The sequence below is a fragment of the Solibacillus sp. FSL W7-1472 genome (assembly GCF_037969775.1).
Classification (GTDB): Bacteria; Bacillota; Bacilli; order Bacillales_A; family Planococcaceae; genus Solibacillus; species Solibacillus silvestris.
Window position 1 is genome coordinate 2,230,315 of the sequence record NZ_CP150208.1, and the last position, 922,746, is coordinate 3,153,060.

At 38.8% G+C, this 922,746-nt stretch carries 902 protein-coding genes, 40 tRNA genes, 3 rRNA genes, 1 other RNA gene, 9 pseudogenes, 9 riboswitches and 6 other annotated features (2 of these 970 cut by a window edge); of the genes and pseudogenes, 196 read left to right on the forward strand and 759 right to left on the reverse strand.

Annotated features, from left to right (window positions below; translation table 11 throughout):
* From MKY07_RS11000 to MKY07_RS11110, 23 genes are all read right to left on the reverse strand, one after another.
* Positions 1–11, reverse strand: partial view of an NUDIX domain-containing protein gene (locus tag MKY07_RS11000; protein WP_339262153.1) — the beginning only. 448 nt of this gene lie to the left of the window's left edge; only the first 11 of its 459 coding nucleotides appear in the window; its start codon is at positions 9–11; its stop codon lies off the left edge, out of view.
* A 27-nt stretch (positions 12–38) separates the two neighbouring features.
* A complete protein-coding gene (locus MKY07_RS11005; RefSeq protein ID WP_339262155.1) occupies positions 39–653 on the reverse strand; it encodes a C39 family peptidase in 615 nt (204 codons plus the stop codon).
* Between the two features lie 218 nt (positions 654–871).
* Positions 872–1,708, reverse strand: a complete 837-nt coding sequence (locus tag MKY07_RS11010) for a hypothetical protein (RefSeq protein ID WP_339262157.1) — start codon at positions 1,706–1,708, stop codon at positions 872–874.
* 46 nt (positions 1,709–1,754) lie between these two features.
* A complete protein-coding gene (locus MKY07_RS11015; RefSeq protein WP_339262159.1) occupies positions 1,755–2,246 on the reverse strand; it encodes a fructose-bisphosphate aldolase in 492 nt (163 codons plus the stop codon).
* Between the two features lie 11 nt (positions 2,247–2,257).
* Positions 2,258–2,710: a GNAT family N-acetyltransferase gene (locus MKY07_RS11020; RefSeq protein WP_339262161.1), complete on the reverse strand. Its 453-nt coding sequence runs from the start codon at positions 2,708–2,710 to the stop codon at positions 2,258–2,260.
* 23 nt (positions 2,711–2,733) lie between these two features.
* Positions 2,734–2,928, reverse strand: a complete 195-nt coding sequence (locus MKY07_RS11025; protein ID WP_251687376.1) for a hypothetical protein — start codon at positions 2,926–2,928, stop codon at positions 2,734–2,736.
* Between the two features lie 125 nt (positions 2,929–3,053).
* Positions 3,054–3,926: a pirin-like C-terminal cupin domain-containing protein gene (locus tag MKY07_RS11030; protein WP_339262166.1), complete on the reverse strand. Its 873-nt coding sequence runs from the start codon at positions 3,924–3,926 to the stop codon at positions 3,054–3,056.
* Between the two features lie 65 nt (positions 3,927–3,991).
* Positions 3,992–4,414 carry a VOC family protein gene (locus tag MKY07_RS11035; RefSeq protein WP_008404040.1) on the reverse strand — a complete coding sequence of 141 codons (423 nt, stop codon included), beginning with the start codon at positions 4,412–4,414 and terminating at the stop codon, positions 3,992–3,994.
* A gap of 58 nt (positions 4,415–4,472) precedes the next feature.
* Complete coding sequence (locus tag MKY07_RS11040) at positions 4,473–4,949, reverse strand: helix-hairpin-helix domain-containing protein (RefSeq protein WP_339262167.1); 477 nt, start codon at positions 4,947–4,949, stop codon at positions 4,473–4,475.
* An 87-nt stretch (positions 4,950–5,036) separates the two neighbouring features.
* A complete protein-coding gene (locus tag MKY07_RS11045) occupies positions 5,037–5,810 on the reverse strand; it encodes a class I SAM-dependent methyltransferase (RefSeq protein WP_339262169.1) in 774 nt (257 codons plus the stop codon).
* A 113-nt stretch (positions 5,811–5,923) separates the two neighbouring features.
* Positions 5,924–6,421, reverse strand: coding sequence for an N-acetyltransferase (locus MKY07_RS11050; RefSeq protein ID WP_339262170.1), 498 nt, complete (start codon positions 6,419–6,421; stop codon positions 5,924–5,926).
* A 28-nt stretch (positions 6,422–6,449) separates the two neighbouring features.
* Positions 6,450–6,806 carry a peptide ABC transporter permease gene (locus MKY07_RS11055; RefSeq protein WP_065215780.1) on the reverse strand — a complete coding sequence of 119 codons (357 nt, stop codon included), beginning with the start codon at positions 6,804–6,806 and terminating at the stop codon, positions 6,450–6,452.
* Entirely contained in the window at positions 6,779–7,267 is a 489-nt protein-coding gene (locus MKY07_RS11060) for an SRPBCC family protein (protein ID WP_014823571.1), read from the reverse strand. The genes MKY07_RS11055 and MKY07_RS11060 overlap by 28 nt, the downstream gene beginning before the upstream one ends.
* A 359-nt stretch (positions 7,268–7,626) precedes the next feature.
* The gene (locus MKY07_RS11065) at positions 7,627–8,106 is read right to left on the reverse strand and encodes an N-acetyltransferase (RefSeq protein WP_339262171.1); all 480 of its coding nucleotides are present in this window, start codon (positions 8,104–8,106) and stop codon (positions 7,627–7,629) included.
* A gap of 85 nt (positions 8,107–8,191) precedes the next feature.
* Entirely contained in the window at positions 8,192–8,536 is a 345-nt protein-coding gene (locus MKY07_RS11070; RefSeq protein WP_339262173.1) for a DUF4181 domain-containing protein, read from the reverse strand.
* Positions 8,537–8,604: 68 nt separating this feature from the next.
* Positions 8,605–8,919, reverse strand: coding sequence for a hypothetical protein (locus tag MKY07_RS11075; protein ID WP_339262175.1), 315 nt, complete (start codon positions 8,917–8,919; stop codon positions 8,605–8,607).
* A 213-nt stretch (positions 8,920–9,132) separates the two neighbouring features.
* Entirely contained in the window at positions 9,133–9,807 is a 675-nt protein-coding gene (locus tag MKY07_RS11080; protein WP_339264643.1) for a hypothetical protein, read from the reverse strand.
* A gap of 106 nt (positions 9,808–9,913) precedes the next feature.
* Entirely contained in the window at positions 9,914–10,600 is a 687-nt protein-coding gene (locus MKY07_RS11085) for a DUF3600 domain-containing protein (RefSeq protein WP_339262177.1), read from the reverse strand.
* The gene (locus MKY07_RS11090; RefSeq protein WP_339262178.1) at positions 10,584–11,117 is read right to left on the reverse strand and encodes a sigma-70 family RNA polymerase sigma factor; all 534 of its coding nucleotides are present in this window, start codon (positions 11,115–11,117) and stop codon (positions 10,584–10,586) included. The genes MKY07_RS11085 and MKY07_RS11090 overlap by 17 nt, the downstream gene beginning before the upstream one ends.
* Positions 11,118–11,270: 153 nt before the next feature.
* The gene (locus MKY07_RS11095) at positions 11,271–11,483 is read right to left on the reverse strand and encodes a DUF3923 family protein (protein ID WP_339262179.1); all 213 of its coding nucleotides are present in this window, start codon (positions 11,481–11,483) and stop codon (positions 11,271–11,273) included.
* A gap of 90 nt (positions 11,484–11,573) precedes the next feature.
* Entirely contained in the window at positions 11,574–12,008 is a 435-nt protein-coding gene (locus MKY07_RS11100; RefSeq protein ID WP_339264644.1) for a DMT family transporter, read from the reverse strand.
* A 52-nt stretch (positions 12,009–12,060) separates the two neighbouring features.
* Positions 12,061–12,516, reverse strand: a complete 456-nt coding sequence (locus MKY07_RS11105; protein WP_014823563.1) for a DinB family protein — start codon at positions 12,514–12,516, stop codon at positions 12,061–12,063.
* An 83-nt stretch (positions 12,517–12,599) separates the two neighbouring features.
* Entirely contained in the window at positions 12,600–13,133 is a 534-nt protein-coding gene (locus tag MKY07_RS11110) for a helicase (protein ID WP_339262182.1), read from the reverse strand.
* Positions 13,134–13,341: 208 nt separating this feature from the next.
* On the opposite strand from MKY07_RS11110, the gene MKY07_RS11115 reads away from it, so the two are divergent.
* A complete protein-coding gene (locus MKY07_RS11115; RefSeq protein WP_339262183.1) occupies positions 13,342–13,989 on the forward strand; it encodes a DUF421 domain-containing protein in 648 nt (215 codons plus the stop codon).
* 70 nt (positions 13,990–14,059) lie between these two features.
* Here MKY07_RS11115 and MKY07_RS11120 read toward each other — a convergent pair whose 3' ends face one another.
* The 25 genes from MKY07_RS11120 to MKY07_RS11240 form a co-directional block, all read right to left on the reverse strand.
* The gene (locus tag MKY07_RS11120) at positions 14,060–14,911 is read right to left on the reverse strand and encodes an alpha/beta hydrolase (protein WP_339262184.1); all 852 of its coding nucleotides are present in this window, start codon (positions 14,909–14,911) and stop codon (positions 14,060–14,062) included.
* Positions 14,912–15,037: 126 nt separating this feature from the next.
* Positions 15,038–15,568, reverse strand: coding sequence for an HAD family hydrolase (locus tag MKY07_RS11125; protein WP_339262186.1), 531 nt, complete (start codon positions 15,566–15,568; stop codon positions 15,038–15,040).
* Positions 15,569–15,736: 168 nt separating this feature from the next.
* Positions 15,737–16,213 (reverse strand): CarD family transcriptional regulator, encoded by a 477-nt coding sequence (locus MKY07_RS11130; protein WP_339262188.1) that lies wholly within the window; start codon positions 16,211–16,213, stop codon positions 15,737–15,739.
* 217 nt (positions 16,214–16,430) lie between these two features.
* Positions 16,431–17,351: a phosphotransferase gene (locus MKY07_RS11135; protein ID WP_339262190.1), complete on the reverse strand. Its 921-nt coding sequence runs from the start codon at positions 17,349–17,351 to the stop codon at positions 16,431–16,433.
* Positions 17,352–17,410: 59 nt separating this feature from the next.
* Positions 17,411–19,183, reverse strand: coding sequence for a M3 family oligoendopeptidase (locus MKY07_RS11140; RefSeq protein WP_339262192.1), 1,773 nt, complete (start codon positions 19,181–19,183; stop codon positions 17,411–17,413).
* A 48-nt stretch (positions 19,184–19,231) separates the two neighbouring features.
* The gene (locus MKY07_RS11145; protein ID WP_065215770.1) at positions 19,232–19,717 is read right to left on the reverse strand and encodes a diadenosine tetraphosphate hydrolase; all 486 of its coding nucleotides are present in this window, start codon (positions 19,715–19,717) and stop codon (positions 19,232–19,234) included.
* An 86-nt stretch (positions 19,718–19,803) separates the two neighbouring features.
* Positions 19,804–20,280, reverse strand: a complete 477-nt coding sequence (locus tag MKY07_RS11150; RefSeq protein ID WP_065215769.1) for a GNAT family N-acetyltransferase — start codon at positions 20,278–20,280, stop codon at positions 19,804–19,806.
* Positions 20,281–20,431: 151 nt separating this feature from the next.
* Positions 20,432–20,980, reverse strand: a complete 549-nt coding sequence (locus MKY07_RS11155; protein ID WP_339262195.1) for a hypothetical protein — start codon at positions 20,978–20,980, stop codon at positions 20,432–20,434.
* A gap of 38 nt (positions 20,981–21,018) precedes the next feature.
* A complete protein-coding gene (locus MKY07_RS11160; protein WP_065215767.1) occupies positions 21,019–21,243 on the reverse strand; it encodes a hypothetical protein in 225 nt (74 codons plus the stop codon).
* 144 nt (positions 21,244–21,387) lie between these two features.
* Positions 21,388–22,641: a DUF4179 domain-containing protein gene (locus MKY07_RS11165; protein WP_339262197.1), complete on the reverse strand. Its 1,254-nt coding sequence runs from the start codon at positions 22,639–22,641 to the stop codon at positions 21,388–21,390.
* Positions 22,638–23,135: a sigma-70 family RNA polymerase sigma factor gene (locus MKY07_RS11170; RefSeq protein WP_008404089.1), complete on the reverse strand. Its 498-nt coding sequence runs from the start codon at positions 23,133–23,135 to the stop codon at positions 22,638–22,640. Before MKY07_RS11170 ends, MKY07_RS11165 begins: the two co-directional genes overlap by 4 nt.
* 244 nt (positions 23,136–23,379) lie before the next feature.
* Positions 23,380–24,408: an LLM class flavin-dependent oxidoreductase gene (locus MKY07_RS11175; protein WP_339262198.1), complete on the reverse strand. Its 1,029-nt coding sequence runs from the start codon at positions 24,406–24,408 to the stop codon at positions 23,380–23,382.
* Between the two features lie 6 nt (positions 24,409–24,414).
* Positions 24,415–24,699 (reverse strand): DUF3219 family protein, encoded by a 285-nt coding sequence (locus MKY07_RS11180; RefSeq protein WP_339262199.1) that lies wholly within the window; start codon positions 24,697–24,699, stop codon positions 24,415–24,417.
* A gap of 30 nt (positions 24,700–24,729) precedes the next feature.
* Positions 24,730–24,885 (reverse strand): hypothetical protein, encoded by a 156-nt coding sequence (locus MKY07_RS11185; RefSeq protein ID WP_008404095.1) that lies wholly within the window; start codon positions 24,883–24,885, stop codon positions 24,730–24,732.
* A gap of 122 nt (positions 24,886–25,007) precedes the next feature.
* Positions 25,008–25,211, reverse strand: a complete 204-nt coding sequence (locus MKY07_RS11190; RefSeq protein ID WP_339262201.1) for a hypothetical protein — start codon at positions 25,209–25,211, stop codon at positions 25,008–25,010.
* Positions 25,212–25,345: 134 nt separating this feature from the next.
* Entirely contained in the window at positions 25,346–26,284 is a 939-nt protein-coding gene (locus MKY07_RS11195; protein WP_065215761.1) for an anti sigma factor C-terminal domain-containing protein, read from the reverse strand.
* Positions 26,277–26,783 carry an RNA polymerase sigma factor gene (locus MKY07_RS11200; protein ID WP_065215760.1) on the reverse strand — a complete coding sequence of 169 codons (507 nt, stop codon included), beginning with the start codon at positions 26,781–26,783 and terminating at the stop codon, positions 26,277–26,279. Before MKY07_RS11200 ends, MKY07_RS11195 begins: the two co-directional genes overlap by 8 nt.
* Positions 26,784–27,032: 249 nt before the next feature.
* Positions 27,033–27,626 (reverse strand): DUF2441 domain-containing protein, encoded by a 594-nt coding sequence (locus tag MKY07_RS11205; protein ID WP_065215759.1) that lies wholly within the window; start codon positions 27,624–27,626, stop codon positions 27,033–27,035.
* A 265-nt stretch (positions 27,627–27,891) separates the two neighbouring features.
* On the reverse strand, positions 27,892–28,668 hold the full coding sequence (locus MKY07_RS11210; protein ID WP_065215758.1) for a hypothetical protein: 777 nt from the start codon (positions 28,666–28,668) through the stop codon (positions 27,892–27,894).
* A 34-nt stretch (positions 28,669–28,702) separates the two neighbouring features.
* Positions 28,703–29,569: an ABC transporter permease gene (locus MKY07_RS11215; RefSeq protein WP_339262203.1), complete on the reverse strand. Its 867-nt coding sequence runs from the start codon at positions 29,567–29,569 to the stop codon at positions 28,703–28,705.
* 1 nt (position 29,570) lies between these two features.
* Complete coding sequence (locus MKY07_RS11220; RefSeq protein ID WP_065215756.1) at positions 29,571–30,491, reverse strand: ATP-binding cassette domain-containing protein; 921 nt, start codon at positions 30,489–30,491, stop codon at positions 29,571–29,573.
* A gap of 1 nt (position 30,492) precedes the next feature.
* Entirely contained in the window at positions 30,493–30,897 is a 405-nt protein-coding gene (locus tag MKY07_RS11225) for a DUF3021 domain-containing protein (protein ID WP_065215755.1), read from the reverse strand.
* A complete protein-coding gene (locus MKY07_RS11230) occupies positions 30,894–31,349 on the reverse strand; it encodes a LytTR family DNA-binding domain-containing protein (protein ID WP_008404107.1) in 456 nt (151 codons plus the stop codon). Before MKY07_RS11230 ends, MKY07_RS11225 begins: the two co-directional genes overlap by 4 nt.
* 272 nt (positions 31,350–31,621) lie before the next feature.
* Positions 31,622–32,515, reverse strand: a complete 894-nt coding sequence (locus tag MKY07_RS11235; protein ID WP_014823546.1) for an SDR family oxidoreductase — start codon at positions 32,513–32,515, stop codon at positions 31,622–31,624.
* A gap of 175 nt (positions 32,516–32,690) precedes the next feature.
* Positions 32,691–34,307 (reverse strand): thiamine pyrophosphate-binding protein, encoded by a 1,617-nt coding sequence (locus tag MKY07_RS11240; RefSeq protein WP_339262204.1) that lies wholly within the window; start codon positions 34,305–34,307, stop codon positions 32,691–32,693.
* A gap of 245 nt (positions 34,308–34,552) precedes the next feature.
* On the opposite strand from MKY07_RS11240, the gene MKY07_RS11245 reads away from it, so the two are divergent.
* Positions 34,553–34,978 (forward strand): hypothetical protein, encoded by a 426-nt coding sequence (locus MKY07_RS11245; RefSeq protein ID WP_008404113.1) that lies wholly within the window; start codon positions 34,553–34,555, stop codon positions 34,976–34,978.
* Between the two features lie 89 nt (positions 34,979–35,067).
* On the opposite strand, the gene MKY07_RS11250 is transcribed toward MKY07_RS11245, so the two are convergent.
* The 28 genes and pseudogenes from MKY07_RS11250 to MKY07_RS11385 all read right to left on the reverse strand — a co-directional run bounded on the left by MKY07_RS11250 (position 35,068) and on the right by MKY07_RS11385 (position 59,707).
* On the reverse strand, positions 35,068–35,547 hold the full coding sequence (locus MKY07_RS11250; protein ID WP_014823543.1) for a GNAT family N-acetyltransferase: 480 nt from the start codon (positions 35,545–35,547) through the stop codon (positions 35,068–35,070).
* A 186-nt stretch (positions 35,548–35,733) separates the two neighbouring features.
* Positions 35,734–35,877, reverse strand: coding sequence for a hypothetical protein (locus tag MKY07_RS11255; protein ID WP_008404118.1), 144 nt, complete (start codon positions 35,875–35,877; stop codon positions 35,734–35,736).
* A gap of 396 nt (positions 35,878–36,273) precedes the next feature.
* Entirely contained in the window at positions 36,274–36,684 is a 411-nt protein-coding gene (locus MKY07_RS11260; RefSeq protein WP_339262208.1) for a hypothetical protein, read from the reverse strand.
* 66 nt (positions 36,685–36,750) lie between these two features.
* A complete protein-coding gene (locus tag MKY07_RS11265; protein ID WP_041865869.1) occupies positions 36,751–37,059 on the reverse strand; it encodes a hypothetical protein in 309 nt (102 codons plus the stop codon).
* Between the two features lie 195 nt (positions 37,060–37,254).
* Positions 37,255–37,824 (reverse strand): dihydrofolate reductase family protein, encoded by a 570-nt coding sequence (locus MKY07_RS11270; protein ID WP_339262210.1) that lies wholly within the window; start codon positions 37,822–37,824, stop codon positions 37,255–37,257.
* Between the two features lie 26 nt (positions 37,825–37,850).
* A complete protein-coding gene (locus tag MKY07_RS11275; RefSeq protein ID WP_339262212.1) occupies positions 37,851–38,363 on the reverse strand; it encodes a GNAT family protein in 513 nt (170 codons plus the stop codon).
* Positions 38,364–38,498: 135 nt separating this feature from the next.
* Complete coding sequence (locus tag MKY07_RS11280; RefSeq protein ID WP_339262214.1) at positions 38,499–40,154, reverse strand: alkaline phosphatase; 1,656 nt, start codon at positions 40,152–40,154, stop codon at positions 38,499–38,501.
* Positions 40,155–40,316: 162 nt separating this feature from the next.
* Positions 40,317–41,096, reverse strand: coding sequence for a sulfite exporter TauE/SafE family protein (locus MKY07_RS11285; protein WP_339264646.1), 780 nt, complete (start codon positions 41,094–41,096; stop codon positions 40,317–40,319).
* A gap of 154 nt (positions 41,097–41,250) precedes the next feature.
* Complete coding sequence (locus MKY07_RS11290) at positions 41,251–41,478, reverse strand: sulfurtransferase TusA family protein (protein ID WP_008404128.1); 228 nt, start codon at positions 41,476–41,478, stop codon at positions 41,251–41,253.
* Positions 41,479–41,601: 123 nt separating this feature from the next.
* Positions 41,602–42,729: an MBL fold metallo-hydrolase gene (locus MKY07_RS11295; RefSeq protein ID WP_339262216.1), complete on the reverse strand. Its 1,128-nt coding sequence runs from the start codon at positions 42,727–42,729 to the stop codon at positions 41,602–41,604.
* 45 nt (positions 42,730–42,774) lie between these two features.
* Positions 42,775–43,170 carry a DsrE/DsrF/DrsH-like family protein gene (locus MKY07_RS11300; RefSeq protein ID WP_008404130.1) on the reverse strand — a complete coding sequence of 132 codons (396 nt, stop codon included), beginning with the start codon at positions 43,168–43,170 and terminating at the stop codon, positions 42,775–42,777.
* 1 nt (position 43,171) lies between these two features.
* Entirely contained in the window at positions 43,172–43,732 is a 561-nt protein-coding gene (locus MKY07_RS11305; RefSeq protein ID WP_339262218.1) for a sulfurtransferase TusA family protein, read from the reverse strand.
* A 40-nt stretch (positions 43,733–43,772) separates the two neighbouring features.
* Complete coding sequence (locus MKY07_RS11310) at positions 43,773–44,069, reverse strand: rhodanese-like domain-containing protein (RefSeq protein ID WP_065215751.1); 297 nt, start codon at positions 44,067–44,069, stop codon at positions 43,773–43,775.
* 13 nt (positions 44,070–44,082) lie between these two features.
* Complete coding sequence (locus MKY07_RS11315) at positions 44,083–44,424, reverse strand: rhodanese-like domain-containing protein (RefSeq protein ID WP_339262220.1); 342 nt, start codon at positions 44,422–44,424, stop codon at positions 44,083–44,085.
* A gap of 10 nt (positions 44,425–44,434) precedes the next feature.
* On the reverse strand, positions 44,435–44,932 hold the full coding sequence (locus MKY07_RS11320) for a DsrE/DsrF/DrsH-like family protein (protein ID WP_173364548.1): 498 nt from the start codon (positions 44,930–44,932) through the stop codon (positions 44,435–44,437).
* A 30-nt stretch (positions 44,933–44,962) separates the two neighbouring features.
* Positions 44,963–45,223, reverse strand: a complete 261-nt coding sequence (locus MKY07_RS11325; protein WP_008404135.1) for a metal-sensitive transcriptional regulator — start codon at positions 45,221–45,223, stop codon at positions 44,963–44,965.
* A 187-nt stretch (positions 45,224–45,410) separates the two neighbouring features.
* Positions 45,411–45,804 (reverse strand): annotated as a pseudogene (locus MKY07_RS11330) (cupin domain-containing protein); the annotation flags it as partial.
* A gap of 272 nt (positions 45,805–46,076) precedes the next feature.
* The gene (locus MKY07_RS11335; protein ID WP_339262221.1) at positions 46,077–47,399 is read right to left on the reverse strand and encodes an aldehyde dehydrogenase family protein; all 1,323 of its coding nucleotides are present in this window, start codon (positions 47,397–47,399) and stop codon (positions 46,077–46,079) included.
* 52 nt (positions 47,400–47,451) lie between these two features.
* On the reverse strand, positions 47,452–48,873 hold the full coding sequence (locus tag MKY07_RS11340) for an MFS transporter (protein ID WP_339262222.1): 1,422 nt from the start codon (positions 48,871–48,873) through the stop codon (positions 47,452–47,454).
* A gap of 215 nt (positions 48,874–49,088) precedes the next feature.
* The gene (locus MKY07_RS11345) at positions 49,089–50,258 is read right to left on the reverse strand and encodes an acyl-CoA dehydrogenase family protein (protein WP_339262223.1); all 1,170 of its coding nucleotides are present in this window, start codon (positions 50,256–50,258) and stop codon (positions 49,089–49,091) included.
* A 19-nt stretch (positions 50,259–50,277) separates the two neighbouring features.
* Positions 50,278–51,474, reverse strand: coding sequence for an acyl-CoA dehydrogenase family protein (locus MKY07_RS11350; RefSeq protein WP_008404142.1), 1,197 nt, complete (start codon positions 51,472–51,474; stop codon positions 50,278–50,280).
* Positions 51,475–51,498: 24 nt separating this feature from the next.
* Positions 51,499–51,933, reverse strand: coding sequence for an OB-fold domain-containing protein (locus MKY07_RS11355; protein WP_065215746.1), 435 nt, complete (start codon positions 51,931–51,933; stop codon positions 51,499–51,501).
* Positions 51,934–51,944: 11 nt separating this feature from the next.
* Positions 51,945–53,108 (reverse strand): thiolase, encoded by a 1,164-nt coding sequence (locus MKY07_RS11360; protein ID WP_065215745.1) that lies wholly within the window; start codon positions 53,106–53,108, stop codon positions 51,945–51,947.
* Between the two features lie 19 nt (positions 53,109–53,127).
* Complete coding sequence (locus MKY07_RS11365; RefSeq protein WP_008404148.1) at positions 53,128–53,541, reverse strand: MaoC/PaaZ C-terminal domain-containing protein; 414 nt, start codon at positions 53,539–53,541, stop codon at positions 53,128–53,130.
* A 28-nt stretch (positions 53,542–53,569) separates the two neighbouring features.
* Complete coding sequence (locus tag MKY07_RS11370; protein ID WP_008404149.1) at positions 53,570–54,019, reverse strand: MaoC family dehydratase N-terminal domain-containing protein; 450 nt, start codon at positions 54,017–54,019, stop codon at positions 53,570–53,572.
* Positions 54,020–54,023: 4 nt separating this feature from the next.
* Positions 54,024–56,189, reverse strand: coding sequence for an acetate--CoA ligase family protein (locus tag MKY07_RS11375; protein WP_339262225.1), 2,166 nt, complete (start codon positions 56,187–56,189; stop codon positions 54,024–54,026).
* A 286-nt stretch (positions 56,190–56,475) separates the two neighbouring features.
* A complete protein-coding gene (locus tag MKY07_RS11380) occupies positions 56,476–58,497 on the reverse strand; it encodes a helix-turn-helix transcriptional regulator (protein WP_339262226.1) in 2,022 nt (673 codons plus the stop codon).
* 223 nt (positions 58,498–58,720) lie between these two features.
* Complete coding sequence (locus MKY07_RS11385; RefSeq protein ID WP_339262228.1) at positions 58,721–59,707, reverse strand: YhdH/YhfP family quinone oxidoreductase; 987 nt, start codon at positions 59,705–59,707, stop codon at positions 58,721–58,723.
* 102 nt (positions 59,708–59,809) lie between these two features.
* On the opposite strand from MKY07_RS11385, the gene MKY07_RS11390 reads away from it, so the two are divergent.
* Positions 59,810–60,229: a MarR family transcriptional regulator gene (locus tag MKY07_RS11390; RefSeq protein ID WP_008404154.1), complete on the forward strand. Its 420-nt coding sequence runs from the start codon at positions 59,810–59,812 to the stop codon at positions 60,227–60,229.
* 115 nt (positions 60,230–60,344) lie between these two features.
* On the opposite strand, the gene MKY07_RS11395 is transcribed toward MKY07_RS11390, so the two are convergent.
* From MKY07_RS11395 to MKY07_RS11480, 18 genes are all read right to left on the reverse strand, one after another.
* The gene (locus MKY07_RS11395) at positions 60,345–61,166 is read right to left on the reverse strand and encodes a MetQ/NlpA family ABC transporter substrate-binding protein (protein WP_339262230.1); all 822 of its coding nucleotides are present in this window, start codon (positions 61,164–61,166) and stop codon (positions 60,345–60,347) included.
* A 10-nt stretch (positions 61,167–61,176) separates the two neighbouring features.
* Positions 61,177–61,839 (reverse strand): methionine ABC transporter permease, encoded by a 663-nt coding sequence (locus MKY07_RS11400; RefSeq protein WP_008404158.1) that lies wholly within the window; start codon positions 61,837–61,839, stop codon positions 61,177–61,179.
* Positions 61,832–62,578, reverse strand: coding sequence for an ATP-binding cassette domain-containing protein (locus MKY07_RS11405; RefSeq protein WP_008404160.1), 747 nt, complete (start codon positions 62,576–62,578; stop codon positions 61,832–61,834). The genes MKY07_RS11400 and MKY07_RS11405 overlap by 8 nt, the downstream gene beginning before the upstream one ends.
* Before the next feature lie 209 nt (positions 62,579–62,787).
* On the reverse strand, positions 62,788–63,312 hold the full coding sequence (locus MKY07_RS11410; protein WP_008404161.1) for a GNAT family protein: 525 nt from the start codon (positions 63,310–63,312) through the stop codon (positions 62,788–62,790).
* 5 nt (positions 63,313–63,317) lie between these two features.
* Complete coding sequence (locus MKY07_RS11415; RefSeq protein ID WP_339262233.1) at positions 63,318–63,713, reverse strand: HIT family protein; 396 nt, start codon at positions 63,711–63,713, stop codon at positions 63,318–63,320.
* The gene (locus MKY07_RS11420; protein WP_339262235.1) at positions 63,710–64,249 is read right to left on the reverse strand and encodes a GrpB family protein; all 540 of its coding nucleotides are present in this window, start codon (positions 64,247–64,249) and stop codon (positions 63,710–63,712) included. Before MKY07_RS11420 ends, MKY07_RS11415 begins: the two co-directional genes overlap by 4 nt.
* A gap of 42 nt (positions 64,250–64,291) precedes the next feature.
* Positions 64,292–64,747 carry a hypothetical protein gene (locus tag MKY07_RS11425; protein WP_339262237.1) on the reverse strand — a complete coding sequence of 152 codons (456 nt, stop codon included), beginning with the start codon at positions 64,745–64,747 and terminating at the stop codon, positions 64,292–64,294.
* A gap of 377 nt (positions 64,748–65,124) precedes the next feature.
* A complete protein-coding gene (locus tag MKY07_RS11430; protein ID WP_339262239.1) occupies positions 65,125–67,104 on the reverse strand; it encodes a hydantoinase B/oxoprolinase family protein in 1,980 nt (659 codons plus the stop codon).
* Positions 67,105–67,125: 21 nt separating this feature from the next.
* Positions 67,126–69,153 carry a hydantoinase/oxoprolinase family protein gene (locus tag MKY07_RS11435; protein WP_065215733.1) on the reverse strand — a complete coding sequence of 676 codons (2,028 nt, stop codon included), beginning with the start codon at positions 69,151–69,153 and terminating at the stop codon, positions 67,126–67,128.
* 107 nt (positions 69,154–69,260) lie between these two features.
* Positions 69,261–70,652 (reverse strand): aldehyde dehydrogenase family protein, encoded by a 1,392-nt coding sequence (locus MKY07_RS11440; protein WP_339262242.1) that lies wholly within the window; start codon positions 70,650–70,652, stop codon positions 69,261–69,263.
* A gap of 190 nt (positions 70,653–70,842) precedes the next feature.
* Positions 70,843–72,174 (reverse strand): aspartate aminotransferase family protein, encoded by a 1,332-nt coding sequence (locus MKY07_RS11445; RefSeq protein ID WP_014823512.1) that lies wholly within the window; start codon positions 72,172–72,174, stop codon positions 70,843–70,845.
* 259 nt (positions 72,175–72,433) lie between these two features.
* Positions 72,434–74,074, reverse strand: coding sequence for a sigma 54-interacting transcriptional regulator (locus MKY07_RS11450; protein WP_065215731.1), 1,641 nt, complete (start codon positions 74,072–74,074; stop codon positions 72,434–72,436).
* A gap of 64 nt (positions 74,075–74,138) precedes the next feature.
* Positions 74,139–75,575, reverse strand: a complete 1,437-nt coding sequence (locus MKY07_RS11455; protein ID WP_339262246.1) for an amino acid permease — start codon at positions 75,573–75,575, stop codon at positions 74,139–74,141.
* Between the two features lie 203 nt (positions 75,576–75,778).
* A complete protein-coding gene (rpoN, locus tag MKY07_RS11460; RefSeq protein ID WP_065215729.1) occupies positions 75,779–77,116 on the reverse strand; it encodes an RNA polymerase factor sigma-54 in 1,338 nt (445 codons plus the stop codon).
* Between the two features lie 296 nt (positions 77,117–77,412).
* Positions 77,413–78,291, reverse strand: coding sequence for a M23 family metallopeptidase (locus tag MKY07_RS11465; protein WP_339262248.1), 879 nt, complete (start codon positions 78,289–78,291; stop codon positions 77,413–77,415).
* 147 nt (positions 78,292–78,438) lie between these two features.
* Positions 78,439–79,314 carry a dehydrogenase gene (locus MKY07_RS11470; protein WP_339262250.1) on the reverse strand — a complete coding sequence of 292 codons (876 nt, stop codon included), beginning with the start codon at positions 79,312–79,314 and terminating at the stop codon, positions 78,439–78,441.
* A complete protein-coding gene (locus tag MKY07_RS11475; RefSeq protein ID WP_231918640.1) occupies positions 79,304–79,873 on the reverse strand; it encodes an RNA polymerase sigma factor in 570 nt (189 codons plus the stop codon). Before MKY07_RS11475 ends, MKY07_RS11470 begins: the two co-directional genes overlap by 11 nt.
* Positions 79,874–80,178: 305 nt before the next feature.
* Positions 80,179–80,679, reverse strand: a complete 501-nt coding sequence (locus MKY07_RS11480; RefSeq protein ID WP_339262252.1) for a DUF1648 domain-containing protein — start codon at positions 80,677–80,679, stop codon at positions 80,179–80,181.
* Positions 80,680–80,784: 105 nt separating this feature from the next.
* Here MKY07_RS11480 and MKY07_RS11485 point away from each other — a divergent pair, with 105 nt between their 5' ends.
* Positions 80,785–81,435, forward strand: a complete 651-nt coding sequence (locus MKY07_RS11485) for a VTT domain-containing protein (RefSeq protein ID WP_008404175.1) — start codon at positions 80,785–80,787, stop codon at positions 81,433–81,435.
* A 41-nt stretch (positions 81,436–81,476) separates the two neighbouring features.
* Here MKY07_RS11485 and MKY07_RS11490 read toward each other — a convergent pair whose 3' ends face one another.
* The 5 genes from MKY07_RS11490 to MKY07_RS11510 form a co-directional block, all read right to left on the reverse strand.
* Positions 81,477–81,959, reverse strand: coding sequence for a chemotaxis protein CheW (locus MKY07_RS11490; protein ID WP_008404176.1), 483 nt, complete (start codon positions 81,957–81,959; stop codon positions 81,477–81,479).
* An 11-nt stretch (positions 81,960–81,970) separates the two neighbouring features.
* Positions 81,971–83,080: a M20/M25/M40 family metallo-hydrolase gene (locus tag MKY07_RS11495; RefSeq protein ID WP_014823503.1), complete on the reverse strand. Its 1,110-nt coding sequence runs from the start codon at positions 83,078–83,080 to the stop codon at positions 81,971–81,973.
* A 47-nt stretch (positions 83,081–83,127) separates the two neighbouring features.
* Positions 83,128–84,108: a hypothetical protein gene (locus MKY07_RS11500; RefSeq protein ID WP_339262255.1), complete on the reverse strand. Its 981-nt coding sequence runs from the start codon at positions 84,106–84,108 to the stop codon at positions 83,128–83,130.
* Between the two features lie 66 nt (positions 84,109–84,174).
* On the reverse strand, positions 84,175–84,915 hold the full coding sequence (locus MKY07_RS11505) for an AAA family ATPase (RefSeq protein WP_014823501.1): 741 nt from the start codon (positions 84,913–84,915) through the stop codon (positions 84,175–84,177).
* Between the two features lie 28 nt (positions 84,916–84,943).
* Positions 84,944–85,636: an AIM24 family protein gene (locus MKY07_RS11510; protein ID WP_008404184.1), complete on the reverse strand. Its 693-nt coding sequence runs from the start codon at positions 85,634–85,636 to the stop codon at positions 84,944–84,946.
* Positions 85,637–85,784: 148 nt separating this feature from the next.
* Between MKY07_RS11510 and MKY07_RS11515 the strand changes: the two genes are divergently transcribed.
* On the forward strand, positions 85,785–86,171 hold the full coding sequence (locus MKY07_RS11515) for a general stress protein (protein ID WP_014823499.1): 387 nt from the start codon (positions 85,785–85,787) through the stop codon (positions 86,169–86,171).
* Positions 86,172–86,173: 2 nt separating this feature from the next.
* Here the strand turns inward: MKY07_RS11515 and MKY07_RS11520 are convergent, their stop codons facing one another.
* The 4 genes from MKY07_RS11520 to mce all read right to left on the reverse strand — a co-directional run bounded on the left by MKY07_RS11520 (position 86,174) and on the right by mce (position 89,332).
* On the reverse strand, positions 86,174–86,557 hold the full coding sequence (locus MKY07_RS11520) for a hypothetical protein (protein WP_339262259.1): 384 nt from the start codon (positions 86,555–86,557) through the stop codon (positions 86,174–86,176).
* Positions 86,558–86,569: 12 nt separating this feature from the next.
* Entirely contained in the window at positions 86,570–87,061 is a 492-nt protein-coding gene (locus MKY07_RS11525) for a tetratricopeptide repeat protein (protein WP_014823498.1), read from the reverse strand.
* Between the two features lie 286 nt (positions 87,062–87,347).
* A complete protein-coding gene (locus MKY07_RS11530; protein ID WP_008404193.1) occupies positions 87,348–88,916 on the reverse strand; it encodes an acyl-CoA carboxylase subunit beta in 1,569 nt (522 codons plus the stop codon).
* Positions 88,917–88,918: 2 nt separating this feature from the next.
* Entirely contained in the window at positions 88,919–89,332 is a 414-nt protein-coding gene (mce, locus tag MKY07_RS11535; protein WP_008404195.1) for a methylmalonyl-CoA epimerase, read from the reverse strand.
* A gap of 204 nt (positions 89,333–89,536) precedes the next feature.
* Here mce and prli42 point away from each other — a divergent pair, with 204 nt between their 5' ends.
* Positions 89,537–89,632 carry a stressosome-associated protein Prli42 gene (prli42, locus tag MKY07_RS11540; protein WP_008404197.1) on the forward strand — a complete coding sequence of 32 codons (96 nt, stop codon included), beginning with the start codon at positions 89,537–89,539 and terminating at the stop codon, positions 89,630–89,632.
* A gap of 247 nt (positions 89,633–89,879) precedes the next feature.
* Here prli42 and MKY07_RS11545 read toward each other — a convergent pair whose 3' ends face one another.
* The 10 genes from MKY07_RS11545 to MKY07_RS11590 form a co-directional block, all read right to left on the reverse strand.
* Positions 89,880–90,836 (reverse strand): aromatic acid exporter family protein, encoded by a 957-nt coding sequence (locus MKY07_RS11545; RefSeq protein ID WP_014823497.1) that lies wholly within the window; start codon positions 90,834–90,836, stop codon positions 89,880–89,882.
* A gap of 77 nt (positions 90,837–90,913) precedes the next feature.
* Positions 90,914–91,354 carry a BrxA/BrxB family bacilliredoxin gene (locus MKY07_RS11550; protein WP_008404201.1) on the reverse strand — a complete coding sequence of 147 codons (441 nt, stop codon included), beginning with the start codon at positions 91,352–91,354 and terminating at the stop codon, positions 90,914–90,916.
* Positions 91,355–91,618: 264 nt separating this feature from the next.
* Positions 91,619–92,701 carry a methylmalonyl Co-A mutase-associated GTPase MeaB gene (gene meaB, locus MKY07_RS11555; protein WP_339264648.1) on the reverse strand — a complete coding sequence of 361 codons (1,083 nt, stop codon included), beginning with the start codon at positions 92,699–92,701 and terminating at the stop codon, positions 91,619–91,621.
* 2 nt (positions 92,702–92,703) lie between these two features.
* Positions 92,704–94,854: a methylmalonyl-CoA mutase gene (scpA, locus tag MKY07_RS11560; protein WP_339262261.1), complete on the reverse strand. Its 2,151-nt coding sequence runs from the start codon at positions 94,852–94,854 to the stop codon at positions 92,704–92,706.
* The gene (locus MKY07_RS11565; protein ID WP_339262263.1) at positions 94,851–96,527 is read right to left on the reverse strand and encodes a methylmalonyl-CoA mutase family protein; all 1,677 of its coding nucleotides are present in this window, start codon (positions 96,525–96,527) and stop codon (positions 94,851–94,853) included. The genes scpA and MKY07_RS11565 overlap by 4 nt, the downstream gene beginning before the upstream one ends.
* A gap of 132 nt (positions 96,528–96,659) precedes the next feature.
* A complete protein-coding gene (locus MKY07_RS11570) occupies positions 96,660–98,012 on the reverse strand; it encodes a dihydrolipoamide acetyltransferase family protein (RefSeq protein ID WP_339262265.1) in 1,353 nt (450 codons plus the stop codon).
* Positions 98,013–98,432: 420 nt separating this feature from the next.
* Positions 98,433–99,416, reverse strand: a complete 984-nt coding sequence (locus tag MKY07_RS11575; RefSeq protein ID WP_008404210.1) for an alpha-ketoacid dehydrogenase subunit beta — start codon at positions 99,414–99,416, stop codon at positions 98,433–98,435.
* Positions 99,416–100,429 carry a thiamine pyrophosphate-dependent dehydrogenase E1 component subunit alpha gene (locus MKY07_RS11580; protein ID WP_014823493.1) on the reverse strand — a complete coding sequence of 338 codons (1,014 nt, stop codon included), beginning with the start codon at positions 100,427–100,429 and terminating at the stop codon, positions 99,416–99,418. Before MKY07_RS11580 ends, MKY07_RS11575 begins: the two co-directional genes overlap by 1 nt.
* 20 nt (positions 100,430–100,449) lie before the next feature.
* Positions 100,450–101,859, reverse strand: a complete 1,410-nt coding sequence (lpdA, locus tag MKY07_RS11585; RefSeq protein ID WP_339262269.1) for a dihydrolipoyl dehydrogenase — start codon at positions 101,857–101,859, stop codon at positions 100,450–100,452.
* Between the two features lie 55 nt (positions 101,860–101,914).
* A complete protein-coding gene (locus MKY07_RS11590; RefSeq protein WP_014823491.1) occupies positions 101,915–103,009 on the reverse strand; it encodes a Glu/Leu/Phe/Val dehydrogenase in 1,095 nt (364 codons plus the stop codon).
* A gap of 402 nt (positions 103,010–103,411) precedes the next feature.
* On the opposite strand from MKY07_RS11590, the gene MKY07_RS11595 reads away from it, so the two are divergent.
* The gene (locus MKY07_RS11595) at positions 103,412–103,645 is read left to right on the forward strand and encodes a DUF2627 domain-containing protein (RefSeq protein WP_008404214.1); all 234 of its coding nucleotides are present in this window, start codon (positions 103,412–103,414) and stop codon (positions 103,643–103,645) included.
* Between the two features lie 168 nt (positions 103,646–103,813).
* Here MKY07_RS11595 and MKY07_RS11600 read toward each other — a convergent pair whose 3' ends face one another.
* The 3 genes from MKY07_RS11600 to MKY07_RS11610 form a co-directional block, all read right to left on the reverse strand.
* On the reverse strand, positions 103,814–104,533 hold the full coding sequence (locus tag MKY07_RS11600) for a glycerophosphodiester phosphodiesterase family protein (RefSeq protein ID WP_339262273.1): 720 nt from the start codon (positions 104,531–104,533) through the stop codon (positions 103,814–103,816).
* Positions 104,533–106,104 (reverse strand): FapA family protein, encoded by a 1,572-nt coding sequence (locus tag MKY07_RS11605; protein WP_339262275.1) that lies wholly within the window; start codon positions 106,102–106,104, stop codon positions 104,533–104,535. The genes MKY07_RS11600 and MKY07_RS11605 overlap by 1 nt, the downstream gene beginning before the upstream one ends.
* Before the next feature lie 149 nt (positions 106,105–106,253).
* On the reverse strand, positions 106,254–106,688 hold the full coding sequence (locus tag MKY07_RS11610) for a hypothetical protein (RefSeq protein ID WP_065215711.1): 435 nt from the start codon (positions 106,686–106,688) through the stop codon (positions 106,254–106,256).
* Between the two features lie 345 nt (positions 106,689–107,033).
* Between MKY07_RS11610 and MKY07_RS11615 the strand changes: the two genes are divergently transcribed.
* The gene (locus tag MKY07_RS11615) at positions 107,034–107,510 is read left to right on the forward strand and encodes a DNA polymerase III subunit alpha (protein WP_339262279.1); all 477 of its coding nucleotides are present in this window, start codon (positions 107,034–107,036) and stop codon (positions 107,508–107,510) included.
* 148 nt (positions 107,511–107,658) lie between these two features.
* Here MKY07_RS11615 and spo0A read toward each other — a convergent pair whose 3' ends face one another.
* The 17 genes from spo0A to MKY07_RS11700 all read right to left on the reverse strand — a co-directional run bounded on the left by spo0A (position 107,659) and on the right by MKY07_RS11700 (position 125,948).
* Positions 107,659–108,450 (reverse strand): sporulation transcription factor Spo0A, encoded by a 792-nt coding sequence (spo0A, locus tag MKY07_RS11620; RefSeq protein WP_014823486.1) that lies wholly within the window; start codon positions 108,448–108,450, stop codon positions 107,659–107,661.
* Between the two features lie 344 nt (positions 108,451–108,794).
* Positions 108,795–109,721, reverse strand: a complete 927-nt coding sequence (locus MKY07_RS11625) for a SpoIVB peptidase S55 domain-containing protein (protein WP_008404226.1) — start codon at positions 109,719–109,721, stop codon at positions 108,795–108,797.
* 187 nt (positions 109,722–109,908) lie between these two features.
* Positions 109,909–111,600 (reverse strand): DNA repair protein RecN, encoded by a 1,692-nt coding sequence (gene recN / locus MKY07_RS11630; RefSeq protein ID WP_014823484.1) that lies wholly within the window; start codon positions 111,598–111,600, stop codon positions 109,909–109,911.
* Positions 111,601–111,616: 16 nt separating this feature from the next.
* Positions 111,617–112,066 (reverse strand): transcriptional regulator ArgR, encoded by a 450-nt coding sequence (argR, locus tag MKY07_RS11635; protein WP_008404230.1) that lies wholly within the window; start codon positions 112,064–112,066, stop codon positions 111,617–111,619.
* A gap of 398 nt (positions 112,067–112,464) precedes the next feature.
* The gene (locus MKY07_RS11640; protein ID WP_008404232.1) at positions 112,465–113,283 is read right to left on the reverse strand and encodes a TlyA family RNA methyltransferase; all 819 of its coding nucleotides are present in this window, start codon (positions 113,281–113,283) and stop codon (positions 112,465–112,467) included.
* Positions 113,284–113,286: 3 nt separating this feature from the next.
* Positions 113,287–115,185, reverse strand: a complete 1,899-nt coding sequence (gene dxs / locus MKY07_RS11645) for a 1-deoxy-D-xylulose-5-phosphate synthase (RefSeq protein WP_008404233.1) — start codon at positions 115,183–115,185, stop codon at positions 113,287–113,289.
* 89 nt (positions 115,186–115,274) lie between these two features.
* A complete protein-coding gene (locus tag MKY07_RS11650; RefSeq protein WP_339262285.1) occupies positions 115,275–116,159 on the reverse strand; it encodes a polyprenyl synthetase family protein in 885 nt (294 codons plus the stop codon).
* 3 nt (positions 116,160–116,162) lie between these two features.
* The gene (xseB, locus tag MKY07_RS11655) at positions 116,163–116,390 is read right to left on the reverse strand and encodes an exodeoxyribonuclease VII small subunit (protein ID WP_008404237.1); all 228 of its coding nucleotides are present in this window, start codon (positions 116,388–116,390) and stop codon (positions 116,163–116,165) included.
* Positions 116,387–117,745 (reverse strand): exodeoxyribonuclease VII large subunit, encoded by a 1,359-nt coding sequence (xseA, locus tag MKY07_RS11660; protein ID WP_339262287.1) that lies wholly within the window; start codon positions 117,743–117,745, stop codon positions 116,387–116,389. The genes xseB and xseA overlap by 4 nt, the downstream gene beginning before the upstream one ends.
* A gap of 188 nt (positions 117,746–117,933) precedes the next feature.
* The gene (folD, locus tag MKY07_RS11665; RefSeq protein WP_339262289.1) at positions 117,934–118,797 is read right to left on the reverse strand and encodes a bifunctional methylenetetrahydrofolate dehydrogenase/methenyltetrahydrofolate cyclohydrolase FolD; all 864 of its coding nucleotides are present in this window, start codon (positions 118,795–118,797) and stop codon (positions 117,934–117,936) included.
* 138 nt (positions 118,798–118,935) lie between these two features.
* On the reverse strand, positions 118,936–119,322 hold the full coding sequence (nusB, locus tag MKY07_RS11670) for a transcription antitermination factor NusB (RefSeq protein WP_008404241.1): 387 nt from the start codon (positions 119,320–119,322) through the stop codon (positions 118,936–118,938).
* Between the two features lie 501 nt (positions 119,323–119,823).
* On the reverse strand, positions 119,824–120,090 hold the full coding sequence (locus MKY07_RS11675) for an aminopeptidase (RefSeq protein ID WP_339262291.1): 267 nt from the start codon (positions 120,088–120,090) through the stop codon (positions 119,824–119,826).
* A 117-nt stretch (positions 120,091–120,207) separates the two neighbouring features.
* Positions 120,208–121,698, reverse strand: coding sequence for a glycerol kinase GlpK (gene glpK, locus MKY07_RS11680; protein WP_339262293.1), 1,491 nt, complete (start codon positions 121,696–121,698; stop codon positions 120,208–120,210).
* A complete protein-coding gene (locus MKY07_RS11685) occupies positions 121,698–122,507 on the reverse strand; it encodes an MIP/aquaporin family protein (protein ID WP_008404244.1) in 810 nt (269 codons plus the stop codon). The genes glpK and MKY07_RS11685 overlap by 1 nt, the downstream gene beginning before the upstream one ends.
* A gap of 18 nt (positions 122,508–122,525) precedes the next feature.
* Positions 122,526–124,166 carry an FAD-dependent oxidoreductase gene (locus tag MKY07_RS11690; RefSeq protein ID WP_014823476.1) on the reverse strand — a complete coding sequence of 547 codons (1,641 nt, stop codon included), beginning with the start codon at positions 124,164–124,166 and terminating at the stop codon, positions 122,526–122,528.
* A 171-nt stretch (positions 124,167–124,337) separates the two neighbouring features.
* Positions 124,338–124,742 carry an Asp23/Gls24 family envelope stress response protein gene (locus MKY07_RS11695; protein ID WP_008404246.1) on the reverse strand — a complete coding sequence of 135 codons (405 nt, stop codon included), beginning with the start codon at positions 124,740–124,742 and terminating at the stop codon, positions 124,338–124,340.
* Positions 124,743–124,874: 132 nt separating this feature from the next.
* Positions 124,875–125,948: a mechanosensitive ion channel domain-containing protein gene (locus MKY07_RS11700; protein ID WP_339262297.1), complete on the reverse strand. Its 1,074-nt coding sequence runs from the start codon at positions 125,946–125,948 to the stop codon at positions 124,875–124,877.
* Between the two features lie 115 nt (positions 125,949–126,063).
* Here MKY07_RS11700 and MKY07_RS11705 point away from each other — a divergent pair, with 115 nt between their 5' ends.
* Positions 126,064–126,468, forward strand: a complete 405-nt coding sequence (locus tag MKY07_RS11705) for a hypothetical protein (RefSeq protein WP_339262298.1) — start codon at positions 126,064–126,066, stop codon at positions 126,466–126,468.
* Here MKY07_RS11705 and MKY07_RS11710 read toward each other — a convergent pair.
* The 27 genes from MKY07_RS11710 to MKY07_RS11840 all read right to left on the reverse strand — a co-directional run bounded on the left by MKY07_RS11710 (position 126,441) and on the right by MKY07_RS11840 (position 152,091).
* Positions 126,441–127,436 (reverse strand): VanW family protein, encoded by a 996-nt coding sequence (locus MKY07_RS11710; RefSeq protein WP_065215703.1) that lies wholly within the window; start codon positions 127,434–127,436, stop codon positions 126,441–126,443. The two genes, MKY07_RS11705 and MKY07_RS11710, sit on opposite strands and share 28 nt — an antisense overlap.
* A gap of 150 nt (positions 127,437–127,586) precedes the next feature.
* Positions 127,587–128,588 (reverse strand): M23 family metallopeptidase, encoded by a 1,002-nt coding sequence (locus MKY07_RS11715; RefSeq protein ID WP_065215702.1) that lies wholly within the window; start codon positions 128,586–128,588, stop codon positions 127,587–127,589.
* Complete coding sequence (locus MKY07_RS11720) at positions 128,588–129,355, reverse strand: polysaccharide deacetylase family protein (protein ID WP_008404253.1); 768 nt, start codon at positions 129,353–129,355, stop codon at positions 128,588–128,590. The genes MKY07_RS11715 and MKY07_RS11720 overlap by 1 nt, the downstream gene beginning before the upstream one ends.
* 236 nt (positions 129,356–129,591) lie before the next feature.
* Entirely contained in the window at positions 129,592–130,893 is a 1,302-nt protein-coding gene (locus MKY07_RS11725) for an NCS2 family permease (protein ID WP_065215700.1), read from the reverse strand.
* Positions 130,894–131,147: 254 nt separating this feature from the next.
* Entirely contained in the window at positions 131,148–132,674 is a 1,527-nt protein-coding gene (locus tag MKY07_RS11730; RefSeq protein WP_339262303.1) for an SH3 domain-containing protein, read from the reverse strand.
* Positions 132,675–132,927: 253 nt separating this feature from the next.
* Positions 132,928–134,292, reverse strand: coding sequence for an acetyl-CoA carboxylase biotin carboxylase subunit (gene accC, locus MKY07_RS11735; RefSeq protein WP_014823468.1), 1,365 nt, complete (start codon positions 134,290–134,292; stop codon positions 132,928–132,930).
* A 15-nt stretch (positions 134,293–134,307) separates the two neighbouring features.
* Complete coding sequence (gene accB / locus MKY07_RS11740; protein WP_014823467.1) at positions 134,308–134,808, reverse strand: acetyl-CoA carboxylase biotin carboxyl carrier protein; 501 nt, start codon at positions 134,806–134,808, stop codon at positions 134,308–134,310.
* Positions 134,809–135,001: 193 nt separating this feature from the next.
* Complete coding sequence (locus MKY07_RS11745; RefSeq protein ID WP_008404261.1) at positions 135,002–135,535, reverse strand: SpoIIIAH-like family protein; 534 nt, start codon at positions 135,533–135,535, stop codon at positions 135,002–135,004.
* The gene (locus MKY07_RS11750; protein ID WP_339262306.1) at positions 135,532–135,909 is read right to left on the reverse strand and encodes a hypothetical protein; all 378 of its coding nucleotides are present in this window, start codon (positions 135,907–135,909) and stop codon (positions 135,532–135,534) included. Before MKY07_RS11750 ends, MKY07_RS11745 begins: the two co-directional genes overlap by 4 nt.
* A gap of 66 nt (positions 135,910–135,975) precedes the next feature.
* The gene (locus MKY07_RS11755) at positions 135,976–136,110 is read right to left on the reverse strand and encodes a hypothetical protein (protein WP_269454576.1); all 135 of its coding nucleotides are present in this window, start codon (positions 136,108–136,110) and stop codon (positions 135,976–135,978) included.
* Entirely contained in the window at positions 136,107–137,018 is a 912-nt protein-coding gene (locus tag MKY07_RS11760) for a stage III sporulation protein AE (protein WP_008404266.1), read from the reverse strand. The genes MKY07_RS11755 and MKY07_RS11760 overlap by 4 nt, the downstream gene beginning before the upstream one ends.
* Entirely contained in the window at positions 137,018–137,395 is a 378-nt protein-coding gene (locus tag MKY07_RS11765) for a hypothetical protein (protein WP_008404267.1), read from the reverse strand. Before MKY07_RS11765 ends, MKY07_RS11760 begins: the two co-directional genes overlap by 1 nt.
* A gap of 4 nt (positions 137,396–137,399) precedes the next feature.
* A complete protein-coding gene (locus MKY07_RS11770) occupies positions 137,400–137,606 on the reverse strand; it encodes a hypothetical protein (protein WP_008404269.1) in 207 nt (68 codons plus the stop codon).
* Positions 137,607–137,710: 104 nt separating this feature from the next.
* A complete protein-coding gene (locus tag MKY07_RS11775) occupies positions 137,711–138,712 on the reverse strand; it encodes a nitronate monooxygenase (RefSeq protein WP_339262308.1) in 1,002 nt (333 codons plus the stop codon).
* An 80-nt stretch (positions 138,713–138,792) separates the two neighbouring features.
* Entirely contained in the window at positions 138,793–139,611 is an 819-nt protein-coding gene (locus tag MKY07_RS11780; protein WP_339262310.1) for an ABC transporter permease, read from the reverse strand.
* Between the two features lie 15 nt (positions 139,612–139,626).
* Positions 139,627–140,568, reverse strand: coding sequence for an ABC transporter permease (locus MKY07_RS11785; RefSeq protein WP_339262312.1), 942 nt, complete (start codon positions 140,566–140,568; stop codon positions 139,627–139,629).
* A 17-nt stretch (positions 140,569–140,585) separates the two neighbouring features.
* Positions 140,586–142,136: an ABC transporter substrate-binding protein gene (locus tag MKY07_RS11790; protein WP_339264649.1), complete on the reverse strand. Its 1,551-nt coding sequence runs from the start codon at positions 142,134–142,136 to the stop codon at positions 140,586–140,588.
* A gap of 5 nt (positions 142,137–142,141) precedes the next feature.
* Positions 142,142–143,104 (reverse strand): P1 family peptidase, encoded by a 963-nt coding sequence (locus MKY07_RS11795; RefSeq protein ID WP_339262314.1) that lies wholly within the window; start codon positions 143,102–143,104, stop codon positions 142,142–142,144.
* Positions 143,097–144,083, reverse strand: a complete 987-nt coding sequence (locus tag MKY07_RS11800) for a dipeptide ABC transporter ATP-binding protein (protein WP_339262316.1) — start codon at positions 144,081–144,083, stop codon at positions 143,097–143,099. Before MKY07_RS11800 ends, MKY07_RS11795 begins: the two co-directional genes overlap by 8 nt.
* The gene (locus MKY07_RS11805) at positions 144,073–145,080 is read right to left on the reverse strand and encodes an ABC transporter ATP-binding protein (protein WP_339262318.1); all 1,008 of its coding nucleotides are present in this window, start codon (positions 145,078–145,080) and stop codon (positions 144,073–144,075) included. The genes MKY07_RS11800 and MKY07_RS11805 overlap by 11 nt, the downstream gene beginning before the upstream one ends.
* A gap of 6 nt (positions 145,081–145,086) precedes the next feature.
* The gene (locus MKY07_RS11810; RefSeq protein ID WP_339262319.1) at positions 145,087–146,532 is read right to left on the reverse strand and encodes an aldehyde dehydrogenase family protein; all 1,446 of its coding nucleotides are present in this window, start codon (positions 146,530–146,532) and stop codon (positions 145,087–145,089) included.
* 15 nt (positions 146,533–146,547) lie between these two features.
* Positions 146,548–147,264 (reverse strand): SDR family oxidoreductase, encoded by a 717-nt coding sequence (locus MKY07_RS11815; protein ID WP_339262321.1) that lies wholly within the window; start codon positions 147,262–147,264, stop codon positions 146,548–146,550.
* Positions 147,265–148,338, reverse strand: coding sequence for a tartrate dehydrogenase (locus MKY07_RS11820; RefSeq protein ID WP_339262323.1), 1,074 nt, complete (start codon positions 148,336–148,338; stop codon positions 147,265–147,267).
* Positions 148,335–149,564 (reverse strand): M20 family metallopeptidase, encoded by a 1,230-nt coding sequence (locus MKY07_RS11825; RefSeq protein WP_339262325.1) that lies wholly within the window; start codon positions 149,562–149,564, stop codon positions 148,335–148,337. The genes MKY07_RS11820 and MKY07_RS11825 overlap by 4 nt, the downstream gene beginning before the upstream one ends.
* 230 nt (positions 149,565–149,794) lie before the next feature.
* On the reverse strand, positions 149,795–150,352 hold the full coding sequence (efp, locus tag MKY07_RS11830; protein WP_014823464.1) for an elongation factor P: 558 nt from the start codon (positions 150,350–150,352) through the stop codon (positions 149,795–149,797).
* 17 nt (positions 150,353–150,369) lie between these two features.
* The gene (locus tag MKY07_RS11835; RefSeq protein ID WP_339262327.1) at positions 150,370–151,428 is read right to left on the reverse strand and encodes a Xaa-Pro peptidase family protein; all 1,059 of its coding nucleotides are present in this window, start codon (positions 151,426–151,428) and stop codon (positions 150,370–150,372) included.
* Between the two features lie 255 nt (positions 151,429–151,683).
* Positions 151,684–152,091 carry a DNA helicase gene (locus MKY07_RS11840; RefSeq protein WP_339262328.1) on the reverse strand — a complete coding sequence of 136 codons (408 nt, stop codon included), beginning with the start codon at positions 152,089–152,091 and terminating at the stop codon, positions 151,684–151,686.
* 179 nt (positions 152,092–152,270) lie between these two features.
* On the opposite strand from MKY07_RS11840, the gene MKY07_RS11845 reads away from it, so the two are divergent.
* From MKY07_RS11845 to MKY07_RS11855, 3 genes are all read left to right on the forward strand, one after another.
* Entirely contained in the window at positions 152,271–153,209 is a 939-nt protein-coding gene (locus tag MKY07_RS11845; protein WP_339262329.1) for a DUF1385 domain-containing protein, read from the forward strand.
* Between the two features lie 165 nt (positions 153,210–153,374).
* Entirely contained in the window at positions 153,375–155,093 is a 1,719-nt protein-coding gene (locus MKY07_RS11850; RefSeq protein WP_065215695.1) for an ABC transporter ATP-binding protein, read from the forward strand.
* Positions 155,090–156,886 carry an ABC transporter ATP-binding protein gene (locus MKY07_RS11855; protein WP_339262330.1) on the forward strand — a complete coding sequence of 599 codons (1,797 nt, stop codon included), beginning with the start codon at positions 155,090–155,092 and terminating at the stop codon, positions 156,884–156,886. The genes MKY07_RS11850 and MKY07_RS11855 overlap by 4 nt, the downstream gene beginning before the upstream one ends.
* Positions 156,887–156,964: 78 nt before the next feature.
* On the opposite strand, the gene MKY07_RS11860 is transcribed toward MKY07_RS11855, so the two are convergent.
* The gene (locus tag MKY07_RS11860; protein WP_339262332.1) at positions 156,965–157,837 is read right to left on the reverse strand and encodes a type II CAAX endopeptidase family protein; all 873 of its coding nucleotides are present in this window, start codon (positions 157,835–157,837) and stop codon (positions 156,965–156,967) included.
* 162 nt (positions 157,838–157,999) lie between these two features.
* Here MKY07_RS11860 and MKY07_RS11865 point away from each other — a divergent pair, with 162 nt between their 5' ends.
* From MKY07_RS11865 to MKY07_RS11880, 4 genes are all read left to right on the forward strand, one after another.
* Complete coding sequence (locus MKY07_RS11865; RefSeq protein ID WP_008404288.1) at positions 158,000–158,704, forward strand: response regulator transcription factor; 705 nt, start codon at positions 158,000–158,002, stop codon at positions 158,702–158,704.
* On the forward strand, positions 158,694–160,055 hold the full coding sequence (locus MKY07_RS11870; RefSeq protein WP_339262335.1) for a HAMP domain-containing sensor histidine kinase: 1,362 nt from the start codon (positions 158,694–158,696) through the stop codon (positions 160,053–160,055). Before MKY07_RS11865 ends, MKY07_RS11870 begins: the two co-directional genes overlap by 11 nt.
* Positions 160,045–160,590, forward strand: a complete 546-nt coding sequence (locus MKY07_RS11875) for a PepSY domain-containing protein (RefSeq protein WP_339262336.1) — start codon at positions 160,045–160,047, stop codon at positions 160,588–160,590. The genes MKY07_RS11870 and MKY07_RS11875 overlap by 11 nt, the downstream gene beginning before the upstream one ends.
* A 90-nt stretch (positions 160,591–160,680) precedes the next feature.
* On the forward strand, positions 160,681–161,256 hold the full coding sequence (locus tag MKY07_RS11880; RefSeq protein ID WP_339262337.1) for a PepSY domain-containing protein: 576 nt from the start codon (positions 160,681–160,683) through the stop codon (positions 161,254–161,256).
* A gap of 57 nt (positions 161,257–161,313) precedes the next feature.
* Here the strand turns inward: MKY07_RS11880 and MKY07_RS11885 are convergent, their stop codons facing one another.
* A complete protein-coding gene (locus tag MKY07_RS11885; protein ID WP_339262339.1) occupies positions 161,314–162,054 on the reverse strand; it encodes a class I SAM-dependent methyltransferase in 741 nt (246 codons plus the stop codon).
* A 233-nt stretch (positions 162,055–162,287) separates the two neighbouring features.
* Here MKY07_RS11885 and MKY07_RS11890 point away from each other — a divergent pair, with 233 nt between their 5' ends.
* Both MKY07_RS11890 and MKY07_RS11895 read left to right on the forward strand, forming a co-directional pair.
* On the forward strand, positions 162,288–162,908 hold the full coding sequence (locus tag MKY07_RS11890) for a heat-shock protein (RefSeq protein WP_339262341.1): 621 nt from the start codon (positions 162,288–162,290) through the stop codon (positions 162,906–162,908).
* Positions 162,909–162,922: 14 nt separating this feature from the next.
* Positions 162,923–163,372, forward strand: coding sequence for a hypothetical protein (locus MKY07_RS11895; protein ID WP_008404297.1), 450 nt, complete (start codon positions 162,923–162,925; stop codon positions 163,370–163,372).
* 57 nt (positions 163,373–163,429) lie between these two features.
* On the opposite strand, the gene MKY07_RS11900 is transcribed toward MKY07_RS11895, so the two are convergent.
* The 17 genes from MKY07_RS11900 to MKY07_RS11980 all read right to left on the reverse strand — a co-directional run bounded on the left by MKY07_RS11900 (position 163,430) and on the right by MKY07_RS11980 (position 179,171).
* A complete protein-coding gene (locus tag MKY07_RS11900) occupies positions 163,430–164,911 on the reverse strand; it encodes a methyl-accepting chemotaxis protein (RefSeq protein ID WP_339262343.1) in 1,482 nt (493 codons plus the stop codon).
* Between the two features lie 161 nt (positions 164,912–165,072).
* Positions 165,073–165,696, reverse strand: a complete 624-nt coding sequence (kynB, locus tag MKY07_RS11905; protein ID WP_339262345.1) for an arylformamidase — start codon at positions 165,694–165,696, stop codon at positions 165,073–165,075.
* Between the two features lie 10 nt (positions 165,697–165,706).
* Positions 165,707–167,053: a sodium-dependent transporter gene (locus tag MKY07_RS11910; RefSeq protein ID WP_339262346.1), complete on the reverse strand. Its 1,347-nt coding sequence runs from the start codon at positions 167,051–167,053 to the stop codon at positions 165,707–165,709.
* Positions 167,054–167,085: 32 nt separating this feature from the next.
* A complete protein-coding gene (kynA, locus tag MKY07_RS11915; RefSeq protein WP_008404304.1) occupies positions 167,086–167,943 on the reverse strand; it encodes a tryptophan 2,3-dioxygenase in 858 nt (285 codons plus the stop codon).
* Between the two features lie 11 nt (positions 167,944–167,954).
* Positions 167,955–169,214 (reverse strand): kynureninase, encoded by a 1,260-nt coding sequence (gene kynU / locus MKY07_RS11920; protein WP_339262349.1) that lies wholly within the window; start codon positions 169,212–169,214, stop codon positions 167,955–167,957.
* Positions 169,215–169,333: 119 nt separating this feature from the next.
* Entirely contained in the window at positions 169,334–170,221 is an 888-nt protein-coding gene (locus MKY07_RS11925; RefSeq protein WP_339262351.1) for a signal recognition particle, read from the reverse strand.
* On the reverse strand, positions 170,214–170,690 hold the full coding sequence (locus MKY07_RS11930; RefSeq protein ID WP_339262353.1) for a sigma-70 family RNA polymerase sigma factor: 477 nt from the start codon (positions 170,688–170,690) through the stop codon (positions 170,214–170,216). The genes MKY07_RS11925 and MKY07_RS11930 overlap by 8 nt, the downstream gene beginning before the upstream one ends.
* Positions 170,691–170,803: 113 nt before the next feature.
* Complete coding sequence (locus MKY07_RS11935; protein ID WP_339262355.1) at positions 170,804–171,547, reverse strand: glucose 1-dehydrogenase; 744 nt, start codon at positions 171,545–171,547, stop codon at positions 170,804–170,806.
* Between the two features lie 197 nt (positions 171,548–171,744).
* A complete protein-coding gene (locus MKY07_RS11940) occupies positions 171,745–171,927 on the reverse strand; it encodes a hypothetical protein (protein WP_008404313.1) in 183 nt (60 codons plus the stop codon).
* Between the two features lie 129 nt (positions 171,928–172,056).
* Complete coding sequence (locus MKY07_RS11945; RefSeq protein ID WP_008404316.1) at positions 172,057–172,767, reverse strand: response regulator transcription factor; 711 nt, start codon at positions 172,765–172,767, stop codon at positions 172,057–172,059.
* Between the two features lie 238 nt (positions 172,768–173,005).
* A complete protein-coding gene (phoU, locus tag MKY07_RS11950) occupies positions 173,006–173,659 on the reverse strand; it encodes a phosphate signaling complex protein PhoU (protein ID WP_008404318.1) in 654 nt (217 codons plus the stop codon).
* Between the two features lie 15 nt (positions 173,660–173,674).
* Positions 173,675–174,487: a phosphate ABC transporter ATP-binding protein PstB gene (gene pstB, locus MKY07_RS11955; RefSeq protein WP_008404320.1), complete on the reverse strand. Its 813-nt coding sequence runs from the start codon at positions 174,485–174,487 to the stop codon at positions 173,675–173,677.
* A 16-nt stretch (positions 174,488–174,503) separates the two neighbouring features.
* On the reverse strand, positions 174,504–175,328 hold the full coding sequence (pstA, locus tag MKY07_RS11960) for a phosphate ABC transporter permease PstA (protein ID WP_008404323.1): 825 nt from the start codon (positions 175,326–175,328) through the stop codon (positions 174,504–174,506).
* A gap of 1 nt (position 175,329) precedes the next feature.
* A complete protein-coding gene (gene pstC / locus MKY07_RS11965) occupies positions 175,330–176,244 on the reverse strand; it encodes a phosphate ABC transporter permease subunit PstC (RefSeq protein WP_008404324.1) in 915 nt (304 codons plus the stop codon).
* 21 nt (positions 176,245–176,265) lie between these two features.
* The gene (locus MKY07_RS11970) at positions 176,266–177,096 is read right to left on the reverse strand and encodes a phosphate ABC transporter substrate-binding protein (RefSeq protein WP_008404325.1); all 831 of its coding nucleotides are present in this window, start codon (positions 177,094–177,096) and stop codon (positions 176,266–176,268) included.
* A gap of 420 nt (positions 177,097–177,516) precedes the next feature.
* Positions 177,517–178,470 carry a rhodanese-related sulfurtransferase gene (locus tag MKY07_RS11975; protein ID WP_339262359.1) on the reverse strand — a complete coding sequence of 318 codons (954 nt, stop codon included), beginning with the start codon at positions 178,468–178,470 and terminating at the stop codon, positions 177,517–177,519.
* A gap of 338 nt (positions 178,471–178,808) precedes the next feature.
* A complete protein-coding gene (locus MKY07_RS11980; protein WP_339262361.1) occupies positions 178,809–179,171 on the reverse strand; it encodes a VOC family protein in 363 nt (120 codons plus the stop codon).
* 308 nt (positions 179,172–179,479) lie between these two features.
* On the opposite strand from MKY07_RS11980, the gene MKY07_RS11985 reads away from it, so the two are divergent.
* The gene (locus tag MKY07_RS11985; RefSeq protein WP_339262362.1) at positions 179,480–180,115 is read left to right on the forward strand and encodes a 2OG-Fe(II) oxygenase; all 636 of its coding nucleotides are present in this window, start codon (positions 179,480–179,482) and stop codon (positions 180,113–180,115) included.
* Between the two features lie 55 nt (positions 180,116–180,170).
* Complete coding sequence (locus MKY07_RS11990; protein ID WP_339262364.1) at positions 180,171–180,947, forward strand: DUF2071 domain-containing protein; 777 nt, start codon at positions 180,171–180,173, stop codon at positions 180,945–180,947.
* A 73-nt stretch (positions 180,948–181,020) separates the two neighbouring features.
* On the opposite strand, the pseudogene MKY07_RS11995 reads toward MKY07_RS11990, so the two are convergent.
* The 4 genes and pseudogenes from MKY07_RS11995 to MKY07_RS12010 all read right to left on the reverse strand — a co-directional run.
* Positions 181,021–182,157 (reverse strand): annotated as a pseudogene (locus tag MKY07_RS11995) (hypothetical protein); the annotation flags it as partial.
* Positions 182,158–182,220: 63 nt separating this feature from the next.
* A complete protein-coding gene (locus tag MKY07_RS12000; RefSeq protein WP_339262366.1) occupies positions 182,221–183,114 on the reverse strand; it encodes a restriction endonuclease in 894 nt (297 codons plus the stop codon).
* Between the two features lie 243 nt (positions 183,115–183,357).
* Positions 183,358–184,788: pseudogene (locus MKY07_RS12005) on the reverse strand (vitamin B12-dependent ribonucleotide reductase); the annotation flags it as partial.
* Between the two features lie 263 nt (positions 184,789–185,051).
* Positions 185,052–185,831, reverse strand: a complete 780-nt coding sequence (locus MKY07_RS12010) for a biotin/lipoate A/B protein ligase family protein (protein ID WP_269764165.1) — start codon at positions 185,829–185,831, stop codon at positions 185,052–185,054.
* Between the two features lie 153 nt (positions 185,832–185,984).
* On the opposite strand from MKY07_RS12010, the gene MKY07_RS12015 reads away from it, so the two are divergent.
* Positions 185,985–186,368 (forward strand): rhodanese-like domain-containing protein, encoded by a 384-nt coding sequence (locus MKY07_RS12015; RefSeq protein ID WP_008404344.1) that lies wholly within the window; start codon positions 185,985–185,987, stop codon positions 186,366–186,368.
* A 172-nt stretch (positions 186,369–186,540) separates the two neighbouring features.
* Here MKY07_RS12015 and gcvPB read toward each other — a convergent pair whose 3' ends face one another.
* The 9 genes from gcvPB to comGA all read right to left on the reverse strand — a co-directional run bounded on the left by gcvPB (position 186,541) and on the right by comGA (position 195,450).
* Positions 186,541–188,022 (reverse strand): aminomethyl-transferring glycine dehydrogenase subunit GcvPB, encoded by a 1,482-nt coding sequence (gene gcvPB / locus MKY07_RS12020; protein WP_008404345.1) that lies wholly within the window; start codon positions 188,020–188,022, stop codon positions 186,541–186,543.
* Complete coding sequence (gene gcvPA / locus MKY07_RS12025) at positions 188,015–189,361, reverse strand: aminomethyl-transferring glycine dehydrogenase subunit GcvPA (RefSeq protein ID WP_339262367.1); 1,347 nt, start codon at positions 189,359–189,361, stop codon at positions 188,015–188,017. Before gcvPA ends, gcvPB begins: the two co-directional genes overlap by 8 nt.
* A gap of 59 nt (positions 189,362–189,420) precedes the next feature.
* On the reverse strand, positions 189,421–190,524 hold the full coding sequence (gene gcvT, locus MKY07_RS12030; protein WP_339262369.1) for a glycine cleavage system aminomethyltransferase GcvT: 1,104 nt from the start codon (positions 190,522–190,524) through the stop codon (positions 189,421–189,423).
* A 276-nt stretch (positions 190,525–190,800) separates the two neighbouring features.
* Positions 190,801–190,893: riboswitch (glycine riboswitch) on the reverse strand.
* 111 nt (positions 190,894–191,004) lie between these two features.
* Entirely contained in the window at positions 191,005–191,532 is a 528-nt protein-coding gene (locus tag MKY07_RS12035) for a shikimate kinase (RefSeq protein ID WP_014823434.1), read from the reverse strand.
* A 309-nt stretch (positions 191,533–191,841) separates the two neighbouring features.
* Positions 191,842–192,297 carry a competence type IV pilus minor pilin ComGF gene (gene comGF / locus MKY07_RS12040; protein WP_339262372.1) on the reverse strand — a complete coding sequence of 152 codons (456 nt, stop codon included), beginning with the start codon at positions 192,295–192,297 and terminating at the stop codon, positions 191,842–191,844.
* The gene (locus tag MKY07_RS12045) at positions 192,294–192,587 is read right to left on the reverse strand and encodes a type II secretion system protein (protein WP_014823433.1); all 294 of its coding nucleotides are present in this window, start codon (positions 192,585–192,587) and stop codon (positions 192,294–192,296) included. Before MKY07_RS12045 ends, comGF begins: the two co-directional genes overlap by 4 nt.
* A gap of 462 nt (positions 192,588–193,049) precedes the next feature.
* The gene (gene comGC, locus MKY07_RS12050; RefSeq protein ID WP_008404357.1) at positions 193,050–193,364 is read right to left on the reverse strand and encodes a competence type IV pilus major pilin ComGC; all 315 of its coding nucleotides are present in this window, start codon (positions 193,362–193,364) and stop codon (positions 193,050–193,052) included.
* Positions 193,365–193,379: 15 nt separating this feature from the next.
* On the reverse strand, positions 193,380–194,453 hold the full coding sequence (comGB, locus tag MKY07_RS12055; RefSeq protein WP_339262375.1) for a competence type IV pilus assembly protein ComGB: 1,074 nt from the start codon (positions 194,451–194,453) through the stop codon (positions 193,380–193,382).
* The gene (gene comGA / locus MKY07_RS12060) at positions 194,434–195,450 is read right to left on the reverse strand and encodes a competence type IV pilus ATPase ComGA (RefSeq protein ID WP_082990814.1); all 1,017 of its coding nucleotides are present in this window, start codon (positions 195,448–195,450) and stop codon (positions 194,434–194,436) included. The genes comGB and comGA overlap by 20 nt, the downstream gene beginning before the upstream one ends.
* Before the next feature lie 182 nt (positions 195,451–195,632).
* Between comGA and MKY07_RS12065 the strand changes: the two genes are divergently transcribed.
* Positions 195,633–196,331: a helix-turn-helix domain-containing protein gene (locus tag MKY07_RS12065; protein ID WP_008404361.1), complete on the forward strand. Its 699-nt coding sequence runs from the start codon at positions 195,633–195,635 to the stop codon at positions 196,329–196,331.
* A gap of 117 nt (positions 196,332–196,448) precedes the next feature.
* Positions 196,449–196,691, forward strand: coding sequence for a DUF2626 family protein (locus tag MKY07_RS12070; protein ID WP_008404362.1), 243 nt, complete (start codon positions 196,449–196,451; stop codon positions 196,689–196,691).
* 55 nt (positions 196,692–196,746) lie between these two features.
* Here MKY07_RS12070 and MKY07_RS12075 read toward each other — a convergent pair whose 3' ends face one another.
* Positions 196,747–197,391 (reverse strand): MBL fold metallo-hydrolase, encoded by a 645-nt coding sequence (locus MKY07_RS12075; protein ID WP_008404363.1) that lies wholly within the window; start codon positions 197,389–197,391, stop codon positions 196,747–196,749.
* Between the two features lie 172 nt (positions 197,392–197,563).
* Here MKY07_RS12075 and MKY07_RS12080 point away from each other — a divergent pair, with 172 nt between their 5' ends.
* A complete protein-coding gene (locus MKY07_RS12080) occupies positions 197,564–197,740 on the forward strand; it encodes a DUF2759 domain-containing protein (RefSeq protein WP_008404364.1) in 177 nt (58 codons plus the stop codon).
* Between the two features lie 88 nt (positions 197,741–197,828).
* On the opposite strand, the gene MKY07_RS12085 is transcribed toward MKY07_RS12080, so the two are convergent.
* The 4 genes from MKY07_RS12085 to rpmG all read right to left on the reverse strand — a co-directional run bounded on the left by MKY07_RS12085 (position 197,829) and on the right by rpmG (position 201,118).
* Positions 197,829–199,730 (reverse strand): LTA synthase family protein, encoded by a 1,902-nt coding sequence (locus tag MKY07_RS12085; RefSeq protein WP_008408518.1) that lies wholly within the window; start codon positions 199,728–199,730, stop codon positions 197,829–197,831.
* 313 nt (positions 199,731–200,043) lie between these two features.
* Positions 200,044–200,244, reverse strand: coding sequence for a YqgQ family protein (locus MKY07_RS12090; protein WP_008408519.1), 201 nt, complete (start codon positions 200,242–200,244; stop codon positions 200,044–200,046).
* A 17-nt stretch (positions 200,245–200,261) separates the two neighbouring features.
* Positions 200,262–200,825 (reverse strand): 5-formyltetrahydrofolate cyclo-ligase, encoded by a 564-nt coding sequence (locus MKY07_RS12095; protein WP_339262379.1) that lies wholly within the window; start codon positions 200,823–200,825, stop codon positions 200,262–200,264.
* 143 nt (positions 200,826–200,968) lie between these two features.
* Positions 200,969–201,118 carry a 50S ribosomal protein L33 gene (gene rpmG, locus MKY07_RS12100; RefSeq protein WP_008408521.1) on the reverse strand — a complete coding sequence of 50 codons (150 nt, stop codon included), beginning with the start codon at positions 201,116–201,118 and terminating at the stop codon, positions 200,969–200,971.
* Between the two features lie 224 nt (positions 201,119–201,342).
* Here rpmG and MKY07_RS12105 point away from each other — a divergent pair, with 224 nt between their 5' ends.
* From MKY07_RS12105 to MKY07_RS12115, 3 genes are all read left to right on the forward strand, one after another.
* Positions 201,343–201,807 (forward strand): hypothetical protein, encoded by a 465-nt coding sequence (locus tag MKY07_RS12105; RefSeq protein ID WP_339262381.1) that lies wholly within the window; start codon positions 201,343–201,345, stop codon positions 201,805–201,807.
* Positions 201,804–202,292 carry a hypothetical protein gene (locus MKY07_RS12110; protein WP_014823428.1) on the forward strand — a complete coding sequence of 163 codons (489 nt, stop codon included), beginning with the start codon at positions 201,804–201,806 and terminating at the stop codon, positions 202,290–202,292. Before MKY07_RS12105 ends, MKY07_RS12110 begins: the two co-directional genes overlap by 4 nt.
* A 73-nt stretch (positions 202,293–202,365) precedes the next feature.
* A complete protein-coding gene (locus tag MKY07_RS12115; RefSeq protein WP_339262384.1) occupies positions 202,366–203,571 on the forward strand; it encodes an MFS transporter in 1,206 nt (401 codons plus the stop codon).
* Between the two features lie 19 nt (positions 203,572–203,590).
* Here the strand turns inward: MKY07_RS12115 and MKY07_RS12120 are convergent, their stop codons facing one another.
* Positions 203,591–204,442, reverse strand: coding sequence for a DegV family protein (locus MKY07_RS12120; protein WP_339262385.1), 852 nt, complete (start codon positions 204,440–204,442; stop codon positions 203,591–203,593).
* Positions 204,443–204,681: 239 nt separating this feature from the next.
* Here MKY07_RS12120 and MKY07_RS12125 point away from each other — a divergent pair, with 239 nt between their 5' ends.
* A complete protein-coding gene (locus tag MKY07_RS12125; RefSeq protein WP_014823425.1) occupies positions 204,682–205,152 on the forward strand; it encodes a redoxin family protein in 471 nt (156 codons plus the stop codon).
* Positions 205,153–205,207: 55 nt separating this feature from the next.
* Here the strand turns inward: MKY07_RS12125 and MKY07_RS12130 are convergent, their stop codons facing one another.
* From MKY07_RS12130 to MKY07_RS12180, 11 genes are all read right to left on the reverse strand, one after another.
* Positions 205,208–206,071, reverse strand: a complete 864-nt coding sequence (locus tag MKY07_RS12130) for a hypothetical protein (RefSeq protein WP_339262387.1) — start codon at positions 206,069–206,071, stop codon at positions 205,208–205,210.
* Complete coding sequence (locus tag MKY07_RS12135; RefSeq protein WP_008408530.1) at positions 206,061–206,555, reverse strand: sigma-70 family RNA polymerase sigma factor; 495 nt, start codon at positions 206,553–206,555, stop codon at positions 206,061–206,063. Before MKY07_RS12135 ends, MKY07_RS12130 begins: the two co-directional genes overlap by 11 nt.
* Before the next feature lie 108 nt (positions 206,556–206,663).
* Positions 206,664–207,035: a DUF5071 domain-containing protein gene (locus MKY07_RS12140; RefSeq protein WP_339262389.1), complete on the reverse strand. Its 372-nt coding sequence runs from the start codon at positions 207,033–207,035 to the stop codon at positions 206,664–206,666.
* Positions 207,032–207,613, reverse strand: coding sequence for an aminodeoxychorismate/anthranilate synthase component II (locus MKY07_RS12145; RefSeq protein WP_339262391.1), 582 nt, complete (start codon positions 207,611–207,613; stop codon positions 207,032–207,034). The genes MKY07_RS12140 and MKY07_RS12145 overlap by 4 nt, the downstream gene beginning before the upstream one ends.
* Positions 207,610–208,998, reverse strand: a complete 1,389-nt coding sequence (gene trpE, locus MKY07_RS12150; RefSeq protein WP_339262393.1) for an anthranilate synthase component I — start codon at positions 208,996–208,998, stop codon at positions 207,610–207,612. The genes MKY07_RS12145 and trpE overlap by 4 nt, the downstream gene beginning before the upstream one ends.
* A 54-nt stretch (positions 208,999–209,052) precedes the next feature.
* Positions 209,053–209,254 (reverse strand) — a binding site (T-box leader).
* A 50-nt stretch (positions 209,255–209,304) separates the two neighbouring features.
* Positions 209,305–210,672 (reverse strand): hypothetical protein, encoded by a 1,368-nt coding sequence (locus MKY07_RS12155; RefSeq protein ID WP_339262395.1) that lies wholly within the window; start codon positions 210,670–210,672, stop codon positions 209,305–209,307.
* Positions 210,669–211,310 (reverse strand): hypothetical protein, encoded by a 642-nt coding sequence (locus MKY07_RS12160; RefSeq protein ID WP_008408535.1) that lies wholly within the window; start codon positions 211,308–211,310, stop codon positions 210,669–210,671. The genes MKY07_RS12155 and MKY07_RS12160 overlap by 4 nt, the downstream gene beginning before the upstream one ends.
* 158 nt (positions 211,311–211,468) lie before the next feature.
* Entirely contained in the window at positions 211,469–212,134 is a 666-nt protein-coding gene (locus MKY07_RS12165) for a tetratricopeptide repeat protein (protein WP_008408536.1), read from the reverse strand.
* 57 nt (positions 212,135–212,191) lie between these two features.
* Complete coding sequence (mnmA, locus tag MKY07_RS12170; RefSeq protein WP_008408537.1) at positions 212,192–213,310, reverse strand: tRNA 2-thiouridine(34) synthase MnmA; 1,119 nt, start codon at positions 213,308–213,310, stop codon at positions 212,192–212,194.
* Positions 213,311–213,369: 59 nt separating this feature from the next.
* Complete coding sequence (locus MKY07_RS12175; RefSeq protein ID WP_014823419.1) at positions 213,370–214,515, reverse strand: cysteine desulfurase family protein; 1,146 nt, start codon at positions 214,513–214,515, stop codon at positions 213,370–213,372.
* A 24-nt stretch (positions 214,516–214,539) separates the two neighbouring features.
* Positions 214,540–214,959, reverse strand: a complete 420-nt coding sequence (locus MKY07_RS12180) for an Rrf2 family transcriptional regulator (RefSeq protein WP_008408540.1) — start codon at positions 214,957–214,959, stop codon at positions 214,540–214,542.
* 133 nt (positions 214,960–215,092) lie between these two features.
* Between MKY07_RS12180 and MKY07_RS12185 the strand changes: the two genes are divergently transcribed.
* The gene (locus tag MKY07_RS12185; RefSeq protein ID WP_065215662.1) at positions 215,093–216,373 is read left to right on the forward strand and encodes a replication-associated recombination protein A; all 1,281 of its coding nucleotides are present in this window, start codon (positions 215,093–215,095) and stop codon (positions 216,371–216,373) included.
* 65 nt (positions 216,374–216,438) lie between these two features.
* On the opposite strand, the gene MKY07_RS12190 is transcribed toward MKY07_RS12185, so the two are convergent.
* The 6 genes from MKY07_RS12190 to hisS form a co-directional block, all read right to left on the reverse strand.
* Entirely contained in the window at positions 216,439–216,933 is a 495-nt protein-coding gene (locus tag MKY07_RS12190; protein ID WP_008408543.1) for a hypothetical protein, read from the reverse strand.
* A 144-nt stretch (positions 216,934–217,077) separates the two neighbouring features.
* A complete protein-coding gene (locus MKY07_RS12195; RefSeq protein WP_065215661.1) occupies positions 217,078–217,482 on the reverse strand; it encodes an aminopeptidase in 405 nt (134 codons plus the stop codon).
* A 319-nt stretch (positions 217,483–217,801) separates the two neighbouring features.
* Positions 217,802–218,563 carry a tRNA threonylcarbamoyladenosine dehydratase gene (locus tag MKY07_RS12200; protein WP_339262398.1) on the reverse strand — a complete coding sequence of 254 codons (762 nt, stop codon included), beginning with the start codon at positions 218,561–218,563 and terminating at the stop codon, positions 217,802–217,804.
* Between the two features lie 192 nt (positions 218,564–218,755).
* A non-coding RNA gene (gene ssrS, locus MKY07_RS12205) (6S RNA) lies at positions 218,756–218,953 on the reverse strand.
* Between the two features lie 157 nt (positions 218,954–219,110).
* Positions 219,111–220,883, reverse strand: a complete 1,773-nt coding sequence (aspS, locus tag MKY07_RS12210) for an aspartate--tRNA ligase (RefSeq protein ID WP_008408547.1) — start codon at positions 220,881–220,883, stop codon at positions 219,111–219,113.
* Between the two features lie 14 nt (positions 220,884–220,897).
* The gene (gene hisS / locus MKY07_RS12215) at positions 220,898–222,166 is read right to left on the reverse strand and encodes a histidine--tRNA ligase (protein WP_339262401.1); all 1,269 of its coding nucleotides are present in this window, start codon (positions 222,164–222,166) and stop codon (positions 220,898–220,900) included.
* Positions 222,167–222,252: 86 nt separating this feature from the next.
* Positions 222,253–222,487 (reverse strand) — a binding site (T-box leader).
* Positions 222,488–222,643: 156 nt separating this feature from the next.
* On the opposite strand from hisS, the gene MKY07_RS12220 reads away from it, so the two are divergent.
* Positions 222,644–224,245, forward strand: coding sequence for an N-acetylmuramoyl-L-alanine amidase (locus tag MKY07_RS12220; protein WP_339262402.1), 1,602 nt, complete (start codon positions 222,644–222,646; stop codon positions 224,243–224,245).
* Between the two features lie 298 nt (positions 224,246–224,543).
* Here MKY07_RS12220 and MKY07_RS12225 read toward each other — a convergent pair whose 3' ends face one another.
* The 18 genes from MKY07_RS12225 to MKY07_RS12310 form a co-directional block, all read right to left on the reverse strand.
* Positions 224,544–225,743 carry an iron-containing alcohol dehydrogenase gene (locus MKY07_RS12225; protein ID WP_014823414.1) on the reverse strand — a complete coding sequence of 400 codons (1,200 nt, stop codon included), beginning with the start codon at positions 225,741–225,743 and terminating at the stop codon, positions 224,544–224,546.
* Between the two features lie 128 nt (positions 225,744–225,871).
* The gene (locus MKY07_RS12230; protein ID WP_339262405.1) at positions 225,872–226,657 is read right to left on the reverse strand and encodes a hypothetical protein; all 786 of its coding nucleotides are present in this window, start codon (positions 226,655–226,657) and stop codon (positions 225,872–225,874) included.
* A gap of 166 nt (positions 226,658–226,823) precedes the next feature.
* Positions 226,824–227,045: a hypothetical protein gene (locus tag MKY07_RS12235; RefSeq protein ID WP_008408555.1), complete on the reverse strand. Its 222-nt coding sequence runs from the start codon at positions 227,043–227,045 to the stop codon at positions 226,824–226,826.
* 184 nt (positions 227,046–227,229) lie between these two features.
* Positions 227,230–227,793 carry an NUDIX hydrolase gene (locus MKY07_RS12240; protein WP_339262408.1) on the reverse strand — a complete coding sequence of 188 codons (564 nt, stop codon included), beginning with the start codon at positions 227,791–227,793 and terminating at the stop codon, positions 227,230–227,232.
* A gap of 135 nt (positions 227,794–227,928) precedes the next feature.
* On the reverse strand, positions 227,929–228,357 hold the full coding sequence (locus MKY07_RS12245; protein ID WP_008408559.1) for a GatB/YqeY domain-containing protein: 429 nt from the start codon (positions 228,355–228,357) through the stop codon (positions 227,929–227,931).
* Positions 228,358–228,440: 83 nt separating this feature from the next.
* Positions 228,441–229,652 (reverse strand): hypothetical protein, encoded by a 1,212-nt coding sequence (locus tag MKY07_RS12250; protein ID WP_339262411.1) that lies wholly within the window; start codon positions 229,650–229,652, stop codon positions 228,441–228,443.
* On the reverse strand, positions 229,645–230,142 hold the full coding sequence (locus MKY07_RS12255; protein WP_339262413.1) for a sigma-70 family RNA polymerase sigma factor: 498 nt from the start codon (positions 230,140–230,142) through the stop codon (positions 229,645–229,647). Before MKY07_RS12255 ends, MKY07_RS12250 begins: the two co-directional genes overlap by 8 nt.
* Before the next feature lie 101 nt (positions 230,143–230,243).
* Positions 230,244–230,897 (reverse strand): phosphate signaling complex protein PhoU, encoded by a 654-nt coding sequence (gene phoU / locus MKY07_RS12260; protein WP_339262415.1) that lies wholly within the window; start codon positions 230,895–230,897, stop codon positions 230,244–230,246.
* Between the two features lie 22 nt (positions 230,898–230,919).
* Entirely contained in the window at positions 230,920–231,693 is a 774-nt protein-coding gene (gene pstB, locus MKY07_RS12265) for a phosphate ABC transporter ATP-binding protein PstB (RefSeq protein WP_231918655.1), read from the reverse strand.
* A gap of 54 nt (positions 231,694–231,747) precedes the next feature.
* The gene (gene pstA, locus MKY07_RS12270) at positions 231,748–232,626 is read right to left on the reverse strand and encodes a phosphate ABC transporter permease PstA (RefSeq protein WP_008408564.1); all 879 of its coding nucleotides are present in this window, start codon (positions 232,624–232,626) and stop codon (positions 231,748–231,750) included.
* A gap of 1 nt (position 232,627) precedes the next feature.
* A complete protein-coding gene (pstC, locus tag MKY07_RS12275; protein ID WP_008408566.1) occupies positions 232,628–233,572 on the reverse strand; it encodes a phosphate ABC transporter permease subunit PstC in 945 nt (314 codons plus the stop codon).
* A 106-nt stretch (positions 233,573–233,678) separates the two neighbouring features.
* Positions 233,679–234,650: a PstS family phosphate ABC transporter substrate-binding protein gene (locus tag MKY07_RS12280; RefSeq protein WP_008408567.1), complete on the reverse strand. Its 972-nt coding sequence runs from the start codon at positions 234,648–234,650 to the stop codon at positions 233,679–233,681.
* Positions 234,651–234,809: 159 nt separating this feature from the next.
* A complete protein-coding gene (locus MKY07_RS12285; RefSeq protein WP_339262418.1) occupies positions 234,810–235,223 on the reverse strand; it encodes a response regulator in 414 nt (137 codons plus the stop codon).
* Between the two features lie 58 nt (positions 235,224–235,281).
* The gene (locus tag MKY07_RS12290; RefSeq protein WP_339262420.1) at positions 235,282–237,492 is read right to left on the reverse strand and encodes a penicillin-binding protein 2; all 2,211 of its coding nucleotides are present in this window, start codon (positions 237,490–237,492) and stop codon (positions 235,282–235,284) included.
* Between the two features lie 189 nt (positions 237,493–237,681).
* Positions 237,682–238,125 carry a universal stress protein gene (locus MKY07_RS12295; RefSeq protein WP_008408570.1) on the reverse strand — a complete coding sequence of 148 codons (444 nt, stop codon included), beginning with the start codon at positions 238,123–238,125 and terminating at the stop codon, positions 237,682–237,684.
* Between the two features lie 238 nt (positions 238,126–238,363).
* The gene (locus MKY07_RS12300) at positions 238,364–238,801 is read right to left on the reverse strand and encodes a DUF1801 domain-containing protein (protein WP_339262422.1); all 438 of its coding nucleotides are present in this window, start codon (positions 238,799–238,801) and stop codon (positions 238,364–238,366) included.
* 286 nt (positions 238,802–239,087) lie between these two features.
* Complete coding sequence (locus MKY07_RS12305) at positions 239,088–239,693, reverse strand: superoxide dismutase (protein ID WP_339262424.1); 606 nt, start codon at positions 239,691–239,693, stop codon at positions 239,088–239,090.
* Between the two features lie 242 nt (positions 239,694–239,935).
* Positions 239,936–240,415: a DUF456 family protein gene (locus tag MKY07_RS12310; protein ID WP_014823406.1), complete on the reverse strand. Its 480-nt coding sequence runs from the start codon at positions 240,413–240,415 to the stop codon at positions 239,936–239,938.
* 143 nt (positions 240,416–240,558) lie between these two features.
* Here MKY07_RS12310 and MKY07_RS12315 point away from each other — a divergent pair, with 143 nt between their 5' ends.
* From MKY07_RS12315 to MKY07_RS12330, 4 genes are all read left to right on the forward strand, one after another.
* Complete coding sequence (locus tag MKY07_RS12315; RefSeq protein ID WP_014823405.1) at positions 240,559–241,065, forward strand: DUF1189 family protein; 507 nt, start codon at positions 240,559–240,561, stop codon at positions 241,063–241,065.
* 75 nt (positions 241,066–241,140) lie between these two features.
* Positions 241,141–241,476, forward strand: coding sequence for a hypothetical protein (locus tag MKY07_RS12320; RefSeq protein WP_008408576.1), 336 nt, complete (start codon positions 241,141–241,143; stop codon positions 241,474–241,476).
* 130 nt (positions 241,477–241,606) lie between these two features.
* The gene (gene ispG / locus MKY07_RS12325; protein WP_008408577.1) at positions 241,607–242,716 is read left to right on the forward strand and encodes a flavodoxin-dependent (E)-4-hydroxy-3-methylbut-2-enyl-diphosphate synthase; all 1,110 of its coding nucleotides are present in this window, start codon (positions 241,607–241,609) and stop codon (positions 242,714–242,716) included.
* Between the two features lie 18 nt (positions 242,717–242,734).
* Positions 242,735–243,310: a nucleotidase gene (locus MKY07_RS12330; RefSeq protein ID WP_008408578.1), complete on the forward strand. Its 576-nt coding sequence runs from the start codon at positions 242,735–242,737 to the stop codon at positions 243,308–243,310.
* A 78-nt stretch (positions 243,311–243,388) separates the two neighbouring features.
* On the opposite strand, the gene MKY07_RS12335 is transcribed toward MKY07_RS12330, so the two are convergent.
* The 11 genes from MKY07_RS12335 to MKY07_RS12385 form a co-directional block, all read right to left on the reverse strand.
* Positions 243,389–244,201, reverse strand: a complete 813-nt coding sequence (locus MKY07_RS12335) for an NlpC/P60 family protein (protein WP_339262428.1) — start codon at positions 244,199–244,201, stop codon at positions 243,389–243,391.
* On the reverse strand, positions 244,198–244,983 hold the full coding sequence (locus MKY07_RS12340) for a serine hydrolase (RefSeq protein ID WP_339262430.1): 786 nt from the start codon (positions 244,981–244,983) through the stop codon (positions 244,198–244,200). The genes MKY07_RS12335 and MKY07_RS12340 overlap by 4 nt, the downstream gene beginning before the upstream one ends.
* A 4-nt stretch (positions 244,984–244,987) precedes the next feature.
* On the reverse strand, positions 244,988–245,926 hold the full coding sequence (locus MKY07_RS12345) for an LD-carboxypeptidase (RefSeq protein ID WP_014823402.1): 939 nt from the start codon (positions 245,924–245,926) through the stop codon (positions 244,988–244,990).
* A 3-nt stretch (positions 245,927–245,929) separates the two neighbouring features.
* Positions 245,930–246,880 (reverse strand): oligopeptide/dipeptide ABC transporter ATP-binding protein, encoded by a 951-nt coding sequence (locus MKY07_RS12350; RefSeq protein WP_014823401.1) that lies wholly within the window; start codon positions 246,878–246,880, stop codon positions 245,930–245,932.
* Positions 246,873–247,919 (reverse strand): ABC transporter ATP-binding protein, encoded by a 1,047-nt coding sequence (locus MKY07_RS12355; RefSeq protein ID WP_008407551.1) that lies wholly within the window; start codon positions 247,917–247,919, stop codon positions 246,873–246,875. Before MKY07_RS12355 ends, MKY07_RS12350 begins: the two co-directional genes overlap by 8 nt.
* Positions 247,920–247,934: 15 nt before the next feature.
* Positions 247,935–248,921: an ABC transporter permease gene (locus MKY07_RS12360; RefSeq protein ID WP_008407552.1), complete on the reverse strand. Its 987-nt coding sequence runs from the start codon at positions 248,919–248,921 to the stop codon at positions 247,935–247,937.
* The gene (locus MKY07_RS12365) at positions 248,921–249,865 is read right to left on the reverse strand and encodes an ABC transporter permease (RefSeq protein WP_039967316.1); all 945 of its coding nucleotides are present in this window, start codon (positions 249,863–249,865) and stop codon (positions 248,921–248,923) included. Before MKY07_RS12365 ends, MKY07_RS12360 begins: the two co-directional genes overlap by 1 nt.
* Before the next feature lie 177 nt (positions 249,866–250,042).
* Entirely contained in the window at positions 250,043–251,851 is a 1,809-nt protein-coding gene (locus tag MKY07_RS12370) for a peptide ABC transporter substrate-binding protein (RefSeq protein ID WP_087616036.1), read from the reverse strand.
* 23 nt (positions 251,852–251,874) lie between these two features.
* Positions 251,875–252,960: a dipeptide epimerase gene (locus tag MKY07_RS12375; RefSeq protein ID WP_339262436.1), complete on the reverse strand. Its 1,086-nt coding sequence runs from the start codon at positions 252,958–252,960 to the stop codon at positions 251,875–251,877.
* A 13-nt stretch (positions 252,961–252,973) separates the two neighbouring features.
* Complete coding sequence (locus tag MKY07_RS12380; protein WP_014823397.1) at positions 252,974–253,768, reverse strand: M55 family metallopeptidase; 795 nt, start codon at positions 253,766–253,768, stop codon at positions 252,974–252,976.
* A 321-nt stretch (positions 253,769–254,089) separates the two neighbouring features.
* Entirely contained in the window at positions 254,090–255,136 is a 1,047-nt protein-coding gene (locus tag MKY07_RS12385; RefSeq protein WP_339262438.1) for a P1 family peptidase, read from the reverse strand.
* A 500-nt stretch (positions 255,137–255,636) separates the two neighbouring features.
* Between MKY07_RS12385 and MKY07_RS12390 the strand changes: the two genes are divergently transcribed.
* The 3 genes from MKY07_RS12390 to MKY07_RS12400 all read left to right on the forward strand — a co-directional run bounded on the left by MKY07_RS12390 (position 255,637) and on the right by MKY07_RS12400 (position 258,821).
* Positions 255,637–256,128 carry a 23S rRNA methyltransferase gene (locus MKY07_RS12390; protein WP_339262440.1) on the forward strand — a complete coding sequence of 164 codons (492 nt, stop codon included), beginning with the start codon at positions 255,637–255,639 and terminating at the stop codon, positions 256,126–256,128.
* 100 nt (positions 256,129–256,228) lie between these two features.
* Positions 256,229–256,429, forward strand: coding sequence for a CsbD family protein (locus tag MKY07_RS12395; RefSeq protein ID WP_008407565.1), 201 nt, complete (start codon positions 256,229–256,231; stop codon positions 256,427–256,429).
* Between the two features lie 208 nt (positions 256,430–256,637).
* Positions 256,638–258,821 carry an EAL domain-containing protein gene (locus MKY07_RS12400; protein WP_339262442.1) on the forward strand — a complete coding sequence of 728 codons (2,184 nt, stop codon included), beginning with the start codon at positions 256,638–256,640 and terminating at the stop codon, positions 258,819–258,821.
* 23 nt (positions 258,822–258,844) lie between these two features.
* Here MKY07_RS12400 and MKY07_RS12405 read toward each other — a convergent pair whose 3' ends face one another.
* The 6 genes from MKY07_RS12405 to MKY07_RS12430 all read right to left on the reverse strand — a co-directional run bounded on the left by MKY07_RS12405 (position 258,845) and on the right by MKY07_RS12430 (position 263,725).
* Positions 258,845–259,492 carry a dienelactone hydrolase family protein gene (locus tag MKY07_RS12405; RefSeq protein ID WP_339262444.1) on the reverse strand — a complete coding sequence of 216 codons (648 nt, stop codon included), beginning with the start codon at positions 259,490–259,492 and terminating at the stop codon, positions 258,845–258,847.
* Positions 259,493–259,505: 13 nt separating this feature from the next.
* Positions 259,506–260,072, reverse strand: a complete 567-nt coding sequence (locus MKY07_RS12410; protein WP_008407572.1) for a hypothetical protein — start codon at positions 260,070–260,072, stop codon at positions 259,506–259,508.
* 227 nt (positions 260,073–260,299) lie between these two features.
* Positions 260,300–262,294, reverse strand: a complete 1,995-nt coding sequence (tkt, locus tag MKY07_RS12415; RefSeq protein ID WP_339262446.1) for a transketolase — start codon at positions 262,292–262,294, stop codon at positions 260,300–260,302.
* A 139-nt stretch (positions 262,295–262,433) separates the two neighbouring features.
* Positions 262,434–262,670 (reverse strand): DUF896 domain-containing protein, encoded by a 237-nt coding sequence (locus tag MKY07_RS12420; protein ID WP_008407575.1) that lies wholly within the window; start codon positions 262,668–262,670, stop codon positions 262,434–262,436.
* A gap of 64 nt (positions 262,671–262,734) precedes the next feature.
* On the reverse strand, positions 262,735–263,391 hold the full coding sequence (locus tag MKY07_RS12425; protein ID WP_014823390.1) for a recombinase family protein: 657 nt from the start codon (positions 263,389–263,391) through the stop codon (positions 262,735–262,737).
* Complete coding sequence (locus MKY07_RS12430; protein WP_008407579.1) at positions 263,378–263,725, reverse strand: LysM peptidoglycan-binding domain-containing protein; 348 nt, start codon at positions 263,723–263,725, stop codon at positions 263,378–263,380. The genes MKY07_RS12425 and MKY07_RS12430 overlap by 14 nt, the downstream gene beginning before the upstream one ends.
* Before the next feature lie 160 nt (positions 263,726–263,885).
* On the opposite strand from MKY07_RS12430, the gene lexA reads away from it, so the two are divergent.
* The gene (lexA, locus tag MKY07_RS12435; RefSeq protein ID WP_008407580.1) at positions 263,886–264,509 is read left to right on the forward strand and encodes a transcriptional repressor LexA; all 624 of its coding nucleotides are present in this window, start codon (positions 263,886–263,888) and stop codon (positions 264,507–264,509) included.
* 81 nt (positions 264,510–264,590) lie between these two features.
* Here lexA and MKY07_RS12440 read toward each other — a convergent pair whose 3' ends face one another.
* The 3 genes from MKY07_RS12440 to MKY07_RS12450 all read right to left on the reverse strand — a co-directional run bounded on the left by MKY07_RS12440 (position 264,591) and on the right by MKY07_RS12450 (position 266,732).
* Positions 264,591–265,286, reverse strand: coding sequence for a gamma-glutamyl-gamma-aminobutyrate hydrolase family protein (locus MKY07_RS12440; protein WP_339262447.1), 696 nt, complete (start codon positions 265,284–265,286; stop codon positions 264,591–264,593).
* 115 nt (positions 265,287–265,401) lie between these two features.
* A complete protein-coding gene (locus MKY07_RS12445) occupies positions 265,402–265,947 on the reverse strand; it encodes a 5'-3'-deoxyribonucleotidase (RefSeq protein ID WP_008407584.1) in 546 nt (181 codons plus the stop codon).
* Between the two features lie 77 nt (positions 265,948–266,024).
* On the reverse strand, positions 266,025–266,732 hold the full coding sequence (locus MKY07_RS12450) for a DNA alkylation repair protein (RefSeq protein WP_014823388.1): 708 nt from the start codon (positions 266,730–266,732) through the stop codon (positions 266,025–266,027).
* 182 nt (positions 266,733–266,914) lie between these two features.
* On the opposite strand from MKY07_RS12450, the gene MKY07_RS12455 reads away from it, so the two are divergent.
* Positions 266,915–267,331 (forward strand): gamma-type small acid-soluble spore protein, encoded by a 417-nt coding sequence (locus MKY07_RS12455; protein WP_339262449.1) that lies wholly within the window; start codon positions 266,915–266,917, stop codon positions 267,329–267,331.
* Between the two features lie 146 nt (positions 267,332–267,477).
* On the opposite strand, the gene glnA is transcribed toward MKY07_RS12455, so the two are convergent.
* From glnA to MKY07_RS12470, 3 genes are all read right to left on the reverse strand, one after another.
* Positions 267,478–268,812: a type I glutamate--ammonia ligase gene (gene glnA / locus MKY07_RS12460; protein WP_008407588.1), complete on the reverse strand. Its 1,335-nt coding sequence runs from the start codon at positions 268,810–268,812 to the stop codon at positions 267,478–267,480.
* Positions 268,813–268,874: 62 nt separating this feature from the next.
* Positions 268,875–269,255: a MerR family transcriptional regulator gene (locus MKY07_RS12465; protein ID WP_008407589.1), complete on the reverse strand. Its 381-nt coding sequence runs from the start codon at positions 269,253–269,255 to the stop codon at positions 268,875–268,877.
* A gap of 163 nt (positions 269,256–269,418) precedes the next feature.
* Positions 269,419–270,666, reverse strand: coding sequence for a methionine gamma-lyase family protein (locus MKY07_RS12470; RefSeq protein ID WP_065215639.1), 1,248 nt, complete (start codon positions 270,664–270,666; stop codon positions 269,419–269,421).
* Positions 270,667–270,783: 117 nt separating this feature from the next.
* Between MKY07_RS12470 and MKY07_RS12475 the strand changes: the two genes are divergently transcribed.
* Positions 270,784–271,392: a trimeric intracellular cation channel family protein gene (locus tag MKY07_RS12475; protein WP_008407591.1), complete on the forward strand. Its 609-nt coding sequence runs from the start codon at positions 270,784–270,786 to the stop codon at positions 271,390–271,392.
* 49 nt (positions 271,393–271,441) lie between these two features.
* Here the strand turns inward: MKY07_RS12475 and MKY07_RS12480 are convergent, their stop codons facing one another.
* The 14 genes from MKY07_RS12480 to gpr all read right to left on the reverse strand — a co-directional run bounded on the left by MKY07_RS12480 (position 271,442) and on the right by gpr (position 288,614).
* The gene (locus MKY07_RS12480; protein WP_014823385.1) at positions 271,442–271,744 is read right to left on the reverse strand and encodes a rhodanese-like domain-containing protein; all 303 of its coding nucleotides are present in this window, start codon (positions 271,742–271,744) and stop codon (positions 271,442–271,444) included.
* 79 nt (positions 271,745–271,823) lie between these two features.
* Positions 271,824–272,048, reverse strand: coding sequence for an RNA chaperone Hfq (gene hfq / locus MKY07_RS12485; protein WP_008407593.1), 225 nt, complete (start codon positions 272,046–272,048; stop codon positions 271,824–271,826).
* A gap of 77 nt (positions 272,049–272,125) precedes the next feature.
* The gene (gene miaA / locus MKY07_RS12490) at positions 272,126–273,034 is read right to left on the reverse strand and encodes a tRNA (adenosine(37)-N6)-dimethylallyltransferase MiaA (RefSeq protein WP_065215638.1); all 909 of its coding nucleotides are present in this window, start codon (positions 273,032–273,034) and stop codon (positions 272,126–272,128) included.
* On the reverse strand, positions 273,027–273,944 hold the full coding sequence (locus tag MKY07_RS12495; protein WP_339262454.1) for an alpha/beta fold hydrolase: 918 nt from the start codon (positions 273,942–273,944) through the stop codon (positions 273,027–273,029). Before MKY07_RS12495 ends, miaA begins: the two co-directional genes overlap by 8 nt.
* A 219-nt stretch (positions 273,945–274,163) precedes the next feature.
* Positions 274,164–276,053 (reverse strand): DNA mismatch repair endonuclease MutL, encoded by a 1,890-nt coding sequence (gene mutL / locus MKY07_RS12500; protein WP_065215637.1) that lies wholly within the window; start codon positions 276,051–276,053, stop codon positions 274,164–274,166.
* Between the two features lie 14 nt (positions 276,054–276,067).
* Positions 276,068–278,683 carry a DNA mismatch repair protein MutS gene (mutS, locus tag MKY07_RS12505; protein WP_065215636.1) on the reverse strand — a complete coding sequence of 872 codons (2,616 nt, stop codon included), beginning with the start codon at positions 278,681–278,683 and terminating at the stop codon, positions 276,068–276,070.
* Positions 278,684–278,863: 180 nt separating this feature from the next.
* A complete protein-coding gene (cotE, locus tag MKY07_RS12510; protein WP_008407603.1) occupies positions 278,864–279,463 on the reverse strand; it encodes an outer spore coat protein CotE in 600 nt (199 codons plus the stop codon).
* Positions 279,464–279,684: 221 nt separating this feature from the next.
* The gene (locus tag MKY07_RS12515; RefSeq protein ID WP_339262457.1) at positions 279,685–281,874 is read right to left on the reverse strand and encodes an EAL domain-containing protein; all 2,190 of its coding nucleotides are present in this window, start codon (positions 281,872–281,874) and stop codon (positions 279,685–279,687) included.
* Between the two features lie 154 nt (positions 281,875–282,028).
* A complete protein-coding gene (locus MKY07_RS12520; RefSeq protein WP_008407607.1) occupies positions 282,029–282,466 on the reverse strand; it encodes a RicAFT regulatory complex protein RicA family protein in 438 nt (145 codons plus the stop codon).
* Entirely contained in the window at positions 282,463–283,998 is a 1,536-nt protein-coding gene (gene miaB / locus MKY07_RS12525; protein ID WP_008407608.1) for a tRNA (N6-isopentenyl adenosine(37)-C2)-methylthiotransferase MiaB, read from the reverse strand. Before miaB ends, MKY07_RS12520 begins: the two co-directional genes overlap by 4 nt.
* A 76-nt stretch (positions 283,999–284,074) precedes the next feature.
* Complete coding sequence (locus tag MKY07_RS12530; protein WP_014823377.1) at positions 284,075–284,419, reverse strand: hypothetical protein; 345 nt, start codon at positions 284,417–284,419, stop codon at positions 284,075–284,077.
* 90 nt (positions 284,420–284,509) lie between these two features.
* On the reverse strand, positions 284,510–286,339 hold the full coding sequence (gene lepA / locus MKY07_RS12535) for a translation elongation factor 4 (RefSeq protein ID WP_008407610.1): 1,830 nt from the start codon (positions 286,337–286,339) through the stop codon (positions 284,510–284,512).
* Between the two features lie 334 nt (positions 286,340–286,673).
* Positions 286,674–287,495, reverse strand: coding sequence for a stage II sporulation protein P (gene spoIIP / locus MKY07_RS12540; RefSeq protein ID WP_087615989.1), 822 nt, complete (start codon positions 287,493–287,495; stop codon positions 286,674–286,676).
* Between the two features lie 84 nt (positions 287,496–287,579).
* A complete protein-coding gene (gene gpr, locus MKY07_RS12545; protein ID WP_339262463.1) occupies positions 287,580–288,614 on the reverse strand; it encodes a GPR endopeptidase in 1,035 nt (344 codons plus the stop codon).
* A gap of 163 nt (positions 288,615–288,777) precedes the next feature.
* Between gpr and rpsT the strand changes: the two genes are divergently transcribed.
* Positions 288,778–289,026: a 30S ribosomal protein S20 gene (gene rpsT, locus MKY07_RS12550; RefSeq protein ID WP_008407613.1), complete on the forward strand. Its 249-nt coding sequence runs from the start codon at positions 288,778–288,780 to the stop codon at positions 289,024–289,026.
* Between the two features lie 73 nt (positions 289,027–289,099).
* On the opposite strand, the gene holA is transcribed toward rpsT, so the two are convergent.
* Entirely contained in the window at positions 289,100–290,110 is a 1,011-nt protein-coding gene (gene holA, locus MKY07_RS12555; protein WP_339262466.1) for a DNA polymerase III subunit delta, read from the reverse strand.
* Between the two features lie 242 nt (positions 290,111–290,352).
* On the opposite strand from holA, the gene MKY07_RS12560 reads away from it, so the two are divergent.
* On the forward strand, positions 290,353–290,526 hold the full coding sequence (locus tag MKY07_RS12560; RefSeq protein ID WP_008407615.1) for a YqzM family protein: 174 nt from the start codon (positions 290,353–290,355) through the stop codon (positions 290,524–290,526).
* Positions 290,527–290,578: 52 nt separating this feature from the next.
* On the opposite strand, the gene MKY07_RS12565 is transcribed toward MKY07_RS12560, so the two are convergent.
* The 12 genes from MKY07_RS12565 to MKY07_RS12620 all read right to left on the reverse strand — a co-directional run bounded on the left by MKY07_RS12565 (position 290,579) and on the right by MKY07_RS12620 (position 300,689).
* On the reverse strand, positions 290,579–292,897 hold the full coding sequence (locus tag MKY07_RS12565) for a DNA internalization-related competence protein ComEC/Rec2 (protein WP_339262469.1): 2,319 nt from the start codon (positions 292,895–292,897) through the stop codon (positions 290,579–290,581).
* Complete coding sequence (locus MKY07_RS12570) at positions 292,866–293,441, reverse strand: ComE operon protein 2 (RefSeq protein ID WP_008407617.1); 576 nt, start codon at positions 293,439–293,441, stop codon at positions 292,866–292,868. The genes MKY07_RS12565 and MKY07_RS12570 overlap by 32 nt, the downstream gene beginning before the upstream one ends.
* Before the next feature lie 548 nt (positions 293,442–293,989).
* Positions 293,990–294,637, reverse strand: a complete 648-nt coding sequence (locus MKY07_RS12575; RefSeq protein WP_339262472.1) for a helix-hairpin-helix domain-containing protein — start codon at positions 294,635–294,637, stop codon at positions 293,990–293,992.
* 123 nt (positions 294,638–294,760) lie between these two features.
* The gene (locus MKY07_RS12580; protein WP_339262474.1) at positions 294,761–295,498 is read right to left on the reverse strand and encodes a class I SAM-dependent methyltransferase; all 738 of its coding nucleotides are present in this window, start codon (positions 295,496–295,498) and stop codon (positions 294,761–294,763) included.
* Positions 295,491–295,844, reverse strand: a complete 354-nt coding sequence (gene rsfS, locus MKY07_RS12585; protein ID WP_339262476.1) for a ribosome silencing factor — start codon at positions 295,842–295,844, stop codon at positions 295,491–295,493. Before rsfS ends, MKY07_RS12580 begins: the two co-directional genes overlap by 8 nt.
* A 6-nt stretch (positions 295,845–295,850) precedes the next feature.
* Positions 295,851–296,411, reverse strand: a complete 561-nt coding sequence (gene yqeK / locus MKY07_RS12590) for a bis(5'-nucleosyl)-tetraphosphatase (symmetrical) YqeK (RefSeq protein ID WP_339262478.1) — start codon at positions 296,409–296,411, stop codon at positions 295,851–295,853.
* Positions 296,380–296,973, reverse strand: coding sequence for a nicotinate-nucleotide adenylyltransferase (locus tag MKY07_RS12595; RefSeq protein WP_339262480.1), 594 nt, complete (start codon positions 296,971–296,973; stop codon positions 296,380–296,382). The genes yqeK and MKY07_RS12595 overlap by 32 nt, the downstream gene beginning before the upstream one ends.
* An 11-nt stretch (positions 296,974–296,984) precedes the next feature.
* Entirely contained in the window at positions 296,985–297,290 is a 306-nt protein-coding gene (yhbY, locus tag MKY07_RS12600; protein WP_008407625.1) for a ribosome assembly RNA-binding protein YhbY, read from the reverse strand.
* Entirely contained in the window at positions 297,277–298,119 is an 843-nt protein-coding gene (gene aroE / locus MKY07_RS12605; protein WP_339262483.1) for a shikimate dehydrogenase, read from the reverse strand. The genes yhbY and aroE overlap by 14 nt, the downstream gene beginning before the upstream one ends.
* Before the next feature lie 77 nt (positions 298,120–298,196).
* On the reverse strand, positions 298,197–299,300 hold the full coding sequence (gene yqeH, locus MKY07_RS12610; protein ID WP_339262485.1) for a ribosome biogenesis GTPase YqeH: 1,104 nt from the start codon (positions 299,298–299,300) through the stop codon (positions 298,197–298,199).
* A 56-nt stretch (positions 299,301–299,356) separates the two neighbouring features.
* Positions 299,357–299,872 carry a YqeG family HAD IIIA-type phosphatase gene (locus MKY07_RS12615; RefSeq protein WP_014823368.1) on the reverse strand — a complete coding sequence of 172 codons (516 nt, stop codon included), beginning with the start codon at positions 299,870–299,872 and terminating at the stop codon, positions 299,357–299,359.
* A 34-nt stretch (positions 299,873–299,906) separates the two neighbouring features.
* Positions 299,907–300,689, reverse strand: a complete 783-nt coding sequence (locus tag MKY07_RS12620) for a phosphatidylserine decarboxylase (RefSeq protein WP_008407630.1) — start codon at positions 300,687–300,689, stop codon at positions 299,907–299,909.
* Between the two features lie 167 nt (positions 300,690–300,856).
* On the opposite strand from MKY07_RS12620, the gene pssA reads away from it, so the two are divergent.
* Both pssA and sigK read left to right on the forward strand, forming a co-directional pair.
* Positions 300,857–301,396 (forward strand): CDP-diacylglycerol--serine O-phosphatidyltransferase, encoded by a 540-nt coding sequence (pssA, locus tag MKY07_RS12625; RefSeq protein WP_008407632.1) that lies wholly within the window; start codon positions 300,857–300,859, stop codon positions 301,394–301,396.
* An 85-nt stretch (positions 301,397–301,481) separates the two neighbouring features.
* Positions 301,482–302,183, forward strand: a complete 702-nt coding sequence (gene sigK / locus MKY07_RS12630) for an RNA polymerase sporulation sigma factor SigK (protein ID WP_008407633.1) — start codon at positions 301,482–301,484, stop codon at positions 302,181–302,183.
* A 106-nt stretch (positions 302,184–302,289) separates the two neighbouring features.
* Here the strand turns inward: sigK and mtnN are convergent, their stop codons facing one another.
* The 14 genes from mtnN to MKY07_RS12700 form a co-directional block, all read right to left on the reverse strand.
* Positions 302,290–302,982, reverse strand: a complete 693-nt coding sequence (mtnN, locus tag MKY07_RS12635; protein WP_339262489.1) for a 5'-methylthioadenosine/S-adenosylhomocysteine nucleosidase — start codon at positions 302,980–302,982, stop codon at positions 302,290–302,292.
* A gap of 38 nt (positions 302,983–303,020) precedes the next feature.
* On the reverse strand, positions 303,021–303,701 hold the full coding sequence (locus MKY07_RS12640; RefSeq protein ID WP_008407637.1) for a YrrS family protein: 681 nt from the start codon (positions 303,699–303,701) through the stop codon (positions 303,021–303,023).
* Positions 303,702–303,832: 131 nt separating this feature from the next.
* Positions 303,833–304,318, reverse strand: a complete 486-nt coding sequence (gene greA / locus MKY07_RS12645) for a transcription elongation factor GreA (protein ID WP_008407639.1) — start codon at positions 304,316–304,318, stop codon at positions 303,833–303,835.
* 268 nt (positions 304,319–304,586) lie between these two features.
* Positions 304,587–305,222: a uridine kinase gene (gene udk, locus MKY07_RS12650; protein ID WP_008407640.1), complete on the reverse strand. Its 636-nt coding sequence runs from the start codon at positions 305,220–305,222 to the stop codon at positions 304,587–304,589.
* Complete coding sequence (locus MKY07_RS12655; protein ID WP_008407642.1) at positions 305,223–306,500, reverse strand: U32 family peptidase; 1,278 nt, start codon at positions 306,498–306,500, stop codon at positions 305,223–305,225.
* A gap of 19 nt (positions 306,501–306,519) precedes the next feature.
* Positions 306,520–307,452 carry a peptidase U32 family protein gene (locus MKY07_RS12660; protein WP_339262494.1) on the reverse strand — a complete coding sequence of 311 codons (933 nt, stop codon included), beginning with the start codon at positions 307,450–307,452 and terminating at the stop codon, positions 306,520–306,522.
* Positions 307,453–307,457: 5 nt separating this feature from the next.
* Positions 307,458–308,090 carry an O-methyltransferase gene (locus MKY07_RS12665; protein WP_339262496.1) on the reverse strand — a complete coding sequence of 211 codons (633 nt, stop codon included), beginning with the start codon at positions 308,088–308,090 and terminating at the stop codon, positions 307,458–307,460.
* 216 nt (positions 308,091–308,306) lie between these two features.
* Complete coding sequence (gene mltG, locus MKY07_RS12670) at positions 308,307–309,425, reverse strand: endolytic transglycosylase MltG (RefSeq protein ID WP_339262498.1); 1,119 nt, start codon at positions 309,423–309,425, stop codon at positions 308,307–308,309.
* A gap of 187 nt (positions 309,426–309,612) precedes the next feature.
* The gene (locus tag MKY07_RS12675; protein WP_008407650.1) at positions 309,613–310,125 is read right to left on the reverse strand and encodes a DUF1292 domain-containing protein; all 513 of its coding nucleotides are present in this window, start codon (positions 310,123–310,125) and stop codon (positions 309,613–309,615) included.
* Positions 310,126–310,198: 73 nt separating this feature from the next.
* Complete coding sequence (locus MKY07_RS12680; protein ID WP_014823362.1) at positions 310,199–310,489, reverse strand: DUF1292 domain-containing protein; 291 nt, start codon at positions 310,487–310,489, stop codon at positions 310,199–310,201.
* A 107-nt stretch (positions 310,490–310,596) separates the two neighbouring features.
* On the reverse strand, positions 310,597–311,013 hold the full coding sequence (gene ruvX / locus MKY07_RS12685; protein ID WP_008407654.1) for a Holliday junction resolvase RuvX: 417 nt from the start codon (positions 311,011–311,013) through the stop codon (positions 310,597–310,599).
* Positions 311,010–311,282, reverse strand: coding sequence for an IreB family regulatory phosphoprotein (locus MKY07_RS12690; RefSeq protein WP_014823361.1), 273 nt, complete (start codon positions 311,280–311,282; stop codon positions 311,010–311,012). Before MKY07_RS12690 ends, ruvX begins: the two co-directional genes overlap by 4 nt.
* 117 nt (positions 311,283–311,399) lie before the next feature.
* Complete coding sequence (gene alaS / locus MKY07_RS12695) at positions 311,400–314,072, reverse strand: alanine--tRNA ligase (RefSeq protein ID WP_008407657.1); 2,673 nt, start codon at positions 314,070–314,072, stop codon at positions 311,400–311,402.
* A gap of 397 nt (positions 314,073–314,469) precedes the next feature.
* On the reverse strand, positions 314,470–315,618 hold the full coding sequence (locus tag MKY07_RS12700; RefSeq protein WP_008407659.1) for an MFS transporter: 1,149 nt from the start codon (positions 315,616–315,618) through the stop codon (positions 314,470–314,472).
* A 104-nt stretch (positions 315,619–315,722) separates the two neighbouring features.
* Here MKY07_RS12700 and yeiL point away from each other — a divergent pair, with 104 nt between their 5' ends.
* Positions 315,723–316,391, forward strand: coding sequence for a transcriptional regulator YeiL (yeiL, locus tag MKY07_RS12705; protein ID WP_008407661.1), 669 nt, complete (start codon positions 315,723–315,725; stop codon positions 316,389–316,391).
* Positions 316,392–316,445: 54 nt separating this feature from the next.
* Here the strand turns inward: yeiL and MKY07_RS12710 are convergent, their stop codons facing one another.
* Together MKY07_RS12710 and MKY07_RS12715 are read right to left on the reverse strand one after the other, a co-directional pair.
* On the reverse strand, positions 316,446–317,657 hold the full coding sequence (locus tag MKY07_RS12710; protein ID WP_008407663.1) for a NupC/NupG family nucleoside CNT transporter: 1,212 nt from the start codon (positions 317,655–317,657) through the stop codon (positions 316,446–316,448).
* A 334-nt stretch (positions 317,658–317,991) separates the two neighbouring features.
* On the reverse strand, positions 317,992–320,487 hold the full coding sequence (locus MKY07_RS12715) for an ATP-dependent RecD-like DNA helicase (protein WP_061550155.1): 2,496 nt from the start codon (positions 320,485–320,487) through the stop codon (positions 317,992–317,994).
* A 162-nt stretch (positions 320,488–320,649) separates the two neighbouring features.
* On the opposite strand from MKY07_RS12715, the gene hisA reads away from it, so the two are divergent.
* Complete coding sequence (gene hisA, locus MKY07_RS12720; protein WP_339264651.1) at positions 320,650–321,411, forward strand: phosphoribosylformimino-5-aminoimidazole carboxamide ribotide isomerase; 762 nt, start codon at positions 320,650–320,652, stop codon at positions 321,409–321,411.
* 97 nt (positions 321,412–321,508) lie between these two features.
* Here hisA and MKY07_RS12725 read toward each other — a convergent pair whose 3' ends face one another.
* The 9 genes from MKY07_RS12725 to MKY07_RS12765 all read right to left on the reverse strand — a co-directional run bounded on the left by MKY07_RS12725 (position 321,509) and on the right by MKY07_RS12765 (position 331,940).
* A complete protein-coding gene (locus tag MKY07_RS12725; RefSeq protein ID WP_008407669.1) occupies positions 321,509–322,402 on the reverse strand; it encodes a manganese catalase family protein in 894 nt (297 codons plus the stop codon).
* Positions 322,403–322,467: 65 nt separating this feature from the next.
* Complete coding sequence (locus tag MKY07_RS12730; RefSeq protein WP_231918654.1) at positions 322,468–322,674, reverse strand: YuzF family protein; 207 nt, start codon at positions 322,672–322,674, stop codon at positions 322,468–322,470.
* 70 nt (positions 322,675–322,744) lie between these two features.
* Positions 322,745–323,191 carry a D-aminoacyl-tRNA deacylase gene (dtd, locus tag MKY07_RS12735; protein ID WP_008407671.1) on the reverse strand — a complete coding sequence of 149 codons (447 nt, stop codon included), beginning with the start codon at positions 323,189–323,191 and terminating at the stop codon, positions 322,745–322,747.
* Between the two features lie 22 nt (positions 323,192–323,213).
* Positions 323,214–325,409, reverse strand: a complete 2,196-nt coding sequence (locus MKY07_RS12740) for a bifunctional (p)ppGpp synthetase/guanosine-3',5'-bis(diphosphate) 3'-pyrophosphohydrolase (protein WP_008407672.1) — start codon at positions 325,407–325,409, stop codon at positions 323,214–323,216.
* 196 nt (positions 325,410–325,605) lie between these two features.
* Positions 325,606–326,118, reverse strand: a complete 513-nt coding sequence (locus MKY07_RS12745; protein ID WP_008407673.1) for an adenine phosphoribosyltransferase — start codon at positions 326,116–326,118, stop codon at positions 325,606–325,608.
* Between the two features lie 16 nt (positions 326,119–326,134).
* Positions 326,135–328,456 (reverse strand): single-stranded-DNA-specific exonuclease RecJ, encoded by a 2,322-nt coding sequence (recJ, locus tag MKY07_RS12750; RefSeq protein ID WP_339262504.1) that lies wholly within the window; start codon positions 328,454–328,456, stop codon positions 326,135–326,137.
* A 217-nt stretch (positions 328,457–328,673) separates the two neighbouring features.
* Positions 328,674–329,039, reverse strand: coding sequence for a lipopolysaccharide assembly protein LapA domain-containing protein (locus MKY07_RS12755; RefSeq protein WP_339262506.1), 366 nt, complete (start codon positions 329,037–329,039; stop codon positions 328,674–328,676).
* Between the two features lie 104 nt (positions 329,040–329,143).
* Entirely contained in the window at positions 329,144–331,417 is a 2,274-nt protein-coding gene (gene secDF / locus MKY07_RS12760) for a protein translocase subunit SecDF (RefSeq protein ID WP_339262508.1), read from the reverse strand.
* 214 nt (positions 331,418–331,631) lie between these two features.
* Positions 331,632–331,940 carry a post-transcriptional regulator gene (locus MKY07_RS12765; RefSeq protein ID WP_008407679.1) on the reverse strand — a complete coding sequence of 103 codons (309 nt, stop codon included), beginning with the start codon at positions 331,938–331,940 and terminating at the stop codon, positions 331,632–331,634.
* Between the two features lie 132 nt (positions 331,941–332,072).
* Here MKY07_RS12765 and MKY07_RS12770 point away from each other — a divergent pair, with 132 nt between their 5' ends.
* On the forward strand, positions 332,073–333,542 hold the full coding sequence (locus tag MKY07_RS12770) for a polysaccharide biosynthesis protein (protein ID WP_231918638.1): 1,470 nt from the start codon (positions 332,073–332,075) through the stop codon (positions 333,540–333,542).
* Here MKY07_RS12770 and MKY07_RS12775 read toward each other — a convergent pair.
* The 8 genes from MKY07_RS12775 to MKY07_RS12810 all read right to left on the reverse strand — a co-directional run bounded on the left by MKY07_RS12775 (position 333,522) and on the right by MKY07_RS12810 (position 340,686).
* Positions 333,522–334,163, reverse strand: coding sequence for a DUF421 domain-containing protein (locus tag MKY07_RS12775; protein ID WP_339262511.1), 642 nt, complete (start codon positions 334,161–334,163; stop codon positions 333,522–333,524). The genes MKY07_RS12770 and MKY07_RS12775 overlap by 21 nt on opposite strands.
* 97 nt (positions 334,164–334,260) lie before the next feature.
* Positions 334,261–334,521: a preprotein translocase subunit YajC gene (yajC, locus tag MKY07_RS12780; RefSeq protein WP_008405239.1), complete on the reverse strand. Its 261-nt coding sequence runs from the start codon at positions 334,519–334,521 to the stop codon at positions 334,261–334,263.
* A gap of 129 nt (positions 334,522–334,650) precedes the next feature.
* Positions 334,651–335,808 carry a tRNA guanosine(34) transglycosylase Tgt gene (gene tgt, locus MKY07_RS12785; RefSeq protein ID WP_014823348.1) on the reverse strand — a complete coding sequence of 386 codons (1,158 nt, stop codon included), beginning with the start codon at positions 335,806–335,808 and terminating at the stop codon, positions 334,651–334,653.
* 116 nt (positions 335,809–335,924) lie between these two features.
* Positions 335,925–336,962, reverse strand: coding sequence for a tRNA preQ1(34) S-adenosylmethionine ribosyltransferase-isomerase QueA (gene queA, locus MKY07_RS12790; RefSeq protein ID WP_339262513.1), 1,038 nt, complete (start codon positions 336,960–336,962; stop codon positions 335,925–335,927).
* Positions 336,963–336,977: 15 nt separating this feature from the next.
* Complete coding sequence (gene ruvB / locus MKY07_RS12795) at positions 336,978–337,982, reverse strand: Holliday junction branch migration DNA helicase RuvB (RefSeq protein WP_014823346.1); 1,005 nt, start codon at positions 337,980–337,982, stop codon at positions 336,978–336,980.
* 15 nt (positions 337,983–337,997) lie between these two features.
* Entirely contained in the window at positions 337,998–338,618 is a 621-nt protein-coding gene (gene ruvA / locus MKY07_RS12800; protein ID WP_008405232.1) for a Holliday junction branch migration protein RuvA, read from the reverse strand.
* Between the two features lie 152 nt (positions 338,619–338,770).
* Positions 338,771–339,553, reverse strand: coding sequence for a phosphotransferase (locus MKY07_RS12805; RefSeq protein WP_087615945.1), 783 nt, complete (start codon positions 339,551–339,553; stop codon positions 338,771–338,773).
* A gap of 50 nt (positions 339,554–339,603) precedes the next feature.
* Positions 339,604–340,686, reverse strand: coding sequence for a LysM peptidoglycan-binding domain-containing protein (locus MKY07_RS12810; protein ID WP_339262517.1), 1,083 nt, complete (start codon positions 340,684–340,686; stop codon positions 339,604–339,606).
* Between the two features lie 124 nt (positions 340,687–340,810).
* Here MKY07_RS12810 and MKY07_RS12815 point away from each other — a divergent pair, with 124 nt between their 5' ends.
* A complete protein-coding gene (locus MKY07_RS12815) occupies positions 340,811–341,338 on the forward strand; it encodes a transcription repressor NadR (RefSeq protein ID WP_014823343.1) in 528 nt (175 codons plus the stop codon).
* 57 nt (positions 341,339–341,395) lie between these two features.
* Here MKY07_RS12815 and MKY07_RS12820 read toward each other — a convergent pair whose 3' ends face one another.
* Genes MKY07_RS12820 through MKY07_RS12830 form a run of 3 tightly spaced genes read right to left on the reverse strand, consistent with a single transcriptional unit; the run spans position 341,396 to position 343,605 of the window.
* On the reverse strand, positions 341,396–342,682 hold the full coding sequence (locus tag MKY07_RS12820; RefSeq protein ID WP_339262519.1) for an FtsW/RodA/SpoVE family cell cycle protein: 1,287 nt from the start codon (positions 342,680–342,682) through the stop codon (positions 341,396–341,398).
* Complete coding sequence (locus MKY07_RS12825) at positions 342,672–343,067, reverse strand: helix-turn-helix transcriptional regulator (protein ID WP_339262520.1); 396 nt, start codon at positions 343,065–343,067, stop codon at positions 342,672–342,674. The genes MKY07_RS12820 and MKY07_RS12825 overlap by 11 nt, the downstream gene beginning before the upstream one ends.
* Entirely contained in the window at positions 343,060–343,605 is a 546-nt protein-coding gene (locus tag MKY07_RS12830) for a sigma-70 family RNA polymerase sigma factor (RefSeq protein WP_014823340.1), read from the reverse strand. Before MKY07_RS12830 ends, MKY07_RS12825 begins: the two co-directional genes overlap by 8 nt.
* A 222-nt stretch (positions 343,606–343,827) precedes the next feature.
* Here MKY07_RS12830 and MKY07_RS12835 point away from each other — a divergent pair, with 222 nt between their 5' ends.
* Positions 343,828–344,130, forward strand: coding sequence for a transposase (locus MKY07_RS12835; RefSeq protein WP_014822792.1), 303 nt, complete (start codon positions 343,828–343,830; stop codon positions 344,128–344,130).
* Positions 344,127–345,017, forward strand: coding sequence for an IS3 family transposase (locus tag MKY07_RS12840; RefSeq protein ID WP_311774937.1), 891 nt, complete (start codon positions 344,127–344,129; stop codon positions 345,015–345,017). Before MKY07_RS12835 ends, MKY07_RS12840 begins: the two co-directional genes overlap by 4 nt.
* A gap of 390 nt (positions 345,018–345,407) precedes the next feature.
* On the opposite strand, the gene MKY07_RS12845 is transcribed toward MKY07_RS12840, so the two are convergent.
* From MKY07_RS12845 to MKY07_RS12945, 21 genes are all read right to left on the reverse strand, one after another.
* Entirely contained in the window at positions 345,408–345,797 is a 390-nt protein-coding gene (locus MKY07_RS12845) for a thiol-disulfide oxidoreductase DCC family protein (protein WP_339262524.1), read from the reverse strand.
* A 10-nt stretch (positions 345,798–345,807) separates the two neighbouring features.
* Positions 345,808–346,680, reverse strand: a complete 873-nt coding sequence (pheA, locus tag MKY07_RS12850) for a prephenate dehydratase (protein ID WP_014823337.1) — start codon at positions 346,678–346,680, stop codon at positions 345,808–345,810.
* Positions 346,681–346,853: 173 nt separating this feature from the next.
* Positions 346,854–347,309, reverse strand: a complete 456-nt coding sequence (locus MKY07_RS12855; protein WP_008405215.1) for an ACT domain-containing protein — start codon at positions 347,307–347,309, stop codon at positions 346,854–346,856.
* Positions 347,310–347,326: 17 nt separating this feature from the next.
* Positions 347,327–348,616, reverse strand: coding sequence for a GTPase ObgE (gene obgE, locus MKY07_RS12860; RefSeq protein ID WP_339262526.1), 1,290 nt, complete (start codon positions 348,614–348,616; stop codon positions 347,327–347,329).
* A 12-nt stretch (positions 348,617–348,628) separates the two neighbouring features.
* Positions 348,629–349,144 (reverse strand): Spo0B domain-containing protein, encoded by a 516-nt coding sequence (locus MKY07_RS12865; protein WP_008405211.1) that lies wholly within the window; start codon positions 349,142–349,144, stop codon positions 348,629–348,631.
* 189 nt (positions 349,145–349,333) lie between these two features.
* Positions 349,334–349,630, reverse strand: a complete 297-nt coding sequence (gene rpmA / locus MKY07_RS12870) for a 50S ribosomal protein L27 (RefSeq protein ID WP_008405208.1) — start codon at positions 349,628–349,630, stop codon at positions 349,334–349,336.
* Positions 349,631–349,643: 13 nt separating this feature from the next.
* Positions 349,644–349,985, reverse strand: a complete 342-nt coding sequence (locus MKY07_RS12875; protein WP_339262529.1) for a ribosomal-processing cysteine protease Prp — start codon at positions 349,983–349,985, stop codon at positions 349,644–349,646.
* A gap of 16 nt (positions 349,986–350,001) precedes the next feature.
* On the reverse strand, positions 350,002–350,310 hold the full coding sequence (gene rplU / locus MKY07_RS12880; protein ID WP_008405205.1) for a 50S ribosomal protein L21: 309 nt from the start codon (positions 350,308–350,310) through the stop codon (positions 350,002–350,004).
* 14 nt (positions 350,311–350,324) lie between these two features.
* Positions 350,325–350,402: a sequence feature (ribosomal protein L21 leader region), on the reverse strand.
* A 45-nt stretch (positions 350,403–350,447) separates the two neighbouring features.
* Positions 350,448–351,059, reverse strand: coding sequence for a site-2 protease family protein (locus tag MKY07_RS12885; protein ID WP_339262531.1), 612 nt, complete (start codon positions 351,057–351,059; stop codon positions 350,448–350,450).
* Entirely contained in the window at positions 351,060–351,599 is a 540-nt protein-coding gene (locus MKY07_RS12890; RefSeq protein WP_014823335.1) for a membrane protein, read from the reverse strand.
* Between the two features lie 119 nt (positions 351,600–351,718).
* Positions 351,719–352,516, reverse strand: a complete 798-nt coding sequence (gene minD, locus MKY07_RS12895; RefSeq protein WP_039966703.1) for a septum site-determining protein MinD — start codon at positions 352,514–352,516, stop codon at positions 351,719–351,721.
* A gap of 87 nt (positions 352,517–352,603) precedes the next feature.
* Positions 352,604–353,272: a septum site-determining protein MinC gene (locus MKY07_RS12900; protein WP_014823334.1), complete on the reverse strand. Its 669-nt coding sequence runs from the start codon at positions 353,270–353,272 to the stop codon at positions 352,604–352,606.
* Between the two features lie 91 nt (positions 353,273–353,363).
* Complete coding sequence (mreD, locus tag MKY07_RS12905) at positions 353,364–353,882, reverse strand: rod shape-determining protein MreD (RefSeq protein WP_008405199.1); 519 nt, start codon at positions 353,880–353,882, stop codon at positions 353,364–353,366.
* Positions 353,882–354,799 (reverse strand): rod shape-determining protein MreC, encoded by a 918-nt coding sequence (gene mreC, locus MKY07_RS12910; protein WP_014823333.1) that lies wholly within the window; start codon positions 354,797–354,799, stop codon positions 353,882–353,884. The genes mreD and mreC overlap by 1 nt, the downstream gene beginning before the upstream one ends.
* Before the next feature lie 12 nt (positions 354,800–354,811).
* Positions 354,812–355,828 (reverse strand): rod shape-determining protein, encoded by a 1,017-nt coding sequence (locus tag MKY07_RS12915; protein WP_008405197.1) that lies wholly within the window; start codon positions 355,826–355,828, stop codon positions 354,812–354,814.
* Positions 355,829–356,355: 527 nt separating this feature from the next.
* Positions 356,356–357,054 carry a DNA repair protein RadC gene (radC, locus tag MKY07_RS12920; RefSeq protein WP_008405196.1) on the reverse strand — a complete coding sequence of 233 codons (699 nt, stop codon included), beginning with the start codon at positions 357,052–357,054 and terminating at the stop codon, positions 356,356–356,358.
* Between the two features lie 11 nt (positions 357,055–357,065).
* Positions 357,066–357,659 carry a Maf family protein gene (locus MKY07_RS12925; RefSeq protein WP_014823332.1) on the reverse strand — a complete coding sequence of 198 codons (594 nt, stop codon included), beginning with the start codon at positions 357,657–357,659 and terminating at the stop codon, positions 357,066–357,068.
* Positions 357,660–357,764: 105 nt separating this feature from the next.
* On the reverse strand, positions 357,765–358,370 hold the full coding sequence (locus MKY07_RS12930) for a hypothetical protein (protein WP_014823331.1): 606 nt from the start codon (positions 358,368–358,370) through the stop codon (positions 357,765–357,767).
* A 231-nt stretch (positions 358,371–358,601) separates the two neighbouring features.
* Positions 358,602–359,849: a folylpolyglutamate synthase/dihydrofolate synthase family protein gene (locus tag MKY07_RS12935; RefSeq protein WP_339262536.1), complete on the reverse strand. Its 1,248-nt coding sequence runs from the start codon at positions 359,847–359,849 to the stop codon at positions 358,602–358,604.
* Entirely contained in the window at positions 359,846–361,117 is a 1,272-nt protein-coding gene (locus tag MKY07_RS12940) for a folylpolyglutamate synthase/dihydrofolate synthase family protein (RefSeq protein WP_339262538.1), read from the reverse strand. The genes MKY07_RS12935 and MKY07_RS12940 overlap by 4 nt, the downstream gene beginning before the upstream one ends.
* A gap of 94 nt (positions 361,118–361,211) precedes the next feature.
* Complete coding sequence (locus tag MKY07_RS12945; RefSeq protein WP_339262539.1) at positions 361,212–363,854, reverse strand: valine--tRNA ligase; 2,643 nt, start codon at positions 363,852–363,854, stop codon at positions 361,212–361,214.
* A 57-nt stretch (positions 363,855–363,911) separates the two neighbouring features.
* Positions 363,912–364,277, reverse strand: a binding site (T-box leader).
* A 117-nt stretch (positions 364,278–364,394) separates the two neighbouring features.
* Here MKY07_RS12945 and MKY07_RS12950 point away from each other — a divergent pair.
* On the forward strand, positions 364,395–364,586 hold the full coding sequence (locus MKY07_RS12950) for a hypothetical protein (protein ID WP_014823256.1): 192 nt from the start codon (positions 364,395–364,397) through the stop codon (positions 364,584–364,586).
* Between the two features lie 43 nt (positions 364,587–364,629).
* Here MKY07_RS12950 and MKY07_RS12955 read toward each other — a convergent pair whose 3' ends face one another.
* The 16 genes from MKY07_RS12955 to MKY07_RS13030 all read right to left on the reverse strand — a co-directional run bounded on the left by MKY07_RS12955 (position 364,630) and on the right by MKY07_RS13030 (position 385,914).
* Positions 364,630–365,238, reverse strand: a complete 609-nt coding sequence (locus MKY07_RS12955; protein ID WP_008405190.1) for a hypothetical protein — start codon at positions 365,236–365,238, stop codon at positions 364,630–364,632.
* A 55-nt stretch (positions 365,239–365,293) separates the two neighbouring features.
* The gene (hemL, locus tag MKY07_RS12960; RefSeq protein WP_008405189.1) at positions 365,294–366,583 is read right to left on the reverse strand and encodes a glutamate-1-semialdehyde 2,1-aminomutase; all 1,290 of its coding nucleotides are present in this window, start codon (positions 366,581–366,583) and stop codon (positions 365,294–365,296) included.
* Position 366,584: 1 nt separating this feature from the next.
* Entirely contained in the window at positions 366,585–367,565 is a 981-nt protein-coding gene (hemB, locus tag MKY07_RS12965) for a porphobilinogen synthase (RefSeq protein ID WP_014823255.1), read from the reverse strand.
* The gene (locus MKY07_RS12970; RefSeq protein WP_065215602.1) at positions 367,562–368,305 is read right to left on the reverse strand and encodes a uroporphyrinogen-III synthase; all 744 of its coding nucleotides are present in this window, start codon (positions 368,303–368,305) and stop codon (positions 367,562–367,564) included. Before MKY07_RS12970 ends, hemB begins: the two co-directional genes overlap by 4 nt.
* Positions 368,295–369,227, reverse strand: coding sequence for a hydroxymethylbilane synthase (gene hemC, locus MKY07_RS12975; protein ID WP_339262543.1), 933 nt, complete (start codon positions 369,225–369,227; stop codon positions 368,295–368,297). Before hemC ends, MKY07_RS12970 begins: the two co-directional genes overlap by 11 nt.
* A gap of 23 nt (positions 369,228–369,250) precedes the next feature.
* Positions 369,251–370,078 carry a cytochrome c biogenesis protein CcsA gene (gene ccsA / locus MKY07_RS12980; RefSeq protein ID WP_008405182.1) on the reverse strand — a complete coding sequence of 276 codons (828 nt, stop codon included), beginning with the start codon at positions 370,076–370,078 and terminating at the stop codon, positions 369,251–369,253.
* 140 nt (positions 370,079–370,218) lie between these two features.
* A complete protein-coding gene (gene hemA / locus MKY07_RS12985; protein WP_339262545.1) occupies positions 370,219–371,574 on the reverse strand; it encodes a glutamyl-tRNA reductase in 1,356 nt (451 codons plus the stop codon).
* Between the two features lie 346 nt (positions 371,575–371,920).
* Positions 371,921–374,881, reverse strand: a complete 2,961-nt coding sequence (locus tag MKY07_RS12990) for a vWA domain-containing protein (RefSeq protein ID WP_339262547.1) — start codon at positions 374,879–374,881, stop codon at positions 371,921–371,923.
* A 12-nt stretch (positions 374,882–374,893) separates the two neighbouring features.
* Positions 374,894–376,327: an S-layer homology domain-containing protein gene (locus tag MKY07_RS12995; RefSeq protein WP_339262549.1), complete on the reverse strand. Its 1,434-nt coding sequence runs from the start codon at positions 376,325–376,327 to the stop codon at positions 374,894–374,896.
* 77 nt (positions 376,328–376,404) lie between these two features.
* Positions 376,405–378,102 carry a phosphate ABC transporter ATPase gene (locus tag MKY07_RS13000; protein ID WP_339262551.1) on the reverse strand — a complete coding sequence of 566 codons (1,698 nt, stop codon included), beginning with the start codon at positions 378,100–378,102 and terminating at the stop codon, positions 376,405–376,407.
* A gap of 140 nt (positions 378,103–378,242) precedes the next feature.
* Positions 378,243–378,416 (reverse strand): YjfB family protein, encoded by a 174-nt coding sequence (locus MKY07_RS13005; RefSeq protein ID WP_014823250.1) that lies wholly within the window; start codon positions 378,414–378,416, stop codon positions 378,243–378,245.
* 123 nt (positions 378,417–378,539) lie between these two features.
* On the reverse strand, positions 378,540–379,121 hold the full coding sequence (gene yihA, locus MKY07_RS13010; protein WP_008405173.1) for a ribosome biogenesis GTP-binding protein YihA/YsxC: 582 nt from the start codon (positions 379,119–379,121) through the stop codon (positions 378,540–378,542).
* The gene (lon, locus tag MKY07_RS13015; RefSeq protein ID WP_197494704.1) at positions 379,121–381,463 is read right to left on the reverse strand and encodes an endopeptidase La; all 2,343 of its coding nucleotides are present in this window, start codon (positions 381,461–381,463) and stop codon (positions 379,121–379,123) included. Before lon ends, yihA begins: the two co-directional genes overlap by 1 nt.
* A 257-nt stretch (positions 381,464–381,720) precedes the next feature.
* Positions 381,721–382,992: an ATP-dependent protease ATP-binding subunit ClpX gene (gene clpX, locus MKY07_RS13020; RefSeq protein WP_008405169.1), complete on the reverse strand. Its 1,272-nt coding sequence runs from the start codon at positions 382,990–382,992 to the stop codon at positions 381,721–381,723.
* A gap of 533 nt (positions 382,993–383,525) precedes the next feature.
* Complete coding sequence (gene tig, locus MKY07_RS13025; protein ID WP_008405167.1) at positions 383,526–384,815, reverse strand: trigger factor; 1,290 nt, start codon at positions 384,813–384,815, stop codon at positions 383,526–383,528.
* Between the two features lie 109 nt (positions 384,816–384,924).
* Positions 384,925–385,914, reverse strand: a complete 990-nt coding sequence (locus MKY07_RS13030; RefSeq protein ID WP_339262558.1) for a DUF3196 family protein — start codon at positions 385,912–385,914, stop codon at positions 384,925–384,927.
* A 313-nt stretch (positions 385,915–386,227) separates the two neighbouring features.
* Between MKY07_RS13030 and proC the strand changes: the two genes are divergently transcribed.
* From proC to MKY07_RS13050, 4 genes are all read left to right on the forward strand, one after another.
* Positions 386,228–387,037, forward strand: a complete 810-nt coding sequence (gene proC / locus MKY07_RS13035; protein WP_008405162.1) for a pyrroline-5-carboxylate reductase — start codon at positions 386,228–386,230, stop codon at positions 387,035–387,037.
* A 201-nt stretch (positions 387,038–387,238) separates the two neighbouring features.
* On the forward strand, positions 387,239–388,468 hold the full coding sequence (locus tag MKY07_RS13040; RefSeq protein WP_008405160.1) for a saccharopine dehydrogenase family protein: 1,230 nt from the start codon (positions 387,239–387,241) through the stop codon (positions 388,466–388,468).
* Positions 388,469–388,500: 32 nt separating this feature from the next.
* Complete coding sequence (gene nspC, locus MKY07_RS13045; RefSeq protein ID WP_173364541.1) at positions 388,501–389,661, forward strand: carboxynorspermidine decarboxylase; 1,161 nt, start codon at positions 388,501–388,503, stop codon at positions 389,659–389,661.
* A gap of 204 nt (positions 389,662–389,865) precedes the next feature.
* The gene (locus tag MKY07_RS13050) at positions 389,866–390,912 is read left to right on the forward strand and encodes an LLM class flavin-dependent oxidoreductase (RefSeq protein ID WP_339262561.1); all 1,047 of its coding nucleotides are present in this window, start codon (positions 389,866–389,868) and stop codon (positions 390,910–390,912) included.
* An 80-nt stretch (positions 390,913–390,992) separates the two neighbouring features.
* Here MKY07_RS13050 and MKY07_RS13055 read toward each other — a convergent pair.
* From MKY07_RS13055 to MKY07_RS13065, 3 genes and pseudogenes are all read right to left on the reverse strand, one after another.
* Positions 390,993–391,859, reverse strand: a pseudogene (locus MKY07_RS13055) (IS3 family transposase); the annotation flags it as partial.
* Positions 391,820–392,380: a helix-turn-helix domain-containing protein gene (locus MKY07_RS13060; RefSeq protein WP_339262563.1), complete on the reverse strand. Its 561-nt coding sequence runs from the start codon at positions 392,378–392,380 to the stop codon at positions 391,820–391,822. The pseudogene MKY07_RS13055 and the gene MKY07_RS13060, both read right to left, overlap by 40 nt.
* A 69-nt stretch (positions 392,381–392,449) precedes the next feature.
* Positions 392,450–393,913: a YdiU family protein gene (locus MKY07_RS13065; RefSeq protein ID WP_339262565.1), complete on the reverse strand. Its 1,464-nt coding sequence runs from the start codon at positions 393,911–393,913 to the stop codon at positions 392,450–392,452.
* 180 nt (positions 393,914–394,093) lie between these two features.
* On the opposite strand from MKY07_RS13065, the gene MKY07_RS13070 reads away from it, so the two are divergent.
* Positions 394,094–394,684, forward strand: a complete 591-nt coding sequence (locus tag MKY07_RS13070; protein ID WP_008405151.1) for a biotin transporter BioY — start codon at positions 394,094–394,096, stop codon at positions 394,682–394,684.
* A 107-nt stretch (positions 394,685–394,791) separates the two neighbouring features.
* Positions 394,792–395,241, forward strand: a complete 450-nt coding sequence (locus MKY07_RS13075; RefSeq protein WP_014823245.1) for a universal stress protein — start codon at positions 394,792–394,794, stop codon at positions 395,239–395,241.
* A gap of 42 nt (positions 395,242–395,283) precedes the next feature.
* Here the strand turns inward: MKY07_RS13075 and MKY07_RS13080 are convergent, their stop codons facing one another.
* The 3 genes from MKY07_RS13080 to MKY07_RS13090 all read right to left on the reverse strand — a co-directional run bounded on the left by MKY07_RS13080 (position 395,284) and on the right by MKY07_RS13090 (position 400,222).
* On the reverse strand, positions 395,284–398,469 hold the full coding sequence (locus MKY07_RS13080) for a DEAD/DEAH box helicase (RefSeq protein ID WP_339262568.1): 3,186 nt from the start codon (positions 398,467–398,469) through the stop codon (positions 395,284–395,286).
* Positions 398,470–398,642: 173 nt separating this feature from the next.
* Positions 398,643–399,686, reverse strand: coding sequence for an acyl-CoA dehydrogenase family protein (locus tag MKY07_RS13085; protein WP_008405147.1), 1,044 nt, complete (start codon positions 399,684–399,686; stop codon positions 398,643–398,645).
* A 20-nt stretch (positions 399,687–399,706) separates the two neighbouring features.
* A complete protein-coding gene (locus MKY07_RS13090) occupies positions 399,707–400,222 on the reverse strand; it encodes a DUF4242 domain-containing protein (RefSeq protein WP_008405145.1) in 516 nt (171 codons plus the stop codon).
* Between the two features lie 161 nt (positions 400,223–400,383).
* Here MKY07_RS13090 and MKY07_RS13095 point away from each other — a divergent pair, with 161 nt between their 5' ends.
* On the forward strand, positions 400,384–400,812 hold the full coding sequence (locus tag MKY07_RS13095) for a helix-turn-helix domain-containing protein (RefSeq protein WP_008405144.1): 429 nt from the start codon (positions 400,384–400,386) through the stop codon (positions 400,810–400,812).
* A gap of 15 nt (positions 400,813–400,827) precedes the next feature.
* Here MKY07_RS13095 and MKY07_RS13100 read toward each other — a convergent pair whose 3' ends face one another.
* From MKY07_RS13100 to MKY07_RS13110, 3 genes are read right to left on the reverse strand one after another with little or no spacing between them, the layout of a single operon-like run.
* A complete protein-coding gene (locus MKY07_RS13100) occupies positions 400,828–401,589 on the reverse strand; it encodes an ABC transporter permease (RefSeq protein ID WP_014823242.1) in 762 nt (253 codons plus the stop codon).
* A gap of 19 nt (positions 401,590–401,608) precedes the next feature.
* Positions 401,609–402,550, reverse strand: coding sequence for an ABC transporter substrate-binding protein (locus MKY07_RS13105; protein ID WP_339262569.1), 942 nt, complete (start codon positions 402,548–402,550; stop codon positions 401,609–401,611).
* Positions 402,551–402,561: 11 nt separating this feature from the next.
* Complete coding sequence (locus tag MKY07_RS13110) at positions 402,562–403,338, reverse strand: ABC transporter ATP-binding protein (protein ID WP_339262570.1); 777 nt, start codon at positions 403,336–403,338, stop codon at positions 402,562–402,564.
* Positions 403,339–403,544: 206 nt separating this feature from the next.
* Here MKY07_RS13110 and MKY07_RS13115 point away from each other — a divergent pair, with 206 nt between their 5' ends.
* The gene (locus tag MKY07_RS13115; protein ID WP_065215590.1) at positions 403,545–404,108 is read left to right on the forward strand and encodes a GNAT family N-acetyltransferase; all 564 of its coding nucleotides are present in this window, start codon (positions 403,545–403,547) and stop codon (positions 404,106–404,108) included.
* A 35-nt stretch (positions 404,109–404,143) separates the two neighbouring features.
* On the opposite strand, the gene MKY07_RS13120 is transcribed toward MKY07_RS13115, so the two are convergent.
* Positions 404,144–405,937: a carbon starvation protein A gene (locus MKY07_RS13120; RefSeq protein ID WP_008405135.1), complete on the reverse strand. Its 1,794-nt coding sequence runs from the start codon at positions 405,935–405,937 to the stop codon at positions 404,144–404,146.
* A gap of 367 nt (positions 405,938–406,304) precedes the next feature.
* Here MKY07_RS13120 and MKY07_RS13125 point away from each other — a divergent pair, with 367 nt between their 5' ends.
* Both MKY07_RS13125 and MKY07_RS13130 read left to right on the forward strand, forming a co-directional pair.
* Positions 406,305–406,595 carry a KGG domain-containing protein gene (locus tag MKY07_RS13125; RefSeq protein ID WP_087615886.1) on the forward strand — a complete coding sequence of 97 codons (291 nt, stop codon included), beginning with the start codon at positions 406,305–406,307 and terminating at the stop codon, positions 406,593–406,595.
* A 284-nt stretch (positions 406,596–406,879) separates the two neighbouring features.
* Positions 406,880–407,431 carry an integrase gene (locus MKY07_RS13130; protein WP_339262574.1) on the forward strand — a complete coding sequence of 184 codons (552 nt, stop codon included), beginning with the start codon at positions 406,880–406,882 and terminating at the stop codon, positions 407,429–407,431.
* A gap of 110 nt (positions 407,432–407,541) precedes the next feature.
* On the opposite strand, the gene MKY07_RS13135 is transcribed toward MKY07_RS13130, so the two are convergent.
* Positions 407,542–409,206 carry a ribonuclease J gene (locus MKY07_RS13135; protein WP_014823235.1) on the reverse strand — a complete coding sequence of 555 codons (1,665 nt, stop codon included), beginning with the start codon at positions 409,204–409,206 and terminating at the stop codon, positions 407,542–407,544.
* A 161-nt stretch (positions 409,207–409,367) separates the two neighbouring features.
* On the opposite strand from MKY07_RS13135, the gene MKY07_RS13140 reads away from it, so the two are divergent.
* Positions 409,368–410,051: a TraR/DksA C4-type zinc finger protein gene (locus tag MKY07_RS13140; protein ID WP_339262576.1), complete on the forward strand. Its 684-nt coding sequence runs from the start codon at positions 409,368–409,370 to the stop codon at positions 410,049–410,051.
* 52 nt (positions 410,052–410,103) lie between these two features.
* Here the strand turns inward: MKY07_RS13140 and MKY07_RS13145 are convergent, their stop codons facing one another.
* The gene (locus MKY07_RS13145; RefSeq protein ID WP_339262578.1) at positions 410,104–411,195 is read right to left on the reverse strand and encodes an NAD(P)-dependent alcohol dehydrogenase; all 1,092 of its coding nucleotides are present in this window, start codon (positions 411,193–411,195) and stop codon (positions 410,104–410,106) included.
* 164 nt (positions 411,196–411,359) lie between these two features.
* The gene (locus MKY07_RS13150; protein WP_339262580.1) at positions 411,360–412,667 is read right to left on the reverse strand and encodes a globin-coupled sensor protein; all 1,308 of its coding nucleotides are present in this window, start codon (positions 412,665–412,667) and stop codon (positions 411,360–411,362) included.
* A gap of 197 nt (positions 412,668–412,864) precedes the next feature.
* On the opposite strand from MKY07_RS13150, the gene MKY07_RS13155 reads away from it, so the two are divergent.
* On the forward strand, positions 412,865–413,857 hold the full coding sequence (locus tag MKY07_RS13155; protein ID WP_014823231.1) for an EAL domain-containing protein: 993 nt from the start codon (positions 412,865–412,867) through the stop codon (positions 413,855–413,857).
* Positions 413,858–413,940: 83 nt separating this feature from the next.
* On the opposite strand, the gene MKY07_RS13160 is transcribed toward MKY07_RS13155, so the two are convergent.
* The 9 genes from MKY07_RS13160 to MKY07_RS13200 all read right to left on the reverse strand — a co-directional run bounded on the left by MKY07_RS13160 (position 413,941) and on the right by MKY07_RS13200 (position 424,284).
* Positions 413,941–414,849: a glycine betaine ABC transporter substrate-binding protein gene (locus MKY07_RS13160; RefSeq protein ID WP_082990812.1), complete on the reverse strand. Its 909-nt coding sequence runs from the start codon at positions 414,847–414,849 to the stop codon at positions 413,941–413,943.
* 141 nt (positions 414,850–414,990) lie between these two features.
* Positions 414,991–415,905: a glycine betaine ABC transporter substrate-binding protein gene (locus MKY07_RS13165; RefSeq protein ID WP_008405123.1), complete on the reverse strand. Its 915-nt coding sequence runs from the start codon at positions 415,903–415,905 to the stop codon at positions 414,991–414,993.
* Positions 415,906–416,102: 197 nt separating this feature from the next.
* Positions 416,103–418,466: a bifunctional 2',3'-cyclic-nucleotide 2'-phosphodiesterase/3'-nucleotidase gene (locus MKY07_RS13170; RefSeq protein ID WP_339262584.1), complete on the reverse strand. Its 2,364-nt coding sequence runs from the start codon at positions 418,464–418,466 to the stop codon at positions 416,103–416,105.
* Between the two features lie 125 nt (positions 418,467–418,591).
* Positions 418,592–419,209, reverse strand: a complete 618-nt coding sequence (thiE, locus tag MKY07_RS13175) for a thiamine phosphate synthase (RefSeq protein WP_339262586.1) — start codon at positions 419,207–419,209, stop codon at positions 418,592–418,594.
* Positions 419,193–420,005 (reverse strand): bifunctional hydroxymethylpyrimidine kinase/phosphomethylpyrimidine kinase, encoded by an 813-nt coding sequence (gene thiD, locus MKY07_RS13180; protein WP_339262588.1) that lies wholly within the window; start codon positions 420,003–420,005, stop codon positions 419,193–419,195. Before thiD ends, thiE begins: the two co-directional genes overlap by 17 nt.
* Complete coding sequence (thiM, locus tag MKY07_RS13185; RefSeq protein WP_014823226.1) at positions 420,002–420,745, reverse strand: hydroxyethylthiazole kinase; 744 nt, start codon at positions 420,743–420,745, stop codon at positions 420,002–420,004. The genes thiD and thiM overlap by 4 nt, the downstream gene beginning before the upstream one ends.
* A complete protein-coding gene (gene tenA, locus MKY07_RS13190; protein WP_339262590.1) occupies positions 420,723–421,415 on the reverse strand; it encodes a thiaminase II in 693 nt (230 codons plus the stop codon). The genes thiM and tenA overlap by 23 nt, the downstream gene beginning before the upstream one ends.
* Before the next feature lie 77 nt (positions 421,416–421,492).
* Positions 421,493–421,591: riboswitch (TPP riboswitch) on the reverse strand.
* Between the two features lie 66 nt (positions 421,592–421,657).
* A riboswitch (TPP riboswitch) is annotated at positions 421,658–421,756 on the reverse strand.
* Between the two features lie 136 nt (positions 421,757–421,892).
* On the reverse strand, positions 421,893–422,873 hold the full coding sequence (locus MKY07_RS13195; protein WP_251686602.1) for a nitronate monooxygenase family protein: 981 nt from the start codon (positions 422,871–422,873) through the stop codon (positions 421,893–421,895).
* Between the two features lie 121 nt (positions 422,874–422,994).
* Positions 422,995–424,284 carry a glycoside hydrolase family 18 protein gene (locus MKY07_RS13200; RefSeq protein ID WP_041865710.1) on the reverse strand — a complete coding sequence of 430 codons (1,290 nt, stop codon included), beginning with the start codon at positions 424,282–424,284 and terminating at the stop codon, positions 422,995–422,997.
* Between the two features lie 172 nt (positions 424,285–424,456).
* Between MKY07_RS13200 and MKY07_RS13205 the strand changes: the two genes are divergently transcribed.
* A complete protein-coding gene (locus MKY07_RS13205) occupies positions 424,457–424,897 on the forward strand; it encodes a cell wall hydrolase (protein WP_008405114.1) in 441 nt (146 codons plus the stop codon).
* A gap of 78 nt (positions 424,898–424,975) precedes the next feature.
* Here MKY07_RS13205 and MKY07_RS13210 read toward each other — a convergent pair whose 3' ends face one another.
* Entirely contained in the window at positions 424,976–425,179 is a 204-nt protein-coding gene (locus MKY07_RS13210) for a hypothetical protein (protein ID WP_008405113.1), read from the reverse strand.
* Between the two features lie 134 nt (positions 425,180–425,313).
* On the opposite strand from MKY07_RS13210, the gene MKY07_RS13215 reads away from it, so the two are divergent.
* On the forward strand, positions 425,314–425,475 hold the full coding sequence (locus MKY07_RS13215; RefSeq protein WP_008405112.1) for a hypothetical protein: 162 nt from the start codon (positions 425,314–425,316) through the stop codon (positions 425,473–425,475).
* Positions 425,476–425,538: 63 nt separating this feature from the next.
* Here the strand turns inward: MKY07_RS13215 and MKY07_RS13220 are convergent, their stop codons facing one another.
* The gene (locus MKY07_RS13220; protein ID WP_008405111.1) at positions 425,539–425,691 is read right to left on the reverse strand and encodes a YpzG family protein; all 153 of its coding nucleotides are present in this window, start codon (positions 425,689–425,691) and stop codon (positions 425,539–425,541) included.
* Positions 425,692–425,886: 195 nt separating this feature from the next.
* Here MKY07_RS13220 and MKY07_RS13225 point away from each other — a divergent pair, with 195 nt between their 5' ends.
* Entirely contained in the window at positions 425,887–426,171 is a 285-nt protein-coding gene (locus MKY07_RS13225; protein WP_008405110.1) for a hypothetical protein, read from the forward strand.
* Positions 426,172–426,214: 43 nt separating this feature from the next.
* Here the strand turns inward: MKY07_RS13225 and MKY07_RS13230 are convergent, their stop codons facing one another.
* Complete coding sequence (locus MKY07_RS13230) at positions 426,215–427,405, reverse strand: M14 family zinc carboxypeptidase (RefSeq protein WP_339262594.1); 1,191 nt, start codon at positions 427,403–427,405, stop codon at positions 426,215–426,217.
* A 197-nt stretch (positions 427,406–427,602) separates the two neighbouring features.
* Between MKY07_RS13230 and MKY07_RS13235 the strand changes: the two genes are divergently transcribed.
* On the forward strand, positions 427,603–428,232 hold the full coding sequence (locus tag MKY07_RS13235; protein WP_251686599.1) for a hypothetical protein: 630 nt from the start codon (positions 427,603–427,605) through the stop codon (positions 428,230–428,232).
* 394 nt (positions 428,233–428,626) lie between these two features.
* Here MKY07_RS13235 and MKY07_RS13240 read toward each other — a convergent pair whose 3' ends face one another.
* The 4 genes from MKY07_RS13240 to MKY07_RS13255 all read right to left on the reverse strand — a co-directional run bounded on the left by MKY07_RS13240 (position 428,627) and on the right by MKY07_RS13255 (position 431,074).
* Positions 428,627–429,163, reverse strand: a complete 537-nt coding sequence (locus MKY07_RS13240) for a hypothetical protein (RefSeq protein ID WP_008405106.1) — start codon at positions 429,161–429,163, stop codon at positions 428,627–428,629.
* A gap of 144 nt (positions 429,164–429,307) precedes the next feature.
* Positions 429,308–429,625, reverse strand: coding sequence for a hypothetical protein (locus tag MKY07_RS13245; RefSeq protein ID WP_339262597.1), 318 nt, complete (start codon positions 429,623–429,625; stop codon positions 429,308–429,310).
* Positions 429,626–430,035: 410 nt separating this feature from the next.
* Positions 430,036–430,611 (reverse strand): suppressor of fused domain protein, encoded by a 576-nt coding sequence (locus MKY07_RS13250; protein WP_339262599.1) that lies wholly within the window; start codon positions 430,609–430,611, stop codon positions 430,036–430,038.
* Positions 430,612–430,855: 244 nt separating this feature from the next.
* Positions 430,856–431,074: an Imm70 family immunity protein gene (locus tag MKY07_RS13255; RefSeq protein WP_081483467.1), complete on the reverse strand. Its 219-nt coding sequence runs from the start codon at positions 431,072–431,074 to the stop codon at positions 430,856–430,858.
* Positions 431,075–431,281: 207 nt separating this feature from the next.
* Between MKY07_RS13255 and MKY07_RS13260 the strand changes: the two are divergent.
* A pseudogene (locus tag MKY07_RS13260) lies at positions 431,282–431,530 on the forward strand (IS3 family transposase); the annotation flags it as partial.
* Between the two features lie 127 nt (positions 431,531–431,657).
* Here MKY07_RS13260 and MKY07_RS13265 read toward each other — a convergent pair.
* The 21 genes and pseudogenes from MKY07_RS13265 to MKY07_RS13365 all read right to left on the reverse strand — a co-directional run bounded on the left by MKY07_RS13265 (position 431,658) and on the right by MKY07_RS13365 (position 451,994).
* Positions 431,658–432,086, reverse strand: coding sequence for an SMI1/KNR4 family protein (locus MKY07_RS13265; protein WP_231918634.1), 429 nt, complete (start codon positions 432,084–432,086; stop codon positions 431,658–431,660).
* 27 nt (positions 432,087–432,113) lie between these two features.
* Positions 432,114–432,476, reverse strand: coding sequence for an HNH endonuclease (locus MKY07_RS13270; RefSeq protein ID WP_231918633.1), 363 nt, complete (start codon positions 432,474–432,476; stop codon positions 432,114–432,116).
* Positions 432,427–433,175 (reverse strand): annotated as a pseudogene (locus tag MKY07_RS13275) (transposase); the annotation flags it as partial. The pseudogene MKY07_RS13275 and the gene MKY07_RS13270, both read right to left, overlap by 50 nt.
* Before the next feature lie 289 nt (positions 433,176–433,464).
* Positions 433,465–433,932 (reverse strand): SMI1/KNR4 family protein, encoded by a 468-nt coding sequence (locus MKY07_RS13280; protein WP_339262601.1) that lies wholly within the window; start codon positions 433,930–433,932, stop codon positions 433,465–433,467.
* A 21-nt stretch (positions 433,933–433,953) separates the two neighbouring features.
* On the reverse strand, positions 433,954–434,565 hold the full coding sequence (locus MKY07_RS13285; RefSeq protein ID WP_339262602.1) for an HNH endonuclease: 612 nt from the start codon (positions 434,563–434,565) through the stop codon (positions 433,954–433,956).
* Positions 434,566–434,652: 87 nt separating this feature from the next.
* Entirely contained in the window at positions 434,653–435,150 is a 498-nt protein-coding gene (locus MKY07_RS13290; RefSeq protein ID WP_332370293.1) for a DNA polymerase III, read from the reverse strand.
* Between the two features lie 29 nt (positions 435,151–435,179).
* Complete coding sequence (locus MKY07_RS13295) at positions 435,180–435,713, reverse strand: hypothetical protein (protein ID WP_339264653.1); 534 nt, start codon at positions 435,711–435,713, stop codon at positions 435,180–435,182.
* A 121-nt stretch (positions 435,714–435,834) separates the two neighbouring features.
* On the reverse strand, positions 435,835–436,146 hold the full coding sequence (locus MKY07_RS13300) for a hypothetical protein (protein ID WP_339262604.1): 312 nt from the start codon (positions 436,144–436,146) through the stop codon (positions 435,835–435,837).
* Positions 436,147–436,206: 60 nt separating this feature from the next.
* Positions 436,207–436,761 carry a T6SS immunity protein Tdi1 domain-containing protein gene (locus MKY07_RS13305; protein ID WP_339262605.1) on the reverse strand — a complete coding sequence of 185 codons (555 nt, stop codon included), beginning with the start codon at positions 436,759–436,761 and terminating at the stop codon, positions 436,207–436,209.
* Between the two features lie 14 nt (positions 436,762–436,775).
* A complete protein-coding gene (locus MKY07_RS13310) occupies positions 436,776–438,458 on the reverse strand; it encodes a T7SS effector LXG polymorphic toxin (RefSeq protein ID WP_339262606.1) in 1,683 nt (560 codons plus the stop codon).
* A gap of 47 nt (positions 438,459–438,505) precedes the next feature.
* Positions 438,506–438,955, reverse strand: a complete 450-nt coding sequence (locus MKY07_RS13315; protein ID WP_014823208.1) for a DUF5085 family protein — start codon at positions 438,953–438,955, stop codon at positions 438,506–438,508.
* Positions 438,952–439,401: a hypothetical protein gene (locus MKY07_RS13320; RefSeq protein WP_008405095.1), complete on the reverse strand. Its 450-nt coding sequence runs from the start codon at positions 439,399–439,401 to the stop codon at positions 438,952–438,954. The genes MKY07_RS13315 and MKY07_RS13320 overlap by 4 nt, the downstream gene beginning before the upstream one ends.
* A gap of 14 nt (positions 439,402–439,415) precedes the next feature.
* Positions 439,416–440,201, reverse strand: coding sequence for an ABC transporter ATPase (locus tag MKY07_RS13325; RefSeq protein WP_339262608.1), 786 nt, complete (start codon positions 440,199–440,201; stop codon positions 439,416–439,418).
* A gap of 22 nt (positions 440,202–440,223) precedes the next feature.
* Positions 440,224–441,795, reverse strand: coding sequence for an LXG domain-containing protein (locus MKY07_RS13330; RefSeq protein ID WP_339262610.1), 1,572 nt, complete (start codon positions 441,793–441,795; stop codon positions 440,224–440,226).
* A complete protein-coding gene (locus MKY07_RS13335; RefSeq protein WP_008405092.1) occupies positions 441,795–442,097 on the reverse strand; it encodes a YwqI/YxiC family protein in 303 nt (100 codons plus the stop codon). Before MKY07_RS13335 ends, MKY07_RS13330 begins: the two co-directional genes overlap by 1 nt.
* A gap of 38 nt (positions 442,098–442,135) precedes the next feature.
* Positions 442,136–442,654 (reverse strand): type VII secretion protein EssA, encoded by a 519-nt coding sequence (essA, locus tag MKY07_RS13340; RefSeq protein ID WP_339262614.1) that lies wholly within the window; start codon positions 442,652–442,654, stop codon positions 442,136–442,138.
* On the reverse strand, positions 442,644–445,433 hold the full coding sequence (esaA, locus tag MKY07_RS13345) for a type VII secretion protein EsaA (protein WP_339262616.1): 2,790 nt from the start codon (positions 445,431–445,433) through the stop codon (positions 442,644–442,646). Before esaA ends, essA begins: the two co-directional genes overlap by 11 nt.
* Entirely contained in the window at positions 445,430–449,905 is a 4,476-nt protein-coding gene (gene essC / locus MKY07_RS13350) for a type VII secretion protein EssC (protein WP_339262618.1), read from the reverse strand. The genes esaA and essC overlap by 4 nt, the downstream gene beginning before the upstream one ends.
* A gap of 91 nt (positions 449,906–449,996) precedes the next feature.
* Complete coding sequence (gene essB / locus MKY07_RS13355) at positions 449,997–451,325, reverse strand: type VII secretion protein EssB (RefSeq protein ID WP_339262620.1); 1,329 nt, start codon at positions 451,323–451,325, stop codon at positions 449,997–449,999.
* 12 nt (positions 451,326–451,337) lie between these two features.
* Positions 451,338–451,577, reverse strand: coding sequence for an EsaB/YukD family protein (locus MKY07_RS13360; RefSeq protein ID WP_008405084.1), 240 nt, complete (start codon positions 451,575–451,577; stop codon positions 451,338–451,340).
* Between the two features lie 123 nt (positions 451,578–451,700).
* Entirely contained in the window at positions 451,701–451,994 is a 294-nt protein-coding gene (locus MKY07_RS13365) for a WXG100 family type VII secretion target (RefSeq protein WP_008405083.1), read from the reverse strand.
* A gap of 308 nt (positions 451,995–452,302) precedes the next feature.
* On the opposite strand from MKY07_RS13365, the gene MKY07_RS13370 reads away from it, so the two are divergent.
* Complete coding sequence (locus tag MKY07_RS13370) at positions 452,303–452,644, forward strand: DUF5082 family protein (protein ID WP_014823200.1); 342 nt, start codon at positions 452,303–452,305, stop codon at positions 452,642–452,644.
* Positions 452,645–452,721: 77 nt separating this feature from the next.
* On the opposite strand, the gene MKY07_RS13375 is transcribed toward MKY07_RS13370, so the two are convergent.
* From MKY07_RS13375 to MKY07_RS13465, 19 genes are all read right to left on the reverse strand, one after another.
* Positions 452,722–453,780 carry a hypothetical protein gene (locus MKY07_RS13375; RefSeq protein ID WP_339262622.1) on the reverse strand — a complete coding sequence of 353 codons (1,059 nt, stop codon included), beginning with the start codon at positions 453,778–453,780 and terminating at the stop codon, positions 452,722–452,724.
* Between the two features lie 171 nt (positions 453,781–453,951).
* Positions 453,952–454,602, reverse strand: coding sequence for an SIMPL domain-containing protein (locus tag MKY07_RS13380; protein WP_339262624.1), 651 nt, complete (start codon positions 454,600–454,602; stop codon positions 453,952–453,954).
* A gap of 243 nt (positions 454,603–454,845) precedes the next feature.
* On the reverse strand, positions 454,846–455,793 hold the full coding sequence (locus tag MKY07_RS13385) for a sensor domain-containing diguanylate cyclase (protein ID WP_339262626.1): 948 nt from the start codon (positions 455,791–455,793) through the stop codon (positions 454,846–454,848).
* A gap of 206 nt (positions 455,794–455,999) precedes the next feature.
* Entirely contained in the window at positions 456,000–456,632 is a 633-nt protein-coding gene (locus MKY07_RS13390) for an NAD(P)-dependent oxidoreductase (protein ID WP_339264654.1), read from the reverse strand.
* Between the two features lie 2 nt (positions 456,633–456,634).
* Positions 456,635–458,374, reverse strand: a complete 1,740-nt coding sequence (cysI, locus tag MKY07_RS13395) for an assimilatory sulfite reductase (NADPH) hemoprotein subunit (RefSeq protein WP_339262628.1) — start codon at positions 458,372–458,374, stop codon at positions 456,635–456,637.
* A gap of 52 nt (positions 458,375–458,426) precedes the next feature.
* Positions 458,427–460,250: an assimilatory sulfite reductase (NADPH) flavoprotein subunit gene (locus MKY07_RS13400; RefSeq protein WP_339262630.1), complete on the reverse strand. Its 1,824-nt coding sequence runs from the start codon at positions 460,248–460,250 to the stop codon at positions 458,427–458,429.
* A gap of 24 nt (positions 460,251–460,274) precedes the next feature.
* A complete protein-coding gene (locus tag MKY07_RS13405) occupies positions 460,275–460,418 on the reverse strand; it encodes a YezD family protein (protein ID WP_014823193.1) in 144 nt (47 codons plus the stop codon).
* Positions 460,419–460,438: 20 nt separating this feature from the next.
* Positions 460,439–461,167 (reverse strand): sirohydrochlorin chelatase, encoded by a 729-nt coding sequence (locus MKY07_RS13410; RefSeq protein ID WP_339262632.1) that lies wholly within the window; start codon positions 461,165–461,167, stop codon positions 460,439–460,441.
* 14 nt (positions 461,168–461,181) lie between these two features.
* Positions 461,182–461,961, reverse strand: a complete 780-nt coding sequence (gene cobA / locus MKY07_RS13415) for a uroporphyrinogen-III C-methyltransferase (RefSeq protein WP_008405065.1) — start codon at positions 461,959–461,961, stop codon at positions 461,182–461,184.
* A gap of 207 nt (positions 461,962–462,168) precedes the next feature.
* Positions 462,169–462,987 (reverse strand): ABC transporter permease, encoded by an 819-nt coding sequence (locus tag MKY07_RS13420; RefSeq protein ID WP_339262635.1) that lies wholly within the window; start codon positions 462,985–462,987, stop codon positions 462,169–462,171.
* 34 nt (positions 462,988–463,021) lie between these two features.
* Positions 463,022–463,801, reverse strand: a complete 780-nt coding sequence (locus tag MKY07_RS13425; RefSeq protein WP_339262636.1) for an ABC transporter ATP-binding protein — start codon at positions 463,799–463,801, stop codon at positions 463,022–463,024.
* 17 nt (positions 463,802–463,818) lie between these two features.
* On the reverse strand, positions 463,819–464,826 hold the full coding sequence (locus MKY07_RS13430; RefSeq protein WP_339262638.1) for an ABC transporter substrate-binding protein: 1,008 nt from the start codon (positions 464,824–464,826) through the stop codon (positions 463,819–463,821).
* Positions 464,827–464,888: 62 nt separating this feature from the next.
* Positions 464,889–466,337 carry an aryl-sulfate sulfotransferase gene (locus MKY07_RS13435; protein WP_339262640.1) on the reverse strand — a complete coding sequence of 483 codons (1,449 nt, stop codon included), beginning with the start codon at positions 466,335–466,337 and terminating at the stop codon, positions 464,889–464,891.
* 478 nt (positions 466,338–466,815) lie between these two features.
* Complete coding sequence (locus tag MKY07_RS13440) at positions 466,816–467,640, reverse strand: methyl-accepting chemotaxis protein (RefSeq protein WP_339262642.1); 825 nt, start codon at positions 467,638–467,640, stop codon at positions 466,816–466,818.
* A gap of 199 nt (positions 467,641–467,839) precedes the next feature.
* The gene (locus MKY07_RS13445) at positions 467,840–469,027 is read right to left on the reverse strand and encodes a peptidase (RefSeq protein ID WP_339262643.1); all 1,188 of its coding nucleotides are present in this window, start codon (positions 469,025–469,027) and stop codon (positions 467,840–467,842) included.
* 116 nt (positions 469,028–469,143) lie between these two features.
* Positions 469,144–469,680, reverse strand: coding sequence for an HD-GYP domain-containing protein (locus MKY07_RS13450; protein ID WP_339264655.1), 537 nt, complete (start codon positions 469,678–469,680; stop codon positions 469,144–469,146).
* A complete protein-coding gene (locus MKY07_RS13455; RefSeq protein ID WP_339262644.1) occupies positions 469,629–470,318 on the reverse strand; it encodes a hypothetical protein in 690 nt (229 codons plus the stop codon). Before MKY07_RS13455 ends, MKY07_RS13450 begins: the two co-directional genes overlap by 52 nt.
* A gap of 394 nt (positions 470,319–470,712) precedes the next feature.
* A complete protein-coding gene (locus tag MKY07_RS13460) occupies positions 470,713–472,164 on the reverse strand; it encodes an aldehyde dehydrogenase family protein (protein WP_339262645.1) in 1,452 nt (483 codons plus the stop codon).
* A 332-nt stretch (positions 472,165–472,496) separates the two neighbouring features.
* The gene (locus MKY07_RS13465) at positions 472,497–473,576 is read right to left on the reverse strand and encodes an aldo/keto reductase (RefSeq protein WP_339262647.1); all 1,080 of its coding nucleotides are present in this window, start codon (positions 473,574–473,576) and stop codon (positions 472,497–472,499) included.
* A gap of 222 nt (positions 473,577–473,798) precedes the next feature.
* On the opposite strand from MKY07_RS13465, the gene MKY07_RS13470 reads away from it, so the two are divergent.
* Positions 473,799–474,299: a nucleoside-diphosphate sugar epimerase gene (locus MKY07_RS13470; protein ID WP_065215551.1), complete on the forward strand. Its 501-nt coding sequence runs from the start codon at positions 473,799–473,801 to the stop codon at positions 474,297–474,299.
* A 592-nt stretch (positions 474,300–474,891) separates the two neighbouring features.
* Here MKY07_RS13470 and MKY07_RS13475 read toward each other — a convergent pair.
* From MKY07_RS13475 to MKY07_RS13520, 10 genes are all read right to left on the reverse strand, one after another.
* Positions 474,892–475,392: a metallophosphoesterase gene (locus MKY07_RS13475; protein WP_008405046.1), complete on the reverse strand. Its 501-nt coding sequence runs from the start codon at positions 475,390–475,392 to the stop codon at positions 474,892–474,894.
* A gap of 106 nt (positions 475,393–475,498) precedes the next feature.
* Complete coding sequence (locus MKY07_RS13480) at positions 475,499–476,092, reverse strand: XTP/dITP diphosphatase (RefSeq protein ID WP_339262650.1); 594 nt, start codon at positions 476,090–476,092, stop codon at positions 475,499–475,501.
* Positions 476,092–476,844, reverse strand: a complete 753-nt coding sequence (rph, locus tag MKY07_RS13485; RefSeq protein ID WP_339262652.1) for a ribonuclease PH — start codon at positions 476,842–476,844, stop codon at positions 476,092–476,094. Before rph ends, MKY07_RS13480 begins: the two co-directional genes overlap by 1 nt.
* A gap of 124 nt (positions 476,845–476,968) precedes the next feature.
* The gene (racE, locus tag MKY07_RS13490; protein ID WP_014823166.1) at positions 476,969–477,769 is read right to left on the reverse strand and encodes a glutamate racemase; all 801 of its coding nucleotides are present in this window, start codon (positions 477,767–477,769) and stop codon (positions 476,969–476,971) included.
* Positions 477,770–477,785: 16 nt separating this feature from the next.
* Entirely contained in the window at positions 477,786–478,229 is a 444-nt protein-coding gene (locus tag MKY07_RS13495) for a MarR family transcriptional regulator (RefSeq protein ID WP_008405042.1), read from the reverse strand.
* Between the two features lie 73 nt (positions 478,230–478,302).
* The gene (locus tag MKY07_RS13500) at positions 478,303–478,524 is read right to left on the reverse strand and encodes a LuxR C-terminal-related transcriptional regulator (RefSeq protein ID WP_008405041.1); all 222 of its coding nucleotides are present in this window, start codon (positions 478,522–478,524) and stop codon (positions 478,303–478,305) included.
* 69 nt (positions 478,525–478,593) lie between these two features.
* Positions 478,594–479,037 (reverse strand): thioesterase family protein, encoded by a 444-nt coding sequence (locus MKY07_RS13505; RefSeq protein WP_339262654.1) that lies wholly within the window; start codon positions 479,035–479,037, stop codon positions 478,594–478,596.
* Positions 479,038–479,177: 140 nt separating this feature from the next.
* A complete protein-coding gene (sdhB, locus tag MKY07_RS13510) occupies positions 479,178–479,954 on the reverse strand; it encodes a succinate dehydrogenase iron-sulfur subunit (RefSeq protein ID WP_008405039.1) in 777 nt (258 codons plus the stop codon).
* A 16-nt stretch (positions 479,955–479,970) separates the two neighbouring features.
* Complete coding sequence (gene sdhA / locus MKY07_RS13515) at positions 479,971–481,716, reverse strand: succinate dehydrogenase flavoprotein subunit (RefSeq protein WP_008405037.1); 1,746 nt, start codon at positions 481,714–481,716, stop codon at positions 479,971–479,973.
* 95 nt (positions 481,717–481,811) lie between these two features.
* On the reverse strand, positions 481,812–482,426 hold the full coding sequence (locus MKY07_RS13520) for a succinate dehydrogenase cytochrome b558 subunit (RefSeq protein WP_008405036.1): 615 nt from the start codon (positions 482,424–482,426) through the stop codon (positions 481,812–481,814).
* A 271-nt stretch (positions 482,427–482,697) separates the two neighbouring features.
* Here MKY07_RS13520 and MKY07_RS13525 point away from each other — a divergent pair, with 271 nt between their 5' ends.
* Positions 482,698–483,114: a YslB family protein gene (locus MKY07_RS13525; RefSeq protein ID WP_008405035.1), complete on the forward strand. Its 417-nt coding sequence runs from the start codon at positions 482,698–482,700 to the stop codon at positions 483,112–483,114.
* 96 nt (positions 483,115–483,210) lie between these two features.
* On the opposite strand, the gene MKY07_RS13530 is transcribed toward MKY07_RS13525, so the two are convergent.
* The 13 genes from MKY07_RS13530 to zapA form a co-directional block, all read right to left on the reverse strand.
* Positions 483,211–484,443 carry an aspartate kinase gene (locus tag MKY07_RS13530; protein ID WP_339262657.1) on the reverse strand — a complete coding sequence of 411 codons (1,233 nt, stop codon included), beginning with the start codon at positions 484,441–484,443 and terminating at the stop codon, positions 483,211–483,213.
* Between the two features lie 91 nt (positions 484,444–484,534).
* A riboswitch (Lysine riboswitch) is annotated at positions 484,535–484,713 on the reverse strand.
* A gap of 32 nt (positions 484,714–484,745) precedes the next feature.
* Positions 484,746–486,536 carry an excinuclease ABC subunit UvrC gene (gene uvrC, locus MKY07_RS13535; protein WP_339262658.1) on the reverse strand — a complete coding sequence of 597 codons (1,791 nt, stop codon included), beginning with the start codon at positions 486,534–486,536 and terminating at the stop codon, positions 484,746–484,748.
* Positions 486,537–486,670: 134 nt separating this feature from the next.
* Entirely contained in the window at positions 486,671–486,985 is a 315-nt protein-coding gene (trxA, locus tag MKY07_RS13540) for a thioredoxin (RefSeq protein ID WP_008405032.1), read from the reverse strand.
* Between the two features lie 363 nt (positions 486,986–487,348).
* Positions 487,349–488,326 carry an electron transfer flavoprotein subunit alpha/FixB family protein gene (locus MKY07_RS13545; RefSeq protein WP_008405031.1) on the reverse strand — a complete coding sequence of 326 codons (978 nt, stop codon included), beginning with the start codon at positions 488,324–488,326 and terminating at the stop codon, positions 487,349–487,351.
* A gap of 56 nt (positions 488,327–488,382) precedes the next feature.
* A complete protein-coding gene (locus MKY07_RS13550) occupies positions 488,383–489,156 on the reverse strand; it encodes an electron transfer flavoprotein subunit beta/FixA family protein (RefSeq protein WP_014823162.1) in 774 nt (257 codons plus the stop codon).
* 63 nt (positions 489,157–489,219) lie between these two features.
* Complete coding sequence (locus tag MKY07_RS13555) at positions 489,220–489,993, reverse strand: enoyl-CoA hydratase (protein WP_339262661.1); 774 nt, start codon at positions 489,991–489,993, stop codon at positions 489,220–489,222.
* A 14-nt stretch (positions 489,994–490,007) separates the two neighbouring features.
* Positions 490,008–490,589 carry a TetR/AcrR family transcriptional regulator gene (locus MKY07_RS13560; protein ID WP_008405026.1) on the reverse strand — a complete coding sequence of 194 codons (582 nt, stop codon included), beginning with the start codon at positions 490,587–490,589 and terminating at the stop codon, positions 490,008–490,010.
* A 104-nt stretch (positions 490,590–490,693) separates the two neighbouring features.
* On the reverse strand, positions 490,694–492,385 hold the full coding sequence (locus MKY07_RS13565; protein ID WP_339262664.1) for a long-chain-fatty-acid--CoA ligase: 1,692 nt from the start codon (positions 492,383–492,385) through the stop codon (positions 490,694–490,696).
* 406 nt (positions 492,386–492,791) lie between these two features.
* A complete protein-coding gene (locus MKY07_RS13570; protein ID WP_008405023.1) occupies positions 492,792–493,205 on the reverse strand; it encodes a DUF350 domain-containing protein in 414 nt (137 codons plus the stop codon).
* Between the two features lie 70 nt (positions 493,206–493,275).
* The gene (locus MKY07_RS13575) at positions 493,276–495,642 is read right to left on the reverse strand and encodes an endonuclease MutS2 (protein ID WP_008405022.1); all 2,367 of its coding nucleotides are present in this window, start codon (positions 495,640–495,642) and stop codon (positions 493,276–493,278) included.
* 267 nt (positions 495,643–495,909) lie between these two features.
* Positions 495,910–497,619, reverse strand: a complete 1,710-nt coding sequence (gene polX, locus MKY07_RS13580) for a DNA polymerase/3'-5' exonuclease PolX (protein ID WP_179946253.1) — start codon at positions 497,617–497,619, stop codon at positions 495,910–495,912.
* 217 nt (positions 497,620–497,836) lie between these two features.
* Positions 497,837–498,376, reverse strand: coding sequence for a CvpA family protein (locus MKY07_RS13585; RefSeq protein WP_008405019.1), 540 nt, complete (start codon positions 498,374–498,376; stop codon positions 497,837–497,839).
* A 5-nt stretch (positions 498,377–498,381) separates the two neighbouring features.
* Positions 498,382–498,642, reverse strand: coding sequence for a cell division protein ZapA (zapA, locus tag MKY07_RS13590; RefSeq protein ID WP_008405018.1), 261 nt, complete (start codon positions 498,640–498,642; stop codon positions 498,382–498,384).
* A 265-nt stretch (positions 498,643–498,907) separates the two neighbouring features.
* Here zapA and rnhC point away from each other — a divergent pair, with 265 nt between their 5' ends.
* Positions 498,908–499,837 carry a ribonuclease HIII gene (rnhC, locus tag MKY07_RS13595; RefSeq protein WP_014823158.1) on the forward strand — a complete coding sequence of 310 codons (930 nt, stop codon included), beginning with the start codon at positions 498,908–498,910 and terminating at the stop codon, positions 499,835–499,837.
* 47 nt (positions 499,838–499,884) lie between these two features.
* Here rnhC and MKY07_RS13600 read toward each other — a convergent pair whose 3' ends face one another.
* Positions 499,885–500,256, reverse strand: a complete 372-nt coding sequence (locus tag MKY07_RS13600; RefSeq protein WP_008405016.1) for a VOC family protein — start codon at positions 500,254–500,256, stop codon at positions 499,885–499,887.
* A 101-nt stretch (positions 500,257–500,357) separates the two neighbouring features.
* The gene (locus MKY07_RS13605; protein ID WP_008405015.1) at positions 500,358–501,881 is read right to left on the reverse strand and encodes a DHA2 family efflux MFS transporter permease subunit; all 1,524 of its coding nucleotides are present in this window, start codon (positions 501,879–501,881) and stop codon (positions 500,358–500,360) included.
* A 230-nt stretch (positions 501,882–502,111) separates the two neighbouring features.
* On the opposite strand from MKY07_RS13605, the gene MKY07_RS13610 reads away from it, so the two are divergent.
* Positions 502,112–503,005 carry a TetR/AcrR family transcriptional regulator gene (locus tag MKY07_RS13610; RefSeq protein WP_014823157.1) on the forward strand — a complete coding sequence of 298 codons (894 nt, stop codon included), beginning with the start codon at positions 502,112–502,114 and terminating at the stop codon, positions 503,003–503,005.
* A 71-nt stretch (positions 503,006–503,076) separates the two neighbouring features.
* Here the strand turns inward: MKY07_RS13610 and MKY07_RS13615 are convergent, their stop codons facing one another.
* Together MKY07_RS13615 and MKY07_RS13620 are read right to left on the reverse strand one after the other, a co-directional pair.
* Positions 503,077–504,522 (reverse strand): DEAD/DEAH box helicase, encoded by a 1,446-nt coding sequence (locus MKY07_RS13615; protein WP_014823156.1) that lies wholly within the window; start codon positions 504,520–504,522, stop codon positions 503,077–503,079.
* A 22-nt stretch (positions 504,523–504,544) separates the two neighbouring features.
* Positions 504,545–505,438, reverse strand: coding sequence for a LysR family transcriptional regulator (locus MKY07_RS13620; protein ID WP_008405012.1), 894 nt, complete (start codon positions 505,436–505,438; stop codon positions 504,545–504,547).
* A gap of 153 nt (positions 505,439–505,591) precedes the next feature.
* Between MKY07_RS13620 and MKY07_RS13625 the strand changes: the two genes are divergently transcribed.
* Positions 505,592–506,782 carry a coenzyme F420-0:L-glutamate ligase gene (locus tag MKY07_RS13625; RefSeq protein WP_339262672.1) on the forward strand — a complete coding sequence of 397 codons (1,191 nt, stop codon included), beginning with the start codon at positions 505,592–505,594 and terminating at the stop codon, positions 506,780–506,782.
* Positions 506,783–506,910: 128 nt separating this feature from the next.
* On the opposite strand, the gene MKY07_RS13630 is transcribed toward MKY07_RS13625, so the two are convergent.
* From MKY07_RS13630 to MKY07_RS13645, 4 genes are all read right to left on the reverse strand, one after another.
* On the reverse strand, positions 506,911–507,798 hold the full coding sequence (locus tag MKY07_RS13630) for a glycine betaine ABC transporter substrate-binding protein (RefSeq protein ID WP_008405008.1): 888 nt from the start codon (positions 507,796–507,798) through the stop codon (positions 506,911–506,913).
* A gap of 1 nt (position 507,799) precedes the next feature.
* Positions 507,800–508,663, reverse strand: coding sequence for a proline/glycine betaine ABC transporter permease (locus MKY07_RS13635; RefSeq protein WP_008405007.1), 864 nt, complete (start codon positions 508,661–508,663; stop codon positions 507,800–507,802).
* The gene (locus tag MKY07_RS13640; RefSeq protein WP_339262676.1) at positions 508,656–509,855 is read right to left on the reverse strand and encodes a glycine betaine/L-proline ABC transporter ATP-binding protein; all 1,200 of its coding nucleotides are present in this window, start codon (positions 509,853–509,855) and stop codon (positions 508,656–508,658) included. The genes MKY07_RS13635 and MKY07_RS13640 overlap by 8 nt, the downstream gene beginning before the upstream one ends.
* A gap of 221 nt (positions 509,856–510,076) precedes the next feature.
* Positions 510,077–510,733 (reverse strand): TrkA C-terminal domain-containing protein, encoded by a 657-nt coding sequence (locus MKY07_RS13645; protein WP_008405004.1) that lies wholly within the window; start codon positions 510,731–510,733, stop codon positions 510,077–510,079.
* 332 nt (positions 510,734–511,065) lie between these two features.
* Here MKY07_RS13645 and MKY07_RS13650 point away from each other — a divergent pair, with 332 nt between their 5' ends.
* Both MKY07_RS13650 and MKY07_RS13655 read left to right on the forward strand, forming a co-directional pair.
* On the forward strand, positions 511,066–512,460 hold the full coding sequence (locus MKY07_RS13650) for an amino acid permease (RefSeq protein WP_339262678.1): 1,395 nt from the start codon (positions 511,066–511,068) through the stop codon (positions 512,458–512,460).
* Positions 512,461–512,694: 234 nt separating this feature from the next.
* Positions 512,695–513,234, forward strand: a complete 540-nt coding sequence (locus tag MKY07_RS13655; protein ID WP_339262680.1) for an ECF transporter S component — start codon at positions 512,695–512,697, stop codon at positions 513,232–513,234.
* Between the two features lie 110 nt (positions 513,235–513,344).
* Here MKY07_RS13655 and MKY07_RS13660 read toward each other — a convergent pair whose 3' ends face one another.
* Positions 513,345–513,884, reverse strand: coding sequence for a hydrolase (locus MKY07_RS13660; protein ID WP_339262682.1), 540 nt, complete (start codon positions 513,882–513,884; stop codon positions 513,345–513,347).
* 126 nt (positions 513,885–514,010) lie between these two features.
* Here MKY07_RS13660 and MKY07_RS13665 point away from each other — a divergent pair, with 126 nt between their 5' ends.
* Positions 514,011–514,487 (forward strand): nucleoside-diphosphate sugar epimerase, encoded by a 477-nt coding sequence (locus MKY07_RS13665; protein WP_339262684.1) that lies wholly within the window; start codon positions 514,011–514,013, stop codon positions 514,485–514,487.
* Positions 514,488–514,535: 48 nt separating this feature from the next.
* On the opposite strand, the gene pheT is transcribed toward MKY07_RS13665, so the two are convergent.
* The 7 genes from pheT to MKY07_RS13700 form a co-directional block, all read right to left on the reverse strand.
* On the reverse strand, positions 514,536–516,941 hold the full coding sequence (gene pheT / locus MKY07_RS13670) for a phenylalanine--tRNA ligase subunit beta (RefSeq protein ID WP_339262686.1): 2,406 nt from the start codon (positions 516,939–516,941) through the stop codon (positions 514,536–514,538).
* Between the two features lie 17 nt (positions 516,942–516,958).
* Positions 516,959–517,996 carry a phenylalanine--tRNA ligase subunit alpha gene (pheS, locus tag MKY07_RS13675; protein WP_014823150.1) on the reverse strand — a complete coding sequence of 346 codons (1,038 nt, stop codon included), beginning with the start codon at positions 517,994–517,996 and terminating at the stop codon, positions 516,959–516,961.
* A gap of 531 nt (positions 517,997–518,527) precedes the next feature.
* Complete coding sequence (gene qoxD / locus MKY07_RS13680) at positions 518,528–518,809, reverse strand: cytochrome aa3 quinol oxidase subunit IV (RefSeq protein WP_065215530.1); 282 nt, start codon at positions 518,807–518,809, stop codon at positions 518,528–518,530.
* Between the two features lie 3 nt (positions 518,810–518,812).
* Complete coding sequence (gene qoxC, locus MKY07_RS13685; protein WP_014823149.1) at positions 518,813–519,412, reverse strand: cytochrome aa3 quinol oxidase subunit III; 600 nt, start codon at positions 519,410–519,412, stop codon at positions 518,813–518,815.
* Complete coding sequence (qoxB, locus tag MKY07_RS13690; protein ID WP_014823148.1) at positions 519,412–521,376, reverse strand: cytochrome aa3 quinol oxidase subunit I; 1,965 nt, start codon at positions 521,374–521,376, stop codon at positions 519,412–519,414. The genes qoxC and qoxB overlap by 1 nt, the downstream gene beginning before the upstream one ends.
* A gap of 37 nt (positions 521,377–521,413) precedes the next feature.
* A complete protein-coding gene (gene qoxA, locus MKY07_RS13695; protein WP_008407700.1) occupies positions 521,414–522,301 on the reverse strand; it encodes a cytochrome aa3 quinol oxidase subunit II in 888 nt (295 codons plus the stop codon).
* A 602-nt stretch (positions 522,302–522,903) separates the two neighbouring features.
* Positions 522,904–523,665 (reverse strand): RNA methyltransferase, encoded by a 762-nt coding sequence (locus MKY07_RS13700; protein WP_014823147.1) that lies wholly within the window; start codon positions 523,663–523,665, stop codon positions 522,904–522,906.
* 123 nt (positions 523,666–523,788) lie between these two features.
* Here MKY07_RS13700 and sspI point away from each other — a divergent pair, with 123 nt between their 5' ends.
* Positions 523,789–523,998 carry a small acid-soluble spore protein SspI gene (sspI, locus tag MKY07_RS13705; RefSeq protein ID WP_008407703.1) on the forward strand — a complete coding sequence of 70 codons (210 nt, stop codon included), beginning with the start codon at positions 523,789–523,791 and terminating at the stop codon, positions 523,996–523,998.
* A 269-nt stretch (positions 523,999–524,267) separates the two neighbouring features.
* On the opposite strand, the gene argF is transcribed toward sspI, so the two are convergent.
* Entirely contained in the window at positions 524,268–525,233 is a 966-nt protein-coding gene (argF, locus tag MKY07_RS13710) for an ornithine carbamoyltransferase (RefSeq protein WP_339264656.1), read from the reverse strand.
* Positions 525,234–525,507: 274 nt separating this feature from the next.
* On the opposite strand from argF, the gene MKY07_RS13715 reads away from it, so the two are divergent.
* On the forward strand, positions 525,508–525,960 hold the full coding sequence (locus MKY07_RS13715) for an SRPBCC domain-containing protein (protein ID WP_008407707.1): 453 nt from the start codon (positions 525,508–525,510) through the stop codon (positions 525,958–525,960).
* A gap of 195 nt (positions 525,961–526,155) precedes the next feature.
* Here the strand turns inward: MKY07_RS13715 and MKY07_RS13720 are convergent, their stop codons facing one another.
* The 5 genes from MKY07_RS13720 to MKY07_RS13740 all read right to left on the reverse strand — a co-directional run bounded on the left by MKY07_RS13720 (position 526,156) and on the right by MKY07_RS13740 (position 532,210).
* A complete protein-coding gene (locus MKY07_RS13720; RefSeq protein WP_339262693.1) occupies positions 526,156–527,286 on the reverse strand; it encodes a Ger(x)C family spore germination protein in 1,131 nt (376 codons plus the stop codon).
* Positions 527,283–528,392 (reverse strand): GerAB/ArcD/ProY family transporter, encoded by a 1,110-nt coding sequence (locus MKY07_RS13725; RefSeq protein ID WP_339262695.1) that lies wholly within the window; start codon positions 528,390–528,392, stop codon positions 527,283–527,285. Before MKY07_RS13725 ends, MKY07_RS13720 begins: the two co-directional genes overlap by 4 nt.
* Complete coding sequence (locus MKY07_RS13730; protein WP_339262697.1) at positions 528,392–529,996, reverse strand: spore germination protein; 1,605 nt, start codon at positions 529,994–529,996, stop codon at positions 528,392–528,394. The genes MKY07_RS13725 and MKY07_RS13730 overlap by 1 nt, the downstream gene beginning before the upstream one ends.
* Before the next feature lie 558 nt (positions 529,997–530,554).
* On the reverse strand, positions 530,555–531,643 hold the full coding sequence (locus tag MKY07_RS13735; RefSeq protein WP_339262699.1) for a M42 family metallopeptidase: 1,089 nt from the start codon (positions 531,641–531,643) through the stop codon (positions 530,555–530,557).
* An 84-nt stretch (positions 531,644–531,727) separates the two neighbouring features.
* A complete protein-coding gene (locus tag MKY07_RS13740) occupies positions 531,728–532,210 on the reverse strand; it encodes a dUTP diphosphatase (RefSeq protein WP_339262700.1) in 483 nt (160 codons plus the stop codon).
* Between the two features lie 90 nt (positions 532,211–532,300).
* Here MKY07_RS13740 and MKY07_RS13745 point away from each other — a divergent pair, with 90 nt between their 5' ends.
* The 3 genes from MKY07_RS13745 (at position 532,301) to MKY07_RS13755 (ending at position 534,506) form a co-directional block, all read left to right on the forward strand.
* Positions 532,301–532,681: a hypothetical protein gene (locus tag MKY07_RS13745; protein WP_008407719.1), complete on the forward strand. Its 381-nt coding sequence runs from the start codon at positions 532,301–532,303 to the stop codon at positions 532,679–532,681.
* A gap of 92 nt (positions 532,682–532,773) precedes the next feature.
* Positions 532,774–533,451 (forward strand): ABC transporter ATP-binding protein, encoded by a 678-nt coding sequence (locus tag MKY07_RS13750; protein ID WP_014823139.1) that lies wholly within the window; start codon positions 532,774–532,776, stop codon positions 533,449–533,451.
* 2 nt (positions 533,452–533,453) lie between these two features.
* Positions 533,454–534,506, forward strand: coding sequence for an ABC transporter permease (locus MKY07_RS13755; RefSeq protein ID WP_339262703.1), 1,053 nt, complete (start codon positions 533,454–533,456; stop codon positions 534,504–534,506).
* Positions 534,507–534,544: 38 nt separating this feature from the next.
* On the opposite strand, the gene MKY07_RS13760 is transcribed toward MKY07_RS13755, so the two are convergent.
* The 18 genes from MKY07_RS13760 to MKY07_RS13845 all read right to left on the reverse strand — a co-directional run bounded on the left by MKY07_RS13760 (position 534,545) and on the right by MKY07_RS13845 (position 555,006).
* On the reverse strand, positions 534,545–535,135 hold the full coding sequence (locus tag MKY07_RS13760; RefSeq protein WP_008407721.1) for a peroxidase-related enzyme: 591 nt from the start codon (positions 535,133–535,135) through the stop codon (positions 534,545–534,547).
* Positions 535,136–535,263: 128 nt separating this feature from the next.
* The gene (locus tag MKY07_RS13765) at positions 535,264–535,524 is read right to left on the reverse strand and encodes a DUF1294 domain-containing protein (protein WP_008407723.1); all 261 of its coding nucleotides are present in this window, start codon (positions 535,522–535,524) and stop codon (positions 535,264–535,266) included.
* Between the two features lie 69 nt (positions 535,525–535,593).
* Positions 535,594–535,953 carry a 50S ribosomal protein L20 gene (rplT, locus tag MKY07_RS13770; protein ID WP_008407725.1) on the reverse strand — a complete coding sequence of 120 codons (360 nt, stop codon included), beginning with the start codon at positions 535,951–535,953 and terminating at the stop codon, positions 535,594–535,596.
* 75 nt (positions 535,954–536,028) lie between these two features.
* Positions 536,029–536,229: a 50S ribosomal protein L35 gene (rpmI, locus tag MKY07_RS13775; RefSeq protein ID WP_008407727.1), complete on the reverse strand. Its 201-nt coding sequence runs from the start codon at positions 536,227–536,229 to the stop codon at positions 536,029–536,031.
* A gap of 35 nt (positions 536,230–536,264) precedes the next feature.
* Positions 536,265–536,768, reverse strand: coding sequence for a translation initiation factor IF-3 (infC, locus tag MKY07_RS13780; protein ID WP_039967350.1), 504 nt, complete (start codon positions 536,766–536,768; stop codon positions 536,265–536,267).
* A gap of 517 nt (positions 536,769–537,285) precedes the next feature.
* Entirely contained in the window at positions 537,286–539,217 is a 1,932-nt protein-coding gene (gene thrS, locus MKY07_RS13785) for a threonine--tRNA ligase (protein WP_008407730.1), read from the reverse strand.
* A 565-nt stretch (positions 539,218–539,782) separates the two neighbouring features.
* Positions 539,783–540,742, reverse strand: a complete 960-nt coding sequence (gene dnaI / locus MKY07_RS13790) for a primosomal protein DnaI (protein ID WP_008407732.1) — start codon at positions 540,740–540,742, stop codon at positions 539,783–539,785.
* Positions 540,735–543,476, reverse strand: coding sequence for a DnaD domain protein (locus tag MKY07_RS13795; protein WP_238541494.1), 2,742 nt, complete (start codon positions 543,474–543,476; stop codon positions 540,735–540,737). The genes dnaI and MKY07_RS13795 overlap by 8 nt, the downstream gene beginning before the upstream one ends.
* A 22-nt stretch (positions 543,477–543,498) precedes the next feature.
* Complete coding sequence (gene nrdR, locus MKY07_RS13800; protein WP_008407735.1) at positions 543,499–543,966, reverse strand: transcriptional regulator NrdR; 468 nt, start codon at positions 543,964–543,966, stop codon at positions 543,499–543,501.
* Between the two features lie 245 nt (positions 543,967–544,211).
* Entirely contained in the window at positions 544,212–545,231 is a 1,020-nt protein-coding gene (locus MKY07_RS13805) for a glyceraldehyde-3-phosphate dehydrogenase (protein WP_339262707.1), read from the reverse strand.
* A gap of 184 nt (positions 545,232–545,415) precedes the next feature.
* Positions 545,416–546,012: a dephospho-CoA kinase gene (gene coaE / locus MKY07_RS13810; RefSeq protein ID WP_008407739.1), complete on the reverse strand. Its 597-nt coding sequence runs from the start codon at positions 546,010–546,012 to the stop codon at positions 545,416–545,418.
* A gap of 12 nt (positions 546,013–546,024) precedes the next feature.
* Complete coding sequence (gene mutM / locus MKY07_RS13815) at positions 546,025–546,897, reverse strand: bifunctional DNA-formamidopyrimidine glycosylase/DNA-(apurinic or apyrimidinic site) lyase (RefSeq protein WP_008407741.1); 873 nt, start codon at positions 546,895–546,897, stop codon at positions 546,025–546,027.
* Between the two features lie 12 nt (positions 546,898–546,909).
* A complete protein-coding gene (polA, locus tag MKY07_RS13820) occupies positions 546,910–549,540 on the reverse strand; it encodes a DNA polymerase I (protein ID WP_065215517.1) in 2,631 nt (876 codons plus the stop codon).
* A 319-nt stretch (positions 549,541–549,859) separates the two neighbouring features.
* Complete coding sequence (locus MKY07_RS13825) at positions 549,860–550,297, reverse strand: DNA polymerase I (RefSeq protein ID WP_082990807.1); 438 nt, start codon at positions 550,295–550,297, stop codon at positions 549,860–549,862.
* Positions 550,298–550,449: 152 nt separating this feature from the next.
* Positions 550,450–551,523, reverse strand: a complete 1,074-nt coding sequence (locus MKY07_RS13830) for a protease modulator HflC (protein WP_339262711.1) — start codon at positions 551,521–551,523, stop codon at positions 550,450–550,452.
* Positions 551,520–552,491 carry an FtsH protease activity modulator HflK gene (hflK, locus tag MKY07_RS13835; protein ID WP_173364536.1) on the reverse strand — a complete coding sequence of 324 codons (972 nt, stop codon included), beginning with the start codon at positions 552,489–552,491 and terminating at the stop codon, positions 551,520–551,522. The genes MKY07_RS13830 and hflK overlap by 4 nt, the downstream gene beginning before the upstream one ends.
* Before the next feature lie 266 nt (positions 552,492–552,757).
* The gene (locus MKY07_RS13840; RefSeq protein ID WP_339262713.1) at positions 552,758–554,296 is read right to left on the reverse strand and encodes an ATP-binding protein; all 1,539 of its coding nucleotides are present in this window, start codon (positions 554,294–554,296) and stop codon (positions 552,758–552,760) included.
* Positions 554,296–555,006 carry a response regulator transcription factor gene (locus tag MKY07_RS13845; RefSeq protein WP_008407749.1) on the reverse strand — a complete coding sequence of 237 codons (711 nt, stop codon included), beginning with the start codon at positions 555,004–555,006 and terminating at the stop codon, positions 554,296–554,298. Before MKY07_RS13845 ends, MKY07_RS13840 begins: the two co-directional genes overlap by 1 nt.
* 363 nt (positions 555,007–555,369) lie before the next feature.
* On the opposite strand from MKY07_RS13845, the gene MKY07_RS13850 reads away from it, so the two are divergent.
* The 3 genes from MKY07_RS13850 to MKY07_RS13860 are packed head-to-tail and all read left to right on the forward strand — an operon-like array spanning position 555,370 to position 557,875.
* Complete coding sequence (locus MKY07_RS13850; protein WP_339262715.1) at positions 555,370–556,143, forward strand: ATP-binding cassette domain-containing protein; 774 nt, start codon at positions 555,370–555,372, stop codon at positions 556,141–556,143.
* Positions 556,144–556,156: 13 nt separating this feature from the next.
* The gene (locus tag MKY07_RS13855) at positions 556,157–557,095 is read left to right on the forward strand and encodes a sulfonate ABC transporter substrate-binding protein (protein ID WP_339262716.1); all 939 of its coding nucleotides are present in this window, start codon (positions 556,157–556,159) and stop codon (positions 557,093–557,095) included.
* Positions 557,096–557,107: 12 nt separating this feature from the next.
* Positions 557,108–557,875, forward strand: coding sequence for an ABC transporter permease subunit (locus MKY07_RS13860; RefSeq protein WP_008407752.1), 768 nt, complete (start codon positions 557,108–557,110; stop codon positions 557,873–557,875).
* A 47-nt stretch (positions 557,876–557,922) separates the two neighbouring features.
* On the opposite strand, the gene mdh is transcribed toward MKY07_RS13860, so the two are convergent.
* From mdh to citZ, 3 genes are all read right to left on the reverse strand, one after another.
* A complete protein-coding gene (gene mdh / locus MKY07_RS13865) occupies positions 557,923–558,861 on the reverse strand; it encodes a malate dehydrogenase (protein WP_339262718.1) in 939 nt (312 codons plus the stop codon).
* 217 nt (positions 558,862–559,078) lie between these two features.
* Entirely contained in the window at positions 559,079–560,341 is a 1,263-nt protein-coding gene (icd, locus tag MKY07_RS13870; RefSeq protein WP_008407755.1) for an NADP-dependent isocitrate dehydrogenase, read from the reverse strand.
* Between the two features lie 79 nt (positions 560,342–560,420).
* Complete coding sequence (citZ, locus tag MKY07_RS13875) at positions 560,421–561,536, reverse strand: citrate synthase (RefSeq protein WP_008407756.1); 1,116 nt, start codon at positions 561,534–561,536, stop codon at positions 560,421–560,423.
* Positions 561,537–561,798: 262 nt separating this feature from the next.
* Here citZ and MKY07_RS13880 point away from each other — a divergent pair, with 262 nt between their 5' ends.
* Positions 561,799–562,767 carry an AI-2E family transporter gene (locus MKY07_RS13880; protein WP_065215512.1) on the forward strand — a complete coding sequence of 323 codons (969 nt, stop codon included), beginning with the start codon at positions 561,799–561,801 and terminating at the stop codon, positions 562,765–562,767.
* Here the strand turns inward: MKY07_RS13880 and MKY07_RS13885 are convergent.
* The 8 genes from MKY07_RS13885 to MKY07_RS13920 all read right to left on the reverse strand — a co-directional run bounded on the left by MKY07_RS13885 (position 562,751) and on the right by MKY07_RS13920 (position 572,946).
* Positions 562,751–563,140, reverse strand: a complete 390-nt coding sequence (locus tag MKY07_RS13885; RefSeq protein ID WP_014823120.1) for an FxsA family protein — start codon at positions 563,138–563,140, stop codon at positions 562,751–562,753. The genes MKY07_RS13880 and MKY07_RS13885 overlap by 17 nt on opposite strands.
* A gap of 140 nt (positions 563,141–563,280) precedes the next feature.
* Positions 563,281–565,041 (reverse strand): pyruvate kinase, encoded by a 1,761-nt coding sequence (gene pyk / locus MKY07_RS13890; RefSeq protein WP_008407762.1) that lies wholly within the window; start codon positions 565,039–565,041, stop codon positions 563,281–563,283.
* 28 nt (positions 565,042–565,069) lie between these two features.
* The gene (pfkA, locus tag MKY07_RS13895) at positions 565,070–566,029 is read right to left on the reverse strand and encodes a 6-phosphofructokinase (RefSeq protein WP_014823118.1); all 960 of its coding nucleotides are present in this window, start codon (positions 566,027–566,029) and stop codon (positions 565,070–565,072) included.
* 155 nt (positions 566,030–566,184) lie between these two features.
* Positions 566,185–567,141 (reverse strand): acetyl-CoA carboxylase carboxyl transferase subunit alpha, encoded by a 957-nt coding sequence (gene accA, locus MKY07_RS13900; RefSeq protein ID WP_008407766.1) that lies wholly within the window; start codon positions 567,139–567,141, stop codon positions 566,185–566,187.
* Complete coding sequence (gene accD, locus MKY07_RS13905; RefSeq protein WP_339262721.1) at positions 567,134–568,006, reverse strand: acetyl-CoA carboxylase, carboxyltransferase subunit beta; 873 nt, start codon at positions 568,004–568,006, stop codon at positions 567,134–567,136. The genes accA and accD overlap by 8 nt, the downstream gene beginning before the upstream one ends.
* A 26-nt stretch (positions 568,007–568,032) precedes the next feature.
* Positions 568,033–568,668, reverse strand: coding sequence for a GntR family transcriptional regulator (locus tag MKY07_RS13910; protein WP_014823116.1), 636 nt, complete (start codon positions 568,666–568,668; stop codon positions 568,033–568,035).
* 239 nt (positions 568,669–568,907) lie between these two features.
* Complete coding sequence (dnaE, locus tag MKY07_RS13915) at positions 568,908–571,982, reverse strand: DNA polymerase III subunit alpha (protein ID WP_339262723.1); 3,075 nt, start codon at positions 571,980–571,982, stop codon at positions 568,908–568,910.
* Between the two features lie 19 nt (positions 571,983–572,001).
* A complete protein-coding gene (locus tag MKY07_RS13920; RefSeq protein ID WP_014823114.1) occupies positions 572,002–572,946 on the reverse strand; it encodes a bifunctional oligoribonuclease/PAP phosphatase NrnA in 945 nt (314 codons plus the stop codon).
* A 92-nt stretch (positions 572,947–573,038) separates the two neighbouring features.
* Between MKY07_RS13920 and MKY07_RS13925 the strand changes: the two genes are divergently transcribed.
* Positions 573,039–573,350 carry a YtpI family protein gene (locus MKY07_RS13925; RefSeq protein WP_014823113.1) on the forward strand — a complete coding sequence of 104 codons (312 nt, stop codon included), beginning with the start codon at positions 573,039–573,041 and terminating at the stop codon, positions 573,348–573,350.
* Between the two features lie 46 nt (positions 573,351–573,396).
* Here the strand turns inward: MKY07_RS13925 and MKY07_RS13930 are convergent, their stop codons facing one another.
* Together MKY07_RS13930 and MKY07_RS13935 are read right to left on the reverse strand one after the other, a co-directional pair.
* Positions 573,397–574,704, reverse strand: a complete 1,308-nt coding sequence (locus MKY07_RS13930) for a DRTGG domain-containing protein (protein WP_008407772.1) — start codon at positions 574,702–574,704, stop codon at positions 573,397–573,399.
* 215 nt (positions 574,705–574,919) lie between these two features.
* Complete coding sequence (locus tag MKY07_RS13935) at positions 574,920–575,600, reverse strand: metal-dependent hydrolase (RefSeq protein WP_014823112.1); 681 nt, start codon at positions 575,598–575,600, stop codon at positions 574,920–574,922.
* Positions 575,601–575,718: 118 nt separating this feature from the next.
* Between MKY07_RS13935 and MKY07_RS13940 the strand changes: the two genes are divergently transcribed.
* Both MKY07_RS13940 and MKY07_RS13945 read left to right on the forward strand, forming a co-directional pair.
* Positions 575,719–576,807 (forward strand): Xaa-Pro peptidase family protein, encoded by a 1,089-nt coding sequence (locus tag MKY07_RS13940; RefSeq protein WP_339262727.1) that lies wholly within the window; start codon positions 575,719–575,721, stop codon positions 576,805–576,807.
* A 280-nt stretch (positions 576,808–577,087) separates the two neighbouring features.
* Positions 577,088–577,723 carry a 5,10-methylene tetrahydromethanopterin reductase gene (locus MKY07_RS13945; RefSeq protein WP_339262729.1) on the forward strand — a complete coding sequence of 212 codons (636 nt, stop codon included), beginning with the start codon at positions 577,088–577,090 and terminating at the stop codon, positions 577,721–577,723.
* A 75-nt stretch (positions 577,724–577,798) separates the two neighbouring features.
* Here MKY07_RS13945 and ald read toward each other — a convergent pair whose 3' ends face one another.
* Positions 577,799–578,932 (reverse strand): alanine dehydrogenase, encoded by a 1,134-nt coding sequence (ald, locus tag MKY07_RS13950; RefSeq protein ID WP_014823109.1) that lies wholly within the window; start codon positions 578,930–578,932, stop codon positions 577,799–577,801.
* A gap of 333 nt (positions 578,933–579,265) precedes the next feature.
* Here ald and MKY07_RS13955 point away from each other — a divergent pair, with 333 nt between their 5' ends.
* Positions 579,266–579,712, forward strand: coding sequence for a universal stress protein (locus MKY07_RS13955; protein WP_008407782.1), 447 nt, complete (start codon positions 579,266–579,268; stop codon positions 579,710–579,712).
* Positions 579,713–579,770: 58 nt separating this feature from the next.
* On the opposite strand, the gene MKY07_RS13960 is transcribed toward MKY07_RS13955, so the two are convergent.
* The 9 genes from MKY07_RS13960 to ezrA form a co-directional block, all read right to left on the reverse strand.
* The gene (locus MKY07_RS13960; RefSeq protein WP_339262731.1) at positions 579,771–580,712 is read right to left on the reverse strand and encodes a class I SAM-dependent methyltransferase; all 942 of its coding nucleotides are present in this window, start codon (positions 580,710–580,712) and stop codon (positions 579,771–579,773) included.
* A gap of 146 nt (positions 580,713–580,858) precedes the next feature.
* Positions 580,859–581,365, reverse strand: a complete 507-nt coding sequence (tpx, locus tag MKY07_RS13965; protein WP_014823107.1) for a thiol peroxidase — start codon at positions 581,363–581,365, stop codon at positions 580,859–580,861.
* A gap of 189 nt (positions 581,366–581,554) precedes the next feature.
* Complete coding sequence (locus MKY07_RS13970) at positions 581,555–582,046, reverse strand: RDD family protein (protein ID WP_339262734.1); 492 nt, start codon at positions 582,044–582,046, stop codon at positions 581,555–581,557.
* 14 nt (positions 582,047–582,060) lie between these two features.
* Positions 582,061–583,071 carry a signal peptide peptidase SppA gene (sppA, locus tag MKY07_RS13975; RefSeq protein WP_339262735.1) on the reverse strand — a complete coding sequence of 337 codons (1,011 nt, stop codon included), beginning with the start codon at positions 583,069–583,071 and terminating at the stop codon, positions 582,061–582,063.
* Positions 583,072–583,320: 249 nt separating this feature from the next.
* The gene (locus MKY07_RS13980; RefSeq protein WP_014823104.1) at positions 583,321–584,883 is read right to left on the reverse strand and encodes an acyl--CoA ligase; all 1,563 of its coding nucleotides are present in this window, start codon (positions 584,881–584,883) and stop codon (positions 583,321–583,323) included.
* Between the two features lie 171 nt (positions 584,884–585,054).
* Positions 585,055–585,261: an alpha/beta-type small acid-soluble spore protein gene (locus tag MKY07_RS13985; protein WP_008407794.1), complete on the reverse strand. Its 207-nt coding sequence runs from the start codon at positions 585,259–585,261 to the stop codon at positions 585,055–585,057.
* 110 nt (positions 585,262–585,371) lie between these two features.
* The gene (gene thiI, locus MKY07_RS13990) at positions 585,372–586,583 is read right to left on the reverse strand and encodes a tRNA uracil 4-sulfurtransferase ThiI (RefSeq protein ID WP_339262738.1); all 1,212 of its coding nucleotides are present in this window, start codon (positions 586,581–586,583) and stop codon (positions 585,372–585,374) included.
* Positions 586,580–587,728, reverse strand: coding sequence for a cysteine desulfurase family protein (locus MKY07_RS13995; RefSeq protein ID WP_339262740.1), 1,149 nt, complete (start codon positions 587,726–587,728; stop codon positions 586,580–586,582). The genes thiI and MKY07_RS13995 overlap by 4 nt, the downstream gene beginning before the upstream one ends.
* Positions 587,729–587,912: 184 nt before the next feature.
* On the reverse strand, positions 587,913–589,616 hold the full coding sequence (gene ezrA, locus MKY07_RS14000; protein ID WP_008407797.1) for a septation ring formation regulator EzrA: 1,704 nt from the start codon (positions 589,614–589,616) through the stop codon (positions 587,913–587,915).
* Positions 589,617–589,757: 141 nt separating this feature from the next.
* On the opposite strand from ezrA, the gene hisJ reads away from it, so the two are divergent.
* Both hisJ and MKY07_RS14010 read left to right on the forward strand, forming a co-directional pair.
* Positions 589,758–590,561, forward strand: a complete 804-nt coding sequence (gene hisJ / locus MKY07_RS14005) for a histidinol-phosphatase HisJ (RefSeq protein WP_339262743.1) — start codon at positions 589,758–589,760, stop codon at positions 590,559–590,561.
* Between the two features lie 12 nt (positions 590,562–590,573).
* Positions 590,574–591,053 carry a GAF domain-containing protein gene (locus MKY07_RS14010; protein ID WP_014823100.1) on the forward strand — a complete coding sequence of 160 codons (480 nt, stop codon included), beginning with the start codon at positions 590,574–590,576 and terminating at the stop codon, positions 591,051–591,053.
* Positions 591,054–591,097: 44 nt separating this feature from the next.
* Here MKY07_RS14010 and MKY07_RS14015 read toward each other — a convergent pair whose 3' ends face one another.
* The gene (locus MKY07_RS14015; protein WP_339262745.1) at positions 591,098–592,960 is read right to left on the reverse strand and encodes a diguanylate cyclase; all 1,863 of its coding nucleotides are present in this window, start codon (positions 592,958–592,960) and stop codon (positions 591,098–591,100) included.
* 484 nt (positions 592,961–593,444) lie between these two features.
* Between MKY07_RS14015 and rpsD the strand changes: the two genes are divergently transcribed.
* Positions 593,445–594,047: a 30S ribosomal protein S4 gene (gene rpsD, locus MKY07_RS14020; RefSeq protein ID WP_008407801.1), complete on the forward strand. Its 603-nt coding sequence runs from the start codon at positions 593,445–593,447 to the stop codon at positions 594,045–594,047.
* A 170-nt stretch (positions 594,048–594,217) separates the two neighbouring features.
* Positions 594,218–594,382: a YjcZ family sporulation protein gene (locus MKY07_RS14025; protein ID WP_014823098.1), complete on the forward strand. Its 165-nt coding sequence runs from the start codon at positions 594,218–594,220 to the stop codon at positions 594,380–594,382.
* A gap of 239 nt (positions 594,383–594,621) precedes the next feature.
* Here the strand turns inward: MKY07_RS14025 and MKY07_RS14030 are convergent, their stop codons facing one another.
* From MKY07_RS14030 to tyrS, 3 genes are all read right to left on the reverse strand, one after another.
* Positions 594,622–595,233, reverse strand: a complete 612-nt coding sequence (locus MKY07_RS14030; RefSeq protein ID WP_339262748.1) for a Yip1 family protein — start codon at positions 595,231–595,233, stop codon at positions 594,622–594,624.
* 97 nt (positions 595,234–595,330) lie between these two features.
* Positions 595,331–596,503, reverse strand: coding sequence for a substrate-binding domain-containing protein (locus tag MKY07_RS14035; RefSeq protein WP_339262750.1), 1,173 nt, complete (start codon positions 596,501–596,503; stop codon positions 595,331–595,333).
* A gap of 95 nt (positions 596,504–596,598) precedes the next feature.
* Positions 596,599–597,870, reverse strand: a complete 1,272-nt coding sequence (gene tyrS / locus MKY07_RS14040; RefSeq protein WP_008407806.1) for a tyrosine--tRNA ligase — start codon at positions 597,868–597,870, stop codon at positions 596,599–596,601.
* Between the two features lie 72 nt (positions 597,871–597,942).
* Positions 597,943–598,150, reverse strand: a binding site (T-box leader).
* A 102-nt stretch (positions 598,151–598,252) separates the two neighbouring features.
* On the opposite strand from tyrS, the gene MKY07_RS14045 reads away from it, so the two are divergent.
* Positions 598,253–601,126, forward strand: a complete 2,874-nt coding sequence (locus tag MKY07_RS14045; RefSeq protein ID WP_008407808.1) for a transglycosylase domain-containing protein — start codon at positions 598,253–598,255, stop codon at positions 601,124–601,126.
* Positions 601,127–601,177: 51 nt separating this feature from the next.
* Here MKY07_RS14045 and MKY07_RS14050 read toward each other — a convergent pair whose 3' ends face one another.
* The 5 genes from MKY07_RS14050 to acsA form a co-directional block, all read right to left on the reverse strand.
* On the reverse strand, positions 601,178–602,329 hold the full coding sequence (locus MKY07_RS14050; RefSeq protein ID WP_008408241.1) for an acetylornithine transaminase: 1,152 nt from the start codon (positions 602,327–602,329) through the stop codon (positions 601,178–601,180).
* Positions 602,326–603,102 (reverse strand): acetylglutamate kinase, encoded by a 777-nt coding sequence (gene argB / locus MKY07_RS14055; RefSeq protein WP_339262753.1) that lies wholly within the window; start codon positions 603,100–603,102, stop codon positions 602,326–602,328. Before argB ends, MKY07_RS14050 begins: the two co-directional genes overlap by 4 nt.
* Entirely contained in the window at positions 603,065–604,288 is a 1,224-nt protein-coding gene (argJ, locus tag MKY07_RS14060) for a bifunctional ornithine acetyltransferase/N-acetylglutamate synthase (RefSeq protein ID WP_008408239.1), read from the reverse strand. Before argJ ends, argB begins: the two co-directional genes overlap by 38 nt.
* Positions 604,289–604,359: 71 nt before the next feature.
* Entirely contained in the window at positions 604,360–605,394 is a 1,035-nt protein-coding gene (gene argC, locus MKY07_RS14065; protein ID WP_339262756.1) for an N-acetyl-gamma-glutamyl-phosphate reductase, read from the reverse strand.
* Between the two features lie 210 nt (positions 605,395–605,604).
* On the reverse strand, positions 605,605–607,326 hold the full coding sequence (gene acsA, locus MKY07_RS14070) for an acetate--CoA ligase (RefSeq protein ID WP_339264659.1): 1,722 nt from the start codon (positions 607,324–607,326) through the stop codon (positions 605,605–605,607).
* Positions 607,327–607,496: 170 nt separating this feature from the next.
* Here acsA and MKY07_RS14075 point away from each other — a divergent pair, with 170 nt between their 5' ends.
* Genes MKY07_RS14075 through MKY07_RS14085 form a run of 3 tightly spaced genes read left to right on the forward strand, consistent with a single transcriptional unit; the run spans position 607,497 to position 609,962 of the window.
* On the forward strand, positions 607,497–608,129 hold the full coding sequence (locus tag MKY07_RS14075; RefSeq protein WP_008408236.1) for a GNAT family N-acetyltransferase: 633 nt from the start codon (positions 607,497–607,499) through the stop codon (positions 608,127–608,129).
* A gap of 25 nt (positions 608,130–608,154) precedes the next feature.
* Positions 608,155–608,802, forward strand: coding sequence for an acetoin utilization AcuB family protein (locus MKY07_RS14080; protein ID WP_008408235.1), 648 nt, complete (start codon positions 608,155–608,157; stop codon positions 608,800–608,802).
* On the forward strand, positions 608,799–609,962 hold the full coding sequence (locus MKY07_RS14085; RefSeq protein ID WP_008408234.1) for an acetoin utilization protein AcuC: 1,164 nt from the start codon (positions 608,799–608,801) through the stop codon (positions 609,960–609,962). The genes MKY07_RS14080 and MKY07_RS14085 overlap by 4 nt, the downstream gene beginning before the upstream one ends.
* Positions 609,963–610,033: 71 nt before the next feature.
* Here the strand turns inward: MKY07_RS14085 and ccpA are convergent, their stop codons facing one another.
* Both ccpA and MKY07_RS14095 read right to left on the reverse strand, forming a co-directional pair.
* Positions 610,034–611,032: a catabolite control protein A gene (ccpA, locus tag MKY07_RS14090; protein WP_008408233.1), complete on the reverse strand. Its 999-nt coding sequence runs from the start codon at positions 611,030–611,032 to the stop codon at positions 610,034–610,036.
* Positions 611,033–611,319: 287 nt separating this feature from the next.
* Complete coding sequence (locus MKY07_RS14095; protein ID WP_008408231.1) at positions 611,320–612,405, reverse strand: bifunctional 3-deoxy-7-phosphoheptulonate synthase/chorismate mutase; 1,086 nt, start codon at positions 612,403–612,405, stop codon at positions 611,320–611,322.
* 177 nt (positions 612,406–612,582) lie between these two features.
* Here MKY07_RS14095 and MKY07_RS14100 point away from each other — a divergent pair, with 177 nt between their 5' ends.
* On the forward strand, positions 612,583–614,739 hold the full coding sequence (locus tag MKY07_RS14100; protein WP_339262761.1) for a cell division FtsA domain-containing protein: 2,157 nt from the start codon (positions 612,583–612,585) through the stop codon (positions 614,737–614,739).
* A gap of 36 nt (positions 614,740–614,775) precedes the next feature.
* Here the strand turns inward: MKY07_RS14100 and MKY07_RS14105 are convergent, their stop codons facing one another.
* From MKY07_RS14105 to MKY07_RS14145, 9 genes are all read right to left on the reverse strand, one after another.
* Positions 614,776–615,258 (reverse strand): YtxH domain-containing protein, encoded by a 483-nt coding sequence (locus MKY07_RS14105; RefSeq protein ID WP_008408229.1) that lies wholly within the window; start codon positions 615,256–615,258, stop codon positions 614,776–614,778.
* A gap of 38 nt (positions 615,259–615,296) precedes the next feature.
* Positions 615,297–615,806, reverse strand: a complete 510-nt coding sequence (locus MKY07_RS14110) for a DUF948 domain-containing protein (RefSeq protein ID WP_008408228.1) — start codon at positions 615,804–615,806, stop codon at positions 615,297–615,299.
* A gap of 423 nt (positions 615,807–616,229) precedes the next feature.
* A complete protein-coding gene (murC, locus tag MKY07_RS14115; protein WP_065215490.1) occupies positions 616,230–617,528 on the reverse strand; it encodes a UDP-N-acetylmuramate--L-alanine ligase in 1,299 nt (432 codons plus the stop codon).
* Between the two features lie 147 nt (positions 617,529–617,675).
* Positions 617,676–620,849 carry a DNA translocase FtsK gene (locus tag MKY07_RS14120; protein WP_339262765.1) on the reverse strand — a complete coding sequence of 1,058 codons (3,174 nt, stop codon included), beginning with the start codon at positions 620,847–620,849 and terminating at the stop codon, positions 617,676–617,678.
* A gap of 212 nt (positions 620,850–621,061) precedes the next feature.
* Positions 621,062–621,676 carry a YtpR family tRNA-binding protein gene (ytpR, locus tag MKY07_RS14125; protein ID WP_339262766.1) on the reverse strand — a complete coding sequence of 205 codons (615 nt, stop codon included), beginning with the start codon at positions 621,674–621,676 and terminating at the stop codon, positions 621,062–621,064.
* On the reverse strand, positions 621,673–622,488 hold the full coding sequence (locus MKY07_RS14130; protein ID WP_008408213.1) for a DUF1444 domain-containing protein: 816 nt from the start codon (positions 622,486–622,488) through the stop codon (positions 621,673–621,675). Before MKY07_RS14130 ends, ytpR begins: the two co-directional genes overlap by 4 nt.
* A 119-nt stretch (positions 622,489–622,607) precedes the next feature.
* A complete protein-coding gene (locus MKY07_RS14135) occupies positions 622,608–623,126 on the reverse strand; it encodes a hypothetical protein (RefSeq protein WP_008408212.1) in 519 nt (172 codons plus the stop codon).
* 71 nt (positions 623,127–623,197) lie between these two features.
* Positions 623,198–623,812 (reverse strand): DUF84 family protein, encoded by a 615-nt coding sequence (locus MKY07_RS14140; RefSeq protein ID WP_339262769.1) that lies wholly within the window; start codon positions 623,810–623,812, stop codon positions 623,198–623,200.
* Between the two features lie 79 nt (positions 623,813–623,891).
* Positions 623,892–624,968: a M42 family metallopeptidase gene (locus MKY07_RS14145; protein ID WP_339262771.1), complete on the reverse strand. Its 1,077-nt coding sequence runs from the start codon at positions 624,966–624,968 to the stop codon at positions 623,892–623,894.
* Between the two features lie 146 nt (positions 624,969–625,114).
* Here MKY07_RS14145 and MKY07_RS14150 point away from each other — a divergent pair, with 146 nt between their 5' ends.
* The gene (locus MKY07_RS14150; protein WP_008408209.1) at positions 625,115–625,429 is read left to right on the forward strand and encodes a hypothetical protein; all 315 of its coding nucleotides are present in this window, start codon (positions 625,115–625,117) and stop codon (positions 625,427–625,429) included.
* A gap of 157 nt (positions 625,430–625,586) precedes the next feature.
* Here the strand turns inward: MKY07_RS14150 and MKY07_RS14155 are convergent, their stop codons facing one another.
* The 7 genes from MKY07_RS14155 to pepV form a co-directional block, all read right to left on the reverse strand.
* Positions 625,587–626,447, reverse strand: a complete 861-nt coding sequence (locus MKY07_RS14155) for an MBL fold metallo-hydrolase (protein WP_008408207.1) — start codon at positions 626,445–626,447, stop codon at positions 625,587–625,589.
* A 24-nt stretch (positions 626,448–626,471) separates the two neighbouring features.
* Positions 626,472–627,119 (reverse strand): tRNA (guanosine(46)-N7)-methyltransferase TrmB, encoded by a 648-nt coding sequence (trmB, locus tag MKY07_RS14160; protein ID WP_339262774.1) that lies wholly within the window; start codon positions 627,117–627,119, stop codon positions 626,472–626,474.
* A 65-nt stretch (positions 627,120–627,184) separates the two neighbouring features.
* The gene (locus MKY07_RS14165; RefSeq protein ID WP_339262776.1) at positions 627,185–627,562 is read right to left on the reverse strand and encodes a hypothetical protein; all 378 of its coding nucleotides are present in this window, start codon (positions 627,560–627,562) and stop codon (positions 627,185–627,187) included.
* Positions 627,552–628,088, reverse strand: a complete 537-nt coding sequence (locus MKY07_RS14170; protein WP_339262778.1) for a diacylglycerol kinase family protein — start codon at positions 628,086–628,088, stop codon at positions 627,552–627,554. Before MKY07_RS14170 ends, MKY07_RS14165 begins: the two co-directional genes overlap by 11 nt.
* A gap of 3 nt (positions 628,089–628,091) precedes the next feature.
* Positions 628,092–629,084, reverse strand: a complete 993-nt coding sequence (locus MKY07_RS14175; RefSeq protein WP_339262779.1) for a nuclease-related domain-containing protein — start codon at positions 629,082–629,084, stop codon at positions 628,092–628,094.
* Positions 629,085–629,381: 297 nt separating this feature from the next.
* Positions 629,382–630,233, reverse strand: a complete 852-nt coding sequence (gene dat, locus MKY07_RS14180; RefSeq protein WP_065215482.1) for a D-amino-acid transaminase — start codon at positions 630,231–630,233, stop codon at positions 629,382–629,384.
* 19 nt (positions 630,234–630,252) lie between these two features.
* Complete coding sequence (pepV, locus tag MKY07_RS14185; protein WP_065215481.1) at positions 630,253–631,647, reverse strand: dipeptidase PepV; 1,395 nt, start codon at positions 631,645–631,647, stop codon at positions 630,253–630,255.
* A gap of 325 nt (positions 631,648–631,972) precedes the next feature.
* Here pepV and MKY07_RS14190 point away from each other — a divergent pair, with 325 nt between their 5' ends.
* Entirely contained in the window at positions 631,973–632,194 is a 222-nt protein-coding gene (locus tag MKY07_RS14190; protein ID WP_008408196.1) for a DeoR family transcriptional regulator, read from the forward strand.
* 190 nt (positions 632,195–632,384) lie between these two features.
* On the opposite strand, the gene MKY07_RS14195 is transcribed toward MKY07_RS14190, so the two are convergent.
* Together MKY07_RS14195 and MKY07_RS14200 are read right to left on the reverse strand one after the other, a co-directional pair.
* Positions 632,385–633,095 carry a pseudouridine synthase gene (locus MKY07_RS14195; protein WP_008408194.1) on the reverse strand — a complete coding sequence of 237 codons (711 nt, stop codon included), beginning with the start codon at positions 633,093–633,095 and terminating at the stop codon, positions 632,385–632,387.
* Positions 633,096–633,144: 49 nt separating this feature from the next.
* Entirely contained in the window at positions 633,145–634,761 is a 1,617-nt protein-coding gene (locus MKY07_RS14200; RefSeq protein WP_339262782.1) for a polysaccharide biosynthesis protein, read from the reverse strand.
* 265 nt (positions 634,762–635,026) lie between these two features.
* Here MKY07_RS14200 and MKY07_RS14205 point away from each other — a divergent pair, with 265 nt between their 5' ends.
* Together MKY07_RS14205 and MKY07_RS14210 are read left to right on the forward strand one after the other, a co-directional pair.
* Positions 635,027–636,280, forward strand: coding sequence for an NAD(P)/FAD-dependent oxidoreductase (locus MKY07_RS14205; RefSeq protein ID WP_193433811.1), 1,254 nt, complete (start codon positions 635,027–635,029; stop codon positions 636,278–636,280).
* 89 nt (positions 636,281–636,369) lie between these two features.
* Positions 636,370–637,188, forward strand: a complete 819-nt coding sequence (locus MKY07_RS14210) for a hypothetical protein (RefSeq protein WP_014823075.1) — start codon at positions 636,370–636,372, stop codon at positions 637,186–637,188.
* A 41-nt stretch (positions 637,189–637,229) separates the two neighbouring features.
* On the opposite strand, the gene MKY07_RS14215 is transcribed toward MKY07_RS14210, so the two are convergent.
* The 4 genes from MKY07_RS14215 to MKY07_RS14230 all read right to left on the reverse strand — a co-directional run bounded on the left by MKY07_RS14215 (position 637,230) and on the right by MKY07_RS14230 (position 642,635).
* Positions 637,230–637,871, reverse strand: coding sequence for a hemolysin III family protein (locus MKY07_RS14215; RefSeq protein ID WP_014823074.1), 642 nt, complete (start codon positions 637,869–637,871; stop codon positions 637,230–637,232).
* Between the two features lie 196 nt (positions 637,872–638,067).
* Positions 638,068–638,502: an SRPBCC family protein gene (locus MKY07_RS14220; RefSeq protein WP_339262785.1), complete on the reverse strand. Its 435-nt coding sequence runs from the start codon at positions 638,500–638,502 to the stop codon at positions 638,068–638,070.
* Positions 638,503–638,671: 169 nt separating this feature from the next.
* Positions 638,672–641,086, reverse strand: coding sequence for a leucine--tRNA ligase (gene leuS / locus MKY07_RS14225; protein ID WP_008408180.1), 2,415 nt, complete (start codon positions 641,084–641,086; stop codon positions 638,672–638,674).
* A 112-nt stretch (positions 641,087–641,198) separates the two neighbouring features.
* Positions 641,199–641,414, reverse strand: a binding site (T-box leader).
* Between the two features lie 51 nt (positions 641,415–641,465).
* A complete protein-coding gene (locus MKY07_RS14230) occupies positions 641,466–642,635 on the reverse strand; it encodes an MFS transporter (protein WP_339262787.1) in 1,170 nt (389 codons plus the stop codon).
* A 133-nt stretch (positions 642,636–642,768) separates the two neighbouring features.
* On the opposite strand from MKY07_RS14230, the gene MKY07_RS14235 reads away from it, so the two are divergent.
* Genes MKY07_RS14235 through MKY07_RS14245 form a run of 3 tightly spaced genes read left to right on the forward strand, consistent with a single transcriptional unit; the run spans position 642,769 to position 644,758 of the window.
* Positions 642,769–643,725: a TIGR01212 family radical SAM protein gene (locus tag MKY07_RS14235; protein WP_008408169.1), complete on the forward strand. Its 957-nt coding sequence runs from the start codon at positions 642,769–642,771 to the stop codon at positions 643,723–643,725.
* Positions 643,722–644,303 carry a class I SAM-dependent methyltransferase gene (locus MKY07_RS14240; protein ID WP_339262790.1) on the forward strand — a complete coding sequence of 194 codons (582 nt, stop codon included), beginning with the start codon at positions 643,722–643,724 and terminating at the stop codon, positions 644,301–644,303. Before MKY07_RS14235 ends, MKY07_RS14240 begins: the two co-directional genes overlap by 4 nt.
* Before the next feature lie 41 nt (positions 644,304–644,344).
* On the forward strand, positions 644,345–644,758 hold the full coding sequence (locus tag MKY07_RS14245) for a pyrimidine dimer DNA glycosylase/endonuclease V (RefSeq protein WP_339262792.1): 414 nt from the start codon (positions 644,345–644,347) through the stop codon (positions 644,756–644,758).
* Between the two features lie 21 nt (positions 644,759–644,779).
* On the opposite strand, the gene MKY07_RS14250 is transcribed toward MKY07_RS14245, so the two are convergent.
* Positions 644,780–646,240, reverse strand: a complete 1,461-nt coding sequence (locus tag MKY07_RS14250) for an alanine/glycine:cation symporter family protein (RefSeq protein ID WP_014823069.1) — start codon at positions 646,238–646,240, stop codon at positions 644,780–644,782.
* Between the two features lie 132 nt (positions 646,241–646,372).
* Positions 646,373–647,176 carry an alpha/beta hydrolase gene (locus MKY07_RS14255; protein WP_008408165.1) on the reverse strand — a complete coding sequence of 268 codons (804 nt, stop codon included), beginning with the start codon at positions 647,174–647,176 and terminating at the stop codon, positions 646,373–646,375.
* Positions 647,177–647,429: 253 nt separating this feature from the next.
* Between MKY07_RS14255 and MKY07_RS14260 the strand changes: the two genes are divergently transcribed.
* Entirely contained in the window at positions 647,430–647,942 is a 513-nt protein-coding gene (locus tag MKY07_RS14260; RefSeq protein WP_014823067.1) for a gamma carbonic anhydrase family protein, read from the forward strand.
* A gap of 116 nt (positions 647,943–648,058) precedes the next feature.
* On the opposite strand, the gene metK is transcribed toward MKY07_RS14260, so the two are convergent.
* Positions 648,059–649,255 carry a methionine adenosyltransferase gene (metK, locus tag MKY07_RS14265; protein WP_008408155.1) on the reverse strand — a complete coding sequence of 399 codons (1,197 nt, stop codon included), beginning with the start codon at positions 649,253–649,255 and terminating at the stop codon, positions 648,059–648,061.
* Between the two features lie 263 nt (positions 649,256–649,518).
* Positions 649,519–649,634: riboswitch (SAM riboswitch) on the reverse strand.
* Between the two features lie 199 nt (positions 649,635–649,833).
* On the opposite strand from metK, the gene pckA reads away from it, so the two are divergent.
* Positions 649,834–651,420 carry a phosphoenolpyruvate carboxykinase (ATP) gene (gene pckA, locus MKY07_RS14270; RefSeq protein WP_008408153.1) on the forward strand — a complete coding sequence of 529 codons (1,587 nt, stop codon included), beginning with the start codon at positions 649,834–649,836 and terminating at the stop codon, positions 651,418–651,420.
* Between the two features lie 110 nt (positions 651,421–651,530).
* Here pckA and MKY07_RS14275 read toward each other — a convergent pair whose 3' ends face one another.
* The 4 genes from MKY07_RS14275 to MKY07_RS14290 all read right to left on the reverse strand — a co-directional run bounded on the left by MKY07_RS14275 (position 651,531) and on the right by MKY07_RS14290 (position 653,731).
* Positions 651,531–652,334, reverse strand: coding sequence for a prolyl oligopeptidase family serine peptidase (locus MKY07_RS14275; RefSeq protein ID WP_014823066.1), 804 nt, complete (start codon positions 652,332–652,334; stop codon positions 651,531–651,533).
* On the reverse strand, positions 652,318–652,785 hold the full coding sequence (locus MKY07_RS14280; RefSeq protein ID WP_014823065.1) for an NUDIX domain-containing protein: 468 nt from the start codon (positions 652,783–652,785) through the stop codon (positions 652,318–652,320). Before MKY07_RS14280 ends, MKY07_RS14275 begins: the two co-directional genes overlap by 17 nt.
* 65 nt (positions 652,786–652,850) lie before the next feature.
* The gene (locus tag MKY07_RS14285) at positions 652,851–653,159 is read right to left on the reverse strand and encodes a transposase (RefSeq protein ID WP_014823064.1); all 309 of its coding nucleotides are present in this window, start codon (positions 653,157–653,159) and stop codon (positions 652,851–652,853) included.
* Positions 653,160–653,287: 128 nt separating this feature from the next.
* Positions 653,288–653,731, reverse strand: coding sequence for a DNA starvation/stationary phase protection protein (locus MKY07_RS14290; RefSeq protein ID WP_014823063.1), 444 nt, complete (start codon positions 653,729–653,731; stop codon positions 653,288–653,290).
* Between the two features lie 203 nt (positions 653,732–653,934).
* Here MKY07_RS14290 and MKY07_RS14295 point away from each other — a divergent pair, with 203 nt between their 5' ends.
* The 3 genes from MKY07_RS14295 to MKY07_RS14305 all read left to right on the forward strand — a co-directional run bounded on the left by MKY07_RS14295 (position 653,935) and on the right by MKY07_RS14305 (position 655,413).
* Positions 653,935–654,093: a hypothetical protein gene (locus MKY07_RS14295; protein ID WP_014823062.1), complete on the forward strand. Its 159-nt coding sequence runs from the start codon at positions 653,935–653,937 to the stop codon at positions 654,091–654,093.
* A complete protein-coding gene (gene yidD / locus MKY07_RS14300; RefSeq protein WP_065215473.1) occupies positions 654,090–654,323 on the forward strand; it encodes a membrane protein insertion efficiency factor YidD in 234 nt (77 codons plus the stop codon). Before MKY07_RS14295 ends, yidD begins: the two co-directional genes overlap by 4 nt.
* A 103-nt stretch (positions 654,324–654,426) precedes the next feature.
* Positions 654,427–655,413, forward strand: a complete 987-nt coding sequence (locus MKY07_RS14305) for a zinc ABC transporter substrate-binding protein (protein WP_014823061.1) — start codon at positions 654,427–654,429, stop codon at positions 655,411–655,413.
* A gap of 51 nt (positions 655,414–655,464) precedes the next feature.
* Here the strand turns inward: MKY07_RS14305 and MKY07_RS14310 are convergent.
* The 7 genes and pseudogenes from MKY07_RS14310 to MKY07_RS14340 all read right to left on the reverse strand — a co-directional run.
* Positions 655,465–656,331: pseudogene (locus MKY07_RS14310) on the reverse strand (IS3 family transposase); the annotation flags it as partial.
* Complete coding sequence (locus MKY07_RS14315) at positions 656,292–656,852, reverse strand: helix-turn-helix domain-containing protein (RefSeq protein WP_339262563.1); 561 nt, start codon at positions 656,850–656,852, stop codon at positions 656,292–656,294. The gene MKY07_RS14315 and the pseudogene MKY07_RS14310, both read right to left, overlap by 40 nt.
* Before the next feature lie 87 nt (positions 656,853–656,939).
* Positions 656,940–658,376 (reverse strand): o-succinylbenzoate--CoA ligase, encoded by a 1,437-nt coding sequence (locus tag MKY07_RS14320; RefSeq protein WP_014823060.1) that lies wholly within the window; start codon positions 658,374–658,376, stop codon positions 656,940–656,942.
* Between the two features lie 78 nt (positions 658,377–658,454).
* Positions 658,455–659,279, reverse strand: coding sequence for a 1,4-dihydroxy-2-naphthoyl-CoA synthase (gene menB / locus MKY07_RS14325; protein WP_014823059.1), 825 nt, complete (start codon positions 659,277–659,279; stop codon positions 658,455–658,457).
* A gap of 21 nt (positions 659,280–659,300) precedes the next feature.
* Positions 659,301–660,113, reverse strand: coding sequence for a 2-succinyl-6-hydroxy-2,4-cyclohexadiene-1-carboxylate synthase (menH, locus tag MKY07_RS14330; protein ID WP_014823058.1), 813 nt, complete (start codon positions 660,111–660,113; stop codon positions 659,301–659,303).
* A complete protein-coding gene (menD, locus tag MKY07_RS14335; RefSeq protein WP_014823057.1) occupies positions 660,095–661,828 on the reverse strand; it encodes a 2-succinyl-5-enolpyruvyl-6-hydroxy-3-cyclohexene-1-carboxylic-acid synthase in 1,734 nt (577 codons plus the stop codon). The genes menH and menD overlap by 19 nt, the downstream gene beginning before the upstream one ends.
* Positions 661,821–663,203 carry an isochorismate synthase gene (locus MKY07_RS14340; protein WP_014823056.1) on the reverse strand — a complete coding sequence of 461 codons (1,383 nt, stop codon included), beginning with the start codon at positions 663,201–663,203 and terminating at the stop codon, positions 661,821–661,823. The genes menD and MKY07_RS14340 overlap by 8 nt, the downstream gene beginning before the upstream one ends.
* A 242-nt stretch (positions 663,204–663,445) precedes the next feature.
* Between MKY07_RS14340 and MKY07_RS14345 the strand changes: the two genes are divergently transcribed.
* Positions 663,446–664,363, forward strand: a complete 918-nt coding sequence (locus tag MKY07_RS14345; protein WP_014823055.1) for a 1,4-dihydroxy-2-naphthoate polyprenyltransferase — start codon at positions 663,446–663,448, stop codon at positions 664,361–664,363.
* A gap of 41 nt (positions 664,364–664,404) precedes the next feature.
* On the opposite strand, the gene MKY07_RS14350 is transcribed toward MKY07_RS14345, so the two are convergent.
* From MKY07_RS14350 to MKY07_RS14580, 47 genes are all read right to left on the reverse strand, one after another.
* Positions 664,405–664,749 carry a TraR/DksA C4-type zinc finger protein gene (locus MKY07_RS14350; protein ID WP_008408136.1) on the reverse strand — a complete coding sequence of 115 codons (345 nt, stop codon included), beginning with the start codon at positions 664,747–664,749 and terminating at the stop codon, positions 664,405–664,407.
* A 63-nt stretch (positions 664,750–664,812) separates the two neighbouring features.
* Positions 664,813–665,571, reverse strand: coding sequence for a MerR family transcriptional regulator (locus MKY07_RS14355; RefSeq protein ID WP_014823054.1), 759 nt, complete (start codon positions 665,569–665,571; stop codon positions 664,813–664,815).
* Between the two features lie 87 nt (positions 665,572–665,658).
* Positions 665,659–666,285: an NUDIX domain-containing protein gene (locus MKY07_RS14360; protein ID WP_008408132.1), complete on the reverse strand. Its 627-nt coding sequence runs from the start codon at positions 666,283–666,285 to the stop codon at positions 665,659–665,661.
* Positions 666,286–666,362: 77 nt separating this feature from the next.
* Positions 666,363–666,434: transfer RNA gene (locus tag MKY07_RS14365), tRNA-Glu, on the reverse strand.
* A 2-nt stretch (positions 666,435–666,436) separates the two neighbouring features.
* Positions 666,437–666,527 (reverse strand) — tRNA-Ser (locus MKY07_RS14370).
* Positions 666,528–666,540: 13 nt separating this feature from the next.
* A tRNA-Asn gene (locus MKY07_RS14375) sits at positions 666,541–666,616 on the reverse strand.
* A gap of 9 nt (positions 666,617–666,625) precedes the next feature.
* Positions 666,626–666,702, reverse strand: a tRNA-Ile gene (locus MKY07_RS14380).
* A gap of 11 nt (positions 666,703–666,713) precedes the next feature.
* Positions 666,714–666,787 (reverse strand) — tRNA-Gly (locus tag MKY07_RS14385).
* Positions 666,788–666,790: 3 nt separating this feature from the next.
* Positions 666,791–666,866: transfer RNA gene (locus MKY07_RS14390), tRNA-Phe, on the reverse strand.
* 5 nt (positions 666,867–666,871) lie between these two features.
* Positions 666,872–666,947, reverse strand: a tRNA-Asp gene (locus MKY07_RS14395).
* A gap of 3 nt (positions 666,948–666,950) precedes the next feature.
* Positions 666,951–667,025, reverse strand: a tRNA-Met gene (locus MKY07_RS14400).
* A gap of 45 nt (positions 667,026–667,070) precedes the next feature.
* A tRNA-Ser gene (locus MKY07_RS14405) sits at positions 667,071–667,163 on the reverse strand.
* Positions 667,164–667,183: 20 nt separating this feature from the next.
* Positions 667,184–667,260 (reverse strand) — tRNA-Ile (locus MKY07_RS14410).
* Positions 667,261–667,267: 7 nt separating this feature from the next.
* Positions 667,268–667,341: transfer RNA gene (locus MKY07_RS14415), tRNA-Met, on the reverse strand.
* Between the two features lie 26 nt (positions 667,342–667,367).
* Positions 667,368–667,443: transfer RNA gene (locus MKY07_RS14420), tRNA-Ala, on the reverse strand.
* Positions 667,444–667,451: 8 nt separating this feature from the next.
* Positions 667,452–667,528, reverse strand: a tRNA-Pro gene (locus tag MKY07_RS14425).
* 8 nt (positions 667,529–667,536) lie between these two features.
* Positions 667,537–667,613: transfer RNA gene (locus MKY07_RS14430), tRNA-Arg, on the reverse strand.
* Between the two features lie 19 nt (positions 667,614–667,632).
* A tRNA-Leu gene (locus MKY07_RS14435) sits at positions 667,633–667,721 on the reverse strand.
* Between the two features lie 6 nt (positions 667,722–667,727).
* Positions 667,728–667,802: transfer RNA gene (locus MKY07_RS14440), tRNA-Gly, on the reverse strand.
* A gap of 45 nt (positions 667,803–667,847) precedes the next feature.
* A tRNA-Leu gene (locus MKY07_RS14445) sits at positions 667,848–667,932 on the reverse strand.
* A 16-nt stretch (positions 667,933–667,948) separates the two neighbouring features.
* Positions 667,949–668,024: transfer RNA gene (locus tag MKY07_RS14450), tRNA-Lys, on the reverse strand.
* A 6-nt stretch (positions 668,025–668,030) separates the two neighbouring features.
* A tRNA-Thr gene (locus MKY07_RS14455) sits at positions 668,031–668,106 on the reverse strand.
* Positions 668,107–668,115: 9 nt separating this feature from the next.
* Positions 668,116–668,191: transfer RNA gene (locus tag MKY07_RS14460), tRNA-Val, on the reverse strand.
* 1,064 nt (positions 668,192–669,255) lie between these two features.
* Positions 669,256–669,327: transfer RNA gene (locus MKY07_RS14465), tRNA-Glu, on the reverse strand.
* A gap of 2 nt (positions 669,328–669,329) precedes the next feature.
* Positions 669,330–669,420: transfer RNA gene (locus MKY07_RS14470), tRNA-Ser, on the reverse strand.
* A gap of 13 nt (positions 669,421–669,433) precedes the next feature.
* Positions 669,434–669,509 (reverse strand) — tRNA-Asn (locus MKY07_RS14475).
* A gap of 9 nt (positions 669,510–669,518) precedes the next feature.
* A tRNA-Ile gene (locus MKY07_RS14480) sits at positions 669,519–669,595 on the reverse strand.
* A gap of 11 nt (positions 669,596–669,606) precedes the next feature.
* A tRNA-Gly gene (locus MKY07_RS14485) sits at positions 669,607–669,680 on the reverse strand.
* A gap of 3 nt (positions 669,681–669,683) precedes the next feature.
* Positions 669,684–669,759: transfer RNA gene (locus tag MKY07_RS14490), tRNA-Phe, on the reverse strand.
* Positions 669,760–669,764: 5 nt separating this feature from the next.
* Positions 669,765–669,840 (reverse strand) — tRNA-Asp (locus MKY07_RS14495).
* 3 nt (positions 669,841–669,843) lie between these two features.
* Positions 669,844–669,918, reverse strand: a tRNA-Met gene (locus tag MKY07_RS14500).
* A gap of 45 nt (positions 669,919–669,963) precedes the next feature.
* Positions 669,964–670,056: transfer RNA gene (locus tag MKY07_RS14505), tRNA-Ser, on the reverse strand.
* A gap of 20 nt (positions 670,057–670,076) precedes the next feature.
* Positions 670,077–670,153: transfer RNA gene (locus MKY07_RS14510), tRNA-Ile, on the reverse strand.
* Between the two features lie 7 nt (positions 670,154–670,160).
* A tRNA-Met gene (locus MKY07_RS14515) sits at positions 670,161–670,234 on the reverse strand.
* A 26-nt stretch (positions 670,235–670,260) separates the two neighbouring features.
* Positions 670,261–670,336, reverse strand: a tRNA-Ala gene (locus MKY07_RS14520).
* Positions 670,337–670,344: 8 nt separating this feature from the next.
* A tRNA-Pro gene (locus MKY07_RS14525) sits at positions 670,345–670,421 on the reverse strand.
* Positions 670,422–670,429: 8 nt separating this feature from the next.
* Positions 670,430–670,506, reverse strand: a tRNA-Arg gene (locus MKY07_RS14530).
* Between the two features lie 19 nt (positions 670,507–670,525).
* Positions 670,526–670,614 (reverse strand) — tRNA-Leu (locus MKY07_RS14535).
* Between the two features lie 6 nt (positions 670,615–670,620).
* Positions 670,621–670,695: transfer RNA gene (locus MKY07_RS14540), tRNA-Gly, on the reverse strand.
* Positions 670,696–670,740: 45 nt separating this feature from the next.
* A tRNA-Leu gene (locus MKY07_RS14545) sits at positions 670,741–670,825 on the reverse strand.
* A 16-nt stretch (positions 670,826–670,841) separates the two neighbouring features.
* Positions 670,842–670,917: transfer RNA gene (locus MKY07_RS14550), tRNA-Lys, on the reverse strand.
* Between the two features lie 6 nt (positions 670,918–670,923).
* Positions 670,924–670,999 (reverse strand) — tRNA-Thr (locus tag MKY07_RS14555).
* A gap of 9 nt (positions 671,000–671,008) precedes the next feature.
* Positions 671,009–671,084 (reverse strand) — tRNA-Val (locus MKY07_RS14560).
* A 9-nt stretch (positions 671,085–671,093) separates the two neighbouring features.
* A 5S ribosomal RNA gene (rrf, locus tag MKY07_RS14565) occupies positions 671,094–671,209 on the reverse strand.
* Between the two features lie 87 nt (positions 671,210–671,296).
* Positions 671,297–674,225, reverse strand: a 23S ribosomal RNA gene (locus tag MKY07_RS14570).
* A 317-nt stretch (positions 674,226–674,542) separates the two neighbouring features.
* Positions 674,543–676,099 (reverse strand): 16S ribosomal RNA (locus MKY07_RS14575).
* Together the 16S, 23S and 5S rRNA genes with 20 tRNA genes alongside form the textbook arrangement of a ribosomal RNA operon.
* Positions 676,100–676,423: 324 nt before the next feature.
* Entirely contained in the window at positions 676,424–677,314 is an 891-nt protein-coding gene (locus MKY07_RS14580; RefSeq protein ID WP_065216285.1) for a DMT family transporter, read from the reverse strand.
* Positions 677,315–677,455: 141 nt separating this feature from the next.
* Between MKY07_RS14580 and MKY07_RS14585 the strand changes: the two genes are divergently transcribed.
* Entirely contained in the window at positions 677,456–678,175 is a 720-nt protein-coding gene (locus MKY07_RS14585; RefSeq protein ID WP_008408857.1) for an MgtC/SapB family protein, read from the forward strand.
* Between the two features lie 14 nt (positions 678,176–678,189).
* A complete protein-coding gene (locus MKY07_RS14590) occupies positions 678,190–679,179 on the forward strand; it encodes a cation diffusion facilitator family transporter (protein ID WP_065216286.1) in 990 nt (329 codons plus the stop codon).
* Between the two features lie 60 nt (positions 679,180–679,239).
* Here the strand turns inward: MKY07_RS14590 and MKY07_RS14595 are convergent, their stop codons facing one another.
* The 3 genes from MKY07_RS14595 to yugI form a co-directional block, all read right to left on the reverse strand.
* Positions 679,240–680,403, reverse strand: coding sequence for an iron-containing alcohol dehydrogenase (locus tag MKY07_RS14595; RefSeq protein WP_065216287.1), 1,164 nt, complete (start codon positions 680,401–680,403; stop codon positions 679,240–679,242).
* A 68-nt stretch (positions 680,404–680,471) separates the two neighbouring features.
* Positions 680,472–681,716: a Glu/Leu/Phe/Val dehydrogenase gene (locus tag MKY07_RS14600; protein ID WP_008408851.1), complete on the reverse strand. Its 1,245-nt coding sequence runs from the start codon at positions 681,714–681,716 to the stop codon at positions 680,472–680,474.
* 230 nt (positions 681,717–681,946) lie between these two features.
* On the reverse strand, positions 681,947–682,321 hold the full coding sequence (gene yugI / locus MKY07_RS14605; RefSeq protein WP_008408849.1) for a S1 domain-containing post-transcriptional regulator GSP13: 375 nt from the start codon (positions 682,319–682,321) through the stop codon (positions 681,947–681,949).
* Between the two features lie 246 nt (positions 682,322–682,567).
* Between yugI and MKY07_RS14610 the strand changes: the two genes are divergently transcribed.
* Positions 682,568–683,896: a sodium-dependent transporter gene (locus MKY07_RS14610; protein ID WP_008408847.1), complete on the forward strand. Its 1,329-nt coding sequence runs from the start codon at positions 682,568–682,570 to the stop codon at positions 683,894–683,896.
* A 111-nt stretch (positions 683,897–684,007) separates the two neighbouring features.
* Positions 684,008–684,214 (forward strand): helix-turn-helix transcriptional regulator, encoded by a 207-nt coding sequence (locus MKY07_RS14615; protein WP_008408845.1) that lies wholly within the window; start codon positions 684,008–684,010, stop codon positions 684,212–684,214.
* Positions 684,215–684,250: 36 nt separating this feature from the next.
* Here MKY07_RS14615 and MKY07_RS14620 read toward each other — a convergent pair whose 3' ends face one another.
* Complete coding sequence (locus MKY07_RS14620) at positions 684,251–684,511, reverse strand: YugE family protein (RefSeq protein ID WP_173364534.1); 261 nt, start codon at positions 684,509–684,511, stop codon at positions 684,251–684,253.
* 78 nt (positions 684,512–684,589) lie between these two features.
* Between MKY07_RS14620 and MKY07_RS14625 the strand changes: the two genes are divergently transcribed.
* Entirely contained in the window at positions 684,590–685,768 is a 1,179-nt protein-coding gene (locus tag MKY07_RS14625; protein WP_065216288.1) for a MalY/PatB family protein, read from the forward strand.
* Positions 685,769–685,834: 66 nt separating this feature from the next.
* Here the strand turns inward: MKY07_RS14625 and MKY07_RS14630 are convergent, their stop codons facing one another.
* Both MKY07_RS14630 and MKY07_RS14635 read right to left on the reverse strand, forming a co-directional pair.
* Positions 685,835–686,080, reverse strand: coding sequence for a hypothetical protein (locus MKY07_RS14630; protein WP_008408841.1), 246 nt, complete (start codon positions 686,078–686,080; stop codon positions 685,835–685,837).
* Positions 686,081–686,102: 22 nt separating this feature from the next.
* Positions 686,103–686,690: a peptidylprolyl isomerase gene (locus MKY07_RS14635; RefSeq protein WP_008408840.1), complete on the reverse strand. Its 588-nt coding sequence runs from the start codon at positions 686,688–686,690 to the stop codon at positions 686,103–686,105.
* Between the two features lie 187 nt (positions 686,691–686,877).
* On the opposite strand from MKY07_RS14635, the gene MKY07_RS14640 reads away from it, so the two are divergent.
* Together MKY07_RS14640 and MKY07_RS14645 are read left to right on the forward strand one after the other, a co-directional pair.
* Complete coding sequence (locus MKY07_RS14640; protein ID WP_014823049.1) at positions 686,878–688,095, forward strand: MFS transporter; 1,218 nt, start codon at positions 686,878–686,880, stop codon at positions 688,093–688,095.
* 122 nt (positions 688,096–688,217) lie between these two features.
* On the forward strand, positions 688,218–690,068 hold the full coding sequence (locus tag MKY07_RS14645) for a transglycosylase domain-containing protein (RefSeq protein ID WP_339262810.1): 1,851 nt from the start codon (positions 688,218–688,220) through the stop codon (positions 690,066–690,068).
* 64 nt (positions 690,069–690,132) lie between these two features.
* Here the strand turns inward: MKY07_RS14645 and MKY07_RS14650 are convergent, their stop codons facing one another.
* The 3 genes from MKY07_RS14650 to MKY07_RS14660 form a co-directional block, all read right to left on the reverse strand.
* Entirely contained in the window at positions 690,133–690,693 is a 561-nt protein-coding gene (locus MKY07_RS14650) for a YufK family protein (protein ID WP_008408837.1), read from the reverse strand.
* Positions 690,694–690,787: 94 nt separating this feature from the next.
* Entirely contained in the window at positions 690,788–690,982 is a 195-nt protein-coding gene (locus MKY07_RS14655; protein ID WP_014823047.1) for a hypothetical protein, read from the reverse strand.
* Between the two features lie 120 nt (positions 690,983–691,102).
* Positions 691,103–692,602: a leucyl aminopeptidase gene (locus MKY07_RS14660; protein WP_065216290.1), complete on the reverse strand. Its 1,500-nt coding sequence runs from the start codon at positions 692,600–692,602 to the stop codon at positions 691,103–691,105.
* A gap of 157 nt (positions 692,603–692,759) precedes the next feature.
* On the opposite strand from MKY07_RS14660, the gene MKY07_RS14665 reads away from it, so the two are divergent.
* On the forward strand, positions 692,760–693,239 hold the full coding sequence (locus tag MKY07_RS14665; RefSeq protein ID WP_081483423.1) for a divergent PAP2 family protein: 480 nt from the start codon (positions 692,760–692,762) through the stop codon (positions 693,237–693,239).
* 76 nt (positions 693,240–693,315) lie between these two features.
* On the opposite strand, the gene MKY07_RS14670 is transcribed toward MKY07_RS14665, so the two are convergent.
* The 6 genes from MKY07_RS14670 to MKY07_RS14695 all read right to left on the reverse strand — a co-directional run bounded on the left by MKY07_RS14670 (position 693,316) and on the right by MKY07_RS14695 (position 700,059).
* Entirely contained in the window at positions 693,316–693,642 is a 327-nt protein-coding gene (locus MKY07_RS14670) for a YuiB family protein (RefSeq protein ID WP_008408831.1), read from the reverse strand.
* 123 nt (positions 693,643–693,765) lie between these two features.
* On the reverse strand, positions 693,766–694,263 hold the full coding sequence (locus tag MKY07_RS14675) for an NUDIX hydrolase (RefSeq protein WP_339262814.1): 498 nt from the start codon (positions 694,261–694,263) through the stop codon (positions 693,766–693,768).
* Between the two features lie 150 nt (positions 694,264–694,413).
* A complete protein-coding gene (locus MKY07_RS14680) occupies positions 694,414–695,625 on the reverse strand; it encodes an NAD(P)/FAD-dependent oxidoreductase (RefSeq protein WP_339262816.1) in 1,212 nt (403 codons plus the stop codon).
* A gap of 150 nt (positions 695,626–695,775) precedes the next feature.
* Entirely contained in the window at positions 695,776–696,987 is a 1,212-nt protein-coding gene (locus MKY07_RS14685; protein WP_008408828.1) for an EAL-associated domain-containing protein, read from the reverse strand.
* 604 nt (positions 696,988–697,591) lie between these two features.
* Positions 697,592–699,358 carry a methyl-accepting chemotaxis protein gene (locus MKY07_RS14690; protein ID WP_339262818.1) on the reverse strand — a complete coding sequence of 589 codons (1,767 nt, stop codon included), beginning with the start codon at positions 699,356–699,358 and terminating at the stop codon, positions 697,592–697,594.
* A gap of 326 nt (positions 699,359–699,684) precedes the next feature.
* Entirely contained in the window at positions 699,685–700,059 is a 375-nt protein-coding gene (locus MKY07_RS14695; RefSeq protein ID WP_008409036.1) for an iron-sulfur cluster assembly accessory protein, read from the reverse strand.
* A 211-nt stretch (positions 700,060–700,270) separates the two neighbouring features.
* Between MKY07_RS14695 and MKY07_RS14700 the strand changes: the two genes are divergently transcribed.
* Positions 700,271–700,963: a DUF2225 domain-containing protein gene (locus MKY07_RS14700; RefSeq protein WP_339262820.1), complete on the forward strand. Its 693-nt coding sequence runs from the start codon at positions 700,271–700,273 to the stop codon at positions 700,961–700,963.
* A gap of 52 nt (positions 700,964–701,015) precedes the next feature.
* On the opposite strand, the pseudogene MKY07_RS14705 reads toward MKY07_RS14700, so the two are convergent.
* Positions 701,016–701,308, reverse strand: a pseudogene (locus MKY07_RS14705) (NifU family protein).
* A gap of 28 nt (positions 701,309–701,336) precedes the next feature.
* On the opposite strand from MKY07_RS14705, the gene MKY07_RS14710 reads away from it, so the two are divergent.
* A complete protein-coding gene (locus tag MKY07_RS14710; protein WP_339262822.1) occupies positions 701,337–701,669 on the forward strand; it encodes a YuzD family protein in 333 nt (110 codons plus the stop codon).
* Between the two features lie 97 nt (positions 701,670–701,766).
* Here the strand turns inward: MKY07_RS14710 and MKY07_RS14715 are convergent, their stop codons facing one another.
* Complete coding sequence (locus tag MKY07_RS14715) at positions 701,767–702,834, reverse strand: NAD(P)/FAD-dependent oxidoreductase (RefSeq protein WP_339262824.1); 1,068 nt, start codon at positions 702,832–702,834, stop codon at positions 701,767–701,769.
* Positions 702,835–703,104: 270 nt separating this feature from the next.
* On the opposite strand from MKY07_RS14715, the gene MKY07_RS14720 reads away from it, so the two are divergent.
* Positions 703,105–703,344 (forward strand): YuzB family protein, encoded by a 240-nt coding sequence (locus MKY07_RS14720; protein ID WP_008408654.1) that lies wholly within the window; start codon positions 703,105–703,107, stop codon positions 703,342–703,344.
* Positions 703,345–703,370: 26 nt separating this feature from the next.
* Here the strand turns inward: MKY07_RS14720 and MKY07_RS14725 are convergent, their stop codons facing one another.
* Positions 703,371–704,135 carry a TIGR01457 family HAD-type hydrolase gene (locus tag MKY07_RS14725; RefSeq protein WP_339262827.1) on the reverse strand — a complete coding sequence of 255 codons (765 nt, stop codon included), beginning with the start codon at positions 704,133–704,135 and terminating at the stop codon, positions 703,371–703,373.
* On the reverse strand, positions 704,135–704,587 hold the full coding sequence (locus MKY07_RS14730) for a DUF86 domain-containing protein (RefSeq protein WP_339262829.1): 453 nt from the start codon (positions 704,585–704,587) through the stop codon (positions 704,135–704,137). Before MKY07_RS14730 ends, MKY07_RS14725 begins: the two co-directional genes overlap by 1 nt.
* Before the next feature lie 91 nt (positions 704,588–704,678).
* Here MKY07_RS14730 and MKY07_RS14735 point away from each other — a divergent pair, with 91 nt between their 5' ends.
* Positions 704,679–704,945 carry a DUF3055 domain-containing protein gene (locus MKY07_RS14735; protein WP_008408657.1) on the forward strand — a complete coding sequence of 89 codons (267 nt, stop codon included), beginning with the start codon at positions 704,679–704,681 and terminating at the stop codon, positions 704,943–704,945.
* Positions 704,946–704,984: 39 nt separating this feature from the next.
* Here the strand turns inward: MKY07_RS14735 and MKY07_RS14740 are convergent, their stop codons facing one another.
* The 6 genes from MKY07_RS14740 to MKY07_RS14765 all read right to left on the reverse strand — a co-directional run bounded on the left by MKY07_RS14740 (position 704,985) and on the right by MKY07_RS14765 (position 710,735).
* Entirely contained in the window at positions 704,985–705,332 is a 348-nt protein-coding gene (locus MKY07_RS14740) for a YutD family protein (protein ID WP_008408658.1), read from the reverse strand.
* Positions 705,333–705,487: 155 nt separating this feature from the next.
* Positions 705,488–706,399 carry a lipoyl synthase gene (gene lipA / locus MKY07_RS14745; RefSeq protein ID WP_008408659.1) on the reverse strand — a complete coding sequence of 304 codons (912 nt, stop codon included), beginning with the start codon at positions 706,397–706,399 and terminating at the stop codon, positions 705,488–705,490.
* Positions 706,400–706,512: 113 nt separating this feature from the next.
* Positions 706,513–707,283, reverse strand: a complete 771-nt coding sequence (gene yunB, locus MKY07_RS14750) for a sporulation protein YunB (protein ID WP_008408660.1) — start codon at positions 707,281–707,283, stop codon at positions 706,513–706,515.
* 41 nt (positions 707,284–707,324) lie between these two features.
* Positions 707,325–708,428, reverse strand: a complete 1,104-nt coding sequence (locus MKY07_RS14755; protein ID WP_065216300.1) for an HD-GYP domain-containing protein — start codon at positions 708,426–708,428, stop codon at positions 707,325–707,327.
* Between the two features lie 65 nt (positions 708,429–708,493).
* Positions 708,494–709,858: a bifunctional UDP-sugar hydrolase/5'-nucleotidase gene (locus MKY07_RS14760; RefSeq protein ID WP_339262833.1), complete on the reverse strand. Its 1,365-nt coding sequence runs from the start codon at positions 709,856–709,858 to the stop codon at positions 708,494–708,496.
* A 25-nt stretch (positions 709,859–709,883) separates the two neighbouring features.
* Positions 709,884–710,735: a DUF72 domain-containing protein gene (locus tag MKY07_RS14765; protein ID WP_008408664.1), complete on the reverse strand. Its 852-nt coding sequence runs from the start codon at positions 710,733–710,735 to the stop codon at positions 709,884–709,886.
* Positions 710,736–710,843: 108 nt separating this feature from the next.
* Between MKY07_RS14765 and MKY07_RS14770 the strand changes: the two genes are divergently transcribed.
* Complete coding sequence (locus MKY07_RS14770) at positions 710,844–711,158, forward strand: thioredoxin family protein (protein ID WP_008408666.1); 315 nt, start codon at positions 710,844–710,846, stop codon at positions 711,156–711,158.
* 46 nt (positions 711,159–711,204) lie between these two features.
* On the opposite strand, the gene MKY07_RS14775 is transcribed toward MKY07_RS14770, so the two are convergent.
* The 8 genes from MKY07_RS14775 to gltB form a co-directional block, all read right to left on the reverse strand.
* On the reverse strand, positions 711,205–711,348 hold the full coding sequence (locus MKY07_RS14775) for a hypothetical protein (RefSeq protein ID WP_008408668.1): 144 nt from the start codon (positions 711,346–711,348) through the stop codon (positions 711,205–711,207).
* Positions 711,349–711,535: 187 nt separating this feature from the next.
* A complete protein-coding gene (sufB, locus tag MKY07_RS14780) occupies positions 711,536–712,933 on the reverse strand; it encodes a Fe-S cluster assembly protein SufB (RefSeq protein ID WP_008408669.1) in 1,398 nt (465 codons plus the stop codon).
* Between the two features lie 70 nt (positions 712,934–713,003).
* A complete protein-coding gene (sufU, locus tag MKY07_RS14785; protein WP_008408670.1) occupies positions 713,004–713,444 on the reverse strand; it encodes a Fe-S cluster assembly sulfur transfer protein SufU in 441 nt (146 codons plus the stop codon).
* The gene (locus MKY07_RS14790) at positions 713,434–714,663 is read right to left on the reverse strand and encodes a cysteine desulfurase (protein WP_008408671.1); all 1,230 of its coding nucleotides are present in this window, start codon (positions 714,661–714,663) and stop codon (positions 713,434–713,436) included. Before MKY07_RS14790 ends, sufU begins: the two co-directional genes overlap by 11 nt.
* Positions 714,663–715,970, reverse strand: coding sequence for a Fe-S cluster assembly protein SufD (sufD, locus tag MKY07_RS14795; protein WP_008408672.1), 1,308 nt, complete (start codon positions 715,968–715,970; stop codon positions 714,663–714,665). Before sufD ends, MKY07_RS14790 begins: the two co-directional genes overlap by 1 nt.
* 18 nt (positions 715,971–715,988) lie before the next feature.
* Positions 715,989–716,768, reverse strand: coding sequence for a Fe-S cluster assembly ATPase SufC (gene sufC, locus MKY07_RS14800; protein WP_008408673.1), 780 nt, complete (start codon positions 716,766–716,768; stop codon positions 715,989–715,991).
* A 315-nt stretch (positions 716,769–717,083) separates the two neighbouring features.
* Complete coding sequence (gene gltD / locus MKY07_RS14805) at positions 717,084–718,565, reverse strand: glutamate synthase small subunit (protein WP_339262838.1); 1,482 nt, start codon at positions 718,563–718,565, stop codon at positions 717,084–717,086.
* A gap of 15 nt (positions 718,566–718,580) precedes the next feature.
* A complete protein-coding gene (gltB, locus tag MKY07_RS14810) occupies positions 718,581–723,101 on the reverse strand; it encodes a glutamate synthase large subunit (protein ID WP_339262840.1) in 4,521 nt (1,506 codons plus the stop codon).
* A 118-nt stretch (positions 723,102–723,219) separates the two neighbouring features.
* On the opposite strand from gltB, the gene MKY07_RS14815 reads away from it, so the two are divergent.
* Positions 723,220–724,122, forward strand: a complete 903-nt coding sequence (locus MKY07_RS14815) for a LysR family transcriptional regulator (RefSeq protein WP_008408676.1) — start codon at positions 723,220–723,222, stop codon at positions 724,120–724,122.
* A gap of 121 nt (positions 724,123–724,243) precedes the next feature.
* On the opposite strand, the gene MKY07_RS14820 is transcribed toward MKY07_RS14815, so the two are convergent.
* The 10 genes from MKY07_RS14820 to MKY07_RS14865 all read right to left on the reverse strand — a co-directional run bounded on the left by MKY07_RS14820 (position 724,244) and on the right by MKY07_RS14865 (position 734,597).
* Positions 724,244–725,050 carry a MetQ/NlpA family ABC transporter substrate-binding protein gene (locus MKY07_RS14820; RefSeq protein WP_087618370.1) on the reverse strand — a complete coding sequence of 269 codons (807 nt, stop codon included), beginning with the start codon at positions 725,048–725,050 and terminating at the stop codon, positions 724,244–724,246.
* A gap of 158 nt (positions 725,051–725,208) precedes the next feature.
* Positions 725,209–725,877: a methionine ABC transporter permease gene (locus tag MKY07_RS14825; protein ID WP_008408680.1), complete on the reverse strand. Its 669-nt coding sequence runs from the start codon at positions 725,875–725,877 to the stop codon at positions 725,209–725,211.
* On the reverse strand, positions 725,870–726,898 hold the full coding sequence (locus MKY07_RS14830) for a methionine ABC transporter ATP-binding protein (protein ID WP_008408682.1): 1,029 nt from the start codon (positions 726,896–726,898) through the stop codon (positions 725,870–725,872). Before MKY07_RS14830 ends, MKY07_RS14825 begins: the two co-directional genes overlap by 8 nt.
* 146 nt (positions 726,899–727,044) lie before the next feature.
* Positions 727,045–727,147, reverse strand: a riboswitch (SAM riboswitch).
* 61 nt (positions 727,148–727,208) lie between these two features.
* Positions 727,209–727,511, reverse strand: coding sequence for a thioredoxin family protein (locus MKY07_RS14835; RefSeq protein WP_065216306.1), 303 nt, complete (start codon positions 727,509–727,511; stop codon positions 727,209–727,211).
* A gap of 7 nt (positions 727,512–727,518) precedes the next feature.
* Positions 727,519–727,845, reverse strand: coding sequence for a toprim domain-containing protein (locus MKY07_RS14840; RefSeq protein WP_008408685.1), 327 nt, complete (start codon positions 727,843–727,845; stop codon positions 727,519–727,521).
* Positions 727,846–727,934: 89 nt separating this feature from the next.
* Complete coding sequence (gene gcvH / locus MKY07_RS14845; protein WP_008408686.1) at positions 727,935–728,315, reverse strand: glycine cleavage system protein GcvH; 381 nt, start codon at positions 728,313–728,315, stop codon at positions 727,935–727,937.
* An 80-nt stretch (positions 728,316–728,395) separates the two neighbouring features.
* Entirely contained in the window at positions 728,396–728,752 is a 357-nt protein-coding gene (locus tag MKY07_RS14850; RefSeq protein WP_008408689.1) for an arsenate reductase family protein, read from the reverse strand.
* Between the two features lie 323 nt (positions 728,753–729,075).
* Positions 729,076–730,860 (reverse strand): acyl-CoA dehydrogenase family protein, encoded by a 1,785-nt coding sequence (locus tag MKY07_RS14855; protein WP_008408692.1) that lies wholly within the window; start codon positions 730,858–730,860, stop codon positions 729,076–729,078.
* A 56-nt stretch (positions 730,861–730,916) separates the two neighbouring features.
* Entirely contained in the window at positions 730,917–732,089 is a 1,173-nt protein-coding gene (locus tag MKY07_RS14860; RefSeq protein WP_008408694.1) for an acetyl-CoA C-acetyltransferase, read from the reverse strand.
* 123 nt (positions 732,090–732,212) lie between these two features.
* A complete protein-coding gene (locus tag MKY07_RS14865) occupies positions 732,213–734,597 on the reverse strand; it encodes a 3-hydroxyacyl-CoA dehydrogenase/enoyl-CoA hydratase family protein (RefSeq protein WP_065216925.1) in 2,385 nt (794 codons plus the stop codon).
* 241 nt (positions 734,598–734,838) lie between these two features.
* Between MKY07_RS14865 and MKY07_RS14870 the strand changes: the two genes are divergently transcribed.
* From MKY07_RS14870 to MKY07_RS14880, 3 genes are all read left to right on the forward strand, one after another.
* On the forward strand, positions 734,839–735,156 hold the full coding sequence (locus MKY07_RS14870) for a thioredoxin family protein (protein ID WP_008408698.1): 318 nt from the start codon (positions 734,839–734,841) through the stop codon (positions 735,154–735,156).
* 137 nt (positions 735,157–735,293) lie between these two features.
* Positions 735,294–736,487, forward strand: a complete 1,194-nt coding sequence (locus MKY07_RS14875) for an MFS transporter (RefSeq protein ID WP_065216924.1) — start codon at positions 735,294–735,296, stop codon at positions 736,485–736,487.
* 2 nt (positions 736,488–736,489) lie between these two features.
* Complete coding sequence (locus tag MKY07_RS14880) at positions 736,490–737,101, forward strand: NAD(P)-binding oxidoreductase (protein ID WP_065216923.1); 612 nt, start codon at positions 736,490–736,492, stop codon at positions 737,099–737,101.
* A gap of 67 nt (positions 737,102–737,168) precedes the next feature.
* Here MKY07_RS14880 and MKY07_RS14885 read toward each other — a convergent pair whose 3' ends face one another.
* Together MKY07_RS14885 and MKY07_RS14890 are read right to left on the reverse strand one after the other, a co-directional pair.
* A complete protein-coding gene (locus MKY07_RS14885; protein ID WP_014823022.1) occupies positions 737,169–738,593 on the reverse strand; it encodes a hypothetical protein in 1,425 nt (474 codons plus the stop codon).
* Positions 738,562–739,086, reverse strand: coding sequence for a sigma-70 family RNA polymerase sigma factor (locus MKY07_RS14890; protein WP_065216921.1), 525 nt, complete (start codon positions 739,084–739,086; stop codon positions 738,562–738,564). Before MKY07_RS14890 ends, MKY07_RS14885 begins: the two co-directional genes overlap by 32 nt.
* Positions 739,087–739,216: 130 nt before the next feature.
* Here MKY07_RS14890 and MKY07_RS14895 point away from each other — a divergent pair, with 130 nt between their 5' ends.
* The 4 genes from MKY07_RS14895 (at position 739,217) to MKY07_RS14910 (ending at position 743,465) form a co-directional block, all read left to right on the forward strand.
* Positions 739,217–739,744, forward strand: a complete 528-nt coding sequence (locus MKY07_RS14895; protein ID WP_014823020.1) for a C39 family peptidase — start codon at positions 739,217–739,219, stop codon at positions 739,742–739,744.
* Positions 739,745–739,823: 79 nt separating this feature from the next.
* Complete coding sequence (locus MKY07_RS14900; protein WP_014823019.1) at positions 739,824–740,915, forward strand: endospore germination permease; 1,092 nt, start codon at positions 739,824–739,826, stop codon at positions 740,913–740,915.
* Positions 740,908–742,335 (forward strand): spore germination protein, encoded by a 1,428-nt coding sequence (locus tag MKY07_RS14905; protein WP_065216920.1) that lies wholly within the window; start codon positions 740,908–740,910, stop codon positions 742,333–742,335. The genes MKY07_RS14900 and MKY07_RS14905 overlap by 8 nt, the downstream gene beginning before the upstream one ends.
* Positions 742,332–743,465 (forward strand): Ger(x)C family spore germination protein, encoded by a 1,134-nt coding sequence (locus MKY07_RS14910; RefSeq protein WP_065216919.1) that lies wholly within the window; start codon positions 742,332–742,334, stop codon positions 743,463–743,465. The genes MKY07_RS14905 and MKY07_RS14910 overlap by 4 nt, the downstream gene beginning before the upstream one ends.
* A 38-nt stretch (positions 743,466–743,503) precedes the next feature.
* Here the strand turns inward: MKY07_RS14910 and MKY07_RS14915 are convergent, their stop codons facing one another.
* The 5 genes from MKY07_RS14915 to MKY07_RS14935 all read right to left on the reverse strand — a co-directional run bounded on the left by MKY07_RS14915 (position 743,504) and on the right by MKY07_RS14935 (position 750,167).
* Positions 743,504–744,382 carry a 5'-3' exonuclease gene (locus tag MKY07_RS14915; protein ID WP_008405982.1) on the reverse strand — a complete coding sequence of 293 codons (879 nt, stop codon included), beginning with the start codon at positions 744,380–744,382 and terminating at the stop codon, positions 743,504–743,506.
* Positions 744,383–744,450: 68 nt separating this feature from the next.
* Positions 744,451–745,935, reverse strand: coding sequence for a histidine ammonia-lyase (gene hutH / locus MKY07_RS14920; RefSeq protein WP_339262851.1), 1,485 nt, complete (start codon positions 745,933–745,935; stop codon positions 744,451–744,453).
* A 461-nt stretch (positions 745,936–746,396) separates the two neighbouring features.
* Complete coding sequence (locus MKY07_RS14925) at positions 746,397–748,394, reverse strand: AarF/UbiB family protein (RefSeq protein ID WP_014823015.1); 1,998 nt, start codon at positions 748,392–748,394, stop codon at positions 746,397–746,399.
* Between the two features lie 13 nt (positions 748,395–748,407).
* Entirely contained in the window at positions 748,408–748,845 is a 438-nt protein-coding gene (locus MKY07_RS14930; protein WP_339262854.1) for an SACOL1771 family peroxiredoxin, read from the reverse strand.
* 107 nt (positions 748,846–748,952) lie between these two features.
* Complete coding sequence (locus MKY07_RS14935) at positions 748,953–750,167, reverse strand: carboxylate--amine ligase (RefSeq protein ID WP_065216916.1); 1,215 nt, start codon at positions 750,165–750,167, stop codon at positions 748,953–748,955.
* Between the two features lie 176 nt (positions 750,168–750,343).
* Between MKY07_RS14935 and MKY07_RS14940 the strand changes: the two genes are divergently transcribed.
* Complete coding sequence (locus MKY07_RS14940; protein WP_065216915.1) at positions 750,344–751,270, forward strand: DUF4003 family protein; 927 nt, start codon at positions 750,344–750,346, stop codon at positions 751,268–751,270.
* A gap of 56 nt (positions 751,271–751,326) precedes the next feature.
* On the opposite strand, the gene sstT is transcribed toward MKY07_RS14940, so the two are convergent.
* Positions 751,327–752,538: a serine/threonine transporter SstT gene (sstT, locus tag MKY07_RS14945; RefSeq protein WP_065216914.1), complete on the reverse strand. Its 1,212-nt coding sequence runs from the start codon at positions 752,536–752,538 to the stop codon at positions 751,327–751,329.
* A 214-nt stretch (positions 752,539–752,752) separates the two neighbouring features.
* Entirely contained in the window at positions 752,753–753,691 is a 939-nt protein-coding gene (locus tag MKY07_RS14950) for a bile acid:sodium symporter family protein (RefSeq protein ID WP_065216913.1), read from the reverse strand.
* A 171-nt stretch (positions 753,692–753,862) separates the two neighbouring features.
* On the opposite strand from MKY07_RS14950, the gene MKY07_RS14955 reads away from it, so the two are divergent.
* A complete protein-coding gene (locus MKY07_RS14955) occupies positions 753,863–754,063 on the forward strand; it encodes a hypothetical protein (protein WP_008405995.1) in 201 nt (66 codons plus the stop codon).
* A 42-nt stretch (positions 754,064–754,105) separates the two neighbouring features.
* On the opposite strand, the gene MKY07_RS14960 is transcribed toward MKY07_RS14955, so the two are convergent.
* From MKY07_RS14960 to MKY07_RS14975, 4 genes are all read right to left on the reverse strand, one after another.
* The gene (locus tag MKY07_RS14960; protein ID WP_008406002.1) at positions 754,106–754,264 is read right to left on the reverse strand and encodes a hypothetical protein; all 159 of its coding nucleotides are present in this window, start codon (positions 754,262–754,264) and stop codon (positions 754,106–754,108) included.
* A gap of 182 nt (positions 754,265–754,446) precedes the next feature.
* The gene (locus MKY07_RS14965; RefSeq protein ID WP_039966902.1) at positions 754,447–755,514 is read right to left on the reverse strand and encodes a hemolysin family protein; all 1,068 of its coding nucleotides are present in this window, start codon (positions 755,512–755,514) and stop codon (positions 754,447–754,449) included.
* A 56-nt stretch (positions 755,515–755,570) separates the two neighbouring features.
* Positions 755,571–756,899 (reverse strand): hemolysin family protein, encoded by a 1,329-nt coding sequence (locus MKY07_RS14970; protein WP_008406006.1) that lies wholly within the window; start codon positions 756,897–756,899, stop codon positions 755,571–755,573.
* Between the two features lie 277 nt (positions 756,900–757,176).
* Positions 757,177–757,647 (reverse strand): Fe-S oxidoreductase, encoded by a 471-nt coding sequence (locus tag MKY07_RS14975; protein ID WP_231918712.1) that lies wholly within the window; start codon positions 757,645–757,647, stop codon positions 757,177–757,179.
* Positions 757,648–757,911: 264 nt separating this feature from the next.
* On the opposite strand from MKY07_RS14975, the gene MKY07_RS14980 reads away from it, so the two are divergent.
* Complete coding sequence (locus MKY07_RS14980) at positions 757,912–758,433, forward strand: hypothetical protein (RefSeq protein WP_014823009.1); 522 nt, start codon at positions 757,912–757,914, stop codon at positions 758,431–758,433.
* Positions 758,434–758,530: 97 nt separating this feature from the next.
* On the opposite strand, the gene MKY07_RS14985 is transcribed toward MKY07_RS14980, so the two are convergent.
* From MKY07_RS14985 to MKY07_RS14995, 3 genes are read right to left on the reverse strand one after another with little or no spacing between them, the layout of a single operon-like run.
* Positions 758,531–758,776: a hypothetical protein gene (locus tag MKY07_RS14985; RefSeq protein ID WP_051032357.1), complete on the reverse strand. Its 246-nt coding sequence runs from the start codon at positions 758,774–758,776 to the stop codon at positions 758,531–758,533.
* A gap of 45 nt (positions 758,777–758,821) precedes the next feature.
* On the reverse strand, positions 758,822–759,226 hold the full coding sequence (locus MKY07_RS14990) for a pyridoxamine 5'-phosphate oxidase family protein (protein ID WP_014823008.1): 405 nt from the start codon (positions 759,224–759,226) through the stop codon (positions 758,822–758,824).
* Positions 759,227–759,239: 13 nt separating this feature from the next.
* Positions 759,240–759,641 (reverse strand): pyridoxamine 5'-phosphate oxidase family protein, encoded by a 402-nt coding sequence (locus MKY07_RS14995; protein ID WP_014823007.1) that lies wholly within the window; start codon positions 759,639–759,641, stop codon positions 759,240–759,242.
* 354 nt (positions 759,642–759,995) lie between these two features.
* Here MKY07_RS14995 and MKY07_RS15000 point away from each other — a divergent pair, with 354 nt between their 5' ends.
* The 3 genes from MKY07_RS15000 to MKY07_RS15010 all read left to right on the forward strand — a co-directional run bounded on the left by MKY07_RS15000 (position 759,996) and on the right by MKY07_RS15010 (position 763,968).
* On the forward strand, positions 759,996–761,087 hold the full coding sequence (locus tag MKY07_RS15000; RefSeq protein ID WP_014823006.1) for an extracellular solute-binding protein: 1,092 nt from the start codon (positions 759,996–759,998) through the stop codon (positions 761,085–761,087).
* A gap of 73 nt (positions 761,088–761,160) precedes the next feature.
* The gene (locus MKY07_RS15005) at positions 761,161–762,231 is read left to right on the forward strand and encodes an ABC transporter ATP-binding protein (protein WP_014823005.1); all 1,071 of its coding nucleotides are present in this window, start codon (positions 761,161–761,163) and stop codon (positions 762,229–762,231) included.
* Positions 762,232–762,246: 15 nt separating this feature from the next.
* Complete coding sequence (locus tag MKY07_RS15010) at positions 762,247–763,968, forward strand: iron ABC transporter permease (RefSeq protein WP_014823004.1); 1,722 nt, start codon at positions 762,247–762,249, stop codon at positions 763,966–763,968.
* A 49-nt stretch (positions 763,969–764,017) separates the two neighbouring features.
* On the opposite strand, the gene MKY07_RS15015 is transcribed toward MKY07_RS15010, so the two are convergent.
* The 13 genes from MKY07_RS15015 to MKY07_RS15075 all read right to left on the reverse strand — a co-directional run bounded on the left by MKY07_RS15015 (position 764,018) and on the right by MKY07_RS15075 (position 778,751).
* Positions 764,018–764,518: a GNAT family N-acetyltransferase gene (locus MKY07_RS15015; protein ID WP_014823003.1), complete on the reverse strand. Its 501-nt coding sequence runs from the start codon at positions 764,516–764,518 to the stop codon at positions 764,018–764,020.
* Between the two features lie 58 nt (positions 764,519–764,576).
* Entirely contained in the window at positions 764,577–765,596 is a 1,020-nt protein-coding gene (locus MKY07_RS15020; protein WP_339262860.1) for a hypothetical protein, read from the reverse strand.
* A 148-nt stretch (positions 765,597–765,744) separates the two neighbouring features.
* Complete coding sequence (locus tag MKY07_RS15025) at positions 765,745–766,797, reverse strand: NAD(P)/FAD-dependent oxidoreductase (protein ID WP_339262862.1); 1,053 nt, start codon at positions 766,795–766,797, stop codon at positions 765,745–765,747.
* Positions 766,798–766,878: 81 nt separating this feature from the next.
* Positions 766,879–767,694 carry an ABC transporter ATP-binding protein gene (locus tag MKY07_RS15030; protein ID WP_339262864.1) on the reverse strand — a complete coding sequence of 272 codons (816 nt, stop codon included), beginning with the start codon at positions 767,692–767,694 and terminating at the stop codon, positions 766,879–766,881.
* Complete coding sequence (locus MKY07_RS15035; RefSeq protein ID WP_065216906.1) at positions 767,694–768,725, reverse strand: iron chelate uptake ABC transporter family permease subunit; 1,032 nt, start codon at positions 768,723–768,725, stop codon at positions 767,694–767,696. The genes MKY07_RS15030 and MKY07_RS15035 overlap by 1 nt, the downstream gene beginning before the upstream one ends.
* A complete protein-coding gene (locus MKY07_RS15040; protein WP_339262866.1) occupies positions 768,722–769,756 on the reverse strand; it encodes an iron ABC transporter permease in 1,035 nt (344 codons plus the stop codon). Before MKY07_RS15040 ends, MKY07_RS15035 begins: the two co-directional genes overlap by 4 nt.
* Before the next feature lies 1 nt (position 769,757).
* Positions 769,758–770,822, reverse strand: coding sequence for an iron-siderophore ABC transporter substrate-binding protein (locus MKY07_RS15045; protein WP_339262868.1), 1,065 nt, complete (start codon positions 770,820–770,822; stop codon positions 769,758–769,760).
* A 245-nt stretch (positions 770,823–771,067) separates the two neighbouring features.
* Positions 771,068–772,267 carry an L-2-hydroxyglutarate oxidase gene (gene lhgO, locus MKY07_RS15050; protein WP_339262870.1) on the reverse strand — a complete coding sequence of 400 codons (1,200 nt, stop codon included), beginning with the start codon at positions 772,265–772,267 and terminating at the stop codon, positions 771,068–771,070.
* A 12-nt stretch (positions 772,268–772,279) separates the two neighbouring features.
* Positions 772,280–773,569: a (Fe-S)-binding protein gene (locus MKY07_RS15055; RefSeq protein ID WP_339262872.1), complete on the reverse strand. Its 1,290-nt coding sequence runs from the start codon at positions 773,567–773,569 to the stop codon at positions 772,280–772,282.
* Positions 773,562–774,968, reverse strand: a complete 1,407-nt coding sequence (locus MKY07_RS15060) for an FAD-linked oxidase C-terminal domain-containing protein (RefSeq protein WP_339262874.1) — start codon at positions 774,966–774,968, stop codon at positions 773,562–773,564. Before MKY07_RS15060 ends, MKY07_RS15055 begins: the two co-directional genes overlap by 8 nt.
* 57 nt (positions 774,969–775,025) lie before the next feature.
* Positions 775,026–775,727 (reverse strand): FadR/GntR family transcriptional regulator, encoded by a 702-nt coding sequence (locus MKY07_RS15065; protein ID WP_008406032.1) that lies wholly within the window; start codon positions 775,725–775,727, stop codon positions 775,026–775,028.
* A gap of 10 nt (positions 775,728–775,737) precedes the next feature.
* Positions 775,738–777,723: a TRAP transporter permease gene (locus MKY07_RS15070; protein ID WP_008406033.1), complete on the reverse strand. Its 1,986-nt coding sequence runs from the start codon at positions 777,721–777,723 to the stop codon at positions 775,738–775,740.
* 23 nt (positions 777,724–777,746) lie between these two features.
* A complete protein-coding gene (locus tag MKY07_RS15075; RefSeq protein WP_339262877.1) occupies positions 777,747–778,751 on the reverse strand; it encodes a TAXI family TRAP transporter solute-binding subunit in 1,005 nt (334 codons plus the stop codon).
* A gap of 266 nt (positions 778,752–779,017) precedes the next feature.
* On the opposite strand from MKY07_RS15075, the gene MKY07_RS15080 reads away from it, so the two are divergent.
* The 4 genes from MKY07_RS15080 (at position 779,018) to MKY07_RS15095 (ending at position 783,452) form a co-directional block, all read left to right on the forward strand.
* The gene (locus MKY07_RS15080; RefSeq protein ID WP_014822993.1) at positions 779,018–779,401 is read left to right on the forward strand and encodes a MerR family transcriptional regulator; all 384 of its coding nucleotides are present in this window, start codon (positions 779,018–779,020) and stop codon (positions 779,399–779,401) included.
* A complete protein-coding gene (locus MKY07_RS15085; RefSeq protein ID WP_339262879.1) occupies positions 779,398–780,909 on the forward strand; it encodes an AMP-binding protein in 1,512 nt (503 codons plus the stop codon). The genes MKY07_RS15080 and MKY07_RS15085 overlap by 4 nt, the downstream gene beginning before the upstream one ends.
* Positions 780,890–782,542, forward strand: coding sequence for an acyl-CoA dehydrogenase family protein (locus tag MKY07_RS15090; protein WP_339262881.1), 1,653 nt, complete (start codon positions 780,890–780,892; stop codon positions 782,540–782,542). The genes MKY07_RS15085 and MKY07_RS15090 overlap by 20 nt, the downstream gene beginning before the upstream one ends.
* A 379-nt stretch (positions 782,543–782,921) precedes the next feature.
* Positions 782,922–783,452, forward strand: coding sequence for a hypothetical protein (locus tag MKY07_RS15095; protein WP_339262883.1), 531 nt, complete (start codon positions 782,922–782,924; stop codon positions 783,450–783,452).
* 58 nt (positions 783,453–783,510) lie between these two features.
* On the opposite strand, the gene MKY07_RS15100 is transcribed toward MKY07_RS15095, so the two are convergent.
* From MKY07_RS15100 to MKY07_RS15115, 4 genes are all read right to left on the reverse strand, one after another.
* Positions 783,511–783,861 carry a hypothetical protein gene (locus MKY07_RS15100; RefSeq protein WP_065216898.1) on the reverse strand — a complete coding sequence of 117 codons (351 nt, stop codon included), beginning with the start codon at positions 783,859–783,861 and terminating at the stop codon, positions 783,511–783,513.
* Positions 783,862–783,945: 84 nt separating this feature from the next.
* Positions 783,946–785,592 carry a M20/M25/M40 family metallo-hydrolase gene (locus MKY07_RS15105; RefSeq protein ID WP_065216897.1) on the reverse strand — a complete coding sequence of 549 codons (1,647 nt, stop codon included), beginning with the start codon at positions 785,590–785,592 and terminating at the stop codon, positions 783,946–783,948.
* 259 nt (positions 785,593–785,851) lie between these two features.
* Entirely contained in the window at positions 785,852–786,682 is an 831-nt protein-coding gene (locus tag MKY07_RS15110; protein ID WP_339262885.1) for an NAD(P)-dependent oxidoreductase, read from the reverse strand.
* Between the two features lie 138 nt (positions 786,683–786,820).
* The gene (locus MKY07_RS15115; protein WP_339262887.1) at positions 786,821–788,140 is read right to left on the reverse strand and encodes a GntP family permease; all 1,320 of its coding nucleotides are present in this window, start codon (positions 788,138–788,140) and stop codon (positions 786,821–786,823) included.
* A gap of 320 nt (positions 788,141–788,460) precedes the next feature.
* Here MKY07_RS15115 and MKY07_RS15120 point away from each other — a divergent pair, with 320 nt between their 5' ends.
* The gene (locus MKY07_RS15120; RefSeq protein ID WP_339262889.1) at positions 788,461–789,348 is read left to right on the forward strand and encodes a LysR family transcriptional regulator; all 888 of its coding nucleotides are present in this window, start codon (positions 788,461–788,463) and stop codon (positions 789,346–789,348) included.
* A 115-nt stretch (positions 789,349–789,463) separates the two neighbouring features.
* On the opposite strand, the gene MKY07_RS15125 is transcribed toward MKY07_RS15120, so the two are convergent.
* The 5 genes from MKY07_RS15125 to MKY07_RS15145 all read right to left on the reverse strand — a co-directional run bounded on the left by MKY07_RS15125 (position 789,464) and on the right by MKY07_RS15145 (position 793,988).
* Entirely contained in the window at positions 789,464–790,621 is a 1,158-nt protein-coding gene (locus MKY07_RS15125) for a hypothetical protein (RefSeq protein WP_339262891.1), read from the reverse strand.
* Between the two features lie 14 nt (positions 790,622–790,635).
* On the reverse strand, positions 790,636–791,460 hold the full coding sequence (locus MKY07_RS15130; RefSeq protein ID WP_339262893.1) for a hypothetical protein: 825 nt from the start codon (positions 791,458–791,460) through the stop codon (positions 790,636–790,638).
* Positions 791,457–792,146 (reverse strand): ABC transporter ATP-binding protein, encoded by a 690-nt coding sequence (locus tag MKY07_RS15135; protein WP_065216892.1) that lies wholly within the window; start codon positions 792,144–792,146, stop codon positions 791,457–791,459. Before MKY07_RS15135 ends, MKY07_RS15130 begins: the two co-directional genes overlap by 4 nt.
* Positions 792,139–792,516, reverse strand: a complete 378-nt coding sequence (locus tag MKY07_RS15140) for a GntR family transcriptional regulator (RefSeq protein ID WP_339262895.1) — start codon at positions 792,514–792,516, stop codon at positions 792,139–792,141. Before MKY07_RS15140 ends, MKY07_RS15135 begins: the two co-directional genes overlap by 8 nt.
* Before the next feature lie 176 nt (positions 792,517–792,692).
* The gene (locus MKY07_RS15145) at positions 792,693–793,988 is read right to left on the reverse strand and encodes a transglutaminase domain-containing protein (RefSeq protein ID WP_339262897.1); all 1,296 of its coding nucleotides are present in this window, start codon (positions 793,986–793,988) and stop codon (positions 792,693–792,695) included.
* A 228-nt stretch (positions 793,989–794,216) separates the two neighbouring features.
* Here MKY07_RS15145 and MKY07_RS15150 point away from each other — a divergent pair, with 228 nt between their 5' ends.
* From MKY07_RS15150 to MKY07_RS15175, 6 genes are all read left to right on the forward strand, one after another.
* Positions 794,217–796,298, forward strand: a complete 2,082-nt coding sequence (locus MKY07_RS15150) for a DUF2339 domain-containing protein (RefSeq protein WP_339262899.1) — start codon at positions 794,217–794,219, stop codon at positions 796,296–796,298.
* Between the two features lie 116 nt (positions 796,299–796,414).
* Positions 796,415–796,870 carry a helix-turn-helix domain-containing protein gene (locus MKY07_RS15155; protein WP_065216888.1) on the forward strand — a complete coding sequence of 152 codons (456 nt, stop codon included), beginning with the start codon at positions 796,415–796,417 and terminating at the stop codon, positions 796,868–796,870.
* 335 nt (positions 796,871–797,205) lie between these two features.
* Positions 797,206–798,579: an MFS transporter gene (locus tag MKY07_RS15160; RefSeq protein WP_339262901.1), complete on the forward strand. Its 1,374-nt coding sequence runs from the start codon at positions 797,206–797,208 to the stop codon at positions 798,577–798,579.
* A gap of 524 nt (positions 798,580–799,103) precedes the next feature.
* Positions 799,104–800,276 (forward strand): endonuclease Q family protein, encoded by a 1,173-nt coding sequence (locus MKY07_RS15165; RefSeq protein ID WP_339262903.1) that lies wholly within the window; start codon positions 799,104–799,106, stop codon positions 800,274–800,276.
* Between the two features lie 126 nt (positions 800,277–800,402).
* The gene (locus MKY07_RS15170; RefSeq protein WP_339262905.1) at positions 800,403–803,102 is read left to right on the forward strand and encodes an ATP-binding protein; all 2,700 of its coding nucleotides are present in this window, start codon (positions 800,403–800,405) and stop codon (positions 803,100–803,102) included.
* Positions 803,095–803,910, forward strand: a complete 816-nt coding sequence (locus tag MKY07_RS15175) for a protein-glutamate O-methyltransferase CheR (RefSeq protein WP_014822979.1) — start codon at positions 803,095–803,097, stop codon at positions 803,908–803,910. The genes MKY07_RS15170 and MKY07_RS15175 overlap by 8 nt, the downstream gene beginning before the upstream one ends.
* Positions 803,911–804,084: 174 nt before the next feature.
* Here the strand turns inward: MKY07_RS15175 and MKY07_RS15180 are convergent, their stop codons facing one another.
* Positions 804,085–805,221, reverse strand: coding sequence for a fused response regulator/phosphatase (locus MKY07_RS15180; protein ID WP_014822978.1), 1,137 nt, complete (start codon positions 805,219–805,221; stop codon positions 804,085–804,087).
* Between the two features lie 459 nt (positions 805,222–805,680).
* Between MKY07_RS15180 and MKY07_RS15185 the strand changes: the two genes are divergently transcribed.
* Positions 805,681–806,208: a DUF2179 domain-containing protein gene (locus MKY07_RS15185; protein ID WP_008406062.1), complete on the forward strand. Its 528-nt coding sequence runs from the start codon at positions 805,681–805,683 to the stop codon at positions 806,206–806,208.
* Between the two features lie 56 nt (positions 806,209–806,264).
* Here MKY07_RS15185 and MKY07_RS15190 read toward each other — a convergent pair whose 3' ends face one another.
* The 4 genes from MKY07_RS15190 to MKY07_RS15205 form a co-directional block, all read right to left on the reverse strand.
* Positions 806,265–807,221: an alpha-L-glutamate ligase gene (locus tag MKY07_RS15190; protein WP_339262909.1), complete on the reverse strand. Its 957-nt coding sequence runs from the start codon at positions 807,219–807,221 to the stop codon at positions 806,265–806,267.
* A 176-nt stretch (positions 807,222–807,397) separates the two neighbouring features.
* Entirely contained in the window at positions 807,398–809,101 is a 1,704-nt protein-coding gene (locus MKY07_RS15195) for a sensor domain-containing diguanylate cyclase (RefSeq protein WP_014822975.1), read from the reverse strand.
* Positions 809,102–809,317: 216 nt separating this feature from the next.
* Positions 809,318–809,839, reverse strand: a complete 522-nt coding sequence (locus tag MKY07_RS15200; RefSeq protein ID WP_339262911.1) for a GNAT family N-acetyltransferase — start codon at positions 809,837–809,839, stop codon at positions 809,318–809,320.
* A 20-nt stretch (positions 809,840–809,859) separates the two neighbouring features.
* Positions 809,860–811,128: a histidine--tRNA ligase gene (locus MKY07_RS15205; protein ID WP_339262913.1), complete on the reverse strand. Its 1,269-nt coding sequence runs from the start codon at positions 811,126–811,128 to the stop codon at positions 809,860–809,862.
* A 520-nt stretch (positions 811,129–811,648) separates the two neighbouring features.
* Between MKY07_RS15205 and MKY07_RS15210 the strand changes: the two genes are divergently transcribed.
* From MKY07_RS15210 to MKY07_RS15230, 5 genes are all read left to right on the forward strand, one after another.
* A complete protein-coding gene (locus MKY07_RS15210) occupies positions 811,649–812,635 on the forward strand; it encodes a BMP family ABC transporter substrate-binding protein (protein ID WP_339262915.1) in 987 nt (328 codons plus the stop codon).
* Positions 812,636–812,654: 19 nt separating this feature from the next.
* Positions 812,655–814,304 (forward strand): methyl-accepting chemotaxis protein, encoded by a 1,650-nt coding sequence (locus tag MKY07_RS15215; protein WP_014822971.1) that lies wholly within the window; start codon positions 812,655–812,657, stop codon positions 814,302–814,304.
* A 410-nt stretch (positions 814,305–814,714) separates the two neighbouring features.
* Positions 814,715–815,017, forward strand: a complete 303-nt coding sequence (locus MKY07_RS15220) for a transposase (protein ID WP_014822792.1) — start codon at positions 814,715–814,717, stop codon at positions 815,015–815,017.
* The gene (locus MKY07_RS15225; protein ID WP_311774937.1) at positions 815,014–815,904 is read left to right on the forward strand and encodes an IS3 family transposase; all 891 of its coding nucleotides are present in this window, start codon (positions 815,014–815,016) and stop codon (positions 815,902–815,904) included. Before MKY07_RS15220 ends, MKY07_RS15225 begins: the two co-directional genes overlap by 4 nt.
* Before the next feature lie 457 nt (positions 815,905–816,361).
* Positions 816,362–818,047: a methyl-accepting chemotaxis protein gene (locus MKY07_RS15230; RefSeq protein WP_339262918.1), complete on the forward strand. Its 1,686-nt coding sequence runs from the start codon at positions 816,362–816,364 to the stop codon at positions 818,045–818,047.
* Positions 818,048–818,129: 82 nt separating this feature from the next.
* Here the strand turns inward: MKY07_RS15230 and MKY07_RS15235 are convergent, their stop codons facing one another.
* From MKY07_RS15235 to MKY07_RS15265, 7 genes are all read right to left on the reverse strand, one after another.
* Positions 818,130–818,435, reverse strand: coding sequence for a DUF3243 domain-containing protein (locus MKY07_RS15235; RefSeq protein ID WP_008406077.1), 306 nt, complete (start codon positions 818,433–818,435; stop codon positions 818,130–818,132).
* 126 nt (positions 818,436–818,561) lie between these two features.
* The gene (locus tag MKY07_RS15240) at positions 818,562–820,124 is read right to left on the reverse strand and encodes a BCCT family transporter (protein ID WP_065216880.1); all 1,563 of its coding nucleotides are present in this window, start codon (positions 820,122–820,124) and stop codon (positions 818,562–818,564) included.
* 131 nt (positions 820,125–820,255) lie between these two features.
* On the reverse strand, positions 820,256–821,002 hold the full coding sequence (locus MKY07_RS15245) for an amidohydrolase family protein (RefSeq protein WP_339262921.1): 747 nt from the start codon (positions 821,000–821,002) through the stop codon (positions 820,256–820,258).
* Positions 821,003–821,317: 315 nt separating this feature from the next.
* Positions 821,318–822,106: a lysozyme inhibitor LprI family protein gene (locus MKY07_RS15250; protein ID WP_065216878.1), complete on the reverse strand. Its 789-nt coding sequence runs from the start codon at positions 822,104–822,106 to the stop codon at positions 821,318–821,320.
* A 19-nt stretch (positions 822,107–822,125) separates the two neighbouring features.
* Positions 822,126–823,502, reverse strand: coding sequence for a HAMP domain-containing sensor histidine kinase (locus tag MKY07_RS15255; RefSeq protein ID WP_065216877.1), 1,377 nt, complete (start codon positions 823,500–823,502; stop codon positions 822,126–822,128).
* Positions 823,499–824,197 carry a response regulator transcription factor gene (locus MKY07_RS15260; protein WP_065216876.1) on the reverse strand — a complete coding sequence of 233 codons (699 nt, stop codon included), beginning with the start codon at positions 824,195–824,197 and terminating at the stop codon, positions 823,499–823,501. The genes MKY07_RS15255 and MKY07_RS15260 overlap by 4 nt, the downstream gene beginning before the upstream one ends.
* Before the next feature lie 12 nt (positions 824,198–824,209).
* Positions 824,210–825,457: a VCBS repeat-containing protein gene (locus MKY07_RS15265; RefSeq protein WP_065216875.1), complete on the reverse strand. Its 1,248-nt coding sequence runs from the start codon at positions 825,455–825,457 to the stop codon at positions 824,210–824,212.
* A gap of 365 nt (positions 825,458–825,822) precedes the next feature.
* Here MKY07_RS15265 and MKY07_RS15270 point away from each other — a divergent pair, with 365 nt between their 5' ends.
* From MKY07_RS15270 to MKY07_RS15295, 6 genes are read left to right on the forward strand one after another with little or no spacing between them, the layout of a single operon-like run.
* Positions 825,823–827,433, forward strand: a complete 1,611-nt coding sequence (locus tag MKY07_RS15270; protein ID WP_339262924.1) for a (2,3-dihydroxybenzoyl)adenylate synthase — start codon at positions 825,823–825,825, stop codon at positions 827,431–827,433.
* Positions 827,434–827,466: 33 nt separating this feature from the next.
* Complete coding sequence (locus tag MKY07_RS15275) at positions 827,467–827,721, forward strand: phosphopantetheine-binding protein (protein ID WP_014822959.1); 255 nt, start codon at positions 827,467–827,469, stop codon at positions 827,719–827,721.
* Between the two features lie 5 nt (positions 827,722–827,726).
* Complete coding sequence (locus MKY07_RS15280) at positions 827,727–834,665, forward strand: amino acid adenylation domain-containing protein (protein WP_339262927.1); 6,939 nt, start codon at positions 827,727–827,729, stop codon at positions 834,663–834,665.
* On the forward strand, positions 834,658–834,864 hold the full coding sequence (locus tag MKY07_RS15285; protein WP_339262929.1) for an MbtH family protein: 207 nt from the start codon (positions 834,658–834,660) through the stop codon (positions 834,862–834,864). The genes MKY07_RS15280 and MKY07_RS15285 overlap by 8 nt, the downstream gene beginning before the upstream one ends.
* Positions 834,861–836,228 (forward strand): DHA2 family efflux MFS transporter permease subunit, encoded by a 1,368-nt coding sequence (locus MKY07_RS15290; protein ID WP_339262931.1) that lies wholly within the window; start codon positions 834,861–834,863, stop codon positions 836,226–836,228. The genes MKY07_RS15285 and MKY07_RS15290 overlap by 4 nt, the downstream gene beginning before the upstream one ends.
* Positions 836,225–836,911: a 4'-phosphopantetheinyl transferase superfamily protein gene (locus MKY07_RS15295; protein WP_339262933.1), complete on the forward strand. Its 687-nt coding sequence runs from the start codon at positions 836,225–836,227 to the stop codon at positions 836,909–836,911. Before MKY07_RS15290 ends, MKY07_RS15295 begins: the two co-directional genes overlap by 4 nt.
* A gap of 52 nt (positions 836,912–836,963) precedes the next feature.
* On the opposite strand, the gene MKY07_RS15300 is transcribed toward MKY07_RS15295, so the two are convergent.
* The 4 genes from MKY07_RS15300 to MKY07_RS15315 all read right to left on the reverse strand — a co-directional run bounded on the left by MKY07_RS15300 (position 836,964) and on the right by MKY07_RS15315 (position 841,098).
* Positions 836,964–838,214, reverse strand: coding sequence for a cytochrome P450 (locus tag MKY07_RS15300; protein WP_339262934.1), 1,251 nt, complete (start codon positions 838,212–838,214; stop codon positions 836,964–836,966).
* Between the two features lie 123 nt (positions 838,215–838,337).
* Entirely contained in the window at positions 838,338–839,003 is a 666-nt protein-coding gene (locus MKY07_RS15305; RefSeq protein WP_339262936.1) for an isochorismatase family protein, read from the reverse strand.
* A gap of 57 nt (positions 839,004–839,060) precedes the next feature.
* Positions 839,061–840,263 carry an isochorismate synthase DhbC gene (gene dhbC / locus MKY07_RS15310; RefSeq protein ID WP_014822952.1) on the reverse strand — a complete coding sequence of 401 codons (1,203 nt, stop codon included), beginning with the start codon at positions 840,261–840,263 and terminating at the stop codon, positions 839,061–839,063.
* Positions 840,264–840,309: 46 nt separating this feature from the next.
* A complete protein-coding gene (locus MKY07_RS15315) occupies positions 840,310–841,098 on the reverse strand; it encodes a 2,3-dihydro-2,3-dihydroxybenzoate dehydrogenase (protein ID WP_014822951.1) in 789 nt (262 codons plus the stop codon).
* 661 nt (positions 841,099–841,759) lie between these two features.
* Between MKY07_RS15315 and MKY07_RS15320 the strand changes: the two genes are divergently transcribed.
* From MKY07_RS15320 to thiW, 5 genes are all read left to right on the forward strand, one after another.
* Positions 841,760–843,304 carry an alanine/glycine:cation symporter family protein gene (locus MKY07_RS15320; RefSeq protein ID WP_339262940.1) on the forward strand — a complete coding sequence of 515 codons (1,545 nt, stop codon included), beginning with the start codon at positions 841,760–841,762 and terminating at the stop codon, positions 843,302–843,304.
* 113 nt (positions 843,305–843,417) lie between these two features.
* Positions 843,418–844,173, forward strand: coding sequence for a 3'-5' exonuclease (locus MKY07_RS15325; protein ID WP_339262942.1), 756 nt, complete (start codon positions 843,418–843,420; stop codon positions 844,171–844,173).
* Positions 844,174–844,465: 292 nt separating this feature from the next.
* A complete protein-coding gene (locus tag MKY07_RS15330; RefSeq protein ID WP_339262944.1) occupies positions 844,466–845,266 on the forward strand; it encodes a nucleotidyltransferase in 801 nt (266 codons plus the stop codon).
* Between the two features lie 79 nt (positions 845,267–845,345).
* Positions 845,346–845,918: a cupin domain-containing protein gene (locus tag MKY07_RS15335; protein WP_014822947.1), complete on the forward strand. Its 573-nt coding sequence runs from the start codon at positions 845,346–845,348 to the stop codon at positions 845,916–845,918.
* A gap of 120 nt (positions 845,919–846,038) precedes the next feature.
* Positions 846,039–846,128, forward strand: a riboswitch (TPP riboswitch).
* Between the two features lie 85 nt (positions 846,129–846,213).
* The gene (gene thiW / locus MKY07_RS15340; RefSeq protein WP_014822946.1) at positions 846,214–846,720 is read left to right on the forward strand and encodes an energy coupling factor transporter S component ThiW; all 507 of its coding nucleotides are present in this window, start codon (positions 846,214–846,216) and stop codon (positions 846,718–846,720) included.
* 296 nt (positions 846,721–847,016) lie between these two features.
* On the opposite strand, the gene MKY07_RS15345 is transcribed toward thiW, so the two are convergent.
* From MKY07_RS15345 to MKY07_RS15375, 7 genes and pseudogenes are all read right to left on the reverse strand, one after another.
* Complete coding sequence (locus MKY07_RS15345) at positions 847,017–847,412, reverse strand: VOC family protein (RefSeq protein WP_065216864.1); 396 nt, start codon at positions 847,410–847,412, stop codon at positions 847,017–847,019.
* Between the two features lie 285 nt (positions 847,413–847,697).
* Positions 847,698–848,194 (reverse strand): annotated as a pseudogene (locus MKY07_RS15350) (SRPBCC domain-containing protein).
* Positions 848,195–848,315: 121 nt separating this feature from the next.
* Positions 848,316–848,786 carry an S-ribosylhomocysteine lyase gene (locus tag MKY07_RS15355; RefSeq protein ID WP_339262947.1) on the reverse strand — a complete coding sequence of 157 codons (471 nt, stop codon included), beginning with the start codon at positions 848,784–848,786 and terminating at the stop codon, positions 848,316–848,318.
* A 16-nt stretch (positions 848,787–848,802) separates the two neighbouring features.
* On the reverse strand, positions 848,803–849,543 hold the full coding sequence (locus MKY07_RS15360) for an amino acid ABC transporter ATP-binding protein (RefSeq protein ID WP_082990870.1): 741 nt from the start codon (positions 849,541–849,543) through the stop codon (positions 848,803–848,805).
* 37 nt (positions 849,544–849,580) lie between these two features.
* The gene (locus tag MKY07_RS15365; RefSeq protein ID WP_061550148.1) at positions 849,581–850,240 is read right to left on the reverse strand and encodes an amino acid ABC transporter permease; all 660 of its coding nucleotides are present in this window, start codon (positions 850,238–850,240) and stop codon (positions 849,581–849,583) included.
* Between the two features lie 65 nt (positions 850,241–850,305).
* Positions 850,306–851,106 (reverse strand): transporter substrate-binding domain-containing protein, encoded by an 801-nt coding sequence (locus MKY07_RS15370; protein WP_008405246.1) that lies wholly within the window; start codon positions 851,104–851,106, stop codon positions 850,306–850,308.
* 208 nt (positions 851,107–851,314) lie between these two features.
* Positions 851,315–852,052: an SDR family oxidoreductase gene (locus MKY07_RS15375; protein WP_339262951.1), complete on the reverse strand. Its 738-nt coding sequence runs from the start codon at positions 852,050–852,052 to the stop codon at positions 851,315–851,317.
* Between the two features lie 44 nt (positions 852,053–852,096).
* Between MKY07_RS15375 and MKY07_RS15380 the strand changes: the two genes are divergently transcribed.
* A complete protein-coding gene (locus tag MKY07_RS15380) occupies positions 852,097–852,396 on the forward strand; it encodes a hypothetical protein (protein WP_339262953.1) in 300 nt (99 codons plus the stop codon).
* A 215-nt stretch (positions 852,397–852,611) separates the two neighbouring features.
* Positions 852,612–853,064, forward strand: coding sequence for a HEAT repeat domain-containing protein (locus MKY07_RS15385; protein ID WP_339262955.1), 453 nt, complete (start codon positions 852,612–852,614; stop codon positions 853,062–853,064).
* Between the two features lie 86 nt (positions 853,065–853,150).
* Here MKY07_RS15385 and MKY07_RS15390 read toward each other — a convergent pair whose 3' ends face one another.
* The 3 genes from MKY07_RS15390 to MKY07_RS15400 all read right to left on the reverse strand — a co-directional run bounded on the left by MKY07_RS15390 (position 853,151) and on the right by MKY07_RS15400 (position 855,840).
* Positions 853,151–854,254, reverse strand: coding sequence for a 5-methyltetrahydropteroyltriglutamate--homocysteine S-methyltransferase (locus MKY07_RS15390; RefSeq protein ID WP_008405253.1), 1,104 nt, complete (start codon positions 854,252–854,254; stop codon positions 853,151–853,153).
* 107 nt (positions 854,255–854,361) lie between these two features.
* Positions 854,362–855,279 (reverse strand): LysR family transcriptional regulator, encoded by a 918-nt coding sequence (locus MKY07_RS15395; protein ID WP_014822937.1) that lies wholly within the window; start codon positions 855,277–855,279, stop codon positions 854,362–854,364.
* 153 nt (positions 855,280–855,432) lie between these two features.
* Positions 855,433–855,840: a DUF2512 family protein gene (locus tag MKY07_RS15400; RefSeq protein ID WP_065216859.1), complete on the reverse strand. Its 408-nt coding sequence runs from the start codon at positions 855,838–855,840 to the stop codon at positions 855,433–855,435.
* Between the two features lie 230 nt (positions 855,841–856,070).
* Here MKY07_RS15400 and MKY07_RS15405 point away from each other — a divergent pair, with 230 nt between their 5' ends.
* Positions 856,071–856,451: a PH domain-containing protein gene (locus MKY07_RS15405; protein WP_008405260.1), complete on the forward strand. Its 381-nt coding sequence runs from the start codon at positions 856,071–856,073 to the stop codon at positions 856,449–856,451.
* Between the two features lie 332 nt (positions 856,452–856,783).
* Entirely contained in the window at positions 856,784–857,065 is a 282-nt protein-coding gene (locus MKY07_RS15410) for a CC/Se motif family (seleno)protein (RefSeq protein WP_065216858.1), read from the forward strand.
* Here the strand turns inward: MKY07_RS15410 and MKY07_RS15415 are convergent.
* From MKY07_RS15415 to MKY07_RS15445, 7 genes are all read right to left on the reverse strand, one after another.
* Positions 857,062–857,682, reverse strand: coding sequence for an SDR family oxidoreductase (locus MKY07_RS15415; RefSeq protein WP_339262961.1), 621 nt, complete (start codon positions 857,680–857,682; stop codon positions 857,062–857,064). The genes MKY07_RS15410 and MKY07_RS15415 overlap by 4 nt on opposite strands.
* A 148-nt stretch (positions 857,683–857,830) precedes the next feature.
* Positions 857,831–859,351, reverse strand: a complete 1,521-nt coding sequence (locus tag MKY07_RS15420) for a class I adenylate-forming enzyme family protein (protein WP_082990869.1) — start codon at positions 859,349–859,351, stop codon at positions 857,831–857,833.
* 143 nt (positions 859,352–859,494) lie between these two features.
* Positions 859,495–859,809: an excinuclease gene (locus MKY07_RS15425; protein ID WP_065216856.1), complete on the reverse strand. Its 315-nt coding sequence runs from the start codon at positions 859,807–859,809 to the stop codon at positions 859,495–859,497.
* A gap of 92 nt (positions 859,810–859,901) precedes the next feature.
* A complete protein-coding gene (locus MKY07_RS15430; protein ID WP_339262964.1) occupies positions 859,902–860,726 on the reverse strand; it encodes a cupin domain-containing protein in 825 nt (274 codons plus the stop codon).
* Positions 860,727–860,816: 90 nt separating this feature from the next.
* Positions 860,817–861,032, reverse strand: a complete 216-nt coding sequence (locus MKY07_RS15435) for a hypothetical protein (RefSeq protein ID WP_008405270.1) — start codon at positions 861,030–861,032, stop codon at positions 860,817–860,819.
* A gap of 83 nt (positions 861,033–861,115) precedes the next feature.
* The gene (locus MKY07_RS15440; protein WP_339262967.1) at positions 861,116–862,291 is read right to left on the reverse strand and encodes an endonuclease; all 1,176 of its coding nucleotides are present in this window, start codon (positions 862,289–862,291) and stop codon (positions 861,116–861,118) included.
* Positions 862,292–862,517: 226 nt separating this feature from the next.
* Complete coding sequence (locus MKY07_RS15445; protein WP_339262969.1) at positions 862,518–863,090, reverse strand: TetR/AcrR family transcriptional regulator; 573 nt, start codon at positions 863,088–863,090, stop codon at positions 862,518–862,520.
* A gap of 148 nt (positions 863,091–863,238) precedes the next feature.
* Between MKY07_RS15445 and MKY07_RS15450 the strand changes: the two genes are divergently transcribed.
* Positions 863,239–863,997: an SDR family oxidoreductase gene (locus tag MKY07_RS15450; RefSeq protein WP_339262971.1), complete on the forward strand. Its 759-nt coding sequence runs from the start codon at positions 863,239–863,241 to the stop codon at positions 863,995–863,997.
* 75 nt (positions 863,998–864,072) lie between these two features.
* Here MKY07_RS15450 and MKY07_RS15455 read toward each other — a convergent pair whose 3' ends face one another.
* The gene (locus tag MKY07_RS15455; RefSeq protein WP_339262972.1) at positions 864,073–864,561 is read right to left on the reverse strand and encodes an LURP-one-related family protein; all 489 of its coding nucleotides are present in this window, start codon (positions 864,559–864,561) and stop codon (positions 864,073–864,075) included.
* A gap of 126 nt (positions 864,562–864,687) precedes the next feature.
* Positions 864,688–865,158, reverse strand: a complete 471-nt coding sequence (locus MKY07_RS15460; RefSeq protein ID WP_339262974.1) for a peptide-methionine (S)-S-oxide reductase — start codon at positions 865,156–865,158, stop codon at positions 864,688–864,690.
* 158 nt (positions 865,159–865,316) lie between these two features.
* Between MKY07_RS15460 and arr the strand changes: the two genes are divergently transcribed.
* A complete protein-coding gene (arr, locus tag MKY07_RS15465; protein ID WP_339262976.1) occupies positions 865,317–865,733 on the forward strand; it encodes an NAD(+)--rifampin ADP-ribosyltransferase in 417 nt (138 codons plus the stop codon).
* A 69-nt stretch (positions 865,734–865,802) separates the two neighbouring features.
* On the opposite strand, the gene MKY07_RS15470 is transcribed toward arr, so the two are convergent.
* From MKY07_RS15470 to MKY07_RS15490, 5 genes are all read right to left on the reverse strand, one after another.
* Positions 865,803–867,425 carry a DUF2075 domain-containing protein gene (locus tag MKY07_RS15470; protein ID WP_339262978.1) on the reverse strand — a complete coding sequence of 541 codons (1,623 nt, stop codon included), beginning with the start codon at positions 867,423–867,425 and terminating at the stop codon, positions 865,803–865,805.
* Positions 867,426–867,540: 115 nt separating this feature from the next.
* The gene (locus MKY07_RS15475) at positions 867,541–868,854 is read right to left on the reverse strand and encodes a citrate:proton symporter (protein WP_339262980.1); all 1,314 of its coding nucleotides are present in this window, start codon (positions 868,852–868,854) and stop codon (positions 867,541–867,543) included.
* Positions 868,855–868,948: 94 nt separating this feature from the next.
* Positions 868,949–869,641 (reverse strand): response regulator, encoded by a 693-nt coding sequence (locus MKY07_RS15480; RefSeq protein ID WP_339262981.1) that lies wholly within the window; start codon positions 869,639–869,641, stop codon positions 868,949–868,951.
* 4 nt (positions 869,642–869,645) lie between these two features.
* Complete coding sequence (locus tag MKY07_RS15485) at positions 869,646–871,202, reverse strand: ATP-binding protein (RefSeq protein WP_339262982.1); 1,557 nt, start codon at positions 871,200–871,202, stop codon at positions 869,646–869,648.
* A 137-nt stretch (positions 871,203–871,339) separates the two neighbouring features.
* A complete protein-coding gene (locus MKY07_RS15490; RefSeq protein ID WP_014822920.1) occupies positions 871,340–873,385 on the reverse strand; it encodes a catalase in 2,046 nt (681 codons plus the stop codon).
* A gap of 247 nt (positions 873,386–873,632) precedes the next feature.
* Here MKY07_RS15490 and MKY07_RS15495 point away from each other — a divergent pair, with 247 nt between their 5' ends.
* Positions 873,633–874,259: a hypothetical protein gene (locus MKY07_RS15495; RefSeq protein ID WP_014822918.1), complete on the forward strand. Its 627-nt coding sequence runs from the start codon at positions 873,633–873,635 to the stop codon at positions 874,257–874,259.
* 113 nt (positions 874,260–874,372) lie between these two features.
* Here MKY07_RS15495 and tcuA read toward each other — a convergent pair whose 3' ends face one another.
* From tcuA to MKY07_RS15510, 3 genes are all read right to left on the reverse strand, one after another.
* Positions 874,373–875,854 (reverse strand): FAD-dependent tricarballylate dehydrogenase TcuA, encoded by a 1,482-nt coding sequence (tcuA, locus tag MKY07_RS15500; RefSeq protein ID WP_339262984.1) that lies wholly within the window; start codon positions 875,852–875,854, stop codon positions 874,373–874,375.
* 95 nt (positions 875,855–875,949) lie between these two features.
* The gene (locus MKY07_RS15505; protein ID WP_339262986.1) at positions 875,950–877,002 is read right to left on the reverse strand and encodes an AbrB family transcriptional regulator; all 1,053 of its coding nucleotides are present in this window, start codon (positions 877,000–877,002) and stop codon (positions 875,950–875,952) included.
* Positions 876,995–878,284 (reverse strand): citrate:proton symporter, encoded by a 1,290-nt coding sequence (locus MKY07_RS15510; RefSeq protein ID WP_339262987.1) that lies wholly within the window; start codon positions 878,282–878,284, stop codon positions 876,995–876,997. Before MKY07_RS15510 ends, MKY07_RS15505 begins: the two co-directional genes overlap by 8 nt.
* A 143-nt stretch (positions 878,285–878,427) precedes the next feature.
* On the opposite strand from MKY07_RS15510, the gene MKY07_RS15515 reads away from it, so the two are divergent.
* Positions 878,428–879,288 (forward strand): LysR family transcriptional regulator, encoded by an 861-nt coding sequence (locus tag MKY07_RS15515; protein ID WP_339262989.1) that lies wholly within the window; start codon positions 878,428–878,430, stop codon positions 879,286–879,288.
* Positions 879,289–879,339: 51 nt separating this feature from the next.
* Entirely contained in the window at positions 879,340–879,807 is a 468-nt protein-coding gene (locus tag MKY07_RS15520) for a hypothetical protein (protein WP_339262991.1), read from the forward strand.
* A gap of 211 nt (positions 879,808–880,018) precedes the next feature.
* Here the strand turns inward: MKY07_RS15520 and MKY07_RS15525 are convergent, their stop codons facing one another.
* Together MKY07_RS15525 and MKY07_RS15530 are read right to left on the reverse strand one after the other, a co-directional pair.
* Positions 880,019–880,861 carry a hypothetical protein gene (locus MKY07_RS15525; RefSeq protein ID WP_065216843.1) on the reverse strand — a complete coding sequence of 281 codons (843 nt, stop codon included), beginning with the start codon at positions 880,859–880,861 and terminating at the stop codon, positions 880,019–880,021.
* A 172-nt stretch (positions 880,862–881,033) separates the two neighbouring features.
* Positions 881,034–883,097, reverse strand: a complete 2,064-nt coding sequence (locus MKY07_RS15530; protein ID WP_339262993.1) for a choice-of-anchor I family protein — start codon at positions 883,095–883,097, stop codon at positions 881,034–881,036.
* Between the two features lie 432 nt (positions 883,098–883,529).
* Here MKY07_RS15530 and MKY07_RS15535 point away from each other — a divergent pair, with 432 nt between their 5' ends.
* Entirely contained in the window at positions 883,530–883,832 is a 303-nt protein-coding gene (locus tag MKY07_RS15535) for a DUF1805 domain-containing protein (RefSeq protein ID WP_339264660.1), read from the forward strand.
* A 119-nt stretch (positions 883,833–883,951) separates the two neighbouring features.
* Here the strand turns inward: MKY07_RS15535 and MKY07_RS15540 are convergent, their stop codons facing one another.
* Together MKY07_RS15540 and cobT are read right to left on the reverse strand one after the other, a co-directional pair.
* Complete coding sequence (locus tag MKY07_RS15540) at positions 883,952–884,263, reverse strand: hypothetical protein (RefSeq protein WP_008405307.1); 312 nt, start codon at positions 884,261–884,263, stop codon at positions 883,952–883,954.
* Positions 884,264–884,831: 568 nt separating this feature from the next.
* Positions 884,832–885,890, reverse strand: a complete 1,059-nt coding sequence (gene cobT / locus MKY07_RS15545) for a nicotinate-nucleotide--dimethylbenzimidazole phosphoribosyltransferase (RefSeq protein ID WP_339262994.1) — start codon at positions 885,888–885,890, stop codon at positions 884,832–884,834.
* A 94-nt stretch (positions 885,891–885,984) separates the two neighbouring features.
* Positions 885,985–886,165, reverse strand: a riboswitch (cobalamin riboswitch).
* Between the two features lie 315 nt (positions 886,166–886,480).
* Positions 886,481–886,595: riboswitch (TPP riboswitch) on the forward strand.
* 150 nt (positions 886,596–886,745) lie between these two features.
* Here cobT and thiC point away from each other — a divergent pair.
* Positions 886,746–888,530 (forward strand): phosphomethylpyrimidine synthase ThiC, encoded by a 1,785-nt coding sequence (gene thiC, locus MKY07_RS15550; protein WP_087617837.1) that lies wholly within the window; start codon positions 886,746–886,748, stop codon positions 888,528–888,530.
* Positions 888,531–888,551: 21 nt separating this feature from the next.
* Positions 888,552–888,719, forward strand: coding sequence for a serine protease (locus MKY07_RS15555; protein WP_065216839.1), 168 nt, complete (start codon positions 888,552–888,554; stop codon positions 888,717–888,719).
* 309 nt (positions 888,720–889,028) lie between these two features.
* Here MKY07_RS15555 and MKY07_RS15560 read toward each other — a convergent pair whose 3' ends face one another.
* From MKY07_RS15560 to MKY07_RS15585, 6 genes are all read right to left on the reverse strand, one after another.
* Complete coding sequence (locus MKY07_RS15560) at positions 889,029–889,952, reverse strand: MBL fold metallo-hydrolase (protein WP_339262995.1); 924 nt, start codon at positions 889,950–889,952, stop codon at positions 889,029–889,031.
* A 27-nt stretch (positions 889,953–889,979) separates the two neighbouring features.
* A complete protein-coding gene (locus tag MKY07_RS15565; RefSeq protein ID WP_339262997.1) occupies positions 889,980–890,324 on the reverse strand; it encodes a 4-aminobutyrate aminotransferase in 345 nt (114 codons plus the stop codon).
* Positions 890,325–890,343: 19 nt separating this feature from the next.
* Positions 890,344–890,649 (reverse strand): hypothetical protein, encoded by a 306-nt coding sequence (locus tag MKY07_RS15570; protein WP_339262998.1) that lies wholly within the window; start codon positions 890,647–890,649, stop codon positions 890,344–890,346.
* 24 nt (positions 890,650–890,673) lie between these two features.
* Positions 890,674–890,907 (reverse strand): hypothetical protein, encoded by a 234-nt coding sequence (locus tag MKY07_RS15575; RefSeq protein WP_339263000.1) that lies wholly within the window; start codon positions 890,905–890,907, stop codon positions 890,674–890,676.
* 145 nt (positions 890,908–891,052) lie between these two features.
* Positions 891,053–892,627: a histidine kinase N-terminal 7TM domain-containing protein gene (locus tag MKY07_RS15580; protein WP_339263002.1), complete on the reverse strand. Its 1,575-nt coding sequence runs from the start codon at positions 892,625–892,627 to the stop codon at positions 891,053–891,055.
* A 173-nt stretch (positions 892,628–892,800) separates the two neighbouring features.
* Positions 892,801–893,202 (reverse strand): MFS transporter permease, encoded by a 402-nt coding sequence (locus tag MKY07_RS15585; protein WP_339263003.1) that lies wholly within the window; start codon positions 893,200–893,202, stop codon positions 892,801–892,803.
* Positions 893,203–893,521: 319 nt separating this feature from the next.
* Here MKY07_RS15585 and MKY07_RS15590 point away from each other — a divergent pair, with 319 nt between their 5' ends.
* The 3 genes from MKY07_RS15590 (at position 893,522) to MKY07_RS15600 (ending at position 896,067) form a co-directional block, all read left to right on the forward strand.
* Positions 893,522–894,370: an alpha/beta hydrolase gene (locus tag MKY07_RS15590; protein ID WP_339263005.1), complete on the forward strand. Its 849-nt coding sequence runs from the start codon at positions 893,522–893,524 to the stop codon at positions 894,368–894,370.
* Positions 894,371–894,428: 58 nt separating this feature from the next.
* Positions 894,429–895,550 (forward strand): PP2C family protein-serine/threonine phosphatase, encoded by a 1,122-nt coding sequence (locus MKY07_RS15595; protein WP_339263007.1) that lies wholly within the window; start codon positions 894,429–894,431, stop codon positions 895,548–895,550.
* A gap of 166 nt (positions 895,551–895,716) precedes the next feature.
* Positions 895,717–896,067, forward strand: a complete 351-nt coding sequence (locus tag MKY07_RS15600) for a hypothetical protein (RefSeq protein WP_339263009.1) — start codon at positions 895,717–895,719, stop codon at positions 896,065–896,067.
* A 151-nt stretch (positions 896,068–896,218) separates the two neighbouring features.
* On the opposite strand, the gene MKY07_RS15605 is transcribed toward MKY07_RS15600, so the two are convergent.
* Positions 896,219–896,653 (reverse strand): NUDIX domain-containing protein, encoded by a 435-nt coding sequence (locus tag MKY07_RS15605; RefSeq protein WP_339263010.1) that lies wholly within the window; start codon positions 896,651–896,653, stop codon positions 896,219–896,221.
* Positions 896,654–896,967: 314 nt separating this feature from the next.
* On the opposite strand from MKY07_RS15605, the gene MKY07_RS15610 reads away from it, so the two are divergent.
* A complete protein-coding gene (locus MKY07_RS15610; protein WP_339263011.1) occupies positions 896,968–897,363 on the forward strand; it encodes an NUDIX hydrolase in 396 nt (131 codons plus the stop codon).
* Between the two features lie 140 nt (positions 897,364–897,503).
* The gene (locus tag MKY07_RS15615; protein WP_339263012.1) at positions 897,504–897,944 is read left to right on the forward strand and encodes an NUDIX hydrolase; all 441 of its coding nucleotides are present in this window, start codon (positions 897,504–897,506) and stop codon (positions 897,942–897,944) included.
* 74 nt (positions 897,945–898,018) lie between these two features.
* Here MKY07_RS15615 and MKY07_RS15620 read toward each other — a convergent pair whose 3' ends face one another.
* Positions 898,019–898,402 carry a DUF5412 family protein gene (locus tag MKY07_RS15620; RefSeq protein ID WP_008405349.1) on the reverse strand — a complete coding sequence of 128 codons (384 nt, stop codon included), beginning with the start codon at positions 898,400–898,402 and terminating at the stop codon, positions 898,019–898,021.
* Positions 898,403–898,604: 202 nt separating this feature from the next.
* Between MKY07_RS15620 and MKY07_RS15625 the strand changes: the two genes are divergently transcribed.
* Positions 898,605–899,120: an amino acid oxidase gene (locus tag MKY07_RS15625; RefSeq protein WP_065216828.1), complete on the forward strand. Its 516-nt coding sequence runs from the start codon at positions 898,605–898,607 to the stop codon at positions 899,118–899,120.
* A gap of 68 nt (positions 899,121–899,188) precedes the next feature.
* Here the strand turns inward: MKY07_RS15625 and MKY07_RS15630 are convergent, their stop codons facing one another.
* The 4 genes from MKY07_RS15630 to MKY07_RS15645 form a co-directional block, all read right to left on the reverse strand.
* Positions 899,189–899,566: a VOC family protein gene (locus MKY07_RS15630; protein ID WP_065216827.1), complete on the reverse strand. Its 378-nt coding sequence runs from the start codon at positions 899,564–899,566 to the stop codon at positions 899,189–899,191.
* 683 nt (positions 899,567–900,249) lie between these two features.
* Positions 900,250–900,726 (reverse strand): hypothetical protein, encoded by a 477-nt coding sequence (locus MKY07_RS15635; protein ID WP_339263014.1) that lies wholly within the window; start codon positions 900,724–900,726, stop codon positions 900,250–900,252.
* A 103-nt stretch (positions 900,727–900,829) separates the two neighbouring features.
* Positions 900,830–901,315 (reverse strand): peptide ABC transporter substrate-binding protein, encoded by a 486-nt coding sequence (locus MKY07_RS15640; protein WP_339263015.1) that lies wholly within the window; start codon positions 901,313–901,315, stop codon positions 900,830–900,832.
* A 174-nt stretch (positions 901,316–901,489) separates the two neighbouring features.
* A complete protein-coding gene (locus tag MKY07_RS15645) occupies positions 901,490–901,642 on the reverse strand; it encodes a hypothetical protein (protein WP_339263017.1) in 153 nt (50 codons plus the stop codon).
* A 344-nt stretch (positions 901,643–901,986) separates the two neighbouring features.
* On the opposite strand from MKY07_RS15645, the gene MKY07_RS15650 reads away from it, so the two are divergent.
* Positions 901,987–902,490 carry a hypothetical protein gene (locus tag MKY07_RS15650; protein WP_339263019.1) on the forward strand — a complete coding sequence of 168 codons (504 nt, stop codon included), beginning with the start codon at positions 901,987–901,989 and terminating at the stop codon, positions 902,488–902,490.
* Between the two features lie 408 nt (positions 902,491–902,898).
* Here the strand turns inward: MKY07_RS15650 and MKY07_RS15655 are convergent, their stop codons facing one another.
* Positions 902,899–903,285, reverse strand: a complete 387-nt coding sequence (locus MKY07_RS15655; RefSeq protein WP_339263021.1) for a DUF5071 domain-containing protein — start codon at positions 903,283–903,285, stop codon at positions 902,899–902,901.
* A gap of 757 nt (positions 903,286–904,042) precedes the next feature.
* Complete coding sequence (locus MKY07_RS15660; protein ID WP_065216824.1) at positions 904,043–904,507, reverse strand: GNAT family N-acetyltransferase; 465 nt, start codon at positions 904,505–904,507, stop codon at positions 904,043–904,045.
* Between the two features lie 383 nt (positions 904,508–904,890).
* On the opposite strand from MKY07_RS15660, the gene MKY07_RS15665 reads away from it, so the two are divergent.
* Both MKY07_RS15665 and MKY07_RS15670 read left to right on the forward strand, forming a co-directional pair.
* Positions 904,891–905,382 (forward strand): DUF2716 domain-containing protein, encoded by a 492-nt coding sequence (locus MKY07_RS15665; protein WP_339263023.1) that lies wholly within the window; start codon positions 904,891–904,893, stop codon positions 905,380–905,382.
* 249 nt (positions 905,383–905,631) lie between these two features.
* Positions 905,632–906,024, forward strand: coding sequence for a hypothetical protein (locus MKY07_RS15670; protein ID WP_339263025.1), 393 nt, complete (start codon positions 905,632–905,634; stop codon positions 906,022–906,024).
* Between the two features lie 281 nt (positions 906,025–906,305).
* Here MKY07_RS15670 and MKY07_RS15675 read toward each other — a convergent pair whose 3' ends face one another.
* Together MKY07_RS15675 and MKY07_RS15680 are read right to left on the reverse strand one after the other, a co-directional pair.
* Positions 906,306–906,749, reverse strand: a complete 444-nt coding sequence (locus tag MKY07_RS15675) for a flavoprotein (protein WP_339263027.1) — start codon at positions 906,747–906,749, stop codon at positions 906,306–906,308.
* 135 nt (positions 906,750–906,884) lie between these two features.
* Positions 906,885–907,043, reverse strand: a complete 159-nt coding sequence (locus tag MKY07_RS15680; RefSeq protein WP_008405364.1) for a hypothetical protein — start codon at positions 907,041–907,043, stop codon at positions 906,885–906,887.
* Positions 907,044–907,728: 685 nt separating this feature from the next.
* Between MKY07_RS15680 and MKY07_RS15685 the strand changes: the two genes are divergently transcribed.
* Both MKY07_RS15685 and MKY07_RS15690 read left to right on the forward strand, forming a co-directional pair.
* Positions 907,729–908,091 (forward strand): DUF2294 domain-containing protein, encoded by a 363-nt coding sequence (locus MKY07_RS15685; RefSeq protein WP_039966741.1) that lies wholly within the window; start codon positions 907,729–907,731, stop codon positions 908,089–908,091.
* Between the two features lie 247 nt (positions 908,092–908,338).
* Positions 908,339–908,542 (forward strand): hypothetical protein, encoded by a 204-nt coding sequence (locus MKY07_RS15690; protein ID WP_008405368.1) that lies wholly within the window; start codon positions 908,339–908,341, stop codon positions 908,540–908,542.
* A gap of 704 nt (positions 908,543–909,246) precedes the next feature.
* On the opposite strand, the gene MKY07_RS15695 is transcribed toward MKY07_RS15690, so the two are convergent.
* Complete coding sequence (locus tag MKY07_RS15695) at positions 909,247–909,714, reverse strand: hypothetical protein (RefSeq protein WP_339263030.1); 468 nt, start codon at positions 909,712–909,714, stop codon at positions 909,247–909,249.
* A 79-nt stretch (positions 909,715–909,793) separates the two neighbouring features.
* Positions 909,794–910,015, reverse strand: coding sequence for an ATP-dependent Lon protease (locus MKY07_RS15700; protein WP_065216817.1), 222 nt, complete (start codon positions 910,013–910,015; stop codon positions 909,794–909,796).
* A 1,310-nt stretch (positions 910,016–911,325) separates the two neighbouring features.
* Between MKY07_RS15700 and MKY07_RS15705 the strand changes: the two genes are divergently transcribed.
* On the forward strand, positions 911,326–911,811 hold the full coding sequence (locus MKY07_RS15705) for a hypothetical protein (protein WP_339263032.1): 486 nt from the start codon (positions 911,326–911,328) through the stop codon (positions 911,809–911,811).
* Between the two features lie 192 nt (positions 911,812–912,003).
* Here the strand turns inward: MKY07_RS15705 and MKY07_RS15710 are convergent, their stop codons facing one another.
* Complete coding sequence (locus MKY07_RS15710; RefSeq protein ID WP_339263034.1) at positions 912,004–912,129, reverse strand: SDR family oxidoreductase; 126 nt, start codon at positions 912,127–912,129, stop codon at positions 912,004–912,006.
* A gap of 301 nt (positions 912,130–912,430) precedes the next feature.
* Here MKY07_RS15710 and MKY07_RS15715 point away from each other — a divergent pair, with 301 nt between their 5' ends.
* Complete coding sequence (locus MKY07_RS15715) at positions 912,431–913,729, forward strand: GntP family permease (protein ID WP_339264661.1); 1,299 nt, start codon at positions 912,431–912,433, stop codon at positions 913,727–913,729.
* A gap of 408 nt (positions 913,730–914,137) precedes the next feature.
* Here MKY07_RS15715 and MKY07_RS15720 read toward each other — a convergent pair whose 3' ends face one another.
* Entirely contained in the window at positions 914,138–915,016 is an 879-nt protein-coding gene (locus tag MKY07_RS15720) for a LysR family transcriptional regulator (RefSeq protein ID WP_339263036.1), read from the reverse strand.
* Between the two features lie 95 nt (positions 915,017–915,111).
* On the opposite strand from MKY07_RS15720, the gene MKY07_RS15725 reads away from it, so the two are divergent.
* Complete coding sequence (locus MKY07_RS15725; protein WP_339263039.1) at positions 915,112–915,771, forward strand: DUF6198 family protein; 660 nt, start codon at positions 915,112–915,114, stop codon at positions 915,769–915,771.
* Between the two features lie 173 nt (positions 915,772–915,944).
* Here MKY07_RS15725 and MKY07_RS15730 read toward each other — a convergent pair whose 3' ends face one another.
* The 4 genes from MKY07_RS15730 to MKY07_RS15745 form a co-directional block, all read right to left on the reverse strand.
* Complete coding sequence (locus MKY07_RS15730) at positions 915,945–916,328, reverse strand: hypothetical protein (protein ID WP_008405382.1); 384 nt, start codon at positions 916,326–916,328, stop codon at positions 915,945–915,947.
* A complete protein-coding gene (locus MKY07_RS15735; RefSeq protein WP_155889476.1) occupies positions 916,325–916,537 on the reverse strand; it encodes a helix-turn-helix transcriptional regulator in 213 nt (70 codons plus the stop codon). Before MKY07_RS15735 ends, MKY07_RS15730 begins: the two co-directional genes overlap by 4 nt.
* A 221-nt stretch (positions 916,538–916,758) precedes the next feature.
* The gene (locus MKY07_RS15740) at positions 916,759–917,247 is read right to left on the reverse strand and encodes a magnesium transporter (RefSeq protein ID WP_339263043.1); all 489 of its coding nucleotides are present in this window, start codon (positions 917,245–917,247) and stop codon (positions 916,759–916,761) included.
* A gap of 160 nt (positions 917,248–917,407) precedes the next feature.
* Positions 917,408–918,073, reverse strand: coding sequence for a DUF4097 family beta strand repeat-containing protein (locus tag MKY07_RS15745; RefSeq protein ID WP_339263045.1), 666 nt, complete (start codon positions 918,071–918,073; stop codon positions 917,408–917,410).
* 157 nt (positions 918,074–918,230) lie between these two features.
* On the opposite strand from MKY07_RS15745, the gene MKY07_RS15750 reads away from it, so the two are divergent.
* Genes MKY07_RS15750 through MKY07_RS15760 form a run of 3 tightly spaced genes read left to right on the forward strand, consistent with a single transcriptional unit; the run spans position 918,231 to position 919,822 of the window.
* Positions 918,231–918,383 (forward strand): hypothetical protein, encoded by a 153-nt coding sequence (locus MKY07_RS15750; RefSeq protein ID WP_339263047.1) that lies wholly within the window; start codon positions 918,231–918,233, stop codon positions 918,381–918,383.
* A gap of 15 nt (positions 918,384–918,398) precedes the next feature.
* On the forward strand, positions 918,399–919,133 hold the full coding sequence (locus MKY07_RS15755) for a MerR family transcriptional regulator (RefSeq protein ID WP_339263048.1): 735 nt from the start codon (positions 918,399–918,401) through the stop codon (positions 919,131–919,133).
* A 26-nt stretch (positions 919,134–919,159) separates the two neighbouring features.
* Positions 919,160–919,822, forward strand: a complete 663-nt coding sequence (locus MKY07_RS15760) for a GAP family protein (protein WP_339263050.1) — start codon at positions 919,160–919,162, stop codon at positions 919,820–919,822.
* 96 nt (positions 919,823–919,918) lie between these two features.
* On the opposite strand, the gene MKY07_RS15765 is transcribed toward MKY07_RS15760, so the two are convergent.
* Both MKY07_RS15765 and MKY07_RS15770 read right to left on the reverse strand, forming a co-directional pair.
* Positions 919,919–921,382 carry a phospholipase D family protein gene (locus MKY07_RS15765; protein WP_339263053.1) on the reverse strand — a complete coding sequence of 488 codons (1,464 nt, stop codon included), beginning with the start codon at positions 921,380–921,382 and terminating at the stop codon, positions 919,919–919,921.
* A gap of 404 nt (positions 921,383–921,786) precedes the next feature.
* A protein-coding gene (locus MKY07_RS15770; protein WP_339263054.1) for an IS3 family transposase occupies positions 921,787–922,746 on the reverse strand; the annotation gives its coding sequence in 2 pieces (ribosomal slippage) (positions 921,787–922,721 and positions 922,721–922,746; 1,575 coding nt in all); it runs 614 nt beyond the window's last position.

Genomic DNA, 922,746 nt, shown 5'->3' on the forward strand with positions numbered 1-922,746 from the left:
AATACTTTCACTATTTTCACCTACTGCTAATCGATTTGTTAGCTTGATTTTGCATCTACTGCTATATATGTATTGCTGTATGGAAGCGTGTGAATTCTCTTTACATCCCAAAGTATTTTAAACTCTTCAACCGGAACTTTTCGATTATAGTTCTTCTGTTCTCCTTCATCATTTACTAAATGACTCAATGATTCCGAAAGGTAAATGTACTCTTTGTCATACCCTACTACCGGAACAAAATGCAGATTTTTGAGTTCCTTCTGTACTTTAATAAAAACAATTACTGGCGTTCCTTTACTGACTTCGGACTTTAATGTATTTATACTACCTTTATAATAATTAGTCTTAAATCCATAATTTCTTAACACAGTACGTATCCCTTTTGGATATACATTGCCTGCTCTTGTTTTGTTGGGAAAATGCTTATATAACGCTTCACCTTCAGCATCCCTGCCAAAGTGACGCAGCAAGTACGCTGTTGAAAACGCCGCGCATTCCGTGCCTTTTTGGAAATCAATTCGATTCTCGTGCTGAATCATGTAGGTAGTCGGAAAATCCTTTTTTCTTATAACCGGTATCGGTAAAGTCATTAAATAAGTATTAATGGACATTGAGATAATTACCCACAAAACAACTGAATTAATTATAATCATGTTACTCCCCCAATATATGACTGCAATGTGTAACTACTTTTCTCTTTTTATCTTCTCAGAGTTTGCCAATAGCACAATTACCTAGAAATTAAATCTTCTCGAACTAGAAATTGAGAAGCAGTTAAATACATTGAAAAAACATGAGGATTCTAATTAACACATTTCTCCATCTCATATTTAACAGCATCCATTAAAGATAGTGAGTTACTATATTTGATTTAAATCGTGTGTAATAACGTTTTCACTCTCTCTTCAAAATCTGAATGTCCCCAATAAAGCATTGCATTTTCAATACCTTTTTCACCTGCTAAACGTTTTACTAAAAGATAAGCAATATAATAACCAATCCGACTGTAGCCAAAAGTTTGACCCCCATTAATCGAGAACCATTCTTTAAATATTTCTGCTGATGTACTTTGAATTAAATCTTTTTGAAAAGCATTGATAATGGTTGCTATATTTTTTTCACAGAATGAAAGCCACTCCGGATCACGTTTATATGCAAAATAAATATCTTGGTCTACATTTACTACTAAAGTTGATAAAAAAGTTGCTACACCCTCTTGCAATAGCCATGTCAACGGATTAGACCATTTAATATCTTTTGCTTCAATCCCATTATGTGTTGTGTAAAGATGATGGACTGCATGGCCAAATTCATGCGCAATTATTACATTTAGTCCTTCTTCATACGGTTCAAATTTTTCAACACAAAAAGCAATATGAGGGTCCATGGAACGATAAGCATAAGCATTGGAACCACCTAGACCAACAAAAATATAAACATCTTTTGAAAATATTATCGGAAACCGCTTTTCATATTCTTTTGTAATCTGGGGTGTGAGCGATTTTAATTTCTTTGCAACCCAGTTCATTTGATCAATCATATTTGGATGCGCTTTTAAAGCATTTTCAAGTTTCAGTTCTTTATTGTGACAGTGATTTTCAAAATAATAACTAAAGATTTCTGGATGATGATTAAAGTAACTTTCGTAGTACTCTTTTGAAGGCTCGTATTGATTTAGAAATGGACTTGCTAGATTGTATATTTTCATGAAGATTTCTCCAATCATTTTTAATTATTACTTTCCATCAACGAAGTTACTCAAATTCAATTAAATCCCCAACCTTATATTCTTCTGTCACGATTTCTCCTATCTGGTCTATGCTTACTTCAAAAATAATTGTATTCAATGCCTCTCTCATTGATACTTCGTTTAATTCTTTAGAATAAAAGACAAATTCCTGAGCATGCTTTGCGACATTCTCACCCACATTATTTTGTTCACTACCGCCTCCAAACCAATAACGGTCAGTAGCATCAAATGAATCGATCGCATCTTTCCAACTATCGCTAAATGAAAATTCCACTTTCTGTCCAGCTACATTGTCTACTTCCACGTTGAATGTAAATTTCCTGAAATCATCTATTTGAGGATTTTTTAACTCATGAGTCCCGACACTTTCAAATTCATCCTCTGTCAACTGTGAAATTGCGGCTTCAATTGTTGTAATAGGTTCATCTTGGTTACTGCAAGCAGTCGTGATGTGCAAAATGGAAAACAAACAGAATAAAAACAATAATTTTTTCATCCTTATCCCCCTTATAAATCTTGCGATAACCTAATCATATCGATGCACTGGATGCCATTCTCGTAAATTTCTTCTGAATAGTGCTTAATAAAATAGTTATGATCAACTGAAACAATTCGAAAACCGCATTTTTGATATAACTCTAATTGCCCAATACTTGAATTTCCCGTACCAATTTCAATCGTTTTATACCCCTGTGTTTTGGCTATACGAATCGCATGACTTACTAATAATTTTCCAATTCCTTTTCCCTGATGATCTTCAGCTACTGCTACATTGACAATTTCTACAGTTTGCGGTCTTGTCGGTAACAGTACATAGACACCAATGGTTTGCTCTTCATTTTCGGCTATAAAACATTCGCCCTTTGCTACATAATCTTCAACGATAATTTTTGAAGGGTCCGCCAATAATAACAATTCCAAGGGAACATTTTCCTGTTTTTCCAGCCTTTTAATCTCCACACTTATCCCCCTATATTTCTCGATTAGTTTTGTTTATGGATATCTTTTTCTAACTCTTTTTCAATGTCGTCATTACTCAAGTTAGGCATTTCTTCTTCAATCTTATATTTCTTTTTTATTAAAATTCCAAGTTCCGAATAATTAATCCCATGCTTGACTGCCAAAAATACAACAATGTAAAGCAAAAATCCTAAAAAGGCAAATGATAATAAATCCATGAAATCCTCTCCTTATATTTTAAATTTTACCATAATTGTAGAGTCGAACCTGATAAAATCAAAAAACCAGATGGCTAAATTCCATCCGGTTCATTGTACTGTTTGCTATTAATTGCTAATTAGTTTTACTTTTTCACAGCTGGTGGGCCAAATTCACCTAGCTGTAAATCACGGAATGCTTCTCTGATTTCTTCTATTGTATTCATCACAAACGGTCCACCTAGAGCGACTTCTTCTCTAATTGGGACACCTGAATAAATCAAAACTTTAGATCGTGTTGATGCTTTAATTTTTAATTCGCTTGAATTTACTTCTGAGCCATCTTCGTTAAATGAAATCGTTGCTGCTCCCGTTTTCGTTATTTTTATCTTGCTTTCCCCAAATTCCATCTCTCCTGCCAACATAAACAGGAATGAATTATGGTTTTCGGGTAAAACATGTGTGTATTCAGTACCTTCACGAAGAGCAATTTCTGTCATCGTAATCGGAACTAAACTTTGCATAGGTCCTGTTACACCTGCAATATTCCCTGAATAAACTCGAACGAATCCGCCAGCGATATTGACTACAGGTGCATCTTCAACAAAAATATTTTGATAAGACGTTTTTGTATGCTTTAAACTTTTCGGCAGATTTAGCCATAGCTGCAATGTATGAATCAAGTCGTCCTCGAACGCTTCTTCTGCATGTCTAGCTGCCCAACCTGCATTCATATATTGGACATCCCCGGCATTTAAAATGCTGTAACCGCCAGCATTATCAATATGTTCTAGTCTGCCATCTACAACATATGTTACCGTTTGAAAGCCACGGTGTGGGTGATCAGAGAAAACGCCACGCTTATACCAATCTTCTGCCATTAAAATAAAAGGATCGAATTCAGCGTTTCGATCAGGGTGAAGAATGAATCCTTGTTGCACATGAGGATATCCATTTTTATTGTACTCTGGGTACCAAAAACTTTTAATATCTCTTTGAAAAACTGCATTAGTTGCCAATTCTATTCCTCCCACCAAGGTTACTATGAAAATGTACTATTAAGTTGAAATCTTCCACTTAAAGTTTATCTCATTTTCTCAGCTAACTCTAAAGTTATGCCTTCTGGTCCCTGAACAAAGCATAATTTATATATATTATTGTAGTTTTGGATTTCACTAATTACTTCCGCGCCTTTCTTTTTCAATTTAGCAACGACCGTTTCAATATCTTCAACGGCAAAGGCAATATGATTTTTTAAAGATTGCTGTATACTTTCTATCTCTGAGGCTGTATGAAACTTGACCAGCTCCAAATTTGCCTGGCCATCCGACATCCCTAAAAGGACAATGGTTGCTTTCACATCAGTAAACCCGATAATCCGCTCTGCCCATTTCCCATCCACTTCCCCTTCACCAAGTACTTCCAACCCAAATTCAATGAAAAACTCTTTAACCGCCGTAAGATCGTTTACTATGATACCTACATGATCTATTCTATGAATTGCCAAATTTAGCCCTCCCTTGGTCCTGTAACTTTCTATCTTATTAATTCTGCTTAATCTTACTCTATTTGCTTTTATCTTTCTTATCATGCCAAGATGTCGCTGGTCTTGAAACAGGGTATCCATTTTTCTCCCGATATTGTTTCCGTTCATCCGTAAAATGCCACCAACTTTTTTCGCTGCCTGAATGGTTAGCATGATGTACGATACATCTTAACGAATCCTCTACACACGGGTCTTCCCAATAACCGAAGTGTTCCTCCAATCGATTAGTTAAATCAGCACCATTTTCGTTTTTCAATTCCTCTAAAGAATAATAACCCAATTCAGTAACCCATTGAGCCAACTTTGGTCCAATCGAAGGGATAGTTTGGAATTGAGCTAGTCCACGGAGGTATTTAGCACGTTCGGAAGTTGATTGTAAACATGCAGTTAATTGTGGTATATCCATAAGTGCGATCTCATTCAATTTCACTTTGCACTTTCTTAAATTTATTCTTTCTTCAGATGTTAAAGGAAGCTTTGGAGAGGACTTTTTCATCTATATTCACCTAACTTATACTTAATTTATATTTCAATTAGTTATTTACTTACTTCTTCAATATAAAACAAAGGCAAGGCGAACTACTTATTTAATTCCGACTACACGAATCCTTTTATAATCTGCCACCCAAATGCCTTCACGATACAAAACATCCTTTAAGTTCATTTCTACATTAGCGATTATGTGATCTTGTATTTGTTCGGGAATGCCATAAAATAACATACTGCCAAACATGCCAATCCAATTTCTCAAACCATTTTCACCATCTAAAGGCGTTGGTCGATCATATAGTTGGGCAAAAGTCACGTGGAATCCTGCCTCTTCCATCAGCTTTGAGTACTCTGCAATACTCGGATAATACCAGGGAAATTGTGCTTCTTTAAATTCGTAGCCTGCATTTTTTATTTGTTGAATAATTTCATCTGTAATTGTTTGTACATTGCCTTTTCCTCCAAATTCAGCAACCATTCTACCGCCGTGTTTTAAGCTTTGGTAAATACATTGCACAGCTTCTTTCGGCGAGTGCACCCAATGGAGGGTTGCGTTAGAAAATACCGCATTAAATTCATTTTGATAGGTTAATTTTGTAGCATCTCGAACGGTAAATGGTATGTGCGGGTATTTACTAGACGCTAGTTTCACCATATTTTCAGATTTGTCGATACCTACTACTTCCACGCCATACTCAAATAAAGTATTTGCTAAATCCCCTGTTCCACAACCAAGATCCAGTATTCGTTCTCCTTCCTTAGGAGCTAACAATTCCACCAAACTATTGCCATATTTTGAAACAAACGAGTGCTTACCATCGTATAAACTAGCATTCCATTGATGTTCTGTAACTTTTGAAGTACCCATATTATTCACTCAATTCTGTATAAATTTGTTAGTTCCATTATAATGGAAAATGCTGATATTGAATAACCGAAAATAAAAAGAGGATTTCACATTACATTGAAATCCCCCCATAATTAATCCATATTCTCTTGCAGTTTGACCATGTTATACCAGCTACCACCGCCATGCTGTGATTCAGAAATGCCGTGGTTTACAAAGCCGAGTTTTTCATAAAAAGAAACCAATTCCTGTTTACATGTTAACGTAATTCCTTGTCGTTCATTTTCTTTTACCAACTGCTCCATTTTATTGATTAAGATTCGAGCGATACCTAGATTCCTCGCCTTTTTAGAAACAGCTACTCCTAATATACTTTGGTATCCGCCTTTTTTAGGATTTTCTTTTATTTCTTCAAAAAGGTCATCCGTTATGTATAATTGAGGAATTACTGGACCGTTAATATAACCAACAATCACTCCATCTTTTTCAGCGACAATAAACGTATCCGTGATCAACTTAATTCTTTCCAGAAACGCTTCCCTTGTTGCAGCCTCTTCATTTGTAAAGCCTTCATTTTCAATGACTACCAGCTCTTCTAAATCTGACTTTTGCACATTTCTTAATGTAATCATGTTATTCCTAACTCCTTTCTATAGCCATTTACTTATTTTCTTCTAATTTCCTTTCGAGTGCAGCAACTTTCTTTAATACAAGACTTTTTCTTTTTAATCTCTTGCTTACTAAAATTAAAATCAGATTATAAATGCTGAAACAAACGATTGTAAAGATAGCCTTATTAGTCAAACTAATTGGTTCATATCCGCTATGGTAATTAATATGAACTTCATTCCCTTTATAGATGAACCAAATAGCAATAGATATGAGACAATATAAAACTATTAAGAAAATATAGTGACCGTAAAAAATAATTTTGTTATTGGAAGAACTTAATCGTGCGGTGTATAAAAAAAGACCTCCATAAACAAGCATCATGATAATGATTTCAGAGACCGCCATTTATGCCCTCCCTTAATCTCTGCAAGCTTTTTTAATTCTTTTGCTCGATTAATAATGAAGCTTTCCATATATCTGTACAAAAACAATTTGTCAGCAATTATGCCTAATGGACCAAATGGCGACTTATATTCAAATATATCGATCATTAAAGTGCCGTCTTTTTCTTCTACAAATTTATGAGTATGGGTAAATGATTTAAATGCGCCTTTCACCATTATGTCCACAAATATAGTTGGTTGTTGCATATGTATAACCTTTGCCGTCAGTTTTTGTTTAATTCCGAAGTGAGTAGCTTCCCAAGTAACGGAGTCACCTGCATTTAATAAGCCATTTGTTACCCCACCAACAGCCTTTTCCTTCGTTTTCGCCGTCGTCTTTATATGAATGTCGACGTTTCTGGCAAGGTCAAAACATACTTGTATAGGTGCATTTACAAACTGCTTGTGGATAATAATCGGCATCGAAATTCTCCTTAAAAACTTAATCATTTTTAATCTGCAATACCTTTTCCATGACTTCCTGTGGGGCACAATTAATTTACTGAACAGCTATATTACCAACATATTGAGGATTTCCTTTATCCGTTTCAATGTCAACAACGAGTATATACTTTCCTTTTTCTGTAGGTAAATTAAAGGTTTGATTCACAATAGACCGATTGTTGTCCAGAACGAAAAGAATAAGGCATCGCGCAACTTAGTTTCCTGGAATGCTTCTTGATTAATATATAATCGAAAAAAAATGACAATATAAAAATGATGAGCAGTAAAAAAAGCATCCTTTTGTGTTTAATTATTTTCCACTCCTCTTATTGCAAACTTCAATCAGCTAATAATTTCTTATCAAAATAGGTTAAGGATAAATGTTCATTTACTTTGATTTCCTTCGTAATCTGAAACCCATTCTTCTTATAAAAAGTAACTGCTGGCATATTTTTGGATCCAGTTGCTACAATGAATGTCTTTTTATTGTACTTACCTTCAATAAAAGTTAAGAGTTTCTGTGCGATTCCTTTACGGAAATGGTCTGGATGAACGATTAATCTATGTATGTCTACTTCATTATCGATAACTTTCACCGATATGGCCGCGCATAGTTCTTCTTTTATATAGTAGCCAAAGAAAGTTTCTCCGCATTGTTTTAAAGTATTTACTGTATCTTTCAATGGTGGGATATCATCATAACCGATAATTTCTGCTTCTACTTTATAAGATGGTATTTGAATCATTAATAGATCTTTCGCATTTTTTGTATTTCGAATGTCAAACTTCTTTATCATGGAACCGCCTCTCTCAACCATTTTAAACTTCCCCCTATTTTTCCAACATATAATATTTCTAGTTACTTTCCCAAGAATACAAGCAATCGTTAACTTTTCTGTAAAATCAAAATACAAAAAATAAGATATATGAAACTCCAATGATTAATAGAATAAGTGAAACCAAATATTCTTTTGTATCCCTCAAATACACCCAATCCAAATAGAAATGAAAGCCAAAAGTAATCGTATAAAAATATAACCAAAACCACTTCATGGCGTTATCGTCCATAATATCTATAAAATAGAAACAACTGAAAGCAATGATTAGAATTGTGACAAATCCTACTCTTTGTATATTTTTGCCACTCGTCTCTGAAACTTTCCCTCTCTCTTTCCCTACAATTAATCTGCCAATAATGAAATTAAGTATACTTAGGATTAACGCTAAAATAGATACTGAAACCTGCACTCATATCCCCCCAGTCAACCTAAAATTAAACATGACAGTACTAATTATGGGAAGTTAACTACAGGTTGTCATTTCCCCCAAGGCTGTTCGCCATATTTTTTTAGCATAACGACCTCACCATTATTATTTAATCTGTTATAAACATACTTAATCTTGTACTCATTAGTTTTATCTAACTCTATCTTCTTATAGAATTCCCTCGATAACGATAATTCATAACCGTCAATTAACAAATAAAGGTCACCATTTTTTTTAATAATATTTTGTTCTTCGAGTTGATAACTACCATCAACAATTACATTAAGAACAGATGTAAAACCGAATATGTATAAAGCCCCAAAAGCAATTAAAATAAAGCTTATTAATAATTTACCTTGGTTCATGTAGCCACCTCCAGTCTTAATATTTTATACGAATTTACAAACGCTAAAGTTTCAAAAATTCACCTTTACATTTGAACCTCTAGGGGCTTTCCATCATTCAATGTTATTAGTATTCTCATTACTAAACGTAACAGAGTTTTAACATAAATTCCCCAGGTAATTTACATTAATAAAAAAGCGCTGCTCCATAGAAACGCGCTCTTCAAATGATTCTTAATAAATATTTTCTAAATCTAATTCTTTAACAATAGTAGATACGAAAGTTTTTAACGGATTCGTGATTGATCTACCTGTCTTCGCTTCAACAAGCTGCGCTGCATCCACCATCGATAATTGAGCAACAGAAATTATTTTGCCCTCGTAAATCAGTTGTTCTAACATCCTTGCTACTTCCTGATCGTATTCTTTTTTACGTCCTTGCATGATTAAGTCAAACATGTTGTTTAGAACAACAACCTCGATGTTTAACGATTTTTGATAGGTATCAGCAAAAAGTCTAAGACGTTCCATTGTTCCTTCAACGGTTGCCGCATTGGTAAAAAGTAAAGTATGAGGTTGCTGAATATTGCAGATGAAATCAAAGAACGGTTCATCCAATTTATAAATTGGAACTGAAATGGAAAGATGGTCTTCCTGTAAAATGGCAATATAGTTTGTACAAGTAATTAAAATAGCATCAATATTCGATTGGGCAATCCATTCCATTTGTTCTTTCACTTTTTGTTGCGCATCTACTTCATTGAAATTCTGATCTGAGGTTAGTCGATTCATTAATCCTGGATCAACAAAATGGACTAATTCAATGTTATATGGAGCAAGTACATTTTCTATGTATTCAATATATGAATAATGTGCGTGTAGACAACCTAGTCTTTTTCTCAATTTTATTCCACCTGTAATTTATTTCTAATTATTTTAACAATTTATGAATACTATTGTCTATTTAAATATAAAAACGTAAATCAGCTTGAAAATACCAAGCTGATTTACACCATTAATTCTCCATTTGTTTTTCATTCACATAATCCAAAACAGCACGAGCCTTTAAAAATTCTTCTTGTGCATCGGCAGGAATCATCTCAATTTTTGGTGGTGAAGAGACACCTAATTGCGCCATAACTGTTTCATAGGTTAATAAAGCCAGAATATATTGCTCATATTCTTCAGCTGTTAAAATCTCTTTACTCGATGGTTGATTGTTTAACCTGTCAAAGTAAGGCTGAATTTCATATATGGCCGCTTTAATTTCCTCCAGTTTTTCTTCAGAAACCTTAGAATAATCGATATTACCGTTTTTATCGCCAAATTCAAGCTTTGCATCTGTAATGACATAGAGTATTTCTTTGAACTGTTCAAATTGTTCATTTCCCAGGTCACCTTTTGCTTGGGATAATTTTGCATCAAATAATAAATAACTTTTAATGGTGATATTTGCTATATGTTTTTTTACATTATCAAACGATCCATATAAATCATCTGCAAGTAACGATTGATACGCAAATGCCCCTGTTGGAACCATTAAACAGGCTGCCATAATCGTAATCGCTATACGTTTTTTGACAAAACGTTTCACTGTTCCCCCCATTTCTGACTTAGCTTCCTGAATACCTTTCTTACTCCTTTCATGAAGCTGAAATGGGATTTCAATATTCTCTATATCCTGTTTAAAATGATTCCCCATAGTTCTCTACCTCCTTTAAATTTTGGCGAAGTTTATTTAGAGCACGATATAAAATCGATTTTGCTGTTCCGAGCGGGATTTCAAGAATATCTGATATTTCCTTTAATGTACGGTCATTATAATACTTAAGTAAAATCACGCTTTTCTCATCTTCATGCAAAGTATCCATTAGTTCTCGTAAAGATAAAGAAATTGCAATATCTTCAACTTCTTCTCCTGTATGTACTTCAAATTGGGGAATTAGTTGAACCACTTTTTTATTTTTATTAATTACGGTCAAGGAACAATTGATCGTAATTTTCATAAGCCATGTCTTGAAATATTCTGGTTTATTTAAAGTGCTAATATTTTTGAATGACTGATAAGCTACTTCTTGTACGACGTCTAAAGCATCATTTTTATTTTTCACATAGACATAGGCCATTCGATAAATATCTGCTTCATATTTTTGGAAAAGCTCTAAATATGCTTTGTCATTTCCTTTTTGAGCTTTTTTTACTAAGCGTCCAATATTCATAGCAATTCCTCCCTTCATTTTCGTTTTACATCTATTAGACATACGAGAAGAACATTTGGCTTTAAATTTTAAAATTAATTTTTCTCATCATTGGCATTATTCATAAAAAAACGCTTCCCTTATTATGGAAAGCACCTTAAATTTTATAAGCTATTAACTTTTTGGTTTCTTTAAAAAAAATAAAATTATAAGTTGGATGATGGCAACAAAAATAAATACTACACCTAACAGTGCTAAAGAAAGCCATCTCAGCTCAGATGTTTGAACAACACCTGCAGCATCTACTTCTCTAAAATAAATAAATATAGCTAACCCGCTAAACAAAAGAAGCCAAACCCCATTAATTATCCACCATAATTTCTTCATTCATTTCCCTCCATAAATAAACCTACGAAGGGAAACCAATTAAGTTTCATATATTACACATAAAATTAATTTATTTCCATTTTATTTCTTTTAAGCTTTATTAAACAAATATATCCCTACAAACATTAAAGCAAGGGCAATGAGTTTCGTCATATTGATTGGATAAACAACCCCACCAAAAAGTCCGAAATGATCAATAATTGCACCTACTAAAATCTGACCAATAATAACTGCCATAAAGGTTGCGGCCACTCCGATTAAATTTACTGAAAAAATATTAATGACAATAAAGAATGCACCTAATAGCCCTCCGATTAACTGCCATTTTGGAACTGTAAATACATTTAAAAAATTTCCCTTTCCAAAAAAGAAAGTCAAAAAGAACAACGCAAGCGCGCCTACCATGAAGGAAACGGTTGCGCTTTCTAATACGCCCACTTTCTTACTAAATAAGGCATTGATTTGACTTTGTATCGCAACTGCCGAACCGCCAATCAACGCTAAAAAAGCAATTATCAATTTCATCATCAATATTTCCTCCAATGTAAATACTACGAAACCAGCAACAATAATTTAATTAACTAGTATAATCACCTGTTTTAATAGTAGATTTTATTTGATCTATATGATGAAGATCGTGTTCCATTAAGCCTTTCAAATATTCATAAAAGGCTATATTAGCATCATTAATCTGTAATTCAGACATCCAGTTAAGATCAGATATTTGATCTAACTGACTTAATAAGTCTTCACGAATACCGATGCATTTTTCCAATGTATTTTCAACCGCTTCGTTTCTTGCAAGTAAAGAAGAATGCGTGTTTAAATCATCGACACTTGGGCCTTTCGGTAAGCTTTTGCCTTTTAATAAATATGGAATTCTGTGTTGTAAAACAAATTCATCCCAAGGGCAAAAGTGTCCTACTATTTCTATAACAGACCACTTTCCATCCTCAATCGGTTTTCTTAATAGATTTTCATCAAAAGATTTCAAACTATGAATAAAAGTTATAAAGTTTTGATGATGTGCCAATATTTCCGATTTCTCCTTCAGCAAATGAACCACCTCGATGTTTTTATTTGGTACTGAACACACAAAATCTTTACTACTTCGATTTAATAATCATTGTCTGTTTTAAAGATAAACCGGGTATCGGGATTCCACACATGCAAGTTGTCAGCAACATATCCGCGCAGCCATAATACGCCATCAACTTTTCTAACATAAAATCCTTTTGGAAAACTATCCTCATCACTGATTATTTCTGATGCGATGGTGATAGATCCAGAAGGTGCCTCATTTTTCTGTGAAGGATTTCCTGAATTTTCCTCAACTTGATCTACATATTCCAGTCTTAAGTAAGGCCCTAGTTCAGGTGGGCATAACTGTAAGCGAAGTTCGTTCGCCTGTTTATAGATTTCAGGTAATGTTGCGCCATTCGGAAAGCCCAGATCTCTAACTAATAGTTCAACTATTTCCAAGCTATACTTTATTTCTGAAGTGGTAAACCGATCATCATATAATAACTTCTCTCCATATTGGTTCAATGAAATCGAAGACTGTTGCAGCCTTTGAATAAGTTCTGCTTTGGATAGCCCGCCTACCTCTATCGTTTTTTTAATTACAGAACAATCCGGATATATTCGCATTTGTTCCCCTCCTAACATACGGTTCGAGTAATGACTTTTGCTACAGACTGGAGCTACAGACTGGAGCTACTGAACCTGTACTAATGATTTCTATTAAACTCATTAATACTCCTTCATCTCTTTTAAAACAGGAAACGCTAGTGAATTATGACCAGCTTAAATTGATAGGCTACAGGGTATTCAAAGGATGATAGGAGAGTGTATATAGATGATTACAGCAATTACTATTAAAATCATTGCAGGTTTTATAGCGCTTATGGTTGTTATCCGCTTTATCGGGAAAAAGGAACTCGCGGAAGTTACTCCATTCGACTTTGTGTTTATCGTCATTCTTGGAGGAACGCTTGAAGAGGGTGTATACGATGAAAAAGTACGAGTTTGGGATGTCCTCTATACGATTGGATTATGGACTGCGCTGTATCTTTTAACTGATTTTCTTGTCAGGAACTTTGAAAGGCTTCGTAAGATTATTAAAGGAGAACCGTCTTTTCTTGTAAATAATGGGCTGCTGGATATTAACGAGTTAAAGAAAAATAAAATAGAATCTGAACAGCTTCGTTCCTTACTGCGGATGCAAGGGGTTTTTTCTATTAGTGAGGTAAAATATGTCCTTCTTGAACCGGGTGGGCAAATTAGTATATTGAAAAAGAATTCATCCGATGAAGATACCGGTGGCGTGCTAACCCACTTGCTTATCGACGAGGGGCAAATTGAGGAAAGGATTCTTGCACAAATCGGAAAAGATAAGCAATGGATCATTCATCAGTTAAAAGAGAAAGGTTACGAGGATCTCAAGAAAATATATTATGCTGAATGGTCAGAGGAAAATGGTCTTTACGTTCAGACTTATGATTAATTATTTTAATGAAAGTAACAATTATTGGCTCGGTTTCGATAAGTGGAACCGAGCCTGTTTACAATCTAATTTAGACCAATTTAAGCGGCTTAGTAGTCTTTTTAACAAAATCGAGAAATGCTTTTTCTTCTTCAACAAATGGATTGTGATTAGAATGGTCAAATATTATTAATTCAGAAGTAGGGATGAGGTCAGCAATTTCAATACTAAATTCAATTGGACACTGCGCGTCATACTTTCCGCCAAACACATATGTATCTATTTGAATTGTCGGCAGCTCTTCTCGTAAATCGAATGACTTTACTGCTACTTTTCTAAAGTAATCCAGTGCACGACCAACAGTCCGTCCATTATTCGGTATTGTCAGGGCATGTTTTAATTTTTCTTCACTAGTAAATGACATCATTGACCATTCAAAACCTAAATCTTTTCGTTTCTCTTGCGGCGTGTCGGGATTATTTAGACTTTCCATGATTTCAATAATTCTATTGAAATTTTTATTATCAGCACAGTAAATACTATTTGGATGAGTTGCGTATGCTTTACTTGCTGCGCTGCAACCGCAAATACATTTTGTAAGAGATTGTTGTTTTAATACAGCATATTGCAATGCAAGCATCCCACCTGTTGAATGGCCTGCAAAAGCCCATTTCGGAATATGTAATGCTTCTCGAATTGCTTCTAAGTCTAATATGATTTCTTCTAAATTCATTTGGTCATCCATTTCGATGGCAGGTGAATTACCCGCCCCACGGACATTAATTAGATAGACTTGATAATATTCTGTGAATGGGTTAGCAAACCAATTCCCTTTTTCATTAAATGCCATATAAAAATGCGTAATAGCAAGTGGCTGACCGCTTCCCTTTACAAAATATTCGAAAGTTCCTCTTGGTGTTTCAATAAATTTTTGTTCCCACATCTTAGACACATCCTTTTCAGAAAAATGTAATATTCTAACAAATACTATTATACTCTTCTGAAATTGATAAAGAGTAAAATTTCCCCAAAATAAAACCACAATGGATAATTTCCACTGTGGTTATTTCTAATCATTATTTATATCACGAATAATCCAATGGGCTGCTTCTTTTAAATTTGGAAAAACTGCATCTGCCAATGGATCCTGCTCACCTATAAAAACTGTTTTTGTACCTGCTTTTTTACCTGCCTGAATATCTGTATCTGTATCACCGACCATATAGGATTTTTCCAGATCTATTTTGTATTTTTCACCTAAATCCAAAATCATTTTGCTATTTGGTTTTCTGCATTCACACCCAGCCTTTGGTTTATGCGGACAATAGGCAACTTCATGAATCGTTGCTCCCTTTTTCTTCAGTTCAGCTACCATGTGGTCATGAACTTTCTGCAACTGCTTTTCCTTCATATAACCTAATCCAATACCACCTTGATTCGTCACAACAAATACATAATCAAAATAATCATTTAAACTTTTAATGGCTTCTTCTGCACCAGGTAAAAAATAAAATTGTTTCGGATTGTTTACAAATTTCACTCGCTTAGTTAGCACTTCATTTATTACGCCATCTCGATCTAAAAATACCGCTCTTTTCAATCCAACCACACCTTTAATTTTAATCTTACTTTTAGTATGTTAAAAATTATCGGCTTTAAGCAGTCTTAGTTCGAGTATTCAATAATTCTCTTAACGATAATCCATCAACTGAAAAAGGCACAATTCTTCATTAAGAATCGCACCCTATTAGGAAGACTTACATTAACTTTAGCAGAAACTTTTAATTTGGTTTTCAGTAATCCCTTTAATTAATCCCAGTTCGTTAATCAAAAATTGATGCGCGTTATTTAACATTTCTTTTTCACTTGTATTAAGTGCTTTTTCTTCTTTCATACGCATCAAATCACGTACAACTTCAGCACATTCCAGTATTTTACCCGTTTTTACTTTGTCCGTGTTCACTTTATACCTTTGTCTCCACGGCAATACTTCATCTGATTCTCCATGCTGAAAAATATGAAGGATGTGTTTCAATTCAATTATATCAGTCACTGGACGTATACTTGAACTCAATATTTTATCCATAGGGATTGTAATTTGCATATTACCGACTGACATTTTTATAATATAACACTGTTGTTTTTCACCTAATATTTCCTTTTCTTCTACGGCTTTAATTATACCTGCTCCGTGCATTGGATAAATAATATTTTCACCAATTTGAAACAAATAATCCACCTCCATATGGCAACCTTAAGGTAACCTTCTTAACCTTAACACGTATATGGATTTTTAACAAATTTTTAATAATATCATAAAAATTATTAAAGTGTCAATTGTTTTTTATTTGATATTTAAAAAGCATAAACAATAAGAATCGTGTCGGATTAAATAAAGTGGAAGTTAGTTTGCCTATGTAACATTGAATAAATGTGTTATTAAATAGTCAGCTTTAAACAATTTATACTAGTTTATAGTCAGCACTATCTAGTACAATTTGAATCAAGCTTTTAAATAATTTTTGTTGAGAAGATTTTTGCCAGTCCTCTTCATACTCAGCCATTAACCACATTACTTCATCCAGAAAGACATGCTGCTTCGCCATTTCCCAATATCTTTTTTCTTCATCGGTAATGTCGATATATTCTTTGTATCCAGCTAAAAATAAATCCCATTCATCTATTGTGAAAACCCGTTCCGGGGCTTCTTCATGTTCATTATGAAAAAGTAGTAACGCGAGTGCTAGATCAAATAATTTCGGTATCCAAGCAGCATTATCTGGATCAATTAGAAATGGCTCGGGGATTAATATTAAATTATTTGCTTTAAAATCATGTGGCGTTGCAATATGCGGTAAATTTGCACGGTAAAGTATCTGTTGATTCGCTACACTTTCCAGCAACTTTGTTCTTAATGCCACATCAATTTCTATTCCAGCTTTGTTAGCATGTTGGATAATTGCCTCCATACTCTCTTCTACTTCTTCCTCATTAAAATCATAGACATCGTAGTCAAGGAGGTTATAACTATTTGAAACAGGTGAATAGCTGTGGATCTGTCCTAACATTTTACCTGCTTCATAAATTTCATTGTCTTTACCTGAATATTTTTGACCTTCTATAAATGGATAAACTACAAAATTTGTATCTTCAATTTTTTGTGGGTTTTCAACTTGTAATTTAACTGGTGTTACAACATTTATCCCCTTATCTTTTAGCATGTTGATATAAGACATAACACTTTCTGCTCTGCTTTGCGTACGTTTTACAACAACATCCTGATCACCATATTTCACTCGGTATACGGGTGAATATGGATAAATGCTTTTAGGCTCTTCTTCTACATCAAATCCAAATATATTTAAGATTTCGGTTCCACTCATTATTGTAACCACCTTTATTTGCTGAATTGTTTTGTACTATAGCTTCTATGTACCTTATCTTAAGAAGTGAGGGTTATAAATTCTTCTGCATCTTTTATACAGATTTCCATCCCCTTTTCCCAGAAATCCTTAGATGTGATGTCTTCCCCTAAATGTTTCATCACTAAATCTTCTACCGTCATACTGCCTGAGTCTCTAAGTAAATTTAAGTAATCCTTCTCAAATTCTTTTCCTTTCTCCTTGGCCTTTGCAAAAATTCCTAATGCAAATAAATATCCAAAAGTATAAGGAAAATTATAAAAAGGTGAATGTGTAATGTAATAATGGGGTGTCCAAACCCAAGAATACGTAGACGGCTCGTCAATGGAACCATTATAAGCTTCTTGTATGGTCTCATTCATTAATTGGTTTAAACGCTTGGATGAAACAAGCCCTTTTTTACGCTCTTCATAAAATCTCTCTTCAAATAAAAATCTGGAATGGATATTCATAAAGTTCATAACACTTCGTTTCAATTTCTCATCCAATAAAAGCAATTTCTCTTCTTTTGACTGCGCTTTTTCCATTGCTGCATCAAATATTATCATTTCTGCAAATGTTGAAGCGGTTTCGGCAATACTCATCGGATACTGTTTATTTAACCCATCCGCTGATTTCATCGCGTAATTGTGGAAAGCATGACCTAATTCGTGCACAAGGGTTAACACATTTAAAAACGTCCCGCCAAAAGTCATAAAAATTCTTGATTCACCGGTCAGCGGAAAACTAGCACAAAACGGGAAAGCCGATTTATTGTCACGGTCCTCCGCTTCAATCCAGCCCTCATTAAAAGCATGCTTAGCAAACGCTTCTAATTCGCTTCCGAACTGACTAAAATGGTTTGTTATGAGAGTAGCTGCTTCATCATATTGAATTTCAGGACTTTTATTCGTAATGGGAGCCCAAAAATTATAGGCTTTCATGCTAGGATTCCCCATTAATTCAGCTTTCCTTTTTAAATAATTCGAGAAGGGTTTTTTATATTGCTTAACGACCAACCACATTGCATTCATTGTTTTTTCCGTAATTCTGTTTTCCTTTAAAGGGATTTCTAATACATTTTCAATTCTTGAATGTTGATAAATTTGTAATCGAAAGCCCGTAATATGATTTATTATTTTGGCGAATATCTCTTCTTTTTCTTCGTATATTTCTTCCAATGCTTGATGAGCTTCATATCGAACCTTCTCATCAGGGTGAGATCTTAAGTTGATTGCTTGCCCTATCGAAAGCTGTTTTTTATTTCCATCAATTTCAATATTTACTTTCATACTACCTATAAGTGCATTATAAAAATGACCCCAAGAATGAAAACCATCAACCATTAAATCAGCTATTAACGCTTGTTCATCATCTGATAAAGGAGTATTCTTATTTTCACGCCATTCAGTTAAAATAAATTTATAATCTGCTAATTCTTTAGCTTCTATTAACCTTCCCCATATCTCCTGTTTAATATTTGTTAAGACAACCTGTACTTTAGATAATTCATTTTTAAAATCAGATTCAAATTTAGATATTTTACCACGTAAAATTACAGCATCTTGATCTTTAGAATCTTGAGAAATGAGACAAGTGACAAAAGAATTGGCTTGAGATAAATGGATGCGGGTTTCTCCAATTTTGTTTATTAATTCTGCTACATTAGCCGCATCAATTATTGAGGGCAGTGCAATAAAAGAGGCAACCGATCTTTTTATAGTATGTATATACTCTTCCAATTCATTTAAGTGATTTATGAATTGATTTGACTTGCTTCCACCTAGAAAAATGCTATCTAAATCCCAATTCATTTCTTCCCCCTACTGAGAACAATTGCTTTCGGCATAATTTACTCTAGATCATTTATTTAATTCATTTTTTAATAAGTCAATTGCTGTCATTACTTCTTCTTTATTTTTAGAATCATTCATATGGTTGCGGGCGTGAAGTAGCGTCGGTCTAACGGACTCGACTGAGCGGCCAAACTCATACATCCACTCATATCTTGGAACCATCCAAGTATGGAAATGGTGAGTAGTATCTTCATTATAAAAGTAATATACGTACTCGATATTTAATACTTCTCTTTGGGCCTGTCTTATTCTGGTTAAAGTCTGAATATAATCTAATTTTTCTTCTTCAGTTAATTCATCAAAAGACTTGATATGCCTTTTAGAAGCTAATATGATTAACCCTTTGATTGGATAAGCTACATCTTGATGGGCGTGAAAATATTTCGTTTCATATACAACTCCGCCATCAGGTTCTATCAAACCAGTTGTTAATGCACAGCTTAAACATTCAACTACAACAATTTTTCCATTTGATAATGTTATTTTCTTAATACAATAACCCCCTTTACGTTTCCTAAAAAACTCCTATTATTTATTTACATAGAGTTTACATGTATTTTTCGTTCCCAAGCTTTAACTTAAATGATTTGAGATTTTTCATAAAAAATTATTGTTATCTTTTCGTTTATTATTTTGGATTTACCCGTCCATTTATAACCTATCTTTTCATACAGGTGACAAAGCCCTTCTTCTTGCATAATAGTGTCCAACTCCCATGATCTTGCGTTATGATATATTTTCTCTATGATTGCAAAGACTTTTTGAGCAATTCCCTTTCCTTGATGTTCCGGCAAAATAAATATAGGGCTGACACGATAAGATTCATTGTCCATTTTAATAACTCTAATACCACCAATTGTAACTTCAAGATTTTTAATTAAATAATAATCTGTAAATGGTTGATTAAATCGAGTTATAACTTTTTCTAAGGATTCATTAGCTGGATTAGTTTCATAGTCCTGATATTTTTCTAGCAACGGCATAAATGCTTTCACTTGTATCTCATGAAGCTTGGCCGCGTCATCCAAAGTTGCTTTACATAGTGAGACTTCCATAACATATAAACCTCCTTTATAAAACCTTAATTCATATTAACATATTTATCCATATCTAAATTAACCCGTTACACCTGTTTATTTTGGTCATGAAAATATCACCTAGATCTTAACTATAGTTCTCTATATAAAAAACAGCGCTGATCCTAGTTCAGAATCGCGCCTCATTCACTTCCTTCTTATTCGAAAACCCTGTAAAGATCAAACACGAAATAAACGCAACTGTTGTCACAACAATACCCATAACTAATCCAATCGCCCTCATAAAAGTATCCTCACCTGGATAGAAAGGCTCTAGTGTTACTAGCAAATAAATCAACATAAGAGATAGGATCATATAAAAACTACTCCCGACCGCTCCCATCTTCAAACGATTTTTTCTCGTACCTTGCCAAGCTTTATTAATTATTATCCATAAAAAGATACTTCCAATTACAGCAAGAGTCATTATAAGCAAATGTACATATGGAATTATGAAATAAGTCATCGCATACAGAAGAAGCGCAGTTGAAAAAAATAGGGTCGCATTTATGAAAAATAGGAATATGCCAGCCAACCAATAATTTTGAAACCATCCAGCATTTTTTAACTTAAATAGTAGAATATTATTTTCTCCAAATAAGTTTATTAATGGACTTTTAAGAAATGTGATAAAGAATGCACCAAAAAGTCCAATAAATATAAATAAAGTTAAGGACATAGCTTTCCCCCAATAGTATGTCTATTTCTTATATATTATTAAGAACAACAAAATACAGCTTTATCAAAATCCTTCTCATTTACTAAAACACTTCCATTATCATCAATTATAAAATCTATTTCTGCATTAGTAAGTCTTTCTTTTGCTGCATGAATAAGTTCTGCGTCTTGGGATGATTCAACCCAAACACTATAACTTTTTTCTTGAGAACACCCAACTAACAAAAAACTACTTACAGTAAATAAAATAAGTGTGTTTTTCAAAAAATCACCTCTTTTTGATAATTTAACGCGATTAATGGAATAAAATTCCTATACCGGATTTCCTCATACTAAAAGTAGGTATCTAAAAAGCATCGTTACGGTTTAAACGATGCTTTTTTTAAATGATAAAACTGGGGTCTTTCGTTATTCAGTCAAATTTATCTTAAGCTCAACGTCCGTTGCTATCGGGTTATCAATGTAATTGATCCATAGTTTTGCTCTGCCATTGTATGGCTCGTAGTACTCTCTATAATTAAAGCCTTCGTAGGCAGACGTAGAGAAACTGCTTCCTTCAGATTCAAGCGACTTACCATCCTCTTTTTCAGCAGGAAACAAGTGCTGGCGGCCGTGGTCGTCTTTGACTGGTGCGTTTAAGTATACATCGTTGCCGACAACTTTAATATCCCAGTCAATGAAGTCTGGTTTGTAAAGTACTTCCTTTGTTGTGAAGTCAACTTCGATATAATCTTCGCCTTTTGGAACTGCTTGTATTTCGCCGATGCGGACGATGAGTTCATCCGAATCGTAGAAGTAATTGCTTTGTAAGTATAACGTATACCGACCTTCGCGGAACGAACCACTACCAACTAAACCGTTGCGAATAAGTTCACGTTTACTACCGTTTTTAAGCTCAAGTGAGATGTCATCGAGAGCGACGATTTGCATCATATTCGATGGATCTGGCTTTACTTCAATATGAATGCGTAGCGGTGTCCGAATGATTTTATTGATTGATAGACGTTGACCTTGTGCTGTAATACTCGCATTCGGTTCTACTATTTTAGCTTTAGCAATCGGATTTTCAAGTGTGAATGGAATCGAAATCGTTTGTTTGTCACCATCTCGCATTTCAAATTCAACCCGGAAATTAGGGTTTGTCGTATCGAGCGGTTGGTCAAGCGTCATTTCAAGTATATGATTACTGTGTGCAACCGGCTCGTTTAGGCCGTCCAACGTACCGTAAGATAAACTATTTTCAAGCAGTTGATCCCCCTGGTATATATTCACGGAATAGTTATGATGATCTTTTTTTTCTTTCGGATAATCGAAATCATACATGAGCATAACACCGTATTCATCAATGATCGCCCCTTGCACTGTTATTGTAACATCCTTGTCTTGCACAAGAATGCCAAGTTCCTCGTAGTATTCATTGGCTATGGCATCTTTTATCCCCTCATTTTCCTGTACGAGTTCAACAATAACGCTAAGGCCAGGAATTTTAGCGGCATAGCTAGCAATAGTCGGCGAGACCCGGACCGTTAATAAAAAACTTAGAAAGATAATAGCCACTGCAGTGATTGCCTGCCATTGCTTCTTACGGCGGCGTTGTTTTTTTACTTTTGTAAATGCATCAATTCGACCTTGGCGTAGCTTATCTTTTGGAATATCAATCATAACCAATCCTCCTTATGTCCAGCGGCTTTACGCAATTTTTTTAAAATGGCGTGCAACCTTGATTTGACGGTGCCTTCCGGGATATTTTGCAGTTCGGCAATTTCATTGTTTTTCAGCTGTTGAAAATATTTTGCGTAAACGAGCTGTTGTTCTGTGAGGGTAAGTAAGTTAAGAAGACGACTGATATCGGAATAAATCGGTGCTTCGCTAATGCTGGTCTCTTCAATTTCCACGGTTTGGATACGTTTATTCAGCATATCTTTACAGCAGTTGATGAGTACTCGGACGAGCCAAGTACGCGCAAATTCAGGCTGTTTAACAGTATGCATTTTTTTCAGTGCCTTATAAGTCATTTCCTGCATGGCGTCGAGTGCGTCCTGCTCATTTTTTAAGTATGTATAAGCAATTGGATAAAGTACTTCCTCGTCTTTTTCAATCAGTTCGAGGATTGCTAGTTGGTCTCCAGCGGTAGCTTTTTCGAGTAAGTTTTCCAATCTGTGCCACCTCCTTATTTATTAGACTGTAAATAATTAATTTTCGTTCGAGTCGAATGAAGAATATTTTTGGAAGTTATAATGTGATGGATAGGGTATATTTTATCGTTAACTACTAACAAACACTATTGAAGGTATAGAGGAGATCGATGACATTGGTTTATGCGGATTATGACTATGGAGCGCTATATAAAGACGCAATTCTTTTTCAAGAATGCGCCCGATGTTGTAAATTTTTATTCCATTAATGCCCCTTTAATTTTAAGTGCTTTCCTTCTGAAAACACTTCTTTTGCAATTAGTTCGTAGGAGCGGATTCGATCTTCCGGTAAATATGAAATTGTATTAATCATCATTTCATCTGCTTGGTATTTTGTCTTTAATTCAAATAATTTCTGTTTTACTTCATAAGGATTGCCAATAATCATACTTTGTCTAACTTTATCTAACTTTTCTATTTCTTTTTCAGTCAGCTTATATTGCTCAGCTTCATTTATAGAAGGAATGCCTTGATGACCTTCCCCTTTGTCCATTTGTAGAGACCAGATGAGAAAGCTTGCTGCAACTTCTTCGGCTTTTTCTGCTGTTTCACCACAAATAACATTAACAGTTACGATGACTTGTGGTGTTTGCCCTTCTCTTCTTGGTTTAAAAGTATCAATATATTCCCTAATGATAGCAGCTCCATCATGATCGCTCATAAAATGACCGAAAGTATACGGCAATCCATTTTCTGCTGCTAGTAAAGCACTTTTTTTACCCGTGCCAAGTAGCCAAGGTACTGGCGGGTTTTCAGGTATGGGAGAAGCGGATAGCTTTGAATATTCGGTATCTGTTGGAAAATCATCATTTAAAAAATGGAGTAAGTCTCTCAATAAGGCAGGAAAGTTCCCCACATTTTTGATAAAGTTATCAGACAAAGCAGTCATCGCTTCGGCAGACCCACCTGGCGCTCGTCCGATTCCTAAATCAATACGATTAGGAAATAATGTCGCTAACGTATTAAAGAGTTCAGCAACTTTGTATGGTCGGTAATGAGGCAATAAAACCGCGCCAGATCCTATACGAATTCGATTCGTGTTAGCGCCAATGTAGCTTAATAGGACTTCAGGTGCAGGACATGCCAGTCCAGATAAATCATGGTGTTCGGCAATCCAGTATCTTGTATATCCTAGTGCCTCCCCAGCCTGTGCTAATTTCATTGACCAGTTTAGTGCATCCTGAGGCGTTTGATTTGAAGAAATAGGGGATTGATCCAATATGCTTAATCTCATTAAATTTCAGTCCTTTTCTTCTACTAAAGTCAATGTATACTGTCCTACCTGATTTTCTTCATACAAATTTGTAATAGAAGTGAAGTAGTTATAAATCGTTCCTCTAAACATTAATTCTTTCTCAGGAATCTTAACGTCAAAAGTTCCGTTGTAAAGTAAAGTCGCAATATCATGATAGTCTTTACTTGTCACATCAAAAATGACCGAGACTTTATAAACCCCATTTACTTTTTCTTCTTCATAGCTACTCAATTGAATTACTCTATCATTTAAAATTATTTTACTGACCAAAAAATCACTTCCTTTTACATTGTTGTTGCATCATTCTTTACAAAAATCCACAAATTTTTTTGCCTGTATTAACGACATACCTGTTTGTTCTCTTACAAACTTCACCGCTTTAACTTCACCGACTGAGTTAATTTTCTCTTTTACTAAGGCAATCAGTTCCTCATGGTAGATTTTAGTATAATCCATTTGTTTCGCCCCCTTATATATTTAAAGTATAACATTCCCAAATCATCGTTTGGCAACACTTCATAGACTCGTAAGACCCTCATCAGAATTACCCACTTTAAAAGGAGTTGAAGGCAAATTAATCATCTATCTTTTCTTTTCCAAACATGTGGGGTTTTCGCCCAATTATTAATTGCTAATGATAAACAGAGAACAATAAGAGCAATTACTGTAAGAGATAAATTTTTCTCCCATTTAATATTACCATTAGCAAAATATTGACCAGCTGTTACAAAAATAAAATAGGTAATAGGAAAAATAAGATAATATAATTGATTTTTTTTCATATGATAGCCTTTCTTACTTCATTGAATGTTATTAATAATATGGCCTTTAAATTAAAGCACTTTTCTTACTCAAGAAAAGCACAATTTTACAACCTTATACTCCTTGAATTCTGAATTACCAGAGGAAGATTAGACTAATAATTTTCAATGACTCCACCTATTGATGAAGCTTTTATGATCGGTTCTTTTAAAATTTCTACTATTTCTTCCTTCGTTCCATAAACGACTGCTCCTAATAATTCTACATCCTCTAACTTAACATCCTTCATCTTGTTAAAAGTATTTCGATGATCACGGGAAATACTCATTTGCAGTAATTCTAAAAATTGTTCATACTCGACCTCTAAATCATGGATTGAAATAAAAGGCGTGTTTATTGAAAAGCCTAGCACATCATGCTCCCTAATAAATGTTGAAGTCCAATCGTTTTCTTTTGCCTCTTGTTGAAACTCGTTTAACTGATCACTACTATAAGTGTCTACCCAAAACCATGTCATTTCGGGAAGCTGTATGAAAAGTTCATTTGGTTTATACGGCTGATCAAAGGAAATCGCCACTTCATAAATTTTATCCCCTTGCATTAGCTCAATCTGATCTTCATCATCTTTATATTTTTTATAGGATACATTCGGATGGAAAAACATCATTTCTCGCCAACCATTTTCTTTATAGCCAAATTGCCAATCTTCACCTGTCATACCGATTTTGCCACCTGAGCCTCTAGATACTAAAACAGATGGGATCAGACCAAATGAGTATTGTTTTCGTTCGATCACAACCGACTTGATTTTAAAGTCTTTCGAAATTTCATAGTTGCTTACTCCGCCTAATAAGCCTCTGGAGTCTACGGTTTCACTTATGTAACCGTTTGGCGTGCTAAGACGGACATAAGCATCCCACTGCTTAAAAGCCTTTTCACTATAGTTTGCCGATATTGCAGAATTAGCTATGTTTAAAACTACGAATACCACGATAGAAATAATAATAACCGTAATGATTGTCTTCAATTTCCCTCTTCTTACTGCTTTCTTGATTTTCTTTTCATCAAAAAGGTCCTCCGAAAAATCATTCATGTAGCTCCCTCCACTTCTTTTGAAATTCTTTTCTCGCCCGAAATAAATAAGTCCTTACCGTTTCTTCCTTAATCCCAAGCAACAAAGCAATCTCTTTATAACTAAGTTCCAGCTCATATTTTAATAGTAAAAGCTGCTTAAAGATTTCTTGAATATGGTTTAAAACAAATGCAATTTCATGATTCATTTCGATTGTTAATACACTCATTTCTGTATCCTGGTCATTAGCAAAATTGTTCCAGAAATTATCATCGTCGATCGAAATAAATCGTTTCTTCCCCTGCTTCCTTAACAGTTTTTTTAATTCATTCATGGAAATCGTAAAAATATAGGAAAGTGCTTTATCGGAAGGAACACCACTGCTATAAGCAATAAATTTCGTATAGCTTTCTTGAACAATATCTTCTGCATCCTCATGACTACAGCCGTTCTTTTTTAAATAATAATAAATCATCTTTGCTTGCTTCTTGTATAACTCCAACAAAAGATGCGAATCCATAGGTACTCCTTTCTAAAGCCTACACTAATAAAGAGTCTCTTTTGATTAAAAAGTTTACAAAATAATTAAAGAATTTTTTCCATTTGAAAGAACAACTCCTTAAAATATGATTAAAACAGAATGAAAGATTATGTATTGATACCAATATACGTGTTTTAATTAAATAAAAAAAGCTACTCTTCTATTGAAGAATAACCTTCGTTAATTGAAGTAGAATTAATGGGTTTATTCAATAATTTCGCCAGATATTTATACAAAGAAATCATCAATAATTTCTGTGACTTCAATCTTACCGTTTATCAAAAGTTCAGGTAGTTGGTTACTTATATTGCCTTTCCAATATTCTGTGGCTTGTTCAATTTTTATGGAGAATGATTTTCCATCTTCTTTTGGTAAAAGGTCCCCATCCCCTTCAAAATAATTTCCAACAACTTTTAGTTTAACAATCTGTAATACCTTACGATTAAAAGAATCGAATATTTGCTTCCATCTCAGTGCATCTTCATAGGTTTTAGCAGCGTATAGGCAGGATAATCTTGAAGGAAATTGAGGGAATTCTTTTAGTCGAACCATTTCTACTATTACTTCTCTTATAGCTCTAGTTGTTTGCCCTATATATTTTATAGCTACATCCGCATTGTCTTTATCTAAAATTAAACCATCATTTGTGTAATGGCTCTGTAGTATTTGAATAAAATCTTCACCATTAGAATTTACTTGTTCATTTTCAAAGAAGAATCCATATAATGTGTTATATTGATTCTCTTCAAAATTGATTATCTGTCCAAGTTTCATTTTATTTCTAGTAACAATGTGATAAACAAAAAAATGGTTTTCACCCATAGTAAATCCTCCAAGATAAATATAGTTTTATTGCTTTTTTCAACTAACCTGCGTCAATCGCTCAAGTTAATTTTGTACAATAAATTATATATATATTAACATAAATATCCATTTTATTATTGAGCATTATTCTAAAATAGCCTTTTAATGGAAAATGCCCATACCATATTCAAGGAAAGCTCACGATTGTTGAAAATTGCATTCCTGAACTGCACATCATATAAGTTTTATTTTTAAACGTTTATTCAGGATGGTATTAAGTCGATTACGATTTTAAATTTAAACGGTGTAATTCCATATAGTAGCTTAATACTTCTAAGAGAATCTCAAAGTTATAATTTGTTTTTTCATGTATTATAGTTGCCCACTCAGCTACTGTCCTTTGTTTCGCATCTTCTAATAAACCGTTCATTGAAGATGAATAACTTCTGAAGTTATAAAATTCCCAGTGAGTTATTTCATTTTCATACTGTCTACTTTCAAGAAGTGGATAAGGTTTAATCAATCTTTGCGAGAATTCAGCGGCTTCTAATAATTGCTTTTCATCAATTGCATTCAAATTAAAGACTTGCTTAGAAATTTTTCCATTTGGCCGTTTATATAAAATTTCAATTTCATCATAACCTTGGTGTTGTACTTGAATCTTGGCACCTGGAAAAAATCCTATGCACTCCTCTAAATGAGAGAATGGACTATTTTTGTCTACACGAATAGGCTGAATCCATTGATCCCCTAAGTCACATAAATATTTATACTTTTTTTCGTCTACTGCTATAACAGCTATATGAGCGTCTTCAGTAAATAAATGATGACCGATTGCATACGCTTCAATATTATTTCGTTTAAATTCATCCAAGAGCCAAATTGCTAAATCAAAACAGTTCCCTGTAATCTTATATTGTCTATAATGTTCTTTCATAAGCTCAACTGGGCGTTGATATTTTAATGGGTCTTGTTTTGCATACCAAGCTTTTGTAAGTGTTTCCATAGGAAAGTGCTTAAATTGATTCCAAATCTTTAGTATGTTTTCTGAAGCCTGCATTTGAATTTCTCACCTCTTTTTTAAATTTAAATAGTTACTTATACTGCAATCGGAATAAAACTGCTGCAAAAATAGCTATACCAAAAATTGAAATGCAAATATACAATACACTTGATTGTGTTCCTAAAACACTGCTATTTATTTCGTAAACAACTCCGTAAGTTAACATGTAGGAATCCATTGCCTCATTCGCATTTCCAAACACCGTATTCAAAGAATCTTCCATCAATAGCTGACGTAATAATACAGCGACGTGACTGACAGGAAATAAATGAATGACCGTTTGGATTGCTTTCGGCAGTACCCCCATGGGAACATAGACTGCGCATAAAAAGCCAATTAGTGTACCAACCAATGAATTTACAGTGGAAAATGCTTTAGCTGATTTCGCCAATAGTACGATCACTAAATTAATCATTGTGCTCAGCAACACACCAAGTATAATCACTCCGAAAAATTGCATCAGCTTCCAAACACTCGGCATTTCTGCACCAAGCGTCAATAAATATACTTCACATACAATGAATGCAATAGTGGTCATGATAAACCCGATCATGACCGAGCTAATAACATAGCTTAGCTGAATCGAATACCGGGATGCGGAGGTAACAAGAAAATCCGCTGTACGCTTGGATTCCAGATCACTAACGAATATTGCAAATACAGCTAATGTTGATGTCATGGCTGTCATTGTTAAAATACCAGCAATCATCCATTCACTTACAACTAATTCAACTGCCGGTGTCACTTCAATAACCTGACGAATGGCATCGAGTTGCAGCTTCTGCAAAAAGACAATAAATAATCCAATTGAAATCAAGACAGACAGCAGTGAGAAAAAAACGAGCATTCTGTCACGGAAGAAAATTTTATTATTGCGTACAATTAAGCTCGTCATCATATTATTTCTCCTCCCTCGATTCATTCGTTTCGATAAATACTTGGTCGAGCGAACCTTTTATTACTTCAAATGATGCAATATAGGGTTCGAGTTGAGCCAAAATTGGAATCGTGGAAATTGTTGACGACACTTCCACCTTCCACCCATCTTGATGCTTTTCAGGTAGCATAGGCAAAATAGCGGTTACATCTTCAATTGCAATAGAAGGTTTTAAAACAAATTGCAAAAAGTCCTTTGCATAAAGTGCTTTCAATTCATTCGGTGTTCCTTGTGCAATAATTTCACCATTTTTCATAATGACAATATCATCTGCATTTGCTGCCTCTTCCATATAATGTGTTGTCAAAAATATCGTCATGCCTACTTCCTTACGCAATCGGTCGATAGTAGCCCACACAAATTGTCGTGTGAATGGATCGAGTCCCGTCGTGGGCTCATCTAAAAATAACAGCTTGGGCTTATGAATAATTGCCCGCGCAATATCTGCTCTACGACGCTGTCCACCTGAAAGCGAACCGTATTTTTGATGTTCGATGTCTGCAAGCTGTAAATACTGCTGCACAAAATCATAATTTTCCTGTAATATTGCCTTCGGTAAACGATAAAAACGGCCGCGATGCAGAATATTTTCCTTCACCGTCAATTGATGATCTAAAATACTTTCCTGAAATACAATACCAATCGTTCTGCGGATAGCTTCATTGCCTTTCAGATTACCAAGTGTATGTCCATCGATTGAAACCGTTCCGCTCGTTTTCTCTAAAAGCGTACATAACATTTCAATTGTTGTGGATTTACCAGCACCATTACTGCCAAGAAATGCGAATAATGCCCCCTTTTGCACTGAAAAGCTTATCCCTTTTACGGCTTCAACTTCTCCATACCGCTTTGTTAACTGTTGGACATCAATCAATACTTGCATGTTACTCACCTCGATGTTGAAGTTGACTGTTCATTTTTCGAATTGCACGCTTTTCTTCGGTATAATAATACAGCCAAACGATGAGATAAATAACCGAAGCGCGGGCGTATAATAAAAAGACTGATTTACCATTATCAAGATCAAACCAGCTGCCATAATACCCTATGATAAAGACTGCGGTTACAGTAATAGCATAATGAATTAAAAGTACAACGAACATTGACCAGTCCAATTTATATAGTAGATTTGCTACTGCAATGACAGTTCCTAAAATGACTGCATAGAAAAACTGATTTACAATCGTTTCACTAAACCAGTAATCATGTGGAGATTTTAATGAAATGAGCATGATGATAAAATAGGATGAACATAAACTTATTGAGATGCTTTGTATTAAATTTTTCACTTGCTATTTCCCCCTAACCCGAATGCCTCTTTTAACGCTTTGAAATAATTGCGGCTTATTGGAATTGTGACTCCATTTTCGAGCGTCAGTTGCGGGTTGCCAAGTACCTTCGACTGGATGGAAGCAATTTTTTCAAAATGAACAAGTGTCGCCTTATTGACACGTAGCAACTGCGATGAAAAACGTTCCTCCAGCTCATAAAGCTTTTGTTTCACTTCCAGTTCCTGCTCATCCGTTTGGATAAATACTTTCCCCTGCTCGCTGTAAATGCTGTACACATCCTGCATTTTGATCAAATGAATATCACCATTGGAATAGCCTGCAATCGTATCATTAGTCGTTGATTGGTTAAGCTTTTTCATCAGCTGTGCCACTTGCTCATTGTATTCCGGTGCATGCACATGAACTTCGACTTCCATAAGCTGATGCTCGATATGTAAATGTATTTTCATAAGGCCCTCCTTCATGGTTTGTAGTATAGCACCTCTTTTTGTACGGATTTTTTATTTGGCGCTAACACGTATAAAGCTGAATGTAAGTTGTAAAATTTGGATTGTATCATGCAATTTTATTATAAGTATTATTTTCCAACTATTGTTAATGAAATTTTAATTTTAAAATTAAGTATTTATAAAAATAAAATAAAAAAGCAACCTCCCGTAGTAATCAGGAGATTGCTTTTATTAGTGTCATATTATGTTGTTCGGGAGCTATTTTCAAGCCCTTACAAGTCGATCGGTTCGCCGCCTGTCACACCGTAAATTTGTCCGGTAATGTAACTTCCTTCATCGGATGCTAGAAGGACATATACTGGGGCAAGCTCTACTGGCTGTCCTGCACGACCAAGAGGTGCATTTTGGCCAAATTCAGGAATTTTGCCATCCGGTTGACCGTTATCCAACTGTAGCGGTGTCCAGATTGGACCTGGCGCAACCCCGTTCACACGTACTCCTTTAGAAGCAAAGTACGCAGAAAGGTTTACTGTAAAGTTGCTAATCGCACCTTTTGTAGAAGCATAGTCCATTAAAAATGTGGATGGATTATACGATTGAACCGATGTCGTCGTAATAATCGCACTTCCTGGTTCCAAATGCTCTTCAGCAGCTTTAACGGCTTCGAACATGCTGATAATGTTTACTTTGAATGTATCTTCTACTTGTTTGATTGTTAAATCACTTAGTGTTGGCTGTGCAATCTGCTGCCCAGCATTCAGGACGAGTGTGTCCAATCCGCCAAATGCTTCCACTGCTTTTTTCACCATTTCTGTCGCCGCGCCATCTTCACGCAAGTCATATGGCAGCAACAATGCTTTTGTTCCGGCTTCTTCAATTAATGCTTTTACTTCATTTGCATCTTCTTCTTCACCAGGGAAGAACTGAATTGCGACATTTGCGCCTTCACGTGCATAGGCAATCGCGGCAGCACGACCAATTCCGGAATCGCCACCGGTAATTAATGCATTTCGCCCTTCCAGACGACTATGCCCTTTATATGATTTTTCTCCACAATCAGGTTTTGGACTCATTTCATTTTGTAGCGCTGGAGTACTCTGTTCTTGATCCGGGAATTTCTCCGTATGAAATTTTTTTCGTGGATCGTTTAGATTTGGGTTTCCCATCAAAAATCATCTCCTATATAGTTAGTACATTAATAGCAAGGATAAATCCTGAAAAGTTTATAACTGCTTAACAGATTTTCCTTCACAAAAATTGTTACATTTTTTAAATACCCTGTATGATTTACTTTAAACAGGTACAGATTTTATTCTTCGATTAAATCCATTGTGCTCATTTTTATTGTGTTTCCGGGAAAAATACTTGCGCTGTGCTGATATCCACCAGTGTAGGTCCTTTCGTATTAAGTGCTTTTTCCATTATGGACTCCAGCTCGGTATCTGAAGCAGGTCGTAATCCTTTCCAACCGCAAGCTTCTGCCAATTTCACAAAATCAGGGTTCGTTAAATCCACTCCTACTTCTTCCTTTTTCGCAACTTTCAGCTTATCCCTTTCCATTTGCAGACTTTCATTATTTAAGACAACGACTGTAATATCCAGTTCATAGCGGGTTGCTGTCAATAGATCTGCAAGCACCATTTGAAGACCTCCGTCGCCTACAATCGCCACTACTTGTTTTTCTGGCTTGATGAGCTTGGCGGCCATCGCTGCTGGAAGACCGAAGCCCATTGTCCGCCAGTAACCGGAAAATAATACAGATTGATCTTTTTGTTTGAAGTTACGATTCGTCCATACCGTATTATCCCCCGTATCCAGTGCGAGAATAGCATCCGGCGCTACTGTTCGGTCGATGGCGCGGATAATTCGGGAAGGATGAACAGGATAACCTTGAATATTGCCCTCTTCCTCATTTTGAGCTGCCCATTTTTCTTTTGCTTGCTGTAAATGGGCTACCCAATCCTCAGAGCGGATAAATTCTTGCAGACTCTCCGTTAATATTGGAATAACTTCTTCTGTTTTTCCCATAATTCCAAGTTCTGTAGGAATTTCTTTTACAAACTTATCAAATTGGCGGTCAATCTGAATAATTCGAGCATCCGTTGGCACAAACCCTTCCGGCCACCAAGTCGTGCCCGCAAGAAGTACTACATCTGCCTGTTTAAATACATCAGCAGCATAAGGATTCCCGCCTTCACCAATCCCTTGTAAAACAAGTGGAGAAGACTCATCAAACAAACCTTTTCCGCCTAAACTTGTAAGAATCCCGGCTCCCCATAAATCCGCCAGTTTTTCCAAATCTGCTGAGACAGAAGTGGCACCTAAACCAGCCAGAATCATCGGTCGCTTGGCCATTCTCATAATGTCTGCTGCGTGTTTCAGACTTTCTTTCGTAAAGCTGGAAGTACCTTCAATTACATCCGGCAAACGACGCGGTTCCCCTTTAGCAGGCATCATTAAAATATCCTTTGGTATAGACACATGAGTTACAACCCTCTGTCCGAGAGATGTTCGCGCTGCTTTTTGCAGGACTTCAATCGTCGCATCCGGGTTGGCAAGATTTGCAGAATAAGCAGCAAAAGGCTTAACAAGCTCCTGCTGGTCAATAAATTGCGGATATTCCGTTCCGATTTTATCGCTCTCGGCCTGTCCAGTGATTGCAAGTACAGGCGCTCTGTCTGCATATGCATCACCAAGTCCATTTATAAGATTTGCTGCACCTGGTCCCATTGTTGCGGTACACACACCAAGGCCACCAGTCAATTTAGCCTCTGCAGATGCCATAAAAGCAGCTGTCGACTCATGTTTTACAGCAATATATTTAATTTTATCCTGTTTCGCCAGTGCATCGATGATTCCAAATGTTGCATCACCAACTACCCCATATATCCGTCGTACACCGAACATATACAATTGATCGAGCATCAATTCAGAAACTGTTCTTTCTGTTTTTCCCATGACATATGAACCTCCTTGATAGATCTTCCTAACCTGCCAGTTAAAAAGTCCAATTTATATTTTTGTTCATATTTTTTAACTTTCCCTAAATCATTCGAGTTAATCTTCCTTTTTTTAATGCAAGTTATCTAAATACTGCGTTGGGATGTTTTATTAATAAAATATAATGAATGCACTTTTGGAAATATCTTTTCATCGTGGTTTTTTTGAGGTTGTGCTATATTCAAACTGTCAGGAGTGATTTGATGAAGAAATTTTTAACGATTACTGCAATAATCCTTGTTTTACTCGGAGCAGCCGGATATGCTGTTTGGCATTTTGGTACAAATATTGCCTCCGAAAAAATCGTACAACAAGTAGAAGCTAATTTAAATGATGAAGATAAAGAGGAAGTAAAATCCTATATTGCAAAAGATCCAAAGCTTCAGGAGATTGTAAACGAAGCGGCAACTACGGATCCCGATTCTCTTCCCTTCCAAACGAAAGAAGAAGCAACTCGTCTGTTAATAAAAAAAGTAGGCATTAATCGTTTACTTGCCATCCAGGAACAGGCTCAAAATGGTTCCATGAGTATTGATGAAGTCGTATCCGAAATGGAAGGTACGCTAACCGAGGATGAAATTTCTGCGTTAAAATATGTTTTGTACAAGGAATTGTATAATCAGAATTAGTCAGCATGTAATCTATAGCAGCATGGAACACAAAAATAAAACTCGATTTCCAATAAACGGAATCGAGTTCTTTTTTTATTAAATTATATTTACATTATATTATGTATTTGGAGATTCTTTTGCATAGTAACAGTTGGGATTTCATCACCATTTTTATTAATGATGATTTCTTCCTTCACGATTTTATATCCCATTTTTGAATAAAGCGCGATATTATTCTTTTCATTTTTTCGAACTTTGCATATTGAAACAAATATATTATTTTGCATAGCGTAGCGTTCTAAATATTTCACCAAATTAGTTGCTACGCCCTTCCCCTGTTGTGTAGGTAATACAGACAATCTTGAGAAATACATAAACTCATCATTTAAAACACATTTTACGAGTGCTATTAATTCATCGTTATCGTATACCCCGAACATTTCTGTCCCTTGTTTTAACTCGGCAAAAATGGACTCCTCCGTTTCATTTAGAGCACTGGATGGTTGGGGATCCGTTTCGTAACGCTTAAACGCTTGATGGATAACTTTAACCGCTTTTGCTGGTTCTATATTCATTTCAATTTTCAAATTAACACTCCTTCTAATAAATATAAATCTATACTTATAATTATACATATATTACAAATTAAGTAAATTAAAAAAGAACACTTTCCTTATATCAGAAAAATGTTCTTTTTAGTCATATTTATTTAATCTCAAAATCACTTAGCGGTTGAAGCCCTTGTATAGTAATGCTTGGTGAATGAAGAGAATTCAATTCTTATAAAGAAATTCAGCGATCGAATAAACTATAGAAATAAAAGGTAGCGCAACAAAAAAGAAAAACCAGAAGAAATCCGCATTATTAATTTTAAGCCTAGGTTTAATTTCTTTTTTTGCTTTTACACCAATCTCCATTACTACACTCCTTTACTACATAATTTTGAAGAAGATTCACTTCTTATTTATCCAAAACTGTAGTAAATCATATACCCTTTCTTTTAGGAAAGCAACCCATTATCAAGATATTTCAAAGTGTATTTTTTCACTATTTTTCTTACCGCTTAAAAAACGATTAATTCATAAAACAAAAGACCTTTTTTCACTCTCCCATCATACAAATAAGCGCTGTTTCTTGTAATTGAAGCGCGCTTGAATGCATAATTTTGTTATTCTGCTATAGAAAATCATTACATCATATTAGGGATAAAAACTTTTACAAATAAGAAGTAGCCTAAAGCACCGATAATTAAGCCGATAATGATGACTCCAATCGAATATGTTTTAATTTTTATGATTTTCACCTCACCTACATTATCTTTCTATGTAAAGAGTATCATTTGAAGGCTCAAGATACGCTTGATCGCCTAAAGAAAAAGTGGTATGTAAACGTTCAATTACCGCATACTGTACTGCTTTACCCTCATTGACAAAGACCAGTAAGTAAATATCATCTCTTGAACCAATATTGCTTGGGTCGGTGAACTTGACGCCTAATTGTTTTTCTAAATCTGCTTGGGTCGTATAAGGTTCAAATAGAAACGCCTTGTCCCATTCAAATTCGACAAACGTGCTTAAATAAAGATGGCTTTCACTATTATCCGATACCATAATAATGGAAGAATGCAGATTTTTTTCAAGTTCTGTATTCCTTTTAATATTGCTATCACTACATCCGGCTATCCATAGCAAGGACAACAAAATAACCGCAATTTGTTTTATCAATTGATTGATCCCCTTTTGTGAAAATAGACGCGAATTCTTGTTCAAGAACCGCGCCATTTAATTAAGTTATGGAGCAAAATCCATTAAACCTGTAAACAATAAGAATAGCGCTAACATCCAAAAAATAAAGAGGGATGAAGAAAGAATTAGAGAAAGGACGGGAATTAACTTTTTCTCCTTTTCTTTCGATAGCGCCACAATTGATAATAAAATTCCTATAAATGTCATGGCATAGGTAATATAATCTCCTGCCATATTTCCGGTGTGGGCTAACCTTGTCGGTGTTACAAAGACGATAAAGAAACAAATAATACCAATTAGAAGTGAACTATAGCTGATTAAACTATGCTTCCTATTTGGCGCTCTTTGTTCAATATTTTGCAAGCAAACAACCTCCAAAATTTGTAATTAATATCATTCTACTTTCTTATACAATGTTAAGCAAATATCGGTCTTTCATTAAATCTTAACTATTCTATACTATGCCCATTTAATAAAATTGAACGGGACTATTTCAGGATAACAACGGTTTCATGATTCTAGCCTATCACCTGTAATTTATGATAAATATTAGCTACCCTCATATTGATAAACGATTTGTACAACACCGGAAGAGAATGTTCTTGTATTTACGACTTTTAAATTTAACCTCTCTCTAACATCTATAAACAGCGGTTTACCTTCTCCCAATACGACTGGATGAATGGATAATCTAAATTCGTCAATAAGCCGTAAATTGATAAAAGTAGTAATGAGGCTTGCTCCGCCATATAGCCAAATATCCTTACCAGGTTTGTTCTTTAATTTAATCACTTCTTCACGGATGTTATCATTTATAAATATTGCCTCATGACCGGTCCCGTTTTGAGTTCTGGAGAAAACATATTTCTCTTTACTATGAACCAAATCCCACATTTCTATTTCGGTTTTGGAGCCCCCTTCTTCAGGAATATATTGTCCCCATAAGTCGTAGCTTTTTCTACCGTAAAAAATTGTATCTACTTGATTCAAAAAATCGTTAAAGTTCATTTCCGGGTCCATAATACACCAATCTATTTCACCGTTTTTCCCTTCAATCAATCCATCTAAAGTAATTGCCAAATCTAAAATTACTTTTCTTTTAGTTGTATGATCTGCCATAATTTTTTCTCCCTCTTTGATGCTGCTTACTTCCACTCTTCACTCAAAATCGCGTAATAGTATTCATCCCACCACTCAACACCGTTCGGAATACATTTCTTGAAACATCCTTCCCTTCTCATGCCAATTTTCTCCATCACACGATATGAAGGCGGATTTTGTGGCTGACAAGTTGCGATCACTCTATGTAGCTTCTTTTCTTCAAAGGCATATTGTAACATTGCTTTAGCCGCTTCAGTAGCATATCCTTTATTATAAAATTTCGGATTGAATACCCAGCCTATCTCATAAGTATGATCTCCAAAATATTTACCGAAAAATATATGTCCAATCAAAGTATTTTCATCTTTCAATATGACCGCGAACTTCTCCGCTTCCTCCCCCAAGTTTTGTTCGATAAAATCTTTTGCCATTTCTTCTGTAAAAACCCCTTCAGGTATATATTTCATGACATTGGCATCGGATGTATATTCATATACCGCTTGTAAATCTTCCATATTAAATTTTCGTATTAATAATCTTTTGGTTTCAGTGTGCATCCCCTTACCCCCCATTTATAACTACTATTTCCTAGTTTCGACATTACTTGATTGTTTACCTTTTTAATAAAACGTTTTGATTACTTCAAACAGAAAATCCTCACCACACGAGTTGGCGAGGATTTCACTTAGCATTTACTTAAGCTTGTTGATTGTTTCTTTTGAAATATAGAAACCACTTTCATTGTATACGCTGATTGTATTTGTCTGAATTTCATTTGTAGTCTCTTTGCCTGATTTATCCGTTGTTTTTTTAATGATAACATTCTTATTTTCAGGGATTTCAAAAGTAGTCGTGCCTTTTTTCACTACAAGTACCGCATTTTCCTTATCCGAAAGGTCGATTGTAGTCGTCATTCCTTTGCCATTCAGTGCTGCTTCTGCGTTAGCGTAAAGATCTTTTGTTAATTTATCTAACTTAATGCCCATGAAGTTGGCCATTTCTTTTGCTAAATCAGTATTATCTACTAGTCCGGAAATGCGTTTTGGTCCATATGAATACAGGAATACGTCATCGCCTGTATGTCCTCCAGTAGTGTATCCTAAATCCGCACGTTTTGATAAAAGATTGACGAATGTACCGGCAAGCTTCTTCGTTTCTGTTGCGTTCAGGGCAGCCGTTTCCTCTGCAGTTAAATTATCCAGTCCATATAATTTAGCTACTTCCACTAAATTCGAACGGTCCGGCTTTAATTGACTTAGTGCACCTTCCACTGTCATCGTTGCCTTCTTCAATGGATTTATATAATTGGATATATTAATTTTGTCATATGTAGAGCTCGTGTTTTCATTACCAATCGTAATCCCGCTGTTGCCGTGATCTGTTACTGCTATAACCATCGTATTCTTGTCTTTTTTCGCAAATTTCAGCGCTTCATTTACCGCATCATCGAATGACAAAATATCCGTAACCATTCCGATTGGATCATTCGCATGAGCTGCCCAGTCGATTTTACTCCCTTCAATCATAAGGAAGAACCCATCTTTATCTTTGTTCAGCGTATCGATTGCTTTTGATGTCATTTCTGCCAGTGAAGGTTCATTTGAGTTTGTTTTCGTACGATCTAGATTATACGCTAAAGAACTGCCGGCAAAACTACCGTAAATTTTATTGGAATTGGACGTTAGTAACTCATCACGCGTTGTAATTAGGTCATATCCTTTATCTTCAATTACGCTAACTAGATTTTCGCCATCTTTCCGGTTTTCTGATTTTAAGTAATCATATCCGCCGCCAAGAATCACATCCATATTTTGATACACTTGTTGTTCTCCGATATCGTCATAATTACTGCGAGACGTTACGTGTGATGAGAAACTGGCAGGTGTCGCATGCTGAATTTCAGAAGTTGACACGATTCCTGTAGCCTTGCCTAATTGTTTTGCTCCTTCTAACACATTTGCAACTGGTGTAAATGCATTGTCCGGGTTTCCTTCTACGCCCGGCATATCAATTACGGATGGCAGTACCCCTACATACCCGCTGTTTGATTTATGGCCGGTAGCAAGTGCCGTTCCAGCTGGTGCCGAATCTGTAATAGCTGATTCTGCTGAATACGTTGTCACACCACCTGTTAAAATTTCATCCATTGCGAGACTTTCACCTTTGTACCAGCGAGCTAACGATACAGCGTTATTGCTGGAACCGTCCATCACGAGCATGATGACATTAGTTGGCTCCTTTTTTGCTTGTTTCGCTTCAGCTTCAGTATTGAACTGCATGACAGAAAGAGATGATACTGCCACTGTCCCCGCAAGTGCATATGTAAACCATTTTTTCTTGTTCTTCATCAATGAAATTTCCTCCTAAGCAACTGCTAATTTGTAATTCGATTTCATTGTAAATTTCATTTGTAAATCTAGAATGCTAAAATTGTTAAGAAATATTGAGTCATTGTGAAGATCAAAAAAAAGAGGGAAGCTCTCATGCCGCTTCACCACTTTAAAAATTGATTATAGTAAAATATCTATCCATATTTTAATGGCCGTGGCACCAATCATAATTGCAAGCAGCCATTGCAACATTTTTACATTCATTTTCTGACCGACTTTTGCACCAAGTGGCGCAGCGATGATACTAGCGATAATCATAATAAATGCCGGCCAATAGTCTACCTGGCCTGTCATCACTTTGCCGACACTACCACCGATCGAGGAGATGAACGTAATTGCCAAGCTTGTCGCGATCGTGATTCGAGTTGGAATTTTTAACACCGTCAGCATAATCGGTACGAGTAAAAATCCGCCGGCTGCCCCGACAATTCCTGACCCGATGCCGACAATCAGTGCAAGTGAGCTTGCCAATACTTTATTGAAGGTAATTTCTGTTGTATTTTCAACCGTTTTCTTTGGTATAAACATCATGACAGCTGCAATGGCGGCTAATAGACCATATACAATATTAACGGCATCTTCAGACAAAAATCCTGAACCGTAACTGCCGATGAAGCTACCGATTAAAATCGCCACACCCATATAGATAATGAGTTCTCTGTTTAACAACCCGCTTTTACGGTAAGCCCAAACCCCTGCAAGCGATGCAAATAGCACTTGTACAGCACTAATTCCGGAAACTTCATGTGCGGTAAATGCCACCAAACCGAAAATTGGCGGAATATAGAGCAGCAACGGGTATTTAATGATTGAACCGCCGACCCCTAGCATTCCGGATAGAAACGAGCCGATAAATCCAAGCCCGAATATGACCGCTATATACATAAATGATAAATCGATTTCCATATGTTTTCCTTCTTTCAAAAATTCAATTTATACCTCAGCTAAATAATTGTGACTTCGGCCAGGGTATATCTTTATTCAACGGGCGTTTATATACACCCGCTGAATAAAGATATAGCGAGTAGAGCTTCATCTACCCGCTATTATTTTTTTATGCTTTTTGAATGTAGAAGTACAGGACGCCTGCTTCTTCTTTTTGTTCTACGATAGTGTGGCCGCCTGCACCTGCCCATGCCTTGAAGTCATTTAATGCGCCTTTATCTGTTACTAAAACTTCTAGTACTTCACCAGAGTTTATTTTATCAATTGCCTTTTTCGTTTTTACGATTGGCATTGGACATGCTAAGCCTTTTGCATCTAATGTTTGTGTAATATTCATTTGAAATTCCTCTATTCTTAAATTTGTTTGTTGTAAGCAATCTATAAGTTTAGCGTGTAACACGGTTGCGTGCCTCTTGAGCGTGAGGCACGCATTGGTGTAACATCTCATTGCTAAACTAAATTAGCGTACTGCGCAACGGTTTGGACCGATTTCCATTTCTGTTTGTTCGTCGTTATCAGGTGTAATTTTACCCATGTTAACGTGGCGAATTTCTTGGTATGCATTCGGTTGTGGTGGTAAGTTATCTGTTACCATTGAGCGGAATACTTCTTCGTCTTCCACGTTTAAACCGTGGTTTTCAGCGAATAAGTCGCCTAAACGTTTTGCCACTGTGCCGTCTTCGTTTAGCTCGTCAATGATCATAAAGTGAGCCGGTAATACGATTAAGTCTTCTGCTAATGTGCGGTAGCGAGAGTATAATGTTTCGCGTAAGTCACCAACCCAGTCTTCAGCAAGTCCAGCTAAGTCTGGACGACCGATTGAATCGATGAACAGAATGTCACCTGTTAATAAATATTTACCATCGATGACAAATGATGTTGAACCAATTGTGTGACCAGGTGAATAAAGTGCGCCTACTTCGATTTCAGAAGCACCTAATTGTACTTTTAAACCGTCTTCAAGTGGTGCGTAGTCAAATACCACTTCTGCTGCATCTTTCGGTGGTAAGTAGTATGTTGCACCTGTAGCAGCAGCGATGTGACGACCACCAGAAATGTGGTCAGCGTGCAAGTGTGTATCGAAAACGTGTTTAATCTCAACACCTTTATCTTCAGCGAACTTTGTGAATACATCTGTGAAGCGTACTGCGTCGATGATCGCTGCTTCGCCTTCAGAAATGGCCATGTAAGAAAGACAGCCTTTACCTAAACGTACGAATTGGTATAACTCTCCGCCGTTTGTAAGATCGCCGACTTTAATTGGCTCAAGGTACATTGACCAAGACTTCATACCGCCTTCTAAATAGCCAACTTCACGACCAGCATCAGCTAACATTTCTGCTACCATGATAGAAGAGCCTTCTTTTGCACACACAACTAATACGTCTTTGTCTGTTGGAATTTGTGGTAAAATTTCATCTACGCCATCCAACAGATCAAAATAAGGAATATTTAAATAATCAAATTTGTGACCTTCGATTTTCCAGTCTTTAAATGCATCTTCATTACGAACATCTAAAATAAACAACTCTTTGTTTTCAATTACTTTGCGCGCAACTTGTGCGGCTGTCCATGCTGTTACTGTCATTTAAATTACCCCCATCGGTATATTTTAGTTTAAAATTTTTTCTTGTTAAAACGTTAATGTTGGTGCAGCATCCTTCGCAAAATCCAGGAATGTAACGGCGCCGCCTACTTCAATACCATCAACGAAATCTGTTTTTGTCAAACCCATCACGTCCATTGTCATTTGGCAGGCGATGAATTTCACTCCTAAATCCTGTGCCATTTCCACTAATTGCGGGATTGCCGGTACATTTGCGTTAGCAAAGCCTTCCGCAAAGTGTTCTTTGCCAGCAGGCATTTCAAGTGCATTCATCCCTTGTTTATGAATTAAATTTAGACCTTCAAATGTGAAAAAGATGGCTACTTCTTTTTCAGAAGCTGCTGCTGCCGTTGCAATATTAAATACTTTATAAGCATCGAAAAGCCCACCGTTTGCTGCAATAATTGCTACTTTGTTTGTCATATTACTCTACCTCTTTCTTCAATTCGCCTTCATAACCTGTCATACCAGGCAAGACGTTGTATACTTTTGTAAATCCTGCTTCAGCCAGTTGTTTGGCTGCCAAATCCGAGCGTGTTCCTGTACGGCAAATAACATAAATTATTTCTTCTTTATCAAGTTCACTCATTCGTGTTGCTAATTCGCCCATAGGAATTGATTTTGCTCCCGGGATATGGCCAAAAGCGTATTCCGCTGCTTCACGTACGTCCAAAATCATTCCTTCTTGTTTCACGGCATCTTCATTCGAAATCGTTTGTTCAAATGATTTTTCCGCTGCATCACTGATTTCCGGATTGCACTTTCGGATATAGTGATAAAACACACCATTTACTTCATTTGAGCCGATATATTGATGACCGACCGTTTTCGACCATGCAGCTAAATCTGCCACCGAGCCTTTGTCTGTCGCCTGAATTTCAAGCACTTGTCCTTCTGCCACATCATTCATCGCTTTTTTTGTTCTGACAATCGGCATTGGACAAGCTAAACCTTTTGCATCAAGTTGTACGTCTGATTTAATCATCGTTATCCTCCTAAGGTATAATCCTATTTAAATTTTTTACTTACTTAACTTCACCATTCCATTCAAGCATACCGCCTGTCATATTCGTCACGTCAAACCCTTGTGATTCCAAAAAAGCTGTTGCCTGACCGCTGCGGCCGCCTGAACGGCAAACCATAATGTATGGTGTTTTCTTATCCAATTCGTGCATACGGAATTCCAGTAATCCTAATGGAATATGGGTAATCCCCGGAATATGACCTGCTTCTACTTCCGCTACTTCACGAACATCGATTAAATGAACCGCTTCACCTGCTTCTAATTTTGCTTGTACTTGTTCTGGTAAAATTGTTTTCATTCTTTCTTCCTCCTTAATAGGCACTCATGCCGCCACGTATATTCGTGACACGGCTATAGCCTAATTTTTTCAGTTGATTACATGCTTGTTTGGAACGCATGCCGCTTTGGCAAATGACCACAATTTCCTTATCCTTTGGCAGTTTTGAAAAATCAGAGCCAAGTGGGATATTTTTAAATTGCTTCACATTGCGCGCTTTATACTCAGCAGGTGTGCGTACATCAATAAACAATTTGTCTTTGTCATTGATCATTCTTTTGAGTTCTGTCGTCGAAATCGTGTTGACGCCTTTTGTCGGCTTCATGCGCCAGGCTAAAAATGCCACGATCACGGCGATTACTATTATTGTTTCCATATGTCACCTCTTATATGAATAGGTTGACGTTTCCGTCTTCAGCATCAGCTAAATAGGCCGCTACTCCGGCGTATTCGATGCCATCAAGCAATTCTTCTTTTTGAAGTCCCAATAAATCCATCGTCATCGTACATGTCACAAGTTTTATGTCTTGTTCCTGTGCCATTTCAACGAGTTGTGTTAACGTTAATGCGTTATGCTTATTCATTACATGCTTGATCATTTTTGGTCCCATGCCAAGCATTTGCATTTTTGATAAGCCAAGTTTTTCTGCTCCGCGCGGCATCATTTTGGCGAACATTTTTTCCAGGAACCCTTTCTTAACAGTTACCGGTTCTTGTTTTCGTAATGCATTGATACCCCAAAAGGTATGAAAAATTGTTACCTCATGATCATATGCAGCCGCACCGTTTGCAATAATGTAAGCAGCCATTGCCTTGTCGTAATCACCGCTGAATAATACGATTGTTGTTCTTTTCTTTTCCAATGAAAGTCCCCCTACCCCTATAGGTATAATGTATTTCAAAAATAAAAAGTCTTATCGACTTTTTACTAGTAAATCTACTGCCTGTTTGACCATGGCATTTTTATCCATCGTTTCGGCATCTTCCTTTGAAAGACACTCCACTAAATTATCCGTTACGATGACACCGATTGTACGGTCAACAGCAGAACGGACAGCACTAAGTTGTGTGATAACATCTTTGCAGTCCTTTTCTTCTTCCATCATCCGTAATATGCCGCGTAACTGACCTTCGACTTTTTTCATTCGTGCCAATACTTTTGGATCATACTGCATTTTCTCACCTCATTTGGAATGATTCATTAACCAAACTATACTACCCCTCAGGGTATATGTCAAATATTTAATTTTCTAGTAGTGTTGAGAATAGAAAAGCTTTCTCACACTTTTTATTATACCCCTGTAGGTATAAATGTCAACAAAAAGAAACTCGCACTTTTGTGCAAGTTTCCAAAACTAGTGCTCATGTCTTTCCGCATTGTTTTATTGGATGCACTGTTCCAAATGGAAGATTTGGTGGTGCATAGATGGAATATAACTTTAACGGAATATTTCCGGTATTGATTAAGTTATGCCATGTGCCAGCAGGGATGATGATGGCGCTATCATCAAAAACGATCCATTGCAAATTTAAATTATCTATACTTTTACCCATTTGAACAATTCCTTGACCTTGTTCAATCCGTAGAAACTGGTCGACATTCGGATGCATCTCCAACCCAAGTTTCTCACCTGGATGAAAACTTATGACAGTCAATTGCAGATGATTCCTGGTCCGTAAAACGGTCCGGAACGTACTATCGCTCTGTCGCTCCATGAATAATAATGACAAATGGGTTTTTGCCATAGTCCGTTATATCATTCATGCTGTTACCAAAATCCCACTATATATTGGGCATAAAATTCATGTTGATTTCATCCCTTAGCTTACAATGTATTCCATATAAATAGATTATGAAAAACTTACAGTTAACGTTCACTTTCTTTTAAGTTAATTTCATTTATTCCTTTAATACAGGCGCATTTTTTTCGATTATTATACATTCCACAACAATCATCGATAAAACTATCGTTAACCATGTAATCTCTTCTCCCAACAAGAAAACAGAGGGATAATTTAGTTTCTATGTCATGAAAGAACTTTATAAACAGCACGCTGATGCGAGAACGTTTTAAAACCATGAATTCCATGGAAATTGCCGCTTCCCGAGTTATTGACACCGCCAAATGGTAAATGAAGATGCGTATTGTGCATAAATATTCCGTTGACCGTCACTCCGCCAGAAGACGTAGTACGGAGCACCTGCTGTTGGAAATGCTCATCCTCACTATAGATATATAGCGCTAAAGGCTTTGGATTCTGCTGGATATGGCGAATCGCTTCTGACACATCCTTATACGTTTTTACAAATGTGAGCGGTCCGAAGATTTCCTCATCCGCAATCCGCATGTCGGGTATAATATTTCCTAATAAAGTCGGCTCGATTAAACGATTTTCATCATCAAATCTCCCTCCGCTTAATACGGTTGCTCCTTTTTCCATTGCATCCTCGAATAACCCCTTAATCCGATAATAGTGTGCATCATTAACAATTTGAGTGCGCTCCGTTGTGCGTAATTTACCTTCATCATAGAGCATACCTATCGTCATTTGCTGAAAAGCCAGTGCAAAACCTGTTAAATCGTCTTCATGAACAAATAAGTAATCTGGTGAAATACAAAACTGTCCAGCCATCATTACCTTTCCGAAAACGATTGTTTGCGCCGCTTTGAAAGGATTATACCCTTTATCGATAATAACCGGCGATTTACCGCCAAGCTCAAGCGTTACAGTTGCCAGATGCTCGGCCGCTTCACGCATGACTATTTTGCCGACACGGGGACTGCCCGTAAAGAAGAAATGATCAAACGGCAGCTTCAGTAATTGCTCGGAAACATCGGCTTCCCCCTGAACGAACGCGACCTCCTGCTCATCAAATACCGATTCAATTATATCTTCCAATATCTGATTATAGGCAGGATTAAACTCGCTTGGTTTAATTAATACACAGTTACCTGCAGCCAATGCATCCAATAATGGATGAATTGTTACGGACATCGGAGAATTCCAAGTCCCGAAAATGCAAACACAGCCACGTGATTCATATAAAATATAGGCTTCTCCATCTTGAGTATTTTCAACCCGATCAGGTTGCATCCATTGCTCCAGATGCTGAACAGTAAAATCTATCGCCGATGTAACGGAATAAATTTGTTGCTCGGCTGTCATAGTCGTCATGGCAAAATCCCTGTTCGCGGCCTCTACCAAATCCTGTGTACGCGTCAAAATCACATTTTTCAAATTCAGCAGTTTTTTGATACGCTGCTGTGCTGTTGTTTGACGTGCCTGCCACTGAAAACCTTTTTGCTTGTCAAAAATACTTTGTAGCTTGTTTATCGTAGAAAAACTCATCTTTCCCACTCCCTTTTATAAAATTTAACCTACCTATTTCAAATCCTTTAATTTAAACAAGCTGCTCTGTGGCTGGTTCTTCTTCCTCTATTTTCAAATTGCGCTTTTGCAATGTGATGACAAAGATTCCTAGTGCAAGAACAACTGCGCCTAAGCATGCAAACAGTAAGTACGATAAGCCTTGACTTAAATTTGGAAGTCGTAAAAACAGTCCCAGGAAAGATGTTGCCAATAACGACGATACTGCAACAGCTAACTGAATGACACTCATTGCAACACTAATATCTTTATCAGGCAAGTTCATTTGAATTCCTGTATGGAAAATTGAAATCAAAACACCGCTGGACGTTCCCCAAATTAAACAAATAATCGTTAAGGCTAATGTAGAAGCAGATGTTGTAAAGAACGTTAACGTGAAAATCATAGAAGCAAAAATAACCATCGCAATGATTGCAACCAATTTGAAATCCTTCAATTTTACAACAAGGAATCCGCTCATTGCAGCAAATATGAAGGAAGTCGTCCCTCGAAACGTCATAAATAAGCCTGTTTCAGTTGGTGTAAAACCAAATAAATTTTGTAAGAACATCGGCAATAAAAAAATTAGCCCGGTTGCGGCAAACATAACGGCAAAAACACTTAACATGCAAACGACAAAAACCCGATATTTAAATAACCGTAATGGCACGATCGGATGTGCAACTTTCTTTTGGCTAGTAATAAAACCGAAAATCGACAATACAAAGACGGTTACCAGCACGAACATCGGGACAGATAGCCAAGGAATTCTTGAGCCGCCAAATGTTGTAATCGCAACAAAAACTAAAATAGCTGCACTTAAAATACTTATTCCCTTATAATCAAGTTTTGCATTTTCTGTCCTCGGAATATTCGGCATATATTTAACGACTAAATACAAGCCGATCACTCCAATTGGAGCAATCGAATAAAATACCCAGTGCCAGGACATATACTGTACAAATATTCCACCCAATGTAGGTGCGACTATAGCTGTAATGGCATTTAATGCCCCATAAAACCCTAAAAACTTCGCCCTGTTCGCCAAATCAAATATATCGCTGATGACGATCAGACCAACTACAGCCGCAAGTGCGCCGCCCAAGCCCTGTATCGCTCGGAAAATCATTAAATGGTAAATATTTGATACCAACAAAGGTGTTATTATTTCCGAGACTAAGATAACTAAAATACCGATAATCAAAATTTGTCTACGTCCATAAATATCACTCATTTTTCCCACTATTGGCGTCATTATTGCACTTACAGTCAAATTTACAGTGAATACGAGCGAGTAAAATTCGATGCCGCCAATATCATCAATAATTTTAGGCAACGCGACTGAGAACTGGGAGGAAACCATAAGCCCCAATTCTATACACATAAAGACCCCAACCATTAATAGAACCTTTTGTTTATATGTTAGCGACTCAACAGTTTTAGACGTTTTTAACATGAACAAAATCACCTCTTTGATTTTGATTATTTTGTTAGACTAAACTTTCCGCTCAATTAAACAAATAGCCCGAACTAAAACAATGTTGTGTCGTCGGATCAGACGTCTTTACTATAGATTCGGACTAATTTTCTGAGTTTCATTAAAATAGAGAGCGACTTGATTTAAATATTTCAAATATTTAAACGCAAATCACTCTCTATATATATCATCCTCTATTTATGCGCCATAATAGGTTGCTCTGTTTGGACAGAATTTTGACTGGTCCAATTTAAAGCATTAATTGCCAGATCGTAATATTGATCAATGCTTCCTAAATAATTTTCGTAGTATTTAGCCTGCTTTATAAATAAGTGGCAATCGATTTCCTCCGTGAATCCAATCCCGCCATGAATTTGGATATTATGGGACGCCAATCGAATGAATGCCTGCGTTGCAAAAATACGCGCACTGCAAATTGCCTCAATCCGGTCTTCTGAAAAAGTCTCCATTGCCCAGTTTGCATAATAGGAAAGTGAACGTGCAGTCTCCAAATCCAATTTCATATCTGCTAGACGATGTTTAATCGCCTGGAATCTGCCGATAGGGTTTCCGAATTGTTCACGGATTTTAGCGTACTCGCTGGCCATCTCCACTATATGCTCCATTGCACCTACCGCTACGGAAGATAACGCAGCATTATAATAAAGCAAACCCTCCTGCAACATTCCCCAGCCATCTCCTATTTGGCCAATAACATTTTCAGCCGGAACTTTCACTTGTTCAAATTCAACCATTGACAGTTTTCTCGTTTCAGCAAAATTATCCTGTGGTGTAATTGAAATTCCCGGTGTGTTAAGATCCACAGTGATTAATGTAATTTCATTGTGTATTCGTAGCGGAACTATAGCATGCTGTGCGAGCTCTAAATCTGGCACCTGTGTTTTCACACCATTTAAAATAATCTGCCCCTGACTCACTTCACCAGAAAGCCGGATTCCCTGCTCTTTATAGCTGCCACCTGGCTCTAACCATGCCACCGTTAAATTTAAATCCGAATCGGCTATTTCCTTTAAAAAATACTGCTTCTGCTCCTTCGTTCCGAAACGTTCAATCAAAGGAACTGCCAATGCATTTGTTTCAAGGTGTAAACCCGGAAGCAATACCCTGCCGAACTCTTCCATGATCGGCACTAAATCGAGCTGGCCTAAGCCCATTCCCTCAAATTCTTCCGGGATATTCAATTTTGTCCAGCCCAATTCCTTTAAATCCGATAAAATATTTTTTACATGCTCTGTTTTGTTATCAATATAATCTCTTGCAATTTTCGTATGTTCCATATCCCCTAAAAATTTCTTTATATATTCCCGAAACATTTCCTGTTCCTGGCTTAAAGAAAAGTCCATCTATTCACCTTCTTCTCATTTATTTGCCAATATCCTTTGGCAGGCCTAAAATGCGCTCCGCAATTGTATTTCTCTGGATTTCACTCGTACCGCCTCCGATTGTTTGACCAAAGGCATAGAGATAATTCCTTTGCCAATACGAGTCGCCATACACGGCATCCTTTTTCCATAACAGCCCTTGGTGCCCCTGAATTGAAATGGCTTCTGCGAACAGTTCTTTCGTATTTTCGCTGACTAAGAGTTTATCCATTGAGCCTTCCACTCCAGGATGACCCACTTTTAGCTGCTTAGTTAAATTGCGGTAATAGTTCAGCAAGGACCCGCGCGACTTAATATACAAATCCAGCAGTCTTTTGCGGACATCCGGCTTTTCTATTACAGGCACATGATCCTCCGTAACATTGCGGGCCAGTTCCACCAGCTCATCAAATTGCTGTTCCAATGAGAACACCTGTGCACCAATGCCCGTTCTTTCATGCATGAGCAACGCAATTGTTACACGCCATCCATCATCGACAGCACCGATAATTTCACTTTCATAGGCAACCGCATCATTCAAATAAACCTCATTGAAATCATGCTCTCCATCCATTTGAATAATTGGTCTAACCTCGACGCCCGGCTGATTCATATCCAATAAAAAACATGTAATCCCATGGTGCTTTTTCTCGCCCTTACTCGTTCGGGCTACTAAAAAGCAGCGATCTGCAAAATGGGCAAAGCTTGTCCAGATTTTCTGCCCATTTATAATCCACTTATCGCCGTCTTTCACCGCTGTCGTTTGAACAGCAGCCAAATCCGAGCCTGCGTTTGGTTCAGAATAACCTTGGCACCATACTTCCTCACCGGTAATAATTTTTGATATATATTTCTCCTGCTGTTCCTTGCTGCCAATCTGCATGAGTGTGGGACCTACCATATGTAAGCCCACATAGTTAACAAGTGGCGGTGCCTTCACACGAACCATTTCCTGATGATAAATGATTTCTTCCATCAGCGTCGCATTGCGGCCGCCTTGCTTTTCCGGCCAAGCAATCGCTGCCCATCTTCCCTCTGAAAGTTTTCTTTGCCAATTCCGTAAAAATTGGCCTAGTTCTTGTTGATTTTCCGGCATTTTAAATGTGCCATCCAGCCAGCCCTCCGGCAGATTATTTTCCAGCCATTCGCGAAGCTCCAGACGAAACTGCTCCTCCTGACTTGTGTACGAAAAGTCCATCCATATCCCTCCTTCTAAAAGAATTTAGACCAATACCCACTGTGGAATCGCACGCTCCTCAGTAGCCTCTATCCATACCATTTTTACCTTTGTTCCGATGGAAACTGTTTCTGTATTGCCATGGAGTACATTACCAATGATCTTGATGTCAGGGTATTCCTCCAATTGGACAACAGCGATCACTGTTGGTAGTTCATTTTGGAAGCCCGGTAAAAATGGTCTATTTGAAACGATATAGGTGTAGACCTCACCGGTAATTGTTGAACCTAAGTTTTCCCAGAATACATCGATGCTTCCGCAGTTTGCGCAGCTCGGTCCAGGGGGGTGATTATAATTGCTGCATGTATTGCATTTTTGCACATTCAGCTCATGTCGATCTGCCGCATCCCAGTAAGGTGCATTATAGGTGTTTTTCAAAGGAATCGGCTTTTCGTAAATTACTTTCGTCTCTTCTTTCATTGTCATTCCTCCTATTTACATAAAATCATGGCACCGGCAACATCCGGTCCTGTCCAACCTGTACAAATTGCCAGTTCTGTATCTTTTACCTGACGTTCTGTTCCCTCATATTCACGTCGAACTTGGCGGACAATTTCCAATACATTGTTCATGCCGTGTGTATAGCCTTCCGAAAGCATGCCACCCGCTGTATTTGTAGGAAGCTTGCCATCCATTCGCAAGTTTCCAGCACTTACAAAATCCCCCACTTCGCCTTTTGGTGCAAGTCCGTATGCCTCGAGCTGACGTAAAACAACCCAGCTGAAACAGTCATAAATCGATGCAACCTTAATATCCTCAGGTGAAACGCCCGCATTCTCGTATAATCGGGGCGCAACATAATCTGCTGCAACTTCATCGATATTTTTCCAGTAATGGGCGTGGGATACTACTTCTCTTGCAGCCATGCCTAAAATTTTTACAGGGACGGATTTGCAGTCTTTGGCACGCTCTGTGGAAGTTACAATAATCGCGTTTGCCTCATCCGACTCCAAACAGTAGTCATGCTTTGTAAATGGTGAACTTAAATGTGCCGTGCTCATATATTCTTCCATCGTCAATGGCTTCCCGTAAAAAAATGCTTTCGGATTCCGCTGTGCATGCTCGTAAAAGCTTGTGCAAACATGCCCTAAATGCTCCTGTGTCAAGCCGTTCAGATGCATATGGCGAGTGGCAAACAACCCGAACCATTGCCCTGGACTGCCTGCCCCATAAGGAATAATAAAACTCCCGCCATCAAAACCGTTTTGAAGGGCATCAATACTGAATCCGCCCCCACCCATGCGGACACCGGAGCGTCCATTCATCGAGCGGAAAATAAGCACGGTATTTGCCTGTCCTGTTTCAATCAAACCAATGGCCTCTGCGATTAAGAGCTCGGTACTGCTCCCCCCGCCGAACATTTCTTTCACAACTTTAGGCCGAACCCCTAAATATGTTGCCACCTGATGCGGATTACAAGAATCCATCTCCGAATAGCTCATGAACCCATCAATGTCTTTTGCTTCCAAACCTGCATCTGCTAGTGCAGCCCGTGCTGCTTCCAACGCCAATTCCAATGGGGTAACCCCGGAATTTTTCGAACGATTACTTTCGCCTACCCCAACAATGGCATATTTTTCCCTGATTTTTTCCATTCAGCCCACTCCCTCTATGTTAAAATTGGATAATGGCTTCGCCAGATCCAACAACCTCGCCTATGTCCTTTACTGCATATAATTTCAAAACAACCTCTGTCCTACCGTCAATTTTCGTTTTTTCCTTGACGATTCCTTTACACACAATTTCATCCTCCGGAACGGTCATGGCACCAAAGCGCATTTTAAAATCGGTTACTGTACCTTCATTCGATACAATTTTATTCACGTATTCTCCTAAAAAACCCATGATTAGCATTCCGTGTGCAATCACACCATTTAACCCGATTTTCTGGGCGAAAGCATCATCTGTATGCAAAGGATTAAAATCACCTGAAGCTCCTGCATATTTTACAAGCTGAACCTTTGTTACCTTTTCTTTTTTATATTCCGGCAGATTCAGCCCTTCCACTAATTGGCTAAGATCAATCATATTAATCTGTCCTTTCTGCATAAGAAATTTAATTCAGCACTAACGGGCGGTATACAATATTAGTTCGGCTTGTTACTATGTGCCCGCCGTTTTCGTCTTTTATTTCTGTATCGAATAAAATGAATTCCATCATGCCGTTTTTTCCTTCTTTTTCATATACATCTGTCACCTTCATCTGGCAGTACAGCATCTCTCCCACACGTATCGGACGAGTATAGAAAAATTGCTGTTCACCATGAAGCATTCGTCTGTAATCCAACCCTAAATCCAAAGCGTCATTTTCATTGTCGGGTGTCACGGCAACAGGAAACGTCAACGGTGCAACGATCCCTTTATGAGGTGTATTTTTGGCATATTCTTCATCCGTATAAAGCGGGTTCGCATCGCCAATCGCCTGCGCAAATTGTCTAATATGACGCTGCTCCACCTTGAAGGTAAAGGGTTTACCTGTTTTACCGATTAAATGTGCAAGCTCCATCGCTTTATCCTCCAATCAATTCCTTTTTAATACTCTCTTCAGTCACTACAAGCATGGCATCTGCAGCCTTGATTCCATTTTCATAAACAATCAGCGGATTAATATCCAATTCCTTGATTTGGTCTCTATAATCAAGCATTAACTGGGAAACTCTTAAAAGAACATCGATAATCGCTTCTTTATCTACCGCTACCTGACCCCGAGCCCCGTCCAAAATGGCCTTTGCCTGCAGTTCGTCCAATAGTGTCCCGGCATCCTGTCTGTTTAATGGTGCAATCTTGAAGGCGATATCCTTAAATACCTCAACAAAAATGCCACCTAAACCAGCCATAATAACCGGTCCGAATACTTCATCATTTTTTGCGCCGATAATCACTTCTGTCCCTTGCGGCAGCATTTCCTGTACAGAAACACCATTTAAAACAGCAGCAGGATTGTAGTTCCTTGCATTTTTCATAATTTCCATGAATGCTTCCTTCACTTCTTCTTCAGAAGAGACATTTAAACGAATTGCATCTGCCTCTGTTTTGTGAGGGATTTGCTGCGAATCGATTTTCAGCACAACCGGAAACCCAATCTGCAATGCTCTTTCCACAGCTTCTTCCGCAGAAAGTGTTACATAGCGCTTAGTGATTGGAATTCCATACCTCGCTAGAACTTCACTCGCCTCTGACTCACTTAAAACAGCACCTGGTGTTAACAAATCATCAATATTCTCATGTTCATAACGTTCTTCCATCCCATCTGTTTGAACGGTATTTAAAAACTGACTGTATTCTACTAATTGTGATAATGCCCGCACCGGGTTTAATGCGCCTGATACTACCGCTATTTCATTTTCAATTAAGATCGGAGTCGTTTGTGGGTATGTGATCTCTCCTAATGGGAACGGGAAAAAACCAATAAATTTTTCACTGTTTTTGGCGACGGTTATAAACTCTTTGAAATACTCGTTATGCTCATCCCAGCTATGCGGAAACTCTGTCAGCAGGATGTTATCAACCTCAGTACTATTCACAAGCACCTTTAGGGTATCCAGGAAAAATTCCGGATTTGTGAAAGAGGCTGCGGCAGTCAAGTCAATTGGGTTCGTAACACTTGCGTAATCCGGTAAAGTCTTGCGCATTTCCGCCATTGTCTCATCAGAAAGTCTGACAATATTCAATCCATATGCCTCACAGCGATCCGCTTCATTAATGCCCCGGCCGCCCGAGCTTGTAATAATCGCCGTGTTTTTGCCCTTTGGCAATCGATTTGGATTAAACAATTTTGAAAAGGCAATGACATCCTCTGCATCTTCTACACGAATAATGCCGTGCTGCCTGAAAAACGCATCGTAGATTTTATCCGATCCAGCGAGTGCTCCCGTATGAGAGGCAGCTGCTCTGCTCCCGGCATCACTACGCCCGGTTTTCATTAATACAATCGGCTTTTTCTTTTCCAAAGCCTTACGTGCTGCCTGTTTCAGCTTTTCAGGGTTTTTTGCTCCTTCGATATAGCCGCTGATCACTTCAATCTCATCATCATGAACCATATAGTCGATATAATCTTCCATTGTTGTATCCATTTCATTTCCGCTGCTTATAAAATAGTTGAAGTTGATGCCATACTGGGCTGCTGCCATATATGTTAAAACACCGAATGCACCGCTCTGTGACACATAGCCAACTCCTCGCTTACCACTCATTGGAACGTCTAACACAGAAGATGAGAAGGTGCCGATTAAACCATTCGATGTATTGACTAAACCGACACAGTTTGGACCCAGCAATCGAATATTATTTAATTTGGCATATTCCGCCAACTCCAGCTGTAGTTTCTTTCCTTCTTCACCAGCCTCCGAAAAACCGGAAGCAAAAATAATCGCAGCTTTTACCTTTTTTTCTGCGCAGGCGATTAGACCATTTTTAATCTGATCGTAGGCTACACAGAAAATAACGAGATCAATAGAATTCGGGACATCTGTCAATGACGGGTAGCTTTTCAGGCCCGAAATTTGCTCCGCTTTCGGATGGATCGGATAGATTTCTCCCTGAAATTTACCGTCAATCAGTGCCTGGAGCTGAATGTTGCCGATTTTGTACTTATTCTCTGATGCGCCTAAAATCGCGACCGATTCAGGATAAAGTAATGGCCTAATGGATTCATAGCTTTCTACATTTCGAGTCATTTGCATTCCTCCTAAAATGTTTTTAGATGATTCATCTATGAACCCATCATACATTTCCTTATTTATTTACACTGAAAATTCTAACTAGTAAATTAATAGAGTTATTATGTTGTCAATATACTGGAATAATTCATTTAAAGCCTTGTAACTGCTGCTATTTGAATAGGGTGGAAAAAATCTTACGTTCATACTAACCCCGACTTTCATTCAATATAATCTCGACTTCGTATCTATGTAAGCGCATTCATATAATGTAGAGACAAAAATAAAAAGCCTCCGAATAATTTCAGAAGCTTTGGTCAAATCGCTCTAGCCATTCCCATATTTTCTTTTGAATTTTAGAGGAACCTACAACAAGCCCTCTCTCGATTTTATTTAAATACGAAGCAGAAACTTCAATTTCCTCCGCGATATTCGTTAATGTAAGTTTATGATTCCTGCGTACTCGATTCATACGCTGGATGAGCTCTGCCTGGAGACTGCTCTGCATATCCTTACTAGCCGCAACAGACTTGGCGGGCTTCTTCACTCTCTCAATCGACCGGTAATGTTCTTTTATTTCAGGAGAAGGATCGATAACGATGGAAGTATTTAGCCAATATTTGGCCCAGCCCTTTCCTTCCGCTCTATTTTCATCCCAGTTGATATAGTACCAGTCGGCAATAATTTTATCCTCCACTAATTTATCCAGCGCCTTTTCAAACCGCTCCCTTGTTCTGATTGGCAGACGATTATTTAGCCCATGCCCGCAAACTTCCAATAGCGTATTCACTTTGTTTAATTGCTGGTAGTCCCCTTTATATGCCTGTGTCCTCCATCTCCAGCTTAAATAGCGGCATAATTTTTTCTCAAGGTTAAATCGTGCCGGATGATAGTGCATTGCTTTTAACGGAAGTAATGCCATCTGCCGCTTGGACGAGACTAAATATTTCGCGAATACTTTATCGACCGTAAATGTTATGGACTTACCGCAAGTCTCCTCATTCACTTCATATTCCTCACCGTTTGCATTTTTGAATAAAAAGGTCCTGCCTTGGACTTCTACCTGAATTGGCTTGTTATTTTTGTACATCACGGTTTTATCAATGGTTAGCCACAGACTTTGAATCACCTTTAAGGAATGGATGACCTGTTCCCTCTGTTTTGTTTCAAAGCCTCCACGCCGCCCGTCTCCATTGAGTTTAGGCCGGAGCCCCCTCATTGTTAAAATATCCCTTAATTCAATTTCAACAATATCGTCGAGATTTTTAGCCAACTGTAAATAAAGATGACAAAGAATATCCAGCACATCCACATCGATAATGGACATTTGCCGGACTATATTTGATGCAAATTGTTGCATATTTTCATAAGCAGAATTAAAGTTCCGGTTTTCCTTAATAAACGGAATGATTTGAAGATTCCCGCTCGTATTTCCCTTCTCAAAAATATATTTTGGCCAAATACCTTCATCACCAATCACAAATTTCTTTTTATAAATCGCTTCTCTCACTACATGATAGGCTACATTATTCAGAACATTTGCATAGTTTGACATGTATTTCGGTTGAAGTGCATCACTGCCTGCCCCACCATTTTCAGGCTGTTCGATAACACTACCAAGTTGTAAAGAGGCGGAAACATTATTATTTATTTCATTGATCAGTCTTCTTTGCCATTCTTTAAGATAATGATCGACATTATGACTGAACTTCCTAATAAATGATTTATTAGTTGCCAGATTAAAGCGCAGTAATTCAAAAAATTTCATATTTAACTCTTCTATCGTCAATTCTTTGATACCTCTGATTCCGTCCAGCAGAATCATTTCCTCTAAAATAAAGATTTTTAATTGATTCTGGAGCCAAATATAAAAATTATCCCACGTATCCTCTTTACCTATAAATGTTTCATTCTGTATAATTGCCTTCGTTTCCTCAATAGAATTCTCTAGCAATTGATCGTTATTTAAAATTGCATTACTTCCATGAGTGCTATGGGCTACAATATAAAAGTTAATGGAAATCGCCATCTTTTCAATTATTCTTTTTCGCAGCTGTAACCGAATCTTGTAATATAACTCCTTATTTCTAGCATACTCCTTCTCATCAATAATATAACTTGGAGTATTTGTATTACCTTCATCCTGTTCCAGATCAACAATGGAGCCCTCCTCAATATGTCTGTCGAAAAAGAGACTGTAATTCATTTTTTCAATAGGAGCATCATTGACCGAAAGAACATAAAAATTTTTTATTCTGTGCTTTTCTTCCTCCATTGTACGTTCCAAATATACCTGCGTAGATTCATTAGTTATATAATTAAACATAGCACCCTCCCACCGTACAAAGAAAAAGTAGTATAATTAAGAATATTTTCATCATAATGCAAGAATTTTCTTAATATTCATATTTATTATACATGACTTTGTGGATTTTTTGACTTATTCTATATATTTTAAGGGATTTGTTATTCTTGATTGGTAGATGTCTAGAATATAAAAAAGCGCTTCTCTTTCATGGAAGAAAAGCACTCATTTTTTGATACGCTATTTAATTTTTAATAATTGTTCTTCCTAAATGCTGACCCTTTTTAATTGCTTCAATCGTGTGAGGTACTTCTTCAAGTGAAATTTCACTTATTAGAGTAGTTTGAGCAATATTCCATTCATTCGCTATTTTATTCCAAACATAACCTCGATCTTTAATTGGCACATTTACTGAATCAATTCCTAAAAGGTTAATTCCTCTAAGAATGAACGGCAGTACTGTCGATGTTAGTTTGATCCCGCCAGCATTTCCGCACATACTCATACTTCCGCCATAAGAAATTTGAGGGATTACTACAGAAGCAATTTCTCCTCCAACAGTATCTAGGACAAAATCAAACTTTTGCTTATTTAACGGTTTATTGAGTTCTCCTAATTCGTCTGCAAAAATGACATCAGTAGCTCCTAAAGATTTTGCTACGTCAATCTGATTTTCTTTCCGAACTAACGCAGCAATATTTTTGTAACCAATTTTTGATAAAATTTGCACAGCTATACTACCTACTCCGCCAGTTGAACCAGTGACCAGAATCCTCGGATCTTTGTTTAAATCCATCCCCTTCTCCTCTAATGCCATGATAGAAAGGGCAGCCGTAAATCCGGCTGTTCCAAAAACCATCGCATCTTTTAAAGATAAATTGTCCGGTAAAGGAACAATCCAATCTGCCGGAACTCTGGCATATTCCGCAAAACCTCCTGTATGGCTCATGCCCATAGCAAAACCTGTCACAATTACTTTCTGTCCTTCTGTATAGCGATTATCTGTTGAATGAACAATCGTTCCGCTTAAATCTATTCCAGGGATAAGCGGATAATTCCGGATAACGCCTCCATTTTTTTGAACAGCTAACATATCTTTATAGTTTATTGAAGAATAGGAAACCTTAATTAAAACTTCGCCATCTGAAAGACTGTCGAGATTAACATTCTCCAAACCGTAAATCACCTGATCTTGTTCTTCTTTTACAATAATTGCCTTGAATTGATCCATAACAATCTGCCCCCTTCTGCAACAAAACATTTCTATACCAAAAATGTTTTATTACAAAAACTTACATGATATGATAGGTAATGTCAATATGGGGGAGATAAAATGGAATTAAAAGATTGCATGAATTTTTTGCTGAGCGCCAGTCAGAATAAGGTTTTTAAATATTTCAGCAAACTTTTGGAGGATTATGGCGTAACACCTGCCCAATATGGTGTGCTGAATTGTTTGTGGAGAGAAGGGCAATTATCGCCTAAACAAATTGGTGAAATGGTATATTTAGAAGCCCCTACTGTCTCGGGGATCTTAGATAAAATGCAAAAAGCCGGACTAATAGAACGTTCAATCGATCCAAACAACCGTAGAAATGTTTTAGTAATGGCGACTCAAAAATCGGAAGAAATCAGAGATGAAGTGGAAGCTGCAACAATTGTGTTGAATAATCAAGTTCTCGAAAACTTGACAGATAGCGATACAGAAGTGCTGAAAAGGGCATTGGAAATAATAATTAAGTCTGATTTTTAATTATAGATACAATTTTCATCGGGTAATCGCTTAATGTGCCCGACAGATTAATCCAACCAATAAAAACACCGAAACGCAAAATCTAACCGCGTCTCGGTGTTTTCAGGTTATTCATCTATTCGAACGCAGGAGTAGCCGTTTCGTCGTAGTTTTCTTGCAGGAAATTACGCACTTCTTCACTCGTCATCGCTTCCGCAAGCTTTTTGATTGCTTCGTCGTCTTTGTTGTCTTCACGCGCAACTAAAGTAATGGCAAAGTCGTTTTCTACACCTTCAGTTAACAGTGCATCACTTTTCGGCGTTAAGCCAAGTGGTGCCGCATAGGCAGGTGTCATAACAACCGCATCCGCATCATCGTACATACGTGCTAGCATTAACAGGTCAACTTCTTTAAACTGAAGATTTTTCGGGTTGTCCTCGATGCTTGCTAATGTGTAATACACATCCGTTTTTTCCTTTAATGTGATTACACCATGCTGGGCAAGCAGCATTAACGAACGGTCAACGTTTGAAATATCGTTGGCAATCGCAACAGTTGCCCCATCCGGCAACTCTTCGATTGTATCATAATTTTTTGCATACACACCGTAATTGGCAAAGTAAATTGGCTGGATCGGCACTAAATTCGCATCATTGTTCCGATTAAATTCCTCCATATACGGCACGTGCTGGAAGAAGTTTGCATCAACTTCCTTTGCAGCTAGTGCACTATTTGGCTGTACATTATCGCCTAATACGACAATTTCCAGATCAATGCCCTGCTCTTCTAATTTAGGCTCGACTAGCTCCAGAATATCTGTCATCGGTGAAATTAATGAGGCAACTTTTAATGTTGTCTCTTCCTTTTCTGCTTCTTTATTCGTTTCTTTTTCTTCATTCTGTCCGCAGCCAACTAAAGCTAATACTGCCGCCACACTTAACATCCATCTTTTTTTCACAATCATTCTCCTATCTTTTGTCCAACCATCTTGCTGCAGCCGTACCAATCATTTGAATGAGCTGCACCAAAATAATCATAATGAAAATCATGTAAAGCATTAGATCTGTCTTGAATTGCTGATACCCGTAGCGAATTGCAAAGTCACCGATACCGCCGCCCCCGACAACACCCATAATTGTGGAATACGAAATAAAACTGACTATTGAAGTCGTCAGGCCGAGCACTAGTCCTGAACGCGCTTCCACAAAAAGAAAACTAAAAATAATACGTCGAACCGAAGCCCCCATTGAAACAGCAGCCTCAATTACACCTTTTGGCACATCAAGCAGTGACTGTTCGACAAGCCTTGCATAATGGGCAATGGCAATAATCGATAACGGAACTGTTGCCGCAACCGTACCGATTGCCGTACCGACAATGAGCCTTGTAAAGGGAATCAAGAATACGACTAGCAGCAGGAATGGAAACGAACGGATCGTATTCACCGCTAAGTTTAGTATGTTGTAAACGACACGGTTTTCAAGCAACTTTTCTTTCCCGCAAAGAAATAAATATGTACCGATTGGTAATCCGATTAATACGGCAGCTACAATTGACACACCGACCATGAAAAACGTTTCACTGATGGCCCGCCAAATTTCGGCTTCATATTGACGCAATACATCAGGCATGTCCGATTCCACCTTTCACGAGCTGATCGACGAAGCTTTGCGGATGATGGCTCGTATCAATTATGCCATTAGGTGTTAACTCAACTGTTTCGTATATTTGCCCTGCATCCAGTACAGTAGCCCGATGGCAAATACTTTTAACGACTTCAAGCTCATGACTGACAAGCACAATCGTCACACCAAGCTCCTTATTAACCTTCTGTAAAACACGCAATATTTCCGCAGAGGTGTTTGCATCGAGCGCAGAGGTTGGCTCATCACAGAGCAGGACTGCAGTTTCATTCGCAAGTGCTCTTGCAATCGCCACACGCTGCTTTTGCCCGCCGCTCAGCTGGGCCGGATATTGACCTGCAAACTGTTCAAGCCCGACAAATTTTAGGCATTCGATAACACGTGCTTTCCGCAGCTTTTTCGGATAGTTTGCCAGGACAAGTGCAATTTCTACATTATCATGGACGGTTTTATTTGCGACAAGGTGAAAATGTTGGAAGATCATCCCGATTGATTTTCTCGCTTCTCGAAGTTCAGCATTTTTTAAAGCTGTTAGTTGCTGGCCATTGATGAAAATATTGCCGCTGTCCGGTACTTCCAGCAAATTCATCAAACGCAATAACGTCGATTTCCCTGCACCGCTTGCCCCGATCAAACCATGAATTTCCCCTTTAGCAACCGTTAATGTCACATCTTGAACGGCCATGAAAGAGCCAAACTTTCTTGTAACTTGCTGTAATTGAATCACCTGTAAAAACACCTCCACTGCATACCCAATCGATTTCTAATTATAGTAGAAATTGCATCAGCTACCAAGAGAAATGTTTAATGTAAAAAATACCAGGTTCCTTAAATTTGCAAGTTATCGATTATGTACAATCCATACAATAAAAAAGACTGCCGCAAAGTCAGAATTTATTTCTAACTTCCCGAACAGCCGATTAGTATGATTAAAACTTAATAAGGGACTTCATCTAATTTAATTGGTGTTGTTTTTTTGTCCTTCCAATCATCATAGATAGAAGCATATAAAACAGTATCTGAGATTGATCCGTCTTCATTTTCCCATGCATTTCGTAAATAGCCTTCTTTTACGAAGCCTGCCTTTGTAAAACATTTTCTCATCGCTAAATTATCTGCTCTTGTATACCCTTCAATTCGGATCTTACCTTTTTCACCATACAAATAATCTTGTAGCCAACTTAACGATTTTTGACCGATGCCTATTCCTCTTGCTTCTTCCGTTAACCTAAGATCAAACAATGGAATTGTATCTTCAATGTCATCGATTATTATTATTCCAACTTTTTGTTCTTTTTCAATAATCCAAAACGTTTCTTTTCCCTCAGAGTAATAGCCTTTGTCAATCGCTCTTTTTATCGCTGCCGGATCTAACTGAATCTTCGCATGAAAAGGCCAATGATTGGAACATAGTAAATCAATCAGTTCTTCATTTTCCAATTTATATTTCTTAATTTCCAAAACAATCACTCCCTTTCAAATTGAAGCAGTTTCACAAGTTCTGAAATCGAAATAGGATGGTAGTTGACCTCCTGGTATGTCCAAAAGTCATCCCCTTTATATCGTGGAACTATATGTATATGAAAATGTGTACCCTCATCCATAATCGCGCCGTTATTTTGAATAATGGTTAGCCCGTCTACCGGAAAGTGCGTTTCATATACATTTATAATCTGTTTCTGCAGTTTAAATAGTTCCATTAATGCTGAATCAGAAAGCTCGCGGATATCCATAAAATGTTGTTTTGATATAATTAATAAGTGACCGGACTGAATCGGATCGATATCTAAAACTACTTTAAAATTATCGGTTTGGATTAGTATTTGTTTCGTTTCTATCCCCTCACAGAAAATACAAGTCATAAAATCCCCTCATTCATTTTCTTAAATATCGACTGCACAAATTGTTCTTTATAGGTTGTGTAATCTGCAATTCCTTGCATATCTGTTGAGAAAAATCCATTTTTAAGCGCTTCGTATTCTTTCTTTACCGCTTCATTTGCATTCAAATAATCTCTAAAAAAGCGCATTTGATGCCACTTTTCCTTATTGAATTCTACAAGATGGATGAAATGAGTTTTCGTTTCAAATGAAGCATCTGTAAATTTTGCGCAAATAATTTCATCAGGTCTTTCAACTTGTAAGCGATAAAAACCAGCTTCCTTGAGTCCCATGAAAAAGGCTTTATCCAGCAAGTTAAAATTTTCAACACCTATTACAATATCAATTACCGGCTTTGCCGAAATCCCTTCAATAGATGTGCTACCGATATGTTCAATCTGATACGACTGTAAATTCGTGTGCTCCATGATTTTTTTCTTCGTGTCAGCAAATTCCCTTTTCCAGCCGGCTTCATACGGCACAAGTACAACTTCATTCTTTTTTAATCCGAGTTTCATCAAATCCAATCCTTTCGAACCAATTTTGGGGAGAATTTTTCCTTACTGATGCCATTCAAATAGTAAAATGCGATTTTCGGTTTGCTGATAAATTGCCGTGAATGTATCTGACTGACCATTTTCTGATTGTTGGAAGTAGAAATCGCCAGGTTCTACTTTAGTGGAGTATGCTTCAATCGTAATTTTGAATTCTTCATCTTGCTGGATTTTATACATATTTTGACCTCGGCTTATAAAATGGGAAACGGGTCGATTTGCCTCTATTAAATTACCCTCTGTCACTTTTATAAAATCATGAAGTTGTTCAGGGTTAACCTTGCTATCATACAGTAATTCCGTTACCCATTCCCCATCTCCACGAGCGGGATATTTTGTTGACCACACATTGATAATTTCATTTGGAACCGGTAACTCTACACCCCAGCGTTCTTTATAATGAGCCGTAATTTCTTCTGGTGTTGTCGATAACCTGTAGAGGGAAATAAAGAGAAGTAACATGACAGTAAATACAATTAAAAAGAGAATAAATTTTTTTATAGAATCTCCTCCTGCTAGTACGATTTATCTGTCAATCATATATAAATTATTCAACTGTCAATTTAACATATACTTCACGGTGTCTGAATTTCTTATCTTGGCAAAATAAACATACAAGCGGATTACCAATGATGTGCACTTCATATATACCTCTACTTCGTACCATTTCATAACACCTCTCATACCATTTTGGTTATCATTACCAAATATTAATACATCTATATTATAAAGTCAGCAAAATTCCGATTCTTTCTTAAAGCCTCAAGTTTAAAGCTCAAACCTAAAATAAAAACCCTATGCAGAGTTAATCCTGCATAGGATTTCGCAAGCTCCGTTTCTTATGCCCAAAAAACAAGTGAACGTTTTTTCATCTCTTCTCTGTATTGCATAGTTGATATCGGTAAAACTTTATTCGTTTTATAATCCATAATTACACCATGGCGGCGAACGACATCCATTTGATTAATCACGCCTGCATTGTACAGGCCTTCAACCTCATGAGAATCCATTTCCAACCATTGACACCGGTTATTACGGATATATTCACGCTCTTTTAATGTTGCTTCGTAATCCACTTCAAACGCATCAATATCCCGGTCGATTTCATAAATAATTACGCCGTAATCAAGCTTTGCACGCTCTATCGATACATATTCATCAATCACATCTTCCAAAACTGCATGAATATCGCGTTCTAACGGGTCGCCTAAGCCGCCCCCACCTGCAGATGGTCGTGTAAATGAATCACCCTTTTTCACTTCTACATTGGAGAAAATCGTCCCTAAAAACTCTTCATCTTCTGTATTCGGATTAAGAATAGCCCCTTGTGGAATAGAAGGTAATCCCCCTTTGATGCCCCATGTAATCGAGCGGGAGCGGTCACAACAATAGGACATAACCGTATTATTGGTATCTGTTAAAATACCGCCCTTTTCAACACCGCAGCCACCGCGGTATTTACCCGGTCCTGCAGAATCGGTAATGATTTGATGCTTCGTCGTAATGACCGGTGACAACCGTTCCTGACCTTCACATGGCTGAACACTTAACCCTACACCGAAAACCGGAGAAGTTGTATTTGCGCCATCTCGGTCAATACGACCGCCATGACCGCCTGCCATCCAGTCGTACCACATAAAGTACTCACTGCCATTTTGCCGTTTATCATAACCGCCAATTAATAAATACTCCAAGTTAAAGGAACAAGCAATAGCACGTTCCGGCATAATGTTTGACCATAATTCAAAGCACGCATTCATGATTTTTTCAAAGGACCCGGAACAGTAACCCGATACCGCCACTGGACTCGGTGCATTGACTACCGTATTTTCAGGAAGATATGTTTTTACGACACGATAGAAGCCCGAGTTTAGCGGAATGTCCGGGAAAAATGTCTTTGTCCCTGCATAAGTTCCCGAAAGTGCCGAACCAAAACCGGCATTTAAGAAGCAGCTGATGTACGGGTGGGATCCGCTTAAATCATATAAAATCTCATCGTCCGTAATTGTCATTTTCACACGGATCGGAATTAGACCATCCCCAAGCTGCGGATCCATATCAATATAATCCACGGTTTCCCATTCCCCCTTAGGCAAAGCCGCGATTTTTGCTTTCATTAAGCGCTCCACATAATTTTGTACTTCATCGAAAGCTAGTAAAACCGTATCAATCCCGTACTTGTCAATCATCTCATTTAATTGCTTTTCGCCAACTTTTGCGGCTTCCACTTGTGAACGTAAATCTCCAATCCGTTCTTCCGGAATCCGCATATTTTTTACGATAATATTGACGATATCTTTTAAGTACTGGCCTTTACTGTATATCCGTACAGGCGGAATGCGCAATCCTTCGCCGAAATGTTCTTTCGCTGTAATATCGAAAGATCCAGGGTTTGAACCACCGACATCTGCCCAGTGCCCGTTCGTTTGCATGAGAGCAATAAGTTTTTCTCCATGGAATACAGGTAAAACGACTCGGACATCACTAAAATGTGTCCCGCCACGATAAGGATCATTTACTAAAAAAACGTCACCAGGATGAATGTCATCTGCGAAATCTTCCAAAACAGCCTTCGCCGTCAAATGCAATGTTCCTACATGAACTGAAATATCCTGCGTCCCTTGCATGACCGTGTTTCCCTCGGCATCACATAGTGCACAACTAAAATCACGGTTATATATCACAAATGAATAACATGTACGTAACATTTGCTCTGCCATTTGATCAACCAGATTGACAAACCCGTTTTTTAACACTTCAAATGTTACGGGATCTAGATTTTGCACTTTATTATGTTCTGCTAATTTCATCGTACTCATAGAATTCATCCTCCTTATCGTTTATTCGTTCACCGTAATAATGATATTTTTATAGACATCTACTTCCGCCGTAAATCCTGGTGGGATGACTGTCGTCGTATCTAACTGATCTACGATTGCCGGACCTTGTATTTGTGTGTAGACCGGAATTTTATCGCGGTGATACACTTTCGTATCTACAAATTTCCCTTCGAAATAAACAGGGCGTGTTTCTTTATAAGCATCTTCAATCGTTCCTTCTGGTTCATATTGCAGAAATTCCGGTTTTGGCACAGTTCCAATGGCTGTTACACGCAAACCGTAAATTTCGACCGCCTGTTCAGGATCGGAGAAAGCAAATTCACGTTCATGTTCCTTATGGAAAGCAGCCAGTACATCTTCTAATGAAGTTAATTCATCCGGAACAACTACAGCCAATGAACGCCATTGCCCCTTATAGCGAAGATCAATATAGTTCATCAATGTAGAAGTCTCTTCGGAAATCCCCTCTTCTTCCAGCAGTGCTTTTGCCTCAGTTCGCAAATCGCTGAACTGGTCAGTTAGCTCTTCAACAGACACATCTGTCACTTTTTTCACGTACGTTTTTGAAATATCATGGCGCACATCAACAAGCAGACAGCCCATTGCAGCAGCCACGCCCGGATGTGTCGGAATAATTATTTTCGGGATATTTAAATCTTTTGCTAAATAAGCTCCGTGTAATGGTCCTGCCCCACCAAACGCTACGAGAGCAAAATCACGCGGGTCATAACCACGACGTACCGAAATTAATCGAACTGCATCGCTCATATTGGCATTGGCCACTTGGATAATCGCATTCGCCGCTTCTTCAACAGTCTGGTCAAATTCATCCGCAATGGACTTAACTGCCTTAATTGCTGCAGATTTATCCAATTGCATTGTGCCATCCAGTAAATTTACACCTAAACGGCCTAACACTAAATTCGCATCCGAGTTAGTTGGCGATATTCCTCCACGACCATAACAAGCAGGGCCCGGTGCAGCACCGGCACTTTGTGGACCATTACGCAAAGATCCCCCTTCATCCTTCCATGCAAGGCTCCCCCCACCTGCTCCAATCGTTAAAATCTCTATACTCGGGAACCCAATTGGATAACCATATTCAATCGACCAGTCTTTTGTAATACGAATATCACCCTCGAACATAAGGGAGATGTCGGTACTCGTTCCGCCCATATCCAAACCGATTGCATTATCAAATCCGCATAATTTAGCAATATGTTTACTTGCAATCGCTCCAGCAGCAATCCCGGAGCTAGCTAACCTGGCAGCATAACGAGGAACCGTACTGGACGTCATTACCCCGCCTCCTGAATGCAAAACTAAAATTTCCTCTTCGTAGCCTTTTTTCTGCATTTCATCGCTCAATTTACTAATATATTTACTCATAATCGGTCCTAGAACGGCATTAATAATTGTCGTGCTCATCCGTTCATGTTCAAAAATTTCCGGCAGTACCTCGCTGGATATACAAACATAGACATCTGGCAGTTCCTCTTTTAAAATTTCTTTTACTTTTGCTTCATTTTCTCCATTTACATAGGCATTAATAAAACAGACGGCAATAGATTCGGTATTTCTGCGTTTCAGCTTTCTTGCTAATGCTCGAATTTCGTCCTCCTGAATTGCTTCTAAAATATTCCCTTCATAATCCGTCCGTTCTGTAACCTCAAATCGATCACGTCTTTGAATATAAGGCTTTGCTGTATCTTTATACGTATCCCATATGTCTTCTTTCGTACCACGGCGAATTTCAGTTACATCTCGAAAGCCTTTTGTTGTGATCAGTGCTGTTTTCGGGAGCTTTCGTTCAATCAGCGCATTTGTGCCTACTGTTGTGCCATGAGAGAATATTTTTATATCCTTCCCATTTAGTCCAGCCTTCTCAATCCCATTAATAATGCCTTCTTCTGGGTTAGATGGTGTAGAAGATGTTTTCGTTACAAACACTTCTCCTGTATTTTCGTTGAATACAAAAACATCTGTAAAAGTTCCACCAACATCAATAGCTAAACGAGTATGTGTCATAGAGATACCTTCTTTCATAAGGAAGTTGTATTGTAATGAAGCGGACATTATATGGCCGTTTTTATAATTTAATTTAATTTAATTCAATATTCCGATAAAACATTCGACTATTTCGTATTAATCGTAACGGTCTTCATTGTGGTGAAAAATTCTTTTGCTGCCTGACCTTGTTCGCGAGCACCTGTACTAGAGTTTTTCACACCGCCAAACGGAGCTTGTGGTTCTGCTCCGCCAGTTTCATCATTTACCTGAACAAGCCCTACTTCACTGCGCTTAATAAAATCAAACGCTTTTTGGATATTTTCAGTGTAGATTGAAGCACTTAAACCGAACTCCGAATCATTCGATAATTGAATCGCTTCCTCGTAATCTTTCACTTTCACGACAGCCAGCACCGGTCCAAATATTTCTTCGCGTGCAATCGCCATCTCATGAGTTACATTCTTGAAAATCGTTGGCTGAATGTAGTAGCCTTGTGTTTCATTAAAAGCCGGTTCACCACCGAAAATAAGTTCTGCGCCTTCAGATTTCGCCTTTTCTATTGCCGCTAAAATATTTTCATATTGTCCTCGTGAGACAACAGGTCCCATCGTAACACCAACTTCAATTTTCTTTGTTTCTTCAATTAATAACGCCAGTACTTCATCGTAAATCGTTTGTTCGATATATACACGGCTTGTGGCTGTACAGCGCTGACCCGTTTGTTTCATTGCACCTTCGATTGTCAATTTTGCTGCTGATTTTAAATCGGCGTCCGCTAAAATAATTGCAGCATTTTTCCCGCCAAGCTCCAGCTGTATTTTTTTATTTGTAGATCCGGCTGTATTTAAAATACTTTGTCCAACGCCGTTTGAACCAGTAAAGGTAATTGCTTTTACTTCAGGGGCTTCTAATAAAACTTGCCCGACATTTAAACCGCGTCCCTGTACAACATTGACAACGTGTTTCGGAAATCCAGCCCGTTCGAATAATTCGCCAAGCAGCTTTCCAGTCAATGCTGCTTCAATTGAAGGCTTCCAAACTACAGTATTTCCGTAAACTAAAGCCGGTGCAATTTTCCACAGTGGAATGGCTACAGGGAAATTCCAAGGTGTAATTGCTGCAATTACACCAAGTGGTACACGCTTCGTATACAAAATTTTATCTTCATTGGCAGAAGGCAGTATTTCACCCGTTGCGCGCATCCCTTCCTGTGCATAGTAACGTAAAATCGAAGCACCACGCTTTACTTCACCGATCATTTCATTCTTTGTTTTTCCCATTTCACGTGAAGCGGTTTCCGCTACAAGATCTATTTCCTCTTCCAGTAAATCAGCCAATACACGTAAAATTTCGCCGCGAGCAACAGAAGATTTATTTTTCCATTCTCTATATGCCTGATGGGCTGATGCAACGATTGCTTTCGTTTCATCTACCGTCAGAAGTTCAACTTGGCCGATACATTCAGCCGGATTGGCCGGATTGAATTGTTCACGGATTTCTCTAATTATGGTTGTCATAAAATTCCTCCTTTAATAGACACAGTTTGCAGTACATCTTTAAAGATTTATACGGAAGGTTGTGAACATCGGCAACCGCTTTAAATGCAATCATTGACGACCTTGAAGGGTTCAAAAAATGTCGCCGGGAATTATGCCGACACGGTATTCATTATTTTTTATTTCCTTTGGAATCCCGATAATTAATTGCTTAGCCTTCTTTCTCCACAATATTTTTACGCACAAATTCAAATGTCTCGTCTAAAATTCTTAGCATTTCGTTTAATTCAGCTTGCGATAAAATTAGCGGAGGCGCAAATACAATCGTATCTTGTTCATACGTAACTGTTCGCAAGATTAAGCCTCTTTTCATCGTTTCCTGTACAAAAATCGGGCTCAGTAAAGTGTCGAAAAGTTCACCCGTCTCGCGGCTCTTTACTAACTCAATCGCTCCAAGTAAACCGAGTGTGCGGACACGGCCGATAAAGCTGTATTTATCCTGTAGAACACGGAAGCCCTCCAGCATTGCTTCACCCATTTTGGCTGCATTTTCAACAAGATTTTCACGCTCAATAATTTCAATATTTTTCAGCCCTACTGCACATGCTACAGCATGGCCACTGTAAGTATAGCCGTGCATTAATGTCCCTTTCGATAGCTCACATAAATCCAGGTGAATATTTTCCGAAATGATAACTCCGCCAAGTTGTGCATAGCCACTTGATACACCTTTTGCGAACGTAATCATATCCGGAACAACATCGTAATGCTGCATACCGAATAATTTACCAGTACGGCCGAAACCAGTAATTACTTCATCAGCAATAAATAAAATGCCGTACTCATCACAAATTTCACGGACTTCTTTAAAATAATTTTCCTGTGCGATATTTACTCCACCCGCTCCTTGTACTGGCTCCGACATGAATGCCGCAACTGTTTCAGGTCCTAGCTGTTCTATTGTGTCACGTAAATTACGTGCAGACTGGTTGTATACATAATGGAAACCAGGTGCATGTGAGTTTGTAAAGTCACGGAATGCTTTTAACCCGGTAGCATTTGTTGCCCCCATTGCTACCCCATGGTAAGACTGGGTACGTGAAATAATTGTCTGACGTTGCGGCTGACCTTTCAGTACCCAGTAATGACGCGCTAATTTAATTGCCGTATCATTGGACTCGGAACCGCCTGAAGTGAAGAATACTGTATTTAAATTTCCAGGGGCCATTGATGCAATTTTGGACGCTAAGCGAATGGCCGGTTCATTACTAAACGTTGCAAAACAAGAGCTGAATGCTAACTTTCCCATCTGCTCCTTTGCCGCTTCTGCGATTTCTTCACGGCCGTGCCCAACATTGACATTCCATAAAGAAGACATTCCGTCGATGTATACATTGCCTTCCATATCTTTTAAATAAATTCCTTCACCTTCTGTAAAAATGGCAGCCGGTCCATCAGCTTGCTGTTGTTCAATAGAAGATGTTGGATGGAGAAAATGTTTCTGATCCAATACTTTTAACGTTTCTTTTAACTGAATTGTCATAAATAGTTCCCCTCATTTCGTTTTATTTACCTACACCTCTTTATGAGCAATTCTCGTGCCAACTTTGTTTGAAGGGAATTATAAGTATATAGAAATCTTTTAACAACAAAAAACACCACATTTTAATAGATTCAAAAGTGATGTCTTTTGATATTTCAACATGCTTTGCATGTATTAATACAATAAAATTTATAACGGCAATTTTTATAGGTATTTACACAATTTAAATTTAAAATTGCAAAAATGATGCATAAATACATCATCTGTCTTCATACGAAATATTGCGCGTTAAATGATATTTTTGTATTTTCCGGACCAATGTTGACTGATCACAGCCGAGAGACTTAGCTGTTTCACGAATGCTTGGATGTTCAGATAGTGCTTGTTTAATTAGCTGCTTTTCAAATAGAGCCACTTGTTCTTTTAGCGTCCCCTCAAATTTGGGATGCATGATTTGTTTCGTTACAAATTTCTCCTCATGCAGATTTTCTATTGCATGGGCAATATCCGAATTGCTGTCTAATTCCTGTTTAACCATATTCACAGTTATTTCAGGCTGAACAGCAAGTAGGCATATCCGTTCTACGATATTTTTGAGCTGCCGGACATTACCTGGCCAGTTGTATGCCTTAAATATTTTCAATGCGTCTTTTTTTATCGTCCGGTGGATACCATATTTTTTATTGATTAATGCTAAAAAATGATTCACCAACGGAATAATATCTTCCCGACGATGTCTTAAAGGCGGCACTTCAATAGGAATAATATTCAAGCGATAATACAAATCTTCTCGGAAACTGCCCTGCCTTACCATCTGTGCTAAATTCCTGTTTGTTGCAGCTATAATGCGGACATCAATAGGTATCGGCTTTCCGCTGCCGATGCGCTGAACCTCGCATTCCTGTAACACGCGCAATAATTTCACCTGTAGCAGCAAGGGCATTTCACCAATCTCATCTAAAAATACTGTACCGCCTGAAGCAATTTCAAACAGCCCTGCTTTGCCTCCTTTAATTGCACCTGTAAATGCACCTGCTTCGTAACCAAAAAGTTCCGATTCCAATAATGTTTCAGGTATCGCACTGCAGTTAATCGTTAATAATTGCTTGTCGCTGCGCCTGCTGGATGTATGGATGAGCTTTGTGATTTCTTCTTTTCCCACCCCCGACTCCCCACTGATTAATACAGTAGAATCCACTTCGGCTACTCTCATCGCACGATCTACTACTTGTTCCATGGCATGGGACATCGATATAATATTTGATTCTTTTTTATGTATCGCTTGTAATTTGTTTTTAAAATTTTCATTTTGTATTTCAAGCTTCTGTACTTCTTGTTCCAATAATTTCAGTTCGGTCATATCACGGGTTATGGCGACTACATATTGCAATTCCCCTGTATTATCGAATATTGGCTTCCCCGTGACTAAAAAGCACTTGCCATTAATAAACGTCTGCAAAATTGTTACTTTTTCTTTTGATTCAATCACTTTCATCGAGATCGAATCACTCATCAATCCTTCTGCCATTGCATCTTTCGCATATCTTCCCATTAGATTAATACCGACAATTTCAATATCGTTTTTATTTTGAAACAAAATTTTGCCATGATGATCACAAATCGTAATGCCGTCAGAGATGGAGTTAAATACTTTTGTCGAAAGCGGATTCATAAAATCGCTGTCGCTGAACTGATTTAACGAGCGCACATTAAATAAATTTCCCTGTGCCGACTCCAGGACTTGTACAAAGTAGCCATCTACCTCAAATAACTCTTTTCCATTTTTATAATGATTTATAATATTTTCGATTAAGTCCGACTGGATTTTGCTTTTCAAAATGATTTCATCGTTTTTTACTACAAAAAAATGCTCTCCTTTATGAAATCCTACTATTGGCATAATGGTCACATCCTCTCCAAAACACCCTTAGACAGCCTGTATCTAAGGGTATTCTTCACCTATTCTATTCGGATAGTAAGTTATCCTTTATTTCCTCTACTTTTTCTTCTTTCTCTATAGCTGGTTTGACAGAGAACTTTCGCATGACAAAAAATATAAAAACGGAACCAATCAATACTAATGTACTTAAGTAAAATTGAGAGCGTAAAGATTCAATTAACATTTGGCATAAATAAACGACCGCCAAAACACCGATTGTAATATAAGATAAGTACGGGAACAGCCACATTTTTATCGCAAGAGGCTCACCAGAAACCTTTTCATAATGACGACGGAATCGGATTTGTGAAATGGCGATGAAAATATAAACAACAATCATTAATCCCCCAACACTGTTTCCTAAAAAGTAAAAGATCACTTCCGGAGAAACGAAGTACATTAATGCACAAATATATGCAACAACTGTACTGCCAATTATGGCATGTACTGGTGCTCCCCGCTTGTTTTTAATTTGTGAGAACATTTTCGGTGCATCGCCTTGACGCGACATTTCAAGCAACATGCGCGAACTTGTATACAGAGCAGAATTTAATACAGAAATTAGAGAAATAAAAATGACGATCTGTATAATTTGTGCTGCAACCGGTAAACCAGCCATTGTTAAAATATTTGCATATGGTGCAGCTAGCATAGCCGAATCGTTCCATGGAACAATCATAATCATTATCGCTACAGACCCGACAAAGAATAACCCTAAACGGAATACAACGTTGCGGATAGCACGTACAATGTTTTTTGCCGGATTTTCAGATTCTGCTGCTGCTATTGCTGCAACCTCCGCACCACAAATAGAAAAAATTACAAATACAATCGCTGTCGCAACCGGTACAATCCCATTTGGTGCAAATCCGCCGTACGATGATAATAATTCTAAACTTCTCGGCTCATAATTTGGCCATAATCCCACAATCATTAAAATACCAACAATCAAAAACACTATAATTGCCGTTACTTTAATAAACGACAGCCAATATTCAAATTCACCGAATGATTTAACAGAATAAATATTGACGACTGTCATTAATAGAGTAATCCCTACACCGCCAACCCAGACTGGAATAATCGGAAACCAGTTATGCAATATACCTCCAATGAGTGCCGCTTCTAGCCCGACAATAAACACCCAGCTGGCCCAGTATAGCCAGCCTACAGTAAACCCTGCCCATGGACCAATATATCTTCCAGCATAGGAAGCAAATGAACCAAGCTCTGCAGAACTACCTCTTTTTTTACCTAAAGCGAGTTCTCCTGTCGCCATTTCCCCAACCATTTGCATAATCAGGACAATCAGAAAACATGCAAATGCATACGATATAACAGCTGCAGGACCCGTACTTAAAATATTTTTCCCGGTTCCTACGAATAACCCTGTCCCTATGACTCCTCCAATTGAAATCATCGTAATATGACGCGTTTTTAATGATTTTTGCAATGTGCCCATTAATTCACCCCTCAGTGTATGAATGTAGACATTTATAAAATCCTTCCTCTACTTCAATGTCTACTTTATAAGGAGCAATTTTCATGCCGAAATTTAAAAATTCAGTTAATTGTAGTTAAATAAATGAAGACCTATCATATTTGTGATGCATTTTCGCATCATTGTTGTCCTATTCTGCATCATCTCATTCCTTATTGCATCATCTATCCGAAAGTACGATTAGCGGAACTGACAATTTTCATTTCTTCCCGGTATTTTGCTACAGTTCGTCTTGAGATTTGGATTCCTTCCTTACTAAGAACATTTGTCATTTGTTGATCGGATAATGGTTTTTTCTTGTCTTCCTCTTCAATCAGCTCTTTTATCCGCTTCTTAATATACATTATGGAATCCATTTTGCCCGAAGCATTGGTTAGCCCTTTTGTAAACAAAGACTGCAAAGCATAAATTCCATGCGGTGTTTGAATATATTTCCCCCGGATAGCCCTGCTGACTGTTGATTCGTGCACATCAAGTACTTCAGATACATCTTTTAAACGCATCGGCTTGATTGTATCCATTCCTTTTGCAAAAAAATCTTCCTGTATTTGTACGAGCAACCGAGCCAAATCATAAAGTGTCTTATCACGCTGCTCAATGCCCTCCATTAATGCAAGTGCATCTTTAAGTGAATCTCGGTAATAGGTTTCATTGTTCGCATCATTTTTAAGTAGTTTCACATAAGTTTCATCAATTGTAACAGATGGCAAATAGTGACGATTTAATTTGATCGTCCATTCCCCTTCAACATTTTTGACTGTTAAATCTGGGATGATATATGGAATTGCTTCCACCTTATCTCCTGTAATCATCGGGTTCAAGTTTTTAATATAGTTAACAGTATGTTGTACTTCCTGAAGTGGCATTTTATATTTTTTACTTAACTTTTTAATTGCCTGTGTTGCGACCAACTTTAAATCGGCAATGATAAATTCGGCTGCCATTTTTGGAGCATATGGGTCATGATCAATTTGAATCAACAAATACTCTGTATAGCTGCGAGCACCAACACCAACCGGTTCAAAAGTTTGGAGTAAATTCAATATTGCCTCGACATGGACAATACTCGTGTTATATTTTTTGCATACAAATTCTAAATCAGTATCTAAAAATAAACGATCATCTAAAGACTGGATTAAAAAGTTTAAAATTTTCAAGTCCACTTCGGATAAATTATTCTGCATTGGAATCTGTTCAATTAGAAATTGTTCATAGCTCACTTTTTCCGCAAGTGTTTTTTCAATGATGTTATATTGCTCTTTACCGGATCTATTCCAGTGTGATGAAAACGTGTTAATTGAACACTTTGCCAGTTTCATAATTTCCTCGTAATTTCCTTTTACTTTTGCGTCAATTACAGAAAGAAGTGGATTTTCATTTGCTTTTTCATAAATATATTGTTCTAATTCATTCGTAGAAAATTGAAGTATTTCTAAATGCTGCAACAATTTCGCCGACAAAACCTGTGTCAACTTCTGTGAATTGTTTAAAATCATTTGCATCACTCTCAGCCTCCAATTCCATATTTTTCTACATTATATCACTTTAATGCTAGTTTATCCTTTCTTTTCATCGCACAATAAATAAATAAGAATAATAGGATGTAATATTCGTTATTTGTTTTAAAATGATTGGTATTTTCATTATAAATATAGTAAAAATAGCACAGCCCCTCTATAAAGGGAGCTGTGCTACACTTTGAATGCCTATACTACTAAAAAAGTGCCCAATTATTCGAGGGGGGCAATAACAGCAGTTTTCCAGACAAAATAGATTTTGCAACTTTATCAAACGTATTTCACTGTGGTTTGCTTGCTGAGCTAGGCTTCACAAAATCACCTTGGATTGGTTCTGCGCCCCCATGAAATTTGATACGCAGTGATTTTGCTTGCAGGAAATCCTGATGATCCATTACTTGAAAATGAATATGTGCTTCCGAGGAATTGCCGGAATTCCCGCATAAGCCGAGCAGTTGACCTGCTTTCACTTTATCTCCTGTTTTCACACAAATAGAATCCTTCTTAAAATGGGCAATCATACTGTATTCATTGTGTTCATGCGCGATGATGCAATAGTTTCCTACTAGATTTTCTTCATCCATCTCACCAGGAACATTGTCTGAAATACCGTCAATCACTTTGACAACTACACCATCAGCTGGTGCTACGACTTCGGCTCCAAATGCATAGTAATTTTCATTTTGCTGTGTCGAGTTTTTATATGTTTCGTTATTGACCATTTTGACTAAATCGTAAGCATAACGCTGCTGTTCATACGGATAATGATAGTTGATAAACTCGTTCGTGCCGCCCCAAAAAACATACCATTCATCATTAATCGGCATGTTGTATGTATTTTTCGTCCATATTTGATCGCTGTTTGGATAGGTTGCAAACGGTTTTAAATAGATTGCCTGAATAATATCCTGCCTGTCATATGCTATTACAACTGCTTTGGAATAAGTTTCATCAACCCAAATATGCCGATCAAGCCCTTGAAATGTATTGGACACGATACACGTATAACTACTCACATTTGAATTATAGTCTAAAGAAAGCTGGCGAAATTGTTCTAACGATACTAGGTTCTGAAACGACTTTGTTGTTTTCTCATAGATTTCCTCAAATTCACCGGCTAAAAAATACCGACCGAACTGTTCTTTAAATTGATTATTCATTCAAATGCCTCCTCTTCCTTGCCTGTTTATTTATACGAATTTTCAGATAAAAGGTTTCAAAAAAATTCCTTTCCCATTGTAAGTATCTGCGCACGCAAAAGCATGGCCGCTTCTTTATGAACGGCCATGCCTGTGCATTTTCAATATTTACGCCATAACAATCCACATAAAGAACAACAGGACAACAAATATAATTTTGTACTTTTCCACTTTCAATATGGTCAAGTTTGTAATCTCTTTTTTAATTGGCCACCAAATGCTTAATCCATACCCAAGCACTAATAACAAGAGCAATGGCTTATAATGTGGTCCAAACCAGTAGTAATAGGCGGCCAAAACAGCGAGGATGATTAAGCTAATTGTCATTGCAATTCCTAATCCACGAATTTTTTTCGGCCTTTCAATTTGACGGCGACTGTAGTAGCTGGTTGACATCAAGTTCATCACAATAACCCCTAGCGCAATAAAAATTACAGGAAATTGTAGTCGATCATGCGCATTTTCCAAGTGAGCTAAAACAGTGGATGGATATTGTTCATATCCTGGATAATATGCATTGTTGGTGACGTCATATAAATAGTTCCATGCCAATTCGAATTTTCGAAGTTCTCCGTTTTTATACCGCACGACAATATCATAATGCAAGTCACTCTTTGGAGGAGCCATGACAGAAGGGAGCTCTGAAATATTTTCGAATAAATAAGTCAATTCATCTGTCGTAACATTTTCCACGCCTACGAAAAGTGTCGAAGTTCTGCCTCTAAACCCCTTTTCTCCGTTATTTTCATATGAGGTAATTTTAGCAATCTCTCCTGATGCTGCCTGGTTGTTTTGAATGTCCGATGTGAACAGTAAAAACAGGCCGATGAAACAGATTGACACCATTACACCTAATTCACGGAATCGCTTCATTGACTTACGGGGTTTTGCAGGTTTTTTATGAATGTTGGTGTAAATGGATTTTTTTAATGATTCATTTTCAGGGAGTTCATTTAACTGTTTTAATTGATCATCAAGCTTCATCGATTACACCTCCTAAAATTTTCTGCAATGCCTGCATCGCACTCCGCTGTGTGTTAGCAACCTTCATCGAAGTTAACCCCATAATGTCACACGTTTCCAGAATTGAAAGCTCCTCGATTTTTCGGTAAATGATAACTTCACGTTGGATTGGTTTTAACTTTTGCAGTGCCTCGTATAATTGTTTTCGGTCCTCTTCCTGGATAAGCCACTCATGCGGTACATAACCAAAATCCTGCTGCTCCGGGGCATTTGTAAATGGAAGCCACTTTATTAATGCTTTCTTTCGATAATAGTCATAAACAAGATTCCGTGCGACTTGCCTCGTATAAGTTTGGCAATTGGTTACTTTGGTCAAGTCCGTTTTATAAATTCGCACAAACGTATCCTGCGTTAAATCTTCGGCAACTTGTGCGTGAGATACCATGTAGCGTATGTACTGATAAGTTTTGCGGAACTCCTGCTCATAAAGCTCATCAAAATCCAAATCCATCACCTCTCTTACTTGTATAGACGAACGAAATACAGAAATATGTAATTTTCTTTCAATAAATTTTTGCACACTGAAAAAAGCACCTCCTTTATGAGATGCTTTAGTTATTCGATAGGGATTCTACTTTTCTATCCGATTGTTCTACTTTTTTCGAGTTCAGTTCTCCATTCGTAGCCGTAAGTTCTACTTTCATACCGGTACGTTCCACCTTACCCGCGAAATTTTCTAATTTCCGCTTGCCGTGTTCTACTTTATGAGCGGCGTTCTACTTTTGCCTTGAAATATTCTACTTTTCTCTTTCCAAGTTCTAATTTACATCGGAGAGTTCCACTTTACCAGCGAAATTTTCCACTTCCGCTCACAATCTTTAAAATTTACTTAATTCTCATTATCTTAATCATCTTCCAAATCAGCACACCAAACAGCGCTGCCATTATGACGAAAAATGGCCAGCCGATTGTTGCCGCATCTCCTAATGCAATCGTGACAGACCGGTATACGATATAAGCGAATAATATATTAATGATATTGCGCATATAATTTAATGTTTGACGACTATTTCGGTAAAACACCTCGGCATTGGATTCATTAATGCGGGCCGGATAGTTGTGTGTTTCGGGGAATTTTTCGAAAATCATTAAAAAGAAATGCATCGCAATTCCAATGCCCGGTAAAATTAACAGCTCCCATCTAGAGCCCCAGCGGTCGACATTGCCGCTGCCGTCAAAATGGGCAGGCACTTCATTCGGCAGTTCTCGCCAGTTCATGAATAGCACAATGAGCATAATTGCTAATGCTATATAGCCGATCATATCCATCAGCCATTCAGATTTTGTTTTTGAAATCTCAATTTTAGGGCGTTTTGTCAAACTCATTTCCATCACCTCTTTAGATTTTTTTAGTCAGCACTTTTTATAGCAATGTTCAGCCAATATCCGCTATACTTGAATTTAATCATCCTCTTGATAGGAGAACTACTTATGCTACTTGAAATTATTCAATTTTTACGGGAAATCGACCAAGTCATATTTTATTACATAAAAGAACTCGGACTGTATATTTATATTCTATTATTTGCGGTTGTTTTCACGAAAACAGCCTTTGTGATTTTAACGTTTTTACCAGGAGACAGTACGGTGTTTACAAGTGGTACATTAGCGGCTATCGATAAGCTAGATTTTATGACATTGCTCATCATCTTTATCATTGCGACAACGCTAGCTGACAGCAGCAACTATTTTATTGGTAAATCGATACGGAAAATTCCGCCGAAGCGCAATCTCTTTAGGCGTTTTTTATCAGAGGAAACTAATGAAAAAGCTCTGAACTTCCTGGAAAACTATGACCGGGTTGCCATTACGTTTTCACGGTTTGTACCGTTGATGCGGACAATGACACCATTTATATGCGGATATTCCGGCTTTTCGTATGGGACATTTTTGCGCTATAACTTCATGGGGGCCGTACTTTGGACAGTTGTCTGGCTTGGCGGTGGCTTTTTACTTGGAAATATTCCATGGGTTGAAGAAAATCTCGTTTTGACACTCACAATTATTTCCATCTTTGTATTTAGCTTCACAGGTTATGCGTACGTTAAACAATTCAAAAAAAAGGCAGTTACTGCCGATTGAAAAAATGGAGCCTATCACGATCAGATGATAAGCTCCTTTTTTTAGTTTGTTTGGTTTTCCTGCTGATTCATTTCATGTAAATATTCAATAATTTCACGGATGCCGTCTAACGAATGAACGAGAATATTCGGGTCAATACAAGAAATCATGCGGTCTTCCAAATTGGCAACCGCCGTAAAATATTTCGTCTTTTCATAATTGACTAGCCCCATCTGCTTTAATACGCCTTCTTCAAAATCGATAATTTCTTTCGCATCGGCAACGACCAATCCATAATTAATCAACTCTGTCTTCAATACAATAATTTTAGACGTTGGTGTATTTGTCGGGCGATTGTATAAAATGGTCTGAAAATCGATTATTGGTGTAAGTTCCCCTCGAATTCGCGTAAAGCCGAGCAAGTAGTTTGGTAAATGAGGAATCGGAGTTACACGCTCCAGCTTTTCAATCGAAACAACCTGCTCAACCGGCACAGCATATTGTTCTGTGCCGCATAAAAATACGACTGCTTTTTCAATGCTCATATGGATACCTCTTATTTCGTTGTTTGAACAACGATTTCTTCCAATAGATCCGCCAGTTTTTCTAGTTCTTCAACCGGCATTCTTTCGTTTGTTGTATGAATTTCCTCATAGCCAACCGATAAGTTTACAGTAGGAATACCGAACCCAGCGATAACGTTCGCGTCACTACCGCCGCCTGAAATACCGAGCTGTGGTGTACGACCAATTGCTTCAACCGCTGCTTTTGCAACTTTCACAACTTGATCTTCTTCTGTCGCACGGAAACCTGGGTACATTAACTTCACTTCAACTTCAGCACGCGCACCCATCTCTTGTGCCACACGTTCAAATGTTTCTTTCATATGATCAGTTTGAGCATTCAGTTTTGTTTCATCAATCGAACGAGCTTCCGCAAGAATTGCTACTTCATCACATACGATATTTGTTGCTTTACCACCTTCAAAACGACCGATATTCGCTGTCGTTTCTTCATCGAGACGACCTAATTTCATTTGGGCAACAGCTTTTGCTGCAACAGTAATCGCCGAAATCCCTTTTTCAGGTGCAACGCCAGCATGTGCAGTTTTACCGATAATTTTTGTAAATACTTTTGCCTGGAATGGTGCTGCAACTACAATACCGCCCACTTTGCCGTCACTATCAACAGCAAAACCGTATTTGGCGATGATTTTTGAAGGATCGAGTTCCTTAGCGCCAACTAATCCGCTTTCTTCGCCTGCTGTAATGATGAACTGGATTGTACCATGTACGCTATCCTTTTCTTTTAAACGACGTGCCATTTCAAATAATGCTGCGATACCTGCTTTATCATCCGCGCCAAGAATCGTTGTGCCGTCAGAATAAATATAGCCATCTTCACGAATTTCCGGTTTAATGCCTTTGCCCGGCACGACTGTATCCATATGTACTGTAAAATAAATTGGCTCGATTGACTCATCGCCTTTTAATGTTGCGATAATATTGCCTGCACCGTGGCCGTTACGTGTATGTGCATCATCCTGAAAAACATCAAAGCCCATTTCTTCTAATTTTTTCACTAAAATAGGTGCAATCACTTGTTCATGTTTAGTTTCTGAATCAATTTGCACTAATTCTAAAAACTCTTCTACTACTCGGTTCATAATCGATAACTCCTTTAAATAACTAGTTTACGCTTTATTGTACGCCTCTATTTTTGAAAAAACAATGATTGATCATCGGCATTTAAAATGCTTTCTTTTTCTATTAGAAGTGCCTGTTCTTTTTCGATTGTCATGCTCAATTTTTGCTTTAAATCGCGAAGTGTATTCGCCACATCGTCCTGCACGCGCGAAATTTGATCGATTGCTGTTGTAATTTTAGAGTGAATTGACCAATCAGTGAAAATATTATCGAAAAAGTAATCCGTAAACATTACAAAACCATCCGTATGAACTTCCAGTGTATTTTGACGCATCTCTTTAATATCCAGCAGTTCATTTTGGAAACGTTGTAGGGCCATTTGCGCTTCATGCAAATAGCTGTTCGTTTCTTCGAGTTTGTCGTGCTTTAACGCTGTTGCGATAAAGCCCCCGCCTAAAAATGTATCCCATGTTGAGTAGGATTTGGCGTCCTGCAATTGGGAGCCGGCATCTGTCAGCTTATTAAATGCCTGTTTTCCCGCATTGATCGCTTCATGGATTTCGATTTTCAGCTGTTTGCATAAAATCTCCTGTTCAATGATGCTCGTTAATTCTTTCGCTGCTGCAGGTGCATTCGCCATTAGCCACACTTGCTTTTCGTCTTCTATTTTCTTTAGCTGTTCACGGATTTTGGAAACATTTATCATGCTCAATTGTTGTACAAGTTTAATCCGGTCTTCTTGTAAATCTTTAAACATTAACTGAGCTTCTACCAGCTTTAGCTCGGTAACTGCTACCGAGTCCATATTTTGCTCGATTAGCTCATCCTTTTTCCCGGACCAGCCGCGGAAAAGATTGACGAAAGAAAATTCCTCGAGTTTATTCAATTGTTGGCGTGTGTTTTGCAAATCTCGTTCATGCTGCTCAACATTCTGCTCTGCATGTTGAATTTGAAGTTCAAGACTTTCGATTTTTTTGCTCAGTTTTTCCGCTTTCAATAGTTGAATGTGATATTGCTCTGCTTGCTGGTGCAATTGCTGCCATCCCATTTTATTCACTCCTTTGTTTATACATGCTGTTAAGCAGCCGTGCAATCTGCAACACTTTGATTGATATTACAGTTCATCCTCATCTTCCTCGAACAGATCCTGCAGCATTTTTTCACGGTGCTGCAAAAAGTATGAGGTAATTTGATAATGTTCGGTTTCTTCGTATTCCACTTGCTCGATGCCATCTTCATCAAATTGATAAATGACCGCTCCTGGGTACCCGAGTAAAATCGGTGAATGGGTTGCGATAATGAATTGGACATTGCCCTGTTTCACCAAATCATTCATCAATGTTAAAAAAGCTAGCTGTCTTGTCGGGGATAACGCGGCTTCCGGCTCATCCAGTAAATAAATCGCTTGACCTGTGAACCGATGCTGGAACAGTGAGAAAAATGATTCCCCGTGTGATTGATGATGAAGTGACTTCCCCCCGTATGCTTTGTAGCCATTTTCATCGGTATCATCCAAATGCGAGGCAAACTGGTAAAATGTTTCCGCGCGAAGAAAAAATCCGTTCGTTACTTTTGGCCACCAGGAGAGTTTCACATAATCTCCAAGTGCGGATTCGGATTGATGCACTTCATATGCCTTATAGTTTTGCGTGCTCCCCCCTGCCGGATTGAAACCGATCTGATCCGCAATGGCTTCTAGCAATGTTGATTTACCTGCACCGTTTTCTCCAACAAAAAACGTGACCCGTGCATCCACATCCAGCTCATCCATATGGCGAATAAATGGAATTGAGAACGGGTACTCGCTATAGTCCAATATTTGTTCTTTTTTTAGTTTGACTGATTTTAAAAACATCTGTTTTCTCCTTACTTTACCGCAACTATTATGAATCCGATGATAAATACACTTCTTCAAATGGTTGAATGATGACAAATCCCTCACCGGAAAAAGCCATCTGAATAGATTCATTGCTGCCGCGTCCAATGAGTGTGCGGAACGTAATATCCGTTACAAACTCTGGTTTCAAATTCCCGGACCACGCAACTGTGGCATTCGGGTCCGTATACACAGTTTCACCCGGCTTCACGATTAATGTAAGCGGCTCAAAATGGGTTGTAATCGCCACTTTTCCTTTGCCGTCCAGCATCACATTGAATAAGCCGCCTGCCATCATACCGGCCATCTTACGCATAAGACGAATATCCCAATTTATCGATGGCTCAAACGCGAGCAGATCATTGCCGTTCACGCACAAGCTTTCGTTCTGCAAATCAAAAATTGTAATCTTTTTCCCTTGATCTGCTAAGTATAACCGGCCTTTTCCTTTCGCTTTCATTAGTTGCGTGCCTTCACCGGTCAATGCTTTCTTGAACATTTTCGAAACGCCATGTTCCAGAATCCGTTCACGCTCAAATTTGATCGAACCGACATAGGCGATCATCGCGCCCATTTTTGACCAAACTTCCCCATTAAGATTCACTTCGAGTACGCGATCAGTTTCCAATTCAAAATAATCGTTTTCATTCTGGTCTTGCTGCGTCTTGTTTACAAAATCGCGAATGGAATAGTTCCCCATAAGTAAAACCTCCCTTTTTATGTTCTACGGATTAATTACTGTATAGGTTTCGAATTTTCTGCATTTTATAATTGTATTAATGCATGATTGATTTTTATCACTACTATCTCATGAAAAATTCCATTACAATAAAAAAGAGGTGATCATGATGGAGTATCGACGTGAAATTGCTTTAGTGTATAGTATTGAGGAAGCTATGACAAAACTGAACTTGATTAGGGGACACGGTTTTTCCGAGCATGAAATCCATGTGTTTTCAAAAGATATCCATCCTCTACAATCACTGAAAATGTATACCGATATTCAAGTGCACCTTGCCGGCAATTGGTTTGAACAAATTATCAGTTTTATAACACGCCAACATGTATATGAAGTGAGCTTACGCATATTGAACCTAACCCCTGAAGAAACTGCCCATTACGGTCATGGCATTGATCTCGGGGCAATCTTCCTTTTTGCCGAGCACGAACACCCGTATGAAAAAGAGCCGAAAAAACAGCAAGCGGCTTTCAATCTGTCTAAAGCAGTGGAGTAATTTTATAAAAAACTGCCGTTGATGATAATGAATTCTAAAATTAACGCACCAGTGACCAAACTAATGACAATTAAATTTAAAATGAAGATAAATCGCTTTGGAAACGGTATCTTCAGAAGCGATGCAATGCTCCAATGAACAATGCTGTAAATAAGTAGCACAATGAACGTTCCAAAAGCTTGAAAGGCAATGGTCAGCAATCTGCCGGAATTCGAAATATCTCCGGGTGGCGCATCTGCTGCAGTAAACAGCATAGAACCGATAAACAACATTGATATGAAATAACAGCTATAGCCGATCAGGCTGACCATCGCTGTAAAGACTAAGTAGTTTACAACCTTAGTTAATTTCATCCTATAAAGTGCAAACTCAAAATTTTTCCGCAATTAATTGATTCCTCACTTCCACACTTCATTCAGTTTATCACTATAAAATATTATAGATTTTTTGTATGTCTGAATTTGAGGGTCAGAGGAAGTGCTTGCTAAATTTTTTAATAGAAGCTCCATGGAGCGCTCGTGTTCATTCAAGTTAAACAACGTCATGGCATAAAATACTTGAATGGCTAAATTATGTGGAAACTTCTCTAACCCTTTTTCAAGCATATGTTTTGAATTTTCGTATTCCCCTAATGCTCTATATGTACTGCCAAGACCTAAATAAGCATTCGCTAAATCTTCTTCATTCAAATTACCTTGAATTGCCTCTTTATAGTACGGTACAGCTTTGGACTCTTCTCCAAGCACATCGAAGCTCCAAGCACACTGGTAATTTACATAGGCATCGTTAGGATGTTGTTCAACTAGATCCAATAATAGCTGATTGGATTGCTGTAATTCTCCATTACTTCTTAAGTCTATTGCTCTCTGTAGTTGATTCCTTTCATTCATCCATTAAGTCCTCCTGTCACTCTGTGTAAGTATTCAATGAAAATCCCGTTAATTTTTTACAGTCTTTCCCTTTCTTTAGCATAATGGCTTTTTGTAAATTTCACTATAATAAAAAAGGAGTATTTACATTTAATGGGTGGTTAATTTTTGATAAATTCCTAATATTTTATCCTTCTTTTTCTGTTCTGTTTCCTTCTGATCTTTTAAAAACAAAAAACACCTCAAAAATGATTGTATAGTATACAAATCATTTAAGAGATGTTTCTTAAAGTACTTTAATTAAACATTATAGTGGAATGTTCCCGTGCTTTTTGTATGGACGGTCTTCCTGCTTTGTTGATAGCATATCCAATGCTTGAATTAACTTGATACGTGTTTCACGTGGATCGATAACATCGTCAACCATACCGCGTGATGCCGCTACATAAGGATTTGCGAATTTTTCTTTGTATTCTTCAATCTTCGCTGCTCGTGTTGCTTCCGGATCAGCCGATTTCGCAATTTCACCTGCATGAATGATGTTTGCCGCACCAGCAGCACCCATTACTGCAATTTCGGCATTCGGCCAAGCAAATACTAAATCCGCGCCAATTGCTTTTGAGTTCAATGCTACGTACGCACCGCCGTATGCTTTACGTAAAATAACTGTAATTTTCGGTACAGTTGCTTCTGAGTAAGCATACAAAATTTTCGCACCATGACGGATAATCCCACCATGTTCTTGTTTAACACCCGGGAAGAAGCCCGATACGTCTTCAAATGTAATAACAGGCACGTTAAATGCGTCACATGTACGTACGAAACGAGCTAATTTATCAGATGAATCAATATCTAATCCGCCCGCTAAGAACTTCGGCTGGTTACATACTAAACCAACTGATTCTCCCGCGATACGTGCAAAACCAACAACGATGTTTTTCGCGAATTCTTTTTGCACTTCCATGAATGAACCTTCATCTACTACTTGCTCGACTACTTTACGAACATCATAAGATTTTGTTTGGTCAATCGGTACCACATCAACAAGCTCTGAACGGAAGTTATCTCCTTCTGGAGCAGCTTGTTTTGGTGCTTTTTCTCGGTTGTTCTGTGGTAAATAAGAAAGTAATTGCTGAATTTGCGCAATTGCAGCTTCTTCGTTTTCAGCACGGAAGTGGGCATTTCCTGAAGTTGCATTGTGCACTTTAGATCCGCCAAGGCCTTCAGCAGAAATTTTCTCACCCGTTACTGTTTCTATTACTTTAGGGCCTGTAATGAACATTTGAGATGTTTTATCAACCATTAAAATAAAGTCAGTAATCGCTGGTGAATAAACGGCACCACCAGCACATGGCCCCATAATTACCGAGATTTGCGGAATAACACCAGAATAGATTGAGTTACGGTAGAAAATATGACCGTATCCGTCAAGAGATAATACACCCTCTTGAATACGCGCACCGCCAGAATCGTTAATACCAATAAATGGTGTACCGTTTTTCGCTGCCAAGTCCATTACCGCTGCGATTTTTTTCGCATGCATTTCACCAAGCGCACCACCGAATACTGTGAAGTCTTGTGCGAATAGATATACATTACGGCCATTGATTTTACCGAAACCAGTAACTACGCCGTCACCAGGACCTTCCAGTTTATCCATACCAAAGTCAACAGTACGGTGTGTGATGAAAGGATTGATTTCAACGAATGACCCGTCATCCAATAACATATCAATACGTTCACGGGCAGTCATTTTCCCTTTTTCATGTTGCTTTTCGATACGCGCATCTCCGCCACCAAGCTGGATCGCTTCTTTACGGTCATAAAGCTCATTAATTTTATCAAACATATCTGGAGTTACTGTCATTGTTGTCATCGTTATTTATCCCCTTTTCCGCTTTTATCGCATAATTCGTAAAGTACACCATATGAGTCTTTCGGGTGTAAAAATGCTACTTCTGCGCCGCCAGCACCTGGTCCCGGCTCTTCAGATAATAATCGTACACCTTTGTCACGAAGTTCAGCCATGCGCTCACGAATACCAGTTACGCCGAATGCAACATGGTGAATGCCTTCTCCGCGCTTTTCCAAAAATCCATGAATCGCGCTTTTTTCACTCATTGGCTCAAGCAGCTCAATTTTTACATTGCCTGCATCGATAAAAGCAACTTTTACTTGCTGTGATTCTACTTCTTCCATCTTTAATAATTTCAAGCCTAGCGTTTCTGTGTAATATGTAATACGTTCTTCAATATTACGAACGGCAATGCCGATATGATCCACTTTTTCCACGGTACTGACTCCCTTTTGAATAAAATTATTAATTCCTCCACATCTGAAGCGTGTCCGGACATCTGTTGGAGGCTTCTTTTTTATTGGGTATTTGGAATCCCGATAAAAAAATTTTAAAATTTCGAAAATGTAAAATCTAATGTACTTGAGAATTCCTTCAAATTTGATAAACTAGTACTAGTTCATATTGAAGGAGCGAAAAGAATGAGCAACAAAAAGTTTCAAAAAATAGTCGTTTATTCAATGGTTGTTATCATGTTAATCTCAACTGTTGCAATGGGTGTCGCAGCAATTATGTAATGGATGTTTATGCATCCATTTTTTTTAATTCATCCGGCTTCTGAAGTTGATTTCCATTCCGGGTCGGACGCTTTCCGCGGGCCCGAGGCCAACACGATGTTGGTCACAAAAGCGTTGCCACAGGACGTGGCGTTCTTAGCTTTTGTTCCTATTGCTCTCCCTCGGGCTGTTCCCGCTGGAGTCGCCTCCCCTTCATTCCAATCAATTTGCATTTAAATCAAAAGTTGCCGTCCCATCATGTTCCGTATTATTTCATCCCCTTGAACGATTGCTTGATGACCAGGTATTCATCCATTTCTTCAATAAACTGGTACAATGCCGCCATGGCGAGGAATGTTTCGTGATCGGTTGGCAATGGCATTTTGGCGAACTCTTCTTTTACTTTATCGAGCTTTTCCAAAAAGCGGCTTGCTGTGTTACCTGAATGGACGTGCTCGCTCAAGTCTTCCATAAACGCTGCAATTAAAGTAGCCTGCTCCGTCATTACCGGCAGTGAGGTAATTTTCGGCAACACGCGCTCAATAATTTCCAGCTGTCTTTCACGCATATCAAAATACAAGTAATATGTATTTTCTTTACGAGTCACGTGGTTTTCAACATCTTGGAATGCCAGTGCTTTTCCTGCTTCGACAACTTTCGCCGCCTCAATTAGTTCATGTCCGTCCCATAATGTATCGCCATCTCTTAGATACCCTGCAATTTCTGCAAGAATTTTCTTCAATAACGACTCCATTTTCTCACGGTGGTAATACAGGCCTTGCTGAATATCCGGCATATACATATTAACGACTAAACCAACCCCATAACCGATTGCCATTAAGTAAAATTCATTAATTAGCAAATCTGCCGTAAAATTGGCGGTCAAATAAATATGCATCATAATAACCGAACTTGAGATAAAACCTTCCACAACTCTCAGCGAAACGATTGTCGGAATGAAAAGAATCATGACAACTCCCAAAACAACCGGTGAATAACCGAATATTTCGAAAAATACAAATGCATAAGCGATCCCGATAAATGTTGAAACAATCCGGGTATACACTGCATGGAGAGATTTACGTTTTGTTGGTTGAATGCTTAAAATCGTCAGAATACCAGCTGCCGTGAAAAACTGCAAATCAAAATATTGGGCAATTGCTATCGCAACAGCAGCACCAATGGCTGTTTTTAATGTACGATAGCCGATTGAAAATTTCTTCATATCGGTTGAACTCCCCCGTTATAGGTGTGCAGCGGGTACGTTCAATACGCACCCGTTACACAATAACTCTATTAGTATTAGATTTCTTCGCAGTTTTCCTCGAAGTGACCTTGAAGGTTTGTTACAACGCTCATTGGGTCATGTCCTTCGATTTCAAAGCGGCCAACTTCTCCTACAACTTGTCCATCTTTCAATAATATGAATGATGGTGATGATGGAATGTGATCTTCACCGAAATAATAACGTGCAGCTGCTGTTGCTTCTTTATCTTGACCAGCAAATACTGTTACTAAATAGTCAGGACGTTTATCATAATGTACAGCATGTGTTGCTGCAGGACGTGCAATACCGCCAGCACAGCCACATACAGAATTCACCATAACAAGAGTTGTTCCTTTACGAGCAAACGCTGCTTCCACATCTTCCGGAGTGCGCAGTTGTTCATAACCTGCTGCTTCCATCTCTGCACGTGCAGTCGTTGTAATTTGTTGCATAAATAAATCATAATCCATGTTCATAAGCTTTTTAGCCCCTTTCTATGTTCCTTTTTATCATAGCAAGGTTACGAAAGATGTGCAAAGACTCTTGATTATCATTATTTTCATTCAGCGGAAACTCCCGCTGAATGAAAATAAGCCTCCGGCGGATGTCACAGATTTTTTAAAGGAATTATAGAGGTTTCCAGCCTAAAAGCGTCACATCATGCGAACGGCTGACTGACCCACTTCGTGTGGGTCCAAACTCAAAAAATCTGGACACAATTACGCCAAGGCGTAATTGATTTATTCATTTTTTTCGCCAAATAATGCATTAACCCCTTGTGTAACCGTTAGCTGGCCATGCAATATTTCTTCCTCAAGTGATCGGACCTGCTTTTTACGTTCCGGATTATTATAGAACGAATCTATTAAATGATCGGTAATCATTGTATGGAACCAGTCGCGCGTTTGTTCATGGCGACGTGTCGTCCAATAATTCGATTGCTTAATCGTCTGCTCAAATTCCATCAGCATATCCCATACTTTGTCGAGCCCCTTTTTTTCAAGGGACGATACGGTCAGTGACGTACTGAGCCAGCCAGGGGTAGATGGCTGAAGGAAATGAAGAATCTGCTTGTATTCCTGCATTGTCCGGCGTGCAGGGCGCACATTGTCCCCATCGGCTTTATGGACGATAATGCCGTCTGCAAGCTCCATAATGCCCTTCTTCATCCCTTGAAGCTCATCTCCCGCACCTGTTAAGACAAGCAGCAGGAAGAAGTCGACCATGCCACGCACATACGTTTCACTTTGACCGACACCGACTGTTTCAATCAAAATGACGTCATAGCCTGCTGCTTCGCATAAAAGCATTGTTTCGCGGGACTTTTTGTGGACGCCGCCTAATGTACCGGCACTCGGCGAAGGACGGACAAATGCATTTTCCTGGCGCACCAGTTCTTCCATCCGGGTTTTATCCCCTAAAATACTGCCGCCTGAAAGCGATGAGCTCGGGTCGATTGCAAGAACCGCAACGCGCTTGCCCATTTTGCACAGCATCGTACCGAATGCTTCAATAAACGAGCTTTTCCCCGCACCCGGTACACCGGTGATGCCAATACGGATTGAATTGCCCGTAAAAGGCAATAACTCCTGCAGCAGCTTCTGTGCTTCTTCTTTATGGGCATTGTTCGAGCTTTCAATGAGCGTTATCGCTTTAGCGAGCGAAGTACGATTACCCGCACGCACTTCGCCAGCCAGCGTCTGTAAATCAAGTGCTTCCTGCTTTTTTTTACGGAATTTCTTTGGGTTTGAATAGCTCATACCATCATGACCACCCTTCACACCATCCATGACAAATAAAGCGCTTTTCTCGTCTTGTGGCATCACTACTCTGCCACTTCCTCATAACCTAACTTTTTATAAATTTCTTCTATAATGCGAATTGCCGATACTGGAATCACAGTACCTGGCCCGAAGATAGCCGCTGCACCTGCTTCATATAGGAACTCATAGTCTTGAGCTGGGATTACCCCACCGCAAATGACGATAATGTCCTCACGACCTAATTTCTTCAATTCAGCTACAAGTTCAGGCACTAATGTTTTATGACCCGCAGCTAAAGAAGATACTCCGATACAGTGTACGTCGTTTTCGTTTGCCATTTGTGCTGTTTCTTCTGGTGTCATGAACAATGGAGAAATATCGACATCGAAACCTAAGTCCGCATAACCAGTTGCAACAACCTTCGCACCACGGTCATGTCCGTCTTGTCCCATCTTCGCCACTAAAATACGTGGACGGCGACCTTCTGCTTCCAGGAAGTCTTCTGTCATTTGCTTCACTTCTGATATCATTTCATCATCCGAGAAGTTTGCAGAGTAGACACCTGAAATTGAACGGATAACCGCTTTATGACGGCCAGATACTGCTTCAATCGCATCCGAAATTTCACCTAATGATGCACGTGCTCTTGCTGCATCCACTGCAACGGCCAATAAGTTTTCAGAGCCGTCTTCAGCCGCCTTCGTTAAGCGTGCTAAATGTTTTTGCACTTCTGCTTCATCACGTGTTGCCTTCATTTTTTCAAGGCGGGCAATTTGTGATTCACGTACGATCGCATTGTCGATATCTAAAATGTCGATTGGATCTTCTTCAGCAAGACGGTATTTGTTTACACCGACAATCGTTTCTGTTTTTGAGTCGATTTTCGCCTGGCGTTTTGCCGCTGCTTCTTCAACTTTCATTTTCGGAAGTCCTGTCTCGATCGCTTTTGCCATTCCGCCAAGAGCTTCGATTTCCTCGATTAATGCCCATGCTTTTTCTGTCAGCTCATCTGTCAGTTTTTCTACATAGTACGAACCGCCCCATGGATCGATTACTTTAGTCATTCCTGTTTCTTCTTGCAGGAATAGCTGAGTATTACGTGCAATACGAGCAGAGAAGTCCGTTGGTAAAGCAATTGCTTCATCCAGTGCGTTTGTATGAAGCGACTGAGTATGGCCCATTGCTGCCGCGTTCGCTTCGATCAATGTACGTGTTACGTTATTGAATGGATCTTGTTCCGTTAAACTCCAGCCTGATGTTTGCGAGTGTGTACGCAATGCAAGAGACTTCGAGTTTTTCGGATTGAATGTAGACATCATTTGTGCCCAGATGCGACGTGCTGCACGCATTTTCGCAACTTCCATGTAATAGTTCATACCGATCGCCCAGAAGAACGATAAACGCGGTGCAAATGCATCAATGTCAATACCTGCTTTTAAACCTGTACGTACATATTCAAGACCGTCTGCCAATGTATACGCAAGCTCGATATCATTTGTCGCACCCGCTTCTTGAATATGGTAACCCGAAATGGAAATCGAGTTGAATTTCGGCATGAATTTCGCCGTATATTCAAAAATGTCTGCAATGATTTTCATCGACATTGCCGGTGGGTAAATATATGTGTTACGTACCATGTATTCTTTTAAAATGTCGTTTTGGATCGTACCGGCCAATTTATCAGGCGATACTCCTTGTTCTTCTGCTGCAACGATGTAGAATGCAAGAATCGGTAATACTGCACCGTTCATTGTCATCGATACCGACATTTGATCAAGTGGAATGCCGTCGAATAAAATTTTTGCATCTTCAACTGAATCGATTGCAACGCCGGCTTTTCCGACATCCCCTGTTACACGAGGATGATCCGAGTCATAACCGCGGTGTGTTGCCAAGTCGAATGCTACTGAAAGCCCTTTTTGACCCATTGCCAAGTTACGACGGTAAAAAGCATTTGATTCTTCCGCAGTTGAGAAACCTGCATATTGACGTACTGTCCACGGACGCGCTACATACATTGTCGGGTATGGGCCACGTGTATTCGGCGCGATACCAGCCACATCTTTTAAATGTTTTGCATCTTGAATATCTTCTTTATTGTAAACCGAATTTACTTCAATGCCTTCATTTGTGACGTACGAGCCTGTAGAAGTAAGTTGCTCTTGTTTTAATACATCTTCAATGACAACTGTTGCGAAATTTGCTTTGCTCATTGTTGTACCCCCTTCACGCTCATCACGACATCCGATAGCTTGCGGGCGATGTTCTGACCTGCATAAATAAAGCCGTTTAAGCCTGCTGCAGTCCACGCCGCTTCTTCTTCTTTATATTTACCCGCTGCATCCAATACAGCTGTTTGCTTTTTGTTTTCAAGTAATGCCGGAATAATGGCCTTTGTATCTTCATCCATTGCTGCTACTACTACATAGTCATAGTCTGCACTTGCCAGCCAAGTTGTTGCATCCTCAATTGTTTGAAAGCCTGCTGTTTGGTATGCGACGATGCCTGCTGTCGCAAAGAATCCTTGTACAAAATCTGCGCGCGGCTTATAATTTTTCAGCTCGCCGAATGTTAAAATCGCTGCTTTGATGCCAGTTTGTGCATAAGTAGCACGCAGGTTTTCAAATGGAATGGCAAGACGTTTTACACCTGCAAATTGAGCATTTTCAGTAGTTGCTACCCCATCTTGCGGGTTTGCATAAATATTTGTACCGATTAATGAGTGCTTGCGTGTTTCCACTTGCTTCATGCGTGTCGCATACACTTCCTCAATATGAGCATTGATGCCGTATGCTTCCAATCCACCAGCAATTTCGATTTCCAAAAACAGTGCCCATGCTTCTTTTACATAGTCTGCTGTTAATGATTCGATAAAGTACGAACCGCCTGATGGATCGATTACATTTGTTACATGCGACTCTTCTTTCGTCACAAGAGAGACATTGCGCGCAATACGGACCGACTGACCTGTCACACCTGTCAATGCATCATGCGGATGTACCGTAATAACATCTGCACCACCGATTGCCGCTGAGAATGCTTCATTGCCTGCACGTAATAAATTTACATAAACATCATATTTCGAGAAGCTGCGTACCGAAGTTTCCACTACGACCGGGACAGCGCTTGCTTCATTGCCGAATGCTGAAGCAAACGCTTTCCATAATACTTTGAAGGCACGAAGTTTTGCTACTTCTGCAAAGAATTGTGTATCGACAGCGAACTGTACGAAAAACTTCTGTTCAAATGCTTTAAAATCTTCTACCGTATTAGCAAGTTTAGCTGCTTGTGCAAGCGCAATAGCAAGCTCTTGTACCGCATTTGCGCCGTCATTATGGAATGGAATCGTATTTGCACAAAACGTGCGGACATTTGGATAGTTAGCTAATTCTATTGTTTCAGGTGAAACAATATAGCCTACAACGTCTTTACGTTTAGCTTCGTCAATATATTTGAATACATCCAGCACTGCATCTTCAGCAGAAGCGACGATAAATTTAAATGAATTTTCCGATAAATAAGAAGCGAGTTTTTCGCTGTCTTGTTCAGACCAGTCAAATGCAATCGGGCTGTTGATTGTAATCATTTCATTGCCGCGCGATAAGCTATCCTCGATATTGGCAAAAAAGCTGGCTGCATCATTGCCAGCGATTTGCTGTGCAACAGTGAAGCTTGTCTGTTTTGTTAAAGAACGGATTGTTGATACTTGTTTCTCCAGTTGCTCTCCCAATTTTTCGATTAAGCTTTCTTCTGTATAAAGTGGGTCAAGCGTGATATTTTCAATTGTCTTTGTAAATAAGGATTCAAACGGTTTTCCTTTTAATGCTTTAACCGCTTCTTCCTTCCACTGCTCATAGCTGGCTGTTTGAAATTCGATCTCTTTCATATTCATTGACATGTGGTCGCTAAGTAGCTTCCCCCCTTGTTATATTTCTGTACTATAGTTTACACGAGAATGTTCTGACAATAAAGAGAAAAAAAACGTGAAAGCCTTATTTTACAGGCTTTCACGGCATTTTCAGTAGACTGACATCTTCTCTTTATCGACATTTTCGAGAATTTCTTTCACACGAGATAAGAATTTCCCACAAATCATACCATCTAAAATTCTATGATCTAATGATAAACATAAATTCACCATAGAGCGTGGAGCAATCATATTCCCCTGTACTATTACAGGTCTTTTTACAATACTTTCCACCTGCAAAATTGCTGCCTGTGGATGATTGATAATGCCCATTGACTGAACAGAACCAAATGATCCGGTATTGTTGACTGTAAATGTACCACCTTGCATATGCTCCAATTTCAGTTTTCCGTTGCGTACAAGATGTGCATATTCATGAATTTCTTTCGCAATGCCTTTAATCGATTTTTCATCGACATTTTTGATAACCGGCACGAATAATGCATCATCAGTAGCTACAGCAATCGATAAATTAATATCTTTCTTTTGAATAATTTTATCTTCCGCCCAAACAGAATTGATGATCGGGAATTCTTTTAGCGCCTGGGAGACCGCTTTTAGGAAAAATGCAAAATACGTCAGATTAAATCCTTCTTTTTTCTTGAAATCTTCTTTTATGCTGTCGCGGTATTCAACAAGCTCTGTCACATCCACTTCCATCATCATCCATGCATGCGGAATTTCATGTGTGCTACGCAGCATATTTTTTGCAATTGCTTTACGCACTTGTGTAACCGGAATTTCAATGTCTCCAGCAGCAACTGGAACCTCTTGTTTCGGCTGAGACGCCGGTGCTTGTGTCGCGCCTTGCGTGGACGCTTGTGCTGACGCTTCCTGTTTTGGCTCAGCAAATGCTGTTGGTTGTTCGTCATTCGAAATATCCTGACTTGTCGGCTTACCTGCCGCAACATATGCTTCAACATCTTTTCTTGTAATCCGATTGCCGACACCTGTGCCGGTAATTTGGGCCAAGTCGACATCGTGTTCATTTGCCAATGCTAAAACTGCAGGTGAAAAACGACCCGGCTTGCGTTCTGTGCGCACCGGTTTGTCTTCTTTTTTTGCTGCCGGTTTGTCTTCTTCTTTCTTCTGTGAGCCGGCATTTAGAATTGCTGAGCTGACATTCGAGCTTTTTTCAACTGGAGCTGGCGGCATTTCGGAGCCTTCCACTTCAATTGCGCATACAACCGCGCCTACCGGCAATGTTTCGCCTTCGTTTGCGATTAACTCTGTAATTACCCCTGCAAACGAAGAAGGAATTTCGGCATTAACTTTATCTGTTGTTACTTCTGCTAATGGATCATATTTATTTACTTTATCTCCCACTTGGACAAGCCAGCGTTCAATCTTACCTTCTGTCACACTTTCTCCAAGTTGCGGCATGACGATATTTTGAATTGTCATTAAACAATCCCCCTTTAACTAATAGGCCTTTGCTCAAAAAAGTTGCAAGCCAAATATAGATACTTGAATTAAATAAGGGCATCTCAAAATATATGAGTTGATTTCCATTTCAGGGAGGACGCTTTCCGAGAGCACGAGGCCAACACGAAGTTGGTCACAAAAGCATTGCCACAGGACGTGGCGTTCTTAGCTTTTGTTCATACTCTCCCACGGGCTGTTCCCGCAGGAAGCTTGCTTGTGACTGTCGCTTACGCTTTCGTCACAGAGAAAATCTTGTAGCGAAAGGCGCTAGCCGTCAGCTTGTGTTTTAGCAGTGCGAAAGGTGAAACCGTCAGCACGAACACTCGCCTCCCTTCCATTCCAATCAACTCGTTTCTCTACAAAATTGTAGCTTAAATATTCTGTCCCTTATTCTATTAACTAGAATTCTGCGAGTTCGCGAATTGCTTTTTCTACTTTATCAGGATTAATCATAAAAAACTTTTCCATTGTTGGTGAATATGGCATTGCGGGAACATCCGGACCTGCGAGGCGCTTGATCGGTGCATCCAGTTCAAATAAGCAATGCTCAGCAATGATGGCCGCCACTTCACCCATAATGCTGCCTTCTTTATTATCCTCAGTAATCAGTAGAATTTTTCCTGTTTTTCTTGCAGCTTCAATAATGGCTTCTTGATCTAACGGGTAAACAGTACGTAAATCTAGAATATGCGTTTCGATACCGTCTTTTGCTAGACGCTCTGCTGCCTGCAATGCAAAATGTACTGCAAGGCCATACGTAATAACTGTCACATCATCGCCTTCACGCTTCACATCGGCTTTTCCGATCGGCAATGTATAATCATCTGTCGGCACTTCCCCTTTAATAAGACGGTATGCACGTTTATGCTCGAAAAACAGAACCGGATCTGGGTCGCGAATGGCTGCTTTTAACAACCCTTTCGCATCATACGGTGTGGACGGAATGACAATCTTCAAGCCAGGAGTACCTGCAAACATCGCTTCAACCGATTGCGAGTGATAAAGGGCACCATGAATTCCCCCACCAAATGGTGCACGCACAACTAAAGGACAGCTCCAGTCATTGTTTGAACGGTAACGGATTTTCGCCGCTTCCGAAACAATCTGGTTTACAGCAGGCATAATAAAGTCCGCAAACTGCATTTCAGCAATTGGACGCATGCCGTACATCGCTGCACCAATTGCAACACCGGCAATCGCACTTTCAGCTAACGGTGTATCCAATACGCGCGCTTCCCCGAATTGGTCATACAGGCCTGTTGTCGCTTTGAACACCCCGCCTTTCAACCCAACATCTTCACCTAATACGAAGACACTGTCATCTCGCTCCATTTCTTCTTTCATTGCTAAGTTAATCGCATCAATATAAGAAATTACCGGCATTACGCATCTTCTCCTTCCGCATACACAAAACGCAATGCATGTTCTGGCGGGGCATAAGCTGCATTTTCTGCATAATCTGTCGCTTCATTGACAGTATCCATAATTTTTTTGTTCATTTGTTCCAATAACGCATCGTCTGCTACACCACAGTCTTTTAAGTATGTTTCAAATAAAATAATCGGGTCTTTTGCTTTTCCTTCTGCAATATCCTCAGCTGTTCTATATTGACGATCGTCATCATCAGAAGAATGGGCTGTCAGTCGGAACGAAACCGTTTCGATCAGTGAAGGCCCTTCTCCGCGTCGAGCACGATCAGCCGCTTCTTTCACCACTTTGTATACTTCCAGCGGATTTTTGCCGTCTACCGTTACACCAGGCATCCCGTAGCCGATTGCACGGTCAGATACTTGTGCACAGCCCAGTTGTCGCTCAACCGGAACAGAAATGGCATATTGGTTGTTTTCTACCATGATAATAACCGGCAATTTATGCACTCCCGCAAAGTTTGCCCCTTCATGGAAGTCTCCTTGGTTTGACGAACCTTCACCGAGTGTTACAAATGTGATAAAGTCCTTTTGCTGCATTTTCCCTGCAAGTGCGACACCGACCGCATGCGGTACTTGTGTCGTTACAGGAGAAGAACCCGTAAGTATACGATTTTTCTTTTGCCCGAAGTGTCCCGGCATTTGACGCCCGCCAGAGTTTGGGTCTTCCGCTTTCGCAAACGCCGAAAGCATTAAATCTTTTGCCGTCATCCCAAAATGAAGGACAACCCCCATATCACGATAGTACGGCGCAATATAATCCTTTGTATGATCAAGGGCAAAGGCAGCACCTACTTGAGCTGCCTCTTGTCCTTGGCATGAAATAACAAACGGTATTTTTCCTGCACGGTTTAACAGCCACATCCGCTCATCAATGCGGCGTGCCATTAACATCGTTTCGTACATTTTCAGTACCTCTTCATCCGTTAACCCAAGTTGTTCATGTGTTATTGTTGTAATGTCAGTCATAAAATACCCCCTTGTCACTCTTAAAAATGAATCGCTTTTCCTTCAATCGCCAGCGCGGCCTCCCCGATAATTTCGCTTAATGAAGGATGCAAATGCACCATCTGTCCAACTTCCCATGGCGAGGCATTTAAAAATAAACCTAGTGCAGCTTCAGATATTAAATCCGTTGCATGCGGTCCAATTAAATGGATACCGACAACATCATTCGAACTTTCATCCGCAACTACTTTCACAAAGCCTGCTGTTTCACCATACACAATCGCTTTACCGATCGCTTTAAACGGGAATGTCGTTGTCACAACTTTATAGCCGTTGTTTTTTGCTTGCTCTTCTGTAAGTCCGACACTTGCGACTTCCGGATTACTGTAGACGCCTCGTGCAATATTTGCATAATGTAGAGGAATCGAATTCTGTCCCGCAATATGCTCGACAGCACGAATTCCTTCATGTGAAGCAACATGTGCCAACTGCATACCGCCGATGACGTCTCCTATAGCATATATATGACGTTCTTTCGTCTGGAAATGTTCGTTTACTGAAATATACCCATTGTTCAGTTCAATTTCTGTGTTTTCCAAGCCGATATTTGCCGTGTTTGCTACCCTTCCAACTGAAAGTAAAAGTGCTTCCGCTGAAATGGTTTCATCATTTACTTGAAGCGATACATTTTCCTTTGTATCAATTGCCGAAGGATCGAGTTTTACATTGAAATGAACGTTCACTCCGCGCTTTTTCAAAGATTTCAGCATCTCCGCTGAAATTGCTGCATCTTCAGTCGGCAGCAGACGGTCACCTAACTCTATGATTGTGACTTCTACATCAAAATCAGTGAGCATCGACGCCCACTCGACACCGATTACACCACCACCGATAATAATGGCTGACTTCGGAAGCTTTTCGATCGTCAGAAATTCATCTGATGTGAACACCTTTTTCCCATCAACTTTCAAACCGTCCAATGTACGAGGGCGAGAACCTGTCGCAACGATGACGTTTTGCGGCACAAGCATCTCGTTTTCTGTGCCATCATTCATTTCCACCGAGATTGTACCTGGCATCGGAGAGAAAATAGATGGTCCTAAAATACGGCCGAAACCATCATATACATCGATTTTCCCTTTTTTCATCAAGTGCTGAACGCCTTTGTAAAGTTTATCTACAACACTAGATTTTCTTTGTTGGACTCGTTCAAAGTCGATTTTGACATCATTCACTTCAATCCCAAAATCAAGTGCCTTTTTCGATTGCACATATACTTCCGCACTTCGGAGCAATGCTTTTGTCGGAATACAGCCCGCATGCAGGCAAGTACCCCCCATTTTGTTTTTTTCGACGATTGCCGTTTTCAGTCCGAGTTGTGATGCACGGATTGCGGCTACATAACCACCTGTGCCCCCGCCTAAAATAACGACATCATAATCTTTTGCCATAACCGACACCCCTTTTTTCCGTAACAAAATCAATTTCTTCTTTCGTAATCGCGTCTTAGCGACCGTTTAATATATTCTTTTCGTTTTGAAGGAACTGACTGCGGGATTTCGCTACACGAGCAATACGCTCTTCTGCTAAACGGTTTGCTGCCAAATAAGTCGGAATATCTTCTTCTTTTGATATTGCAAAAATCTTTTCCAAGCTTGTGTAAATCGTTTCAACACGCTTCATTGCACGCTCACGATTATAACCGTATAACTCGTCTGCAACATTAATAACCCCGCCTGCATTAATCACGTAATCCGGTGCATAAACAATTCCTAAATCATGCAGTACCTTACCATGTCTTGATTCTGCCAGCTGATTGTTTGCAGATCCAGCGATAACTTTCGCTTTGAGAGTCGGAATCGTTTGGTCATTAACGATAGCGCCAAGTGCACATGGTGAGAAAATATCCACATCCTGTTCGTAAATCGCATCAGGTGCTACAGCTACCGCTCCAAAATCTGCAACGACACGGTCGATTGCTTGCTGATTAATGTCAGTTACGATTAGTTTCGCTCCTTCATTATACAAGTATTCACATAATGTGTACGCAACATTCCCAAGACCTTGAACTGCTACTTTACGGCCTGCCAGTGAATCATCTCCAAACGCTTCTTTCGCTGCTGCCTTCATCCCTAAAAATACACCATATGCTGTAATTGGCGATGGATTGCCAGAGCTGCCGAATGCCGGTGAAATACCTGTTACATAATTTGTTTCTTCATGGATTAAATCCATATCTGCAACTGTTGTACCTACATCTTCTGCCGTAATATATCGACCATTCAAACCTTGAATGAATCGTCCCAATGCACGGAACATTTCTTCGTTTTTATCTTTGAATGGATCTCCAATAATAACTGTTTTACCGCCACCTAGATTTAAGCCTGCCGCCGCATTCTTATAAGTCATGCCGCGTGCTAGACGAAGTGCATCTTCAATAGCTGCTTCCTCTGAGGCATATGTCCACATGCGCGAACCCCCAAGAGCTGGACCCAATGTTGTATCATGAATAGCAATAACCGCTTTTAACCCCGATGCCTCATCTTGGCAAAAGACTACTTGTTCAAAATCATATTTCTGCATGTACTTGAAAATTTCCATAACACTATACCCCTCCACTCAAGAAAGCGCTTACTTTCTCGTATATTATTATTTTCTGTTAATTAGAGATAATAAATACTTAAATTTGTATAATTTTATTATCGTTATTTTTACAATACTTATAAATTTAAAAGGATGCAACTAGAAATCCCCAATTTAATTTAAATTAGAATATTCGGACAATTTTTACCTATAAATGCATTTGAAAACCGATTAAAATTACTTTTGAATAACTATTCTAATATAGTTATTTAGGTATTTTTTTTACTAAGCCTATATTTCCATTCTATGAATCTATACCCGATTATTGACTTTCTCTACCTGCATTGTAAAATTAAGTGATACTAAAATAATCAGAGACATTGTTTCATTCACTGTTTTTAGTCTGAAGGAGGTTTGAAAATGGCACGTATGGCTGCATTTATCGTACTAGTCATTCCCGCAATTTTAATGGCTGCAGGGATAAAATTTATGCGGGATACATTATTCGGGATTTTAATTTCACCATTTCCATGGATTTGGTTACAATTCATTGTTGGTGCCATCTTTTTTGCCGTTTCATTTTTGTTTTTTGCAGGTTTTTTACTGCATCGGGATCGCAAGCGCGGCAAAGTATCCGAACGCTGGCAGAAATAGGTCTACAATAAAAAAATCAAATTTTTCTCTGGGAGGAAATTTGATTTTTTTCGTATATTCAGTTAACTCTTTTTTCAGGAAGAGTAAAGTTATTGTAACATGACACTAAATTATTAACGTGAAAGTAAATTGGCGAAAATTGTAATATTCCCCCTTAACAAATCAAACTTACCGATTCACCTGGGCTTCCCGAACTAAATGGGGGAAATCTGTAATCCACCCTTTTACAATTGAATGGGGCTTTTTCAGAAAAGATTCATTACCCTGAATTCCGTAAAAACGCATGCCGATATTGGCTGTTTTACAAGCCTCTAAATATTGACCTTTATAGTACCGTTTATGTGCATGTATCGCATCAAAAAAATTTTGCTCCTCTAATGTTCCCCAATAGAATTTTCTCGTTATAATAAACCCCGTCTCGATGTCCGGCCGAATTTCTTTCACAATTTTTAATAAAGATTCGTGAAATGACGAGAAATGACTGTTTTCAGGTAAAGTAATTGTATGCAATAATTCCTTCAGCACATTTTCGTTCGTTATTAGCGATTCTTTTAGCTCCACATTCAACGCAATATTTTCTGCATTCGCCCACTCCAGTACATCCGCAAAAGCAATCATCCGGTCACGACGAAACAGCCGTTTAAACCGCGGACCTAATTTATAGTGAATGAGCTCGTCATAAGAACACTGATTAATCATTTTATTAATGCCGGCCAGTCTTTTTAAGTCATTGTCGTGAAACACCACTAAAATGCCATCATTTGAAACTTGGAGATCCAGTTCAATGCCATCTGCCCCAAGTTCTTTCGCTTTTTTAAAGGCAGCAAATGTATTTTCTAAGTGAAAGCTCGATGCCCCTCGATGGGCAAAAATGGGTATGTCATTCATTATACATTCAACTCTCCATTTTCTATTAAAAATCGCCCATTTGTAATAGACGTCAAAACAGTGGACTTTTTGCCAATCTGTATATATGTACCAGGATATGCTTCTTTCGTCACATGAATCTCTGCTTTACTAACTTCACGTAAATCGTTCATTAATTGTTTAATTTCCCGATCTAAATTTTGCGCTGTTTCCTTAGTGGAAGCGAGCTTTTGCTTTGTTATCTCAAGTGCTGCCAATTGTCGTTGTGTTAACGTATGTATAACGGGTAGGATGCGATCTATTTGACTTTCTAGCTGCACCATATCTTCCTGCATTGATTTTAGCAGAGATGCCTTGTATTGAATAACCTCAAGACTTTGTGCTTTATTTATGCTATTAATAATTAATTCAGTCTGTCTTTCCAATCGATTTCCGGTACATGCCGTAACGATAGTACTTTTTGCGATTGCTGTACCACCGATAATTTTCCCTTTCCGCTCATCGACCAATATGGAATGTGCGGATAAGTTGGATCCTAATGAATAAAATCCAATATTCAGATTTTGACCTGCAACTAAATGGGCGTCATTCACATGTTTAACGAATATATCCCCGGCAGCTTCAACAAGCGTTTCGCATAACCCGAATATGCCCCCTCGAATGAAAATATCTCCATATAGGGATTTGATCAATTTTGCGCCGGATACACCTTCTGGACCTTCAATTGAAATATCTCCATTTGCTATAACCGAAAAACCTGGCTGGACTGTTCCCTTAATCGAGACAGACCCATTAAATTCAATATTACCGGTTTCTATGCCGACATCACCAACAATCGGTAAATGGTGGTTAACACTTACCATTCCTTCATGTTCTTCAACTACTCCGCTAATTTTCGATCGAAGTACCGTTTTTCCATCTTCCTCGACTTCATATGCCGATTTCCGATCATACTTTAACTGCAAATCTCGCCCAAAAGGAGCAGGAATTGACTCTCCAAAAATATTTATTCCCGGAGTACCTGGCTGTGCATGAATTTTCTCACCAAGCCATGCGCCTTCTTCAATTTCATAAATGAAGTTCATATCATAATAATCGGCTTTACCATCTTCTCTTATGACCGGTTTCCGCTCAGGTAATTCTAAATAGGTAATTTGTGCATCATTTCCTTGGACAGGTGGGGTACCTTGCGCAATTAATGTTGCCTTCGAAGTGACAATGGATTCCAGATTTACATTTAAAATTCCGTGCGTTATGTTATTTTCAGCTAAAAGTATCTGAACTCTATTCTGAATGGACTGTACGTTTTCTTTTATATACTCCACTGTCTCATATACAAAAAGCGATGCTGACATTTTATCTCGTGAAATTTCGATCATTATTGATGGGAGCCATATTCCGATTTCTATCGATTTGTCGGTAACTTCATTCAATTCTTTTTTTAATAATGCGAAATTTGTAAGTTTAATACGAGGATGTTGGCGCAATATCGTTTCAAAATCTTTTAGCATGAAGCCTGGTTTTCGTGTGTGGATATATACTTTCCTATCTTCTTTTATTATTTCAAAAAAATGATTTTCATAAATAACCATGCCCTTCCACCTCCTCATACATTACAGTATATACAAATAGTCGATATTTGTTTAGTTAAATATTGGATGAATAGGAGGTTTTTTAGCATGTCCATCAATTAATATGAAAAGCATCTGACTCATAATTTATAAATACCTAAAATATTTTATTATAGTGAACGTTGAAATTGGAGTAAATTATGGTACATATCTGACAGGTCAGTTAAGTACCTTTCGTCTTGTGTCTCAATAGCCATAAGTGTTCTATTGATCATCAAAATATCTAGTTCGATTGAATTAGTTAAGTTTTGATGGTGTATATCATTTTCGATGATCTCGTTTCTTAATATTCCCAGCTCATTTAAATAATTCTCAAGCTCCATTTCCATCGTTTGAAGCTGTGAGTTGCTTAATGTACCGAGCAGCAATATATCGTTATAACATGTCTCACGTTGTACATGTAATTCTTCTTTATATTTTTTTACAACCTCATCAGGAGAATTGGCTGTTATCGTAGAGGATGCATCTAAATCATACGGAAATCTTACTAGAAGAACAAATGTCAGGACGCCGAGCAGGATTATTATGAATTTCCATCGTTTCATTTATCATCGCTCCTTATTGTTGTCCCCCTATTTTACTTCGAAATTGTATTAATAATATGAAATTAATATTAAAATCCTATGACAACAAAAAAAGTGTCCAGCAACAGCTAGACACAAATAGAACAATACGTTTTCAAACATATTATCCAAAGAAAGGAGGTAAAAACGAAGACGAAGAATTTCTCAGCCTTGCTACCTAATTTTACCCTTTGTTATTTTTTGTTAAACGTAAATTACAAATATTTTAATTCAAAATTCAATTTATATGATCACAAAGACTAAAAAATCTCTTTTTAGGTTAGAATACTCATAAATTATCAATGAATGTAAAAGGATGATTATGTAATGAGTGTTATTGTATTAGATAACAAAAGACTTTTTCTAAAAAGAATTAAAAGTTATGAGCTGAATACAGAAGAAATATATTATAGAAATGATAAAACAGAGGAACGATTTCTTTTCCTATTCCTTATGAATGAGGAGGAACTATGGAGTGAATATAAGTTCGAATATTTATATATTAAGATGTTTGACGGCAGCGAATATAAGTATTTCTCTGATAAAAAATTAGATAATATTTTAAAGAAAATGGATAACTACTTTAAAGAAATCGGCATTGACAGTGAAGTAGAAGATTGCTCTTATGATCTTTCTGACGATTGTTACTATGTTAGTGAAAAATTAAAAGAAATACTAGAAAATAATGAGTATTTAGCGCAAGCTGTTGATAGTTATATAATAACGAAGGATACGTTCATATTCGTTGATGAAGACATTTCAAGTATAGCGACTAGAATGGATAATTCCTTTGGCTTGGTATAAGAGCATTGAATGATCAATTCTTACTAAGAACGGGCATAAAGCATTAAAAAACGCCTTCTGAACAATTGTTCTAGGAGGCGTTTTTATAAAGTAATATTCTCGTAATAAATAATAAGTTTCCGAGGCTGAAATGAACTCAAGTAAGTTCTTAACTCGCCACCATTTCAATACGAATCTTATCTGCAATCATCGCAATGAACTCTGAGTTTGTCGGTTTTGATTTCATATGGTGCACTGTATAGCCGAACAGTTCTGAGATATTCTCATAGCTGCCGCGGTTCCAGGCTACTTCAATGGCATGGCGAATTGCACGTTCCACACGTGACGGGGTTGTCCCGAATTTTTTCGCGATTTCCGGATATAAAATTTTTGTAACTGAGCTTAATAATTCAATGTCATTGTAAACCATCTGGATCGCTTCACGTAAATAAGCATATCCTTTTATATGTGCAGGTACACCAATCTCTTTAATGATGCCTGTAATCGTTGTATCCAATAAGCGTGTATCCATTTTTGCAGGGGTGTTCGTTGATAAAACCGGTACACGTTTTTCCTGTTCGACTTTCTTTCCTGCACAATGCAGAATTTTTTGAACTAGCTGCTCAAACTCAAAAGGTTTCAACATGAAGTAAGAAGCACCGTAATTCACTGCCTGCTTCATTACATCTTCTTGTCCGAATGCAGTTAGCATAATGACTTGTGTCTGTGTATAACGCTCATCGTTATACATTTCTTCCAATACAGCCAGTCCATCCAAATGCGGCATAATGATATCCAATAGTAGAACATCGATTTTATGCTCTTCCAACATTTTAATACAGATTTTTCCGTTGGATGCTGTAGCAACAATTTCAATTTGCGGATGATTTGTAAAATACACTTCCATCATTTTTACTAATTCGCGATTATCATCTGCAATCGCAATTTTCACCTTTGACAAACAAAATCCCCCTTTAAATTCTATTTCTTATATATTCATTACAATAGCAAATTGTATGAGTTTTCTTACAAATGTCTAAACTTCTTTTGTAATACAATTGTAACAAAAATGAACGACAGTTGTCCTTCGATCTCTCTTATTTTGCATTGTCCTTTAGTGAAGTTTCGACAGAATTACTAAATTTCCTTTTCTTACACAAAAAATGAGCAACAAGTATTATCTTTTCTTACTTTATCGACAAGGAAATTTATGGTTCTACATTTGTCGATTTATCTTTATATACTATTGTAATGAAAAAAGCAAAAAAAGACTACACTTTATTAAAAAGTATAGTCTAAAGTATTTTAGTACGGGCTCTTTTTCAGCATTTCAATAACAAGAATACCGGCACCTTTTGTTGGTTCTTCGATAAACATATGTGTTACCGCACCCACAAACTGGTTATTCTGTATAATAGGACTCCCGCTCATCCCTTGAACAATACCGCCCGTTTTCTTTATAAGACGTTCATCGACGACATTGAATGTAAACGTATTATCCGTTTGTTTGTCAATTTCAATATCAAATAAATTGACTTCTTCTCCGTCGATTGCCGTTAAGATTTGTGCTTTACCCTTTTTTAATTCATTTGCATGTATAATTTCCAGCGGTGGATGCAAACTGTCATGTAATGATTGTTTCCAATTTCCAAAAATTCCGTAGACATCATTGGTTTTTACTGAACCGAGTGGCATTTGTGATTTATCTACAACTGAAATTTTATACCCTGGTTGTCCAGGCGTACTTTTCTTCACTTGTGAGATTGATGCTTCAAAGATTGCACCATCATTAAATTTTGGAGGCTGCTTCATTGTAGAATCTACAATTTGATGTCCTAGCGCTCCGTATTCCATCGTTTCAGGATCGATATACGTTAAAGTACCTATTCCATCAGTTTCACTTTTTAAAAATGGTTTTAAATGCACCAGTTCATGAGCTGATACGTTGATGTCTCGTTGTTGCTTTCCATTCTCAACGGTCAGTGTAAATGATTCGCCTTTGCCGGCAATGTCTTCTAACTGGCTTACTTTTTCACCATTCAGTTTTAAAATATGTTCTCCCTTTTTCAACCACTCACTATTTTCCAATAATACGTCCTGTGCAACCATTACATAAGGCATCTCCAACTGAACGCCAATTGAATGGCCCATTGGAATTAACGATTTTCCCAATACTTCTATTGGTGATAACATAAAAAGCAATGCAACGAGTATCGACCATTTTTTAATCATCCTTCACCTCCTCTATGCGCTTACTATGTGAAAATTTGACGGAGTTATGAACGGAAAAATTTTGTTGATATGAGGAAAAATTAGAATGTATTCGTTGTAATCCTTGCTGCTTAGGGACATTGAAACTTATACGGTTAAAAAAATAAAAAAACGTCTAAAATTTTATTAATTTTAGACGTTTTTAAATTTAGTTCATCATTTCTTTACGTTCATTGGCCATATGAATTAATTCCGAAGCATGTTGTAATGTCAGGTCTGTTATTTCAGCTCCACTCATCATGCGGCTGATCTCCACGATTCGTTCCTTTTCTTCCATTTCCGTAATCGACGTAAATGTACGGTTATGCTCTACTTGCTTTTTAATGTAGTAATGATGATCCGCCATTGCAGCAACTTGCGGCAAGTGAGAAATACATAATACTTGTGAATTGACTGAAATTGCTGCAATCTTTTCTGCAATTGCCTGTGCTACACGTCCGCTGACACCTGTATCAACCTCATCAAAAATAATTGACGTAATACCATTTGATGAAGAGAAAATTGTTTTAAGTGCCAACATCATACGGGAAAGTTCCCCTCCGGAAGCGACTTTAGGCAAGGATTTCGGTGGTTCCCCAACATTTGTTGAAATATAGAATGCGACAAAATCCTTGCCGTTTGCGTCCAGCTGATTCAATGGCTCGAATTTAACGATAAACTGCGCTTTTTCCATATGCAGCATACGTAGTTCATTCATAATCGCATCACTTAGCTTAATTGCATTTTCTTTGCGGATTGTCGTCAATTCTTCTGCAATTTTATTTAAGTCTGCTTCCATTTTCGCCAGCAATTGCTCATTTTTCTGCAATGTTTCATCTCGGTTCATAAGCTGGCTCAACTCTTCTTCGATTTTTTCGTGATACGTTAAAATCTCTTCAACTGTCGTTCCATACTTACGTTTCATATTTTGATATAAAGCAAGACGCTGCTCGACCTCATTCAAACGCTCAGCGTCATACTCTAAATCATCCAGCACATTTTTCACTTGATATGCTGCATCCTGTAATGCATAAAAGCTGGAAGTGACCGCTTCTGAAGCCTCTTTGAAATTCGAATCGAGTGCAACAATATCCTCCAGTGCATTCATGGCATTACCAATGAAATCCAGTCCGGTTCCATCATCGGAAATCGCTGAATATGCAATATTCGCACGTTCGAATATTTTATGGAAATTCATTAAACGAAGTCGTTCTTCATCCAATGCTTCTTCTTCGTCAACTTTTAATCCGGCCTGTTCCAGCTCCTGAATTTGGAATTGATATAAATCAATGCGCTGTGCCATCCGCTGCTCGTCCATACTTAGCTCAGCCACTTCTCTTTTTAACTGACGATACGCTTCAAACGCTTCATCGTACCTTGCTTTCACAGGCTGAAGCTTATTATGTGCATAATGATCCAGTAAATTGATATGGAATTTTTCATCCATAAGCTCCTGGTTTTCATGTTGCCCATGAATATCAATTAAACTGCCGCCAATATCACGCAAAACAGATAATGGGACAAGTTTGCCGTTCACTCTGCAAACGCTTTTTCCTGAATCATGCAGGTCCCGTCGTAAAATAATCGTATCTTCTTCTGATTCAATCCCATGTTCTTCAAGTTTTGCAAAAATGGGATGCTGACTATTATCTACATGAAATAATCCGCCAAGTTCAGCCTTTTTCTCTCCGTGGCGGATAAACTCCGTTGAACCGCGCCCGCCAGCCAATATATTAACCGCATCAATAATAATCGATTTTCCGGCGCCTGTTTCACCTGTCAAAACAGTTAAACCACCAAAAAAACTAACGGTTAAATCATCAATAATAGCAAAATTTCGAATGCTTAATTCTCTTAACAAACCATTCCACCTCGGTTTACAGCATATCTAATAAGCGATTTTTTATTTCTTCACGTTCGTCCTCTGTTCGACACATGATTAAAATCGTATCGTCCCCACAAATCGTTCCTAAAATTTCTGTCCAGTCCAGATGGTCAAGCAGTGATCCGATTGCATTCGCATTCCCCGGCAATGTTTTCATAACTAGAAAATGTGAAGCTCCATCAATTGAAACAAAAGCATCAGCCAACGAACGATGCAATTTTTGAATTGGGTTGAAACGTTGGTCAGCTGGTAAACTATATTTATAACGACCGTCCTGTAACGGTACTTTTACTAAATGCAATTCTTTAATATCTCGTGAAACCGTTGCTTGTGTGACGTTGTAACCCGCATTTTTCAGCTGATCGACTAAATCGTCCTGTGTCTCGATTTCGTTATTTGTAATAATATCACGGATGCGTATATGGCGCTGTCCTTTGTTCACAAAAGTCACCTCATTAAAATGTTTAGGAATATATGTATATTTACACTACCATTTGCATAAAGGAAAAACAAGAAAAAACCGTACATATGTTCAAAAATCCGTTTTTTCCGACTGTTTTCTACATGAAAATAAAAAGTAAAATCTGCAAATTTCGCATAAATTTTGTCCTGTTTCCATAGAACACTCCTTTACAAAGTCCGTTGATTTCCATTGCGGGCGGACGCTTTCCAGGGGCCCGGCTCGAGCCTGTAGTCTCTCCCACGGGCTATTCCCCTAGGAGTCGCCGCCCTCCATTCCAATCAACTTCCGTTTTCAGCAAAAATGTATGCCTCTTTTAATATGTCCATAAATAAACAAAAACACAAAACAAATCCATAGGAATCTGTTTTGTGCTTACATTATTTCAGCTGCATATGCGCGTCTTTTACGACTTGTTCGAAATTTGTGAAGGACTCTACTTCTTCACCGTCATGCGGATTATACAGGTGGAATAAAAATTCAATATTCCCTTCGCCGCCTGTAATCGGTGAATACGAAGCATCCTTTACGACAAATCCGATTTCTGTTGCCATTTTTGCTGTTTCTTCTAAAACAGCTAAATGGACTTTCGGTTCACGGACAATTCCTTTTTTCCCGACATTTTCACGACCTGCTTCGAATTGCGGCTTTACAAGTGCCATAACATCGCCACCTTGCACTAAAATGGTTTTTAGCACAGGCAAAATCAGTGATAACGAAATGAAGGAAACATCGATGGTTGCAAAACTTGGTAAGCCTTCTATCAAGTCTTCAGGCTTTGTATAACGGAAATTGGTTTTTTCCATAACCGTTACACGCTCATCCGAACGGATTTTCCATGCAAGCTGGTTTGATCCTACGTCCAGTGCATAGCAGTGACGGGCGCCGTTTTGCAGTGCACAATCTGTAAATCCGCCTGTTGAAGAGCCGATATCAAGCATTAGCTTACCTTCAACAGATAGATCAAAAATTTCCAGTGCCTTCTCCAGCTTTAAACCGCCTCGTGACACATATTTTAACTGTGAGCCTTTAACTTGCAGCGGTGCATCGATTTCGATTTTTTCCCCTGCTTTATCAATGCGGATTTCGTTTGAAAACACGAGACCAGCCATAATCGAGCGTTTTGCCTTTTCACGCGTCTCACATAACCCGCGCTCAACAAGCATTACATCTACTCGTTCTTTTTTTTGCTTTGTCATTCTTTATTTAACCCTATCCGACTGTTTATTCGGTACAAGCTGCGTAATACGTTTTACCGCTTCTTCAGCTGTCACGTTTATTTCTTCTAATAATAAATCAACTTCACCATGCTCGATAAATTCATCCGGAATCCCGATACGCTCAATTTGAACATTACGGTACTTCTTATCAAATGCAAATTCCAGCACAGCACTGCCGAATCCGCCTTGCAGCAACGATTCTTCAATCGTTAAAATCGGCAGGTTTTCCTGCATAATCTCATGCAGCATTGCTTCATCCATCGGTTTAATGAAACGTGCATTAACAACACGTACATCAATGCCTTGGTATGCCAATTGTTCTGCTGCCTTCATTGCCATTGGAATCGTTGTACCGAATGTCAGAATCACCGCATCCGTACCTTCACGCAACACTTCCCATGAACCGATCGGCAATGCTTTCATTTCCGCATCCATTTCAACGCCTAAGCCATTGCCGCGAGGGTAACGAAGCGCAATTGGACCATCATTATAATCAATTGCTGTTTTCACCATATGCTGACCTTCATTTTCATCTTTAGGCATCATCAGGACAATATTTGGAATATGTCGCAAGAACGAAATATCAAATACGCCTTGATGTGTTTCACCGTCCGCGCCAACAAGGCCAGCACGGTCAATACCGATGAAAACATTTAAATTCGGACGTGCAATATCATGCAGCACCTGGTCATATGCACGCTGTAAAAACGTAGAATAAATCGATAAAAACGGTTTCATATGCTGTGTTGCAAGACCTGCCGCCATTGTTGTTGCATGCTGCTCGGCAATCCCGACATCAAAGAAGCGATTCGGGAAGTCTTTTTGAATTCCTTCAAGTTTAGAACCGACAGGCATTGCCGGTGTAATTGTTACAATACGGTTATCTTCCTTCATGCATTTACGAACCGACTCCGCCACTAAGCTGCTCCATGCCGGACCTTTTGTAGAAGATTTTACGAAAGCACCCGTTTCCATTTTATATGGACCTGTTCCATGCCAAGTACCAATTGTATCGTCTTCGGCAGGTTTGTAGCCTTTACCTTTTTTCGTCAATACATGGACTAGTACAGGACCTTGTACTTTTTTCGCATATTCCAATGTTTTTTCCAATGCTTCAAAATCATGTCCGTCAATTGGACCTAAATATTTGAAACCTAATTCCTCAAAGAATACACCTGAAACAACTAAATACTTTAGGCTGTCTTTCACACGTTCAGCAGTAGCGGCCAGCTTATCGCCAACCATTGGAATTTTATGAATTAATGATTCCAAATCTTCTTTTGCACGTGAATATTCTTTTGCCGTACGCAAGCGTCCTAAAACGTCATGCAATGCCCCAACGTTCGGTGCAATCGACATTTCGTTATCGTTTAAAATAACGATCATATTCGTTTTTTCATGACCAATATGGTTCAAAGCTTCCAGTGCCATTCCGCCTGTCAATGCACCATCACCGATAATCGGTACAACAAAGTTTTTGTCCCCTTTAATATCTCTTGCCGCAGCCATACCCATCGCTGCAGATAAAGACGTGGAACTATGCCCTGTTTCCCACATATCGTGCTCACTTTCGACAAGCTTCGGGAAACCGCATAGTCCTTTAAATTGACGCAATGTGTCAAATTGACTTGCCCGGCCTGTTAAAATTTTGTGGACATATGCTTGATGCCCGACATCCCATAAAAATTTATCCTTTGGACTGTTAAAAGCTTTATGCAGTGCAATCGTCAGCTCAACAACACCTAAATTCGGGCCAATATGACCACCCGTAATTGAACATTTTTCGATCAGAAAAGCGCGAATTTCTCCAGCCAGCGCTTCTAGTTGCTTTTTATTCAAGTCTTTCAAAAAGGATGGACTAGAAATTTTCGTTAAATCCATCTCATCCACACACCTTTTCATCAGTTTATTCACCGTTGTGATTTTTCTATTATATCAATGTACAACACAAGACAAAAGTTTAACACATTTTAGTTACTACGTCTCACAATATACTGCGCAAATTGTCGAAGCAATGTTGTATCAATGTCAATTTTTTGTAATGCTTCAATCGCCAGCTCATAATGTTCGTCAAGCTTTTGTTTTGCACCGTCTAATGTAAGTAAAGCAGGGTATGTACTTTTATCGCTTGCTACGTCTTTTCCTGCTGTTTTCCCTAGCTGTTCCGAAGTTCCTTCAATATCTAAAATATCATCTTGAATTTGGAAGGCTAAACCGATATGGTGTGCATATTCCACTAATGCTTCACGATCAGAAATACTTGCATTTGCCAGCACAGCACCCGCTTCAATACTAAAACGAAGTAATGCGCCTGTTTTGTTTACATGAACTGTTTCAAGCTCCTTTAGATTCAATAGACGTTTTTCTCCGTCCATATCCAGTACTTGTCCGCCGACCATTCCTTCAGCACCTGCGGCAACACTTAATAGGTTCACGAGCTCAATACGTTTTTCTGCAGAAAGATTATTCAGACGTGCGATGACACCAAATGCCAATGTGTTTAGAGCGTCACCAGCCAAAGTTGCCAATGCTTCGCCGTACACAACATGATTCGTTGGCTTTCCTCGGCGCAATTCATCATCATCCATACTTGGCAGGTCATCATGGATTAACGAATACGTATGGATCATTTCAACAGCGGATCCTACTGTATAACTTGTCTCAAGAGACTGATTATACATTTCGCAAACTGCCACAACAAATAACGGACGAATTCGTTTGCCCCCTGCTTTTAATGAATACAGCATCGATTCTTTTAAATGTGCCGGTGCTTTAATCGATTCAACGAGTTCATACATTGTCATTTCCAGCTGCGGTATATTATGATCAATAAACTGCTTTAACATGTTTTCCATCTGTTAGTCTTCTCCATTTCCTTGTTGGAAAGCTTTCTTTTCACCATCTTCTCCAACGATTGAAATTAATTGTTGTTCTGCATTTTGCAGTGTATCATGACAAAGTTTTGATAGTTCCATTCCCTTTTTATAAAGGTCAATGGCTTCTTCCAGTGGAACATCTCCTTGTTCAAGTTTACGTACAACTTCTTCTAATTCTGTCATTGCTGTCGCAAATGTCGGTTTTGTCACTTTGTTTCCCCTTCCTTTTGCACATGCTTTTTCTCAATTTTCGCTTCGGCATATCCATCCTGAAACGTCACTTGAATCACGTCGCCTTTTTCCAGCTCGTGAACTGATTTTACTACGTTTTCCTCTTTATATGCCACGCTAAAGCCTTTACTCATTAATGCGAGCGGATTTAACGCCTCCAGCATACGCAGCTGATTTGTAAAAGCGACTTTATTTTGTGCGAGCTGTTGCTGCATTCGATTCGTTAACGTTTGCGTACGGTGTGTAAGCTGCTGTTTGGCTGCAGTTAACTGATGCACCGGCGAATACAGCTTCATTTTGCTGTCAATTGACTGTAACTTTGATTTTTCATTCATCATATAGAGCTTCGTCGCATTTTGTAGTGATAAGTCCACCTGCACAAGCCTTTCAATAAAAGGACGATATAATCGCTCAGGTGTTGCAAGCGGATAGGAATTTTGCAGTTTTGTTAGGCGATTTCGTTCAAAATTGAGCTTTGATGTCATCATTTGATGAAGAATAGACTGATAGTGAAGAATTTGCTGGTATAGCTGCTGCTGATTTGGAACAGCCAGTTCTGCCGCAGCAGTTGGTGTCGGTGCACGTAAATCCGCGACAAAATCCGCAATTGTCGTATCGGTTTCATGTCCGACCGCACTAATAACCGGAATACGGCTTTCAAAAATCGCCCGTGCGACGATTTCTTCATTAAATGCCCATAAATCTTCAATCGATCCGCCACCACGTCCAACTATCAGAACATCACAAAATCCATGGCGGTTCGCTAAATAAATATTCTCTGTAATGTTTGGAGCCGCACCTGCACCTTGTACGAGCGTCGGATAGATTAAAATTTCAGCCTGCGGATATCGGCGGTTAATCGTTGTGCATATATCGCGAATAGCTGCACCAGTCGTCGCCGTTAAAACACCGATCGTTTTCGGAAATTGCGGAATCGGCTGTTTAAAATTTGGATTAAACAATCCCTCATTTTGCAGACGTTCCTTTAACTGGTTAAAAGCGACAAACAAACCGCCAATCCCATCCGGCTCCATCGTCTGTGCATAAAGTTGGTATGCACCACTCGCTTCATAGACATTCACATCGCCCCGTATAAAAACTTTCATCCCTTCTTCCGGCTTAAAGGAAAGTTTCGAAGCCTGTGAACGGAACATCGTAGCGTTAATACGTGAACTGTCATCTTTCAGCGTGAAATAAATATGACCTGAACTATGTACTTTTACATTTGAAAGCTCTCCCGTTACGTAAACATCACGTAAATGCGGATCGGCATCAAATTTTCGTTTAATATATTTTGTTAATGCTTTGACGGATAAATAAGAATTCGATGTCATAAACGTATTGCTCCTTTACGGTAGTTCTTTTCTGTATGTGTGATTTCCATTGTGTACGGAAACCCCGGTTTATTAAAAAATAAGCGGAACATTTACCGCTACTTCCCTCTTGTTTACTTTCTATTGTATCGTATAAGCTAAAAATCACGATTTTGATCTACATCAAAATCGTGATTTTTGAAGTTAGATTAATTCTCTTGACGTTCTAACTCTTTTTCAGCTGCTTGTACTGTATTTTCCAGTAACATCGTGATTGTCATAGGGCCGACACCGCCTGGAACGGGTGTAATATGTGAAGCAATCCCTAGTACATCATCAAAATCCACATCACCGCATAGACGGTTGTCTTCATTTCGGTTAATCCCTACATCAATGACAACTGCCCCTTCTTTAATATGCTCACTTGTAATAAAGTTCGCACGACCGACTGCCGCAATTAAAATATCGGCCTGTTTCGTAAAGTACGGTAAATCCGGTGTTTTAGAATGTGTATATGTAACTGTAGCGTCTTTTTGCAACAATAGTTGCCCCATCGGTTTCCCGACGATATGGCTGCGTCCTACGATGACTGCATGCTTTCCTGCAACGTCTATTCCCGCATGTTCGAGCATTTTCATAACCCCATAAGGAGTACATGGCAAGTATGTATCCTGTCCAAGCATCATTTTCCCTACACTAATCGGTGAGAATCCGTCCACATCTTTCTCCGGAGAGATCGTTTGAATTACTTTGTCCTCATTGATATGTTTCGGTAATGGAAGCTGAACGAGAATACCGTGAATTGAAGCTCGTTCGTTTAATTCACGAATTTGTTCAAGTAAAGCCTGTTCTGAAATTTCTTCAGGTAGTTTGACAAGTTCCGAATACATCCCAATTTGCTCACAAGACTTTTGCTTGTTTGATACGTATGTTTTGGATGCCGGATTGTCGCCTACTAAAATGACGGCTAAGCCTGGTGTAATCCCTTGCTCTTTTAGCGCCTGTACACGAGTAGCGACCCCTGTTCGAATTTCTTGACCGATTTCTTTACCATTAATAATTACGCTTGACATGTTGTTGCTCCTTCCAGTGATTACGACAATCGGAAAGGTTGCCTACTGCTTGTATTAAAAACACACACGATTATTATGACAACCTACCAGTTAAATCTTGATATATTAATCTTTAAAGAATTGAATACATTTGTTGATTTATTGCTCAGTAAATTTCGAAAGTACACCATTGACGAACTTGCTTGATTTCTCGTCACCGAATGTTTTAGAAAGCTCGATTGCTTCGTTCATGATAACTTTGTTTGGCGTTTCTTCAGCGTATAATAATTCATATACAGCTAATCGTAAAATTGTTCTCTCAATTTTTGGCAGACGGTTGATCGTCCATTTTTCTAGGTTTTTTTCTAGCGCTGCATCAATTGCTTCGATATTTTCAGTTGTCCCACGAACTAATTGCTCCAAAAAGGCATTTGATTTTTGTTCTTCTTCAAGAACATGGCCAATTGCCTCTTCTATTGTTAATTCTGTGCTGTCTAACTGAAACAAAGCTTGTAACGCTTTTTGACGCGCCTCTGTTCGTTTCATAAATAATAGCTCTCCTTCATAAGTAGCATTACTTGATATCATAGCATATTTTGCAAGGCATCGCACAGTTTGACAGAAAATTTTTGGCTGCAAAAAGAGATTTTTGTATTCTTCCTTAAAATGGTGAAATTTACGATAAAAAAACGACATGTTTGAGATAAATCAACATGTCGTTTATATTAATTCCGTTAATAAAATACCAGGTTTTTATATTAGGTAGTTGATTTCCATTGCGGGTCGGACGCTTTACAGGAGCCCCGAGGCCAACAGGATGTTGGTCACAAAAGCGTTGCCACAGGAAGTGGCGTTCTTAGCTTTTGTTCCTCATCTCTCCCACGGGCTAATCCCCTAGGAAGCTTGCTTGTAGCGAAAGGCGATAGCCGTCAGCTAATGTTTTCACAGTGCGAAAGGTGAAACCGTCAGCACGAACACTCGCCTCCCCTCCATTTCAATCAACTCGTTATAAAACTTACTGAAGGCATCTTACATTATAATGTGAAATTAATTATTGTGTAACGGGATCATTAGCGTGCCTGTTTCGCGCTTGTTGTTATCCGATTCAGGGAATTCAAATAGGTACGTAATTTGTTCAGCTGTTTCTTTTATTACGTAGAACTGGAAATGCTCCATATTTTCCAGGAAATATCGGATATCCTGCATTGCCATCAGCTCTCCTACTTCTTCATAGTGTGCCAATGCTTGCTTAAAATAAGCGTTAATCAAATTTAAATCTTCTTCATTTGCTATACGAATATAATCTTTGCTCATATCATTTTAACTCCTCAACTAGATTATGACCTATTATAGCATAATTCCAATAGAGAATAGGAAGCTACTGCCAAACGACTTGTCCGGTCATTTATTTTCATGTACTTTTCCTTACCATCACTTAAACGCTTGCGCTGCTTTAACGGCCTTGTGCCAGCCTGTAAATAATGATTCACGCTGCTCTTCATCCATTGCCGGCTCGAATTGACGATTGAGTTGCCAATGTTGTTGCACTTCATCGAGGTTCTCCCAGAATCCGACAGCCAATCCGGCTAAATACGCTGCGCCAAGTGCCGTCGTTTCATTGACTGAAGGACGGTCAACAGGCACATTTAAAATATCTGACTGGAATTGCATTAAAAAGTCGTTCATCACAGCACCACCGTCAACGCGCAGTTTCCTTAAGTCGATGCCTGAATCGGATTCCATAGCCGATAACACGTCCCGAGTTTGATAGGCAAGTGATTCCAAAGTCGCACGGATAAAATGTTCCTTCGATGTGCCGCGTGTTAAACCGAATACCGCACCGCGCACTTCACTATCCCAATACGGCGTTCCAAGTCCTACAAATGCCGGCACAACATATACACCATCTGTATCTTTTACACGAGCAGCATATGCCTCACTCTCGGCAGATTTCCGGAACATCCGTAGTCCGTCACGAAGCCACTGAATGGCCGAACCGGCTACAAAGATACTTCCTTCAAGCGCATATGTCACTTTGCCATCATAACCCCATGCGATAGTCGTAAGAAGACCGTGCTCTGACTTTACCGCTTCCTCACCTGTGTTCATCAGCATGAAACAACCGGTACCGTAAGTATTTTTCACCATTCCTTGTTCATAGCAAGCTTGACCGAATAATGCCGCCTGTTGATCTCCTGCAATACCTGCGATCGGTACACGATGCCCAAAGAAATGATTACCCGCAATTTCTCCGTATATTTCAGAGGAAGGTTTCACTTCAGGAAGCATGGATGCAGGAACCCCTAAAATGTCCAGCAATTCTTCATCCCATTTTAAATCATAAATATTATACATTAATGTTCGGGAAGCATTCGAGTAGTCCGTCACATGAACAGCTCCTTCTGTAAGCTTCCAAATAATCCATGTATCAATTGTTCCGAATAAAAGGTTACCCGCTTCCGCTTTTTCTCGTGTTCCTTTTACATTGTCCAATATCCATTTTACTTTCGTGCCGGAAAAATAAGCATCGATGAGCAAACCGGTTTTATTACGGAACAGCTCATTATGCCCCGCTTCCTTTAAGGAATCACAAATATCCGCAGTTTGGCGTGATTGCCATACGATGGCATTATATACCGGTTCACCCGTATTTTTATCCCACACAACAGTCGTTTCTCGTTGGTTTGTAATCCCGACTCCTTCGATTTGTGACGCCTGAATATTATTTCCCGATAATACCTTTGCAATTACCGATAAAATGGAACTCCAAATTTCCTTTGCATTATGCTCAACCCAACCCGATTTCGGGAAATATTGTTTAAATTCCTGTTGTGCTGTATGAACGATATCCCCTTTTTTATTGAATAAAATGGCACGTGAACTCGTCGTGCCCTGATCTAACGCCATAATATATTTTTCCATTATACTGTCTCCTTTTTAACGGATTTGGATTGTGTGATAAATGCAATGACACAAATGACAACAAATAACGTTGTAAACAGCCAAAATGCCACTGAATTTTCATTTAAAAAGAATTGTTTGTAAAACAGTGCGCCTGTGACGCCACCAATAATCGGTCCGACAATTGGCACAAAGGCATAAGACCAGTCTGAATCACGCTTACCTGGTATCGGTAAGAAAAAATGCGCGATGCGGGGTCCTAGATCACGGGCTGGGTTGATGGCATAGCCTGTAGGTCCGCCTAAGCTCATACCTATGGCGATAACAATAATACCAACAAGCAACGGATTAATACCATCCGCCAATGAATTACCGCCTAATGCTAAAATTCCTAATAATAATATAAATGTCCCTATCATTTCTGTTACGATGTTTGCCAAAGGATGACGAATGGCAGGAATTGTAGCAAAAACAGCTAATTTCGCATCTTGATCTTTTGTTTGTGACCAATGTGGCAAATAAGCAAGATATACGACAATTGCACCGAGAATTGCCCCTAATATTTGTGCAATAATATACATCGGAACATCCGCCCATGGGAAGTCACCAATTGTTGCAAATGCTATTGTCAATGCAGGGTTTAAGTGGGCACCACTCACTCCGCCTACAGTATATGCCGCGATAGCCACGGCAAAACCCCAGGCAATCGTAATTACGACCCAGCCGCTATTTTCCGCTTTGGAAAATTTCAGCAAGGATCCAGCAACAACCCCGCCACCTAAAATAATTAAGATCATTGTTCCTACTAATTCTGCTAAAAATGTTGACATTCCCTTCGCCTCTTTTCACTAAGTCATTGTTACGTCTTGTAGTTCATGTTCTAGTTGATCTGTATGCTGCTGCTTTTCTTCTGCTGTCCAGTTTAGGTAGTCGCTCATTTCATCAATAACAAGCTGTTTATATTGTCTCACCAGATGGATGTTAAATAAGAGTGCGCCTGTACGACGAACGAAAAAGTCACTCGGTGTACATGCACTTTCCTCATTTATTGCATAGTACAACTGGCCATATACGATCGGCGGTAAGTTTCCTTTTGCCTGTTTAATATAATCGAATACTTTATCGACATTAGTACCATAGAATTTTGCTAAGTAATGGCTTTGTTCCTCCGTTAAGCCAAGCTCCTGGCCTTTCATTGTCCGTTTTTCAACAAATGATTCGAAAAATTTAGAGCCGCTCGTTTCTCCGCCCGAAATAGGCAGGTTTTTGGTAATCGATTTACCGTATTTCAACTGGTATTCATCGTTTAATTGTTTTACAACAAGGTCCACAATTTTTTCAGCCATTTTACGGTAGCCTGTCAGTTTTCCTCCTGCAATCGTAATCAATCCGCTTTCTGATTGCCAAATTTCATCTTTTCGTGAAATTTCGGACGGTCCCTTACCTTCTTCATGGATAAGCGGTCTCACCCCCGCCCATGCCGATTCGATTTTATCTTCTGTCAGCTGCAGTTGCGGGAACATATAATGAATCGCATCCATAATATATTGTCGGTCCTCTTTTGTTACCTTCAGATCTGCAGGATCCCCTTCATAAAATGTATCCGTTGTTCCAACGTATGCTTTACCATCTCGTGGAATCGCAAAAATCATCCGACCATCTTTTTCTGTATCAAAATAGATCGCTTGCTGCAGAGGGAAATCATCCGCGTCGAAAACAAGATGCACACCTTTCGATAAAATAAGGTGTTTGTTATCAAGTTCCCCATCTAATTTACGCACTTCATCAACCCATGGGCCTGCTGCATTGACCACTTTCTTCGCACGAATTTGAAATTGTTCCCCAGTAAGCTGATCTTCCACCGTCACTGTAGAAAATGCCACGTTATTCGCTTCAATTCCCACAACCTTCAAATGGTTCATTGCAAGTGCCCCGTTGGCAACAGCTGCTTTCATCACTTCGATTGTCAGGCGTGCATCGTCTGTACGATATTCGACATAAACGCCGCCACCGAGCAAACCATCCTTTTTAATAAGCGGTTCACGGGCAATCGTTTCATCTGCAGATAGCATAAAACGGCGTTCACCTTTTTTCACATTCGCTAAAATATCGTATACTTTTAATCCCAGCGCTGTCGAAAACGAACCAAATGTCCCTCCTTTATGGAAGGGCAGCAACATCCATACAGGCGTTGTTACATGCGGTCCGTTTTCGTAAACAATTGCCCGCTCTCGACCGAGCTCGGCAACCTCTTTAATTTCGAATTGTTTTAAGTACCGCAGGCCGCCGTGAACAAGTTTTGTCGATCGGCTACTCGTTCCTTCCGCAAAGTCCTGCATTTCTGCCAACCCTACTTTTATCCCTCGTGTGGCGGCATCAAGTGCAATACCCGCACCTGTAATTCCTCCACCAATAACAAACAGATCAAAGGTTTCTTCTATGAATGTTTTTTTCAATCGCTCTCTTGCATTTGCAGAAAAGTTTCCCATACCGTTTCCTCCTTACCAAATGAAGCTTTAAATCTATACCCTATTTTCACCTTGTTCACATCCTAAAATTCACGAAATTATGAAAAAATATTTAAAATAAGAGCTTCAGTGTTGAGGAATCAAAAAAAGAACCGAGCATCAATTAATTGAGCTCGGTTCTTGTTTATACAATTATTCTGCGTCTTTTGAAGTTTCGAACTGGATCCCTGTAATATGGATATTCACTTCGCTTGTTTCGATGGCTGTCATATTTAAAATGGCTTGTCGAATCGTTGTTTGCACTTCTTTCGCCACTTTTGGAATGGCATACCCATATTTTACAGTGCAGAATACATCAATAACAATATTGCCTTCTTCCGACATTGCTGACTTGATGCCTTTGGAATGGACTTTTTTACCGAAACGCTCGGCAACACCTGATGCGAAATTTCCGCGTGTTGCTGCGATTCCCTCTACTTCTGTTGCAGCGATACCTGCGATAACTTCAATTACTTCTGGCGCGACTTCAATCTTCCCTAATTCTTCTTTACCAACCGGTGTTGGTTGTACGAATGCTACTTGTTGTTTCTCAGCCATTTGCGATACATCCTCTCTTATGTAAACTAATGGATTTCTAACGCTTGTTACTTTAAATCCTTAAGTTCAGTATACTACAATTATAGACCGGATGTAGAACGGTTGCGCCACATTTTGTAATTTTGGCAATGGTCATCCATTATTCCATGCATACTGACCTTCATTCGGATCAATTAGTTTTATGTCATATACTTCACAGTAATGTTTTGCAACAAATAATATTTCCTGACGTACTTGCAGCATACTGCCTGTATCATTCGTTTCGACAAAATACCGAATGAGAATACGGCAGCTTGTCGGCATTAGCTCATCCATCGCTACATGAATAATTTTTTTCGAAATTTTCGGATGTAGTGAAATTTGCTCTCGTACAGATTCCAAAAACTTCACAATACTTTCCTCACTGTTTTCATTTGATATATGCAGGAAATGCTCCACTTTTCTTTCTGTACGATTGGACAGATTATAAATCGGACGATTGACTAAATACGAGTTTGGTACATAAACTGTTCCTTTATCGGATGTTTGAATAACGGTACTGCGCAAATTAATATCCTGTATAGTCCCGTCAATTTTCTCGTCACCCGACATAATCCAATCACCGATCTGAAATGGTTTATCCAACGCAACACTCATCCCGCCGAAAATATGCGCGAGCGTGTCACGAATACCAAATGCGAGCGCCACACCTGTTAATCCAATTGCAGTTAAAAACCCGTTTAAATTAAAGTTCCACAGTGAGGCAATTGTAAACATCGCAATGCCCATGACCGCGACTTTACTCATCCGCAAGAAAAATGGGGTTAAAATATCCTGATCTTTCCCTGTTTCAAATCGATGTGGGTTTTTCAAATAAAAACCAAGTACATCATACAGTGCTTTAAATGCAAAAAATACATAGACTGAATCAATATAAATACTTAGTTTCGCATTTTCAAAAAGCCATACTTCCACTAATAAAGATGCTGCCATCACAATCAGGCTGAAAATAATCGCGTTACGTATTGATGGGTAGACACTCTTTGTAATGTCACCGAATACCGGATGATTTTTTTTATTGAACAAATCCGCTATTTTAAAAAGCAGCGGCCGTATTATAAATCGAATGACGATTAAACCAACGATAATTATTGCAGCAGCCGCCAGACAATCTGCTACAGTCGGTGCAGTAACAGACGGAATTAACCATTTTATCGATTCCCACATAACAATCACCTTCTTAAACCTTCTTTACAACTACAAGACAAAATCATACCATGTAAAGAAACGATTTACATCGAAAATCGTTCCACTGATAATCAATTCGAATGGAGGATTATTTATGACTGCACTTAACAATCTATTTTTGCTTCTAGAACAACAACTCATACATTACAGAAAGGAAGATTTTATCAAGATCTTGAGTGAGGATTTTTTTGAATACGGATCATCCGGAGGCATCATGGATAAAACTTACTTGATTCACCAAATGACAGAACAAGGGATTGAAGACTGTTTATTTACCGTTAAGAATTTCAGGCAGTTTCACTTGCAGATCAAATTGTGCAAACACGATTTGTCACTACAAATCGAACGAATGGCAACAGGCAAAACCGCAGTTCGCTTTGGCGCAATGAAAACGGGACATGGCGGATGTTCTTTCATCAAGGAACACCAGCAAAATAAAAAACCACTCTTATGTAAAGAGCAGCATTTTTATTACTTTTTCAGTAAATCTTTATATTGATGCGATGTCGTGAGCGCAATCGTCAGCGAACCTTTGCTGTAATACGTTTTAATTAAAAACGGTGCCCCGCTCGTATTTTGAAATTTAAAATCGAGCGATCCGTAAGAAACCGTCGCATCCCTTCCAGTCGGGACATAGCCGATGTTTAGTGAATGGTGATGCCTTTCCGTAATGCGAATTCCCAACTGGTCGACGGCATTGAATAATGTCGAGGACGTTTGGCAAATTCCACCACCAATACCCATCACCAGCTCCTTGTTAATAATTTCAGGTGCCGGTTGATAGCCTTTTTCCACCGTTCGTTCTCCGACCATTGTGTTAAAAGAAAAATAATCTCCATCCCCAACTAAAATATTATGGATGGCCTTTGCGGAAAGTTCGATATTTTCACTTCTTCCGCTTTCTGCTCCATTAAAATAAGTCGTAAACGAAGCAACAGTCACATCATCTAATGAAGGAATGTCGATTTCCAGATTGCTTTCCAATATATACAGCGGCAAAAAAATATGGTCCCCTTTTGGAGAAGCCGCTAAAATTTTTTCGACTAATTCACTTTCCTTTAATACGATTCCGGAATTTCCTTCAATAATCTCTCCGTTTTCCCCAATTTTGTGCAGGACCATTGTTTGATCATAGCCGGTCCTTTCTTTAGACCCTCTTGCCAGTTCTCTCGCTACTTTCTTAATGTTTGCCTCGTACAGTTCACGATCCGTGCCGTATCCTAATAATTGTGGTGTGAACGATTTCACGATTTCCATTGTTCTCGGATCAATCAGTGTAATAACAGCTGGATAGATAAGCGGATATTCCCCAACAATTGCTTCCCTTTCCGACAACGGGGAGGAGGTCGAAGCTTCGATTTGATGTTCTTTTACTCCGTCTGTTTCGGAAGTTCCTGAATATGACGCTTTTTCACAGCCTAGTAAACAAAGACCGAACAATACTAAATAAATGAAGTTTGTTTTCATTTTATTTCCCCTATCTATAAAAGCAAAGATCTCATAGCTTATTCAGAAATTTAACTTCTGTTAACAGAATTAATGCCACAAATGCCCATACGTATTGAATGGGGTACCGTCACTTTTATAGACAGCTAAAATGGTAAAAATCATTAATCATTATTGTTTTCTTTGCCTCGCTTCTTTTTCCCATCTTGTCAGCGCTGGATATGGATCAAATGCCCATTCTGTCCTGCCATTAAATTTATAGATCCCATAATGTAGATGCGGCGGGAATTTCCCGGCTGTTCCTTCTTTTCCGTACCCTGTACTTCCAACATAGCCGATAACTTGTCCAGCCTCGACAATATCGCCTTCTTTGAGTCCTTTTTGAAAATAAGCGAGGTGTGCATAATAATGATATGAATTATGGTTGTCACGAATACCGACACGCCAGCCGCCAAATTGATTCCAGCCCATCACTTCGATTACCCCGTATGACGTTGAATAGACCGGCGTGTTGTACGGAGCAAAAATATCCGTTCCTTCATGTATTCTTCGGCCACCCCAGCCTCGATTTGCCCCCCATGTCCCTCTGTAGCTGTAGTCAGCTCGAATTGATAGCGGGAATGTATGCCCATCCAAATCGATCGTTCCAAATTTCTCATATAATTTTGCGATGACAAGTATTTGATTCACCGATAGTTCATTTTTATAATAATCCCACAATGCCAATTTAAAATTATCCTCACCATATCCGTACTGTCTTAAATACTTAGCCAATGTAAATAATATATCGCTATCATCTGAACGATCCGCAATCCCATCCCCGTTCCCATCCATACCGCTTCCATTAAAATAAGCAATTGAAACCGGGGAAGTATCATTTTCGGCCGGATTTAAAATACCGGACCAGAATTCATCCGAAAATTGAATGGCAATGGTACTTTCTCGCTTTGGAATATCCTTTCGTACTTCCTGAATATTTCGTTCATATTGATCGACAGCCGCCAAATAATACCAAGGCAATAAAATATTTTCATGCTGTATATAGTAGTCCATTCTTTTTTCCAATAGTTGTTCTTTTGTCGAGGTGGTGTCCTCCTCTGCAGAAGCATCGGCAACCGGCATATATCCTAAAATGACAACGGCCGTCATCATCAATGCAATACGGTATTTCATCATTTCCCCTCCTCTACGATATGTTGGTTCGAATCATTTTGTAATCGAATCATTTGTGAAATTGTAATAAATCGGTAGCCTTGATTTTTTAGCTCCGGCAATATTTTCTCCAACGCTTGAACTGTCTGCTCCCGATTGCCTCCTCCATCATGGAACAACACCACATTTCCATTTCCGAGTCCGTTTAATACCGTATTCACTATTTTATTTACACCTGGATTTTTCCAGTCTTCTGTATCCTGATGCCATGACCACATTACAATTTTATAGCCTTTTTTGACGGATTCTTTTACGAGTTCATCTGTATAATACCCTTCGACTGGTCGGAATAAATTCGGTTTCGTCCCAGTAATGCTGAATATTGTATCGGATGTCTGATTAACCTCTTCCATAATGGGAGAAACTGATTTTGTATAAGGATGTGTGTACGTATGATTGGCAATCTCATGTCCACTTTCATGCATCCGCAAAACGAGTTCGGGGCTTTTTTCAGCCAGTTGCCCCACGATAAAAAACGTTCCCTTCGCCTCATATTGTTCAAGTAAATCAAGTATTTGTTCGGTATATTTCGGATGCGGCCCGTCATCAAATGTCAGGGCCACCACCTTTTCGTTCGTTTTAATATCCCATATAATTTCACCTGTTTTTTCATAATAGTCCCTTCCTTTTGCTTCACCTAGACTGTTGAAAACATACATAGCTGCAAATAAAAATAAAAGGACTAAAAATAAAATAAAAGCAATTCTTTTCCATTTTTTTCTATTCATATGATCACTTCCTTAATTAATTTCATCAGCATTAGTATTTAGAAAAACGCTAAAAAGATGTATTCAATTTAAAGTGAAAATAACCCATTTATTTTTTTGAAATTAAAAAGAGCTAGAGATTCGATGTGAACTCTAGCTCTTTTCCTGCGTTAATCCTGTTACAGCAATCCTTTTTATGTATAGAACAGGAAGCCCTTGTTACAAAAATTGCTGCTCCAATAAGAAGCAGCAATTTTTTAATGTGGTAGATAAATTAACTGTAATATGAACAGAACAGCGAAAATATAAACGAGCGGATGTACTTCGCGTCCACGCCCTTTTACAAGCATAATTAACGGATAGCTAATAAAACCGAGTGCGATCCCTGTAGAAATACTTGATGTAAGTGGCATTGATAGAATAACTAAAAACGCCGGGAACGACTCTTCAATTTCATCCCATTTCATGTTTTTCACAACACCGATCATTAAGCTACCTACGATAATTAATGCTGGTGAAGTAATGGCTGCCACACCGGACAATGAGCCAACAAGCGGTCCAAAAAATGAAGCGATGATAAACAGTACGGCAACGGTTAATGCTGTTAAACCTGTACGGCCACCAACTGCAACACCAGAACCTGATTCCAAATATGCAGTTGATGGACTTGTCCCGAACATCGCACCTGCAGTTGTTGCAAGAGAATCGGAAATAAGCGCTTTACGTGCACGCGGCAATTTCCCGTCCTTCAATAACCCTGCTTGCTTTGATACACCGATTAACGTCCCTGTCGTATCAAATAATGTAACTAAAATGAATGAAAAAATCACACCGTATAGACCGTATTCAATCACTTCTGAAATCGCAGTTATTGGATTGAGTATGATAATTCCTTCCGGTAAATGTGGAAGCGCCACTACTTTATCGATTGTAAGTTGTCCTGTGAACATCGCAATAATTGCCGTCACAATCATACCGATAAAAATTGCCCCGTTCACTTTACGAGCCATTAGTGCAACTGTAATGAACAGCCCAACAAATGTTAATAACGGTGCTGGCTCCGCAATATCACCAAACTTAACTAAATTAGATTCATCAGCTACGACGATACCGGACATACGCAACCCGATGAAAGCGATAAATAATCCAATACCCGCAGTAATCGCCAACTTTAAGTTTTCAGGAATTGCTGTAATCAGCTTTTCACGGAATGGCGTTAAACTAATAATAATAAATAAAATACCTGCAACAAATACTGCTGAAAAGGCAGTAGTATACGTAATCTCTCCATTTGAAGCTAATACAACAGTATAAGTAAAATATGCATTTAATCCCATACCTGGAGCAACGGCGATCGGATAGTTCGCACAAAGCGCCATCCAGCCTGTCCCGATAACTGCTGCGATAATTGTTGCCATAAATACTTGATCAACCGGAACTCCAGCGCCTGATAAAATAATCGGGTTAACAATGATGACATAAGCCATCGTTAAAAATGTTGTTAAACCCGCAAATAATTCACGCTTAACTGTTGTCCCATTTTCTTTTAACTGAAACATTTGCATTCCTCTTTTCAAAACACGAACAATTTTTAAGAACTTATATATAATATTCGTTATTATAGTAAAATGCAATCTATTATAAGCATTTTTTTAAATAGGGAAAATTAATTATTTTCAGAAAATTATTTTATTATTCATATAGCTCTCTCTTTGAGATATTTCTTCATTCTTACTTTACCCAAATTATGATATTTTACAGCTGCAAAATGAGAAAAACGGTTGCAGTGGACGCAACCGTTTTCCTATTTCTATTATTTTTTCTTTAATACGAATGTTTCATATCTCTGTATGAATGCGGATATGTGAGCACGTGTTAAAATATTTTCAGGTTCAAAAGCTTTGATTGATGTTTGGGTAGTAAGTCCATTATTGATGAAAAATTGAATCGCTGTGTCTTCACTTACTGTTTTCCCATAGTAGTAAGAGGCCATCAATTGTGCCAGTTTACCACGTCTGATACCTTGCTCCGCTAAAGCTCTTGAGGCTTTCGATTTTTCGCTTGCCACTACAGGCATATTATACTTTTTCGCCAAGTTGTATACTTTACTTCTGTTCCAAGATGATGTGCTTTGTACATTTGCTAATTCATCTTTTTCAGCGTAGCGGAAGAAGATTGTCAGGAAGTGTGCTTCTGTTAATTTTTTGTTCGGTAGTAGATGCGTTTCGTATTTTTTAATTTTTGCATTCCATATTGTACTGTCACCTTGAATGTAACCTCTATCGATTGCCCAGATCATGTCATCTTTCCACCAAGCTGTAGTACTGAAGTCAGCATATTGTTTAATATAAGACGAGTAGTCCGGTTTAGGCTCAACAGGAGTTACAGGAGTCGATGTCGATTCTACATAATCTAAATAACTTGACGCTACATACCCTTCTGATCCGTCACTTCTTTTCACCGGATACCATACAAAATGGTTTTTCTTCGTTGCTACCTCATCGTAAACAAATGGACCAGTAATGGTAACCACTTCGCCTTTAGTTAAAGTACCTTTTTTAGAATCATCTCCCGTTGTAGGTCTAGATCTAAATGCGGGATTTGTTGTTGCACTTACTTTTTCACCTTTTTCAAAAGAGTACTTTGATTTTGTTAATGGTAAATCAAACTTATAATTCATCTTTAAAAATTTAATATTATCTCTGCTGTTAGAGTCATATTGGAAACCTTCGCTTGTAAAAGGCAGCTCTTGTAAGTCGATTAATTCATATTTCTCAACAAACCCAAAAATCTTTTCTTGATATGCTTTTACATTTCTTTCACCAGTTGCTTGTACAGTTGGACTATTTACCGGCTTCGTACCGTTATAAGCCATAACCGCGAAGTACCAAGATTCCAGGACATCTCTGTCACCATCATTAATTTTAGGTAAATCCGATCGATCAAACATTTTATCAAGAATTTTTACACCCGATTCAATATTATAAAGAAGGTCATTTTTTAATCTTTCTTCATTGTAGCCGGCCTGATTTGTAATTTGCATAAGGCCAATCCCATTATCTGCTGTCACAATTGCTTCCCCGTTGTTATCGAAATGACGCCAATTTCCACTTTCACCTTCCGCTATTGCCTTCACAATCTCAGGAGGGACATCATAACTCAATGCTGTTTCAGTTAATAAGCAGTTCGTAGTAGAAAAATCCGGGTTTACCTTCGACGCTGTATCATACTCACACGTATTTGCAATATCATTTGCAATTACATTTTTATCATTATTGATAGATAGAGTGATCGCACCAACAGCAATTACACCAATCAATGGTTTGAATAACTTTTTCATAAGTACTTATTACACTTCCTTTTATATTTTCTAAAGTTAAAAGATTCACATATATGTTAACATATACCAAACTTTCTAGATAGGGGTACCTTCCGCTATTTTGTCTTGAGCAGCCATCTGCATATTTTTTGCCCCCTCTCTTACTCTATTAATGGCTATTCCACTTACAGACGGTAAAACTGTTAAATAGTTTCAAAAAAAATAAAAACCCTCTAATTTAAAATTAGAGGGTTAAAAACTTATTAAAATCTAATTAAGATTTCACATTCACACCTAAAATATCATTCTCTTCCAGGAACTTCGTGTTGAATTTCGCTGATTTGAATACGTCGTTGTTCATTAAAGCTTGGTGGAATGGAATTGTAGTGTTAATTCCAGGTCCAGCTACTTCAAATTCTGATAACGCACGGTTCATTTTCGCGATTGCTTCTTCACGAGTGTCTGCATGAACGATCAGTTTTGCGACCATTGAATCGTAGTATGGTGGGATCGTATAGCCTGCATAAACTGCAGAATCGATACGTACACCATAACCGCCTGGTACTACATACGTATCTACAGTACCTGCTGAAGGCATGAAGTTTTTGTATGCATTTTCGGCGTTAATACGGCATTCAATTGCCCAGCCGTTAATTTTGATGTCTTCTTGTTTGAACGGCAGTTCTTGACCAGAAGCGATTTTTAATTGTTGTTGTACTAAGTCAACACCTGTAATCATCTCTGTTACAGGGTGTTCAACTTGAATACGTGTGTTCATTTCCATGAAGTAGAAACGATCTTCCTGGTAATCGTAGATGAACTCGATTGTACCAGCACCTTCATAGTTACATGCTTTTGCTGCTTTTACAGCAGCTTCGCCCATTTCTGCACGGCGCTCTTCAGATAGTGCCGGAGACGGCGCTTCTTCTACAAGCTTTTGCATGCGGCGTTGAACTGTACAGTCACGTTCGCCAAGGTGTACAACATTGCCATGGCTGTCCGCTAATACTTGGATCTCGCAGTGACGGAAATATTCGATGAATTTCTCTAAATAAACACCAGGGTTGCCGAATGCCGCTGCTGCCTCTTTTTGAGTAATTTCAATTCCTTTTACTAGCTCTTCTTCTGTGCGTGCAACACGGATCCCTTTACCGCCACCACCAGCAGTTGCTTTAATGATGACCGGGTACCCGATTTTCGCAGCCCATTCTTTACCTGTTTCAATATTCGGTACAATGCCTGTACCAGGAACTAACGGAACATTTGCCGCTTCCATCGTGTCACGTGCAACATCTTTAATCCCCATAATTTTAATCGCATCCGAAGAAGGACCGATAAATTTAATACCCGCGTTTTCACAAGCTTCAGCAAATGCTGCGTTTTCCGCCAAGAAACCATATCCTGGGTGGATCCCGTCAGCACCTGTTTTTTGCGCTACCCCTAAAACTGCCGGGAAACTTAAATACGAATCTTTCGATAACTTTGGTCCGATACAATATGCTTCATCCGCAAGCTTTACATGCAATGCATCCGCATCTGCTTCAGAATATACTGCGACCGTTTGAATACCTAGCTCTTTACATGCACGAATAATACGTACTGCAATTTCGCCTCGGTTTGCGATTAATACTTTTTTCATTTGTATATACGCTCCTTATTCAGCTTTTACTAAAAATAATGGTTGACCATATTCTACTAATTGGCCATCTTGAACTAAGATTTCTACGATTTCACCTTTAACTTCAGCTTCGATTTCGTTGAATAACTTCATCGCTTCTACGATACAAACGATTGACTCTTCGCCTACTTTATCGCCTACTTTTACATATGCTGGTGATTCCGGGTTTGGAGCCTGATAGAATGTTCCAACCATAGGAGACGTGATTTTATGTAAATCAGCCGTGTTTTCTACTGGTGCTGCTGGTGCTTCTGCTTTAGGAGCTGGAGCTGGTGCCGCTTCTACTTGTACTGGAGCTGGTGCCGCTACTGCTGCAACCGGTGCTGCTTCTTGTACTTTTTTAGGAGCTGCTACTTCTGTAACACCGTTGTTTTTCTTTAGTTTAACCTTTGCGCCGTCCGCTTCATATACAAACTCGTCGATTGATGAAGCATCTACTAATTTAATAATTTCTCGGATTTCTTGAACTTTGAACATTCTTAACTCTCCCTTAAAAAAAAGTAATAACAATACAAACCCTATTTTATAATTTTTCGGACTATTTTGAAACAAATAATTTTAAATAGCTCAAAAATAGGCATAAAGCAGAACAATCGTATATTAAGACAAAGAAAAATATTTCAATCTGCTATATAACACATTTTCTGCTTTACATTAATATGACGTCCTTTTAATTAAAAGGTTCGAATTCTACGCTAACATTTACATAATCTTTAAATTCAGAACGCACAACGTATAAGATTTCATCTGCTAATTTCTCGGATACTTCATCTGACATAACTCGTACAGCCACCTTATCTCCTTCAATTCGGACAAGGGCATCTGAATAGCCGATTGATTTAATAAGCATTTCCAGCATCGCTTCCGATGATTCCAACTTGATCAGTTCATCCATTTCATTGAATGCCTCATTCTTTTCTTCTGCTGTAAATTCATCAGCAGCAATCTTTTGCGTCAACTGTTCTTTTTGCTGGCTGCGTTTGTTCGCTAACTCTAAACGTACTTCCTGGAATAAGTCGCTTTCTGAGTTAACTGGTTGTGTCAGGTTTTGATTAACCCCTAAAATATCTGTTTCATCAATCGTTTCATCAGAGAAGATCGTTAAAATATTCGGCGTATTGTCTTCGAAAATATAAAATACAGAAATTACCGCAGCTAAACTTACTACTGTTAAGAACCATACTGTTCGTTTTTTCACTTTCACTTGTTTTCCCCCTTAATTTGCATTGGCACTACTTGAATACGATGCGACGGAATTTGCAGAACATGCCCAACGGTTTCCTTTAGCATGGTTTTCACGTCGGTATTATTCGCTCCTTGTGCCACAATGATGACACCGGATAGCTTTTGCTGTTGTGTGACAGACAAAAATTGCTGTTCACTTTGTTGATCATAGTGAAAATAAACCTGAACTTGTCCGACTGACTGAATTTCACTTAATAATTTTGCAAGCTGTTCCTCATTTGAGTTATTGCTTTCTCCTTTCTCCGGTTGTGATAGAAACATGAATAAAAAAATAATAAATCCTACGGCAATGACAATTAATACGATAGGACGATTCGCTTGTTTCTTTTCCACATTATTAAGCGTATACGCCCCCTTCTCTACTAGATTTCAACATAATGTATGAACGAAACAAACCGGTTATGCAAACAATGAAAGAATTGTGCTTGTCACGAATAAATACAATGCGAGCTTTACATATACTTGCCATTGCCGCTCATCAGCAAATATGAGAAGACTGCTGCCCAGTAAAATAAAAAGAAATAATTGAATCATGTTTTTCCCCCCATGGACATCTGCATAAAGAAAATAAATAATAGTACGATAAACATAATTGCGAAGCCAAGTAAAAAGGCAACCGCACATAAAACAAACATCGTCTTTCCAACATCATCAAATAGACCGCTTATACGCATATTTGTAAACGGTTCTATAATGGCACCAATAATTTTAAACAGCAGTGCATGTAGCAATAGTACCGTCGCCGGATAAAAAGCCGCACCCCAAATAATTGTTAAAAAGGACAGTCCAACAAAGGTGGAAACGGTTGACTGAGTTTTTTGGAAAAAGGACAGCCCTTCTACAATCAAATTGCCGATTAACGGAATATTTTGCTCAATTAATTTCTTTATAGGTGATTTTAATGCGTCATTTAGCTGAATAAAGGCGACACCAGAAAGCGTCAAAATCGATGTCAATGCAATAACCGACGCAATCATGACGCTTAATATAGAAGAACGAATAAGATCTGCAGCTTTTGAAAAAGAAATAGCCGGATATATTTTTGTACAGACATCAAATATTAATGCGAGGATTAGAGCAGGTATTGTAACGTTTGTGCTGATAAATAAAATAACCTGGACAAAAAGAATGATGATTGGATTCCATGCGATCGCCGTAAATACGGTTTGAATTGTCAACAGCATAAATGACATGATCGGTAAAATAGCCATAAAGAAATTTTGCAGTATGGCAATGAGCTCATACAGCACAACAAAGGCATCGACAACATTTTGTGCAAATACTACGATAAACAAAATAATAAATAACTGTTCAATTAACGCGGTTTCTTTCGGGACTAAAGCAAGTAGCAGTAAATACATCAAAATATATATCGCTACTAGCAGCAAAGAATACACTAAAGATTGAATGGGCTCTGTAAAAATCGAATAAATTGTCTGCATTACTGTAGCCTTTCTAATAATTGGATTAATAGCTGAAATTTCGGTTGTAGCAGATTGATCCAATATAACACTGCGGTCATGCGAATGGACAACGTAACTAATGTCGCAAAAGCTTCATATTCAAATTGATCTAATAGCTGACAGATTAATTCATTCAGCAAAAAAAGTAATGCCGTGAAGAGCAGTCCCTTACTGTATGGAACATTATTGAAAATAACTGCGAGTCGCTGCCAAAGCGGAATGAGTTGCTCGCGGACAACAAATTGGAAAAAAATAAAGAAAGCGATGACGACAATGATTGAATGCAGCTTGTCCATCGTCTGTTTTAAAAATAAAAACAGAACTAAATAAATGACACTTGCAAATAGCGCAATCATTTAGCTAGACGGCCGTCAACCATTGGAAAAATACGACAATCTCTTGAAAGAACAAGCGCAAAAATCGAATTAATTCAATCGTCATGTATAAATACGCAATGAAAAACAAGAAAAACGAAAACTCTTTTTTTCCTAAATGCTCGAAGAATAAATGAAGAAGTGCAATAATCAACCCAATCCCTGCAACACGAAGCACATCTTGTAATTCCAATAAAGCCCTCCTTCCTTAACGAAACTATATGCACTATCCAATCAAATAAGCACAAAAAAACACCGATGAGAAAGTTTTATCCTTTATCATCAGTGTAAAAAATTTTATTGTAAGAGAGTTTCGATAATCTCTTTAACAGATGCTTCTTTAGCCAAATAGCTATTTTCCCCCATCCAAAGAGACATATATTCAAGGTTGTTTTGACGGGCACTTTCTTTTCGGATCGGTTGGGTCAAATAATGCTGAAGCGGATATGGGGCAGTCACCGCTTCTTTTAACTCCTCGGTAAACCTGTTTTTCAGACCGCGCGCATATTTGCCTGTAAATGCTTTCGTTAACGTTGTCGCTTGTTGACCGGAATTTAAAATCGCTTCTTTATGTGTTCTCGATGTCTCGCATTCATATGCAGTTAAAAGAATCGTACCTAATTGAACAGATGTCGCACCAAGCTGCAGCATTTCCTTAACATGCTCAGCCGTCATAATTCCACCTGCAGCGATGAGCGGAATGGTTACTATTTCTCTTACATTTTCCAGAAGCTCCGTGGTCGTTATTAATTGAAGAGGTTCAGTAAATGACCCACGATGACCACCTGCTTCTCTTCCCTGAACAACTACAGCATCAAGACCAGCTTGTTCCACTGCAATCACTTCCTCTACGGTTGTAGCAGTGCCGATTAAATAAATTCCGTGTTCTTTTAATTTTGTAATTGTCGCTATACTAGGGATGCCAAATGTGAACGACACAATTTTTACATCCTCATCGATAATCGCCTGGATTTGTTCGTTAAAAACTTCTGTAGACACGATATGTGGTGTCTCGGTAATACCTAACTCATCATAAAAAGGTTGTAATTCTTGGCGTGCTTTTTGAATAACCGTCTGATCGAATCCTGATTGTTCTGGAACGAATAGATTAACATTAAAAGGTTTCGTCGTTAAGTTTTTAACTTCTTGAATAAACTTTAATGTTTCTTCACCATTTAAATATCCTGCGCCTATTGAACCTAACATACCTGCCTTACAGCAAGCTTCAACAAATTTAGGAGTCGTAATTCCGGCCATTGGTGCTTGAATTGTTTCATGTAGTAACGTGTACCTTGTCATCACTATATTCCCACCTTTACTATTGGCAATGTACATTCATTGTAGCATTGTTTTGAAATTTTCGAATTACTAGATAATTACTACTTTGATCGTGGGTCTAATAAATCACGGACAGCATTACTTAGCATGTATAACCCTAATACCATTAACGTAATTGCAATCCCTGGTGCATAGACATACCAAGGTGCACTCGCCAGATAAGACTGTGAATCTTTCAGCATCCGGCCCCAGCTAGGATCCGGTGGCTGCACACCAAGTCCTAAATAGCTAAGCGCTGCTTCCGCTAGCATCGCCGTAGCAAATGTAATCGTTGCCGCAACAATGATTTGAGAGGAAATGTTCGGTAAAATATGTCGAAACATAATTCGCGGAGCTTTTGCGCCAATTAACTTTGCAGCTAAAACAAACTCCGCATCCCGTTGTTGGACGAAACCACTCCGTACGATACGGGCAATGCCTGGTATTGCAATGATACCTAATGCGATAGACGTATTTACAATACCTGGACCAAAGATGGCCACGAGCATTAAGGCTAAAATGATACCAGGAAACGCCATTAGCGCATCTAAAAAACGACTTAATATTTCGTCAGTCCAACTACCAAAATAACCTGCAATACCTCCTATTAACACCCCAAATGTAACGCCAATAAATACGGTGATTATACCGACTATAAAGGCTGTTTGTGTCCCTTTCATAATTCGACTAAAAATATCTCGCCCGAATTCATCTGTACCGAACCAATGTGTACTGTTCGGTGCAAGCAACTTTTGTGCGATATTCATTGCCGTCACATCATAAGGCGTATAAAAAAAACTTACAATCATAATCAGTAATAACCCACCAACAATTAACAAGCCGATGAGCAAATTGAAGTTTTTCAATAGTTTAGTTGCCAATCTTGCTCACCACCTTTAGCGAATTCGAATTCGCGGATCTATAATGGAGTATAAAATATCTATAATAAAATTAATTGTTACAACTGCAATCGTTATATACATGACGATTCCCTGTACGAGTGGAAAATCGCGGTTGTTAATTGCCGTCACTAATAGCTGCCCTACACCTGGAATTGAAAATACTTGCTCAACAATAATTGTTCCTGCCATTACCTCTGCTGTTATTAATCCGAAAACGGTCAAAATCGGTATCAGTGCATTTTTTAGTACATGCTTATACATAACGTTGCGTTCAACAATACCTTTACTGCGAATTGTCCGAACATAGTCAAGGCGAATTTGCTCCAAAACCGCAGTACGGACGTAGCGGAAATTAATCGCTATTTGTGGGATGGCGATTGTTATCGCTGGTAATAACAATGTACTTAATGCTCCTGTAATACTTGTGGACCAAGGTATGTAGCCACTAATTTTGAAAAAATCAACATTCATAGCGACATAAATAATTAGCATCATCCCCAGCCAAAATGATGGAATAGCCATACCAATTTGCGTTGCTGTTGACAGCGTTAAGTCACTTAATTTATTTTGACGTCGGGCAGCAAACATCCCAAGAGGAAGTGACACTGCACAAACGATAAAAAGCGTGATCGCTGCTAACGAAAGTGTAACTGGAAGCCGATCAAGCATTAACTCCATTACCGGCATTGAAAATCGAATAGAATTCCCTAAATCCCCTGTAAAAAGTCCTGTCATCCATTCAAAATATTGTACATAGAGCGGGAGGTCCAAACCGAGTTCAGACCTCAAACTTTCAATCTGCGCAGGATCTGCTTCTGTACCAAGCATTGTTAACACAGGGTCTCCAGGCAAAATTTGAAACACGCCAAATGTAATAAAAGAGACAAAAATAACAGTAACAATTAAGAGGACGAAGCGGCGTAGTAAATACAACATTACGCTTCAACCCTTTCTTAATTTGACATTTTCACTTCCGACATATCGTGGTACCAGAATGGATATGATTTTAAACCTGATACCGCTTTATCTGAGCCCCAAATCACTTGGTAATCTGCAATATAAACAGCCGCTGCTTCCTCTGTTAAAATTCTTTGTGCTTGCTTGAAATAATCCACTTGCTTCTCTTGATCGGTTTCAAGTAATACTTCACTCATAACTTTGTCAAATTCAGCATTGTTGAATCGGAAAAAGTTCTCCCCATCATTCGTTGAAATATAATCATTTAAAACTTCAAAGGCAGATGGGCGACCTGTTAAATCGATAGCCGTCATTTCATAATCACGACCAAAATACACTCGCTCCAACCAAATACCCCATTCTACTACTTCAATTTCAACATCAATTCCGATTGCCTTTAGATTTTCAACGACAATTTGTGCAATGTTCCCGTATATTGCGTTATGAGAGGATACCGTAATTTTTGTTGAGAAGCCATCAGCATAGCCGGCTTCTGCTAGGAGAGATTTTGCATTTTCAACATCAAATTTCCAAACATCCACAAGCTTCTCATCATGGTATTTACCCATAGCCGGACTCATATTTGAACCAAGTTTCTCCGCATACCCGTTAAATACAGAGCTTATAATGTCCTCTTTATTAATAGCCATTGCTATCGCTTGGCGCACCTTCACATTATTAAAAGGTTCTTTCTCTTCATTAAAAGTAACAACTAATGATGAGTTATTTTGCTGTTTCGTCGTATTAAATTCCTCCGTAACTTCATCAATACGTGCCCAAGGTATCCCTGTTAAATCCACTTCATTTGCAAGTAACGCCATAATAGCTGCTTGATCATCCGATTGAAAATTAAACGTTACTTTATTTAAATACGGTATACCATCACGCCAGTAATTTTCATTTTTCTTCAGTACTAAATTCGTACCTGGAGAATATTTTTCATATGCGAATGGTCCGGTACCGATCGGATTTTCATTATGTTTGCCATCATTTGCAGCAGGTACAATACCTGAAGTCAATGCTGTTAATGAGTACAAAAAGTTTGAATTCGGCTCTTTTAAAATAAATTTAAATGTATTTTCGTCCTCAACATTTGCTGAAACGACATTATCAAAGTTATTTTTCATTTTCTCCCCACCATTTGTACCCATTAAACGATCGAACGTATATTTCACATCATCCACCGTTAAATCTGAACCATCATGGAATTTCACACCTTGACGAATCGTAAATGTATACTCTAAGCCATCATCCGATATTTCATACTTTTCTGCTAATGCCTCGCGCAATGAGCCATCTGTATTTGGAGCCATCAATCCTTCAAACATATTTAAAATCATCTGGAATGAAATCGAAGCTGTCGCTTTATGCGGATCTAAAAAATCTGGATCATCATTTACACGCACGATAATTTCTTGCGCCTCGTCCCCTGAAGAGCTATTGTTTGTTTCATTTGAAGAATCACTACCTGTATCTTCTGAACAGGCTGCCAGTACAAAAACAACGATTGCCATTAAAAACATTAGAGTATACTTTTTCAATGAAATTCCCCCTATTTTTGGATACTTTCATAACATTCAACATTCGCTAAACGCTTAGCATCTTTCACTGCAAGAACGATCGCTTGCTCCATTGCTTCTATAGCAAGCTGTCCTAAATAATCAAGTTGATATTGCTTTTCTCCAGTCCCTAGCACAAAAATTGTATCTCCATCAAACATTGTATGCACTGGATAAATCGTATGCGCAAGTGCATTTTGCGTCAGCTGCGCAAGCTTTTTCGCTTCCGATTTGGTCAATTTAGCGTTAATGGCAATTGTACCAATCGTCGTATTTGCTCCGGGTGTTGTTTGGATACTTGCATATTGCTTTATAAGTGCGCAGCTATCCAGCCATTCACCTGTCGTATGATTACGACTTCCTGCGATGATTTCCTTTGTTCCAGGCTCCCTCACATCTCCAACAGCATTAACTGCTACAATTGCACCTACCACTAAATCTTCCATACCTTGAATAGAGTACGAGCCTAGTCCCCCTTTCATAAAGTGTTCAATACCTGCAACTTTCCCAACGGTCGCACCATAGCCAACACCAACATTGCCGTTGTCAAATGGACCAACTATCGCATTTTGTGTCGCTTCATAGCCCATTTCTTTTGTTGCGTATGCAGTCGGGCTACCAATCAATAAGTCAAAAATAACCGCGCCTGGCACAATGGGTACAGTTGCCACCTCTACAAATAAGCCGATTTGCTGCTCCGCCAAATATTTCATCACACCTGAAGCGGCTTCCAATCCAAACGCGCTACCACCAGCCAATAAAATTGCATGTACTTTTTCTACTCCGTTAATAGGATCTAGTGCATCGGTTTCACGCGTACCTGGTGCAGAACCACGCACATCCACACCGCAAACCGCTCCTTCTTTTGCGACAATGACCGTGCAACCTGTCACTCCTTGCTTATCAACGGCATGCCCTACTGTAATTCCGGCAACATCAGTTATGTTGTTATACATTCGTCGTCTCCCCCTCATATAAGAAACAAGCGACTTGCTGCGCATCCGTGCCTTGAAGAAGCGGCTTTTTTTGCTGGCATTTTGGTATTACATGCGGGCATCGCGTATGGAATACACAACCAATGGGCGGATTTATCGGATTCGGTAAATCTCCCTTTAACGGATTTGTCTCTCGTTTTTTTGTGAAATCTACTACGGGAATTGCTTGGAGCAAAGCGTTTGTATATGGATGCCTTGGCGTTGCAAATATTTTTTCCTTTTCGCCAATTTCAACGATATTCCCTAAGTACATCACTGCTACTCGGTCGCTTATATGCTTAACAACACTTAAATCGTGGGAAATAAATAGATACGTTAGATTAAATTCTTCCTGCAAATCCATCATCAAGTTCAATACTTGTGATTGGACCGATACGTCGAGTGCCGAAACAGGCTCATCCCCAATAATAAAAGCTGGATTAATCGCAAGTGCTCTTGCAATCCCAATTCGTTGGCGCTGTCCACCTGAAAATTCATGCGGAAATTTATCCACTGCATCTGCTCGTAACCCTACTTTTTCAAGCAATGTTAGGACACGCTTTTGCCGATCCTCTTTTGACATGGATAGCTGTAGCTTCATCGGCTCTTGTAAAATATCACCAACTCGCATACGTGGATTAAGCGATGAATACGGATCTTGGAATACCATCTGCATTGCGTTTCGATACTTTTGTAACTCGCTTCCCTTTAGCTTTGTAATAGGTGTATTACGATAATAAATTTCTCCGCTCGTCGGCTCTGTCAATTTCAAAATTGTCCGCCCTAGAGTCGATTTACCGGAGCCAGATTCTCCTACAATACCGAGCGTCTCTCCTTTATAAATAACGAGTGAAATATTATCTATTGCTTTGACAACCTTTTTCTTCTCCTTTAATCTCTTTCGTTTTACAGGAAAATGTGTTTTCAAGTTTTTTACTTCAATTAATATTTCACGCGTCATGGGCAGCAACCTCCTTTTCCTTAAATAAATGACAACGAACCATCAGACCATCTTCAAAAGTAATTTCAGAAGGTACTATACGTTCACAAATATCCATCGCATGTTGACAGCGAGGGGTAAAGCGACAGCCCGCTGAAAAGTTTAAAGGAGACGGTACGGTGCCTGGAATTGTTGGTAATCTTCGCTCATTAGTTGAAAGTGAAGGCATCGTTTGAAGTAGTGCTTTCGTATAAGGATGTTTCGGTTCAGTAAATATTCGCTCTACCGGCCCAGATTCAACAATTTGACCTGCATACATGACCATCACACGATCTGCAGTTTCTGCTACTACGCCCATATCATGTGTAATAAATAAAATGGATGAGCCGTGTTCTTCTTTCATTTTCAACATTAACTGTAAAATTTGCGCCTGAACTGTTACATCGAGTGCAGTCGTAGGTTCATCGGCTAATAAAAGTTTCGGATTGTTAGCCATCGCCATCGCAATCATAACGCGCTGCCTCATCCCTCCTGATAATTGGTGCGGGTATTCATGAATTACTTTTTCGGCATTCGCTATGCCCACTTTATTTAACATCGATAATGCGATATCAAAAGCATGCTTTTTATCCACATTTTGATGGCGGCGAATCCCCTCAATTAGTTGACTACTAATTTTGAAAACTGGATCGAGTGAAGTCATCGGTTCTTGAAATATCATCGACATTTCATTTCCACGAACACCGCTCATGTCATCTAACTTCATTTGTAATAAATCTGTACCGTTCAATAAAATTTGCCCTGATGTAATACGAGCTGGTGGCATTTGTAAAAGGCGCATAATAGCAAGTGATGTAACACTTTTACCACTACCAGATTCACCAACAAGTGCCAGCGTCTCCCCTTCAAATACTTGAAAGCTAACCGCATCGACAACATTTGTTTGCTTACCGTTTGCCATTCGAAACGCTATCGATAAATTATCGACTTGTAAGACAGTCTTTTTTTGCTCGGTCATCGGCGATTACCTCCCTTGAACGTTGTAGCGAATTGCAATATTTTTCATTTGCGTATAGTTACGCATTGCAACTAATCCTTTTTCTCGTCCGATTCCACTCTTCTTATAGCCGCCAAACGGCATTTGGATACCACCCGCTGCACCGTAATTATTGATAAATACTTGGCCAGCTTTTATACGACTAGCCATGAAATGCGCGACGTCAATATCACGTGTCCATACACCGGCTACTAACCCGTAATCTGTACTGTTAGCGAGCTGTATCGCTTCCTCTACTGTTTCAAATGTAAAAACAGTTAATATTGGACCAAAAATTTCTTCGACAGCAAGTGGATGCGTTACATCAAGCCCATCTACAATTGTCGGCTCCACATAATAACCATTCTCATAATTTTCTACACGTAGAGGTTTGCCGCCAATTAGCACTTTACCATCGCGTTGGGCGAGCTCTAACAAGGTGGTAATTTTTTTTAATTGATTTGCATTTAACACCGGGCCCATATCTAAATTTTGCTCTCCTGCCCCAATACGGATTTGCTGAAAGCGTTCAACAAGTTTCGCACAAAATATCTCTTTGTAAGATTTTTCAATTAATAAACGTGCACCTGCCGAACACGTTTGACCTGCATTTTGAATAATCGCCCGCATAACCCCTTCAAGTGCAAGCTCCTCATTTGCGTCTGCAAAGACAACATTTGGAGATTTGCCACCAAGCTCCAACGTTACAGGTACTATATTCTTTGCAGCTGCTTGCATAACTGCAATGCCTGTAGGTACTGAGCCAGTAAACGTGATTTGGTGAATGCCCGGATGACTTGATAAATAAGCCCCTACATCTTTACCAAAACCTGTCACATGCTGAATAATACCTTTCGGAAGTCGTGCATTTAGCCATTTTACTATTTCATGTGTCGTTAATGGTGTATCTTCCGCGCTCTTCACTATTACCGCATTACCTGTTGCAATTGCAGCGGCTACACTACGTGACATAATTTGAATCGGATAATTCCAAGGCACAATATGTACCGTCACACCAATAGGCTCCAATACGACTGCATTAAAAATACCGTCTTCAATCGGAATCGTGTCACCCATCACTTTATCTGCTGCTCCACCATAAAACTCAAAGTAACGTGCCGCTGCTTCAACATCGGCATGTGCTTGTTGCAATGGTTTCCCGACGTCTAAGCTTTCCAACTTCGCAAAATGTTCTGCGTTTTGACGAATAAATTGAGCAAGTTCCACCAATAGTTGACCTCGTTCAAATGGCTTTACATTACGCCATTCCTCACCTTCAAAAGCTTCGTTTGCTATACGGACTGCGTCATCAATTTGTGCATACGTTGCATTGGTAATTGTTACAAGCGGCTTCCCAGTCGAAGGGTTGTAAACCGTGATTTTGTCCTCACCCTCGATCCATTCACCATTAATACACATCGGAATATGTTCCATAGTTTGTCCACCTTTCTATAAACCGCGTCCACCATCGACATGAAGTGTCGTTCCCGTAATAATGTTTGATTGCTCTTGCAGTAAAAAACGTACTGCATTAGCTATATCTTGCGGTTCAATTAATCGACCTAGCGGAACGGAAGAAGCAAAAATTTGGGCTTTCTCCTGCTCAACATCAGCACCTACTGCCGCGAATTGTCCAAGCATTGCTGTGTTCGCCGGTCCTGGATGAATTGTGTTAACACGCACATTATATGGAGCCAATTCAATAGCCATTGCTCTAGAAAAGCTTTCAGCCGCACCTTTTGAAGCAATATATGCTTGAAGCCCAGGTCGCGGGCGTACAGCAGAAATCGAAGCAATATTAATAATGACACCATCGTTCGCTTCTTTCATTTTTGGAACGACTGCTTTTGCCAATAAAAATAGGCTTTTAACATTGATGTTCATCAACTTATCCCAGTAATCAGCTGATACCTCTTCTATCGGTGTAGCGGCTTGTGCTAAGCCATGTACATTAATAAGTCCGTACACATTCGAGAGTGGTTCGACAATTGATGTAATCTTCTGCTCATCTGTTACATCACATTGTTGATAATGAAAATACGAATGGTCGAATGGCTGTTCTATTGCTAAATCAAGTCCGATAACTTCATAATTTTCCACTAATAACTGTTGAACAATTTTTTGTCCCATACCACCAGCAGCACCTGTTACAATCACTGTTTTCATTTATACACCTCTCATTTCATAGCAATTTTTTAAAGCGTAGCAAATCGCTTCACCCATTTGTTGCGTCGTTGCAGTTCCACCGATATCTGCCGTTTTCACTTCGCTTTTCGTCAATACTTGTTCAATCGCTTGCACAATTAGCTGCTCTAAATCAGGACGCCCAACATGCCCCAGCAGTAATGCCAGCGACCAAATCTGAGCAATAGGATTGGCGATGCCAAGCCCTGCAATATCAGGAGCTGAACCATGCACAGGCTCGAACATTGATGGATAAGCGCGATTCGGGTTAATATTTCCAGACGGTGAAAGTCCTAGCCCTCCGATAATGGCCGATCCTAAGTCGGACAAAATATCACCAAATAAATTAGAAGCGACCACAACTTCAAATTCCTCTGGTCGCTCTACGAAGTAAGCAACGAGCGCATCGATATAATAACTTTTCAGTTGCAACTGCGGATAACGGCTCATCGTTTCATGTACAATCGCATCCCAAAATTTCATTGTATGAATAACCGCGTTCGATTTTGTTGCGCTTGTTACCGTCGATTTTTTATATTTCAGCGCATAATCACATGCCGCACTTACAATATTATTAATGCCTACTTTCGTCATTACCGTATTTTGTATCGCTAATTCGTGCTCTGTACCACCGTATAACCGGCCCCCACTATTAGAATATTCACCTTCCGTATTTTCTCGAAAAATAACAAAATCAATCGCTTCTTTTGTTGCAAGTGGTGAAGCAATACCTGGTAGCGATTTTACTGGTCGAAAATTTACATATTGCTGGAATTGCTTACGAATAGGCATAATAAGTTCCCAAACGGTCACATCGTCTGGTACGCGCGCATCTCCAATGGCACCAAATAAGATTGCATCATATTGTGCAAGCGTTTCTAAACCGTCTTCTGGCATCATTCTCCCTGTTTGTAAATAGTAGTCGGAATTCCATTGAAACGTCATTGTCTCGATTTCAAGTGTTTGATCAAGCTGCTGCAATGTATCCAGTACAGTTAATGCCTGTTCCATTACTTCTGGACCAATGCCATCTCCTGGGATTACAGCAATTTTCATTGGTCTTCACCTGCCAAAAATAATAATGCCGCTTCTCTATAGATTGCTGTTGTTTCCGCCAACTCTTCTATATCTACATATTCATTTATTTGATGGGGTATCTCTCGATCTCCTGCACCAATAGTTACAATTGGTATTCCATGTACATGTAAAAATGTTCCATCTGTTGCCCCTGGTACACCATTATAAATCGGTTCCTTTTTAAGTACATTTTTTACAGCATAATGCACTGCTTCAACGATCGGATTTGTCCGTTCTGTATAAGTGGCCGGTCGATTATCGAGTACAGTGAGTTCCACTTTAAAGTCAGGGTCGGACTTCTTCATTCGGGCAATAATTGCTTCAATTTTTGCTAGTAGTTCATCATGGTTTTGTGCCGGAACAGTTCGAATATCAAGTGTTGTCATACATTGATCCGGTATAACATTAATCTGAGCATCACCTAATACTGGCGCTTGTAAAATTGTCGGAGTAATCGAAGGCCATTTCAGAAATGGATCCTCTCCTAAACGTTCTTGCTCTTCCTTTTCTAGTTTCTCCATTTCTGTTATAAAGCGTGCCATGCGCCAGTTTGGATTAATACCGCTCCATGAAATCGCTCCATGAGCCATTTTTCCATAAATATCAACACGCAAACGGATTGCGCCCCGCTGTGCAATGCATACTTGGTTTTCTTCAGGCTCACAAATAATTGCCCCATCTACACCATCTGCCCAGTCTTGTGCAATAAAATGCTTTATACCAAGCATAAGCCCTTCCTCATCACATGGAATGCATAATATAATTTTACCTGTGAAACTCTCTTGATCTAACAAGATTGACTGCACAGCCGTAATCATGCATGCCAAGTTCCCTTTTGTATCATTCGTCCCGCGACCATACATACGCCCATCAATGATTTCAGCACCGAATGGGTCATATGTCCATGCATCCCGGTTTCCTTCTGTAACCACATCGGTATGCCCTTCAAATAAAAGGGTTTTACCGGGTTTTTTTGAATCGATAATGCCAATGACATTCGGTCTGCCTGGTGTTACTTCTTCCATGTGCACTTCAATGCCTAGATTTAAATTGCGTAAATACTCGGCAACGTAATTGGCTACTTCCTGCTCATTACCTTTGCCATCATTACGAAAAACACTTTCAATTTGTACGAGCTTTTGTGTCAATGAAATGACTGTTTCTCTATCCCGTGTATACGTTGTAGACTGTTTCATATCAACCATACGAACACCCCTATTTCTGAATTTTCTGAAATTAAACGACAAATTTCTTCTTGTATTGCTTACTCACTTAATATTTGACGTTTATCTAAATATTCCTTCCAATTCAATAAAATGGTATTTTCATAATAATGGAGATATCTAATTGAAAAGACATTTATATATATACAAAGCACAAAAAAACATGCTGAAAGCAATTGCCTTCAGCATGTTTTTTTAATTTTTCAAGAAGACTATGCGCGTGAAACGTAAGTGCCTTCAGTTGTGTTAATAATTAATTTATCACCTTGGTTAACGAAGAATGGCACGTTTACCATTAAGCCAGTTTCCATTTTTGCTGGTTTTGAACCGCCTGAAGCTGTATCGCCTTTGATGCCTGGCTCAGTTTCAGCAACTTCTAACGTTACTGTGTTTGGTAATTCAAGACCTAACATTTCGCCTTGATATGTTTGGATATGAACTTCCATGTTCTCTAATAAGTAGTAAAGTTCTTCTTCGATTTGAGCAGCAGCTAATGTTGTTTGGTCATATGACTCTAAATCCATGAATACGTGCTCATCACCTTGTGCATATAAATATTGCATTTTGCGATTTTCGATCATTGCTTTTTCTACTTTTTCACCAGCACGGAAAGTTTTTTCTGTTACGTTGCCGTTACGTAGGTTACGTAATTTAGAACGTACGAATGCAGCACCTTTACCTGGTTTTACGTGTTGGAATTCTAGTACGCGGAATAAGTTACCGTCAACGATAATTGTTAAACCTGTACGGAAATCGTTTACTGAGATCATGAATTATTTCCTCCAAATTATAAAATGATTAATTCTTTAGTCGAATGTGTTAGTACTTCATTACCCGTTTTTGTGATTAAAATATCGTCCTCAATTCGAACGCCACCAATTCCAGGAATGTAGACGCCCGGTTCAATTGTTACAACCATATTAGGCTCCAGGACCGTATTTGAACGGAATGATAACCCAGGTCCTTCATGCACTTCAAGGCCGATACCGTGACCTGTTGAGTGACCAAATGCTTCACCTAAGCCTTTTGATTTTAAATAATCGCGTGCTACAGCATCCGCTTCAATCCCTGTCATGCCCGGACCAACTTTTTCAAGCGCAAGAAGCTGAGACTCGAGCACAGCATTGTACATTTCTACCAACTTCTCTGAAGGTTGGCCTACAGCGATTGTACGTGTAATGTCCGAAATGTAACCATTATAGTAAGCACCAAAATCAAGTGTTACAAAATCGCCCGTTTCAATAATTTTGTTTGTCGCAACACCGTGCGGCAATGCCGAACGCAATCCGCTTGCAACAATAATATCAAAAGAAGAACTTGTAGCACCTTGTTTACGCATGAAAAATTCTAATTCATTCGATACGTCAAGCTCTGTAATGCCAGGCTTGATGAAATTTAAAATATGTGTAAATGCATTGTCTGCAATTTCACATGCAACCTTAATAATATTAATCTCTTCTTCAGTCTTAATCAAGCGAATTTTTTCAATTAAACCGGAAACTGGCACGAAATAAACATTCACTGCCGAATTATATACTTCATATGTACCATATTGCATGGCATCTTTTTCAAATGCCAATGATTTTACACCCATTGCCGCCACTTGTTTTGCCACTTCATCATGGATCGGACCGCTATGCTGAACGACACGGAATTCCTTTACTTGCTCTGAAGCTTGTTCTGTATAGCGGAAATCTGTAATAAAAACGGCATCCTGCTGGGAAACAACTGCAACACCTGATGTACCAGTGAAGCCTGTCATATAACGGCGGTTGTATTCATTTGTAATGAGTATTGCTTCGACATTGTTCTCGATTAGTGCTTGACGTAGTTTAGTAAGTTTCATCTGTTCTCATTCCCCTTTTTAGTGTAGTAAAAACTTGCAGATGGCCATTTAATTGGCGAATCTACAAATTTGTCCTGCTTTCAATCACAGAAACTTTGGCGTTACGCGATGCAATACTCCTATGTCTTTAAACCCTTTAAATTACACTTTCCAAGGTGGTAAAAGGGACCTTTAATACAAGCTGCTTCATTGTGAACGCTTCTTTTTATACTGTCCCTATTTTATCACAGACTTTTCAGACATCAATACTTTCGACTAACGAAATAATGTCTTTGTACGGTACCTGGCCGTTTCAACAATCAAGCGCATCGCTATTAAAATTACAATAAAAAATGGGATGGAGAATTTTTTGATTGATGACAATTCAATAGGTAGATTTAAGATTTTCCATTCGAGTAATGCTGCCATGACAATTCCCAAAATAAGTGAAAGTAAAAAAGGAGGCACCATAACGAGAAGCTGTGTTACGACCAATAATAAAAAAGCAACAATCGCTATCATTAAAAATAAAATAACCCATCGCTCGAATGCCGTCCATTCGAACCATTCCAATTTTTTTAGAAATGATACCGGATGCCATTTAATAAAATTAAATAAGTGCAAGCCTTTTAAGCCTACTGTCACAATAAATGATGTAAATAATGCAGTGACAAACAGATGCATGACAAAAACTCCTTTTTTTGTCTCAGTATGACCGATTGTAAAAAAACTATTCGAATGAATAGTGCTTTTCTCCAAAATTTAGTACAATATGAGGGTACAACAAAGACAAGAGATGGATAGACTCCATTCTCCCGCCTTAAAAATAGATTGAAATTTTATAAGAGAGTGGTGTCGAGCAAGTGAGTAATAATGCGCCAGTATATGGTGGGCAAGCGCTTTTAGAAGGTGTTATGTTCACTGGTCAAGATCATATGGTAACGGCAATCCGTCGAAATGACGATTCCATCGATTATTTCCATGTAAAAAAAGAGAAAAAGCCAATTTTTCAAAAGCTAAAAAAAATTCCTTTCGTTCGTGGGGTTGTCGCACTAATCGAATCGGCAGGCTTTGGGTCGCGCCATTTGCAATTTGCTTCTGACCGCTATGATGTTACACCAGGCGAAGAAGAGGAAAACAGTGGTGAAGAGCCATCGAAGTTAATGATGATATTAGGTGTAGCCGTTATTGGTGTACTCTCGTTTCTATTCGGTAAGTTTATCTTTACATTAGTGCCGATGTTTCTGGCAGAATTTTTAAAACCTTGGTTCCCAGGAAAAACCGTTCAAATTTTTATTGAAACCGGCTTTAAATTAATTTTGCTTCTTGGCTATTTGCAGATTATTTCGATGACGCCGTTGATTAAGCGGGTATTCCAATATCACGGAGCTGAACATAAAGTAATTAATTGCTATGAAGCAGGCCTTGACTTAACGGTGGAAAATGTTCAAAAACAATCACGACTTCATTATCGTTGCGGTTCAAGCTTTATTTTATTTACCGTAATTGTAGGTATGTTTACATATTTCTTCGTACCTGTTGATCCACTTTGGGTTCGTCTTGTAAGCCGTATTTTACTAATCCCGGTTGTAATCGGTATTTCTTTTGAAGTATTACAAGCGACAAATGCCGTTCGTGAAATTCCGGTTTTACGTTACCTAGGCTATCCTGGATTATGGCTGCAACTGTTAACAACAAAAGAACCGAAAGACGAGATGGTGGAAGTAGCGATCGCCTCTTTCAAAAAACTGCATGAAGTCGAGAAAAACCCGGCTATTGCACAAACATTAGTACATGATTAATTAAAGATTCGGGGAGTTATGTAAAAGGGAAATTACTTTTACGATAACTCCCTTTTTTGACGCCTACCATATATTTAGAGTCTCGAAATATTTTCATTGAGTTCCGTTAGACGAAATGGCATAATAGAGTTAAAATTCAGTGAATTCATTATAAGGAGTTAACAAATGAAAACGATTTTTCAATTTATGAGGCGCTATAAATGGCCAGCAGCAATCGCCTTTTTTCTCATGCTATTGGAACTTGCGAGCGATCTGATCCAGCCGCTATTCATGGCGAGAATGATTAATGAAGGCCTTCTTGAAGAAAATTTACATAATGTCGCATTTTGGGGTGGCTGTTTATTTGCTTTAGCCCTATTCTCTTTCATAAGCGGAGTACTCAACTCCTTCTTCTCCGCGCATGTCGCCCATAGTTTCGGTTTCGATCTACGGAAAGCATTGTACAGTAAAATACAATCACTGACGATGGCGACCTACTTGACTTTCCCAACTTCCGGACTTATTACACGTCTGACAAGCGATGTTACACAAACGATGAACATTGTCTTTATGATGCTGCGGATTGCAATGAAAGCACCGTTAATGACGGTTGGTTCGCTTATTATGGCGTTTGTTATTAATGCGAAGCTTGCGCTCATTTTATGTGTCAGCTTTCCGTTTCTGCTCATCTTCCTCGTATGGATGGTATCAGTCGGAATCAAGCTGTTCGCACAAGTACAACAGCGACTTGATTTTGTGAATCGTCAGCTTCAGGAAGGACTGCAGGCTGTCCGATTGATTAAAGCGTATATGCGTGGTCAATATGAAGAAAACCGCTTTTTAAGCGTTGCAGAAAACTTGAAATTTGACACGATCAAAGCGACACGTGTTATGGAAATTGCATTGCCCGTGCTTCAGTTTGTTATGAATATTAGTCTGCTCATTGTTATTTGGGTTGGTGCAGATGCGATCCGGGACAATGAGATTCTTGCCGGTGATTTGGCCGCTATTATTAACTATGCATTCCGTATGACGGCATCGTTTTCTATATTTTCATTTATTATTATTGCCTATGCCCGTGCCAAAGCGTCTGCTGAGCGCATCGAAGAGATTTTAAATGTCGAGGAAGGCATAGAGGAAGTACAGAAAAATGAAGCTCCTCTTCTTGAAGACTTTTCGATTCATTTTGACAATGTCTCATTCCGTTATCCAACAACGGAGCAGTATACGCTTCAAAACCTGTCATTTTCAATTGGCAGGGGCGAAAAAATTGCCATAATGGGGGCTACCGGTTCAGGAAAATCGACTATTTTACAATTGGTCGAGCATTTTTACGAACCGAACAGTGGAGACATTTATATTAACGATCAAAATATAAAGGATATCCCATTGCAGCAGTTGCGTCGTTCGATTTCCTATGTCCCGCAGCAATCCCTCCTGTTTTCGGGTACGATTGTGGACAATTTACGCTGGGGACAAAATGATGCAACTATCGAGCAAATTATTGACGCGACAAAAAAAGCGCAAATCCATCACTCTATCGAAAGCTTTGACGAACAGTATGAGACGATGATTGGACAGCGCGGTATCAACTTATCAGGTGGGCAGAAACAGCGACTTGCAATTGCCCGTGCCCTGTTAAAACCGGCATCGTTACTTATTTTAGATGACAGTACTTCAGCTCTGGATGTTGCGACAGAGCAGAAACTATGGGAGGCGCTTGATCAGGAGGCCATCACCATGCTCGTAGTAACTCAAAAAATACAGACTGCACAAACGGCTGACCGCATACTGCTCATTGACGAAGGCCAACTGCACGGATTTGGCACACATGAACAATTAATGGCAACGAACGAATTGTATGCGAAAATTGTTGCTTCACAGCAGGAGGTGCTTGCCGAATGAAGTTTTTCAACTATGAACCGATCATTACAAAAGAACAAATCAAAAATGCAAGCGGTAAGAAGAAAAAAGGTGAACGCGCGCAAAACTGGACGTATACATTGAAACGTATTTTCGATTTTGTAGCCGAACAGAAAATGCTCCTGTTTATCGTTTTACTGCTTGTCGTATTAAGCTCAGCTTTTGCATTAGTCGGACCGTTCATCATTGGACGGCTCATCGACCAGTTTATTGATGGCAGTTCGCTAAGCCAGCTTTCATACTGGCTATACGGGCTGGCGGTCATTTATTTACTTTACAGTTTCGCGAGCTATTTCCAAAACTATTGGATGGTCAGCATCGCCCAACAAACTGTATTCCGAATTCGTACACAGCTATACGGACACTTTTTCAAGCTCCCTCTCCGCTTTTTCGATAAACGAAAGCATGGGGAATTAATGAGCCGCGCGACAAATGATATCGAAACAATCAGCTCAACGTTAAATAGCGCCTTTATCCAAGTTGTATCAAGTATTTTGACATTAACAGGTACGGTTGCCGTCATGCTTTGGCTAAGTCCATTATTGACACTTATTACAATGCTTATCGTACCGCTTATGTTTTACGGGATGCGCTGGATAACAAAACGCACAAGCCTGCTATTTAAACAGCAGCAGGCAGCGATTGGGGAAATGAACGGATTAATTGAAGAATCCATTACCGGTCAGCATGTCGTTAAAGCCTTTTCACAGGAAACGGAAATGCTACGTCAATTTGACGAGAAAAATACACGCATTCGCACGGTCGGATTCTGGGCATTAACGTATTCCGGGTTTATCCCGAAAGTCATGAACACGTTGAACAGTTTAAGCTTTGCGATTGTTGCGTTGGCCGGTGGTTTATTTGCCTATTACGGCCATATTTCAATCGGGACTATTATTATTTTCACGGAGTATGCTAGACAGTTTACGCGTCCTTTAAATGATTTGGCCAACCAGTTCAACACCGTCCTTTCCGCATTAGCAGGGGCGGAACGTGTTTTCTTGATCATGGATGAAAAAGAAGATGAAATTGACGGGGAAAATGTGGAACTTCTCGGGAATGTGCGTTTTCAAAACGTTTCTTTCCAATATGATGCACAAGCTTCCTCCCCTACTCTGTCAAATGTGTCCTTTGAAGTGAGATCCGGGCAGTCAGTTGCATTAATCGGTCAAACCGGTGCCGGGAAAACAACGATTATGCAGCTATTGACCGGACTTTATGAGAAAACGGACGGGAAGATTGTATTTGATGATATGGAAATAGAAGAGATTTCAAAAGCGAGTTTGCGCAGTCAAATGGCATTTGTCTTGCAGGATCCGTTCCTATTTGAAATGTCGATCAAAGATAATATCCGCTACGGGAAGCTCGATGCAACAGATGAAGAAATATATGAAGCTGCTAAAAAAGCGAATGCCCACACATTTATCGATAAGCTGCCGGAAAAATACGACACGATTTTAAGTGCAGACGGCAGCCAGATTTCTCAAGGACAAAAACAGCTGTTATCGATCGCCCGTGCCTTTGTAGCCGATCCGAAAATTTTATTATTGGATGAAGCGACAAGTAGTATTGATACCGTGACAGAGCTCCATATTCAGGAAGCACTTGAAAAACTGATGGAAGACCGTACAAGTTTTATCATCGCCCACCGCCTGAATACAATTCGCAAAGTCGACTATGTTATCGTCTTAAATCAAGGGAAAATCATCGAACAAGGAAATCGCCGAGAATTAATTGAAACTCAAGGTGTGTTCGGAAAAATGCTGAACGTATAATTTCAAATTTACCTAGAAAAAATCGCCCTTTTTGCCTTATACAGCAAAAAGGGCGATTTTTATTATGGCCTAAAACTGCTAAATCATTTCTTTATCGGTTTGCTCCTCCATTATTGGTGCCGGATTTTTTAACTGACAAAAGTTTTTATAGTATTTGACGAGTAAGAAAATAATAAAGGCCGCCAAAATGAAAAAGAACGCCACGTTTATCATCAATTCCTGCTGGGCTGCTTCTGTTGTCGGTAAATCAAGTTTTGTCGTTTGATTTGTATAGACAAACTGGAGATATGCCAAGAAGTTATTAAAGCTATGTAATAGCATTGGTATCACGATATTTTTCGTTTTTAAATACGCGTAGCCAAGCACGCATCCTAATGCAAAGGCAAATACGACATTGATTGGGTTAAGGTGGATAACACCAAATATAAGAGAGGAAATAATAATACTCTTTTGCGGACTCCATCTCAAGGTGAAACGGCGAAGCAAGATCCCTCTAAATAACATCTCCTCATATATGGGGGCAAGAATGCAAATATTAATAAAGAATAATACGTAAACGAGAAATGATGACTGTACTTCATCCAAATTCAGCATCGGAAAGAATGAAAACAGTTCCCGTATATGCTCTTCAAAAATAAGATACACAATCGTGAATAGGATTGTTGTAAATACAACGGTAATCAATTGGAAGCTAGCGGTAATCGATAAATATTTTGCCCAGCGCCCTTTTGTCATCGTAGTATGAATCGGCTGTTCATTAAACGAGAAATTCCATTTTTTTGTTTGATGCAGCAAGTACATGAAACAGCTGACCGAAACAAAAAATGTAACCCATTCCTCACTTGCTGGGATATCGATTAAAAATAACAAGATAAAGCTCGCTATAAATATACCAATCCCAAACAGTATAAAATAGCGCAGCTTAAAATTTTTCAATTCACTATAATCCATTATTTTACACCCCCTGTAAATAGAGTAACATGAAATGGAAGTTTTATCCCAAGCATCGCTACCCCTTTCTGATCATTTTTCACCGAATAACGTTTCTCCATTGCCAATACCGCCTCTTTTACAATACGATGGATACAAAACAGATAGAAGTGGGTGTTTTGCATGTCTAAAATTTTGATTGTGGAAGATGAACAGCAGATCGCGCGTGTATTACAACTGGAGTTAGGGTTTGAAGGCTATGAAACAACAATTGCCAATACCGGTACGGACGGTTTGCTAAAATTTCATGAAGACGAATATGATTTAGTATTGCTTGATGTGATGCTTCCGGAGCTGAACGGCCTGGAAGTGCTGAAACGAATTCGCAAACATAATGAAACGGTTCCCGTTCTTTTACTGACTGCTAAAAGCAATATTGAAGATAAAGTGACAGGGCTTGATTACGGGGCAAATGACTATATAACAAAGCCGTTTGAATTCGATGAACTGCTTGCACGAATTCGTGTTGCATTGCGATTTTCGCACAAATCTGCTCCAGAACCAACATCATCGTCTGTCCACACATTTCAGGACTTATCATTAAATGAGCAAACCCGAGAAGTCACAAGAAACGCGCTTCAAATTGATTTGACTCCTCGTGAGTTTGACTTGCTGCTGCATTTTATGAAGCACGCTAAACTTGTACAGTCACGTGAACAGCTGCTGAATGCGGTTTGGGGATATGACTATTATGGTGATACAAATGTTGTCGATGTATATGTCCGTTATTTGCGTCAAAAACTAGAGGTAAATCTGAATTTACCGCCACTACTACATACAGTTCGCGGTGTTGGCTATGTGTTAAAGGAAGCGTCAAATGAAACTTAATACAAAAGTAAATCTGTTTTCCATGTTATTGACTTCGGTTATTTTAATCGGCAGTTTTACAGGCATTTATTATTTGTATAAAGAGTTTGCCTTTTCCACAGAGGCAGAGCAATTACAGGCACGGGCAAATGAGTTGACAACAGCAATAAGCGCACTTGAATCCATGGATGGAATTGATTCGATTTTCGGGGCATATCTCCCGACTGATGGAGCGATCATCGTTCGTGAGATTGATGATAATACGGGTAAACCATTAATCCGTCTTCAAAAAACCTCGGAGCAAATTGATTTTAAACTTGATCCGGCACAGCATTATACGGAAAAAACAATACATGATGTCCCTCATATCGCACTTGCTACTCCAATCATTTTGCCGAATGATGAAATTGCCGAGGCAAAGCTGATCCAGCCATTGCCGACCATTACCGATAATATGAATCGACTGTTAATTATATTAGTTTTGATGACACTTGTTGCACTCATTCCGATTTATTTGGCGAGCCAGCTATTTGTTCAACTGATCGTAAAACCCGTTTTGCAGCTAACGTCGACGATGGAAAAAAATATTCAGCAGTCCAGCTATGAACAGATTCCCACCCGCAAGCAATCGAACGATGAAATAGCACAAATGGCAACGACGTACAATCATTTAATGGCACAGTTGGAAGATGCCCATGACAAACAGCAGCAATTTGTCGGCAATGCTTCACATGAACTGAAAACACCGTTAACGGTCATTGAAAGTTATACAAAACTGTTAAAACGCCGTGGCACACAAGACGCAAAAATTACGGAAGAAGCGTTGGAAGCGATTTTAAAGGAAACTACCAATATGAAGGCCATGATTGAACAAATGCTCGCATTGGCAAAAACAAATGAAATGACGAAAATCAATATGACGACATTTGCATTACAGCCTTTTATCGATCAGATTGTTCAAAGTATAAAAACTGCCTATCATCGTGAGATTCACGTTAATATTCCTGATGTTGACATTACAACGGATGAAGCAAAATTAAAACAGCTGCTTTTTCTATTTATTGATAATGCACGAAAATACAGTGACGATGTCATTAAAATTCACGCTTCTGTGAAAAATGATCTGCATATCTCTATTCAGGATTTTGGTGTTGGTATACCTCAAGAGGACCTTCCGAATTTGTTCCATCGTTTTTACCGGGTTGATAAAGACCGTAACCGGAAAACCGGTGGCACCGGCATTGGCCTCTCGATTGCAAAGGAACTCGCCGATCGTCTGAATGCCGAAGTTTCCATTGACAGTGAACTAGGAAAAGGAACTACGATTTTACTCATTGTTCCACTTTCAGGAGGTGCACAACATGAAAGCTAAATGGATTACCCTATGCATCGCCGTCATTCTCATTGGATTTTTCATTACACTAACAGTCAAGCAATTATCAACACCGAATGAGCTGAACACGAATGAACTGGAAGTGAAGATTAAAGATATTTATAATGCGGAAGTCCAAACATTGGTGAAAGAAAAAGATCATTTTATCGCTTCGTTCAATAAAGATGGTTCGATTTTTGAAGTGAATATAAATGCCGTTACTGGGCAATTTTCCGATTTGAAGCTCATTCATAAAAATGAAAAAAAGCAAGATGAGCAAAATAATTCGGAAGTATCAAAAGAAGATCAAACATCTACAAGTAAGCCAGTTGAAAAAACAACAAAGCCATTACTGTCTGAACAACAGGTGGTCGATATTGCATTAAAGGAAGTACCTGGTGAAGTTGATTCAGTGGAATTTGAAGGTAACGCTGAAGGCGGCGTCTATTTTGTGGAGATTGAACAGGAAGATGATGTCATCGTTCAAGTCCATGCCATTACCGGCGAAATTATCGTAATTCAATATGATGATTAGTTTTCTCATCAATTTCTAATAATTCTCTCAGACCGTTTTCATATTCGCTCGTTATACTGACATTACAAACAAGAAAAGGAGCGAGTAAATATGAATAAAAAATTTTTAGCAATCCCGGCATTACTAGTAGCAATTGGTGGAGGCGCTGTATTCGCACAGTCCGATTTATTTGCGCAAGCAGAAAACAACCCAAGTATTTCAGCTGGTGAAGCAAAGAAAATTGCGTTAAAACAATTAAACGGTGAAATTATTGGTTTTGAATATGATCGAGATGATCGTACACCACATTATGAAATTGACATCTTAAAAGACAATGAAAAAATTGAGGTTGAAGTGAATGCAGGTACAGGTAAAGCGGTTGTAACAGAACGTGAAAACATTCGTACAGTTACAGCGGAAAATACCGAAAAAAACGATGATACAGTAAAAGGAACGGATTCATCGAACACTTCTGCTGTTATCACGGAAAAGCAGGCAATTGAAATTGCTCAAGCGAAAGCAAAAGGTACCTTAACGGACCTGGAATTGGATGAAGATGACAACCGTCTGATCTATGAGATTGAAATCCGTAACGGTAAAATGGAGTACGATTTTGAAATCGATGCAAAAACAGGCGACATTATTAAGTACGAAGAAGATTTAGACGATGACCGTTTTGATAACTAGTCAATATAAGCACTAATATAAAAAAAGGAGCGCAGATTGATTTCTGCGCTTTATTTTTCATTTTGCCTTTCTCGCCTTTAAGATTATAAAGGAAGGACGATGCTGTTCTTTTTGTAAGCTTGGAAGTAATTCGATTGCTTCGTCTGTTGGCATTGGCTCCACTAACTTTTCTATTTGTAACCCGTTGTTGATCAGTGTGTTTATAATTGTTTCGATTCTACGATGGTACATTACGACATTGTCAACAAGCCAGTTCTGTGTTCGTTTTCCCTCATCTTGGTAACGTGAAACTGCAAAATGCGAGGGTGTTTCTTTCTTATCTGTAATCCATTGTTCCACACCTTTATTAGCTGTTGAAATCGGGTGCTCGATGGAGAAAAGGAAAATTCCTTCTGGACACAATGCCCTGGTTACCTTTTCAATGACCCCTTCAAAATCCGCTACATAATGAAGTGCCAATGCGCTTGTTATAAGATGATAATTCGATTCCTGCAAGATAATATCTTCAATTGATATTTGTTGAAAGTTAAGACGATTACTTTTATATCGCTTTTTTGCTGCGGCAATCATGTTACCTGAAATATCGATTGCATCAACATACTGTGCCCCGTTTACAACACAGTCATTTGCAAACTCACCTTTTCCACAGCCTAAATCCAATAAGACTTTCCCTTTTATATCCGGCATTAGTGCTATAAAATTGGGCCGCTCCAGCAAATTGTTATAATTAAATTTCCGATTTCGAATTTCTTCATATCCTTTGAAAAACAAGTCATTATCATAAATATTTTGCTTCATTCTTTTCCTCGTTTCACCATAACGTTATGACTATTTTGCGCAACCTCATTATCACATAGCAGGAAAATTTTAAATAGACTTATATTTCAAATTTTAGTAAGATGTAGATAGAGGCATGTCTAGTTTTACTAATTCCACTTTTTTTATAAAAACTATGCAAATTCCTTCGCGATTTGCATAGTTTTTATTCTTTATGCCCTCTCTTCAAACTTATTCGGAACTGAGGAAAGTTTATGAACAATGATTCGAAAAGCATCCTACTCTTTTTTCTGTTTGCTTTATCCACACATTCAATTTATATCGTTTCTCAACGCATAGAACATCTCGAGCTGGCTTCAGCGCTGCTCACATTTGCTTTATTTGTTTTATTTGTTTTGCTGATTTTTAAGATCAGCTTAAGACCGCTTGTCATTACATTAGCAACAATTGTGGCTTTGCTCGATATTAATTCAATTTTCTACTTGTCTCTTCCTGATTTATATACGATCAGTTTCACAGTCGGTGTACTTCTATTTCTTTGTTTTTATTATGGAAAAGCAAAAGATGCGGTACTTGCAGGGATCGGTTTTTGTATTATGAATTTAGTGATTCATATCGAACCATTAATACAATGGGAATGGATTATCCTTTTTTTACTACATAGCATTCTGTTTATCATAGGGAGCAAAAACCAATTTACGATTACAAAAAGAATTTATGTAGGGTTATTTGGTGTAACCTTCCTTTTACTTGTTGTAGGTATTTTGAGTGAACATAACTATTGGGCGGCTGTTGGACTTTTACTGTATTTGGCGGTGCTGATTGGGATAGTTTTCGTTTTTCGAAAACAACAAAGTACCTATACAACACATTGAGGTGAGACATTCTGATGAAAAATGTAAATCGTTTATTTCTTATTATTGCTATAATTATCCTTGTTATTATTGGCCGCTATTTTATGGCACAAAATGAAGTAACGGTAATACCTGACGTAACAGCAGTAACGAATGAACAGGTGATTGAAACAGTTCGCGGTAGCTATTGCTGGCATTCTGCAGGTGAAGCAGAGTGTGTTGATACGGCTGCCCCGCATGAAATTATAATTGCACAGAAAACCCCTTACGTAAAAGTACATCCAGGGGAAGTAATGGAATTTCAATATAGTCAAAATGTAACGAGTGTTTCCATTCAACAATGGATTGATGATTATGATTATAAAGAAATTGCCACATCGACACGTTTTAATGCCCCACTGGAAAAAGGTATGTATATCATTTCCAGTATGGCGCGCTTTAGCAACGGTGATGTGACAGACAGTATTGCAATCGAAGTAGAATAACTAAAAAGGGAAGTGTCCGGTTATTTTGGACACTTCCTTTTTATGTGCGGTTTACTATTATTGGCGTTTTGTAATTTCCGCTAATTCACTATGTAGCTGCTGAAGTTCATTACTGGCATCCGCAATCGATTTCATCATGATATGCTCTTCATTTATTGAACTTGCGATTTCTTCCGTCATTGCAGCATTTTCTTCAGAAATAGCGGACATATTTTCAATTTGATTCATTATTTTTTCAACAAGCTCGTTTGTATGTGTAATTGTCGACATGTTTAGATGAAGTTTCCCTTGTATATCATTAAATGATAGTTTAATTTCATCAAATGAACTTGTAATTTCGTTTAATGTGCCAACACTTGAATGAACTGCTTCTTTTCCTTCATAAGCTTTTAACTGGGCAGTTGTTGCTCGCTCAAGCAACTGCTGTGTAACAACGGTAATACTCGTTGCGATTTTTGCACTTTCTTCCGCAAGTTTTTTCACTTCTTCTGCAACAACGGCAAATCCTTTCCCATGCTCCCCTGCCCGTGCTGCTTCTATTGAAGCATTTAAAGACAGTAAATTCGTCTGATCCGCTATTGCTTTAATTCCATTTAGCAGATTGTTTACATTTGCAAGGCTCTCTTGCATATTGTCAATTGTCGTTGTCGTTAAATCAATGGAGTCGCTTAATGTTGCCATATCAGCTGTAACAATGTGCACCTGCTTCCAGCTCCGTTCAATCGCTTCTTGCACTTCATTCGAATCCTTTACAGTCGATTTAGAAGACTCTTTCGTTTTTACCATATTTTCATGAGATAAAATGATTTGTTCATTAATTTGCTGAATCATTTCAGCTTCATTATGAATGGCTGCTGCCATTTGATTCGATGACTGTAAAATTGTTTCGCTCGCAACATTTAATGTCCCCACATTTTCATTTACATGTGTAATATTTTGTGCAAGCTGGATTGAACCTTCATCGATTTTATTTAATACTGATGTTAAATTTTCCAACAGTTCTTTTGCTACCCGCTCTTTTTCCTGGGCATCCTTCACGAGTTTGTTGCCCCATTGTGTCAATCGGTAAAGCAAATAGTTACAACCGGTCATACTCACAAATACTGTAATGAATACGGCCAGATTGGCATTTACCCCTAATAAATTTTCCGGCACTGCTATGTATAAGAAAATATAAAAGATACTGACAATCAGTAAAAATGTCTTAATCAACCGTTCATTAAAATACATTGCTCCCATAATAAATGTGACAAACAACATATAATGTTTATTGATTGTATACCCATCAAGATAGAACAATAAAAATACGACAGATGCAGGAATCAGTACAAAAATTAGTCCTTTGGCAAAATTAGAAATATCCAAGAAATAATTGACCGTCGATAATAAGATAACTCCGGTTCCTGCAATTAAATATGGAATTGAATTACTAAAACCGTTTGCAATCACAAGCGGTGAAACAATTAAAATAGCCAGTCCAATCGTAATAAACAGATTTAATTGATGAATCCAATTAACCTTTTCGTTGCGTTTCTTCAAGCTTTTCCCTCCTAGGAATTTTGGATTACAAATAAAATACTTTGTAGGAATATATTACAACTCAAGATCAAACTATTCAATGGACTTTTTTAACGCGAAGAAATTTATTTTTATTACAAAAGAAGCCCACGACATAAAATCGTGAGCTTCTTGTTATTATTTCACTCTATCAACTTTTTTCGAACGACCGCACGAACAGGTGCACCGTCAGCACCTGCTATTTTAAGCGGCAATGCAATCAATTCATAAAGGCCTTGCTGAACATGCCCTAAATCGAGTCCTTCGAGAATATGAATGCCATGTTCGTACAACTTGTGATGAGCCAATACTTCCTTGCTGTCCAATGGATCAACGGAAGGATTGTCTATGCCAAGCAATATTACTCCGCGCTCCTTTAAAAATGGCGCTACATTCGGATGAATAACCGGAATAGTTTGCGGAAATGCTGCACTCAGCTGTTCAATTGTTTTAAGCAGTACACGCTTTGCACTACGGAAATCAAAGGGTTCCAGCGATTGAGCTGTAACCCTTTCCTGCCCAATGCAATCCACAATCACGCAGTCGCCGATATACACATTTACATCCAATTGCTCGATCGTTTCAGCTTCACTGTTAAAATGAAACGGTGCATCTGCGTGTGTACCGGTGTGCAGCGAAGTCGTCATCCGTCCGATATTGACCGAGCCCGTCTGTTGTTTCGAAATCCCGACTTCAAAAGAAAACGGTGTATCCCCCGGCCAGTTCGGCATCCCGTTTTGCATCGTTTGTGTAATATCAATCCACATGGCTTCACCCCTAATATTGAATGACTAAATATGCAAGCACAACGACAATGACTGTCGGTACAACGAAGGTCATTAAAAAGCGATATGTTTTGTAAAAGCCTTCACCCATTTTACTTCCTTGCAACAGCTCGCTTTTTACGAGGTTTTTATCCATAATATGCATAATAAATATCGCAATAAGCAAGTTGCCGATCGGTAAAATGATATTCGACACTAGAAAGTCGGTGAAATCAAAGATATTGCGTCCAAAAATCGAAACATCTCCTAATGAACTGTACGTTAATGTTGAAGGAATCGAAGCGATAAATACAAGGATACCGATAATGATTGTAATTTTCGCGCGGCTAATGTTCCATTTTTCAATAATGGCAGCAACGATAATTTCATACATACTAAACGATGACGTTAATGTCGCAAATAAAAACAGAATTAAAAACAACGCTAAAAACAGTTCGCCAAACGGCATTTGCGAGAACGCTGCAGGCAATACCATAAACAGTAATGGCGGTCCGCTTGCCACTTCCATATCAAATGCAAATACAACCGGGAAAATCGCTAAGCCCGCCAAGAGGGATACAAAAATACTCAGTCCTACAACAGAACCTGCTGAATTCGGTAAGCTCACATCTTTCTTTAAATAAGAACTATATGTAACTAAACATGAGAATCCAACAGCCAGTGCAAAAAATGACTGCCCTAACGCATATAATATTGATTCACCGGTAATGTTCGAAAAGTCCGGATACAGGAAAAATTTAATTCCTTCCATTGCTCCGTCCAAAGTTACGGCTCTTACAACTAAAATAAAGAACATAATAAACAGTAACGGCAACATGAATTTATTTGCCTTTTCAATCCCGTTTTGAACACCAAGTGCAATGATCACTACATTGGCCAATGTAAATAATCCCAAACCGAGTAAAGCAATCCAAGGTGTACCTGTCACTTGTCCGAAAAATGCCCCTGGTTCCATAGCTGGTGCAATTACATTTCCGGCTACCGAAACTCCGCTGTAAACAAAAATCCAGCCGCCAACTACACTGTAAAACGATAATAATAAGAAGCAGCCAATGATGCCGAGCTTGCCAATCCAAGCCCAGGCCTTCGTATTCGGAGCCAATACTTTATAGGCAGTAACTGCCTCTTTTTGTGTGGCACGCCCGATAATATATTCCGATAAAAGCATTGGCAGCCCGATAATTAATGTCAGCAGCACAAAAATCAGGAAGAATGCGCCACCTCCACTTTGACCGGCTACATATGGCATTTTCCATATTGCTCCGAGCCCAATCGCTGCACCAGCTGACGCTAAAACAAATCCTAATTTACTTGACCACTGTCCTTTACTCTTCTCCATCTGTCTCACTCCACTCATCTGTCTAAACTAAGCTATAAAGCTGTCCGCAAATCCCAGAGCTCCGGGAAAAAGCGGTGATCGAGCACTTTTCGCAAATAATTGACCCCTGATGAGCCACCTGTCCCCACTTTAAAGCCAATAATGCGCTCGACCGTCTTCATATGACGGAAACGCCACTGCTGCAAGGAATCTTCAATATCGACGAGCTTTTCACCAAGCTGATATAAATCCCAGTACGTATCGATATTTTCATAGACGGTTTTCCATGCGGCGGCAACAGTATCGTCACCACTATATACTACCGAAAAATCACGGTTTAGCAAAGCTTCAGTTATTGGCAATCCTGCTTTTGCCAATGCCTGAATCGCCACATCATAGATACTTGGCGCATCATACGCCTCTTTAAGTACTTCAAGAATGTCCGGTTCCTTTTCATAGATTTTGAGTATATACGGTGTTTTATAGCCGAGTGCAAATTCAATTAAGCGGTACTGATAGCTTTGGAATCCCGATGCTTTCCCCAGTTCATCACGAAACTGCAAATATTCGGCCGGCGTCATCGTTGCCAATACATCCCACGCCTGAATGATCTGCATTTGGATTTTCGAAACACGTGCAAGCATCTTAAATGCTGGCTGCATCTCTCCTTGCTGAATCGCACGAATCGCACCGCGCATTTCATGAATGATCAGCTTCATCCAAAGTTCGCTCACTTGATGAATAATTATAAAAAGCATTTCATCATGATGGTCGGAAAGACGGTTTTGACTGTTTAAAAGTGGGGCCAGACTTAAATAATCGCTGTATGTCATATCTTCACGGAAATCTGTATGAATCCCTTTTTCATCTTTTAGCTTATGCTGCAAATCCGAAATTGAACGTTTATCCACTGAATCACTCCTTATGCAATGATATCTCGTTTATTTTCGTACTTCTCATAAGTTTTGTTTGTGACAATATCTTTTAATATCTGCACTGAATGCCATACCTCCTCAAAGGAATTATACAGCGCAACCGGTGCCAGGCGGATGCCGTTCGGTGCACGGAAATCCGGTACAACGCCATATTCTTTTAATGCTTTGCAGATTCTTGCCGCCTCGTCATGCACTAAAAACAGATGGCCGCCACGTGTCTCGTCAAGCGGATTTCCAAATGTAAATGTGTTCGACAATTCTTGCTCAATACAATCCATCATAAATTGTGTTAGGGCGAGTGATTTTTCACGAATCGCTTCAATTCCTGCTTCTTCAAACAGTGAAAGTGCGCCTTCAATCGGGGCCAGACTCAATATATGCGGTGTACCGATCTGATAAGCCCCGGCATGCGGTGCAGCGGTAATTGTTACATCTAAATCAAACTGCTTTTCCTTTGCTGAGCCAAACCATCCGGCCAATCCGGGTGCTGTTCCAAAATGTTTCTCATGAACGTACAATCCTGCTACTGAGCCCGGACCACCGTTTAAATGCTTATAATTGCACCAAAACGCAAAGTCCGCGCCGATTTCATGAAGATGGTGCGGAACGGAACCAATCGAATGGCATAGATCAAATCCAACCAATATGCCGTGTTCATGTGCGGCTTCCGTAATCGCCTGCAAATCCAACACTTGGCCACTGCGGTATAAGACAGCAGGCAGAACCGCAACTGCCACATCCTCTGACATCGCTTCGATGATGGCTTCTGTCGTAATCGTTTGCCCGTCTTCACTTTTCATCAGCTTCATACTGCTCTCAGGCAAATTGTGCAAAGCAATTTGGCTGGCAATCGCATACAAGTCCGACGGGAAGTTCAGTTCGTCAGCCAATATTTTATAGCGTGACGCAGTTGGTTTGAAGAACGTAGCCAACAGCTGGTGCAAGTTTGTTGTTGTGGAACCAGTCAGAATTACCTCTTCACTTTTTGCGCCAATCAATGGTGCGCACATTGCCGCCAGCTTTTCGGATAAATAAAACCAAGGATGTTCCCCATTTGTCCATCCGTCAATGCCATAATCCTTCCATGAATTAAGCAGTGTATGCACCGACCGCTCCGCCCTCTTTGACAATAACCCGAGCGAATTGCCGTCCAAGTAAATCTGTCCTTCTTTTTTATAAAACTCTGCTGCATATTTCTGTAGTCCATCCAATTCATCGAGTTGTCTTGCTTTTTCAATCGTCGTCATACTACCACCCCTTCTAGTAACTTATTAATATCGTACGAGGGATAGCAATTGTTGTCAAAGTATTCTGAAAGGTACTAAAATTAAACAATCTAAAATTGGTATCCATAACTTCGATGTACTTAAATTAAGGGCCATAAAAATATATAAATATAAACACCTGCATATACTTTCACCAATACAAACTGGAATATGCGCCATTTATTTTTGCCGTTCTTTACTTCTAATAGAATATTAATAAGTGCTGTCAGCAACAAAAACGAGATGAGCACAAACAGATGTAATTGTGATGCAGAAATAAGTAAGATCAGGATTAATAATGTCATAATTTCCACGACGCTTTGCCAATAGGTAGAATGCATCGGAATGTAACGTTTCGGATCATCCGGGTCACGCATCTTTTTTTTCACCTTACTCGTCGCAATCATTGCCAACGTCAGGAATACTATGCCAATAATTAAAGATAATGTTCGATCGGCCGGTTCATGTAAATTGATAATTTCCTGCAATGATTTTTCACTTAATAAATATATTTCCCCTGTATCGACATTACGATAATACGTTACTTCGCTTCCGGGGTATTCCTGTATACGCATCACCTGATCATCTTTAAAGCTTAGCCTGTAGCTTTGTTGAATATATGGGTCTTCTATTTTAATATCAGTTTGCTGAAACTGTTGCAGCGCTGTTTCAATCTCTTTTAATGTTTCTTCATTTTTCACTTTTCTCACACCAGCTTGAAAGATGGACTCTGGATTCCCTTCCCATTGCATAAAATAAACCGCTTGTAATGCACTACTATCCATATCATCAGAAGTAATTTGCTGCTTTTGTGGAAATGTACCGACTAAAAACAGCGTGATGCACGCAATCGCTATGATTACTGCCGGGATTTTCCAGTTAAAAGGTTTAGTGTTGAGGCGCTGCTGAATTTTATTGAAGTCCTCTTGCTTTTTTTCCGAATCGACATAAATTTTTTTAAGATCATTTAACTTTTCGTTTTCAAACATCGTCTTCCCCTCCTAACAGTTCCCGTAATGCCTTCAAGCCGCGTGCCGTATTATTTTTCACCTTTACTTCACTGCAGGCCAAAATCATTGCTGTTTCTTTTACCGAATATTCTTCTATGTAGCGCAGTACAATCACTTCACGGTAATTCCATTTAATTTGCTGGAGTGCGGCATACAGTTTTTCATATTCCACATTTCGCTCGATTACTGCTTCCGGCAATTCTCCCGCTGCAACTGGCTCCGATTTCAATTGAAAAAAGCCAATAATTTTTTTCCTTCGATAATGGTCATAAACAAGGTTTCGGGCAATTTTCAATAAATAAGTCCGTTCATGCTCAGTATAATTTTTCTGATAAAAGCGGTAAAAGGTCTCCTGCAGCAAATCATGCGTTAAATCCGTATCATTTATTAAATAACGTATGTATTTATAAACAGCGTCGTAATGCGCTTCAAAAATTTCCCGTCTCAACCTATCAGCCTCCTTACTTCTTAAAGACGATTAACGAATGATTTGGAATCACTTTTACATCATAATATAAAAAACCCCCAACATTTACATGTTAGGGCTAATCATTCTATTACTTATAAATCTGAAATCATTCCACCATCAACAACAAATTGTGCACCTGTTGAATAGCTTGAATCATCAGAAGCAAGATATACGACTAAATTTGATACTTCCACTACTTCTGCTCTTCTTCTTAATGGAATGTCTTGTTCTAGTTGTTTTAAATATTCTTCAACGTCTGGCTGATCGGCCATTGGTGTTTTTATAATACCAGGGTGAACCGAATTCACACGAATATTATATTGCCCCAGCTCAGCTGCAGCACCTTTTGTCATACCAGTTACGGCATGTTTAGAAGCACTGTAAGCTATTGCTGTAGGAGCACTTACTAAACCATCAACAGACGAAATGTTTACAATTGAGCCAATACCAGCCTTTTTCATTGAAGGGAGAACTTTTTGCATTCCCAGGAAGACCCCAAGCTCGTCTATTTTAAATGTCAGTTCAAAATCTTTTACTGTGAGTTCTTCCAATGGTTTGAAAATACCGATGCCGGCATTATTAATCAGAACATTGATCGGACCAAAAGTTTCTTCTGTTTTCGCGACTACTTCAATCCAGTTGTCTTCACTTGAAACATCCAATTTAAGCGCGATTGCATTTTCACCTAATTCATCCGCCAGTTGTTTCGCACCGTCCAAATTTATATCTGTAATCGCTACTTTTGCGCCTTCTTCCACGAATTTACGAGCATGCATTGCTCCCATTCCTTGTGCAGAACCTGTAATAATTGCTACTTTCCCATCTAATTTACCCATTTAAAATTGCCCCTTTCGAAATAATGATCTGTAAATGATTACGTATGTTATTATGTGCTCTTTGTTACAAATTAATAATACAACTTAATTCAAATATCTTCAAATAAAGAGTCTTTTATTCGAGATAATCATCCGGAACATTTTTGAATAAAAAAAACCGAAGCAAATTTTCGTTTGCTTCGGTCTTCCCCTCTCCATTACACGCCCATTTTACGACGGGTATTGCTCGTTTTCTTTGTTTGTTGACTTTTCATCTTTTTCGTTGATGTATCACCTTTTAAGTTACCTTTGTTGCCAGCTGCATTGTTTTTCTTTGCTTCCAGCTGTTGCTTCACTAGTTCCTGCAGGCTTAATTTCTTTTTCTCATTTTGTTCAGACATATTCAGACCTCCTCATCCATCTACTTTTTTAAGTATAAGCCGTTGCTGTTGCATTTGTAAAAGAAATGATGTAATTTCCAACATAAAAAAACATCTTGAAACTTTCGATCGCTCCAAAATGTTTTTTACCTATGAACTGTACGTCACTTCCTGTGAAGGAAAGTTGAAATAATAACCTAACCCGCTTTTTGTTTTGATCCACTTCGGTGAGCTCGGCTGTTCTTCAATTTTTTCGCGAAGCCTACGAATATGTACATCTACTGTACGACGATCCCCTTTTGTAAAGTCCAGTATATTAATAATCTCTTCACGTGATTTAATACTGCCCGGTTGCTCCAATAAATGAAGCAGCAGTTTAAATTCACGTTTTGTTAAAGGAATTTCCACTTCATCTTTGTACACTTTGAACATAATTAAATCTACACGGAACGGACCGATCAACATTTGGGAAATACGCTCTTGCTGCTGTAATTCCCTTTCGTATCGTTTTAAATGGATTCTTAAGCGTGTAAGCATTTCACGGAATCCAAACGGCTTTCGGATATATTCTGTCGCCCCCATTTCAAGCGCCAGTACAATATCCAATTCATCCGTACGCGCACTGATCATGATAATCGGAAAGTCATGATCGAAGCGGACTTGACGGCAAATCTCAATTCCTTCCATATCCGGAAGCATCCAATCGAGCAGCATCGCATCCGGTTCGAATGATTGAATAGCAGCCAGTGCCTCTTTTCCCGATCGTACACATTGGACTTCATAGCCGTCTTTTACTAAATAAATATGCAGTAAATTCACTAAATTTTCGTCATCTTCAACGACTAATATTTTTTTCGTCATTAATGATTCCCCGCTTCTCTAATCAATTACGCCTCGGCGTAATTGTGTCCAGATTCGGTTTGCGTTCGCGCAAAAAATTTCTTACCGAATCTATGACAGCCACCGGAGGCATTAACTTCTTTCAGCAGGCATTTGAATACCCGATGAAAATTGACCAAAAATTATGTTAACCTCTATCTATATATAAATGCACTCTGTGCTTACTGCTTCACCTAAGCATAAAATCTGTTGAAGGAAGTTAATTCAAATCAAATAGCTGCCCTTTAATAAAGTAAGCTGTTGACTCCGCCATATTAGTTATATGGTCTGCTGCACGTTCGACAAAGCGGTTAATGAACAACAATTGCAATGTTTGCTCAATCTCTTGAGGGCACTCTTTCAGATACTCAGTTAAAAGCGCATAGTTTTCATGATTATTGCGATCTACGATATCATCAAGCTCTCCAACTTTTTTTGCTAATGCGATATCCGCATCGATAAATGCCTTCATTGATTTTTTCAGCATATCCATTGCTACATTTTTCATTTCGACTAATGAAGTTTTTTCTAAAATCGTTTCTTCTTTGCTAATACGAATCGTTGCTTTTGCTGTATTTACAGCAAAGTCTGCAATACGTTCAATATCCGAAGACATTTTAATAACACTGATAATTCGGCGCATGTCGCGGGCTACCGGCTGCTCTTTCGCCATCAGCCAAATTGCCATTTGATTAATTTCATTTTCCAGGTCATCAATATAGTTGTCCTCTTCAATAACATCCAGTGCCAACACCATATCCTGTTCTTGAAGTGCTTTAAATGCCTTTTCCATTGCAACAACCGTCATGTCGACCATTTCACCCATTTTGTCCTGCAGTTCAAGCATATTCTTTTCGAAATTTTCGCGAATCATTCCAAAATCCCCCTTTTATCCGAATCGTCCTGTTACGTAATCTTCTGTACGCTCATCTTTTGGTGTGGAAAAAATAACATTTGTATCATCATATTCGATGACTTCCCCATTTAAGAAGAATGCCGTCTTATCGCTAATACGCGCTGCTTGCTGCATGTTGTGCGTTACGATGACAATTGTATAGTCTTTTTTCATTTGTGTAATGAGTTCTTCTACTTTTAATGTGGAAATCGGGTCAAGTGCCGAAGTCGGCTCATCCATTAAAATGACGTCCGGTTTCATTGCGATCGCACGTGCGATACAAATACGCTGTTGCTGACCACCGGAAAGACCTAATGCCGATGACTTCAGACGGTCTTTTACTTCATCCCAAATCGCTGCACCGCGTAAAGATTCTTCAACAATTTCATTTAGGAGCTTTTTGCTTTTAATCCCCTGCATACGTGGACCATAGGCAACATTGTCATAGATGCTCATCGGGAAAAGATTTGACTTTTGGAATACCATGCCGACTCTTGTACGGAGCTTGATGACATCGCTTGATTCATAAACATTTTCGCCATCAATATGAATGTTTCCAATTACGCGTACACCATCGATCAGATCGTTCATGCGGTTTAATGTACGTAAAAATGTTGATTTACCGCAGCCTGATGGACCGATTAATGCCGTTACTTCTTTTTCTTTAATGTCCAGATTTACATTGAATAACGCTTGTTTTTCACCATAGAACAGGTTTAAATCATTTACTTTAATTTTTGTTGGTAAAGCGCCCGTAGAAGTCGTTGTTGTTTTAAAAATTGATGCTTCCGAAATAGTCATAGTCATATAGGTTTCGCTCCTTTTAATAGTCCGCTTTGTTTAATTTCTTCGAGATATATGTTGCCGTTAAATTCAATACTAAAATAATGACGATCAATACAATTCCGATTGCCGCTGCAAGTCCGATATCGCCTGCTTCCTGTGTTACTAAATAGGAGTGAACCGTTAATGTACGGGCAGATGAGAAAATACTTGATGGCATTGCCGCCACGGTACCTGCAGTCAGGAAAATGGCTGCCGATTCACCGACAATACGGCCGATTGATAAAATGATTCCTGATAAAATTCCAGGCATTGCACTTGGCAAAATAACTTTTATTAACGTTTGCAGTTTTGTTGTTCCTAATGCCAGTGAACCTTCACGATATGTTGCCGGCACTGTTTTCAAAGCTTCTTCTGTCGTACGAATAATAACCGGTAATACGATAATCGTTAATGTTAATGATGCTGCGATAATGGACATCCCTAGCTTTAAAATCACTACGAAGAATACGGCACCGAATAAACCGTAAATAATCGATGGAATCCCTGTTAAACTCTCTGTCGCATAGCGAATAATACGTACAAGTCGTCCTTGCTTTGCATACTCGTGTAAATAAACGGCAGCCAAGATTCCGATTGGTGTTGCGATTAAAAGTGAAATGACAATCGTTAAAATCGTTGTGACAATCATCGGGAATATTCCGCCGCCACCTGTTGGCGAATAATCACCAAATATAAAATCAAAACTGATATAAGAAAAACCTTTATAAAAAATATAGCCAACGATTACAACTAATACGGCTACTGATACGAATGCGGAACCCCAAAGTAAGCCGCGATACATATTGTCTTTAAATTGTCGCATTTTACTGAGCTCCCTTCGCTGTAATGCGTGCTAATACAAAGTTTAATATTAAGATGAATGAGAATAATACAATCCCTGTTGCAAACAGCATTTCCTGATGTGTTCCCGCTGCATAACCCATTTCAAGCGCGATGTTTGTCGTCAATGGACGTACACTGTCTGTCAGGCTCGTCGGGATGACCAGCGAGTTCCCCGCTACTAAAATTACAGCCATCGTTTCACCTAATGCACGGCCCAATCCAAGAACGATCGCTGCCATAATACCTGACTTTGCAGCCGGTACAACGACTTTAAAGATTGTCCCGATTTGTGAAACGCCTAGAGCAAGTGAACCTTCACGATATGTTTTCGGCACTGCACGAATCGCTGTTTCAGCAACTGTTACAATTGTCGGTAACATCATAATTGCCAGTACTAAAATAACAGCAATTAAACTCTGTCCACGAGCTAATCCTAAATTATCCTGTAAAAATGGAACGATAATCGCTAAACCGAATACACCGTATAATACTGAAGGAATACCTGCCAAAAGCTGAATTGCCGGTGATACGATTTTGGCTACTGATTTCGGAGCAATTTCCGCCAAGAAAATTGCTGTTAATAATCCGATTGGTACCCCGATAACAAGTGCTCCGATCGTTGCATAAATTGACGCAACGATCATCGGGAAAATACCGAATTTATCTTCTGATGGTACCCAGTCGCTGCCAAATAGGAAGTCGAAGAAGCTATAACCGCCAGTTACGAATGGGTTTGCACCTTTATAAAATACGAATCCTACAATTAGTAGTAAGCTCACTACTGAAAGAAGCGCACATGCTAAAAATATTTTCGATGATAAGCTTTCTAAAAAGTATTTTCGCTTATTGCCTTTACTTATTTGCTGTTCTACTTCGTTTCTGTTTTGTGTGTTCACAAATTTATCCTCCAGCACTTATTATTTCGTTAATGGAATCGCTCCAGCGGCTTCCACAATCTCTTGTCCTTCTGCAGTTAAAATGAAATCCATAAACTTCGTTGCCGCCTCCGGTACACTCTCTTTATAAACGAATAAGAATGGACGAGATAATTTATAGTTACCATCCAATACATTGCCTGCTTCTGCCTTAACGCCATTAATGTCCATCGCTGAAACAGTTTCATCAATATACTCAAATGAGATGAATCCTACAGCATGTTTGTTCATCGCAACTGTTGTTTTAATATTTCCGTTCCCGCTTGCAACAATCGCATTGCGAATCAGTTGTCCAGATTCATAGCCGACGATTTCCTGGAAGGCATCACGCGAACCAGATCCGTCCTCACGTGATACTACTACGATTTCCATATCTTTTCCGCCAACTTCTTTCCAGTTGGTAATTTCGCCAGTAAAGATTTGCTTCACTTGTTCCATCGTTAAATCTTTAACCGGATTTGATGGGTGGGTAACAACCACAATCCCGTCATACGCAATGACCAGCTCCTGAATACCGGAGTCGATTTCTTCCTGCTTCAGATCACGCGAGGACATCCCGATTTGTGATACATCATTAATTGCATTTGTAATCCCTGCCGATGAACCGATTTGATTTATTTCAATTTTAACGTCTTCTGTTTCTTCATATTTTGCTGCTAATTTCTCTGCTAAAGGTCCAACAGATGTAGAACCTGAAATTGTTACTAAGTCTCCGCCGCCTGAAGAGGACTCCGTAGAATCTTCATTACTGCAAGCTGCTAATACTACCATTAGAATTGTTAACCCAATGAAGTAAAATGTTTTTTTCAACATACTTCAATCCTCCATCAACATGAATGTTTTCTACCTGCTTTAACAATACATACATAAAATTAATGTCATGTATTAAACATGTAAACCTTATGTAAATTATGAAGAACACGTCTTTTTATTATGTAAAATTAATCAGTAAAATCAGAAAATTTAAAATAAAACAGCTAATTTGTAAATATTTATGAGATTTATTAACAAATGAGAGGGATTTTTTATGAGGATTTAAATAATTATCAATGAAGGAAAATGAAATATGTCAATATTATGTTCAAAGGCTTAATGAATCATGTAAGAATTACAGAAAACAGACAATTTATGATGAATATTTAGAAAAATCTATTTACATTGCATTTACAAAAGGGTGTTTTGTTTACAAAAAAGAAAAATGCATCTCTATTAAGAGATGCATTAAAAAATTTATTATACTGTCGCTTCAGCTTCTAATAATTCAATCGCTTGTTGTACTTGCTCTTCCGTTAAGTTATGACGGACGATATAGCGATTACGTTCATGTTTTGTACATTCGATTGTACAACCGCCTAAATGCTTCGCTTCGTTTTCCTCTGATGCAATGATTTGCTCATTGCATTCAGGGTTAGCACAATTAATATAGCGTTCACATGGTGTCCCATCAAAGTGATCACGCCCTACAATAACATGTTCCACCTGGTTAATCGGCACTGTCAGACGCTCATCGAATACGTACATTTGACCATCCCAAAGCTGACCTTTAGCAACTGGGTCTTTACCGTATGTTGCAACGCCTCCGTGCAATTGACCAACCTCTCCAAAACCTTCACGCTTCATCCAACCAGAGAATTTCTCACAGCGAATTCCACCTGTACAATAAGTTAAAACGTTTTTACCTTCAAATAATTCCCGGTTGTCACGTACCCATTGCGGAGTATCACGGAAGTTCTTTACTTCTGGACGAATTGCGCCACGGAAGTGACCGACATCATATTCATATGTGTTTCGTACATCTAGTACGACTGTGTTTCCATCTTGCATTTCTTCCAGGAATTGTTCCGGTGATAAATAGCGGCCCGTTAATTCATGCGGATTCACATCTTCTTCCAGACCTAAGTTTACAAGCTCCGGGCGTGGACGTACATGCATTTTTTTGAACGCATGGCCTTCTGCTGGATCAATTTTGAAAACAATCCCTTTAAACAATGGATGTGCTTCCATCATATCGATATAGCTTTGTGTTTGCTCAATCGTACCAGACACCGTACCGTTAATCCCTTCATGGGCTACTAAAATACGTCCTTTTAAACCAATTTCCTTACAAGCAGCTAAATGCTCTTCTGAAAAAGCAGCTGGATCTTCAATCGTTGTGTAATGATAATACAATAATACTTGATAATTCATTTTTTTCACCTATCATTCAATATATTTGCAGGATATACCTGATAGTTTAAAACTACCTTACAATGATACGCGATTTCCGATAAATTTACCATCATTAATTAGGCGGAGCTTATTAGAAATAATTAACTATTCTTTTCAATATTAGTATAATAGATGCAAAATGAATCAGAATGGAGAGATTTTAAATGGGCTTTTTCAGCTTTGCACTTCTAATCATCATTACTTTTACCGCTTTGGCAATTGAGAGGATTTTAAAAGATATACGAACTCAGAATAACGAAATCATTGAACTATTATCAAAAAGTGATGCGGATAAACAAGAGTGAAATTGCAATCGATTAAATGGGTTGGATCATCTCTACTCTATTTCCGAAAGGGTCTCTAAATTCAAACCGTTCATAATGAGGAATTGGTACTGAATCCAAGATCTCAATATCATGTTCCATCAATACTTTTTCCCAATAAGAAATATCTTCAACTTCGTAGGCAAGATGTGCTTTAGTTGTTAGCCGATTAAAGCCTTCTTCTGTCCCTACATGTACTTCCTGATTCCCTACTTGCAGCCAAAAGCCTCCTCGCCCTTGTAGTGCAGAAGGTTTTGAAATTTCATTTAGACCTAATACTTTGCAGTAAAACTCTTTCCCTGCTTCCTCAGTACCTAGTGGAATTGTTATTTGTGCATGATGTAATCCAACAATCATTTACATTCCTCCATTTCTTTCTCTTCTTCCATTATCTTACTTAAAATATGCCATAAATAAAATGTTAGGTTATTTATGTAAATCAATAATTTTTTCTTATCCTTCTTAACTGCTAATTTATTTTTTTACAAATACTAGAACTTAGGGATCAGGCATAAAATTTTTTTAATATATTCCTGCTACTTAAATACCATTAAATTGAATTAAATGGTATAATATGTATCGGAGTAGAAATACATTCTTTTCATCATATAAGGGTGAGAGTGTTTTTGTACTAACTTAGAAGCCATTGCGGAAGGATATAACATATGACAACAGAAGTTTCCATTTTACCTATTCAATCTGTTTATTCAATTGACAATCGAACAATAACAGCAGAAGTTCTGCATGAAGAACCGCTCATTGTAAAGTTTTTAAATGTTTTAAGTGATGAGGAATGTCAGAATTTAATCGATTGTGCTTCTTCGCGTTTGGAAAGATCCAAATTAGCAAAAAAAGAGATAAGTTCAATTCGTACGAGCAGTGGTATGTTTTTTGAGGAAAATGAAAATCCGCTTATTTCCGAAATTGAAAAACGGATTAGCAGCTTGATGCACCTTCCAATCGAACATGCTGAGGGTCTACAAGTTTTACATTATGAACCGGGCCAGGAATTTAAACCACATTTTGATTTTTTTGGTCCAAATCACCCTTCGAGCAGTAATAATCGCATTAGCACGTTAGTAGTCTACTTAAATGATGTGGAAGAAGGAGGCGTTACTACGTTTCCAAATCTAGGTATTGTAAATGTACCAAAGAAAGGTACAGCGGTTTACTTTGAATATTTCTACAATGATCAAAAATTAAATGAACTTACCCTTCATTCTGGTGAGCCAGTAATACATGGCGAAAAATGGGTTGCTACCCAATGGATGCGGAAAAAACAAATCCGCGAACGTTTTTAAGCCAAAATGAAGGAAATTATATAAAATACGATAGATGTGAAAGAAGTGACTTGCTATGGAGGAACTCCCAAACATTCAAGAAAACAAATGGGATGACAGCCATCGTCCTTGGCCGCTGCCAAATTTACCTTGGGGAATGAAGCAAACATGGAGCGATCTGTTATTCGCCCATTATCCTGTGAAATACGAGGTTTTACGGAAGTTAGTTCCAGAATCGCTGGAAGTAGATACTTATGAAGGTGTGTGCTGGGTTGGGGTTGTCCCTTTTCGTATGTCAGGTGTGAGGTTTCGAGGGTTGCCGCCAATTCCCGGTACCGCTACATTTCCGGAACTAAATGTGCGCACCTATGTGACGATTGATGGAAAACCCGGCGTATACTTTTTCAGTTTGGATGCGGATAATTGGCCGGCTGTAAAAGGTGCCCGCACATTTTTCCATTTACCGTATCACTATGCAAAGATGGATATTAAAAACTTTGGTGATACAGTACTGTTTGAAAGCAAAAGGCGCAATCGATCAGACATTGTATTCGCGGGCAGCTATAAACCCGTTTCCGCACCATTTATTGCGGTAAAAGGCTCCTTTGAGGAATGGATGACCGAGCGTTACTGCTTCTACACATTAAATGCTTCAGATCTCCCGGTACGCTGTGATATTTTGCACCACCCTTGGATTTTACAAAAAGTAGAAGGCGAAATTACCCTTAATACAACGCTGTCCAAGCAAGGGATTATTGTGGAAAGTGATCAGCCGATCCTGCATTTTTCAAAAAAAATTGACGTTCGTGCATGGCCATTAGTACATCCTGCTACTGGACGACTGCATTTTTAAATAAAGGGAAGATCGTCAACTTTTCCGAAAAGCAAAAACGCAACCCATATTATATGAGTTGCGTTTTTTTATTTTATAAACCGCATTTCAGCTGTGCACCACAGTTTGTACATGTGTTACACCCGCCCATTTCTTCTACCGTACCTTGACGGCAAACCGGGCATGTATTGCCAACTTCCGAACCGATTGTCACGTCTGTATCTGTTAATGGTTTAATTGTATCCACTAGCACAACTTGACGCTTCACTTGGTCTTCTGATTGTTTTAATTCTTCAAATTCCAATTGCTCATCTGAATTTGCCTCTTCAGCTTTTAATGTTAATACTTGTGTGTCACGGGAACCGTCAACATACACCGTACCACCTTTTGCACCGCCGCGGTATAGACGCTCGTACACTTTTTGCACTTGCTCTACTCCATAGCCTTTTGGCGCATTTACTGTTTTGGAAATAGATGAATCAATCCAGTTTTGAATAATACATTGAACATCTGCATGGGCTTCCGCAGAAAGCTCCATTGAAGATTTGAACCAGTCCGGTAAGTTATTTTCATCCACACCCGGGTTGGCATCTAAATATTCTTTTACGATTTCAGCTTTTACTTCAATAAACTTCCCTAGACGACCTGAACGGTAGTAAGTGAAGCTGAAGTAAGGTTCAAGCCCTGTTGCAACTCCGACCATTGTACCTGTAGATCCAGTTGGCGCCACCGTCAATAAATGTGAATTACGAATACCATTTGCCACAATATTTTCGCGAATATGCTGTGGCATTTTTTTCATGAAGCCTGTGTTAATAAATGCTTCACGCAAACGTGCTGTTTCTGCTTCTGTCTGTCCTTCAAGGAATGGGAAGCTGCCGCGCTCTGTAGCCAGTTCAACCGACTCTTCATACGCTGCAACCGCAATTGTCTTGAAGATTTCATCGACTAGCGCATTACCTTCTTCAGAACCGTACTCTTTTTCACAGTAAATCAATAAATCAGCAAGGCCCATTACACCCAGCCCAACTCGACGTTCACCAAGTGCCTGCTTTTTGTTCTCTTCCAGGAAGTACGGTGTTGCATCGATAACATTATCCTGCATACGTACGCCAACTTTGACCGTTTTGCGCAATGCATCAAAATCAACTGTTTTCGTTTCTTTGTTTGCAAACTTCGCCAAGTTAACGGCAGCCAAGTTACAAACGGAATATGGTGCTAATGGTTGTTCCAAAATTTTGTTACCCCCTAGGCTTTTTATCCTAAGGTTCTTACACTTGTCATTCGTGCAAGTTCAGCATACATTTTCATTGCAAATACTCTTCATAAACTTAAGTAACTCTTTTCTACCGCAATCTTTTCCAAAAATAGCTTTAGAAATAATTCTTAAATCTTTAATCCCATATTTCAATTCAATTTCTCTTAGTAGTGGATCTATCGTTGGCTTAATTTTATTAAAAGGTGCTTTCTCAACGATTTCATTATTTTTAATTGTCCAGGCGATAACATACTTTTTAATTTCTTGATGCAATAATAACTGCTTGTTTATTGATGCTTCTGTTGCTAATTTAATCGCTACAGATCCTGAACATGTTCTACTGCAATATTTTTGTATTGATGTTTCAAGTGTAATAAATGGTTTGTTACAATGTAAGCATTCTCTTTCAACCCTTGGAACTTTAATAAATCCTTTTTTCATACCACTTTTTTTCAAACCTTCAATCATTTTCAGTTTTGAGATACTATCAGTTTCCCACAACAACTTGGTATGTGCACCAATCTTCTTCTTAGTAGAATCATTATGCTTCATCTGATAATGTCCATTTAAAGCTCCAAATGCAGCTTTATTAATAGTTGTATGATCTGAGTTAATCCATTCTGTAATGACTGAGTTAAGTGAAAAAGGTAAGGGTTTATACAGTTCTAAAAGTTCTTTATATGAGATTACATCAACATCGTAGCCATACTGTTCACTAATAGTTTTCAAGTCAGTTTTTGCCTGTTCAATTGCTTTTTTATTTCTCGATTTTATTTCCACTATTTTCTTTATTGAATTATTTGGATTTAAGATAAAAAAATCTGGTTTATAAAGTTTATATCCTAAATTAAATACTTGTATTTCAAATTCCCATTTAATTTTATAAAAATCAAGATACTTTGCATAAGCATATTCATAGGAACTTCTCAAATATACATTTTTATAAAATCCAGCATAGCCTCTATTAGCTTAACTTCACCTCATAAATATATTTGAGTCAAAGATTTAATTTAGTTGCAATGTCGCGGTCTCGTGGATAGATTATATTCTCAAATGATGAGGTTCACTATCTATGCGTTGCCCCTGACGAACATTTTACAATTCGTCTTCGGTTCGGATTAGCATTTCAGCCTTCCCGCTTCATCCCGCGATGTTTAACGTGAGGCGAACTCCACCACACGGATTTGTCGCAACAACTTTCTGACCGTACGCTTTTGCGTTTGTCATGTCGTTTGCGTTATCAATGAAGAAGATACCAGGTTCTGCCGCATATGTTGCGCAGACATTGATTAAATTCCAAAGTTCTTTTGCTTTGATTGTACGATACGTACGAACTGGATAACCAAGTTTCTCCCATTCGCGAACATCGCCAACTTCATGCCACTTTTCGTTGTAATCCAGCATTTGTGCCGGAGTGTAGTTTTCTACATCCGGGAAGCGTAATTCGAAGTCCTGATCGTTTTCTACAGCATCCATAAACTCTTTCGTTAATGTAACCGAAATGTTTGCACCTGTCAGGAAATCCGGATTATGGACTGAATACGTTCCGCCATCGCGTAGCTTCGTTTCAGCGTCACGAATAATCGCTTCGTTAAATCCGCCGAAACCTTCAATATTTTTATAGTTCACAATACCTTGATACATCGCATCTTCCTGCTGTGTTAAAGGCTTGAATTTTAATTTTTCTTTTGCTAGACGAATAATTGATTCATCTGCTGTATTCTCGATCAGATAACGCAGAATACGCGGATTTTGCATTTTGGAAATGATAAACTCCACAATATCCGGATGCCAATCTGCCAGCATAATCATTTGAGCGCCGCGTCTCGATCCACCTTGCTCAACAAGATGTGTCAGCTTGGCAATATCATCAAGCCAGCTTACTGATCCGCTAGATTTACCGTTTACACCGCGCGCCAATGTGTTACGCGGGCGAAGTGTCGAACCGTTCGTACCAACACCACCGCCGCGGCTCATAATTTCCATTACCTGCTTACGGTGATCACTGATGCCTTCACGCGAATCAGCGACAAATGGCATTACATAACAGTTGAAGAAAGTTACTTCTGTTTCCGAACCTGCCCCATAAATTACACGGCCTGCAGGGATAAAATTCATTGACACAAGCTCTTCATAAAACTTTCCGAACCATTCTTTGCGCTTTTCTTCTGTTTTCTCAACTGAAGCTAAGCCTGTTGCATTACGTTTTGCAATTTGCTCATAAAAAATTTCGAGCGGCTTTTCAATAATATCCAATGAGCGTTCAATAATACCCGTCTCTTGTTCTTCGCCTTCCAATACATGACGGTAATCTTCATCAATTTTAATAAGAGCGGTATTCTTTTCCGGATTAATCGAATGAATAATGCCAAGTCCACGCGCCGGGAATTTCGGATCTTGTTTCACTGTCAAAACAACAAAATCCCCTGTTTTTAATGTTTTCTTTTCCGTATCTTTAAAAGAATAACGGTCAATCATAACAAGACGTGATACACCTTTATGCGTAATTTGCATATCCGGTGTAATCGGGTGCACTTGAGGAAATTGCTCAATATCTTGATTTAATTGATTGACTTGGATGGATTGTTCTAAAACACTTGCCACCGCGTAAGCCCCCCTTTGGACGATTTAATAATTTTAAGATTCCCTTCACGAATGTAAACTAAACACATTTTATACCATATATTGTGCTTATTTCTTAAATACCATTCTATATGTTGGGTTATATAATTACACTTAAAAAAGATTACAATAAATCTTTTTTTCAAACAAGGGGTTGATTTTTTTTAGTTTTTGTTAAATCCACCTATACCAACGTTTCGGGTATAAAAATTTTTTTATAAAAAATCAAAACACACGTTCGTAATCTATTTTTTGAAATTCCATTCATCTGTTAAATATTTATTTTGCATTAATTGTTCTACATATTGTGTTTGCTGCTCCGTTAATTCATAAGGAATCAGTTCTATATCCAAAGCTATCTCAAACCCTTTAGAAAATGCATTCACACATTGCTCGATTGTAAATGGCGTATCGACAAACTGATTCATCGCAACGGCTTTCTCGGGTAATTTTTTCCGCATTTTTTCTTTAGCTTCGGCTGTAGCAAAATTAAACACTGAAAGCAGCAGCTCTTCGTTCAGGTCCAATAAAATGGCTCCATGCTGCAAAATTACGCCTTTTTGACGTGTTTGTGCACTGCCCGCTACTTTTTTTCCTTCAACTACTAGCTCATACCAGCTTGGTGCATCAAAACAAACCGCGCTTTTCGGTTTCTTTAAATCATCCAGTTGTTCTTTCGTCTCCGGCACACTAAAATAAGCGTCCAACCCTAATAGACGGAACCCTTGTAAAATTCCTTCGCTAATGACACGGTACGCCTCTGTAACAGTCTCAGGCATATTCGGGTAGCTCTCTGTCACAATCACTGAATATGTAAGCTCCTGGTCATGTAAAACAGCACGTCCGCCTGTAGGACGACGAATGAAACCTAAATTTTGCTTTTTTACGGCTTCTAAATTAATATCTTTATGTACTTGCTGAAAATAACCGATTGATAATGTTGCAGGATTCCACTCGTAAAAACGAATAACCGGCGGGATTTCCCCTTGGCTATGCCAATCTAGTAACGCTTCATCTAATGCCATGTTATAGGCTGGGCTGCATGGCCCCGAATTTATAAAATACCATTGTTTTTTCACAATTTCTCGCCTCCACCAATTCATTTTAACAAACTCGCTCGACTAACTCTAGTTCATCTCTTATAATAGTAAGTACAGAAAGAAAGGGGCAATATCGCAGTGACAATTTTATATACGATACTAATAATTTTAGTAGTCATCGTTGCTTACGTAGTAATCAACTCTATGCGCTTAAAAAAATCCGTTACAAATTTAACACAGGAGCAATTTATCGAAGGCTACCGTAAAGCCCAATTAATCGATTTACGCGAACCTAAAGAATTTGAAGCAGGACATATTTTAGGTGCACGAAACATTCCGATGACGCAACTTAATACACGTCATAAAGAAATCCGACCAGACCTGCCTGTATACCTTTACTGCCAAAACTCTGGCCGTAGTGCACGAGCAGCGCTGACATTAAAGAAAAAAGGCTATAGCCAACTGTATCAGTTACAAGGCGGATTCAAAACTTGGACAGGTAAAGTTAAATCGAAAAACTAATCTTAAAAGTTCTCTACAGTGTAGAGGGCTTTTTAATTTTCACTCACCGGCAGTATCGTTCATAATTGTCTGTTTTTCAGTAGTTTCTTCTATTATATACTGACACGTTAGAAGTCTAACCTTATTCAAAGAAAAAAGGCCAGAAAACAGCTCTGACCTTTTTTGTCACAATTTATGAAATTGTGACTTCTTCTTTTTTAGTATAACGTAACACCGGTGTACGGGCAGCACGTGTTTCGTCTAAACGGCTGATTACTGTAGTATGCGGTGCTTCTTGAACGATCGATGGGTTATCGATTGTTTCTTGAGCAATTTGAATCATTGCATCACAGAATGCATCCAATGTTTCTTTCGATTCTGTTTCTGTTGGCTCGATCATAATCCCCTCTTCCACGTTTAACGGGAAGTAAACTGTTGGTGGATGGTAGCCAAAGTCAAGAAGGCGTTTTGCGATATCCAATGTACGAACACCTAATTTTTTCTGACGACGACCTGATAACACGAATTCGTGCTTACAGTGACGGTCATACGGTAAATCAAAGTGCTCTTCCAAGCGGCGCATCATATAGTTTGCATTTAATACAGCATATTCTGTTACAGCCTTTAAGCCATCCGGACCCATTGAACGGATATACGTATATGCACGGACATTAATGCCGAAGTTTCCGTAGTATGGTTTCACACGACCGATTGATTGTGGACGGTTATAGTCGAAGTGGAACGTGCCATCTTCTTTTTTCACTAATACCGGCTTAGGCAGGAATGGAATTAAATCCGCTTTTACTCCTACAGGACCTGAACCCGGACCACCGCCACCATGTGGACCTGTAAATGTTTTGTGTAAGTTTAGGTGAACACAGTCAAAGCCCATATCGCCAGGACGTGCTTTACTCATAACAGCGTTTAAGTTTGCGCCGTCATAGTAAACCTTACCGCCGACACCATGCACGATTTCAGCCATTTCTAAAATGTTTTCTTCAAATAAACCTAAAGTGTTCGGGTTTGTCAGCATTAATGCTGCTGTATCCGGACCGACAACACGGCGTAAATCTTCAAGATCCACTAAGCCGTCATCACCTGATTTAATTGTGATTGTTTCAAAGCCTGCAACTGTAGCAGAAGCCGGGTTTGTACCGTGCGCCGAATCCGGTACGATTACTTTGTTACGGTGACCTTCACCATTTGCCTCATGGAATGCACGGATCATCATTAATGCTGTCCATTCCCCATGTGCGCCTGCTGCTGGCTGTAATGTTACTTCATCCATACCTGTAATTTCCTGAAGGGATGTTTGAAGATCATATAATAATTCCATTGCACCTTGTACTGTTGACTCATCCTGTAATGGGTGAACATTGGCAAAACCAGCGTAACGTGCAACCGTTTCATTGATTTTCGGATTGTATTTCATCGTACATGAACCAAGCGGGTAGAACCCTGAGTCTACACCATGGTTACGGCGTGAAAGTGCTGTATAGTGACGCATAATATCTAATTCTGCAACTTCCGGCAGTTCAGCCGCTTCTTGACGTACTAACTCTTTTGGAAGCAGTTCTTCAAGATCAAAATCAGGAACATCCAATGGCTCTAAATTGTAGCCGACACGACCTGGTTTTGTAATTTCGAAAATGAGTGATTGGTTTTCGTTATGCATTGTAAGCCCCCATTTCTGCAACTAATTGCTCGATTTCTTCTTTTGTACGGATTTCCGTAACAGCAATGAGTGCATGATTTTCTAATTCAGGATAAACACGACCTAAGTCAAAACCGCCGATAATGCCTTTTTCGATTAATGCTTTGTTTAGCTCTGTCACATTATAATTTGTCTTAACGACGATTTCGTTGAAGTGTGCGCCTTGATAAACAACTTCAAAACCAGCTGCTTCAAAGGCATTTTTAGCAAAGCGTGTCTTCACGATATTTTGTTTTGCCATTTCCTGCATACCTTGTTTGCCAAGAGCTGTCATTGCTACTGAAGAAGCAAGTGCAAGTAATGCCTGGTTAGAACAAATATTAGATGTCGCTTTGTCGCGACGGATGTGCTGCTCACGCGCTTGTAATGTTAATACATAACCACGGCGACCCTCTTGGTCTACTGTTTCCCCAACAAGACGGCCAGGTACTTTACGCATTAATTTATTCGTTACCGCGAAATAGCCACAGTGTGGACCACCGAACGCTTCAGCAATTCCGAATACTTGTGCATCCCCAACTGTAATATCGGCACCTAATTTTCCTGGAGGTGTTAATACGCCAAGAGCTAACGGGTTAGCAGATACGATAAACAATCCTTTTGCATCGTGTGTAATATCTGCAAGCGGCTGTAAGTTTTCAATTTGACCAAAGAAGTTTGGATATTGAACAATAACACCGGCTGTTTGATCATCGATTAAGCCTTTTAATGCTTCGATGTCTGTCACACCGTCTTTTGCAGGAATAGTAACAACTTCAATTGATTGTCCTGTTGCATACATTTTCACAACATCGTGATATTCTGGATGGACAGTTCCTGAAACGAGTAATTTACCGCGACGTGTATGGCCTGCAGCAAGCATACCTGCTTCTGCCAATGCCGTACCGCCATCGTACATAGAAGAGTTTGCAATATCCATACCTGTCAGTTCCGCAATCATCGTTTGGAATTCAAAAATAGCTTGAAGTTCACCTTGAGAAATTTCCGGCTGATAAGGTGTGTAGGCTGTATAAAACTCTGAACGCGAAATAACGTGATCGACAATTACCGGTTTATAGTGATTGTAGACTCCTGCACCTAAAAATGAGACATTACTTGCTGTATCTTTATTTTTTGAAGCAAGTTGTGCCAGTTCTTTCATTAAAGCGGCTTCAGACTTTGCAGGTTTAATATTGTAGCTTCCTTGGAAGCGAACTTTTTCAGGAATATCCTCGAAAAGTTCATCAATTGTCGCAACCCCGATACGGTCTAACATTTCTTGTTTATCTTGTTCCGTCATTGGTAAATAACGATGTTTCATTGTTAACCCTCTTTTCAAAAGTTTTATCCCGCAATTAACGGGTAGATTGAAGTTTCACTTTATTTTGCACGCTTGTAAAATGGTGTTTCTACTACAACTGCTTTTGCTCTATTTTTTCGTACTTCGATTTCTAATTCAGTACCAACTTCCGTGAATTTTGCGTCAATTAAAGCTAAACCGATATTGCGCTTTGTCATTGGTGACTGAGTTCCTGTAGTTACAAAACCAATCTCTTCACCATCTTTAAATACTTTATAGCCATGACGGGGAATACCTTTATCAATCATTTCGATACCTACTGATTTACGTGTTAGGCCATGTTCTTTTTGGTCAATTAATGCTTGCTGACCGATAAACTGCGGATCTTTCGCCAATTTCACGGCAAAGCCAATCCCTGCTTCAAGTGGTGAAATTTCTTTTGAAATCTCTTGGCCATATAATGGCAGGCAAGCTTCAAAGCGAAGTGTATCACGAGCGCCTAAACCGGCTGCTACTACACCTTGGTCTTTTCCTGCTTCCAAAATTTTGTTCCACAAGTCAACAATCGCTGCTGGAGCTCCGTAAATTTCAAATCCGTCTTCTCCCGTATAACCTGAGCGCGAGACAAGAACCGAATGTCCGCCTACTTCTACATTGTCCTGGAATTTAAAATATTTGATTGCCGTTAAGTCTGTTGCTGTTAATGTTTGCAGAACTTCCTGAGATAAAGGTCCTTGCAAAGCGATTTGAGCGTAGTCATCTGACAAATTTGCCACTTTGACATCCCCTTCGACATGCTGCTGTAACCATTCGAAGTCCTTTTCAATATTCGCTGCATTGACACATAGTAAATAGCGATTATCTTCCAAACGGTATGTCAGTAAATCGTCAACAACACCGCCATCTTCATAGCAAAGTGCACTATATTGCGCGCCGCCAATTGCAATTTTCGAAATATCATTGGAAAGCATCTTTTGTAAATAAACAAGTGCATCCGGGCCTTCTACAATAATTTCCCCCATATGGGATACATCAAAAAGTCCTGCGCGGTTACGTACCGCATCATGCTCCTCTTTGATTGAAGAAAATTGTACTGGTAACTCCCAGCCGCCAAAATCAACTGTTTTTCCACCATACTTTGCATATTCGTCAAAAAGTGGTGTGCGCTTTAATTCATTTGTCATGTTCATTTCCTCCTTTAATTATGTAAGTTCGTTTTGCAATGCAAAGGGGAAAGCAACATTACACCTATCAAAAGTGTAAATCTATCTTTTTATTAGAATCATCAGAATATTAAAAGCCGATTTATCCACAAAAAAAAGACAGACGAATCCCCTTTAGCGAGATTCTCTGTCCTGGCACCTGAAAGTTACACCTGAATTTGATCCTCTATCACAATTTAGGCTTTCCCCTTTGGTGGCTGTTTGTAACAATAGCTATTACAGCACTCTCCAGAGTTGCGTCCAATACGAGTCTTTTTGCCTGAGAGATTCATAGCTTAGCTATTTGCTCCTTCGGCGACGTGACATCACGTTCTCTCCCCGTATCATCATCCGCGTTAGATTATTTACTTCATGTTATTGCTCTTCTTAGCAATATCCTAACATTGAATATAATGCAAACGCAATCTTTTTTTATTTTTATTCAAAATACGAACATTAAGTTTAATTATCATAAAATCGTTCGCCTTTAAGACGTTTCACTTGAAACCCGATGTACTCGACAATTTGTCTTAATGTTCTTCCGGCTGTGAGTACTTGTATATGGCCAGCTAGTCGATAACTCCTTCTGCGTTGGTGATACAGATTTTCCAATTCCTGTTCCGATGACGATTGAACAATGGGACGGTTTTTATCATTCCGAATCCGCATATAAATATCTTCAAATTTTGCATCAAGAAAAAATACGAGCCCTGTCTGGCGCATAATTCTCCTGTTTTCTTCATTGACGGCTACCCCACCGCCTGTAGCGATAATGCATGCTTCATCACGAAAATTCTTTAAAAATTCCGTCTCGATTTTTCGGAAGTGTGCTTCGCCGTATTTCTCAAAAATTTCAGGAATTGTCATACCCTGCTGACGTACAATTTCGTGATCCATATCGTAATACGGCATTTTCAAGAAAAAACTTAAACGTCTACCAATCGCACTTTTTCCGCAACCCATAAATCCTACTAAATAAATTTTACGCATGCTGTTCACCTTCTTCTAATTACGGACTACTTAATCAATTACACCTCTACCTATTCTTTCGTTTCCATTTTGCGTTTTAACACAAATATTTTTGTATCAAACAAAACCGCATGATGTGACATTTTTTCGACTTTGCAAAAAGAAGTCGAACTTTAAGGTAAATTTAGTATATTTATCGTAGCACGAACGTAAATAGATTCCAATGAATTATATACTTTTATTTGCGCAAAATATGCATTTGTATAGAAAACAGCAGCACCAGAAACGATGAACAATAAAAATACAGCCAGTAAAAATAATGCACCCTTCTCATTCTGGAGGCATTGGCAATACGAGATCTCTTTCTCGCTTTGTTCCATTTTTCATCACTACCCTCATATTCACTTCATTTTCAACAATCGTCAGTTCCCATTCCTTAACAAAAGGCAGCATAATCTCATTTCCCCCTTTATTCGACCTTTTACGCAAATGCTCTTCTGATTTATCAAAGACAAACAACCGCTCCTCGGGATCATTTATCATCTCCAGTTGCAGCATATTAGAATTGAGTACCCTACCAGATGCGGAATTCATATTGTATTGGTGAAGATCATAAACGAACAATTCCCAGTTCACCTCATCTTTCATCTTCTCAAGCTGTTGAAGATCCCGAACCCATATGAGGATCAGCAGGCTAATTGCGGTAAAAAGCACAAACACGGTTAACTGAAACAAGCTTTCCAGTAGTGTAAACCCCCGCTCACTTAATGTTTGCTTGAAATTCATACACAAAGTTCCTCATCTTTTTCATTGTTGTCATAACGGACGCATACTCGGTGTCCGTCGTAATTCCATTGAAACTGCATGCCATCAATTTGTTGTGTACCGGCTGATTGACCATACCTTTTATACTTCATCGCTCCTATATAAGCCACTTCCGCTGCATGGGCTTGTATTTTTTGTATGGCAATTTGCTGTTTCATATTAAACGTGAGCGGTATCATTGTCGACGAGAGGAAAAATAAAATGACGACTGCTAATAGTGTTTCTACAAGAGTTAGTCCTTCCTGGTTCATTAAAAACCTCCTTTTCCAAAATTCTGGCTTTCCCGATATTAATAGAATATTGATAGCTTTTATTCTCAAAATGATATGTCAGTCGTCCAAACGCCTGGACATTTCCTCTTGTATTAAATATCAGCCGGTTATTCGGAGTAGTTAAATACATATCTAGTGGCCGCGCTATTCTTTGATCGAAAACAATAGTAGAAGTATTGCGCTCTCTTACTTGAATCCGGTGACAATTAATAATTTCAAAGCTATGGTAGGTTCCGGTCTCAATGGATAGTAATTGTGTCATGCGTATTAACATCTCGTTTTGGCTCATCACTTGTTTTTCTGTATAATCCATTAACGGCTTTTGTGAAAAATACAGAATCGCTGAATTGACGACTAAAAAAATAAAGAGAACGATAAGCATTTCCAGTAGTGTAAAACCTTTTTCATCTGTTATCTGTGATTTAATTTTCTGCATCATCGTTACGTTTCGCTGTTCGCCGGTCCAACGACTTTTCCGTCCACAATTTTAATTTCAGTATTATCCGGACATCTTAAATCTTCTTCCACAATATAATCCTCTTCAATTAGATCTGTGACCGAAGACGGATATTCATTATGATTTAGTTTATATGCCTCTACCTGTCCTTGAAGCATCAAAATATAAGCATCACACCCTTTTTCATCAATTGATGCAAAGTGCTTTGAAACGTTTGGAATTGTGACTAATATTAAAATGGAGATGATTAATAAAACAACAAGCATTTCTACTAGCGTAAATCCTTTTTCATTCTTCATCTGTTCCACCCTTTCTTATATAAAATCAATGACATCATACATCGGAATTAAAATACTCAAATAGGCAGCAATAACACAAATGGCAATGATCACAAAAAGCAGCGGCTGAATAATTGCCAGTATTCGTTCAATTATCTTCTGTAGCTTTTCATCCAAAAGCTCACAATATAAAATAAGCTCCCGTCCTAATAAGCCGCTCGCCTCACCATGTGCAATAAAGTGCTCAAACTTCGGATAAAAGTAGCCGACGACTTCCACCGTCCGCTCCAATGAATCGCCAATAAGAATGCGTTCTTGAAGTGAACCAGCAATATAGGCAATCTGCTTTTGGTGCTGTTGGGATTTTAAATGATCGAATGCCTTTTGGAGCGAGAAGCCAGCTAATAATAAATTGCCTAAATGGCGAGCAAACTGTCTCGTCAGAAAAAGTCGCCAAAAAAGGCCGATTAAAGGGAGCTTAAACAGTAGATGAAGCTGTAAATCGATTCGCTTCTTACGGATATAATAAACAAAAATGGAAAGAACAATGACCAGAACAATTCCAACTGCAATAATGTAGTCTGGCATATGGAGGAAAAACGTCGACCACTGAATGCTTGCGGACGATTCGCTATGGACGCGGGATGTAATAACAGAAGACATATTCGGCAGAAAGTATGTTCGAAAGGCTAAAAACAATATAATTAAAAATGTAAATAAAATGAGCGGATATGACATCACTTTTATTAGTTTCATTTTCGCCTGCTGTTGAAAAACGAGCTGTTTTGCAACAAGACCAATTGCTTCGCTTAGTTTGCCCGTCGCTTCCGCCAACTCAATAGATACTAAATATTGTGTATCAAGAGAAAGTAGCTGAAAAACTTGTGTTACACTACCACCCCCACGCAATATATTCGATATTTCCTGTTGGAGGGGCTCATATTGTTTTACATGATAGGGCAATAGCATTTCGATACTATGGGCAAATGTATAGCCTTCATTTAACAGTGTGGAAATTCGTTGGAGTAATGTAGGGAGCTCTGAGGACTTAATGACAGGTTTTTTATATAAAGCAGCAGTTGCGGTATTTTTAAGGAGCGGTATATTCATAGTATTCTCCTAGAAGCTTTGCCCTTTGACCTGCCAATGTTTGATCAAACGGTAATGTAAAAGATCTATCTTGGATAATTGATTCAAAGGCAAGCTGTAATTGATCGTCAGTTAAAAATTCGAAAATCGCTTTATAGCCGTTAACCTTCGTTTCGATTAGCCGCTGTGAAACAACCGCTCTAAGCATCTGCCGCATCTCCTCAAGTGAAACCGATAAATCATGAAGCCGGTAAATACAGTTCACCGTATCCTTTGCATGTATCGTTGATATGACGAGGTGTCCGGAGAACGCTGCTTCTATGGCAACCTTTGCCGTTTCTCTGTCCCGAATCTCCCCTAACATAATAACTTCGGGAGAATGCCTTAAAATTGCTTTTAAACCTGCTGAATACGTCATTCCGGCTCGCTCATTCACTTGTATTTGTAATAGCTGCTCTTGTCTGCTTTCCACTGGATCCTCCAATGATATGACGTGACGGGATAAATGCTGTGAACAATATTGGAGCAGTGAATATAACGTTGTCGTTTTGCCGGTTCCGGTCGCACCGCTAATCAAGATTAACCCGCTTTCAAGACTGGCCAATTGATACAGCTGTTCAACACTTTCCTGGAAATGACATAAAGTCTGTAAGGGGACGGTATAATTTTGACGTAATATTCGAACGGCTAAACTTTCTTTAAAGAAGCTGGAAGGTAATGTGGAAATACGGAACGCATACATGGACTGGTCAATAAATTTTTGGAAGGAACCACTCTGAGGCTTTCTCTTTTCACTAATATCAAGCGAAGAAAGAAATTTAAAATAGGAAATCATACGGGTAGCGAGCTCTGTAGGAAGTTCATCTTCCTTTTCAAAACGGCCGTATTTTCTCATTAATAAATCATAGCACCCTTCTCTGGGGAGTAAATGGATGTCGGTCACATTAAGCTGCGCTGCATTAGATAAAAGCTCCAAACATTTTTGTTCAATGATTGATAATGGTTTAATCGAAATCACCCCTTTATTTAAGATGACTCCATTATAAATGGATTGTCTAGTATTTTATATAAAAACAGATAAAATTTCTTTTTAATAGGAATTTTCTTTCTATATCAACAAATTCACTAATAATTCATGTAGAATATTAGTTAAGCTAGCATTTTTAAATTTTAAATTTTTACCGTATTGGGGGTTTATATATGATTCATCCGATTAAAATTTCTAGCACTTTTGCCGATGAAACCCGGTTTTCCATTTATGAATTTATGTTACAGCAAAAGCAATTTTTATCCGTTCAAGATATTGCAGATCAATTTAAAATCCACTCCAATGTAGCACGCCTGCATTTAACGAAACTTGCAGAAATCGGTGCCATAACATCAGAACATTTAAAAACCGGAAAAGGCGGCCGACCTGGAAGAGTATATAAAGCAAAGCAAGAAGGAATCAATTTAAGTATTCCTCGACGCGAGCCATCTTCATTAGTTAAATGGTCACTTGAACTTATTCGCGAGCTTGGTGAAGATGCTCTGAGCAAAGCACAGGAAATCAGTTACCGTGACGGAAAACAATCGATGCTTGAACAAATGAATTCACATAAACGAAAATCTCCCTATACATTTGATGAGAAATTGGCCATGTTAACTAAAAGTGCGACATTAATAGGTTATATACCGGAAGTTATTGAAGATAATCAATCCAAATCCATTATATTCTCACTTTTCAACTGTCCCTTCCAAGAACAGTTAATGAACTACGGAGAAATTGTATGCCAACTCCATGAATCCTTTTTGTATGGACAAGTTGATACACTGTTTGAAAGTCATGAAATTACAAAAATAGAAAGTATGGTACATGACTGTGACTTCTGTAAATACAAAATTTCCGTTCACAATTAATGGAAAAATTATTCATTTGTCACAACTCTTCCATATCTCGCAGTTTACATTATCCAGAAACTTGATTTATAATGAATGAGAGACTATTCTATTTTTTTAGAAAAGGAGGGATATTTCATGAGCAATATGTATAAAGTTATGGCATTCTGGACTGCTATTTTTGCCGTTATGTTCTACCTTGGAGGTATGAACGAGGTTTCGCTATTATTCGTAGGTAATACAGGTTTATTTTTATTATTAGGCTTCTTAAATCTTTCAGAACGCATGTACATGTACATTTTTGGCGCATACTTAACTGTTTTCTTCGCCGGTTTCACCTATTACACAACATTCATACACACTCCAGGTGGCGGACATTAAAAAACGACACGCTCTTCAATCGAGAGCGGTCGTTTTTTCATTTACATAGGGATAATTAAAAGCCATTTAAAAACGGGTTGGAATCCATTTCAGCAGCTGGTGTCGTATAATCACCATGCCCGGGATATATAATTGTATCTTCCGGTAATGATAATAGCTTATCGTGAATCGATTTTAGCAAGACATTCATGGACCCACCGATCAAATCAGTACGTCCAATGCTTTGTTCAAATAATGTATCGCCTACAATCGCAAAAGCATCATCTTTGAAAATAAAGGATACACTTCCCGGAGAATGTCCTGGTGTATGGGCTACCGTAAAGGTAAACGCACCGATAGTCATTTCTCCTTCTTTTCGGATAATATGTTCTCCATCGGGTTTTTTAACAATATAATTTGGCAATTCCGCATATTTGCCCGAACCATTTTTCATTGGATCAGCAAGCCATTCCACTTCTTTTTCATGTACATACAGCGGAATATTATATATTGCCCGTACCGCATCCACTCCACCGATATGATCAAAATGGGTATGGGTTAATAAAATCGCTAATGGATTCAAGCCATTTTTACGTAATTCATTTACAATACGTGCCCCTTCTTCACCTGGATCAAAAATTAAACAGTCTTTTTCTTTATTGCTTACAATATAGCAATTAGTTTGTATCGGTCCAAGACTATATTTTCTAACATTTAACATGGATTATCACCTCAGTTTCCATTATACATTTTTTCAATCGTTCTGATAGAGAAAGTTATCGTTCAAACAAACGCCACTTTTAGTTCTCGACAAACGATTTGGAAACCTTTACAATAAAAGAGGAATATTGTTGAGACATTTTTTGGAATGTTGAAAGGAGTGTCAATTTTTTATGAACTTATTAATGGTTATTTTTGGTTTAGTTGCAATTTTTGGCGTAATTGGCATATTCCAATCAATCAAAGAAAAAAACCTTTTAGCTGCTGCTTTTAACGCTTTAGCTGCAGGTGTTTTCGGTTGGTTCGTCATTATGACGGTTTTAAATCAAGGCTATCCACCAACCCACTAATTGCAACCAAAAAACGTATTGCTCCAAGCAATACGTTTTTTATATGAAGAAAAAAAGCTGCCCCCGAATTTCTTCGGGGCAGCTTTCATTATTTATAATTCGTATCAATCAGCAGATTTCCTGTTTCTGTATCATAGAAACGCAACAGGTCACCATTAATAATTTGATCCGAGTATTCTAATTCTTGCGTTGCACGATCAATAAATGGCTGACACGCTTCCGTATCAATTGCTTCTCCCGACTCCCGGTCGTAGCATACTTCACCTGCATATACATATTTATCTGTTACAAAGCGACCATCACGGAAGATAACGAAATCCTCATGCTCTTCTGAGAACAGGTCAGCACCTAATTGCATATCTTTTGAAGTCTCAATTCCTAACAGGTGCAGTAATGTAGGACGAATATCCAGTTGACCCGCTACATTATCCATCACTTGTCCATCATTCGAACCAGGGATGTGAATATATAATGGGACAGCCTGTAAAAGTGCACTGTCATATGGTGTAATTTCTTCTTTGTTTAAATATTTTGCCATTGCTTTATTATGGTTTTCGGAAATCCCATAGTGGTCTCCGTACATCACAATAATTGAATTTTCATATAAGCCCTGTTCCTTTAAATCATCAAAGAATTCCTTCACCGATTCATCCAAGTAGCGAACTGTTTGGAAATAACGATTTAAAGTTCCTGAATTTGAATCGTATTCCGGAATCATTATATCTTCCGGATCCAAATAGAACGGATAGTGGTTTGTTAATGTAATTAAACGGCTGTAAAACGGCTGTGGCATTTCTTTCATCAATGCTGCAGATTGTTCAAAGAAAGGAATATCCTTTAATCCCCAGTTTACAGATGTTTCCTCTGTTACATTGTAAGATTCGAGATCATAAAACTGATCTAGTTTGAATGATTTGTAAATCATGTCACGATTCCAGAATGATTTATTGTTCGCATGCATAACATTTGTAAAATACCCATTCTCCCCTAATCGCTCTGCAAAGGAATTATACGTATTTTCACCATGTGTAAAGAATACTGCCCCTCGACCTAAACCATACAATGAGTTTTCGAAAATAAACTCAGAATCCGAAGTTTTCCCTAATCCCGTTTGGTGGTAAAAGTCGCTGAAGTAATACGTATCCTTATCGTTTGTTAATGAATTCAGGAAAGGTGTCACCACTTCCCCATTCATTTCTTCGTTAATAACAAAAGACTGCAATGATTCCAGTGATACGGCAATTACATTTCGGCCTTCATACTTGCCGAACATTTCAACATTAGGTTCCGCCTGGTTAGCACGAACATAGTTGCTTACTTCAACAAGCTCACTCCCGTCAGCCAATGCACGCTGGGCTGACGATTTCGACTGAACATAAACATCGTATAGATGATAGTTGTACGTTCCGATATTTTTCACTAACAGTTCACGATCAAATGCTCGTGTCAATAATTGCGGACGTTCTGTTTCAGCTAAGCCTAAGTTTAAAAACAAAATAGCTGCCGTCATGACAAAGTAAGCTTTACGCGCATCTTTACGAATAGGTAGTAACTGCTCATCCGCTTTCGGTAAAAACTTCACAGCAATAATAATCAGTAAAACATCGACAAAGTAAAATATGTCCATCCAGCTAATAATAGCTGCTGCTGATGTTCCCAACTCTCCAAAATTGCTCGTTTGAAACAAAACAGGCAATGTTACAAAGTCATTATAGAAACGGTAAAAGGCAACATTTCCGTATACTACGAAGGACAGTAAAATACTACTGCCAACAATATAGCGATTTCGTGCTTTTTGTGATTTCAAGAACAATGACAATCCATAGAAGAACAATAAGAAGCTTAATGGATTGATAATCAAAATTAACAATTGCATTGCATTTTCTATCTTCATATCAAAGCTAGTTTCATAAACAATTACAGTTTTAATCCAGGTTGCTATTACGGCAATCGCTAATATCGAATGTTTAGGCCATTTAAAATCTTTCATATCCTATACATCCTCTCTTTACATATTCGATTTTTTTTAAATACATTGTTTTATTTGTGTAAATTCCTTATTCAAACAAAATCTATGTTAAAGCTTTTCAAACAAATCCGCAACATTATTTCGTTTAAACAGATTACATTCATAAAATAGCACTATTATTTAGTACGTATTAACTTCGAAAAGGTTTCGTTAAATATGAAAACAGCGGTTTATTCCCGCTGTAACACTCAGGGTATGTTCATCAAAAAGTCCAAAACCCTAAGTAAACAAGTAACCCTTTATCCGACCTTTACTATTATACGTTAAATTCCAGTTATTTTCCTGCTTTAAGCCTTTGCTCTTCCTGGCGCAAGATTAACAAGGCCATTTGAAAATCTTTCGTCTCGATAAATTTAGATTTATATAATTCCTTAATTTCGTCTTCCATTAAGTACAAATCTCCAATACGGTCCTTTGTATAAATGTAAATGCCGTATTGTTTTAAGATGCCAAGCACATCCAACATTGACTTCATTCTCGTTCCCCCACCATTTATTCGCAGATTATGCGATTTTTGTCTGTAAGTAGTATATGTACCGGAAGATCATGTGATTCTCTCGGTATTTCGTTCAACAGCTGCTCCTCAAACGCCAACGATATCCGCATCCCTTTAAACCCGACTAAATAGCGATCATAATAGCCCCCGCCAAATCCAATACGGTACCCATGACGATCGAATACTACCCCTGGTACAATCATTACATCAATTTGTTCTTTTTCGACCAGTTCCGTTCGTTCAGGTATCGGTTCTAATATATTTTTATAAGCTCGTTCGGTTTCATCAAAACTGTTAATTTTGTAAAACTGCATCGAACGATCTTTAGGATTACATTTCGGAACTGCAATATATTTATTTAATTTCCATAATTCCTCAATAATAAACGTCGTATCCACTTCCGGCTGGTCTGATAATGTAATGGCGATAATATTTGCTTTTTGAATAGATGGTTCTTGTACTAATTGCTGAGCGATTTCCAATGAACGTTCACGATATGCCTGATCGTTCATTTTGGACAATTTTTCCTGCACTTTTATACGATAGTCTCTTTTCTCCAAACAAATCCCTACTTTCAATAAAGCTGTTTTAAGTTAAACATTACTATCATAAATCAAATTTGTTGAATCATCATAGTAAAATTTAAGAGGGTAGCAAGTAAAAAGCCAAAACCAACGAGTGGTTTTGGCTAAATGAGCGATTATTACTTTGTTTCACGGTGAAGAGTGTACTTCTTCTCGCGAGAGCAATATTTTTTAAGTTCAAGACGCTCTGGATTGTTACGCTTGTTCTTTTTTGAAATGTAGTTACGTTCGCCGCAGTCTGTGCAAGCTAAAGTAATGTTTACGCGCATCATTAACCCTCCCACTCTAAATTAAGAATAAATTTATTTGAGCATGATTTATACGACTTACCTATTATAACACACTGTTTCAAAAAATCTAGTATGATTTCTTAATAAGTTTTACTATGTTAAAATAAAGGGAATCTGCAGTAGGAAAACGCATTTCCTATTATAAAAATTGCTTGTTTCCTGTCTAAACTAAGAAATAGATTAAATGAAATGGAGGATTTCATATGGGACTTTCTTCAATATTAATGATTGCCGGTATTGCTGTCATTATTATATCCCTATTATTTAAAGATAAATCAGCACGTGTTGAAAAAGATGTAGAAGATTTATCGATCAATATTTATCAAGAAACGAATGCTTTAAAACGACGCGTAAAAGCATTGGAAGAGGAACTGCTTGTAGAACCTAATTTTCAAGTAAGAAAACCTTCTTCTGTCCAACAAAACTCAGCGCAGCAAGCAGCGTTTTCATCTTTTCAGCAAGTGGCAGCACAAGTAAAAGCGGCTCAAAGCAATGGAACGGCTCCTAAAGTTAATCCGTCAAAAAGCACGAAGCCTATTAACGGCATTCTAGTTAGCCAAGTGCTCGCTCTCAATAGTCAAGGTCTATCGATCGAGGAGATCAGTAAACGCTCCACATTATCACATGCTCAAATCCATTCGATTATAGCAAATGGAGGTCAACAATGAAATCATCGTTGCGAGCATTTGGTATCGGTCTTTTTGTGGCAGGTGCGTGCATGGCATTGTTTGACCAGCTCCCTTCTGATTCCAATGAGAAAGAGATCGCCGCTTATGAGAAGCAAGTAAAAGACTATGAAAAACAAATTGCTGAACTTTCAAAACAGTTAAAGGAGCAAAATCCGGTATCCGCCGATCCATCAAAAGTGGACAAGCAAACGAATAGTGCAACCGCTGAGAATACTTCTGTTACAAAAAAAGAGACTGATTCAGGTGTTGTTGAAGCGACAATTTATATTTATGAAAATGTTTCAATTTATACAATTGGCCAACAGGCAGAAGACTTAGGCATTGTAGCAAATGGTCGTGAACTTGAACTTTATTTGTCAAAACCGGAATTTGCACGTTCTATTCAAAAAGGTGCATTTGATCTCCGCTCTGATATGACAATCGAGGAAATTGCCCAAGTGTTAACAGGGCAACCGACCGAATAACTACAAATCGTATCATACAATTCTTCTTCCAAACTATCGATTATTCAAAAGTATTCATGATTGAAGGGATTATATGGACTACATAAAAAAAGGAACAAAAGCTTTTACAATGACCAATATCGCGTTATTTGCTGCAGGTTTTATCACTTTTGCCAACCTATATATTACGCAGCCGTTAATGCCGCAGTTTTCCGATGATTACAATGTATCCCCTGCAGTAGCCAGTTTATCATTATCTGCTGCTACATCCATTCTGGCATTTAGCCTGTTACTATTCGGTTCATTGTCGGAAGCTTGGGGGCGAAAAAAATTGATGACTGCTTCGATTTTTGCGGCTTCCTTTTTAACACTCGCTTTAGCATTTGCTCCCAATTTTGAGACGATTCTCGCATTGCGTATGATTCAAGGTTTTGTATTTGCCGGGGTTCCTGCCATTGGGATGGCTTATTTAGGAGAAGAAATGGATCCTTCCAGCTTAGGCGTGGCAATGGGTCTTTACATAAGTGGAAATGCGATTGGAGGTTTATCGGGGCGTATAATAATCGGTACGATGAGTGATTTGTTCAGCTGGCAGATGGGGATGATTGTGCTTGGGGTTTTAAGCATCATCATCAGCTGCTACTTCGTATGGGCACTACCCGAATCGAAACACTTTACTCCACGCCCATTACAATTCCGATTGCTGACTAAAACACTATTCCAGCATATAAAAGATAGAAGGCTTGTTTTATTGTTCGGGATTGGATTTACTTTAATGGGCAGCTTTGTGACAATGTACAATTATATCGGCTTCAAACTGGTCGAGCCTCCTTATAATTTAAGTATGACATTTGTAAGTTGGCTATTTGTTGTTTATTTAGTCGGTACGTGGAGCTCTACATGGTTTGGAAATTTGTCTGATCAATATGGCCGGCAAAATGTTCTATATAGCGGCATTGTCATTATGTTCGTTGGCGTAATGCTCACTTTCCCTATAAGTTTGCCGTTGAAAGTAGGCGGACTCATTATTTTCACTTTCGGATTTTTTGGCGCCCACTCCATTGCAAGCGGCTGGGTCAGTTTTTTAGCCAAAATCGACAAAGCCCAAGCATCTTCATTATATTTGTTTGCCTATTATATGGGGTCAAGTATCGGGGGGACAGTAGGCGGTATTTTTTGGATGCACTACGGATGGACAGGCATTGTCCTTTTCATCGGATCGGCACTCGTCCTTACATTTACTTTTGCAGGCTTCATTCATTACTATCAATCTAAATACGAAAAAATGCAGAGCCCCTAGAAAGTGGCCCTGCATTTTTTTATTCTCGTATCCATGTCAAACCTAATGTTCCTTCACCCGCATGGACACCTACACAGGCAGAAAGCGGTGTTGGAGTAAATTGAATTGATGGAAAAGCCTTCAACAACTCTTTTTTCCACTCGATAGCCCCTGCTTCATTATTACAGTGAATAATTGCTACTTCCTTTACAGGTGACTTTAAAATGGCACGTTCAAGTTTTTCGATGACCGCTTTTTTGGCACGATTATCAGCGCGTACTTTTTTCGTTACCTCAACGCCGCCTTCTTTATTGTATTCAATTACGAGTTTAATATTCAGTAAATTACTAAGGAACATGGCCATTCCTGATACACGTCCACTTTTATGCAATTGCTCCAAGCTAGCAGGGATGAAAGCAAGTTCCGCCTTACCACGCATTGCTTCAATTTTCTCAACGATTACTTCTGGCGTATGTCCTTGATTTTCATGCTCTATCCCGAGAGCCAGCATCACTTGCATTGGATATGAACCAATTTTTGCGTCAATGACATAGCTTTTGAAACCTGCCTGTTCTGCAGCCATTGGAGCACTTAATACTGTTCCTGATAGTTGTTCTGAAGTATGAATGGCAATGGCACAGTCATACCCTTGATCTTTTAGTTTTTCATACAATGCCACATGTTCGCCGAATGCTGGCTGAGATGTTTTCGGATGTTTTGGTGAATTTCTTAATTTATCGTAAAATTCATCGTGCGTCATGTCCACTGTTTCACGAAGAGCACCTTCCTCAAAAACGATGTTCAATGCAAGCACATGAATTGAGTGTTCTTGAATAAAACGTTCTGGTAATAAAGCTGCCGTATCTGTAATCCATGCAATTTTTTTGTTCATTGTAAAACTCCCTGATGTAAAATTTTTATGCCAACCAAAAATGTAAGCGCAATCACAATAATGGCACAGTGACACATGTCATATTTAAATAGATAAGTTCGGTGGCCGTCATTATTTCGACAAGAGTCATATTTTATTTTTGTGTTTTGATAATAGCAATTATTTTACATGTGTGCTTTATTTCAAGTACGATAAAATTACAAACCATTATATTAGTAGTTTCGAGGAGGAACGAAAGCATGAATATATACGATATTCCTGTTAAGACAGAAAAAGGCGAGCAATATGAATTAGATCGATATAAAGGCCAAGTAATGATGATTGTCAACACCGCAAGCAAGTGCGGATTTACAAATCAGTTTACACAGCTGGAGGAATTATACGAAAAATATAAGGAGGAAGGATTTGTCGTACTCGGCTTCCCTTCCGACCAATTTAAACAGGAGTTGTCTTCCGGTGAGGAAGCTGCCGAATTTTGCCGCTTGGATTACGGTGTAACGTTCCCGATGCACGAAATGATAAAAGTGAACGGTGCAGAAGCCCATCCATTATTTAAACATTTATCCTCCGAAGCAAAAGGTCTTTTAGGACAATCGGTAAAGTGGAATTTCACGAAGTTTTTAGTCGACCGTGATGGGAATGTCATTAAACGTTATGCACCACAAGATTCACCGACAAAAGCAGAAAACGATATCGCAAAACTACTTTAAGGGTCACTTATATATAATAGAAGAAAGCAGTCGAATATTATATTCGACTGCTCTTTTAAAATAAGAATTCCTCTTCCTCTGTTAGTTCCAAATATAATGGCATAACGATGAAAAACATCGCCGGGACATAAAAAGCCAGACTTAGAATAGTTAATGAAATCGGTAACCCAAACGAAGAAGAAAAAATAATCGTTGGCGTAGTAAGCATCGATAAGCCCCCAATTATTTGACGGTATTTTTTAGAATAAAACAGTTTTTGTCTACAAGAAGGGCAACGCAATTCCAGTTGAAACTTACATACCATTTTTCTCTGCTCTTTTTTAGAATACGAATAACCGCAATGCGGACAGCATACTTTCCCTGTTCTATTGCGGGCAAAGTAAAATAAAAGTACGATTTGCAAAATATTTATAAGCATGAAAATACTAAATCTCAGCCACTGCATATCCACTTCAAATATATGGATTGTGCTCCCGATTCCAGAAATAATAAACGGTGAGAGAATGATAAGCAAATAGCGCCATCTATAAACTGTTTCACGAAGTATGCGTATTTTCGGTTTTTGCCATCGCTTCATCGTAAAGAAAACAATTGTGGCAAGCACACCGTTGAGAATTAGGAGTAAACTAATGATGGCCACATGTTTGCCTCTTCTTATAACTTCAGCTGAATGTTCGTTTTCGTAACTCTCCGTTACAGGATCTGATGCTTGATTAAGAGGTGAAACGAACGGATCATTCGTCATCAAATATAAGAAAAACAGTGCCGTAAATACAAAAATTGGAGCAATCACAATCGTCCAGTTCTTATGACGTTTCGGGCGTTTGGAATGATCGATCGTTTGCATTAAATTTATCTTCTGTTGTTCCGTTAATTGCACTCTACTTAATTCTTGCTGCCACTTCTCCTTAATCATCATCCATCACCTCCACGCTTAATTTCGGCTTTAATTTTACTCTTGCCCGCTGCAATCGCGATTTCACAGTCGATACTGCCAACTCTAATAACTCGGCGATTTCAAAAACTGTCATCTCCTCATAATAATAGAGTAATAATACTTCCCGATCTTTAACCGGTAACGAAAGTACAGCAGCGGTTATTTCACCCTGTAATTCCTTCTCGACATAGATTTGTTCTGCACCTTTTTCATATTGCTGAAAAAACTGAGCAATAAAGAACTTCTTATTTTTCCAGCTTCGTAAATAATCATAGCTGCGGTTAATCGTCATTTTCACTAAATATGTTTTAATCGATGCTTTCTGTTCAAACTGATCGGATTTATGATAATAGTTTACAAATACGTCTTGAACAACTTCTTCAGCTGCTAAACGATCCTTTGTATAGATAAAAGCAATGCGGTACAAATAGTCACTGTATGTATCAATTAGCTTCTCAATTTCCACTAGCCGCCCTCCTTTCACCCCTATAGACGGAATTTATTAAAATTTGGACGCATTTCTATGTGAATTCACTAAAAAAACGCCTAACCAATGAACGATTAGGCGAATCTTTTATGGTTGAAAACTTAATAAAGCTTCTTTTGCGGCTTCAATATTATCTTCAGTAAAAGGTGTTTTCTCCATTGTGGCAATTTGTTCCACAGCATTTGCCAAAACGAGCTTCGAATAAAATGGCATCCTCGGTACAATCGCCACAAGACACCAGTAAATCCACATATCATCATCTCCAAGCAGCACCTCTTCAACAAGTGGTGTTAGTTCATTGGGATAATGAAGCAGCAGTTCTACCATTGGCTCGGCGATCGGCCAGTTCATATCTTGTACCCATTCAAGCAGCTGCGGCAATAATGGAATGACCGACTCTACTTCCATTGTTCCCAGTTTCTCTACTGCTGCAATATCATGTTTATCTTTTGGAATCATGCTAATACTTCTACCTTCTTTAAGAACATGCTAATCATGTCCTTACCAAGTTCTGTTCCGATTGACTCAGGGTGGAATTGCAGTCCATATACCGGATATTGCTTATGTTGAATGGCCATTATTTCCCCATCATCTGCGCTTGTAGCGACAATGTGGAAATCTTCGTGCAATGTTTGTTTTTCAATGATTAGCGAATGATATCGCATCACTTCTACTTCTCGTTCAAATTGTGCAAACAAACCCGTTTTTTCAAACTGCAGCAGGCTCGTTTTCCCGTGCATAATATTTTTGGCACGGCTCACCGTTGCACCAAACGCTTCGCCAATCGATTGATGGCCGAGGCAGATTCCCAATATCGGAATCTCTTTGTAAAGATCGCGGATCATTGCAATGACAATCCCTGCGTCTTTCGGTTCCCCGGGTCCTGGAGAAATAACTATTGCTTTCGGCTGCAATGCACGGATTTCCTCAACCGTGATGGCATCATTTCGAATAATTTTTATGTCTTCTCCAAACTGTGCAATTTGGTGATACAGATTATACGTAAATGAATCGTAATTATCAATCAGTAAAATCATTTCCGCACCTCCAGCAATGCTTTTGCTTTATTTAACGTTTCTTCATATTCCAATTCAGGGACAGAATCATAAACAATCCCTGCACCTGCCTGAACATAGGCTTTCTCATCTTTTATTATCATTGTGCGGATTGCAAGGGCTAAATCCATATCCCCCGAAGTCGATAAATATCCAATAGCACCCGCATAAATTCCGCGCTTTCTCTTTTCCAGCTCATTAATAATTTGCATCGCTCGAATTTTCGGCGCACCTGATACAGTACCTGCAGGCAGGCTTGATGCAATGACATCGACTAAGTGGGCATCGTCCCGTAATTTACCTGTTACTTCAGAAACGATATGCATCACATATTTATATTTTTCTATTTCCATATATTTTGTAACAGCTACTGTTCCAACCTGCGCAACCCGGCCAACATCATTTCGTCCTAAATCAACAAGCATTTTATGCTCGGCTATTTCCTTTTCGTCTTGCAGCAATGCATTTGCGATTGCTTCATCTTCTTGTGCATTTTGTCCACGTGGCTTTGTACCGGCAATTGGATTTGTTGTGACAAGCCCTTTTTGAACTTTCACGAGACTTTCCGGTGATGTGCCAAGAACCGTATAATCCCCGAATTCCATAAAGAACATATACGGCGAGGCATTTGACGTCCGTAGTTTGCGGTAAAGCGTCAATGCATTTTCACGGTAATCAGCTTCAAATGTTTGTGACAGAACAACTTGGAAAATGTCGCCATTACGTATATGCTGCTTTGCAGTTTCAACCATTTCAATAAAGCGTTCTTTTTTAATTGTCGGTGCGAACTGTACATCGATTTCTGTTGTGTGCTTATATGATACAAATGAAATCATCATTTGTTCGATATCATCCACTTTTTGTTGCATGAACTCCATGGAATGCCCCACCTGAAAAAGATCCATTGCTACAATGGATACTTGCTGTAGCAGATGATCGATGACGATGAATGTTTCATAAAAATAAACATGAACATCCGGCATATTGTATACATCGCCTACAATTTCCCCAATTTGTTCAAAATGATATGCTGTTTCATAGCCAAAATAACCGATTGCCCCGCCAAAAAAGGCGAATGGAGCTTCTTCATTTTGAATTGGCAATAGCTCCCTCAACAAAGTTAATACTGGTTTCTGCTCTGCCTTCAGCTCCTGATTATGGATAGAATAAGAACCGGATTCCGCATTCCCTTTCAGTTCACCAACGGGATTAAAGGCGATGAAGGAATAGCGCCCGTTTTGCTTAAATTTTGCATTGGATTCGAATAATACTTTTTTCGTTCCAACTATCGATTCAAAAATCGAAATAGGCGTGTACGTATCGCCATTTACCTGCTTCATTACATACTTATCTGTCTTTACTGCCATACTCATCTCTCCTCAGCTTTTCTTTTTTGTGAACACAAAAAGGCCCTTTCGTATTTAAAGGACGAAAGAGCCGTGGTGCCACCTTTATTGACTAAATTAATTAGTCCACTCAAAACTCGTAACGTGAGCGCTACGGCACAGCATTTCCTCTGTGCAGCTAGAAAGTCCATTCATAAAGTACGTTTACCGACTTCCACCAACCGTCAGCTCTCTATAAAACGCTGCTTTACTACTCTTTTTTCATCATCGCTTTTACTATACTTGCTATTGTATCGTTTCAGCCTGAGTTTTACAAACTATTTTAAATTAACTGTAAATATAAAGTTGCCCATGTGATTTTGCATAGTACAGACTCGCATCTGCAAAGGTGGCTAATTGTTCATACGATAATTCTTCTTGTGGAAGTTGATCTGAATGGATAAATCCAAAATGAATCGGAATTTCTACGACTCCTGATGTCGAATGAACAACATTCATTCGAAGTTTCTCCTCCAGTTTCATCAACAATTTAAAAAAGTCCGCTTCGGAAATATTTTGGATAAAGGCTTCCCCTGTATTTTTTGTTAATACATTCACTTTTGCATTATGTTCAAAAATATTCGAATAAATTGATTCAAATAATGTAAATAACAACTGCTCTGTGAATAAACTGCCGAACAACTCTTCAATTTTGTCCGTTATAAAGCACCAATGAATACAGTAAAGCGCCTCATTATTTGTAAGTGCCTGTTTTACATATTGGATCGTACTCTCTTTTGAAACAACATGAGGATATTTGATTTTAAGCGCGGTCGTTTCTTCTTCAAAAAATAAATCATCATGTATATTCCGTATTTTGCGTATATTTTCCGGCTCTCTTTTGTTCGTTTCAATCAGCTGCTGCATTTCCTCCCTATATCGGAAATGCTTCATTAGGCCAAAACGCTCCAGATACCTTTCAACTACCGACAATAATACAAAGTTACGCTGTTTTTCCAACTGTAAAAAAGCCTGCTCAAATAATTTCAGACTTTCTTGTCTTTGCCCAGAATTATAGTTTAAAATCGCTTCCGCAAAAAGCAGACTTCCCTCATAGTAAGGATGTTTACCTGTGAGCTGTTGTAAAATGCCATGCTTTATCCGATTAAATTCCACGTCATTATTTGTTGATGCATAATAATAGAGTGCTCCAAAATAACCTCGGACGATCGTCGCATTGATTGAAGTTAGTTTTTGTTTATAAAATTCCGCCAAACGAATGGCGATCGTTGCTTTTTCCGAGTCATTTATATAACGGTACTGTGCCGCCAAATTGAAGTAGTTGATAACGACAAGTTCATCATTCTGTAAAAAGTGGGCATATTCAAGCGATTTTTTTGCTGCTTCAATTGATTCATCATGATGTTTTGTAAAGATATGTTCGAGACTGTATAAGTAGTAGTAGATCATCTTATTCTCACTGTTTCCATATGTTAAGCAAAGCTTTTCATAATCATCCATGACCGCGTGAAAATTTCGATAGCTGCCTATTTCAAAATATGCTGAGGCCAAATATTCATAACATAGAAGAGCTTCATCATATCTCTTTTCTTCGAGAGTAGTCGGCAATGTAATTGTGCTAAACTGAATCACTTCCATATATTTCAGCTCTATAAATGAATTACGTAAATGTTCGATTTGGTTTAAAATTTTCATGATACTCGCCCACCCCAATCATTTATCAATCCAAATACAGCTTCATAAATTTCACTTGCCTCATCAATTGCTTGTTCAAATATAAGTTTGAGTGGCTGTTCATGTTCCTCCATAATTTCCTGCAATTCTTTTACTACCGTACTTTGCAATAACGCCAGTTGTTTCGGGTAATTTTCAACTTCTATATATTTCGAATCATAGTAAGGTCGTAAACTTTTATCTTTGAATTCTCTAAGGGCTAGAAAGTTTATTGCAATTTCTTCATTTTTCTTCATTTTCTCTAAAACAAACTGATCGAGTTTCAAATAAATATATATCGCACAGATAAATGCCAGTTTATCGTTCTCATATAACGCAAGCTGAATATAACGTTTTATTTGAAAGTTTTTAATTCTATCTAGTAAATAATTCCGCATTGGATAAATCATAATGTTTTCGGGATGAGCAATACGGTCAGCCTCTTCTGTATTCAGTAAATACCAAATATCAAATATTATGATAGAACGCTGGTATGAATCCTCACTGAAAGGTAGTATTAACGTGAACAAGTCAAGTTCATCTATCAATTGTTGAAATTGGCACATTTTTTCATCAGAAATTAAAAACATGCAATCTGCTACATCTATTTTAGCGTCCATGTAAAATATCCCACCTCAAATAACTGTCAGTTTCATCCATCATATCATAAACTTATAACTGTGAAGTATTTCATTTCGTTATCATTTTATTAAAAAAAGTGATGCGCTGGAAACTTCTTTTCCAGCACATCACTTTTCATCTTTTCGGGAGAAAATGTTTAGTTCGAACGTTGGCAAATCATATCATATAAATACTTAGCTTGTTCAAATTCAGGCTGCAATGTAAAAGCCTGTTTCAAATGATACTTTGCTTTATCGGTATCTGTTGTAGCTACCGCGTATAATACACCTAAATTATAATGCGCATCTGCATTATTCCAGTCTTCTTCAATAACAAATTCCAGCTCCGGTTTCGCAAAATCGAACATTTCCAAAGAGCAGAGCAAAATTCCGTATGCTAAACGAATTTGCAGATCTTTTGGCGCAAGCTCTGCCGCACGCTGCATAAATGGCAGGGCCAACTTGAATTGCTGTTCCCGCTCAAAAGATTTAGCCAGCATATAATAGGCATCTGCCCCTTCGATTCCGTAATCGATCGATTTTTGATATAGTTTTGCTGCTTCTGTATAGCGCTCAGCTTCATAGTATAAATTTGCCAATCCGTAATACGCTGTAGCAGCTTTTTCGTCTACTGTAATCGCCTTTTGGAAAAAACGTTCAGCACGTTCAATATCCCCCATTGCCGCAAGCAATGTACCGAAGTTCACATAGCCGATCGCATCGTTCGGCTGTGCTTCAATTGCCTGTGTAAAAGCTTGTGCAGCTTCTTCATAACGCTTTTCCTGGAATGCTTTAATCCCGATTTCATTATAGTTTGTATCCATTATGTCACCTCTATAAATATGTATAGACGCTCATTTTTAATGAACGTCTATCGTCTATTACCCTACATATGTTAATTTTTCACTATTTTTAAATACGCCATCGATTGTACCGCCACCTAGGCATTCTTCACCATCATATAATACAACCGCTTGTCCCGGTGTAATCGCTCGAACTGGTTCGGCAAATTCAATATATGCTGTACCGTCTTCACGCATAGTCACCGTTACCGGCGAGTCTTCCTGACGATAGCGGAATTTAGCCGTGCAATTAAATGTGCCCGTTTTGGCTTCACCTGTAAAGCTCATTTTTACCGCTGTCAACGCATCCGAATACAAGGCATCGTGATGGAAACCTTGGCCAACATATAATACGTTACGTGTTAGATCTTTACCGACAACAAACCACGGTTCGCCGTCTCCGCCGATCCCTAGGCCGTGACGTTGCCCTAATGTATAGTACATTAAGCCGTCGTGCGTACCTTTTACCTCACCATCAAATGTTTCCATATTGCCCGGCTGCGCAGGTAGATACTGGCTTAAAAATTCTTTGAAATTACGTTCACCGATGAAACAGATCCCAGTTGAATCTTTTTTCTTCGCTGTTGCCAAACCTGCTTCTTCCGCAATTTTACGCACTTCAGGCTTCGGTAAATGACCAATTGGGAACATGACCTTTTCAAGCTGTTCTGAAGTTAACTGATTCAGGAAATACGTTTGGTCTTTATTATTATCAATGCCGCGAAGCATTTTCACACCATTCTCGTCATGCGCTACACGTGCATAGTGGCCTGTCGCTAAATAGTCCGCGCCAAGTGCCAGTGCATGCTCCAGGAAGGCTTTGAATTTAATTTCTTTGTTGCACATCACATCAGGATTCGGTGTACGGCCTGCTTTATATTCCTCCAGGAAGTACGTAAACACTTTGTCCCAATACTGTTTTTCAAAGTTAACTGCATAATACGGAATGCCGATTTGGTTGCATACTGCGATGACATCATCATAATCTTCTGTCGCTGTACATACACCGAATTCATCTGTATCATCCCAGTTTTTCATAAAAATACCGATTACATCATAGCCTTGCTGTTTTAATAAATAAGCGGCTACTGATGAATCAACGCCTCCACTCATTCCAATAACTACTCGAATTTGAGATGGATCTCTTGTTTCTACCATTTACTATTCACCTTTTCTTAGACAAATCGCGTAAAAGGCGCGAAGTCTTTCTTATAAATTTACGGAGTTAGACGTTTCACAATTTCAGCAGTACGCTTACCTGCTTCTCGCACTAACTCATCTGTTAATCCTAACCCAAAACTGAAACGAATGGAACTACGAAGCTCAGGGGCGTTCTGTCCATACATTGCAACAAGTACATGGGACGGATCAATCGAACCTGCTGTACAAGCAGAACCGCTGGATACGAGTACGCCGGCCATATCCAAATTGATTAAAAATGATTCAACATCCGTCCCGGGGAAAGTCACATTCAATACATGCGGTAAAACGCTCGTTTGATGACCATTCAGATGAAAATCAATATTCGCCTGCTGGAACTGTTCGATTAAAATATTTTTGAAACCATTATACTGCTCCATACGCTGTTGTGAAGACTGTCCTGCTAACTCGGCAGCTTTTGCAAAAGCGATCACAGCCGGGACATTTTCGGTACCTGCACGGCGTTTTTTCTCCTGTGAGCCACCATAAAGGATATTTGTCAGTTTGACTCCTGTTTTTGCATATAAAAAGCCGATTCCTTTGGGACCATTAATTTTATGCGCCGAAACACTTAGTAAGTCAACGTGGAGTGCTTCAACATCCATTTTTTCCAGTCCAAATGCTTGTACAGCATCTGTATGAAATGTTGCGGTATGTTCTTTTACTATCGCACCAATTTCTGCGATAGGCTGGATTGTGCCAACTTCATTGTTACCATACATAATCGTCACTAAAATCGTATCATCACGTAAAGCCTCTTTTACCTGTTCAGCGCGGATACGTCCCGTTTGATCAACTGGTAAATACGTCACCGTGAAACCTTCTTTTTCAAGCTTTTCACACGCATGTAAAACGGCATGGTGTTCAATTGCTGTTGTGATAATATGTTTACCTTCTTTTTGGCGCGCATACGCTGTTCCAAAGATGGCCATATTATCGGCTTCTGTTCCTCCGCTTGTAAAAATAATTTCAGAGGGCTTCGCATTTAATTTGGCTGCCAAACTAGCCCGAGATTCATCCAGTGCTTTACGTGCACTGCGTCCAACTGTATGAATACTTGAGGCATTACCGCTTTCCTCTGCCATTGCACGTGCCATTACATCAATTACTTCCGATGCAATTGGCGAAGTAGCGGCATGATCAAGATAAATTGAATTTTTCAAACTAACTAACTCCTTTAAATAACACTAAATGTAAAACATGTAGCCGTCAGATACTTCATTATTCGTATATTTTGCCAAATCATCAATCGTCGTTGTATCCAATACATTTTTCACTGCATCCCGAATACGCATCCACAGTTCACGCTGTGGCGCTTCCTCGTTTTCAATTCCTTCTACCGGCTGGATCGGGCCTTCCAATACGCGGATGACATCAGCAGCCGAAATTTCATTAGGTTTATGTGCCAACATATAGCCGCCGTATGCACCACGAACACTTTTTACTAGACCTGCATTGCGGAGTGGAGACACTAATTGCTCTAAATACGCTTCAGATAAATCTTTATCCGCAGCAATTTGTCGCAACGGAATCGGTCCTTCACCATAATGCTTTGCCAATTCAATCATAATCGTTAAACCGTAACGCCCTTTAGTCGATATTTTCATCGTTACACCTCTTATTTTCTAGTCCTATAATATTATTCATTATAACACAACTCCTTTTAAACCACTCGGAAATACTTTATGATAATTAACAATAACCAATTTATTTAACTGAAAAGAAAAGGAGCGAAAAATTATGCAAAATGAACCGCTCGCCTATAAAATGAGACCTCGTACAATTCATGAAATTGTCGGGCAACAGCATATTATTGGATCAGCAACACCATTGTTTAGAATGATCGAAAAAGGACATGTACCTTCGATGTTGCTATACGGACCTCCGGGAGTTGGAAAAACATCGATTGCCAACGCCATTGCCGGGAGTTCGAAAATTCCGTTCTTTGCATTGAACGCAACACATGCTGGGAAGAAAGATATTGAGCAAATCGTGATGGACGCGCGTATGAGCGGTAAAGTCCTCTTATTTTTAGATGAAATCCACCGCTTCAACAAACTTCAGCAAGATACATTGCTGCCGCATGTGGAAAACGGTTCAATCGTCTTAATCGGGGCAACAACGGAAAACCCGTTCCATGATGTAAACCCTGCCATCCGTTCGCGCTGCGGGGAAATATTACAATTGGAACGCTTAACAGGCGATGATATCATTCAACTACTCAATCAGGCATTGGCAGATAAAGAACGTGGACTTGGACATTTGGAAATTGATATAACCGAACAGCAAATCGAAAAAATTGCCAATGCTTCCAACGGAGATGCCAGAAAAGCATTAACCCTTTTGGAATCGGTCTATTATGCTTCAGATGAAAAAGACGGAGTAACTATTATCAACGATAATGCGATCGACGCACTTGCAAAAAGAATTGGGGTTTTTGGGGATAAAGGGGGCTCTCATTTCTATAACTTATTGTCTGCCCTTCAAAAATCGGTACGAGGCAGCGATCCAAATGCTGCGCTCTATTATTTGGCTCATTTACTCGAAAATGGGGACTTAGTTGCAGTATGTCGAAGACTGCTCGTCATGGCCTATGAAGATATCGGACTTGCGAATCCTAGTGTCGGAGCACATGTGCAGGCAGCGACGGAAGCTGCCGTGAAACTCGGGTTGCCGGAAGCACGCATACCACTTGCAACCGCGGTCGTTGAAATGTGTTTATCGGACAAATCGAATTCAGCCTATAAAGCATTGGATTCAGCGATTGCAGCAATTCATGAAGGGAAAACCGGTGATATACCGAACCATCTAAAAGATGCTCATTATGCGGGTGCGGCAGAACTTGGTCATGTCGGTTACAAATACCCTCACGATTCCCCTCTTGGAACATTTGGTGGCTGGGTGCAACAGCAATATTTACCGGATGAATTGGCAGGTACCGAATTTTATAAGCCCGTCATAGCAGGTGAAGAAAAAAGAATGGCCGCTATATATGAAAAGCTAAAATCCTTTAAGAAATAAAAGACAATTTATAACGAATACAAAAAGAGTCATTTTCAAATCAATGAAAATGACTCTTTTATATTTTACTTTTCGTATGACTCTGCAAATTTCTTAAATGCTTTAATACACTGCTCCACATTGTCGGCAACAGTCAGCTTAACTTCTTCACCGCTTAACTGGTAAATACTCTTTTGAATCTCCGAAAGCAATTCTTCATTATTTTCAGTATGCGCGTTTGGAATACAGCTCGCACTTAACTCATAAAACTTACTCACATGTGCACGTGCATCCATATCATCTTCCGCAATTAAGTTGGCATGCGCTAAACCGGTAAAGTATAAAAGTTTTGAAGCAATATCCATATAAAGCGTCCAATAAGTAGTGCTTGATGGCAGTTCCCCGTCATTTTTAGCAATGAAATAATTAAAATTATTCGCTACTTTGTGCAATAATCCATCAAGCTGCTCAAAAGCTTTCGACCAATTTGGTTTTGTATCGATATTTTCAAAAACGATTGTATCCATCTTCAACTGCAGACTCGGCAAATTCAATAAATCATTTTTCATTTCGATTGTCATTCTATCGTTCCTCCTTGCATCCCCATGCATATTATCAATACACTCTAACTATAGCAAAAAAAAGGAATTTTTCTTCAAAAACGAAAAAATCATTAAAATCCTGCCATATTTTTGCCATAATTATTCTCTTAATAGAATATTATGTCATTTGCCATTTAAAGATTCACCCGTCAAACGGGAAAAGTACTTTTCATACAATAACTTCTCTATATTTATATAGTCGTTTTTAAATACAACCATCTCACCCTGTTTATAGATTTTAACGGAAGGGCCTGAACTGTAAAAAAACCAATTAAATGATTCAATCCATACATCTAAATTTTTTTCATCATTGCTCAAAAATAATTGCTTTTCTTTTATTACATTCGCCATTTTCCAGAAACCTTCACTTAGCTTGAAGTTTTTCGTTAAAAAATCATATTCCGGTTCAACAATATGATCGGTATCATAAATGTGAATCGTATTTAAATCGACATCAATTGCAATTTCCACTGAGCCGATCACATCATGTAAATTCAAACCCCGGTATTCCAATTGTTGTATGACCATTTCTTAAGCTCCATTTCTTAAACATTTTTATTGTTTTATCACAATAATATTGTATTCCATTTAATGAATAACCATTCATGACAAAACCACTTTATGAGGAAATTTTTGTATAAACTAATATAAGTATGTAATTTAATACGCAATAATTTGTTTAACGGAAAGATAAATTTGATGATTCATTAATTGTCTAATGACGTTTTAGATGTAAAAACAACGTTTAAATCAATAAATATCATTTAACAATTCCTCAATAAAAAAGATGTGTTAAAAGGTTTCGAAATCCCTTTTACACATCCTTTCATTTATGGAAGTTTACGAATTACCCTTGAACACGTTTAATTTCGACATCTTTTAAAATCGTATTAATAACCCAGCTTGCTGCAATTAATCCGGCAACAGAAGGTACGAATGCATTTGATGAAGGTGGTAATTGTGCTTTGCGGATTTCCGCTTCAGGCTTTCCTACATATTGTGCAACGTCCGGACGTACGACAATTGGGGATTCGTCTGAAAATACAACAGTTACACCTTTTTTAATGCCTTCTTTACGCAGTTTAGTACGGATTACTTTTGCCAGTGGATCTGTATGCGTTTTTGAAATATCGGCAATTTGGAATCGGGTAGGATCCATTTTATTGGCAGCACCCATGCTTGAGATAATTGGAATGTTGCGTTTTAAACATTCTTTCATAATATGGATTTTGTACATAACTGTATCGGATGCATCAATTACATAATCAATTCCTTGTGCGAAAAACTGTTCATACGTTTCTTCTGTATAAAACATATGCATATCAATTACTTCACACTCCGGGTTAATATCTGCAATCCGTTCTTTCATAATAGCAGATTTTGATTTTCCAACTGTTGATAGATATGCAACTAATTGACGATTGACATTCGTAATATCCACATTATCTTTATCTACTAATATGATACGGCCAATCCCGCTGCGTGCACATGCTTCTGCCGCAAACGATCCTACACCGCCTACACCTAAAATTGCGACTGTCGTTTCTTTCAGCTTTTCTAACCCTTCTGTTCCAATAGCTAACTCGTTTCGTGAAAATTGATGTAACATCTAATTTTACCCCTCAATCTTTATCATTCTACTAGGCATTATAACGACATCATATACGAGATGCAAGCAACAATCTAATGACAGAAAGCAGCATTTCCCATAATATCATTTCAGGAATGCTCCAATTCCAGTTATTATAACAAAATAAAAATACTCTTCTACATAAAAGTAGAAGAGTAAAATTAGAAATGGACGAATCCCAAAAATGCCGTCTTGCTACAACATCGTTTTGATCCCGCGTCTATAGCAAGGGGGTGCACTAATCGCAGCGTTAAACTTCCCGCTCCAAATGGGGCATGTTTGCTTCTACGGTAATAGTAGCTCCCAACGATTTATTGTTCGGTCAAAAGTGTTTAGTAACAAATATAGCGACGAACACATCAGGATTCGTATTAGTGTTATATTAACACCAATATTCTGATTATTCAATCGAAAACATTCCATTCTTATAAATTATTAAAATTGTACTAATTTTTTAGAATAATATGGTTCCAATTTACTTTATAAAAAAAGGTACTTCTTCCCGTGAGAAGAAGTACCTTAACATTTATTTTTTTGCTGTCGCTGCGATACGTAAGCTTAACTCTTCAAGCTGTGCATCTGAAACTTGTGATGGTGCATCTGTTAATAAACAGCTAGCTGTTGCCGTTTTAGGGAATGCAATTGTATCACGTAAGTTTGTACGGCCAGCAAGAAGCATTACTAATCGGTCAAGTCCCATCGCCAAACCACCATGTGGAGGAACGCCGTAGTCAAATGCTTCAAGTAAGAAGCCGAACTGTGCACGCGCTTCTTCTTCAGTAAATCCAAGCAGTTCAAACATTTTTGCTTGTAAATCCGGCTCATAAATACGTAGTGATCCGCCGCCAAGCTCATAACCGTTTAATACGATATCATATGCCTGTGCACGAACTTCTTTAGGGTTTGTATTCATTAACTCTAAATCTTCATCAAATGGGCGAGTGAATGGATGGTGGGCCGCATAGTAACGACCTTCCGCCTCATCGTATTCGAATAATGGCCAATCAACAATCCATAAAAATTCGAATTTCGACTCATCGATTAAGCCTAGTTCTTTTCCTAATTTTAAACGTAATGCGCCAAGTGCGTCTGCAACTACAGAAGATTTATCTGCAACGAATAATAATAAGTCACCAGCCTGTGCTTCTGTTGCTTGGATGATTGTGTCAGCTGCTTCGCCTTCAAAGAACTTCGCAATCGGGCCATTCAAGCCTTCTTCTGTCACTTTTAACCATGCTAACCCTTTTGCCCCGTAACGGCCTGCAAACTCGCCTAATGCATCAATATCTTTGCGTGAATAGTTTGCTGCTGCGCCTTTTACATTGATTGCCTTCACTTCACCGCCATTTGCCACTGCGTTAGCAAATACACCGAATGCTGATTCTTTTACGATGTCTGAAAGCTGTTTTAATTCCAGTCCGAAACGAACATCTGGTTTATCTGAACCGAAACGATCCATTGCTTCTTTATAGCTCATGCGCGGGAATGGTGTAACGACATCAATGCCTTTTACATCTTTCATAACTTGAGTAAGAAGACGTTCGTTCATTTCAATAATTTCATCCATTGATAAGAATGAAGTTTCGATGTCGACTTGTGTAAATTCCGGCTGACGGTCTGCACGCAAATCTTCATCGCGGAAGCAACGAGCAATTTGGAAGTACTTCTCAAAGCCACCTACCATTAATAGCTGTTTAAATAACTGTGGTGATTGCGGTAATGCATAAAATTCACCGTCATGTACACGAGATGGAACTAAATAGTCACGTGCTCCTTCTGGTGTTGATTTCGTTAAAATTGGCGTTTCCACTTCCAGGAAGCCTTCGTTTTGTAAGAAATTGCGGATTGTACGTGTTACATCAGAGCGCATCTTAAATGTGTCATACATTACAGGGCGACGTAAATCCAAATAGCGGTATTTCAAACGTAACTCTTCTGAAACTTCCGCATTGTTATCGATTGCGAATGGCGGGTTTTTTGCTTCATTAATAATCGTCAGTTCAGAAGCCACTACTTCGATTTCGCCTGTCTTCATATTTTTGTTAATTTGGGAAGCATCACGTAAAACTACTGTACCTTTTACTTCAATAACAAATTCATTACGAATTTTATTGGCAAGTTCTAAAGCGTCTTTCGCTTGATCACCGAAAACTACCTGTACGATCCCTTCACGGTCACGCATATCCACGAAAATTAATCCGCCTAAATCACGACGTTTTTGTACCCAACCTTTTAATACAACTTCCTGTCCCGCTTCTGCAGCTGTTACTAAGCCACATGCATGTGTTCTTTGCGCCATTGTTATTCCTCCAACTATTTGTTTTCTAAAACGTATTGGACAAGCTGACCGAATTCCACTTTTGTCTGATCGCCTGTTTCCATTGTTTTGACGTTTACTGCTTGCTCTTCTAATTCTGACTCACCTAATACAATGACAAATTTCGCATTCGCACGGTCAGCAGCTTTCATTTGCGCTTTCACTTTCCGGTCCAAATAATCCATATCTGCTGAAATGCCTTTTGCGCGGAACGAACTTACAAGTTCCACTGCTTTGAGTTTAGCTTCTTCACCCATTGCCACAACATACATTTCCAGATTATTTCCCGTTGCAAGCTCGATGTTTTTTGCTTCAAGCGCTAATATTAATCGTTCAATTGATAGGGCAAAACCGATACCAGGTGATTCCGGTCCGCCAATATCTTCAACTAAACCGTTATAGCGCCCGCCACCGCAAAGTGTCGTAATTGAACCGAACCCTTCACCGGTAATCATAATTTCAAACGCCGTATGATTATAGTAATCAAGACCACGTACTAAGTTAGGATCCACTTCATAGGAAATGCCCAGTACATCCAAATATTGTTTTACTTTCGTGAAGTATTCTGCAGAAGAATCCGTCAAATAATTTGTTAAAGCCGGTGCAGTAGCCATTGCCGGGTGTTTAGCATCTACTTTACAATCTAAAATACGTAAAGGATTTTTCTCCAGACGGCTTTGACAATCACTGCAAAGCTCCCCAACAACCGGAGTGAAATGCTCAATTAACGCACTGCGATGCGCATCACGAGTATCTTTGTCACCTAATGAATTAATGACTAATTTTAAATCGGACAAACCAAGTGTTGTATAGACATCCATTGCAAGTGCCATTACTTCCGCATCAATTGCCGGATCAGCTGAGCCGATTGCTTCTACACCAAACTGTACGAATTGGCGATAGCGTCCTGCCTGTTGACGTTCATAACGGAACATTGGACCTGTATAATAAAGTTTGACAGGTTGATCTGCCTGACCGAACATTTTATGCTCCACGTATGCACGTACCGCTGAAGCTGTTCCTTCTGGACGTAATGTTAACGAACGATTTCCTTTGTCCGTAAATGTATACATTTCTTTTTGTACGATATCCGTTGTATCGCCTACACCGCGTTGAAACAGTTCAGTTGATTCAAACATTGGTGTGCGAATTTCGTTATAGCGATACTTTTCACATAAATCACGGATGACACGTTCTACATACTGCCATTTTTCGGATTGACCCGGTAAAATATCCTGTGTTCCTTTTGGTACTTTAAAATTCATAAAAGCACTCCTCTCTTAATTGACCAAACACATTGCGAGCTGAAGAAAGAAGAAAATAAAAAAAGCTTTCGTCCCTTGCAAAAACTGCAAGGGACGAAAGCTTGTAAATTCTTCCGCGGTTCCACCCTAATTGATGTATCTCTACATCCTCTCGAATTCGGATAACGGCCGATTCCGTCTTCCCCTACTAGAAAAAATTTTTCGAGGAAACGCCTCTCAACTGTTGTTCACATGTTACATACTGCAGGAAAGATTACAGCCTATGTCTTTCCCTCTCTTTTCAGCATTGGCAACCGCTACTTGTTTGGTCATTGGCAATGTTACTTTTGTTAAATTAACACTAATCTTAATGATGTCATGACAAGTTGTCAACCATTTTCAAAAAAACGCTATATTTTTTGTCATAAATACTTTTATAATATAGGGGGATATAGTAAAAGGGTCATTTAAACAAAATAATTTTAAAAGGAGGAAACTATGAAAAAAAATAAAATAATAGTTGGTTTATCAATTTTATTATTGTTCACAGCGGTAATTCCGTATAATTTTTCCGCTCGCCCTGCTTATGCCAACGGGGAACCGTTGTATGTAAACGCGGAAATTTTATATTTACGTGAAGGTCCGGGTCTTTCTTATCCGATCATTGATACGTTAAAAGAAGGAACTGAGATCATTTCGATTGAAAAACAAGGTGATTGGCACCATGTTCAGGTCGGACAACAAGAAGGCTGGGTTGCGGCATGGCTTGTGAAAACAGCAAATGTGCAAAAAGACTCTTCATCAGACAAAACGGTCATTTCTCAAGTGGACTCTTTAAATGTTCGCGTAGCGCCATCATTATCCGCATCTGTGCTGACGAAAATCTCTTCCGGGACGGAAAGTAAATTTTTACAACAGGAACAGGATTGGATTCAAATTCAGTTCGGGGAAATGACAGGTTGGGTATTCGCAGAATATGTCACAGTAAAAGATGCAAAGTCGGAAACACCGGAAACTCCAACTGATAATGTGCAACAGGAACAATCAAATGAACCTATAGAGCAAATTGATCCGAATACATTTACCGTTAATGTAAGTGCCGTAAACATCCGAAAAAAACCTGATTTAACAGCAAAAAAATTAGGACTTGCATCGGAGGGCCAACAGTTTAAAGTGCTTAGCCGCGATCATAATTGGGTCGAGATTGAATATGAAAAAGGCAAAAAGGGTTGGATTTACAGCTTTTACGGAACTTTCACAAAACAATTGAAACAAAATCATTCATCTGAGAAAGAAGAAGCGAAAAACTTTGTCACGATTATTTATAACGGGACAAACTTAAGGGAATCCCCTTCTACTTCTTCAAATGTAGTCGTTATCGCAGATGCTGGTCATACATATCCGATAGTGGAAAGTGAAGGCGACTGGTTTAAAATCGCAGTAAAAGATCAACAGACTGCGTATGTCGCAAACTGGGTTGTAAGTAAAAACAATTCACAGGGAACTACATCCCAAAACAATACAAGTCAAGTAGCCGAGCGTAAACAGGGTACATTAAAAGGCCTAACAATCGTGCTGGATGCCGGTCATGGCGGTAATGACCGTGGTACTACCGGCGTTCGTGGAACCGACGAAAAAGATATTAATATTATTACAGCAGAAATGCTCCGTTCCAAATTACAGGCTGCCGGTGCAAATGTTGTAATGACACGGGAATCTGATATATTTGTCGACTTGCGAAAGCGTGTAGCAGTGTCGCATCAGGCAAGTGCCGATGCGTTTATCAGTATTCACTATGACGCAAATGAAGATAGTTCAGTGAGCGGCTTTACGACCTATTATACGAATGGTTACCAGCAAAAGCTTGCCGAATATGTTCATGAAGGCTTGGCATCAAAAGTTAACTTGAAGGACCGTGGACCGCGCTTCGGAAACTATTTAGTGCTACGCGAAAACCGGCAAAATGCTATATTGCTTGAGCTCGGTTATTTAAGTAATCCTTCTGAAGAACGGGCAATTACTACAGATTATTACCGGGAACAAGCAACACTGGGCATTTATCAAGGGTTATTAAACTATTTCGACGACCAACTTGAATAAATTATTACCATTTTTAAATACGCTGGATCATAACCCAAAAATGCTATTTTTCTCTAAGAGAAAAATAGCATTTTTTTGCTGAGCGTTAAAAATTGATTTCCATTCCAGGTCGGACGCTTTCCGCGGGCGTGGCCTGAGCCTGTAGTCTCAGTCGTCACGCTATTCCCGCTGGAGTCGCCTCCCCTCCATTTCAATCAATTTTTATAAAATATCCGTTACTTAATAAAGGTTTCTTCTTTTTCTAACGGTACTTCTATTTATGATTCACCCTCTTTTTATACCTTGTTTTCCTTATCCATTATTCCTGAATGACTTGATATAAATAAAACATTTCATCTTTATTCACAATGCGCGGTACCGGGTACAGCGGGTTCGCTTCTTGTATAGCGCGCTCTACCATTAATGGCACATCACGGTTGATGATTCCTGTTATTTTTCGAGGGATGTTCATCTTTTCATTTAACACTTCAATCGCTTCAATAAATAACTCTGCCTTTTTTTCATCGCTGTCTGTTATTTTCCCGATTCCTACAATCGTCGCCAGTTCTGCTAATGGCTTAGCAGCGCTTTTGCCGTAAAATCGCAGGACATGCGGCAGGATAATCGCATTGGCAAATCCGTGCGGAACTTGATAGAAACCACCGAGTGTATGAGCAATGGCATGAACATAGCCTACATATGCCCGGGTAAATGCAAGTCCGGCCAAATAGGACGCACGCTGCATTTCCGTCCTTGCTTTCATATCTGTTCCCTCAACATAGGCGCGCTCTAAATACTTAAAAATAAGTATAACCGCCTCACGGGCATATTTTCTCGTTTCCTCTGTATTACTTTTCCCAATATAGGCTTCCACGGCATGTGTCAAAGCGTCCATTCCTGTCGTAGATGTAATATGCGGAGGCAAATTAATCGTTAATACCGGATCTAGTACAGCGTAATGCGGGACAAGCACCGGATCCATAATAGCGAATTTCTCATGTGTTTCACTATTTGATACGACTGCGGCTATCGTCCCTTCGCTTCCCGTTCCGGCCGTTGTCGGAATCGCAAAAAACGGCGGCATTTCTTTTCTTACTTTGAATAATCCCTTTAAATCAACCAGCGATTTATCGGGGCGTGCTATCCTTGCCGCAACTGCCTTAGCACAATCCATCGGTGACCCGCCGCCAAATGCTATAATGCCATCACAATTATTCGCATTATACAGTTCCAACGCTTCTTCAATATTTGTGAAAGTTGGATTTGGAACGGTTTTACTATAGACAACAAATGCAATATTTTGCTCCTGTAAGCCCTCCAATAACTTATCCATAAGCCCAAGTTTGTGAATTCCTTCATCTGTAATCACTAAAAGCATATTTAACTCTAAACTTTTCACAAGGTCCGGCAATTTTTCAAGGCTGTTTTCCCCTTGGAGTAATTCTGGCTTTCTCCAGTTCATAAGCTTCATACCGACACGCATTGAACTTTGGACGGTTCTACAATAGGCTGTATACATCGAACGAAACACTCCATTTCTCTCTATTTATGTATCCTTACTTTAATTATTCCGCACTCCCTTTTAAAATTCCTTGTGTGTAACAAAATTGGGCAAATTAAAAACGAACCCAAAACGGATTCGTTTCATTAATCGTTGGCAAAAAATACTTTGTCTGCAAAGGAAATCGGCTGTTTTTCAAAGGCGGTTTCGCTCATCGCGATGACCGCCAGATCGATATCAAGTTCCTGCATTTTTCCGGCAGCAACTTCTTGATTCAGTTTATGGAAATCGCTAAATTGATTATCCGTAATAATCATAAGATCCCGCTGATGGCCAATGTTGTCTTGGGTAAAAAGTTCAATCGCCTTGTCTATAGCCGGCATAATTTGAGCGTCTCCAGTTAAAAAATGCTGCAGAAATTGATCGAACATTTCAATTTCAAGTGTTCCATTTTTAAAATGAAGTGGTTGAGCCGATTTATTACTAAACGGAAGTATGATTAAATCACGCTTTTGGACAGCACATAAATTAAATAGCGGTAAAATGGTCCCTTTTGTAAAGGCTTCAACCCCCTGCATAGCGTCAGATTGCTGTAGGATGACTATCATGGGCGAATAAAGATTTTTCATCTCTTCAAAGGGCACATACAGTACATTGCCATCAATAACAGTCCGATCTTTCAGTAATTGCTTTTGTTGCTCAATCGGGAATAAATAATCTTTATCCTGTATTTTCGGCATCGTTGCTTCCACTTCTGCAATCATTTCTTCAAGTGCAATTGCAATTTCGATAACCTCTATAAATAATGGTTGTTTACCGAATTTCTCCAAAAACTGTTGCTGCTCATTTTCATCTAAAGCTTGAAAAGATGCATTACGATATAAAAAATGAAGAATTTCATCTGTTAATACAGTCTTATATTCATTTGTCATGTAAAACCCTCCATCTGTTTTCAAATCAATACCGATAGTATAGCGAAGATTAAAATTAAAAAGTAGTAATTTAAACTGTGGACGAATAACTAACTTTATAATCGTTTTTTCTGCATAAAAAAAAGCGGTATCACTAGGATACCGCACCACACATAAATGTATGTAATTATAATTTTTGAGTTAAACCGTGTAAAGTATCTTTTAAATCACGATCGTTGTCTGAAAGCTCGATTAGGTTTCCTAAACGTTCGTGTAAAATTGGACGTTCAATTACTAGTTGCTCATCTAAAACTTGAACCAATAATTCAAGAAGCATACGGTTTTGTACTAATAATGCTTCTTCCACTCGATCTGGGTTAATTTTATATTCTTTTACTTTTTTCGCCATTTGAAAATAGCCTCCCTTTTGTTTATACAACGTTATTTTAGCACACGGTTGTTTAATTTTGTGAAATTATTTCAATTTCAGCATTCGTTTGTGTTTTTCTGTATATCAGCGAGTTGAATCCAGAAAATCTCCGTATGGAAAAAATCAGTCTTTAGTAAAAATGTTATCCATTTCAGCCTAACGTTTAACAGCCGATTTTTTTTACCTTCTCTATAATTTTCTCATAGATTGGAATCATATGCGCTTCCGTACATTTTTCGGCAACTTCGTCCATTGCGATCCAACCGACTTCACTGTTTTCATCAAGTTTCGCTTTAAATGTCGCTTCATCTTCCACTTCAAATATATAAGTCACATTAAAATGTAAATGTGCTGCAACATATTTTCCGTTTTTCATATGACCGATAACCGGCAGGATATCAAGCGAAATAATATCGTCCTGTATTGCTTTTGCTTCTGTAAGACCTGCTTCTTCCATCAGCTCTTTTTTCGCTACATTAAATAAATCAGGATCGCCGTCTGCATGACCGCCCATCCAGCCCCATGAATTATAAATATTATGATGAGCCATCAGTACACGGGTGCGGTCGGGGTTGAATACAAAAGCTGAAGCAGTAAAATGCAGAACTTCATTATTTCTTGTCAGGACATCCGATAAACTAGCCATTGCACGTAAAATGATGTCTCGATCTTTTGCTTCCTGTTCATTGTATGGTACATACAGTTCAATTTGTTCATGTAAGGTCATTTTAATCCTCCCTATCCTAATTCCTTTTTGTAGTGTAAGCGTTATAATTTTAGAAAAATATAGCGAAAAGGACGTGACCGTCAATTAATTGCGGCACACCTCCTTTTCTGTTACTTGACAATGCTTATTTTCATTTTAGGAAATGAGCGTTTTGACAACTTTTGAAATTGTCGCTCCGTCTGCTTTTCCATCAAGTAAAGGCTTTGCAATTTTCATTGCATCCCCCATATTCATGCCTGAAGTAATACCAGCTGCCTGAAGCTCAGCTGAAATTTCTTCCTCTGTTAACTGTTTTGGTAAGAAGCTTTTTAAAATGACTAATTTTGCTTCCTCTTTTTCGATTAAATCTGGACGATCTGCTTGCTTTGCACCTTCTAGTGACTGGTTTGTCTGCTTAATTTCACGATTAATGACAGCAATTTCTTCCTGTGGCGTCAATTCCGCACCTTTTTCCTTTTCTGCAGAATCCAAAGCGGACTTCACTAAAGTTAATACTCCTTTAGCCAATACATCTTTGTTTTTCATCGCTTGCTTTAATTGGTCAAATACAATTGTTTTTAACATGCTGTCTACCCCTTTACATTTAAATAAGTACATGACTTATTTGAATTACCTTTATTGTACCATGTACCCTTTCATTACATAAATTATTCATCAACAAATTGTTGGAATAAAGTTAATATTTTTTTTGATGTATATTCCGTGAATATGGCCAACTCTTTCTTACCAAATGGAAGGATATAAAGCTGTTGTTTATCATTCTGCCAAACCGTATAGGATTCTCCTTCTATATGAACAATATAAAGAGGCGGCTTCGATATTTCTAATGCTTCTTCATTTATTAGTGTAGCTTGCCCATAATTCTCATAAAACTCTTCAAGCACTTGCTCGGTTAATGTTAATTCTTTTATTTCATTGGCACGTTCATTAGGCAAAAGAATTTCCAGACCATAATGAAGACCTACACCTGCATATTCAGCTCCTATTCGATCTTGGGAAATCACTGTTTCTTTTAAATTTATATAATCGCCTACTTCCACTGGCTTTTGAGGATCATTTATAAACCATGCCGCAAATTTGTCTACAAATATACGAGGTGAAACTTGATTATATTCGTTAATTGTCATATTTTTAATCAATAAAAACATATTATCTTCTACCTCAACAACCGTACCAGAAGTACCTAAACTTTTATTTGATGAAATTATAATATTTTGTTGCTCTTTAAACTGATTTAATTGTTCTTCATAATGTGCTTCCATGTAGGAAAACCCCATAAAATTGCTATATGATGTTGCAATCTCCGGTAACATTTTCACGTAATCTTGAGACATTCTATCTTCTAACTTTTTAGCATAGGCAAACCTCTCGATTAATAGCGGGGCAATATTTTCAGTAACTTCTTTTTTTGTAATATGAGCAAATAATACCTCTTCAAAATCTCTTTCCTTCCATACTCGTTCAAGAATGTTTTCCGCTTGCTGGCGATCCTCATCTGTAATCGTAATTCCTATGCTTTTTGCATATTTAGGTATTCCTATAATCTCCACCATTTGTATATAGGCATTAGCACGACTTGTCTCTATACCAGCATTATTTTCACTTTCTTCAAGCGCAGTGAAAAATTCAAATAAATGTACATTCGTAGGTTGTTTAGCTTGGCTAATATCCAGCATTTTCGGAATAAATAATTGCCAGCTAAAAAGAATTAGCATTACAATAACTACCGGCATTAAATAATAGCCTATTTTCACTTTTTTGTTACGAGGTTTTTTAAGTAATATAGCATTTTTTACAGCAGTTTCACTTTCCGATAGATCTCCTGCAACATCTATTAATGCTTTTTTGAACTCATTCATGACGAAGCACCTCCCATTCTCCTTCTAGCACTGGTCTTAATTGTTCGCGTCCACGTCTTAATCGGGTCTTTACGGTATTTTCGTTGATTTCCAAAATGGCAGCCACTTGCACTACACTCATTTCTTCGTAGTAATACATTATAATTGGTTCCCGGTATTTCAATGGCAGCTTTAAAATTGCTGCCCCTATATTGGACCGCTCTTCTTGCTGGATGACATGATCACGGTCCGTCGCTTTCATCCACCATTTCGTTTCAAACTGTATTTTTTTATATGCCCAACTCTTTAAGTAATCTTTACTTTTATTAACTGTCATCTTTGTTAAATATGCTCTTAATTGACCGCTTTCTGAGTAGTCGGATTGCATAAATTTTATGTAAACATCTTGTACAATGTCTTCGGCAGCATGACGATTTTTGGTGTAAAAGTATGCGATGCGCAATAAATGCTTACTATATTCATTAATAATCTGTTCGAAATATTCATTCATATTACGCCGCCCTCCTTTCCTACATTGTAAACGATTGCCAATTGGCTGACGTTTCAAAAAAACAAAAAAGTATAGGAAGTCTCCTCCCTATACTTTTACATTTAATTATTCAGTTCATAATGCTTCCCTTTTACAAGGTAGAATAAATGCTCAGCTATATTTGTTGCGTGGTCTGCCGAACGTTCGATACAGCGGCATACGTATGATAAACTCGTCACTTGTGCCACTTGCTCATTGGAAACAGACAACTTCATTAAGTTACTCAGTATATTGCCTGTTAATTCGTCGACCTCATCATCCAGTTTTGCAATTTCTTTTGCCTTAGTTGTATTCTCCTCTAAAAAGGCGTCGACAATTTGGCGCAGCATTAAAATTGTTTTATGGAACATTTCCTCAATCGGCTCCACGCTCGTGACAAATGGTGTTTTTCCGATTCGAATCGTTTCCTTTGCGATATTGACCGCATGATCACCTATGCGCTCCATATCCGTTGCTGCTTTAATCACAACAATTAAACGGCGTAAATCTGTCGCAACAGGCTGTTGTTTTGCAATGAGTAAAATGACACGGTCATTGATTATTTCCTCCAACCGATTAATCTTCGGATCGGTATCAATAACTTGTAGCGCCAAATCAATATCCTTTTTTAAAAAAGCTTTAAAAGACTCCTGCAATGATTGAATACTTAAATCACACAGTTCCATTAAATCTTGCTGTACCGCTATTAAATCATGTTCAAAACGCTCGCGAATCATCGTTATCATTCTCCTTTTCTCATTATCCAAATCGACCGGAAATATAGTCTTCGGTGCGCTGATCTGACGGTGTCGAGAAAATGATATCTGTCTTATCAAACTCTACTACTTCCCCGTTCAGGAAGAAGGCCGTTTTGTCGGAAATACGTGCAGCCTGCTGCATATTATGTGTCACAATGACGATTGAATATTGTTCTTTCATCTGTTGTACAAGCTCTTCAACTTTTAATGTTGAAATTGGGTCAAGCGCTGAAGTCGGCTCATCCATTAAAATGACATCCGGTTCGATTGCCAAACAGCGTGCGATACAAATACGCTGCTGCTGACCGCCTGATAACCCATAAGCATTTTGATTTAAACGGTCTTTTACCTCATCCCAGATGGCTGCACCTCGCAGTGACTTTTCCACAATTTCATCCAGGATTTTCTTATTTTTAATTCCATGTATTCGTGGTCCGTATGCGATATTATCATAAATCGATTTTGGAAACGGATTCGGTTTTTGAAACACCATGCCGACCTTCGTGCGCAGTTCTTCCACTTCATAGCCGTTTGAAAAAATATTACGGCCGCGATAATTGATTTCTCCTGATGTCCTTACGATCGGCACAAGTTCTACCATACGGTTTAATGCTTTTATATATGTCGATTTCCCGCAGCCGGAAGGACCGATAATTGCCGTTACTTCGTTTTCCTTCATGTCTAAGTTGATATCTTTTAAAGCATGGTGATCCCCATACCATAAATTAAAATTATTGGACTGCATGACATTCGCTTGATTCTGTTCGATTCCCATTGCAGATTGACGCACATTATTTTTCGTTAATACTTGAACCATTCCATTTCACTCCTAATAACGTTTTTGGAATTTATTTCGAATAAAGATTGCAATGGAATTCATCGTTAATAAGAAAATCATTAATACGATAATTCCTGCTGAAGCCACATACTGGAACGCTTCTTGCGGACGTTTTGCCCAGTCGAAAATCTGCATCGGCAATGCGGTAAATGTATCGAGATATCCTGTTGGTAAAAACTGCAGAATGACTGGAATACCGATTACTACTAATGGTGCTGTTTCACCAATTGCTCGAGATAACGCTAAAATACTACCTGTTAAAATTCCCGGAATAGCTGCCGGCAGTACGACCCGAACAATCGTTTGCCATTTCGTAGCACCCATTCCGTATGAAGCTTCGCGCTGTTCATTTGGTACCGAGCGGATCGCTTCTTGAGCCGCAACAATAATAACAGGCAATATGAGTAGACTCATCGTCAGGCCGGCTGCCAAAATACTTTTTTCAAAGCCAAACAGTCGAACGAAAATTGTTAATCCGAGTAAACCAAAAACTATTGAAGGAACCCCTGCCAAGTTAGAAATATTTATTCGGATAAAATCATTTAATTTGTTTTGCTTTGCATATTCCTCCAAATACAACGCTGTACTTACCCCTAAAATAATCGAGACAGGGGCAACAACGCTCATCAGCCATAATGATCCGACTAGTGCTGCTTTAATCCCTGCATTTTCGGGAATACGTGACGCGAAGTTTGTAATGAAATTCATATCTAAAAAACCAATTCCTTGCGACAAAATTCGGTATAGTAACATACCTAAAGAAACAAGGGCAAAACTTGTAGCAATAATGAAAATTATTTTCCACATTTTATTCGAATTGAGGCGTTTATTCATCCGCTTCATCACTAAATCTTCTTGTATATAGCGCATATTAATACTCCTCTCGGAAGCGTTTTGAAATGTAGGTTGCAAGCAAGTTCATTGCTAAAGTGAAAATAAACAATGTAAACCCTACTGCGTAAATTGAGTAGTAAATTGTTGTACCGTAACCGGCATCCCCTGTCGTTACTTGCACGATATAAGCAGTCATTGTTTGTATCGAATCAGTAAAGCCAAAGTCGAATTTTGGTGTAGATCCGCCTGCTAGTGAAACAATCATCGTCTCCCCTATTGCCCGGGAAATACCTAATACGACAGAAGCGACAATACCTGATAATGCGGCTGGCAGGACAACTTTAACTGCTACTTCGAATTTTGTCGCCCCTAACCCTAACGCACCTTCACGAATCGAACTTGGAACAGAGCTCATTGCATCTTCGGACATGGATGTGATCATTGGCAGTATCATGATTCCGACAACAATCCCGGGGCTTATTGCATTAAATATTTTCAAATCGGGAATAATGGCCTGCAAAATCGGTGTAATAAATGTTAAGGCAAAGAACCCGTAAACAATTGTTGGTACACCTGCCAGTACTTCTAAAATCGGTTTAATAATTTTTCGTACACGTTCTGATGCATATTCACTTAAATAAATGGCAGCGCCCAAACCGAATGGTACTGCTACAATAATAGCAATCAGTGTTATTTTAAATGTCCCGAATATTAATGGTAATACTCCATACAATGGCTCCTTACCTGAGAATGGCAGCCATTCTGTACCAAATAAATAATCGGTAATCGACACTCGCGTGAAAAATTCAAATGTCTCAAATATTAGTGTAAATACAATCCCAAACGTCGTAAGAACCGAAATTGTTGCTGCTAAAAATAACCCGATTGGTACTAACTTTTCGATTACTTTCTTTCCTTTGCGATTGCGCGAACGCTCGATTAATTGTTGGACACTTACTTGCTCCTGTTGTTTAAGAGCCATGTGCGAAAACTCCTTCCAGTCATCTATATAAATAATCGGTCAATTTTTATCATTAAAAAACGTGTGGGGAGGCATGAGAGCCACCCCACACTATTAAACATCGTAATTATTTTAATCCTTCTAACTCTTTTAGAGCTTCTTCATACTTTTCATCCGGTAAGCTCACATACCCTACTACTTCTGCCATTTCACCAGCATTTTCAAGTGTGAATTTCATGAAGTCATATGTAGCTTCATTGTCTTTAAGTGCACTGTTTTTCACATAAACGAAAAGTGGTCGTGATAATGGTGAATATTCACCTGATTCGATTGTTTCGTTTGTCGGTTCCACACCGTCAACAGTTACAACTTGTAATTTATCTTTATTTTCCAGGTAGTATGCGTATCCGAAATAGCCGATTGCATTTTTATCTGCTGTTACACCTTGTACTAACACATTGTCATCTTCAGATAATGTGGCTGTTTTAACAATGTCTTCACCGTCTAAAATGACTTCATCAAAGTAATCATACGTACCTGAGTCAGAACCTGGTGAGTAGAATACAATTTCTTCATCCGGCCATGAAGGATCAATATCAGACCATTTTTTCGTAGAACCATCTTCAATCCAAATCTTCTTTAATTGGTCAACTGTTAAATCTTTTGCCCAAGTATTTTCAGGGTGTACAACTACCGATAAACCGTCGTAAGCAAGTTCAAATTCTGTATATTCTACTCCTGCGTTTTTAAGCTCTTCCATTTCAGTATCTTTGATTGGACGAGAAGCGTTTGAGAAATCCGTTTCACCATTGATGAATTTTTCGAATCCGCCGCCTGTACCAGATACACCAACTGCTACGCGTACATCTTTTTGTACGCCCGCGTATTCTTCAACTAATGCTTCTGTAATTGGAGCAACTGTTGACGAACCATCGCCTACTACGTTACCTGTCAATTGTGCGCTGCCAGTTTCAGCTTGTTCAGTGTTTGTTTGTGCAGATGTTGATGTTTCATCATTATTTTCTTCTCCACCACATGCTCCTAAAAGAATTGCTGAACCTAGTAAAGCTGTTGATGTTAAGTACTGCCACTTTTTCATTTGTAATTCCTCCGCTTGTTTAATAGGTATTTTTCTTACAATTCCAACTATAGTCACAAATTGTTAAGCTTATATAATTCCGCAGTTAATTGAATGTAAAGCTTTGTAAATAAAAAAGACAATTTACAGGAGTTCCAGGCAAATTGTCTCATTTTCTTCTTATTGAATCTTTTTTACGCTTTTAATGTTAATAAGTTTAATAGGATGTTCTGTATAGGCTGCTTTTTCCTTTTTCGTCTTTACTTTATGTACATAAAGTAAAATGGTTTTCGCATCTTTTGGATGGGCATAGCCTTCGAACGTAGCATTATATAACACTGAACCGTCGCGCATTGTAACCGTCGCTTTTTTTGCGTCAACCAATTCTCGTAAAAAAGGATAGGCTTTAACATTCCGTTCGCGTTCGGCACGGACTAAACGGGGCTCCAGTACAAGCAGGAGCCCTTCAAAAATAACAATATAGATTACCGACATTGAAATAATGAGCCATGCCGGCAAATCCATGAATGCTAGAATCGCTGCATTACTTAGGGCACCGATGATCACAACAATATGTATTATTTTCTTTCTCATTGAATCTTCTCCTAAAAATAATCCCGTAGTCAGAAACTACGGGATTATAATTTTAATTTTATTCATTTACAGTTTCAACTTCTTCATCCTCATCCAGCTTTTCATCTGAATGCTTGATGATCGGTTTTTCTACTTTACTTGTAGATAAGCCCTCTTCTGCATATTTATTTTTCAGTTCAAAATAGGAATCTACTAATTCACGTGCTGTCAAATTCGCCTGTGGTAAATAGTTATTTGTAAAGTTCGTTGTTGCCCATGGAAAAATGACGGCATAAGCAATTTCAGGATCATCAAATGGTGCGTAGCCTACATGGACAATATTGATCGTGTTAGTTTTCCATTTATCACGCTGCGGTCCATAGTAAACTACCTCGGCTGTACCCGTTTTACCAGCAGCTGTATAATCTGCAGTTTCAAACTGACGGCGGGCAGAACCATTTGCCCCGAAGTAAACTCGGCGCAGACCTTCTTGTACATGTTCAATTTCTCCTTGGCTGTTTTCGATTTTGTTTAAAATTTTAGGTGCCACTTCTTCCACAACTTGCCCTAAATACTCGCCATCTTTAGAAGGGTTGCGTATTTCTTTTAACATGCGTGGTTGAATGCGGTAACCACCGTTTGCAATCGTTGAAATATATTGTGCCAATTGCATCGTTGTATACGTATCAAACTGGCCGATCGCCAAGTTTAATAGTTTTACATCGGTATCCGGGTCTGCCTGATAGCCTGTCGATTCCCCAGGAAGGTCGATCCCCGTTGGCACACCTAGTCCAAACTGAGCATACTCATTTCGCATTGTCTGCAATGTACCCGGAGCTAAACTAAAGCGCATACCTGGTGAATACGTACGGCCGCCAATACCCATCGCAATTTTGAACATATAGACGTTTGATGAACGTTCCAATGCCGTTAAATCATTCAGCATGACACTACCAGTCTTATTGAATAAAGTATTCAGTGTAATATTCCCGATTCGCATTGGTGAATCGAGCATAACCGTCCCCGGTTTAATAACTCCCTCATTGTAGCCCATTAAAACGGTTGCTGCTTTTACAGTTGACCCTGCTTCATATGCTGAAGTGAATGTACCGTAAGAATAGTCAACAATATAAGGTTTGCCAGTGTCTTTATCTTTTTCTATTTTCTTGCCGACTACAGATAATAGCTCTCCGGTTTTTGGACTCATTGCAACTAAAAATCCGCGGTCCAATAATTGAGAACCACCTTTAGCTTTTAATTCCAATAAATACTTCTCCAAAATTTCATCAGCTTTTTGCTGCAGTTCCACATCGATTGTTGTTACTAAATCTTTGCCGGGCTCCCCTGCGAAAGTCGTCATCGTTTCAACTACTTGGCCCTTTTTATTCGTTATGTTTTTAACGACTGATTTTTCACCTTGCAAAATTTCTTCATACTGTGCTTCAAAATAACTTTCCCCAACACGGTCGTTCCGAGAATAATCACGTGCTAAATAAAAATCCAGTTTCGATTTAGGTACACCTTTGCTTGGTACCGTTGTTCGACCTAAAATCGCTAATGGAGATAATCGTACGCGTTTCCAATCGGTTGTCGTATTCACACCAGGCAGATCCGCCAATTGTTCTGAAACGCGAGCAAATTCTTCCGGTGTAACATTCTCACCTTTAATAATTTGCGGTGATAAATTATAGCCCGTCATCATTTCACGGTAAATCGCGAGAACTTCCAGGTCAAAGTCGGTAAGCTGTTCCAGTTCTTCATCTGTAATTCGATCCCGAATCCGTCGATCATACTCTTTATTGATTTCCTTCGTTTCTAATTCTTCATTTTCAAGTTGGAATTTCGTCATTTCCTTTTGTGTTACTTTTTCTTTTGCTTTTTCCGGATTCCGTAAAATCCAGAAATCTAATTTATCGCGCTGTGTTACTTTTTCTGTCGGCTGCTCGATGAGATTTGCAAGTTTTTCTGCAATTTCAAGCATTTCAGCGGATTTTGTTGTTTGCATTTTTGTATACGTAATCGCATTTTCAGGCTGATTATCAACTAAAATACGACCATAACGGTCAAAAATACGGCCACGGGGCACACTAGTATTTACCCGCACTTCCTCTGTACGCTCTAATGCACGCACATAATCTTCACCTTTTACAATTTGTATATATCCTAGACGAAATATTAGTACTGAGAACAAAACAAATATTGAAAAGAAAAGGATATTCATCCGAAAAGTTAAACTTGCCCGTTGCTTTGCCTTCGGATTTTGCTGACGATTTTGCGTAATTTTGCGCAAAGAACTCTTCCCCTTCCTTACTTTATGTATCGTGTACATGAATGTATAGTCATAGCTTTTAGTATAACACTGAAAACTCCATGAAAAAAGAGTTCAGATTTTTATTATTCATCTTTTAGACGGCTGTACTTTTATAAAGTTTCACAAAAAAGAAGCTTCACGAAAATTACGTGGAGCTTCGTCAACTTTTTAGGAATTTCTTACAACAAGAACGTCACAGCGGGCATTTCTTAATATCCCTTCCGATACAGATCCAAGGAAAAGGCGGGCTAATTCCCCTTTTCCGGTTACACCGCAAATAATTAAATCAATTTTTTCCTGCTGAGGGATATCACGTGCAATGACATGCTTAGGCGTTCCGTATTCAATAAGTTTTTTTATATTTACCAAGCCTGACTGCTGCGCTTTTTTTTCATAACTATCTAACAAATCCTTTTTATTATTCGTAATTTTTTCCGCCATATCAAAGTTATAGCCTTCTGAAAATGCAAAGGAACGGGTATCAATTACATGAACAATATACAGCTTACTTCCGACATTATTGAGTACAACTTGCACAGCTCTTCTAAAAGCAATCAGCGACTCATTCGTTTCATCCACGGCAACTAGTATATTTTTGTACGTCATGCTCATTTATTCCTCACCTCTCTTTACTTTATTCACAAGTAGCTTAGTTTAGGTGTACTTACAACTATATAAGGAAGAATAAAATATAAAAAAAAGCTCTGCAACCGAAGTTACAAAGCCTTTTAGAAAATACAATTATTAAACTGGACTACCTGCATCTTGTTCCATTCACTGGAACCATGCAAGATGTCGAGCAATAAGACAGGACGATCAAGGAAATGTGCGCTCGTTTGTCCTTCTTTATTTATCTCTGTATTTCATTTTCATAGGCAGCAATCCACTGCTCTACCGACATTTTTTTGCTCAGTTCCCCGATCAGTTCATAGGGGATATGTTTTGTCGAGGTCCAGCGAATACAGCTTTTCCCCATATTTAGTTTTGTTGGAACCGCTTCGGCATAGGCTTCCTGAAACCATTTGAGAAGTTCAGGATTACTGTAGATGCCCATATGATAAAGGCCAATATGGCGCTTTTGTGGAGCAAGGGCCAAAAACGGTAATGGTGTGTTTCGTGTTACATGATACCCTTTTGGATAGGTTGTTAATGGTACATTATATGTGATCATATTCCTATCAATTGACTTTTCAAACCCTGGCGGCAAGTTCTCATCAATCGCCTCCATTAATTTGATAAAAGCACCGTGCCACTTCTCATCAATTTGTGCAATAAATTCATCAATCATCCACTGCCGCACCCCAATTCTATTTACTATTTTGAGCGTAGCAGATAACTGTAAAAAAATACATAAAAAAACGCATGGAAGTAATGAACTTCTCATGCGTTTTACGTTTAAAATATTTTGTACCTGCCGCTTCGCTTTCGGTACAGAAATAATTAAATTTGAATGTGCAAATTTAATTATTTTGCAGCTTGGAACTTAGCTTCTACTACGTCCCAGAAGTGCTCCTGTCGCTTCGCTTTCGTCGCAAACTGGTTGTCCGTTTAGTATATAGCTACTTCTTCGCATATTATTTTGCAGCTTGGTATTTAGCTTCTACTACGTCCCAGTTCACTACGTTCCAGAATGCACCGATGTAGTCTGGACGACGGTTTTGGTAGTTTAAGTAGTAAGCGTGCTCCCAAACGTCTAAGCCTAGAATTGGTGTTTTACCTTCCATTACTGGAGAGTCTTGGTTTGGAGTTGAAGTAACAGCTACACCGTCACCTTCAACGATTAACCAAGCCCAACCTGAACCGAAACGAGTTGTTGCAGCTTTTGCAAATTCTTCTTTGAAAGCGTCGAATGAACCGAATTTTGCATCGATTGCAGCAGCTACTTCACCTACTGGAGTGTTAGAACCGCCTGGAGCGATTAATTCCCAGAATAATGTGTGGTTAGCATGTCCGCCACCGTTGTTACGTACAGCAGTTTGTTTGTCAGCTGGTAAAGCATCGATGTTAGCGATTAACTCGTTGATGTCTTTGTCAGCGTATTCAGTACCTTCTACTGCTGCGTTTAAGTTTGTTACGTAAGTATTGTGGTGTTTAGAATGGTGAATTTCCATTGTTTTTGCATCGATATGTGGTTCCAATGCGTCGTAAGCGTAAGTTAATTCTGGTAATTTGAATGCCATGATAATATTCCTCCCTGGAACAAGTAATTAATGTTGATTACAGTACTAGGTTATCAAAAAATGATTGCTCATTCAATGAAAAAAACAGTAATATTTGCATTTCAGTCTTTTGACGGAAAGGCTGCGGATTACTCGTCTCACCTGTGTTTGTAATCTTTCCTCTATTAGTGTAAGCGATACCCGATCGATTTTACAAATATTTGCTCCCCATCAATTAAATCTACTTCAATTAATAAAAGAAACTAAATAGCAATAAAAAACAAGACAATCATAATGACTTGAATAATACCTTTCGTTACCACCGATGTTAAAAATCCGACAACTGAACCAACGCCAACTTTAATCGCCTGCTGTAGATTGCTTCGTGTCACAATTAACTCGCCAATGATGGCACCGATAAATGGTCCTGCGATAATTCCGGCAAACGGTATAACAAATGGCCCGATCAATAAACCAATCGTACTTCCCCACATCCCTGCTTTTGATCCGCCGAATTTTTTCACTCCAATTAGGTTCGAGATCGTGTCTGCCGCAAATAACAGTGCAACAAATAATAACTCAATTAACCAGAACCACCACGGCAATTCGGTAAAACTGTAAAATAGCCCATAAACGATAAACCCGCCCAACAAAAATAAGACAGATGGGATAATTGGATATACTAAACCGATAAACGCAATAATAAACAGCGCAATAATAAGTGTCCATGCAATAATGTCCAACCATTTCACATCCTTTCAAATTTTCTTCTTATTATGTGTTCACAGATTATACGTAATAAACAAAGAAAAGATTCAATTTTCTATTCCGAGTTCAAATCGAATTTTTTTCATGTTACACTACCTTTGTAAAGGAGCAACCAACAATGAAAATTTCACATATGCAGTTACTTATACATAGTTTAACAAGCCCTAAAAAACTGGGCGCCTATCGAATTCTATCAATTGGAAAAGTGATGCAGTATGCCTTTTTAATGATTACCCTTATTACCGCTTTTTCATTCGGCCAATTTATCAATACAGGGACAGCCGAAATTTTCGGTTATTCGGAAATTGAACAGTATGCACAAAATATTCAATGGATTGTTTACCCGATTGCCATTGTATTTTTATTCGTACTAAATACGTCGATCTATTTTATTAAGGTAAGTTTATATGCACTTGCAGGTTTGTTTTTCGTTAGGCCGATGAGACGACGCGGTGAATATCGGCAAGTATGGCGAACAGCTGTTTTTGCAAGTACATGGGGAACATTTCTAACGATGTTCGGAAATCTGTTTATCCTCTCTCAAACTGTAGTCACGCTTAGCAGTATTTTTATTACGATGCTCTTTATAATCGTTGCCTTAACAAAATATCCGGTACAAAAATAATAAATTCTCCTTATGAATCATATAGTTTAACAATCTATTAACGAGTTAAATTGTAGAGAGATAAGGAGGATTTTATTGCGCTTTTTAATAGCTTCCATTGTGCTTTTGTTGTTTGCGTTTGTCATTAAAGTAGATTTACAGGAAGGTACGCTCCCATTAGCATCCTTTTATGCTGCTCCTCAATCATGTGAGGAAGCGGAAAAAGAAAGCTATGTAGTCGTAAAAATCCAGCAGGACGATACAATTTACAGCCTATTCTCAGCAACTCCCTCGCCTATTAAAACCACTTTTCCTGAAAGACTTGCCCAATTTTATCAACTTAACCCGCATTTGAATTTACAGCCACTTGTACCAGGAGATACTGTCCTCATCCCAATCATCTCGAACGTGAAGGAAAATTGTCTAAATTGAATTCATAATGTTTCTTCCTTGTTCTTCTTTTCATACACTGATAAAATAAGGAACAGTGACGGCTTACATATCGTTATATCTATATAGGTGATATAACCACATTAAAAGCCTGAAAAGGAGAGAATTTTTCATGAGTGAAATCGTTCACCGTACGAAAACACGTCCTGTGCGTGTCGGTAACTTAACAATTGGTGGTAATAACGAAGTCGTAATCCAAAGTATGTGTACGACGAAAACACATGATGTAGAAGCAACAGTTGCCGAAATTAAACGTTTAGAAGAGGCAGGTTGTCAGATCGTACGTATTGCAGTACCGGATGAGCGTGCTGCAAATGCAATACCTGAAATAAAAAAACAAATTAATATCCCATTAGTAGCGGATATTCACTTTGATTACAAATTAGCACTAAAAGCCATTGAAGGTGGCATCGATAAAGTACGTATCAACCCGGGTAACATCGGGCGCCGCGAAAAAGTAGAGGCAGTTGTAAATGCCGCAAAAGCAAAAGGTATTCCGATTCGTATCGGTGTTAACGCTGGTTCTTTAGAGCGCCATATCCTCGAAAAATACGGCTACCCTACTGCAGATGGAATGGTAGAATCTGCATTGCACCACATTAAAATCTTAGAAGACTTGGATTTCCATGACATTATTGTTTCGATGAAAGCATCGGACGTAAACTTGGCTATTGAAGCATATGAGAAAGCTGCACAAGCATTCAATTATCCACTGCATTTAGGAATTACAGAATCAGGTACATTATTTGCCGGTACTGTTAAATCAGCTGCCGGTTTAGGTGCGATTTTATCTAAAGGGATCGGGAATACATTACGTATTTCATTATCTGCAGATCCAGTGGAAGAAATTAAAGTAGCTCGTGAATTATTAAAATCATTTGGCTTGGCATCAAACATGGCGACATTGATTTCATGTCCGACTTGCGGCCGTATTGAAATTGATTTAATTTCGATTGCCAACGAAGTAGAAGAATATATTTCTAAACTGAATGTTCCGTTAAAAGTAGCCGTTTTAGGCTGTGCGGTAAACGGTCCTGGAGAAGCACGTGAAGCGGATATCGGTATTGCCGGTGCACGTGGCGAAGGGCTGTTATTCATGAAAGGTAAAACAGTTCGTAAAGTTCCTGAAGAAACAATGGTGGAAGAACTGAAGAAAGAAATCGATAAGTTAGCTGCTGAAATGGTTGCAAAGCGCGAAGCAGAAATAAATGCAAGCGTGTAAAGAAATGAGGTAATGGAAATGACAAACTTAAAACATCGGTTCGGCATTGATATTGATGGGACTGTCACATGTCCTGCTACATTAATTCCACATATTAATAAACAATACAATATTAATATGACGCTACAAGATGTAACGGAATATGATTTTTTAAGTGGCTTTCCACACCCTGTAGACCGCGCACAGTTTCAGGCCTGGTTTAAAGAAAATGAGCCACGAATGTATGAAGTAAGTGAGCTTGCTGCTGATGCACATCGCATTTTAACAGCATGGCAAAACCAGTATGAGCTTTATTATATTTCTGCGCGTGGAGAAAATGTTTTCGATATTACAAAAAACTGGTTTGATCAATTTAAAGTACCTTATGACCATATCGAATGTATCGGCAGTCATAACAAAATTGCCATAGCAAAAAAGCATGGAGTAGAAGCTTTTTTCGAAGACAAACATGATAATGCAGTGGAAATTGCCGAAGAGCTTAAAATTCCTGTCATTTTATTTGATACACCGTACAATCAAATGTCCGTACCGAATAACGTCATTCGCGTTAGTAATTGGGTAGAAGCAAACGATTGGATTCTTAAAAACTTTTAGTTGTACAAAACCATTTCTACAATAACCAAAAGGGTCAACTCAGCAATAATCATGCTGGGTTAACCCTTTAATTTTGTATTAAAAAATACTGCCATATTCCGTAATTGTTGTCGCCAAGTCTTCGCGGTAATTTTCATGCTGCAAGCTCAGGCTGTTTACATTGACTTCGTTTCCTCCTAGCGAGGAATGGATATACTCATTATTACCAATATACATCGCTACATGGCCAGGGAAGAAAATTAGATCCCCCGGCTTTAAATTTTCGCGTTCTATCTTTCTTAACGGGAAACCTTCCACTATTTTCGCATCTCGGAAAATATAGACGCCATTCAGCATATAGGCCATCGAAACAAGTCCTGAACAGTCAATGCCTAAAGGTGTTTTACCGCCCCAGCGGTATGGAGTTCCCATATAGCGAAAAGCCGTTTCCACAACTTGCTTGCGAAATAAAGCTTCATTTGCCGTATATACTTTAACTCGATCCTGGATCCAGGCTGACCGTACATACCCTTCTTCCCCTGTAACAAGCTGCACTTTTGCCCAAGCTGTATCAAGTCCTGCTTCCAGTACAACTTTTATAAAAGCACCCCGCATCAATGTCATGATGTTTTCACTTTGTATTTTAGGGGCTGCAAGAACATCGGCAAAGCTTTGAATAACGACATCATTCGCTTCATATACCCAGTTTACAGTAGGTTCACTTCCAATATGCAAGTTGGATTTTAATGTATAGCCTTCGTAACGGTAAAAAGTAAGGATTTTGACCCAAGTTTCATCAATTTCTTCCTGTACCTCGACCGGCATCCCATACAACACCTCATCGATTAATTCAGAATGCGTGTCAGGTTCTGCATGTAAACTCGCAATTTTTGTTTTCACTACGGCATTCAATCGGTTCCCTCCTCCTGTTTTGTAAAATGCTCATAGACAATTTTAGAAATAGCACCAATCGTTTGTCTCGCTTTATCATTATCGGTCACTTCTGTAATGAATACCCCGATAAAATAATCGCGAACTTCTAAAAATACAATTCCTGTGTCATGATCCACAGTATCGAGACCGCCTGTTTTATGGGCCATCTTCACATCGTCTGCGATATAGCGTTTGAGTGATTCGTGACTGCGCTGTCTGCTTAATATATCAAGTGCAACTGCATTCCATTCACTTGTAAGAAGCGTACCTCTATAAATTTTCCGGAAAAGCTGCTGCATATCCTGTGCTGTTGTTACATTATCAAAGCCGAGCTTTTGACGTTCAAAATCCATCATCTTCCGCTGGACCCGAGTATTATGTAAGCCGATTTCATTAAAATAGTCATTGAATGCGTCCATCCCTAATAGATCGATACATACGTTTGTTGCTGTGTTGTCACTCGTAATCGTCATCCAAAGTAACAGTTCATGCAGTGTAGCTCGTATTTGCTTCTGCTCTGTAATGACACTGAAATCGACCATGTTTTCCGGCGCAATTTTGAAAACCTGATTTAAACTGCCGTTCGTTTTTTGCAAATGAGCTAATATAGCAATGAGAATCGGCACTTTGATTATACTTGCACTGCTGAAGATTTCCTCAGCCCGATTTTTCCAGACGATTTCGTTCGTTTTGTAGTCTTCGACAATGACATGGACTTTATACGGGCATTGTGCAATGATGCGATCAAGTTGTTTATGCATCGGACTAACCTACAACCTGAATCGATCTATTCGTTGCATCGATCGTTACGGTTTTACCAAGCGGCAATGACATCGTCGGCAGCACATGACCACATGTTACATCTTTTATTATGGGAATATTCAATGGCACTAAAATTTCTTCAAATACAGCATCCAAACTTAAATTATTTTCTTCATTATTTATATCCATTGGCCCACAATCCGTCCAACCACCCAGCAAAATACCTGACAGCTGCTGGAGTTTCCCTGACAATGCAAGCTGTGTAAGCATTCGGTCGATCCGTTGTACATTCTCATCTATGTCTTCCAAAAATAGAATTTTTCCGTTCAGATCAATCTCGTATGGTGTCCCCAGAGATGCGTTGACAAGTGTTAAATTGCCTCCCACTAATTCACCAGTAGCCGTACCAGGAACAACGGTGTTCATATTCTGGCCTTCCGCATTTTCCAGGAAATAATCACTCCATCCGGTATTGGTGACACTGTTGATAAAATACGTCCATGTATAGTCATCCATTTCAGGACGAATAAATTCTGTTGACGGCATCGGTGTATGGTACGTTACAAATCCACAGTGTTGATTGAATACAATATGCAGTGCTGTAACATCACTGTAGCCTGCAAATACTTTCGGGTTTTCTTTAATCATTTCCAGATCAAGCATCGGTAAAATCCTTGTCGCTCCATAGCCCCCGCGAATACAAAAAATACCGTCTATTTCAGGGTTGCGGAACATGTCATTCAGTTCTTTTGCACGCAGATTATCACTGCCTCCAAAATAACCGTGTCGCGCTCTGCACGTTTCTCCTACTACTACACGGAAACCCAACTTCTCCACTGCCTGGATTGCAAGCTCGATACGGTGTTCCGGTGTTGCTCCGGATGCACTGATTAATGCTACCGTATCCCCTTTTTTCAGTGACTTCGGAATTATCATTGCCATCGTCTACACTCCACTTCCGGCAAGCACCGCCCGATACTGTGCCTGCTCTTCTTGATTGGCCAATACGAAATGTCCCTCTTCAATTTCAACAAATTCAGGTGGATCCATTTCATACTGATGGACAGTCGGATCATATACTTGCAGCTTTTTTCTTCGTTCCTTTAGCGGATTTGGTTCCGGAACGGCTGACAGCAATGCTTTCGTATATGGATGCAGCGGATTGTTGAACAGCTTTTCCGTTTCACCCAGTTCAACGATTTTCCCTTTATAAATGACCGCCGTACGATCTGTAATAAAGCGGACAATTGACAGGTCATGAGCGATAAATAAATAGGTCAACTCACGATGTTCCTGTAAGCTGGACAATAAATTCAATACTTGAGCTCTAATGGAGACGTCCAGTGCAGATATCGGTTCATCCGCTACGATAAATTCCGGTTCCATGACGAGCGCTCTGGCAATACCGATCCGTTGACGCTGTCCGCCAGAAAACTCATGCGGGAAACGTGAGGCAAATTCCGGCAGCAGTCCGACTTCCAGTAATGCTTTTTTTACTTTATCTATCCGCTCCTGTTCATTGCCGTACCTTTTATTATTAATCAGGCCTTCCGAAACAATATAGTCAACCTTTGCCCGCTCATTTAAAGAAGCACCGGGGTCCTGGAAAATCATTTGAATCTTTTGGGTAATTTCATGATCCCAAGCGCTGGTAATACGACCATTGATCGGTTTACCATGGAACAGAATTTCTCCGTTAGTTATCGGATTAATGCGCATAATCGCACGGCCGATCGTTGTTTTTCCTGAACCGGATTCTCCAACAAGCCCGAATGTTTCACCTTTATATATATCGAAGCTCACATCATCTACTGCTTTGAACTGCTTTTTCCCTTGTCCAAAAACGATATCAATATTTTTCACTTCAATGAGTTTTTCTTTACTGTTTTTAGTCATTTGCATATTGTCTCCCTTCTGCAAAAAAAGCTTGCAACACTTCAGGGGGTTCTACTTTCGGTGCTTTTGGATCAAGGAGCCATGTGCGTGCATAATGGGTATCCGTCACTTTGAAAAAAGGCGGACGTTCAACGAAGTCGATTTTCAGTGCATATTGATTCCTCGGCGCAAACGCATCGCCCTTGATTTCTTTAAATAAATTCGGCGGTGTTCCTTTGATTGAATATAATTCCTCGCCCTTATTTCCCAATTGAGGGAGTGAAGAAATTAAAGCCCATGTATACGGATGTTTTGCATCGAAAAATACTTCCTCAGTTTGTCCAACTTCAATAATATCCCCGGCATACATAACTGCAATCCGGTCCGCGACTTTTGCAACAACTCCCAAATCATGGGTAATATATATTGTCGACAGCAAATATTTCTCCTGTAAATTGGTTAACAGCTGCAATATTTGTGCCTGGATCGTTACATCGAGTGCAGTTGTCGGCTCATCACATATCAAAATTTGCGGGTTGCAGGCAACAGCGATCGCTATCACAATGCGCTGACGCATACCGCCGGAAAATTCATGCGGGTATTGCTTATAGCGGCGTGCAACATCATGAATTCCTACATCACGCAACAGCTGTAATGTTTTTTCATATGCATCATTTCCTTTTAACCCTTGATGCAGCACAACGCTTTCCTCAATTTGTTTTCCGATAGTTTTCAGCGGATTAAGGGAGGTCATCGGGTCTTGTGTAACCATTGCGATTTTTTTGCCGCGAACTTTCAGCCAATCCGCCTCTGTTTTAAATTTCGATAAATCATGGCCGTCAAAGTGAATTTGTCCATCTGCAATATAGCCGTTTTTATCAAGCAGACCCATAATTGATTTTACTAATACTGATTTCCCTGAACCTGATTCCCCTACAATTGCAAGACTTTCCCCTTTATATAAATCGAGCGAAATATCACGGATAGCCGTCAAAGTTTGTCCACGCAGTTTAAATTTTATGACTAGATTTTCGATGGATAATATTTTTTCCTGTTCCATATAACGCCCTCCTCTTTAAACGTGATTTTTCGGATCTGCCGCATCGGCAAAAGCATTCCCGATAATATAAAAGGCAATCGTTATGACACTCAGCACGATACTTGGGAAAATTAGCTGATAACGTAAATCCGGTGACATCATCAATACTCTTCCTTCGTTGATCAGATTTCCTAATGATGGCTCACTTACCGGCAATCCGAGGCCGATATAAGTTAAAAATACTTCCGCACCAATTGCTGCTGGCACTGCTAAACTCATTCGCAGCATAATGACCGAAATTAAATATGGGAGCAGATTTTTCAGTATAATTTTATAGCCGGGTGTTCCTAATGTTTTAGAAGCCAGATTGTACTCCCGGTCACGCAGTATGACAATCTGGTTTCGCAGGAAGCGAGCCATTTCAACCCAACCGGTTATACACATGGCAATAATAATCGTCGATACGCCAGGTCGCAAAATATACGCCATTAAGATCAGCACAATCGTTGTCGGAATATTATCCACGATATTGTAAAGCTGGGTGATCGGTGCCTCGAGTTTTCGAGAATAGCCCCATAACGCACCAACTGTAAAACCGATCAGCACTTCAATAATCGCTACAGCAAAACCGATAAATAAGGATGTCCTTGTCCCTTCCCAAATTCTGGACCATAAATCCTGACCGATGGAGTTTGTCCCAAAAATATATTCATCATTTGGAGCAACATTCCGGTCCTGCATTCCAGTGTCCGGATTCAAATAAATTTGAGTCGGTGATTTTTGATCTGGTAAATAAGGTTGGACGAATGTAAATGCGATCAATACGATGACAAATACAAGTAAAAAAACAGCAATTTTATTTTTACTAAAGGAGCGGAAGGTCGAACGCCAATAAGAATAATTGGAATAAGCTGTTTCTTCCGCTTTTGCATCATCGACAGCGGCAAAGTCAAACATCTGATCATGCAGCTGTTCTGTTGATTTTTCCGAAATATTCTGAATCTCTTTCGTGAAAATTCCCATTAGCGTACACTGTCCCCTTTCCCTAGTTTAATTCGAGGGTCAACAATTGCCATCAGTAAGTCCCCTAAAATTAATCCAATAATCCCTAGTGAAGAAAATACAAGCACTAAACCTTGTACGACATTGTTGTCCTGGCGCTGAATCGCATCTACAAGCAATCCACCCATACCTGGAATCGAAAATAATGATTCAATATAAATCGAACCGGTAATCGTAAATAAAATTGTTGCCGGTAAATATTGAGCCATTGGTATAAAGGCATTTCTCATCACATGGCGGAACATAATCGTACGCTCTGTCACACCTTTTGCCCGTGCCAGCTTAATATAATCCTTGTTCAGCTCATCCACCATATAGCGTCGCATCCACATTGCATATGACGCAATCGGACCAAGCGCCAAACAGATTAACGGTAAAATAAAACTCCGTGGATTGTATTCATCAAACAGCATCGGCAAGTTGAACCATTCTGAAATATACATTTGAATCATGAGGAAATACACCATCGCCGGTACTGCTACAACAATAACAATATAGCCTGTGCCGAGCCGGTCGAGCCAGCGCCCTTTAAACTGGGCCATTAAAATGCCCAACGGTACCCCAACTAATAATGAGAGTGCTACAGCCCCTAATCCAAACAAAATGGAATACATCATTTTATCTTGAATAATGTCAAGTACTGGTACATCTGTACGGTATGTAATCGATTTCCCTAAGTCGCCTTGAATAAGGTTAACGTAGAAGTTTTTTAATTGGACTAATAACGGATCCCGTAAGCCAAGATTTGTTAAATAGATTTCCTGTTGTTCAGGCGACATTTTTTCTGCTGCTGCGCCTAGATAGCCTTCGTCAGGCATTAATCGTAACAGGGAGAAAACTATTGTAATGATGATGAATAACGTCAATATGGATTGCGCGAATCGTTTCGCAATATACTTTACCAAACACGTTCCCTCCTCAGTAATCAATTCCTCGGCGTATTGACGTCCGGATCGGTTTGTCGCTAGCGCCCTATACTTATTGAATCCGTGACACCTACAAAAATGAGGCATAAAAGCAGAAAGGAGATGCAGAAACATCCTGTCATCTCCTAATCTAACTCCATTTAAAATGCCTACGTATTAATTAGAAGTGTTTGCTAAAGCTTCCGCACGCTCTTTTTCCCATGCCTCTTTAGCAGACTTAAATTCTTCATTACTCATTGGCTTTTCTAGGATAGACTGACCTTTAAACTTCTCGGATGTAACACCAAATGGCGAATATTGTGATTCAAATGGATTTAACTTTGAAGCAGTGTAACCGCCGCCGCCTACAGCGTACGGAATAACAAATGCTTCCTCAATTAAAAATGCCTCTGCCTTTGCAAATAGCTCATAACGAACTGCCGGATCTACTTCTGCTTTTGCAGCTTCAACCAGCTTGTTATATTCACTGTTATAACCTTCTGCCATTTCCGGCTTGTTATATGTTCCGCCCTCTGTAAATGGATCTGTATACGTTGACGGGTCAGCAAAGTCAGGACCCCAGTTTGCTTCGATCATTGAGAACTTACCAGGGCGACGTACTTCCCCAAGGAATCCTGTCGCAGGACCTGCATATAGTTCCACATCGATGTAATCAGCACCTAAAAGGTTTTCAAGCTGCTGTTCCACTACTTGTGAGCGGTTTGCCCATTCTGGTGAACCAGAGTTGTAAGGTAATAATACCTTTACAGGGAATGTTGCTTTACCAGCTAATGCTGCCAATGCCGCCTCTTTATGCTCAAGAGCTAAATCTTTGTTGAATGAATCTGTTTCTGTAATTGCTTTTAGTGGCTCAAGCATTGTGTAATCTACACCTTCCACATCCACAAAGTTCTTCGGTGTAATTGTATTTGACAATAAGTCCTGTGGATTGTAAGGCTCAATCGTTAACATCGCTGATACACGGTCAAGTGCATGATAAAGCGATTTACGGAAATCTTTATTATTTACTGCTACTTTCCAGTTTTCAGGCTCATACTCTGCATCATATTGCGGATCAAAGTTTAATGCATAGAAGTATGTGTAGAAGTTATTAGTATTTTGGCGTACTAAATCTTTTTTGTCGTCACTGTTTAACCATTCATCCAAAATGGATGTCGGTATTAATGCACCATCAATCTCATCGCGTAGGAACAGTTCAGGTGCAACAGTTGCCGCTTCCTTATTGTATTTATAGCGAATACGATCGATTTTCACTGTTTCTTTATCCCAGTAAGCGTCGTTTTTCACAAGTACACGCTCATTCTGAGGTTCGAATTTATCTAAAATATATGCGCCATTATATAAAATATTCTCACGAGTCGTTCCGAAAGCATCACCTTTTTCAGCTAAGAACTCCCCATTCACAGGGAAGAAACATACATAATTCAGCATCGATAAAAAGTATGGTGTCGGCGCTTCCAATGTGTATTCAAGTGTCGTTTCATCGATTGCTTTAATACCTACTTGCGAGAAATCCGTTACTTCGCCGTTGTAGAAGGCATCGCCGTTTTTCACGACTGTTGCAATCCACGCTGTCGAAGATTCGTTTTTCGCATCAAGCACATAATTCAAACCATCTACAAAGTCCTGTGCAACAACATTTTCTACATCTTTTCCTTCATGGTCTACCCACTTTACATCATCACGAAGTTTGAATGTCCATACAGTCGCGTCTTCATTGGATTCCCAGCTTTCGGCTAATCCAGGCTTAACTACTCCATATTGGTCATATTCTATTAGACCTTCTACTAAGTTTGCAGATAATGCAAATTCATTTGTTTCTGCTGTTTTTAAATAATTCAGTGTCTTAATTTCTCCGGAATACACTGTTCGATATTCTGATGTTTCACCAGAATCGGATGAATCCCCACAAGCTGCTAATACAAGCACAAACATACACAGTAACGCTAATAAAGATTTCTTCAACTCATTTCCCCCATTTCTCTTTTCTATCTGGCTAAGTAAGCCTCTATTAATAACCCGATACCGGGAGCATCGGTCATCTGAATATTCTCCCCTTCGAAAATCGGCCCCCCTTCAATTGGATCTTCACTGCACAAACTTGGTCCATCTAAATCGACCATTGTGACATTTTTGTTCGCTGCTGCAAAATGCGCAGCTGCACTGACACTAATTTTTGTTTCAAGCATACAGCCAATCATACAAGCGACACCATTTGCCTCTGCAATCTGGTTAATTTGTTGTGCTTTTGAAATACCCCCCGTTTTCATCAGCTTAATATTTATTAAATCCGCGGCCCGCTTTTCAATGACCTCGATCGCTTGCTTTGGAGAGAATACACTTTCGTCTGCCAGAATATTTGTATACGTATTGCTCGTAACATACTGCATGCCCCTCACATCGCTGTAATGTACAGGCTGTTCAACGAGCTCAATATCTGCCCCTTTATCTTCAAGCTGATTAATGATTTTTACAGCTTCTTTTGCTGTCCACCCTTGGTTGGCATCAACTCTTAACGTAATTTCCGGACCAACTGCTTTTCTAATTGCCAGAACACGTTCCACATCTTCAGCCGGGGTTTTGCCGACTTTAACTTTTAAAATGGAAAATCCGCGTTTAACAGCTGCTATACTGTCCTTCACCATTTCATCCGTGTCATTCACACTAATGGTGATGTCCGTAGTAATATTTTTTCGGTAGCCTCCAAGCAATTTATAAAGCGGGGCATTATACTGTTTTGCCCAGAGATCATAAAGTGCAATTTCCACCGCCGCTTTAGCGCTCGTATTGTGATAGAGACATGCATCGACTCGTTGGGATAGCAGCGCAATTTCATCAATTTCAATTCCAATAATAGCTGGTGCAATGACTTCTTCTATTGCATAGCGGATCGAGGAAATAGTCTCTCCGGTAATGACATGTGTCGGCGCTGCTTCCCCGATACCGATTAGACCATTGTCGGTATAAATAAAGACGACGATATTTCGAATACTATGTACTGTGCGAAGTGCTGTTTTAAACGGGGTAATAAGTGGTGCCTCGACCAGCCCCACCTCAACCTTTGATATCTTCATAAATTCACCTGCTTTATGTTAAAAATTGTAACAGTCTCAACACCTCGAAATAATCGGTTGTTTTGAACTGGACTGTATTATGCGGCTTAAATGTCGCGCCCGGATAAAACGAATTCCGGTATGCTTTAATATGATCCTTATAAATAATTTCTACGGTAAAATGCTTCGGCAATTCAATTTGAAGCTTTGTTCGGTCAATCTTCATTGATTGTTCTACAAGATATTTCGTCTGTTTCAATGTCGTTTGCGGACTTACATTAATTGTTGCATGACCGACTCCTTCTTTTGTCGCGAATGTGACAATTTGGTCATTGTAACGGGCGATATGCTCCGTTAATGCCTGATCCCCGCTAACAAAAGCAACCGGCACATCATGCAGTGCAGCTGCATATGTATTGATTAAGAATTCACTTGCATATTCCCCGTTTATTTTGACATCTGCCAATAAGCTCAGTGTATGTGCAAGCGGGTTCTTCTCACTGCCGCCTTCACTGTGATAGCCAATAAAAATCGCACGGTCAAAACTGCTGTCCAGTCCCGCTACCATGCACATCGGCTCTTGCGTCCAACCGCGTATGATTTTTACGTTTTCTGGCAAGTTTTCAATAAGAATATTTCGACCGGAGTCATGTGCATCTTTCAGTAAAATTTCTGTGGCACCGCCTGCAAATGCGCCTTCGATTGCCGCCAGCACTTCTTTTGTCATCTGTTTTTGAAACTGTGCATAATCCGGAGCGTTAAGTTCGGTTTCACTCCAAACCGTTGTGCCCGTAATCCCCTCGATATCCGCACTTATATATACTTTCATTTATTTAGATACCCCTTCCATTTATCATTAAATTCATCAGTGCAGAATAATATTTTTAAAGATTTAGATTTTTCTGTCTTTTATTTATAATCTATAAAATACCATACTTATTTCGATTGTGGAAGTTTTTTCTAATAGTTTTCAAAATAAAAAAATAAATATTCTAAACGCGAAAGCCTTTGATAAATCACACTATTTGTTAATTATTTAAATCATATTATCCCAATAGATATTATATTTTCATAAGAAAAAAAGCCTTCTACATAGGAACTATATAAAAGACTAAATAGAGCTATTAAGTTTACCTAACGAAAAAATACATTATTCGACAAAATTATAGCTTTGGACTGTATGATTATTTCGCCCAGTTGTAGTTGCAGCTTGTGACAAAGAATTGAGGATCGCTTCTTCTGTCGCTTCGGCAGCTGCCATAAATAATGTGTTCATGACGTCATGATCTTCTCTTAACTGGCGGCGACTTTCCTGTTCTCCCTCAAATTGATGCTGCACTGTGCGGGCTGTTGTAAAGCCAATGACAATATCTCCGCTTCCATGGGAAAAGTGGCTGCCGGTTCTCCCTAACCCTATCCCGCAACGCTTTATAACTCGTTTCAACTGGCGGCTACTTAATGGGGCATCTGTCGCCATTACGATCATAATAGAGCCGTCTGTCGGACTAATTGTCGATTCCCTATTTTCAGCAGTAACCTTATATCGGTCTGTTAAAAATTCACTCGCCTTTCCAAAGTTACTCAATACAAGGCACCCGACAGTATATTTTTGACCTCCCCGATCTTCAACAATGCGGGAAGAGCTACCAATCCCGCCTTTATAGCCAAAGCAAACCATACCTCTTCCTGCTCCGACAGCGCCCTCTTCTATTTCATCTGTTTTAGCTTGCTGTATTGCTTCAATTGCATGCTCAGCTTTAACAGGAAAATGGCGGATGGAATTTAAATGACTATCATTACATTCCCCGACAATTATATTGACTGTCCCCGTCGAAATTCCTATCTCTTCGTTTTGTTCAAGTAAATATTGAAGTGTCCCCTGTGCTACATTCGGCACACCGAATGTATTGGTGAGCATGATTGGCGACTCAATTACACCAAGTTCATCTACTTGAACGAGACCAGTTGTTTTCCCGAAACCATTTAGTATATAGCTGGCAGCTGTCACCTTTTCACGGAAAAGATTGCCGCGATGCGGTAAAATAGCTGTTACACCAGTACAGGCCACATCACCTGAATTATTTAACGGATAATTCAAAGTTACATGCCCGACACTCACACCTTCAATATCTGTAATGCAGTTTTTATCCCCTGGAGGCAATTGCCCAATTGTTATCCCCATTTCACGTACTTTCATTGTTTGTTCTCCTTTAGTAACTATTGTATAGATTTATCGTAAACAACTTTTTCCAAAAAGAAAACAGAAAAAAGACACGCTCCCGATTAGGTCGTATCTTTCCGTCGTGTGAAAGGGTTTGAGTTTCTTTATTTCACAAAATTAAATTTCCAAAATTCCTCTTGTCCAACGATCCACAAAGCTTTCAAAAGTAATGCCATATTTGTTATACACTTCATGATAAACAAAGTAAATTCCCAGTTTGTCTAGCAATTCATCATTAATCCGCATTAAGATCACTCACTTTCGATTATTTAGATGATGGACTATTCAGCGCCATGCAATTCATATCTATTCTAATCATGCCCAGAGTGGCGAACGTTATTCATGACCAATCAGTCTCTGAATATTCGACTGATTATAATCTGTTACAATTTTTTCACAATCTGTTTAAAAATCCGGGCGAATCTTTCATCACAATTTAGTAAGATGAATGCAATGACAGCATTGGAGGGAATCTAATGAGAAGATTTAGTTTAGTACTATTAACTACAATTTTAATGGCTGGATGTGGTGATACGGTAGCGGACATGAAAGAGGCGGCGGCAGGTATTAATACAAAAGCAAATGAAGCAGCTTCAGCGATTTCAATCGATGTCCATTCCATTCGAGCAACTGAAATTGAATTCGACAATCAAACTTTTACTATTAACGATTTATTTAAGACTATATTACGCGATGTGCAATGGGATTATGACGATAACAGAGAAACACCGCAGTTAAAAATTACAGGTACTTGGCAAGATAACGGCTTATTTGCCACACATTCATTTACTGCTAGCCAAAAAGAACTCTTAAAAGAAAATGGCCAAGTAGAAGTCTTTCTTTCATTTAAAAATGACAAAATGGATGAATCCAAAACAAAAGTATCCATGCATATGAATGGACAGACACTTGTAAACGAAGACGGTCAGGAAATTCTTCATCACTTTTATAAAACCTACATACATTAAATGCCTTTAGATTGTTTTCATTCAAACTTTCTATCCACTTTGTTTAGTAATAATACATGAGGGAATATAAATAATATCTAAACTTTGAGGAGGTCATAGTATGTCAAACGGATTTACAGATAAACTAAAAGGTGCAGGAAATAAGATTAAAGGTGAAGTAAAAGAAGAAATCGGTAAAAATACAAATGATCCATCTTTACAAGTAGAAGGTCAGCGCGATCAGCTAAAAGGCGAAACTCAGGAAAGAGTTGCTGATGTCAAAGATAAAATTACAACAAAAATTGATGAATACCGAAAATAATGTTTAACGACCGAAACTAGTAAATTTCATATTTACTAGTTTCTTTTTTTTTTGCGTTAAAATAGTTAATAAACTCTATTTTCCCGCCAAGTACTTTAGAATCAATTAAAAGGAATATTTTTATATTAATATAATCTCACTTTAAATTTATAGGAATTTTGGTATACTTTAGTTAAAATACACATTACTTTTTAAAGGGGAAGTTAGAATGACCATAGATCAATTTATACCCCTATCAAAAGACCGATTATTTAATTGGCTAAAAACCTTAAGTAACCAGCTTTCGAAAGGATCGCTCATCATTGATGTAAATGATGAAAATTTACCTATTTTACATGCTAATTCACATTTTTTAAAACTGACCTCATTTAAAATGAATGAATTGCTCCATCAAAATATCAACATTTTCAATGGTCACAGAACGAATCAAACATCAATCGAAGAATTAAATTTACATTTAAAATCAGGCGTAGCAAAAAAATTTACGATTTTGCATTATATGAAAGAAGGTTCCGCTTTTTGGAATTCGATTACCCTTCATCCGATTCGAAATGAAGACAATGTCATTCAATATATTTTAATAACATGTGAAGATACAACAGAAGCAGAGTTAAATAAAATGGTTTATAAATTGGAGCATGAAGTGTATGAAGCAATCGATCATGAAGACAATCTGCAATCGATTTTAAATTTAATTACGGAGAAAATTGAACTTTTCTATATTCGCGATGTATATTGTGCCATACATATTTTCAATGAAAATTGTGAAGTCAAATCGTTAGGCACACATTCTTTACCATTGCCGATTATTAATGAACTCGATATATTGGAAATTTCGCCTAATACAGGTCTGAATTCGAATGCCGTTTATTTAAAGGACTTTGCAGACAAAGACCAGCATAAAGCACTTTTTAACTATTGGAATCTTAACCATGTTCAAGGCTCATGGACAAAGCCTATATTAACACCTCACAATGAAGTAAGCGGCATTTTGACCCTGTTCAATCAAGATGCAACGGAGTTAAAGCAAATCGATATCAATTATTTAAACCGATTGGCTCTGCTGATTCAATTAGCCATTAAATATGCTGAACAAAAAATCGAGCTTAGCAGACTTGCCTTTTTTGATGTTGAAACAAATTTACCAAACCTCCATTATTTTAAGTCTGAATTATCAGAATTAATTAATGCCGGTCGCTCAGGAATGGTCGCCATCCTCCATCCTACTGAGTTTAATAAGGTCGTTGATTTATATGGAAGGAATGCTGGTGCCGATATACTACGTCAAGTAGCAGATCGTATGCAAGTTTACTTTCCAAATGGTGATGCACTCATTTCACGATTTTCAAATTCGCTCATTTTAGGAAAAGTAAACGAAAGTGATTGTTTCCTTGCCTATAATCAGCATCTCGAGTCTTTGACACAAATGCCTTATAAAATCGACGGAAAAGAAATCTATATAACATTAAAAATCGGTTATACAATCTTTAATCAGTCAATGACAGTCGAACAGAGCATACATCAGGCGGATATTGCCTTATCCAATGCACAGAAGCGTACTGGGACGAGCTATTCTATATATGAAGATAATAGTACTAAACAACTGACTGAAGAAATGGATATCCTCAATCAATTGGCTTATGGGCTTCAACATGAAGAGTTCGAAGTTTATTTGCAGCCTAAAATTAACTTCCAAACAATCGAAGTGGAAGGTTTTGAAGCACTATCTCGCTGGAATTCAAGCAAACTCGGGTTTATTTCGCCGGTAAAATACATCCCGATCGCAGAACAAACCGGAAAAATTAAAGCGATTGATTTACTGAATTTCAAACAGATCCTTATCTGGCTTGAAAATCGTATGAATGAAAATAAAAAGATTTTACCGATTGCACTCAATATTTCGCCGGACCATTTTTACGACCCGGATTTCCTGGAGAATATAAGAAATATATTCTATCAATATAATGTGCCTCCTCATTATATTAAACTGGAAGTAACCGAAAGCATTGAATTGGTAGATTTTAAAAAAGCAAAAGAGATTTTGAATCAACTAAGACTAATGGGCATCGAATGTTCGATTGATGACTTTGGAATTGGCTTTTCATCATTAAGCTATTTACCACAATTGCCCTTTTCAGAAATTAAAATTGACCGCAGCTTCGTCAGTTCAATGAATGAACCTGGAATGTATGCAATCGTACAAACAATCATCCAATTGGCTAAAAATATTGAAATGCGTCCCATTGCTGAAGGTATTGAAACAGAAGAACAGCTGGCAATGCTTCAACAACTCGGCTGCCCTGCTGGTCAAGGCTATTATTTTTATAAACCGATGTCCATTACCGAAGCAGAACAATTACTGGACACACAAAAAACAGCTGACGAGAAGTAATTCACTTTCCGTCAGCTGTTTCTTTAGTTTAAATTGTTCGGTAAATCTTTCGATAAGAATGCGATTAAATCATGTAGATTTTGTTCGCTCACCCCATGGCCTACCGGATATGTTCGAAATGTAACGTCTGTATCATAGTCATTGAAAAAACGAACGGCATGCTCTGCCCATTCAATCGGATAATCATAATCATATTCTCCGTGAGATATAAAGATTTTTGATTTATCCATCGTTTTTTTACTATATTCAAGTGCAGCGAATTCCGGTAAATATCCGCTCAATGCTGCTGTTCCACGAATGGCATTGCCCATCACCATTGCAAGTGACTGTGCCATTGCTGCCCCCTGGTTAAAGCCAACAACATAAATTTGCTGTTCATCTAAATTGAATTCCCAAATTGCTTCCTTTATAAAGGATTCAATTCCTTTCAGCACTTTATCAAAAATTGCACGATTTGGCTTACCTTCTTCTTCAAATGTATAAAAAGCATAGCCAGGGCGATGTTTTATCGGCCCTTGCAAGCTAAAAATATGACAATGTGTTGAAAACGAATCAACAAGTTGGAGTAAATCGTTTTCATCGCTCCCTAATCCATGCAGCAAGAAAATCGCAGGTTGCTTATCTGCCTCAACTTTAGGTGCTTTGTGTAAATAAATAAATGGTGTATTCATTTTATATCTCCTTTTAAGAAAGCGTCATTTTATTGACAAGCTGGTCCGTGTAATAAGCCATATAGCCATCCAGCAATTTGATTGTTTCCTCAATATCGCCTTCTGTTAAAATTGTTGCATTTTTGGCACAGGCAACCGTCAAAAAATCAATCCGGTACGCATGTTCCACAGATGCATACGCATAATCGTAAATCACATCTTCATCTTCTACCTTTAATGCTTCATATTGCTGATGGAATGCTTTTTTGTAATCATCCATTTTCTCTCCGACACTGTTACGGATTTGCATTTGCTGCGCCATTAGTTCGTTTTCAATATAAGAAACGGTCGGCACTTTTCCTGTACTTAATGTTTCCCGGACAAGATCAGTCCATGCCATTTTATTTTCCACGTAATATGCGATATTTAACATTAAGCGATCATAAAAATCAGTCGTTGAAGTGGAAGAAGCTCGTTTTTCATCGATATTTTTTTGAAGCATCGTTTCGAATTTTTCTAGGTCCGCTTTATTCGATAGAAAATAAAGTGTCTGCTCGATATATGTAGTAATTTCCTTTTGCTTGTTTTCTGCTGTCATCATTCATCCACATCCTTCATCTGATTCTTCCGTAATTCTTTATTATCGTACCATTCCTTCAGTAAAATCGCACGCCTTCCAACTATATGTATGGCATATTGTATATGAATCTGGTCTTTTTGCCAAAGCTTTTTTCTTGTTACTTTAATCATTATATTGGATTTCAGATTTATAGTGAAAAGAAAAAATGCCACTTGCCATAGTAGACAAGTGACATTTTGAGCTTCGAATTAAAGTGCTTTTACTTTCGCAACTACATTTTCTACTGTGAAGCCGTATTCTTTTAACACAATTTTCTCTGGAGCCGATGCACCAAATTTATCAATTGCCAATACATCCCCTTCAAAGCCAACATATTTATGCCAGCCAAGTGATGCACCCATTTCAATTGCTAAACGTTTCGTTACAGCTTTTGGTAATACAGATTCTTTGTATTCCTTCGACTGCTTTTCAAAGCGGTCCATTGATGGCATTGACACAACAGATGCGTCAATCCCTTCTGCCAGTAATGCTTTTTTTGCTTCCACTGCCAAGCCTACTTCAGAACCCGTTGCAATTAACAAGGCATCCGGAGTTTCTTTAGATGAAGCTGAAACAACATAGGCACCTTTTTCAACACCCTCGTATACTGTCTCTTTTGCAACATCCAACACCGGCAAGTTTTGACGGGATAATACTAATACAGTTGGGTTTGATTTGCTTTCTACAGCTAATTTCCATGCTGCTACAGATTCATTTGCATCTGCAGGACGGATAACCGAAAGATTCGGCATCGCTCTTAATGATGCTAAATGCTCGATTGGCTCATGTGTCGGACCGTCTTCACCTACTGCAATTGAGTCATGTGTAAATACATATGTTACAGGTAATCCCATTAATGCAGATAATCGAATTGCTGGTCGTACATAGTCAGAGAATACGAAGAAAGTACCGCCAAATACATTTAAACCGCCATGTAATGCCATACCGTTCAGCGCAGCACCCATTGCAAATTCACGAACACCAAACCAGATGTTACGGCCTTCCGGAGTTTCAGCAAAGAAATCACCAGCGCCTTTAATTGTTGTTTTGTTTGAGCCTGCCAAGTCAGCAGAACCGCCGAAGAATGATGGCGTTGTTTTTGCAATGGCATTGATTGCATCACCAGATGATGAACGTGTAGCTACTGCAGTACCTGCTTCATAGACTGGTAATTCAGAAGCAAAGTTCTCCGGTAATTTGTTTTCCATAGCATTTACAAATTGGGCAGCCAGTTCCGGGTATTCATTTTTATAGCTTTCGAATAGTTCATTCCATGCTGCTTCTGCTTGTACACCTTGTACTTCGCTTGCTGCTTTAAATGTCTCATACACTTCCGCAGGAACAGCGAATGGCTCATGTTCCCATGCGTATGCAGCTTTTGTTAAAGCAACTTCATCAAATCCTAGTGGTGCACCGTGTGAATCTGCTTTACCAGATTTGTTAGGAGAACCAAAACCGATGACAGTTTTCACTTCGATTACAGTTGGGCCGCCAGTGTTTTGTTTCGCTTTTTCAATCGCTGAATTAATTTCCACGATATCTGTACCGTCTGTAACTTTTAAATAGTTCCAGCCGTAAGATTCGAAACGTTTTTGGATGTTTTCCGAGAATGACTTTTCTAAATCACCATCAAGTGAAATGTCATTTGAATCATAAAGTACAATTAATTTATCCAATTTTAAGTGACCTGCAAGAGAAATTGCTTCTGCAGCAACACCTTCCATTAAATCTCCGTCACCGCATAGTGCAAACGTATAGTGGTCAACAATCTCTTTGCCTGGCTTGTTGTATGTTGCTGCCAAGTGACGTTCAGCCATAGCCATACCTACTGACATGGCAATACCTTGTCCTAATGGACCAGTTGTCGCTTCAACACCAACTGTATGACCATATTCAGGATGTCCCGGTGTTTTTGAATTCCATTGACGGAAGTTTTTGATTTCTTCCATCTCTAAACCATAGCCACCCAAATGTAATAAACTATATAAAAGCATGGAACCATGTCCAGCTGATAATACGAAACGGTCGCGATTATACCAATTAGGATTTTGTGGGTTATGGCGTAATTGCTTCGTCCACAATGTATAGGCCATAGGTGCAGCACCCATTGGTAAACCTGGGTGACCAGAATTTGCTTTTTCAATTGCGTCGATTGATAATGTACGGATTGCGTTAATTGCTAACTGATCCATCTGTTGTGTCATTATGTGACATCCTTTCCTCGTACGATATTTATACCTTTTATAGTGTAGACAAATTCTCACAAGAAAACAATAATTTCTAAAAACGTCATCTAAAATATGTCATACTTAATATTAAATGTGACATATTAATGAAATGTTATTAGTTTAAGAATTTCTTCTGTGATTTTATTTGTTTTAATTTTTCAGGTGTCACATCATTGCCCTCTTCATCAATTACTTTCACATGCTCGATTGTATCGCGCATTGTGGAACGGAATGTATCTAAATACTCTTTGCGCAGCGCAGTGCGTTCCTTCGCTTGCTCTTCCGTCAATTTACCTTCTTTCGCTAATTTAGAAAGCTCATTAATTCGAGCTATTTTCTCTTTTGATAACATTTGAATCTCACCTTTCTTCCTACCTACTACAAAGGTATAAAAAAAACGACTTGAAGACAAGTGTTTACTCTTCAAGTCGCTCCATATATTCAATATATCTTCTATGTACGGTCGCTTTACTGATGGAAATGCCCAAACCAGACAATGTCGTAGCAATTTCTGCAAATGTTAAGCCTTTCTGGCGTAGCTGGACGATTTCTTCAACAGGGACTTCTTTACGTTCACGCCCTTCAATATTACCGCGGTTTTTTAAATTGTTTTGGGGCTGGTAGCCATTTTCTACAGCACGACGCATTCCCCGGCGGATTTTCGCATTATGCATACGACGCTGGTATTCTTCGACAATCGCTAAAATTTCGAGCAGCATTGTATCCATTTCGTTTAATACGACAGGACCTGCATCATTCAATGTATACACTGTCGCTTCATATTTTTGCAATAGGTGAAGTACTGCCATACGTGCATTACCGCGCCCTAACCGTGTTTCGTCCTGTACAAACAACGCTTCGATGCCGTACTCTTTCATATAGTCAAGCATATCGAGCAGTCCATCTCGGTCCACATCATATCCGCTATGCTGATCCATGAAAATCTCCACATCATTATAGCCGAATGTTTTCGCATACTTTGTCAGCTCTTCTTGCTGACGTACTAGTGACGTTTCCTGTGTATTTTTATCCGTACTGACACGGCAATAAATTACTGCTTTAGTTTTTATCATTGTTCCCTCTCACTACTTTAATCGATTGCATATCAGTGGATTCATTCAGCTGGGCAATGTATTGTGAATCTTTTTCTACAGGTACAACCAGTACTTGTCCTAAAACAACTTTTTCATCCAGCAATCCGTTTTCCTTTTTCACTTCATCGATCCAATCATGCTTAGCCATTTTACCACGGTATTGTTCTGCCAACGACCATAAAGTATCGCCATGCTCTATGCTAACGTGTTCGTATAATTCTATTTTATCGTCCTGCATCATGAATAAAGCAATCATAAGTACAGAGAATAGTAGAAACATTGATGTAAAGCCATTTAGTTTAGTTTTTTTCATTTGTAAAACCCTCTTTCGAATATATGTTCGGAATATTTGTTCTCATAATAATACGAACATATGTTTTTGTCAACCGTTTTTTCGAACTTATGTTTGCATTCGTGTTCGCATACTGCTATACTTACTTTAAGAAAAATAGCATGATAAAGAGGTGAGTTAGTTGACACAAAAAATTTCAAAGCGGCAGCAGGCTATTCTAACTTTTATAAAAGAGGAAGTTCGTTCTAAAGGCTATCCGCCATCAGTACGCGAAATTGGAGAAGCGGTAGGTTTAGCTTCCAGTTCAACTGTCCACGGGCATTTAGCTCGTTTAGAAAGTAAAGGGCTTATCCGTCGTGACCCTACTAAACCGCGTGCCATTGAAATATTGGACCAGGAAGAGATGAACATCACCAAACAAGGTGTCATCCATGTTCCGTTAATCGGTAAAGTTACAGCTGGTCTGCCTATTTCCGCAATCGAGGATATTCAGGAATATTTCCCGTTGCCGGATGCTTACGGCTCACCGGAAGAAGAACTATTTATGCTTGAAATTATGGGTGAATCCATGATTGAAGCCGGAATTTTAAATGGGGATTATGTAATCGTCAAAAAAACGTCTACCGCGAACAATGGAGAGATTGTTGTAGCAATGACGGAAGATGATGAAGCGACAGTCAAACGCTTTTACAAAGAAAAAACTCATTTCCGCTTACAGCCTGAGAACAGTTCAATGGAGCCGATCATTGTCAATCAGGTTTCTATTTTAGGTAAAGTAGTCGGCCTCTATCGAAATATTCATTAATCAGAAGCTTGCCATTCTAATAGAATCGGCAAGTTTTTTAATGGAATAAAAAAACTCAGCCGTAAACGACTGAGCCTTTTATTACTTATGGCATGCTTCTATAAAACTTTTAAATAAGCGCTGTGCATAAACATCCCCGTTTGGCGCCAATTCTTCCGGGTGCCATTGTACCGCCACACAATACGGATGGGAATTGTGTTCAATTCCTTCAATAATGCCGTCTTTCGCAACTGCCGAAACAAGAAGTCCTTCCCCTAACTTTCCTACAGATTGATGGTGAAAAGTGTTAACACGGAATGTTTCTTCTGTAAAAATCTCCTTAAATTTCGGTGTCTTCACTTCAACGGTATGTGCCAATTCTCCACGCTTTGAAGGTTGTTTATGTAAGATTGTATTCTCTACCTGTGATGGTATATCCTGAATTATCGTACCTCCGAATGCAACATTCATAATTTGTTGTCCACGGCAAATACCTAGAACAGGCATTTGTCTTTTAAAGGCTGCCTTCATTAATAAAAGATCGCTGTCATCACGCTTTCTAACAACACTACCGATATGACGGTGCGGTTCCTCATTAAACAATAATGGATCGATATCCGCTCCACCAATTAATACGAGGCCATCAACTAAATTTAATACTGCTTCTACGTTTTCTTCCGTAGCATTCGGTATACAAATTGGTATACCCCCCGCTAGTTCTATCGACGTCAAATATGCGTTGTTTATATCCAATTTCTTGTCAAAATCATACATTGTTAATCCAATAATCGGTTTCATTCATTCTATCCCCTTACAATTTAAAGATAATTCCAATTATTTAAATTATACTATTTCGTTAAGCTAAGTTACTACAAAAATATAAAAGGATTGCCTGATTGCAACCCTTTCCCTTTTAAACAATTTCCAGTTGTTTTATAAAATACTGTTTAATTTCTTTCCAGTTGTTCACACGCATGAAACCTTCTTCTGATCGATTGTACGGCATCGAATACAATATACCTGTTCCTTTAAATGACTTGAGTTGGCGTGGGCTATCGTCAATTAAATAATCAGTATGTATTACCGCTTTATTTCCACAAAACACTATGTTCTGTGTTTTAATAAATGGTAAATACTCCATTAACCAATCGTACTTCGCTGTAAATGACCCGGGTACATCCATGGCAGCTGTCGCAATATAAATCTCATAATGCTCCTGCAGCTCTCGAATGACATCAATTGCATCTTCATCCAGTACTTTTAAATCTCTGAAATAGCCGGGCTCATTTAATAGAGCAAATAATTTTTTCGCATCTTCTCTAGGTAAATCGCGCTGTGTCGTCAGAAGAAATTCTTCATCGGTAAAATTTGTCCCGAAATTCTCGTTATATGTAACACATAATTTCGAATAAAAGTCAGCCAGCACCTGGTCCATATCGATGGCAATGCTTTTTTTCATGTAATAGCCTCCTTGAAAATTCCTAATTTTAGTTTATACAATTGTATGGCGAAAAAACAAGGTATAACTCTTTACAATTAACAGCGTACATATTTACGTTTAAAGCCGATTCGTCCTTTTTCCACCTGTTTTTCTATTTCAGCAAAAGCGTGCAGCAAACCCGGCTTTTTCCCTTCACGTTTCGTTTCAATTGGCCCGATTTCCTTAGCGAATTGGACAGCCTCTTCATGTAGAGGTTTAAATGAAACACCTACTGTCATGACAAAGTTATTCATTGCTACTTGTGTACGTGGTGGTGCTTGACGGATATTTTGTTTTACATACTCAAGCATACCCAATAATTTTTCTTTTGAAAATTCTTCATCTTTACGATTGCCGAGCTGCCAGCAGTAACAATGCCAACCTGCCGACATTTTTAGTTCCTCACCACTTGCAATCCATTTATCGCTTACTTCTTGCGCAATATCGGATTCAGCCAAAGTCACTGCAACAACATAATCGGAAATCATATAAAAATAGGCTTGTTCAATCCAGCGATCGTAATCTTCTTCAGTCATTGCTTTCGGATCCGCAATAACCCCGGCAAAATACATTGCATCATAGTTGCCTGTCGCATAAAGCTGTTCAGCCAGCTCCTGATTTATTTTTATTTGTTTTACATACGGTTTCATCGAGCCAGTCGTTACACCGAATAACGGCTCCTTTGCTCCATTGGACATATAAATCTTTTTTGTACGCTCTTTACCCAATGCCTCTAATTCTTGCATCATTGTATCAAGTTTCATAATAGCCTCCTTATGTTCAATCGGTAAATTTTAATCCTTCTTATTATACGATTTATATACTTATCATTCCAAGGTACTGAAGCATTGGTGATCGCACATTTAAAATTTTTAAAAAATTGGCAATTGATTTAACCGAATAATAAAGCAACCTCTGAACAGAATAATGTCAGGAGGTGATTTTGATGTCAAAAAATAAAAACATCAATAACAAGAATAACGCCGAATTCGGAATGGAAACGGATGTTAACCAAGTAATGCAGCAAAACCAAAAAGCTGAAGCTAAAAAGCAACAAGCTTCTGGTGCGTTTGCAAATAGCGGTTTGCAGAAGAAACTGAATTCAATGAATGCTGAGTTTGGTATGGAAACAAACGTTAACCAGGTGAAACAGCAAAACCAGCAAGCTGAAGCTAAAAAGCAACAAGCTTCTGGTGTGTTTACAAACAGTGGTTTACAGAAAAAACTCACTTCAATGAACGCTGAGTTTGGGATGGAAACAGATGTTAACCAGGTAAAACAGCAAAACCAGCAAGCTGAAGCTAAAAAACAGCAAGCTTCTGGCTCTTACGGTAAAAACCGTTTCCAAAACGGCAATAAATAATGCATTATTGAACCGGCAATTTATATTGCCGGTTTCTTTTATATTATACGAATAAATTACAACAGTTATTTTGGTTAAAATTGAATACGACTATACAAAAAAAATGCAAAAAAAAGAGCTGGAATTTTAGCCCCAGCCCTTTCTTCTTAGTACATTTTCATATATTGGTCGCGTTCCCACTGGTGAACAGTTGAACGGTACATATCGAACTCAATTTCTTTTGCTTCTTTAAAGTTCGCATAGATATGGTTGCCTAATGCTCTTTGAACCACTTCATCTTTTGCTAGTAATGCTAATGCATCATCTAAAGCTGCAGGCAGATTATCGATGCCGTTAGCTTTACGCTCTTCTTCGCTCATTACATAAATGTTTCGGTTAATTGCTGGTGGTGGCGTTGTTTTTTTGCGGATCCCTTCAAGACCCGCCTCTAAAATTACCGCCATCGCTAAATATGGATTTGCTGATGGGTCCACTGAACGAACTTCTACACGTGTTGATACGCCACGAGAAGAAGGAATACGGATTAACGGTGAACGGTTTTGCGCAGACCATGCTACGTAACATGGAGCTTCATAACCTGGTACTAAACGTTTATAAGAGTTTACTGTCGGATTTGTAATTGCAGTAAAACCTTGAACATGGTCAAGCACACCTGCCATGAATTGCATCGCTGTTTCAGAAAGCCCTAATTCAGTAGACTCATCATAAAATGCATTTTCTTTTCCTTTAAATAAAGAAACGTTAAAGTGCATTCCCGATCCAGCTTCACCGAATAAAGGTTTTGGCATGAACGTCGCATGTAAACCGTGCTTACGTGCAATTGTCTTAACAACTAATTTAAATGTTTGGATGTTGTCGCATGCAGTAATAGCATCCGCATATTTAAAGTCAATCTCATGTTGACCCGGTGCAACTTCATGGTGAGAAGCTTCAATTTCAAAGCCCATTTCTTCCAATTCCAATACGATATCTCGACGGCAGTTTTCACCTAAATCTGTCGGTGCCAAGTCGAAATAGCCGCCGTGGTCATTTACTTCCAAGCTTGGCTCGCCTTTTGCATCCAGTTTAAATAGGAAAAACTCCGGTTCTGGTCCTAAGTTGAAATCTGTAAATCCTAGTTCTTTCATTTCCTTCAATACTCGTTTCAGGTTGTTACGTGGATCACCTGCAAATGGTGTACCGTTCGGATTGTAAATATCACAGATGAAACGTGCTACCTTCCCTTTTTCAGCTGTCCATGGGAAAATCATGAATGAATCATAATCCGGATATAAGTACATATCCGATTCTTCAATACGTACGAAACCTTCAATTGATGAACCATCAAACATCATTTTATTGTCCAATGCTTTATCTAGTTGGCTTACAGGAATTTCTACGTTTTTAATTGTCCCTAAAATATCTGTAAACTGTAAACGAATGAATTTTACTTGTTCTTCTTCTACTAGACGTTTAATATCGTCTTTTGTATATTTGCCCACTAAATTCCACACTCCTAAATTTGTTCAGTACCGATTTTACTCGATCTTTTATAATTTACACGCTATTGGTAAAAGCGCGATAAATCCCCTTGTCGAATAGATGTTTTTTGCATGCGTTGTGCCTGGCGCATTTCTTCACGTAAAATTTTGCGTAAGTCCGAATCGGAAATTTCTTTGCTCGCTTGCTGTGCTGCCGGATCATTTTTCAAAGCAAATACTTTTTTGATCCCTGCCATATTGATGCCCTGTTCAAGCATATCTTTGATTTCCAATAAAGTGTCGACATCATTTAAAGAAAACATGCGTCGATTTCCTTCTGTACGGTGCGGCTGAATTAAATCATGCTCTTCATAATAACGGATTTGTCTTGCTGTCAGATCCGTCAATTGCATGACGATACTTATCGATAATAGTGGCATTGAACGTCGAATTTCACTACTCAATTTAATTCACCTCCCTTATCGCTATATTACGACTTGTAATTTACATTGTCAAATGTATGTTAGAAAAACTGACATTACTTTTTTAAATGAGCGAAAAGTAAACAGAATATAGCGAATTTTACGCACATAAAAAATCGCCCATTAAATGGACGATTCCTAAATATCACTTTAGCTTTTGGACAGCAGAACAAATAGCATATTTTACATGTTCATATGTTAAACCACCCTGGATGAAGGCTGTATAAGGAGGGCGGATTGGACCGTCTGCCGTTAATTCAATACTTGATCCTTGAACAAATGTACCTGCCGCCATAATGACATCATCTTCGTATCCAGGCATATAGGCAGGCTCCGGCGCAAAATGGGCATTAATAGGTGAAGCAGCCTGAATCTCACGACAGAAAGCTATCATCTGTTCCGCTGTTTGGAATGAAACGGATTGAATGAGATCCGTACGAACATCAGTATAATGGGGAGATGTTGTCATACCGATTTCCTCAAGCATTGCGGATGTAAAAATTGCACCTTTTAAACTTTGTGCAACAATATGCGGTGCCATGAAGAAACCTTGGTAAAAGTCTGCTAACGTATTTAATGAAGCGCCTGCCTCAGCTCCAATTCCCGGTGATGTCATACGGTATGCACATTTTTCAACTAAATCTGCGCGACCTGCAATATATCCACCGATTTTTGCAAAGCCCCCACCAGGATTTTTAATTAATGAACCGGCCATTAAGTCAACTCCAACTTCTGTCGGTTCAAGTAATTCCACAAATTCACCGTAGCAGTTATCTACAAAAATAATGGCATTCGGTGCGATTGTCCGTATTTTCACAACCATTTCGGAAATTTGTTCAATCGTAAATGATGGTCGTGTTGCATAGCCTTTGGAACGCTGTATCGCAATCATTTTCGTATTTTCGTTTACTGCCTTTTTTACACCTTCCCAATCAATTTTCTTATTGTCGATTAAATCTACATGAGAATAGCCAATCTTATAGTCTTTCAAGGAACCTGTATCCTTTTCGCCACCATCAACGATTGATTGTAGTGTATCGTACGGTTTGCCTGTAATATAAACCAATTCATCACCCGGTCGTAATACACCGAATAAACTTAATGTGATCGCATGTGTACCCGAAATGATCTGAGGACGTACGATGGCCGCCTCTGCCCCGAAAGTTTGCGCATATACACGCTCTAAATTATCTCGGCCCTCATCATCATATCCATACCCTGTTGAAGGATGAAGATGAAAGTCACTTACCTGATTATTTCGAAAAGCTGCCAGTACCTTTTGTTGATTATAAAATGCACGTTCATCGACTTCCTGATGATAAGTGCGGACTTTTTCTTCCACTTGTGCTGCAAGCGTTAATGTTTCAGCTGATAATATTGATTGAAATGCCATAATTCCTGCTCCATTCTGTTCAAACTGTATCCATTATACATGAAAAAAAATAGTTTTGACGAATGTTTGAAAAACTGCTATTGTCATGGTCGAAAGGACATTAAGGGAGAGATGTTTATGGCGTGGGATGTATTTAGTTTGATCGGAACGGTTGCCTTTGCCATTTCCGGGGCAATTGTGGCAATGGAAGAAGAGTATGATTTATTTGGGGTGTACATATTAGGTATCGTTACAGCTTTTGGCGGCGGGGCTATCCGTAATATATTAATCGGCCTGCCGGTCTCGACATTATGGAACCAGGAGCTTATGTTTCAATTCGCGCTTCTTGCGATTACGGTTTTCTTTTTAATTCCGCATCATTTATTTAAACAGTGGAGTCGATGGGGATACGTTACCGACGCAATCGGATTATCCGCCTTTGCCATTCAAGGGGCAATGCATGCTGTCCACCTGGAGTTACCGATTGTAGCAGTAATTGTAGCTGCCGTTTTAACAGGTGCAGGCGGGGGGGTGGTTCGGGACTTGCTTGCCGGTAGAAGACCCATTATACTGCGTCACGAAATTTATGCCGTTTGGGCGGCCAGTGCAGGTTTCTTAATCGGCCTTGAAATTTTTAAGGGGGATTTATTTTTATACTTTTTATTTGTTTCCATTACTGTCCTGCGGATATGTTCATACACTAAAGGCTGGAGCCTGCCATCAAAGAAAATTTATTATACAAAGTAGGATAACTAAAGGGAGTGCCGAATCAATCGGCACTCCCTTCTTTTGGAAATTATTTAAATTCTAATTCTCCATCATAGGCCATCATTCCGCCATCTAAATTCGTTACATCAAAACCTTGCTCTGCCAGATATTCGCAAGCATTTGCACTGCGTACTCCGCCTTTACATACGACGATGTAGGATTTTGAATTGTCTAGTTCATTAGTACGTTCCGGGATTGAGCCAAGTGGAATATGTACAGCACCTGGAATCATTCCGTGTTCCACTTCAAAATCTTCACGAACATCGATTACATTTAAATCTTCATTTGCATCGAGTAAGTTGATCAGTTCATCTGTTGTCATCGTTTTCATCAAAAATCCTCCAATACTTATAGCATCTTAGTCATTATAATCAATCAGATCAAAATTCGCTACAAGTTTGGCTAGGTTGTTACTCTTCTTCCGTTAACGCTACATTTTTGGAAGGTACAAAAGTAGAAATTGCATGCTTGTAAATAAGCTGCTGTTTTCCTTCCGATTCCAATAGTACGGTAAAGTTATCATATGATTTTATAAGTCCTTTTAATTGAAAGCCATTTAACAGAAATACCGTTACAAAAACATTATTTTTACGTAAATTGTTTAAAAAAGTATCTTGCAAATTTATCGATTTCATCGTCGTTCAATCTCCCTTACCTTAAAATACATGCAATAGTTACCTATTCGTTATGCGGACAAAATTTCCCTTTAAATTTAATGAATTTCAAATAAACTTTTTATTTTATTCCAATCATTTCCGATCCACGCAATTTCCATTTTATTTCGGAAATAGGTAAGTTGACGTTTCGCATAGCGACGGGAATTTTGTTTAATCTGTTCCACTGCTTCTTCAAGTGAAACAAGTCCATCAAAATGGGCATACAGCTCTTTATAGCCGATCGCTTTAATCGCCTGGACATCACGGATTCCCGCTTCATATAGCGCGCGGACTTCTTCGACAAGACCCGCTTCCATCATTAAATCGACACGTAAGTTAATTCTTTCATAAAGTTTTTCGCGATCCATATCCAACCCGATTATTACATGGTTATATAACGGTATGTCCCCTCGATTGAATTGTTCTTCTGCTCGAGAGACTCCTGCAAGTTCTGCCATTTCCATTGCCCGAATAACACGTCTTGTATTGTTCGGATGAATGGACGCCGCCGCTGCCGGGTCCATTTGAACAAGTTTCGCATGCATCGCTTCAGGCCCTAACACTTCAAGTTCTCTATAATAATTTTCGCGAGCTGTTTCATCGACCTCTTGTTTGGCAAATTGAAAATCATATAGGACAGATTGTACATATAACCCCGTTCCCCCAACAATAATCGGCATTTTCCCCCGAGCTTGAATCTCTTCAATTTTACCGCGGACAAGCTGTTGATATTCTGCAACCGAAAAACCTTCTGTCGGTTCTTTAATATCAAGCAGGTGATGCGGAACCCCTTTCATTTCGGCTTCGGTAATTTTGGCCGTACCGATATCCATATGGCGGTAGATCTGCATGGAATCTCCGTTAATAATTTCACCGTCAATCTCTTTTGCCAAGCGGATACTCAGCGCTGTTTTTCCGGATGCTGTAGGACCGATAATGGCCACGACATCGATTTTTTTATTCATCTTTTAACCACCGTACAATTATTTCTTTTACTTGTTCTTTCTTTTTTTCGTTTAAAATTTCATGCCGCATTCCTTCAAATATATGCACCTTTACATGTTCTACACCCGAACGTGCAAACAGTTTACCAACATGAAACGCCCCTTCTGCTTCAGGCCCGGCAATCGGATCATATGTGCCGTTTACTACAAGTATTTTTAAATCAGGACGTATTCGCGCATTCGCACGGTCATTTTCGAGCTTCAACATGCCTCCCGTTAAATCAACGAAAAATTGATTCGTCGGGATCACACCACACAATGAATCATCAATATATTTTTGTACTTCCTCTTCATCGGTTGTAAGCCAGTCAAAATTTGTTTTCGGATCTTTAATTTTACGATTGAAACTGCTAAAACTAAGATCATTCATAAGATCACTTTGAATTTTTGCTCCCTGCAGGTTTACCAGCTGCTTCGCTATAATATGCCCTGCCTTATGAAGCAATGTCGGTGATCCCGTACCCGATAAAATCAGCCGTTCTATTTTATCACTATGCTGTTGGATAAAACGTCGTGCTATAAAAGAGCCCATACTGTGACCGAATATAATAGCCCGTTCTGCCGTTTCTTTCTTCAAAAAGGAAAGCACTTCTACAACATCATCTACAACAAGCTCAAAACCCTTTTCAGGTCCGAAATAACCAAATATGCCGTTTTTTTGCGCTGTAAAACCATGACCGCGATGATCATGTGCTGTTACAAAATACCCTTCATCACATAGCTTCTCCGCGAAATTTTCATATCGTCCACTATGTTCCGACATCCCGTGCAAAATATGAATATGCCCAATACGCTTTTTACTCGGTGTATATGTGCGGACAAAGATATCATGCCCGTCTGACATTGTGACGAAAAATGACCGTTGCTCCATAAAACCATCCCCTCGTTTATCCCGCATTAACTAGTAGTAATTTATCTGCCTCGAAAGCGTAATCTCAGAGGCAAGACTACCCGTAAAAGCCCGATTGGTTCGGGCCGATACAATGTTGGTCACACAAGCGTTGTCACAAAACGCGACGGTTTTAGCTTATGTTCCCTCTAATCAGTGGGAGTGAAGAGATTCCCACTTATTGAATTTTCACTGTATGAATTACATTACCCGTTTAAACATTTTTTCCACTTCATACGACGTAAAATGAATCAATACAGGCCGCCCATGGGGACATGTAAACGGATTGTCAGCATTTCGTAAGTCATTAATCAGTCTTTCCATCTGTTCTTTATTTAAATAATGATTCGCTTTAATCGACTTTTTGCAGCTCATCATAATGGCCGCATCTTCACGCAATTTTTTTATATCGGTTTTCCGTGCGCTTAGCACTTGCTCTATCAGTTCCTCTATAATTTCCTGTTCTTCGCCTTTCGGGAACCAAGTCGGGTATTCCCTTACAACAAATGAAGAAAGACCGAATTCCTCCAAGAAAACCCCTACTTCTTCAAGTGCCTCCTTGGATTCTTTTAGACGTAATGCCTCATCAGCCGCATAATGGAATGTTAAGGGCATGAGGAGAGTCTGGCGTTCGTTTGCATTCACTTCTCCGACTTTATCTCGGAAATATTCATACTTAATACGTTCCTGTGCTGCATGCTGATCGATTAAATAAAATCCGTCTTCCATTTGGGCTACAATATACGTTCCGTGAATCTGTCCGACAATTTCAACTTGTGGAAAATGCCTTTTCGATTCGACTTCTTTTATTGGTGACTCTTCCAGGTACATTTCCTCTTCAATAGTCGGAACTTCATGGAAGTCTTCCGTAGAATGCTGTTCGCTGCTTTCCGGCTCGGGTGGAGCTGCAGGCACGACCTGTTGTTGTGTCGGGACCGGCGCATACGGCTCTTTTACAATGGATGCTTCACTTGATAATCGCTCAACAATTGTCGATAACTTATCCTCATTAAATGTCGGCTGCATTGCAGGTGCCGGATTCCAAATATTCATCTGTTCAGTTGGCGTTCGAATTGGTTTTTCCTTTTTTTCAGCGAGCGGAATACGGATAACCTCCCGAATCGCTGAACGGATCGTATCTTCAATAAGCTTCAGCAGTTCCGGCTCTTTACTTAAGCGTACCTGATGCTTCGCCGGATGGACATTGACATCTGTTAATTGCGGATCTCCCTCAACATACAAAAGTACGATTGGGAAACGTTCAATCGGTAAATACGTATGATATGCATCTATGATTGCCTTCTGAATCACGAAATGTTTGACCCAGCGCCCATTGACGAAAAGTGACATATAATTTTTCGAAGCACGCGTAACTTCAGGTAAACTTGCAAAACCATGTATTTTATAATCTTGATTTTCCCCTTCAAACGGCAGCATTTTCTTCGCATTGTGTGCACCGTATATTGCCGCCAATACTTGCTGCACCTGGCCGCGGCCGTTCGTTTGCAATAATGTTTGCCCATTATGCACAAGTTTAACCGCAATCGTCGGATAGCCGAGCGCAATCCGGTTAACAAAATCGATTGTATGTCCAAGCTCAGTCTGAATCGTTTTTAAATATTTCAGGCGTGCCGGTGTATTAAAGAATAGCTGTGCAACAGTAATATCTGTTCCCCTGCGCAGTGCGGTCGGCTGGTGTTCCTTTAAATGACCGCCTTCCATATACAGGTGCACACCTCCATTCCCGTCCGAAGTGCGTAATGTTAACTTGGAAACCGAAGCAATCGATGCCAATGCTTCCCCGCGGAAACCGAGTGTCCGAATACGGAACAGATCCTGTTCTTTTTCTATTTTTGATGTAGCATGGCGGGAAAAGGATTTAAGAGCATCTTCCTCGTCCATCCCGCTTCCGTTATCAATGACTTGTATCGAATGAAGGCCCGCTTCTTCCAGGAAAATTTCGATTGACGTACTGCCCGCATCGATTGCATTTTCAACTAGCTCTTTCACGACAGATGAAGGGCGTTCAACTACTTCACCGGCTGCAATTTTATTCGATAGCCACTCATCCATTATTTGAATTTTTCCCAAAGCCGTTCCCTCCTTTATTGATTGCCTAGTAATTTTTGCTGCAGTTCATATAGTAATGTCATTGCCTGCATCGGTGTTGTGCCCATCACATTCAGCTTTGCCAATGCATCAAGCACTTCTTGTTGTTCCGGTGCGATTGCTGATTCTTCCTCTATTGTAAACAATGAAAGCTGCTGGTCGTTCTCCGTCACCTGTTCCGGCATTTGCGGATTTTGAGGTGGTTCTTGTTTATAATTGATCGCTTGCGGCTTTTCTTCATTCGCAGCCTCAAATTGCTCCAGTAATACGCGAGCACGTTGTAAAATCGTTTCAGGCATTTCTGCCAGCTCCGCCACATGGACACCATAACTTTTATCTGCGGCACCTTTTTTCACTTTATGCAAAAATACAACCCGGCCATCTTGCTCGGTTGCACTGACATGAACATTTTGCAGACGTGAAAGCTCATTTTCCAAATCCGTCAGTTCATGATAGTGGGTAGAAAATAATGTGTTTGCCCCGATTTCATCATGAATATATTCCATCATCGCCTGTGCCAGACTCATCCCGTCATATGTTGATGTACCGCGTCCGATTTCATCAAACAGCAGCAGACTGTTTTTAGTGGCATGTGTAATGGCATGCTGTGATTCAAGCATTTCTACCATAAATGTCGATTGGCCTGCCGCTAAGTCATCTGCTGCACCGATACGCGTGAAAATCTGATCAGTAATCGGAAGTATTGCTTCATCAGCCGGTACATAGCAACCCATTTGTGCCAAGACGACAATGAGTGCTACTTGGCGCATATACGTACTTTTACCCGACATGTTCGGACCAGTGATCAGCATCATATTTTTATCATTTGTCAGCACACAATCATTCGGTACATAACTTTGCTTATTGAGCATTTTCTCGACAACCGGATGTCTTCCTTCAATAATTTTCAAAGCACGTCCGTCATGGAATACCGGCTTTGTAAAACGGTATTTGTCCGTTACCATCGCAAAGCTCATCAGTACATCAAGCTCACTAATTTGGGCAGCCAATGCCTGTACACGGGGAATATACCCTTTTAACTGTTCACGCAATGCTACAAATAAATCATATTCCAGCGCAAGACTCTGCTCTTCGGCATTCAAAATTAGTGCTTCTTTTTCTTTTAATTCTTCTGTAATAAAACGCTCGGCATTCGCCAAAGTTTGTTTTCGTTCAAAGCGTGCCAGGTCTGTATTATTCAAATGGGATTTTGTAATTTCGATATAATAGCCGAATACACGGTTATAGCCTATTTTTAAATTTTTAATTCCTGTCAGTTCACGTTCTTTTTGCTCAAGCTGGGCAATCCAGTCTTTCCCGTTTCGGGAGGCATCACGATATTCATCGAGCTGTGCATTGTAGCCATCGCGAATTACATCGCCTTCTTTGATTGAAATTGGCGGTTGATCGGTAATCGCCTCTGCCAGCAATTGTTCAATATCTGCGCATACGTCCAGCTTTTGTCCTAGTGCTGTACATTTTTCCAATCCGCTGTTTACAAGCTTTTGCTGAATCATCGGTACTTGGCGTAATGATTCACGCAGCTGTGCCAGATCACGTCCCCCAACAGAACCAAATGCAACTCGCCCTGCTAAACGCTCTAGATCATATACATTTTTCAGCAATGACGTCAATTCATCCCGCAAAAAGAAATCTTCCAGCAATTCTGTAACAATCGCCTGGCGTGCTTCAATTGCATTTTTCTTTGCAAGCGGCTGGTGCATCCACTGTTTCAGTTTTCGGCCTCCCATCGCCGTTACCGTTTCATCCAAAAGCCACAGCAATGTACCTTTAGAATCACCTCCGCGTATCGATTGAATCAACTCTAAATTACGTTTGGAATTCGTATCGATGCGAAGGAAGTTATGTGCCTCAGTATAGGTAAACGGCTGAATATGTGATAACGAACGCATTTGTGTACGTTCCACATATTGTAATAATCGCTTTGTCACGCCTTGTAGCTGAACCGGCAAATGAGCGACATACTGATTTGCTTTTACCGGATCCATTTCTTCTGTTTCAAGCGACAGAACAATACCACCTGCTTCCGCATAATCTGCAAGCAGTAACTGCAGCTGCTCGTTTACGATCAATTCTTTTATTGCATATGCTTGTACTTGCTGAATTAATTGTTTTGCACTTCCTTCAATAACAGAACAATTGGCTTCGCCTGTCGATACGTCCAAATAGGCAAACACCATTTCATCATTTTCATTACTTTCAGCTGCTGCAATGAAATGATTGGATTTCCCGTCAAGTGCTTTCCCCTCTGTAATCGTACCTGGAGTAATTACTTGTACTACTTCACGTTTCACAACACCTTTTGCATGCTTTGGGTCTTCCGTCTGTTCGCATACCGCCACTTTAAAACCTTTTGAGACAAGTGTTTCGATATAGCCTTGTGCAGAGTGATGCGGTACCCCACACATCGGAATCGGATTATCGGTATTGCCTGAGCGCGCTGTTAGTGTAATTTCCAGAAGCTGTGACGCTTTAATGGCATCATCAAAAAACAGTTCATAAAAATCGCCTAAACGGTAAAATAAAAAAGCATCCTTGTAATCTTGTTTTACGAGTAAATATTGTTGCATCATCGGTGTATATGTAGTCATGTTTATTTCCCTCACTTGCTAAAACTTGTACAAGTATTATACCATTTGACTCGCATTTTGCCTTGCAAACGAAAAGAAAAGGAATTGTCTGAAAGTAATCTTCAAACAATTCCCCTCTGTTTACGATAGACTTTTGCAGTTTTTTACGACTTTAAATTTGCTGTTAAAAAATAGACGTTTTTACGAAAATGATGAGGAGTCATAATCTTTGCCATAATCTTTTCCGCCCGAGTCGGACGATGAAGACGATGACGAGGATGACGAGGATGATGATGAAGAAGTGCTGGATGGCTGCTGTGAACTTTCTTCATATGACCATTCATCTTCATAATCCAGTGGGTGTACATTAATCACAACTGTCGTTTCCCCAATTATCTCCACTAAAAATTCACGCTCGACCGTTACTTGGATTTTGTCGCCTTGCTTAGTAATCACTGCCTCAATACAATTCGGCGCTTGTAATACACGGACTTTTACATCATTTGAATCGACTTCATCTCCATCACGGAATGACAGTTTGACACGGTCCTTATAGGAAATTGTCTCTGTATGCACTGCCGTTTTTGAATGATTGTTATATGCGTACCAAACATTCACCTCGAATTTCCCTGTCACCTCAACAAATTTACCGTTACGTTTCGCCTGGTATTGATGGTTAATTACCCAACAACCTAATATGCTCGTTGGCGCATTCGGTGGACAGAGCGTTTCTACACATTCGGTACGCTTCTTCCCTTTTGCAATAACTGCTTTCGTCACAATTTGACGTAAACGCTTCACCGAACATCTCTCCTTTCTTCAACTAACTCGACTTATTGTATGCGACAGGTGCCTAAAGGGTGAAATGAGTTTTTAGAAAAAAAAACTACTACAAACCTTTGTTGTAGTAGCGCTTTTGCTATTGCTTCATTCAATTATACCTCGGTGCAGTTATGTCAGGAAGCGGGATAAGGCCTACATAGTGCTGTCTTATTTAGCCCATCTTTATTTTACTGAGAGCTTCATTTGCTGAATGAAGTTTTTAACTGCTGATCTAATAGTTCATTAATTTGTTCAATTAACATTGGTTTATAATAATAGTATCCTTGCCCAACCTGACAGCCTAATCGCTTTAGCTCAAGATGCTGTTCTTCTGTTTCGATTCCTTCTGCTACAGATACCATGTTCAAGTTATCCGAAAGCTGAATAATGGTTTTAATAACGGCATTCATCCGTGGATTCGCTAAATTATCGACAAAACTTTTATCAATTTTGATTTCTTTAAATGGCAGTTCCTGCAAATAGCTGAGTGATGAATAACCAACACCAAAGTCATCAATCGATGTTTCAATCCCCAGCTGTTGCAACTCGTCGATTATTTTTTTTGCTCTTATGACATTTTCCAGTTCGACACTTTCGGTTATTTCAAATTTTATAAATTTCGGATCTATTTTATAGCTTTCTATAAGGGCAATGGAACTTTCTACAAATGCCGGATTATAAAAATGGCTCGGTGAAATATTGATCGATACTTGATACAATTTCAATCCCGCATCGTGTCGCTGTTTTTGCCATAGGAGCACCTTCTTGAAAATTTCGAGGTCTACTTTATAAATATTACCGGTATTTTCTGCAACCGGAATAAATAACGTCGGTGAGACAACACCTAAATCCGTCGAATTCCAACGTGCCAAAGCTTCAAAACTTTCAATTTCCCCTGTCATCAAGTTCACTTTCGGCTGGAGCATCGGAAAAAATTCACTATTTTTTAGACCGCGGGCAAAATGGGCCAGTACATTCATTTCTTGTTCTACAGATTCAATTAAACTCATATTAAAATTTTTAATAACAGTGCCCGTAACTTTAAGGGCACTTGATAACGCAATATCCGCCTGGCGGACTGCTTCTATGTAATTAATACGGGAACTAAAAGATGAAGTTCCTATTTTTAATGTTAAGTATACTTCTTTTCCATCAATATAATATGGCTCTGATAAAAACTGTTCAGCTACAATGGGTGGAATCTTCATTTCCCGTAATGATAAACGTGTCGCTACAATAATCGCTGAATGGGTATACCTCGCAATGATCGAGTCTGCGAATGATGGGATGTTCTGTATTCGATTTGCTAGCTGACGCAGCACTTCATCCCCGCCTTGCCGATCATACAAATCAATAATATTTTGATATTCTCCCGGTTCAATAATATATAAATGCCCCATCGACTGATTTGCAGTAAAATCATTTAAAATGATTTTAAAGCGTTCATAATTATTTAATCCGGATGCAACATCACAAAAAGCAAGACGGTGAATCGCACTTTTTTGGTCAAAATATTTTAATGCGAGTGTAACAATCGGTGCGATTCGGTTCATGAATTTTATTTCAATCGTTTTTGGTTCTGCCCGTTGTTCAAAGTACATTGTAAATAAACCGATCGTTTTTTCTTCTGAATTTAAAATTGGCTGACTCCACATTGAAACTATACGGTATTTATCGATAATCGGTCTATATGCTTCATGATAAATCGATTGCTCTAAGTCTTTCAAAATGAGCGGTTTATTTATTTTCCTTTTGTCTTTCATATCCATTAATAAAACTTTCTCATCGAGCTCCTTCAAATCTTTCCACATTTCACCGTAAATATTAATCATCCGGTCATTTTCATCAACAAGGACGATGGAACAATGGCATTTCTTTCCGAAAGTTATTTCAACCGATTTGCAAATATTACGTAATACATTTTCAAGTGGATGCCCTGTTTCCAGACTAAAGTAGACTTCACGTTCCAGCTCAATCAACGACTCTATGTTCATGGAGTCCGTTACATCTTTCATTATGATCACACAATATTGGAGTATCCCTTGCTGATTAAACATTGGTAAATGCCTGACTTCGTTCCAAAATGCATACCCATCTTTCCGGTAATGAAAGGATGATGTTTTAAATGTCAGTCCATTTTCAATACTTTCCTGAATCGAATTCTCATTTAACATGTCAGTAAGAGGTCCCTGTAGTAAAGAAAGTGTTGACCCGAGCACATCATCTTCCCTGTACCCTGTTGTTTGCGTAAAGATCTGGTTTACAAATTCAATTGTATACCCTTTATTCGGGTTAATAATTGCTACTGCCAAATCAATCTGCCGAGCCATCTGACATAACCAATCGTACAATCCTTCATCACTTACACTTAGATTATCAAATTCGTTCATTAGTAAAGTCCTTCCTATATAGTTCTAACTAACTTAAATCATAACAAAAAACAGTAGGAATATCGACATATTTATTGTCACATATTGCTAAACTTTTAGAATATTAACTCTACATAAAAAAAGATATCCACGTGGGATATCTTTAATAATTATTTTAAGAACATGAGCCTGGTGTACTATTACGTACTTTTGATCCTGTTTCGCCTTTTAGTACATCGCCGCCTGTAGAAGCAATAACTTCATCTGTAACATTATTCGCAATGGCATTTGATACTAATTGTAACAGTTCATTTACTTCTGTCTGTGATTGCTTAAATTGTTGAACGACTGGTAATTCATCGATTTCAGTTTCAATTCCCGTAATTTTACCTTCAATCATATTAAGCGCTTTTTCTTTCCCTAAGTGCTGAAAGTTAACCGCCTGCTTTTGCAATGCTTTTAAAGAAGCGATCTTTTCGCGGACAAATTGATTTTCATTAATTTGTTCTTCCGCTTTTTTGAAAAATTCTACTTCTTCAGTATTCGCAATCATATGGGCAATTTCTTTTGCTTTTTCTACAATCTCATCTTTTGTATACAATTTTGTTGTCATTTTACGAACTCCCCCTCTTTTGTCACTTCTTCTACAAACTCACCCATTAAAGAGTAAGATTTTGCTTCTAAAATTTTTACATTTACAAGCTTACCAATAAATTTTGGATCTGCCTTAAAGTTAACAAGACGGTTTTTGCGCGTATAGCCAGCTAACACATCATCGCGTCTTTTACTGCTGCCTTCAACTAAAACTTCAACTGTTTGACCTTCCAAACCTTTGAGCGCTTTTGCAGAATACTCAGAGACAACCGCATTTAAACGGTGCAGACGGTCTTTCTTTTCTTCCTCTGTTACATTATCGACCATTTTTGCAGCCGGTGTTCCTTCACGAGGCGAGTAAATATACGTGAACGCCATATCAAAGCCGACTTGACGATATAAATCAAGCGTTTCCTGGAATTGCTCTTCCGTTTCATTCGGATAGCCTACAATGATATCTGTTGTTAATGTTACACCCGGAATTGCCGCTTTAATTTTATCGACTAATTGCAGGAAATGCTCACGTGTGTATTTACGGGCCATAATTTTTAATATTTCGTTTGAACCGGACTGGACCGGTAAGTGGATATGGTCAACAAGATTACCGCCTTTTGCCAATACTTCGATTAAATGATCATCAAAGTCGCGCGGATGACTTGTCGTAAAGCGAATACGCGGAATATCGATTTTACGGAGCTCATCCATTAAATCACCTAGTCGGTATTCAATATCATCAAAGTCTTTGCCGTACGCATTGACATTTTGGCCTAAAAGCATAATTTCTTTATAGCCTTGTGCAGCCAATTCACGCACTTCCTGAATAATTTCTTCCGGGCGGCGAGAACGTTCCTTGCCTCGTGTATACGGAACGATACAATATGTACAGAACTTGTCGCAGCCGTACATAATATTCACCCATGCTTTAATCGAGCCAATACGTTTTTTCGGAAGGTTTTCAATGACATCGCCTTCTTTTGACCAAACTTCGACAACCATTTCCTTTGACATATAAGCATCGTGTAAAATATTCGGTAATCGGTGGATATTATGTGTCCCGAACACCATATCAACATGCTGATACTGTTTTAATATTTTGTTCACGACAGATTCTTCTTGCGACATACATCCGCAAACACCAATCAGCATTTCCGGATTTTTACGTTTATATTTTAACAGGAAGCCTAGTTCACCGAATACTTTATTTTCCGCATTTTCACGAATGGCGCACGTGTTTAGTAAAACAACATCCGCTTCTTCAATCATTTCAGTCGGTGTATAGCCAAGCTGCATGAAAATACCAGCCATTACTTCTGTGTCATGCTCATTCATTTGACAGCCGTATGTTCGAATATAAAACTTACGATCCTGTCCCATTCCTAAATATTTTTCTTCGATATCAAAATCTTTATGATATTTTACTTCTTCTTTACCGCGCTTTTTCGCGTCTTTTAGTGAAGGAGCCGTAAATACTTTCTCAAAATATTTACTATAGTCTTTTTCTTCCTTAGGTTGTTTAATCTGCTGACTAGCTAGTCGTTGTTCTTCATTCATCGACTACTTGCCCCCCTATCATTTATTACCTTTACTCATTTCATCATTATAGCGAACTGTTGCTGTTTGTTACAAGCTAGTCGATAAATTGTTTGTAACTATTCAGGTCATTATCACGTAAAATTGTAAAAAATGTGACACTCAATTTGATTACCTGTGCCCAATTCATTTCATATTCCGATTCAAATTGATGCTTTGGCAAGCGCAGAACATCTTGAAATAAACGTTTTGCCTCAATGTTTTGCTGCGCTAAATATGCTAAAAACGCCAAAAACAGCTTGTGGTCTTCCAGTTGCAGTGCTTTATTTTCCAGCAGAGCATCTACCCGGCTTACAGGCGAATTGGCACGTTCAAACAATTTATTCAATTCACTTTCCAGTTTTTCATTTTTATAATGCAAAAAATTTAAAATATCGGTCATATTTCCCACCTCATTTTTAAAAAACATTTCAGTAAACTATCCTCTAAAAATAAAAGGCAGAAAGATTGCTCTATCTGCCTTTTACAAATACTATTTACTATCATCCATTTTAAGTACAGCCATAAATGCTTCCTGAGGAACCTCAACTGAACCTACTTGCTTCATACGTTTTTTACCCGCTTTTTGCTTTTCAAGTAATTTACGTTTACGTGAAATGTCACCGCCGTAACATTTTGCAAGTACGTTTTTACCCATTGATTTAATTGTCGAGCGGGCAATAATTTTTTGACCGATCGCAGCTTGCACCGGTACTTCGAATTGTTGACGCGGAATCAGCTCTTTTAATTTTTCAACGATTACTTTTCCGCGTTCATATGCAAAGTCTTTGTGTACGATGAAGCTTAATGCATCTACCTGTTCACCGTTTAGCAGAATATCCATTTTGCTTAACTTAGAAGGCTGGTATCCGATTAATTCATAATCGAATGACGCATAGCCTTTCGTATTTGATTTTAAGAAATCAAAGAAATCGTAAACAATTTCAGCTAAAGGCATTTCATAAACGATTTTCACACGTGTGTCATCGATGTAATCCATCCCTGAGAAGTTACCGCGTTTCTTCTGGCAAAGCTCCATAACAGCACCAACGTAATCATTTGGTACCATGATTGTCGCTTTTACGTACGGCTCTTCAATGCGGTCAATCTTTTGTGGATCCGGCATCATTGACGGATTATCCACTTTCAATACCGAACCATCCGTTTTTGTCACTTCATAAATTACAGAAGGCGCAGTCGTGATTAAATCAATGTTGAATTCACGCTCAATACGTTCCTGAATAATTTCCATGTGCAATAGTCCTAAGAATCCGCATCGGAAACCGAATCCTAATGCCTGAGAAGTTTCTGCCTCATATTGTAATGCAGAGTCATTTAATTCCAGTTTTTCAAGTGCTTCACGTAAATCGTTGTATTTTGCTGTGTCAATTGGATAAAGACCGCAATACACCATCGGATTTAGTTTACGGTAACCTGGAAGCGGCTCTGTCGCAGCATGGCTGCCTGCAAAAGTTACTGTATCACCTACACGTGTGTCCTGAACATTTTTAATTGATGCTGTCAAATACCCTACATCACCAACTGTCAATTCAGCTTGTGGTACCGATTTCGGTGTATGAATCCCTACTTCAATTACTTCAAATTCTGCACCTGTTGCCATCATTTTAATTTTATCTCCGGCTTTAACCGTACCATTTACAATACGGATTGAAATGATAACACCCTTATATGCATCATATACAGAGTCGAAAATCAGTGCTTGTAATGGGGCATCTGGATCACCTTGTGGGGCAGGTACTTTTTCAACGATCTGCTCCAAAATATCCTGGATCCCAATTCCTGCTTTTGCTGATGCAAGTACTGCTTCAGAAGCGTCCAGCCCAATCACATCTTCCACTTCAGCACGAACACGCTCCGGATCTGCAGCAGGTAAGTCGATTTTGTTGATTACCGGTAAGATTTCCAGATCATTGTCCAATGCCAAATATACGTTAGCCAGCGTTTGTGCTTCAATTCCCTGTGCAGCATCTACTACTAGAATGGCACCTTCACATGCCGCTAATGAACGTGATACTTCATATGTGAAATCGACGTGACCCGGTGTATCGATCAGATGGAATGTATAGATTTCGCCATTTTTAGCATTATATTTCAATTGTACGGCATTTAATTTAATTGTAATTCCGCGTTCACGCTCCAGATCCATAGAATCCAGCAGCTGCGATTTCATTTCGCGTTGTGTAACGGTTTGCGTCGTTTCCAATAAACGGTCCGCAAGAGTTGATTTTCCGTGGTCAATATGTGCAATAATCGAGAAATTTCGGATATTCTCTTGTCGTTTTAAACGTTGTTCTCGGTTCATGTATTATTCCTCTCCTAATTAGAAAAAACACCTGAGCCCATTTAGGGTTGGTGTCACTACATATGTAGGTTATTCATCCATTTACTTTTCTACTAAAATACAGCCTCTATCTCCCACCAATTTTAAGTAATGGAACATAGAGGCATAACGTATTTTAAATTATACTATGAATTGTAGTAAAACGACAACAGCGAACCTTCACCTACAATAGGAAAACCGTATTTCGCACTAAACTATAGCGAAATACGGTTTTTCATATTTGAGCGAGTAGCCGTGCTGAAATTGCTCTACGTGTCTCACACTACCCGCCTGCTATTTGTAAATCAATTATTACTTAAACTGCTGATTCAACGAAAGCAACCCGAATCGCCTGTGCTAAAACCGCCATCGTTCGTTGAAGTTCTTCTTCGGTGTTGTCGATACCCCCAAATTCAATCAGCAATACATTTGTTGCAAGATCTTGATTATAAACACCATCTACACCAGTACCAGACTTTTTAATAATTCCTCGTGAAATGCCAGGCACAATGCTGTTCACTTGCTCACTCAGCATTGTTGCATAAGCTAAATTCGCTTCATATGCAGGATGTTCCGCGCCGACAACAAAAGCAATTTTTGCATATTGTTCATTATTTGCTGTAAGTGTCGTTACTTTTTTAGGGGCTGAATCCCGGTGAAAATCGATTACAAGTTCATATTCGTTTTCTTCCAAATACTGTGCCAATACAGGTCGAGCCACTTTGTACGCTTGGTGAAATGTTGCATCAACCTGTTTCATTTCGGTCATAACATCAAAATCTACAATATGTGGTGTTAAACCGTTTAATTCAAGATAATGCTGCATCATTTCTTGTAGTGAAAAGATATTCATTTCTTCATCATAAACTGCCTGCATCCCTTTTGTTTTTTTGACGATTGGCTTATAGGATTCGTGTGAATGTGTGAACATCAACAGTACATTGAATGGATCAATTTTCGGTTCTTCAGGTACTGTCACAATTGGCTCTGCCGCCGCATAAACAACGTGGGGACGTTCACTTTTACTTTTTTGTGTAGTCATTTCATTATTTGGAAAAGGGAATTGCCCAATAATGATAGGCAGTGAAAATAAAAATAAGAACAATAATGAGAAGCGTTTTAGTTTCCGCAAACACATCACCCTTTCTCCAATACAATATGGGAGAAGAGTAAAACTTAGAACGTATAACTAGCTTTTATTGTTCAGAAAATAAATTGCCGGTTAATTACCGGCTTTTTGTTTTTCTTCAAGCCATTTAAACAAGCCTTCGCCTAGTAAAAATGCATATTGACTTAGCCAGAAGTCAACCTCTTTCGGAGTAACCATCAACCGCTCCGGATGGGTACTGAATACTTCTTCAAATAATTGTCGTCGATCTTCTGTCGGCCATGTTGCCCACTGACCGAAAATCGGCTCAACTTTCGTTAAATCGACTTCCTCGTTTACAGGTGTCCAGCTTGTAACTGAGAGCTTGCCTGAAGGTTTGTCTCTTTCCTGTATTTTAGCCGCAATCGACCTGAATGCTACATCTATTGCATCGGCTATTAAAATAGGTGCTTCCACAACTGTCGGAACTCCGATCGCTGTTACCGGTACGCCGAGCATTTCCTTTGAAATTTCCTTGCGATGGTTGCCGACACCTCCACCTGGATGTATCCCGGTATCTGTCAGTTGGATTGTCCGGCATAAGCGGGCACTTCCGCTTGTTGCAAGCGCATCGACGATAATAACAAGTGCAGGTTTAATTTTTTCTGCCAATGCATGAATATAATCGCTCGTCTCAAATCCTGTCTGCCCTGTAACACCTGGTGCATACAAAATAAACTTCGAGGAATCCAGTTCCGATTGTTTTTTATGCATCGCATCGATTGTATAAGGGCCAATCGCATCTGGGGTAATCGTCTTGTTTCCTAAACCGATCACTAGAATTTTTGAATCCGCCGTAATCTTGACATCCTTGTGCAGATCATGCAGGTAATGGATTAAAGATTCCTGCATTTGCTCAAATCCATGTCGGTCTTCCGAAGTTAATGTAGGGATCGACAACGTTATATACGTCCCTTGCTTTTTACTTATTCTTTCTTCCCCAGTAGCATTCACTTCAACTTTTGTGATTTTGACACGATTTTGTTGGGATTCTTCCATGTGAATGCCACGTTCATGTTCCAATGTTTCCTTTTGTTGTTTCGTTTGATGTTGGACAACTTCTGCTGTTTCATCAATTAAATCTGTTCGATTCCAATCAATTTTTTTCATAATGCACCTCCACAATTCAGTTTGTTCAAACTGTCAAGTAAATATTCTTTGCATTTATGTATTGCAATTCTTTCAATCCTTTGGTAGAATGATTTTTGTTGTATTGACACATGAATAAGTGAGAAAATACTCATCTCGTACCTAAATCTAGGAGGTGAAAGAAATGCCAAACATTAAATCTGCTATCAAACGTGTAAAAGTTAACGAAAAAGCTAACGCTGCTAACGCACAAGCAAAATCTGCAATGCGTACTACAGTTAAAAAAGCTGAGCAAGCGATCGCAACAGGTGCTGAAAACACACAAGAATTAGTAGTTGCTGCTTCTAAAGCATTAGATAAAGCTGCTTCTAAAGGTCTTATTCACAAAAACGCGGCTTCTCGTAAAAAGTCTCGTTTAGCGAAAAAAGCTTAATTGTAAACTTATAAAGCCAACTGTGCATCCGCACAGTTGGCTTTTTTCGTTGTTTTCTAGAATATAATAATTTCTATAGTTTCTTCATTAAAAACAGCTCAAGATGACGCTCACGATTTCCGCCTGTTGTTTTCAACTGGAGGTCTACTTCCGCCAGACTATAGAGTGCTTGCAGTAAACGCTGGTCGGATGGTCGGTTTCTTTGACCTGAAATAATCTGCACTCGGTATGGATGAATTTTAAGCTGCTTTGCAATCTGTTGCTGATGGTACCCCTTTTTTTGCAAATAGAAAATATTAGACATCGTCCGGATATTATTTGCTAAGAGGCCTACAAGTTTGATTGGTTCTTCTTTTTGTCGTAATAGATCATGATATATTTTGAGCGCTTCTTCTTGATTATGCTCCAAATAGGCATTCAGCATTTTAAATGCATCATGCTCAAGCGTTTTTGCTACTAAATCCTCTACAAGTTCACGTGTAATTTCATGATCCTCACCTAAATACAAGGCCATCTTTTCTATTTCCATCTGAAGCTGGAGCATATTGGGACCAACCATTTCAAGAAGCTTACCGACTGCTTCATCTGTAATTGCTTTCCCATGCTGCTGTGCTTCATTTTTTACCCATACATTCAAGTCGTTGTTTTGAGGTGTTTTCGCTATAAGCACTGTACATTTTTCTTTCATAAGCTTCGTTACTTTTTTACGCTCATCCAACTTTTCGTACGGCGCGATAAATATGGTAATGGCTGTATCAGTAGGATGTTGCAGCCAGCTTTCAAGGCGCTTTAAATCATGGTCAATCTTTTCTTTGCCCTTTTCAGTCGCTTTTAAAAATGATGCATTTTTAGCTATTATTAATTTACGTTCCGAAAAAAACGGAATCGTATCCGCTTCATCAATAACATAATCAATCGGCTGTTCATTTAAGTCAAAGGTCATGATTTCCGCTTCTTCATTTTTTTGAAGAGCCGCCTTCAACTGCTTAATTGTTTCATCTACAAAATAGGATTCTTCTCCTACAAGCAAGTAAACCGGTGCGAAATTCCCCTTTTTAAAATCTTGCCATACTTTTGTTATCATACTGGGAACCTCCTTTACTTTCGTAGTTCTAAGTATACCATTTTTTACGTTATTGAGGATGTCCAGTTTCTTATCTCAATATGCCATCAAAAAAATATCCTTTCTATCTCCTCTCAATTAATTTATGGATATTTATTGAAAATCTCAACGATATACTAAACCAATAAAAGGAATAATTAGCATTTCATATAGCATTTTCAGTTAGAATATTCTATAATTATTGAAGATTAGGAGGGATACTTATGGCAGGACATCAAGATCCAAACTATGTAGCTGAAAACCCATTTGAAGGTCGTGGCCGCGCGATGAAAAGCAATGACTTCCCAGATGCCGGTTACGGTTTCGCCATCGGTGGCGGATTCTTCATCGTATTGTTTATTATTGCAATAATCGTAGAAGCAGCTACACGTCTGTAATTCCTTAGTAGTGGAATGATTTCTTATTAACATGAGAAATCATCCCACTTTTTTATTTCCTGAAAAGAGCATTCGATTTTTCTATATATATTTGATTCTCAGAGATGGAGACTTCTACCGTACCATCTAATCCAGTTGTTGCGTATGGGATATTTTTCGATTCAAACCGATTAACAACATCAATATGCGGATGATTGTATCTGTTATTTTCTCCTGCCATAAACACGGCAAATTTAGGGTTTGTTACTGTGACAAATTCCTCGATGCTAGATGTTTTACTGCCATGATGCCCCCCTTTTAACAAATCGATATTTCGCAATTTCTCTTCATAAAGCTGAATCAGCTCCTTCTCGCCTTCCTGCTCCAAATCCCCTGTAAACAATGCGCGAAATGCATTATGCTTTACGAAAAGAACGAGGGAATCATTATTTCCTTCATATTCAATTTCCAGCGGCCATAAATATTCAAAAGCAGTTTGTCCGATTTGCCACTTATGACCAGCCATTTTCTCGATCAGTTTTGTATTTGTTTTCTCTAGCTCATACAAAAAATCATTCATAACCGGCTTAGCGATCGAGCCTGGTGTCACATGAACCTCCTTTACAAGGATTTCCCGCAACACCTCTTCAGCCCCCTCTACATGATCGGCATCCGCATGTGACAGCACAAATGTGTCGATTGTTTGCATCCCTCGACCTTTCAAATAGGGAACAACAACTTGACGCCCAACTTCATATACGGTTTTGCGCTCCTTCCATTCTTCCTGTTCAAATCGTAATAAGCCCCCTGCATCGATAACGATCACCGATTTTCTGCGTGGTAACTCAATAACAATGCAGTCCCCTTGACCGACATTGACAAAAGCAATTTTTAGATCACTATGCAAAAGTGGCTGTACATGAAATATAAAAGCAGGCAGTATTAAAGCAATGAAGACCTTTTTTAACGGAGCATGCTGATCGAGCAAATAAAAAGCGAAAAAAACAGAACTATATAAAAGGATCAGCCACATAATTGAAGGTTTACCAGGGTTCCACATTTGAACAATCGGCTGCTGAATATAAAGAATGAAATTTGTCAGCGCTGTACGCAAGGGCTCATAAATATAAAACAGGAAGGAGTCAAGCGGGAATGGCAAAAAAGTCAGTACAAGAGCAAATAAATTGATTGGCAAAATAATAAAGGAAAATAGAGGGACGAAAAAAATATTGGCGATAAAAGAGGAAAGGCTGATTTCATAAAAATGGTGTAGTAACAAAGGGTAAACGAGGATTTGACAAACAAAAGTAATATAAAAAGATTGTACCCAAAAATTAGAATAGCGCGCTAAAATACGGCCGGAATATACTAAGCTGTAAGTAGCCAAATACGATAGCTGAAAGCCGACTTGAAAAACTGCACCAGGCTCCAGTAATACAAACATAATAAAGCTAATTGACAGTGCATCATCAATCGGTATTTTCCAGCGAAAATACTGCGCAAGCATGATTAATTCCACGACGCTGACCGCACGCCAGATAGACGGTGCTCCTCCTGCTAAAACTGCATATAACGGCAATAAAATAAGCAGTAAAATTGTAGCGATTTCTCTACGAATCCTCAAGCGAAGCAACAACTGAAAAAACAGGAATGAGACAAGTGCGACATGCAAACCCGAAATCGCGAATAAATGGGTAATCCCAAGCTTTTGATAGGCACGATTTAATTGGTCATCGACATTTTCCTGGAAACCAATCAATAGAGCTTGCGCCTCTGCTGCAAGCGACGGCGGGAAAGTTTCGACAATGTGGCGCTTTAACTGAAAGCGCTGTTCAAAAATAGGCTGCATAATGGATTTTTTTTGATGGGAATATTGAAGCTGTTGAATTTCGATGATTCCTCTTGCATTTCTGCTTTGCATATAGCGGGCCATAGAAAAGCCATAGCGGTGTGCAGGTATTGATGGGGATACTTGCTTCCCGGTTACAATAAAACTTGTACCAGCGAGCTGCTGTGCCTCAAAGCGCTGTTTTTCTTTTTCATTTCTCAATTCATAGGTGACATATACTTTCTCTCCCGATTCATTAATCATGAATCCTCGCAGCATCACACCATTTATATTGTACTCATCGGTCCATGTCAACAATGCGGGAAGCTCAACCGGCAATGAAAGCTTATTTGCCTCATAGGAGAAATAGCTGTAACTCCCAATCCCAACAATTAAAATAAGCAACAGATGAATGTTTAACAGTCGTTTATAATGACTAAATAATAACAATAAAGCAAGCAGGAAAAGAAGCCTTCCCGATTCAAATGCAGCAAGTGCACTAATACAAATCGACAAGGCGTAAAAAATCCAGTTATGCCTGAATAAGTTTACCAAATAAAGCATGCATCTTCTCCTCTAATGGGAGCAATTGATCGCGGCTTGCGCCTAACTCACGAAGTTTTTCGAGCATTTCAGCGGTTAGTGCGAACTTTTCATCTTGCAGAAAGTCAATTTTTGCTTCATCAAATGGAATATGTGCAACATGGACGTTAGCTTTTTTGAACAATTCCATTGCATAATTATTATTTTTATAATCTTTTGCATAATACACATTTTTAATTCCGGCCTGAATAATTGTCTTCGTACATGGCAGGCATGGGAAATGTGTGACATAAAGATCCGCACCATTTGCTGGCGTACCATATTTTGCACATTGCAGTAATGCATTTGTTTCGGCATGCACTGTGCGGACACAATGGTTGTCCACAACATAGCAACCTTCTTCGATACAGTGTTCGTCACCTGAAATGGATCCATTATATCCGCCGGCAATGATGCGCTTCTCCCGTACAATTGTCGCACCTACTGCAAGACGGCTGCATGTGCTTCTTAATGCGAGTAAATGACTTTGCGCCATAAAAAATTGATCCCAAGTAATTCGCTCCATATGATAACCCCCAAAAGTTTTGTCACCTATCAGTTTAAACGTAGTTCCTGTCATTCGCAATGCAGGTTTGTTCAGAAATTTCACTTTATCCCGCATTAACGGGTAGTAATTTATCTGCCTCGAAAGCGTAGCGGCAGAGACAAAACTACCCGTAAAAGCCCGATTGGTTCAACTAACACTCCGCGGGGAAAGAACGTCCCCACCGAGTGAAATTTCACTTTATCCCGCATTAACGGGTAGTAATTTATCTGCCTCGAAAGCGTAGCGGCAGAGACAAAACTACCCGTAAAAGCCCGATTGGTTCAACTAACACTCCGCGGGGAAAGAACGTCCCCACCGAGTGAAGTTTCACTTTATCCCGCATTAACGGGTAGTAATTTATCTGCCTCGAAAGCGTAGCGGCAGAGACAAAATTACCCGTAAAAGCCCGATTGGTTCGGACCAACATGATGTTGGTCACACAAGCGTTGTCACAGGACGTGACGGTTTTAGCTTGTGTTCCTTCTAATCCGCGGGGAAAGAACGTCCCCACTGAGTGAAGTTTCACTTTATTTTACATCAATTAAGTCCTTTAACTGTTCAAATGTCTTATCACCGATTCCCATGACATTTTTTAAGTCCTCAATGATTTGAAAATTTCCTTGTTCGGACCGATGCTGAATAATCGCAGCCGCCTTGGCTGGGCCAATTCCTGGCAGCTGAGTCAATTCCCCTTCAGATGCTTTATTTATATTAATTTTCCCGTTGGAACTTCCACTACCGGAACCGGTTGCCGGACTCGCCTGTATTATCTGTTCCATTAACTCTTCAGGTTCTTCCCCTATTTTCGGTATATAGATTACCATTTCATCGTGAAGCTTTTGAGCATGGTTAATGAGCACCGGATTGGCATCGTCCGTGTATCCTCCTGCCGCTTCAACAGCATCGACAATCCGTTGTTCTTCGGATAATGTGTACACACCCGGATATATTACCGCGCCTTTTACATCCACCACTATTGGCTTAGATTCAGTTTCGATTTCCGTTTCCGGTATTGTGGAAGGTTCATCACTTGCAGCAAGTGTGATTTGGTCAATTGTTTCGATCGTAGCACGGTTAGAGGAATCATCAAAGACTAATAAGTAAATTAAAATCGCTGCAACTACTCCGCCCAGTAGGGCAATTTGCTTTTTATACTTCTCCAGAAATGGCTGCAAAATAAAAAACACCCTTTCATAAAGAAGGTTTTATATATGGAGCTTATCTCCACTATACAAATTCCACTTCTTTATGAAAAGGTATTTCAATCAAAACTGCCGAAACTTACTTTTTCGACTATTTTATTTAACCGCCCGAATAAAAATTCGTTCGCTTTCATCAGTCGGTTGTGCTGTCGTCCAGTCTGCCGTCACTTCAACATGAGAAAAACCGATTTCTTCCAGCCATTTCACATATTGCCCATATGCAAATGTGCGCTGATAATGTTCCTCGTCAAAACGTTCATACAGTCCGCTTTCTGTTAATACAAAAAACGTCATCTGATGATACACGGAATACGGTTCTTCACCCGGTTCAGTATGCCAAACATAAGAAATTTCCCCGTCATCAAACGTAAAAGGACCATCCAGAAAAATATCGTCCATCTTAAATAATGAATGTACATCAAAGAATAGCTGTCCGCCTTCACGAAGACTGTCAAATATCCGCTTCAATGTTTCCATTACATTGTGCTGCTCTTTTACATAGTTAATCGAGTCAACCGGAATAATGGCAACATCCAAGTCGCTGAAGCCTTCCAGCTCGTCCATTGACATAGCAAAAAGAGGCATTGTAACTTTCTCAGCATCCATACGGGCACTGGCAATGGATAGCATTTCTTCCGATAAATCAATCCCTGATACAGCGTAACCCGCTTTATGCAACATTAATGCAAGTGTTCCTGTACCACAGCCAATATCGAGCAGATTTTTATAGTTCTGTGCAGGTGCATATGTCTGAATCCATTCCAAATATTCCGTGTACGGGATATCGGTCATCAATTCATCATAAACTTCTGCAAAACGCTCATAACTATTCATTGTCCATTTGTGGCGCGTCTAGTTGTGGTGCATCTCCCCATAGGCGCTCTAGGTTGTAATAGGCACGCTCATCTTTATGGAAAATATGTGCAACAACATCACCCATATCGACTAAAATCCAGCGTGCTGTGTCAAAGCCTTCAAGCTTACGTACTGAGTAACCCGCTTCTTCTGCTTTTTCTTTAATTTCACGTGCAATTGCCTGTACTTGGCGCTCTGAGCTACCTTCCGCAATGATGAAATAATCAGCTAAAAGTGAAATCCCCTGCATATTCAATGCAACGATATCCTCTCCTCGCTTGTCATCGATTGCTTTGTACGTAATATTTAATAACGTTTCATTCATGTATGTTTATTCCTCTCTTATTAAGCTGTTGTAGCATTCAATTGAAACAGGGTAAATCGCCTGCTGTGACGAAACTAAAAAACTGAGCGTATGGGTCACACATGCCCGGAATGCATCCTCTAAACTGATGTCTGCCAATGTTCTTAGTTCCTCTACACCGAGAAATTTACGATTTGGTTCAATCATATCTGCTACATAAATAATTTTCTCAAAAGTTGTCATATTCGCACGTCCGGTAGTATGGTAACGAATTGCATTTAAAATGGCTTCATCATTAATTTGGAATTCCGTCTCGACAATCCAGGCACCGACCGGACCATGCAATATTTCAGCACCCCAGTCAAGCAGGCGTGCATCCAACTGCTGCTCGGTTACAACTTGCTTCATCCAGGCAACATCCGCATATTTAGCGATATCATGGAAAATTGCCGCAATCTCAGCTTTTTTGGGATTTTCATCGTATTGCTGAGCTAAACGGATCGCTGTTTCCATTACACCAATCGTATGAATATACCGCTTTTCGGGCATTCGCTCTTTAATCGCTGCCAGCATCGTTTGACGTTCCATACAAACCTTCCTTTCGAATATACTGTTCAACTGCAGCAGGCAATAAAAACTGTAAAGGTGCCTCTGTTTGCTGTAATCGATTTCGAATATATGTTGAAGAAAGGTCAATTTGCGGAGCTTCCACCATACACACATCGTAGGTTGATTTTGCTTCACTGCCAGGGCGCTTTACTCCAACAAATGTGACAAGTTCCATTAAGTCATCGATACGGTGCCATGTATGCAAAGAATCGATCATGTCCCCGCCGATAATAAAATAAAACTGTGTTTGTGGTTCTCTTTCGCACAACGCTTTCATTGTATCTAATGTATAGGATACCCCTCCGCGCTCAAGTTCATATGTTTCCACATGAAAATATGGAATGTCCTCGATCGCCAGCTCAACCATCCGCAGACGCTGTGCATTTGTTGCCGAGCGGGACAAATCCTTATGAGGCGGTTTTGCATTCGGCATGAAGCGTACTTCCGACAAACCAAGCGCTGCATACACTTCATTGGCCATCATTAAATGTCCGATATGCGGTGGATTAAAGGTTCCGCCAAAAAGACCGACTTTCTTCATTACACTTCACCTTATTTCGTAGCTACTTTAGGTAATACGATTTTTTTATTGTTGCGTGATTCTTTATATAATACAACTGTCAAACCGATCAGTTGAACGAGCTCTGCACGAGTACCGGCAGCCAGTTCTTCCGCCACGACATTTTTGTCTTCTTCACAGTTGTCTAAAATGCGTACTTTAATAAGTTCGCGTGCTTCCAATACATCGCGCAATTGTGCAATCATTGCATCATTTACGCCACCTTTCCCAACTTGGAAAATTGGATCTAAGTGATGTGCCTCAGCACGTAAAAAACGTTTTTGTTTACCTGTTAACATAATTTCCTCCTAATTGCGCCGTTAAACGGGCAATCATTGCATTTGTATTTGGATAATGACCTAACCAGTGTTCGTAGGCTATCGCACCTTGATGCACGAACATGCCTAATCCATTGATAATTATCGCACCTTTTTGCTCAGCCGCTTGCAAAAATGGCGTCATTAATGGATTATACACAATATCTGCAGCAATTGCGCCTGCCGGGAACTTTTCAAGCGAAAATGGTAATGCAAAGTTGCCTGTTGTCATCCCTGCTGGTGTTGTTTGAATAAAAATTTCAAAATTAGCCAGGCTTCGTTCTGCTTCTTGCATAGAAACAGCTTTGCCGGCATGCATGTCGTCAATGATCCGCTGTGCATTTTCAACTGTTCGGTTGGCAATAGTTATATTTTTATAACCTGTAAGCTGTAGAGCAAATGCAATACCACGGGCTGCGCCACCTGCTCCGATTAGTAAAATCGGTGCGTCCCGCTTCATTGTACCGATCGCATGCTCAAGTGATTTTACAAAACCAGGACCATCAGTATTATAGCCTTTTAATTTACCTTCTGCAGTGCGCACGACCGTGTTGACCGCGCCCATTTTTTCCGCAAGTTCGTCGAGTTCATCCAGGAACGGAATGATCGTTTGTTTATGCGGAATCGTTACATTCCAGCCACTTGTCCCTAACAGTTTGAATGATGCAACAGCTTGTTGTAGATGTTCTGGCTTCACGTGTATCGGAATATACGTTGCATCCACATTTTCCTCTTCATACCATGCATTATGCATTTCTGGAGATTTTGACTGTGCAATCGGATCCCCAATAACCGCAAACCACTTTTTCATCGACATTTCCCTCTTTCCTACTACCATTCATTCACTACAAAGTAACACTTGCTCCTACTGATGAAGAGACCGTTCAGTTAAATCAGTGACGGGCGAATGAATACTTCTACGCCTTTTGGTGCGTGTGCTGCTACGACAACATTGGCATGTTGCACAGTAACCCAGCCTAGCCCTGAGATGACTACATCTGTTTTCGGTTCTTTAATCGAAAACTCGTGACGCACTAATGGCGGTAATTGATCGATATGTTTAGATGTTGGAGGTGCCAGTAACTCACCTTTGTGCTCTTCATATAATTGATCCGCACGTTCCAGCTTCGTACGGTGAATCGGTAAGTCATTTGCCACATGGACAGTAAATGCCGAACGGTCGCCTTGAATAAAATCAAAACGGGCAAGAGCACCGATAAATAGGGTTTGTCCAGCATTTTGCTGGTACACTTTTGGTTTAATTTCTTTTTTCGGCATAATATATTTTAATTCACTTGAATCGATATGGTGTGCCATTTGGTGATGATTAATAATACCAGGTGTATCATATAAAGATGATCCGTCATCTAGCGGAATGCCAATCATATCAAGCGTAGTTCCCGGGAAATGAGAAGTTGTAATAATTTCTCCTTCACCTGTAGCTTGCTTAATAATCCGGTTGATAAACGTCGATTTGCCGACATTTGTACAACCTACAACATATACATCTTTGCCATTACGGTATTCTTCAATTGCTTCAACGACTTCCTGCATGCCTAATCCTTTATGTGCCGAAACAAGCTTCACATCAACAGGCTTCAAACCAAGCGCTTTTGCTTCACGTTTTAACCAGTTAATTACTTTCTTTTCTTTTACCGATTTAGGTAAAAGGTCTGCTTTATTTGCTACTAAAAGAACGGGATTATTTCCAACGAATCGGTGTAAACCTGGTAGCCAGCTGCCATTAAAATCGAATATATCCACGATTTTTACGATTAGACCTTGCTGTTGTCCAAGGCCGTTTAAAATACGTAAAAAATCATCATCCGTTAAACTAACAGGTTGGATTTCATTATAGTTTTTTAAACGGAAACAACGTTGACAAATAATCATTTCCTTTTCCAGCGAGGATGCAGGTGCATACCCTAATCCATTTTTATCTTCAGTTTGAATCACTGTTCCACAGCCAATACATTGTGGCATTTCATTCATTCACTATTTCCTCCTAACTACTATTGCACATTCATGCAAAAAAACTTGGGTCGTTTTTAGTCTTCCCAAGGATACTTTCCTTTTCGCTTTAAATCGTTATATACACGACGTTCGACGAAGCGGTTAAATTTTGTAACGAGTCCATCAGAGTCAGCAACAGGACGAACTAAAAACGTATAAAGTTTTTGACGTTTTGCACCCATCACATCTGTTAATAGCTGATCTCCCAGCATCGCAACTTCATGGCGACGTAGACGCAGCTGAACAAGGGCCGCATAATATGCTGCACCTAATGGTTTTTTTGCACGAAAAATAAACGGTATGCCATGCGGTTCTGCAAACTGGCGCACCCGTGCTTCATGGTTGTTTGAGGCAATGATAATTTTTATGCCTGCTTCACGCAACATTTCAAACCATTGTACAAGCTCTTCCGTTGCATCAGCACGGTCCCATTCAACAAGCGTATTATCTAAATCTGTTATGATCCCTTTAATGCCTAAATCCTTTAATTTTTCCGGTGTAATTTCATATACACTGCGAATAAATTCATCTGGTAATAAAAAGTTGTACAAAGCCGTAACCCCTAACTCAAAATTTATTTATTCATTATACCATAGTAGCAAAGGCTTCTCCCATTTTTATCTTCGCCCCATTTGTTACATTCTCCGTAAATTCAATTGTATTTTGTTCGAATAACATTACAACAGTTGAGCCAAAAGCAAAATAGCCAACTTCTTCGCCTTTTTTCCACTGTGTGGATGTGTTCGTAAGTTCGATTGAATTCACAAATGTCGCTCCTACTTTAATGAATGCTGTATAATGATCTTTTTCATAGTTAATTTCGCTAATCATACGATAATTATGACTGATCGGTTTTTTCCCGTATTGTAAGCCCATCTGGTTAACAGGATAAGACTTTTGCCCAAGTATGTATTGTCGCGTAACAACACCATCAATCGGACTATGAATACGGTGATAATCTGCAGGACTCAAGTAAAAAACAATATATTTGCCATTATTATACCTCTTTGCCTGTGTTTCATTTCCCATTAGATCAATTAAAGAATACGGCTTATTTTTCACAGTAAACATTTCCTGATCTTCAATATTGCCGAAAGCTTCTATTTTCGCATCAACAGGACTCGCAAATATATCCGCGCGAACATCTACCGGACGCACTTCTTCTTTCAACTGACGAACAAAAAAATCATGCAGGCTCGTAAATTCTTTTGGAGATTTTGAAACTTCTTGTATGTTAATTCCGTATATTTGACTATAGCTACGAATAAAATTTTTACTTAAACGGGATTGAGCAATCTGTTGTAAAATTTTCGAAGAGATTTTACCATTTGATAGTTCTATCATATTCCGGTATAATTTTTCCTTCATTCTAGGTCCTCCGGTTTTAATTAAGTATTGATAAAGTGAACGGGATAAAAGTAAATTATATAATGACTGGCCATACAAAGATAGGTCTTAATATGAATTAACTATTACCTTTTTTTAATAGAACAAGTATAATAGAATATAGCCGATGTGCAAGGGAGTGTTTTCCAATGTTTCTACTTCAAAAAGTCGATTCAACATTTAAAAAAATAAAAGCAAATGCTGCTAATATTATTACAATTACAAATATGTCATTTGGTGGGGCTGCAATTATGGCTACATTGAATGAGTATCATAGCTATAGTGTATTATTAATTTTTATCGCTGCTTTTTTAGATCGGTATGATGGTAAAGTTGCCCGTAAATTTAATCAGGAGTCCGAATTGGGAAAACAGCTTGATTCAATGGCAGACATTATTTCCTTCGGTGTAGCACCTGCCCTTTTAATGTATGAAATGGCATTAATGAATGCAGGATTTACAGGAATGATGATGCCCGTGTTATTCATCGCTGCCGGTGCGTTGCGTTTAGCTCGATTCAATGTAATGGATTCAACAGGCTATTTCGTAGGTCTGCCAATTACAGCGGCAGGTACGTTACTAACTATTTCATATTTCTTTACAAATACGTTATCTGAAACATTTTATTTTATTCTTTTTCCGGTATTAGCATTATTAATGGTAAGTACGTTTACATTGAAAAAAGTGTAAGAGCAAAATATAGCTCTTACACTTTTTTTCATTTCTGCGCAAAATTCATCATATACTGTCGAAAAGATGAAAGGATGTTAATTGCTTGAGCGGTTTTGTGACAGCATTGGTTCAACTTTGGCTTGAGCTTCCCGCATTATTAGGCTATTTAAAAGGGCAGACGTTTTATAAACCGTTATCACGCGAGGAAGAAGAGGAAGTCATCAATCGTTTTATAAAGGGGGATGAAAGCGCACGTGTTGAATTAATTGAGCGAAACATGCGTTTAGTTGCACATGTCGTAAAAAAATTCCATCCTTCACACGATTTGCTTGATGATTATATTTCAATTGGCACGATTGGTCTTATGAAAGCCGTGAGCAGCTTCACACCAGAAAAAAAGACACGTCTCGCCACATATGCCGCCCGATGTATCGAAAATGAAATTCTGATGCATCTTCGTGCACAAAAAAAAGTGCAAAAGGATGTCTCGTTATTTGAGCCGATTGGTATCGATAAAGATGGGCAGTCTCTTCAAATCCGTGATTTACTGCAGCTTGACGAACCTTCAACAATCGAAAAAATTGAACGACAGGAAGATTTTGCCCAACTGTATCGCTATTTAGATACATTAGATCCGCGTGAGCTCGAAATTATTTCCTACCGATATGGGCTCCAAAACTTCGACCCGCATACCCAAAAGGAAATTGCTAAAAGACTCAATATTTCACGCAGCTATGTTTCACGCATTGAAAAACGGGCACTTATTAAGCTTTACCAGCAGTTTAAGCATGGAGAGAAAGAATAAGTCTCCTTTGATTTGAAAGGAAGTTTTCAAACAAACATTAAATTTAAACATGATAAAAAAATGCCCAATCTTTTTTGTGATTGGGCATTTATCGTTTTGATCCGAATTATAATTTTGTAATAGCGTTTAATACGATTTCTGTTGAGTGTTTTGCTGCAACAGGTAAAAACTCATCAAATGACATGCTTGATTCTTGTCCTGCAATGTCTGATAGTGCACGAATGACAACAAACGGTGTATTGAATTGATGGCATACTTGCGCTACAGCCGCCGCTTCCATTTCCACGGCTTTCATTGTAGGGAAATCTTTTCGTACTGCTTCAACACGCTCAGGATTGCTCATAAATACATCGCCTGAACAAATTAGCCCTACACTGTAATTATGCTCTCCCACTTCTTTTACTGCCTGTTTTGCGACTTCCATTAAATTTTCGTCCGATTTATATGCTGCCGGCATCCCAGCCATTTGACCGATCTCATAGCCAAAAGCTGTTACATCTACATCATGGTGACGTACTTCATCCGAAATAACAATATCCCCAACTTTTAATGCTGCATCAAAACCGCCTGCAGATCCTGTATTGATGACAACTTTCGGATTAAACTTTTCCAATAGGATTGTTGTAGACATTGCCGCATTCACTTTACCGATACCGCTTTTTAAAAGTACCACTTCCTTGCCTTCATATGTACCTGTTGTGTATTCACTGTTTGCGATTGTTTCCGTTTTCGTATTTTGTAGTGCGTCTCGTAATAATTCTACTTCCTGCTCCATTGCGCCGATTACTGCTATTGTCATTTATTCATTCCTCCAATTAAACTTGCTCACTAAACGCGTTATTGTGAACCTTCCAGTGTTGATAAAACTTCCACTTGAATCGGTTTCCAGCCTTCATTGTCGACCCATTCAATACTTACACGGTATTTCTGTTCTTTATCCATCGATGTGACAACGGCAATTGCATTTTCCGCGCTACCGTTATTATTCACCCGCAGCACAATACTGTTTTCCTGCTGTAAATCGATGACACTAAATATTGCTTTAAGTTTTTCTTCGTAATCAATATGCCCTTTTTCATATGTCGATACATGTTCACCAGTTTGTGCCGTCGGATAGGCCGGCCAATTCGGATTTGTAATCACTTCTTTTACTGCCGGATCATCGGAAGGACTTACCATATTACCCGATTCAGAAGTCGGCTGTTCCGTTTCATCCGAAGAGTTTTCTTCCTCTTCTGCTTCTTCCGGGACATTTGTTTCTGTTTCATTATCTTCCGTCTCCTGCCCAGCATCATCTTCCGGAACATCTGTAGCTACTTCCGCCGGTGAATCTTGTCTTTCGGCTTCGTTTTTGGGGCTTGGCTCTTGCGTAATAATAAAAATTAATGTTGCCACAATTAATACAGCGACTACGGCGATTAAGTAATTTAATCTTTTATCCGCTTTCTGAAATTTCGTCTGTTTTGATTTTTGTTCAGCATACTGTTGTCGTGTTTGAAATCGTCTTTTTCGTTCCATTTCAATTCCTCCTATGCAAACCTATTTTAGCATTAGAACATCAAAGGTTGCACGGAAATTAAACACTGAAAAGTCTTCCAGTACTTAACAAAAGAAAAGCAGCTAGCAATTTATGCTAACTGCTCCAATAATTATTTTACTTCTAAAATAATAACTTCCATTTCTCCGCCTGGTGTCGTCAGTTTTACAACATCATCCACATGCTTGCCCATCAATGCTTTAGCAATTGGAGAATCATTTGAAATTTTACCTTCCATCGGATCGGCTTCAGCTGAACCAACAATTGTGTATGATTCTTCGAAGTTTGCACGTTTACCGTTGATCAGTTCATCAAATGTAACTGTTTTACCTAAAGAAATTGTATTTGATGTTTCGTCCTCAGTAATAATAACAGCATTGCGCAGCATTTGTTCAATCAAAGAAATACGACCTTCCACAAATCCTTGCTCTTCTTTTGCTGAATCGTATTCAGAGTTCTCAGAAAGGTCACCGAAGCTGCGAGCTACTTTAATGCGCTCTACTACTTCCGGACGCTTTACTGTTTTTAATGTGTTTAATTCATCTTCTAATTTTTGTTTTCCATCAAGTGTCATTGGATATTGTTTTTCGTTTGACATTATTCCCACTCCTTAGTATTAACTTGAAAACGTTTACTTTTTGCGTTTTCTATTTCTATTTCTAAAAAAATACGTATAAATTTAAATGTTATTTTCACGTATTTTGTTCATAAATAACAGAAAACCCGACTACTAGTTTACGGTATGTGTAAATCCCTTCTTTTAGAAGAAGTTTACACCGTAATACGGGCAGCCGAATTTTATGATTAATTATTTATGTTGTTCTATCAATTTAAAATGTAATTATTGTAAATACTACATCATCATATTACAAGTTCGATTCAGTTTCAAGAATTGTTTTTATTTTCGTTACCATTAAGTCAATTGCAACGTTATTTTCCCCACCTTCAGGGATGATTACATCTGCATATCGCTTAGTAGGTTCAATAAACATATTGTGCATTGGACGCACTGCAGTTAAATACTGTTCGATTACCGAATCAGCTGTGCGACCGCGTTCTTTAATATCGCGTTGAATGCGTCGGATAATACGTAAATCAGAGTCCGTATCCACAAATAATTTAATATCCATTAAATCACGAAGACGCTCGTCCTCCAGCACTAAAATTCCTTCAACGATGATTACATCTTTTGGTTCCACATGAATGACTTCATCTGAACGTGTATGCTGTACATAATCATAGACCGGTTTTTCCACTGATTCATAGGCAAGTAAACGATGAATATGCTCAATCAGCAAATTATTGTCAAATGCCAGCGGATGATCATAGTTCGTTTCCAGACGCTGTTCAAACGTCATATGGCTTTGGTCTTTATAATAATAATCCTGTTCGATTACAACTACTGAATGTTCACGAAAAACATCATATATAGAACGTGTCACGCTGGTTTTACCTGAGCATGAACCACCGGCAATACCGATTACAACTGGACGGTTTGACATTTAATTATTCTCCTTTCGCATCATATCAAAATGTGATAATGAGCGATCAACTTTAAATTTAACGATTTGTAGCGGGTGGCGGGCAACATCTAGTTCATTGCCGTCTTTATCCCAAAGCTGGCCAACCGTCATTTTGAATGTATCCATATTAGGGCCGAAAAATTCAACCGTATCGCCTGTCTTGAAATAGTTACGTTGTTCCAATGTAACCATTTGAGTGTCGGCATCATAATCCATTACAAAACCAGCAAAATCCCACTTCATTTTATGTGAATGGAAACCAAACATTTGTTGCTTATAGCTTGGCTCACCTTCAAAGAATGACGAAGCAGTTGCACGGTTTGCACAGCGCGCCAATTCTTCCAGCCATTCTTTTTCAAATGTAAAGTTTTCCGGGTCTGCACAGTATGCATCAATTACTTTACGATAAACAGAAATAACTGTAGCGATATAGTGAATCGATTTCATACGGCCTTCCACTTTTAATGAGTCAATACCTAACTCAATCATGTGTGGAATGGATTCGATTAATTTCAGGTCTTTCGGGCTCATTGCAAACGGTGCTTCGCCTTCGTTAAACAATGCCACTTCTTCACCGTCATTATTTTCATATAAGTCATAATCCCAACGGCAAGACTGACAGCAGCCGCCACGGTTTGAATCACGTGCCGTCATATGGTTTGAAAGCGTACAGCGCCCTGAATAAGCGATACACATTGCACCGTGCACGAATGCTTCGATTTCAATGTCTACCTCTTCTTTCATTTTACGCATTTCTTCTCCGCCTACTTCACGTGCCAAAACAACACGCTCCAACCCTTCTTCTTTCCAGTACTTTACCGCTTTCCAGTTAGATAAAGACTGTTGTGTAGAAAGGTGGATTTCTAGAGAAGGTGCACATTTTTTACAAGTTTCAATAATTAACGGGTCTGCAACGATAATTCCTTTTACGCCTGCTCCCTCGATTGCTTGCAAATATTCTTCCAGCCCGTCCATGTTTTCATTATGAGCGAAAATATTCGTTGTTACATATACAACGGCACCGTATTTGTTTGCAAATTCAACGCCTTCCTTCATTTCTTCAATCGTGAAGTTCCCTGCGTTTGAACGTAAACCAAATTCCTGGCCACCGATAAATACAGCGTCGGCACCGTAGTGTACGGCTACTTTTAATTTTTCCAGGCTTCCTGCTGGTGCTAAAAGCTCTGGTTTTTTCGTAATTACTGTTTTCCCGTTAATTGTTTCACGGATTCTATCATTTTGAATTAATTGTAGCATACTGCGTTCGTTCTCCTTCCTAGTAAACTGTTTCCTTGTAGATGAAGCCAGTATCCAGTGGACGTAACGCTGGCTGAATTGCTTCGATTTGCTCAAATAGTTCAGATTTAATGTCATCGTACGCATCTTCACCTTGCTCAAAATACGTATCAATCGCTTGACGGTAAAGTTTTGTAACTGTCACCGTATAATCAAATGTTTGAAGGACACCATCGATTTTAAATGAATCGATGCCCGCTTCAAATAATTCATTTAACTCCTCGATAATGCACATATCATTCGGTGAGAAAATATGTGTGCCATTCATATCCTCATAGATCGGATATTTATTTTTGCGCTCTTTATCGTGAAGGAACATATTTTTGTTTTCTTTTCGATTTTCAATTTCCATCGCTTCGTCACGGTAAAGGAAATAGTTTCCTAAAAGTGAGCGCTTAGATTGGAACATACAAGTCATGCCATGTACTTGCACTTCGATTTCATGCTTTGTATTTTCTTTAATTTCAATAACTTCATCCACTGAAAGTTCACGTGCAAGTATAGCACGCTTACTTCCGCGTTCACCCCAATAGTTCACTTGGAAGAAGTTTGTTGCTGTCGTTTCCGGATTCCAATGTAACGGAATGGTTACGTTGTTTTCACGCACAGCGATAATTACGGCTGGGTCTCCGAATAATAATGCATCTACCCCAATACGCTGCATCTCCACTAAATATTCATCCAACGCATCTAAACGATCGTTGTGGAATAAGGCATTGACTGCTACATAAACCTTCTTTTCTGCAGCGTGAATCAGCTTTGTTGCTTCTTCCACCTGTGCTACCGTAAAGTCTCCAGCTAAACGTAAGCCAAATTTTTGTTCACCGATCACAAAAGCATCTGCACCTGCCTCAAGCAGTGCTGTAATATGCTCAATGGATTGTGGTGTTACTAATAATTCTGGTTTTTTCAAACTAATCACCTCTTCAAACAAATTAACAAACCATCACCGACAGGGAAAAACGCACTCGAATAATCCGGATGTGCCATAATCCAGTCTGAAAATGTTTTTAAGTTGCGAATCATCGTTCTCTTTCTTCTAGGTACTTCTTTTATATCTAAATCCGATAGTCCGTGCATATACATATTATCGATGTATAAAACGCCACCCGGTGGAACGAGTGATGCGTATTTTTCGAAAAACTTCATGTATTGCCCTTTTGCCGCATCAATAAAAACAGCATCAAAAGTAGGTGGAAGCGTTTCCATGTCTAACTCTAACGCATCGCCCTCAATTACTTGTATGCGGTTTGCCACCTCTGACCTTGCAATGAATTCCTTGGCATACTGAACCCGTGACACATCACGTTCTATCGTCACAATATGACAATTTGGCAGCGCTTGCGCCATTCGTATAGCAGAATAACCAATTGCCGTACCAATTTCCAAAATCGATTTCGGGTTTTGAATGCGTAAAATTTGATTTAGTGACTCAATCCCGGCAAGCTGCATAATCGGGACATGATTCTGTTCTGCGAAGCGTTCCATTTCCATTAGTAATTCATCACGTTCAGGAATGAAGGAAGCAATATAAGCGTCTGATAATTCCATTCGTCATTCTCCCTTTACCTGGTTGTTTGCGCTCATCTTTCATTCACAAGAAAAAAGACGAAACGAAGATGTTTGCGCCTACAAAATTGTTATATAAGGACAAAAAATCACAATTTATAATAGCATGAAAAGAAAAGGAATGCGAACAATTTACTGAATTCCATCGTAAAACGGAAATTTCAAGCCATTCGATTCCTTTTCATCCATTAAACTCTCTTAGCGTAAGTATTTTTCGATGTTCGATAAATGTTCATCATACGTTTTAGCAAAATGATTTATGCCTTCTTTATCTGCCAGGAAGTATAAATAATCCGTTTGTGAAGGGTTCAGTGCCGCTTCAATTGATGTTTTTCCGGCTCCCGCGATTGGTCCAGGCGGTAATCCAACATTTTGATACGTATTATACGGGTTGTCCACTTCCAAATCTTCATACAGCACGCGGTCTTTATGAGAGCCTAATGCATACAGTACGGTTGGGTCTGTCTGTAAAGGCATATCAATTTCTATACGGTTATAGAATACACTTGCAATCGTTTCACGGTCCGTTTGGGCAGTTGCCTCTTCTTCAAGCAGTGATGCAAATGTCAATAGTTCATGAACAGATGTTTCACGTTCTTCCAATACCGGTGTATACTCGGAAACAATCGTATTCATTGCAGTAAGCATTGTATCGATAATTTCCTCGATTGATGGATCTTCCTCAAAGAATGGATATGTTGCCGGATATAAATAACCTTCTAATGGATGACGAATATTTTCCTTTAAAATGGCCTCTGACAATAAATCAGGATACTCAGTGATCAATTGCCCCACATAAGCGGCATCCGTCACTTTTTTCATGAAGTCCTCTGCTTTGTGAGAAGTATTTTTCTGTACAATATCAGCTACTTGCTCTAGCGTTAACCCTTCTGGCACTGTCATTGTAAATACAGGCTCGCGATACACACGACCTGTCTTTAAGCTTTCAATAATTTCGTCGAGTGTCATGGATTTCGTCAAAGCATAACTGCCTGCTTGGAATTCCGATTCATTTTTAAATTTAGTGTAATATTTAAAAATCTGCGCATTCTTTACAATGCCCTTATCTTCTAAAATAGTTGATATTAATGTAATACCTGACCCCATCGGAATTTCGACTTCAACTTTTTCGTTCGATTCCGGGTCCGTTGGTTTCAATGCCGATGTCACATAGCTATATCCTGCTAAACCGACGATGGCGATAATCAGAAGAGCGACAAGCGCGATGATTCCCACAATTTTACGCACCGTTTTAACTTCTCCTTTACGCTCTTTCATTTTATTGAACATTTCTTGCTTTTTATTTTCGTCCAGCACGGGAGCCCCCCCTTTTTCTCTTTCATAATGATACATAAAAATCTCTTTCGACACAATATCGAGCGACGAAAGGTATGCAAATTCTCACTATTTGCGACGTTTTATAATAGAAAATGTTCGTTTTTGTCTAATTTTGAACAATAAAAAAACCTTACCGCCGTATATATCGTCAGTAAGGTACTTGAAATTAGTTTTGTGCTAATGAATTTAATACTTGCTCTACCATTTCCCACTCTTCGTCTGTTTCGATAGGCAGCAAGTCCGCTACTTCACCGTTGTCGCCAGCGATATAGGCAGAAGCGAATACTTCTTCAAGAACAGGCTCATCGTCTTCCATAATGGCATAGAATAAGTAATTTTTGCCGTTGCTTTCGAAGCGGTGCAAAATTTGGCACATAACTTCTTCGTCATCGTCATTCGTGATCGTGAAGTAATTTGTCTGATCTGCGCCAAACTCCGCTAGCACCGTATTCATAACCTCTTCAACCATCGCCCATTCATCATCTGTTTCAATATCCGAAAAGCCGCTCATTTCGCCATTTTCGTCAAGTACATAGCGAAGTGCAGAAATACCGGCTTCTTCATCACCGATTAATGAGAATAACACATAAGAATGCTCTTCTGAATCAAATGTAAAAACAACGCGGCATTGTTGCTCCCCGCCGTCTTCTTTTTGCAATATAAAAATATTTTCTTCCATACTATTTCCTCCCAATGAATGAATAAAACAGAGTAGGCTCAACACCCACTCTGTTTTTATCGTGTCAAATGAATTATTCTTCTTCGCCTAATTCGTCTTCGATTTGGTTTAATACTTCTTCGATTAAATCCCATTCTGCTTCTGTTTCAATCGGCGTTAATTCGCCATCTTCACCGTTTTCAGCAGGAACAAATGCAGAGGCAAAGATTTCAACTGCGCCGTCTTCATCTTCTTCTGCACCTACTAGAGAATATAATACGTATGATTTACCGAACTCTTCTGAATCGAAAGTGTGTAAAATTTCGCAAAGTTGTTCGTTGCCGTTTTCATCGACTACTGTAATGTGATTTTGTTGTTCTGACATGATCGTCACCTCTTCATAATATTTAGGCATTGGTGCCTGTTGCTGCTCAATTCATTATACATAAAGCCTTTTCGGATAAGTACAAAAATGCCTCATATAAAGCAACTTTAGTTTTTACTATCTAAATAACCTTGTAAAATCATGACAGCAGCCATTTTATCAATAACTTGCTTTCGCTTTTTACGGCTTACATCTGCTTCGATCAGCATTCGCTCAGCAGCCATTGTTGTCATACGCTCGTCCCAAAGTTTAACAGGAAAACCAAATGTATCTTCCAGCAACTTTTTATAGCTTTCGGAAGCTTCCCCGCGGGGACCGATTGTATTATTCATGTTTTTGGGGTAGCCTACAACAAATTCTGTTACATTGTGTTCCTTTACAAGCTCATTAATACGTTCAATACCAAATTCGCCTGCCGCTTCATCGATTTTTATCGTTTCGATTCCTTGCGCTGTCCACCCTAGCGCATCGCTAATTGCAACGCCGACTGTTTTCGAGCCGACGTCTAAACCCATAATTCTCATTTATCCGCCTCAGTATTCTTTCTAATATAAAATCTAACGAGTTCCTCTAAAATCTCGTCACGTTCAAGCTTGCGGATTAAATTACGTGCGTCCTGGTGGCGAGGGATGTATGCCGGGTCGCCAGATAATAAATACCCCACAATTTGATTTGTTGGATTATACCCTTTTTCCTCTAAAGCCGTATACACCTTCAGCATCACTTGCTTTACTTCTTGTTCCATGGATTCTTCTGGAAAACTGAATTTCATTGTTTTATCGAAAGAACTCAAGACCAGCACCTCGCTTTCAGCAATAGGGAGATGGAGCACTATCTCCCATCTCCATTTATATCATTATAACTTATTCCTGCAAGCACTTCAAATATGCCAGTAGTAAAATTTAGATGTTTAGAAAGATTTTACATGTTCGTAAACAGCATTCAACGCATCTTCCAATTTAGAAGCATCTTTCGCACCGGCCATCGCCATATCCGGACGACCGCCGCCTTTGCCGTCGCAAGCTTCAGCAACTTGCTTCACAATGTTTCCAGCGTGATAGTTTCCACCAACGATATCCTTCGTTACACCCGCGCATAACATGACTTTATCGCCATCGACTGCTCCAAGAACAATTACAGCTGATTCCATTTTTTCTTTTAAATCATCCATCATCTGGCGTAATTGATTATTGTCTTTTGCTTCTACACGAGTTGCAAGTACTGTTACATCACCAATTTTTTGTGCAGCATCTAATACTGCACCAGCTTGTGCATTTGCGATTTTTTGTGACAATGAATCATTTTCGCGTTGCAGTTCTTTGTAATCTGCTTGAAGTGTTGCAACACGAGTTGCCACGTCTTTTGCATTCGATTTTAAAAGGCCTGCTGCTTCATTTAAAATTGCTTCTTCTTCTTTAATCGCTTCATATGCCGCTTTTCCTGTAACAGCCTCAATTCGGCGTGTACCTGCACCGATTCCGCTTTCGGATACGATTTTGAAAATGCCGATTTCAGATGAACGGCTTACATGCAGTCCACCGCAAAGTTCGATCGAATAATCCGAAACAGCTACAACACGGACAACATCCCCATACTTCTCACCGAACAGTGCCATTGCACCCATTGCTTTTGCAGAATCAATATCCATTTCCTGAATCACGACTTCGATATCTTCCCAAATTTTTTCGTTCACTGCACGTTCAACTTGTGCAAGCTCTTCTTTTGTTGCAGCACCAAAGTGAGAGAAGTCAAAGCGCAAACGATCTGGTCCTACATAAGAACCTGCTTGTGCTACATGGTCACCTAATACATCTTTTAATGCACGGTGCATTAAGTGTGTTGCAGTATGGTTTTTAAGGATTAATTTACGTTTTGATTCTTCAACTTTTGCAGTAGCGATATCGCCAACATTCATTTCACCCGATTCCACTACAACTGTGTGTAATGGCTGGCCGTTTGGTGCTTTTTGAACATCTTTTACAATGGCCGTGAATCCGTCTGCTTCAATGATACCTGTATCGGCAATTTGTCCACCCATTTCAGCATAGAACGGTGTTTCAGATAGAATAACCAATGCTTCTTCACCTTCGGAAGCTGTTGAAGTTTCTTGACCGTTAACAACAATTGCAGCAACTTTTGCAGAAGCTTCCAATGCATCATAAATAAATGTAGATTGCTGTGTTAAATTCGACAGAACTTCGTTTTGCACTTGCATTGAATCAACGTCAGCACGTGCATTACGCGCACGTTCACGCTGTTGTTCCATAGAAGCTTCAAAACCTTCTTGGTCAACTGTCATGCCAACTTCTTCTGCGTACTCTTCCGTTAATTCAATCGGGAAACCGAATGTATCATACAAACGGAATGCATCAGCACCCGGGATAACTGTTTCACCTTTAGCTTTTTGGCTTTCTGCAACTTCGTTGAAAATTGCTAATCCGCCATCAAGCGTTTCATGGAAACGCACTTCTTCATTTTTAATCACACGTTGAATAAATGCTTCTTTTTCTTTTACTTGCGGATAAAAATCATGCATAATCTCTCCGACAGTCGGCACTAATTCAAACATAAACGGTTTTTCGATGCCGATTTTTTTCGCATATCGAACAGCACGACGTAATAGACGACGCAATACATAGCCGCGGCCTTCATTTGATGGTAATGCACCATCACCAATAGCAAATGCTACTGTACGGATATGGTCGGCAATTACTTTAAATGGTGTATTCACATCTTCAGTCGATCCGAAAATTTCTTTTAAATCCACTTCATGCGGACGTTTGTAACTACGGTTTGCGAACGCTTCTGTTTTTTCAATGATTGGCATGAAAAGATCTGTATCAAAGTTTGTTGGTACATTTTGTACAACAGAAACGATACGCTCAAGACCCATACCTGTATCGATGTTTTGTTTTGGAAGTGGCGTATAAGTGCCGTCCGGATTATGGTTGAATTGAGAAAATACTAGGTTCCAAATTTCAAGATAGCGCTCGTTTTCCCCGCCTGTGTACATTTCTTCTTCCGGTGCACCAACGCCGTACTCTTCACCGCGGTCATAGAAGATTTCAGAGTTTGGACCTGATGGACCTTCCCCGATATCCCAAAAGTTGCCTTCCAATCGGATTAAGCGCTCTTTCGGAATTCCGATTTCATTATGCCATACGTCATAAGCTTCCTGATCCTCCGGGTGGATAGTTACCGATAACTTTTCAGGATCGAAGCCCATCCATTTTGGATCCGTTAAAAACTCCCAAGCGTAATGAATTGATTCTTTTTTAAAGTAATCCCCAATAGAGAAGTTCCCTAACATTTCAAAGAATGTGTGGTGGCGCGCTGTTTTCCCTACGTTTTCGATGTCGTTCGTACGAATCGATTTTTGTGCGTTTGTAATGCGCGGGTTATCTGGAATAATACGTCCGTCAAAATACGGCTTTAATGTTGCCACACCTGAGTTGATCCATAAAAGCGATGGGTCATTAATTGGCACTAATGGTGCTGATGGTTCAATATGATGCCCTTTTTCTTTAAAGAAATTCAAATAAAGACGACGAATTTCAGAACCTGTCATAGTTTTTGTTGTCATGATTTTTTCCTCCTAAAATTTATTGAAGTCGATGAATTGTGGTACAGATTAATTACACCTTCACGCATATAAGCGCTTCATTTACCGGAAATTTTTATGTTCCGCAAAATGAAAACAAAAAAAGCCTCCATCCCGGTAAAGGGACGAAGACTATTATCTCGTGGTACCACCCTAATTTATAACGCGCATGCATTATATCTCAAGTGCTTGTAACGTAAGCAAACGGCAGTGGTTAGCTGCACTCTGGAGTAGCTTTCAGTATTTATTCGGGGAGATTTTTTCAGCCGGGAAATCTCTTTCTGTTCACGAAGTCCATACGTACTTGTTCCATCATCGTTTTCATTTTATTATGCTCTTCATTATAAAAAATAGACATCGTGCTGTCAATCGGCATTCCTTAATAATTAAAACGTTTTTTCGTCAGTAAAATTAAAAGGATTGCAGGCACTGTACATATAATCATTCCTAAGAACGCCAAACCTGGCTCAATTTCATAAAGTGCACCACCTAAAAGTGTAAGAATCGCTGCACTTAAACTCATTGCAAGTGCAGAATAAATCCCCTGTGCATTTGGAATTTGCTCTTGCGGTAAAGCTTTGGAAATATAGCGGATAAAGGCATAATGCGCCATTGCAAATGACAGAGCGTGTAGTGCCTGAGATAAGATAAACATCGGCATATTCGGAAATGCGTAAACTAGTATCCAACGAACACTCGAGCCAATTGCAGCAACGAGCATTAACGAAGAAGGCTTCCACTTTGTCAAAAATGTATCTGCCTTATAAAAATAAAGGATTTCAAATATTACTGCGACATTTAAAATCATTCCGATATAAAACGGATTGACATTCAGCTCCTGTAAATAAATATAGCCGTAGTTATAGTACGATGCGTGTGCCCCCTGAAGCAAAATAACAACAAACAATACGATGATGAAGCTTTTTACTTTAAATAGCCCTTTCATTGAGAGCGTTTTTCCATTTTCTTTTACCGGCACTAAACTTAATACTTGAGGTGCAGGCATAAATTGAATGATGAGTAATGCGGCCAATCCTACAATCATCATCCATAAAATCATTTGCTCACCATACATCCCGCTAATCATACTAATGATCAATACAGCGACAACAAACCCGAAAGATCCAAATGAACGTGCTTTTCCATAATGGATGGATCCATGTTGCATTAATGTGGAAGCACTGCTCTCAACAGCCGGTAGTAATGCCGGGTAAAAGGCGCTGAACAGCAATGTCATTAAAAACAGGCCGCCAAATGAATTAATCGGTATGTATAGCAGTGTCACAACTAATGAACTTGCAGTAAAAAAGATCAGCACATTTTTGTTGCTCATCACTTTTGAAACAAACGGAAAAATAAACATCGTCGAAAGTGCCCTTGCAACCAGCCCAAAACCCATTATTATGCTCGCTTCCGAAACCGTAAGCTCTTTATCATTAATAAGCCAACCCGTCCAATATGGCAGGAAAATCCCCCACGTAATAAAGAACATAAAGAAATTTTTCGCGAGCCAACGCTGATTATTCATAATCTTCATCCTTTTTTCAAATTTATTAAGTTGAATATTAACATGAGAAATACTACAATAATGTGAGAAATCTCATATTTTATTGGAAGGAGTTGCTCTATAATTTGAGAAAGTTACCAATAGATGAAAGTCTCCCCTATATCGAACAATACCCGATTTCCCAATATTTTTCGTTTGACATTGTGCCATATATCAATGTGTACGAATTCGACAAAGGTGAATTTATTTTCCATGAGCATTCTTTCCCCGACTATTTATATTACATGGTCGAAGGGAAAGCTAAATTATATATTACCCATAAAAACGGGAAAATTTCGCTCATCGATTTTATTACAGCCCCAACGTTTATGGGGGAAATGGAGCTCCTAAACGCCGAACGCTATTCTAAAGGCATTCAAACTTTGTCAAAGTCGGTATGTTTTGCGATTGCGATTCAGGAAGTGAAGGAAAAATTATTGACAGATCCTGTTTTCCTAAAAATGCTCTGTCTATTTTTAAGTCATAAAGCAACAACAGCAACAACAAAATATACGCAAAACCAGGCCTATCCTTTGGAAAACCGGTTAGCTTCATTCATTTTACTATCGTCGGATCAACAATTCTATAAAGAAAAACATACTGAAGTCTGTGATTACTTAGGTGTATCATATCGCCACCTGCTTTTTGTCCTTGCACAATTCAGCGAGGCAGGCTATATTACGAAGCAAAATCGCGGGTATATCCTGACAAATCGTTCCGAACTAGAAAAACTGGCAGCAGAAATTTCGTACTAAAAAAAGACTGCGCTAAAAATATTTTTAGCACAGTCTCTTGAATACTGAATGATATTAAATAAACATACCAGCAATTGCAGCTGATAATAATGATGCCAATGTTCCTGCAGCAACCGCTTTAATCGCAAGCTGTGCAATCATTGGACGTTTATCCGGTGCCATACCACCTAAACCACCGATTAAAATACCCATTGAACTTAAGTTTGCAAAACCACAAAGCGCAAACGAAATAATGATGCCTGTTTTGTCCGATAGCTCGCCAATAACCGGACCGAAGTTAGAGAAGGCAACAAATTCATTTAAAATTAATTTTTGACCGATAAACGAACCTGCACGTACTGCTTCATCCCAAGGAACACCGATTAAAAATGCTAGTGGAGCAAATACATAACCTAAAATACCTTCAAGTGTTACATTTTCAAAACCGAACAATCCTGTTATGCCGCCTAAAATACCGTTTAATAAGGCAATTAATGCGATGAAACTTAATAGCATTGCTCCAACATTTACTGCTAATTTCAAACCGTCAGAAGCACCAACAGCCGCTGCATCAATAACGTTTGTCGCTTCAGAATTACGCTCTAATTTAAAGTCATCTTCATTTACTTCTTCTGTTTCAGGAATCATTAACTTTGCCATTACCAATCCTGCTGGTGCAGCCATGAAACTTGCTGCCAATAAGTATTCAAGCGGAACACCTAATAAAGAATATCCGATTAATACTGAACCTGAAACCGATGCAAGTCCACCTGTCATAACCGCGAACATTTGTGATCTTGTCATTTTATTTAAAAATGGTCGAATAACAAGCGGGGCTTCAGTTTGTCCAACGAAAATATTAGCAGCAGCATTCACTGATTCTGCTTTTGTCGTACCTAATACTTTTGATAAGAAACCACCGATAATCTTAATGACAAATTGCATAATCCCTAAGTAATAAAGGACAGAGATTAAAGATGAGAAGAAAATAATAATTGTTAATACGCTCATCGCGAATACAAATCCGACATTTTCCGGATCTGCTAAACCGCCAAATACAAAGACAATCCCTTCATTGGCATAACTAACCAGCTTCTGTACACCATCAGAAAGTTGCATAAGCTTCTCACGGCCAAAAGACCATTTTAATACGATAAATGCAAAAATCAATTGGACAATTAATCCTGAAATAATAATTCTCCATTGAATTGCTTTACGGTTACTAGATAACCCGATGGCAATCGCTACGACTCCCAGAATACCTATGATTCCCCATACGAAATCCATGTATGTGCACCTTCTCCTTTAGTTTTGAAAACCTTTTCATTTTGTAATAACTGACATCCAACTTCGGACGTCATATAAGTTTTTTTCATACTAACATACCCATAGAAATAATATTAATTAATAGTTTCTTTTAAAAGTTCTGATTTTTCAGCAAAAAGTTATCATTTTTTTAGTATGTCCCGTTTTGTTTCAAACTTTTATTATATTTTAAAAACATTTTCCCTGTACACGTGAACATAAACTCATCATTTTTTAAAATTTATCCTAGATAGTACTTTTCCATAAATAAAAAAACTAGCCATTCCCATTCAATGATGAACGGAAATGGCTAGTACTATTCTTCGTTGAAATCATACGGCGATATATTTGCCATACCAATTAATGGGTGAATATATGGTGCTGTTTCTGCCGTTAAGTGATTTGGCAGGGATTCCCCGATCTTATGTGAAGCCGAAACATTCAAGAGACCGAGCTGCTCTGATGAAGGAATTTGTTTCACTTCACTTACAGACGCCTTTTTCTCTTCCAATTCCGGTGTCGCTTCCATCTTTTCTTCAGCAACAAATTCTGAATTTAAACGTGCCTTCAATGTTGTTAAGCGTGTTAAATCATCTGTTTTTGCTAAACCGCTCGCCAGTACATCCGGCTCACCACATAATATTAAAAAGTTTTTAGCACGTGTAATACCCGTATACAGTAAATTTCTTCGAAGCATTTTCGAATAGCCGCGAACAATCGGCATAATGACCGTTTGAAATTCAGAGCCTTGCGATTTATGGATCGAACAGCAATAGGCCAATGTAATCTGATTTAAATCAGCACGCTGATATGTTACTTCGATCCCATCATAGCTGACGATAAGCAAATCCTGCTTTTCCACTGTTTCCTTTGCACGGATGATGGAAATTACTTCTCCCATATCCCCGTTGAATACATTATTATCCGGCTGATTCACTAGCTGCAGCACTTTGTCCCCTATACGATAAATCGTATCACCAAAAACAAGTTCTTTTCTCGTCCCATCATTCGGATTGACGAGCTGCTGGATTTCTTTATTTAAATTATCGATGCCTGCAGGTCCTTTGTACATTGGCGCCAATACTTGAATATCTCGAATTGCCTGTCCCTTCGCAAGTGCACCTTTTACAATCTGTGTGACAACACTCGTTACTTGTGCGGCTCCAGCTTGTATAAACGAGCGGTCCGTTGTTTTTGCAGTCAACGTATCCGGAACTTTGCCTTTTTTGATTTGGTGGGCCATCTCGATAATTGTAGAACCTTCCGCTTGACGGTATATATCTGTTAATTCGACAGTCGGAATTTGTTTGGATGCAAGCAAATCCTTTAAGACTTGCCCTGGACCGACAGGCGGTAACTGATCTTGATCCCCTACAAAAACGACTTGAACATCTTCATGCAATGCTTTTAACAGTTGATGTGCCAGCCATGTATCAACCATCGACATCTCATCGATAATAATGAGACGACCTACGACTTCACGCTCTGTTTCTTCATCCTTTTCCTGACCATTAAAGCCTAACAGCCTGTGTATTGTCATAGCAGGTAAGCCAGTCGATTCCGCCAGTCTTTTCGCTGCACGTCCTGTTGGGGCTGCAAGGACAATGGGAAACGGTTCCTCTTTTTCAGCATATGTTTTTGGATTTAATGATAAGCCGTGAAGTTCCGCATATACTTCCACCAAACCTCGTACAACGGTTGTTTTTCCCGTGCCGGGTCCTCCTGTTAAAATCATGACGGCAGAATTGATTGCCGTTTCAATCGCCTGTGCCTGTGTTGGCGCATACGTCACATCATATTGTTCTTCAATATCGCCAATTGCTTTTCGGATTTCATCTTTCGTAAAACTTTCAGCTGTTTTGTTTTTTTCTTTCAGTTCATTGATCTTACTTGCAATACCCACTTCACTAAAATAGAGTGACGGTAAGTACATGCGTGTTTCCTCGCCGCAAATTTTCGATTCCTCACGCATATCGATTGCCGCTTTCGAAATCGCTTCATACGGGATTTCGATGCGCTGACTTTGTTCAAGCATATCTTTAACCATTGGAAGCACCATTTCCGCATCCAAATAAACATGTCCTTCTGATAATGCAGCATTTGTCAGTACATGGAAAATGGCAGCCTTTATTCGATCCGGGTGATTTCCCGTAATACCCAGCTTCGCACCAAGTTCATCGGCACGTATAAAACCGACCCCTTCCACTTCCTCGATTAAACGGTAAGGGTTTTCTGTCAGTAACTGAATTGTTTCTTCCCGATAAGCCTGGTAAATTTTCATCCCAAGCTGTGGCCCAAAGCCCCAATCATTCAGCCGCACCATCACCCGTTCCAGTCCAAGGTTTTCCTCGATCGTTTGGCGAATATGTAATTTTTTTTCAGCAGATAACCGGGGAACAGCATCGAGTGCTGACGGATCTTCCAGTATTTTCGTAAGAGCATCCATACCGAGCTTTTCTACAATTGTCTCTGCCGTTTTTCTGCCCACACCTGAAAATAGATCACTTGATAAATAATGGACGATTCCTTGCTCGGTTGTCGGCACTTCTTTTTCAAATGTATCAATTTGAAATTGCATCCCGTATTTCGGATGACTTTTTAACTGCCCTGTAAAGCGGTATTGTTCATCATTGACTAATTGCGGGAAGTAGCCAACAATGATGATTTCTTTTTCGTCATACTGAATGTTTGTTTCTTGAATTTTGACACGAACAATGGAGTACATATTCGTTGCATTATGAAAAATTGTTACAATCGGTCGACCTAAAATAAAGAGCTTATTTACGTCAAACAAATTTAGATTTTCCGCCATTTCCATGCCACGCTTTCTAATAAATTGTAAGCCCATTTTATCATACCGATTAAAGCATGTCCTACAATAATGCAAAGAAGCCATTACGTCTGATTTTTCTATTAATTTAGTACGCTAAAATGTTATGATGATAATAGAATGTTAGAGAAAGTAGTGACGAACATGAATTTTAGACCTTGTATTGACTTACACGATGGAAAAGTAAAGCAAATTGTCGGAAGCACACTTGGCTACGAAAATAAAGAAGTGGTTGAAAATTTCACTTCTGACCAAGGCGCCTCGTATTACGCTTCATTATTTCTGCAAAACAAACTGACGGGCGGACATGTCATCATGCTTGGTCCCGGCAATGAAGAAGCGGCAATTTCTGCTATACAAACTTACCCGAACGGTCTTCAAATAGGTGGCGGTATTACAGCCGACAATGCACAAAAATATATTGATGCTGGTGCTTCACATGTAATTGTAACATCATATATTTTCCATGACGGCCAGCTTGATATGGACCGGCTGGAACAATTAGTAAAAAAAATCGGTAAAGAAAAACTTGTCCTGGATCTGAGCTGTCGGAAACGTGACGGTAAATGGTATGTTGTAACTGACAAATGGACAAAATTCAGCGACTTTGAAGTTAATGCGCAGTCAATTAAAGTAATCGAAGAATATTGTGACGAGCTGCTCATCCACGCGGTTGATGTAGAGGGAAAACGCAGTGGCATGCAGGAGGATTTAGTACGTGACTTAGCAGAATGGACATCGATTCCGACAACGTATGCTGGCGGTGTACGTTCAATTGACGATCTGAAAAAGTTCGAATCACTTTCAAATGGAAAATTGCATGTTACAATCGGCAGCGCCCTTTCTATTTTCGGCGGTGACCTCGACTTCCAAACAGTAGTGAACTATTGCGAAGGTATTGAATAGCCTAAAAAGATAAAGATTTTTCAATGAATACGGTAAGAAACGGATATTTTAAACAGCGAACACCCATCTTTCTCTCAGAGAAAAATGGGTGTTTGTATTACATATTGAACATAAGACGTTTCGCGATCATCTGGAACTCTTCCGGACCGATACCCGGTGCAAACTCTTCCGGCAATTCATCTAAATCCGGCATTTTTGCACCTTTTGGCGTGCCCTCTTCAACAATGAGTGGTGCATTCGTTGTCGGATGTGTCCCTTTCCATATTTTATTAATATCCTGGTAATCCCCTACGTAATTCCACGTAAACAACACATTTCCATAACCACGTTCTTCGTATTTTCTTGCGTGGTCAAATACATGATTGTCAAGGCTAGGGATTGGAAGCATCCGAGTTACATCCACACCTGTCGCCATTTCCAATGCTTTTGCATAGGCAACAACATGTGTCCCGCCACGCACCAGTAAATAGCCGATCATTTCACGGGCTGTCGGATGATCCGTCATCTCATATACCCGCATTTTATGTGTCCGCGCGCCACACTCCAAGAAGAAATTATGCAGTAAATCGAGCACTAAATTCCCGCTCGTAAACACATATTCCCCATTCCATGGCTTACCCATCGAATCAACAGGTAAAGCTGTCTGTGCAGAAGCGATAAAGCTTTGCGTATTGCGCATATTTTTGGCGTTCATCATCGGTGCCAGATTCGGGTTTCCGGAAAACGTCGTATCTTTGCTTAGTAAATTGATTGTCGTCGCTACGAGCTCCACATGGCCAAACTCTTCTGCTGTAATACTCGCAACTAAATCATAAAATGGTTTTAATTTCTTTTTACCACGGAAATTGAATGACTGATACATATAGTTATTCAAAGTCGACATTTCGCCAAACTTACCGCCTAGTAATTCCTGTACTGCACTTGCAGCATTTGCGTCTCCATATTCAACCTGTGGTAAATCAATAAGTAATCGATTGACGCGTTGAAACAATAAAGCACCCCCTAATTGTCATTGTAAGCTTATGACGATTATGGAGTGCGTAGACCTCATTCATTTTATTTTTTTAAAAACGGCATGATCGAGACTATTTTATCGATACGAATATAGAACGGTGTCTGGCAAACATCAAGCACAATATAGTCCGGACAGATTGCTGCCAATATCCCTTGCTGAACACGATTCCCTTCTTGCTGGACGGCAACCATTTGCCCTAAATAATTTTGGATCGCTTCTAGCCAGTACGCGTTCGGATATGCGTTCATTTGAACCAAAAAATCACTCCTTTGTATGCATACTGTACAATATGCGAAAAAGGAGTGATCCGTTCATCGATTATTTACCTTTAGACTCAATCGTGATTGTTACAGGACCATCATTAATAAGCGCGACATCCATCATTGCACCAAAAATACCTGTTTCAACATGTAAACCATTTGCCTTTAATTGTTCGTTAAATGCTTCCCATAACGGCTTTGCTTGTTCCGGTCTTGCCGCTTCAACAAAACTTGGTCGCTTCCCTTTTCGAGTATCGGCATATAGTGTAAATTGGGAGATTGATAAAATGTCGCCGCCTGCTTCAGCAATGGAACGATTCATCTTGCCGTCCTCATCTTCCCAAATACGCAAGTCGGTAATTTTTTTCGCTACATATGCGATATCCTCTTCTGTATCACTATGTGTAATGCCCACTAGCAGTACATAGCCTTTTTGAATAGCACCTGTTACTTGTCCATCGACTGTAACAGATGCCTGTTTTGAACGTTGTAATATTACGCGCATCTTTTCCCCTACTATCTATTGATTAATTAATTACACGCTGAACCGAATAAATATCCGGTAGCTGTTTAATTTTTTCGACAACACGATGTAGTCCTGAAATATTGGTGATGGCAATCGTTAAATGAATCGTGGCAATTTTTTCACGATCCGCACGGCCTGTAACTGCCAATATATTGGTTTTCGCTTCACTGACAGCATGCATAACATCATTTAAAATTCCTGGACGGTCGAATGCAGAAATCTCGATATCTACTGGGTAGTCTTTCCGGATTTGTGTGCCGTCATTTTCCCATTCCACTTCAATTAGACGCTCCAGGTTTCCATCATCCTGGATGTTCGGACAATCTGCACGGTGTACTGAAACACCACGACCTTTCGTAATAAAGCCGACAATATCATCACCTGGTACCGGAGTACAGCAACGTGATAAACGAATTAATAAATTATCGATTCCTTTAACTATAACACCTGATTCCGTCCGTTTTTTCGGTGTCGGGTTATTCATGCTTTTAACGATTTTTTCGAGTGCTTCTTCCTGTTCACGCTCTTTGCGCATTTTTTCTGCCAGACGATTGACGATCTGCTGAGCCGTTATTCCGCCTACGCCTACAGCTGCATATAAATCATCTTCATGTGTATAGTTGAATTTTTCAATAACCCGTTTAATATTTTCGGTTGTTAAGACTTCCTTCATATCAAACTCCTGAGCCTTAATTTCTTTTTCAACGAGTTCTTTCCCTTTAACAACACTCTCTTCACGCACATGCTTTTTGAAAAATTGCTTAATTTTGTTTTTCGCCTGCGAACTTTGGGCAATCTTGATCCAGTCTCGGCTCGGGCCGAATGATTGTTTCGATGTTAATACTTCTACAATATCCCCAGTTTTTAAAGGCGTATCAAGCGGTACCATTTTACCGTTTACTTTTGCACCAATTGTTTTATTCCCGACTTCCGAGTGAACGCGGTAAGCAAAGTCGATCGGCACAGAACCGGACGGAAGCTCAATAACGTCCCCTTTTGGCGAGAATACATATACCATGTCCGAGAATAAATCGAATTTCAGCGATTCCATAAATTCTGCTGCATTCGACGATTCATTTTGGAACTCCAGAATTTCACGGAACCAAGTCAGCTTTTGATCAATTGTTTCAGCATTTTGTTCAACGGTTTTGCCTTCTTTATAAGCCCAGTGTGCGGCGATACCAAACTCCGCTATTTTATGCATTTCCTTCGTACGGATCTGCACCTCAAGCGGATCCCCATATGGTCCGATGACAGTTGTATGTAGGGATTGGTAAAGATTTTGCTTTGGCATCGCAATATAATCTTTAAAACGTCCCGGCATTGGCTTCCATAATGTATGGATAATCCCGATTACCGCGTAGCAATCTTTAATACTATCGACTAAAATACGTACAGCCAGTAAATCATAAATTTCATTAAACTGCTTTTTTTGAAGGACCATTTTGCGGTATATGCTGTATAAATGTTTCGGACGCCCAAAGATATCCGCTTCAATTTCCACTTCTTTCAGCTGGGAATTGATTTCGTCCATCACGTTATCCAAATAAGCTTCCCGTTCATCACGCTTTTTCTTCATCAAGCTGACGATCCGGTAGTACTGCTGCGGATTTAAATAGCGTAATGCCGTATCCTCCAGCTCCCACTTTACTTTCGAAATTCCTAATCTGTGTGCTAATGGTGCGAAAATTTCAAGTGTTTCCTGTGAAATGCGGCGTTGTTTTTCAGCAGGCAAATGCTTTAATGTCCGCATATTGTGTAGACGGTCTGCCAGCTTAATTAAAATCACCCGGATATCCTGAGCCATTGCGACGAACATTTTTCGGTGGTTTTCAGCCTGCTGCTCTTCTTTTGACATGTATTTAATTTTCCCAAGCTTCGTTACCCCGTCCACAAGCTTGGCTACTTCTTCACTAAACTCGTTTACTAGATCTTCGCGTGTCACTTCCGTGTCTTCCACGACATCATGCAAAAATCCTGCTGCCACTGTTTCAGGATCCATCTGCAGCTCAGCCAAAATACCCGCCACTTGTACCGGGTGAATAATATATGGTTCTCCTGAACTGCGGAATTGCTCTTTATGTGCTTCTTTCGCTACCTCATATGCTTTAACAACAAAGGTAACATGTTCTTCGTTCATATAAGATTTGACGAGCTCGAAAACATCTTCGGGCGCCAATATTTGTTCTTTCGCCATTATGAGTCCACCTGTTCTTTCTATTTTCGCTTTAAGTATAAGTTCAATTGTATAAAAGATATCTACTAAATGTAAAGGCACGTGGGCATTTAGTTTTGCAGAAAGTCGAAATTTGTAGAATTATTGAACAGCTTCTAGTATAGAACTCATTGAAAAAAAACTATCCCGCAAAGTTTTTGCAGGATAGTTCAGTGAATTAATATTGAATTAAAGTTTTAATTGGAATATTGTTGATTTTGTTACGGCCATTCAATTCTGTAAGTTCGATAATGAATGCTGCACCTACTACTTCGCCGCCTAATTGTTCGATTAAGCGAACTGTTGCTTCAACTGTACCGCCTGTTGCAAGCAAATCATCACAGATTAAAACTTTTTGACCAGGCTTCACAGCATCTTTATGCATTGTTAATGTGTCTGTACCATATTCCAAACCATAATCTGCAGAGATGACTTCACGTGGAAGTTTTCCTGGTTTACGAACTGGTGCGAAACCGATTTCCAATGCATAGGCTACAGGACAACCAATAATAAATCCGCGTGCTTCCGGACCTACGATGATTTCAGCGCCAACTTCCTTCGCATATTTTACAATTTCATCAGTCGCATATTTATATGCAGGACCATTATCCATGATTGTTGTAATATCTTTAAAGCTGATGCCCTCTTTCGGCCAATTTTCAACTGTTGTTACGTATTGTTTTAAATCCATTCTTCCTATGTCCTCCTCAAGAACTCAATCGTTCATTAAACCATTGCTTGAGTTCGCTGTATGTGGCATATACCAGCTTTTGCTCAAGTTCGATTTGTTGTGAACGCAATTTATATGACGTTGCTTCGGATAATGCTTTTTTCGGGGCATTTTCGTTTACTGTCGTCAAACCATTCTCTATTGTAACAAATCCTAGCTCAAAAAACACTTTTGTCATAAATTTAATTACTTCTATATTTAGTCCGATATGTTCGGATAATTGTCGAATATGTTCTTTCAAGTTAAAAGCCGGACGTTTTTTCAGGAATCCATAATACCATTTAAAGTGTTCCCTTGTCGGCATACCATTAAAATACGCTGATTGGTCTGTATATAAATGTGCATAGATTCGTTCAATTTGAACGTCTTGCAGTAATTTTTCCAATGCGGCTACATTTTCCGGCAAATCGAGCAATACGATATTTTTGTGCAGTTTATCGGTTTCCATTTCAATTGTGAAATTAATAATTTCTTTCGGAATTTCCTGTTCAAAGTGCAGTTTTGTCTGTTGGGAAAAAGCAATAAAATCAGTTTTTTCCACATGAATTTTAGCAAGCCAGTTTGCAGTCTTGCTTTTCCCACGGTAATCGTACAGCTGCCATTCATTGACCCGAACATCCTGAATCATGAATTGCGGTTTTTTATTCCCCTGCCATTCATTGATTTGCAAATCACCAACCAATGATAATGCAACACCATATGAAATTTCATCATGTAAAAAACCTTTATTGAACCCAATTGCATCAAGAGTACGATACGGATCTTCCAATTCCATTTTCAGATGATTTTCACCGGAACCGATTTTGCGCATCGATTTTACTTTTACATCCTGAATCCCAAAAACCGGCTTCGGAAATTCTGTACCAAATGGAGCCAATTGCCGCAGTTCTTCAATCGCCTCAACGGTAATTTCACTTAGCTCTATCGGAACATCAATTTGCATGTTTTGCACAAGCTGCTCTTCTGTTAAACAAAGTTTGGCCTGTTCGTTTAACCGGGTACGTAATGATGCCACATGTTCAATCGGTAACGTCATCCCAGCTGCCATTGGGTGGCCGCCGAAATGTGGTAAAATATCACGGTTTTTTGCCAACTCATTGAACAGATGGAACCCTTCAATACTTCTTGCAGAACCCTTTGCAATCCCTTTTTCATGATTAAGGGAAAGAACGATTGTCGGACGGTAATATTTTTCGACTAATCGCGATGCAACGATTCCGACAACACCTGGATTCCAGCCTTCCCCTGCTACGACTAGAACAAGGGAATCTTTTAATGAAGCATCATCTTCAATCATAGCCATTGCTTCATTTGTAATGTCTTCCACAATTTTTTTCCGTTCAGTATTTTTATCATTCAATTGGGTAGCCAGTGTATTTGCCTGAAGCGGGTCTTCGCTCATTAAAAAGTGTACTCCCGGTTCGGCACTGCCTAGTCGTCCGATTGCATTAAGGCGGGGACCAAAATAAAAGCCAACAGTTTCTTCATTGATGTCTTTCTTGTTTGCCCCTGATGCATCGCAAATGGCCTTTACCCAAGGATTTGGAGACTGCTTTAACGCCTGTAGACCGCGCTGTACTAAATAGCGATTTTCGCCAACGAGCGGCACTAAATCGGCAATCGTCCCCACTGCCACATATTCAAATAGATGATCAGGCAACTCGCCGTACAATGCATGTGCCAATTTAAAGGCTACCCCTACCCCTGCGAGTTCTCCAAACGGATAATGACCTTCTGGCACACGCGGATGGATGATGACGTTAGCATCCGGTAAAATATTACCCGCTTCATGGTGATCGGTAATAATCACATCCATACCAAGCTCTCTTGCCATTTTTACTTGTTCAATCCCGCTTATCCCATTATCGACCGTAATAATTAAATTTACGCCATCTTCATAAGCTTTTTTGAAAAGTTCTTCATTCGGTCCATATCCATGAATAAACCGATCCGGAATGACAAAACTGACATCTGCCCCCAGATCAAGTAAAGCATTTAGCAGCACAGTTGTACTTGTAATACCGTCCGCGTCGTAATCACCATATACCAGAATCTTTTCTCCATTATCCAATGCCTGTTCAATGCGCATAACTGCGTCTTCCATTCCAGCCATTAAATATGGATCATGATACTGGGTTTCATCAATTTTCAGTAATGGTTTTGCCTCTTCTATCGATGTGCAACCACGTGCAATTAAAATTTTTGCTGCAATCGTTGAAATATTCAGCTGTTCACTAAATTGTTTTACTAGCTGCTCATCTTGCTTTGTTATTGTCCATACTTTTTGTGACTGTATCATATATATTCACTTCCTCACGCAGTTCATTATAACGGAAATCTATCATGTTTCCCAAAGTTTCTTCTGGTATTACCAGAAATATTGATACGAAAATTTAATAAGTCTACTAGTTAAATGACCATACGTTTTCTCAAATGAATTTATTAAACAATAAAAAAGCTATTTGGAACGATGTTCACGTTTCAAATAGCTGCTATAGATCAGCATCACATATTATCTACTCTTTCTGAATTTTATCGCCACCCGAAATTTCTTCAGTTATAAATGCGGAAGCACCCTGATCCCGAAGCTCGTTTTTCAGTCGGATAATCTCTGCATCTTTTTCATTAATCAGTACTTGTGCTGCTTCAAGATCTTTTCGAACTGCTTTCGTCTGCCTTTTCCCTCCGTACATACGGAATGCCGAAAAACAAAAACTGATGATAAAACCGATTAATACTGACCCTAAAATAACTAATATCAATGGCCAGCGTGCTTCTCCAAAGACATAATTAACCTGTACGCTATCCACATTAACTGTAGCAAAAATGGCAATAATAATAGCAAAAATAAGTCCAACTACCAATGTCCATTGAATTTTCATAATGAACCTCCTCTCACCTTAGTTTACAAATTTATTCCTTTTTTTCAGTGAGGGTAAACAAAAACCGCGCAATTTGCCCGAAAGCAATTACGCGGTTCATATACTTATACTTGTGGCTCGTCTGAACCCCATTGTTTTTTCTCTTTTTTCACAACAGAAGTACCTTTTTTGTCCATTTCACGGCATTTCAGTGAATACCAAACTTGTGCCGCGATACAGATTGAAGAGTAAATCCCTGTAACTAACCCGATTAACAGAGCAATCGAGAAGTTTTGAATTGATGGAGCACCTAGGAAAATAAGTGCAATAACTACGATAATAACCGTCAATACTGTATTAACAGAACGTCCCATCGTTTGACGAAGTGATTTGTTGACAATCAATGCCAGCTCTTCTTTCCTCGTAATTTCTTCGTGACGGTCAATATTTTCGCGTATCCGGTCAAACGTGACAATTGTATCGTTAATCGAATAACCGACAATTGTTAAGACCGCAGCGATAAACGTAATATCTACCTCTAGACGCAGTATACTGAAAATCACGATAATAAAGAATACATCATGCAGTAATGAAACAATTGCCCCTAGACCCATACGCCATTCAAAGCGGATCGCCACATAAATAATGATACCAAGTGCCGCCAGCGCCAATGCATACATCGCATTTTTCGCCAGTTCTTTTCCGACAGTAGCCGATACTGTACTTAAGCTTGGCTCATGTCCGTATTTTTCATTTACCTGCTCTTTAAAATCAAGTACTTGTTGTTGAGAGAAGTCATCTTTATATCGCATTACGGCGATTGTTTGATCATCGCCTGAAATAACAACATCCTCGTTTGCAAAACCGATTTCATCCAGATAATCCTTCACTTCTTCTTGTACCAGCGCTGTATCAGATTTAATCTCTACACGCGTACCACTTGAGAAATCGATTCCTAAATTCAGTTTGAATATACCAAGAACAACAATCCCTGCAACTAAAATGATTGTAGATATCGCATAGAATTTTTTACGGTTTCCAACGAAGTCCAATTTATCAAATTTCGTTGTTAAATCCAATGAAGTAATACCTTCATCAATTGAATGCTGTTTTGATCTGCTAATTCCGAACCATGCCGGATTATTGAAGTAACCGCTGTTTACAAGAAGCCCCTGCAATACGCGGGAACCCCATACAGCTGTTACAAACGATAGTAAAATCGAAATAATTAATGTCGTTGCAAACCCTTTAACTGAACTTGTCCCGTAGTAGAACAATACGGCAGCAGCAAGTAAAGTTGTCAATTGCGCATCAATAATTGCTGATAGTGATTGTTTTGAACCTAATTTATATGCGTCTTTTACTGAATGGCCAACACGCAGTTCTTCACGAATACGCTCAGCTGTTAAAATATTTGCATCAACGGCCATCCCGATCCCTAATACGATCGCGGCGATACCCGGTAATGTTAATACAGCATTAATACCGTTAAAGACGATTAACACTAAATATGTGAATACCGATAATGTAATAATAGAAATAAACCCTGGTAAACGATAGTAAAACAGCATGAACAGGAAGATTAACAGTACGCCGACTACTCCTGCGAATACTGTATCATTTAAAGCATCTTCACCGAATTGTGCCCCAACCGATGTTGAATAAATCTCCGTTAACTTAACAGGTAATGAACCTGCATTAAGTATAGAAGCAAAGTTTTTCGTTTCATCTACTGTGAAGCTACCAGAAATCATAACATCTGTTGTATTTAATACTTGAGAAACAGAGGCTGCAGAAACAAATTTTTGCTTTTCAGGTGGCTTTTGGCTTTCTTCAGCGTAAGAATCTACACCCTCTTCAAAATCCAGCCAAACTACTAATTTGTTATTCGGTGCGCCCATGCTCATGACTTTTTGCGTCACTTCTGCAAATTTTGCTGCGTCTTTCAATGTTAAAGTTACAATTGGAAGGTTCTGCTGGTCAAATGACGCTGCTGCGCCACCCTCCTTTAAATCTGTACCATCCAATAAAATATTGTCATTTACATCGCGGAAAGTTAAATTCGCTGTACTCGATAATAGCTCACGAGCAGAATCCTGATCCGCTAAACCTGCAAGCTGTACACGAATACGGTCTTCCCCTTCAATTTGAATGCTTGGCTCACTAACCCCGAATGCATTAATACGATTGTTTAATGCTGTCGTTGTATCCGCCAATACACTCTGCGTAATCTTTTGTCCATCAACAAGCGATTCCACTTCATAAAGTACTTCAAATCCACCTTGAAGGTCCAATCCAAGTTTTACATCGTTTAAAACCTTCTCTACCGTTGTGCCCATCCCTGTAAATAGCAATGCTACGACTAGAACGAACGTAATGATACGGTTTGCTAATTTCATTAAAAAATCCTCCTCAATATCACACGAAACGCGGTGTGATGTAAAACGTAAAAATTACCTTCCACAAACTATGTATTCATTTCAATAATTTTCTGAATCACTTTTCAAAAATAACAATCCGATAGTTTGAAAAGCACAACACTCTCATTATGAAACAGCTTATGGAAACTGTCAAATTATTACTAGATAATTTATTATATTATTCTTATTTTCCCTACTCTTTAAGCGGATGGAACAAACCTTGCAGCTCTTCATTGGAAAGCTTTAAGTTCAATTCATTGCGCTTAAAATCCTTTATTTGCATATAGCTTAACACTTCCGAAGCAGTTGCACCGAAAATGCCGGCTGTCAGCTCATGCAATCGCATATTTTGCACATCTCTTTTGCGCCACACCTTATCAATGCAATATTTCCATAAATCTTGTTCTGTTATCGAATCATATCCATAGTAATGAAATTCCTCGATTTTGTTCGTCAATATAAGCTGTACCTTCTCGTAAAGGCCGAAAAATGGAATTTGCATGTCGATCACTCCTGAACTTAGGTTTTAACTGCGATTACTACTGCATACTTTATTGTATATGAATGAAATTAAATTGAGAAGGGAGAAAGTAGAAGTTATTTGGGCTCATTTCTAAAAGGAACATTATTTTTAATGTTTGTCATATTTATTTCAAAATGTCTCGGGTTTATGTACAGAATGCAGTTTATGCGTATTGCCGGGGAGGAAGCGGTCGGACTCTATATGACGGCTTACCCGACATTTATATTTTTCATCTCGCTAATTCAATTAGGTATTCCGATTGCCATCTCTAAGCTGATTGCCGAATACCACGCGAAACGGAAAACGGAACATGTCACATCGGTAATGAAAACTGCAATCAAAATTTCGGCTATATCAATTATTTTATTTAGCCCATTCATTTATTTTGCTATTCCGTATATCGCAAAAGTGCTTTTACATAATGAAAACCTTATTTTCACTCTTTATATTAGCCTTTTCACAATTCCGATCGTTATCTTTTCAAGCTTAATAAAAGCATATTTACAAGGTTTAGCGAAAATTGCACCAACTGCGTGGGCACAGCTTCTTGAGCAGCTTGTACGAATTGGTCTCATTGTCGTATTATTGCCGTACTTCATTTCAGAGTCGCCTGCATTGACGGCAGCAGCCGCTATGGGAATAACAGCGATTGGTGAAGTTTTTTCATTACTGTTTTTAGCGATCTTTTATAAACGCTCGAGTAGAATGTTCAAAAAGGGTTCAACAGGCACTTCCTTTACAAAGCCGATTTTTAATATTGCACTGCCTTCAGCGGGCAGTAAATTGTTTGGTACCTTTACATGGTTTTTGGAACCAATCATTTTCTTAAAAGCACTGACGGTTTCAGGATTGGCTGCAGGCGCGGCAACTACATTGTACGGTATCATCTCAGGTGTGCATATACCATTACTCTTGTTTCCGGCTTTCATTCCTGCTGCATTGGCAATTGTACTCATTCCTGCCGTTAGTAGCGCACTAGCCAGCAATAATTACCCGTTGCTGAATAAACGCATTACACATTCATTACGACTATCTTCTTTAATTGGCTGTATGGCCGCTACAGTGTTTTTCATACACGGCGATGAGTTGACTATGGTACTGTTCCATCTTGAGGAAAATCGTGGCTATATGAAAATATTGGCTCCTATTTTTTATTTTTATTATATACAGAGTCCGCTTCATTCCATCTTACAAGCACTAGATGAAGCACAGGCTGCCATGATGAATTCCATCTATGGAGGAATAGGGAAACTATTTTTACTGTTTTTCCTTGCCTCACAACCTGCCATTCAGGAAAAAGGCGCGATTATCGCTATAGGCTTTGGCGTATTGATTACGTCCTTCTTACACATCGCTTCTATTAGACAGCAGAAAAAGATTAATGTAGGTTTCCGCTTCTTCGTTCTGCCGTATGGTATTTTCATCCTTACTTGTTTTGTACAGCCGATCATTGCTGCCGGAATGCCGCTTATCGTAAGCGTTGCAATTACGATTGGGTTTGTCTTGCTGTTACTGTTCATTACAAAACAAATCCGTTTTAACGATTTCCATTATCTTCGTTCAATATTTTCGCGCTCGTAATTGGACAAACCACTTTCCGTCTTCATAACTGCAGTAGAATATATCTCGTATATTGGGATAACCGTTTACCAATAATTCATGAACGAGCCATTTTTCATCTTTACCAATAATTTTTAAATGTCTTTTGTCAACATAGCCATCCAAAATGAGAGGTAAAATAAATCCGCCCTGATCTTTTTGGTAAATCGATAGCTTTCCGGATTGCTCCAAAAAAGCGTAGGCAACATCCTGCACAGAGCATACTCCCTGTTCACGTAATTGCTGGAGTAAATCATCGAGATTATAGCGCTGCTTTTTCATTTCCGCTTCACAAATATATCCGTCGCGGATAACAAGCGACGGATCGCCTTCAATAAAGTCGCGCAGTTTTTTATTTTTTAATATGAGCCAGGAGTTTAAGTATTGAATCAGAAACAATAAAATAATAGGCAAAATGGCTTTGAAAAACTGCCGATCATAATCGTCCAATGCAATCGCAGCAATTTCACCCATTAACACGAATATTGCCAAATCCACAATACTGAGCTCACCAACTTCACGCTTGCCCATAAGGCGGAAAACAACTAGTAATATAATATATAAAACAATTGTTCGAAATATAATTAATGTATAATCTTCCAATTGATTCACCTCTCATACAATAGCTTGTTCGAAATTGCATGAAAAATACAAAAAAGCTTGTGGAAAATTAAACTCCACAAGCTTTTTTATGTAACGTTTAAACCGATTCTATACGGCCAATTGCTTGGCGTTCGAATTTTAAACGTGTATTTCCGTCAACTAATAAATAGACAGTCGTATCTTCAATTGCATCTACTTCTCCGTGTAAGCCACCTACAGTAACTACTTTATCACCACGTTTTAAGCTGTTTTGCATTGTAGCAGTTGCTTTTTGACGTTTTTGTGCCGGACGAATTAAAATGAACCACATCGCAACAAACATTACGATAATCGGTAAAAATTGTACTAAACCTTCCATTTTCAAATTGCCCCCTTTCTCTATCTCTTTCTCACTTACCTAGTATAGTATAGAATTGCAGGTTTTTGCGCAAAAAACTCTTTTTTTTCTCAAAAAAATTATATTGAATTTCGAATTTCGAACATATTTTTAGAAATTTTTAGCATTCGGTTTATTGTAACCGTACTTCTCAAAGAACTCTTCTTTGAAATCGCCTAGACGGTCTTCGCGGATTGCCTGGCGTACATCTTCCATTAATTTAATAAGGAAGCGTAAGTTATGGTATGACGTTAAACGTAAACCGAACGTTTCTTCTGTACGCAATAAATGACGCACATACGCGCGTGTATAGTTTTTACATGTGTAGCAATCGCAATTTTCATCGATTGGCGTAAAGTCTTTTGCATATTTCGCATTTTTGATGACCATACGTCCTTCAGATGTCATCAATGTACCGTTACGTGCAATACGTGTTGGTAATACACAGTCGAACATATCGATGCCGCGCATTGCTCCATCGATTAAAGAGTCCGGTGAACCGACACCCATTAAATAGCGTGGTTTATCTGCCGGCATCATTGGAGCAGTAAATTCCAATACTTTATTCATAATATCTTTCGGCTCACCAACTGATAAACCGCCGATTGCATAACCAGGGAAATCGAGCTCTACTAATGCTTCAGCCGATTTACGGCGCAGCTCTTCATATTCCCCGCCTTGAATAATACCGAACAGCCCTTGCTCTTCCGGGCGTTGATGTGCTTCTTTACAGCGTTTTGCCCAACGTGTTGTGCGGTCAACAGATGCTTCCATGTATTCGTATGTTGCCGGGAAAGGCGGACATTCATCAAATGCCATCATAATATCAGAACCTAAGTCGTTTTGGATTTCCATCGCTTTTTCCGGTGATAAAAACAGCTTGTCGCCATTTAGATGGTTTCGGAAATAAACGCCTTCTTCTTCGATTTTACGGAACTTAGATAATGAGAACACTTGGAAACCGCCTGAATCAGTTAGAATTGGACGATCCCAGTTCATAAATTTATGCAGTCCACCTGCTTCTTTCACGATATCATTCCCCGGGCGCAACCATAGGTGATATGTGTTAGACAGAATAATACCAGCATTCATTTCTTTTAATTCTTCAGGGCTCATTGCTTTTACTGTCGCTTGTGTACCAACTGGCATAAATGTTGGTGTTTCAAAGGAACCGTGTGGTGTATGGACAATACCTAAACGCGCACCTGTCTGTGCACATGTTTTAATCAATTCATAACGAATTGGTGGTTGTTTTGTTGTTTCAGTCATATAAAAAAATCCTCTCGTTTCTAAAGTAAATACAGTACTTCGAATGAAAACACCTACTAAGTTTAGTAGGTGTTGCACAAATTATTATTGTATATAGGTTTTTGTTTAATTGCAAATTACTTAGCCGGACGGATAAACATGGCATCGCCAAAGCTGAAGAAACGGTATTTTTCTTTAACGGCTTGTTCATAAGCGTTCATAATTGTTTCTTTCGAAGCGAGTGCGCTGACAAGCATCACTAATGTTGACTTCGGTAAATGGAAGTTTGTAATCAGGCAGTCGATTGCTTTATATTCATAGCCCGGATAAATGAAAATATTTGTCCAACCATGAGAAGCGACAATTTTACCGTCATTTTTCGATGCAACTGTTTCAAGAGTACGGGTTGAAGTTGTCCCTACCGAAATAACTTTGCCTCCAGCTTGTTTGACACGTTCAATTACAGCCGCTGCCTCTTCTGACACACTGTAAAATTCAGAGTGCATATCATGGTCCTCAATCGAATCCACACTGACAGGTCGGAATGTACCAAGTCCCACATGTAGTGTAATAAATACGACTTCAACACCCTTTGCTTTAATTGCTTCAAGTAATGGCTGTGTAAAATGAAGGCCAGCTGTTGGTGCTGCTGCAGAACCACGCTCTTTCGCATAAACCGTTTGATAACGATCTTGGTCTTCCAACTTTTCACGAATATATGGCGGTAATGGCATTTCACCCAGTTGGTCTAAAATTTCATAAAAAATCCCGTCATATGTGAATTTAAAAGTACGGCCACCGTGATCCAGTTCACCTGTGCAAGTCGCAGTCAACAACCCATCACCAAATGTAACGACTGTGCCTGTTTTAACACGTTTTGCAGGTTTTACTAACGTCTCCCACTCATCGTCATTTGTCTGTTTTAACAGCAACAATTCAATGTTCGCGCCAGTATCTGCTTTGACACCCATTAAGCGTGCAGGTAATACACGCGTATCATTTAGTACAAGGCAATCCCCTGCATTTAACTCATCTAAAATATGACCGAATGTGTGATGCTCGACTTCCAATGAGTTCGGATTTACTACCATTAAACGACTCGCTGTACGATCCAATAATGGTGTTTGGGCAATTAATTCCTCTGGTAAATAAAAATCAAAATCTTCTACTTTCACGTTCAAAACTTCCTTCTATTCTTTTTGTGTCTGCGGATAACCGAAATGGTCGTAACAAAGATTTGTCGCGATTCGGCCACGTGGTGTTCGTTGAATAAATCCGATTTGCAATAAATATGGTTCATATACATCTTCAATCGTAATACGCTCTTCTCCGATCGATGCCGCTAATGCATCCAATCCGACAGGACCTCCGCCAAATCGTTCAATCATTGACTGCATCAATTTATGATCAATATGATCAAGTCCTCGTGGATCAACTTGCAGCAGTTCGAGTGCCTGTTCCGCCAAACTTGTGGAAACAATGCCATCTGCCAATACTTGTGCATAGTCACGGACACGTTTTAACAATCGATTTGCGATACGAGGTGTCCCTCGGGATCTGCGGGCAATTTCAAATGCCGCATGCTTATCCAGCGCAACACCAAACAATTCACCGGAACGGATAACAATTTCGGCTAATGACTGCTCATCATAATATTCCAGTCGCGATAAAACACCAAAACGGTCACGAAGCGGTGCAGATAAAGCACCTGCTCTCGTTGTTGCACCAACGAGTGTAAATGGCGGCAACTCCAATCGGATCGAACGGGCTTCAGGACCTTTTCCGACTACGATATCCAGACAGAAATCTTCCATCGCAGAATAAAGTACTTCTTCAATCGCTCTTGGCAGGCGATGGATTTCATCGATAAAAAGCACATCCCCTGCTTCAAGAGAGCTTAAAATCGCTGCTAAATCACCAGGTCGCTCAATCGCAGGACCGCTTGTCATCTTTACATTTACATCCATCTCGTTCGCTATGACAATCGCTAACGTCGTCTTCCCTAAACCAGGTGGACCATAAAGGAGAACATGGTCAAGACTTTCCTGACGTAGCTTAGCGGCTTCGATAAATATTTTCAGGTTTTCTTTCACTTTATCTTGGCCTATGTATTGCGCTAAACGTTGCGGTCTTAAAGAAAGCTCAAACTGCTGCTCGGCATCTGTTGCTTCACCAGAAAGTACACGGTCTGACATGCTTCTCACTCCTTTTTATTTCAATTTCAACAACAGCTTCAATGCCTGTTTAATATAGGCGTCTGTCGTCGTTAACTTATCATCTTCACTTAATTGCGGTCTGATTTTGTCTAATTCCTTTTCTGAATAGCCTAATGCGACAAGTGCCAGCATCGCTTCCTGCAATTCATGTTCATTCGGATTCACTCCAAACAATGGCAGCTCATTTTCTGCACTTGGTAACTCGACGTGATCAAGCAGCATGTCCAGCTTCCCTTTTAGATCGAGAATCATTTGACGTGCTGTTTTTTTCCCGACGCCCGGGAAACGGATTAAAAATGCTTCATCTTCCATTTCAATTGCCTGAATGACTGAAGTCGGATTACCGCTCGCTAAAATAGCAAGCGCGCCCTTTGGACCAATGCCCGAAACTTGAATTAGCTTTTTAAATAATTCACGCTGCTCCAAACTATTGAACCCGTATAAATTTTGGGCATCTTCACGCACTTGCAAGGATACATATATTTGCTGTTCGCTTGCAGATGTACGGAATGCAAATGGATTTGGCGTATACAGCATCCAGCCAATGCCTTGTTGCTCTAATACAATATACTCGGGTGTAACCCTTGTAACCTGTCCTTTTAAATAATCATACATCGTTTTATCCCTCACATTTCTCGCTCTATTATAGCATAAGAGTTGTGAATTACCGAACGTATGTTGGTTCAAAAAGAAAAGACCGTCCTTTAAGACAGCCTTTAATAGTTTATCATATTCTTCTCCATCTAACATCGATTATAAACTGCCAATTAATTTTGCAATGTATCGATCTGTCTTGCAAAAGAATCGTAATTTTTCATCCAGTCATAAACAATCGATTGAATAAACGGATAGCAGGAAAGCTTTTGACGGTCGCTGAGTTTCAGATAAAACAGACATTCCCTTAATATTTCATTCGGGAAAAACAGATAATGAAGCTTTTCCTGCGCTTTATGCAAATAATGGTGGTCATTTACAAGCGGTTGTATTTCATACTGAACATGCGGCAATACGCGATGAAGCCATAAAATAATTTCATCTGAGGCTTCCCCTAAAGAAGCTAAATCAAAATCAATAAGTTTCACGTCTTCACCACGTAGCATCACATTATGATGAACAACATCCCCATGTAAAATCGTTTGCTTTTCACTCGGAACTGTTATTTGAGCCATTAAACCTAAGGCATAGGAAGCATGGTTGACTAAAATATCATAATTGCTTTTTAATAAACGTCTTAGTTCTCTTTCATGATGGATAAAACGCTCAAATCTCCTCTTCCACTTCTCCTCTAATCGATATGTGGACAAGATGCCTGTTTCCGCCCAAGGAATGACTTCACATGTTTCATGCAGTTTTTCGATTGCATGCAGGGAAAGCTGCTGATGTTCAAATCGTTTATACTCCGCACTTTTCCCTTCAAACCAAAACTGCTTTAATATATGCGGCTCTTCATTTTCTACAAGTGGAATATGATATGGAAATTGTATATTTTCAAGCTCTCGATGAATCGCTTTAACTTTCTGCGCCACAAAACCATTCTCATAGTACTTCATAAAAAAGGACCCTTTATGTGTATCCCACTTCCAGCAATTCTCTTTAATTACTATTGACATGACTTAGGCGGATGTGGCATTTGGTGCATTTGGGGCATCGTATTTGCTGGATATGGCATCATGTGCTGCATTGAATTTTCTTGATATGGCATCATGTGTGGGTAACAAGGGTTAGGTTGACGCATCATGTGGTCAATTTCTTCATAATACTGGTGCACTAGGTGATCTTTATCATGGCAATGGTCTTTCTTTAATGAAGACTCTTCATTAAAAATCGGCTGCATTTGCATTTGCATCGGCATCGACATTGGCATTGGCATTGGCTCCATGTACATATTTGGTTGCATTTGCATCGGGGATTCCATTGCCATTTGGTTACATTTTGAACATCCATGCATTTGAGGCATCGGCATTGGATGCATGTGCATTGGCATTGATTGCATGTGCATCGGAGATTCCATTGCCATTTGATGACATTTTGAACATACTGGCATTTGTGGCATTGGCATCGGCATTGGCATCGGCATTGGCATGTGGTGACATGTTGGACACACAGGCATTTGCGGCATCGGCATTGGCATTGGCATCGGCTGAATATAGTGTGGTTGTTCGATAAAAATCGGTTGTTGTGGTTGCTGCGGAGGTTGTTGAATAACCGGTTGCTGTGGCAATGGCATTGGTTGCGGTGCTGTCACCGTATTTTCAAATGTCGGCTGAACATGTACATGTGTTTGCCAGTTTGGCATTGGCATTGGCATCGGCATCGGCTGTGGTGCCGGTGGCTGGAAATAAATATCCCCTTGCCAAATCGGCTTTTGCGGCTGTGGCATCGGCATAGGTGCCGGTGTTGGTACAGGCACTGGTGCCGGCTTAACGATATGCTCTTTCTTCGGTGCCGGAGCTGGTGCAGGCATTTGTACCGGCTGCTCTTTAACAGATTTCGGCTGTTCCTTCACAGGTTGCCGCATTTCTTTTTTCGCTGTCGTGTCCGGTAAATAAATTTCCATCCCCGGAACAATATAATCAGGGTTTGCTAAATGGGCATTTAATCGCTTTAATTCATCAAAGCCAACCGCGTATTGCTTCGCGATTTTCCACAAAGTGTCTCCCTTTTGAACAATATGAACGCGCACTTCTTTCCTCCTTTTCTCGTAATAGCATATGCACAAATTGTGCTATTGCCACAATGTTCACGCTTAGCAAGCGGTAAATATGATAAGATGAAAAGGAACTGGTATGCTAATTGAGGTGAATATATTGAAAAAATTATTAGGTGAAGAACGGCGTTTGGAACTGCTTGCATTGTTAAAAACGGCTGAACAGCCAATGACAGGTACAGATTTGGCGAAGCGTACAAATGTTTCAAGACAAGTCATCGTCAATGATATGAATTTATTGAAAGCACGAAATGAACCGATTGTAGCAACAAGCCAAGGGTATATTTATATGCACAATGTCCAGCAAACACGCCTTCAACGAAAAATTGTATGTATGCACAATCCAAATGAGGCAAAAGAAGAACTTTTCATATTGGTCGACTGTGGGGTTATGGTCGAAAGCGTTATAGTCGAGCATCCGGTATACGGAGAAATTACCGCTTCGATTATGGTATCAAACCGCTTGGAAGTGGAGCATTTTGTAAAACGCGTCCAAGAAACGAATGCCCTTTATCTTTCTGCATTAACGGACGGTACACACTTACATGTCATTAGCTCGACTTCTGAAGAAAGCTTGAATCTGGCAGAAGAGAAATTACGTCAGCGCGGGTTCTTGATTGAAAACTAAGATAAAACAGCTTATTCAAAAGACACCCTGTCACATGAATAAGCTGTTTTTTTATGATTAGTTCTGCTGCGCTCCACTCCCTATGAATGTTTTCCGGCGATACACGCTTAGTGCAATCCCAATGACAAACGAGTTTATTAGGAGGGATGTAAAACCGTAACTTATAAAAGGAAGCGATAATCCGATAATCGGCAACCAACCAAGAATCATTGCCACAGAATATCCAAACTGCATGCAATAAAAAGATACTGCTCCGATTACAAGCATTTTGCCATATGAACGGGTTAATTGTTTTGCTTCCCAAAGTATACGAATTGCGATGGCGAATAATACCGTTACGACAGCAATTCCTGCAATGTAACCAAATTCCTGGATAAGCTGTACTAAAGCAAAATCTGTATGCCCTTCCGGAATATATCGGATCGTCTCTGCCCCAAACCACCCAGCTTCATTTAATGCATTTTTGATTGCCAGATAAATATAGCCTTCCTGTGTGGCATAGCTTTCCGGATTCAGAAAAGCATAGATACGTACAAGCTGGTAATGGTGCAGCTGCGGAGTCATCAGAAACACCGCACTAGCGATTAAGCCAATCACTGTTATACTTGTCAAAATTTTCGATTTTAGCGAGTAGTCACTTAAATAAAATAAAATAGTAACGACCCCTGCATAAATAAGGGCTGCTGTCAGGTTTGGCGCACGTAAAATAAACCATAACGGCAAAACAAATAAGATGATTAACTGCCAACTTTTAAATTTCTTCTGTGTAAAAAAGCCTGCCCAAGCAATGAGCAGCAATGGTAAAACGGTCCAAACCTGAATCTGTATCGGCCCTACTATTAAATAGCTTTGCCCGGAAACCATAGCTGTCGGAAAATAATTTAATATGATTAACAAAATAAGGGCACCCAAATATATAGCTAGACTGAAACGCTCCAACTTCCGATAATCGATATACATCAGTGCTGCAATCAATAGGACGGCACAAAGAAGGTGTAGCCATTTGTTTCGAATAAAATAATTAGTCATGTCTGCCCCAAAAATAACAGTACTATCAAATGTTAAAATCGGGATAAAGCTGGCCCCTAATAGAATAGCAACTAAACTAATCAGCAGCCAATCGACTTTGGGCCGGTGAATCTTGTCCATCGATTTTCCGAGTGCGGATGGTGAGCCCATTTCATCAATTGCTTTTCGTTCCGCTTCATCGGATGTATACCCTTTTTTTAACCAGGCATTTTTCGAATGTTCTATATGGCGCTTTAATTCATCATATACATGTACCTGAGCTTCTTTTGAACGAATAAAGGCTGTTACTTTATTTAAAAAACGTTCACTCTGCATGCATACGCACCCCCATCAGACGCTCCTTCAATGTCAGTTTGATTTGTCTCTCTTGCTGTAATTGTTTTTTTCCGGTCTTCGTTAACTCATACCGCTTAATGCCGTCCGTCCAATTTGCGAGCACAAACCCATTCCTTTCCTGTTCATGAAGAATTGAATAGATGATTCCCTCATTTTTGATTACATCCTGTATTCCCCTTACATGCAGTAATTGCGTAATTTCAATACCGGACTTTGCTTCAATTAAAAGTGACAAAATTACCCTTTTCAATTCATCGATGTTTAACTGTCGTTGGACATTTTCTTTATGCTGCTCTGTGAACTTTGTGCTGGAAAATGCGGTGCGATCCATCGCTTTTTTAAAATTTTTTAAACGATCATCCATTCTCTTCACGCTCCAGATGTTTTTTTAATAGCTGCTTTCCTTTTCTAAGCCTTGTTTTCACCGTGTTTTCACTAATTTGCAGTACTTCGGACATTTCCTTCATCGTCTGATCTTCGTAATAGCACAAGTAAATAACTTCACGATATTTGACCGGCAGTGCCATGACCGCCTTGACTAAGTTATTATCTTCCTGCTGCTGTATGACTTCTTGTTCAACGGACATACTGCTTTCTACTTTCATAAAAACTTCATCATCTTTTGCTTCGACATTTTTGGCATACCAGCTTTTCAAATAATCTTTTGAATGATTAATTGCAATGCGCCAAAGCCATGTTTTTAACGATGAACCATATTGAAAAGAAGGGAGTGCCTTGTAGCATTTCACGAAAATTTCCTGCGTCAGATCCTCGGCAACCGAATGATTATGTACATATTGCATAACAAGCTTTAATATCTCTTCCCCGTACTGTTGCATTAATTCATCTATAATCATTTCATTTGATAAATTAGCGGTATCATTTATTAAATAACTTTCCACCTAAATACCTCCTTTCATCAATTAGACGAGCCTCGTTTTAGTAAAGTTTGATTTTCATAAGGGAAATTCTAATATAATTACAGAACTTCTAATAAAAATTTTTATCTTCTAATAAATTGTCGATTTTCTAAAATATCGTTTCGATGTGAGGTTAGTATAAAAAATGGACACGTCTTAAGAGACACTTTAAGATTAAGATATCTAAAAAAGGACGTGGAACCGATGAAAGAAAAACAAACTCGAAAGCGATTAGACGCACAAACAAAAGAATACATTTTAAAGTCTGTTTTAGAAGATGGCGCAAAAGTTTCAGATCTGGCATTTAAGTTTGAAATTGGGTCTTCAACGATCCATAAATGGATTAAAGATTATCGTGAATCGAAAAATCAGGATGTCACACGATACTTTACTTCTAGCGAAGTAGATAAGTTGCAGGCAGCGTTTGATAAGAAGTTACGTGATTTGGAAGAAGAGAATGAAATTCTAAAAAAGGCTATGCACATCTTCGCGAAAAACCCCGAGTGATTTATGCATTCATTGAAAAGCATAAAAACGACTTTGGCATTGCGATGATGTGTAAAGTATTGATGGTTTCAAAAAGCGGTTATTATGATTGGCGTAAAAAACAGATACAGCCCTTATCGGAAAAAGAAGTACGTGATACAGAAATTGCCCATCAGATTCATCGATCGTATGCGAGGAGTTTTGGTACATACGGTAGCCCTCGAATTGCGCAAGACTTAGCGAGTTTAGGTTATGTCTGTTCGCAAAAGAAAATTGCGAATATGATGCGAAACCTTGGGTTAAGTGCCGTAATCCCGAAAACTGTTCAACGAACAACGGATTCCAATCACCATCAATTTATTTATCCGAATCTAGTCAAACGTCAATTTCAAGTTAAAGAGAAAAATAAAGTATGGGTCGCAGATATAACTTATATCCGAACACTGGAGGGGTGGGTGTATCTTGCGTCCATCATGGATTTATATTCTCGTAAAATTGTCGGCTGGGCCATCGCAGATCATATGGAAGAAACATTAGTAGATCAAGCCTTGAAGCATGCATTAGCAGTTCGAAAACCCGAGAAGGGATTAGTTCATCATTCAGATCGAGGCGCACAATATTGTGCCACAAGCTATACAAGCACTTTAAAAGAACATGGGATTAAAATTAGCATGAGTCGTAAAGGAAATCCCTATGACAATGCGTGTATTGAATCCTTCCACGCCACAATCAAAAAAGAATGGATCTATCGTCACCGTTTCGAATCCAAAAAAGAAGCACGAAAGAGCGTGGAGTCATATATCGTAAACTTTTACAATGAACGACGACGTCATTCAACAATCGGTTATTTATCACCAAACCAATTTGAGAGAAATCAACAGGATTCTGTTTGTCAAAATGCCTCATAAAGTTCTCTTACAGGGTTTTCATCCCTCCATGCCCAGGTCTGGGCATGGAGGGATGAAAAGCAGAGCAACCGAAGGGCGGTAGCAAAAAAAGTCTCTTAACGTTTGTCCGAAATATTGACGGAAGACCAGATGTTCTAATAAAGGTTTGCTTTTTTCTAATATCGCAGCTGGATATTCAAATATCCTAATGGTATTTTCTAATATCTCACAGCAATGTTCTAATATGTATGTCATGTATATTCTTTTTCAACCCTACACTATTAGAATTTAATAAACTCATTGTATTTCCTAATAAAAGCCACATTTCTTCTAAAAACCGCACCCCCACTGTTCTCATAAAAATCCGGACAAAAAAAGCACTCCGCATGAAGCAGAGTGCACCTGTACATTTTATAAAAATCGTTTTCGCTGTTCCGGTGACGGTAACATACATTCCTGTTTTTTTCCGAACCATTTGTAGCGATTTTTGGCAATCCAGCGATACACAAGATCACGAACGGGTTTTGGTACTACCACAAATACGTAAAACAGCTTCCACAAACCTGATAAGTTTCGTGTAATTTTAAGTGCGGCCGTCGATTCCGTAAAATGCTGGTCGTCTTCTATAAACACAATACTATCTATGTTTTCCGGCACATCATACTCTTTTAACAATGCCCTTCCAACTTCACTTTGCAGCGACGCAAACTGAAACAATGCTTTCGGGTCACGTTTAATAATAAACTGGACACTTGCATTACAGAAATTGCACTCTCCATCAAATAATAAGATTCGCTTCATGCTCTTCACCTCACTCTGGTGTGACGTATGTATAATATGTACCGAGTGACTTCACTTTGCAGCCTAGTGCAATCAGTTCTTCCACTGCACCTTTCATCATCGGTTCCTCTTCATCTGCTAGTATATCAGTAATGAAGAAATAATTCCCCAGTCCTGTTTTAAGTGGTCGTGATTCAATCTTACTCAAGTTCAGTTTACGCCATGCAAATACCGAAAGTACTTGATGAAGCGCACCAGACACATCTGTCGGTAATGTAAGCATAAACGTAGTTTTCGGTTGTGCCTGCAACGGTACTAAACCATGCTTTATATTTTGCTTCGATAAAACGAAGAAGCGCGTATGATTAAAATGGAAATCATGGATATTGTGTTCGAGTATATGTAAATTATATTTTTCAGCGGCAGAAAAGTTCGCAACGGCAGCAATACAGCGGTCTTCAGTTTGGGATACAAGCTCTGCTGCGGCAGCAGTTGAAGAATACGATGTCTGTCTTACACCTCCATGATTATAATATAAATATTTATGGCACTGTGCTAAAGCATGCGGATGTGAATAAATCTCCTCGATTGCCTCTTTATTTTCCGCAAACTTTTTATTCACTAATAAATGCTGTTGAATTTTCGACATCACTTCAGCTGTAACGAAAAGCTCGGATTCATGGTACAAGTAGTCAATTGTTAGCGGAACAGAACCTTCCAGTGCATTTTCCACCGGGACTACCGCCAGCTCAACTTTCCCTTCCGATACCGCTTCAATGCATTCCGGAATCGACTTGTACGGAATATGCCAATCATGCGGAAATAGTCCCTTTGTTGCTAAATATGTAAATGATGCTTCCGGACCTAGGTAAGCAATTCTTTTTTCCCAATTTTTTTCTGACATCAATAAGCACCTCGATCGTAAGTTCTAAATTTTCTGGAAATTCATCCTATAAGAAATGCTGTCCAAAATGCCCTAAAACACATTGGACAGCAATTTTATTTATTATATCCTGATGTATTTGCACCGGAACATCTCACTTTTTCTGTTAAACAACATTGCTCTTCAAAGGAAAGTTAAAATGCGCCAGAACTGATTACTTCAGCAGATTCGATAAATTCAAGTTGATTTAAGCTGCGAATAAGTTCATCCAGCTCATAAGACATGCTTGTAACATCTAAAGAAAGCGTCACATTGGCACGTCCTTGAATCGGAATTGTCTGATGAATCGTCAGAACATTGCAATGTGCATCAGATACAGTTTCGAGTAATTTGGCAAGTGTACCTTTTCGATCTTGTAATTGAATGAAAACTGTTAAAATACGCTCTTGCACAATCGAATGGAAAGGAAAAACTGCATCACGATATTTATAAAATGCGCTTCGAGATAAATCCACTTCTTTTACCGCATCCCATATAGATGAAACAGATCCTTTTTGCAATAATTGTTTTGCTTCCAATGTTTTTTGCATCGCATCTGTCAGGACATCTTCACGCACTAAATAATATCGCTGATTTGCTACGTTTTTCATCGTCATCCCCCACTTAATTAGTCGACAAAGTCAAATTCGAATTCCATTAAACGTACAGTATCACCGTTTTGGGCACCGCGTTTACGTAACTCTTCATCGACACCCATCGCACGTAATTGGCGAGCAAAGCGTCGAATACCGTCTTCACGGCTGAAGTCCGTCATTTTGAATAGGCGTTCGATTGTGTATCCTGAAAGAACATATGCACCATCGTCATCACGTGAAATTTCGAAGTCGCCGCCTTGGCCTTCATGCTTGTACATTACGACTGCATCTGATTCTTCTTCAAGTACATCGTGTAATAAGAACTCCGGTGTCACTTCTAAAAGATCCGCAATTTCAAATAGTAATGGTTTTAACCCTTGACGAGAAACCGCTGAAACCGGGAAGACCTTTACATCTTCTCCCACTTTCTTTTTAAACTCTTTCAAGTTTTCTTCGGCATTCGGCATATCCATTTTGTTTGCAACGACAATTTGAGGACGCTCAAGTAATCGTAAGTTATATTGTTCAAGCTCGTTGTTAATTGTTAAATAATCATCATAAGGTTCGCGGCCTTCCATACCGGACATATCGATTACGTGTACGATTACACGTGTACGCTCAATGTGACGCAGGAACTGCATTCCTAATCCGACACCTTGGTGCGCACCCTCGATAAGACCAGGTAAATCTGCCATTGCGAATGAACGGCCATCATCAGTTTCCACCATGCCTAAGTTCGGTACGATTGTCGTAAAGTGATAAGCGCCGATTTTAGGTTTTGCAGAAGAAACAACAGAAAGTAGTGTTGATTTACCAACAGAAGGGAAACCAACTAATCCAACATCCGCCAATACTTTCAATTCTAAAATTACTTCCAGCTCTTGACCTGGTTCGCCTTTTTCGGCTAATTCTGGTGCTGGGTTAGAAGGTGTCGCAAAACGGCAGTTACCACGTCCGCCACGGCCTGCTTTAGCAATTACAGCTTGTTGACCATGTTCAACTAAATCGGCAATGACTGTTTTTGTTTCAGCATTCATCACAACTGTTCCTGGTGGCACTTTTACGATTAAATCTTCTGCACGACGACCGTGCATCCCTTTACTCATCCCGTGCTCTCCACGTTCAGCTTTGAAGTGACGTTTGTAACGGAAATCCATTAGCGTACGTAAACCTTCTTCTACTTCAAATATAACGTTACCGCCTCGTGCTCCGTCTCCACCTGCAGGACCACCATTCGGTACATATTTTTCACGACGGAAGGCAACCATTCCATCCCCGCCGTCTCCACCTTTAACATAAATCTTTACGTGATCGACAAACATTTCTTTCACTCCTCATATGTGAAGAACATATTTCCAACTTGTATTCGTTTGTTCATATGTTTCCACATTAAAAATATTCTGTTCTATTGAAAATGGCGACTGTTCCCATTTTCCCTTTAAATGAAATGAAATATTCCATTTCTCTTCATATGTTTCGATGTTTAACAGTAATTGATGCTCTTCATATGGATCAAGCTTGTCGTAAACATGAATAATTGTGTTTTCCAAGTATTGAACAATCGCTTCATCGTACTTGCTTTGTATTGGTGCGTTTACATTACTTGTCATGCTCAGTTGTAAAGCCGGATAACGCCAACTCAGTGTATGAAGCCATTCCACTGTTTCCGTTAATTGAAGTCGATTGATGTTCGAAAGCATTTTACAATGTTCAGACTGGTCAAAAATTACCTTTTTCGCCTCGTCCACTCGTCCTAAATCTAAGTTCATCTGGATTAAATGAAGCTGATTCAAATAGTCGTGATTCGCAAAGCGTAATGCTTCACTTACAGTTAATTTTGAAACGGTCATTTTACACACTCCGTATTACAGTATTATTAGTATAACAAGTTTTTCATCAATTTTCCTTCCATACTTCATACTCATGCCATATTCAATACTTAAGAAAATTTCAACCATCCATTTATAAAGGCATCTCTTCATTTTTGTGCAAAAACTTAAAAAAGGACTGCAATAAATGCAGTCCTTTCATTGCAAGAATTATGCTTCTTGAGCTGTAGGGTATACAGATACTTTTTTCTTGTCGCGACCATAGCGTTCAAATTTAACAACGCCGTCAACTTTTGCGAATAATGTATCGTCACCACCGCGGCCTACGTTTGTACCTGGGTAAATTTTTGTACCGCGTTGACGGTAAAGAATTGAACCACCAGTAACAAATTGACCATCAGCGCGTTTAGCACCAAGGCGTTTAGACTCAGAGTCACGTCCGTTTTTAGTAGAACCTACACCTTTTTTAGATGCGAAGAATTGAAGATCTAAAGTTAATAATAACATTCTGTTCCACCTCCTAGATCATTTTATATTTCAATTCGATATATTCTGAATAGCTCGCAGTCATTGTATAGAACTGTGTCACCATTGTGTTCAGAATAACTTGTAATTTAGCGTCTGTTTCATCATTCAGTTCAGCTTGTGGAACAGTTACATTTAAGTAACCGCCTTCAGCACCTTGTTCGATTTCAGGAGTAATTCCTGTAATTTGCGGGATTGCGTTCACTGCACCAAAGGCAACAGCAGAAGCACCAGCACAAACTAAATCTCGACCATAGATATCCGATAGAGCATGTCCTGAAATTTCAAATCCATACGATTTACGATTTTCATCACTATAAATAGTTACTGTAATCATATCCATCACCTACTTATTAAGCGTTGATAGCTTCAACTACTAATTTTGTGTAAGGTTGACGGTGACCTTGCTTACGACGGTAGTTCTTTTTCGCTTTAAGTTTGAAAACAGTAATTTTCTTTTGCTTACCTTCTTTAACAACTTTAGCTGTTACAGTAGCGCCAGCAACTGTTGGAGCTCCAACTTTAACTGTTTCTCCACCTACGAATAAAACTTTGTCAAAAGTAACGATTTCGTCAGCAGCCACACCTAGTTTTTCAACATAGATTTCTTGACCTGCTTCAACTTTGATTTGTTTACCACCAGTTTCGATAATTGCGTACATTAAAATGCACCTCCTCTTAGACTCAGACTCGCCCGGAATTGCAGGTGACCTATAAAGGTACTTAAACCTGTTCAGCGCGGTTGCAGTAGCACGGGTGCTACAAACAATAACATTAAAATACTACCACATCAGAATTATCAAGTCAACCGCTTCATAACTATTTTCTCAAAAGCAGAACGGTATTTTCGATATTTCCAATCTCCAATTACTTTGCTCCATAAAAAGAGGCTTATAATTGCTAAAGACAATGTCTGCGGCAATAAATATAATAGTACGATAATTGTTACCGTAAGTAAATAAAAAGAAGCCGTTAAATAAAATTCGAAAATTTCAGAAAACGGCCGCCATTTCAAAATGCTGTAACATAGTATTCTTCCACCATCCAGAGGCCAAATGGGGATGAGGTTAATAGCTAGAATAAAGAACTGAACTTCTATTAATCTCGCACTGAGCATATCGGGCAGGAATAAACTGATAAAAATCCCGAGACATGTTGCAACCGGTCCTCCAATAGCGATAATGATCAGTTGCTGATAGGATAACTGCAATTCATCCTTAATCGTCATCTCCCCGCCGTAAGGAACGATTTTACATTGCGTTATCTTGGCTCCGACAAGCTTTGCAGCGATAAAATGACCTAATTCATGAAATAATAACGAAACAATAATTACACTGTATAAAGCAATATCACCATATAATACGATTGATAAGAGCAGTAACAAAAATAATGGATGAATCGTAATTTTCATCTAAATCGGCTGTTCCTTTAGCCAGCGAATCGTTTCTTCCATATTTAAAATTTCCCCGTTACGTTCAATCTGAATATAGAGTTCCCCGCTTTTTTTCGTAGCGACAACTGCACCTTTTGTTACCGTTGTATAAGGCAATACATAGAAGTCGTCCACAAAACCAAACGTAACCGTATCCCCTGTATCATAAACAACCGAGACCGTTTTCCCGTTATATTTTGTATGGCCCGTAAACACAATCATCCCATCATACAATGCATTTAATACGAACGGTTCATCATACACGAGTAAATATCCGTCATTAAAACGATCAATCGTCTCAAAGAGCTGTAATTGACTAATCGATACATCTGCACTAACAGGGAGCTGCTGGTCTTCATTAGACAACATACTCACCACCGCTTTTCGCATCATGACTAAATCATCCGAACTATAGACAACCGAATGAATGACACGTTTTGTAGCGATATCCCCATAATAATTACAGCTATAAATAACAACAAAGACAATACTCGCGATGAGCCACTGCCATTTTTTCAAGCTCACCATCCCTCTTTTTGCACTAGTATATGTCAGGAACAACAATACAATTCAGGAAAGCCTGTACATAGAAAAAAAGCTGTATAGAATAGTAGATTACATTCCATACAGCTTACTTCTTATTTAAATAATGCTTTTATTTTTGCAAAAACGCCTTTCGGCTGATCATCTTCCAAGGACATTAACGGCACAGAGTCCCCTAATATACGGCGTGCGATATTACGGTATCCCAATGATGCTTTGTTATTCGGATTCATGACAATTGGTTCACCTTTATTGGATGAACTGATAACATCTTCACTATCGACAATGATTCCCAATAAATCAATCGATAAATGCGTTGTTACTTCTGTAATATCCATCGCATCTCCATTATTCATCAAGCTCTTACGGATTCGGTTAATAATAAGCTTAGGCGGTTCGATTGGTTCCTGTTCCAGCAATCCGATTATACGATCCGCATCTCTTACTGCTGAAATTTCAGGTGTTGTCACAACAATGGCACGATCTGCACCAGCGACCGCATTGCGATAGCCTTGCTCAATACCGGCCGGACAATCAATTAAAATATAGTCAAACTCACGCTTCAACTCATCGATCAAAGCTTTCATCTGTTCAGGGTTAATCGCGTTCTTGTCTGTATTTTGGGCAGCAGGCATCAAGTATAGACGTTCATCTACACGTTTGTCCTTTACTAATGCCTGATGCGTTTTGCAGCGGCCCTCAATGACGTCCACTAAATCATAAATGATCCGATTTTCCAAACCTAATATAACGTCTAAATTACGCAGTCCGATATCCGTATCGACTAGACAAACTTTCTTACCTTGAAGTGCCAATGCCGTTCCTAGGTTTGCAGTCGTAGTAGTTTTTCCTACTCCACCTTTTCCTGAAGTTATAACGATTGCTTCTCCCACATTAGCGGCCCCTTCCTTATATAAGGTAGCTTTTTGAGCTCCAGTTTCATCAGTATTCTTAGAGAATAATAATTCTTCATCACTCATTTAGCTTCCTCCTTTGAATGTTGATAAATTCGGTCGTACATTTCTTATTTCCTGGATTCTATCATATGCTATTACATTATTTTCTCCAAGATAGGCAAAAATCTGATCGGTATTGTCTAATATATATTGCGACTCGTTCGTCATTACTTCCACATAATTCCCAATCAATATATGTGTTGGTTCAAAATGTGACGCGGATACAATTGCTTGTTCATTGCCATCCATGCCTGCATGCACAATGCCTTTTAACTTACCCGCAATATGTACATTACCCCCTGCCTCAATACGTCCGTTTGGATTGACATCACCTAACACAAGAATATCGCCAGTAACACGAATCGTTTGTCCGGAACGCACAATTCCTACATATGTTTCAAAGCGACTAGTCTCAAGCAGTTTATGGCTTTCTTCTAATGTAATAACATCACTTTGAATTTTCTTCACACATAGCTTTTGCTGCCTTTCCACAATTTCAGTAAGCTGGTCTTTTTGCTCTTGTGTACAGTAACGTTTACCTAAGTGTAATTGTACATCTATTTTACCATCAAGATGGCCGTCTGTAACTTTTTTTCCAAGTTCTTCTACCAACTCTGTAAAAGAACATTGGTCATCCAAACGAAGTACTAACCCATCTTTTGTTCCTTTAATATGGATAAGTTGTTTTTTCATAGCTTTTTCAAGTCACCTCGCGCTACATAATAACGAAAAGAAAACAACCGGATTATGGATCCGCTTTGTTTCTTTTCGTTTTTTTAAAATGCTATTGTGCCCGTTGAAATACACGAGCGTTAAGACAATATTTAAACGCCCATGCAAGCATTATCAAAAATAATAGATTACCAATTGTTGTCGGAACTAACCGATTCACTAGGAACGGCTGAAGCGCCATCGTTGTAAATTGGAGCATATAGAAAAATTCATATACAACAAATTCGAAAACAATCATCAGCAATAATGCCAAAATCGTAGAAAATACTAGATGTGGATGAACACGTTTTACACACCATGCCGCTATATAACAGATAGCAGGATATAAAACCGTATAAAGACCAATAATATTAATATAAAACACATCAAAACAAAGTCCAAAAATAAGACCATAAATCATGGCTTTTTTTCGGCTGTAATAAATGGACAGAAAAATTAAATATAAAATTAAAAAACGCGGAATCAAATAATAGATTCCTTCACCCAACTGCAATGGGGAGAATACGGCAAACTCCGATTCAAGTAAAAACAGCAAGACAGCAACGAAGCCAATTAAAAATCGAGCGAGCATTACTTATCCCCCTCATTTTCATCGGCCGGTCCATTTACTAAATCTTCATTTGTACTGCCGCCATCAGAACCATCTACCGAAATTGTTTTGCGCTTAGCAATAATAACATGCTCGATCATTGAAAAATCTGCTGCTGGTTTGACATAGGCCATTTTCGTTAAACCGAAGTCATCAGTTGTCACTTCTGTAATCTCACCGATTAAGATACCTTTCGGGAAGATTCCCCCTAGTCCGGAAGACAATACTTTACCGCCTTCTTTAAGTTCCACTTTAGAATCGATACGCTTTAATAGTAATTCGTTACGCTCAACGTCATAACCTTCTACTAAACCATGAATTTCCTTATTCTTTTCATCATGTACAACCGCTGACACACGATAGTTTTCATTATTCGTATAAAGCAGTTCCACTTCTGAAGTATAAGGTGTTGCGATGACTATTTTACCAACTAGCCCTCGAGAAGTCATAACAGCCATGTTTTTTTCAACACCGTCTGCTGTCCCTTTATTTAAAATAATTTTTTCTTCCCACTGATCAGGGTTTCTCGCGATGACCGTCGCCTGAATTGGGTCGAAATCACGCAAACTTTCCTCGATTGATGCGAGTTCACGCAATGAAGAATTTTCGGCCTTTAAAGTACTCACTTCTGCCTTTAGCACGGCAAAGTCTTCTAGACGCATTTTTAAGCGCTGGTTCTCTTCATACGTATTTAACAGCGAATCAATATTGCTAAAAATACCTGTTATGTAATTAGCCGGCTTTGCGACAAGGGATTGTGCAAAGCCAACTGTATCTTTAATAATTTTCTCGGGTAATGTTGCGTTATGACGATCACGTAAAGAGAAACCAATCAATGCCACTAGAAAAATCACGCTTACTAATAGGACAATTAACTTTTTATTAGAAAAATGTGGCACTGCCAGTCCTCCTTACTTCAGTTGTTGTGCGCGAATTAAAGCGATGTTGTCCAATGCTTTACCCGTTCCGATTGCAACACAATCCAGCGGATCTTCAGCAATAAATACAGGCATTTTTGTTTCATCACTGATTACTTTATCTAAATTACGTAATAATGCGCCACCGCCTGTTAAAACAATACCACGCTCCATTACGTCTGCAGATAATTCAGGTGGTGTTTGTTCCAATGTTTTCTTAACACCATCTAAAATAACAACAATCGCTTCATGTAAAGATTTTGAAATTTCATCTGATGTAATTTCAATTGTTTTTGGTAAACCCGTTAACAAGTCGCGTCCGCGAATTTCCATCGTTTCAGCAGGTCCTTCAGCAAGTGCTGTACCGATTTCTACTTTGATGCTTTCTGCTGTACGCTCACCAATTGTTAAGTTATATGTTTTACGGATGTAGGCGATAATGGATTGATCCATTGCATCACCACCGACACGTACTGATTCACTTGTTACAATCCCGCCTAGAGAAATAACAGCTACTTCTGTTGTACCTCCACCGATATCAACTACCATCGAACCTGTTGGCTCCCATACCGGCAAGTTTGCCCCGATTGCTGCAGCAAATGGTTCTTCAATTGTAAATGCTTCTTTTGCACCCGCTTGACGACTTGCATCAATAACAGCACGTTGCTCAACCGAAGTAATACCATATGGCACACAAATCATGACATTCGGTTTCTTCCAGTTAGAACCCGATGCTTTCATTGCTTCTTTTAAATAATATTGGATCATTGCTGTTGTAATTTCGAAATCAGCAATAACGCCATCTTTCATCGGGCGGATTGCCACGATTGAACCCGGTGTACGACCGATCATATTTTTTGCGTCGTTTCCGACTGCTACAATATCGCCAGTTTTTGTATTTTTCGCTACTACTGATGGTTCACGTAATACAATTCCTTTACCTTTTACAAATACTAATGTATTAGCTGTGCCAAGATCAATCCCGACATCTTTATTCCCTAATCCAAACAAATTAAGTACTCCCTTTCTTATTAAAACGATTTCTAATTTATGATGCTAGCAAAATCATACGCTCTATTATAACGAATTACATCAAAAAATTATAGTGTTACAAGCACCGAATCGCGACTTTTGTCGAATGTTTTTTTCTACAACACTACTTTACTATTGTATTTCTATTTCCGTTACGAAACAAATAAAATTAATATGTAAGATTTAACAAAATCGCCACATGCTTATGACGAATATAACAAATAAAAGTTGCAATTGCGAAAATTGTCGACGAATTTTTAAATCCGTAATAATTGTTATCGCAATGTAATAATTTGAAACTTCTATCAGTGGGGGTTTTCTACCTCCCTGAATTAGAGGGAACACAATCTAAAACCGTCCCATCCTGTGACAGTACTTATGGATCCATTGGGTCTTTACAGTATTCTGATTTCGTCTTACTACCTGTTAATTCGTGATTAAATAACTGCAAAATAAAAAGACAAACGCTTTAATACGTTTGTCCAGTTGCTTAGGATTCCTTAGAATTAGAAATATCCCTTTTCTTTCATGCTTATAAACTGATGATCACCGATGATAACATGGTCGAGCAAGTCGACCCCGACTATTTTACCTGCTTCATAAAGTCTTGTTGTGACATCAATATCTTCCGGACTTGGTGTCGGGATACCACTTGGATGGTTGTGGGAACAGATTATAGAAGCAGCGGAACGTTTTACAGCTTCGCGGAATATTTCCCGAGGGTGGACGATGCTGGCATTCAAGCTGCCAACAAAGATTGTTTGCTTATGAAGCACCTGATTTTTTACGTTGAGAAAGAGACAGACAAAATGTTCCTGCTGTAAGGACGTCATATCCTGCATTAAAAAGGTGGCTGCATCTTCCGGAGATCGAATAGTAAAGCGTTCTTCTAAATCTCTCGACGCAAGTCGTCTTCCCAGTTCAATCGCAGCGAGCAGTAAAACCGCTTTTGCTTCTCCAATTCCTTTTATCTCTGTTATTTCTTCCAGTGTTGCATGCTTTAAATTATGCAATTTTTCGAAGTTGATCAGTACCCGGTTAGCTACGGTCAACACAGACTCTCTTTTTGTCCCGGTTCCGAGCAAGATGGCGATCAGTTCCTGATTTGACAGACTCTTTGCTCCTTGGCGGATGAGGCGTTCACGCGGGCGGTCTGATTCATGAACATCATGGATTTTCATATTCAATAACGGTTGGACCGTCATTTACATCACTCCTAAAATGGTAGTTTTAGTAGTTGTAATGTAAGCATTTTTTGAACTAATGTAGCAATCGGTAAACCGACGACATTATTGTAGTCCCCTTCAATACGGTCAACGAGCATGGCGCCACTCGTTTGAATTCCGTATCCGCCTGCTTTATCGAATGGATCTCCTGTCTGAACATAGGCCTTGATCAATTGCGGAGAAATTTCTTTAAATAGTACGGATGTTACTTCTACAAAAGTATGCTCTGTTCCGTCAGCCAAAATAAGGGCTACAGCAGTCATTACTTCATGGCGATTCCCGGCAAGCTTTGTTAGATGCTCTATGGCTTCTTCCTCCGAAACAGGCTTGTGCAGTATTTGATTATTAAACACAACAATTGTATCCGCTCCGATAATACATTTCCCCTGACATTTCTTGGCCACATCACGTGCTTTCAACAATGCCACTTCTGTCACATATTCACGAGCCGTATCGACTGTTACGCTTGTTTCAACAACATCGCTCGTCACAATGGTAAACGGGATATTCAGCATTTGAAGCAGTTCTTTTCTCCTTGGTGAAGCAGAAGCTAATATTAGTTGTTCATTTGTAGTAAAATTCATTTCCAATCCTCCTACCCACTATAGTAACCGAGAAAAGGAAATTTGGACAACAGCCAACTCTAGTTTCAAATATACAAAAACAAGATTTCTGTATGTTTACATTGATTAAAATGTTACTTTCAAGCAATCCAAACTCTCAAAATAATTTATAAACATATGCAGACGAACAACATTCGGATTCGTGGAAAGCTTAGAAACTTCCGTCATAAGTGCCGTCCAGTCTTTTGGCACTTGTTGTTTGTCAATTGCTTCTGTATCTTCCAATGAGAACATTTTCGAATCTTTCAATGTGACCGGCAGCTGAAATTCTGCAGGATTAGGACAGCTGCTCATAATCGTAATTTTTTTATAAAATCCGGTCGGTACAATCGTTAATGCTGTTTCCACTTTTTCCGTGTCCAGTCGGGACCAGACAAAATACTGCTCGTCCACTTTAACAACTGCTGCCTTATTTAGCGTAGGATAAGTGCCTAAAAATTGTGCTGCACTATCAAAATTTGAAAAAACACCATGCTGCAACGCAAAATACTGTTGCTGTACTTGCTGCTCCTCGGGTGTTTGAACTGTCGGGATTGTTTCTGCAGCTTCTTCGGTTGTCGTCGGTAGTTGCAGAATAAAAACAAATAGTATGACGCCAGCAAGCCCTGTAATACTTCCAATGAACATTGCTTGAAAAATGGCATTATTCCTTAAAGCTTTCATCGTTGCCACAGCTCCATCTCTTTTTCATACAATAATAGCAAAATAGCGATAAAAAAAGAGGAGACTGCTGTCGCCTCCCTCTAAAAAGTTTTCGCTATTATTCTTCATTATTTGCAATTGAAGTCCGTTTGGTTCTATTAACTTGCTTTTCTAATCAGTTTGGACGCTTTCCACGGGCACTTGTAACCTTGGAGTCACAGGCATCGTGCTTTTCCTGTAGGAACCGTTTCTCCAGCTGCATCAGTGCATATTTCGTCGAATTTCACTTAGTAAATAAAGTGAGCCGGTTACAATTCGAACCGTGTCACCTTTTACTAAACCTTGTAAAAATTCGTTTACATCATCGATTATTTGTTTTTCCTTCGCTTGACTAAGTTCGTAAAGAGTCATTGCCTGCATTGCACGTTCATTATGAATATTGGCGAAATAAAAAGCATCACCGACTTCTTCCAATAACTGCAGAATTGTCTTGATATCCTTGTCAGCCAGTAGCCCGATAATAAATTCAATTCGCTTATTCGGAAAATTCTCTTTAACCGTATCAACCAATGACTGAATGCTTGCAGGATTATGCGCTCCGTCAAAATAAAGATTGGGGCGAATTTGTTCAAAGCGCCCGGCAAGTGTTGCATTGTTCACACCATTGCGGATTTTTTGAACATCTAGCAGCAGTTCGAATTTCTTTATAACTTCCAGAAAAGCAGTAATGGCCAATACCATATTATGCCCTTGATGTTTCCCCAATAGCTGACGCTGTAAATCGGAAATAGTAATTTGCTGTAATGGGTACTCATACGTTTCTGTCCCATCAAGTTTTGTAACGAAAAAATCCTTTCCAAACTTGGATAATAGCACATTTTTTTGAATGGCTTCTTTTTCGAAAACTTCCGTAACCTCTTCTGTCATATCCCCAATGACAGCAGGACGGTTTTCTTTCAATATACCGGCTTTATGATACGCGATACTCGTTAATGTATTGCCCAAAAAATTCGTATGTTCCAAAGCAATACTCGGTACTACCGAAACAATCGGTGTCACAACATTTGTACTGTCTTCTCTGCCGCCCATGCCTGCTTCGATTAGTACGAAGTCCGGACTTTGCTCAGCAAAATATAAAAGCGCCACTGCCGTCAACAGTTCAAAGTCCGTTAGTTTTCCGCTAAGCCCCGCTTTCGCCAATTGCTGAAACATCCGGTCCATCTGTTCATTTGTGATTGGACGGCCATCAATCTGTATTTGGTCATGAACATCCACAATGCAAGGTGACATGAATTTCCCGACCGATAACCCGTATTCCCGTGCCATCCCTTCAATGAAAGCCAATGTTGAACCTTTTCCGTTCGTTCCCGCTAGATGAACGGCATTCAGTTTTTTTTGAGGCTCACCTAACTTACGGAGCGCGAATTCAATTGCCTCCAAACCCGGCTTGATCGCTTGTTCACTTTCCACTTGCCAACGCTCTTTATATACTTCCAGTAATGGAATCATGAAATCCACTCTCTTTCTATAAATAGACGGCGCACTTCAGCGATAAAATATAAAGAGCCGGTAATAACGAGCACCTCGTCTTCAGCCAAATGATTCATTTCTTTTTCAATTAGCGCCTGCCAGTTTGAGTGCATAAACTTTTTTGAATGTGTGCTTTGCTCAAATAATTGCTTCGCTGTTGCTGCACGCGGCAGATCAATTTGTGTGAAGTGCATTTCAGATGCGACATCATCCATTAACTTTATACTTACTGCATGATCCTTGTCCTGTAATGCAGCATAGACAAACTTCACTTTATGCTTCGGCGCGGTATCTTTCAAAGTTTTAATGAGGGCAGTCGTCCCTTCCGAATTATGGGCACCGTCTAAAATGACATTATGGCGTACCCGTTCAAAACGCCCTTCCCACTTTGCATGCTGCAAGGCCAGTTTTACTTTTTGTGCATCAAACGATGAAAGGAATAAATCGGCTGCCGTAATGGCAAGCGCGGCATTCGCCTTTTGATGTTCCCCTGCCATCGCAAGTTCAATCTTGTCAATGCTGATATTGCCTCTGTAGTCAAAAAAAGCACCTTTTTGATTCTCTACATAAAAGTGTTCGCTTATCGTATAAATCGGTGCATGCTGTTGTGCTGCGGTTTGTTGAATTACCGCTAGCGCTTCCAGATTTTCTACTCCGACAACGACCGGCTTACCTTGCTTAATAATTCCGGCTTTTTCTGCGGCAATTTCCGCATACGTTTCCCCTAGCATATCTGTATGTTCAAGCGATATCGTAGTAATAACACTCACTTCCGGGGTCACAACATTTGTCGAGTCCAAACGTCCGCCAATCCCGGTTTCAAGCAAAGCGATATCCAATGATCGCTCCGAAAAGTATTTTAGGGCAAGTAATGTCATGAACTCAAAAAAGCTTGGAAACTTTCCGTCCAATTTATTTCCAACAACTTCCGCAATCTCGTTTGCAATACGTAAAAAGTCCTCATCGGGAATTTGCTGTTTATTGATCGTCACCCGTTCATTCGCACGCTCTAAATGCGGAGATATGAAGGCACCGACCGTTAAGCCATGCTCGATTAAAATCTCACGCGTTGCATTCAATGTTGAACCTTTTCCATTGGAACCTGCAAAATGAATGAATTTCGTTTTTTGTTCCGGATTGCCAAGTGCATCCAGGATAATCTTCGCCGACTGTAATGGTTCGCCTTTATATTGGCTTGCTTTTAACTTAAAAATAAAATTTGTGCACTGCTCCATCGTTTGAAACATTATGTTCTCTCCCTAATACGGCTAATATGTAATATATTTTATTATAGCTGAATTAAAAGAAAGAGGTACCATTATACGGTACCTCTCTTTGGCATTACATGTTTTTCAGTTCTGCAATGCGTTTTTCAACTGTTGCGAATTTTGCTTCATAATCCGCCAGTTTTTCGCGCTCTGTTGCTACTAATGCTTCCGGTGCTTTTGAAACGAATCGTTCATTTGATAACTTTCCAGAAACTAATTTTACTTCTTTAGCCCATTTGTCGAGTTCTTTTTCAAGACGTGCGATTTCTTCTTCAATATTGATTAAGCCTGCAAGTGGCATGAAGATTTCTGCGCCTGAAACTACTGCTGACATTGCTTGTGCTGGTGCTTCAAGATTCGCCCCGATTGTTAAGCCATCCGGGTTACAGAATTTTTCAATATAGCCTTTGTTCACTTCAAGCACTGCCGATGTTTGTTCATCTTTTGCTGAAATCGTCATCGGTACTTTTTTGCTCATTGGTGTATTCACTTCTGCACGAATATTACGTACTGAACGGATAATATCCATTAACAGCTGCATATCGCCTGCTTCTGCCGTAAAGTTGAATGCTGGGTTTACAGTCGGCCATGCAGCTACCGTAATAGACTCACCTTCATGTGGCAAGTGCTGCCAAATTTCTTCTGTTACGAATGGCATGAATGGGTGCAGTAAACGCATCGTATTGTCTAAAACGTACGCAAGAACTGAACGTGTCGTTAATTTAGCTGCTTCATCTTCACCATACAACGGCAATTTCGCCATTTCGATATACCACGAACAGAAGTCATCCCAGATAAAGTTGTAAAGTTCACGGCCTACTTCACCGAACTCGTATTTATCAGATAAAGTTGTTACACGGTCAATCGTTTCGTTCAAGCGTGAAAGAATCCATTTATCCGCTGTAGAAAGGTTGCCTGTTAAATCGATTTGTTCAAATGTTAGGCCTTCCATGTTCATCAATGCAAAACGAGAAGCATTCCAGATTTTATTTACGAAGTTCCATGTAGATTCTACTTTTTCTGTAGAGTAACGTAAATCTTGACCTGGAGATGAACCTGTTGCAAGGAAGTAACGCAATGAATCCGCACCATATTGGTCGATTACATCCATCGGGTCAACCCCGTTCCCAAGAGATTTAGACATTTTGCGTCCTTCAGCATCACGAACTAAACCATGGATTAAAACGTCTTTAAATGGACGCTCGCCTGTAAATTCTTTCCCTTGGAAAATCATGCGGCTTACCCAGAAGAAGATGATATCATAGCCCGTTACCAACGTATTTGTCGGGTAGTAGCGCTTGAACATTTCAGATTCTTCATTTGGCCAATCCATTGTAGAAAACGGCCATAAAGCAGATGAGAACCACGTATCAAGAACATCTTCGTCCTGTGTCCAATTCTCAGCATCTTCAGGTGCTTCTTTTCCTACATAAAGCTCGCCTGTTTCTTTGTTATACCAAGCTGGAATTTGATGACCCCACCATAATTGACGTGAAATACACCAGTCATGGATATTTTCCATCCAGCGGTTATATGTGTTTTCAAAACGATTTGGTACGAAGTTTACTTTTTCATTTTCATCTGCTTGCATTTTTAATGCTTCTTCAGCTAGTGGAGCCATTTTTACGAACCACTGCTTAGAAAGGTATGGTTCTACAACAGCATTCGTACGCTCTGAGTGGCCTACTTGGTGTACATGTGGCTCGATTTCTATTAATACGCCTGCCTCTTGCAAATCCGCAACAATTTGCTTACGGCATTCGAAACGATCCATACCCGCATATTTACCAGCTAAGTCATTCATTGTACCATCTTCGTTCATTACTAAAATACGTTCTAAGTTATGACGATTACCAACTTCAAAGTCGTTCGGGTCATGTGCTGGTGTCATTTTTACAACACCTGTACCGAATTCCATATCTACATAGTCATCTGCAACAATTGGAATTTCGCGACCTACGATAGGTAAAATGACAGTTTTCCCTACTAAGTGTGCATAGCGCTCATCTTCAGGGTGTACAGCTACACCAGAGTCACCTAGCATTGTCTCTGGACGAGTTGTTGCAACGCGTAGTTTACCTGAACCATCAGCAAGAGGGTATTCCATATGGTAGAATGCGCCTTCTACTTCTTTGTGAATTACTTCGATGTCTGAAAGGGCTGTTTTAGCAGCTGGGTCCCAGTTAATAATACGCTCACCACGGTAAATATAGCCTTTTTCGTATAATTTAACGAATACTTCTTTTACAGCATCCGATAAACCATCGTCGAGTGTGAAACGCTCTTTTGAATAGTCTAAGCCTAAACCTAATTTCGACCATTGTGCACGGATGTGAGAAGCGTATTCCTCTTTCCATTCCCATGTTTTTTCAAGGAACTTTTCACGGCCAAGATCATAGCGGGTAATACCTTCACCGCGCAATTTTTCTTCTACTTTCGCCTGTGTCGCAATACCCGCATGGTCCATACCCGGTAACCATAGTGCGTCATATCCTTGCATGCGTTTCATACGAATTAAAATATCTTGCAATGTTGTATCCCAAGCGTGGCCAAGGTGCAGCTTACCTGTTACGTTTGGCGGTGGGATAACGATAGAGTATGGTTCCTTATCGCTTGTTGGATCTGCTTCGAAAAATTTGCCTTTTAACCACCATTCATAGCGGCCGGCTTCAGTTTGCTGCGGATCGTATTTTGTTGGCATTGTAATTTCCGTCATGATGAATCTCTCCTTTGTCACCTTATTATTGGACATAAAAAAACTCCCTTCGTCTTAAAAAAGGACGAGGGAGTTAATTCGCGGTACCACCTTTATTTCCGAGCGGCTTAATTCAATCGTTCGCATTCTTCGTCTCCACTCGGCAATCCTCACGAACTATTTGTTCATTGTCGTTGCTTCGCTTCGTCGTTCCTTGACTGGCAAATGCATCTTTTCAGCATTTCCCCGTCATGCGCTCGCATAATTTCCTTAAGCTTTTCGGCACTTCATTCGATAACGGTGTTTAACCGGATCCTAGCTACTGTTGGTTCACTAAGTCAGCTCCTAGGCTACCTTCTGCATGGTTGATGGAGAAACTTTTCAGCTACCGTTTCCTCTCTTGCCATCGATCTCATACGTACTCTTCCTAATCTTCGCTTCAATTATATAGTTGCACTTTATTTTAAGCTGTTTTTAATGAAATATCAAGCACGAATGGCGAATATACTTTAACACGTTATCCGTTCTCTTCACATATACTATGCAAAAGGAGTCTGGACATTGCGAAAAAACTACAATCCATATTTATTGCCTCCATGGCTGAGAAAATTCCGTTTCTTTATGCGCCATTGTATTTTGCCGATTACGATTTTTCAGGCGATCCGAACGGTCTTGCTTCCGACAACGGGTGATATATTATTGCTGGCCCTTCTAATTTTATTTACTTACTTATTGCTCACAGATTTCATTTAACAAAAAAATGTTCCGTAAGCTTCAATTCTTACGGAACATTTATTTATTTTTTTATTTGTATTTGTACACGGCTATACGCATCGGCCAACTGTTCCAGGAAATCAAGCTCATGTGGAACGGTTTGGGCCAGCTGCGTTGATTCTACCTCTACTTCTGCTTCTACTTCTTTTTCCGCTTGAAGTCGGGGTTGTACTTCTTCTACAGGCTTTTGCTCCAAAACGATTTCTTCAACTGGTGCGGGCTTCTCAACTTCAGCTATTGCTTGTACTTTCTTTTCCACATCACAATGGACAGCCCAGCTGCATGAGCAGTAGCCATTATTTGGTTCTACTTTTATGTCATTTATGCGAAGTGAGACAGATTCAATATCATCGTTTGGAAAATCTACTGAAAAAGGCAGGGCATATTCGAAATAACCATGATCTTTTTCAATATCCATATGCTCGATATAAATACCTTCCTCCGTTTCATCCTCGCGTGCTACATGATCAAATTGAATATTTCCTTTTACTACATAAATTCCTCTTACTACGACGGAATCTTCATTAATTTCTTCATGCCATTTCGGTTCTACTACTATTTTAGAATTCTCTTGAACATTTCCTAATTGCTTTGGAAATGTAAATGTCTCTTTCATTTCCCACTGTTGCATAAAAAATCCCCTCCCTACGCTTACATTATGCATAGAAAGGGAATTTATGATTTAATTATCGTGCTAATTTTTCAAAGACATTATGGAATGCCTGAACCGTTTTTGCGATTTGTTCTTCCGTATGCGCTGTTGAAATAAATAGTCCTTCAAATTGTGAAGGTGGCAAGAAAATTCCTTCTTCAGCCATCAGTTTAAAGTATTCAGCAAATAGCTCTAAATCCGAACTTTTTGCCGAATCAAAATCAATTACATCTTCGTTTGTAAAGAAGAAACCAATCATCGACCCTGCACGATTCACTGTATGTGGAATATTGTATTTCGTCGCTGCTGCACGGAAACCTTCTTCCAACTGGTCTCCTAGCTTGCGGAAGTATTCATAAGAGTCTTTGTTTAAGCGGCTTAATGTTTCATAGCCGGCAGTCATAGCAAGTGGATTACCTGATAATGTGCCTGCTTGATAAATCGGGCCTGCCGGAGCGATTTTCTCCATAATTTCACGCTTTCCGCCAAATGCACCAACCGGTAAACCTCCGCCGATTACTTTCCCTAAACAAGTAAGGTCAGGCGTAATTCCGTAATATTCCTGGGCACAGCCATAGTCTACACGGAAGCCTGTCATTACTTCATCGAAAATTAAAACCGTTCCATTTTCTTCTGTCAGCTTACGCAACCCTTCCAGGAAACCTGGCTGTGGCGGAACAACACCCATATTGCCTGCAACCGGTTCTAAAATAACTGCCGCCAAATCAGCGCCGAATTTTTCGAATACTAATTTTGCTGATTCCAAGTCATTGTATGCAACCGTTAGTGTATTTTTGGCAATATCAGCCGGAACACCAGGTGAGTCAGGTAAACCAAGCGTCGCAACACCCGAACCCGCTTTTATAAGCAGCGAATCCCCATGACCGTGATATGAACCTTCAAATTTTAAAATTTTATCGCGTCCTGTAAATCCACGCGCTAAGCGAAGTGCAGACATTGTTGCTTCTGTTCCTGATGATACGAAACGAATCATTTCCATTGACGGCAAACGGTCCATTACAAGTTTCGCCAATTTGTTTTCGGAAACAGTTGGTGCACCAAATGATGCGCCTTTAGCTGCCTGATCCTGAATAGCCGAAACAACTTCCGGGTGTGCATGTCCTAAAATTAACGGACCCCACGATAGGACATAGTCAATATATTCATTGCCATCGATATCTTTAATAACTGCACCTTTGCCTGAATCCATAAATATCGGATCCAAGTTTACTGATTTAAATGCACGTACAGGAGAGTTTACTCCTCCTGGCATTAAATCAACCGCTTCTGTGAATGCTGCTTTTGACTTTTCATAACTACGCATATTATTTTTCCTCCAACCAACGACAGACGTCTTTTGCATGATAAGTAATGATTAAATCCGAACCTGCACGTTTCATACCTAATAATGTTTCTAGTACAACTGCTTTTTCATCAATCCAGCCATTTTGTGCAGCTGCTTTTACCATTGAATATTCGCCTGAAACATTATATGCCACAACAGGCAGCGGGAAGCTGTTTTTCACATCACGGATAATATCCAAATATGCTAATGCCGGTTTCACGATTAGGAAATCTGCACCTTCTTCAACGTCGGAAGTTGCTTCACGAATCGCTTCCATTCGATTGGAAGGATCCATTTGATACGTTTTACGGTCACCGAATTGTGGTGCCCCTTCCGCTGCTTCACGGAATGGTCCGTAATAGCTTGAAGCGTATTTCACCGCATACGACATAATCGGAATATGCTGGAAGCCTGCTGCATCCAAACCTGCACGAATTGCCGTTACAAAGCCGTCCATCATGTTTGACGGAGCAATAATATCAGCACCGGCTTTTGCTTGAGAAACTGCTGTACGTGCCAACACATCAAGTGATGGATCATTTAAAACTTGTTCGCCTTCAATGACACCACAATGACCGTGGTCCGTAAATTCACATAAGCAAGTATCTGCTACGACTAGAAGCTCTGGATGACGCTCTTTAATTAAGCGCGTCGCCTTCTGTACAATCCCATGATCATGGAAAGCACCAGTGCCGACTGCATCCTTTTCTTCAGGAATTCCGAACAGTAATACCGCACGAATGCCTAAATCTACAATTTCATCCATTTCAGCAGCCAAATTATCTAATGATAACTGGAACACGCCCGGCATTGAACTTACAGGGTTTTTAATATTTTCACCTTCAATAATAAACAACGGATAAATAAGGTCTTCTTTTTGTAGGTATGTTTCTTTTACAAGTGCACGCATCGCTGCATTTTGACGTAAGCGACGGTGACGTTGGAAATATAGTTCTGTCATTTTGTCTGTTCCTCCAGGATGAGCTGTTCAATTACAGCTTGCATCGTATAGATTTTCGGTTGCACCATTGGCTGTACCCCATGCTTTTCAAGGGCCGCTGTTGTTACATGACCAATCGATGCAAATTTCACATTTTGCCAAGCTACATGCGGCACAATATGCTCAGCATAAATATCAACCGCAGAAGGGCTGGCGAATATTACAATCGGTTGTTTTTCGGTCAGCAGGCACTGTGTTAACTGCGCAAAATATATACTGCACGGACGTGTTTCATAAACGGTCCATTCATCTGCTCCGGTACCTTCGTGTATCGTTTTTTTCGCCTTCGATCCGCGTATAAATAGTGCACGTTCCCCTGGCATCATTGAAAATTCCTTCACAAATACATCAGCACTGTAAACAGTTGGCATAAAATGAATTTTATAGCCGTGCCCCTTTAATAAAGCAGCTGTCTTTTCACCGACAGCTGCAATTTTCATTGTTGCAGGAATCGTCTGTTCATGCCGTATACATTTATCGACAAAGCTTTTCACCGCATTTTGACTCGTAAAAATGAGCCAATGATAGGCCTGTAATTCCTGAAGATAGAATTTATCTTCCTTAGAAATCTTTTCTACTGTTTCGATTAATGGATAATTATAAACTTTCCCGTGATGTTGCTCAATCAATTGCTCTACAGTTCTTACAACAGCCGACCCTGTAATAATCAATGTTTTTCCTAAGAGTGCATTACTCGGCATCTAACTCAGCCTTTACTTTTTGAATTAAGTCAAAGGCACCTTGCTCTGTTAATTTTGCGGCAACTGCTTTACCAACCGCATCCGCATCTGTACCTGTCAACGTTTCTTTATACGTTACAGAAGCATCCGGTGCTGCCACTAGACCAGTTAAAGTAATTGTGTCACCTTCTACTGTTGCATAGCCAGCAATCGGGACTTGGCAACCGCCATCCATTGCAGCTAAGAATGAACGCTCGGCATGTGCTGTAGCCCATGTAGTGGCGTCTGTTAATTTTTTCAGTTGTTCTAGCAGCTCCGTATCATCCGCACGGCATTCAATACCTAATGAACCCTGTGCAACTGCTGGAAGGCAAATATCTGTATCTAAATATTCCGTAACGACTTCATCGCTCCAGCCAAGTCGTTTCAAGCCTGCTGCAGCTAAAATAATCGCATCGAAATCTTCAGTTTCCAGTTTTTTTAGACGTGTATCGACATTTCCGCGAATCCACTTAATTTCAAGGTCTGGACGTGCTTGTAATAATTGTGCGCTACGACGTAATGAACTCGTTCCAACGATTGCCCCTTTTGGCAGATCAGCAAATTTCACATGACCATTTGAAATAAAGGCATCGCGCGCATCTTCTCGTGGAGGGATACAGCCAATGATCAACCCTTCCGGCAATACGGCAGGCATATCTTTCATCGAGTGTACGGCAAAATCGATTTCTTTATCATATAGAGCTTGCTCGATTTCTTTAACGAATAGTCCTTTACCGCCAACTTTAGAAAGCTGTACATCTAAAATGCGGTCGCCTTTTGTTACAATTTCCTTAACTTCAAAATCAAATGGTACGCCAGCCTCTTTTAGCTCATTAATAAACCAGTTTGTTTGTGTTAATGCTAATTTACTTTTTCGGGATCCTACAATAATTTTTCTCACGTTACTCCGACCTTTCTATTCTGCTAAACCCACAGATGGAAATTTGATAATTTGCTGCCGAGGAAGAAATTAATGACTACGAGTAAAAATAAATAAACATGCACTTTAGCATATACCATGCCAATTAATTTCCCTCTCTGATGCAGCAAGAAAATAATTAAGTAAACTATCGATACGATAAACGAACCTAATATTTTCACATCGAAAATTGAAACATTCTCTAATGTTAAAAATGCCCATTCTAATCCTAAAATTAAACTTATTAATAGCAATGGAATACCAATAATGGTTGATAAATTAATCCATTTCACCATTTGCTGTAAACTTGGCAAACGTGACCATAAATTAGTAAGCTTTTTTCGTTTTAATATGCGATATAAAATTAAATATAGCAGCGAGAAGACAAACGCAACAGAAAAAGCTGCGTATGACACAATCGCAAAACTAATATGGATTAGCAGCATTTCAGAAACTAATGAATCACCGACAATCTGATCGTTCGTTTGCGGCGCAAATAAATGGATTGTCATAAATACAAAGCTCAATACATTAATAAAAAACACTGGTAAATCTACTCGTACAATGCAATGAAGGACGATAGAAAGTGTCGTTAAGAGCCATGCATAAAAGAATACTCCTTCATACAACGATAAAATCGGAAATCTCTTCGTTTCAATGATAAATAAGACGATAAATAAAGTTTGTAACACCCAAACAATCGAAACAAACCAAAAAGCTACACGTCTGAATTTTATATTTTTATAAAGATAGTCTGTGAAATATAGTACGATACAGAGCCCATAGAGAATGATCATGAGCTCATATAATCTTGTCATTACCATTTCTGTCATATGCACCCTTCTCCTGATGGAAACTTACTAAAAAAAGCGCTTTCGCTATCTATAATTTTACCATATAGATACGAAAACGCTTATGTTTTATTTGAATAAAGTGCTTCAATAAGGCTCAATGTCTATTGGCTATTGTTCAATTAATAAGATAACCCTGGTTTTAAGGTTACCTCTTTTGCTGTTTCACTTCTTTTCACTTCCGGGCGTAATTGCTGAACTTCATGCTGCACTTCATCTTCAATACCGAAGATTTGCTGGAACAATGCAAGCTGTGCTTCCGCATTTTTCTCGTTTGCAAGTTCTTTTGCTTGTAGAATCGGCGTTTTCAATAGCTGGTTAATAATCGATTTTGTATGCTTGTTTAAAATTTTGCGTTCGCGCTCTGTTAAATTCGGCATTTTGTTTTCGATACTCAACATTGTTTCTTCTTGAATAGATGCCGCTTTTTTGCGTAAGGCAGAAATAACAGGAACAACACCAAGTGTATTAAACCAATCTTTAAATTGAATAATTTCCTCTTGAATCATCGCTGTAATTTCATTTGCCGCACGTTCACGTTCAGCCAAGTTTGCTTGTACAATTCCTTGAAGGTCATCAATATCGTACAGGAATACATTGGACACATCGCCAATACGCGGATCTAAATCACGCGGTACCGCAATATCGACCATAAATAAAGGATCGCCTTTACGGAATTTCGCTACATCTTTCATTAAGTCATAATCGATGACATAATCTGTTGCCCCAGTTGAACTGATTAAAATATCAGCTTCCAGCAGCGTACATTGAAGTTCATTCATTGCTTTCGCATCTCCATCAAATTTCAATGCCAAGTTTTGGGCTTTTTCAAATGTACGGTTAATAACCGTTACTTTTCCTACACCATTTCCGTATAGGTTTTGAATTGCAAGTTCGCCCATTTTACCGGCACCTAAAATGGCTACATGCTTATCTTTCAAGGAACCAAAGATTTTTTTGGCAAGCTCTACGGCAGCATAAGAAACAGAAACAGCATTTTCCCCAATCGCTGTTTCACTATGGGCACGTTTTGCAAATGTTACTGCCTGTTTAAATAGTTGGTTGTAAACTGTACCAGTTGTACCAATTTCCTGACCTTGTAAAAAACTTTTCTTTACTTGTCCTAAAATTTGCGTTTCTCCAAGCACCATTGAATCAATACCAGCCGTTACACGGAATAAATGGTTCAATGAATCATCTTCTTCACGGATGAATAAGTGATCCTCGAACTGTTCCATCGGTATGTTAAACCAGTTCGCCAAAAATTGTTTAATATAATAGCGACCAGTGTGTAATTGATCAACAACCGCATAAATTTCTGTACGGTTACAAGTAGAGATGATTACATTTTCCAATATGCTTTTTTGCTTTTGTAGCGCTTCCATAGCATTCGGAAGATCCGATTCGATAAACGAGAGCTTTTCACGAATTTCTACTGGCGCTGTTTTATAATTCAGGCCTACTACTAATGTATGCATGAATCCCCACACCTCACACGTTCTAATTCATAGATTTTATTGTAACATAATTGCAGCATGATTCTAGTTTAGTTTGTGAACATGACATGAAAGTATATACTAAACCTACTTAATTAAATCCAAAAACAACTTTTAAATTGTCAGCGGATAAATGAACCTTTGTATATATACCCTAACTTCAGAAAAATACATCTTGTCCCAAAGAGAGCAAGATGAAGTCCATTCCAAAATGAATCGGGAATTGTTAAATTAGAATTATTCTAATGTAAGTTTAACAAAGTTCGACACAGATTTCAATCATTCAAACTAAAAAAGAAGCTCACTTTATAAGTGAGCCTCTATTTTGTCACATATTATGAATTTTAGTCCCTATAATGTTGCCGGTTGCATCAATTGCCTGGAATTCAACCTCTACATATAAATCAAATTCCGGGAACTCATAAAGGTTCGGTCTATGCATATAACGAGAAGAACCTCGTGCAGGCAAGTCGTATTTAACATCCCCACTCGGTGAAATGAAGACAACGCGAACACCTTTTACATTGTCACATCCTGTATTTACATCTGCCAGGATTGTTACTTTTGATGTTTCGATACGAACATCGGTATTGTTAAAGATTGTATCCCCTACTAGACAACTATTATTCATAGCAGGTGTTTTACATAAAATTGTCGTAATGATTGCTTGCAAAGAGCCGTGCAAGTTTTCAATCGATGTAATATTTTGATATGTGCCATTTGTTTCGGACGAAATATCTTTCAGTAGTTTCTCATTTACCGTTGTATATGACCCAACAGAGACAGTGTGAATTGCAATTCCTTTTTGTTTTGCATCTCTCAGCACCTGTTCGAGTCCATTGCTGTTCGAATAACCGTCAGTAACTAGTACAATAGCTTTGCTCGTATACTGGTTTGTCGTGAAATTACCGATTGCTGTTTCAAGGGCCTTCACAATATTTGTCGATCGGTTTTCATTTTTATACGTTAACAAACTATCGATACTTGAAACAATATCCGCTTTGTCGGTTGCTTCGTGATTTGGACGATTATTAAAGCGATATACATGACTAGGGTTTGCCCCGATTTGTTTAATCGTTTGCTTCACTTTATTCGCTGTATAATTTTTCGCATCGCGCGCTTTCATCGAACCAGAGTGGTCTACAACAAACATAACTTCCGATTCAACGGAACATAAATTGTTTTCATAACGCGGGTTGGCAAAGATTTGTTCAGTGACCGTTGTATTTTTCAGGCTTTGAACGACCTTATCGTAGCGTGGATCCAAATCGATCAACCGCGCCTTTACTTGCGCTTTACCGTATAAAATATCATCAAAGTAAACTACCGCGGATCCGCGGCTGCCTGTGCCGTTATTATAGTCTTTCGTATTTGTATCGAATGATACGACACGTGTTTTGCCGTTGAAAGTTACTTCCACCGTGCCTTTATAATCGGTAATAATAACCCCGCCTGGTGCGACAAGGTTGACGATTACTTTTGTATATCGGTCCATGCCTTCCGGACGCTGCTGCAGCTCTTTACCTGCAAGCAAAACCTTAATTTTTGCAACGGCACCTTCGAGCTTCCCGATTATATCCGCATAATCTTTTCGCAGTAGGTTTTTGTCGATTTGGCCTAAACGATCATACATCGCCTTAATGACCTCTACCGACTCTTCATGTGCTAATGTTACCTGGTCTGCAATCGGTAAAAATTTATCTGTTAAATAAATAATGACCGCATGGAGCATTGAATCGAATGCTTCCGTATCTTCTTCACTCATGACACCTTGCAAATCATATGTCGCGCGTCCCTCATTGTTGACCGTGTACATTACTTTAGCATTGCCGAGACCGCCCCAAGAAGATTCCTCTTTTGGTCCTTCAATCATATAGTCAAGAATTTGTTCAAACAGCCAAACCGATATAATTTGACCTTCCAGCTTCAAATCTGCATTCCCGTATTGAATTTCCTTGGAAGTAACCTGGCCTTGTGTCAGTTTTCCGTCAGCAGTTGTATAGCTTTCCCATTTAGACCCAGTCATCACTTTTAAATCCGGATCGTAGTTTGAGATTGTTATTACCCCGTTTTGTGTAAATGGTACTGTCGTTGTCCCTACAACACCTTGAGGTAATGCCGGTAAAGGTCTAACGCCAGGGTCAACCGTTCCGCCATTCCACTCTGTCTGTTCCGGATCGAACACTTCGTAAGAAATACGAAGTTCTGCTTTTGGCACATAGCGCACAGACGCTTCAATCACCTGATTTTTGTATGTGTAATACTTTTCTGATGGATTAATCATCTCAAAGCGAATTGTATCCACTACTGACTTCGTTAAAGCTGGTGCCGTTACATATACGCTAAGCTGTGGTCCATCGGTATAGACCGTTGTGGATTGACCGCTTGTACTTGTATTCGTTTCGGAAACTTTTGCCCCTGCTTTTGAAGTTACTTTAAATGCCAATGATTCATCATATGAAATGTCATTGCCGTAGCTATCTCGCAGATCAATTGTAATTAATGTGGAATCAACACCGTTTGCTGTAAGTTCCTCGTTTTCTACATTAATTTTTTTAACTGCTTTATAAACATCCGGACGTGTCGTTTTATCATCCGTATTTTCACCTGGTGTTGTCGGTATTGTCACAGTGCCGTTTTTACTCTCAACAAAGTTTACCGGTAATGTAATTTTATTATTATCTTTGCCAGCAGGTGTACTTGCCAGACCTTCAATTGCCAGTTTCCCTTGCTGATTGATTCGGTACATGAAGACTGCCATATCACCGCGATTAATATTGCGTGTCGGCTTATAGTCCTCGTATGTTTGCTTTCCTGTTGTACCTGTCGTAATTTCGTTCATATACAAATATCTGACCGCCTGAATCTCGGATAAATCAAGACCATTTACCGCCGCATAAAGCCGCGCAAAATGTCCGCGTGAAATATTGGCATTGCGTTTCGATTTATTATTTACACCATATAACGGAATATTCAAGTCGCCATAATATTCATAGAGCATATCTTTATCATTTGTACTGAAATGATAGTTTTTGTCCATCTTCGCCAAAAACTGCAGCATTTGCCATTCCATTACGAGTGTTCCGGACTGGAATTTATTTCCTTTATACAACTGCAAATAATCATTATCTATTGTCCATTTGGCTGCTTTATACTTCGAATTTTTTTTCGATATATCCGAAATTTGCTTACTTGCAGCTTCCGTTTCCGTAGCACCGAACGGAAATACTACGGAGAATACTAGAAGACAACAGAGCAGCATGGCCATTAGTTTCTTTGTTTTACTCATGTTTGCAACCCCTTAGTTAAAGAACAGAATATTGTCTCGGTAATTTTCTTTTAAATCTGTTTCTAAATAACGTAAAAATCGTTCAATGATTGCAGAAGATTGTGCACGTGTTAATGTAGCTTTCGGATTGAAATACCCTTCGCTTCCTGACATTAACCCTAACTGTGTTGCGACATAAATTGCATCGCGTGCATAATCCGTAATTTTGTAATCATCTTTATAGTCTGTAGTATAGCCAGGCTCAGGTGCTTTACCTTCCAGCCCAAGTGCGCGTACTAAAATTGTCGCTGCCTGCTGACGTGTTAAAAAACCGTCCGGGTCGAATGTTGTTGGTGTTTTCCCTTTAATAACGCCTTTATCAACCGTTGCCACTAAGTAATTGTAATCTTTTACTGTACGTTTCACGTCTTTAAAAATAGATGGCTGTGTCTTTTTGCGGTTCGTTTCTTCCAATACACGCAGATCGATTGCTTTACCAATGGCAATTGCAAAATCATAGCGCTGAACAGGTGTATTGGGTGAGTAGAAGTTCGATTGATCATCTAATATGCCCAGTGAATACAGTTTCTCAATTTGCACGCGTGCCCAGTTCGAAGATAAATCTCGGAATTTTGGAATTTTCAGCATTTCAAGCTTTGGCATATAGTCGATGTTGCTTGCGACTGTTCCTTCACTAGCAGGCAAGTCGTATTCATATTCCGATAATGAATCAGCAGAGCTAATCGTTTTATAGTTACCGTTAAAACTAGATAACGATGCATCATTTTCGTTATATTCCAATGTTCGCGACTTGGATGTTGATACTTTGTTTTTCACTGTACCAATCGTCCCGTCATCAAACTCAATCTCGAAATCCGTAATTTGTGTTTCAGTAGCTCCCCAGAAGTTTTCATATCCTTCATTGCGGCTATCTACATGTGCCGTAATTGTTTTAGTAACGGCATCTTTGCTACGTCCTGTCACTTCGGTATATGTTTTACGTGCAATCGCATTTCCTGAATAATAGTCGGATGCCGGACGCTTGTCAGTAATCGTACTTTTAGAAAGCTGGTAATCGGCCAATGTAAAGGTTCTGTCACCAACCGTAATTTTTTCAGTAAATTTTGTAACTTCACCCGTTGCCGAACTTTGCCCAACTTGGTCATAGTTTGTGACATCGTATGTATACGTAAAATTCCGTGTTAGCTTTTCCCCATTTGGCCCTGCCAACGTAAACTTATATGTTTCGGTTAACTTGCCTTTAGATTCCTTCGTTGATATCGTTATATTTTTATTTGTCCCTGTAAATTTAATCGGCTTTCCTGTTAAGAAAAAGTATTCTTCATACTCATATTCGTTTTTTATGCCGCCTGTTAGATCAATTGATTGTGCAGAACTTGATGAAGGGAGCAGCAACAGAAAAAATGAGCATGCCACTAGGAAGGTGAAGCAAAGTTTCTTTCTCACAAATTTGTCCCTCATTTCTTTATGATTCACTTATTATGAAATAGCATGCGAGAAACCGGTCCCGCATGCCTTTTTTATTAGTTTACTAATAATACATAAACTTCCGATGTTGAACGTGCAATCGCTGTAACATGATCTGCTTTTTTAATATCAGATATGTCGATTACTTCCCCATCTTTAATAACCATTGCTTTTGATAGGTCGAGCGAAAGTGAACCAAATCGGTAACTCCAGTGACCGTCTTTGTTCCACTGGCTGCTGTTAACAACCGAGATCTTTTTCGTATTGAAATTAATCGAACTTACACGGCCAGTTAATGTTAACGTAGCCAGTTTTTCATTTGGCACAAAATGAATGCCCTCAATATGACCATCATTTACAAAGAAGTATCCGTAATATGGATTTGGTGAATTTGTGTAATTATCATACAAATCGAGATCCAGTTCCGGGATGACTTTGAATTGCTTTGTTCCATCCAGTTCTGAAGCGATTGTTGAATTACTGTAAGCAAATGATGCAATGGAATTATCCGTATTCCAGAAATGATTATCGAAACGTTGTAAGTCAGATAACTCCACTTCATATGCATCTAGATCCGCCACATTAATTCGACCAAAGTATAGTTTGTATTTTGATAGATTCGGTGCTAAATAACCATCATTTGTTATATTGACGATATGGGCATAATCACTCTTAATCGCCCCATCTGTTAATACAAATGCCGTTGTCGATATTGGATTTTGCGCTAAATCAAGGGCTATAAGTCCTTCAGGTTCTACTAAACGGCCATTGCGAATCAAAATCGAACCGTTATGATAATTTAATTTTAATGAATTTTTAAGTTGCAGTGTGTTCACACCAAGATTGACACTTGTAATAGGTTGATAGAATGTACGCTCATTTTTAGCTAATACGATAATTTTATCAATTACTTCTTTGCTGAACTGAGTTTTTGTTACAAAATATAGCTCGCTATTATTATATTTTTTTAATTGGCTTTTTGAGATTTTTTTATTTCCTACGTAAATGCTTGTACTGTTCGTAAAATTAAATGTTGCTTGTGTTTTCGTTTTTACTGTTCCAAAGCGCCAGTTTAGTAAAGGATGCGCATTTTTAACATTTAGCGTATTTTTGTTTGTATTAACTGTATTTAAATCTGCTTTATATAATTCCGCTACCATATTGGCTGTGCTCATAATTGTAATTTCAGCTATACGGGAAGTATTGGCTGTTGCAAATTTTAGACGGACACGGTCTCCAACATAAAGTGTGCTTAAATCTACAGATGAGTTTCCTTTGAAAACTTCCGTATTGTTTGTCACTGAATAATTTTTAGTTGAGGAACCGTCGACTTTTACACGTAACTGCAAACCGTTCGGATCAATTTGTGTGACAACACCGGTTACTTGTTTGCTGTTTTCGACGATTGAACCGCCTTCTACATTTGTAGAGCCACGCATTTCCGTAATTTTGCCCAAGTTTACTTTTATCGTGACACTCATGCCTGCTTTAAATCCATCAATCGTTGTCAGCGTACTATTAATATAGTATTTACTAGTATTGGCAAGGTTAAATGTTGCAGTTTTGCCTGCACTATTTTTTAATGTGACACTTTTTAATGTTCGTGTGACATTTCCCTTCTTATCTTCGGTTTCATTATAATTCGCTTTCATAAATGTATATGTATTCGATGCTGCTTCAGCTTTTTGTACTATTGGTAAGATCGCTAAAGCAATTGTAATTGCTATCAATAAGGTAATGAATTTTTTAAGCAATTTCCCTGCCTCCTTCTTTCAGTAATTTTTTCAATCCATAGTAAACGCCCGAAATATTTGTAGTTAATACCAAATATTGTTACATGGCCTATTTTAGTGTAACAAAATTGCCGACTATTGGCATTGATTGTCGAAATTATTTATACGTAAATATCGATTGTTTTACCTAATATGGGGTGTGATGCATTGATCACTTCGACTATTTGTTTCGCATTATCTTGCTGAAAATCCATCGCTTTTTTCGTCATGGTCAATGAAACATTTTGCATCAATTCGTTATGTTTCACCGACATCGCTAATGCAGCAATATCCAAATGTACACCTCCTATTTACCTTTATCGGCTAAATACTATGAATATCAAGTAATTATTATAATTTCCGAGAGTAATTTGGCCAAAATAAAAAACAACCCCGAAAGAATTTCGAGGTTGCATTGTTTACATGCGTGATTCAATTTCTGCCCAAGCCTGTTCTAGACCAAGACCTTTTTCAGAAGAAAACACGATTAATGGATCTTGCTTTTCCATTTGTAGTGTTTCCCGGACAATCTTTTTATGCTTATCCCATTTTCCCTTCGGAATTTTATCTGCCTTAGTTGCGACAACTATTACCGGGATATTATAATGCTTTAAAAAATCATACATCATGCAGTCATCTGAAGTCGGGTTATGGCGAATATCAACAATTAAGACAACCGCTCTTAACTGCTCACGGCCCATAAAGTACTGCTCAATCATTCTTCCCCATGCTGCACGTTCTGATTTTGAAACTTTTGCATAGCCGTATCCTGGTACGTCAACATAATAAAGCTGTTCTTCAATTTTATAGAAGTTCAGTTGTTGTGTTTTACCAGGTTTTGACGAAATACGTGCCATTGCTTTACGGCCAATCATACGATTGATAAACGAAGATTTGCCGACATTTGAACGACCCGCTAAAGCGAATTCAGGTAGCCCGTCTTCCGGGAACTGTTCTGGTCGGACAAAACTGCCGATCATTTCTACGTTATGGACTTTCATTACTTATTAAAACCTCCATCTAGTGCGAGCGCAAGAACTTCTTCCGCTTGTGAAACTAGTTTAAATGTGAGTTGCTCACGAATTGTTTCAGGAATATCATCAATATCACGTTCATTGTCTTGCGGAATGATAATCGTCGTTAATCCTGCACGGTGGGCACTTAGTGATTTCTCTTTTAAGCCGCCGATTGGCAGTACACGACCCCGTAATGTTACTTCTCCAGTCATTCCAATTTCGCGTTTAATTGCTTTTCCAGTTATTGCGGACACAATAGCAGTCGTCATCGTAATACCTGCTGATGGACCATCTTTTGGTACAGCGCCTTCCGGAACGTGGACATGAATATCGTGCTGATCGAAATAATCAGCATCTACTCCTAAATCACTTGTTAATGTACGGACGAATGAAAGAGCAATTTGTGCTGATTCCTTCATTACATCGCCAAGCTTCCCTGTTAAAATTAATTTACCTTTACCAGGTGTTAATGAAACCTCGATTTGTAATGTATCACCACCGACTGTTGTATAGGCAAGTCCAGTAGCGACACCCACTTGGTTTTCCAATTCAGCTTGTCCATAGCGGAAGCGGTGTTTCCCAAGCATATCCACTAGTACTTTGGAGTTGACCGTTACTTTTTTCTTTTCACCAGATACAATTTTTTTCGCAGCTTTACGGCAAACAGTCGCAACTTGACGTTCCAACCCACGAACACCAGCTTCACGGGTATAGTAACGAATTAAATCCGTAATCGCTTCATCTTTCATTGCCAATTGCGTCTTCTTCAAACCATGTTCCTTCATCTGTTTCGGAATCAAATGGTTCTTAGTAATTTCTACTTTTTCGAATTCTGTATAACCTGCAATATTAATGATTTCCATACGATCCAATAATGGTGCAGGAATTGTACTTAAATCATTTGCTGTTGCAATAAATAGGACATCTTGCAAATTGTACGGTTCTTCAATAAAGTGGTCACTGAATGTATTATTTTGCTCGGGATCCAATACTTCCAGCATTGCAGCAGATGGGTCTCCACGGAAGTCATTTGACATTTTATCGATTTCATCAAGTAAGAATACAGGATTTGTCGTGCCTGCTTTTTTCATCCCTTGAATGATACGTCCCGGCATTGCGCCGACATACGTACGACGGTGACCACGAATTTCAGATTCATCACGCACACCGCCAAGTGATACACGGACAAATTTACGGTCAAGGCTTTCCGCAATGGAACGCGCTAAACTCGTTTTACCTACGCCCGGAGGTCCGGCCAAACATAAAATCGGACCGCGCAATGAATTCATTAATTGACGTACTGATAAATATTCTAAAACGCGCTCTTTCACTTTTTCTAAGCCATCATGATCGCGATTTAAAATTTCTTCTGCATAGGCAATATCAATACGGTCTTCCGTTTTTTCCGTCCAAGGAATCGATACAAGCCATTCCAGATAATTACGGATGACACCACTCTCTGCACTTGCAGCAGGTAACTTTTCGTAGCGGTCAAGTTCTTTTAACGCTACTTTTTGTGTTGACTCCGGCATTCCGGCACTATCGATTTTTTTGCGAAGTTCGGCAATTTCACCCGTTTTTCCTTCGCGATCACCAAGTTCTGTTTGGATTGCTTTCATTTGCTCGCGCAGATAATACTCTTTCTGTGTACGCTCCATCGCTTGTTTCACTTTTGTACTGATTTTTTTCTCGAGATTTAAGATCTCCTGCTCGTCATGCAAACGAATCATTAAGTGATCTAAACGCTTTTTAATGTTCGTAATATCGAGCACTTCTTGCTTTTCATTAATTTTGAAAGGCAAATGAGAAGCAATAACATCTGCTAATCGACCAGGTTCTTCAATATCAAGCACCAATTCGATTGTTTCTGTCGTAATTTTGTTTGAAGATTTTGCATACTTTTCAAAATACGATAGCACAGTACGCATTAAAGCTTCCGTTTCTGCATCTTTGTGCAGCTCATCTTCAAATAGTTCCAAATCTGCAGTTGTAAATTTCCCGGAATCTTCATAGCTGACCATTTCCGCACGGTTTAAACCTTCAACCAGAATACGTAATGTTCCATTTGGAAGCTTAAGCATTTGTTTTACCTTCGCTAATGTCCCCATTTTATAAAGATCTGCTTTTCCCGGTGAATCAACACGTAAATCTTTTTGGGTTACTAAAAAGATTGTGCTATCTTCAAGCATCGCATGTTCTAGTGCAGCAATTGAACGTTCTCGACCCACATCAATATGTAAAACCATCGTTGGGTATACAAGAAGTCCTCTTAACGGTAAAACTGGCATATTAGTTAATTTTTTCGTCACGCGGGTATTCACCTCCATCCAAATCTTTAAAAAAACCCGCAATATAAGTATGTGTTAGTTCCTTGTCAATTACGCCTAAGCGTTACTGTGTCCAGATTTTTCCGAGTTCAGGTACTCAAAATACTGGAGAAAACCATTTTTAACACTTCAAAACCTGAGACATCCGGCTAAATATCCGAAACCTTATGTATATGCTTTTTGTAAGAAAAAGCTGACTTTGGACTTGCTTGAGAAGTCTAAGTCAGCTACATAGTTGGAATCCATTCAGCTTATAATTAAGCTGAAGTTTTTTTGTTGTCGTCTTTTTTCAATTCAGACCCATCATCCAAAATTAACTTTGGATCTGCTTTGTCACGAATTGTTTCAGCTGTGATGATACATTTTTTAATATCTTCACGTGAAGGCAATTCAAACATTACATCAAGCATTGTCGCTTCAATAATTGAACGTAGACCACGGGCACCAGTTTTGCGTTCAATTGCCAATTTAGCAATTTCGACAAGTGCATCGTCTTCAAACTCCAGTTCAACATCATCAAGCTCCAACATTTTTTGGTATTGTTTTGCTAAAGCGTTTTTAGGCTCAGTTAAAATTTGTACTAATGCATCTACATTTAACTGCTCTAATGTAGCCAATACCGGTAAACGTCCGATAAATTCAGGAATTAAACCGAATTTCAACAAGTCTTCAGGAATTAACTGTGACATGATTGAAGCATCTTCATCGATTCCTTTATTTTGTGTTGAAGCAAAGCCAATTACTTTTTCGCCTTGACGACGTTTAATAATTGTTTCGATTCCATCAAATGCTCCACCTACGATAAACAGGATATTCGATGTATCGATTTGAAGGAACTCCTGGTGTGGATGCTTACGTCCGCCTTGTGGAGGAACACTTGCAACTGTACCTTCTAAAATTTTCAGTAATGCTTGTTGTACACCTTCGCCTGATACGTCACGTGTAATTGAAGGATTTTCGGATTTACGAGCAACCTTGTCAATCTCATCAATATAAATGATACCCTTTTCTGCACGTTCTATATCATAATCTGCAGCCTGGATTAGCTTTAAAAGAATATTTTCAACGTCCTCACCAACATAACCTGCTTCAGTTAAGCTTGTCGCGTCAGCAATTGCGAATGGTACATTTAAAATACGCGCCAACGTTTGAGCAAGTAAAGTTTTACCGCTACCAGTTGGTCCGATTAATACGATATTCGATTTCGACAATTCAACATCGTCAATTTTTGAATTCGAATTAATACGTTTATAGTGATTATATACAGCAACTGCCAATGCTTTTTTTGCACGTTCTTGTCCGATTACATATTCACCTAAAATATTTAAAATCTCTTTAGGTTTTGGAATTTCATTGAACTCGATTTCCTCTTCGATCCCTAACTCTTCCACTACGATCTCCGAGCATAGTTCGATACACTCATCACAAATATATACGCCTGGTCCTGCAACCAGTTTACGAACTTGTTCTTGTGGTTTACCACAAAAAGAGCATTTTAAATTGCCTTTTTCATCATTAAATTTAAACAATTTGGTTCACCCCTATTCAAGCAACAATCTTACAAGATTCTAGTTGTTTTATCAAATAAATTGATTGCGCGTTGTTACTAGCTTATTTTATGTCCTATTAAACTTTGCTGGCTGTTCAATAGTTAATGAAATTATCCCGCATTAACGGGTAGTAAGACTCCAGCCTTTCGACTAAAGTACAGCGAAAAGGAAAGGCGGGAAATCAACTACCCGTGAAAGCCCGATTGGTTCAACTAACAATCAGTGGGAGATAAAGAACCCCCACTGATTTAAGTTTCACTTTATATTGTAACTTTTTATCATTAAATATTCAAATGAACCAACTATTATATGTATGTATTCAAAGGTAGAAAACAAGGCACGGGAATACCGTACCTTGTCAAAATCTCATTTTATTCAATCCGTACTAGTTTTATCTTTATGTTAGACGGTAGCCCAGGAGTAAACCGGTACTTGTCGGCACTGATTCATGCTTCACCATGGTCATGAATCAGTACAGGATTGAATTCAAATCGATTATTCAAAACAAATAATTAGTTAGAAATTTTAGCGTTTTCAACTAGGAATTCAACTGTTTTTTGAGTGCGGATATCGTTCTCAAGAACTTGAGTTCCACCTAAAGCAGTTAAAATTTGATCGTTCGACATACCGAATTGAGCAGCCATTTTTTCTACTTCTGTATTGATATCTTCTTCAGATACTTCAATGTTTTCAGCTTGACCAATTGCTTCTAAAACTAAAGATACACGTACACGGTTTACAGCTTCTTCAGCCATTTGAGTGCGTAATGCTTCTTCGTTTTGACCTGAGAATTGGTAGTAAAGATCTAAGTTCATACCTTGCATTTGTAAACGTTGGCCGAACTCTTGAACCATGCGGTCAACTTCAGTGTTGATCATTCCTTGTGGAATTTCAACTTCTGCATTAGCAGCCGCTTTTTCAACTAACTCGTCGCGTAAAGAAGCTTCTACATCTGCTTCTTTGTTAGCTAAAGTAGTTTCTTTTAATTTAGTGCGTAATGCTTCTACAGTTTCAACTTCTGGATCGATTTCTTTAGCGAACTCATCCGTTAAGTCTGGTAATACTTTTGTTTTAACTTCTTTAACTGTTACAACGAATTTCGCTTCTTTGCCAGCTAATTCAGCAGCATGGTATTCTTCTGGGAAAGTAACTACTACATCTTTCGTTTCACCAGTTTTAGCACCTACTAATTGCTCTTCGAAACCTGGAATGAAAGAACCAGAACCGATTTCTAATGCGTAGTCTTCACCTTTACCGCCTTCGAATGCTTCTTCACCAACAAAACCTTCGAAATCGATTACAGCTGTGTCGCCTTCAACGATTGCTTCATCTTCTTTAATTTCTAATTCAGCTTTTTTAGCTAATTGAGCGTCGATTAAAGATTGAACTTCTTCGTCTGTTACTTCAGCAGATTGTTTAGTTACTTCTAAACCTTTATATTCACCTAATTTTGGTTCTGGTTTCACAGTTACTGTTGCAGTGTATGTGAAGTCAGTACCTTTAGCGAAATTCTCAGTACCCGCGATTTCTGGGTAGTCAACTGGCTCAATACCAGCTTCGTCTAAAGCAACTGGGTATGAAGAATTGATAACGATTTCTAGAGCATCTTGGTAAAGAGCTTCTACACCGTACATTTTTTCAAATACGTTACGAGGCATTTTTCCTTTACGGAAACCTGGTACGTTAATTTGTTTTACTACTTTTTTGAAAGCTTGGTCTAAAGCTTTATCAACTTCTGCAGCTTCTACAGTAACCGTTAATAAACCTTCGTTACCTTCTTGTTTTTCCCATTTTACTGACATATATATTACCTCCAAAGTTAACATTCGTTTGAATAAACAAACTCGTCATATATATTGTTTGACAACCATTTTAGTATAACATAGATGCTCAATGTTTCAACTTTTTTCACTACTCTTGCAAATCCGACATTTTTTCTATGTTTTGTAAAAAAGTAACTATTCCACCATTCATTTCTCTCTCTTCACCGAACATTAATTTCACATAATGGATATAGCCTGCAGCAACTTCTTCACTGGAATATCCGGCCCATTCAAACGGGTAAAGTACGATTGCATGTTTGTCGATTAAGTGTAAAGCAAACTCTAAAGTAGACGGCTCCTGTGCCAGTTGTTCCATTATAAATCCCGTAATTTCCGTATATTGAGGCAGCTTCGTCGGCAACGGAAAATTCACCGGGTTTAATTCTTTGGACTGACCTAGTTTTGTTACAGTGACTGTCATATTGATTTCTTGTTCAACAAGCAGAATGAGCAGTAAGCTTTTTATAAAAGGTTGGATTGTTTCGTTTTCAATAAGTGCTTTCAATTCACCGGAATAGGGACGGATATTCTTTTCCGTAAGTTCATGAATCAGCATCATTTGCTGTTGTGCTGACATTACAGAAAATTCTGTTGCCGTAAATTCTTCAGGTTCGTTATCTTCAATAATTGTTGCTTGAAAATGGGATTCCTGGTTTTCCGCAATATGGGCATTCAAATTTTTTAAGCGTTCGAATTTTTCCGCTTCATATTCAGGGATTAACTGTTCGTCAAACAATGATTCAATGATTTTTTCAACTTGTTTAAATTGACGTAATTGCATGCAGATCGTTAAGTACAGTTCCATCACTTCAAAGTACATGTTTGGACCTATCGCAAGCAATTCCTCACAAACTTGTTTTGCTCGTTCGTAATTTTTTTCTTCATATAATGAGTATGCAAATATACTAAGTGACACTTCATCTCCCTCACCTAGTAACAAAGCTTGCTCAAATAGCTCATTTGCTTCTTTGTACTGGTTATTTTCTGCCAAATATTTTGCTTCATTAAATAAACGATCCATCATCCCCGGAAATAAAATTACTTTTCCATGATCTTTATTTTTTTTATTTTCTTTCATCTAATCACTCCATCGGCGACAAAGTAATGCAGTTGCACTCTTCGTCCATTGCATTTATTTTAACGTTGTTTATTCATTCCAACAATAATTATATGAATGCATGATTTAATCTGAAATCGCGACCCTTTTCACTCAATATTCCCGTTCTTAATTGTAATTAACCTAATTTATTGTTAATAGCAACAAAAGGACGGTTATTGTGTGTATGAAAAAAGTCGTTCTGTTTGCATTGAACGGCCAGTGCGGTATACTAAGCGCTATGTACATTTTACGTAAAAGATATAATTAAATTAATTGAAAGAAGGATTTATAGATGAAATTTGGATTTATCGGACTTGGAAACATGGCTGGCGCGATTATTCACGGCATGATTACAAGCCAGCAATTTAATGCTGCCGATGTATACGGGATGAATCGGAGTCGTGAAAAGACCGAAGACCTTGTAAATAAATACGGCATTCAGGCAGCCGATACAATTGAACAGATAATGGAACAAGTAGACGTAATTGTCATCGCTGTAAAACCTCAAATGTTCGAAGATGTTTTACCTACAATAAAAAAACATCTAACGAATAAACACATCGTCATTTCAATCGCCGCCGGAAAATCACTCGATTATTTACATGAGGAACTTGGAAGCGAAACATCTATTTTCCGGGTTATGCCGAATATTAACGCAACAATCGGGGCATCGACAAGTTGTTATTCAACTCAGAAAGCTAGTGCAGGTCAAAAAGCAATCATTGAGAAGCTTTTTGCTACTGTCGGAACAATTGTCGAGCTTCCTGAAAACCTATTTTCAATCTTTACAACAATTGGTTGTGCTTCTCCTGCCTTTACTTACCTCTATATCGACTCATTGGCCCGTGCAGCAGTTCGTGAAGGGATGCCCAAAGATATGGCACTTCAAATTGCGGCAAGCTCTGTATTAGGCAGTGCGCAAATGGTATTACAGTCCGATTCTCACCCATGGGCATTAATCGATCAAGTATGTTCACCTGGAGGAACGACAATTCAAGGTGTCACTTCCCTTCAAGTTAATCACTTTGAAAGTACAATCTACGAAGCCGTTGATGCAGTAACGAATCGTGATACATTTTTACAAAAACAAACAGTTAAATAGAAATGCCTGCCCAGTGGATATAACTTCTCACTGGGCTTTTTCTTTTTTATAAAGTAATGATAATAAATTATGTTTTTATTTTCTATTAATTCTACAAAAAAAATATGAGAACATAATTGCTAACTACCGTACTATTCTATATAATCAATCTTGTTTCAAAAATGAAACCAAAAAATTATAGATTTGGAGCGTGACAAGAAATTGGGTAAAGCATTGATTATTGGAGCTGGCGGTGTAGCTAGCGTTGTCGTACATAAATGTGTACAAAACTCAGAAGTATTCGAAGAGATTATGATCGCAAGTCGAACAAAATCAAAATGTGATGCTTTAAAAGAAAAATTAGATGGTGGAAAAACGATTATTCACACAGCACAGGTGGATGCGGATAACACTGAGGAACTAATTGACCTAATCAATGGATTTAATCCAGATGTGGTGATCAATGTAGCTTTACCATATCAAGACTTAACTATTATGGATGCATGTTTGGCAACGAAGACTCACTATGTAGATACAGCAAACTACGAGCCTTTAGATACTGCTAAATTCGAATATAAATGGCAATGGGCGTATAAAGAGCGTTTTGAAGAAGCAGGTATTACTGCGCTTCTAGGTTCAGGTTTTGACCCAGGTGTAACAGGCGTATTCACAGCGCATGCACAAAAGCATCATTTCGATGAAATTCATTATATCGATATCGTTGATGCAAACGGTGGAGACCACGGACTTCCATTCGCAACAAACTTCAACCCTGAAATCAACATTCGCGAAATTACTGCGAACGGTCGTTTCTGGAAAGATGGCGAGTGGGTTGAAACGGAGCCTTTAGAATATAAAACAGTTTATAACTTACCGGAAATCGGTGAAAAAGATTGCTACCTTCTATACCATGAAGAACTGGAATCTTTAGCGAAAAACATTAAAGGTTTAAAACAAATCCGCTTCTGGATGACGTTTGGCGAAAAATACTTAACACATTTAAACGTTCTTGAAAATGTAGGTATGACTTCAATCGAGCCAATCGAATTCCAAGGACAAATGATTCAGCCAATCCAGTTTTTAAAAGCTGTTTTACCAGACCCAGCTACATTAGGTCCACTTACAAAAGGTAAAACAAACATCGGCTGTATCGTTCGCGGTATGAAAGACGGTAAAGAAAAAACTTACTATGTATACAATGTATGTGATCACCAAGAATGCTACAGAGAAGTTGGCTCACAGGCGATTTCTTACACAACTGGTGTACCGGCAATGATCGGCGCTATGCTTGTAATGAACGGCGAATGGCAAAAACCAGGTGTATGGAATGTAGAAGACTTCAATCCGGACCCATTCATGGATGCATTAAATAAATGGGGATTACCATGGCACGAAACAGAAAACCCTGAATTAATCGACTTGGAATTCACTTCTGCTGGAGAAAAAGCATAATGGCAGAAATTAAAAACACGAAAAAATCTGTGATGGCAGCTGCTCTTGAAAAAGAAACAGGCATTGACTGGTCAAAAGCACCATCTCCTGCCTTCGTAGTGGACGAGCGATTACTTGAGCGCAATTTAAAACTGTTAAAATCCGTACAAGATCGTACGAATTGCGATATTTTACTTGCACTTAAAGGGTTTTCTATGTGGTCAACATTTCCGATGGCGCGCAATTATTTAGCGGGGATTACATCTTCTTCACTATTTGAAGCACGTCTTGGCTTTGAAGAATTCGGCAAGGAAGTACACGCGTATGCCCCTGCTTATGCAGAGCATGAAATCGATGAATATTTAACTTATGTCGACCATATTGTATTTAACTCATTTGATCAGTTAAATAAATACAAAGACAAAGTGTTAAATCACGAGAAAAATATTTCAATCGGTTTACGTGTAAATCCAGGATATTCAGAAGTGGAAACACCTTTGTATGACCCTTGCTATATTAACTCGCGTTTAGGTATTCCGGTGGAGTCATTCCGTCCGGATGAACTTGACGGTGTAGAAGGTATTCACTTCCATGCAATGTGTGAGCAGGGTGCTGAAGTTCTAGAGCGTATTTTAGTACACTTTGAAGAGAAATATGGTGAATACTTGCATCAAATGAAGTGGATCAACTTTGGCGGCGGACACCATATTACGAAGCCAGGTTATGATGTCGAGCTATTAGTCAGCTTAATCAACCGCATTCAGGAAACATATGGCGTAAAAGTGATTTTAGAGCCAGGTGAAGCAATTGCGCTTAATACAGGATATTTAGTGGCGACTGTGCTTGATATAGTACAAAACGGTATGGAGCTTGCGATTGTCGATTCTTCAGCTACTTGCCATATGCCGGATACACTTGAAATGCCTTATCGCGCACATATTATCGGTTCGGGTCAGCCAAACGAAAAAGCCTACACATATCGCTTAGGTGGGATGACTTGCTTAGCAGGCGACATTATCGGAGACTATTCTTTCGATGAGCCGCTACAAGCAGGCGACAAACTCGTCTTTACGGATATGGCCCATTATACAATGGTAAAAACGCATATGTTCAACGGTGTAAATTTACCAAGTATTTGCACTTACAATGAACAAGATGGTGTAAAAGTTATTCGTACTTTCCAATACGAAGACTACCGTAACCGTCTATCTTAATTAACAATCCATGGTAACAAAAACATCCATTTTCTCCGTGAGGAAATGGATGTTTTTTTCTGTTTTCACGAGTTCCCCCACTAGAAGTATTTAAATATACTTCAACTATTTTGAATGTTATGTTGCACAAAGCTTATTAATATAGATATCAAAGAGTATATGATAAACTTACTTTTAGTAACTTAGTAAAGGAGTCTATTAAAAATGAAGAAATTTGAATTCGGCATCTATACCCTCGCTGATATTGGCACTGATCCTTTAACAGGAAAAGCCCCTTCTCCTTCGCAACGATTAGAGGAAATTTTACAGATGGCGGACTTAACTGAAAATTTAGGGCTGGATGTGTTCGGTGTCGGCGAGCATCACCGTCTTGATTATGTCGTATCTGCTCCGCCTGTTGTTTTATCTGCGATTTCTCAACGGACAAAACATATTAAACTGACGAGCACAACAACCGTTTTAAGTACGGTAGATCCTGTTCGGCTTTTTGAAGATTTTGCAACGCTTGATTTACTAAGCAATGGACGAGCCGAAATTTTAGCAGGTCGTGGTGCATTCATCGAATCTTTCCCGCTCTTCGGGTATTCAACAAATGATTATGACGCATTATTTGAGGAAAACTTACTGTTACTTCAACAATTAAATTCACAGGAACGCGTAACATGGAGCGGTCAATTCCGCCCAGCTTTAAATAATGCGGAAATAGCACCTAGGCCCTTTAATCAGGAAATTCCTATTTGGGTTGGTGTTGGCGGCACACCGGAAAGTGCTGTTCGAGCAGGACGTGTCGGAGTTGGGATGGCACTTGCAATATTAGGCGGTCCCCTTGATCGGTTCCAGCCATTAGTGAATCTTTACCGAAAATCCGGACAGCAACATCCTGAAAAATTAAATGTTGGAGTTACCGGTCACCTTTTCATTGCAGAAACAACTGAACAGGCACTGGAGCAATTTTACCCTTACTATAAAAACTATTGGCAGTATGTTAATCAGCAACGCGGCAGTTTCAGCTTCCAGTTATCTTTTGAACAATTCATCGAAATCACCGGACCGAACATGGCATTATTCGTTGGAAGTCCTGAAGAGGTTGCGGAAAAAATTATTAAACAATATGAATTCTTCGGGCATAGCCGGTTTTTGGCGCAGCCGGATATCGGCGGTCAACCATTTGAACTTGTAAAAAACAGTATGAACTTATTTGCCAACGAAGTCGTTCCAATTGTTAGAAACCACATTGAACTGAAATCATAAAACTTTTCTATAGTTAGTGAAAACGAGCACGGCAAAAACTTTTTGTTGTAGGTAGTGACCCCTTAAAGTTAGAGTTTTTATTATGCTGCTAATTGGCTGGCATGTTTTCGGTAATTTACCGGACTCATGCCGACCAGTTTTTGTTTAATACGAACATTATTATAATAATGGATATACTCATTTATTTTCTTTTGTAATGCTTCATAAGAGATGATTTGTTCTCCATAATACATTTCCTGTTTTAGTAAGCTAAAGAAGTTCTCCATGGCCGCATTGTCGGCGCATGTTGCTTTACGAGACATACTTTGAAAAATCCTGTTCTGTCTTAATGTTCTCACCCATGTATTGTGTTGGTAGTGCCAGCCTTGATCGGAATGAATTGTTGTCCGATATTCTGCGCGCTTTTGAATAATTGGTAGTGCTTGTCTAAGTGAATTTAACACAAAATCTAGGCTCGGCCGTTTTGACATACTAAACCCAATAATTTCACCATTAAATAAATCCATGATCGGACTTAAATATAATTTTTCATCATCTGTACATTTAAATTCAGTTACATCAGTCACCAATTTTTGAAGGGCATATGACGTTCTGAATCTACGATTCAAAAGGTTTTTAGCGACTTTTCCAACTGTTCCTTTGTAGGATTTATAGCGTGATTTACGTATGAATTTTACACATTTCAACCCTAGGTTTTTCATAATTCGTTGTACCTTTTTATGATTAATTATGTGTCCTTGCACTCTTAATTCCGCATGAATTCGGCGGTAGCCATATCGCCCCTTATGTTGTTCAAAAGTCTCTAAAATCAAGGCTTTCCACTCTAAATCTGGATCTTTTTGCCTCATCAGTTTGATATGATAATGATACGTTGCTTCAGGAATATCCACTTGTTTTAAAATATCTTTTAATCGAAATCCTTCTTGTTTAAGTTCGAATGCGATGGCAGCTTGTGCTTTTCGAGGAAGGCATCTGGATTCTCCCGAAAAGCCTTCAACTTTTTTAAATAAGCTACCTCTAAACGAAGCAGTTCATTTTCGCGTTCTAGCTGCTCCTCACGTGACATTGTTTTTTCTTGGTTATTCACTGTTGATTTTTGTTTCTTAGACATGGATGGGCGCCCCTTTGGTTTTCTTTGCAGGCCCTCTATCCCTTCTTTTAAAAACCGATGATACCAACTAGCAACTAAAGTTGGATCATTCAAGTTAAAATGAATCGCAGTATCTTGATGGGAAGCACCTGTTCGTTTCATATAGCTTAATACATCTAATTTAAATTGAACAGAATAAAACTGCTTCGTTTTCTTAACAGATAGGCCACTACATCCAAACTCTTTATAAGCACGTACCCATTTCCTTAACGGTGTAGCACCGACTGCATATTTCTTCGCGATCGCTCGATATCCTAGTGAGCCACTTAAATATTCTTGAACCACCATCAATTTAAATTCTTCATTAAATTTAGTCATAAAAAATCACCCCAAAGGTTAGTTTTTTACTCTAACTTTTGGGGTGCAGCACCGTACCGTGCTCGTTTTTTAAGTTCCACAATAACTTACAAACGGTGGTTCTTCGTCTGTCGGTGGCTGAGTATATTTTTTGTACTGCTCCGGCACAGTAAACGGGCTTGTCAGTACTTGGAGCATTTCAGCAAACATTGAAGGGTCGCCTTCTGCAAACTGATCGATTGCCTGTTCCACAAAATGATTTCTTGGAATAAAGGCCGGATTAACGGACTGCATTACCTGCATTGTTTCATCAATCGTCGTGTCTTGTTGTTCAATCCGTTCAAACCATCTTTTTTCCCACTGTTTAAAGGCTTCTGACTGGAACAAATCATTATCCGGTCGCTTACCTTCCGACAATGTACGAAAAGTGTTTGTATAGTCTGCTTCATGTTCTTCCATTAAATTCAGCAGATCATCTATCAGCTTCTCATCCTGATCATCAATCGAAAGTAGACCTAATTTTTCCCTCATTTCACTATAATAATAAGCTTCATAAATAGAAGGGAATTTACCTAGAATAGTTTGTGCAAGTTGAACTGCTTCCTCTTCGTTTTCATGAAGCAGCGGGAGCAGACTTTCAGCGAAACGCGTTAAGTTCCATGATGCGATCGGCGGCTGATTGCGGTAGGCATAACGCCCTTGACGATCAATCGAACTGAATACAGTTGCCACATCATACGTATCCATAAACGCACATGGCCCGTAATCAATTGTTTCACCGCTGATTGTCATATTATCAGTATTCATTACACCATGAATAAAGCCGACACTCTGCCACTTCGCAATAAGGGAAGCTTGTCTATCAATTACCGCTTCGAGCAGGGCAAGATAGCGGATTTCTGATTGCATCAGCTCAGGATAATGGCGCTCAATTGCATAATCAGCCAAAGCTTTTAAGTCGTCCGCCTCTCCAAATGCAGCAGCATACTGAAACGTCCCGACACGTAAGTGACTTGCAGCAACCCTTGTTAGAACAGCGCCTTCCAAAGCTGTTTCACGATAGATGATATCGCCAGTTGCCGTAACAGCTAAACTACGTGTTGTTGGTATTGAAAGTGCATGCATTGCCTCACTGATGATAAATTCGCGTAACATTGGACCAAGCGCAGCACGTCCATCGCCTCCACGAGAATACGGTGTAAGACCCGATCCTTTCAACTGAAGATCAAATCGTTTCCCATTTTCCGTGAGATGTTCTCCGATTAATAACGCTCTTCCATCACCTAACATATTAAAATGCCCGAATTGATGTCCTGCATAGGCCTGTGCAATTTGCGCTGCGCCAACAGGCATTTCTTGTCCTGCCAAAATAGCGGCACCATGCTCTTTTAATTCCCGAGCATCTAACCCGAGCTGCTCAGCTAATGTACGATTGAAGATGACGATTGAAGGTGATGTCACTTCATTAGCTGTTACATGGGAATAAAAAGTTTGCGGCAACTCCAAGTAACTGTTATTAAAACGAAAACCAAAATTCTGCTTTTTATCTGTCATTGTTTTCGCCTCATTCCTTTCAAAGATGCATTTATTATAAACTTTTTTATAAAAGTTAACCAAAATTACGCCCGGTTAGTATGTTAACCTATTAAAAATAAAAGTTGACACAAAACAAAACTCAATTTATATTTATGTTAACCAAAATAATATAGAAGTTAACAACAAGGGGAGTAATGTATGGAGACTGTTCACAAAACACAAAGCTTTAAAACAATCGATTTAATTTACAGTGCACTTTTTGCAACACTTATTATGATCGGGGCAAATATTACATCATTTGTACCTTTTCTAACGGTCGGTGGTGTACCGATAACATTACAGGCATTTTTTGCCATACTAGCAGGTTTAGTGCTTGGATCAAAAAAAGGAGCCATCGCTTGTGCAGTTTATATGTTTATCGGTCTTGCAGGGGCACCGGTGTTCTCTAAATTCACAGGCGGATTTTCGGCGATATTACTTCCGACTTTCGGCTTCATCGTAACATTTATTATAAGTGCATATATTGCCGGTAAAATTGCCGAAAAGTTTCAAACACGACTTGCCTATATTATTGGTGCACTTATAGCAATGGCGGTTAACTATATTATAGGAACAACATGGATGTATTTTGCCTATACATTATGGGCATCCGCTCCAGAAGGTTTTACGTTTAAAATGGCATGGCTTTGGATGATTCCGCCAATGCCAAAAGATATTATTCTTTCAATTTTCGCAGGATTCTTTGCATATCGTATTCAAAAAATCCTGAAAATCCTACCTATTAAATAAATGGTTGATTGTAGTAGAATTCCTCATCTCATGTTCTCGGCGTCATCATTATACCGAGATTCATATATTTGATATACTTTATTCAATAGATGAAGGAGGAATTTCATATGGCAAATCATTATCAAAATATTGTTGTTGCAGTAGATGGTTCAGAAATAAGCGAACTCGCTTTTAAAAAATCGATTGATATAGCAAAACGAAATATCGGCTCGACTTTACATATTATCCATGTAATCGATACGAGCTTCTCCACATCTTTTGATATGCTTTATGATAATATGGTTGAATTGGTTCGCAAACATGGCGAAGTTTTACTGGACCGCTATGAATTGGAAGCAAAAGAAGCAGGCATTCCTGCCATCAATAAGATTTTAACAAAAGGCACGCCCAAAACAATTTTAGCAAGAAAGCTTTCAGAGCATGCACCCGCAGATATTATCATTTGTGGTGCAACCGGCTCGAATGCGGTCGAGCAGATGTTCATGGGATCCACTACGGAAGCAATCGTTCGGCATGCAACATGCGATGTTTTAATTGTGCGAACACCCGTTAAATAAAAAAAGGTTATGAGGAGCACAAAATGGTCCTCATAACCTTTTTTAAATCATTAAAATTTCCCGGATATCCTGTTCGGTTAACGTTCCCTTCGACGATTCATCGCCGTCCAATATATCCGAAATAAGCATTTTCTTCTTCTGCTGAAGTTCACTCATTTTTTCCTCGATTGTACCATTTGCAATGAGTTTAATCACTTGTACAACTTCCTTTTGCCCCATACGATGGGCACGGTCGGCCGCTTGTTCCTCTACTGCCGGATTCCACCATAAATCATATAAAATGACGGTATCTGCCCCTGTTAAATTCAGTCCTGTGCCGCCTGCTTTCAAAGAAATCAAAAACATATCACGCTCGCCATCATTAAAAGAGTTGCATAGCGCAATACGCTCTTCTGAAGGGGTTTGTCCATCAAGATAAAAATATTGTTCCCCGCGCTTGGAAAGTTCTGTAGCAATCATTTTCAGCATTTGCGTAAACTGTGAAAATATTAATACCCGGCGGCCAGATACCTTCGATTGCTCCAATAGTCGGAACAGCTGTTCAAACTTGGCGGAACTCCCTTTATACCCTTCGACAAACAGTGCCGGATGACAGCAGATTTGACGCAGTCTCGTAATTCCGGCCAAAATACGAATCCGGTTTTTATGGAATGTTTCTTTATCCAGATGCTTCATTGTATCGACACGCAGTTTCGCCAAATAGGCTGCATATAACGCTTTTTGCTCCGGTAACAGTTCGGCTTTTTCAATCATTTCCTCTTTTTGAGGCAATTCACCCAGTACATGTTCTTTCATTCGGCGAAGGAGAAACGGCCGTACTCTGCGTGCAATATCTTTCCGCTGCATATGGCGGAACTCCTCTAGACCGCGGAACAGCTGCGGAAAGATGACACGGTATATCGACCATAATTCCGATAATGAGTTTTCAATCGGTGTTCCTGTTAAACCAAAGCGATTTGTCGCACTAATTCTTTTTACTGTTCTAGCCGTCTGTGTAACCGGATTTTTAAATGCCTGCGCTTCATCAAAAAATACCGTATGGAAATGCTGCCGTTCATAAAATGCACTATCTTTACGTAATAACGGATAGGTCGTAATGATAACATCATGTTCTTCCATTGTACGAAGCAAATGACGCCGCTCGGATACTTCCCCATCAATGACAATTGCTTCGACTTCAGGGGCAAATTGCATGAACTCATACAGCCAATTGTATGAAAGCGACGATGGACAGACGATCAGAACCGGCTGTTTATTTGCACGGATGATCGGCAATTCAGATACGATAAAGGCAATACTTTGTACTGTTTTACCAAGTCCCATATCATCTGCAAGCACACCACCGAATCCATAATTCGAAAGCAATTTCAACCAGTTAAAACCATGTTTCTGGTAATCCCGAAGAATCGGTTCCAGGCTTTCCGGAACTTCAAATGTCAATGTTTCAGGATGTAATAACTGCCCTGTAAACTGTTTAAACGATTCTTCCGCTTCAAATATTTCACTTTGTTCAAACTGCTCCAAAAAAGGTAGACTATCCAATATTGGCATATTAAACGTTAATTCATATTCATCATCCTGAGCCGGAATTGCTCTAAGAAAGCGCTGAATTTCTTCAATTTCCTTAGTCTCCAGCGAAAGCAATGCCCCATCTTGCAAACGATAATATTTTTGCTTCACTTTGATGGCCGCTAAAATTTCTTTAATTTGCTTATTCGTAACCCCATCCATTTCAAATTTAAATTCAAGCCAATTTGTCCGTTCCTTTTGAACGTTCACCCGGATTTTCGGAAAGTTATTTTCTTTCGCTATCCGCAGTTTGACAGAATTTGTGGCATAAATGTTAGCCAATTTTGTGAGCTTCGGAAGCTGGTGATATAAAAACTCGTATTCAAGCTCTTCATTTTGCATATAGTAGCCGCCATCCGTTTTCGTAAAACCGCTTCCATCCATCAACGCTAAAACCGCCGCTTCCTTTTCGATATCACGGAAGATGAACACTTCGTCAGAAAGCTGATCATCCAATGGTTGAATGACAAATTGCCCGTATTGAAATTCCACCCCTGCAAGGAAGCGGTTTTTCACACGGTCTAAATAAATGTTTGCGACTAATGGTGTTTCCATCTGTTTTGCTGAAAGCTCTGGAGCCATTTCAACAATACCTATTTTTTTCAATTTAGGTATCACCTGTTCCCGGAAGTAATCCCAGTGTGAATGCTCAATCGTTAATAAGGTTTGTTGCTGAAGCATCTGCCTTAACTCGAAAAGCTGCTTCATACTATCGTCACTCATTTGCGTCATTTCTCCATCAAATAGCACTACCCGATAATTAGGAAGCAAGAAAACTCGTTTAATTCCTTCTATATAAACCTGATAATCTTTGCCCTTTGCTTCAATGAAAAAACGAAGAGCTGTAGGTTGTGTTTGTAGCTTTACATCGCTATAGCTTTCATTTTGATACAATAACGAAACATTTTCCGTATTCGATATCAATGTAGCTAGAAGAATCCAAGATGAGGGTGGAATGATCAGCAGATGCTGCTCCTGATTTTGTACAGGCGTGTCACTATAAAGTGTATCATCTTCAATAATTTTAATTAGGAGCTGTAAAATGGCATCATGCTGTTCCTCAAAGCAGAACAGTTCAAAATTATAGGTGATATTTTGAGATATCCGATATGGCTTTTTATTTTTTATATGTGATAAAAATTCGCGAATTGATAAAATCTGTTCTCCATTGATCTGGAGTTGTATACTAAAAAACGGGTCTTGTTCTGAAAGTTGAACAGGCGTTAATAAAAACTGCACTTCTAATATTTCCCGTTTTTCAAAATGACTTTGCTGTCTTGTTGTTTGTATTGTCTCCTGTTTAAAAATAGAAAGAAAGCTGTTTTCAGAAATTAAATTTCCAGCGTTTTCATCAACTTGCATCGATTGAGCTTTATTTTTATTGTTATTAAAAATAGCGATAAGAACTGCCGCAACATGTTGACAGCTTTTACTGAAATTACCCAATGTCGGACAGCTGCAAGATGTTTTAAATTGGCCTGTTCCCTCTTTTTCTACCCGGACAACGAATTGTTCCGTACTGTTTACAACCGCTTCTCCATACACATCTGTATCTTGCAGGAAATTAACTTTCCCTGTTTGGTAAAAAGTTTGTCCTTTTTTAAAAGAAACGGTTCCGCATAGATTTTTTATTTGTTTTTCTGAAATTTTTATATCCATGCCGATCCCCCTTTTTCTATTTAATCCATTTTCTCATGTCACCCATTGAATTACTAGCTTGAAGCGAATATGAAAAAATTGAAAAAGACTTAACGATATGAGGTGAGAAGAGGTGTTGGAGTTAAAGGAGGAATATATGAAAAGGGGGCTAATTGGTTAGCCCCCTTTTAAACTCAAGCAAAAGATGATTTAATTTTTTCCAGATGTCGGACTGTTGGCGTCAAGTTGGCAAAGAAGTATGCTTCACGCAATTTGCGGGATGGAACACTTCCCGCAACATAGCCGGCTGCTCCATTGTGAATCATATTCGCCTGTACTGCAGCTAATGTATCGTGCACAGCTTGGAGACGTGTGTTTACAATTCCCTTCAGTGTCAAATTGCCTGCCAAATTGTTCAACTCTGCATTAATTCTTTCATATTGATCGCGCAGTTCGGTTGCCTGTACTTTTAAGTAGTCATTACAGCCGTTTTGCTTAGCCTTTACTTTTTCAATACCTTCAACTGCTGCGGCAATTACACCTGCACCAAGCGGAACTTGATAATAAATAAACGTAGGGCGGATAATATCGCAAAATTCTTTTGCATCCTCGGAAATGACAAAGTCTTTCGAAATTACGACATGATCAAATTTACATGAATATGTCGCGCTGCCATTCACTCCAAGGAAACCAAGTCGTTCGTTCATTTCAAGACCTTCGATATCAGTTGGTACAAGCACCAAAACTTCACGACTGTCGACTGTCGCAACTGCACCAAAATAATGACGGTTCCCCAAGTTGGATACAGCTGGCAACGTTCCATTAATGACATAGCCTTCTTCTGTCTCTTCTGCCTTCAGATGGAGTTTTTCTAATCCGGAATAATACTTCATCGCATTTGATAATCCTGTTGCACCAAGCTTTACGCCGCTTTCCAGTTCCGGTAATATCGTTTGCTTTAAATACTTATTGTCACTATTACGTAAATAAGTTAATGCGGCTAAATGGCACCAAACACAAAACGCTGTTGTCATACAAACCTTTGACGTTTCACGAACAACTGCTGCCTCATCCTGTAATAGCGTCGATTGCTCCTTATTTGCCGATTGGAAGAAACCAGCCTCACTTAGCGCTAAAATATAATCTTCTGCATAATGTGCCTGCTCATCGACCTTCTTCACTACGGGCTTCAGTTTTTCATCGATGATTCGTTGTAACAATTCTTTGTTCAATGCCATTGTCCCCGCATCCTTTCCTTTTAGTCTGCCAATTCCGTTAATGATGTGATCGGTGTTTGTACTGCTTCTCGTGCACGTTTTACAGCCGCTTCGTCTGGTGCATCATAGAAACATAAACATTTTGTCATATCTTCACATACATACGTACGAGAGAATTTTACATCTGGAACTTCTTCGTATTTTACCGAATTTTTCTTTTTACGCTCTAAATATTTTTCCATCGTAATTTCTGCAGGAATTTCCCATTCTACTAAGTAGTTTACTTGCTCGCCGCCCGCTTTTACTTCATCAAGTTCTTTACCGATTAAACGGACTTCCTTTACTAGATCAATTGCAACACCTTGTGTTTGTAACGCTGTTTTTGCCGCTTCCTCATCTGCTGCTTCAATAATGAAATAACCACGTGAAAAGTCTTTCGCCACTTGTACTTCGATAACTCCAACACCTTCTGTACCATGCACTTTTTCGACTAATGCCGAAAATGCTTCTTTTGAAGAAACCTCATTAATTGTTGATTCTACTAAATATAAACTCATTGTATTTTCCTCCTAATAGTAAATGTTAAATTATTCTATATTCAAATAGGCGTTCTTTAGAGCGCACTATGAATACCCATTTCAATAGTTCTTATAGGTTAAAAAAATTAACTCGCATTGCATAAAATTAATGTTTATACTTGTATCAAGGAGGCGAAAACATGAAAACACGTTATGACTTACCCTGTAACATTGCACAAACATTAAATATTTTGGGAGATCGTTGGACGCTTCTCATTATTCACGAACTGCTTATCGGCGAAACCAACTTTAATGATATTAAGCTCAAGCTTCCAGGTTTATCAGCGAATATTCTGTCAAATAGGTTAAAAGAATTGGAAGAAGCACAGATCGTTCAAAGCGAGCTATATTCCGCCCATCCCCCACGCTACCGTTATACATTAACCGAAAAAGGGACAGCCCTTGAGCATGTATTCAACTCCATGATTATATGGGGTGCTGATCATCTGGAAACCTGTTATAAAGAAATCGTCGGGCCTGATGAACAGCGTGTAGAAGTCGGTTATTATTCTACTGAAACAGGCAAACGCGTCGACACAATTCATATACGGCCATTAAAAACTGTCTAAACTCATTAGGCAGTTTTATTTGGCCCCTCCCCAAATGCGGTTTACCCAACTTTCAAAATAATGAATGCCTTTGTCGAGTAAAAGACCAAGTACCCCAATTACAACAATGCATGCCATAACTAAATCTAGACTTAAGGAATTTCGTGCATCGACAATTAAAAATCCTAAACCCGATTGCGCTCCGACCATTTCCCCCGCGACGAGGAAAATCCACGCTGAACCTAATGCCATATGCAGCCCATTGGCGATCATTGGAAATGATGCCGGCAATATAATTTTCCGCATTGTCTCAAAAGTGCTCATTTCAAAATTTGATGCGATTCGTAAATACGTTTTATCAACTTTTTTTACCGATGATACCGTTGACAATAACACCGGGAAAAATGCAGCGATAAAAATAATAACGATCGCCGGCATATTGCCAATGCCGAACCATAGAACGATAAACGGTGACCACGCAATCGGCGAAACCGGTCGCAATACTTGAACTACCGGGTCTAGCACTTTCCAGACAGCCGGTAACCTTCCTAAAATAAGCCCTAACAAAATTGCTACAACGACAGCGATCAGGTAACCTGTGAAAAATCGAAATAAACTAATTTGTATATGTCCAAACAGTGAACCATCGGAAATGATCGCCAGTAATGCTTCCCCCACTTTTAAAGGCGGAGGGAAAAGTGCCGACTGGTGCCCACCTATCATAATTGCAGCTTGCCATACGACAAGTAATAATAGAAAGCCAAGTGTAATCGGGGACAATTTCTTCACTATCGCCATAATATCCCTCCGTCCTCTACTAATTTACAAAGCTAGCATCAACAAAATCTTCATAGGAAGGAGGGTTTTCGGATAATCCCATCTCCAGTAATGCATCACGTAAAATCGTATAGCTGTCTTGTTCAATGCGTAAATTATCGTAGGAAATCCAATCTAATGAAATATCCAATACATTTTTTTCAACTGTTAAATATTGCCCAACGATTTCATGCATATGATCGTCTTTCCCTTGTGCTAGCTCTCCGCCTGCTACATAGTCATCGACAAATTTCCCTGCCAATTCTTTATTATCTTTAATAAACTGACCGCGCAATACTAAGCCGCAATCAATTGAATCTTGCCAAATTTCTTCTGACTGATAAAGCACTTTTCCGTTTTCCAATGCAACAGAAATCGCACCAAACGGCTCCGCAACTACATAACCAGCAATACGCCCTTCCGCTAAAGCAGCAGGCATTTCCGCTGGAGGCAATTCGATAACATCCACTTCATCGTAAGCAATGCCATGCTTTTTCAGCATTTCATACAACAAAATATTGTGTGTTGAAAACCGGCTTGGAATTGCAAAAGATTTCCCTTTCAGTTCTTCCACGGAATTTATATCCTTACCTCCAATTAATACATTGCCATCACGATGACCAAGTGCGACTGCTTTTAGGTCAATGCCTTTTTCCTTTGCATTCATCGCTAATTGGATTAATACAGATGCGCCATCAATTGCACCGGTATTCAGTGCATCCATCAGCTCAGGCCAAGAACCGAATTTCACGAGCTCTAAATTATAATCTTCATATTTTGCATCATTTTGCATATATAACGGAACCGCGTGCGTAATCGGTAAATACCCGATTTTAATCGTTGGCTTTTCCCCGTCACCTGCAGTACTTCCTGTTTCGTTCGTCCCGCACGCCGTCAACAATACGACGAACAGCAGTGTCATCATTAACGCTACTTTTTTCATCTACTATCCTCCTAAATGTTAAATTCGATTGCTGCTTTATCATGAGTAAATTGGAATTCATTAAAAATGATTTCGCGGTAATGTTGAAAATCTGCATCAGCACGATTGCGGTCCTTTGGCAACTTCAGCACAACTTCTTTATGAATTTCACCTGGATTAGGCTTCATAATAAGGATGCGATCTGCTAAATAAATTGCTTCATCAATATCGTGGGTTACTAATACAATTGTCATTTTCTCGCGTTGCTGAATTTGTTTTAATTCATCCTGTAAATAATAGCGTGTAAATGTATCAAGCGCTCCAAACGGTTCATCCATTAAAATAACTTCCGGTTGAATGGCTAGCGCACGGGCAATTGCGACTCGTTGCTGCATACCACCTGAAAGTTCGCTAGGCAATGCATTAGCACGGTCTTCCAAACCGACCATCTGTAAATAATGGGCCGCTCTTTTTGTAATGTCAGCAGTCGGTAAATTTGAATTTTCAATACCGAGCTCCACATTTTTTCGAACAGAGCGCCATGGCAACAGCCCGTAATTTTGCATAAGCATAATACAGCGCTTACTAGGTTTTGTAACGGCAGTCCCATCAAGCATGATTTGTCCTTGATCAATCGTTTCAAAGCCACCGATACAATTTAACAATGTACTTTTACCACAACCGCTTTTCCCAAGAATGGCAATGACTTCACCGTGATTTATATTAAAAGAAACATCTTTTAAAACTGTCGGACCTTTTTCTTCATACGACTTTGAAACTTCTTTAATTTCAATCTTAACTGTCGACAACTAGTTTTCACCCCAATACCGATTATTCAACTTGGTTTTATATTATATGAGTTATATTATTATACTTACTTAAATAAAACAACCTTATTTTTTAATTTATTTTTATTTTCTAAAAAATAATCGGATTTTTTTTGAATATAATGTAAAATGAAACAATGTACCATACGCAGGTTTGGCACGTTTCATCGGAAAGTGAGGTTATATGAATGAAAAAAGTAACATTAATTCCACAAGCACTTCGTTATGCACCAGAAATTCATCGTTTATCGCAGGCGCCCGAAGTAAAGAATGCACTCGGACTTCCGACACAATCTGTGGAAGATACGGAAAACTTTATTATTAATACTCTAATGGAGGAATCAGAAGGGAAAACTATTTCCCGTTTAATTTTGAATGAAGAGGACCAATTGATCGGAATTACGACATTGATGTTTATCGATCAGTCCAATAAACAATGCCATATCGGAAGCTGGATTGCAGTGGATTATTGGGGCCAAGGCTATAATCTGGCCTCCAAAATTGAACTTTTGAAAATAGCATTTGAATATTTACATCTTGAAGTAGTATTTGCCGGTGCACGTACAGTCAATTTGCGTTCTCAAAAAGCGCAGGAAAAACTTCCTTTCATATCTTTAAATGTCGAACAGCAATTTCCTGAAGAACATTTGCTGCTGGAAAAAAGGCAAAAGCAACCGTGTATTTTAAACGCTGTTTTTAAGGACGATTTTTTAAATTATTTATACTCAACACAAAAAGAACGGAAAATTTAGAGGTTACTCTAATTTTCCGTTCTTTTTTAATTGTTTTAGTTAGCAGTAGCTTGTTTTGTAAAACGTGGATGTGCCCATAGTTCACGCCATTTTATGACTGATGTAATAACAATAATCAATCCTAGTGTAAGCATAATAATCGATAAAATACCGTTTAAAATATTGTAGCCACCAGCCATATCGTTCCAGTAAACATTTTTCACCATCCAGAATCCTGCTACGTTTACCGTAATGTATAAATATACTAACGGAATAAAGCAAGTTAAAGCATAAATACGCTTATCCGCTACTTTTAATACGAATGTTACACCGCATACTAGACCAATGGAGGCCATTAACTGATTGGACACACCGAATAATGCCCATACAGAAGCAATATCCCCTGAATTTAATAAGTATCCCCACATGATACAGGCCAATGCACTTGCCCCAATTGCGCCTGGGAGCCAATCCGTCTTTTTAAGCGGCTTATAAACATTTCCTAAAAAGTCTTGAATTAAGTAACGAGCTGTACGTGTACCTGCGTCAATTGCAGTTAAAATAAATACAGCTTCAAACATAATAACAAATTGATAGAAATAAGCGGTTAAATGGCTAAACCATTCTACCCCAGAGAAAATGGATGCCATACCGACTGCAAGTGTTACTGCACCACCAGTACGACCCTCCAGATCCATACCAATTGCTTCTGACAGCACCGGTAAATCGACAACCGTCATTCCCAATTTTGCGAATGCTTCAGGTGATGAGTTAATCGCAAAGTAATCTGCCGGATGCAGTACAGTTGCAGCGATCAGTGCCATTACCCCAACGACACATTCTACGAGCATAGCACCAAAACCAACTACGCGAATATCATCCCAACGGTTTAACATTTTCGGCGTAGTACCTGATCCTACAAATGCATGGAAACCGGAAATAGCTCCACATGCAATTGTAATCGAAACGAATGGCCACACAGGACCTGCAACGATCGGACCGCCTCCTAGGAATTCAGGAATAAACGCAGGGAATTGAATTGTAGGGTTAATAATAAACACCCCAATGATTAAAGCAATAAATACCCCTATCTTCATGAAACTGCTCAAATAATCACGTGGTGCAAGTAAGAACCAAACTGGCAATGCAGCTGCAAAGAACGCATAAATCGGCAATAGAATCGATAAAGTTTCACGATCTAATGTTAATACATCTCCTAGCCATGTACCTTGAATAGACGGTCCGTAAAAAACGGCCCCAACGAGAAGAATGACCCCAAGTATTGTTGAAATCTTTAAGTTTCCTGTGAATTTATTAATAAGACCCATGAGCATCGCAATCGGAATCGTTGCTGCAACTGCAAATGTTCCCCATGGGTTTTCTGCTAAAGCTCCTAAAATAACCATTGATAAACCGGCCATTGTAATTGTAATGATGAACAGCATCGCTAATCCTGTACAAAAACCAGCGACAGGCCCAAGCTCTTCACGCATAACTTCCGATAATGACTTCCCGCCTTTTGTCATCGAAGCAAATAATACAACTGCATCGTGTACTGCACCCCCGATAACAGCACCAATTAATAACCAAAGATAACCCGGTAAATAACCAAATTGCGCGGCTAAAATTGGTCCAACTAACGGTCCTGCTGCGGCAATTGCTGCAAAGTGATGCCCAAATGCTACCCAACGATTTGTTGGCACATAGTCTTGCCCGTCATTTTTTTCATTTGCAGGTGTAGGTATATCTTCGTTAATCTTTAATACTTTCTTTGTAAAGAAAATTCCGTAAAAACGATAGGCAATTACTAAAATACAGATTGCCCCAATTACTAATGTGATCGCATTCATTTAACTTTCCCCCTATGTATCTCTCTAAAGTTGTAATATAACAATATCAAATTTAATAACTGTTGTACTACAATTTTTAAAATTAACTGAAAATTATGCATAATAGCTATTTTATCATACCAAACTACAGAAATTGTAAAAATTATCGAAATAGTTGAAATAAAATACCCTTACAATGCTTTACGCGCCTATGTTATTTGAAATACTTCTATTTTATGATGAACCTCTTCTTCTGATTCTAATAACTTTACATCATTTTTTTGTAATATAAATGAAATATAATTTATGTTTAATATAACGAGAGATGGGAATTTAACTAGTAAGCTTAACAATAAGCTAAAAAATTTTCACTAGGAGGATGTAAGAAATGGCTAATAACAACAAACGTAATCAGAATCAGAATGATGGACAAATGACGGTTCAAGAAGCGGGTCGTAAAGGCGGAGAAGCTACATCTAATAACCATGGTAGAGAATTTTATGAAGAAATCGGCCGTAAAGGCGGAGAAGCAAGCAGCGGAAACAACCAAAACGGTAATAACAACAATAACAACAACAGCGGCGGCAAAATGAGCCGTGAAGAAGCTGGCCGCAAAGGCGGAGAAGCTAGCCGTAAAAACAATAACAGTAACAATAATAACAACAAAAATAACTCATAATGATTTAATTAACCTTGAAGATAGGTTGATTCATGATGTAAATATTAATTATTTACATTAATAAAGGGTGTTTGCCATTTAGAAGAATGGCGAACATCCTTTTTTGTATGGATTTTTCCCGTATTATCCAAAATTCCCCTCGCACAGTATACATATCCAAACAAATTACTTGAAAATATTATATAACAATTATATATTATTTTATGCTTGCTTAAATTAGAGCGAGCATTTTATTGTGTTTTCTTATTTATTTTATATATATAGAAAAGGAAATGAGCGTATACATGAACCAATATACAAACGAATTTTTATATAAATTAATTTATTCCACTATACAAGCAACCGGCCTCCCTATAATGTTGGAGGAGGATCATACCGGAGTAAATATGAGCTATAACTTTATAACAAATGTTGTTAGTTTTGATGCAAACCGTTTAGTGGAAGCAGCTGGCGAATTACCAAGCATTCCATTTGATCACTATGTAAAAACCATTACACTTCATGAACTTGGTCACGCTATTGACCGTCCTGCACTAGATGCTTCTTTAACTAGAACCCTCGATTATTTTGATATGAGAGATCAATATTCTACTAAAGAAATTTTTAAAAATCCTGATTTATTAGGCATGTTAATAGAAGAACATCAAATGAACATCGCCTTTGAAGAAACCGCATGGGCTAACGCAGAAAACCTAAATGAAAAATTATTACTCATTGATCAAAATACATTTGAAATGATAAAAAATCATAGTCTTTCCACATATATTAATAATTATGAAGAAGATTTGGCAGTTTACAAACAGCTTCTGGAACAAACGGAGCTTCAGCCTGCTTAATTTTAGTGAGCCCAAACAAAAAAAGACTAAAATGCATGTAATAAAATAACGATCTTGAAAGCGAATATTTCCTTTCAAGATCGTTTTTCTGTTTCTGAAATAATTTAACTTTATATTTCAATTATTATCGGCAAAATCATTGGCTTTTTCATTTTTAATGTAAAGATATATTGATCTACCGCGTGTTTAACAGCTTTTTTCATAGCAAACGGATTGGCTTCTTTAAAGTTTTCGACAGCTGATTGAGCAATTTCGTTAATATCATTTATTAACCCTTCTGATTCTCTCGCATAGACGAATCCGCGAGAAATGCTGTCTGGACCAGAAATAATGGATCCATCGAATTTACTGATCGTGACGACAATCACAAGCATCCCATCTTCGGATAGTTGCTTACGATCTCGCAATACAATTTCACCGACTTCATCACTTCCAGTACCATCCACGTACGTATCTCCTGCCGGAATAGCGCGTGTTTGCCGCGCTTCCCCGCCTTTAATGTCAACAATTTCACCATTTTTAAGGATAAATGTATGCCCTTTTTCCACACCAACCGCTTCTGCCAGCGAACGGTGAATATGAAGCATGCGGTATTCACCATGAATGGGAATAAAATATTTTGGCTTCATGAGTGTCAGCATCATTTTTAAATCTTCTTGATAGCCATGACCCGATACGTGCATTCCGGTAATGCTCGAATTTCCGTATACTACTTTTGCGCCAAGCTGAAACAGATTATCAACAATTTTTGAAACATCTTTTTCATTTCCAGGTATTGGTGAAGCTGCGAAAATAACCGTATCGCCTTGCACAACTTTAACATCCCGATTACGGCCAGTTGAGAGACGGGAAAGCGCAGCTAATGGCTCCCCTTGGCTTCCTGTACATAATATTACTGCTCGTTCCGGCGGTAACTCTTTTAATTCTCTTGGCTCGATAAGCATCCAGCCTGGAATATCCAAGTTGCCCAGTCGCATCGCAACCGACGTAACATTGACCATGCTGCGACCTAGAAGAACAATTTTCCGATTCGTCTTTTTAGCTGCTTCGACGATTTGCTGAATGCGATTTACATTGGATGCAAAAGTAGAAATGAAGATTTTTCCGGTCGCTTTTTGAAATTCCTCATCCAAATGACCTCCAATTACTTGCTCGGATGGTGTAAATCCGGGACGTTCGGCGTTTGTACTTTCGGATATGAGGGCGAGCACCCCTTCTGTACCGAGTGCTGCCATTTTATGAATATCTGATGGTTGATCATTAACGGGTGTGAAATCAAATTTAAAGTCACCTGTATGAATGACTTTCCCTTCAGGCGTATGAAAAACAATCCCTAAACAGTCGGGGATACTATGACTTGTCTTAAAGAAAGTGAGCGATAGTTGGTCAAAATTAATTTTCGACTCTGCATTAATCTCAATTAATTCTGTATTACGGAGCAATTTGTGCTCCTTTAGTTTCAGCTCAATTAACCCAAGGGTAAATCTGGATGCATAAATCGGCATATTAATTTTTCTCAACAAATATGGTATTCCGCCAATATGATCTTCATGTCCATGCGTTACAACTAAAGCTTTGATTTTATGTTTATTTTCTTCCAAATAGCTTAAATCCGGGATTATCAAATCGACACCTAATAAACTCTGATCCGCAAATTTCCCGCCACAATCAACGATAACTAATTCTTGTCCATATTCAATGACATACATATTTTTTCCGATTTCATTTATGCCGCCTAATGCGAAAATGGATAGTGTATTTTCAGTATTTAGCAACTTCGACTCCTCCTATAGGATGGATATTTTTATGTGTACAAAATTTTGCCTTATATATTAGTATTTCTAATTTAAAAAGAAACTATACGAAAGCAGTTCAAGATGTTTTGAAATAATTCATCGTATTTCGCTCATACTAAAATTGAAAGGAATTGATTATGATGCTTAATGAAAAACAACTTACTAAATTAAAACGACTGCTCATCGAACAAAAAAGAGAATTAATTGGTGATGTCAACACAAATGAAAACGAACTTATTGCACGTGCCAGTTTAAGGGACTCTACAGATGAGCTCTCAACTATTGACAATCATCCCGCGGATTTAGCGACTGAATTATATGACCGTGAAAAAGATATGGCATTAAAAGTGCATAATGATGACTTATTGGGCCAAATAGAAGCAGCATTTGATCGGATGAATGACGGTACATATGGAGTTTGTGCAAAATGCCAAACAGAAATCCCATATGATCGACTGCAAGCAATTCCGTATACGGCTTTTTGTATTGAGCATAGTGATGCAAAAACACCTGCAGCAGATCGTCCGGTTGAAGAACAATTGCTCCATCCGGCTGTCGACAACTCCTTTTCAAATCGAGAAAAGGATGATGAGCTTCAAGATAACGAAGATTCCTTCCAAATCGTCGCACAGTATGGAAATTCCGATACACCAGCAGATTTTGAAGGAGATTTCGATCACTACAACGATTTATACAAAGATAAAGATGATGAAGATATGTATTCTGCACTGGAAATATTGCATGTTTCCAAGGACGATTTTCTGCAGGGGCAAATTTCCAAAGAATATGCTGACGAAGCACGAAAACACGATTATTTGGATTGACTGCAAAATAATCAAAAAGCCGAGAATGTCTATATTCTCGGCTTTAGTCAATTTATTTCGCGATTTTTAAAATTGGCTTAATAGTAGTCCCATTTTTAGAGTCTTCAAAAGCTTCATTAATTTGTTCGAATTCATAAAATTTTACGAGTCGGTCAAACGGGAATTTACCATCTTTATAATAGTTGACTAATTCCGGAATAAATACACGAGGTACCGAATCTCCTTCGATGACTCCCACCATTGTTTTTCCTTCCGCCATAATATCGTTATGGACATCGATTGTCATCTCAGGTGTCACCCCTACAATCGCACAAGTACCTAATGGACGTAATGCATTAAGGGATTGCTTCACAACTTGTGGCACACCTGTCGTTTCAACTGCATAGTTTGAACCGCCGTTTGTAATCTTTTTAACCTCGGCAACGACATCAACATTTCGGCCATTTAATACATGTGTCGCTCCTAGTTCCTTTGCAAACTCCAGTCGTGAGTCATGGACGTCAACGGCAATAATATGTTTACAGCCCACAATTTTTGCTGCCATCAACGCAGATAAACCAACAGCACCGCATCCGTATATGACAATTGTAGAACCAAATTGTGGTCGAAGTCGATTTAATACTGTCCCGGCACCTGTTTGAATACCACAGCCCAGAGGACCAAGCAACGCTAAATCAACATCCTTATCTACTTTTACAACATTTCGCTCATGTGCAATTGCATATGTTCCGAATGAAGACTGACCGAAAAATGTTGCTAACTCGGCACCTTCCTTTGATAGACGTGTTGTATAATCATCTTGAACGCCGCCAAAGTTGAGTGGGTTAAACGTATCACATACTGTTGGATGGCCTGTTAAACAGTTCGGACACGTCCCGCAATGTGCAAACGATATAACAACATGGTCACCCTTATCTAAACTTGTTACACCTTCTCCCACTTCTTCTACAATTCCAGATCCTTCATGTCCAAGAACAGCTGGAAGCGGAGCAATTGCTAAATCACGTGCTACCGCGTCTGTATGACAAACACCTGTTGCTACAATTTTAATCAACACTTCATTTGCTTTTGGGGATGCTAGTTCTACTTCCTGCAAGACGAAATCTTTTCCTTGTGCTTCAGTTACAGCTGCAGTAATTTTCATTTCAATGTGGCTCCCTATTTATTAATTTATTCTCACCTACCTTACTATTCCCAATCATTTTGTAATTACACTTATAAAAAAAGAGACTTATAAAACAAAAAACTGTGTAAAAGCGATGGCACTTTTACACAGCATTATTCATTACAAAATACTCAAATAAAACTTTATAGGTGGGTAGTCATTTGGTAAAGCTCGTCTGCAGTAATTGCAACATCTCTCGTTTCTTGACCGATGTTGCCGATGACACTGCCCAAATTTGTTATATCCATTGCGACTTCCTTTATTTGTGCTTCATTTTGTTCGATTGCATTCAAAATTTGCTGAAATATCGTTTGGGTATTGATCGATACATCCAAACCTGAACCCACCCTCAACTGAACCCTTTCAATCATTTGAACAGCAGTCGACGTTAGCAGCGTGGACGTCTGGATGAGATTTGTTATATTTTCTACAGAGCTTTTCGATTGTTCCGCCAGTTTCCGTACTTCCTGTGCGACAACAGCAAACCCTTTACCATGTTCCCCCGCTCTTGCTGCTTCAATCGAGGCATTTAATGCAAGTAAATTTGTTTGGTCTGCAATATTTTTAACAAGGGCCACAATATCGATAATCTGTTCGGAAGACGTTTTTAAATTCCCGATCAGTTGTCCCATTTCAACCGTACTATTCCTAATTTCAAGCATTTCCTGCTCCAGCCTTGTAACTTCGCTGTTCCCTGTCACTGCATCTGTATGTATATGCTGTACAATTTTAACGTTAGATTCAATCGTACTACTTATCTGAAATGTATGGCTGTTTACTTGTTCAATCGATTGGTTCGTCTCTTCCGTTAAGTCTGCAAGGTTTTGAATAATGGCGGATAATTTATCCTTCAGTTCAAACTTTACAACATTATATTGCTCTTTTCGAAGATTTAAATTTTCCTTTTCATACTCCTCTAAAACAACCTGCATCTCAAGGTTAATAAGCTTTGACACATTTAATTGAATAATTTCTCTTCCTGCAACATCCGCTATGTCTTTACTGATAAGCATAATCATTGTTTCCTGCAACTTTTGAAATGTGCCCATATACCATTTTGGATCCAACCCGATTTTGAAATGCATGCGGGCGAGTTTTCTTTTCGCTTCGATTGTTTCTTCATTAAAAACCCCGTCAAACATGGAAATAATGTAAGAACTCAATGTTTTCTTTAAGCGATCAATTTTTGTACGCTCTTCGATTATCTTTTTTAAAGATGGTACGGCTAATACATTTTCATAAAATACATCCGTAATCTCGGATACTCCCGCTGCAATTGCTGGTTGATATGATTTTATGTGCCGTAAATTTTCTTCCGCTAGACCAATCAAGTTCATCTGCTGTGCTAATTCAGGCATGCTTGTCAATTCAATAACAGGATGAAAGTCATTCACTTTCTCCTCTTGATATGCCTTTTCAACCAATGTTTTCTGCTTCCACCACATTACCATTATCCTCACCCCAACACTTTGTATAATTATTGTATAACATTATTTACTATTTACTGTCAACTTTATGCGAAATAATTAGAAATAATATACAAACGTTGTACAACATATAATTTTAATTGTAAAATAATCAATATTACATAGTATTTTTGAACTCTATACTATACAGTTAAATAAAAATTAAAAGGGGGGAACTTTACATGTCTTGCAGAAATTGTGTCGTGTCAGAATTACAGTTTGAGATTTTATTAAAAGGCGAAAACAATATCGCTATGTTGGATATGATTGTCGAACACTTTAATCGCCGGAATTTAACAATTACTAAAAAGGAACAAATTGTAATGATACAAGAATCCGGCGTGAAAGAGTTTCTTGACTTTAGTAGAGACTATATGGAGCCAGAACTGATTTATTTTAGATTGGACGAAATGCCTTGGGAGCACCTTGCTGAAATTGAAACTGTTCTGGAAATGCAATGGATTGATGATGTCATACATAGAAATGCAGTAGTCAGCTACTCTCAGCCTATTGTAAATAGCAGAAATGAAATCTACGCTTATGAGGTGCTGTCACGCTTTACCCGAGAAGATGGCTCACTCATTTTTCCAAATGAAATTTTTGCCGCAGCTAAAACCCGAGGGCGCCTGTATGCGTTGGACCGTTTATGTCGCATGGCTGCCGTAAAGTATGCTGCTGTATTAAAGAAAAAAACATTTATCAATTTCATTCCTACGTCGATTTATTCTCCTGAATATTGCCTGCAGTCAACGGTAAAGCTCGCTAACCTTCTGGAAATTGACCCGAATCAATTTGTATTTGAAGTCGTGGAATCAGAGCAAGTTGATGATATTAATCATTTAAAATCAATTTTGGATTACTATAATAAAAAAGGCTTTCAATATGCATTGGACGATGTAGGTGAAGGTTATAATACTCTGGAAATGCTTGGCGACATAAAGCCGCATTATATGAAGCTTGATATGAAATATGTACAAGGCGTAAATACTGATTTTGAAAAACAAAATACCGCCAAACAGTTTTTGAAAAAAGCGCTAGAAATTGGCGCAACACCACTTGCGGAAGGAATAGAAACTCAGGAAGACTTTGAGTGGCTAAAACAAATCGGCTATAAGTTATTCCAAGGTTATTTATTTGGTAAACCAAGCATCGAACCACAGCGAACGATTGCATAAAAAAGGCTATGTGTAGAATGGTTGCCCACTACTGCACATAGCTTTTTATTAAAATAATTTACCAATAAAAAGGGTTTTACACGTTATTTTTTCGGTTCTAAATCTTCAATTGAATCAATGTCCATATAAGCTGGTACGACGAAGCCATTTTGCGTACCTTCCAAGTTTTCGCCTAAGTCCACAATATCGTCTTTGTGTTTTTCATAGAATGCCTGATGAGTTGTCGGCAACCATGGAGCCACAGTAGCATCCCCTTCACCAGTTGCAATTGCCTGGAACATGATCGCAGGGTCTACAGGTATTACTTCTACTTGATAACCTAAATTGTCCAACACTATTTTAACAACGCTGCTTGATGCAATTTCTGAATCCCATGGGACTGAAACAAGTTTCACTTTTTCTCCGTTACCTTGTTCAATACCCTTCGTCCACTCACTTACTTTGTCATCGTTATTTTCAATCCAGGCGGCAGCAGCTGTTTCAAAATCTCCATTTTGTGCATCATACATAACTTGTTCCATATCTTCCGGTTCCCAATGGAATCGGTCAAGCACTGTGTAGACGTCCGGTAAATCCTTTTCAAGATCTTTTCTTACGACAGTATTTATATTTTCTGCTCCTCCTAAAACTCCTTTAGGATCTTCAAGGAATTTTAAGTCATAGGCAGAGAACATCCAATGGGGTGTCCAGCCAGTTACAATCACCGGGTCTTCATTGCGAATCGCCTGTTCCAACGTCCCGATCATGCCTGCAGTTGAGCTTTCCTGTAATGTCCAGCCTTCCAGATTTTCATATTGTTCCAATGTATCATGTGACAAACCTGTTATCCCCGCGCCAGGTTCTATCCCAATGATTTTATAATCTACTTGTTCACCTATACTTGCAGATTCATTGTTTGAATTATCACTGCTGCCTGTATCATCCCCGCATGCTGCTAATAACAATGCTGCAGACATCCCTATAGTTAAACCTAAAGTTTTAAATCGTTTCAAATGTTTCATCCCCTATAATCTGAATTTATCTACTCCTAAAAAAGCGACAACCCCATTTTAACTACAAGTTGTCACTTTTGTCAAACTAGGAGTACAAATAAATAAAGCCCCGTATAGGCTATTTACGGAGCATATTTCTATTTATTCTTTCGGTTTTAAATCTTCAATCGAATCAATTTCTACATATGCCGGAACAACAAAACCATTTTGCGTTCCTTCTAGATTTTCACCTAAATCAACAATATCGTCTTTATGCTTATCATAAAATGCTTTGTGAGTTGTTGGTAACCATGGTGCTACCGTTACATCTCCTTCACCAGTTGCGATTGACTGGAACATAATGGCCGGATCGACTGGTGTTACTTCAGGTTCATACCCTAATTGTTCCAGCACCAATTTTATTACGCTACTTGAAGCAAATTCCGAATCCCAAGGTGTTGAAATGATTTTTACCTTTTCGCCATTTCCTTGTGCTATATCTTTTGTCCATTCACTAACTTTATCTTGGTTATTTTCAACCCAATCGGCTGCTGCTACATCAAAGTCACCATTTTCTTGTGCATCATACATGACTTTTTCCATATCTTCCGGCTCCCAATAAAAGCGGTCAAGTACTGTATATACATCAGGCAAGTCTTGTTCTAAACCTTTTCTGGCAAGTGTTTGAATGTTTTCAGCACCGCCTAAAATACCTTTAGGATCTTCAAGTATTTTTAAATCATAAGCCGAGAATTTCCAGTGTGGTGTCCAGCCTGTCACAATAACCGGTTCTTCATTTCGTATTGCCTTATCCAACGTACTCAGCATTCCAGCAGTTGAACTTTCCTGTAATGTCCAGCCTTCCAGATTCTCATATTGCTCCATTACTTCATGGGAAAGGCCAGTTAAACCTGCTCCGGGTTCAGTAGCAACTACTGTATAATCGACTTGTTCGCCAATACTAGAAGACGACGCTCCGGCCGAACTTTCTTTATTCTCCGTATCATCTCCGCAAGCAGCAAGTAGCAGTGCGGAAGACATTCCTAAAGTAATACCCATTGTTTTGATTTTGCTCATCTTCTCATCCTCTTTTAAATTTTTTATCTAAAAAGTAACAACTCAATATTAACAACAGGTTGTTACTATGTCAAAAGGTTTTCTAAAAAAAATAGTTACTTACCGGTATTAATTCTTACTCGTGACAGTCATTTAAAACAAACAAAAAAACCTGCAGACAGAAGAAAGGAATTCTTCGCCTACAGGCATTTTTAAAATTATTTTGTTTTTAAACCATACTTGCCAAAGCCGTCTGTACCGTCTCCAATATACTTAATAGCGCTGTTTTCATCCAATACATCAACTGCTTTTTTAGAAGATTCAAATACAACGTTTACGCTATCCGGAATCGGAGCGAACTTCCAGTTGCCATCTGCTGTCGGATCAATTGTTTTTTCGGCTAAAATATAGTCGATAATTGCCTGACGGTTTTCATCCGGATAAATTTCAACCGCTGTCGCATTACGAACACCTGGGAATGTACCATTCGCACGATAGTTATTTGTCGCTACGATAAATTCCTGTGCTGCATCAATTGGCTTCCCGTTATATTGCAGATTGACAATACGTGATGATTGTTCGTTTACAACTTTTCCACTTGCATCATATTTTGCCGGTTTTGTTACATCAATTTCATACGTCACACCGTCAATAACATCATAATTGTATGAACGGTATTCGGCGTTGATTAATTGCTGTTCTTCTGATTTTGTTGCATCTATTTGATTGAATTGTCCTGCAGACATTTCAAGCCATTCTTTCACATCTGCACCTGTTACCTTCAGCATCGCAAGTGTATTATCATATAAATATAAATCTGCTACATTTTTAATTGCAAGCTCACCTTTTGGTACAAATGTATAGTATTCCGGATCACTTCTTGTTCCGGCTTTGAATGGTGCACCAGCTGACAGGACAGGAAGGTTTTCATACGCTGTACCTTTCAACTTTTCTTTCACATAGATTGACTGGGCATTTGTTACAATTTGAATAGAAGGATCATCCTGAACTTGCGAGAAGTAACTGTGAATGTTCGCTGTCGTTGTCCCTACTGCCTGACGCACATATTTAATTGTTCCTTCATGTGCTTCTTTTACACTTTCTACAACCGTAGCGCTGACAGCATCATTATCTTTTGCGATTTCACGCACCGCGCCCGTTCCTGTTGTAACATCCCATGCATCGTCTTTTTTCTCAAGCTCTAGATCAATGACCCCTAAATGGCTACCAAATTTACCGGCCATAACAATCGGCTTGCCGTTCATTGTTCCTTTTTCAATATCCACATTTGTTATAGAGCTATCCACTTTACCAGGGAATACGCCATGGGCATGCCCTGTAATGATTGCATCCACATCTTCAATTGTAGATAGTAAATACGATACATCCTCTTCCCCTTTTTCATGTGTAGCATCCCCCATACCAGAGTGTGAAAGTACTATGACAACATCTGCTCCTGCTTCTTTCATTTGCGGAACGACTGTTTTAACAGCCTCTACGGAATCATCGACTGTTACTTTTCCTTCTAAATTTGCTTTATCCCATTTTAAAATTTGAGGTGGCACAATACCTGTTACCCCAATATTAATCAACGTTTTTTCACCGTTTGAATCGACTACTTCTTTTTCAATCATGACATATGGCTTATACATTAATTCCTTTGTCGTTGCATTACGCACATTGGCATTTACATACGGGAATGGGGCATCATCCGTTACTTCATCGATAAATTCCAAACCGTAGTTAAACTCGTGGTTACCATATGTCGCTACATCATAATCAAGTGCGATCATCGCAGCAATCGATGGATGAACTTCCCCGTCTTTTAATTTCGTTACTGACTGAATATACGAGCCAAGTGGCGTTCCTTGTATTGCATCTCCATTGTCAAACAGCACTGTATTTGGATTTTCCTCACGCGCCTTTTCGATTAGCAGCGCAGTTTTTGCCAAACCTAAACTGTTCGTTGGCGTATCTTTGTAATAATCATAGTTTACAATATTTGTGTGAATATCCGTCGTTCCTAAAATACGTAAAGAAACTGTCGTATTTGCCTTTACCGGACTGTATTCTTCCAAAAAGCGCTGAAGAATTTTTTGCATTTGAGCTTTTGTTACAAAATCATTCGGGCGAATCGTTCCGTCATCAAAGCCTGTCAGTAATCCTGTTGCTACCGCTTTCGCCATTTCCTGGCGATTGCCTTGTCCAATTTTGTTTGCGTCTTTAAACTGATCCAATACCTTTTCAGAATATGTTTCCTTATCCTGCAATCCTCTTGCCGCAATAAGGAATGCATGTGTGCGTGTCAGTTTTTCGTCTGGTGCAAATTTAGTTGGAGTTTTTCCTTTAATTAACTTTAATTCCACCGCTTTTTCAATATAAGGCTTAAGTGAATCAGGTACATCCTGAAATTTTACAGACTGACCAGTACCGACCTCTACCCCCAATGCATCGATTACGGCCTTCACAAACTCCCCACGTGTCATATCTTCATTTGTAGAGACTGGTGCCGCTGAAACTGCTGACATGCCACTTGCTAAAAGTGTTAGCGTTAAGGCTGAAGCAGATAGTTTTTTCAACATTTCTTTCACTCCCATATTCTGTAGTGTATAACAGAACTATCATACTAAATTGCCAGAATAGTAGAAAAGAGTAATTTGGTACAGGTTATTACAATCAAAATAGTACTTATATGACAGAATTTGACTTATAGTGAATTTACAGCCTCTTTTATATTATCGCTATGACTGATTGCCGAAATAACGGCGACTCCATTTACTCCGGTTTGTCTTACAATGAAACTATTTTCAACAGAGATTCCGCCAATTGCTACAATAGGGAATTGAGTGTACTGAGATTTCGCTTCTTCCAGTAACGTCAGCCCTACTGGTGCTCTCGCATCATCTTTTGTGGAAGTTTCATAAATTGGACCAATTCCCGCATAATCCGCCCCATTTGCAATGGCCATTTCGAGTTGCTCCATCGTATGAATCGATACACCGATGATTTTATTTTTTGCAAGGAATCTAAATTGTTCAATACCGGTGTCTTCCTGCCCTACATGAATACCATCTGCATTTAATGTTAGTGCAAGCTCGACATCATCATTAATAATAAACGGCACTTTATATGTTTGGCACAGCTTTTGGCATTGACGGGCAAACTCTGCATACGCATCGCCTTTTAATGCATTTTTCCCTTTTTCTCGCAGTTGGAACATCGTAATACCTGCCTGTAAAGCTTCTTCCAAAACAAGCAATGGTTCGCGTTTACAATTGGCCGTTCCCATCACAAAATATTTATTCAAATCAAAAGACATGGACATCGCACATCCCCCGCTGTTCATGATAGGCGAAATGATTTGTCGGACCAAACCCATGACCAATATTAAGCGGATGACGGATTGCAAGCTGCACATATTTTTTTGCTTCTATTATGGCTGCCTCTATCGATCTGCCTTTTGCCATTTCCGCGGTAATCGCTGCAGAAAATGTACATCCTGTACCGTGAGTATGTTTCGTATCCACCCGCTCGGTTTTCATTTTAAATGGTTGCACCCCGCGAATGAAAACCGTATCTGTCGCATGCTTACTGTTTAAGTGACCACCCTTAATGACAACACATTTCAGCCCCAGACTTAATAAATCATGCGCCGCTGATGCGATATCCTTTTCCGTTTGTATTTTATAGCCTGTAAGGATTTCCGCTTCCGGTATATTCGGGGTACAAACGGTTGCGAGCGGCAATAACTTTTCTTTAAGATCTGTTGTTGCCTGCTGCTCTAGCAAACTGGCACCGCCTTTTGCAATCATGACCGGATCAACGATAAGCGGAATATCCGTATTTTTTAGTAAAGTCACAATGGCTTCGATAATTTCAGCACTAAACAGCATCCCTGTCTTAATTGCCTTTACGTCGAAATCTTGAAGTACTGCCTTTAGCTGAGCTTGAACGAAATCAGCCGTTGTCGGAAAAATTCCATGCACTCCTTCAGTATTTTGTGCGGTTAATGCGGTGATTACTGATGTACCGAATACACGGAGTTCCTGAAACGTTTTTAAATCGGCTTGAATCCCGGCACCGCCACCGCTATCCGATCCTGCTATCGTACATGTAATCATTTTCGTCCCTCCGCTAAATTCTCTAGTTGATTCAAGAAATTTGTGTGGAAATTTCCTATAGTTGCAACAGAATTGGCACTTACCTGTTTATATTCATTCAGTAGCGTTAGTAAGTCATCAAACGGTTCTTTACTGTTTGCAAGCACCGCTGCACAAAAGGCACTAAGCAAGCAGCCACTCCCCGTCATTTTTGTCACCTTTTCATGACCACCCTCTACAAATTCCACTCTTATCCCATCAGTAATAACATCTTGTTCTCCTGTTACGATCACAATACATTGATAGTTATTAGCCAACTTTTTGGCAGTCACTGCAACATCTATATCTCCTTTGCCACTATCCACACCTTTAGACGCCCAATTTACTCCCGCCAGAGCCGCCATTTCTCCAATATTGCAACGGATTACATTAATCTTTAAAAGGTCGAGCAATTGTTGTGCTGTCTCCGCTCGAAACTTCGTTGCCCCTACACCTACTGGATCAAAAACAACCGGAGTATTATGCATGTTTGCGCTAAGTCCTGCTTTCTTCATCGACTCTATTGTCCGCTCATTCAAAGTGCCCATATTTAAAAGCAAAGCATTGGCCTGGGCAGCCATTTCACCCACTTCTTCTATTGCATCCGCCATTACTGGTGAAGCTCCTACCGCCAGCAAGCCATTCGCTGTAAAATTTGCGACAACATAGTTGGTAATACAATGAACTAATGGTTGTTTATTATAAATTGCTTGCAGACTCATTTACATACACTCCTTGTTCCCAGCTTTGCTTCGTCCAAGGCATTTCCCAAAACATCCATTCGTAATAACAGCTTTTCTTAAAATGCTCCTGTAATACTTTAAGCTTTGCAGGTTGTTCTTTCGCATATCGATCTAGCATCGATTTTTGTACTTCAATATTTTGAAGCATCTCCTCGGAAGCATATAATGCAATCCACTGTTCATAAAGAGGTATATTGGGGCATGCATCTTTTAATCTTTGCCCAATTTCCTGGTACAGCCATGGGCATGGCAGGATTGCCGCAAATGCTTCTGCTACATCTCCGTTATGCACTGCATTGTACATATGGCTCACATAGTTATAGGCTGCTGGTGCTGGTTCGAATTTTTCCAAATCATCCGCTGTCACACCTAATTCTTTAAAAGTTGTACGATGCAACTCAAGCTCGGCATCATGGATAAACTTTGCTGTTTGCAGAAAATATTGAACATCATCATCCGTTGTCGCTTTTGCAGCTGCAAGAGCTAGTACTTTCGTATAATGTTTTAAATAATACGCATCCTGCAGCATATAAAACTTAAACTTCTCCAGCGGTAGACTCCCATCTGCAATCCCTTGTACAAAAGGATGATAGAAGCTAGCCTCCCAATAAAAATCCGTTTCTTTTCTTACCTTTTCACAAAATCCCATTGTTACTCCTCCTTTTTGTTGGCGGAAGCACAAAAAAGACGTCTCAACATATAGAGAGACGTCCCCAAAAAGTGTAAGTACCACTTTTCATTGCTCCCTACGTCCGTATTAACGGCCAGGTTCCAAGGGTCAGGTTTTAACCTTCTCAACACTGCTGTGTCCCCCCGCAAATCAAATGCTTGTGTATTTGCAAAAGAAAGACTCCACGTAAAATATACGCGGAGCCAAAGTAAGTACATATGTATAGCTTGTACTTTGCTCCCTACGTCCGTATTAACGGTCAGGTTCTAAGGGTCAGGTTTTAACCTTCTCAACACTGCTGTGTCCCCCCGCAAATGCATTTAATTACCCAGAGTGTAACAAATTAATTCGAACCGGGCAAGTGAATTCAATAAATTACGAAATTAATAGTTCAATAACAAATTCACAAAATAGCGCATCGTTAGTAAAAATCTGTTACTAATGATGCGCTGACATCTATTGTAGATGGGTTACTGCAGATCTTTTACCAGTCAGTTCCTGATAAGCCTGAGCATATTCCTCGGCCAGTTTATCGACATATTGTTTTGTGGAAGTAATCTCTTTAATCGCGCCAATTCCTTGCCCGCTGCCCCAAATATCTTTCCAGGCTTTTGCGGTATTATCGTTAAAGTTCATTGCTGAAGGATTACTTTCTTTTAAATTACTCGGGTCCATCCCCGCGTTCATGATAGAACCTTTCAAATAATTCCCGTGGATTCCTGTAAATAAATTGCTGTATACAATATCTTCTGCAGTACTATCAACAATCATCTGTTTATATTCTTGACGAGCAAACGCTTCTTCGGTCGCGATGAATGGTGAACCGATATAGCCAAAATCAGCCCCCATCGCCTGTGCAGCCAATACCGAATGTCCTCGTGCGATTGATCCTGATAAAGCTAATGGACCGTCAAACCATTCACGGATTTCCTGTACGAGCGCAAATGGGCTTTGCTGACCTGCATGGCCACCTGCACCTGTTGCTACAGCAATGATGCCGTCTGCACCTTTTTGAATCGCTTTTTTTGCAAAATGATTGTTAATGACATCATGGAAAACGATGCCTCCATAACTATGAGCTGCCTCAAATACTTCTTCACGTGCCCCAAGTGAAGTAATAATAATCGGAACTTTATATTTCACACAGAGCTCCATATCCTGTTCCAGACGTTCATTTGTTTTATGAACAATCTGATTAATGGCAAATGGCGCAGCCGGCTGATCCGGATTTTTGGCATTATAGCTGGCCAACTCCTCTGTAATTTCAGCTAACCATTCATCCAACTGGCTTGCCGGTCTTGCATTTAACGCAGGCATTGACCCGACTATTCCTGCCTTACATTGTTCAATGACCAATTTCGGATTGCTAATAATAAACAATGGTGCCCCGATTACTGGGATACGTAAGTTTTGTAAAATTTCCGGAATATTCCCCATCTATAATCCCCCTTTTATTCAGCTACTACTAATACTTCATCAGCTTCAATAAAATCTCCTTCTTAATTTAGATGACAATCAAAAAGTCAGATGTTTTTTCATCTGACTTTCTTTCCTTTTGCTATTTCTTCACTACATTAAAATTAGCCCCGATGAGCTGCCAATTTTGCGGGAATGGCAGACCGAGCTTCCAATAGCCGACTCCGCGCAAATTTAATCGCTTTACTAAATCGAACTTCGCCTGAATCGAACGCGCATCTTCAAACCAGACAATATGTGAACGCCCTTGCTCATCATAATAGTTAAAGTAGGGTGCCTGTGCTGTATAGTCAAATTGGATTGCTGCGTTGTAGCGTTTGGCCACTTCAATTGCACGTTGCGGGCTTATCGCTTCTGCGTAATCTCCTCCTTGTACAAAAGGTAATGTCCAATCGTAACCATACAAATTTTGCCCAAGTAAAATTTTATTTGCAGGAATTTCTGTTAATGCATATTGTACTACTTGTTCGACTTGAGGCAGCGGAGAAACGGCCATTGGAGGTCCAGCAGAATAGCCCCACTCATATGTCATCAACATAACAAAATCCACTATTTCGCCGTGCGCCTTATAGTCATGGCCCATAAACCATTCCCCTGGCTGATCGGCTCTCGTTTTTGGAGCCAATGCGGTAGAAACGGTATATCCTTCCGCATGCATACGCTCGACAGCTCTTCGGAGGAAATTATTATAAGCTTCCCGCTGATCGCGTGCAATCCGTTCAAAATCAAAATGAATATCCGAAATATTTCCGATACGCTTTGCTTCAGCAATGATATTGTCCAGCAGTAAATTTTGAACAGCAACACTTTGGAAAATATCACGTGCTAGCTCAGCACTAAACTGATAATCCTCGAGATTAGTGATTGCCATTGCTATTCCTGTATTATTTTGTTCAGCAATTTCCGGTAATGGGTTAATTGTAGGCGCTTTTAATGAACCATCCCGTCTTGCTTCAAAACTGAAAATAGCTAAATACGTTAAATAAGGACTTGCCTCCCGAACTTGGTCGAGCAGCGTATCACTTATTTCATCGCCTCTTGGTTCTACATATGCCAAAATTTCTGCGGACCTTTTAGTTGGTTCCGGTATATACAATGAGGTGCCAATCATCAGCAACGCATCTGGATTCAAGCCATTTGCTTGTGCGAGCGTTAAATAATTCACCTGAAAACGTTGACCAATTGACCATAAACTATCCCCTGGCTGTACAATATAATACTGCCCTTTCAATGGAACGACCAATGCTTGCCCGACCACTAACCGGGCCGGCTCCGGAATTTGGTTGGCTTCCACTAAACTCTGCACCGTTGTTCCATAAGCCTGTGCGATTGCCCACAATGATTCTCCCGGTTGTACTACATGAATTTGAATTGTCCGTCCTCCTTTTCCTATGTACTAATTTATGAACTATATACCGTATTAATGCGGAAAGATAGGTTAGAAATATATAAGTAACCATGACAAAAAACAATATTATACATTTTCATTCATTCATATGCGCAACCAGGTTGACTGTTTCATACTATAGTTGTGAGGTGAAAAAATGCCAAGAGTAAAATACCGGGATTCCGATGTGGATTTGATGGCACGAATGATGCGGGCTGAGGCTGAAGGTGAAGGAAAACAAGGGATGCTGTATGTCGGAAATGTAATTGTGAACCGAGCTGTTGCTTCATGCCTGGATTTTAATGATGTGAGAACAATCGAGCAGGTTATTTTCCAAGTACAGGGCAATAACTATTCTTTTGAGGCGGTACAAAAAGGAAACATGTTTTATCAGAGGGCTAGAGAGACTGAAAGAAGATTAGCAAGACAGACGCTGGACTATTGGCGAGACCATCCGGCGAAATACGCACTTTGGTATTTTAACCCATCCGGCCCATGTCCTCCTACTTGGTACGATCAACCATTTACAGGTCAATTTAAACAGCATTGTTTCTATGAGCCTATAGCAGGAACATGTGAAAGTGTTTATATGGGCTAGCATTACCTATTGCTCAGCTATATAAGAAAAAGCCTTGTACATTCTATGTAGCGAGGCTTTTTCATTTTTCTTTATCCGTTACTTTTTATTGGATTGCTGGTTTTTATCATGGTTTGTTTTATTATTTTTATTTTTTAATTTCGAATCGAACTCTTCGGCAAATTCCGCTGTATTATCTTCAGGATTCCGGTTGTGACTTGTTGTATTTCGGTGTAATTCTTTATAAGTAGAAAAAGGATTATGTGTTCGCGTATTCATCGTTTCTTTACTGTTTTTGCTCATTTCATCACCTCCTACTGGCTTAATGTGCTCAGGATAGGAGGTTTTATGCTTTTTTCAGGCTTCCTCAATTTTTGTAATGAAAAAAAGTTGTAAAGCCATATTAAGAAGGAACCAATATTGAAAGGAGCATTTAAATGGGCAGAGATGATAGTAAAAGTAAAGGAACGAATAAACAATCATTACCGCAAACACCGAAAAACATGAAAATTGCACCAAACAAAGTAAAGGAAGAAATTGCGAATGAACTAACCGAGCTCCATCAGCAAGCAAAAAAAGGAAAAAGAAAAATGTATTGATATGTAAATGGCCTTCATTCCAGTATGTCTGGAATGAAGGCCTGATTTACTTCAAGACAAAGGTTAGAACTGTCTCGCCTTCGCATTAATTCTCAAAATCTGGTTATGCAGAGTTACCTCTGTTTCCCCTTTGATTTGAGACTTTTGATGCTTGTCGCTCGCCCAGTTTTGGTGGATCTTCTTAGATTTTGGATCTGTGAAACCCTTCTTATCCATTCGTTCCGCCTCCTATGTTTAAAAGTGAATCAATTTTAGTATGGCTGTACTTGCTGCAGTTATTCCCTATAAAGATAAAAATTGATATCGACACATTTCCTAACAATTCCGAATTTCTTCCGCGTATGGAATCATTGCATCCACCAATACTAAACGTGTGAATCAGTCAATTTTCGCAAGAAAGGATGAGGAACAGTGGCTAAAAAAAGTTCAGGTACACCTAGCTGGAAACAAAATCACCCGATTACTTTATTATCCAACTCCGTTGAAAGAACAGAACGTGCAGTAAAACAGGCAATGTCCCACCCGGAGGAATTTGCGGTGGAACATGCTTTTAATTCAATGGAACGTACCGAAAATGCACTTGCCAATGCAGAGCAAAGGCAGGAGCATTTGGATATTGTCGAGCAGAATAAATCCAAACTAGATGAGCTAAAGCAAAGCATCCTTGAAATTGATGAAACCTTGAGGGATTCATAAAAGTTCCCCCGTTACCTCTAAGGACGTAACGGGGGGACTTTATTTACATATATAATGCACTTAAAAAAATCCCTAATGCTTCTTCATAAATTTCACCGAATTGGCTGATTGGTAAAGGATTCGTTCCAAGCCCCAGTTCAACGGTAAATCCGGGGCGGCGCCAATCTTGAATAAACCAGTCTTTGTAACCCGCATAGCTTTCTATTGTCTGCACAGGCTCATATCCGCTTACCCTCGCAAATTCATTGACAAGCTGTTCTGTTTCAGGAGGTTCCAATCCCATGAATCCCCAATAAATAACTTGACCTTGTGTATGGAAAGCCAAAACCCGAGCAAAATCCCGCTCTACTGTCAAATCGGCCATTGCAATGGATTCCGGTTCCGATAGCGGACTTTGCCCACCATAATCCCGCGGCCCAGGCGTTTTCGGGTTTCTTTCTCTTTCCCGTTCCCATTCAGCAGGAAACTGGTCGTTCAGATCAACCCCATTAATATTCGCTTTCCAACCCGAGAAATCTGTACTACCATTATTCCATTCGATTACGTTTTTACGAATTGTTTCATCTTCCGGAGGTCCGTTCAGCACTAAATCTACTCCGTCGGGATTTACCATTGGCACAATATTTAAACTCGTTTGAATATACAATGGCAATGTATATAGCCCTCGTATTGAAGCATTATTCGTTAGCGAAAATAAATAATCATTAAGAAACGTCATGACAATCGACGTCGTAATCCACTCATTGGCATGAAAAGAAGCATTAAAATGAACACGTTTCTGCCCGTTCCCAATCGTGAGCCCCGGAATTTCTTTTTCCAATACGGAATTGCCAATCGGCTCATTTGCTATAAACGGATAGATTGCCTGCAATGACCGAATATCCTGCACCATTGCCCTATAATCGTAATCCTGTTCACCATTCACAACTCTCCATGTTACACGAACAGGCAACCGCAACCGTAGACCGACCTGAAGTACGTATGGATTGAGTACCGGATTGAGCAGAAAAAGCGCATCCATCGGCATATTGATTCTTTGTGCAATCGACCAAATTGTATCTCCCCGTTGAACCGTATACTGACTTGTCACATAACCGGGAATCTGAACGGGTTGGTTGGGCATCAGGGCCTGTGCATTCAGATTCCGATTCGAATCAAGAATCAGCTGAAAAGGAAGATTAAAAACTTGGCTATAATACCAAAAGGAATCACCCGGTCTTACGAAAATCTCCACAAAGCTCCTCCCTCAATAAAATCATCAATAGGAAAGTATATGAATGGGGGGAATGATTATTAACACGTTTCGAGAAAACGGATTTATTTCCGTCAAACACTTTCTCTATCCCCTAATATTTCCCTATATAGATAAAGTGGAGAGCAACATTATGTTATAGTAGAATCTACTAAATTTTTATTGTATGGAGGTTCATCATGGAGACGAAAAGAATATCGCTGCATCGTGCACTATCTGAGTTAAAAATGCTTGGTGAACGGATCCAATCGGCTACGTACCGCGTAGTGCTGGCTCGAGCAAACCGAAAAAGCAACGAAAAAATTGAAGGCATGTCAATTGATGAATACAAAAAAGAAATGCAAGGTTCGTATGACAAAGTCACAAGCCTTATTCAATACCGCAATAAACTAAAAGCACTCGTTGTCGAATCAAATGCTAAAACAATCGTTAAAATTGGAGTAAATGAAATGACAGTGGCTGAAGCAATTGAACGTAAACAATCAATTGCATATGAGAAGGATTTACTGAATCATCTACGCCGCCAATATTTTGAAGCAATCGACGAAGTAACAGCTGCGAATGAGGCCCTTCCAGAAAAGCTTGAAAATTACCTGATTAATATTTTGGGCAGCAAGGAAAAGCAATCATCCTCAGACGAAGTGAAGCTTCATACTGATACTTTTATGAAGCGTAATGAATATGAATTGATCGACCCGATGCAAGTAAAGAAAACCATTGACGAGCTTGCAGCGAAAATCGAGGAATTTGAGTCAGAAGTAGACGCTGTATTATCAGAATCAAATGCCACAACATTTATTGAGATCTAACTAATAATTTGCATAGCGTAGCGAAAACAGTAAACGGATCGGCGCTCGTGCTTTGACTGTGTGCGAGTTGAAACAACCAAACAGTCACTCAACCTACAATTAATAGATGAATTTTTAATAGAAAAGTTCAAAGCATAAAGGTCAAAGCTGAAATATCAAAATTCAAAGCTCTTAACTTTTAAAGCTCAATGTTCAAATGATAAAGCTCATTCAAATCCTGGATCATGGTTTAGGTATGCCGATTCATGACCGTCTGTGGCTCCACCAGGCAGCTATTGTTGTGCACAAATAAGCCGAATTCGCTTTCTTAGCGCATTCGGCTTTTGTTTTTCTTACCCTTTTACCGGTGCTCATTTATCCGTCCGAATAATTATGGATAACAAAAAAGAAGCAGTCAATTGCAACTGCCTCCCTCAAAATTTAATAGGACAATCTCATTTTCATCATACCAGTACTTTTCTGCTCTATCTATGTATGATAAAAAATCTTCGTAGCGTCCTGTCCAATTTTCAGGTACAAAATCCTCGTAGGAAGCTGGTTCTGAATAAAGGGAGTACAACCCTCTTTTATCGAAATTTACGAATAAAGAAGGCATAAAACTATAAAAAGTATCCTCTTTCGTTTCAGTAAGTAAATTTAACTTAAGCCTTTCTCTTAATTCTTTTGCTGAAACAGCATACTTTGCCATCCTTGGCGCAAATTCTGCATATGAATCCTCATCTAATATATCTATGCCTTTCCTTTCATCATCTTCTTCGATAAATGGACCAGTATATGCAATTCCCATTTCTTTAAATTTCTTTTTATATGCCTCTTCTAGTTTTTTTCTATCTAAAAACCAAATATCTTTTTTGGAAACATACCATTTGAAATGATTATTAATTAATACACCGACAATAATATTCTCAAGTGCTTTAGGTACTAATAACAATTATTTCACCTCCGTCTATTGATTCGCCCTTTTTGGAATGCATTTATTTACTCTATCTCTTTGTTTTATAGGATCTGTTAGCCGTTGTTTCCAACACACTACTTCGCGAACTAACTTCTCAATTAAGAAATACAATATGCCAATTTAAAGTAACTCCCCTCCAACTTGTTTATAAAATTTAACTTTTAATTTCTCATCTCCCCCCACATTTATTACCATAACTTTGCCATCTTTTTTTATACTTGATACATTATTTAAATCACCTGAAAATACTATAGAATCATTAAATGTAATGGTTAGACTACTCGTTTGTTGATATACATCTAAGGTTAAAATCACCTTGAAATTTTGGTCATCTTTGTAAGTATAAATTAATTCTCCATCATCTATATTACCCGATATACTAACCGGCTCACTTTGAAAAAGTTCTAATAGATCGTACTCATCATACTTTATAAACATTCGTCTTCATCCTTTTATTGATTATTTCGGTATAACTGTAATAACATCGTCTGATTCTTTATAATTACTTTGACATCCTTTGCTTCATGAACAAACGATCTTCTATTACCAGGTGTCTTTTTCGTATTCATTATAGCGTCTTCAATAACTGAAGATGGAATATTTCTTGGATTAACCTATTTTTTGATAAAGTCACTAAATTCTTTTGTTTGTGGCTTATAACCTAATTCTTCAGCTTTCCCACGTTACTATCTATAATTTTATCAATCGCTTTCGGTATTTTCAAAACTTTTCCTATCTCTCTAGAATATCCAAATAATCGTCTTAGGAATTTTCGATTCAAATATTGGGTAAAAAATACAAAAACCCTGAAAGACAATGTAGTCAATCAAGGTCAATAAACTAGAAAATTACAATATTGATTCTCTTTCTAAATCAAAGATATCTATCTCTTCCTGTTCAAATAATTCTTCTAATGTATCTGTTCCTTTTTCTTGAGCAAATAGATATTCATTCTCAGATATTGGAACAGCTAGCAGCCAAGCCACTTTTTTATTTGGAAATTCAAGTGTATTTAAATCTTCCCACAAGAAAGGTGACACAAATAATATATGTTTCATCTCAGTATTGGGATAATACGTCTTTATTATATCTCGAAATACTGAACCATGGGAAACTGAAAATTTTGAGTTAATAATACAAAATGCACAGCTTGCCAATATATTAGGATATTGCTTATAATCTGTTGCTATTGCGCCAACTATTTCTATTAGCAAAGGCGTTTTTTCAACAGTCAATTCAATTGAATGGTCAGATAGTCCAATAGTTGAGTATGATGATACACCGTCAAATGGTCTATTAACTGTTGAAAGTATATCAATGTTACTGACATTATTTTCGTCCCAGTATTTTGAGACACAAGGTTTACCCCCTAAAGCATGTAGAGCTGTCTTTGCTATTATTTTATTCTCATTAGAAATACTCAAAGTAAACCTCCTTATCCATCTTCACAATTTTTATATCCGAAATAATCGTCGGTCAGTCTTTACTTTTAAGGCTTGAAGATGGTAATTTAGGTCAGCAATGGTCTGGATTATTGTGTTCATCTAGAAACTCTTAGCCTCAAATAGGGCTTATAAAGTTTAGCTTTACTATCAGAATAAAGAGTGATGTATTTGACACTCCGTATCATAAAATAATCATGGGATAGCGTCCCATGGTTTAAAAAAATTATAGTTTATGAATTTTCAAATCACATTTATCTTCTTCTGCCATATCCATCGCTGTTCGTATCACTTCAAAGAATGTTTTCCCATCAGTTGTTGCATAATAGTTCGCAAGATTAGTTACTTTGGAACTTATTTTATCCCCCCACGGAGGTTCTTGTGATAAATCATCAATATCCCATATAACATGTTCTTGAGAGTGTTTTGATAATTTCTGTTCAATTTATTTAAATTAGATTTTGCAACAGAAACATCATCCCAATTTAGTATGTCATTATACAACTCATTCATAATTAAAGGGTATTTTGTCCCCCATCCTTCTTTTTTTGCCACTCTGAGTGTGATAGGTCGTAATATCTCCGTTATTATTAGTACCTACGAATTCAAACTTTGCTTTTCCATTTTTGTTATTTCCCATAAACTTGACATATATGAGAATCAAAAGGAAGTCAAAGAAAAAGGAATTACCATGAGCATGTCCCATAAAGACACGCCAGTTGATAATTCCCCTATCGAAATGTTTCACTCCTCACTAAATTCGGAAACGTTCTACCTCGATAGAATCCACAGCACGACGAATGCTTGAGTATCTCGAATCATCGAAGAGTATATAGATTATTATAACAATATCCATATTCAAACGAAACTAAACAACCAGTCACCGGTAAAATACCGGCAACGGCTGTTTAATTTGTTCCCTATAACAATACACCGTATTTTTAAAATGTCATCTCGCCTAATTATCATTCGTATTTATATTATTACGAAAAATTCAGCCCTTAAATGTAGCTCTCTATGAGTATCCATTATTCAGATTCATATAAGTTATTAAAGAACTCAGTAAAATTACCTGCAAGTATAAACATATTGTCCATTTCATCTTCGGGTTCTATATCATGAATCCAAAAATATACTTTTCCCTGATACTCTCCATTAACTCCTAATAAAATCTCATTTCCCCCAGGGTCATTACCAATTGAAATAAAATCTTCTGGTATTTCTCCTTCTAAAACCACAAAAACTTTACCTAAATTACTTTTCATATCACCAATTCCATAAAACTTATTGACTAAACTTTCTCCTTCATCATCAGGGAGTTTAAAGTTAGATTTCTGAGGAAATCCTCCATTGTATTCTAGTAGAAAATCAACATATTGTTTAGGTAGCGTAACTTCATACTCTTGTTCAAATTGTTTTATATCCTGTAAAGAAATTTTTGGATTTACACTAAGCATTTTTGTCAGACTCTCACTCCTATATCATTACTTATTTTTCCCATTAACCTTTGATTGACCACCAATGTACCTAAACTTTCTGTGAATATCCTCATCTACTAGCTTCATAGTTTTTCCATCTTCATGATGATGCCACATATAACCGTCTGGCGGCCTTCTAATATCTATTATTGGTGGATCAGTATCTTTTGTAAGTTTAGCTGCTGTGTTTGCATTTTCAAAATCTTTCGGATTATTTTTAGGCGAATGAACTTCTATTTTTACAGGCTTAACATTTGGATGCATAAAAGGTGTAAAATCTGGGTAACCATTCGGGTAACTGACTGATGTTCCAGACTTGTTAGTATAAGTCCTTACCTTTCCCACCAGATCCAAAGTAAACAGGCGCAATACCCGCAAATCATGCTAATTTATTGGCATTTGAAAAACGTCTAACGTCACCGCAATTAAAGCGGAAGCTGTCACAAGGTCTATGCCTGGCATGGAGTGCAGTTGAAAGTCTTGTAAGTTCATTAACTCTTTTAATTCATTCTCTTTCCACATAACACATTTCCTGCTTTCAAAAGAAATGTCTCGGACAATACTTCTCACAAGAAAGTCTAGTGTTTCTTGATGTTCTTTTGTTGTATTCCCATCCTCTTTCACTAGCTTCAATATTTCATTTGCTTTTTTCACCGAACAAGTATTGTTACTCACTTTTAATAAAAAGGTGGTCAACTGTTTTACACTCACACCTTCTAAACAAGATGGTGAAGGGTGCCGTTCCCAAAACGCCAATGCTGTTTTTCCATCTACTTCTGAGAAAAACTTCTTATAGCTTGGATAATGGTGGCTTAATTGAAATTGTAATTGGTTCTTTAAAGCACCTTGAGCTTTTGCTAATGCATTTCTTCTTGAAACCAACTGTTGTATCGACCAATATAAATCATGTGGTTTTACGTCTGGCAATTGGTCAAGTTTATTTACCAATATACGTACCACACATTCTGCATCCCAGCTATCACTCTTTTGCGTGGTCATATGGCTTTTTCGTTCAGCGTATGAAAGAGCTGGATTCACTTCTTTTACTACCTGTCCATGGTCCGTTAGTTTGTAGGTTTTGCAGTATCAAAGTCCTCTTGACATGTAAAATGTTAACTCTCCTAATTATCTTATTATTTTCACAAACAAAGTACTAAAACAGAATGTCTTGAATGTACTACCTTCATGAGCTATGAATTTCATAGAATCTTTTTAAATTGTTCAATACAAAAATTTCTCACAAAAAAATAAAAAGCACTTGTTGTCTATAGTAGACAATCAAGTGCTTGAGGTTAATTAAATAAGTGTGACTAACTTACTGGCATTCTATCAAGAGTTAGAATCTACCAAAAAGTATCTATTCTATATTTAGAAATTCTTCAAAGCTATTACTTACAATATATGTTATAGGATTTAAATCTGAAGACTCTTCATGATTCCAAACGCATACAACAGGCTCTTCAACATTGTTACGATAGTCTAAACAAACAAAGTCACCTGCAAATAAAACAGCTATTGGTAGCAGTTCAGTACCTACTAAATTTTCATCAAAAACAATTCTTTCGTCTAGTTGAGTTCTAACTACTCCTATATCGTAATACTCATCATCTCTTTCCCCGGTTACTTTTAAAATACATAAAAACCTATCAATCGCATAAACATGGCTATTACACTTAAAACTATCCTTTATAGGAGTACCACCATTATATTTTTTTATAAATTCTTTATACGTTTCTGGTAAATTTATTCTCCACTTACCTTCCTTTTCAGAAAGTAAAGTATCGTCCGGCAAGGGATAAATTATTGATCCATCCTTAAATTCCATTTCTATACCTCCTCAATATTATTATCTTGGAGCGTCGGCCCACATACCTTTAGTCCTTCCACCATTATGAGGTGTAATATTATGAATACCAAAGGGGACTAGCTCCATTTTACCAGGAACCTCCGTATGAAGCCACGTCATCCCTTTTCTTGTACCACCTATTTGTTCATCTAACCACTTAAACTGTTCTTTATCCGATAGCTTCCAAAATCTATCTGGTAGCTGAACAGTCTCTTCTACAACACCTGCACTTGCAAAATCGGCAAATCCATACCTCATACCATCTGCTTTTGTAATCTTTATTTCAGGAATATGTGCTTTTGCTATAGCCATTTCTTTTATCTTTCTTTTTTGAGCAGAAGATAAGCTGCTATCCCCACCCGGAATGGTATCATCCCAAGACCAAGGTTTGTTTAAATCAACATGTTCTTTATATACTTTTGCATAGTCTTCAATGATTTCATCAAATTTCTTGTTACCATTTATAAAATCATCGATATTTCTTAAATTAGTTTCACTAACTCCCTTACCTTTATCCGCGCCCTTACCAACAACCTCATCTACATCACTCTTCTTAACAACCTCACCCACGTTACTATCTACAATCTTATCAATTGCTTTCGGGATTTTCAAAACTTTTCCTATTGGGATGAAGGATGCTAACGCAGCCCTCCATAAAAAGAAACCTTGAAAGGCATTAGCCAATCAAGGTGTACAAGTCTATTCTTCACATAGTTGAATAATTTCTTTGGGAACAGATTCAAAAATTAATACTTCTGGCTTTGGATAAGACCTCTTTATTAAATAGTCTTCAAGTGTCATCATACTTTTCCAATATAGTTTTAGCCAATATTCAATAGTTTCTCCAGTATCAAAATTTAAAGCTTCCTCATCAAAGTCTTTCAAATCCTCATAGAATGCTTGGTCATAGATTGAAAGGGAAATATCACCATCAAATACTAAGATTTTATCCGTAAATATAGGAAAGCCAAAAGAATTTGAAAAACGATTGGTTAGATCAACACCTATTGCTTCTTTAAAGTTAAGCCAGGCAGGAGCATTGGAGGGTTTTAATAGTTCTGTTATCTCAAATTTTACTCTACCACCATTACTATATCTATTATTAGACTTAGTAGAATATTTAATGCCACCATTCATGACTTCTTCCAGCGAAACATGATGTTCATGATTTTCAGGTAAATATGCATGATACAACATATTACTCAAGTATTTCACCTACTTAATAGTTATTTTCTTGGAACATATGGAAAATGTGAGCTTCTGGTTGGATCAACAAGATTTTCAAATACCCTATGACTCCCTGTCGGTGTATCAGGTGTACTGATATTTCCGTCAAATTCTTTATAATACTTAGTTATTTTGTTTGGATTTGGATTGTTAGGATTTGGCCAGTTTGAATAAGCTTTATCAGGATTAGTCATTGTTTCTTGCCTTAACTTGGCTACATCCACATCTTCACCATATTGTGACCTATTAGAAGTAGATGGTCTACTTGGCTCAAACATATGTTTTTCAGAATGTGGGTTAACAAAGTCTTTAGGATTGCTACCACCACCTGGTTTGGTAGGAACTGGAGCATCACCCTTCCCCTTACCAACAACCTCATCTACATCACTCTTCTTAACAACCTCACCCACGTTACTATCAACAATTTTATCAATTGCTTTCGGGATTTTCAAAACTTTTCCTATCGGGATGAAGGATGCTAACGCAATACCTTTATCTAGTAATGATGCATCTTTGTCAGCGAGCGTGTTCACGTCGTCCAATATTAAGAAATCCAATAAACCTTTTCCGATTTTGGTAGCGCCACTTCCGACATCTCCTAGGAAATTAAGAAAACCATTCCCCTCTTCTTTTACATCATCTACTGTTGGGGCTTTAGCGGAAAGCTCTTTTGCGATTTCTTTCTTTTTGCTTCATAAATGAAACGAAATTTGTTGAAACCATTGCACCGCTGAGCCCGAAAGTACCTAAAGGCTGTTGACCGGTTAGATAAAGACCCGAAAGTGTGTAAGGATTCGCTCCTCCGATTCCTCCAGGATTAAATAATGGATTCATATTAATCACTTGATCCAGCGATTGCGTTCGATAGGCCAGTGCAATCATTAACGGATTCTGACTAGCAAATGACTGCCATTGTTCTGCCGGGAAGTTAACATCGGTATGAATATTGAAAACATAAAAAAGCACTCGTCGCCTAATATAGACAATCAAGTGCTCATAGTTAACTCTAACCATATTTCCTGTACATTACTGCACTGGACCCATAAATTCAGTAATAATACGAATATGTTCCTTCAATTTGACTTTTTTTAGATTCTCTACTTTTTCTGCTCCACCTAAACCTAGTAAAGGAGTATAGCCAAAGCAGTCATCATACTCTGGTTCATTATATTTTTCTATTGCTTCTGGATAAGGAAGCCAATCTAAAGCCTTCTGTCTAAAAGCCTCTTCCTCTAAAAATCTTAGAAACAAGGAGTATTTTGAAGCTACAACTTTTGTTTTACCTTTTCGGTAGTTTATTGTTACAATATAGGATTCTTGATTTTCATCCTTTTCAAAAAGTATTAGATCACCCATGGATGTACTGAAAATAGGTATTGTCCCTTTACTTCTTAAATAAGACTCATTTACTAAAGAGCTGAATTCATCAGGGTTTATTATTTTTAAGTATCCATTCATAATTGTACCATACCCATATGATTTCCATACTTCAATTAAAGCTTCTGGGACCATATTCTTATATTTATTAATTGTATATTCCTCAACTTCACTTACTTTTTTAAAATCTTTAAATAAGCTCAAATTGTTAACCTCCTCTAATGTGTAAGCTTAACATTTAAATAAGTATTCTTTCGCTGATCAGATGTCAATGATTTAGTTAGTTCACCTATTTGTTCATCGACAATATCAATTCTATACTTCCATTGTGATCCAATTGATGAATTTATTCTTTTATCTCCCATACCACCAATATTTAGCGGTTTACCTCCAGCAATTTGGTCAGGATTATGGAGGGCTGCTTGCGATTTCAACCAACTATTTGCATTTTTCTCCGCTTCTTCCCATGACATACCATTTTCGAACAATTCTTCTATCTTTTTATTTAATGCTTTTTCTCGAGCTGCTTGTTGGGCAGCGTTACCTTCAATTGCACGCCCTTGTTCAATATACTTCTCACGATTTTTCAAATACTCATCAACTGTAAGTTCATTCATACCTTTTTCTTGGTCTTTCAATTGTCTTGCAAATTCTTCGGAGTCATGTTTATCATTTCTTTTAAAATTAACTTCAACTTCTTTTATTCTTGGTAAATGCTTTATATTCCCCTTACCAACAACCTCATCTACATCACTCTTCTTAACAACCTCACCCACGTTACTATCTACAATCTTATCAATTGCTTTCGGGATTTTCAAAACTTTTCCTATCGGGATGAAGGATGCTAACGCAATACCTTTATCAAGGCCCGAAGCATTCTTATCAGCGAGCGTGTTCACATCGTCCAATAGTAAAAAATCCAACAAACCTTTTCCGACTTTTGTAGCGCCACTTCCCACGTCTCCTAGGAAATTAAGAAAACCATTCCCCTCATCTTTCACATTATCTACTGTTGTGGCTGTAGCGGAAAGCTCTTTTGCGACTTCTTTTTCTTTTTGCTTCATAAATGAAACGAAATTTGTTGAAACCATCGCACCGCTGAGACCGAAAGTAACTAAAGGCTGCTGACCATTTTGATAAAGACCAGGGAGGGTATATGGATTCGCTCCTCCGATTCCTCCAGGATTAAATAGTGGATTCATATTAATCACTTGATCCAACGATTGCGTACGATAAGCCAGTGCAATCATTAACGGATTCTGACTAGCGAATGACTGCCATTGTTCTGCCGGGAAGTTAACATCTGTTACCCCTTCTGTCATCATCGTTTCTATGTTGGTAATCCATGTTTTCATATGCATCAGGTCTGTTTGAATTGTCGTTAATGCATCTGTTTGGGATACGTCAAATTCAATGAGTTTTTCAACGGTTTCGTCCCGATGTCGTTTCGCGTCATGTACACCCAGATGGACTTCACTATCATCCAATTTTGGCAAGCTCACGATATCTGACACTTGGTCCATGATATTATTGGCTTCATCTGTCAGCTCTTCTGTCACTTGTTTGGCACGATTAAGGCCTTGCTCGATTTCACCTTCCAATGCTGCTTGGCGAATAAAGCCTGATGAATCTGGTTCAAGCGATGAAAGGGCTGTTTTCATCTCTTGAAGAACACTAGTAAAGCTAGTTTTAAAGGTATTGAAAAATGTGATGAATGGCAAATGGCAACTCTCGTAATATGCACGTAATGCTTCTCCACCTTGACCTTTTAGCGATTCTTCTAATTGTGTGAGACCTTGAACAGCACTCTCAATTTGTTTCATTTCACTTTCCAGGCGGGTTAACTGATTAACAGTTCTTTCAAGTCCTTGTTGAAACTCATTTACATCCAATACCTTCAATTTATCACCATCTTTTTATTCATTACGCTTGAATTGGCCTCCGTTTTTCACCTTACTCCGACACTCATTTCCACATATGTTGCCCCGGAATGACTGCGTTTGTATTCTACAAAGTAAGGGCTGCTCTGCGAGAAATTATGTTGTTGTATGTGCTCCGCCAGTTCCCAAAACTTTACTTGAGATTGTTCATCAAATTGATCGGTAATCCGCGTCATCAGCATGCCATTAATTGAAAAATAGCTTCTGAAATTAACATCTTCTTCAGAACTTATTTGCGAAATTTCATTCTCTTCGATCGGCCGGAAAATTTCAGCAGTCATAACGGATGCGGTCGGGTCACTGATAATAGAAAAAAACATGACATCGGCTGTATTGTATCCATGACTCGATAAAATTTGATCAAAATCTTGGAAAGCCAGATCAATTTCTTCCGGGACAAAATTATAATATTTTGAAGCTACATTTCTGTATGCAATTTGATGGTTTTCTATAATCATTGCACTTCGCTCCATTCTTTCAATGGGACATACAAATCAATGATATATTCTCCGTAAACATTTAACAGTACACAGATATATGAATCCTCTACGGAAAGATTTTCTGCTGCTGCATACGCTTTTACTTTCTCATAAGCAGTCCTGAAATCGAATTCTTCCTGTGCATGGCGCAATAACAGAGATTGATTCAATTGGTATTGATTTAAATAGGCGAAATCGGTAATCCCTTCTTCAAATTCGATTTCCGTATTAATCGGCATAAAATAAGTAAACAAACCTTCCCCATCTTCCTCTTCTTCAAACGAGAAAAGCACCGGCCCATTTTTATACACTTCATGATTTAACGGAAAATCTTCCATTACTTTTATTCCTTCAAGCCAGTTCTCTTTTTGATCTCTCACACGAAACATAATTAAATGATCGAAATGCAATCCGCGAATCTCCATATGATTGAGTCCCCCTAACTTTGTTTTACTTTTCTAGTATTTTTGGCTGCTCTTTCCGTGTTCAGATAACCGTTTATATCAAAGTTGAAGCTTTTAAATCTGATTTTGCAATAGAGTATAACAAGCTGCTCTGGCAATACGAAAATGAGTGTATAAAAAATACCGAATGGTAAAAAGACTAGCATGATTGTTTCAAATAAATCGGACGAACCTGTTTTCATGACAAATTGGATAAGAAAAACAAGCGCTGTACTGCCGATGACTGCAATTGGAATATACGATTTCGTTTCAAATTTCCCACGCATTTCCTCGTTTCTTGACCCTGCACGGTAATGACCTTTTTTTAGAAGTAAATAAAAGCGGATCCACGTAGCAATAAACAATACACCTGCAATTGAAAGTGTAATCCATGTTAAATTTAGTAGCGATTCAACTGTTGCAGCGTCCTGTTCCCCTAAAAGAAATAACGGGGCAAGGTATAAAAATACAGAAAAATTTTGTGTCATAATAATCGACAGGAAGTACTGCAGCTTCTCCATCTTATTAAAAACGACAGGAATAGCGAATAGAAGGGACAATAAAATAATGATTCCTGTAAGCCACATATGAATTGTTTTAATGCTTTCGAAATTTGGATAGATTGTGTATTTACCTGCAATATTATAAGTTAGATAGAAAAACAGTGCCTGCAGGAAAATGCCTAATACAAGCACAGATGCCAACGAATTCGGACTTTGTCTACCAGACTCCAGCGGTCCTCGTAATACTGCGAAATCTTGTTCTGATAGTTTTTTTAGCATGCGGTGATTACCTCCATATTCATCAGTGGAACCAGCCTTTAATTTTATCCATGGCCGATTCCCCTGTTTTTTTGTCTTTTTTGTTAAGAAGCGTATTGGCGAAGATTCCGACTGCAACACCAACAGCAGTACCGACACCCGGAATTGGAACAGCGGCTGTGAATAATGCAACACTTGCAGCTTGTACCGCACCGCCCACCGCTGTATCGATTGCCGTATCCACTGTGGCACGTGTGTGGGCCTCGGCTCCTGTTAGCCCGTCATCTTTTGCATTATGGTAATTGCTGTAGTAGTTCAGGCCGGCCGATACAGGGCCAAGTGCTTTTGTAAATCCTTTTGCAGCCCCATTGGTAAAAATCCCTTTTACATCTACAGCATCTTTGAATGACTTACCCGCACCTGCTACAGTAGCTTTACCAACCGTTTTGGCTTTTTCGGCAATGGTCGCTTGATCATTCCAGTATTTTAGCGATGAATGCTCTTTTAAGGCAGCTTCCCCAACTTTGGACCAGCCTGATTGTCCCTTTTTTTGCGTAGCAAACTTTAAGGTTGCCCGATTATTTGCCTGCTGCTGGTAATGTTTTGGTTTCCATGCTTTATTTCCTTTTGGCAATTTATAATTAAACTCGCGCATTGCTTTTGCATCCGGTGTTACACGTAAATAATGGAGGGCACGTTCACTGGCAAGCATACGGTATACATTTCGTCCTGTTCTCGCATCACGCACCAACTCCATTTTCAGTCCGCCGTTTTTCCCTGCCATGAACATGCCAAAGCTTTCAACTGCGCCATTGACCGCGGTATTAAATTTCTTTGCATTCCCTACATCTTCTTTATGTCCCATAACTGTTTCGTCTGCAGATGTGACATCGCCCGGTTTTTCCTCTACAGGCTCTTCTGTCACTTCTTGAACTGGATTTGTTCGGCTTGTTAAATTTGTTAAAAGGGCTGTCGTTGAAGCATATTGCGCCCAATGTTCAGCAGGGAAATTCACATCGGTCAACCCTTCTGTAATCATCGTTTCAAGGTCTTTAATCCAAGTACTCATCGCCGCTAGATCGCTTTCCACTCCTGCAAGCACAGCTGTTTGGCTATTGTCAAACATCATTAAATTTTCAATTGTTGTATCCCGGTGGTTTTTGGCAGCCTGGATTTCGCTTTGTACTGCAGAATCATTGAGTTTCGGCAATGAAACAATATCTGCCACATTGTCCATAATTCCATTCGCTTCAGTTGTTAGGCCCTCCGCAGTTACTTTCGCATTATTCAAACCTTGTTCAACACCCGTTTCAAGAAATGTTTGTTGAATATAGCCGCTTTGATCTGGTTCGAGGCTGGTTAACGCGGCTTCTGTTCGCTGAAGAACTTCCTGAAAACTGTTTTTAAATAGATAAAAAAATTGTAAAAAGGGCATGTGGCAATCTCGGTAAAATGTACGTATTGCATTCCCACCTTGCCCTTTTAAAGATTCCTCAAGCTGAATAAGTCCCTGTATCGATGTCTCAATTGTTTTCATTTCGGTATCAAGTCTAGTCAGCATGGTTATACTGCGCGCAAGACCGCTATGAAAGTTTTCTGCATCCAATACTTTCATTATTCCATCAGCCTCCCATGACTAGAAGCGGCACCGTTAATAGTTGTTGATATCCGCTGATCCTGCTCTTTTAAATATTGCACAGAATTTTCCGTTGTTTGAATATTATTTTGCAGCACAGCCTGGTAGCTTGTTAAAACCTGTTCCAATTGCAGCGACAGCTCGTTTAATTTTGTAACAACATCCAACATATTCCCTTCAATTGGCGATTCTGCTTTAGGTTTCAGTGTTGACGCAGCATTCTCCATTACTCCCAGCTGTTCTTCAACATCCGCATATACAACTTTCACTTCATTCGACATATTCCTTCTCTCCTTTCCGTTTTTTTGCTTCTTATGTGTTAGCTTTTATCACCCTGTACCATTTTCGGGATTAGCCATAACAAGACAACGAATATACAAGCTATCAAGAGACCAATATAGAAAAACTGCAGCCCATTGCTTTTGCTGTCGTCATCAGGAATCGATTCGGTTATTTTGGTTTTCACTATTTCTCTTTCATTTGAAAACAGACCATATTTCATCGAATCGTAAGCAATCGTTTTCCGTTCTTTAAAATCACTTATAAAAAGCTCTTCCTTTATTTTCTCGTTTCGTTCTAATACTTTTGGCTTGAAATCCAACTGTTTTTGCTCCTCCCGGATATTTTTCCGGTTGTCCAGCAGGGATTCATTATGAAGATACTCTTTGTTGTCTTTAAATTCTTTTTCTTTAAATTCATTGGGATTGAGGTTATTCAATTCAGTAGCTGCAGACACTTGCTTTGTCTCTAAATTTAACGGAAAGCCGGATTCAATTTCGAATCCGACTCCCATTAATATACTAAATCCAAAAACAACTGCTAATTTCCTACATTTCATAAATCGTTTCCTCATCTTGTTCGATTTTACGATTTTTAATTTTGCTTACAATGAGTGGTACAAGTGCAAAAACCCCAATGAGAAGTGCAAGCACAATACTTGCAGAGATAATCAGTGACTCCGGACCATATTGAATCGATAAGTACACCTTCGACATCGGATCCTTATAATCAATATTGGAAGCCAGAAGTGTCAGCATTGGTGTGACAAAGAATACAATTACTGCAATGGTTACAAACCACCCAATTAGCGGGCCCACTGAAAAGCCGGCAAAAATAATTGTGGAAACTGCTGTTAATAATAAAATTGTGAATATCGTCCACTCAATCGAGCTCGTTTCATTTAACGAATAAATATCCATTCCGTACATACTAATAATTAGTCCGACAATCAGATTAAGCAAAGCAAACAATGCAATGCGCACACTTCGTTTATTATTTTTTAAATAGTAGCAGAAGTAGCCGATTAATAGTCCGCTGACCAGAACAATTACGAGTACAATTACGGGCGGTATTTTATTTTCCTGCACGGAAGAATTCAAGCTTTTCGCCGCAAGCGGTGTTGATAAATGATTGTAGATATGGCCGTTCCTTTGTCCATCGATAAATGCATTGTTAAGTACATCATGGATCGCGTTCCGGTACTTTTCTGTCGTCACCACATTTTCATTCCACTTGTAATTCAATTCCTCTGTATCTGCGTTGACGTTCTTCGCTTTTGATTCCAAGTCATTTGTAACCGAGATAATGTTGTCCTGGTTTGCCATAATACTGTTCATTGCATTACTCATCGCCATTAAGTTTTGACTGATGCTTTGTTGATTCGTGACAAGGCTGCTGCCGTCAGCTGGCGGCGTGGCAACTTCTTCAGATCCGGCAATAAAGGCATCAAGGCTTTGTTGCATACTGTCCGCACTTGTCTCAATTGCATCCAGCTGTGCAGAAATCGCTTCATAGTCTGCATCGACTTTTTCCATATACGTCAGGAAGAAAGAATTAACTCCTTTTTCCAAAGTTGCTAATTGGTTTTGTGAAGCGGGAACGTCCATTTGCAATTCATCTAAAATTGTCGTTCCCCGATCATTGATACCTAAAATCGTATTGACATGCGATGAAATCTCCTTAAAGTTGGATTCTTCGCTTAAGTTCGTTTGCACGACCGCTTCATACTGGGCCAGTGCACCGTAATATTCCATCAGCTTAGTCGTATTGTTACTTACGATAGATTTTGAGAAAACATTTTTCAGACGCTCTATTTTACCGTTATTCATCATAGGCAGCGCCATAATTTCCGCTTCTTTACGCTCGATTTCTTCGATTACGGCTGTTGCATTTTCAAAGGTTGGTTTTTTTTCAACTACTGTCTCTTTAACCAATTCACTTTGAGATTGTACAAATTGTTCCTGCAATTGTTTTTCCTGCTGTTGGATATGCTGGATATTTGCTTCAATTGTTGTCATCTGTGATGAAATTTGTGTAAGCTTTTCGTTTACTGCTGCAGTAGCACTTGCATTAACTGCGGCTTCCGGTGTCGTTTCGCCCGAATTTACAGCTGTAGCACCCACTTCCTGTTTCAGTGAATTCATGTTCTGGACTAAGCCGAGTAGTTTTTCGCGTTCCGAATCAAGCGCTGTAATTTTTGATGAAGCGATAAAGTTATTTGTATTGTCTGTAACTTTGCCGCTACCATTTTTCGCTTGTGTTGTCGGATCTGCTGTAGGGGTACTAGCATCAAGCTGATTCTTTAGACCAATCACTTGATTTTCGTATTGCACTAATAGCTCCCCTTCTACTTGCTTCAGTAGGCTGATAATCTCATTACGCTGAACGACTACTTCATCCGATAAATTTTTAACATTATCTTTATTTTTGGCCAGCTGATTCTCCAATTTTTGTACATCGGAATTGAACTTTTCATTATGCTCCATTAAATACGATTTCACTTCCACATAGCGGGGGTCATGCTCACTTTTCAGCGCGATGATTGAGGCCGTATTTGCATTTTGCAACGGTTGTAAAAGCTGCGGCTGTGTACTGTGATACTCTCGATATGTATCCACATAGGTAATAAATTGTGCCAGTAGCCCTTCAAATTCACCTGCGTTTTCGATATTCCCCTCAATCGGAGTGTCTTTAACAGTGGCAGCCAAATTATCGAGCAGGCTCTTTTGGCTTTCAATATCACCAACCACGCTTGCTAAATTCGGCCGATAAAAGTTGGAAATCGTATTTAAAAACTCCATCTCTTTTTGAAGAATCGTATCAAATTCATTTCGTACTTTCTCCAAATCCTGAGATACATAACTCCAGTATAATGTTGCGACTTTCCCGTTAACTCTTGCAGTTGCATTGTCAATTTCTCGCAATACTTTTTCACGGTTTGCCGCGTTCAGCTGACCGGAAACAGTATACTTAAACTCCGCTTTTACCGGCTGTTGCTCTTCATATGTCATGATGTTTTCCGAGAAATTCGAAGGGATATATACGACTGCATCGTACTCTCGATCTGTCAGCCCTTTTTCCGCTGCGCTTCTGCTGACAACAGACCATTCATATTCGGAATCCGTCGATAGAATCGGCTGCACTTCTTTTCCGAATTCCAGTGAACTTTCTTCTTTTTTTGAACCTGTATCTTCATTGACAACCGCGACTTTTTTCGTTCCATTCGATGAATCGAAAAACGGATTTTCTCCGATTGCCATAAAATAAAGGACAGGTGCTCCTACTATCAAAATCATGACGATTATGATTTTTAACATGAGCTTTTTTTGAGCCGTCATGAATAGATCTTCCTTTCACTATCAAAAAGTGGTATTTGGATTTTCGTTTCTTTATTGTTTAGGACATAATAGCCAAATCCTGCTTGTATCTCTTCTTCTTTACGGTCATAAGGAAGCGTGTACAATGTTTGATCAGATTTTTTCATTAATAGAACTGCCTGGCGAATTTGCTTCACTTCCGTAGTTAACACATCGTATCCCTTCGTTAAATCTGTAGAATTTCCTGATGCGATGAAGTTGAACCCTAAATAGCCAGCATTTTTCATCAACTTTGTAATCCGTTCCTGCAATTTTGCATCAATGCCCGAATTGAAACGGGCATAATCATCGACAACCAGCAAAATTGGTGTAAACTGCAACGTTTTGCGCTCAGCTATCGCCGAATTGGCATAAGTCATCTCACGTATTGAAAGCTGCCCTTCTATTTGCGTTATCCATTCTTCCACATCATCTTTAGATTCCAAATACGAAATCGATTCATTGTCGGTAAACATAGCCAGACTTCTGTCAAACGAATCAAAAACGCCGATATGCAGGACGTTGTTCTCTACTGCATTCGTCAACAATACTTTAAGCACATTTGTTTTTCCTTTTTGGGCTTGTCCCATAATCAGAAGGTGCTTGTTCGTCAGGAAATTCACTACGACAGGTCGAACAAATTCTTCATCCAGACCTATCGGATATAAATGCTGCTGACCCATTAATCCGCTGTATTCAGCTAATTGTTTCACGGTTAAATTAGTTGGAAGCATTGGAATCGGTGATGGTCCAATATGATCCTTATACTTTTCTTTTAATATCTTTACAGTTTCTTTAATACCTTCAATTACTTCGAAATCATTATCCCCGTTTGCCGGCAACAGAAGTTGCGAGAAGTTTGCTTCGTCTTTTTTAATAATTGCCCGACCCGGTATTGCTTCAGGTACTAAAGCGGTTTTCCCGAGGATTGTATAGGCTTCACTATGATCCATTAAATAATGGACAATTTTCGTCTTGAGGTTGTTCATGACCGCTTGACGAATCGAAGAAATACGGGTCGCCGTGAAAATCATATAAATGCCTAAAGACTGTCCATCCCGGACAAATTGGTTGAAGTATGTTTCCATATCCGGCATTTCATCTTTAATGAAATCAAAATTTTCTACAACAACAAAGATAAGTGGCAGCTTATTATCTGCAATGCGGTTATAAAGCTTGATATTGCCTACTTCCAGTTGCTGAAGCAGCTGTTTTCTCCTTGCAATTTCATCTCGAACCATTCGCATAAATTTATCCATTTTGCGCCCTTCTTCCATTAAGAAGAAATCAGCTGTATGCGGAAGTTGTTTTAATGGCAGCAATGAACCGTTCCCAAAATCCATCAAGTAATAATGGACTTCCTCAGGACTGTAATTTTCCGCAATATTTAATAATAATGTCAGCACGGTAGTTGATTTGCCGTAACCAGTTGAACCAAAAATACCTAAGTTCCCATCTTCCATCACGCGATAATAATATGGCGATTGACTTTGTTTTTCCGGTTCATCGACGAAGGCCATTGCAATATGTTCCTGAATTTCTGATGTAATGCCGTTTTTGTGCAATCGTTCTGCAAGTGGAGGCAGCCAAGGACTTTTCAGCTTTTCGATGTTGTACATTTCCTGGGTTTCTTTAATTTTGTCTACGATTGCTTCGATTTCGGAAAGCCCTTTTTGTTTACTTTCTTTTGCGGCTATATTTGATAATGGGATCAACCCTAAATCTGTTACAATTGCAACTTCATCTTCCCCGCCAATGTGCTCGGATTGATATGGAGCACCACTCCATGCTGATTGGAATAAGTCGTAAACTTCATTGTTGCCAACTTGCAAGTAGCCCCTGCCGGTAACAGTGATGGATGCGGCATCGGCGTTTTTAAGAATTTCCTTACTGTCGTTTGCATCCTGAACCTTTAATGCCACTTTGAAGCGGGCATTACTCCATATTTGATCATCTATGACCCCGCCTGGCTTTTGTGTTGCCAAAATCAGATGTACTCCCAGGCTACGTCCGATACGAGCCGCGCTCACCAATTCACGAATGAAATCAGGTTCTTCATTTTTCAGCTCCGCAAACTCATCCGAAATTAAAAACAGATGCGGCAGAGGTTCTTCAGCAAGTTGTAGCTTTACTAATCCTGTATAGTCATTAATATGGGTCACGTTATAGCGGTCAAAAAGACGTTGACGACGCTTCAGTTCACTGCGGATCGAGGCAAGTGCCCGATTCGTAAAGTTCACGCTACCTTCAATATTTGTGATGGTCCCTAGAAGATGCGGTAATGTTCTAAACGGCTGCGCCATCCCTCCGCCTTTATAGTCAATTAGCAGGAATGCAACTTCATGGGGATGAAAATGAACAGACAATGATAAAATATAGGTCTGCAGAAATTCACTTTTCCCTGACCCTGTTGTACCGGCTAATAGTCCATGAGGTCCATGTGCTTTCTCATGAAGATTCAGATACACAAGATCATCTTTTCCCTTCAGGCCGATTGGTACAGCAAGGGACTTGGAGGATTCATTTTCCATCCAGCGATCGCCAATTTGAAGTTCATCGGCTTCTTTCACATCCATCATTTCAAGGAACGTTATACTTTCAGGAATTGAATTTGTCATCCCTGTCTGATGATCCAGTGTCCTTAATAGTCGGGCAAAATGTTCATTATTATCCTGACGGTGGAAATCAAGTTTAAACGGAATATTTACCGCTTTTTTATCCTGAATTAATATGTCGCCTTCTGTATCATTTAAGTATCGAACAAGAGTATGAATATTGTCCGACAAACTTTCCTTTGCATCTGCTGCAAAAATGACTGAGATGTCCAAGTCTTTATGTTCACCTTCAAGATATTCCAAAATGACATGATCAGATATTAACTGCTGGTTTGTAATGATGAAAACAAGATGCGGAGTAAAACGGAGATTTTCTTTGTTCTCCTTAATATCGCGCTCGCGAATCATTTCATAAATCGTTGACAGCAGCTGATCCCGGGTTTTCTCGTTATAGATGAACCCGCGTGCATACATATTCGGAATATTGAAATGCGGCAGCCACTTCATCCATTCAACGTTCTCATAATCAGCTTCATCAAAAATAAAAACAAAGCGCAAATCATGATAGCTGTGGAAAAATGCAAGCTGGCCTATAATCTGGTGAATTTCCTTTTTTACAATTCGCTCTTTCCCGATTAGTCCAATCGGTCCTTTTGCCAAATTCGCTATAACAGGGACATCTGAAATCTCTTTGTATACTTTTTCAAGTTTTTGGGATTGTTCGATTAGATCGTCCATTTCGCGATTGGCCATATCATTCGAGTTCAAGGCAATGGTAAAGCTAGAAGGAACGATTCCTGTTCCTAAACGTAATTGCAGAAAATCATTACTTTCCAAGGAACGTTCCCAAATCCGGTCGGAAATCTGATTCGTCAAATATTTCATACGTTCAAATTTAGGAAAGTGAAACTCCATTGTAAAGCGCTGTTTTTCGGACAGCTGTTGCAACTCTTGCCGTTTGTTTTCCAAATAGGCCGTATAGATACGAATACGTCTTTCTTTCTTGCGCTTTTCATTGCCACGGTCTTTAAAATACTGCACGGTTGATGTAATGAGCGTCATGACGAACATGACCATCGTAATCAGTATAAAAATGCCGCGTGGTTGAATAACCGCGACAATCCCCATCACAATCAGCATGACAAGCGGCGGTAAAATGATGAGCCATAAACCACGGTTTGACGGGTCGTTCTCCTGTGAAGGAAATGACAGTGAAACCTTTTCTTTCGGCAGTTCATAGACCATTCTTGGCGTTCTTCTGTATATCGGGTATTTCTTTTTCATTTCCGATTCAGGTTCACTGATAACCGAAAATCTTGTTTCAAACTTTTCAAAGCTCGTCACTTCCAGAACATCCTCTTCCACTAGACGAAAGAAAATAAATGGTGTAAAAATCAAGTCTCCGATTTGGATTTCCTTAGTTGACTGCTTTTTTTGTCCATTTATATAGAGCATAGTATTTTCCGGAAGTTCAGCAATCCATTGTTGCCCCACCTTCAGCAGTGAAAAAGACTGCTGCTGGATTTCAGCTTCAGATTGCCAAACAACGTCTGCCTGACCGTCTATTGTAGAAAGAGAAATTTCCGTTCTATTCCCTACAAAATACGTCTCACTTGAAGGTCTTGAAAGAAAGAGAATGATTTTCAGCATTTTTTTGCCGGTACTGTCTTTCCACTCAAAAAATTGCTTAGGATTCACTTTTCCAAGCTGGCTTCCACTCTGTTTTACCGTAAAACCAAAGGAATCCTCGGTAATCTGGAGCGGGCCATCTGTAAATGGAATGCTTTGAATTGTTACAGTATCAGATGAATTATTCCCTACTGTAATGGAATTCTTTTTTAGTTGATTTAAATCTATGGACTGATAATAGTTGTCATAGAAAAATATAAGTGTACTCATCAAATCACCTTCTATTAGGGATTTCCTAATCATGTAATGTTTTTTTCGAAAGTGTTTTTACAATTTTCGGTTTGAAGAACATTAACTGAAGTTATTCGGCTCCCGCTTCCTTAGTTTTTTCCGGCTGGGCAGTCTTCTCCGCTTTTGCTTCGTTCGTACTTTCAGGAACTGTATTTTTTTCTTCTGCTTTTTCCTGCTCTTGCTTTGAAACGGGATTTTTTCCGTCATCTGTATTCACATCTTCAGATTCCAGCGCTTCTTTTAATTCTTCAAGCTGTTTTGTCACTTCGTTTATTTCTGTTTGAACTTTGTCAAGCAGCTGTTCGCGCTCTTCGCCGTCTAATTCTCGGTCAGCCTTGATCGATTCTTCATAATGCAACAGCGCAAGCATAATCAAATCTAAATCTTCCAATTGCCGCGCCACCGTTAACGCTTCCTCTACCTGTCCCCTGCCAATGTAAATCCAGTACTTAAAATAATCCGGATCTGTTTGCAGTGTAATGGTCTTTAAGACGTTTTCCTTTTGCTCTTCCGTCAAAGTTTCATTAACAATGTAGGCAAGCGATAACTCATACTGAATCACGTTAGGCATTTTTTCAACGTCATACTGTGCAAGCTGATCGATAATTTCACTGTAATTTCCTTGGATGTACGGTGCTTGTACAGCTACATACGCTTCTTGTTGCGGCTGTATTACGAGAGCTGCGTATCCGGTATAGATTCCTAACGGCAATAACACTAATAGAAGCCCAATCAGACTATACCTCACCCAGTTCCATTTTGTTTTTGCAATTTTTGTATATTTTTTCTCTTCTTTTTCCAGCAGCTGCAGCTGATCTTGGATGATGGTCAAAAGTTCTTGTTCGTCTTTCGCTTCCATTATTTTTACTGCCACCGGACTTAATTCAATTGACTTGGAGAACTGAATATATTGGTCAAACTTATATTTTGGCTGTACCGCGGCGGCAATGATTGCTTTTGTTTCAGCCCAAAGTCGTTCCTTATTTCTTTCATAAGGAGGGATACTCTCTTTTACTCCATAATGCAGAAAATAAGCGGTCAAACTTTCATCTATGAGAATATTTTCAGGACAAACAATGAGATGAAGCCGGTTTGACTGGTGTAGCATGATAAACCTTAATACCTTTGATGCAAACATCCATCGACTTCTTTCATCTAATGTTCGTAATTTACCGAATGTCATAAAATTCGGTTCTTTTTTATATGTAAAAATTAATTCATCTTCTGTTAACGTGATGTTTTTCTCAATGAAAGGATTGTTTTCTTGCAATAACGTAATTTCCAGTTCATTGGCTAATTTAATTTTTTCACGTTGAAACGTTATTACAACCTTGTCCTGTTCAAACTTGAGGGCCGCCTCTAACTGTTTTTCTAAATAGGATGTTTTTTTATCTGTCATCTCCATGACTCCTCACAAAATTTCTAATCGATCACCTGTTGTGATGCCACTGTTCACCAGGAGGTCATTCCCGGATAAAACTCGTTGCTTATTTGTATTTCGTACCCAGAACCCTTCTTTCGGTGGATAGGGAATCGACTTTACCTGCCAAACGATTTCAATTAACTCTTTGACGGAATAGGAGTTTGATAGACGAAGATCGAAGCACTCCCCGTTATACTGTTTTAAATCTATTGAAACTTCTATGTACATATCCTTCACCTCAACACATCTTCTGCAACATAGCGATAAACTTGGTCAAATCGGTCAGCAAAAACAAAAAGAGCGCCTTCATCCGAATATGACGCTCTTTTAAAACTTAAACACCGATGAAATTTAGCCGCGAATTTGTCCTGCAATTTGACGATCTGCATCTGCAAGAGCATGTGCAGTATTTTTCAGTTGTACTGAAACATCCTGTAAAAGTCGTTGCATATCTTGAATTGATGGACGTAAAGTTGCATATTGATCCGCGAATGCGCGACTTGATTCACCTTCCCACATTGACTGCAGTTCCTGAATCATGTTATCTAAACGCGAAATTTGTTCTTCTACTTGAGCACTTTCACTCCCATAGCGATTCGACATTGCCTCTAGTTCTGCTGGGGTAACACGAATAATTCCTGACATGAAGTTCTCTCCTTTTTGGCATTATTAAATTTCGCAATCAAATTCACAAAATTTAACAATCCTCATTTTCAATCTCATTCTATAGAACCTTCGCAAATAAGGTCAATAAGAATATAGCAAAAGAGGAATTTTATACTAATTTTTTTGGAATAAAATAAGCAAAGTATATCATTTTATGTTATTTTCTTTGTGATATATTTAAGTGGTATTATATAATAGTTCCTACAATTTGCTATAAAACCAATTATTTACTCTATATACGTACCCATATTTCAAAAGACTAAACCAATTAATTGAGAGGTGATAGAATGTCTTTAGCGTACTGGTATGCTCTGTTAAATAAAAAGCAAAATGATTTGAACCGTTTACAAACGTGCAATGGTCAATTAACCGGAAAGCAAAGTGAGTTCTCAAGCAATCAGCATCTTATGACAAAGCCAGAACTTACTTCAGCTACATGGAAAGGGACTTTAGCTGCACGATTCGATGACATCCGAATCGACGGTATTGTCGCTAGCTATGAAGAAATCCAAAATACTCAATTTTCCAGAACCTTTTCAACTTTAACTGATAAAATGGAGCAAATCCGTCTGGAGATTGAGTCAATCCGCGCTACGATTGCGCGTCTTGAAGCGGAAGAGAACAATTGATAAGTTCGTTATAGGCGGAATGACGAAGAATTTTATGAAAAAGGAGGATAAATATTTAGCATAGAATTTTTCGTCATTCAAGTTACCTTCCGACCACTCGATTTGAATAATGCTGAAATCATGATAAAAAGAATCAGAACTATTCCTAAATACCCCATGATGACATACAACTTACTGATTAAAGTTGTAAAACCGACTAAGCTAATCGCAAAGCCAACAATACACAGGAGATTGATAACGACCTTAAATGCAAAACGGTCCTGTTTTACTATTCGGACAGCCAGTATATAAAGAGTTCCTACAGCGGTACTGTAAATCATGGCTAACAGCACAAAGGACATGATGATTCCAACTGTAGGATGAATTTGTTTAGCAAGTTCCAGTGTCGGCATTTCGACTTCGGCCACAATATCCATTTTGGCAAATAAAGCTACATTAATTAGTAAAATGAGTAACCCTAGTATGATGCCTCCTAACGCGCCGCCTCTTCTAGCAACCTTTCTATTCGTTGCCGTTCCTCCCATTACAATAAGCATTGCCGCACCTGCCGCAATATTATAAGAAACATATATAACGGCGCTGGAAAACCAATGTGGTGATGCAGAAGGCTGGCTTTTCGCGATTACATTCAGCTCGCTCACTGAATATTCCATCGTAAACAATGAATAAATTAATAGAATAAATATGATTCCGAGTAAATATGGCATAAGAGCCGCCAGCATTTTAATGATACTTTCTGCATTAAGCATCAGTGTAATTACAACAAGTATTGCCATAAACAAGCTTCCTATCGAAGCATCCACACTGTACATCTGATTAAAAGTAGAACCTGCTCCAGCCAGCATAACCACCGCAATGCCGAACAGCACAAAGGAAATTAGCTGGTCGAGTACCGGACCAAAAAAGCGTCCACCGATAAAATGAATACCTTCCTTATGGGAAGACGTCTGTAAATCGGAACCAATCTGTGCAAGCGTCATCCCCAACATCGTAAAAATAATCGTCGCTACAATACATCCAAAAACACTCATTAATCCAAAACTAGTAAAGTACTGCATAATCTCCTGTCCTGAAGCAAAACCTGCACCGACAACTAAACTGACAAACGCCCCTGCAATTTGAATACTCTTTTTCAATTCGCACCTTCTTTATATTTCTATTTATCATAGATACTTTATGTACAGGCAGGTAGAAAACATGCTTGAATATAAAAAGAAGAGAATTTAGGATGAAAATAACCGTAAAAAAATACTTTAACCGCTATTTTTCTGGACGGTTAAAGTATTATAGAATGAAATATAACTTTTCTAATAACTAAACTTTACACGAACTGATGCGCTTACTGTCATTGTTCCAGGTTCTATCGGTGTCACTACCTGTCGGCTGCTTAACTGCATCGCTTTGTACGGAATCGGAGCGATCGTTTGCTCTTCTATTATTTCCACCGGCACCGTGTGTAATGTGACGCGCATCGTTTTAGCCATAGCTGTTGCTTTCCCCACGGCATCGATTAGAGCAAACTGAAGTGCCTGACGATAGTAAACATCTGTATCCATTATTTTAAACTCGATAGCGGATACATGGTTTGCTCCATTTCGAATTGCCGTATCAATTACCGTACCTACTTGGCCAATATCCGCTATTTTTACTGTTATGGCGTTTTGAACCTCGTAGCCCCTTAGCACCTGTCTTCCATCTATGAAATCATACGTTGGAAAGATATTGTAAGCAGTCGTCTGAATGGATTCTTGGGGAATATTTAAAGCCCTTAGTGAATCAATCACACGAGTCATAATAACCGCATTTTCCCCCTGAATCGTGCTGACATTTTCGCCTTGCGTTCGAACTTCGATTTGCACTTGCGCATAATCAGGCTGAGCAATAATTTCACCATTCCCAGTAACAGTCAATTCCCGTATACTGGCGACTGGTTGAAACATCATTTGTGGGTGATACAAGAGCTTCCACCTTTCTTATAGCCGGTTTCTGTTATACTATGCACTTCATTCCTTGGAGTTGTGTAAAGATGTGTGTGAGTTGCAACAACCAAACAGTCCCTCAACCTACATCAACATTTTATTGTTCAATAGAAAAGTTCAAAGATAAAGCTCGATTAACTGATAGCGTTTCCTCTGCACTGAATTTAGTCATAAAAAATACACCTCCAATTGAGATGTTTCTGACAATTGGGGTGCAGTTCATTAAGCTTCAAAAAATTTATAAGTGTTCTTACCCGCCAATTTTGCTTGATATAGAGCTTTGTCCGCATGTTTTAGGATCGTTTCCAGAGCAGATGTATCTTCTGCCGTATAATGGACTATGCCAAGACTTGCGGAAAGTTGATATTCGTTATCCCATGTATTGAGATACTCAAGAAGTATTTCAGCCTGTTTGGCAGTTTCTTCTTTAGAAGAAATATGAGGTAAATTTATAATAAATTCATCTCCTCCCAACCTCACTGCAAATACATTTTCGTGATGTTTTATAAATTTTTTAATTCTTGAAGATACAATTTTTAAAATTTGATCCCCTGCATCATGGCCATACAGATCATTTATCTTTTTAAACCCATCCAAATCAAGAAAGAATAAAGTCCCTCCTAATTCTGAATATTCCTTGAAAAACGCGAAAAGAAACTCTCTATTGTAAAGTCCTGTCAAAGAATCTTTATAGGCCAGTTTTTCCAACATTAAATAATATGAAAACATCTTCGCTACCTTTTGAAGCAAACTGATGCTTTTTGTATCAAAATGAGCAGCATCTTGATGTACCACACATAATGTGCCAAACTTTTCCCCATTTGTAAGGGAAATTGGGATACCCAAATAGGAATTAATATTAATTTTCTCGCTTATTTTTTTCAGCTCTTCAAAATCCGTTTCTTTACTGATATCTTCATATATTAACGGCTGATTATTTTCAAAATCAATTTGATTACAAGCCGTTTGATTAAGCTTTACTGCCATTCCTTCAGACAATAAAATATGTGAATCTGCATTTGAAAGCCGAAGAATCACTTGCTCATTCTCGGTGAATGAACTTAAATAAATCAGTTTGTCAGGCATAATTTCCTTAGCTAGTTCTAATACATCACTGGCGAGTTCATTAAAATTTTGATACATCTGTAATTCCTGCATTGGTATCACCATGAAATTACCTCCATTCCAGAATATCCGTTTGAAGTTATAGTTTATGGAAACATTCAAAGTTTTTATAGTAAAGATTTATTATCTTCCATTAATAGTAACATAAATAAATATGTCTTTATCTATAATTGAATTTCTACTACTTTACCCAGTCTTTGCTATAAATATGGAAATAAAAAAGAAGCAGTCAATTGTAACTGCTCCCTAATTTATCTTTTATTTTTTTGGGGGTGATAGTATAAATCAAGAATCTTATCCATAAAAATTGACCGTTGTATAGAATTGGAGTGATACCATTCTTCCAAGCATTCCTTTAACAGAATACGCTTCTGTTCTTTAGTAAACTGCCCCTCTTTCACCAGATGCCGGACTTCTTTTAAAAACAATAAATATTCCGGATCCATCTCATCAACAATCGCTGCGAATTCGTCACGGAGATTTTTGGCAAGCATCGGGCTAATACCGCTCGTCGTCACCGCAATCGTAATTTCATTTTTCTCATAAATTGCCGGAAAATGAAACGAGCTATTGGCCGGATCATCGACAATATTGATCAGCTGATTGGTCTGACAGCTTTCCTTAACTCGTTGATTTACCGCTGTATCATCTGTAGCCGCAATGACGAGAAATGTCCCTAGCACATCACTTTTATGAAAGGATCTTGCAATATGCTCGATTACATCACTTTTCACAAGGTCATGTAAACGTTCCTCAAGTACCGGACTTACGACTGTAATATTCGGTTGAAAGCGTAATAACGACTCGATTCTCTTAGCCGCTATTTTTCCGCCTCCTATTACAATTACTTTTTTATTTCGTATATTGACCATCATCGGTAACATTGTCAACTTTTCACTTCGCTCATTCCATGAAATTGTCGGCCATCCGTTACTGCTTCTACATAACCTTTACGAATTGTAAAGTCACCGAAATGTTCACCTTCGAATCGCTCTTTTGCATATTCAGAAAAAATTGGCGAAAGAGTATTTAAGATTTCTTCTTCACCGATATTTTCTTTGTAGATTTTGTTTAAGCGCAGTCCTTTAAAATCACCGCCCAAGTATAGATTGTACTTGCCGGGTCCTTTTCCGATAAAGCCGATCTCGCCCATTGCTGCACGTGAACAGCCGTTCGGACATCCTGACATACGAATACCGATCTCAGTATCACGCAGCCCATTATCTGCCAGTACTTCATCAATTTTCGTAATTAATGAAGGCAAATAACGTTCTGCTTCTGCCATTGCCAGGCCGCACGTCGGCAATGAGACACAGGCAATCGAATTGCGTCGCAGTGCAGAATAATGCGCACCATCCGTTATGTTGTAAGCCGTCAACAGTTTATCAATGACCGTTTTTTTCTGTGGCGTTACATCTGCAATCAGAAGGTTCTGGTTTGGGGTTAAACGAAACACCCCTGTATGCACTTTGGCAATTTCACGCAAGCCCGATTTTAACTGATAATCTTCAAAATCTTTAATTCGTCCATTTTGGATAAATAACGTAAAGTGCCATTTTCCATTTTCTCCTTTTATCCATCCGTACTCATCTCCTGTACGACTGAATGTGTACGGTCTTACTTGTTCAAGCTCCCACCCTAAACGATGATTCAGCTCTTGTTTAATAAAATCCAAACCTTTTGAATCTACCGTATATTTAAAGCGGGCCTTTTTACGTTCTGCCCGATTCCCGTAATCACGTTGGATTGTTAAGATTTTCTCCGCAGTTTCTAGCAGACGGTCCTTTGGAATATAACCAATTAAACGGCCTAATTGCGGGTATGTTTCCTTATCACCATGCGTCATACCCATCCCGCCGCCGACCGCGACATTAAAGCCCAGTAGCTCGCCATTCTCGACAATGGCAATAAAACCAATATCCTGTGAAAATACATCAATATCATTGCTCGGTGGAACGGCAATACCGATTTTAAATTTACGTGGCAAATACAGTGCGCCGTAAACCGGTTCAACTTCTGTATCCTGTATACCATCATAAACTTTTTCTCCGTCCAGCCATAATTCATGGTATGCACGAGTACGAGGCAATAAATGTTCACTTAACTTCGCGGACCAATTATACACTTCTTCATGAAATGCCGATTGATTCGGATTTACATTACACATTACATTACGGTTTACATCACCGCATGCCGCGATACAATCAAGCAGCACTTCGTGAATTTCCTGCATATACTTTTTGACATTCCATTTCAGAATGCCATGTACCTGGAATGCCTGACGAGTCGTTAGCTTTAGTGACCCATTCCCGTACTTTTCCGCCATCTCATCCATTACAAGCCATTGTTCCGATGTTGCGGCACCACCCGGAGTTCGGACACGGGCCATAAATTGGTAAGCTGGCTCCAGCTTTTGTCTTTCTCGTTCTGTACGTAAATCCCGGTCATCCTGCAAATAGCTGCCATGGAATTTCATGAGACGGTTATCATCATCCGGAATTCCTGAACTAATTGGATACTGCATTGTTTTTTCTAAAGTTCCCCGCAAATAATTACTTTCGTCTTTAATACGTTCGACATCATTCGGTTTACCCGGCTGTGGGGGAAGTACGATTTTCTGACTCATATGCCTATCTCCTATCTCTATTAAAATTAACGGTCCATAACAAAAAAATGGTTTAATATACGTCTCGCTGATAACGTTTTTGACTTTTTAGCTCATTAAAAAATAATGTAACTTCTTCTTCCGTTTTGCCGCCCTGTTCCGCAACAATTTTGCGCAATGTTTGATCCACATCATGCGCCATATATTTCTCATCACCACATACGTAGATGACCGCACCTTCATTTAACCATCGATATACTTCTTCAGCATTTTCAAGCAGACGATGCTGTACATAGACTTTCTGTTCTGTATCACGTGAAAAGGCTACAGATAATTTCGTCAATGTACCATCTTTCAGCCAGCGCTGCAGCTCAGTCTGATACAAGAAATCCGTAACAAAATGCTGATCTCCGAAGAACAGCCATGCATTGCTTTCGATTCCTGCTTCAGCACGTTCCTCCAAAAATGAACGGTAAGGAGCAATCCCAGTACCCGCACCAATCATAATAATTGGTGTTTGCGCATTTTCCGGCAGACGGAAATTCGGATTTTTATGAATATAAACCGGAATCTTATCCCCAATTTCAATTCGCTCTGCCACTTGCCCAGACACAACGCCTAAACGTTCACGTTCATCTACTTCATAGAAAACTTTACCGATTGTTAAATGAACTTCTTCTTCATTTGCCTTTTGACTGCTTGCAATGGAATACAGGCGTACCGGATTTTTCCGGAGCTGATCAACAAACTGTTGAGCATTCCAGTTGAAAGGTCCAAAAGTTTGCACAACATCCAGCAAGTCTCGTCCATAAACATATTCCTTTAGCTTCGAATCATCCTCAAGCAATGCCTCAAGCTTATCGTTTTCTGAAAAGACAGCCAGCTTTTGCAATAATGGCTTTGTCAGTACAGTAATTTCAAAATGTAAAGTGAGTGCTTCATTCAATGATTTAGAATGATTTTTTACCGTCACTACTTCCGAGCCTTCAAAGCCAAGCGATAATTGTAATGCAGTTACCAAATTTGCATCATTTTCAGGAAGAATGCCGACGCTATCGCCCGGTTCATATGTCAAACCGGATCCTTCCAATGAAAGCTCCAAATGCTGGGTCTTCTTATTCGACCCGCGACCATTTAAATTGATGCTTTCCAGTACTTCCGCATAAAAAGGATTATTTTTGTCATAGGCCAATTTTTCACCAGCAGCTACCGCAACCGGTATATTTTGATATTCCAGTTGTTTGCTCGGCGTATTTTGCGCCATTGCTTCCACGACCTGCCCAATCCACTGTGAAACTTGGTCATCATAATCCAAGTCACAATCGACACGCGGAACAATCCGTTTACCACCTAATTTTTCTAGTTGTTCATCAAAATCAAGTCCCGTTTTGCAGAAAAATTCATATGAGCTATCGCCTAACGAGAGAACGGAAAAAGATACATCCTCCAGTTTCGGTGCTCGCTTTCCATATAGGAAGCTATGGAAGGAGATTGCATTATCCGGTGGATCACCTTCGCCATGTGTACTTGTTATGATGAAAATATTTTTCTGTTTTTTCAGATTATTCGTTTTAAAATCAGACATTGCAGTCAGAACGACCTCGACCCCCTGTGACTCTAAAGCCGTTTTCAATTTACCTGCAACTTGTTGTGCATTGCCGGTTTGCGAACCGTATAAAATGGTTGCCTCCTGTTTGACTGCCTCCAGCAATGAAACGGTTTGCCCTTGTTCTGTAACCGTTACTTCAAACGGCTGATTGGAATCTTCTATTGTTTGTATTGCACTTAAATAACCATTTAACCAAACTTTTTGATAGTCCGTTAACGTTGGATAAAGCTCATTGATTAATTTTGTCTGTGCCTCGGAAAATGGGCTATTATGCAGATTTAACGTCAAAACTTCCACCTCGCGAATCTTGTTTTATTTCAATCTGATTTTTTCGTTTTTTTCAATTTGTACAACATGACCGTCCTGAATAACTAACGTTACTGTTCCATATTTCACTGATGCAACCGTATCTTTAATCTTCTCAATCGTTTCGTTAATATCATTTGATTTCGTCATGACTAAATGCCTCCTAATTTTCAGATGACCTCTTGCACTCTTTCCAGCAAAACATTCCGAACTTTTTCGTTGTAGCCTAAATGGTTGCATAAAATTACGGAAGATGAATCTAGGTCAAGCGAACGAATTCTTTTTTCGATTCCTACACTTAAAAGTCCCGAAAACAATAAATAAGGTACAATAAAAACTTGCTTCGTCTGCTTGGATTTCAGTTCAACTAATTTCTGATCAAAAGCCGGTCCTGCCCCATATAAAAAGCAAGATTTTACTTCTCGGAAACCGTAAGTATCCTTTAGCTGCTCACTGATTCTCGCCATATCCCTTACAACGGCAATATCGCTGCTACCCCTGCCGATTAATAAAACTTCTGCGTCAGCATTAATCGGCACCTGTTGTTCAACAATTCTTTCATAAACTGTTTCAATTAAAGCTGGATGAATTCCAAATGGGCGCCCGGTTGAAAAGGTTACGTGCGGATAACGTTCTTTCGCAATCTTAATTTCAGCTGGTATATCTTCATTGGCATGCTGAGCCGTTAATAATAAAATCGGGACAACCGATATATGTGTTGCACCTTGATTGACACATTTTGCAACACCTTCCAGAATATTAGGCTCGACTAGTTCCAAAAAGGCGGTTTCCTGAATTTCAGTTTCTACATAAGATTTTGTTGTTTCCAGAAACTGTATTGCCTCATCTGTGCCTTTTTTCAAGCGTGTACCGTGCCCTACATACAAAATTGCCCTCATCGTACTCACCTGCTTTACACAATTTTTTCCTTTATTCTTTTATCCTGTTGTACTGTTTGCTCATACCATGCTATTTTTTCACGTAATGCCACGACCTGACCCACGATAATCATGCTCGGATTTTTTACATCGTTTACTTGAGCAATCTCAACAATCGATCCTAATGTCCCTGTAATCGTCTGCTGTTGTTCATAAGTTCCCATATGTACTAATGCGACAGGTGTAGAAGCATCCCGTCCAAATGTTAAAAGTTGCCGGCAAATATATGGTAAATTGCCTATCCCCATGTAGATAGCTAGCGTATCTATACCTTTTGCCAAACTCTCCCATTGGATGGAATCATCCTTTCCTTCACGCATATGTCCTGTGACAATCGCAAAACTGGAGCCTAAATCGCGGTGCGTAACCGGTATCCCTGCATAGGCTGGTGCAGCAATGCCTGAAGTAATTCCCGGCACGATTTCAAAAGGAATGCCATTTTCCGCTAATACTTCCGCTTCTTCAGCACCACGTCCAAAAACGAATGGGTCGCCGCCTTTTAATCGGGTTACCGTTTTACCTTGTAAAGCATGATGAACTAAAGAAAGATTAATATTTTCCTGAATCATCGCATGACGGTTCGGCAATTTCCCGCAGAATATCAACTGTGCGCCGCGCTTTGCATAAGATAGCAGCTCATTGTTAATTAACCGGTCATATAAAATTACGTCTGCTTCTTGTATACAGCGTAAACCTTTTACTGTGATTAAATCGACATCACCAGGCCCTGCCCCAACAATATATACTTTCCCCATTAATTTACTCTCCTTTTTAAAAATAAAAGTCCAATATTTGTATAATAAACCATATGATACATGGAAATTTTCTACAAATCAATAAAACCAAGTAAAAAAATATGAATAATTAGTTTAATAGTGCAAATTGATTATTATTTCATTACGTTAAACAGAAATAGCCTTTCATAAAAATAAGCTAAACATATTTGTTTAGCTTATTTTTTGTTACACAACTTTATAACGACCAAGCAGCTTGCGTCCGGCATATGCGAAAATACGGTCCATAATAAAGCCCATTAATCCAAGAACGACAAGCCCCACAAATATCCAGTCTGTTTTAAAATATAGTCGAGCATTCCAGATCATAAAACCGATTCCTTCATTTGCCGCAACCATTTCCGCCCCGACAATCGCCATGAACGACGATCCCATCGCAAGCTTCGCACCTGTAAATATGTACGGTATTGTGGCCGGAATTACAACGTAAATAAGTGTTTGAAACTTTGAAGCCCCCATACTTTTAGCAGATAATAATTTATCATTTGAAATAGAAAGGACCCCTGTTAATGTATTAATGGTGATGACAAAAAATGTTGCATAGACAATTAAAAATACTTTTGACTGTTCGCCAATCCCAAACCACAGCATAAATAAAGTAATGAAAGCAAGTGGCGGGATGAAGCGCACAAAGTTAATGACCGGTTCAAACAGTGCCCGCACAAACTTGTTCGTTCCAATAAGAAGTCCAAATGGTACAGCAATTAACAACCCGAGTGTCCATCCAGCCAACACCCGTAAAAAACTGTAGCCCATATAGAGAAACAATGTCCCATCACTGGCAATTTCAATCGCCCCAATCAATGTTAAATAGGGGCTTGGCAAAAACATCGGTTCGGAAAACATCGATGCAATTTGCCATACAAGCAGAATAAATAACCAGCCAATCATACCGGACTGTAAAATCAATTTACCGATTCTGCTTTTTCTCTTTACCTTTACGACAGGCGCCACTTGCTGTCCTTTTTTCAATTCAATTGTCGTCATAACCTGCCTCCTATTATTCTAAACAAAGCTTTTATTAAATCGAAAAGTCCTCAAAATGTGCCTGAACTTGCTTATAATGATTGTTAAAATCAATACTTGTTATATCACGAGGGTAAGGCAGCTTTACGTCATAAGCCGTCTCGATCCGCGAATTCGGACCGACAGACATTATGCCAATCTTCTGACCTAATAGAATCGCTTCCTGAATGTCATGTGTCACAAAGATAACGGTTTTATTTGTTTCTTTCCAAATTCGTATGAGCTCATTTTGCATCGTTCGTCGTGTCATTGCATCAAGTGCCCCAAACGGTTCATCCATTAATAAGATTTCCGGCTCATTTGCCAAAACACGGGCAAGCTGAACGCGCTGCTTCATCCCGCCTGACAAATTATCTGGAAACTTTTTTGCATGGCCAAGTAAACCCGTTAGCTTTATGAAAGTATTGGCTATCTTCTTTCGCTTTTCTGGAGGCACCTTCTTCATTTTTAAGCCAAATGAAATATTCTCCTCAACAGTTAACCAAGGGAACAATGCTGAATCCGCTGACTGAAAAACGAAACCGCGTCCATCTCGGTTTTCTTCACGAGAAGTCACAATGTGCAATTCGCCAACCGACAAATCCAAAAATCCCGCAATAATATTCAGCAGTGTTGATTTACCGCAGCCACTTGGACCGAGAAGTACATAAAACTCGCCCTTTTTTATCGATAAATCTACATTTTTTAATACATATGTCGAATTTTCAATATCTGTTTGAAATGTTTTGGCACCATTCGTAATTACAATTGCTTCTTCTGTTATCGTGTTCAGCATTGCCTTTTCCCCCTTAGTTAGTAAGTTACCTTGTCTTTCAATACTTGCTTCGCCGGATCTAGATACAGCTTTTCATCTAAATTAAAATCTTCATCCAAAATATCGCGCTCCAGCAAATATGCTTTCATGTTGGATAAATGTGTATAGTCTTCTTTCGTAAAACCGAGCGTATAGTTCACTCGTTTCAAATCAAGCAGTATGTCTTCTTTTGTAATTTTCAGCTCTTTGTAGCCGATGTCCGCAGTACCTTCCGGGTTCCCCTTTACATATTCAATTCCTTGTTCAATGCCTTCAAGGAACTTCCCGATTTCTTCTGAATTTGCTTCTGCAAATTTACGGTCCACAATTAAATAGCTCGATACACTTAAATCAGGTACAGAACTCAATCGGTCGATTTCATGCACACCATCAATATTCTTGAATTTCTCTATTAAAGCACCCGTTCCAATAACGACATCAATATCCCCTTTTTTCATTCCGACTATTGCTTCATCAGGTGTACTGTACGGTACATATTTAATGTCGTCCTCGCTAATACTGTAGTGCTCCAAGTATTTAGCCCATTGGTATTCAGATACCGTTCCTTTTGCAACACCAATTTTTTTCCCTTTAATATCCGCCGGTACCTCTATTCCCTTCACTGCTAGAATTTCAGACAGACTGACAGAGTTGAAGTGCTCATCGCTCCCTGTCAATGAAGAAACGACTACGAAATCACCTTTACCAAGTGAGTTCAGTAATGCATAATCTGCAGCCAACCCTGTATCTGCCTGCTTTGTCAAAACAGCGTTCACAGTATCGATTCCGTAGGCAAAATTAGAAAGCTCTACATTCAATTCTCGATCCGCAAAATAATTGTTTGCAGCAGCTGTCCGGATTTGGAACGACCCCCCTGCTGCTGTATCGATTGCTGCCCGAATTGTTTTGCCATCAGCATTGGCTGAATTTGCATCATTCCCGCACGCCGCTAATATAAGCGCTGTTACTAATAAGAGCAGTAGATGTATCGTACTTTTTAGTTTCATATTTTCACTCTTTCCACTAACTAACTATTTTTATTTTTATACTAGGAATTATGTTCAAAAATTCAAGTTGTAATTTTCTTTGCCACTGTCTCATCATAACGAGCAACGCAAAGCGCACCTTCACCATAAGAAAAAGCTTCTTTAATTTCAGCAACCGAATGTGCACCGCCTTCTGCCGCATTTGGCACACGGAAATCTTTCACATCAATTGGCTTGATCTCTACTTCAACTGGTGTTTCCAATTGTGGTACCCAGTTGTACGGCACACGGTATGCGCGATAGACCATATTTGACCCTCGTTCATTTTTATAGGCAGAAATATATTCCCAAACAATTTCGTGGTCTGCCGTTACTTCAAAAATTCGGCCATTCGAACCTTCTGTAATAAGCGTATTGCCATTTTCCAAACGCTGTGCCGAACTAATATAAGGACTGTAGAATTTATAGGAATCTGTTGGTACTGAATACTTCGCTTCAAGCCCAGTATATTGCCATACAATTTCAAGTGTAATCGGATCGATTTCCAAAATGCGGGAATGGTCGCGGATTGCCACTTTATTGCCATCAACCGAGTTTGGATTCGGTGCGCCGTATCCTCCCCAGCCTCCGTTGTCAAATACTAAAACATTCCCCTCTCCTGGCAAACCTTTTGGAATGATATGTGCATGATGTTGTCCGATAATCCATCCTAAATGTTTCGTCTCCGGTGTGTCATAATCCGGACCAAGTTGCCATACGATTTTCCCTGTCTCTTTGCTTGTAATTGCGATAATATTTGCCTCACGCGCATCCCAAATAATGTTGTCCGGATGGAAACGCTCATCTCCATTATCATAATGGCGGTTCGGACCAACTAATGAAATGGAATTAATGTGAAGCCAGTCGCCTGAATGATTACCAAAGAAACGTCGATTCGGCTCCTCGTAAATCGCCTTTTTTGCTTCATCACTAAAGTTTAGCTCATCGAAATGCTCATGTGCATTCCATTCCCATACGATATTACCTTCCCAATCGACCTCAATGAATGCGTCATCCAATAGTGGATGTTTGGAGATTTTTTCGTTGACTACATCACGGTGAACCAAAATCAATGTATTGCCGCCTGTTGTTTGTGGCTCCTGATCTGGTGCCGGGTACCCTACAGGACTGCCCGTACGTTGGTAGTCATGGTGTGCTCGTGCATACCATCTTGCTTCCTTGCCCGGATCTTCAATATATTGATGTTTGTCAAATTTCCATACAACATTACCTTCAAAATCAATCTGGACTAAATCGCCCTCATCCTGGAAGCCATACTGCGGATCACGATTAAACGTATGCCCTAGAACAAAACCACCTGGAAATACTTTGTTCGGGAAGCCGCGTAGCCCTTTCCATAAATGAACTTCTTTCCCATTCATATCAATCAGTAATGCTCCCTCATTTGCTGCTTGAAAAATTGTAAAACCGCTTGCCGCCTTCTCTGGATTATAAACTGTCGCTCCTGTAGGATGAATTGTTGGATTTCCCATATATATCGCTCCCTTTTCATTATTTATTTTAGTTAACCGTTTATTTGACGTTCAAGTGCTATTCAAACATTGTTGATATCCTCTTTTGTTTAGTTTCCTCCTTCCAAGACAACCGCTTTTAACAAAAGTTAAAATGAAAAGGCACTAAAAATACAGCCTCCTCCAATATGTTTGGTGAGAGGAATGTATTTTTAGCGCCTTTAGTTGTCTAATCAGCACTTTATTAAATTTTTCTTTAAAGGAGCAGTTTATTTATCCAATCCCTAGTAAACTACTTAACTTTAAATGTATTAACAGTATCGTACCGATTTAATTCTTATTCGTCAAGTAGGTTTTTAAAATAATTTAAAATTTCAGATATTTAAAGTATTTATTGGGGAAGACCGCTAGATAAAACGGCATGATAAAGATGATTCACGTTTTAAATAAAACTAAAAAGACATTCTCCCATTATGAATGTCTTTGTTTTGTCGTAATATTATTTAATAACCCCTTCAAATTCTTCAATAGTCTTACTAAACTTTGATTGAGTTTCTGAGACGGTTCTTTGTAGATCATCTGTTATTTTACTGACTTTTAAAGCTTCACTTGTAATATTTTCTATGTTCGTATTCACATTTTTAATGGCATGATCAACATTGCTGGCCAATTTCCGAACTTCATCTGCCACAACTTTAAAACCGCGTCCCTGCTCTCCTACACGGGCTGCTTCGATTGCAGCATTTAAGGCAAGTACATTCGTTTGCATTGAAATATTACGGATAATTTTAGTCGTATCAGTAATCAAATCAATTTGTTGCTCCAATGATTTAATTGCTTGTATTTTTTCCATTGAATTTTCAACAACAAGATTTACTAACTCTGTTGGCATTTCCTTTAATTGAGAAGTAATTTTTATTGTGCTATTTTCCCGCTCTGTAATATTAGTTGCAATTTTAAGTACAGCTTCTACTTGCCCTTCGTCATTCATAATTGGAATATAGGTAGCCTCCAACCAAAGTAGATTACCCGTTTTCCCAACCCTTTGGATTTTGCCCTGATACTTTTCCCCTTTACCAAGACAATCCCATAATTCTTCATAGGCGCTGCTGTTTCTGAAATCAAGTGTACAAAACTCTTTATGTACCATCTTTTTCATTTCACCTACTGTATATCCTAGTGTTTTAGCGAAATTTTCATTTACCCAAATAACCTCTTTGTTTAGGTTAAATTCTATCATGGCCAAATTTGATTCAAGTGCAGTCAATACAGATGTTTCATTTAAAATTTGTGTCGTGCTATTGTTAGGCGGAAAAGTTTTCATCTTGTAGAAGCTCCCTTATGAAGAATATTTTAGTTCTATTATAATAGGAAATTACTCCTACAGTAAAATATTTAACTCCCCTTAAATTAATTTTATTTATCTTAGATTAGGTTGAATGTCATATGTTTGGAAAATAAATTATTTTATAAAATAAAAAAATGCCCTGCAGAGCATACCTGCAAGGCATTTTATATATAAGCTAACTGTTCTCATGCCTTTGTTTATTTGCAACATACATCAGCAGAACAAGCATGAGCATTGTCATGATCAAAAATGCAATGGCATCCCAAAACGCGGCACGATCGCCTGTTCCGAGAAGATTTAAATAAATGGTAGTATAAGTATAATAAAGCTGCGGTACAAAATACAACACGGCCAAAATTAATGTTAAAACAACTCCCACTATGTAAAACACACTATACAGACGGATCAAGTTCCATTCTCCCTGGAACATCTCTTTATTAATTTCCTCATCTTTTCGTCGTTTCTTAAATCTGGAGTTCAAATAGATTTTGCCGTTTTCCATCAAGTTATAACAGCCTGTTATATTTTCCACAACATAATAAACATCGGTTTTCATATAGAAACAGCATTGATAGATAAATTTAATGAAAATATCCAAAACGATGATTCCGAGAATTCCTATAATGCCCGCATCCGGAAAAAGAAGCATTGCACCTAGTGAAAGGAAAAGAATTACTTGCTCAAAGGACAGTCCGGCAAGGTACAGTATATTTCTCTTTTTTGGATCGAGCTTCCAAGCTTGAGTGAGGTCTGTTTCAAAAACAATAAATATCAGCCGATTTCCAATACTTAATTTAGCCGGCAAGTCATGTGATCGAATGGCAAGGATATGTCCAAATTCATGTATTAAAATTAATAATAAAGATATAAATAAATAGCTTATAATATTCAGTATCATAGAATCAAAGAGAAATATATCTTTGTAATGGGGGAAAAGATTCGGATTCAGTATGAGCATGACGATGTTCGCTACGAGCAAAAGCAAGTAGATTCTGTTCATCACTCCATTAAAAAATAGGCGCCCCACCGAATGCGGAATCCATAGGAAACCACCCGAACGTGATGTGGATTTAGACTGCTCTTTCTTAACGAGCACACCATCCACTTCTTGAACAAGTCCTAACTCCAATAGTTGCTCCACAAAATCTATAATATCCACTTCTTCATCTGGATATGAAGTTTTTAATGCATGTTCAATTGAAACAAGTTCCTCACCTTGTTCCAAACGTTTGATGGCATCCACACCTATCTCAGGCAATTCGAAAAAATCACCTGAAATCGGCTCTTCTACAATATAATGTTTTTTATCTTGTCGAATGGATAACGGATATAACGTTATTTCGGATTGCAAGGATACCTTCAATATATAGCCTCCTTATAATTTAAAATAGGATGCTATAATTATAGCATCCTAAGTATGTACCTACTTATCTTGGAATAAGGAAACACCAAAAGCAAGTAACTTTGATTTTATTAAGTTTACGAATTTTCACTCTTCTTACCCCCTCTCAAGTCTACACCTTTACAATAAGTTTTAGAAATTTGCACCCAATCAGGATAAATCTGTTTAAATAATTCTACCAGTTGCGGGTCGAATTGGCTACCTTGTCCATCGAGAATTCGTTGATGTGCTACTTCAAACTGAAGAGCAGGACGATAAGATCTCGATGATGTCATCGCATCAAATGCATCGGCAACAGCAGTAACTCTGGCTAAGAATGGTATTTCTTCTCCAGCAAGACCATCAGGATATCCTTTCCCATCCCATCTTTCATGGTGATGGTAAATTACTCCTATGTTATCTGCAATTCCTTCAACATCTCTGATAGCTTCTGCTCCAACCACAGGGTGTGTCTTTATTATATCAAATTCTTCATCTGTCAACATACCAGGCTTTGTCAAAATTGAGTCAGGTATGCTAACTTTTCCAATATCATGTAATAGACAGGCATAGTAAAAGTAATTTAACTCAGAGGGTTTATATTTTTTGTAGCCTCCGCCATGCTCATTGCATATGCAGCAACCCGTTCACTATGGCCACGAGTATACGGATCTTTCAATTCCAATGTAGCAATAACTCCTTTAACGATACCTTCTAACTGTTCATCATATGAATATTTCAATGCTTTTATATAATTTAAGATTCGATGTAAAAGGATAAAGGCAATAAAAGAACAAACCATCATAATGATAATCGGAAATAAAACTATTGGACTTTGTATAAATAATCCAACCAAAGCATATTTAATAATCAAACCAAATGATACACAATATGTAAATTTCCTGTTAACAAATATCGGTGAAAAGAGGATGAATATAATTTCCACTAGATTTCCACTAGTGTATGTTAGTGAACTATCTTTATAATATATAATATCTGAAAATAAATGAGTGGTAAAATACCCAAAAAATATAATATATTTAACAATTTCTGTTTTATCTATTTTAAGTAAGTATATGGATAAAGGTATCAGACCAACCATAATTCCATATTTAAAATACATAAAATCGTACCAAATAATCCCATCGTGCCATGGAAATGCAGGAAAAAGATCATAGTATAATATATCATATACAAAAAATACGACAAAAAATAACCATAAGAATAGTTTCGTTGAATTCTTTTCTTCTTGTAAAAATGTTGTTTTCTTCATTTTTTACCTCGCAATTTTTTTACCATTTAATAGACCTTATGTTCCATAATCAATTATAGCACGATAATGGAAATTAGTTCTATATATCTATGATTTAAATTTCTCATTTTTTTATTTATTTACTCTTTTAACCATAATACATTCACTTTGTACCTACATGTTAATTAATTAAAAATTTATTTTCTACTATTTCATTTAGGATATCTTAACAATACCCCTTTATACCATACAACTCAATTCCTAATTTTACTCATTTCCATTAATTTTAATTAAAGCCAAACATTATATAACACTAAATCTAAAGACTCATCTTTATGAAATATTTATCCTTATCTTTAAAATTAAAAAGACCTAATCTCGAATATGATTAGGTCTAGTCTTTTTGCTTTCAATATTAAAACGGATACTCTCGTGGGTTTGTCTGTACAGAAATCCATTTTGTCGTTGTAAATTCATGGATTGCCCATTCGCCGCCATATCGGCCTAACCCTGAAGCTTTCTCTCCACCAAAGGCTATGATCGGTTCATCATTGACTCCCTGGTCATTAACGTGAATCATTCCTGTTATAATCTGTTTCGCTACTTCAACGCCATGTTCTGTTGTACCGGCATGAACAGCACCGCTCAGTCCATAGTCACTGTCATTCGCAACACGGATCGCTTCCTCTTCACTATCTACAACAATAACACCTACAGCAGGTCCAAAAATTTCTTCCTGTGCTATCGGCATATCATTTGTTACATTCGTCAAAATAGTCGGAGCCAGCACATTGCCTTTCACTTCCCCTTTCAGGGCGTATTCTGCTCCTTGCTCGATGCTTTGATCAATTAACTTTTGAATCCGTTCAATTTGTTTATGATTAATAAGCGGACCTACTACAACATCATCATTTTTTGGATCCCCATATTTGATCTTGGATGCTCTATCCACAAATGCTTTTAGAAACGATTCGTATACCGGGCGTTCAACAACAATCCGATTCAGCGACATACAAATTTGTCCGCTGTTTAAAAATTTACCGAAGGCAGCAGAAGCAGCTACTCTTTGAACATCAGCATCTTTCAAAACTAGCATGACATTGTTCCCGCCAAGTTCCAGAGCGACACGTTTCAGGTTTCTTCCACAAAGCTCCCCAATATGTCGCCCTACCTGTGTAGAACCGGTAAAAGAAATAATTTGAGGAATCGGATGTTCAACAAATGCATCTTTAATTTCTGATGAGCTGCAAACCGTAATATTTAGTAATCCTTTAGGGATACCAGCCTCTTCAAAAATTTCACCTAGAATGAGTCCGCCTGATATCATCGTCTGCAAATCAGGTTTAAGCACAGCCCCATTGCCTGTTGCCAAAGCAGGAGCAAGGGAACGCATCGTTAAATGAAACGGGAAATTAAATGGACTAATGATCCCCACTACCCCAGCAGGATTATGATATACCCGGTTCTCTTTCCCAGGAATAATGGATGGCATTATTTGTCCATGCATCCGGAGAGGAAATGTAGCAGACTCTTTCATAATGCCAATTGCGCCACTAATTTCAATGTTCGCTTTCGTATGGGAAGCCCCATTCTCCTCCACTAAAATCTGCACGATTTCTTCTCTACGTCGTTCTACAATTTGTGCAGCTTTTTCTATGATTGCTTGTCTTTGATAGGCATTGACCTGCGCCCATTCTTCTTGTGCGTCTTTGGCAGCCTTATATGCCTCATCTATGTCCTTTTCATTTGCCAACCGGATTTCTGCAATCGTTTCCTCATTATATGGATTCTGATCAACGTAAACTCTTTCGCTGTTTCCTTCTCTCCATTCGCCACCAATAAACTGTTTGTTCCATTTTTTATTCATAGGTACCTTCCTTTCCAATTAACGCAGTTTGCTCAAGATGCCATGCTTCTTATTTGAATGCATGTCCATGTCACTTTAATTACCCTTGATTCGCCATTTTATTACCACAAATATCTGTTTCTTTTATTTATCCTATAACATAAGCATTTTCCCACGTTAGTATAAGTGAAAATCTTCACAATATACGTGTGTTATGGATACATGTTGAAATCCATCTCCACATAATGTATAAATTATATTCAAAAAAGCCAAGAAAGCATGTCTTCACAGCGTTTCTTGGCTTCTTGCCCCTTGATTTCCAAAATAATGTTTACACTTATGCTAAGGTTTCGTTAACTATGAGCCGAACGGTTTTTACTTTCCATCAACTTAATGTATTCATCAAAATATACCTTTTCTGCATTTGAAGCTCTATCTAATGAATTCATAGCGCGATGCCACAATGGATAAATAGGTTCAAGTGCAGTTAAATCATTAATTTGGGAAATATCCTCTTTTGTTAACTTTAAACTATATGATGCAATGTTTTCATGTAACTGTTCTTTAGTTCTTGCAGACAAAACAATTGAATCTACATTCGGTCGATCACGTAACCATGCGAGAACAACTTGTGGTACCGTTACTTTATGTTTAGAAGCAACATCTTGCAATAAATCGATTAGATTATAAAACAAATCGGGATTGTTAATATATGTTTCCGGCCAACCATTCCCTTGTCTTGTAACTGGTTCCAATCTTTTATCCCTTGTAAATTTACCAGTGAGCAGCCCCTCACCCAGTGGAGACCTAATACTATTAGCCATGCCTAATTCTTTACCGGCAGGCAAAATTTCAAACTCTGCTTCACGTGATTCCGGAGTGTAATAGATTTGCTGTGCAATTGGCGGTATCATATTATTTTCTACTGCCCATGTATGTGTCTTCGCAAGCGCCCAGCCACTGTAATCCGATACCCCCCAATGCCGTATTTTCCCTTTCTTAATTAAGTCATTCATTTCTTGGACAGTTTCGCTAACTGGTACTTGACCATCCCAACAATGTACATAATATAGATCGATATAATCAGTTCCAAGTCTTTTTAATAGCGCATCTATGGATGAATCTACGTTGATTAAATCACCCGTATCGGTTGGTTTATCTATTAGCTGAAATCCTGTTTTACTGCTGATGATCATATCATGACGTTTATCTCTTATCGCTTTGCCAAAAATAACTTCTGCATCACCTTTCGCATACATATTCGCTGTATCAAAATGGTTGATGCCTTGATCCAGTGCGTAATCCACCATATAATTTGCGGTTGCCTGATCCATAGCCCCCACCCCTTCAAGGCCATTTGTACTGAACATTACCGTGCCCAAAGCATATTTAGAAACATTCAAACTTGAATTGCCAAATAAACTATTATCCATCATGATCCCTCCTATTCATTGTGTTTTCCCACGTTCCCTATTAAATAAAACATTCTACGGTTAGAACATTGCTAAGTTCCTGTTGCGAAGGTTGAAGTAAAAAAATAGTTGATTAGTTTAAAATTACGGGTAAGAAATACTGGAGAGTTGTTGCAAATAGGAGCGATGAGCGATTGAGCTTCCCCTTTGCTTTCAAAGTCAACGATGGAAGGAGTGTTTTAGTTGAGTAAAAAGAAAGAAATCAAAAAATTAAAAGATCATGCATTTGCAGATCTTTGTTTAATCGAAAAAGAATTTCAGCAAATTGTAAAAAATACTTCGAATAAAGCTGGTACTTTTAAATGGCTGGAGCTATTAAGCGATTATGAATTGGAGGAATTTTACGGTCGGCGCAGAGACCGTAAATACGCTACGCTCACAGTTGAGTTATATTCATTAATTGAACAACTGTTAAAAGACATTTATAAAGTTATTTTCAAACGTAAATATAGAAATAAATCGGATAACAATATAATCCTTGATTTAGAGGAACAGTTGGGTGATAACTTAATTTTTAAGAATAATACTAAATTATTGGCAAATCTCAGAAGTTGTATTGTTCATGAAGAATTCTCTTTAAAGGCTGCAAGAAAGAAAATAAACATTAAAAAGAAAAATAGAATATTATTTAAACAATTGATGAAAGATGTTGATCTGTATATAGAAAATATAAAGCTGAAATAAAAATGGGCTTTCTTACGTAAATAACTACATTGAGGAAATAAAAAACCGCCAAACTTGTTTAATTCAAGTTTGACGGTTTTATGTACGTCCCAGGAGGGATTCGAACCCCCGACCGACGCCTTAGCTTACCACTATAGTTTTCACTACTTATACATGTGTATAATTTGTTGGTCTGGACTATAACTTCACCATTTCAGGTGCGACACGTTTAGTCTCTACGGAACCTCTCACAATTAAATTGCTGCAATCATTTTACCTGCATAAAGCCATTCAAATGATCTCGTTTCCTCGGTATTGCCATCAGCATGATCTGTTAAGGGTTTACCGATACGGTGTCGTCCACTTTATACGTTCATTTTCCGTATAAAGGCTCCTATATACTTAAAGGGCGTTGCTCTATCCAGCTGAGCTACTGAGACATGTTTTTCATCACCAATTGGTAATTAAGACATTTTTTATTATATGGTACATTTCATTTAAAGTCAACAATCTAATTCAAAAAAATTATTATTTAACTAAAATAATTTTCTGTTCTCTAAATTCTGCATTAAAAAAGTGAAGTCCTCTTTAAATCAAGACTTCACTTTGATAATTAACGCTCATAAAATAATTCATCAATCAAATTATTATTATCATCATAACATTGTAATGTAAAATGCGTTGGAGTTGTTGTAAGTGTGACAAATGATTTTTCTTTTATCCGTCGAGGCTTCAGTAAGCTACCCGGATTAATAAATAAAATGTCATCGATATATTCCGCGCCAAGTATATGTGAATGACCAAAACATACGATTTGTGCGCCGACTTCCTTTGCGCGGTAAATCAGTTTCATCGGAGAGTTTTTCACATCGTATAAATGCCCGTGTGTCACATACACACGATCTCCATTTACCTGAAACAGCATCTCCTCCAAATAGTTCTGGTCATGATCACAATTACCTTTCACACACTCTATCCCTTGCATAAGAGGATGCGCATACGGCAATTCACTATCGCCACAATGGATCACTTTATACGCATCTGGATGGTAGCCCTTTACACGTTCAATGATTTCCTCGTCACCATGTGTATCACTCATAATCAATAGCTTCATTCGTATCCACATCCTTTACATTTCTATTCTTAGTGTGACAGCATTGAAATAAAAATTCAATCGTTATTAAACAAATTTTTACAATTTCCAACAATTGCCGGAATTGTTATTTCAGAAATTCCGCTAACTGCAATGCCAGTTTACGAATGGCATTGCCTCGGTGTGAAATGGCCCCTTTTTCTTCGGCAGACAGCTCAGCCATATGCTTTTCCAATGCAGGTACATAAAAAATCGGGTCATAACCGAATCCGTTTGTTCCCTTCTTTTCAGATGCTATCATGCCTTCACATGTGCCAAATACCGTTTTCGTTTCCATATTCGGACCTGCAATCGCCAATGCACAGCAGAAACGGGCTGTACGCTGGTCTTCCGGAACATCCTTCATGTTTTCCAGCACTTTCACCATATTCGCTTCATCGTCATGATCACCGGCATATCGTGCTGAATACACTCCAGGCTCACCATTTAATGCATCGATCGCTAAACCGCTGTCGTCAGCAATTACGATTTGACCGAGCATCTTCGCTAATGTTTCCGCTTTTAAAATTGCGTTTTCTTCAAAAGTCGTACCTGTCTCTTCAATTTCCACATCTGGAGCAACCTCAAACATTGTGACAACTTCATAGCCGAATGGTCCGAATAGTGCTTCAAAGTCTTTCGCTTTTCCTTTGTTCTTTGTTGCGATTACTACTTGTTTCATTATGCTTCCACCTTTCCAATCAAGTTTGCGGTGTCACCTAGTGCTGTTTTCTGCATCTCGATTAGCTGCGCAATCCCGGCTTCTCCTAAATCGAGCAATTCATTTAGTTCTGAGCGGCTGAATGTCGCTTCTTCGCCTGTTCCTTGTAACTCCACAAATTCGCCGGCACCTGTCATAATAACGTTCATATCGACTTGTGCAGCTGAATCTTCTACATAGTTTAAATCCAAAACTGCGCCAAAATTTTCTAGTTTTCCGACACTAGTTGCAGCTAAATAATCTGTTACTGGAAATTTCACGAATGGCTTGTCAACGCCTAATTTCGCAATTGCCTGTGTCATCGCTACAAATGCACCTGTAATCGATGCCGTACGCGTTCCACCATCTGCCTGAATCACGTCACAGTCAATCCATACCGTTTTTTCGCCAAGAGCTTCTAAATCAACGACAGCACGTAATGCACGGCCGATTAAGCGTTGAATTTCCATCGTGCGGCCACTTACCTTCCCTGCAGAGCTTTCACGACGTGTGCGTTGCTCTGTAGCGCGTGGTAGCATGGAATATTCAGCCGTAATCCAACCTTTACCTTGTCCACGTAAAAAACCAGGTACTTTTTCTTCAATCGTTGCAGTACAAATCACCTTTGTATTTCCAACGGTTATTAATACCGAGCCTTCCGGATGCATTAAATAATTATTATCAATTTGAACTGGACGTAATTCATTCACAGCTCGTAAGTCATGTCTAGTCATTCGTGACCTCCTCAATTTGTTCGCGCACTTATCTTATCACAATTTAAGGAGTGTCTAAAGCAGAAAAGCAAGACATAGAAGGAAAAAGCTCAAATTAGACAAAATGCCTAATCTGAGCTAACAACTATTTTTCGAATGTAATTTTACGTATATCCAATTCACCTTTTTCCAGCCAACGTTCTGCTATGGAACGGAAAATCGGCACGGAACCAGATGCATGCAGAATATGCTTAGGCGGTTCTTCATCTGTTCGTAATTGTCCTGTATAGCTTAAAATCGCTTCGACATCTTTTGCCGTTTCTTCGGCAGATGACAGGACATGAACTTGTGAGCCTACTGCTGCCTCAATTTGCTTTTGTAAAATAGGATAATGTGTACAGCCTAAAATGACTGTATCAAATCGCTCATCTTCAAGCGGCTTTAACCCTTTCGCAACGAGATCATACGAAAATTGGCCTTCGTATTCGCCACTTTCAACGAGTGGCACAAATGTAGGACAGGCAAGTGGAATTATTTTCGCTTTTGTCGACAATGATTTCACCGCTTCTTCATATGCGCCACTTTTGATCGTGCCTTCTGTCGCTAATACGACAACTTCATTGCGCTTTGTCTTTTTTATGGCCGCTCGTGCCCCTGCATTAATAACTCCTAAAACCGGAAATGGCATATGTTTTTGCAGACTTTCCAATGCAACGGCAGTCGCAGTATTACATGCAATGACAAGCATCTTCACATTCATCTTTTCGAGCGCTTTTGCCATCTCCCATGTAAAATTGCGGACTTCTTGCTTTGTGCGTGGCCCGTAAGGACATCGCGCCGTATCACCTATATAATATATTGTTTCATTCGGCAAAAGCTCCATAATCGCTTTTGCCACTGTTAATCCGCCAACTCCGGAATCGATAACACCAATTGGGGCATTCACTTGTACCGCCTCTATCCTATTTCATTAATAAATGTAGTTTTTGTAATGTTCTTGATAATTGTTCAAACTCTTCTGCGTTAAATTCCTGTGTAATATCCCGCAAATAATTTTGACGCTTAAAAATTACTTCTTCGATAATTCTTTCGCCTTCAGGTAAAAGATGAATCCGTACAACACGTCGATCATTTTCGTCACGTACACGCTGTACCAATTCATTTTTCTCCATCCGGTCCACTAAATCTGTGGTTGTCGAAAATGCTAAATACATTTTCGTCGACAAGTCACCGATCGTCATATCTCCTGATTCATGCAACCATTGCAATGCAATAAATTGCGGAGGCGTAATCGTATAATTACTTAAAATTTCTCGACCTTTTTGTTTGATTAAGTGTGAAATATATCTCAGTTCTTTTTCCAGGATTGCTACAGATTCAGAGCTATGTGTGCTGTGATCTTTCATCTACTCCATTCACTCCTCGATGCGTTTCATAGTTCTATTTTGAAGTTTTTTTTATAAAATAGCAAGCATCGAATCAGTAAATTGACAATTCCTGAAGTCTCAAAAGCTCAAGAATCGCTTGCGTACGACTTGATACACCCAGCTTTTGAATCGTATTGGAAATATGATTACGAACGGTTTTTTCACTAATGCCTAGCTTCGTTGATATTTCCCGTGTTGAATAGTCCTTTATTAATAGCTCAAAAATCTCGCGTTCTCTTTTTGTTAACAGCGAACGATGCTGCGGACGATTCATTTTGCAACACCCTCCTATCCTCTTCTTTGTACATTATGTCGAAAATACAAAGCAGGTGAGGGCATTTAACTATTTCCCAAGCAATAATTTTTTTTGCTCATCCAGTAGAGGGACACCTTTCCCCGTGTCACTGCTCAATTGTACAAGCGTTCCGCGCCCCGTATAGCATACTTCATCTTTTTCATTTTTCACCAAATAATGCAAATCAATTGAAGACGTGCCGATTGATGCCGTTTTAACAAAAATTGTAAGTTCTTCATCAAAGAACACTTCTTTCAAATAATCGCACTGAATGTCTGCCACAACGAGCATATTTCCTGTTTCCGATCCAGCAGTAAAATTATATCCTAATGCTTTAAAATATTCGATACGTGCATACTCGAAATAGGCAAATACTTTTGTATTGTTTACATGCCCGTACATATCTGTTTCTGAAAATCGTACCTTTACCTTTGTAGAAAATGAAAACCCTGCCATCCACTCTGCTGCATCCTGAATATATGTAGCTCGCATAAAAAATTCCCCCTTTGTCTGATTAGATCATCATCCCCTGATAATGAATACCCATTCATTATAGCATAATTTGTCAGAAGCAAAAAGCGATCAAAACAAAAAGACCCTCACCGAAGTGAGGGTCAATTATATTCATTCGATTAGTCAACCATGTGGTCAGAACCGAAGAAGTTTTTGAACATTTGAACTGTTGTTTCACGGTTAAGTGCAGCAATAGATGTTGTTAAAGGAATACCTTTTGGACAAGCAGCTACACAGTTTTGAGAGTTACCACAGTTTGCAAGACCACCGTCGCCCATAATTGCATTTAAACGCTCGTCTTTATTCATTGCACCAGTTGGGTGTGTGTTGAATAAACGTACTTGTGATAAAGCAAATGGACCGATGAATGATGCTGATTCAGACACGTTTGGACATGCTTCCATACATACACCACAAGTCATACATTTTGATAATTCATAAGCCCATTGACGTTTGCGCTCTGGCATACGAGGACCTTCGCCTAAATCATAAGTACCATCGATTGGTACCCATGCTTTAACTTTCTTAAGTGCGTTAAACATGCGCTCACGGTCTACTTGTAAGTCACGGATAACCGGGAAAGTTTTCATTGGCTCTAAACGAATTGGTTGAGTTAACTTGTCTACTAATGCTGAACAAGATTGTTGCGGACGTCCATTGATTACCATTGAACATGCACCACAAACTTCTTCCAGACAGTTCATATCCCATGATACTGGAGTCGTTTTTTGACCATCAGCAGTAACAGGATATTTTTGAATATGCATTAGAGCAGAGATAACGTTCATACCAGGACGGTAAGGAACTTCGAACTTTTCAACGCGTGTAGCACCATTCTCATTGTCTTGACGAACGATTTCTAACTTAACTGTTCTACCAGTATTTACTGTTTCCACTGTTTAGTTCCCCCTTCTACGCTGAGTAGTCGCGTTTACGTGGTGGAATTAACGAAACGTCTACTTCGGCATAAGTAATAATTGGTTCGCCCGTTGCCGGATCGAACTTCGCCATAGTTGTTTTTAAGAAGTTTTCATCATCACGTTCTGGGAATTCAGGCTTGAAGTGAGCCCCACGAGATTCGTTACGTAATAATGCACCCTTAGTCATAACTTTAGCTAAATATAGCATGTTCTTTAACTGACGAGTGAAGTGAGCACCTTGATTCGACCATTTTTGTGTGTCGTTAATGTTGATGTTTTCCCAACGCTCTTGAAGTTCAGTTAATTTCGCATAAGTTTCTTCTAATTTTGCGTTTACACGTACAACAGTCATGTTGTCAGTCATCCACTCACCAAGCTCTTTGTGTAGCAAGTAAGCGTTTTCTGTACCATCCATATTAAGGATAGCTTCCCATTTTTCTGTTTCTTCCTGTACGCGACGCGTGTAGATTTCTTCAGGTAAATCTTCTGCATGCTTTTTAAGTCCTTTAATGTACTTAACAGCATTTGGACCAGCAACCATACCACCGTAAATCGCTGATAATAATGAGTTCGCACCTAAACGGTTTGCACCGTGTTGTGAGTAGTCACATTCACCTGCAGCGAATAAACCAGGGATTTCAGTCATTTGGTCATAGTCAACCCATAATCCACCCATTGAATAGTGTACCGCTGGGAAGATTTTCATCGGTAATTTACGTGGGTCATCACCTACGAATTTCTCGTAGATTTCGATAATACCACCTAATTTAATATCTAATTCATGAGGATCTTTATGGGATAAGTCTAAGTATACCATGTTTTCGCCATTAATACCCAACTTTTGATTTACGCACACGTCAAAAATCTCACGTGTTGCGATATCACGTGGTACTAAGTTACCGTAAGCAGGATATTTCTCTTCTAAGAAGTACCAAGGCTTACCGTCTTTATACGTCCAAATACGTCCACCTTCACCACGAGCAGATTCAGACATTAGACGGTTTTTGTCGTCTCCAGGAATCGCTGTTGGGTGAATTTGAATCATTTCACCGTTTGAATATGTTGCACCTTGTTGGTAAACAATCGATGCTGCAGAACCAGTGTTGATTACTGAGTTTGTTGTTTTACCGAAGATAATACCAGGACCACCTGTTGCCATAATTACAGCATCAGAACGGAATGAGCGAATTTCTTCAGAACGTAAATCTTGTGCTACGATACCGCGGCAAACGCCTTCGTCATCAAGCACCGCACCAAGGAATTCCCAGTGCTCATATTTCGTAACTAAACCAGCTACTTCGTGTGCACGAACTTGCTCGTCTAGGGCATATAATAATTGTTGACCAGTTGTCGCACCAGAGAATGCTGTACGGTGCATTAACGTACCGCCGAAACGACGGAAGTCAAGTAAACCTTCTGGAGTACGGTTGAACATTACACCCATACGGTCCATTAAGTGGATAATACCAGGTGCTGCATCACACATACCTTTAACTGGTGGTTGGTTCGCTAAGAAGTCGCCACCATAAACTGTATCATCAAGGTGGATCCATGGAGAATCCCCTTCACCTTTTGTATTAACTGCTCCGTTAATTCCGCCTTGTGCACATACAGAGTGTGAACGTTTAACTGGAACCAACGAGAATAATTCAACTTCAGTACCAACTTCAGCTGCTTTAATCGTAGCCATTAAGCCAGCAAGACCGCCACCAACGACGATAACTTTACTTTTTGCCATGATTATTTCTCACTCCTCATTAATTGCTAAAAACTTTTACTCATATTTCATTCCATCTAGGATCTTAACTATGTAGTAGTGAACAAGTTAAGTGATTAGACGAATGCTAAGATAGCTGCAACACCAACGATTGCTAATACTACGAAAATTAACAACGTAACATAAGTTGCGATTCGTTGAGATTTGTTTGATTGCGTAATACCCCAGCTTACTAAGAACGACCATAAACCGTTCGCTAAGTGGAATGCTGCTGAAACGATACCTAAGATGTAGAATACTAACATTAATGGATTGTCAACGATTTCAACCATCATATTAAATTCAACTTCAGCACCGAATGCTTTTTGGATACGTGTTTGGAAAATATGCCACGCAATGAAGATTACAAGGAAAATACCTGTGAAACGTTGCAATGCAAACATCCAGTTACGGAATGTGCTGAAGCGTCCAGTATTGTAAGTTGCAGTAAATGCAATATACACTCCATAGAATCCGTGGAACATTAATGGAATATAGATAATGATCCATTCCATCGCTAACAACAACGAGTGTGGAAGTAATTCCATAACACCTGTTGCGTTATTGTAAGTTTCTTCACCGCCAACTGCAGTGAAGTTCAGAAATAAGTGGAACACCAAGAACAACCCGACAGGAACTACACCTAATAACGAGTGTAAGCGGCGCCATAAAAATTCACGATCTTTCGACAAAACTGTTACCCCCCTTAGTACTTGAAATACACATGCGCAACGTCTCAAATTTGTAAAAGTTGTGATGTTGACTGCGCATTTCATCATGGTACAATATTATGACATGTCCATTGTACTCTCAACAGATACTAGCGTCAAGGCAACGCGGGATATTTTATAATCATTTTAAAGACGGTTTTACGCTGTTTTGAGAACTGTTTTTTCTGCTTATAACTCATTTTTTCATGAAAGAATGAAAATTATAAGAAAATTTATGAAAGAGGTTTTTTATATGGAAGGGTACAAAATGAAAACGATTCCAACTTTTGGGTACGAAATCATTCGTGACCATCTTCTTCCTTCTATTTTAGGTAAGCATGAAGAAGATGTTTTATATTGGGCAGGTAAAGAAATTGCAAGAAAGTTCCCATTGTTTTCTATGGATGAACTGCCTTCATTTTTTATGGAAGCTGGATGGGGCCAGTTAGTTCTGGAAAAAGAAACGAAGGATGAACTTCATTACATACTTTTGACGACAGAAGAACTGCCACTCAATATTGTACAACGTTGCTTCCGTCTTGAAGCTGGCTTTTTAGCAGAACAAAAACAAAAGCAGCTTGGCTATTTGACGGAATGCTATGAAGAAAAAGATAATGACAAACATGTCGTAAAATTTACGTTAAAATGGGATTTAAAAGAGAAGATTTAGCCTTCACCTTATCATAATCAATAATTGCTGAAGCAGCAAATTTACTCAATAAAAAAGCTGGAAATAAGCCATTACAGCTCATTTCCAGCTATTACTTTAAGAAGCGGTTACTTCTTTCATCGCCAAATTGAACTCCTCATGCAACACATTCGCAGCACGAACCATCTCATCCTGTGGGATAACGACAGACACTTTAATTTCTGAAGTACTGACCATTTTTACAGGAATATGTTCGCGACCCAACCGTGCAAACATGCGTGCGGCCACCCCCGGATTGGATGCCATGGCAGAACCGATAATAGATACTTTCGCTAAACCTACTTCAAAATCCGCAAAACTAAAGCCAAGCGACAGTTTACTAGTTTCCAATACCCGTAAAGCTTCCGCAAACTCATCTTTCGAAATTGTAAAGGAAATGGTCGGCTTCACGCCATCAATGACTGCTTGCACAATAATATCCACATTGATATCATTTTCTGCTAAAACACTAAACACTTCTGCCAATGACGCGGTTTCATAAGAATCATAGCCTATCGTCAAACGAATTATATCCGATTCGTAGGCTACCCCGCGTACAAGTAAGTTTTTCTCCATGTCTACATCCCCTTTAATAAAAGTGCCTTCCACGTCTTGTACGAAAGAGCGTACAATGAGCGGTATATTATATTTCTTGGCAAGTTCAACCGCACGTGGGTGCAAAATTTTAGCTCCTAAATTTGCAAATTCCAACATCTCATCATAAGAAACTTCCGGAAGTTTCCTGGATTCTTTAACAATTTCTGGGTCTGCCGTGAAAATCCCTTCAACCGATGAAAAAATCTCGACACGCTCTGCTTCAAGAGCAACCGCCAATGCAACCGCTGAAGTTTCAGAACCCCCTTTGCCGAATGTTGAAATATTCTCTGTCCCCGTAACTCCTTGAAAACCAGCTACTACGACGATTTCTCCTAATGCTAAATATTCCTCAATCCGTTTACTATCTACATGATCAATCCGTGCATTGCCATGTTTTTGATTTGTTTGAATGCCTGTTTGCCAGCCAGCAAGCGACACCGCTTTACCACCATGCTCCTGAATTGCCATCGCCAGCATTGCACTTGTCATTTGTGTTGCAGATGCGACAAGCGCATCCATTTCCCGTTTCGACGGCTCATCGGTAATTTCGGCAGCATATTGTCGGAATTCTCGTCGTAAAGCGGGCATTGAAGAAACGACAACGACTAAGTTTATGCCACGTCCTTGCTCTTTTATCACTTTTTTAGCTACCTGTACTATTTTTTCCGGCGTAGTCAGTGCCGGACCACCAAACTTTACTACAACTGTCTCCATTTTTTCCCCTCCTTGAATAAAACCGAAAACAAAAAACGGCTTTCCATGTTCATGGAAAGCCGCCGTCAATACAAATAAATAGTTATAAGTTTTTCAGGATAGCCCTCCAGAACAAAAAGCTCTGACAGTTTTACATCTCTTAAATGCAAAACCAGCAAACTACGCGAACAATACGCACTTCACTTCGGCAGGACCCCCTTTCGATTGCTGTCAATGGAATTGTTCCTCCTCAAGCAATGTACTATTGAATACTGCACCTCTATCTTAGTAAATATTGAATTGTCTTAAATATTAGCATAACACTATTCTTTATTCAATGGTGCTTCATGAAAATGGCGATAAATAACTTCCGCCAATTTTGCCGGAACACCGGACTCCTGCAGTTGCAGCTCGCTTGCCTCGCGAATTTTTTTTACGGACCCAAAATGTTTCATAAGTTGCTGCTTTCGCTTCGGACCTACTCCTTCAATTCCATCAAGAACCGAAGTAATCGCATTTGTCTGATGCTGCTGACGTAAAAATGTGATCGCAAATCTGTGTACCTCATCTTGAATGCGCTGCAATAAATAAAAACCGTCACTCGTACGCTTTAACGGAACAACTTCCGGCGGCGTACCAAATAAAAGCTGGGACGTATTGTGCTTTTCGTCTTTTGCCAGCCCCGCTATTGGAATGACTAACCCCAGTTCGTCTTCAATTACTTCTCGTGCAACTTCCATTTGCCCTTTTCCTCCGTCTATGAGAATGAGATCAGGCAATGGCAGATTTTCCCGCAATACACGTGTATAGCGGCGTCGAATAACTTCCTGCATCGCACCATAGTCATCATGTTTAGCCGCTTCTCTTGTTTTATATTTCCGGTATTCCTTTTTCGCAGGCTTCCCGTCTATAAAAACAACCATTGCTGAAACCGGATCAGCTCCATGCATATGACTATTATCAAATGCTTCAATTCTTAACGGCAATGGAATTTGCATCGCTTCGGCAAGTGCTTCACAAGCCCCTACTGTCCGTTCCTCTTGACGTTCAATTAACTGGAACTTCTCGTGAATGGCGATTTCTGCATTTTTCATCGCTAGATCAACAAGCTCTTTTTTTGAACCGCGCTTCGGTGTCACTACTTTAACATCCAACAGCTTTTGTAAAATCGTTACGTCAATCGATTTCGGAACAAAGATTTCTTTTGGTAATAAATGATGCGGCTGTTCGTAAAAACGGCCGACAAATGTTAAAAATTCCTCTTCCGGCTCATTATAAATCGGGAAAATCGATACATCGCGCTCAATGAGTTTGCCTTGACGCACAAAAAATACCTGGACACACATCCAGCCTTTTTCCACTGCATAGCCAAATACATCTCGGTTGCTCAAATCATCTGTTACAATTTTTTGCTTTTCCATAATTTGATCGATATGGGCGATCAAATCACGGAATTCCTTCGCACGCTCAAACTCAAGATTTTCGGCAGCATCGATCATTTTTTGCTGAAGATCTTGCTTTATTTCTTCGACTCCTCCGTTTAAAAACTTTGAAATCTCATCGATCATTTCGTCATACACTTGTTTTTCAATATCCTTTACACACGGTGCCAAACATTGCCCTAAATGATAGTACAAGCATACTTGATTAGGCAGATGTGTACATTTACGAAGCGGATACAAACGGTCCAGTAATTTTCGCGTTTCGTTTGCTGCATAGGCATTCGGATACGGTCCGAAATATTTTGCTTTATCCTTCTTCACTTTTCTTGTCGTAATAATACGCGGGTATCGTTCGTTCGTAATTTTTATATAGGGATACGTTTTATCATCCGTTAATTTCACATTATATTTCGGGTCATGCAGCTTAATTAGATTCAGTTCCAGAATAAGGGCTTCCAAATCGCTTGAAGTCACAATATACTCGAAGTCTTCAATCTCACTTACTAGTCTCGCTGTTTTGCCGTCATGGCTTCCCGTAAAGTAAGAACGCACTCGATTTTTCAATATTTTGGCCTTACCGACGTATATAATTGTGCCTTGACGGTCTTTCATAATATAGCAACCTGATTCGTTCGGTAATATTTCTAGTTTTGCTTTAATGATTGCATTCATCTTCTCACCTGTTTAATATGTCCTTTCTTTATTTTAACTGATTGGAGTATTAGAAAAAAGCCGTACACCTTATACGGCATACGGCTTTTTGACATATCAATTGCGCCTTGGCGTTTGAATGGCCAATGGTTTAATTATTTGTTGTCGTTAATGAAATCGATTAACGCTTCTTTTGGCATGAAACCAGCAGTTTTTGCTTTTAATTCACCATCTACGAATAATAATAATGATGGGATTGACATGATTTGGTAATCAGCAGCAGTACCTTGGTTGTTATCTACGTCCACTTTTACGATTTTAACATCGTTACCGATTTCTGTATCTAATTCTTCAAGAACTGGAGCGATCATTTTACATGGTCCGCACCAAGTAGCCCAAAAGTCTACTAAAACTGTGCCGTTTGAAATTTCTTGTGGAAATGTTTGATCTGTCGCGTGTACAATTGCCATATTAAATAGCCTCCTTAAATAACATATGGTTGTAGTATAGCATGTTTTCCCAATTAAACAGTAGTAAAATGCTTGGGAATATAAAGGCACCGGATTTTAACTGTTGTTTTCTGATGCTTAATAAATTTTTATTAGCATTTTTTATTAGTTATTTGAAGACATATACCCTTAGTTTGAACATGTTAATTCTTTATTGAAACTTGGGTTCTTATATTTAAAAAACTTGTATTTTATTAACTACACATAAGAACTTTTAAATTATATTGGAATTTCTGATACAGTTGTTAGCACCATTTGCCGCACCATATACATTAACTCCTTCAAAAAAAGCTCCCTTCAAAAGAAGGAAGCCTCAATCAAATATTATGCATTTACTTTAAGCGCTTTAAACTCTTCGATTAACATTGGCACTACTTCGAATAAGTCACCAACAATACCGTAGTCCGCTACTTTAAAGATATTTGCTTCTGGATCTTTGTTGATCGCAACGATTACTTTAGAGTTTGACATACCAGCTAAATGCTGAATCGCACCAGAAATACCTGCAGCGATGTAAAGATCAGGTGTTACAACTTTTCCAGTTTGGCCGATTTGTAATGAGTAATCGCAATATTCTGCGTCACATGCACCACGAGATGCGCCAACTGCTCCGCCTAGTAAATTAGCAAGCTCTTTTAATGGCTCAAAACCTTCTCCGGATTTAACACCACGACCACCTGCAACTACTACTTTCGCTTCTGAAAGGTCTACACCTTCAGTTGATTTGCGCACAACTTCTTTGATGATTGTACGTAAATTTGTAATATCCACTGAAACTGATGATACTTCACCAGTACGAGAATCGTCTTTTACTAATGGCGGAATATTGTTTGGACGGATTGTCGCAAAAATAATTCCATCTTTGATTTTTACTTTTTCAAATGCTTTACCAGAATAGATTGGGCGGACGAATACTGTATCATCACCAGCTCCTTGGATTTCCGTAACATCTGAAATTAAGCCAGATTGTAGGCGTGAAGCAATTTTTGGCGATAAGTCTTTACCTAAAGAAGTATGACCGAAAACGATTGCTTCTGGATTTTCTTGTTCTACTACTGCTAAAATTGCTTGGCTGTAGCCGTCAGATGTATAGTTTTTTAAGTGTGGATGTTCAACTGTAATAACGCGGCTCGCTCCATATGCGATTAATTCCTGCGTAAAATCAGCTACTGCATCCCCTACTAATAAACCTACTACTTCACCGCCGTCAGCGATTTGTAAACCTGCTGCAATTGCTTCGAATGAAACGTTACGTAAGCTCCCTTCGCGAACTTCACCTAACACTAAAACTTTCTTTGACATAGAATATCCCTCCATTACCATCTTCGTAAAAATTTTCGTACTCTAGTTGACTTCTATTAGACTACTTTTGCTTCGTTATGAAGTAAGTTTACTAATTCTTTTACCTGTGCAGAAAGATCGCCTTCTAATACACGACCAGCCGCTTTTTGTGGCGGTAAGTAAATTTCAACTGTTTCTACTTTTACTTCAACATCGTCTTCATCGATATCCAAATCATCCAATTCAAGTTCTGCAAGCGGTTTTTTCTTCGCTTTCATAATACCTGGTAAAGATGGGTAACGTGGCTCGTTTAAACCTTGTTGAGCTGTTACTAATAATGGTAATGATGTTTCTAATACTTCAGCGTCCCCTTCGATATCACGAACAATCTTAACGCTCGTACCGTCGATTTCCAATGAAGTAATTGTTGTTACGTAGTTAATGCCCAGCAGGTCTGCTAAGCGCGGGCCAACTTGTCCTGAACCACCATCGATTGCTACATTTCCTGCTAAAATTAAATCTGCTTCTTTGTCTTTTAAATATTCCGCTAAAATATAAGCTGAAGAATATTGGTCAAGCTCATCTAAATCATCTTCTGTATTAATTAATACCGCTTCATCGGCACCCATTGCTAAAGCTGTACGTAACTGCTTTTCTGCATCTTCGCCACCGATTGTCACAACTGTTACTTTACCGCCTAATGCGTCGCGCTTTTGAATTGCTTCTTCAATTGCGTACTCATCGTATGGGTTGATGATGAATTCTGCACCATCTTCTTGAATTTTACCGCCGGATACGACGATTTTTTCTTCTGTGTCAAAAGTACGTTTTACTAATACAAAAATATTCATAATCTAGACCTCCTAAAAGCTTTTTAATTTTAATCCCGAAAAAACAGGGAAGAATACATTTTTTTATTTGCCAGTAAATACTGGCTCACGTTTTTCAATAAATGCTTGGATTCCTTCTTTAGCATCTTCAGAAACAAATACCTCACCGAAACTGTTTGCTTCAGCATTTACTCCATCGTAATAAGATGATGGTTTCGAGTAATTCAGCATTTGGATTGCTGCTTTAAGAGCAATTGGTGATTTCTTCGCAATTTTTCTAGCGATTTTCAATGTTTCCGGCAACAGCTCTTCGTCGGGAAAAGCACGGTTTGCTAATCCCCATTCTACAGCCTCAGCCCCTGTAATCGGGTCGCTTGTAAACATCATTTCCGCAGCTTTGGCTACACCAACATATCGTGGTAATCGCTGTGTTCCTGCAAATCCTGGTATTAAGCCTAATGATAGCTCAGGTAAGCCTAATTTTGCCGATGCGGTTACAAAGCGCATATGGCATCCCATCGCAAGTTCCAAGCCGCCTCCTAATGCTGCACCGTGGATTGCGGCAATAACCGGTTTACTGAATGTTTCAATACGTTCGAAAACATCTTGTCCATTTTTCGCCAATCCTGTAAATGCTTCGCCTGACTGTACGCTCGTAAATTCTTTAATATCTGCACCTGCAGAAAAGAAACGTCCTTCGCCATGCAAGACGATGACACGTACATTTTCATCTTCTTCGACAGCGTCTAAAAGTGCATTCACATCATGGATCAAGCCTTGTGAAAGTGCATTTGCTGGTGGTCTTGAAATTGTTGCAATTGCGACCCCTTCTTCTACTTTCCAACTTAGAAACTCCATCCTCTACATCCCCTTTATGCTTTTAGTGCGTTTAGCAGTAATTGCTTCACTTTCGGAGCTTGCTCTAATAAATCATATCGATTTTCATTCATTACCCAAGTTGTCGTAATTTCGTCAATTGTGCCAAACACCATTTGTCTCGCAATACGAACATCCATCGTCTGGTTGAATTCACCATTTAGCATACCTTCGATTAAAATTTGATCTAGTAAAATTAAGTATTCTTTTAGAATAGAATTAATTTTCAGTCTAATTTCTTTATTCGATTGCCGTAGCTCAAGTTGAGTTACAGTTGCCAAGTAGCGATCACTTGATAGAACACGGAAATGATTTTCAATCATTTTACATAACTTATCGGAAGCAGTTTCCCCACTTTTTATTATAGCCTGTAAATTCTCTACGAAAATACCCATTTTTTCCTGGAATACAGAAATTAAAATATCTTCTTTGTTTTTGAAATATAAATAGATTGTACCATCAGCAACCCCAGCTTGTTTGGCTATTTTTGAAACTTGGGCTTGATGATAGCCGTTTTCAGCGATAGCAATGACTGCTGCGTCTACTATTTGCATATATTTGGGTTTGTTTCGTTTCAAGCAGATCACCACCAAAAAAAATATGAAAACATGAATGACCATTCATTCATGTTTTCATATTATAATTTGTTCTGCATTCTGTCAATAGTTTGCTAAACAATTAATTAATTTGCTTCTTGTTGTGCCATTTTCTGTTTCTCTTCTTCAATAAGTGTACGTCGTAAAATTTTTCCTACTGCTGTTTTCGGCAGCTCTTGACGGAATTCATAGAAACGCGGCACTTTATAAGCTGCTAAGTTTTTACGGCAATACTCATTCAGTTCTTTGTCTGTTACAGATTTACCCTCTTTAAGAACAATGTATGCCTTTACAGTTTCTCCACGATACGGATCCGGTATACCGGCTACTATACACTCTTGAACCGCTTCATGCTCATACAGCACTTCTTCTACTTCACGCGGGTAAATATTAAATCCGCCTGCAATTATCATATCTTTTTTTCGATCAACAACATAGAAATAACCCTTTTCGTCCATATAACCTAAATCACCCGTTAAAAACCAGCCATCTGCAAATGTCATTGCTGTTTCTTCAGGACGATTCCAGTAACCCTTCATAACTTGTGGTCCTTTTACCGCTATTTCGCCGATTTCACCGACAGGCAATACTTCCGATTCACCTGAACGTAAAATAACCGCTTCTGTATTCGGCCATGGTAAACCGATTGAACCGTTGATACGATGATCCCAAATCGGATTGGCATGTGTAACTGGAGAAGTTTCTGTTAAGCCGTATCCTTCTACTAAACGACCGCCTGTCAATTCTTCAAACTTTTCCTGTACTTCCAGAGGTAATGCAGCGGAACCGCTTAAACATGCTTTAATTGACGACAAATCATATTTTGCTAAATCCGGGTGATTCAACAAACCAATATACATTGTTGGGGCGCCGGGGAATAACGTTGGTTTTTGTTTATCAATTGTCTTCAATGCTTGCTCAGCATCAAATTTTGGTAATAATACCATCTTGCCTTGCTGCATGACCGATAAAATTAATACCGTTGTCATACCATATACATGGAAGAATGGAAGTATGCCTAAAATTGTTTCTTCACCTTTTTTACATTTATACATCCATGCATCACACATCAACGTATTTGCAATGAGGTTTTTATGTGTTAGCATAACACCTTTCGGGTAACCTGTTGTACCACCAGTGTATTGCAATAGTGCCAAATCATTTTCAAAATCAAAGTCTTGTTCGATTTTATCCATTTTGGCCATTTTCATAATTTCTGTAAACAGGTGATTCGTTCCGCTATGTTCCACTTTTACACTAAAGCCGTACTGTTTCTTTTGGATGAACGGATACACTAAGTTTTTCGGGAAAGGCAAATAGTCTTTAATTCCTGAAACGATGACATTTTCTATATTAGTCTCATGTAAAATTTTCATTGCCCTCGGGTATAAAATATCCATTACTAAAATCACTTTTGCTCCGGAATCTGCCATCTGATATTGCAGCTCCCGCTCGGTATAAAGCGGATTCGTCTGTACGACAACCCCACCGGCATACATCGTACCATAATAGGCAATGACCGCTTGCGGACAGTTCGGCAGCATGATTGCTACACGATCCCCCTTCTCCACCCCTAGAGAACGCAGGTAGTTCGCAAACTTCAACGCTGATTCATAAAGCTCTTTGTACGTAAGCTCGCGTCCCATAAAATGGATAGCAACCTTATTAGGCATTGACTCAAATGCTTGTGTTAAAAACTGGTGCACAGGAATTTCCGGCAGCTCAATAGAATGTGGTACTTCTTTCGGATAGCTTGCCAACCAAACCTTTTCTGTCATAAAACTCCTCCCCTTTACTAAAGCTTTACTTGTTTACATCATTATAATGAAAATTGGAAATGGTTTCAAACTATTTTCATAGATACACACGTTTTATTCTCGATAATGCAGATATTTTCTCGCTAAATATTTTGAGTTTTATAGTAATATTGAATTTAAAACATATAGGACTATTCGTTTAGTATGGAAATATACTTTTTTAAAAAAGTTTTAATAGTTTGAATATTTTTTGTATATGGTGATAATCTTCCTAAATAAAATTTAATGAAAAAAAGCAAATGAACTAACTCAATGCTAGTTCATTTGCTTTTATGTTTAGAGTGTCATCATGTAGTAAATGCCGACTGCCAGAAATATGAAACAGACGACGAGTAAGATTTTCGATAATGTTTCCATGTGTATGCTCCTATGAAATACTTGCTCCGATAACAAATGACAAACCGAGGGAAATTGTAAATGAGATAAACCCAACTGAACGGTTGTCAGCAGCAATCTCCTCATCCACATTAAATTTCGGTGTTAAAAACTCAAATAAAAAATATGCAAAAATCAATAAGGTAAAACCAAACAAACCCCAACCGAGCATTTCAATAAAAGATGTATGCTGATTAATTGAATATCTGAAAATATTACAGACGCCTAAAATTTTTCCTCCAGTAGCTAAAGCGACCGCGACATTTCCTCTTTTTATTTCATCCCAATTTTTATACTTTGTTACGACTTCAAATAAAATCATCGATACAAATAGGCAAAGGACTACCACACTAAAATAGCCTGCTGTTTCTACGAGAGGATGGTGCCAAAAGTCTGATCCTAGCAATCCATTTTACCCCCTTTAATTAGTTTCTTTATATGTTTAATATTAGCGCATCATTTAAAAGGAGCAACAACTATTTTAGTTCTACGACTGTAACACCGAATCCGCCTTCGCCCGCTTCACCATAACGGTATGATTTGACCCGCTTATGGTTTTTCAGGAAGTTTTGAATTCCCTGGCGTAAAGCCCCGGTCCCTTTACCGTGAATAATCGATACACGCGGATAGTTCGCTAATAACGCATCATCTAAATACTTTTCTGTTCGAATAAGTGCTTCTTCATATCGTTCCCCACGTAAATCAAGTTCCAGTTTCACGACACTGTTGCGATTTTTCACATTCATCATCGGACGAGTAGCCTGCTCTTTTTCTGGTTTCACATACTCTAAATCAGATTCGGGCAGTTTCATTTTTAAAATACCGATTTGAACAACCCACTCATTTCCTGCTTTTTGCAAGAGTGTTCCTTTTTGACCGTAGCTTAATACTTTTACTTCATCGCCCACTTGGAGGTTTTGCTTACGCTCACGGGCAGCGACAGCCTTTTGAAGCACTTTATTATTATCAATCGGTGCTGCATTATCTAAACGCTTCTTCACATCGATTAACTCGTGCTCTTTCACCGATAACGCGGCATTTTCTTTCATTTTCCGCAACTCTGCAATAATCGTTTCCGCTTCTTTCTTCGCGTCATCAACAATTTTACGAGCCTTATCTTTCGCTTTTTTCTCCAGGTTTTCCTTTTTCTCATCATAAATACGAAGACGTTCTTCCAGCTCTGCCCGGATTTTTTGTGCATCTTCCAGTAAAAGATGAGCTTCGTCCGCTTCACGTTCAGATCGTAATCGGCTTTCTTCTAGTGAAGCAATCATTGACTCAACTTCATGACGGTCAGTACCTGTAAAGGATTTTGCATGGTCGATTACATTTGAACTTAATCCAAGACGTTTGGAAATTTCAAATGCATTCGAGCGACCTGGCACCCCGATCAGTAATCGATAAGTAGGGCTAAGTGTTTCAATATCGAACTCTACACTCGCGTTGACAACAGATGGACGGTTATAGCCGTATGCCTTCAACTCCGGATAGTGTGAAGTCGCCATAACACGTGCACCGCGATCAACTGTTTCATCCAAAATAGCAATTGCGAGTGCCGCACCTTCTTGCGGATCGGTACCTGCGCCAAGCTCATCAAATAATATTAACGATTTTTCATTAAATTTGCTTAAAATGTCTACTATATTCACCATATGAGAAGAGAAAGTTGATAATGACTGTTCAATCGACTGTTCATCACCAATATCAGCAAAAATTTGCTCAAACACTGCCAATTCTGAACCATCGAGTGCCGGAACAGGCAAGCCGCACTGTGCCATGATTGTACACAGTCCCACTGTTTTCAATGTCACTGTTTTACCGCCTGTATTTGGTCCTGTAATGACAATTGCTGTGACATCTCGTCCAAATTCAATCGTATTGGCAACTGCATCTTCAATCGGCAATAACGGGTGTCGTGCACGGACTAGTCGTGTATAGCCTTCTTTATTCATTTTTGGCATTGTGCATTTATTTGCTTGTCCGTACTTTCCTTTTGCTAAAATGACATCCATTTCTCCAAGTAGTTGTACAAGAACAAATATTTCGTGTCCGACTTCCTGTACCTTTAAAGTAAGCTCGGATAAAATACGCTCAATTTCAGCCTTTTCTTTCACTTTCAGACGCTGTACTTCATTGTTCGATTGAATCACTGCATCAGGCTCGATAAACAATGTTTGACCTGAAGCGGACTGATCGTGGACAATTCCGCCGTAATGTGAACGATATTCTTGTTTTACCGGGATTACGAAGCGGTCATTACGAATTGTAATAATCGCGTCAGACAGCATTTTCGTTGCATTTGAACCACGTGTCAGACTTTCCAGCTTTTGACGGACTTTGGATTCTTCTGAACGCAATGACTGGCGAATTGAGCGTAGTGCAGGGCTCGCTGAATCAAGAACCGTACCATTATCATCAATACAATCATTAATTTCGTGCTGCAGTGCTGTCAAGACAGGCATTTGTTCTTTCCGTTCGATAAAATGCGGGATTTCAATTGTATTTTCCGATTCAATATCTTCAATGAAATTTCGTAATATTCGACTTGCTCGTATTGTGCTCGCGATTTCCATTAATTCCATCGGGCTAAGCATACCGCCAATTTGCGAGCGTCGCGCATGTGGACGTACATCGAAAATGCCACCCATCGGCACATTGCCTTTTACACGCAAAATGGCGAGTCCTTCGTCCATTTCCTCCAGTAGTTCGACAACTGTATCGTAATCTGTTTCCGGTACGAGCTCTTCGATTGCTTGTTTCCCGATCGAGTTTGTACAAAATGCCGCTACTTGTTCACGTACTTTATGAAATTCTAGTGTTTTCAATGCTCGTTGTTCGATCATGAGAACACCTCCTATTACTTTTCTTTATTTTTAGTCAAACTGTACTATGGAGTTGATTTCCATTCCAGGTCGGACGCTTTCCGACGATCAAGAAACAAAGTTAAACCTGCTTGTCTTTGTTACTATGCGCCGAGGATTGGGGCATTTTATTGCGATCACCGCAGAAGCAACGACTTGATTTATAAGAAGTGCTAACTCTTAAATCAGGAGTCGCTCTCCCCTCTATTCCAATCAACTCGTTTCATAATCAATTTCCCTATTCTTTAATCATTTATTTTTTGAAATAAATGCTTCGAATTTATCTTTTGACCATGTGTTGACGATCAGGTCTTTTTTCAGCCATGCTTTTTGTGCATATTTGACCCCGATGTCCATGAAGCGCAGCTGGTCAATTGCATGCGCGTCTGTATTAATGGCAATTGGTACATTTTTCTCCATTGCCAGTGTTAAATATTCGATGCTTAAGTCCAGGCGGTACGGATTTGCATTTAGTTCCAATATTTTCCCGTGTGCTGCTGCCCACTCAATCAATAACGGCACATCCGGATCATAGCCTCCGCGCTGTCCGACAATACGACCTGTCGGATGAGCAATCATATGGACATACGGATTTTCAACCGCTGTTTTTAAGCGCGCCATAATTTTGTCCTGCGATTGTGTAAAGCTTGAATGAATGGATGCAATAACAAAATCCAGTTCTTTTAAAACATCGTCTCCAAAGTCTAAAGTACCATCAGGAAGGATATCCATTTCTGTCCCTCTATATAGTCGGAAATTTGGATTTGCTTCGTTAAATGCATAAATATCGAGCTTTTGCTGTTCAAGTCGTTCAGGTGTTAGTCCATTCGCTACTTTTAAATATTGCGAGTGATCAGTAATGACCGCATGCGAATACCCGTTATCCATTAAAGCTTGCCCCATCTCGCTGACTGAATGCGCTCCATCAGACCAAGTTGTATGCATATGAAGATCCGCTACTATATCTTCCAGCTTTACTAACTCACTTAGCTCGTCCAAACGATCCAGCTCTTTACCGCTTTCACGCACAGTCGGTGGAATAAATGGTAAGTTGAAATGCGCAAAAAACGCTTCTTCCGACTCAAATGTTACGACAGTACCGTCTTCTTGCTCGACACCATATTCACTGATTTTCTTCCCCATAGATTTAGCAAGCTGACGCATGCGTACATTATGGTCCTTCGATCCAGTGAAATGATGAAGTGCTGTTGCAAATTCTTCCCGAGTCACTAAACGGAAATCCACACTTACCGGTTCTTCACGGTCCAATATGACAGAAACTTTTGTAGCCCCTGCTGCAACGGTTTCTAATATTGCGAGTCGCGTTAAAATCGCTTCACGTACAACTTCATATTCCTTTGTTGCTATGATGAAATCAACATCTTTACTCGTTTCCGCAACGCGTCGGAAGCTCCCTGCAACCGAAAACAGCTCCACTTCAGGTAAACTTGCCAAAAGCTCGTTAATCTCCAATACTACAGGCTCGAGCTGCCAAATAGGTAAACGTTCCGCGCGGGAACCAAATGTTTCAAGCTCTTTTAAAATTTTTTCCTCTGTTTTTGCCGCAAACCCTGCAAGCCCCCTTACTTGACCTGCCTCACAAGCTGCTTTTAATGTAGCCGCATCTACTATGTTCAATTCCTGATACAATTTGGCAAGCTTTTTACCACCTAACCCCGGTAGTTTCATCAACGGAACAAGCCCTTTCGGTACGATTGCCTCAAGCTCTTTCAATACAGTTGATTCCCCGATTTCCATCAGTTCCGTAATAACCGCTGCTGTTCCTTTACCGATACCTTTAATTGCTGTAATATCATCGATTTCGCTTAGACTCCGCTCATCTGCTTCGAGAGCCGCTGCCGCTTTTCGAAAGGCGGATACTTTAAATGGATTTTCTGCCTGCAGCTCCATATATAACGCGATTTTTTCCAATGTACGAATAATAATTTTTTTGTTCATCATCATTGTCTCTCCTTTAAAAAAGCTCCTCCCGAAAATCGAGAGAAGCATTCGCATGATTTTCAAATCAATTACGCCTCGGCATTATGGGGTCCCGTTCCGGCTAAGGTCCTGTTGTGAGGATAAATCAGCCGTTTTCGCTCAATGCCACGCTTTTTAGGTTGGCTGGTTCTTTAGAAACTCCTTTTACGAATTTGGGACACCCGCTGAGAATTAGTTAATTTTTTTGAATATACCACCAGTTTTGGAACATGCTCGTAATAATCGGTGTATGCTCAAGTATGAGTCCTGCCAAAATGGAATTGTCGATGAATGTTTGAATCATTTCCACCGGCAGTAACGCCACAACATACAGCCCGATAAAGAGTACAAGATACATTTCGATAAATCCAAGAACTGCACCCAATACATAGTTTAGCGAACTTAATACAGGTAAATACGTTAAAAAATCAAACATCGACCCGACAATTTGGAGGGCAATCTTTACAGCGAAGAAAATAATGGCAAACGCAAAGACGCGATAAAATGTACGGTCAACATCAAGTGAATCCAGAACGAGCGTCACTGTTGAACCTTCTGTAAATCCAGGATACGGAATCCATAATACAAATTTTTCTGCAAGCGGCTTATAATAAATAATCGCTACAATGAGGGCAATAATAAAACTTCCGATATTAATAAGCTGAACAACGAACCCTCGTTTCGCTCCAACTATAAGACTAATGATAAAGACTACGAGAATAATTAAATCCAACATGTATGTCAACCCTTCAAATGTTTCAATTGTATTTCTAGTTTTTCAAATTGCTCTTTTAATAATAGATAGTCGTGCACAGAATTAACGGCTGTTAATACAGCTAGCTTCGCTGTATCTAAAGATGGATTATGGGCACTGATTTCCCGCATTTTGTCGTCCACTAATGAAGCAACAAGACGCATATGGACCGATGATTCTGTTCCTACCATTTTATATGTATTGCCATATATTTCTACGGAAATGCGATTCTTTTCTTGCTCAGCCAAAATAATCCCTCCAGAAAAAATAAGTGAACAGTAACGAAAATACTATTTTCGATTCTTTGCCCAATAAATGATTGAATGCAAAACTGATTGGTTCTATTATATAACGATGCCATTTTCCTATTGTACATCATACCATTTCCAAATTCACTATCGCAACACCATGTCCCGAATGTTCCTGTGAAAGAATCATACAATATGAAAGTTTCCCTTTTCTATTGTAAAAGCTATACTACATAGTAATACATTGTTTTTGAAAGGATCGATTATGACAAATATCGTTTTACTATGCAGTGCTGACCAACAGCAATCTATTCAACATTTCTATAAAGACGCCCTTATTGAACGGAAGGCTCCAGGCGTAATTTTTGCGGTAAAACTTGCCGATACGGCCATTACTGCCTATAAATCAGGAAAAGTAATGTTTCAAGGGGCTGGTGCAGAACGTGAAGCCGCACGTTGGGGTCAAGCAAGTGCTCAAGCTCCTAAAATTGCATCCACTAAAGGTGATACACTCCCTGAAAATTTTGCATCCTTATCCGTTTTGGGCTCAGACGAGACTGGAACAGGCGATTACTTTGGCCCTGTAACTGTAGCGGCTGTCTATGTTCCAGCAGATAAAATATCGCTGGTCCAAGAACTTGGCGTGAAGGATTCTAAACAATTAACTGATGATTATATGCGTCAAATCGCTCCGGACTTAATGAAGGTTTGCGCTTACAGTATATTGACGCTTCGCAATGATAAATACAATGAAATCCAGGCACGTGGTTACTCGCAGGGAAAAATAAAAGCGCTGCTGCACAATCAGGCTTTAAAGCATGTATTGACAAAAATAGCACCGGAAACACCGCAATATATTTTAATCGACCAATTTGCAGAGCGTGGAATTTACTATAATCATATAAAAAATGAAAAAGAAATTGTCCGCCAAAACGTCCTGTTCTCGACAAAAGCCGAAAATCTCCATGTAGCTGTTGCTACTGCTTCGATTTTGGCACGCTATGCATTTCTTAAAGAAATGGATCGTCTGGCAAAAGTGACAGGGTACCCTCTTCAAAAAGGAGCAAGCGGTAAAGTCGATGAAATGGCCGCAAAAATCTGGTTAAAGCATGGCGAAGAGACACTACGTTCCATGACAAAATGGCATTTTGCCAACACTGAAAAAGCACGCAAACTTCTGCAAAAAAGAAGGTAAATAAGGAAAAGGAGCTGTCGCCATAATTGGCAATAGCTCCTTTTTCGCTATTTTTCCATTATTGCAAAGTAATTTTCCTCATCATCAGCAAAGTTGAACACTTTCCCGAAAGGCATCTTCATGAATTCCCCGACTGTAATTCCTTTTGATTTAAAATCTTCATACAGTTCCTCTAAATTTTGGGCATAAAACATTAGAGAAGGCGTAGACAAACTCAATTCTGGCGACATTTCTTCTATCTTCTTTTTATCATGCAATACAATGCTTGTCTGTGCTTCATCTTTTGGTGCAATCGTAATAATTCGCATGCCGTTATCGATGTCAGAAACTACAGTAAATCCTAATTTTTCAGTCCAAAACTTCTTTGACTGCTCCTGGTCTTCTACATACAACATGACTTGCCCTAATTGTTCAATCATTTTTCGAACTCCTTTTTATACAAATTACTTTACCAAGTATTTTACCCAAGTATAACAAATAAAAAAACGGCAGGAGCAAAAACTCCTGCCGTTTCACTATTTTATTTTTTTTCTTGTACTGCTCCCGTAAAGTCTTCACGTTTCGTTATGTCTACACGCTTAATAAATAGCGCTAAAATTAAAGCTACGACTGTAACTGCTGCTGCTACGAAGAAACTGTACGTAATCCCGTCAAGCATTGCCTGTTGCATTACCTGTGCTTGGGCTTGTGCAATTTGCTCAGCAGTCGGCTGTACTGCAGATGAAGCATTCGCTTGCATATCCGCTGCAATTTCAGCTGCACGTGTTTTTGTGTGTGAGTTGAAAACTGTTACTAAAACAGCTGTACCAATTGCCCCTGCTACTTGCTGAGCTGTATTGTTCATCGCCGTACCATGCGGATTTAAACGGTTTGGCAATGCATTTAATCCGTTTGTCATAATCGGCATCATGACCATCGAAATACCTAACATACGGATTGTATAAACTGAAATAATAAATAAATAAGTTGAATCAACTTCCAAATATCCTAATCCGATTGTTGCTAATGTTGTAATCGTTAACCCGACAACCGCTAAAATACGTGGTCCGAATCGGTCGAATAATTTCCCTGTAATCGGCGACATAATCCCCATTACAATTGCACCTGGCAACATCATTAATCCTGCTTCAAATGGTTCGATTCCTCGAACACTCTGTACATAGGCAGGCGTTAAAATCATCCCTGAGAACATCGCTACAGATAATACCATCGATACGACAGATGCGAGTGCGTAAGAAGGATATGTGTAAATACGTAAATCCAGTAAAGGTTGTTCCAAGCGGAATTGACGAATGATAAACCAGGCTAAGCCAATTGCCCCTACGGTAATCGTTCCCCATACTTCTACTGCTGACCAGCCAGCTGAACTAGCTGTACTGAAGCCGTATAATAATCCGCCAAAACCGATTGTAGACAATACAATAGAAAGTATATCTATTTTAGCATCACGGTTTGGAAGGACATCTTCCAGTTTCCAAACTGCCAGTAAAAGTGATAAAACGGCAATTGGAAGAATCATTTTAAACAGAACGCTCCAGTCGTAATGTTCCACAATCCACCCTGATAGTGTTGGTCCAATTGCTGGTGCCAATACCATAACTAAACCGAACATCCCCATTGCCTGCCCGCGTTTTTCAACCGGGAAGCTGATCAGCATTACGTTCATTAAAATCGGTGCCATCGTTGCTGCCCCAGCAGCTTGAATCATACGACCTGCCAATAAAAAACTGAAGCTAGGCGCAAATGAGGCCAATGCTGTACCAATAACGAAAATCGCCATCGATAAAATGAATAAAGGTCTTGTTCTGAACTTCGTAATTAAATACGCCGAAGTAGGAACCAATACCCCGCTTACAAGCATATAGCCTGTCGCTAACCATTGTACTGTTGAATAATCTTTAATATCAAAAGCAGTCATAATAGACGGTAAAGCTACGTTTAATAATGTATTATTTAAAAATGCTACAAACGCCCCGACAAATAATACGGCAATCATTAAATACGGGGGTTTTTGAAATGTTTTTACATCTTTTGTCTGTTCCATATTTTTATTTCCCTTCTTTAATCTTTCAATCTTCCTATTTCTGTACTCGAACTATTTTATACTCGGAGTCCAATAAATTCAACAATTTTATACTCGAAGTCTAAAAACATTGCGAATCCACGCTTTAAACAGTAGAATGAGAGTACAATTCAGAGTATATAGTACAAAAAAATTCACTTTTATTACGTTATATGCACAGTAAATCGTTTTAATTGATATGGAGGAAGTTCATGAATCAACGAAAAAGACAGGTGCTTGATAGTGCATTGCAGCTTTTTATCGAAAAAGGCTTTCATGAAACATCAATACAAGACATTTTAGACAAAGCGCTTATTTCAAAAGGGACATTTTATAATTATTTCTCATCTAAAGTGGAATGTTTTAAATCGATTATGGAACAGACCCGATACGAAGCGAGCTTATTACGCCATGAAATGCTGCTAAATCAAGATATAACCGATGAAAACTTATTATTGGAACAAATTCTCGTTCTTATGCAAATCAATAAAAAGCAAAACTTAGTATCCTTGTTCGAAAATATCTTTCAATCGAATGACAAGGAGCTCCGTCATTTATTGGAACGCTATCGCCTATTAGAAATTGAGTGGGTATCCAATCGTTTCACAGATATTTTTGGCGAGGAAGTTCGCCCCTATTCTCTAGAGCTTGCCATTTTATATTTTGCGATGGTTCACCATTTAACCTATTCCCACCGTATCTTCTACAGTGAAATGATTGACCAGAAGAAAATTTTGCAAATTGCATTACGTAACGTTAAAGCAATTTATCCTATTATGTTGGAAAATGGCGACATCCTCATTACACAGGATGCCCTTCAACTAGTCGAAGAGAAAAAAATTTACCAGTCGATTACAAAGAACGATTTAATCGAAAAGGTTCAAGGATTCCTTGACCAGTTAAAACTCGATACCGACAATAGGGTGGGGACTCAATTCACTGAAAGTATTCTGGATGAACTGCAGCGTAACGAGTTGCGTCTTGCTGTTATCGAAGCTATGCTTAAGCCTTTCCGGGAAGCTTTTGTAAACACACCGCATGCCGGTGAAAATGTCGAGCTTGCAAATTTATTATGGTACTTCATTAAAAACGGGGACCAGAACTAATATTAGTGTCTGATGATCCTCACCAATAAAAAAAGTCGTATTGAACGTCATCTGTTCAATACGACTTTTTATTAGTTATTGCTCGTCGAGATGTGCACTTTTAATTGCTTGCCCTTAATAGGCGTTGTTTTCATCGCTTTTAACACGAGATTTCCTTTTCCATTTAGAATTTCTACGAATGTAGATGTATCCAGTATCGTAATAATGCCGATATCAGCGGCGGTCATCCCCGGAATCTTTGCAATTGTTCCGACAAAATCAACAGCACGCAGCTTTTTCTTCTTACCGCCATTAAAATAAAGCTTCGTAATGTTTGCATCAACTTTGGCATTCTTTTGTTTTTTCTTTTGTGGTCGGCTCTGCATCTTTTTGTCAAACGCTTCGGCCTTTGCCTCAACTTCCTCGTGTGTCGGCAAATCCACCTTCGTAATCGTAAAGCCGATCAGTTCTTCAATCCCCGCAAGAAAATCATGTTCAAATGGTGTTACAAACGTAACAGCTTTTCCTTCCTTGCCGGCACGTCCTGTTCGACCGGTACGATGTACATACGCTTCTTTTTCCATCGGTAAATCATAGTTAATCACTAACGAAATATTCTCGATATCAATGCCGCGTGCCGCAACATCTGTTGCCACTAAATAACGGAAATCTCCGCGCTTGTAGTCGTTCATGACAAGTAAGCGTGTTGACTGGTCCATGCCGCCGTGCAGCTTATCGACACTGTACTCTCGGTCATACAAATAATCATGCAATGCATCGACCCGATCTTTTGTACGACAGAAAATAATGCACGTATCCGGATTTTCCACAACTGCAATTTTTTCGACAGCAGCTGTTTTTTCCTCATCCTGCACTTCAATAACGGCATGTTCAATTTTTGGCGCAGCCTCTTCAGATTGTACTTCGATATCAACCGGATCATTTAAGTAATTGGAAGCCAGTTTTTTTATCGATTCTGGTACTGTCGCAGAAAACAGCATCATTACTTCACGATGTTCTACATGTGCCAATATCGCTTCAACTTGCTCGATAAAGCCCATGTTGAGCATTTCGTCTGCTTCATCAAGAACAACATAGCGAATTTTATCGAGCTTCAATGTTCCCTTTTCGATATGGTCCAGCACACGTCCTGGCGTACCAACTGCAATATGTGTTTTTTGCTTTAATTCGTCCTGTTGATAACGGAACGGCTGCTTTCCGTAAAGTGCAGTAGCTTTAATACGTTTATAACGCCCAATATTGGTAAACTCCTCTTTTACTTGAACAGCCAATTCACGTGTCGGGGTCAATACGAGCGCTTGTGGCTTGTTTTCGATCCATTCAATGTTTTCGCAAATGGGAATTGCGAATGCTGCAGTTTTTCCGCTTCCTGTTTGTGCTTTCACAATTAAATCCTGTTCTTTTAATGCGTGGGGCAATACTTTTTGCTGAACTTCAGTTGGGGTACTGTAATCCAAATCTTTAAGTGCATTTTGCAATTCTGGTGATAATGGAAATTCGTTAAAATTAGTTGTCATATTTATTCCTCATTTTCTTCTATTAATGAATGATTCCCGGATCAACAATAGCGATAAATTTCCTTGTTGCCTTCGAGAGTGAAACATTTTTTAAATGGACAATTCCTAAACTGCGCTTAGGAATTGGCTGTTGGAGCTCAATTTCATATAAAAGCCCTTTATCCAAGTAATCGGTCGCAAACTCCTTTGTTACACTTGCGACACCTAAATTGATTTTTGCAAATTCCAATACTAAATCATGTGAGCCTAATTCGAATTCAGGTGAAATCGTATAGCCTTGTTCTTTTAGATAGTTTTCCACATAATTACGAGAGTTTGCCTTTCTCTCCAAAAAAATTAATGGCAGCTTCATGAGCATATCGAGGCGAATTGGCTTTTTTGATAAGTTTTTATATTTTTGTCCGCACACAAATATATCATGAATTTCCTTACAGGGGCTAACTTGAAGCTGGGGATCTTGAATCGGTAAGTTGCATATGCCCAAGTCTGCTTCCCCTGATTTGATAAAAGCCAATATTTCATTCGTTGTACCGTTTAAAACCTTTAGTTTAATGCCAGGATATCTAATATGAAATGACTCTAAATAAGGCAGTAAAAAGTATCTTGAAATCGTGTCCCCTACACCTATACGTAAAACGCCTGTACGCAGATTTTTAAATTCGGCCATTTTTTCTTCACCCGCGTCTAAAATACCAAGAGCAGAATTAACGTATTCGTGTAACAATTCACCTTCTTCTGTTAAGGTTACCCCTTTTGGTGTTCTATTAAATAAAATAGTATCAAGTTCTTTTTCAAGCTTAGAAATAGACTGGCTAACGGCCGGCTGTGTCATGTATAAAGCATTCGCTGCCTTTGAAAAACTTTTACTGCGACTTACTTCATTGAATATGCGATATGCTTCTAACTTTATTATCATATAACCCTCACTTATATCTGATATTAGAATTATTAATTTTACTTATATCACATGAACAGGTTATAGTAAACATTGTGAGATTACTTATGTTTTGCTTAAAGGTAAGCAAAAGCAATTAAAATATAACTTACAGCTATTGAAGGAGAGATTATTTTGGAACGTGTAGTAGGAACGGTTGTACGAGGTCTTCGTGGCCCAATTATTAATGAAGGTGACGATATTGTTCAAATCGTTGTTGATACAGCGTTAAATGCTGCAAAGACAGAAGGCTATGAAATTGAAAATCGTGATATTGTGACTGTAACAGAATCTGTTGTTGCACGTGCACAAGGAAACTACGCTAAAATTTCAGATATCGCATCAGATGTAAAAGCCAAATTCGGAGATGATACAGTAGGTGTTATTTTCCCGATTCTTTCGCGTAACCGCTTCTCTAACATTTTAAAAGGAATTGCAGCAGGTACGAAGAAAATCGTTCTTATGTTAAGCTACCCATCAGATGAGGTGGGCAACCATTTAGTATCATTGGATGAGCTAGATGAAAAAGGCATCAATCCATGGACAGATGTCCTGACAGAAGCTGAATTCCGTGGTCATTTCGGTTTTAACAAACATACATTTACAGGTGTGGACTACATCGAATATTATAAAGAATTAATCGTTGAACAAGGCGCGGAAGTAGAAGTTATCTTCTCGAACAATGCAAAAACGATTTTAGATTATACGAAAAGCATTTTAACTTGCGATATTCACTCTCGCTTCCGTACAAAACGTATTCTAAATGCTGCTGGTGCAGAAAAAGTTTTTGGTCTTGACAATATTTTAGCTGAATCTGTAAACGGATCTGGCTGTAACTCTAAATATGGATTACTTGGATCAAACAAATCGACAGAAGATGGTATTAAATTATTCCCGGATAACTGTCAACCGATTGTTGATGACATTCAAGCAAAAATATTGGCTGCTACTGGGAAACTTGTAGAAGTAATGATTTACGGTGATGGTGCATTTAAAGATCCAGTAGGCCAAATTTGGGAACTTGCAGATCCTGTTGTCTCACCTGCTTACACACCAGGTCTTGACGGTACTCCAAACGAGATCAAGTTGAAATATTTAGCGGATAACGATTTCGCTAACTTGCAGGGTGAAGAGCTTAAAGAAGCAATCAAAGACTATATTAACAACAAAGAAGCAGATTTAACTGGCAATATGGCCGCACAAGGTACGACACCTCGTAAGCTGACAGATTTAATCGGTTCATTATCTGACTTAACTTCAGGTTCAGGCGATAAAGGAACACCAATGATCTACATCCAAGGTTATTTCGATAACTATACGAAGTAAAAAACAAAAAGACTCAATTTCCCTCCAATGGAAATTGAGTCTTTTAATTCCTATAAAAAAATAAAACGGTGCAAATTTTAGATTTCAAAATTTGCACCGCTTTTGATTTAAGCTAAAACTTTTTTAAATTACTTTTCAATGCCCTCTGTCCACTTGTTCACAACATCTTGATTTTCTTCAATCCATTGTTGTGCTGCTTCTTCAGGTTTTGTTCCTGAGTAAATGTTCAGCATAACTTCTTCGATATCTTCTGTTGTCCATTCAAAGGCATCTAAAATCTTGAAAGCATCAGGTGACTCTTTTTCTAAGTTTTGACGCACAAATGTGTGAATGCTTTCTTCTCCGCCGAATACGCCTTCAGGATCTTCCAAATATTTTAAATCATAATTGGCAAATTTCCAGTGTGGGCTCCAGCCTGTCACAACGATATCTTCCTCATTTTTAATCGCTTGTTCTAAAGCAACTGTCATCGCACCCGATGATGATGGTTGTAATGACCATGATTCCAAGTTTGGATACGTTTCAAGTGCTCTTTCAGCAGCTGCAACTACACCTGCACCTGCTTCAATGCCTGTAATTGTCGATGCCGCTTCAGTCGATAAATCAGCAATTGATGTTGCTTCCATATAGCTTGGTACAACTAAACCGATTTTGGCACCTTGCAAGTTTGGTCCTAAATCTTCTACGTCTGCTCCGTATTTTTCATACTGTGAAGCATGTGTAGCAGGTAACCAGCCAGATACCATCGCATCTGCTTCACCTTTTGATACAGCTTCCCACATGATGGCATTGTCCAATGGTGTAATATCAACGTTATAGCCGACACTTTCCAGTACTTCTGCCACTACATACGTAGATGCAACTTCAGAATCCCATTCTACATAGGCTAATTCGATTGAACCTAGATCTTCTTTAGATGACGTTTCTTTTTTCTCTGTTGTGTCATCTCCACACGCAGCTAATAATAGCGCTGCACTCATTGCTGTTGCTGCAGGCATCCATTTTAATTTTTTCATTTTACTTTCCCCCATTTGATTTTTGTTTATTTAAACTTTGTGTTAAACGGTCTACAATAATAGCGAAGATTACTAGACTTATCCCCGCAACAAATCCATTACCGATTTGTGCTCGTTGTAGAGCCGATAATACTTCACGACCTAAACCTGGCGCACCGATCATTGATGCAATAACGACCATCGATAATGATAAAAGTACCGTTTGGTTAATACCGGCCATAATTGTAGATTTTGAAAGTGGCAATTCTACTTTTACTAATTTTTGAGTGAAAGTACTACCATAAGAGTCCGCCGCTTCGATTAAATGAGTCGGAACTTGACGGATACCGAGATTTGTAAAACGTACAGTTGGTGGTAATGCGAAGATAACTGAAGCAAATACACCTGGTACGACACCAATCCCGAAAAATGCAACGGCTGGGATTAAATATACGAACCCTGGCATTGTTTGCATAAAGTCTAAAATTGGTTTCAAAATTTCTTCTACTACTTTTGATTTCGACATGAGGATACCAAGTGGTATACCAATTACAATCGCGATTAAACTTGAAAACAAGACGAGTGTAAATGTATTCATAAGCTGTTCCCATAAACCTTGGTTTAAAATGAATAGTAAACCAATGATTGAAAAGATGGCTAAGCCGAATTTTTTGCCTGTTGCGAAAAACGCTAACACGGCAATGATTAAAATAAATACGTATGGTGGAATAGCAGTTAATGTGGATGTTACAAAATCCATCAAATCTTCACCGTTATTTTGAATAAAACGGAATTGCGCTGAAAACGTATCTGTTACAATATCCATCAGCTTTTCCACATTTTCCGCCACTGGTAATGGCGTCGCTAAATTTAATAGTTTACTCATTGTCTACACCTCCGTTTTTTTCAGAGGCTAACGACTCTAAAACAACTCCACGAATTAGTACTCCGCGCAGTTTCCCTTCTTCTACAACAGCTAATGGTGTCGGAGAATCGGAAATAACCGATAAAATATCCTGTATGACTGTAGATGGTTCAACAATCGGCATATCGTTACGTAAAATTGATTGCAGTGATTTTTCACCGGATTGCGCTAGCTCCAGTGCATCATTTGCAGTAATATAGCCTAAATATTTTCGGGCTTTATCTACTGCGAGCAAGACACTTACTTTATCTTCTCTCATACGCTGCAACGCAACTTTTGGCCCTTCATGATCAATTTGGATTGTCATTGGACGAATCATCGCATTTTCCGCTGTCAATACTTTTGAACGGTCCACATCTTCCAGGAATGAGCGGACATATTCATTTGCAGGGTTTGTCAAAATTTCTTCCCCTGTTCCTACCTGCATGATTTTTCCATCCTTCATAATAGCAATACGATCACCAATACGAAGCGCTTCATTTAAATCATGTGTAATAAAGACAATTGTTTTCTGTAAATTAGCTTGTAACTCCAATAGCTCATCTTGCATTTCTTTACGAATGAGCGGATCAAGAGCAGAAAAAGCTTCATCCATTAATATGATTTCTGTATCATTTGCCAAAGCACGTGCAAGCCCTACACGCTGCTGCATACCGCCTGATAATTGATCTGGATACTGGTCTTTATAGGAGAGTAACCCTGCATTCTGTAAAGCCTTTTCTGCTTTTAATCGTCTTTCCTCTTTCGGAACGCCTCTGATTTCCAGGCCATACTCTGCATTTTGTATAATGGTACGTTGCGGGAATAATGCGAAGTTTTGAAATACCATGCTCATTTTTTCTCTGCGAACAACTTGCAGGCTCTTTTTATTGAGCTTTGTAATATTTTGATCATCTATATAAATATCACCACTCGTTGGTTGAATGAGACGATTGAGTAAACGGATCAATGTAGACTTCCCACTTCCTGAAAGCCCCATAATTACGAAAATCTCACCTTCTTCAATTGTCAAACTTGCTTCATATACACCGACAGTAGCATTTGTTTCTTTTAAAATCTGTTCTTTGGATTTTTCTTGCTTCACGAGCTTCAATGCCTGTGATGTATTTTTTCCAAATACTTTAGTGACTCGGTCAATTTTAATTTTCCCCATAATCCACTTCCTAATAATAATTAATTTCATGCTAGTAACAACTTTATATTTATCTCGGGTTGTTAAAAGCAACAACTTTTATATTAATAGACGTTGTTACTATTGTCAAATGAGAATTGATTTTTATGTACATCCAACTAGAAATAAAGTCCCTTAAACAGAAAAAACTACTCCCGAAATACAATGAGGGAGTAGTTTGTTTTTGTTGAAAATTTGACACTCTATATCGAATCAGATTGAAAGTTGTTACTTTCCAGCTGTAAAAAGTGTTTTACATTCGAATAGCATTCTTCTTTACCGATAAAAAATAATGTATCACCCGCGGACAATGTTGCGTATGGCCCAGGCGAAACAATCAGCTCATGATCTTTTTTGATTCCAATTATTGTAGCACCTGTTTCCTGCCAGAAATTAATTTCGCCAACATTTTTTGATAGGAATGGGCAATTATCGGTAATATCAATTTGAAAAGGTACAAACGGGTTAATCGATTGATATCTGCTTGTCCGATTGACCATTTCTCCTAATGTATCCTGGAAATGATGCAACTCATCAATTTGGCGTTCAATACTGTCAGTTAATTGTTTTTGTAAATCTCTTATTGATTTGACACCAGTTAACCGCTGAATGTATTTAGCTGCATTTTCATAGGAAACGATGACAACACCGCTTCCCTTTGTCGCTTCTACTATATTTAAATCCTGTAGAACGGCAATTGCTCGTCTAGCAGTTTCCGATGAAACACTGTATTGAGATGCCAGCGATGAACGGGCATAAATCTTTTCCCCGACAACATATTTTTTTTCAACAATTTTAGCGGCAATATCTTCTGCTATTACTTGATATTTAGGCTGCTTAATTTGGATTTTCTTCTCCATTAATTGCACTCCTTTGTGCTGTGTTCAGTATGCATAAGCAAAATTCCTATATTTATACTATATCGAAATTATATACCTTTTTATAAAAACCACAAATAGTTCACTAATTTTGAACAAATTTTTTAAAAATAATTATAGAAATAAGTTTTATTAAATGTAGGTATTTTTTTCTGTTAAATACTAACAATAACATTATTCACTGTTTTATTCGAGTTATTTCTTCCTTTTTCGACAAAGCCAATACTTTAGCACTTTAACTCAATAAACATGTTTATTATCCACAAAAATAATGATAAAATTTTGATTATTGTAAATTAGAAATAGGTGTATCAATGAAAAAAATATTTAGAAAAAAACCAATCAATGACCTTTTACTTAAAAGCGGAAATATGCAGTTGCCTAAAACAATGGGTTCTTTCGATTTGATAATGTTAGGTGTCGGCGCCATTGTCGGTACAGGCATTTTCATTTTACCTGGGACGGTCTCTGCTCTCCATGCAGGCCCGGGGATTGTCTTCTCCTTTACGATTGCTGCAGTCGTTTGTGCATTAGCCGCGCTATGTTATTCTGAGTTTTCTTCTACTGTACCCGTTGCAGGAAGTGCCTATTCATATAGCTATATTGTCTTTGGTGAAATCATTGCATGGCTGGTCGGCTGGGCATTACTATTGGAATACGGCCTCGCAACTGCTGCCGTGGCAACAGGCTGGTCAGGATATTTCGTATCGCTGCTGGAAGGTTTAAATATCCATTTACCGGTAGCTTTGACAGGGGCATTCAGTCCTGAAAACGGTACTTATATTAACTTGCCTTCAATTTTAATTATCTTTGCGATTGGTGCTTTACTTTCATTAGGAATGAAAGAATCAACTCGTTTTAATGCAGTATTGGTTGCCATTAAACTCGGCGTTATTTTATTGTTTATTGTAGTTGGCGTCTTTTATGTGAAGCCGGATAACTGGACACCCTTCCTGCCATTTGGGATGAGCGGTGTATTCACAGGTGCTGCACTCGTATTTTTTGCTTACTTAGGCTTTGATGCCGTGTCTTCTGCGGCGGCGGAAGTAAAAAATCCACAGCGGAATATGCCAATCGGAATTATCGGTTCCCTGCTTGTCTGTACAGTATTGTATATTGTAGTTTCACTTGTACTGACAGGGATTGTTCCATATACTGACCTCAATGTAACTGACCCTGTATCGTACGCGATGCATGTTATCGACCAGGAATGGGCAGCGGGGATCATATCGCTTGGCGCTGTCATTGGCATGATGACCGTTATATTAGTCATGATGTATGGCGGGACGCGATTATTAATGGCCTTTGCCCGTGACGGCTTAATGCCTAAAATGCTGGCACACCTAAGTGAAAAGCGCAAAATGCCTGCTAAAAATACGTGGCTGTTTACATTGATTATTTCGTTTTTTGCAGGATTTGTTCCATTGGACTTGTTGGCGGAACTTGTAAATATGGGTACATTGGTCGCATTTATTTTCGTTTCTGCCGGCATTTTATATTTACGTAAAAATAAAAACTTACCGCAAGATCGATTTAAAGTACCATTTTATCCTGTGTTACCAATCTTATCATTTATTCTTTGTATTTTTCTGATTACGCAACTTTCCTTGCACACATGGATCGCTTGCGGAATTTGGTTTATTATCGGTATAATTGTATATTTCACGTATGGAAAAAAACATTCTACGATGAATTCTAATACTAAATAACGGCAATGTGAATGGGTACTATAACCGCTCTATTTAAAAAGCGCAGCAAATTTGTTTTCATAATTTGCTGCGCTTTTATTTGTCAGTTTGTCAGAGGGACAGTCCCCGTCATATCCGTAAATAATTTTGTGCAAATCTTCTGACCTGGTTAAATTGTTTGTTTTTGAACCTTTTACTGATGCCAACAAATTGCTAATATGAGAGATAATTTCAAGCAAGGGAGCGTCAATTATTATGGAATCATCACGTTCAATTTCTACTTCATCAGAAAAAACAAAAGATTTAATTATTACGAGTCTTCTTATTTCACTTGTATTCGTAGCAACATTTTTTATTAATATCCGTTTGCCGATTGCTGCAAATGGAGGGCTTGTTCATTTAGGGTCTGCCATGCTCTTTATTATCGCAATCTTATTTGGTCCAAAAAAGGGTGCGTTGTCCGGAGCATTCGGTATGGCACTGTTCGATATTTTATCTGGATGGACATTGTGGGCACCATTTACATTCATTACACGTGGTCTGCAAGGCTATATTGTAGGAAAAATTGCTACAATGCATGGGAAAAATGGGGGAAGCTTTATTTATAACTTAGCAGCTATCGTTATCTCGGTTCCATTTATGCTTGGAGGTTATTATATTTGTGAACGTGTTCTCTATGGAAACTGGATTATCCCACTTGCATCAATTCCAGGAAATCTCGTTCAAAATGCAGTAGGACTAATCATTGCAATACCAGTATGTATCGCTTTGAAAAAACTGCCCCTTTTTAAATAAAATGAAACTTTAATTAGTGGGGGGTTTCCTCATCCCCCATAGAGACGGGACCCCGTTAATGAGGATAAAAAAAATTGGTTAGCGGCCAATTTCGCTAACCAATCCTATTTTTATTTTACTAATTTGCTAATTGCTTTAAATGCATCGCCTTTTGCTACTTGCTGCATTTCGAATAATGCCATTTCCACACTAGTTACGCGTGCACCAAGCTGCATCATTTTCTGGATGCCTATCTCTCGATTACTCGCTGTGCGTGAAGACACACAGTCTGCCAGCACTTCGACTTCATAACCATTTTCCAGTAATTGAGCTGCTGTTTGATACACACAAATATGGGCTTCAATTCCGGCCAATAAAATCTTCTTGCGTCCTGTTTGCTGTAATGCTTGTACAAATTCCTCAGTATCATAAGCACTGAATGTAATTTTTTCAATTGGTTTTTCATCTGTTAAATGCTCCGCAACTCGCTCATCTGTCGGACCAAGCCCTTTTGGATATTGCTCAAGCCATAAAATAGGTAATTCCAATAATTTTGCCCCTTGTACCATTGTGGCAATATTACTTACAACGAGTGCGCTTTCCTCAACAACTTGCGCCAATTTCCCCTGAATATCAATCAGTACTAATACGGCTTCTTCTTTTTTTAACATGAATATACCTCCCCTAAGTTGCATTCTTCTCTATTATACTGAACTTTCCCACTAAATGAATAGTAGATCCTCCATTGAAACGAAATGCATGACACTGTATAGTGAAAAGAGAAATGGAGGATTCACATGTTGCGTCTTAGTTGGCTCATAAGTATGGGCATTAGTTTATTTGGAGTATTAATCATTCAGCACTTTTTTACGGTAAAACCGGACGATGTTGCAAATGGAGGAAATCTTGGTGCTCTAGGTTTAGCGCTTGTTGCACCATTTATTATACTTAGTTTATTTATTACGTTTCGCTTCTTTACTGAAAGCGCCAGATACGCAAAGGATCAGCTTCTGCGTATGATTTATTTAGTATTTGGAATTGCGCTGTTAGTGGCATTCATCTATTATGCCATTGATTTTTCAAATAATGTGTATGCATCCCTCGGCGGTGATACGAAGACACCTGGTTCCACAATCTACCGTTTCACCCTATTAAATGAGTATACGAATCACGTTTTTCTTAATTTTTATACGTTTGGAATTGTCCATACAGTAAGTGCTTTAATCGGAGCTGCTAACGGAATGTTCAAATCTGCCAAACAATCTCCGCAATAACAAAAACCCGAATGGTCATTAAACCATTCGGGTTTTATTATCGTTAAATTAGCGTACTTCTGCACCAGCTGCTGCCAATGCTTTTAATACTTTATTATGTGCTGCGACTACTTCTTCGTCTGTTAATGTACGCTCTGGGTCGAAGTATGTTAATGAGAAGGCTACTGATTTTTTACCAGCCGTCATTTTCTCCCCTGCATAAACATCAAATACTTTTACTTCTTTCAGTAAAGAAGTTCCGGCACCTTTAATAATGCTCACAATTTCACCGGCTGGAGCTGCTACATCCAATTCTAATGCGATATCACGACTCATAGCCGGGAAGCGCGGAATCATAGAATAAACAAGCTCTTCTTGTGTTGCACTTAAAATGGCATTTAAGTTCAGTTCGGCTACATATGTTTCTTTTACATCAAATGCTTTTTGTTCTTGCGGATGAAGCTGGGCAATGACACCCACTTTTTCGCCATCTAATAATACATCAGCTGTACGGCCAGGATGTAAGCCGTCTACTTGCGCTTTTACATAGCTTACGCGAGATGTTAAGCCTAATTTAGCAAATACCGCTTCAACAATACCTTTTGCAACGAAGAAATCAACATTTTTCTTCTCGCCCTGCCAAGTATTATCAATCCATTTACCTGTTAATACAAGCGCTAAGTGTTCTTCTTCAAATGGAAGTTCCTCAGCTGTTTGTCCAAGGAAAACTGATCCGATTTCGTATAATGCTACTGTTTCCGCTTGACGAGCTACGTTATAACTTGCTGCCTCTACTAAGTGGGGAATTAAGCTTTGGCGTAGTGTAGAGCGTTCTTCAGACATAGGCATTAATAACTTTGTTGTCTCCTCAGCTTTTAATGCAAACTTTTGAGCGTGCGCTGCTGAAGTTAATGAGTAAGTTACCGCTTGATAAAGACCGGCACCTTCCATTACATTGCGTACGATACGGCGTCCTGCTTGATATGGCGTTAACCGGCCAACTTGTTCACTCGCTGGTAGGCTTACAGGGATCTCATCGTAGCCATACATACGTGCAATTTCTTCAACGATATCTTCTGGAATTTTAATATCCTGACGTCTTGTAGGCGCATCAATGATTAATAAACCATTTGCCGCTTCCACATCAAATTTTAAACGCTCTAAAATAGAAAGCATATCCTCTAAAGAAATTTTCATGCCTAAACGGCCGTTAATAAAGTCAGGTGATACTACAACACGAGCTGGCGTTTTATCAAGCTCATCTACTAGCACTGTACCTTCCAATACTTCTCCTCCTGCTAATTCAGCAAGTAATTGTGCTGCACGTTCTGCTGCAGGAAGGACACGGTTCGGATCTACACCTTTTTCAAAACGTGCAGAAGAATCCGAACGTAAGCCGATTTCTTTTGAAGTACGACGCACAGATGCCGGGTTGAAGTAAGCTGATTCGATTACTACTGTCGTAGTAGAATTGGACACTTCTGATTTAGCACCGCCCATGACACCTGCAACCGCTTCTGCTTCTTGACCATTTGTAATGACAAGATTGTGTCTTGCTAATTTACGCTCCTGATCATCAAGCGTCGTCATCACTTCGCCATCACGAGCCATACGCGTTACGATTTCACCAGTTGCTAATTTATCGTAGTCAAATGCATGTAATGGTTGACCGTATTCCATTAATACGTAGTTTGTAATATCGACTACATTATTATGTGGACGTACACCTGCAGACATAAGCGCATGTTGCAACCATAATGGAGATTCTTTTACTTCAATGTTTTTTACAACCTTCGCTGCGTACATTGGGTTTGCTTCTTTATCTTCTACCGTTAATTTTAATACATCTGCCGCTTTTTCCGCTGAAGCAGTATAATCGATTTTCGGTAATTTTACATCTTGAGATAAAATCGCTGCCACTTCATAAGCAACGCCAAGCATGCTCATTGCATCCGAACGGTTCGGTGTTAAACCAAGCTCAAGTACTGTATCACGTAAGCCTAAAACATCTAATGCATCGGCACCTGGAGTTGTATCAGCTGGCAGTACATAAATCCCTTCAGCATAAGCTTTTGGTACAAGACGGCCTTCAATGCCCAATTCTTGAAGTGAACAAATCATCCCGTTTGATTCTTGGCCGCGTAATTTCGCTTTTTTAATTTTAATGCCGCCTGGTAATTTTGCTCCTGGACGCGCTACGATGACTTTTTGACCTGCATCGACGTTTGGTGCACCACATACGATTTGCTGAAGCTCTTCTTCCCCAACATCAACTTGGCATACATTTAATTTATCAGCTTCCGGGTGTTTTTCTTTAGACACAACATGACCAACAACAACATTTGTCATACCTTGTGAACGGTCAATTACTGCATCTACTTCAATCCCTGCACGCGTAATTTTTTCTGCTAATACATTTGCTTCCAATGAAGAAATGTCTACATATTGACTTAACCATTTTAATGAAACTAACATTTATATTGTCCTCCTTCTTACACTTCTGCCTGGTGGAATTGTGATAAGAAGCGTGTGTCATTTGTATAGAAATGACGAATATCATCCACACCGTATTTTAACATTGCGATACGTTCTGCACCGATACCGAAAGCGAAACCTGAAAGCTTAGTTGAATCGTAGCCAGCCATTTCAAGTACGTTCGGGTGTACCATACCAGCACCTAAAATTTCAATCCAGCCAGTTTGCTTACATACATTACAGCCTTTACCTGAACATTTATGACAAGATACGTCAACTTCTACAGAAGGCTCTGTGAATGGGAAGAATGATGGTCGAAGGCGGATTTCGCGTTCTGCTCCAAACATTTTCTTGGCCAATGCATCAAGAGTTCCTTTTAGGTCAGACATGCGGATATTTTCCCCGATTACAAGACCTTCAATTTGCATGAATTGGTGAGAGTGTGTCGCATCATCTGTGTCACGACGGAATACTTTACCTGGGCAAATCACACGAATCGGTTCGCCTTTTTTGGCTTCCATTGTACGTGCCTGAACTGGAGAAGTATGTGTACGCAATAATGTTTCTTCTGAAATATAGAATGAATCCTGCATGTCACGGGCCGGGTGACCTTTAGGCAAGTTCATTGCTTCAAAGTTATAGTAGTCTTTTTCTACTTCAGGTCCTTCTACGATTTCGTAGCCCATACCTAAAAACAGGTCTTCGATTTCTTCGATTACACGTGTTAACAAGTGACGGTTTCCTGCACGTACTTTTGCACCTGGTAACGTCACATCGATTGACTCGTTTTCAAGCTGCGCTAAAATTGCAGCTTCTTCTAAAACAGCAACCTTTTTCTCAAGTTCAGCTGTTACATTTTCACGTACAGTGTTAACTAGGGCACCCATTTTCGGACGTTCTTCTGCAGAAAGTTTCCCCATTCCTTTTAATAAATCCGTGATCGGTCCTTTTTTACCTAAGTACGCAACACGAACGTCATTTAATGCTTTTAAGTCAGCTGCATCGGCAATTTTAGCTAATGCTTCTTGTTCCAATTGCTTTAATTGTTGTTCCATTTTAACAAAATTCCTCCTTATAAGTTTCGCTAACAAAGTTTCTACTTTGAAAACGTTGATTTCCGTTACGGTTACGCTTTCCGCGGGCGTGGCCTGAGCCTGTAGTCTCATGCGTCACGCTATTTCCGCAGGAGTCGAACCTCCACTTCAATCAACTTCATCAAGTTGCTAAGCACTCAAACTCCCGAAACAATAATTAACATTCTTGAAAATAAAAAATCCTCGCCCCCTAAGAAAGGGACGAGGACGAGTTTCGCGGTACCACCCTAGTTATTGCAAAAAGCAATCACTTCATTGGAGCTAACGACTATGTCTAGCCGGCAATCCTTTCACCACAAGTGGATCCCGGATGCTGCTCGCGGGGTGAACTTCACTATACAATTTGTTAGCAAGCTTTCAGTCATTGGCTTGCATTCCCTAAAACAAATGGTGTATACCTACTCTTCCCGGTCAACGCATTTCGTAATATATTCTCCAACTAGTTTAATGTATTTTCGTACATTTATCAACTAGCTGGAGCGTTTTTCATCATTACATATCCCAAAGAAGGATTAATAAAGAACCTAAAACAGTCAATACTACTAAACCGATTCCGTATACGATGTTCGAGTAGATAGCCCACTTGTCATTTGTTTCACCAGCGTGCATGAAGACAATAAACTGTAAACCTGCTTGAATGAATGCTGTCACTAAAAGGATAACCATTCCAGTTGTGAATGACATATCTGTGAAGTAAACAAGCATTGCAATCACTGTTAAAATCAGTGAAAATACGAAGCCCATAATTTGGCCCATTGGGAAGAACTTAGCCATAGATTACATCATTCCTTTCAAGTAAATGAAACTGAAGATGAAGATCCAAACAACATCCAGGAAGTGCCAGTATAGTGAGAATACAAATGTTTTCCCTGCTGTTACTGAGTTAAGTCCGCGTTTGGCAATTTGGATCATAATGAAGATTCCCCAGAATAAACCAAACGTTACGTGAAGACCGTGTGTTCCTAACGTTGTTAATAAAGCAGATGTGAAGGCACTAGTAGTAATACCTGCGCCAACATGTACATAGTGTACAAATTCATAAATTTCTACAGAAATGAACGCTGCACCAAGTAATAATGTAATACCCATAAATGACAATGTCGCTTTTTTACTGCCAAGACGCATTGCATGAATAGCTAAACCGATTGTAAAACTTGATGTTAAAAGAATGAATGTCTCTGCAAGTACTGGACCAATTTCGAAAATCTCAGCTGCAGTCGGACCGTCACCTGTACGACCCGAAAGAACAAAGTATGATGCGAATAATGTACCGAATAACATAATTTCCGCACCTAGGAAAGTCCAGAACCCGAAGATTTTCAGGTTATTTTCCTCTGTTGAATATTCCAATGGAACATTGTTATTAACTTTACCCATTATTTCGCACCTCCTTCTTTTTCATATTTTTTCTCGATTAACTCAACTTCTTCTTTATGGATATGGTAGCCATGGTCGTCTTCTAGTGAACGGTAACCCATACAAGCTAAAATACCGATTAAGCTGATGATAGCTAAAGTAAACATACTGAATACTAGAGCGAAACCACCGATGAAGAAGAATACTGATAAGATAAATGTTTGACCTGAGTTATTTGGCATGTGAATATCTTTAATTTCACCTTTGAATAACTTAACGCCGTTTTTCTTAGAATCCCAGAATGCTTCTGAAGTTGCATCAGTTACGTCTGGAGTAATTGCAAAGTTATAGTGTGGAATTGGCGTATGTGTCGCCCACTCAAGACCACGTGCATCCCATGGATCTGAACCGATGTCGCGTGGAGAGTTTTTGAAACTGTACCAAATGTTCCATACTAGCATTAAGAATGAAACAGACATGATTCCGGCACCGATAAACGATACCATGTTTAATGTACTGAATCCAGCTGCGTCAGAGTATGTGTACATACGACGTGCTTGACCATCTAAACCAGTGATATACATTGGAATGAATGATAGTACGAAACCTGTTGACATTACCCAAACAGTTGCTTTACCTAGACGCTCATTTAACATGAAACCGAACATTTTCGGCCAGTAGAATGTTAAACCTGCTAACATCGCGTAAACAACACCAGGGATGATTACGTTATGGAAGTGAGCTACTAAGAACATTGTGTTGTGGTATTGGTAGTCCGCTGCTGACATCGCAAGCATAACCCCTGTTACACCACCTAATGTGAATAAAGGAATGAAGTGTAATGCATACAACATTGGTGTTGTAACAACAATTTTCCCTTTATAAAGTGTGAATAACCAGTTGAAAATTTTAACCCCTGTTGGGATCGCAATTGCCATTGTTGTGATCGAGAAGATCGAGTTCGTGAATGCACCTTGACCCATTGTAAAGAAGTGGTGAGTCCATACAGCGAACGAGAATACTGAAATTAAGATCATTGACCAAACCATTGATGTGTAACCATATAAGTTACGACGTGCGAATGTCGAAATAACTTCAGAGAAAATACCGAATGCCGGTAAGATTAAGATATATACTTCAGGGTGACCCCAAACCCAGAATAGGTTGGCCCAAAGCATGTCCATACCACCGTCACCGATAGCAAAGAATTTAGTATCCCATAGACGGTCCATTGTACCCATAGCTAATGCTACTGTTAATACTGGGAACGCAAATACGATAATTAAGTTTGCAATAAGTGCTGACCAAGTGAACATTGGCATTTTAAATAATGTCATGCCTGGAGCACGCATTTTCATGATAGTCGTAATGAAGTTAATACCTGTCATTAACGTGCCAAGACCGGCAATTTGAAGTGCCAGCATGTAATAGTTTGTACCAACTGATGTACTGAATTCATTATCCGCTAATGGGAAATATGAAGTCCATCCAGAATCAGGAGATCCCCCAACGATGAATGAGATATTGAATAATCCCATACCCATGAAGAATAACCAGAATGCCAAGTTGTTCAAACGTGGGAACGCAACGTCACGTGCCCCGATTTGTAAAGGTACTAAAAAGTTAAAGAAGAATGTAATGAATGGCATTGCCATGAATAAAATCATGACTACTCCGTGAGTTGTAAATACTTCGTTATAGTGCTGAGCGTCTAAGAAACCGTTTTCTGGTATAGCTAGCTGTAAACGCATCATTACGGCATCGACACCGCCGCGGAAAAGCATAACTAAAGCAGTGATTAAATACATGATACCGATTTTTTTATGGTCAACAGTTGTAATCCATTCACGCCATAAGTAGCCCCACAATTTAAAATAAGTAACGATCGCTACTAACGCGATTGACCCTAAAACTATAGAAGCCATTGCGATATAAATTAATGTGCTTGGGTGTGGAACTGCAAACTGTGCAAAGAATTCCGACATAGTAGTACTCCTTTCGAAAAGTTGTTACTTTCAAAAATTAGTGTGAAGAATGGTCCTCTTCATCCTCTTTTTCTTCGTCTGAAGATTCATGGTTGTGTTCCGGAGCTGGTGAGAACTCTAGATGTGTACCAGTGTAAGTTGATTTACCAAGATGACCTGGCTCTAATAATTCATCAAACTTCTCTTCTGTTAATGGAGCAGCCGTTTCATGAACTTCTGTTACCCATTCATCAAATTCTGTTTGAGTTAAAGCTGTTACATCAAAAATGTTTTCTGCAGTACCACGACCTGAGAAGTTCGCGTTACGTCCCCAGAATTCGCCTGGGTTGTCAGCAGCTAAGTGTAATGTTGTTACCATGTCTGCCATTGCATATTTCTGACCGCCAAGTTGCGGAATCCAGAAACTTGTAATTGGACCATAAGAGTAAAGTTTAAATTCAACTGCACGTCCAGCAGGAATGTATAGGTAGTTTACTGTTTCAATATCTTGTTCCGGATAGCTGAAGTGCCATTTCCAGTTAGATGATGAAGCATAAATAACTAAAGGTTCCTGATCCTCATATTCTTGAGGAACACTCTCAACAATGTAGTTACTCTTAACTGAAACAAATGATAAGAAAATAACGATGATTACAGGAATACCAATCATAAATGTTTCTACAAGCCAGTGGCCATGAATATGCGGTGGCTCGTAATCTGGACTTTGTTTTGATGCACGGTATTTAAATAACATAAACACCAAAATTGCTAATACTGTTAAAACAATCCCTGACATTAAGTAAATTAATAACATTGTGTCATCGGCTTGTCTTTGAGCTTGAGGACCTTTAGGATCAAGAACTGCTAACTTATCGTTACAGCCTGCTAAAAGAATAGCACCTAGTCCCATGAAAGAGAGTAATGTTCCCTTCATATTTACTTTCATAGTTGGACTCCTTTCCAATTAAATAAAGCTTGTTAGATTTTGCTTAAGCGCTTTCATGTGAGAGCGAAAATAAAATAATGACGATAGTGCGACATCGAATGAATATTTTCACTTTTTACCATTTACACTATGCATATAGTGGCAAATAGTCAGACCATCAATCCATCACCATTTAGAACCTTTAAATTGAATCCCATAATTAACAGTTTGCACACTATTTTAAAAAGCATTATTTTATTTTTTTATTGTGATAACTTAAGGCGTCTGTCTAACCTACTTAGATTTTAGTTAAACATCAAATAAGTGTCAAAACATCAAATTGGAAAAAACCCTTATTTCTCCCAATTTACGAGCAATTCTTTTTTAATATTTTAAAATAATGACGGCAAACGCAGTAAAATAAAGCGATTTCGAGCTAAAAGTTACCTTCATTTCAAAAATGACATTTCTATGAACTCGTTAAAGTTCATATTTTGGGACTAATCAGAAAGCTCAATACGTTTCATTTTATGGGTTTTATTTCCACTTTTTACCTAATATTTTAAAAGAAATAGGATTTTATAAGTACTTACTTACAAAATCCCACCTTTAAGTTTTCCTGTTTATTTTACAAATGCATACAATAAAATTCCTGTTGCCACCGCAACATTCAGTGATTCTGCCCCGCCTAATATAGGAATGATGATGTTTTGGTCTGTTTTTGCCAATATTTGTGGATTGATACCACTTCCTTCATTACCCACAATTAAAGCAAATGAATCACTCGGTTCCACTTTTTTGTATGAAATCGATTCATCCAATGAAGTGCCAAATACACGGATACCGTCAGCCTGCAGGTTTTCTACCCATTCCATCAAGTCGCCACGTACAACAGGAATATGGAAATGAGAGCCTTGTGCAGAACGCAATGATTTTGGATTAAATGCATCGACACTACCTTTCCCTAACACAACTGCATCAATTCCTGCTGCATCTGCCGTTCGGATCATCGTGCCGATATTTCCCGGATCTTGAACCGCATCGACTAACAGTACTTTTTTCCAATCAAATTGTTCATCTTCGGAAATTTGGCGCTGCTTACAATGGGCAAATACCCCTTGGGAATTTTCAGTTTCCGCAATTTCTTTTGATACTGCCTCATTTACATGGACTAATACTACTTCATCTATTGCCCATAATAATGGTAGATCAACACCATCACGCACAATAATCTGGACGATTTGGTCTTTATGCTTTAACGCTTCTTCCACTAAATGAAAGCCTTCTACAATATACTCTCCTGTTTTTTCTCGCTCTTTACGTTGTGTAACAAGCTTTTTCCAATGCTTCACTAGTGCATTTTGTGTCGATTCAATTCTTTTCATTATTTCCCGTCCTTTTTTCCGTACTCGATTGTATATTCTATCACAATTATTTTGTAATCCATAACGCAATGCCATGTATAAAGTTTATTATTTTGAACAAAGTATGGGAAAAGGAGGTTTCATATGGATTTTCAAATTAGACAAGCAATTACTGCCAATGTAACGGGCTCAGATGCCGCTGAATTTCAGGATATCGTCAATGATGCCATTGCACGTGGTGAGGAGCATTTACTTCCAGGCCTTGGTGTATTTCTGGAAAAATGGTGGAATGGTGCAAGCGAAAGCGAGCGAAGCGAATTTTCGCAAAAACTGGCAAAGCAGTTTGTCAGCTAACATTAAGCATAACCATCCATCATTCAATTATGATTCCATACAAAAAAGCAATCCAGCGTCTCCCGGATTGCTTTTTCTATGTAGTGATGGGGCATTCCATCTTGAATACAGACATCACTTGTAGTACTTCATGAATCGTCACAGCGTCTCCCATTGTTATTCATGTTGGACTACTACATTATTTATTTGCCCTTCCTGCCCATAAATAATGCATTGTTCGCAGCGGCGACTACAACCCGTAGTACAATGCCAAATGCTTGTTACTGATTTTACGCTAATAAAGATACTAAAACTGCTTTTTGGGCATGCAGGCGATTTTCTGCTTGCTCAAATATATAAGAATTTGGGCCGTCAATAACTGACGTCGCAACTTCTTCCTCTCGATGTGCCGGTAAACAATGAAGGAACATATAATCCGGCTTTGCATGGGCAACCAATTCATCATTGATTTGATACTTTTCAAAATCCTTCAGTCGCTTTAGTGTTTCTTCTTCCTGCCCCATGGATGTCCATACATCTGCGTAAACCGCATCTGCATCTGTAACAGCTGCCACTGGGTCATTTGTTACAACAATAGTACTGCCGTTACGAGAAGCGATCATTTGTGCTTTTTCAATAAAACGTTTATCACATTCATATCCTGGTGGTGTTGCAACTGCTACATGCATACCAACATGTGCTGCTGCAGCGATAAGCGCATGTGCTACATTATTGCCATCACCTACATAAGCAATTTTTAATCCTTTCAATTCCCCTTTATTTTCGGCAATTGTTTCAAGGTCAGCTAATGCCTGACATGGATGATCAAGGTCCGTTAACCCATTAATGACCGGAATCGAGGCGTTATCAGCCAATTCTTCAACCATCTTATGGGAGTTGGCACGGATCATGATTCCGTCTAAATAACCTGACAATACTCTTCCTGTATCAGATATTGGTTCACCACGGCCAATTTGCATATCGCGCGCATTCATATACATTCCATATCCGCCAAGCTGCTGCATACCTACTTCAAATGATACACGTGTACGCGTTGAACTTTTTTCAAAGATCATGCCAAGTGTCTTACCTTCCAATAATCGTGGACATTTGCCCGCTTTTGTAATTATTTTCAACTGTGTAGCAAGTTCAAGCAGTTGCTTCACTTCTTCACTCGTATAGTCAAGCAATGTTAATAAGTCTTTTCCTTGTAAACTTTCAACAGGCTTTAATTGCACCTCTTCTAATAATTTCATCATTACACACCTCTGTGAGCTTTATGTTGGTTTTATTATACAAATGAATAAATATAAAATCAAGTGAATTATTATAAATTATTTAAATTAATAAAATTGTACAATAATTAGGCTTATTCATGAACGATGAAATAATTCACTTGAAGGATATATTTTATGTTTTTTAGAGAAGATATCCGATTTTTATTGAATTCTAATTCATTTTTAAGCATACTATTTACAGCAGTACATTTTGGAAATAATTTACTCTATCACTGATTTAGGAGGAATCATTATGCCGCACGCGATTCACACAGTGGAATTACCATTATCTAATGAGATAATATGGCATTTTCTAAAGAACTATAATAATTGGGCTCCATTAATTCCAGGTTATATCGAGCACGAAGCAATACATGATACGCAGTTCACTTGGACTTTACTTGCAGATTTAGGGTTCACGAAAAAAAAGATTATTCTTCAAGTAGATATAACTGATTCTGTTGAACCGACTGATGTAAAATTTAACATAAAAGGTTTGTCCGACAACTTTGATGGGAACGGCTACTTTAACATTGCAACCGGCAATAACGAGTCCGCTCAAGTAACAGGCAGCCTGGATTTATCTGCTGGCGGTTTTATGGGGATGATGATCAACCCTGTTTTGGAAAGTTTCGTACCTAAAGCGACGTCTGATTTAACGAACTCAATTGAAACAAAGCTTACTGCCCTACATGATGTAAAATAAACAAAAAACCATTAACTTTCCTGACAATCGGAAAATTAATGGTTTTTGCTTATTGTATTGGAGAGTGTACAGCAGGTTTCAACATACGATGCACTCAATTTTCTCATCATATTCACTGCATACACTAATACAAACTTCATCCATAAATAATGTAGTCACAGTACAGTTGAGAATACGACGTTCAAGATCTAAAATTTACTGAAATACTCCATCCCGAATAATAGTAGTGTTTACGGTAACGTTTACTTTCATTTTTGAAAACATTTCATACCATTCCTCTTTATCGATATTCGCATTTCGGTACTGTGCTTTATAATATTCTCCAAACTGGAATATATCCGTATTGATGTCATGGCTATATTGTATAAGTCGTTTAATTTCACTTTCAATTTTCTTGTTGATTTCCTTCTCGACTTTATGAATCATTGCGTTTCCATCCATGCTTATATCCGAATCAACCTCCAATAGTCGACACTCCAGTTGAATCGTTAAATTGAATTCTGGAACTTCCGGATCAACTAATTCAATAGTCCGTTTTGAATTAATAGAGTCGATGGCTATCGGCAGTTCTTTCGAAGAATCCGAGGGGGATTTCTCCAGCGCTGTGACTGGTATTTTCATTTCCAACGCTCCTTTATGAGTATTACCTTGAACCATTAATATATATATAGCTTCTTCTGCAGGGAGATTTCCGGATAATTTTCCCGTATTAAAAAAAGCAATGCCGGAAATTTCAACATTTTCTTCTTCTCTTTTTAATATTGGCATTGCATAACTATTCAAAAAAGAAAGTTTATCTCTATTGACTTCATGTAGCGTCGATGAAATAATGTATTGTTGTTCAATGTTATGTTGAATTAATTGATATATATGTTGTCCAATATCCGATATATTTTCATATTTATATTCCAATAATGTTTTCAAATCTCCATCTACAGTAGCCAAATATGTTGCATTGCTGATTTCAGAATTCATTTTTAAAATATGGATATTATCATCTAAACCTGATTTCGCCAGCTCCTCACCGAACAGTACAACCCGCAATTGTCCTGATCCAATTTCCTTGGATGTTTTTAAATCCATTTTTGAACGGGCTCCCTTACTTGTAGATGCAGTGGCTGACTGCAATTCAATTTTACTCTCTAATTCCGGATTGATCTGACGGATGACGGCTGTGACGGACAAATTATCCTCTTCTTCTATATCATAGCCCAGAAGTGTCGTTAAACTTATCCTTTCAAGAATTTTCTCTTCTGCACAGCCCCCGAGAACTATTGTGCATACAAAAAGCATAATTAGCATTCTTAACATAATCAGCGCTTTCATTCCCTTCCAGCCTTTCTTTTAAAGACTTTTTTGTTCAGGAGAGCAATGAAATATATAAAGATAGGATAAATAAATACAATATAAAAAGCATAATTCCCGAAATAGTCGTTGAATGTATGAACTTCAATCCTTGTTTTCACTATCAGCGACCCTATAAATATTAAAACGGAAAATATAAGAACAAATTTCTTGTCGGTTATGTTAATCATTCGACTGACACCCCGATAGGCGGACCATACAAAAAAACAAAGATTCGGCAAAATGATCATCATCCAGTAACAGACAGTGATAAGTTCAATCCGTTCAAGAAAAGGCAGGCGGACAATGCTGAATAAAGATAATGTTGCCCAGATCGATTTCTCGAGCTGTTCCCCACTGAAAAAAGTTAATGTTACGAGCATAACAAATAAATAAATAGCCAATGTACACATCAATCCTAAATGTACATATTTTTGGGCCTTATTCTTTTCTTTGACATAGGGATAGATCGTATTAATTATTTCAAAACCTACAATGGTGAGCGTCATCGAATACGCCCCTTTTAATAGACTTTTAAAATCATTATTCAATACTGGCAGCAAGTAATTTATATTTGAATATTCAATTGGAAATAACAGTACAACTAAAATCCAGAGACTAAGAAAAAAGCTAAAAAAACAAACTCCTATTATTACCCGTAATCCTCCCGTGAAAGCATAGCTCACAGTGATAAGCAGAGTAATTGTAATAAACGAAGCACTTAAACTTGGGAATACCCATGTATTTATTACATCTGAATAATTTTTGATAATCGCGAAATAGGCCAAGCCGCAATAAACAATATAAGTTAAATTAATTAAATTGCCTAAGTATTTACCAAATAAATTTATATTCACCCCGTAAATATCATTTGATTCATACAATTCCAGAACTTTAAAGATAATATAAACGACTATATGCGCTGCTATGAAACTGATAATGATAGAAATCCACGCATCCTGTTTTGCATCTCTATAGATGATGCTTTGAAACCCGTGAATTCCTACACCAATCTGGGTGGAACAGATGATGAAAAAGAGAAGCGGTGCATTGAATGTTTGAGTAGGATTAACTTGCAGCTTGTCCATCACTCTTCCCCCTTCTCTTTATCACCTTTAAGATTTACACGCACTTTGGAATATTCCGGATTCTCTACTCTTGCGTTTGGCGATTTTCGTACAATGAACGGATACGGCAGACGAACCAGGCTATCGCCCAAATCTTTAAGTCTAGGTGGATAAAACGGTGCCATATAAGGGGCCCCTAAACTTGTTTGTCGTAATAGATGAATCACCAGAATACAAAAAGCGAGCATTATACCATAATACCCCCAAAACCCGGCTAAAATGATTATTGGAAAGCGCAGCAATCGAATTACATTTCCCATCATATAACTCGGAGTTATAAAGGAAGACAGAGCACACAATGCGACAATAATAATGAGAATGTTACTCGTTATCCCTGCCTGCACCGCTGCTGTACCAAGTACAACCCCCCCTACAATTCCTATTGTCTGGCCTATTTTGGTAGGCAGGCGCGCTCCGGCCTCGCGAAGCAATTCCATAATCAATTCCAGGAAAAGTGCCTCCAGTATAGGCGGAAACGGCACTTTAGCTCTAGATTCGCTAAGCGGAACTAAAAGCGGCTGAGGAATGACTTCATAATGGAATGTTAGTGAAGCTACATACAGTGGGGTAAAAAAAATTGAGATAAAAATAGCTACGAATCTTAACCATCTGACAAAGGTAGCTATCGGCCACCGCAAGTTCCTATCTTCCCTACTCTGGAAAAACTCAATAAATGCGTAAGGACAAAGTATCCCCATTGAACTGCCATCAACAAGAACGCCTATTTTCCCGCTCAATAAACCATCACAAAACCGGTCAGGGCGCTCCGTTAATAACATTTGCGGAAAAATGGACAGAGAGCTGTCATCAATTAACTCGGCAAGTTCCGCACTATCGATCAGATCTTCAATATCAAGAGTTTGAATTCTTTGTCGAACAGTATTTACATTTTGTTCTGAAGCAACGCCATCTATATAAAGTATGGAGAGCGATGTATTGGTCTGATTCCCGACTTTCAGTTGTTCATTACTAAGATCAGGGCTCAAAATAAACCGTCGAACAAGCGATATATTTGTGGATAGACTTTCATTAAACCCAACTTGTGATCCGATTACTTGAGATTCATTTTCGGGTGCAGACAAACCGCGCGATTCTCTTGCCGGAATGATGACCATAGTAACCATTGCATATCCTGCCACATGAATGATCACAGCCCCTGTTAACATGGTTTTAATACACTCATTTAACCTATCCTCCACATTTACTTGAGGGAGGGGCAACTGACTATGGATACTGTCAGGTGTGGCATTTTGAATATCCTGCAGGACAGGTAATATTTTTCCGTTCAATATTTCTTCTTTTACTAAATTATCGATATAAATGATAGTAATGGATTCTGTCATGTTTCGAATTATCAAATCGGCCGGAGAATGAAGCTGATCTTTTACTTCTTTTATAAAGACTTCCGTAGAATCGGAAATGGGTTTCAGATTTTCCGTTTTGGGAGTTACTTTACCCTTTTGTTGAACAGATTGCTTTTCGTCCATATTATTATTGAAAGGCGATGTTATATCTCCCGTTTGTTTGTTGAGTGATGATTTCTTATTCTTTTTTCCAAAAAACATAACATTCCCCCATTTTTGTCTTAAGATTATATTTTTTGAACACCTATCTTTCAACAGTTTCCAATTAATGAATTCATTATTGCCAGATTCTAGGTAAATATTCATAAAGGAATAAATTTGGTAGTAGGAATTAAAAGGAGGGTAATGAAATGAATGTTTATTTCAAAATAAAAAGAGACTGGGACATAATTAGTATCGGTTAAGGCAAAAAGGGAAATTGCACAGTGCAATTTCCCTTTTTGTTTTATTATTTGAGAAGATTGGATGAAGAGTTAACCCCTCACCGCATATTTACTTAAATTTTTGGCCATTAATGCTAATCCGATTTCATTATTAACCTTCGATTATCCCGAACCGAAAACCGCGTGAAACCCAAATTAGCTTTCAAGAATCCCAAAATGGCAGCCGTAGACACAAAATAAAGCCGTTCAAATTTTACTTTCGTAAAATTTGAACGGCTTTTGATTTTAAGGCGGGTTTTGTCCCAGCCCCTTTTTTACCTAGTTCACTATTTAAACCGTAAATTCCCCGTTGGTTCTATCCAAAGTTTTTATAGTATTATTCGAATGTAATTTTATTTACTGTGTCACGGTCTAATCGTTTAATTACCTCTACAATTAATTTAACCGCATTATCATAATCATCACGATGTAAGATTCCTGCATGTGAGTGAATATAGCGTGTTGCAACACCGATTGCCAATGATGGTACACCGTTTGCTGTAATGTGAATACTTCCTGCATCCGTACCGCCGCCAGCCATTGCTTCGAACTGGTATGGAATGCCCGCTTCTTCAGCTACATCAAGGACAAATTCACGTAAACCTGTATGAGATACCATTGATGCATCATATACGACAATTTGTGGACCTGCGCCCATTTTTGAAATCGATTCTTTCGGTGTCACGCCCGGCGTATCGCCAGCAACACCAACATCTACAGAAAAACCGATATCCGGCTGTACTTTAAATGTAGAAGTTTTCGCACCGCGAAGGCCGATTTCTTCCTGTACATTCCCGACACCATACACAATGTTCGGATGCTTTTCATCTTTTAATGCTTTCAGTACATCAATCGCAATCGCACAGCCAATACGGTTATCCCATGCTTTCGCTAATAGATGCTTTTCATTTTTCATTACATTGAATTCGAAATATGGTGTAATCATATCGCCTGGACGTACGCCCCACTCCATAGCTTCTTCTTTTGATGCGGCACCGATATCAACGAACATAGATTTAATATCGACTACTTTGTTTCGAACATCTGCCGGTAAAATATGTGGTGGCTTTGATCCGATCACACCAATAATTTCTTCCCCTTTACGTGTTGTAATTGTCACACGTTGGGCAAGCATTACTTGGCTCCACCAGCCGCCTACTGTCTGGAAGAAGACAAACCCTTTATCATCGATGCGTGTAACCATGAAACCAACTTCATCCAAGTGACCCGCAACCATAATTTTCGGACCGTTTTCATCGCCTACTTTTTTTGCGATTAAACTTCCTAAGTTATCTGTTTCCACCTCATCTGCATAAGGTGCGATATACTTTTTCATCACCTCACGTGGTGCACGTTCATTTCCTGGTATACCGTTTGCATCTGTTAAATCTTTGAACATTTGTAATGTTGCATCAAGCTTTGTCATGTCGGTTTTCCCCCTAATAATTACTCATCTTTATTATAGCGACAATATTTCGAAATGTGAAATAGTTTCTCGGCATTATGTAAATTAATAGCCATTTCGTTGTCGTTCATAATTTTTCTTATTTTTTAATTCATATGCATGCAAAACATCATCAATTGAAAAATCCAGGTTGTAGGCAATTATGCTGTATTGTTCCCACATCGCCCTGTAATTTTCTTCTGTTTGGTGCTGCAGAAAGGTCAGGATAGTCTGTGTCGCATTCAGGAAGGTTTCTGTTAACTCTTGCTTAACCTTTAAAAAGGGCCATTCTTCTAGCAGAAAACCGCGCATATTTCCTAGTGAGAGCATAAAGTGGACCGAGTCGACATACTCCTCCAAAAGAACAGCTCTTTTTGATGGCCCCTTCGTTGACCAGAACTTGAAACAGCGTGTTTCATTGGCCAATTCACTTAGCTCAACTAATAATGCGAGGCCTTTTTCGGCAAATACATCTTTTTGTACTTGTTGGTTTTCTTCAATAAATCGGTCTAGCTGCCGTTGCTTTTCAAATAATTGACGAAATTGCATTAAAACATCCCTCTTTTTCAAAATAAAATGAAACTTTTTATACTACTCAATCGTATAGGAGGGAATCACCGTAAGCAAGGAGGAAGTTTCATGGCTTTATTGTTACGAATTGCCATCATCCTTCTCATCATTTACATATTTTACAGAGGGGTACGCTACTTAATCGACCCAAAGCGTAAATTGGATGAGGCCTATGAAAATGGACAATATTATTTTTATGATGATGTGAAAAACATTCGGAAAAACTTTTTCATATCGTATAAGGGGGCATTATTTGAAGGAGAAAAATATTTAGGTACGACAGACAATGCATTTGAAGTCGTAAGTATTTTCGTCTTTGTCCATGATGCGATGAAACTTCAAGGGTTTACGAAAGAGGATTTTATGTATTTGGAAAACGAGATTCTCATGAATTATCCAAACGCCTCGATTAACTGGAAAAATCCGATAGAAAAACTGATGAAAGACTAACTGAGGACAGCGAACCGTATGATTGTACGGTTCGCTTTTATGTTTGAAACCTTTTTCATATATATCCGTATAAATGGATGAGGTGAAATATTATGGAAATTAATATTAAGAAAGCAGGTTATATTGCAAATCAATCAAGCATTGAGCAAATTGATTTTTCAATGCAGCCTGGAACTATTACTGGTTTAATTGGGGGAAACGGTGCCGGTAAAAGTACTACAATTCAATCAATGCTTGGTGTTATTCCTTATTTTGAAGGGACAATCACCATCCCCTCCTACGGTTATGTACCTGAACGGCCATTATTATACGAACATTTTACACTGCGTGAGCACCTTCAATTTTTAATCGATGAATATAAAGACAAAACACTTTGGGATAAAGCAGAGCAGTTACTCACACTCTTTCAAATTGACCAGCGACTGGATGATTTGCCGATATACTTTTCAAAAGGGATGCAGCAAAAAGTTATGCTTGTATTGGCATTTTTAGGTGAAAGACCACTTTACATATTGGATGAACCCTTCATGGGACTTGATCCGCGAGCTATGCGGGAACTGCTCGTTTTAATCGAAGAACGCAAACAACAAGGTGCCGCTTTTTTACTTTGCACACACCAATTAGAAATGGCTGAAATGCTATGTGATCATTACATTCTCCTCCACGAAGGTAAAATCCAGGCTAAAGGATCATTGAGCGAACTTCAGCAAATGATTGGACTACCTATTTCTTTACTAGATATCTTTTATGAATTTCAAGGCAGGTTATAACTATGTTTTCAAAACGCCTTTATCGCTCATATCAATTTAATTTTAACCTTATTAAATCAATCACAGATTGGACAGTCATTCTATACCTTGTAGTACCTAGTATCATTATCGGCTTTTTCTTATATCGCGATTTCGCTGTTAATTTTCAGGTAATCGAGCTTCAACAAAATTTCTTTCTCACTCTATTATTTGGATTAAGCTTTTTCCTAGTAAAATCATCCATACGTCTCTTTGTATACGATGCTGATTTGCTATTTTATAAGCAGCAAGGAAGGAAATTTCATCAGATTAAACTATTTGGTTATAGTTATTCATTTATATTTTTTAACTTTGTTCTTATTATACTATTATTGCTCGCTTCACCTTTTCTTGTACTACCATTTTGGGAAGTACTTTTCGCTTTGAATATAATAAGCGTACTCCATATATTTATACAGTATAAATGTCAAAAGTGGTTTACAAAATGGCCGTTAATATTTATTATTCATGCACTCATTATATTTAACCTTGCCATTTTACCATTTTGGATATTTTCCCTATTGCTTCTTGCTGCTCACTTACTTTTATTAAATACCGTACTAAGCAATCGTTACTGGACACTCGAAACCCGCTGGGAATACGAAGCCTTTTACCGGTGGATGAAGCACCTGTATCAATTTAGCTTGGAAATGCGTTATTATATGCCAGCGAAGACAAAACAGCCGCTTATTTTACTTGCGAAAAATAAAATATTAAGTACCCATCGTATCGATAATTTAATTTACAAAACATTATTGAGGAAACTGAATTACTTGAAATCTCCGGTCCAGCTCATTGTCCTTGTCATTGCCCTTCTCTTCGTTCTTCCTATATGGGCAAAAGCGATCGTCCTCATATTTTCTTTTATCGGTTTAAACGTTGCCCTTAGTTCTATTCTAAACGAAATTAAGCAAGCTCCTTTTTTTCAACTAATGTCAGTTCAGGAAAACGAGTGGCTTCAGGCAAAAACTCGTTTAAAATATCGACTATTTCCTCCACTTGGCATTGTCATGATGCTCCTATTATTTATTAGTTAAAACAGAACCGGATGCTGCATTTTACTGCAGCATCCGGTTTACCGATTATGTCCGTAATGCCCGGGATTTGCAACTGCTCCAATCGTACTTACCCAGCGGTTAGTATAATTGAAGAATCCGGCAACATATGCGGCTTCCAAAATTTCATGGTCATTAAAACCCGCTTCACGTAGTAAATCAACTTCTTTTGTCGTTATTTCATTTGGATACCTTGTTACACGGTAGGCATAATCACATAACGCACGCTGCTTTTCCGTAAGTTTTGCGGAGCGGTAATTGTATGTTAACTGGTCAACCCATCCCGGATTTTTTGTTAGCCCCCGAAGGACATCACTATGTGAAGTAAGGCAATAGCTGCAATTATTTGTCGAAGAGACGACAAGCCCGATCATTTCCTTGTCTGCTAATGATAAATACGTTGTTTCTTCATTGAACAGAGAATATTTAAATTCCAAAAATCCTTTATACTGCAGCGCATTCAATGGAAGAATTTTAAATAAATTATTTACAAACCCATTTTGCTCCTGCTGCTTTTCAACATGTTGATCGAAAAGTTGCTGTATATCTTCCGGTATTTCCTCTTCATTTGGCTTCTGTAAATAAGATAATTGCTCTTCGTATTTACTCATTTCATTACTCCCCGCTTTCGAATTTACTGAATTTATTATAAATTACAACTACTAATCTAACAAATGAATAATCTTTTTCAATGCATAAAAAAAGCACAGACAAATTTAGTCTATGCTCCAAGATCATATTAAAATAGCTGAACTAGTATAAATATATGAATTGCCCCAAGTAAAGGAAAGCCAAATGCAAATTGGTTATGCTTCGTTTTATGACGAAATAAGTACATCCCTAAAACACCGCCAAGTGCGCCACCGAGTACCCCTAATGTTAATAGTGTTCTTTCGGAAATACGCCATTCCTTCTTTTTAGCGCGTTCTTTATCTATGTACATATATACGCATAGTACGAGTGAAACAACTGCGACATATGAAACTGCTGCTAATCCCATCTGAATCCCCCTAGTCAAAAAAAGACTGATAAGGAGCAAATCCCTATCAGCCTTTATTGTATACTAAAATTATTTAGCTACTGCTTTTTTAGCTTCTTCAGCTAATTGAGCGAATGCTGTGCTATCTGTTACAGCTAAGTCAGCTAACATTTTACGGTTAACTTCGATACCTGCTACTTTTAAGCCGTGCATTAAACGAGAGTAAGATAAACCGTTCATGCGAGCAGCTGCATTGATACGAGTGATCCATAATTTACGGAAATCACGTTTCTTTTGACGACGGTCACGGTATGCATATTGACCTGATTTCATTACTGCTTGGTTAGCTACTTTGTATAACGTGTGTTTTGAACCATAGTAACCTTTAGCTAATTTTAAAACTTTTTTGCGACGAGCGCGTGTTACTGTTCCGCCTTTTACGCGTGGCATAGTAATTACCTCCTGCTAATTCTTTCGAATGCTAATTTTTATTTTTGTTATTAATAATCTTTTAAACGGTCAAGATTATTTCATGTAAGTTAATAATGTACGGATACGCTTGAAATCGCCTGAAGTTGCAACTTTTGCTTTACGTAAGTGACGTTTTGCTTTAGTTGATTTGTTAGCGAATAAGTGAGAGCCATAAGCACGGTCAAATTTTAATTTACCAGTACCTGTTTTTTTGAAACGTTTCGCAGCTCCACGGTGAGTTTTCATTTTTGGCATGTCGATTTCCTCCTAAACTTGTTTCTACATACGTATTATTTCTCTGTCTTCGGTTGAAGAACTAAGAACATGCTTCGGCCTTCCATCTTCGGTTTTTGTTCAACCGTAGATACTTCAGCACAAGCTTCAGCAAAGCGATCTAGCACACGCTGACCAATTTCTTTGTGTGTGATTGCACGACCTTTAAAGCGAATTGAAGCTTTAACTTTATCTCCTTTTTCAAGGAACTTAATCGCATTACGTAATTTCGTTTGAAAATCATGTTCATCGATTGTCGGGCTCAAGCGAACCTCTTTCATCACGATAACTTTAGAATTTTTACGAATTTCACGGTCTTTCTTTTGCTGATCGAACTTAAATTTACCATAGTCCATGACACGAGCGACTGGTGGCTTGGCTTGAGGGGCCACAAGGACAAGATCCAAGTTAGCACGAGCGGCAATTTCCAACGCTTCTGTACGCGTTTTTAAACCAAGCTGATCACCATTGTGATCAATTAGACGAAGTTCTCGCGCGCGGATGCCTTCGTTTACATACATGTCTTTGCTAATATTAATCCACCTCCAAGTGTTTGTCGCGAATACATGAGTTGGTGTAAAGTATAACCCTGTCGAACGGTACAACTCTGCGTGATGTCCATATGTTCTTCTTGTTTTACAAACAAAAAGGACGGACATTTGAGATGTCCGCCCGCTATATGTGCATACGCATTCATGCGTAAAACAATTCAACGTTTCTAATACCTGCACGTAACTTATATAAAAGCACTTGTCAGGTGAGAAGCGGGCAGCCTCTACTTTCAAACTTTTGTATTCATAACTTAAATAATCTTAACATGAGATCCAATTACCGTCAAGCATTTTTATATGATTAATTTACTTTAAAAAATAAATGAAATTAATTTTCACTTCCGGGTTTCACTCAAAATATTCGTGGTATCTAATTAGGGACCAACATTTTATAGAGATGTAAAAAATGTTATTACTATCGAAATCGAAGCTTACCATTACTGACAACAAAAAAGGTGTCCCGCAAAATGCGGGACACCTTTTCATTTTATTTCTTCACTTCTGCAGTAATGTCTGCCAGGAACTGTTCAAAGCTGATTGTTTCTGAATCCTTCGAACCGTAACGGCGGATATTTACCGCATTTTCTGCTACTTCTTTATCTCCAAGTACAAGCATGTACGGGATTTTTTGCATTTGTGCTTCACGGATTTTATAACCTAGTTTTTCTTCGCGGTCATCCATTTCCACACGGATACCAGCTGCAGCTAATTTTTCTTGTACTTCACGTGCATAATCATAGTGCACTGCGTTTGATACAGGAATAATTGTTGCTTGCACTGGCGCCAACCAAGTCGGGAATGCCCCTTTGTATTCTTCAATTAAGAATGCTACGAAACGTTCCATTGTCGATACAACACCACGGTGGATAACAACTGGGCGTTGAGGCTGACCGTCTTCACCAATGTAAGAAAGGTCGAAGCGTTGTGGTAATAAGAAGTCAAGTTGTGCAGTCGATAATGTTTCCTCTTTACCAATAGCTGTTTTTACTTGAACGTCTAGCTTCGGACCATAGAATGCTGCTTCATCTTCTGCGATGAAGTAATCATAACCAAGCTCATCCATTGCTTCTTTTAACATCGCTTGTGCAGTTTCCCACATTTGATCGTCATCAAAGTATTTCTCAGTGTTGTTCGGATCGCGGTAAGAAAGACGGAATGAGAAATCTTTAAGATCAAAGTCTTTATAAACTTCTAAAATCAGTTCCACTACTTTTTTGAATTCTGCTTTAATTTGATCCGGACGTACGAAAATGTGCGCATCATTTAAAGTCATCCCGCGTACTCGTTGTAGACCAGATACGGCACCACTCATTTCATAACGGTGCATTGTTCCAAGTTCTGCGATACGGATTGGTAAGTGACGGTAAGAGTGCAGACCGTTTTTGAATACCATCATATGGTGAGGACAGTTCATTGGACGTAAAACAAGTGTTTCATTGTCCATTTCCATTGGCGGGAACATGCCATCTTGATAGTGCTCCCAGTGTCCTGATGTTTCGTATAATTTTTTCGAGCCAAGCACTGGTGTGTAAACGTGTTTGTAACCTAAAGATAATTCTTTATCTACAATATAACGTTCAATAGTACGGCGGATTGTTGCACCGTTTGGTAACCAAAGTGGTAAACCTTGACCAACTGTTTGGCTAGTCATGAATAAATCCAATTCTTTACCGATTTTACGGTGGTCACGTTCTTTTGCTTCTTCAAGCATTTGAAGGTGGTGCTTCAACTCGTCTTTAGTGAAGAATGCAGTACCGTAAATACGTTGTAGCATTTTGTTGTCTGAGTTACCGCGCCAGTAAGCACCTGCTAATGATAATAATTTGAACTCTTTTAATTTGCCTGTAGATGGTACGTGTACACCACGGCAAAGGTCAAAGAAATCGCCTTGGTAATAGATTGATACTTGGTCATCTGCTGGGATTGCTTCAAGTAGTTCTAATTTGTATTCGTCGCCGACTTCCTCGTATATTTTTTGTGCTTCATCACGAGAAACGTTTTTACGCTCGATTTCGATGTTTTCAGCAATAATTTTTTTCATTTCTTTTTCGATTGCTGGTAAATCTTCTGCAGTAATCGGTGTTGGTGAATCGATGTCATAGTAGAAGCCTGAATCGATAACTGGACCGATACCCAATTTTGCATCCGGGTAAAGACGTTTTACTGCCTGTGCTGTTAAGTGGGCAGTTGAATGGCGAAGAATTTCTAACGCTTCGTCTGATTTGTTAGTAATGATTTCGATCGCACCATCTTGTTCGATTCCTGTTTTGGCATCGATTAATGTGCCGTTGATTTTCCCGGCTAAAGTTGATTTTTTAAGACCTGGGCTGATTGAGCCTGCAACGTCTAATGTAGATGTTCCCTTGGCAAATTCCTTTACTGCGCCATCCGGGAATGTTAATTTGATCATTTCTGACATGTTGTTGTCCTCCTTTATTAATTTAAAAATAAATTATTTTGTATTGAAGAGCGAAGGGCATTTTGAGACTAAACTAGTTGATTGGAGTGAAGGCGGCGAGTGTAGCTGACGGCTAACGCCTTTCGCTACAAACTGCGTTTCCTGGGGAAATAGCGTGACGCCTGAGACGTTCGTGTAAGGCCACGCCCCCGGAAAGCGTTCGCCGTAACTGAAATCAACGGTATTAGTAGCTTCTCTTATTTTTTAGGCAAAATAAAAAGCACCGTCCCAACAAAGGGACGATGCTGTATGCTCGTGGTGCCACCCTTCTTCCTTCTTCGCAAAACGAATCAGAAGCTCTCGGTCAGTTAACGTACTGAGAAACGATGACGGATTGGCCCCGTCACTGCTCGAAGGTAGTAAAGTAAAACGCTTGTGCTAGGAAGCTTGCAGCCGTGTCTTCCCTCTCTAAAAGCCAGTTCGTTAAACTTGTTGTCCTTTTCAATGCATTTATTGTTTATTTACGTACAAAGTATACGCTCGATTTTGCAGAAATGCAATATTGAAAAATAAAACTTTCAATATTTTATTTTCTGCGGTTTGTTCCTGTAATTTCAAGCGGTGTTGTTAATGCCTGTACTCGTTGTAAAATACGGCCCGATTTCATTTCGTCAATTGCCCCATGTTCGGTTACCGCCCATTGTTCTTCCAATTGTTTGTAATTGAAGTTGGACGATATAAACGTCGGTAATTTTTCCGCCATTCGATAATGCAAGATTGACCCGATAATTTCATCTCTTGTCCATGTAGAAATCGGCTCTGAACCTACATCATCCAGCATCAGTACCGGCACTTTTTTTACAAAATCGATTTTCTGCTCAATCGATCCCTCTGTTACCGACGACTTTAATTCTCGGATGAATTCCGGCATATACACTAACAAAGTTTGAATCCGTTCTTTGGATAAAGCATTTGCGATGGCACCTAAAATATAGGTTTTGCCAACACCAAATGTTCCGTATAAATACAGCCCTTTTGCAGGAAGTTCTTTTGTTTCCCGATATTGCTTCCTGAATTCGACCATAAACTGTGTTGCAGCCATACGGGAGTTATCATTCATATCCATTTCATTAAAGTCTGCATTCAGGACATCTTTTGGCATATACATGGTCTTCATCATTGAAGCTAGCTCACGCTGATCATCTTCTTTTAACATTTGCTCACACTTGCGGTAAATAATATTAATCTGACCATTTGAAAGCATTAATTGCGGAACATGGCCTTTATAGAAATTTTGACACTGCGATGTTGAACCGGCTCCACAGCAAGTGTGCTTTTGCTCTACAAATTCAAAAAGTGTCGTCATTCCATATTGAATAACAGCCGAGTTTTCCGTCATATTATGGTCATTCATAAACTGTTGTACACTTGGATGTGATAGCACCCGGTTTTTTAATTCATTATATTTTTGCTCAAATGATGGGATATTAATTTTATTGAGCGAATCTTTTATTGGTTCGATCGTACTCACCTGCTTTTTAATCACTATTTAATTGCTCTAATAACTTTTTGCGTTGCTCTTCAAAATCAATTGGGTTTTGAGTATTGCTAGAATTAGTTTGTTGTACAGGTACCTGATCTTTTTCTTTAAACCAATCCGGCACTACGCCAACTTTCCTTGCACCGCGTTGTTTGTTCTTCTTGTCTTGCATTTCAGTATAAACTTTCGCTTGGGTAATCGTCTGAATTTTATTGTTTCGCCATGTATTTGCGACACTGTTAATATATTTTTCAGGCAATGCACCTTCTGTCTTTTCCATTACATACTCTAGCATGTAATTGACGACAGCCGGGATCATCTTGTAATGCAGGATCAACTTTTCTGCTGTTGCGACAACATACGCAAATGGTTCATGACCATCGTTTAATTCTTTTGTAAAAAGATAAGGCGTCGCTTTTTCATAGCGGGCCAATTCAGGCGTAAACACATAATCCCCCGGATAATATTTCGGTAAATCCTGCTCGGTAATTTTCACGTCTACTTTGTTTTCTTTATAATTTGTTTCAATGTAAGCAAGTGCATCTTTAGCCAACAGGATATCTTTCAGCTGCATATTTAGTGCCAGCGTCTGAATTTGATTACGTCCAAAACGGCTCGTTTTATTCGTTAATATAAATTCAAGAATTGCGTTGACAACACCAACTTTAATGCCATGTTTTAATACAAGGTCATCCACTTGCTTCACTAACATTTCAACCGGTTCTTTACCGTTAAGTAAGTTTTTCATGAAATCATATGGCAATGTTTCATCGAAAGCCGGAATCCATTTTGACATATCCTTAACCGTAACTTTAAATGCAAGCGGTGTATCCATCGTAATTTTAGAAGCCTTCAATTGAGATCCATCGCTTTCTTCAACAATACGAAGGGCTTCCAAAGCATTTGCAGGCGGATTTAACATCCAGTTACCTGCGATTGACTGCACAAAGTTTTTTGTCAGTTTCCCGTTACTCTCGTTGTAGGCATATTCCATCAGCACGTTGACAGCGCCGACCGAAAGCCCTTGCTGCAATACGAGTTCCTCCGCTAAATCGACAATAAATTTTACCGGCTTTTTCCCTTTATACAGCGATTTCAAGAAATAATAAGGAACCGTTTTATCATAGTGAATTGATTGGTCATCTACCGTTAAATAATCTTCTGTCACTTTAATAAGATTGCGTTCATTTCGCTTTTCAATATAGTCCAATGCTTGCTCTGCTGTTTTAATTTGATTGTATCGGATTTCAGATGCCAACGCTTCTACAAACGATTCTGGTAGGTTTCCTTTTGTTGAATCCCAAACATGGCGAATAATGACGTTCGCCACTTCGATCGGTATATCATAAGAACTGTAAAGCGATTCTGCTATTTTCACATGCCCTGAAAACGGTTCTTCACCATGAGTCAATATAAGTAAATACTGATAAGGCGTAGAATTTTTAAAATCAACTAACGCTGAATCAGGAGAATCATTTTTCGAGTTATTATTTTCTTCAACTTTATTCAAATCGTTATTCGTAACCGTAATTTGCGATAAATTTTTCGATTTACGATCACGGTAGCTATGTTCAACTTTTGCAATTTCCATTGTATTTTCAGCTGTTTTTGCACCTTTTTTCAGCCAGTTATTCATGACAACCTTCATAAAGTTTTTATTGTAATTCAGTTCATCATTCATTGAAATATAATGAATCAAAACATTCAATGTGCCGTAAGATACCCCTTTTCTAATGAAATTGTTAAATTCCATTACAACGGATTCCGGTGGCAAATAACCATTAAATTTTTGAAAAACTTCTATCGGTGAGGTTTTTTCTAAATACTCGATTAAACCTTCTTTATCATTAATATTTCGCTGTGTTTTTGCAGGTGCAGTGTTCATTACTTCTACCGAACGGAAAATGTCCTGTTTTTTGATCAGTTTCGGTTTCGAGACACCGACGTTCAACTGGTAATATTCTTCACAGCGTTTTTCCAGCTCTTTTTTTGTAAGTCCATCATCTGTATCCCATGCCAATAACACAATTCTTTGCATGTCCGTTACAGAGAAATTGTACATGAAAGCTAATTTGGCAATAGCAATTTTAATATCAAGTGTAAATAATTTACTCGGAATCAAGTTTTGGCTCATGCCCATCATGAAGCTTTTGAAATCAAATAAGTCATACTCAAACGGGTACGACATTTTTGAACGTTCATTTACCGAACCTGTATTTTCCTGCATGACTTGCTTTAGCTCAGTTTCTGTTATTGCTACAAATGCATCGTTAAAGCTGCATGTCACATCTTTGTATCCATGTAAGGAAATATCATGTTTCGTTAATTTATTTCGCAATGCTTCATACTGTTCACGACCGATTTTTCGTAAAAGTGCTACCGAAAGAATCGAATCGTCAAAAAAATCGCGGCCAGTCAAAGGCGGATATAAAATATACTTCATTGATTTATATGAATCCATCATTTTTTCAAATGACTTCACTAAACCAATTGCCTCTAATACAATTCTTGCTTGTAGTAATTGCTTCGGTTTAAAACTTAATGAATCTAGCAGGTTGCTATGAAAACAAGTTGCTTTTTCCTGTTGTTGTGTTTCAACCCATAACTTTAAATATAATGCGGTAGCTTCAACACCGATAATCGGCTGATAGCATAATTGCAATGCAAGCTGATGCTCACTAGTGATATTTTGAGGGCAATGAATTTCACAATGGTCATATGGATTTAGCTGATTCATCATTACCATTTATCCCTCCTAACACTTATTTGTCATTTGACTGACGGGTCATAATTTCTTTCAGTTCCTCGATAAAGACTGTAATATCTTTAAATTGACGGTAAACAGAGGCGAAGCGCACATAGGCCACCTCATCAATTTTTGCAAGTCGGTCCATCACCATCTCCCCGACATTTTCCGAGCGTACTTCCGCATTGCCTAATCGGCGTAATTCCTTTTCAATTGATAGGACAATCTCTTCTAATTGATCTAATGCAACTGGTCGCTTTTCACATGCGCGGATCAGACCACGCAACACTTTTTCACGACTAAACTCCTCGCGTGAGCTATCCTTTTTCACTACGATTAAAGGGGTTTCTTCAATTTTTTCAAATGTCGTAAAGCGAAAAGCACAAGATTCACATTCACGACGTCTGCGAATTTCTTTATTATCATCAACAGGTCTTGAGTCTACAACGCGTGTACCGTTGTATTGACAAGCTGGACATCTCATATAATAATTTCTCCTAAAAGTTAGTTTATTCTATTATAACAAAAACAACGCGCTTGAAATAGTGCTTCACGCGCGTTGAAATTTTCCAATGGAAAGTCATTCAATTATATAGTGCATTGGTGCTTCACACAATAGAAAAAGCCTTTTGCAAAAATGGTTTGATTTTCCGCAAAAGGTTTTTCTGTTACATCAGACGTATTTACGCCTTTTTGAAGTGATCTATCACATTTTAACAAGCATTAAAATTATGCATTTACTGTTGCTAATTCGTTTGCAATTTTCTTTGTTAAGTCTACTACGCGTGCAGAGTAACCCCACTCATTATCATACCATGCGATAACCTTTACTTTACGGTCTCCCAATACAATCGTAGTTAAGCCGTCTACAGTAGATGAGTACGTTGTTGTATTGTAGTCAGAAGATACTAATGGCTCCATAGAGAAGTTTAAAATACCGTTCATTTTGCCGTCAGCTGCCGCCTTAAATGCCGCATTTACTTCTTCTACTGTAACGTCTTTTTCTACATCTACAACTAAATCAACTAAAGAAACGTTTGGTGTTGGTACACGTAATGCCATACCATGAATTTTCCCATCCAATTCCGGTAATACAAGGCGCAATGCTTTTGCTGCACCAGTTGAAGTTGGGATAATTGATGATCCGCAGTTACGCGCACGACGTAAATCTTTATGAGGGTTATCGATGTTGTTTTGATCGTTTGTATAAGCGTGAACTGTTGTCATTAAGCCGTTTACAATACCGAACTCATCGTTTAATACTTTTGCTACAGGAGCTAAACAGTTTGTCGTACAAGATGCATTTGAAATAACATCATGCTTTGATAAATCCAATTTATCATCATTTACACCTAAAACAACGGTAATATCTTCATTTTTACCAGGAGCAGTTAAAATAACTTTTTTCGCGCCAGCTTCAATATGTTTTGCTGCTTTTTCACGTTCATTAAATTTGCCAGTAGCTTCGATTACGATATCTACACCCATTTGAGCCCATGGTAATTTTAATGGATCGCGTTCACTAACTAATTCAACACGTTTGCCGTTTACAATTAAGGCACCTTCGATTGCTTCTACAGTCCCCGGGAACATACCATGATTTGTGTCATACTTAATTAAATGTGCTAACGTTTCAGATGGATAGCTTGCATTCACCGCTACGATATTCACGTCACCGCGCATCATTGCTTGTCGGAACACCATACGACCAATGCGGCCAAAACCATTAATTGCAATAGAAACTGTCATATTATTTAAATCCTCCTAAAAGTACGATTCATTCGTTTTGTTTATTCGTTGATTAGTATAACACATATTATAAAAAGTTGAACATATTTAATCCACTAAATTAAATTTGTTATTTTCAGATAATACATACCCTCAAAATAAAAACCTCAACCCAATTTTTAATAAAATTAGTTGAGGTTATATTTTACTTCAGTACATTCCATTCATACAAAATATTTTGAAGCTGAATTGCCGTATCTTCCAGCGTACCGTTATTATGAATGACAGCATCAGCTAGCTGTTCTTTTTCTTTTACCGGAATTTGTGAGGCAATACGGGCATTTGCTTCATCTTCCGTAAAGCCGTTTCGTTCCATTAAGCGCTGCAGCTGAACTTCTTTATTTACAGAAACAACAATGATTTTTTCAACGAAATGTTCCAGCTTGCTTTCAAATAACAGCGGAATATCCATGAAAATGTTTTTTTCTCCATAAGACATTAATTCATCACGCTGACGCAGCATTTCTTCACGAATAGCCGGATGTATAATGCTATTTAAAGTTTTTCGCATTTCTTCATCATGAAAAATAATACTTCCCACTTTTGCACGGTCCATTGAACCATCGTGTGCAACGACTTCCGGTCCAAATGCTTCCGCAATTTTTTTTAATGTCGGTGTACCAGGCTCGACTACTTGCCGCGCCACTAAATCGGCATCAACGATTGGTAATCCGTATGACTCAATCATTTTAGCAACTGTACTCTTTCCACTGGCAATACTACCTGTTAAACCAATAATCACAGCAATTCCCCTTTATTTTTGACATTGCGGACAATATGTTGATGTTCTGCCCGCAATTACGAGCGACTCTGTATTTGTTTCACATACAACACATTGCTTTTTCCCATACATTTTCAGTCGATGCTGCATTGTTCCAGCACCACCATTAATACTGCGATAGTCTGAAATTGTCGATCCGCCCGAATCTATGCTTTCCTGCAACACATCACAAATCACACGAAAGAGCGTCGTCTTCTGCTCGCGGCTTAACTCATTCGTTGCTTTTCCAGGATGAATAAGCATTTTGAACAATGCTTCGGTTGCATAAATATTCCCGCAACCAGAAATTACCTGACCGTCCATGATGACTTCTTTAATCGGTTTTTTCGCGAATTTCGGTTTTTCACTTTGCATGATGAAAAAATCACAGGCGATTTCATCAAAAGGCTCCGGTGCCATTTTTAACAATGGTGGATGATCGGCAATTTCTTTAATAAACCGTAATTCACCAAAACGGCGGATATCTGCATAGACAAGCAATTCTCCGCTTGCCAATGTGAATATTGCATGAATATGCTTGCGGAATTTTTCTTCCGTTATCTCCAGCACATCAGTAACAACAAACCATGCGCCACTCATCCCTAAATGATTCACTAAAATAAAACGTTCATCATCTTTCTTGAGATGAAAGAATATATATTTTGATCTGCGCTCCAATTTATCGATTTTCATATCGCGTACTAATAGTTCAAACTGAGAAGGCTTTGCGTTTTTTACAATCGCCTGTTTTCCAGCTTCATGTGATGTATAAACAACATCCGACAAAGAGACAGATTCAATCGTCTTTCCTTCTACAATTGGCCGTAAATCACGTACGACCCCTTCTACTTCTGGTAATTCCGGCATAAATGGTACTCCTTATTTCGCATCGTACCATGTAGCACCATATGAAAACTCAACCTTTAAAGGCACACTTAACTTAATTGCATTTTCCATAACTTCAGGTACGATACGTTCTAAAATTTCAATTTCTTCTTTTGGTGCTTCAAAAATAAGCTCATCGTGAACTTGTAATAATAACTTCGTCTGTAATCCTTCTTGTTCAAGGCGTGCGTTCATATCAATCATTGCTTTTTTAATAATATCCGCTGCACTTCCTTGAATTGGTGTATTCATCGCAGTACGCTCTGCAAAACTTCTTAAATTGAAGTTCGAGCTTGTAATGTCCGGCAAGTAGCGGCGGCGATTTAAAATCGTTGTAACGAACCCTGCTTTCTTTGCCTCTTCAATACTTGTATCCATATAGTTTTTTACACCCGGGAAGCTTTGCAAATAGTTTTCGATAAAAATTGCCGCTTCTTTACGGGTAATATCAAGGCTTTGCGATAAGCCGTAATCACTAATCCCGTATACAATACCAAAGTTAACAGCTTTTGCAGTGCGACGCATTAAACTTGTCACTTCGTCCGGATTCTCAAGATTAAACACATCCATCGCCGTACGCGTATGGATGTCCATCCCTTGCTGGAATGCCTCTACAAGCGCATCATCTCCGCACATATGAGCCAATACGCGCAGCTCAATCTGTGAATAGTCCGCAGCAAACAAAATCCAATCCTTTTTCGACGGAACAAATGCTTTTCGAATTTTGCGTCCTTCTTCTAAACGAATCGGGATATTTTGTAAATTCGGGTTCGTTGAGCTTAAACGCCCAGTTGAAGTTAATGCCTGCTGGAATCGGGTATGCACTTTTGAATCTTCTTTATGCACTTCTTTTATTAAACCTTCAATATATGTTGACTGCAGTTTCGCAAGCGTTCGGTACTCAAGAATATGCTTCACAATGTCATGCTCGGACTGTAACTTCTCCAGTACATCGGCTGCTGTTGAATATCCTGTCTTTGTCTTTTTAATGACAGGTAAGCCTAATTTATCAAATAAGATAACACCAAGCTGTTTCGGTGAATTAATATTGAATTTCTCGCCTGCCAGCTCATAAATTGTCGCTTCCATTACTTCAAGCTTTGCTTTCAAATCATCACCCATTTGACGTAATGTATCAATATTGACAGTTATCCCTTCGCTCTCCATTTTCCCTAAAATATGTGCAAGCGGCAGCTCCAGCTCCTTGTATAATTCAAACTGTTCATTTTCCTTCAGCTTTTGCTCTAATAAAGGCTGCAGCTTCCAAACTGCTACCGCTTTTCGGCTCACATGTTCAGCTACATGATCCGCACCTGGAACAACCCACTTCGCCCCTTTTCCGTAGATTGCTTCATTGGATTGGACATCCTGATAACCGAATTCCTTTGCAAGCGTTGCCACATCATCACCTGATATCGACGGCTTTAAAATGTACGAAGCTAATAATAAATCGAACTCCACGCCTTTAAGCTCAATCCCTAAACGATGAAGCATTGCTTGTGTTGCTTTACTGTCCACAATATACTTTTTCTTAGTTTCATCTTGCAGCCATGCTTTTAAGTCCGCATTATCAACTACATTATCAATCGCTGTATAAACCGTACGTTCTCCGTCTGACAAGGCTAAACCGAGTGCATTACAGCTATGGTAATGTTCGTTTTCCAACTCGAGGTGGATTGCCATCGTTTCTTTTAACATGTCGCCTGTAATAGCCTGTACATTTTCAAATACTAATTCAGCTTGTTCCGTTTCTACTGCTTCAAAATCACTTTTTTCAATTAAAGATTTAAAGCCAAGCTCTTGCCATACATTAAGAAGTGCTTCCTCATCCGGACCTGCATATGCTAAATCATCAAGTGAAATTGTTAGTGGTGCATCTGTATGAATTGTCGCAAGCTTTTTTGATAAGTGAGCCATTTCTTCATTGTCTACCAGCTTTTCTTTCATTTTCGAAGCTTTCAATGAATCCATCGCTTCATATAATTTTTCAATCGTCCCGTGTTCTTTCAATAATTTAATCGCTGTTTTTTCACCAACGCCTGGAACTCCCGGAATATTATCGGATTGATCTCCCATAAGCCCTTTCATATCGATAATTTGCTCCGGTGTCAGTCCATACTTTTCTTCAATATGTGTAGGTGTATATTTTTCGATATCGGTAATCCCTTTACGGGTAATATATACTGTGACATCCTCTGTTGCGAGCTGCGTTAAATCTTTATCTCCTGAAACAACGATAACTTCGATCCCTTGTCCAGCAGCCTGTTTTGCTAACGTTCCGATAATGTCATCTGCTTCGTACATTTCCAGTTCATAGCGTTTAATGTTGTATGCATCAATCAGTTTTCGAATATAAGGGAATTGTTCGGAAAGCTCTGGCGGAGTTTTTTGACGGCCCCCTTTATATTCACCGAATGATTCATGACGAAAAGTCGTTTTGCCGGCATCAAACGCAACAAGCATTTGTGTCGGATTTTCCTCACCGATAATTTTTTGAAGCATCGTTGTAAATCCGTAAGTCGCATTTGTATGAATCCCGCTGTCATTTGTCAGCAGCGGCAATGCAAAAAAGGCACGATAAGCCAATGAGTTTCCATCTAGTAAAAGCAATTTTTGTTTTGTCATGCAAGTTCCTCCAATAATATATCAATTTTGCCTTGGCGTAATTGCGTCCAGATTCGGGTTAGGCACAAAGGATGTGGGTCAGTCAGCCATTAAGGGACATGCAATACTCTTCAGGAACCATAAACCGATTCTTTGACATCCGCCGGAGGCACCAACTTCATTTAGCAGATGTTTTAACATTCGCAAATGACATTCGGTACGATTATATGTTCTCTTTCTACTTTAGCGATTGTTCACATGAATTGCCAATATTTAATGTGGTGTTCGTCAGATTTTTTAAGGAAACAAAAAGGCCCCTATTGCTAGGAGCCTGTAATCTTTATTTTAACTTTTTAAATTTAAAGTTCTTCACTACTTCGCGTTTTTCTTCATAAAATACTTCTTCAAAAATTACCGTTAATAAAAAGGCATTTAAAAATGGTATGATGACATACATCGGCATGCCGCCTAAATCATATGGCATTAACCCGCGCGCAAATACTTCTACAAATCCAATTTGTGTGAAATAAAAAATCATACCAATACCAACTTGCCAAATCGGACGCTTATCTTCACGTTTCTCAAACCATAGTACTTTCTTGAATGAATCCCGCACATCTTCTGCAATAAATAAACTTAATAGTAAAATAACAATAAATAAAATTGGTATATGGAAAATTTCCACCTTCACGAAATTAATATTAGACTGATAAAAAAGCGCCGTTACAGATGTTGCCATAATAAAAGCAATTAAACTATTCTGTATTACTTTACTCAAACTTCGCCACTCCCCCTATATGAACTAACTATACTATAGTATAACAGCAAAATAATAGTTTCCAATAATATAATTTGAAAATTTAATGAAGTTTTTTCCCATGCAAAGAAAAGCCAATTAGAATGGCTGATTCTAATTGGCTTTTACATTATTTAATCTATTTGACCGGATAACAGTTTTGCATATGGCGAGTCTGACGGGATGATAATCATCGTCTCATTGCCGATTGTTTTCTTATATGATTCTAACGTTCTGAATAAACTGTAGAATTCCGGGTCTTTCGAGTAGGCAGCATTATAAATTTGTGCGGCCTGTGCTTCTCCTTCTGCACGGATGACAGATGCTTCTTTGTTTGCTTTCGCAAGAGTCACTTGAACTTCCTGGTCTGTTTTCGCCTCTTTACTGCGCTTTTCCGCATCCCCTTCTGACAGATACTTTTGCGCAATCGATTGACGTTCAGAAACCATTCTTGTATAAACAGACTGTTCGTTTTCCTCAGGTAAATCTGTACGGCGAATACGTACATCAATTACTTCAATACCAAAGTTGGCTGAATCGATTAATTCATTGACGCGTTGAGTAACACGGTCATTAATGTTCCCGCGTTTCGAATCCTTTTCATTAATAATATCGCCGTATTCCGTTTGACCGAATTCTGTACGAAGTGCCGAATAAATGAACTCCTCCATACGATTTTCCGCATTGAGCAACTGTCCTGCATTTGAAATTAACGCTTTTGGATCCGTTACACGCCAAACAGTATAGTTATCAATAATAATTCGCTTTTTATCCTTTGTACTGATCTCTTCTTCTGTCATATCATGTGTCATTAAATTGCTTGGTAAAGTTGTCACACTTTGAATGAACGGGATTTTCATATGAAGTCCCGGTTCACTTTCATACTTGACTACTTCCCCGAACTGACGAACTACTTTATATTCATTTTCTTTAACAATATACAGATTCGCAAATACGACAATTAATGCTGCAAACACAACCGTTAATACAATAGCAGAAGAAACCCATTGTTTTACATTTATCGGCTTCTTATCTTTCTTTAATGGTGTTGGTGCTTTTTTTCCATTTGTATTACCGCTATTTACTTGTTGTTCAGCGTCGTTTGCTTTCGGTACTTCCTTCACTTCTTTCGACCCTTTTTTGTTGCCGAAAAGTTTTTTCACAAACTCATCTAAATCGCCGTCAAAGTTATTTTTGTTGTTACTCATTCACTTTTGCTCCCTTCTTTTTTCTCTTCTGTAGAAGGAGGTGTCGTTTGCATTGGCTGGATCGGCAAGTACTTCATCGTACCGCTGCCGTCATCATTCATAATATAAATTTGGGCATTCGGTAATACTGCCTCCAATGTTTCGAGCACTAATCGTTCACGTGTAATATCTTTATTCAGACGGTATTCATCATAAAGCTGGTTAAATAAAGCTACTTCACCTGTAGCTTGCTCGATACGTGAAGCCTTTTCCCCTTCTGCCTTCGAAAGAATTGCAGCTGCTTCACCAACCGCTTCACTTACTCGCTGGTTTTCGTATTTTTCCGCTTCGTTAATCTTTGTATTTTTTGTCTCTCGTGCATCGGTAACATCTGTGAAAGCTGCACGCACTTCTGCATTCGGCACCTCTACATCTTGCAGCTTTACTCCTAAAACCCCAATACCGATATCGTATTTTTCGATTAACGATACAAGCAATTCGCGTGTCTCTGCTTCAATATCCGCTTTACCATCCGTTAATGCCTCATCGATTGTTGAGCTGCCTATGATGGAACGAATCGCACTGGATGTCGCATTATGTAAAATCGCTCGCGGCTCCTGTGAACTAAATAAATATTTTTTTGGCTCAACAATACGCCATTGAACAACAAGATCTGTTAAAACAATATTTTCATCACCTGTAATCATTTTTGTTTCTTTATCGAATGCTTCAACCGTACCGTCCGGGTTTTGCTTATAGCCAAATTGTAAACTGTACGTTTCTTTTGATAAAATTTCTACAGACTGTATTGGCCACGGTAATTTAAAATGAAGTCCTGAATCTTGTATTGTTTCATCCGCTTGACCAAATGTAATCACTACTGCCTGTTCCGATTCATCTACTGTATACCAGGATGTCGTCACAACAATAATACCTACGACAGCCATGAGAATAAGCGCTACCCACATTAATGTTCTTTTTACACTCATCATATAAAGCCTCCTTACTTTTCAATTTCCTCTTATTCTACGGGTAACCATTTGTAAAAGTTTCATATTTTTTCAAATTGAGGGGTCAGAAATTTAGACATAAAAAAACTACACAGAAAGCTTCCAATTTTCTGCGCAGTTTCTTCATTATTATATTCAATCCCAAGTTTTGCGTTACCTTCTTTTAGAAACGGGGGTTTCTATAAAGAACTATAACACCGCAATATAAAGGTTATTTAAATGTTTTGTAAATATACTGTTAAGCTTCAATCTTTCAATGGCAGGTACACTTTAATACTCGTACCTTTACCAACTTCACTTTGTACTATAATTTTCCCGTTATGTGCTTCAATCAAATGCTTTACAATGGACAAACCAAGGCCTGTCCCTCCAGAATTTCGGCTTCGTGCCCGATCTACCCTGTAAAAGCGCTCGAAAATACGTGAAATCTCTGCTTTTTCAATACCGATACCTTCGTCTTTCACTTCAAATATCCCGTATTTGTCATTGGCACTAATACGCAGTGTAACCGTTGTTTCTTCTTTAGAATAGGCGATCGCATTGTTAATCAAATTCGTAAATATTTGCATTAGCCGATTTACATCACCTAAAATAACAGCATCCTGCTCTATTTCAACATCAAACTGCATATTTTTATTTTCTAATTGCGCGCTTGTCAAATCAACAACCCGAACTAAAATATCCTGCAGCTTTGTCGGCACTACATCGAGTGTAAAACCATGTCTCTCAATTTTGGATAGCTCGAGCAAATCATTGACGAGCACTTGAATGCGATTGCTTTCATCATGAATAATCGTTAAAAAGGAAAGCAGCATCTGCTCATCATTAAACGCTCCGTCAAGAAGCGTCTCAGAAAATCCTTTGATCGATGTAATCGGTGTACGTAGCTCGTGCGATACGTTTGCGACGAAATCTTTACGAATCTGCTCCAATCGTACAAGTTCACTCACATCATGCATTACAATTACGACACCGAGCCAGCGTCCATGTTCTCCAACAACCGGAGCCCCGTAAACTTGCTCATAATACACTTCATTTGCGATTTCCATTTCAAGCTGCTGACGATATGGTAATTCCGTTAAAAATACATGATCAATAAACTTTTCAAGCTCTTTTGGCAGCCCGAGCATCATAAAATTATTGCCAATGAGCTTCTCTTTAGGCAGCTCAAATAATGTTTGGAATTTCTTATTAACAATCGAAATATTCCCTTCCCGGTCAATCATCATTAAGGCACTGCCCATATTTTCAATTAATGTTTTTAATCGCTCTTCCTCAATAGCTCTTGTTTTCGTAATATCCTGCAAATTGCGCGCCAGAATATTAATGGAATTTCTCAACTCAACAATCGTAGTCGGACCATTCGCAAAAGCGCGCGCACGGTAATTTCCTTTTGATAGCTCTCTCGCGGTTTTTGTAATATTAATAATCGGTGTTATAAAATTGCTCACAACCCGATATGCCATAAAAGTCATTACAATGAGACCGCCAAATAATAATGCGGCAATGATTAAATATATTTTTTGTTTTGTACTTTGTAGTCCTTCAGCCTGTCTATCTATTGCATAAGTGCCTAATATGGCTTCTTTCTGTGTCTCAGTAAGTTCTATTTTCTCCTGCTCGATCACTTGCTCCAATTGCTGCTCAGAATCCTTTGTCACTTCATAAACAAACTCATCTGCGAAAAATGGAAAAAGCTGCCCTATGAACAGTCCTAGAACAGCTAAACTTGATCCAATTACTAAAATAAACGAATAAAATAAACGATTTTTCATTGCATTCATTATTTTTTTGGCTCCTCAAATTTATAACCTAAACCACGGATTGTTTTAATATACAGTGGTTTACGACTATTTTCTTCAATTTTATCCCGCAGATGACTAATATGTACGTCTACAATTCGAGTATCCCCGGCAAAATCGTAGTTCCATACGGCACTAAGCAGCTGATCGCGTGTTAAAACACGGTTTTTATTTTCAAGCAAGTAAACAAGCAATTCAAATTCTTTTGGCGTGAATTCCAAAGACTCATCATCGATAAATGCTTCAAATCGCTCCGGGAAAACTTTTAAATTACCAAATGTGTAGACTACTTCACTCGATTCGACTGTTTCTTCCACAACTGGTCCCGAGAAACGTCGCAACACAGCCTTCACTCGTGCAATTACTTCACGCGGGCTGAACGGCTTTGTCATGTAATCATCAGCCCCAAGCTCTAGACCTAATACTTTATCAAATTCATCGTCTCTCGCAGTCAACATAATTATCGGTATATTGATACGCAATCGTCGTAATTCTTTACAGACTTCGACCCCATCAAGTTTTGGCAGCATTAAATCCAATAAAATCAGATCCGGTGATTGTTCTACTGCTGTATCAAGACCTGCCTGACCATCATGCGCCAATAGAACGTCAAAACCTGCTTGTTCCAAGTTATATTTTAATAGTGTTGCAATTGGCATTTCATCTTCTACTACTAAAACCGTTTTAACCATTATAAGTTCCTCCAAAATCGATTTGAAACCCCCATCTCAAAATCAATCTTCCAGTGGTTGGCTATCAACTATTTCTTTAAATATGTACTGAATAAAGCACTACCTTCATAGTAACAACTTTTTTTGAAAAGTACAATTATTCCTCTGTTCAGCTATCTATATGCTCATTGTTATTCGAAGAAATCTAATCCATATTATTTCGATAGGTAAAATAATTTTTACTATTGACTGAATATTTATTATTATGGTAACATTTAGAAAAATTGTTCATGCGCACTATTTAAAGAGCCTGTGTAAATTTTTTTATTAATAATCCCTAGTAATTCAATATGTTAAGTATTTTAACGGAAAGTAGGTGCTTCCATGACAAATGGAATCAATATTGAGTTAGTAAATTTAACAAAAAGTTTCGGTGAAAAACAAGTATTAAAGGATATTAATTTAACAATCCCCGCTGGACAATTTGTTGCCATCGTCGGGAAAAGCGGATGCGGGAAAAGTACGCTTCTCCGTATCATTGCAAATTTAGAACAAAAAACGTCAGGAGAATCTTTAAAAGACGGTATTCAACAGGAAGACTTTTCAGGCGTTCGCGTCATGTTTCAGGAAGATCGTTTACTCCCATGGCTGTCTGTATTAGAAAATGTAGGGGTAGGCACAGAATTGAAAAAGGATTGGCAACCACTTGCATTAAAATCACTTGAACATGTGGGATTAAAAGACCGCGCAAAAGAGTGGCCACATGTACTGTCAGGTGGCCAAAAACAACGGGTTGCATTAGCTCGTGCGCTTAGTGCACAGCCAAGACTTTTATTGTTGGATGAACCGCTTGGTGCATTAGATGCGCTGACTCGACTTGAAATGCAAAATCTAATTGAACAGCTGTGGCTAAACCAGAAATATACATCGTTGCTCGTGACACATGATGTGGCAGAAGCCATTGCATTGGCAGATCGGATTATTTTAATCGAAGACGGAATCGTTGCTTTAGATTTGCCGGTAAAACTCCCTCGACCAAGAACGCGGTCAAATCCACAATTTGCGGAGCTCGAGGAAATTCTGCTTCAGTATTTATTAGGACAACAAACAAAAACGGAAACATCGAATAAACAAAAAGAATTACAGGCAATTATTTAAGGAGGTATTACAAATGAAAAAACTATTATCCATCTTTTTTCTCTTAACTTTATCGGTTATTTTAGTCGGGTGCGCATCATCGAATGCAGAAAATAAAAAAGTACGCATTGGCTATCAGAAAAACGGGACAACATTGCTATTAAAATCGAATGGCGAATTGGAATCACGATTAATGGAATTAGGTTATTCAGTGGAATGGTCTGAATTCAATACAGGAAGTTCGATTCTTGAAGCATTAAACTCCGGGGCCATCGATTTTGCCAATGCAAGTGATGCACCATCAATGATGGCACTATCAAAAGGAATGAATTTCAAATACATTGCAGGTGAAGAATCGTCTCCACAAATGGAAGGTATTTTAGTGAAAAATGATGGATCTATCCAATCTATCGAACAATTGAAAGGAAAAAAAATTGCGTACAATAAAGCTTCAATTTCAGAGTATTTATTAGTTACTGCTCTAGCAACAGTTAACTTGACTCTGGACGATGTAGAATCGGTTATTTTAAGCCCGGCAGATGCAAATATTGCTTTTGAGAACGGCGATGTGGATGCATGGGTAATTTGGGATCCGTATATGACGGTTTCCGAAAGTAAAGGCAATCAAATCTTAACTACAGCAGAAGGTATTGTTGAACACCGCAGTTTCTACTATTCATCTGATAAATTCATCGAATCCAATAAGGATGCGGTCGTTGCCTATGTGGAAGAACTATCTAAAGTTGGTGAAGCCATTGATACTGATTCAAGCGAGGCAGCAGAAATTCTTGAAGAGAATACAGGTATTGCCGCAGATATATGGGTAACAAGCTTAGCCCGCCGTTCATCTGTAGCTAGTTATTTGGATGAAGGCGCTCAAGCAGATTTACAAAGACTAAATGAAGATTTATATGACATTGGCTTAACAAGTAATCTTGTAGAAAATCTCGAAAACCATATTTGGAAACCATAAGAGGTGAGAAAAATGAAGAAGAAAAAATGGATTCATTTGATTGAGCCATGGATCATCCCAATTTTAATTATTATCATATGGGAAGTATCGAATAAAACAGGTATTCTGGCCAACACAGTTTTGCCTGCCCCTTCCGATGTAGTAAAAGCAGGCTATGAACAAGCTGTTTCCGGTGTTCTGTTTGATCATCTTCAAATTAGTACGACGCGTGCTTTAATTGGGTTCCTAATCGGCGGCAGTATCGCTTTTGTCATCGGTATTTTAAATGGAATTGTTCCTTTTGCACAGCGTTATTTAGATACAACTATTCAAATGCTGCGAAACATCCCGAATTTGGCACTCATCCCTTTAGTTATTATTTGGTTTGGTGTGGGTGAAGAAGGAAAGATTTTCTTAGTTGCAATCAGCGTATTTTTCCCGATTTATGTCAATACATACCATGGTATCCGCAATGTTGATCCACGGTTAATCGAAATGGGTAAAATTTATAATCTTTCGAAATACAAGCTGTTTTTTAAAGTAATTATTTTAGGTGCAATGCCATCGATTTTGGTCGGTATTCGCTACTCATTAGGAATTATGTGGCTTACTTTAATTGTTGCAGAAACAGTAGCAGCAAGTTCGGGAATCGGCTATATGTCGATGAATGCCCGTGAGTATATGCAACTTGATATTGTTGTGTTGGCGATTATTTTATATGCGATTTTAGGAAAAATTGCAGATTCCATTGCAAAACTATTAGAGAAGAAATTATTAAAATGGAATCCCGTGTATCAATAAATGAAAAACCAAAAAGGGCCTCGGTAATAACCGAAACCCTTTTTTATTTATTTCAGTGCTTTCATTACATCTTTTACGGCATCTGCGGATTGATCTAACGCTGCTTTTTCATCTGCTGTAAGCTCAAGTTCGAATATTCTCTCGATACCGCCAGCACCTAATAATGTCGGAACACCTAAATAAATCCCCTCATAACCGTATTCACCTTCTAAATAGGCAATTGCCGGTAAGACTCGTTTTTGATCCTTTATAATTGCCTCTGCCATTTCCACCATTGCCGCAGCCGGTGCATAATAAGCCGAGCCATTCCCTAATAAATTCACGATTTCACCACCACCTACACGTGTACGCTGTACAATTTCCTCTAAACGTTGTGCAGGTATTAAGCTTTGTAAAGGAACGCCTCCTACCGAAGCATACCGTATTAAAGGCACCATTGTATCACCGTGACCTCCTAATACAAGTGCAGATATATCTTTTACCGATACATTCAGTTCCTCGGCAATAAATGCACGGAAACGGGCAGTATCCAACACACCCGATTGTCCAATTACCCGATGTTTCGGGAAACCAGATTCTTTAAATACTGTATAGGTCATCGCATCAACTGGATTTGTAAGAACAATAATCGTTGCATCAGGTGAAGTACGAGCAATTTCTGATGCAACGGCTTTCATGACACCTTGATTAATCTGTACTAAATCATCTCGACTCATTCCTGGCTTCCGGGCAACACCCGCAGTTATTAAAACGACATCTGAGTTTGCGGTATCCTCATAATCGGAAGAGCCTTTTACATAAGAATCAAAGCCTTGTACAGGCGATGCTTCCCACATATCCAATGCTTTTCCCTTCGTAGGATTTTCTGCTGATGGAAGATCAATAATTACAACATCACCTAGTTCTTTTTGCGCTGCCAAAAATGCTGCGGTTGCCCCTGTAAAACCACTACCAATAACGGAGATTTTTTTACGTTTTAATGTCACCAAGAACCACTCCTTCATCGTAAATAGATTTGTGTCATGAAAATTATATAAAAAAAAAGAGAGAAAACATAATGCTTTCTCCCTTTTTTTACTATTAATTATTTCAAATCTCAAAGTAAACTATTTCCAATTGTGTAAAATTATATAACTATATTATTCATTACTAAACAATTTGTTCATAATTTCACATATATAGGCAAATGTTTAAAACTTTTGATTAGAAGTTTTCGATTAATTTTGTAGCGAATTCAGAACATTTAACTTCTGTAGCGCCGTCCATTAAACGTGCGAAGTCATAAGTTACATATTTAGAAGAGATTGTTTTCTCTACTGAATTTGTAATTAAGTCCGCAGCTTCTTGCCATCCTAAGTGCTCAAGCATTAATACGCCTGATAATAATACTGAAGATGGGTTTACTTTATCTTGACCAGCATACTTAGGTGCAGTACCGTGAGTAGCTTCGAAAATAGCGTGACCAGTTAAGTAGTTAATGTTAGCACCTGGAGCGATACCGATACCACCAACTTGAGCAGCTAATGCGTCAGAGATATAGTCACCATTTAAGTTCATAGTTGCTACTACGTCGAACTCGTTAGGACGAGTTAAGATTTGTTGTAAGAAGATATCAGCAATAGAATCTTTTACGATGATTTTGCCTTCTGCAACAGCTTTAGATTGTGCTTCGTTTGCAGCAGCTTCGCCTTGCTCAGCTTTGATTGCATCGTATTGGTTCCAAGTGAATACTTTGTCGCCGAATTCAGCTTCAGCCACATCGTAACCCCATTGTTTGAATCCACCTTCAGTGAATTTCATGATGTTACCTTTGTGTACTAAAGTTACTGATGGACGGTTGTGTGAAATAGCGTACTCGATTGCAGAACGTACTAAACGTTCAGTACCTTCTTTAGATACTGGTTTAATACCTAAGCCAGAAGTTTCTGGGAAGCGAATTTTGTTAACGCCTAATTCGTTTTGTAAGAAGTTTAATAATTTCTTTTGCTCGTCAGAACCAGCTTTGTACTCGATACCAGCATAGATATCTTCAGTGTTTTCACGGAAGATTACCATGTCAACATCTTCTGGACGTTTAACTGGTGAAGGAACACCGTCAAAGTGACGTACTGGACGTAAGCAAACATATAAATCCAACTCTTGACGTAATGCTACGTTTAGAGAGCGGATACCGCCGCCGATTGGAGTTGTTAAAGGACCTTTAATAGCGATTAAGTATTCGTTGATTTTTTCTAAAGTTTCAGCTGGTAACCATTCACCCGTTTTGTTGAATGCTTTTTCACCTGCTAATACTTCTAACCATTCGATTTTCTTTTCACCGTTATAAGCTTTTTCTACAGCTGCGTCAATTACGCGAGATGCTGCAGCCCAGATATCTGGACCGATACCGTCACCCTCGATGAAAGGAATAACAGGATTGTTTGGAACGTTTAATTTACCATTCTCTACTACGATTTTGTTAGTCATTGGAAATTTGCCTCCTAATAATCATAAATCTAGGACTGTGTCAAATCACAGTCCCAGATATTTTAACATACTTTTTTAATTAGCGCTCGTTAATTGGAACGTATTTTTGCATATCTGGACCAACATACTCCGCACGTGGACGGATTAGACGGTTGTTTGCATACTGTTCTAAAATGTGCGCTACCCAACCTGAAGTACGAGATACTGCGAAGATTGGTGTGAATAAGTCATGCTCGATACCTAAAGAATCATATACTGATGCTGAGAAGAAGTCTACGTTTGCAGGTAATTTCTTTTGCTCAACAATCATGTCATGGATTTTCACTGACATATCGTATAATTCTGGTTTGCCTGTTAATTTAGTAAGCTTTTCAGACATTACACGTAAGTGAGGTGCACGTGGGTCGCCTTTGCGGTATACGCGGTGACCGAAGCCCATGATTTTTTCTTTGTTATCTAATTTGTTCTGAACCCAAGATTCAACTTTATCAATTGATCCGATTTCAGTTAACATTTTCATAACTTGCTCGTTAGCACCACCGTGTAATGGGCCTTTTAATGCGCCGATTGCAGAAGTTACACCAGAGTATACATCTGATAATGTCGCAACACATACACGTGCAGTAAATGTAGAAGCGTTTAATTCATGGTCAGCGTGTAAGATTAACGCTTTATCGAATGCTTCAATTTCGATTGCTGCTGGTTCTTCACCTTTCAGCATATATAAGAAGTTTGCTGCATAACCTAATTCTGGTTTTGGAGCAACTGGTTCTTTACCTTGACGTACACGTGCAAAAGTAGTTACTACTGTACCAATTTTTGCTTGTAAACGGATCGCTTTACGGTAGTTTGCTTCAGCTTCCATAACATCTGCTTCTTCGTCAAATGCACCTAACATTGATACCGCTGTACGTAGTGCTGCCATTGGGTGCACTGTGTTTAAAGGCATAGATTTGAATAAATCTGTGATTGCCGCTGGAATTTCCATATTTTTAGCTAATTCTTCTTTTAAGTTAGCTAATTCTTCAGCGTTTGGTAAACGCGTGTTCCATAACAAGAATACTACTTCTTCAAAAGTCGCATTGTTAGTTAGGTCGTCGATGCCATACCCTACATATGTAAGTGTATCATCGATAATTGAAGAAATTTTCGATTCTGCTGCTACGATACCTTCTAAACCTTTTGTTGCTGACATAAAAAATCGCTCCTTCACTTAGTAAATTAATTTTGTAAGTGCTTTCTTTTTACTCTATTAAAAAGTCGCACACTCATATCGTTCTGCTCAATTGAACCTATAAGTAAATCGCTTACAAATTTCATTATAATCAATTTTGACGGCTTTGTGAATGAATTAGTAGGATTTTAGGAAAAAATCACATATGTGATAGAATTCACGCAAAAAAGAGAATTTATAATTTGTAATGAGTTAATAAAGGTATTAATTAGGAGTGAGATAAATGGATTATACAAATAAAACAAACCAATGGCTAGTAAAAAGTAGGAACATTATCGTTCTTCTACTTTATTTTGTCCTTTTTTATTTCATTCCTCCTATTATTTTCGGTCTATTTTTCGCTTATTTACTGTTTCCCGTCTTCCTCTTTTTCAAACAGCAATTTAAACTACCATTCTTTCTCGTTGTCATTATACTTTCGGTATTTTTATTCTCGGTTGTCGTCTCTGTGATCATGCTGATTATTCATAGCTTTATCACCATTCTCCCTCAGCTGCAGTCAACACTCTTATCTTTGGATAGCACCTATATGAAACATCCGCTTCTTCCGTTTATTGTTGAGAAGCTCCAAAGTTTTATAAGGGACTTGCTGTTTTACACAATCAATTTTATAAAAAATAGTTTTCAATCTATATTTGAGTTTTTTATTTTCATTGTCACATTCTACTTCGCACTGATGGAGAGCTATAAAAACCGATTATGGTTTTTTGCTTACATACCGAAAGCTTATCGCACTACATGGGCACGCTACTTCCAAAAAGGTATGGAGCTTATCGGCCGCTTTATCGTTGTGGAAATGCAATTGTTTACACTGACGTTTATCCTGCTATGTATTGGATTTTATTTTTTAAAGTTTGAAGCATTTGTAATTAAAGCTTTTTTAATTGCCTTTGCAGATTGCCTGCCTTTTTTAGGAATCGGCATTTTCCTTATTCCAGTTTCTATTTACTATTTTATTGTAGACGAACCGATGATAGGTATTGCCATATTGGTTCTGTACTTTATGGTACAAATGATAAGGCAGCTAACTGAATCCATGCTCTGGTCACATACGTTGCATTTACGTATGATCCACACATTTCTAATCAGCGCTGCCTCAGTTTTACTATTTGGTTTTTACGGAATCATCCTTAGTCCAATCTTACTGATGATTGCCATTAAGGTAAAACAACATGCTATTTTTGCAAAATAACGACTTGGCCTCTTTTCATCTTTTTACGTAAATAGTAGAAGATGACCGGTTTAAACAGATTTCGCGTAATTCCTGAAACAAATAATATTCCGAGAATATCCGTAATAAAGCCAGGTACCGCCAAAAGTACACCGCCAACAAAAATCATAAATGTCTCAATGACCGGTACTGCAGGAGGCTGACCTTGCTGCATACTCTTTTGAATATCCTGTATAGATTTTGTCCCACGTTTTTTGGCAATTAGCAGTCCTGCTATGGATGTGAAAATAATTAAGAGCAATGTATAGAAAACACCGATTGCATTTCCAATTACGATAAATACCGCAATTTCAGCAAATACTAGTGCCAGTAATCCAAATAATATCTTTTTCATTTATGAACCTCCTCTTCTTCTATTTTATACGAAACAGCGCAGAAAAAGTTTCAATAAGCGTTATAGCAAAAAACAAACCACCATTTTTTAATAAAAATGGTGGTTTTGCTGTACTAAATTAAATTTTTCACTTATTAATCTTAAAGAACGCTGGCATGTCCTTTATAAATAACACCAGTTTCAGCATCCATTGTAATTTCCTGTCCGTGCTGAATTAAAGTAGTTGCTTCTTTTACACCGACAATAACAGGAATTCCTAAGCTTAGGCCGACTACAGCCGCGTGGGATGTTAGCCCGCCTTCTTCCGTAATAATACCTGCGCATTTTTCAATTGCCGGCATCATTTCACGGTCAGAGCCTACTGTTACAATAATTGCTCCTTCTGTGTCGTAAGCCAACGCTTCGGCTGCATTGTTGGCGATGATTGCATTACCAACAACTGACAGTTTACCAATACCTTGTCCACGTGCCAATAAGTCACCGATGACATGTACTTTCATTAAGTTCGTTGTACCTGCTTCGCCAACTGGAAGACCTGCAGTAATAACAACTACATCACCATGGCTGACAAATTCATGTTTTAGCGCTTCATCAACTGATAACTCTAAAATCTCATCCGTTGTAGTAACACGCTGCGTTAAAATTGGTTTAACGCCCCATACTAATGTCAATTTCTGTGCAACATTAGGCTGACTTGTAACTGCGATAATTGATACACCTGGTCGATATTTTGCAATCATTCTTGCAGTATTTCCGCTTTCGGTTGGAGCTAATACTGCTTTAACACCAAGATTAATTGAAGTATAGGCAACCGCCTGTGAAATAGCTTCTGTCATATTTGCTTCTTTTTCACGGCTTCGTTTTGATACAATTGCTCGGTAATCCAATGCGTTTTCCGTACGAATCGCAATTTTGTTCATTGTAGCTACAGACTCTACCGGATAAAGACCAGCTGCTGTTTCTCCTGAAAGCATGATTGCATCTGTGCCATCCATAATCGCGTTTGCAACGTCTGATGCTTCTGCACGAGTTGGACGTGGATTGCGCTGCATGGAGTCAAGCATTTGTGTAGCTGTAATAACAGGCTTGCCGACTTGGTTACATTTTCGGATTAATGATTTTTGTACTAATGGTACTTCTTCTGCAGGAATCTCTACACCTAAGTCACCACGTGCCACCATTAAACCGTCTGAAACTTCAATGATTTCATCAATGTTGTCAACGCCTTCTTGGTTTTCGATTTTAGGGATAATTTGAATGTGGCTGCCGTTATTTTGTTCCAGCAGCTCTCGAATTTCGAGTACATCCTTTGCAGTACGAACAAATGAAGCCGCGATGAAATCGATCCCTTGCTCAATACCGAATAAAATATCCGCTGCATCTTTGTCAGTAATACCCGGTAATTTCACAGAAACACCCGGTACATTTACACCTTTTTTATTTTTTAAAATACCGGCGTTTTCAACGATTGTATGAATTAAACCTTGCTCGCTATCTTTCGCAAGTACACGCAATTCGATTAAGCCGTCATCCAATAAAATTATATCGTTTTGATCTACGTCTTCAATCAGCTGATCGTATGTGATGGAGAAACGTGATTCATTTCCTAAAACTTCTGTCATCGAAATATCGATTACTTGTCCTGTTACTAAATGCAACTCACCGTTTTCCATTGAGTGTGTTCTGATTTCAGGTCCTTTTGTGTCCAATAAAATTCCAACCGGTTTTTTCATGCGTTCTGCTGCATCACGAATTGCAGCAATACGATTCGCATGTTCCTCATGATTTCCGTGTGAGAAGTTTAAACGGGCAACATTCATCCCTGCCTCAATTAACTTTTCTAACATTTCTGGTGATTCACTAGCCGGTCCAATAGTACAAACAATTTTAGTTTTTCTCATAGTTTTGTCATCTCCGTTTTTATGCACTTTAAATTGAAAGCTCTTTTGATAATGTATACAAACTTAAATCTGCCTGGTGCTTAGTTTCAAATGCTTTTCTTAAATCATAATCGATTATAGCGTGATTTTTCACGCCAACTGCTCTACCACCTTTGTTTTCCAACAATAGCTCTACCGCTCTTGCACCAAATCTTCCTGCTAAAACGCGGTCCCGAGCCGATGGAGACCCTCCTCGTTGTATATGACCTAATACCGATGTCCGAATTTTAATCCCTGTGCGTTCTTCTAAAAGGTTCGCCAGTTTATGACCATTCATTACACCTTCAGCTACAATAATAATACTGTGGCGCTTTCCACGAGCTACTCCACGCTCAAGACGTGTAACAATATCATCCAGATCATACGCCTCTTCCGGTATTAAAATCGATTCTGCACCAGCTGCCAAACCTGCCCAAAGAGCAATGTCTCCTGCGTCGCGGCCCATTACTTCAATAACAAACGTATTTTCATGACTTGTTGCCGTATCTCGGATTTTATCGATCGATTCAACGACTGTATTCAGTGCTGTATCAAAGCCAATCGTATATTCTGTACCGGGTACATCATTGTCGATTGTACCCGGAATACCCACACACGGGAATCCTTTATCAGTTAATTGCATTGCTCCACGATAAGTACCATCTCCGCCAATGACGACTAAACCTTCGATTCCCTCTTCTTTCATGCGTTCGATTGCTCTATATTGTATATCATCCTGCTTAAATTCAGGGAAACGTGCTGAATACAGTTTCGTTCCGCCTCTTTGAATAATATCGCCAACAGAACCAATATCTAAAAGTTCAAAGTTCCCATTATAGAGTCCTTCATAACCATGATATACACCGACAACATCAACATTATGAAAACGCGCTTTACGAACGACTGCACGAATAACAGCATTCATTCCAGGTGCGTCTCCACCACTCGTTAAAACCGCAATCTTCTTCATACGACCTTTTCCTCCTATTACGCTGTTACTATCCACATTAACAGAAAACACGCTCATATGTAACTATTCTAGAAAACAAATTGAAATGCTTTTGAAAAAAATGAAGAATGCGCTCACACGCATTCTTCGTAGTACAATACTGTTATAAAACAACCTTATTGTTCTATATATTGTCCAATATTTTTAAATTTCATATAACGATTTTCAACTAATTGATCTGCACTCTCTTTATTTAGGTCATTAAGAATGTTTGTAAGATATTCTTTCATAAAGATCGCCTGCTGCTCAACATCCTTATGGGCACCGCCGGCAACTTCCGGAATAATTCCATCAATTACTTTAAGCTCCTTTAAATCAAGTGCTGTTATTTTCATCGCTTCAGCAGCCTCTTTCGCATAGCTTGCATCTTTCCATAAAATTGATGCAGCTCCTTCTGGAGAAATTACGGAATACGTTGAATTCTCAAGCATCAAAATTTTATTTGCCACTCCAAGTGCAAGTGCACCGCCGCTTCCACCTTCACCAATTACAATACTAATGATCGGTACCCGAATACCGGCCATTTCAAACAAATTACGCGCAATCGCTTCACTTTGGCCACGTTCCTCGGCTGCTTTGCCCGGATATGCACCTTTCGTATCTATAAAGCAAATAATTGGGCGTTTGAATTTTTCTGCCTGTTTCATTAAACGTAACGCCTTGCGGTAACCTTCCGGATGAGGCATACCAAAATTCCGGCGAATATTTTCCTTTGTCGTTTTTCCGCGCTGGTGTCCAATAATCGTAATGGGTTGACCATTAAACGATGCAATTCCGCCAACAATTGCTGCATCATCTTTAAATGTACGATCCCCATGCACTTCGATAAAATCTTCAAAAATTCGTTCAATATATTCCAGTGTCGTCGGACGATCAGCATGACGGGCTACTTGTACACGGTGCCAAGGTTCCATATTGGCATATACGCTTTTTTCAAGTTCCTCCAAGCGAGTTTCCAACTTTTCAATTTCCCCTGTCATATCGACATCTGCTTCCGTGGCAATTGTTTTTAACTCTACAATTTTTTCACGAAGTTTTACAACCGGTTCTTCAAATGCCATTAATTTAGACATGCGATACGCCTCCTTGTACATGCAATTTAACAATTGTTGCAATTTTGTCGCGCATTTCTGTTCGGTTAAAAATTGCATCAAGCTGTCCATGATCTAATAAAAATTCTGCTGTCTGGAAATCATCCGGTAACTTTTCACGTACCGTTTGTTCTATTACACGACGCCCCGCAAACCCTATCAGACTTTGAGGCTCTGCAATATTATAATCACCAATCGATGCAAAACTTGCTGATACACCACCTGTAGTCGGATGCGTCAAAATTGAAATATATAGTAGGCCTTCCTCGCTATGGCGTTTTAGAGCCACACTCGTTTTTGCCATTTGCATTAATGATAATACGCCTTCTTGCATACGTGCACCGCCACTTGCCGTATAGATAATAAACGGCACTTTCAGCTCTGTCGCCTTTTCTACAGCGCGTGTAATTTTTTCACCAACAACTGATCCCATAGACCCCATACGGAAATGCGAATCCATTACCGCTACAACAACCTGCATCCCTTTTAATGCACCTACACCTGTTAATACAGCTTCGTTTAACCCTGTTTTCTTAATATCCGCTTCCACTTTTTCCACATATGCAGGGAAGTTTAACGGATTTGTTGTTTGAAGATGATCGTCCATTGATACAAACGAACCTTCATCTAAAAAACAGGAGATTCTTTCATTGGCTGTCAAAGTAAAATGATGCTGACATTTCGCGCATACTTTTAAGTTTTTTTCGAGTTCTTTTGTGACATGAATCGTTTTACATTTTGGACATTTTGTCACGATGCCTTCCGGAAAGGATTTTTCATCTTCTTTTCTAGTAATATTATCAGTATTTTTTTTACGACTAATTGTAAATAAATCACGAATTGCCATCGTAATCCCCCTTTATATTGACGTAATCATTCTTTAATAATGATCATCCATTTTTCATATGAATCAATTGCTTCTTGTATATATCCCATTTGCAATGAAGCAAGCAGTATTTTTAATTCCATTTTCTCTTCTTCTGTAATTTCATTTGCCGATAGATTATTGCTGAAAGAAAGAAGCTGGAGCCAAATTTTTAATGCGAGGCGGTTCCCTGAAACGATCATACACTCACGAAGTATGTCTTCTCGTTTTAACTCCTGCCCAAGTTCTACCTTTACAAAAAAGCTCTCCCAAATCGGCAGTGCCCTTAAATTGTCAGACTGGCAAATAATTCGGATCGCTTCTTTTTCGTGCATTTGTCTTGTTGCATGCACATCCGCGATCGATTTTTCGTCCTGTAATATAAAAGAGCTGACAATTTCAACAAACTGATGGTGTTGCATACTTGACAAATATGTACCACCGCCATGCCTTGTTTCGATCAAGCCAAGTAACTCCAGACTGCGTAATGCTTCCCGAACCGAAGACCTTCCCACTTGTAGCTGCTCGCTTAACATTCTTTCTGAAGGAAGCTTTTGCCCTTCCTGAATATTTTGTTCTTCAATTAAATCGTGTAATTGCTTAACAATTTGAATAAACATCTTTTTTGCGGGCTTATCTTCCAAATTTTTCACCTCACCGTGTCCTACGCATTCCATTATTATTAACAAAAGTGGTCAGACCAGTTACTAAAGTAAGAATACAAAATGTTTTTCTCATTGTAAAGAGAAAATGTAAAACTTATATTTTATATATAATAAAATTTGCGAATATATAACTAGATTTCTGTTTTTTCGATAAATTTAGCTGAACCCATATAAAAAGAGCGCCTCTAAAGCTATTAGAAAGCGCTCTTTATTGCTATTTATTTTATAATAATCTGTTTAACTTTTATTTGTTGTTTATTAAATCGGTGCTCGTAAAAGCCCTCTATATAAAGCAATCCTTCTTCTCGGATTTTCCCGACAACTTGTTCATATTCTTTCGGGAACAAGGTTAAGGATACTGTTCCATACTCATCTTCCATTTGTACAAATGCCATCAATTCACCGCGCTTTGTGCGGAGCTGGCGCATTTCCCTGACTTGACCGATCATTTTTACAAATGCATTGTCTTTAAGTTGCGCCAATGTTTGAACAGTTGCAGTTACTTCAGGGAATTGACTTCGTAATTTTACAATTGGATGGTCCGATAAATAAAAACCGAGCACATCCTTTTCGTATTGTAGCTTAATTTTTTCCGGTATTGGGGATGTTTCACTATATTTCGGTTTGCCAAATGCCAGTAATGCCCCTTCAAACAAGTCATCCCCGCCTGGACGTACAAAATCAGCCTGTTTTTGCGCGCCTTCAATAGTGGCAAGTAGTGTGGCACGATCTTTCCCGAATTCATCAAGTGCACCTGCTTTAATGAGCGGTTCGATAATTTTCCTGTTGAAATTTGCTGTCGTCAACGTCACCGCCAAATCAAAAATAGAATCAAACGGCTTTTGTCTTTCTTCACGTGCAAGTAACAGTTTTTGCATAAAAGGCTGCGGTACACCTCTAATGGCTGACAAACTAAATCGGATTTTCCCGCTTTCCACTTTAAAGTGACGCATACTTCGATTAATCGATGGTGGTAAAATTTCGATTCCCTTTGCTTTTGCCTCCATTAAAATTTGAGCAAGCTTGTCCGGGTTGCCTGTTGCATTTGTCAAAAGGGCAGCATAAAAATTCACAGGATAATTGGCTTTTAAGTACGCCATTTGATAAGAAATAACACTATAGGCAACGGCATGGCTTTTCGGGAAACCATAATCAGCAAAACGTACAATTAATGCATATACTTCTTCGGCTGCCTGCTGTGTATAGCCTTTTGTTAAGGCTCCTTTTACGAAAGAAGCTCGCTGCTGCTCCAACACGTCACGTTTCTTTTTACTCACAGCACGACGCAGCAAATCAGCCTGTCCAAAAGAAAAGCCAGCCATCACATTTGCAATTCGCATAATTTGTTCCTGATAAATAATAACGCCGTATGTCTCTTCCAAAATCGGTGTTAAATGCGGATGAGGCATAATTACCTGCTCTTTTTTATGCTTTCTTCTTGCGTACATCGGGATAAATTCCATTGGGCCCGGTCGATACAATGCATTGACCGCAACAATATCTAAAAAGTGGGTCGGTTTAATTTCACGTAGTGCATTTTTCATACCGTCCGACTCAAGCTGGAAAATGCCATTAGTGTCGCCATTTTGTAAAAGCTCAAATGTTTTTTCATCATTGAGCGGAATGTGATTAAAATTAATTTGTCTATTATGGGTAAACTGAATCGATTTCCGGATTTGCTCTAAAATCGTTAAATTTCGGAGCCCTAAAAAGTCAATTTTCAACAGCCCGTTTTGCTCCACTTCTTGCATAGGCCACTGTGTTAAAAATATCCCGTCATGTCCTTCTTCAATTGGCACGACATCGACTAATGGAACAGGACTCAATACAACCCCCGCTGCGTGTGTTGACGCATTCCTTGGAAGACCTTCCAATCTTAGTGATGTTTGAAACCACTTTTGACGGATAGGCTCCGCTGTAATCCATGCTCTCAAGTTTTCCGACATTGCATATGCTTCCTTCAATGTAATGCCAGGTTTATTTGGAATAAGCTTTGAAATCATTTCCAATGCTTCACTTTCAAAATTGAACATACGGGCTACATCTCGGGCAACCGCCTTGGCTGATAATGTACCGAACGTAATAATTTGCGCGACATATTGTTTGCCGTATTTTTTCGCCACATACTGAATGACTTCATGCCGTCTCGTATCTAAAAAGTCGATATCGATATCCGGCAATGTAATACGTTCCGGATTTAAAAAACGTTCAAACAGCAAATCGTATTGCAATGGATCTACCTGTGTAATCTCGAGTGCAAATGCAACAAGAGAAGATGCGGAAGAACCACGGCCAGGACCTGTTAATATTTGGGCTTCACGAGCAAACTGCATAAAGTCGGCAACAATCAGAAAATAATCTGAGTAGCCCATCGACTGAATAACATGAAGCTCATAGTTCATCCGTTCAACATAATGACCAGGCAATGTATTCGTATTTAAACGTCGCTGTAAACCAGTCATTACTTGCTGCTGCAGCAAGTTTTCCGCCGTCTCCCCTTCTCCAACCGGAAACTTCGGCATATAAACATTATTTGTGTTCAGTTCAATTTGACAGCTTAATAATAAATTTTCCAATTGTACGAGCCATTGTTGCTGATCATGAAATTTTTGCTGCCATTGTTCGGCTGTCAGTAAATGATTTTCCTGTTTATTACTCTGAACAGCCTCATTCAGTTTTACACCGGTATGAATGGCTTGTGCCACTTCATAGGCAAAGAAGTCCTCTTCATTGAAAAACAGACTTTCATGTGTAGCAACAATTGGAAGTGCATTTTTTTCAGCGAGCTGGACTGCCGAACTCTCCAAACTAGCTGTGTCGGATAAACGGGAAATCCCGATATACACTTCATCCGGATAAGCCTTCATGAATTCTGCCAATACTGGCTCTACCATTTGCTGTAACCATATCGCCTGCTGTTCGAGCGCGGGAATCATAAAAGCAATTCCTTTGCCATATGCAAGCAGCCATCGTAACGGAATCGTTTGCTCCGGACGAATGGCGATACTGCTGGAAATTTTCAATAAATTACGATATCCTTCATTTGTTTTTGCATATAAAACAAGCGGTAATGATTGTTCTTCTGACAATTCAAGCTGAATTGTCAAGCCTACTACCGGATGAATACCTGCCCTTTTCATTTCAAACCAAAAAGGCAAAAGTCCGTACAATTTCGTATTAACAATTGCACAGCTTTTTGCCTTTTGATGATGTAAAAAAGGGATGAGCTCTTCTATACGAATTGTACTTTTCAATAAATCGGCACTTGTCCGTACTTGCGGATATACAGTCACCCGTCATCCCTCCATCATATTATTTATATTCACTGCAAATGACTTTCAAATCTTCAATTACTCGATCTGCCTCTTCCCAAGAGTAAGCTGTAGCACCGGACGCCAATGGATGTCCGCCACCATTATACTTTTTCGCAAGACCGTTGATAACAGGACCTTTCGAACGTAAACGAACGCGAATCGCATCATTGTCTTCAATGAACATCACCCATGCTCGGATATTCTTTACATTGCCCAATGAGCTGACTAATAAAGAGGTTTCGGAAGGTGTAGCATCATATTGCTGTAAAATGGCTTTAGGTAATTTTATCGAGGCCGCCCCGTCTTCATCCATTTCAAAATGCTGGTATATATAACCTTGAAGATTTAATAGTTTGCGTTCCATTTCGTACATCCCATCAAATACTTCGTTACGGTCGAAATTATATTGTACAAGTTGTCCTGCTGTTTCAAAAGTTTTCGGGCTCGCACTCGGATATAAGAACCGCCCTGTATCACCGACAATTCCCGAAAATAACAGGCGTGCCGCTTCATCTGACATTTTCCAATCCGCATACGTTTTGCCTTCTTCATAGAGCTCATAAATCATCTCACTGCATGAACTGGCATCCGTATCCACCCATAATAAATCGCCATATGCATCATCATTTGGATGGTGGTCGATTTTAATTAGAAAGTCGCCATTTACATAGCGCTGATCATCAATACGTTCTGTATTCGCTGTGTCTGTCACAATAATCAGTGCCTTTTCAAACTGCGCATCTTCAATTTGCTGCGGAGAAGCCATGAAAGATAATGAGTCGTCATGCTCACCGACCGTGTATACCACTTTTTCGGGATAATTTGTGCGAATTAACTCAGCCAAACCTATTTGTGAACCGTATGCATCTGGATCCGGTCGTACATGGCGATGCAAAATAATTGTTTTATACTGTTTAATTTTGTCAATAATTTGACGTTTCAAAACATTTCCTCCTCGTCCATAATGAATACCTATATCATTTTCCATTAAAAATCGTTACAATATTTAGTAGTTTGGCTATTAGGAGGTTCACTATGGTCTATTTAAATTTTCTGTTTGTTGCCTGTATTATAGCGTCACTCGTATGTTATTTCTATTTTAAAACAAAGCAGTTCCGTTCGACACTGCCTATTCGTCGTAAATGGTATACTGCGAAAGCCGGAGTTGCGCTTGCCGCATTTCTCATCTTCTTTGGTCTTAATGCAACGATTCTGTATCCGGATATTTTAGGGTTTGCCGTTGCTGCTGTTTTCCTTATCGTTGGTGCAGGTTTAGGTGTCAATAACTATAAACGCATGCAGCATGAAGGCCGATACATAAAGGAAGAATACGAATTAAACAGGTAAAAGAGCGGGGTCTGTCGAAAGCGTTTTACTTTCAGCAAGACCCTTTTTATCGTTCTAATAGCTGGAATGTCATCATCGCTTTTCCAACGAGATTTGTCGCGCTGTATACTTCAAAGTCCATTTTCACGAATTTACGAGACATGTCCAAAATTCTAGGACGGACTGTTAATACGCTTTCCATCTGTACGGGCTTGATGAAGTAAATGTTCATATTTTCAACTACCGCTTCCCCGCGCTTACGACGCTTCAATGCAAAAGCCCCGACTTCGGATAATAGGATTGTAAAGGCACCATATGAAATCGCACCAAACTGATTTGTCATTTGCGGTGTAACAGTAAATTCAACTTCAATGTCCTCTTCACCCATTACACGCATTTCATTTTTCACTAGATCATCAATCGTTTCGCCATGCTGAGGCTGACGCTGTGCTAATTGAATTGCCTTCAATACATCCTGACGACTGATAACCCCTTTTAATAGCCCTTCTTCATCAATGACAGGAAGCAAGTCGATTCCTTCCCAAATCATTCGGTGTCCTGCTGAAGCAACACTTGTTTTCATTGAAGCAGCAATCGGGTTCTTCGTCATTACTTTATCAATAGGCTCTGACTCTTCTTTCCCGATCACGTCCTTGCTCGTAATCATACCGACAAGTCTGTTTTGGCCTGTCACTACAGGGAAAGCCCCGTGTGTCGTACGACGGTTCTGTCTATGGAAATCGGCAATTGTATCATTATTTTTTAATACAGCTGTATCTTCCATCGGAACATACACATCTTCGATCAGTAAAATGTCTTTTTTAATCAATTGGTCATAGATGGCACGGTTAATCATCGTCGCCACCGTAAATGTATCATACGTTGTCGAAATAATCGGTAAATCCAATTCGTCGGCCAAGTCTTTAGTCGATTCTGTTGTATCAAAACCGCCTGTAATTAATACTGCTGCCCCTGTTTTCAATGCATATTCATGGGCCTGTGTACGGTTTCCGACAATGAGCAGGCTCCCCGCATCTGTATAGCGCATCATATCATCAAGCTTCATCGCACCTATTACAAATTTCGTCAATGTTTTATGGAGACCTGATTTTCCACCTAATACTTGACCATCTATAATATTTACAATTTCAGCAAATGTTAAGCGTTCAATATTTTCTTTCTTTTTCTTTTCAATTCGAATCGTTCCTACACGTTCGATTGAGCTTACAAGACGTCGGTTTTCAGCTTCTTTAATCGCTCGGTAAGCTGTCCCTTCACTCACTTGCATTTCCTTTGCAATTTGACGAACCGAAATTTTATCGCCAACTGGTAGTGATTCAATGTATTGTAAAATCTTCTCGTGTTTCGTTGACAATTACATCACCTATTTCTCATCATTCATTTATGTCTTTAGTGTACCATATTTAAACGGCGCAATTATACTATTTTCAATACATATACCCGTATAATTGCTTATAAATGTAAGAAAAAGCTCATCAATTAAATAAGACAAACTGCCCAACAAAATATATTGTGGGCAGTTTGAGTTTTTAGTACAAATAGTATCAAATTGATTGCGTCAGCAGTAAATTAGAATTTCACATATTCCCCTGGCTGCAATACTTGTACTTGTGCGTCTTCAACAAGATTCGCAAAGTCAGCCGGATTTTGTTCAATCGGCGGGAATGTATTGTAGTGGACAGGCACAACAATTTTCGGTTTTAATAACGAAACCGCATAAGCTGCATCTTCAGGTCCCATCGTAAAGTTGTCGCCAATCGGTAAAAAAGCAATGTCAATTGGATGACGTTTCCCAATTAACTCCATATCTCCAAATAATGCTGTATCACCAGCATGATAAATTGTTTTTCCCTCTGCCGTAAATAAAATTCCGGCCGGCATTCCCGTATAGATAATTTCATTGTTTTCCGTTACGTATGACGAACCATGAAACGCCTGTGTAAATTTCACTTTTCCAAATTCAAATTGGCGTGCACCACCAATATGCATATTGTGTACTTTGCACCCTTGCCAGCCTAAATAGTCTGCAAGCTCGTTTGGTGCAACTACAAGTGCATCATGCGCTTTAGCTAATTGTACAGTATCACCAACATGATCATTATGTCCATGCGTCAATAAAATGACATCCGGTTTTTCGTTTTCAACCTTTAAATCTGTTTGTCCATTTCCATTAATGAAAGGATCAATTAAAATCGTTGTCCCGTTTGTCACAATTTTAACGACGGAATGTCCGTGAAATGAAATCTGCATTTAACATACCTCCTAAAATAACCTTCCTTGTATCATTCGATAAATATGCACAATTCTCCTTTTTTTGATATGCTTATACGGCGAATTCATTAATTGAATAACAAAGGAGTTTTATACAATGTCGAAATCAAAACAATTACAAAATCATTTAAAAGAAAATGGTTGGGATGCTGCTTTTATTACAACACCTGATAATGTCTTTTACTTTTCCGGTTTTAAAAGTGAGCCGCATGAACGTTTACTTGGTGTTATGGTATTTAAGGACGCGGAACCGTTTTTAATTTGCCCTAAAATGGAAATGCCTGATGCAGTAGCTGCAGGATGGGCTTTCGACGTTGTCGGACATGAAGATACTGAAAATGCCTGGGATGTTGTTGCAAAAAATGTCGAGGCTCGCAACGTTGCCTTCGATACATTGGCTATTGAGAAATCTCATTTAACAGTTGAGCGTTTAGAAGCGATCCAAGAACGCTATGAGCAATTAAAATTTGCAGGTATTGATGAAAAAATTAACGCGCTTCGTATTTCAAAAGATGAAGCGGAACTTGAAAAATTACGTAAAGCTGCCGAATTAGCGGACTACGCAATTCAGGTTGGCTGTGATGCAATTGCAGAAGGCGTAACAGAAATGGAAGTTTTAAATACAATTGAATCAGCTATTAAGGCAAAAGGCTATGCGATGAGCTTTGATACAATGGTATTGGCTGGAGAAAAAGCGGCTTCTCCTCATGGAACACCTGGAAACCGCAAAATTAAAAAAGGTGACCTAATCTTATTTGACCTGGGTGTTATTTACGAAGGGTATTGTTCAGATATTACGCGAACAGTAGCATTCGGCCAGCCAAATGACGAGCAAATTAAAATTTATAATGCTGTTCGCCGCGCAAACGAAGCAGCAATTGAAGCAGTTAAACCAGGGGTCCGGGCGATGGACTTGGATAAAATTGCCCGTGATGTTATTACAGATGCAGGCTATGGCCAATACTTCACTCACCGTTTAGGCCACGGTCTTGGTATTTCAGTTCACGAATTCCCGTCGATCAACGGCGCCAACGAATTCGTTCTAAATGAAGGAACAGTTTTTACAATTGAACCTGGCATTTATAAAACGGATATTGCAGGCGTTCGTATCGAAGACGATGTCGTTGTAACAAATGATGGTGTGGAAGTACTTACATCATTCACAAAAGAACTTGTAATTTTATAAATTTAAACTTCGATTAGTAGGGCTTCATCCCCTTTACCGCTACGCTTTCGCGTACTACTCGTTAATGCGGGGTAAATTATTAAACAAGTAAATTGTATAGAAACTATTAAATTTGCATATACTATAGCGAGCAGTCCTTTACAGAGGTCTGCTCGCTTTTAAATTTTGGTAGGCGTTTCAACCAATTATCCACTTTACAATTTTTAACTTGTTTTCTAAAAGCAAAAATGAGGAATAGAAGATTAATTACTTAAAAATAACCGAAAGGAAGTGGTGCATTATGAAAAAATGGTCATTTACAACGCTACTTATAATTTTGCTTACACTATTGCCAATAAGTCAAATTGAATGGAATACGGAAGCCGAAGCGAGTCAAACAAGTAAGGTAAATAATGAAGTCATTTCAAATAGTGCATCACCGAACAAAACGGTAAAGGAAAAAGCTCCTGTCTCGAATACAGGCTTTATGCCAAAAGTAAATCGCAGCTATACGTATAAACCTTCGTTTGAAGATGCCGGACAAAAAACATATACCGCTTCTAAAAATAAATCGATCGAAAACTCGGTAGAATTGTTGGAAGAAGACTATATCGGCTATACGTATATTGAAGATCAGCAGCAGCTTGCATTAGGAGTTGCCTACTCAGATATATTTTTCTTCTCATTAAGCTACCCGATGAAAGAAAAAACAACAATTACCGATACGAATTATTTATATGACGGTACTACGGAAACAACACCCGTTTACGTTGAAAGCACAAATGCAACAGTTAAAACAAAAGCAGGAACATTCCGTAATGTAGTAGTCTTAAAATATCCAAACGGCTCGAAAATCTACTTAGCAAAAGATCACGGTATTATTCGCATTACCGATTTTGAAGGTAATATTACAACTGAGTTAATCTCGGTTAAATAAAATGACCACATAAAAAATCCGCTACGTTTGATTTTGCCAATCGTAGCGGATTTTATTATTGCTGTAAAATGCTTATTAATTTAATCCTGTCAGTGCCCCTAATACATCTTCTACTTCTGCATATGACAGCCCTTGCGCGTCTGCTACTGCACGGTATACAACTTTACCGTCTAATGTATTAACGCCGCGTTTTAATGCTAGGTTGTCCAGGCATGCACGTAAAAAGCCTTTATTTGCAATTTGTAATGCATAAGGAACTGTATTGTTTGTTAACGCAATTGTCGACGTACGTGGAACCGCGCCTGGCATATTTGCCACCGTATAGTGGACAACACCATATTTAACAAATGTAGGATTGTCATGTGTTGTTACTTTTTCAGATGTTGCAAAACAGCCGCCTTGATCGATTGCAATATCAACAACAACAGATCCAGGTGACATCGATTGAATCATTTCCTCTGTAACCAATTTTGGTGCCTTCGCTCCTGGAATCAGCACTGAGCCAATTACTAAATCAGCAGAACGAACAGCATCTGCAATATTATAAGGATTTGAAATTAATGTTTGAACATCTCGACCGAATAAATCATCAAGTTGGCGTAATCGTTCTGGATTTAAATCGATAATCGTAACATCCGCTCCCATGCCAACTGCTACTTTAGCTGCATTTGTTCCCGCAATACCACCGCCAATTACTGTTACTTTACTGCGTGGAACACCTGATACACCACCAAGCAAGATGCCTTTACCGCCTGGCAGCTTTTCTAAATAATGTGCGCCGATCTGTGTTGCCATTTTACCTGCAACTTCACTCATCGGTGTTAATAATGGTAAAGAACCGTTCGGTAATTGAACTGTTTCATAGGCAATACCGATTACTCGATTTTCAAGTAAAGCTTTAGTCAATTCAGGCTCCGGAGCTAAATGTAAGTACGTAAATAGTATTAACCCTTCACGGAAATACTTGTATTCACTTTGTACAGGTTCTTTTACTTTTAAAACCATTTCTCCTGCCCATGCTTCGGCCGCTGTTTGTACAATATGGGCACCAGCGTCAATATAGTCCTGATCCGTAAATGCAGATCCTAATCCTGCACCTGTTTCAATATATACTTCATGACCATTTGCGATTAATGACAATACCCCTGCTGGTGTCATCGCAACTCGATTTTCGTTGTTCTTTATTTCTTTCGGTACCCCTATTTTCAACATAATTCCTCCCTTTAACAATCACTTAGAAATATGATTAACATAAATCAAATCCATTTTACCAATTTTACCCGCAAATTAGTAGAGGATTTTGAATGTAAATTCTATTCTGAATAATGAATCGTTAATCATATCTTACTCCTGTATAGAAACTGGCAATATATTGCTGAAAAAAATATTTTATAATAGTAAAAATATTTTTCACTATAAATCCAAACTTTGTGACCATTTCATGGAAGTTATTGTATTTCACCTATTTTTTGGCGCAGGAATTATGTTCTTTGGAAAATTATTTGGTATAATATAGTTATAGATAATTAGGAGGTATGGAAAATGGCAAACCATTATAAAAGCATTGTAGTAGCAGTAGACGGCTCGAAAGAAGCAGAATATGCATTCCGTAAATCAATCGATGTTGCAAAACGCAATGAAGGTGCAACAATCAACCTAGTAAATGTTATCGATACACGTTCTTTTGCAGCTATAGAAGCTTATGACCGTTCAATTGCTGAACGTGCTCAACAACATTCCGAGGAATTGTTAAACGGCTACAAAAAGCAAGCTGAAGCAGAAGGCGTTGAAAACGTTAATCTGATTATTGAATATGGCTCTCCTAAAAATATTATTACAAAAGATCTTTCAAATGTTGTAGAAGCAGATTTAATTATCTGTGGCGCAACTGGTTTAAATGCGGTTGAACGTTTCCTGATCGGTTCTGTATCAGAAGCAATCGTACGTTCAGCTACATGTGACGTATTAGTAATCCGTACACCAGAGTGATTTAAATAAGTAACATACAAAATGCCATCTTCTCAATTTGAGACGATGGCATTTATTATTATCGTTTCTGATTATTGCTTTCTTTCCACATGCTTACTTTTTCGAAGAACATTGCGAGAGCATCACGGTTTGACATATTCGGTACTTTTGCCAATAAAACCTCACGCGGCGCTTTTAACTGCTCACTTTGCTTTTGTAAAATTAAAATACTTTTCTCATGTGTTTTTGATGAGAACAGGTTTTCAGGCAATTGGATGACTGCCTGAATCCATGCATGTCCTTTAATATACTGGTGAAGCTGTTTTGCTTGATCTAATTCAAATAAATTTGCCGGAATCAGGAAAAATCCAAAGCCACCTTCTTTTGTATAATTTAAAGATTGCTCAATAAACAGATGGTGTGCGTAGCTCATTCCTTCTGCCGCGCATAATTCATAGTCAAGTGCTACTTCTTCATTCGGATAAAATCCTACAGGTAAGTCGCAAACCACCGCATCAACTGGATCGACCAATAGTTTTTCCAGTGCATCTTGACGGAATAATGTAACAGGTTGTTGGATCAGGTCTCCTGTCGCTGCTGCTAGTCGAATTAATAAATCATCAACTTCCACTCCAGAAGCTGTCACTTTTCCTTCCAATGCATTCATGACTGTAAAGAGTAGATTCCCTGTACCGAGTGCCGGGTCAACAATTGAAATCGTCCGTTCCGATAATTCCTGGTCAAAGCACTGCTCTACAAAGTGGCTTACAATCAGCCCCAGAGTATCCGGTGTCATTTGGTGATTCGGCTGGGCACTTTTACGCATCCCCTTTAAAATCGCGATTTGAATCGCTTTACGCATATCTTCCTTCGTCGCTCCTTGGACTTGCCATTCAAATTTCCCGTCCAATGTATCTTCCAGTGTTTGCAGTAAAGCTTCCAAATAATCCTGCTCTTGCTGCCCTACAATATTTTCTGCATTGTCATTAATATATTTAAATATTTGTTCAAACTTTTCCATTAGACTAACTCCCTCATTCCATTCATTTGGATTTTTCGCCTGATTGCGACATATCCATTAAATGAACAACCCACTCAATCATTAATCATTGAGTGGGTGTTAATTATACATGTAATTACTTTACAACAAAATTGTTCAAAACGAAATTATTTTGCAAGAGCTTTTACTGCTTCAATCGCAGCATCATAATTCGGGTGGTCTGTACCTTCTGGAACATATTCCACATAAGCAACTTTGCCAGTTTCATCAACAACAAAAATTGAACGTGCTAAAAGGCGTAATTCTTTCATATGTACGCCATATGCTTCACCGAATGATGCATCGCGGTGGTCTGATACTGTTACAACATTATCGATACCCGCAGCTCCACACCAACGTTTTTGAGCAAATGGTAAATCCATTGACACTGTATAAATTACAACATTGTCACCTAAGTTAGCCGCCGCTTCGTTAAATGTACGAGTTTGCTTATCACAAACACCTGTTTCCAATGAAGGAACAACTGAGAATAATCGAATTTTACCTTCAGAATCTTTTAAAGTTACTTCTGATAAATCGTTTGCAACCACTGTAAAGTCCGGTGCTTGATCACCAACTTTTACCTCATTACCGATTAGTGTTACTGGACTGTTTTTAAATGTTACTTGCGCCATATTAAACGCCTCCTTTATATTCCCTAATATTACTAAAAAAGATTTAGCAATTGCAACTAACTGAGCTTATATTCATTAAATTAAGAAGAGAAAAAGAAAAGAGCTGTTTTTATAAGACGAATCTTACAAAACAGCTCTTCTCTTGCTTAGAAGGTGTCGATAGTAAATTATTTCCCCTTCTATTCATTTTCAAACATCTTTTGTATAAATATTTTCATGAACAACGACCGTATCCGCAAAATAATCGGCAATACTTTTATTGTTCGGTGAAAAGGCTACGATTAAATACGGCAAGTATAATAATGTGCCATTGATAAATCGGCCTACCCCTTCACGAAACAGAACTGTCATCCAATCCAGTGCTTCCCCGTCATCTTTTTCAACCTTTATTCCAAACGTCATTTTCCCTAAAGTTTGCTTAAAAAATTTTGTCATGAGCACAAAATAAGCGTAGAAAATAATTCCCGAAAGAATTGTCATTGGCGCATACCACACATCGCTGGCAACACTCCAATTCATCAATGCAAACACCGGCCTAATCGAGACGCCGATAATGGCACTTATTACAATTGAATCCAACAGGAATGCCCAGAAGCGCATCCAGAAGCCGGCTGTTTTTTGTTTAATAGAAGGCGGCTTTACGACAGATGCTTCATCCACTACTTCGATTATGTCAGTCATCGTAATCCCTCCTATTAGTAGTCACCATATAAATACATCATACGAGGCGAATTTGTCGTTGAAATAATTTTGGACAATACTTCAGACTCAGCAGATGGTCGCAGCATAGAACCTAGTTTTACACCTAATAAAGAACCCCAGCTTGATGTATCCATTGTATATTCAAACAGCTCTGCATCTTCCAATCCAAAATCCGCGCGTAATGCATTAACTGTCGCTTCTTCATTTCCAATTTCATCCACCAACCCTGCTCGCAGTGCCTGAGTACCGCCTAATACACGGCCATCCGCCACTTTCTTCACTTGCGCTTCAGACATATTACGCCCAGCTTCGATAATATCGACAAAATGCTCATATGATTCATCAATCATTTCCTGCAGCATCGCAAGTTCCTCTTTTGTAGAAGGTCGTACACCGCCAAACATGTCTTTATGTTCGCCTGATTTGATTGTTTCAAACTCGACACCGAAATTTTCGGCTAATTTCCCATAATTAATCGATTGCATAATCACACCGATTGAACCGGTAATTGTCTCGCGTTGAGCAAAAATCTTATCTGCCGGTGCTGAAATATAATAACCGCCGGAAGCAGCCATTGATCCCATTGAGACATAAATTGGAATTTGTTTTTCTTCTTTAATTTTCAATAGTTTTTGGTAAATTTCCTCTGATTCAATGACACCGCCACCTGGAGTGTTTACAGATAATACAACGCCTTTAATTGTATCGTCTTCAAGTACAGCATCCAATTGTTCCATAAACTGCTGGTGGTTGTAATCAACAGTTTCCCAAATGCTTGGTTCTCCTACATCCTGAATTACGCCATCTACCGTTAAATGCGCAATTCGATTCGTTAAGTCTCCCGTTTCCACTACGTTTTCGTATGTGAGCGATTCCGTACCCATCAAATTGTCGATACTAGTAAAGAAATCGGTCTTGAAAATCGAAATAATCGTATTGATCCCAATAGAGAAAAATAATAATACGGCAGCAATAATGAGTGCCACAACTCGTTTTGTATTCATTTTCACGCCTCCTCAATATATGTACGAAACTATTTTACAAAAAGTTTCATCGAAAACCATTTCCTACAGCGATTTTGACATAAACCCACTTGATTAAGCAACCATACTTTAGGTTTTATCAAATGGCGAAGCCTCATTTCTATTAATTAAGCTCGGTTTAAACATGAATACTGGCAGAAAAAAAGGCGGCAAATTTCGCCACCTTTTATTCATTACCCGGGAAATATTTGTCGAGCAATGGTATTTCCCTTACTTTACACGCAATTCAACACGACGGATTTTCCCTGAAATTGTTTTAGGTAATTCATCTAAAAACTCTATAATTCGAGGATATTTATATGGTGCTGTCAGCTGTTTTACATGATTTTGCAAATCTTCTACAATTGTTGGGCTTTCTTTTAATGTAACATCTTTAAGGACGACAAATGCTTTTACAACATTCCCTCGAATTTCATCCGGACTTGCAACAACAGCACATTCCTGTACAGCAGGATGCTTCGTTAACGCATCTTCTACTTCAAATGGTCCGATTGTATAACCAGATGAAATAATAATGTCATCATTTCGGCCTTCAAACCAGAAATAACCGTCTTCATCCTTTATCGCTCGGTCGCCTGTTACATACCAATCCCCGCGATATTGAATCGCTGTACGTTCAGGATCTTTATAATACCCTTTAAATAGTGCAGGTGTCGATTTGTGTACTGCGATATCACCGACTTCACCTGCCGGGACAGGCTCACCATCTTCATTGATTAAATCAATGATATTTCCCGGAGTCGGTTTCCCCATCGAGCCAGGGCGTAATTCCATATTTAACAATGTCCCGATCAACAATGTATTTTCTGTTTGACCATAACCATCACGGACAGTTAACTGATGTTCACGTTCGAACGTTTCAATTACTTCACGGTTTAATGGCTCACCTGCCGAGACAGCGCTGCGCAATGAAGTTAAATTAAATGTATTTAACTGATCTAACTTCGCCATCATTCGATATTCTGTCGGTGTACAGCAAAGCACATTGATGTGTTGCTGCTCTATTAAATGTAAAAACTGTTTAGGGTCAAACTTCCCTTTATATACAAATCCTGTTGCGCCACTGCCTAATACAGCAAGAAACGGACTCCAAATCCATTTTTGCCATCCTGGAGCTGCAGTTGCCCATACCGTATCACCATCACGTACGCCAAGCCACTCCGCAGCCGTTGTACGTAAATGTGCATATCCCCAGCCATGTGAGTGCATTACAGCTTTAGGATTTCCTGTTGTGCCTGATGTATAGGCTAAAAAAGCAAGATCATGTGCTGTCGTCTCAACAGAATCGAACTCGTTTGATTGTTGCTCTGCAAGCGCCATTAATGAAGTCCATCCTTCTTTTTCTTTTCCAACAATAAAGCATTCTACATTCGCTAAATTTTCTACATGTTCAAATTCATTTACGAATTGTTCCATCACGATAATCGCCTTAGCCTCAGAATGATTTAGTCGATAATCAATATCTTTAGCTCGCAGCAACTCCGAACTTGGAATAATGACCAATCCTGCTTTTAATGCCCCAATATAAGAAACATATGCTTCTAAACAGCGTGGCAGCATAATTAAAATGACATCACCTTTTTTTAGTCCTTGTGCATAAAAGGCATTCGCTGCCTGATTTGCTCTTTGTAGTAACTCTTCGTATGTATAACGCTCTTGGTGTCCATTTTCTTCTTGAAAAATTAACGCTGTTTTTGATTCTTTATTATCGTGTTTTTCAAATTCATTCACAATATTATAAATTTCCGGTGCAACTAATTGATTTTCATTCATTTTTAATACTCCCCTTTGTTTAAAAAAAATGAGCCTTACCTTATTAGTATAATAATCCTTCTCGTTAATATCAAAATATTCCGCCACTTTTTATTGCATAACAAAAAATATTTGTTACCAAAATAAAAAGAAACGCTACTTTAAAAGTAGCGCTCCTTTTTTAAAAACGGATTATTGGTTTTGGTTGCCGCGTAATTGCTGCTCTGCCATCTGTACTAGGCGTTTCGTAATTTCGCCACCTACAGAACCGTTTGCACGAGATGATGCGTCAGGACCTAATTGTACGCCAAATTCTTGTGCGATTTCGTATTTCATTTGGTCTAAAGCTTGTTGTGCACCAGGTACACGTAATTTGTTTGAGCTGTTGTTGTTTGCCATCTGTCTCTCACCTCCTTGTGACATTAGAATGCACCGGGAGGAAAGATTAATACATAAAAAACACAGGTAAATTATAGTTTCATTAGGAAATCATTATCAGTTTCTAAAAATTATAGTAAATCCGCGAATTTATCTTCTTTTACTTCCTTCTGAGGGAACTGATATACTTCACGGTTTTTAACGGCACGATCAATTAATTCATCGAATTCCGTAAAGCTTTCAAAACGCAGAACTTTTTCTAATTTCGGTTTTGTTTTTGGACTAGACGGTGTAAATATTGTACAGCAATCCTCAAATGGCTGGATTGATGTTTCATATGTGCCAATATCTTTTGCGATTTTGATGATGTCATTTTTATCTGCTGAAATTAGTGGACGTAAAATTGGTGTATTTGTCACATCATTAATTGCAGTTAGGCTTTCCAATGTTTGTGAAGCGACTTGTCCTAGGCTTTCACCTGTTACAATACCTAATGCGCCAACTTCTTCACGCACTTTATCGGCTACTTTCATCATCATACGACGTGTTGATGTCATTGACATATTGTCTGGGACTGCATCTTTTACTGCAACTTGCAGTTCTGTAAACGGAATAACATGCAGGCGAATATTTGCACCGAATTTTGTTAGTTCATTTGCAAGCTCTTTAACTTTCTGTAAAGCATTATCGCTTGTATACGGAGGACTGAAGAAATGAATCGCATCCAGTCGAACGCCACGTTTCATCATTAAGTAACCGGCAACTGGACTATCGATACCGCCTGAAAGCATTAACAGCGATCGTCCATTTGATCCAATCGGCATTCCTCCAGCACCTTGAATTACTTGCGCCATCATATAGATTGCATCTTCACGAACTTCAATTCGCAATGCGAAATCCGGATTTTTCACCTGTACTTTAAAGTTAGGGAAATTCGGTAAAATTGTAGCTCCCATTTCACGCTGTAATTCATGTGTGTTTAATGGGAATGTTTTATCTGTACGATGTACTTCAACTTTAAACGTTAAATCACCTTTTTCACGATAGTCTTCTAAAATTTCAAAGGCTAAAGCTTTCATTACATCCAAATCTTTTTCACAAGAAGCGACAGGGCTGATTGATTGAATACCGAAAACATGTGGTAAACGATCCATCAGTACATCAAATTTCTCTTTATTTTCAACTTCAATAAACATACGGTCACGCTCTGCACGAATTTTCAGTGGTGCAATATCATTAAATGAATAACGGACATTATCGCGTAAACGGCTAATAAAATCTTTTTTGTTTCGACCTTTTGTTGATAATTCACCATAGCGAACTAATATTTCCTTAAAAATCATTGCATTATTTCTCCTTTTAATTCTTTCATTACGATTGTAAATTGCTTTTTGAATGAAGCAATATCTTCGTCAGTATTAATTGCGCCTAAACTTAAACGAAGGACACCGTTTTTAAAGCGACTATCGATATTCAATGCTTCCACAACATGGCTTGTTTTCGTTTGTTTTGACGAACATGCACTTGATGTTGAAACGATAATATCACGTTTTTGTAATGCATTTATTAAAATTTCACCTTTAAGTCCTCTAACACTAAAAGATAAAATATGCGGTGCGCCATCTTTTGGCGAAAGGACATATACTTCCTGACCAAATTGCTCAAAGAAATGATGGAGATCTGCAGACCATTTTTTAAAGTTCTCAAAATTCTCCGGCATTCCTTCTACTGCTAAACGAGCCGCTTTTGCCAATGAAACAGCTTGCGGTACTGCAACCGTACCACTTCTTAATCCGAACTCTTGTCCACCACCAACAATAAATGCTTTCAGTTGAGGTTTTTTACGGAATGCCAACAGGCCACTCCCTTTTAAGCCTTGAATTTTATGTCCTGAAATCGAAATGACATCGGGACCATTATCCCCATCAAAAATGACTGGCAGCTTTCCGAAACTTTGAATCGCATCAACATGAAACATTGCCTGGCATGTACGATGAATGATTTGTGCCGCTTCTTTAATTGGCTGAACAGCTCCAATTTCATTGTTTACATGCATAATGCTCACGATGATTGTATCTTTGCGAAGCTTTTGCTGTAATTCCTCTAAAGAAATGACCCCATATTTGTTTACTTTCAAGTAGTCAATTTCATAACCTTCCTCTTCCAAACGCTTGGCCGCTTCCAATATCGAAGGATGTTCTATTTCTGTCGTAATAATATGCTTGCCTCTAAAATTACTAGATTTTGCAAGACCAAAAAGCGCGGCATTATTCGATTCCGTACCTCCGGATGTAAATAAAATATTCTTTTCGTCTGTATGAAGAATATTTGCCAATTGCTCACGAGCTTTTGTTAATAAAGCATTTGACTCGACTCCTGCACGGTGAATCGATGCAGGGTTGGCGTAATATTGTTCATTTACTAACATAAATGTAGCCAAGACATCTTTGTGCGGTTTTGTTGTCGCACTATTATCTAAATATATCATCTATACTCAACCTTCTTTATTAAAACTAATTTTCCGTAATCTATTAACATTACAGAGTTGCCTGCAATCATCACTTACCAAAGAGAGAGGTTGTGTTAATAGTCAAATTGACTATTAACACAACCTCATAAATGTGCTTATTTATTATAACGCTAAATGGATCAACATGTAACCGTTATGCTTATTATTTTGTAAGCAGCTGCTCCTGAACGAGCTCCTCAATACGTTTAATCGCATTAGGATCGATAATTTCAACCGCTTTTGCTGCATCTTCCAGTGCTTTTATGTAGCGGAATTTCTTGAATGCGTCCTCAGCTTCAAGTAAATTTTCATGTACTTGGCGGTTAGTTGCTCTGTAGCGGTTTCCAAACTGAATAAGACGCTCAATAATTAATACGTTCTCTATCATTTCCTGTGCTTTTTCATGTGTTTCTTCAATCGATTGCTTTGCATTTAGTAAATGCTGGTTTACTTGGATAATATTCAACGGCACTTCCTGTAAGCTTTGAACAACAACAAAAATCTGCTCTGCCGCCTCTTCTAATCTTGCATCCATTTCTTCCGGTATTCCAGGAATATTGGCACGTCCAAGCAGGCGTTCGGTATCTTGCAATAAGCGCTTTAAAGTTTCCAATTCAGCTCTTGCTTTATTTTCATCGATACGGAGATTTTTTAGTTTGTTAGAGAACTTTTCCTGTTCTTCAGCAATTTGCTCGATCTCATCAGTAATTTCTTTTAGCTCTTCCTGTAAGCTGGAGTAGGCAGACTTTTCTTCATGAACACGAGTTGATAACAACTCATAGCGTCTTTGTAGAACTTCCAAGTGCTTTAAGCCCACTTTAGGAATTTCCGCCTCTCTGTCCTGCAAACGGTAGCTATGCTGTACATACGCAACTTCATCATTAATGTCCTTTGTAAGGCGCATTACATCATTGATCACACTGTACATGCCGGAACAGTTGCGTTCCACATACTTTCTTGCCATTACTTCTTTTTCTAGCAAATTGTAAAAATGGTCGATTTCATCATTAATTGTTTCAATTCGTGGTGATACAGCCGGTAAGTTTAATTCAGCAATTGCCGCTTTTAACATTTCCAGTTCATTCTCAAGCCCATTCAAATATTCAGTCAGTTCTAAATGGCGTAAATAATACTTTTGCTCTTCCATTTCACGCTGTCCATTACGAAGTTCATGAATTGCGGTCGGAATTTTTGTTTGAATTTCCGTAAGCAATGTCGGCACATCATTTAGTAAGCTGAAAATCTCCTGTGCTTCACTGTTTAACTGAAGAACAATTTCACGTGCCTGCAAATAGTTACCGTCTTTCGTTAACTCATCGAATTCTTCAAACTTTGGTATAAATTGCTCAAGCTTCTTTTCCAATGCTTCCAAAGCCGGACCAAATGAATGCTGGTGTGCCAAAATCGTCTTACGTGCAGAACGGTAATATTCTTTCAACTGCTCAATTTCAATACGGTTTTTCTCTTCACTGCCAATCAATTCATCCAGCTCTGTAATAATCTGCACACGTACTTGCTCACATTTTGCAAGCTCTTGCTCGATGTCACGTTCTGTATGTGTTGCTTTGTTAAATTTAAATCGGTCGACAAATTCTTCCGCATCAAACAATAATTCGTCAATTTTCGGAATTTGCTTATCAACAACATCCAACCAACGATTACGCCAGTTTTCAAAAAGCTCTTCTGTTTGACCGTTCATATTAAGGGCTTTTACTTTTGCGAGCTCCTCAAAAATCGGGTAATGTTGTATTTGTAGTTTTTCCTTATCTAATCGTCCTATTTCTGCATTATGCTTGCGTCTTACTACTAAGCCTGCCATTAATAATGCTAATAGTACGACGACAACAATGATGATATACTTTATCATTGTAAGCCCCCTAATCCCAAATAAAATCAATATTTTAGCTATATACGTATTATTTATAATAACATGTTTTCTAATATTTGTTTAACTATTTCCAGCTTTTTTTACTTTTAAATACCATATTTTTGAAGGAAGGTCATTCAATTGAAACGAGACGGTCATATACATACACCTTTTTGTCCCCATGGTTCTACAGATTCGATAGAAAAATATGTCGAAAAAGCGATAACAAGTGGATTTAAAGAAATCACATTTACGGAGCATGCACCTTTACCTGAAAACTTTGTCGATCCAACACCTGACAAGGATAGCGGAATGAACCCTGCTTATTTGATGGATTACTTTAAACAACTGCAGTGCGCAAAAGAACAGTACGAATCACAAATTAAAATCAATATTGGGCTGGAGGTCGACTATATTGTCGGCTTTGAACATGAAACAAAACAATTTCTCAATGAAGTCGGCCCATTATTGGATGATGCGATATTATCCGTACACTTTTTGAATTTCCAAGACGAATATGTATGTATTGACTTTTCACAAGAAGTATATTTACAATTTGCCAATAAGGTTGGCGGCATTCTTCCTATGTATAAGCTATACTACGAAACCGTGAAAAAGTCGATTTTGGCGGATTTAGGTTTATACAAACCTAAGCGTATAGGACATCCTACACTAATTCATAAATTTCAGCTTGCCCACAATGAGCAGGTCGATGACGCAGCTGACATAAATGAACTATTAAAGATGATGCACAACAGCCATTATGAGCTTGATTTTAATAGTGCTGGCCTAAGTAAACCGTATTGTAAGGAGACATACCCGCCCTATCCATTTGTGAAACAGGCAATTAATTTACAAATTCCAATTATTTTCGGCTCGGATGCCCATACGGTAGCGGATTTACATCAGCATTATGAAACATTACTGAAAAAAATAACTTTTTAATTGGAGGATTCTATGTTTGGAAATATCACTTATAACGGTTCAATAACAGACCAGTACGAACAGCTATCTAAACAGCTGGATGCATTGCTTGAAGGGGAAAATAACTTAATCGCTAACTTAAGTAACGCTTCAGCTTTATTAAATACTTTTTTAAAAGAAATTAACTGGGTAGGATTCTATTTAATGAATGAAGGCGAATTAGTACTTGGACCATTCCAAGGCTTGCCTGCTTGTGTACGAATTCCTGTCGGGCGCGGTGTTTGCGGTACAACGGTTGCCAAGGAGCAAACAATGGTTGTAGACGATGTTCACGCTTTCCCTGGCCATATTGCTTGTGACGCTGCATCAAAATCGGAAATCGTTATTCCATTAATTAAAAATGGTGTCGTTATAGGTGTTTTAGATATCGACAGCCCGGTTGAAGCACGTTTTACTGATGAAGATAAAGATGGTTTGGAAAAATTTGTGGATGTACTGTTAAAACATATTTAATTACTAAAAAGGGAGTGCCCGAAAAGTTATTCCGGGTACTCCCTTTAATATTGCAGTTCCATTGGTTTTTCATATACACATAAGCGGTTTTTTCCGTTTCGTTTTGCATGGTATAACGCCATATCAGCTTGCGCAAACATATTTTTGAAATTAGGACGACTGCTCTTATGCCATGTAATCATACCCGCTGAAACCGTAACTGATGGATTTGATACACTTGGTACCATTTGTACAATCGAATCCGAAATTCCAATCGCTTCACTGTCTGAAATATTCGGAATATAGATGGCAAGCTCTTCACCGCCCCATCGCGAGCAAATGCCCTTTTTCCCTATTTCATTTTGCAGTCGCCTAGCAATTTGCACGATTACTTCATCTCCGACTTGATGCCCATATGTGTCATTCACCTTTTTAAAGTTATCGATATCAATTAAAAGGAACATTCCTGAATCGTCCTTTTGAATGGAATTTTCTACGTATGAATCAGAGTAACTTCTTGCATAAAGCTTTGTTAAATGGTCCCGATCCACCATCTCCTGAAGTTGTTCACGTAAAACAGAATTGGAAATGGCTAATGACGAATGGTGAATAAGCGATTGCATTAGCTTAAAGCTGTCAAAGGAGAAGAAATACGGCTCTTTATGCAATACAATGCTAAACCCGATAATATCTTCTTCAACAATCATTGGAATGGCCATAATCGACTTATACTCAATGTCTCCTGAAATAAGACGACTGAAATCAGCAATAAACAATGGGTCTTGTGTCGTCTGAAAATGTTTTTCCACATGCTGGACATATACATTGCACGCTACATAATCGAAAAGATCTGTACACGCTTCGGTCATGATATACTTTTCATCTTCTTTAAACATGAAACCTATTTCCATTGGCTGAAAAGATTTCAACATTTGCTTTTGTAAAAATAAAAGCATCTCGCTGATCGTCAATTTCATATTTAAACGGTGGGAAGTTTCATTGATTAACTGTAAATCCGTGATGAGACGATGTGATTGATGATAGAGTTTTGCGTTTTCCAAGGCATTTCCTGAAGCTTGCGCAAGCATACGGATAAATTCTTTTTCCGAATTCGCGAATGAGTAATTGATCGGTGCTTTTACCTGTAAAATTCCGTATATTGCTTGTCTCCCTTTTATAGGCACATTTAATAATCGACGGTTTTGTTCAACGGCTATATCTTCTTTCAATTCTCCCGATACAAAAGACTCGATTGTTGCAGGCCGCTCCGATAAATAGTCAAAGGGCTTTATTTTCACTCTCGTTTGACGGTCTTGGTCATTTGACAAGATCAGCTCTACTTCAAGTCCAGGAAAATTCTCTTCTATTGTAATAAGCACATTTTCCAAAATTACATCAATGTCCATCGTTGAATGGAAAAGATCTGTCATCCCATATAATTTACGGTACTTTTGCTCATTCGAATACACTTCGTATTTTTGGATTAAATATTTATAGGAAGCGGATATCGCCCCTACTATTTCTTCAGTCAGCACTGTTTGTATAGGTGCCTCAAGAGGATTATATTTAAATATAATAATAGCTTCTATTTTATCATTTATTATAAGTGGCATAACATCCGTATGGTTTTCAAAATACGGTTGTTCTTTTAAAAACCCGGGTAACTTCACAACTTTGTTACCATTAAAATAGGGTTGTATTAAATCTAATGCTACATCAACATTCAGTAATTCTAAGTTGTCGATCGGTTTCAATTTATTTTCGCTTACATGAAATAAAAAACAATGTTCCATATTAAAGTGTTTAGTTAGGCTTTCTTCTAATAGGAAAAAGTAATCATAAAATTTACTTCGTTGTAATTTCTTATTCATACAAAGGCTTAAAATATCCGATTTAAATTGATCAATCTTTTGTTGATTTTCCACCATTAAATCACCTTTTCTTTTACTATTGCGATGTCGGTTCTTTTCACTTAACATCAAGTATACACATTTTATGTCTTATTGACTATTTAAATTTGTTATATTTTTCTAGTAAACACCCCAATTTGAATTGTTTTTTGAATATTAAAGTATTTTCCCGTTCTTATCTACTACCCGCTTTTGTGCTTAAATACCCACAAAACGATAAATTATTTTTATTTTTCTTTACTACATATTATCTTCAAAATGTAAAACACCTTTGTTGACGGATAGATAAAAAAAAGATACAATAGCCTTTGTGTAAAATGAATGCAGTAGTTGTATAACTTAAATGTAGTATTTTATTCCTTCTGTTTAGACAGAATGGTGTATTGTGTAACCCTTTCGGCTGCATGGGCGAAGATACATGAAAATAGAATACCGTTTAATGTCGGGTACAACTGGTTTTTTCTTTTACAACAAAAACCAATTTTAAGGAGGAGACACAATTATGTCTCGTTATACAGGTCCATCTTGGAAACTATCTCGTCGTCTTGGTATTTCATTAAGCGGCACAGGTAAAGAAATCGCAAAACGCCCTTACGCACCAGGTCAACACGGCCCGAACTCTCGCGGTAAAAAATCAGAGTACGGTCTACAATTAACTGAAAAGCAAAAATTACGTCATATGTATGGTATGACTGAACGTCAATTCAAAAACACTTACCTACGTGCTGGTAAATTACAAGGTGTACACGGTGAAAACTTCATGATTTTACTTGAAACTCGCCTTGACAACCTAGTTTACCGTTTAGGTTTAGCTCGCACTCGTCGTGCAGCTCGTCAATTAGTTAACCACGGTCACATCTTAGTTGATGGTAACCGCGTTGACATCCCATCTTACTCAGTAAAACCAGGTCAAACGATCTCTTTACGTGAGAAATCAGCTAACCTTTCAGTTGTTGCTGAATCAATCGAAGTAAACAGCTTCGTACCAGAATATTTATCATTCGATGCAGACTCTAAAGTAGGTACTTTCGTACGTTTACCAGAGCGCTCTGAATTATCTTCTGAAATCAACGAACAATTCATCGTAGAGTTCTACTCTCGTTAATCTTTCGAACTTCAGATATATTCGAATCAAACCATCAAGCCCTGTTTATCGGGTGCTTGGTGGTTTTTTTATTGAGATTTATTTTCTGCAAAATTTTTTCTAAAATTGTTCAATCGCCCCGATCAACCCTTCTTCGTTGAATAGGATAACGAGGAAAGGGGGTGAATATTATGGGTTACGGTTATGAAGGATATCAAAATCAAAACTATAATAACTACGGTGGTTACGGCTGTGGTGGTGGTGGCGGTAACAGCGGCGGTAACAGCTTAACATTCGTTCTAATTGTTGTTCTATTCATTCTTTTAATTATTGTCGGTGCTACTTTCGCTTACTAATAACTCCGATTCCAAAGAAGGCTTCTAGCTAGCCAGAAATAAATCCAACTACTTATTACTGCTTCTCGCCCTTAGGGTCACTTCCCCCAGTGACCCTTTTTATTTTGAATTTCATTAACTTTTCATCCTTACATGCAGACACAAACATTACATTTCGCTAACAATAAAAAAAGATGCTGTACGCTATAGAGCGGCAGCATCCTTTCTATTCAACTCGTAACAATCCATACTAAATACGCTTAAAACAAAAAGTAAGTTGCTCCTAGTACCGCAATTACTATAAACGAAGCAAAAAATGCTTTCCACTTAGATATACGGTGCACTTCCGAAATCCCAATAACTGTGATGACATATGTCCAAATACTGCTAATAATAATCAGAGTCCCACAAACAAATTGCAGAATCAAATCACCTAGTGATGTCTCCATATAGGAAATAGAGAAAAATGACTGTGGTGCGAATTGCATCCAGAACAGAAGAACCGGCAATATCCAAATATAAGGAATCATTGTCACACTGATCATGCGAAACATTTCTTTAAACTTCCCTTTACCACCGAATGCTTTTGCTGATAGTGTCAATACGCCTGCCGATAAAACTGTTGAAAGAAAATATAGTATTAAACTTAAAAGAAATGTTGAATAAACGATATCTCCCAGCGTATATTGTCCTGTAAATTCACTACCGATAAAGCTGACTAAATTACTAGCAAACACTCCGATAATACCAACGAAAATGAAATAAGATAACTTTTTAGTTGTTAACACATAACGAATAGTATCTCGGGGTTTAACAGCAATGCTTAATATCGCATGTCGATCATCGACTGTACCTGTTAATTGCTCACTCAAAATAACATCCCCCTAAAAATATGTATACAATCTATTATACTGATATTTTTAAGGTGATACAAAATTATTGCTTCTTTAGTAGCATGCCAATCTTTTACTATTCGGCAGATTTAAGAGATACATAGCCCGCCTTTTCCACTAATGCCTGCCCTTCATCCGAGAGCACCCAATCAATCACCTGTTTAACATTTCCTGTTGGCTCGCCTGCTGTCACAATATAAAATTCGGAAGCAATTGGATACGCATTGTTGCGAATTGTTTCTCTTGTCGGTGCAACCCCATCGATTTCCAAAAGTTTAATTTCTTTATTTTTTACCATTTCATTTGAATAGTAGCGGAAAGTATAACCGATTGCGTTTTTATAATTTTTATATTGGGACACTTCATTGATAATTCCGCCCATTCCTGTCGCTACATCTTCCGTTGGGGCTTCCATTAACGGTTTATCCCCCATAAGCCGTTGTAATGCTGTTTGTGATCCGCTGTCCTCAGGTCTTTGGAATGCACGGATTGCATCGTCTTGTCCGCCAACTTCAGACCAGTTTGTAATTTCCCCTGCATAGATTCCCTTAATTTGTTCGAGCGATAAACGATCGACTTTGTTTTTACTGTTCACGAAAAAGACAAATGCTTCTTTTCCAATAGGCGTCAAATGAAGTTTAATCCCCTGTTGTTCTGCCTGGTGAATTTGTGAATCGGATGGGCCCGCTACAAATATCATATCCGTATTACCAAAAATCAGGTTCGTATAGGCTTCGTGCGTCTGATTCACCATCACTTCACTCTTGTAAGGATTATATTCTCTTTCAGGATAAAGATGCTCTGTAATGGCTGCATACAATGGATACAAAGCCGTTGCACCATCCATCTTCGGCAAAGGTTCCTCTATTTTTAAACTCGGTTTCTTATCCAATTGCACTAATTTATTCTGATCTGTAAATGGCTCATATTGATAAATATTCACTTCCGCGTCAACAGTCGGTACCCTGCCATCGAACCATTTATAAATTGGTTGTATCGAGGTGACGACCAAAACAATTCCGGCAATTGACCAAAAGATTTTTATACGCTTACTGTTTTTGTAAAATACATCAAAAATCACAAGGACAAAACCAATATATAAAATGACCGCAGCAGAAATTACTAACGGTATATAATGAATCTTGCCGCTAAATGCTACAAAAAATAGCAATATGAAAGTGAAAAAGCAAACCGTCAGTAAGACAAAAATCGAAATGACAATTTTCCCTAAATAAGATTTATTTTCCATACTCCCAACCCTCTCCGCCTATAGTTCTTTATGAAACGAAATATTCCTTTTAAAAAAACGTCCTGGAAAACTACTTCCCAAGACGTTTAATTTAATTAAGCAAATTTCACCATATGGTATTTTTTCTTGCCGCGACGAATAATGGCAAAGGCGTCTTCCAAACGGTCTTTCGCATCGATTACATATTCCAGATCTGTAATTTTTTCTCCGTTCACGCTAATTGCACCGTTCGTAACATCTTCACGTGCCTGACGCTTTGATGAAGAAATTCCTGCTTCTACGATTAACTCCACGATATTTTTGTCTTCTTTCGCCACTTCTACAGAAGGTACACCGGAGAAGGCTACTTTCATTTCCTCTACTGACAATGCTTTTAAGTCACCGGAGAATAATGCTTTTGTAATACGCTCTGCGGCTTCCAGACCTTCCTCACCGTGGATCAGACGCGTCATTTCTTCAGCCAATGCTTTTTGCGCTTTACGTAAATGCGGCTCTTCTTCAACACTTACTGCAAGGCCTTCAATTTCTTCACGTGACAAGAATGTGAAGATTTTTAAGTATTTCACAACATCTGCATCCGCAGTATTGATCCAGAACTGGTAAAACTCGTATGGAGATGTTTTCGCAGCATCGAGCCATACAGCGCCGCCCGCTGTTTTACCGAATTTTGTACCGTCCGCTTTTGTTACAAGAGGAATTGTAATACCGAACGCTTTCGCATTTTCATCATGCGTTTTACGAATCATTTCCAAGCCTGTTGTAATATTGCCCCACTGATCCGAACCACCTACTTGAATTCGAACATTGTGATGATCGTATAAATGATTGAAGTCAATACCTTGGATTAATGTGTAAGCAAATTCAGTAAATGAAATACCTGAATCCAGGCGTGACGCTACTGTATCTTTATTTAAGATGTAGTTTACATTGATCAGTTTCCCGTAATCACGAAGGAAATCGATTAATGTCATTGGACCTACCCAGTCATTATTGTTTACAAGAACAGCACCATTTGCAGCATCCGATGAAAAGTCGAATAAGCGCTCCATTTGCTTTTTAAGTCCCTGCACATTTTTATCGATCTGGTCCATCGTCTGTAATTGACGCTCTTCTGAACGGCCAGATGGATCCCCAACTGTACCTGTAGCTCCACCAACTAATAAAATCGGTGTATGACCTGCTTTTTGGAAACGGCGTAACGTAAGCAATGGCACGATATGTCCGATATGCATCGAATCCGCTGTCGGGTCAACACCTACATATAGGGAAACCTTCTCTTCGTTTAATAACTTTTCCATACCTTCCGCGTCTGTTTGCTGGTATAACAATCCGCGCCATTCCAAGTCTTGCAGTAATTCGTTTGTCATTTGTTTTCTCTCCTTTTACATGATGTGTCATTTACTTGTAAGGAAATAAAAAAGTCCCTACACGCAAATGCATGCAGGGACGTCAAATTTTTATTTAACGCGGTACCACCCGGCTTGAAGAAATTTAAATCTCTTTCTTCCACTTTAAGCGTCTATAACGTGACGATCCGTTCAGGCTCCAAGTACGTAATTCATAAATGCGCTATGTCTAGCTTTCACCAACCGCTAGCTCTCTATGCAGGGAACACATTTATTACTGCAAACTCTTCGTTGCCTGAAATTTATATTTTCTATTCTACCTAGAAAATAGTTGATGTCAATATTTATATTCGTTTATATATCAAATATGCTATAATAAACAAGATTTTAGGAGGTCGATGATGTGAAACAATGGCTCGAAAAATTAAATAAAAAAATCGAAATCCTTGCTTCTTCAGAAAGAATGCGCTTCGTCAGAATTGGAGGCGGTGTATTCTGGAATTTAACTTTACTGGCTATTATTTTTATAGCTGCGACACTGTTGTTTGTTGGAGGTGTAGGCGCAGGTTACTTCGCATCATTAACAAAGGATGAACCTTTGCGATCGAAAGAAGAGATGCGCGAACAAATTTTCAGCTATGAAGAAACAAGTGAACTTTATTTTGCGAACGATATTTACATAGGAAAGATCAGAACTGATTTAGATCGACGTGAAACATCGCTAGCTAATATATCCCCATCCTTAATTAATGCTGTTCTTGCTACAGAGGATGAATATTTCCGTGAGCATACCGGCATTGTGCCGAAAGCGGTAATACGTGGATTACTGCAAGATGTATCCAACTCGTCTACACAGACAGGTGGCTCTACCCTAACACAGCAATTAATAAAAAACCAAATATTAACGAATGAAGTTTCTTATGAACGTAAAGCGAAGGAAATTTTACTTGCGTACCGTTTGGAACATTTTATGACAAAAGAAGAAATACTCGAAGCCTATTTAAATATCATCCCGTATGGCCGAAATTCTTCAGGTCGTAACATTGCCGGAATTGAAACGGCTGCACAGGGTATTTTTGGTGTGTCCGCATCTAAATTAAATCTACCGCAGGCAGCTTATATTGCCGGTATCCCACAGGCACCTTTCACATATACGCCTTTTACAAATAAAGGTGAGCAAAAAAGTGCGGAAGGGATGCAGCCAGGTATTGACCGTATGAAAACGGTTCTTTATCGTATGCAGGAAGCAGGCTATATTACGAAGAAAGAATATGACGAAGCAATTGCCTATGATATTTCTAAAGACTTCAAAGGATATGAAATCCGTCCGGAAGAAAAATATCCTTGGTTAACAGCAGAGCTTGAGCTGCGTTCAAAAGAAATTTTCGCAAAAATACTTGCCGAAAAAGACGGCATTGACCCGGACCGTTTAAAAGAAGAAGAGAACTTAAATGAAAAATATACAATACTGGCAGACCGTACAATACGTTCAGGCGGTTACCGTATTTACTCAACGATTAATAAAGACATGTATGATGCCATGAAAAAAGTGACGGAAGAATTCACTTTATACGGACAAACATACAAGAAAAAAGGAAAAGATCCTGAAACAGGCGAAGAAATCGAAGTGGATGTTCCCGTACAAACAGGAAGTATGGTTATTGAAAACAAAACAGGCCGTATTTTAAGTTTTGTTGGCGGGCGCGACCATGAAATTGAACAATTGAATCATGCGACACAAGCTTACCGTTCAAACGGTTCAACGATGAAACCGTTACTTGCCTATGCACCAGCGCTTGATTACGGTGTCATTGGTGCAGGAAGCCCTGTAGTCGATGTGAAATTTAAACGTAGTTATGACAACTATGAACCCGTCAACTATATTCCAACACAGGAACTAGGAATTATTCCAGCACGACAAGCAGTTGCATCATCACAAAACTTAGCAGTACTGCGTTTGTATGATTCAATTTTAGATCGTCGTCCAGCAACCTATTTGGAAAAAATGGGCTTCTCAAAGTTGACTGAAGGAGATTATGTCAATCTTTCTACATCTATTGGCGGGATTACTCACGGGGCAACTGTCGAAGAAAATACAAATGCCTATACAACCTTTGCAAATAACGGACAATTTAACGATGCCTACATGATTGAACGCATTGAAGATCTGGATGGCAATATTGTTTATGAACATGAAGCTGCTCCAGTTGATGTATTTGCACCGGAAACTGCCTATATGATGACTGATATGCTACGAGGTGTTATGAAGCAAGGTGGTACCGCAACATTGGCGAAGAGCCAATTGAAATTCTCATCTGACTTTGCCGCAAAGACAGGGACTACACAGGACCATAAAGATGTTTGGCTAGTCGGATACAATCCGAATATTTCTGTTGGCGTTTGGTTAGGTTATGACCAGCCACGCACACTTTATGCATTTAATAACCGTTACCAGCATCCAAGTCAGCGTGTAAACCGGTTATGGGCTAATTACCTGAATACGCTTTATGACATTGACCCGGAATTAGTCGGTACGAAAGAAACTTTCAAAAAACCTGAAGGCGTTGTAACACGATCATTTTGCGGCATTTCAGGTCTGGCACCTTCTACTTCATGTGCCAATGCCGGTTTAGTTACGTCAGATTTATTTAATAAAAATGTATTTTTACCGTCTAAGCCGGATGACAGCTTTGTATCTTCTACATCGGTTGTTATTAACGGCAACACATATGCCGCATTACCGAATACACCTACTGAGTTTGTCCAAATGAGCGGATTCGGATTAAATCAGGCATTTGTTGACCGTATGTTAGGCAGACTGGGTGGTGACGCATCGAAATTATTGTCATTCACATCAGGTAAAGGTGTTGTAACCGGTGCACCATTCTCGGCAGACAGTGCACCACCGCAACCTGTTTATGCTACATTGGCAAACGGTTCACTTTCGTGGACAGCCTCTTCATCAAATGATGTAGTCGGCTATCGTGTTTATAGCGTTACCGATCAAGGAAGATCGCTCGTACGCTCATTAAAATCTTATGAAGGGTACCGGGTATCTGTTTCACCAGGTGTTCGCTACATCGTCGTAGCAGTTGATATTACAGGATTGGAATCAGGCTATTCGAACGAAGTTGGAGAAGTTGTCGAAACGGCTCCACCGGAAACGGAAGATGAGGAAAATGTTGTACCCGGAGAGGTAATTGAAGAACCAGAAGAACCCGAAGATCTTGACGAAATTGAAGTTGACGTTGATCCTGTCGAACCATCAGGAGAATAACAAAAAAATCTCACCAACTAGTAAAATTGTTGGTGAGATTTTTTAATGTAATTAAATTGATACCTGTTCCTCTTTTAATACACCTTTTAATAAATTGACCGCTTCATCAATTTCTTGTTCGCTAACTGTTAAAGGTGGTAATAGACGAATCACTTTCGGTCCGGCTGCAACCGTTAATAGACCAGCTTCATCCAATGCGGCAACATAAGGTGCGACATCTTCGCCACCGAGACTTAACCCCAGCATTAACCCTTTACCTTGAACCGAATATTTTTCTTCCGGAAATGCTTCTTCCAGTTTATTTACAAAGTACGCTGATTTTTGTTTCACATTATCCAAAAAGGCATCATTGAATATTTGATCGATAACTGTTTGCGCGACGGCAACGCCTAATGGATTTCCGCCGAACGTCGTACCGTGTGTCCCTGCACTAAACGTGTTAAAGAGCTTTTCTGTCCCAAGTATCCCCCCAATCGGGAATCCGCCACCTAGACCTTTTGCCATTGAAACAATATCCGGTTTGATGACTGTCTGTTCAAATGCAAAACGAGTTCCTGTACGTCCGATACCCGTTTGTACTTCATCAACAATAACTAAAATATCCGATGATTGCTGAATTTCATGAATGGCTTTCGCGAATTCCTCCGTTACGGGATTTACGCCACCTTCACCTTGGATCATTTCCAGCATAATCGCAGCAGTATCAGCATCAGCTGCTGCTTTTAATGCTGTAACATCATTAAACGGCAAAGTTACAAACTCGCTTACTAATGGACCGAAGCCGTTACGTACTTTATCTTGCCCTGTTGCACTCATCGCTCCAAATGTACGTCCATGAAAGCTCTGTTCAAAAACAATGATTTTATGTTTTCCTGTATGCTTACGTACTAGTTTAATAGCCGCTTCGTTCGCCTCTGCACCGCTATTACAGAAAAATGCATACGATAAATGCAAATCTTCCACTAATGATGCAGCAAGCTTTTCCTGTCCTGGACTTTCAAATAAGTTACTAATATGCCATAACTTTTGACTTTGTTTTTGAATGGTTTCTACAATCGACGGATGTGCATGCCCTAAACTACATACGGCAATACCGCTCGTAAAATCTAAATATCGTTTCCCAGTCGTATCAAATACCTCTGTTCCTTTTCCTTCGACAATAGCGAAAGGTCTTCTTGCGTAATTTTGGAATAATGCACTCATTTCACTAGCTCCTCACTTAAAATAGTCGTCCCGGTTAAAGTTTCATTTACAATTTGTACAGAAGGAATGCCTGCCTTCAAACAGTTAAGAGCGCCCTGTACTTTCGGAATCATACCGCCGTAAATATGCCCGTCGTCAATCCATTGTTCGATTAACCTTGGTGTCACTTCCGTCTGATATTCATCCTTTATACGAATACCGGCAACATCTGTCACAAGCAGGAGACAATCCGCGCCGACTGCCAATGCAATTTCACTCGCAACTGTATCGCCATTAATGTTCAGCGCCTGCCCGTCCTTCGTTGCACCGATACAGGCAACGACAGGTACAATACCAGCTTCTGTCAAAGTATTTAACATATTTATATTAACATGCTTCACTTCTCCTACATATGCGTAAGTTTCGTAATTTAAAAATTCACTTTCAAGCAGCCCGTCATCAAAACCATTTAGTCCAATGGCAGAAATATTTGCTGAATGAAGTTCATGAACGAGTGAAGGATTTACTTTTCCGATTAATGTTGACTGCACAATGCCGATCATTTCTTTACTCGTTACACGCAGTCCGTTTACTGTATGGGACTCAATTCCTGCAGCGGCTAATTCACGATTAATCGCTGGCCCTCCACCATGTGTAATAATGAGTTGGATCCCTTGTTCCTGCAATGCTTTAAAATTGCGAAAGAAGGCCTCATTAAGACCTTCTAATGTACTGCCACCAAGCTTGATGACCATTTTACGAGCGGTATGATGCGTTGATTTGAACGTAGTCATAAGTCAGGTCACACCCCCATGCAAATCCGTGTCCTTTTCCAACTTCCAGTGACACAAATATTTTCACTTCATGCTGTTTTAATATTTCGATGAGTGCTTCTTCGGAAAACTGAATCGGTTCGCCGTTTTCCACCATTGTAGCTCCACCGATTTTAATTGTAATTTTATCAGGATCGATTACAGCTCCAGAATAGCCAACTGCTGCAATAATACGCCCCCAGTTTGCGTCACAGCCAAACACGGCTGTTTTCACAAGTGGTGAACCTACAACTGTTTTTGCGATTTTACGCGCTTCTTCATCTGAAACCGCTCCATCCACTTCTACTTCGATGAGCTTAGTTGCACCTTCCCCATCACGTGCAATTGACTTTGCCAAGTCTTCTGATACGAGACGTAGTGCTGTGTAAAAGTTTTCCCAGTCGGGGTGCGCCGGAGATAATGGGTCATTTCCTGCTAAGCCATTTGCCATTACAATAACCGTATCGTTTGTTGACGTATCACCGTCAACTGTAATCGAGTTGAACGTGCAATCCGTTACACTCGATAACGCTTTTTGTAGCTCTTCTGATTCAATATTGGCATCTGTTGTAATAAACCCAAGCATTGTCGCCATATTTGGTTCAATCATGCCAGAGCCCTTTGCTGTTCCTGAAACAATTACTTCCTTGCCATCAATGATCGTTGCATACGTTGTGTTTTTCATTACTGTATCGGTCGTTAATATTGCTTGAGAAAAATCAATACCGCTTTCTAGCTTAGAATCCGGATTTAATAGCTCTACACCTTTTTTAACTGGTTCCATCTTCATAATTTCCCCAATGACACCTGTAGAGGCTACACCTACCAAACTAGATGCGATGCCAAGCTTTTGTGCTGCAAGCAGTTGCATTTCATATGCATCCAATAATCCTTGTTTGCCTGTGCATGCATTGGCATTTCCTGAATTTACGATTACCGCCTGCATTTTTTTCGTTTCATATACAACTTCTTTTGTCACTTTCAACGGTGCTGCCTGGACTGCATTTGTTGTGAATACGCCGGCAACACTTGCTGGTACTTCACTTACCAAAATTGCTAAATCTTTTTTCTTATGTTTAAGCCCACAATGAACACCTGCTGCAGTAAACCCTTTTGGTGACACGATATTTTTACTTGATAGTTTTTTCATCTCTATTGTTGAAGTCATCTAGTGACCCTCCCTTAATTTAAAGTCCTCGTCATAATATGGGGTTGATTTCTCTATCTCTTCTTTATCAGTTAAATAAAATACGGAACGAGTTGTATGCCTGTTTGCTGCGGGAGCCCGAATTGGACGTTCATGTTCTGAATTGCCTGACCGGCCGCTCCTTTAACTAAATTATCGATGACTCCGATAATCGTTGCCCGGTTTGTTCTTTCATCAAGCTTCACGTATATGTCACAGTAGTTAGAACCTTTTACTCGGTTTGTTCCTACAGCGGATGCCTCTTGAATCACCCGGACAAATGGGTGATTTTTATACGTTTCTGACAAACAGTCCACTAACTGCTTTTGTGTTACACCGTCCGTCACTCGTGCATAGGAAGTTGCTAAAATCCCACGTGTCATCGGTACAAGATGAGTATTAAACGTTATTGTTGTTTCAATATCGGTAAACATCGAAATTGCTTGTTCGATTTCGGGAATATGCTGGTGTTCATTAATTTTATATATGGAGAAGCTTTCATTTGCTTCACTGAAATGTGTTGCTTGTGAAGGTTTATTACCAGCTCCCGAAATACCACTTTTTGCATCGATGACCAAAAAGCTCGGATCAATTAATCGATTTTTTATAAGAGGCAGAATAGATAATAAAACTGCCGTTGGATAACAGCCAGGGTTGGCAATTAAATCAGCCTTTTCAATCGCTCGTTCATTCCACTCTGTTAGGCCGTAAACACTTCGCTCCACTATTTCCTGTGGCGCCGGAGTTTTTTTATACCAAGTTTCATAACTTGCTAAATTTTTAAGTCTGAAATCCCCCGATAAATCAATTAACTTTGGTCCACGTTCAACTAAAGACGGGAAAATCGTACTCGATACCCCAGACGGCGTACTTGCGAAAACGACATCGTACTCCGCCAATGCATCATCTTCCAATTTAAGTAATGGTTGATCATAAATATCCGTTAAGTGTGGAAATTTATTCGAAAATTGAGTTCCTACTTCTGAGGATGTAAATAACCCGATTTCTTCTACCTCTTTATGATTATGCAAAAATCGTAATAGTTCCAATCCCCCGTACCCTGTTGCACCGATAATACCTGCTTTCATGTTGTCACCTCGTCATTTTTGTATGGCCGAAAATTTTATACGAATTCTAAATGATAAAAATAAGTATAAGTATGTATATTTATTTAGTCAACTGTATTTTTATATAATTGTAGATTATTCTAAATTATCGTTCAATAATAATAACCGTAATAATATAAAAGGCGCCTACATATGTAAGCGCCCCGATTTAAGAAGTACTGCCATTTAAAGTTAATCTTCCATTGTTGATAAATCGCCTGCAGGCAAGTCAAGTTCCCAAGCCTTTAGTACACGACGCATAATCTTTCCGCTTCGGGTTTTAGGCAACTTATCTCTGAATTCAATTTCACGTGGTGCTGAATGAGCCGATAACCCTGTTTTTACAAAGTCTCGAATATTCGCTTCAAGCACTTCACTCGGCTCTACCCCTTCACGTAACGATATAAATGCCTTAATAATTTCGCCGCGGACCGGATCAGGTTTTCCAATTACGCCTGCTTCCACTACATCAGGATGTTCAAGCAGTTTACTTTCCACTTCAAATGGTCCAACTCGCTCTCCCGCTGTCATAATCACATCGTCTACACGACCTTGGAACCAGAAATAACCTTCCTCATCCATAAATGCAGAATCTCCTGAAACATACCATTTTCCTTTTAAAAAATAAGATTCATACCGATCTGGATTTCCCCATATTTGACGCATCATTGCCGGCCACCCTTTTTTGATCGCCAAATTCCCCATCGTATACGGCGGCACTTCATTGCCTTGGTCATCTACAATCGTTGCATAAATTCCCGGCACAGGTTTGCCCATTGAGCCTGGCTTAATCTCCATCGATGGGTAGTTGCAGATCATATGGCCACCTGTTTCCGTCATCCACCATGTATCGTGAATACGATGGTTCAAAATCTCCAATCCCCACTTCACAACTTCCGGATTTAATGGTTCACCGACCGATAAAACATGACGAAGCGTAGAAAGATTATATTTACCGATAATATTCGGACCTGCCCCCATCAACATACGAAATGCAGTTGGCGCACTATACCATACCGTGACGCCATATTCTTCAATTGCCCCATACCATGCTTGCGGACTGAAGCGCCCCCCTACAACAACATTTGTCACCCCATTTAGCCATGGACCGAAAATGCCGTAAGCTGTTCCAGTCACCCATCCGGGATCCGCTGTGCACCAGTAAATATCGTCTTCCTTTAAATCCAATACCCACTGTGCTGTCTGGTATTGCTGAACCATTGCATAATGGACTTGCAATACCCCTTTTGGAGCACCTGTTGATCCGGATGTATAATGCAAAATGGAGCCATCTTCTTTATCGACCCATTCAATGTCAAAATCCTGAGATGCCTCTGCAAAGTATTTATTAAAATCTAAGATCTTATCCGTTTCTTCAATATTTTCCCCGACTACAAATACCGTCTTTAAATGCGGCAGCTTTTCCAGCGGCACTCTGCTCAACAGTGCAGGCGTTGTAATGATCACTTTCGCCTCACTATCCATTAACCGGTCATATACGGCACCTTCCATAAACGCTTCGAATAACGGACCAACTATCGCGCCAATTTTCAATGCACCAATTAAGCTGAAATAGAGCTCCGGCGTACGAGGCATAAAAATAAAAACACGATCGCCTTTATTTAATTCCGCCTTTTCTTTCAACACATTCGCCGCTTTATTCGAATGACGTTTCATATCATAAAAAGAATATGTCTCTTTTCGGTTCCCATCATTATAATAAAGAGCCACTTTGTTTTTGCGGTGTGTTGTTGCATGTCGGTCTATTGCCTCATACGCAATATTGACTTTCCCCGTTTCAAACCAAGAAAATGCTTGTTCACTATGTTGCCAATCATGATTTGCAGCTGTATCCTCATAATTTTTCAAATTATGTTCCCCTGGAATAACTGCTAGCTTTTCCATCGTTTTCATCCCCATGAAAAATCCCCTTTCATTAAAAACTACAATCATTTTACAATAAAAATACTATAATAGGCAAAATATTTAAAACTTTCAATCAATTTAGTGACATCTCGCGAATTTAAGCGTATTTTCGCATGAAATAGAGTATAATAGATGTATTAAAAGCAGGTGGTGTGATTATGATTCATGTGAAAAATTATTATCGTCTTGAATTCAAAACGAGGAATGGTAATGTTTTAGTAGAAGGGCCTGTTCCTTCCGAAAAACTTGCTACCTACACATTACATGAAGATTTAAAAGCTTTTAGACCTTCCCATCAGCAGCATGAAGCACTTGTTGGGATTGCTAAACTGGAAGAAGGACGCATTATTGTCATTCGACAGGATAATATAATTGTCGGCTATGTTACGTATCTCTATCCAGACCCGTTGGAACGCTGGTCAGAAGACCGTATTCCAGATATGATTGAGCTAGGTGCCATTGAAGTCATTCCTGCTTTTAGAGGATCCGGCGCAGGCAAAAAATTATTGGAAGTGTCATTTATGGATGATGCAATGGAAGATTATTTAGTGATTACAACTGAATATTACTGGCATTGGGATTTAAAAGGAACCGGTTTATCTGTTTGGGAATATCGGAATATGATGGAGAGAATGATGACATCAGTTAATTTTGAGTATTATGCGACAGATGATCCTGAAATAACTTCTCATCCTGCCAATTGTCTAATGGCGCGTGTGGGGGCACGTGTTGGAAATGAGACATTGGAGAGATTTGACAGACTTCGCTTTAGAAATCGTTTCATGTATTAATTCTTATCACAAAGGGGAATGAACTATGATTGTCGAAGAAATCATGCAAAGAGAGATACATACACTCCTGCCCGAAAACACGGTGCGCGATGCTGTGCGCCTTATGCGAGAGGAAAATATCCGTCATGTGCCAATTGTAAACAAAGAAAATGTGGTTGTGGGAATCATTACAGACCATGACTTGAAAAATGCTTTGCCTTCTCGATTGCGCGAAGAACCCGACTCTACGATTTATGATGCCCCAATCGAGAAAATCATGGTTAAAAATCCGATTGTCGGTCATCCGCTAGACTTCGTTGAAGAAGTGGCCATGACTTTTTATGATGCTAAAATCAGCTGTTTACCTATAGTTACTGCCGGCAAACTGGTCGGCATCGTTACGACGACTGATTTACTATATACTTACATCGAATTAACAGGCGCACATAAGCCCGGCTCTAAAATTGATATTCGGGTAAATGACAAACCTGGCATGCTTTTTGAAATTACAAAAGTATTTCACGAAAACAAGGCAAATGTATTAAGTGTACTCGTATATCCTGATGGTGAAAATGTGAAAACCCGAATTGTAAGTGTCCGTCTGCAAGTAATCAATCCGCTGCATATTATTGAAGATTTGCGAAAGCAAGGATACGATGTATTGTGGCCAAACTTACCTGGCGTCACATTATGAAAAAAGCTGTATTTATTTATTCACCAGAACAACTCACTTACAAATTTTCGGACACACACCCGTTTAACCATAAGCGATTACACTTAACGATAGATTTACTGAAAAATATTGGTGCACTTCAAGATGAGGATATCGTCCCTGCTCGAATTGCAACAGATGAAGAAATTGCGCTGGCTCATGATTTGCAGTATATAGAGATCGTAAAAAAGGCAGGCCATGGCGAGTTAACTGCCCAGCAAGGGGAACCATATGGTATTGGAACAGAAGATACCCCCATTTTTAAAAATATGCACGAAGCAAGCGCACTTTTAGTTGGCGGTACATTACAGGCGGTCGACCAGGTACTGCAGGGAAAAGCTCAGCATGCATTAAACTTGGGCGGTGGTCTCCATCACGGTTTCCGCGGAAAAGCATCCGGTTTTTGCATTTATAATGATAGCAGTGTAGCGATAAAATATATCCAGGAAAAGTACGGGCTGCGGGTTTTATATGTAGATACTGATGCCCATCATGGAGACGGCGTTCAATGGTCCTTTTATGATGACCCGAATGTATGTACATTATCGATCCATGAGACCGGCCGCTATTTATTTCCGGGTACAGGCAATATAACAGAGCGCGGAAATGGTGAAGGTTACGGGACTTCTTTTAACTTCCCGATTGATGCATTTACGGAAGATGAGAGCTTTTTGGAAATTTACGAGCAGTCAATGCGGGAAGTATTTGAATTTTTCAAACCGGATGTCGTTTTGACACAAAATGGTGCAGATGCACATTATTTTGATCCGCTCACACATTTGTACGGCACAATGAATATTTATAAAGAAATACCGAAGCTTGCCCATAAATTAGCACATGAATATTGTGGCGGACGCTGGATTGCAGTTGGTGGCGGAGGCTATGATATTTGGCGGGTCGTCCCACGAGCATGGTCACATATTTGGACGGAGATGACCGATCAGCCTGCTCCGACTGGACCGTTGCCACAGCAATGGCTTGATAAATGGCAATCGGAATCACCTGTTCCGCTAATCCCGACATGGAATGATCCTCATCCTTTATATGATCCTATTCCGCGCAAAGCAGAAATTGAGGAAAAAAATATACGAATGCTTGAAAAAGCACTACATATTATTCGTACAGAAAAAAACCGTTCATAACATTTGCTTTGAAGTAACTATAAGGCTATAAATAAAACAAAGCGCCTGTCAGATTTTGCCAGGCGCTTTTGTTATTTACTCGAACCACGCTTTTCTATGCGATGAGGTAAGATGACATGTTGCTGTTCAACTTCCTCTTTGTTCATATACTTCGTTAATAAGCGCATTGCGACAGCTCCAATATCGTATAAAGGCAATACAACACTTGTAAGTTTTGGTCGTACCATGCGCGCTAGTTTTGAATTTTCGAAGCTGATAATTTCAACATCATCCGGCACATTTTTTCCGCTATCTTGAATGCCATGTACTAGTCCAATTGCAAGCTCATCATTCCCGACAAAAATAGCTGTAGGCGGTTGCTGTAGTTCACTTAAATTCTCCCAGCTTTCCAATCCATCATCATAGGAACCATCTCCAGCAACAATCAATGCATCATCTATTTCAATGTTTGCTTTTTCAAGCGCATCTTTATAGGCTGCAAGTTTATGCTGACCATTCACTGTATACTGTAGCGGACCAGAGACAAAGGCAATTCTCGTATGTCCATTATCAATTAGTGTTTCTACAGCTTCAAATGCCGCATTATAATAATCAATGTTTACAGAAGCTACTTTTTCAGTTGAACTGATCGATCCTGCCAATACTATCGGTACAGGACATGCCTCCACCGCGCGTTGAATATTGTCTGTTACCTCTTCACTCATCATGACAATACCGTCAACCTGTTTTCCTAGCATTGTATCAAGCAGAGACAACTCTTTTTCTTCATTTTGATCTGAATTTGCTAAAATGATATTATAGCGGTACATTGTCGCAATATCTTCAATGCCTCGTGCCAGCTCAGCATTTAAATTATTCGAAATATCAGGGATGATGACTCCTACTGATGTTGTTTTTTTACTTGCTAAGCCACGTGCTACTGCATTTGGACGATATTCGAGACGCTCAATCACTTCCAACACTTTTTTTCTTGTTGCAGGCTTAACATTTTGATTTCCATTTACTACGCGAGATACGGTTGCCATTGATACATTCGCCTCACGTGCAACATCATAAATTGTGACAGTCAAAAGTTTCTCCCCCTTTTTATCATAGTGATACAAGTTTTTATAAACGACTAGTAGAACTAATTGTTATGTATAGCTTCATCATATAATATTTCCATTTCTATTTTCAATCTAAAACCCAGTGAATACGTGGTTTTTTCGTCAATTGTCTTAAAATATTCAAAAAGTATGCTACCAAAACGATAGCACTTGTTAAAAATTGTAAATCACTCTACCACTTCCGTCAAATTAAAATGTACAGACATATTGAAAGCCCATGTTGAAATTACTCAACATGGGCTTATTAATGATTATTTTGACACTTCGTATTGCTTCATGAATTTTAAAAGTTCTTCGTAGTAAGCATTGAAAGTTGGAATATCCATTTGCTGCTGCTGATCCGATAATGCAACTGATGGATCTGGATGCACTTCTGCCATTACTCCATCTGCTCCAATAGCGATTGCCGCTTTTGAACATGGCAATAATAAATCACGACGTCCTGTAGAGTGCGTCACGTCCACCATTACCGGTAAATGTGTTTCTTGTTTTAAAATCGGAACTGCAGAAATATCCAATGTGTTACGAGTTGCTTTTTCATATGTGCGAATACCGCGTTCACATAAAATAATGTTTTCATTACCTTTTGACATAATGTATTCTGCTGCATGAATAAACTCATCGATTGTCGCTGCTAAACCACGTTTTAATAAAACTGGTTTATTTGTTGCTCCAGCCGCTTTTAACAGTTCAAAGTTTTGCATATTGCGGGCACCAATTTGAATAACATCGATGTAGTCCAATGCATGGTCTAAATCAGCAGGTGTTACGATTTCTGTGATGACACCTAAACCGTACTCTTTAGAAACATCCTTTAAAATCTTTAGACCTTCCAGACCTAAGCCTTGGAAATCATATGGAGATGTACGTGGTTTGTATGCACCACCGCGAATTAATTTTAAGCCTTTTTCCTGAATCGTTGCAGCAACTGCAGCAACTTGCTCATATGACTCAACCGCACACGGTCCAAATACGAAAGAAGGAGCTCCTGTACCAATTAATTCACCATTTACATTAATGACAGTATCTTCTGACTTTTCTTTACGTGAAACGAGTAATTCCTTTTTCTTTTCTGCTTCTAATTGTTTAAGGGCTGTTTTGAAGATTTGTTTAAAAATATAATCAACCGTCATTTGATTTAAAGGACCGTTATTATTTTCCTTAATTAAGTCAAGCATGTGACGCTCACGAAGTGGATCATAGCGATTGACACCTTGCTTTTCTTTAATTTTACCGATTTCTTCTACTACTGATGCACGTTCATTAATTAAACGTAAAATTTCTAAGTTCAAGCTGTCAATCTGGCTGCGTAAGCTTTCTAAATCTTGTTGATGCATATTCCTCTACCCCTCTTCTTTGCGTATCCGGCACTTTCAGATAAATAAAAAGTATGATACATTTTTAAGTAATAAACTTATTATAATCAAACTATTGTAGAATGTCACGTCTTTTTAATTTAGCGATTCAACTCGCTAAAGTATATTGTGATAATAATTGAAAGGAAGCGTTTTCATATGGCAAACAAATTGTTCGCACTTGATATCGGAACACGCTCCGTTGTCGGCATTATTTTAGAGCAACATGCAGATACCTATCATGTGGCCGATATTTTAGTAAGAGAACATAAAGAACGGGCAATGGTTGATGGTCAAATACATAATGTTTTGTACGTAGCTGAGCTTATACAGGAAATTAAGAAGGAATTGGAAGAGACGCATGGACCTTTGGAAAAAGTAAGTGTTGCAGCAGCAGGACGGGCATTAAAAACCGAACAGGCCAGTGTTTCCATTTCTATTAAAAACCGACCGATCTTTACGGAAGAAGATATTAACCGCCTGGAACTGCAAGCAGTACAACAGGCCCAGCAACAATTATTGCTTCATAAGGAAGATACAAAAAATAATCATTATTACTGTGTCGGCTATTCTGTTTTGTATTTCCGTCTGGATGGTGAAGAAATTGGAAGTCTTCTCGATCAGCAAGGTGAGGAAGCATCCGTAGAAGTGATTGCCACTTTCCTGCCACGTGTTGTTGTGGAATCATTGCTTGCTGCATTAAAACGGGCAAATTTGGAAATGGAAGCCCTCACTTTAGAACCGATTGCCGCAATAAATGTGCTGATCCCTCCTTCAATGCGCCGTTTGAATGTAGCACTTGTTGATATTGGTGCGGGAACATCGGATATTGCCATTACAGATAAAAGCACGGTTGTAGCATATGGGATGGTGCCGACTGCTGGCGATGAAATTACGGAAAGTTTAAGTGACCATTATTTATTGGATTTTCCGGTCGCTGAAATGGCCAAACGACAATTACATACGAGTGATGAAGTTCTTATTCAGGATATTTTAGGATTTGACGAATATTTTCCACGTGAAGAAGTGATCAAAGCAATATATCCTGCCATTGAAAACTTGGCAAAGTCCATCGGAGAAGAAATTTTACGGTTAAACAACAACACGCCTCCAAAAGCGGTCATGCTAGTAGGTGGAGGAAGTTTAACCCCCCACTTAACAGAAGAAATCGGAAAAATATTAAATTTACCGGCTAACCGTGTGGCGGTACGTGATGTGAATGCCATTCAGAATTTAACACGCGCATCACATATTGCAGCAACGCCTGAGCTTGTGACACCGATCGGGATTGCGATTGCCGCCCAAAAATCACCGATTCATTACATGTCTATTAAAGTAAACGAACAAGTTGTACGCCTCTTTGAGTTGAAGGAAATGACAGTCGGGGATGCTTTTTTGGCTGCGAACGTCAGAGCAAAACAACTATATGGAAAGCCAGGACATGGTTTGTCGATTACAGTGAACGGTCAAAATGTTTTCGTACCTGGGGAGCATGGGCAGCCAGCACAGATCATATTGAATGGTGAACATGCATCGATTAAATCCCTTATTAAAAATGGAGATCAAATACAACTGATTCCCGGAAAAGATGGGTCAGGCGCATCTGTTACGATAGGGGAAATTATTGATCATGCTTCCGTAAAGATTGTGACAATCCAAGAAACGCAATATACTATTGGACCGAAAATATTCGTAAACGGGAAAATCGGAAAAATGGATTCGCTTTTACAGGACCGCGATGTAATTGTCGTCGAAACAAGCGAAACGGTGGAAGATGTATTGAAATCAATAAACTATTCTATACATGCAAAGCAGTTCCAACCGTATTTTGTCCATATCGATGGGAAACCTGTATCCTTCCCTGATTTTTCATCTCAGCTTTACATTAATGGTAAGCCCGGGAAACTGCATTACCCTGTTCAAAATAGTGATAACATTACATTTAAACAGCATCATTTACCTACTGCTGAGCAAATTGCCGCCCATTTGAATTTGTTATTGGAAGAAAAGGTGATTGTTACGTTCCAGCAAGAACAGGTGGAACTTGTAAAAACAGCGAGAGAGTTTTCTGTAAACGGTCAAGTTGTACAGCGTGAAGCAACAGTGCCGAATGGGGCTACAATTAGTATTATCGAAAAAGAGTCAAGCAAATGGATTTATCAGGATGTCTTTCGATTTTCCAGCTGGCAGCTTCCTGCGTCATTTAAAGGGTCATTTACGATTTTAAAGAATGGGCGCCCTTCTTCATTTGATGCTGAAATATTTGGTGGCGATCAACTGGAAATCCATCTAACTGATCAGCCGATTGTTGGTTAATAAAAAAAAGGCCCCCAAATATTTGGGAGCCTTTTTTTATTGAACATCTGAATGACGAGTTGAGTTTGCTGCGATATCTGGATCTGTATTTACGCTATCTGGATCCGGAGATTCGGCAGCGAGTACTTCTTCATCTACCATTTTATCTAATGGCAATGGTTCTTCACCTTCTGATGAAGCTGTTCCATCATCGAAAGCAGGTGGTTGTTTTGCTGTTTTGGCTTTAACTTTCTCAACAATTGAAGAAGATTGTTCTTTTAATTGCGATGAAAGTTGTGCAGTCTTTTCCTTTGCCGTGCCGGAAAGCTCAATGCCTTTATCCTTTAATGTAACAGCTTGTACTGCTACATCGTTACGCATTTCACTGCCTGTCTTCGGTGTAAGTAATAAGGCTGTCGCTACACCGACAATACCGCCTACTAAAGCACCAATGACAAAATCCTTTACATGAATTTTTTCATCATCATAAATCGAATCATTTAATCGGTTATAATCATAGTTTACGCGTTTTTCTTCCATTTTAAAAATCCCCCTTGTGATTGAGTGTCATTTTCCCATTACTTACGTTTTAAGAAACCAAATTTCGACTTTCCACCTAAACTTGGTGGTGTTTCATTTGTTTTAGTACTTGTATAAATTACATCTTCTTCATTAATCGGCTTGCGCTGACGCCATTGATCTGCAATCCCCATCGCTACATTACTCCATTGAACGACTTGCGCAATTTTATCTTCATTTTTATGCACTTCTGTTGAAATCGATGTTGTAATGCGTTGAACGGATGAATTCAAGTTATTAACAGAATCGCCAACACCTTTTACAGCATGCATTACTGAATTTAACTTCTCCGATTTATCTGAAATATCATCTGCCAATGCGTTTGTTTTTGTAAGCAGGCTCGTCGTCTCACGTGTAATGCCTTCCATTTGTCCTTCGATACCAGCAACTGTTCCCGCAATCGAATTTAAAGTATTCTTAACAGAAAACAATGTCATACCAATACTTACACATAGGACTAAAAATCCGATTGCAGCCACTAATGCCGCAATATAAAGTAATACTTCCATCAAAAATAACCTCCTCTATCTAGTTCCAATTAATACATTCGACAAAAATTGCGACAATCCTTTTCCTAGAAAAGCATTTTTTTCGCTAAAACCTCATGAAATTCAAGCTTTTCATACGTGAATACTTCTAATTTGTTATTTATTTATTCACTAAAGGCGAATGACCATTTTGTCCATGCTTTCATATTCCCCAATCTCTTGATGAATAAAACCCTTAATGAATAGAAGTTCCAACATTTATCCCGCATTAACGTGAAGTAAGACTTCCGCCTCTAGTGTTTATCAGGGTAAAAAGGCTAGGGAAATGCAAGATTGGTGAAACTAACAATCAATAGGGGTTGAAGAAACCCCTACTGATTAAAGTTCATTTTATGTATGGAAAAACAGCTTATCCTTCTACTTCCAGGTTAAGCTGTTTTTCAATTAATTCAAAATTGCTTCAAATGCATCTTGATATTTATGAACATCTCCCGCTCCCATAAACAGGAACACGGCATTTTCATGTTTTTTAAGTTGATCTACTGTTTCAATTGTTAAAACAGTACAGCCATCAATTAAGTTAGCTAAATCATTAATCGTAAGCTCTCCTTGCTTTTCGCGTGCAGAACCAAAAATATCACATAAATAGGCTGCGTCGGCACCGCTCAAACTATCCGCAAAGTTTTGTAAAAATGCTTTAGTTCGAGTAAACGTATGTGGCTGGAATACCGCTACAACTTCACGCTCAGGATATTTTTGTCGAGCTGATTGCAAAGTTGCCGCAATTTCTGTCGGGTGGTGTGCATAATCATCCACTAAGATCGCATTGCCAACTTTCGTTTCAGTAAAGCGACGTTTTACCCCGCCATACGTATTTAGGCGTTCTTGGATCAGCTTTGCCGGAACTCCTTCATAATGACACAGTGAAATTACCGCCAACGTGTTTAAAATCGTATGGTCACCGAATAACGGAATAAAGAATTTACTGTAAAACTCATTACGTACATAAACATCAAATTCCGTTCCTTCCGATGTTTTAACAATATTACGCGCAGAAAAATCATTTGCAGGATCAAAACCATAATAAACCACTGGTACATTGGCTTGAATTTTCTGAAGCTGTTCATCATCCCCGCAGGCAATAATTGCTTTATTCACTTGTAAAGCCAGCTGTTGGAAAGCATCATATACATCATCAATGCTCGTGAAATAATCCGGGTGATCAAAATCGATATTCGTCATGATTGCATAGTCCGGATGATACGCTAAAAAGTGGCGACGGTATTCACATGCTTCCATAACAAAATAGGAAGCATCTTCTTTACCTGAACCAGTACCATCACCGATTAAATAAGATGTCGGCATATAACCGCCTACAACATGGCTCATTAAACCAGTCGTAGACGTTTTACCATGTGCACCTGTAATGGCAATTGAAGTATAGCGATTGCTGTACTCGCCTAAAAACTTATGATAGCGAATGACTTCAACACCTAGCTCCCGTGCACGCACTAATTCTGGATGATCATCATTAAATGCATTCCCTGCAATAACTGTTAAACCTTCTTTAATATTGTTTTCATCAAAATTTAAAATTTCTATTCCTCGGTCACGTAATGGTTGCTCCGTGAAATAATATGTTTCATAGTCGGAACCTTGAACTTGTTCTCCTGCATCAAATAGGATTTGCGCCAGGGAACTCATGCCTGAACCTTTAATACCGGTAAAATGATAGCGTGTCATTATTTATAAAACCCTCCTAGGATACGAAGACCCCATTGAATTATCAATTTTATTGTTTCAAAGTATGCCTACATTATAGCACTAAATACACGTTACGATAATTGAACGACAATTCAAATTTTTTCATTTGTCCAATTACCTAGTTCTTTAGCCTCCAAATTGCTCAAACAGCTCTTCTTCTGTAATATATACATCTCTCGGTTTGCTTCCTTTTGGTTCTGAAACATAACCATGTCGCTCTAACATATCGATTAATCTAGCTGCTCGATTATAGCCAATATGATAACGGCGTTGTAAAAGTGATGTCGATGCTGAGCCTTGTTCAAACACAAATCGGCATGCCTCTTCAAACAACTCATCTTGTTCCTCTATTGTTTCTGAGCGTTTTAATAATTCTTCCTGTTTAAAAATATATTGTGGCTCTCCTTGTTCACGTACATACTCGATAATTTCTTCGATTTCGTCATCTGTAACAAATGTACCTTGAATACGGGTTGGAGCCGACATTCCATTTCCTAAATATAGCATATCTCCGCGACCAAGCAATCGTTCTGCGCCCTGCGAATCCAATATTGTACGAGAGTCGATTTGCGATGATACAGAAAAGGCGATACGCGTTGGAATATTTGATTTTATCAGGCCTGTAATAACATCTACAGAAGGGCGCTGTGTAGCAACAATCAAATGAATTCCTGCAGCACGGGCCTTTTGCGTAATTCGCACAATGCTATCTTCCACATCTTGTGGAGACATCATCATTAAATCTGCCAACTCATCGATGACAATCAATAAGTATGGTAGCTTCTGTGCATACATACCATTTGCATCACACATTTTATTATATGCTTCTATTTTACGTGCACCGCTGTGCATAAATAACTCATAACGTCTTTCCATTTCTTCTACTGCCCACTTTAATGCTGCGGTAGCCGCTTTAACATCTGTAATAACAGGGCTGACTAAATGCGGAATATGGTTAAATGGAGCCAGTTCCACCATTTTCGGGTCAATCAGCATTAGCTTTAATTCATTCGGATTTGCTTTATAAAGCAGGCTGACTAAAATCGAGTTAATACATACCGATTTACCCGATCCTGTCGCTCCGGCAATTAAACCATGCGGCATTTTCCGTAAGTCGATTGTGACAGGCTTCCCTGTTAAGTCCAAGCCCAGTGCCGCCTCTAATGGAGAATCAGAATCTTTAAACGATGCTGATTCTGTCACTTCAGAAAGACGGACCGAACGCGAAATCCGGTTTGGAATTTCAATACCGATTGAACGTTTCCCCGGAATTGGCGCATCAATACGAATATCTTTTGCAGCCAATGCCAATTTAATATCATCCGTTAAATTGCGGACTTTACTTACTTTCGTCCCGTGCCCTACCGTAATTTCGAATTGCGTAACAGCAGGTCCTTGTACGATCGATTCAATTTGTGCCTGAACCTGGAAATGCGATAGTGCTTCCACTAAATTTTCGCCTTGCTCATCCATCCAGTCACGGTCTTCTACCATTTCCTCCGGTGGTACTAAATATTCAAGAGGTGGTTTTACATAAGGTATTCTTTTAACTGGAGGTGCTTCTATTAAAGTTTCCGCTTCATCCACTGCCAATTCTTGTGAAGTAGATTCTTTTATGTCTGACGTTTCTTCAACAATCGGATCTTCCTCTTCATTAACTAAAGGAAGTACGGTCACTTCTTGAATTTCGGGTACTCCTTGAATATCCAATGTTTCTGGAACTTCTTCCACTATCGCTTCCGTAGTTGCAGCAACTTCTAAAAGTTCATCTTCTTGTGCCGGTACAACGGATTCACGTTCCAGCAATCCAATTGATGTAGAAGTAGAATTCCTCATCGTTCCCTCTTCAAGCTGACTGTTTGGTTCATGCTTTACGACTTGCTCGTTAAAAGTAATGACTTGATCATTTTCATGTGCTTCCCGTGCATCATTCTGAGTTGTTTGAGTATCTTGATAAAAAGTTTCCACTTCAACATCGTTTTCATGTTGCACAAAATTTTCTCGTTCAGTAAAAGCTTCATTTGGCTCTTCAAACGTATTTACACTCTCTTCTCGCTTAACTTCGTCTTCTTTATTTTTTTTACTTTGTAGACTAAGTTGCTGCTCGACAAATTGCTTCGTCATTAATTTTTGCTTATCTGACTTCAGCATTACCACATTAAAAGGAACACGGCTTCTTGTGCTGATCGGCTGTACTATGTCCGCTTTTTCCTTATTTTGCTCAATGATAGTCGCTTCCTCAGATGGTGGCATTTGCTCTACATTCAATTGTCCAATGTGAATCGTCGAGTTTTCAATCGTCACATGCTTCACTTGTACATCATTGATTGTTTCTGCAACAGGTGTGTCAACTTTTACAGTATCTTCCTGTTCATTTCCTATGTCAGTCACTGCTTCGTTCTGTTGCTCAAGTATCGTTTCTTCCATTGGTTGTTGGTCTACCTCAGTTGGTTCATCCTTTTCGACTAAAACCACTTCTTCATGCTCAAGCTCAGGTTCTGTTTCTGATTCAACTGGTTCTGTTTGTGGAATCTCAACTGCTGAAGAAGACTCGTGTATTACATGTTCCTGCTGCTCTATTACTGTCTGTTGATCTTCATCTGGTGATGGTACAGCAACTGGTTCGACCAAATGTTCTGGCGTTTCATTCTGCACAGATTCAATTATTGATGAATGTTGCTGTTCCTTATTTTTAAGCTTTTCTTCCTGCTGTTTTTCGATTAATGTTTCAATCGATGACGGCTTTTTAAAACCGTGTACAGGGGACGGAACATCGGTAGGAATAAAACGTTTCCTAATTTCGATCGGTTTTAGAATTTCTTTGTTTTCCAATCTCTCCGCTCGTACAGGCTTATTATGGCGTATTGCTTCCCGTTCTTCTTTTAAATTTGGCAAGCGACGAACAGGATCTCTTGTGTGCACAACATTTGTTTGACCTTTCCCTTTACGGCGGCGTTCCAGTAAATCTCGTATACCAGATACTTCGACATCATATACTTCCTGTACTGTATGCTTTTGCAAATAATTTGGTAATGTCAATTTTTCCTTGTCATCATCATAAAATCGCGTTGTTTGTCTCTGCTCATTTTCTTGATTCGCTGTTTCCTCATAATCATCTTCTATTAAAGGGAATCGGAATGCTTTTTTCGGTGCTTCTTTTTCTTCCTGATAATTTTGCTGCGCCTCAGTTTGTTTTGATTGGTTTATATCATCCAGTTGGGAATACTCTTCATAATCATCATATTCTTCATCTGGATCCATTTTAAATAGTTTATTAAATTTATTTTTAATCCAACTCATAATTAACCACTTCTTTCCTTAAAAACATTGCCGTACAAATTCCACTATTTGAGACGGTCTTTATTTCTTATATTAAATACAGTATATAAATAATATACACCTCAAAAGCATATCATATTTGCCGGGTAAATGCGCTTTGTCGCTGATATTTTTAAGGATAAAAAAAAGTTAGTATGAGAGACTCAGCTCAACATACTAACTTTTCGTACTAATTAACGAGTTGAAACCTCAAATGGGCTTCCTACTTCTGCAGAATCATCCAGTACTAAAATACCTTTTACTTCCGGTGCGCCTGGAATTGCCAGTTCACGTGCAGAGCAAAGCATCCCGAATGAATCTTCACCACGTAAGTTTCCTTCTTTGATCAACAAACCAGAAGGCATCACAGCACCAACTTTTGCGACAACTACTTTTTGGCCTGCATCTACATTCGGTGCGCCACATACGATTTGTAATGTTTCATCCCCAACGTTCACTTTACAAACACTTAGTTTATCTGCATTTGGATGCTTTTCTTTTGATTCAACATAGCCGACTACAAATTTTGGAGAAAAATCTACTTCTAAAGAAATTTCTGCGCCATTTGCTTGTAAAGCCGCTTCTAATTTATCTACAAGTTCCGGTGTTACTTCTACATTCCCTGCAACATCCAGTTCTACGTATTTGCTTGCATTAAAAAGGTTGAATGCTTTCACTTCACCAGTTGTTTCTTCTTTTAGGATGGCTACATCGCCAGCGAGATCCATCGCTGTTTTTACGATTGGCTCCATTGCTAATTGAACTAGTAGGACATCTCCTACATGTGCTTTGTTGTAAGCTACTTTCATTTTTCTTCTTGCTCCTTTTTTACTTTGTTTTTCGCTAAAATAAATATCGGTTCTAAATGACCGTTTTCATATACAAATGACAAGCTCGTAATTGGAACCGCGCCAACTGTAAAGAAATGCATCGTCATCTGCGCTAATACATCATACCCTACTTCATTCCGAATATCACCAATAATTAATACATCCTGGTGTGGGACAGATACCGTCATTTCGCCTTCAATTTGGCTTTCCATTTCCTTTAAAAAGCTTTCATTTAGTATTCGGCTTGCATCATAACCGTCATTCTGATTTAAAAAGTAATAAATATTGCCTGAAACTTCATCCCGTTTTACAGAAGTCGGCAATTTTTTCACAGAAAAACGGGCTGCTTCGCGTATATGCTCTTCTGTTACGTTTAATTTCGGCAACATTGATTCATCAATTAAACGATAAGTTGTGCCTAGATCGAGTGCATAATAAATACGTGTTTCCGCCGTATGGTCTGTCATGACAAATGCATGTCCATCATTTGACTTTTTAGGGAAGGACGTTGAGCGGATGATCGGATAAACAGAAGCAAGTCCGCCAAAGCCCTTTTCTTCTTCCCGTTGCATCGCTAAAAACGTTTGCTCAATTGTATAAATCACTTCATCAATTGCCTGCTGTTTTTTCGTTTCGTACTTCGTTAAAATTTCGGGTAAAGAGATATCCATCCCTCGTCCGATTTTTTTATGTTCAAGACGTAATTTGTCATGCTTTTCATCGAATGTGAATGTAAAGTTTGCCTCACCTAATTTAGTCTTCAGTTCAGCTACTAACTGTTTCGATTCCATTCAACCACTCCTTTATCTAATCAAAAACGGCTCACAAATGTGAACCGTTCCGTTTACTTCTTCTATTGTAACAAAAAAGCCATGTGATTACTTTACTCAATGCTTGTACAATGCTTCAACTAATCAATCACTTTCACTGTTTTTACAATTTCCATCATTTCCTGGATTTTATCGTCAATCTTCTTATCCACGGAAATAGTCGACAGCTTTACGCCGCCTAAATTAACAATCAGCTCATACTTTTCTTCAGGAAATTTTGTGACAGCAGAAAATCCGAATTGGCCAGCCGCATCGAATGTTTTCTCTTCAACGATTTCATTTTTATTTTCCTGCTTTAATAGATCATACTGTAACTGACTGTCTTCCGGTTCGTTTTGATTGACGAATAGTATATAGGAATCTTTACCGTTCAGAATCGTATAATTCAATTCATCGATTCCTTTTTCAATACTATATCCATTTGGTAAGTATAACTCTATATGTCCAATCGTTTTGTTTGCTTTATTCGGTTCGCTGCTAAATATTGTTTCAGCATTTTCCATCCCTGCTTGTGCCTGTTCTTCGACTGTTTGACTACATGCTGATAATATAACAACAAGTGAAGTAAGCAAAAACGCATGTATCCATTTACGACTCATTGTTTTCCCTCTCTTTCAAACGTTCAATCGTATCATAAATATTTTTCAAGCCGTAATGCAACAAATGTGCTCTATATCTGGTCCTTTTGATCTTTATTCATTTTATACAGTATTTGGCCAACTAATAACTTAACAATGTGTTCAAACATTTCTTTTCGGTCAATCAGATTATTTGAAAAAATACCCACTGCCCCTTGATGATGACGAATATTTTCGCTATTTGTATAGACGTCCATCACTGGTCCAAGTTCCTTTCCCATACGAAGCTCCTGTGCAATTTCTTCAGGTAAGGCAAATTGTGCTCCTGAGCTGGCTATGACTGTGCCATCCTTTAAAACAGCCGCCCCCCAATTACAGCAATACATTGTTCCTTCAATTTCATCGACGCCGCCTTCAAGTCCAAATGTTATATCAGCATTTGTCAGCATCATCGTATGACGTGCACGATTGATTGCACCCTGTCTTGTTTCTTCATTTGAGAATGGCTGAATCGACACATCAGAAGGTACATCCATATTTTCTATTGCCGCTTCCGGGAAATACTGTTTAACAATTGCTTCAACGGCACCTAATTTTGCTTTATTTTTCGATCCGACTGCTACTTTCATTATTTCATCTCCAAGCTGTTCATTTTTTAAACGGTCTATACCTATAAAAACTGGTTTACCGATTTTTATGTAAGTCACGTTAACCTATTGTCCGCAACTAAAAAACAAGAATGCGATAAGTTCGCATCCTTGTATTATAATATAATATTGACTTTTTTTATACGTTTGCGCGAATAGATTCGATTGTAGAACGGTCTGCACTTTGGATTAATTTCACTAGCAGTTCTTTCGCCGCTGCATAGTCATCTACATGAATAATCGAAGCAGAAGTGTGAATATATCGTGAGCAAACCCCGATTACTGCCGATGGAATTCCGTCATTTTGTGTGTGCACACGTCCTGCATCTGTACCACCTTGAGAAACGAAATATTGGTATGGAATATTGTTTGATTCTGCTGTATCCAGCACGAATTCACGCATACCTCGGTGTGTAACCATTGAACGGTCCAGGATTCGGAGTAATGTCCCTTTACCTAGTTGACCGAATTCATTTTTATCACCCGATGTATCGTTCGCCGGGGAAGCATCCAATGCAAAAAACAGATCAGGCTTGATCATATTCGATGAAACCGCTGCTCCACGTAAACCGACCTCTTCCATAACATTTGCTCCGGAATAAATATGGCTCTTCACTTCCTGACCATGAATCTCTTTTAAAAGTTCAATTGCTAATCCACAGCCGTAACGGTTATCCCAGGCTTTCGCCATAATTTTTTTCGGGTTGGCCATCGGTGTGAAAGGACATACCGGAATAATGGATTGACCTGGTCGTACACCTAAATTCTTGGCATCTTCTTTTGAATCCGCTCCGATATCGATCAGCATATTTTTTATATCCATCGGTTTCGAACGTTCCGCATCAGTCAGTAAGTGTGGCGGAATTGATGCAATAACACCCGGAATTTCACGATCTTTCGTATAAACTGTAACGCGTTGTGCCAGCATTACCTGGTTCCACCAGCCGCCAAGTGTTTGGAAACGGATCATGCCGTTTTCAGCAATGGAAGTAACCATAAACGCGACTTCATCCATATGGCCAGCGACTAAAATTTTTGGCGCTTGTTCTTCTTTAGCTTTACGCACGCCGAATACGCCGCCTAAATTATCCTGAATAACTTCATCAGAATATTTCGCTAATTCCGAGCGCATAAAATTTCGGACTGCACGTTCATTCCCTGGTGCACCAGGCAATTCTGTTAATGTTTTAAAAAGAGCAAGTGTATCTTGATTCATTCTGCAACACCTCTAAATGTAGATTTACCTTCATTATACCACAAATTGCAAGTAATATTTCGACTTTCGAACCTTCTATTATTTTTACTCTATTTTCAGAATATGATAAAGTATAGGTAGTCACTATTTTGAGGAGGTATTTTGAAATGAATTTAAAAGACTTTACAATAGGGGTTGTAACAGGGATAGCAGCAGCTGTCATTGTTAAAGAAATGAGCAATCGTGTCGCACCATTTGCGAATCCAGATCATATTTTAGCCAACATTAAAGATGAATTTAAAAAGCATGCACCAATTGATGGTTCTTGGATTTACATGAAAACTGAAAACTTCAGTAATGGCTTTACAGAAACACCGGTCTATCGTGGAGGTATTTCTCGTACAATTAACGGCGAGCTTGAGAACTACGAGTTCGCAGCAGATGCCCGTTCCGGTGCCATTGTAGATATTAAACAAATATAATGTTAAGGATGCGATGACGTGATTTTGTCATCGCATTTTTTCTGCTTTACATCAAAGTATTTTCTTTACCTTTAATCATTGTGAACACAAGTATGCTAAAAGTACACAATCGATAAGAAAAGCACCTGCATCGTAAACTATGCAGGTGCTTTCGTTTTTACTTAATCAATGCCGGTTTCGAACGTTCGAGGCTGTCTTTTACTTCTTTGCCTGTTGTATCCCATTGAATCATGCGGTAATACGCATCATGATAGAAAATAAAGCGGTAGCCATTTTCAAGTGCTTCTTTCATCAACTTTTCTTTCGCAAATACGCTTGTCATCGGGTAATCATCATACGCCAATACCCAAAGCGGATTTTGGTGGGCATGTGTCGGCATAATATCCGCCATATGTAGCGCTACTTCCCCATTTTGCTCCAGGCGAACAATCGCATGACCTTCACTATGACCACCCGTATGGATCATTTTTAAGCCTGGAGCTACTTCCAGCTCCCCTTCATATGTTGAAACTAAATGCTGTACAGGCTCCCAGTTTTCTTTCCAATACGTATTTTTCGAACGAATATTCGGATTGCGCATCTCATCCCATTCAATTTGTGTCGTGTGAATAACTGCATTCGGGAAAACTGGAACAAGCTTGTCCCCTTCCCACTTCGTTAAACCGCCAGCATGATCAAAGTGAAGATGTGTCATTAAAATTGCATCAATATCACTTGGCTTTAATCCAGCTTCAGCTAAGCTTTTTTCAATTGTTGATTCTTCGGAAACGCCGAAATTGCGAAGCTGCTTTTCATTTAATTTACCGGCACCTACACCCGAATCGATTAAATAATTTTTCCCCTCGTATTGAATTAAGATTGGTTCACATGCTAATTCAATCTGGTTCAGTTCATTTACCGGATATTTACGAGACCACAGTGCTTTTGGCACTACCCCAAACATAGCCCCGCCATCCAGTGCTGTAACACCCCCATGTAACCATGTCAGTGTCATGTTGTGAAATTCAAATCGATCCATTTCTCCATCCCCCTAAATCGTTAATTATTTCGTCTTGTATTGGCATTCTAGTCGATATATTGGCTGACCGAGCTTCGAGAATTTCTCCTCGTATTCTGTCATAATATTATCTTCCGGCATATTGGCATGTAAGTCCAGCGATACATAGTTTAATGCCATACCATACTCGTTCATACTTACGAGTGAATATTCAAAAAGACCACGGTTATCCGTTTTAAAATGGATTTCACCGTTATCAACTAAAATGTTCTCATAAATTTCCAGGAATCCTTCGTGTGTTAGGCGACGTTTTGCATGGCGCACTTTTGGCCATGGATCCGAGAAGTTCAGATATACACGGTCCACATCCCCTTTTCCGAAAAACTCTTCCAGCTTCGCACCATCAACTTTTAATAAACGTAAATTAGATGGTTTGTTCGCTGCTTCAATTTTTTCAAGGGCACAAACGATCACACTATCAAATAATTCAATACCGATATAGTTAATCTCCGGATTTTGCAGTGCCATCCCTAAAACGAATTGCCCTTTACCCGTACCAACTTCGATATGAATCGGGTTGTCGTTGCCGAATGCTTCAGTCCACTTGCCTTTATAATCTTCCGGGTTTGGAATAATTACATCAGGATGTTGTTGAATATATTCCGCTGCCCATGGTTTATGCTTTAATCTCACTTACTTATCCTCTTTTCTATTGTGTAGCTGCATCATATTATAACGGAAAATAGCATCTTTTGCTTTTATTTTGCTAAATTCCATGCTTTTTTCTGAACGGTTATTTGAATTTTGTTTTGACCGGTTACTAGTTTTTGTGTTTCACCGTCTGCATGTGCCATGACTGGTTCATCAAAAAGCAACTTTGCTTCCATTGCTGCAAACTGCTCGACTTCCTTCAACAAAGTATGCTTTCCTAAAAATACAGTCCCAAAAAGGAATAATAATTTCCATTTCGACAAATTGGAGACGACTGTCAATTCGAACTGGCCATCGGATGTAATAGAATTAGGAGACAACTTCATCCCCCCGCCAAAATAAGGCTGGTTGCTGGCCGTTACAAACCATACATTTTGATATTGCTTAATTTTCCCTTCACAGGAAATGGTGAGCTTAAACGGCATGAATGACGTAATAAGGATAGCTCAGCTTTCCCAGTTTCCATTTATTAAGCGACCTTTTCAGCGAGGACCTGTTAGCGATACCCGCGACTAATGCATCAAATCCAACACCAAAATTATTAATGAAGTATTTAGTTGTTCCGCCTTGTCTCACTACTCCACAATCATGAGAGGAGCTATTTACTGTATTTATAAATTGCTCGACCTGTTTGCTCGTTTTGAATGCTTGATATCCCCTGGCAAAATCATTACCCGATCCTGCTGAAACTGCCCCTAAATAAACATTTTTTAAATGTATTGCGCCATTCAGCACTTCGTGAATCGTCCCATCCCCGCCAATAGCAATAAGACAGACCGGGTTTTCCTTTGTCGCTCGTCCGGCAAGTTCATTGGCCAGCAGCAGTGTATGTCCTTCGTATTTTGTCAAATGGCTTTGATACGGGATTGCCAACTGTTGTTCAAACTGACGCCAACGCTTAATCCCCTGCCCGTTTCCTGCATAAGGATTAATTATAAAATGTACTTCCATTCATCAATCTTCCTTATTTTCCGTATTCCAAATATCCCGATGAAAAGATGTTGTTTGAACTGTATTTAAAATTGCTTGTGCACCTCGTATTTGCATATGCTTCATCGGTGAAACAGAATGCTTTAATTGTGCCATCCATTCCGGAAATTTCCGTTTATCCACAAATGATATACCATACATTGTTCCAGGATAATCAATATAGCCGTTTCGTGTTAACAACACTTTACGGATCGGCAGTTCAATATTGTTCTGATGAAAAATCTGTTCGACAACTTTTTCCATCCGGTTTAACTGAATTAAAGGGCTTAACACTTTTTTTTCATTTTTCCCGTCCTTCTTTAACCAGAAGCGTTCGCTATTTGCGATATAGACCGCCTGACTTTCCTGTTCCAAAACCGTAATGCACAGACATTCTGTCGGTGTCATAATAATAATATCCAACTCAATCGGCGCTTTTTTCACTCGTAAAATCGGATAATAGAATACTAAGTAATTGTCCGGTAATGTTTGAAGCATGGAACGCAATAATGTATCGCGCATAAATTTTGGATCTACATAAGATTTTTCACGTAATGTCGAACTCGCCCATTTCATTTGGAAATGAAAAAACTGATCGATGAACATTTTTTTTAGTTCTTCCAATGTTTTTGGCGTGTAGACTAGATTCGGTTCAAAATTTAGCGTTGTATCCTCTTCTTGATGCGAATCTCCCTCTGTTGCCCACTCATTGGAAATGGTCACTTTTTCGATATCTTCTTGTTCTTCTTCCGGTACATCTTTTTTAAAAGGGAAAAGTTTTTGGAAAAGCGACTTTTTCTTCTCTTCCTTCACCTCTTCCTCTATATGTTCCCAACGCTCGATTGTTTCTCCAGTCTGCCATTGATACTTTATCCGCTCCCACTGATTTTGTTTTAAGCGAATAAACTGCGTCGGATAGCGTGCCAAGTCAATTTCATATCGTGAAATATAATCTTGAAGTTTTATTAACTGAGCCATTTTATCTACTCCCTAAGTTCATTCCTATTTTTTATTACATTACATTTTACAGGTTATCTGCCCAAAAAAATAGCGCCTTGCCGATTAGCAAGGCGCTATTTTATTAAATTGTGTAATTATAATTCTTTCCCAAACCATCGGAGTTGATTTCCATTCCGGGTCGGACGCTTTCCGCGGGCACGGCCTGAGCCTGTAGTCTCAGGCTCGCGCTATTCCCGCTGGAGTCGCCTCCCTTCCATTCCAATCAACTTGTTAAAAATTAAATTTTAGCTTTCTAAAATAATACATCGTACCAGATTAAGCTTTAATCCCTTTTGGAATTTTTGTTTCGAATTGTGCTTGTAATTTACGTGTCCATTCACCCGGTGTGCCGTTGCCGATCACAGTACCGTCAATTTCAATAACTGGTGTTACTTCTGATGTCGTTGAAGAAACGATTACTTCTTCCATTGCAAGCAGCTGTTCTTTCGTCATTGCCTGTTCGTTAACAGTAAGTCCGATTTCCGCTGCACATTTAATAATTACTTGACGTGTAATCCCGTTTAAAATCAGGTTATTGGCCGGGTGTGTGTACAGCACACCATCTTTAATACCGTAAATGTTTGAAGATGAACCTTCTGTAACAATCTCTTCACGGTGTAAAATCGCTTCATAGCAGCCTTTTTCATATGCTTCTTGTTTTGCAAGAACCGCGCCAAGCAAGTTTAATGATTTAATATCACAACGCAGCCAGCGAATATCTTCCACAAATGTTGCCTTTACACCCTTTTCAAAGTTTTCCAATGGGCGTGGATTTTCTTTTGCATTCCCTGTTATTACCGGTTTCACATCATCACCAGGGAAAATGTGGTTACGAGGGCCGGCACCACGAGTAATTTGGAAGTAAACATGACCTGTGTCAATGTTGTTCGCCTCAACCAGTTGATGCAGTAATTGGTGTAATTTATCTTTCGTATAAGGAATCGTAATACGGATTTTTTCAGCACTGTCATAAAAACGGTCAATATGTTCAGTTGCTGTGAAAAGTTCCCCGTTATATACTTTCACGACTTCATATACACCGTCACCGAATTGGTAACCGCGGTCTTCCTTGTCTACCAGCACTTCTTCATTTTTTACAATTTGATCATTCCATAAACTAAAGCTCATCTCAAATACCACCTTTTAATTAGTTAGTTGCTAAATTTACAATTGCTTCTGCATAAATGGCAGTCGCTTTTATCAAGTTTTCAATATCAACAAATTCATCTGCCTGATGGGCAACATCCTGTTCACCAGGGAACAGCATGCCGAATGCGACCCCTTTTTTCATGACGCGCGCATATGTCCCTCCGCCTGTTGAAAGAGGCTTCGAGAAATCATTGCTGTATTTGCGATAAACTTGGAGCAATGTTTGTATCAATTCATCTTCCTCGCTTACATAATGCGGGATTGAATTGCTCACTACATCTAACGTAAAAGCTTCATGCTGTAATAATGCCTGTACTTTCGTTATTTTTTCTTCAAACGGATATGTCACGGAATAGCGCATACTTACTTCAATTGACGAACCGCGCTCATCAAAAGTTACGATTCCCGGATTTAATGTTGTCGGTCCTGACATCGCATCTTCAAATTGGAAGTCCAATGCTGTGCCGTAATGATCGTTGTCAAAAACACGGACAATAAAATCGACAAACGACTTACTCTGATTTGTCGTCACAACATTTTGTAAAAACTTCGCTAAATAAACCGCTGCATTTCGTCCTTTTTCCGGTTCCATTGCATGGGCTGATTTACCTTTCAAAACAATTATAATCCCATTATCGTTTTTAGTGAAAGTACCTTCAACGTCATTTTCTTTTAAATATTTCAGAAAATTCTCATTTGTGCTCTTTTCGGCATATTTTAAAGTAGCAGTTGCTTCATCCGGCACCATATTTGTTCGGTTACCTGCATAGAATGACAGTAATTGCTCATCGCTTGATCGTTTTTCTTTACTTGAAAACGTTAAATGGGCAATACCTTTTTCAGCGTTGATTAGCGGAAAGTCTGCATCAGGTGCAAAACCAATTGTCGGCATTTCTTCTTTTTCGAAGTAGCGCGTCACGCATTGGAAACCGCTTTCTTCATCTGTACCAATTATCATTCGTACTCGTTTTTTCAAAGGGATTTTCGCATCGTGAATCAGTTTCATCGCCAGCCAAGCCGCCATTGTTGGACCTTTGTCATCAATCGCACCACGACCAAATAATTTTCCATCTGCCACTTGCCCTTCAAACGGAGGATACGTCCAACTAGCGACATCTCCGGCAGGTACAACATCGACATGGCAAAGCACACCGACAAGTTCTTCACCTTGGCCCATTTCAATATGGCCGGCCATATGATCCACGTTTTTTGTAGTCATCCCTTGCTCCACACCTTTTTGAAGCATAAATTCCAATGCTGCTTTCGGACCAGCACCGAAAGGCATTATATCAGAAAAATTATTTTCATCTTTTACACTTTCTATTTGAATCAATTGCTGCAATTCTTTTATAAGCTCTTCTTTTCTTTCCTGAGCCAGTTGTAACCAATCCATCACTACACCTCATTTTTATAATATTGTTATTGTACTCCTTCTTGTTAAAATTACAATAATCATTTGACTTTAATCGGCATCCTCTATTTCTAGGAATATTAAATATATGAATTTTCTGTAAAAATAGTGTTTTTCGTCTCTCATTTCTGGAAATCTGTTTGGTTTTCCGCTATAATGTATGTGTCAGAACATCAATTCTGACCAAACTTTCAGAAAAGGGGATGTCTAAGGCAAACTACTAAAGCCTAAGTGCACTCCGCACATATTTTGTCGTCCGCTAGTCTTATGCCATGAGAATTTAAGATCGAAGGAGTGGTTTTTAGAAATGAAGCCAACTACTGATAGAATGCTTAATCGTATTAAAGACGTGTATATGTTTATCCTCAATAAAGGAGAAGTGACTACACAGGATTTAGTCGAAGAGTTTAACATCACTCCTCGCACCATTCAAAGAGATTTGAATGTGTTAGCCTTCAATGACTTGGTAATGAGTCCAAGTCGGGGTAAATGGACAACGACGAAGAAAAAAGTAAAAATGACATCTTAGAATTTTGAAAGCGGCTGATTCTTATTTTGTGAGAAAGGACTAATTGTCCCAACATAACGTAAGGTGTCGATCAGTTACACATGAAATATTATGAACATTGCTGAGTCAGCAAGCGTTCACTTAGTTCTTGACACAAGAACTAAAAGAAGCGAATGCCTTTTCGTCGGGGCATTCGCTTTTCCTTTGTTTATTATTTTGTCGCTAACAGCTCAAGTTCCTGTTCTGTCAGCTCGCGGTATTCACCTAATGCCAACTCTTCATCAAGCTTCAATGTTCCCATTGACAGACGCTTTAAATACGTAACCTTCTTGCCTACCGCCTCAAACATGCGCTTCACTTGATGGAATTTCCCTTCTTGGATCATCAGCTCAATTTCCGATTGCTCGCCGGACACTAATATTTTTAATTCTCCAGGCTTTGTATGATAACCATCTTCCAATGTTACACCTTGTGCGAAGGCTTCGATATCGGCTTCCGTTACTACTCCGTCAATTTTGGCGTAATACCATTTCGGAACATGCTTTTTAGGAGAAAGCAGATTATGTGCTAAATTGCCGTCATTTGTAATGAGCAGCAGCCCTTCCGTATCTTTATCTAAACGTCCGACAGGGAATGGCTCAAAGTGCTGATACTCTGGATCCAGTAAATCAATGACCGTTTGATCGTAGCGGTCTTCTGTTGCTGAAATGACACCCGGTGGTTTATTCATCATTAAATAAATAAACTCTACATATTCCACACGCTCGCCAAATACCGAAACATTTTGTTTTTCAGGATTGACATGCATTGCTGAGTCTTTCACTGTAACACCGTCCACTGTTACAGCTTTTTGCTTTAATAATAGTTTCACTTCTTTTCGCGAGCCGTAGCCCATATTAGCCAGTAATTTGTCTAAACGCATATAGTCCTCCATGAAAAAAGGGGACGCCTTCGTTACGACGTCCTCATTTTTATTTTACTAATCTTAATTTACGTGCAATTTTTGTAAACTTTTCACCTAATAATAATTGGGCTAACCCTAGTCGATAAGAAATCGCGCCATAAATAATGGCACCAACCCCTGCACAAATGATTGAATATAGAAGCGCTAATACTTTCGTAGAAGCCGGAGCAATCGCTGTTAAAACAATATGTGTGATCCATACTGCTAACGCCATGACAATTGTCAAAATAACAATTAACAAAATACGGCGTAAAACTACTGTCGCATTGTAATTTGTCACTTTTTTAATAACAAAAATATTGATTGCGATTGTCGCTCCATAGCCAAGTGCTGTCGCTAAAATCGCACCATCAACCGACATAATATGAATAAGCGGTGTATTTAGTATCGTCTTCGTAAGCAAGCCGACAAGTAAACTGAAGATAACCCATTTTTGGTAATTGACCCCTTGTAACATGGCGGCTGTTACTGTAAATAATGCAAAGAAAATCGCAATTGGTGCATAGTGGCTTAATACTTGTGTGCCCATTTCGCTGTAGGAATAGAAGAAGTGATATAAATCCTCCGCTAAAATTGAAATTCCGATCGCTGCCGGTACGGTAATAAACAGCAGCACCTGATAGGTTTTATCCATCGAACTATGTACTTGCCGTAAATTGCCTTCCGTATAAAATTTCGTGACCGTTGGAATGATGGCCATCGAAAATCCTGTCGCCAAAACGACTGGAATCATGACAATTTTTTGTGTCAACAAGTTAAGCATTGTAAAGTATGCATCGCTAATTTCTCCTGATATCCCACTGGCAATCATCGCACGGTTAAATGTCAGCAGATCGACAAGCTGGAATAATGAGCCTCCCAACCCAACGAAAACAACAGGAATCGAATATTTAAATATCTCTTTATACATATCCGAATAAGGAAGTCTCTGTTCTTTCGGCGCGACAACCTGAACTGCTTTAATCTCGGGGCGCAGCTTTTTCCAGAAATAAAACAATGTCAAAAGTCCGCCAAGCGCTCCAATAAATGCGGCAAATACCGAGAAATTAATTGCAGTAATCTCATCACCGTCCATAACTTTGACAACGATGAATGCCCCGCCTAATAAAAAGACGATACGCACTATTTGCTCGACCAGCTGAGAAACAGATGTCGGCAAATAATGTCCGTATCCTTGCAAGTAACCACGGACTAAACTCATAAACGGCACAACAATCAGTGCATAACTTACCCACTTGATGACACTCGCAACTTGCTCCACAGTAAATGTCTGTTCTTCACTATCAATCACAATATTTGCTAGCGGTGTTGCAAGCAGATTCATTAAAATAAACGCTACAATTCCTGTAAGCGTCATCAGTAATGCACCTGTTTTTACTAATCTGCGACCGGCATCAAAATCCCCGAGCGCATTATATTTCGATACGAATTTTGATACTGCAATCGGCAGTCCCGCAATGGCAATACTTAACATAATATTATAGGGGATGTAGGCGTAATTATATAAAGCAATATTATCTTCACCTACAATGGCGTAAAACGGGAAAATATAAACTAACCCTAAAAGCTTTGATAGAAACAATCCAATTGTTAATATGGCTGTTCCTTTCATTAATGAAGACATGAAATAACCTACCGTTCTATATGAAATTCTCTTTTAGTATAACAATTCACTTACAATACGATTTCGTAAGGCAAGTTATTTATTTACATTATTTAACTTCCTTCTTGTGACGGTGTTCTCATTAAAAAGTTCCCGTACAATTCCTTTTACAAGTTTACATGTGAAAGTCCATTTACTCAAATAGTTTCTTCACTTCGTGTATAATAAGTAAGAGAAAAATCCGTTGAACGAAAAAATTATTGCAAAAGAAAGTGAGAAATTATCTATGTATGATGTAATTGTAATAGGAGGCGGTCCATCAGGATTGATGGCAGCAATTGCCGCAGCCGAGCAAAACAAAAAAGTGCTCCTGCTTGAAAAAGGCTCAAAACTAGGAAAGAAACTGGCCATTTCTGGCGGTGGACGATGTAATGTAACAAATCGACTATCAGCGGAAGAAATCATTAAACATATTCCCGGCAATGGGCGCTTTTTATATAGCCCCTTTACCGTTTATAATAATGAAGATATTATTGCATTTTTTGAAGGGCTTGGCGTGGCATTAAAAGAAGAGGATCACGGGCGTATGTTCCCAGTATCCAACCGCGCACAAGATGTTGTTGATGCACTTGTCAATGAAATGAAGCGATTAAAAGTAGAAGTCCGTTTGCACACGGCAGTTAATAAATTGTTGATGGACGATCAAAAAATATATGGTGTACGTTTGGAAAGCGGCGAAGAAATCCGTACAAATGCTGTTGTTGTCGCAGTCGGTGGTAAAGCTGTTCCTCAAACCGGCTCTACTGGTGATGGTTATCCATGGGCAGAACGGGCTGGCCACACGGTTACTACACTTTACCCGACAGAAGTTCCCGTTACATCAAAGGAACCCTTTATCCAATCACGTGAGCTACAAGGGTTGGCATTACGTGATGCCGCTGTTTCCGTTTTAAACAAAAAAGGAAAAGTTCTTGTAACACATCAGATGGATATGCTGTTTACACACTTTGGCTTAAGCGGTCCTGCCATTTTACGCTGCAGTCAGTTTATTGTAAAAGAGCAGTTGAAAACAGGGAGCGCGCCAGTACAAGTTCGTATTCAATCATTACCGCAGTACAACGAAGAAACATGCTTCCAAATGTTAAATAAAACAATCAAGGAAGAACCGAAAAAAGCGGTAAAAAACTTATGGAAATCACTCGTTCCAGAACGCTGGCTATTATTTTTAATGGAGCGTGCAGGTATTGACGCACAGTTAACAGGCATAGAATTATCTCAGGAGAAGATTCGCAATTTTGCACGCGAACTTGTCGCGTTTACGATGGACGTTCACGGTACCCAACCAATTGAAAAGGCATTTGTTACAGGAGGCGGGGTTTCGGTAAAAGAAATTGAACCAAAAACAATGGCCTCCAAGAAAAAACAGGGACTTTATTTCTGTGGTGAGATTTTAGATATTCACGGTTATACGGGGGGTTACAATATTACTTCTGCTCTCGTTACAGGACGAATTGCCGGTATGAGTGCGGGGCAACAGTAACGTTTCTGTTTTTAATCGTAAAAATACTAGAACTGCTCATCATTCCCTAGTATCATAAGAGGTATGTACACTCAGGAGGATACAGCACGATGAATAATAATTCTCAAAAAAACCAAACTATGCTTTATTTAGCATCTGATGAGCTCATGCAAACTCATTTAACCTGCACAAAAATAAGCAATCGTAATAAAGATGAATTTACCTTTTCCATTCGTGTTTTTTGCTATGTTGAAAAAAATAACTCCTATGCGAAAAGTGTTCCATTATATTTGATACTTGGCTTAAATAAACAAGGTGTTGGCATGTCTTTGGCTGTCGATTTGGTCAATATACCAAATGTTTGCCCGATGCAATTAAAAAAGATTATTGAGCATTTGCAAAAAAGTCCGGCACTATTGCTAATTGTATGTCAGCAGCTTGATAAAATTGCTTCTTCCTCATCAATTGAAGAGGCGGTGCAAGCAAAACTGGCAAAGCATTTCTTCATTGAAAATGCGCCGAAAGGGATTACAAGCTTTACGACCAACCGTCAGGCAAACGAACTGTACTGGCTCATGCAAAAAAACCAAATGATTTCTGATATGGATTCATTTAAATTAGATGGTGAAGGCGGGCATATTGCATTTACCGTCCAAATTGGCTTTAAACATGATTTTATTATGCAATGCTATGAAGTAGATTGCATGATGCATATGTTCAATGAAGACGAAAAGCTCGGCTATTATTTTGAGCTTTATTTGGATCAGGAAAATTACCATCATCAGCTACTATATGAAACGTTGCCGGATCAGTTCATGGACAACAAAACATTTTTAAATCAGGTTTTGGAAGAAATGAAAAAACGCAACGAAGAACAATATGACGATTACTTGCAAGATTTAATCGAAAAATTTACAGCGAGCATCTAGAAAAGAGTCAATCCTCACTATAACAGGATTGACTCTTTTGTTTATACATATAAGTAAATTGCGAAGAACATCGCGACACTGCCGCCCATAACAAATAAGTGCCAAATCGCATGGTTGTATGGAATGCGGTCATTTTTGTAAAAGTACGTGCCGACCGTATAGGACAGTCCACCCATTAATAATGTGGCAAAACCGGCGATGCCAATATGTGCGAATAACGGCTTGGCTACAAAAATAATGAGCCAGCCCATCCCGATGTAAACGAACAGCGATAGTAATTTAAAACGGTAAACAAAGAATTGTTTCAGTACAATACCGATTGTCGCTAAAATCCATTGAACCGCAAAAATTGTCCATCCCAATTTGCCGCCAATTGCGACTAATACGATTGGTGTATACGTACCTGCAATCAATAAAAAAATGGAGCTGTGATCGAGCTTTTTCAGAAATGTTTTATGTTTTGGCCATGAATGATACATCGTTGAAGCGAAATACAGGCAGAACATTGAAATACCAAAAATAATATAGCTTACGAGCTCTAATGTTGTGCCTTGATGCTGGGCTTTGTTCACTAACAGCAATGTTGCGGGAATCGTCAGCAATGCGGCAATCCCGTGTGTCAGCCCGTTCCAAAATTCTTCTTTTGTACTATATCCACTTTGTTCCATCATGATTTGTGTCATAAAGCCACCTCTTTCATTATTCAATTATAAAAAATTGTGTCTGTTTGTTATAGAAGAACTTGTCATGCTTTCCATATGATATTTATCATGGATTTGCTGGAAATCTAGGGAGGGCCTGTCCATTAAAGCTATACCCCCTTCTTTCACATAAAAAAACCCACTGGGAAAAATTTTTTCCAGTGAGTTATTGATAGTCTTATGCCTGGATATGGCGAGCGATTTTTTCTGTTAAGCGAGTCGTAACTTTCGGCAATAATACTTTAATAGCCGGATTCAATACTGCTCCAGAAAGACCTCCAGCAGTTACTTCTACCACACCTGTCATATATGTACCGCCATCTTTCGGCTCAGCTGTAAATTCGCCGCCGCCTTTAATATTATCCGATAGCCCAGTTATTTCAAATCTGATGTTAGAAGGCTCATTCATTTCGATAATTTTAATTTCGATTTCAACTTTTTTCTTTAAACCTTTAAAGTTTCCTTCGAATGTCCAATGTGATGTTTGGGCATCCAGTTCTTTATGTTCTTTGTACGCCGGAACTAATACAGCCCATTTTTCGATTTTACTTACGAAAGCCCATACTTGTTCCTGGCTAACTGGGATTTGTACTGAATGTGATGCTTGTGCCATGTTGTTACACTTCTTTCTACTATTCATTAAATGTGACCATTTACTATTCTAGTATTACATAGAAATCGGTTACGCAACATAGTTATTTTTGCTTTTCATATGAAATCTAAATAAAAATACACGGTGGTTTTCCAAATGAAAACACCGTGCATTAATTTTATTTGATTAATTATTTAACAACGATATTAACTAATTTACCTGGGATGACAATTACTTTCACAACTGTTTTCCCTTCGATAAATTCTTGTACTTTGCTGTCTGCTAAAGCAACTTTTTCTAAATCTTCCTTAGTAATATCTTTTGCAACCGTTACTTTTGCACGTACTTTACCTAAAACTTGTACAACAACTTCGATTTCATCGTCTACTAGTTTTGACTCATCGAATGTTGGCCATGTTGCATACGTAATTGTATCTTCATGTCCTAAAATTGACCAAAGCTCTTCAGCAATATGCGGTGCGATTGGCGATAAAAGTTTCACGAAGCCTTTTGCATATTCTGTTGGAATAACTTCCGCTTTGTAGCAATCATTAATGAATACCATCATTTGTGAAATTGCTGTGTTGAAGCGAATGCCTTCGTAGTCTTCCGTCACTTTTTTCACAGTTTGGTGATACACTTTTTCCAATGTTGTGTCAGCAGAATCTTGAACTTTTGCAGCAAGCTTTCCTTCATCTGTGACGAATAGACGCCAAATACGATCTAGGAAACGACGTGCCCCGTCAAGACCGTTCGTGCTCCATGCTACAGAAGCTTCCAGTGGACCCATGAACATTTCGTATAAACGTAATGTATCAGCACCATGTGAAACGATAATGTCATCAGGGTTTACAACATTGCCTTTAGATTTAGACATTTTTTCATTGCCTTCACCTAGAATCATCCCTTGGTTAAATAACTTTTGGAACGGTTCCTTCGTATGAACAAGTCCTAAATCATAAAGCACTTTATGCCAGAAGCGTGCGTATAGTAAGTGAAGTACCGCGTGCTCTGCGCCACCGATATAAATATCGACTGGTAGCCAATGTTTTAATAGTTCCGGATCTGCAAGCGCCTGATCATTTTTCGGATCGATATAGCGCAGGAAGTACCATGATGAACCGGCCCATTGTGGCATTGTATTCGTTTCACGGCGTCCTTTTTTGCCTGTTACTGGATCAACTACATTCACCCATTCTTCAATATTTGCAAGTGGTGATTCACCAGTACCTGAAGGACGGATATTTGTTGTTTTCGGTAATTCCAATGGCAGTTCCTCTACAGGAATCGTAGTCATTGTGCCATCTTCCCAGTGAATTACTGGAATTGGTTCTCCCCAGTAGCGTTGACGGCTGAATAACCAGTCGCGTAAACGGTAAGTAATTTTCTTTTCCCCTACACCATTTTCCACTAACCATTCAATTGCCTTCGCAATACCGTCTGCTTTATTTAATCCGTTTAAGAAGTCCGAGTTAATATGCGCACCGTCACCAGTGAATGCTTCATTCTCAATGTCTCCGCCTTCAAGAACTGGAATGATTTCTAAATTGAACTCTTTTGCAAATTCATAGTCACGCTCATCATGTGCAGGAACAGCCATAATTGCACCAGTTCCGTATGTTGCCAATACATAATCCGCAATCCAGATCGGCACTTGTTTGCCGTTGATCGGGTTCACTGCATAAGCACCTGTGAATACACCTGTTTTTTCTTTTGCTAAGTCTGTACGTTCTAAATCAGATTTTAATGATACTTTTTCCAAGTATGCCTCTACTGCTTCTTTTTGCTCTGCAGTAGTAATGTCAGCTACTAATTTATGCTCTGGTGCTAATACACAGTATGTCGCGCCAAATAATGTATCCGGACGTGTTGTAAATACTTCGAAGTTTTTGTCTGTGCCAGCAACAGTGAATTTCACTTGTGCGCCTTCAGAACGGCCGATCCAGTTACGTTGCATTTCCTTAATTGATTCAGGCCAGTCAACATCAACTAAATCATCGACTAAACGGTCTGCATATTTTGTAATACGCAGTACCCATTGTCGCATCGGACGACGTACTACCGGGTGACCGCCACGCTCAGAAACTCCGTCGATTACTTCCTCGTTAGCAAGAACCGTACCTAATGCTTCACACCAGTTTACTGCCACTTCATCTACATACGCTAAATCCATTTCCACTAACTTAGTGAAAATCCATTGCGTCCATTTATAATAAGACGGGTCAGTTGTGTTAATTTCACGATCCCAGTCATAAGAGAAGCCTAGCTCGTTAATTTGACGTTTGAATGTCGCGATGTTTTTAGCTGTAAATTCAGCTGGGTCATTCCCTGTATCAAGTGCATATTGCTCTGCAGGTAAACCGAATGCATCCCAACCCATTGGATGAAGGACATTGTAGCCTTGCATACGTTTAAAACGAGACAAAATATCTGTCGCTGTATAACCTTCAGGGTGTCCTACGTGCAGACCCGCACCTGATGGGTAAGGGAACATATCCAATGCATAAAACTTTGGCTTATCCATTTCATTTTCAGTTTTGAATGTTTTATTGACATCCCAAAACGTTTGCCACTTTTTCTCAATTTGCTGATGATTAAAACTCACAATAATTCCTCCTTTAAATATATTCTTGCTGTGGTTTATGTATTTTAGGCGTATCATCAATGATTTAACAGAATATTCAAAAAATAAAAAAATCCCGTCCCATCTTATGATAAGAAGGGACGAGAGATATTTTTTACTCCCGCGGTACCACCCAAATTAGTGACGCAGCACTCAGCTTCATTTCTTAACGCGAATACACGGCCATTAGCTACTATTACTTCACTAAAGCAAACTCCGAGGCGAGTTCAACTTGACACTTACCGGCTTCCACCTGCCGCCAGCTCTCTATAAAGTGTGTCCATTTACTATTCCTCATCACAGTCAATATTATTATTTCATTCATTTTAACGAATTCAACACAAAAGCACAAGTAACTGTTTTATGTTTGTTCTTTTCCTAGCGTACGATCAAAGAGCAGACATGGAATAATGGCAACGATAATTAGTACCGATAATATAAGCATTAATATTTGCATGCCATATAAATCTACCATTAACCCGCCAAACACAGGCCCAATCATCCGCCCAATTGTCGATGCACTATTGACGAGCCCTTGATAAAAACCTTCTTGTCCATGAGGTGCCAGTTTATTGGCAATCATCGGAATGACCGGTGTGAAGAACACTTCCCCAAATGTCAAAATGACCATCGCTGCAGCAAACATCTTAAAGTCCTGGGCAAAATAAACGACGATATAAGATAGCGACATCAATATCAGCCCAAGCACCAGCTGATGCTTTATTTTGTTTTCCCAACGTGTAACAAGCGGACGGATAATCGGCTGAACAGCAACGATCATAAAGCCGTTGATTGTCCAGAGTAAACTGTATTCAGACAGGCTCATTCCTAATCCTTGTGTATAAGAAGAAATGGTCGCGCTCCATTGGGAGTAGCTTAACCAGCAGACGATTAAAGATATACTTAATATACTAAGCGCCACAATCGGCCCTCTGTTTCTTCTTTTTGTCTCATTACCTGAGAAAGGTTTTGTTGTCAGTCCCTTCATATCAAAACGCTTATATGTTGTGATGACAAGTACAAAAAATACAGCATAGAAAAATAGATTCGCACTAAATACATAGTCAAACTTAATATCGGCAACAATGCCAGCCAATGCCGGGCCGATTGCGACCCCTACGTTGTTTGCCAAAAAGATCGAGTTAAAAGCACGTCGACCTCCTTCTGGCCAGGCACTTCCTGCAATCGCATAAATCGCCGGGTATACAATCCCTCCACTAAAGCCCATCATCGTTAAAAATATGATGTATTGTGGCCAATCATGCCAAATCGTTAATAGTGTGATTGACAATAAATTAAATACAACCCCAATTAAAATTGCTTTATAGCCACCTAATTTATCAAATAAGTAACCGCCTACTAGATTGCCGAAAACACCAGCCAATGAATTTAACATAAGGACAATTCCAGCGGTAGTTAAGGATTTTCCTAAATGATCATGAATATAAATACTATTTAAAGGCCATAAAAACGAATTTCCGACCGTATTTACGAATGTACCAATAATTAATAGCCATACTTGTTTCGGCACTAACTTTCCTCCTTCAATATTTGCTCAATTTACTAGTTTATTCTTTAACAGGAATTTGTACAAGAAAAAGATTTCTATTAGGACACGATGTTCTGTCCATGTTAGAATAATACGTTAGAGGAGTGAACAAGGAATGACAGAAACAAATTTTCCTTTCCCGTCAGATGGGAAACGTTATTATACATGGAATCGCTATTTACGAAACGAATTCGGAAAGAAAGTATACAAAGTCGCTTTGGATGCAGGGTTTGATTGTCCAAACCGTGATGGGACGGTCGCTTTTGGCGGTTGTACATTTTGTTCAGCAGCTGGTTCAGGTGACTTTGCGGGCAGTAAAGTCGATCCGATTCCCGTACAGTTCGAAAAGATCAAAGCAAAAATGGAGAACAAATGGAAAGACGGCTTAACAATGGCCTACTTCCAAGCGTATACAAATACACACGCTCCACTTGAAGTACTAAAGGAAAAGTTCGAAGCAGCGCTTGCCTGTGAAGGAGTAATGGGCCTTTCAATTGCAACGCGTCCAGATTGCCTGCCGGACGATGTTGTAGAATATTTGGCAGAGTTAAATGAACGCACGTATTTATGGGTAGAATTGGGACTTCAAACGGTTCATGAAAAAACGGCCAATTTAATTAACCGTGCACATGATTATGCGACATATGTGGAAGGGGTTAATAAATTGCGCAAGCATGGCATTCGTGTAGTGACGCATATTATTAACGGATTGCCGCTAGAGGATTACGATATGATGATGGAAACGGCCCGTGAAGTGGCAAAGCTCGATGTCCAAGGTATCAAAATCCATCTTCTGCACCTTTTAAAAGGAACACCACTTGTGAAGCAATACGAAAAAGGCATGCTGGAATTTATGGAAAAGGATGCTTATATTCAGCTTGTAGCAGATCAGCTTGAAATTATTCCGCCTGAAATGATTGTCCACCGTATTACTGGTGATGGTCCAATCGATTTAATGATCGGTCCGATGTGGTCTGTCAACAAATGGGAAGTTCTGAACGGAATTGATGCAGAGCTGGAACGTAGAGGTTCTTATCAAGGGAAGTTTTATAAGGCGGAAGTGTCCAAATGAAATTAGAACGTGTTATTCAATATGCCCAAACATTATTGGAAATGTCGGTTTCCGAGGGTGATATTGCGGTCGATGCAACAGCTGGAAATGGACATGATACTCTTTTTTTAGCAAATCTCGTTGGGGATGACGGCTATGTATATGCTTTTGATGTGCAAAAAGAAGCGGTTGATGCGACATTGCACCGTCTGCTCGACAATGCACTCGAGCATCGGGCTATTGTTTTAAAAGACGGACATGAAAATGTAGCAAATTATATTCATAAACCCGTATCAGCAGCAATTTTCAATCTTGGCTATTTGCCCGGCAGCAATCATGAAATTGTGACAAAGCCGAATACTACAATCCAAGCGATCGAAAGTTTGTTAAAGCTGTTAAAAGTCGGAGGAATGATCGTTTTAGTCGTCTATCACGGTCACGAAGGCGGAAAAAATGAGCGCGATGAAGTAATCCGCTATGTAAGTGATTTACCGCAAAAACATGTACATGTTCTGCGCTATGAATTTATGAATCAGAAAAATGATCCCCCGTTTATCATTGCATTAGAAAAAGTAAAAGAATTTCCGATAGAGGGCTAAGTTTTCTTAGCTCTTTTTCATATCCTTAATGAGGTGAAATGATGCGTTTATGGCATACCGAGTTAATTCCCTTTATCCCAAAAAGTCAGCTGCTTGCCCAGTGGCGCGAGTTGAACAGCATTTTCGTGAAGGAAGACAACCATGTATTAATCAATTATATTTATGAATACCCAAAAGAGGATTTATATATTTATACGCAAATTGTTCTGAAGGAAATGCGCGCCAGAAACATTACAATTCGTACGATTGATAAGATGGATCGTTATTTTGTCGATCTTCGTTTGTCTGAAAATGAATACTATCCGCCATACAGCCGCCACCATAATGATAAGTATTTAACGATTTGCTACTATAATTTATATGAAAAATATATTCGCGGACAAAAAGATTTTACTGCGGAACAATTTGAGGCACTACATCAGTATTATTCCATAAAAAAAGGAGCAGCTTTTTAACTAGCTGCTCCTTTTAATCTACTAATCTTTCTTATATGTCTCCCAGAAATCAGCATTTTTAATTCCGAGTTTTTTCGGATCAAATACTGGGTCTTTTCCTTCTTTTTTCTGTTGCTCATAATCCTTCAACGCAATGAGGGCCGGTTTCATGATGAATAATAGCATAATTACGTTAATCCAAACCGTTAATCCTAAACCAACGTCACCGAATGCCCAAGCTAAATCGGACGTTTTAACTGTGCCGTAAAATGCCGAAGCCAATAATACGAATTTCATTAACAATATCCCGATACGTCTTGCACTGCCATTAAACATATACGAAACATTTGTTTCAGCAATATAGTAATATGCCATTAATGTAGTGAAAGCAAATAGGAATAAAGAAATTGCGACAAACCCTGAACCAAAGTTATTTAAAGATGGGAACGCATCATTTACAGCTGCTTGTGTAAAGCCTGAATACGTAATCGTCTCATCCATTTTTGCTTCAATCAGAGCTCCGTCTTGACTACCCTCATGGACATTGTATGTACCCATGAATAAAATCATTAATGCTGTTGCAGTACATACCAAGATTGTATCAATATAAACTGAAGCTGCCTGCACTAAACCTTGCTTTGCAGGATGCGATACTTCTGCAGCAGCAGCTGGATGTGCACCAGTACCTTGACCTGCTTCGTTTGAGTAGATGGCACGTTTTACACCCCAGAAAATTGCGCTACCGATCATCCCGCCAAATACTGCATCTGTAGCGAAAGCACTACGGAAAATTAAAGCAAACACTTCAGGCACAGCTGTAATATTCATAATAATAATAATAGCCGCTACTAACAAATACGCTAATGCCATGAATGGTACTAAAATTTGGGCAGCATTTGCAATACGCTTAACACCACCAAAAATAATAACCGCCAGCAGGAGAATCGTAACTAGTCCAGTTACCCATGGTTCAATTCCAAATGCATTATCAACTGCACCTGCGATGGCATTTGCCTGAACTCCAGGCATTAAAAATGCAACAGAGATAATCATCGCAATGGCAAAAATAACACCTAATGCACGTATTCCAGTTGTTTTTTCAATGTAGAACGCCGGACCACCACGATACTGTCCATCTTTTTTCTCTTTATAAATCTGAGCTAACGTCGACTCCATATACGCCGTTGATGCCCCGATAAATGCTGTCACCCACATCCAGAACACCGCACCCGGACCACCGAATGCAATAGCTGTTGCGGTACCAACGATATTACCTGTACCGACACGGCCCGACAATGCAATCGACAATGCCTGGAACGAAGATACACCTGCTTCTGATTTTTCTCCTTTGAACATTAACTTGAACATGTCTCCAATTAGCCTGACTTGTGCAAACTTTGTTAGGATAGAGAAAAATAAACCAACGATTAAAATACCATAAATCATAACAGGACCCCATAAAATATTGTTGGCCCATCCTACAAAATCATTCAAGAAACCCATACTATACCCCCTTTGTTGAAATAATGTATTAATTTGAAATTTAGTATATTACAAATATTCGAAAATTTCGATATATTTTTTTTAAGGAAATAAAAATAAACCTAACAAAGTATGATTTTGTTAGGCTTATCACTATTCAATAATATATCCCAAGTCTCTTAAAACATTATTAATATAATCTATCGTAAATTTAAAAACATCTTCCCGTTCCACTTCAAAATAAAGGCTGTGGAGGCAACCTTTCCATTGCTTATAGTGAAACTCGGAAAGCGTATGCTCTGTTATCCATTTCTTAGATGTACTAATGTCTGAAACTTTATCATTTTCACCCGTCATTAATAATACTGGGATATCCGGAAACTTCAATTCAGGGTTACGGATTGTCCGCGACATTTGCTGCCAGTCGCGATACCATTTTACCGTCACCATACTCTTCAACGGTAATTGCTCTTTTAGTTCCATTAACACATCTGTGTTCCGCGTAAGATGGTGAGGCTCCAACTCATGTTTCAGCTTAACATTCGATGTAATGGCGCTGAAGCTTGATAAAGCATTCGACAATTTTCCCGGTGCCAGCTTTAAATTAAACCAGGGGGATGCTAAAACAACACCCGCACATTCTATTTTATTGTTCTGGAGTACATACGTAGCTATTGCAGCCCCTAGGCCATTTCCTACGATAAAAAGCGGTACGTTATATTCTAGTGCCACTTTCAATAATACTTTTGTATACTTATAATATTCTTTAAAATCTTCATCATGATACGTTGTATACTTTCCTTGCTCTCCATGTCCAGGTAAATCCCCCATTACAACATGAAAGTGTGAGCTGCGGAACTTTTCAATTAACCATGCGTACCACCGATGATGTTCATATGCGCTATGAAGAATAACGACTACGGCTTTTGGTTGTTGCTCTGTTTCCCATTTCCACATGGCCAATACTCCTTACATATAAAATATTTTTATGACATAAACACGTGATCCTTTAATTCAGGAATGAGTTTGCCGATTATCAAAAAATTACGATATTGCACCTTCTTTAACATCGGCATCATTATATTACTATTTATTTGTATAATTATAATACATTCCGTTCTAAAAGAAATGTTAATTGAAAAATCTTCACGTTTTGTTACGATATCTATAGATTTATCTACAATTTTATAGAAGAAATGAGGAAATGCACATGATTTACCCTTATAAGGATAAAATACCAACGATTCACCCTTCTGCATTCATTGCAGACTATGCCACAATTACCGGTGATGTAACAATCGGTGCCGAAACTTCAATTTGGTTTAACACGGTAATTCGTGGCGATGTAAACAAAACTATAATTGGTGACCGTGTCAGTATCCAGGATTTGAGCTGCCTTCACCAAAGTCCCGCTGCCCCTCTCATTATTGAAGACGAAGTAACAGTAGGTCATCAAGTTACATTACATAGCTGTACAATTAAAAAACGCGCTTTAGTTGGTATGGGTTCCATCATACTGGACGGGGCTGTTATAGGCGAGGGTGCATTTATTGGTGCCGGCAGTCTTGTACCACCGGGAAAAGTGATTCCTCCCAATTGTTTAGCGATGGGTCGCCCAGCAAAAGTCGTACGTGAAGTGACAGCAGAAGATCGCGCAGATATGGATCGGATAATTTCAGAATATGTGGCAAAAGGGCAATACTATAAATCACTTCAAAAATAATTTAACAGTCATTCCCCTCTTTGAATCTTATAAATCTATACCTTGTTAAAAAGAAATCTTATATAAGATCATAAAAAAGGAGCTATCCATTAAACTGGATGCTCCTTTTTATTATATTAAATTCCTGCTTTAGCTTTCAATTCAGCCGCTTTATCCGTACTTTCCCATGGCACATTTAAATCTGTGCGACCGAAATGTCCGTATGCTGCTGTTTGCTTATAAATCGGACGACGTAAATCAAGCATTTTAATAATGCCCGCAGGACGTAAATCAAATAGCTCACGTACCCAGTTCACGATTTTTGATTCTTCTACTTTTCCTGTACCGAATGTATCAACCGCGATTGATACAGGTTGTGCAACACCGATTGCATACGCCAGTTGCACTTCAGCACGGTCAGCTAGGCCAGCTGCTACAATGTTTTTAGCAACATAACGTGCTGCATATGCTGCAGAGCGGTCAACTTTTGTCGCATCCTTACCGGAGAATGCTCCGCCACCATGACGCGCATAGCCGCCGTAAGTATCAACAATAATTTTACGACCTGTAAGACCTGCATCTCCTTTAGGCCCGCCGATTACGAAACGACCTGTTGGGTTGATGAAGTATTTTGTTGCTTCATCCAATAATTGAGCAGGAACAACCGGTTTAATAACGTGCTCTTTAATATCTGTTTGAATTTGTTCTAATGTTGCTTCTTCATCATGCTGTGTTGAAATAACGATTGTATCCACACGAACAGGTTCATTGTTTTCATCATATTCGATTGTTACTTGTGTTTTACCATCCGGACGTAAATATTCCAATTCTCCTGATTTACGTACTTCTGTTAAACGACGTGCTAATTTATGAGCTAAAGAAATTGGCATCGGCATTAATTCCGGTGTTTCGTTACATGCATAGCCGAACATTAATCCTTGGTCGCCTGCACCGATTGCTTCCAGTTCATCATCCGTCATTGAACCTTCACGTGCTTCCAATGCTTGGTCAACACCTTGTGCAATGTCAGGTGATTGCTCTCCTACAGCTACTAGTACTGCAAGGTTTTCCGCATCAAAGCCGTACTTACCGCGTGTGTAGCCGATTTCTGCCACTGTATCACGGATAATTCCTTTCATATCTACATAAGTAGAAGTTGTAATCTCACCAGATACTAGTACTAAGCCTGTTGTTACCGTAGTTTCACAAGCTACACGTGCATTTGGATCTGCAGCTAAAATAGCGTCTAAAATGGCATCCGAAATTTGGTCACAAATTTTATCCGGATGTCCTTCCGTTACACTTTCTGATGTAAACAGTCGACGATTTGTCATGTCATTTCCTCCTAAATCACTTTGGCAATTGTTTTTTATTGATACGGTACTCATTACCCATGTCCGTTATATAAAGCAATTACGCTAATGCGTATCTACCTTTTAACGTCAAGCTATATTTGCTTTAACACGAGGGTCTGAAAGGCTGTAACTATATAATTTTCGCTCAGCACGAAATTGTAAAACAAAATAAAAAAAATCCTTTCTCTCATAGCCGTGTTCATCACACGTGAGGAAAGGATATTACGTTTCGTTACCTTTCACTCTTATCGTTCAAGGGAATTTTTGCCCTTGCATCAGGTTGGCACCAACACGTATAAAATATACGCAGGTTGCCGGGTTTCATAGGGCCTGCCCCTCCACCAGCTCGGGATAAGAGTATCCGTTCAATTAAACATCTTACGCAAAAAAACAAGTGCTGTCAACAAATTTTGACGTATTTCGCAATGTTTAAAATTCCGGAAAAAATAATTTGCAATTAGTATAGATTATTTCACTTAATGTGTTATACTATTTTTGAATTAGGAATCAACTCCCCTCTATAAGGGAATACTATAAAAAAGGATGGTATTTAATAGATGAATTCGGTAGAAATTGCTAACGAGCTGAAAGAACTTTTAAACGGGGAAAACATCAAAACTCAATTATCTGTTCCACAATTAGTTGAAAAAGCTACATCACGCGGAGAAGCCGTGCTGACTGTTGAAGGTGCATTACGTGCCCAAACAGGAAAATACACTGGCCGTTCTCCAAAAGATAAATATATAGTAAAAGAAGAAATTTGCAACAATAAAATCGATTGGGGCAAAGTTAACCGTCCGATTTCTGCAGAGGTATTTGATAAACTTTATGTGAAAGTTGTAAATTACTTAAAAGAACGTGACGAGTTATATGTATTCAACGGTTTTGCAGGTGCAGACAAAGAGTCTCAATTATCCATTAAAGTAATTAATGAATATGCTTGGCATAATCTATTCTGTCATCAATTGTTCATCCGCCCAACAGCAGACGAATTGGCTAAACATGTTGCCGAGTTTACAATCGTATCTGCGCCAAACTTCAAAGCAGATCCTGAAGTAGACGGTACAGGATCGGAAACATTCATTATAACATCTATTGAAAAGAAAATCATCTTAATCGGCGGAACTGAGTACGCAGGTGAAATGAAGAAGTCAATCTTCGGTATTATGAACTACTTATTGCCTGAACAAGGTATCTTCCCAATGCATTGCTCTGCAAACGTTGGTGAAGGTGGCGATGTTGCATTATTCTTCGGTCTATCTGGTACGGGAAAAACAACTTTATCTGCTGATAAAGATCGTAAATTAATCGGTGACGATGAGCACGGTTGGTCTGATAACGGCGTATTCAACATTGAAGGTGGATGCTATGCAAAAACAATCAACCTATCTGCTGAAAATGAGCCGGAAATTTATAATGCAATTCGCTTTGGTTCAGTACTGGAAAACGTTGCGGTAGATCCTGAAACACGCGAATGCGACTATGCTGACGGTTCATTAACAGAAAATACACGTGTCGCTTACCCTATCGACTATATTGACAATATTGTGTTACCATCAGTAGCAGGTCATCCAAATACAATCGTCTTCTTAACAGCCGATGCATTTGGTGTATTACCTCCTATTTCTAAATTGACAAAAGAGCAGGCAATGTATCACTTCCTAAGTGGTTTCACATCAAAACTTGCCGGCACAGAACGTGGTGTAACAGAGCCAGAACCAGTATTCTCTACATGCTTCGGTTCTCCATTCCTACCGCTTGCTGCAACAGTTTATGCAGAGCAATTAGGTAAGAAAATTGATGAGCACGGTTCACAAGTTTTCCTAGTAAACACTGGTTGGACTGGTGGCGAATATGGTGTAGGCAGCCGTATGAAGCTTTCTTATACACGTGCAATGGTTCGTGCTGCAATCGATGGTAAATTAAATAACGTTGAGACAACTCAAGATGCAGTATTTGGATTAAACATTCCAGTAGCCGTTGAAGGTGTACCATCTAGCGTATTAAATCCTCGTGATGCATGGGCAGATAAAGCTGCATATGACAAAAAAGCTGCTGAACTTGCTGATCTGTTCAAAAATAACTTCACGAAATTCGAGAATGTTGATGAAGCAATCGTTCAAAAAGGCGGCCCATTAGTATAATTTACTAATGACCAACTTTATTCAATCAAAAACAAACAGCATTTTCCTCTATGGGGAAAATGCTGTTTTTACTTTGTATAAAATAAGGTTTTCCCTTATTATTTTTTTTCCTAGTTCTGTTCAGACTTCTTACTTTCTTGGCGTTTCATCCAATTACATAAGTTTTTCACAGTGTCACGGTTCAAGTCTGGAGGATAATGATGCTTTAATCCGGATGAGAACCATGTCTCAACAGATTTTCCTTCCTTTTTTAAGTACTGCTCTAGTTTATAGGCATGCTCAATATCCACATGCTGATCTTCTGTACCATGAATTATGAGTACCGGAGTTTGAAGTTTTTCGATTTCAAGTAGTGGTGTCCGGTCATCATAGTTTTCCGGTACTTTATTTGGTGTACCGCCAACAATCCTTTTCAAGCCGCGCCGCATATCCACCCGCTCCCAATATGTTGCTGTCGCATCCGATACACCTGCCCATGTTACGAGCGATTTAATATCATCACGTAAAATCGCTGTCCACAATACCATTAATCCACCACGGGAAAAACCATACAGATTCACTTTGTCCACTTGAATAAAATGCTTCAGTACTTCTATACCGTTAATTGCATCATAACGGTCATCACCGGCAAATTCATCCTTACCTTCTCCCCCGCGATTTCCGCGATAGTACGGAGCAAATACTACAAAGCCTTGCATCGCAAATTGGGCAATACGTGCCGGTCTCACCATACCGATTGATTGGAGCCCCCCACGCAAATATAAAAGCGCTTCATATGTACCAGCCGCTTGTGGACGTGCCAATAATCCTTTTACACGCAGGCCTTGTGACCAATACGTAATTTCATCTAATCGGATATGGGGATTCGGTGATGGGTAATTGCGTATCGAAAAAATCTTACCATTGTCGTTCATGATTTTTCACTTCCTGCAACATCTTTTTCATTCCTGCATCCCGCATATAGAAACTTAAATTCGGCTGCTTCCACAAATCCTCTTCTGTCAGCCATAACATGCCTTCTGTTTCATGATCTCCTGTAAAAGGTTCAATGTCCTTTACTTTGGCAGTAAAAACCGCTTTGCAAAAGGGAATGTCATCATGCACGATGTAGTAGGCAAACCATTTTACATCTTCTATTACAACATTTGCTTCTTCATAAACTTCACGGATAGCCGCTTCGTATAATGTCTCTCCAGGCTCCTGCTTGCCTCCGGGAAACTCAACACCACGACGGTGATGAATCGTACATAACCATTTCCCTTCATATTGTACAAGGGCCAATACATGCTTAGGTTCAACTTCGAAAGGACCTTCATCAAATCTTAAATCTACTTTTAAATTATTTTCATCGATAAATGTAAACATCTTTTCGCTCAACTCCTCTTATTAGTGTAACGAACAGATGTCTACGGTTCAATCAAATCGCCTAATTATCGAGTAAAGTATGGCAGTTGCTCGACGAACTTTTTCGCTTCCTCGTCTCCAAATTCATGAATCAGGGCATATACCTTTTTAAGTCGGTGGTCGATTTCATGATTTAATCTGTCCAAATGATATGGAATAAACGGCATATGTGCACGGAAAGCATTTGACGCTTCCAGATGTTGCATCTGATTAAACAGCTTCATAAATACACGGGCCTTTTGCGGTTCCATTTTTAAAACAAATTCATACGAAGATCCAGGATGCAAATTGCATGTTAAATTGGCAACGGATACATAAACATTATTTTTTTCCATTATTCTCACCTCATATTTAAGGTGGACTGCAATAAAATCATTTATACATTGGAAGCATATATCGTGCAGTCATTCCATCAAATGATTAATAAAAAAACGACCCCAAAACGGAGTCGTTTTATCCAATATTAGTTGCCTAAATAAGCATTTAACATCCATGTATGCTTTTCAAGGCTTTGGAATTGAGCATTCAGTAAATCCTCTGTACGGTCATCGCCTTCTTCTGAAGCTGTTTCCATTGCCTTATTTAAAGCTCCCATAATTGTTTTGAAGTCTTCGATTAATTTAGAAACCATTTCCTCTGTTTCTTCTTTTCCTGAAGCCTCTTCAATTAGAGAAAGTTCTAAATGTTCCTTTAATGTTGCAACAGGCTTGCCGCCCTTCGTTAAAATACGTTCTGCAATTTCATCTAAATTTAAAGTTACTTCGTTGTAAAGCTCTTCAAATTTGACGTGTAATGTAAAGAATGATGGTCCGTTTACATACCAGTGGTAATTATGTAACTTCGTGTACATTACCGACCATGTTGCTACTAAATCATTTAATTGTGTGTTTAATTGTTTCTTTGCCATTTGTCCTTCACCTCATAAATTATATTTAAAACTTCGATAACGAAATTTTAATCCTGATATAAAATCTTTCTATTGCTTATATTTTTAGAAATGTATCATTGCTTGTATTATATCCGTTATCCGACTTCTTAAAACATTTAGTTCAATCATTCTTCACACTCACCGCAGGTTTTTCCTGTAAAATGGAAGTTGAGGTGAAAAAAATGAGCTTACCTATTGTATTGATTATTATCTTAACGATAATGGGTATTTTTGCATTCTCTATTATTTTACTTGCCCGGAAAAACAGCGTATCATTAAAGCAAACCGATGATTCCAAACCAATCCGGACTTATAAAAATGGAGAGCAAAAACAGCAATGAAAAAACTATTTATCGGATTAATTCGTCTTTACCAAAAATATATTTCGCCTATGACGCCACCATCTTGCCGGTTCCACCCGACTTGTTCGAGCTATGGAATTGAAGCAATTCAAAAACATGGTGCAATAAAAGGATCGATCATGACGATCATTCGAATCATAAAATGTCAGCCGCTTCATCCTGGTGGCTTCGATCCTGTTCCAGAAAAATGGCCTTCGAAAAAAAAATAATTTTCGAAGGCTTTTTATATTGTTTTTTTTTATTGAATCCTGTATGATTGAAAATGTTCAAAAATACAAATCGTAATAATTACTATTTAAGGAGATTTAATTAATGAAAAAATGGTTTTCAATCATTTCGATGTTTACACTTGTTTTATTATTAGCTGCCTGCAATGCAGATGATACGAAAAAAGACACAAACGAATCACAGCAAAAGGAAGATGCCCTTTCTGTTTATACAACCGTTTACCCATTGCAGTATTTTACGGAACAAATCGGTGGAGAGTTTGTTGATGTTTCTTCCATTTATCCTGCAGGTGCAAATGAACATTCGTTTGAACCAACTCAAAAGGATATGATGGCGTTAGCAGATGCAGATTTATTTTTCTACATTGGTCTTGGTTTAGAAGGTTTTGTTGAAAATGCGCAAAAGACTTTGGCAAATGAAGACGTAAAATTAGTTGCTACAGCTGCCAATGTAACGGAAGATCAGCTTCATATTTCCACAGGACATACACATGCTGAGCATGAGGAACATGATGACCACGGACATGAAGAAGAACACGCACACGAAGAACACGATGCGCATGTATGGTTATCCCCAATTATTTCACAGCAGTTAGCTTTAACGATTAAAGATGAACTAGTTAAAGCCTTACCGGAACACGAAGCAACATTCAATTCAAATTACGAGCAATTAGTAACAGATCTTGCGGCATTGCACTCAGACTTTGAAGAAATTGCTGCAGCTACTACGAAAAAAACATTCTTTGTATCGCATGCTGCATTCGGCTACATTGCGGGACATTACGGCTTCAATCAAGTACCTGTAGCTGGTTTAAATTCGCAAAGTGAGCCTTCACAAAAGGAATTAACGGCAATTGTTGATTTAGCAAATAAAGAAAATATCCAATATATTTTCTTTGAACAAAATGTTTCTTCAAAATTAACGGAAATTATTCAAAAGGAAGTTAATGCAGAAACGTTAACGTTGCATAATTTAAGTGTTTTAACGAAGGAAGATATCCAAAACAACGAAGACTACTTTACGTTAATGCGTAAAAATATGGATGTCCTCAAGCAAGCTTTGAGCAATTAATCATTTAAAAAGGTCCAAGCAGGTAGTGACCCCTTAAAGTTAGAGTTTTTATTATGCTGCTAATTGGCTGGCATGTTTTCGGTAATTTACCGGACTCATGCCGGCCAGTTTTTGTTTAATACGAACATTATTATAATAATGGATATACTCATTTATTTTCTTTTGTAATGCTTCATAAGAGATGATTTGTTCTCCATAATACATTTCCTGTTTTAGTAAGCTAAAGAAGTTCTCCATGGCCGCATTGTCGGCGCATGTTGCTTTACGAGACATACTTTGAAAAATCCTGTTCTGTCTTAATGTTCTCACCCATGTATTGTGTTGGTAGTGCCAGCCTTGATCGGAATGAATTGTTGTCCGATATTCTGCGCGCTTTTGAATAATTGGTAGTGCTTGTCTAAGTGAATTTAACACAAAATCTAGGCTCGGCCGTTTTGACATACTAAACCCAATAATTTCACCATTAAATAAATCCATGATCGGACTTAAATATAATTTTTCATCATCTGTACATTTAAATTCAGTTACATCAGTCACCAATTTTTGAAGGGCATATGACGTTCTGAATCTACGATTCAAAAGGTTTTTAGCGACTTTTCCAACTGTTCCTTTGTAGGATTTATAGCGTGATTTACGTATGAATTTTACACATTTCAACCCTAGGTTTTTCATAATTCGTTGTACCTTTTTATGATTAATTATGTGTCCTTGCACTCTTAATTCCGCATGAATTCGGCGGTAGCCATATCGCCCCTTATGTTGTTCAAAAGTCTCTAAAATCAAGGCTTTCCACTCTAAATCTGGATCTTTTTGCCTCATCAGTTTGATATGATAATGATACGTTGCTTCAGGAATATCCACTTGTTTTAAAATATCTTTTAATCGAAATCCTTCTTGTTTAAGTTCGAATGCGATGGCAGCTTGTGCTTTTCGAGGAAGGCATCTGGATTCTCCCGAAAAGCCTTCAACTTTTTTAAATAAGCTACCTCTAAACGAAGCAGTTCATTTTCGCGTTCTAGCTGCTCCTCACGTGACATTGTTTTTTCTTGGTTATTCACTGTTGATTTTTGTTTCTTAGACATGGATGGGCGCCCCTTTGGTTTTCTTTGCAGGCCCTCTATCCCTTCTTTTAAAAACCGATGATACCAACTAGCAACTAAAGTTGGATCATTCAAGTTAAAATGAATCGCAGTATCTTGATGGGAAGCACCTGTTCGTTTCATATAGCTTAATACATCTAATTTAAATTGAACAGAATAAAACTGCTTCGTTTTCTTAACAGATAGGCCACTACATCCAAACTCTTTATAAGCACGTACCCATTTCCTTAACGGTGTAGCACCGACTGCATATTTCTTCGCGATCGCTCGATATCCTAGTGAGCCACTTAAATATTCTTGAACCACCATCAATTTAAATTCTTCATTAAATTTAGTCATAAAAAATCACCCCAAAGGTTAGTTTTTTACTCTAACTTTTGGGGTGCAGCACCGCATTCATTATGCTTGGGCCTTTTTATCTCCTCATCACTCTTCCAGCAGCTGCATCAACTTTCTTCTTAGCAGTTTATTGGAACCGCTTCGAGGTAAATGACTGACGAAGTGAACATGTTTCGGGACTTTATAATTTGCTAAGTGCTGTGCGCAAAATTTGATGATTTCTTGTTCTGTCATCTGATTTTTTGCAACAATAAAGGCAACAGGGACTTGCCCCCATTTGTCATGCTCCATTCCGCACACACCTGCCTCTTTTACGTTCGGGTGACCGAGCAATAAATTTTCAATTTCAGCCGGATAAATATTTTCTCCGCCTGAAATAATTAAATCACTACGACGATCAACGACAAATAGATACCCTTGTTCATCCAAATAACCAACATCTCCTGTATGAAGCCAGCCATTGATGGTTGTCGGTTTGTCTTTAAAGCGGCCAATATATTTCGGCGTGACATGAGGTCCGCGGATTAATATTTCACCAATGAATTCCCCGTCTTTTGCATCAATTTTAATTTCATTGAAAAACAGCGGTTTGCCGGCAGATCCGATATGTGTCATTGCATCCTCGTTTGCCAGTGTTGCGGTTTGCGAAGACGTTTCTGTCATACCGTAAGTTTGGGCAACACACAAGTCCAGTTCTTCTGATCGTTTTAAATAATCGATCGGTACTGGACCGCCACCTGCTAATGCGACTGTGAAATTGGGATGTGCTTTTTTACCAGCCTGCTCCATTTCGGAAAGTATATTTTCGAGGATGACCGAAACGACTGACATTTTCGTAACGGTACCTTCCATAATTTCCTGTGCACATTTTTTAGCATCAAATTTTTCATATAAACGTATTTTCATCCCATATAGCAATGAACGGACGACAATCGAAAAACCACTTATATGAAAAATTGGAACAGTACAAAGCCATGTATCCTTCTCTGAAATGCCTAAATTCAATGCTGAGCTGATTGCACTTGAACTATGGTTTGAAACGGTTTGGCAAACTCCCTTCGGAAATCCAGTTGTCCCGGATGTATACATAATCGTCAAAGCAAAATCCTCATTCCACTGTGCTGCAATATCATATTCCGACTCCGTTGTCTTATAAAGCTTCGAAAATGGGATGATTCGGTCATCATCAGGAAGTTTGACAAGCTCTTCATCGGCGACTAATATCGCATCTACTTCAGCATCTTCAACTTGATACGCAAGCTCCTGCTTTGCCAGTCTGCCATTCAGCAGTACCATTTCGCATTGTGCTTGCATACATGCATACAGCAGTTCGATTAAAGGCGGTGTAGATGGTGCTAAAATAGCCACCCGTTTTCCATTCGTTAAACGAAGTGTATTTAATTTATAAGCTAACCTAACAGACTGTAAATAAAGCTCGTTAAACGTCCATTGCTCGTCATGAAAGCTCAGTGCAACCCGATTTGGTGTTAAATAGGCTCGTTGCTTGATCCAGTTTGGCTGCATCCTTTTTCCCTCCTATCGTAAAGAAAAGGGATGTCCAAAGTTTTCGGACATCCCTTTTGAATTATTATAACGAACAAATCAAGGGAAACGTGGGAATTGACCGAAGTCTGGTTTACGTTTCTCTTTAAATGCATCGCGGCCTTCTTTTGCTTCATCTGTTGTGTAGTATAGAAGTGTCGCATCACCAGCAAGTTGTTGGATACCAGCTAAGCCGTCTGTATCTGCATTCATTGCAGCTTTTAAGAAACGTAATGCTGTTGGCGACATTTCAAGCATCTCTTCACACCATTTTACTGTTTCATCTTCTAATTGCTCATATGGTACTACTGTGTTTACTAAGCCCATTTCAAGTGCTTGCTGCGCATCGTATTGACGGCATAAGTACCAGATTTCACGAGCCTTTTTGTGTCCTACGATACGTGCTAAGTAACCTGAGCCGTAACCAGCATCGAATGAACCGACTTTAGGTCCTGTTTGACCGAAACGTGCATTTTCTGCAGCGATTGTTAAGTCACATACTACGTGCAATACGTGCCCGCCGCCGATTGCATAACCTGCTACCATCGCTACAACCGGTTTAGGAATTTTACGGATTAACGTTTGTAAGTCTAATACGTTTAAGCGAGGAATCTGGTCATCGCCTACATAACCGCCATGACCGCGTACTTTTTGGTCGCCGCCAGAGCAGAATGCATGCTCGCCTTCACCTGTTAAAATAATTACGCCCACACGCTCATCATCACGAGCACGTGAGAAAGCATCGATCATTTCCGCTGTTGTTTTTGGGCGGAAAGCGTTGCGAACTTCTGGACGGTTAATCGTAATTTTTGCGATCCCGTTATAATATTCATACTTAATATCTTCGTAAGTATGTAAAGATGTCCATAGACGTTGCTTTGTCATATATATTGCCTCCTATTTCGGTTATGAAATCGTTTCCTTTACTATTGTAGCAAACTTTGTCGGATTTTCCACATGAATTGCGTGGCCAACTGCTGGAATTATAAGATGATTTGCTTTTTTTATATGCTCTTGCATTTCAATGTTTAATTGAATGAATTTTCCATCACGCTGTCCGGTAACAAGTGTCACAGGCATCGTTAATGTATTAAGCTTACCCCAAAGTTCAGGCATTACACCTGTCCCCATCCCGCGCAGACTGTTTGCAAGGCCGATTTCACTTTGTTGCATTCGCTCTGTTCGAATTTCCTGCTGTACTACTGCAGGAAGACTTTTTTGAGAAGCAAATAGCGGTATATTTTCCCACTTGGTTACGAATGATTCAATCCCATTCGCGAGTATCTTTTCAGCGAGTGTATCATCCGCCTGCTTTCGTATACTACGCTCCTGGTCATCTTTTAAACCCGGAGAAGCACTTTCCAACAGTAAATGCTCGATTGCAGCCGGGTAGCGAACTGCATAGCTCAATGCTACACGCCCCCCCATCGAATAGCCTACCAGCGAGAAAGTATCAAGCTGTAAGTGATGGAAAAGTTCATGCAGCAGTTCCACTTGAAAATCCATAGAGTAAAATTCAACAGTAGCCGGAGCCGCTGTTTTACCGTGTCCGATTAAATCAACGGCAATACATCTGATGTTTGACGGCAGTTGCGAAACTATCTTTTTCCAAGTAATTGTGCTCCCAGTAAAACCGTGGAGAAATACAATTGTCTGAGTTGCCTGTTCATTCCACTGATCTATATTTACATCCTGGCCTTTTACAGTGAATCGAGCCATTGTTCCATCACCTCATGAATACGCGCCCATAACTCACGGTGCTGCTTTACATTCTCATCACGATCTGTGAAAGCTTCGATTAGTTTAATCGGTGTTTGTTTATCTGCTATTAATGCATTCTTAAATTGTTCCAATGATGTGGCTTTTTCGTAATCCAGCTCATACATTTTGGCCATTTGTTCGAATGTCAATGCAGTCGGTGTACCGAAGAGATCTTCATAATGCTCTTCTACCTTCGATTGCGGTAAATAAGAGAAAATTCCGCCACCGTCATTATTCATGACAATTACCGTTAAATCACATTCCTGATAACGGCTTGCAACAAATGCATTTGCATCATGTAAAAATGCCAGATCGCCAATTAATAAATAGGTTTTGCGGTTTTTGCGACCATTACTGAAACCAAGTGCTGTAGATGTTACCCCATCAATTCCATTTGCTCCGCGGTTTGCAAAAATTTGAACAGGGCGATTTTGTGTAAGTAAAAACGTATCAATATCACGGATTGGCATACTGCTGCTGACATAAATGTCGGCGTCTTCCTCAATACTTGTCAGGAATGCCTGTACCATTGCTCCTTCATCATCAGCAAATTGACTGTACTTTTCAATGACATCAGCTGCAAGTAAATCTGCCATTTTCCAAAATTGAACGTACGCCATTTCTGCTTGAGAATTTGCTAATTTCAGCTCCGATAGCCATTCTCCAGGTAACGCATGAATGAAATGTGTCGACATATGAGTAGAATCCCTATACATCGGATCTTCATCGATAACAATATAGCTTTGCGGATTTGCCTGTACGATAAACTGCATTAAAAATTTTGATACAGGCTGTGCACCGAATCGAATGACCGTTTGTGGTCGGACATTTCTTTTGAAGCGTTCATTTTTCATCAATGTATCATATGTAGAAATCGCATATATTTGGCAATCTTCCGGTATTTCTGTGCGCAGGTTCGATAAGCTTTCAATCATTACCGGCCATTTCACTTCACGAATAAAATCCCATAAATATTCTGTGTTCGTTCCTAGCGGCAATTCCCCTACAATCAGAATTCCTGTCGTTGTTTGTTCGATGATTGCTGTCAGCTTTGCCACCGCTTGTTTAGCAGGCTGAAGTTCATTTGTATAGCTTTTAATAAAGCTTGAAACCGGCAATTTATCGGTAAAGTCAATGATTAGCGGTTCACGGAACGGTATATTTAGATGAACAGGTCCAAACGGTGCGGTCGTTGCAATGTTTACCGCACGCACTGTGTGTCGTTCGATAAACGGAATCGTTTGCGGTGCCTCATCCGGAATCGGGAATTCTGCCGACCATTTAACATTATCGCCGTATAGCCGTACTTGATTGATCGTCTGTGGTGCTCCTACTTCTCGCAATTCATGCGGACGGTCTGCTGTTAAAACAATTAACGGTACACGTGCATATTTTGCTTCGACAATGGCAGGATAGTAATTGGCCGCTGCTGTTCCTGATGTACATACAAGCACGACTGGTTTCGCAGTTGATTTAGCTAAGCCTAGCGCGTAAAAGGCTGCCGCTCTTTCATCGACTTGACGATGCATTTCGATTTCCTTTGTTGAGGCAAATGCATAGGCAAGCGGTGTAGAGCGAGAGCCGGGACTTACGACAACCTGCTCTACACCAGAAGCTACTAACGCTGACACAATCGTATAAACATATTTGGATAGTACTTCACGTTCATTCATGTAATTGGCCTCCTAAAGCTCGAAGCATTGGACGGAATTTAACGAGTGTCTCTTCATATTCCGATTGTGCTTCCGAATCTTCGACAATTCCTCCGCCTGCATATAAATACGCTTTATCCTGTACTAATGCTGCCGAGCGAATCGCTACCGCAAACTCGCCATTTCCGTCAGCATCGAGCCAGCCGATTGGCGCTGCATACAGCCCTCGGTTCATCGGTTCATATGTCCGGATTATTTCCATTGCCTGTTCACGCGGAACTCCGCCTAAAGCAGGTGTTGGATGCAAATGTTTCACAAGCTGCAAAATTGTTGCATCTTCATTTAACTGTCCTTCAACAGGTGTATATAAATGCTGAATATCACGGATTTTTAATAACTTCGGTCCATGAGGTACCTTTACTTTTGAACAATTCTTTTTGAAGGTGTCGGTAATCATCTCAACAACATAGTGATGCTCACCAAGGTTTTTCAAATCGCTCAGTAACGTTCTTCCAAGTTCCTCATCGGCTTCAGCTGTTGTTCCGCGCTTAATCGAACCTGCCACACATGAAGAATAGGCACGTCCGTTGTCTACCTTTACTAACCGTTCCGGTGATGCGCCGTAAAATAGTAAGTCACCATGCTCTAAGCCAAACAAATAACTTTCCGGCTGCTCATGTACGACATGCGACAAAATTTGCGGAGAAGTGATCGTTTCCTTAAATTGCAATGCTAAAGATCGTGCAATGACAACCTTTTGCGCTTCATTTGCTTTGATTAAGCTCGTTACCTTATTGATGGAATTCAAATATTCCTTCTTATACGGTTCCATATAGCTTGTCATCGTCGGCTTCGCATAAGTTTTAACTTCCTTCACTTGTGCTGCATGAATGAGCTCGTCACGTTCTTTACGAAGTGCTTCAAACGTTGTTGCGCTGTTTTCCTCGTCCGTAATATAGTTTATTGTGACATAAGCTTTATCATTGCGAATAACTAACTGATGTGTTGCGACAGTAAAGTAGCTTTGCGGGAAGTTTGTCCATTCTGCTGAAACTTCATTTTGTGGATCAAAAGTAAAGCCGCCAAAAAGGATTGGCTGCAGATGCTGATCTTCCTCTATGATTTGACTCGTCAGTTTTTTCCATTCATGTTCTACTAAATCGAAACGAGCGTCAGACGCATTGTTTGCAATTGTATAGGCATGTCCTAAACCAACCAATGTGAATGTTTTTTCACGATTTTGCCAGTAGTTTCGTTTTCCTTTATATTTCGATTCGCCTGCCGCAAAAAATGCCAATGCGGACAAACGGCTTACTTCGATTGTTTCCATATAAAAAATTTGCTTTGAATTTGAGCCTACTTCTATTTCAGTGGCGTTGTACCACTTGTGTTGCATGAAAATTCCCTCCGTCATGTTGCAAATTCACTAAGTATGATGCAAGTATAGCGTTATTTTAATACGTGCTTGAATTTTTATATAATTTGCTCTTTTTTTTTGCGTTCGCGCAGTAAATAATACCTTCTTATCATAACATTTTTCGAGCAAACGTTACATGTATTGTCCCTTCACTCTGTTCAATTTGTTTTATTTGCATTACAATAGTTTAGATAATTGTATTTAGTTAGGAGCGTTTTTTTATGACAAAAGTCGTTGAAGCGGACAAGGGAATTAAAGTTTGGTGGCATTTAACACGTCCCCACACATTAACAGCTTCATTTGTACCGGTATTATTAGGTACGTCGATGGCACTTTCAATAAATCATGAAACAGTTCATTTTGGCTTGTTTTTTGCAATGCTAATTGCCAGTATGCTAATACAGGCTGCAACAAATATGTTCAATGAATATTATGATTATAAACTTGGCCTGGATAATGAAAACTCCGTCGGTATTGGTGGCACAATCGTCCGACATGGTGTAGCACCAAAAACAATTATGGCTATTGCGCTAAGCTTTTACGGCATTGCAATGCTATTAGGTGTTTACATATGTGCCATGACATCCTGGTGGCTAGTTGCTGTCGGACTTGTATGTATGCTGATTGGCTATTTGTATACTGGAGGACCGTACCCGATTGCTTATTCACCATTCGGGGAGTTAGTTTCAGGGGCAGTAATGGGTATGGGTATTGTTCTAATTGCCTTCTTTATTCAAACAGGTGATGTGACAGCTGATGCTGTAATTATCTCTGTGCCGAGTATGATTCTAGTTGGGGCAATTATGCTTTCTAATAATATCCGGGATATTGTAGGAGATACTGAAGGCGGGCGTAAAACAATGGCTATATTGGTTGGCCGACATAACGCTGTTACAGTACTTGCTGGTTTCTTTATTGTTTCGTATATTTGGATTGCTGGCCTTGTAATTCTAGGTCATTTGACACCATGGGCACTGCTTGTATTATTAAGTGTGAAAAAACCGATTGAAGCGATTAAATTATTCAGAGCAAAAGAAAAACCGCTCGAAGTAATGCCGGCCATGAAATACACAGCCCAAACAAACACGATTTTCGGTTTCTTGTTGGCTGTTGGTTTATTAGTTTCATATTTCATTTAAAACTAAAAGAGGTATGTTGAATAATCAACATACCTCTTTTACTATTCCATAACCTCATCAACATGATCAATACATGTTAAAGCTGTCGGAATTGCTTCTAAACGCTCAAAAGGAATCTCTTTCCCGCATACGATACATTCCCCGTATGTGCCTTCATCCATTGCATTTAAAGCTGTTTGAATTCTTTCAATTTCATCTTCTTTCAATTCATTTAGTGTTTTTTCGGTAACAATTGTCGTTAAATCGGTCGCTGCATCTGCTGGATGATTGTCAACTGCAGTTATTTCTGTATCTTCAACAGCTGGTTCTTCATTAACATGCTCCTGCAAAGTTGCAAGCTCCTCTTCTAAAATACTACGTAAATGGTGTAATTGATTGATATCCATATAAAATCCCCCTTTTTCCATTAATAAAATATTACCTATATGAGGATTTTTAAACATCTTTTCTTATTTATTTGCTGCATAAGCAACGATAACATCATGCAAAAATTGTGTAGCACCTGGCCCTACCCGGTCATCATAGTAAGCAGTAAACCGTTCATCGCTTACATACATTTGTGCTAGGCCTATATGTGCTTCTGGGGTATACTTTGCCCAGGAGAAGCTTAGCCAGCGTTTATGAAGCTCTGCTGCTTCCATTGCAACGTCTGACGTTACATCGCCGGACGCCATCGCTTCTTTTAATCGTTCAAACAGTTGTTGTTCCAATTGCTGCATTGCATTATATTGCTCTTCAGTCATCTCTTTAAATTTTTTATTGCTCGCTTCCACTTTAGCTTCACCGTATTTATTACGTATTTCCTCACCGTAGCTCTTTTCATTTTCTTCGATTAGATTGTTTTTAAACACGTCAAATTTCTGTTCATTTGTCATCTTAAGTTCCCCTTCCATCGTTTGGATTGTTTGTTCTATCGTTTTCAGTAAGTCATCAATATGTCGTCTTTTCTTTAGTAATAGCTCGAATTGTTTTTTTAGCTCTTCTTTTACTTCATAATCTGGATGATCGAGCAGTTTTTTTATTTCCTCTAACTTAAAATCCAGCTCCCGGTAAAAAAGTATTTGCTGTAACCGGTCAATATCTTTTTGGCTATATTTTCGGTAGCCATTTTCTGCAATCGTAGAAGGCATCAGCAAACCGATTTCATCGTAATATCGTAGTGTGCGTGCACTCACACCAGATAGCTTGACTAGTTCGTTTATTAACAATTGATCACCTCCTAATTAGTACTATAAAGGTTGACGTAACGTGAAGGTCAATAGATATTATAAAAAAAAAAGCTAACCTAAGTTTTTTCAGGTTGCTTCAATTAATATCTTTTCCAATCTCGGGATAAACTCGTGCAAATAGCTTTCAGGTAATGCTGACATTTGTTCTAATCCGATCTGTTTCACTTCATAATGACGTATATCATTTTCGTATTTATAACCGGATACTTCAATTTCCTTTATTTTATGATTCGCAAGCAATATAAACTGTTTTAAGTTAGCAGAGTATATACCATCCAGTTCTTCTCTTTGAATTGAAAACTTCTCAAGACCACCTGTTAATTCATAAACAAATACATTTGCAAACTCATAATCCTTTATTTTTTCATTATCTATACTGTACGGAATGACTCCAAGTGACGTTAATTGCGAAAACATGACCTTAACCCCTACTTCTTCCTTTAATTCGCGTATACCATCTTCAATTGTCTCCGTTGCCAGTATATGACCAGCTGCCGTAATATCAAATTGGTTTGGATAATCCTTTTTATTTTTGCTACGCAGCTGTAAATAAATACGCCATTCAGAATCTACTTTTTCAATAATCCAGCAATGAAACACTTCATGCCAATAACCTTTTGCATGAACGAGATGACGTTGTTCAATGCCCGTTTCCTTATAAAATTGATCAAATACTTTTAAACGCTCATTCATAAGCTCTTCTCCCTTTTATACAAAAAAACGCCAAGTACATTGTAATAAGTACTTAGCGTTTTTCGTCTTCCTATGTATGACCCGTACGGGATTCGAACCCGTGTTACCGCCGTGAAAGGGCGGTGTCTTAACCACTTGACCAACGGGCCGATGGCGGAGACAGAGGGATTTGAACCCTCGCGCCGCTTACGCGACCTACACCCTTAGCAGGGGCGCCTCTTCAGCCTCTTGAGTATGTCCCCAAAAATAGAAAAATGGCTCCGAAGGCAGGACTCGAACCTGCGACCTGCCGGTTAACAGCCGGATGCTCTACCAACTGAGCTACTTCGGAATAATACTATGGTGGGCCTAAATGGACTCGAACCATCGACCTCACGCTTATCAGGCGTGCGCTCTAACCAGCTGAGCTATAGGCCCTATTTAAAAACTGGAGCGGGTGATCGGAATCGAACCGACAACATCAGCTTGGAAGGCTGAGGTTTTACCACTAAACTACACCCGCATATGGTGGGTTTGGACGGAATCGAACCGCCGACACTTAGAGCTTCAATCTAATGCTCTACCAACTGAGCTACAAACCCACAAATGGCGGTCCCGACCGGGATCGAACCGGCGATCTCCTGCGTGACAGGCAGGCATGTTAACCGCTACACCACGGGACCATTTGGTTGCGGGGGCAGGACTTGAACCTGCGACCTTCGGGTTATGAGCCCGACGAGCTACCACTGCTCCACCCCGCGATAATATTATGTTTGAACCTGTTTTAAGTACCCAGTTTGTAAAAATGGAGGAGGTAGAGGGATTCGAACCCCCGCGCGGTGTTACCCGCCTGTCGGTTTTCAAGACCGATCCCTTCAGCCAGACTTGGGTATACCTCCGTTATATTTAATACGTTAACTGGTGGACCTTACAGGACTCGAACCTGTGACCGGACGGTTATGAGCCGTCTGCTCTAACCAACTGAGCTAAAGGTCCTTTAAGATGGCGGCAGAGGGAGTCGAACCCACGACCTTTCGGGTATGAACCGAGTGCTCTAGCCAACTGAGCTACACCGCCAGGATCTTTATTTTGGTTACAAATTATGGTGGAGCCTAGCGGGATCGAACCGCTGACCTCCTGCGTGCAAGGCAGGCGCTCTCCCAGCTGAGCTAAGGCCCCATAAATGATGGTCGGAATGACAGGATTCGAACCTACGACCCCTTGGTCCCAAACCAAGTGCTCTACCAAGCTGAGCTACATTCCGAAATAATATGGCGCGCCCGGCAGGAGTCGAACCCACAACCTTCTGATCCGTAGTCAGACGCTCTATCCAATTGAGCTACGGGCGCATATTGTTTATTTAAAAGATGGTGCCGAGGGCCGGAATCGAACCGGCACGGTGATCACTCACCGCAGGATTTTAAGTCCTGTGCGTCTGCCAGTTCCGCCACCCCGGCATTTTTTGGAGCGGAAGACGAGGTTCGAACTCGCGACCCCCACCTTGGCAAGGTGGTGTTCTACCACTGAACTACTTCCGCAAAATGCTTAAGATATTTTTACTCTGACAGTAATATGAAATTAAATGGTGCGGGTGAAGGGAGTCGAACCCCCACGCCTTGCGGCGCTAGATCCTAAGTCTAGTGCGTCTGCCAATTCCGCCACACCCGCTAAGCAGTATATAAACTGGTGAGCCATGAAGGACTCGAACCTTCGACCCTCTGATTAAAAGTCAGATGCTCTACCAACTGAGCTAATGGCTCTCTAAATGGTGCCGGCGAAAGGAGTCGAACCCTCGACCTACTGATTACAAGTCAGTTGCTCTACCAACTGAGCTACACCGGCATTTAGAAATGGTGGAGGATGACGGGCTCGAACCGCCGACCCCCTGCTTGTAAGGCAGGTGCTCTCCCAGCTGAGCTAATCCTCCAATGGGTATTTGCTGATTACACTTTCGTAACCGCATGTCCTATCTCTTAAGGACAAGATTTATATTATCATTACTTTTTTTATAATGCAATACCTTTTTTGAAATTATTTTTAAAAAATAAATTATTTTCTATTTTTTCCATGAACCAACTGAGATTGCTCATGAAAACGTTTACTTAGTATAACGAAATTCTAATATGTTTGTCTAATTTTATCAAGGCTTGTTTTTAATATTTATAAATCATTCTGATATAATTATTAATATTACTTATAAATATCAAGTGTTTTAGAATATACGACTACTTATTTATACATTTTATATACTGAAGCTGTCAAGAAAATGTCCGTACTTTTATCATTATTTTTTTTAAGTATTGATATAATGTACATTTTATTTATTTCCACCTATTGGTTTCTCAATATAGTCTTTATCTTTATGTTATTTTCATCATTTTTATTATTCTATAATAATTATTTCCGTGTTTAAATACGCTTAGAATTGCGCTATTTCATTAAATGATTTTGATGCATACCGCAGCCTTATTGGGATTCCACGATTCGGCCGTTAAATCCTTGTTATTTCACCTTTAAATTGCTTTTTACCATGTTCTTTAATGAACCGGGGATTTGATACCTCTATTTGAATTAATGATGGGAAATCCGATTAAAAAGCCCTCTAACATAGTGTCAACTAAACTTCTTGCATGCTCACAATCGACCTTCATTAAATAACCGGAAAATCTCTGCTTTCTTTTTCGCTCCTGCCTACTATCTTGTTCTCCCTTAATCCATGTTCCCTTCAACATAGTGATCGAGGATGTGCTTTTTCACGCAGTATCAATAAAACAATATAATCTTAAAGTAGATTCCGTTTGTGGGTTAATTGAATAAAAATATTTCAACACAGTTTTTTTATCTTTATTATAAAACAGCATAATATTGTGTAAGAAATTTCATCCCTTAAATTTAGCAGCATTGTTTATTATCTTAAGAGAGCTTTTACCGCAACAAAAAAACGCCAAGTACATTGTAATAAGTACTTAGCGTTTTTCGTCTTCCTATGTATGACCCGTACGGGATTCGAACCCGTGTTACCGCCGTGAAAGGGCGGTGTCTTAACCACTTGACCAACGGGCCGATGGCGGAGACAGAGGGATTTGAACCCTCGCGCCGCTTACGCGACCTACACCCTTAGCAGGGGCGCCTCTTCAGCCTCTTGAGTATGTCCCCAAAAATAGAAAAATGGCTCCGAAGGCAGGACTCGAACCTGCGACCTGCCGGTTAACAGCCGGATGCTCTACCAACTGAGCTACTTCGGAATAATACTATGGTGGGCCTAAATGGACTCGAACCATCGACCTCACGCTTATCAGGCGTGCGCTCTAACCAGCTGAGCTATAGGCCCTATTTAAAAACTGGAGCGGGTGATCGGAATCGAACCGACAACATCAGCTTGGAAGGCTGAGGTTTTACCACTAAACTACACCCGCATATGGTGGGTTTGGACGGAATCGAACCGCCGACACTTAGAGCTTCAATCTAATGCTCTACCAACTGAGCTACAAACCCACAAATGGCGGTCCCGACCGGGATCGAACCGGCGATCTCCTGCGTGACAGGCAGGCATGTTAACCGCTACACCACGGGACCATTTGGTTGCGGGGGCAGGACTTGAACCTGCGACCTTCGGGTTATGAGCCCGACGAGCTACCACTGCTCCACCCCGCGATAATATTATGTTTGAACCTGTTTTAAGTACCCAGTTTGTAAAAATGGAGGAGGTAGAGGGATTCGAACCCCCGCGCGGTGTTACCCGCCTGTCGGTTTTCAAGACCGATCCCTTCAGCCAGACTTGGGTATACCTCCGTTATATTTAATACGTTAACTGGTGGACCTTACAGGACTCGAACCTGTGACCGGACGGTTATGAGCCGTCTGCTCTAACCAACTGAGCTAAAGGTCCTTTAAGATGGCGGCAGAGGGAGTCGAACCCACGACCTTTCGGGTATGAACCGAGTGCTCTAGCCAACTGAGCTACACCGCCAGGATCTTTATTTTGGTTACAAATTATGGTGGAGCCTAGCGGGATCGAACCGCTGACCTCCTGCGTGCAAGGCAGGCGCTCTCCCAGCTGAGCTAAGGCCCCATAAATGATGGTCGGAATGACAGGATTCGAACCTACGACCCCTTGGTCCCAAACCAAGTGCTCTACCAAGCTGAGCTACATTCCGAAATAATATGGCGCGCCCGGCAGGAGTCGAACCCACAACCTTCTGATCCGTAGTCAGACGCTCTATCCAATTGAGCTACGGGCGCATATTGTTTATTTAAAAGATGGTGCCGAGGGCCGGAATCGAACCGGCACGGTGATCACTCACCGCAGGATTTTAAGTCCTGTGCGTCTGCCAGTTCCGCCACCCCGGCATTTTTTGGAGCGGAAGACGAGGTTCGAACTCGCGACCCCCACCTTGGCAAGGTGGTGTTCTACCACTGAACTACTTCCGCAAAATGCTTAAGATATTTTTACTCTGACAGTAATATGAAATTAAATGGTGCGGGTGAAGGGAGTCGAACCCCCACGCCTTGCGGCGCTAGATCCTAAGTCTAGTGCGTCTGCCAATTCCGCCACACCCGCTAAGCAGTATATAAACTGGTGAGCCATGAAGGACTCGAACCTTCGACCCTCTGATTAAAAGTCAGATGCTCTACCAACTGAGCTAATGGCTCTCTAAATGGTGCCGGCGAAAGGAGTCGAACCCTCGACCTACTGATTACAAGTCAGTTGCTCTACCAACTGAGCTACACCGGCATTTAGAAATGGTGGAGGATGACGGGCTCGAACCGCCGACCCCCTGCTTGTAAGGCAGGTGCTCTCCCAGCTGAGCTAATCCTCCAATATTCTAGCGAAGCGACGTCCTACTCTCACAGGGGGAAGCCCCCAACTACCATCGGCGCTAAAGAGCTTAACTTCCGTGTTCGGTATGGGAACGGGTGTGACCTCTTTGCCATCATCACTTCACTATAGTGGCCTTTAAATAAGCCTATATAAAAGAATTTCATTCTTTCAAAACTGGATAAACGTTTCATTGAGTTTGTGCAATAAAATGTGGTTAAGTCCTCGACCGATTAGTATTCGTCAGCTGCATGCGTCACCGCACTTCCACCTCGAACCTATCTACCTGATCGTCTTTCAGGGGTCTTACTTACTTGCGTAATGGGAAATCTCATCTTGAGGGGGGCTTCATGCTTAGATGCTTTCAGCACTTATCCCGTCCATACATAGCTACCCAGCGATGCCTTTGGCAAGACAACTGGTACACCAGCGGTATGTCCATCCCGGTCCTCTCGTACTAAGGACAGCTCCTCTCAAATTTCCTACGCCCACGACGGATAGGGACCGAACTGTCTCACGACGTTCTGAACCCAGCTCGCGTACCGCTTTAATGGGCGAACAGCCCAACCCTTGGGACCGACTACAGCCCCAGGATGCGATGAGCCGACATCGAGGTGCCAAACCTCCCCGTCGATGTGGACTCTTGGGGGAGATAAGCCTGTTATCCCCGGGGTAGCTTTTATCCGTTGAGCGATGGCCCTTCCATGCGGAACCACCGGATCACTAAGCCCGTCTTTCGACCCTGCTCGACTTGTAGGTCTCGCAGTCAAGCTCCCTTATGCCTTTACACTCTACGAATGATTTCCAACCATTCTGAGGGAACCTTTGGGCGCCTCCGTTACTCTTTAGGAGGCGACCGCCCCAGTCAAACTGTCCGCCTGACACTGTCTCCTACCCCGCTAAGGGGCATGGGTTAGAAGTTCAATACAACCAGGGTAGTATCCCACCGACGCCTCCTTCGAAGCTGGCGCTCCGAGATCTCTGGCTCCTACCTATCCTGTACAAGTTGTACCAAAATTCAATATCAGGCTACAGTAAAGCTCCACGGGGTCTTTCCGTCCTGTCGCGGGTAACCTGCATCTTCACAGGTACTATAATTTCACCGAGTCTCTCGTTGAGACAGTGCCCAGATCGTTACGCCTTTCGTGCGGGTCGGAACTTACCCGACAAGGAATTTCGCTACCTTAGGACCGTTATAGTTACGGCCGCCGTTTACTGGGGCTTCAATTCACAGCTTCGCTTGCGCTAACCGCTCCTCTTAACCTTCCAGCACCGGGCAGGCGTCAGCCCCTATACGTCACCTTACGGTTTTGCAGAGACCTGTGTTTTTGCTAAACAGTCGCCTGGGCCTATTCACTGCGGCTTCTCTAGGCTATGCACCCAAAGAAGCACCCCTTCTCCCGAAGTTACGGGGTCATTTTGCCGAGTTCCTTAACGAGAGTTCTCTCGCACACCTTAGGATTCTCTCCTCGACTACCTGTGTCGGTTTGCGGTACGGGCACCTCTCACCTCGATAGAGGCTTTTCTTGGCAGTGTGAAATCAGGAACTTCGCTCATACGAGCTCGTCATCACAGCTCAACGTTATAGTATGCGGATTTGCCTACATACACGCCTTACTGCTTGAACACGCGCAACCAACGGCGTGCTTACCCTATCCTACTGCGTCCCCCCATTTCTCAAACGGTGAGGAGGTGGTACAGGAATATCAACCTGTTGTCCATCGCCTACGCCTATCGGCCTCGGCTTAGGTCCCGACTAACCCTGAGCGGACGAGCCTTCCTCAGGAAACCTTAGTCATACGGTGCATGGGATTCTCACCCATGTTTCGCTACTCATACCGGCATTCTCACTTCTAACCGCTCCACCAGTCCTTCCGGTCTGACTTCAACGCTGTTAGAACGCTCTCCTACCACGCATACTCAAAGTATGCATCCACAGCTTCGGTGAATCGTTTAGCCCCGATACATTTTCGGCGCAGCGTCACTCGACCAGTGAGCTATTACGCACTCTTTAAATGATGGCTGCTTCTAAGCCAACATCCTGGTTGTCTAAGCAACGCCACATCCTTTTCCACTTAACGATTACTTGGGGACCTTAGCTGGTGGTCTGGGCTGTTTCCCTCTTGACTACGGATCTTATCACTCGCAGTCTGACTCCCGTGTATAAATATCCGGCATTCGGAGTTTGTCTGAATTCGGTAAAGCGAGATGCCCCCCTAGTCCAAACAGTGCTCTACCTCCGGTATTCTCAATCACGAGGCTAGCCCTAAAGCTATTTCGGAGAGAACCAGCTATCTCCAGGTTCGATTGGAATTTCTCCGCTACCCACACCTCATCCCCGCACTTTTCAACGTGCGTGGGTTCGGGCCTCCAGTGAGTGTTACCTCACCTTCACCCTGGACATGGGTAGATCACCTGGTTTCGGGTCTACGACCACGTACTAATTCGCCCTATTCAGACTCGCTTTCGCTGCGGCTCCGTCTTCTCAACTTAACCTCGCACGTAATCGTAACTCGCCGGTTCATTCTACAAAAGGCACGCTATCACCCATTAACGGGCTCTAACTACTTGTAGGCACACGGTTTCAGGATCTATTTCACTCCCCTTCCGGGGTGCTTTTCACCTTTCCCTCACGGTACTGGTTCACTATCGGTCACTAGGTAGTATTTAGCCTTGGGAGATGGTCCTCCCGGATTCCGACGGAATTTCACGTGTTCCGCCGTACTCAGGATCCACTCTGGAGGGAATGAACTTTTGACTACAGGGCTTTTACCTTGTTTCGCGGACCTTTCCAAGTCGCTTCGTCTAATTCATTCTTTTGTAACTCCGTATAGAGTGTCCTACAACCCCAAAGAGCAAGCTCTTTGGTTTGGGCTCTTCCCGTTTCGCTCGCCGCTACTCAGGGAATCGAATTTTCTTTCTGTTCCTGCAGGTACTTAGATGTTTCAGTTCCCTGCGTCTGTCTTCAACACGCTATGAATTCACGTGAAGATACTATCCGATTAAAGATAGTGGGTTCCCCCATTCGGAAATCCCCGGATCAAAGCTTACTTACAGCTCCCCGAGGCATATCGGTGTTAGTGCCGTCCTTCATCGACTCCTAGTGCCAAGGCATCCACCGTGCGCCCTTATTAACTTAACCAAAAGTTAACACTTAGATCAGAGATCTAAGATTTAAGTTTACACGTCAATTGCTTGACTTGTTTAAAAATCTATAAAATAGAAATTTGATTTATTGCTTTCAATGTCGTTTTATCCAGTTTTCAAAGAACGAAGCAGCTGACTTCAATCACATCGTGAGAAGCTTCACTGATTTTGCTTCATGCAGCTTTGCGACGTAAGCGCAAGCGTCAGGAGCAAGGTTTGAAGTATTTCATTCAATTAAGAATGAACCTTCAAAACTGAACAGCAAACGTTAATGTTTCATTCCCCGAAAGAATGATTCCGAAAAATCCTTAGAAAGGAGGTGATCCAGCCGCACCTTCCGATACGGCTACCTTGTTACGACTTCACCCCAATCATCTATCCCACCTTCGGCGGCTGGCTCCATAAAGGTTACCTCACCGACTTCGGGTGTTACAAACTCTCGTGGTGTGACGGGCGGTGTGTACAAGGCCCGGGAACGTATTCACCGCGGCATGCTGATCCGCGATTACTAGCGATTCCGGCTTCATGTAGGCGAGTTGCAGCCTACAATCCGAACTGAGAACGGTTTTATCGGATTAGCTCCCCCTCGCGGGTTGGCAACCGTTTGTACCGTCCATTGTAGCACGTGTGTAGCCCAGGTCATAAGGGGCATGATGATTTGACGTCATCCCCACCTTCCTCCGGTTTATCACCGGCAGTCTCCTTAGAGTGCCCAACTGAATGATGGCAACTAAGAATAAGGGTTGCGCTCGTTGCGGGACTTAACCCAACATCTCACGACACGAGCTGACGACAACCATGCACCACCTGTCACCGTTGCCCCCGAAGGGGAAACTATGTCTCCATAGTGGTCACCGGGATGTCAAGACCTGGTAAGGTTCTTCGCGTTGCTTCGAATTAAACCACATGCTCCACCGCTTGTGCGGGCCCCCGTCAATTCCTTTGAGTTTCAGTCTTGCGACCGTACTCCCCAGGCGGAGTGCTTAATGCGTTAGCTGCAGCACTGAGGGGCGGAAACCCCCCAACACTTAGCACTCATCGTTTACGGCGTGGACTACCAGGGTATCTAATCCTGTTTGCTCCCCACGCTTTCGCGCCTCAGTGTCAGTTACAGACCAGACAGTCGCCTTCGCCACTGGTGTTCCTCCAAATCTCTACGCATTTCACCGCTACACTTGGAATTCCACTATCCTCTTCTGCACTCAAGTTCCCCAGTTTCCAATGACCCTCCCCGGTTGAGCCGGGGGCTTTCACATCAGACTTAAGGAACCACCTGCGCGCGCTTTACGCCCAATAATTCCGGACAACGCTTGCCACCTACGTATTACCGCGGCTGCTGGCACGTAGTTAGCCGTGGCTTTCTAACAAGGTACCGTCAAGGTAGCGCCAGTTACTACGCTACTTGTTCTTCCCTTGCAACAGAGTTTTACGAACCGAAATCCTTCTTCACTCACGCGGCGTTGCTCCATCAGACTTTCGTCCATTGTGGAAGATTCCCTACTGCTGCCTCCCGTAGGAGTCTGGGCCGTGTCTCAGTCCCAGTGTGGCCGATCACCCTCTCAGGTCGGCTACGCATCGTTGCCTTGGTGAGCCGTTACCTCACCAACTAGCTAATGCGCCGCGGGTCCATCTTATAGTGACAGCCGAAACCGTCTTTCAACTTTCAAACATGTGTTAAAAAGTATTATTCGGTATTAGCCCCGGTTTCCCGGAGTTATCCCAATCTATAAGGTAGGTTACCCACGTGTTACTCACCCGTCCGCCGCTAAAATTTTAAAGGTGCAAGCACCAATAAAATTTCCGCTCGACTTGCATGTATTAGGCACGCCGCCAGCGTTCGTCCTGAGCCAGGATCAAACTCTCCATAAAAGTAGTTTGAAAGCTCATTTGCTTTGCTAGCGATCCAACTTCGTTAGAAGTTGAAATCTATTGTTTGCTTCATTTAAGAAGCTTGTTTCATTAACGTTGCTTGTTCAGTTTTCAAGGTTCATTGTGTCCCAAACAGGAACTTCTCAATATTATCATTTCACTATTATTATGTCAATAACATTTAATAATATTTTTTCACTTCATTAGCGACTTAGACTAGTGTAATATACTGTTTCTACGAAGTCAATAATTATTGCGAAATATTTTTGAAGTAACTATCCTCTTAAGGACAAGTAATAATATACCTCAAAAGGATAGTTGAAATCAAGCTTTTTTTCTAAAAAACTTTTTTAGGTCTATTACAAACAACATAATCCCCAAAATAACGACTAATCCGCCTACAATTTGGGAAACAGTCAAATATTCATTGAAGATAAACATTGCAAGTAGTGCAGCACCAACCGGTTCAAATAAAATGGCAATCGAAATTACATTTGTACTCGTCCATTTTAACACCCAGTTGAAAAGATTATGCCCTAATAAGTTTGGAATAATCGCCAATAAAATAAACCACATCCAATCAATCGCCGGATATGGACCGAATGATTCCCCTTTTACAATAATATAAAAGAATAAAGTAACTGTACTTACTGAATAAACGACCATCGTGTATGTAACAAGAGACAATCTTTTCCGTACATCTTGCCCGAACAATAAATAACCCGTTATTAAGGCACAGGCAATCAATGCTAATATATCCCCATAAAGTGCCGTACCACTAATTTTGAAATCTCCCCAGCTAATAAGGACGCTGCCTAAAATCGCAATGCCCCCTGCAATAAATGTCTGGAGCGTTATCTTTTCTTTGAAAAATAAATACGTTCCTATAAAAGCAAATAGCGGCTGCATTGTTACTAACACTGTAGAACTGGCTACAGAAGTGTAATTTAATGATTCAAACCATAAAATAAAATGAAATGATAAAAATACCCCTGCGATTGATGAAAAGATCCAATCGCGTTTTGACAGCACTTTTATTTCATTTTTATATTTCATCAAAAACCACGGGAGCATAATCATTATCGAAAACAGCATACGGTAAAAGGCAATAACTCCAGCATCTGCACTTGAAAGTTTTACAAAAATCGCAGAAAGGGAAACAGAGATTACCCCAATAATAATAGGGATATACGGGTGGATTGGTGGTTTTTCCACTAAAATCCCTTCTTTCTATAATATATTATCTAATAGGAAATATTTTGCGATACCTCATATCACATTATCAAACTATACCTTATTAAGAATTATTTTTCGAGAGGATTTGAATTCCATTTAACATGAAGGAGATGTTTGGATATGGAATGGTTAGCGAATGATAAATTTACGTTAGAAATTTTATTAAAATTATTAATTGCGGCTACACTAAGTTTAATTATTGGTATCGAAAGGGAATTGAAAAAGAAGCCAGTCGGTCTAAAGACAAGTTTAGTTATTGCAACATTTAGTTGTTTACTTACGATTATCTCAATTGAGACTGCCTATTCAACACCTGCACGAGACGATATTAACATTACGATGGATCCATTGCGATTAGCTGCACAAATTGTAAGCGGTATTGGTTTTTTAGGTGCTGGTGTTATTTTGCGTAAGGGGAATGACAGTATAACGGGTCTTACAACAGCAGCAATGATTTGGGGAGCAGCCGGAATCGGAATTGCCGTAGGAGCTGGCTTTTATATTGAAGCTTTTATTACTGTGATTATTGTCGTACTGGGCATTGAACTACTGGCACCTTTTCTGTTTAGATTCGGTCCAAAACGTCTAAGAATGCGTGAAGTATCTTTAATTATCAATACCGACCAAGCAGATAATATAAAAAACCTCGTGGATTATTTGAGGGAGCATGATATGTATATTGATAATATTTCAATCAGGGATGTACCATTTTCTGATAAGCTGTTGCACGAAATCGATATACGATTGTCGACCGTCGAAACGAATCATACAATCGAACTTTACAACCGGCTGCGAAAGTTGGATTATGTAAGAAATATTAAAATAGAATATTTAGATTAACGGAGGAAAACGCAATGGGAGAACTATTTAAATTACTCAAGGATGGTAATAAACCGTCATTACTCGCTGCATTCGTCAATACATTTTTAGGAACGATCAAAGGAGTTGCGTTCTTCTTTACTGGAAATGTTGCGATGTTCGCCGAAATGATGCACTCTTTCGGGGATGCTGCAAACCAATTTTTCGTATTCATAGGCTCTGCCCTAGCAAAAAAGGCTCCTACTCCAAAATTTCCGAATGGTTACGGACGTATAGTTAACTTAGTCTGTTTGGGCGCCGTTTTAATTGTAGCAATCCTTTCATATGAAACAATTAAAGAAGGATGGCATCATTTTATGCATCCTGCAACGGAATCTTCAGGAGTTTTGATTGCTCTTGGTGTATTGGCAATTGGTATCATTCTAGAAGGTTTTGTTTTAAATAAAGCCGCAAAAGAAGTGCTTCATGAAGTTAGCGTAGAACCTAAAGGGATAATAATATTCCAGTCTGCAAAATATTTAAAGCGTGCAAAACCGGCGACAAAGCTTGTATGGATGGAAGACTTAGTGGCGACTTCAGGTAATGTCCTGGCGTTTTTAGCAATTGTTATAGCATATTTCACCGAATTTTACCGATTAGAAGGATTTATTTCAATGGTAATCGGTTTAATGATGTTTTACGTAGTTGGCCGTGTCTTTTTAGATAATGCACGTGGGGCAATTGGAGAAACTGATGAGGAAATGCTTGTGCATATCGGAAATCTTGTGATGGAAGATCCTCATGTAACAGATATCGCACGACTTGAAGTAATTAAAGAAGGCGAATTTTTACATGTTGAACTAATTGCGGAAACAGATCCAAGTTTGTCTCTCGCCTATTTAGATGATGTACGCGATCATTTAACTACACTGCTGTTAAACCAAAAAGGTGTGACAAAAGTTACGTTGGCGTTCGATGAGGATAATGGAGAACGCAGCTGGACACATATCGCTACAAAACCCGAATCAGAAAAAGGCATGATTTAATTGAATCAAGTAAAAAGGAAGCTGGTCCCACTATCCGACCGCTTCCTTTTTTTCACGTTCTTATAAAGACATTTCTAAAATTTTGCGTACATCCTCTTCTTCAAGTTTATTGAAGTTGCCGAATGGACCATATACTAGGCAATGCTCAACCATTTCTTCGAAGTGTGTAGCATCAATATCATAGTCAGCTAAGCGATTCGGGGCACCAAGAGATGTCCAAAACGCTGATAATGCTTCTATACCTTCCAAACCAACTTGTTCCTCTGATTTGTTTGTCGGATCAATATTGAATACATTTACAGCTAATTTTGCAAAACGGGAAGGATTCACCTGTAAATTATGCTTCATCCAGTTCGGGAATAAAATAGCTAAGCCGCTTGCATGTGCAATATCGTAATATGCTGATACCGCATGCTCAATATTATGCGTTGCCCAGTCCCCGCGTGAGCCTAATGCCAGGAAACCATTTAGGCCGATTGTTCCTGCAAGCATTAATGTTTCACGATGCTCATAGTTAGACGGATCTTTCAATGCTTTCGGTGCAACATCGATCAGCGTACGTAAAATCCCTTCGCTCATTTCATCTGTAATCGGTGTGTTTGTAGCATTGTTGAAATACTGTTCAAAGATATGAGACATTGTATCAACAACACCATTTACCGTTTGGTTTGCCGGCACTGAATAAGTATAGGATGGATCTAAAATCGAGAATTTCGGGAAAGTTGCCGGGCTACCCCAACCATACTTCTCTTTTGTTTCTAAGTTCGTAATAACCGAACCTGAGTTCATTTCAGATGCTGTCGCTGCTAATGTCAGGACTGTTGCTAATGGTAATGCTTCAGTTGCCATAACTTTTCTAGTTACGATATCCCAGGCATCCGCCTCCACTTTTGCACCTGCAACGATTAACTTAGAGCAGTCAATGACCGAACCGCCCCCTACCGCCAACACGATATCAATCTGATTTTCTTTACAAATTTCAATACCTTTACGTGCTGTTTCTACACGAGGGTTTGGTTCGACACCTGATAACTCAAATACATTCATGTTCAAGTCATTTAAAATGGCCATAATATCATCGTATACACCATTCGATTTAATACTTCCCCCACCATACACGATTAATATATTTTTTCCGTATTGCGGAAGTTCTTTTCTTAAATGTTCAATACTCCCTTTACCAAAATGAATCTTTACTGGATTATAAAATGAAAATTCGTTCATCATTAGTTCCCCCTATTTTCAAAAAAGTCCCACTCCAATAATAGGAGTGAGACTTAATAATATAATGTTTATACCCATCCACGGAAGCGAGAGGCCTCGGCAGTGCGGCGAACACCAACCATATATGCAGCCAAACGCATGTTAATATTACGGTTTTGAGCTGTTGTATAAACATTTTCAAATGCAGCAATCATTTTTGAATATAATTTTTCACGTACTTCTTCTTCCGTCCAATAATAACCCATATTGTTTTGTACCCATTCGAAGTAAGATACCGTTACACCACCAGCAGACGCTAAAACATCCGGAACAAGCAAAATACCGCGCTCTGTTAAAATTTTAGTTGCTTCAGCTGTAGTTGGACCGTTCGCTGCTTCTACAACGATGTTTGCTTTAATTTGATGTGCATTGTCCGCTGTAATTTGATTTTCAATAGCAGCAGGCACTAAAATATCGCAATCCAGTTCCAAAAGCTCTTTGTTTGAAATTGTATTTTCAAACAATGTAGTAACCGTTCCAAATGAATCGCGGCGATCTAATAAGTAATCGATATCCAAACCGTTCGGATCATGCAACGCACCGTGTGCATCTGAAATACCAATAACTTTCGCACCTAAATCACTCATAAACTTCGCTAAAAAACTACCTGCGTTACCGAAGCCTTGAATAACCACTCGTGCGCCTTTAATATCAATATTACGTTTTTTTGCAGCTTCTTCGATCACAATTGTAACACCTTCTGCAGTTGCACGGTCGCGACCTTGTGAACCGCCAAGAACGATTGGTTTACCTGTAATGAATCCTGGCGAGTTAAATTCATCCATACGGCTGTACTCATCCATCATCCAAGCCATAATTTGAGCATTTGTAAATACGTCTGGTGCAGGAATATCCTTCGTCGGGCCAACTACTTGACTAATGGCACGAACATAGCCGCGGCTTAATCGTTCAATTTCACCCATTGACATTTCGCGTGGGTCACAGATAACGCCACCTTTCCCTCCGCCATATGGAAGGTCAACAATACCGCATTTTAACGTCATCCACATCGAAAGCGCTTTCACTTCCTCTTCCGATACCATCGGGTGGAAGCGTACGCCACCTTTTGTTGGACCTACTGCATCATTATGTTGTGCACGGTAACCAGTAAATACTTTTGTCGTACCGTCATCCATTTTTACAGGAATACGCACAGTCAACATACGAAGTGGTTCTTTCAGTAATTCATACATTGCTTCGTCATAGCCTAGTTTATTTAATGCCTCATGAATTACTTCTTGAGTTGATGTAAATAAGTTCAAATTTTCAGCCATTTTATAATTCGCCTCTTTAAATTTTGATGTATTTGGGTCTTTCCGCCAACATTGTAACATACTTTATTCAGAGTTTGTTAAATATTTAGCCACATTTTATACACTTTTAACAATTCCTTTGATAATTAACGAAGAAAGCGCTTTTTTCATTAAATTTGCTCAAAACTGACCTATTGTCTCCATATAAAAAACATGTCCAACTTATTAAAAATAAATTGAACATGTCCTGCTTAATGTCCAGATTGTTCGATCCAATCTTTCAATTTTTCCTTTAAAATTTGAAATCCATCCGCATCCACTTCATCGACCCGATCTTGTAAAGAACGCCGTGGCGGCATATCCCTTCTTCGGTGGAACGGTACTTCCTGCAGCTCGCGTATCGATAAGCTTATTTTTTTTTGATCTGTATCCACATCCAGAACTTTAACTTCTATTTCATCCCCGACGGATAAAAAATCACTTACATCCTTCACAAAACCGTATGTGATTTCAGAAATATGCACAAGTCCCTGCGTATATTCATCTAAAGCAACAAAAGCTCCGTATGGTTGAATTCCTGTCACTTTACCCGTTAGCACGTCACCCACTTCAATTTTTTTTGTCATACGTTGTTCCTACCTTCTTTTCGTATATACGTAAATGTCATGTTAAATTATAACATATGAGACGAGCTGTAACAAAGAATCGCTTTAATCTAGCGTTTTTAAGTCATTAAATAAGAGTCTATCTAAAAAAATGTAAAAATTTCTTCTCCTTCAATTTGCAGATTCAATAAATTCAAAAAACTTTTTGCTAAATACGTGAATCGTACTGTAAAATGAGTACTTGCATATATATGAGGAGGGTTTTTTTTGTCATCTAGAGATCAATTTACATCTAAGATAGGATTCATACTTGCGGCAGCAGGAAGCGCAATCGGTCTTGGCGCGATTTGGAAGTTCCCCTATATGGCGGGCACGAATGGCGGTAGTGTATTTATTATTTTGTTTGTTCTATGTACTATTTTAATTGGTTTACCGATATTAATCGCAGAATTTATGATTGGACGACGAGGTCAAAAAGATCCGATCACATCTTTTAAAGAGCAGGCTCCAAATAAACCGTGGTTTATGATCGGTTGGATTGGCCTTGTTGCGTGCGGGTTAATATTATCCTTCTATAGTGTTGTAGGTGGTTGGATATTAAGCTATATACTTCGGGCTGTTAGTTTTTCACTTACAGGTCAAGGGGTAAATTTCAGCACTTTGTTCACGGATATTATTTCAAACCCATGGGAAGTGTTAATCGCACAGGCTGCTTTCATGCTTTTAACATTATTCATTGTACAAGCTGGAATAAAAAACGGGATTGAAACAGCAAGTAAATGGATGATGCCGATTCTATTCTTATTTTTCATTTTACTGTTTATTCGTTCTATTACATTGGATGGTGCGATGGAAGGCGTTAAATTCATGTTCGTTCCGGACTGGTCATACCTAAGCGGCGATACTTTAATGTTAGCGTTAGGTCAAGCGTTCTTCTCTCTTAGTATTGGAGTTGCGGCAATGATAACATACGCATCTTATTTATCTAAGAAAGAAAAAATTGTAACTTCCGCTGTAAATGTTGCGAGTATGAATATTGCGATTTCTTTATTGGCAGGCCTTGTTATATTTCCTGCAGTATTCGCATTAGGCTTTTCTCCTACAGAGGGACCTGGCTTAGTATTTATAATGATCCCAGCGGTTTTTGAACAATTGCCATTTGGCGGATTTTTATTGCTGGTATTTTTCATCTTACTCCTGTTTGCAACAGTTACATCAGCGATTGCATTACTGGAAGTGGTCGTTTCAATCGGTATTCGAGAAAAAACAGCTCAGCGTAAAAAAGCCTCTTGGTTATTAGCATCGATTATTTTTATTGTCGGTATCCCCAGTGCTTTGTCATTCGGAATTTTATCGGACATCACCATTTTCGAACGGTCTATTTTTGACTTTGTTGATTATGTAACAAGCGCGATTTTAATGCCGATCGGTGCCTTTTTAACTTCTATTTTTGCCGGATATTATTATTCAAAGAAAATTTCTCGTGAAGAAATGCAGGCATCCCCAATTGTTTATAATTGCTGGTTGTTTATTGTACGTTATGTAGCCCCACTTTCGATTGCGGCTATCTTTATTAATAAAGTTTTCTTTAGTTAAACTTGAAAAACTTGTCCGATATAAAAATCGGACAAGTTTTTTTTATAATTTAGAGGACTTTATAAGTTGTTGTTCATATGATAGTAAACATATACGGGGAGGAGATGGGAAATGAAATTGCAGTTTCAGGAACAGATGAAAACTTTACGTTCGGAAAAGAATTTATCAATTGAAGAGCTTTCATTACGAACACAAATCAGTATTGAAAAACTGACAGCCTACGAAAACGGTGAGCAAATTCCTTCAACCCAAACCATACTAATTTTATCAACTATTTTGGAAGTTCCGGTTTTGAACTTAATTGACGGATTACATTAAAATGCGGGCGACCTCAGCTTACAGGTCGCCTGCTTTTTATATAATACACTTCGCTTCGAATTTTACGGCAATTAATTTATAAGCGATTGCAACACATTGCTCAAATGGAATCCATTGTTCAAAAGAGTATTCATAAACTCTTTGAATGACTTTTGCCAATGTTGTTGGATCGTCAATATTTTGAAGTGCAGCGACAACATCTGCCGTTTCAGTAGAATAACTATCGGTACCGTAGCTAAAAGGGTCCCACTGTTCCAATAAATGTACACATTTTTGATTCATTTCAATATTATCCATTTGATTCACCTAACTACCTCTTATAATAGTAAGTATGATACCATAATTTGAAAGAAATCATAAGAAAAGAGGATTCAAATGTCTATTTTTAATAAAGTTCATGATCGTCGCGGTTCCGCATCTGTAAAATGGGATATGATGAATGTCGTTTACAATCTGAAAGATAATACTACAGAACTACTGCCGATGTGGGTAGCAGATATGGACTTCCCTCCACCTGCAGCTTTAACAGAAGCACTAAAGGCTCGATTGGAGCACCCTATTTTTGGCTATACATTTGCTGACAACGATGTAAAAAATGCAATTGTTCATTGGTATAAAACGCGCCACCAATGGACGATTGATCCTAACACAATTATTTTCCAGCCTGGTGTTGTGCCGGCAATCGCGACCATTATCGAAACCTTTACAGAGGTTGGTGATAAAATCGGTATGTCCACTCCAGCATACCCACCATTTACCAATGTACCGGCTGCTCAGAAACGTGAAGTCGTAACATGTGAATTAACTGAACAAAATGGTCATTATACGATGGATTTTGCTGAGCTTGAAGAAATATTCCGCGCCGGTATTAAACTATTTGTTTTATGTAATCCGCATAACCCGATCGGTATTGTTTGGAGCCGTGAAGAGCTGGAGCAGTTAGTCGCACTATGTGTTCAATACGATGTCTATCTATTATCCGATGAAATTCATGCGGATATTTCAATACAAAAATCATATACGCCTGTATTAACGTTAGCGAATGCAAACGAGGCAAAAATTATCACATGTATTGCACCAACAAAAACGTTTAATATTGCCGGAATTCATGCCGCAATGATTGTTGCATCAGACCGTAAACTATTTACGGCAATCGAAAAAAATACACAGGCACACGGTAATTTAGGTTTAAATACATTTGCTTCGACTGCTGTAAAGGCTGTCTATTCAGAAGGAGCAGCGTGGTTGGACGATCTTCTTGTTTATATAAAAAACAATATGGAATATGTTGCGAAAGAATTGAACGCTATTGAAGGACTTGATGTGGAAATTCCCGATGCGACGTATTTAATGTGGATTGACTATCGTAAAACAGGGATTGAAGAAAAGGAACTAATGGCACGACTTCTATCAGTAGGACAAGTTGCGCTAGATCCAGGGACAAAATACGGGGAAGCAGGAAGAGGCTTCTTACGTATCAATGTAGCTTGTCCATTCGAACTGTTGCAGGACGGGGTTGAACGCATTAAAAGAACGATGGCAACATTTGAATAATGAATCAAAGGGGCAGCCTGGAAATATTAATTTCCGGACTGCCCCATTTTTATTACATCATTTTGATTATTGCTTTTGGTATTCTTCCTTAGCGTTTTCTTTAGCGATACGCGCATCACGTTCTTTTAATGCGCGTTCTTCCAAAATTTTAGCCTGTGCTGCTTGGCGAGCAGCGATGCGGCGGATGAACCGGAATGTAACAAAAACAATAATCAGTAATATAGCGAATTCAATTGCAGCTGGAAGATAAAGTGATTTGTCTTCCGGGAAATATAAAAAGCCACCAGAGAAATTCATTAAAAATTGGTTCACTAGCCCACACGTCCTTTAAAAATTAGTCAATTACTGTGATTGACTCAATCTTAACATCTTCTTTAGGCTTATCGTGCATATTTCGGTCAACTTTAACAATATTGTCAACAACATCCATACCTTCAACAACTTGGCCAAATACTGTATGTTTACCGTCTAACCACGGTGTACCGCCGTTTTGTTTATAAAATTCTACTTCATCTTTTGACCAGCCGCGCACTTCCATCTGTTTTAACATCGATACTTCAACTTGAGGTGCTTGAACGATAAAGAATTGAGAACCGTTCGTACCAGGGCCCGCATTTGCCATTGATAATGCGCCGCGGATGTTCATTAACTCAGGCACACACTCATCTTCGAATGTACCGCCCCAAATAGACTCGCCGCCCATACCAGTACCAGTTGGATCGCCACCTTGAACCATGAAGTTCGGAATTACACGGTGGAAAATAATACCGTTATAGTAACCTGATTTTGCATGACCTAAAAAGTTTTCAACTGTTTTTGGTGCGTGCTCCGGGAATAATTTAATTTTGATTGAACCCATTGTTGTGTTCATTTCTACCATTACTTCGCCTGGATTTAGTTCTTTCGATAATTGTGGAAACATTTTTGTCTCTCCTTTAAATAAAATGTGGAAAGGATGGGTATAGGTATAGAACCAAACTTCCCCTTTAATACCAAGTCCCAGTTTACCATAACTCTAATATTTTAAGCCACTATGTTGCGAAGGACTTCCTTCGTATTACGAAATAAGCTATACTATATTTTAATAAAAAAGGAAGAATGTGATACTTTTGAAAAATATGCGACATAATTTCATCATCATTTTAGTAGCAAACTTTATTGTTGCAGCGTCTGTTACGATGATTATGCCGTTTTTGTCTTTATATATTGATACGCTCGGTGATTTTTCCGATGATTATGTCCAAACATGGGCGGGCATAATCTTTGCGGCTACATTTATTACCGCATTTTTAATGTCCCCGATTTGGGGGAGAATTGCTGACAAATACGGGTACAAGCCTATCATGATCATCAACTGTTTTGGTGTGGGGTTAAGTATCTTTTTAATGGGCTATGTTCAAAATGTCGAGCAGTTTTTTGTATTGCGACTTGCAATGGGTGTTGTAACAGGCTTTATCCCTACTTCCATTGCGTTTATCAGTAAACATACCCCAAAGGAAGTTGCAGGAAAGACGCTTGGGACATTGCAGATGGGAAGTGTCGGCGGGACATTATTCGGTCCTGTATTAGGAGGCTTGATGGCAGATACTTTTGGCTTTAAATATACATTTCTCATTACCGCAGTCACAATTACAATTGCAGCAACTATTATCATTTTCGGAATTCATGAACCGGCCATTATCCGAAAAGTTAAGAATGCCATTTATTCACGGAAAAACGTAATTTGGGCCATTTTCCATCACCGCCTCATATTAAATGTTATGTTCGTAACTTCTCTCATTCAGATTGGGAACTTTAGTATTCAGCCATTGCTGTCCCTATACGTATCTGAACTTACCCCTTCTCAGGAAGTAGCAATGCTCGCTGGTGTTACATTCAGTGCTGCAGGGCTTGGTAATATATGTTTCGCTAGATTTTGGGGGAAATTAGCTGACCATTATGGTTATGAACGGATTTTATCGTACTTGTTAATATTGGCTGTTATTTTCATCATTCCGCAGGCTTTCGTTACAGAGTTATGGCAGCTGATCATACTACGGTTCTTATTCGGAATTATATCCGGCGGTCTAATCCCGATTACATCCGCGCTTATTCGCCGTGAAGCACCGATTGAAGTACAAGGTGAAATTATGGGCTATAACCAGAGTTTCCGTTTCCTTGGCAATATAATCGGGCCAGTATTAGGCGGGGTTGTAGCAAGCCTAGGTGGAATCCACTCCGTATTTTATACGACCGGCCTGCTATTTTTTATCGGATTTGTCATTATGTCTTTTTTGAAAAAGCTTCCAGTTCAGTATATGGACGAGATGTTAAAAAAACATGGTTAAATGTTCAATGTTTATATGGTATCCTTAAAAAAACAACAGATGATTACGCATGATACGTTTTCATTTTGTTGTTTTTATTTTGGACAATTTTATTGAAGATCCTAGTTAGGGGCCAATCATCCATGAAACAACTTTTCGGCTACATTGTCATTTTATGTAGCATTCCTATACTTCTCCTAATCGGTAATGCGGCTTGGAAGGAAATGGCGAAAGCGGAGCAGTATGAACAATTAATCAAGCGATCTATTGAACTTCCTGAAGTAACTTCTACATCGCCCATCACTTTATATGATGCAAACAGTAAAATTTTTAGTGAAGAATATACTGAATGGTCACAGCCACTTGCGCTGGGTGAAATTCCTGAAATCGCAAAACAGCTATTTATTTTCAGTGAAGATGAAAGTTTTTATCAACATATCGGTTTTGATGTGAGTGCAATCGCCCGTGCACTCATCGCAAATAAATCGGAACAGTCCATCCAACAGGGCGGTTCCACCATTACACAACAGCTTGTCCGCATGCGTTATTTAACAACAGACAAAACATATGAGCGGAAATTAATGGAGCTTTTTTACGCCTACGAAATTGAAAAATCTTTTTCAAAAGACGAAATCTTTGAAATGTACTTAAATGAAATGTATTTCAGCAATCAAGTATATGGAATCGGCGCTGCGGCAACTTATTATTTCAATCGGCCGTTATCAAAACTTTCTATTGCCGAAATCGCTTTTATCTCGGCTATTCCGAACAATCCCTCATTATATGATCCGGTCGTGCATTTTGAAAATACAAAAAGCAGGCAGGAACGATTAATCGATAAACTAACCGAACATCGGGTTATTACAGCGGATGAGGCAAATACATTTAAAAATGAACCGATCAAGTTAAATATAAAGCAAAAAGCCCAGCAATATCCGAGTTACAGTACATTCGTTTTACAAGAACTGAAATGGCTGATTGCCGAACAAACGGGTTACCGTGAAAAAATCGACAATACGTCAGATAAATTGGAAAAGGAGTTTCTACAGTTAGAACTGCAGAAAAAAACAGAAGCTATTTTACGTCAAGGAGTTCATGTATATACTGCGCTACAACCTGATAAACAGCGGCAGGACGAGGCAGCCATTAATCAAATTTTACCGAAAACGGATTTACAGGCGAGTGCAACGATTATTGATAATGAAACACGCGAAGTGATCAGCATTTTTGGCGGAAAGAATTATAGAAAGCATGACTTGCACCGTGCATTCCAATCACCAAGACAGCCGGGTTCTGCATTTAAGCCGATCAGTGTGTTTGCTCCTTACTTTGAAGAAACTTCCGCTACGCCTTATTCGATCGTAAATGGCGGTCCGTACTGTGTCGGGAATTTCTGCCCGGACAACTATGGACGCATTTGGTACAACAACATTACAGTGGAAACCGCATTCAAAAACAGTATTAATACAAGTGCTTTACGTTTGTTTAATTCCATAGGGGTTGATACAGCATTTCGTTATATTAACCGCTTCAATTTCGAATCGATCATAGAAAAAGACCGGACATTTGCCGCAGCATTGGGCGGATTAACATATGGTGTGACTTCACTGGAAATGGCCGATGCATACTCCAGCTTTATCGATGGCTATTACCTGCCTGTCCATAGCATTCGGAAAGTAACGGATTTAACAGGGGAAACGATTTTTAGCTGGTCGCACAAACGGGAGGAAATATGGTCTGCATCGACAACGAAAACGATGCGCAGCCTTCTGAATGAAACGGTGGCTACCGGTACCGGGCGAGGTCTTTATAGCTCATCCGGCTATATCGGAGCCAAGACCGGAACGACGAATGAATTTAAAGATTATTGGGTTGCCGGGTTGACGAATGATTATACGGCAGCTGTATGGATCGGTTATGATCAGCCTCGTTCAATGGAAGCAATCGAACGCGCAAAAATCCATTTTTCTATATTCAATGCAATAACAGAATAAAAAAAAGCTTGTTAGTTTTAAATAGCGCACCTCCCCCGCTAAATCCTAACAAGCTTTTTTTATACTATGCGAACGGTAAGCTCGCGAGAATCCCGTTGTACAGCTTAATAACGGCATAGACGACAAGAGCCAGTAAAAGAAACCAGGTAAGTACTTCAAAAAAGATTAAACCGATCACACCTGCAATGGACATGTACTGACTCTTCTTATAAACGTTATAAATAAAATAACAAAAAATCGTGAACACAAAAATGCCGACTAAAATTAGTAAGGATTGACTTCCAATTACCGAAGCAAATGCTCCAAAAAAGAAGATGACATATCCACCGCGTGCTGCATGGATCGTTTGCCCTTCTTTATCTTTTGAGAAGAACAGCATTCCAAGCTCATGAATCGTTTCCCCGATCAGCTTCAATGCTGAAAAAATCATGAAAAATAGTAGTACAAATACAATCAGTAATACGAAACGCAGCTCCAGATCCGATAAAAATTCACGCATTCCATTATAGACGCCGATTGCATGAAGCAATTGTAGTGATTCTGATATGGCTAACATACTGAAAGAAAAACTGAATAAAATGATTGTAATGAATGGTAAGTAGCCATATAAATATGGATTTTTCATAATTTTGGTCCCTCAAAACTCGTAATATTTCTCTTTCTCATCATAGCTAACTATGAGGGGACGAGCAAGCCTCTCCTTATCAACTTCCGCATACTTACCAGTAGCGTCTCGGATAGCGCGGATAATAAGGTGGATAGTAGTAATTAGGCGGATACGGTTGATAATACGGCGGATATGGTCCGTAACGATTATTCAATGAACCTCCTAAAAAACCTCCTAAAAAGCTCCCTAAAAACGGAACCCCAAATGGATATCCGAATCCAAAACCTGGATTATAGCGATTAACCATGTTCATGTCCTCCTCCCTTATGAATAGTGTATTCATAATTATGAGAGCCGCTAGTCACCCGCCTAAAAATGAAAAAGATGCTTTGCAAGTTTTTCCTTGCAAAGCATCCAGGAGGATTAATTAGTTATCGCGTAATTCTACTAATGCTGCCAAAGTACGTACCATTGCGCCTGTGCCGCCTTTTGGTCCTAATGCATGCGGTGCATCCGCATCAGATGTCCCTGCTATATCAAGATGAACCCAAGGCGTACCCTCTGCAAACTCTCCAACAAAGCCACCGCCGAAAATCATATGGCCGTCACGACCCGGCGAGTTATTTAAATCTGCAACTTCCGATTTACGGATACGCTTTTTATCGCTTTCTGTTAATGGTAAGCGCCATACAAACTCGCCTGTTTCAAGCGCCGCACCCATAAACTCTTCGAAAAATTCCTCGTTATTTGTTAAAGCACCTGTTTTATCTTTCCCTAATGCTACAATTACGCCACCAGTTAATGTTGCAACATCGATTAAATAGTTGGCACCTTGCTGCTTTGCATATGTCATGGCATCTGCCAATACTAAACGGCCTTCTGCATCTGTATTTAATACTTCCACTGTTTTGCCGTTGTACATTGTAATGACATCATCCGGCTTAAATGCATCCCCTGATACCATATTGTCTGTAGAACCGATGACAGCAACGACATTTTGTTTCGGACGAGTTTCACCGATAATGCGCATTGCACCAAGAACTGCAGCAGCACCGCCCATATCACCTTTCATGCCGACCATGCCTTCACGCGGTTTTAATGAGTAGCCGCCTGTATCGTATGTTACCCCTTTTCCGACAAAGCCGATGACATCTTCCCATTCAGGTTTTCCTTGGTATTTCAGTGTAATTAAACGTGGCTCTTCTACAGACCCTTTATTGACAGATAAAATACCGCCCATACCCAATTCTTCCATTTGGGCTTTATTTAATACTTCGACTTCTAAGCCATAAATATTGGCAAGCTCTGTTGCATAGTCTGCTAAGTCACTTGCTGTCAGTAAATTAGGAGGTAAGTTGATTAATGTACGCGCTTCATTTACAGCATCCGCATAAATTTTCCCGACTTCAAAATTTCCAATGACATCTTCCATATTTGCTTCCGTCACAAATTGAATTTGATCAAAATACGTATTCGGCTCATTTGAAGACGTTTTATAATTTTGTACGGAATAATAACCTAAATTCAAACCTTCACCAGCTAAATACGCGACTTCCGCTTCTTCCAACTGATCTGTTGTAAAAGATTCTACCCAAACTGCCGCGTCGCTTACTTTTGCCGCTTTCAGTTCTTTACCAACAGCTGCAAATACCTCACGTAATTCGTTTGCTGTTATATTTTTGCGTTCACCGATACCGACAAAGTAAATACGTTTAAGTGAAGAATGACTGCCCGAATACGGCAATTTCGTAATTTTTTTAACGTCCGATGAAATTTCGCCTGCATGAAGCCATGTGTCAATGACATCTCCATAAAATTCACTAAACGCTGACCAGTTTTTCATTTGCTCACGATGCTTTTGTACTCCGATAATCAATGTTTCAGAAGTTTGTGTTTCAAATGTTTTAGCTGCTGATTCAATATTCATAGTTTAAAACCTCCTAATGTATAGTTTTATTATATACAAAACTGTTTAATTCGGGTAACGAAACATCCAATAATTTTTATTTTTCTGTGAGTTTAAATTCAAACGAATGTAGGGAAAATGATATAATTATAGCAATGAGGAGAAAGTAGGTGTAATTATCGAACTTCTACAAAATACGCCACTTTGGCTTGGGGTTTTTGCGATTATTTTTGCGCAAGTTTTAAAAGTACCGATTCATTTTATCATAACGAGAAAAGTGGATTGGAGCTTGCTGACATCTACTGGCGGAATGCCGAGTTCCCATTCTGCAGCTGTGACAAGTGTTGCTACGGCAGTTGGTATTGAGACCGGATTCGATTCACCGACTTTTGCTGTTGCAGCGATGCTGGCAGGAATTGTCATGTACGATGCGAGTCATGTACGCTTTCAGGCTGGACAACATGCTGCAGTTTTAAACGAACTGCGCCACGATCTTCGGTTGTTTTTTGATGAAATTAAGCGCTGGCCGGAAATGAATGAGCAAGAAAAAATAGAGGATTTAAAAACATTATTAGGTCATAAAAAAAGTGAAGTATTCGTCGGAGGATTTGCAGGGATTGTTTTTGCAGCTTTATGGTACACCATTCAAATATTATAAAATAGGAGGTATGTTAAAGGCCAAACCGGCTTTAACATACCTCCATATTTTTTTGCAGGCAATCCGCTGAAGTAACCTAAAACATGCGATATCCTGCTTTTCGCAGTGCAATCATGACAAAGCCGGATACGATTGCCCCGCCAAAACCACCAGCTAATATGATGATATCAACGAGCTGTAATGCCTGAATTTTATCGATTAAAGCCGGAAATGCTGTCCCCGCTTTAAAGAAATAATCTAAAAAACTTACTTCATCAATGATAAAAACTACGACAACCGGATAGACAATTGCCATCAACCATGTCATCCGCAATAACATATTCAATAAAAAGCCGATTCCGAAAAACATGACAAAAAATAATACGACGGAAATGATTACTTGTACTAACGAAACATCATTCATGTTATGTATACCCCCATTAATCTATCATAATTTTACATGATATAACGGGTCCTTTCAATTCAACATCCAAAATAACGTATAGAATACTAATATTGTCAAAATTCCTTCATAAAGTAAATCGTTTTATTTTTTGAAAAACAGATGATATTCGCTATAGCCAAATACATCTCCCGGGTTCACACCTTCAATAATCGGGTGAATATGTTGTGCTGCATGCTGGTTAGCCATTTCTCTGAGCATGACCGATGACAGTTCATGATGGATAATCTCATTTGGTGCCATCCAGCATGCTTCACCGATTTCTCTTTCCTGCAAAGTAAATGGTTGGTCATTATCGACTGGCTTACAATAAAAAATCGCCATATTGTCACTAATATCATTCAAAATTACACCGGAACGGAAACCCACTAGTCCCTTTACTTCACAAACAATTCCCGTCTCCTCCAACACTTCACGCGTGACAGCATTCGTAACGGTTTCGGCTGGCTGGACAAATCCTGCCGGTAGGGACCATGCCCCTTTTAGTCCCCCATATGTTTTTTTGACGAGCAGCCACTCTCCTGCTGAATTTTCTATAATTGCAGCCACTCCAAGCCATACTTTTCCACGATCCTTTTTCATTAACATCAATCCCCTTTGCTATGCTGATAAGGTCCGGTATCTAGTCTCCCGCTTATCCTTTTCTCCCGGTTTAATAATTACTACCTGAATGTGGGATAAAAAAACTTGCAAAGGATGCGTTATACACTCGTTTGCAAGTTTGAAGTTTGTTTATATAAATTTAAATTTCCCTTTTTTCAATGTTAAGCCGACACCGCCGACTAAATATAATGCGCGGTCGTCTACGACTTTCTTTAACGCGGATGCAGGTTTACCTGTAAATTTACGACCGAATGCTGTTCCGATTGCATCTTCCTGACCTAATGAACAAACAGCCCCCTTATCATCGTAAACAAATACTTCTGTCGGTTCTTCATTCATTATATGTTTAATATTTTTCGCAATAATAGCACCTTGCTGCATCGCAATTTGAGCTGTTGGCGGATAAGGTCTGCCAGTTTCCTCATTCAGTAAAAATGCACAGTCTCCTACGATAAAGACATCGTCAAAGCCCGGTGCGCGCATATCTTCATGAACTGCAATACGTGCACGGTTTGATTCAATACCGGAAGACTCGATTAAAGCATTTCCACGTACTCCCGCAGCCCAAACAACGGTACCGGCTTTAATGAATTCCGTGTTTCCTTCATCCTTTTTAATTTTCACACCTTCTGCAGTTGCTTCCACAATAGGTGTACCGATTGAAAATTCCACACCTTTTTTACGTAACTGTTCCTGTGCATAATCGACTAACTCCGGATCAAATCCTGGTAATACAGTCGGTGCTGCCTCTACGCAAAGAAGGCGTACTTTTTCCTGTGGGATATCAAATTCTCTGCATAGTTCAGGAATCCGGTTACCGAGCTCCCCTAAAAATTCAATTCCTGTAAAACCGGCACCGCCTACGACAATCGTAAGCTTACTGTCGTCTTTTACTTCATCCAAAATCCAAGAAGCAAACTGATATTCGATATGCTCACGGACTTGGCGAGCGGTATTAATATTCGTCAATGATAATGCATGTTCCTTCAGGCCGGGAATTCCGAATGTTTCCCCTTCGAATCCTAAACCGATCACTAAATAATCATACGTAAACTCACCGGCAGATGTCTCTACTTTCTTTGTGTTGACATCAATGTTTTCTACATTTGCGATGACAAACGTTACATTGTCATTAATCACTTTTGAAATCGGATAACGTGCTTTATCCGGTGAAATCGTACCTGCCCCTACTTCATGCAGCCAAGTTGTTTCATAATGATAGTCGTTTTTGTTCACTAAAATAATTTCTGCTTCGTGTGTATTGATTAACTTTTGAAGATTTACAATTGTAGTTAATCCCCCGTACCCCGCGCCTAATACTAAAATAGTCGGTCTCTTCATTCAATCAAACCCCTTCATTTTAATGAACCGGCGCTATAAATCTATTGGCTATTTTTATAGAACGCCAGTAAACGGTTTATTACTGAAATACTAACATAATAGTAGCGTTTTTCCTGCGCGATTTCAAACAAATGGATATGATACGATCCGTCAATTTACAATATTATATTCATATAAATAATCGTATTTAATGTCAATGAACAAAAATTCTTCATTCGAAATGGCCATTGAATATGTTCGTGTCAACTCGCCTGTTTCAATATCACTGTATACTGAGGACAGCTCGCCTTTATTGTCTTTTGTCATTTTAATAATGTTCAACAGGAAATAAGGACGCCAGCTCCAGTTTTTTCCGATAATTTCTTCTTGCTTTTCCCATTGTTCGTCTTTCCAACGGATATTCGGAGATGTTTGGAAACCATTACTGTCGCAAATATAAATACGAAACGCGCATTTTTCCAAAGCCTTTGCCAGCTGCATTAGTTTATCAATTTGTGAAGTGGATGGATTGATCTGATCGACTGTTGAACAAATTGTCCGTTCAAGACGCTTCATTTCCTCATATTTATGCAGAAGCAGCTTTTTCTCCGTTGCTATAAACTGCTCACACTCTTTGCGGAAACGTTCTTTTAAAGAATCGCGCACTTGCAGCTCCTTATGCGGCAGTTGCAAATAAGGGCCTTTGAAATAACGAGTCCCGTTTTTCCATCCATGCTGTAACTGGTACACCGTTTCAATATTTTCAACTAATAATTGCGTACCCATCTTTACAGCGAGTGTTCGGATAGTTGAAAACGCATGGTTTTGCGAACCCCACAAATTGTAGTTCAACTGACCAACATTGATTTTAAGAATAGCAGGTTCGAGTAGTAATATATTTTCAAGCTGAGTTTGCGAGCCGACATCTGCCAATGCAATTTTAACTCCGTATGTTTTGATATATCGAATTAAATGCTGAAGCTGGTTCAACTCCCCCTCAAAAAGATGTTCCGTCATGACTAACGTAATATTCGGAAGATTCGATTCAGCAACTGTTTCTTTCAGCATCGAAAAATAACTTTCTCCAAAATCCAGCAAAAGCAGTTCGGGATTGCATGGGATATATAAACCGACATCATCAATTAAATGAGCAACATTTTGTAATGATCTGCGGACAAAGATTTGCTCAATTTCTGCTCTAATATCTGCTGGTACGTCCTTTTCATATGTAAACTGCTCGATATTAATCATTTCTTTTTCATTTTCACTTTCCACTTGGCCTATCGCTTCATAAGCCACGATGCGATGTCCATCTGCACTATAGATTGGCTCATATAAAATTTCGATTTGATCTAGCTTATCCAGTAATTCTAAAACACTCATTAAAAAAAGCCCCCTAGCAGTATGGTGATAACTCTATAATAATTCAAACCTTATAATAATACAAAACGACATATTAAAACATAGTTATTTTATAGGAAATATAAGTTTTAATAGTTAAAATAATTAAATTTCATACGATAGTGAAAAAATTTCATTTTAAATACTAAAGGGACACCCTAATTCGGATGATACTATATAAATAAATTTTAATAATGCAAACGTATTCCTGTTATGTTAGAGTTAAGCAAACTAAATGAGGTGCTTACTTGGATGAGCTGGCGAGAAGGAAATGTTTAGAGGAAATACGGCTCCATAAGGTACGCACTAAGAAATTACGAATATTGATCACTAATACTGATAATATTGAAGTTAAAATGCAGTTAACCAAAGGATTACTTTGGCATATTAAGCGAAAACGAGAGTTAAGAAAAATGCTGATAGATGATATTGGTTCAGATTCATAAATAGGTTGATCGGTTAGTTCCGTAATATAAAAGCAGTTTTTTATTTACTACATATAACTACCAGAGAGACCACAAAAAAGCGACCAACAACGAGAATAAATCGTTGTTGGTCGCTTTGTGTTTTTTTATGCTAAATAAATTTAAAGTTTAAATTCTCTTACTAATGTATTAAGTTCTTCTGCTAAATTGGCAAGATGTTTCGAACTTCCTGCTACCTCTTCCATTATACTGCTTGTTTGTTGAACAGAAGCGGAAGTTTGTTCAATGCCCGCTGCAGATTCTTCAGATACTGATGCAATTTCTACAACAGAACTGTTCATCTCCTGTGTACTTGCTGAGATTTCTGATAAATTTTTACCGATAGTTGTAATACTATTTACCATTTCAGTTACAGCAACACTAATTCCTTCGAAAGTTTCTCCCGTTGACTCAATTTGTGTTTTCCCGAGTTCGACTTCTTTATACCCAACTTTTAGTGAGTCAGACACAATAAAAGTTTCTTTTTGTATATTGTCTACAATTCCTGTGATATCTGTTACAGAATTGGATACTTGTTCAGCCAGTTTTCTTACCTCATCAGCAACTACTGCAAATCCTTTTCCATGTTCGCCAGCCCTTGCAGCTTCAATAGCAGCATTTAAAGCAAGAAGATTTGTCTGATCCGCTACATCCTTAATGACGGTAACTAGATTAGATATTTCCTGTGATTGCTTATCCAACCCTGCAACCTTTTCGACGGATTCATTTACAATGGAATGAATTTTTTCCATCTGTTGAATCGATTGTTTCATTAACTCTGCTCCGTCATTGGTCATACTTAGAACGGCTTTTGAATTTCCTTCTATTCGTAACCCACTTTCATTTGCCTCTTGGACTGTTTCTACAAAAGTATTCATTACCGAAGCTAAATCACTTGCATTATTAGCCTGTGTTTCAGAACCAGCAGCTAATTCTTGAACAGTAGATGCCACTTGTTCTGATCCCATTTTCACTTCATCGGCAGATTGAGATAGTTCTTCACTATGACTAGTTAATGTCTCTGAAGTTTCGGAAACTTTTTTCATTGAATTTCTAAGATTGTTATGTAATAAATTCATAGCATCTGCCAATCTACTTATTTCATCTTTTGATTTAATGAGCAATAATTCTTTCGTTAAATCACCATTTGCAAGATAAGCCATCTGTTCAGTTACTTTTATAATTGGTTTAGTAATTAGATTTGCAGAGAACCAAATGATGATAACTCCTAAAATGATTGAAATACCACTAACAATAAGAATAATATTAAACAACTCAGTAGCAGGCTGATTAAAATCCGTCATATAGGTACTGGCGGTCACTACCCAATCCCAGTTTGGATCAACTTTCGAATAGGAAACCTTCTCTTCAATTTGCTCTTTATTATTTGGTAATGCTGAATTATAAAAAGTAAAACCACCGCCGTTATTGGCTATTTTAATCATCTCTTGAGCAAATTTTATACCGTTTTCATCCTCATCATCCCATGCACTAGCACCCTCTTTAGATGGATGTGCAATTCGAGTTCCTTCTTGACTATATACAATCATATAGCCATTTTCACCTAGATCTATAGAAGCATTAATATTTCGGGTCCCATCCCCATTCTTCTCACCTAGAATAATCCCCTTTACTTTCTCTTGAGCACTTTCAAGGGAAATTGTTCCTTTTGAAACTTCCGAATTGTATGCTTCGATTGTTGCAAGTGTAAATTCAACACTGTTTTGCAAGTTTGTTTTACCTATTTGCTCTAAACTGGTAGAGCTTTTCTGGTAACTTGTCATTCCTATTACTATCATTGGAACTATCAATAGTAAAATAGAAATTCCAATTAATTTTGATTTAATAGATGAGTGAAATTCAGGTTTAGATTTAGCTTGTTTTTTCAATTAATATACACCCCTTGTATTTATAGAACTATCATTTCATTTTGTTTTGCAACTAATTAAATTCCCCTATTTATAGCATTAATTGACTATTAAAATCCCCCCAAAGAAGAGTATTAATTACTTCTCTACAACTAAAAAACATGGAAAAAAGTACTATTTTTAATTCCCGAATGTTATTTTAACCTAAATTTTTACTTAATCCAACATATTTTTACATAATATACTCTTTCAGATGTTTATTTTCTTTTTTAAGCACAAAAAAAGCCTCCTTGATTTGTCATGTTTAATAACATCACAAATCAAGGAGACTTGTTATTCACAATCCATTATTCACATGGTTGCTCTACTGCCGGACGTGCTGCTGCTTTAAAGCTTGTGCCGCAGCCGCATGAAGCAAGTGCGTTCGGGTTGTCGATTGTGAAACCGCCACCCATTAATGATTGTTTAAAATCGATTTTCGTGTCTTGTAAAATACCCGCATCTTCTTTTGATACGATAATTTGAATGCCGTGTTGGCTGTCTACGAAGTCGTCATCATTAATTGTTTGCTCGAATGCCATTCCGTATGAAAGACCACTACAGCCTCCGCCTTTTACGGCTACACGCAGGCTCGCATTTTCTTCTTCGTTTTGAACCATCATTTCTTTGACTTGAAATGAGGCCGCTTCTGTTAAAATGATTACTTGTTTTTCACTTGCCATTCCAGTCACCTACTTTCTTTTATTTATCATATCAATTGTAAAACCTATCTGACAACAAAACTGCTCTACCTGATTATATTCCTGCATTGAGTAAAAACTTATAAGGATAAAATACCTAAAAATTTCACATCAATTCGGTATATTAATCACATTTTTTTAATTTTCCTTGCTATAATAAAGGAACATAATTAAATGAAAGGTATGAACCTTTATGGAAATTTCCCCATTTTACGAAAAGACAGTGAACTGTATTCATTGCAAGAAAAATTTTTCTACACTAAAAGTTCGTACCAAGTCCATAAAAATAGAGCAAACAGCATCCGACTTTCAACCAGTCTATACAGACAATTACGTGAATGCATTATATTATAATGTATTTGTTTGTCAGCATTGTGGGTTTTCGTTTACGGAAGACTTCAGTAAATATTTTGCTCCAGGTGTGAAAGAACAAATCAATGAAAAAATTTGCAGTCATTGGGTACCGCACAGTTTCAGTAATGAGCGTTCTATTTTTGAGGCCATTCAAACATACAAACTGGCATTGTTTTGCGCAACAATAAAAAAGGAAAAATTTGTTATTACATCAGGCTTGGCATTGCGGTTGGCGTGGTTATATCGATCATTAAAAAATAATATACAGGAACAGCGCTTTTTAAAACTGGCACGCGATCATTATATGGAAAGCTATTCGACGGAAGATTATGCTGGCTCAACAATGTCCAGTGTACGGATAGTGTATATGATCGCCGAGTTGTCCCGTCGCCTTGGCGATTATGAAAATGCAACACGCTTCTTTTCACGTGTAATTGAAAGTCAACGTGTAGGCGGAGAAGCTAAACTCGTTAATATGGCAAAAGAGCAATGGGAATTAGTTCGTCAAGAGCGCGGTAAAATAGCCCAATAAAAAAGAGCTGCCAAGTAAGTAAAAACTTTCTTGGCAGCTCTGTAGTCTTGAATTAGAAAACTTGTTCTACTTCGACGATACCCGGCACTTCTTCTAAAAGAGCACGTTCGATACCTGCTTTTAATGTGATTGTAGAACTTGGGCAGCTACCGCATGCGCCTAATAAACGCAATTTTACGATACCTTCTTCAATATCTACCAATTCACAGTCTCCGCCGTCACGTAATAAAAACGGACGTAATTTATCTAAAACTTCTTGTACTTGTGCATATTGTTCTGTTTCTGTCATTTTGCTCGACTCCCTTCATTAAAATCATTATAATGTGAAGGAGCAAAAAAATCCATTATTGAATCACGAAAGGTTGGAATTCCTATGTCACAATCTCATCCAGTTATAGAAGTATTCGGCGCTGACATCATCTGTGCCAGCTGTATAAATGCACCATCTTCCAAAGATACATATGAATGGCTCCAAGCTGCAATTTCACGAAAATATCCGGAACAGCCGTTTACTATCCGCTATATCGATATTGAAGGTGTAATTGATAATGAACGTGATCAAGATTATGCAAACCGTATTCAAGAAGATGAATTTTTCTACCCTTTAGTTTTAGTAAATGATGAAGTAGTTGGTGAAGGCTATGTGCAGATTAAGCCTGTATTTACAGCGCTAGAATCGGCAGGCTTTGTACCAACTGAAGAGTAAAAATATTAACATAACAAAAAATTCAATTTTCTCCTCGAGGAAATTGAATTTTTTGTTTTAAAGTCAAATTGAATTCCTTTACAGGGATGATCAATTTTTAGTTTTCGTTTTGCTTTTTATAGTACCAAAGCAGACCCGACTTCATAAGGCGTGCAATGCGTCCTGTTACCGTTGTATCCGCCAGATGAACGAAGCCTTGCTTTTTCCCAAGGGAGCCCATAAAGCCTTTCATTTTGATTTCTGAAAGCTTTTCTGGAAGCGGCTCGCCTTTCCAGCGCATTTTTAAAACTTTAACGATACGTTCGCCTTGTTCTTCTGCCAATTGCGCTGTTGGAGGTAAATGTGAAGAAGCACAATCTCCAACTACAAATACATTTTCATCCCCAACTACATGATAATGATCCGTAATAATCGGACGATTGAATTTATCTTTTTCAACATCCAGTTCACGAACGATTTTCACAGGCTGTACACCAGCTGTCCATACGATTACGTCAGCTTCAATTACTTCATCATGGTTGTATAAACGTCCTTCTTCAACGCGCGTAATATTCGATTCTGCGATTACATCGACGTTATGTTTAATAAACCAGGACTTGATATACTCACTTAGCTTTTCCGGGAAATCACGTAAAATACGGTGAGAACGGTCAAATAATTTAATATTTAAATCAGAACGGCTTTCACGTAGTTCACTCGCAAGCTCGATTCCTGAAAGACCTGCACCAATAATGGCAACCGTCGAACCTGGAGCCAATCCGCATACTTTTTCGAAAGTTTTACGTGATTTGGCGATTGTTTGAATACTATATGTGAATTCATCGGCACCCGGCACTCCATGGTATTTATCGATACAACCTAAACCAATAACAAGCTGGTCATAGGAAAGCTCCTCGCCGTCACCTAAATAAATTTTTTTATCTTCACGGTCGATACGTACTACTTCTCCGTATACGCATTTTAAGCGCTCATGTTCCGGAAACGCAACTCGGATTTCCTTATCTGTTGATGTACCTGCAGCAAGTGCATAAAATTCTGTTTTCAAACTATGGAATGGTGTACGATCAACCAATGTAATTTCTACATCCGCTGGTAAGCTTGGCAATAGACGAAGTAGAATTCGCATATTTCCGTATCCGCCACCTAATAATACTAACTTTTGCATAGCATATTCCCTCATATCTGTAAGTAATCAATTACGAAGCTGCTAGGCATCATAATTGTGTTCACAAAGTTTCCATAAGTATTATAACTGTTTGTGATAAGTTTCACAATATATTAAATGATATTTTGTGAATAAATTCACATAAGTTAATGATGCCATTTCATTATAAAGGATTGCAAGGATTTTCAAACATCAGCCGAAAGTTATTAAATCAGAGAAATTGACGTTTTCAGCAAAAAAAAGTAGGATTGCTAATAGTGAGGTGACAACATGTTAAATCCATTAGTCGAATTTTGCATTAGTAATTTAGCAAATGGTGCGCAACAAACATATGAACAACTGGAGCAAGATCCTGATATTGATGTATTGGAATATGGCTGCTTAAGCTACTGCACAAAATGTGCCGAAAACTTTTATGCTGTTGTGAACGGGGATATAGTTGAGGCGGATACTCCAGAAGAGCTGACGAAGCGCATTTATGAATATATAGAAGAAAATCCGATGTGGTAAACGACCCACACCGGATTTCTTTTTGTTTATTTAATAAGTTCTAACAGATTTTCTACACAATACGTAGGTAAATTGGCTTGTTTTTTTACAATCTCAGTAGGCGTAACACCCGTATTGACATGAATTGTATCACAACCGAAGTTTATTCCACACAAAATATCGGTATCATAGTTGTCCCCGACCATGACCATTTCACTCTTTTCAAAGTGATGCTCTTCAGCAATGATTTGCAGCATTACCGGTGATGGTTTCCCAACAAAGGTCGGTGTAACTCCGGATACATTTGCAACTAATTGAACAAATGATCCATTCCCGGGAGTAAAACCGGTTTCGTTCGGAAATTTAATATCGCCATTTGTTCCAATAAGCTGTGCGCCATTCTGGACATAGTCACATGCTTTTACAAGTTTCTCATACGAGATTTGACGGTCAATGCCCATTACAAGAACATCGCTTTGTTCATCGGTAATTTCTAATCCTTGCTCGATTAAAGCAGTACGAATGCCCAATTCACCGACTACATTTACTTTTTTATTACTACTCATTTTTGCAACATAGGCTGCCGTTGCAAGTGAACTTGAATAAATATGATCAAGGGGTGCATCCACGCCAATATCTTGTAAAACTTGCTGCAGTCTTTCACGGGTTTTCGATGAATTGTTCGTTAAATAATACGGCTCAAATCCTTCGTTCTGCAGTAAATGAACAAATTTTACGGCAGAATCGATCGCTTCTTTCCCACGATAGATTGTCCCATCCAAATCAAAGCAATACGCTTTATATGGGAACATTATGCCTGATCCTCTGGTAAGAATGCTGAAACTGGTCCTAATTCATTCGTTAAGTAATCGTGAACTTTTGGTGAGAATTGCTTTAGTATATTTAAGTTTGCTGTTAATACATTTAAAATTTCTTCACTATCTACAGCGATAAATTCACGAACGATCATTTTGCGTAAGCCGACAACCGTTTTTAATGGTGCATCCATCTCTTCTGTAATCACTTTTTCATCAACGAAAATATCGATAATGTCTTCGTAACTTCCAGGGTCACGCATAATAAAACCGTCAATCATCAGGTTTCCTACATCCATCATCGCTTCCATTACATTATGGGCGATACGCTGTAATGCCAGCTTATGAATATCATCTGCCAACCAGTTTTCTGTCGATTCAAAGATCGCCAATAATTCGTCCAAGTGTGCTAAGTTGTTTGTAATTTTATTTCTATCTACGAAGTACATAGATAAAGCCTCCATTCAATCAATAAAAGTTGATAGTGTTTTCCTTTATATAGTACCATATTCTTTAGAGATGGAAGGGGTACAAAACAAAATGGAAAGATTTTTCTTATATGATGATGTAGAAGATACAAAAACGCGCTTCGTCAGCTTTGCCGGAAAAACACAGCGTTATGATTTAGCCATATTACAAAGTAGTCGCTTTTTCGGAAAAGTGCTCGTCCTTGATATTCAGTTTGGGCGTTTTGCCATCATTGGAGCAGATGATGTGGAAGAGCCAGGTTATTTAGAGCATGTATATAACCGTACAGAAGAAGAGACGGAAGACTTACGAGAATACTTGCGTGAACTATTAAGCTAAAAAAGAGGGGGCGCTATACAACGCCTCCTCTTTTGTTCGTTATTCAACTGTTTCTACTGGCTCTTCTGCCTCAGTTTGTTGTGCGATTATTGGTTCCTTCTTTTGCTCTGGTGCACGGCCTGTTTTATGAACTATAAAATAGGCGCATCCAAAATTACAATATTCATACAAATAGTCTTGAATCGTGCTAATTTTTGTATCAAACGTGGATTTTTGATTTTTGTCATCAAAAAATCCTTTTAAACGTAGCTGACCGTAACCCCAGTCCCCTACAATATAATCATATTTCGTCAATATATCTGAGTATCGTGCGATAAATGCATCTTCTTGAAAGCCTTCCCGCACATTTTCGATCACTTCATAAGCATACCCATCTGCAATAATCAAACTAGACACCACCTATCTATTTCCATGTTAATGAATATTGAAGATGAAAGCAATATTCACAACAAATTTTGTAGGTAAATATGGTGAAATCAGCAATAGTCCGTCTTTCAGCAAGTATTATTATACTCGCCAAAAATAAGTTGAACGTCTATTTTCTACAATGTAACACTTGATTGTTTTGCTGCATTCACTTGTTCATCCGCATGGTAACTACTGCGTACTAATGGACCTGCCTCACAATGACTGAAGCCTTTTTCCATAGCGATTTTACGCAGCTTGCCAAACTCGATCGGAGAATAATATTTTTTTACTGGCAAATGTTTTTTCGTAGGCTGTAAATATTGACCGATTGTCATAATATCAACATTGTTTGCACGCAAGTCATCCATTACTTCATAAATTTCCTCTAACGTTTCTCCTAAGCCAATCATTAAAGAAGATTTTGTCGGAATAGTTGGCTGCATTTCTTTTGCTCTACGTAAAAATTCCAGTGAACGGTCATATGTCGCTTTTGCCCGAACACGTGGTGTCAAACTGCGTACTGTTTCGATATTATGGTTTAAAATATCCGGCTTTGCATCCATCAGAATGCGTAAACTTTCTTCACGGCCGCTTAAGTCGGATGGTAGTACTTCAACAGAAGTTAACGGACTTTTACGACGAATTGCACGCACCGTTTCCGCCAATACTTCCGCGCCCCCGTCTTTCAGATCATCACGTGCTACCATTGTAATAACAACATGTTTTAAGTTCATTAACGCAACGGAATCTGCAACGCGTTCCGGTTCCGCCAAATCCAATTCATTAGGCAATCCTGTTTTAACTGCACAGAAACGACATGCCCGCGTACATACAGAACCTAAAATCATCATTGTTGCTGTACGACGCTCGCCCCAGCATTCGTGAATATTCGGGCAGCGAGCTTCTTCACATACCGTATGCAAATTATTGTCTCGCATTAATTTTTTTAATGCTTTGTATTCGTCATTGGTATTTAGCTTAATTTTTAGCCACTCTGGTTTGCGTAAGTGCTCTTCCCTCGGATTAGTTGGTTTACAAGATGTCATGTCATTTACTCCCCTCACTCAAATGCTACGATGTTTCTGATGTCAGATTATCATATTAACTACTTTCCAACAACAGAGTATTCTTATAATTTTAATTTATCATAATTAAGTTACTATTCGTAAGGGATTGGTACTTCAATAGACGGCTGTGCTCCTTCACCTGCACTGTAAATATGCGGCACTGTCCCTCTTACTAAACCGATTGCAATTGGGATTTTCTGTTCGACCGATGCAGACTTACTGGCAAATGGTACAATAATCTGGACATTAACACCAATCAGTAAATTTACTTCTACAATTGCATTATTTATGCCAAATTCACTTACTGTTGACTCAACATTACTATTTACATTACCAATAATGTGAAAGCGAATCGGTATTTTAGGTCCTAAATTTCCGATAATCGGAAGGTTTAATGCCTGCCCTAACGGTACGAAAAATACGATTCCGTCTCCTGCTTCCATTTTACCTACGTCATATTCCACATTTTCCAAATTTGGCAAATGTGATAAATCTCCATTTTCGGCCTGTTCTAAATACTCTTTTACTAATGTTGTCGTTTCTGCACGCACTTGGTTAATTATTTCCGTATTAAATTTTGTCGTAATCATATCGTCTGACTGTGTAGGTAAATCAACGATGACATCATTTACATCAAGTACACTCGATGTTCTGGAATTAATTGCTTTACTCACGACATACGAAGCTACTTTATGCGTTTGAACTTCCGCGTACTGCAAATAGGTTGGCATTAATCTGCCGTTCATGACATATATACTAAGACAAACCATGCCGATAATACTGACGATGACGATCGTTACGACATTATGCATTTTGCCTTTTTTCCTGCCATAGGAATTCCACTTTCTTTTACGAAAACGCAAAAAAAATCCTCCTTCCCATAAAATATGAGAAGAAAGATTTTTTATTCAATATTTCCCTCAAAATCCACATCAACTTTTTTAATATCAACTGTCGGGTAATCACTTAAACATAGTTCATATGTAGCGCCCAGCATTTTGCCGTTTTCTTGGAAAATACGGATCCAAGGTCGTGTCACATCAACAAGATTTTGCTTCGATACAATTCCACGTCGGCCATCTGTGAGCAACACAATTGTACCATTTGCATAGTGGACTACGCTCCGTCTGAATGCCTCCATTACCTTTGCATCAAAAAGCTTCCCATCACCTTTGTCAATGATTGCAATCGCTTCTGAAGGCAACATTTTCTTTCGGTAAATGCGATTCGATGTCAATGCATCAAATACATCTGCAACAGCGATGATTTTTGCAAACGGATGAATTTCATTGTTAATAATCCCCCGTGGATAACCGCTTCCATCGATTCGTTCATGGTGTTGGAAAGCGCAATGTGCTACGAGCAATGATACTGAATGTAAGTTGCGTAATAAATCAAATCCGTAGCGTGCATGATTCTTCATCTCTTCATATTCTTCATCCGTTAAGTTGCCCGGCTTTAGTAAAATATCAGGTGATATAAGCAGCTTCCCCACATCATGTAAAATTGCCCCAATTCCAATTAATCGTATATCTTCGTAAGAATAGCCCATTTCTTTAGCAATTGCGATTGAATACAGTGCTACTTGGAATGAATGCTGATAAATATATTTATCATATAAATACGCATCTGTCAGCACCATTAATACTTCCTCGCTATTTACGATGGCATTCATAATATCATCGACAATTAAGCCAATCACTTTGGACTGTTGATCCAGTACATAGGATGCCTGATCCCGTTTAGCTTTTTTAACATTTTCGAATGATTTAGTCATATTTTTTACGGCTTCCATTCTTTTTAACGGAGCGATTGTTTCTTCTATTTCAATTCCTGCTGATAGTTTATCATCAATGTATAAATAATGAATATTCAGCTCTCGCAGCCTTTCAATAATTCGGCTTGTTACAACGACGTTTTTGTGAAGCAGTGGATGGCCGGCTTCATTCCAGATAGTCCTGCCGACTGCCATACCTTCTTTCAAAACATTTATCGATATTAATCGCATCTATATTTATTTCTCCATTCTACTATTACGTTCATTATATAATTGGAAAGAGGGGTTTTGGAAGATTACTGAAACTTTTTCATACAATAATTTTTAAAAACATCCCGGATAAATTCCGGTAGAAGATATTGTTTTTTGGCATATTTAAAGCTAGGGAAAAAATACCCGAATGTAAAGAGATCCAGTGTTGCTAAACGGTAGATCCGATCCGGTTCCATAAGTTTCCCGTTAATATATAATTCGCGCTGCTTCGTCATCTCAATACCATAATTCAATATTTTCCCGAAAATAACGCCTCTAAAGCCAAGACCTTTTAATTCAAGACGTGGCCAATCTTCGTTTTCGGATTGAGTAAAAATTTCTTTTAATTCATTACCTGTTATTTGCACAACACATATATTTATCGGATGGGGAAAAATTTTATGAATATCATATGTAGAAATTAACCCTTTGCGTAGTGGTTCGACAAAAATTCCAGCATTGAACATGACACAATCCGCTTCTGTATAATCATACATACACTCTGCAAATAAATCCGATAATTGGGAACGATGGAACCATTCTTTATTGTAGGGTTTCGTTAATGTAAAAATAGGTTTTTCCAAAATAGCCTTTGCTTCTTTTTGAAGATTGGACAACCACTGTTCTTCTTCTTCAACTGTTGGCAAAAGAGCGTTTTCAAATAGGCGATCCGATTTTTCTACTACCTTCCGGGACGCGTGGTCAAATTCCACCGTTAACTGACCAGTATACTGGCCAAATTTCCCGCCTCCTGTTAAAAGGACGTTATTTTCCACTTGACCTTTTTCAAACACATGATGTGTGTGCGAACCGAAGATCACATCGATAATCGGACATTCCTGTGCCAGCAATTCATCTTCAGTTATCCCTAAATGTGATAAACAAACGATTATATCCGCCTGTTTTTTTAATTCAAAGGCCAGCTTTACAAGCTCTGTACGAGGGTTTGTTACGTTCCACCCAAGTTCCTTATAGAAAAGATCAAACGGGGCTGTCGCAGCTATTACGGCTATTTTCGTGCCGTACTGGGTAGTCAATATTGTGTATGGCTTCATCCAACTTGGATTTTCTTCTGACTGGGAATATAGATTTGCGACAACTACTTCGAACTGTGCGTCATCATATAATTGATAGAGCAAATTATAGGAAAGCGTTATGCCTTCATTGTTTCCAATTGTCACAACATCATAATCAGCATCGTTTAACATTTTGATATTACCTTTACCTAGTGTTGCCTCTGTATATAAATTCGAACGATCCAAATGATCCCCTAAATCGACCAGAAAGCTCGTTTCGCCTTTTTCGGCCAGTATTTGACGTTGTATTTGAATAAACGACTGACTGCGCTTCCAGTACGTAAAATGACTATGCAAATCATTCGTATGGAATATATGAATTATTTCTCGCACTTTTGCATTGCCACCTCACTCTTCGTTATTCTTCAAAAAGACCTAATTGCTTTGGTGCTAAACCATCAAATTCAAGATCAAGAATTTGCTGCATTCGTTTTGCGTTTTTTGCGGCATGCCCTCCGGAATTATTATTAAATAATACGAAGACATGTTTTGATTGGCGAGCCAGAAATTTTATTTCTTCTGCAAGTTTTTGCAGTTCTTCTTCATTATAATCATATAAAAAACGTACTTTTCGCCAGTTCTCCCCATGGCCTATATTTCGCCAGCCATGTACATTGCGCCCATGGATACGTATGAGCACTTTCTCATCAGTAGCAATTGGAACAAAAGGGACCGAGCCGCTTCCTGCTTGCGGTTCATCACAGACTGTATGAATCAATTGATGGTCTCTTAAAAATTGCACTGTCTTCTCTCTCATTTGAGGGCTGTACCAAGTTTGATTGCGAAATTCAATAGCAATAGAATACCCTTGTAATTGTTGCTTTATATATCGGATATATTGAACATTTTTACCTTGGCAGTCAAACCAAGGAGGAAATTGAACAAGAACCATTGCAAGCTTACCATGCTTTTTAAATGTATCCGCACAATTCCGAAATGCGTTGAACATATCATTTTTCGTCTCAAATGGCAGTTCATCGCGTAAATGACCTGTCATGCCCTGATAAGCCTTCACGACAAATTGAAAAGTATCCGGGGTATCCTTGCACCATTTTTCAACATTTGCCGGTGATGGTATTGCATAAAAGGATGTATCTAATTCTACGACAGGGAAATGCCCGCTATAATCAAACAATTTATCTTTTGCGGCAGTAACTTCACTATATACTTCCGGGTGATCTCCCCAACCAGTTAAGCCGATTGAAATCATCGTTCTTCACCTCTCTAGCATTGTATAATACCTTACCCGTTTCGATGTTCATTCATTGCAAAACACTACATTTCCTATCATAATAATAGAAAAAAGGAGGACAAGTTTATGCATATTTTACAATCAACTGAGGAATTTGAGCAATTTAAAAGCAGTACAGCCGTAATTTTCGAATTTACAGCGGACTGGTGCGGGGATTGCCGTTTTATTGATCCGTTTATGCCGGAAGTTGTAGAAAAATTCCCGGAGTATACATTTGTTAAAGTAGACCGCGATAAGTTTTTAGATTTATGTATTGATTTAGGAATTATCGGCATTCCTAGCTTTTTAGCTTATGAAAACGGCATCGAGCTTGGACGTTTCGTCAGCAAAGACCGTAAAACTCAACAGGAAATTGAAAGTTTTATTTCTAATTTAAAATAGAAAAAAGCTTCAAACGCATTAATAGTCGTTTGAAGCTATTTTAATATTATTTAATAATACCTTCATGCTCTTCATTTTTCATAACCTTACCGTTCTTCTTTTCCCCTAAAGCCCAAAAAGTGAGTACTACCGCAACTACCACTACAGTACCAGGAACCCCTAAAGCTATTGGCCAAAATAAGTTATCCATTTTGTCGCTCCTTTATATCATTCTCTAAATCCATTATTCCATCTAATACAATTATTGTAAATGAATACTCCACGCTTTCTGAAATCTTTCTAGTAAACCTTTATATTTCTTCACGAATTCAACACAATTATATACAAAAAAAGCACCTGACTCCAACTTAGGTTGGAGACAAGTGCCTCATAGATTATTATCCGATTGAACCTTCCATCTCGAACTTGATTAGACGGTTCATTTCTACTGCGTATTCCATTGGTAATTCTTTTGTGAAAGGCTCGATGAAGCCCATTACGATCATTTCTGTCGCTTCTTCTTCAGAAACACCACGGCTCATTAAGTAGAATAATTGCTCTTCAGATACTTTTGAAACTTTCGCTTCGTGCTCTAAAGATACATTATCATTTAAGATTTCGTTGTATGGAATTGTATCAGAAGTAGATTCGTTATCCATGATTAATGTGTCACATTCGATATTCGAACGTGCACCTTTTGCATTTTTACCGAATTTTACTTGACCCATGTAAGTTACTTTACCACCTTGCTTAGCAATCGATTTAGAAACGATTGTTGAAGATGTGTTTGGTGCTAAGTGAATCATTTTCGCACCAGCGTGTTGGTGTTGGCCTTTACCTGCAATGGCAATTGATAATGTCATACCACGTGCACCTTCACCTTTAAGAATACAAGCAGGGTATTTCATCGTTAATTTTGAACCGATGTTACCGTCGATCCATTCCATTGTACCGTTTTCTTCAACAACTGTACGTTTTGTAACAAGGTTATAAACGTTGTTTGCCCAGTTTTGAATCGTTGTGTAACGGCAGTAAGCGTTCTTTTTAACGATGATTTCTACTACAGCGGAGTGTAGAGAGTTTGTTGTGTAAACAGGCGCTGTACAACCTTCTACGTAGTGTACAGAAGCATCTTCGTCTACGATGATTAGCGTACGCTCGAATTGACCCATGTTTTCAGAGTTAATACGGAAGTATGCTTGTAATGGTGTGTCTAATTTAACGCCTTTAGGCATATAAATAAATGAACCACCAGACCAAACTGCAGAGTTTAATGCTGCGAATTTGTTATCTGTATAAGGGATTACTGTACCCCAGTGTTTTTTGAAGATTTCTTCGTTTTCTTTTAATGCTGAGTCAGTATCTTTGAAGACAATCCCTAAATCTGTAAGGTCTTGCTTCATATTGTGGTAAACTACTTCAGATTCATACTGAGCAGATACACCTGCAAGATATTTTTGTTCAGCTTCCGGAATACCTAATTTATCGAATGTCGCTTTGATTTCTTCAGGTACTTCATCCCAAGAACGTTCTGTTGCTTCAGATGGTTTTACGTAATACGTAATTTCATCGAAGTTTAATGATGCAAGGTCACCACCCCATTGTGGCATTGGCATTTCATAGAATTTTTCAAGAGCTTTTAAGCGGTAGTCAAGCATCCACTGTGGCTCTTCCTTCATACTTGAGATTTCACGAACGATATCTGCTGTTAGTCCACGTTCAGAACGGAAAATTGATACGTCCTTATCATGGAAGCCATACTTGTAATCGCCGATTTCAGGCATTTTTTTAGCCATGTTGTCTCCTCCGTTCATCTAATGAGAAGTGCTAAAATGTGCATGACACACACTTTAGCCTTACTACTATTTATTTCTTTTCGTTGTTAACGCCTTTTTCCATTGCTTTCCAAGCTAATGTAGCGCATTTAATACGTGCCGGGAATTTTGCAACACCTTGCAGTGCTTCGACATCCCCAAGATCATATTTTTCATCGTCAAAGTCTTCGCCCAGCATCATTTTCGAGAAAATATCCGCCAATTCCAAAGCTTCGTCCAATTTTTTGCCTTTAACGATTTGAGTCATCATCGATGCTGAAGACATGGAGATTGAACAGCCTTCTCCATCGAACTTTGCATCTTCCACGACACCATCGTTCAGCTTCAATGTTAAATGGATACGGTCACCGCAAGTAGGGTTATTCATATCGATTGTCACACTATTTTCTTCAAGAGCCCCTTTGTTACGAGGGTTTTTATAATGATCCATTATTACGGAACGATAAAGTTGATCTAAATTATTAAAAGACATCGCCAAAATACTCCTTCGCTGAGCGCAATCCTGCAACTAAACGATCAACATCTTCTTCATCATTGTACATGTAGAAGCTTGCTCGAGCTGTTGCTGTTACTTGAAGCCATTTCATTAAAGGTTGGGCGCAATGATGTCCCGCACGAACTGCGATGCCACTCATATCCAATACTGTCGCTACATCGTGAGGATGCACGTCATCAAGATTGAATGTCACGACTCCGCAACGTTTCATCGGGTCACGTGGACCAAAAATCTGAAGACCATCAATCGTTTCCAATTGATCCATTGCATAGCCTGCCAACTTATGTTCATGCGCTGCAATATTGTCTAAACCGATTTCCTCTAAAAAGTCGATTGCAGCACCTAAGCCTATTGCACTTGCAATAATTGGTGTGCCGCCCTCGAATTTCCACGGTAACTCTTTCCATGTTGATTCATATAAACCTACGAAATCAATCATTTCTCCGCCAAACTCTACTGGTTCCATTTCTTCAAGAAGCGCTTTTTTACCATATAGTACCCCAATACCAGTAGGGCCACACATTTTATGTCCTGAAAATGCCGCAAAGTCAACATCCAAATCTTGAATATCTACCTTCAAATGCGGAGCTGCCTGCGCTAAATCCGCAACAATTACCGCGCCATTTTCATGAGCAATTTGTGCAACTTCTTTAATCGGGTTAATTGTACCTAATACGTTCGAAACATACATCATAGAAACAATTTTCGTTTTTGGCGTTATTGTTTCACGTACTTTTTCTAATGAAATTGTACCGTCTGCCTCCAGGTCGATATATTTCAATACCGCCCCTTTTTCTTTTGCAAGCTGTTGCCATGGAATAATGTTTGAATGGTGTTCCATGTACGTAATGACAATCTCATCACCTTCTTGCACATTTTGACGACCATAGCCTGCAGCAACCGTATTAAGTGCTGTTGTTGTACCACGAGTGAAAATTACTTCTTGTGTTGAACTAGCATTAATGAATTTACGAACTTTTTCACGCGCACCTTCATAAGAATCCGTTGCACGATTTCCAAGTGTATGCACACCTCGGTGAACATTTGAGTTATCTAAATTATAGTAATTTGTGATTGCTTCAATTACTTGAATCGGCTTTTGAGATGTAGCCGCACTATCCAAATAAACTAAAGGATGTCCATTGACTTCCTGATTTAAAATTGGAAAATAACTTTTAATATCATTAGGTATCATTATCGAACTTTCCTTTCGATAACCTCCGTCAGCTGCTTTTTAACGCCTTCGATTGGCAATTTAGCAACAACTGGCGCAAGGAATCCGTGAATTACAAGGCGCTCTGCTTCTGCTTTAGAAATACCACGACTCATTAAGTAGTAAAGTTGAGTTGGGTCAACGCGTCCAACAGATGCAGCGTGTCCTGCTGTTACATCGTCTTCATCAATTAAAAGAATTGGGTTTGCGTCACCGCGTGCGCCTTCAGAAAGCATAAGTACGCGAGACTCTTGTTCTGCATTTGCTTTTGTACCACCATGCATAATATGACCGATTCCATTAAAGATTGACTGTGCTGAATCTTTCATTACACCGTGTTTTAAAATTTGACCGTCGGAATTTTTACCCCATTGACGGATTAATGTTGTGAAGTTAAGTTTTTGATCTCCGCTACCTACAGTTACCATTTTGAAATCTGAAGTAGAGTTATCGCCAATTAAGTTCGTTGTATTTTCATAAATTGTATCTGAGTTTGTCATTAAACCTAATGCCCAGTCAATTTTTGCGTCGCGCTGTACATGTCCACGGCGGTTTACATAAGCAGTATAGCCATGAGCCAAGTTGTCTACTGCACCGAATGTTACTTGTGCATTATCTTTTGCGATTACTTCTGTAACAACGTTTACTTGACCATGTGCTTCGTCAAATGTAGAAATATAAGTTTCAACATAAGTTACAGCCGAAGATTCTTCAGCTACTACTAACACGTGGTTAAATAATGAAGCTTCTGCATTGTCATTTAAAAATACAACTTGAAGAGGTGCTTCAATTACAACGTTGCGTGGAACGTATACGAAAATACCACCATTTACTAGTGCTGCATGGTAAGCCGTTAATTTATGCTCATCCACTTTTACAGCAGTTGTCATAAAGTATTTTTCCACTAAATCTTTATGATCGCGGATTGCTGTTTGGATATCTGTGAAAATTACACCTTTGTTTTTCAGTTCATCTGAAATTTTAATAAACGCTGGTGTGTTGTTGCGTTGGATATACAGGTTTTCTTGTGTTTCAGTATCTACTACTGATTTCACCTCTACAGGTAGCTCTTCCAAAGAATTGAATGGAGCACTTTCTACTGTATGGTTTGCGAAATCAATGAAGTTCCACTTGTTAATGTTCGTTCTGTCTGGTTTTGGTAAGTCAAGCGCAGCAGCTTTTTCCATTGCGCTCACACGGAAATCAGCAAATGATGCTGGTTCAGCATGTTTTTGCGAGAACGAGCGTACTTCTTCTGCTGATAACGCTAATTTTGTTTCAACCGTCATCTTCGTCGTCCTCCTTTATTATGCTTCTGTTACTTCTTCTGTATCTTCAATACCTAGTTCAGCTTTAATCCACTCATAACCTTCTGCTTCAAGGCGTTGTGCTAATTCAGCACCACCTGATTTTACAACTTTACCTTGCATCATTACGTGAACATGGTCAGGTGTGATGTAGTTTAATAAACGTTGGTAGTGAGTGATCATTAAGCAGCCAAAGCCTTCGCCGCGCATTTCGTTAATACCTTTAGAAACTACTTTTAATGCATCGATATCTAAACCAGAGTCGATTTCATCTAAAATACCGAAAGTTGGTTTGATCATCATCATTTGTAGAATTTCGTTACGCTTTTTCTCACCACCAGAGAAACCTTCATTTAAGTAACGTTGTGACATTTCTTCAGGCATTTCCAGGAATTCCATTGTTTTATCTAATTCACGGATGAATTTCATTAATGAGATTTCTTGTCCTTCTTCACGACGAGCGTTAATCGCTGAACGTAAGAAGTCTGCGTTTGTTACACCAGGAATTTCAGATGGATATTGCATAGCAAGGAATAAACCAGCTTGTGCACGCTCATCTACTTCCATTTCTAATACGTTTTCGCCATCAAGGTAGATTTCGCCTGATGTTACTTCATATTTTGGGTGACCCATAATTGCAGAAGCTAATGTCGATTTACCAGTACCGTTAGGACCCATGATCGCATGTACTTCGTTTGTATTGATAGTAAGATTTACACCTTTTAAAATCTCTTTTCCGTCGATTTCAACGTGAAGATCTTTAATTTCTAATGTTGACATTAAATTACCTCCAAATATTCATTTGCATACTTTCTGTACGCCAAATTAAGTTCATTACCAATCTTACCCGAAATGAATGTTGGTTGCAAATAGTTTAGAATGATTTTAATTAAAAAATGTCTATCATTCTTGTAAAACGCTTTACTGCAGTTTATTTCTACTATTTAAATAGTAATAATTCAGCTTTCCATTTTTTCAATAGCAATCCATTAATTGAGAATCAATTTCACTTATTGAAATGGTTGATTCTTCTTTTCTCCAAAAAAATATATAAAACACCATTCTGCTTTCAAAATGGTGTTTTATATCATCCTATTAATTTTTTACTATCATTTCATTTAAATAATAATGAACACTAGCAGCAACTCCGCGTCCTTCTTTAATCGCCCAAACGACAAGACTTTGGCCACGGCGTGCATCACCGGCAGCAAATACGCCTGAAATATTTGTTTCATAGTCTTTAACCGATGCACGGATGCGGTTATTCGTTAGTTCTACTCCGAAATGTCCAGGTGTTTCTTTTTCGGCACCTTCAAAGCCGATTGCGACAAATACATGCTGCGCCGGCCATACTTTTTCAGTTCCAGGCAATTCTTTAAAGTAATGAAAGCCATCTTCGCCCAGAATTTTTTCCATTTGAATAGTATGAAGCGCTTTTACATTCCCCTTACTATCTTTCTCTATTTTCGTAGTTTGAATACAATATTCTCGCGGATCACGGCCAAATTTCGCATCAGCTTCGGCATAAGCATAATCCATTGTATAAATGTTCGGATCTTTTGGCCACATTGTTTCATCTGTACGTGTTGTGGCTTGTTGCGGATGCTTCCCAAATTGGTATACAGATCGGCATTTTTGGCGAAGTGCTGTTGCTACACAGTCAGCACCTGTATCTCCGCCACCAATTACGATGACATCCTTCCCTTCCACATTTAACGCCTGATTATCCGCAAAGTCGGAATCCAGCAGGCTTTTCGTAACATCCGTTAAATAATCCATTGCTAAATGAATGTTGCCAGCATCGCTTCCTTCTAAATGAAGTACTCTTTGTTTTTGTGCTCCCGTACATAAAATAACAGCATCAAAATCAGCTTGTAATTGCTCCTTCGTTATATCTTTTCCGATTTCTGTGTTGGGCACAAAATCGATTCCTTCTAATGATAATAAATGGACACGTCTTTCAATCACATCTTTTTCAAGCTTCATATTCGGGATTCCGTACATTAATAATCCGCCAAATCGGTCGGAACGTTCGAACACCGTTACTGAATGACCTAGTTGGTTCAGTTGGTCTGCTGCTGCTAAACCTGCAGGACCCGAGCCAACAATCGCCACTTTAAAGCCCGTACGCGATGCAGGGATACGTGGTTTGATCCAGCCATTTTCAAATCCTTTATCAATGATCGTACGTTCAATCGATTTAATCGCGACAGCCGGATCCGTAATGGCAAGTGTACACGACCCTTCACATGGAGCAGGGCAAACACGGCCAGTAAATTCAGGGAAATTATTCGTCATATGCAAACGTTCCAACGCTTCTTGCCATTTCCCTTTATAGACTAAGTCATTCCATTCAGGGATGACATTTTGAATCGGACACCCTGCTGCAGTACCGCGAATTTCAATCCCCATATGACAAAATGGCGTTCCACAATCCATACAGCGTGCACCTTGTGTCTGTAATTTTTCATCAGATAGCCTGCTTGCATATTCGCCCCAATTTGAAAGTCGCTCTAGTGGTCGTTGCTCCTGAACTTTCTCTCGTTTAAATTCCATAAAACCCGTTGCTTTTCCCATACTAGAAACCCCCTCTTATTTTGTGCTCACAAGCTTTTTCTGACTAGTCGTCACTTCCGTAAATGCCTGCATTGCTGCATCGTCTTTTGTAGAACCAGTTGCAGTGTAGTGGTTTATTTTATCAACCATAATTTTATAATCTGTTGGCACAACTTTAACGAATTTTGGAACAAACTGCTCCCACTTTGCTAAAACGTCCAATGCGTAGGAACTATCCGTTTCTTCCAAATGCTGAATAATTAATTGGCGGACAGATTCAATTTCCGCTGGGTCTGTCAGTTTTTCAAAGTGAATCATTTCCGTATTGCACTGCGCTTTGAACTTTTCCCCATCACTCGGCAGAATATAGCCGATACCACCGGACATTCCGGCACCAAAGTTTTGACCGACATCCCCTAATATAACGATTTTACCGCCTGTCATATACTCACATCCGTGATCCCCAATTCCTTCAACAACGATTTCAGCACCTGAATTACGAACACCGAATCGATGGCCAGCACGCCCATTAATAAATGCCTTACCGCTCGTTGCTCCATATAAACAAACATTTCCGGCGATAACGTTTTTCTCCTGTTCGCCTTTAATCGGTGCAATCGCTGTCACTTTTCCTCCTGACAATCCTTTACCAAAGTAATCATTGACATCCCCAACTACACGCATCGACATTCCTCTTGGGATAAAGGCGCCAAAACTTTGACCAGCATGGCCTGTAAACGTTAAGTTAATTGTGTTATCCGGCAGACCTGCTTCACCGTATTTCCGGGAAATTTCACTGCCGACAATCGTTCCCATTACTCGATCTGTATTTTTAATCGAATAATTTAACTCGATTCGCTCGTTTCCTTCGATTGCCTTTGAAACTTGCGGTAATAACTCTTGTAAATCAAAACTTCCCTCAATATTATGATTTTGCTGATGCTGTTTAGTGCGTGTTCCTTGGATTTGATGAAGCAGTGCCGTTAAATCGAGCTGACTTGCTTTCCAATGTTTTGCTGTGCGATCTGAAATTTGCAAAACATCTGTACGACCTACCATCTCTTCCACAGTACGGAATCCTAGAATACTCATATATTCGCGCATTTCTTCAGCGACAAAACGCATATAATTGACGACATGATCAGCTGATCCCATAAATTTCGCACGGAGTTCCGGGTTTTGCGTTGCTACACCTACCGGACAAGTATCCAGATGACAGGCACGCATCATGACACAGCCTAATACGATTAACGGTGCAGTCGCAAAACCGAATTCCTCTGCCCCTAAAAGTGCTGCCATCACGACATCTTTTCCCGTCATGAGCTTGCCATCCGTTTCCAATGTCACTCGGTCTCGAAGTCCATTGAGCATCAATGTTTGATGCGCTTCCGCTAAACCAAGCTCCCACGGTAAGCCCGTATGCTTAATCGAAGTTTTCGGCGATGCCCCTGTACCTCCGTCATAGCCAGAAATGACGATGACGTCCGCTGCACCTTTTGCAACACCTGCAGCAATTGTACCAACACCCGCTTTTGCTACGAGTTTCACAGAAATTCTTGCATGACGGTTTGCATTTTTTAAATCATGAATTAACTGAGCCATATCCTCGATTGAGTATATGTCGTGATGCGGCGGTGGTGATATTAAACCAACCCCAGGAGTGGAACCGCGCACATCTGCTACCCAAGGATAAACTTTATTGCCAGGCAGTTGCCCGCCTTCCCCTGGTTTCGCCCCTTGCGCCATTTTAATTTGCAGCTCATCGGCATTCACTAAATAATGCGATTTCACACCAAATCGTCCTGATGCAATTTGTTTTATTGCACTGCGCTTGTTATCACCATTTGGTTCGATTGTAAAGCGGGCCGGATCTTCCCCACCTTCACCTGAATTCGAACGTGCACCTAGACGGTTCATCGCTACCGCCAATGTTTCATGCGCTTCTTTCGATAACGAACCAAATGACATGGCCCCTGATTTAAATCGTTTTACGATGGAATCCACTGATTCAATTTCTTCCATAGGGATTCGGCGTTCATTCTTTTTAAAGTCGAATAGATTACGTAAAAATCCAATTCGTTCTTCATTAGCCATTTCTGCATACATCCGGTACAATCCAAAATCATTTTTACGAGTCGCCCATTGGAGTGTATGGATAGTTTTCGGATTAAACGCATGATGCTCTCCGTCCGCACGCCATTGGAAATCCGAACCTGATTGCAGTTGGGCTGACATCGATTGCATCGCTTCCTCATGGCGGCGTTTTGCTTCTTCTCCGATTGTCTGTAAGTCAATGCCGTCAATTTGTGAAGCCGTACCTGTGAAATACTCGTCGATCACTTCTTTTGAAATCCCGACTGCCTCGAACACTTGGGCACCGCGATAAGATTGAACTGTTGAAATTCCCATCTTCGACATCACTTTAACGACACCATCCGCTGCACCTTTTCGGAATTTTTGAATCGCTTTTTCAAACGGTACAGATAAATGACCATTTTCAATTGCCTCATGAATTGTTGCATATGCTAAGTACGGGTGAATGGCGTCAACACCGAAGCCGATCAATGCAACAAAATGATGAACTTCCCGAACTTCCGCACTGTTCACAATAATGCTCGCCTTCGTACGTAGACCGATTCGCACTAAATATTGATGGATTGTACTCGCTGCTAGAAGAACGGGCATTGTTAACTGCTTAGCATCATCCATATAGTCAGACAGTACAATAATTGTCTTACCTCCAAAAATAGCAGCTTCCGCTTCCGTTTTGATTCGGTTAAGTTCACTTTCTAAATTTTCGGTAAATTTTAATGAGATTTCCGCTACTTCAAAATGTTCTTCGTTATTATTTACAATCTGCTCATATTCTGCAGTCGTTAACACCGGCGTTTTCAGCAGGAGGCGACGTGCATTTTGCGCATTCGGCTGTAATAAATCACCTTCCGCTCCAAGCAACGTCATTGTCGATGTCACGACATGTTCGCGAATAGAATCAATCGGCGGGTTTGTCACTTGTGCAAACAGCTGCTTAAAGTAATTAAATAATGATTGTGGTCTATCTGAAAGAACAGCTAATGGGGTATCATTCCCCATCGAGCCAAGCGGATCTTTTCCTTCATTTGCAAGAGGTACAATATATTTTTGTACATCCTCAAATGTATAACCGTGAATTTTCTGGCGTAATGTCAGCTCATTTATTTCAGGTAACTGCTCACTCTTCGATTCAAGTTTGATCATATTTTCTTCCAGCCATGCTGCATAAGGTTTTTCTGCTGCAACTTCGGATTTCAGCTCCGCATCCGAAATAATTTTCCCCTGCTCTAAATCAATCAACAGCATACGACTTGGACTTAATCGGTCTTTATAAAGAATGTCTTCTTCAGCATAATCGACAACCCCTGTTTCGGAAGAGAAAATAACATGATCGTCTTTCGTCACATAAAGTCTTCCTGGACGCAAGCCGTTACGGTCTAAAATGGCCCCAATCTGTTTGCCGTCCGTGAAGCAAATAGCAGTCGGTCCATCCCACGGTTCCATCAAACTTGCATGATATTGATAAAACGCTTTACGGTCTTCATCAATGCGCGGATTTTCTGTCCACGGTTCCGGAATCATCATCATCGCTGTCTCAGCCGGTGAACGTCCAGCCAATACAAAAAATTCAAATGCGTTATCAAGCATTGAAGAATCAGATCCCGTTGTATCGATTATCGGTAAAAGTTTTTCAAGGTCCTCTCCAAACGCTTCAGATACGAACTGTTGCTCACGTGCACGCATCCAGTTAATATTGCCACGCAATGTGTTAATCTCCCCATTATGGATAATATAGCGATTCGGATGGGCCCGTTTCCAAGATGGAAATGTATTCGTCGAGTAACGTGAATGCACGAGTGCCAATGCGGATACGAAGCTTTTGTCCTGCAGATCCACATAAAATTCACTTACTTCTTCTGGTGAAAGCAATCCTTTAAATACAATCGTCTGACTTGAAAGACTTGGAATATACAATTCGTACTGATGCTCTGTCGCCCAATGTTCGAGCTGTTTGCTAATGACATACAGTTTTCGTTCGAAAGCCTTATTGTCGTTTTCGTTTGAACGAATAAATACTTGGCGAACAACAGGGGCAGTCGATTTAGCAATATCACTTAAATTTTCTTTATTTGTCGGAGCAGTTCGCCAGCCGATCAGTTGCTGATTTTCCTGTCCAATTAATTCATTCATCTTTTCTTCAATTTTTTGGCGTTCGTTTTCATTTTCCGTGAAAAAAATTTGTCCTACACCATATTCACCCATTTCAGGTAAATTAAGTTCCGCGCAGTTTTGTTGAAAGAAAGCATGTGGGATTTGAACTAACAGCCCTGCTCCATCACCTGTCTTGCCATCTCCGCCACGTCCAGCACGGTGTTCTAAACGACATAACATTTCTAGCCCTTTTTTTACAATCTGATGTGAAGGTATTCCTTTTATATTTGCATACATGCCAATTCCGCATGCGTCATGTTCAAATTCAGGATTATATAACCCTTGCGCTTCTGGTAACTGATGAAAACTCATATCCATTCCCCCTCATTCTTTCAATACCGTATTTACATTTTAAAGTTTTCGAAATAATATAAACAATATATAGTTTGGATATAAACAATCTACTTTTTAGATGAATGGGGTGGAAATAGTGGAATTAAGACAGTTACGTTACTTTGTAGAGGTGGCAGAACGCGAGCATATTTCTGAAGCTGCGGAGCATTTACACGTTGCCCAGTCTGCAATCAGCCGACAAATTGCCAACTTGGAAGAAGAACTTGGAACACCGCTTTTTGAACGAATCGGGCGTAACGTAAAGTTGACGCCAGTTGGGAAGATTTTTTTGGAACATTGTATTACCGCACTCAAGGGAATTGATTTTGCTGCAAAGCAGGTAGAAGAATATTTAGACCCGGCAAAAGGTACGATTAAAATAGGTTTCCCTACAAGTTTGGCAAGCTATGTATTGCCGACTGTCATTTCTGCATTTAAAAAAGAATACCCGGAAATTTCTTTTCATCTACGCCAAGGGTCCTATAAATATTTGATTGATGCAGTCAAAAATCGCGAGCTGAATTTAGCTTTGCTTGGACCATTACCACCAAAAGACGAAGCAATCAATACAACAGTGCTGTTCAGCGAAAACATCCATGCTTTGTTGCCCGCAACACACCCACTAGCGAAAAAAGAATCGATTAACCTTGTTGATTTGCGTCATGATCAATTTGTACTCTTTCCTGAAGGTTATATTTTAAACAAAGTTGCCGTTGATGCATGCCGCTCTGTAGGCTTTATGCCGAATATCACTACCGAGGGAGAAGATATGGATGCATTAAAAGGGCTTGTGGCTGCAGGAATAGGTGTGACACTTTTACCGGAAAGTTCACTCTATGATTCAACACCGCGCATGACCGTCAAAGTGCCGATCACCATACCTAATATAAGACGTACAGTCGGCATTATTGCACCAACATCAAGAGATCTTGCCCCATCCGAACAAGTATTTGTCGACTTTATATCAAATTTTTATTCACGATTAACACGATTCCAATAAAAGACTTGGATAGAAGTAGAAGCTTCATTAGATATGGAGAAATCCCATTTTAGGAAAGATAATTTTATGAAACGAAAAAACCATTTTCTCCCCAATGGAGAAAATGGTTTTTGAATTATTTTTATTCGCCTGAAACTGGTACTACAGAGCCGCCCCACTCTTCGACGATAAAGTCTTGAACTTCTTTCGAGCGTAATGCATCTACTAATGCTTTAATTTCTTTTGAATCTTCATCGCCAGATTTTACTGCAATGATATTTACATAAGGAGATTCACTAGACTCGATTGCGATTGAATCTTCCAATGGGTTAATGCCGTTATCGATTGCGAAGTTTGAGTTGATCAATACCGCATCGCCTTCTTCATTTTCGTACATTTGCACTAATAATTCAGCTGCAGTGTTTGCATCGAATTCGAAGTTTTTCGGATTATCTACGATGTCTTTTATTTCTGCTTTTGTTTTATCAATACCTTCTGCTAGCGTAATTAAACCTTGTGCTTCAAGTAATGAAAGCATACGTCCATGGTCTGCCACTGAGTTAGAAAGTAAAATCGTTGCACCTTCAGGAAGTTCTTCTAAAGATGAATATTTTTTTGAGTAAATACCGATTGGCTCGATGTGAATACCGCCAGCATTTGCAAAGTCATAATCGAAATCTGCTTTTTGTGCTTCGAAGTATGGAATGTGCTGGAAGTAGTTCGCATCTAGATCACCGTTATCTAAATCTTGGTTTGGAAGTACATAATCTGTATAAGTTTCGATTTCAAGCTCAATACCTTGTTCCTCTAATATCGGTTTAACTTTTTCAAGGATAACTGCGTGTGGTGTATTCGATGCACCAACTACTAATTTTTCATCTTCTCCTCCACATGCTGCTAATGCAAGTACTGAAGCTCCTAAAATAACGCTTGATAATAACTTTTTCATTTGTTTTACCTACCCTTTTTTATTAGTTTGTTTTCGGCCCATCGAAACTTTTTCTATATTCTGATTATTTTTCGGATAGACGCGCACTTTTATAAAAGTTTGCGTCCATATTGTTTCGATGCACCAATATTTATAATTACGGCCTTACGAGCCACTAACTATCGTTTGTCCACTCTTGCTGTGATGAAATCCCCAATATATTGGATGATGAATACGACAACTAAAATCAATACGGTTGCCATTAAAGTCACATCTGTTCGGTTACGCTGGAAACCATCAAGGAATGCCAGGTTTCCTAAACCACCCGCACCAATGATGCCGGCCATTGCTGTATACCCTACTAAAGCGACAGCTGTAACTGTAATACCTGAAATTAATGCCGGTAAGCTTTCCGGAATCAGCACTTTCCAAATAATCGTAGAAGTTTTCGCTCCCATTGAGCGAGCCGCTTCTATAACACCTTTATCAATCTCTCTTAATGCAATTAACACCATGCGCGCATAAAACGGTGCTGCACCGATAATAAGCGCAGGTAATGCTGCATTGGCACCACGGATGGTTCCAAGTAAAAACTTCGTAAATGGAATTAATAAAATGATCAAGACGATAAATGGAATCGAGCGGAAAATATTCACGAATGACCCTGTCAAAAAGTGTACAATTTTATTTGCCCATAATTGATTGTCGCTCGTTAAGAATAAGACAATACCAATTAGAAGTCCCAGTATAAATGTGATGACTGTCGCAACAGCCGTCATATAAATTGTTTCATATGTTGCTTCGAGCATTTTACCCCAATCTACGTTCGGAAATAATTGATTAAACATGCTCAATCACCTCCGCCTGAATTTCTTGCTTCGCTAAAAAGCTTAATGCTTCCGCGACTGCTTTTGGCTCGCCATCGATATGAATAAACAATGTACCAAACGAACCGCCCGTTGTATTTGAGATTTTGCCATGCACTATATTAACAACTACGTCAAATTGCTTAATCATTTGTGAGATGACAGGCTGTTCTGTCGTTGCCGCTGCAAATGTTAATTTAGCGATTTTGCCTTCTGGATAATTGGCTAAAATCTGTTCCAGTGATGCTTGCGTTTCCTGTGTTTCACCAGAAGCTTGCGACACGAAGTTTTTCGTAATCGGTGCTTGCGGATGTTGGAACACTTGTAATACATCTCCCTGTTCCACTACTTTTCCGGCTTCCATAACAGCTACTCTGTTACAGATTTTACGGATAACATGCATTTCATGTGTAATGAGTACAATTGTAAGTCCGATGTTTTTATTAATATCAAGCAACAATTCCAAAATTGAATCCGTTGTTTCAGGATCAAGTGCTGAAGTCGCTTCATCACATAAAAGCACTTCCGGATTGTTTGCCAACGCACGGGCAATGCCAACACGCTGCTTTTGACCGCCTGAAAGTTGAGAAGGATACGCTTTCCCTCTTCCTTTTAAACCAACAAGTTCAATTAACTCTTCTACTCGTTTTTCACGATCAGCTTTTGAAACACCTGCTATTTCAAGTGGAAATGCGATGTTTTCTTCAACGGTACGTGACCAAAGTAAATTGAAGTGCTGGAAAATCATACTTATTTTTTGACGTGCTTCTCGTAATTTAGCCCCGGAAGCTTTTGCAATATCCTGACCACCTACAATGACAGAACCTGTCGTTGGCTTTTCCAAACCGTTCAATAGGCGAATCATTGTACTTTTACCGGCACCACTGTAGCCGATAATACCGTATATTTCTCCTTTGTTGATCGATAGGCTTACATTATCAACTGCCGTAAGCTTACCATTTTTCGTGTTATACACTTTTGTAATATTTTGTATATCAATCATCGGTTGTACTCCTTCTAAATTGAAATAACCTTCCTGCTATTTCAAAATCATGTTCTTTTTTTCATCCAAAACATCCGCTGAATGAAAAAAACCTTTCTACCAAGACAAGTAGAAAGGTTTCACATACATTTATACGGTAAACCGTTCTCTCATCTTTCAAAGTTTACACTTTGTGTGAATTGGCACCTTTGCGTAATCGCTGGTTGCCGGGCTTCATAGGGCACTTCCCTCCACCTCTCTTTATAAGAGCAACGTTATTAAGTTTTATTATTATGAATTTTACTTTATCACGACAAAGTGACTACGTCAATTACTTTTTTAATATTTCATACAAAAACGGTACGGATTTAAATGCATAAATTTTATTCGTTAGTTCTCCGTTGTCTGAAACGATTAAACAAGGTACACTTTCAATTTTCAGTTCATAAGGTAAATCCCCTAAATAATTGATATTTGCCATACCAAGCGGGAGATCTGGTAGTAATTTCTCAATTACTTCCAACATTTTTTCCGATACTTCACATGTGCCGCACATAGGCGTATATAGGAAAAATGCTGTCTGATCATATTGTTGTACGTTTTGTTCCCATTGCTGTTTCGTCCATTGTTCCATTATACTGTCATCCTTCTTTTACTAAAAATTTTGCTCGTAGTAAAATATCCCTTAAGATTTTAGTAGGTGTTTTTTCTACTTCAATATATTCGTGAGGTATGATTAGCTGTTGTGCTTCAGGATATGCACGGTTCATCAGTTTACGTAACTTTTCACCGTTTTTATCTGCATCAAACATAGTGATAATTTCATCTTGCTCATAACCTTCCAATAAATCAATCAAATTGACTTCGCTTATTGTGCCATTTGTACAAATAATTGTCACGTCCTCTGCTAAAATCGGGATTAATCTCAACTTATCGGCACGTCCTTCGACAACAAGGCATTTTCCCATACGTACACGCTTCCTTTCAAAGTCACCTTTATGTATAGAATAACAAAAAAACACTAAAACCTTACTATAGAAGGCTTTAGTGTTTCATATTATTGTTCAATTAATGCAGTGTAAGCATCTGCGTCTAATAATTCTTCAACTTCCGCTTCACTTGTTAACTCAACAGTAACCATCCATGCATTTCCGTATGGAGATTCATTAACGTATTCTGGGTTGTCCAGTAATTCTTCGTTAATTGCAACTACTTTACCAGAAAGTGGTGCATATAGTTCAGAAACTGTTTTTACAGACTCTACACTACCGAATGGCTGATCCTTTGAAATCTCATCGCCTACTTCAGGTAATTCTACGAATACGATATCACCTAATTCAGATTGTGCGAAATCCGTAATACCGATTGTTGCCTTACCGTCTTCAATTTTTACCCACTCATGCTCTTTTGAATAACGTAATTCTTTTGGTGTGCTCATTCGAAAACCTCCATGTTATATGTAGTACATTCAAGTTCATTTTGCCATATTTCGTTCGGAAATACAATGTGAATAACTGTTTATTTCCAAGTTTCTAAGAAGTCAGACTCCTTAAATCCTAAAGTTAATTTTTTTCCATCTGTTACGATCGGTCGCTTAATTAACATACCATCTGATGCCAATAGCTCTAATTGCTCATCCTCGGACATTGTCGCTAATTTATCTTTAAGACCTAATTCCCGATACTTCATACCAGACGTATTGAAGAATTTCTTTAATGGCACTCCACTTGCTTCATAAATTGCTTTAATCTCCTCTTTAGATGGTGTCTGTTCTACGATATGAATATTTTCATAGTCCACACCTTGCTCATCTAGCCACTTTTGCGCTTTTTTACACGTTGTACATTTTGGATATTGAATGAATTTTACTGTCATGTAAGTACTCCTTTTGCCCTGGATTTTCCTATATTGTAACGGATATAGAAGGACAAATCAAAAATGTGTTCGTATTATTGGCGTTTTTATGAATATGGGTTTTATTAGAATATTTGTGTCGATATTAGAACATGCTGGTCGTATTTTAGAAGAATGGTTTCGTTTATTTGAAACTTTGGCGATCATATTAGAAGAAAGGAAACTTATATTAGAACTTCCGAGATATATTAGATCATGTAAAAATATATTAGAACATTTTACATTATATTAGAACAACATAGAAAAATCGGGTGCAGTGTCATGCACCCGACTATAGTATTTTATTAAACTACATACTTTTCTGCTTCGATTAATTTCACTGAAGCTTCACGTTTTTTCGGAATTAAGTTGTAAGGGTTGTTGCGCGTTAATTTACGTAAAGCCGATAAAATCATACGTGCATCGTCACCTTCAACTGAAGCGATCAATGTTTCTTTTGCTTCTTTTTCGATTTCTGCGAATGCTTCCTGACAGAAAATTTGAGTGTAAAGGATTTTTTGTGCTGCTTTTTCTTCTCCGTCACGCTCGATTGCTTTTTGTGTACGGATTACTGCAGATTCCATTGCGTATAATTGGTTCGCAATGTTCGCGATGTTCACTAACAGCTCCTGCTCGGCATCCAGTTTTGCACCGTAGCGTTGTGCTGCTGCACCTGCTGCAAGTACTGCAATCTTCTTCGCATTTTTCACTAAATATTTCTCTTGCTCTAAAGCACCTTGGCCGATTTCTTCAGGCATAAGCATTAATAGCTCGTTTTGCAGTTCTTGTGCTACTTGTAATAGTGGTAATTCACCTTTTAATGCTTTTTTCATAAATGTGCCCGGTACGATCATACGGTTAATTTCGTTTGTACCTTCGAAAATACGGTTAATACGAGAGTCGCGGTAAATGCGTTCTACTTCGTACTCAGCCATAAAGCCGTAACCACCGTGTAACTGAACCGCTTCATCCGCTACGAAATCCAATGTTTCAGAACCGAATACTTTTGCGATCGAGCACTCAATAGCATATTCAGCGATTGCTGCTGCAACTGATTTTCCGTCTTTTTGCTCTTCATCAGATAACTGGCTTAAACGGTCTTCGAAATAACCAACTGTACGATAGTTTAAAGATTCAGATGCATAAATGTGAGAAGCCATTGATGCGATCTTTTCTTTCGTTAGGTTGAAATCCGATAATTTCGTTTTGAATTGTTGGCGTTGGTTCGTATAAGCAACCGCTAATTCAAATGCACGTTTTGATGCACCTACAGTACCTACTCCTAATTTATAACGCCCGATATTTAAAATGTTGAATGCGATAATATGACCGCGGCCTACTTCACCTAATAAGTTTTCTACAGGAACTTCTGCATCTTCTAAAATTAATGTACGAGTAGAAGATGATTTAATCCCCATTTTCTTCTCTTCCGGACCTACAGAAACTCCTGGGAATGAACGCTCAACGATGAATGCAGTAAATTTATCGCCATCAATTTTTGCGTATACAACGAATACATCTGCAAAGCCTGCATTAGTAATCCATTGTTTTTCACCATTTAATACGTAATGTGTACCCGCTTCATTTAATTTAGCAGTTGTTTTTGCGCCTAATGCATCCGAACCTGAACCTGGCTCTGTTAAAGCGTATGCTGCGATTAAGGCACCTGAAGCTAACTTCGGTAAATACTTCGTTTTTTGCTCATGGTTACCGAATAATACGATTGGTAATGAACCGATCCCTACATGCGCACCGTGTGTGATTGAGAAACCACCAGCAGGTGACATTTTTTCAGCGATTAATGCAGAAGAAATTTTGTCTAAGCCTAAGCCTTCGTACTCTTCCGGCACGTCAGCTGCTAGTAAACCTAAATCACCTGCTGTTTTTAATAGACGTACCGAGTGCTCGAACTCATGGTGCTCTAAGTTTTCAACTACCGGCAATACTTCGTTTGTTACATATTCCTGAGTTGTTTGAGCAATCATTTTTTGTTCATCTGTGAAATCTTCCGGTGTAATTACTCGGTTAATTTCCACGTCCTCGATTAAAAAGCCGCCACCTTTAATAATGCTGTTTGTTGTTTGTGCCATTGTAAATTCCTCCCTAGTTTCCTTTGTGATTTTTATTGTGTTGTTTCCCCAGACAATTAAAGAACTTCAAATACCCCTGCTGCGCCCATTCCGCCGCCGATACACATTGTTACGACACCGTATTTACCGCCGCGGCGTTTTAATTCATTGATTAACTTCACTGTAAGAATCGCACCTGTTGCACCAAGTGGATGGCCTAATGCGATTGCCCCCCCGTTAACATTCACTTTTTCCATATCAATGCCAAGCTCACGAACTACTTGAATTGATTGTGATGCGAATGCTTCGTTAATTTCCCACAGGTCAACTTGATCTTGTGTAATTCCTGCAATTTCAAGTGCTTTCGGTACCGCAACGATTGGTCCGATACCCATTACTTCAGGTGGAACTCCTCCGACAGCAAATCCTAAGAATTTTGCCAGTGGCTGCATACCTTGTTTCTCCGCTTCTTCACGGTCCATTACAAGTACTGCTGCTGCACCGTCAGAAGTTTGAGAAGCATTCCCTGCTGTTACAGATCCTTTTACGTTGAATGCTGGACGTAATTTTGCCAACGTTTCTACCGATGTACCTGGACGAACCCCTTCATCTGTATCAAAAATTGTAACTTTTTCTTTTAACTGATTGTTTTCATCGACATAATACTCCGTCACTTCAACTGGAACGATTTCGTCTTTGAATTTACCTTCTTTAATTGCTTTTTCAGCCAATTCATGCGAACGTACTGCAAAAGCATCCTGCTCTTCACGTGTCACATTGTAACGATTCGCTACTTCTTCAGCTGTGTGACCCATACCGATATAGTATTGTGGTGCTTCTTCAGCAATTTTTGGGTTTAGACGAACTGTATTACCAGTCATCGGAATCATACTCATCGACTCTGTACCACCTGCAACGATTGCTTTTGCATGGCCAAGCATAATACGCTCTGCTGCATAGGCAATTGTTTGTAGCCCTGATGAACAGAAACGGTTAACTGTTAATGCTGGTGTTTCATCCGGCAACCCTGCCAATGCCCCAACTAAGCGGGCAACATTCATCCCTTGTTCTGCTTCTGGCATTGCACATCCCATAATTAAATCATCAACTGGACCTTCATAGCCCGCACGTTTTAATGCTTCTTTTACTACTACTGCACCAAAATCATCTGGACGAGTGTTCGCAAGTGATCCTTTTTTCGCACGCCCGATTGGTGTTCGTGCTCCTGCAACGATAACGGCTTCACGCATAATGATGTTTCCCCCTTGTGATTAGCCAGCAAGTAAACTCGTAAGCTAGTTGCCGGCAAAATATTTCAACTAATACAACGTTTTAAAATAAAGTCTGTCGCTTTTTGCAATCACGGACTTCTATTAGTTACGTAACGGCTTCCCTTTTACAAGCATGTGCTGCATACGCATTTGTGATTTCTGGTCTGCAACCAGTTCTAGGAATGCTTGTTTTTCCAGGTTTAATAAGTACTCTTCTGAAACTTCTGTTCCGTATGGTACTTTTCCGCCTGCGATTACATAGGCAAGTTTTTTCGCGATTTTCAAGTCATGTTCTGTAATAAAGCCTGAATCGAACATTCCTTGAGCCCCTAATAGCAATGTTGCATAACCTGGTGCACCTACTACTTTCACCGTTTTTTTCACTGGTGCTGTATAGCCTGCATCCGCAAGTGCAAGTGCTGCTTGTTTTGCATCATAGATTAAGTGATCCGGATTTACCGAAATACCATCCGCAAAGTCCAGGAAATTATTTTCACGTGCTTCTTCACCAGAAGTCGAAACTTTTGCCATTGCAATTGTTTCGAATACTTTATTTGCGATTTGCTGATAGTCTACATCCACGCCATTTGGCAAGCCTTTAATGAACTTTTGGTAAAGACCTAAGTTACCGCCGCCACCTGGGATTAATCCAACGCCTACTTCTACAAGACCCATATACGTTTCAGCTGATGCTTGAATGTGTGCAGCCGGTAAACATACTTCCGCTCCGCCACCTAATGCCATTTGGAAAGGTGCCGCAACAACCGGTTTTGTTGAATATTTAATACGGCGCATTGCTTGCTGGAATGACTTAATAACAAAGTCCAATTCAAAAATATTATCATCTTGTGCTTCCATTAAAATCATCGCAAGGTTGGCACCGACACAGAAGTTTTTACCTTGGTTCCCGATTACAAGGCCTTTAAAGTTTTTCTCAACTTCATCAATGGCATAGTTGATCATTTGTACAATGTCTAAACCGATTGCATTTGATTTTGAGTGGAATTCAAGTAATGCGATTCCATCCCCTAAATCAATTAGGCTTGCACCTGAATTTGATTTAATAACACCATGTTTTTTCTTGTAACGTTTTAAGTCAATCGCTTTTTCATTTACAGGCACTTTCACATATTCCGAACCGTTATAGTAGGCTAAATCACCATCAATTTCAGAATAGAATGTTTTCAGGCCTTTCTCTAATAATCCATTTACGAATTCAGGAATTTCACGGCCTTCTTCTTTCATTTTAGAGACTGATTTTTCTACGCCGATTGCATCCCACATTTCAAATGGACCTTGAGCCCAGCCGAAGCCCCATTTCATTGCATTGTCAATTGCAACGATGTCATCAGCAATTTCACCTACTAATTTTCCTGAGTAAATTAATGTCGGTGCAAATGAATTCCATAATAGTTCCCCAACTCGGTCATTTGCATAAATTAAAACTTTTAATTTACCTCCTGGACCTTTTGCTTGTTTTGCCATTTCTAATGATGGTGCTACAAGCTTCGTAGTCGGTTCATATTCAAATGTTGATAAATTCAATTGTAGAATTTCTTTCCCAACTTTTTTGAAGAAACCTTGGCCCGATTTCGCGCCAATCCAACCATTTGAGATCATTTTCTTTAAAATAGGAGATTCTTCAAATACTGCCTGTTCTTCACCGGTTGTCTGGTCATATACATTTGTTGCAACATGTGCAAAAGTATCAAGACCAACAACATCCAATGTACGGAATGTCGCAGATTTTGGACGACCGATTAGTGGTCCTGTTACCGAATCTACTTCACCTACTGAATAGTTACGTGCAATCATTTCGTTCATTGTCACGATTAAACCGTATGTTCCGATTCTGTTTGCGATAAAGTTCGGTGTGTCTTTTGCAATAACAACACCTTTTCCTAATACATCTTCGCCGAACGTTTGCATAAAGCTTACAACTTCCGGTTTTGTTGTATTAGCCGGAATGATTTCCAGTAATTTTAAATAGCGTGGCGGGTTGAAGAAATGTGTCCCAAGGAAATGCGCTTGGAAATCGTCTGAACGCCCTTCCGCCATTGCGTTAATGCTAACCCCTGATGTATTTGATGAAATGATTGTGCCAGGTTTACGTACAGCATCAATCTTTTCAAATAAGCCTTTTTTGATATCTAATCTTTCTACAATTACCTCAATAATCCAGTCAACATCTTTCAGTTTTTCTAAATCATCGTCAAAGTTACCTGGTGTAATTAATGCTAGATTTTTTTTCGATGAAAGTGGTGCTGGTTTTTGTTTTAGTAATTTTTGCATTGCAGAAACTGCAAAACGGTTTTTTACAGGTTTTGAATCAAGTGTTAACCCCTTAGCTTCTTCTTCCTTTGTTAATTCGCCCGGAGCGATGTCTAATAACAATGTAGGAATCCCGATATTCGCCAAATGTGCTGCAATTCCTGAACCCATTACCCCTGAACCTAAAACCGCTACTTTTTCAATTTTGTAAGACACGAGCACTTCCCCCTTCTCCCTTGAATGAACAGTCATTCATTTTGAAATCAAAAAAAAACTTCAAACAGCTTTTCTGTTCTTAGTGTAGATTATTTTGACAATTTACGCAATAATTTTCTCGCAATTTTAAATAAATTTATTATTCTTATATTTTTATTGCTAGAAGGTACATATATTAAGCTAAATTACTTTTCGTAAGCTGTCCAAATCGTGTACAATGGGCGTAAGGAGCGTGATTAATATGCAAGAAATTACAACAATTGAACAATTCACAGAACTAACTAGCAAGGAAAAACCAGTAATCGTGAAATTCTTTGCTGGCTGGTGTCCGGACTGCACACGTATGGATATGTTTATCGATCCAATTATTGAAGAGTACAATCAATATGACTGGTATTCAATCAACCGTGATAACTTCCCGGATTTAGCGGAGAAGTATCAAGTAATGGGTATTCCATCATTACTAATCTTCAAAAATGGTGAAAAATTAGCACACTTACATAGCGCTAATGCAAAATCACCTGCACAAGTGGAAGAATTTTTAAACGCACAAGCATAATATGTATTACGAATAAATCCAAAAGTTTACCACTTTTGGATTTATTTTTTATTTTTCATAAGCTAAAGCGCTAGTCATAATGCGGTTTTTTAATTACAATTGATTACGTGAAATTTTATTGTAAGAAAGGAAAATTTATGACTTCAGATCAACGAAAAAAACTTGCTTTACTTATGCTTAACATGTTCATTGCAGTTGGGAGTTTCGGGATTATCATTCCAATTATTCCTGCCTATTTAAAAGAAATCGGGCAAGGTGGAACAGCTGCAGGTTTAATCATTGCGATTTTTGCATTCGCGCAATTTTTAGTATCACCTATCGGGGGAAAATGGACGGATAAGTATGGTCGTCGCCCGCTCATTAATATCGGACTGCTTACTTTAGCTATTTCGATGTTTATTTTTTACTTCGCAGATTCCATTTGGCTGCTTTATTTATCACGTGCTATCGGCGGAATTGGCTGTGCATTCCTGATTCCTGCAATTTTTGCATATGTAGCAGATATTACAACGATGGATCAACGCGCAAAAGGTAATAGTTTTATTTCAGCCTCGATGTCACTTGGTATTGTAATCGGTCCTGGTATCGGCGGCTTTTTAGCGGATTTCGGACTTAAAACACCGCTTCTTGTTTCAGCGGTAGTCGGATTGCTTGCGTTTATCGTATCTTATTTTACTTTGGCGGAGAGCCAGGAAGAGAAAGTCGAAATTCTTCAAGACGAAAACTCTTCAATGATGAAAGATATTCTTTTATCTGTTAAAAAGCCATTCTTTATTCCACTGGTTATTACGCTGATCATGAGTTTCGGTTTAATGTCTTATGAAACCGTTCTTGGACTTTATGTAGATGATAAATTTGGTGCAACACCACAGGAAATAGCCTTCATGGTAACATCAACAGGATTAGTCGGTGTTATTATGCAATTATTTGTAGTTGACCGCCTTGTAAAAGCGATTGGCGAAGTAAATGTATTAAAATTATTTTTAGTCGTTACCGCTTCTGGCTTCTTCCTGTCGATTATCGCAGGAAGCTATACGATGTTCTTTGCGATTTCGTTATTAATATTCCTTGCGACATCAATTTTGCGTCCTGTATTAACGACATTAATTTCAAAAATGGCCGGGAATGAACAAGGGTTTGCAATGGGTATGAACAATGCCTATATGAGCATAGGAAATATTATTGGTCCTCTTCTTGCAGGCGCGTTATATGACATCGATATCCTATACCCGTTTATCGCAGGATTAATCATATTAATTTTCACTATTATTCTAACATTTATGTGGAAAGGTATTAAGATCCAAAAAGCATCATTAAAAGGAGGTCATTAATCGTGAAAATTATTGTATTCGGAGCAACAGGTGGCGTTGGACAGCATTTTGTTGAAATGGCTGTCGCCGCTGGTCATACTGTTACCGCATTTGTACGTACACCTGAAAAATTGAAAACTACAGATGTAACGATTGTTCAAGGTGATGCATTTAATGCAGAACAAGTGGCAGATGCGATTATCGGTCATGATGCGGTCATTTCATGTTTAGGTTCAAGTACTGGCATGAAAAAATCAAATGAGCTTGAAACGATGGGCAAAAACATTGCAGACGGTATGGAGAAAGCCGGTGTAGAACGTCTAGTATATTGCGCTTCAGCTGGAGTAGACGGAGAAATTCCAGGTGTGATGGGCAAACTGATGATGAAAATGCTCGCGAATCCATTAGCAGATCACCGAGCAGCGCTTAACTATTACAAAACTAAAGACATTTCGTACACAATCGCACGTCCAATGGGCTTAAAAGATGAACCGTTAAAAACTGATTATAAAGAAGCAATCGATACGGTTCCAAAAGGTTCAAGCTCGATTCCAAGAGCTTGCGTGGCCCATTTTATGGTGAAAGCATTGGCTGATGCACAATACGAAAACAAATCAGTTGGTTTGTGCAGCTAAATTTAAACAGACGAAAACTACCCCGAATGGTCGAGGTAGTTTTCGTTTTTTCATTGTTTATAATTTTCTATTCCGGATAATAATCATCAAAATTAACAGGTACGGTATATTCAATCCCTTTTTCATCTTTCAATATGCGCGGAGCCGTTCGGGTTAATGTCCAGCTAAAGCCATTATCACCCGTAATGAAATATTGATCGTCCTTCGTTTTAATTTGGATGTTTGTGTAGGTTTCCTCGATTAATTCTCCAGAAAGTGAATTGCCTCGATAATGGATTGTATTATCATTAAAAATATATATGAGCTGGTCATTATATCGATTGGCAATTGACATATCAGTAAAATGTTCTGGTTTCGCTTCAAGCATACCAATCCTACGGTAGTCTAGTAAAACATCTTTTGCAGTAAATTGGTAATAAGTAGAAGTTTGTTTTGAGTCTTCAACATACTCAACTAATAAGTGGGTACCCATTCTTTCTGCATGATAAAATACCTGTGGGTTTGTGAGTTCTGAATGCTCAAATATATCTGCATATAGTAGATGCCCTTGTTCAGTTGTAATGACTTTCGGCGTGCTACCACTCATAAACAGTACAGGTTCGTCATGAAAATCATCGGCAAATGTCATTACGTTTGTACCTTCAAGCTGCCCTATTACAATTTGGTAATCCCCTGTTTTATTCCGATAAATATACATTGTTTCATTTGTTTTACTATCGATAATATAAAACTGATCATTAGTACCGGTAATCATCACTGTCGGTTGATCACTCGCAACATTTAAGTCTAGACGTTTTCCTTCCGGTGTTTCAAATACTCGCCAAGTTCCCTCTTCCGTTGGGATCTGATACAATATATGATCATTTACCTGTTTAACTTCTGCTCCAGCTAAATTCAATTCCATATTTTCTAAAACCGGAGCATATGGTGCTTCTTTATATTCCAGCAAAAACTCTTTTGGCAGTTCGATATTTTCAGTGTAAAGAACCATCGATTGCGTAATATCCAATTCAATCATTTCGGATTCTTTATTAATGACGAGCTCATCTAAATAGTCAATGTCATTTGCTTGAAGCTTCAGAAAAAGGGTGATTGATTTTTCAGTATCAATTGTTTTAATCACTTCAACAGGATTATCGAATTCAAATATAGAATAACGTTTGTAAGCCTGTTCACTGTTAACCGGAGATAACTTTGCTAATGCTTTTTTATCTTCCTGAATAATCGCTTCGTAAAAATCAGCAACTAACTGTTGATGATTCTCCTCCAAGTATGTAGATTCGATTTCAACAGCCTGTATAGTTTGATTCGGAGTAAAATACAGCACCGCACCAACCGCAAGCATTAACAGAACAACTAAGGCTGGTTGCAAAAATGGCAGCGGTTTTTTACGTTGCTTTTTTTGCATTACTTTTTGTACAAATGCTTCATCCATCAGCGGTTCGCTGCCAATTGTTTCATCAATTGCTTGCTTCACTTGAGAATTCGTCATGCCATTCACCACCTTTTAATTGATCTCTTAACTTTTCACGTCCACGCCTAAGTCTCGTTTTCACGGTATTGTCCGAAACCGAGAGTAAATGTGCAATTTCATCGATGTTCAGTTCCTTGTAGTAATATAAAATTATAATTTCACGGTACTTAACCGGAAGCTCGAGAACTACTCTTCCCAGCAATTGATTTTCGCTTCTCTCAAGCACATACTGCTCTGCAGATTTGGTTCCTTTAAAAATATCCTGAATTTTATTTGTTAAAATGGTATTTTTGTAGCTCCAGCTGCGTAAATAATCATAACTACGATTGATTGTCATTCGATATAAATACGTCCGGTAACTCGCATCGCCACGAAATTGTCCACGTTGCTCATATGCTTTTAACAGTACATCCTGTACAATATCTTCTGCCATTTCTTTATTTTTCACATATGTATAGGATAGTCGAAGTAATTCCTCGCCATGTGTTCTTATAAACTCTTCAAGCTGCATTTTCTTCCTCCCTCTTCTCCAAATGCCAACCGTTAGACGGAGCTGTTTTATTTTTAGTTTCAACTTTAAATGTTTATTTTTTTTGAATGTGGGTATTAAACTACTTTATAACAATTTGGAGGTTTTTAGTATGCGAGTATTATTAAATGTAAATGGCAGGTCACAATATAGTTCGGATATCCGGCCTGAATATCAAAACTCGGCATGCGGCCCAACGACTGCACATGTTATTTTAAATTACTTATGTGAAGATGAAACAATCCGCACGAAAGATGTAAATGAACTTTATAAATTTTTAGGTGGTACAAAAATCGGACTTTTTAAATGGCGGATGATCAGAAACTTACGTCGACTACTCGGAGAAGACTGGTGTATCGAAGAATGTACATTAACTCAGGCGATTGAGCAATTACGCTTAGGTAATCCGGTAGCGATGAAATTTGATGTGTATTTTACCGGGCAGTTCTTAAAAAATTATACCCCTCTCTATAAATACCACTGGGTACCGTTAATTGGCTATGAAATAAAAGACAACGAACTTTACTTAACGATTCATGATAATGGCGGCCGCAATCGTGACAGCCAGATCCGAACTTTTAAATATGATGACAACCGCAAAATATTAAGCTTTGTGAAAATCGAAAAGGAAAAGCATTAGCATTCGCTAATGCTTTTTCTATTTGAATAAATGATAAGCTAATTGGCTATTACTGTAATTAAAACTGCGAGGATATATTATGAAATCAGTGAGATCTATAAGTCTCTTACATATTATCTTTTTAACAATGACATTCATCGGGTTAAAAAACCATGTCACGATTATTCCATCCTTACTAAATGGAGCAGGCCGTGATGCTTGGTTTTCTGTTATTTTTTCAATATTTTTGATGATTCCCTGGTTAGTTCTTCCTTTTATTACATTAAAAAAACTTAAAGATGAATCTCTTCGTATGTATTTACTAAACAATCACCCTAAGCTGGGTAAAGTGCTTATTTTTATCATTGCTTTTTACTTACTTCTCATGGCCGTTATTACAATGCATGAAACATTACAATGGGTTTCAACAACCTTTTTACTGCAAACGCCGCCATTGCTTTTGTTTTTCTTTTTTACAGTTGTATGCCTTTTACTGGCAACATCCTCCATATTAACGATTACGATGGTCAATGTTGTCGTCTTGTTTGGTGTTGTCGTCCTTGGCTTCTTTATCGCCTTTGTTAATATTCAAGTGAAAGACTATGCATTGCTGCAGCCCTTTTTTGAGCATGGATTTACACCCATTTTCACATCTATGGTATACCCTGCTTCCGGCTTTATTGAGCTTTATTTGCTCGTATTTATTCAGCAGCACTTTAAAACAAAGCTTAAATTTTGGCATTTATTAATAATGCTCTTTTTACTATTTGGATTAACACTAGGTCCCTTAGTGGGGGCAATTGCCGAATTCGGACCAACTGAGGCTGCTAAACAGCGCTACCCCGCATTTGAAGAATGGCGAATTGCCACAATCGGAAGCTTTATAAACCATATTGATTTCTTTTCTATTTACCAGTGGCTTACAGGAGCATTTGTCCGTATTGGTTTTATATTATTTATAGCAGTCGAGCTATTAGGGCTCACTGGTCAAAAGAAGAAAGTTTGGGAATATATTTTTCCGCTCTTTGTTTTTTGCTCGCTGCCTCTTTATTTACTCGATGACAGTATATTTAGCAAATGGAAGGGGCAATATTTTCTAATAAGTACTACGTTATTCTTTTTCGTACTTTCAATTATTCTCTTTATATTAGTAAATCGAAAAACAAAGCGAAAGTTGGAATATAATGATTGAATACGCTGCCTTAAAAAAGCAATTTGATAATTGTGCTGATATTCGCTTTCAAACATTTGAATTTCCTGCAAGCAACGTTATGCTCATCACCTGTGAAGCGATGACAGATAATCATTTATTCAATGAAGTAGTCGTACCCCGATTAAGAATGGCATGCCAACAAAAGGAACAATTTGATGAGGCAGTTTTAATACAGAAATTGCATCTTCCCCAGCTACTGAAAATTGAAGATTTGCAAGAAGCTGTTACGAATGTATTTAGCGGATTTGTTCTTATTTATATCGAGAATTTAAATATACTGTTATGCAGCAATATTGAAAACAAGCCTAATCGAAGCCCTGAGGAATCAAACTTAGAAGTAACTATTAAAGGTCCACGTGATAACTTCATTGAAGACTTAGGTGTAAATATTGCTCTTATCCGCAAACGTCTGCCTACGAATTCATTAAGTGTTGAGAAGATAACGTTAGGAACACGTTCAAAAACAAAGTTAGCTATTTTATATTTTAATGACATTGCAGATTTATCTATCTTGAAACAATTAAAAAAACAACTCTCTGAAATCGATACAGATGTTATTTTAAGTGGTGAATTAATAATGGAACGGATGAATAAAATTTCATATTTAATTCCTTTAAATGATTCGACAGGTCGTCCTGATTTTGCGATGCAATCACTCGTTACCGGACGCTTTATCATTTTAGTAGACGGAATTGCATACGCAATTATAACGCCCACCAATATTCTAGCATTATTAAAGTCCGGAGAGGATAATGATTTTCCATCCATATTCAGCTCGTTAGAAAGATTATTACGTTTATTCTGCATATTAATAGCACTTTTACTACCGGCTTTTTGGCTTGCGTTAACAACATTCCATCAAGAGCAGCTCCCAATTCAATTACTTGCGACAGTTGTACAAGCCAATACGGGCTCCCCACTGCCTGCAGCTATAGAAATGCTTGGAATGCTTTTTATGTTTGAGTTATTTCGTGAAGCGGGATTACGCTTACCGAGTATTTTAGGTGGAACGATCAGTGTTGTAGGAGGATTAATTATAGGTGATGCAGCCATTCGAGCTGGGATTACAAGTCCGGCAATGATTGTTGTCATAGCCATTTCAACGATTGCTACCTTTACACTTGTCAATCAGTCCTTCGTTACGACGATCAGCATGCTGCGAATTGTATTTATTATTATTACATCGATTTTAGGACTTTTCGGTTTCTTCTTATCAATCTATATTTGCCTTGTTTATATCGCAAATATCCGTGTATTTGGTGTTCCTTATTTAAATATAGCAGTCAATTTGAGCTGGGATAATATAAAAATGACCCTTTTCCGTCCACCAGCAAAATCAAACACTAAACGACCGGAAGTATTAAATGTTAAAGATAAAACAAAGGAAAAAACAAAATGAAAAAATTGCTTTTACTTCCATTGTTACTTTTAGTTGCTGGCTGCTGGGATACAAATCAGCCTGAACGTATGTATTATTTACTTGGCCTGGGAATCGATTATAAAGATGATCAATATGAAATTTATAGTCAAGTTGTTGCTTTTACTAATATTGCTAAAAGCGAACAGCCGAACCCGGAAGCTACGCAGGCTGAAGTTGGGATTGCCAAAGGAAAGACTTTTGATGAAGCATTTTTTAATTTATATCAAACGATGGATGAGCGCTTCTTTTTAGGGCATTTAAACTATGTTCTCTTTTCGGAAAATATCGCAAAGGAAGGTAAAGTAGAACCTGTTATCAATTCCCTTATCCGATACAGGGAATGGAGGTATACAACTTGGGCTTATATTACAGATTCACCACTCAAGGAAGCTTTGCTCATCACACCCATTATCAATAAATCCATAACACTTTCAAAGGTATCCGACCCGCTTAGTTCATTTAATCAGTCATCCCGAGTCCGTCCTATACAATTACGGGAACTTATGATTCATTTTAATGAACCTAGTCATGAAGCCAAAATACCATTTATCGAAATTAGCGAAAACTGGTCAAAGGAAGATGGACCGGATCCAGTCTATTCATTTAAAGGCATAAGCATTATCGGTAAGAACTCTGGTTTAAAAGGGAACTTATTAGGCGACGATTTAAAAGGTGTTCAATGGCTAGAGAATGAAACAGACCGCTCAGATATTACCGTTAAAACGGAAGAGTTTGAAGAGTTATATACAACGACAACCGTTGACGAAGTGCGTTCTAAAATCACACCAATTGTTTCCGAAAATAATGTGCAATTTGATTTACAAGTGCAATTGGTTGTTCAAACAAATGAAATTCTTAATGAAAATAAAATGGATTTATTAAAAAATAAGATTAAGCAGCAAGTAAAAAAAGAAATCGAGCAAACCTATAAAGCTTCATTAGAATTTGATGCCGATATTTACCGGTTAGCTGAGGTATTGTATCGAAAAGATTTGAAAACCTGGAAAAAGTATGAACAAGATGGAAATATTCCTCTTGACGAGTCTACTATTCGGAAAGTGGATGTGGAGCTTGTAAAAGTCAAAGGTGAACGTATCATTTCACATTAAAAAGAGGTTGTGCAACTGTGCACAACCTCTTTCGCATTTTATTTATAAATCGAACGAGCATGTTTCGCGATTAAGCGATAGCCTTGCTGTTCAATATGATTAAACAAATCTGGAGCATAAGGGGATAAAGCTAAGTGATCCAGCTCCACGTCAATCGGTACATCACAATGGATTGTAGCTAATTGATGGGACAAACGTAACATCGCTAAATTTTCGCTGATTTTAATGCGTTGTCCCGGCTTTAATGTCGGCAATGCTTCTAATACGCCATCAATGGAACCGTGATTTTGAATAAGCTGTAATGCTGTTTTCGGACCAATTCCCTTTACACCCGGGTAACCATCACTCGTGTCCCCCATAAACGCTTTCACTTCCGCAAATTGTTTGGGTGCAATGCCATATTCCTCTACAAACCGGCTTTCTGTATACACATCGTACTCTGTATAGCCTTTTTTCGTAAATGCGATTTTTGTAGAAGGGTTAAGTAATTGCAGTAAATCTTTATCTCCGCTAATGACAGTAATTTGGGCATCGTCTTTCCATTTTTTAATCATTGAGCCGATTAAATCATCTGCCTCAAGACCTTGCGTACCAAAGTTTTGCCACCCGATCATTTCCGATACTCTTTTAGCCATATCAAATTGCGGCAACATTTCCTCCGGCGGTGCAGGTCGATTCGCTTTATAGCCATCGTATAGGTCATTGCGGAATGTAACCGCGCCCATATCCCAGCATACAGCTAAATGTGTCGGCTGCATCAGATTTTGTGCTGTCAATACATGACGGGCAAAGCCTTGAACACCATTTGATGGCGTCCCGTCATCTAAACGTATAAATTGATTCATTGCAGCTGACGCAAAAAATGAACGAAACAATAGCGCCATCCCATCAACAATTAATAAATGTGGTTTTGTCATAATAAATCTCCTCTTTCTACTAAACACTTATTATAACAAATGCACCGGTAGAATGTAGCTGTCAATACTTACCCATTCGGTTTCAAGTAGTCAATAATATGATTTACGTCCTTGCTGAAAATACGATCCTCTGTCATGGCAGGCGCTAAGTTGCGAATGTCTTTCCACTTATCATAAAGTTTTGGCGACATGTTTACTACACCCCGGTATTCCACTGCCTGTGCTGCACAAAATGCCTCGATTGCCAATACATTTCTTACATTGGCAATAATCATCCGCGCATGGCGAGATCCTGTCGTCCCCATTGATACATGGTCTTCCTGATTTGCAGAGGATGGAATGGAGTCGACCGAAGCAGGATGTGCCAAAGTTTTGTTTTCCGATACTAAACTTGCGGCACTATACTGCAAAATCATTGCTCCTGATTCAAGCCCTGGATTCGCGCTTAAAAATGCAGGCAGTCCTTCATTTAACTGCGGGTTTACTAATCGTTCAATCCGTCGTTCTGATACATTGGCCAACTCCGCCATACCGATTTTCAGAAAGTCCATCGCAAACGCAATCGGCTGTCCATGGAAGTTTCCTCCTGAAATAACTAAACCGCCGTCATCGAAAATGAGCGGATTGTCTGTTGCCGCATTCATTTCGATTTCGAGCTTTTCTTTGACATAGTTCAATACTTGCCAGCTTGCTCCATGAATTTGCGGGATGCAGCGAAGGGAATACGGATCTTGCACACGCTTTTCGCCTTGGTGTGTAATGAGCTTACTGTCCTTCAGCCAATCACGCATACGCTCTGCAACAGCCATTTGTTCCTGCATGCCTCGTGCTTCATGGACAGCTGGATGAAAAGCATCGATAATCCCGTATAAACTTTCCATCGTCATTGCTGCAATCCATTCACTCGCATAAGCCAGTTTCTCCGCTTCCAAGTAATTGACGACCCCTTGTGCATTCATCGCCTGGGTTCCATTGATTAAAGCAAGACCTTCTTTCGCCTGCAGCTCAATTTCCGGCAGTCCCCGACGTTCGAATACTTCATGTGACGGGCGCATGACACCATTCACATATACATCACCTTCTCCAATAACCGCCAATACTAAATGAGAAAGTGGCGCTAAATCTCCGGATGCCCCGAGTGAACCTTGCTGTGGAATAACTGGAATGACCTCTTCATTAATCATCCATAACAAGCGTTCCAGCACTTCCAGTCGAATACCCGATAGCCCTTTTAATAAAGCATTTAATCTTAGCACCATCATCGCTTTTGCAACATGTTCCGAAAAAGGCTCCCCAAACCCGCATGCATGGGAACGAATTAAATTTACTTGCAGTTTGCTTACTTCGTGCTCTGCAATTTTTACATCGCTGAACTTTCCAAATCCCGTGTTAATTCCATATACCGTTTTATCCTGCTGAACAATTCTTTCCACTGCTTCACGGCTTTTAACAACTCGTAACTTCGCTTCTTCAGCTATCTCTATTTTTTCCCCATTATATAAAATATTTCCCAATTGTTCGATCGATAAATTTTGTCCGTTCAACTGAATCATTTCCCGCACCCCTTTTAAATATTGTTACTCTTAAATTTATTATTGTTTAAATAGCAGTTAATTGCTACTAATATTTCACCCTTAAAATCATAGTTCAGTTGAAAACGCCTGTATTAAAGGCTTTGTGCGTTTTATTTCTAAAAACTTGTTCACCTACTAATACATTAACCTTCTAGTGATTTAGTATTTTATTATAGTAAAGTGCTAAAGCGAAGAAGGATAAAAAGCTTAGAAAGCAGTTGTAATTTAATTGAAAAATAAAACTCTTAGTGAGAAATGGGCAATATAATAAAATTGATTGGAATGGAGGGCGACTCCTACGGGAATAGCACGACGCCTGAGACTACAGGCTCAGGCCGTGCCCATGGAAAGCGTCCAGGAATGGAAATCAATTTTTACGCACAGCAAAAAATGCCATTTTCCTTAAGAAGAAAAATGGCATTTTGGATTATTTTAAGCCTCTACTTTGTTCGCTTCATATCTCGGATTGCTTGAATCGATAATCGCACGAGCAAAATCGCACATAAAAACAAGCCTAAATACGCAGCAGTATTCAAATAAATTGCATAGGCATTATGAATAAATTGCGAGATTGCGAGCAATGCCACCGATATAATCCCAAATGTAATCCCAACCATCAGCAGAACAAACCGTGAAAACAGCTGAGTGACAAACATGGAATTCGCTTTATCCGAAAAAATATCATGATGCAAAATAATTTTCCCGCTCTCCACTTTCCTGAACAGCTGATCAAGACGACGCGGTATTTTCCGTATATTCGGTAATAACAATGCGAGTTCTTCTTCAATTAAGTCTTTCGTCTCGCCCGGATGTTTGAACGGTTTCAATAAGCTTGATTTCAAATAATCATTGGAGAAGTCTTTTACTTCACTGAAAATCCTAAAGCCTGGGCAAATCACAGACAATGTACCATCCAATGTAACAATCGCACGTAAAGCCACATTGACGGATGGGTAAAAATGGAGTCCAAATTCACGCACTACAGAAAAGATAGAGTACATTAGTTCATCTGTAGGGATTGTCGACACATAATTAATTTTCAACAGGATTTGACTAATCGCCTGCTCCATTTCATGCCGATTGATTTGTTCGGCATTTTCCACAAGCTGGGCAATACCATCAACAACAAGTGCTGCATCATTTTGATGAATTCCGACTAGGAAATATTTTAACCCTTCCTGCTGCAATTCAGCTAAACGGCCGACAGCCCCATAATCGAGAATTGCGACACGCCCGGTTGTTTCCTCAATATAAATGTTTCCCGGATGTGGATCCGCATGAAAAATTCCGGAAATAAGTGTTTGCTCTAAAAACGAATACAATAATGTTTGTGCAAACTGATGGCGGTCAATGCTCAAATCCGTAAATAATGCATTTCCTACTGTAACGGATTTCCCTTTTATATATTCCATCACCACAACATTTGAATTACTGCATTCCCGGTATACTTTCGGCACTTTCACATCGATACTGCCACGTTCGACAATTTTGGCAACCTGTTCCATGTTGCGAGCCTCAATAATAAAATCAATTTCTTCCTTTAACGCCATGCTGAAGCCTTTTGCCAAGTCGTAAAAGCCTAAGTTTTCAGCCCACTGCGATTTACTGGAGATCCATCTGGCAAACTCCATTAAAATCGATAAATCATCCTGCATAATATTTTTGACATCAGGCCGTAAAAATTTCACAACGACAGGTTCGTTCGTTTCCTTTAACACCGCTTTATGTACTTGACCGATTGAAGCGGAGGCTAACGGAGTTTTACTTATATAAGAAAAGATTTGTTGCGTACCTGCATTGAAATTTTCTGCAATTATTTGGTCAACTTGCTGCTCGGTAAGGGGTTTCACATGTTGCTGAAGCTTTTCAAGTTCCTCAATAAAGATAGGAGACAAGAGCTCTTTACGCGTTGACAGTACTTGTCCAAATTTAATAAATACCCCGCCGCACTGTTCCAGCGTATCCCGTAATGCTTTTGCCAGTTCCCGTTCATCTTCACGGGCACGGGCATATTTCATCGTTCTTGTTACCCCGTTCGTTACCGCGATTCCTACAACTTCGCGTAACCGCTTTTGACGCTTCCAATACGTAATAAGTGTCTTAAAATAGGAACGTCTGCCGACAGGAGTGCCATTTTCATTCAATTCTATCGAATCAAACAGCTCAAAAAACAGATAAAGCAGCATCGAAATCAGAAGCATACTGCCGAGCCAGATAAGTGTTGTAATGTTGACTACATTCGAAACGATTCCTTGGTCATAATAGTCCGATCCTCGTAAATATGTATACCAAAATACAAATGTCGTAAGGGAAACACTAATTAACACGGATAATATTCTTTTCATCAGACTTATTTGTGAGCCGATTAAACGGCCGCTAATGAAGAAAACAAGCACGGATGCAATAAGTAATTGAAGTATAGCTGATATGAAATCCATTCAAATCGCCCCTTTAGGTCAAAGTTAAATGTGTATGCACTTCTACATTCCCTTTTAACGCTTTACTAATCATACAAGTTTCCTCTGCCTTATATGCATAGCGCTCCGCTATACGACGGGCACGTTCATCTTCCTTATGTTGCAGGTCAATGTCGACATAGTGATGGATCGCTTTATAAGTAAAAACACCATTTGTCACATCAACAAGCCCTTCTGATTTCAAATTCAGCTTTGCATCAATTTGGCTTCGTTCAAGCATTGCCGCCAGTGTAATTAAGTAACAGGTTGCTGCAGCACCGAGCAGCATTTCATCCGGATTTGTCCCAATACCAGGTCCATCCATTTCAGGCGGAATCGAAATTTGCGTCTGCAATCGTTCGGTTTTTAAGTCACCAACCGAATTTCGTCCCCCTGGCCAGTCAATCGTTAATGTAAAAGTATGTACCGTCATTACTATTCACTCTTTTCAATTTTCTTTAACTATAACATTTTTCCCTTAGGATGTTCAGCTAATGAAAACAGCCGACTAACAGAAAGCTCCTGTTAATCGGCTGATGTTTACCATACGTTTTGTTTATATTTTTTATAGTAGTTAACCTGACGGATGAACATGTAGATTTTACGTTTAAAATGCTTGTCCTGTTTATAGAACAACGGATTCACAATTTTCTTTTCCAGAATCAATCGGCGAATATCCTTTTTCACCGCTTCATCGTAAACGAATTTTTTTAATACAATTTTCGGCACGACTGAAAACAGCACATCCCCTTTTAAATACGAGCATGGTTTCGGAATATCGTAAATTAGATCTTCAACAAAGTTGCGCGCCAAATTATGACCCATTGCATTAATATAATAACTTGAACGGCCTTGTCGAATATTTACTTCAAACACTTTAAACTTCCCGTCACGCTCATCATATTTTAAATCAAAGTTTCCGTAGCCACGATAGCCGACCGCTTCCAAAAAGCCGCGCAGTTTCGTCATTACTTCTTCGTTATAACGGGAAATAAGCGCCGTGTAATTGCCAATCGCCGTTTTCGTATGTTCCTGAAGGACAACTTGTGCAAACGATACGAGCTGTGTTTCGCCTTTTAAATTGACATAAACAACCGAATCCCACATTGCTGTATCGTCACCGGGAATATAATCCTGAATAATGAGTTCTTCCTGGTAGCCGCTGTTTTTAATCATATCGATCACTTGTTGGACTTCTTCTTTGTTTTCTACTTTGAAAACTTTCGCCTGTCCTTCAAATGGATGACGGCTATACTCAATCCCGTTACTCGGTTTAATAATAACCGGATACATCATCTCGGTTTCGAATTGACCATCATTTTTGCAATCATAAAATACCGTCGTCGGAATATCGATTCCATATTGTTCGCAAAGTTTATAGAAATTGGATTTAATCTGTAAGTCATTCATTAACGTTTCGTCGATATAGTTAAACACAAAGTAATCTCTTAAAATCGCGCTGTTTTCAATAATTAAACGGACGTATAAATCATTTGTGCCGATTAGAATCAGTTTTTCTGCTTCTTTTTCATATTTTTTCGCTACGCTAATTAAAATTTTGGCAAACTGGTCTGGTTCACCAAGTTTTTTGTCATACTCAATTGCACGTGGAATATTACTTAAGTTCGTAAAAGGTAAAACACCTTTCCCTACTAGAATCGGACGGATCTTATATTCTTCATGGAAAGATATCGCCATGTTGTATGCATTAATATCAGTACCGACAATAATCGGTAAAAATGGTTGTCGAGTCATTACTATACTTCCTCTCAATCTGTTCAACGGTATTCTTATTTGATTTATCACTTATTTATCATACAATACTCTATCGATTTATGCTGTATTTTGTAAATGGTTTTTATTATTTCCCGAATATTTTAATGAAACTTCTCCTCGTTTAAAACGTACGTATTAAGTAAGAGGTGATCGGGATGAATGCTCAATTACAATTATTCTTCACAAACATTGATAAAATCGTTTTATATTTTGGGGCAGATGCAAAATATTTTTATATTGACCTTGCACTAAAACTGACTGTCCGCAATATTGTATTTAACTATGAGGATTATGAAAGCGTGCGTCAACAAATTAAAAACAATACAAAATGGTATAACTTTGCTCGCGTTAATACTCAGATTATTAATACATATTATGTTCATTATGCAAATGAACCTGAAAAAATCGGTGAGGTTATAAATCTCCATAAATTATTGACGAAGCAGTTTAGCCGCCATGAAGACAGCTATATAGCGGCTGCCTATTTAAACTCGGAAGAACATATCGAGCGAATCGGTCTGTTAATTACAGATTTAATGGACAAACAAAGCGTAAAATATGCGCCTTTAAAACTTTCCACTAGTACGATGCTTGCCGGGCGTGTGGAAGATACTAAAGTATTGGCAAATAGTGTGGAAAAGTATTATCAGGCGCTTGTGTCTATCGGATATGAACGAACAAAGGACACGACAAATACAGCTGTCATTTTAACAATCGGAACAGGGGATTTTCATAATGAAACCTTTGCCCGATTAAAAGAGCTGACGACTTTTATTAGAAAAACAGAAAAAAAACTTACACCGTACCATTACAATACGATTGCCCTGCTCTCGCTTGCGAAGTTCGAAGTGCACCAATTCCCGGCACTACATGATATGCATGAAGAAATTTGCCGCTTTTTAAAGGTGGATCGAAGCCAGTTTAACTCATTGCTGGTAGCCACTCAAATTTACACATCGACTGAATCTATCGGTGACTTACCCTCATATGATGTAGATTTCTCCACAATTATTTTCTCTGCTGCAGAGCATTCAAATTCTGGTCGTTATGAAAGCGACCTTCCTGCTGGCGGTGCTGACTGAAAGAAAAATAAAAAAACTGTGCTGAACCGGAAGAGACTCCATTCAGCACAGTTTTATTAATTTTGTTTACGTTCTTTTGCATATTCAGCAGCTGCCGTAAATACGATGTCCGTTGAAGAATTCAATGCTGTTTCACAAGAATCCTGGACTACACCGATGATAAAACCAATTGCCACGACTTGCATCGCAATATCATCTGAAATCCCAAATAGGCTACATGCTAACGGAATCAGTAATAGCGACCCGCCTGCAACACCGGAAGCACCAGCAGCCGATACTGCAGCCATTACCATTAAGATGACCGCAGTCAGGAAATCAACTTCGATACCTAATGTATGAGCAGCTGCCATTGTCAGTACGGAAATTGTAATCGCAGCCCCGCCCATATTTATTGTTGCACCTAAAGGTATCGATACAGCATATGTATCTTTATTTAATTTCAGCTTCTCTGCCAATGCCATATTGACTGGAATATTAGCCGCTGAACTACGTGTGAAAAAGGCTGTAATTCCGCTCTCTTTTATAGATGTAAAAATAAGCGGATACGGATTTCTGCGTGCTACTGTATATACAATAAGTGGATTTACAACGAGCGCTACAAAGAACATTGTTCCTACTAAGATCAGAATTAGACGAGCATATTCCCCTAATGCTGAAAGGCCTGTCGTTGAAATCGCTTCAAATACTATTCCTAAAATACCGAATGGCGCTAAGTTAATAATCCATTGCACAACTTTTGTAATCGCATCCGAAAAATTCGCCATAACACTTTTTGTTGAATCATTCGCAGCTTTTAAAGCAATCCCTAAAACAACTGCCCAAGCTAAAATGCCGAGATAATTTGCGTTCATAATTGCACTTACCGGGTTTGTCACGATATTGAATAATAATGTTTCAAACACTTCTAGTATCCCGCTAGGCGGAGCCACATCCTGTGCTTCTGTTTTTAATGTTAATACTGTCGGGAAAATAAAGCTTGCAATGACGGCAACAAATCCTGCCGCGAATGTCGCAACTCCGTATAAAGCTAGAATCATTTTCATATTTGTTGCTTTGCCGCCAGCATGTGAAGCAATCGCATTAATAACAAGCACGAACACCAAAATCGGTGCAACTGCTTTTAAGGCTGAAACGAATAGAGTTCCTAGAATGGTAATACCACTCACCGCTTCCGGTATCGTCAGTGCTAAAATAACACCAATAATTATACCAATAATAATACGGTTTACTAAGTTAATGCTGTTCCATTTTTCGAACAATCTTTTCATAATTTCCCCCGCTATTCTAAGATGTTACATTGCTTCTGGATGTTTGAGAACGAGTAAGTGATTGGATCTGATCAATGCACTACAAAATTCTCCGGCTGAAGCTACTTTTCTATATAACACTTCAAAATTTAATAATTTACTATAGACCAATAATACAATGTGCGACTAAATAACACAACTGTATTTTTCCACAGTACAATGTTAAGAAGCAACTTTAAACTGCTTCAGAATTTTTTTGGATTATTTTATAAAATATTGAAGCTAAAACTTGCTGGAATAACATCCCGAAAACGACCGGCATCGCTACTTTTGACGGAAAATATGTGGTAGCGATAACGACCCCTACCGCAATATTCCGCATTCCTCCATTAAAAACAAATGTCGCCTGATCAGCCTCTGATTTCCATAACAGCCGACCAAGTACAAGGGAGAATACATAGCCAGAAACTGCCAAAAACAGGACAACAGCAATAACTTTCGCAAGCTCCAAGTCAATCGTTTTTACATAAGGTGCAATTACACTACTATTAATCATAATAATGCCGAATAAACAGAGCTTTGAAACTAAAGACATTGGTTTTCCATATTGTTCGAATAACTTCCCTTTCGTCCATTCGTTTACAAGGATACCCAATATAGACGGTAAAACAATCATCCAAATAAGATCAAAAATAAGTGCTGATGTATTTAGTGATATCGATTCCCCGACAACTAAATGCAAAATTAATGGCATAAGGATCGGAGCAAGCAGAGTATCAATCAATATAATGGCGAGAGATAAAGGCAAGTTTCCTTTACTGATCGTCACCCAAATGACGCTCGTAACCCCTGTTGGTACGGCAACGGATATTAGAAATCCAATCGTTAATAAGCGGTCATCGAATATGAGTTCCGCCAGAAAGAACGCCCATAAAGGCATGAGAATATGTAGAAAAGCGATGACAAATAAAATCGTTTTAGGGTATTGTTTAAACACTTTTATATCGCGAAATTTTAGATTCAAGCTGCTGATGAATGTCATCACGGCAAATAATACCGGGACTAGAAAAAGAAAATGTGTTCCGATTTTTTCGAGCAGCACACCGATGACTAAACTGAGGGGTGTTAATACCGGCATCCACTTTTGAATAAATTGATTGAGCAATTGAACCATGCATTGTGCCTCTTTTCTTGAATTTATATTCCTTACCGAATTGTATCATAAGCGGATTACGTCCGGACCAGAATGAAATTCAACCATCAATTTAGTAAAGCAACCGTTTAAATAGATAAGTTTGCAAAGATTATGGTATTTTTATGATAGGTATTTAAGGAGGTTATTGCATTGTCATTATCTAAAAAGGGCTATCTTGTCTTGTTTGTCGGGATACTTTTATTAATCAGTTCTATCTTTTTCACAACTAACTGGAGCATTACTTCATGGCTTGTTTTATTTATCGTCAGTCTGCTATTTTGTACAGTCGGAATCATTATGTTAATTGTACATTTAGTTAAACAAATAAAGTTGGAAAAGCAGAATAAGTAAAACAAATGAAAAATGAGCAACCGTATTGTTGGTTGCTCATTTTTATTTTTCTTCCTTTACGGATAGGATGTTAACGGCTTCTTCAAATTGAATACGTACTGTTTTTCTCGCACGTACGGATGATTTTGCTTTCACTTGAACTTGTTTTTTTTCGCCATTATGCTCAATTTCCACTAAAAAGCATTTTGCACCACATTGCATTTTCAACAGCTCCTTGCTTTAATTATAGTGACATTTGCCCTTATAATCTATTAGCTCAACTTTCGATAATACTAAAAAAAGCCGCAAATAATTAACAATATGTCCATCATTTACGACCTTTTCTTATCCCGCATTAACGGACCGTGGGGATGAAAAATACCCCAACCAATTGGAGTTTCACTTTATGTTGAGGGAACGATAATTTCCCCATCGTCTTCATCTTCAATTTCTCCAACAATTTCTGACAATATATCTTCCATTGTCACAAGACCGATTGTGACACCTTTTTCATCTGTAACAATCGCCATATGGTTGCGCGATTGCTGCATTTTTAAAAACACGTCTTTTATCGCTACTGTTTCCTTATAACGGGGAATCTCACGAATATACGTACTGAAATTATTCTTCCGTCCCGCAGCTATATCTGTCAGCATTTCCTTCGAGTTAATGAAACCGATAAAGGCTGCTGTATTTTTACTGCGATCAATGACCGGATAACGCGTAAATTCGTACTCGTCAATAACAGCAAGAATTTGCTCTAATGTATACGTTTTTTCGATTGTAATTATTTCATTGCGCGGAATCATTACTTCCCGTAATTTCCGTGTATCAAAAGCAAAGATATTTTCTAGATAGGCAAGCTCTGTCTGGTTGATTTCTCCACCTTCATAACTTTGCGTCACAATCATTTTAAGCTCTTCTTCCGAGTAAACTGTATCGTGACCAGCCGGTTTGACACCAAAGATTTTGAGCAGCCCACGAGCAGAACCGTTTAATATCGAGATAATCGGTCCTGTAATTTTACCGAACCAATAAAGTGGCGGTGCCAATAATAGTGTCATTTTTTCTGCATATTGGATGGCCAATGTCTTTGGCATTAATTCACCAAGTACTACGTGTAAAAAAGTAACAACCGATAATGCAATAACATAAGAAAGGGCTGTTGCAACCGCCGCTGGAATGCTGAAGTAGTCAAAAACAGGCTCAAGCATTTTCTCTACGGTCGGTTCCCCGAGTGCACCAAGAATTAACGCTGTAATCGTAATTCCAAGCTGACAGGCTGACAAATAATAATCCAAATCCTGTGTTACCTTTTTTGCCGTGACGGCTTTTTTATTGCCCTCTGCGATCAGCTGATCGATTCGTGACATACGCACTTTTAAAATTGAGAATTCTGCTCCAACGAAAAAGGCTGTTAACAAAATAAATACTGCAATTAAAATTAAATTTATCATTATAATACTGTCCAATTAATTCCCCCGAAATATGAGGGATTCACCTCCAAGACATATAAAGTATCGATCATTTACTGCTGAAGTTTATATTGTCTTAATACAACTTCTTTAATTTGATAATTGTCCATATCCGAAATGACCCAAATATGGTCGTCGAATTTAATTTCATCACCGATTTGAAGCTCTTCACCGTTTTTGATTGAATCGATGTTCGTATGCTGAATCCAGCCGCCAATTGTATCTATCTCTTCACTGTCCTCAAACTCAAAACCGAAGCGATCTTCCAGTTCATCGAGCAGAACACGACCATTAATCGTATATTCGTTTTCTCCTGACTTACGGATATCATCTACTTCATCCTCGTCAAATTCATCCCGAATCTCTCCAACCAGCTCTTCCAAAACGTCTTCCATCGTTAATACTCCGGCTGTACCGCCATATTCATCGATAATGACCGTCATATGCACTTTCGCCTTTTGCATTTTTAATAGTGCATCCTGGATACTAGTCACACCTAAAACAAATGGTACTTTCGTTAAAAACTGCTCGAGCTGTACTGTTCGATTTGAAACGATATAGCTAAGAAGCTTGTTTGCATTAATCACACCAATAATGCGGTCTTTATCATTATTTTCAACAATCGGATAACGTGTATAGTTATGTTCATCTAAAATTTGGATAATCTCTTCGGCGCTCATATCTTTGTCGATTGTAACTAAGTCTGTTCGAGGCACCATAATATCTTTTGCAACACGCTCATCAAAAGCAAATACATTTTCTAAATATTTCAGTTCTTGTTGGTCAATTTGTCCGCCCTGGAAACTCTGTGCCATAATAATTTTCAGTTCTTCTTCAGAATAGGCCTGCTCTTCACTTGCTGATTTAACACCAACTGCACGTAATAGTAACCGAGATGTTCCATTTAATGCCTGAATAAACGGATACATAATTTTACCGAACCAATAAAGTGGTCCTGCAAGCATTAAAGTTACTTTCTCGGAAAACTGAATCGCTAACGTTTTTGGCGCCATTTCGCCAATTACTACATGCAAATAACTTACAATAGCTAGTGCAATTACATAAGAAGCAGCCGAAGCTACAACATCCGAAACATTTAACCAGTCAAATACAGGATATAGCAGTTCTTTTACATACGGCTTCGTAAACGCTCCTAAACCGATTGCTGTAATGGTAATACCAAGCTGACAGGCAGATAAATAATAATCTAGGTCTCCTGCTACTTTTTTTGCGATGACTGCTTTCTTATTGCCTTCCAAAATCAATTGGTCAATACGGGATTTACGAATTTTAACAACGGCAAATTCAGCTGCAACGAAAAATCCAGTTAAACCTAAAAAAATAATTAATAAAATGATGTTTAATATGGTGTTTACGTCCAATTACTTCCCTCAGCGTGAGGGATTCACCTCCAAAAATAATTTAATAGTAATTCGGTCTTTCTGATATGTACCCAACTATCCTATTGAACATGCTAACTATAATGGTGAAGTTACTAATTCTTATAGAAGAATTATTGCCCTCAAAACCATCACGTTACAGTTTATAAAAATTATATAGTTTTTTTTATCAAATCACAATAAATTATGCCCAATAAATATAGAACTATAAAAAAAGCTTTCAACTTTGAATAATCAAAGCTGAAAACTTTTAATAAATTTATTCTACATCCATTGAAGATTTTAAAATTTCGCCATTATATAATTGAACTTTTTCATATTCGTCTTTCTCCACTTGGAGAACGAATGTATGAGGGACGCCTTCATCTTCACATTTTTGTCCTACATTGTCGATTAATTGAACTGCTAAGTAATTACCGTGTTTGTAAACATTATCGACTGAAGTACCACAGCTACCCGAGTAAGTAACTATAAATACGGCCATATATTTATCCATATCAAGCGTGAAATTGTCTACATCAAAGCGAGCTTGCAAGGATTCAAACTGTCCTTGCGTATTTGCATAAGCAATATGCGGTACGAGCGTCTCGTAAATCGGTGCAATTTTTTCATCATACTTAATAATTTCAAATGGTACTGCCTGTTTTTCGGTAAATTTAACTTCTGTATTTTCTCCATTACTACAACCTGCCAACAACAATAAGATTATAGCGAACAAATATTTTTTCATCATAAATTCCCTTCTCTTTTACATCTTCATAGTGAATTTTAGTTTACTTTCAAACAATTTTCAAATCTTCAACCTTACTTTAAATAATTGTCCATTTGTTAACACTTCCCCTTAGTCCAATATGTAATAAAACATATTAAACTAAATTTCTGGGCGAAAATTATAATCACTACGGTATTTTGACTCATATTAGGCGAATTCCTATTGGCGTTTATCCACATTTACATACATTACAAAGAATACTTAAGAAAGAAGGTATGCTTGTTGTATCAAAATCCGTTTGAACGCTTTGATGAGAGCCCTGCAGGACAACCATTTCAACAACAGTTTTTCCCAGCCCCACCCGGTCAAGGCCCGGGAGGTTTTCCAGGAGGACCTGGTGGGTTCCCTGGCGGACCAGGATTCCCTGGTGGAGCACCGGGATTCCCTGGTGGTAGTCCAGGTGGGTTCCCTGGTGGCCCAGGAATCCCTGGTGGTGGTCCTGGCGGCTTCCCTGGCAGTCCTGGTGGAGGTCCTGGTGGTAATACCCCAATGCCAATGGGTCCGCCCCCTACCTTTACTCCCCAAATGCAACAATTATCTGCTGGCCAGTCACAGCAAGGTTCCAGTGGTATAAGACGTTGTATTTTCCGTAATACGTTTATTTGGCAACGAAACGGAAATAGTTTCTGGTTCTTCCCGACGTTTGTTACGCAAAATATCATTTTAGGCTTTAGATGGAGTCGTTTCGGTTGGGTATACAGTTCAGTAAACCGTAACTCAATCCTGACTTTCCAATGTTTCTAGGCTAAAGGTAAATACAAAAGCTCTTATGCGGTAGTATTCATACTACCGCATAAGAGCTTTTACTTATTGTTGGGCTGCTTCTTTTACAGTTTGATTTTCATGTAATTTTCTCATTGCAAAGCTTGCCATTGAAGTCGTCTGTTTGACCAACAAATTTAGGCATAATTTTACCTACTAGAGGACCCGCTACTAAACGTACAAGCAATACGACGATAATCAACATAATCGGTAAAATTTTTAACGTATAAAAATAGACTTCCTTAGTAAAACCTCGCTCAAATCTCATAATGAGCGGGGTTGCTAAATCTTTTACTTCTTTTTGCAACAGAAAAAGCAATGACAACGATATATGCCATTGCTTCGCTAACTGGTTAAATAAATTCAGACGTTACAGCTTCAGTTCCTGCGGTTCGCCATCATTCATTAATTTGATTGTGATTGGATCGAATTGAAGTGTCACCATATCCCCGTCTTCTGAAGTAAAAACGTCTTTAAAGAAGTTTGTAATTTTCAGCTTTAATGTATCATCTTTTACTTCGCTTAGTTTTGCTGTAATTTCTAAATATGGGGCATCAAGATCTTCCTTAGTATAGCCCAGTAAAATATGAGTGTAGGGATTTTCATTTAAATCGTACACTTTTTGGGAATCCTCTGTTGTTGTCGCATATAGTGTGAAGTCTTCATTTGTAAATGTCATGTAACGAACATAAGGGTGACGTCCGTTTAATGTAGCCATTGTTCCAATTTTATGATCTTTAATAATTGAAAGTACTTTTTCCTTTAATGTTTCCATTACGATACCTCCCTTAGTATAGTTGAATTTCTTCCTGGTTTTTTCCGTTTTTATTCATAATTCTCATTCTTGTCGGCGTAACTTGAATGAGCACAAAGTTCCCGTCCGCATGCTCTGAATATTTTTCAAGCAGCTGCTGCTTTACAACATCATTTAATGTTGTCGCTGCATTGCCTTCGATTTCTAAAAATGTTTCAAGTATGCCATCGCTTTCATAGCCTAATAAAATATGGGTACCGCCATAGTCCTTAATTTCACGGACGACATCGGAATCTTCCTTTGCCACGGTATACAGTTTTGATTCAACATAGTGAAATGTCATGTAGCGTGAATTAGGCACACCGTTATTATTTGTGGCCATAACGCCAATACTGTTTTCATTTAAAATTTGTAATGCAATTTCTTTATTACTCATATTTTCACTCCTCCGGTAAATTAAGTTCCATTATTCGTGAGATGAGAAGCACGTCCAACTTGATAGAAGCCAATTTGCATAATTGCTGATGTGCTGATGCTTTTATAATTCCCCTAATAAATTTAAATAAAACAACTTTCTTCATATTCAACGCAGCTTATAGTCCTCTCGCTTTTCCTCGTTTTAAAAATGACCACGTAAAAAACTCATTTATATTAATTACTAATCTGTAAAAAATTATAAGATATAGGGATATTTGTTTGAATATTAAAAAATTTGTAGATAAAATGAAATTGGAATAGATATCCTTTATTCTGCATGACAAAGAAAAACTATATGTAAGGAGGACATTGGATGAAAAGATTTACTTGGCTTTCTCTTATTCTCACAACTCTTTTATTAGTTTTGGCTGCGTGTAGCGACGCCGAAGAGACGACAAATGAGTCAACGCAAGGCGATAGCGGCACGACAGAAGGTACAACAGAAGAAAAAGCTTCCGGCAAGCTCGTCATTTACACAGGGCGTGATGAAAACATGGTACAGGGTGTTATTGAAAAATTTAATGAGCGTTACCCGGATATTGAAGTGGAATATATGACAATGGGTGCCCAGCAAATTTTAGAGCGTGTCCGTGGTGAAAAAGCCAATCCACAAGGGGATTTTTGGTGGGGTGGTACACAAGCTGCGATGATGGTTGCCGCAAATGAAGATTTACTTTTACAGTGGGATCCTTCATTTATCGATGCGATTGACCCTCTTCATAAAGATGAACAAAATCGATGGGTCGGTGAAATGCTATTACCTGAAGTCATTATGATTAATAGTGATGTCATGTCACCAGAAGAAGGACCTCAGGATTGGGACGATTTACTTGATCCGAAGTGGAAAGATGAGATTTTAATTCGCGGTGTCCTTGCTTCAGGAACGATGCGGACAATTTATTCTTCTATGATTTTCCGTCAAGGTGCTGATGATCCGTCAAAAGGCTATGAATGGTTGAAGCAACTGGATGCGAACACGAAAGAATATACGCAGGATCCTAATGCATTGTATTTGAAACTGGCACGTCAAGAAGGTTCGATTTCATTATGGAACTTGCAGGATATTTTACTGAAAAAACATACAACGGATTACACGTTTGACTTTATTTATCCGGAAAGTGGTGCACCGATTTTAGTCGATGCAGTCGGTATTGTAAACAATGCGAAAAACGAAGAAAATGCGAAATTATTTATGGAATTCCTGTTCGATCAGGAGACAATGATTGAGCTTTCAAAAGAGTATTACCAAATTCCAACACGTACTGATATTGCAGCGGATGCTATGCCGGACTGGTATAAAGAGCTGGATTTGAAATCTTTGGAGATCGATTGGCAAGTTATGGCCGATAAAGAAGCGGAATGGATGGAATATTGGGATACAAACATTAAAGGTAAAGGTAAATAGTAGTTATAGACTGACCTCTGAATTAAGAGGTCTTTCTTTTCATAATTTGTCGGTGTGAAGGGAGTTGGATTGGATGAAAGCTGTTCATATTAACGACGTTTCAAAAAAATTCGGTGATGTCGTAAGTGTCAAAGATTTAGAGTTGGATATAAAATCGGGTGAGTTTTTTACATTTTTAGGACCTAGTGGATGTGGCAAGACAACTACATTACGGATGATCGCCGGATTTTACTACCCTTCTAAAGGAAAGATTTATTTTGACAATCAGGATGTCACAACATTGCAGCCTAATAAACGTAATATCGGAATGGTGTTTCAAAACTATGCACTCTTCCCGCATATGACCGTCAATGAAAATATCGCATTCGGTCTGGAAATCCGGAAATATGATAAAAAAACAATTAAAGAAAAGGTTGACCGGATACGAGAGCTCGTTCATTTAGGACCATATGGCACACGTAAGATCAATGAGTTATCAGGTGGACAACAGCAGCGTGTTGCTTTGGCACGAGCACTTGTTATTGAACCTGATATCTTGCTGCTGGATGAGCCATTATCCAATTTGGATGCAAAGCTGCGTGAGGAAACACGCATTGAAATTAAACGAATTCAGTCAGAGCTGGGTGTGACGACAATCTACGTTACCCATGACCAGACTGAAGCAATGGCAATGTCGGATCGGATTATGGTAATGGAGCATGGTGTCGTTAAACAAATTGGTACACCACAGGAAATATACCACCGTCCAAACAACCGCTTCGTCGCTACTTTTATCGGAGAAACAAACTTGCTTACAATGAAAGTTCAATCGATTGAGGACAATATTATTACTGTTACAAATGAGAAAGAACTTGAACTCCAAGGCCTGACAGAAAACTTGGCACCGGGTCTTCAAGTATCAACCGGTGACGAAATTTATGTATCAATCCGTCCTGAAGCATTTGAAAATGGTCCTGGTGAAAACACCGTTACAGGTATCGTTGAGCTGATTGAATTTACTGGAGTCAGCGTAAATTACTTTATTAAATGGAATGACACAACATTAAAAGCAATGATAATCAGTCGGGGTACTGCAATACTGCAAGCTGGCGATATGATTGAATTACATATCCCTAAACAAAATATTTATTTTCTAGGAGAATAAGAGAGGAGGCACACAATGAGCAAAAAATCCGTTGACACATACGAAGCGAGTTGGTGGTCTCGTCTTACACAATCACGCTATTTTGTCTATATTCTCATCTCCCCGCTGTTTTTAATTTTATTTGCCTATGTCATTTATCCATTTTACTCAACATTTATTCAAAGTTTTGCAGGCGACAATCAGCTAGCAAACTATCAGAAGTTTTTCAGTTTGGAAAGTACAGCCAATTTAGAGGCACTTTGGAACAGCTTTTATATATCGATTATTAGTGTTATATGCTGTGCTGTTGTCGGGGTAATGATGGCCTTTTTACTGGAGCGCTATGATTTCCCGGGTCGTAGGCTGCTTTCCATTTTAGTACTTGTCCCGATGGCATTGCCCCCGTTAGTCGGGGTGTTATCCTTTACATTTTTATATGGCGAAAGCGGCATTTTCCCGCGCTTATTTCAGCAGATGTTTCAATTGGAAGATGTACCGTTTGCATTGAAAGGGATTTGGGGTGTTATTGTTGTTCATACGTTTACGATGTATACGTACTTTTATTTAACTGCTTCTGCCGCAATTAAAGGGCTTGATCCTTCTCTGGAAGAAGCCGCAACAAGCCTGGGTGCAAGCCGGATCCGTGTTTGGCGGAAGATTATTTTGCCGATGCTTACCCCTTCTTTAATCGCATCTTCCCTGCTCGTTTTCATGGTGTCGATGGCATCCTATACCGCGCCGCTCATGTTCGGGGTTGAACGTACGATGACGATGCAAATTTACTTATCACGGACAAACGGCAATCTGGATATGGCGGCAACACAGTCAACCATTTTATCGTTCGTATCTATCACCTTTTTACTTATTATGCGTTGGTACCAAAACCGACGTAATTATCAAAATTTAAGTAAAGGCATAAGTGTTCACCGCTCTGAAGTGAGCTCAAAGCCTTTAAAATATTTAGCGGTCACACTGTCATTCATCGGTACATTAATTTTAATCCTGCCAATTTTGGTGCTGATTTTAATTTCGTTTTCTAAAGATGGTGCTTGGACAATTCAAATTTTACCGACGGAATATACACTCGACCATTACAAAGCGCTCTTTACCGATGAGCGGACATGGCGTCCAATTTGGAACTCGCTGCAGATGGGCTTCATCGCAACAGTCGGCAATATTATATTCGGTGTTGCTGCAGCATATGCTATGGTCAGACTTAGTTTCAAGGGGAAAACAGCGCTCGATATTTTAATTACGATTCCGTGGGCATTGCCAGGTACAGTTGTAGCCGTCAACTTAATCGCGGCCTTCTCAACTGAAAGTGCGTTTACATTCAACCAAGTATTAATTGGTTCATTCTGGATTTTACCGCTTGCGTACTTTATCCGGCATTTGCCGCTTGTCTTCAGGTCAACATCAGCATCCCTCATGCAGCTGGACCAGTCTGTAGAAGAAGCTTCCCGGAGTTTAGGGGCATCATGGTGGTACACATTCAGAAGAATTGTCATTCCCCTAACTTTATCCGGCGTTCTTGCCGGGACATTGTTGGCTTTTGTCCAAAGTATAGGGGAATTCGTCGCATCGATTTTAATTTATAATACGTCGACTATTCCATTGTCGGTTGCAATTTTCCAAAAGTTGTATGCCTTCAAGTTTGGGACGGCGTGCGCGTATGGTGTGCTGCAGATTATTTTAATCCTGATTGTACTGATTATTTCAGAACGATTATCGAAAGGTTCTGCAGGAAGCGCAATATAGCAAAAAAAAAGTAAAAGCATAAAAACTGCTTTTACTTTTTTCTTTATTGCTATAGCTCTTTAACCATCCAAACTTCATCATAATAGTTACCGTCAACTTTCAATGCATGTCGTTCCAATGCATATTGCTTAAATCCTAAAGATTCATAAAGGGCAATTGCCCGTTCATTCGTTGATTCCACTGTTAGATGCAGCTGTTCAAGACCCTCGTTTTCTCTTAATAGACGCAGCAACTCCTCTACCAAGGCACGCGCAACGCCCTTCTCTCTTTCTTCTGGCATAACATACATACCTACAAGAAAGCCTTTATGATTTAATTTTGCGTTTGTTTCCCTTTTAAATGTCGCAATTGCGATCAGTTGGCTCTCTTTAAATGCCCCAAGTGTAAATTTATCGGCTTGCGGGCGAAGTCGTTGTTCAATTTCCGGAACCGTATAATTATTCTCATGTTCATAAGACGAGCTAAAAAATGTTGGATAATTTAAAAGTCCATGCAATCTGACTTTATGATATTGTTCCGCATCTTTATAACCTAATATTCTAATATTCATCTTTTCACCTCTTAAATTTACGTCCCTTATTATATACCCCGTTTCTTAATCTTTTACACTATTTCGCTAGTATCGCTAATTCTATTTCGCTACGTAATAGGGCTGGCGCATCGGCATAAACCCCAATATATTTTGCCTTTTTTTCATATCCGCCAACTAATTGGATTGATTGCAATTGCTTCATTTCAATTACAAAAGCGGGCTGTTCATCTGTATTACCTAATACTTTAAAATGATAGACATTTTTATCTTCTTCTATCGACTTATGAAGGTGTGCAATATTAGTCACATCAATTTTTGTTTGTTTCAATAAGCCATTGGATAGATATAGATTTCCGTTTTCAATACGAACTGGATTTAGCGTTAATGCACGAAAATCTGCAAGTAAGAATACGAGTCCATAAAGTGATAGAACTGTATGGCCCCAAGCTAAAATTGGTAGCCGATCATGAAAGAACCAATGAAATGCGATTCCTTCAAACAATGCCGCATGAAAAATCATTACTAAAAAAGGTACATACATCGTATTTTTGTAAACGGAAAATCCGGTAGGCTGTTTTTTCTTCCAACTGCAAAACGCATAATAAAAAACTAGCATTTCTGAGCAAAGTACCCTAATGAGAATGTTATCTTTCACTTTCTCCGCTACGATTCGAGGAAACGCAAAAATAAGTTGCTCCTGCTCTAATTTAACCGCCCGAATAATGCTTGGTAAATATTTGATAAAAATAAATAAAATGAATAATTCTATAAGAACCAACCCAGCTTCTACAGCGATTGCAGAAAGTGTTAAATAACGGAAAGGTTCCATCAATCCATCAGGGATTACTAGTCGAGCAAATAAAATACCGGCAGCGATAAAGACAACGAAATTTTGGACTGTCCATTTGCCCTTTTGCAGCAAAAGAAGCGCTGGTGCCACAACTGCACAGTCAATTAGCGAACCGATCACCATCCCACGCGCTTGCCCATCTGAAAGTGTGGAAACAAACGATAACTGATAAACAATCATATTACCCATTAAAATGATACAAGCAATCAGGAGCCATTTATAATCAAATACTCTTTGGAAAACCATCGCAATCCCCTTCCTTAAATGCATTACATAAATTCCCATAAATCTGGTACTTCCATTATAATCTAATGTTACCTTTCCCTCATTAAAAAACGCAGAAGTTCACATAAACTTCTACGTTTGGATTTATTTTAATTAATCGTTATTGGTACTAGCCATTCACAAGGATATCCTTCATCAGTTCCCTGTTACGCTTTTCGAACACTTCGTTATGCGAAGAAACTTTTGCATACTGATCTGCTGTAGGTTCCAGGCTTAACTTGATTGCATTAATTGCATTGACGGCATCCTGGAATGTACCTGTAATTAAATATACTTTGTTGTCGTACTTGGAAATATCGCCTACTGCATAAATACCGTCAACAGATGTCAATCCTTTTCCGTTGGTTAAATAATAATAGTCATAATCCGAATCTTTTTCCGGAGCTAGTGCCTCATCAAAAGAAAACGAAGAATCCCGGTCATAGCCATGGTTCACTAATACGTCATCTACAACTATCTTTGATGTTTCCTTCGTTACGACATTTTCCAAAATAACTTCTTCTATTTTAGTCTTTGTGTCATTAGCCACAAGTGTTTTAATCTGCGTATTTGTAATGATGGGAACACCATTATCCTGCAAATGTCGGATTTGTGCTTCATGTGCAGATAGCTTTTCGCCACGGTAGATGACTGTAATCTGCTTGGCGATGCCGATCAGATCCTTCGCCCAGTCAATTGCCGAGTTACCGCCGCCTGAAATTAACAGTGACTTGTCCTTAAAGCTTTGAATGCCTCGAATTGTATAATGCAAATTCGATACTTCATACTTTTCAGCACCTTCAATATGCAATTTGATCGGACTAATAATACCGCCACCTACTGCAACTACGACCTTTTTCGAATAGTGTTTTTCGCCTGAACTTGTCTCAATCACAAATAAATCATCTTTTTTTGTAATGAAATCGACTTTCGTATTTAGACATACGGTCGGCTTAAATGTCAGTCCTTGTTTTACCAGATTTTCAATGACTTGCTGCGCAGGAGTTGCAGGCATGCCGCCAATATCCCAAATGATTTTTTCAGGATAAACATGCAGCTTACCGCCAAGCGTAGGCTGAAATTCAATGATTTTTGTTTTTAAATCTCTCAACCCTGCATAGAACGCACTGTATAATCCACTTGGACCACCGCCAATTATCGTTACATCATAAATATCGTTCATTCGAAACACTCCACTCTTTTCATTATCGGTCAATTACACTTTTCGCGAAATTGCAGCCGGATTCCATTGACTAAGTTGCAGCTAAACGAGCATTCCGGATTTCGAATGGTGTCTTCCGATTGGTACAACAGAAGGCGAATCCGAAACAGGATCTTGTGTGACCACACAGTTTAGATTAAATATATCTTTGATTAATTCACTCGTAATCACGTGTGCTGGTGTTCCCTCCGAAACAAGTCGACCTTTATGTAAAGCAAAAATATAGTCGGCATAGCGGGCGGATAAATTAATATCATGGAGTACCATTACAATTGTCGTACCATGCTTACGATTTAAATCCGTCAGCAAGTCCAAAATCTCCACTTGGTACGTAATATCCAAGTAGGTTGTCGGTTCATCTAGAAACAAAATATCGGTTTGCTGTGCAAGTGCCATGGCAATCCATACACGTTGTCTTTGCCCTCCTGACAGCTCATCGATATGACTGTCTGCAAGTTCGGTAATATTCATCATTTCCATCGCTTCCGCAACTGCATCATAATCCTCCGTTGACCAGCCCTTTAACAAGCTCTGATGAGGAAATCGGCCCCGGCCAACTAAATCGGCTACCGTGATGCCTTCCGGTACGATCGGTGATTGCGGAAGAAGTCCTAAAACACGTGCAAGCTGCTTCGGCGGGATTTTGTTAATCGATTTATCATCCAACAATACTTGGCCGGAGATTGGCTTGATTAATCGTGCCATCGTTTTTAAAAGTGTTGATTTCCCACAGCCATTCGAACCGATAATAATGCTGATTTTGTTGCTAGGAATCGCTAGACTTACACCGTGTAAAATCGCTTTGTTGTCATAGCCTACAACAAGATTTTCCGTTTGGAATGTATGTGTCGATTTCATCATAAATCTCCTTTCCGATTAATACGGATTAATAAATAAATTAAGTATGGTGCACCGATTATCCCTGTAATGACCCCTACCGGATAGCGTGTCTCAAAAGCAAACTGTCCGATAAGATCTGCTGCCAATACTAAAATGACCCCGATTAAACCCGCAGGAATAAGACCTGAAAATCCGACACCGACCAATTTTTTTGCAATGGGACCTGCCAAGAAGGAGATAAAGGCAATCGGACCCGTTGCAGCAGTCGCCAATGCAATCATGAGCACCGACGTAATAATAAGGATGACTCTCGTTTGGTTTGTATTGACGCCTAGAGACGTTGCCGCCTGTTCACCAAGCTCCAGCATTTCCAGACGCTTTGCAAAGTACATCAAGATCGGTGTACAAATACACACGACAAGGATTAACGGGTATAAGTTAGTCAATTTTGCACCGTTTAAACTACCGCTCAGCCATCTCATTGCAGCCGGAATATCATGTGTATTTCCGATTAGCATTAAATAGTTGATAAAGGCCGTCAGCATCGCCTGAATGCCGATACCGATTAAAATTAGTCGACCAATCGAAAAGGATGTGCCTTTCGCCAGCAGATAGATAAAGATAGCTGTTGCAAGCCCTCCGATTACAGCTGCGATGGATACAACAGTATTGCTTGCATTTAATACAATGATACAAAATACTGCCGCAGCACTTGAACCTGTTGTAATTCCGATTACATTTGGATTTGCCAGCGGGTTGCGCAGCATTGTCTGGAATATGTAACCCCCGACACCAAATGCAAAGCCTGCAAACAAACCGGCTACCATTCTCGGGAAACGAATTGTATTGACCGCAAAAGATGCTCCCTTCACTTGTTCACCTAGTAAAACCTTTATAACATCTTGCACCGGATAAATCGTGTTGCCAAGCATAAGCATCAAACCGCAAAGTACGAGCGAAATGATTGCCATTAAGGAAGTCATCAATATAAACCGGCGTTTTCTTTTTAATCTTGACGTTTTAATCATCTTCATCGTTTCATTCATCATATTGCACGCATTTTCGCTTTCATCGTAATTAAAATTAAAATCGGCGCACCTATAAAGGCCGTCACAATTCCAACTTCGAGCTCACTTGGACTGCCAAGAAGCCTTCCGATCACATCGGAAAAGGTTAAAATAATTGCCCCCGACAATGCTGACATCGGAATAATATAACGTAGATCAGGACCTACTACGAGACGTACGATATGTGTAGCTAATAAACCAATAAAGCCGATTGGACCTGCCAAAGCAGTCGCAGCACCACATAATAATACGCCACCTAATGCCGCTACAATTCTTACAGTACCTGTGCGAACCCCTAGCCCTGTCGCGACATCATCACCTAATGCCAATGCATTTAATGCCGGCGCTGTAAAAAAGGCAATGAATAGTCCTACCGCGATAAATGGAATAAATAAAGTGATTGTATCCCAGCTTCCTGACCCGACACTTCCTACTTGCCAAAATCTGAACTGATCCATTACATTCGTTCGCGGAATCATAATGGCAACGACCAGTGATGATAAAATAGCGCTCGTAGCTGCACCTGCCAAAACGAGCTTTAATGGTGTCGCCCCGCCTCTTCCCATTGAACCGATCCCAAATACAAAAATAGCGGTAATAAAAGCTCCCGCTATCGCAAGCCAAATATACTGATTTGCAGAACTGATATTCAAAAAAGCAATACCACAAACGACAAAAAGGGATGCCCCTGTATTTACACCTAATATACTTGGATCTGCAATAGGGTTACGTGTAACCGATTGCATAAGCGCTCCGGAAACACCTAATGCTGCGCCGCATAATAAACAGAAAATCGTTCGTACCACACGCTGTCTTACTACGTTCGCTTCATGAGACTGAGCTTCTGAATGGAATATCCCATTCAGAAGATCTGTCCAGCTAATCATCCGCGAACCAAATATAAGTGATGCAAGTATACATAATCCGAGTAAAATCGTTAAAAGCAATAATACTTTTATAAAATTACGCGGCATCATAATTTGCTTTTTTTCTAAAACGGATGGACTTTTCATATTACTTTAACTTTTTCGCAACTTCCGAAATTAGTGATACGTATTCATCAATTGTGTACTGAATTGATAATGGGTTCGGGTTTCCTGCTGCAGCAAGTGGTGTGTTGTCAGGAATAATTAAAACCGTACCATTTTTGATTGCAGGCACTTTGCCTAAAATCGGATCTGCCTGAAGTGCTTTTAATGTGTTGTCATCACCATAGGCAATCAGAATTTCAGCATCGTTTAAAGCATCTGCATTTTCTGCACTTAACTCGATATAGAAGCTGCTTTCATCCTGAACTTGCGCTTTAATGCTTTCCGGATATTCCATACCTAGCTCTTCCAGTAATTCACCACGTGGGTCAGCTGGTGTATAAATATAGAACTTCGATAAATCTGTAGCATTAAACATACCGAACGCCGCTTTTTTACCTTTGATTTCAGGGAATTCGTTTGCTTTATCTTGAATTAATTTTTCTGTATCAGCGATTAATTGTTTACCTTCTTCTTCCATACCCATACCTTTTGCATTGAATAGGATTTGGTCACGCCATGTAATAACCCATGGAGTTTCCGGATATGCAACGACTGGTGCAATCTCGCTTAATGTATCATACTCTTCTTGTGTAAGACCTGAATATGCCGCTAAAATAACATCCGGATTCGAATCTGAAATTGCTTCAAAATCCAGGCCATCTGTATCTTGGTAAATGTTCGGGTTCTCTTCACCAAGCGCTTTTAACTTTTCTGCTGTCCATGGAAGCATACCACTTTCATCCTGGACACCGTAGTTTGCTGCTGAGAAACCTACTGGTACTACACCTAGAGCAAGTGCCACATCATGGTTTGCCCATGCAACCGTTGCTACACGCTCCGGTTTTTCTTCAATTACTGTTTCGCCTAGTGCATGTTTGATTACGATTGGGTATTGAGTTGCCGAATCTTCTGAATTCGAAGAACCTGTTGTTTCATTTGACTTATTCTCATCTGTACTTGTTTCTTTATCTGAGCAACCCGCAACAACTAGTAAGCCTATTGTTACGAAAAGCATTGCCATTAAAGAATAGAACTTTTTCGTTTTCATCTAATTAACGCCCCTTAAAATTGATTGATAATAATTATCATTATCGCTAATTAGAATAATAAAGCTATTTGATAATGATTGTCAATGAGATTTGTTACTTATTGAGTATTATTTTTTATATAGGAGGGTTTTAAAATACTTTGTAGCCTATAGCGCTATTTTGGTTTACCAATTACTACGTTATTACAAAAAACTACCGAGAGCAGTTTCAAACCTTTGCTTTCGGTAGTTTATAATTTTCAATATTAAACAGTTTCAAATTTCTTCTCAAATCGAGCGACTATTTCCTTCCCGATTTCAAGGGATGCAGTTGCTGCTGGTGAAGGGGCGTTTAGCACATGGATGCTGCGCTTACCCGGAATGAAATAAAAGTCATCTACCATTGAGCCATCACTTTTTAAAGCTTGAGCCCGTACTCCTGCTCCTCCTGGTTCTAAATCATCTGCTTGGATTTCTGGAATAAGCTTTTGTAGACTTTTTACGAATAGCCCTTTGCTATATGAACGGGCCATCTCATTTAATCCTTCTTTCATATTTTTCCCGGCTAACTTCCAAAACCCTTTGTATGTTAACGTCTCAGCGATATCAAATAAGTTAATATCTGTTTTTTTATAGCCTTCTCTTTTAAAGCTTAGAACAGCATTTGGACCAGCTTCGACTTCCCCGCCAATCATGCGGGTATAGTGTACACCTAAAAACGGAAAGTCCGGGTTTGGTACAGGATAGATTAAATGATTGACTAAACTACGGCTGCTTTCTTTTAGCTTATAGTATTCCCCACGGAAAGGTACGATTTTTAAATCGGCAAAATAGCCTGTCATTTTTGCAATGCGGTCACTTTGTAGTCCTGCACAGTTAATCATTACTTTTGTTTCAACTGTACCTTTAGAAGTTTCAATTGTCACTCCATTTTCATGCTCATTAATAGATTTCACTTCTTCCCCGCAACGAATTTCGCCACCGTTTGTTTCTATTAACTCCCGGATTTTTTCTGACACTTGCTGGTAGTTGACAATCCCGGCTTGTGGAACTCGAATGGCTCCAAGACCCGCTACATGCGGCTCAATTTCTTTAAGTTGTTCTGCATTTAACATTTCTATTTCAAGCTCGTTTTGTATACCGCGCTCGTATAAGTTTTGTAATAGCGGTAGTTCGTGTTGCTCAGTTGCTACAATAACTTTCCCGCAAATGTCGTATTCAATGCCATGTTCTTTACAAAAGGCCACCATCGACTGACTACCTTGCTTTGCGAAACGAGCCTTAAAGCTACCAGGTTTATAATAAATGCCTGAATGGATGACACCACTATTATTGCCGGTTTGATGCTTCGATACCGAACTCTCCTTTTCTAAAATGACTACTTTTTTATCCGGGAAGCGTTCCGTTAAAGCTAGACCGACAGATAAGCCAACAATCCCTCCACCAATAATAACTACTTCTAACATCTATTTTCCCCCTTACGCTTCTATGCCGCATGCTTCAGCTAACAGCTCGACAAGATGCACAACTCGAACTGTTTCAGCTAACCCTTCACGCTCTACACCTAACTTCATTTGTAAATGACAACCTGGGTTTGTCGTAACTATCACATTTGGCCGTTTTTGTAATAACTTCACATGCTTCATCTTTTCATCTAATATTTTCATAGAATGGTTATATCGAATGATGTTATATATCCCTGCGGATCCACAACACATATGAGCATCAGGCAATGGCATTAGTTCAATACCAGGAATACTGTTTATCATATGAAGTGGTTCATTTACTCGTTTTTGTACGTTTGTCATATGACAAGACGGTTGATAAGTAATTACATAAGGCAAACTTTTCTTTAATGGTAGCGGTAACTTACTTAAAATAACGCTAATATCTACAGATTTTTCAGAAAATTTTATTGCGCGTTTTACCCAATCAGCCTCAGTTGCTAAAAGTTGAGGGTATTCCCCTAACATAGCACCACAGCCACCGATACTATTTACTACGAAATCAAAATCATACTGTTCAAATGCTTCAATATTTTGTTTTGCTAATTGACGTGTCTTATCTGTTAAACCGCTATGTTGATGAAGCGCACCACAACAACCTTGTTCTTTAATAACGGTCACATCACAGCCTGCTTGCTGCAATAACTTCATGCTAAGTGTATTAATCGATGAAAACATCGTATCCATAATACAGCCAACGAAAAAACCTACTTTAAATACTGGGTTTTGAGATTGTACAGCATAATGTGTTTTTCTTTTATTTCGTTTAATAGGTCCTTCAATGGTTGGTAATATCGTTTCAAAAGAATGGAGATTTTCCGGTAAAATGTTTAATATTTTTGTTTTTTGTGCGACTTTTTGTATACCACTTTGTTGATATATGGCTAAGCCAGTACCAAGGACTTTTTGAATATTTTTATTCGGTACAACTTGATTGAACAACATTGATTTCACCGTTTTCATACGATTTTTCATTTGTTGTTCTTTATGAACTGTTAATACTTCAATTGCCGACTCCAAAATTTTTCCGTATTGCACATTTGTGGGACATACTGTTTCACATGCACGGCAACCTAAACATAAGTCAATTGAATCGGATATTTCGTCATACGTAATTTTCCCTTCTGCAGCCATTTTGACTAAATTTATACGGCCACGTGGTGAATGGGTTTCTTTTTGGAATGTTACATACGTTGGGCAGGTTGGCAGACAATAACCACATTGAACACAGCTGAGCGTCTCTTGATATGCAAGTTCAGTCATTTGTTAACACAAACCTTTGATTTGGTTCCGGGAATATTTTCCCTGGGTTTAAAATATCGTTTGGGTCCCAAGCTTGTTTAATCCGTTTCATCATATCGACTCCAACTGCCCCGAGCTCCATCTCCATAAATGGCGCTTTTAATGTACCGATTCCATGTTCTCCCGATAATGTACCACCCAGTTCAATGGCTGTACGGAAAATTTCCTCTACTGCCTTTTCAACACGTCTCATCTCTTCTGCATCGCGCTCATCAGCAATTATATTCGGATGTAAATTCCCATCGCCTGCATGACCAAACACCACTAGATCAACTTTATATTTTTCACGTATTTCTTTTAAACGTTGAAACATTTCCGGAATTTTGCTACGTGGTACTGTTGCATCTTCAGAAATCTTTGTCGGCTTCAGACGTACAATTGCCGGGGATACAAGTTTCCTTGCTTGCCATAGTTGGGCTGCTTCTTCTTTTGTTTGCGCAATTTGAACTGCACGGGCGTTTTCTTTAATACAAACATCATTTACTCGTTTAATTTCATCTTTAATTGCCTCGGGATGTCCATCTAATTCAATCAAAATTAGCGCATCAATATTGGTCGGCAGCCCTGATGGACGATACGCTTCAACTGCTTCTACTGAGGCTTTATCCATAATTTCAAGCTTTGCCGGAATAATCCCCGCACTTAAAATACTGGATATAGCTCGACCAGCATCGACAATGTCATCAAACTGCGCCATTAATGTTTCCGTTGCTTCTGGCTTTGGGTATAAGCGTAAAATGGCCTCTGTAATGACACCCAACGTTCCTTCAGAACCAACAATAAGTTTTGTTAAATCGTAGCCAGTTACATTTTTCATCGCTTTACCACCAGTCCGAATGACATTTCCTTCAGGCGTAACAACTTCCAAGCCAATTACGTAATCTTTTGTTACACCATATTTTAATCCTTTAGGTCCTCCAGAATTTTCAGCTAAGTTCCCCCCGATTGTTGCAATATTCATACTGCTCGGATCAGGAGGATAAATTAGGCCATGTAGCAATGCAACATCATTAATAGCTTGTGCTGTAACCCCAGGTGATACTATTGCCAACATATTTTCCGCATCAATTTCTAATTTCGATGTCCATCGGGAGAGGTCAAGCACAATCCCCCCACGAACCGGCAAAGGACCGCCGCTTAAGCTTGTCCCTTGTCCGCGTGGATAGACAGGAACCTTATGAGTATTCGCCAGCTTTATAACAGCGGCTACTTCTTCTGTTGTTAAAGGCTGCACAACGTATTCAGGCATGTATGAACCGAATGAAGCATCAAAAGAATAGCTTACTAAATCTGCCTTTTCAGTAAATATGCGTGCATCATCTTGAATGTTTTGTTTTAAAAGCTGTAGGATTTGATTCATCTCGTTCCCTCCACTGTCCGTTAACTTCTGACCACGATAGAGAACGTAATTGAAACGTTACTCTTCCGGTAAGTTGAGAATTTTTTGGCGTGCATTGATTAAATGTTCTCGCATTGCTTGTCTAGCGCCTTCGCAATCTTTCTTTGCGATCGCTTGAGCAATTAGCATATGCTCCTTTGCGACTTCTTGACGTTTCTTGTCCCATCCTAAATTATGGGATAATGAAAACTTTAAAGCACGTAGATGCAGATCACTTAAGTTGCTAATTGTTCCAGATATAAAATCATTTTTACTCGCTTTCATAATGAATTGATGGAACTGATAATCTTCTTCATGACCAATCGCCTGGTTGTCTTTCATTAAATTCTGGAAGTGCTCAACTAAGTTTTGAATCTCAATCAGCTCGTCTTCTGTCCGTCGTTCGGCAGCAAGAGCAGCCGCTTCACTCTCTATAATGATTCGAAATTCCAACAAATCGAGCACTTGTTTTTTATGAATAAGCTGGAAGCGAACAGGATCGAGTAATTCAGCTAAAGATACTTCTTTAACTAAACTTCTTCCACCTTGTCTGCTTTCGATTGCACCTGCCACTTCAAGTACTTTCAATGCTTCTCGAATCGGTGCTCTACTTACACCAAAGCGAGTTGCTAACTCGTTTTCAGTAGGTAATATTGTATTCTTTTGTAATTCACCAGTACGCATCATCTCGATTAAGAAATCTAAAACTTGATCCGCAACTTTTCTACGTTCTACTTGCATATGAAAACTCCTATCTTTCAACAGATAAATTATTAACTTGGGCATTCGCCTTTTTACCGCGTGGAATATGAATTGCTAATACTATTATAATAAGGGCGAGTCCGATTGCACTTGTAATTAATTCCGGAATAATAAGCAGAATTGACGCAATCCCCATTAGCATACGCTCCATCATATTCATACCTGTCGTAAAGAAATTAAATACTGCTGTTGATAATGCAAATACACCTAAAATGGATGTTGTAAATGCAAATGCTATTTGAAATATTGCATCTATACCTGTAGCATCTGTCTGCATGACAAGAGCCGGGTTGTATACAATCATGAACGGTAATAGGAATCCTGGTAAACAGAGTTTTACCGCTGTCCAAGATGTTTGCATCGCATCGGCTCTTGCTATACCTGCCGCTGTATAGGAGGCTAGTGCTACAGGTGGTGTAATATTTGAAAGTGCACCGAACCAGAATACAAAAAAATGTGCTGCAATCGGATTAACACCAGCTTCAATTAGGGCTGGCGCAGCTGCTACTGCAACGACAATATATAAAGCCGTTGATGGTAAGCCCATACTTAAAACAATACTAGTCACCATGACTAAGATTAAAATAATTGCTAAATTATTCCCCGAAATTTGAATAATGTTGTAGGCAAGAGTTGAACCTAAACCTGTCATCGTAATTACTGCAATGATAATCCCTACTGTTGCACAGGCTACCGCTACTTGGATCGAACCTCGTGCACCCTCAATTAATGCGTTTACAATTGATTTAATTCCAATACGGAATTCTTTGTCTTTCGTTAACCAGCTTGCTACAATACAAGCGAAAATCCCTGAAAAACCAGCTAATAGTGCTGTGAAACCTGTCATTAAAGTCACAATAACAATAACAATCGGTAAAATTAACACTCCGCGCGCTTTAATCACTTCGATAACATCTGGTATATTATCTTTACTAATCCCTTTTAATCCTTGCTTTTTCGCTTCAAGATCAATGGCAATTATGAGTGAAGCGTAGTAAAGAATTGCTGGTATAATTGCTGCCAAAACAATGACGTTGTACCCTACACCTAAGAAACCAGCCATAATGAATGCAGCAGCTCCCATTATTGGAGGCATAATCATCCCACCTGTTGAGGCAGTTGCTTCAACAGCTGCAGCAAAGCGTGGTTTTAAACCGATACTTTTCATTAAAGGAATTGTAAATGTTCCTGTAGTGGCAACGTTCGCTACAGCCGATCCGCTTAACATTCCTGTTAATGCTGAAGATAATACAGCTACTTGGGCAGGGCCACCGCGTCGTTGGCCTGCTATCGATAATGCTAAGTCATTAAACAGACGTGTTGCTCCACTCGCATTTAAAAAAGCACCAAATAAAATGAATATTACAATATAGGTCGTCGCAATCGAGAAGGTCATTCCGAATATACCTTCAGTTGTCATGTATAAACGATATAGTAAACGTTCGAAGCTAAACCCTGCATGTCCAAACATTCCTGGAAACCACGGACCAAAAAGTGCAAAGAATAAAGCAATTGCAGATAATATTGGAATAAATAAGCCAATCGTACGCCGTGAAACTTCAAGTAATACAACAATTGTAATGAATGCAAATACATAATCAATAAAGGTTGGCTCTGAGAATTTTACATTATGAATATTTGAGTAATTTAATAGGATGTAAGCTCCCCCAGCAAAACCAAATGCCGCCCATATATAATCTACAACTGTGATTTTTGTTTTACTCGATTTTTTAGTTGCTGGATAAAGTAAAAATGTCAGCACTAAAATAAATGTCAGGAAGATGGCATTACGGTATATTTCCTGGATATTCATTAAACTGTTTACGTATACCGAGAAGAATGCCAGTGCAAACAATAGTGCTGAAATAATAAAGCCAGTCTTACCTGTAAACGTACGTATTGCTCCACCAGCTTCTTTATCGTTTTCTAGTGTCTCTGCTACATCGAACTCTTCTACTTTTTTCTTAAAAATCATCATTACACCCCCATAATGGATTCTTATTGTTGACCTTCTGCTGCTTCAGGTGGAACTAAATGTTCCGGTATGTCTAAGCCAGCCTCCACAAAATATTTGTATGCTCCGATATGAAGTGGTGTTGGAAGACCATTTAATGCCGATTCTAATTGAATTTCAGTCGCTGAATTATGGATTTGATGTACTTTATCTAAATTTTCATAAATCGCCTTCGTTAACTTATAAACAAGATCCGCATCCATTTCTGCTGTTGTTGCTAAAAAGTTTGGCTGAGCAATCGTGTTAATTTCTTTATCAATTCCAGTGTACGTACCTGCCGGAATAACAAAACGGAACCATGTATTAAAAATACTATTAATGCTATCAAGCTGTTCATCTGTGACATCAAGAACAGACGCTTTAACACCTGACGCAGCCATATCCATTATTGATGAAACCGGTACACCTGCCGGTAAAGATCCTCCATCTAATCGCCCGTCGCGCATAGCTGAAATGGTGTCATCATACCCTAAATATTCTGGCGTGATGTCTTTTTTCGTTAAACCAAGTCCTTCCATAATAACGATTGTTGATTGCTCCGTTCCTGATGCTTGCGGGCCTACAGAGAATGATTTCCCGTCAATATCTGAAATCGTTCCTGTGTCTATTTCCTTATCCATTAATACGAAGTGCTCAACATTTGACCAAAGCATGGAGATTGAACGTAAATCCTTATAAGGTCGTCCTTCAAAGTTTCCTCCACGCCCTTCATATGCCTGCGCACCTATCAACCCTTGAAGGATCGCTACTTTTGCTTCTTCATTTTTTAATAGCTGGATATTTTCTACTGACCCTGCTGATGATTGACCTGTCCCCTTAACATTGTCTTCAACTAAGATTTCAGTCCATAAATTTCCTAGTCCAACCCCAATTGGATAATAAGTTCCCCCTGCTGATGCAGTTGCAATTGTTATGAATTCACGTCGTTTAATACACCCTGACAACACTAATGTTAGCGCTACCAAAAATAATAAAAGAGACTTTTTCATTTCATTCCCCCCGTTTATGAAAAGTTTTAAGCTTGTATGACAAGTTTACAAGTAGAATATTATATTATCAATACTAAATATTCAGAATTTTAAATTTACCCAATTTTGCCTAGTAGTTAGTAAATATTATTTATATTTAAAGGACACCTTTCTAAAGCAAAGACCCATTCCTGTCTTTAATAAATATTTTTTCTCTTTTATTCTTTATTTCCCTTTAAATTGACGTTAACGTAAATGGTATACTTTCGCCAATGGGGGTGCCTTAGATGAAATCCATTAAAATGATCGCTAAAGAATACGCACTCACAACGAGAACATTGCGCTACTATGAAGAACTCGGGATTTTGAAACCGACACGACCTCATAATGGAATGCGCCACTATTCCAAACGAGAGGAGGCAAAGATCAAGTTAATTATCCGCGGAAAAAAGTATGGCTTTTCTATGGAAGAAATCAAGGAAATGATTTTGCTTTTTGACCTTGATCGTACTGGTATTAAACAGTTGGAGCGGACAATCGAATACGGTCAGCAAAAGTTAAGGGAAATTGATCAGAAGATTCAAGAGTTGTATGAAATCCGTCAAGATATCGAAAGGACGGAAGCTATTTTTCGGGAAAAACTAATTCTATTATTGGAGGACCAATCATGAATATTTCTAATCTGTTAGCTCGTCATGCAAGAAAGTATCCGAATCAAATTGCTGTCATTAGTCTCGGTCAGGAAACGACGTATCAACAATTGGATGAACAAGTAAATAAAATCGCCGGCTCATTGCGTGCAAACGGAATTGTTAAAGGTGATAAAGTCGGGATTTTCATGCCGAACGTGAAAGAGTTTGTCGCACTTTACTTTGCCATTCAGCGTATTGGTGCAGTTGTAGTTCCGATTAATGCCAAGTTTGTCACGCGTGAAATTGAATATGTGCTCAATCATAGTGATGCAAAGGCGATCTTTGTACATGAGCTGATTTTCGAACAGGCTGCTACGATTATGTTCAACGGTCTGAAAGTAAAAACAGGTCCTGTCATTCATGATTGGCAAAGCTTCAATCAATTTGAGGCTGAAGGTAATGAGGTTGTTTGCTGTGATTTAGTGGAAGATGATCTTTCTACTTTACTTTATACTTCGGGCACAACCGGCAATCCAAAAGGTGTTTTACTGACAAACCGCAATGTACTTGCTGTATCGCATATGATTGCCATTGAAATGGAAGTAAAACCTGAAAGCCGAATGCTGATTATGATGCCGTTAACTCATTCTGCTCCATTGAATTTATTTTTAGTTACAGCTGTTTTAGTCGGGGCTACCGCTGTACTCACACCAACGTTTACGCCTGACTTATTAATAGATACAGTAGAAAAATACAAAACGACACACTTCTTCGGCGCACCTGTTGCCTATCTTTTAACTGCTGGCTCACCGCGCATCGCAAATGCGGACCTTTCGTCAATGAAATGGTGGGTTTACGGAGGGGCACCGCTGTCTGAAAAAGAAGTCGTCTATATTCAACAGCAGTTCAATACCGAAAATTTAGTATGTGTGTACGGTTTAACGGAAGCGGGTCCGAGCGGATCGATTCTACACGCAGCCGACCATCCTCATAAAGCAGGCAGTATCGGAAAGCGTGCACCATTTGGAACAGAGCTGCGTGTTATTAATTCACTCAATGAAAATGTTGCTCCAGGTGAAATTGGTGAAATCATTTTATATGGTGAAGGTAATATGAAAGAGTACTATAAAAACCCGGATGAAACTAAGAACATTTTCATCGATGGCTGGGTACGTTCAGGCGATTTAGCCCGCATTGACGAGGAAGGCTATATTTACATTGTTGACCGTAAAAAAGATGTAATTATTTCCGGCGGCGTCAATATTTATCCGAAAGAAATTGAAGATCAATTATTGCAGCACGAGACTATTTTTGAAGTTGCGGTGTTCGGCGTGCCGCATCCTGAATGGGGGGAAACAGTAAAAGCGGTTTACTGTGCGAAAGTCCCTGTTTCCGAGCAGGAAATTCGAGAGCATTTAGAAAATAGACTTGCCGCGTTTAAAATACCGAAAATTTATGAACAAGTTGAAGCACTTCCGCGCAATGCTTCCGGAAAAATATTAAAACAACAGCTAAGAGGTGAAGCAAATGCAAGTGTTAGCCAATAAACATGAAAAAAACCAAAATTTTTATGAGTTTGATCAAACATTGCATCAGCTACTACAGCAAAAGCTTTCTCCGTCTTTTTACCGTTATGCCGATGAGCAGCTGACAGCATTCGGTGCGCTTTGTGCAGGACCAATTGATACCCGTGCCAAAGTGACAGACCGTGAAGGTGAACCGAGATTACGCCGCTATAATGCATACGGCGATGAAGTAAGTGAAGTCATTGTAAACGAAGGTTATAAACAAACGGTTGCCGAAACTTATGCAACAGGAATTGTTGGCTATGTGCATAAAGACATTCCGGAATTAGGTCATAAAGGCAATTATGTATACAGCTTTGCACAAGGTTATTTATTGTCGCAAACTGAGCCCGGCTTTTACTGTCCTGTTACATTGACGATGGCGACTGCGTATTTATTGGAGCACTATGCATCAGAAGAGCTGAAACAAAAGTTTATGCCGCACATCTGTGCAACAGGCGATACGGAGTTATTTGAAGGGGCTACGTTTTTAACAGAACGTCAAGGTGGATCTGATGTCGGTGCGAATGTAGTGGAAGCGCGATTGGATCAAGGTGAATGGCGTTTATACGGTGAAAAGTACTTTGCGTCGAATGCGGGTATGTGCGGAGTGGCAATGGTACTTGCACGCCAAACGACCAATTCCAAGCAAGGCTCGAAAGGCTTAACATTGTTTGCTGTACCGTGGCGTGAAGACAATGGTGAGCTTAATCACATTACAATCCGCCGTTTGAAAGATAAGCTTGGCGTAAAAGCGGTACCATCAGGTGAAGTTGAATTTAACGGTGCGAAAGCATATGTTGTCGGAGATCCGTCCAAAGGGATTTACTATATGCTCGAAGCACTCAACTTATCACGTATTTGCAATGCTGCAGCATCGGTTGGCATTATGAAACGTGCCCTTGATGAAGCAGTCCATTATACAAACGGACGTATCGCTTTTGGACAGACCGTTGCCGAGTTTCCGATGGTGCAGCATTCATTAGGCGCATTGCACGCAAAATGGCATGCATCACTTGTCGCGTTATTTGATTTAGTATCGCGCTATGATGAGGTTATCGGCGGTAATGCATCTGAAGACGAACAGCAAATCGTCCGCCTGTTAATTGCGTTAGTAAAAAAGGAAACGGCAGAATGGGCGATTGAATTTACCCATGAAGCAATTGAACTACATGGCGGCAACGGCTATATCGAGGATTTCGTACTCCCCCGTTTACTTCGGGATGCCCAAGTATTAACCGTTTGGGAAGGTACTGCGAACATATTGGCACACGAGCTCATTCGTCTTGTGCAAAAAAATGCACATATTACGCTCCTTCATGAACTACAGCAAACGAGCCATCCGTATTTGCAGCAGCTTGCCTCTGTCGTGGAGCAGCGTTTTGCAGTGTTTGTCACACTAGATCCGGCAATGCAAACGCTTGAAGCAAAACCGCTGATGCAACAGCTTGCTCGTCTATACGAAGCAGTTGTCGCAGTAAAGCATGCTGAATCGGCAGGTGAACGCGAGCAGATGCTGGCGGAAATTTATATCGAAGAACAATTTGATCAAAAGCCCTTTGGTGAAGTGCCGTTAGCAGTGAAAGGGTTTAAATTGTTGAATAGCGGTTATTGATTGGTTGAGTGAAACGCCTTGGTTATGTAGTTACCGGGCGTTTTTTGTTGGGCTGGATTATGTTGCCGGGGATTTGCGCCGGGGTGCACTAGAGTTTGGCCGAGTATTCTAATATAGTTACAGAAATTCTAATATCATTTTATTTGTTCTAATAAAGTTGCGATTTTCAAATTTATTCTCCAGTTGTTCTAATAAGGAATCGGTTTGTTCTAATATCACCTCCAGACTTTCCAATATCGGGTTGAGTTTTTCTGAAATCGTGTTCAATTGTTCTAATAAAAAAAGTGCGAGGAAAAAAGATTCCTTTTTTTAACTTTCTGTTGTCTAGTTACATAGTTTAATGGGTATGAGATTTTAGATAGGATATGGAGGATGGAAAATGATTCGATTATTAAAGAAAATGAACGGCGGCACACAATTTTGGCAAGCCTGGAAAGTGAATAAGCAGATTCATATATTATCCGGGATATTAGGAGAACAAGGTAAGGAGGAGGAACTGCCGTTAGGATTTTTTCAAAGTTCTAAACGTGTCATGGAAAAACTGGCAGCAGAGAAGGTCAATCAAGGCTATGAATATGTAGATCACGGTTCTTTAATTAAAATTGCTGTTCAATACCGTTATGAACAGGAAGAGCAGTTTGAAGAAGCGGAAGAAAAAAGCTTGTTCGTGGAGGATTTGTTAGATGATATTTTGCACGAAACTGGTAACGGCGAGCTTTATGGCTCCGAAATCGGGGATGGTACCGGCATTACGTTCTGCCTCGTTGTTGATTTAGGATTAGCACTGAGATCAATCTTAACAGTACTAACCAAACATCAAGTAATTGATGGAGCGGAAATTGCCTATTTAAATGATGAAGAGACCTATATTGGCATTTATCCTGAAGGCATAGTGTTTGAGCTCGTATAAATAAAATAAGGGTGTGAACCATATAAAACACTGTCCACACCCGTTATATCTTTAAAGTTTACTTCACTTCTTCAATCGCTTCCATTAAAGCAGGAAATAACTTTGCATCGTCTGCATCTTCATCTGTTACTTCATTTAAAATCTCAAAATCATCTGCATCGATGACAAATAGGCTCATGCCTTCTTTTAAAAATTCATCGGCTTCTACTTCACCTTCGTAATATTGATACGTTGCTAATACGATGTTTGAACCTTCTTCTTCATCAAAGAAGAAATAAAGCTTTTCCGTGTTGCCGTATACTTCTTCCAAAACATCTTCCAGCGCTTCCGTACCTTTACTCCACTTCACTTCATTATTTATTGTCGCTGCCACGAGCGATTCTAATAGTTCGTCTACTGTATTTGTCATAATAAGCCTCCAACTCCGCTCTATATGGCGGTTAGTATTCCCACTGTAACATAAATCTAACGTTAAAACGTTAAAGGCAGAATATTATTTGCTCACGATTTGTTCGTTCACCTCGTAATGTGCTGCGAATAACTTTTCGATCGTCAAATCCAGTAAACCGACTAATGTTTCAAATGCAAAATCCGCGTCCAGCCGTTCCGTCCATTTATGCGGGTCTCTCCCTACCGGACCGATGTTCAGCACCGGTACATTCAGCTTTTTCATATCCCCGATCGGCAGCGAGTAGCCTTTATCCCAAACCGGCATATTGTTTATAAGCGACGCAATCGAACTGTTTTCATAGTTTAGTCCTACATAGCTTAAATCCGATATTCCGGCAAAGTAGTTTTGAATAGTAAACTCCATATTAAAAGTTTCATGCGTGTATTGCTTCAACTCATTTACAAGGTTGCTGATGAGTCCATTTTTGCCCGAACTGATTGCAGGATAAAATGGCGGCGCAAAGAAAATGACAATCATCGGTGCCAGTTCATTACATAACGCAGCTAATTGATCGACTAGATCAATTGTTCGTTTCCGATCATCTTTTTCGCTGTCCCGATTTGATAGAAGCCCTTCAACTTTTTCCTCACCGTATTTCTCCAGCGCATATTCATAAATTTCCTCATACGTCATGACCTTCACTTTTAATTGCTGCGGTGTAAATTCCGTATGCTGTGAGTACTTCGAAGCTTTGTTCATATAGGACTGTTCAATTTCATTTGCCACTTTGATCGCTTTTTGCTGGAGCAATGAAACAACGTCTGTCATGCTTCTTTCAAATAAAAATAAATTAAACAGCGTCACAGCACGGTGTGAAATTTGTGTGGAATACTCCGTTTTCAAGTCACGGTAAATTAAATTTGTTGGTGGCGGTGTAATTTCCTCGTCCACTTTTTCACAAAAGTCCGTATTTAATTCCATTTCAGCTGTGATTACCGATGCCATATAATTTGCATTCAATCCACCAAATGGTTCCCCTACATGGGTTTCCTTCCCGTAGCACAAAAACCCCGGCAAAGCCTTTCCGATCGACCCGGTATAAAAGTAATTGTTTTTATCCCCCGGAAAATTACTGAACATCGGCTCTGAATTTAAAATCGTTGTGTATTCAAGATGATGCTCTTCCGAAAGTTCCACCAGTTTTGGAACCGCTGCTCGCATTCCTTCAGAGTTTACTTCTTCATCTGGTACGGTCAACAAAAGTATGTTGCCGTCATACTCTCCGAACGTTGCCTGTTCAACAATCGACATATGCAGTACAAGCCCGCATTTCATATCCATTGTCCCTCTCCCGAATAGCCAGTTACCGCTCTCCATATCAAGTCGCACTGCTTCAGGCAATTCGTTTTTTATCGAGTTAAACTGTTCCGTTAGTTTCTCAGGATCGAAAGCATACTGTTTCCATTTTCCGTAGTCCTGCACATCCACTACATCAAAGTGACTAATTAATACAATTGTTTTTTTTGTATCTGGAGATTTTTTGACCAACGCGTTAATAAAACTGCGCCCGTCACTCAAATATGTTCGATTTAAATGGCCAGGGTTTTCTTTGAAATACACCAGCTCCGACAGTTTATTCACTACAATATCAGGGAATTCCTTTTCTGCCTGTGAACCTGAAACACTTTGCACTTGTACAAGTTCACATAATAATTGCCTTAACTGCTCTTTGCTCTTCCATTTAAACACAACATACCCTCTCCTTTGTCTAATTCTAGCTGTCTCTCTATGTCGCCTCATTTTCCTCAGTGTAAATAAATGTGAATATTCAGTCAATCATTTGTTTAAGACTATACTATTCTTCGAGAGTTGAAATTGGTGTTGGGTATAAAGAAAAAGTTGAAGTTTGCTTAAGGATTAAATACTCTCGGTAAACGAACATACCTCTATGAAGATAATAAATCCCGCTAACATAAAAGATAGCGGGATTTGTTACGTACATCTAAGTTTATTTCTTTTCTTTACCCATTGAATGGAATAATTGAATTGAAGATAATGCGTTAAATGGCATTTCTAAGTTGTTGTTAATGCTTTCTTCGTAAGTTGCTTTTAAGTCTTTTTGTAATACTGCTAATGCTGTGTCTGCAGTCCACTCAGATACATCTGACCAGTTACGTGCTACCCAGCTGTCGCCAGTACTTACTTGTAATAACTTAATAATTTCTTCATGTGGTAATCCGTAGTGGTTACCTAATTTTAAGCCTTCTGCAATAGCATTCATGTTGATACCTAAGATCATGTTGTTTACTAATTTCGCTACTTGGCTGTTACCTGCTTCAGAACCGTAGTAGAAAGTGTTTGAGCCCATAGCATCGAAGTATGGAGTGAAACCTTTCACGATTTCTTCTGCACCTGAAGTCATGATTGATAATGTACCAGCAGCTGCACCTGATGCACCGCCGGAAACTGCAGCACTGATTAATTTTAAGCCGCTTTCCGTTTCAACACGGTTGCCTAATTCGTTCATAGCATCAGGAGAAAGAGTACTCATAACGATTACTGTTTTACCAGCAGTGTTTTCAGCTGAAAGGATACCATTATCACCGAAAATAACGTCTACGTTTTGTGCATAGTCACGAACCATTGAAATGATTGCTTCGTCAGCTAATTCAGCAACTTCTTTCACTGTATCTACCATTGTGAAACCAGCAGCTTCAGCTTTCTCGTAAACACCTTTCCAAGCGTCAAAGCCGATGACTTCAAATCCAGCTTTCTTTAAGTTAGCCGCCATCGGGAAGCCCATAGTTCCTAATCCGATAAATCCAATTTTTTTAGCCATTACAAATTCCTCCAAAAAATATATTTGATAAGACGATGATTTATAAAATTCAACTTCTTTTCATACTTAATTCATCAACTTCGCATCAGCGGACACGCCCCTGAATGAAAATAAAGCGTTTTCAAAAATTCACTTTGCTTAAGCTAAGCCCATTACCGCCATAATAACGACAATCGCCATTGCTACCCAGTGTGTGACACAGACAGAAATGAAACCATTTTTAAACGACTCTTTCATCGATAACCCTGTGATTCTGTTGAAAATCAGCAAGAATCCAGAATAAGGAACGATGGAAAGTGACACGGAACCAATTGCAACTGCACGGTGAATTGTTTCTGGATCTAAGCCTAGTTCTAAATAATATGGTACAAAGTTTGCGATCGAAATGCCGATTGCCCCTACAGCAGATGCTGTAATACCACCGATTAAACCAGTACCTACCATTAAAGAAAGAACTGGTGGTCCAGGAATCGACTGAATTAACGAGAAGATACCTTTGAATGCTGGTACACCTGTTGCAATACTACCGAATGCGATTGTACTACCTGTTGTAATTGTTGAACCAACAGATTCATTTGCACCGTCACTAAGTAATTCTTTTTGATTCTTAATTTGTTTTCGGAATAATACAGCACTTAAAAGAATCGCGATAATTAATGCAATAAAAATAATGTAGTTTACTTTACTGAAGATTAGGATTGTACCTAATAACACAATGATTGGCAGTAAACTGATGAAGAATGACGGAAGTTCACGTTTTTGTTCAGTAGGAGATTCTACTGCAGCAAAGTGATCTTCAAATACTTCATTTTTACTTAAGCTGCGGTTCAGAACAATTTTCATAAATACTAAAATGAAAATGATTGCAGCGATAGAAGTCACAATACCGATTAATGGTGCTGCCGTTAATGTTGTACCTAAAGCTGTTGAAGGAACAATGTTATGCAGTGAAGGTGCACCAGGAAGCATCGTCATTGTGAATGTTGTCGTACCGCCAAACACCGGAATAATAACCAATTTCCATGAAATATTTAATTGCTGGAAAATCGGTCTAGCCATTGGAACTAAAGCGAAAATAATAACGAATACGTTAATACCACCGTAAGTTAAAATGGCAGAAATAATAAATAATGCTACTAACGCGTTATATGGGTTTTTCGTACCAACTATTGACAAGATTCTATTTGCAATCGATACAGTGGCACCACCCACATCCATGTACTTCGCTAAAATCGATCCTAATAGGAAAATCGCGAAGTTCGATGCAACGAAGCCGGCAAGGAACGTCATGTACGAATTTTCTTTACCAAATACCGATTCAAGTATCGGCACATCGTTAAACAGTAGAAGAACAATTGTAGCAATTGGTGCTTCAACAATAATGTTGTGCTTCTTAACGATAAAGAGAATAACTGTTAGAATCCCTAACAAAATCCCTATAATTCCTAAAATATTCATTATGATTAACCTCGTGTTCTATTATAAATTTTTTAGATTGTGCATTTGATTAATGCAAGATGTTTGCCTTAATGACCTCCTTAATAATTAATGGGAATGTAAAAAGATAAATCTCGAATTAGTAGTTCAATTCGAGATAAAGTGAATGGTAAAATGAAAATTTATTGTAAATTACAATAAACTATTAACATTTTCGAACAAGGTGGAAAAATATTCACAACTCGTACACATTTAGTATACAACCGCCCTTATATTGAGTAAAATTCATAGTTAGAATATAATGTATGCATAAAATTCATAGTTAGGAGGAGACATACTAAATGGATATTCGCCAACTTACTTACTTCATTGAAGTAGCAAAGTATAAAAGTTTTACAAAAGCTTCAAAGTCTCTCCACTTATCCCAGTCAACACTGAGTAAAGTAGTGAAAAGTTTGGAGGAGGAATTGAATGTGGAGCTGATCGACCGCTCTGCAAAGAAAATTAAGTTAACGGAAGCCGGAGAGATTATATTGGCGGAAGGCGAAAAGATAATGGAATCATTGGATGATATATCCGTTCACCTCTATGATTTGATGAATTTGAGAAAGGGAAAAATTAGAATGGGGATTCCACCCATTATCGGATTTTTATTTTTTCCGAAAATTATTAAAGAATTTAACAAGCTATATCCCGATATTAAAATTCAAATATTCGAGGATGATTCAAAAACGGTCAAACAAAACGTTATGGAGGGCAGTTTGGATATAGGTGTTGCAATGCTGCCGGCAAATGAAAAAGAGTTTAATGTCGTACCATTCCTAAGTAACGAACTTTCGCTTTTCGTTCACCATACACACCCTTTAGCAGACCGGGAACAAGTGGATTTAATCGAGCTGGAACATGAAACGTTTATATTGATAAAACAAAAATTATTCCATGATCTTATTATCCAGCAATGTTTGCATGTCGGGTTCCATCCGGAAGTTGCTTTTGAAAGTTCGGAGTGGGAATTCATCAGCGGCATGATCAGCGAAAATTTAGGTGTTTCAATTTTACCGAAACCAATGGAAACAAAAGTTGATTATCAATTAATCAAGTCGATTCCAATTGTAAACCCGAAACTCCCTTGGAATCTCGGTCTCCATACAAATAAAAAGAAAAACCCGTCCCCTGCTGTTCGTGCTTTCCTGAAGTTTATGGAAGAGAAGCTGCCATACGAGCTGTAGCCAAAAAAAACGCTTAATCGAGGCCTGCCGGAGATTTTCCGCACATGCCAGGATTAAGCGTCTTTCTATTATATAACTCTGAAATCTGTTGGTAGCCAAATTCAATGAGTCACTTTTATTTTGATAGATCATAAAAATTACTTACCCAAATATTGTATTTTTGTTTTGAATTAGAAAGCTTTCCTTCATATAGTAATATCCCTTTTTCTATATCGAAAATTTGGATCATATAATCGGTATCCATTCCATTCATCACGTATAATTTTCCGTTTTGTGCAGACATACCATTAAGTTCATTATTCAAATTCATCGGTTGTGGTAAATTCACAGGATCAAGCCATCGCTGCTGTCCGATATTGTAGCGGTGAATTACCTTTTCGGTACTAGTTGAATATGCGATAACTAAATAATTATCATCTACTGAAATAGATTGCAGTTTTTGATCTAAGCCCTCTGGTAACTGAATAGCTGCCACTTCATTTGTTTCTATATTGAAAGCGTGGAACTGACGTGAAAGTAAATTATATTCCGGGTTTTTTAAATCATAAGAATCCACTGAATAAATATGGTATTTTTCATGACCGAAATTATAATCCGTATTATAGGAATTTATACTGGTACTAGTGTTTTCATCATTTGCCACTTCGTCAATTAAGCTTTCGCTCAACAACTGTTGTTTTTTTAAATCTATAATAACAAGATACAATTGTTCACTTCCATATTGATCTACTTGCCTTACAAGAAGTTTCAACTCATTATCGACAACAGTTAGATTGCTAAAATATACCCAATTCAATCTGCTTTTCAATTGGGATTGGATTTCAAAAGAACTCGTCGTATCCTTCACTTTATCCAATACATCAATCTTATAGCTATATGTTTCCCCTTCTTTTACCTTCCAAGCTTCTTCTGGGTCTTTCACATATACAAGCTTCGTGTCGTCTTCAAAATAATTATTTGCAAGAAGTGCTTTTCCGCGCATAAAGTTTTTATGCTCGTCAATAAGGTTCTGAAATACTAGCGGTCTTTTATTATAATCGGAAGAATCCCTTAATATTGTTTCTTCTTCATTAATAAGAACTGAACCATGTACTCCCCCATACTCAACATTTGCTTCGATGACAAGCGAATCTAAATATTTGTCATCACCAGAAATTTTATCAAATGTAAATTGATAATCGGTATTTTTCGCATTTACTACCTGTATATAGTGCACGCTTAACGATACAACGATTACTCCTGCAATTAAAAGAAGCTGCCAATATTTTTTCATGTATTTTCCCTCCTCTACACATTAATCTTTCGGTTTAATAAATGGTCTGCCAAATAAACAGCAAGGGCGATTGCTAAAATACTGCTCCCAATTGTCATTAAAACAATTTCATTCAAGTAAAAGTAATCGGTAATTATTTGAATAATAACCGGAATGATAATAATAATTACTGAAATAACAATATAAATTATTGCAAAGAATATTCCTTTAAGTTGGTAGCTTCGTTCAAATAAAACGGCAGTAAAAATGATTGCTACAAGCGTTGCCCCTAGTCCGTAATAAAATATAAATTGTAACAGTGAATTCGGGTACAAGATTTGCAGCACCTCGGAAGAATAAAAATAAATATCACTTGGATCGAAGTACAATTGTTCCGGGACAATCAATCGAATAACTCGTTTCACAACTTCCAACAAGATGATTTGCATCCCTAGTAAACCGAAAACAAGAAGTAAAATCGTTGTCAATTTGGCGAAATACACATTTCTGCGTGCTGTAGGGAGCATAAGCAAACGATAAATCACCGATGATTTTCCTAACCAGTCACGATACCAAATAAAAAATACATAAATCATAAGTACAGCTGCTGCAAATGCAATAGATAGAATGAAGTATTCCGAATATAAAAAGTTCTGCAGTGAATACGCACTATAGTTTTGTATATAGTCGCTTACTGTTAATTGCTCACGCACCATCGTTTTCTCCGCATTGCTTACATAATGTAAAGACGTAATAATGGCACCGATAATTTGGGCTGCTACTACCGCAACGATTAAAGATAGAAAGAGTTTGCTGAATCGTTTCACTTCAAAATTGATGAGCTTTATATAATGATTCATCCGACATACACCTCCCGCATTACATCTACTACGGATTTGCCTTCTGTTTCCCGCATTTGTTCTACATTCATTTCTCTTAATACACGGCCGTCTCCAATGAGCACCGCCTTGTCGATTAAATGTTCAATATCATTAATTTCATGTGTTGTAATAATGACGCCTCGGTTTTCGATTAAATGACTCGTAAAGACATTCGCAATTTGTTCTCTTGAAAAGATATCAATTCCGGAAAATGGCTCATCCATTAGTATGTAGTCTACATCCAATGCCAAGCCAAGCAGTAAATTGACTTTTGCCGTGTTCCCTTTTGACAAGCTTGAAATTTTATCGCTCGGATCCAGTTGGAAAAAGGCGAGAAGTTCTGTTGCCCGCTGTTCATTCCACACTTTATAAAAATCAGCCATAAACTCGAAGCTTTGTGCAATTGTATAATTTGGCGACATTGTCAGACGATCTGGAATATACGTAATTTTTTCGTACATATCTTTGCTGATTTTTTTGCCATCGATTAAAATTTCGCCACGGTCGATCGGAGTGAGTGCCATGATTGATTTCATAATGGTCGTTTTTCCGGCACCATTAATTCCGATCAGGCATGTAATTTCCCCTTTTTCAGCAGTAAAGCTCATATCCTTTAATACTTGCTTTCTTTTGTATCTTTTGGAGACATTTTTTACTTCAATCACGCTGCTCCGCCTCCTCATACTGTTTCTGGACGAGCTCCATTATTTCGGGAAGTGGCGCATTGATTGATTTTATTGAACTAATAAATACTTGCACCGCTTCACTAATTAATTCTTCTCGTACACTTTTTAGTACCGCTTCATCTTTCGTAATGCAACTCGGCATGTTTCCTTCTGTATAAATCAATTTCTGCTCCTCCATTTCCTTATAGGCACGCTGCACTGTATTCGGGTTGATTTTGAGCTGATTGGCCAACTCCCGTCTTGACGGAATGACGTGTCCCGGCGCAAATAAACCTTTTGCAATTTGTTCCTTAAAATGACGGATAACCTGCACGTATACAGGATCCCGGTTATTGAATTTCACATCCACCTTGTTCAGCTCCCTTCGTGTATTACTCACTTAGTACACTATTTGCAAAAAAAATCCGTCAAATCGTAATCTGTACTAACTACTTAATACAGTATGCATAAAAAAATGTATTAAGCACTTCATACACCTAATAAGTGTATTATGTGGTTAATACATTTTTTTGTCAATATTATTTTTTACAGGTAATCATTTACAGCCGTTTTAGGATAATCGGATTTAATCCATTCATGGTCATCTGAAATTTTTTCATCGCTAATTAAAAAATACTGATAATGGACTCGATCTCCCTGATCGGGAACCGGGTCATTCCAAGTAGTATCGAGGTGATACCACTGTCCATCCAATTTCACCAAATTCCAGGCATGTGGTCCGCCTGCATTACCGACAACATATTTTGCTTCGATACCGAGCGCTTCAAACATTAATAACGCGGCTAATGCATATCCTTCACAGACACCTTCCCCATTCATTAAAACAGAATAAGGGGTATGCGGATTTGCTTTACTGTTCAGGTTGTACTCAGTATGCACGACTAAATAATCATTCACAAATTTCACTTTATCGGATTCCGTTGCGTTCTCCGGAATTGTACTTATAATCTGATCGATTTTCCCAAGCACTATGGCGTTTTGTTCTGCTGTTAAATCATAGTTAACCGTTGCATGCCACTCAACTTTATTGCCATAATATTTTGCACGTGTTGAAAACTCGCCCATGACCGCCCATAAATACGGTTCATTTGCTTCAAGCCATGCAAATACTTCATCTATTGTCGTTTCAAAATCGGAGACATCCCCTTCATAGTACACCGTAAACTGATTTTCAAACTGTGACATATGATGTGCGATTGCCTGCCCTAACTGATCCACATTTGTCACTGCCTGCGGTAAATCTTTTACGTCATAAACCGGAACAACCTTCTTATTCGCCAAATCCTGAAAATTGAAGCTTTGCAGTTTATTTTCTCCTTGCATAAAGCTGGTCACGATCTGATCGATTTTATCCTCGAAGTTAACATTCAGTTTTAATTGAATGTTTTCGTCAACTGTCGGCAATGTCAATGAAGAGGCTTTTACTTCCTCCTTCAAAATGCCGCCCGAAAGAATTGTCGCAATAAGAAAAAGACATGTAAACAAACCTTTTGAATAGGTTAATAGGCTTGCGTACAATTTTGTAAAAGGGTTTCTTGTCATACGATTTAATTCCGTATTTGCTTTCAGTTCAAATTTATCTCTGTCTCTGGAGGCAAATAATCGATTTGGTTTCGATGTCGCGTTATTATAAACACTTTTGTATACGTCAAAAAGCAGTTGCTTATTGCCTTTTGCCAGTTTAATTTGTTTAAAATTCTGCCGGATTCCTTTTCGTATTCTGCTCCGTATATATAATTGTGCGGTAAAGGAACGGAACAGCTTTATAAAAATTACTAGGACAATTAGAAAAATGATGGAAAAAATAATTAAATTGCTCATATTACCCCCTACTAATTTTACTAATTTCTATATTACTTAATTATAGGTTTAAAAGATAAATAATATGCATGACATTCTCATAAATAGTTTTTGTTCTATTTCCTCGTCCTTTATTTAGAGATTAACTTTACGGTAAATGAATTTTCCGAAAACAATTTACTTCCACAGCATAAAAGTGTAAAATTACACTAATAGAGTATCATTACTTTTATTGAAAGAGGTGATCTTGTGGAAAGAGATTCAGAGATGCTGGAGCGGATTGCGGCTTTGGAACAGGAATTGCGCTTATTAAAAACAGAAGTCCAGCATTTAAAGCAGCATGCGAAAGTTGAGCAAGTTGTACCTGTTAAAACAGAAACGGTAAAACCTGTTGTACGAGAAAAACTATCTGTACCGAAGACGGTTGCTGTTCCTAAGGAAGACCCTATTCCAGAAAAGGAAAAGCGGTCACTGGAAGAATTGTTTACACGGGCATTACCGCGAATTTTTACGGTCATTTTAGTGCTCGGTGTCCTTTGGGGTTTGAAACTCGTTAGCGATTACGGCTTCTTATCCGATAGCGTCAAAATTATTGCCGGGTTTGTATTATCAATCGGTCTTGGCGCATGTGCCTACTATATGGAGAAAAAACAAAAAGGATCGCGGGTTGTCGCGTTATCACTGTATGGTGGTGCCTTCATTGTCGGGATTTTAACTACTGCTGCAGGGGCCATTTTATATGATGTTCTTAGTTTATATGTGGCTCTGATTTTTGCACTGCTTTACATTGTTTATGGGGTGTTCATCAGCTTTATTAAAGGAAATGAAGCATTGACAGTACTCGTTGTCTTTACGTCATTATTACTGCCTTATTTACTGGAATACATGCAATTCAGCGGAATCATTATCGGCATTTTCATCGTGCTACTGTTCGCAGTTCTACAAATCGTTATTTGGAAGCATACACAGCGAAAAGCACTTTATATCGGGACCATTTTTTCAGTTTTAGCACTGGCGGTTGTTTCAATATTCCACGATGAACGACTCGTATTTTTTGCATTTGCGATCATTGCCGTTTTTAGTCTATTTCTCGTAAGTTTCTTACGGTTGTATTCTAGTAATAGTAAAGTCCATGCTAGTTTACTATTTACTTTTACTGTCATTGTGTTGTCACTGGTAAACGGCATTCTTTCTCGTGAACAGACCCCGTTACTAATCGCTCTTATTTTGTTCTTAACGATTGTAGCTGGTGCATTATACATCGTATATAAACGTGCGGACCGACTGTTGATCGATATGTTCGGGACGTTATCGGCTATTGTACTGCTGAATATTATTACACAGCTTAATATTTCAAGTGAAATGACGCTGCTACTGATGATTTTCGTAACTTTTGGCGGACTGGTTGTTGCGGTAAAGCATGCGATATTATTTATGAAATGGGTTAAGGGCATTACGTTTACTGTACTCTCCTTTTTCGTTTTAATGTTTTATGAAGTGGAGCCATTTTTCTCACTGAAGCATTTAAACATTGTTCTAGTCATCGCGATGCTAATCGGTCTTTATAAAGTGCTGCTTCTGTATAAAGGTACACCGGTTGAAGAGAAGAAGAGACTTTTCAAACTTGAAGATATCTACCCTTCTCTATTGTATTTAGTCGGTCTTCTTTATATTTGGAAACTGGACTGGGCGTATATGCCGCAGCATTATACAACGTTTTTAGCTTTCAGTGTGATCGCATTTGCCTTTGCCGCAGTTTTGATTATCAAACGTGATATTGCCGGTCAACTTCTCCCATGGCTTGCTGCCGTGGTTTTCGGAATTGCGGGACTTGTTTTACTTTCTACGGTATGGGTTGATGATCGCACCGTTATTGTTGCCCTTATCGTTCGCATTTTATATTTTGCCATCCTGTGGGCAATTATTGCAGATTCTTGGGAACAAGGGTGGATTTATAAAAACTACAAAACGTTTTTCAGCCGTTATACAGAGCAGCTGACAATTGCCAGTATGATTATTTCGATTATTTGGATCTTCAGTATAACGAACTTCATGAATTTCCATGATCTCATCAATTGGAGTTCGGCGGTTATTCTAAATACCGTGTTCATTTTCATCTTCGCTTGTCTCGCACTGTTCCTTGCAGCGAGACGAAATTATAGCAATCTGAAGATGGTCGGTATTGGCTTATTGTTTTTCGGAATTATTAAGATGATATTCTTTGACTTATCCGAACTCGACATTTTAATCCGTTCGATTTCATTCATCATAATCGGTGCAATCGGACTGGTCATTTCAAACAAGCTACTCGGAAAAGAAAAAGAAAAATAATTGTTCATTGAATGTAGTCTAGGTGATTTTGCTTAGGCTACTTTTTTTCATTTCTATCCATCGAAATGAAAATAGTATTATGTTATATTTAGTGTATTATTACACGAGGTGATTCGATGGATCGAGATTTTATCATTCAAATAACATCGGAAAGTTTGAAACTTATCCGAACGGAAAATAATTACACGCAAGATAAAATGGCCGAAATTTTAGGCATTTCGAAAAAGACGCTCGTACAGATCGAGAAAGAGCGTACTTATGCAAACTGGACAACGACGATTGCGATCTGTGCCCTCTTCCGTCATAGCGAAACATTACAAAACCGTATTGGCGGCGACCCGATGGAAGTCATTGAACTTACCGCACATAATGTCATCATTACCCCACGTGAAAAAACAATGGGCGGTTATGTTTGGTGGAAGAACATCGACGAATTTAAACACCACCGACTTCAGCAAAATCTTTTAAGCAAGCATTACCGCATTTTAGATGACGAAAATTATCGAATCATTAGTACGTTTGATGAAGATGTCGTAATGGAAAAATGGCAAGCAATAAAATCTATTGTTTAATTGAAATGACGAGTAAATAAACGGTCCTGCTGAGTGAATTTCCCCTGTCTGCAGGACATATTAATTTAACCCCTCTTTTAATTCATTCGCTAACAAATATCTCATAAAAAGAAATTAAATAATTGTTCTCCTACCCTTTTGTACATTTTAACGAAAAATTTATATAAGCTAGACAATTTGATGTTTTTTTAACTTTTTTAAACTTTTTTAATAATAAACATTGAAAATTACCTTAATTCAGAATATTATTATCTATAAATATTATGAACTTTGTTCACTATATTAATAATTTAAGTCATTTCAATGGGGATTGGGGACTTTTAGGGGGAATGCATATGAAGAAAATTAACGTAGCACAAGTTATTGCAGACAGTAAATTTAACCGCTTTCATTTCAGCTTATTGGCATGGTGTTTTCTCATTATTTTATTTGATGGGTATGATTTAGTGGTCTATGGTACAGTTGTCCCTGTACTAATCGAGGAATGGGGATTGACGACAGTTCAAGCCGGAGCAATTGGCAGTTATGGTTTATTCGGTATGATGTTTGGTGCGATCATTTTAGGGATTTTAGCAGACCGTATTGGCCGAAAAAAAGTTACCGCGATTTCGATCGTATTATTTAGCTTATTTACAGTCCTATGTGGCTTTACAACAAATGTATTGTTATTTTCAATTTTCCGCTTTTTCGCTGGGTTGGGCCTCGGTGGCATTATGCCGAATGTCATCGCATTATTGACAGATTATTCACCTAAAAAAATGCGCAGTATGGTCGTTTCCATCGTATTATGCGGCTATTCTGTCGGCGGGATGTTAGCCCCTATTCTAGGTATCTTAATTATGCCAAGCTTAGGCTGGGAGTCGATTTTTTGGGTGGCCGGAATTCCACTGCTATTATTACCATTGATGTATAAAAAGCTGCCGGAATCAGCAGTTTACCTTGCTAGAAGGGGAAAGACAGAAGAGTTATTCAAAAATCTACGAAAAGTAGATCCGAATATAACATTTGACGGAACGGAAGAGCTCGAACATATTCCGGTTGATAATTCCAAAGTTCCTGTTGTCGGATTATTTAATAATAAACGTGGTTTAAGTACGGTCATGTTTTGGACAGCGTTTTTCTCATGTCTTCTAATGGTTTATGGATTAAACACATGGTTGCCAAAGCTCATGATTGAAGCGGGCTATGGGTTGAACTCGAGCTTAGGCTTCCTCATTACACTTCAAGGTGGTGCAATGGTCGGTACGATTATTATCGCCCGGTTATGTGATAAATACGGTTCAAAGAAAATGCTCGTTCCGATGTATGCCTCTGGTGCAATCGCTTTAACACTTCTAGGGTTTGGCGGTCATACATTTTACATTTATGTGTTAGTTGCTGTCGCTGGTGCTGCAACAATCGGTGCTCAAAATATTGTACAAGCATACGTTTCACAGTACTACCCGCCAAATATCCGTTCCACTGCATTAGGGATGGCATCCGGGATTGGGCGTATGGGCGGCATGATGGGTCCCCTTCTAGGCGGGTTCCTATTATCGATTGCATTGCCGATTGAAATGAACTTCATCGCATTTGCCATTCCGGGTTTAGTTGCTGCGATTGCTTTAACATTCGTTTCGGATAAACGCTCATATGTAAATATGCAAAATCGCGTGTCTTCAGAAAATGTTACCGCAACTAAAGCGACCTTATCCGAAGCTGCCGATTAACCGAAATTGAACGAAAAGGGCTGGGACAGAAGTAGAAATTTCATAAGCTAAGGAGAAAAACCTTATTAAGAAACGGATATTTTATAAAATTGATTGGAATGGAGGGCGAGTGTTCGTGCTGACGGTTTCACCTTTCGCACTGTGAAAACATTAGCTGACGGCTATGCCTTTCGCTACAAGCAAGCTTCCTGTGGGAATAGCGTGACGCCTGAGACTAGGAACAAAAGCTAAGAACGCCACGTCCTGTGGCAACGCTTTTGTGACCAACATCCTGTTGGCCTCACACCCGCGGAAAGCGTCCCGAAATGGAAATCAATTTTACGCTCAGCAAAAAAATGCCATTTTTCTCTAAGAGAAAAATGGCATTTTTGGGTTATGTCCCACCCTCTCTTTGCGCTTTACTGCTATAGAATGTCGTGACCTGTGTTTAAGCTATTTAATATAAATAAACTTCCCCACGTTGAAAATAAACTTCGAATTTCGGGTATTATTTAAAAAACAACTCTTTTAAGGATGTGTGCATAATGTGGCAGGAAATTTATGCGGATTTACATATACATATTGGTCGTACTTATAAAGGTCGGGCAGTAAAAATAACAGGAAGCAAAAACTTGACGCTGACAAATATTTTGGAAACCGCTACTTCGAGAAAAGGATTGGATTTAATCGGCATTATTGATTGTCATTCCCCAGAAGTAATCGAAGAAGTGGAACATCTTCTTCTAGAACAAAAAGCAACAGAATTAGCTGAAGGCGGAATTCGTTATAAAAAGACGACGCTCATTTTAGGAACGGAAATCGAGATTTACGATGCCAACTGCCATGGGCCAATCCATGTTCTTTGCTATATACCGACACTTACTAAGATGAAACAGTTTTCAAATTGGCTCCGGCTTCACCAGAAGAACATCCATCTAAGCACACAGCGTACGCGATGTGATGGACACACTTTGCAGCAAAAAGTCCATGAACTTGGCGGCCTTTTTATTCCGGCGCACGTATTTACCCCGTTTAAAAGCCTTTTCGGCAGAGGGGTTAAAAGTAGTTTAACGGAAGTATTTGATCCAAACCTCATTGATGGAATTGAACTCGGATTAAGTTCTGATACGATGATGGTCAAAGGGATTAGTGAATTGGCCCCTTATAGCTTTGTAACAAATTCGGATGCGCATTCTTTAGGAAAGCTTGCCCGTGAATATCAGAAAATCCAGGTACAGGATGTTAATTTTGAAGAGCTGAGAAAAGCGCTCCATAAGATGGAAGGCAGACAAATCATAGCTAATTACGGACTTAATCCCCTACTTGGAAAGTATCACGAAACGGTATGTGCCAACTGCGGCGAACAATTAATAGAGGAAGGTCATAGCCGCTGCCCTCATTGCGGAAAGGAACAGTTGATCAAAGGCGTTGCAAAAAGAATTGTAGAATTAACGGATAACCCGCAGCTGGAAATCAGCAGACCTCCGTATATTCACCAAGTTCCGCTCGATTTTATTCCGGGTATTGGCGCTAAAACAATTGAAAAGATGTTGGATGCATTCGGCACCGAGATGAATATTTTACATGAAGCATCATTTGAGGAACTAAAAAGCGTCATTCCTGAAAAACTTGCAGTCCTCATCGATTTATCAAGAAAAGGACAAATCGCCATTACAGGAGGCGGCGGCGGAGTATATGGAAAGATTGATACGAATTAAAAGATTCTTATTAATTAAATATTATCATTCTGTGAACTTTTTCAAACATCATATTCGTACAGTCTACTAAAATATAGTATACTTAGATGATAGAAATTTTATATAAAGGCAGGGTAGGAACACACAATGAATAAAAAACGTAAATGGGGCATTGGCTTCAAAATAACGAGTGGGTATATTATTCTCATAATATGTTTAATCGTTTCGGCGCTTGTCTTAAATAACCAAATAACAAGTTTACAATCAGAACGAAACGGCGTCATTAAATATGATTCCCAAATGCGCATGATGTCAAATAATCTAGAACGTCAAATTCTTAATATGGAATCCTCCTTACAACGTTATTTAATTACAGATGACGAAACTCATCTTGATAAATTTAATGAAGAACTCGCAACATGGGAAGCTTCTTATGAAGAACTAAGCACAATTGTACAGGACTTTTCAAGTGGCCAAGAGCAGTTGGAAGTGATACACAGCGGTATCGAAGACTGGATCAATAATATTGGACAGCCTTTATTGAACGCGATACTTGCTAATAATAATGAAGAAGTACTTTCGACGTTTGATGGAATGCAAAGCAGTGTGGCAATCAGTGATTTACAGCAAAAGTTCACTGCATTCCGTACTTTTGAAACAGACGCAATTCAAGTAAAAGTTGCGGAGCTTAATGACCAAAATACGGCGTTAACATATAGCCTTTTTGGAATTTTAACATTAATCGCGACGGCTACAATTATCATCTTCACAATTATTTCTCGTAATATCGCAGGGTCGATTAACGAAGTAACCGATGCTATCCAAGATATGAATGCATCAGACGGGAAAGTACGGAAGCGAATTACTGCTAAGACGAACGATGAAGTAAAAGATCTCGTACTGGCAACAAATTCACTTCTAACCACATTGGAGAACCGTCAATGGTTCCAAACAAACTTGGCCGAGGTTGTAACAGCTTACCAAGGTGTCGATACACTCGATGAATTAGGTGAAGTACTGCTGAACTCGTTGACGACACGTACACATTCGGTATATGGCGCATTTTATATTCAAGATATCCGCAATAAAAACAAATTCAATAAGATTGCTGCCTTTGCGGAAACTGGCGACAATGTCGGACGTGAAAGTTTTGAAGTTGGACAAGGCTTCATTGGACAGAGTGTGAAGGAAAAACGGATTTTAAGCTATGATAATAAAGATAATAGCTTCCACTACTTAGAAACAGCACTTGGTAATATTCCAATTTCAAATGGTATTATTGTGCCAATATTTTTCGGGCAGGAAGTCGTAGCTGTTTTTGAATTAGCTTCACTAAAACCATATAGCCAACTGCATCGTGACCTAATTAAAGAAGTCGTTGTACATTTAGGCGTAACGATTAACAGCATCATCGGTCGTATGGAAGTCATTCGTCTTTTAAATGAATCACAGGCGATGACGGAAGAATTGCAAGTTCAGTCAGAAGAGCTACAAACACAATCTGAAGAACTGAAAATGCAAACAGAAGAACTGACAACAATTAATGAACGTTTAGAAGAACGTACACGTGACGCGGAACAGAAAACACATGAACTGGAAAAAGTACAAGTTGAGCTGAGACAAAGTGCAGAACAGCTTCGTCAAAGTTCGAATTACAAATCCGAGTTCCTGGCGAATATGTCGCATGAATTGCGAACACCGCTTAACAGTATTTTAATCTTGTCTGAAATGCTCGCGGAAAACCATGAAAACCATCTATCTGATGATGAGCTCGAATACGCAAAAGTCATCCATGATTCAGGTGAAGATTTACTGAACCTGATTAATGACATTCTCGACTTATCAAAAGTGGAAGCCGGAAAAATGGATTTATGGTTCAGAGAGATGGATGTATATGAAATACCACAGCATATTCAAAATTTATTTATGCCGATAGCCAATCAAAAAGGGCTGGAATTATCGGTGGATGTCGCAAATGATCTTGCGGAAATCTTCCATACCGATGTGAAACGATTCCATCAAGTATTAAATAACCTGCTTTCCAATGCGTTGAAGTTTACAGAGGAAGGTTCGGTAACAGTGAAAGTGGATCGAGCACGTATTACACCGGCCATGAGACAGTTAAGCGACACATGGATTACGGTAAGTGTGACAGATACCGGTATCGGTATTCCGAAAAATAAGCAAAATATTGTATTTGAGTCGTTCCAGCAAGCGGACGGTGCTACTGTTCGTAAATATGGCGGAACAGGATTAGGCTTATCAATTTGCCGTGAAGTAACAAAACTTCTTGGCGGCTGGATTACTTTATCAAGTACTGAAGGTCAAGGTAGTACATTTACTGTTTACTTGCCAAGCTTACCTGATGGAAATGCTGCCCAAACGAACATTGCTGTACAGGAGGCTGTTTATACAGATGCTGCTCCGGCAATGGGTGTATCAAAGTCAATATTTGATGAAAAGCATATTTTGATTGTTGATGATGATTACCGTAATATTTACGCATTGCGCCAGGCATTGGAACATAAAGGTGTTCATATTCTAGAGGCGTCAAACGGCGTGGAATGTCTGAACATTTTACAGACGGCGACACGTGTTGATGCTGTATTGATGGATATTATGATGCCTGAAATGGACGGATATGAAACAATGGAGCGTATCCGCAAAGATTTACAATTACATGAGCTGCCGATTATTGCATTAACAGCAAAAGCGATGAAGCAAGACCAAGATCGTGCATTTGAAGCAGGGGCTTCCGATTATATTAGTAAGCCTTTAAACTTGGAACAACTATTCTCCGTACTAACGGTATGGCTCACAAGTGGGGAACGTTTACGAAATGTATAGAAAGAAGTTAGAAGTCCGCTTATTATTGGAAGCGGTATACTCATTATCAGGATTTGATTTCCGAAAGTATAATCAACAATCAATATTACGACGGATAGAACATCGGATGCGGATTAACAATTTTTCATCAATATCACAATTAACCGAATCGATTATTTACGATAAAGATGCACTAAAAGTATTACTGAATGATTTCTCGATTAATGTGACAGAAATGTTCCGGGACCCCTCTTTCTTTAGGGCGTTCCGGGAAGAAATCGTTCCTAAGCTGAAGCAGCTTGATAAAATCCGGGTATGGCATGCTGGCTGCGCAACGGGTGAAGAAGTTTATTCCATGGCCATTCTGCTGCAGGAGGAAGGCTTGCTGGACCGCACGATGATGTATGCGACTGACATGAATGAAGATGTGCTGGAAAAAGCACAGCTTGGGGCCTTCCCTCTTCATAAAATGCAAGCCTATACGAAAAATTATATTTTAGCAGGCGGAAGTGAAAGCTTTTCCCAGTATTATAAAACGGATGACAGCTTTGCCTCTTTTCATCCATACTTAAGCGAAAACATCATGTTTGCCCAGCATAATCTGGCAACGGATAAATCGTTTCAGGAATTTGATATTATCATTTGCCGTAATGTGCTCATCTATTTTACACCGGATCTGCAGCATGAAGTACACCATCTCTTTTACGATAGCTTAGCAATAAACGGATATTTGGGTTTAGGCGATAAAGAAACATTGCAATTTACGCCGCTCGTTTCCAAATACCGTACCATTAACGCAACAGAGCGAATCTATCAAAAGAGGTTGTAGTAAGTAATTTTAGTTACTCAATATATAGGAATCGAAATAAAAATGGCACATCTTTTACGGATGTGCCATTTTTTATTTCGTATTAAATTATTTCTACATAGCAAAAACTCAATTTTTCTGTGAGAGAAAAATTGAGTTTTTATATTTAAAGACTTATTAATTAATCTAGTTTCCTTAACTATTGGCGCGCAATAATAATACACACATATCATCCGGCTGATTATGTTGCAGTTCACCCTTCAACAAGTAGTCAATCGGTGAAATGTCCGTCGACCAGTGGCTACTCGCAATTTTACATAGCTCTTTTTCAGATTCCAGATCACACGGACCCATTGCTTCCAGAACACCATCTGTAAAGAGGACAATTTGGATAGAAGAATTATATGGTATAACTGCTTTTTCAATTTTAATATCTTCCACAAATCCTACCGCATAGCTCGTCGACGTAATCGGTACTGTCTTTTCCCCATCAACTAGTGCATACCCTTTCGGATGCCCAGCATTTACGTATTCCACGGTTTTTTGCTTCGTATCGATAATAAAATACACACCAGTGAAATAGTACAATATATTTTCTTTTTCATTTTGCAGTAAATTCATATAACGATTCAATTCTGAAATAACTCGCTTAGGGTCTGTCAGCTTCTTAATTGCCTCACGCAAAACAGATGAAATATACATACAAACAAGCGATGCGGACACACCATGCCCCATCATGTCCAATAACATGACAGCATAGCGATCTTCATCAAGCTTGTCCCAATAGTACAAGTCTCCTGCCAAATTCGATGAGGGTAAATAAGAAGCCGTAATCGAGATATCCGGTTCATGAACAGGCGGACTTAATAGACTTTGTTGGACACGGGCTGCCAGATCCAACTCACTTTGAATAATCTTTTCCTGATTCGTATGCCAGTCCAGTTCTGATTTCAACCGTTTCCCTACACGTATACGGGCTAATAATTCTATTCGATTAATAGGTTTCGTTATGTAATCAATGCCGCCAACGTCCAAGGCTTCCGACAGCTTCGACTTATCTTCAAGAGCGGTAACGAAAATCACCTGGATATCTTTCCATTGTGGATTTTGTTTTAATATACGACAAGCTTCAATTCCATCCATCTCCGGCATCATAACATCCAATAAAATAACATTAACGTCATAGCACTTAGGGGCATTGGATGGATCTAGGTAGTCAAACATTTCTTTTGCAGATTGTACGGAAACAAACTTCTCATAACCATCACTTTTCAATATTTTTTCAATAACAAAGAGGTTAACTTGGTTATCGTCTACAACAAGAATGGTCATTACATCAACTTCTCTCTACTTTTTTAGATAAAGCATAATTCATTGCCCGTTACACCTAATTATACAGAAAACGACAGGTAAATGAAATGAAGAGGCTTTTTTGTCGATATTTCAGTCTATAAGTCTCATTAACTTTGTTCTATGTATAATATTAAGTAAACGATAGACTTGTTCTGAAAGCTTCTACCTGTCTCTTTTTCTGCATGAACGAGCAGTACTTTATACCGAATAATTTATATAATTATCCTCATATATGTTTCCCACAAAAGAGAGATGGGTAAACATATAAGTTATGTTTTTTTTGAGAAATATTGCATAAAGTATTTTTTAAAGGGAACATAGGAAAAGGATAGGATGAAAAATATTTTGGTTCATGCCTCTCCATATAATCTTATCTATTGCATTTACAAGAGTACCCATATTATGATGAGCATAATTTAAAGAAAAGGATTCGATTTGATGAAAGAAATTTTGCTTATTCTATTATTACAACTGCTCTATGTTCCTTTATTTACTCTGCGAACAATTTTTTTAGTTAAAAATATTACAACGCTTGCATCACTGATCGGAATTGTTGAAATGCTCATCTATGTGTTTGGACTGTCTCTTGTTTTCAGCGGCGATCAAGGTTTTCTTGCAATGGTCGTTTATGCAGTCGGGTTTGGTCTAGGGATCATTATCGGGACACGCATCGAGCAAAAGCTTGCGATTGGCTATATTTATGTAACGATTAATACACAAATCCGCAACGAAGAGCTGATCCAAGTTATGCGAAATGAAGGGTTTGCGGTAACGACATACGTTGGTGAAGGCCGGGATAGTCAACGATACAAATACGAAATTTTAACGAAACGGAATCGTGAAAAGGAACTATTTATGCTTGTTCAGCATCATGAGCCGTCAGCCTTTATAATTTCTTATGAACCGAAGTCGTTTAAAGGCGGTTTCTTAGTCAAACGAATGAAGCAACATAAGAAGCATAAATAAAAATGTCCAATGAAGAAAGTGCAGTGTAGCGCTCCCCCTTCATTGGACTTTTCATTTTATTTCACTTTTTGAGCTGTCACTTTTTCCAGTTCCTGCCCTAAAAACTTAGCAAGCTGCAGCATTGCGTACTTTTCTTCTTTTGCCTCTGCATCCGAATTATAGTTCGTATTTGTATTGACATCATACGTAAATACTTCGCCTTTTGCATTGCGGATGAATTCAATGCCTGCTACATCAATTCCGCTGACTTTCAGGAAATTCGCATAGTTTTCAAGCAGCTTTGTTTCGTTGTTTTCAACAATTTCGAATTTTGCACGCTGCTCTTTCGGCTCTTCCCCTACAGGACAGAATAAATCGCCAATTTGGCATACATCTGCTGGACAAAGCTCGAACCCTTCGGATGTGTCCACTTGTACAGAGTAGAAATACTCGCCGCCAATAAATTCAACCCGTGTAATATAAGATTCCGGTGACTCGATGTATTCCTGAATCAGCACAATGCCATCTACAGGCTCTTCATAATCTGGCTTCGCTAAATGCTCTTCCAATGCAGCGATTGAATAAAATAGCTGAACACCTAATCCTTTGCCTGCACGATTATGCTTCGTAATGAACGGTACGATATTCAATGCTTTTGCAGCTTCAACAACTTGCTGCTTCCCAACGGCAGCAATTGTTTTCGGTGTTTTGATTCCGTGCTTTTCCAGTGCTGTATACTGCTTCACTTTACTTAACTCTAAACGCAATGCATTACTGCCATTCAACACTTTTCTTCCGTGGAATTCCAGCCAGTCCAGCACTGCTCCTGTCAGTTCAGGTGCGTAACGGTGATCACGGGTATGTGAAGAGGCACTCATTCGATTATAAAATACACCTTCTGGAGGAGCCTCTGTTAAATTAATAATCCCCTCGTCCAAATGCCAGGATTCATATGGTAAGTTTAATTCTTCTAAACGATTTACTAAGTGACGCGTCCAATCATCATTTTCATGGATTACATAGATTTTTGCCATCTGCCATTCCTCCAATATACATGCTTATGCTTTTACACAGAATTTTTCAACTTTAAAAATTGTACTTTCATCATACATTAATTCATATGAAATTAGTATGATTTATTATCGTGTAATTAATAAATTTTAGGCTTAAAATAATAAAAGAACTCCATAGCGTTAACTAAGGAGTTCTTTTAACGTGAATACTCTGCTACTTTATTGCGACCTGCCTGTTTTGCTCCGATATACAATGCACGGTCGGCATTGCGTAAAAGCCCTTTCGTTTCATCCGTGTCATCCGGGACATTTGAAACACCGATACTCACTGTAATAAACACCAGCTCTTTCTGACCGGCTTCGGCTAAATCGGATTCAATTAAGAATGGTGTTACTTCTACACATTGACGAATTTCTTCACCTAATTGGACTGCCTCTTCCTTCGTCCTATGCGGTAAAAGCATAACAAATTCCTCTCCACCATACCTAGCTAAAACCGCTTCTTTCGGAACAAAGTTTTCTAGTAGCTTGGCAAAATTTTGAAGGATGATATTTCCCGCATGATGGCCATACGTATCATTAATCCGTTTAAAATAATCAATATCCATCATTAATAATGAAAACTGAAGATGAGGATTCGCCTTAATCCTCTCTTGCTCTACTACTAGCATTTTATCTAAATAATGATAATTATATAGACCTGTCAATGCACAAGTCTCACTTTTCTCAACTGCCGCGCTGAAGTATTTCGCTTTTTCCAAAGACACGGCAAAATACGTCGACAGTAAGTGAACGATATCCATCTGATACTTTTCAAATGCATTCTTTTTGCGTGCCGTTAAAATTAATGTTCCTTCCGTTTTTTGGTTGCGGTGTATTGGAACAATCATGACACTATTCATATCATGCGGGAGGAAATCCGGCGCATCTTCTTTCCATTCTTTTGCACTAGAGAATACCTTTTTGTCTTCTGTTTGAAAGCAAATATGAATAAATGAATCGCGGATTGAATCTGAATCAGCCTGAATTTCGATATCTTTTCCATCTACTCTTGCACGCAAAATCACATATTTCCCTTGAATATTATCGACAAGATACATCGCATCATGTGCAAAGAGCTGACTCACCCGGTGCATAAACAGTTCAATAATTTGCTGGGCGCTTAATCTGTCTGCCAACTCATGACCAAACTCGCTTGCTTTACTGAGTGAAAAGTTGACCCGTTCCGAAATATTATACATTTTTGCAATAAATGTTATCGCAAAAAACGGAATGCCAAGCAGGAAAATGGCCGGCGCCCCAATTTCATTAATCAGGATAACTAATGTAATGGCAAACGGGATTGTAATGGTCGCACTGCCGTAATCCCATAATATATGTTCACTGAAAAACTTTTCGTTTTCACCTGTAAAGCGATCGCGTACGTATAAAATCGTATGGTTGATAAACAAATGGAACCCGACAAATACCGTTCCGTAAAGCAGTAAATGCGTTAAATTCGAATTCCCTACTTCAAATCCCGCTAAATGAACAATGCCTGCAGCGAAAAACGACGTATAGGCAAACATCCAAGAAGTAAAGATGATTCGGTAAAACGCATCTTTATGGTTTCTCATCTGGTAAATAATCGGTAAAATACTTAATTGGACAATCAGCATTTCCGCCCCGACGCCGTACAGCAAAAAGGCTGCCAATGTGACCCATTGTGAAAGAATAATCGTCGTATTTCCTATTTGAAATGGAATTGCTGTTGTGATGAGCGCGAATATCGATAAATACACAAAAATTTCCCAGTCGATCGGCTGATTTGGAAACAAAAAATATAGCCCGTACATGAGGGGTAGCCCAGTAGCTAACCAAAGCAATAATACGTTCTTTTTCGTTCTTTGATTAAATTCCATACTTGCCCCCTCCCTTTTAACTGAAATGTCTGATAACAATTATTATATCATGTCTATTAAGGAATGTAGCATGTTTTACTTCCTAATTTTTTATTTCTATTATCCTAATATTTAGAGAATTGCTAGGTTTTTAGCTATAGTATACTGTAAAATAATAACATAATATTACGATTATTCAATAAAATTATTTGAATTTAGTAAAAAAATGTAAATTGTTTATTTTGATTGTTGGATTACTTTTTCTACACTGTCCCATACATAAATCTCTTCATCTAATGTCTTACCTGCTATACTTAATTGTACCGTTTCGACATATTCAGCCCCATAATATTGGTAAAACTGTTTTGTTTTATTGTCTGCTAATACATCCACATATACTTTTTGATAGCCTTGTTCTAAAAAGGAAGTCATGATTTGATTTAATAGCTTTTTCCCAACGCTTTGGCCATGCCATTCTTCAAGTAAATAGATCGAAGTTAAATCACTTGCTCCAACTTCTTTATTTGTACTACGTGTGCCCCCTGTGACAAAGCCTATAATTATATTTTCGTTTTCTGCTACAAAAATCGTATTTGTTTGATCTGAAATATTATTTTCCCACAGTTTTGTACGTTGTTCATAGCTTAATTCATCTAAAAAGCTTTGGGGTATAATGCCTTTATATGTAGTTCTCCAACTATCAACATGCACTTTTGCAATCCCCGGTGCATCGTCTCTATTTGCTTTTCGAATATTCATCCCATCTCTTCCCTTCTAAATTACAGTATTTCAAATTGCTCCACTTCTCCTGTTTGCATATCTTTCATTTCATATCGTCCTGACTTCATTTCATTTTCTCCTAAAATGATCACTTTCCGGATATTTTCGCGGTTTGCCTTTTCCATTGCTTTCCGCAATTTCTTACCACTCAGTTCAACTTCTACACGATTTCCCTGTTGACGTAATTGCCATGCTAAACGCAGTGCTTCCTTTTGCGTATTTAATGGAATAATAAAAATATCCACCAACGCCTGATCTGCACTATTTTCTCTTTGCTCCATCGCTGTATAAATAACATCCAAACCAAATGAGATACCTACAGTCGAAAACTTTTCCTCTGAACCGATCAATCCTCCAATTGCATTATCGTAACGGCCACCGCCTCCAATACTTGATTTAATTGCACCATCTTTTAGAAATAGCTCATAAATGGAACCTGTATATATCTCCAGACCTCGAGCTAGAAATGGGTTAAACACACAACTTTCACCCACATTTAAAACTTGTAAATAATCCTGAAGCTCGATTAATTCTTCATAGCCTTGTTTAATTAATTCATTCTCCTCTCGGTACTTCTCAAAATAGGCAATTGTCGGATTGGCATTTAAAAATTGCTTAATTAACTCAATCGTTGAAGGTGAAAGGTTCTGTTCTTCCAGTTCTTTCAGTAAAGTAACTTGGTCTATTTTCTCCATTTTATCCAGTATGAGAATGACGCTATTTATTTTTAGTTGAGGGACTTTAAAGTATTGCAATAACCCTGCCAATAGCTTGCGATTATTGAATTGAATCAACATCTCAATATTTAGCTTGTTAAAAGCATCGATTGTCATCACCATCAGTTCAGCTTCTGCAGACTGTGACTCGATACCGACTACATCCACATCGCATTGAGTAAATTCTCTAAATCTCCCTGCCTTAATCGGTCCATCCCGAAAGACTTTTCCGATTTCATAGCGCTTAAATGGCATTGAAAGCTGTGGATTCATCGCAATTACTTTCGCAAAAGGTATCGTCAAATCATAACGAAGCGCTAAATCGCGTTCTCCTCGATCGGTTAATGTGTACATTTCCTTTAATATTTCAGCCCCGCCTGCATATTTGGAAGCCATTAACTCTGTATAGTTTAATATCGGCGTCTCCAATGGCTTACAACCGTACAACATAAACGTATCTTCTAAAGTGCGCCGAATGTTGCGTCTTACAACTTCCTGAGCCGGCAAGTAATCCTGTGTTCCTTTTACATTTTGATAGTCCATTTTTTTCATACGAATCCTCCTGTTTTTGAGAAATAAAAAAATCGTATAATGATAAAGCTCCAAAACGGCTTTATTATACGATTCAATGCGAAAAAGTCTTCCTATTCATTATTAAAAATTTAATAAAGATAGCAAGACTACTTAGTATGAAGATGTAATTGTGCAAACTGCTGTTGAGTATAAATGAACCCTTTCATAAAGTTTCCCCCTTTTTAATTACTACACTATACTGCATGCTTCCAGATTGTGTCAACTTAAGTTTCAGAATTTTCTTTTTATAGTTAGGGAAGTACTCATCTAATTTGAGGTGTTCTAATATGACTTTACGATTTTCTAATAACGCTTGGATCTTTTCTAATATCCCCAAGTTATCTTCTAATAAAATTTCGATAACCCATAATCTCCCAAAAATTATTAATTTTCTGCATAATTTTTTTATTTCATTTATTAAATGACAAGTATACGTTAAAATTGAAAATGTTGGAGGTCGAACCTCTACATAATGTATTTAAAGTAAAGGACTGATGAAATGAAAAGAAGATGGTTGTTTTTGATGAGTCTTCTCGTTGTAGTCGTGCTCTCTGCCTGCTCACAGAAGTCAGAGGAAGAGGAAGAGAAAGAGAAAAAGGAACGGGTGAAAATTGGGGTCATGCTGTCAGATGCAGGACTTGGTGATCAGTCGTTTTCAGATATTGCTTTTGAAGGTCTCGAAAAAGCACGCGATGAATTAAATATAACATTTGATTACCGTGAACTTGAATTTACCGGTACATATAAGCAAGGGCTGGAAGAGCTCGTTGAGGAAGGTCAGGATCTGATCATTGGAATCGGGTTTACGGTCCAGGAGGATATGGAGGCCGTTGCCGCTGCTAATCCGGACGAGCAGTTTTTATTGATCGATGCTGTGTCGGACTTGCCGAATGTTCATAACATAACATTTAAAGAAGATGAAGGTTCCTACTTACTCGGTGCACTCGCTGCGATGAAATCAGACAGCAATACAATCGGATTTATCGGTGGTGTTGAAAATGAGGTAATCGAACGTTTTGAAACCGGGTTTAAAGCAGGTGCCAAACAAGTAAATCCCGATACAGAAGTGTTATCCGTTTATGCGGGGAATTTCGGTGATGATCAGCTTGGTGCTTCCATTGCACAGGATATGATTGAACAAGGCGCGGACTTTATTTATCCCGCTGCAGGCTTTACAGGTGTTGGCTCCATTTTAGCGGCACAGAAAGCCGGTGTATATGCATTCGGTGTGGACAGCGATCAGTTTTTCCTTGCAGAAGATACGATTGTTTCTTCCATGCTGAAACGGGTAGATACAGCTGTTTATCAGGCAATTAAAGAAGTTTCGGAAACGGGGACCCTATCGGAAAAAGATAAAGTGCTTGGCATTAAAGAAAATGGTGTAAGTCTAGCACCAATCCGTGTCGTGAATTTAACTGCACAGGAACAAAAGCAAATTGAAAACCTACAGCAGGAGCTTGCGGACGGGCAACTGACGATTAAGTAGAAGAAAGGGTCGTACAACAGTGAAATTAAAACAAAAAATATTAATATTGGCATTGTTTCCGCTAATATTAGCTGTCTGTATTATCGCTTATAATATTAGTCAGCTTATGAGCCTGAATGCATCAACGGAAGAAGTGGTGGATTCCTTGGTTGCTGTTGAGGAATTAAACAGCTCGGTACAAAGCCTGCAGAAATCATTGAGCGTCTATTCGATCAATGTGTCTGAAAACAACAAGTATAATATTGAAACAGATTTAGCACGAACAGAAAAAATTTACAATAGTCTGCAAAGCAGTTTTTCAACAGATCGCCAACGTCAGATTAGTGCACAATTTGAAGAAAAATTCACTAAAATTGCTGAAGCGACTACAGCTTCCCTACAGGAAATAAATGTGGCGGAAATTAAGCGCCAATCCCAGCGTACACGAGGAATTGTCAATGATGTAATCGAGTTGAAACGTGATGTAAGTGCAAACTATACCGCAATGCAGCAAGAGCTTGGCAATAAAATTAATGCCATTACATGGATTTCCATTATTTCAGCGATCGCACTGATTATTATTAGCGTTGTATCGGCCTTGTATTTTACAAACAGAATTGTTGGCCGCATCAGTCGATTAACTGCAGGTGCAAAAGAAATTGCTGCAGGGAATTTAAATGTGCAGTTTGAGGATAAAGAGTCTGACGATGAAGTTGGCGAACTGCAGGTTTCATTCCGCCAAATGACCGGCAACTTAAAGGAAATCATTACACATGTATCGGACAGTTCAGATCAGGTTGCAGCATCTGCCGAGGAACTGATGGCCAGTGCCGATGAAACAATGCTTGGCACAGAACTGATTTCCACTTCCATTCAAAATGTATCGGATGCAGCGGACAAGCAAAAAGAAATGTCGAACGCCTCTGCCTCCTTTGCACAAAAAGTATTAGAAGAAACTGAGGAAATTGCAAATCAGGCGAATCAGGCAACAACATTGTCTAATTCTACAAATGAAAAAATTGAAAAAGGTTCGGTATATGTTGAAAACACTGTATCTCAAATGAATCTCATTCAATCAACAGTCGATGAAACAGCTGATTCTTTAACACTTCTTGCTAGCCGTACGACTGAGATCGTCAATATACTAAAGCTTGTACAGGATATTTCCGATCAGACGAACCTGCTTGCCTTGAATGCTGCAATCGAAGCAGCGCGTGCGGGTGAAGCTGGTAAAGGCTTTGCCGTTGTCGCGGATGAAGTGAAAAAATTGTCCGAGCAGACGAAGCAGTCGGTATCCGATATTTCGCGAATTGCCGTTGAGATTGAAAACGATACGACGACAACCGTTGCATCTATTCAGCAAGTGAAGGATCGCGTCAATGCGGGGATCACAATCTCGTATGATACGAAAGCAACGTTTGACGAAATTCTGGCTATTATCGGTCAAGTACAAAACCAGGTAACCGAGATTACAGCTGTGTCTGATAGTATTCATTCGAAAATGGCAACTGTATCAGAGCAATCACTGCAAATGGCGGCAGTCTCCGAAACTACGGCAGATAATGCCGTGTCGGTCGCATCCGCTTCAGAAGAGCAGCTTGCCTCGATGTCAGAAGTAAATACCGCAGCAGGTTCCCTTGCCCATCTTGCCGAAGAGCTGCAAGGTATTGTAGCGAAGTTTAGAACTTAATTGTATGCCGAAATCCTTTTATAGGGTTTCGGTTTTTTTATGGGGTTGGGTGGTTTTATTAGAAGTTTTCAATAAATGGACTTCTGGTGCAAGATGTTTGCTTATGTAGCGGTTTGCGGGATATGGTTTGCTGTTTTATTAGAAGAGTTGCGCATGATATTAGAAGATTGCGATGGGTAATTAGAACATCGACAAAGTTTATTAGAAGTTTTCAATAAATGGGCTTTTGGCTGAGGTAGTTTTCCTTGTTTTTCGGTTTGTGGTATACGGTTTGGTGTTTTATTAGAAGAGTTGCATCCGATATTAGAAGATTGCACCGTGATATAAGAACATTTGAGGTTAGTATAAAAAATGGACACGTCTTAAGAGACACTTTAAGATTAAGATATCTAAAAAAGGACGTGGAACCGATGAAAGAAAAACAAACTCGAAAGCGATTAGACGCACAAACAAAAGAATACATTTTAAAGTCTGTTTTAGAAGATGGCGCAAAAGTTTCAGATCTGGCATTTAAGTTTGAAATTGGGTCTTCAACGATCCATAAATGGATTAAAGATTATCGTGAATCGAAAAATCAGGATGTCACACGATACTTTACTTCTAGCGAAGTAGATAAGTTGCAGGCAGCGTTTGATAAGAAGTTACGTGATTTGGAAGAAGAGAATGAAATTCTAAAAAAGGCTATGCACATCTTCGCGAAAAACCCCGAGTGATTTATGCATTCATTGAAAAGCATAAAAACGACTTTGGCATTGCGATGATGTGTAAAGTATTGATGGTTTCAAAAAGCGGTTATTATGATTGGCGTAAAAAACAGATACAGCCCTTATCGGAAAAAGAAGTACGTGATACAGAAATTGCCCATCAGATTCATCGATCGTATGCGAGGAGTTTTGGTACATACGGTAGCCCTCGAATTGCGCAAGACTTAGCGAGTTTAGGTTATGTCTGTTCGCAAAAGAAAATTGCGAATATGATGCGAAACCTTGGGTTAAGTGCCGTAATCCCGAAAACTGTTCAACGAACAACGGATTCCAATCACCATCAATTTATTTATCCGAATCTAGTCAAACGTCAATTTCAAGTTAAAGAGAAAAATAAAGTATGGGTCGCAGATATAACTTATATCCGAACACTGGAGGGGTGGGTGTATCTTGCGTCCATCATGGATTTATATTCTCGTAAAATTGTCGGCTGGGCCATCGCAGATCATATGGAAGAAACATTAGTAGATCAAGCCTTGAAGCATGCATTAGCAGTTCGAAAACCCGAGAAGGGATTAGTTCATCATTCAGATCGAGGCGCACAATATTGTGCCACAAGCTATACAAGCACTTTAAAAGAACATGGGATTAAAATTAGCATGAGTCGTAAAGGAAATCCCTATGACAATGCGTGTATTGAATCCTTCCACGCCACAATCAAAAAAGAATGGATCTATCGTCACCGTTTCGAATCCAAAAAAGAAGCACGAAAGAGCGTGGAGTCATATATCGTAAACTTTTACAATGAACGACGACGTCATTCAACAATCGGTTATTTATCACCAAACCAATTTGAGAGAAATCAACAGGATTCTGTTTGTCAAAATGCCTCATAAAGTTCTCTTACAGGGTTTTCATCCCTCCATGCCCAGGTCTGGGCATGGAGGGATGAAAAGCAGAGCAACCGAAGGGCGGTAGCAAAAAAAGTCTCTTAACGTTTGTCCGAAATATTGACGGAAGACCACATTCACTGACTTTATTTGAACATTTCGGATACTTATTAGAACAACGGGCACTTATATTAGAAAATCCAACTTTTATTAGAACATTTTTCGCTATATTAGAACAACCCGGCAATATATTAGAAAACGCACCCCAGAAACTTAATTCCATACATTAAACTGGAATATGACGAAATATCCTACTTAAAACAATAGAAATATTACTTAATGCCAAAACTTTAATTTAAGACTAAATAAGTATTCCCTCTTTTCAAAAGTAAGTCTTAAGTACTTTGAATTTAAACCGAAGTTATAGATATATTTTAACTATAACATTCGGAGGAAAATAAATATGAATATTGGAAAGAAACTGTTCGGTAGCTTTGGTATCGTTATTGTAATTCTCATTTTTCTTTCAATTTTTTCTGTCATTAAAATGACTGAAATCGATAAGGATTATTCGTTCCTAATTGAAGATCGAGTATACAAAGTAACGGAACTATCGGAAATCCAAAATGCGACATCATTACAAGGGCTGTATATCCGCTCTTATGTTTTACGTCAGGATTCAGCTGATTTAGAAAACCTTACTACTCAAAGAGAAACAATTGCAGAAAAAATCGGTGAAATCGAAGGATTATTTAGAACTGCTGATATGCAGGAACAAATTAATACTTTAAAAGAAAATCAAGCTTTATATAATGACTATGTTTCTCAAGTTATTGACTATATTGATAACGATGAATTTGAAAAAGCTAATAATATGCTATTTGAATTCGCGGTACCTGCTAACCGCTCGATTCAGCAAACAATCAACAGCATTGTTGATTTCCAAAAGGAACAAATGCATACAACAAGCGATGAAACAACAGCAAGTGCAAAAATCAGTAAAACACTCATGATTACCATTTCCGTTATTGGTATTTTACTGGCATCATGCTTAGCCATCTTTATTACACTCAACATTACTCGCCCTTTACACAGATTAACAAATGCGGCACATGTGATTGCGAACGGTGATTTACGAGAAGAAGATGTTCATGTGAAAACAAAAGATGAGATTGGCGAACTTGCGGCTGCCTTTAATGCAATGAAAGCCAGTCTCTCCAGCTTAATCAGTAATGTATCGTTGAACGTTTCAAGTACAACAGCTGCTTCAGAACAGCTGGCGAGCAGTACCGATGAAGTGTCGGCTGCTTCTGCTGACATTGCAAAACGTGTGGAAACCGTTGCAGAAAGCGGTAGTAATTCTGCAGCAATCGGTAATGATTGTGCTGTTGCTATGGATGAGACAGCTCAAGGTGTAAGCCGAATCGCTGAAGCCGCGCAAGTATTGAACTCTCATGCGATGGACATGCAGACAATTGCAGGAGAAGGTGGTCATACATTACAGACAGCCGAACAGCAAATGTCGGTTATTCAGCAATCTTCTTATGAAACAAAAGAAAAAATTAAACAGCTGAGCAGACAATCTGCCGAAATCGAGAACATTACAAAAGTGATTACGGATATTACAGATCAGACAAACTTGCTTGCTCTAAATGCAGCAATTGAAGCAGCCCGTGCAGGAGAACATGGGAAAGGGTTTGCCGTTGTCGCTGACGAAGTGCGCAAACTGGCAGAGCAATCGAAAAGCTCGGCATCACAAATTGCCGGCCTTACATCGACAATTCAAAAAGATACGAGAGAAGTTGAAGAAAGCGTCAATACAACAGCTCAAAATGTCGATCAAGGTGTTGTCTACTTACAAAATGCGCAATTTTCGTTTAATCATATTGTCGGGTCGATTACAGAGATGACTGCTCAAATTCAGGAAGTTTCTGCATCGTCCGAACAAATTTCCGCAAGTACCGAGGAAGTTGCAGCGTCTATTGCTGAAATGGCTCATGCAGCTAACAGCGCTGCCGGTGAGATTGGCATTGTCCTATCAGCAGTTGAAGAACAAACTGCTACAATGCAGGAGATTAACGAGGTCGCCCAATCATTGAGTGAAGGTGCTGTCGGAGTTCAAGAACAAATTAATCTATTTAAAGTGTAGAAAACATAAAAAACGCAAAAGCTGCAAATCAGCTTTTGCGTTTCTTTGTATGATTGGATTCTACTAAACTTAATCCAACGTGTTAATCTGCTTGTACCATTTTAACTAGCACACTTGCCAATGCTTTCTTTTCATTTTCATCTGCTACTTTCCATAATTCTTGCAGCACTTTTTCTTCACTGTTTCGAGGTTCTTCGTTTTTAGCTAAATGATCCGCTACAAACTTGGCACCTTTTGCCAACATATCATCGCTCAAACCTAATCGTTCACCTTTAGCAAGCTGGTCGTTCAAATAACTTTTGAACGTTGAAAAACTTTCTAAAATCTGATCTTTTTTTTCAGGAGATAATTCTTCAAGTTTTTTGTTAATGTTATTCATTTCACTCATTTTGTAATTCCTCCTAGATTGTGTTTTGGCGTTCCCCTAACAATTACCCGCCTTATTTGTAATTAAACTTTATTTTAATAAAAGCGATTATTTTGAACTACATAACGGTGATTGTCCGGTCTTTATCTATTTGTTTGTATTATTTTCGGTTTTTTCGATATGTTCCATAATTCGTTTATGACGACGGACATCCCGTTTCGTAATAGGAATGACTTCATGTCGGATCATTTTAAAGAAGGATACAATGAGTAAGAGCATGACGACAGTAAAAGGAAGGGCTGATATGAGGGAAGCTGTTTGCAATGCTTCGAGCCCGCCTGAAAACAATAGTACACTTGCAATCGCAGCGATTAATACACCCCATATTACTTTTAATCGATTATGAGGGTTCATTGTCCCTTTATCCGTCATACTTGCCATAATAAATGTCGCTGTATCTCCTGATGTAATAAGGAAAATAACAATTAAAACAATCCCTAAAATCGAGGCAATCGTTGTTAACGGAAGCTGTTCCAGCATAAGGAACAAGGCGACAGTCAGATCAGTATCAACTGCTTCGGCGATTGTTGTGCCCTTGTTCAAATCAAAGTAAAGTGCTGAACCGCCAAATACCGCAATCCAGAAACAAGAGATAACCGGCGGAATGATTAAAACTCCGACGATAAATTCACGGATTGTTCGCCCTTTCGATACACGTGCTACGAACGATCCGACAAAAGGTGACCAGGCAATCGCCCACGCCCAATAGAAAATTGTCCAATCCTTCACCCACGTTCCCCCTGCATACGGCTGCAAACGTAGGCTATACTGTACGAAATTCGTAATATAATCACTGATTGCTAAAACGAAACTTTCCAATATGAAAACTGTAGGGCCTGTAACAAAAACAAATACTAGTAAAATCAAGGCTAAGTACATGTTTACATTGCTTAATATACGAATCCCCTTTTGCAGGCCGCTTATAGAAGATGCCATATATCCAATGAAAACTACACCTATAATTGCTAGCTGTACCCAAATTGAAATCGGTGTGTTAAAGACGGCATTTAAACCGCCGTTCGTTTGTAAAACACCTAATCCGATTGACGTGGCAACACCCATTACTGTAGCAATAACAGCCAATATATCCACTGTATTTTTAATGCCCTGATTTGTTCCTGTGACAGGCTCTAACGCTGTAGATATTAACAAATCTCTTTTTTTGTTGAACTGCATATAGGCCATAACTAACCCAATGATCGCAAATACGGACCATTGGCTAATCCCCCAGTGGAAAAAGGCATAGCCCATTGCGAGACGGGCAGCATCCGTTGTTTGTGCCTGGACATCGTTAAATGGTGTTTTAAAGTAATGACTCATCGGCTCGGCCACACCCCAGAAAACTAACCCAATTCCAAGGCCACCTGCAAATAACAGCGCAATCCATGTATGGAATTTAAATTCCGGTTGTGCATCTTTTCCTCCTAAACGGATTTTCCCGTACTTGGAAATAGCCAGCACTAAAAGAAATGCAATAATAATAAAAACGGAGAGCAAGTAAAACCAGCCAAAATAGTCGGTTGTCAAACCAAATAAATATGTAGCAACATTACTGAACGCTTCTGGTGCGATGCTTCCAAAAATAACACAGATTAATATAAATACTGCTGAAACTGTAAATACAGTATTCGAAAAATATTTCCCTTTCATATGTTCACCTCTTTAAATACATTGAAGAGAAATTACCCATATTATGCTATTTTTAAACATCATTACAAAGGCTGTTACTATTTTTATATAACTATTTCAGCTTTGCTCATTCGATTCTTCGCTAAATTTTATTATTTGCCAAAATACCAAGCCGACGCATTCGTATAGAAGATTTTATCGCTAGCTTGTTCATCAAAAAGTTGCTGGATCAGCGTAATGTCCGCAATTTCAAATGGTCGTTTTGCCCGGGTCGATGGCAAGTCCGTCCCGAACATAAGTGCATCCGGGTTAATGCTGTAAATTTCCGGCAGTGCTTTTTTTACATCTAATTCAACTCGGCCAAAACCGGTCGCTTTCACACGTACCCCTTTATCGACCAGCTTCAGTAAATGCGGCAGCCCTTCTTCCGATAACCCTAGATGATCGATCGAAATAGCCGGTAATTTCCCAATCGTTGCAGCAATTTCAGGCAATTCCTTCGCATCGATATACAGCTCGCTATGCCAGCCGACCAATTCATGCACACGTCTCGCAAAATAATCGAGCTTCGATAAATCTTCCGAGCCACCGCGTTTAATGTTAAAACGCAATGCTCTCACACCATTTTTATGCAATGCTTCGATTTCTTCGTCTGACACTGTATACGGCAATTGGGTCACGCCGCAAAATGCCGGACCAAGCTGCTTTAGCGAATCAAGTAAATACGTTTGATCAAATCCTTGAAATGACCCTGAAACAATTGCCCCGCCTTGAACCGATAAATCTTTTGTTTCTTCGCTATATGCTGCAACGTCATAGCTTGGCGGCATATAGCCCTGACTTTCGATAATCGGAAACTGATAATCGATAATATGAAAATGCGCATCAAAAATTCTCATTTCTCTTCTCCCCCTTTTGTTTTTACTATATATTTTTTGCCAACATATGTCTCATGATTGCGGGAAGTTTTATTAGAAGATTTAGTGTGGATATTTGAAAATGGCGGCTGCTTATTAGAAGAGTCGAGTGGTTTATTTGTACTTCTGACGGGGTTATTCGAACATTTGGCTATTATTTTAGAACTTCCGGTTTTTATTAGAACCTCTTTTGTGATATTAGAACAATTTAAGATTTATTAGAACATCTAGGTGGAACCTGGCACCCTCTATACAAAAGACTGTAAGGAATTAACCCTACAGCCTCTTGTTCCTTCTCTATTTCATATACAATTCGACTAATTCATAGCAACGCTCTTTTGTTAACTGCGCTTGAGTGCTTACATATTGTAGCGTTTCCATTGACCCGCCTTTATATTGTAATGCTTCCTCTGTTGCCTTTTCGTCGCGATATTCTAGCCAGTCACGCTGCTCTTCTCTTAGTTTGCTCATGTCATTATGTGGCAAGGTTTTCTTTAGATCTGCGTAGATTTCATTTAATAGCATATCCCATTTCGAGAATATTTCTCCTTCTGCTGCTGTCATTTCTACTTGTATCCCTTGATCGAAAATTTCATCAAACTCTTTCACACTTTTTTCTACCTCCGCTAATTTAGCGAGGTACTTTTCCTTCAAGCTGACAGATCGATCTTCAGGTTCTCCAGGCGGGGGATTTCCTTCTTCGTCCCCGTTCGCGGAATTTTGTTCAAAGCTTTCTCTGATACTCTTATTAATTTCCGTTTCGGCTTCTACAATCATGCCTTCAAGCTCTTTTTTCAAATTGTTGTCCAATGCCGGATTTTCCAGCAGTGAGTGTGCTTTTTCCAAAACACGGTCCCAATCGGCCTGACTCTTTGCTTCCTTTACTTCATTGAATTCCTGAAGTTGTGCAGACAAAACCTTTGTTTCTTCATCGGCTAAACTATTTTCCTCAATCAATGATAATGCTTCTTCGTATTCCTCATTTTCCAAAGCTACGATGACTTTGTCTTTTATTTGCTCCTCACTTTCAGTACCGCAGCCGGTCAGCAATAAGCAAGCAGTAAACATTCCTACTAATTTCTTCATGTTGTTTCCCCTCTCTCTATTACATACTATTTAAGGGCAATTCAATAAAAACTTCTGTACCTTTTCCGTATACGCTATTCACCTCGATTGTCCCGCCGTGCTTTAAAATAATCGTTCGGGAAATCGCTAATCCAAGTCCGGCACCAACGGATTTCACATCAGCTTTATAAAAAGAATTCATAATATGCTGTAGTTGTTCTTCCTTTATTCCAATTCCTTCATCCCGAATTATACAAATCGCCTTCCCGTTCGATTCGTACTGCTTAATAACTATTTCGCTGTTATGAGGCGAAAATTTAATCCCATTTTCGAGTGTATTCAATAAAACTTGCCGGATTTTATCTTCATCGGCGTAAATAGAAACTGGGGTACTGTTCAATTTCATACGGATATTCTTTTCATTTGCTTTACTTTGCAACTGTAATGTCACTTCTTCAACCAGTGTCGCATAGGCAAACTTTATCGGGTGTAGCTCAATACGGTTTGACTCATATCTTGAGAAATTCAGAAGATCCTCCACCAATTTTATGAGGCGATCAGATTCACTGTTGATCATCCGTAAACCAAAGTTGATCTCTTTTTCCGTTAAGCCTTCTGGTGACTCCAGCATTTCAGCCCACCCTTTTATTCCTGTCAGCGGTGTCCGAAGTTCATGGGAAATTGAGGAGATGAAATCATTTTTTAACTGGTCCGTTTTGACAATCTCATCCGCCATATAATTCAGTGTTTTTGACATTTCGCCTAATTCAGCCGGATAATCTTCCTTGATTCTTTTTTCGAATTGTCCTTTCGCCATTGTCTCTGTAAATTGAATGATTTCATTAAAGGGCTTTACAATAGACTGGGCAAGCTGAAGGGCTACTAGAAAGACAATTGCCGCAACTCCGAAACATAGCAAGATTCCGTATCCTAACAGGCTTTGTATGAGAAGATTGGTCTCTGTTAATGACGTAGTATAACGAAGTACGCCTATCACTTTGCCGTCCAACAGCAACGGGATATACATAGCCAAAACTTTTTCTTCTGTCTGTTCAAGCTCCTCCTTTTCATAATAAGGGCTATAGGAAGAAAAGAGATTCGGATCCACTGTATAGCTGATGTCTTCATAAAACCCTGTAGAAGACTGGATCATTTCACCGTCACGATTCAACAGCTGCAGTTCCGCACCGTCAAACTCATAGCTTTTTACAACGAAGTCACCGAAATCTTTTATCCTGTCGGAAGTAAGCTCGATTTCATTTGCCCACCTAGGATGGATCGCTTCAACATGTTGTTGAAACGTATTGGCGATTCCTTGGTAATAATACTTTGTCATTGCGCCCCAAAATACCGTCATCACGAGGGTTAACGTCAAAATGATGATAATCATGAAATAAAGAATGACTTTACGTTTCATTCGTTAACCTTCCAAAGGTATCCGCGTCCCCATTCTGTACATAAATACATTGGGGAAGAAGGATCTTTTTCGATTTTCTGACGAATCCGTCTTATATTGACATCCACAACTTTTAATTCGCCTACATAATTTTCACCCCATACAGCATCCAATAACTCATCCCTTGTAAACAAATCGTTTGGATGCTCCATTAGAAAATGCAGCAGGGAGAATTCAGTCGGTGTCAGCTTCACTATTTCGTCTGAACTGTAAAATTTGTTGTTTTTTAAGTCCATTTTGAAGTCCCCGGAAATCAGTAGATCGGTCATTTTGGATGCTGCCTCGTCACCTACATTTATTCTCCGCATAAGCGAAAAAATTCTCACTTCCAATTCCTGAAGACTAAACGGTTTACATAAATAATCATCGGCCCCTATCACAAGGCCCTCTATTTTATCCTTCTCTTGTGTTTTGGCTGTAATCATGATGATGCCTACCTTTTGATTCACTTTCCTAATCTCCTGGCAGACCGTAAATCCATCGATTCCCGGCAACATTAAATCGAGCAAAACAACATCGAAATTTCTATTTCGAAATAACTCTAATGCCTGTTCGCCTGAATCGGCTTCCATCACTTCATAGCCTTTCTTTCTCAAACTTAATGAGACAAAACTGCGAATGGATAGTTCATCTTCAACAACTAAGATGTTTGTCATATTTGCCCTCGCTTAAAACTCGTATTGTTCCAAATGAAATGCTTCAACAGGAAAATCCAAGTTTTCTTCTATTGTAGAATAATAAATCGTATCTTTCGTTTCTTCTAATATTGTTTGAGCGGAATTGGGTGTTTCTTTATTCGCCCATTTCACTTCATACAGCAGTTCATTGTTTGCAAGTGATACAAGTTGAATGCCGTTTTCTATCGATTTAATGGTCACTTTCCCGTGCCATTTTTCCGGAATATCTATATAAAAAGTATGTTCAAGGTTGGTAGCCCTTTCTGTTACTTTTTTAGAAGTACCGTTGATTGAATAGGTGACATAGCGCACGAGATATGGGGTTTCAGTTGAATCTGCCTCAACCCACCTTTGCGGCAAATAGGTTTCACCGACTTCCATTATGTCGTCTTCATTAATATCCGTACTGTATAATGGCAGCGATTTAAGTGGAAGATCTCCTTGTTCAGCCCCTACCTTTATCAATTTCGTACCGTCATAAGCAATAATTTCAGTTAGCATAGCGTTCACACCAATTGCGCTATCGATAAATAATGCGTGATTGCCGTCATGTAACTTTCCGCTCTTCATCCGCTGATGAAATGCATAGCTGTTTAAAGAAACTGCAGATAGGGAGACTAAATCCCCTAATTCATAGTGAAATAATTCGGCGGTATACGACGCTCTTCTTTCACCATCCACAAGAAGAAGTTCCAATCTTTCATCAGTATTATAATCTGAAATATCAAGCCCTTCATAACTGCGTTCGACCGTCTTTTTCAAGCTTCTGTCCTGCCATACATAAATCATCATCTGTTTTTTCGTTTCAAACTCACTTTCTCCTAAACCGACTACTACTTCCATTACACCGTCTTTATCTAAGTCATGAAGTCCAAAATAATCGATTGCCTGCCCATTTGGTTCAACCTTCGTCGCTTCCCGCCATTCATTATCTTCTTCTTGTAAAACAACAACATGAACTTGCGATTTCTGTTGTGGATTTCTGTATAAAACAATGGCTTCTTGCTGTCCGTCACCATCCAGATCCTCGATAAAAATGGACTGATTTTTGTCGCTTTGCACCGGTGTGACGAGTTCACTGGAGGGTGGCAACAATATCTTGAGCTGTTGTTCCAGTTTCCTTTTCTGTTCGTCTTGCTGGTCTGGTGAAATAATTAAATCATTTGGGGATTTTACAAGATCGCAGCCCGCAAGCAATGTGACCATTATAATCGTTATCCATCCAATGCCTTTTCTCATGTGCATACGCACCCCTAACTAACGCTGGCTTTAATCGTTTTCTGGAATAAGTTTATTATATAGCCAACTCCTATGGAAAGAGTTACAAAAAGGTTACAGTTCACTTTGCTTATGACACACTTTCCTAATTTTTAGGTAACTATCCTCCTGTATTTTACAGATCCCTCTATAAGTCCATGTTAATTAATATAAAAAAAGTCGAAAGAACCAGAGCGATTGGTCTAATTGAATCAAATTGTCCATCAATTGTTGACGAGTAATGGTTTAAAGCGTAGCATAGCCGTTAACAACATATTGATAATGATTATCAATATCATTAGTTGATTTGTTGATAATTGAAGGTTTATTAAAGGAGGTTTCAACCCATGTTGAAAGGTTTTACACCGTGGCCTGCTGATCGAGCTGAATTTTATCGGGAGACTGGTTGTTGGGTAGGTTTAACTTTCGGCCAAATGCTCGAAGACCGTGCTCGTCAATTTGCTGACAATGTGGCAGTTATATATGATAAACGATCACTTACATATGCACAGCTTAATGAGCGTGTGGACCAGTTGGCAACCGGTCTTTTACTGCTTGGGATTCAGAAAGAAGATCGTGTCGTTGTACAGCTTCCCAATGTGGTGGGTTATGTGGAAATTGTATTTGCCCTATTTAAGATAGGTGCACTGCCTGTCTTTTCACTTCCCTCTCACCGTTCCAATGAGATTCGCTACTTCTGCGAATTTGCGGAAGCGAAGGCTTATATCGTAATGGATCATTTTGGGGGCTTTGACTACCGAGGTCTTGCGCGAGAAGTTCAGCAAGCAGTTCATTCGCTGGAGCATGTCATCGTTCTTGGCGAGGCGCAGGAGTTTGTATCATTTGATTCATTATTCAGTACACAACCTATCGATTTCACTGAAGTTAGAGGGAGCGAAGTAGCATTCCTGCAGCTATCTGGCGGGAGTACAGGAATTTCCAAGCTAATTCCGAGAACGCATGACGAGTATATGTACACGATTAAGTTGAGTGTTGAACAATGCCAGGTGACCGAACAGACGGTATTTTTGGTTGTGCTACCGGTTTCTCATAATTATCCGATGAGTTCCCCGGGGATATTAGGGGTCCTTTATGCTGGAGGTAAAATCATTTTAAGTCCTTCGCCTAGTCCGGATGTTGCTTTCCCGCTTATTGAAAAGCACCGTGTGACAATGGTACCGCTTGTTCCGTCCCTTGCCCTGCATTGGCTGGATGTGAAGCCGAATCATACGGATGATTTATCGAGCCTGGAAGTCATGCTTGTCGGCGGCTCGAAATTCAGTGCTGAAGCAGCGAAACGTGTGCGTCCTGTATTTGATTGTCAACTGCAGCAAGTATTCGGGATGGCGGAAGGTTTGGTCAATTACACACAGTTGGATGATCCTGATGAAATTGTCATTCATACGCAAGGTCGCCCGATGTCCCCATATGACGAGGTGAAAATCGTGGATGATGAAGACCAGGAAGTGCCGGTTGGCGTGACAGGACATCTGTTGACACGTGGACCTTATACGATCCAAGGGTACTATAAAGCGCCTGAACATAATGAAAAGGCGTTCACAAAAGATGGTTTTTACCGGACTGGTGATATTGTCCGATGCACGAAAGATGGTTATTTAATCGTAGAAGGCCGGGCAAAAGATCAAATTAACCGCGGCGGGGAAAAAATTGCTGCGGAAGAAGTGGAAAATATGCTGCTTGCCCACCCTGCAGTCCATGATGCGGCAATTGTCGGAATGCCCGATTACTATATGGGTGAAAAAAGCTGTGCCTTCATTATTCTAAGGAATACGGAAGTAACAAACCGCCAGCTGAAGTCATTCTTGCGTGAGCGCGGGCTGGCTACTTATAAAATTCCGGATGAAATTTTATTTGTAGAGAAATTTCCATTGACCCATCTAGGCAAAGTTTCGAAAAAGGATTTACGCCTTTTACTTGAACAGCAATTACAACGTTAAGATACAGAATATTAAGAAAAGAAGGTTGATAATATGACAACTCAAACTGATTTTACAATGGAACAGCTGCGCGAACTTGTTGCTCAATATGTGACAGAACCGATTGATACGATTTCGGATGAAGATTATTTACTGGATGTCGGAATCGATTCCATCACGATGATGACAATCGTTGAAGAACTCCGCCAAAAAGGCTTTGCACTTACATTCATACAGCTTGCCGATGAGCCAACAATCTATGGATGGCATCGTCTGATCAAACAATCGATGGCAGATTACGGAGGTTGAGTCGAATGGCTGAATTACGTTTCCCTTTAACTGAAGCTGCTGCAGGGATTTGGTATGCCCACCATTTAACGGAAAGCCATTTATACAATACAGCGGAGTACTTACATATTCAGGCTCCGGTGGACTCCACCCTTCTGCTACAGGCAGTCGATGCCACAATTGAGAGCGCGGTTGGACTACATATCCAATGTTCAGAGGAAGAAGGTTCACTTTTCCAGACGATTCCTTCTTCGGTTCAATTTCATTCTGAACAGATTAGGTGTTCAATGGCTGAAGCGTTTCAACATATGCAGGAAGATGTCGAAACATTGCTTGATTTAACAAAGGACAACTTTGTTCGCGCTATTTTATTTTCGGTGTCTGCCGAAGAACATTTCCTTTATTTGCGCATTCACCATCTTGTCAGTGATGCGTATAGTTTCCGGTTACTGTTCCAGCAAATTTCCGAGCGCTATTCGGCTTTGCTTCATCATGAATCATTCACAAAGCAGTTTGGTGACTATGTTCAGATGGTAGAGCAGGAAGTGAAGTACAGAACTTCCGATAAGGCAACGGCGGACGCTGCCTACTGGTTATCCAAAATGCAAGGAACCAAAGTCATTTCGCTCAGCAAAAAAAAGAGTGGTCGTATGGGACAGATTATTTTGTACCCCTCTTCCCTTTCTGCCACTACATGGACGAAATTAGAAACATACAGTAAGCAGCTGCACGTCAACATACAGGAAGTCGTTACCGCAGCAGTTATTGCCTACACAAAACGGATGTCACAGGCAGAGGATGTGATTGTCGGCATTCCGTTGATGAACCGTTTTGGTCATAAGTCACTGTCCGTACCAAGTACACGGGTAAATGTTTTGCCTTTGCGTGCAACGTTTACGACTGAAGAAACTTTTGAACAGCTATGTATAAATGTGAAAAGCTTCATGACGGAGATGAAGCAGCATCAGTTGTACCGTCAAGAACAGCTGCGCCGTGATTTGCGGCTGACTACCGATGATCAGCTGTATGGTCCGGAAATTAATTTCATGCCTTTTTATGAAAACTATCTGTTCGGAAATGTCGAGGTAGAACACAAGAAAGTTGTGACAGGGCCTGTTGAAGATATTTCTTTCAATTTCTATAGCACGCCAAATGGAATGCAGTTTGATCTTGTAGCCAACTCGGAGCTTTATGAACAGGCAGAAGTGGAACGTCATGCCGCACGTTTCCTACAGTTGCTTGAGTTATTGGTAGATCAAGCTGACACACCACTGTTCAGCTTCCCGATACTACTGCAAGAAGAAGCGGCCCTTTTTAAAGCAAAACAAGGCCCTGTCAGTGAGCTGAAAAATGCCACTGTGTATGAATTGTTCAAAAAACAGATGGAAAATATGCCTGGTGCGACCGCTGTTCAGATGAATGATACATCTATTTCCTATGCAGAACTGGATCTGCTTGTTGGTCGGATTGCGCATCAGCTGAAAGCGCATGACATTGGGCTCGAAGACTTTGTCGGAATTTGCATGGACCGTTCGATTGAAATGGTCGCAGCGATGCTTGCCTGCTTCAAGGTAGGTGCTGCCTATATTCCGATGGACCCTACTTATCCGACAGAACGACTGCTTTATATGATCGAGGATGCTCGTCCAAAAATTGTGCTCGTTAACAGTGAAGTTTCGTTTAATGAAGAAGGAACTCCCATTGTGCCGTTACAGCCTTCCAAGCAAATTTACGAACCGATTGCCCCTTGTATCGGACAAACAGCTTATATGATTTATACGTCTGGATCTACCGGAAATCCAAAAGGTGTCGTTGTTGAAATGCCAGGTTTGGTTAACTTTTTACAGGCGATGCAACGTCAATTCACATTATGTGAAGAAGATAATTTACTGGCGATTACAACGATTTCTTTTGATATTTCGGCATTGGAACTTTATTTACCGCTGCTGTACGGGGCATCGATTCACCTGGCGACAAAAGAACAAGTACAAGATCCAGTTATGATGCAGTCGCTGATCCAGCAGCAAAACATTTCCATCATGCAGGCAACACCGACTGTTTGGCAGATGATGGTACAGTACGCGAAAGATGCACTGAACGGACTAACTGTACTTGTCGGTGGTGAAGCACTTTCAAAAAGTCTTGCCCTCGCATTACTGGAAGCAGGCGCAACCGTTCACAATATGTATGGACCGACCGAAACAACAATCTGGTCAACTTACACGGAAATTCGCCCGCAAGATGCCCCTTCATTAGGTACTGCAATCGACCGGACAGACATTTATGTGCTCGATGCCATGCTTCAGCCCGTTCCGATTGGTGTCGTTGGTGAATTGTATATTGCTGGTGACGGATTGGCCCGCTGTTATCATAATCGTCCATCCCTAACAGCTGAGCGTTTTGTTGCACATCCATTTACTGCAGGGAAACGCATATACCGGACAGGCGATTTAGTTGTGTGGCAGGAGGATGGCAGCCTTCATTATGTTAGCCGGGCTGACCACCAAGTCAAAATTCGCGGCTTCCGTATTGAATTAGGTGAAATCGAAAATGCGCTTGAAGAAATCACTTCAATTGAACAAGCCGTTGTGATAATCCGTGAAGATCAGCCGGGTCATAAACAAATCGTTGCCTATGTAGTTGGGAATGAAACAGAGGAACAATGCAGACTGCAGCTAGGAGAACGTTTGCCGGATTATATGGTACCTGCTCATTTTGTTTTCATGGAAACCTTCCCATTAACGAATAACGGAAAAGTCGACCGGAAAGAGCTGCCGCAGCCTCATGTTTCCATTATTGCAAAAGTGAAACCGACAACACATACCGAAGAAACGATTTGTACATTCTTTGAAAATATTTTGAATCTCAAATCAGTGGGAATTGATGAAAACTTCTTCCAGCTAGGAGGGCATTCCCTGCTCGCAACCAAGCTGCTGTTGGCATTACGGAAAACATTTGCTATCAATTTATCGATCTCCGTCATTTTCAATCAGCCTACTGTAAAAGAGCTCGCACAAGCAGTGGATAAAGCAAAGAAAAAGACGCTCGCTGTGATCGACAGATTGCAAGTTGAAAAAATTCCTTTATCGCATGCACAGCGCAGTTTATGGTTTATCCAGCAGCTGGAGGAATCAAGCGCTTCTTATAATATTCCACTTGTTTATACATCTGAACAGCAGATCGATGTATTAAAACTTATTAAATCAATTGGTAAAGTAGCAGAAAAACATGCTATTTTACGTACGATATATCCTGCAGTGGATGGAGTGCCCTATCAGCTGATCATTGATGATTCACCTAAAGTGCTGATTGAGGAAGTGAATCCAGAAGAGGTGCCGGCTCAAATTAATGCGTGCACGCGCTATGCGTTTGATTTGAAACAGGAACCCGGCTTCCGTGTAACGCTCATCAATTTGAACACATTGGTCGTTGTTTTCCACCATATTAGTGCGGATGGCTGGTCACTTGCAACATTCACTGAAGATCTGCAGCTTGCCTATGAAGGCCATGAGCTAGAGCCGTTAACGATTCAATACCATGACTTTGCGGTTTGGCAGCAAACGCACGGTGTTTATACAGACGACAACATTAATTATTGGAAGGAAAAACTGAAGCATGTTCCGGATGAAATTGAGCTTGTCCGGGATGGAAAGCGTCAATTGCAGGTGAAACCGACTAGCGAAACTTTGACGTTTACAATCGATTCCGCGCTTCACAGACAATTGCAGCAGCTTGCAAAAGATGAACAGGCAACTCTTTACATGGTGCTACAAAGCGGATTCTTGGCCCTCATGACAAAGCTCGGTGCAGGGGAAGATCTGATTCTCGGTAGTCCAATGGCGGGCCGTGATCAGGAAGAACTGCTGGCAAATGTCGGTATGTTCATCAATACGGTTGCGATACGGACGGATACTTCCGGGGACCCTCGTTTCACAAAATTAATGGAACGCGTAAAACAAACCTCGATTGAGGCAATGGAGCACCAATATGTTCCTTTCGATCATATTGTCGAAACATTAAAACCGACTCGTGTCCCTTCACAGCATCCGATTTTCCAGATTATGTTCGCCTTACAGAACACGCCTCAGCCATCACTTGTAATGGAAGGCCAAAATGCCGACATTCAGCTGCATACGGTTGGGCAGCCGAAATTCGATTTGAATATCGAAATGCGGGAGGTATATCTAGCCGAGCAGCCTAATGGAATCGAAGTACAGGTGGAATTCCGAACAGATTTATATGAAGCAAAAACAGTTACCGCTCTTATGGAACGCTATGTAATCGTCCTTCAGCAGGCGTTGCATAATCTGGCCATTTCAGAATTGAATGTGCTGTTGGAACAGGAACAGGAAAAAATTCTGCTTGACTGGAATCCGAAAGGCCATGTAAGTAAGCAAAAAACGATTGCCGAACAATTCGAAGCGATTGTGGAAATGCATGCCGAACGAATTGCTGTCAGTGACGAAAACGAAGAGCTTACTTATACCGAATTGAACCGTAAAGCGAACCAGTTAGCACATCTTTTACTCGAAAAAGGCGTTACATCCGAAACATTTGTCGCACTGTTAATGCCGCGTTCAACCGATATGATTGTCAGCATTTTAGCCGTTTTAAAAGCCGGCGCTGCCTATGTGCCGATTGATCCGGTTTATCCGCAAGACCGAATTGACTATATTTTAATCGATTCAAACCCGAGCTGTTTAATCACTACAGAAGACCTGAAGCCGTCTGCAGAAGCGACATCTGTGTTGGAAGTGCTTGTAATGGAGGAGGTTTCACTTACTTCATTCCCTGGTGAAAATACAAATTATAACAATCATCCAATGAATCCGGCCTATGTTATCTATACTTCCGGTTCAACTGGCCGACCAAAAGGTGTGGTTATTCCGAACCAGAACGTTATCCGCTTACTTGATGCAACTGATGAATGGTTTCATTTTAACGAAGAAGATCGCTGGTCGCTGTTCCATTCCTATGCCTTTGACTTTTCCGTATGGGAAATATGGGGTGCCCTGTTATATGGCGGTGAGCTCGTAATCATACCGTACAATGTCAGCCGCTCACCTACCGACTTTTTGGCATTGCTTGCAGACAAGAAAATTACGGTGCTGAACCAGACACCATCTGCCTTCTATCAGCTCATGACCGTTGATAAAGAGCATCCCGAACTGTCCGGACAACTGGCACTACGCTACATTGTGTTTGGCGGGGAGGCGCTTAACCTGACGCGTTTACAAGAATGGTATGACCGACATCCGGAAGATGCACCTACCCTTGTGAATATGTACGGCATTACCGAAACAACTGTCCATGTCAGCTACTTAAGTGTAAATGAAGAACTGAGCCAGTCACAGGCGAATAGTCTGATCGGCACGGCGATTCCTGATTTAAATATTTATGTCCTTGATGGGCAGTTAAAACCTGTTCCTCCCGGTGTTGTTGGCGAAATGTATGTTTCTGGCGAAGGCTTGGCACAAGGCTATTTAAACCGCGCTTCCTTAACGGCAGAACGTTTTATCGCCAACCCGTATGGACCTCCGGGAAGCCGGATGTACCGTACAGGCGATCTGGCTCGCTGGACGAAAAATGGCGAACTGGACTATATCGGACGCATTGATCACCAAGTGAAAATACGCGGTTTCCGCATTGAGCTTGGCGAGATTGAACAAGTGCTTCTGAATCATCCGCAAATCGCACAGGCAGCTGTCATTGCGAGAGAAGATCGAAAAGAAGATGTCCGCTTGGCTGCCTACTATGTTCTGGAGCAAGGCACGGACGTAACCGAGCAAATGTTGAAAGATTTCGTCTCCCGTTCGCTGCCGGTCTATATGGTTCCTTCAAGCTGTACTTGCCTGGAGCAAATGCCGCTTACAGCAAACGGAAAACTGGATATGAAGCAGCTCCCTGCACCTGTTATTACATTGCAGGAACTTGTATTGCCGAAAACACCGCAGGAAACATTGCTTTGTGAACTATTCTGCGAAGTACTGAATCTGCCACAGGTCGGCACAGAGGACAGCTTTTTCGAACTTGGCGGCCACTCGTTACTAGCCGTACATCTGATCGGACGCATTCGCGAGGCATTCGGGAAAGAGCTGGCAATCGGGCATTTGTTTGAAGCACCTACTATATCCGGACTCGCACATATTCTGCAAAAAGGAAAAGAATCACAGGCATTGAACACCGTACTGCCGTTACGCAGCGGGGAGCAACCGATTTTTGCTGTCCATCCTGCTGGTGGGTTAAGTTGGTGCTATGCAGGATTGCTAAAAAATCTGCCGCCGGAGTTTGCCCTATACGGCATTCAAGCAAAAGGGATTGCCGAAGACTGTGAACTTCCGGGTTCTTTAACTGAAATGGCGCTCGGCTATATTGAAGCCATCAAAGAAATTCAGCCAAAAGGACCTTATCGTCTACTCGGATGGTCACTTGGCGGAAATGTCGTACAGGAAATGGCTGTCCAGCTGGAACGCCAAGGAGAGGAACTGTTGCTTCTATGCATTATGGATGCCTACCCGTTCACATTCACCCCGCCAGTGGACCTGACGGAAGAACAGGAGGCACTCGTGGCACTTCTTGCCCTAGCCGGGTATGAACCTGATATAGAAGATGAAGTAACACAGGAATATGTAATGGATGCTCTAAAAGCAGAGGGCAGCGCGATTGCAACATTAGATGAATCGACCTTTCTGCGCTTAAAAGAAGTTTATAAAAACTCGATTCAGTTACTGAAAAATCATCAGCAAGAAACGTATAATGGCGATGCTTTATTTTATAAATCTACACTTGTGCCAGATTGGATCCCGGACGTTGATGTTACTTCGTGGAATCCGTATATCAAAGGAGAGCTTACACAGATTGATATTGCCTGTCGCCATAAAGATATGTGTCAATCCATCCCATTGAATGAAGTCGGTCAAACATTAGTCAAACACTTAGTAAAGGAGAAAAAAATGTATGTCTAACCCTTTTGAACAAGAAGATCGTGAATATTACGTTTTGCGAAATGCGGAAGAACAGCACTCTCTATGGCCAGCAGTCATTCCTGTCCCTGCCGGATGGGAGGTCGTATATGGCCCTGCGTTAAAACCATTATGCCAACTCTATATAGAAGAAAATTGGCTGGATATGAGACCTAAAAGTCTGCGTAGTGTTTTGGGATGAAAGCACAGCGAGCAGTCATCATCGCCCTCTATGTTGTGGCGATGTTCATGGTTTCAATCGACGGAACGATTGTCAATGTGCTACTTCCTACAATTGCTGTTGAATTCGGTGTAACGCCGGGGGCAACGAACGGCATTAATATCGGCTACCTTGTCAGCATCGCTGTTGCATTGCCTGCTGCCGGCTATTTAAGCAATCGGTACGGCGTAAAAAGAATGTATGTACTCTCTGTCAGTCTATTTACACTCGCCTCTCTTCTTTGCGGATTGGCGGGAAGCTTGCAGGCCCTTATTTTAGCGCGCGTGCTGCAGGGACTGGCAGGAGGAATCATTACACCCGTCAGCATGACACTGCTGTTTCGGACATTTTCTCCACCGGAAAGACAAAATCTGTCGCGTTCATTAGTATTGCCAATCGCCTTTGCACCGGCGATTGGCCCCTTGGTGGGCGGACTGTTTTCGGAGTATTTATCATGGAACTGGGCGTTCTTCATTAATATTCCGTTTGGTATCATCATCGTCCTGATCGGACTTTTTGCCTTAACGGAATTTGAGATTTTTAAAGCACCGTTTGATACGAAAGGCTATATGCTCATTGCACTCGGGTTGCCGCTGTTAATGCTCACTCTGAGCCTTATTGCATCAGACGGTGTTTCCATTACGGTCGTCTTTTGTGCGATTGTCGGTGTATTTTTATTAAGCCAGTTTTATGTATATGAACGAAAAATAAAAGAGCCGCTGCTGGATGTGCGTCTGTATGAACAACCGCTTTTCCTTTCATCGAGTCTCGTCGCGATGTGTTCCATGGGCGCATTGATGGGGATGCTGTATCTGTTCCCGCTCATGTATCAGTACGCGTACTCAGCTTCTGCTCTGGAAAGCTCACTCATTACGTTTACCGAGGCACTTGGACTGATGGTCGCATCCAGATTACTGCCTCGAACATCCAAGCATTTCGGCATGCTGTATACAGTACGTCTCGGTTTGATCGGTACAGTAATGATTTTCTGCTGTATCGCCATCCTTGGTCCTTCAGCAAATCCTTGGCTGTTACGCGGATTGATGTTTGCAGTCGGGATATGTTTAGGACATAGTGTAATCGGTTCGCAACTTTCGGCCTTTCATCATGTAGCAAAAAGTCAGATGAGCAAGGCGACAACGCTATACAATATGCTTAACCGCGTTGGAGCAGCAGTAGGAATTGCCCTTGTAGCGACGACATTAACCGTGTCTGGTCGCTACTTTTCAGAGATCCTTTCTTATCAGTACGCCCTCGTTGCTACGGTTGTTCTGCTTCTGGCAGGACTCGGCTGTTCTTTATTTGCGAAAGAACAGGAAACTATTCTAAAGGGAGAAAAAGCATGACAACCATTGCCTATTGCAAGATCAACGAGATGCCTACTGATTGGCAACGTTATCTTCCCTTTTTGGAAAACGACGTGGTGCAGCGTATTGGACGCATGCGGAAAACGGAAGATCAGTTGCGGACGGTTTGTGCCCATTTACTGACGAAGATGATGTTGGTGACGACTTACGAAATGGAATTGTCTGAAATTCGCTTTACCAAAGATTCAAACGGTAAATACCAACTAGGACAAGACCATCACTTCAATCTCTCCCATTCCGGAAGTTATGTGGCATGTGCCATTAGTGATTTTCCGGTTGGAATTGATGTGGAACAGCAGGTAACAAGGGACTTCTCTCTCTTTCAAACATTGTGGAGCGAAGAGGAGAATCATCTCTATAAGCTTCTTGAACAGGAAGCATTCTATGCCCTCTGGACTGCTAAGGAAAGTTACGGGAAATATAAAGGGTTTGGTTTACACGATTCTTTAATGGAGGCAACGATTCGGCAAGATGGATCGATTCATCACCCCGCCTCACGTGTAAAAGCCCGTACCATACCTTTTTTCCTTGCACCTGGTTACAGTGCAGCTGTCTGTTTGGAGGATTCCTTGGAAAACGTGACTCACGTTCAGTGGGCACAAATTGAAACGTTTTTCAGGGAAAAGGTTGGAACATATGAGAAAATTGATTTAACGAATTAGCATTTAAAAAGCCTGTAACCAAGTAAAAGGTTACAGGCTTAATCAATTCATCTTATACTCGCTGAACATTATTAATTACTACTTTGCTTTTAGGCAAGCTTGGAATACTTACTTTGCTGTAGCTTAAATCCTGTTCCGGAACATCGTATGTCATTTGGTTAACTAGGAAATCCAGACTCACTTTCATCATCTCAATCGTCACCCATTCCCCCGCACAGCGATGGCCTAAATAGTAATCGCCGCCACCTTGCGGAATAAAGCTGAACGGACTGCCATCCCAGTTTTCAAAACGGCTCGGCTGAAACACTTCGGGATTCCCCCAAATATTCGTATCATGATTCGTTCCGTATAAATCCAATAAAGTTAATGTACCCTTTTCAAACGTATAATCCTTCCATGTAAAATCTGTTTTTACTTCCGCAGCGGCAAAAGGGAAGAATGGATAAAAACGGCGCACCTCCTGCACAAACATCTGTGTATTTTTTTCGTTGCCGGATTGAAGTTTCTTCCGCTCTTCCGGATAATGATGGGCAGCCAATGCTGAAAAAGTAATATAGACCGCAATCGCTACAATCGGCCTTAATATATTGATTACTTCTACAGAAGCGACCTCCTGATCAAGAAGATTCCCTTCCAAATCACGATGCCATGAAAACGTATACAGTGCTGTACCTTCTTCGGGATTCAGTTTCCCCTCGCGCACTTGGTCGATGAGGTTCCCCATCCACTTTTCCACCCGGTTTCGTGCATGTCTGCCAGCCCAGTGCGATGGTCCGATTGCCGTCGCCGATTCAAACATCGCTCTAAAATCGTCGGCGAGCTTTTTCATGTCCTTGTCTTCCACCGGTACCCCCGCCCACTCACAGGCAGTACGGCACATAATTTCCAGCGCTTCCTCGTAAAGAACAACGTCGTCCATCTCCTGCCATTTGGTTAAAGCCGTGTCCCACTGCTTCGCGGCAATTTCATTCAGTTTTTTAAGTCGGTCCTGGGACATTATGGACATAAACATCTTTTTCCGATGCTTATGGGCATCTCCATCCAGTGTCTGAACACCCTTTTTGCCGAATAATGTTTCGGCAACACGGTTTGGTGCAACGCCTGCCCTTTTAAACTTACTGTTATCGTAAAAAAGATCAGCCGCTTCCTTTCCGCCCATACAGACCGCCTTTTTTCCAAGCAATCGTGTTTCGAACAGATCGGAATGAAAGCTTTGTCTTCTATTTAAAATATACAAATAGCCTTCTCTCAGAAGATTCAGGCTGTGGTCAATTCCTTCTTCCTTTGGCACCGAATTTGTCATCTACTTCATCTCCTTTTGTCTAAAAACATTGTCGGTAACCAATTCCCTGTTTATTCTTCAAAAAAACTTGCTTCCATTTAAATGCAATAACAGGCGGTGAAAACTTTCACCACCTGTTTATTCTTATACGAGCTCTGCTTCTGCAGATGCCTCACGCTTTAGCTGGTCCATAATTTGTGCTGTAGAATAAACTGCCCCACAGCGACCTGCTACATAGTTGATCGCCATTTCATGCTCAGATTGTGTAAAATCAGCTACCGCATCGGCAATGAAAAAAGGCTTAATGTCCGACATGAAAGCTTCTCCAGCAGTCATAAGGCAACCGATATGGGCGTAAACCCCGCAAATGATTAACTGATCTCGGTCTTGTTCGTTCATCATTTCCAGAAAATTAGATTTTTTAAATGCACTATAGCGCCATTTTTTCAATACGATATTGGCCTTGCCTGGCGCCAATTCATCGATCACTTTTGTAATATTCGGATCGTCTTTTAGTCCTGTTCCCCAAAAGTCAGTCAGTAATGCGCGATCCTCTGGTTTTTGATTTCCCGATTGTGCCGTATAGACAACTGGAATGCCAAGTTCATCGCATTGTTTTCTGATTGCTTTTATATTGGCAATCATTTCACGAACTAATGACGAATCCTTCTCATAATAATCGATAAAATATTGCTGCATATCATGAATGAGTAGGACAGACTTGTTCGGATCGACTTTCCAACCTACTTTATTTTTTGGAAGATTGCTTTCTTTCGGCATTTTATATGATGAGATCGCTGGAATAGCCATCTAAATCACTCCTTTTTCTTTGTTGGTGAACCCTGTTGTAATTCATATAAATAGTCGTTAAATATCCTTCAGCTGCTCTGTATCGATGCCCATTGCGCGAAGCATTGTCTGGAATTTCGCACCCGTCTCAGCCAATTCTTCTTCAGGCTTCGATTCGCTCACAACGCCTGCTCCCGCAAATAATCGTAATGAATCGCCATTTGCCTCTGCGCAGCGAATCGTCACAACCCATTCCCCGTCGCCTTCAGCATCACACCAACCGATCGTGCCTGTAAAGAAGCCTCGGTCAAACGGTTCAATTTCTGTGATTGCCTGTCTTGCCTTTTCCGTTGGTGCGCCACAAACAGCTGGTGTAGGCTGCAGGGCAATGGCTAAATCCAACGATGAGATATCCGCTTTCAGGAGCTCTCCTTTAATGACAGTCGAAAGATGCATCATCGTTTCCGTATACACGACTGACGGTTTTTCCGGGACTTCGATCGTTTTTAGTAATGGACGCAATCCCTTGACGACTGCTTCCACTACGACCGCATGCTCATGTAAATCCTTTGGAGAAGAAAGCAGTTCCTCTTCACGTCTTTGGTTCTCTACCGGATCTTTACTTCTAGGTCTTGAACCTGCCAATGGATTCGCGATGGCGTACATCCCTTGTCTTGAAACAAGCAGCTCCGGACTAGCCCCGATGAGCGAAGCCTTTTGATTTCCGTATTCAATCGGTGCTGCAAACGTATATCCATGTTTGTTTTGATACGCAAGATTACGTAACAGCTGCGGAAGGTCGATCGGCTCATTGAGACTTACTTCCAGTGAACGTGACAGCACAATTTTATCGAGTTCGCCGCTTCTTATTCTTTCAATCCCTTGCATGACACCTAGCTTATAGTGCTCTGGTGTTGGATTGGATACGAGCCGATTGACAGTAACTGATGCTGAACCGGACACTGCCCTTTCCTCCTGCTGCAATGATGGTGCGATTTGGATAGATTCCGGAACAAGTAAACATGCTTTTTTATAGTAATCAAATGGTACTGCGCCCGTTACGACTAATCGTGGATGTCCTTGTTCTTTAGCCTTCTTCAGCGCGCTCGCCACCCTATCGGACAATCCTTCCATCTGGTTTTGATGTGGTTCACCCGTTGGCACATGCATGTATACACCTTTGCCTAATATCGTTCTTTTTGGTGTTTCAATGAAAAAGTCACCAACTTCATACTCATCTAAAAGTTCATGTTCGATTACTACTTTTTGTTTGCTTACCATATTACCGCTCCTTTTCGTTTCACTACTCTGAATTCAAAAGACAGACTTAGCTCGCTCCCAATGTCGCGCCGCCATCCACGACAAGATTGCTCATCGTAATATGACTTGACTGATTGGAAAGGAAAAACAGAATAGCGTCCACAATATTGTCCGGTTGTGCAATCTTTTTCAGCGGAATCCCTACTTTATACGTTTCAGTCATTCCTTTAATCATTACTTCAGCGCCATGATCATCGGACCACATCGAACGCTGCATGTCCGTATCCGTCGACCCTGGTGAAACGATATTGCAGCGTATATTATGCTCTGCCAGCTCTAAACCGAGACATTTTGTAAACATGACCGTTGCCGCCTTTGATGCTGCATAGGCCGCCATAGAAATTCTCGGTACACTTGCGGCATTGGATCCGACTGTTACAATCGAACCTGCTTTTCTTTGAATCATATAACGGCTTGCCGCTCTTGAAACATAAAACACACCTGTCGTATTAATTGAAAAGATTCTTGCCCAGTCACGGTCAGTGAATGATTCGACCGGTCCTGTAGCCAATGTGCCTGCTACATTGACGAGCATTTCGATTGGTCCGATTTCGTTTTCCACTTTCTCGACAACCGCATCAATGGCGTTACTATCTCCCACATCCGCAGGAAATGCGAAAACCTCGTGCCCCTGCTCTATTAAACCATTCACATGGCTTCTCAATTTTTCCTCGTTATAATCGATTACAGCAACTTTTACTCCTAATGTAGCCAAGCTTTTGACAAGGCTTGCGCCAATTCCTTGGGCTCCACCTGTCACAAGTGCAACTTTCCCTCGTAACTCCTGAAAGTTCACTTCAACACTTCCTTTCTCATTTACAGTTATGTAAAGACAGCTTGATTTCTTATTAGAATCAACAATCAATAATGATAATCATTATCAATTGATTCTATTAGCAATGATAGGCCTAACATTTTACAACGTCAAGAGACATTCAAACATTCCAATAGAAAGACCTAAGTTTCGGTTTAGTGCTGATTTAAAGAAGTAATATTCGGCATTTTCGAAAAGTTTATAAGGAAAATTGATTTAACAAAATCCAAATAAAGGAATAAATATAAACTTTCTCTCCTCTATTATGTAGTCTTATCAATTCATTACTGACCCCTAGAGAAGCTATCATTGTGTAAATATTTGGCCAGAAATACATTCTTGGAAAAGAGAGCGATAGGAATATTGAATTACTGCACAATAGATTATGGAACTTCTTCGTTTTTTCCTGTAAATATTTAAATTATTTTAATGTAGAACACCGTTAAATACCCGCTACTAAAACATTCCGAAGCTTTGAATTCCATAAAAATTAATACAAGACTGAAAAATTTTGTTTAACAAGCGCTTGTTTGTGTTAATTACAGTAATAATACTTTTTTTCTGTTAACAGAAAAAAGCTATACATAAAAACATGCATTACAGTTTTACTTAGAAAACGAAATAAAAAGGACGTGGTACATGAATGTTGGAAATCGTTAATTTTTTGAATAAGTATGTTTGGAGTAATGCGTTAGTCTTTTTATTTTTGGCGGTGGGCCTCATTTTTACGTTGAGAACACGATTTGTTCAAGTGCGACGCTTTAAAGATATGATCACATTGCTGTTTGAAAAAAATAATGACAGTGCAGGGATTTCTTCTTTCCAGGCATTGGCGATGTCATTGGGCAGTCGTATCGGTACAGGTAATATTGTCGGTGTTGCAGCAGCCATCAGCCTTGGTGGTCCTGGTGCAGTTTTCTGGATGTGGGTTATGGGATTTTTAGGTGCAGCCACTTCATTTATTGAAATTACCCTTTCTCAAATTTTCAAAAGTAAAATCGAAGGTGAATACCGCGGCGGAACACCGTTTTATATTTACAAAGGTTTGAATTTAAAATGGTTTTCCATTATTTCAGCGACGATTTTAATTATCGTTATCGGTATTTTATGGCCGACAGTACAGGCGAACACGATTGCTTTAACGGTTCAGGAATCATTCAATGTTCCCCCACTTGTAACAGGTTTACTGCTTGCTACATTAATGGCAGTAATTATTTACGGTGGTGTAAAGCGAATCGCTACTGTTTCGGAATATTTGGTTCCGTTCATGGCTTTAGCATACGTGACAATTTGTATCGCATTATTAGTTATTAACATTTCTGAAATTCCGGCGATGTTTTCATTGATTGTGACAAGTGCGCTTAACTTGAATGCTACATTTGCAGGTCTGGTCGGTACAGCCATCGCAATGGGTGTACAGCGGGGTGTATTCTCAAGTGCTGCCGGGTTAGGTACAGAAACGTTTGAATCCGGTGCAACGAGTGTTTCGCACCCTGCCAAACAAGGTTTAGTACAGGCATTTTCTATTTACATCGATACGTTTCTAATCTGTACAGCGACAGCCTTTATGATTTTAATTACAGGTATGTACAATGTTGCGCCAAGTGCTGGCGAGGCCATCGTATCGAACATTCCAGGTGCTAACCCTGAAATTTATACACAGTCGGCAATGAGTACACTGATCTCTCCGGCATTCGGTCAGTACTTTATGACAATTTCATTATTCCTGTTCTGTTTTACTACGTTAATTACGTACTTCTACAAAATGGATACGAACATTGCCTTCATTAAAGAAACGCTGAATATCGGCAAAGCAGGGAAAATTATTACACATGCTGCCCGCCTCGGTCTTCTAGGCATGGTTATTTTCGGTGCAGTGAATTCGGCTACCCTTATTTGGGCGATTACTGATTTAGGAGTAGGTTTGCTCGGCTGGGTGAACGTCATTACGATTGTGCTGCTTTCGAAAACCGCTTTAACCGCACTGAAAGATTACGATACGCAAAAACGTTTGGGGCTTAACCCAACGTTCAACCCGTTAGTGTTAGGCATTAAAAACGCGGATTTCTGGGAAGACCTCGAAGCAAGATCTTCAATACCAAATACCGTTCCTTCAAAAGGAAAAACGGTCGTTGCGAAGAAAGTCCAAGAGCGTCTGCAACCAGTGCCGAATCCGTTTTCTGAGTAATTGATAGGCTGACCATTGCTGAATTTTCCGGTTATGGTCAGTTTTTCTATTTATTATTTACTTCATATATGGTTCAATTATAGAACAAACGTTCCAATCAAGAGGTGAAGTTTATGAACATCGAACGGCTGCATATCCGCATTATGATTACGTGCTCGATTGTCAGCTTTGCCAAACGTGAAGCATTGGCCGTAAGCTATCCGACAGTGGCAATTGATGAACTGGAACAGCACGGCTATATTGCCCGGACGCGCTATGGCCATTATTACAATACGAAGCTCGCCGCGCAGTATTTAAGAAAGTTTATTACAACGTATAGCCCGCGCTTGAAGGTTGCGGAAATGGTGGAACTGTTGGAGCGTGCACCCGAATATGTTGTCGTTGATATCGAAACAACGGGAGGCTCTGCTGCTAGGGGCGATAAAATCGTGGAAATAGCTGCGTTAAAAATTCGCCATGGTGAAACGGTGGACCTCTTTCACCGGTTTGTGAATCCGGAAAAACCAATCAAAAATTCGCACATTCACGGGATTACTAATGAACGTGTCAAACATGAGCAAACGATCTCCCCTGTCATTCATGCGTTTAAAGCTTTTTTAGGTGATTTGCCGATCGTCAGTCATCATATCGGTTTTGACTGGTACAGCTTTCTCGCGCTGGAGTTTTTCCGAAATGGCATTCGTCCAACGAATCCGGCAGCCTGTACGGTACTGCTTGCGCGCAAATATTTGGACAGTCCGAGAAATAATTTAAATGTCATTGCCGAAACGTATAACATCCCGCTTCTTAACCATCATACAGCCGATGCAGATGCGATTTGTGCCAATGAAATACTGCAGCTTATTATGAAGAAAGCGACTGCACAGTAGTGGGACGGTTCCATTAGTGCAATCGCTTTTTTGTTTTGGATTTTATTAGAATAGTTGGGGTGGTTATTAGAAAATGTCGACGAGTTATTAGAACATCGGAGTGCTTTATTTGAAGATGTCGGATGGTTATTAGAACAACTGAGTGATATATTAGAAAATCGCAATTATATTAGAACATTTTTGGTTTTATTAGAACATTGCCGGTCGTTATTAGAACTATTTACATACCTCCTGTTTTATTTGAAACTATTTCCATCCAATCGACGTAGAATAGAACAATGGAGGTGTACGGATGAGAAACTTATCTTCATATCTGATGCTTACCGGGATATTGATCACTGCCCTATGCGGGAACTGGATCATCCTTAATTATGATGGGGTCGTGATTTATCCGAAAGCTTCTTATCTTACTTTCGGAATCGGGTTAGTACTGGTAGGATGCACTTTTGTAATGAATCAAATCTTCAGTTACCGGGAACCGGAAAAAGCACATACAAAAGATAAACGGCATGCATTAAACGAATGGCTTACTGCTAATCAGCCAGTTAATAAATGGTTGTTTGGACTCGTTATTCTCCCGCTTGTGATCGCACCGTTTTATAGCTGGACGCTGTTTTTTACGATGTTGGAATGGTATTTATTTTCAGGGCTTGTATTAGCCGGTATTATTTACATGCTGAAAGGTGACAGAGTAGAAGACAATAAGGATTGGGAGTTTAAGGGGAAGACAAAAAAGTTGCTTGATCTGATCGATTACCGCAAACACCCGTTTAATATTTCGCTTATTATCTACATCATGGTCATTGTCAGTTTTGTGTTAAGCAAGGGATTGGATATTCCGCTCTATATGGAAACAGGAGGCAACTCGCGCTACGTTACTTCTTTGCCAACAATTTCATTTTTAATGTCTTCCTTAATGGTCGTGAGTACGTTTATTTATATTATTAGTCATGGGAATTTCTTTGGTTTTCGTAAAGCTGAGTTAAGTTATGAAAGAGTCATGTTCGTGCACTTTACAGAAATTATTGTATGTGGTGCTACCCTGTTTATTTTAATTTTCACATTAATCAATGCGTTGTATGTGTATTTTTAGATGGATGGCTACTAACGACAATAGGCACACACTGGTAAATTATTGCATATTTTAACTACAATAAAAAAGAGGTGAACTATTGAATCCGAATCAAGATTATACATCAGTGCAACCCCAGTTTACATTCGACCTTAATAAAAACCCGTTGTTCGTTAAAGACCAGCATAATTTTATTAATGTAATGGGCGTCAACCAGTTAAATACACTGGATAATATATCGCTGCTTGATATTTATTTGAGTGCCAATAATGTCATTGAACCGCACTACCACCAAAATGCGGCGGAACTTGTTTATTGTATTGCGGGAAGTGCGGTTGTTTCGATTTTGAATCCGTTTACGAAACAGCTAATGCATTTTCCGATTACCCCCGGCCAGGTGGCGAACGTTCCTCAAGGGTGGTGGCATTACGAAGTCGCCACGCAAAACAACACGCATCTGCTCGCCATTTTCAACGCACCGACACCTGAAGTCATTTTAGGTTCCGACCTCCTCAAGCTGACACCAGCAAATATTATGGCCCACACATATGGGATGAACGAAACTTTATGGACGCAGGCAGTTGCACCGGTTCGGCCGAATACGTTCATCGGTCCACCAAACCCATGGCAGCAAGTCCAGCCCGGCAATTATGGCGGTGGGTATGAGCAGTAGTTTTTCTCGGTCAAAGGAATCAAATTTCAAAAATGCATTTGCATAATGAAACGGCCGTGTTATGATAACTGTGAAATTAACCTAATATTGGAAGCAGGTAATCTGCTTATAATTGAATATGAAAACTACTAGGGGCGCCTGTTTGGCTGAGAAGAACCCTTTGCACCTGATCTAGGTAATACTAGCGTAGGAAAGTAGTGTCGATCCCTTTTTATTTGTTTTAGGCTGCGATACCACTTTCTTTAGTTGAAAGTGGTTTTTTTGTTGCAAAAATTTATTGTAAAGGATGGAAGAGATGAATAAAACGAGGAAGCTTACGTATTCAGCCATTATCGCTGCACTTACAACGATTCTCAGCAGTTTTGTGTACATCCCTTTAGGTTTTGCCAAAATATTTCCGATTCAGCATTTTGCCAATGTCGTATCGGCGGTGTTGCTCGGTCCATGGTATGCGGTATTACAGGCATTCCTTACATCGACATTGAGAAACTTAATGGGGACAGGCAGTATATTTGCTTATCCGGGGAGTATGATCGGTGCCTTTTTGGCTGCATTTCTGTTTGCTAAAACGAAGAAGTTAGCGTTTGCGGCAGTAGGTGAAGTAATCGGGACCGGGTTGCTCGGTGCGATGGCTACTTACCCGATCGCCATTTTATTTTTAGGTCAGGAAGCGGCGCTGTTCGGTTTTGTCCCGGCATTTATGATGAGTTCTTTTGCGGGGGCGCTTTTAGGCTATGGCTTGCTGAGGATTATGGTGAGAAACCGGGCGTTTGGCGGGATGCTTTATCAGAATGCCGGGTGAATGGAAGGTTTTTATTAGAAATTTTTGTGTCGATATTAGAACTCCTTGGCGGGATATTAGAACTTCTGCGCATGATATTAGAACAGATTGGTTTGTGATGGATATTAGAAGATTGCAGGGGGTTATTAGAACTTCTGTGGACGATATTTGAACATATTAAAGACTTATTAGCACAATGTACAATTATATTAGAAAATCTCACTTTTATTAGAAGATTTTAAAATATATTAGAACAACTCAGACCTTTATTAGAAAATGAAACGCCGGGTATCCATTCAGACACCCGGCACATTTTATTAAGGTAAATTAATCTGCCAAGATACTCCGTAACGGTCATTTACCCAGCCGAACTTCTTACTGAAACCGTAATTATCGATTGGCATTAGCGGATGCCCGCCTTCAAGCAATTTTTCATAAAGATGGTCGGTTTCTTCTTCCGTATCACACGTAATAAAAATAGAGAATGACGGTGTGAAGTCAAATTCATGCTTAATATTACTGTCAATGCACATAAATTCCTGACCTTTTATCGAAAAAGTGGCTTGCATGACTTTTCCTTCGTCTCCGCCTTCATTTGCCCCGTAGCGTACAATGCTTGTAATTTCCGCATCATCGATAAGTGATGTATAGAAGTTCATCGCTTCTTCAGCAACACCGCCTTGAAACATTAAAAATGGTTTTGCGCTTTTCATCGGACTCTTCCCCTTCTTAATTCAAATTTGCACCACTTCAATTTAGCCTATTTTAACCTTTTCCGCGAACTTTTCTCCCTATAAGTTAGAGGCATCTCCTAACTAGACGATGCCTTTGGTTTAATATTTAAATTTCGCGATGAGCTGTTGTTCCGAAGATGCGGCTACTTCTTCAGTTACCGTATAAAGATCTGGTAGAACAATTCAACATTTTATTAGAAAATCTTCCCCGAAAATTCAATCACCGGATGGTCATGACCCCCACCCGGTGTTTCATTATACGCCCTAACCTTGATAGCTCACTTTTCCGGTCTCAACTAATTCCTTCAGACCCATGAACATTAAGTTCCAGCCATGTTCTGTGCCATCTCGCATTTCATCTAGAGCTTTTACGATGTCAGCTTCTGTCCATTGCTCTTTATTTTCAACATGGATCAGTTGGGTGAACGTCATTCACTGCCTTGTCCCAACTCTTTCAGCTCCACTGTGATTGTATCTTCCAGTTCGCTGAATTGCGGCATTTTAAAAGTGAAGACGATTTTTTCAGGCGAATTGATTTCAACGTAGTCCCCGATCGCCCGGTAGTCCACTCCTTGCCGGTGGTCTACAATTTCCCAATTGCCCCCTACTTTTGGGTCATTTTGTGCAACCTTGTTCGTCCCTTCCAATGTAAAGAACCATTTTTTCATCGTTACAGGATTCAACCATGCGTCAAACACTTTTTCAGGCTTTACATTAAATTCTCTTTTCATTGTTAATGTAGTCGTTGAGGTATTGTTCATTCAAATTCTCCTTTTAGTTACTTTAGTTTATTAATAACCTATTCACAGGAACTTTTAAAACAATTGCTCCAATAAAAAAGTCTCCTGCGAGATTATCCTCACAGAAGACTTGCTTCATCAATTATTCCCCAAAAACAATATGCCACTCATCGCGGCCAGCTAAAAATTCCTCAGCCAATGCCTTTGCGCCTTCTAAGCTATGGCTTGCTGCCCAGCCGCATTGTACTTCATTACATGCGGGTACCGATTCCGCCTTCAATACATCCTTCAGCGTATTTTCAATAATCGTTAATACGCCGTCATAGTCATTGTAGTTCAGTAATGCCAAGTAAAAGCCTGTTTGACAGCCCATTGGCGATAAATCTACGACGGCTTCACTATGATTACGGATACGGTCAGCCATTAAATGCTCTAATGAGTGAAGTGACGGCATTTCCATATGCGCTTTGTTCGGCTGTTTGAATCGGATATCGTACTTTGTTACGACGTCGCCTTTTGCTCCTGTTTTCGTACCGGCAAGTCGTACGTATGGTGCCACTACTTTCGTATGGTCTAAATCAAAGCTCTCTACATTTGTTTTCTCTGTTGTCATGTTAAATCCCCCTAGATTAGATAAACTGCATCGATTTTATAAATTGTTGAATCCGTTCATTATTGTTTGCTGTAAAGAAGTTTTCGGTTACGCCGTCATAGCCGATTTCACCGTTTTCCAGAAATAGAATCCTGTCTGCCACTTCGCGCGCGAAATTCAGGTTATGCGTCACGATAATCATCGACTTGCCTTCCTCCGCCAAATCCTTCAGCACCTTCAGCACTTCTCCTTCTAGTTCTGGGTCCAGTGCACTTGTCGGTTCATCGAACAGTAAAAACTGCGGCTCCATTGCCAATGCTCTTGCGATGGCAACACGCTGCTGCTGCCCGCCGGATAATTGCGAAGGATACTGGTCTGTTTTATGACTCAGGCCAACCTTCTCCAATAACTGCTGTGCCTTTTGTCTTGCAATTTCTTTGTCCTGCTTCAAAACGGTAACTGGCCCTTCCATCACATTTTCAAGCACTTTCATATGCGGGAACAAATTGAAGCTTTGGAATACCATCGCCGTATTTTGACGAATCGAAAGCAAGTTCTTCTGAGAAATCGGCTTGTTCAGTTCAACTGTCTGGTTCCCGACTGTCAGAACGCCTTTTTCAGGTCGCTCCAGCAGATTGATACAGCGCAGCAGCGTTGATTTCCCTGAACCGGATGGACCTAAAATAACCGTTGTTTCGCCTTCATGAAATGTTAAATTAATATTTTTCAATGCCTCGTTCTCGCCAAAGAACTTAGACATCTGCTGAAATTGTACGATAATAAGCCCTCCCTTTTAGCGCTTCACGTTACCCGACTTATATATATTTTGATGCGTATTTTTCCAGTCGGCCTTGAATGACCATTAACACACTAATAAAGATTAAATATATAACTGCACAAAGCGAATAAATCATAAGCGGCTCATACGTCCTTGCTGTAATTTGCTGTCCGACCATGAATAGATCCGCAAGTGTGATACTGGCTACTAAAGATGTCCCTTTTACCATATCAATAAAATCATTGGCTACTGGCGGCAATGAAATACGAACAGTTTGCGGTGCAATGACACGTCGCATCATCTGCCAATACGTCATACCGAGTGATTCTGCTGCCTCCCATTGCCCTTTTGGAATGGCCAAAATTGAAGCTCGGATCGATTCAGAAGCATATGCACCCGTATTCAGCGAGAATGTAATAATTGCCGCTGTCCACGCATCAAGGGTAATCCCCAGTTTCGGTAGACCGAAGAACACTATAAATAATTGCACTAATAATGGTGTTCCGCGAAACACCCATACGTAAGCACCGAATATCCATCGTAAAACCCGGTAATTCGAGATTCTTGCTAATGCCGTCACAACTGCAATGACTAATGCAATGGCAAAAGCAATGAGCGATAGCGGAATGGTAACAAGAAGTCCTGCTTTTAAAATCGGCCAGATCGAGCTAAGTAAAATATCCATTTCTCTACTCATCCACTAACACTCCTTTCTGTAATGAAAGCCATGTAAAAAAGGAGGCCGTCGAAACGACCTTCCCATTAGTTGTTTGAAATAACATTTTCACCAAAATATTTTTCTGAAATTGCTTCGAATGTACCGTCTTCTGTACGTTCTTTAATAATTTCATTTAACTTCTCACGGAACTCATCGTTTTCTTTATTTAAGATTAATGCAATATCAGTTGAATTGATCGCACCGTCCAGCACTTTCAACTTCGTGTCCGGCTGCTCCTGCAAGTATGTCAGGAATGTCACTCGGTCATGGATTGTTCCATCTGCACGTCCCTGTACTACTAGCTCGATTGAACTCATCAGATCATTTGTTGCAACAACTTCTGCACCAAGCGCTTCTGCATCGCGGGCAAAGTTACTTGTAATTGTTTGTGAAGATTTTTTGCCTTTCATGTCTGCCGGCTCTTTAATTTCTGTATTATCTGTGTGCACGGCTACTACCGCTTCCGATTTCATATATGGAATGGAGAAATCGTACTTTTCTTTACGCTCATCTGTAATCGATACGTTGTTAATAACAAAATCGTATTTATCTGTATCCAATCCTGCGATCAATGAATCCCATTTTGTTTCAACATATTCTGCTTCAACACCTAGGTCTTTTGCGATTTGATCGGCAATCTCATATTCAAAGCCTGTTAATGCACCTGATTCATCATGGAAGCTGAACGGAGGGAATGTTCCTTCAAGACCGATTTGAATTTTTCCATCTGCCTGGATTTCCTCTAATTTATTCTTTGCCTCGCTTGCATTTTCATCTGATTTGTCGCCACCACATGCTGCTAAAACGAGCGCCGATAATGTAACGATTGATAATAATTTCTTCATTCTAATTGCCTCCATTATTAATTCCTAGTTTATTTATAAGCTTTATATTATAACAGAGTAACAGCAAAAACAATCTTTATTTTCTGAACAATAATTAAATTTAGAACTTTTAATTAATACGGACGGGAAAATGGGTTAAATACATAAAAAAGTGCCAATTTCCCTAAATGGAAAATTGACACTTTCATGTGATTTTACTGTCTTACTATTATTCTTCATAAATCATTTTCTTCGTCATCCCGCCATCGATTGTCAGATCCGTCCCTGTAATAAAATCATTTTCCGGGTTAGCTAAATACAGACAGGCACGGGCAATATCATCGGGTTTGCCGACACGGTTTGAAAAATGCTGGGCGTGGTCGGTAGGTCTGAGTGCATCGTAATCTCCTGTTTCAATCCATCCTGGCGAAATGCTGTTTACCGTAATATTCAGCTCACTGAAAGAACTTGCCAACGCATGTGTCAGTGCAAGGATACCGCCTTTTGATGCCGCATAGCCTTCAGAATTTGGTTCGGACATGACTGCACGGGTTGAAGCAAGATTGATGATCGCCCCGCCGCTTTTCATAAGTTTTGCCGCTTCACGTGAACATAAAAAGACGCTGCGCAAATTCGTCTGGATGATGTCATCCCAGTCTTCGAGCGATAATTCCAGCGGTGAAATCCATTTCGCTTTCCCCGCATTATTGATCAAAATATGAAGCCCGCCAAAACGGCTTGCTGCCATCTCCATTGTTTGGCGAACATTCTCTTCACTGCGCACATCTGTCTCTATAAAAATGGCGGAATACCCTTCTGTTTGAAGCTCCCCTGCCAGCTGGACACCTAAGTCGTGCTCAATATCCGCGATGACCACATTGGCACCGGCCTTTGCGAAATGGGTTGCGACTGAACGACCGATACCTTGCGAAGCACCTGTAATGACGACTGTTTTGTTTTGGAACATGTGATTTCCTCCTTTATAAATTGCTTAGTAAAAGTGTAACTGAAATGGTTTGGATTTTCGTGCTTGGGGTTGTCCTTTTTGGAATGGGTGTGGAGTTTTTCAGGTTGCTTGGAGGTGATGCGGGTTTAATTAGAACTTTTGGGACGGATATTAGAAGAGTTGCGCTCGATATTAGAACTTCGGCGGGGTTTGTTAGAAGATTTCAGGTTGTCGGGCATTTATTGAGGGGAAAGCTGTGTTTTTCAGATTACTTGCAGGCAGTGGCGGTTTTATTAGAAAAGTTCGGGTACTTATTAGTAGAGTTATACCGGATATTAGAACATTCAGGTGGTTTATTTGAATAGTTGGAGCACTTATTAGCAAAAATATGATTTATATTAGAACATCTCACTTTTATTAGAAGATTTTTTGGGATATTAGAACAATGTAGGGCTTTATTAGAACATCCTCACGGCAATCGAATCTGTACATCTAATGCGACGAGTAATTGCTTCACTTTCATGCTATAATAGATGGAGCGGATCATTGCTAGTAAGGCAATGACAAAGGAGACAAAATAATGAGTCAACAAAATCAAGAATCAACACAACAATTACCTGAAAATTTCAGTGAATTAAAGAAAGCTGTAAACCGTACAGCAGATTGGGAAGCACGTTTAGATGCGGTACAGGAATTAGCGAAAATTAAAGCCGATGAATCGATCAAAATTTTGCAATATGTAGCGAAAGCCGATCTGGTAACGAAAGTGCGCGATGCAGCAGCGAAACAATTAAAGAAAATGGGTCAGCAAGTGGAAACATCGGAAGCACCTAAAGGCGAATTGTTCAAAGACCTTCGCAAAATTTTCAAACGTATTAAGAAAAGCTTACCAGCAGATCACACGTATGAAGATTTCAAAGTAAAACTTGAAAAAATGCGTATCGATATTTACAACACATACGAAGGCGAAAAAGGTGCACAATTTGACGCTTGGCTGAAGGATATGTGGGAAACTACTGAAACAAGAAAATAATTTGCAAAAGAGAACACGAAATGATTTTCGTGTTCTCTTTTTGTAGAAACAGCCGGCACCTTCTCACGGCGCCAACTGTATTCAAATTATCCCCAAATCTCTTTTGAAATATCGACAATATACTTCAGTTTCGCCCATTGTTCATCCTCAGTCAGGATATTTCCATGATGAGTTGAAGCGAATCCACATTGTGGACTTATACATAATTGCTCCAATGGCACATATTTTGTTGCCTCTTCAATACGAGCTTTAATATTTTCCTTCACTTCTAATTCACCATGTTTGGAAGTGAATACGCCAAGTACTACTTGTGGTCCACCATTCGGAATGTAATTCAACGGTCCGAAATCACCCGAACGATCATCATCATATTCCAGGAAAAATCCGTTTACTTTTTCTTTTGCAAACAATGTTGGCGCAATTTTAGCATAGCTTCCCTCGAACGCCCACTTTGAGCGGTAGTTGCCACGGCAAAGATGAGTCGTGATGATTAAATCTTCCGGCTTATCCTCTAATACTCCATTTGCAACACGAAGAGCTAAATCGATTAACTCTTCACGGGAATACCCGCTATCATTGAATGGAATTTCCGGAGCATTCAATCCGGCAATGTACACATCATCGAGCTGTAGATAACGGCAGCCTGCATCATAAAAGGCTTTGATGGCATCACGGTATGTGCTGATAATATCCTTTGAGTATTCTTCAATATCCGGATAAATATCCAAATTGCGAATACCCGCATTAAATAACTGGTTTGGGCTTGGAATGGTTTGTTTGGCAACAGCTCGGTCTCCAACTATTTCTTTAAATTCGATAAAATCTTTAATATGTGGATGATCTGGGTTAAACGAAATTTTACCGATTACCCGCACATCATATCTTTCAGTTTCTTCGCCTTTGAATGAGAAGCCTGAATCTGGAACATACCCCTCGACTCCATTTAAATGTTCAAGGAAATCTGTATGCCAAAATCTGCGGCGAAATTCTCCGTCCGTTACTGCTTGAAGGCCTACTTCAATTTGCTTATCAACAATTTTCTTAATTTCCTCTGTTTCGATGGCATGTAATTCCTGTTCCGAAATATTGCCTCCGTTGAAATCCTTTCTTGCTTTGTGGATTCGCTCCGGTCTTAATAAACTCCCAACATGATCCGCTCTAAATGGTGCCTTTATTAATGTTTTCGTCATATACAATCTCCCACTTTCCCTTTGGTTTTCTTAACGTAAAGCTAGTGTAGCATGGGAAAATTGTTATTACGTAACACCTAAATCCTATTCCTTGTTATAGTCTTAAACTATAACTGAACGATTTCTTGTTCAACAGATTCTTTTAAATACTGTATATACGTATTCGCCATTGTACTATTTGTAACATTTTTATGAGTTATATACCCAACATGAATTTGTTCGTCCACCTTTAAAGGAACCGCTATAATGTCCTTACTGTTTAATTTATGACTGATCACCCCTGTGGAAATCGTATAGCCATTTAACCCGATCAGTAAGTTAAATAATGTGGCACGATCGGTAACCTTTATATTTTTCGGTCTGGAAAGCGTGCTTAAAATCTCCTCCGAAAAATAGAACGAATTATAATCCCCCTGCTCATAGGAAAGGTACGGATAAGGGTCCAGATCCGATAATGTGACATACTCCTTTTTGGATAGCGGGTTTGCCGAGCTAATAAATATGTGCGGCTTTGCTGTAAATAGCTCATGAAACTGTAAATTGCCTTCTCCTAAAAACTTGCTGATTACTTTTTTATTGAATTCATTGACATATAAAATGCCGATTTCGCTCCGTAAGTTTTTGACATCCTCAATAATTTCATAGGTTTTGGTTTCTCGTAAACTGAACTCGTATTTTTCGATATCATAGTCTTTTAATAAGCGGACAAATGCACTTACCGCAAATGCATAATGCTGGGCAGATACACCAAAAAACTTTTGCGGAGACGTTGTATTCGTATAGCGACTTTCTAAAAGTTCCGCCTGCTCAACAACTTGCCGGGCGTATCCTAAAAACTCCGAGCCTTCAGCTGTAATGATAATCCCCTTGTTCGAACGCAGAAAAATTGTAATTCCGAGTTCTTCCTCCAACTCTTTTAGTGCATTGGACAGACTCGGCTGACTAATAAACAGACTTTGTGCCGCTTTATTGATTGATTGACTCCTTGCTACTTCTATTACATATTTTAATTGTTGTAATGTCATTTTTTTATCCTCTTCTTTCTCTTAAAATGTCTTGTATGTTATAAGCTTTACCATATAATGCAACTGCGATAAAAACAATCTTTCCAACGCAAAAAAGGCGCTCCTATTAAAAGAAAGCGCCTAATTTCTTCTTTTCGTATATTAAAAACTATATTAATAGTCTCTTTGCGTATTTCTTGGGGCATCTGCCGCTTCAAATACTTGTTTATCAATGTATTTATGGAAGAACCATTCCCCTAAACCGATGACTACTGCTGAAACAACGGCAGCTGCTACAATACTTTCACTATTTTCAGCAAAGCTTAGTCCCATAAAGTAAATAACAATAGCTGCTAACAGGACATCGGACAATGTGGCGATAATATTTCTTTTATCCTGCTCTGTACGAGCACCCGTATTTTGGAAAATTCCTAAGTCCCCTACAACATAAGCTAAAAGTGTTAACACTAAACTGATTACTAACGTGTCGCTAAATGCGAAATCAAAAATCCCTGCAAGAATAATACCTAAAACCGCCGCAATCATCACAAATTTAATAACCAAGGCCTTAACATGATTCATTTAGAATCCCTCCTTAACTTTGTTATAAAGCTTTAATACCCAATTCTAATATTTTTACGCATTTCGACGGAAAATTACTATATTTTTTTAATAGAAAAGTAGCGGCTCTTCTTTCACCAGTCAAAAAGTTTTACTGTCTTGGAATGATTTTATTCGGTTGCAAGTATATCTTTAGAAACAATGTAAAAAATAGCAGAGATTAGAAAACAAAATGGTTGGGGTGAAACATATTGGGTATTTTTGACGGTTTAATGGGGAATGCCAGTGAGTTGAAGGCAGAAGACGTTCAAAAGGAAATGGAAGAAATCATCACGAGTAATGAAGTGGTCAAACATGCTTATAAAGTCATCCGAGATACGTTTATCTTTACAAACAAACGATTGATTCTCGTTGATAAACAGGGGATGACTGGTAAGAAAACTGAGTATTTGTCTATTCCCTACAAAAGCATTACAAACTTTTCAATCGAAACGGCCGGAACGTTCGATTTGGATGCAGAATTAAAAATCTGGATTTCCGGTAACAGCATCCCTATTCAGAAGAAGTTTAACAAAGCTACAAATATTTATGCGGTTCAACGGGTTTTAGCAGAAAATATTTTGTCGTCTTGATTATTGGGAAAGACGCAAAACGAACGATTTTGTAGGCTCCTTTCGTGGAGAATCAGAATCGTTCGTTTTTTTGTTTCTTTTATCATTTGTGATTTATGATATGGTAGAAGCAAGAAGGATATTAGAAGATTTTCCGTTATATTAGAACATTTCCGTGCCTTATTAGAACTTCCGCAGGACATATTTGAACATCGGGTACACTTATTAGAAGTTCGTACATATATATTAGAAAATCATACTTTTATTAGCACATTTTTTAGTTTATTAGAACATTGAGCGGTGATATTAGAACTTCTTCCAACCACACGCTCTACGAAAGCGAGGAACCTTTCATGCAAATCGAACTCGATACAAATACGAAAAAATGGATACAGTCAAAAGGCAAGCCGGTTTCCGTAAAAACCATTTCGGTGAACGCCTGCTGCGCCCCGCCTGTCCAGGAATTAATGACCCACTTAGGTAAGCCGAAAGATGTGCATAATTATAAGGAAATCAAAATCGATAACCTGTCCGTTTTCGTTGAGAAGCATCTATCACATAATGAAAAAATCACACTGAAGCTTACAGGCATCGGGGTTTTCAAAATGATTTCGGCAAAGTTAGGGAGCAATTAATAAGCGATCCCCACACGCGCTTTTATATAATCGCTGCTTTGCAGTAAGCTGTAGGCAAAATCCGCTGTATCCGGAACTGAAATTTGGCTGCCGTCTACCGGTAGAAAATTGCGTTCTGTACGGTATTTCCCGAGCTTTTCTCCATCTGGCAAATAGGTAGGGCAGACAATTGTCCAATCAAGGCCGGACTGTTGCAACAATTCATACGCTTTATGGTGTTCTTCTGCAGCTCGGGTTAACTTTCTTTTTGATTCACTTGACTGATAACGCAGCAGTTCCGGGCTGACCCGACTTTGCAGGATGCCGGCAGTACCGATTGTGATAATACGTTTGATGCCTTCCTTTTTCATTGCATCAATAACTAGCGGCATACTCTCGGTTAAAGTCGTTCCCCCATCTGTATTCAGTGCACTTAACACTACATCCACTCCATGCATCGCCCGCTCAACATCTTCTTTCTTCAGCACATTTCCTTGAATAACTGTTAAATTTTCATGATGATTTTCAATTTTGTCCGGTGTCCGAACGAGAGCTGTCACATGATGGCCATCCTGAAGCGCATTCATAACTAAATGACTTCCAACTCGACCTGTTCCGCCTACAATTAATAAATTCATTTCTAAAACCTTCTTTCTTTCTTTCTTTCTTATCAAGATACGACCTTAAACTTACTTTATTATAATGGTCTTCATAAAAAAAATGAGAAACTCAATGATTGCCTAGTTTCTCATTTCTGTTTCCCCATATCGAAATTATATTAACGCCTTAAATAATGTGCTCCTTTTCTTTTGCTCTTAGCACATGTTTCAAAATTTTCCCTGATGGATTACGAGGCATCTCTTTTACAATTTCCACTATGTGCGGAACCTTATATTTCGCTAATTTACTCCGTGCATGGTCAATAATTTCCTGCTCTTTAATCGCGCCTTCTTCTGCTAGGACAACAATGGCTTTAGGAATTTCACCATAAATCGGATCTGGTATGCCAATAACAGCCGCATCGATTACTTGCGGGATTTGATACAAAACATTCTCGACCTCAATCGGATAAATGTTTTCCCCGCCCCGGATAATTAGATCTTTCTTACGATCTACAATATATAAGTAACCATCTTCATCGAGCCGGCCTAAATCACCTGAATAAAGCCAGCCATTTTTAATTACTTGCATCGTTTCCTCATCATTTTTTAAATAACCCTTCATAATTTGCTCACCTTTAATGCAAATCTCGCCGATTTCTCCAACAGGCAGGTCTACACCGTTTGCATCCACAATTTTCAGCTGTGTATTCGGTAGGGCTTTACCGACTGACCCTGCTTTAGTGAGCACTGCTTCATCTGGCAATTCCGTTGCACCAGGGCTACTTTCGGTTTGACCGTATAAATTATGGAACTCCACTTTGGGAAAGGATTCTTTAAGATTTTTAATAATTTCATGCGGCATTGGTGCTGAACCGTACACCATTTTCCTTACATTAGGAAATGCCTGATTCGCAAAATCAAATTTACTTAGTAATAATGCATACATTGTCGGAACACCAGAAAACACGGTAATCTTTTTCTCAAGGATAGTAGGAATAGTACGATCCGGTATGAACATTTCATCGATTACTAATGTCGCGCCACAATAAATCGTTGATACGGCGATTACATGTAAGCCTGCACAATGGAATAATGGAATTGAAATGTAGACACGGTCTGACTTTTGATAGGCGATACGTCCCGACCATTGCTGCACAGCACTGATGACATTACGGTGGGTTAGCATGACACCTTTGGGACGCCCTGTTGTACCAGACGTATAAAGTACCAATGCCGTGTCGTTTGCTTTGTTTTCAACTGGTTGAAGCTCCATGCCACTAGCCTCTGCTTGCAGTTCAGTCCGTGTTTGTGTCCATTCAAATTCATATTCAACCTGCTGCAACGATCCTTCAAGACGCTCATCATAGATTAATCCTTTTGCTTCTGAATGATTGAAAATATATGTCAGTTCATCTGGTGCCAACTTCGTATTGATAGGAAGTAATGTACATCCCGCAAGCTGAACACCATAATACACCGCCATAAACAAATCGGAGTTTAGCAGCATAGAGGCAACGATATCTCCTTTTTTCATGCCTTTACTTTGTACGAATGCTGCAACAAGCTCAACCTTTTTGTAAAAAGCCTCATATGAGATTTCATCGTTATTAAATGCCACCGCAATTGCTTCAGGTGTTTGTTCCACTTGTGCTTTCAAATAATCCGTTATGAACATGCTTTCGCTACTAAACTGATGTTGATTCATTCCCACTCATCCTCCTAATCGGTATTAAAATTCCCATTAGAAACTAATTCTCTTTAATGAGAGTAAATCCTTCTTTCACTCATCCAGTGTAATCGCCCCCAAAAAATAGGAGATGAGAGAAATAATCTCCCATCCCCTAATAATTATCCTTCAATATAATTCGCTTCCAAGCCGCGCGCTACTTCCTTCGTTTTATCCATAACTGCCCGATGTGCCGCCGCAACATATAGCTCGCTTTCGTAAAAACGGAATGGTATTTCCTGGCCTTCATATTGCCACATGAAGAAGTGGCCGTTAATTTTCATATTGACACCGTCTTGTGTGACACTATAGAAATCTCGGTATACGAAATCCGGTTTTGTCGCAAAGAAGTTTTGGCATTCCTGTAAGCTGAGCGTAGGATTCCCTTCCTGATCATGACGTGTAATTTTATATCGTGGATTCATTCGTGTATTCATTAAAAATCTCCTTTAATAACCATCTATCGTTTCATTATAGTTGGTTATGTTAGTTAAGGCAAAAGAGATCGTTCAGGTTCCTTAACGCTTCACTACATATTTTTGCTTTGCTGCAGAAGTTTAGACTTCCCGGACCGTTCCCACTCTTCCACTGTCTCATATGCTTCTTCCGGGGAGTATCCTTTTCCTACTAGAACGCCCATCAGAATAAATTCCTGAAGAATATGAGTAGTGTTTATCCCTCTTTGAAAATCTTCTAATCCTTCTTTTACTAAAAATTCGGTATGCCGTATCCATTCATCCGGCGTCTTCCCAGAAATAACAGGGAATTCATTGCTGTGACCTCCGCCTTCTTTCATAGCCATTGCTTCAGCTTTCGTAGGGTGAACCGTTCCGAATGGATGGTTCGGCGGAGCGTAGATAGAATATAGTTTTAGTGGGACATTACCGGTATTCGTTAAGTTATGCCATGTTCCGGCAGGGATAAAAATGGCAAAGTCATCCTGGACATTTCTTCTAAAGTCTAATTGATCTTTATTTTTGCCCATTTGAGTTACCCCTTGCCCTTGCTCTATCCGTAAAAATTGATCGACATTCGGATGAATCTCCAGTCCAATATCTTCTCCCGGCTCCAGACTCATTAATGTAAGCTGCAAATGTTTCCCAGTCCATAAAGCCGTACGATACGTATTGTTTTGCTTTGATGCCTCGTTAATATTGATGACAAATGGGGTCGTTCCATAATCCTTTAACATCATTCCATTATTACCACCGGAAACAGGAGAGGGATTTAATTGATTTATAGAAACAGCCCCATATGGGTATGTCCAGTAAGTCGGGGTTCCAACATAATTATACGGCGAAGAATTCACATAATATGGCGCTTGATATGGATACCCATAAGATTGATAATACATTTCTTTCATTCCCTTCACAGAATCATCGTATTATCTATCATATGCGACTGTTTTAAAAACGCCTATTATAGAATATAGTTACCTGTCCCTTCATTTGCTTGTATCATAATTTATGTTCATTTTAAGTTCGTTTAAATCTTTATCAATTTTGGATATTACTCTATGTAACTCTTCATTTTCCGAAGGGGTAAATGTTTCGCCGCTGCGTTTCCTTAAAACTACTGCTTGATTTATGAGTCTTAAACATGTTTTAATCAGTGCCAAATCCTTTTCGATCGCCTCTTTGCTTATGTCTATTTCGCCCATTTATAACACTCCCTTCCATAAATTATATAACAGGAAGCACAAAAATACTCCCCTTTGCTTAAAGGAGAGTACTTTTTCATATTTTATTCCCAAATAGCGGATGCCCACTCAGGATAATCGATAAATGGATTACGGTTATGCTGGTAATCGGTATATATTATTTCATTTCTTGTACGTTCAAAATTGTCGACCGGGTCTTGTTTATGCCATTGGAGCAGTACCGAAAGCTTCCCGTGATAAGGCGCCGTGCCGTTATTCACTTTATTGTTTAATTCCAAATCAAGTTCCCCGCTGTCTCCTTCATAGCGAACCGCCATATAAAATAGCATACGGGCAACATCACCTTTTACACTGTCTCTTGGCTCCCATGAATCAGAATCATAGTAGTTGCCGGATGCTTCTGAATGCTCGTTTCCACCATTGTCAAAGTCAAGATTGCTTCGCGTACCGTTGACACTGACATCGGTTGGACGCAAGTGATGCAAGTCTGTTCCTGCACCCATCGATGTGCCAAAGTCACCGTGCGATTTTGCCCAAACATGTTCACGGTTCCAGTCATTGACGTTCCCACCGTTTGTAAATTTACTTTGGGAGCGGCCTGTATAAAGTAGGATGACGTTATTCGAATTGTTCGGATCTTCATCTGTTTCGCGAAGAGCAGTCCATACATTGGAATACGAAATTTCGGTATGGTCATCAATAATATTATGCAAAGCCGATTTTAAAGCTGCACCAGTTTTCCCTATAGCTGCATCATAATAGGCACCCGTTGAAGGATTTGGTGTCGGAGTCGGCTCAGGATCGGCAGGACTTCCCTCCACTACTTCAAAAGCTGTACTATTTTTTAATCCAGGATGAGAAAAGTATGCTGACAAGGCGCCCGTGATTTTCACGCTTTCCCCCATTAATGAAGGATTTGATTTTAATCCGTAAGAAGAGCGGAAAGAAGTTGGAATCTGTACATAGATCATGTTAGCGGTATTCGTTTCGTTCGCATTGTCCGCTATAGCCAATGCATAGTCATTTGGAAAACTGCCTGTAAGGACGGTCGTTGTTGATGTAGGTTGTCCCACCACATAACCTTGAACTGTTTTTGTGGAGTTGTTTTGATTGCTGATTGCCTGAGATACGGAGTAAGGTGTCGACCACGACCCGTCCCCAGCTGCTGCATTTGTAACAGTAGATTGAAGAGGCTGAATTAAAATGAAAACAATAAGTATCCAAGAAAATAGTAGACATACATTTCGATTTTTAACCATTTTTCTCCTCCTAGTTATTCAATTTAAGTTCAATCAGCAAACGCCAACCAACTCCCCTTTATATTATCATAAAATTATTAATATTCCGTTAATTTTTGGAGTAAAATCGTTAAATTATTTAATTACTTGTTAAGAATATGATGGAATTATTTTATGTACGCCAATAAAGCAAAAAAGCAAGAAAATGAAATAGTCCACTACTCCATTTTCTAGCGATTAGAAATTTTCACTTTAGCGACTGCCGGAACTTCACAATTTCCACGAGACGGTTATTCATTATATCCACAGAGTCTTCAAAGTTGTTCAAATACCATTGAATAAGTAATCCGATGATGGCATTTGCATTATAGGCATGCAGATATTTATTTAACTGATGTTCATGCTTTAAATAATCGGTCTCATTCATCAGCTTACAGATTTCATCAAAAAGCATGTAATAATATTTCATCGATACATCTTCAGATAATACAATTTTGTAAAAGTCCTCGTATTTTTTTACGTGGTCGAAAATCTTTACTGAATTTGGGTTTAAGTTGAGACCGTTGACGGTTAATTCCAGTCCTTCTTTAAATGGCTCATCATAAGAAATATGTAAATCCATCATAATTTCCTCGAATAATTCCTGCAGCACACCGTCAACACTTTGATAATGGAAATAAAAAGTGCCCCGGTTAATCGTTGCTTCTTTACAAAGCTCGGTAATTTTAATTTGAGGCAATGACTTTTTCTTCAATAATAACAGTAATGCTTTATGTATTGTTTTTTTCGTTTTGATAACACGAAGATCGTTTTTATTCATGATGACCTCCTTTACTGTACAATTCTAGCAAATATGTTGGATATCGTACAACATGAAGGTTTTTTGCTGATTGAAAACGCTTTATTTTGTGTAATATAATTTTATTGTACAAATGTGCAATAATGATATTTCAGGAGGATGAATTCAAATGAAATTACAAGACAAAGTAGCAATCGTAACTGGTGCAGCTTCTGGTATGGGTAAAGCAATCGCTGAACTTTATGCAAAAGAAGGCGCAAAAGTTGTCGTTTCAGATTATAACGGTGAAGGTGCGAAAACGGTAGCGGACGCAATCGTGGCAGCTGGCGGACAAGCAATCGCCAACCAGGCTAACGTAGCAGAATTAACTGACATCGAGCGTATGTTTGAAGAAACAAAAGCAGCATACGGTCAATTAGATATTTTAGTAAACAACGCTGGAATCATGGACGGCATGGAGCCAGTCGGTGAAATTTCAGATGAGAAGTGGGACCGTCTTTTCTCAGTCAATACTATGGGTGTGATGCGTGCAATGCGTATCGCAACAAACATCTTCCTTGAACAAGGTCATGGTGTTATCGTGAACAACATTTCAGCTGGCGGCCTACGTGGTGCTCGTGCTGGTGCAGCTTATACTGCTTCTAAGCATGCAGTAGCTGGTTTAACGAAAAACACAGGTTATATGTACGCAAATTCTGGTATCCGTTGCAACGGAATTGCACCAGGTGGCGTAATAACAAATATTCAAGCTTCGATGACAGGCATTTCCGAGTTTGGTGCTGCTCGTCAGCAAACAGGTCTTGGCACAATGCCGCGCGCTGGTCAACCGGAGGAAATCGCTAAGCTAGCATTATTCCTAGGTTCTGATGATTCAAGCTTCATCAACGGACAAGTCATTGCTGCTGATGCTGGTTGGACTGCATACTAATTTTCATGTAGCTGATAGATTAAATAGAGAGACAAAATCTTAGATCACTCGGATTTTGTCTCTCTTTTTCTTGCTTTAAACAGACGCCGCTGCATCCTGATCAGCTTTCACACAATCGATTGCAATAACAATAGCAATGATGATTTTTTCCATGTCATCCTTCAGTACTTCCACCTTGTAGCTATCCCCCCATGTAAACCATTCCTTGCTTACTTGCCCGATGACTTCCCCATGCTGTTTTACTGCAAATTGCATATCCCACCAGTTTCCCTCAATTTCCACCCCAACTGCATCCACCGAATAGCGTGCCTTGAAAAGCGAGAGCTCCTTCTGGATTGTCAATACCTCTTGTCCTTCGACTTCCACATAAAATTTTGGCAGCAAACTGAGCACCTTTTTCGTAATTAGCGCGACTTCATTTCTTGCTGTATCCATAATCGAGTACGTTTTCGGTATTTGCATAAAACTTCCTTCCACAAAATATACATCATTTTCGTGATGATCCTTTACCGTAAATTTCCCGCTAAGACTGAAAACCTTTTGTTTAATAAATAGCTGTCTCATTCAAAATACCTCCTTTAGTTAATACCTTTACGATTAAATGAGAAAAAAAGATTCAATCGCTAAAATGTTGATGCGATTAATAAAAATGAACCTTCCATCTCAAACTTGACTGGAAGGTTCACTTTTTCATTTATATTTCGTTAATAACGCTTCAGGAATATGGCAGTAATCATCCGGACATCTCGTTAACCGGTCCTGATGCTCTTCCGCACTTCTCACATAATTAGTGAGCGGCAGCACTTCCACAACAATCCGGTCAGCATCGGGTCTCGCTGTAATATATGCTTTTGCCTCAATCAAGTGTGCTTCGTTTTCGCTATAGACACCCGTTCGGTATTTCTCGCCTACATCATCACCTTGTTTGTTCACACTGTACGGATCGATGATTTCAAAAAAGTACCCCATTAATTCGCGCATCGATACAATATTCGGATTAAACTCGGTTTTGACACACTCGGCATACCCATCATAACCGCCGTCCAGAGTGGTTGTCGTTCCGTTTGCTCTTCCCGCTTCAGTATGTGTTACACCAGGCAATGTTTTCAAAAATGCCTGTACGCCCCATAAACACCCGCCTGCAAAATATACAGTTTCCATCTCGGTCACTCCCCCTATGTAAACTAGTCCTTTGTGCTATGTATGTCGATCTTCATTCTCTCTACTATTAGTATACCATTTCAGGCTATACATTTTTAGACTACTCTTTTAAAATTTCCGTACTATACTGATAATACAAAACGAAAGGGGTGTGTCCTATGAAAGATCAAACAGATGTCCTCGATCGGGGTCCTTTTTTTCATGGTACGAAAGCAGAACTAAATATCGGGGATTTATTGGAGCCTCTTCACTTATCCAATTATCAGGATAAGAAATCGAACTATATTTACTTTACCGCAACATTGGAAGCTGCAAAATGGGGGGCCGAATTAGCAAGATCAACAGCAAAAGAGCGAATTTATATTGTTGAACCATTAGGTGAATTCGAAAATGACCCGAACGTTACGGACAAAAGGTTTCCCGGAAACCCAACACGCTCATATCGTTCGAAATCTCCTTTGAAAATAGTCGCCGAATTAGGTTGTTGGGAGCGCCATTCCGATGAAGTCATCAATCATATGCTGGCATCTTTAAAGAAGTTAAGTGATGAAGGGAAAAATGTTATTTACAATTAAACCGGTAAAAAGCCAGGTACACAATATGCTCTTGTGTGTACCTGACTTTGATTACTTACTGTCTCGATGTTAATCGGCTAACAACTTGTTTCTTAATGCTTCATCACTTGCATAAATGTAGAGCCCTTTGATGCCGCGCTTCATCAAAATATTAATCGAGTTCAGGACAATCTTTTCTTTCGCTTCGTTCACATTGGCTATGCCATCTGTGCCCGAATAAGCACCTTTATCCATATACTTGCTCGGATCAATGACAAGTTCGTCTTTCGCTTCATCGTATTGAACTGACGGTCCGAGTACAACGCCAACATAATTTAAATCAAACCCTTGAATCGTATAGATTGAGCCCGCCTCATGAATCGTTTCAGGCTTTTCCGCCCACGTATATTTCGTACTCGTCGTATTCCACGGCATTTTATATTCACCGTTGGATTCGTTCACATAATACGTCCCGCCATCTTTTTTATGCAAGTAATCAAATGTCGAGACAACCCGGCTTAAGCCGAACTCACTGTTTCGCGTTTTTATTGCATCATGCATATCCTTCATCGACTCAAACACTTTGAATTCATAGTTTTTATCATGAGGGAGCGGCAGAAGCTGCTTGTTTTTGAAAGCATTGATCCAATTGATGACATCATCATTTGCCTGCATGCGGAACTGGTTTGTTAACTGATATTCTTCATTATATAAGCTTTGTTTTTTTAAATGTTCGAGTGTTGCTGCACCCCAGAGGCTCTTCAATTTCAGCACCTGATTTTGGTCGTAAATAATGACAACGATTTTTGCTAACTTTAACAGCTCCTCCAGGTGATTGTTACCGTGGAAGTTATTATACGTATCCGGCTTTGTGAGCAATAAATGCGCTTCATCCACAAAAATGATGTCCGCCTTTTTATTGTCTTTTTGAAGCGAGTTCACTAAAGGTGTCGGTTTCGCAAAGTTTTTTGCCTTTAAATGCTTCACCTGTTTCGCAATTCCTTTATACGTTTTGAACATTTCTTCGTGATTCACAACCAAATAATTTTCCGTCTGATAAAGTGGTGACGAAGCTTCCTCCGCCCGTTCTTGAATCGTATTGAAAATCGAACTTAGCACAACACTTTTCCCGACACCTGCTTCGCCTTCAATGACCAATAAGCTGCCGTATTCTTCAGGTGCGGCATTTACTTGTTTCTCACAAAATTCGAGTACCTTTTCTTTTAGTTCCAACTTCTCGATCGATAGCTCTTTAAACGGCGATAATTTAAATATGTCTTTGTTTTCGATGACATGCAGTTCATGGTCGACCAGCTTTTGCTCGTGCAGCCTCTGCCAGATTTCTTTAAACAGCTGCTGATCATAATACGGCTTGTCGTAATAATTGTGCGTAAAATCGCTCGCCGTTTTACTTTTGTTTTGCAGTGTATATTTTTCATCACCAAGAAAGTAATTGATCAGCTTCGTTTCTAAATGGAAGGTTGCCGAACGGTTGAATTTCTCATGCTTAATGAGATTAATCTGATTGATGTTGTTACGGGCATTTAAATGCGCTTTCATCCTGCTTTTAAAATACACCGTCTCCCCTATGTAAGCTTCTTTATTGCCATTCAATACGTAGATGACCGGGTAATTTAAATAATGTTCATTATTATTAATCTGATTGATGCTCTCTTGCTTGAACGGCCAGGACAGTATTTCGATTGCTGACAAGTTGCCACCTCTTTATTTATTATCGTTCCCAATAGTTAATTACATATTAGCATAAAGCCGAGAATCACAAAAAAATGAAGCTCCTAATAAAAGAAGCTTCATTAAATCTATCAATCTATACTTGTACAACACCAATTAAAACCGCAATGATCAGTAGGGTAATACTCAATCCCCACATCCAGAAGAATGAGAACTTTAAGTGTTTGCCCATTTCCAGGCCTGACAGACCTAGTGCCAACCATACTGCTGGTGCAAGTGGTGATACGAATGTGCCGACGATGTTACCGATGATCATCGCATATGCTGTCGATAATGAATCGATGCCATATGTTAAACCGATTTGATCAACAACCGGAAACAATGCGAAGTAGTAGGCGTCCGTACTTAACAGCAAGTCAAATGGTACTCCAAGCACCCCGATAATAATATGTAAATACTGAGCTAAAAAGCTTGGCAAAATATTTACGGCATTGTTTGCAATGGCTGTTAACATGCCCGTCCCATTTAAAATTCCTAAAAACAGTCCGGCAGCAATAATGATCGAAGCCATCGTCAACGCGTTTGATGCATGTGCCTGAATGCGTCCCATCTGTTCTTTCGGTGTACGGTAGTTTAATGGCAAAGCAATTGCGACACCGATCAGGAACGCCAAGCCAGCCGGTAAAAGTCCTGACATTAATACAGCAAGAACAACAATTGCTAAAATCGCATTTGCCCAAATAAGTTTTGGTCGTTTTAACGTTTCATCTGTTTCAGCATTTAAAATACTGTTGCTCAAATCAAACTTTAAAGTTTGTCCTGATTGCGCTCGTTTCGCAATCAGACGTTTTTCACGGAAGCCCATAAAGACAGCTAGTAGCAGCATGAGCACAACGCCGATGACCTGAATTTTAATTAACGGATGCCATAGCTCTGTTACATCTGTTTCAAGAACGGAAGCAACACGCCCTAATGGTCCGCCCCATGGAATCATATTCATAATTGCGGCAGAACCGCCGACTAATAGTAAAAGTAAGTACGGGTTCATGCCAAGTCGAACATAAAGCGGCAATAATGCCGTGATTGAAATTAAGAAAGTGGAAGCACCTGAGCCGTCCAGCTGTGCAATTACTGCGACAATTACGGTAACAATCGCGACAAGCACGACATTCCCTTTTGACAGCGCTACCATTTTATTGATAATTGGTTCGAATAACCCGACATCCTGCATAATCCCGAAGAAAATAATCGCGAAAATAAACATGATGGCAACACTGATTACAGAACTAATTCCTTCATCGAAAAATACCCCTAAATCATCAAACGAATAGCCCGCAACAAACATCGCCACTATTGGCGGAATAACCATCGCGACAATTGGTGAGACACGTCCGCTAATTAACAGCGCGACGATAACTAAAATTGTAATAATACCAATGATACTTAACATTCAACAACCCCCATTGCTTAGAATTCTTATAATTTTATGACAATTCTATGTTAGGAGGAAGAATGTGCTCATTTATTTAATAAATACAATAAAGCTAATTTTGTTCATAAGTTTCACGAAGGATATAATTACGTTCCGGACGCCCGACTGTTCCGTAAAGCAGCTTCGTCTCGAGAATGTTCATTTCCACTAAATATTCCAAATAGCGGCGTGCTGTGGAGCGGCTCGTGCCGATTACTTCACTTAACTGTGTCGCCGTTAATGTTGTGTACTTTTGCTCCTTAAATAAGTGAATGACCTGTTCGAGTGTAAAGGTATCGATTCCTTTCGGCAGTGCCTTTTCAGTCGTCGAATGATTTTGCCGGTAAAACAGCGTATCCAGGTCTTGCTGTGTAAAATGCGTTTTCTTTTGTAATGCCGACTGTGTCAGATGAAGCTGCTGAAATGCTTTTTGCAATCGCTCTTCATCAAACGGCTTCACAATATAATCGAATACTCCGTATGCATATAAAGCTTCCACATGCGCACGCTCGGCTGCAGCCGTTACCATGATGATGCGGATTTCCGGAAAATGCGCGCGTACATACGCAACAAGTTCATAGCCTGTGACATCCGGAATATATAAATCCATCAACAGAACAGCTGGCGGTGTTTTATGTAAGAGTGCTTCTTTTAATGAGGCCCCCGTTAAAAATTGCTGTACTTGTGCATCCCGCTGAATTGTTTTTATATAATCGGCATGAATCGCCGCAATCCGAAAATCGTCTTCCAGTAGCCAAATATCCATTGAATCACTTCCTTTGTAAAATGATTAAAAAGCAGGCCCCGCCTAAGTCACTTTCTTCGATCAGCAGTGAGCCGCCCACTTTTTCAAGTGCCTGTTCACTGATTGCCAGTCCATAACCGCGATCATAGCCATCCTTTGTCGTAAATCCGAGAGTGAAAATCTTATTTGCCGTTTCTTCATCGATGCCCGGGCCATTATCATGCACCTCTATTATGAGCTCATGACGATACTGCTGTATAAACAGCTTAATTTGCTTATCCGGTATAGTTGTTTGATCCAATTCATCTATCGCATTTTGAAGGACATTCCCTAGCGATGTTAATAATGCGTCCACTTCTTCATCATTATAATCGATTAATACATCCTCGGTTTCAATCGAAATGGTAATACCGCGCTCTTTCGCTTCTGATATTTTCCCTTCAAGTAACGCCTGCAGCAATATTGAGGGCTGTGTTGCAAGTGCCTGTTGCTGTTTCGTAGAATCCTGCTGCTCCTGCCTGATAAATCCAATCGCTTCTTCAATATGGGATTGCTTCAACAAGCCAAGGATAACGTGCAGCTTATTCGCAAATTCATGTGTTTTTGCCCGCTGCATACGCGCCTGCTGCTTCACCAATGTCAGCTCATTAATCACTGTTTCATACTCAAGCTTGGCACGCAAAATATATAAATAGCCGAGCTGCTTTTCATGTTTCAATGGCGTTTTCGAAAAAATCATTTCCTGCTGCTGCAACGGAATTTCCAGCGCCTGGATGACTTCTTCTTTAAATAGCCGTTCCGGAAGCAGTGTATGTAATGATATCCCTTCTGTCAGGGATGAGATGAGTTCCTTCGCCCGTGAATTGGCAATCACCACTTCATTATTCAGTGTCGTTAAGATTACGCCATCCGTTGTTTCCTCTAGTATTGTATGATAGGCCGAATAAAGCTTCGCAATTTGCGCCGGCTGCATACCGAGCAGCTGTTCCTTTACATAAAGCGAGATCAGCACCGCACAGACAATCCCGAAAACCGCCAGAAGGAGCGTGATCTGAAGCCAACCGAAAAATGCAGTATCGATTGTTCCCTGAAGATCTTTTGTCAAAAATCCAACTGAAACAACCCCGACAACATTGCCGTCAAACAGAACCGGTACTTTCCCGCGAACCGATTCCCCCATTGAACCCGTCGTTACGGAAACAATGGACTCTTTGTTAATCAGCGCTGAATCATTATCCCCGCCGACCATCGACTTCCCAATCTTTTCGGTGTTAGGATGCGTATAGCGAATACCCTGCTTATTCCCTATCACGACGAAACTCGCCCCGGTCTGCTTCCGTATATCCTCTGCAATCGGCTGAAGAATGGAAGACGGATCTTCCTTAGAAAATGCGGCGACGACATCCGGCCGATCAGCAATCAAGTACGCACTCGTCAATGCCTTTTCCCCCATCTCATCCAGTATCGATTCATCCAAGTAATGATTGATCAGCAGTAAAAACAGCACACAAATCGTAAAAATGATTCCGCTGATTGTCATGATAAGATGGGCTGTTAGTGATTGTTTTAAGCGATTGATCATGAAAGTCCCCCCTTTCAAGTCATCATTTTTACTAGTTTACCATGTAGAATGATCTTGTTTAACAATTATTAGGATGAGATTACCTCAAAAAAACACGTAAAACCTTTTGTGAGTAAGGTTTTACGTGTTTTTAATACTTATGCTAATTCCCGATACCAGAACCGTTGGGCTGCTACCGCTTCAATGAATTGAGTTACGAATTCTTGCATATCTGTTCCTGTTATTACACCCGGCTGCCCTAAAATCTGATTGACGCGCAGCCATTCAATTCCCGCGCCCGTCGCACCAATTGGCTTGTAATGTGAATAGGCTTCATCTATGAAGTAGGCTGCATCCTTGTTAAACATGACGTTTGTGTTACTTCCTCTAACCATATAAACAGCATCAAACAGCACAGATTTTGCAGTTAGGAAGGTGTGTTCAGCTTTTACGACCACTCCTTCTGTTCCGTGTACCATCCCAATATGTTCGCTAATAATTTCCGGAATAATGCCTTCGTTAATCAATCGGTAGAGCACGTAATTAACTTCCGGACCATTGAATCCCTCTGTCAAAATGATTGCGACTTTTCTTGTTTGTACTGATTTCACTGTATTTTCCTGGCTGAGTGCCGGGGAGGACTTTGTTACAGCTGAACCGCCCCGTGCAGGAGGATGTGCTCCGATATTTATTGCAAAGGCGGTTGCCAATTCCATATCTACATTGGCGAACATATCCACTACCTGTTGTTTCACTGACTCACTTTTCACTTTACTTAGTTCAAAACTGAACGCTTCAATGATATGCATTTTTTCAGGTGGGCTCATACTGTTCCAGAAAAGTGTCGCTTGTGAAAAATGATCGGCAAAACTTTCGCTTCGAGCTCGGATTTTCACACCGTCCACTCTTTCCTGATAAGTGGCATATCCGCCTTTGTCCGGACTTACAGGTGACGGAGTGTTACCGGCCAAGGAGTTTCGGTGATAACTTACTTTCCCTAAATTAATCGTCTGGCGATGGAAGCCTTCCCGCTGATTGTTATGGAAGGGGACAACCGGTCTGTTAATCGGAATCTCATGGAAGTTAGGTCCGCCCAGACGGAGTAATTGTGTATCTAAATATGAAAATAGCCGACCTTGTAATAATGGATCATTTGTAAAATCGATTCCCGGTACGACATTCCCTAAATGGAAAGCAACCTGTTCTGTTTCCGCAAAGAAATTATCTACATTCCGATTTAACGTCATCTTTCCAATAATATTTACTGGAATGTCTTCTTCTGGCCAAATCTTTGTGGCGTCCAGGATGTCGAACCCGAGGCTGAATTCGTCCTCTTCAGCGAGAATCTGAACACCTAGTTCGAATTCAGGGAAAAAGCCGTTTTCAATCGCACCCCATAAGTCATTCCGGTGAAAATCTGGATCGATGCCCGCCAATTTACGGGCTTCATCCCATACTAAAGAATGTGTTCCCAATAAAGGCTTCCAATGGAATTTTACGAAATGTGCTTTTCCTTCCTCATTGACGAGACGAAATGTATGCACACCAAACCCTTCCATCATGCGGAAACTGCGTGGGATGGCGCGGTCTGACATGATCCACATGATCATATGGGCAGATTCCTGGTTATTCGCGACAAAATCCCAAAACGTATCATGTGCAGTAGAAGCTTGCGGTATGTCATTATCAGGCTCCGGCTTAAATGCATGTACAAGATCCGGGAATTTGATGGCATCTTGAATGAAAAATACCGGAATATTGTTGCCAACTAAATCATAATTCCCTTCCTCGGTATAGAATTTGGTTGCAAATCCTCTCGCATCGCGAACGGTATCGGCAGAACCACGGGAACCATTGACAGTAGAAAATCGAACAAATACAGGCGTCTTTCTAGAAGTATCCTGAAGGAATTTCGCCCGCGTATACTTTTCCATGTTTTTGTATAACTGAAATTCACCGTGAACACCGAAACCGCGTGCATGGACAACACGTTCTGGGATTCGCTCATGGTCAAAATGGGTTAGTTTTTCACGAAAATGAAAATCCTCGAGTAAAGTTGGCCCTCTCACGCCCGCTTTTAATGAGAATTCATCCTCTGACACTTTCAACCCCTGATTCGTTGTAAGTTCTTTTCCTCTATCATCTGTTCGAAAAATGTCTAATTGTTCGTCTTTACTGTTCTTTCGGTCATTATGCTCATCCATTTTAATATCCCTCCTCAACATTAAATGGTATGAGTCCATGGAATAATTTATGTAAAAGTATGCATTTGCAAACAGTATAATAATAAACGTGAGAGAACTTTTAGATTATCCAAATAATTAACTTGTTTATAATAAGTAAAGGAACTAATAAAATTTGTATTTACCCACCTAAAAGAATAAAATAATACCGATAAGTATTTTAAAGGACGTTTAGATTGCCCTACAATAAAACAAGGAGTTGAAAGTGGTGAAGATTGCTCAAATTTCAAAGTATAGTCTCTTCAGTTTATTTGGATTAGCAATAATTTTATTCGGTTTTATAACTACGCCACAAGCAAGTTATGAAAAGGAAGACAATGATGTCATTCAATCCATAAATCAATACTTACAAACTAATTATGTATCCATGTATGATAATAACAGTGAATATAATCTTGAAAATGAATTGTTAAAGGTTCAACAGTTACAAAGTGATTTAGCATATGCGGATTTGGATAGCAAACTGCATCAACAAGCTCAAACCATGCTTGTACAATTAAGTAGCGCAATTTATAAAAACGAACTAGAAAATGCCGATTTTTACGTAGATGCTTATTTATCGACACTATATGAAACCGACAATGCGCAAAGCCAATATAGTGACTGGAATCTGTATTCAATGCCCTATAATGACCATCAACAGATGAACACAGAGCTATGGAATCAGCTTACTGAACAAGAGAAAATCAGTTTTATTTTATCCATGAAATCGATCTTACTAAAACAACAAGCCGATCCATACATGCCTTCTACATTTTATGTATTGGAAAAACTAGAACAATCATCTCATAATAACCTTGCTAACTCTGCTGTAAAAACTTTGCTCTACCCATAAACAATATTTTCTAACGAAGCGTCTGTCATGCTCCCACTATTAGAGGTGGGAGCTCTTTTATTGAAAAAAAACACAAGGTAGCGATTACCTTGTGTTAAAAATACGCATATATTTTATTTAACTTTTTGGGCATGTTGTGAAGCTGCTGCACCAGCCAGTTTACCAAATACTGCACCAGACATTAACCCTGATCCACCCGGGTAATTTTCATAGAAAATCCCACCAATCATTTCACCGGCAGCATATAAGCCTTCAATTGGTTCATTTTTCGTATTTAATACTTCACCTTCTGCAGTTGTCGCTAATCCCCAGAATGAGAATGTAATACCACAAGTAACTGGATAAGCATAGAAAGGCCCTTCACTTATTGTTTGTGCCCAGTTAGACTTCGGAGGCGTAATCCCTTTTGTACATTTTCCGTCTTTGTCAGAAGGATTAAATTCCCCTTCTTGAACAGCTGCATTAAACTCATTAATTGTTTGTAAGAATTGCTCCTTATTAATATCCAGCTGGTCTGCAAGTGATTCTAGTGAAGATGCTTCAACGACTGTCGCCTCTTCTAAATTATACTCCGCGCGTAATATTGGACGAACTTTTGCATCATAAATTTGATAAGCAATATTATTTGGTTGCTTCAATATTTCTTTACCGTATTTTGCATATGTGTAGTTACGGAAATCCGCCCCTTCATCTACAAAACGGTTCCCTTCCACGTTCACCATCACACTATACGGATACGAGTGTTTCTTGAAAATATCACCTGGTTTTTGGAAATCTCCAACTCGTGGTGCATTGGCATCTGTCCCAATCGCATGACAGCCATTTACTTGACCGAATGTTTGCGCACCGATTGATACCGCCATATCGATTCCATCACCAGTGTTAAATTCAGTACCTCGAACTAACGCCTCGTTCCACTCTTCTCCTAACGCCTCCGCACGTTTCTTTTTGTTCGCTTCAATACTGCCACATGCCAGCACAACACTTTCACATTTAACCGTTTTAAGTCCATCTTTTGTTTGAACTTCGATTCCCGCAACTGTACTGTTCTCCGTTACGATCTTCGTTGCTGCACTTTCATACCATACATCAATCCCTAATTCTTCACAGCGATTGAATAAACTTCTCATTAAGCCGATCCCTTTTTCCACCGTTTTAACTGGCAGACCGCCCCAGAATTGAATCTTCCCTTCTTTTTCAAAAGACTGATTCGCATAGTTCAATTCAAATTCTACGCCTTGTTTTTTCATCCATTCAATCGTTGGTAATGACTGAACCACTAGCTGACGAATCAGTTCCGGTTTACTTTGATTTTTTGAAACACGCATAATGTCATCATAAAAGTCTTGCGCCGAATAAACGGGCATATCGATTTTATTAATCGTTTCCTGATCTAAATCAACTATTTTTGTAACAGCTTCTAAATTTTGATAGGCTACGCGAATGGCACCGTCTGTAAAGAATGAATTCCCTCCGCGTTTCTCGAACGGTCCTTTTTCCAGTACAAGTACTGAACTTCCTTGTTCTTTTGCAGAAATCGCTGCACATAACGCTGCATTTCCTGCACCTACAATTACTACATCATATTGTGACATCTGACATATCCCCTTTTCTATTTGTTAGCTTTACTATAAAAAATATATTGAAATAAATGAAATATTCATTTTTTAGAAATAACCATAAATTTTTTTTATCTCTTTAGTAATCTCCATTTTAATAGCGGCAAAATGATTATATAAATAAACAACATTCGAAATAACTGAAATATGGTCACCTGGGTTGCATCGGCCTGTAAAGCAGTTGCGATTAGTCCCATTTGATCCATACCACCCGGAGCAGTACTTAAGTAGCTTGTCGCAAAATCCATTTCAAAAAGCAGCACCATCCCTTCAGCAATAAAAAAGGTAATGATTAATAATAATACTGCGCTACTTATCCCACCAATTAATACACGTCTAGGTAAACGTAAAGATTTCGGATGTAACAGTAACCCAATATACGCACCGATACAAAGCTGTGCGATATGTAACAAATTACTGTCCATTGGAGCTATTTCTACCTTAAATAGACTTAAGAGTAATCCAATAATGACAGGTGTTAAAAAATGCGGTACAGGCAACTTTAATTTCTTTCCAATCGGCAACAATATAAAGCCTAGTAAAATCAAGAGGCCGTTATGCAATAAATTAGTTGAGCCTGTTTCCATTGTCTCCGGAACTTTTCCTGTTAAGGAAACTATAATCGGTATTAACCCGACTACGAAAAGTACACGAATGACATGAAAGAATGTTACAACTGCCACGTCAATATCTTCCTGCTCTTCTGCAAATACAACTAATTGAGACAAACCACCTGGAATACTTGCTGTTAAAGCTGTTGCAAGTGGTATATGCGCCCACTTTTGCAATGCATATGCCAATGCAAGGCAAAATGCACTTAACACGATGTTAAGGAACAACATAAAAAGCAGTGTATCTTGCATAGACACTAAAATATCAAAAGTGAAAAGTTGGCCAATCGCAGTTCCTACTATAAGTAATCCGAAATTTCGCATGAAGACCGGCCACTTCATCGGAAGTTTCCAAAGCAGTTGTGTGAACAATACACCAAATAAAGAACCTAACATCCAGGGCATCGGGAAGTTGATTAATTGAAAAATGGTGACACCAACAATTGCGACCATTATTACTGTAACAATAGGGGAAATTGTGCGTATAAAATTCTTTTCCTTCAGTTTAAACACTGATTGCTCCTGTAATGACCGCAGCGATAATAAGGACAACAGAAGTTAAAAAGCACCATAGAAACGCATATTTTTGATATTCCCCTAACTCTTTTGAAATCATCCCGACTAACAAAAAGGTCGAAGCCACTAATGGACTTAATAGATGCACTGGTTGACCGAGTACAGAGGCACGTGCTATTTCAATTGGATCAACCCCGAATGATGTAGCTGTTTCTGCCAAGACCGGTAGAACACCAAAATAATAAGCATCATTTGACATGACAAACGTGAAGGCCATGCTCGTAATCCCGACAATCAATGGTAATTGTGAGCCTAAAGAATCCGGAATCAAGGAGATCAGTGCATTGGACATGGCTGTTACCATTCCTGTTCCTGATAAGATACCCGTAAAAATCCCTGCCGCAAATACAAGTGCTGTTACGATTAGTGCATTTCCTGCATGCTTCATAATAATCTCTTTTTGTACCGTATTTTTAGGGAAGTTAATCATCAATGCAATGGCAAAGCCAAAGATAAAAATAGCAGATGGCGGCCAAATCCCTTTTACGAGGATGACCATCACAGCAACCGTTAGCAACAGGTTTGTCCACCAGCGAATCGGTGAAGGCTTGCCTGCACTTTCTACACCTGTTTGCATAACATGGTCGATTGAAAAATCATGAATCCCGACTCTTTTGCGTTCCCTCTTCCCTAAAAAGTAAGCAACGAGCAGTACCCATAGTGCCCCTATAACCATTAAAGGAATTAATGGTACGAAAAATTCAGACGGGTCAACACCGGTTGCAACTATTGCTCTTGTTGCTGGTCCTCCCCATGGCGTCATCCCACTCATTACACTTAAAGAGAGCATTGCGATAGTTGCCAATATTAAAGGATTCATTCCAATTTTTATATACAGTGTCAGTAATGCAGAAACTGTAATCATGTAAGTTGTCGTACCGTCTCCATCTAATGCAACAGCCAGTGCCAATACAGCCGTTCCCATTGCAATTTTTACCGGATCCCCTTTGACAACCGTTAAAAGACGATGAATAAAAGGATCAAATAATCCAGCATCAATCATTACCCCAAAATACAAAATAGCGAATAATAATAACGCAGCCGTTGACGATACTTGTTTCATCCCATCAAGCATCATGTCGCCAAGAGTTGAAGCAAATCCCGCAAATATGGCAAATAGAATCGGAACTGTTATTAATGCTACGATTGGTGATAAACGATTGCTCATAATGAGATACGTAAATAGGATTATCATTATAAAGCCTAAGCTAGCTATCATATACCTCCCCCGTTCTTATTAGTTTGAAAGCGTTTTACTATCCCCATTTTCAGAATATATGATATATTCAAATAAATAAAATAGATAGTTTTAAGCGATACCGATAAAATTTTTTTATTTCATCGAAGAAGGAGGAGTTGCCTGTGAATATAAATGACGCCCAATTATTAATAGATTTATACAAAACAAAAAACATTACACATACCGCTAGCAATCTTTATACATCTCAGCCCGCACTAACATACCGGATTAAACAACTGGAGAAGAAATATAAAATCGAGTTAATTGTACGTGGCTCAAAAGGAATCGATTTTACAGAAGAAGGTCAAATTTTATATGATTATGCGAAACAGGTCATACATAATGAAAGATTATTAGTAGATCAGTTAGCCAACCTAACTGTAGATACAAGGGGTACCATTTCTATTGGTGCTTCCGGTTTATTCTCCTTATATCACCTCCCCAAAATATTGGATGAATTTAAACAACTTTATCCGAATATCTATATTCAACTAAAAACCGGATGGAGTAGTGAAATAAAAGAGTCACTGAATGCGGAGGAAATACATTTAGCAATTATTCGCGGTGATTATGCATTGAATGCCAAAAAGCATACACTTTTTACAGAAGAATTATTTGTCGTATCGAAAACACCGTTTCAAAAAGAGGATATTCCAAACTTACCGTTTATCACTTATAAAACGGATATTTCGTTAAGTCTTATGATTGATAAATGGTGGCGTACTTATTTCCAGCAGCCTATCCGTCCCAGTATTGAAACCGACCAGGCTGCAACATGTAAAGAGATGGTGAAATATAATCTCGGGATTGCCGTATTGCCCGAAATCAGTATAGAAGGAGAAGAATTATTTAAAATTTCATTAAACGATTTTGGAGAAGATATTTATTATAGAGAGACGAGTTTATTTTATAACCCGTATGTGGAGAAATTAAGACATGTTAAATTATTTTTGGATTTTTTAAAGGGACATTATAATAAATAGAATGGCGCGCTGTATAACTCTTGCTATTATTTAAAGATAAAGGGGCTTCTTATGAAAAAAAATAGCATTATTGCTTTAGTAGTTTTCATTTGTTTCGGATTGTTTATCTTTTTTTCTGGAGAAATGGGTAAAAGTATTGAGGAAGCAAGAATATCTACATTAGGTGGATTTAGTGCCGATAACGATGATTTCTCGTTTTCCTCAGTAGCAGTTATGGACGAGGGGGGAAATAATATTATTAATATCGATTTGACACATGATATTAGGAAATCATTAACTGAAAATCTGAAAATGCAACACGCGGCGAAAAATCCAAGCACTGAACGTCCGACTACATTTATAGGCTCGTTAAATTTTACAGATAATAATGGTTTTATGTCAGAAATTCAAATTTATAAAAATGAATCGAATGATACATATATCACTTTCCCTTTGAATTTTGAGAACAATAATAAATTTTATGAACTAACAACGGATCATTTCCCTGATTTATTTTTAGAATTGAATAAAAATCTGTGAGTATAAAAATTGATTTGCCTATGAATTTTTACATCCGACGGAAGAAACGAATTATCAAACAAAATTAAAATGAGTCCGGTACATTACCCCGACTCATTTTACCCAAGCTATTTAAGTGAAATAAATGTGTATAACTTTAAGATGTCGCTCCCTCCTCCACTCCTAAAGATTTGGAACTATTCCCCAATAAAGTTCACCATTTTAGTTCATACTACTCTCTCAACCCTTGCCAGCTTTGCACATAGTGTATGCCTACCCCGCTATAATAACGGTTTTTAGCATAATGGCTCGCCACTTGATCGAGTACTTGGTTCATCTTGATTTCACCTTCATCGGCAAATGTTATATATGGCTCATATGGGAAAGGCATTGTTTCAACACCCATAACAACCGGAGTTTGATACTTCTTTGCATAACTCATTTCATTTTTTGTAATGCTCTTTAGTGCGGCAACTGTATTGCGATAGGCCATGATGGAGACGCCGTCTGTATTCGCAATCATCCACTCCGCCAAGTTGCCTTCACCAAATTGGTTATAATATAGCACTTCATCATACCAGAATGGGATGTCCGTCTCTAACCTTAATTCTGTACAGCGTACTTTATAGAGGGCGTGTTGTATTAATTCTTGATACTGACTGACTGCAAGGTTTCGATTCTGTTCCCATAATGCAGATAAATACGGCTCTACATCTAAATGGACTGCTTTAAATTTCGATGCAGGATATTCCTGATGGTATTGACTGATCCATGCCCATAACGCATCAAAATTTGCTGTATTCCAATAAGGACCACCATCCAGTGCCTGCACTTCAATATTTGCTTCGCGCATCCTGTTAATAAAGGCTGCGTACACATCATTCGATAATTCCGGATTAATCTGCAAATAGACGGTCGTTACTTCTTTTTCTATTAGAAACTGGATCGTTTGCTCATCTGTAATCGTATGGGTATGCCAAAGCCAAGTTGATTTTGTATTATTTTGCTGTGCCTGTGCATCATTCATTATAAAAATGACTCCTAACATCATAAAAGCAGCGAATAGTTTTTTCATTTACATTCCCCATGTTCATTCGTAGTTGTTATTTTTAGTATAAATCATTGCACTTGTCAGAAGATAGTATATTTTAAGAATTCTGTGAACTCCGGATCTCATGCAACGTTAAAAAAGTAAGCTCGCTGCGTTTTCATCGCAGCGAGCTTGATAGATCGAATGAAACTTAATTTTATTTCAGCAATTTATCCAAAACAACAGCCGCCTGTGCACGTGTCAACGATTGCTTCGGATGAAACTCATTGTTCGTTCCTGACATAATGCCGACTGCTTTCAGTGAGGCAACGGCTTCCTTCGCATGAGCGGAAATATCCACATCGTCCGTATAGACAGGCGCTTCAGCTGCTGTGATCTGTCCTGCCGCCTTCAACTCATTGTAGACCGCTACGGCGAATTCTTCACGCGTAATTGGTTTTGCTGCGCCGAATACTTTGTTGTTTAATGGACTGATGAACTGATTTTCCACTGCCCATGAAACAGCATCTTCTGTTGCAGATGCTTTTATGTCATTGAAGTTCGTAGTGTTACTTGCCGGTGTACCCGCCAAACGGTACAGCACCAATGCGGCATGTGAACGGCTAAACGGCTTGTTTGGCGCGAATGTTGTCTCATTTACCCCTTTAAATAAACCGCGCTTTGTTACGTTTGCAATAGCATCTTTATACGGATGATTTTCAACATCTTTAAATGCGATCGGATCATCCATTACATTCAACACCGTTACCGTACCACTCACTTCATGACCAACAATTAACTGCGGCTTGTCATCCTTCGTAATAATAGCCATTCCTTCTGGTGAAACATCACCTTTAATATCATCCGAGAAGTCACGTAAGTTCAGATAGTCTACAAATTTTGCACTTGCCGGTTTTGTGATGTTGTACATCATGACACCACCGATGCGCTCCAGTCCAATGTAAGCAAAGATTTCACCGCCTACTTTGCCGATCTTTACATCTTCCGGCTCGGGTCCTTTTTTACCGCTGCGGTTATCAAGTTTCACGTTCGTATTACTTGCGTTGAAATGTTCGGGATGGTGCTGTGCTGTCATTGTTTCAAAATCACTGCCGCTATCGAACACGACATCCATTGTCTCAGCATCAAAGATAGCAAATGAACGTGCACCGAAAATATAGTCCTGCCCTTCTACAAAACCGTCGTAGCCGGACGTATCATATGTCACAATTTCTTCGTCTGTTTCGATTTCATTCAAATGGATGTTTTCGCTCTCTTCTTCCCCCCATTCGCGTCCATCGCCTTCATTGGCCGTGACGAGATAATCTTTGCCGTTAATCGTCACTGTTGCCATTCCATCGGGCATATAGATACCAAAGTAGTTTTCATTTTTAATCTCGATTTTGCCGTCTTTCATTAAGTCGATTTCATTGCCGGGCTTGCTGTGGTCTTTGAAGCCAAGCCCTTTCACAGACACCACTTCATTTGATGTTAAGTCAATTGTGGCAACGGCATTGTTTTCCTGTAACGCGACATACGCCATTGTGCTCGCTTCATTAACTGCTATGTATTCCGGCTCCAGATCTTCAGAAGCATTTGTATTTTTCTTTAAAATGACGTTGTCCGCAACGAGCTCAGCACGTTTTTCTGCTGTATCGAATGCTTCGAAGAAAAGCGTTTCTGCTGTTAATGCGTCAAAGCTGTTTGCTGTATCAATGACAGAAATACTGCCTTTTGGGTCAACAATATCTGCGCCATAGCCTTCACGCGGCTCCCCCTCATTTGCTGTTAGAAGCTTCGTCCCGTCCGTTGTGAATGTAATATTGTCCGGCTGGATGCCTACTTTTGTCGCGCCAAGAAGCTTGCCATCCCCCGTTAGTACAACAGCATAACCGGCAGTATTGTAGCCTTTTGCCTGTACCGACACCGCAATTACATTTTCTTTCGGGTGCACCGTAATGCTTGTTAAATCACCGTATTCAAATGTTTGGTCGAATGTGGCAATTGTTTTGGCGATATCGATCGAAAGGAAAGGCTTTAACGTCATGGCCTCATCTTTTGTATAGTTGAGTGAGATTGCTTCGATTTTCTTCGTTTCGCCATTTACGATATACGTTGCATGGGTGTGCGGGTTATACGCAACAATTTCCGTGGTACCACCATCTTCATTTTGAACACCGGAATCATAACGTGCATCTAAACTTAACGCAGCTTCTGCGACAATGGCAGGCGTAGTGACCGCAGCTAAAATAAGAGCCGCAGCTAGTAATTTCTTAGACATAGACAACATTCCACCTTTACATTTTTTCTTAGTGTAAGGGTGGAATATTAAGTTTATATGAATTAATTGTAAGAGATTGTAAGTATTATTAACACCGCATGTAATTAAAGGCCGGGAAAGTAGAAAGTTCCGGCTTAAAAGTAGAAAGAATCGATGCAAAAGTAGAACTCTGCGTCATGAATATAGAACGAGGACTGGTGAAAGTGGAACAAACCGGCTCAAAAGTAGAAGGCTTCTGGATAAGTAGAAGATTCTAGCTTGAAAGTTGAACAGTTCGGTCCGAAAGTAGAACTTAGTACCTTATTGTAGAAAGTAAATTGAGAAAAGCGGACCAAAGCAGTCGCTCTTTTGAAGTAACCTGCATAATTTCCCCAAAAACAAGTACCAATTTCTAATTGTTTCATATGATTTATATGAAAGGGGGAGAAGGTTATCGTCTATACGGAAACGATTGATCTTCAAGGTCATTTATTTACTGCGGTAACGGTTCAATTACCTAAAACAACATTGCTGACAATTTCGAATGAGCATGGCTACATTATGTGTGGTGCACTCGATGTCGGTCTGTTAAATGAAAAATTGGCCGATCGCAAAATCATTGCGGGTCGTGCAGTAGGTGTTCGAACGATCGATGACTTACTTAAAGCGCCACTAGAATCCGTGACATACGAAGCAAGAGCGTGCGGTATTGAAGAAGGTATGATTGGCGAAGAAGCGTTATTAAAAATGATTTAGTTAAATTGGAAGTTCTCAGGTGATGAGCTCCACCCCAAAAATATTTCCATGCAAAAAACCGCTCTTTCATTTTCTTGAAAAAGCGGTCTATCTATTTTTATTGACGTCATTACGTACAATTAGATTGCTTTATTATAATAGGAAGCTTTTGACCCTTTACTTCTTTTCACGGCTAGAAGCTCTTCTAATTTTTGAATATATTCACGGTCTGCCGATATTCTTGTAAGGCTTGTTAATAAATATGGTCTTAATCCGGAATTGATTTTTTGGCAACGCGCAAGATTGATCAAATACTTGGCCATCTTAAATGACTTTAAGTGCGTATGTCCATTTTTAAATTCCTTCTTCGTATTGACGACCATAAATTCCTGCTTGCGCCCTTTATAAAAAGGAATAATAATAAACTCATCTTTTTTGAAAATTTGATTCATATTATCCTCATCCTTTTCTCGAATATATTCAAAAACGACCTTTCACATACGGAGAAATAGTGATCACCCCGTTCCTCTTAATGCCCCTCCCGCCTCTCCTTTTTATTGGTCTTACTTTTCCTTACCCTATTTACCGGTTACTTTATTCCAAGTTCCATCCAAAAAGCACTTTTTTAGCTATTATTAACATTTTGAATATGTTTTTACATTTGGTTAATATAGGATATTACGGAGTGAATGCAAATGACAGGACAATCGCTTGCATTTCACTGAATTTTCTGTAAAATTAAATCAAGTTCTATTCATTCCCCGAATGTTTTGGTCGCACTTAACATTTTCAGAGGATTGGATAGGGCTTTTCTTTATGATTTACTCACTGGCTAAATAAACGGAATTGTTTCGCCTATTTGGTATTTTACTGGTAAAATAAATGAAATAGACTGAAAACGCCATTCATTTTCGAGGAATACCGAATTCAAATAAAAGGCTACATTAAAAGTTCATATCACTTTTAATGTGGCCCGTTTACGTAATTTTATTTTACGAATTTCATTTCTTGAGGACTTTTCTACTTGGCTACTAAAAGCGCTGCCGCTTCCTCCAACGTCACCATATTCGTAATCATCGAACAAGCTGCATCAAGAATCGGGAACGCTAGAGCAGCACCCGATCCTTCTCCAAGTCGCATATTCATATGCAGCATTGGCTCTAACCCTAGAAGCTCAGCTGCGATTTTTGCACCGGGCTCTTCCGATAAATGTGACGGAATCAAATACGCTTTCACATTCGGATTTAACTTATAGGCGATTAATGCGGAAACCGTTGAAATATATCCGTCAACAACGACCGGTACACGATTCGCTGCGCCTGCAAGGAAGATTCCGGCCATCCCGCAAATTTCCAGACCCCCTACTTTTGCCACAACATCAATCGGATCTTCGGCGTTCGGCTCATTCAAGGCAATCGCTTTTCGAATGACTTCGGCTTTATATTCGATACCGCCAGCTCCGACACCAGCTCCAAAGCCTGTTACTGCCAGTGGATCACAGCCGTGAAGCACTGAAAGCACCGCAGCACTCGGTGTCGTATTCCCGATACCCATTTCCCCGGTACCAATGAGATTGATACCGTTTTGGATCGCTTCTGTTGCGACTTCAATTCCTACTTCAATTGCTTGAATCGCTTCTTCTCGGGTCATTGCAGGACCTTTCGCCATATTGTCTGTCCCGTATTTGACCTTTTTAATGATTACCCCAGCATCTTGAGGTAAATCTTCTTTGACACCGATATCTACCGGGATGACTTGTGCATTCGAAATTTTCGCAATCGTACACATCCCTGTCGTCCCTTTCGGAAATGATAATGTTTGGAAAACCGTTGTACTTTGCGGATTTGGCGTTACGCCTTCCTCATACACCCCGTGGTCTGCCGCCATGACGATCACCGCTTTATTATCGATTTTAGGCGCAAGGTCACCCGTAATTGTGGCGATTTGCAGAGCTAGTGATTCGATCTTCCCTAGGCTTTGCGGTGGTTTGGCTAAAGAGTCTATGTACGTACGTGCTTTTTCTTCCATTTGTCGGTCGATTTCTTGAATTTGATCAATTGTTTGCTGTAATAATTGCATGTTTCGTTTCCCCCATCTAAATGTATTTTTGACAATAAAAATAGCCTGCAGTTTATTCGATAACAAATAAACTACAGACATATCCAGTGTCTATAAACAGTAAGCATACTTAGGCAGGTCTCCTGGCTCAGATTCACAATTTCATAGCCCCTTCCCAGATGTAAATCCAGTGGGTTTTGCTATGAAACTCCTCTATACAGTGTTGGGATTACGCTAAAGCTTTTCACTTTATTCCCTATTCTCCCTTAACGGGCACCTAATGCTTGATGAATTTACCATTACTTTACGACGAACGACTTTTTTCGTCAAGGATGATTTTCAATAAGCAGGAATTAAAACGTTTTCTGATTCAGAATTCCTTAAATATAAAAAAAGTCCACCTCCTGAGAATGTTGACTCATCAGAAATAATAATACGTTCGGGTTTTGTTTCTTTAATGTTCTTAACATCGAGACATGCAGAGGTTTGTAATGTGCATGCGAAATGAGTACGATATCAATATCCGGTAAGGTAATTCATCCAACAAATACTTTTCTGAATTTTCCCTTTTATCTCAAGGAAGTTTCATGTATACTAATATAAAATTGAATAGAAATAACTAGGGGAGTCCAATAAGTTGGGCTGAGAATGAAACACGTTGAAGTTTCTTGACTCTTGGGACCTGATCTGGATCATACCAGCGTGGGGAAGTTAGCATCGTATTATAGTAATACTACTTCTGTATACATATTAGCCGGGTCCGACCATTTATTGGACACCGGCTTTTTTATGTACTTCATAAGCTTTTTTAAGCTCCTCACTGTTGTGCTCTATCTCTTGTCCTTATATTCAAAAAAGGAGAGATTTATTATGTCTATGTCACCATCTTCATTAAACGAACAAAGTATTTCCATTATGTCTAACTTTTCAGGTAGCAATAAAGTATATGTAACAGGCTCTAGACCTGACATTAAGGTTCCAATGCGTGAAATCGAGTTAAGCCCGACAACTGGTACGTTTGGAGAAGAGGAAAATCCTCCAGTACGTGTGTATGACACCAGCGGACCTTATACAGACCCTGATTATTCTGTCGATATTACAAAAGGTCTCCCTGCCCTTCGCAGTACATGGATTCAAGAACGTGGCGATGTGGAGGAATATGATGGTCGTGAAATCAAGCCTGAGGATAATGGTTATAAAGATAAAAACGATCCTCGTACTAATCATAACGTGTTTCCTGGTTTAAAGCGGAAACCGTTACGGGCTAAAAAAGGGAAAAATATTACACAACTTCATTATGCACGAAAAGGAATTATCACGCCTGAAATGGAATTTATCGCAATTAGAGAAAATATGAAACCTGAATTCGTACGGGATGAAGTTGCAAAGGGTCGAGCGATTATTCCTTCTAATATCAACCATCCAGAATCAGAGCCCATGATAATAGGTCGTAACTTTCATGTAAAAATTAACGCGAATATTGGCAATTCTGCTGTTTCATCTTCCATCGAAGAAGAGGTTGAAAAAATGACATGGGCAACACGTTGGGGTGCTGATAATATTATGGACCTATCAACAGGTAAAAACATTCACACAACACGGGAATGGATTATTCGAAATTCGGCTGTTCCTGTCGGTACCGTACCTATTTATCAAGCACTAGAAAAAGTAAATGGTGTTGCTGAAGACCTAACATGGGAGGTTTACCGTGATACATTGATTGAACAAGCCGAACAAGGGGTGGATTACTTCACCATTCATGCAGGTGTTCTTTTACGGTATGTTCCGTTAACAGCAAAACGTTTAACAGGTATTGTATCCCGAGGTGGATCTATTATGGCACAATGGTGTCTTCACCACCATAAAGAAAATTTTTTATATACTCACTTTGAAGAAATCTGTGAAATCATGAAAACTTATGATGTTTCCTTCTCTTTAGGGGATGGCTTACGTCCTGGTTCCATTGCAGATGCCAATGATGAAGCTCAATTTGCGGAATTAGAAACTCTTGGAGAACTAACAAAAATTGCTTGGGAGCATGATGTACAGGTTATGGTTGAAGGACCGGGACACGTGCCAATGCACCTTATAAAAGAAAACATGGACAAACAACTGGAAGTTTGTAAGGAAGCTCCTTTCTATACTTTAGGCCCTCTTACAACTGATATAGCTCCTGGCTATGATCACATTACATCTGCTATTGGAGCTGCAATGATTGGTTGGTATGGGACAGCGATGCTTTGTTATGTAACGCCAAAAGAACATTTAGGTTTACCGAATAGAGATGATGTTCGTGTAGGGGTTGTCACTTATAAAATTGCTGCACATGCTGCTGATTTGGCAAAAGGGCATCCAGGAGCACATAAAAGAGATGATGCCTTATCAAAAGCTCGTTTTGAATTCCGTTGGAGAGATCAGTTTAATTTATCTTTAGATCCTGAACGTGCAATCGAATATCATGATGAAACTTTACCTGCTGAAGGTGCAAAAACAGCACATTTCTGTTCTATGTGTGGACCTAAATTTTGCAGTATGAGAATCTCTCAAGATATTCGTAATTTTGCAAAAGAAAAAGAACTTGATACGAAGGAAGCTATTGAAATAGGTATGAAGGAAAAAGCTGAACAGTTTAAGCAATCTGGTGGTAACATATATCAGTAACTTTCTTAAGGGGGCATTAGGATGAAGGTCGGAAAAATTGAAGAGGAAATTAATCAGCTCAAAACTCACCTTGCTGTTTTGGAGAAAAGTTTAAAAGAAATCCAGCAAAATTGTGATCATCATTTTAAAGGAAATCAATATCATGAAAAATGTATCAAGTGTAATAAAGTAAATGTTTTATATTATTAGTAAATAAAAAGTGTCATAAGAAATAAGAGATTCCATAAAAACCTTGCCTTAATTATTTTGTTAAGGCAAGGTTTTTTAACTTTAACAAGTAAAGATAGTTTAGAGGGTGAATTTTGTCGTGCCATCTCCTTCTGGAAATGCTGGATCAATCTTTTCATTGAGGGCCATTTCTTCCTTTTCAATTTCGTTTTGCCTGCCTCAACATACAAAACACGGCAATAATCCTTTTTCCGAATATGAAAATCACAAATTTGAATTCTGCTGTTCTGCGCTGATGATAATCTTTCAAAGCATTTAACAAACCACCAATTACATTCGAAAGGTCTCCCCGATCGCTAACGATTTTAATTGTTCATTTTCTAAATTCGCATGCTGCCAATGAAAATGCAGCCGGTCTATCGCTTCTTTCGGTGTATCATCTGCCAGCATATACGCACCGTAATGCATCGGGATGAATACTTTTGCTCCGACATCACAAAACGCCTGGATTGCTTCTTCCGGTGTCACGTGGGATGCATGCATAAACCATTCCGGATCATATGCACCGATTGGCATTAGCGCTGTATATATGTGGAAGCGTTCGCCAATATCTTTGAATCCCGGAAAATACCCGCTGTCTCCAGCGTAATAAATGCTTTGCGCATCTGACGCCGTTTGCAGTACAAATCCGCCCCAATGCGATGTATTCGTATCCCAAAGCATGCGTCTTGTCCAATGCTGAGCGGGAACGAAATGAATTTCAAGCGGTCCTGCCTCATGCTTTTCGTACCATGAAAGTTCGATAAAATGGTGCAGCTTGTGACGCTTCATTAAATAACCGAGCCCTTCTGGAATGATCAATAGGAGATTGGGATTTCGTTTTTTCAGCTTTTTTAGCGTCGGTATGTTCAGGTGATCATAATGTGCGTGCGATATAAGTACGATATCAATTTCTGGGAGCTCATCTAACCGTAATCCCGGCTCGGTTAACCGTTTCGCCACACCCATCCAATATGCCCAAACCGGGTCTGTTAAGATATTGAGCCCTTCTTTTTGGACTAAAAAGGTTGAGTGCCCAATCCACGTAACAGACTGCTCCGTACGGTTATTTTTTAGAAACGCAATCTGCTTTTCTTCACACTGCGGTACTTCATAATCGACGACTTTCTTTTGCTTTGACCGCTGCCACTTCAGCACATCTTTAAATGTCCCGAGCGGATCATTTTGATCTAAATTGGAAAAGCGTTTTCTCATCGCAGCACTCTCCTACTTCTTAAAAGCTTAATTATATAAATTTCTACTATGATCAACCTGCTTTGGTTTCATTAATATCCTTGCATAAAGGTAAACCAAAAAACTCACCAAAGTCCCGAGGCCAGTAAAGTTGTTTGAAACTGGAATCGTTGAAGCGATATTTAAAGTGCTCACAATATTTAATGTGTAAAATACTAGAATTCCAAATAACGCAATTGTCATCACTTTATTTTTTCTTGCCAATTGTTTTCGATACAGGGGGCTGCCAATGCAATTTCCGCTATGCTTTGTCTCTTTAATTTGTTTAATTAAAGCATAAATTAAACATGCAATAATGATTCCAACTACTGCATATCCAATCATTTCATCCATTTTAATTTTCCCCGTTTCACTAATCTCCCGAATAAAATTCCTTTATTTTATTAGGCAAGATTTTATTCATAATGATTCCTGCCAAAGCCAAGCCAATCAAAATCACTCCAATTTCCAAAAGGTTTTTTAACCATGTGATTTCAACCATATCTGTTATGCTGGAACCACCTATAATGATGAAAACAGCTCCAGCCCATGCCAATAAAAAACCGGCGCCAAATTGTAGCCATTCTTTTTTCGACAGCTGTTTAAAAGTCGCCCTATATTTATAAAATTTCCTAATCGCAAAGATTAACAAAAACCCTGTTAGAATATATCCAATCATCACAATCCCCCTGCTTTAAATTGTTTATGTATGATGATCCAACGCGTCTTCTCTTTTAAAATGTTTGATTGTCGCCCATAACGAGACGATAAACAAAAACGAAAACAGGATAAAAGAAATCCCCGCTAACCACTTAGCAACGATTGACGTTGGATTAATAATAAGCTGGATATTTTTTAACAAAAAACCTGCACACATAATTTGAGCTATGATTAAGCTAATACATATAGAAATCGCCTTTGAATTCTTTTGTGCCATAACCGCTCCTTATTTAGTTATTATTTTACTATGCTAACATATTCTCCTAACACTAGGTAGTATGGAAACCAGCTCATAAAATTCGCCGCGCCCTTCAACAAATAAAAAAACCGGCATGAATTTCTCCATGCCGGTTTCACTCAAATCAATTAAGTATTTCCTTACTCGTTCCATACACTTTCACGAGGTTGCGTCCTTCTTCCTTCGCTGCATATAAAGCGGTATCTGCTTTATGCAATAGCTGATACAGTGTCTCTTCTGTCCAGTCTTTCACTTCCGCGACACCGATACTTAACGTAGCCGAAAGTTTACCCGCTTCCGTCATGAGTGGTGCCTTCTCAACGGCACCCCGAAGTCGGTCGGCTAATGTTATACCCTCAGCTTCTTTATATCCCTTCAGTGCAATGACGAATTCTTCCCCGCCATAACGAGCAAAGAAATGCCCTTCCTGCAATTGTGTTTGGCAAACCTTCACGACATGTACGAGCAGTTGGTCCCCAACATGATGCCCATACGTATCATTCACTCGTTTAAAATAATCGATATCCATCAAGAGGACCGTAAATGGCAAACCTGTTTCTCTAGCTGTCTCAAAATCCTGCTCACATTGCTGTAAAAATGCGCGCCGGTTATAAATCTTTGTGAGCTCATCATAATAAGCCTGCTGCTCCAATTTTTCCTGCAGCCTTTTGATCTCCGTAATATCCGTAAAAACTAACAACAACCCTTTTCTATTTCTTGCTTGATTTAATGAAGTAATCCTGACTTGATAAATCCGTTCCGCCCCTTCAGAACATAACTTTATTTCTTGGGTGGCGATTCCATCGGCAACTAATTTGAATGGCAGGGCCACCCCAGTCTGTTCCTTCCAAAACTTCACAAAGTTATTGCCGAACATTGATTTGTCCAAATTCGGCATCATCGCTTTCGATGCTTGATTGAACTCGATGAGACGGTATGATTCATCCAGTACGATGGCACCATCATTGATACTATTATAGATGGTATCTTTCGCAATCGGCATAATCCGAAACAGCCGAGATGAGTTAATCGCCCATAAATATAATAATGAAGAAAGCCATAAAATCATCGGTACCGGATCTACTCCTGCCGGTGTGAGTCCGTTCAAATAAAGAAATGCTGTCAAGATTGGAACTAGCTGACCAAACATTAACGCGATCAATTGTGGACGGTATGCCTTCGCCGTTTCCTTCCAATGAGAGAGCAACAGTAAAAAAGCGACAAACATGCTGGCAAATGTGTAGACACCGTGCACCATATACCACATGCCGATTTCCTGGTAAACGAAAGGTGTTCCTAAATTCGGGTCCAACTCAAATACGCGATAATGAAGATGATGCCAGTGATTTGTCGCTACCATAATAATTGTAATAAACGGAATAAGAAGTATGAGCATGCTTCTTCTAAACGACAGCTTAAATCCTAAATAGCTCATGACATACAATAAGCCTAATGTTGCTGACGTGGGCATCCCGATGTAGAGAATGGTGTTCCAGAAACTGATTTGTTCAAGCGTCGTTGATATTAAAGTCATAGCCGAAGCAAAACAGTAAATGCTAATGGCAGCTGTATAGAAAATAAAATAATTTGCGATATTCGTATATTTATGACGTTTGCTAAAGGCATAGAGACATAAGTACAAATTCAATACGCCTGACGTACAAACAAGCGTAATATACATGGTCAATTGCGAACCCATTATTGGTTTACCCTCTCTTAATTAACACTTTTTCCTTATAATGTAGCACATTATAAAAAATAAATGGATATTTTATTGATATAATAATTGTAGAATTAGGGGCTTTCGTACCAAGACACGGAAAGTTCTTCCTGTCCTTTAACGACTCGAATTTACACCGGGCTTTATGGGCGTTAATTTAATTGCAGTTTTTCAACACGCGCTGCTTGAATACGTTTGCCAATGATGCCATATACAATTGTCATCAACACAACACTAGCGACCATCACTGAAATACTAGGAACAATAAACGCTTTACTCATGGAGAAAATGACTTCAGTACGGAACCAGCTTTGGAACGGTATACCAAGACCTAAAAGTACAGCGAAGAATCCGATTTTCACAACAATATGCTTCCCTTTCATTTTACCAATCATCGTATTAATAAATAAACGTAATAACGCCAACCCTGATCCAACAAAAAAGAATGTCACTAAATATCCTTTCACCGCTTCATCTAAAATAAGTGCTTTCCCCAAAAATCCGATTAATATAATACTAGCAATTGCCATTAATAGTTTTGATAATTTACTCATTGTTTGCTTCCTCCTCAAAATTGAACACATTGTTCATTTCTATGATTAAATTGTAAGACGAATGGGTGGATGAAGCAATGCACAAAATTGAACACATTGTTTATTTTTCGTTAAATTTCTCTCACTACTTCTATTTTCAAATGAAGTACTCAAAATATAAATTCATAGATTACTACTATAAAATAGTCATATTCCTTTACTTATATCCTAATTTCATACAGAATGATTGTTAAATAGGAAGTTAACATGATGCTTAAAAATGTTTAAACATATATAAATCAAAATGTTATAAGTGACCATTTGAAGGGAGGGCTATTTCATGATTCAAAATACGTTTAAACGTAATAACGTACATATTCGAGGTAACGGTAAAAAACCTTTAATATTCGCTGCGGGATTTGGTTGCGACCAAACGGTATGGAATGATGTTTTTCCTGCTTTTGAAGAAGATTATCAAGTGATTTTATTTGATTATGTCGGGTTTGGAAATTCAGATATTACCGCTTTTGACCTTATTAAATATGGTGAACTGTCCGGTTATGTGCAGGATCTATTAGATATTTGTGAGACGCTCGATTTAAAGGAAGCTGTTTTTGTCGGCCACTCGGTAAGCAGCATGATCGGTTTATTGGCTTCGTTATCGAAACCGGAGTATTTCTCACAACTGATCATGATCGCTCCATCACCAAGTTATATAAATGATCCCCCTGAGTATTACGGGGGTTTTGAAATGAAAGACTTGCTCAGCTTAATGGACTTGATGGAAAAAAATTATATCGGTTGGGCCAATGCTTTCTCGATTACATTATTGAACAATACAGCAAATGCAGATGTGGCAAAAGATTTGGAAGATCGCTTCTGTTCAACCGATCCTTTATTTGCCAATACTTTTGCAAAAGCTTGTTTTTTTACTGATAATCGTAAAGATATTACGAAAGCTACGCTGCCTTCCCTTATTTTACAATGTTCGGAAGACGTCATTGCGCCAAGGGTAGTTGGCGAGTACTTACATGCGAATATGCCAAACAGTACGATTGCCTATATGAATGCAATCGGTCACTGTCCAAATATGAGCGACCCAGAGGAAACAATTTTTTTGATTAAAAATTACTTATTGGAGCATTCTATGCCCCTTATCGGTGAGGGCGTGGGAAATTTAAATGAATGAACTTATAGAAAACGCTCCGTGCGGTTTCATCACTTTATCTTCAGAGGGTGAAATTATTATGATAAATAAGACGTTGCTAAATTGGCTGGACTATCCATCATCTGAGCACTTTATGGGAAATCATTTTAATATGCTATTATCTCCTTCCTCTCAGATTTTTTGTCAGCTTTATTTAGTCCCATTGATTAAAGTGAAGCATACTGTAGAGGAAATGTTTCTGACATTACATACCGTAATGAAAGAGGAAATTCCTATATTATTAAATGCATCTTTCCACGATAATCATCAGTTAACCTGTGTCATCTTTCCGATCCGTAATCGCAGCGCATTGGAAGACGCACTCATCAACGCCAGAAAGATGACCGAAGATGCTTACTTAGAAAAAGAACTGGCTCTTTTAGAATTGGAAAGAAAGCAACAGGATCTCCTGCAGGCTAATCTAATCAACACGAAAATCATGCGCGAAACTGAACGCGATTTACAGATTGCCAAAAAAATTCAGGAAACCGCATTAACGAAAGATATTACTAATGACAATATTGAGATTCTGTCTTATTACCGTGCTTCCAAAGCATTATCAGGCGATATTTTTGGATTTTATCAAGTAACGCCACAAAAATACGCGATTATTTTATTGGATGTTATGGGGCATGGGATTTCATCGGCCTTAATTACGATGTCGCTTCAATCGATGTTCCAGAAGTTAATATCACGGGAAGCAGCGCCTGAAAGCGTATTGCAGGAGCTGGACCAATACTTGCACGATTTATTTCAAAACAACCAGGATGCATGGCATTACTGTACAGCAATCTATTTAAATATCGATATCAGCACACAGACGATTGAATATATTAATGGAGGCCACCCTCCTGCCATCCTTCAGGAAGAAAATGGTGCACAGCATGAGCTAGGTGCAACCAATCCGCCATTAGGAACATTTGAAAATATACTTTTTAAATCGAGAACATTGCACTATGAACGCGGGACAAGAATTCTTTTGTATACTGATGGGGTTTCGGAAGCATTTGAGTTAAACACTTTAAATCATTTATTGAACGAATCCATCTCCAGTCCATTAGCACAGACAAAAGAGATCATACAGAGCGCACTCGAAAACAAGGAAACGATCTATAGTAATTATAATAACGATGACCAATGTTTTATATTGGTTAAGTTATGATTGAAAAACAGTGAGAGAGGCTTCCCACTGTTTTTTTCATTTCTTATTATCTTCCCTATCGTTCCCCGTACTAAATACATCATGTAGCATTTTCGAAAACAGCAATCAGAATGAAGGATAATAACAATACGTATCCGAAGTATTAAATATATGGAGGTGCTTAGGTATGAAGCAATTCATTTTAATATTAAGTCTAATTTTGTTAACTGCTTGTTCAAATGAAACACATTCTATTTACGGTGAAATAAAATCTATTGAAGCAGATCACATCAATATTGAATGTTCAGATTTAGTTAGAAAATTAGATAAGAGCAAAGATGATATCGGTTATTCTTGTGCTATTAAAATAACCGACGAAACGATGATTAAAACTCAAGCTGGCGATGCATTAACATTCGAGGATTTAGCTGAAAATAATGAGATTTCAGTATATATGGAAGAGCCAATAAAATTAAGCGCTGTTTCTGAAAGGCTAACATTCATAGCTAAAGAAATAACGGTATTCGAAAACAAGTAATAAAAGCTTAGAAGTTTTTATTTTTAGGTGTTAATAAACCCCTTATTCAATCGAATAAGGAGTTTTGGTTCCTATCACCGGGAATATGATCGTATTAAAATGTGATATAAGTGGCATTGGGGAATGTTTTATGTATAAAGTTTTATACAAATTAGGCAATATTTAAATACTGTTTTATTAAGTATAAATGATGTTCATGAAAAAGATGCTCTTCTAAATAATTGAATTCGACCCATCGCATTGTTTCTTTTTCAATCGGTTCAGCTACCTTTTCTAGTAGTTCACAAACGTAAAGTATTCCAATATTATGTTGAGAATCTTTGGGATATTTTTCTGAAACCCAATGTCTTTCCGCTTTACCTATAACTTCAACGATTTGGATTTCATGACCTGTTTCTTCAATACTTTCTCTTAATAATGCAAGTTCAGGAGTTTCTTTTTCTTCTACGCCTCCCCCAACTAAAAATAAATTTCCGTCGATATCTTCTACACATAAAAATTGTCGATGGTCATTTTGAATAACAGCATACGCTCCAGTTCTTTTCCAATAATTCAAATCATAATTACGCTTCCCAAAACTTTTCATACATACCCTCCAATTTGGAATTTTAAGTAAATATTATAACATTTAAATCATTACCAAAGAATCGTTTGGTACCTTTTCATAATACATCTGATTCCAAAATCTTTTTTTGGGGGTACTCTATTTGCTTAACATGGTCAGTGTATAAAACTAGCTACCTTATCCAGCAAATCGGGTGTGATTCTTGAAAAAGAATTGCGTCTATTCATATTTAATATCATATTATTGAGTACTTTTCTAATTTATCGTTTAACGATGTTTGTAAAAAAATAATGTTATAATTAATAATAAATAACAAAATATAGGAGGTTAAGATTATGCAATACAAGCTTTGGAATGGTGCCTCAGCTATTATAATTAAAGACAATTGTGTATTAATGATACGTACAATAGATTCTAATAGTTGGAGCATACCTTCAGGGGGAGTAGAAGATGGCGAAACTGTAGAGGAAGCCTGCATACGCGAAGTTGCAGAAGAAACTGGTTATGAAGTTAAGATTGTTAAAGCGTTACATACAAAAAAGACAATTATCAAAGAATATAAGGTAACAACACAATATTTTTTATGTGAAATTACTGGTGGTGATATTCAATATAAAGATCCAGACGAAGAAATCGAAGAAATTTCATGGATGAATAGTAATGAAATTTCAAAGTTAATTTATACATACCCTGAAGATCAAGAAGTTATTGAACAACTATTATCATCTTAAAAAAATCTCCAACAATTGTGCGCATATCTTTATCAAGAAATGTATCTATATTCGTATAGGACCAATAAGTCGTATAAGATAATGAACTAATGAGATTTTAAATAGAAGGAAGAGTAGATTCTATTCAAAAGGAGAAAATGATGAACTATATTAAATCACTTAGAAGTATGATTGGAACAAGGCCAATTATAGCTCCTGGATCAGCAATCATTGTGATGAGTAAGGAGAATGAATTACTACTACAATTACGTTCAGACACAAAAGATTGGGGAATTCCCGGGGGCGGGATGGAGTTGGGCGATAGTTTTGAAGAGACAGCTAAAAAAGAATTGTATGAAGAAACAGGGCTTATTACCAATCATTTAGAAATTTTAGGAGTAGCTTCTGGTAAGGAGTTTTATTATAAATTTCCTCATGGGGATGAGATTTACAATGCCACTGTAATCTTTAAGGCTAGCAAGGTAACCGGAAATATAAAAAAAGACGAAGAAAGGTTGGAGCTGGCTTACTTCCCATTAGATTCTTTACCAGAATTAAATTATACTACCCAAAAGATTTTAGAAAAGATTGGATACATATAAAAGTTCCGTAAGCGGTGTTGGAGACATTTCAATAAGGTTGGTTACACAAAAGCCTTCTTTACTTAAACAAATTTCTAATACTTACCCCTGTTTGCTTCCCAGTCAGGGTCTTTTTTCCAATGATAATTATCGTTAAAGATGTTTAATTTATGGTTATTTATTTCGATTGTTTCGTGATCCAACCATTTAATATTTACTGTACTTTCATCATAATTCCAATAAATCGTTTTTAAGTCATTTCCAAAATCAATTTCTACTCTTATCGCAGCTCTTACCGTTGCTCCCCCCTCATCAATCAAATACGCTTTAGCTATGTAATCATGATTTGGAGATGAATGCTCGGATAAAAGTTCTCCTTTCGGTAATTCATCTAACTCCACCTCGATAAAATCATAGATGATATAAATAGGGATCCCAATAATAAATAGTAAAATGAATACAACAATCCCCTTTTTCATTTGTCATCTCCTTCCTCTCATTTCGGTAAACTGTCCGTTAGTTGAAGTAACCTCTCCGCAATACCTCATTCGGTAATATATCAAAGGCGTTTATCTTTCATTATTAAATAATAATCACCTTCCCAAACTCGATTCAAATAGCAACTACATAAAATCACCCTTAAATGGTAATATTATTACATAAATTATTGGGGGCGTTATGATGAAATTACATATGATTTTAAGTATTATATCTATTCTGTTCATACTAAATCTAAGCGCATGTTCAAAAGAGGAAGTTAAATATAATGGGGAACCTTTAAAAATCGCTGTAATTGGGGATCTGCCAGAACTAAATAATGAAAAAATTCATTTTGAATCAATTTCATTAAAAGAACTTAGCGAAGATACAGTACAGATTTCAACAAATTATGATGCAATTATGATTACACCATTGATGTTTGAAGAAGCTTCAAATGATCGCTTTGTCGAAGTGTATACTAGCACGAAAATCCCCTTTATCTTTTTTGATTCTGAAAAGAGGAATCTTCCATTTACAAATGGTGGGCTTACATACGAATCAGCTCGATGGGAATCTTTAAAAAACGGTTCTCATACGACAATATATCTTTCCGATATAAATGCTAACAGAGAGGATGCTTGGTATTTCTATTTAAACGATAAAAAAGAGTTAGAGGTTCTTTATAAAGAGATTTTTGAAAAGGTTGAAATGTTATAATTTGTAAATATCATTTAGAAAACAGGTTAACATCTAATCCTGCAAATTGGCTCCGAATTTATTACGAATTAAATTTGTACTTCACACATTAAAGCATGTGTATTTCCCTCAGTATCTTTAAAGAATGTCATCCATGTTTCTGTATTTCCCATTTTTGCAACAACATGAGGTTGGTCGATAAAGGAAACCCCCTTTTCAATCAATTTTTCAACTGACTTTTTTATATCTTCTACCTGAAAATAGATAACTGAACTTGAATTTGCAAATTCATCTTTTTCAGGTAGTGAAAGAAGAAGTCGTTGCCCGTTACAATCAAAAAACGCCATATTTTCTGTATTGAAAAGAAGTGGTAACTCAAGTACTTCTTTATAAAATTCAATTGCTCTTTCCACATTTTTTATTGGGACTGCTATTTGGCCAATTCTTTGAATTATACTAGATTCCATTATTCTTCCTCCATTCAACGTTGAATAATTGATTTATATTGCTAATAGAAATAACTACTTTCCTATCTATTCTATTCAAAATGTACATTTCCTTTTTTTAATAAACTGATGCTTATGTACAGATAGTTCCCAAAGCGGCATTTAGGGACGTTTATTGAGATGCCCACACAATTGAATCGGCAATGGCGATTAATATACACAAAAATGAAAATAATATGTACGCAACGCTGATACTAATTAAAAAAGTAAGTTTTTTCACAGATTGTTCTGGAGTATGGATTATAATTTTTAGCAACTTAATAATGCTGATGCAAAGGATTATCGAGAAAAGTGGAATACCTATTAATGATAAAGGAACTAATGTCTCCATATCTACTCCCCCCTTATTTTGTATTTATTTTAAATTATAACAAATTATATTCCGTCTTTCTGTAACCTTTCAAACCTGATCCCAAAATCGTATTTAGGAGCATCTATGAAGAACTTTTAGAACGTTACGGACTTTCATAGAAGAGATTAACAAATTCCTACTACTAAATATCAATGTTTTATGCGACTTACATAAAAAAACGCATAAGCAAAGTTCCACCAAAAAATCCACAAACACTGATTTAAAAGCGATTGTGGATTTTTTGGGTTTCCCAAACTTTCTTTGAGAACGTACTACTTTGTATTGAGATGTATTAGTTATGTAATGTTTCGAAATGAGTTTTTATATATTCTAACATCAGTTTCTCTGGATTAGATTGTTTAGGAAGTGAAATAACGTGTTTAGTATCAAGTACTCCAAAAAATAAGATTTTTTTATCAGAGTTTAATTCATAGTAGCAATATCCTTCATACTCAATATCATTAAAACAAACTAATGGATGTTCGTGTTCTTCCGTACATAAAGTCACTGTAGCATTTAAATTGCTATAAACTTTTAAAAGGTTTTGTAAGTAGTTTTTATGAACGGGAATAATTGGAGCAGTTATATAGTTTCTTTGAGCCGAAATAAGAGATTGCTCTTCCACTATAACCTCGTAATAATGCTCGTCAGTAAAATCTATTGTTTGTCTTACTTTCATAAATCGATTAATAAATTTGTTTGCTAATTTGTGTAAATGCTTATGAGGTGGGATATTTATTCCGTAAATTAATAAAGTTAAAGACTCCACAAAATGCTCCTTAATAGAAAAATTTTAAAACTAATATTAACATAGATTAATTTCGAAAGAAAAGTTATCTAAGCGGTGTTTAAGAACTTTATTTCTCATATAATTAACTAATCCAAGTCATTTTCACTTCTTTGGGTTCCCATTTATTATCTTTATAATGAACTTTTACTTCTACTCCAACTGCCCCTAAACCTGAACGATACTTGGAACCCTCAAAAAAGATTTCATTGTTGAACTTAAAATCAACTTTTTCTATTCTAAGAAGTACGCCATCCAAACCCATCGTATCTGAATTGTATAATCCCTTTTCTTTCAGCTGTTCAAGAGTAGCGTCCATTACTTCAACTTTATACTTTTCCTTAAAGTAGCTTAAAATTTCTTCTTTATCCCTTTCAGCCGCGTCCTCGAAATTACTCATATCGATAGCTATATATTCCATATCACTACTTAATGCTTCATCCTGTTCCATTATAGAGTCCAATGCAACACTATATATTTCTCCTAGATGCTCACTTGGCTCAATTCCAGTATTACAAGCAGAAAGCAATAGCGATAGGACAAGAAGAATACTAAAATGTTTAATTTTCAAATTCCCCCCCCTTTACTGTATAGATGAAATTATTAATAAGACCGCTTCAAATAAACTTGTTCTTCTTCTAAACTGTCCGTTAGGTGTAATACTTCACATTATAGCCAAAATCCTCCTAAAGGGGTGTTTAGGGAATGTTTATAACAGTTTATAAGCTTAAAGTCCCTAACTCAATCATAAAATGTGCTTTATTAAACGAATAATCATTCTAGGAATAAACATTAAAATGTTCCAAGCCACTTCAAATAATATTGAACTGGTAAGCTGCCCTAATAACTCTTTAAAAAAGTTGTCCTGTCTTTCTTTCTTTGTTTTTTTATTTTTCATTTTCTAACTCCAAATAAGATTTATTTGAATTATAATCCATTTTCATTTTTGAAACTAATCGATGAAAGAAATAAAGTCCCCCGTACCCAAAATCGTATTTGTGAACTTCTTTGTATAAAGGTAGGAAACCACACAAATATGACGATCCCTTATTCCACAATCGGACGTGCTTCTTGAATAGGAATTGAGTTTTCTTCAGCTAAAGGGCCAGATTGTTGAATAACACTCAATAAGAAAATTGAATATTTATGTTAGTATTTAATTGAGATTATAAAAGAATATCCTTAAAAAATCAGGACAGTTTAGTTGATAAATAATATATAGGGAAGGAGTTGAAAATTAGAGTGAACAAAGAAGAAAGAAAGAAGAGATTAAATGAAATTGTAGAGGAACGTAAACAAAAAGAAATAATTCAACAAGCGATCCAAAAAGAGAATGAAGTAAAGATTCTGCTTCAAGAGGTGTTCGGCGAAATGGAATTATTTGAAATTCTAGATTCTAATACCACTAATTCAATTGTAGAAGATTTCTCTGAAAATTTCCCGATTGCTTTTTGGAACAGCATTGACTGGAAAAATGCTATTGTTAACCGAGTTGAATTAAATGACCAAGGAATTAAAAGCATTCCTTCCCTTCTAATTTCTAAAGGATTTGATACTTCAATTCCTATATATATCTTTTGGGGATACGATAATCATCCATGTGTAAAAACTAAATTGACAGAAGAATTATTAAGTAATATTGAAGATATTGTCTGGTTAGGAAATGATTTATATCTTTATTGTCCTACGCAGAAATATGTTATAGAATTCTTTCATGATGATACTGTTAATATTGGGTGGATTTAGGTCAACACAGACTTTGTTTTGTTCAACTAACGGGCGAGATTCTTCAATAAGAAGATCGCGTTTTCCGTTATAGGGCCATATTGTGGAGCAACAATTTTTCGTGGGGGAGTCTTAGAGAAGATACAGATTTATACCGATAAAAGAATGGCTATACAAGTTTTTAGGCAATTTAAAGATCATGCCCCCAGCAAGTATAAAAGCCGCTTTAGCAACGTTTCATTGCCTTGCATAAAATCACGTAAAAACAATGTTCCATAAGAAAAGCGAGAAACGCTATTAAGTCAACGTTTCTCGCATTTTAGTGTATTCCCAAACTTTGATTTGGGAACGTTATTAGGTTTATATATGTATACGTTATAAATTCTTGTTGTACTAAAGTACATCGTTAGTGAAGTAAGAAGGGATGTTTTAGATTGTTTCCAAAATCTTTTTTGCTATTTCATCAAGTTCTTCTGCGAGTTCATTACCTGTAGGTGTTTCAGATACTCTTGTTAAATACTCTCTAAACTGAACTCTCGACTCTCTCGGCAATTCTATAACTAAATAATGTAAAATGAACCACTTCCAGTTATCATCATCAGAAGATAAAACATCTTGCACATATGGAACAATTTCTTCTGGAAAAGTTAAAAGTAGTTCTAACACGCTTGGTGCCACTGGCCAATTCATATCTTGAATCCATTCAAGGAGATTAGGCAATAAAGGCAATATTTTATCTCTATCCATTTTTTTAATCATTGCTACACTATCATTATCAAATTTATGTCTTGGCAAAAGACTTTCGAAATTCTCCATATACACCCACCCTCCTTGCTTACGATAGTTGAAGTTTAACATTCCCAATGAGTCATTTGGGAGCTTTATTTTGTATGTATTTGTATTACTCGAATAATTCAACAAATAAAAAGTTATTTTGAAGGGGGTGTTTCTTTAAACCGTTTAAGCAAAAATAAAATTAAGTTGTAGAAAACTAATGTGAAAAGAAAGAGAAAAAGATTATCCCCCCACTGAATCCCGTTATCTTGATAAATATTTAAAATAGTCATACTTATAAACAAAAGACTTGGAAATACAAGAGGACGTATATATTTATTTGTAAGAATGTTCTTAACCTCCTTTTTAATGGATTATTTATTATTCAATTTAAAAATGTTATAGCAATACTCTAGTCTAGACAATTAAAACAAAAGATGTTGTTAATTACAGTCTATTCCCGTACTCAAAATCGTATTTGGTACTTCTTTTTTATGTAAGGTAGTATACCACATGAATATGACTACCTCTTATTCCACAATCGGGCGCTATTATTGAATACCATTTTCCATGGGGTAGAGTCAGAAAAGATGCAGATTTTAAACGATAAGAAATATACTATACAAGTTTATATGCAAATTAAAGAACAAGCCTAGCAAGTATAAATTACCGTTCCATAACGGTTTTCGTCAACTGTAAAAAATGCTACATAACCATTGTTCATACAAATAGGCGCGAAACGTTGTTTTAACAACGTTCGTGCCTTTTTAATGTGTCCCCATACTTTGATTTGGAAACATTATTTTGTTTGAAGATGTGTAAGCGTATATTCCATAAGAGGATATATTCTCCCTGGAATAACTGTTGATTCAACATAAATTATTCTTTTTGCACCCATTTTCAAATAAAATTCATACGCGTTTGGATCACTATTAAAATGGAAGCTACTTAATCCATTTTCTGTTGCCTTCAGTAAAATATTTCCCCATAAAACTTTCCCTAAGCCTTGTCCAATGTATGTAGGGGCTACAAATAAGCTTTCTAATTCTTGCGTTTCTATGCACAAACAATAGAACCCTTTAATAGCCTTATCTTCTTCAAGCAGATAAATAACTTTTGACTGAATATCTTCTACTGTAATTATTAAAGCATCTTTCCATGCATTCATAAAATCATCTGAATAACCCCAATAGCCTTTTGCTTTAAAAGCTATATCTGTCAGTGTCGCTGCGTCCTCGACATTTGCTTTTCTTATCGTATTCATAACCTATTCCTCTTGATTCTTGTATTCATATGTTGCATTCGTTCCAATCGACAAATACTTACTTCCTGCATCAGTGCTTTGTGTTTGCTGCAACACCTAAAGTCATGCTACATGCCAGTGTAAGCACACTAATGAACATAACTATTTTCTTCATCGTTAAATCCCCTTTATTTTGTAATGCCCTGTACGGACGGAAAAAAAGAGAAATAGTTTCAACATTTTTTAAATTTATTTTGATAGGGTCAAATTGGCACGATTCTTCAATAAGAAAATTGCGTTTTTTCGTTATAGTGCCATATTGTTGAATAACATAGTAAGCAAGTAAGGTTAACAAGAAATGTTATAATGGACATACAAAAAGGAATGTTAAGGAGAGTATTTATTTGGAAAATTGGCTTGAATTATCCGAAGCAGAGTATGAAAAAGTGTGGAATAAAATGTGTGAAGTTTTGAACTTTAAACCAAGTACCTCCAATTTCCCTTCTTTTGAAGTACCTACTCCTTTCATCACCTACGATATTTCCATTTATTTTGAACATTCTAATGAATTAGGAGCTTATGATGACTTGGAAGAAAAAGCACTACTTGTATTTAAAGAAAATACATCACGAGATGATTATCTTTATGCTTTGGATTGGCAGCATGAATGTTATTGGATAAATCCAGGTTTGGAATTTGAAAAAGATGAGTTCGATGAATTGAAGGTACCAGTCTTCCCAAATGGAGATTATTATTTCTTTATTCATAAGGATTTTGAATGGGGATATTTAGGACACCCTTGGGAAAAAACCATAACTATTTTTGGAGAAGGGCTAATAAAAGGTTTTGAAAAACATCAACCAAAAATGTTCCAGAAAATATTACGTCAGGGGTAAAACCCTCTTCAACTAAACCAGCTTATAGAAGCTGGTTTGTGCTTTTTTCAGCTAAAGGGCGAATTTCTTAAATAAGAAAAGTCTTTATTCAATTATAAGGCCATTTAAATAGGAGTGAAAATATCGCATTGATTTGTTTAGAAGGCGCAAGTGCAGTAGTGTATAGAAAGTCAGTTACAAAAAACGGTTCATTTGTATACAACTAGAAAATATTACCCTAAAATAGAATTAGAAAGGCAGGGTTTACATATGAAAAAGTTATTATATTTAGGGGCATTATCAGTAATACTACTTACAGCTTGCGAAGAAGCAAAACCAGCCACAGAACTAATTGAAGTTGAATCACCACAGGCAGAATTAAAAAATGAAGCAATCGAATTAGATATTGTTGATGTTAACGAAAATAAAGTCGAAGTAGGTACTAAGGTTTTCTCTAAAGGTATTGTATCTAGAATAGTTACAGAAGAAAGTCTCGAATTTGAATTTGTACTTACAACAGAAGGTGAAAATCCAGGTATGTATGGAATTGATGATTACGCATTAGCTGACACAAAATATGGTGCTGAGATAACAGTTTACGGTACATATAAGGGACTAGGTTCCATGGGAGTCCCTATTATATCAGCTATTGTAGTAGAATAAATCAGATTATCTCTCACAATAGTCTTGTCGCTGCTCTATTATTTAGAAATGTTTCATTACATTCCAAAATAAAAGTTTTGGGACACAGAAAACCAAACTTCAACAAACTGGTGTGATTCTTCAATGAGAAGATCGCGTTTTTCCGTTATAGGGCCAGATTGTTGAATAACATTTTCCATGGGGCAGCGTCAGAAAAGAGGCAGATTTACAACGATATGAAATATATTATACAAATTTTTATGCAAATTCACTCATAAGCCATTAGATATTTACTTAAGTCACTATTTTTGCTGCAATAATGAACCATCTTGTTTATCGTATATTTTGTAATGTATACCAAATTCAGAACCTTCATAATAGGTAACTTCACAATACGCAGTTTTTAATGAGCCTTTATCCCAATTCTTTGGAGGAACACTAAAAAATACATCTTCTGAAAATAGAATATCTAAATAAGAATCTTTTGTACTTTCCCAATAGTCAACTGTACAAGCACCTTTTACTATTTCGTGTTCTCCTTTTAAAATTTTAGGCATTACTGTTAGTGCATCCCAAAACACAGCAAGAGATAAAAGGCTAATTAATATGAGTACAATTTGGATTACATAATATTTTAAAAACGATAAGGGTTCTTTTTTTTGATTCTTTCTCATATATAAAATGCCCACAATGCATACAGTAAAGCCTAAAATTGTTAGTAAAAATGCACCTAGTAGTTCTATCATTTCAATTTAACACCTTCTAAAATCATTAATTTAATACTAAAAAATATTATAATATAAAAACGCACCAAAAGCGGCATTTGGGAATGGTTTTTGCATCTTATGTTTTAAAGCTGACTCATAGGTACGAATCAAAATTTACTTTGTTTTATTGAAAAGAATTAGACCACCTTGAATAAATAAAAATACTCCGATAAATTTCACTGTAATTTGCCATAAAAGATGAAATTCGTAAACATAGATACTCATTATTTTAGCGCCAATTAATAGTAATATTAAACCTAATAATTTTTTCAAAGTTTTTCCCCTTTTTTTATTGCAACTTATTAATATACAATTTCAATAAAAATGTTAATTCTCCCTAAAACGTTACCGGAACGCATAAAACTAATGTCAGTCGTTAGTCAATACTCGGGCGCAATTCGGTAGTGACCCCTTAAAAGTAGAATTTTGGTCTCTTTTAAGATATTATCTTCTAACTTTCTTTATATCTTAATTATATAAAATAAATGGCCTTCACTTGAGGGCTTATTCTTGTTTATGAATATAAATTTAATTATCTTAACCTTGACAGAGAGTTAACTATATATTATATATTATAAATAGAGTTTTATCCGTTCATTACCTTAGTTTGATAGTCAATATTTTGGACATTGATTATTAATCTACAAGGGAAAAAAGAACATCAATTATAAATAATAGGTAGACATTTTAAAGAACCTAGATAAGGTTAGTTAAAAGTAAACCGACAATTTTAAAAGTAAATGGTTTGATATTTGAGACCATTATTTTTTGATTGTCGGTTTTTTTATTTTCTTAGTAATGAAAGCTATAGACTTGTTAGAAATGATATAGGAAACTAAACTTATATGTGCCATTTAGGAGGAAATATGCTTTTGGCTTATAGTTAAACTAGAGGTAACAAAGACTATAAAATAAATGTATAACGATTAATTGTGGAATGGAAGGGATAGAAGTCATTATGGATAAAACAAAAGGTGCTCTTGAAGCCGAAATCAGTAAAGTGTTAACTCATTGGGAGAAAAGTTACCTTGGGCGCGGTTCAGTATCGGTTAAGTCAGATATCTTGCGAGATATGGTAGTTGTTGTGTTAGGTGGTGTCTTAACACCTGCTGAATATGCAGTATGCCAAGATAAAGAGGGCCTATTATCTGTCAAAAAAATGCGAAATAGCTTGGTGGAATCGGGTGTAGAAGGAATAAAAGAAGCAATACTAACCATAACAGGTATAGAAGTGGTGAGTTTTTATAGTGATTTGAGTACAATAACTGGAGAACGCATTATGATCTTTAAGCTTTCAGAGGATTTGCAAAGTAAATTATGATCTAACAATTGCATGTAGTCATTTCTTTAGAAATGTCTCAAGGATTTAACGTAGGGCAAGGAATTACCAAGTGGAGTGTTTCGATGGTCCGAGGGCAGAGAAACTCTAACTGCTAGTACGCGAACTACTGTTATTTTAATTAGTCAAATACCCTATTTACTTCAAATCTAAAATTAACAGTCTTCTTAGGGAAAGAAAAGATTTATATCCCTCAGTATAATAGAGGATAAAGGAGGATTAATTTGATATGGATAAGAGTAAGACATCAGTACCTCACTTAGATACAAGACTAAATAACCATCCTGAACTTTACGATAATGAAATCCATCTAAAAATAAAGGAAACGATAGCTAAAAACAAAGAAATAATAGAGAAAAATCGTGAAATTAAGGAAGTATTAAATTATCTATCCTCTAAATTTGCTGATGATTTGAAAAAAACAACAGAATAAGTTTTTCTTTTTACTTCAACAATTGGGCACAATTCTTGAAAAAGGAATGGCGCCTTCATCAGTTAAAGGGCCATATGATTGAATAACATTTTCCATGCGGTGTGTCAGAAAAGATGCAGATTTAAAATGATAAGAAATATACTATACAAGTTTTTATCCAAATTAAAGACAAGCCCAGCAAGTATATACACCGTTCCATCCAGGGTTTGCATTATCTGTATAAAATATTGCATAACCTAACCTAATGTTCATAAAAAAGGCACGAACGTTGTTTTAACTACGTTCGTGCCTTTTTAATGTGTCCCTATACTTTTGTTGGGAAACGTTATTTAATTTTATTTTGTATAATTATAATTCATTGCTGATTATAAACTTTTTATCAGCTTTACTTATTATGATTCTTATAGTTTTTTTCATGAGCGTAAACTTCATTTTCCGTTTGTAACCAATTACTAATAGCAGTTATAATTAATGCAAAAATCCCAAGTAATATAAAAGCTATACTATAATGTCCTAAAAAAAATAAAATTAATCCAGTAATTAGTAGTAATATCACTAAAATTATTGACCATATTTTTAATTTTTCCTTTTTCTTTTTAATCTACTCCTCCCCCTTCTTTAAACGTTATACCTCATTATTAATTTGTATTATTTTACCATAAATTAAATTAAACATGTATCTATATATCTGATGCCAACCTTATTTACTGAAGTGTAGGGTCAGGTAGCATTAAATCCTCTTCTGCTTGCTCTAGAAATAGTTGATATTCATCATACACTTCTTTTAGCGCTTTATATGCTTGTTCATGCTGTTCAGGTGTTTCTGCTGCCATATATTTTTCTAAAATAACAGCAAAATCTGCTCTTGCATCATTGTATTCATCGTAATACTTATCATATATCTTTTGTTCCGTTGTGAGTCCAACACCTGCTCGATTAGAAATCGTAGAAAACATAACATTTAAATCCTCGAGCATTTCCTTTCGTTCGTCATCTTCATAATTATCATCGTTCTCATGAAGTTCGATTACTTTTCCAATTGGAGAAGCCAATAATTCTAAAGAATAGTAAGGAATCTGTCGATATTCAAGAATTGTTTGATGTTGCTTGTACATAAATACAATTATGCTAATTCCGATAACCCCTATAATCACAAACTTCCATTTTTTCAACTTAACCACCTCTGTTTAGAAAAGTATAACTGAACTTGCTTAAATAAAGTTACTAATGCAGTGTTTAGGAATATTAATTCTAATCCAATTGATCTCTTTCTTTTATATACCTCTCGACCGCTTGTTTTACTTTGTCATTGTTATTGGCTGGAACTACTTGTTTATGAATTTCATTAATTAAAATAAATGACCTAAAAATAACACCGATAATAATTGCACATAAGATATAAATTCCTAATGGACCTAGAAAAGCTAATATACCTAAAAATCCAGCGAATAAAATTGCTAAAAATAATTTCACAAAACTCCCCCTCAATTTTTTACTTTAATTATCAATTTTCGAATGTTGAATAAAGTAAAATCAATTTGGTAATTTCTATCCAACCCAATTATAGTCCAATTCCATTCGCAAAATGGTATTTGGAGACATCTTTGAGCTTAACGCTGTAAATTTTTATGCCATAATGGGGCGCTTTTCTTGAATAAGAACAGTGCATTATTAAATTATAGAACCATATTTTGGAGCAACACTTTTCTTGAATTTTGTTAGAAAAAGGGAATTATCTCAATGAATTCAGAAAATTGAAACTTTTACTGTCTATATCCGTATAAATAGTTAGTATCATAAAATTTTTAAAAGGGGGATTTAAATGCGAACTCACTACTCGCCTCGTCTAATCTTATTAGTGTTCGCCATATTAACTCTTATTAGTATCCCTGTTTTGGGGGCAATATTTCCTGTGTTCTATGTTCAAACATTTATATTTGATAGATTGGCAATCATACTTTATCCAGATGGAATGAACTTTAGATTAGTAATGGCTGCATGTTTTATATTATTTATCGGATTTATTATCCCGCTAATTAAACAGAACAAATTAACTTATAGCCTATTCACCATTTTTATTGCAGGTGGACTCTTTGTTTTCTATATATCGATCTTAAGTTATACATATATAGGAAAAGAACATGTGGTCTCAAATAAATTATTCGATGAAAAAAACGTTTCAATGGTCTTAAATTGAAGAAGTAGTTTTTGAATACTATGTTGAAGATATAGGTATGCATGAAGAATACATTTTTACTTCAGTTGATGGAAATTCAATTCGAATTCCTTTAAATGATCAGTTCCTACAAGAAGATAAAAGTGAAATTTATAGGGTAGCTAAACAAAATAATGTTCAATTTATTGAACAGGAGAAAAGGTAAAATCCTTATTGGAGGGTACTTAAAAGCTGTATAACTAATACTCATAAGAAAAGGCATGGAAGCTGTTTTAACAACTTCCATGCCTTTTTAATGTACCGCCAAACTTTCATTCAGGAACGGTATTGGGTTTATATGTATACGTGATAAAACATTGTTAAACATCTAACAAGTTCCCAATTAGATGGTATACAGATGATTTAATTAACTGTATACTTCCAAATATATACAATTAAATTAAAATGTATATATACAAGTTAAACCTAAAAACATTCATAAGTTTGCAATTAGAGGACCATATTTGTAATCAGAATTTTAAATTCTATTCATTTGAACGTATGAAAGTAGATCGTAGCCTAATTAAAGATTTTTAGGCACCTTTATTTAAGAAAAGGAGGAACTCGTTTGTTTTTATATCATATGATTATTCACAAAGATATCTACGAAAATATAAGTCCCCAAATCGTATTAAAGGAAGGATTAAATTACAAGACGTCAACCAAATGGTATTCCAAGGGTGCTAATCTATTTCCAGATTTAACTGAGCGGTTCAGACCAGCAAATTTACCAAATTGGATTGATTTTAAAGTTGCTTTCATAGTAGACTTGGAAGTCGACGAAGCTCCTCATTATCGATTTCCAGTGTTTAGTGATAAAATTTTAGTTTTTAACCGAGATATAACAAGTAATTTATTTGCTTATATTGAAGACATGTATGATGGTGGCAAAGGACGTATTATTGAGGGATTGCCTTCAAAGGAAGATTTAATGAAAAATTATTGGGCAAGTATGAAAACTCTTGAAGATTATTTAAATCATAAGCCTTATAATAACCCTGAAGTTTATATTTTTGAGCAAGTTCCAGCAAAGTTAATTGACTATATAGAGTAAATAACTGTTTTACAATCGTGCGCTCATCCATACGCACCCGACTTGTGCGTTCTTTTTACTCTACAGGAAGTCGTGGTTAAAAGATAAAAATCTCTCAAAAATGCTAAATAAATCAAAACAGACGATATAGAATTTTCTACATCGTCTGTTTTTTAATACCTATATGATATTTAAATGATCAACTAAAAGGAATTACATACCACCAGTGACAGGAATTGATTCACCTGTAATGGCTCCAGCACCTTCAGAAGCTAGGAATACAGCAGTTTTTCCGATTTCAGATGGTTCAAGTAAACGCTTAATCCATTGTTTACCCAAGATGTGATGGCCTAATGCTTCTTCCGATCATATCCATAATATTTACTCCTTTTATTAGAAAACATTTCACTTGAAAATTCTAAAATGAGATTTCTAATGCGACTACTTTAGAGAAACCAGTTTGTCCTGCTTTAGCAGCACAGTAAGCTGATTTGTAAGCATCCGGAATACGACCGTGAGCAGATACGATGACGATAACCAATTAGTTATAGAGCGAATAATGGAATTAGTATGAGTAAAAGAGTCCTAATTATGACATAATCTCTTAGGAATTATTTAATTAGTATGATGACCTTTAGGCATAGTCGTAGCGATTATCTTTATCATATTGATGGCAATGAAAGGATATAACATTATTTATATTGCCCCGCTAGCATCGATTATCGTAATTTTAACGAACCAAATGGACTTCTTCTCTTCTCTAATTGGTAAAGAGAATTCATATATGACAGGTCTTACCGGATTTGTTGTGAATTTTTTTGCAGTGTTTTTACTTGGTTCTATTTTGGCCAAGTATATGGAACAGAGTGGAGCTGCTCAATCCATTGCACAAAAAGTATTATCGATTACAGGAACAGAAAAGCCGTTTTCTGTATTAGTTGCAATTTTCTTAATTAGTTCGATTCTCACATTCGGTGGAATAAGTTTATTCGTAGTGTTATTCGTGATTATCCCACTAGCAAGACCTTTATTTAAACAATTAAATATCGCATGGAACTTAATTGTCATCCCTGTTTACATTGGAATTGGTACTTTCACAATGACAATGTTACCGGGAACGCCTTCGATTCAAAATGTTGTACCCATCCCATATTTAGGGACAACTTTGACTGCAGCACCTCTTTTAGGGATTATCGGTTCAGTAGTAGCCGTAACGTTCGGATTATGGTATATGAACTATACATTAAATAAGAGTCTTGCAAATGGGGAAACATATGCCCAATTTCACGCTGATGATCAATCCAAACATGAGCTAAAAGAGAAGACACCTTCATTTATTATGAGTATTATCCCAATTTTGCTCCTTATGGTAGTGAATTTAACAGGGAGTGCATTGGAAATTCCAAACACAATTTTAATCGGCTTAGGAGTAGCAGTAATTTCATGTGCTATTTGTTACCACAAGTATATTCCTTCTCAAAAGGCAGTATTGAATGCGGGGGGGCAAAGTTCAATTAATCCAATTTTCCTTACTTCTTCAGCAGTAGCATTTGGGATTGTTGTAACTACAGCGCCAGGCTTCAAATTTATTTCCGATTTAATATTAGGTATACCTGGTGACCCGCTTGTTAGCTTATCGGTTGCAGCCGGTGCACTATCAGGAATAACAGGATCATCATCCGGAGCATTAGGTATTGTAATGGAAGTATTTGCGGAAACTTATTTAGCTATGGGTGTGAGTCCGGAAGCAATGCACCGTGTTAGAGCAATTGCATCTTCTGCATTAACGATTATGCCGCACACTGGTGTAGTTTTATCACTATTAGCACTTTCAGGATTAACACATAAAAACAGTTTCAAGTACCAATTCATTACTATGACATTTGCAAATATATTTGCTCTAATATCGGTAATTGTTGCAGCCATTATCATTTATTAAATTGTATATTGTTAAACAACTCAAAATAAGAACATAATAAAAAAGAGGGTGGGACATAACCCAAAAATGCCATTTTTCTCTTAGAGAAAATGGCATTTTTTTGCTGAGCGTAAAAATTGATTTCCATTCCGGGACGCTTTCCGCGGGCGTGAGGCCAACAGGATGTTGGTCACAAAAGCGTTGCCACAGGACGTGGCGCTCTTAGCTTTTGTTCCTAGTCTCAGGCGTCACGCTATTCCCGCAGGAGTCGCCCTCCATTCCAATCAATTTCATAAAATATCCGTTTCTTAATAAGGTTTTTCTCCTTAGTTTATGAAATTTCTACTTCTGTCCCAACCTCTTTCTTTTATTTCAATATAAATGAACAATATTAACAATAACTGAACTACTTTAAGACGGTAATTAATCTCATGTATTCGATTTAAATAAAGCAATAAAGTTCCTGCAAATAGGAGAGAATGTGGCTTCTTGCTTGTAAAATAATTTCGGCTGAATCGCAATTTCTAATTCAGGTAAATCAACAAAATGAATTCCATCCACATACCCTAGCTGAATTTTAGGTAATATACTGATTCCTACTTCTTTAGCAACTAAATACTGGGCAATGGTAATATCTTTACACTTAGCAACAATATTTAAGGAAATGTTCTTTTCTTTAAGATAATATATAATATTTTCTAACATCGAATACCCTTCCATCGCTTCTAACGAAATAAACGGGAACTTCATTAAGTTTTGGATTGATACCACATCTAGATCAATCTCATTCGACCAATTCTTTGGTACAGCCAATGCAAAAGGACTAGGTGTTAAGGGAAATTCTTCGTACTGTTCACTATTTTCCGGTGCTAAAATAACAGCTATATCTATTTCATTATTAAATAACATTTGTTCTAATTTTTCGGAATCCCCTTTGAAAATTTGTAATTCTACTTTAGGGTAGCTTTGAGAAAATTGCCGTATGACATCCCCTACTAAATGTATACAGCTTGAAGAAACCCCAACACGTAATTGCCCCACTTCACCTTGCATCATATAATCCATTTTTACGTCAAACATTTCCATTTGCTGAAGCATATGAGTTGCATGATTATATAGCATTTGTCCAGCTTCAGTAATCTCCCATTTTTGACGATATCGCTTAATTAATGATGTACCGTAACGTTCTTCAATTTGTTTTAATAACATACTTAATGGTGGCTGTGCCATATGTAATACTTCGGCAGCCTTTGAAATGCTTCCCTGATCAACTATTTCTTTAAAATAGCGTAATTGACGTAAATCCACTTAACCACCTCATATATATAATATATATCTTTATTATTAATTATATATTTTTCATTTAAAATTTCAAAGAGTATACTATTTGTAGGAGGGGAAATATGAATCATACAATCATAATTTCAAAAAGAATTAGCATTTACATAATTGGTTTATTTCTACTTTCACTTGGTGCTACCTTTTCAATTTTGGCAGGTATCGGTGTTTCTCCTGTAACCTCTTTACCTTATGCACTTGCTTTAACTACACCTTTGTCAGTTGGTATTACAACCGTATTAGCTAATTTTGTTTTTATAATTTTACAAGCAATCATTTTAAAAGAAATACGGTGGAAGAACTTTTTCATACAATTAATTATTTCCTTTTTATTCGGTTTTTTTATGGATTTCACGATTTGGTTAACAAAAGGCTTACCTGAAGCAACTTCAATTGTTCTTATTATTGTGTATTTAGCAATAAGCTTAATACTTGTTGCCTTAGCTTTACTGTTATATTTCACAGCAAATTTACCGACGATGCCATATGATTCACTTACATATGTCATTGCGAACACATGGAAGACACCATTTAGTAAAGCAAAAATTACTAGTGACATGCTAAACGTCGTTCTTTCACTTGTGATTTGTTTACTATTTATTCAATCCTTTGGCGCAATTGGTATAGGTACGTTCATTGCTGCCTATGGTATTGGAAAAATGGTGGGTATTTTGCTTCACAAACTTCAACCCTCATTAAAGCAATGGGTGTATAAAAACAACTAAAATTATTCAAGTAAATGCGATTGCTGCTGCTAATAAATCTTTTTACTTTGATAATAAAAAAAGCCAGGGAATTTCCCCGGCTTTTACTTGTTTATACTCAAACCTTTTATTGTGTAACTTACTTCTGATTACAAACCCCAATCCCAATTGTATTCTTTTATATAGATTAAACATTAAATGAGTTTCGAATAAATAACCATTGTTAGTGGGATGGATGTAGTCATTATACAAAATAAAATAGTTAAAACATGTGTGGCACTTAAAGTGTTAGGTTCTAGTGCTCCAACTATTAGAAATAAAATTGTAATTGTCGCAAATAACGTAAAATAATTTGCTGTCATACTCTTGCCTATAATTTCTTTAGTACGCTCGTCTTTCGGATATAAATGTGGCGATAAATAAGCCATCATTAATGCACTTGTTCCCAAGAAAAAAGCCATAATTCCTTCTGGAAATTCACCATTTGCAATATACGGGTAATTAATATAAATACTTAATGGAATCATTATGATAGCTAAAAATAGGTATATTAGTTGATTTTCTCGTGCTTTTTTCACTCAACATCCCCCTCATAAATAAATACATCTTCAATCCTGCAGTTGAAAATTTCAGCCAGTTTAAAAGCTAAAATAATAGATGGATTATATTTTTCCTTTTCAAGTGAAATAATGGTTTGTCTTGAAACGGAAAGCTTTTCTGCCAACTGATCCTGCGTCATACTGTATTGAGCTCGTAAAACCTTAATATTATTTTTGATGTAAATCATCCTTTTTATGTAAAGTTTGTTTTACTTTAAGTAAAGCATACTTTACATTCTTTTAAATAACAAGTTACCAAATTTTCGTTTGCTGACTTCCTTCCTATTCATAAGTAGCATAAAAACAAAAAACCCCCCACTTAATTAAAAATGGGAGGTGTTGGTACCCTAACTTTTATTTGTGAACGGTTGTTTGGATAGGATTGTATAGACTTAGAATAAATATTTTTTTACTTTTCGATTACTATACAATATTGCTCTTTATAGTTTTCATGGTTCCAATTGTACATTTGTAACAGATGATCGAGAGATAATTCGCTATAATTTAGCCTACTATACGGTATATTAAGTGCATTGTCTTCATGACCAATCCATACTCGCCATAGTTCGATGACCTGTCCTTCTCTAATATTATCTTTTAAGTAATCCAATAATTGCTTTACTCTTAATTCTGAATAGTTAAAACTCACTTCATAAATGAATGAATAGCCCGTATATTCACTTACATCATAGTAACTGCCTTCGTTAATAACCAACTCATTTAAATCTTCTTCATTTTCAACAAATAATACTTGGCTATTCGGGTCCATCTTCTCCCAAGGCACCAATTCATGCGGTTTTATTTTCAATTCAATCGCTTCTTTGACCGTCATATACTTTGCTTTGGATTCTATTTCAGGCATTTCAAAATTTGTTGCGATAAATGAACAAGAACTCATTTAAATACCTCCAAGATTTAGATTTTATAACATTTTAATTTACTTTTTAGGTTTAAGCTTTAGTGTTCCGCTTCCCTACAAGAAATTGCTTTAAATACTAGCTTAATTGGACGGGAACTGTCTACACATTTCGAAATGATAATTTATGAAATCGATTTAATTAATTTAAATTTATATTTCCTGATTTCGTTTCAATTCCCATCCTATTATTACCGTTTCCTGATGAACCTTGTAATCCCTTCTTAGTTTGTGAAGTTTTATTTAGCGTTAGATTTATTGATTGCCTTCCACTATTTGTACGGATATCTAAATATAAGTTGGGTTGTTTTTCATCAATAATTACGGATATATTACCGCTTGTAGTAGCTAATTCTACATCATTACTAATTTTTAAAAAATGAAGTTTAATATTACCACTGCTTGCTCGTATATCAATTTCATTTTGAGCAAGATCCTCCCCATATATATTTCCAGAAGAGCCATCCAAAATTACTTTTCCATTGAATTCGGAAGGGATCCTAACTTCTAAAGTCGGCTTTTTTCTAAGATTAAATAATCGTGTAATATCATTGTCTAAATCAATTGATAATCGTTTGGATGACTTATCTAATATGACGCCCGGTCCATTATCGTAAACAGTTAGAAATGTTTCGAGTTCATCCGATTCGCTTGGAAAGAAATTAACATCGGTACTCGCAAAATTTATTATTATTTCCTCAACATCGTTTAGAGATTCTTTACTAACAACTATATCCTCCTCCCCTGTTGAACAGCCTGTAAGTATAAATAATACGAATAACAATTTTAAGCTTATTGATTTTAACATATTACAACCTCCTGACTAGAATTATATAAAATGACGTATGGTCACTTACAAACTTTATGTAGTGAAAAATAAAAATTGGTTGAAAGTGACCCTGCGTCATCTTTTATACTGTTAGTAGAACGTTTACTGTCAATAAATTTGAAGGAGGACTTTTCTTTTGAAAAAAGAGGATGTTATTATCTATGCTTGCGTTATTATTGGGGCAGGAGTAGGTTTACTTTTTGATAATGCTTTTCCCGGAGTTCTAATTGGTTTAGGGATAGGCTACTTATTTAAAACTGTATTCATTAATAATACGAAGCGAGAGTAAGGAAGTGCGTTTAAATTGTTTCATATTAACGAATTTAAGAAGATCAGCGGTGTAACGGTTAGAACTTTAAGATATTATGACAAATTAAATCTGTTAAAACCTTCGTCAAAAACACAAGGAGGCCATAGGTTATACTCACATACTGAATTAAAGAAATTACAACAAATACAATTTTTAAAAAACATAGGATTTCAATTAAGTGAGATTAAAAATATGCTAGAGTCCGAAGAATGGGATTGGTCTAAGAGTCTGATGAAACAACTTTCTTATGTAATGAGTGAAAAGGAGCGTCTCTCAGAGATAGAACTTAGTTTAAGAGAACTAATAAATGGTATAGCAGTTGATGGAGAAGAATTTAGGATAAAAAAAATCATGAGTTTATATACGAGGGATTCTAAGCGTGTTTTAACGGATAACCAAGATGAATTTAATATAGAAAACACAGAAGTGCTGAAAAGGCTTCCTAATATGGCAAGCAGTGACCCTGATTCTTTGGAATGGATTGCTCTAATAGGTCAATTAAAAAAGTATATGCACCTTGGTTATCGCAATTCACGTGTACAAAATATTATTAAAAGAATGAATGAAAAAAAAGATGAAGATTTCAATGAAGAGGATGCATTTTTAGATAAACTTTGGGCTATTAGAATGTCACCAGAAAAATCAGAGGAATACAACCTTTATCCTATTGATCAAGAAGTGCTTAACTTTTTGGAAAAAGCTTATGAATATTATATCAATATGGAGTAACATATTATTTCAATGAGGAGGACGAGATGGGAGTAGATATATTCATTTATATAGGTGGTTTTGCTCTATTAGATACTTTAAGCCCTACTATCATTGGTGTTACGCTGTATCTTATTCTAACAGATAATCAAAGGTTAACATCAAGATTATTTTCATATTTATTGACTGTAGCGATATTGTACTTCTCATTGGGAATAATAATGATGTTATCCTTAAATTATATTTTGGAGATGTTTTCAGACCTTTTCCAAAACAAAATAATTAGCTGGTTGCTCCTTATAATAGGAATAATCTTATTTGTGGCTAGCTTTTTTGTACCTACTAATAAAAATAAAAAAGGCACTATGCTAAAACCTAAAACTCAGAGTTTATTGTCAATTGTATTTATTGGTATTATTACTTTTCTAATTGAGTCAGGGACTGCTTTACCATACTTCGCCGCAATTGGTTTGCTGACGACAAATAACTTACCTTATTATTATTGGCTGCCAATTATAGCTGCATATAATATCATTATGATTCTGCCTGCTATTCTTATCTTATTATGTTATAAGTTGTTCGGAAGGTGGGGAAATTCCGCATTAGTTAATCTCCAGCAAAAAATATCAAGTAGTTCAAATTCAGCTTTATCATGGATAATGTCCATAGTTGGGTTGATACTAATTTTTTACACTGTAGATTATCTTTAAGTAAATCAATTCATTCAGAAAGTATCCATTGGAAATGTAAGAAAGCCAAAATAAAAAGGAAATGCCACATTCAAATTGAGGCATCTCCTTTTTCGATTAATAAGTGGTTACTTTGGCTACTTTCTGAGCCGTGTAAATCCAGCGCTGCCACCAGGAGAGGTTATCCTGAAATTCTTCCACATCAAGCGTGTAGAGGGCATCTTCATTGTTCCAAAGCCGTTCAAAATATCGTTCCATATCCAAGACGAGCGCGCTATCATTTGGAGAGAGGATACGTACGTTATTTTCCAGGTTGTAATTCTCCAATGTTCGTTCTGTATAGTTGGAAGAACCGCTTGAAATGATTGTTTGTTCCGCTGTTTGAATCCAGATGACTTTTGTATGGTATTGGCCGACTACGGTGTTGTACCAGCGAATGTTGATTTTTTCATTTGTATCCTCAAGCAGTTCGTTCACAACCGGTCGATTCGGCAGACCTGACTTTTCCTGGCCGAATGAGTTTTCATTTGGGTCTAGAATCATATTCACCTCCACGCCCCGGTTTACTGCATCTGTTAACGAGTTGACAATGTCGCGCTGGGCAATAAAGAACATGCCAATCCAAATTTTATCTCCTTCTTTTGTTGCTTCTAGGTCTTCAAGCAAGGCGTCCAATATTTTCTTCTCGGTCAAATATTGTACACCATACTGACCGTCATCTTGCTCGGGAATATCAGCCCTCGGCAATTTTGGACCATCCGACATGAACGACACCGCTTCTTCTGCCTTCAGAATATCGTTTATGATGGGCCCCGTTACTTTCAAAGCAAGATTTCCGTGGAAGCCACTTGCATCATGCGGGTTTGAAGATGTGATAATCGCTTCCTTTTCCGAAACGGCCGCTTTACGGTGGTTGGCTTTCACGTTGAGCAGTTCCAAATAGGATGATGCGGTCATTTTTGGAGCTTTGCTTGACATGGCGTTGGCAATCCATCCCTTACCATCGTGGTCGAACCATTGAAAAAATAATCGGTATAAGCCTGAATAAATTGGCGTGGAATCCCGCAACGGTTCTAAGTCGGTGTAAATAATTTCTACCCCGGCTTCACGCATCTTCTTGAACCACTTCGTTTCATAGGAGCCATAGCCCTTATTCAACGGATCGGTAATGAAAACAACCGGCATATCGGGATTGTTTTTCTTTTTCTCGGCAAGCTTGTCAGAGAGGGTATCCGCAATTGGCGGGAAATCTTCTTTTTCATCGAAATACCCGTCCATCAAAAAGAAATCCACCACCACAAACTGTTCGGCTTCATCAATCAATGTATAAACTTCATCAAATATCTGATTCTCATGTTTCCGATTGGTCCCTTCCTGGTCTTGCGCATAAGTTAAATCCGTCAGCATTTCAATATTGTCTGTTCTATGCAAGTCTCCTTCATAGGAAATACCTTCCGGCAACGGTTTATATGTATGCCATAACATTACTACTATATATAGCAAAATCAAAAGAAGTATAAGAACGCTTATCACTTTTTTTCTGTGACTCCAGCTGTTCCATTTCTTCGGAACTTTTTTCATTGTAATTCCCCCAATACTCTTGTGCTTTTAGTTCCCGTGAATAAGCAAAGTTAAACAGCGGTTGCTTGCATGGGGGCTAGAATTTCCAAAAAAATGTTAGGAACGCTAGTGTCTATGCTTTCCTTTAATAAGGAAAGTGCTTTTTCCATAATAGGGCCATATTGTGGAATAACATTTTTTCTCGGGGAGTGTTAGAAAGTATGCAGATTTATAACGATAAAAGAATAGCTATACAAATTTTTATTTAAATTAAAGATCATACCCAGTAATTATAAAAGCTGCTTTAGTAACGTTTCATTGACTTGCATAAAATCACGTATAAACAATGTTCCAATAAAAAATCGGTAAGCGCTGCTACATGAACTGCACCCTGTCAAGTAGACAGTGTAAATAATAAAAATGCTTTAAGCGGCTTGAGACCTGAATTCTATAGGACTCAAGCCGTTCAATGTTTCTTGATATCGTTCGTTGTTATAGAATTTTATGTATGTATCAATCGCATGTTTTAACTCATCGTACGTCTCAAATTTTTGTAAATAATACTTCTCTACTTTTAGAGTCCCCCAAAACGCTTCTATCGGTCCATTATCAATACAGCGGCCGACTCTCGACATACTATGTGTCAGATTTGCTTTCTCTATGATTCGCTTGAATTCTTTTGATGTATATTGATATCCTCGATCACTATGCAAGATAGGAAACTCCTTTTGATTTAACTGGCGTATAGCTGGTTTAATGGTCTTGAAAACTAAGTCATTATTATTTAAATGTCCTAATTTGTAACTTACAATCGACTTGTCATAAAGATCAATAATCGCACTTAAATAAGCCTTTTTACCATTTCCATACTGGAATTCAGTTACGTCTGTACACCATTTTTGATTTGGCTTTTTGGCCGTAAATTTGCGTGCTAATACGTTCTCAGCTGTGTAATCTGGCGTTACCTTACGGTACTTTTTCGGACGGCGTCGAATAACTGCCTGTAATTCGGAAATTTGCATAAGACGATAAATACGTTTTTTATTTACTTTATTTAAGCCCTCCATTTCTCTTTGGCGATTGATTGTCATCGTGATTCTACGATAGCCGTAAATACCATTTACTCGTTTATATAAATGATTAATGGATGCTACTAACTGTTTGTTTTCCAATTCTTGCGATGTAGGCTTGCGGTTTAACCATTTATAATAAGCTGCTCGTGATACGTTAGCTAATTTACAAAGTAATATAATCGGAAATTTTTCTTTTTCTGCTAATTCTTGAATAGCTAGATAATGACCCTGCGTACGAATTTTACTTAACGAAGCCTCCTTTCGATTTCCTCTAACTTTTTTAAAAGTAAATTTTCAGCACGTAATCTTTCA

What these genes read in the sequence shown, in the direction of transcription:
- MKY07_RS11005 (WP_339262155.1), bottom strand. Translation starts at nt 653, where the DNA reads ATGATTATAATTAATTCAGTTGTTTTGTGGGTAATTATCTCAATGTCC.
- MKY07_RS11010 (WP_339262157.1), bottom strand. Translation starts at nt 1,708, where the DNA reads ATGAAAATATACAATCTAGCAAGTCCATTTCTAAATCAATACGAGCCT.
- MKY07_RS11015 (WP_339262159.1), bottom strand. Translation starts at nt 2,246, where the DNA reads ATGAAAAAATTATTGTTTTTATTCTGTTTGTTTTCCATTTTGCACATC.
- MKY07_RS11025 (WP_251687376.1), bottom strand. Translation starts at nt 2,928, where the DNA reads ATGGATTTATTATCATTTGCCTTTTTAGGATTTTTGCTTTACATTGTT.
- MKY07_RS11040 (WP_339262167.1), bottom strand. Translation starts at nt 4,949, where the DNA reads ATGAAAAAGTCCTCTCCAAAGCTTCCTTTAACATCTGAAGAAAGAATA.
- MKY07_RS11045 (WP_339262169.1), bottom strand. Translation starts at nt 5,810, where the DNA reads ATGGGTACTTCAAAAGTTACAGAACATCAATGGAATGCTAGTTTATAC.
- MKY07_RS11050 (WP_339262170.1), bottom strand. Translation starts at nt 6,421, where the DNA reads ATGATTACATTAAGAAATGTGCAAAAGTCAGATTTAGAAGAGCTGGTA.
- MKY07_RS11055 (WP_065215780.1), bottom strand. Translation starts at nt 6,806, where the DNA reads ATGGCGGTCTCTGAAATCATTATCATGATGCTTGTTTATGGAGGTCTT.
- MKY07_RS11060 (WP_014823571.1), bottom strand. Translation starts at nt 7,267, where the DNA reads ATGCCGATTATTATCCACAAGCAGTTTGTAAATGCACCTATACAAGTA.
- MKY07_RS11065 (WP_339262171.1), bottom strand. Translation starts at nt 8,106, where the DNA reads ATGGTTGAGAGAGGCGGTTCCATGATAAAGAAGTTTGACATTCGAAAT.
- MKY07_RS11075 (WP_339262175.1), bottom strand. Translation starts at nt 8,919, where the DNA reads ATGAACCAAGGTAAATTATTAATAAGCTTTATTTTAATTGCTTTTGGG.
- MKY07_RS11085 (WP_339262177.1), bottom strand. Translation starts at nt 10,600, where the DNA reads ATGGGGAATCATTTTAAACAGGATATAGAGAATATTGAAATCCCATTT.
- MKY07_RS11090 (WP_339262178.1), bottom strand. Translation starts at nt 11,117, where the DNA reads ATGAATATTGGACGCTTAGTAAAAAAAGCTCAAAAAGGAAATGACAAA.
- MKY07_RS11095 (WP_339262179.1), bottom strand. Translation starts at nt 11,483, where the DNA reads ATGAAGAAATTATGGTGGATAATTAATGGGGTTTGGCTTCTTTTGTTT.
- MKY07_RS11100 (WP_339264644.1), bottom strand. Translation starts at nt 12,008, where the DNA reads ATGAAATTGATAATTGCTTTTTTAGCGTTGATTGGCGGTTCGGCAGTT.
- MKY07_RS11110 (WP_339262182.1), bottom strand. Translation starts at nt 13,133, where the DNA reads ATGCGAATATATCCGGATTGTTCTGTAATTAAAAAAACGATAGAGGTA.
- MKY07_RS11115 (WP_339262183.1), top strand. Translation starts at nt 13,342, where the DNA reads ATGATTACAGCAATTACTATTAAAATCATTGCAGGTTTTATAGCGCTT.
- MKY07_RS11120 (WP_339262184.1), bottom strand. Translation starts at nt 14,911, where the DNA reads ATGTGGGAACAAAAATTTATTGAAACACCAAGAGGAACTTTCGAATAT.
- MKY07_RS11130 (WP_339262188.1), bottom strand. Translation starts at nt 16,213, where the DNA reads ATGGAGGTGGATTATTTGTTTCAAATTGGTGAAAATATTATTTATCCA.
- MKY07_RS11135 (WP_339262190.1), bottom strand. Translation starts at nt 17,351, where the DNA reads ATGAGTGGAACCGAAATCTTAAATATATTTGGATTTGATGTAGAAGAA.
- MKY07_RS11140 (WP_339262192.1), bottom strand. Translation starts at nt 19,183, where the DNA reads ATGAATTGGGATTTAGATAGCATTTTTCTAGGTGGAAGCAAGTCAAAT.
- MKY07_RS11150 (WP_065215769.1), bottom strand. Translation starts at nt 20,280, where the DNA reads ATGGAAGTCTCACTATGTAAAGCAACTTTGGATGACGCGGCCAAGCTT.
- MKY07_RS11155 (WP_339262195.1), bottom strand. Translation starts at nt 20,980, where the DNA reads ATGTCCTTAACTTTATTTATATTTATTGGACTTTTTGGTGCATTCTTT.
- MKY07_RS11165 (WP_339262197.1), bottom strand. Translation starts at nt 22,641, where the DNA reads ATGATTGATATTCCAAAAGATAAGCTACGCCAAGGTCGAATTGATGCA.
- MKY07_RS11175 (WP_339262198.1), bottom strand. Translation starts at nt 24,408, where the DNA reads ATGAGATTAAGCATATTGGATCAATCCCCTATTTCTTCAAATCAAACG.
- MKY07_RS11185 (WP_008404095.1), bottom strand. Translation starts at nt 24,885, where the DNA reads ATGGATTATACTAAAATCTACCATGAGGAACTGATTGCCTTAGTAAAA.
- MKY07_RS11190 (WP_339262201.1), bottom strand. Translation starts at nt 25,211, where the DNA reads ATGAAAAAAAATCAATTATATTATCTTATTTTTCCTATTACCTATTTT.
- MKY07_RS11195 (WP_065215761.1), bottom strand. Translation starts at nt 26,284, where the DNA reads ATGAATGATTTTTCGGAGGACCTTTTTGATGAAAAGAAAATCAAGAAA.
- MKY07_RS11200 (WP_065215760.1), bottom strand. Translation starts at nt 26,783, where the DNA reads ATGGATTCGCATCTTTTGTTGGAGTTATACAAGAAGCAAGCAAAGATG.
- MKY07_RS11205 (WP_065215759.1), bottom strand. Translation starts at nt 27,626, where the DNA reads ATGGGTGAAAACCATTTTTTTGTTTATCACATTGTTACTAGAAATAAA.
- MKY07_RS11210 (WP_065215758.1), bottom strand. Translation starts at nt 28,668, where the DNA reads ATGCAGGCTTCAGAAAACATACTAAAGATTTGGAATCAATTTAAGCAC.
- MKY07_RS11215 (WP_339262203.1), bottom strand. Translation starts at nt 29,569, where the DNA reads ATGATGACGAGCTTAATTGTACGCAATAATAAAATTTTCTTCCGTGAC.
- MKY07_RS11220 (WP_065215756.1), bottom strand. Translation starts at nt 30,491, where the DNA reads ATGCAAGTATTGATTGATGTCCAACAGTTAACAAAGCGGTATGGAGAA.
- MKY07_RS11230 (WP_008404107.1), bottom strand. Translation starts at nt 31,349, where the DNA reads ATGAAAATACATTTACATATCGAGCATCAGCTTATGGAAGTCGAAGTT.
- MKY07_RS11235 (WP_014823546.1), bottom strand. Translation starts at nt 32,515, where the DNA reads ATGGGAAACCCAAATCTAAACGATCCACGAAAAAAATTTCATACGGAG.
- MKY07_RS11240 (WP_339262204.1), bottom strand. Translation starts at nt 34,307, where the DNA reads ATGGGAAAAACAGAAAGAACAGTTTCTGAATTGATGCTCGATCAATTG.
- MKY07_RS11245 (WP_008404113.1), top strand. Translation starts at nt 34,553, where the DNA reads ATGAAGAAATTTTTAACGATTACTGCAATAATCCTTGTTTTACTCGGA.
- MKY07_RS11255 (WP_008404118.1), bottom strand. Translation starts at nt 35,877, where the DNA reads ATGGAGATTGGTGTAAAAGCAAAAAAAGAAATTAAACCTAGGCTTAAA.
- MKY07_RS11270 (WP_339262210.1), bottom strand. Translation starts at nt 37,824, where the DNA reads ATGGCAGATCATACAACTAAAAGAAAAGTAATTTTAGATTTGGCAATT.
- MKY07_RS11275 (WP_339262212.1), bottom strand. Translation starts at nt 38,363, where the DNA reads ATGCACACTGAAACCAAAAGATTATTAATACGAAAATTTAATATGGAA.
- MKY07_RS11280 (WP_339262214.1), bottom strand. Translation starts at nt 40,154, where the DNA reads ATGAAGAACAAGAAAAAATGGTTTACATATGCACTTGCGGGGACAGTG.
- MKY07_RS11290 (WP_008404128.1), bottom strand. Translation starts at nt 41,478, where the DNA reads ATGAATATTACACAAACATTAGATGCAAAAGGCTTAGCATGTCCAATG.
- MKY07_RS11295 (WP_339262216.1), bottom strand. Translation starts at nt 42,729, where the DNA reads ATGACAGTAACAGCATGGACAGCCGCACAAGTTGCGCGCAAAGTAATT.
- MKY07_RS11300 (WP_008404130.1), bottom strand. Translation starts at nt 43,170, where the DNA reads ATGACAAACAAAGTAGCAATTATTGCAGCAAACGGTGGGCTTTTCGAT.
- MKY07_RS11305 (WP_339262218.1), bottom strand. Translation starts at nt 43,732, where the DNA reads ATGATTAAATCAGACGTACAACTTGATGCAAAAGGTTTAGCTTGTCCA.
- MKY07_RS11310 (WP_065215751.1), bottom strand. Translation starts at nt 44,069, where the DNA reads ATGAAAACAATTTTACCAGAACAAGTACAAGCAAAATTAGAAGCAGGT.
- MKY07_RS11315 (WP_339262220.1), bottom strand. Translation starts at nt 44,424, where the DNA reads ATGGAAACAATAATAGTAATCGCCGTGATCGTGGCATTTTTAGCCTGG.
- MKY07_RS11325 (WP_008404135.1), bottom strand. Translation starts at nt 45,223, where the DNA reads ATGCAGTATGATCCAAAAGTATTGGCACGAATGAAAAAAGTCGAAGGT.
- MKY07_RS11335 (WP_339262221.1), bottom strand. Translation starts at nt 47,399, where the DNA reads ATGAGTTTTTCTACGATAAACAAGCTACAAAGTATTTTTGACAAGCAA.
- MKY07_RS11340 (WP_339262222.1), bottom strand. Translation starts at nt 48,873, where the DNA reads ATGTTAAAAACGTCTAAAACTGTTGAGTCGCTAACATATAAACAAAAG.
- MKY07_RS11345 (WP_339262223.1), bottom strand. Translation starts at nt 50,258, where the DNA reads ATGGACTTTTCTTTAAGCCAGGAACAGGAAATGTTTCGGGAATATATA.
- MKY07_RS11350 (WP_008404142.1), bottom strand. Translation starts at nt 51,474, where the DNA reads ATGGACTTTTCGTACACAAGTCAGGAGGAGCAGTTTCGTCTGGAGCTT.
- MKY07_RS11355 (WP_065215746.1), bottom strand. Translation starts at nt 51,933, where the DNA reads ATGAAAGAAGAGACGAAAGTAATTTACGAAAAGCCGATTCCTTTGAAA.
- MKY07_RS11360 (WP_065215745.1), bottom strand. Translation starts at nt 53,108, where the DNA reads ATGGAAAAAATCAGGGAAAAATATGCCATTGTTGGGGTAGGCGAAAGT.
- MKY07_RS11365 (WP_008404148.1), bottom strand. Translation starts at nt 53,541, where the DNA reads ATGATTGATCTTAGCCAATTAGTGGAAGGGCTGAATCTGCCGGAATAT.
- MKY07_RS11370 (WP_008404149.1), bottom strand. Translation starts at nt 54,019, where the DNA reads ATGGAGCTTGCACATTTAATCGGTAAAACAGGTAAACCCTTTACCTTC.
- MKY07_RS11375 (WP_339262225.1), bottom strand. Translation starts at nt 56,189, where the DNA reads ATGACTCGAAATGTAGAAAGCTATGAATCCATTAGGCCATTACTTTAT.
- MKY07_RS11380 (WP_339262226.1), bottom strand. Translation starts at nt 58,497, where the DNA reads ATGTTTAATTATATAACTAATGAATCTACGCAGGTATATTTGGAACGT.
- MKY07_RS11385 (WP_339262228.1), bottom strand. Translation starts at nt 59,707, where the DNA reads ATGGATCAATTCAAGGCAATTATTGTAAAAGAAGAACAAGATCAGGTG.
- MKY07_RS11390 (WP_008404154.1), top strand. Translation starts at nt 59,810, where the DNA reads ATGGAATTAAAAGATTGCATGAATTTTTTGCTGAGCGCCAGTCAGAAT.
- MKY07_RS11400 (WP_008404158.1), bottom strand. Translation starts at nt 61,839, where the DNA reads ATGCCTGATGTATTGCGTCAATATGAAGCCGAAATTTGGCGGGCCATC.
- MKY07_RS11415 (WP_339262233.1), bottom strand. Translation starts at nt 63,713, where the DNA reads ATGACTTGTATTTTCTGTGAGGGGATAGAAACGAAACAAATACTAATC.
- MKY07_RS11420 (WP_339262235.1), bottom strand. Translation starts at nt 64,249, where the DNA reads ATGAAACTCGGATTAAAAAAGAATGAAGTTGTACTTGTGCCGTATGAA.
- MKY07_RS11425 (WP_339262237.1), bottom strand. Translation starts at nt 64,747, where the DNA reads ATGTTACTTCTCTTTATTTCCCTCTACAGGTTATCGACAACACCAGAA.
- MKY07_RS11430 (WP_339262239.1), bottom strand. Translation starts at nt 67,104, where the DNA reads ATGAGTACGATGAAATTAGCAGAACATAATAAAGTGCAAAATCTAGAT.
- MKY07_RS11435 (WP_065215733.1), bottom strand. Translation starts at nt 69,153, where the DNA reads ATGACACATACTCGTTTAGCTATTGATGTTGGTGGAACTTTTACAGAT.
- MKY07_RS11440 (WP_339262242.1), bottom strand. Translation starts at nt 70,652, where the DNA reads ATGACAACCATAATTAGAGAAATCCGTGAACAATTCAATCCGGCCAAT.
- MKY07_RS11445 (WP_014823512.1), bottom strand. Translation starts at nt 72,174, where the DNA reads ATGACAATTCAGTTAAAAGAAACGTTAAAAGTATTGGATCAGAAACAT.
- MKY07_RS11450 (WP_065215731.1), bottom strand. Translation starts at nt 74,074, where the DNA reads ATGCCAATAGTAGGATTTCATAAAGGAGAGCATTTTTTTGTAGTAAAA.
- MKY07_RS11455 (WP_339262246.1), bottom strand. Translation starts at nt 75,575, where the DNA reads ATGGGCACATTGCAAAAATCATTAAAAACGCGTCATATTACGATGATT.
- rpoN (WP_065215729.1), bottom strand. Translation starts at nt 77,116, where the DNA reads ATGCAAATGATTTTAAACAATTCACAGAAGTTGACACAGGTTTTGTCG.
- MKY07_RS11465 (WP_339262248.1), bottom strand. Translation starts at nt 78,291, where the DNA reads ATGAATAATCAATTTAAAGAACAGTTCGGTCGGTATTTTTTAGCCGGT.
- MKY07_RS11470 (WP_339262250.1), bottom strand. Translation starts at nt 79,314, where the DNA reads ATGAAGCTTGATGATCAATTAAAACAGTTAAATGAACTCCCTGAAAAT.
- MKY07_RS11480 (WP_339262252.1), bottom strand. Translation starts at nt 80,679, where the DNA reads ATGAGTTTGACAAAACGCCCTAAAATTGAGATTTCAAAAACAAAATCT.
- MKY07_RS11485 (WP_008404175.1), top strand. Translation starts at nt 80,785, where the DNA reads ATGCTACTTGAAATTATTCAATTTTTACGGGAAATCGACCAAGTCATA.
- MKY07_RS11490 (WP_008404176.1), bottom strand. Translation starts at nt 81,959, where the DNA reads ATGAGCATTGAAAAAGCAGTCGTATTTTTATGCGGCACAGAACAATAT.
- MKY07_RS11495 (WP_014823503.1), bottom strand. Translation starts at nt 83,080, where the DNA reads ATGAACCGAGTAGTAGAAGAGTTTTTAGAATTAGTGCAAATTGATTCA.
- MKY07_RS11500 (WP_339262255.1), bottom strand. Translation starts at nt 84,108, where the DNA reads ATGGGATGGCAGCAATTGCACCAGCAAGCAGAGCAATATCACATTCAA.
- MKY07_RS11505 (WP_014823501.1), bottom strand. Translation starts at nt 84,915, where the DNA reads ATGTTTTTAAAATCAGTCAAACTAAAAAAAGAACAAATATTGGACTAT.
- MKY07_RS11510 (WP_008404184.1), bottom strand. Translation starts at nt 85,636, where the DNA reads ATGGGGAACTATTCCATTCGCGATTTTGTAAACAAGACGCAGCAAGAC.
- MKY07_RS11515 (WP_014823499.1), top strand. Translation starts at nt 85,785, where the DNA reads ATGGAGTATCGACGTGAAATTGCTTTAGTGTATAGTATTGAGGAAGCT.
- MKY07_RS11525 (WP_014823498.1), bottom strand. Translation starts at nt 87,061, where the DNA reads ATGAATGAAAGGAATCAACTACAGAGAGCAATAGACTTAAGAAGTAAT.
- MKY07_RS11530 (WP_008404193.1), bottom strand. Translation starts at nt 88,916, where the DNA reads ATGACAACAATGACAGTAACTCCAGATATGTTTGATAAAATTAATGAG.
- prli42 (WP_008404197.1), top strand. Translation starts at nt 89,537, where the DNA reads ATGAGCAACAAAAAGTTTCAAAAAATAGTCGTTTATTCAATGGTTGTT.
- MKY07_RS11545 (WP_014823497.1), bottom strand. Translation starts at nt 90,836, where the DNA reads ATGAAGAAATTTTCAATCGGCTATCGTACATTAAAAACAGCCATTGGT.
- MKY07_RS11550 (WP_008404201.1), bottom strand. Translation starts at nt 91,354, where the DNA reads ATGAACATGGATTATGATTTATTTATGCAACAAATTACAACGACTGCA.
- meaB (WP_339264648.1), bottom strand. Translation starts at nt 92,701, where the DNA reads ATGCCACAAGACGAGAAAAGCGCTTTATTTGTCATGGATGGTGTGAAG.
- scpA (WP_339262261.1), bottom strand. Translation starts at nt 94,854, where the DNA reads ATGAGCAAAGCAAATTTCGCAACAGTTGTCATTGAAGATGTATTAAAA.
- MKY07_RS11565 (WP_339262263.1), bottom strand. Translation starts at nt 96,527, where the DNA reads ATGAAAGAGATCGAATTTCAAACAGCCAGCTATGAGCAGTGGAAGGAA.
- MKY07_RS11570 (WP_339262265.1), bottom strand. Translation starts at nt 98,012, where the DNA reads ATGACAATTCAAAATATCGTCATGCCGCAACTTGGAGAAAGTGTGACA.
- MKY07_RS11575 (WP_008404210.1), bottom strand. Translation starts at nt 99,416, where the DNA reads ATGCCGGTAATTTCTTATATTGATGCGATTAACTTAGCAATGAAAGAA.
- MKY07_RS11580 (WP_014823493.1), bottom strand. Translation starts at nt 100,429, where the DNA reads ATGACTGACATTACAACAATAACACATGAACAACTTGGGTTAACGGAT.
- lpdA (WP_339262269.1), bottom strand. Translation starts at nt 101,859, where the DNA reads ATGGCAAAAGATTATGATGTCGTTATTTTAGGCGGGGGCACAGGTGGT.
- MKY07_RS11590 (WP_014823491.1), bottom strand. Translation starts at nt 103,009, where the DNA reads ATGGAAATTTTCAAGTACATGCAGAAATATGATTTTGAACAAGTAGTC.
- MKY07_RS11595 (WP_008404214.1), top strand. Translation starts at nt 103,412, where the DNA reads ATGGCACGTATGGCTGCATTTATCGTACTAGTCATTCCCGCAATTTTA.
- MKY07_RS11600 (WP_339262273.1), bottom strand. Translation starts at nt 104,533, where the DNA reads ATGAATGACATACCCATTTTTGCCCATCGAGGGGCATCGAGCTTTCAC.
- MKY07_RS11605 (WP_339262275.1), bottom strand. Translation starts at nt 106,104, where the DNA reads ATGGTTATTTATGAAAATCATTTTTTTGAAATAATAAAAGAAGATAGG.
- MKY07_RS11610 (WP_065215711.1), bottom strand. Translation starts at nt 106,688, where the DNA reads ATGAAACGATGGAAATTCATAATAATCCTGCTCGGCGTCCTGACATTT.
- MKY07_RS11615 (WP_339262279.1), top strand. Translation starts at nt 107,034, where the DNA reads ATGAGTGTTATTGTATTAGATAACAAAAGACTTTTTCTAAAAAGAATT.
- MKY07_RS11625 (WP_008404226.1), bottom strand. Translation starts at nt 109,721, where the DNA reads ATGATTAAAAAATGGTCGATACTCGTTGCATTGCTTTTTATGTTATCA.
- MKY07_RS11640 (WP_008404232.1), bottom strand. Translation starts at nt 113,283, where the DNA reads ATGACAAAGCAAAAAAAAGAACGAGTAGATGTAATGCTTGTTGAGCGC.
- dxs (WP_008404233.1), bottom strand. Translation starts at nt 115,185, where the DNA reads ATGGATTTAACGAAAATTTCTAGTCCATCCTTTTTGAAAGACTTGAAT.
- MKY07_RS11650 (WP_339262285.1), bottom strand. Translation starts at nt 116,159, where the DNA reads ATGGAAAACATGTTAAAGCAGTTTATTGATCATAATATACCGCAGCTG.
- xseA (WP_339262287.1), bottom strand. Translation starts at nt 117,745, where the DNA reads ATGACATCGAATTCTTATTTATCCGTCAAAGCATTAACAAAATATATT.
- folD (WP_339262289.1), bottom strand. Translation starts at nt 118,797, where the DNA reads ATGTCAAGCGTAATTATTAATGGTAAAGAAATCGGTCAAGAAATTCGA.
- nusB (WP_008404241.1), bottom strand. Translation starts at nt 119,322, where the DNA reads ATGAAACGAACAGAGGCGCGTCAAAAAGCGTTACAAGCTTTGTTTCAG.
- MKY07_RS11675 (WP_339262291.1), bottom strand. Translation starts at nt 120,090, where the DNA reads ATGAGCAAAGATTATATTCGTATAGCAAATGAAGAAGATTTAAATTTG.
- glpK (WP_339262293.1), bottom strand. Translation starts at nt 121,698, where the DNA reads ATGGAAAAATATATTATGGCGTTAGATCAGGGCACGACGAGTTCACGT.
- MKY07_RS11685 (WP_008404244.1), bottom strand. Translation starts at nt 122,507, where the DNA reads ATGTCAACATTTTTAGCAGAATTAGTAGGAACAATGATCTTAATTATT.
- MKY07_RS11690 (WP_014823476.1), bottom strand. Translation starts at nt 124,166, where the DNA reads ATGGGAAACTTTTCTGCAAATGCAAGAGAGCGATTGAAAAAAACATTC.
- MKY07_RS11695 (WP_008404246.1), bottom strand. Translation starts at nt 124,742, where the DNA reads ATGGCTGAGAAACAACAAGTAGCATTCGTACAACCAACACCGGTTGGT.
- MKY07_RS11700 (WP_339262297.1), bottom strand. Translation starts at nt 125,948, where the DNA reads ATGTGGGAATCGATAAAATGGTTAATTCCGTCTGTTACTGCACCGACT.
- MKY07_RS11705 (WP_339262298.1), top strand. Translation starts at nt 126,064, where the DNA reads ATGACTGCACTTAACAATCTATTTTTGCTTCTAGAACAACAACTCATA.
- MKY07_RS11710 (WP_065215703.1), bottom strand. Translation starts at nt 127,436, where the DNA reads ATGAAAACAAACTTCATTTATTTAGTATTGTTCGGTCTTTGTTTACTA.
- MKY07_RS11715 (WP_065215702.1), bottom strand. Translation starts at nt 128,588, where the DNA reads ATGAAATACCGTATTGCATTGATGATGACGGCCGTTGTCATTTTAGGA.
- MKY07_RS11720 (WP_008404253.1), bottom strand. Translation starts at nt 129,355, where the DNA reads ATGAATAGAAAAAAATGGAAAAGAATTGCTTTTATTTTATTTTTAGTC.
- MKY07_RS11725 (WP_065215700.1), bottom strand. Translation starts at nt 130,893, where the DNA reads ATGTTTCAGTTAAAAGAAAATGGGACAACAGTTAAGCGTGAATTATTT.
- MKY07_RS11730 (WP_339262303.1), bottom strand. Translation starts at nt 132,674, where the DNA reads ATGAAAAAGTTATTCAAACCATTGATTGGTGTAATTGCTGTTGGTGCG.
- accC (WP_014823468.1), bottom strand. Translation starts at nt 134,292, where the DNA reads ATGAAAAAAGTATTAATCGCAAACCGAGGCGAAATTGCAGTACGTATT.
- accB (WP_014823467.1), bottom strand. Translation starts at nt 134,808, where the DNA reads ATGTTCAAAGTTCAAGAAATCCGAGAAATTATTAAATTAGTAGATGCT.
- MKY07_RS11755 (WP_269454576.1), bottom strand. Translation starts at nt 136,110, where the DNA reads ATGATTCAATTATTTCTTTTTATTTTACTGGGCAGCAGTCTTCTCATA.
- MKY07_RS11760 (WP_008404266.1), bottom strand. Translation starts at nt 137,018, where the DNA reads ATGCAGACAATTTATTCGATTTTTACAGAGCCCATTCAATCTTTAGTG.
- MKY07_RS11765 (WP_008404267.1), bottom strand. Translation starts at nt 137,395, where the DNA reads ATGATTGCGCTATTTGCAAGTGTCATTTATTTAGTTCTGTTTTTATTT.
- MKY07_RS11775 (WP_339262308.1), bottom strand. Translation starts at nt 138,712, where the DNA reads ATGACAAGGTACACGTTACTACATGAAACAATTCAAGCACCAATGGCC.
- MKY07_RS11785 (WP_339262312.1), bottom strand. Translation starts at nt 140,568, where the DNA reads ATGTTGTATTTACTACGCCGCTTCGTCCTCTTAATTGTTACTGTTATT.
- MKY07_RS11795 (WP_339262314.1), bottom strand. Translation starts at nt 143,104, where the DNA reads ATGTATAACAACATAACTGATGTTGCCGGAATTACAGTAGGGCATGCC.
- MKY07_RS11800 (WP_339262316.1), bottom strand. Translation starts at nt 144,083, where the DNA reads ATGACGCGTGAAATATTAATTGAAGTAAAAAACTTGAAAACACATTTT.
- MKY07_RS11805 (WP_339262318.1), bottom strand. Translation starts at nt 145,080, where the DNA reads ATGACCGAGCAAAAAAAGACTGTCTTACAAGTCGATAATTTATCGATA.
- MKY07_RS11810 (WP_339262319.1), bottom strand. Translation starts at nt 146,532, where the DNA reads ATGGAACATATTCCGATGTGTATTAATGGTGAATGGATCGAGGGTGAG.
- MKY07_RS11815 (WP_339262321.1), bottom strand. Translation starts at nt 147,264, where the DNA reads ATGAAAACAGTGATTGTAACAGGTGCTGCTGGTGGTATGGGACAAAAA.
- MKY07_RS11820 (WP_339262323.1), bottom strand. Translation starts at nt 148,338, where the DNA reads ATGAAAATTGCTGTAATCCCAGGAGATGGCATTGGTCCAGAAGTAATG.
- MKY07_RS11825 (WP_339262325.1), bottom strand. Translation starts at nt 149,564, where the DNA reads ATGGTTGATATGAAACAGTCTACAACGTATACACGGGATAGAGAAACA.
- efp (WP_014823464.1), bottom strand. Translation starts at nt 150,352, where the DNA reads ATGATCTCAGTAAACGATTTCCGTACAGGTTTAACAATTATCGTTGAC.
- MKY07_RS11835 (WP_339262327.1), bottom strand. Translation starts at nt 151,428, where the DNA reads ATGAAACTTACTAAACTACGTCAAGCACTAATCGAGAACAATGTCGAA.
- MKY07_RS11840 (WP_339262328.1), bottom strand. Translation starts at nt 152,091, where the DNA reads ATGCATCTGTTTGTCACTGCATTATTTACATCATTTATTGTGACAGTA.
- MKY07_RS11850 (WP_065215695.1), top strand. Translation starts at nt 153,375, where the DNA reads ATGAAAACGATTTTTCAATTTATGAGGCGCTATAAATGGCCAGCAGCA.
- MKY07_RS11855 (WP_339262330.1), top strand. Translation starts at nt 155,090, where the DNA reads ATGAAGTTTTTCAACTATGAACCGATCATTACAAAAGAACAAATCAAA.
- MKY07_RS11860 (WP_339262332.1), bottom strand. Translation starts at nt 157,837, where the DNA reads ATGGATTATAGTGAATTGAAAAATTTTAAGCTGCGCTATTTTATACTG.
- MKY07_RS11865 (WP_008404288.1), top strand. Translation starts at nt 158,000, where the DNA reads ATGTCTAAAATTTTGATTGTGGAAGATGAACAGCAGATCGCGCGTGTA.
- MKY07_RS11870 (WP_339262335.1), top strand. Translation starts at nt 158,694, where the DNA reads ATGAAACTTAATACAAAAGTAAATCTGTTTTCCATGTTATTGACTTCG.
- MKY07_RS11875 (WP_339262336.1), top strand. Translation starts at nt 160,045, where the DNA reads ATGAAAGCTAAATGGATTACCCTATGCATCGCCGTCATTCTCATTGGA.
- MKY07_RS11880 (WP_339262337.1), top strand. Translation starts at nt 160,681, where the DNA reads ATGAATAAAAAATTTTTAGCAATCCCGGCATTACTAGTAGCAATTGGT.
- MKY07_RS11885 (WP_339262339.1), bottom strand. Translation starts at nt 162,054, where the DNA reads ATGAAGCAAAATATTTATGATAATGACTTGTTTTTCAAAGGATATGAA.
- MKY07_RS11890 (WP_339262341.1), top strand. Translation starts at nt 162,288, where the DNA reads ATGAACAATGATTCGAAAAGCATCCTACTCTTTTTTCTGTTTGCTTTA.
- MKY07_RS11895 (WP_008404297.1), top strand. Translation starts at nt 162,923, where the DNA reads ATGAAAAATGTAAATCGTTTATTTCTTATTATTGCTATAATTATCCTT.
- kynB (WP_339262345.1), bottom strand. Translation starts at nt 165,696, where the DNA reads ATGTGGATTGATATTACACAAACGATGCAAAACGGGATGCCGAACTGG.
- MKY07_RS11910 (WP_339262346.1), bottom strand. Translation starts at nt 167,053, where the DNA reads ATGGAGAAGAGTAAAGGACAGTGGTCAAGTAAATTAGGATTTGTTTTA.
- kynU (WP_339262349.1), bottom strand. Translation starts at nt 169,214, where the DNA reads ATGACGACGATTGAAAAAGCAAGACAACTCGATGAATTGGATGGACTA.
- MKY07_RS11925 (WP_339262351.1), bottom strand. Translation starts at nt 170,221, where the DNA reads ATGTTTGAAAACGAAAAGTTAAATGATCTTAAAAAAATTTATGTCGAT.
- MKY07_RS11935 (WP_339262355.1), bottom strand. Translation starts at nt 171,547, where the DNA reads ATGGGTAAATTAGATGGGAAAGTAGCAATTATTACAGGTTCTGCACAA.
- MKY07_RS11940 (WP_008404313.1), bottom strand. Translation starts at nt 171,927, where the DNA reads ATGTCTGAACAAAATGAGAAAAAGAAATTAAGCCTGCAGGAACTAGTG.
- MKY07_RS11945 (WP_008404316.1), bottom strand. Translation starts at nt 172,767, where the DNA reads ATGACGAAAAAAATATTAGTCGTTGAAGATGACGAAAATTTAGTGAAT.
- phoU (WP_008404318.1), bottom strand. Translation starts at nt 173,659, where the DNA reads ATGATTCGCGAAAATTTCGAAAAGAATATGCTTGAACTGCAGGACAAA.
- pstB (WP_008404320.1), bottom strand. Translation starts at nt 174,487, where the DNA reads ATGACTATGACTATTTCGGAAGCATCAATTTTTAAAACAACAACGACT.
- pstA (WP_008404323.1), bottom strand. Translation starts at nt 175,328, where the DNA reads ATGCGACAATTTAAAGACAATATGTATCGCGGCTTACTTTGGGGTTCC.
- MKY07_RS11970 (WP_008404325.1), bottom strand. Translation starts at nt 177,096, where the DNA reads ATGTTGAAAAAAACATTTTACTTCATTGGGTTAACAATTCTAATGGTA.
- MKY07_RS11975 (WP_339262359.1), bottom strand. Translation starts at nt 178,470, where the DNA reads ATGAATTATCAAGTATTATTGTATTATCATTACACAACGATTGAAGAT.
- MKY07_RS11980 (WP_339262361.1), bottom strand. Translation starts at nt 179,171, where the DNA reads ATGATTGTTGGATTACATCATGCACAAATAACAATTCCACTAGGTACT.
- MKY07_RS11985 (WP_339262362.1), top strand. Translation starts at nt 179,480, where the DNA reads ATGACAACAGAAGTTTCCATTTTACCTATTCAATCTGTTTATTCAATT.
- MKY07_RS11990 (WP_339262364.1), top strand. Translation starts at nt 180,171, where the DNA reads ATGGAGGAACTCCCAAACATTCAAGAAAACAAATGGGATGACAGCCAT.
- MKY07_RS12010 (WP_269764165.1), bottom strand. Translation starts at nt 185,831, where the DNA reads ATGGCATTAGATGAAGCGTTACTAGATTGGCATAGCCAAGGGGAAATC.
- gcvPB (WP_008404345.1), bottom strand. Translation starts at nt 188,022, where the DNA reads ATGCATAACGAAAACCAATCACTCATTTTCGAAATTACAAAACCAGGT.
- gcvPA (WP_339262367.1), bottom strand. Translation starts at nt 189,361, where the DNA reads ATGAAACATCGTTATTTACCAATGACGGAACAAGATAAACAAGAAATG.
- gcvT (WP_339262369.1), bottom strand. Translation starts at nt 190,524, where the DNA reads ATGACAAATGAATTAAAGCGCACACCACTTTTTGACGAATATGCAAAG.
- MKY07_RS12035 (WP_014823434.1), bottom strand. Translation starts at nt 191,532, where the DNA reads ATGCGTAAAATTTATTTAGTAGGATTTATGGGTTGCGGAAAAAGTGCG.
- comGF (WP_339262372.1), bottom strand. Translation starts at nt 192,297, where the DNA reads ATGAATTTCAAGCAAACATTAAGTGAGCGGGGGTTTACACTACTGGAA.
- MKY07_RS12045 (WP_014823433.1), bottom strand. Translation starts at nt 192,587, where the DNA reads ATGAACCAGGAAGGACTAACTCTTGTAGAAACACTATTAGCAGTCGTC.
- comGC (WP_008404357.1), bottom strand. Translation starts at nt 193,364, where the DNA reads ATGAAGAATGAAAAAGGATTTACGCTAGTAGAAATGCTTGTTGTTTTA.
- comGB (WP_339262375.1), bottom strand. Translation starts at nt 194,453, where the DNA reads ATGAATATACCGCTCCTTAAAAATACCGCAACTGCTGCTTTATATAAA.
- MKY07_RS12065 (WP_008404361.1), top strand. Translation starts at nt 195,633, where the DNA reads ATGATTCATCCGATTAAAATTTCTAGCACTTTTGCCGATGAAACCCGG.
- MKY07_RS12070 (WP_008404362.1), top strand. Translation starts at nt 196,449, where the DNA reads ATGAGCAATATGTATAAAGTTATGGCATTCTGGACTGCTATTTTTGCC.
- MKY07_RS12075 (WP_008404363.1), bottom strand. Translation starts at nt 197,391, where the DNA reads ATGTTAAATGTTAGAAAATATAGTCTTGGACCGATACAAACTAATTGC.
- MKY07_RS12080 (WP_008404364.1), top strand. Translation starts at nt 197,564, where the DNA reads ATGAACTTATTAATGGTTATTTTTGGTTTAGTTGCAATTTTTGGCGTA.
- MKY07_RS12085 (WP_008408518.1), bottom strand. Translation starts at nt 199,730, where the DNA reads ATGAAAGATTTTAAATGGCCTAAACATTCGATATTAGCGATTGCCGTA.
- MKY07_RS12090 (WP_008408519.1), bottom strand. Translation starts at nt 200,244, where the DNA reads ATGAAGTCAATGTTGGATGTGCTTGGCATCTTAAAACAATACGGCATT.
- rpmG (WP_008408521.1), bottom strand. Translation starts at nt 201,118, where the DNA reads ATGCGCGTAAACATTACTTTAGCTTGCACAGACTGCGGCGAACGTAAC.
- MKY07_RS12105 (WP_339262381.1), top strand. Translation starts at nt 201,343, where the DNA reads ATGGGACTTTCTTCAATATTAATGATTGCCGGTATTGCTGTCATTATT.
- MKY07_RS12110 (WP_014823428.1), top strand. Translation starts at nt 201,804, where the DNA reads ATGAAATCATCGTTGCGAGCATTTGGTATCGGTCTTTTTGTGGCAGGT.
- MKY07_RS12115 (WP_339262384.1), top strand. Translation starts at nt 202,366, where the DNA reads ATGGACTACATAAAAAAAGGAACAAAAGCTTTTACAATGACCAATATC.
- MKY07_RS12120 (WP_339262385.1), bottom strand. Translation starts at nt 204,442, where the DNA reads ATGAACAAAAAAATTGCATGGATTACAGATACGGCAGCTTTATTACCA.
- MKY07_RS12125 (WP_014823425.1), top strand. Translation starts at nt 204,682, where the DNA reads ATGAATATATACGATATTCCTGTTAAGACAGAAAAAGGCGAGCAATAT.
- MKY07_RS12130 (WP_339262387.1), bottom strand. Translation starts at nt 206,071, where the DNA reads ATGATGATTAAGGAGAAGTGGCAGCAAGAATTAAGTAGAGTGCAATTA.
- MKY07_RS12140 (WP_339262389.1), bottom strand. Translation starts at nt 207,035, where the DNA reads ATGATTCCAAAAGATAAACATGATATTGCAGCAGTAGAGAAACTGGGA.
- MKY07_RS12145 (WP_339262391.1), bottom strand. Translation starts at nt 207,613, where the DNA reads ATGATTTTACTGATTGATAATTACGATTCATTTACGTATAATCTGTAT.
- trpE (WP_339262393.1), bottom strand. Translation starts at nt 208,998, where the DNA reads ATGGCAGTAAAGACAGATAAGTATGTAATGAAGCAGGTAAATGGCGAT.
- MKY07_RS12155 (WP_339262395.1), bottom strand. Translation starts at nt 210,672, where the DNA reads ATGAAAATTTTAAACCAAATCGAACATTTACGTAATTCATTTATAGAG.
- MKY07_RS12160 (WP_008408535.1), bottom strand. Translation starts at nt 211,310, where the DNA reads ATGGACGCTAAAATAGATGTAGCAGATTGCATGTTTTTAATTTCTGAT.
- MKY07_RS12165 (WP_008408536.1), bottom strand. Translation starts at nt 212,134, where the DNA reads ATGGATACAAACTATAATGAAATCGGGATTAAAGCATTCCAGGAAAAG.
- mnmA (WP_008408537.1), bottom strand. Translation starts at nt 213,310, where the DNA reads ATGGTAGAAACAAGAGATCCATCTCAAATTCGAGTAGTTATTGGAATG.
- MKY07_RS12180 (WP_008408540.1), bottom strand. Translation starts at nt 214,959, where the DNA reads ATGAAAATATCGACTAAAGGGCGTTACGGTTTAACGATTATGATTGAA.
- MKY07_RS12185 (WP_065215662.1), top strand. Translation starts at nt 215,093, where the DNA reads ATGCAAAATGAACCGCTCGCCTATAAAATGAGACCTCGTACAATTCAT.
- MKY07_RS12190 (WP_008408543.1), bottom strand. Translation starts at nt 216,933, where the DNA reads ATGACAATCGAAATGAAAAATGATTTATTGAATTTGCCGAGTCTGCAG.
- MKY07_RS12195 (WP_065215661.1), bottom strand. Translation starts at nt 217,482, where the DNA reads ATGGTCATACAACAATTGGAATACCGGGGTTTGAATTTACATGATGTG.
- MKY07_RS12200 (WP_339262398.1), bottom strand. Translation starts at nt 218,563, where the DNA reads ATGTTACATCAATTTTCACGAAACGAGTTAGCTATTGGAACAGAAGGG.
- aspS (WP_008408547.1), bottom strand. Translation starts at nt 220,883, where the DNA reads ATGGCGCAAAGAACACATGCATGTGGCTTAGTAACAGCTGCAGAAGCG.
- hisS (WP_339262401.1), bottom strand. Translation starts at nt 222,166, where the DNA reads ATGAATTTTAAAGTACCAAAAGGAACACAGGATATTTTACCGGGTCAA.
- MKY07_RS12220 (WP_339262402.1), top strand. Translation starts at nt 222,644, where the DNA reads ATGAAAAAAAATAAAATAATAGTTGGTTTATCAATTTTATTATTGTTC.
- MKY07_RS12225 (WP_014823414.1), bottom strand. Translation starts at nt 225,743, where the DNA reads ATGTATACAGCCTATTGTAGAACCGTCCAAAGTTCAATGCGTGTCGGT.
- MKY07_RS12230 (WP_339262405.1), bottom strand. Translation starts at nt 226,657, where the DNA reads ATGACAAATGAATATAAGACTGTATTAACAGATGAAATTCTTCATTTT.
- MKY07_RS12235 (WP_008408555.1), bottom strand. Translation starts at nt 227,045, where the DNA reads ATGGCGAAAAAAGTAAAAGAATATAAAATTAACCCAGATCGAGTGGAA.
- MKY07_RS12240 (WP_339262408.1), bottom strand. Translation starts at nt 227,793, where the DNA reads ATGACCTTACATGAACAAATTGAACTGTATGTACCATACAATGAACAG.
- MKY07_RS12245 (WP_008408559.1), bottom strand. Translation starts at nt 228,357, where the DNA reads ATGTTAAAAACAATTGTATTTGACCAATTAAAGCAAGCGATGAAAAAC.
- MKY07_RS12250 (WP_339262411.1), bottom strand. Translation starts at nt 229,652, where the DNA reads ATGAATGAGTTCAAAAAAGCATTAATAGATGTTGCAGGAGATCTATCG.
- MKY07_RS12255 (WP_339262413.1), bottom strand. Translation starts at nt 230,142, where the DNA reads ATGAATGAATATTTCGAACAGATTATTAATGAATATAGTAAGCATTTA.
- phoU (WP_339262415.1), bottom strand. Translation starts at nt 230,897, where the DNA reads ATGATTCGCGAGCGTTTTGAACATGATTTAATAGCGGTACAGCAAGAT.
- pstB (WP_231918655.1), bottom strand. Translation starts at nt 231,693, where the DNA reads ATGGGAATCGAACAGAATCAAGCGAATGTCATGCAGTCCAATAATTTT.
- pstA (WP_008408564.1), bottom strand. Translation starts at nt 232,626, where the DNA reads ATGCGCTATATACAAGAAGATTTAGTGATGAAGCGGATGAATAAACGC.
- pstC (WP_008408566.1), bottom strand. Translation starts at nt 233,572, where the DNA reads ATGGCTCTTAAACAACAGGAGCAAGTAAGTGTCCAACAATTAATCGAG.
- MKY07_RS12280 (WP_008408567.1), bottom strand. Translation starts at nt 234,650, where the DNA reads ATGAAAAAGTGGCAGTACTTAACATCAACAGCTTTACTAGGTTCAGCA.
- MKY07_RS12285 (WP_339262418.1), bottom strand. Translation starts at nt 235,223, where the DNA reads ATGAGAAAGAAAATAATACATATTGTTGTGATCATCGGTGCCCTAAGT.
- MKY07_RS12295 (WP_008408570.1), bottom strand. Translation starts at nt 238,125, where the DNA reads ATGAGCATGACGTACAAAAATATACTAGTTGCCGTGGATGAAACGAAT.
- MKY07_RS12300 (WP_339262422.1), bottom strand. Translation starts at nt 238,801, where the DNA reads ATGATTGATGAATTTATTGCACAAATTGATGAGAAGTGGCACGGTGCT.
- MKY07_RS12305 (WP_339262424.1), bottom strand. Translation starts at nt 239,693, where the DNA reads ATGGCATTCAAATTACCAGAATTAACTTACGCTTACGACGCATTGGAA.
- MKY07_RS12315 (WP_014823405.1), top strand. Translation starts at nt 240,559, where the DNA reads ATGAAAATTTCACATATGCAGTTACTTATACATAGTTTAACAAGCCCT.
- ispG (WP_008408577.1), top strand. Translation starts at nt 241,607, where the DNA reads ATGAGTGAAATCGTTCACCGTACGAAAACACGTCCTGTGCGTGTCGGT.
- MKY07_RS12330 (WP_008408578.1), top strand. Translation starts at nt 242,735, where the DNA reads ATGACAAACTTAAAACATCGGTTCGGCATTGATATTGATGGGACTGTC.
- MKY07_RS12340 (WP_339262430.1), bottom strand. Translation starts at nt 244,983, where the DNA reads ATGCATAAACAACTTGATCGCATCATTGCACAATGCCCGTATAAAGTC.
- MKY07_RS12345 (WP_014823402.1), bottom strand. Translation starts at nt 245,926, where the DNA reads ATGGCAATGATAATTCCGAAGTCACTGAAAAAAGGGGATACGGTAGCA.
- MKY07_RS12350 (WP_014823401.1), bottom strand. Translation starts at nt 246,880, where the DNA reads ATGACTAAAAACAGTAAAGAAAAACTCATTGAAGTGAAAAATATTGAT.
- MKY07_RS12355 (WP_008407551.1), bottom strand. Translation starts at nt 247,919, where the DNA reads ATGGAACAGGAAAAAATATTATCCATCGAAAATCTAGTCATAAAATTT.
- MKY07_RS12360 (WP_008407552.1), bottom strand. Translation starts at nt 248,921, where the DNA reads ATGGGAATTTTCACGAAAGAGATTCAGAATATTTCGGAAAAATCAACA.
- MKY07_RS12375 (WP_339262436.1), bottom strand. Translation starts at nt 252,960, where the DNA reads ATGAAGATATCAAAGGTTGAGGTGGGGCTGGTCGAGGCACCACTTATT.
- MKY07_RS12380 (WP_014823397.1), bottom strand. Translation starts at nt 253,768, where the DNA reads ATGAAAGTATATATAAGTGCGGATATCGAGGGGATTACGGGCACAACG.
- MKY07_RS12385 (WP_339262438.1), bottom strand. Translation starts at nt 255,136, where the DNA reads ATGAAAGTACGTGAAATGGGGATAACAATTGGGCAATTGCCTCCAGGG.
- MKY07_RS12390 (WP_339262440.1), top strand. Translation starts at nt 255,637, where the DNA reads ATGAGAAGATTTAGTTTAGTACTATTAACTACAATTTTAATGGCTGGA.
- MKY07_RS12395 (WP_008407565.1), top strand. Translation starts at nt 256,229, where the DNA reads ATGTCAAACGGATTTACAGATAAACTAAAAGGTGCAGGAAATAAGATT.
- MKY07_RS12400 (WP_339262442.1), top strand. Translation starts at nt 256,638, where the DNA reads ATGACCATAGATCAATTTATACCCCTATCAAAAGACCGATTATTTAAT.
- MKY07_RS12405 (WP_339262444.1), bottom strand. Translation starts at nt 259,492, where the DNA reads ATGAATACACCATTTATTTATTTACACAAAGCACCTAAAGTTGAGGCA.
- MKY07_RS12410 (WP_008407572.1), bottom strand. Translation starts at nt 260,072, where the DNA reads ATGATGACAGCAGAAAACAAGCAAAAGGAAATTACTACATATATCGAG.
- tkt (WP_339262446.1), bottom strand. Translation starts at nt 262,294, where the DNA reads ATGACACAACAGATGGATCAGTTAGCAATTAACGCAATCCGTACATTA.
- MKY07_RS12420 (WP_008407575.1), bottom strand. Translation starts at nt 262,670, where the DNA reads ATGTTATCAAAAGAGAAAATAGCTCGAATTAATGAGCTTTCTAAATTA.
- MKY07_RS12425 (WP_014823390.1), bottom strand. Translation starts at nt 263,391, where the DNA reads ATGATAAAAACTAAAGCAGTAATTTATTGCCGTGTCAGTACGGATAAA.
- MKY07_RS12430 (WP_008407579.1), bottom strand. Translation starts at nt 263,725, where the DNA reads ATGAAAAAAACTAAACTAAATGGCTTTACATCAATGTTTCTACTATTC.
- MKY07_RS12440 (WP_339262447.1), bottom strand. Translation starts at nt 265,286, where the DNA reads ATGAAACCGATTATTGGATTAACAATGTATGATTTTGACAAGAAATTG.
- MKY07_RS12445 (WP_008407584.1), bottom strand. Translation starts at nt 265,947, where the DNA reads ATGAAAAAAAGCATTGCCATCGATATGGACCAGGTGCTGGCTGACTTT.
- MKY07_RS12450 (WP_014823388.1), bottom strand. Translation starts at nt 266,732, where the DNA reads ATGAAACTTGATACAATGATGCAAGAATTAGAGGCATTGGGTAAAGAG.
- MKY07_RS12455 (WP_339262449.1), top strand. Translation starts at nt 266,915, where the DNA reads ATGTCAAAAAATAAAAACATCAATAACAAGAATAACGCCGAATTCGGA.
- MKY07_RS12470 (WP_065215639.1), bottom strand. Translation starts at nt 270,666, where the DNA reads ATGGCATTTCAATCAATATTATCAGCTGAAACATTAACGCTTGCAGCA.
- MKY07_RS12475 (WP_008407591.1), top strand. Translation starts at nt 270,784, where the DNA reads ATGGCGTGGGATGTATTTAGTTTGATCGGAACGGTTGCCTTTGCCATT.
- MKY07_RS12480 (WP_014823385.1), bottom strand. Translation starts at nt 271,744, where the DNA reads ATGAAAACGATGACAACAGATGAACTGATCAACTTACTCGATGCAAAT.
- hfq (WP_008407593.1), bottom strand. Translation starts at nt 272,048, where the DNA reads ATGAAATCGATAAATTTGCAAGATACTTTTTTAAACAATTTACGTAAA.
- miaA (WP_065215638.1), bottom strand. Translation starts at nt 273,034, where the DNA reads ATGAATAAAAAAATCGATGTCGTGGCCATTATCGGTCCTACAGCATCC.
- MKY07_RS12495 (WP_339262454.1), bottom strand. Translation starts at nt 273,944, where the DNA reads ATGGAGCAACGGTCATTTTTCGTCACAATGTCAGACGGGCATGATATC.
- mutS (WP_065215636.1), bottom strand. Translation starts at nt 278,683, where the DNA reads ATGACTACATATACACCGATGATGCAACAATATTTACTCGTAAAACAA.
- MKY07_RS12515 (WP_339262457.1), bottom strand. Translation starts at nt 281,874, where the DNA reads ATGAACGAATTTGATAATCTAAGTGTAAGTGATGAAGGATTGTACGAT.
- MKY07_RS12520 (WP_008407607.1), bottom strand. Translation starts at nt 282,466, where the DNA reads ATGACAACAAAATTGTATACAAAAGATGAGATTGTAGAAAAAGCAAAA.
- miaB (WP_008407608.1), bottom strand. Translation starts at nt 283,998, where the DNA reads ATGAATGAAGAACAACGACTAGCTAGTCAGCAGATTAAACAACCTAAG.
- MKY07_RS12530 (WP_014823377.1), bottom strand. Translation starts at nt 284,419, where the DNA reads ATGACCGATATTTTAAATTTTTTGCATTATAAAAATGAAAAACTGGAA.
- lepA (WP_008407610.1), bottom strand. Translation starts at nt 286,339, where the DNA reads ATGAACCGAGAACAACGTTTAAAACGACAAGAGAATATCCGAAATTTC.
- spoIIP (WP_087615989.1), bottom strand. Translation starts at nt 287,495, where the DNA reads ATGTGTTTGCGGAAACTAAAACGCTTCTCATTATTGTTCTTATTTTTA.
- gpr (WP_339262463.1), bottom strand. Translation starts at nt 288,614, where the DNA reads ATGAAAAAAATTGATTGGAATCGAACAGATTTAATTGATGAAACAGCA.
- rpsT (WP_008407613.1), top strand. Translation starts at nt 288,778, where the DNA reads ATGCCAAACATTAAATCTGCTATCAAACGTGTAAAAGTTAACGAAAAA.
- holA (WP_339262466.1), bottom strand. Translation starts at nt 290,110, where the DNA reads ATGATAACAAAAGTATGGCAAGATTTTAAAAAGGGGAATTTCGCACCG.
- MKY07_RS12560 (WP_008407615.1), top strand. Translation starts at nt 290,353, where the DNA reads ATGGCAGGACATCAAGATCCAAACTATGTAGCTGAAAACCCATTTGAA.
- MKY07_RS12565 (WP_339262469.1), bottom strand. Translation starts at nt 292,897, where the DNA reads ATGCTTTATTTGGTAAACTTATTCAGGCATAACTGGATTTTTTACGCC.
- MKY07_RS12570 (WP_008407617.1), bottom strand. Translation starts at nt 293,441, where the DNA reads ATGGAGCGAATTACTTGGGATCAATTTTTTATGGCGCAAAGTCATTTA.
- MKY07_RS12580 (WP_339262474.1), bottom strand. Translation starts at nt 295,498, where the DNA reads ATGAATAGTTATGAGCGTTTTGCAGAAGTTTATGATGAATTGATGACC.
- rsfS (WP_339262476.1), bottom strand. Translation starts at nt 295,844, where the DNA reads ATGAATGAAACGTTATTAAATATTACGTACAAAGCAATCGATGACAAG.
- yqeK (WP_339262478.1), bottom strand. Translation starts at nt 296,411, where the DNA reads ATGGAACGTCAAACGATGCTGGCAGCGATTAAAGAGCGAATGCCCGAA.
- MKY07_RS12595 (WP_339262480.1), bottom strand. Translation starts at nt 296,973, where the DNA reads ATGAAGAAAGTCGGTCTTTTTGGCGGAACCTTTAATCCACCGCATATC.
- yhbY (WP_008407625.1), bottom strand. Translation starts at nt 297,290, where the DNA reads ATGTTAACAGGTAAACAAAAACGTTTTTTACGTGCTGAGGCACATCAC.
- aroE (WP_339262483.1), bottom strand. Translation starts at nt 298,119, where the DNA reads ATGAAAAAGTGGTTTGCGGTTATTGGGGATCCGATTGCACAGTCAAAA.
- yqeH (WP_339262485.1), bottom strand. Translation starts at nt 299,300, where the DNA reads ATGAATGAAATGCCACAATGTATTGGCTGTGGAACAGTGATTCAAACT.
- MKY07_RS12620 (WP_008407630.1), bottom strand. Translation starts at nt 300,689, where the DNA reads ATGAAGGAAAAATTATACCGGAATATGATAGAACTATCAAATGGTAAA.
- pssA (WP_008407632.1), top strand. Translation starts at nt 300,857, where the DNA reads ATGTTTCTACTTCAAAAAGTCGATTCAACATTTAAAAAAATAAAAGCA.
- mtnN (WP_339262489.1), bottom strand. Translation starts at nt 302,982, where the DNA reads ATGACAATAGCAGTAATCGGCGCAATGGAGCAGGAAGTAGAATTATTA.
- MKY07_RS12640 (WP_008407637.1), bottom strand. Translation starts at nt 303,701, where the DNA reads ATGGAACGAAAAAGACGATTTCAAACACGACAACAGTATGCTGAACAA.
- greA (WP_008407639.1), bottom strand. Translation starts at nt 304,318, where the DNA reads ATGTCAAACGAAAAACAATATCCAATGACACTTGATGGAAAACAAAAA.
- udk (WP_008407640.1), bottom strand. Translation starts at nt 305,222, where the DNA reads ATGTCAAACCGTCCAGTTGTAATCGGTATTGCCGGTGGTTCATGCTCA.
- MKY07_RS12655 (WP_008407642.1), bottom strand. Translation starts at nt 306,500, where the DNA reads ATGCTACAATTAATTCAAAATGATAGAATCCGTGAAACAATTAACGGG.
- MKY07_RS12665 (WP_339262496.1), bottom strand. Translation starts at nt 308,090, where the DNA reads ATGGAATTATCAGACGCTTATATTGCTTCCTTCATTCCTGAACGTGAT.
- MKY07_RS12675 (WP_008407650.1), bottom strand. Translation starts at nt 310,125, where the DNA reads ATGGAAGAAAATATTTTTATATTGCAAAAAGAAGACGGCGGGGAGCAA.
- MKY07_RS12680 (WP_014823362.1), bottom strand. Translation starts at nt 310,489, where the DNA reads ATGTCAGAACAACAAAATCACATTACAGTAGTCGATGAAAACGGCAAC.
- ruvX (WP_008407654.1), bottom strand. Translation starts at nt 311,013, where the DNA reads ATGAGAATTATGGGTTTAGACGTCGGCTCGAAAACAGTCGGCGTTGCA.
- alaS (WP_008407657.1), bottom strand. Translation starts at nt 314,072, where the DNA reads ATGACAACAAAAACTATGACAGGTTCTGAAATTCGTCGTCTTTATTTG.
- MKY07_RS12700 (WP_008407659.1), bottom strand. Translation starts at nt 315,618, where the DNA reads ATGAATAATCAGCGTTGGCTCGCGAAAAATTTCTTTATGTTCTTTATT.
- MKY07_RS12710 (WP_008407663.1), bottom strand. Translation starts at nt 317,657, where the DNA reads ATGGATTTCGTATGGGGAATCATAGGTATTCTGGGAGTCGTAGCGATT.
- MKY07_RS12715 (WP_061550155.1), bottom strand. Translation starts at nt 320,487, where the DNA reads ATGGCGGAAAATCTAAATTTGTTTGACGTAAATAAGCTCTTTATTTTA.
- hisA (WP_339264651.1), top strand. Translation starts at nt 320,650, where the DNA reads ATGAATTTTAGACCTTGTATTGACTTACACGATGGAAAAGTAAAGCAA.
- MKY07_RS12730 (WP_231918654.1), bottom strand. Translation starts at nt 322,674, where the DNA reads ATGAACGCATATCCGAACGCGTACTGGCTAGAAGCGATCCAAAATTAT.
- dtd (WP_008407671.1), bottom strand. Translation starts at nt 323,191, where the DNA reads ATGCGCGTAATATTACAACGTTCAAAACAGGCATCTGTTACAGTCGAT.
- MKY07_RS12740 (WP_008407672.1), bottom strand. Translation starts at nt 325,409, where the DNA reads ATGGCGAAAGAACAAATATTGGCGCCCGAAGATGTTTTCGAGCTCGTC.
- MKY07_RS12745 (WP_008407673.1), bottom strand. Translation starts at nt 326,118, where the DNA reads ATGGATTTAAAACAATACGTAACAACAGTTGAAAATTGGCCGAAAGAG.
- recJ (WP_339262504.1), bottom strand. Translation starts at nt 328,456, where the DNA reads ATGATACAGTCACAAAAAGTATGGACAATAACAAAGCAAGATGAGCAG.
- MKY07_RS12755 (WP_339262506.1), bottom strand. Translation starts at nt 329,039, where the DNA reads ATGAAAATTCAATGGACATTGGTAGTTGGACTTATTTTTGCTATTATT.
- secDF (WP_339262508.1), bottom strand. Translation starts at nt 331,417, where the DNA reads ATGAAATTAGCAAACCGTATCATTACGTTCGTTCTAGTCGTAGCATTG.
- MKY07_RS12765 (WP_008407679.1), bottom strand. Translation starts at nt 331,940, where the DNA reads ATGCAAATTCCATTTTTCGGCCTTTACGAGAAGGTACAGCTTATATTG.
- MKY07_RS12770 (WP_231918638.1), top strand. Translation starts at nt 332,073, where the DNA reads ATGTTTGTCATATTTATTTCAAAATGTCTCGGGTTTATGTACAGAATG.
- yajC (WP_008405239.1), bottom strand. Translation starts at nt 334,521, where the DNA reads ATGGAAGGTTTAGTACAATTTTTACCGATTATCGTAATGTTTGTTGCG.
- tgt (WP_014823348.1), bottom strand. Translation starts at nt 335,808, where the DNA reads ATGACTGAAACAACAAAACAACCACCAATTCGTTATGAATTGATTAAA.
- ruvB (WP_014823346.1), bottom strand. Translation starts at nt 337,982, where the DNA reads ATGTCAGACCGTGTACTTTCTGGTGAAGCAACAGATGCCGAGCAGCAG.
- ruvA (WP_008405232.1), bottom strand. Translation starts at nt 338,618, where the DNA reads ATGTATGATTATTTAAAAGGACAGGTTACAAGGGTTACACCCGAGTAT.
- MKY07_RS12805 (WP_087615945.1), bottom strand. Translation starts at nt 339,553, where the DNA reads ATGAAGTACTATGAGAATGGTTTTGTGGCGCAGAAAGTTAAAGCGATT.
- MKY07_RS12820 (WP_339262519.1), bottom strand. Translation starts at nt 342,682, where the DNA reads ATGCAGAGTGAACGTTTTTTAAATAAAGTAACAGCCTTTATTCGTTCA.
- MKY07_RS12825 (WP_339262520.1), bottom strand. Translation starts at nt 343,067, where the DNA reads ATGGATGATCGTTTAAAAAATTTTAAAAAAGCGATGGATCGCACCGCA.
- MKY07_RS12835 (WP_014822792.1), top strand. Translation starts at nt 343,828, where the DNA reads ATGAAAGAAAAACAAACTCGAAAGCGATTAGACGCACAAACAAAAGAA.
- MKY07_RS12845 (WP_339262524.1), bottom strand. Translation starts at nt 345,797, where the DNA reads ATGAAGCGAATCTTATTATTTGATGGAGAGTGCAATTTCTGTAATGCA.
- pheA (WP_014823337.1), bottom strand. Translation starts at nt 346,680, where the DNA reads ATGTCAGAAAAAAATTGGGAAAAAAGAATTGCTTACCTAGGTCCGGAA.
- MKY07_RS12855 (WP_008405215.1), bottom strand. Translation starts at nt 347,309, where the DNA reads ATGAAAAACGTAGCAAATCAGCGATATTATTTAGTGCGTGAAGATGTC.
- obgE (WP_339262526.1), bottom strand. Translation starts at nt 348,616, where the DNA reads ATGTTTGTCGATCACGTAAAGATTTATGTTAAAGGTGGAGACGGCGGG.
- MKY07_RS12865 (WP_008405211.1), bottom strand. Translation starts at nt 349,144, where the DNA reads ATGACCGTTTCAAAATTAACTGTAAGTGAAGCATTACGCTTTGCGAAT.
- rpmA (WP_008405208.1), bottom strand. Translation starts at nt 349,630, where the DNA reads ATGTTATTATTAACTTTAGATCTTCAATTCTTCGCATCTAAAAAAGGT.
- MKY07_RS12875 (WP_339262529.1), bottom strand. Translation starts at nt 349,985, where the DNA reads ATGATTACAGTAACTATTTATAGTGATGAAAATCGTAAATCGTATGGA.
- rplU (WP_008405205.1), bottom strand. Translation starts at nt 350,310, where the DNA reads ATGTACGCAATTATCGAAACTGGTGGTAAACAAATCAAAGTTGAAGCA.
- MKY07_RS12885 (WP_339262531.1), bottom strand. Translation starts at nt 351,059, where the DNA reads ATGAAAATTACGATTCATCCATTATTTTTGTTACTGCTCTTATCAATC.
- MKY07_RS12900 (WP_014823334.1), bottom strand. Translation starts at nt 353,272, where the DNA reads ATGAAAAAACAACTTATCCATATTAAAGGAACAAAAGATGGGTTAGTA.
- mreD (WP_008405199.1), bottom strand. Translation starts at nt 353,882, where the DNA reads ATGCTCGCTCGATTTTTAATTGGCTTCGTTGCTGTCTTGCTGTTTTTA.
- radC (WP_008405196.1), bottom strand. Translation starts at nt 357,054, where the DNA reads ATGACGGTCCAACCGTTATTGAATATGAAAATCCATGATGTTCATGAA.
- MKY07_RS12925 (WP_014823332.1), bottom strand. Translation starts at nt 357,659, where the DNA reads ATGAATTTTACTACAAATGAACAACTAATATTAGCTTCTGCTTCACCA.
- MKY07_RS12935 (WP_339262536.1), bottom strand. Translation starts at nt 359,849, where the DNA reads ATGATTCCATTACTGGAAGTATATAAAGAGCGTTGGCAAGTGGAAAGT.
- MKY07_RS12940 (WP_339262538.1), bottom strand. Translation starts at nt 361,117, where the DNA reads ATGTTTCAAACGATGGAGCAGTGCACAAATTTTATTTTTAAGTTAAAA.
- MKY07_RS12945 (WP_339262539.1), bottom strand. Translation starts at nt 363,854, where the DNA reads ATGACGGAAATTACAATGCCAACAAAATACGATCCGCAGCAAACTGAA.
- MKY07_RS12955 (WP_008405190.1), bottom strand. Translation starts at nt 365,238, where the DNA reads ATGCAACAGTGGGAAATGAAAGAGACATTTACATTTCCAAAGCAATTA.
- hemL (WP_008405189.1), bottom strand. Translation starts at nt 366,583, where the DNA reads ATGCGTAGTTATGAAAAGTCAAAAGCAGCATTCACAGAAGCGGTTGAT.
- hemB (WP_014823255.1), bottom strand. Translation starts at nt 367,565, where the DNA reads ATGACAGAACTATATTTCCAACGTCACCGTCGCTTACGTCAAAATGCA.
- MKY07_RS12970 (WP_065215602.1), bottom strand. Translation starts at nt 368,305, where the DNA reads ATGCCGAGTAATGCACTCTTAGGAAAAACATTGATTATTACAGGGTCG.
- ccsA (WP_008405182.1), bottom strand. Translation starts at nt 370,078, where the DNA reads ATGACAGAAATGGTAATGACAAGATTATATGAGCTCATGATCATTCTC.
- hemA (WP_339262545.1), bottom strand. Translation starts at nt 371,574, where the DNA reads ATGCATACATTAGTAGTAGGCCTGAATTATAAAACAGCGCCAGTAGAA.
- MKY07_RS12990 (WP_339262547.1), bottom strand. Translation starts at nt 374,881, where the DNA reads ATGAGTAAAACAAAGAAACTAATGGCCATGCTGCTCTGTTGTCTTCTA.
- yihA (WP_008405173.1), bottom strand. Translation starts at nt 379,121, where the DNA reads ATGAAAGTCCATAACGTAGAAATGATCGGCAGTTTTGTCCGACCAGAA.
- lon (WP_197494704.1), bottom strand. Translation starts at nt 381,463, where the DNA reads ATGGAGGTGAATACCCGCGTGACGAAAAAATTAACTAATATGCCAGTT.
- tig (WP_008405167.1), bottom strand. Translation starts at nt 384,815, where the DNA reads ATGTCAGTAAAATGGGAAAAACAAGAAGGTAACGAAGGTTTATTAACG.
- MKY07_RS13030 (WP_339262558.1), bottom strand. Translation starts at nt 385,914, where the DNA reads ATGAAAGAAAATAAAAAAAATAAAGATCATGGAAAAGTAATTTTATTT.
- proC (WP_008405162.1), top strand. Translation starts at nt 386,228, where the DNA reads ATGAAATTTGGATTTATCGGACTTGGAAACATGGCTGGCGCGATTATT.
- nspC (WP_173364541.1), top strand. Translation starts at nt 388,501, where the DNA reads ATGGCAGCTGCTCTTGAAAAAGAAACAGGCATTGACTGGTCAAAAGCA.
- MKY07_RS13050 (WP_339262561.1), top strand. Translation starts at nt 389,866, where the DNA reads ATGAAGAAATTTGAATTCGGCATCTATACCCTCGCTGATATTGGCACT.
- MKY07_RS13060 (WP_339262563.1), bottom strand. Translation starts at nt 392,380, where the DNA reads ATGACTAAATTTAATGAAGAATTTAAATTGATGGTGGTTCAAGAATAT.
- MKY07_RS13065 (WP_339262565.1), bottom strand. Translation starts at nt 393,913, where the DNA reads ATGACAGATAAAAAGCAGAATTTTGGTTTTCGTTTTAATAACAGTTAC.
- MKY07_RS13070 (WP_008405151.1), top strand. Translation starts at nt 394,094, where the DNA reads ATGGAGACTGTTCACAAAACACAAAGCTTTAAAACAATCGATTTAATT.
- MKY07_RS13075 (WP_014823245.1), top strand. Translation starts at nt 394,792, where the DNA reads ATGGCAAATCATTATCAAAATATTGTTGTTGCAGTAGATGGTTCAGAA.
- MKY07_RS13080 (WP_339262568.1), bottom strand. Translation starts at nt 398,469, where the DNA reads ATGGATATAAAAATTTCAGAAAAACAAATAAAAAATCTATGCGGAACC.
- MKY07_RS13085 (WP_008405147.1), bottom strand. Translation starts at nt 399,686, where the DNA reads ATGGCATTGAACAAAGAATTGTTACAACGAATCATCGATGAAAAACTG.
- MKY07_RS13090 (WP_008405145.1), bottom strand. Translation starts at nt 400,222, where the DNA reads ATGAGTTTATATTTAGTAGAATCAACAATTAATGAGGTTTCTTCAAAA.
- MKY07_RS13095 (WP_008405144.1), top strand. Translation starts at nt 400,384, where the DNA reads ATGAAAACACGTTATGACTTACCCTGTAACATTGCACAAACATTAAAT.
- MKY07_RS13100 (WP_014823242.1), bottom strand. Translation starts at nt 401,589, where the DNA reads ATGGCGATAGTGAAGAAATTGTCCCCGATTACACTTGGCTTTCTATTA.
- MKY07_RS13105 (WP_339262569.1), bottom strand. Translation starts at nt 402,550, where the DNA reads ATGAAAAAAGTAGCGTTAATGATGACACTGCTGTTCGTCGTATTGTTG.
- MKY07_RS13115 (WP_065215590.1), top strand. Translation starts at nt 403,545, where the DNA reads ATGAAAAAAGTAACATTAATTCCACAAGCACTTCGTTATGCACCAGAA.
- MKY07_RS13120 (WP_008405135.1), bottom strand. Translation starts at nt 405,937, where the DNA reads ATGAATGCGATCACATTAGTAATTGGGGCAATCTGTATTTTAGTAATT.
- MKY07_RS13125 (WP_087615886.1), top strand. Translation starts at nt 406,305, where the DNA reads ATGGCTAATAACAACAAACGTAATCAGAATCAGAATGATGGACAAATG.
- MKY07_RS13130 (WP_339262574.1), top strand. Translation starts at nt 406,880, where the DNA reads ATGAACCAATATACAAACGAATTTTTATATAAATTAATTTATTCCACT.
- MKY07_RS13140 (WP_339262576.1), top strand. Translation starts at nt 409,368, where the DNA reads ATGCTTAATGAAAAACAACTTACTAAATTAAAACGACTGCTCATCGAA.
- MKY07_RS13145 (WP_339262578.1), bottom strand. Translation starts at nt 411,195, where the DNA reads ATGAAAATTACTGCAGCTGTAACTGAAGCACAAGGAAAAGATTTCGTC.
- MKY07_RS13150 (WP_339262580.1), bottom strand. Translation starts at nt 412,667, where the DNA reads ATGGTAATGTGGTGGAAGCAGAAAACATTGGTTGAAAAGGCATATCAA.
- MKY07_RS13155 (WP_014823231.1), top strand. Translation starts at nt 412,865, where the DNA reads ATGTCTTGCAGAAATTGTGTCGTGTCAGAATTACAGTTTGAGATTTTA.
- MKY07_RS13165 (WP_008405123.1), bottom strand. Translation starts at nt 415,905, where the DNA reads ATGAGCAAAATCAAAACAATGGGTATTACTTTAGGAATGTCTTCCGCA.
- MKY07_RS13170 (WP_339262584.1), bottom strand. Translation starts at nt 418,466, where the DNA reads ATGTTGAAAAAACTATCTGCTTCAGCCTTAACGCTAACACTTTTAGCA.
- thiE (WP_339262586.1), bottom strand. Translation starts at nt 419,209, where the DNA reads ATGTCCATGTCTTTTGATTTGAATAAATATTTTGTGATGGGAACGGCC.
- thiD (WP_339262588.1), bottom strand. Translation starts at nt 420,005, where the DNA reads ATGATTACATGTACGATAGCAGGATCGGATAGCGGTGGCGGTGCCGGG.
- thiM (WP_014823226.1), bottom strand. Translation starts at nt 420,745, where the DNA reads ATGAGTCTGCAAGCAATTTATAATAAACAACCATTAGTTCATTGTATT.
- tenA (WP_339262590.1), bottom strand. Translation starts at nt 421,415, where the DNA reads ATGGGATTTTGTGAAAAGGTAAGAAAAGAAACGGATTTTTATTGGGAG.
- MKY07_RS13195 (WP_251686602.1), bottom strand. Translation starts at nt 422,873, where the DNA reads ATGGGGAATATTCCGGAAATTTTACAAAACTTACGTATCCCAGTAATC.
- MKY07_RS13205 (WP_008405114.1), top strand. Translation starts at nt 424,457, where the DNA reads ATGCCAAGAGTAAAATACCGGGATTCCGATGTGGATTTGATGGCACGA.
- MKY07_RS13210 (WP_008405113.1), bottom strand. Translation starts at nt 425,179, where the DNA reads ATGAGCAAAAACAGTAAAGAAACGATGAATACGCGAACACATAATCCT.
- MKY07_RS13215 (WP_008405112.1), top strand. Translation starts at nt 425,314, where the DNA reads ATGGGCAGAGATGATAGTAAAAGTAAAGGAACGAATAAACAATCATTA.
- MKY07_RS13220 (WP_008405111.1), bottom strand. Translation starts at nt 425,691, where the DNA reads ATGGATAAGAAGGGTTTCACAGATCCAAAATCTAAGAAGATCCACCAA.
- MKY07_RS13235 (WP_251686599.1), top strand. Translation starts at nt 427,603, where the DNA reads ATGGAGACGAAAAGAATATCGCTGCATCGTGCACTATCTGAGTTAAAA.
- MKY07_RS13245 (WP_339262597.1), bottom strand. Translation starts at nt 429,625, where the DNA reads ATGTTTATAAAGTATGATGAGTACGATCTATTAGAACTTTTTCAAAGT.
- MKY07_RS13265 (WP_231918634.1), bottom strand. Translation starts at nt 432,086, where the DNA reads ATGCTTAGTGTAAATCCAAAAATTTCTTTACAGGATATAAAACAATTT.
- MKY07_RS13280 (WP_339262601.1), bottom strand. Translation starts at nt 433,932, where the DNA reads ATGGAATTTAAGGATGGATCAATAATTTATCCCTTGCCGGACGATACT.
- MKY07_RS13290 (WP_332370293.1), bottom strand. Translation starts at nt 435,150, where the DNA reads ATGTTGTATCATGCATATTTACCTGAAAATCATGAACATCATGTTTCG.
- MKY07_RS13315 (WP_014823208.1), bottom strand. Translation starts at nt 438,955, where the DNA reads ATGATTATAGAAAACCATCAAATTGCATACAGAAATGTAGCTTCAAAA.
- MKY07_RS13320 (WP_008405095.1), bottom strand. Translation starts at nt 439,401, where the DNA reads ATGGAGATTCGCGGATTGCATTTCGATCATTTAATTATGTTTCGTGTG.
- MKY07_RS13325 (WP_339262608.1), bottom strand. Translation starts at nt 440,201, where the DNA reads ATGCTAAAAAAACTATCAGAACAAGATTTCGCAGTATTACGAGGACCG.
- MKY07_RS13330 (WP_339262610.1), bottom strand. Translation starts at nt 441,795, where the DNA reads ATGAAAGTATTGGATGCAGAAAACTTTCATAGCGGTCTTGCGCGCAGT.
- MKY07_RS13335 (WP_008405092.1), bottom strand. Translation starts at nt 442,097, where the DNA reads ATGTCGAATGAAGTGAAAGTTGTATATGCGGATGTTGAAGAACAGCTG.
- essA (WP_339262614.1), bottom strand. Translation starts at nt 442,654, where the DNA reads ATGAAATGTAGGAAATTAGCAGTTGTTTTTGGATTTAGTATATTAATG.
- esaA (WP_339262616.1), bottom strand. Translation starts at nt 445,433, where the DNA reads ATGACGGCTCAAAAAAAGCTCATGTTAAAAATCATAATCGTCATGATT.
- essC (WP_339262618.1), bottom strand. Translation starts at nt 449,905, where the DNA reads ATGAGTACACTTATATTTTTCTATGACAACTATTATCAGTCCATAGAT.
- essB (WP_339262620.1), bottom strand. Translation starts at nt 451,325, where the DNA reads ATGACAGATAAAAAAACATCCTATTTAGAAAAACAGTTAGAGGCGGCC.
- MKY07_RS13360 (WP_008405084.1), bottom strand. Translation starts at nt 451,577, where the DNA reads ATGTACATAGAAGTTTCAATAGATTTAAAACAGTATAACGGGGAGTGC.
- MKY07_RS13365 (WP_008405083.1), bottom strand. Translation starts at nt 451,994, where the DNA reads ATGTCAGGAATTATTCGTGTTACCCCAGCAGAACTAGAGGCAATGTCG.
- MKY07_RS13370 (WP_014823200.1), top strand. Translation starts at nt 452,303, where the DNA reads ATGTCTTTAGCGTACTGGTATGCTCTGTTAAATAAAAAGCAAAATGAT.
- MKY07_RS13385 (WP_339262626.1), bottom strand. Translation starts at nt 455,793, where the DNA reads ATGGTGATACCAATGCAGGAATTACAGATGTATCAAAATTTTAATGAA.
- MKY07_RS13390 (WP_339264654.1), bottom strand. Translation starts at nt 456,632, where the DNA reads ATGTTACCGATGATGGTCAATATACGAAATAAAAAAGTAATTGTAATA.
- cysI (WP_339262628.1), bottom strand. Translation starts at nt 458,374, where the DNA reads ATGAGTCAGAAAATCGTACTTCCCCCACAGCCGGGTAAACCGAATGAT.
- MKY07_RS13405 (WP_014823193.1), bottom strand. Translation starts at nt 460,418, where the DNA reads ATGACGAAATCAAATGATATTAACGAAACGATTGAGAAGATTAAAGAT.
- MKY07_RS13410 (WP_339262632.1), bottom strand. Translation starts at nt 461,167, where the DNA reads ATGAGGGCAATTTTGTATGTAGGGCACGGTACACGCTTGAAAAAAGGC.
- cobA (WP_008405065.1), bottom strand. Translation starts at nt 461,961, where the DNA reads ATGGGGAAAGTATATATTGTTGGGGCAGGGCCTGGTGATGTCGATTTA.
- MKY07_RS13420 (WP_339262635.1), bottom strand. Translation starts at nt 462,987, where the DNA reads ATGACGACAATTGAATTGAAAAAAGGACAGCAAGTGGCGCCTGTCGTA.
- MKY07_RS13425 (WP_339262636.1), bottom strand. Translation starts at nt 463,801, where the DNA reads ATGCTGAACACGATAACAGAAGAAGCAATTGTAATTACGAATGGTGCC.
- MKY07_RS13430 (WP_339262638.1), bottom strand. Translation starts at nt 464,826, where the DNA reads ATGAAACTAAAAAGTACGATACATCTACTGCTCTTATTAGTAACAGCG.
- MKY07_RS13435 (WP_339262640.1), bottom strand. Translation starts at nt 466,337, where the DNA reads ATGGGAAATCCAACAATTCATCCTACAGGAGCGACAGTTTATAATCCA.
- MKY07_RS13440 (WP_339262642.1), bottom strand. Translation starts at nt 467,640, where the DNA reads ATGAAAACTTTTCCGCCTAACAATAGCACGACACAAATTTTAAATGAA.
- MKY07_RS13455 (WP_339262644.1), bottom strand. Translation starts at nt 470,318, where the DNA reads ATGAAGAAAACAACATTTTTACAAGAAGAAAAGAATTCAACGAAACTA.
- MKY07_RS13460 (WP_339262645.1), bottom strand. Translation starts at nt 472,164, where the DNA reads ATGAATAAAAAATGGAACAAACAGTTTATTGGTGGCGAATGGAGAGAA.
- MKY07_RS13465 (WP_339262647.1), bottom strand. Translation starts at nt 473,576, where the DNA reads ATGGATAATAGTTTATTTGGCAATTCAAGTTTGAATGTTTCTAAATAT.
- MKY07_RS13475 (WP_008405046.1), bottom strand. Translation starts at nt 475,392, where the DNA reads ATGAAGCTATTGATTATGAGTGATACACATGGTGACGAGGAAATCATT.
- MKY07_RS13480 (WP_339262650.1), bottom strand. Translation starts at nt 476,092, where the DNA reads ATGAAACAAGTAGTAATCGCAACAAAGAACAAAGGAAAAGCGAAAGAC.
- rph (WP_339262652.1), bottom strand. Translation starts at nt 476,844, where the DNA reads ATGACTAGACATGACTTACGAGCTGTGAATGAATTACGTCCAGTTCAA.
- MKY07_RS13495 (WP_008405042.1), bottom strand. Translation starts at nt 478,229, where the DNA reads ATGAAAGATCACAGCACACATAGCTCTGAATCTGTAGCAATCCTGGAA.
- MKY07_RS13500 (WP_008405041.1), bottom strand. Translation starts at nt 478,524, where the DNA reads ATGAATCGTCCGCAGCATCGTTCGCTGTTAACAAAAAGAGAACGCGAG.
- MKY07_RS13505 (WP_339262654.1), bottom strand. Translation starts at nt 479,037, where the DNA reads ATGCGAGCTACATATATTCAGGATGCAGCAGAGTGGATGGCAGGGTTT.
- sdhA (WP_008405037.1), bottom strand. Translation starts at nt 481,716, where the DNA reads ATGGCAAAAAGTAAAGTTATCGTCGTTGGTGGCGGTCTTGCTGGCTTA.
- MKY07_RS13525 (WP_008405035.1), top strand. Translation starts at nt 482,698, where the DNA reads ATGGAAGGGTACAAAATGAAAACGATTCCAACTTTTGGGTACGAAATC.
- MKY07_RS13530 (WP_339262657.1), bottom strand. Translation starts at nt 484,443, where the DNA reads ATGGAGACAGTTGTAGTAAAGTTTGGTGGTCCGGCACTGACTACGCCG.
- uvrC (WP_339262658.1), bottom strand. Translation starts at nt 486,536, where the DNA reads ATGAATGCAATCATTAAAGCAAAACTAGAAATATTACCGAACGAATCA.
- trxA (WP_008405032.1), bottom strand. Translation starts at nt 486,985, where the DNA reads ATGGCAATTGTACACGCGACAGATCAAACATTTCCACAAGAAATTTCA.
- MKY07_RS13545 (WP_008405031.1), bottom strand. Translation starts at nt 488,326, where the DNA reads ATGTCAAAGAAAGTTTTAGTGTTAGGTGAAGTTCGCGAAGGGAGCTTA.
- MKY07_RS13550 (WP_014823162.1), bottom strand. Translation starts at nt 489,156, where the DNA reads ATGAATATTTTTGTATTAGTAAAACGTACTTTTGACACAGAAGAAAAA.
- MKY07_RS13555 (WP_339262661.1), bottom strand. Translation starts at nt 489,993, where the DNA reads ATGGAGTTTCTAAGTTGGAAAGTAGAAGAAGGGGTCGCAATTGCAACA.
- MKY07_RS13565 (WP_339262664.1), bottom strand. Translation starts at nt 492,385, where the DNA reads ATGACAGAAAAGGTTTGGTTGGCAAGCTATCCGAAAGAAGTACCACAT.
- MKY07_RS13575 (WP_008405022.1), bottom strand. Translation starts at nt 495,642, where the DNA reads ATGATCGAACAACGAGCATTGAAAACACTAGAATTTCATAAAGTACGT.
- polX (WP_179946253.1), bottom strand. Translation starts at nt 497,619, where the DNA reads ATGAACAAAAAAATTATTATTCGTACATTGGAAAAAATCGCGTTATAT.
- MKY07_RS13585 (WP_008405019.1), bottom strand. Translation starts at nt 498,376, where the DNA reads ATGTTGGATTTAATTATTCTCGTAGTCTTTATCATTAGTCTTATAGTT.
- rnhC (WP_014823158.1), top strand. Translation starts at nt 498,908, where the DNA reads ATGACAAATATCGTTTTACTATGCAGTGCTGACCAACAGCAATCTATT.
- MKY07_RS13600 (WP_008405016.1), bottom strand. Translation starts at nt 500,256, where the DNA reads ATGATTGAACAATTAGGGCAAGTCATGTTGTATGTAGAAGACCAGGAG.
- MKY07_RS13605 (WP_008405015.1), bottom strand. Translation starts at nt 501,881, where the DNA reads ATGGAACAGACAAAAGATGTAAAAACATTTCAAAAACCCCCGTATTTA.
- MKY07_RS13610 (WP_014823157.1), top strand. Translation starts at nt 502,112, where the DNA reads ATGAATCAACGAAAAAGACAGGTGCTTGATAGTGCATTGCAGCTTTTT.
- MKY07_RS13615 (WP_014823156.1), bottom strand. Translation starts at nt 504,522, where the DNA reads ATGACAACTAATTTTAACGAATTTCCATTATCACCAGAATTGCAAAAT.
- MKY07_RS13620 (WP_008405012.1), bottom strand. Translation starts at nt 505,438, where the DNA reads ATGATAATAAAGTTAGAAGCATATCGCATATTCAATGAAGTAAGTCGC.
- MKY07_RS13630 (WP_008405008.1), bottom strand. Translation starts at nt 507,798, where the DNA reads ATGAAAAAATTAAAATGGATGCCTGCAGCAACAGCAATGAGTGCAGCG.
- MKY07_RS13635 (WP_008405007.1), bottom strand. Translation starts at nt 508,663, where the DNA reads ATGAGTAAACTATTAAATTTAGCGACGCCATTACCAGTGGCGGAAAAT.
- MKY07_RS13640 (WP_339262676.1), bottom strand. Translation starts at nt 509,855, where the DNA reads ATGGGGAAAATTAAAATTGACCGAGTCACTAAAGTATTTGGAAAAAAT.
- MKY07_RS13645 (WP_008405004.1), bottom strand. Translation starts at nt 510,733, where the DNA reads ATGGAGAAGAAAATCCAAATTAAGCAGCCTAAATATCAAGTAATAGCA.
- MKY07_RS13650 (WP_339262678.1), top strand. Translation starts at nt 511,066, where the DNA reads ATGAAAAAAATATTTAGAAAAAAACCAATCAATGACCTTTTACTTAAA.
- MKY07_RS13655 (WP_339262680.1), top strand. Translation starts at nt 512,695, where the DNA reads ATGGAATCATCACGTTCAATTTCTACTTCATCAGAAAAAACAAAAGAT.
- MKY07_RS13660 (WP_339262682.1), bottom strand. Translation starts at nt 513,884, where the DNA reads ATGTTAAAAAAAGAAGAAGCCGTATTAGTACTGATTGATATTCAGGGG.
- MKY07_RS13665 (WP_339262684.1), top strand. Translation starts at nt 514,011, where the DNA reads ATGTTGCGTCTTAGTTGGCTCATAAGTATGGGCATTAGTTTATTTGGA.
- pheT (WP_339262686.1), bottom strand. Translation starts at nt 516,941, where the DNA reads ATGTTAGTTTCATTAAAATGGTTAAGTCAATATGTAGACATTTCTTCA.
- pheS (WP_014823150.1), bottom strand. Translation starts at nt 517,996, where the DNA reads ATGGAACAACAATTAAAGCAATTGGAACAAGAAGCATTAGCTAAAATT.
- qoxD (WP_065215530.1), bottom strand. Translation starts at nt 518,809, where the DNA reads ATGGCTAAGTTCTTCCCAATGGGCCAAATTATGGGCTTCGTATTTTCA.
- qoxC (WP_014823149.1), bottom strand. Translation starts at nt 519,412, where the DNA reads ATGGGTAAAGTTAATAACAATGTTCCATTGGAATATTCAACAGAGGAA.
- qoxB (WP_014823148.1), bottom strand. Translation starts at nt 521,376, where the DNA reads ATGTCGGAATTCTTTGCACAGTTTGCAGTTCCACACCCAAGCACATTA.
- qoxA (WP_008407700.1), bottom strand. Translation starts at nt 522,301, where the DNA reads ATGAAAGTAAATATGAAGGGAACATTACTCTCTTTCATGGGACTAGGT.
- MKY07_RS13700 (WP_014823147.1), bottom strand. Translation starts at nt 523,665, where the DNA reads ATGAAAAGAATTGAATCGACACAAAATGCACTAGTGAAGCATTGGAAA.
- sspI (WP_008407703.1), top strand. Translation starts at nt 523,789, where the DNA reads ATGGATTTTCAAATTAGACAAGCAATTACTGCCAATGTAACGGGCTCA.
- argF (WP_339264656.1), bottom strand. Translation starts at nt 525,233, where the DNA reads ATGAAATTATTAGAAGAGGTGCAATTAAAGCCTGTTGAAAGTTTACAA.
- MKY07_RS13715 (WP_008407707.1), top strand. Translation starts at nt 525,508, where the DNA reads ATGCCGCACGCGATTCACACAGTGGAATTACCATTATCTAATGAGATA.
- MKY07_RS13720 (WP_339262693.1), bottom strand. Translation starts at nt 527,286, where the DNA reads ATGAAAGCGCTGATTATGTTAAGAATGCTAATTATGCTTTTTGTATGC.
- MKY07_RS13725 (WP_339262695.1), bottom strand. Translation starts at nt 528,392, where the DNA reads ATGGACAAGCTGCAAGTTAATCCTACTCAAACATTCAATGCACCGCTT.
- MKY07_RS13730 (WP_339262697.1), bottom strand. Translation starts at nt 529,996, where the DNA reads ATGTTTTTTGGAAAAAAGAATAAGAAATCATCACTCAACAAACAAACG.
- MKY07_RS13735 (WP_339262699.1), bottom strand. Translation starts at nt 531,643, where the DNA reads ATGACAAAGCTTGATGCAACATTACAAATGTTCAAAGATTTAACAGAT.
- MKY07_RS13740 (WP_339262700.1), bottom strand. Translation starts at nt 532,210, where the DNA reads ATGCAATTTCGTCAATTATTTGAAAAGCAACGGCAGCTAGACCGATTT.
- MKY07_RS13745 (WP_008407719.1), top strand. Translation starts at nt 532,301, where the DNA reads ATGGCTTTATTGTTACGAATTGCCATCATCCTTCTCATCATTTACATA.
- MKY07_RS13750 (WP_014823139.1), top strand. Translation starts at nt 532,774, where the DNA reads ATGGAAATTAATATTAAGAAAGCAGGTTATATTGCAAATCAATCAAGC.
- MKY07_RS13755 (WP_339262703.1), top strand. Translation starts at nt 533,454, where the DNA reads ATGTTTTCAAAACGCCTTTATCGCTCATATCAATTTAATTTTAACCTT.
- MKY07_RS13760 (WP_008407721.1), bottom strand. Translation starts at nt 535,135, where the DNA reads ATGAGTAAATACGAAGAGCAATTATCTTATTTACAGAAGCCAAATGAA.
- MKY07_RS13765 (WP_008407723.1), bottom strand. Translation starts at nt 535,524, where the DNA reads ATGGGATTAGCAGCAGTTTCATATGTCGCAGTTGTTTCACTCGTACTA.
- rplT (WP_008407725.1), bottom strand. Translation starts at nt 535,953, where the DNA reads ATGCCACGCGTAAAAGGCGGAACAGTAACACGCGCTCGTCGCAAAAAA.
- rpmI (WP_008407727.1), bottom strand. Translation starts at nt 536,229, where the DNA reads ATGCCAAAAATGAAAACTCACCGTGGAGCTGCGAAACGTTTCAAAAAA.
- infC (WP_039967350.1), bottom strand. Translation starts at nt 536,768, where the DNA reads ATGTATGTAAACGAAGGCATCCGCGCGCGAGAACTTCGTCTAATTGAT.
- thrS (WP_008407730.1), bottom strand. Translation starts at nt 539,217, where the DNA reads ATGTCAGAAATGATCAAATTAACATTCCCGGATGGCGCAGTAAAGGAA.
- MKY07_RS13795 (WP_238541494.1), bottom strand. Translation starts at nt 543,476, where the DNA reads ATGATGAATCAGCTAAATCCATATGACCATTGTGAAATTCATTGCCCT.
- nrdR (WP_008407735.1), bottom strand. Translation starts at nt 543,966, where the DNA reads ATGAGATGTCCAGCTTGTCAATACAACGGTACACGCGTTGTAGACTCA.
- MKY07_RS13805 (WP_339262707.1), bottom strand. Translation starts at nt 545,231, where the DNA reads ATGACAGTTTCTATTGCAATTAATGGTTTTGGCCGCATTGGTCGTATG.
- mutM (WP_008407741.1), bottom strand. Translation starts at nt 546,897, where the DNA reads ATGCCGGAATTACCAGAAGTAGAAGGGGTCGTACGTGATTTACGGCCA.
- polA (WP_065215517.1), bottom strand. Translation starts at nt 549,540, where the DNA reads ATGACAAAACAAAAATTGCTTTTACTAGATGGAAACTCATTGGCTTAT.
- MKY07_RS13830 (WP_339262711.1), bottom strand. Translation starts at nt 551,523, where the DNA reads ATGAGTAACAACAAAAATAACTTTGACGGCGATTTAGATGAGTTTGTG.
- hflK (WP_173364536.1), bottom strand. Translation starts at nt 552,491, where the DNA reads ATGAGTGTAAAAAGAACATTAATGTGGGTAGCGCTTATTCTCATGGCT.
- MKY07_RS13840 (WP_339262713.1), bottom strand. Translation starts at nt 554,296, where the DNA reads ATGAATGCAATGAAAAATCGTTTATTTTATTCGTTTATTTTAGTAATT.
- MKY07_RS13845 (WP_008407749.1), bottom strand. Translation starts at nt 555,006, where the DNA reads ATGGTTAAAACGGTTTTAGTAGTAGAAGATGAAATGCCAATTGCAACA.
- MKY07_RS13850 (WP_339262715.1), top strand. Translation starts at nt 555,370, where the DNA reads ATGACAAATGGAATCAATATTGAGTTAGTAAATTTAACAAAAAGTTTC.
- MKY07_RS13855 (WP_339262716.1), top strand. Translation starts at nt 556,157, where the DNA reads ATGAAAAAACTATTATCCATCTTTTTTCTCTTAACTTTATCGGTTATT.
- MKY07_RS13860 (WP_008407752.1), top strand. Translation starts at nt 557,108, where the DNA reads ATGAAGAAGAAAAAATGGATTCATTTGATTGAGCCATGGATCATCCCA.
- icd (WP_008407755.1), bottom strand. Translation starts at nt 560,341, where the DNA reads ATGACTAACAAAATCGTAGTAGAGAATGGTAAATTAAACGTTCCAAAC.
- citZ (WP_008407756.1), bottom strand. Translation starts at nt 561,536, where the DNA reads ATGTCAGCAACAAAAGGTTTAGAAGGTATCGTAGCAGCAGAATCGAAA.
- MKY07_RS13880 (WP_065215512.1), top strand. Translation starts at nt 561,799, where the DNA reads ATGGATTATACAAATAAAACAAACCAATGGCTAGTAAAAAGTAGGAAC.
- MKY07_RS13885 (WP_014823120.1), bottom strand. Translation starts at nt 563,140, where the DNA reads ATGAAAAAGATATTATTTGGATTACTGGCACTAGTATTTGCTGAAATT.
- pyk (WP_008407762.1), bottom strand. Translation starts at nt 565,041, where the DNA reads ATGAGAAAAACTAAAATTGTTTGTACTATTGGACCGGCTAGTGAATCA.
- pfkA (WP_014823118.1), bottom strand. Translation starts at nt 566,029, where the DNA reads ATGAAGAAGATTGCGGTTTTAACGAGTGGTGGAGACGCACCTGGAATG.
- accA (WP_008407766.1), bottom strand. Translation starts at nt 567,141, where the DNA reads ATGTCTAAATTAATGGCATTTGAAGAACCGGTTGTAAAACTTCGTGAA.
- accD (WP_339262721.1), bottom strand. Translation starts at nt 568,006, where the DNA reads ATGGCAATTCGTGATTTATTTACAATTAGTCGTAAAAAAAATACTGAT.
- MKY07_RS13925 (WP_014823113.1), top strand. Translation starts at nt 573,039, where the DNA reads ATGGTCTATTTAAATTTTCTGTTTGTTGCCTGTATTATAGCGTCACTC.
- MKY07_RS13935 (WP_014823112.1), bottom strand. Translation starts at nt 575,600, where the DNA reads ATGCAGATTTCATTTCACGGACATTCCGTCGTTAAAATTGTGACAAAC.
- MKY07_RS13940 (WP_339262727.1), top strand. Translation starts at nt 575,719, where the DNA reads ATGTCGAAATCAAAACAATTACAAAATCATTTAAAAGAAAATGGTTGG.
- MKY07_RS13945 (WP_339262729.1), top strand. Translation starts at nt 577,088, where the DNA reads ATGAAAAAATGGTCATTTACAACGCTACTTATAATTTTGCTTACACTA.
- MKY07_RS13955 (WP_008407782.1), top strand. Translation starts at nt 579,266, where the DNA reads ATGGCAAACCATTATAAAAGCATTGTAGTAGCAGTAGACGGCTCGAAA.
- MKY07_RS13960 (WP_339262731.1), bottom strand. Translation starts at nt 580,712, where the DNA reads ATGGAAAAGTTTGAACAAATATTTAAATATATTAATGACAATGCAGAA.
- tpx (WP_014823107.1), bottom strand. Translation starts at nt 581,365, where the DNA reads ATGGCGCAAGTAACATTTAAAAACAGTCCAGTAACACTAATCGGTAAT.
- MKY07_RS13970 (WP_339262734.1), bottom strand. Translation starts at nt 582,046, where the DNA reads ATGACTGACATAATCGAAGTAGTGGATGAAGCATCTGTCGTAAAGCCG.
- sppA (WP_339262735.1), bottom strand. Translation starts at nt 583,071, where the DNA reads ATGAATACAAAACGAGTTGTGGCACTCATTATTGCTGCCGTATTATTA.
- MKY07_RS13980 (WP_014823104.1), bottom strand. Translation starts at nt 584,883, where the DNA reads ATGAATGAAAATCAATTAGTTGCACCGGAAATTTATAATATTGTGAAT.
- MKY07_RS13985 (WP_008407794.1), bottom strand. Translation starts at nt 585,261, where the DNA reads ATGGCAAACAACAACAGCTCAAACAAATTACGTGTACCTGGTGCACAA.
- thiI (WP_339262738.1), bottom strand. Translation starts at nt 586,583, where the DNA reads ATGATTTTTAAGGAAATATTAGTTCGCTATGGTGAATTATCAACAAAA.
- MKY07_RS13995 (WP_339262740.1), bottom strand. Translation starts at nt 587,728, where the DNA reads ATGATATATTTAGATAATAGTGCGACAACAAAACCGCACAAAGATGTC.
- ezrA (WP_008407797.1), bottom strand. Translation starts at nt 589,616, where the DNA reads ATGATAAAGTATATCATCATTGTTGTCGTCGTACTATTAGCATTATTA.
- MKY07_RS14010 (WP_014823100.1), top strand. Translation starts at nt 590,574, where the DNA reads ATGTTTGGAAATATCACTTATAACGGTTCAATAACAGACCAGTACGAA.
- MKY07_RS14015 (WP_339262745.1), bottom strand. Translation starts at nt 592,960, where the DNA reads ATGGTGGAAAATCAACAAAAGATTGATCAATTTAAATCGGATATTTTA.
- rpsD (WP_008407801.1), top strand. Translation starts at nt 593,445, where the DNA reads ATGTCTCGTTATACAGGTCCATCTTGGAAACTATCTCGTCGTCTTGGT.
- MKY07_RS14025 (WP_014823098.1), top strand. Translation starts at nt 594,218, where the DNA reads ATGGGTTACGGTTATGAAGGATATCAAAATCAAAACTATAATAACTAC.
- MKY07_RS14035 (WP_339262750.1), bottom strand. Translation starts at nt 596,503, where the DNA reads ATGGAAAATAAATCTTATTTAGGGAAAATTGTCATTTCGATTTTTGTC.
- tyrS (WP_008407806.1), bottom strand. Translation starts at nt 597,870, where the DNA reads ATGACAAACGAATTACTGCAAGACTTGGAATGGCGCGGATTGTTATAC.
- MKY07_RS14050 (WP_008408241.1), bottom strand. Translation starts at nt 602,329, where the DNA reads ATGAGTGCATTATTCCAAAATTACGCAAGAAGACCTTTCGCTATTGTC.
- argB (WP_339262753.1), bottom strand. Translation starts at nt 603,102, where the DNA reads ATGACTACGTTCAAATCAACGCATCATACCGCTCGTAAAATGGTCATC.
- argJ (WP_008408239.1), bottom strand. Translation starts at nt 604,288, where the DNA reads ATGACTTCAACAATAGAGATGAAAAAACTATCAAGTAAAAATATCGTG.
- argC (WP_339262756.1), bottom strand. Translation starts at nt 605,394, where the DNA reads ATGAAAGCAGGTATTATCGGTGCAACAGGGTACGGGGGATTGGAACTA.
- acsA (WP_339264659.1), bottom strand. Translation starts at nt 607,326, where the DNA reads ATGAAAACGATGGAAAAGCTAGCAGTTATTCCAGGGGAACATAATTTG.
- MKY07_RS14075 (WP_008408236.1), top strand. Translation starts at nt 607,497, where the DNA reads ATGATTCATGTGAAAAATTATTATCGTCTTGAATTCAAAACGAGGAAT.
- MKY07_RS14080 (WP_008408235.1), top strand. Translation starts at nt 608,155, where the DNA reads ATGATTGTCGAAGAAATCATGCAAAGAGAGATACATACACTCCTGCCC.
- MKY07_RS14085 (WP_008408234.1), top strand. Translation starts at nt 608,799, where the DNA reads ATGAAAAAAGCTGTATTTATTTATTCACCAGAACAACTCACTTACAAA.
- MKY07_RS14095 (WP_008408231.1), bottom strand. Translation starts at nt 612,405, where the DNA reads ATGCATCAACAAGATTTAGAAAGCTTACGCAGCCAGATTGACAGCTTG.
- MKY07_RS14100 (WP_339262761.1), top strand. Translation starts at nt 612,583, where the DNA reads ATGGCAAACAAATTGTTCGCACTTGATATCGGAACACGCTCCGTTGTC.
- MKY07_RS14105 (WP_008408229.1), bottom strand. Translation starts at nt 615,258, where the DNA reads ATGGAAGAAAAACGCGTAAACTATGATTATAACCGATTAAATGATTCG.
- MKY07_RS14110 (WP_008408228.1), bottom strand. Translation starts at nt 615,806, where the DNA reads ATGGAAGTATTACTTTATATTGCGGCATTAGTGGCTGCAATCGGATTT.
- murC (WP_065215490.1), bottom strand. Translation starts at nt 617,528, where the DNA reads ATGACACGCTATCATTTTACCGGTATTAAAGGTTCAGGCATGAGTTCC.
- MKY07_RS14120 (WP_339262765.1), bottom strand. Translation starts at nt 620,849, where the DNA reads ATGAGTTGGATTAAAAATAAATTTAATAAACTATTTAAAATGGATCCA.
- ytpR (WP_339262766.1), bottom strand. Translation starts at nt 621,676, where the DNA reads ATGAAAGTAGCTTACAACAAAGCACATGTAGGAGATGTCCTACTAGTT.
- MKY07_RS14130 (WP_008408213.1), bottom strand. Translation starts at nt 622,488, where the DNA reads ATGGAATCGAAACAGTTAGTAGCTGAACTGAAGACTAAATTAGGTGAG.
- MKY07_RS14135 (WP_008408212.1), bottom strand. Translation starts at nt 623,126, where the DNA reads ATGAGTCGTAAATGGATACATGCGTTTTTGCTTACTTCACTTGTTGTT.
- MKY07_RS14145 (WP_339262771.1), bottom strand. Translation starts at nt 624,968, where the DNA reads ATGAATCAAGATACACTTGCTCTTTTTAAAACATTAACAGAATTGCCT.
- MKY07_RS14150 (WP_008408209.1), top strand. Translation starts at nt 625,115, where the DNA reads ATGAATTTAAAAGACTTTACAATAGGGGTTGTAACAGGGATAGCAGCA.
- MKY07_RS14155 (WP_008408207.1), bottom strand. Translation starts at nt 626,447, where the DNA reads ATGGATCGATTTGAATTTCACAACATGACACTGACATGGTTACATGGG.
- MKY07_RS14165 (WP_339262776.1), bottom strand. Translation starts at nt 627,562, where the DNA reads ATGCCGTTTAAGCTCACCATTTCCTGTGAAGGGAAAATTAAGCAATAT.
- MKY07_RS14170 (WP_339262778.1), bottom strand. Translation starts at nt 628,088, where the DNA reads ATGGAAGTACATTTTATAATTAATCCTTATGCAGGAAACGGGCAGGGG.
- MKY07_RS14175 (WP_339262779.1), bottom strand. Translation starts at nt 629,084, where the DNA reads ATGGCTCAGTTAATAAAACTTCAAGATTATATTTCACGATATGAAATT.
- dat (WP_065215482.1), bottom strand. Translation starts at nt 630,233, where the DNA reads ATGAGCTTTAGTTTATGGAATGATCAAATTGTAAAAAATGAAGAAGTG.
- pepV (WP_065215481.1), bottom strand. Translation starts at nt 631,647, where the DNA reads ATGGATTGGTTACAACTGGCTCAGGAAAGAAAAGAAGAGCTTATAAAA.
- MKY07_RS14190 (WP_008408196.1), top strand. Translation starts at nt 631,973, where the DNA reads ATGAAGCCAACTACTGATAGAATGCTTAATCGTATTAAAGACGTGTAT.
- MKY07_RS14195 (WP_008408194.1), bottom strand. Translation starts at nt 633,095, where the DNA reads ATGCGTTTAGACAAATTACTGGCTAATATGGGCTACGGCTCGCGAAAA.
- MKY07_RS14200 (WP_339262782.1), bottom strand. Translation starts at nt 634,761, where the DNA reads ATGTCTTCATTAATGAAAGGAACAGCCATATTAACAATTGGATTGTTT.
- MKY07_RS14205 (WP_193433811.1), top strand. Translation starts at nt 635,027, where the DNA reads ATGTATGATGTAATTGTAATAGGAGGCGGTCCATCAGGATTGATGGCA.
- MKY07_RS14210 (WP_014823075.1), top strand. Translation starts at nt 636,370, where the DNA reads ATGAATAATAATTCTCAAAAAAACCAAACTATGCTTTATTTAGCATCT.
- MKY07_RS14215 (WP_014823074.1), bottom strand. Translation starts at nt 637,871, where the DNA reads ATGACACAAATCATGATGGAACAAAGTGGATATAGTACAAAAGAAGAA.
- MKY07_RS14220 (WP_339262785.1), bottom strand. Translation starts at nt 638,502, where the DNA reads ATGGCACAAGCATCACATTCAGTACAAATCCCAGTTAGCCAGGAACAA.
- MKY07_RS14235 (WP_008408169.1), top strand. Translation starts at nt 642,769, where the DNA reads ATGACAGAAACAAATTTTCCTTTCCCGTCAGATGGGAAACGTTATTAT.
- MKY07_RS14240 (WP_339262790.1), top strand. Translation starts at nt 643,722, where the DNA reads ATGAAATTAGAACGTGTTATTCAATATGCCCAAACATTATTGGAAATG.
- MKY07_RS14245 (WP_339262792.1), top strand. Translation starts at nt 644,345, where the DNA reads ATGCGTTTATGGCATACCGAGTTAATTCCCTTTATCCCAAAAAGTCAG.
- MKY07_RS14250 (WP_014823069.1), bottom strand. Translation starts at nt 646,240, where the DNA reads ATGGGTTTCTTGAATGATTTTGTAGGATGGGCCAACAATATTTTATGG.
- MKY07_RS14255 (WP_008408165.1), bottom strand. Translation starts at nt 647,176, where the DNA reads ATGTGGAAATGGGAAACAGAGCAACAACCAAAAGCCGTAGTCGTTATT.
- MKY07_RS14260 (WP_014823067.1), top strand. Translation starts at nt 647,430, where the DNA reads ATGATTTACCCTTATAAGGATAAAATACCAACGATTCACCCTTCTGCA.
- metK (WP_008408155.1), bottom strand. Translation starts at nt 649,255, where the DNA reads ATGACAAATCGTCGACTGTTTACATCAGAAAGTGTAACGGAAGGACAT.
- pckA (WP_008408153.1), top strand. Translation starts at nt 649,834, where the DNA reads ATGAATTCGGTAGAAATTGCTAACGAGCTGAAAGAACTTTTAAACGGG.
- MKY07_RS14275 (WP_014823066.1), bottom strand. Translation starts at nt 652,334, where the DNA reads ATGAACGACAATGGTAAGATTTTTTCGATACGCAATTACCCATCACCG.
- MKY07_RS14280 (WP_014823065.1), bottom strand. Translation starts at nt 652,785, where the DNA reads ATGTTTACATTTATCGATGAAAATAATTTAAAAGTAGATTTAAGATTT.
- MKY07_RS14285 (WP_014823064.1), bottom strand. Translation starts at nt 653,159, where the DNA reads ATGGAAAAAAATAATGTTTATGTATCCGTTGCCAATTTAACATGCAAT.
- MKY07_RS14290 (WP_014823063.1), bottom strand. Translation starts at nt 653,731, where the DNA reads ATGGCAAAGAAACAATTAAACACACAATTAAATGATTTAGTAGCAACA.
- MKY07_RS14295 (WP_014823062.1), top strand. Translation starts at nt 653,935, where the DNA reads ATGAGCTTACCTATTGTATTGATTATTATCTTAACGATAATGGGTATT.
- yidD (WP_065215473.1), top strand. Translation starts at nt 654,090, where the DNA reads ATGAAAAAACTATTTATCGGATTAATTCGTCTTTACCAAAAATATATT.
- MKY07_RS14305 (WP_014823061.1), top strand. Translation starts at nt 654,427, where the DNA reads ATGAAAAAATGGTTTTCAATCATTTCGATGTTTACACTTGTTTTATTA.
- MKY07_RS14315 (WP_339262563.1), bottom strand. Translation starts at nt 656,852, where the DNA reads ATGACTAAATTTAATGAAGAATTTAAATTGATGGTGGTTCAAGAATAT.
- MKY07_RS14320 (WP_014823060.1), bottom strand. Translation starts at nt 658,376, where the DNA reads ATGCAGCCAAACTGGATCAAGCAACGAGCCTATTTAACACCAAATCGG.
- menB (WP_014823059.1), bottom strand. Translation starts at nt 659,279, where the DNA reads ATGACAAAGCAACGTCTATGGACATCTTTACATACTTACGAAGATATT.
- menH (WP_014823058.1), bottom strand. Translation starts at nt 660,113, where the DNA reads ATGGCTCGATTCACTGTAAAAGGCCAGGATGTAAATATAGATCAGTGG.
- menD (WP_014823057.1), bottom strand. Translation starts at nt 661,828, where the DNA reads ATGAATGAACGTGAAGTACTATCCAAATATGTTTATACGATTGTGTCA.
- MKY07_RS14340 (WP_014823056.1), bottom strand. Translation starts at nt 663,203, where the DNA reads ATGCAACACAAGTGGTACAACGCCACTGAAATAGAAGTAGGCTCAAAT.
- MKY07_RS14345 (WP_014823055.1), top strand. Translation starts at nt 663,446, where the DNA reads ATGACAAAAGTCGTTGAAGCGGACAAGGGAATTAAAGTTTGGTGGCAT.
- MKY07_RS14350 (WP_008408136.1), bottom strand. Translation starts at nt 664,749, where the DNA reads ATGGATATCAATCAATTACACCATTTACGTAGTATTTTAGAAGAGGAG.
- MKY07_RS14360 (WP_008408132.1), bottom strand. Translation starts at nt 666,285, where the DNA reads ATGAATGAGCGTTTAAAAGTATTTGATCAATTTTATAAGGAAACGGGC.
- MKY07_RS14585 (WP_008408857.1), top strand. Translation starts at nt 677,456, where the DNA reads ATGGAATGGTTAGCGAATGATAAATTTACGTTAGAAATTTTATTAAAA.
- MKY07_RS14590 (WP_065216286.1), top strand. Translation starts at nt 678,190, where the DNA reads ATGGGAGAACTATTTAAATTACTCAAGGATGGTAATAAACCGTCATTA.
- MKY07_RS14595 (WP_065216287.1), bottom strand. Translation starts at nt 680,403, where the DNA reads ATGAACGAATTTTCATTTTATAATCCAGTAAAGATTCATTTTGGTAAA.
- MKY07_RS14600 (WP_008408851.1), bottom strand. Translation starts at nt 681,716, where the DNA reads ATGGCTGAAAATTTGAACTTATTTACATCAACTCAAGAAGTAATTCAT.
- yugI (WP_008408849.1), bottom strand. Translation starts at nt 682,321, where the DNA reads ATGACAAAAAAAATTGAAGTGGGTGACGTGCTAACGGGTAAAGTGACA.
- MKY07_RS14615 (WP_008408845.1), top strand. Translation starts at nt 684,008, where the DNA reads ATGAAATTGCAGTTTCAGGAACAGATGAAAACTTTACGTTCGGAAAAG.
- MKY07_RS14620 (WP_173364534.1), bottom strand. Translation starts at nt 684,511, where the DNA reads ATGGATAATATTGAAATGAATCAAAAATGTGTACATTTATTGGAACAG.
- MKY07_RS14625 (WP_065216288.1), top strand. Translation starts at nt 684,590, where the DNA reads ATGTCTATTTTTAATAAAGTTCATGATCGTCGCGGTTCCGCATCTGTA.
- MKY07_RS14635 (WP_008408840.1), bottom strand. Translation starts at nt 686,690, where the DNA reads ATGTTTCCACAATTATCGAAAGAACTAAATCCAGGCGAAGTAATGGTA.
- MKY07_RS14645 (WP_339262810.1), top strand. Translation starts at nt 688,218, where the DNA reads ATGAAACAACTTTTCGGCTACATTGTCATTTTATGTAGCATTCCTATA.
- MKY07_RS14650 (WP_008408837.1), bottom strand. Translation starts at nt 690,693, where the DNA reads ATGAAAAATCCATATTTATATGGCTACTTACCATTCATTACAATCATT.
- MKY07_RS14655 (WP_014823047.1), bottom strand. Translation starts at nt 690,982, where the DNA reads ATGGTTAATCGCTATAATCCAGGTTTTGGATTCGGATATCCATTTGGG.
- MKY07_RS14660 (WP_065216290.1), bottom strand. Translation starts at nt 692,602, where the DNA reads ATGAATATTGAATCAGCAGCTAAAACATTTGAAACACAAACTTCTGAA.
- MKY07_RS14670 (WP_008408831.1), bottom strand. Translation starts at nt 693,642, where the DNA reads ATGAATGATGTTTCGTTAGTACAAGTAATCATTTCCGTCGTATTATTT.
- MKY07_RS14675 (WP_339262814.1), bottom strand. Translation starts at nt 694,263, where the DNA reads ATGAAAAAGGATCGTGGAAAAGTATGGCTTGGAGTGGCTGCAATTATA.
- MKY07_RS14680 (WP_339262816.1), bottom strand. Translation starts at nt 695,625, where the DNA reads ATGAAGAGACCGACTATTTTAGTATTAGGCGCGGGGTACGGGGGATTA.
- MKY07_RS14685 (WP_008408828.1), bottom strand. Translation starts at nt 696,987, where the DNA reads ATGAGTGTTTTAGAATTACTGGATAAGCTAGATCAAATCGAAATTTTA.
- MKY07_RS14695 (WP_008409036.1), bottom strand. Translation starts at nt 700,059, where the DNA reads ATGGCAAGTGAAAAACAAGTAATCATTTTAACAGAAGCGGCCTCATTT.
- MKY07_RS14700 (WP_339262820.1), top strand. Translation starts at nt 700,271, where the DNA reads ATGGAAATTTCCCCATTTTACGAAAAGACAGTGAACTGTATTCATTGC.
- MKY07_RS14710 (WP_339262822.1), top strand. Translation starts at nt 701,337, where the DNA reads ATGTCACAATCTCATCCAGTTATAGAAGTATTCGGCGCTGACATCATC.
- MKY07_RS14715 (WP_339262824.1), bottom strand. Translation starts at nt 702,834, where the DNA reads ATGCAAAAGTTAGTATTATTAGGTGGCGGATACGGAAATATGCGAATT.
- MKY07_RS14720 (WP_008408654.1), top strand. Translation starts at nt 703,105, where the DNA reads ATGTTAAATCCATTAGTCGAATTTTGCATTAGTAATTTAGCAAATGGT.
- MKY07_RS14725 (WP_339262827.1), bottom strand. Translation starts at nt 704,135, where the DNA reads ATGTTCCCATATAAAGCGTATTGCTTTGATTTGGATGGGACAATCTAT.
- MKY07_RS14730 (WP_339262829.1), bottom strand. Translation starts at nt 704,587, where the DNA reads ATGTACTTCGTAGATAGAAATAAAATTACAAACAACTTAGCACACTTG.
- MKY07_RS14735 (WP_008408657.1), top strand. Translation starts at nt 704,679, where the DNA reads ATGGAAAGATTTTTCTTATATGATGATGTAGAAGATACAAAAACGCGC.
- lipA (WP_008408659.1), bottom strand. Translation starts at nt 706,399, where the DNA reads ATGACATCTTGTAAACCAACTAATCCGAGGGAAGAGCACTTACGCAAA.
- MKY07_RS14755 (WP_065216300.1), bottom strand. Translation starts at nt 708,428, where the DNA reads ATGCGATTAATATCGATAAATGTTTTGAAAGAAGGTATGGCAGTCGGC.
- MKY07_RS14765 (WP_008408664.1), bottom strand. Translation starts at nt 710,735, where the DNA reads ATGATTTCAATCGGCTTAACTGGTTGGGGAGATCACCCGGAAGTATAT.
- MKY07_RS14770 (WP_008408666.1), top strand. Translation starts at nt 710,844, where the DNA reads ATGCATATTTTACAATCAACTGAGGAATTTGAGCAATTTAAAAGCAGT.
- MKY07_RS14775 (WP_008408668.1), bottom strand. Translation starts at nt 711,348, where the DNA reads ATGGATAACTTATTTTGGCCAATAGCTTTAGGGGTTCCTGGTACTGTA.
- sufB (WP_008408669.1), bottom strand. Translation starts at nt 712,933, where the DNA reads ATGGCTAAAAAAATGCCTGAAATCGGCGATTACAAGTATGGCTTCCAT.
- sufU (WP_008408670.1), bottom strand. Translation starts at nt 713,444, where the DNA reads ATGTCTTTTAATAATTTAGATCAACTTTATCGTTCCGTAATAATGGAT.
- MKY07_RS14790 (WP_008408671.1), bottom strand. Translation starts at nt 714,663, where the DNA reads ATGATACCTAATGATATTAAAAGTTATTTTCCAATTTTAAATCAGGAA.
- sufD (WP_008408672.1), bottom strand. Translation starts at nt 715,970, where the DNA reads ATGACGGTTGAAACAAAATTAGCGTTATCAGCAGAAGAAGTACGCTCG.
- sufC (WP_008408673.1), bottom strand. Translation starts at nt 716,768, where the DNA reads ATGTCAACATTAGAAATTAAAGATCTTCACGTTGAAATCGACGGAAAA.
- gltD (WP_339262838.1), bottom strand. Translation starts at nt 718,565, where the DNA reads ATGGGAAAAGCAACGGGTTTTATGGAATTTAAACGAGAGAAAGTTCAG.
- gltB (WP_339262840.1), bottom strand. Translation starts at nt 723,101, where the DNA reads ATGAGTTTTCATCAGTTACCAGAAGCGCAAGGGTTATATAATCCTGAA.
- MKY07_RS14820 (WP_087618370.1), bottom strand. Translation starts at nt 725,050, where the DNA reads ATGAAAAAGTTATTATCAAGCGTTATTTTAGGAGCTTCAGTACTTGCA.
- MKY07_RS14825 (WP_008408680.1), bottom strand. Translation starts at nt 725,877, where the DNA reads ATGTTTAATCAATTATTTCCGAACGTAGATTGGGGTAAAATGCTCGAA.
- MKY07_RS14830 (WP_008408682.1), bottom strand. Translation starts at nt 726,898, where the DNA reads ATGATTGATATACAAAATATTACAAAAGTGTATAACACGAAAAATGGT.
- MKY07_RS14835 (WP_065216306.1), bottom strand. Translation starts at nt 727,511, where the DNA reads ATGGAACAATGGACGAAACAGCAATGGGAACAAAACGTACAACAATAT.
- MKY07_RS14840 (WP_008408685.1), bottom strand. Translation starts at nt 727,845, where the DNA reads ATGGGAAAATGCCTTGTTGTCGAAGGACGTGCCGATAAGTTGAGATTA.
- gcvH (WP_008408686.1), bottom strand. Translation starts at nt 728,315, where the DNA reads ATGAGCACACCAAAAGAATTACGTTATTCAAAAGAGCATGAGTGGGTA.
- MKY07_RS14850 (WP_008408689.1), bottom strand. Translation starts at nt 728,752, where the DNA reads ATGACAGTAAAATTCATTCAATATCCAAAATGTACAACGTGTAAAAAA.
- MKY07_RS14855 (WP_008408692.1), bottom strand. Translation starts at nt 730,860, where the DNA reads ATGGCACAAACAACAAACAGCATTATTAAAGGTGGCGGCTTTTTAATC.
- MKY07_RS14860 (WP_008408694.1), bottom strand. Translation starts at nt 732,089, where the DNA reads ATGCGTGAAGCCGTTATCGTTGCAGGAGCACGAACACCAATCGGGCGT.
- MKY07_RS14870 (WP_008408698.1), top strand. Translation starts at nt 734,839, where the DNA reads ATGCAAGAAATTACAACAATTGAACAATTCACAGAACTAACTAGCAAG.
- MKY07_RS14875 (WP_065216924.1), top strand. Translation starts at nt 735,294, where the DNA reads ATGACTTCAGATCAACGAAAAAAACTTGCTTTACTTATGCTTAACATG.
- MKY07_RS14885 (WP_014823022.1), bottom strand. Translation starts at nt 738,593, where the DNA reads ATGACGAATTCTCAAGTGAAGCAAGCAATTGATGAAACAATTGGCAGC.
- MKY07_RS14890 (WP_065216921.1), bottom strand. Translation starts at nt 739,086, where the DNA reads ATGCAGCTTGAAGAGTTTATAAGAACACATGGCGAGGAATTACTTCGA.
- MKY07_RS14895 (WP_014823020.1), top strand. Translation starts at nt 739,217, where the DNA reads ATGCGAGTATTATTAAATGTAAATGGCAGGTCACAATATAGTTCGGAT.
- MKY07_RS14900 (WP_014823019.1), top strand. Translation starts at nt 739,824, where the DNA reads ATGAAATCAGTGAGATCTATAAGTCTCTTACATATTATCTTTTTAACA.
- MKY07_RS14905 (WP_065216920.1), top strand. Translation starts at nt 740,908, where the DNA reads ATGATTGAATACGCTGCCTTAAAAAAGCAATTTGATAATTGTGCTGAT.
- MKY07_RS14910 (WP_065216919.1), top strand. Translation starts at nt 742,332, where the DNA reads ATGAAAAAATTGCTTTTACTTCCATTGTTACTTTTAGTTGCTGGCTGC.
- MKY07_RS14915 (WP_008405982.1), bottom strand. Translation starts at nt 744,382, where the DNA reads ATGACAAAACCACATTTATTAATTGTTGATGGGATGGCGCTATTGTTT.
- hutH (WP_339262851.1), bottom strand. Translation starts at nt 745,935, where the DNA reads ATGATTCAGTTGAACGGACAAAATTTATCGATCGAACAATTGGGAAAT.
- MKY07_RS14925 (WP_014823015.1), bottom strand. Translation starts at nt 748,394, where the DNA reads ATGGATTTCATATCAGCTATACTTCAATTACTTATTGCATCCGTGCTT.
- MKY07_RS14930 (WP_339262854.1), bottom strand. Translation starts at nt 748,845, where the DNA reads ATGACGGTACATACTTTTACATTAACGATTGACTGGCCAGGGGGACGA.
- MKY07_RS14935 (WP_065216916.1), bottom strand. Translation starts at nt 750,167, where the DNA reads ATGACTCGACAACCATTTTTACCGATTATTGTCGGTACTGATATTAAT.
- MKY07_RS14940 (WP_065216915.1), top strand. Translation starts at nt 750,344, where the DNA reads ATGAATGCTCAATTACAATTATTCTTCACAAACATTGATAAAATCGTT.
- sstT (WP_065216914.1), bottom strand. Translation starts at nt 752,538, where the DNA reads ATGAAAAGATTGTTCGAAAAATGGAACAGCATTAACTTAGTAAACCGT.
- MKY07_RS14950 (WP_065216913.1), bottom strand. Translation starts at nt 753,691, where the DNA reads ATGGTTCAATTGCTCAATCAATTTATTCAAAAGTGGATGCCGGTATTA.
- MKY07_RS14960 (WP_008406002.1), bottom strand. Translation starts at nt 754,264, where the DNA reads ATGCAATGTGGTGCAAAATGCTTTTTAGTGGAAATTGAGCATAATGGC.
- MKY07_RS14975 (WP_231918712.1), bottom strand. Translation starts at nt 757,647, where the DNA reads ATGAAAAAATATTTGTTCGCTATAATCTTATTGTTGTTGGCAGGTTGT.
- MKY07_RS14990 (WP_014823008.1), bottom strand. Translation starts at nt 759,226, where the DNA reads ATGGAAACATTAAAGGAAAAAGTACTTTCAATTATTAAAGATCATAAA.
- MKY07_RS14995 (WP_014823007.1), bottom strand. Translation starts at nt 759,641, where the DNA reads ATGAGTAATAAAGAAATTGCATTACAAATTTTAAATGAAAACAGTATT.
- MKY07_RS15000 (WP_014823006.1), top strand. Translation starts at nt 759,996, where the DNA reads ATGAAAAGATTTACTTGGCTTTCTCTTATTCTCACAACTCTTTTATTA.
- MKY07_RS15005 (WP_014823005.1), top strand. Translation starts at nt 761,161, where the DNA reads ATGAAAGCTGTTCATATTAACGACGTTTCAAAAAAATTCGGTGATGTC.
- MKY07_RS15010 (WP_014823004.1), top strand. Translation starts at nt 762,247, where the DNA reads ATGAGCAAAAAATCCGTTGACACATACGAAGCGAGTTGGTGGTCTCGT.
- MKY07_RS15015 (WP_014823003.1), bottom strand. Translation starts at nt 764,518, where the DNA reads ATGAATATTAGAATATTAGGTTATAAAGATGCGGAACAATATCATAAA.
- MKY07_RS15020 (WP_339262860.1), bottom strand. Translation starts at nt 765,596, where the DNA reads ATGGTTTTCCAAAGAGTATTTGATTATAAATGGCTCCTGATTGCTTGT.
- MKY07_RS15025 (WP_339262862.1), bottom strand. Translation starts at nt 766,797, where the DNA reads ATGAACGATATTTATGATGTAACGATAATTGGCGGTGGTCCAAGTGGA.
- MKY07_RS15030 (WP_339262864.1), bottom strand. Translation starts at nt 767,694, where the DNA reads ATGAAATCGACACATACATTCCAAACGGAAAATCTTGTTGTAGGCTAT.
- MKY07_RS15035 (WP_065216906.1), bottom strand. Translation starts at nt 768,725, where the DNA reads ATGATGAATGAAACGATGAAGATGATTAAAACGTCAAGATTAAAAAGA.
- MKY07_RS15040 (WP_339262866.1), bottom strand. Translation starts at nt 769,756, where the DNA reads ATGAAAAGTCCATCCGTTTTAGAAAAAAAGCAAATTATGATGCCGCGT.
- MKY07_RS15045 (WP_339262868.1), bottom strand. Translation starts at nt 770,822, where the DNA reads ATGAAAACGAAAAAGTTCTATTCTTTAATGGCAATGCTTTTCGTAACA.
- lhgO (WP_339262870.1), bottom strand. Translation starts at nt 772,267, where the DNA reads ATGTTAGAAGTAGTTATTATTGGTGGAGGGATTGTTGGCTTATCTGTC.
- MKY07_RS15055 (WP_339262872.1), bottom strand. Translation starts at nt 773,569, where the DNA reads ATGACTGAACTTGCATATCAAGAGACGCTCAGCTGTGTTCAATGTGGT.
- MKY07_RS15060 (WP_339262874.1), bottom strand. Translation starts at nt 774,968, where the DNA reads ATGAATCAAATCCTACAGCTTTTAAAACAAAACATTCAAGATGATGCA.
- MKY07_RS15065 (WP_008406032.1), bottom strand. Translation starts at nt 775,727, where the DNA reads ATGCAAGTAGAACGTAGAAAAGTTGCGGATCAAGTTTTAGATTTCTTA.
- MKY07_RS15070 (WP_008406033.1), bottom strand. Translation starts at nt 777,723, where the DNA reads ATGATTTTTAAGAAAAAAGTAGAAGAGTTCGATGTAGCAGAGACACTA.
- MKY07_RS15075 (WP_339262877.1), bottom strand. Translation starts at nt 778,751, where the DNA reads ATGAAAAAGTCTCTTTTATTATTTTTGGTAGCGCTAACATTAGTGTTG.
- MKY07_RS15080 (WP_014822993.1), top strand. Translation starts at nt 779,018, where the DNA reads ATGAAATCCATTAAAATGATCGCTAAAGAATACGCACTCACAACGAGA.
- MKY07_RS15085 (WP_339262879.1), top strand. Translation starts at nt 779,398, where the DNA reads ATGAATATTTCTAATCTGTTAGCTCGTCATGCAAGAAAGTATCCGAAT.
- MKY07_RS15090 (WP_339262881.1), top strand. Translation starts at nt 780,890, where the DNA reads ATGCAAGTGTTAGCCAATAAACATGAAAAAAACCAAAATTTTTATGAG.
- MKY07_RS15095 (WP_339262883.1), top strand. Translation starts at nt 782,922, where the DNA reads ATGATTCGATTATTAAAGAAAATGAACGGCGGCACACAATTTTGGCAA.
- MKY07_RS15100 (WP_065216898.1), bottom strand. Translation starts at nt 783,861, where the DNA reads ATGACAAATACAGTAGACGAACTATTAGAATCGCTCGTGGCAGCGACA.
- MKY07_RS15110 (WP_339262885.1), bottom strand. Translation starts at nt 786,682, where the DNA reads ATGGCTAAAAAAATTGGATTTATCGGATTAGGAACTATGGGCTTCCCG.
- MKY07_RS15115 (WP_339262887.1), bottom strand. Translation starts at nt 788,140, where the DNA reads ATGAATATTTTAGGAATTATAGGGATTTTGTTAGGGATTCTAACAGTT.
- MKY07_RS15120 (WP_339262889.1), top strand. Translation starts at nt 788,461, where the DNA reads ATGGATATTCGCCAACTTACTTACTTCATTGAAGTAGCAAAGTATAAA.
- MKY07_RS15125 (WP_339262891.1), bottom strand. Translation starts at nt 790,621, where the DNA reads ATGAAAAAATATTGGCAGCTTCTTTTAATTGCAGGAGTAATCGTTGTA.
- MKY07_RS15130 (WP_339262893.1), bottom strand. Translation starts at nt 791,460, where the DNA reads ATGAATCATTATATAAAGCTCATCAATTTTGAAGTGAAACGATTCAGC.
- MKY07_RS15145 (WP_339262897.1), bottom strand. Translation starts at nt 793,988, where the DNA reads ATGAGCAATTTAATTATTTTTTCCATCATTTTTCTAATTGTCCTAGTA.
- MKY07_RS15155 (WP_065216888.1), top strand. Translation starts at nt 796,415, where the DNA reads ATGGATCGAGATTTTATCATTCAAATAACATCGGAAAGTTTGAAACTT.
- MKY07_RS15160 (WP_339262901.1), top strand. Translation starts at nt 797,206, where the DNA reads ATGAAGAAAATTAACGTAGCACAAGTTATTGCAGACAGTAAATTTAAC.
- MKY07_RS15165 (WP_339262903.1), top strand. Translation starts at nt 799,104, where the DNA reads ATGTGGCAGGAAATTTATGCGGATTTACATATACATATTGGTCGTACT.
- MKY07_RS15170 (WP_339262905.1), top strand. Translation starts at nt 800,403, where the DNA reads ATGAATAAAAAACGTAAATGGGGCATTGGCTTCAAAATAACGAGTGGG.
- MKY07_RS15175 (WP_014822979.1), top strand. Translation starts at nt 803,095, where the DNA reads ATGTATAGAAAGAAGTTAGAAGTCCGCTTATTATTGGAAGCGGTATAC.
- MKY07_RS15180 (WP_014822978.1), bottom strand. Translation starts at nt 805,221, where the DNA reads ATGACCATTCTTGTTGTAGACGATAACCAAGTTAACCTCTTTGTTATT.
- MKY07_RS15185 (WP_008406062.1), top strand. Translation starts at nt 805,681, where the DNA reads ATGAAAGAAATTTTGCTTATTCTATTATTACAACTGCTCTATGTTCCT.
- MKY07_RS15190 (WP_339262909.1), bottom strand. Translation starts at nt 807,221, where the DNA reads ATGGCAAAAATCTATGTAATCCATGAAAATGATGATTGGACGCGTCAC.
- MKY07_RS15195 (WP_014822975.1), bottom strand. Translation starts at nt 809,101, where the DNA reads ATGGAATTTAATCAAAGAACGAAAAAGAACGTATTATTGCTTTGGTTA.
- MKY07_RS15200 (WP_339262911.1), bottom strand. Translation starts at nt 809,839, where the DNA reads ATGAATATTCGAAAAGCAAATAGAGACGATGCACCGGGGATTGCAAAA.
- MKY07_RS15205 (WP_339262913.1), bottom strand. Translation starts at nt 811,128, where the DNA reads ATGAAAAAAATGGACTATCAAAATGTAAAAGGAACACAGGATTACTTG.
- MKY07_RS15210 (WP_339262915.1), top strand. Translation starts at nt 811,649, where the DNA reads ATGAAAAGAAGATGGTTGTTTTTGATGAGTCTTCTCGTTGTAGTCGTG.
- MKY07_RS15220 (WP_014822792.1), top strand. Translation starts at nt 814,715, where the DNA reads ATGAAAGAAAAACAAACTCGAAAGCGATTAGACGCACAAACAAAAGAA.
- MKY07_RS15230 (WP_339262918.1), top strand. Translation starts at nt 816,362, where the DNA reads ATGAATATTGGAAAGAAACTGTTCGGTAGCTTTGGTATCGTTATTGTA.
- MKY07_RS15235 (WP_008406077.1), bottom strand. Translation starts at nt 818,435, where the DNA reads ATGAGTGAAATGAATAACATTAACAAAAAACTTGAAGAATTATCTCCT.
- MKY07_RS15240 (WP_065216880.1), bottom strand. Translation starts at nt 820,124, where the DNA reads ATGAAAGGGAAATATTTTTCGAATACTGTATTTACAGTTTCAGCAGTA.
- MKY07_RS15245 (WP_339262921.1), bottom strand. Translation starts at nt 821,002, where the DNA reads ATGAGAATTTTTGATGCGCATTTTCATATTATCGATTATCAGTTTCCG.
- MKY07_RS15250 (WP_065216878.1), bottom strand. Translation starts at nt 822,106, where the DNA reads ATGAAGAAATTAGTAGGAATGTTTACTGCTTGCTTATTGCTGACCGGC.
- MKY07_RS15255 (WP_065216877.1), bottom strand. Translation starts at nt 823,502, where the DNA reads ATGAAACGTAAAGTCATTCTTTATTTCATGATTATCATCATTTTGACG.
- MKY07_RS15260 (WP_065216876.1), bottom strand. Translation starts at nt 824,197, where the DNA reads ATGACAAACATCTTAGTTGTTGAAGATGAACTATCCATTCGCAGTTTT.
- MKY07_RS15265 (WP_065216875.1), bottom strand. Translation starts at nt 825,457, where the DNA reads ATGAGAAAAGGCATTGGATGGATAACGATTATAATGGTCACATTGCTT.
- MKY07_RS15270 (WP_339262924.1), top strand. Translation starts at nt 825,823, where the DNA reads ATGTTGAAAGGTTTTACACCGTGGCCTGCTGATCGAGCTGAATTTTAT.
- MKY07_RS15275 (WP_014822959.1), top strand. Translation starts at nt 827,467, where the DNA reads ATGACAACTCAAACTGATTTTACAATGGAACAGCTGCGCGAACTTGTT.
- MKY07_RS15280 (WP_339262927.1), top strand. Translation starts at nt 827,727, where the DNA reads ATGGCTGAATTACGTTTCCCTTTAACTGAAGCTGCTGCAGGGATTTGG.
- MKY07_RS15285 (WP_339262929.1), top strand. Translation starts at nt 834,658, where the DNA reads ATGTCTAACCCTTTTGAACAAGAAGATCGTGAATATTACGTTTTGCGA.
- MKY07_RS15290 (WP_339262931.1), top strand. Translation starts at nt 834,861, where the DNA reads ATGAAAGCACAGCGAGCAGTCATCATCGCCCTCTATGTTGTGGCGATG.
- MKY07_RS15295 (WP_339262933.1), top strand. Translation starts at nt 836,225, where the DNA reads ATGACAACCATTGCCTATTGCAAGATCAACGAGATGCCTACTGATTGG.
- MKY07_RS15300 (WP_339262934.1), bottom strand. Translation starts at nt 838,214, where the DNA reads ATGACAAATTCGGTGCCAAAGGAAGAAGGAATTGACCACAGCCTGAAT.
- MKY07_RS15305 (WP_339262936.1), bottom strand. Translation starts at nt 839,003, where the DNA reads ATGGCTATTCCAGCGATCTCATCATATAAAATGCCGAAAGAAAGCAAT.
- dhbC (WP_014822952.1), bottom strand. Translation starts at nt 840,263, where the DNA reads ATGGTAAGCAAACAAAAAGTAGTAATCGAACATGAACTTTTAGATGAG.
- MKY07_RS15320 (WP_339262940.1), top strand. Translation starts at nt 841,760, where the DNA reads ATGTTGGAAATCGTTAATTTTTTGAATAAGTATGTTTGGAGTAATGCG.
- MKY07_RS15325 (WP_339262942.1), top strand. Translation starts at nt 843,418, where the DNA reads ATGAACATCGAACGGCTGCATATCCGCATTATGATTACGTGCTCGATT.
- MKY07_RS15330 (WP_339262944.1), top strand. Translation starts at nt 844,466, where the DNA reads ATGAGAAACTTATCTTCATATCTGATGCTTACCGGGATATTGATCACT.
- thiW (WP_014822946.1), top strand. Translation starts at nt 846,214, where the DNA reads ATGAATAAAACGAGGAAGCTTACGTATTCAGCCATTATCGCTGCACTT.
- MKY07_RS15345 (WP_065216864.1), bottom strand. Translation starts at nt 847,412, where the DNA reads ATGAAAAGCGCAAAACCATTTTTAATGTTTCAAGGCGGTGTTGCTGAA.
- MKY07_RS15355 (WP_339262947.1), bottom strand. Translation starts at nt 848,786, where the DNA reads ATGACAACAGAGAAAACAAATGTAGAGAGCTTTGATTTAGACCATACG.
- MKY07_RS15365 (WP_061550148.1), bottom strand. Translation starts at nt 850,240, where the DNA reads ATGAGTAGAGAAATGGATATTTTACTTAGCTCGATCTGGCCGATTTTA.
- MKY07_RS15370 (WP_008405246.1), bottom strand. Translation starts at nt 851,106, where the DNA reads ATGAAGAAATTATTATCAATCGTTACATTATCGGCGCTCGTTTTAGCA.
- MKY07_RS15375 (WP_339262951.1), bottom strand. Translation starts at nt 852,052, where the DNA reads ATGTTCCAAAACAAAACAGTCGTCATTACAGGTGCTTCGCAAGGTATC.
- MKY07_RS15380 (WP_339262953.1), top strand. Translation starts at nt 852,097, where the DNA reads ATGGTTTGGATTTTCGTGCTTGGGGTTGTCCTTTTTGGAATGGGTGTG.
- MKY07_RS15385 (WP_339262955.1), top strand. Translation starts at nt 852,612, where the DNA reads ATGAGTCAACAAAATCAAGAATCAACACAACAATTACCTGAAAATTTC.
- MKY07_RS15390 (WP_008405253.1), bottom strand. Translation starts at nt 854,254, where the DNA reads ATGACGAAAACATTAATAAAGGCACCATTTAGAGCGGATCATGTTGGG.
- MKY07_RS15395 (WP_014822937.1), bottom strand. Translation starts at nt 855,279, where the DNA reads ATGACATTACAACAATTAAAATATGTAATAGAAGTAGCAAGGAGTCAA.
- MKY07_RS15400 (WP_065216859.1), bottom strand. Translation starts at nt 855,840, where the DNA reads ATGAATCATGTTAAGGCCTTGGTTATTAAATTTGTGATGATTGCGGCG.
- MKY07_RS15410 (WP_065216858.1), top strand. Translation starts at nt 856,784, where the DNA reads ATGCAAATCGAACTCGATACAAATACGAAAAAATGGATACAGTCAAAA.
- MKY07_RS15415 (WP_339262961.1), bottom strand. Translation starts at nt 857,682, where the DNA reads ATGAATTTATTAATTGTAGGCGGAACAGGTCGAGTTGGAAGTCATTTA.
- MKY07_RS15420 (WP_082990869.1), bottom strand. Translation starts at nt 859,351, where the DNA reads ATGAATCAACATCAGTTTAGTAGCGAAAGCATGTTCATAACGGATTAT.
- MKY07_RS15425 (WP_065216856.1), bottom strand. Translation starts at nt 859,809, where the DNA reads ATGAATACACGAATGAATCCACGATATAAAATTACACGTCATGATCAG.
- MKY07_RS15430 (WP_339262964.1), bottom strand. Translation starts at nt 860,726, where the DNA reads ATGTATTATCAATCTTATGGGTATCCATATCAAGCGCCATATTATGTG.
- MKY07_RS15435 (WP_008405270.1), bottom strand. Translation starts at nt 861,032, where the DNA reads ATGGGCGAAATAGACATAAGCAAAGAGGCGATCGAAAAGGATTTGGCA.
- MKY07_RS15440 (WP_339262967.1), bottom strand. Translation starts at nt 862,291, where the DNA reads ATGGTTAAAAATCGAAATGTATGTCTACTATTTTCTTGGATACTTATT.
- MKY07_RS15445 (WP_339262969.1), bottom strand. Translation starts at nt 863,090, where the DNA reads ATGAATAAAAACGATCTTCGTGTTATCAAAACGAAAAAAACAATACAT.
- MKY07_RS15450 (WP_339262971.1), top strand. Translation starts at nt 863,239, where the DNA reads ATGAAATTACAAGACAAAGTAGCAATCGTAACTGGTGCAGCTTCTGGT.
- MKY07_RS15455 (WP_339262972.1), bottom strand. Translation starts at nt 864,561, where the DNA reads ATGAGACAGCTATTTATTAAACAAAAGGTTTTCAGTCTTAGCGGGAAA.
- MKY07_RS15460 (WP_339262974.1), bottom strand. Translation starts at nt 865,158, where the DNA reads ATGGAAACTGTATATTTTGCAGGCGGGTGTTTATGGGGCGTACAGGCA.
- arr (WP_339262976.1), top strand. Translation starts at nt 865,317, where the DNA reads ATGAAAGATCAAACAGATGTCCTCGATCGGGGTCCTTTTTTTCATGGT.
- MKY07_RS15475 (WP_339262980.1), bottom strand. Translation starts at nt 868,854, where the DNA reads ATGTTAAGTATCATTGGTATTATTACAATTTTAGTTATCGTCGCGCTG.
- MKY07_RS15480 (WP_339262981.1), bottom strand. Translation starts at nt 869,641, where the DNA reads ATGGATATTTGGCTACTGGAAGACGATTTTCGGATTGCGGCGATTCAT.
- MKY07_RS15485 (WP_339262982.1), bottom strand. Translation starts at nt 871,202, where the DNA reads ATGATCAATCGCTTAAAACAATCACTAACAGCCCATCTTATCATGACA.
- MKY07_RS15490 (WP_014822920.1), bottom strand. Translation starts at nt 873,385, where the DNA reads ATGGATGAGCATAATGACCGAAAGAACAGTAAAGACGAACAATTAGAC.
- tcuA (WP_339262984.1), bottom strand. Translation starts at nt 875,854, where the DNA reads ATGTCACAATATGATGTAGTAATTGTAGGTGCAGGAAATGCAGCGTTA.
- MKY07_RS15510 (WP_339262987.1), bottom strand. Translation starts at nt 878,284, where the DNA reads ATGATAGCTAGCTTAGGCTTTATAATGATAATCCTATTTACGTATCTC.
- MKY07_RS15520 (WP_339262991.1), top strand. Translation starts at nt 879,340, where the DNA reads ATGAAAAAAAATAGCATTATTGCTTTAGTAGTTTTCATTTGTTTCGGA.
- MKY07_RS15525 (WP_065216843.1), bottom strand. Translation starts at nt 880,861, where the DNA reads ATGAAAAAACTATTCGCTGCTTTTATGATGTTAGGAGTCATTTTTATA.
- MKY07_RS15530 (WP_339262993.1), bottom strand. Translation starts at nt 883,097, where the DNA reads ATGTCTAAGAAATTACTAGCTGCGGCTCTTATTTTAGCTGCGGTCACT.
- MKY07_RS15540 (WP_008405307.1), bottom strand. Translation starts at nt 884,263, where the DNA reads ATGAATCAAATTTTCAAAAAAGATGAGTTTATTATTATTCCTTTTTAT.
- cobT (WP_339262994.1), bottom strand. Translation starts at nt 885,890, where the DNA reads ATGCAATTATTACAGCAAACAATTGATCAAATTCAAGAAATCGACCGA.
- thiC (WP_087617837.1), top strand. Translation starts at nt 886,746, where the DNA reads ATGTCACCATCTTCATTAAACGAACAAAGTATTTCCATTATGTCTAAC.
- MKY07_RS15555 (WP_065216839.1), top strand. Translation starts at nt 888,552, where the DNA reads ATGAAGGTCGGAAAAATTGAAGAGGAAATTAATCAGCTCAAAACTCAC.
- MKY07_RS15560 (WP_339262995.1), bottom strand. Translation starts at nt 889,952, where the DNA reads ATGAGAAAACGCTTTTCCAATTTAGATCAAAATGATCCGCTCGGGACA.
- MKY07_RS15565 (WP_339262997.1), bottom strand. Translation starts at nt 890,324, where the DNA reads ATGGATGAAATGATTGGATATGCAGTAGTTGGAATCATTATTGCATGT.
- MKY07_RS15570 (WP_339262998.1), bottom strand. Translation starts at nt 890,649, where the DNA reads ATGATTGGATATATTCTAACAGGGTTTTTGTTAATCTTTGCGATTAGG.
- MKY07_RS15575 (WP_339263000.1), bottom strand. Translation starts at nt 890,907, where the DNA reads ATGGCACAAAAGAATTCAAAGGCGATTTCTATATGTATTAGCTTAATC.
- MKY07_RS15580 (WP_339263002.1), bottom strand. Translation starts at nt 892,627, where the DNA reads ATGGGTTCGCAATTGACCATGTATATTACGCTTGTTTGTACGTCAGGC.
- MKY07_RS15585 (WP_339263003.1), bottom strand. Translation starts at nt 893,202, where the DNA reads ATGAGTAAATTATCAAAACTATTAATGGCAATTGCTAGTATTATATTA.
- MKY07_RS15590 (WP_339263005.1), top strand. Translation starts at nt 893,522, where the DNA reads ATGATTCAAAATACGTTTAAACGTAATAACGTACATATTCGAGGTAAC.
- MKY07_RS15595 (WP_339263007.1), top strand. Translation starts at nt 894,429, where the DNA reads ATGATAAATAAGACGTTGCTAAATTGGCTGGACTATCCATCATCTGAG.
- MKY07_RS15600 (WP_339263009.1), top strand. Translation starts at nt 895,717, where the DNA reads ATGAAGCAATTCATTTTAATATTAAGTCTAATTTTGTTAACTGCTTGT.
- MKY07_RS15605 (WP_339263010.1), bottom strand. Translation starts at nt 896,653, where the DNA reads ATGAAAAGTTTTGGGAAGCGTAATTATGATTTGAATTATTGGAAAAGA.
- MKY07_RS15610 (WP_339263011.1), top strand. Translation starts at nt 896,968, where the DNA reads ATGCAATACAAGCTTTGGAATGGTGCCTCAGCTATTATAATTAAAGAC.
- MKY07_RS15615 (WP_339263012.1), top strand. Translation starts at nt 897,504, where the DNA reads ATGAACTATATTAAATCACTTAGAAGTATGATTGGAACAAGGCCAATT.
- MKY07_RS15620 (WP_008405349.1), bottom strand. Translation starts at nt 898,402, where the DNA reads ATGAAAAAGGGGATTGTTGTATTCATTTTACTATTTATTATTGGGATC.
- MKY07_RS15625 (WP_065216828.1), top strand. Translation starts at nt 898,605, where the DNA reads ATGAAATTACATATGATTTTAAGTATTATATCTATTCTGTTCATACTA.
- MKY07_RS15630 (WP_065216827.1), bottom strand. Translation starts at nt 899,566, where the DNA reads ATGGAATCTAGTATAATTCAAAGAATTGGCCAAATAGCAGTCCCAATA.
- MKY07_RS15645 (WP_339263017.1), bottom strand. Translation starts at nt 901,642, where the DNA reads ATGAAAAATAAAAAAACAAAGAAAGAAAGACAGGACAACTTTTTTAAA.
- MKY07_RS15655 (WP_339263021.1), bottom strand. Translation starts at nt 903,285, where the DNA reads ATGGAGAATTTCGAAAGTCTTTTGCCAAGACATAAATTTGATAATGAT.
- MKY07_RS15660 (WP_065216824.1), bottom strand. Translation starts at nt 904,507, where the DNA reads ATGAATACGATAAGAAAAGCAAATGTCGAGGACGCAGCGACACTGACA.
- MKY07_RS15670 (WP_339263025.1), top strand. Translation starts at nt 905,632, where the DNA reads ATGAAAAAGTTATTATATTTAGGGGCATTATCAGTAATACTACTTACA.
- MKY07_RS15675 (WP_339263027.1), bottom strand. Translation starts at nt 906,749, where the DNA reads ATGATAGAACTACTAGGTGCATTTTTACTAACAATTTTAGGCTTTACT.
- MKY07_RS15685 (WP_039966741.1), top strand. Translation starts at nt 907,729, where the DNA reads ATGGATAAAACAAAAGGTGCTCTTGAAGCCGAAATCAGTAAAGTGTTA.
- MKY07_RS15690 (WP_008405368.1), top strand. Translation starts at nt 908,339, where the DNA reads ATGGATAAGAGTAAGACATCAGTACCTCACTTAGATACAAGACTAAAT.
- MKY07_RS15725 (WP_339263039.1), top strand. Translation starts at nt 915,112, where the DNA reads ATGAATCATACAATCATAATTTCAAAAAGAATTAGCATTTACATAATT.
- MKY07_RS15735 (WP_155889476.1), bottom strand. Translation starts at nt 916,537, where the DNA reads ATGATTTACATCAAAAATAATATTAAGGTTTTACGAGCTCAATACAGT.
- MKY07_RS15740 (WP_339263043.1), bottom strand. Translation starts at nt 917,247, where the DNA reads ATGAGTTCTTGTTCATTTATCGCAACAAATTTTGAAATGCCTGAAATA.
- MKY07_RS15745 (WP_339263045.1), bottom strand. Translation starts at nt 918,073, where the DNA reads ATGTTAAAATCAATAAGCTTAAAATTGTTATTCGTATTATTTATACTT.
- MKY07_RS15760 (WP_339263050.1), top strand. Translation starts at nt 919,160, where the DNA reads ATGGGAGTAGATATATTCATTTATATAGGTGGTTTTGCTCTATTAGAT.
- MKY07_RS15765 (WP_339263053.1), bottom strand. Translation starts at nt 921,382, where the DNA reads ATGAAAAAAGTTCCGAAGAAATGGAACAGCTGGAGTCACAGAAAAAAA.